General features: G+C 58.9%; 815 protein-coding genes, 1 tRNA gene and 17 pseudogenes (2 of these 833 only partly in view). 391 read left to right on the top strand and 442 right to left on the bottom strand.

The genetic code is table 11. The features are described from left to right. The 3 genes from ACWGZX_RS29905 to ACWGZX_RS29895 form a co-directional block, all read right to left on the bottom strand. Positions 1-1,045, bottom strand: the 5' portion of a protein-coding gene (locus ACWGZX_RS29905) for an NAD(P)/FAD-dependent oxidoreductase (RefSeq protein ID WP_452626630.1). The gene continues 257 nt to the left of window position 1, outside the view; only the first 1,045 of its 1,302 coding nucleotides appear in the window; its start codon is at positions 1,043-1,045; the stop codon falls past the left edge of the window. After that, entirely contained in the window at positions 1,042-2,130 is a 1,089-nt protein-coding gene (locus tag ACWGZX_RS29900; RefSeq protein WP_452626629.1) for a polyamine ABC transporter substrate-binding protein, read from the bottom strand. Before ACWGZX_RS29900 ends, ACWGZX_RS29905 begins: the two co-directional genes overlap by 4 nt. A gap of 141 nt (positions 2,131-2,271) precedes the next feature. Next, complete coding sequence (locus tag ACWGZX_RS29895; protein ID WP_452626628.1) at positions 2,272-3,630, bottom strand: glutamine synthetase family protein; 1,359 nt, start codon at positions 3,628-3,630, stop codon at positions 2,272-2,274. A gap of 161 nt (positions 3,631-3,791) precedes the next feature. Between ACWGZX_RS29895 and ACWGZX_RS29890 the strand changes: the two genes are divergently transcribed. The 3 genes from ACWGZX_RS29890 (at position 3,792) to ACWGZX_RS29880 (ending at position 7,230) form a co-directional block, all read left to right on the top strand. Further along, the gene (locus tag ACWGZX_RS29890) at positions 3,792-4,700 is read left to right on the top strand and encodes a helix-turn-helix domain-containing protein (RefSeq protein ID WP_452626627.1); all 909 of its coding nucleotides are present in this window, start codon (positions 3,792-3,794) and stop codon (positions 4,698-4,700) included. Between the two features lie 258 nt (positions 4,701-4,958). Continuing rightward, positions 4,959-6,158 (top strand): alpha-xenorhabdolysin family binary toxin subunit A, encoded by a 1,200-nt coding sequence (locus ACWGZX_RS29885; protein WP_452626626.1) that lies wholly within the window; start codon positions 4,959-4,961, stop codon positions 6,156-6,158. Further along, positions 6,121-7,230, top strand: a complete 1,110-nt coding sequence (locus ACWGZX_RS29880) for an alpha-xenorhabdolysin family binary toxin subunit B (protein ID WP_452626625.1) — start codon at positions 6,121-6,123, stop codon at positions 7,228-7,230. Before ACWGZX_RS29885 ends, ACWGZX_RS29880 begins: the two co-directional genes overlap by 38 nt. Before the next feature lie 168 nt (positions 7,231-7,398). Here the strand turns inward: ACWGZX_RS29880 and ACWGZX_RS29875 are convergent, their stop codons facing one another. Continuing rightward, on the bottom strand, positions 7,399-9,783 hold the full coding sequence (locus ACWGZX_RS29875; RefSeq protein WP_452626624.1) for a DUF3772 domain-containing protein: 2,385 nt from the start codon (positions 9,781-9,783) through the stop codon (positions 7,399-7,401). 201 nt (positions 9,784-9,984) lie between these two features. Here ACWGZX_RS29875 and ACWGZX_RS29870 point away from each other — a divergent pair, with 201 nt between their 5' ends. Continuing rightward, on the top strand, positions 9,985-10,440 hold the full coding sequence (locus tag ACWGZX_RS29870) for a hypothetical protein (RefSeq protein WP_452626623.1): 456 nt from the start codon (positions 9,985-9,987) through the stop codon (positions 10,438-10,440). Here the strand turns inward: ACWGZX_RS29870 and ACWGZX_RS29865 are convergent. From ACWGZX_RS29865 to ACWGZX_RS29845, 5 genes are all read right to left on the bottom strand, one after another. Next, the gene (locus ACWGZX_RS29865; protein WP_452626622.1) at positions 10,425-11,453 is read right to left on the bottom strand and encodes a DUF2955 domain-containing protein; all 1,029 of its coding nucleotides are present in this window, start codon (positions 11,451-11,453) and stop codon (positions 10,425-10,427) included. The two genes, ACWGZX_RS29870 and ACWGZX_RS29865, sit on opposite strands and share 16 nt — an antisense overlap. Then, positions 11,443-12,570 carry an HlyD family secretion protein gene (locus tag ACWGZX_RS29860; protein ID WP_452626621.1) on the bottom strand — a complete coding sequence of 376 codons (1,128 nt, stop codon included), beginning with the start codon at positions 12,568-12,570 and terminating at the stop codon, positions 11,443-11,445. Before ACWGZX_RS29860 ends, ACWGZX_RS29865 begins: the two co-directional genes overlap by 11 nt. A gap of 2 nt (positions 12,571-12,572) precedes the next feature. Continuing rightward, positions 12,573-14,120 carry an efflux transporter outer membrane subunit gene (locus tag ACWGZX_RS29855; RefSeq protein ID WP_452626620.1) on the bottom strand — a complete coding sequence of 516 codons (1,548 nt, stop codon included), beginning with the start codon at positions 14,118-14,120 and terminating at the stop codon, positions 12,573-12,575. 76 nt (positions 14,121-14,196) lie between these two features. Next, the gene (locus tag ACWGZX_RS29850; protein WP_452626619.1) at positions 14,197-14,829 is read right to left on the bottom strand and encodes a response regulator; all 633 of its coding nucleotides are present in this window, start codon (positions 14,827-14,829) and stop codon (positions 14,197-14,199) included. 33 nt (positions 14,830-14,862) lie between these two features. Next, the gene (locus ACWGZX_RS29845) at positions 14,863-16,230 is read right to left on the bottom strand and encodes a cache domain-containing protein (protein ID WP_223513775.1); all 1,368 of its coding nucleotides are present in this window, start codon (positions 16,228-16,230) and stop codon (positions 14,863-14,865) included. A gap of 307 nt (positions 16,231-16,537) precedes the next feature. Between ACWGZX_RS29845 and ACWGZX_RS29840 the strand changes: the two genes are divergently transcribed. Both ACWGZX_RS29840 and ACWGZX_RS29835 read left to right on the top strand, forming a co-directional pair. Continuing rightward, on the top strand, positions 16,538-18,598 hold the full coding sequence (locus ACWGZX_RS29840; protein ID WP_452626618.1) for a carbon starvation CstA family protein: 2,061 nt from the start codon (positions 16,538-16,540) through the stop codon (positions 18,596-18,598). Beyond that, complete coding sequence (locus ACWGZX_RS29835) at positions 18,588-18,785, top strand: YbdD/YjiX family protein (protein ID WP_007949127.1); 198 nt, start codon at positions 18,588-18,590, stop codon at positions 18,783-18,785. The genes ACWGZX_RS29840 and ACWGZX_RS29835 overlap by 11 nt, the downstream gene beginning before the upstream one ends. 115 nt (positions 18,786-18,900) lie before the next feature. On the opposite strand, the gene ACWGZX_RS29830 is transcribed toward ACWGZX_RS29835, so the two are convergent. Continuing rightward, positions 18,901-19,806 (bottom strand): amino acid ABC transporter substrate-binding protein, encoded by a 906-nt coding sequence (locus ACWGZX_RS29830; protein WP_452626617.1) that lies wholly within the window; start codon positions 19,804-19,806, stop codon positions 18,901-18,903. A 48-nt stretch (positions 19,807-19,854) separates the two neighbouring features. Then, a complete protein-coding gene (gene potE, locus ACWGZX_RS29825) occupies positions 19,855-21,195 on the bottom strand; it encodes a putrescine-ornithine antiporter (RefSeq protein ID WP_452626616.1) in 1,341 nt (446 codons plus the stop codon). A 94-nt stretch (positions 21,196-21,289) separates the two neighbouring features. On the opposite strand from potE, the gene ACWGZX_RS29820 reads away from it, so the two are divergent. Next, positions 21,290-21,631, top strand: a complete 342-nt coding sequence (locus ACWGZX_RS29820) for a potassium channel family protein (protein WP_452626615.1) — start codon at positions 21,290-21,292, stop codon at positions 21,629-21,631. A gap of 22 nt (positions 21,632-21,653) precedes the next feature. Here the strand turns inward: ACWGZX_RS29820 and ppk2 are convergent, their stop codons facing one another. The 8 genes and pseudogenes from ppk2 to ACWGZX_RS29780 form a co-directional block, all read right to left on the bottom strand. After that, positions 21,654-22,472, bottom strand: coding sequence for a polyphosphate kinase 2 (gene ppk2 / locus ACWGZX_RS29815; RefSeq protein ID WP_452626614.1), 819 nt, complete (start codon positions 22,470-22,472; stop codon positions 21,654-21,656). Between the two features lie 142 nt (positions 22,473-22,614). Then, positions 22,615-24,342 carry a SulP family inorganic anion transporter gene (locus tag ACWGZX_RS29810; protein ID WP_452626613.1) on the bottom strand — a complete coding sequence of 576 codons (1,728 nt, stop codon included), beginning with the start codon at positions 24,340-24,342 and terminating at the stop codon, positions 22,615-22,617. 149 nt (positions 24,343-24,491) lie between these two features. Then, a complete protein-coding gene (locus tag ACWGZX_RS29805; RefSeq protein WP_452626612.1) occupies positions 24,492-25,451 on the bottom strand; it encodes an HlyD family secretion protein in 960 nt (319 codons plus the stop codon). A 3-nt stretch (positions 25,452-25,454) separates the two neighbouring features. Then, entirely contained in the window at positions 25,455-25,826 is a 372-nt protein-coding gene (locus ACWGZX_RS29800) for a DUF3302 domain-containing protein (protein WP_223513820.1), read from the bottom strand. A gap of 337 nt (positions 25,827-26,163) precedes the next feature. Further along, the gene (locus ACWGZX_RS29795) at positions 26,164-26,460 is read right to left on the bottom strand and encodes a hypothetical protein (RefSeq protein ID WP_223513824.1); all 297 of its coding nucleotides are present in this window, start codon (positions 26,458-26,460) and stop codon (positions 26,164-26,166) included. A 93-nt stretch (positions 26,461-26,553) separates the two neighbouring features. Further along, positions 26,554-27,162, bottom strand: coding sequence for a trimeric intracellular cation channel family protein (locus ACWGZX_RS29790; protein WP_223513827.1), 609 nt, complete (start codon positions 27,160-27,162; stop codon positions 26,554-26,556). A gap of 34 nt (positions 27,163-27,196) precedes the next feature. Further along, a complete protein-coding gene (gene ahr, locus ACWGZX_RS29785; RefSeq protein WP_452626611.1) occupies positions 27,197-28,228 on the bottom strand; it encodes an NADPH-dependent aldehyde reductase Ahr in 1,032 nt (343 codons plus the stop codon). A gap of 107 nt (positions 28,229-28,335) precedes the next feature. Then, positions 28,336-28,464: pseudogene (locus ACWGZX_RS29780) on the bottom strand (RidA family protein); the annotation flags it as partial. A 214-nt stretch (positions 28,465-28,678) separates the two neighbouring features. Here ACWGZX_RS29780 and ACWGZX_RS29775 point away from each other — a divergent pair. The 6 genes from ACWGZX_RS29775 (at position 28,679) to otnI (ending at position 36,056) form a co-directional block, all read left to right on the top strand. After that, on the top strand, positions 28,679-30,250 hold the full coding sequence (locus ACWGZX_RS29775; protein WP_452626610.1) for a diguanylate cyclase domain-containing protein: 1,572 nt from the start codon (positions 28,679-28,681) through the stop codon (positions 30,248-30,250). Positions 30,251-30,759: 509 nt separating this feature from the next. Continuing rightward, positions 30,760-31,665 carry an L-threonate dehydrogenase gene (gene ltnD, locus ACWGZX_RS29770; protein ID WP_452626609.1) on the top strand — a complete coding sequence of 302 codons (906 nt, stop codon included), beginning with the start codon at positions 30,760-30,762 and terminating at the stop codon, positions 31,663-31,665. A gap of 10 nt (positions 31,666-31,675) precedes the next feature. Next, positions 31,676-32,968, top strand: coding sequence for a 3-oxo-tetronate kinase (gene otnK, locus ACWGZX_RS29765; protein ID WP_452626608.1), 1,293 nt, complete (start codon positions 31,676-31,678; stop codon positions 32,966-32,968). Next, positions 32,965-33,603, top strand: a complete 639-nt coding sequence (gene otnC, locus ACWGZX_RS29760; RefSeq protein WP_452626607.1) for a 3-oxo-tetronate 4-phosphate decarboxylase — start codon at positions 32,965-32,967, stop codon at positions 33,601-33,603. Before otnK ends, otnC begins: the two co-directional genes overlap by 4 nt. Before the next feature lie 188 nt (positions 33,604-33,791). Then, the gene (locus ACWGZX_RS29755; RefSeq protein WP_452626606.1) at positions 33,792-35,252 is read left to right on the top strand and encodes a GntT/GntP/DsdX family permease; all 1,461 of its coding nucleotides are present in this window, start codon (positions 33,792-33,794) and stop codon (positions 35,250-35,252) included. 21 nt (positions 35,253-35,273) lie between these two features. Further along, entirely contained in the window at positions 35,274-36,056 is a 783-nt protein-coding gene (gene otnI, locus ACWGZX_RS29750) for a 2-oxo-tetronate isomerase (RefSeq protein ID WP_452626605.1), read from the top strand. Between the two features lie 93 nt (positions 36,057-36,149). On the opposite strand, the gene ACWGZX_RS29745 is transcribed toward otnI, so the two are convergent. Further along, the gene (locus tag ACWGZX_RS29745) at positions 36,150-36,971 is read right to left on the bottom strand and encodes a DeoR/GlpR family DNA-binding transcription regulator (protein ID WP_223513851.1); all 822 of its coding nucleotides are present in this window, start codon (positions 36,969-36,971) and stop codon (positions 36,150-36,152) included. A 398-nt stretch (positions 36,972-37,369) separates the two neighbouring features. On the opposite strand from ACWGZX_RS29745, the gene ACWGZX_RS29740 reads away from it, so the two are divergent. Further along, positions 37,370-37,879, top strand: a complete 510-nt coding sequence (locus ACWGZX_RS29740) for a cupin domain-containing protein (RefSeq protein WP_452626604.1) — start codon at positions 37,370-37,372, stop codon at positions 37,877-37,879. 816 nt (positions 37,880-38,695) lie between these two features. Further along, the gene (locus ACWGZX_RS29735; RefSeq protein WP_174553770.1) at positions 38,696-39,988 is read left to right on the top strand and encodes a tyrosine-type recombinase/integrase; all 1,293 of its coding nucleotides are present in this window, start codon (positions 38,696-38,698) and stop codon (positions 39,986-39,988) included. Between the two features lie 524 nt (positions 39,989-40,512). Here the strand turns inward: ACWGZX_RS29735 and ACWGZX_RS29730 are convergent. Beyond that, positions 40,513-40,794, bottom strand: a complete 282-nt coding sequence (locus ACWGZX_RS29730) for a helix-turn-helix domain-containing protein (RefSeq protein ID WP_074876666.1) — start codon at positions 40,792-40,794, stop codon at positions 40,513-40,515. A 90-nt stretch (positions 40,795-40,884) separates the two neighbouring features. Between ACWGZX_RS29730 and ACWGZX_RS29725 the strand changes: the two genes are divergently transcribed. From ACWGZX_RS29725 to ACWGZX_RS29710, 4 genes are all read left to right on the top strand, one after another. After that, positions 40,885-41,319 (top strand): hypothetical protein, encoded by a 435-nt coding sequence (locus ACWGZX_RS29725; protein WP_218473541.1) that lies wholly within the window; start codon positions 40,885-40,887, stop codon positions 41,317-41,319. Between the two features lie 68 nt (positions 41,320-41,387). After that, positions 41,388-42,029 carry a DUF6088 family protein gene (locus ACWGZX_RS29720; protein WP_222586637.1) on the top strand — a complete coding sequence of 214 codons (642 nt, stop codon included), beginning with the start codon at positions 41,388-41,390 and terminating at the stop codon, positions 42,027-42,029. Then, positions 42,029-42,259, top strand: a complete 231-nt coding sequence (locus ACWGZX_RS29715; RefSeq protein WP_074876662.1) for a BPSL0761 family protein — start codon at positions 42,029-42,031, stop codon at positions 42,257-42,259. Before ACWGZX_RS29720 ends, ACWGZX_RS29715 begins: the two co-directional genes overlap by 1 nt. 55 nt (positions 42,260-42,314) lie before the next feature. Continuing rightward, a complete protein-coding gene (locus tag ACWGZX_RS29710; protein WP_315903115.1) occupies positions 42,315-42,812 on the top strand; it encodes an antitoxin Xre/MbcA/ParS toxin-binding domain-containing protein in 498 nt (165 codons plus the stop codon). A gap of 165 nt (positions 42,813-42,977) precedes the next feature. Here ACWGZX_RS29710 and ACWGZX_RS29705 read toward each other — a convergent pair whose 3' ends face one another. From ACWGZX_RS29705 to ACWGZX_RS29695, 3 genes are all read right to left on the bottom strand, one after another. Then, entirely contained in the window at positions 42,978-43,790 is an 813-nt protein-coding gene (locus tag ACWGZX_RS29705; protein WP_074876658.1) for an inositol monophosphatase family protein, read from the bottom strand. Between the two features lie 488 nt (positions 43,791-44,278). After that, positions 44,279-47,209, bottom strand: coding sequence for a DEAD/DEAH box helicase (locus ACWGZX_RS29700; protein ID WP_074876656.1), 2,931 nt, complete (start codon positions 47,207-47,209; stop codon positions 44,279-44,281). A gap of 211 nt (positions 47,210-47,420) precedes the next feature. Next, the gene (locus ACWGZX_RS29695) at positions 47,421-50,036 is read right to left on the bottom strand and encodes an AAA family ATPase (protein WP_452626603.1); all 2,616 of its coding nucleotides are present in this window, start codon (positions 50,034-50,036) and stop codon (positions 47,421-47,423) included. A 482-nt stretch (positions 50,037-50,518) separates the two neighbouring features. Here ACWGZX_RS29695 and ACWGZX_RS29690 point away from each other — a divergent pair, with 482 nt between their 5' ends. Further along, a complete protein-coding gene (locus ACWGZX_RS29690) occupies positions 50,519-50,851 on the top strand; it encodes a hypothetical protein (RefSeq protein ID WP_074876652.1) in 333 nt (110 codons plus the stop codon). A 483-nt stretch (positions 50,852-51,334) separates the two neighbouring features. Here the strand turns inward: ACWGZX_RS29690 and ACWGZX_RS29685 are convergent, their stop codons facing one another. After that, positions 51,335-52,342 carry a DNA-binding protein gene (locus ACWGZX_RS29685; RefSeq protein ID WP_452626602.1) on the bottom strand — a complete coding sequence of 336 codons (1,008 nt, stop codon included), beginning with the start codon at positions 52,340-52,342 and terminating at the stop codon, positions 51,335-51,337. A 180-nt stretch (positions 52,343-52,522) separates the two neighbouring features. On the opposite strand from ACWGZX_RS29685, the gene ACWGZX_RS29680 reads away from it, so the two are divergent. Beyond that, positions 52,523-53,503, top strand: a complete 981-nt coding sequence (locus ACWGZX_RS29680) for a tyrosine-type recombinase/integrase (RefSeq protein WP_046027265.1) — start codon at positions 52,523-52,525, stop codon at positions 53,501-53,503. A gap of 101 nt (positions 53,504-53,604) precedes the next feature. Here ACWGZX_RS29680 and norW read toward each other — a convergent pair whose 3' ends face one another. Both norW and norV read right to left on the bottom strand, forming a co-directional pair. Beyond that, positions 53,605-54,738, bottom strand: coding sequence for an NADH:flavorubredoxin reductase NorW (gene norW / locus ACWGZX_RS29675; RefSeq protein WP_046027264.1), 1,134 nt, complete (start codon positions 54,736-54,738; stop codon positions 53,605-53,607). Continuing rightward, the gene (gene norV / locus ACWGZX_RS29670) at positions 54,735-56,177 is read right to left on the bottom strand and encodes an anaerobic nitric oxide reductase flavorubredoxin (RefSeq protein ID WP_046027263.1); all 1,443 of its coding nucleotides are present in this window, start codon (positions 56,175-56,177) and stop codon (positions 54,735-54,737) included. The genes norW and norV overlap by 4 nt, the downstream gene beginning before the upstream one ends. A 158-nt stretch (positions 56,178-56,335) precedes the next feature. Here norV and norR (ACWGZX_RS29665) point away from each other — a divergent pair, with 158 nt between their 5' ends. Continuing rightward, on the top strand, positions 56,336-57,859 hold the full coding sequence (gene norR, locus ACWGZX_RS29665) for a nitric oxide reductase transcriptional regulator NorR (RefSeq protein WP_046027262.1): 1,524 nt from the start codon (positions 56,336-56,338) through the stop codon (positions 57,857-57,859). A 203-nt stretch (positions 57,860-58,062) separates the two neighbouring features. Here the strand turns inward: norR (ACWGZX_RS29665) and ACWGZX_RS29660 are convergent, their stop codons facing one another. Further along, positions 58,063-59,265 carry a cytochrome P450 gene (locus ACWGZX_RS29660; protein WP_046027261.1) on the bottom strand — a complete coding sequence of 401 codons (1,203 nt, stop codon included), beginning with the start codon at positions 59,263-59,265 and terminating at the stop codon, positions 58,063-58,065. A gap of 200 nt (positions 59,266-59,465) precedes the next feature. Between ACWGZX_RS29660 and ACWGZX_RS29655 the strand changes: the two genes are divergently transcribed. Further along, a complete protein-coding gene (locus ACWGZX_RS29655) occupies positions 59,466-59,813 on the top strand; it encodes a hypothetical protein (RefSeq protein WP_046027260.1) in 348 nt (115 codons plus the stop codon). Positions 59,814-59,884: 71 nt separating this feature from the next. On the opposite strand, the gene ACWGZX_RS29650 is transcribed toward ACWGZX_RS29655, so the two are convergent. Further along, complete coding sequence (locus tag ACWGZX_RS29650) at positions 59,885-60,007, bottom strand: hypothetical protein (RefSeq protein WP_259674355.1); 123 nt, start codon at positions 60,005-60,007, stop codon at positions 59,885-59,887. Between the two features lie 1,333 nt (positions 60,008-61,340). On the opposite strand from ACWGZX_RS29650, the gene ACWGZX_RS29645 reads away from it, so the two are divergent. Further along, positions 61,341-61,655 carry a c-type cytochrome gene (locus ACWGZX_RS29645; RefSeq protein ID WP_046027259.1) on the top strand — a complete coding sequence of 105 codons (315 nt, stop codon included), beginning with the start codon at positions 61,341-61,343 and terminating at the stop codon, positions 61,653-61,655. Positions 61,656-61,721: 66 nt separating this feature from the next. Here ACWGZX_RS29645 and ACWGZX_RS29640 read toward each other — a convergent pair whose 3' ends face one another. The 6 genes from ACWGZX_RS29640 to nosR (ACWGZX_RS29615) form a co-directional block, all read right to left on the bottom strand. Beyond that, the gene (locus tag ACWGZX_RS29640) at positions 61,722-62,234 is read right to left on the bottom strand and encodes a nitrous oxide reductase accessory protein NosL (RefSeq protein WP_046027258.1); all 513 of its coding nucleotides are present in this window, start codon (positions 62,232-62,234) and stop codon (positions 61,722-61,724) included. A gap of 24 nt (positions 62,235-62,258) precedes the next feature. Continuing rightward, entirely contained in the window at positions 62,259-63,089 is an 831-nt protein-coding gene (locus ACWGZX_RS29635; RefSeq protein WP_046027257.1) for an ABC transporter permease, read from the bottom strand. Continuing rightward, positions 63,086-64,009: an ABC transporter ATP-binding protein gene (locus ACWGZX_RS29630; RefSeq protein ID WP_046027256.1), complete on the bottom strand. Its 924-nt coding sequence runs from the start codon at positions 64,007-64,009 to the stop codon at positions 63,086-63,088. The genes ACWGZX_RS29635 and ACWGZX_RS29630 overlap by 4 nt, the downstream gene beginning before the upstream one ends. Next, on the bottom strand, positions 64,006-65,268 hold the full coding sequence (locus ACWGZX_RS29625) for a nitrous oxide reductase family maturation protein NosD (RefSeq protein ID WP_046027255.1): 1,263 nt from the start codon (positions 65,266-65,268) through the stop codon (positions 64,006-64,008). Before ACWGZX_RS29625 ends, ACWGZX_RS29630 begins: the two co-directional genes overlap by 4 nt. Before the next feature lie 74 nt (positions 65,269-65,342). Further along, the gene (gene nosZ, locus ACWGZX_RS29620; protein ID WP_452626601.1) at positions 65,343-67,262 is read right to left on the bottom strand and encodes a TAT-dependent nitrous-oxide reductase; all 1,920 of its coding nucleotides are present in this window, start codon (positions 67,260-67,262) and stop codon (positions 65,343-65,345) included. Positions 67,263-67,340: 78 nt separating this feature from the next. Beyond that, a complete protein-coding gene (gene nosR / locus ACWGZX_RS29615) occupies positions 67,341-69,530 on the bottom strand; it encodes a transcriptional regulator NosR (protein ID WP_046027253.1) in 2,190 nt (729 codons plus the stop codon). Between the two features lie 518 nt (positions 69,531-70,048). Here nosR (ACWGZX_RS29615) and ACWGZX_RS29610 point away from each other — a divergent pair. Further along, positions 70,049-70,594: a DUF488 domain-containing protein gene (locus ACWGZX_RS29610; RefSeq protein ID WP_046027854.1), complete on the top strand. Its 546-nt coding sequence runs from the start codon at positions 70,049-70,051 to the stop codon at positions 70,592-70,594. 31 nt (positions 70,595-70,625) lie between these two features. Here the strand turns inward: ACWGZX_RS29610 and ACWGZX_RS29605 are convergent. Beyond that, positions 70,626-70,874: pseudogene (locus ACWGZX_RS29605) on the bottom strand (hypothetical protein); the annotation flags it as partial. 259 nt (positions 70,875-71,133) lie between these two features. On the opposite strand from ACWGZX_RS29605, the gene ACWGZX_RS29600 reads away from it, so the two are divergent. The 7 genes from ACWGZX_RS29600 (at position 71,134) to ACWGZX_RS29570 (ending at position 79,358) form a co-directional block, all read left to right on the top strand. Beyond that, on the top strand, positions 71,134-71,841 hold the full coding sequence (locus tag ACWGZX_RS29600; RefSeq protein WP_046027252.1) for a succinate dehydrogenase iron-sulfur subunit: 708 nt from the start codon (positions 71,134-71,136) through the stop codon (positions 71,839-71,841). Between the two features lie 924 nt (positions 71,842-72,765). Further along, positions 72,766-73,116: a hypothetical protein gene (locus ACWGZX_RS29595; RefSeq protein ID WP_046027251.1), complete on the top strand. Its 351-nt coding sequence runs from the start codon at positions 72,766-72,768 to the stop codon at positions 73,114-73,116. A gap of 405 nt (positions 73,117-73,521) precedes the next feature. Beyond that, positions 73,522-73,737, top strand: coding sequence for a hypothetical protein (locus ACWGZX_RS29590; RefSeq protein WP_052961856.1), 216 nt, complete (start codon positions 73,522-73,524; stop codon positions 73,735-73,737). A 537-nt stretch (positions 73,738-74,274) separates the two neighbouring features. Further along, entirely contained in the window at positions 74,275-75,135 is an 861-nt protein-coding gene (locus tag ACWGZX_RS29585) for a c-type cytochrome (RefSeq protein WP_046027250.1), read from the top strand. 15 nt (positions 75,136-75,150) lie between these two features. Beyond that, positions 75,151-76,521, top strand: coding sequence for a cbb3-type cytochrome c oxidase subunit I (locus ACWGZX_RS29580; RefSeq protein ID WP_046027852.1), 1,371 nt, complete (start codon positions 75,151-75,153; stop codon positions 76,519-76,521). Beyond that, a complete protein-coding gene (locus tag ACWGZX_RS29575) occupies positions 76,521-77,336 on the top strand; it encodes a CbbQ/NirQ/NorQ/GpvN family protein (RefSeq protein ID WP_080942983.1) in 816 nt (271 codons plus the stop codon). Before ACWGZX_RS29580 ends, ACWGZX_RS29575 begins: the two co-directional genes overlap by 1 nt. Beyond that, entirely contained in the window at positions 77,337-79,358 is a 2,022-nt protein-coding gene (locus ACWGZX_RS29570; RefSeq protein ID WP_046027249.1) for a nitric oxide reductase activation protein NorD, read from the top strand. On the opposite strand, the gene ACWGZX_RS29565 is transcribed toward ACWGZX_RS29570, so the two are convergent. Beyond that, positions 79,290-79,733: a CHAD domain-containing protein gene (locus ACWGZX_RS29565; protein WP_452626600.1), complete on the bottom strand. Its 444-nt coding sequence runs from the start codon at positions 79,731-79,733 to the stop codon at positions 79,290-79,292. The genes ACWGZX_RS29570 and ACWGZX_RS29565 overlap by 69 nt on opposite strands. A 41-nt stretch (positions 79,734-79,774) precedes the next feature. Here ACWGZX_RS29565 and ACWGZX_RS29560 point away from each other — a divergent pair, with 41 nt between their 5' ends. Next, positions 79,775-79,933 carry a hypothetical protein gene (locus ACWGZX_RS29560; protein ID WP_185752248.1) on the top strand — a complete coding sequence of 53 codons (159 nt, stop codon included), beginning with the start codon at positions 79,775-79,777 and terminating at the stop codon, positions 79,931-79,933. On the opposite strand, the gene ACWGZX_RS29555 is transcribed toward ACWGZX_RS29560, so the two are convergent. Next, positions 79,921-80,160 carry a DUF3079 domain-containing protein gene (locus ACWGZX_RS29555; protein ID WP_046027248.1) on the bottom strand — a complete coding sequence of 80 codons (240 nt, stop codon included), beginning with the start codon at positions 80,158-80,160 and terminating at the stop codon, positions 79,921-79,923. The genes ACWGZX_RS29560 and ACWGZX_RS29555 overlap by 13 nt on opposite strands. Before the next feature lie 151 nt (positions 80,161-80,311). Here ACWGZX_RS29555 and ACWGZX_RS29550 point away from each other — a divergent pair, with 151 nt between their 5' ends. The 5 genes from ACWGZX_RS29550 (at position 80,312) to ACWGZX_RS29530 (ending at position 83,854) form a co-directional block, all read left to right on the top strand. Further along, on the top strand, positions 80,312-80,659 hold the full coding sequence (locus ACWGZX_RS29550) for a hypothetical protein (RefSeq protein ID WP_046027247.1): 348 nt from the start codon (positions 80,312-80,314) through the stop codon (positions 80,657-80,659). An 87-nt stretch (positions 80,660-80,746) separates the two neighbouring features. Then, positions 80,747-81,277, top strand: a complete 531-nt coding sequence (locus ACWGZX_RS29545) for an iron transporter (protein ID WP_046027246.1) — start codon at positions 80,747-80,749, stop codon at positions 81,275-81,277. Then, a complete protein-coding gene (locus ACWGZX_RS29540) occupies positions 81,278-81,610 on the top strand; it encodes a cupredoxin domain-containing protein (RefSeq protein WP_046027245.1) in 333 nt (110 codons plus the stop codon). It abuts the gene before it with no gap. A gap of 22 nt (positions 81,611-81,632) precedes the next feature. After that, on the top strand, positions 81,633-82,487 hold the full coding sequence (locus ACWGZX_RS29535) for an FTR1 family iron permease (RefSeq protein ID WP_046027244.1): 855 nt from the start codon (positions 81,633-81,635) through the stop codon (positions 82,485-82,487). After that, complete coding sequence (locus tag ACWGZX_RS29530; RefSeq protein WP_046027243.1) at positions 82,475-83,854, top strand: 4Fe-4S binding protein; 1,380 nt, start codon at positions 82,475-82,477, stop codon at positions 83,852-83,854. Before ACWGZX_RS29535 ends, ACWGZX_RS29530 begins: the two co-directional genes overlap by 13 nt. Positions 83,855-83,887: 33 nt before the next feature. Here the strand turns inward: ACWGZX_RS29530 and ACWGZX_RS29525 are convergent, their stop codons facing one another. From ACWGZX_RS29525 to ACWGZX_RS29470, 12 genes are all read right to left on the bottom strand, one after another. Beyond that, complete coding sequence (locus tag ACWGZX_RS29525) at positions 83,888-85,507, bottom strand: methyl-accepting chemotaxis protein (protein WP_046027242.1); 1,620 nt, start codon at positions 85,505-85,507, stop codon at positions 83,888-83,890. A gap of 93 nt (positions 85,508-85,600) precedes the next feature. Continuing rightward, on the bottom strand, positions 85,601-86,296 hold the full coding sequence (locus tag ACWGZX_RS29520; RefSeq protein WP_222586720.1) for an anaerobic ribonucleoside-triphosphate reductase activating protein: 696 nt from the start codon (positions 86,294-86,296) through the stop codon (positions 85,601-85,603). Further along, positions 86,293-86,460 carry an anaerobic ribonucleoside-triphosphate reductase gene (nrdD, locus tag ACWGZX_RS29515; RefSeq protein ID WP_017338867.1) on the bottom strand — a complete coding sequence of 56 codons (168 nt, stop codon included), beginning with the start codon at positions 86,458-86,460 and terminating at the stop codon, positions 86,293-86,295. The genes ACWGZX_RS29520 and nrdD overlap by 4 nt, the downstream gene beginning before the upstream one ends. Positions 86,461-86,492: 32 nt before the next feature. After that, positions 86,493-88,508 carry a ribonucleoside triphosphate reductase gene (locus tag ACWGZX_RS29510; protein WP_348126044.1) on the bottom strand — a complete coding sequence of 672 codons (2,016 nt, stop codon included), beginning with the start codon at positions 88,506-88,508 and terminating at the stop codon, positions 86,493-86,495. A 281-nt stretch (positions 88,509-88,789) separates the two neighbouring features. Beyond that, on the bottom strand, positions 88,790-89,782 hold the full coding sequence (moaA, locus tag ACWGZX_RS29505) for a GTP 3',8-cyclase MoaA (protein ID WP_222586722.1): 993 nt from the start codon (positions 89,780-89,782) through the stop codon (positions 88,790-88,792). A gap of 25 nt (positions 89,783-89,807) precedes the next feature. Beyond that, on the bottom strand, positions 89,808-90,767 hold the full coding sequence (locus ACWGZX_RS29500) for a peptidylprolyl isomerase (RefSeq protein ID WP_452626599.1): 960 nt from the start codon (positions 90,765-90,767) through the stop codon (positions 89,808-89,810). Positions 90,768-90,777: 10 nt separating this feature from the next. Beyond that, positions 90,778-91,458 carry a respiratory nitrate reductase subunit gamma gene (gene narI, locus ACWGZX_RS29495; protein WP_222586724.1) on the bottom strand — a complete coding sequence of 227 codons (681 nt, stop codon included), beginning with the start codon at positions 91,456-91,458 and terminating at the stop codon, positions 90,778-90,780. After that, the gene (gene narJ, locus ACWGZX_RS29490; protein WP_282482947.1) at positions 91,451-92,206 is read right to left on the bottom strand and encodes a nitrate reductase molybdenum cofactor assembly chaperone; all 756 of its coding nucleotides are present in this window, start codon (positions 92,204-92,206) and stop codon (positions 91,451-91,453) included. Before narJ ends, narI begins: the two co-directional genes overlap by 8 nt. Positions 92,207-92,208: 2 nt before the next feature. After that, on the bottom strand, positions 92,209-93,747 hold the full coding sequence (narH, locus tag ACWGZX_RS29485; protein ID WP_452626598.1) for a nitrate reductase subunit beta: 1,539 nt from the start codon (positions 93,745-93,747) through the stop codon (positions 92,209-92,211). 1 nt (position 93,748) lies between these two features. Then, positions 93,749-97,522: a nitrate reductase subunit alpha gene (locus ACWGZX_RS29480; protein WP_222586726.1), complete on the bottom strand. Its 3,774-nt coding sequence runs from the start codon at positions 97,520-97,522 to the stop codon at positions 93,749-93,751. 69 nt (positions 97,523-97,591) lie between these two features. Next, complete coding sequence (locus tag ACWGZX_RS29475; RefSeq protein ID WP_452626597.1) at positions 97,592-98,989, bottom strand: NarK family nitrate/nitrite MFS transporter; 1,398 nt, start codon at positions 98,987-98,989, stop codon at positions 97,592-97,594. Then, the gene (locus tag ACWGZX_RS29470; RefSeq protein ID WP_452626596.1) at positions 98,967-100,271 is read right to left on the bottom strand and encodes an MFS transporter; all 1,305 of its coding nucleotides are present in this window, start codon (positions 100,269-100,271) and stop codon (positions 98,967-98,969) included. The genes ACWGZX_RS29475 and ACWGZX_RS29470 overlap by 23 nt, the downstream gene beginning before the upstream one ends. A 305-nt stretch (positions 100,272-100,576) precedes the next feature. On the opposite strand from ACWGZX_RS29470, the gene ACWGZX_RS29465 reads away from it, so the two are divergent. From ACWGZX_RS29465 to ACWGZX_RS29450, 4 genes are all read left to right on the top strand, one after another. Beyond that, a complete protein-coding gene (locus ACWGZX_RS29465) occupies positions 100,577-102,379 on the top strand; it encodes a HAMP domain-containing protein (RefSeq protein WP_452626595.1) in 1,803 nt (600 codons plus the stop codon). After that, on the top strand, positions 102,376-103,023 hold the full coding sequence (gene narL / locus ACWGZX_RS29460) for a two-component system response regulator NarL (protein ID WP_046047384.1): 648 nt from the start codon (positions 102,376-102,378) through the stop codon (positions 103,021-103,023). The genes ACWGZX_RS29465 and narL overlap by 4 nt, the downstream gene beginning before the upstream one ends. 86 nt (positions 103,024-103,109) lie before the next feature. After that, entirely contained in the window at positions 103,110-103,784 is a 675-nt protein-coding gene (locus ACWGZX_RS29455; protein WP_282482941.1) for a Crp/Fnr family transcriptional regulator, read from the top strand. 74 nt (positions 103,785-103,858) lie between these two features. Beyond that, a complete protein-coding gene (locus tag ACWGZX_RS29450; RefSeq protein ID WP_222586731.1) occupies positions 103,859-104,257 on the top strand; it encodes a putative zinc-binding protein in 399 nt (132 codons plus the stop codon). A gap of 181 nt (positions 104,258-104,438) precedes the next feature. Here the strand turns inward: ACWGZX_RS29450 and ubiT are convergent, their stop codons facing one another. The 7 genes from ubiT to norR (ACWGZX_RS29415) all read right to left on the bottom strand — a co-directional run bounded on the left by ubiT (position 104,439) and on the right by norR (ACWGZX_RS29415) (position 111,085). Beyond that, a complete protein-coding gene (ubiT, locus tag ACWGZX_RS29445; RefSeq protein ID WP_222586732.1) occupies positions 104,439-104,909 on the bottom strand; it encodes a ubiquinone anaerobic biosynthesis accessory factor UbiT in 471 nt (156 codons plus the stop codon). Beyond that, positions 104,903-105,793 carry a U32 family peptidase gene (locus ACWGZX_RS29440; RefSeq protein WP_452626594.1) on the bottom strand — a complete coding sequence of 297 codons (891 nt, stop codon included), beginning with the start codon at positions 105,791-105,793 and terminating at the stop codon, positions 104,903-104,905. Before ACWGZX_RS29440 ends, ubiT begins: the two co-directional genes overlap by 7 nt. Before the next feature lie 10 nt (positions 105,794-105,803). Continuing rightward, a complete protein-coding gene (ubiU, locus tag ACWGZX_RS29435; RefSeq protein ID WP_149629724.1) occupies positions 105,804-106,799 on the bottom strand; it encodes a ubiquinone anaerobic biosynthesis protein UbiU in 996 nt (331 codons plus the stop codon). 76 nt (positions 106,800-106,875) lie between these two features. Beyond that, positions 106,876-108,111, bottom strand: a complete 1,236-nt coding sequence (locus tag ACWGZX_RS29430; protein ID WP_452626593.1) for a molybdopterin molybdotransferase MoeA — start codon at positions 108,109-108,111, stop codon at positions 106,876-106,878. Continuing rightward, a complete protein-coding gene (moaB, locus tag ACWGZX_RS29425; RefSeq protein ID WP_452626592.1) occupies positions 108,108-108,662 on the bottom strand; it encodes a molybdenum cofactor biosynthesis protein B in 555 nt (184 codons plus the stop codon). Before moaB ends, ACWGZX_RS29430 begins: the two co-directional genes overlap by 4 nt. Before the next feature lie 173 nt (positions 108,663-108,835). Then, positions 108,836-109,483: a pyridoxamine 5'-phosphate oxidase gene (pdxH, locus tag ACWGZX_RS29420; RefSeq protein ID WP_222586735.1), complete on the bottom strand. Its 648-nt coding sequence runs from the start codon at positions 109,481-109,483 to the stop codon at positions 108,836-108,838. Between the two features lie 72 nt (positions 109,484-109,555). Further along, the gene (gene norR / locus ACWGZX_RS29415; RefSeq protein WP_452626591.1) at positions 109,556-111,085 is read right to left on the bottom strand and encodes a nitric oxide reductase transcriptional regulator NorR; all 1,530 of its coding nucleotides are present in this window, start codon (positions 111,083-111,085) and stop codon (positions 109,556-109,558) included. 155 nt (positions 111,086-111,240) lie between these two features. Here norR (ACWGZX_RS29415) and ytfE point away from each other — a divergent pair, with 155 nt between their 5' ends. After that, on the top strand, positions 111,241-111,915 hold the full coding sequence (gene ytfE / locus ACWGZX_RS29410) for an iron-sulfur cluster repair protein YtfE (RefSeq protein ID WP_222586737.1): 675 nt from the start codon (positions 111,241-111,243) through the stop codon (positions 111,913-111,915). A gap of 75 nt (positions 111,916-111,990) precedes the next feature. On the opposite strand, the gene ACWGZX_RS29405 is transcribed toward ytfE, so the two are convergent. Together ACWGZX_RS29405 and ACWGZX_RS29400 are read right to left on the bottom strand one after the other, a co-directional pair. Further along, positions 111,991-112,431 (bottom strand): hypothetical protein, encoded by a 441-nt coding sequence (locus tag ACWGZX_RS29405; RefSeq protein ID WP_348128353.1) that lies wholly within the window; start codon positions 112,429-112,431, stop codon positions 111,991-111,993. 25 nt (positions 112,432-112,456) lie between these two features. Then, complete coding sequence (locus tag ACWGZX_RS29400) at positions 112,457-113,647, bottom strand: NnrS family protein (protein WP_452626590.1); 1,191 nt, start codon at positions 113,645-113,647, stop codon at positions 112,457-112,459. Between the two features lie 131 nt (positions 113,648-113,778). Here ACWGZX_RS29400 and ACWGZX_RS29395 point away from each other — a divergent pair, with 131 nt between their 5' ends. From ACWGZX_RS29395 to ACWGZX_RS29385, 3 genes are all read left to right on the top strand, one after another. After that, positions 113,779-114,003, top strand: coding sequence for a hypothetical protein (locus ACWGZX_RS29395; protein ID WP_452626589.1), 225 nt, complete (start codon positions 113,779-113,781; stop codon positions 114,001-114,003). Positions 114,004-114,130: 127 nt separating this feature from the next. Continuing rightward, positions 114,131-114,814 (top strand): Crp/Fnr family transcriptional regulator, encoded by a 684-nt coding sequence (locus tag ACWGZX_RS29390; RefSeq protein ID WP_222586740.1) that lies wholly within the window; start codon positions 114,131-114,133, stop codon positions 114,812-114,814. Continuing rightward, entirely contained in the window at positions 114,811-115,011 is a 201-nt protein-coding gene (locus ACWGZX_RS29385) for a protein DnrP (protein WP_452626588.1), read from the top strand. Before ACWGZX_RS29390 ends, ACWGZX_RS29385 begins: the two co-directional genes overlap by 4 nt. Positions 115,012-115,177: 166 nt before the next feature. Here the strand turns inward: ACWGZX_RS29385 and ACWGZX_RS29380 are convergent, their stop codons facing one another. The 6 genes from ACWGZX_RS29380 to ACWGZX_RS29355 all read right to left on the bottom strand — a co-directional run bounded on the left by ACWGZX_RS29380 (position 115,178) and on the right by ACWGZX_RS29355 (position 120,838). Beyond that, positions 115,178-117,019, bottom strand: a complete 1,842-nt coding sequence (locus tag ACWGZX_RS29380; protein WP_452626587.1) for a VWA domain-containing protein — start codon at positions 117,017-117,019, stop codon at positions 115,178-115,180. A gap of 79 nt (positions 117,020-117,098) precedes the next feature. After that, positions 117,099-118,526 carry a cbb3-type cytochrome c oxidase subunit I gene (locus ACWGZX_RS29375; protein ID WP_222586743.1) on the bottom strand — a complete coding sequence of 476 codons (1,428 nt, stop codon included), beginning with the start codon at positions 118,524-118,526 and terminating at the stop codon, positions 117,099-117,101. 3 nt (positions 118,527-118,529) lie between these two features. Continuing rightward, positions 118,530-118,970: a c-type cytochrome gene (locus ACWGZX_RS29370; RefSeq protein WP_033062194.1), complete on the bottom strand. Its 441-nt coding sequence runs from the start codon at positions 118,968-118,970 to the stop codon at positions 118,530-118,532. Between the two features lie 225 nt (positions 118,971-119,195). Further along, positions 119,196-119,453, bottom strand: a complete 258-nt coding sequence (locus tag ACWGZX_RS29365; protein ID WP_222586744.1) for a cytochrome C oxidase subunit IV family protein — start codon at positions 119,451-119,453, stop codon at positions 119,196-119,198. Positions 119,454-119,463: 10 nt separating this feature from the next. Next, positions 119,464-120,051: a cytochrome c oxidase subunit 3 family protein gene (locus ACWGZX_RS29360; protein ID WP_348125910.1), complete on the bottom strand. Its 588-nt coding sequence runs from the start codon at positions 120,049-120,051 to the stop codon at positions 119,464-119,466. Continuing rightward, on the bottom strand, positions 120,035-120,838 hold the full coding sequence (locus ACWGZX_RS29355) for a CbbQ/NirQ/NorQ/GpvN family protein (protein WP_261398073.1): 804 nt from the start codon (positions 120,836-120,838) through the stop codon (positions 120,035-120,037). Before ACWGZX_RS29355 ends, ACWGZX_RS29360 begins: the two co-directional genes overlap by 17 nt. A 199-nt stretch (positions 120,839-121,037) precedes the next feature. Here ACWGZX_RS29355 and ACWGZX_RS29350 point away from each other — a divergent pair, with 199 nt between their 5' ends. The 11 genes from ACWGZX_RS29350 (at position 121,038) to ACWGZX_RS29300 (ending at position 130,071) form a co-directional block, all read left to right on the top strand. Beyond that, the gene (locus ACWGZX_RS29350; protein WP_452626586.1) at positions 121,038-122,726 is read left to right on the top strand and encodes a cytochrome D1 domain-containing protein; all 1,689 of its coding nucleotides are present in this window, start codon (positions 121,038-121,040) and stop codon (positions 122,724-122,726) included. 24 nt (positions 122,727-122,750) lie between these two features. Further along, positions 122,751-123,065, top strand: a complete 315-nt coding sequence (locus tag ACWGZX_RS29345) for a c-type cytochrome (RefSeq protein ID WP_222586747.1) — start codon at positions 122,751-122,753, stop codon at positions 123,063-123,065. A gap of 16 nt (positions 123,066-123,081) precedes the next feature. Next, positions 123,082-123,405, top strand: a complete 324-nt coding sequence (locus ACWGZX_RS29340) for a c-type cytochrome (RefSeq protein ID WP_222586748.1) — start codon at positions 123,082-123,084, stop codon at positions 123,403-123,405. After that, positions 123,402-124,580 (top strand): cytochrome D1 domain-containing protein, encoded by a 1,179-nt coding sequence (locus tag ACWGZX_RS29335; RefSeq protein WP_222586749.1) that lies wholly within the window; start codon positions 123,402-123,404, stop codon positions 124,578-124,580. Before ACWGZX_RS29340 ends, ACWGZX_RS29335 begins: the two co-directional genes overlap by 4 nt. Position 124,581: 1 nt before the next feature. After that, positions 124,582-125,040 carry an Lrp/AsnC family transcriptional regulator gene (locus tag ACWGZX_RS29330; protein WP_222586750.1) on the top strand — a complete coding sequence of 153 codons (459 nt, stop codon included), beginning with the start codon at positions 124,582-124,584 and terminating at the stop codon, positions 125,038-125,040. Then, entirely contained in the window at positions 125,037-125,552 is a 516-nt protein-coding gene (ahbB, locus tag ACWGZX_RS29325; protein WP_222586751.1) for a siroheme decarboxylase subunit beta, read from the top strand. Before ACWGZX_RS29330 ends, ahbB (ACWGZX_RS29325) begins: the two co-directional genes overlap by 4 nt. After that, a complete protein-coding gene (locus tag ACWGZX_RS29320) occupies positions 125,545-125,988 on the top strand; it encodes an Lrp/AsnC family transcriptional regulator (RefSeq protein ID WP_222586752.1) in 444 nt (147 codons plus the stop codon). The genes ahbB (ACWGZX_RS29325) and ACWGZX_RS29320 overlap by 8 nt, the downstream gene beginning before the upstream one ends. Beyond that, complete coding sequence (gene ahbB, locus ACWGZX_RS29315; protein ID WP_348125905.1) at positions 125,963-126,466, top strand: siroheme decarboxylase subunit beta; 504 nt, start codon at positions 125,963-125,965, stop codon at positions 126,464-126,466. Before ACWGZX_RS29320 ends, ahbB (ACWGZX_RS29315) begins: the two co-directional genes overlap by 26 nt. Positions 126,467-126,492: 26 nt before the next feature. After that, positions 126,493-127,671: a heme d1 biosynthesis radical SAM protein NirJ gene (nirJ, locus tag ACWGZX_RS29310; RefSeq protein ID WP_452626585.1), complete on the top strand. Its 1,179-nt coding sequence runs from the start codon at positions 126,493-126,495 to the stop codon at positions 127,669-127,671. Between the two features lie 70 nt (positions 127,672-127,741). Next, positions 127,742-128,581, top strand: a complete 840-nt coding sequence (gene cobA / locus ACWGZX_RS29305) for a uroporphyrinogen-III C-methyltransferase (RefSeq protein WP_452626584.1) — start codon at positions 127,742-127,744, stop codon at positions 128,579-128,581. Continuing rightward, on the top strand, positions 128,578-130,071 hold the full coding sequence (locus ACWGZX_RS29300; protein ID WP_452626583.1) for a cytochrome D1 domain-containing protein: 1,494 nt from the start codon (positions 128,578-128,580) through the stop codon (positions 130,069-130,071). Before cobA ends, ACWGZX_RS29300 begins: the two co-directional genes overlap by 4 nt. A 184-nt stretch (positions 130,072-130,255) precedes the next feature. On the opposite strand, the gene ACWGZX_RS29295 is transcribed toward ACWGZX_RS29300, so the two are convergent. The 10 genes from ACWGZX_RS29295 to ACWGZX_RS29250 all read right to left on the bottom strand — a co-directional run bounded on the left by ACWGZX_RS29295 (position 130,256) and on the right by ACWGZX_RS29250 (position 142,278). Beyond that, on the bottom strand, positions 130,256-130,999 hold the full coding sequence (locus tag ACWGZX_RS29295; protein WP_452626582.1) for an SDR family NAD(P)-dependent oxidoreductase: 744 nt from the start codon (positions 130,997-130,999) through the stop codon (positions 130,256-130,258). 110 nt (positions 131,000-131,109) lie between these two features. Further along, positions 131,110-131,613: a nitrous oxide reductase accessory protein NosL gene (locus tag ACWGZX_RS29290; protein ID WP_222586758.1), complete on the bottom strand. Its 504-nt coding sequence runs from the start codon at positions 131,611-131,613 to the stop codon at positions 131,110-131,112. A 32-nt stretch (positions 131,614-131,645) separates the two neighbouring features. Beyond that, positions 131,646-132,476: an ABC transporter permease gene (locus tag ACWGZX_RS29285; RefSeq protein WP_222586759.1), complete on the bottom strand. Its 831-nt coding sequence runs from the start codon at positions 132,474-132,476 to the stop codon at positions 131,646-131,648. Beyond that, positions 132,473-133,396, bottom strand: a complete 924-nt coding sequence (locus ACWGZX_RS29280) for an ABC transporter ATP-binding protein (RefSeq protein ID WP_046027240.1) — start codon at positions 133,394-133,396, stop codon at positions 132,473-132,475. The genes ACWGZX_RS29285 and ACWGZX_RS29280 overlap by 4 nt, the downstream gene beginning before the upstream one ends. Next, positions 133,393-134,682 carry a nitrous oxide reductase family maturation protein NosD gene (locus tag ACWGZX_RS29275; protein ID WP_046027239.1) on the bottom strand — a complete coding sequence of 430 codons (1,290 nt, stop codon included), beginning with the start codon at positions 134,680-134,682 and terminating at the stop codon, positions 133,393-133,395. Before ACWGZX_RS29275 ends, ACWGZX_RS29280 begins: the two co-directional genes overlap by 4 nt. A 26-nt stretch (positions 134,683-134,708) precedes the next feature. Next, on the bottom strand, positions 134,709-136,631 hold the full coding sequence (gene nosZ / locus ACWGZX_RS29270) for a TAT-dependent nitrous-oxide reductase (RefSeq protein WP_409201523.1): 1,923 nt from the start codon (positions 136,629-136,631) through the stop codon (positions 134,709-134,711). A 53-nt stretch (positions 136,632-136,684) separates the two neighbouring features. Then, positions 136,685-138,865 carry a transcriptional regulator NosR gene (gene nosR / locus ACWGZX_RS29265; protein ID WP_046027237.1) on the bottom strand — a complete coding sequence of 727 codons (2,181 nt, stop codon included), beginning with the start codon at positions 138,863-138,865 and terminating at the stop codon, positions 136,685-136,687. Between the two features lie 98 nt (positions 138,866-138,963). Further along, positions 138,964-140,352: an oxygen-independent coproporphyrinogen III oxidase gene (gene hemN / locus ACWGZX_RS29260; RefSeq protein ID WP_046027236.1), complete on the bottom strand. Its 1,389-nt coding sequence runs from the start codon at positions 140,350-140,352 to the stop codon at positions 138,964-138,966. 22 nt (positions 140,353-140,374) lie between these two features. Further along, complete coding sequence (locus ACWGZX_RS29255) at positions 140,375-141,718, bottom strand: oxygen-independent coproporphyrinogen III oxidase (RefSeq protein WP_046027235.1); 1,344 nt, start codon at positions 141,716-141,718, stop codon at positions 140,375-140,377. Between the two features lie 116 nt (positions 141,719-141,834). Beyond that, the gene (locus tag ACWGZX_RS29250) at positions 141,835-142,278 is read right to left on the bottom strand and encodes a CopD family copper resistance protein (RefSeq protein WP_046027234.1); all 444 of its coding nucleotides are present in this window, start codon (positions 142,276-142,278) and stop codon (positions 141,835-141,837) included. A gap of 319 nt (positions 142,279-142,597) precedes the next feature. Between ACWGZX_RS29250 and napE the strand changes: the two genes are divergently transcribed. Genes napE through ACWGZX_RS29225 form a run of 5 tightly spaced genes read left to right on the top strand, consistent with a single transcriptional unit; the run spans position 142,598 to position 146,668 of the window. Next, on the top strand, positions 142,598-142,765 hold the full coding sequence (napE, locus tag ACWGZX_RS29245) for a periplasmic nitrate reductase, NapE protein (protein ID WP_046027232.1): 168 nt from the start codon (positions 142,598-142,600) through the stop codon (positions 142,763-142,765). 38 nt (positions 142,766-142,803) lie between these two features. Continuing rightward, positions 142,804-143,064, top strand: a complete 261-nt coding sequence (locus ACWGZX_RS29240) for a chaperone NapD (protein WP_046027231.1) — start codon at positions 142,804-142,806, stop codon at positions 143,062-143,064. Then, a complete protein-coding gene (gene napA, locus ACWGZX_RS29235; RefSeq protein ID WP_046027230.1) occupies positions 143,061-145,565 on the top strand; it encodes a nitrate reductase catalytic subunit NapA in 2,505 nt (834 codons plus the stop codon). The genes ACWGZX_RS29240 and napA overlap by 4 nt, the downstream gene beginning before the upstream one ends. Before the next feature lie 11 nt (positions 145,566-145,576). After that, positions 145,577-146,062: a nitrate reductase cytochrome c-type subunit gene (locus ACWGZX_RS29230; protein ID WP_046027229.1), complete on the top strand. Its 486-nt coding sequence runs from the start codon at positions 145,577-145,579 to the stop codon at positions 146,060-146,062. 9 nt (positions 146,063-146,071) lie between these two features. After that, entirely contained in the window at positions 146,072-146,668 is a 597-nt protein-coding gene (locus ACWGZX_RS29225; RefSeq protein WP_046027228.1) for a cytochrome c3 family protein, read from the top strand. Positions 146,669-146,841: 173 nt separating this feature from the next. Here the strand turns inward: ACWGZX_RS29225 and ACWGZX_RS29220 are convergent. Beyond that, positions 146,842-147,329, bottom strand: a pseudogene (locus ACWGZX_RS29220) (iron-containing alcohol dehydrogenase); the annotation flags it as partial. 221 nt (positions 147,330-147,550) lie between these two features. Then, positions 147,551-148,419, bottom strand: a pseudogene (locus tag ACWGZX_RS29215) (DNA-binding protein). A gap of 113 nt (positions 148,420-148,532) precedes the next feature. On the opposite strand from ACWGZX_RS29215, the pseudogene ACWGZX_RS29210 reads away from it, so the two are divergent. Then, a pseudogene (locus tag ACWGZX_RS29210) lies at positions 148,533-148,900 on the top strand (integrase); the annotation flags it as partial. A 500-nt stretch (positions 148,901-149,400) separates the two neighbouring features. After that, a complete protein-coding gene (locus tag ACWGZX_RS29205; RefSeq protein ID WP_218473720.1) occupies positions 149,401-149,847 on the top strand; it encodes a DNA-binding protein in 447 nt (148 codons plus the stop codon). Here the strand turns inward: ACWGZX_RS29205 and ACWGZX_RS29200 are convergent. Then, the gene (locus ACWGZX_RS29200; RefSeq protein ID WP_452626581.1) at positions 149,844-150,722 is read right to left on the bottom strand and encodes a hypothetical protein; all 879 of its coding nucleotides are present in this window, start codon (positions 150,720-150,722) and stop codon (positions 149,844-149,846) included. The two genes, ACWGZX_RS29205 and ACWGZX_RS29200, sit on opposite strands and share 4 nt — an antisense overlap. Before the next feature lie 293 nt (positions 150,723-151,015). Here ACWGZX_RS29200 and ACWGZX_RS29195 point away from each other — a divergent pair, with 293 nt between their 5' ends. The 4 genes from ACWGZX_RS29195 (at position 151,016) to ACWGZX_RS29180 (ending at position 156,112) form a co-directional block, all read left to right on the top strand. Next, positions 151,016-152,863 (top strand): Mu transposase C-terminal domain-containing protein, encoded by a 1,848-nt coding sequence (locus ACWGZX_RS29195; RefSeq protein ID WP_452626580.1) that lies wholly within the window; start codon positions 151,016-151,018, stop codon positions 152,861-152,863. Between the two features lie 73 nt (positions 152,864-152,936). Then, a complete protein-coding gene (locus ACWGZX_RS29190; RefSeq protein ID WP_218473725.1) occupies positions 152,937-153,746 on the top strand; it encodes a TniB family NTP-binding protein in 810 nt (269 codons plus the stop codon). A 6-nt stretch (positions 153,747-153,752) separates the two neighbouring features. Further along, positions 153,753-154,589: a hypothetical protein gene (locus ACWGZX_RS29185; RefSeq protein WP_452626579.1), complete on the top strand. Its 837-nt coding sequence runs from the start codon at positions 153,753-153,755 to the stop codon at positions 154,587-154,589. A gap of 944 nt (positions 154,590-155,533) precedes the next feature. Further along, complete coding sequence (locus ACWGZX_RS29180) at positions 155,534-156,112, top strand: hypothetical protein (RefSeq protein ID WP_452626578.1); 579 nt, start codon at positions 155,534-155,536, stop codon at positions 156,110-156,112. Positions 156,113-157,100: 988 nt separating this feature from the next. On the opposite strand, the gene ACWGZX_RS29175 is transcribed toward ACWGZX_RS29180, so the two are convergent. Beyond that, positions 157,101-158,015: a LysR family transcriptional regulator gene (locus tag ACWGZX_RS29175; protein WP_452626577.1), complete on the bottom strand. Its 915-nt coding sequence runs from the start codon at positions 158,013-158,015 to the stop codon at positions 157,101-157,103. A 235-nt stretch (positions 158,016-158,250) separates the two neighbouring features. Between ACWGZX_RS29175 and ACWGZX_RS29170 the strand changes: the two genes are divergently transcribed. From ACWGZX_RS29170 to ACWGZX_RS29155, 4 genes and pseudogenes are all read left to right on the top strand, one after another. Beyond that, positions 158,251-159,426: a M20 aminoacylase family protein gene (locus ACWGZX_RS29170; RefSeq protein ID WP_452626576.1), complete on the top strand. Its 1,176-nt coding sequence runs from the start codon at positions 158,251-158,253 to the stop codon at positions 159,424-159,426. Positions 159,427-159,472: 46 nt separating this feature from the next. Next, positions 159,473-160,252, top strand: coding sequence for an ABC transporter substrate-binding protein (locus ACWGZX_RS29165; RefSeq protein WP_452626575.1), 780 nt, complete (start codon positions 159,473-159,475; stop codon positions 160,250-160,252). Positions 160,253-160,262: 10 nt separating this feature from the next. After that, a complete protein-coding gene (locus ACWGZX_RS29160) occupies positions 160,263-161,123 on the top strand; it encodes a phytanoyl-CoA dioxygenase family protein (RefSeq protein ID WP_452626574.1) in 861 nt (286 codons plus the stop codon). A gap of 466 nt (positions 161,124-161,589) precedes the next feature. Then, positions 161,590-161,736: pseudogene (locus ACWGZX_RS29155) on the top strand (isochorismatase family protein); the annotation flags it as partial. Between the two features lie 197 nt (positions 161,737-161,933). Here the strand turns inward: ACWGZX_RS29155 and ACWGZX_RS29150 are convergent. After that, positions 161,934-164,444 (bottom strand): putative bifunctional diguanylate cyclase/phosphodiesterase, encoded by a 2,511-nt coding sequence (locus ACWGZX_RS29150; protein WP_452626573.1) that lies wholly within the window; start codon positions 164,442-164,444, stop codon positions 161,934-161,936. 1,059 nt (positions 164,445-165,503) lie between these two features. On the opposite strand from ACWGZX_RS29150, the gene ACWGZX_RS29145 reads away from it, so the two are divergent. Then, complete coding sequence (locus ACWGZX_RS29145) at positions 165,504-166,520, top strand: GlxA family transcriptional regulator (RefSeq protein ID WP_452629084.1); 1,017 nt, start codon at positions 165,504-165,506, stop codon at positions 166,518-166,520. A gap of 122 nt (positions 166,521-166,642) precedes the next feature. On the opposite strand, the gene ACWGZX_RS29140 is transcribed toward ACWGZX_RS29145, so the two are convergent. The 10 genes and pseudogenes from ACWGZX_RS29140 to ACWGZX_RS29095 all read right to left on the bottom strand — a co-directional run bounded on the left by ACWGZX_RS29140 (position 166,643) and on the right by ACWGZX_RS29095 (position 176,907). Then, positions 166,643-167,983 (bottom strand): MFS transporter, encoded by a 1,341-nt coding sequence (locus ACWGZX_RS29140; RefSeq protein WP_452626572.1) that lies wholly within the window; start codon positions 167,981-167,983, stop codon positions 166,643-166,645. A 226-nt stretch (positions 167,984-168,209) separates the two neighbouring features. After that, entirely contained in the window at positions 168,210-169,421 is a 1,212-nt protein-coding gene (locus ACWGZX_RS29135; RefSeq protein ID WP_452626571.1) for a M24 family metallopeptidase, read from the bottom strand. A 229-nt stretch (positions 169,422-169,650) separates the two neighbouring features. Then, positions 169,651-170,673, bottom strand: coding sequence for a GlxA family transcriptional regulator (locus tag ACWGZX_RS29130; RefSeq protein ID WP_452626570.1), 1,023 nt, complete (start codon positions 170,671-170,673; stop codon positions 169,651-169,653). Positions 170,674-170,729: 56 nt separating this feature from the next. After that, a pseudogene (locus tag ACWGZX_RS29125) lies at positions 170,730-170,861 on the bottom strand (serine dehydratase beta chain); the annotation flags it as partial. 289 nt (positions 170,862-171,150) lie between these two features. Next, entirely contained in the window at positions 171,151-172,473 is a 1,323-nt protein-coding gene (locus tag ACWGZX_RS29120) for a purine-cytosine permease family protein (RefSeq protein WP_452626569.1), read from the bottom strand. Between the two features lie 111 nt (positions 172,474-172,584). Next, a complete protein-coding gene (locus ACWGZX_RS29115) occupies positions 172,585-173,559 on the bottom strand; it encodes a 5-oxoprolinase subunit C family protein (protein ID WP_103315990.1) in 975 nt (324 codons plus the stop codon). After that, positions 173,556-174,428 carry a 5-oxoprolinase subunit B family protein gene (locus ACWGZX_RS29110; protein WP_452626568.1) on the bottom strand — a complete coding sequence of 291 codons (873 nt, stop codon included), beginning with the start codon at positions 174,426-174,428 and terminating at the stop codon, positions 173,556-173,558. The genes ACWGZX_RS29115 and ACWGZX_RS29110 overlap by 4 nt, the downstream gene beginning before the upstream one ends. Further along, positions 174,425-175,798: an acetyl-CoA carboxylase biotin carboxylase subunit gene (locus ACWGZX_RS29105; protein WP_452626567.1), complete on the bottom strand. Its 1,374-nt coding sequence runs from the start codon at positions 175,796-175,798 to the stop codon at positions 174,425-174,427. The genes ACWGZX_RS29110 and ACWGZX_RS29105 overlap by 4 nt, the downstream gene beginning before the upstream one ends. A 10-nt stretch (positions 175,799-175,808) precedes the next feature. Further along, the gene (locus ACWGZX_RS29100) at positions 175,809-176,054 is read right to left on the bottom strand and encodes an acetyl-CoA carboxylase (protein WP_095079351.1); all 246 of its coding nucleotides are present in this window, start codon (positions 176,052-176,054) and stop codon (positions 175,809-175,811) included. Between the two features lie 94 nt (positions 176,055-176,148). Next, entirely contained in the window at positions 176,149-176,907 is a 759-nt protein-coding gene (locus ACWGZX_RS29095; protein ID WP_452626566.1) for a 5-oxoprolinase subunit PxpA, read from the bottom strand. Between the two features lie 125 nt (positions 176,908-177,032). Here ACWGZX_RS29095 and ACWGZX_RS29090 point away from each other — a divergent pair, with 125 nt between their 5' ends. Continuing rightward, positions 177,033-177,950, top strand: coding sequence for a LysR family transcriptional regulator (locus tag ACWGZX_RS29090; RefSeq protein ID WP_047882404.1), 918 nt, complete (start codon positions 177,033-177,035; stop codon positions 177,948-177,950). Positions 177,951-178,153: 203 nt separating this feature from the next. Here ACWGZX_RS29090 and ACWGZX_RS29085 read toward each other — a convergent pair whose 3' ends face one another. Beyond that, positions 178,154-178,345, bottom strand: a complete 192-nt coding sequence (locus tag ACWGZX_RS29085; RefSeq protein ID WP_452626565.1) for a hypothetical protein — start codon at positions 178,343-178,345, stop codon at positions 178,154-178,156. A 243-nt stretch (positions 178,346-178,588) separates the two neighbouring features. Between ACWGZX_RS29085 and ACWGZX_RS29080 the strand changes: the two genes are divergently transcribed. Both ACWGZX_RS29080 and ACWGZX_RS29075 read left to right on the top strand, forming a co-directional pair. After that, positions 178,589-178,879 (top strand): hypothetical protein, encoded by a 291-nt coding sequence (locus ACWGZX_RS29080; RefSeq protein ID WP_452626564.1) that lies wholly within the window; start codon positions 178,589-178,591, stop codon positions 178,877-178,879. Positions 178,880-179,302: 423 nt separating this feature from the next. After that, the gene (locus ACWGZX_RS29075; protein ID WP_452626563.1) at positions 179,303-180,169 is read left to right on the top strand and encodes a patatin-like phospholipase family protein; all 867 of its coding nucleotides are present in this window, start codon (positions 179,303-179,305) and stop codon (positions 180,167-180,169) included. 178 nt (positions 180,170-180,347) lie between these two features. Here the strand turns inward: ACWGZX_RS29075 and wrbA are convergent, their stop codons facing one another. Both wrbA and ACWGZX_RS29065 read right to left on the bottom strand, forming a co-directional pair. Next, the gene (gene wrbA, locus ACWGZX_RS29070) at positions 180,348-180,950 is read right to left on the bottom strand and encodes an NAD(P)H:quinone oxidoreductase (protein ID WP_452626562.1); all 603 of its coding nucleotides are present in this window, start codon (positions 180,948-180,950) and stop codon (positions 180,348-180,350) included. Positions 180,951-181,188: 238 nt separating this feature from the next. Further along, complete coding sequence (locus ACWGZX_RS29065) at positions 181,189-182,094, bottom strand: pirin family protein (protein WP_452626561.1); 906 nt, start codon at positions 182,092-182,094, stop codon at positions 181,189-181,191. Between the two features lie 128 nt (positions 182,095-182,222). Between ACWGZX_RS29065 and ACWGZX_RS29060 the strand changes: the two genes are divergently transcribed. Continuing rightward, positions 182,223-183,122, top strand: coding sequence for a LysR substrate-binding domain-containing protein (locus tag ACWGZX_RS29060; RefSeq protein WP_452626560.1), 900 nt, complete (start codon positions 182,223-182,225; stop codon positions 183,120-183,122). 30 nt (positions 183,123-183,152) lie between these two features. On the opposite strand, the gene ACWGZX_RS29055 is transcribed toward ACWGZX_RS29060, so the two are convergent. The 19 genes from ACWGZX_RS29055 to ACWGZX_RS28965 form a co-directional block, all read right to left on the bottom strand. After that, entirely contained in the window at positions 183,153-183,425 is a 273-nt protein-coding gene (locus tag ACWGZX_RS29055; protein ID WP_452626559.1) for a hypothetical protein, read from the bottom strand. Further along, entirely contained in the window at positions 183,403-184,116 is a 714-nt protein-coding gene (locus ACWGZX_RS29050; RefSeq protein WP_452626558.1) for a thymidylate kinase, read from the bottom strand. Before ACWGZX_RS29050 ends, ACWGZX_RS29055 begins: the two co-directional genes overlap by 23 nt. 219 nt (positions 184,117-184,335) lie before the next feature. Further along, positions 184,336-184,587: a hypothetical protein gene (locus tag ACWGZX_RS29045; protein ID WP_452626557.1), complete on the bottom strand. Its 252-nt coding sequence runs from the start codon at positions 184,585-184,587 to the stop codon at positions 184,336-184,338. 33 nt (positions 184,588-184,620) lie between these two features. Beyond that, entirely contained in the window at positions 184,621-185,661 is a 1,041-nt protein-coding gene (locus tag ACWGZX_RS29040) for a Rieske 2Fe-2S domain-containing protein (protein ID WP_452626556.1), read from the bottom strand. Between the two features lie 179 nt (positions 185,662-185,840). Beyond that, positions 185,841-187,217, bottom strand: a complete 1,377-nt coding sequence (locus ACWGZX_RS29035) for a DUF1329 domain-containing protein (protein WP_452626555.1) — start codon at positions 187,215-187,217, stop codon at positions 185,841-185,843. Positions 187,218-187,318: 101 nt separating this feature from the next. Beyond that, positions 187,319-188,521 carry a LuxR C-terminal-related transcriptional regulator gene (locus ACWGZX_RS29030; protein ID WP_452626554.1) on the bottom strand — a complete coding sequence of 401 codons (1,203 nt, stop codon included), beginning with the start codon at positions 188,519-188,521 and terminating at the stop codon, positions 187,319-187,321. Between the two features lie 76 nt (positions 188,522-188,597). Next, a complete protein-coding gene (locus ACWGZX_RS29025) occupies positions 188,598-189,806 on the bottom strand; it encodes an acetyl-CoA C-acyltransferase (RefSeq protein ID WP_223521699.1) in 1,209 nt (402 codons plus the stop codon). Between the two features lie 6 nt (positions 189,807-189,812). Beyond that, positions 189,813-190,283, bottom strand: coding sequence for a MaoC family dehydratase (locus ACWGZX_RS29020; RefSeq protein WP_452626553.1), 471 nt, complete (start codon positions 190,281-190,283; stop codon positions 189,813-189,815). Positions 190,284-190,293: 10 nt separating this feature from the next. Continuing rightward, positions 190,294-191,079 (bottom strand): SDR family oxidoreductase, encoded by a 786-nt coding sequence (locus tag ACWGZX_RS29015; protein ID WP_452626552.1) that lies wholly within the window; start codon positions 191,077-191,079, stop codon positions 190,294-190,296. A 233-nt stretch (positions 191,080-191,312) separates the two neighbouring features. Beyond that, on the bottom strand, positions 191,313-192,191 hold the full coding sequence (locus ACWGZX_RS29010) for an SDR family oxidoreductase (RefSeq protein WP_452626551.1): 879 nt from the start codon (positions 192,189-192,191) through the stop codon (positions 191,313-191,315). Positions 192,192-192,250: 59 nt separating this feature from the next. Beyond that, entirely contained in the window at positions 192,251-193,402 is a 1,152-nt protein-coding gene (locus tag ACWGZX_RS29005) for an acetyl-CoA C-acetyltransferase (RefSeq protein ID WP_452626550.1), read from the bottom strand. A 3-nt stretch (positions 193,403-193,405) separates the two neighbouring features. Next, positions 193,406-194,464, bottom strand: coding sequence for an acyl-CoA dehydrogenase family protein (locus ACWGZX_RS29000; RefSeq protein ID WP_452626549.1), 1,059 nt, complete (start codon positions 194,462-194,464; stop codon positions 193,406-193,408). A 9-nt stretch (positions 194,465-194,473) separates the two neighbouring features. After that, a complete protein-coding gene (locus ACWGZX_RS28995; RefSeq protein WP_452626548.1) occupies positions 194,474-195,637 on the bottom strand; it encodes an acyl-CoA dehydrogenase family protein in 1,164 nt (387 codons plus the stop codon). 9 nt (positions 195,638-195,646) lie between these two features. Beyond that, a complete protein-coding gene (locus ACWGZX_RS28990) occupies positions 195,647-196,399 on the bottom strand; it encodes an enoyl-CoA hydratase family protein (protein WP_452626547.1) in 753 nt (250 codons plus the stop codon). Next, the gene (locus tag ACWGZX_RS28985; protein WP_452626546.1) at positions 196,396-197,508 is read right to left on the bottom strand and encodes an NAD(P)H-dependent flavin oxidoreductase; all 1,113 of its coding nucleotides are present in this window, start codon (positions 197,506-197,508) and stop codon (positions 196,396-196,398) included. Before ACWGZX_RS28985 ends, ACWGZX_RS28990 begins: the two co-directional genes overlap by 4 nt. Further along, positions 197,505-198,413, bottom strand: a complete 909-nt coding sequence (locus tag ACWGZX_RS28980) for an enoyl-CoA hydratase (RefSeq protein WP_452626545.1) — start codon at positions 198,411-198,413, stop codon at positions 197,505-197,507. The genes ACWGZX_RS28985 and ACWGZX_RS28980 overlap by 4 nt, the downstream gene beginning before the upstream one ends. A 16-nt stretch (positions 198,414-198,429) precedes the next feature. Next, positions 198,430-199,227, bottom strand: a complete 798-nt coding sequence (locus tag ACWGZX_RS28975; protein WP_452626544.1) for a CoA-transferase subunit beta — start codon at positions 199,225-199,227, stop codon at positions 198,430-198,432. 12 nt (positions 199,228-199,239) lie between these two features. Next, entirely contained in the window at positions 199,240-200,115 is an 876-nt protein-coding gene (locus ACWGZX_RS28970; RefSeq protein ID WP_452626543.1) for a CoA-transferase, read from the bottom strand. Positions 200,116-200,127: 12 nt separating this feature from the next. Then, positions 200,128-201,018, bottom strand: a complete 891-nt coding sequence (locus ACWGZX_RS28965; RefSeq protein WP_452626542.1) for a VOC family protein — start codon at positions 201,016-201,018, stop codon at positions 200,128-200,130. 265 nt (positions 201,019-201,283) lie between these two features. Here ACWGZX_RS28965 and ACWGZX_RS28960 point away from each other — a divergent pair, with 265 nt between their 5' ends. Next, the gene (locus ACWGZX_RS28960) at positions 201,284-202,456 is read left to right on the top strand and encodes an acyl-CoA dehydrogenase family protein (RefSeq protein ID WP_452626541.1); all 1,173 of its coding nucleotides are present in this window, start codon (positions 201,284-201,286) and stop codon (positions 202,454-202,456) included. Continuing rightward, entirely contained in the window at positions 202,453-203,646 is a 1,194-nt protein-coding gene (locus tag ACWGZX_RS28955) for an acyl-CoA dehydrogenase family protein (protein WP_452626540.1), read from the top strand. The genes ACWGZX_RS28960 and ACWGZX_RS28955 overlap by 4 nt, the downstream gene beginning before the upstream one ends. A 154-nt stretch (positions 203,647-203,800) precedes the next feature. Here the strand turns inward: ACWGZX_RS28955 and ACWGZX_RS28950 are convergent, their stop codons facing one another. Genes ACWGZX_RS28950 through ACWGZX_RS28940 form a run of 3 tightly spaced genes read right to left on the bottom strand, consistent with a single transcriptional unit; the run spans position 203,801 to position 205,958 of the window. Continuing rightward, positions 203,801-204,436, bottom strand: a complete 636-nt coding sequence (locus tag ACWGZX_RS28950) for a nuclear transport factor 2 family protein (protein WP_452626539.1) — start codon at positions 204,434-204,436, stop codon at positions 203,801-203,803. Beyond that, a complete protein-coding gene (locus tag ACWGZX_RS28945) occupies positions 204,436-205,209 on the bottom strand; it encodes an SDR family NAD(P)-dependent oxidoreductase (RefSeq protein WP_452626538.1) in 774 nt (257 codons plus the stop codon). The genes ACWGZX_RS28950 and ACWGZX_RS28945 overlap by 1 nt, the downstream gene beginning before the upstream one ends. 14 nt (positions 205,210-205,223) lie before the next feature. Beyond that, positions 205,224-205,958: an SDR family NAD(P)-dependent oxidoreductase gene (locus ACWGZX_RS28940; RefSeq protein ID WP_452626537.1), complete on the bottom strand. Its 735-nt coding sequence runs from the start codon at positions 205,956-205,958 to the stop codon at positions 205,224-205,226. 274 nt (positions 205,959-206,232) lie between these two features. Between ACWGZX_RS28940 and ACWGZX_RS28935 the strand changes: the two genes are divergently transcribed. Continuing rightward, positions 206,233-207,066 (top strand): alpha/beta fold hydrolase, encoded by an 834-nt coding sequence (locus tag ACWGZX_RS28935; RefSeq protein ID WP_452626536.1) that lies wholly within the window; start codon positions 206,233-206,235, stop codon positions 207,064-207,066. Positions 207,067-207,159: 93 nt separating this feature from the next. Here ACWGZX_RS28935 and ACWGZX_RS28930 read toward each other — a convergent pair whose 3' ends face one another. The 5 genes from ACWGZX_RS28930 to ACWGZX_RS28910 form a co-directional block, all read right to left on the bottom strand. Further along, positions 207,160-208,389: an NADH:flavin oxidoreductase gene (locus tag ACWGZX_RS28930; RefSeq protein WP_452626535.1), complete on the bottom strand. Its 1,230-nt coding sequence runs from the start codon at positions 208,387-208,389 to the stop codon at positions 207,160-207,162. A 74-nt stretch (positions 208,390-208,463) separates the two neighbouring features. Then, positions 208,464-210,110: a DUF1302 domain-containing protein gene (locus ACWGZX_RS28925; RefSeq protein ID WP_452626534.1), complete on the bottom strand. Its 1,647-nt coding sequence runs from the start codon at positions 210,108-210,110 to the stop codon at positions 208,464-208,466. Between the two features lie 94 nt (positions 210,111-210,204). Next, entirely contained in the window at positions 210,205-211,821 is a 1,617-nt protein-coding gene (locus ACWGZX_RS28920) for a FadD3 family acyl-CoA ligase (protein ID WP_452626533.1), read from the bottom strand. 31 nt (positions 211,822-211,852) lie between these two features. Continuing rightward, a complete protein-coding gene (locus tag ACWGZX_RS28915; RefSeq protein ID WP_452626532.1) occupies positions 211,853-212,875 on the bottom strand; it encodes a 2Fe-2S iron-sulfur cluster-binding protein in 1,023 nt (340 codons plus the stop codon). Between the two features lie 80 nt (positions 212,876-212,955). Beyond that, the gene (locus tag ACWGZX_RS28910) at positions 212,956-214,143 is read right to left on the bottom strand and encodes an acyl-CoA dehydrogenase family protein (protein ID WP_452626531.1); all 1,188 of its coding nucleotides are present in this window, start codon (positions 214,141-214,143) and stop codon (positions 212,956-212,958) included. A 234-nt stretch (positions 214,144-214,377) separates the two neighbouring features. Between ACWGZX_RS28910 and ACWGZX_RS28905 the strand changes: the two genes are divergently transcribed. The 4 genes from ACWGZX_RS28905 to dmpG all read left to right on the top strand — a co-directional run bounded on the left by ACWGZX_RS28905 (position 214,378) and on the right by dmpG (position 218,014). After that, on the top strand, positions 214,378-215,151 hold the full coding sequence (locus ACWGZX_RS28905) for a glucose 1-dehydrogenase (RefSeq protein ID WP_452626530.1): 774 nt from the start codon (positions 214,378-214,380) through the stop codon (positions 215,149-215,151). Positions 215,152-215,225: 74 nt separating this feature from the next. Continuing rightward, complete coding sequence (locus ACWGZX_RS28900) at positions 215,226-216,017, top strand: fumarylacetoacetate hydrolase family protein (protein ID WP_452626529.1); 792 nt, start codon at positions 215,226-215,228, stop codon at positions 216,015-216,017. A gap of 31 nt (positions 216,018-216,048) precedes the next feature. After that, positions 216,049-216,975, top strand: a complete 927-nt coding sequence (locus tag ACWGZX_RS28895; protein WP_452626528.1) for an acetaldehyde dehydrogenase (acetylating) — start codon at positions 216,049-216,051, stop codon at positions 216,973-216,975. A 10-nt stretch (positions 216,976-216,985) separates the two neighbouring features. Further along, entirely contained in the window at positions 216,986-218,014 is a 1,029-nt protein-coding gene (gene dmpG / locus ACWGZX_RS28890) for a 4-hydroxy-2-oxovalerate aldolase (protein WP_452626527.1), read from the top strand. Positions 218,015-218,137: 123 nt separating this feature from the next. Here dmpG and ACWGZX_RS28885 read toward each other — a convergent pair whose 3' ends face one another. The 11 genes from ACWGZX_RS28885 to ACWGZX_RS28835 form a co-directional block, all read right to left on the bottom strand. Continuing rightward, complete coding sequence (locus ACWGZX_RS28885; protein WP_452626526.1) at positions 218,138-218,971, bottom strand: SDR family NAD(P)-dependent oxidoreductase; 834 nt, start codon at positions 218,969-218,971, stop codon at positions 218,138-218,140. A gap of 11 nt (positions 218,972-218,982) precedes the next feature. Beyond that, complete coding sequence (locus ACWGZX_RS28880) at positions 218,983-219,750, bottom strand: SDR family oxidoreductase (protein WP_452626525.1); 768 nt, start codon at positions 219,748-219,750, stop codon at positions 218,983-218,985. A 135-nt stretch (positions 219,751-219,885) separates the two neighbouring features. Next, positions 219,886-221,121 carry a helix-turn-helix transcriptional regulator gene (locus ACWGZX_RS28875; protein ID WP_452626524.1) on the bottom strand — a complete coding sequence of 412 codons (1,236 nt, stop codon included), beginning with the start codon at positions 221,119-221,121 and terminating at the stop codon, positions 219,886-219,888. A 147-nt stretch (positions 221,122-221,268) separates the two neighbouring features. Then, entirely contained in the window at positions 221,269-223,701 is a 2,433-nt protein-coding gene (locus ACWGZX_RS28870; RefSeq protein ID WP_452626523.1) for an efflux RND transporter permease subunit, read from the bottom strand. 14 nt (positions 223,702-223,715) lie between these two features. Continuing rightward, a complete protein-coding gene (locus ACWGZX_RS28865; RefSeq protein ID WP_452626522.1) occupies positions 223,716-224,702 on the bottom strand; it encodes a WD40/YVTN/BNR-like repeat-containing protein in 987 nt (328 codons plus the stop codon). A gap of 334 nt (positions 224,703-225,036) precedes the next feature. Continuing rightward, a complete protein-coding gene (locus tag ACWGZX_RS28860) occupies positions 225,037-225,987 on the bottom strand; it encodes a bifunctional OB-fold nucleic acid binding domain-containing protein/MaoC family dehydratase (protein ID WP_452626521.1) in 951 nt (316 codons plus the stop codon). Positions 225,988-225,991: 4 nt separating this feature from the next. Further along, positions 225,992-227,203 carry a thiolase family protein gene (locus ACWGZX_RS28855; protein ID WP_452626520.1) on the bottom strand — a complete coding sequence of 404 codons (1,212 nt, stop codon included), beginning with the start codon at positions 227,201-227,203 and terminating at the stop codon, positions 225,992-225,994. Between the two features lie 93 nt (positions 227,204-227,296). Beyond that, positions 227,297-228,964, bottom strand: coding sequence for a DUF1302 domain-containing protein (locus ACWGZX_RS28850; protein WP_452626519.1), 1,668 nt, complete (start codon positions 228,962-228,964; stop codon positions 227,297-227,299). Positions 228,965-229,031: 67 nt separating this feature from the next. After that, positions 229,032-230,117, bottom strand: coding sequence for an MBL fold metallo-hydrolase (locus ACWGZX_RS28845; RefSeq protein ID WP_452626518.1), 1,086 nt, complete (start codon positions 230,115-230,117; stop codon positions 229,032-229,034). Next, a complete protein-coding gene (locus tag ACWGZX_RS28840) occupies positions 230,110-231,963 on the bottom strand; it encodes a long-chain-acyl-CoA synthetase (RefSeq protein ID WP_452626517.1) in 1,854 nt (617 codons plus the stop codon). Before ACWGZX_RS28840 ends, ACWGZX_RS28845 begins: the two co-directional genes overlap by 8 nt. Further along, positions 231,960-233,045 carry an alkene reductase gene (locus ACWGZX_RS28835; protein ID WP_452626516.1) on the bottom strand — a complete coding sequence of 362 codons (1,086 nt, stop codon included), beginning with the start codon at positions 233,043-233,045 and terminating at the stop codon, positions 231,960-231,962. Before ACWGZX_RS28835 ends, ACWGZX_RS28840 begins: the two co-directional genes overlap by 4 nt. A 254-nt stretch (positions 233,046-233,299) precedes the next feature. On the opposite strand from ACWGZX_RS28835, the gene ACWGZX_RS28830 reads away from it, so the two are divergent. Together ACWGZX_RS28830 and ACWGZX_RS28825 are read left to right on the top strand one after the other, a co-directional pair. Next, positions 233,300-234,628 carry a spinster family MFS transporter gene (locus ACWGZX_RS28830; RefSeq protein ID WP_452626515.1) on the top strand — a complete coding sequence of 443 codons (1,329 nt, stop codon included), beginning with the start codon at positions 233,300-233,302 and terminating at the stop codon, positions 234,626-234,628. Between the two features lie 569 nt (positions 234,629-235,197). Then, positions 235,198-235,632 carry a nuclear transport factor 2 family protein gene (locus ACWGZX_RS28825; protein ID WP_452626514.1) on the top strand — a complete coding sequence of 145 codons (435 nt, stop codon included), beginning with the start codon at positions 235,198-235,200 and terminating at the stop codon, positions 235,630-235,632. Positions 235,633-235,696: 64 nt separating this feature from the next. On the opposite strand, the gene cysQ is transcribed toward ACWGZX_RS28825, so the two are convergent. Next, entirely contained in the window at positions 235,697-236,461 is a 765-nt protein-coding gene (cysQ, locus tag ACWGZX_RS28820; RefSeq protein WP_452626513.1) for a 3'(2'),5'-bisphosphate nucleotidase CysQ, read from the bottom strand. Positions 236,462-237,603: 1,142 nt separating this feature from the next. Here cysQ and cysD point away from each other — a divergent pair. From cysD to ACWGZX_RS28775, 9 genes are all read left to right on the top strand, one after another. Then, positions 237,604-238,503 (top strand): sulfate adenylyltransferase subunit CysD, encoded by a 900-nt coding sequence (cysD, locus tag ACWGZX_RS28815; RefSeq protein ID WP_452629083.1) that lies wholly within the window; start codon positions 237,604-237,606, stop codon positions 238,501-238,503. Continuing rightward, positions 238,503-240,416 carry a sulfate adenylyltransferase subunit CysN gene (gene cysN / locus ACWGZX_RS28810; protein WP_452626512.1) on the top strand — a complete coding sequence of 638 codons (1,914 nt, stop codon included), beginning with the start codon at positions 238,503-238,505 and terminating at the stop codon, positions 240,414-240,416. The genes cysD and cysN overlap by 1 nt, the downstream gene beginning before the upstream one ends. Before the next feature lie 121 nt (positions 240,417-240,537). Further along, the gene (locus ACWGZX_RS28805) at positions 240,538-241,650 is read left to right on the top strand and encodes a DUF1214 domain-containing protein (protein WP_452626511.1); all 1,113 of its coding nucleotides are present in this window, start codon (positions 240,538-240,540) and stop codon (positions 241,648-241,650) included. Continuing rightward, a complete protein-coding gene (locus ACWGZX_RS28800) occupies positions 241,647-242,834 on the top strand; it encodes a sulfotransferase family protein (protein ID WP_452626510.1) in 1,188 nt (395 codons plus the stop codon). Before ACWGZX_RS28805 ends, ACWGZX_RS28800 begins: the two co-directional genes overlap by 4 nt. A 32-nt stretch (positions 242,835-242,866) precedes the next feature. After that, positions 242,867-243,583, top strand: a complete 717-nt coding sequence (locus ACWGZX_RS28795; RefSeq protein ID WP_452626509.1) for a hypothetical protein — start codon at positions 242,867-242,869, stop codon at positions 243,581-243,583. 21 nt (positions 243,584-243,604) lie between these two features. Then, complete coding sequence (locus tag ACWGZX_RS28790; protein ID WP_452626508.1) at positions 243,605-244,060, top strand: nuclear transport factor 2 family protein; 456 nt, start codon at positions 243,605-243,607, stop codon at positions 244,058-244,060. Between the two features lie 20 nt (positions 244,061-244,080). After that, the gene (locus ACWGZX_RS28785; protein ID WP_452626507.1) at positions 244,081-244,548 is read left to right on the top strand and encodes an SRPBCC domain-containing protein; all 468 of its coding nucleotides are present in this window, start codon (positions 244,081-244,083) and stop codon (positions 244,546-244,548) included. A 40-nt stretch (positions 244,549-244,588) separates the two neighbouring features. Beyond that, positions 244,589-245,380: an SDR family oxidoreductase gene (locus ACWGZX_RS28780; protein WP_452626506.1), complete on the top strand. Its 792-nt coding sequence runs from the start codon at positions 244,589-244,591 to the stop codon at positions 245,378-245,380. An 87-nt stretch (positions 245,381-245,467) separates the two neighbouring features. Then, positions 245,468-245,923: a nuclear transport factor 2 family protein gene (locus ACWGZX_RS28775; RefSeq protein ID WP_452626505.1), complete on the top strand. Its 456-nt coding sequence runs from the start codon at positions 245,468-245,470 to the stop codon at positions 245,921-245,923. A gap of 64 nt (positions 245,924-245,987) precedes the next feature. Here the strand turns inward: ACWGZX_RS28775 and ACWGZX_RS28770 are convergent, their stop codons facing one another. The 10 genes from ACWGZX_RS28770 to ACWGZX_RS28725 form a co-directional block, all read right to left on the bottom strand. Then, complete coding sequence (locus tag ACWGZX_RS28770; protein WP_452626504.1) at positions 245,988-247,370, bottom strand: DUF1329 domain-containing protein; 1,383 nt, start codon at positions 247,368-247,370, stop codon at positions 245,988-245,990. 92 nt (positions 247,371-247,462) lie between these two features. Next, positions 247,463-249,145 carry a class I adenylate-forming enzyme family protein gene (locus tag ACWGZX_RS28765; protein ID WP_452626503.1) on the bottom strand — a complete coding sequence of 561 codons (1,683 nt, stop codon included), beginning with the start codon at positions 249,143-249,145 and terminating at the stop codon, positions 247,463-247,465. Between the two features lie 243 nt (positions 249,146-249,388). Next, positions 249,389-250,531, bottom strand: a complete 1,143-nt coding sequence (locus ACWGZX_RS28760) for an acyl-CoA dehydrogenase family protein (protein WP_452626502.1) — start codon at positions 250,529-250,531, stop codon at positions 249,389-249,391. Then, entirely contained in the window at positions 250,528-251,733 is a 1,206-nt protein-coding gene (locus tag ACWGZX_RS28755) for an acyl-CoA dehydrogenase family protein (RefSeq protein WP_452626501.1), read from the bottom strand. Before ACWGZX_RS28755 ends, ACWGZX_RS28760 begins: the two co-directional genes overlap by 4 nt. A gap of 65 nt (positions 251,734-251,798) precedes the next feature. Next, a complete protein-coding gene (locus tag ACWGZX_RS28750; RefSeq protein ID WP_452626500.1) occupies positions 251,799-252,968 on the bottom strand; it encodes an acyl-CoA dehydrogenase family protein in 1,170 nt (389 codons plus the stop codon). Positions 252,969-252,978: 10 nt separating this feature from the next. Continuing rightward, complete coding sequence (locus tag ACWGZX_RS28745) at positions 252,979-254,157, bottom strand: lipid-transfer protein (RefSeq protein ID WP_452626499.1); 1,179 nt, start codon at positions 254,155-254,157, stop codon at positions 252,979-252,981. 17 nt (positions 254,158-254,174) lie between these two features. Beyond that, positions 254,175-254,594 (bottom strand): MaoC family dehydratase, encoded by a 420-nt coding sequence (locus ACWGZX_RS28740; protein WP_452626498.1) that lies wholly within the window; start codon positions 254,592-254,594, stop codon positions 254,175-254,177. Continuing rightward, positions 254,566-255,699, bottom strand: a complete 1,134-nt coding sequence (locus tag ACWGZX_RS28735) for an acyl-CoA dehydrogenase family protein (protein WP_452626497.1) — start codon at positions 255,697-255,699, stop codon at positions 254,566-254,568. The genes ACWGZX_RS28740 and ACWGZX_RS28735 overlap by 29 nt, the downstream gene beginning before the upstream one ends. Positions 255,700-255,707: 8 nt before the next feature. Further along, positions 255,708-256,676 carry a bifunctional MaoC family dehydratase N-terminal/OB-fold nucleic acid binding domain-containing protein gene (locus ACWGZX_RS28730; protein ID WP_452626496.1) on the bottom strand — a complete coding sequence of 323 codons (969 nt, stop codon included), beginning with the start codon at positions 256,674-256,676 and terminating at the stop codon, positions 255,708-255,710. A gap of 56 nt (positions 256,677-256,732) precedes the next feature. Then, complete coding sequence (locus ACWGZX_RS28725; RefSeq protein WP_452626495.1) at positions 256,733-257,518, bottom strand: SDR family oxidoreductase; 786 nt, start codon at positions 257,516-257,518, stop codon at positions 256,733-256,735. A 142-nt stretch (positions 257,519-257,660) separates the two neighbouring features. On the opposite strand from ACWGZX_RS28725, the gene ACWGZX_RS28720 reads away from it, so the two are divergent. Further along, positions 257,661-258,446, top strand: a complete 786-nt coding sequence (locus ACWGZX_RS28720; protein ID WP_452626494.1) for an enoyl-CoA hydratase — start codon at positions 257,661-257,663, stop codon at positions 258,444-258,446. Between the two features lie 144 nt (positions 258,447-258,590). On the opposite strand, the gene ACWGZX_RS28715 is transcribed toward ACWGZX_RS28720, so the two are convergent. The 7 genes from ACWGZX_RS28715 to ACWGZX_RS28685 all read right to left on the bottom strand — a co-directional run bounded on the left by ACWGZX_RS28715 (position 258,591) and on the right by ACWGZX_RS28685 (position 266,920). Next, the gene (locus ACWGZX_RS28715; RefSeq protein ID WP_452626493.1) at positions 258,591-259,373 is read right to left on the bottom strand and encodes an SDR family oxidoreductase; all 783 of its coding nucleotides are present in this window, start codon (positions 259,371-259,373) and stop codon (positions 258,591-258,593) included. Continuing rightward, the gene (locus ACWGZX_RS28710) at positions 259,370-261,067 is read right to left on the bottom strand and encodes an FAD-binding protein (protein WP_452626492.1); all 1,698 of its coding nucleotides are present in this window, start codon (positions 261,065-261,067) and stop codon (positions 259,370-259,372) included. The genes ACWGZX_RS28715 and ACWGZX_RS28710 overlap by 4 nt, the downstream gene beginning before the upstream one ends. Before the next feature lie 8 nt (positions 261,068-261,075). Beyond that, positions 261,076-262,785: an FAD-binding protein gene (locus ACWGZX_RS28705; protein WP_452626491.1), complete on the bottom strand. Its 1,710-nt coding sequence runs from the start codon at positions 262,783-262,785 to the stop codon at positions 261,076-261,078. 271 nt (positions 262,786-263,056) lie between these two features. Then, on the bottom strand, positions 263,057-264,625 hold the full coding sequence (locus ACWGZX_RS28700) for an amidase (RefSeq protein WP_452626490.1): 1,569 nt from the start codon (positions 264,623-264,625) through the stop codon (positions 263,057-263,059). Between the two features lie 153 nt (positions 264,626-264,778). Further along, positions 264,779-265,036, bottom strand: coding sequence for a hypothetical protein (locus ACWGZX_RS28695; RefSeq protein ID WP_452626489.1), 258 nt, complete (start codon positions 265,034-265,036; stop codon positions 264,779-264,781). A gap of 10 nt (positions 265,037-265,046) precedes the next feature. Next, positions 265,047-265,430 carry a Tar ligand binding domain-containing protein gene (locus ACWGZX_RS28690; RefSeq protein WP_452626488.1) on the bottom strand — a complete coding sequence of 128 codons (384 nt, stop codon included), beginning with the start codon at positions 265,428-265,430 and terminating at the stop codon, positions 265,047-265,049. A 53-nt stretch (positions 265,431-265,483) separates the two neighbouring features. Beyond that, positions 265,484-266,920: a coniferyl aldehyde dehydrogenase gene (locus ACWGZX_RS28685; RefSeq protein WP_452626487.1), complete on the bottom strand. Its 1,437-nt coding sequence runs from the start codon at positions 266,918-266,920 to the stop codon at positions 265,484-265,486. A 196-nt stretch (positions 266,921-267,116) separates the two neighbouring features. Between ACWGZX_RS28685 and ACWGZX_RS28680 the strand changes: the two genes are divergently transcribed. The 6 genes from ACWGZX_RS28680 (at position 267,117) to ACWGZX_RS28655 (ending at position 277,648) form a co-directional block, all read left to right on the top strand. Continuing rightward, a complete protein-coding gene (locus ACWGZX_RS28680) occupies positions 267,117-268,100 on the top strand; it encodes a flavin reductase (RefSeq protein WP_452626486.1) in 984 nt (327 codons plus the stop codon). A gap of 17 nt (positions 268,101-268,117) precedes the next feature. Next, a complete protein-coding gene (locus tag ACWGZX_RS28675) occupies positions 268,118-269,425 on the top strand; it encodes a spinster family MFS transporter (protein ID WP_452629082.1) in 1,308 nt (435 codons plus the stop codon). 143 nt (positions 269,426-269,568) lie between these two features. After that, positions 269,569-270,171, top strand: coding sequence for a TetR/AcrR family transcriptional regulator (locus tag ACWGZX_RS28670; RefSeq protein WP_452626485.1), 603 nt, complete (start codon positions 269,569-269,571; stop codon positions 270,169-270,171). 183 nt (positions 270,172-270,354) lie between these two features. Further along, positions 270,355-270,798 (top strand): hypothetical protein, encoded by a 444-nt coding sequence (locus ACWGZX_RS28665; RefSeq protein WP_223521577.1) that lies wholly within the window; start codon positions 270,355-270,357, stop codon positions 270,796-270,798. Positions 270,799-271,171: 373 nt separating this feature from the next. Next, a complete protein-coding gene (gene gfa, locus ACWGZX_RS28660; protein WP_452626484.1) occupies positions 271,172-271,750 on the top strand; it encodes an S-(hydroxymethyl)glutathione synthase in 579 nt (192 codons plus the stop codon). A gap of 282 nt (positions 271,751-272,032) precedes the next feature. Continuing rightward, positions 272,033-277,648, top strand: a complete 5,616-nt coding sequence (locus ACWGZX_RS28655) for a putative Ig domain-containing protein (RefSeq protein ID WP_452626483.1) — start codon at positions 272,033-272,035, stop codon at positions 277,646-277,648. Positions 277,649-277,786: 138 nt separating this feature from the next. Here the strand turns inward: ACWGZX_RS28655 and ACWGZX_RS28650 are convergent, their stop codons facing one another. Continuing rightward, the gene (locus ACWGZX_RS28650) at positions 277,787-279,157 is read right to left on the bottom strand and encodes an HlyD family type I secretion periplasmic adaptor subunit (RefSeq protein WP_452626482.1); all 1,371 of its coding nucleotides are present in this window, start codon (positions 279,155-279,157) and stop codon (positions 277,787-277,789) included. Beyond that, positions 279,150-280,871: a type I secretion system permease/ATPase gene (locus tag ACWGZX_RS28645; RefSeq protein ID WP_452626481.1), complete on the bottom strand. Its 1,722-nt coding sequence runs from the start codon at positions 280,869-280,871 to the stop codon at positions 279,150-279,152. Before ACWGZX_RS28645 ends, ACWGZX_RS28650 begins: the two co-directional genes overlap by 8 nt. Before the next feature lie 601 nt (positions 280,872-281,472). Between ACWGZX_RS28645 and ACWGZX_RS28640 the strand changes: the two genes are divergently transcribed. Continuing rightward, positions 281,473-281,913: a hypothetical protein gene (locus tag ACWGZX_RS28640; protein ID WP_452626480.1), complete on the top strand. Its 441-nt coding sequence runs from the start codon at positions 281,473-281,475 to the stop codon at positions 281,911-281,913. Between the two features lie 78 nt (positions 281,914-281,991). On the opposite strand, the gene ACWGZX_RS28635 is transcribed toward ACWGZX_RS28640, so the two are convergent. Next, entirely contained in the window at positions 281,992-282,894 is a 903-nt protein-coding gene (locus tag ACWGZX_RS28635; RefSeq protein WP_452626479.1) for a LysR substrate-binding domain-containing protein, read from the bottom strand. Between the two features lie 106 nt (positions 282,895-283,000). On the opposite strand from ACWGZX_RS28635, the gene ACWGZX_RS28630 reads away from it, so the two are divergent. Then, positions 283,001-284,398: an MFS transporter gene (locus ACWGZX_RS28630; RefSeq protein ID WP_452626478.1), complete on the top strand. Its 1,398-nt coding sequence runs from the start codon at positions 283,001-283,003 to the stop codon at positions 284,396-284,398. Further along, a complete protein-coding gene (locus ACWGZX_RS28625; protein WP_452626477.1) occupies positions 284,395-285,669 on the top strand; it encodes a glucarate dehydratase family protein in 1,275 nt (424 codons plus the stop codon). The genes ACWGZX_RS28630 and ACWGZX_RS28625 overlap by 4 nt, the downstream gene beginning before the upstream one ends. A gap of 120 nt (positions 285,670-285,789) precedes the next feature. Here ACWGZX_RS28625 and ACWGZX_RS28620 read toward each other — a convergent pair whose 3' ends face one another. Together ACWGZX_RS28620 and ACWGZX_RS28615 are read right to left on the bottom strand one after the other, a co-directional pair. After that, positions 285,790-286,563 (bottom strand): ParA family protein, encoded by a 774-nt coding sequence (locus ACWGZX_RS28620; protein WP_452626476.1) that lies wholly within the window; start codon positions 286,561-286,563, stop codon positions 285,790-285,792. 200 nt (positions 286,564-286,763) lie between these two features. Beyond that, complete coding sequence (locus ACWGZX_RS28615; RefSeq protein ID WP_452626475.1) at positions 286,764-287,264, bottom strand: Lrp/AsnC family transcriptional regulator; 501 nt, start codon at positions 287,262-287,264, stop codon at positions 286,764-286,766. 119 nt (positions 287,265-287,383) lie between these two features. On the opposite strand from ACWGZX_RS28615, the gene ACWGZX_RS28610 reads away from it, so the two are divergent. The 12 genes from ACWGZX_RS28610 to ACWGZX_RS28555 all read left to right on the top strand — a co-directional run bounded on the left by ACWGZX_RS28610 (position 287,384) and on the right by ACWGZX_RS28555 (position 300,040). Then, a complete protein-coding gene (locus tag ACWGZX_RS28610; protein WP_452626474.1) occupies positions 287,384-288,418 on the top strand; it encodes a histone deacetylase family protein in 1,035 nt (344 codons plus the stop codon). Between the two features lie 51 nt (positions 288,419-288,469). Beyond that, positions 288,470-289,522, top strand: a complete 1,053-nt coding sequence (locus ACWGZX_RS28605; protein WP_452626473.1) for an ornithine cyclodeaminase — start codon at positions 288,470-288,472, stop codon at positions 289,520-289,522. A gap of 175 nt (positions 289,523-289,697) precedes the next feature. Then, positions 289,698-291,113 carry an amino acid permease gene (locus ACWGZX_RS28600; protein ID WP_452626472.1) on the top strand — a complete coding sequence of 472 codons (1,416 nt, stop codon included), beginning with the start codon at positions 289,698-289,700 and terminating at the stop codon, positions 291,111-291,113. 411 nt (positions 291,114-291,524) lie between these two features. Continuing rightward, a complete protein-coding gene (locus tag ACWGZX_RS28595; protein ID WP_452629081.1) occupies positions 291,525-292,862 on the top strand; it encodes an MFS transporter in 1,338 nt (445 codons plus the stop codon). A gap of 248 nt (positions 292,863-293,110) precedes the next feature. Next, complete coding sequence (locus ACWGZX_RS28590) at positions 293,111-293,701, top strand: amino acid synthesis family protein (protein ID WP_201112043.1); 591 nt, start codon at positions 293,111-293,113, stop codon at positions 293,699-293,701. 43 nt (positions 293,702-293,744) lie between these two features. Next, on the top strand, positions 293,745-294,578 hold the full coding sequence (locus tag ACWGZX_RS28585) for an alpha/beta fold hydrolase (RefSeq protein ID WP_452626471.1): 834 nt from the start codon (positions 293,745-293,747) through the stop codon (positions 294,576-294,578). Continuing rightward, positions 294,575-296,056 carry an aldehyde dehydrogenase gene (locus ACWGZX_RS28580; protein WP_223521542.1) on the top strand — a complete coding sequence of 494 codons (1,482 nt, stop codon included), beginning with the start codon at positions 294,575-294,577 and terminating at the stop codon, positions 296,054-296,056. Before ACWGZX_RS28585 ends, ACWGZX_RS28580 begins: the two co-directional genes overlap by 4 nt. Positions 296,057-296,068: 12 nt before the next feature. Next, positions 296,069-296,554: a flavin reductase family protein gene (locus ACWGZX_RS28575; protein WP_223521540.1), complete on the top strand. Its 486-nt coding sequence runs from the start codon at positions 296,069-296,071 to the stop codon at positions 296,552-296,554. A gap of 115 nt (positions 296,555-296,669) precedes the next feature. After that, positions 296,670-298,121, top strand: coding sequence for an NAD-dependent succinate-semialdehyde dehydrogenase (locus tag ACWGZX_RS28570; protein ID WP_452626470.1), 1,452 nt, complete (start codon positions 296,670-296,672; stop codon positions 298,119-298,121). A gap of 123 nt (positions 298,122-298,244) precedes the next feature. Beyond that, positions 298,245-298,634: a carboxymuconolactone decarboxylase family protein gene (locus ACWGZX_RS28565; protein ID WP_452626469.1), complete on the top strand. Its 390-nt coding sequence runs from the start codon at positions 298,245-298,247 to the stop codon at positions 298,632-298,634. Between the two features lie 87 nt (positions 298,635-298,721). Next, positions 298,722-299,474 (top strand): GntR family transcriptional regulator, encoded by a 753-nt coding sequence (locus ACWGZX_RS28560; RefSeq protein ID WP_452626468.1) that lies wholly within the window; start codon positions 298,722-298,724, stop codon positions 299,472-299,474. Between the two features lie 2 nt (positions 299,475-299,476). Further along, positions 299,477-300,040, top strand: a complete 564-nt coding sequence (locus ACWGZX_RS28555; RefSeq protein ID WP_223521535.1) for an NUDIX hydrolase — start codon at positions 299,477-299,479, stop codon at positions 300,038-300,040. A gap of 118 nt (positions 300,041-300,158) precedes the next feature. Here the strand turns inward: ACWGZX_RS28555 and ACWGZX_RS28550 are convergent, their stop codons facing one another. Then, on the bottom strand, positions 300,159-300,455 hold the full coding sequence (locus tag ACWGZX_RS28550) for a DUF1330 domain-containing protein (RefSeq protein WP_452626467.1): 297 nt from the start codon (positions 300,453-300,455) through the stop codon (positions 300,159-300,161). A gap of 71 nt (positions 300,456-300,526) precedes the next feature. On the opposite strand from ACWGZX_RS28550, the gene ribBA reads away from it, so the two are divergent. From ribBA to ACWGZX_RS28525, 5 genes are all read left to right on the top strand, one after another. Further along, positions 300,527-301,636 (top strand): bifunctional 3,4-dihydroxy-2-butanone-4-phosphate synthase/GTP cyclohydrolase II, encoded by a 1,110-nt coding sequence (gene ribBA, locus ACWGZX_RS28545; RefSeq protein WP_452626466.1) that lies wholly within the window; start codon positions 300,527-300,529, stop codon positions 301,634-301,636. Positions 301,637-301,976: 340 nt separating this feature from the next. After that, positions 301,977-303,002, top strand: a complete 1,026-nt coding sequence (locus ACWGZX_RS28540; protein ID WP_452626465.1) for an ABC transporter substrate-binding protein — start codon at positions 301,977-301,979, stop codon at positions 303,000-303,002. Further along, positions 302,999-303,943, top strand: coding sequence for an ABC transporter permease (locus ACWGZX_RS28535; RefSeq protein WP_452626464.1), 945 nt, complete (start codon positions 302,999-303,001; stop codon positions 303,941-303,943). The genes ACWGZX_RS28540 and ACWGZX_RS28535 overlap by 4 nt, the downstream gene beginning before the upstream one ends. A 6-nt stretch (positions 303,944-303,949) precedes the next feature. After that, a complete protein-coding gene (locus tag ACWGZX_RS28530) occupies positions 303,950-304,759 on the top strand; it encodes an ABC transporter permease (protein ID WP_223521529.1) in 810 nt (269 codons plus the stop codon). A 17-nt stretch (positions 304,760-304,776) separates the two neighbouring features. Continuing rightward, positions 304,777-305,931 (top strand): ABC transporter ATP-binding protein, encoded by a 1,155-nt coding sequence (locus ACWGZX_RS28525; RefSeq protein WP_452626463.1) that lies wholly within the window; start codon positions 304,777-304,779, stop codon positions 305,929-305,931. A 986-nt stretch (positions 305,932-306,917) separates the two neighbouring features. Here ACWGZX_RS28525 and ACWGZX_RS28520 read toward each other — a convergent pair. After that, positions 306,918-308,324: a purine-cytosine permease family protein gene (locus tag ACWGZX_RS28520; RefSeq protein ID WP_452626462.1), complete on the bottom strand. Its 1,407-nt coding sequence runs from the start codon at positions 308,322-308,324 to the stop codon at positions 306,918-306,920. Positions 308,325-308,646: 322 nt separating this feature from the next. Here ACWGZX_RS28520 and ACWGZX_RS28515 point away from each other — a divergent pair, with 322 nt between their 5' ends. From ACWGZX_RS28515 to ACWGZX_RS28475, 9 genes are all read left to right on the top strand, one after another. Next, entirely contained in the window at positions 308,647-309,132 is a 486-nt protein-coding gene (locus ACWGZX_RS28515; protein ID WP_223521526.1) for a flavin reductase family protein, read from the top strand. 105 nt (positions 309,133-309,237) lie between these two features. Continuing rightward, positions 309,238-310,281: an LLM class flavin-dependent oxidoreductase gene (locus tag ACWGZX_RS28510; protein ID WP_452626461.1), complete on the top strand. Its 1,044-nt coding sequence runs from the start codon at positions 309,238-309,240 to the stop codon at positions 310,279-310,281. A gap of 33 nt (positions 310,282-310,314) precedes the next feature. Beyond that, the gene (locus tag ACWGZX_RS28505; protein ID WP_452629099.1) at positions 310,315-310,557 is read left to right on the top strand and encodes a hypothetical protein; all 243 of its coding nucleotides are present in this window, start codon (positions 310,315-310,317) and stop codon (positions 310,555-310,557) included. Positions 310,558-310,648: 91 nt separating this feature from the next. Further along, positions 310,649-311,326 carry an isochorismatase family cysteine hydrolase gene (locus ACWGZX_RS28500; protein WP_452626460.1) on the top strand — a complete coding sequence of 226 codons (678 nt, stop codon included), beginning with the start codon at positions 310,649-310,651 and terminating at the stop codon, positions 311,324-311,326. A 5-nt stretch (positions 311,327-311,331) separates the two neighbouring features. Then, positions 311,332-312,696, top strand: coding sequence for a purine-cytosine permease family protein (locus ACWGZX_RS28495; RefSeq protein WP_452626459.1), 1,365 nt, complete (start codon positions 311,332-311,334; stop codon positions 312,694-312,696). A gap of 256 nt (positions 312,697-312,952) precedes the next feature. Next, positions 312,953-313,312, top strand: coding sequence for a hypothetical protein (locus tag ACWGZX_RS28490; protein WP_452626458.1), 360 nt, complete (start codon positions 312,953-312,955; stop codon positions 313,310-313,312). Between the two features lie 270 nt (positions 313,313-313,582). Then, a complete protein-coding gene (locus ACWGZX_RS28485) occupies positions 313,583-314,275 on the top strand; it encodes an MliC family protein (RefSeq protein WP_452626457.1) in 693 nt (230 codons plus the stop codon). A gap of 410 nt (positions 314,276-314,685) precedes the next feature. After that, the gene (gene acnB, locus ACWGZX_RS28480; RefSeq protein WP_452626456.1) at positions 314,686-317,286 is read left to right on the top strand and encodes a bifunctional aconitate hydratase 2/2-methylisocitrate dehydratase; all 2,601 of its coding nucleotides are present in this window, start codon (positions 314,686-314,688) and stop codon (positions 317,284-317,286) included. A gap of 273 nt (positions 317,287-317,559) precedes the next feature. After that, a complete protein-coding gene (locus ACWGZX_RS28475) occupies positions 317,560-317,793 on the top strand; it encodes a hypothetical protein (protein ID WP_452626455.1) in 234 nt (77 codons plus the stop codon). 576 nt (positions 317,794-318,369) lie between these two features. Here ACWGZX_RS28475 and ACWGZX_RS28470 read toward each other — a convergent pair. The 13 genes from ACWGZX_RS28470 to fdnG form a co-directional block, all read right to left on the bottom strand. Continuing rightward, on the bottom strand, positions 318,370-319,716 hold the full coding sequence (locus ACWGZX_RS28470; protein ID WP_452629080.1) for a glutamine synthetase family protein: 1,347 nt from the start codon (positions 319,714-319,716) through the stop codon (positions 318,370-318,372). Between the two features lie 23 nt (positions 319,717-319,739). Then, positions 319,740-320,297: a helix-turn-helix domain-containing protein gene (locus ACWGZX_RS28465; protein WP_223512377.1), complete on the bottom strand. Its 558-nt coding sequence runs from the start codon at positions 320,295-320,297 to the stop codon at positions 319,740-319,742. 25 nt (positions 320,298-320,322) lie between these two features. Further along, positions 320,323-321,612: an NAD(P)/FAD-dependent oxidoreductase gene (locus ACWGZX_RS28460; RefSeq protein WP_452626454.1), complete on the bottom strand. Its 1,290-nt coding sequence runs from the start codon at positions 321,610-321,612 to the stop codon at positions 320,323-320,325. 267 nt (positions 321,613-321,879) lie between these two features. Continuing rightward, the gene (locus ACWGZX_RS28455; protein WP_452626453.1) at positions 321,880-323,064 is read right to left on the bottom strand and encodes a patatin-like phospholipase family protein; all 1,185 of its coding nucleotides are present in this window, start codon (positions 323,062-323,064) and stop codon (positions 321,880-321,882) included. A 54-nt stretch (positions 323,065-323,118) separates the two neighbouring features. Continuing rightward, positions 323,119-323,850 (bottom strand): hypothetical protein, encoded by a 732-nt coding sequence (locus tag ACWGZX_RS28450; protein ID WP_452626452.1) that lies wholly within the window; start codon positions 323,848-323,850, stop codon positions 323,119-323,121. Between the two features lie 11 nt (positions 323,851-323,861). Then, positions 323,862-324,941: an AI-2E family transporter gene (locus ACWGZX_RS28445; RefSeq protein WP_452626451.1), complete on the bottom strand. Its 1,080-nt coding sequence runs from the start codon at positions 324,939-324,941 to the stop codon at positions 323,862-323,864. A gap of 203 nt (positions 324,942-325,144) precedes the next feature. After that, positions 325,145-325,240: transfer RNA gene (locus ACWGZX_RS28440), tRNA-Sec, on the bottom strand. Between the two features lie 6 nt (positions 325,241-325,246). Continuing rightward, positions 325,247-327,154: a selenocysteine-specific translation elongation factor gene (gene selB, locus ACWGZX_RS28435; protein WP_452626450.1), complete on the bottom strand. Its 1,908-nt coding sequence runs from the start codon at positions 327,152-327,154 to the stop codon at positions 325,247-325,249. After that, entirely contained in the window at positions 327,151-328,581 is a 1,431-nt protein-coding gene (gene selA, locus ACWGZX_RS28430; protein ID WP_452626449.1) for an L-seryl-tRNA(Sec) selenium transferase, read from the bottom strand. Before selA ends, selB begins: the two co-directional genes overlap by 4 nt. Positions 328,582-328,634: 53 nt before the next feature. Beyond that, a complete protein-coding gene (fdhE, locus tag ACWGZX_RS28425; RefSeq protein WP_452626448.1) occupies positions 328,635-329,561 on the bottom strand; it encodes a formate dehydrogenase accessory protein FdhE in 927 nt (308 codons plus the stop codon). Positions 329,562-329,565: 4 nt separating this feature from the next. Continuing rightward, positions 329,566-330,219 carry a formate dehydrogenase subunit gamma gene (locus ACWGZX_RS28420; protein WP_452626447.1) on the bottom strand — a complete coding sequence of 218 codons (654 nt, stop codon included), beginning with the start codon at positions 330,217-330,219 and terminating at the stop codon, positions 329,566-329,568. Continuing rightward, entirely contained in the window at positions 330,216-331,151 is a 936-nt protein-coding gene (fdxH, locus tag ACWGZX_RS28415; RefSeq protein ID WP_452626446.1) for a formate dehydrogenase subunit beta, read from the bottom strand. Before fdxH ends, ACWGZX_RS28420 begins: the two co-directional genes overlap by 4 nt. After that, on the bottom strand, positions 331,152-334,217 hold the full coding sequence (fdnG, locus tag ACWGZX_RS28410; RefSeq protein WP_452626445.1) for a formate dehydrogenase-N subunit alpha: 3,066 nt from the start codon (positions 334,215-334,217) through the stop codon (positions 331,152-331,154). It lies immediately after the preceding gene. A gap of 371 nt (positions 334,218-334,588) precedes the next feature. Here fdnG and ACWGZX_RS28405 point away from each other — a divergent pair, with 371 nt between their 5' ends. After that, positions 334,589-335,743: a MalY/PatB family protein gene (locus tag ACWGZX_RS28405; RefSeq protein ID WP_452626444.1), complete on the top strand. Its 1,155-nt coding sequence runs from the start codon at positions 334,589-334,591 to the stop codon at positions 335,741-335,743. 133 nt (positions 335,744-335,876) lie between these two features. Here ACWGZX_RS28405 and ACWGZX_RS28400 read toward each other — a convergent pair whose 3' ends face one another. Continuing rightward, positions 335,877-337,799: a PAS domain S-box protein gene (locus ACWGZX_RS28400; RefSeq protein WP_452626443.1), complete on the bottom strand. Its 1,923-nt coding sequence runs from the start codon at positions 337,797-337,799 to the stop codon at positions 335,877-335,879. Between the two features lie 147 nt (positions 337,800-337,946). Between ACWGZX_RS28400 and ACWGZX_RS28395 the strand changes: the two genes are divergently transcribed. Next, positions 337,947-338,699 carry a DJ-1/PfpI family protein gene (locus tag ACWGZX_RS28395; protein ID WP_452626442.1) on the top strand — a complete coding sequence of 251 codons (753 nt, stop codon included), beginning with the start codon at positions 337,947-337,949 and terminating at the stop codon, positions 338,697-338,699. Here the strand turns inward: ACWGZX_RS28395 and ACWGZX_RS28390 are convergent. From ACWGZX_RS28390 to ACWGZX_RS28380, 3 genes are all read right to left on the bottom strand, one after another. Then, positions 338,680-339,579 (bottom strand): zeta toxin family protein, encoded by a 900-nt coding sequence (locus tag ACWGZX_RS28390; protein WP_452626441.1) that lies wholly within the window; start codon positions 339,577-339,579, stop codon positions 338,680-338,682. The two genes, ACWGZX_RS28395 and ACWGZX_RS28390, sit on opposite strands and share 20 nt — an antisense overlap. A 128-nt stretch (positions 339,580-339,707) precedes the next feature. Then, complete coding sequence (locus tag ACWGZX_RS28385) at positions 339,708-341,996, bottom strand: ATP-dependent DNA helicase (protein ID WP_452626440.1); 2,289 nt, start codon at positions 341,994-341,996, stop codon at positions 339,708-339,710. Next, complete coding sequence (locus tag ACWGZX_RS28380) at positions 341,993-343,660, bottom strand: VRR-NUC domain-containing protein (protein WP_452626439.1); 1,668 nt, start codon at positions 343,658-343,660, stop codon at positions 341,993-341,995. Before ACWGZX_RS28380 ends, ACWGZX_RS28385 begins: the two co-directional genes overlap by 4 nt. A gap of 171 nt (positions 343,661-343,831) precedes the next feature. Between ACWGZX_RS28380 and ACWGZX_RS28375 the strand changes: the two genes are divergently transcribed. Beyond that, positions 343,832-344,056, top strand: a complete 225-nt coding sequence (locus tag ACWGZX_RS28375) for a YgdI/YgdR family lipoprotein (protein WP_452626438.1) — start codon at positions 343,832-343,834, stop codon at positions 344,054-344,056. 133 nt (positions 344,057-344,189) lie between these two features. On the opposite strand, the gene ACWGZX_RS28370 is transcribed toward ACWGZX_RS28375, so the two are convergent. The 14 genes from ACWGZX_RS28370 to ACWGZX_RS28305 form a co-directional block, all read right to left on the bottom strand. Beyond that, positions 344,190-346,043 carry a polyurethane esterase gene (locus ACWGZX_RS28370; protein ID WP_452626437.1) on the bottom strand — a complete coding sequence of 618 codons (1,854 nt, stop codon included), beginning with the start codon at positions 346,041-346,043 and terminating at the stop codon, positions 344,190-344,192. Positions 346,044-346,139: 96 nt separating this feature from the next. Beyond that, positions 346,140-347,828 carry a polyurethane esterase gene (locus ACWGZX_RS28365; RefSeq protein ID WP_452626436.1) on the bottom strand — a complete coding sequence of 563 codons (1,689 nt, stop codon included), beginning with the start codon at positions 347,826-347,828 and terminating at the stop codon, positions 346,140-346,142. A 21-nt stretch (positions 347,829-347,849) separates the two neighbouring features. Next, entirely contained in the window at positions 347,850-350,897 is a 3,048-nt protein-coding gene (locus ACWGZX_RS28360) for an autotransporter domain-containing protein (RefSeq protein WP_452626435.1), read from the bottom strand. 231 nt (positions 350,898-351,128) lie between these two features. Then, on the bottom strand, positions 351,129-354,092 hold the full coding sequence (eprS, locus tag ACWGZX_RS28355; protein WP_452626434.1) for an autotransporter serine peptidase EprS: 2,964 nt from the start codon (positions 354,090-354,092) through the stop codon (positions 351,129-351,131). Positions 354,093-354,192: 100 nt separating this feature from the next. After that, complete coding sequence (locus ACWGZX_RS28350) at positions 354,193-355,554, bottom strand: TolC family outer membrane protein (RefSeq protein WP_452626433.1); 1,362 nt, start codon at positions 355,552-355,554, stop codon at positions 354,193-354,195. 2 nt (positions 355,555-355,556) lie between these two features. After that, positions 355,557-356,891 (bottom strand): HlyD family type I secretion periplasmic adaptor subunit, encoded by a 1,335-nt coding sequence (locus ACWGZX_RS28345; protein ID WP_452626432.1) that lies wholly within the window; start codon positions 356,889-356,891, stop codon positions 355,557-355,559. Further along, a complete protein-coding gene (locus ACWGZX_RS28340; protein ID WP_452626431.1) occupies positions 356,888-358,663 on the bottom strand; it encodes a type I secretion system permease/ATPase in 1,776 nt (591 codons plus the stop codon). The genes ACWGZX_RS28345 and ACWGZX_RS28340 overlap by 4 nt, the downstream gene beginning before the upstream one ends. A gap of 148 nt (positions 358,664-358,811) precedes the next feature. Beyond that, entirely contained in the window at positions 358,812-359,228 is a 417-nt protein-coding gene (locus ACWGZX_RS28335; RefSeq protein WP_452626430.1) for an AprI/Inh family metalloprotease inhibitor, read from the bottom strand. A 61-nt stretch (positions 359,229-359,289) separates the two neighbouring features. Then, positions 359,290-360,747 carry a serralysin family metalloprotease gene (locus ACWGZX_RS28330; RefSeq protein ID WP_452626429.1) on the bottom strand — a complete coding sequence of 486 codons (1,458 nt, stop codon included), beginning with the start codon at positions 360,745-360,747 and terminating at the stop codon, positions 359,290-359,292. A gap of 476 nt (positions 360,748-361,223) precedes the next feature. Continuing rightward, the gene (locus ACWGZX_RS28325) at positions 361,224-361,682 is read right to left on the bottom strand and encodes an REP-associated tyrosine transposase (protein WP_452626428.1); all 459 of its coding nucleotides are present in this window, start codon (positions 361,680-361,682) and stop codon (positions 361,224-361,226) included. Positions 361,683-361,773: 91 nt separating this feature from the next. Next, positions 361,774-362,859 (bottom strand): polyamine ABC transporter substrate-binding protein, encoded by a 1,086-nt coding sequence (locus ACWGZX_RS28320; protein WP_223512474.1) that lies wholly within the window; start codon positions 362,857-362,859, stop codon positions 361,774-361,776. A gap of 46 nt (positions 362,860-362,905) precedes the next feature. Next, positions 362,906-363,247: a cupin domain-containing protein gene (locus ACWGZX_RS28315; protein ID WP_452626427.1), complete on the bottom strand. Its 342-nt coding sequence runs from the start codon at positions 363,245-363,247 to the stop codon at positions 362,906-362,908. Positions 363,248-363,277: 30 nt separating this feature from the next. Continuing rightward, positions 363,278-364,684, bottom strand: a complete 1,407-nt coding sequence (locus tag ACWGZX_RS28310; protein ID WP_452626426.1) for an NAD(P)/FAD-dependent oxidoreductase — start codon at positions 364,682-364,684, stop codon at positions 363,278-363,280. A gap of 50 nt (positions 364,685-364,734) precedes the next feature. Beyond that, positions 364,735-365,550 carry a helix-turn-helix domain-containing protein gene (locus tag ACWGZX_RS28305; RefSeq protein WP_452626425.1) on the bottom strand — a complete coding sequence of 272 codons (816 nt, stop codon included), beginning with the start codon at positions 365,548-365,550 and terminating at the stop codon, positions 364,735-364,737. A gap of 241 nt (positions 365,551-365,791) precedes the next feature. Here ACWGZX_RS28305 and ACWGZX_RS28300 point away from each other — a divergent pair, with 241 nt between their 5' ends. Next, positions 365,792-366,067, top strand: a complete 276-nt coding sequence (locus ACWGZX_RS28300) for a DUF1652 domain-containing protein (RefSeq protein ID WP_452626424.1) — start codon at positions 365,792-365,794, stop codon at positions 366,065-366,067. A 63-nt stretch (positions 366,068-366,130) separates the two neighbouring features. On the opposite strand, the gene ACWGZX_RS28295 is transcribed toward ACWGZX_RS28300, so the two are convergent. Then, on the bottom strand, positions 366,131-368,602 hold the full coding sequence (locus ACWGZX_RS28295; RefSeq protein ID WP_452626423.1) for a UvrD-helicase domain-containing protein: 2,472 nt from the start codon (positions 368,600-368,602) through the stop codon (positions 366,131-366,133). A 236-nt stretch (positions 368,603-368,838) separates the two neighbouring features. Here ACWGZX_RS28295 and ACWGZX_RS28290 point away from each other — a divergent pair, with 236 nt between their 5' ends. After that, entirely contained in the window at positions 368,839-369,534 is a 696-nt protein-coding gene (locus ACWGZX_RS28290; protein WP_223512488.1) for a pirin family protein, read from the top strand. A gap of 195 nt (positions 369,535-369,729) precedes the next feature. On the opposite strand, the gene pgm is transcribed toward ACWGZX_RS28290, so the two are convergent. The 4 genes from pgm to ACWGZX_RS28270 all read right to left on the bottom strand — a co-directional run bounded on the left by pgm (position 369,730) and on the right by ACWGZX_RS28270 (position 375,999). Next, positions 369,730-371,376 carry a phosphoglucomutase (alpha-D-glucose-1,6-bisphosphate-dependent) gene (gene pgm / locus ACWGZX_RS28285; protein WP_223512490.1) on the bottom strand — a complete coding sequence of 549 codons (1,647 nt, stop codon included), beginning with the start codon at positions 371,374-371,376 and terminating at the stop codon, positions 369,730-369,732. A 111-nt stretch (positions 371,377-371,487) separates the two neighbouring features. Beyond that, the gene (locus ACWGZX_RS28280; protein ID WP_452626422.1) at positions 371,488-372,888 is read right to left on the bottom strand and encodes an aminotransferase-like domain-containing protein; all 1,401 of its coding nucleotides are present in this window, start codon (positions 372,886-372,888) and stop codon (positions 371,488-371,490) included. Between the two features lie 67 nt (positions 372,889-372,955). After that, positions 372,956-374,416 carry a hypothetical protein gene (locus tag ACWGZX_RS28275; RefSeq protein ID WP_452626421.1) on the bottom strand — a complete coding sequence of 487 codons (1,461 nt, stop codon included), beginning with the start codon at positions 374,414-374,416 and terminating at the stop codon, positions 372,956-372,958. Between the two features lie 560 nt (positions 374,417-374,976). Then, on the bottom strand, positions 374,977-375,999 hold the full coding sequence (locus ACWGZX_RS28270) for a zinc-dependent alcohol dehydrogenase family protein (RefSeq protein WP_223512499.1): 1,023 nt from the start codon (positions 375,997-375,999) through the stop codon (positions 374,977-374,979). A 268-nt stretch (positions 376,000-376,267) separates the two neighbouring features. On the opposite strand from ACWGZX_RS28270, the gene ACWGZX_RS28265 reads away from it, so the two are divergent. From ACWGZX_RS28265 to ACWGZX_RS28250, 4 genes are all read left to right on the top strand, one after another. Continuing rightward, positions 376,268-377,185, top strand: coding sequence for a LysR family transcriptional regulator (locus ACWGZX_RS28265; RefSeq protein WP_452626420.1), 918 nt, complete (start codon positions 376,268-376,270; stop codon positions 377,183-377,185). A gap of 307 nt (positions 377,186-377,492) precedes the next feature. Then, positions 377,493-378,746: a multidrug efflux RND transporter periplasmic adaptor subunit MexE gene (gene mexE, locus ACWGZX_RS28260; protein ID WP_452626419.1), complete on the top strand. Its 1,254-nt coding sequence runs from the start codon at positions 377,493-377,495 to the stop codon at positions 378,744-378,746. Positions 378,747-378,761: 15 nt separating this feature from the next. Next, positions 378,762-381,944, top strand: coding sequence for an efflux RND transporter permease subunit (locus ACWGZX_RS28255; protein WP_452626418.1), 3,183 nt, complete (start codon positions 378,762-378,764; stop codon positions 381,942-381,944). Beyond that, positions 381,941-383,362 (top strand): efflux transporter outer membrane subunit, encoded by a 1,422-nt coding sequence (locus ACWGZX_RS28250; protein WP_452626417.1) that lies wholly within the window; start codon positions 381,941-381,943, stop codon positions 383,360-383,362. Before ACWGZX_RS28255 ends, ACWGZX_RS28250 begins: the two co-directional genes overlap by 4 nt. A gap of 211 nt (positions 383,363-383,573) precedes the next feature. Here ACWGZX_RS28250 and ACWGZX_RS28245 read toward each other — a convergent pair whose 3' ends face one another. The 3 genes from ACWGZX_RS28245 to ACWGZX_RS28235 are packed head-to-tail and all read right to left on the bottom strand — an operon-like array spanning position 383,574 to position 386,869. Further along, on the bottom strand, positions 383,574-384,539 hold the full coding sequence (locus ACWGZX_RS28245; protein WP_452626416.1) for an HlyD family efflux transporter periplasmic adaptor subunit: 966 nt from the start codon (positions 384,537-384,539) through the stop codon (positions 383,574-383,576). 4 nt (positions 384,540-384,543) lie between these two features. Continuing rightward, the gene (locus tag ACWGZX_RS28240; protein WP_007949274.1) at positions 384,544-384,744 is read right to left on the bottom strand and encodes a DUF1656 domain-containing protein; all 201 of its coding nucleotides are present in this window, start codon (positions 384,742-384,744) and stop codon (positions 384,544-384,546) included. After that, entirely contained in the window at positions 384,734-386,869 is a 2,136-nt protein-coding gene (locus ACWGZX_RS28235; RefSeq protein ID WP_452626415.1) for an FUSC family protein, read from the bottom strand. Before ACWGZX_RS28235 ends, ACWGZX_RS28240 begins: the two co-directional genes overlap by 11 nt. Before the next feature lie 184 nt (positions 386,870-387,053). Here ACWGZX_RS28235 and ACWGZX_RS28230 point away from each other — a divergent pair, with 184 nt between their 5' ends. Then, a complete protein-coding gene (locus ACWGZX_RS28230) occupies positions 387,054-388,109 on the top strand; it encodes a tetratricopeptide repeat protein (RefSeq protein ID WP_452626414.1) in 1,056 nt (351 codons plus the stop codon). A 389-nt stretch (positions 388,110-388,498) separates the two neighbouring features. Here ACWGZX_RS28230 and ACWGZX_RS28225 read toward each other — a convergent pair whose 3' ends face one another. From ACWGZX_RS28225 to ACWGZX_RS28205, 5 genes are all read right to left on the bottom strand, one after another. Continuing rightward, complete coding sequence (locus ACWGZX_RS28225; protein WP_007949268.1) at positions 388,499-388,876, bottom strand: response regulator; 378 nt, start codon at positions 388,874-388,876, stop codon at positions 388,499-388,501. Positions 388,877-388,953: 77 nt separating this feature from the next. Beyond that, complete coding sequence (locus ACWGZX_RS28220) at positions 388,954-390,135, bottom strand: hybrid sensor histidine kinase/response regulator (protein ID WP_452626413.1); 1,182 nt, start codon at positions 390,133-390,135, stop codon at positions 388,954-388,956. Continuing rightward, the gene (locus ACWGZX_RS28215) at positions 390,129-390,722 is read right to left on the bottom strand and encodes a chemotaxis protein CheB (RefSeq protein ID WP_452626412.1); all 594 of its coding nucleotides are present in this window, start codon (positions 390,720-390,722) and stop codon (positions 390,129-390,131) included. Before ACWGZX_RS28215 ends, ACWGZX_RS28220 begins: the two co-directional genes overlap by 7 nt. Continuing rightward, entirely contained in the window at positions 390,719-391,552 is an 834-nt protein-coding gene (locus ACWGZX_RS28210; protein WP_452626411.1) for a CheR family methyltransferase, read from the bottom strand. The genes ACWGZX_RS28215 and ACWGZX_RS28210 overlap by 4 nt, the downstream gene beginning before the upstream one ends. Beyond that, positions 391,552-395,043 (bottom strand): response regulator, encoded by a 3,492-nt coding sequence (locus ACWGZX_RS28205; RefSeq protein ID WP_452626410.1) that lies wholly within the window; start codon positions 395,041-395,043, stop codon positions 391,552-391,554. Before ACWGZX_RS28205 ends, ACWGZX_RS28210 begins: the two co-directional genes overlap by 1 nt. 260 nt (positions 395,044-395,303) lie before the next feature. Here ACWGZX_RS28205 and ACWGZX_RS28200 point away from each other — a divergent pair, with 260 nt between their 5' ends. The 15 genes from ACWGZX_RS28200 to ACWGZX_RS28130 all read left to right on the top strand — a co-directional run bounded on the left by ACWGZX_RS28200 (position 395,304) and on the right by ACWGZX_RS28130 (position 413,447). Further along, complete coding sequence (locus ACWGZX_RS28200; protein WP_452626409.1) at positions 395,304-395,669, top strand: response regulator; 366 nt, start codon at positions 395,304-395,306, stop codon at positions 395,667-395,669. A gap of 49 nt (positions 395,670-395,718) precedes the next feature. Further along, the gene (locus ACWGZX_RS28195; RefSeq protein ID WP_452626408.1) at positions 395,719-397,020 is read left to right on the top strand and encodes a glycosyltransferase; all 1,302 of its coding nucleotides are present in this window, start codon (positions 395,719-395,721) and stop codon (positions 397,018-397,020) included. Positions 397,021-397,171: 151 nt separating this feature from the next. Continuing rightward, the gene (locus ACWGZX_RS28190; RefSeq protein ID WP_452626407.1) at positions 397,172-398,068 is read left to right on the top strand and encodes a phospholipase; all 897 of its coding nucleotides are present in this window, start codon (positions 397,172-397,174) and stop codon (positions 398,066-398,068) included. 154 nt (positions 398,069-398,222) lie between these two features. After that, positions 398,223-399,113 (top strand): phospholipase, encoded by an 891-nt coding sequence (locus ACWGZX_RS28185; RefSeq protein WP_452626406.1) that lies wholly within the window; start codon positions 398,223-398,225, stop codon positions 399,111-399,113. Between the two features lie 69 nt (positions 399,114-399,182). Beyond that, entirely contained in the window at positions 399,183-400,088 is a 906-nt protein-coding gene (locus ACWGZX_RS28180) for an AraC family transcriptional regulator (RefSeq protein ID WP_452626405.1), read from the top strand. A 359-nt stretch (positions 400,089-400,447) separates the two neighbouring features. Continuing rightward, a complete protein-coding gene (locus ACWGZX_RS28175) occupies positions 400,448-401,758 on the top strand; it encodes an ABC transporter substrate-binding protein (protein ID WP_452626404.1) in 1,311 nt (436 codons plus the stop codon). Between the two features lie 177 nt (positions 401,759-401,935). Continuing rightward, entirely contained in the window at positions 401,936-402,862 is a 927-nt protein-coding gene (locus tag ACWGZX_RS28170; RefSeq protein ID WP_452626403.1) for a carbohydrate ABC transporter permease, read from the top strand. Between the two features lie 10 nt (positions 402,863-402,872). Next, a complete protein-coding gene (locus tag ACWGZX_RS28165; RefSeq protein ID WP_007936731.1) occupies positions 402,873-403,703 on the top strand; it encodes a carbohydrate ABC transporter permease in 831 nt (276 codons plus the stop codon). Positions 403,704-403,863: 160 nt separating this feature from the next. Then, positions 403,864-404,967, top strand: a complete 1,104-nt coding sequence (locus tag ACWGZX_RS28160) for an ABC transporter ATP-binding protein (protein ID WP_452626402.1) — start codon at positions 403,864-403,866, stop codon at positions 404,965-404,967. A gap of 15 nt (positions 404,968-404,982) precedes the next feature. Further along, positions 404,983-406,455 carry a mannitol dehydrogenase family protein gene (locus tag ACWGZX_RS28155; RefSeq protein ID WP_452626401.1) on the top strand — a complete coding sequence of 491 codons (1,473 nt, stop codon included), beginning with the start codon at positions 404,983-404,985 and terminating at the stop codon, positions 406,453-406,455. A gap of 140 nt (positions 406,456-406,595) precedes the next feature. Further along, entirely contained in the window at positions 406,596-408,092 is a 1,497-nt protein-coding gene (xylB, locus tag ACWGZX_RS28150) for a xylulokinase (protein ID WP_452626400.1), read from the top strand. 13 nt (positions 408,093-408,105) lie between these two features. Then, entirely contained in the window at positions 408,106-409,050 is a 945-nt protein-coding gene (locus ACWGZX_RS28145) for a carbohydrate kinase family protein (RefSeq protein ID WP_452626399.1), read from the top strand. Between the two features lie 316 nt (positions 409,051-409,366). After that, positions 409,367-411,577, top strand: coding sequence for a type VI secretion system Vgr family protein (locus tag ACWGZX_RS28140; protein ID WP_452626398.1), 2,211 nt, complete (start codon positions 409,367-409,369; stop codon positions 411,575-411,577). Continuing rightward, on the top strand, positions 411,574-412,572 hold the full coding sequence (locus ACWGZX_RS28135) for a DUF2515 family protein (protein ID WP_452626397.1): 999 nt from the start codon (positions 411,574-411,576) through the stop codon (positions 412,570-412,572). The genes ACWGZX_RS28140 and ACWGZX_RS28135 overlap by 4 nt, the downstream gene beginning before the upstream one ends. 8 nt (positions 412,573-412,580) lie before the next feature. Next, complete coding sequence (locus tag ACWGZX_RS28130) at positions 412,581-413,447, top strand: hypothetical protein (RefSeq protein ID WP_452626396.1); 867 nt, start codon at positions 412,581-412,583, stop codon at positions 413,445-413,447. A 95-nt stretch (positions 413,448-413,542) separates the two neighbouring features. On the opposite strand, the gene ACWGZX_RS28125 is transcribed toward ACWGZX_RS28130, so the two are convergent. Further along, positions 413,543-413,839: a hypothetical protein gene (locus ACWGZX_RS28125; RefSeq protein WP_452626395.1), complete on the bottom strand. Its 297-nt coding sequence runs from the start codon at positions 413,837-413,839 to the stop codon at positions 413,543-413,545. Between the two features lie 508 nt (positions 413,840-414,347). On the opposite strand from ACWGZX_RS28125, the gene ACWGZX_RS28120 reads away from it, so the two are divergent. Together ACWGZX_RS28120 and ACWGZX_RS28115 are read left to right on the top strand one after the other, a co-directional pair. Further along, complete coding sequence (locus tag ACWGZX_RS28120; RefSeq protein ID WP_452626394.1) at positions 414,348-414,626, top strand: DUF2790 domain-containing protein; 279 nt, start codon at positions 414,348-414,350, stop codon at positions 414,624-414,626. Positions 414,627-414,716: 90 nt separating this feature from the next. Beyond that, a complete protein-coding gene (locus ACWGZX_RS28115) occupies positions 414,717-415,112 on the top strand; it encodes a hypothetical protein (protein WP_223512567.1) in 396 nt (131 codons plus the stop codon). Here the strand turns inward: ACWGZX_RS28115 and ACWGZX_RS28110 are convergent. Continuing rightward, complete coding sequence (locus ACWGZX_RS28110) at positions 415,109-415,372, bottom strand: DUF1652 domain-containing protein (protein WP_452626393.1); 264 nt, start codon at positions 415,370-415,372, stop codon at positions 415,109-415,111. The genes ACWGZX_RS28115 and ACWGZX_RS28110 overlap by 4 nt on opposite strands. Positions 415,373-415,656: 284 nt before the next feature. On the opposite strand from ACWGZX_RS28110, the gene eco reads away from it, so the two are divergent. Continuing rightward, complete coding sequence (gene eco / locus ACWGZX_RS28105) at positions 415,657-416,139, top strand: serine protease inhibitor ecotin (protein ID WP_452626392.1); 483 nt, start codon at positions 415,657-415,659, stop codon at positions 416,137-416,139. A gap of 31 nt (positions 416,140-416,170) precedes the next feature. On the opposite strand, the pseudogene ilvA reads toward eco, so the two are convergent. Further along, positions 416,171-417,166: pseudogene (ilvA, locus tag ACWGZX_RS28100) on the bottom strand (threonine ammonia-lyase, biosynthetic); the annotation flags it as partial. Between the two features lie 248 nt (positions 417,167-417,414). Between ilvA and ACWGZX_RS28095 the strand changes: the two are divergent. Then, on the top strand, positions 417,415-417,723 hold the full coding sequence (locus ACWGZX_RS28095) for a DUF2834 domain-containing protein (protein WP_452629079.1): 309 nt from the start codon (positions 417,415-417,417) through the stop codon (positions 417,721-417,723). 96 nt (positions 417,724-417,819) lie between these two features. Here the strand turns inward: ACWGZX_RS28095 and ACWGZX_RS28090 are convergent, their stop codons facing one another. Further along, entirely contained in the window at positions 417,820-418,971 is a 1,152-nt protein-coding gene (locus ACWGZX_RS28090; RefSeq protein WP_452626391.1) for a PQQ-dependent sugar dehydrogenase, read from the bottom strand. Positions 418,972-418,996: 25 nt separating this feature from the next. Beyond that, positions 418,997-419,344, bottom strand: coding sequence for a hypothetical protein (locus ACWGZX_RS28085; protein ID WP_452626390.1), 348 nt, complete (start codon positions 419,342-419,344; stop codon positions 418,997-418,999). Positions 419,345-419,532: 188 nt separating this feature from the next. On the opposite strand from ACWGZX_RS28085, the gene ku reads away from it, so the two are divergent. Beyond that, positions 419,533-420,381, top strand: a complete 849-nt coding sequence (gene ku, locus ACWGZX_RS28080) for a non-homologous end joining protein Ku (protein ID WP_452626389.1) — start codon at positions 419,533-419,535, stop codon at positions 420,379-420,381. A gap of 147 nt (positions 420,382-420,528) precedes the next feature. Here ku and lpxO read toward each other — a convergent pair whose 3' ends face one another. Then, on the bottom strand, positions 420,529-421,428 hold the full coding sequence (gene lpxO, locus ACWGZX_RS28075) for a lipid A hydroxylase LpxO (protein ID WP_452626388.1): 900 nt from the start codon (positions 421,426-421,428) through the stop codon (positions 420,529-420,531). 748 nt (positions 421,429-422,176) lie between these two features. On the opposite strand from lpxO, the gene ACWGZX_RS28070 reads away from it, so the two are divergent. From ACWGZX_RS28070 to ACWGZX_RS28055, 4 genes are all read left to right on the top strand, one after another. Beyond that, positions 422,177-422,521 (top strand): hypothetical protein, encoded by a 345-nt coding sequence (locus ACWGZX_RS28070; RefSeq protein ID WP_452626387.1) that lies wholly within the window; start codon positions 422,177-422,179, stop codon positions 422,519-422,521. A 44-nt stretch (positions 422,522-422,565) separates the two neighbouring features. After that, a complete protein-coding gene (locus ACWGZX_RS28065; RefSeq protein ID WP_452626386.1) occupies positions 422,566-422,820 on the top strand; it encodes a hypothetical protein in 255 nt (84 codons plus the stop codon). 54 nt (positions 422,821-422,874) lie between these two features. Continuing rightward, a complete protein-coding gene (locus ACWGZX_RS28060; RefSeq protein WP_452626385.1) occupies positions 422,875-424,491 on the top strand; it encodes a DUF1254 domain-containing protein in 1,617 nt (538 codons plus the stop codon). A 333-nt stretch (positions 424,492-424,824) separates the two neighbouring features. Continuing rightward, entirely contained in the window at positions 424,825-425,352 is a 528-nt protein-coding gene (locus ACWGZX_RS28055) for a hypothetical protein (protein WP_452626384.1), read from the top strand. Positions 425,353-425,655: 303 nt separating this feature from the next. Here the strand turns inward: ACWGZX_RS28055 and ACWGZX_RS28050 are convergent, their stop codons facing one another. From ACWGZX_RS28050 to ACWGZX_RS27865, 38 genes are all read right to left on the bottom strand, one after another. Next, a complete protein-coding gene (locus tag ACWGZX_RS28050) occupies positions 425,656-426,321 on the bottom strand; it encodes a hypothetical protein (protein WP_452626383.1) in 666 nt (221 codons plus the stop codon). Continuing rightward, positions 426,321-427,382, bottom strand: coding sequence for a ParA family protein (locus tag ACWGZX_RS28045; RefSeq protein WP_452626382.1), 1,062 nt, complete (start codon positions 427,380-427,382; stop codon positions 426,321-426,323). Before ACWGZX_RS28045 ends, ACWGZX_RS28050 begins: the two co-directional genes overlap by 1 nt. A gap of 365 nt (positions 427,383-427,747) precedes the next feature. Further along, positions 427,748-428,542: a DNA adenine methylase gene (locus ACWGZX_RS28040; protein ID WP_452626381.1), complete on the bottom strand. Its 795-nt coding sequence runs from the start codon at positions 428,540-428,542 to the stop codon at positions 427,748-427,750. Positions 428,543-428,743: 201 nt separating this feature from the next. Then, a complete protein-coding gene (locus ACWGZX_RS28035; RefSeq protein WP_452626380.1) occupies positions 428,744-429,778 on the bottom strand; it encodes a phage late control D family protein in 1,035 nt (344 codons plus the stop codon). 52 nt (positions 429,779-429,830) lie between these two features. Continuing rightward, positions 429,831-430,037 carry a tail protein X gene (locus ACWGZX_RS28030; protein WP_027923855.1) on the bottom strand — a complete coding sequence of 69 codons (207 nt, stop codon included), beginning with the start codon at positions 430,035-430,037 and terminating at the stop codon, positions 429,831-429,833. Further along, on the bottom strand, positions 430,012-430,869 hold the full coding sequence (locus ACWGZX_RS28025) for a phage tail protein (protein WP_452626379.1): 858 nt from the start codon (positions 430,867-430,869) through the stop codon (positions 430,012-430,014). The genes ACWGZX_RS28030 and ACWGZX_RS28025 overlap by 26 nt, the downstream gene beginning before the upstream one ends. Positions 430,870-430,878: 9 nt before the next feature. After that, a complete protein-coding gene (locus ACWGZX_RS28020) occupies positions 430,879-433,233 on the bottom strand; it encodes a phage tail tape measure protein (protein ID WP_452626378.1) in 2,355 nt (784 codons plus the stop codon). A gap of 141 nt (positions 433,234-433,374) precedes the next feature. Beyond that, entirely contained in the window at positions 433,375-433,683 is a 309-nt protein-coding gene (locus ACWGZX_RS28015) for a phage tail assembly protein (protein WP_452626377.1), read from the bottom strand. An 11-nt stretch (positions 433,684-433,694) separates the two neighbouring features. Beyond that, a complete protein-coding gene (locus ACWGZX_RS28010; RefSeq protein ID WP_452626376.1) occupies positions 433,695-434,198 on the bottom strand; it encodes a phage major tail tube protein in 504 nt (167 codons plus the stop codon). A gap of 12 nt (positions 434,199-434,210) precedes the next feature. Continuing rightward, positions 434,211-435,374 (bottom strand): phage tail sheath subtilisin-like domain-containing protein, encoded by a 1,164-nt coding sequence (locus tag ACWGZX_RS28005; protein ID WP_452626375.1) that lies wholly within the window; start codon positions 435,372-435,374, stop codon positions 434,211-434,213. A gap of 102 nt (positions 435,375-435,476) precedes the next feature. Further along, the gene (locus tag ACWGZX_RS28000; RefSeq protein WP_452626374.1) at positions 435,477-435,908 is read right to left on the bottom strand and encodes a tail fiber assembly protein; all 432 of its coding nucleotides are present in this window, start codon (positions 435,906-435,908) and stop codon (positions 435,477-435,479) included. Beyond that, positions 435,908-438,478: a phage tail-collar fiber domain-containing protein gene (locus tag ACWGZX_RS27995; RefSeq protein ID WP_452626373.1), complete on the bottom strand. Its 2,571-nt coding sequence runs from the start codon at positions 438,476-438,478 to the stop codon at positions 435,908-435,910. Before ACWGZX_RS27995 ends, ACWGZX_RS28000 begins: the two co-directional genes overlap by 1 nt. Continuing rightward, complete coding sequence (locus ACWGZX_RS27990; protein ID WP_452626372.1) at positions 438,471-439,082, bottom strand: phage tail protein I; 612 nt, start codon at positions 439,080-439,082, stop codon at positions 438,471-438,473. The genes ACWGZX_RS27995 and ACWGZX_RS27990 overlap by 8 nt, the downstream gene beginning before the upstream one ends. 1 nt (position 439,083) lies before the next feature. Next, on the bottom strand, positions 439,084-439,962 hold the full coding sequence (locus ACWGZX_RS27985; protein ID WP_452626371.1) for a baseplate assembly protein: 879 nt from the start codon (positions 439,960-439,962) through the stop codon (positions 439,084-439,086). Next, positions 439,959-440,285 (bottom strand): GPW/gp25 family protein, encoded by a 327-nt coding sequence (locus ACWGZX_RS27980; RefSeq protein ID WP_043302559.1) that lies wholly within the window; start codon positions 440,283-440,285, stop codon positions 439,959-439,961. The genes ACWGZX_RS27985 and ACWGZX_RS27980 overlap by 4 nt, the downstream gene beginning before the upstream one ends. A 13-nt stretch (positions 440,286-440,298) precedes the next feature. Continuing rightward, the gene (locus ACWGZX_RS27975) at positions 440,299-440,520 is read right to left on the bottom strand and encodes a hypothetical protein (RefSeq protein ID WP_452626370.1); all 222 of its coding nucleotides are present in this window, start codon (positions 440,518-440,520) and stop codon (positions 440,299-440,301) included. A gap of 57 nt (positions 440,521-440,577) precedes the next feature. Beyond that, positions 440,578-441,138: a phage baseplate assembly protein V gene (locus ACWGZX_RS27970; RefSeq protein ID WP_452626369.1), complete on the bottom strand. Its 561-nt coding sequence runs from the start codon at positions 441,136-441,138 to the stop codon at positions 440,578-440,580. Beyond that, positions 441,105-441,656, bottom strand: a complete 552-nt coding sequence (locus tag ACWGZX_RS27965; protein ID WP_452626368.1) for a hypothetical protein — start codon at positions 441,654-441,656, stop codon at positions 441,105-441,107. The genes ACWGZX_RS27970 and ACWGZX_RS27965 overlap by 34 nt, the downstream gene beginning before the upstream one ends. Further along, entirely contained in the window at positions 441,649-441,966 is a 318-nt protein-coding gene (locus tag ACWGZX_RS27960) for a head-tail joining protein (protein ID WP_452629078.1), read from the bottom strand. The genes ACWGZX_RS27965 and ACWGZX_RS27960 overlap by 8 nt, the downstream gene beginning before the upstream one ends. 44 nt (positions 441,967-442,010) lie before the next feature. Further along, positions 442,011-442,331: a capsid cement protein gene (locus ACWGZX_RS27955; RefSeq protein WP_452626367.1), complete on the bottom strand. Its 321-nt coding sequence runs from the start codon at positions 442,329-442,331 to the stop codon at positions 442,011-442,013. 67 nt (positions 442,332-442,398) lie between these two features. Continuing rightward, positions 442,399-444,471: a ClpP-like prohead protease/major capsid protein fusion protein gene (locus ACWGZX_RS27950; RefSeq protein ID WP_452626366.1), complete on the bottom strand. Its 2,073-nt coding sequence runs from the start codon at positions 444,469-444,471 to the stop codon at positions 442,399-442,401. Continuing rightward, the gene (locus ACWGZX_RS27945) at positions 444,434-445,984 is read right to left on the bottom strand and encodes a phage portal protein (protein WP_452626365.1); all 1,551 of its coding nucleotides are present in this window, start codon (positions 445,982-445,984) and stop codon (positions 444,434-444,436) included. The genes ACWGZX_RS27950 and ACWGZX_RS27945 overlap by 38 nt, the downstream gene beginning before the upstream one ends. Then, entirely contained in the window at positions 445,981-446,193 is a 213-nt protein-coding gene (locus ACWGZX_RS27940) for a primosomal replication protein PriB/PriC domain protein (protein ID WP_223512680.1), read from the bottom strand. The genes ACWGZX_RS27945 and ACWGZX_RS27940 overlap by 4 nt, the downstream gene beginning before the upstream one ends. Beyond that, the gene (locus tag ACWGZX_RS27935) at positions 446,184-448,265 is read right to left on the bottom strand and encodes a phage terminase large subunit family protein (protein ID WP_452626364.1); all 2,082 of its coding nucleotides are present in this window, start codon (positions 448,263-448,265) and stop codon (positions 446,184-446,186) included. The genes ACWGZX_RS27940 and ACWGZX_RS27935 overlap by 10 nt, the downstream gene beginning before the upstream one ends. Continuing rightward, positions 448,228-448,782, bottom strand: coding sequence for a terminase small subunit (locus tag ACWGZX_RS27930; protein WP_151213746.1), 555 nt, complete (start codon positions 448,780-448,782; stop codon positions 448,228-448,230). Before ACWGZX_RS27930 ends, ACWGZX_RS27935 begins: the two co-directional genes overlap by 38 nt. A 161-nt stretch (positions 448,783-448,943) precedes the next feature. Next, positions 448,944-449,684: a hypothetical protein gene (locus ACWGZX_RS27925; protein ID WP_452626363.1), complete on the bottom strand. Its 741-nt coding sequence runs from the start codon at positions 449,682-449,684 to the stop codon at positions 448,944-448,946. Positions 449,685-449,695: 11 nt separating this feature from the next. After that, a complete protein-coding gene (locus tag ACWGZX_RS27920) occupies positions 449,696-450,010 on the bottom strand; it encodes a hypothetical protein (RefSeq protein WP_452626362.1) in 315 nt (104 codons plus the stop codon). A gap of 89 nt (positions 450,011-450,099) precedes the next feature. After that, positions 450,100-450,426 carry a phage holin, lambda family gene (locus tag ACWGZX_RS27915; protein ID WP_223512996.1) on the bottom strand — a complete coding sequence of 109 codons (327 nt, stop codon included), beginning with the start codon at positions 450,424-450,426 and terminating at the stop codon, positions 450,100-450,102. A gap of 240 nt (positions 450,427-450,666) precedes the next feature. Further along, positions 450,667-451,248, bottom strand: coding sequence for a hypothetical protein (locus tag ACWGZX_RS27910; RefSeq protein WP_452626361.1), 582 nt, complete (start codon positions 451,246-451,248; stop codon positions 450,667-450,669). A gap of 47 nt (positions 451,249-451,295) precedes the next feature. Beyond that, entirely contained in the window at positions 451,296-451,616 is a 321-nt protein-coding gene (locus ACWGZX_RS27905; protein WP_452626360.1) for a hypothetical protein, read from the bottom strand. Continuing rightward, a complete protein-coding gene (locus tag ACWGZX_RS27900) occupies positions 451,588-452,916 on the bottom strand; it encodes a tyrosine-type recombinase/integrase (protein WP_452626359.1) in 1,329 nt (442 codons plus the stop codon). The genes ACWGZX_RS27905 and ACWGZX_RS27900 overlap by 29 nt, the downstream gene beginning before the upstream one ends. Next, positions 452,913-453,122: a hypothetical protein gene (locus tag ACWGZX_RS27895; protein WP_452629077.1), complete on the bottom strand. Its 210-nt coding sequence runs from the start codon at positions 453,120-453,122 to the stop codon at positions 452,913-452,915. The genes ACWGZX_RS27900 and ACWGZX_RS27895 overlap by 4 nt, the downstream gene beginning before the upstream one ends. Before the next feature lie 29 nt (positions 453,123-453,151). Continuing rightward, on the bottom strand, positions 453,152-453,652 hold the full coding sequence (locus ACWGZX_RS27890) for a hypothetical protein (protein WP_452626358.1): 501 nt from the start codon (positions 453,650-453,652) through the stop codon (positions 453,152-453,154). Then, complete coding sequence (locus ACWGZX_RS27885) at positions 453,652-454,473, bottom strand: replication protein P (protein WP_452626357.1); 822 nt, start codon at positions 454,471-454,473, stop codon at positions 453,652-453,654. The genes ACWGZX_RS27890 and ACWGZX_RS27885 overlap by 1 nt, the downstream gene beginning before the upstream one ends. Continuing rightward, a complete protein-coding gene (locus ACWGZX_RS27880; RefSeq protein WP_452626356.1) occupies positions 454,473-455,219 on the bottom strand; it encodes a DnaT-like ssDNA-binding domain-containing protein in 747 nt (248 codons plus the stop codon). The genes ACWGZX_RS27885 and ACWGZX_RS27880 overlap by 1 nt, the downstream gene beginning before the upstream one ends. Next, entirely contained in the window at positions 455,219-455,926 is a 708-nt protein-coding gene (locus ACWGZX_RS27875) for a phage antirepressor KilAC domain-containing protein (protein ID WP_452626355.1), read from the bottom strand. Before ACWGZX_RS27875 ends, ACWGZX_RS27880 begins: the two co-directional genes overlap by 1 nt. Positions 455,927-455,998: 72 nt before the next feature. Beyond that, positions 455,999-456,421, bottom strand: a complete 423-nt coding sequence (locus ACWGZX_RS27870) for a phage regulatory CII family protein (protein ID WP_452626354.1) — start codon at positions 456,419-456,421, stop codon at positions 455,999-456,001. Positions 456,422-456,480: 59 nt separating this feature from the next. Next, positions 456,481-456,654, bottom strand: coding sequence for a Cro/CI family transcriptional regulator (locus ACWGZX_RS27865; RefSeq protein ID WP_150755804.1), 174 nt, complete (start codon positions 456,652-456,654; stop codon positions 456,481-456,483). A 110-nt stretch (positions 456,655-456,764) separates the two neighbouring features. Between ACWGZX_RS27865 and ACWGZX_RS27860 the strand changes: the two genes are divergently transcribed. The 7 genes from ACWGZX_RS27860 to ACWGZX_RS27830 all read left to right on the top strand — a co-directional run bounded on the left by ACWGZX_RS27860 (position 456,765) and on the right by ACWGZX_RS27830 (position 460,948). Beyond that, positions 456,765-457,418, top strand: a complete 654-nt coding sequence (locus ACWGZX_RS27860) for a LexA family protein (RefSeq protein WP_452626353.1) — start codon at positions 456,765-456,767, stop codon at positions 457,416-457,418. Positions 457,419-457,628: 210 nt separating this feature from the next. Further along, positions 457,629-457,880 carry a DUF1654 domain-containing protein gene (locus ACWGZX_RS27855; protein ID WP_320395208.1) on the top strand — a complete coding sequence of 84 codons (252 nt, stop codon included), beginning with the start codon at positions 457,629-457,631 and terminating at the stop codon, positions 457,878-457,880. A gap of 736 nt (positions 457,881-458,616) precedes the next feature. Further along, positions 458,617-458,976: a hypothetical protein gene (locus ACWGZX_RS27850; RefSeq protein ID WP_452626352.1), complete on the top strand. Its 360-nt coding sequence runs from the start codon at positions 458,617-458,619 to the stop codon at positions 458,974-458,976. Next, positions 458,973-459,209, top strand: coding sequence for a hypothetical protein (locus ACWGZX_RS27845; protein ID WP_452626351.1), 237 nt, complete (start codon positions 458,973-458,975; stop codon positions 459,207-459,209). The genes ACWGZX_RS27850 and ACWGZX_RS27845 overlap by 4 nt, the downstream gene beginning before the upstream one ends. Next, positions 459,206-459,667, top strand: coding sequence for a hypothetical protein (locus ACWGZX_RS27840; protein ID WP_452626350.1), 462 nt, complete (start codon positions 459,206-459,208; stop codon positions 459,665-459,667). Before ACWGZX_RS27845 ends, ACWGZX_RS27840 begins: the two co-directional genes overlap by 4 nt. 91 nt (positions 459,668-459,758) lie before the next feature. After that, on the top strand, positions 459,759-460,106 hold the full coding sequence (locus ACWGZX_RS27835) for a hypothetical protein (RefSeq protein WP_452626349.1): 348 nt from the start codon (positions 459,759-459,761) through the stop codon (positions 460,104-460,106). Positions 460,107-460,132: 26 nt separating this feature from the next. Then, entirely contained in the window at positions 460,133-460,948 is an 816-nt protein-coding gene (locus tag ACWGZX_RS27830) for a YfdQ family protein (protein ID WP_452626348.1), read from the top strand. 137 nt (positions 460,949-461,085) lie between these two features. On the opposite strand, the gene ACWGZX_RS27825 is transcribed toward ACWGZX_RS27830, so the two are convergent. After that, entirely contained in the window at positions 461,086-461,778 is a 693-nt protein-coding gene (locus ACWGZX_RS27825; RefSeq protein WP_452626347.1) for a hypothetical protein, read from the bottom strand. Positions 461,779-462,003: 225 nt separating this feature from the next. Continuing rightward, positions 462,004-463,074: a hypothetical protein gene (locus ACWGZX_RS27820; RefSeq protein WP_452626346.1), complete on the bottom strand. Its 1,071-nt coding sequence runs from the start codon at positions 463,072-463,074 to the stop codon at positions 462,004-462,006. 47 nt (positions 463,075-463,121) lie between these two features. Here ACWGZX_RS27820 and ACWGZX_RS27815 point away from each other — a divergent pair, with 47 nt between their 5' ends. The 5 genes from ACWGZX_RS27815 (at position 463,122) to ACWGZX_RS27795 (ending at position 468,080) form a co-directional block, all read left to right on the top strand. Next, a complete protein-coding gene (locus ACWGZX_RS27815; protein ID WP_452626345.1) occupies positions 463,122-463,301 on the top strand; it encodes a hypothetical protein in 180 nt (59 codons plus the stop codon). Between the two features lie 120 nt (positions 463,302-463,421). Beyond that, positions 463,422-463,610 (top strand): hypothetical protein, encoded by a 189-nt coding sequence (locus ACWGZX_RS27810; protein WP_452626344.1) that lies wholly within the window; start codon positions 463,422-463,424, stop codon positions 463,608-463,610. A 187-nt stretch (positions 463,611-463,797) separates the two neighbouring features. Continuing rightward, positions 463,798-465,000 carry a tyrosine-type recombinase/integrase gene (locus ACWGZX_RS27805; RefSeq protein ID WP_452626343.1) on the top strand — a complete coding sequence of 401 codons (1,203 nt, stop codon included), beginning with the start codon at positions 463,798-463,800 and terminating at the stop codon, positions 464,998-465,000. A 12-nt stretch (positions 465,001-465,012) separates the two neighbouring features. Beyond that, positions 465,013-466,602, top strand: coding sequence for an ABC-F family ATPase (locus tag ACWGZX_RS27800; protein WP_452626342.1), 1,590 nt, complete (start codon positions 465,013-465,015; stop codon positions 466,600-466,602). 290 nt (positions 466,603-466,892) lie between these two features. Continuing rightward, the gene (locus ACWGZX_RS27795; protein WP_452626341.1) at positions 466,893-468,080 is read left to right on the top strand and encodes an MFS transporter; all 1,188 of its coding nucleotides are present in this window, start codon (positions 466,893-466,895) and stop codon (positions 468,078-468,080) included. 127 nt (positions 468,081-468,207) lie between these two features. Here the strand turns inward: ACWGZX_RS27795 and ACWGZX_RS27790 are convergent, their stop codons facing one another. Together ACWGZX_RS27790 and ACWGZX_RS27785 are read right to left on the bottom strand one after the other, a co-directional pair. Then, complete coding sequence (locus ACWGZX_RS27790; protein WP_452626340.1) at positions 468,208-469,245, bottom strand: alpha/beta hydrolase family protein; 1,038 nt, start codon at positions 469,243-469,245, stop codon at positions 468,208-468,210. Positions 469,246-469,495: 250 nt separating this feature from the next. After that, positions 469,496-470,107: an FMN-dependent NADH-azoreductase gene (locus ACWGZX_RS27785; protein ID WP_452626339.1), complete on the bottom strand. Its 612-nt coding sequence runs from the start codon at positions 470,105-470,107 to the stop codon at positions 469,496-469,498. Positions 470,108-470,236: 129 nt separating this feature from the next. On the opposite strand from ACWGZX_RS27785, the gene ACWGZX_RS27780 reads away from it, so the two are divergent. Together ACWGZX_RS27780 and ACWGZX_RS27775 are read left to right on the top strand one after the other, a co-directional pair. Further along, a complete protein-coding gene (locus tag ACWGZX_RS27780) occupies positions 470,237-471,145 on the top strand; it encodes a LysR substrate-binding domain-containing protein (RefSeq protein WP_452626338.1) in 909 nt (302 codons plus the stop codon). Further along, complete coding sequence (locus ACWGZX_RS27775) at positions 471,142-471,501, top strand: MmcQ/YjbR family DNA-binding protein (RefSeq protein ID WP_150778473.1); 360 nt, start codon at positions 471,142-471,144, stop codon at positions 471,499-471,501. Before ACWGZX_RS27780 ends, ACWGZX_RS27775 begins: the two co-directional genes overlap by 4 nt. Here the strand turns inward: ACWGZX_RS27775 and ACWGZX_RS27770 are convergent. Then, complete coding sequence (locus ACWGZX_RS27770; RefSeq protein ID WP_452626337.1) at positions 471,498-471,929, bottom strand: DUF1294 domain-containing protein; 432 nt, start codon at positions 471,927-471,929, stop codon at positions 471,498-471,500. The genes ACWGZX_RS27775 and ACWGZX_RS27770 overlap by 4 nt on opposite strands. Continuing rightward, positions 471,926-472,756 carry an undecaprenyl-diphosphate phosphatase gene (locus ACWGZX_RS27765; RefSeq protein WP_223519685.1) on the bottom strand — a complete coding sequence of 277 codons (831 nt, stop codon included), beginning with the start codon at positions 472,754-472,756 and terminating at the stop codon, positions 471,926-471,928. Before ACWGZX_RS27765 ends, ACWGZX_RS27770 begins: the two co-directional genes overlap by 4 nt. A 258-nt stretch (positions 472,757-473,014) precedes the next feature. On the opposite strand from ACWGZX_RS27765, the gene ACWGZX_RS27760 reads away from it, so the two are divergent. The 3 genes from ACWGZX_RS27760 (at position 473,015) to ACWGZX_RS27750 (ending at position 474,475) form a co-directional block, all read left to right on the top strand. Next, complete coding sequence (locus tag ACWGZX_RS27760; RefSeq protein WP_452629098.1) at positions 473,015-473,143, top strand: hypothetical protein; 129 nt, start codon at positions 473,015-473,017, stop codon at positions 473,141-473,143. A 247-nt stretch (positions 473,144-473,390) separates the two neighbouring features. Beyond that, a complete protein-coding gene (gene pnuC / locus ACWGZX_RS27755; protein WP_452626336.1) occupies positions 473,391-473,954 on the top strand; it encodes a nicotinamide riboside transporter PnuC in 564 nt (187 codons plus the stop codon). Next, positions 473,951-474,475, top strand: coding sequence for an AAA family ATPase (locus ACWGZX_RS27750; protein ID WP_452626335.1), 525 nt, complete (start codon positions 473,951-473,953; stop codon positions 474,473-474,475). The genes pnuC and ACWGZX_RS27750 overlap by 4 nt, the downstream gene beginning before the upstream one ends. A gap of 153 nt (positions 474,476-474,628) precedes the next feature. Here the strand turns inward: ACWGZX_RS27750 and ACWGZX_RS27745 are convergent, their stop codons facing one another. Next, the gene (locus tag ACWGZX_RS27745; RefSeq protein ID WP_452626334.1) at positions 474,629-475,954 is read right to left on the bottom strand and encodes a sigma 54-interacting transcriptional regulator; all 1,326 of its coding nucleotides are present in this window, start codon (positions 475,952-475,954) and stop codon (positions 474,629-474,631) included. 344 nt (positions 475,955-476,298) lie between these two features. On the opposite strand from ACWGZX_RS27745, the gene ACWGZX_RS27740 reads away from it, so the two are divergent. The 3 genes from ACWGZX_RS27740 to nhaB all read left to right on the top strand — a co-directional run bounded on the left by ACWGZX_RS27740 (position 476,299) and on the right by nhaB (position 479,698). Continuing rightward, on the top strand, positions 476,299-476,565 hold the full coding sequence (locus ACWGZX_RS27740; RefSeq protein ID WP_452626333.1) for a hypothetical protein: 267 nt from the start codon (positions 476,299-476,301) through the stop codon (positions 476,563-476,565). 263 nt (positions 476,566-476,828) lie between these two features. Then, positions 476,829-478,118: a delta-60 repeat domain-containing protein gene (locus ACWGZX_RS27735; protein WP_452626332.1), complete on the top strand. Its 1,290-nt coding sequence runs from the start codon at positions 476,829-476,831 to the stop codon at positions 478,116-478,118. A gap of 77 nt (positions 478,119-478,195) precedes the next feature. Then, the gene (gene nhaB / locus ACWGZX_RS27730; RefSeq protein ID WP_452626331.1) at positions 478,196-479,698 is read left to right on the top strand and encodes a sodium/proton antiporter NhaB; all 1,503 of its coding nucleotides are present in this window, start codon (positions 478,196-478,198) and stop codon (positions 479,696-479,698) included. 125 nt (positions 479,699-479,823) lie between these two features. Here nhaB and ACWGZX_RS27725 read toward each other — a convergent pair whose 3' ends face one another. The 3 genes from ACWGZX_RS27725 to gnd are packed head-to-tail and all read right to left on the bottom strand — an operon-like array spanning position 479,824 to position 483,151. Next, positions 479,824-480,654, bottom strand: coding sequence for an HAD family hydrolase (locus ACWGZX_RS27725; protein WP_452626330.1), 831 nt, complete (start codon positions 480,652-480,654; stop codon positions 479,824-479,826). Then, the gene (gene zwf, locus ACWGZX_RS27720; RefSeq protein WP_223520571.1) at positions 480,651-482,174 is read right to left on the bottom strand and encodes a glucose-6-phosphate dehydrogenase; all 1,524 of its coding nucleotides are present in this window, start codon (positions 482,172-482,174) and stop codon (positions 480,651-480,653) included. Before zwf ends, ACWGZX_RS27725 begins: the two co-directional genes overlap by 4 nt. Next, on the bottom strand, positions 482,171-483,151 hold the full coding sequence (gene gnd / locus ACWGZX_RS27715; RefSeq protein ID WP_452626329.1) for a phosphogluconate dehydrogenase (NAD(+)-dependent, decarboxylating): 981 nt from the start codon (positions 483,149-483,151) through the stop codon (positions 482,171-482,173). The genes zwf and gnd overlap by 4 nt, the downstream gene beginning before the upstream one ends. Before the next feature lie 270 nt (positions 483,152-483,421). Between gnd and ACWGZX_RS27710 the strand changes: the two genes are divergently transcribed. The 3 genes and pseudogenes from ACWGZX_RS27710 to ACWGZX_RS27700 all read left to right on the top strand — a co-directional run bounded on the left by ACWGZX_RS27710 (position 483,422) and on the right by ACWGZX_RS27700 (position 484,167). Next, a complete protein-coding gene (locus tag ACWGZX_RS27710; protein WP_452626328.1) occupies positions 483,422-483,604 on the top strand; it encodes a DUF6026 family protein in 183 nt (60 codons plus the stop codon). A 46-nt stretch (positions 483,605-483,650) separates the two neighbouring features. Further along, positions 483,651-483,814, top strand: a pseudogene (locus ACWGZX_RS27705) (phosphoethanolamine transferase CptA); the annotation flags it as partial. 143 nt (positions 483,815-483,957) lie between these two features. Continuing rightward, complete coding sequence (locus ACWGZX_RS27700) at positions 483,958-484,167, top strand: hypothetical protein (RefSeq protein WP_452626327.1); 210 nt, start codon at positions 483,958-483,960, stop codon at positions 484,165-484,167. A gap of 65 nt (positions 484,168-484,232) precedes the next feature. On the opposite strand, the gene ACWGZX_RS27695 is transcribed toward ACWGZX_RS27700, so the two are convergent. The 5 genes from ACWGZX_RS27695 to ACWGZX_RS27675 all read right to left on the bottom strand — a co-directional run bounded on the left by ACWGZX_RS27695 (position 484,233) and on the right by ACWGZX_RS27675 (position 487,908). Continuing rightward, the gene (locus tag ACWGZX_RS27695; RefSeq protein WP_452626326.1) at positions 484,233-484,730 is read right to left on the bottom strand and encodes a GNAT family N-acetyltransferase; all 498 of its coding nucleotides are present in this window, start codon (positions 484,728-484,730) and stop codon (positions 484,233-484,235) included. A gap of 94 nt (positions 484,731-484,824) precedes the next feature. Next, positions 484,825-485,406 (bottom strand): DinB family protein, encoded by a 582-nt coding sequence (locus ACWGZX_RS27690; RefSeq protein ID WP_452626325.1) that lies wholly within the window; start codon positions 485,404-485,406, stop codon positions 484,825-484,827. Positions 485,407-485,424: 18 nt separating this feature from the next. After that, positions 485,425-486,543, bottom strand: a complete 1,119-nt coding sequence (zapE, locus tag ACWGZX_RS27685; protein WP_223520583.1) for a cell division protein ZapE — start codon at positions 486,541-486,543, stop codon at positions 485,425-485,427. A 254-nt stretch (positions 486,544-486,797) separates the two neighbouring features. Beyond that, a complete protein-coding gene (locus tag ACWGZX_RS27680; RefSeq protein ID WP_223520585.1) occupies positions 486,798-487,139 on the bottom strand; it encodes a nuclear transport factor 2 family protein in 342 nt (113 codons plus the stop codon). Between the two features lie 52 nt (positions 487,140-487,191). Continuing rightward, positions 487,192-487,908 (bottom strand): helix-turn-helix transcriptional regulator, encoded by a 717-nt coding sequence (locus ACWGZX_RS27675; RefSeq protein WP_452626324.1) that lies wholly within the window; start codon positions 487,906-487,908, stop codon positions 487,192-487,194. A 202-nt stretch (positions 487,909-488,110) separates the two neighbouring features. Between ACWGZX_RS27675 and ACWGZX_RS27670 the strand changes: the two genes are divergently transcribed. After that, positions 488,111-489,163 (top strand): aldo/keto reductase, encoded by a 1,053-nt coding sequence (locus ACWGZX_RS27670; RefSeq protein ID WP_452626323.1) that lies wholly within the window; start codon positions 488,111-488,113, stop codon positions 489,161-489,163. A 117-nt stretch (positions 489,164-489,280) separates the two neighbouring features. Here the strand turns inward: ACWGZX_RS27670 and speB are convergent, their stop codons facing one another. Then, complete coding sequence (speB, locus tag ACWGZX_RS27665) at positions 489,281-490,240, bottom strand: agmatinase (protein WP_452626322.1); 960 nt, start codon at positions 490,238-490,240, stop codon at positions 489,281-489,283. A gap of 17 nt (positions 490,241-490,257) precedes the next feature. Next, positions 490,258-491,349 (bottom strand): polyamine ABC transporter substrate-binding protein, encoded by a 1,092-nt coding sequence (locus ACWGZX_RS27660; protein ID WP_452626321.1) that lies wholly within the window; start codon positions 491,347-491,349, stop codon positions 490,258-490,260. A 101-nt stretch (positions 491,350-491,450) separates the two neighbouring features. On the opposite strand from ACWGZX_RS27660, the gene ACWGZX_RS27655 reads away from it, so the two are divergent. Both ACWGZX_RS27655 and ACWGZX_RS27650 read left to right on the top strand, forming a co-directional pair. Beyond that, complete coding sequence (locus ACWGZX_RS27655; protein WP_452626320.1) at positions 491,451-492,350, top strand: LysR family transcriptional regulator; 900 nt, start codon at positions 491,451-491,453, stop codon at positions 492,348-492,350. Positions 492,351-492,448: 98 nt separating this feature from the next. After that, a complete protein-coding gene (locus tag ACWGZX_RS27650) occupies positions 492,449-493,924 on the top strand; it encodes a nucleobase:cation symporter-2 family protein (protein ID WP_452626319.1) in 1,476 nt (491 codons plus the stop codon). 129 nt (positions 493,925-494,053) lie between these two features. Here ACWGZX_RS27650 and ACWGZX_RS27645 read toward each other — a convergent pair. Next, positions 494,054-494,236 (bottom strand): annotated as a pseudogene (locus ACWGZX_RS27645) (carbon-nitrogen hydrolase family protein); the annotation flags it as partial. Positions 494,237-494,286: 50 nt separating this feature from the next. On the opposite strand from ACWGZX_RS27645, the gene ACWGZX_RS27640 reads away from it, so the two are divergent. Further along, complete coding sequence (locus tag ACWGZX_RS27640) at positions 494,287-495,195, top strand: LysR substrate-binding domain-containing protein (protein WP_452626318.1); 909 nt, start codon at positions 494,287-494,289, stop codon at positions 495,193-495,195. A 9-nt stretch (positions 495,196-495,204) separates the two neighbouring features. Here ACWGZX_RS27640 and ACWGZX_RS27635 read toward each other — a convergent pair whose 3' ends face one another. Continuing rightward, positions 495,205-495,459 carry a hypothetical protein gene (locus ACWGZX_RS27635; RefSeq protein ID WP_223520609.1) on the bottom strand — a complete coding sequence of 85 codons (255 nt, stop codon included), beginning with the start codon at positions 495,457-495,459 and terminating at the stop codon, positions 495,205-495,207. A gap of 165 nt (positions 495,460-495,624) precedes the next feature. Here ACWGZX_RS27635 and ACWGZX_RS27630 point away from each other — a divergent pair, with 165 nt between their 5' ends. After that, positions 495,625-495,942, top strand: a complete 318-nt coding sequence (locus ACWGZX_RS27630) for a DUF883 family protein (protein ID WP_452626317.1) — start codon at positions 495,625-495,627, stop codon at positions 495,940-495,942. A 186-nt stretch (positions 495,943-496,128) separates the two neighbouring features. On the opposite strand, the gene ACWGZX_RS27625 is transcribed toward ACWGZX_RS27630, so the two are convergent. Next, positions 496,129-497,166 carry an Ldh family oxidoreductase gene (locus ACWGZX_RS27625; RefSeq protein WP_452626316.1) on the bottom strand — a complete coding sequence of 346 codons (1,038 nt, stop codon included), beginning with the start codon at positions 497,164-497,166 and terminating at the stop codon, positions 496,129-496,131. A 230-nt stretch (positions 497,167-497,396) separates the two neighbouring features. Here ACWGZX_RS27625 and ACWGZX_RS27620 point away from each other — a divergent pair, with 230 nt between their 5' ends. Then, positions 497,397-502,247: a dermonecrotic toxin domain-containing protein gene (locus ACWGZX_RS27620; protein ID WP_452626315.1), complete on the top strand. Its 4,851-nt coding sequence runs from the start codon at positions 497,397-497,399 to the stop codon at positions 502,245-502,247. A gap of 96 nt (positions 502,248-502,343) precedes the next feature. Then, on the top strand, positions 502,344-503,345 hold the full coding sequence (locus ACWGZX_RS27615) for a FecR family protein (protein ID WP_452626314.1): 1,002 nt from the start codon (positions 502,344-502,346) through the stop codon (positions 503,343-503,345). 55 nt (positions 503,346-503,400) lie between these two features. Here the strand turns inward: ACWGZX_RS27615 and pvdQ are convergent, their stop codons facing one another. Then, a complete protein-coding gene (gene pvdQ / locus ACWGZX_RS27610; protein WP_452626313.1) occupies positions 503,401-505,746 on the bottom strand; it encodes a bifunctional acylase PvdQ in 2,346 nt (781 codons plus the stop codon). 226 nt (positions 505,747-505,972) lie between these two features. On the opposite strand from pvdQ, the gene ACWGZX_RS27605 reads away from it, so the two are divergent. After that, the gene (locus ACWGZX_RS27605) at positions 505,973-506,374 is read left to right on the top strand and encodes a fe2+ zn2+ uptake regulation protein (RefSeq protein WP_223520619.1); all 402 of its coding nucleotides are present in this window, start codon (positions 505,973-505,975) and stop codon (positions 506,372-506,374) included. Here ACWGZX_RS27605 and ACWGZX_RS27600 read toward each other — a convergent pair. Then, on the bottom strand, positions 506,364-506,552 hold the full coding sequence (locus ACWGZX_RS27600; RefSeq protein WP_223520621.1) for a hypothetical protein: 189 nt from the start codon (positions 506,550-506,552) through the stop codon (positions 506,364-506,366). The genes ACWGZX_RS27605 and ACWGZX_RS27600 overlap by 11 nt on opposite strands. A 432-nt stretch (positions 506,553-506,984) precedes the next feature. On the opposite strand from ACWGZX_RS27600, the gene ACWGZX_RS27595 reads away from it, so the two are divergent. From ACWGZX_RS27595 to ACWGZX_RS27575, 5 genes are all read left to right on the top strand, one after another. After that, positions 506,985-508,226, top strand: coding sequence for an MFS transporter (locus tag ACWGZX_RS27595; RefSeq protein ID WP_452629076.1), 1,242 nt, complete (start codon positions 506,985-506,987; stop codon positions 508,224-508,226). 21 nt (positions 508,227-508,247) lie between these two features. After that, positions 508,248-509,378 (top strand): LuxE/PaaK family acyltransferase, encoded by a 1,131-nt coding sequence (locus ACWGZX_RS27590; RefSeq protein ID WP_452626312.1) that lies wholly within the window; start codon positions 508,248-508,250, stop codon positions 509,376-509,378. Between the two features lies 1 nt (position 509,379). Then, entirely contained in the window at positions 509,380-511,782 is a 2,403-nt protein-coding gene (locus ACWGZX_RS27585) for an aldehyde dehydrogenase family protein (protein WP_452626311.1), read from the top strand. Between the two features lie 65 nt (positions 511,783-511,847). Then, positions 511,848-513,137 carry a phenylacetate--CoA ligase family protein gene (locus ACWGZX_RS27580; protein WP_452626310.1) on the top strand — a complete coding sequence of 430 codons (1,290 nt, stop codon included), beginning with the start codon at positions 511,848-511,850 and terminating at the stop codon, positions 513,135-513,137. Continuing rightward, positions 513,137-514,072: a GNAT family N-acetyltransferase gene (locus ACWGZX_RS27575; protein ID WP_452626309.1), complete on the top strand. Its 936-nt coding sequence runs from the start codon at positions 513,137-513,139 to the stop codon at positions 514,070-514,072. The genes ACWGZX_RS27580 and ACWGZX_RS27575 overlap by 1 nt, the downstream gene beginning before the upstream one ends. Here ACWGZX_RS27575 and ACWGZX_RS27570 read toward each other — a convergent pair. Continuing rightward, positions 514,061-514,987, bottom strand: coding sequence for a LysR family transcriptional regulator (locus ACWGZX_RS27570; RefSeq protein ID WP_452626308.1), 927 nt, complete (start codon positions 514,985-514,987; stop codon positions 514,061-514,063). The two genes, ACWGZX_RS27575 and ACWGZX_RS27570, sit on opposite strands and share 12 nt — an antisense overlap. Before the next feature lie 118 nt (positions 514,988-515,105). Between ACWGZX_RS27570 and ACWGZX_RS27565 the strand changes: the two genes are divergently transcribed. The 5 genes from ACWGZX_RS27565 to ACWGZX_RS27545 all read left to right on the top strand — a co-directional run bounded on the left by ACWGZX_RS27565 (position 515,106) and on the right by ACWGZX_RS27545 (position 519,298). Continuing rightward, the gene (locus ACWGZX_RS27565) at positions 515,106-516,101 is read left to right on the top strand and encodes an aldo/keto reductase (RefSeq protein WP_452626307.1); all 996 of its coding nucleotides are present in this window, start codon (positions 515,106-515,108) and stop codon (positions 516,099-516,101) included. 240 nt (positions 516,102-516,341) lie between these two features. Continuing rightward, a complete protein-coding gene (locus ACWGZX_RS27560; RefSeq protein ID WP_452626306.1) occupies positions 516,342-516,788 on the top strand; it encodes a DUF411 domain-containing protein in 447 nt (148 codons plus the stop codon). Beyond that, positions 516,788-517,222: a YqaA family protein gene (locus ACWGZX_RS27555; protein ID WP_452629075.1), complete on the top strand. Its 435-nt coding sequence runs from the start codon at positions 516,788-516,790 to the stop codon at positions 517,220-517,222. Before ACWGZX_RS27560 ends, ACWGZX_RS27555 begins: the two co-directional genes overlap by 1 nt. An 83-nt stretch (positions 517,223-517,305) precedes the next feature. Then, positions 517,306-518,331, top strand: coding sequence for an alpha/beta fold hydrolase (locus tag ACWGZX_RS27550; protein ID WP_452626305.1), 1,026 nt, complete (start codon positions 517,306-517,308; stop codon positions 518,329-518,331). 13 nt (positions 518,332-518,344) lie between these two features. Beyond that, entirely contained in the window at positions 518,345-519,298 is a 954-nt protein-coding gene (locus ACWGZX_RS27545) for a D-2-hydroxyacid dehydrogenase family protein (RefSeq protein ID WP_452626304.1), read from the top strand. 176 nt (positions 519,299-519,474) lie between these two features. Here the strand turns inward: ACWGZX_RS27545 and ACWGZX_RS27540 are convergent, their stop codons facing one another. Together ACWGZX_RS27540 and ACWGZX_RS27535 are read right to left on the bottom strand one after the other, a co-directional pair. Beyond that, positions 519,475-519,834: a DUF6124 family protein gene (locus tag ACWGZX_RS27540; protein WP_452626303.1), complete on the bottom strand. Its 360-nt coding sequence runs from the start codon at positions 519,832-519,834 to the stop codon at positions 519,475-519,477. 452 nt (positions 519,835-520,286) lie between these two features. After that, complete coding sequence (locus tag ACWGZX_RS27535; RefSeq protein WP_452626302.1) at positions 520,287-523,328, bottom strand: YncE family protein; 3,042 nt, start codon at positions 523,326-523,328, stop codon at positions 520,287-520,289. A 141-nt stretch (positions 523,329-523,469) separates the two neighbouring features. Here ACWGZX_RS27535 and ACWGZX_RS27530 point away from each other — a divergent pair. The 10 genes and pseudogenes from ACWGZX_RS27530 to ACWGZX_RS27485 form a co-directional block, all read left to right on the top strand. Next, a pseudogene (locus tag ACWGZX_RS27530) lies at positions 523,470-523,598 on the top strand (D-2-hydroxyacid dehydrogenase family protein); the annotation flags it as partial. Positions 523,599-524,179: 581 nt separating this feature from the next. Then, entirely contained in the window at positions 524,180-525,766 is a 1,587-nt protein-coding gene (glgA, locus tag ACWGZX_RS27525; RefSeq protein WP_452626301.1) for a glycogen synthase GlgA, read from the top strand. A gap of 13 nt (positions 525,767-525,779) precedes the next feature. Beyond that, positions 525,780-527,576 (top strand): malto-oligosyltrehalose trehalohydrolase, encoded by a 1,797-nt coding sequence (gene treZ / locus ACWGZX_RS27520; protein WP_452626300.1) that lies wholly within the window; start codon positions 525,780-525,782, stop codon positions 527,574-527,576. After that, positions 527,573-529,651, top strand: coding sequence for a 4-alpha-glucanotransferase (gene malQ, locus ACWGZX_RS27515; protein WP_452626299.1), 2,079 nt, complete (start codon positions 527,573-527,575; stop codon positions 529,649-529,651). The genes treZ and malQ overlap by 4 nt, the downstream gene beginning before the upstream one ends. Next, complete coding sequence (locus ACWGZX_RS27510) at positions 529,648-532,440, top strand: malto-oligosyltrehalose synthase (RefSeq protein WP_452626298.1); 2,793 nt, start codon at positions 529,648-529,650, stop codon at positions 532,438-532,440. Before malQ ends, ACWGZX_RS27510 begins: the two co-directional genes overlap by 4 nt. A 21-nt stretch (positions 532,441-532,461) precedes the next feature. Then, entirely contained in the window at positions 532,462-532,797 is a 336-nt protein-coding gene (locus tag ACWGZX_RS27505) for a DUF2934 domain-containing protein (protein WP_452626297.1), read from the top strand. 103 nt (positions 532,798-532,900) lie between these two features. Then, positions 532,901-535,060, top strand: coding sequence for a glycogen debranching protein GlgX (gene glgX, locus ACWGZX_RS27500; protein ID WP_452626296.1), 2,160 nt, complete (start codon positions 532,901-532,903; stop codon positions 535,058-535,060). A 184-nt stretch (positions 535,061-535,244) separates the two neighbouring features. Further along, positions 535,245-536,003, top strand: coding sequence for a PIG-L deacetylase family protein (locus tag ACWGZX_RS27495; protein WP_452626295.1), 759 nt, complete (start codon positions 535,245-535,247; stop codon positions 536,001-536,003). Between the two features lie 237 nt (positions 536,004-536,240). Next, a complete protein-coding gene (locus ACWGZX_RS27490) occupies positions 536,241-537,029 on the top strand; it encodes an endonuclease/exonuclease/phosphatase family protein (RefSeq protein ID WP_452626294.1) in 789 nt (262 codons plus the stop codon). Between the two features lie 314 nt (positions 537,030-537,343). Continuing rightward, positions 537,344-538,417, top strand: a complete 1,074-nt coding sequence (locus tag ACWGZX_RS27485) for an autotransporter domain-containing protein (RefSeq protein ID WP_452626293.1) — start codon at positions 537,344-537,346, stop codon at positions 538,415-538,417. 126 nt (positions 538,418-538,543) lie between these two features. On the opposite strand, the gene glgB is transcribed toward ACWGZX_RS27485, so the two are convergent. The 3 genes from glgB to ACWGZX_RS27470 all read right to left on the bottom strand — a co-directional run bounded on the left by glgB (position 538,544) and on the right by ACWGZX_RS27470 (position 546,256). After that, positions 538,544-540,775 carry a 1,4-alpha-glucan branching protein GlgB gene (gene glgB / locus ACWGZX_RS27480; RefSeq protein WP_452626292.1) on the bottom strand — a complete coding sequence of 744 codons (2,232 nt, stop codon included), beginning with the start codon at positions 540,773-540,775 and terminating at the stop codon, positions 538,544-538,546. 2 nt (positions 540,776-540,777) lie between these two features. Further along, complete coding sequence (gene treS, locus ACWGZX_RS27475; RefSeq protein ID WP_452626291.1) at positions 540,778-544,119, bottom strand: maltose alpha-D-glucosyltransferase; 3,342 nt, start codon at positions 544,117-544,119, stop codon at positions 540,778-540,780. 142 nt (positions 544,120-544,261) lie between these two features. Then, complete coding sequence (locus tag ACWGZX_RS27470; protein ID WP_452626290.1) at positions 544,262-546,256, bottom strand: alpha-1,4-glucan--maltose-1-phosphate maltosyltransferase; 1,995 nt, start codon at positions 546,254-546,256, stop codon at positions 544,262-544,264. A 196-nt stretch (positions 546,257-546,452) separates the two neighbouring features. On the opposite strand from ACWGZX_RS27470, the gene ACWGZX_RS27465 reads away from it, so the two are divergent. Next, on the top strand, positions 546,453-546,617 hold the full coding sequence (locus ACWGZX_RS27465; protein ID WP_452626289.1) for a hypothetical protein: 165 nt from the start codon (positions 546,453-546,455) through the stop codon (positions 546,615-546,617). 9 nt (positions 546,618-546,626) lie between these two features. On the opposite strand, the gene ACWGZX_RS27460 is transcribed toward ACWGZX_RS27465, so the two are convergent. After that, on the bottom strand, positions 546,627-547,127 hold the full coding sequence (locus ACWGZX_RS27460) for an MgtC/SapB family protein (RefSeq protein WP_452626288.1): 501 nt from the start codon (positions 547,125-547,127) through the stop codon (positions 546,627-546,629). Positions 547,128-547,248: 121 nt separating this feature from the next. On the opposite strand from ACWGZX_RS27460, the gene ACWGZX_RS27455 reads away from it, so the two are divergent. From ACWGZX_RS27455 to mapR, 3 genes are all read left to right on the top strand, one after another. Next, positions 547,249-547,482, top strand: coding sequence for a DUF3203 family protein (locus tag ACWGZX_RS27455; protein ID WP_452626287.1), 234 nt, complete (start codon positions 547,249-547,251; stop codon positions 547,480-547,482). A 195-nt stretch (positions 547,483-547,677) separates the two neighbouring features. Next, a complete protein-coding gene (ccoG, locus tag ACWGZX_RS27450; RefSeq protein ID WP_452626286.1) occupies positions 547,678-549,108 on the top strand; it encodes a cytochrome c oxidase accessory protein CcoG in 1,431 nt (476 codons plus the stop codon). A gap of 132 nt (positions 549,109-549,240) precedes the next feature. Then, the gene (gene mapR, locus ACWGZX_RS27445; protein ID WP_452626285.1) at positions 549,241-550,650 is read left to right on the top strand and encodes a GntR family transcriptional regulator MpaR; all 1,410 of its coding nucleotides are present in this window, start codon (positions 549,241-549,243) and stop codon (positions 550,648-550,650) included. A 127-nt stretch (positions 550,651-550,777) separates the two neighbouring features. On the opposite strand, the gene ACWGZX_RS27440 is transcribed toward mapR, so the two are convergent. From ACWGZX_RS27440 to tpx, 7 genes are all read right to left on the bottom strand, one after another. Next, the gene (locus ACWGZX_RS27440; RefSeq protein WP_452626284.1) at positions 550,778-551,524 is read right to left on the bottom strand and encodes an SDR family oxidoreductase; all 747 of its coding nucleotides are present in this window, start codon (positions 551,522-551,524) and stop codon (positions 550,778-550,780) included. Between the two features lie 276 nt (positions 551,525-551,800). After that, positions 551,801-553,882 (bottom strand): putative bifunctional diguanylate cyclase/phosphodiesterase, encoded by a 2,082-nt coding sequence (locus ACWGZX_RS27435; protein ID WP_452626283.1) that lies wholly within the window; start codon positions 553,880-553,882, stop codon positions 551,801-551,803. Positions 553,883-554,253: 371 nt separating this feature from the next. After that, complete coding sequence (locus ACWGZX_RS27430) at positions 554,254-555,735, bottom strand: efflux transporter outer membrane subunit (RefSeq protein WP_452626282.1); 1,482 nt, start codon at positions 555,733-555,735, stop codon at positions 554,254-554,256. Next, positions 555,732-558,839: an efflux RND transporter permease subunit gene (locus tag ACWGZX_RS27425; protein ID WP_452626281.1), complete on the bottom strand. Its 3,108-nt coding sequence runs from the start codon at positions 558,837-558,839 to the stop codon at positions 555,732-555,734. Before ACWGZX_RS27425 ends, ACWGZX_RS27430 begins: the two co-directional genes overlap by 4 nt. Then, complete coding sequence (locus ACWGZX_RS27420) at positions 558,836-561,940, bottom strand: MdtB/MuxB family multidrug efflux RND transporter permease subunit (RefSeq protein ID WP_452626280.1); 3,105 nt, start codon at positions 561,938-561,940, stop codon at positions 558,836-558,838. The genes ACWGZX_RS27425 and ACWGZX_RS27420 overlap by 4 nt, the downstream gene beginning before the upstream one ends. Next, positions 561,937-563,253 carry an MdtA/MuxA family multidrug efflux RND transporter periplasmic adaptor subunit gene (locus tag ACWGZX_RS27415; RefSeq protein WP_452626279.1) on the bottom strand — a complete coding sequence of 439 codons (1,317 nt, stop codon included), beginning with the start codon at positions 563,251-563,253 and terminating at the stop codon, positions 561,937-561,939. Before ACWGZX_RS27415 ends, ACWGZX_RS27420 begins: the two co-directional genes overlap by 4 nt. 445 nt (positions 563,254-563,698) lie before the next feature. Beyond that, complete coding sequence (gene tpx / locus ACWGZX_RS27410) at positions 563,699-564,199, bottom strand: thiol peroxidase (RefSeq protein ID WP_223520692.1); 501 nt, start codon at positions 564,197-564,199, stop codon at positions 563,699-563,701. 231 nt (positions 564,200-564,430) lie between these two features. Between tpx and ACWGZX_RS27405 the strand changes: the two genes are divergently transcribed. The 15 genes from ACWGZX_RS27405 to ACWGZX_RS27335 all read left to right on the top strand — a co-directional run bounded on the left by ACWGZX_RS27405 (position 564,431) and on the right by ACWGZX_RS27335 (position 584,077). Next, the gene (locus tag ACWGZX_RS27405) at positions 564,431-564,856 is read left to right on the top strand and encodes a YciI family protein (protein WP_452626278.1); all 426 of its coding nucleotides are present in this window, start codon (positions 564,431-564,433) and stop codon (positions 564,854-564,856) included. 290 nt (positions 564,857-565,146) lie between these two features. After that, the gene (locus tag ACWGZX_RS27400) at positions 565,147-565,713 is read left to right on the top strand and encodes a hypothetical protein (protein WP_452626277.1); all 567 of its coding nucleotides are present in this window, start codon (positions 565,147-565,149) and stop codon (positions 565,711-565,713) included. Positions 565,714-565,722: 9 nt separating this feature from the next. Further along, on the top strand, positions 565,723-567,174 hold the full coding sequence (locus ACWGZX_RS27395) for a DUF1254 domain-containing protein (protein WP_452626276.1): 1,452 nt from the start codon (positions 565,723-565,725) through the stop codon (positions 567,172-567,174). A gap of 28 nt (positions 567,175-567,202) precedes the next feature. After that, entirely contained in the window at positions 567,203-568,606 is a 1,404-nt protein-coding gene (locus ACWGZX_RS27390; protein ID WP_452626275.1) for a DUF1254 domain-containing protein, read from the top strand. A 12-nt stretch (positions 568,607-568,618) separates the two neighbouring features. Beyond that, complete coding sequence (locus ACWGZX_RS27385) at positions 568,619-569,566, top strand: SphA family protein (protein ID WP_452626274.1); 948 nt, start codon at positions 568,619-568,621, stop codon at positions 569,564-569,566. A 71-nt stretch (positions 569,567-569,637) separates the two neighbouring features. Next, entirely contained in the window at positions 569,638-570,618 is a 981-nt protein-coding gene (locus tag ACWGZX_RS27380) for an AAA family ATPase (protein WP_452626273.1), read from the top strand. An 8-nt stretch (positions 570,619-570,626) separates the two neighbouring features. Continuing rightward, entirely contained in the window at positions 570,627-571,556 is a 930-nt protein-coding gene (locus ACWGZX_RS27375) for a DUF58 domain-containing protein (protein ID WP_452626272.1), read from the top strand. Further along, positions 571,553-572,161: a DUF4381 domain-containing protein gene (locus tag ACWGZX_RS27370; RefSeq protein WP_452626271.1), complete on the top strand. Its 609-nt coding sequence runs from the start codon at positions 571,553-571,555 to the stop codon at positions 572,159-572,161. Before ACWGZX_RS27375 ends, ACWGZX_RS27370 begins: the two co-directional genes overlap by 4 nt. After that, the gene (locus ACWGZX_RS27365) at positions 572,148-573,140 is read left to right on the top strand and encodes a vWA domain-containing protein (RefSeq protein WP_452626270.1); all 993 of its coding nucleotides are present in this window, start codon (positions 572,148-572,150) and stop codon (positions 573,138-573,140) included. The genes ACWGZX_RS27370 and ACWGZX_RS27365 overlap by 14 nt, the downstream gene beginning before the upstream one ends. A gap of 1 nt (position 573,141) precedes the next feature. After that, positions 573,142-574,722, top strand: a complete 1,581-nt coding sequence (locus ACWGZX_RS27360; protein ID WP_452626269.1) for a VWA domain-containing protein — start codon at positions 573,142-573,144, stop codon at positions 574,720-574,722. Beyond that, positions 574,719-576,155, top strand: a complete 1,437-nt coding sequence (locus ACWGZX_RS27355) for a hypothetical protein (RefSeq protein ID WP_452626268.1) — start codon at positions 574,719-574,721, stop codon at positions 576,153-576,155. The genes ACWGZX_RS27360 and ACWGZX_RS27355 overlap by 4 nt, the downstream gene beginning before the upstream one ends. After that, entirely contained in the window at positions 576,152-577,174 is a 1,023-nt protein-coding gene (locus ACWGZX_RS27350; protein WP_452626267.1) for an HAD family hydrolase, read from the top strand. The genes ACWGZX_RS27355 and ACWGZX_RS27350 overlap by 4 nt, the downstream gene beginning before the upstream one ends. A 74-nt stretch (positions 577,175-577,248) precedes the next feature. Continuing rightward, positions 577,249-578,838: an arylsulfatase gene (locus ACWGZX_RS27345; protein ID WP_223520719.1), complete on the top strand. Its 1,590-nt coding sequence runs from the start codon at positions 577,249-577,251 to the stop codon at positions 578,836-578,838. Positions 578,839-579,092: 254 nt separating this feature from the next. Further along, positions 579,093-581,615 (top strand): fused MFS/spermidine synthase, encoded by a 2,523-nt coding sequence (locus ACWGZX_RS27340; protein WP_452626266.1) that lies wholly within the window; start codon positions 579,093-579,095, stop codon positions 581,613-581,615. A gap of 113 nt (positions 581,616-581,728) precedes the next feature. Further along, entirely contained in the window at positions 581,729-584,077 is a 2,349-nt protein-coding gene (locus ACWGZX_RS27335) for a tetratricopeptide repeat protein (protein ID WP_452626265.1), read from the top strand. 154 nt (positions 584,078-584,231) lie between these two features. Here the strand turns inward: ACWGZX_RS27335 and ACWGZX_RS27330 are convergent, their stop codons facing one another. Next, entirely contained in the window at positions 584,232-584,711 is a 480-nt protein-coding gene (locus tag ACWGZX_RS27330; protein WP_452626264.1) for a DUF934 domain-containing protein, read from the bottom strand. Next, positions 584,708-586,381: a nitrite/sulfite reductase gene (locus ACWGZX_RS27325; protein WP_452626263.1), complete on the bottom strand. Its 1,674-nt coding sequence runs from the start codon at positions 586,379-586,381 to the stop codon at positions 584,708-584,710. Before ACWGZX_RS27325 ends, ACWGZX_RS27330 begins: the two co-directional genes overlap by 4 nt. A 337-nt stretch (positions 586,382-586,718) precedes the next feature. Here ACWGZX_RS27325 and ccoN point away from each other — a divergent pair, with 337 nt between their 5' ends. Together ccoN and ACWGZX_RS27315 are read left to right on the top strand one after the other, a co-directional pair. After that, entirely contained in the window at positions 586,719-588,146 is a 1,428-nt protein-coding gene (gene ccoN / locus ACWGZX_RS27320) for a cytochrome-c oxidase, cbb3-type subunit I (protein WP_452626262.1), read from the top strand. A 15-nt stretch (positions 588,147-588,161) separates the two neighbouring features. Beyond that, entirely contained in the window at positions 588,162-588,383 is a 222-nt protein-coding gene (locus ACWGZX_RS27315) for a cbb3-type cytochrome c oxidase subunit 3 (protein WP_452626261.1), read from the top strand. Between the two features lie 116 nt (positions 588,384-588,499). On the opposite strand, the gene ACWGZX_RS27310 is transcribed toward ACWGZX_RS27315, so the two are convergent. Together ACWGZX_RS27310 and ACWGZX_RS27305 are read right to left on the bottom strand one after the other, a co-directional pair. Continuing rightward, entirely contained in the window at positions 588,500-589,009 is a 510-nt protein-coding gene (locus tag ACWGZX_RS27310) for a hypothetical protein (protein WP_452626260.1), read from the bottom strand. Between the two features lie 70 nt (positions 589,010-589,079). Next, on the bottom strand, positions 589,080-589,850 hold the full coding sequence (locus tag ACWGZX_RS27305; RefSeq protein ID WP_452626259.1) for a helix-turn-helix domain-containing protein: 771 nt from the start codon (positions 589,848-589,850) through the stop codon (positions 589,080-589,082). Between the two features lie 75 nt (positions 589,851-589,925). Between ACWGZX_RS27305 and ACWGZX_RS27300 the strand changes: the two genes are divergently transcribed. Continuing rightward, complete coding sequence (locus tag ACWGZX_RS27300; protein WP_452626258.1) at positions 589,926-590,618, top strand: aspartate/glutamate racemase family protein; 693 nt, start codon at positions 589,926-589,928, stop codon at positions 590,616-590,618. Between the two features lies 1 nt (position 590,619). Here ACWGZX_RS27300 and ACWGZX_RS27295 read toward each other — a convergent pair whose 3' ends face one another. The 3 genes and pseudogenes from ACWGZX_RS27295 to ACWGZX_RS27285 all read right to left on the bottom strand — a co-directional run bounded on the left by ACWGZX_RS27295 (position 590,620) and on the right by ACWGZX_RS27285 (position 592,362). Next, complete coding sequence (locus tag ACWGZX_RS27295) at positions 590,620-591,141, bottom strand: GNAT family N-acetyltransferase (protein WP_452626257.1); 522 nt, start codon at positions 591,139-591,141, stop codon at positions 590,620-590,622. Between the two features lie 186 nt (positions 591,142-591,327). Then, positions 591,328-591,807, bottom strand: a pseudogene (locus ACWGZX_RS27290) (LysR substrate-binding domain-containing protein); the annotation flags it as partial. Between the two features lie 114 nt (positions 591,808-591,921). Then, positions 591,922-592,362: a carboxymuconolactone decarboxylase family protein gene (locus ACWGZX_RS27285; RefSeq protein WP_027923433.1), complete on the bottom strand. Its 441-nt coding sequence runs from the start codon at positions 592,360-592,362 to the stop codon at positions 591,922-591,924. Between the two features lie 204 nt (positions 592,363-592,566). Here ACWGZX_RS27285 and pdxR point away from each other — a divergent pair, with 204 nt between their 5' ends. From pdxR to ACWGZX_RS27265, 4 genes are all read left to right on the top strand, one after another. Beyond that, entirely contained in the window at positions 592,567-594,000 is a 1,434-nt protein-coding gene (pdxR, locus tag ACWGZX_RS27280) for a MocR-like pyridoxine biosynthesis transcription factor PdxR (RefSeq protein WP_452626256.1), read from the top strand. Between the two features lie 123 nt (positions 594,001-594,123). Next, positions 594,124-594,417, top strand: a complete 294-nt coding sequence (locus ACWGZX_RS27275) for an antibiotic biosynthesis monooxygenase family protein (protein ID WP_452626255.1) — start codon at positions 594,124-594,126, stop codon at positions 594,415-594,417. A 291-nt stretch (positions 594,418-594,708) separates the two neighbouring features. Continuing rightward, a complete protein-coding gene (locus ACWGZX_RS27270; protein WP_452626254.1) occupies positions 594,709-595,122 on the top strand; it encodes a cupin domain-containing protein in 414 nt (137 codons plus the stop codon). A gap of 228 nt (positions 595,123-595,350) precedes the next feature. After that, positions 595,351-596,061 carry an ATPase gene (locus tag ACWGZX_RS27265; protein WP_452626253.1) on the top strand — a complete coding sequence of 237 codons (711 nt, stop codon included), beginning with the start codon at positions 595,351-595,353 and terminating at the stop codon, positions 596,059-596,061. Between the two features lie 175 nt (positions 596,062-596,236). Here ACWGZX_RS27265 and ACWGZX_RS27260 read toward each other — a convergent pair whose 3' ends face one another. Then, complete coding sequence (locus tag ACWGZX_RS27260; RefSeq protein ID WP_452626252.1) at positions 596,237-601,138, bottom strand: NAD-glutamate dehydrogenase; 4,902 nt, start codon at positions 601,136-601,138, stop codon at positions 596,237-596,239. A gap of 504 nt (positions 601,139-601,642) precedes the next feature. On the opposite strand from ACWGZX_RS27260, the gene ACWGZX_RS27255 reads away from it, so the two are divergent. The 7 genes from ACWGZX_RS27255 (at position 601,643) to ACWGZX_RS27225 (ending at position 609,133) form a co-directional block, all read left to right on the top strand. Further along, positions 601,643-601,996 (top strand): hypothetical protein, encoded by a 354-nt coding sequence (locus ACWGZX_RS27255; protein ID WP_452626251.1) that lies wholly within the window; start codon positions 601,643-601,645, stop codon positions 601,994-601,996. 291 nt (positions 601,997-602,287) lie between these two features. After that, positions 602,288-603,247 (top strand): AAA family ATPase, encoded by a 960-nt coding sequence (locus ACWGZX_RS27250; RefSeq protein ID WP_008150800.1) that lies wholly within the window; start codon positions 602,288-602,290, stop codon positions 603,245-603,247. 5 nt (positions 603,248-603,252) lie between these two features. Next, positions 603,253-604,197, top strand: a complete 945-nt coding sequence (locus ACWGZX_RS27245) for a DUF58 domain-containing protein (protein WP_223520758.1) — start codon at positions 603,253-603,255, stop codon at positions 604,195-604,197. Next, positions 604,194-604,688, top strand: a complete 495-nt coding sequence (locus ACWGZX_RS27240; protein ID WP_452626250.1) for a DUF4381 domain-containing protein — start codon at positions 604,194-604,196, stop codon at positions 604,686-604,688. Before ACWGZX_RS27245 ends, ACWGZX_RS27240 begins: the two co-directional genes overlap by 4 nt. Beyond that, positions 604,681-605,760 (top strand): vWA domain-containing protein, encoded by a 1,080-nt coding sequence (locus ACWGZX_RS27235; RefSeq protein WP_452626249.1) that lies wholly within the window; start codon positions 604,681-604,683, stop codon positions 605,758-605,760. Before ACWGZX_RS27240 ends, ACWGZX_RS27235 begins: the two co-directional genes overlap by 8 nt. After that, positions 605,757-607,496 (top strand): VWA domain-containing protein, encoded by a 1,740-nt coding sequence (locus ACWGZX_RS27230; protein ID WP_452626248.1) that lies wholly within the window; start codon positions 605,757-605,759, stop codon positions 607,494-607,496. The genes ACWGZX_RS27235 and ACWGZX_RS27230 overlap by 4 nt, the downstream gene beginning before the upstream one ends. Beyond that, a complete protein-coding gene (locus ACWGZX_RS27225; RefSeq protein WP_452626247.1) occupies positions 607,493-609,133 on the top strand; it encodes a BatD family protein in 1,641 nt (546 codons plus the stop codon). Before ACWGZX_RS27230 ends, ACWGZX_RS27225 begins: the two co-directional genes overlap by 4 nt. Positions 609,134-609,407: 274 nt before the next feature. On the opposite strand, the gene ACWGZX_RS27220 is transcribed toward ACWGZX_RS27225, so the two are convergent. Then, positions 609,408-610,991: an ABC-F family ATP-binding cassette domain-containing protein gene (locus tag ACWGZX_RS27220; RefSeq protein WP_452626246.1), complete on the bottom strand. Its 1,584-nt coding sequence runs from the start codon at positions 610,989-610,991 to the stop codon at positions 609,408-609,410. A 384-nt stretch (positions 610,992-611,375) separates the two neighbouring features. On the opposite strand from ACWGZX_RS27220, the gene ACWGZX_RS27215 reads away from it, so the two are divergent. From ACWGZX_RS27215 to ACWGZX_RS27180, 8 genes are all read left to right on the top strand, one after another. After that, positions 611,376-613,376 carry a type VI secretion system Vgr family protein gene (locus ACWGZX_RS27215; protein WP_452626245.1) on the top strand — a complete coding sequence of 667 codons (2,001 nt, stop codon included), beginning with the start codon at positions 611,376-611,378 and terminating at the stop codon, positions 613,374-613,376. Beyond that, the gene (locus ACWGZX_RS27210; protein ID WP_452626244.1) at positions 613,373-614,239 is read left to right on the top strand and encodes a DUF4123 domain-containing protein; all 867 of its coding nucleotides are present in this window, start codon (positions 613,373-613,375) and stop codon (positions 614,237-614,239) included. Before ACWGZX_RS27215 ends, ACWGZX_RS27210 begins: the two co-directional genes overlap by 4 nt. Next, positions 614,236-617,874 carry a toxin VasX gene (locus tag ACWGZX_RS27205; protein WP_452626243.1) on the top strand — a complete coding sequence of 1,213 codons (3,639 nt, stop codon included), beginning with the start codon at positions 614,236-614,238 and terminating at the stop codon, positions 617,872-617,874. The genes ACWGZX_RS27210 and ACWGZX_RS27205 overlap by 4 nt, the downstream gene beginning before the upstream one ends. After that, positions 617,858-618,988: a hypothetical protein gene (locus ACWGZX_RS27200; protein WP_452626242.1), complete on the top strand. Its 1,131-nt coding sequence runs from the start codon at positions 617,858-617,860 to the stop codon at positions 618,986-618,988. The genes ACWGZX_RS27205 and ACWGZX_RS27200 overlap by 17 nt, the downstream gene beginning before the upstream one ends. 1,058 nt (positions 618,989-620,046) lie before the next feature. Next, a complete protein-coding gene (locus tag ACWGZX_RS27195; RefSeq protein ID WP_452626241.1) occupies positions 620,047-620,235 on the top strand; it encodes a hypothetical protein in 189 nt (62 codons plus the stop codon). A 203-nt stretch (positions 620,236-620,438) separates the two neighbouring features. Continuing rightward, positions 620,439-621,683 carry an exonuclease SbcCD subunit D C-terminal domain-containing protein gene (locus tag ACWGZX_RS27190; protein ID WP_452626240.1) on the top strand — a complete coding sequence of 415 codons (1,245 nt, stop codon included), beginning with the start codon at positions 620,439-620,441 and terminating at the stop codon, positions 621,681-621,683. After that, the gene (locus ACWGZX_RS27185; protein ID WP_452626239.1) at positions 621,680-625,321 is read left to right on the top strand and encodes an SbcC/MukB-like Walker B domain-containing protein; all 3,642 of its coding nucleotides are present in this window, start codon (positions 621,680-621,682) and stop codon (positions 625,319-625,321) included. Before ACWGZX_RS27190 ends, ACWGZX_RS27185 begins: the two co-directional genes overlap by 4 nt. Beyond that, positions 625,318-625,914 (top strand): glutathione S-transferase, encoded by a 597-nt coding sequence (locus ACWGZX_RS27180; protein ID WP_452626238.1) that lies wholly within the window; start codon positions 625,318-625,320, stop codon positions 625,912-625,914. Before ACWGZX_RS27185 ends, ACWGZX_RS27180 begins: the two co-directional genes overlap by 4 nt. Positions 625,915-626,073: 159 nt before the next feature. Here ACWGZX_RS27180 and ACWGZX_RS27175 read toward each other — a convergent pair whose 3' ends face one another. The 9 genes from ACWGZX_RS27175 to ACWGZX_RS27135 form a co-directional block, all read right to left on the bottom strand. Then, positions 626,074-626,331, bottom strand: coding sequence for a hypothetical protein (locus ACWGZX_RS27175; RefSeq protein WP_452626237.1), 258 nt, complete (start codon positions 626,329-626,331; stop codon positions 626,074-626,076). After that, a complete protein-coding gene (locus tag ACWGZX_RS27170) occupies positions 626,328-626,540 on the bottom strand; it encodes a hypothetical protein (RefSeq protein ID WP_452626236.1) in 213 nt (70 codons plus the stop codon). The genes ACWGZX_RS27175 and ACWGZX_RS27170 overlap by 4 nt, the downstream gene beginning before the upstream one ends. A 115-nt stretch (positions 626,541-626,655) precedes the next feature. After that, the gene (locus tag ACWGZX_RS27165; protein ID WP_263288417.1) at positions 626,656-626,781 is read right to left on the bottom strand and encodes a hypothetical protein; all 126 of its coding nucleotides are present in this window, start codon (positions 626,779-626,781) and stop codon (positions 626,656-626,658) included. Between the two features lie 210 nt (positions 626,782-626,991). Further along, positions 626,992-627,171, bottom strand: a complete 180-nt coding sequence (locus ACWGZX_RS27160) for a hypothetical protein (RefSeq protein WP_223520781.1) — start codon at positions 627,169-627,171, stop codon at positions 626,992-626,994. Between the two features lie 155 nt (positions 627,172-627,326). After that, positions 627,327-628,496: a lactonase family protein gene (locus ACWGZX_RS27155; protein ID WP_452626235.1), complete on the bottom strand. Its 1,170-nt coding sequence runs from the start codon at positions 628,494-628,496 to the stop codon at positions 627,327-627,329. Then, positions 628,489-628,785 (bottom strand): DUF5629 family protein, encoded by a 297-nt coding sequence (locus ACWGZX_RS27150; RefSeq protein ID WP_452626234.1) that lies wholly within the window; start codon positions 628,783-628,785, stop codon positions 628,489-628,491. Before ACWGZX_RS27150 ends, ACWGZX_RS27155 begins: the two co-directional genes overlap by 8 nt. A gap of 217 nt (positions 628,786-629,002) precedes the next feature. Then, entirely contained in the window at positions 629,003-630,583 is a 1,581-nt protein-coding gene (locus ACWGZX_RS27145) for an aldehyde dehydrogenase (NADP(+)) (protein WP_452626233.1), read from the bottom strand. 10 nt (positions 630,584-630,593) lie between these two features. Next, positions 630,594-631,586: an AraD1 family protein gene (gene araD1 / locus ACWGZX_RS27140; protein WP_452626232.1), complete on the bottom strand. Its 993-nt coding sequence runs from the start codon at positions 631,584-631,586 to the stop codon at positions 630,594-630,596. A 151-nt stretch (positions 631,587-631,737) separates the two neighbouring features. Continuing rightward, a complete protein-coding gene (locus ACWGZX_RS27135) occupies positions 631,738-633,060 on the bottom strand; it encodes an MFS transporter (RefSeq protein ID WP_452626231.1) in 1,323 nt (440 codons plus the stop codon). A gap of 193 nt (positions 633,061-633,253) precedes the next feature. On the opposite strand from ACWGZX_RS27135, the gene ACWGZX_RS27130 reads away from it, so the two are divergent. After that, positions 633,254-634,990: an IlvD/Edd family dehydratase gene (locus ACWGZX_RS27130; RefSeq protein WP_007944608.1), complete on the top strand. Its 1,737-nt coding sequence runs from the start codon at positions 633,254-633,256 to the stop codon at positions 634,988-634,990. Positions 634,991-635,192: 202 nt separating this feature from the next. Beyond that, positions 635,193-635,912 (top strand): FadR/GntR family transcriptional regulator, encoded by a 720-nt coding sequence (locus ACWGZX_RS27125; protein WP_452626230.1) that lies wholly within the window; start codon positions 635,193-635,195, stop codon positions 635,910-635,912. 177 nt (positions 635,913-636,089) lie between these two features. Here ACWGZX_RS27125 and ACWGZX_RS27120 read toward each other — a convergent pair whose 3' ends face one another. Both ACWGZX_RS27120 and ACWGZX_RS27115 read right to left on the bottom strand, forming a co-directional pair. After that, positions 636,090-638,465: an efflux RND transporter permease subunit gene (locus ACWGZX_RS27120; protein WP_452626229.1), complete on the bottom strand. Its 2,376-nt coding sequence runs from the start codon at positions 638,463-638,465 to the stop codon at positions 636,090-636,092. A 25-nt stretch (positions 638,466-638,490) separates the two neighbouring features. Further along, positions 638,491-639,543: a WD40/YVTN/BNR-like repeat-containing protein gene (locus tag ACWGZX_RS27115; protein WP_452626228.1), complete on the bottom strand. Its 1,053-nt coding sequence runs from the start codon at positions 639,541-639,543 to the stop codon at positions 638,491-638,493. 477 nt (positions 639,544-640,020) lie between these two features. Between ACWGZX_RS27115 and ACWGZX_RS27110 the strand changes: the two genes are divergently transcribed. After that, complete coding sequence (locus ACWGZX_RS27110) at positions 640,021-640,227, top strand: hypothetical protein (protein WP_452626227.1); 207 nt, start codon at positions 640,021-640,023, stop codon at positions 640,225-640,227. A gap of 462 nt (positions 640,228-640,689) precedes the next feature. Here the strand turns inward: ACWGZX_RS27110 and pepN are convergent, their stop codons facing one another. The 6 genes from pepN to ACWGZX_RS27080 are packed head-to-tail and all read right to left on the bottom strand — an operon-like array spanning position 640,690 to position 647,222. Beyond that, positions 640,690-643,362, bottom strand: coding sequence for an aminopeptidase N (gene pepN, locus ACWGZX_RS27105; RefSeq protein WP_452626226.1), 2,673 nt, complete (start codon positions 643,360-643,362; stop codon positions 640,690-640,692). Between the two features lie 10 nt (positions 643,363-643,372). After that, the gene (locus ACWGZX_RS27100) at positions 643,373-644,203 is read right to left on the bottom strand and encodes a DUF2797 domain-containing protein (RefSeq protein ID WP_452629074.1); all 831 of its coding nucleotides are present in this window, start codon (positions 644,201-644,203) and stop codon (positions 643,373-643,375) included. Next, entirely contained in the window at positions 644,200-644,460 is a 261-nt protein-coding gene (locus tag ACWGZX_RS27095; protein ID WP_452626225.1) for a YeaC family protein, read from the bottom strand. The genes ACWGZX_RS27100 and ACWGZX_RS27095 overlap by 4 nt, the downstream gene beginning before the upstream one ends. A gap of 34 nt (positions 644,461-644,494) precedes the next feature. Beyond that, the gene (locus ACWGZX_RS27090) at positions 644,495-645,364 is read right to left on the bottom strand and encodes a rhomboid family intramembrane serine protease (protein ID WP_452626224.1); all 870 of its coding nucleotides are present in this window, start codon (positions 645,362-645,364) and stop codon (positions 644,495-644,497) included. Beyond that, positions 645,361-646,332, bottom strand: coding sequence for a metallophosphoesterase (locus ACWGZX_RS27085; RefSeq protein WP_452626223.1), 972 nt, complete (start codon positions 646,330-646,332; stop codon positions 645,361-645,363). The genes ACWGZX_RS27090 and ACWGZX_RS27085 overlap by 4 nt, the downstream gene beginning before the upstream one ends. Beyond that, positions 646,332-647,222, bottom strand: coding sequence for an NAD(+) kinase (locus ACWGZX_RS27080; protein ID WP_027923400.1), 891 nt, complete (start codon positions 647,220-647,222; stop codon positions 646,332-646,334). Before ACWGZX_RS27080 ends, ACWGZX_RS27085 begins: the two co-directional genes overlap by 1 nt. Positions 647,223-647,330: 108 nt before the next feature. On the opposite strand from ACWGZX_RS27080, the gene ACWGZX_RS27075 reads away from it, so the two are divergent. Further along, entirely contained in the window at positions 647,331-648,281 is a 951-nt protein-coding gene (locus tag ACWGZX_RS27075) for a DUF1853 family protein (protein ID WP_452626222.1), read from the top strand. Positions 648,282-648,395: 114 nt separating this feature from the next. On the opposite strand, the gene ACWGZX_RS27070 is transcribed toward ACWGZX_RS27075, so the two are convergent. Then, the gene (locus ACWGZX_RS27070) at positions 648,396-649,679 is read right to left on the bottom strand and encodes an arsenic transporter (RefSeq protein ID WP_452626221.1); all 1,284 of its coding nucleotides are present in this window, start codon (positions 649,677-649,679) and stop codon (positions 648,396-648,398) included. 132 nt (positions 649,680-649,811) lie between these two features. After that, positions 649,812-650,372 carry an NADPH-dependent FMN reductase gene (locus tag ACWGZX_RS27065; RefSeq protein ID WP_452626220.1) on the bottom strand — a complete coding sequence of 187 codons (561 nt, stop codon included), beginning with the start codon at positions 650,370-650,372 and terminating at the stop codon, positions 649,812-649,814. Between the two features lie 176 nt (positions 650,373-650,548). On the opposite strand from ACWGZX_RS27065, the gene ACWGZX_RS27060 reads away from it, so the two are divergent. Beyond that, entirely contained in the window at positions 650,549-650,809 is a 261-nt protein-coding gene (locus ACWGZX_RS27060) for a hypothetical protein (protein ID WP_452626219.1), read from the top strand. An 88-nt stretch (positions 650,810-650,897) separates the two neighbouring features. Beyond that, positions 650,898-651,791, top strand: coding sequence for a LysR family transcriptional regulator (locus ACWGZX_RS27055; RefSeq protein WP_452626218.1), 894 nt, complete (start codon positions 650,898-650,900; stop codon positions 651,789-651,791). Here the strand turns inward: ACWGZX_RS27055 and ACWGZX_RS27050 are convergent. The 5 genes from ACWGZX_RS27050 to ACWGZX_RS27030 form a co-directional block, all read right to left on the bottom strand. After that, entirely contained in the window at positions 651,757-652,371 is a 615-nt protein-coding gene (locus ACWGZX_RS27050) for a GNAT family N-acetyltransferase (RefSeq protein ID WP_452626217.1), read from the bottom strand. The two genes, ACWGZX_RS27055 and ACWGZX_RS27050, sit on opposite strands and share 35 nt — an antisense overlap. 14 nt (positions 652,372-652,385) lie before the next feature. Beyond that, on the bottom strand, positions 652,386-654,641 hold the full coding sequence (locus tag ACWGZX_RS27045; protein WP_452626216.1) for an Orn/Lys/Arg family decarboxylase: 2,256 nt from the start codon (positions 654,639-654,641) through the stop codon (positions 652,386-652,388). Positions 654,642-654,938: 297 nt separating this feature from the next. Continuing rightward, the gene (gene dnaQ, locus ACWGZX_RS27040; protein ID WP_007944584.1) at positions 654,939-655,697 is read right to left on the bottom strand and encodes a DNA polymerase III subunit epsilon; all 759 of its coding nucleotides are present in this window, start codon (positions 655,695-655,697) and stop codon (positions 654,939-654,941) included. Positions 655,698-655,980: 283 nt separating this feature from the next. Then, complete coding sequence (gene rnhA, locus ACWGZX_RS27035) at positions 655,981-656,433, bottom strand: ribonuclease HI (RefSeq protein WP_008028618.1); 453 nt, start codon at positions 656,431-656,433, stop codon at positions 655,981-655,983. A 92-nt stretch (positions 656,434-656,525) separates the two neighbouring features. Then, positions 656,526-657,284 carry a methyltransferase domain-containing protein gene (locus ACWGZX_RS27030; protein ID WP_452626215.1) on the bottom strand — a complete coding sequence of 253 codons (759 nt, stop codon included), beginning with the start codon at positions 657,282-657,284 and terminating at the stop codon, positions 656,526-656,528. Positions 657,285-657,349: 65 nt separating this feature from the next. Here ACWGZX_RS27030 and gloB point away from each other — a divergent pair, with 65 nt between their 5' ends. The 8 genes from gloB (at position 657,350) to fabI (ending at position 668,183) form a co-directional block, all read left to right on the top strand. Further along, complete coding sequence (gene gloB, locus ACWGZX_RS27025; RefSeq protein ID WP_452626214.1) at positions 657,350-658,117, top strand: hydroxyacylglutathione hydrolase; 768 nt, start codon at positions 657,350-657,352, stop codon at positions 658,115-658,117. A gap of 99 nt (positions 658,118-658,216) precedes the next feature. Next, positions 658,217-659,659, top strand: a complete 1,443-nt coding sequence (locus ACWGZX_RS27020; protein ID WP_452626213.1) for a transglycosylase SLT domain-containing protein — start codon at positions 658,217-658,219, stop codon at positions 659,657-659,659. Between the two features lie 326 nt (positions 659,660-659,985). Further along, entirely contained in the window at positions 659,986-661,818 is a 1,833-nt protein-coding gene (locus ACWGZX_RS27015; protein WP_452626212.1) for an extracellular solute-binding protein, read from the top strand. Then, positions 661,815-663,656, top strand: a complete 1,842-nt coding sequence (locus ACWGZX_RS27010) for an extracellular solute-binding protein (protein WP_452626211.1) — start codon at positions 661,815-661,817, stop codon at positions 663,654-663,656. Before ACWGZX_RS27015 ends, ACWGZX_RS27010 begins: the two co-directional genes overlap by 4 nt. A 4-nt stretch (positions 663,657-663,660) precedes the next feature. Next, the gene (locus tag ACWGZX_RS27005; protein ID WP_452626210.1) at positions 663,661-664,734 is read left to right on the top strand and encodes a microcin C ABC transporter permease YejB; all 1,074 of its coding nucleotides are present in this window, start codon (positions 663,661-663,663) and stop codon (positions 664,732-664,734) included. A 1-nt stretch (position 664,735) separates the two neighbouring features. Then, positions 664,736-665,755: an ABC transporter permease gene (locus tag ACWGZX_RS27000; RefSeq protein ID WP_223520840.1), complete on the top strand. Its 1,020-nt coding sequence runs from the start codon at positions 664,736-664,738 to the stop codon at positions 665,753-665,755. A 1-nt stretch (position 665,756) separates the two neighbouring features. Continuing rightward, a complete protein-coding gene (locus tag ACWGZX_RS26995) occupies positions 665,757-667,364 on the top strand; it encodes an ABC transporter ATP-binding protein (protein WP_452626209.1) in 1,608 nt (535 codons plus the stop codon). Between the two features lie 24 nt (positions 667,365-667,388). Further along, a complete protein-coding gene (fabI, locus tag ACWGZX_RS26990; protein ID WP_452626208.1) occupies positions 667,389-668,183 on the top strand; it encodes an enoyl-ACP reductase FabI in 795 nt (264 codons plus the stop codon). 194 nt (positions 668,184-668,377) lie between these two features. Here fabI and ACWGZX_RS26985 read toward each other — a convergent pair whose 3' ends face one another. Continuing rightward, a complete protein-coding gene (locus tag ACWGZX_RS26985) occupies positions 668,378-669,244 on the bottom strand; it encodes a LysR family transcriptional regulator (protein ID WP_452626207.1) in 867 nt (288 codons plus the stop codon). A 114-nt stretch (positions 669,245-669,358) separates the two neighbouring features. On the opposite strand from ACWGZX_RS26985, the gene ACWGZX_RS26980 reads away from it, so the two are divergent. Continuing rightward, on the top strand, positions 669,359-669,784 hold the full coding sequence (locus tag ACWGZX_RS26980) for a VOC family protein (RefSeq protein ID WP_452626206.1): 426 nt from the start codon (positions 669,359-669,361) through the stop codon (positions 669,782-669,784). On the opposite strand, the gene ACWGZX_RS26975 is transcribed toward ACWGZX_RS26980, so the two are convergent. The 6 genes from ACWGZX_RS26975 to ACWGZX_RS26950 all read right to left on the bottom strand — a co-directional run bounded on the left by ACWGZX_RS26975 (position 669,762) and on the right by ACWGZX_RS26950 (position 675,436). Next, the gene (locus ACWGZX_RS26975) at positions 669,762-670,352 is read right to left on the bottom strand and encodes a GGDEF domain-containing protein (protein WP_452626205.1); all 591 of its coding nucleotides are present in this window, start codon (positions 670,350-670,352) and stop codon (positions 669,762-669,764) included. The two genes, ACWGZX_RS26980 and ACWGZX_RS26975, sit on opposite strands and share 23 nt — an antisense overlap. Before the next feature lie 74 nt (positions 670,353-670,426). Then, complete coding sequence (locus tag ACWGZX_RS26970) at positions 670,427-671,005, bottom strand: hypothetical protein (protein WP_452626204.1); 579 nt, start codon at positions 671,003-671,005, stop codon at positions 670,427-670,429. 1 nt (position 671,006) lies between these two features. Further along, entirely contained in the window at positions 671,007-673,175 is a 2,169-nt protein-coding gene (locus ACWGZX_RS26965; protein ID WP_452626203.1) for a molybdopterin cofactor-binding domain-containing protein, read from the bottom strand. Positions 673,176-673,195: 20 nt separating this feature from the next. Continuing rightward, entirely contained in the window at positions 673,196-673,651 is a 456-nt protein-coding gene (locus ACWGZX_RS26960) for a (2Fe-2S)-binding protein (RefSeq protein ID WP_223520855.1), read from the bottom strand. A gap of 380 nt (positions 673,652-674,031) precedes the next feature. Further along, a complete protein-coding gene (locus ACWGZX_RS26955) occupies positions 674,032-675,186 on the bottom strand; it encodes an NnrS family protein (protein ID WP_452626202.1) in 1,155 nt (384 codons plus the stop codon). Between the two features lies 1 nt (position 675,187). Beyond that, positions 675,188-675,436: a transmembrane sensor/regulator PpyR gene (locus ACWGZX_RS26950; protein ID WP_452626201.1), complete on the bottom strand. Its 249-nt coding sequence runs from the start codon at positions 675,434-675,436 to the stop codon at positions 675,188-675,190. A gap of 254 nt (positions 675,437-675,690) precedes the next feature. Here ACWGZX_RS26950 and ACWGZX_RS26945 point away from each other — a divergent pair, with 254 nt between their 5' ends. The 3 genes from ACWGZX_RS26945 (at position 675,691) to ACWGZX_RS26935 (ending at position 680,910) form a co-directional block, all read left to right on the top strand. Continuing rightward, positions 675,691-676,194, top strand: a complete 504-nt coding sequence (locus ACWGZX_RS26945) for a VOC family protein (RefSeq protein WP_452626200.1) — start codon at positions 675,691-675,693, stop codon at positions 676,192-676,194. Positions 676,195-676,229: 35 nt separating this feature from the next. Then, a complete protein-coding gene (locus ACWGZX_RS26940; RefSeq protein ID WP_452626199.1) occupies positions 676,230-677,063 on the top strand; it encodes a helix-turn-helix domain-containing protein in 834 nt (277 codons plus the stop codon). A 178-nt stretch (positions 677,064-677,241) separates the two neighbouring features. Then, positions 677,242-680,910 carry a hypothetical protein gene (locus ACWGZX_RS26935; protein ID WP_452626198.1) on the top strand — a complete coding sequence of 1,223 codons (3,669 nt, stop codon included), beginning with the start codon at positions 677,242-677,244 and terminating at the stop codon, positions 680,908-680,910. Positions 680,911-680,936: 26 nt separating this feature from the next. On the opposite strand, the gene ACWGZX_RS26930 is transcribed toward ACWGZX_RS26935, so the two are convergent. The 6 genes from ACWGZX_RS26930 to ACWGZX_RS26905 form a co-directional block, all read right to left on the bottom strand. After that, complete coding sequence (locus ACWGZX_RS26930; RefSeq protein WP_452626197.1) at positions 680,937-681,524, bottom strand: LysE family translocator; 588 nt, start codon at positions 681,522-681,524, stop codon at positions 680,937-680,939. Between the two features lie 257 nt (positions 681,525-681,781). Further along, positions 681,782-683,290, bottom strand: a complete 1,509-nt coding sequence (locus tag ACWGZX_RS26925; protein WP_223520874.1) for a tripartite tricarboxylate transporter permease — start codon at positions 683,288-683,290, stop codon at positions 681,782-681,784. Positions 683,291-683,314: 24 nt separating this feature from the next. Beyond that, positions 683,315-683,809 carry a tripartite tricarboxylate transporter TctB family protein gene (locus ACWGZX_RS26920; RefSeq protein WP_452626196.1) on the bottom strand — a complete coding sequence of 165 codons (495 nt, stop codon included), beginning with the start codon at positions 683,807-683,809 and terminating at the stop codon, positions 683,315-683,317. A gap of 1 nt (position 683,810) precedes the next feature. Further along, positions 683,811-684,776 (bottom strand): tripartite tricarboxylate transporter substrate binding protein, encoded by a 966-nt coding sequence (locus ACWGZX_RS26915; RefSeq protein WP_452626195.1) that lies wholly within the window; start codon positions 684,774-684,776, stop codon positions 683,811-683,813. Positions 684,777-684,897: 121 nt separating this feature from the next. Next, on the bottom strand, positions 684,898-685,950 hold the full coding sequence (locus ACWGZX_RS26910; protein WP_452626194.1) for a sterol desaturase family protein: 1,053 nt from the start codon (positions 685,948-685,950) through the stop codon (positions 684,898-684,900). Between the two features lie 78 nt (positions 685,951-686,028). After that, positions 686,029-687,360, bottom strand: a complete 1,332-nt coding sequence (locus ACWGZX_RS26905) for an aminotransferase-like domain-containing protein (RefSeq protein WP_452626193.1) — start codon at positions 687,358-687,360, stop codon at positions 686,029-686,031. Positions 687,361-687,447: 87 nt separating this feature from the next. Between ACWGZX_RS26905 and ACWGZX_RS26900 the strand changes: the two genes are divergently transcribed. Both ACWGZX_RS26900 and ACWGZX_RS26895 read left to right on the top strand, forming a co-directional pair. After that, positions 687,448-688,344 (top strand): DMT family transporter, encoded by an 897-nt coding sequence (locus ACWGZX_RS26900; protein WP_452626192.1) that lies wholly within the window; start codon positions 687,448-687,450, stop codon positions 688,342-688,344. A 90-nt stretch (positions 688,345-688,434) separates the two neighbouring features. Beyond that, a complete protein-coding gene (locus ACWGZX_RS26895; RefSeq protein WP_452626191.1) occupies positions 688,435-689,055 on the top strand; it encodes a LysE family translocator in 621 nt (206 codons plus the stop codon). 22 nt (positions 689,056-689,077) lie between these two features. Here ACWGZX_RS26895 and ACWGZX_RS26890 read toward each other — a convergent pair whose 3' ends face one another. After that, positions 689,078-689,419: a YajG family lipoprotein gene (locus ACWGZX_RS26890; RefSeq protein ID WP_223520892.1), complete on the bottom strand. Its 342-nt coding sequence runs from the start codon at positions 689,417-689,419 to the stop codon at positions 689,078-689,080. 177 nt (positions 689,420-689,596) lie between these two features. Here ACWGZX_RS26890 and ACWGZX_RS26885 point away from each other — a divergent pair, with 177 nt between their 5' ends. After that, positions 689,597-689,833, top strand: a complete 237-nt coding sequence (locus tag ACWGZX_RS26885; RefSeq protein WP_452626190.1) for a hypothetical protein — start codon at positions 689,597-689,599, stop codon at positions 689,831-689,833. A gap of 70 nt (positions 689,834-689,903) precedes the next feature. On the opposite strand, the gene ACWGZX_RS26880 is transcribed toward ACWGZX_RS26885, so the two are convergent. From ACWGZX_RS26880 to ACWGZX_RS26850, 7 genes are all read right to left on the bottom strand, one after another. Next, entirely contained in the window at positions 689,904-690,266 is a 363-nt protein-coding gene (locus ACWGZX_RS26880) for a DUF6124 family protein (RefSeq protein WP_452626189.1), read from the bottom strand. A gap of 444 nt (positions 690,267-690,710) precedes the next feature. Next, positions 690,711-691,607, bottom strand: a complete 897-nt coding sequence (locus ACWGZX_RS26875) for a polysaccharide deacetylase family protein (protein ID WP_452626188.1) — start codon at positions 691,605-691,607, stop codon at positions 690,711-690,713. Positions 691,608-691,669: 62 nt separating this feature from the next. Next, complete coding sequence (locus tag ACWGZX_RS26870) at positions 691,670-692,578, bottom strand: NAD-dependent epimerase/dehydratase family protein (protein WP_452626187.1); 909 nt, start codon at positions 692,576-692,578, stop codon at positions 691,670-691,672. Between the two features lie 90 nt (positions 692,579-692,668). Then, entirely contained in the window at positions 692,669-693,403 is a 735-nt protein-coding gene (locus ACWGZX_RS26865) for an SDR family NAD(P)-dependent oxidoreductase (protein ID WP_452626186.1), read from the bottom strand. A 41-nt stretch (positions 693,404-693,444) separates the two neighbouring features. Then, positions 693,445-694,872, bottom strand: coding sequence for an APC family permease (locus ACWGZX_RS26860; RefSeq protein ID WP_452626185.1), 1,428 nt, complete (start codon positions 694,870-694,872; stop codon positions 693,445-693,447). 467 nt (positions 694,873-695,339) lie between these two features. Next, complete coding sequence (locus ACWGZX_RS26855; RefSeq protein WP_452626184.1) at positions 695,340-696,263, bottom strand: NADP-dependent oxidoreductase; 924 nt, start codon at positions 696,261-696,263, stop codon at positions 695,340-695,342. Between the two features lie 74 nt (positions 696,264-696,337). Next, on the bottom strand, positions 696,338-696,778 hold the full coding sequence (locus ACWGZX_RS26850) for a DoxX family protein (protein ID WP_452626183.1): 441 nt from the start codon (positions 696,776-696,778) through the stop codon (positions 696,338-696,340). A gap of 245 nt (positions 696,779-697,023) precedes the next feature. Between ACWGZX_RS26850 and ACWGZX_RS26845 the strand changes: the two genes are divergently transcribed. The 6 genes from ACWGZX_RS26845 (at position 697,024) to ACWGZX_RS26820 (ending at position 703,657) form a co-directional block, all read left to right on the top strand. After that, positions 697,024-697,941, top strand: coding sequence for a LysR family transcriptional regulator (locus tag ACWGZX_RS26845; protein WP_452626182.1), 918 nt, complete (start codon positions 697,024-697,026; stop codon positions 697,939-697,941). Between the two features lie 491 nt (positions 697,942-698,432). Then, a complete protein-coding gene (locus ACWGZX_RS26840; RefSeq protein WP_452626181.1) occupies positions 698,433-699,284 on the top strand; it encodes a sugar phosphate isomerase/epimerase family protein in 852 nt (283 codons plus the stop codon). A gap of 14 nt (positions 699,285-699,298) precedes the next feature. Next, complete coding sequence (locus ACWGZX_RS26835; protein ID WP_452626180.1) at positions 699,299-700,369, top strand: isopenicillin N synthase family dioxygenase; 1,071 nt, start codon at positions 699,299-699,301, stop codon at positions 700,367-700,369. A gap of 46 nt (positions 700,370-700,415) precedes the next feature. Then, on the top strand, positions 700,416-701,210 hold the full coding sequence (locus ACWGZX_RS26830; protein ID WP_452626179.1) for an ABC transporter substrate-binding protein: 795 nt from the start codon (positions 700,416-700,418) through the stop codon (positions 701,208-701,210). Between the two features lie 64 nt (positions 701,211-701,274). Continuing rightward, positions 701,275-702,822, top strand: coding sequence for an amino acid ABC transporter permease/ATP-binding protein (locus tag ACWGZX_RS26825; protein WP_452626178.1), 1,548 nt, complete (start codon positions 701,275-701,277; stop codon positions 702,820-702,822). 46 nt (positions 702,823-702,868) lie between these two features. Continuing rightward, positions 702,869-703,657: an SDR family oxidoreductase gene (locus ACWGZX_RS26820; protein WP_452626177.1), complete on the top strand. Its 789-nt coding sequence runs from the start codon at positions 702,869-702,871 to the stop codon at positions 703,655-703,657. A 147-nt stretch (positions 703,658-703,804) separates the two neighbouring features. On the opposite strand, the gene ACWGZX_RS26815 is transcribed toward ACWGZX_RS26820, so the two are convergent. After that, entirely contained in the window at positions 703,805-704,215 is a 411-nt protein-coding gene (locus ACWGZX_RS26815; RefSeq protein ID WP_223520928.1) for a VOC family protein, read from the bottom strand. Between the two features lie 118 nt (positions 704,216-704,333). Here ACWGZX_RS26815 and ACWGZX_RS26810 point away from each other — a divergent pair, with 118 nt between their 5' ends. The 3 genes from ACWGZX_RS26810 to ACWGZX_RS26800 are packed head-to-tail and all read left to right on the top strand — an operon-like array spanning position 704,334 to position 706,874. Next, positions 704,334-705,416: a bifunctional transcriptional activator/DNA repair enzyme AdaA gene (locus ACWGZX_RS26810; protein ID WP_452626176.1), complete on the top strand. Its 1,083-nt coding sequence runs from the start codon at positions 704,334-704,336 to the stop codon at positions 705,414-705,416. Between the two features lie 31 nt (positions 705,417-705,447). Further along, entirely contained in the window at positions 705,448-706,251 is an 804-nt protein-coding gene (locus ACWGZX_RS26805) for an isocitrate lyase/PEP mutase family protein (protein WP_452626175.1), read from the top strand. A 5-nt stretch (positions 706,252-706,256) separates the two neighbouring features. Further along, positions 706,257-706,874, top strand: a complete 618-nt coding sequence (locus ACWGZX_RS26800) for a DNA-3-methyladenine glycosylase family protein (protein ID WP_452626174.1) — start codon at positions 706,257-706,259, stop codon at positions 706,872-706,874. A gap of 127 nt (positions 706,875-707,001) precedes the next feature. Here the strand turns inward: ACWGZX_RS26800 and ACWGZX_RS26795 are convergent, their stop codons facing one another. From ACWGZX_RS26795 to ACWGZX_RS26785, 3 genes are all read right to left on the bottom strand, one after another. Next, on the bottom strand, positions 707,002-708,099 hold the full coding sequence (locus ACWGZX_RS26795; protein WP_452626173.1) for an extracellular solute-binding protein: 1,098 nt from the start codon (positions 708,097-708,099) through the stop codon (positions 707,002-707,004). Positions 708,100-708,101: 2 nt separating this feature from the next. After that, on the bottom strand, positions 708,102-709,226 hold the full coding sequence (gene aguA / locus ACWGZX_RS26790; protein WP_452626172.1) for an agmatine deiminase: 1,125 nt from the start codon (positions 709,224-709,226) through the stop codon (positions 708,102-708,104). A gap of 100 nt (positions 709,227-709,326) precedes the next feature. After that, the gene (locus ACWGZX_RS26785; RefSeq protein WP_452626171.1) at positions 709,327-710,211 is read right to left on the bottom strand and encodes a LysR substrate-binding domain-containing protein; all 885 of its coding nucleotides are present in this window, start codon (positions 710,209-710,211) and stop codon (positions 709,327-709,329) included. A 233-nt stretch (positions 710,212-710,444) separates the two neighbouring features. On the opposite strand from ACWGZX_RS26785, the gene ACWGZX_RS26780 reads away from it, so the two are divergent. Further along, positions 710,445-710,933 (top strand): GFA family protein, encoded by a 489-nt coding sequence (locus ACWGZX_RS26780; RefSeq protein WP_452626170.1) that lies wholly within the window; start codon positions 710,445-710,447, stop codon positions 710,931-710,933. 135 nt (positions 710,934-711,068) lie between these two features. Here the strand turns inward: ACWGZX_RS26780 and miaE are convergent, their stop codons facing one another. Beyond that, positions 711,069-711,677 (bottom strand): tRNA isopentenyl-2-thiomethyl-A-37 hydroxylase MiaE, encoded by a 609-nt coding sequence (miaE, locus tag ACWGZX_RS26775; RefSeq protein WP_452626169.1) that lies wholly within the window; start codon positions 711,675-711,677, stop codon positions 711,069-711,071. A 353-nt stretch (positions 711,678-712,030) separates the two neighbouring features. Between miaE and ACWGZX_RS26770 the strand changes: the two genes are divergently transcribed. From ACWGZX_RS26770 to ACWGZX_RS26750, 5 genes are all read left to right on the top strand, one after another. After that, on the top strand, positions 712,031-712,318 hold the full coding sequence (locus tag ACWGZX_RS26770) for a helix-turn-helix transcriptional regulator (protein ID WP_452626168.1): 288 nt from the start codon (positions 712,031-712,033) through the stop codon (positions 712,316-712,318). A gap of 79 nt (positions 712,319-712,397) precedes the next feature. Continuing rightward, positions 712,398-714,194: a primase-helicase family protein gene (locus ACWGZX_RS26765; RefSeq protein WP_452626167.1), complete on the top strand. Its 1,797-nt coding sequence runs from the start codon at positions 712,398-712,400 to the stop codon at positions 714,192-714,194. Continuing rightward, positions 714,187-714,687 (top strand): hypothetical protein, encoded by a 501-nt coding sequence (locus tag ACWGZX_RS26760; protein WP_452626166.1) that lies wholly within the window; start codon positions 714,187-714,189, stop codon positions 714,685-714,687. Before ACWGZX_RS26765 ends, ACWGZX_RS26760 begins: the two co-directional genes overlap by 8 nt. Before the next feature lie 91 nt (positions 714,688-714,778). Further along, complete coding sequence (locus ACWGZX_RS26755; protein ID WP_452626165.1) at positions 714,779-715,099, top strand: hypothetical protein; 321 nt, start codon at positions 714,779-714,781, stop codon at positions 715,097-715,099. Between the two features lie 49 nt (positions 715,100-715,148). After that, a complete protein-coding gene (locus ACWGZX_RS26750) occupies positions 715,149-715,610 on the top strand; it encodes a hypothetical protein (protein WP_452626164.1) in 462 nt (153 codons plus the stop codon). Positions 715,611-715,665: 55 nt separating this feature from the next. On the opposite strand, the gene ACWGZX_RS26745 is transcribed toward ACWGZX_RS26750, so the two are convergent. Genes ACWGZX_RS26745 through ACWGZX_RS26705 form a run of 9 tightly spaced genes read right to left on the bottom strand, consistent with a single transcriptional unit; the run spans position 715,666 to position 722,920 of the window. Then, complete coding sequence (locus tag ACWGZX_RS26745) at positions 715,666-715,788, bottom strand: hypothetical protein (protein WP_452626163.1); 123 nt, start codon at positions 715,786-715,788, stop codon at positions 715,666-715,668. Further along, positions 715,785-716,093, bottom strand: a complete 309-nt coding sequence (locus ACWGZX_RS26740; RefSeq protein WP_452626162.1) for a hypothetical protein — start codon at positions 716,091-716,093, stop codon at positions 715,785-715,787. Before ACWGZX_RS26740 ends, ACWGZX_RS26745 begins: the two co-directional genes overlap by 4 nt. A gap of 11 nt (positions 716,094-716,104) precedes the next feature. Then, on the bottom strand, positions 716,105-717,082 hold the full coding sequence (locus tag ACWGZX_RS26735; RefSeq protein ID WP_452626161.1) for a hypothetical protein: 978 nt from the start codon (positions 717,080-717,082) through the stop codon (positions 716,105-716,107). After that, positions 717,079-717,624, bottom strand: a complete 546-nt coding sequence (locus ACWGZX_RS26730; protein ID WP_452626160.1) for a hypothetical protein — start codon at positions 717,622-717,624, stop codon at positions 717,079-717,081. The genes ACWGZX_RS26735 and ACWGZX_RS26730 overlap by 4 nt, the downstream gene beginning before the upstream one ends. Beyond that, positions 717,617-717,862: a hypothetical protein gene (locus ACWGZX_RS26725; RefSeq protein WP_452626159.1), complete on the bottom strand. Its 246-nt coding sequence runs from the start codon at positions 717,860-717,862 to the stop codon at positions 717,617-717,619. Before ACWGZX_RS26725 ends, ACWGZX_RS26730 begins: the two co-directional genes overlap by 8 nt. Then, complete coding sequence (locus ACWGZX_RS26720) at positions 717,859-721,248, bottom strand: hypothetical protein (RefSeq protein WP_452626158.1); 3,390 nt, start codon at positions 721,246-721,248, stop codon at positions 717,859-717,861. Before ACWGZX_RS26720 ends, ACWGZX_RS26725 begins: the two co-directional genes overlap by 4 nt. A 2-nt stretch (positions 721,249-721,250) precedes the next feature. Next, the gene (locus ACWGZX_RS26715; RefSeq protein WP_452626157.1) at positions 721,251-722,126 is read right to left on the bottom strand and encodes a hypothetical protein; all 876 of its coding nucleotides are present in this window, start codon (positions 722,124-722,126) and stop codon (positions 721,251-721,253) included. A gap of 45 nt (positions 722,127-722,171) precedes the next feature. Next, complete coding sequence (locus tag ACWGZX_RS26710; RefSeq protein ID WP_452626156.1) at positions 722,172-722,417, bottom strand: hypothetical protein; 246 nt, start codon at positions 722,415-722,417, stop codon at positions 722,172-722,174. After that, positions 722,414-722,920 carry a hypothetical protein gene (locus ACWGZX_RS26705; RefSeq protein ID WP_452626155.1) on the bottom strand — a complete coding sequence of 169 codons (507 nt, stop codon included), beginning with the start codon at positions 722,918-722,920 and terminating at the stop codon, positions 722,414-722,416. The genes ACWGZX_RS26710 and ACWGZX_RS26705 overlap by 4 nt, the downstream gene beginning before the upstream one ends. 739 nt (positions 722,921-723,659) lie before the next feature. On the opposite strand from ACWGZX_RS26705, the gene ACWGZX_RS26700 reads away from it, so the two are divergent. After that, entirely contained in the window at positions 723,660-724,226 is a 567-nt protein-coding gene (locus tag ACWGZX_RS26700; protein ID WP_452626154.1) for a recombinase family protein, read from the top strand. A gap of 462 nt (positions 724,227-724,688) precedes the next feature. Here ACWGZX_RS26700 and ACWGZX_RS26695 read toward each other — a convergent pair whose 3' ends face one another. Beyond that, complete coding sequence (locus tag ACWGZX_RS26695) at positions 724,689-725,924, bottom strand: tyrosine-type recombinase/integrase (RefSeq protein WP_452626153.1); 1,236 nt, start codon at positions 725,922-725,924, stop codon at positions 724,689-724,691. A gap of 226 nt (positions 725,925-726,150) precedes the next feature. On the opposite strand from ACWGZX_RS26695, the gene ACWGZX_RS26690 reads away from it, so the two are divergent. Then, positions 726,151-727,011, top strand: a complete 861-nt coding sequence (locus ACWGZX_RS26690; protein WP_452626152.1) for a universal stress protein — start codon at positions 726,151-726,153, stop codon at positions 727,009-727,011. 111 nt (positions 727,012-727,122) lie between these two features. On the opposite strand, the gene ACWGZX_RS26685 is transcribed toward ACWGZX_RS26690, so the two are convergent. After that, on the bottom strand, positions 727,123-727,593 hold the full coding sequence (locus tag ACWGZX_RS26685) for a DUF1289 domain-containing protein (protein WP_027923350.1): 471 nt from the start codon (positions 727,591-727,593) through the stop codon (positions 727,123-727,125). 406 nt (positions 727,594-727,999) lie between these two features. Between ACWGZX_RS26685 and acnB (ACWGZX_RS26680) the strand changes: the two genes are divergently transcribed. Continuing rightward, positions 728,000-730,600 (top strand): bifunctional aconitate hydratase 2/2-methylisocitrate dehydratase, encoded by a 2,601-nt coding sequence (gene acnB, locus ACWGZX_RS26680; protein WP_452629073.1) that lies wholly within the window; start codon positions 728,000-728,002, stop codon positions 730,598-730,600. Between the two features lie 110 nt (positions 730,601-730,710). On the opposite strand, the gene ACWGZX_RS26675 is transcribed toward acnB (ACWGZX_RS26680), so the two are convergent. The 3 genes from ACWGZX_RS26675 to ACWGZX_RS26665 all read right to left on the bottom strand — a co-directional run bounded on the left by ACWGZX_RS26675 (position 730,711) and on the right by ACWGZX_RS26665 (position 734,299). Beyond that, positions 730,711-732,363, bottom strand: coding sequence for a SulP family inorganic anion transporter (locus ACWGZX_RS26675; RefSeq protein ID WP_452626151.1), 1,653 nt, complete (start codon positions 732,361-732,363; stop codon positions 730,711-730,713). 94 nt (positions 732,364-732,457) lie between these two features. Further along, a complete protein-coding gene (locus ACWGZX_RS26670; RefSeq protein ID WP_223518556.1) occupies positions 732,458-733,738 on the bottom strand; it encodes a serine/threonine transporter in 1,281 nt (426 codons plus the stop codon). A 225-nt stretch (positions 733,739-733,963) separates the two neighbouring features. Beyond that, positions 733,964-734,299, bottom strand: coding sequence for a hypothetical protein (locus ACWGZX_RS26665; RefSeq protein WP_452626150.1), 336 nt, complete (start codon positions 734,297-734,299; stop codon positions 733,964-733,966). 558 nt (positions 734,300-734,857) lie between these two features. Here ACWGZX_RS26665 and ACWGZX_RS26660 point away from each other — a divergent pair. The 3 genes from ACWGZX_RS26660 to ACWGZX_RS26650 all read left to right on the top strand — a co-directional run bounded on the left by ACWGZX_RS26660 (position 734,858) and on the right by ACWGZX_RS26650 (position 736,945). After that, on the top strand, positions 734,858-735,241 hold the full coding sequence (locus ACWGZX_RS26660) for a tautomerase family protein (protein ID WP_223518558.1): 384 nt from the start codon (positions 734,858-734,860) through the stop codon (positions 735,239-735,241). Between the two features lie 30 nt (positions 735,242-735,271). After that, positions 735,272-735,871, top strand: a complete 600-nt coding sequence (locus ACWGZX_RS26655) for a TetR/AcrR family transcriptional regulator (RefSeq protein WP_452626149.1) — start codon at positions 735,272-735,274, stop codon at positions 735,869-735,871. A gap of 102 nt (positions 735,872-735,973) precedes the next feature. Next, positions 735,974-736,945 (top strand): 2-hydroxyacid dehydrogenase, encoded by a 972-nt coding sequence (locus tag ACWGZX_RS26650; protein WP_452626148.1) that lies wholly within the window; start codon positions 735,974-735,976, stop codon positions 736,943-736,945. On the opposite strand, the gene tssA is transcribed toward ACWGZX_RS26650, so the two are convergent. From tssA to ACWGZX_RS26625, 5 genes are read right to left on the bottom strand one after another with little or no spacing between them, the layout of a single operon-like run. Continuing rightward, positions 736,942-738,030, bottom strand: coding sequence for a type VI secretion system protein TssA (gene tssA, locus ACWGZX_RS26645; protein ID WP_452626147.1), 1,089 nt, complete (start codon positions 738,028-738,030; stop codon positions 736,942-736,944). The genes ACWGZX_RS26650 and tssA overlap by 4 nt on opposite strands. Continuing rightward, entirely contained in the window at positions 738,027-741,848 is a 3,822-nt protein-coding gene (locus ACWGZX_RS26640; RefSeq protein WP_452626146.1) for a type VI secretion system protein, read from the bottom strand. Before ACWGZX_RS26640 ends, tssA begins: the two co-directional genes overlap by 4 nt. Then, positions 741,845-742,612 (bottom strand): DotU family type IV/VI secretion system protein, encoded by a 768-nt coding sequence (locus ACWGZX_RS26635; protein ID WP_452626145.1) that lies wholly within the window; start codon positions 742,610-742,612, stop codon positions 741,845-741,847. Before ACWGZX_RS26635 ends, ACWGZX_RS26640 begins: the two co-directional genes overlap by 4 nt. Before the next feature lie 17 nt (positions 742,613-742,629). After that, the gene (tssK, locus tag ACWGZX_RS26630; RefSeq protein WP_452626144.1) at positions 742,630-743,961 is read right to left on the bottom strand and encodes a type VI secretion system baseplate subunit TssK; all 1,332 of its coding nucleotides are present in this window, start codon (positions 743,959-743,961) and stop codon (positions 742,630-742,632) included. A 54-nt stretch (positions 743,962-744,015) separates the two neighbouring features. Then, a complete protein-coding gene (locus tag ACWGZX_RS26625) occupies positions 744,016-744,465 on the bottom strand; it encodes a type VI secretion protein (protein ID WP_452629072.1) in 450 nt (149 codons plus the stop codon). Between the two features lie 227 nt (positions 744,466-744,692). Between ACWGZX_RS26625 and tssB the strand changes: the two genes are divergently transcribed. From tssB to ACWGZX_RS26570, 11 genes are all read left to right on the top strand, one after another. After that, positions 744,693-745,238 carry a type VI secretion system contractile sheath small subunit gene (gene tssB, locus ACWGZX_RS26620; RefSeq protein ID WP_452626143.1) on the top strand — a complete coding sequence of 182 codons (546 nt, stop codon included), beginning with the start codon at positions 744,693-744,695 and terminating at the stop codon, positions 745,236-745,238. 28 nt (positions 745,239-745,266) lie between these two features. Beyond that, the gene (gene tssC / locus ACWGZX_RS26615; protein ID WP_452626142.1) at positions 745,267-746,748 is read left to right on the top strand and encodes a type VI secretion system contractile sheath large subunit; all 1,482 of its coding nucleotides are present in this window, start codon (positions 745,267-745,269) and stop codon (positions 746,746-746,748) included. A 75-nt stretch (positions 746,749-746,823) separates the two neighbouring features. Then, positions 746,824-747,321 (top strand): Hcp family type VI secretion system effector, encoded by a 498-nt coding sequence (locus ACWGZX_RS26610; protein ID WP_452626141.1) that lies wholly within the window; start codon positions 746,824-746,826, stop codon positions 747,319-747,321. Between the two features lie 15 nt (positions 747,322-747,336). After that, positions 747,337-747,780, top strand: a complete 444-nt coding sequence (gene tssE / locus ACWGZX_RS26605; protein WP_452626140.1) for a type VI secretion system baseplate subunit TssE — start codon at positions 747,337-747,339, stop codon at positions 747,778-747,780. Beyond that, positions 747,764-749,557: a type VI secretion system baseplate subunit TssF gene (gene tssF, locus ACWGZX_RS26600; RefSeq protein ID WP_452626139.1), complete on the top strand. Its 1,794-nt coding sequence runs from the start codon at positions 747,764-747,766 to the stop codon at positions 749,555-749,557. The genes tssE and tssF overlap by 17 nt, the downstream gene beginning before the upstream one ends. Then, positions 749,521-750,546 (top strand): type VI secretion system baseplate subunit TssG, encoded by a 1,026-nt coding sequence (gene tssG, locus ACWGZX_RS26595; RefSeq protein ID WP_452626138.1) that lies wholly within the window; start codon positions 749,521-749,523, stop codon positions 750,544-750,546. The genes tssF and tssG overlap by 37 nt, the downstream gene beginning before the upstream one ends. A 2-nt stretch (positions 750,547-750,548) precedes the next feature. Beyond that, complete coding sequence (gene tssH, locus ACWGZX_RS26590) at positions 750,549-753,092, top strand: type VI secretion system ATPase TssH (protein WP_452626137.1); 2,544 nt, start codon at positions 750,549-750,551, stop codon at positions 753,090-753,092. An 86-nt stretch (positions 753,093-753,178) separates the two neighbouring features. Then, positions 753,179-753,655 carry a hypothetical protein gene (locus tag ACWGZX_RS26585; protein WP_452626136.1) on the top strand — a complete coding sequence of 159 codons (477 nt, stop codon included), beginning with the start codon at positions 753,179-753,181 and terminating at the stop codon, positions 753,653-753,655. 81 nt (positions 753,656-753,736) lie between these two features. Further along, on the top strand, positions 753,737-754,405 hold the full coding sequence (locus ACWGZX_RS26580; protein ID WP_452626135.1) for a hypothetical protein: 669 nt from the start codon (positions 753,737-753,739) through the stop codon (positions 754,403-754,405). Positions 754,406-754,489: 84 nt separating this feature from the next. Continuing rightward, entirely contained in the window at positions 754,490-756,499 is a 2,010-nt protein-coding gene (gene tssI, locus ACWGZX_RS26575; protein WP_452626134.1) for a type VI secretion system tip protein TssI/VgrG, read from the top strand. Between the two features lie 12 nt (positions 756,500-756,511). After that, a complete protein-coding gene (locus ACWGZX_RS26570) occupies positions 756,512-757,054 on the top strand; it encodes a toxin-antitoxin system YwqK family antitoxin (RefSeq protein WP_452626133.1) in 543 nt (180 codons plus the stop codon). 132 nt (positions 757,055-757,186) lie between these two features. Here ACWGZX_RS26570 and ACWGZX_RS26565 read toward each other — a convergent pair whose 3' ends face one another. Next, positions 757,187-757,582 (bottom strand): DUF4280 domain-containing protein, encoded by a 396-nt coding sequence (locus ACWGZX_RS26565; protein WP_452626132.1) that lies wholly within the window; start codon positions 757,580-757,582, stop codon positions 757,187-757,189. Between the two features lie 191 nt (positions 757,583-757,773). Between ACWGZX_RS26565 and ACWGZX_RS26560 the strand changes: the two genes are divergently transcribed. Both ACWGZX_RS26560 and ACWGZX_RS26555 read left to right on the top strand, forming a co-directional pair. Then, positions 757,774-758,841: a phosphotransferase family protein gene (locus ACWGZX_RS26560; RefSeq protein ID WP_452626130.1), complete on the top strand. Its 1,068-nt coding sequence runs from the start codon at positions 757,774-757,776 to the stop codon at positions 758,839-758,841. Positions 758,842-758,993: 152 nt separating this feature from the next. Then, the gene (locus ACWGZX_RS26555; protein WP_007948679.1) at positions 758,994-759,761 is read left to right on the top strand and encodes an SDR family oxidoreductase; all 768 of its coding nucleotides are present in this window, start codon (positions 758,994-758,996) and stop codon (positions 759,759-759,761) included. Between the two features lie 589 nt (positions 759,762-760,350). Here ACWGZX_RS26555 and ACWGZX_RS26550 read toward each other — a convergent pair. The 4 genes from ACWGZX_RS26550 to ACWGZX_RS26535 form a co-directional block, all read right to left on the bottom strand. Then, on the bottom strand, positions 760,351-760,602 hold the full coding sequence (locus ACWGZX_RS26550; RefSeq protein ID WP_452626129.1) for a DUF1652 domain-containing protein: 252 nt from the start codon (positions 760,600-760,602) through the stop codon (positions 760,351-760,353). A 201-nt stretch (positions 760,603-760,803) separates the two neighbouring features. Beyond that, positions 760,804-762,279 (bottom strand): PAS domain S-box protein, encoded by a 1,476-nt coding sequence (locus ACWGZX_RS26545; RefSeq protein WP_452626128.1) that lies wholly within the window; start codon positions 762,277-762,279, stop codon positions 760,804-760,806. Between the two features lie 143 nt (positions 762,280-762,422). Beyond that, complete coding sequence (locus ACWGZX_RS26540) at positions 762,423-763,706, bottom strand: Zn-dependent hydrolase (protein ID WP_452626127.1); 1,284 nt, start codon at positions 763,704-763,706, stop codon at positions 762,423-762,425. Between the two features lie 140 nt (positions 763,707-763,846). Continuing rightward, positions 763,847-765,331, bottom strand: a complete 1,485-nt coding sequence (locus ACWGZX_RS26535; RefSeq protein ID WP_452626126.1) for an NCS1 family nucleobase:cation symporter-1 — start codon at positions 765,329-765,331, stop codon at positions 763,847-763,849. A 541-nt stretch (positions 765,332-765,872) separates the two neighbouring features. Between ACWGZX_RS26535 and hydA the strand changes: the two genes are divergently transcribed. The 3 genes from hydA (at position 765,873) to preA (ending at position 770,121) form a co-directional block, all read left to right on the top strand. Continuing rightward, positions 765,873-767,312: a dihydropyrimidinase gene (hydA, locus tag ACWGZX_RS26530; RefSeq protein WP_452626125.1), complete on the top strand. Its 1,440-nt coding sequence runs from the start codon at positions 765,873-765,875 to the stop codon at positions 767,310-767,312. Positions 767,313-767,478: 166 nt separating this feature from the next. Then, positions 767,479-768,846, top strand: coding sequence for an NAD(P)-dependent oxidoreductase (locus ACWGZX_RS26525; protein WP_452626124.1), 1,368 nt, complete (start codon positions 767,479-767,481; stop codon positions 768,844-768,846). Beyond that, a complete protein-coding gene (preA, locus tag ACWGZX_RS26520; RefSeq protein WP_452626123.1) occupies positions 768,847-770,121 on the top strand; it encodes an NAD-dependent dihydropyrimidine dehydrogenase subunit PreA in 1,275 nt (424 codons plus the stop codon). It abuts the gene before it with no gap. A gap of 107 nt (positions 770,122-770,228) precedes the next feature. Here preA and ACWGZX_RS26515 read toward each other — a convergent pair whose 3' ends face one another. Next, positions 770,229-770,849 (bottom strand): TetR/AcrR family transcriptional regulator, encoded by a 621-nt coding sequence (locus ACWGZX_RS26515; protein WP_452626122.1) that lies wholly within the window; start codon positions 770,847-770,849, stop codon positions 770,229-770,231. Between the two features lie 138 nt (positions 770,850-770,987). Here ACWGZX_RS26515 and copC point away from each other — a divergent pair, with 138 nt between their 5' ends. From copC to ACWGZX_RS26485, 6 genes are all read left to right on the top strand, one after another. After that, positions 770,988-771,350 carry a copper homeostasis periplasmic binding protein CopC gene (copC, locus tag ACWGZX_RS26510; protein WP_452626121.1) on the top strand — a complete coding sequence of 121 codons (363 nt, stop codon included), beginning with the start codon at positions 770,988-770,990 and terminating at the stop codon, positions 771,348-771,350. Between the two features lie 3 nt (positions 771,351-771,353). Then, positions 771,354-772,214 (top strand): copper homeostasis membrane protein CopD, encoded by an 861-nt coding sequence (gene copD, locus ACWGZX_RS26505; protein ID WP_452626120.1) that lies wholly within the window; start codon positions 771,354-771,356, stop codon positions 772,212-772,214. A 249-nt stretch (positions 772,215-772,463) separates the two neighbouring features. After that, the gene (locus ACWGZX_RS26500; RefSeq protein ID WP_452626119.1) at positions 772,464-773,762 is read left to right on the top strand and encodes an OprD family porin; all 1,299 of its coding nucleotides are present in this window, start codon (positions 772,464-772,466) and stop codon (positions 773,760-773,762) included. A gap of 330 nt (positions 773,763-774,092) precedes the next feature. Next, the gene (locus ACWGZX_RS26495) at positions 774,093-774,917 is read left to right on the top strand and encodes an NAD-dependent epimerase/dehydratase family protein (RefSeq protein WP_452626118.1); all 825 of its coding nucleotides are present in this window, start codon (positions 774,093-774,095) and stop codon (positions 774,915-774,917) included. Positions 774,918-774,970: 53 nt separating this feature from the next. Beyond that, entirely contained in the window at positions 774,971-775,879 is a 909-nt protein-coding gene (locus tag ACWGZX_RS26490) for an SMP-30/gluconolactonase/LRE family protein (RefSeq protein WP_452626117.1), read from the top strand. Between the two features lie 159 nt (positions 775,880-776,038). Then, positions 776,039-776,908 (top strand): aldose 1-epimerase, encoded by an 870-nt coding sequence (locus tag ACWGZX_RS26485; RefSeq protein WP_452626116.1) that lies wholly within the window; start codon positions 776,039-776,041, stop codon positions 776,906-776,908. Positions 776,909-776,916: 8 nt separating this feature from the next. Here ACWGZX_RS26485 and ACWGZX_RS26480 read toward each other — a convergent pair whose 3' ends face one another. From ACWGZX_RS26480 to pedF, 13 genes are all read right to left on the bottom strand, one after another. After that, on the bottom strand, positions 776,917-778,644 hold the full coding sequence (locus ACWGZX_RS26480; RefSeq protein WP_452626115.1) for a PAS domain-containing hybrid sensor histidine kinase/response regulator: 1,728 nt from the start codon (positions 778,642-778,644) through the stop codon (positions 776,917-776,919). After that, entirely contained in the window at positions 778,628-779,791 is a 1,164-nt protein-coding gene (ercA, locus tag ACWGZX_RS26475) for an alcohol dehydrogenase-like regulatory protein ErcA (RefSeq protein WP_452626114.1), read from the bottom strand. The genes ACWGZX_RS26480 and ercA overlap by 17 nt, the downstream gene beginning before the upstream one ends. 238 nt (positions 779,792-780,029) lie before the next feature. Then, entirely contained in the window at positions 780,030-781,172 is a 1,143-nt protein-coding gene (gene pqqE / locus ACWGZX_RS26470) for a pyrroloquinoline quinone biosynthesis protein PqqE (protein WP_452626113.1), read from the bottom strand. Then, the gene (gene pqqD, locus ACWGZX_RS26465; RefSeq protein WP_452626112.1) at positions 781,150-781,422 is read right to left on the bottom strand and encodes a pyrroloquinoline quinone biosynthesis peptide chaperone PqqD; all 273 of its coding nucleotides are present in this window, start codon (positions 781,420-781,422) and stop codon (positions 781,150-781,152) included. Before pqqD ends, pqqE begins: the two co-directional genes overlap by 23 nt. Beyond that, positions 781,419-782,171 (bottom strand): pyrroloquinoline-quinone synthase PqqC, encoded by a 753-nt coding sequence (pqqC, locus tag ACWGZX_RS26460; protein WP_452626111.1) that lies wholly within the window; start codon positions 782,169-782,171, stop codon positions 781,419-781,421. Before pqqC ends, pqqD begins: the two co-directional genes overlap by 4 nt. A 146-nt stretch (positions 782,172-782,317) precedes the next feature. Next, positions 782,318-783,232 carry a pyrroloquinoline quinone biosynthesis protein PqqB gene (gene pqqB / locus ACWGZX_RS26455; RefSeq protein WP_452626110.1) on the bottom strand — a complete coding sequence of 305 codons (915 nt, stop codon included), beginning with the start codon at positions 783,230-783,232 and terminating at the stop codon, positions 782,318-782,320. A 54-nt stretch (positions 783,233-783,286) separates the two neighbouring features. Continuing rightward, positions 783,287-783,358, bottom strand: coding sequence for a pyrroloquinoline quinone precursor peptide PqqA (gene pqqA, locus ACWGZX_RS26450; RefSeq protein WP_003253598.1), 72 nt, complete (start codon positions 783,356-783,358; stop codon positions 783,287-783,289). A 223-nt stretch (positions 783,359-783,581) separates the two neighbouring features. Beyond that, entirely contained in the window at positions 783,582-785,102 is a 1,521-nt protein-coding gene (gene exaC / locus ACWGZX_RS26445) for an acetaldehyde dehydrogenase ExaC (RefSeq protein ID WP_007949298.1), read from the bottom strand. A gap of 319 nt (positions 785,103-785,421) precedes the next feature. Then, positions 785,422-787,197 (bottom strand): PQQ-dependent methanol/ethanol family dehydrogenase, encoded by a 1,776-nt coding sequence (locus ACWGZX_RS26440; RefSeq protein WP_452626109.1) that lies wholly within the window; start codon positions 787,195-787,197, stop codon positions 785,422-785,424. 143 nt (positions 787,198-787,340) lie between these two features. Then, the gene (locus ACWGZX_RS26435) at positions 787,341-788,279 is read right to left on the bottom strand and encodes a quinoprotein relay system zinc metallohydrolase 1 (RefSeq protein WP_452626108.1); all 939 of its coding nucleotides are present in this window, start codon (positions 788,277-788,279) and stop codon (positions 787,341-787,343) included. A 16-nt stretch (positions 788,280-788,295) separates the two neighbouring features. Continuing rightward, positions 788,296-789,057, bottom strand: coding sequence for a quinoprotein dehydrogenase-associated SoxYZ-like carrier (locus tag ACWGZX_RS26430; protein ID WP_452626107.1), 762 nt, complete (start codon positions 789,055-789,057; stop codon positions 788,296-788,298). A 9-nt stretch (positions 789,058-789,066) separates the two neighbouring features. Then, entirely contained in the window at positions 789,067-789,942 is an 876-nt protein-coding gene (locus tag ACWGZX_RS26425) for a substrate-binding periplasmic protein (RefSeq protein WP_452626106.1), read from the bottom strand. A 4-nt stretch (positions 789,943-789,946) separates the two neighbouring features. Beyond that, positions 789,947-790,408, bottom strand: a complete 462-nt coding sequence (pedF, locus tag ACWGZX_RS26420; RefSeq protein ID WP_223516938.1) for a cytochrome c-550 PedF — start codon at positions 790,406-790,408, stop codon at positions 789,947-789,949. A gap of 476 nt (positions 790,409-790,884) precedes the next feature. Between pedF and ACWGZX_RS26415 the strand changes: the two genes are divergently transcribed. From ACWGZX_RS26415 to ACWGZX_RS26390, 6 genes are all read left to right on the top strand, one after another. Then, positions 790,885-792,069 carry an ABC transporter substrate-binding protein gene (locus tag ACWGZX_RS26415; protein WP_452626105.1) on the top strand — a complete coding sequence of 395 codons (1,185 nt, stop codon included), beginning with the start codon at positions 790,885-790,887 and terminating at the stop codon, positions 792,067-792,069. A gap of 40 nt (positions 792,070-792,109) precedes the next feature. Beyond that, a complete protein-coding gene (locus ACWGZX_RS26410) occupies positions 792,110-793,069 on the top strand; it encodes a YVTN family beta-propeller repeat protein (protein WP_452626104.1) in 960 nt (319 codons plus the stop codon). Then, on the top strand, positions 793,066-793,806 hold the full coding sequence (locus tag ACWGZX_RS26405; RefSeq protein WP_452626103.1) for an ATP-binding cassette domain-containing protein: 741 nt from the start codon (positions 793,066-793,068) through the stop codon (positions 793,804-793,806). The genes ACWGZX_RS26410 and ACWGZX_RS26405 overlap by 4 nt, the downstream gene beginning before the upstream one ends. Continuing rightward, positions 793,803-794,594 carry an ABC transporter permease gene (locus ACWGZX_RS26400; RefSeq protein ID WP_452626102.1) on the top strand — a complete coding sequence of 264 codons (792 nt, stop codon included), beginning with the start codon at positions 793,803-793,805 and terminating at the stop codon, positions 794,592-794,594. The genes ACWGZX_RS26405 and ACWGZX_RS26400 overlap by 4 nt, the downstream gene beginning before the upstream one ends. Before the next feature lie 239 nt (positions 794,595-794,833). Next, positions 794,834-795,391: a PQQ-dependent catabolism-associated CXXCW motif protein gene (locus ACWGZX_RS26395; RefSeq protein ID WP_452626101.1), complete on the top strand. Its 558-nt coding sequence runs from the start codon at positions 794,834-794,836 to the stop codon at positions 795,389-795,391. 56 nt (positions 795,392-795,447) lie between these two features. Next, on the top strand, positions 795,448-796,113 hold the full coding sequence (locus ACWGZX_RS26390; RefSeq protein ID WP_452626100.1) for a response regulator: 666 nt from the start codon (positions 795,448-795,450) through the stop codon (positions 796,111-796,113). A gap of 71 nt (positions 796,114-796,184) precedes the next feature. Here ACWGZX_RS26390 and nahK read toward each other — a convergent pair whose 3' ends face one another. The 3 genes from nahK to ACWGZX_RS26375 form a co-directional block, all read right to left on the bottom strand. Then, positions 796,185-798,818: a hybrid sensor histidine kinase/response regulator NahK/ErcS' gene (gene nahK / locus ACWGZX_RS26385; protein ID WP_452626098.1), complete on the bottom strand. Its 2,634-nt coding sequence runs from the start codon at positions 798,816-798,818 to the stop codon at positions 796,185-796,187. Beyond that, positions 798,748-799,911, bottom strand: a complete 1,164-nt coding sequence (gene nosP, locus ACWGZX_RS26380; RefSeq protein ID WP_452626097.1) for a nitric oxide-sensing protein NosP — start codon at positions 799,909-799,911, stop codon at positions 798,748-798,750. The genes nahK and nosP overlap by 71 nt, the downstream gene beginning before the upstream one ends. Before the next feature lie 158 nt (positions 799,912-800,069). Further along, positions 800,070-800,876, bottom strand: coding sequence for a sulfite exporter TauE/SafE family protein (locus tag ACWGZX_RS26375; RefSeq protein WP_452626096.1), 807 nt, complete (start codon positions 800,874-800,876; stop codon positions 800,070-800,072). Between the two features lie 162 nt (positions 800,877-801,038). Between ACWGZX_RS26375 and ACWGZX_RS26370 the strand changes: the two genes are divergently transcribed. Then, positions 801,039-801,902 carry an MBL fold metallo-hydrolase gene (locus tag ACWGZX_RS26370; RefSeq protein ID WP_452626095.1) on the top strand — a complete coding sequence of 288 codons (864 nt, stop codon included), beginning with the start codon at positions 801,039-801,041 and terminating at the stop codon, positions 801,900-801,902. Between the two features lie 455 nt (positions 801,903-802,357). Here the strand turns inward: ACWGZX_RS26370 and bkdR are convergent, their stop codons facing one another. Then, positions 802,358-802,846, bottom strand: coding sequence for a Bkd operon transcriptional regulator BkdR (gene bkdR / locus ACWGZX_RS26365; protein WP_223516958.1), 489 nt, complete (start codon positions 802,844-802,846; stop codon positions 802,358-802,360). Between the two features lie 185 nt (positions 802,847-803,031). Here bkdR and ACWGZX_RS26360 point away from each other — a divergent pair, with 185 nt between their 5' ends. The 5 genes from ACWGZX_RS26360 to ACWGZX_RS26340 all read left to right on the top strand — a co-directional run bounded on the left by ACWGZX_RS26360 (position 803,032) and on the right by ACWGZX_RS26340 (position 809,304). Continuing rightward, positions 803,032-804,267 (top strand): thiamine pyrophosphate-dependent enzyme, encoded by a 1,236-nt coding sequence (locus ACWGZX_RS26360; protein ID WP_452626094.1) that lies wholly within the window; start codon positions 803,032-803,034, stop codon positions 804,265-804,267. Between the two features lies 1 nt (position 804,268). Next, positions 804,269-805,327, top strand: a complete 1,059-nt coding sequence (locus ACWGZX_RS26355; RefSeq protein WP_007948485.1) for an alpha-ketoacid dehydrogenase subunit beta — start codon at positions 804,269-804,271, stop codon at positions 805,325-805,327. Then, positions 805,328-806,599, top strand: coding sequence for a dihydrolipoamide acetyltransferase family protein (locus ACWGZX_RS26350; protein ID WP_452626093.1), 1,272 nt, complete (start codon positions 805,328-805,330; stop codon positions 806,597-806,599). It abuts the gene before it with no gap. A 3-nt stretch (positions 806,600-806,602) separates the two neighbouring features. Continuing rightward, complete coding sequence (lpdA, locus tag ACWGZX_RS26345) at positions 806,603-807,985, top strand: dihydrolipoyl dehydrogenase (RefSeq protein WP_452626092.1); 1,383 nt, start codon at positions 806,603-806,605, stop codon at positions 807,983-807,985. 299 nt (positions 807,986-808,284) lie between these two features. Then, complete coding sequence (locus tag ACWGZX_RS26340; protein WP_223516966.1) at positions 808,285-809,304, top strand: branched-chain amino acid aminotransferase; 1,020 nt, start codon at positions 808,285-808,287, stop codon at positions 809,302-809,304. A 102-nt stretch (positions 809,305-809,406) separates the two neighbouring features. Here the strand turns inward: ACWGZX_RS26340 and ACWGZX_RS26335 are convergent, their stop codons facing one another. Next, the gene (locus ACWGZX_RS26335) at positions 809,407-810,162 is read right to left on the bottom strand and encodes an ArsR/SmtB family transcription factor (RefSeq protein ID WP_452626091.1); all 756 of its coding nucleotides are present in this window, start codon (positions 810,160-810,162) and stop codon (positions 809,407-809,409) included. Between the two features lie 79 nt (positions 810,163-810,241). Here ACWGZX_RS26335 and ACWGZX_RS26330 point away from each other — a divergent pair, with 79 nt between their 5' ends. Next, complete coding sequence (locus ACWGZX_RS26330; protein WP_452626090.1) at positions 810,242-811,348, top strand: cytochrome P450; 1,107 nt, start codon at positions 810,242-810,244, stop codon at positions 811,346-811,348. A gap of 44 nt (positions 811,349-811,392) precedes the next feature. On the opposite strand, the gene ACWGZX_RS26325 is transcribed toward ACWGZX_RS26330, so the two are convergent. Then, positions 811,393-811,878: an MEKHLA domain-containing protein gene (locus ACWGZX_RS26325; protein WP_452626089.1), complete on the bottom strand. Its 486-nt coding sequence runs from the start codon at positions 811,876-811,878 to the stop codon at positions 811,393-811,395. Positions 811,879-812,108: 230 nt separating this feature from the next. Between ACWGZX_RS26325 and ACWGZX_RS26320 the strand changes: the two genes are divergently transcribed. From ACWGZX_RS26320 to ACWGZX_RS26305, 4 genes are all read left to right on the top strand, one after another. Continuing rightward, positions 812,109-813,140: a D-cysteine desulfhydrase family protein gene (locus ACWGZX_RS26320; RefSeq protein WP_452626088.1), complete on the top strand. Its 1,032-nt coding sequence runs from the start codon at positions 812,109-812,111 to the stop codon at positions 813,138-813,140. Between the two features lie 114 nt (positions 813,141-813,254). Beyond that, positions 813,255-813,371 carry a colicin E3/pyocin S6 family cytotoxin gene (locus tag ACWGZX_RS26315; protein ID WP_452626087.1) on the top strand — a complete coding sequence of 39 codons (117 nt, stop codon included), beginning with the start codon at positions 813,255-813,257 and terminating at the stop codon, positions 813,369-813,371. A 29-nt stretch (positions 813,372-813,400) separates the two neighbouring features. Further along, positions 813,401-813,640, top strand: a complete 240-nt coding sequence (locus ACWGZX_RS26310) for a pyocin S6 family toxin immunity protein (protein ID WP_452626086.1) — start codon at positions 813,401-813,403, stop codon at positions 813,638-813,640. A 2-nt stretch (positions 813,641-813,642) separates the two neighbouring features. After that, positions 813,643-813,978, top strand: coding sequence for a hypothetical protein (locus ACWGZX_RS26305; protein WP_452626085.1), 336 nt, complete (start codon positions 813,643-813,645; stop codon positions 813,976-813,978). 72 nt (positions 813,979-814,050) lie between these two features. Here the strand turns inward: ACWGZX_RS26305 and ACWGZX_RS26300 are convergent, their stop codons facing one another. Next, positions 814,051-814,389 (bottom strand): FKBP-type peptidyl-prolyl cis-trans isomerase, encoded by a 339-nt coding sequence (locus ACWGZX_RS26300; RefSeq protein ID WP_452626084.1) that lies wholly within the window; start codon positions 814,387-814,389, stop codon positions 814,051-814,053. Between the two features lie 214 nt (positions 814,390-814,603). On the opposite strand from ACWGZX_RS26300, the pseudogene ACWGZX_RS26295 reads away from it, so the two are divergent. The 3 genes and pseudogenes from ACWGZX_RS26295 to ACWGZX_RS26285 all read left to right on the top strand — a co-directional run bounded on the left by ACWGZX_RS26295 (position 814,604) and on the right by ACWGZX_RS26285 (position 818,676). Beyond that, a pseudogene (locus tag ACWGZX_RS26295) lies at positions 814,604-815,677 on the top strand (diguanylate cyclase domain-containing protein). Between the two features lie 136 nt (positions 815,678-815,813). Further along, on the top strand, positions 815,814-816,419 hold the full coding sequence (locus tag ACWGZX_RS26290; protein ID WP_452626083.1) for a DJ-1/PfpI family protein: 606 nt from the start codon (positions 815,814-815,816) through the stop codon (positions 816,417-816,419). Between the two features lie 445 nt (positions 816,420-816,864). Beyond that, positions 816,865-818,676, top strand: coding sequence for a monovalent cation:proton antiporter-2 (CPA2) family protein (locus tag ACWGZX_RS26285; RefSeq protein ID WP_452626082.1), 1,812 nt, complete (start codon positions 816,865-816,867; stop codon positions 818,674-818,676). A gap of 74 nt (positions 818,677-818,750) precedes the next feature. Here ACWGZX_RS26285 and ACWGZX_RS26280 read toward each other — a convergent pair whose 3' ends face one another. Then, complete coding sequence (locus tag ACWGZX_RS26280) at positions 818,751-819,056, bottom strand: YdcA family protein (protein WP_452629071.1); 306 nt, start codon at positions 819,054-819,056, stop codon at positions 818,751-818,753. Between the two features lie 174 nt (positions 819,057-819,230). On the opposite strand from ACWGZX_RS26280, the gene ACWGZX_RS26275 reads away from it, so the two are divergent. Then, on the top strand, positions 819,231-819,914 hold the full coding sequence (locus ACWGZX_RS26275) for a response regulator transcription factor (protein ID WP_223516981.1): 684 nt from the start codon (positions 819,231-819,233) through the stop codon (positions 819,912-819,914). Then, positions 819,892-821,286 carry a sensor histidine kinase gene (locus ACWGZX_RS26270; protein ID WP_452626081.1) on the top strand — a complete coding sequence of 465 codons (1,395 nt, stop codon included), beginning with the start codon at positions 819,892-819,894 and terminating at the stop codon, positions 821,284-821,286. The genes ACWGZX_RS26275 and ACWGZX_RS26270 overlap by 23 nt, the downstream gene beginning before the upstream one ends. Positions 821,287-821,435: 149 nt before the next feature. Here the strand turns inward: ACWGZX_RS26270 and ACWGZX_RS26265 are convergent, their stop codons facing one another. The 3 genes from ACWGZX_RS26265 to ACWGZX_RS26255 are packed head-to-tail and all read right to left on the bottom strand — an operon-like array spanning position 821,436 to position 823,690. Then, complete coding sequence (locus tag ACWGZX_RS26265; RefSeq protein ID WP_452626079.1) at positions 821,436-821,846, bottom strand: SRPBCC family protein; 411 nt, start codon at positions 821,844-821,846, stop codon at positions 821,436-821,438. 27 nt (positions 821,847-821,873) lie between these two features. Further along, on the bottom strand, positions 821,874-822,671 hold the full coding sequence (locus ACWGZX_RS26260; RefSeq protein WP_452626078.1) for an SDR family NAD(P)-dependent oxidoreductase: 798 nt from the start codon (positions 822,669-822,671) through the stop codon (positions 821,874-821,876). A gap of 2 nt (positions 822,672-822,673) precedes the next feature. Then, the gene (locus ACWGZX_RS26255) at positions 822,674-823,690 is read right to left on the bottom strand and encodes an aldo/keto reductase (protein ID WP_452626077.1); all 1,017 of its coding nucleotides are present in this window, start codon (positions 823,688-823,690) and stop codon (positions 822,674-822,676) included. Positions 823,691-823,907: 217 nt separating this feature from the next. On the opposite strand from ACWGZX_RS26255, the gene ACWGZX_RS26250 reads away from it, so the two are divergent. Then, on the top strand, positions 823,908-824,801 hold the full coding sequence (locus ACWGZX_RS26250) for a LysR substrate-binding domain-containing protein (RefSeq protein ID WP_452626076.1): 894 nt from the start codon (positions 823,908-823,910) through the stop codon (positions 824,799-824,801). Positions 824,802-825,037: 236 nt separating this feature from the next. On the opposite strand, the gene ACWGZX_RS26245 is transcribed toward ACWGZX_RS26250, so the two are convergent. Beyond that, entirely contained in the window at positions 825,038-825,397 is a 360-nt protein-coding gene (locus tag ACWGZX_RS26245; RefSeq protein WP_452626075.1) for a DUF6124 family protein, read from the bottom strand. A gap of 402 nt (positions 825,398-825,799) precedes the next feature. Between ACWGZX_RS26245 and ACWGZX_RS26240 the strand changes: the two genes are divergently transcribed. Further along, the gene (locus ACWGZX_RS26240; protein ID WP_452626074.1) at positions 825,800-826,729 is read left to right on the top strand and encodes a LysR substrate-binding domain-containing protein; all 930 of its coding nucleotides are present in this window, start codon (positions 825,800-825,802) and stop codon (positions 826,727-826,729) included. Here ACWGZX_RS26240 and ACWGZX_RS26235 read toward each other — a convergent pair. Further along, the gene (locus ACWGZX_RS26235; protein ID WP_452626073.1) at positions 826,641-827,237 is read right to left on the bottom strand and encodes a DinB family protein; all 597 of its coding nucleotides are present in this window, start codon (positions 827,235-827,237) and stop codon (positions 826,641-826,643) included. The genes ACWGZX_RS26240 and ACWGZX_RS26235 overlap by 89 nt on opposite strands. Before the next feature lie 270 nt (positions 827,238-827,507). Further along, a complete protein-coding gene (locus tag ACWGZX_RS26230) occupies positions 827,508-828,638 on the bottom strand; it encodes an NAD(P)/FAD-dependent oxidoreductase (protein ID WP_452626072.1) in 1,131 nt (376 codons plus the stop codon). Positions 828,639-829,068: 430 nt separating this feature from the next. Between ACWGZX_RS26230 and ACWGZX_RS26225 the strand changes: the two genes are divergently transcribed. The 6 genes from ACWGZX_RS26225 to ACWGZX_RS26200 all read left to right on the top strand — a co-directional run bounded on the left by ACWGZX_RS26225 (position 829,069) and on the right by ACWGZX_RS26200 (position 835,451). After that, on the top strand, positions 829,069-829,344 hold the full coding sequence (locus ACWGZX_RS26225) for a hypothetical protein (RefSeq protein ID WP_452626071.1): 276 nt from the start codon (positions 829,069-829,071) through the stop codon (positions 829,342-829,344). Positions 829,345-829,628: 284 nt separating this feature from the next. Continuing rightward, complete coding sequence (mgtA, locus tag ACWGZX_RS26220; RefSeq protein WP_452626070.1) at positions 829,629-832,349, top strand: magnesium-translocating P-type ATPase; 2,721 nt, start codon at positions 829,629-829,631, stop codon at positions 832,347-832,349. 160 nt (positions 832,350-832,509) lie between these two features. Further along, entirely contained in the window at positions 832,510-834,165 is a 1,656-nt protein-coding gene (locus tag ACWGZX_RS26215; RefSeq protein WP_452626069.1) for a Na/Pi cotransporter family protein, read from the top strand. Then, positions 834,153-834,521, top strand: coding sequence for an SLOG family protein (locus ACWGZX_RS26210; protein ID WP_452626068.1), 369 nt, complete (start codon positions 834,153-834,155; stop codon positions 834,519-834,521). The genes ACWGZX_RS26215 and ACWGZX_RS26210 overlap by 13 nt, the downstream gene beginning before the upstream one ends. 192 nt (positions 834,522-834,713) lie before the next feature. Next, positions 834,714-834,911, top strand: a complete 198-nt coding sequence (locus ACWGZX_RS26205; RefSeq protein ID WP_452626067.1) for a hypothetical protein — start codon at positions 834,714-834,716, stop codon at positions 834,909-834,911. 222 nt (positions 834,912-835,133) lie between these two features. After that, positions 835,134-835,451 (top strand): DUF2388 domain-containing protein, encoded by a 318-nt coding sequence (locus ACWGZX_RS26200; RefSeq protein ID WP_223516998.1) that lies wholly within the window; start codon positions 835,134-835,136, stop codon positions 835,449-835,451. Between the two features lie 51 nt (positions 835,452-835,502). Here the strand turns inward: ACWGZX_RS26200 and ACWGZX_RS26195 are convergent, their stop codons facing one another. Further along, the gene (locus ACWGZX_RS26195) at positions 835,503-836,432 is read right to left on the bottom strand and encodes a pyridoxal-phosphate dependent enzyme (RefSeq protein ID WP_452626066.1); all 930 of its coding nucleotides are present in this window, start codon (positions 836,430-836,432) and stop codon (positions 835,503-835,505) included. 66 nt (positions 836,433-836,498) lie between these two features. Next, a complete protein-coding gene (locus ACWGZX_RS26190; protein WP_452626065.1) occupies positions 836,499-837,290 on the bottom strand; it encodes an SDR family NAD(P)-dependent oxidoreductase in 792 nt (263 codons plus the stop codon). 124 nt (positions 837,291-837,414) lie between these two features. Between ACWGZX_RS26190 and ACWGZX_RS26185 the strand changes: the two genes are divergently transcribed. Next, the gene (locus ACWGZX_RS26185; RefSeq protein WP_452626064.1) at positions 837,415-838,362 is read left to right on the top strand and encodes a GlxA family transcriptional regulator; all 948 of its coding nucleotides are present in this window, start codon (positions 837,415-837,417) and stop codon (positions 838,360-838,362) included. Between the two features lie 52 nt (positions 838,363-838,414). Continuing rightward, a complete protein-coding gene (locus tag ACWGZX_RS26180; RefSeq protein ID WP_452626063.1) occupies positions 838,415-839,074 on the top strand; it encodes a methyltransferase family protein in 660 nt (219 codons plus the stop codon). Between the two features lie 124 nt (positions 839,075-839,198). Here the strand turns inward: ACWGZX_RS26180 and ACWGZX_RS26175 are convergent, their stop codons facing one another. The 7 genes from ACWGZX_RS26175 to ACWGZX_RS26145 form a co-directional block, all read right to left on the bottom strand. Further along, positions 839,199-839,867, bottom strand: coding sequence for an HAD-IA family hydrolase (locus ACWGZX_RS26175; RefSeq protein WP_452626062.1), 669 nt, complete (start codon positions 839,865-839,867; stop codon positions 839,199-839,201). 88 nt (positions 839,868-839,955) lie between these two features. Continuing rightward, positions 839,956-840,363, bottom strand: coding sequence for a response regulator (locus ACWGZX_RS26170; RefSeq protein ID WP_223517005.1), 408 nt, complete (start codon positions 840,361-840,363; stop codon positions 839,956-839,958). A 114-nt stretch (positions 840,364-840,477) separates the two neighbouring features. After that, the gene (locus ACWGZX_RS26165) at positions 840,478-842,085 is read right to left on the bottom strand and encodes a GMC family oxidoreductase (RefSeq protein ID WP_452626061.1); all 1,608 of its coding nucleotides are present in this window, start codon (positions 842,083-842,085) and stop codon (positions 840,478-840,480) included. A 184-nt stretch (positions 842,086-842,269) separates the two neighbouring features. After that, positions 842,270-843,487, bottom strand: coding sequence for a mandelate racemase/muconate lactonizing enzyme family protein (locus ACWGZX_RS26160; RefSeq protein WP_452626060.1), 1,218 nt, complete (start codon positions 843,485-843,487; stop codon positions 842,270-842,272). Between the two features lie 13 nt (positions 843,488-843,500). After that, entirely contained in the window at positions 843,501-844,823 is a 1,323-nt protein-coding gene (locus ACWGZX_RS26155) for an MFS transporter (RefSeq protein WP_452626059.1), read from the bottom strand. Positions 844,824-844,907: 84 nt separating this feature from the next. Continuing rightward, entirely contained in the window at positions 844,908-846,332 is a 1,425-nt protein-coding gene (aldA, locus tag ACWGZX_RS26150; protein WP_452629070.1) for an aldehyde dehydrogenase, read from the bottom strand. 234 nt (positions 846,333-846,566) lie between these two features. Then, entirely contained in the window at positions 846,567-847,499 is a 933-nt protein-coding gene (locus tag ACWGZX_RS26145) for a LysR substrate-binding domain-containing protein (protein WP_223517013.1), read from the bottom strand. A 184-nt stretch (positions 847,500-847,683) separates the two neighbouring features. Between ACWGZX_RS26145 and ACWGZX_RS26140 the strand changes: the two genes are divergently transcribed. Together ACWGZX_RS26140 and ACWGZX_RS26135 are read left to right on the top strand one after the other, a co-directional pair. After that, positions 847,684-848,862 (top strand): hypothetical protein, encoded by a 1,179-nt coding sequence (locus ACWGZX_RS26140; protein WP_452626058.1) that lies wholly within the window; start codon positions 847,684-847,686, stop codon positions 848,860-848,862. Between the two features lie 226 nt (positions 848,863-849,088). Beyond that, positions 849,089-849,964: a LysR substrate-binding domain-containing protein gene (locus ACWGZX_RS26135; RefSeq protein WP_452626057.1), complete on the top strand. Its 876-nt coding sequence runs from the start codon at positions 849,089-849,091 to the stop codon at positions 849,962-849,964. 178 nt (positions 849,965-850,142) lie between these two features. On the opposite strand, the gene ACWGZX_RS26130 is transcribed toward ACWGZX_RS26135, so the two are convergent. From ACWGZX_RS26130 to ACWGZX_RS26100, 7 genes are all read right to left on the bottom strand, one after another. After that, complete coding sequence (locus tag ACWGZX_RS26130) at positions 850,143-851,507, bottom strand: MFS transporter (protein WP_452626056.1); 1,365 nt, start codon at positions 851,505-851,507, stop codon at positions 850,143-850,145. 156 nt (positions 851,508-851,663) lie between these two features. Next, complete coding sequence (locus ACWGZX_RS26125) at positions 851,664-853,097, bottom strand: NAD-dependent succinate-semialdehyde dehydrogenase (RefSeq protein WP_452626055.1); 1,434 nt, start codon at positions 853,095-853,097, stop codon at positions 851,664-851,666. Continuing rightward, positions 853,094-854,128: an aldo/keto reductase gene (locus tag ACWGZX_RS26120; RefSeq protein ID WP_452626054.1), complete on the bottom strand. Its 1,035-nt coding sequence runs from the start codon at positions 854,126-854,128 to the stop codon at positions 853,094-853,096. The genes ACWGZX_RS26125 and ACWGZX_RS26120 overlap by 4 nt, the downstream gene beginning before the upstream one ends. A gap of 10 nt (positions 854,129-854,138) precedes the next feature. After that, the gene (fae, locus tag ACWGZX_RS26115; protein ID WP_160107486.1) at positions 854,139-854,651 is read right to left on the bottom strand and encodes a formaldehyde-activating enzyme; all 513 of its coding nucleotides are present in this window, start codon (positions 854,649-854,651) and stop codon (positions 854,139-854,141) included. 331 nt (positions 854,652-854,982) lie between these two features. Then, entirely contained in the window at positions 854,983-855,267 is a 285-nt protein-coding gene (locus tag ACWGZX_RS26110; protein WP_452626053.1) for a pentapeptide MXKDX repeat protein, read from the bottom strand. A gap of 46 nt (positions 855,268-855,313) precedes the next feature. After that, positions 855,314-856,099: a molybdopterin-dependent oxidoreductase gene (locus ACWGZX_RS26105; protein ID WP_452626052.1), complete on the bottom strand. Its 786-nt coding sequence runs from the start codon at positions 856,097-856,099 to the stop codon at positions 855,314-855,316. Continuing rightward, entirely contained in the window at positions 856,096-856,716 is a 621-nt protein-coding gene (locus tag ACWGZX_RS26100; RefSeq protein ID WP_452626051.1) for a cytochrome b/b6 domain-containing protein, read from the bottom strand. The genes ACWGZX_RS26105 and ACWGZX_RS26100 overlap by 4 nt, the downstream gene beginning before the upstream one ends. A 167-nt stretch (positions 856,717-856,883) precedes the next feature. Here ACWGZX_RS26100 and ACWGZX_RS26095 point away from each other — a divergent pair, with 167 nt between their 5' ends. Then, positions 856,884-857,825, top strand: coding sequence for a class I SAM-dependent methyltransferase (locus ACWGZX_RS26095; protein ID WP_452626050.1), 942 nt, complete (start codon positions 856,884-856,886; stop codon positions 857,823-857,825). Between the two features lie 136 nt (positions 857,826-857,961). Here ACWGZX_RS26095 and ACWGZX_RS26090 read toward each other — a convergent pair whose 3' ends face one another. Then, the gene (locus tag ACWGZX_RS26090) at positions 857,962-858,411 is read right to left on the bottom strand and encodes a cupin domain-containing protein (RefSeq protein ID WP_452626049.1); all 450 of its coding nucleotides are present in this window, start codon (positions 858,409-858,411) and stop codon (positions 857,962-857,964) included. Positions 858,412-858,653: 242 nt separating this feature from the next. Between ACWGZX_RS26090 and ACWGZX_RS26085 the strand changes: the two genes are divergently transcribed. Further along, positions 858,654-859,100 (top strand): hypothetical protein, encoded by a 447-nt coding sequence (locus ACWGZX_RS26085; protein WP_452626048.1) that lies wholly within the window; start codon positions 858,654-858,656, stop codon positions 859,098-859,100. A gap of 71 nt (positions 859,101-859,171) precedes the next feature. On the opposite strand, the pseudogene ACWGZX_RS26080 reads toward ACWGZX_RS26085, so the two are convergent. Beyond that, a pseudogene (locus ACWGZX_RS26080) lies at positions 859,172-859,408 on the bottom strand (winged helix-turn-helix transcriptional regulator); the annotation flags it as partial. On the opposite strand from ACWGZX_RS26080, the pseudogene ACWGZX_RS26075 reads away from it, so the two are divergent. After that, a pseudogene (locus ACWGZX_RS26075) lies at positions 859,406-859,642 on the top strand (aldehyde dehydrogenase (NADP(+))); the annotation flags it as partial. The pseudogenes ACWGZX_RS26080 and ACWGZX_RS26075 sit on opposite strands and share 3 nt — an antisense overlap. Before the next feature lie 16 nt (positions 859,643-859,658). On the opposite strand, the gene ACWGZX_RS26070 reads toward ACWGZX_RS26075, so the two are convergent. From ACWGZX_RS26070 to ACWGZX_RS26060, 3 genes are all read right to left on the bottom strand, one after another. Continuing rightward, the gene (locus ACWGZX_RS26070) at positions 859,659-860,594 is read right to left on the bottom strand and encodes a Ppx/GppA phosphatase family protein (protein WP_452626047.1); all 936 of its coding nucleotides are present in this window, start codon (positions 860,592-860,594) and stop codon (positions 859,659-859,661) included. Positions 860,595-860,788: 194 nt separating this feature from the next. Then, positions 860,789-861,139 carry a BON domain-containing protein gene (locus ACWGZX_RS26065; RefSeq protein WP_223515932.1) on the bottom strand — a complete coding sequence of 117 codons (351 nt, stop codon included), beginning with the start codon at positions 861,137-861,139 and terminating at the stop codon, positions 860,789-860,791. A gap of 129 nt (positions 861,140-861,268) precedes the next feature. Continuing rightward, positions 861,269-862,771 carry an aldehyde dehydrogenase family protein gene (locus tag ACWGZX_RS26060; protein WP_452626046.1) on the bottom strand — a complete coding sequence of 501 codons (1,503 nt, stop codon included), beginning with the start codon at positions 862,769-862,771 and terminating at the stop codon, positions 861,269-861,271. A gap of 407 nt (positions 862,772-863,178) precedes the next feature. Here ACWGZX_RS26060 and ACWGZX_RS26055 point away from each other — a divergent pair, with 407 nt between their 5' ends. Genes ACWGZX_RS26055 through ACWGZX_RS26045 form a run of 3 tightly spaced genes read left to right on the top strand, consistent with a single transcriptional unit; the run spans position 863,179 to position 864,709 of the window. Beyond that, positions 863,179-863,382: an HvfA family oxazolone/thioamide-modified RiPP metallophore gene (locus tag ACWGZX_RS26055; protein WP_223515938.1), complete on the top strand. Its 204-nt coding sequence runs from the start codon at positions 863,179-863,181 to the stop codon at positions 863,380-863,382. Between the two features lie 57 nt (positions 863,383-863,439). Next, positions 863,440-863,955: an HvfX family Cu-binding RiPP maturation protein gene (locus tag ACWGZX_RS26050; protein ID WP_452626045.1), complete on the top strand. Its 516-nt coding sequence runs from the start codon at positions 863,440-863,442 to the stop codon at positions 863,953-863,955. A 55-nt stretch (positions 863,956-864,010) separates the two neighbouring features. Further along, positions 864,011-864,709 carry a dienelactone hydrolase family protein gene (locus ACWGZX_RS26045; protein ID WP_452626044.1) on the top strand — a complete coding sequence of 233 codons (699 nt, stop codon included), beginning with the start codon at positions 864,011-864,013 and terminating at the stop codon, positions 864,707-864,709. A 53-nt stretch (positions 864,710-864,762) separates the two neighbouring features. Here ACWGZX_RS26045 and ACWGZX_RS26040 read toward each other — a convergent pair whose 3' ends face one another. The 7 genes from ACWGZX_RS26040 to ACWGZX_RS26010 form a co-directional block, all read right to left on the bottom strand. After that, complete coding sequence (locus tag ACWGZX_RS26040; RefSeq protein WP_452626043.1) at positions 864,763-865,125, bottom strand: copper-binding protein; 363 nt, start codon at positions 865,123-865,125, stop codon at positions 864,763-864,765. Beyond that, positions 865,122-868,280 (bottom strand): efflux RND transporter permease subunit, encoded by a 3,159-nt coding sequence (locus ACWGZX_RS26035; protein WP_452626042.1) that lies wholly within the window; start codon positions 868,278-868,280, stop codon positions 865,122-865,124. Before ACWGZX_RS26035 ends, ACWGZX_RS26040 begins: the two co-directional genes overlap by 4 nt. Continuing rightward, complete coding sequence (locus tag ACWGZX_RS26030) at positions 868,277-869,497, bottom strand: efflux RND transporter periplasmic adaptor subunit (protein WP_452626041.1); 1,221 nt, start codon at positions 869,495-869,497, stop codon at positions 868,277-868,279. Before ACWGZX_RS26030 ends, ACWGZX_RS26035 begins: the two co-directional genes overlap by 4 nt. Then, a complete protein-coding gene (locus ACWGZX_RS26025; protein ID WP_452626040.1) occupies positions 869,494-870,750 on the bottom strand; it encodes a TolC family protein in 1,257 nt (418 codons plus the stop codon). Before ACWGZX_RS26025 ends, ACWGZX_RS26030 begins: the two co-directional genes overlap by 4 nt. Positions 870,751-870,845: 95 nt before the next feature. Further along, entirely contained in the window at positions 870,846-871,187 is a 342-nt protein-coding gene (locus tag ACWGZX_RS26020; protein ID WP_223515958.1) for a hypothetical protein, read from the bottom strand. A gap of 311 nt (positions 871,188-871,498) precedes the next feature. Beyond that, positions 871,499-872,467, bottom strand: coding sequence for a nitrilase-related carbon-nitrogen hydrolase (locus ACWGZX_RS26015; RefSeq protein ID WP_452626039.1), 969 nt, complete (start codon positions 872,465-872,467; stop codon positions 871,499-871,501). A 104-nt stretch (positions 872,468-872,571) separates the two neighbouring features. Next, entirely contained in the window at positions 872,572-873,528 is a 957-nt protein-coding gene (locus ACWGZX_RS26010) for a GlxA family transcriptional regulator (protein WP_452626038.1), read from the bottom strand. A 292-nt stretch (positions 873,529-873,820) separates the two neighbouring features. Here ACWGZX_RS26010 and ACWGZX_RS26005 point away from each other — a divergent pair, with 292 nt between their 5' ends. Continuing rightward, positions 873,821-874,315: a PaaI family thioesterase gene (locus ACWGZX_RS26005; protein WP_452626037.1), complete on the top strand. Its 495-nt coding sequence runs from the start codon at positions 873,821-873,823 to the stop codon at positions 874,313-874,315. 27 nt (positions 874,316-874,342) lie between these two features. On the opposite strand, the gene ACWGZX_RS26000 is transcribed toward ACWGZX_RS26005, so the two are convergent. Beyond that, positions 874,343-874,963 (bottom strand): cell wall hydrolase, encoded by a 621-nt coding sequence (locus ACWGZX_RS26000; RefSeq protein ID WP_452626036.1) that lies wholly within the window; start codon positions 874,961-874,963, stop codon positions 874,343-874,345. Positions 874,964-875,102: 139 nt separating this feature from the next. Between ACWGZX_RS26000 and ACWGZX_RS25995 the strand changes: the two genes are divergently transcribed. Continuing rightward, positions 875,103-875,954 carry a CAP domain-containing protein gene (locus ACWGZX_RS25995; protein ID WP_452626035.1) on the top strand — a complete coding sequence of 284 codons (852 nt, stop codon included), beginning with the start codon at positions 875,103-875,105 and terminating at the stop codon, positions 875,952-875,954. Positions 875,955-875,985: 31 nt separating this feature from the next. Here ACWGZX_RS25995 and ACWGZX_RS25990 read toward each other — a convergent pair whose 3' ends face one another. Beyond that, positions 875,986-876,222: a hypothetical protein gene (locus tag ACWGZX_RS25990; RefSeq protein ID WP_452626034.1), complete on the bottom strand. Its 237-nt coding sequence runs from the start codon at positions 876,220-876,222 to the stop codon at positions 875,986-875,988. A gap of 202 nt (positions 876,223-876,424) precedes the next feature. Between ACWGZX_RS25990 and ACWGZX_RS25985 the strand changes: the two genes are divergently transcribed. Together ACWGZX_RS25985 and yghX are read left to right on the top strand one after the other, a co-directional pair. Next, positions 876,425-878,188, top strand: coding sequence for an L-lactate permease (locus tag ACWGZX_RS25985; protein ID WP_452626033.1), 1,764 nt, complete (start codon positions 876,425-876,427; stop codon positions 878,186-878,188). 101 nt (positions 878,189-878,289) lie between these two features. Continuing rightward, entirely contained in the window at positions 878,290-879,177 is an 888-nt protein-coding gene (gene yghX / locus ACWGZX_RS25980; protein ID WP_452626032.1) for a YghX family hydrolase, read from the top strand. 47 nt (positions 879,178-879,224) lie between these two features. Here the strand turns inward: yghX and ACWGZX_RS25975 are convergent, their stop codons facing one another. Further along, positions 879,225-879,368, bottom strand: a complete 144-nt coding sequence (locus ACWGZX_RS25975) for a hypothetical protein (protein WP_452626031.1) — start codon at positions 879,366-879,368, stop codon at positions 879,225-879,227. Positions 879,369-879,376: 8 nt separating this feature from the next. Then, positions 879,377-880,165 (bottom strand): DeoR/GlpR family DNA-binding transcription regulator, encoded by a 789-nt coding sequence (locus tag ACWGZX_RS25970; protein ID WP_452626030.1) that lies wholly within the window; start codon positions 880,163-880,165, stop codon positions 879,377-879,379. A gap of 112 nt (positions 880,166-880,277) precedes the next feature. On the opposite strand from ACWGZX_RS25970, the gene ACWGZX_RS25965 reads away from it, so the two are divergent. From ACWGZX_RS25965 to ACWGZX_RS25955, 3 genes are all read left to right on the top strand, one after another. After that, positions 880,278-881,156 (top strand): serine hydrolase domain-containing protein, encoded by an 879-nt coding sequence (locus ACWGZX_RS25965; RefSeq protein ID WP_452626029.1) that lies wholly within the window; start codon positions 880,278-880,280, stop codon positions 881,154-881,156. Between the two features lie 118 nt (positions 881,157-881,274). After that, positions 881,275-882,081 carry a DUF2092 domain-containing protein gene (locus ACWGZX_RS25960; protein ID WP_452626028.1) on the top strand — a complete coding sequence of 269 codons (807 nt, stop codon included), beginning with the start codon at positions 881,275-881,277 and terminating at the stop codon, positions 882,079-882,081. Beyond that, the gene (locus tag ACWGZX_RS25955; RefSeq protein ID WP_452626027.1) at positions 882,078-882,263 is read left to right on the top strand and encodes a hypothetical protein; all 186 of its coding nucleotides are present in this window, start codon (positions 882,078-882,080) and stop codon (positions 882,261-882,263) included. Before ACWGZX_RS25960 ends, ACWGZX_RS25955 begins: the two co-directional genes overlap by 4 nt. A 31-nt stretch (positions 882,264-882,294) precedes the next feature. Here ACWGZX_RS25955 and ACWGZX_RS25950 read toward each other — a convergent pair whose 3' ends face one another. Further along, positions 882,295-882,963 (bottom strand): ATPase, encoded by a 669-nt coding sequence (locus ACWGZX_RS25950; protein WP_452626026.1) that lies wholly within the window; start codon positions 882,961-882,963, stop codon positions 882,295-882,297. Between the two features lie 173 nt (positions 882,964-883,136). Between ACWGZX_RS25950 and ACWGZX_RS25945 the strand changes: the two genes are divergently transcribed. From ACWGZX_RS25945 to ACWGZX_RS25935, 3 genes are all read left to right on the top strand, one after another. Next, positions 883,137-883,631, top strand: coding sequence for a hypothetical protein (locus tag ACWGZX_RS25945; RefSeq protein ID WP_452626025.1), 495 nt, complete (start codon positions 883,137-883,139; stop codon positions 883,629-883,631). A 385-nt stretch (positions 883,632-884,016) separates the two neighbouring features. Continuing rightward, positions 884,017-884,265: a hypothetical protein gene (locus ACWGZX_RS25940; RefSeq protein ID WP_452626024.1), complete on the top strand. Its 249-nt coding sequence runs from the start codon at positions 884,017-884,019 to the stop codon at positions 884,263-884,265. A gap of 221 nt (positions 884,266-884,486) precedes the next feature. Continuing rightward, on the top strand, positions 884,487-885,227 hold the full coding sequence (locus ACWGZX_RS25935; protein ID WP_452626023.1) for a hypothetical protein: 741 nt from the start codon (positions 884,487-884,489) through the stop codon (positions 885,225-885,227). A gap of 39 nt (positions 885,228-885,266) precedes the next feature. On the opposite strand, the gene ACWGZX_RS25930 is transcribed toward ACWGZX_RS25935, so the two are convergent. Together ACWGZX_RS25930 and ACWGZX_RS25925 are read right to left on the bottom strand one after the other, a co-directional pair. After that, positions 885,267-886,070 (bottom strand): hypothetical protein, encoded by an 804-nt coding sequence (locus ACWGZX_RS25930; protein WP_452626022.1) that lies wholly within the window; start codon positions 886,068-886,070, stop codon positions 885,267-885,269. 190 nt (positions 886,071-886,260) lie between these two features. Continuing rightward, positions 886,261-886,461, bottom strand: coding sequence for a YbdD/YjiX family protein (locus ACWGZX_RS25925; RefSeq protein ID WP_452626021.1), 201 nt, complete (start codon positions 886,459-886,461; stop codon positions 886,261-886,263). A gap of 426 nt (positions 886,462-886,887) precedes the next feature. Between ACWGZX_RS25925 and ACWGZX_RS25920 the strand changes: the two genes are divergently transcribed. From ACWGZX_RS25920 to ACWGZX_RS25905, 4 genes are all read left to right on the top strand, one after another. Then, positions 886,888-887,493 carry an SCO family protein gene (locus ACWGZX_RS25920; protein ID WP_452626020.1) on the top strand — a complete coding sequence of 202 codons (606 nt, stop codon included), beginning with the start codon at positions 886,888-886,890 and terminating at the stop codon, positions 887,491-887,493. Then, entirely contained in the window at positions 887,493-887,966 is a 474-nt protein-coding gene (locus tag ACWGZX_RS25915) for a copper chaperone PCu(A)C (protein ID WP_452626019.1), read from the top strand. The genes ACWGZX_RS25920 and ACWGZX_RS25915 overlap by 1 nt, the downstream gene beginning before the upstream one ends. 323 nt (positions 887,967-888,289) lie before the next feature. Continuing rightward, positions 888,290-888,508, top strand: coding sequence for a PLD nuclease N-terminal domain-containing protein (locus ACWGZX_RS25910; RefSeq protein ID WP_452626018.1), 219 nt, complete (start codon positions 888,290-888,292; stop codon positions 888,506-888,508). A 612-nt stretch (positions 888,509-889,120) separates the two neighbouring features. Continuing rightward, positions 889,121-889,414: a fructose-bisphosphate aldolase gene (locus tag ACWGZX_RS25905; RefSeq protein WP_452626017.1), complete on the top strand. Its 294-nt coding sequence runs from the start codon at positions 889,121-889,123 to the stop codon at positions 889,412-889,414. Positions 889,415-889,557: 143 nt separating this feature from the next. On the opposite strand, the gene ACWGZX_RS25900 is transcribed toward ACWGZX_RS25905, so the two are convergent. From ACWGZX_RS25900 to ACWGZX_RS25880, 5 genes are all read right to left on the bottom strand, one after another. Next, positions 889,558-894,321 (bottom strand): DUF3320 domain-containing protein, encoded by a 4,764-nt coding sequence (locus ACWGZX_RS25900; protein ID WP_452626016.1) that lies wholly within the window; start codon positions 894,319-894,321, stop codon positions 889,558-889,560. A 522-nt stretch (positions 894,322-894,843) separates the two neighbouring features. Beyond that, positions 894,844-895,392 (bottom strand): cupin domain-containing protein, encoded by a 549-nt coding sequence (locus tag ACWGZX_RS25895; protein WP_007895886.1) that lies wholly within the window; start codon positions 895,390-895,392, stop codon positions 894,844-894,846. 503 nt (positions 895,393-895,895) lie between these two features. Next, positions 895,896-897,179, bottom strand: coding sequence for an NAD(P)/FAD-dependent oxidoreductase (locus tag ACWGZX_RS25890; protein ID WP_452629069.1), 1,284 nt, complete (start codon positions 897,177-897,179; stop codon positions 895,896-895,898). A gap of 72 nt (positions 897,180-897,251) precedes the next feature. Further along, positions 897,252-898,742, bottom strand: coding sequence for an aldehyde dehydrogenase (locus ACWGZX_RS25885; RefSeq protein ID WP_452626015.1), 1,491 nt, complete (start codon positions 898,740-898,742; stop codon positions 897,252-897,254). Between the two features lie 188 nt (positions 898,743-898,930). Then, positions 898,931-900,307 carry a glutamine synthetase family protein gene (locus ACWGZX_RS25880; RefSeq protein ID WP_452626014.1) on the bottom strand — a complete coding sequence of 459 codons (1,377 nt, stop codon included), beginning with the start codon at positions 900,305-900,307 and terminating at the stop codon, positions 898,931-898,933. Positions 900,308-900,591: 284 nt separating this feature from the next. Between ACWGZX_RS25880 and ACWGZX_RS25875 the strand changes: the two genes are divergently transcribed. From ACWGZX_RS25875 to ACWGZX_RS25855, 5 genes are all read left to right on the top strand, one after another. Continuing rightward, positions 900,592-901,353, top strand: coding sequence for a gamma-glutamyl-gamma-aminobutyrate hydrolase family protein (locus tag ACWGZX_RS25875; RefSeq protein WP_452626013.1), 762 nt, complete (start codon positions 900,592-900,594; stop codon positions 901,351-901,353). Positions 901,354-901,721: 368 nt separating this feature from the next. Next, entirely contained in the window at positions 901,722-902,864 is a 1,143-nt protein-coding gene (gene potA, locus ACWGZX_RS25870) for a polyamine ABC transporter ATP-binding protein (RefSeq protein ID WP_452626012.1), read from the top strand. A gap of 29 nt (positions 902,865-902,893) precedes the next feature. Further along, positions 902,894-903,775 (top strand): ABC transporter permease subunit, encoded by an 882-nt coding sequence (locus ACWGZX_RS25865; RefSeq protein WP_162131646.1) that lies wholly within the window; start codon positions 902,894-902,896, stop codon positions 903,773-903,775. Beyond that, complete coding sequence (locus ACWGZX_RS25860; protein ID WP_150779936.1) at positions 903,772-904,656, top strand: ABC transporter permease subunit; 885 nt, start codon at positions 903,772-903,774, stop codon at positions 904,654-904,656. The genes ACWGZX_RS25865 and ACWGZX_RS25860 overlap by 4 nt, the downstream gene beginning before the upstream one ends. A gap of 81 nt (positions 904,657-904,737) precedes the next feature. Beyond that, the gene (locus ACWGZX_RS25855) at positions 904,738-905,835 is read left to right on the top strand and encodes a polyamine ABC transporter substrate-binding protein (protein WP_452626011.1); all 1,098 of its coding nucleotides are present in this window, start codon (positions 904,738-904,740) and stop codon (positions 905,833-905,835) included. Positions 905,836-905,994: 159 nt separating this feature from the next. Here the strand turns inward: ACWGZX_RS25855 and thpR are convergent, their stop codons facing one another. Next, complete coding sequence (gene thpR, locus ACWGZX_RS25850; protein ID WP_452626010.1) at positions 905,995-906,534, bottom strand: RNA 2',3'-cyclic phosphodiesterase; 540 nt, start codon at positions 906,532-906,534, stop codon at positions 905,995-905,997. 61 nt (positions 906,535-906,595) lie between these two features. Between thpR and ACWGZX_RS25845 the strand changes: the two genes are divergently transcribed. Next, positions 906,596-906,790: a hypothetical protein gene (locus ACWGZX_RS25845; RefSeq protein WP_223516048.1), complete on the top strand. Its 195-nt coding sequence runs from the start codon at positions 906,596-906,598 to the stop codon at positions 906,788-906,790. Positions 906,791-906,804: 14 nt separating this feature from the next. Here the strand turns inward: ACWGZX_RS25845 and ACWGZX_RS25840 are convergent, their stop codons facing one another. Then, entirely contained in the window at positions 906,805-907,158 is a 354-nt protein-coding gene (locus ACWGZX_RS25840) for a DUF1428 domain-containing protein (protein ID WP_223516051.1), read from the bottom strand. A gap of 2 nt (positions 907,159-907,160) precedes the next feature. Continuing rightward, positions 907,161-908,249 (bottom strand): hypothetical protein, encoded by a 1,089-nt coding sequence (locus ACWGZX_RS25835; RefSeq protein ID WP_452626009.1) that lies wholly within the window; start codon positions 908,247-908,249, stop codon positions 907,161-907,163. A gap of 425 nt (positions 908,250-908,674) precedes the next feature. On the opposite strand from ACWGZX_RS25835, the gene ACWGZX_RS25830 reads away from it, so the two are divergent. Continuing rightward, entirely contained in the window at positions 908,675-908,944 is a 270-nt protein-coding gene (locus ACWGZX_RS25830; RefSeq protein ID WP_452626008.1) for a hypothetical protein, read from the top strand. Here the strand turns inward: ACWGZX_RS25830 and ACWGZX_RS25825 are convergent. The 3 genes from ACWGZX_RS25825 to ACWGZX_RS25815 form a co-directional block, all read right to left on the bottom strand. Continuing rightward, positions 908,941-909,579: a Vgb family protein gene (locus ACWGZX_RS25825; RefSeq protein WP_452626007.1), complete on the bottom strand. Its 639-nt coding sequence runs from the start codon at positions 909,577-909,579 to the stop codon at positions 908,941-908,943. The two genes, ACWGZX_RS25830 and ACWGZX_RS25825, sit on opposite strands and share 4 nt — an antisense overlap. A 36-nt stretch (positions 909,580-909,615) precedes the next feature. Continuing rightward, positions 909,616-910,827 (bottom strand): helix-turn-helix domain-containing protein, encoded by a 1,212-nt coding sequence (locus tag ACWGZX_RS25820; RefSeq protein ID WP_452626006.1) that lies wholly within the window; start codon positions 910,825-910,827, stop codon positions 909,616-909,618. Positions 910,828-911,197: 370 nt separating this feature from the next. Further along, the gene (locus ACWGZX_RS25815; RefSeq protein WP_452626005.1) at positions 911,198-912,400 is read right to left on the bottom strand and encodes an NAD(P)/FAD-dependent oxidoreductase; all 1,203 of its coding nucleotides are present in this window, start codon (positions 912,398-912,400) and stop codon (positions 911,198-911,200) included. Positions 912,401-912,646: 246 nt separating this feature from the next. On the opposite strand from ACWGZX_RS25815, the gene ACWGZX_RS25810 reads away from it, so the two are divergent. The 3 genes from ACWGZX_RS25810 (at position 912,647) to ACWGZX_RS25800 (ending at position 914,186) form a co-directional block, all read left to right on the top strand. Next, complete coding sequence (locus ACWGZX_RS25810; RefSeq protein WP_452626004.1) at positions 912,647-913,216, top strand: RrF2 family transcriptional regulator; 570 nt, start codon at positions 912,647-912,649, stop codon at positions 913,214-913,216. 49 nt (positions 913,217-913,265) lie between these two features. Beyond that, positions 913,266-913,667, top strand: a complete 402-nt coding sequence (locus ACWGZX_RS25805) for a hypothetical protein (protein WP_452626003.1) — start codon at positions 913,266-913,268, stop codon at positions 913,665-913,667. 237 nt (positions 913,668-913,904) lie between these two features. Continuing rightward, positions 913,905-914,186, top strand: coding sequence for a DUF3303 domain-containing protein (locus tag ACWGZX_RS25800; protein WP_452626002.1), 282 nt, complete (start codon positions 913,905-913,907; stop codon positions 914,184-914,186). Between the two features lie 44 nt (positions 914,187-914,230). Here ACWGZX_RS25800 and ACWGZX_RS25795 read toward each other — a convergent pair. Together ACWGZX_RS25795 and ACWGZX_RS25790 are read right to left on the bottom strand one after the other, a co-directional pair. Continuing rightward, positions 914,231-914,467: pseudogene (locus ACWGZX_RS25795) on the bottom strand (hypothetical protein); the annotation flags it as partial. A gap of 120 nt (positions 914,468-914,587) precedes the next feature. Then, positions 914,588-914,947, bottom strand: a complete 360-nt coding sequence (locus ACWGZX_RS25790; protein ID WP_452626000.1) for a DUF6124 family protein — start codon at positions 914,945-914,947, stop codon at positions 914,588-914,590. Positions 914,948-915,583: 636 nt separating this feature from the next. On the opposite strand from ACWGZX_RS25790, the gene cspE reads away from it, so the two are divergent. After that, positions 915,584-915,814: a transcription antiterminator/RNA stability regulator CspE gene (gene cspE / locus ACWGZX_RS25785; RefSeq protein ID WP_452625999.1), complete on the top strand. Its 231-nt coding sequence runs from the start codon at positions 915,584-915,586 to the stop codon at positions 915,812-915,814. 81 nt (positions 915,815-915,895) lie between these two features. Here cspE and ACWGZX_RS25780 read toward each other — a convergent pair whose 3' ends face one another. After that, positions 915,896-916,681 (bottom strand): hypothetical protein, encoded by a 786-nt coding sequence (locus ACWGZX_RS25780; RefSeq protein WP_452625998.1) that lies wholly within the window; start codon positions 916,679-916,681, stop codon positions 915,896-915,898. Between the two features lie 16 nt (positions 916,682-916,697). Next, positions 916,698-917,516 (bottom strand): DUF2092 domain-containing protein, encoded by an 819-nt coding sequence (locus ACWGZX_RS25775; RefSeq protein ID WP_452625997.1) that lies wholly within the window; start codon positions 917,514-917,516, stop codon positions 916,698-916,700. A gap of 353 nt (positions 917,517-917,869) precedes the next feature. On the opposite strand from ACWGZX_RS25775, the gene ACWGZX_RS25770 reads away from it, so the two are divergent. From ACWGZX_RS25770 to ACWGZX_RS25760, 3 genes are all read left to right on the top strand, one after another. After that, positions 917,870-918,547: a DUF3313 domain-containing protein gene (locus tag ACWGZX_RS25770; RefSeq protein ID WP_452625996.1), complete on the top strand. Its 678-nt coding sequence runs from the start codon at positions 917,870-917,872 to the stop codon at positions 918,545-918,547. A gap of 63 nt (positions 918,548-918,610) precedes the next feature. Next, complete coding sequence (locus ACWGZX_RS25765; RefSeq protein WP_452625995.1) at positions 918,611-919,039, top strand: hypothetical protein; 429 nt, start codon at positions 918,611-918,613, stop codon at positions 919,037-919,039. Between the two features lie 27 nt (positions 919,040-919,066). After that, a complete protein-coding gene (locus ACWGZX_RS25760) occupies positions 919,067-919,534 on the top strand; it encodes a glycine zipper 2TM domain-containing protein (protein WP_452625994.1) in 468 nt (155 codons plus the stop codon). A gap of 32 nt (positions 919,535-919,566) precedes the next feature. Here the strand turns inward: ACWGZX_RS25760 and ACWGZX_RS25755 are convergent. Further along, positions 919,567-919,713: pseudogene (locus ACWGZX_RS25755) on the bottom strand (transporter); the annotation flags it as partial. Positions 919,714-919,923: 210 nt separating this feature from the next. Between ACWGZX_RS25755 and ACWGZX_RS25750 the strand changes: the two are divergent. Continuing rightward, on the top strand, positions 919,924-921,537 hold the full coding sequence (locus ACWGZX_RS25750) for an arylsulfatase (RefSeq protein WP_452625993.1): 1,614 nt from the start codon (positions 919,924-919,926) through the stop codon (positions 921,535-921,537). 66 nt (positions 921,538-921,603) lie between these two features. After that, positions 921,604-922,746, top strand: the 5' portion of a protein-coding gene (locus ACWGZX_RS25745) for an OmpP1/FadL family transporter (protein WP_452625992.1). Its footprint extends 126 nt past the window's final position; 1,143 of the gene's 1,269 nt are visible here — the first part of the coding sequence; it begins with the start codon at positions 921,604-921,606; its stop codon lies off the right edge, out of view.

Genomic DNA, 922,746 nt, shown 5'->3' with positions numbered 1-922,746 from the left:
CGGAGATGCCGATCATGCCGCCCCATTGATAGTCGATCCGCACATTGGCCAATTGCGGGAATACCTTGAGCATCTGCGGACGCATATAGGCGGCGATGTCAGCCGGATCGCGCCCGGAATAATGGCAGGCACCGCCGAACAGCAAGCGGCGGTCCGCCGAGAGCCGGTAGTAATCCAGGCCGACTTTCTGATCGCACAGCGCGACATTATGCGGGATCAGTTGCGAGGCAGCGTCCTCCGACAAGGGCTCGGTGGCGATGATGTAGCTGCCCGCCGGGAGCACCTTGCCGCTGAGCTTGGGTTCGAGTTCCTCCAGATGCGCGTTGCAGGCCAGCACCAGACTGCCGGCGTGCACCGTGCCGCCAGCACAGCGTACCTGCACGGTGCTGCCATGGATCAACTCCAGCACCGGGCTCTGCTCAAAGATCTGCACCCCCAGGGATTGCGCGACGTTCGCTTCGCCGAGGACCAGGTTCAGCGGATGCAAATGCCCCGAGCCCATGTCCACCAAGCCACCGGCATACACACCGGAGTTCACCACGTGCTCACGGATCTGCCCGGGTTCGAACAGGCGCGTTTCGTGGGCGTAACCCGACTCGATCAGTTCGGCGTGCTCGGCCTTGAGTCCGGCGAACTGCGCGGGGGTGTTGGCCAGTTCGCAGAAGCCCCAGCGCAGGTCGCAATCGATGCCGTGTTCGCGGATCCGGTTGCCCACCACTTGCACCGATTCGATTCCGGCACGTTCCAGATAGCGCACACCTTCGGCACCGATATGCTTGGCAAACCCGCTGACGTCGTGGCCGATGCCGCGAATCAATTGGCCCCCGTTGCGTCCGCTGGCGCCCCAGCCAATCCGCCGGGCCTCCAGCACAATCACCGAGAGCCCGCGCTGCGCCAGTTCGATGGCGGTGTTGATCCCGGTGAAGCCGCCGCCGATCACGCAGACATCGGCCACCAGGTCCGAGGTCAGCGCGGGGCGCGGCTTCAGTCCTTTAGCCGACGCGGCATAGTAGGAATGCGTGTGTTCGTTGGTGTATTGATTCATTTGTTGGACTTCACTTTGCTCCAGGAACGGGTCATCAAACGCATGATCGCCTGGGGCGGGGTGGTCGAAATGTAGAGTTTGTCGAGGACGGCCTGCGATGGGTAAACCTCAGGATTGTTCACCAGTTCCGCGTCCATGAATTCCTTGGCGGGCGGGTTCGGGTTGGCGTAACCAACCGAAGCGCTGACCTTGGCAATCACTTGTGGGTCCAGCAGGTAGTTGATGAACGCGTAGGCTTCTTTGGGATTGCTCGCGTCTGCGGGAACGGCCAGCAAGTCGAACCACAGGTTGCTGCCTTCCTTGGGAATGGCGTAGGCGATGTTCACGCCGTTCTTGGCTTCCTTGGCCCGGTTGGCGGCCTGGAACACGTCACCCGAGTAGCCGAAGGCCACGCAAATATCGCCATTGGCCAGGTCCGAAACGTATTTGGAGGAGTGGAAGTAGGTGATGTAAGGGCGGATGGCCAGCAGCTTGGCTTCGGCCTTTTTGAAGTCTTCGGGGTTTTCGCTGCGCGGGTCCATGCCCATGTAATTGAGCATCGCCGGAAATACTTCATCCGCCGAGTCCATCATCGACACGCCGCACTGGCTGAGCTTCTTGATGTTTTCCGGTTCGAACAGCACGGCCCAGGAATCGATGTGATCGACGCCCAGCACTTGCTTGACTTTATCGACGTTATAGCCGATGCCGTTGGTGCCCCACAGGTACGGGACCGAGTGCGCGTTTTGCGGGTCGTTCTTTTCCAGCAGCGCCAACAGTTTCGGGTCAAGATTTTTGAAGTTTGGCAGTTGCTCGCGGTCCAGTTTCAGGAATGCGCCGGCTTTCACCTGACGTGCGAGGAAGTGGTTGGATGGCACCACCACGTCGTAACCCGTGCGGCCCGCGAGCAGTTTGCCCTCCAGGGTTTCGTTGGAATCGAAGACGTCGTAGATCACCTTGATCCCGCTTTGGGCCTGGAAGTCGGCGAGGGTGGTTTCGCCGATGTAATCGGTCCAGTTATAGACGCTGACCTGTGGCTGAGCCTGCGCACCGGCGCTGCACATGATCGCCAGCGCGAGCGGGACTGCGGATTTCAATAGACGCATATCGACACCTCTTCTAATTATTGGATTCTTCCGGTGTTTCTTTGGTGTTCTGGAGGCCGCTTTCGCGAGCAGGCTCACTCCTACAGATGAAATGCATTCCCCCTGTAGGAGTGAGCCTGCTCGCGATGGGGCCGTTACGGGCTAGACGCTCATCATCAGAAATTCCCGTTCCCAGGAGCTGATCACCCGCTTGAAGTTCTCGTGCTCGGCACGCTTGACCGCGACATAACCGCGGACAAACTTGCTGCCCAGATAACGCTCGACGGTGGCGCATTCTTCCATCTGCGTCAGCGCGTCTTCGATGGTGATCGGCAAGCGCAGGTTGCGACGTTCATAGGCGCGCCCTTGCACCGCTGCGCTCGGTTCGATGCGCTCGACCATGCCCAGGTAACCGCACAGCAAGCTGGCCGCAATCGCCAGGTACGGGTTGGCGTCGGCACCCGGCAAGCGGTTTTCCACACGCATGGCTTCAGGCGACGAAGTCGGTACCCGCAGGCCGACGGTACGATTTTCTTCGCCCCATTCGACGTTGACCGGCGCCGAGGTGTCCGGCAGGAAGCGGCGGAACGAGTTCACGTTGGGCGCGAACATCGGCAGCACTTTGGGAATGTACTTTTGCAGGCCACCGATGTGGTGCAGGAACAGTTCGCTCATGCTGCCATCGGCGTTGGCGAAGATCGGCTGGCCGGTGGCGATGTCGACCACGCTCTGGTGGATGTGCATGGCGCTGCCGGGCTCATCGCCAATCGGCTTGGCCATGAACGTCGCCGCGACGTTGTGCTTGAGTGCGGCCTCACGCAGGGTGCGCTTGAACACGGTGATCTGGTCAGCCAGGTCCAACGCATCGCCGTGACGGAAGTTGATTTCCATCTGCGCCGGGCCGTCTTCATGGATCAAAGTGTCGAGGTCCAGACCTTGAAGTTCGCACCAATCGTAGACGTCTTCGAACAGGGGGTCGAATTCGTTGGCGGCGTCGATGGAAAACGACTGACGACCGCTTTCCGCACGGCCCGAACGACCCATCGGCGCTTTCAGTGGCAAGTCCGGGTCTTCGCAACGCTGAGTCAGGTAGAACTCCATTTCCGGCGCGACAATCGGCCGCCAGCCTTTGTCCGTGTACAACTGCAGCACTTTTTTAAGCACGTTGCGCGGCGACAATTCAATCGGGTTGCCGAACTTGTCGAAGGTGTCATGGATGACGATAGCGGTCGGCTCTATGGCCCATGGAATCACGTAGACCGCGTCAGGGTCTGGCTTGCAGACCATGTCGATGTCGGCGGGGTCGAGCAGGTCGTAGTAGATGTCGTCGTCGACAAAGTCCCCGGTTACCGTTTGCAAAAGCACACTTTCCGGCAGGCGCATGCCTCGCTCATGCAGGAACTTGTTAGTAGGTGCAATCTTGCCGCGTGCAATGCCGGTCAAGTCGCTGACCACACACTCTACTTCGGTAATCTTGTGATCTTTCAGCCAAGTGAACAGCTGATCGAAAGGGACATTCATAAAGACCTCGTTATTGGTTTTATTAACGTCGGGGAGGGCGGTTTCATCCACCGCACTCTTCCCCTGAGACACGTTGACGACTATCTTGGGCGAGCCTTGCGGTTCCATCTATCCACTTTAAGCAGCACCAAAACGCACCAAACGAGTGCGTAGGGTCACCCATGTCAGCGTCCAGTCCGATACAGGTTCAAGCGTTCAACACCGAAGATGTCGCCGAGCAAATCCGTGCCACACCGGGTTGGGTCCAGCACTATCAACAGATGTCGCCAGGGCATTTCGCCGGGCGTGTGCGCTATCTGGACTTGCAGGGCGTGGAGATCTACGAAGAGCAGATGAACACCCGGGTCGAGCAGAATTTCAGCGCACCGCAAGGGTCGCTGGCGTTCTGTTTTGATCGCAGCGACAACGCGCTGTACCTGCTCAATGGTGAAAGCCGCAACATCTGGATCACCCCCGAGAACTACCAGGAAATCGCCGTGGTGTTCGGACCGGAGTTCGTTCAGCGCCAGGGTTTGAACGTGGCGCAGTTGGAAGGGTTGTTCATGTCGCCGCTGAACTCGGGGCAGAACGCGTTGTTCAGTCGCTGGTTGAGCGGCACGCTGACCCGGCTGGGAGAAACGCTCGACCCACCGAGCAAAGAAGCCTTGACGTTGCAGTTGCTGGAGGACTGTTTGTATATCCTCGACAACGCGTCTGTTTGCCTCGACCGAGGCGGCTTACAGCGTCGTACCGAAGCGCGCACGATCATGAAACGCATCGGTGAGTGGGCTGCCGACTCCCCGGAAGAAACCCTCAACTTGCTGGAGCTTTCCCAGGTTGCCGGGGTGTCTCTGCGCCAGCTGCAGCAGGCCTTCAAGGCCTTCACCGGGATGACACCGACCCATTGGCTGCGCCTGCGAAGGCTCAACAGTGCCCGCCGTGAATTGCTCAGCTGCACGCCCAACGAGACCACCGTTGCGCAAGTCGCGATGAATGCGTCGTTCTGGCATTTGGGGCGGTTTTCCAGCAGCTATCAGGCGTTGTTCAAAGAGTTGCCGAGTGAAACACTCAAGCGCGCCAGTCAGCGCTGATTCAACTGATAAATTGGCGAACTTGTTATTGATGTAATGGGTTGTCAGGTTTTTGTAGTTCTTGCCTGTAGTCCACTTCCTGCAACTGTAGCTCGATGTTTCAGGGAGAACAGGATTCTGCGATATTTGCTTTTTAATCAACAGCTTGCAAATGTTTGTCTGTTGCGTTTAGTTATTTGAGCTCAATGCAATCGTCATCTAGGTTTCTGCTCGTCGATACAAGTCGTGTATCGACTTGAATGAACTGAGGCGAACCCAATGACTGTGCGGTTGATTGAATCAGGAAGTAGTAATGACCTTCCAAAAGCGGTACTTCAGCTTATTTCAGGGGAGTTTCCCGGCGTCGCTCGCAACGCCGGCGTATTTACCAAAGAAGACGTAATTAAAATAAAGCAGTACGTAAAGCAAGGCCTCGCGCTGCCTGGCGAGTTACCGGAAGTGGAGTCCTATCTTAAGTACAGCCAGGTAGACATCGCTGGGCTGGAACCCAACGACATTCAGGTGTTGTTCAAGAAAATCAGGATTCACGCCGCCAGTTGGGATGCGGTGGAAAACAGGATCGTCCAGCAAAGTATCGATTTGAATTGCGCGGCCAACAACATCGTCAGCAGTGGCAGCGAAATCATTTCCGTCATCAAGGAAATGCCGATCATGGACCGCGTCAGAACCACGCTGGGTCACATGAGCAACAATGAACTGGAAGGTATCCGCTATACCTCAGATGACGGTGAGGTGGCGTCAGCCGTGACGGAGATCATCGAGTTGATGAAGGTCGATATCAAACGCCAGCAAGGGGCAACGAAAGAGCTGAAAGATCGCCTGTCCAACTTCAAGATTGAGCTGTCGGGCGGAGAACTGGCGAGCGGCAAACGCGTCTTCGGGTTGCAGCCCGAAGTGAAGAGCAAATACGACTTGATGGAGCGAAACAGTTTGCTCCAGTCCATCACCAGCAGCAAAGAAGCCCTTCGTGAAAAGAAGGCCAGAGTTGTCCAGCTCGACAAGGACTACGACTATTACGTCGGTATGTCGTTCTCGGGTGGCCTGCCGATTTTCTGGCCGATTTCAGGTTCGATATTTGGCCCCAACGCGGAAACCGCGCGCAAAGAGCGCAATGCATTGAAGACCGAGATTGATGCGCTGGAGTTTGCCGTCAGCGGCAAAGAAAATTTGCAAAGTGCCGTAGAAAGTTTCCTTTCGAACTTTGGTGATATCGGCATTCGCATGGCCGGCGCTGAAGCGGCCCTGAACATCCTGAACACGATGTGGCAAACCATTCTGAGCAAGATCGACGCGTCGGCCGAACAGTTTGGCCGCATCAACAACGCCTTGCGCCTGACCTCGTTTGTGGCCGAATTTGCGCAGGTGATCGATCCGTGGCGTGACGTCAAAAATAGCGCCAGTGAGCTGGTGGCGATTTTTAATGAAGCCCTTGAAGAATACAAAAAAACCTACAACTGATTGCCCACCGGACAAAAGGACTATGGCCATGAGCAATGTGACGCCAATCGACGCCCCGGTTATTCCGGTCATTGATGTAATCAACATCATTCAAACCCTTCGCGACGTGTCCAGACTGGCGAACTTTCGCAGCGACCGACCGGATGTGCTGCAAGAACGGGCGCAGCAGGTGGTTGCGTATTTGAATAACCTCGATACCACCCTGCGCGAATCCTTTGCGGTGTTGCTGACCGCATTGAACAACGCGTCGGGCCAGCAATGGTTTGAAGTTCTTGATGAATTGAACGACGCCTTGGAACGCCATGATCTGACGTCGCAGGATCGCGCGTTGGTGACCGACGAACTGTTGAACGTCAACGGCAATATCGCGGCGATGCTGGACAGAATCGAGGCGAAATTTGTCGCTCGGTCCAGGCTCCTGAAGAGCGCCGTGCATAGCCTTTACAAAATCGAAATCGGTGAGCGCGCGGATGGACCACTCGAAGTGGCACGCGCGCGAAAGGCCAGGGTTCTGGCCCAGCTCAATGATCACAACCTCAACAAAGCGACGTGTACGGAACAGCGTGACGCGCTGGTCAAAGCGCAGGACGTGATTCGCGAATTCAATTTGACGGACATGTACAAGAACTACATTCCGGATGGCGAAGCCTTAAACAGCCTGGACATGGAAAACCCGAAAAAAGAGGCAGTCAAACAGGGCATTGAACGGGTGCGTAAGGTGCTGGGAGTTGTTTGCGACGGCATCAAGTACAGCCAGCTCGCGACTTCGCGAAGCAATCTTGAACTGGAGATTCAAACGATTGCCCGGCGCATAGAGGGGCTCAACCATGAACTTCGGGGTGCGGAAAATGTGCTGTCCGATATCACTGCCGTTGTGGAAATCAGTCGCCGGCGCCGAATAGCCGGTGAAGAAATCCTCAGGGTGTCAGGGGTGTGGCGAAGCTTTTCAATACACCTCGAAACTTTGAAGAATCTTGAGTACAACCAGACCGCACTGTCGCGATTGCTGAGTCGATACAAAAGTCATCTGGAGGGATTGGAGGGAGACTACAACAGCACGCTGATCCACTAGACCTGCCCAAAAGAAGCCCGGTGAATACCGGGCGAACCTTGTAGCAGCCTGCGTCCGACTGCGTCCGACTGCGACGCAGTCGGACGCAGGCTGCGCCAGCTGCTACAGAATTGTGTCGCTCCTTAAATGAACAGTATTACGGTGAATACCGGGCTTCGTCCTTCAGGACTAGGTTCCCGGTTTGGCCAGTGCAATGCCTGCCGCACCCAGGCGCTTCAATATCTCGAACAGCAGGTCGCTTTTCGTGACGCCGACAATTCTCGGGCTGCTGACGTAACCGGTGATGGTCAAGATGATTCCGTCCGGGCTGAGTTTGCTGAATCGCACAAACGCCGCCGGTTTATCGAGGATGTTTTCGTTTGCCTGGTAGCAGTCGTACAGCAAGTCTTTTACCTGCTCAGGGTCGATGTCCAGCGGGAACACCAGTTCAAGTGTCGCGACCCCTTGCGCACTGCCGCCCAGGGTCACGTTACGCAGGTTCTGCGAGATCAGCTGGGAGTTGGGGACGATGACAATCGAGCGGTCGCTGAGTTGTATTTCCGTGGCCCTGACGTTGATGCGGCGGATATCACCTTCGACGCCGCTTATGCTGATCAGGTCGCCCACCTTGACCGGACGCTCGGTCAACAGGATCAGGCCGGAGACGAAGTTCTTGACGATTTCCTGCAAACCAAAACCGATACCGACCGACAGGGCACTGACAATCCACGCCAGGTTCGTCCATTCGATACCCAACGATGACAGCGTCAGCAGAATCACCAAGATGTAGCCGACGTTGGCGAACAGTGTGCTCAGCGAGGCACACATGCCAGGGTCCATGTTGGTTTTCGGCAGGAACTCGTCATCGAGCCAGCGGCAAAGCGCCCGAATCAGGTAGATACCAATAAACAGGGCCAGGATTGCATTGAGTAAGTGACCCGGGATGATGTTCAGTTTGCGCAAGCCGTCGCCGCCGAGAATGGACAACGCCTGGGTGACCAGTTGCCCGAGCGTCGTGCCAACGCCACCGACAAACAGTGAAATGACGGCCAACAGTAACAACGCTGCACGACCGGCCCCGGACAAGATGATTTCGGCTTGCTCAAGCCGCACATCGCCAATCCCCAACAGTTGTTTCATCGCCTTGCCGCTGGGGCTCTTGGGTGAAAACAAGTACTCGCAACAGTCTTTGAGCAACTGAATCAGGATGTAGAAGCCGGACAGGACGATGAATGTCCAGACCATTTCGTAGGTGATGAACCTTGCCAGGGAGACGTAGCCGATCAACAGGGCGAAGATGGAGGTAATCAGCGCGATAATCGTGCCGGAGTAAATCAGACCGGCCAGGGTGCTACTCTCTTCAGAGGCATCGCCGGCGGCCACCACCTCTCTTTGAGCGTGACTGGCACGGCGGAACAACAGGATGAGCAGCGCCGTGACCACCAATGCGATCAAGCCTCGTCCCAACAGCACGGCGGGGCCGCTCATGCCCGTGACATTGGTGATTTGCGCCACCGTTACTAATGCCAGCAGGGTACCGGCCAATATTTTGGGGAAGGGGTTCATCGCCTCGGCGACGGAATCGGCGATATCCGGTAGCCGCCAGGAAGGGTGCTGGTTCGCCAGCATTGCCCGGCTCAACCCGGTGATCATCACGCAGGTATAAACGACTTTTTCGAATTCCTCGGCGAAGGTCTGCATCATGGGCGACAACGGCTGTTGTCGCGTGAGCGCATAAAACACCAAATGCAACGCAAAGGCAGTGGTCAACACGGTGGCAAATACCGACGCCAGCGCCAGCGCGCTTCGACGCAAGCGCCCTACAGGCAGGCGATGTATGCAAATCCAGGTCAGCCCCTGATCAGCCACTCTACGGCCCCAGATCCAGATGGCCACGGCCAGCACTATCAGCAGGCCCGTAGACAGACGTTTGCCGGGTTGCCAGGCGGCCGCGACGACTCTGCTGGTCTGTTCAATGAAATCCTTGAGGCGCAGGCGATCTTCCATCAGCGGATTGATCAACGGCTCCCAAAAATCCCGCGCCAGGATGCTGCCGCTACGTAGCGTGACTTCGCTTTCCAGCAGGCTGCGCCGAATGGCGGCAATTTGAGTCAGCAATTCGACGGCGCTGGCTCTTAAGGCCGCCAGGTTCTTCAAGGTGGCGTCGATCGTTTTCTTTTGCTCGGAAATATCGGTCCTCTGCGTGGTGATGTCCGATTTCTCTACCGCGACATCGCCGAGAGAGACGGGGCCGCTCAATACATCAAGTTGAGCTTGTAATTGTTTTTGTTCGGGCAGCAGCGATGACTGCAGGGTGTCCACGTCCTTGATAAACACCTGAACGGAATCTTGCAGGCCGACCATCAGGGTGACGTTATTGGCCACTGAAACCTGTTGTTTAATCAAGTCCAGCCGCATTTGCAGGTCTTGCAGTTCACTACGGGACACCACAACTGGCGGAGCTTCTGAGGCAATGATTGAAGACGGCGTCGGTTCAGCAGCGGACAGCGCTGCGCCACTTTGTACCAGCAGCGCGAGCGCGACGAAAAACACTGACATCAATGTATGACGCATAGGCGTGCTCGCTCCGTTTTTGGTCACTCAGCCTATGAGGTTAGGTCATCAGGACAAAACGATCGAAAAGTTTCATGTTGACTTGGCGCAGCCGACATTAGTGGCCCTGAGGCCGGTGATGGTTGATCTACACTTCTAAATGCTTAATTAACCGCGGGATCGGTGGGCAACGGCTCACGGGGTGTCGCGCAGGAGGTCATCATGCATAAGTTGTCTTCCATCAGCCTGTGCGTTGCGTTATCGGTGTCATCTGCCCAAGTCTGGGCTGAAACCGTGGTGCCGACCAAAGGCCAGAGTTCGCAACAAACCCAGTTGGACATCAATGAATGCCATAGCGTGGCAGCCAGTCAGGCGGCTTCGACTGACACTTCTCCTTCCGGGGGAAGAATGCGTGGGGCGGCGGTCGGCGCTGCGGCAGGGGCGGTCGCAGCCGACGCACGCGGGCGTCAGCATGACGAGTTTTACGAGGGCGCTAACGACGAAGTGAAGCAGGAGTATCGGCAGAATCAAGCTAAAGGGGCGGCAGCGGCAGGTGTCGTGGTCGGTGGCTCGCGTCAGCGCCAGGAACGCCGGGCTGATGAAAAAACCAGCGCTGCCACTACCTCGACGGCCTACACCAGTTGCCTGCAAGGGAAGGGGTATCAGGTTACGCCCTGAGTCTGTACCTGGGGTTGCCGGTCCAGCAGTCGGACCATCACGCAGGCATACAGCGTGACCGCCATAAACAGCCCCATGCGCACGGCGAAGGCTGTGTAGACATCTTTGCCCAAAGCGCTGTCCTGCACTGACTGGCCCAGCAGGATGATCAACGTGATAAAGGTGTTGAGCCATAACCCCGGGCCAAACCGGCTCGGGCTCAGCGCATACAGCTTGCGCGCCAGTATCAGGCCAAACAGCAGCGTCCACAGGAAGAACATCCACAGGTGCACAAACAGGCTCAGTGCGCACCAGAACACAATGGCCAACAAGCCGCCGAGCAAGGTGGCGCCGACCAGCTCGCGACCGGCATTGCGGGCGCTGGTCGTGTTGCATTGCTGACCCAGGCCGACCGCCTTCAGGATAATCGGCAGATAGCTCGCCGGGTCGATCATTGCCAGCAGGAACGTCGGCAAGACAATCAAGGTTGCACGCAACGCAATCCGGCTGGCTTCTTCGCCCACCGGCGGTGGGGCAGCGGGCGGCGCCGGCGCATTGGCAGGCTCGGGGAAAAGCCAATGACTGATCGCAATCACCATCACCGCCATTAACAAACCCTTGACCAGCGCCCCAATGACCATTGCCGCCGCGTCGAACTCGGCAACGCCTGCCGACGAGATCATGGTCAGGCCCATCACCAGCAAGGTCACGATCAGGTTATTGCCGCCACTGAGCCCCCACCGGAAGACCATGAACAGGCTGACAGTGACCAGCAGCACGCCGGTCAACGGGTAGTAACGCAGGATCGGGATCAAGAGCAGGCCGATACCAGTGGTCAGCATCGCGACCAGCGCGAGAACGATCGCCGCCTTGAAGGGCAACGGGCGATTGACCGAGGCCAGGAGTATCAGGCACAGCACGGGCGCGAGAAACGGTATTGGCAAAGCCAGGCCGAAACTGATGGCCAGGCACAGTGCCGTGCCACTGGCCAGCCGTAAGGCACGTTGCTCCCGAGGGGAACGTTTAGTAGGCATAAGACAGCCAGCTCATCAGGCCTAAATAGGCCCGGCCAAGCGGGTTGAGCAGATTGCCTTCTGAGGGGAAGGCCATGACTTCAGCTTGCCCACCGGCACGAATACCACCACTGCCAAGCAGTGCGCTCAAAGACTCTTGGGAAAACTCAATGATCACCGGGAACCGTTGCGCTGGTCGCAGCCAGTCCCGGCTGTTTTGTATGCCAGGCAGGGTGCCGGGTGGGGCCGGCTGCCCGACGCTGATGCCATAACCGACACTGCGTACGTGGCCGTCGAAGACTTCGCCCGGCATCGAATCGAGCACAATGGACACCGGTGTTTCTGGCTTGATATGACCGAGGTTGTTCTCGGTCATGTCAGCAGTGATCCAGATGTCCTGAATAGTGATCAGGGTCATGACCGGGCCGCCAGCCGAGGCGAATTGCCCGACATCGGTGCGCAGGTCGGTGATCAGGCCTGCCGAACGCGCTCGTGTTTGCGTGTTGGCCAGGTCCAGTTCGGCTTTTGACAGGGCAGTGGCGGCGCTACGCAACTTTGCGTTGACCTCTTCGCCGCCGCCTTCCGTTTCCTTGGCACGTTCTACTTCGGCGCGGGCAGCTGCGGTTTGACTGACTGCCGCATCGCGGGTGGTGCGTGACATTTCGAGCACGCGCACGGAGATGGTCCCCGGGTCTTCACGATACAACCCTTCGAGGCGCTGATTCTCCTGACGTGCCTTGGTTTCATTGGCCTGGGCGACGCGCAATGCCGCTTGCGCCGAGGCAATCCCCGCGGTGCTGGCCCCTAATTGCCGGCGTGCTGTCTCAAGGTCGGCGCGGGCGCGATCGACGGCAATCTGATAGGGCGCCGGGTCCACCTCGAAGAGCACGTCACCGGCCTTGACGATCTGATTATTGTGTACGTTCACCCGGATCACCTTGCCCGCGACTTCCGACGCCACCGGAATGACGAATGCGCCCACACGCGCTTGTTGCGTATACGGCGTGAACCGGTCGGCCAACAAGTACCAGACCAGGCTCAGGATGATCAGTATCAACACCCACTTGATGCCTTTTTTCACCGGATCGGCCGCTTCCGGTTCGGAGGCGTCGGGGGAGGGCTGCGAGGCTTCACTCATGGCTATTTTCCTTGGTCTGGCAGCGGGTAAGCGGGCAGTGCGGCGGCGGGATCGTCAAGCATGTTGCCCCAGTCTGTGCGTTCTTCCATCACATGGCGGGTAGCCGAGTCCACATACGGCTGGGCGGTGTACCAACCACCGCCCAAGGCCTTGTACAGGGCGATGACATTGCTGACCGCGTTACCGCGTGCGAGCAGGTAATTGTCCTGTTGATCGAGCAACGCGCGTTGAGCGTCCAGCACCCGTTGGAAGTCGGCGTAACCTTCCCGGAATTGCACGCTGGCCAGCACCAGCGAACGTTCGGCAGCCCCTCCGGCTTCGCGCAGGATGCGTTCGCTCTCCAGTGACTGGATCAGGCCGTTGGCCGCATCATCGGCTTCGCGAGCGGCCTGGCGAACTTTATCGCGGTAGGCTTCGATCAACTGCTGCAACCGCGCGTCCTGGACGCGCACGTTGTTGGCAATCTGCCCGTGATCGAACACATTCCAGCGCAGACTGGGACCACCGATCAGGTCCAGGCTGCTGGAGGTGCCATTGAGAGAGTCCGCCGACCAGACAATGCTACCGAGCAGCGTCAGCGACGGATAGAAATCGGTTTCGGCCACGCCGACCAGCGCACCTTGGGCGGCGACGTTGAGTTCGGCGGCGCGTACGTCAGGCCGGCGCAGCAGCAGGTTGGACGGTACATCTTGCAGCACGGCGCGATCGACCAGCGGGACCAGGGTGTCGTTATCGATCACCTGTGGCAGGCTGCCAGGCGGTTGCCCGATCAGCACGGCCAAGGCGTTACGCGTGCGTTGCAACTGGTCCAGGAGGGCGGGAATAGTGGCCAACGTGCCCAAGTATTGGGTTTTGGCCTGTTGCAGATCGAGTTCGGCATCCTGCCCGCTGTTGAACAGTTTTTCGGTGATCTCGAAATTGCGCTTTTGCTGAGCGGCGTTTTCACGCGCGACACGCAAACGGGCGTCTGTGGTGCGCAACAAATAATAGGTGTCCGCCACCTGGGAACGCACCAATACCAGGACGTCTTCATAGTTGGCCTGGGCGGAAAAATAAGCTGCATCGGCCGACTCGATGGCGCGACTGAAACGCCCCCAGAAGTCGAGCTCCCAGGCGATATCAAACGCGGCACTGTGTTGCCACAAATTGGTGTCCTGCGGATTGTTGCCACCATATTGGTGACGGTCAATGTACAAATTGTCAGTGCTGACTTGCTGAAATTGCGGGTACAGCCCGGCTTGCGTTATGCCCAGTTGGGCGCGGGACTCCATGACGCGCAAACCGGCAATTTTAAGGCTGGAGTTGTAAGCATCCGCTTGTGCAATCAGTTTGTTGAGAACCGGGTCGTGGAAGATTTGCCACCACTGCCGCAGATCCGGATTAGGCCCGCGTTGGCTGGATTGTTCGAGGGCAGGGGTGTCCCATGTCTTGATCCACTCCTCAGCCGGCGGCTGGAAGTTCGGTCCCAGCTGAATACAACCGCTCAGGGCCAGCGATCCCAGCAGAAAGAGACGGCCTGGCTGCAACTTAAGGTATAGACCTGAAGGCATTGCGCTGTGTCCAGCCAAGAAAGATTACTGGAGCATAGACGGCCGAGAGAATTGTCGAGCGGTCGGCGTTTTTTTCTTACCGCGAAATAATCCCGTGATCGATCGCGTATTTGACCAGTGCCGCCGGTTTGTCGATATTGAGTTTGCGGCGGATGCTCAGGCGATGGGTCTCGACCGTCCGCACGCTGATGTCCAGTTCTCGGGCCATTTCCTTGTTGTTGAGGCCCTGCGCCATTTTGTACAACACTTGGCTCTCGCGCGGTGTCAGCTCGTTGTCCGTGCTTTTATCGGCGATTAGCCGCTGGGCGATTTCGGCGCTGTAGAACGTGCCGCCGCTGGCAATGGCTTCGATGGCCGCAATGATTTCCCGCGACGGAGAATTTTTCAGCACATAGCCGCTGGCACCGGCACGAACGGATTCGCTCACGTATTCGTTATTGTCGTACATGCTCAGCACCAGCACCTTCAGCGACGGGTACTGGCTGCGTAACACACGCGTCAGTTCCAGGCCATTCATGTCTCGCAAGCTGATGTCGACCAGCAACAAATCCGGCTGGCAGCGCCCGACCATCTCGATCGCCTGCGCACCGCTTTCGGCTTCGCCCACCACTTCCAGGGGTGCCATGACCGCCAACAGCGCTTTGATCCCGTCACGGACCAGGGAGTGATCGTCGACCAGGGCGACGCGGATCGGGTAGGGCAGGTTCATCGCGGGTGTTCACTCTTGTTGTAAAGGGGTTAGTCAGCGTTTCGCTGCGGGCGCTTTCATTGGCAGTTGCACGTCCAGTTCACTTCTGCCCGGCATCGATATCAGCTCGAAACGTCCGCCAAAATGCTCGACACGTTCACGGATGTTACGCAGGCCTATGCCCGCATGGCGACGTTCGACCTGGGCGACGTTGAAACCGATACCGTCATCCACCACGCTCAGTCGTACTGATTCTTCAGCGCCGTGCAGGGTAATGGAAACGTTTTTGGCTTGAGCGTGGCGTTCGATATTGGTCAGGCCTTCTTGCACAATCCGGAACAGCGCGACCGCCGCGCCATCGACCAGGTGACAGTCGAATTCATTGTCGTCATACGTCACTTTGAGACCGCTGCGTTGCTCGAATTCGGCGGCGAGTTGGCCGATGGCCGCTGGCAGACCCAAGGTGTCGAGCAACGAGGAACGCAGGTCGTGCGAGAGGCTGCGGACCTCGCCAATGGCTTCGCCCAGGCGTTCGGTGGCGTCCTTTAACGTGCTCAACCCTTTGTCATGTCCTTGTTCATTTTCCAGCAGATGGCTGGCCAGTTCGAAGCGAAACTTGATCGACACCAGCAACTGGCTAATGCCATCGTGCAACTCACGGGACACCCGTGACCGCTCTTCTTCTTGCAAGCTGACGATACGCTGCGTCAGGCGCTGCAGCTTTTTATCCGCCAGGCGATGCTCACTGACGTTCAGCGTCATGCCGCTGGCAAACACAAACAGCACGGCCACAAGCGCCACGACGGCAATCGCCAACATGGTTTTGCGGATGCCCTGAGCCACTTCGTCACGCGCCTGTTGGGTGGCGCGTTCAACGTCCTCAAGGTATATGCCGGTGCCGAGCATCCAGCCCCAATGGTCCAACATCACCACGTAGGCGAGCTTGTCGGTTACCTGGCCGGAGGAGGGTTTGTTCCAGGCATAGCGTTGAAAGCCTTCGCCTGATTGCGCACTTTTGAGCAGTGCCTGAATCACCGGCAAGCCGTGTGGGTCTTTCATGTCCCACAGGTACTTGCCCACCAGTTCGGTCTGGCGCGCGTGCATCAGGCTGCGGCCTTCGCGGTCATAGACGAAGAAGTAGCCATTGATGCCGAAGCTGAGCTTGCGCAGTTCTTCCAGGACTTGCTGCTGGGCGTGCGCGTCACCGTGGCCGTCGTCGTACAGCGGCGCGATCAGGCTTTGCGCCATTTCGACGTAGTTCTTAAGTTCGGCACGCTTGCTGGCCAGAATACTGTCTTCGATCAACTGCGCCTGTTGATCGCCCAGTTGTCGGTTGAGCGAAATCACCAGCGCGCAGATCACCGCGATGGCCAACACCAGCGGCAGAATCCCGAGCGCGACGATTTTGTGTTTGAGCTGCATCCTGGCTCCTGACCGAGGGAAAGCAAAGGCCCGGCATCATAGGCCAAAACCTGTGGGAGCGAGCCTGCTCGCGAATGCCATCTGTCATTCAACATCCATGTCGTCTGATTCACCGCCTTCGCCGGCAAGCCGGTCTCGCTCCCACAGGGGATCAACTCTGTCTACGTAGAACTACGTAGACAGCTCGTACGTAGTAACGCGGATTTATTTGTAGACGGCTTGCGGGGATATTGGGCCAGCTCCGCACCGCGGACACAATTATAAAAATTACCGCCGCAGTCCACTGGCTGTCGGCAGGAGACACGCTATGCCCCGTCTGGCTAAACACCTCGCCTGGTTTGCCGTGGCTGTTCTGGGAGCGTTTGCGCTAAGTGTCGTGGCCCTGCGCCGCGGCGAAGCGATAAACGCCCTCTGGATCGTAGTCGCAGCCGTCGCCATCTACCTCGTTGCCTACCGCTATTACAGCCTGTTCATCGCCACCAAGGTGATGCAACTGGACCCCAATCGTGCCACGCCCGCGGTCATCAATAACGATGGCCTGGACTTCGTGCCGACCAATAAACACGTACTGTTCGGTCACCACTTCGCAGCCATTGCCGGCGCAGGGCCTCTGGTCGGGCCGGTGTTGGCAGCGCAGATGGGCTACCTGCCCGGTACGCTGTGGCTGATCGCCGGCGTGGTGCTGGCCGGTGCCGTTCAGGACTTCATGGTCCTGTTCCTGTCCACTCGCCGTAACGGTCGTTCCCTCGGTGACATGGTCCGTGAAGAGATGGGCCGCATCCCCGGCACCATCGCGCTGTTTGGCTGCTTCCTGATCATGATCATCATCCTCGCGGTGCTGGCCCTGATCGTGGTCAAGGCCTTGGCCGAGAGCCCATGGGGCATTTTCACGGTCATGGCGACCATCCCGATTGCGATGTTCATGGGCATTTACATGCGCTACATCCGCCCGGGCCGTATCGGTGAAATCTCAGTGGTCGGCGTGCTGTTGCTGCTGGGTTCGATCTGGCTCGGCGGGCAGATTGCTGCTGATCCGGTCTGGGCCAAGGCCTTCACCTTCACCGGGATTCAGATCACCTGGATGTTGATTGGCTACGGTTTTGTCGCGGCGGTGTTGCCGGTATGGCTGATTCTGGCCCCGCGTGACTATCTGTCGACCTTCCTGAAAATCGGCACCATTGTCGCCTTGGCCATCGGCATTCTGGTGACCATGCCCGATCTGAAAATGCCGGCACTGACCCAGTTCATCGATGGTACAGGTCCGGTGTGGAAGGGCGGTCTGTTCCCGTTCCTGTTCATCACCATCGCCTGTGGCGCGGTCTCGGGTTTCCATGCGCTGATCGCTTCCGGCACCACGCCGAAGCTGTTGGCCAGTGAAGGTCATGCCCGTTACATCGGTTACGGCGGCATGCTGATGGAATCGTTCGTGGCCATCATGGCGATGGTTGCTGCCTCGGTGATCGAGCCGGGCGTGTACTTTGCGATGAACAGTCCGGCGGCGCTTGTCGGCTCTGATGCTGTTTCGGTCGCTCAAACCGTCAGCAGCTGGGGCTTTGCCATTACACCGGAAGCCCTGCAAGCGGTGGCCAAGGACATCGGCGAAACCACTATCCTGGCCCGTGCCGGCGGCGCGCCGACCCTGGCGGTCGGTATCGCGCAGATCCTGCACCACGTCCTGCCGGGTGAAAACACTATGGCGTTCTGGTACCACTTCGCGATCTTGTTTGAAGCGCTGTTCATCCTGACCGCTGTCGACGCTGGTACCCGTGCCGGTCGTTTCATGCTCCAGGATTTGCTCGGCTCCTTCGTGCCGGCGCTGAAGCGCACCGATTCCTGGACCGCCAACCTGATCGCCACCGCCGGTTGTGTGGCGATGTGGGGTTACTTGCTTTACCAAGGCGTAATCGACCCATTGGGCGGCATCAACACCTTGTGGCCACTGTTCGGCATCTCCAACCAGATGCTGGCCGGTATCGCGCTGATGTTGGCGACCGTTGTGCTGATCAAGATGAAGCGCCAGCGTTATGTGTGGGTCACCATGCTGCCGGCAGTCTGGCTGCTGATCTGCACGGTGACCGCGGGCTTCATCAAACTGTTCGACGCCAACCCGGCCATTGGTTTCCTGGCCCTGGCCAAGAAGTACAGCGATGCACTGGCCAACGGTCAGGTGCTGGCGCCAGCGAAGAGCATTGATCAGATGCAGCATGTGATCTACAACGCCTACACCAACGCAACGCTGACGGCGCTGTTTCTGTTCGTGGTCTTCAGCATTCTGTTCTTTGCCCTCAAGGTCGGTATCGCCGCCTGGGGTACCAAGGAGCGCACGGATAAAGAAGCGCCATTCCAGGCCATTCCGCATGTTCAATGACCTGAGTCGCCTCGGTAAATACCTCGGTCAGGCCGCACGCCTGATGGTGGGAATGCCCGATTACGACACCTACGTCGAGCACATGCAGAATAAGCATCCGGACAAACCGGTGATGAGTTACGAGGTGTTCTTCCGGGAACGCCAGGAAGCTCGATACGGCAGCAAGGCCGGGCCCAAGTGCTGCTGACGCACCAGGCCCAGGCACAAAAAAACAGGAGCCCGGCTTGCCGCGCTCCTGTTTTTTTTTGCAGGTCTTTTCGCCAGATTTATTCGCTGGCCTTCACCGTATGAGTTTGCCGGCGCTAGGGCAGGGCATAGACCTTGAACAACTTTTTGGTCGTGTCGCTGGCGCCTCCCAGGTACTTGTCGTACGCCTGTTCAATCTCGCCGGATCGGTACATTTCACTCAGCGTGGTGTCGACCAGCAGACGGAAATCTTCATCTTCACGCGGCACCGCCATGGCCGTCGGGGCGTACTCGAAAATTCGTTGCAACAGGAGCAGATTGCCGGTGGGGTAATGGCTGTCGAGGAGGTTCCTGAGCAACATCCGTTCGCTGAACATGGCATCCGCTTTACCTTCGGCGACCAATTCCAGGCCAGCGGCGGTGGTGTCGACCGTGATCAATGTGGCGACCACGCCGAGCAAGCGCATCTGCTGGCGTATCCACGCCTCGGTCACGCCGCCCTTCGTGGTGACATAGGTCTGGTTGGTCAGCCCATGGTTCACGGTTGCACGCCAGGTCGGTCCGGTATGGGCGACTTTGCCGTTGAGCACATCCAGCAGCGGTGCCGGGGCATCCTGGTGCACCACCACCGAGAGGCCGGCCGTGTAAATCGGCACCGAGTAGCTCACTGACTTGCGTCGCTCAAGTGTCCGCGGTGTCGGCGTGCAGAGGATGTCGACCTTGCCCGAACTGACGGCACTGATCTCATCAGCGGCGGTGACGGCCTGGTAACGCACCTGCAAGTCGGGCAGCCCCAGCTCGGCCTTGACCTTGTCGGCAATTTTCTCGCAAAGACCGATCGCATACCCCTGGACCTTGTCACCTTCTTTGAAGCTGAAAGGGGCGAAATCCGGCAGGTAGCCGAGGGTCAAGGTATTGCTCGAACGCACGCGTTCAAGGGTGTTGGCACCGGCCAAAAGCGGCACCATCAGCAGCAGGCAGGCAAACAGGCGTGCGGTGGTTTTGGTTCGTTGTACGTTCATGTCCCGATTCCCCGTGTGCAGATATCAGTGCTGTCCAGAAAACCACGCCTATGGATTGTCGGCCTTGGCTTGAGCGGTTGCCGACACAACGGCAAAGCGCTTGGCGAGCACGCCGTAGAGCGGGTAGCCGAACACCAGGACAAGGGCGCCGCCAAACACGGCGTCCTTGCCACAGGCATGCAGGGCGTACAACGAATAGGCGACCGCGATCAGCAACGCAGGGGTATTACGCAGGTAGACCTTCGACGGCACCGAGGCCTTGTACATCATGACCAGCAGCCCGGTCAGCGCCGTCACATAGGGGATCAGGTTGGTCACGGCGGCAAGATTGACCAGTTTGCCAAACTGGGCGCTTGCATTGGGTGAAATGGTCGACAAGGCCATCAGTGTCTGCAACACACCACAGGCGAGCATGCCCATGAGGGGGGCATTGCGAGAGTTGACCTTGCTGAACAGTTTCGGAAACATCCCTTGGTCGGCCGTCATCTTCGCCGTTTGCGCCAGCGTGAACTGCCACCCCAACAGCGACCCGACACACGCCATCACTGCCAGCGCCATGATGATATTGCCGACCATGGGATTGAACATTTGCGCGTAGACAAGTGCGAAGGGCGCCGAAGCGTTGGCCAGTTCGGCATTGGGGATGATGCCCTGGATGACGGTCGTCGACAGCACATAGACCACGGCCGCGCCCAGTGTGCCGAACAGGCAGGCGAGCGGTACGGTGCGCTTGGGATTCTCCACTGCATCGGAGGCTTGGGCCGCGGACTCCATGCCCAGAAAAGCCCAGAGGGTCAGCGGAATTGCCTTGCTGATCGCTTCGGAGTTGGTGAGGTTGTTCGGGTTCCAGGCGGAAACCAGGACATCAGACTTGAACCAGAACCAGCCAATAATGCTCAGGCCCGCCACCGGGATGATCACTCCCCAGACGGTAATTGCCCCGATCTTGCCGGTGATGCCGGGGCCGCCGAAGTTGGCCACGGTGGTAAACCACAGCAGGCCCACCGTACCGATGAACAGGGGAATTGCGCCGCTGCCCAGCCAAGGCAGGAACGAGGTCATGTAACCCACGGCGGAGATGGCGACGGCGACGTTGGCAATGGCCAGCGACAGGAAGTACAGATAGGAGCAGAGGAAGAATCCTGATTTGCCATGCGCCTCTTCGGTGTAGGCGGACAACCCGCCGGAGCGCTGACAGTAAATGCCGCACTGCGAAAAGCAGTAAGCAATCGCCATGGAGCCCACGGCCGTGACGATCCATGACAGCAATGAAATGGCCCCAAGTTGAGCCATGCTCGTCGGCAGCATGATGATGCCCGACCCCATCATGTTGACCATCACCAGCGTGGTGAGCCCCATGAGGTTCATTTTTTTGCTTGAGTCGGCCATCGAAATCTCCTTTTTTCACACTTGTGCCAAGCTGTCAGGTGTCGGTACCCACGCAATCAACTGTCGCCAACGTAAACCTCAGGAAACTCATGACATGAAACGTTCTTTTGCAAAGCACGTCCGCAGAGAGTTTTACAAAACAGTGTGGTTTTACTTCCTTGTAGTCTGGCCGATATTCTCCATCCTGTTGTTTACGATTGTGCTGTTCGGAATCATCATCGGCCAACTGGAAGGGTGGGGGCCGTTTGACGGTATCTACTTCGGGTTCGTGACCGGCTTGACCATCGGTTATGGCGACCTGGTACCGAAAACGGCCCTCTCGCGTATCCTTTCAGTCGCGCTCGGTTTCAACGGCGTGCTGATGACGGCGATCTTTGCGGCAATCAGTATTCGGGCCATTGAAGAAACCGCAAAAGCGGCCCAATCCGAGGAATAGGCCGTCGCATCGAGCTGAACCCTCAGTAGGGTTCAGCGATGTATTTGAACGGGTAGTTGGCGGCCTTGTAACCGCCGATTTTACGTTTGGGCAGAACGACTTTTTCTTGCTTGATTTTTTTGTAGGGAATGTTCTCCAGCAAGTGAGTCAGCACGTTCAGCCGTACAGACTTCTTGTCTTCGGAGCGGGCGACATACCAGGGTGCCCATTCGCTGTCGGTGGCTTCGAACATATCGTCTCGGGCGCGCGTGTAGTCGTCCCAGCGGTTGTAGGATTTGATGTCCATTGGCGACAGTTTCCAGATCTTGCGCCCGTCGGTGATGCGTTCCTTGAGCCGCCGGGACTGCTCTTGCGGGCTGACTTCCAGCCAGTACTTGAACAGCAGCACGCCGGAGTGGACCATAAGACGTTCGAACAACGGCGTTATCGCCAAAAAGCTGGTCACCTGCTCCTCGTCGCAAAACCCCATGACTCGCTCGACGCCCGCGCGGTTGTACCAGCTGCGGTCGAAGATCACGACCTCGCCGGCCGCCGGAAAATGCGGCATGTAGCGCTGCAGGTACATCTGGCTTTTTTCTCGCTCGGACGGTGCCGGCAAGGCCACCACACGAAACACCCGCGGGCTGACGCGCTCGGTCAGTGCCTTGATGGTGCCGCCCTTGCCAGCGCCATCGCGGCCTTCGAAAACCACCACCACCTTGGCCCCGGTGGCTACAACCCACTGCTGCAATTTGACTAGCTCGACGTGCAGGGTCTTCAGTTGGGCTTCGTAGTCTTTGCGGCTAAGCCCGTCGGTTTTTTTGTCCGCGGAGTCGGCTATTTCACGATCATGTTTTTTCATCGTAATACTTCAACCTCAGGGTGGCTTTGAATACGGTGCGTACCGGCTGCCAATTACCGCTACGACTTGCGAGTAAAGGGTAGTTCAATTTCCCAAGCGCAAGATGACGCAAGTCACCCGACTGCCGGGCCGCGTGTGAAAATCACTGTTGATATCGGTGCTGCCTTTGATAATGCGCAACGGCCTGCTCCAGATTGAGGAACATTCGTCTGTTGCCCAGTGCGCGGCCCAACGGCGCATGGATAACCATCGTGGAAACGCTTGGGCTCATGCCCACCAGCCACAACGAGATGCCCTTTTCTCGCAAGCGCTGTTCCGCCGCCGTGAGCATTTTCAACGCTGTGTATTCCAGATCGAAAACACTGCGCAAATCGAGAATCACAACACTGGGCTCTGCCTCTACAATCATCGTCCGAATTTTCGACCCCAGACGTTCGGCATTGGCAAAGAAGACGCGACCTTCAGGCCGCAGTAGCAACAGCCCCTCAAAGTGCTCATCGTCGTCAGTCTCGACGGATGGCGGGCGATAGATGTTGGTGCCGGGTTTGCGCCCCAGTATGTGTACGGGCGGGTCCGAGACCTGGTAGGCCAGCGCCAGCAACGACACAATGATCGCCACGACGATACCCTGCAACGTGCCGAGCAACATGACCCCGACCATTGCCACAATCGCCCAGATAAACTCGGTGCGGCGCACCGATAGAATGTCGCGAAATTCCGAAGGCTGGATCAGGCTTATCGAATACACAATCACCACGGCGGCGAGCGTGGCATTGGGCATCAAACCAATGAACGGTGCGATCAGCAGGCACGTCCCCAGTGCCAGCCCGGCAGTGATCAACCCCGCCAGTTGTGATTGCGCACCGGCCAGGCGATTGACGGCCGTTTGGGTGGTCCCACCCCCGGCGGCCATGGCCCCAAGAAACGCACCACCCAGGTTGGCAAGGCCTGTCGCCACCAACTCACGGTTGGGTTGCAGTGCCGGTTCATCACTGCGGGCAAATGCTCGTCCCGCCGCGATGGTTTCGGTAAAACTCATGAGCGCAATGCCCATGGCCAACGGCCAGAGTTCGGACACTATCGACCAATCGGGTAGCGTCAACGCGGGCAATCCGATGGGAACAATCCCCACGGCCGACACACCCAATTGCTCCAGATTGAGCACACTCATGCCGACGATGCCGAGCGCTACCGCAATCAGCGGCGCCGGCAATCGCGGGGTAAAGTGCTTCATGCCGATCAGAATCAGCACCATGAACACACCGACTGCCACGGTCGGCAATGAGGTGTGCCCCAGCCCCTGAAAGGTGGCGAGCACGTTGTGCAAAAAACCGCCTTTTTCGAAGTGGATGCCCAGCAATTTGGGTAGCTGGTCGAGCACGATGACAATCCCGATGCCGGCTTTGAAGCCCACCAGTACCGGTTCTGAAATGAAATTGGCAACAAAACCGAGGCGCATCATTCCTGCCACGACCAGTATGGCGCCAACCATAAAGGCCAATGTGGCCGAGGCAACTAACAGAGTCGCCGTATCGCCGGACGGGCTGATCTGCCCCAGTGCGGAGGCGACCAGGATGGCAAGCGTTGTGGTGGTACTGACGCTGAGCGGGCGTGAACTGCCGAGCACGGCGTAGATCGCCATCGGTACCAATACGGTGTAGAGACCAACCTGCACCGGCAGGCCTGCAATGGTGGCGTACGCCAGTGCCTTGGGAATGACCACGGCTGCGGCGGTCAGCCCCGCGATGACATCGCCTTTGAACCAGGTTCGTCGATAGTGACCCATCCACTCCGGTAGCAGGCGGCTCACGACCCGTCGGGGGGGTAGTCCTGAAAGCTGATCTTCCTGATTGCTACGTTGTTGACTCATGAGGTGCTTCAACTCCTTTTACGCACAATTCAACTGACCACGCGTCACCTGAACGGTGGCGTGTAGTCACTGAAACTAAAAATATAGTCAGTCCGGGGGCAGACAGAGGAGGGGTGACGCCCCCTATTGCAGAGGGCGTCAGCCGTTTCTTAATGGAATGGAAAGATGTAGTTCATCCATGCAGCCATGCGCAGCAGAATTTTTCGCATCATGGCGATATGGTGGAAGTGCTGGCTGTAGATCGCCGCCTGCCCATAAGCGCCGCCGGGCATCTGGCTGCTGTATTGGGCATAGTCAGGGTCGGTGATTTCAATAGTGACCGGTACCCGGCCTGCCGGCGGTGAGCCGGTGAAGCTGATCAGCGTTCCGGAAGGCTGTATTTGTCCTTCTCCGATGACGGAAATGACGCTCTTGACCCGTCCCTCGAACACCTTGCCGGGAATGCCGTCGAAGGCCACTTCCGCTTCATCGCCGACCGACAAGCGCAACAGGCTGTTTTGACGCATCCACGCGGCAAAGTAATGCCCCTCTTCCGGAATGAACACCATGGTCGGACGCAAGGGGAACTTGGTAGCCATTATTCCCGGACGCAAGGAAACATGGGTCACGAAGCCCTTGCTAGGCGCGCGAACGGTGGTGTTGTCCAGTTCATACTGAGCATTTTCCAGCTGGGCCTGCAAGTCGTCGGATCGAGCAACGACGACATCCAGTTCACGTTGGGTACCGAAGTTGCGCTTGATCAGTTCAGTGATTCGAGCACGATCAGCTTTTGCCGAGACCAACTGTGCCTTGATGGACCTGACCCGGTACTCGAACGGGGCAGGGTCGATACGAAACAGCACATCGCCTTTTTCGAGAGGCTCGTTACCCTTGACCGGCACGTCGATCACCATGCCAGTGACCACTGGAACCACCGGCACGGAGACGAAGTAAGTGCGCGCAACCTCGGAGTACGGATGGTTGTAGTTCATCGTGAAAATCAATGCACCCACAATCAGAATCCCACCGAGCACGGCGGTAGGGACCGTCCATTTGTTGAGCGGTATGCGAAAAATCTTGAAGATGGCGACGCAGATGGCCGCATAGGTCAAAACGAGCAGAAGATCCATGGCTTAGATTCCCTCACCGCGATTGTCTGACGCGGGTTTGTCCCGTGCGGTGCCGGCAGCCCCTTCCAGCCGTTCTATACGACTTTGCAGGTCGGCAACCTGCTGCTCCAGATGAGCGACATGAACTTGCGGTGACTTGCCATCACCAAATCCCCAGCCCCGGTCTTCCCGGTACGCCATCGCCCAGATCCATAGAAATGGCCAAAGCGCATGCAGGGTGAACAAACTGACCCAACCGGTTGCATGGATAGCGTCCTGATGCGGGTGATTGCGGTGTACGGAAATTTCATAAGGAATGTCGTGTAGCGCGATGATTCCGTAGAACAGGACCAGACCGACAAAGAACAATAGGCCTAACGCGAAGTAATCAAGCATGACCGCCCCCTCCTGGCACAAGCGATGTACTCGGCTCAGTGTAGTCACGGTTTTTATGAAAAATCAGTTCAAAACAACGCATAACAACTCCGGCAATTCAATTTTCAGCCAACGCAGGCTTACCCTGACTCCCAGCCTGTGACAGAACCTGCGGGCGAGCGAGAGGATCCCCCTAATTGCCGCTGTGATCTAGGTCGTTTTCTGCCACCGTCAGTGCTTTGCCGTGAAGGCCGTGGAGCACTTTGGAACAGCGCCAACCTGGGGTTTGTGGTGAGGCTGCAGGGCAAGGGCGAACAGATTCGTTCGCCGGGAGAACCGCACTCACGGCATTCGTCATTCAATCTCTGCGCTTATCAAGGCATTGACGGCGCAGGGTGAGGTTATTGATGTCCATGCAATTGACCGCGTGATCATCATCATAGTCTTTGGCCTTGTCCTTGGCTTTGTCGCCGCAATTGCCATTCCCATTGCAATTACCTTTGCCGGCATTGCCATTTTGATTGTTGTTATATTTCACACAGTTTTTGGCGGCATTTGCACTGCCCGCGTTTTCGCAATTTGCAGCGGCAAAGGACAGCGATGGCAAAGCCAGGGAGAACAGAAATGTGCACACAAGGGGCGCAATGATTCGCATAACCAAACTCCAGAATAGATTGTTTTTTACCAGCAACGATTGCCTTTCCACTCTGCCTGACTATAGCAGGCGTCCAGATAAGGGCCGTGCACCTTAACCCTGCCTGGTGGAGAGAATCGCCGGCATTTGCAACTCTTTGTAAATTGCGAGAAATCTCAAGCCCGAGGTGAATATCAAGGCAATCCAGCCGGCGATCTGGATTGTCGGGAATACATCGCGCAACAAGACATAGAGGGTGCACCCGAGCAGGATCGGCGTGGCGTAGATCTCACGTGACATCAACAACGAGACTCTCCCTGCCAGCACGTCACGCGCGATACCGCCACCAATACTGGTCAGCACGCCCATCATCACGGCGAAAGGTGCAGCAAGATGAAACCCCAGCACTTTCTCGGTAGCGACTATTGCGAACAGTGCGGCCGCAAAACCATCGAGGTACAGCAACAACCGATAGCGTTGCTGGAATCGCTTGGTGAGAAAGAAAGCCAGCAGTCCGGCAATCAACGCGACCCAAATGTAGTTGAAGTCGGCAATCCAGAAAATCGGTTGATCGAGCAACAGGTCGCGGATGGTGCCCCCACCGATAGCGGTGATGATGCCAAGTACCACGGCTCCGAACACATCGACCCCCGCCTTCTGGATAGCCAGCACCCCGGTAATGGCAAACACGGCGGTGCCCAACATTTGCTGAAAATAAAGCATCCGTTACTCCGTCACGTATTTCGGTGCCAGTCGGTCATTTACTGGCGTCCAGCACGACGCGGTAACGCGCCTTGCCGCTGCGCAGATGATCGATCGCGTCGTTCACCCGGCTCATGGGAAACAGTTCGACCTGCGGCAGGATCTGATGACGTGCGCAGAACTCCAGCATGGTTGCCGTGTTACTGGGTGAGCCCACCGGTGAGCCGGACAGGCTCTTTTGTCTGGGAATCAGATCGAACACGTGCACCGGAATGGCACTGGGCACGACGCCGACAAAATGCAGGCGCCCCTTGCCGCGCAAAGTGGCGAGCATGGCTGGCCAATCGAGGTCGGCGCTGGCGCAGACCAGAAGAAAATCCAGGGTGCCGGCAATGGATTTCACGGCGTTACTGTCGGTCGAGGCGATGACGTTGTGCGCACCAAGGCGCTTGGATTCATCCTGCTTGTTCAGTGACGAGGTAAAGGCCGTGACTTCGCAGCCCCAGGCATTAAGGAAGCGCAGGGCCAGGTGACCCAGGCCACCGATGCCCACCACGCCGACCCGGTCAGTCGGCTTGACGCCGAATTCCACCAGCGGGTTGAACACCGTCGAGCCGGCGCAGAACAAAGGTCCGGCCATGGAGGGGTCGAGTCCGTCCGGAATCGGTAGTGCCCAGGCCCAGTGCGAACGCAACCTGTCGGCAAAGCCTCCGTTACTTCCAATGATGGTGGGTTTGGCCGTGTTGCAGAACTGGTGGGAGCCCTCGATGCAGGAAGAACAATGCATGCAGCTGCCCTTCAACCAGCCAATGCCTACCCTTTGTCCCACTTCGAGACCACGGACCTGCGGGCCCACGCGGACGATACGGCCAACCACTTCGTGACCGGGGATAAACGGGTACTGGCTGATACCCCATTCGTTATCGATCATCGACTGGTCGGAATGGCAAACGCCGCAATATTCCACGGCGACTTCCACTTCTTCACTGCCCAATGGACCGGGATCATAGCTGTGACGCTCCAGTGGCGCGCCGGCCGTCGTTGCGGCCCAACCGGTGAATGTCGTGAGTTCGGTGCTGTCGCTCATGGAGTCCCTCCAGATCAGGAAGCCGCTTGGGAGGCGCGGCGCAGATAAGGAAGTGTAGCGGGGCACTTGCCGTTGTCTCGGATGCTGATGAATGGGGCAAGCCGCTATCAGGATTGGCCCGTCGTAGAGTCGGTAAGCTTGGGGATCACCTTGATCTCGAACTGGAAACCATCGAGCCATGTCACGCCGACGGCGGTTAACGTCGGGTGAAACGCGTTACCCCAAAACTCTGGCACAGAATTCCTCTTATTGATTGATGGCAATATGCCTTAGAATCGCTTTGATCCAGTTGCGTACAAGAAAGAACCGTTGAAAGCGCCGTGGGCGTCCGTAAGACAAGCACCAGACAGGGACGAGACGTAATGGGAAATAAGGATCCTAAGGGGTGTTACGCCAATTTTGAGATAGGTGGCCAAAGCACTCTGCACGCTCCGCGCATTGGAAGTCAGGATGATGAATAAGCGGCGCAGATCCTTAGTGGGTTTCATTATTTTAGCGGTCGGCCTGGTGGGGTTTTCGGCCGTGCTGTTGCTCAAGTCCGAGACTCAACGCAGAGAGACGCGATTCTCGGAATACGTGCAGAACATTTCCGGCATTGTGCGCAATCAACTTGATACCAATGAAGCGGTGTTGGCCGGGTTCTCGGCATTTCTTCAGGCCGTTGACCAGAGCGATACGCAAGCAGCCGCTCGTTATGCGGCAGCCGTTTTATCTGCCTATCCCCACATTTATATGCTTGAGGCGGCGAGGGCGGTCCCCATCGCTGAGCAGGCTGCTTTTGAAGACCTGTTACGCCGCACCTGGCGGCCAGACTTTGAACTCAAGGATTTCCCGAGCCTCGCTCAGCAACCGGCCCAACATCAGGCCTATCTCAATGAGACCTGGCCTGTATTGTTTATGTATCCGGCACTTGCGGAGTCCAGTTCGATCTATGGCGTCAGGCTGGAAACCGTCGCCTATCTCTCCTATGCATTGGCTCGAACCCAAAATAATCTGAAGCCCGTCGTATCCCCGGTTTTCTCGATGTATGAGGGGGGCAACGCTTACATTCTGATGCAGTCAGTCAGCCGCCCTGAACAAGCGCGAGAAAACGCACGGCCGAATTTTTTCGGTAGCACGATGGTGTCTTTGCTATTACTCAAGACAGGCTCGTTAATGGATGCGGTGAGTCTGGCGAACGTTGATCCCCTGGTTCACATCAGCGCAGTCCTGAAAACCACCGCAGGATCTGAAAGCGATGTGTTTTCAACGCAGACCGAAGAAGCCGGCTTCCTGGATCGCCTATTCTTTCCGCGTCTGGCTGAGCGGGTCGAGATCAGCAGTGCTTCACAACCCATGACATTGTCGTTTGAGCGTCAGTTGCGTTTAGGAGATGCCCTGACTGCGCAAACAGTGATAATCCTCGCGGTTCTGGCAGGAGCTCTCGTGCTAATGCCGTTGGTATTGATTCGGCATTTCAAGGCCCTGGAAAGGGCAGAGCTCGAACACAAACGCTCGGCTTATCTTGCCACCCATGACGTGCTCACCCAATTGCCTAATCGCTATCTCTTCGCCGATCGTTTTGAACAGGCCTTCTCCGATTGGAACGTATACGGCGTTCCGTTTGCTGTGCTGTTGATCGATCTGGATCACTTCAAGGAAATCAATGACCAGTACGGCCACGAGGTCGGCGACCAGGTGCTTCGGGCGGTCGCCAAACGCATGCTTCAGAGCACCCGTTCGTGTGACACCGTCGCTCGCTACGGCGGCGATGAATTTGTGGTTCTGATTGCGAATTTCACCGATACGGAATGTGCTGAAAACAGAGCTGAGAGAATGCTGGAAGCCATTGCGCAACCGGTGGCAACAAGCGCAGGAGAGCTGACCCTCTCGTGCAGTATCGGCGTTTCGCTGTGCCCCCTGCATGGCCAGAGTCTGGATACCTTGCTCAAGGCGGCGGATCAGGCCATGTATGGCGTCAAGCAACTGGGACGCAAGGGCGTTGCGTTGACTGAATGTCGTGCGGTCTCTGTAGAGGTTTGAGGGCAAAAAGTTTTTAGCCCAAGGCCATGTGCAACCTATGTAAATCCCGATCGGTTTCAATCATGTGTTGGGCGAATTGTTGAACCGCAGCCAGGGGGATGCCTGGCGTGAAGAAAAAGCAAAACCCCGGAGGTCCGCCTGCCGGGGTTTTTTTATGTTCTCCCTGTCTCCCTGCCGGGAAGAGAGCATTGTCAAAGTAGCAAGGATTTCTGTGGGTTGAGCGTACGACCACGCACTCCTACCGATGTTAAAAAATGTTATTTTTAAAAAAACACTTCACACAATCAGTTCATTGGTGGATTATCTACTCGACCCGAATGACAACCTGAAAACAATACAAAACAGGATTGTGACGATGTTCGACAAGGTGCCCACAGATTTACTCCCGCCCATTCAAGGGGCAGACATGTCAGTCACAATCGATCCCGGCATCAACCTCTCAAAAACGCGGACAGTCACCTGCGCCTTTCTGGCGCGGATACAGCCGCTGCTTTTCTCAGGAGCACCCCATGAACAATAAAAATGTCGGCGTTATCGGTCTTGGCGCTATGGGACTGGGCATTGCCCGCTCGTTATTGCGTAGCGGCTTCAATGTGCACGCCTGTGATGTGCGTGAAGCAGTCACGCAACAGTTCGCCAGCGAGGGAGGTGTTGCATGCACCTCACCCGCGCAGATGGCGGGTGAGTGCGATGTGATCATTACGGTGGTGGTCAATGCCGAACAGACTGAAACGGTGTTGTTTGGTGAAGGCGGCGCGGTTGCGGCGTTACGTCCTGAGAGCCTGGTGATTGGATGTGCCACTGTGGCTCCGACCTATGCCGTGGATCTTGGGCAACGCCTGGCCGACAAAGGTCTGCTGTATCTGGATGCGCCAATCTCCGGTGGAGCCGCCAAAGCGGCGGCCGGCGAGATGACCATGATGACCTCCGGCCCGGCTCCAGCCTATGCCAAAGCGGACGCAATCCTGGCGGGCATGGCCGGCAAGGTCTATCGCCTGGGAGACGTTCATGGCTTGGGTTCCAAGGTCAAAATCATCAATCAGTTGCTCGCGGGTGTGCACATTGCCGCCTCTGCTGAAGCCATGGCATTGGGGTTGCGCGAAGGGGTCGATGCCGATGCGTTGTATGAAGTGATCACCCACAGCGCGGGTAATTCATGGATGTTTGAGAACCGTGTGCCGCACATTCTCAAGGCTGATTACACGCCATTGTCCGCTGTCGATATTTTCGTCAAGGATCTGGGTCTGGTGCTCGATACCGCCCGGGCCAGCAAATTCCCGTTGCCCTTATCAGCCACTGCGCACCAGATGTTCATGCAGGCGTCCAGTGCCGGCTTCGGACGCGAAGATGACTCGGCAGTGATCAAGATTTTCCCAGGCATAGAACTACCGACTGCCAAGCCTGAATCTGTTTGAGGACCGCTCCATGACTCTTTCCACTGCGCGCCCTTTGTTGGGCTGCATCGCCGACGACTTCACCGGCGCCACGGATCTCGCCAATATGCTGGTGCGCGGCGGCATGCGCACGGTGCAGAGTATTGGTATTCCCAGCACCGAAGTGGCAGCAGGGCTCGATGCAGATGCGATCGTTATCGCGCTGAAGTCTCGCACCACGCCCAGCACGGATGCCGTCGCAGAATCTCTGGCTGCGCTGAACTGGTTGCGGGCGCAAGGCTGCGAACAGATTTTCTTCAAATATTGCTCAACCTTCGACTCGACGGCGGCTGGCAACATCGGCCCAGTCAGCGAGGCGTTGCTCAAAGCATTGGCCAGTGATTTCACCCTGGCCTGTCCGGCATTCCCGGAAAATGGTCGAACGATCTTTCGCGGGCACTTGTTTGTGCAGGATCAATTGCTCAACGAGTCAGGTATGCAGCATCACCCCCTGACGCCCATGACCGATGCCAATCTGGTACGGGTTCTGAAATCTCAAACCACTCTGAAAGTGGGATTGCTACGCTACGACAGCATCGCGCAAGGCCCAGAGAAAGTGCGGGAAAAGATCGACGAACTGCGAGCGCAAGGTATTGGCATGGCCATCGCCGATGCGCTGTGTGATCAGGATCTCTACACCCTCGGTACTGCTTGTGCCGATCTGCCCTTGCTAACCGGTGGTTCAGGTTTGGCTTTGGGTCTGCCGGAAAATTTCCGCCGTGCCGGCAAACTACGGGATTTTGATGCCTCTTCATTGCCTGCTGTGTCAGGTGGCGAAGTGGTTCTGGCCGGCAGCGCTTCTGTCGCTACCAATGGGCAGGTTGCGGCGTGGCTTGAGTCCGGTCGGCCTGCCTTGCGGATTGACCCATTGGCGTTGGCTGCCGGCGAACCGGTCGTTGCGCAAGCCTTGGCTTTCGCCAAGGACAATGAACAGACCGTGCTGATCTACGCCACCAGTTCGCCGGATGAGGTCAAGGCGGTGCAACAGAAATTGGGTGTCGAACAAGCAGGCAGTCTGGTGGAACGCGCCTTTGGCGACATTGCAAATGGGCTGCGGCAAAGTGGAGTGCGTCGCTTCGTGATTGCAGGTGGGGAAACATCGGGCGCCGTGGTTCAGGCGTTGGGGGTGCAACTGCTGCAGATCGGCGCACAGATCGATCCGGGTGTACCAGCGACCGTCAGCAGTACGGATGAGCCTTTGGCGCTGGCACTCAAATCGGGCAACTTCGGTTGCCGGGACTTCTTCGACAAGGCACTCAAACAACTGGCCGGAGATGCGAAATGAGCGATGAAAAGGCCCTGCGCGAAGAAATTTGCGACGTCGGTCGCAGCCTCTATCAGCGCGGCTATACCGTGGGCAGCGCTGGCAACATCAGTGCCCGTCTCGACGATGGCTGGCTGATCACGCCCACCGATGTCTGCCTCGGCCGCCTCGACCCGACCGCCATCGCCAAGGTCAACCTGGCGGGGGAGTGGGTCTCTGGCGACAAGCCGTCCAAGACCTTGGCCCTGCATCGTCAGGTCTACGATCGCAATCCGGGAGTCGGTGGCGTGGTGCATACCCATTCCACTCATTTGGTGGCGTTGACCCTGGCCGGTGTCTGGCAGCCGAATGACATTCTGCCACCGTTGACGCCTTACCAAGTGATGAAGGTCGGGCACATTCCATTGATTGGTTATCAGCGGCCTGGCTCCCCCAAGGTGGCCGAGCAAGTCGCGCAACTCGCCAACAGTGTGCGTGGCGTGATGCTCGAACGTCTCGGGCCGGTGGTCTGGGAAAGCACCGTGTCCAAGGCCAGTTACGCCCTGGAAGAACTCGAAGAAACCGCACGACTGTGGTTGATGAGCAACCCGCGCCCCGAGCCTTTGGATCAGTCCGTTCTGGACGAGTTACGAGATGCTTTCGGCGTCCATTGGTAGGTCGCCGGACTCACTCGATACACCGCTAACGCAGGCTATGCCCGGGAGATGCAGTACGACTCCTGTGGAAATCGGCTTGCCTGAAAAACAATAACAATAGGACTTACCTGCATGACACACCCTGACCGCACTTCTTATATTTTCAGTGGCAACAGAGTCTCCGTTGTACGGCGTGGAGGGCATCTGGTATGAGCCCGCTCATTCTGATGGCCACCGCCGGGGTAGGGATCGCGCTCCTGCTGTTCCTGGTGCTCAAGTACAAGTTTCAGCCGTTCGTGGCCTTGATGCTGGTGAGTATTCTGGTGGCGTTGGTCGCCGGGGTGAAGCCGGCTGATCTGGTTGCGACCATTGAAGGCGGGATGGGCAAGACCCTCGGTCACATCGCGATCATCATCGCTCTAGGCGCAATGATAGGACGGATCATCGAGCTGTCCGGTGGTGCCGAGGCCTTGGCAAAGACCTTGATCGAGCGCTTTGGTAATCGCCGTACGCCATTGGCGCTGACGGTTGCCGGTTTTATCATCGGTGTGCCGGTGTTCTTTGAGGTTGGCGTGATCATCCTGATGCCGCTGGCCTATGGTGTCGCTCGTAGAGCGCATAAGCCGTTGCTGATGTTTGCCTTGCCGATGTGTGCGGCTCTGCTCACCGTGCATGCCTTCTTGCCACCCCATCCGGGTGCCGTGGCTGCTGCGAGTCAATTGGGTGCCGACCTCGGTCGAGTGCTGATGTTCGGCCTGCCGATGACAGCATTCCTGTGCTACGTCGGTTACCGAGTGGCGGGGCGCATGACTCGTCGTTTTTATCCGATGACCGATGATATCCGTGCTGAAGTCTATGGCCCTCATGTGACCAATGAAGACCTGTTGGCGTGGACGAACGGTAATGGAACCAACACCGAAAAAGCCGCTGCTGCAGTGGCTCATATGGGGCTTGAGGAATCCACCAGCAGTATTGTTGCCAAACTTCCGCCCGCACCGCCACCCGGTTTCGCTCTGCTCTCAAGTCTGATCCTGTTGCCGATCATCCTGATTCTCTTGGGCACGCTATCCAACTCGCTACTGCCGCCTGAATCGACACTTCGCGCGGTGATGACCGTGCTCGGTGCACCGCTGGTGGCGCTGTTGCTGGACACTTTGCTGTGTGCCTGGTTACTCGGTACTCGTCGTGGCTGGAGCCGCACTCAAGTGTCCGATGTCATCGGTTCGGCGTTGCCCGGCGTAGCGATGGTGATCCTGATTGCCGGTGCCGGCGGTGTGTTCGGCAAGGTGCTGGTGGACACCGGCATAGGTGCGGTGGTTTCTGATCTGTTACGTACCACCGGGTTGCCAGTGCTGGCTCTGGGTTTTCTACTGACCATGTTGCTGCGCGCTGTGCAGGGCTCTACCACCGTCGCCCTGGTGACCACAGCGGGTATCATCAGTCCACTGATCGCCACACTTAACCTGACCCCCAATCACATGGCACTGCTCTGCCTTGCCATGGGCGGTGGCGGGCTGGCCATGTCGCACATCAACGATGCCGGTTACTGGATTTTCACCAAACTGGCCGGATTGAACGTCGCTGACGGTTTGCGCACCTGGACGGTGATCACTACCTTGCTCGGAACGCTCGGCTTTTGCATCACGCTGTTGATCTGGCCTTTTGTCTGACCCATTTTTCAAGGAGTTAACATGCCTCGTTTTGCTGCCAACCTCAGTATGCTTTACCCGGAACATCAGTTTCTGGATCGCTTCGCGGCGGCGGCGGCCGACGGTTTCGAAGCGGTGGAATATCTGTTTCCTTACGACTACAGCGCGCAGGAGCTCAAGCAGCGACTGAGCGACAACGGACTGGTACAGGCGCTGTTCAACGCGCCGCCCGGTGACTGGGCGGCGGGGGAGAGAGGCGTTGCAACGTTACCCGGCCGCGAAGTTGAGTTTCGCGAGGGCTTCAACCGCGCGCTGAAATATGCCGAAGTACTCGGCAACACGCGTATCCATGTGATGGCCGGCTTGCTGCCCTCGGAAAACGACCGCCCGCGCCACCATGCCGTGTATCTGGAAAACCTCGCCTACGCTGCGGCCAAGGCGAGTCAGGCGGGCATCACGGTGTTGCTGGAGCCGATCAACACACGAGACATGCCGAAGTTTTTCCTCAACCGTCAGGATCAAGCACAGGCTATCTGCAAGGAAGTCGGCGCTAGTAATCTGAAAGTGCAGTTCGACTGCTATCACTGTCAGATCGTGGAAGGGGATTTAGCCACCAAACTTCGTCGTGACTTTGATGGAATCGGCCATATTCAGATCGCCGGTGTGCCTGATCGTCATGAGCCAAACCTGGGGGAACTCAACTATCCCTACTTGTTTGGACTGATGGATCAGTTGGGCTACGAAGGCTGGGTCGGCTGCGAGTACCGTCCCAAGGGTGATACTTCGGCGGGGCTGCAGTGGTTGCGGGACTGGAAGGCGCTCTGACCTTCGATGTTCAATTGCCGCTGCGTTTCCTGGAGGTAATGTCAGCGGGGGAGGCTCCGGTCGATACCGGAGCCCTCCTTTTTTAGGTCACTTTCAGGTCTGTTTCTGATCTGCGGGCAACACTAATTCGACACCTTGTTTGCGAATCCCATCTGCCGCAGCCGAAGCCAGGGCATCGTCACTGATGATGATGTCGAACTGCTCAAGCCCCGCGATCTTGTACATGCTGAATGTGCCGTACTTGGAGCTACTGGCAACCAGTACCACCTGCGACGCCGACTGCATCGCCACTTGCTTGACCTCGACCTTCAACGCAGAAGGGGTCGTGATACCGCGACGCAGATCCCAGGAACTGGTGGAGATGAAAGCGATGTCCGTCACGACCTGACGCAAGGTAGCAACGGCGAGTCCGCCGACACAGGAATGATTGGAGTGATCAAGCTGTCCACCCGTGTGGATCACCGTCACCTGCGGCGCGTCCAGCAAGGACTGCACCACGCCAAAATCGTTGGTCACTACGGTCATGCCAGACAGTGCTTTTATGTACGGTACGATCTCCAGCGTGCTAGTACCGGCATCCAGATATATCGTCATATCCGGACGCAGTAATCGGGCAGCGAGCTTCGCCATGGCTTGCTTTTGCGGCAACTCGACCACCGCCTTGAGTTGATGGCTGGGTTCGCTGTGCAGCTGGCTGGCAATACGTACCCCACCGGTGACCGAATAGGCGCGCCCTTCCTGCTCAAGCAGGGCGATATCGCGCCGTACAGTCATGTGCGAGCAGTCGAACATCTCCATCAACTGGTGAACGCTCAGCACCTGGTGCTTGCGTAGCTGCCGCAAAATCAGCTCACGGCGCTGGTCAGGAATCACCGGTGCGGCGCTGACGGCTGCGATGTCCTTTTGACTAGGCATTGGGTGCTCCAAAGGGGTAAAGCTTCCGGTTTCGTATAACCCACATGGTAGCGAATCTACTGCTTAATCAGTAGTGTCGACGTGCAGCGAGTTCGATAAAGGCTTGTAGGGAGGAGGGCGACTGTAGGGGTGGCACGGCGTCTAATCGCTCTACAAGGAAGTTGTTCAGAAGTTTTCAGCGCGGCGCATTTCAGAGTCCGCAGCATCACGGATGAGGGCCAGGCAGGGACGAACCAAGATTAGAAGGAGAGTGGCCGTTTCCTCAAACACATCGGTCGAATATGATCGAGGTCGATCTGAACTTAGCTCGACTAAACATCTATTTAGTTGAGCTAAGTAGCTAAATGCTGCAAATATGATGATAAATGCTTCGATATGACTGGATAGAGGTTATCGGAATGGCGTTGAAAACACCCAGCATTAAAGAACTGGTCGCAACGCTCGATCTGGAGCCCCATTTGGAAGGCGGCTACTACCGCAGAACGTATCAGTCGGATAATCAAAGCATGGTCACGACGACCGGTGGGCAGCGTTACCGGATGACGTCGATTTACTATCTGTTAACGAAAGATTCTCCCGTTGGCCATTTCCATCTAAACCAGTCCGACATCGTTCATTACTATCATTTGGGCGATGCCATTTTGTACTCGCTGATTTTCCCGGACGGCACATTGGAGACCGTCATGATGGGCAGCAATGTTATCGCGGGAGAATGTTTACAGCTGCATGTACCTGGCGGTGTTTGGAAAGCTTCGCGGCTTATGGAGGGATCGGCAGGATTCGGTCTGATCAGCGAAGCAGTGTCGCCAGGGTTTGATTACGCGGATATGCAATTGGGTGATCGACAAAAGCTCAGTGAGCGTTTTCCTGAGCATTCGGTGTTGGTTGAAAAGCTCACGCGCGGATAAGGGCTTAGAAGGTAATGAGCGCTGTGAAGTCTGCGTGCAACCGGGCCATTCCTGAAATACGTTGTTACGTGTAATGTATATTATGTTAAATGACATCTATGGATGGAACTTCTCGTGCTGTCCCTTTTCTGTCAGCGACTATGGTTAGCCGGAATTTCCTCCTACGTCCTATCTATCTGTTTTAAAAAGAAAAAATTTTTCTGCATAGGTCGTGATTCCCTAACCAGGGCTTGTTCTCCGGAAACGGCCCCATAAATTTCTCGGGTTTAGACACAACTGATGCAACTCTGGTTGACCAAATACGTTTTTCCGGCTGATTTCCGTCGTTTTTCCGGCGATTTAGACTTATGCATTTCAGTGCCTATTCCCCTGGAACCCTTTAGGTGCGCTCCTTTCAATAATTTCCCCCAGTATGAACACGCCTTCTAAAAAATATCGATGGTTTGCATCTTTCCGGTCGATGACTACATCAAATCAGACAATAGCTGAGGTTCATTCCGTTGTCTGACTGCTCATAATCTTACATCCCAGCGTCACGATTGATGTCCGAGGAATCGTTGAACCTGTTTTACCGACGGTTTCCGCACTCGAAGTGAGGATGCCTCCGGATAGGTGTTAAAATCTCTGATGTGCGCAGAACATTGAATTTGTCGTCAGCTTCTACTTACCTTCATCGTGGACATGGTGTGCGTCATACCCGAGGCGGAGAGAAGGATTAGGTGTGGTGTAATATCCGATAACTGTCAGACCCGGATATTGCATAACTCCGCTTAGCCGTCCAAGCTAATGCCATTCCAGTACCGTATTGGTCCATTCATGTCACGCATCCCTCAACCGCTGTTTGATACCTTCGAGTGCTTCCACGAGCTCAACTTTCTCCAACTTAATAATGAGCGTGCAGCCGTCCAGCAATATCTCAAGAGTTTCGAGGATAATTGTCACGCCGTTGACAGCTACTTGGTCGTGCGGAGTTTTTTGAAATCGTACGCCGGCAACCAGTCCACCTTCAATTCTTTCAGGACACATGTCGAGCGCCTGTTGCTCTGGTCGCTGATTGTGGCGCGGAAACCGCTGTTGGAGCTTCGCCGCACTGATGCGGAGCAATTTATGGAGTTTTGTCTTAACCCGCCGGCGGACTGGGTTGGTCCTGTAGTCAAGTCCAGGTTCAAGCGCGTCGGCGGCCGGAAGCGTTTTGAGTCAGATGAGTACGTCGTGAATTCTGATTGGAGGCCTTTCTGTTACACCGTTTCAAAGCGGGAACGCAAGCTTGGGAATGAGGCGATCAGTGAACTCTCCTCACGTCCTTACCATATGGCCCAAGGCTCGGTGGCTCAGGTCTTCGCTGTCTGCGGTAGTTTCTTTCAACACGCGATGGATGAAGGCCTTACAGAGGCTAATCCGTTCCGGGCCATCAAACAGAAGTCGATTTACAAACAGCGGAACATACAGGACGTCGCGTCCCGATCGCTCACTGAGCTTCAGTGGAGTTTTGTAATCGACACGGCAGAACAGATGGCTGACGAAGACGCTCGCCACGAGCGCACGCTGTTTGTGCTGGCCACGCTGTTCGCAATGTACCTCCGAGTGTCTGATCTGGTCGGCCGTGATAACTGGCGGCCGACTATGGGAGACATTCGACGAGACACGACGGGTAACTGGTGGTTTCACGTCGTCGGCAAAGGCAACAAAGGGGCCAAGATCAGTGTCCGGGACGAGTATATCCAGGAGTATCTAGTGCGTTATCGCCGATCATTGGAACTGTCTCCTCTTCCCTCACCACAAGAAAAAACACCGTTGATTGCGACGCTCAAAGGACGCGGCGGACTGTCGGATCGACACATACGATCGCTTCTTCAAACGGTGTTTGATCGGGCACTGCAACGTATGCAGTGTGAAGGTTGGAGTGAGGATGAAATCGACCAGCTTCGCTCAGCGTCTCTGCACTGGCTTCGCCATACCGCGGCTACGTTTGACGCGCCACTTCGTGACATGAAAGACCTACAAGCGGATTTGCGTCATAACAGCCTTAGCACCACACAAAATACTTACTACAACAGCCTTGATGAGCAAAGAGCTCGCTCAGTCAAAGAGCTCAAAATGCGCAGATAGCCTAAAGGCTTTTTTGTTCATGAGCTCATCCCTGCCCTGCTCCTTCGATTTGGATTCGGCACCGGCGCATTACAGGTTCAGCGTTGCCTCTGAAATTCCGGTTTATCGGGCTTGTGACTTCATGAATTTGAAACTTTTCCATCAGAAATGCCGGTAACGCTCCCCTTATGAAAGGTAAATTTGAAACTGTCGTGCAAAGAAATCTGCAAATCTGAAACTTTTCGCAATTTGTACGAGCTCCAGCTCTCGGGTCAGAGCGTGCGAAACTTGATCCCGCAGCACCCTTACGAACGTTGTATGAGTTGATGCGCCTCGGCTGATTGCGTGCAACGCGACTGGCTGTTGGTCCGGCGCATTTCAGCTTTACGCCTGCATCCGCAAAATCCAGATTATCGAGGCAATGCGTCTTTCGTTGCGATGAGTCGCTTAACACCTTCTAGCTTCCCATCACGAACAAATTGACCTTTTCTTTTTCTTGCTTCACCAAAATTAGGTGAGCCACTGAGCCTTTGATCAATGGCTTTTCAAGAGTCGATGGCTTCCAGATCCTTTCGCACTTGAGCTAGAAACGCTTTGAGATCCGTGATGTTTTCCTTTCGCATATAGCACGCCGTTACCAGGCTGACGGGATGAACTCCCAAAACGCTGCACAACTCCTCGAGCTTTACAAGCGTCGGGCTGGTCCCTCCACGCTCAAGCAAACTGACATTTGTGCGGCTGCTTACCAACGAAAAATGCTCCTGAGTCAGGCCTTTCCGAAGGCGAGCCTGTCGGAGCGTCGCCCCAAATGCTTCTTTCAGTTCCATTTTGCTTCTCACAAAAGGAACGATAAGGCGACATTGCGCAATATATGACTACAACATATATTGTTCATTCGAGATGCTGAGGTACCAGCGATGAACACGGATCATGAAGGGCCGACTATTATTTCCAGCCTTTTCAATGCTGATTTTCTGGGGCGTCCGTTCATGCGGCAGACGGTAATGATCCCTTGGTTTTACCTTGAAGCACACGTTCGATATGGTAAGGAATTCGTTGGGGAAATGCTCATGGTGTCCTCATTTGAGGCACTGAAAGACATTCTCAAGGTCCAACATGAGTCATTTCGGGTGCGATCCATTCAGTACGTCACCCCTGGTTTCGTAAATGAAACCGGTCATTGGAAAATGGAGCCGCTCCTTGAGGCAAGTGAGGCGATTAATCCACAGGGGGAACGGGTTCCGCTGTTCAAGGTTTCTGATCGCACCTACACGCACTTGGGGGTGAACACCGAGGTGAACCTAAAAAGCGTTAGGGTTCTATTCCCAGCAGTCAAAAAAAAGCGCGACTGACATCGACCATAAGGCTGCTATGCCTAAATCGTCGCAGCACCGCCTCAAACGCTCAAGACTGGTGTGTCATGTCTGTTACCGCCAATATCGTCAAACGCCTCAAGTACACCCCGAAAGCGCAGCCTTTCAGTATCAATCGCTTTGCTAATTTAGGTTCGCCAGGGGCTGTGGCCAAAGCCTTATCTCGCCTTGCTGCATCAGGTGAGCTGGAGCGACTGAGTCGTGGTATTTACATGCGACCAAAGCTGAGCCACTTCACTGGTTATGTGCGACCAAGTACTAAGTCAGTCCTAGGAGCAATCGCTAGTCATAATCGTGAAATTATTCAGGTACATGGTGCAGAGGCTGTCAGGTATTTCGGATTGAGCACTCAGATGCAGATCAGACCGGTTTATTATACGAGTGGCGCTAGCCGCGAGGTGAAAGTTGGGGCGAAGCGCATACGTTTGCTCCACGTTGCCTCTCAAAAACTACAGCATGCTGGCACGATCGTCGGATTAGCGCTTTGCGCCCTCTTCTACTTAGGCAAAAATGGCGTGAGCGATACGGTCATAGCTAGTATCAAAGCTAAAATGGCTCCGTCTGAATTCAAGAAAATCGCGGACTGTGAGATTCCTACCTGGATGCAGGCCGCACTTCGTCATGCTATTTCATGGCCAACTCAGCAGGCTGTAGCGGAGCGTCGCATCCGTCCTCATGGAGATGAATAATGACGATGCCAGACGAGCGTTCCCGCGCGGTGGTGCAGACTCGCGAATTTTTAGTTGAGCTATGCCGAGATAATTCGCTTCCAGATCGGGTAAGACGTGATGCCAAGTTTTTGTTACGGCACTTTCCAACTCGAGATGACGTGGCTTTGGCGGGACGAATAGAGGAACATAGCGACACTTTGCCTTTCGGAGCTTCGGGGCCCGTATTCAGCTCTACAATTGCGCGATGATTTTTTGGTGACGGTTCGCCGCCCCCTTCCCGGAAGGCTCCATCCAGGTTTCCCGTTGCTCATCCATACTGAAACAATGAATACCCCAACGACCGCTCGGCGTCAGCTAAACAAGAAAGGCGAATTGCGTGATGCCGCTATCGCCGCATTCTCGGATTTCAGCGCCAATCGCGTTTTACTGAAGGACTCAGAGCGATTGCTCCAGATCAAAGCAGGGTTTTCCGCTGAGCTTTTCCAGGTGGTTTGCATAGCTTTTGACCTCCAGGGGCATAGCTTAGAGATACTCCTCAACACGTCAATCTCCACGTTCAAGCGACGTAGCCGTGAGCAAAAGCCCCTCAACTCCGTCGCTTCAGAACGGCTAGATCGTGTTGCCGTGGTCTGCCATTTGGCTGAACAGGTGTTCCAAAATAGAAATATGGCCGCGTGCTGGATGTCGAAGCCAAACAAAGCCCTCGGCGGAGATACGCCAGTACTGCTCTGTGGCACTGAGATTGGAGGCAAGCAGGTTCGTCGGGTACTTCAAGCGCTGGAATGGGGAGGTCCTGCCTAGATTCAAAATTCGGAGCGTAAGCGTTCTGCTAATCGACGCCTGGGTTTTAGGAGATTTCATTGGAGAGGTTTTCGGTTGGGCTCTTGCGGGCTGTGTACAGTTGAATCGGTCAAATACAAACGATACCAGTTGCTCGAATAAGTTGGGCAGCGGGTTGGTTGGGTATTAAGTGAAAATAAGATCCCATTCACGAGCCAGCAAGACCCGGCACGCGGCCACTGAACCACCGAAGCACCGTTGTGAAACCGTTTGCATATTGGCTTCGGTAACGTAGGTAATCACTTCGCCTCGCTCATCAAATAAAACGCCGCCCGCTCCTATCAAGAGTGCGTGGCCCGCGACAACGTCATGTGCTGAAACCGGATAAAGAGAGACGCCACAGACCCCCTCCCCGGCGGCGACTTTGGCGAGCCTGTAGGCAATGGATGGCATTGCTACAAAAGTGCTGGGGCTGCAGAGCTCGCTATTAAGTTCAGGCTTATTGATTGCGGCGGCACTGACCATCACGAACTCGTCGCTCGACAGCGTTTTGGTCGTAAGCCGTGACGTGACCGACTGTCCATTGCGGTTCACCTCGGCCATCCCTTCTGCCCAAGCAATGCAATCAGGCGTTCCCTCAACGGTGACGGGGGCATACACAACACCTAATACCGGCGACTGTTTGTGCAATAGACCGATGGAAAGGGATGAGCCTTTGAGCCCCTTGAGAAAATCTGCGGTCCCGTCGTTCGGGTCAACTACCCAGCACCACGGATGGCCGGTCAGAAGATGTCCGGTCTCTTCTCCCCAGAAGTCGCAAGGAAGCAGCTTCAGTAGATGCTGATGTAAGAACTGTTCGATTTCTTCGTCTACGGCGGCCTTGTCACCTTGACCCCGAGGTCCGTCAACTCTCGCCCACTCGGCAATTAGTAGTTGCCCGGCACGAATAACGACCTCAAGGGTCTGACTGAGCAGTTTTTCAAGGTTTGGGGTTCGCACGAAATGGGACGCCCTATGGTTGGGTGAGGTAATGCAGTGGTCTCGACTATATGGCGACGCGAATTGCCCCTTAGTCGTCTAATAAACTGTCAGCCAAACTGGAAACATCGCTTTTCAAAATCTGTGTTTACCCTTCTGCCTCTTCCCGCAGGATTCGATGGACTTCGCACTCAATCTACGCCCGCAATGACTGTTGATGGTTGATAAACCTACGCGCTGTGAAGGGATTTCGCTGCCATTAAGACGCTGTCCGTTTTGGGTTAAGGATTGGCGAGTCAGGTTTTCCAATCTGCTGATATCTGGGCAACTGCTCTGACTCGACCACTCATTTGCAATCGACCTGACCAGCCATTTGGATCTGACTTGACCCACACGCTTAGCCAACATGAACGGCAGTGAACGGCCAGAAGCTGACGGTCGCTTATCGGAACCGCAGATCACAGCATGACATCAGCGGAATCATCTGCAATTCCGCTGGTGCAATTTAATTAAGGGCTGACAATGACCTTGATGTCCGAGCCCGAGATACTCTTGATGTATGAGTAGCTCGTTCCCAAGACGGCCAACTGTTCCTTCGACACCTTCTTCGCTGATATTGCGGGTTGGACGATCACAAATTTGAAGATCAGCTCATGGTCGTGGCATTTGTTGCGCAGTATCTCCAACTGCTGAGGCGTGCCCTTCAGGATTCTGTCGAAGTCCTTCAGCAGTGATTGCTGATAACGATCCATCAGTCGGTTGAAGAACTTATCGTCCGTGTACAGCCATTTCACCGATCTCGACGCCTGACCGCATACTTCATATACGTCGGCGACGCGGGCCCCGGGGGCGTCCGTCACGGGGCAGAATTTGCAATGGTAAAGGTCGACGTAAATGGCGTCCTTGTTTTCCCGAATTGCCACGAGATCAGCAATTTCGCCTTTGCCGTCATCGTTGAAGACTATGGAGTAGTCATCAGCGATCTTGTCAAAGGTGAAGCCTTGTACTGAGTCCTTACGTCGGTCTGCACGCATGGACTCTTGATGGATTTTCGTCGTTCCCCAATCCCAAGGCTCGAGCAAACCGGCAGGCAATTTTACATCCATGCTGTTGAGCGAGTACTGACGGTAGTTGCCTTGCACCATGGAACCGTCGACCTTGAGCAAAACAAGCGGCTCTGCATCCAGGTAGGAGTCCAGTGGCATTTCGTGGGGGTAAAGGATCTTCACACCTGGGCAGGAGGTCTTGTATCCGTCCTCCAACAACTTGATGGCGATGGTAGTGAGGCGACGTTCTTCGCCTTCGTTACCCACGACAAGGACGGGGATCTCCAGCGTCCGCACTCCACTGTACTCAGGCTTACCAAGCTCGACGTCGAGAAGGTTGAAAGTCTCTCCCTGAAAATATAGCGAGATCCTTTGCTCGTTTTCGATCGCGATCGACACAGGCCAGTCGGCGTAGAACAGGCCTTCTGGCCATCTGTCCTTGATTTGGTCAACGCGCATGACATTTTTGAGTACGTCAGCAGGGTCGATGGTGTTGTCGTTGAGTTTGACTGACATGCGCTTGCACCACTCGACCCAGTAGTTGATTGGAGAGGAGTTCATCTCCCAAATCTTGCCCTTGTGCGAGCAGCCCACAGTGGTTCGTTCTCCATCCTCAAAACCGGTGGCGAAGATGTTGGACTTTGTCGCATTACCTTTCTCGATGTCGCTAATCACCTGGTTGATATCGCGCCCCACGTGCATCGTGAATCGCAGGTCTTTCCGGGCGCGGGACAGGCCAACGTTCTGCAGCTTCATCAGCTTGATGTCGTGGAGCGCACGGAAGGTCGGCTCACCATTGATGCGACGAGGGTCTTTGGCTACCAAGTTGAGAAAGCGAGTTGCCTGGGTATCGTCACCTGAGGTGTGAATGAACAGGGTTTTCTGCGCCTTGTTATAGAAAGCAATGTACAGATTCCAATTGGTATCGACGATTTCTTCGGTCTGAGCCCACCCAACCATAGTCTCTCGCCGAGTCACGGCAATGACGGTATCGGCCTGATCATTGATCGAGATGTACTGCAGTGTTTCCCTGCGTCCATCCAGACCCTGCGCACGCTGTGGTGTCCAGTCTTTAGAGGAGACGTGATACGCCACGGCGCTGATCTTGGGGTTCGGGTTCAGCCCAAAAATCACTTGGGCATCGTCACCGTCAGCAAACTGCTCGTTGAAGTCCGCCCTCTCAATTTCCCGACCTACCTTTTGCTCGCTCACGTTGCGAATGACTGCACCCCAGTCAGCACTCTCCTTGTAGAGTTCTGCCATCTGGTGGTCGGTTTTCTGATTAGCGATGTTCGCCACGAACTTGGCATCACCAAGGGCGGCATCAACCCTCGTCAACCGACCAATGAACTGGAGCGTCACCGCGGGGCTTTGATGTTGATCATGAATTGCGGCGATTTTGAGCTCAGGCAGATCGAAGCCTTCCCCAAGCATGTCGACGCAGACGATGATCCGGTGCTTCTTCTCGACGATCTCCGCCATCACTCTGGCTTGGTTCGGCACCTTGCTGTGAATCAGGACTGGCGTTAGGTCGACGTGCTGCTTATAAATCTCAAACAGGTCTGTCGCCCGCTTGTGCGACTTGGCTCGCACCATCATCAAATGGTTGTACCCATCCTTGAGGTCAGCCCGGAGCAGCTCAACAGCCTTGTCTGCGATGGCCTGGTCAGACAGCTTGAGGTTGTATTCTCGTACCGGATGGAACTCGATGCCTTTGAAATAGCCATCAAGCTGCGCATCCCTGAGCGGGTAGTTGTAGATGATCTTGCCGGCCAGAGCCAGACCATCCTCCCGGAATGGCGTCGCTGTGAACTGAATACAAGGTTTGCCGCTGAAGGCGGTTTTGATTCGGTTCCAGCTCGCTGCCACCACATGGTGAGCCTCATCGATCATCAGGTGGCTGCACGTGTTCACCAGCGCCCCCAAGGCAGCGTCTTCAAATAGCAGTAGGGCCTGGGGGGTGGCCACAATGATGTTGGCAGTAGCTAATTCTGCAACCTGTGCCTGAGACAGCTTCGAATCGATGGCTGCAACAATGGGGTTGCGCGCTATGTCCGATACCGCCCCCACGGTGCGGAGTGTCTTCATCTCCGTGCACTTGCCCACCAACTGTGTTCTGAGGGCATCCGAGGGAACCAGGATCAAGGTTCTGGCCATCCTCGCAGCGATGATTAGTGCGAGCATGGTGTCAGTCTTCCCTGTACCGGTCGGCATTACCACCGTGGCGGTCGAAGAAGGATCAATCACCAGGTGCCCCAAGGTGGCGTAAAGCGCAGCCAGTTGCGGCTTGCGCAGCCCGGGTGCGTTCGTCTTGGGATCGTCGATACTGAAATTGAAGAGATGGTTTTGCCAGCTCTGGTACACATCCAAATGCGTTATGACTACATCGTCCATGGCGAATACCTAGAGGCAGAAAAACTTCTTGGGAAAAGATGGCTATATGGTAGCACGCCCCTATTTTTTCCATGACCTTAACCATTAGAGATATGGACAAAACGAGTCGAGCCCCACGCGGGATGGCCGAACTGTCGTGCCCGCTTTTGCCGTAAGCAGCCTCGCGCCGGAGGTTGTCAGGCACTGCAAAGATGCTAACGTAACGGCCGACTCAGCCCCTTCGGCTTCGGATACGCGTAAACAACGTGTTCACGGCCTCAATATCCCCAAGCAACTCATCAGGATGTGTTACGGGACGCTGCTGGCCGGCCGCATGTGAATGCGCGCTCACATTGCGGCAGCATCGGTCGTGCAGGCGTTGCACTTCACGGAATTCCTGCTCCAGCACAGCCATCACGCCGTTAAGCCGACCTACTGAAATTCCATCGCGGAACCGGACAACAGTTTCGTTGAGTATCGTGTCCTCGATACCGATTTCGATCGTCACGCGAAGATCACTGTATGCATTACGGATCGCATACCGCTCAGTGTCTCCGGGAGGGCTGTTGAAGGTTGCTGCAATTTGCTGCTGGTCACGACGGTGTTGCGCGATGCGCTCGCGGTGCCGGCGCATGTCATACGGCAAACCGGCATCGACGTAGCCAGGGCCTTCCGCCCGGTAGCTGATCGACCTCACTTCAGGTGCCAGACCCGCATCTTGGCAGAGCGTTAACAGTTCACCAAAGAATACAGCGTCGTGGGTGAATACAATGACTTGCCGGTTGGCGGACTCTTCGACAATTCGTTGCGCGACGGCGGTTCGATGGCTGTGGTCGAGGCTTGAGACCGGGTCGTCGAAAACGATTCCGGAAGTCGATCCCGACTGGTGAAGCTCAGCGAAGAAGTAGGCAAGCGCACACATACGCTGCTCTGCCTCGCTCAACACTTGGTGCGGGGCAAGCTGGCAGTCCAACAGCTGAATTCCCAGGCGAACTGCCCCGGCCTCACCGGCTGAGCTGACTCCAGCTTCAACGTGCCTAAGCTCCAGCCTAGTGAGCTCCTCGTTCATGCGTCCAGCCAGAGCCTCACTGATGTAAGTCCGAGTCAGTTGGCCAGCCAGCACGCTCATCGGCCGTGTGGCTGCAATGTCATTTAGGCAATTCTGGAGCCGAGCCCTGTGGGCCAGGTTTTCAATCACCCGTGCTATGCCTTCGATATGCTCGGAAAGTAGCTGCCGCGCTTCCAGCTCTTTCAACCGTAGCTTCTTGGCCGCTAAGGCCTCTGCGTCCATGTTTGCGCGCAGGCGGCCCGCCTCTACGCGAAGTACTTCCGCAACCTGAGTGATCGACGCCACCGGATTCGCACCACGATACCCAGGACAGTCCTGCCATACCCCAGTAGCCACCGCACTTTTGAGCCACTGAAGTCGGGCGACCAAGTCATTCTGAAAGGTCTGGATGTCGTCCGGAAGCGCTGGCACACGCGCCCTCAGGCTCTCCAGCATGTTAGGGGCAACTGTGAAGTCGACACTTGCGGGACCGACTTCTCGAACGATCTGCTGCCAAGCGTTGCGTGCAGCCTGAGCAGTCTCCGCCGCCCGGTCTCGAATGTAGTGATCGAATCGCTGCAAGCGGTCCTGCGCTTCAGGACTGAGCTTTTGTTGGCAAAGTACACAGACTGCATCGTCATAGGTGACCGGGAAGGCCTGTCCTGAATATGCAGTGCTGGACGAGTACTCACGAGCAGCGTTGAATAGCAACGCCCAAGGACCTTGCCCCGTTCCAGGAAGTAGCTGTGTAGCATCTCCTGCCTGCAACATGGCGGACGCTGCACGTTCAGCTGTCTCAGCCTCAACGACGGCTCGATGTACCTGGTGCTTGGCATCGATAGCCTCATTAGACACTACGCTGGCCACCACAGCGATGAGGCTGGCCAATTCATCGACCCGCGTTGCAGCATGGTCAAGTAGCGAGGCCTGGGCAGTTGGGTCCGCTTCGCTGATTTCCTGCGGAAGTCGTAGACGCTCTGCCTGCTCATCATCGGCGAGCGTAGCCAATTCAAGCGCTCGCGTCAGATCAGTGGTTGGGCCAATCGGATGCACCGCCCGTCCGGCATCGGTGTCGGACGGAATGACAGTGAACGGTGTCGTGTCTGTTGCAAGGCCCGTGATCTCAGCCTGTAGCGCGGGGCGCAGAGCCTGATTGAGTCCATTCGCCAACTGCTGGAGATAAGTCAGAGCAGATGGCTGAAAGTTGGCAGCTTCTCGTGACTGGAGGTAATGCCGAGCGCAGTCGCCATCGAAAACGGAAATGCCCCGGAGTTCTGGCTGCGGTATGTTATCGCGATGACTGCTCCAGGTTGTCTGTTCGGCAGCGCCGTCCAGCGCGAAGTCAATAGCAGCGCTTGGTATGAGTTGCTGGTAATCCGCAGCGTAAGCATTGGCGTAGACAGCACCTGGGCTCCGAGCACGGCACGCCTGCTTCAGCACCCGTGCGTAACCGGACTTCCCCGTGCCGTTTCCGCCGTACACGATGGTGAGACCATGCGGCTGGAAGTTCAGAGCCTGACTGTTCGGGATCTTCCCCACGTTAGTAAGTGAATGCAGGGACTGCAATACGACGGTGTGGTCCCGATTCGCCTCGGCGGGAAAATGGTCTGCGGCGAATAGGACAGGCTGAAGAACCGGCAGAAATGCGCTTCGCACACCATGGTGTTGCTTAGCGAGATCGAGAATTTCGACAAGATCCTGATCAATCCAGTCACCCTGGACACACAAACGGCGCAAGGCGTCGCTGCGCCACGGCGGCAGCCTTTCCGACCAAACCAGCACTTCCTCGTATATAGCCATGCTTTAACCTCTAAGTCCGTGAGGTTGTAAGGATAGTGCACCAGTCGCTACCTGGTGGCCGGCGAGCTCTGAGTCTGGATGACGACGCCCGCGACTCCGTCGCCTTTTGACAACCTGACTGTATGGCATAGTGGTCCTGCTTCCGCACACAAAGAATCAGCTGCTCTCAATGCGTAGGTAGAGCAAGTGCGAGATACCAAGATCCCATTTGGCGAGCACGTCGGTCGTTCTCTCAACCGGCAGTTTCCGACCCGAAACCGGACTCCGCGAAGGACAGTTATTGGCCGTTCTCTGCCGGTCATGTCCAAGAATTGTGCTGGTCAAATCCGATGCAAATGACGGGTCAAATCGAATGCAAATGGGTGGGCAAGTCCGTGTCATTACCCAATTGGATCTGAGTAGGTGGGACTATCGACTGGACAAACTCGCCATGCTGATAGAATGCACTCGCTGCTCATAACCTCCCCCTCTTGAGAATTGGCATGAATCCAGATTTAACTGAAGAAGAAATGCGCCGCGCGCTGTTCGGTGGTAGCGAGCAAGCTCCGCAATCCAGTGAATCCCCAGCGCAGAAGCCCGTCTCGGATATCGTGATAAGACAACCAGCAAAAGTGGCCGAGAAAAAGAAAGTCGCGAAAACATTTACACCCAGGCTGAGAGTCACACTTCGAGTGGGCAATGAATTTGAAGGCGAGACGCACGAGATGGTTCATGAGGCCGATACGTTAAGTACCATTTTAGCCGAGCAAGAAGCTACGAGGGCAGCCAAGAAAAAATTCCGATTTGTGGAAGTGGTTTCGATCAAGTCAATGTAAGAGAACTTTCCCAAGGCTTGCGGGCAAGGTGTGGAACGCTTTTCACTTGGCGAATGACTCGAACGATCTCTTTAGGATGGGGGATCCAGGCCTGATGTCATTGATGGGAATCGACCTAGTACGGTCTGTCGATGCCGGCAGTTTATCCCCGATTGCCGCCGCTGATATCCGAAGATCGTTTACAGCTACAGCGTTGTGCAAGCGAACGCGGAAGTGTTTTTGGTATGCAACATAAAACAATCTCTAGAAGCTCACAGCGGCGTTACTTCACCCCTGATACACATGAGGCTCCCCCGTGTCCATTTTGGGCGCCACCTTCTTCGCTGGAGACTTCAGTCGCCCAGCACGCTTCACTGGCCCCGAATAATGGCCCGAGGTAACCATCTGGTTCAGGCGCTCATGCGCATGTTTGAGGTCAGAAGGGCTTGCCACAAAAATGCTATACACCATGTCAAACTTGATCAAGTTAGCTCTCCTCTTCCCTTATCGTGGGGAGCTTTCATTGTCAGTGTTTGGATGAGCCGTGGCTTGCCGCAACTGAGTGAGCTCCGCAGAATATTGTTCCGACAGTCTTTGGGCTTCGGCCAATTGCGCGCTTGCCTGTGCCAGGTCCTCCTCTAGTCGCTTAGATTCGGCGCGCGACGTACCGAGCTGCTCTTGAAACGCTTCCTTCGCTCCGACTGCCTTGGCAACAGCTGTCTTCATTGCAGTAATCTCACCGGTCAATCGAAGCGCCGCGTCTTCCTGCGTCGCGACCACTTTACTCTGCTGGCGAGCCTCACTCAGTAGGCGCTCATTATCTCTGTTCAGTCGAGTCAGCTCATCCTGCTTGAGCATCAACGTTTGCTGCAGCTGTCGCAGCTCAACCTGAACTTGCTGCACCTGCCCTTCGTGACGACGTTGCTCTTGGTCGCGCTGATCCTTTACGGCCGATCGGTAGTGCTCAAGTGCGTCACGAGCATGCGAGTGCTTTTCTTCCAGCGAGCGAATCTGCTCGTCTTTCTCATGCACCCGTACCCCTAGGTCAGCACAGCTTTGGCTCAAGCGAGCATTGCGGGTGAGCTCGGCTTGCAGGCTTGTCTGACAAATCTGCAGCTCATCCGCTTGAAGCGCTATCGCTCCTTTTTGACTATCCACTTCACGCTGCAATGAGTTGAGTTCGGCACTCAAGCCGTCGAGCTTTTGCTGCAGTTCGCTGCGCTGCTCGTCGAAGCGCACCTGGGCGTACGCAAGAGCTTCGCCTCCCTCCTCCGTCATTCGCTCTAAGATACCGGCTACAAGCTCGGTGAGCTCATCACTTAATCGCTCTCGGGATGCTCGAGGTCGAGGGTCAAAATCTTCTATTTCCTTCAAATAACGGTGAATGGTCGTCTTCGAGCCAGTATTTCCCAGCTCGATGCGCACGGCGTCGATGCTCGGATTCTCTCCCCGAGCAAGCAGCGATTCCCGGGCTTTTTGGACAATCGCCTTGTTAATTCCGCCGCGTGCCATTTTCCTCTCCTACGATTACGTACTGTTTTACATACCACGTATATACATAGCAGTTTACTGTTAAAAAAGAACAATATGACAACCTTTCTTTGATAAAATAATCGAGCGTTATCGCATCATAGAGCTGTTTTTTGCTTTTTCCAGCGTCGGAAAAGGTACGTTTGGTGTAGAAGGGTCGAGATGAACAAGGCGGATCGTTACCTGCAGGCCGGCACCCGGGACAACACCCGGCGCAGCTACCGTGCCGCGGTGGAGCACTTCGAAGTCACCTGGGGTGGTTTTCTGCCGGCAACGGGGGACGGCATTGTGCGTTACCTGGCGGAGTACGCCGATCAGCACGCCATCAGCACCCTCAAGCAGCGTTTGGCCGCCCTGGCCCAGTGGCACATCACCCAAGGCTTCCCCGATCCGACCAAGACGCCGGCGGTGCGGCAGATGATCAAGGGAATTCGCACCTTGCACCCGGCCCAGGAAAAGCAGGCGGCTCCCCTGCTCCTGCAGCACCTGGAGCAAGCTGTTCAGTGGTTGGAGCGAGAGGCGGAGCAGGCGGCCGCGCGGCACGACCTGACAGGCATGTTGCGCAGTCGGCGTGACATCGCGCTGGTGCTGATTGGATTCTGGCGCGGGTTTCGTGGTGATGAGCTGTCACGTTTGCAAGTGGAGCACACCCAGGCGCAAACGGGCGTGGGCATCACGTTCTACCTGCCGCACAGCAAAGGCGATCGCCAGCACCGCGGCACGACGTTTCGTACCCCGGCGCTAAAGAAGCTCTGTCCGGTCCAGGCTTACATTAACTGGATCACGGTAGCCGGCATTGTGCAGGGCCCAGTCTTCAGAAAGCTCGATCGTTGGGGGCATCTGGCTGAAGACGGCTTTAACGCCAACAGCCTGATTCCACTGCTGCGGCGAATTTTCAATCGCGCGGGTGTGTCTGGCGATCTGTACACCAGCCACTCGCTGCGTCGCGGCTTCGCCACATGGGCGGCGGCCAATGGCTGGGACATCAAAGCGCTGATGACCTACGTCGGTTGGAAGGACATGAAATCCGCCATACGCTACATCGACACGGCAGATTCCTTTGGAGCATTGGCGACAGGTCAGCCGCTCACCTCATCAGCTGTTCCCCACCCGCAAGCGTTGACGGTTGCTGGAAAACCCTAGGGCCAGATGAGGTTCACATGGGTAGCCATACTCCAGCTCGCAAAAGTCTTCTGCATAGTGCGATTCGATTGGTCGATCCGGGTGAGCTCTGCCAATGTGATTTACAACGAGAGTTGCCGTAGTAATGTAAAGGCCTGCTTCATTTGGTCTTCGCTGACGACGAACGCCCGTAGCTGCCCTGCCATGTCCAGCCCTTTGGCTACCAGCCCCTGTGACTCAAGGCTGATCTGCCATTGCAAGTCCTTCCGGTTGGTTTCTCCGGCCAGGTGCAGTGGCATTTCCGGGGTCTTGATCTTCACCAGCATCGCCGGGAACTTCACTTGCTCATCGCCACCCAGCACATTACGAGCCAGGGTCATGGCGCTTAACTGAATGGGTTGCAGAAACGGCAGCAGCTTGCCCTCGATTTGCGCGCAATCGCCGACGGCAAATATGTGTGGGTCAGAGGTGCACATGCGTTCATCAACTTCAATGCCACGATCCACCCGTAAACCAGCCTGCGCCGCCAACGTCGTATCAGGTTTCAACCCAATTGAGGCAAGGATCACATCGGTGGAGATTTGCCGGCCATTGGACAAAGTCGCCAACAGGCTATCGTCTCTCCTTTCAATGGATTCCAAAGCCTGGTTGAACACCATTTCCACACCCATCTGGCATAGCCGATGCTGCAAGCGGCTACTCACCTCAACAGGCAGCAACGAGGCCAGCAGGCTGCAGGACTTATCCATCAGTACCACTTGCTTTCCGGCACGATTGACATCCATGGCCAGTTCACTGCCAATCAAGCCGGCCCCCAGAATCAGTACGCGCTCTGCCGCTCTCAGAGCATGTTGTGCATGACGGTATTCTTGCTGACTGTTCAGAGTCACCATCCACTCCCGTCCGGGAATCGGCGGAACGATGGCTTGCGCACCCGTGGCAAGAATCAGTTTGTCGTAGCTGAATGCCTCACTGCCGGCGCTTATACGCTTGTTTTCGCGATCAATTGCAGTCAGCTGGCAATCCGCATTCAGGGTTAACCGATACATCTCGGCAAACTCCGCCGCAGACTGACGAGTCATGTCGTCCGCTGTCTGATTGAGACTGATGACGTGACTCAGGTCGGGCTTGTTGTACTCATCGCAACTGTCTGCAGCGATCAACCGAATGGGCACCGCTGCATCGAGCCTGCGCAAGTTCTTGACCACCTGACGAGCCGCGAAGCCGGAGCCCACAATGACGATTTCCTTGTTCATTTCGCCTCCGAAGCAAGCTCATCGAATACCGATTTACCCAGTGAACATTCAGGGCACAGGAAGTAATCAGGCACATCGCACCAAGCCGTATCGGCCTGCACATCCTGCATCGGCTCCCCGATCGCCGGGTCGTAAACCCATTGGCAGACACTGCACTGCATGCGCGGGCCGTTGTCCGCGATGGGTTCCGCCTGGGCAGATGCGGTGGCTGCAGGTCGTGCGACTTGTGCGTCCGTCGATGGATGCAGCGCCCATTGCCGAGCGATTTCGCGGCCATGAGCTCGGCAAACCTCAAGCGAGTCACCGTCTGGCCGCCACTTGGCTTTGAGCGCCAATGTGGTTTCAAAACCAGCGTCCATCAAGCGCGTCTGGATACGGTCTACCGCCCCACCATTCCAGCCGTAACTGCCAAACGCCGAAGCCTTTTTATTACGAAAACGCAGCCCGGCTATTTCCTCCAGCAGGCCGGCGACTTTCGGCATCATGACGTTGTTCATGGTGGACGAGCCCACCAGAACACCTTTTGAGCGGAACACGTTGGTCAGAATCTCATTCTTGTCGTGGCGCGCGACGTTGAAAATCTTCACCGCCACACCCGGATCGACTTCGTGAATGCCTTGTGCGATGGCGTCGGCCATCATGCGGGTGTTGTTCGACATGGTGTCGTAGAACAGTGTGATGCGGTCCTCCTGATAGTCCGCCGCCCATTCCAGATAGCGGTGCACAATCTGCGTCGGATTATCACGCCACACCACGCCATGGGCGGTGGCAATCATATCGACCGGCAGATTGAAACCGAGGATCTCGGTAATCTTGGGAATGACCAGGCGACTGAATGGCGTAAGGATGTTGGCGTAGTAGCGTTGGCACTGATCGAACAGTTCGTTTTGATCCACTTCATCATTAAACAGGTGTTCGTCGCAGTAATGTTGGCCAAAGGCGTCGTTACTGAACAATACGGCATCGCCGGTCATGTAGGTCATCATGCTGTCTGGCCAATGCAGCATCGGGGTCTCCACGAAAACCAGCTGTTTGCCATTGCCGACATCCAGGGTGTCGCCGGTATGTACGACGTGGAAATTCCACTCTGGATGATGGTGATGACCGTTAATCGAGTCCACGCCATTGGCGGTGCAATAGATCGGCGTATTCGGGATCCGCGACATCAACTCTGTCAGCGCCCCTGCATGGTCCTCTTCCGCATGATTGATGACGATATAGTCCAGCGTGTTCAGGTCGATTTCCATCGCCAGGTTCTGTATGAACTCCCGGCTGAACCTGTGATCAACCGTATCAATCAATACGGTCTTTTCTTCACGGATCAGGTAGCTGTTGTAACTGCTACCTTTGTGGCATTTGTATTCTGTGCCATGAAAGTCCCGCACTTCCCAATCGCGCTGACCGACCCAATGAATGTTGTTCTTGACGTGAATTGACATGGCTACCTCAGTATAAAAATGATGTTCTACACCGAAGATGGCAATGTTCGTGCCAGAACATAAGTTATTGATTATAAAGATAAATAAAACAACGATTGTCAATATGACATTGTCCGACTACTGTCTTTATGACTAATTCATTGTCAAAGTGACAAAACATGAGTCTCTCCGTTGAATCCCTGGCACGCATCGCTATTCAGTTGCAAAGCGGCATTTCCCATCAGGACCGCTTTCAACGTCTGATCAATACCTTGCGCCAATTGCTGGGTTGCGACGCCTCTGCCTTGTTGCGTTATGAACAGCGACAGTTCCGTCCGCTGGCGATTGACGGCCTGGCACCGGATGTTCTAGGGCGCCGCTTCAGCCTTGATGCACATCCGCGACTGGAAGCCATCGCTCGCGCCGGTGACGTGGTTCGCTTTCCGGCAGAGAGTCATTTGCCTGATCCCTATGACGGACTGATACCGAGCCGGCAGGACCTCAAAGTGCATGCCTGTATCGGATTGCCGTTGTTCGCGGACCAGACGCTGATTGGTGCGCTGACGATCGATGGCATGGACCCGGCACAGTTTGATCACTTCAGCGACGAAGAGCTGCGATTGGTGGGAGCCCTCGCTTCTGCTGCCTTGGCCAATGCATTGCTGGTGGAGCAACTGGAAAGTCAGACCATTACTCCTCTCTCCATCAGTAATATCCCGGCGGGCAAACCCGACACCGAAATGGTCGGGCTCAGCGAAGTCATGCGACAGTTGAAAAGAGAGATCGAAATGGTGGCAGGTTCCGACCTGAACGTCTTGATCACTGGAGAAACCGGAGTCGGCAAGGAACTGGTCGCCAAGGCCATACATGAAGGTTCATCACGCGCAGGTCAGTCTGTGGTCTATCTGAACTGCGCTGCGCTGCCGGAATCAGTCGCTGAGAGTGAGTTGTTCGGCCATGTCAAAGGGGCTTTTACCGGCGCAATCCATCATCGCACCGGCAAGTTCGAAATGGCTGATAACGGCACACTGTTTCTCGACGAAATCGGTGAACTGTCACTGAATCTGCAAGCGAAACTGTTGCGGGTACTGCAATACGGCGACCTGCAACGGGTTGGTGACGATAACGTCTTGCGGGTCAACGTACGGGTGCTTGCCGCGACCAATCGTGATCTGAAGCAGGAGGTGTTCAACAATCGGTTCCGTGCAGACCTGTTCCACCGTTTAAGCGTATTCCCTGTGCATGTACCACCACTGCGTGAGCGTGCGCAGGACATCACGTTGCTAGCGGGTTTTTTCTGTGAGCAGAGCAGGGAACGCATGGGATTGAAACGGGTGGCTCTGGCTGCCAACTGTCTGTCGTTGCTCAAGCAGTACACGTGGCCAGGAAACGTTCGCGAACTGGAGCATGCTGTTTATCGAGCGACAATCATTGCTCGTGCGACCCAGCAAAGTGACGAACTACTGCTTGAAGCACAGCATTTCAATCAAGTACCCGAGCAGATGGATACGCCGCCTGTTGCTCTGGATGTTCCTTTCCTCGGCGTTGACCAGGGTCTGCGGGATGCGACGGATGACTTCCAGCGTCAGCTGATTGACAACACGCTGAATAATTGCGCAAGGAAATGGTCTGCCTGTGCTCGAATGCTGGATATGGACGTGGCCAACCTGCACCGACTGGCGAAGCGGCTTGGTTTGAAATAACACTCACGGCCGATCAGGGCTCAATTCAGCCGGAACCAAGCATTGATCGACTGGCCGATTGCAGGTCAGTCAAGGCCGCTACCGACACCGGCGTTGCGAAGCTGCATTACCCGACGCACTACCCTCTAAGCTGACGTCAATCATGCTGACCTACATGTCGGTCTCGCCGCCAAGCCGCCCAGCATTAAAGGACTGTCCCGGGATCATCGGATCTCGCGGGTCAGGCAGGCTCCCAAAGTTTGGGAAGACGGTTTTTGAATCCGCAGGGGTAGAGAAGAAAACCCGCTGGCAGGGAAAAACGCGTTCACTGGTTCCTTATCCGGCACCAGTGTGATCCGGTTTGTGCGTCCAAGCAGTTCTTCCATCACGATCCGTAGCTCCAGTCTGGCAAGCGGTGCACCGGGGCAGACATGAATGCCGGCACCATAGAGCAGGTTCAGCTCGGGATCGCGATCGAGGCGCATTTCATCGGGATCTCCAAAGACCGCTTCATCCCGATTGGCGGACGCCCAGTTGAGGGCGATACGCGACCCCTTTGCCAGCGTGCGCCCGCCCAGCATGACCTGTTTCGTAGTCATCCGACGGTTCATAATCAGCGGTGCATGAATACGCAGTATTTCATCGATGGCGGCAGGTAACAGCGCGGGGTGTTCGCGCAATTGCTGCTGCCATCCGGAGTTGATGGCCAAATAATGCGCGAGAATGCCGACTGAGGCGGAAATGGTTCCGAGTTCGCCGACCGTCCAGTTACGTAAAATACTGACGATCTCATCGTCTGTCAGAGGCCTTCCCAAGGACTGATCGCGTAACAAGATGGTCGTAATGTCGTTCGGCGCAGCAGCGCCGGCTGTACGGCGCACCTCCAGCAGATCCTTGATGTAACCGTCAAACTCGAGGGCCACGGCGGCCAGGGCAGCGTCGTCTCTGGCCAGAGTGGCCGCGTGATTCTTCAGCGTCCACAGGCGCAGCGGTTCATGAAGATCGGCCGGCCAGCCCAGCCAGGCACACTGGATCTGCAACGCAAAGATTTGAGCAAATTCCCCTATCAGTTCTGAAGGGCCTTCATCCGGTAACGCCCGCACCAGACGAACAGCTATATCACGGCACACCGGGGCAAAAGCATCCATATGCTCCGGGCTGAAATAAGGCTCGATGAGGCTCCGGTACACCGTATGCTCGGGCGGATCCATGCCATTGGGGACCGAGGGGAAACGCGAGACGGCATTACTGAAGGATTCATGATCCTTAAGTACGCGCAGCACATCCTCATGCCGGAATAAGGACATATAGCCATATTGACTGTATGTGACCGGGCAACGGTGGCGCATGTCGTCGTAGGCTGTCGTCTGATCCTTTAACACAGCTTCAGACCTCGGATCCCAATCAGGTAGTGATTTCTCGTCCATCGTTTACTCCATAAACCCGTCCCACTGAATCTGGAAACTAGGTAGTAAGGTTTGTCGACCTACCCGTACTCGGTCGGGACATGTCGTAAAAGCCCGCTAGACTGAAACCGTGCACGACGTCCACTACGTCGGCATCACCCGGGTGAAGTCTGTACGGGCTTGTAGGGAAAATCGGGCCACTAGCTGGCCAGGGAGACATGATGAGTAAGCTTCAGCAGTGGTTAAACTCGCAGGGCAGCACTGCGCTGTGGGTGGTGTTCTGGCTCTACGGCGTAGTGCTCAGCAATTTACTGTTTGGCCTGATCCTGGTCGCCTTCAACAAAGTTGCCCCCTCCCTGTTTGGTCTGATGCTGCTGGGTTTTGTGGCCTACACCGCTTCCATGCTCAATGCTGTATGGCGCAATGCGGATAATGTCCGTGACCCCGTCCACGGTCAGATCGCTCGTTTCCTCACGGTGGCCTGGTCGATCAACGCGGTATTGGTTTCGGGGTTTCTCTTCCTGAGCCATCTGAATGCCATGGCCTTCCCCCTACCGCTCCCTTTTTAACTCCAAATAACCAGGGCCCTTAATGTGGGCCTTGAACGTTAAAGCCTTGATTATTTAACTTCTCGATCTGGTCAGGCCTCAGCAGCCCCCTCAGCTATTGCGTCGAAAACAGCGGCAGGCGCGCAATGGTCAGCCTGGGCGATTTCAATCTCGACGATGGCATCCCGGGCGTGATCGGCCTTGACCCAGGTCATTGCGGAGTCACCGATTATCGCGCCAATTGATTGTCAGCATAGTTGATCAATATCAAGTCCATGATTTCTGGCGATCGCCATCACCGTTTTCAACGCTATCTCAAGCGCAACAACTCGATGTTCGCTCCTGACGCATAACCGCTCTGTAGAACGTTAAGCGCAGTTCAACCCTTCCCTTCAACGAATTACCTCAACCGACGATAGATCAAACACAACCTGTCGCAGTGGATCTCAAAGGATGAAACACGTGACACCCGTCAGCCGGCCTTCTCACCTCACCGAGGTGGCACCATTGCCATGCCAGTTGACGACAAACAGTTTTTCTCAACTAGGGTTTCTACCGTATCGAACCGCGCCTGGTTTGTTTGGCAGGCTCAAGGGGAGACAGAGGACATCGATTCGTGTTGCTAAGCAAACCTATCGTAGTTGGCGCTCAAACTTGCTTGAGCTTAAGGAGAGAGACCATCATCTGCCCCCTTCAGACCACCAGGCACTTGAAAATAACTTGGCGGAGAGAAGACTGCTGCACATCAGCAACTCTTGCGGCTAAGATCGTCGCAACGCTGATCCGACTCAAAACGACAGACATCAATAACTGCCGTCACTCACGCGGATAAATGATCGACTGCCGGCACTCTGCCGGCAGCGCCCATCCCCTAATGCTCCAGCAACTCCTACCCCGACTCCGACGATATTTGGCGCCCTGCAGAACTCGATTTAATTTAGCGGACGCGCCCAGGAGCTACCTCCTACGGGAGGAATGGGATGGCATGGGCGGTGGATATGATTGACTTTCCGAATTCCTCATAGTCAAAACAACAACTATTTCAGCAAAGCTTTACTTCAAATAAGTTTTCTTTTTTTTCGAGAAGCGATTTTTAATTTAACCACCGCGGACATATTACCGAGCGCACACAGGGCTTTCTTGACGTCCAACATATCCTTCCCGCAACGCTTTAAATTCAATATATTCTAGTGACTTACGCAACACCAACTTAAAGGAACGATTATCAAGATAAATCACCAGCACTCAACTCCGGGAGTTGCGAATGCGACACACTTAGCATGCAACAATTAATTCTCCACTGGCGACAATTAACCACACGCCTTCCAATACATCCTGATAAAATTGAACGATTGCTCAAGATGGTAAATCTAATAAAGGTGTAAAGAGCGTTTTTACACAAGTCGGCTCCCAACCGACAACATCAGCACCTGAAGAAATGAGTTTGTATTGCCGACAAATTCACCCTAATAATATTCAATGCGATGCCTGTTGAATTAACCGGAAGCGGGTCGTTTCGAATCTGCTTCTTTGTCTGAGGAGACACTGATGAAAAGTATTCTTGTTCCACTGCTGGCCTTGGGTGCCGCGCTGACGCTGCAGTCAGCTCAAGCCGTTGATGGCGAGGCGCTCTTCAAGAGCAAACCCTGCGTTGGCTGCCATATGATCGACGCCAAAATGGTGGGGCCAGGCTACAAGGAAGTTGCCGCCAAATACGCCGGCCAGCCCGATGCATCTGCCACGCTGATCAAGAGCATCAAAGAAGGCAGTACAGGCAAATGGGGGCCGATCGCAATGCCGGCCAACCAGGTAACTGATGAAGAAGCGAAGACCTTAGCCGACTGGATCCTGACGCTGAAGTAAGATTTGAGAAAAAACATCCAGATCGCAGAAGCGAGTCCGCTCTCTTCTGCGAAACGGGCCGCTCGGCTACATCGTCGGGGTTTGTTGCAAAAGACTCAGATCGATTTCCTCAAAGCGCAACACCCTGCCGCCCTGCTCGCTGGCCAGTTTGCGTGCAGTCGCCTCTTCGGAAAATGACGCTAGGACAACCCCCATGGACCCTTTAAGCTGAGTGCCGACGACATAGTAGGCTGTGGTTGCATCAATCAGATAATGGTCGTCGGGTTTCTCCCAGACACTTTTTCCCATGTCGTGCACATACAATTTCGCCTCAGTGTGGTGATTCTCTGGCTGAAGCCACCATCCGAGCATTTCTGCGGTGGAGCAGAACTTCTTGACCGTGCCTTTCTCCACGACCTCGCCTTTGGGGCCCGGAAAGTCGGCGATGACCATCCCGCAGACATGACACTCGTCACTCTGATGGAAGGCCACGGGCCCAGGGGTTTGCTTTTCCTCTGCGCGATCGTTGCACGCCGCCAATCCCAAACAGGTAATGATGACGACCATAGCGCGGGGCCAGGCCAGGTACATAGTGTTCATCTCATTGTTCCCGAGTGAAAAAAATCAAGACAGCCGACGGCGAAACATCCAGTAAGCCAACAGCAGCGAAACCCCTACCCAGATCAGCAGACAGAGCCATAGAAGCGAAGCCGGTACCGGTAAATCGCGACTCAATGCCATAAGACCGACGGCATTGCCGCTGCCTTCGAAACCGGAAAGATTGATCAGGCGATAAATGTCGGTCGGGTTGAGTAGCAGTAACCACGGCAACAGATCCGGGTTGAAGCTGCCTTTACTGAGCACCAGCAACGCCAGCAGCGCCAGATCGAACACCAATACAAAAAGGAACCACACACCCAACGCCATTCCGGCTGCACTGGATTTTTCACTGGCCTTGCTGCTCAACACGTAAGCCAGCGCCAGGAACACCCAGCCCAGTAGCGTGGACGACACCATGAAACGGCCGAACGCCCAGAGCAACAGCCCCAACTCGACATCATCGACCAACAAGGCGATGGCCACGGCGGCACAGCCGAATCCGATCAGCGTGGCCAAGGCCAGGATCAGGCCGTGACCGACAAACTTGCCCAACAGGATTTGTCCACGGCCCAGCGGATAGGTCAGCAACAACATCAGCGTGCCGCCCTCGTCCTCGCCGACGATGGCATCGTAGGCCAGCAATAGCGCGATCAGCGGCATCAGAAAAGTTGCCAGGCTGGCGAGGCTGGCGATGGTTGCCGGAATCGACGTGAAGCCCAGTTGCCCGGATGCCGCCGCACCGAGCCAGGCGATACCCACCGCCAGAATGGCGAACAACAGGCTGATTGCCAGAAGCCAGCGATTGCGCAGCCCGTCGCTGAACTCTTTGCCGGCGATACTCCAAATCTGCTTCATCGATGAGGGCCTTCTGTTTCGGTGGTCACGCGACTCATGTAATAACCGTAGAGGTCCTCGAGGGACGGCTGCAATATCTCGATGTCCTGGGGCTGATCCTCGTGGAACAACTGACGTAACAGATCGACTTTATGGCCGTTGACAGCTATCACCTCGACTCCGTTGCCGCCCATGGCCGTGGCGGTGTGCCCGGCGGCATTCCAGCACTGCAACCACTGCTCTCGTTGGGAAAGACCACTGGCACGGATGCGCGCCGGCAAGTCGGCGTCTTCGCGCAGGCTGGACAGGCTCCCGATCGCCTGTAAGCGGCCATTGGCCAGAATTGCCGCACGGTTAATATGCGCTTCGACGCCTGCCAACACATGGGAGCAAAGGATGATGCTCGCGCCCTGTTGGCGCAGACGGTCGATCAACAGGTAAAGATCCTGGGTAGCGATCGGGTCCAGCCCCACAGTGGGCTCGTCCAACAGCAACAGACGCGGCTCGCCGAGCACCGCCTGAGCCAGGCCCAGACGCTGGCGCATGCCCTTGGAATAGGTTTTCACCCGTCGGTCTGAGGCCCCCGTAAGGCCGACCTGCTCGAGCAAGTCGTCCACTTGCGTCAGGGCTGCGCCTTTTAGGCGGGCGAAATACCGCAGGGTTTCGCGGCCACTGAGTTGAGGGTAGAACGTCACGTTTTCCGGCAAGTAACCCAATTGGCGACGCACGTCGGTTTGTGCGGGTCGGCAGCCGAGTACGTGCACCTGACCGGCGCTGGCCTTGAGCAGACCAAGGATCAATTTCATCACCGTGGTCTTGCCCGCACCATTGTGGCCAAACAAGCCCAGCACCTCGCCTTCACCCAGACTCAGGGTCAAATCGTGCAACACGGTCATGCTGCCGTAACGCTGGCTTACGCCTTCGATCTCGACGGCGTTCATAAGGTCGGCCGCTGTGTTTGAGGCATCGTGGGAAGGTTCATCAGCGGGAAACTGTCTTTGACCCCCGGCGATTTCGTCACGGGGAAACTGCTCTGAACCCAACGCAGTAATTGAATGCTCGGGCTATTCATCAATAGACGGACTTGCGGGTACAGCCACAACAGACGGTCGACGTTGTCGTTGGGCTCGTAGATCACGTCGCCCACCGCATCGTTATTGCGATCCCAGCCCAGGTAATCGCTCCAGTAATTGCCCCGCCCCTCGGCCGACCATTCCTGTAAGCGGGTGGCGACGTATTTGACCTGCTGTTGATTGTCGACGAAGGCGTTGTCGGTGATCCGGTTGTCTTCGGAGCCGGCGGTGAGGTGAATCCCTACGGCGCTGCGCTCAAAGTGGTTGTGTTCGATGACATTGAACAGCGAGTTGTAGATGAACAGCGCCTTGCCCTCGGCACCGCTGACCATACCGCCATCGGCAGAACCGCTGCGCACATCGCTGACGAAGTTGTCGCGCAATTCGGAATAGGTGATGTAGTTCATCAGGATGCCATAGCTCTCGTCCTGCTCGGAACGGTTGCCAATCACCGTCAGCTTGCGGCTCTGCATCAAGGCATAGCCGGTGCGTGTACGGCGGGTGGTGTTGCCGAGCAACTGGTTGTCGTTGGCGTACATGTAATGCACGCCGTAGCGCAGGTCTTCCAGGGTATTGCCCTGCAGCAGGTTGCCGTTCGAGGTGTCGATGTAGATCCCGTCGCGGGTCAGCCGCACGTGATTACCGATCACCTTGGCGCCGTGCACGGCGTACAGATGAATCCCGTTGCCGCGATCCTGGGAGCGGATGCTCGGGTCACCTTCGATATCGTTGTCAATCAAGTTGACGTCGTGGGTGCTGTCCACCCAGATGCCGAAGCCTGGCCCTTTCATGCGGTTGTTGCGTATCACCGCCCCCTGGGCTTTGGGACCGATGAAAATCGCTGAGTTCATAGCCGTCATGTCGCGCCCCCAGTCAAGCAATGTGCAGCCCTCGATCCGCACGTCGGGGGCGCTGATGAACAGAGCATTGCCCTGCCCCTGCGCATTGATGACGGCACCTTTCTCGCAATCGATCTGCATCGGCTGATCGACACTGAATTGCCCTTGGTATTCTCCGGCCGGCAGCTTCCAGTGGAGATCGCCATCGGGTTGCAGGGGCAACTCGGTGATGGGCCGTGGCGACGCGTGGGCGAATACCGATAGAAACACCAACACCAAAAGTGCCATGCCGTGTAATGAGTCATTTGCCAGGGGTCTGAACACTGCGTTTACCTTTTCGCGGCCCTGATACGACCAGCCGCTCAAGCCTTCTCGACGAGCATCCGGCCGACCATTTCCATGTGCAGCGCATGACAGAACCAGCTGCAGTAGTACCAGTGCAACCCCGGCTTGTCGGCGACAAAGGTGATCGACGATGTCTGCTGCGGGCTGATCTCCATGCTTGCACCGTGGTTGGCCATGACGAAACCGTGGCTCACATCTTCCACCTTATCGATGTTGGTGATGGTCACCGTGACCTCATCACCCTGCTTGACGGTGAACTCGGTGACACCGTAGACCGGGGCCATCGACGTCATATAGACACGCACCTTCTTGCCGTCATGGATGACCTTGTTGTCGGTCTCCAGCTTGATTCCGTCTTTTGCGGCGATCGCCACGGTCTCGGCGAAAAACGGGTCGTTGCGGTCCCAGATCTTTTTGGTCCGGATCTGGTCGCGACGGGCCATGACGCAGTCGTGGGGTTCGGCGAAGGCCGGGCCGTCGTGCACCAGTTTCATCTCGTCGCCGGAAATATCGATCAACTGGTCGTTCTCCGGGTGCAGCGGACCGGTCGACAGGAAGCGATCTTTGGAAAACTTGCTGAGCACCACCAGCCACTGGCCGTCGGCCTCACTGGTTTCGGTCAGCGAGGCATGGTTGTGGCCCGGTTGATACTGCACGTCGAGTTTCTGCTTGATGCAGTTGACCTTCTCACCGGTATACGCGCGAACGGCTTCATCGACGTTCCACTTCACCACCTGGCTGTCGATGAACAGTGTGGTGTAGGCATTACCGCGGCCGTCGTAGGTGGTGTGAAGCGGCCCGAGCCCCAGTTCCGGCTCGCCGACCACCACGTCACGCGGGTCCTTCAATTTGTCGTCGAACAGATCGTCGAGCTTGGCGGTGGCGATGATCGTGCAGGTCGGCGAGAGTTTGCCGGCGGCAATGAAGTACTTGCCATCGGGCGTCATATTGATCCCGTGGGGGTTCTTCGGCACCGGGATATAGCGCGTGAAATCGCTGTCCTTGCCTTCGGTTTTACGACCATCGACCACCGGTGACTTGGCGTCACCCAGGGTGATGAACTTGCCGGCCTTGATCGCCGCTTCGATGCGCGGGATGTTGAACACCACCACCCAGTCGCGCTCGTTGCGCATCATGCCGCCCAGGTCGTAGGCCTTCTCCGAGTTGTAGCAGGTCGAAGCGGCATACTTGCCGGTGTAGTCGGCGTCGGTGTTGTCCAGATTGCCGTCGACGATGACCTGGAAGGCCATCTCCATTTTTTCGGCGTCAATGACGTTGAACATGGTGTAGCTGTTCTTGTCCTGCAGGTCGAAGGTGCTGCCGTCATTGGGGTGCGGAATGACGAACTCGGAATTGGCAAACACATATTGGGTGTGGGGCATTTTCTGCAGACGCAACCCGTGAATGGCCTGCACGTTAGGCACGGTGAGCATCTTGTCGCACTTCATAATGTCCAGACGGATACGCGCAACGCGGCTGTTGGCCTTGTCGTTGATGAACAGGTATTTGCCGTCGTATTTGCCGTCGGTCATGGACAAATGCGGGTGGTGGCAGTCGCCATTCTGGAAATGTGCGCTGTCGCCCATGATCCGTTTGCTTTCGTTGGTCAGGCCCCAGCCGGTGGCGGAATCGACGTTGAACACCGGGATGCGTAACAACTCACGCATCGACGGAACGCCCATGATCCGTACTTCGCCCTGGTGGCCGCCACTCCAGAAACCGTAATACTGGTCCAGCTCGCCCGGCCCCACATGAATTTTCGATTGCGCGTCCTTGGCTGCCGCCGCCCAGGTCTCGCGGGTGAACACCGCACTGCCAAGGGCGGTGCCACCTGCCAGCGCGACGCCGGTCAGGGCTGAAACGCCGAGGAAACCGCGTCGGTTAAGGCCTGTGCCCTCCACCGTTTCATGATCTTTTTTCGACTTGTTATCGCTCATGGGTTTTGCTCCATCGGAGGCAGATAAAAATAAGCTGGGTCAATCGAGTCTTGATCCCTCGCGTGCTGCGAGGGCGGGTCAGGGTTCGAACACTTGCACCACTGGAATCAAGTCGGCGTGCGCTGGTACGGGGGCTGGTTTGTCCCGTGTCTTGCGCTTGTTCTTGAGTACTAGTGGCGGGCATTTGTTTTCGTTGTGATAGGTCATCTGGCAATCGAGGCAGTAGTGACACTCGTTGGCGTTGATATGACCATCGGGGTGGATCGCCTGGATCTCGCATTCCTTGGCGCAGAGCTGGCAGGGAGTGCCGCACTCCTTGCGTCGTTTGAGCCAGTCGAACAGGCGCAGCTTGCTGGGAATGGCCAGCGCTGCGCCCAAGGGGCAGACGTAGCGGCAATAGACCTTGCGGGTAAAAATGTTGATGACCAGCAGCGCCACCGCGTAAGCCACGAACCACCACTGGCGGTCGAACTTGAGGGTGATGGCGGTCTTGAACGGTTCCACCTCGGCAAATTGCTCAGCGGTGGTCATCGACTCCAGGGAGATGCCAAATAACACCAGCAGAATGATGTACTTCACGGCCCACAAGCGTTCATGCAATGCGAAGGGCAATTCAAATTGCGGAACCTTGAGTTTGCGCGAGGCTTCGTTGATCAACTCCTGCAACGCACCGAACGGACACAACCAGCCACAGAACACGCCTCGCCCCCACAGCAGAATGCTGGCGGCGGTGAATGTCCAGAGGATGAAAACAATCGGGTCGGTGAGAAACAGTTCCCAGCGAAAGTTCTCGACCAGGGCATGGGCGAAGGTCAGCACGTTGACCACCGAAATCTGCCCCAGGGCGTACCAGCCAATGAACACCACGGTGAAGATCAAATAGACGCGACGCAGCCAGTGGAGGAAACGCGGGTACTTGGTGAAGGTGTCCTGCAGGAACAGAATCACCATCAACACCGCCAGAGCCGTGCAGAGGATCCCGATCTGGAAGGCTTTCTGGTACCAGATGTTGACCCATGTCGGTCTGTTGGCAACCTCGATGGCGGCCAGTTCTTCGGCGGTAGGCGGTGGGCGCAAGAGGTATTGTTCGGGCAGTTGGTAGGAAAGTTCGAAGCTGCTGAATGTGCCGCCGGTTGCACCGGTCTGACGACGCACCAGCAACTCCAGGGACCAGGGCGATCCCGGATCAAACTTGGCCGGTTCGCGCACAATGAAAATCGACATCTCAGTGAACTCGGGCATGCCTTTGGCAAACACATCCGAGAGCCGCTGGTGGTCCATGTCGCGAAAGCTGATGATGTTGCCGAACTGGCGCAATTGCACCCGGTCGAAAATGCCGCCGCGTACATAACCCGAGCCTTTATAGGAATAGAGCCCGCGACCCAGTACCGCGATGGCCTGTTCGCCGGGCTTGAGATCTTGCATAAGAAATCGGTATTGATTGTCGCCCAGCAGGTTGCGACCGATGGCCGGCGGGTTCAAATCGGCGGTGAACAGTTCGATGAAGGTATCGTCAACCTGATCCGCGGCGGCATTGTCGAGCCCCTCGGCCTCAGTGCCTTTGAAGGCAGCGTCGACTTGCCCACGGGTCAGATTCAGTCGGCGAATGGCGCCGTTGCCGGTCAGTTGCTCCCAGGTGGCGGGCTCGAAAAAGTCTTCGCGCACAGTGGCGGGTTTCTGTGTAACGCCGCCATTGTCTGCAACCAGTTTGAGCGATACGGCCACCTTGTGCGCAGCGCGCATGATGATCTCATTGACCACCATGACGGTCACCGTCGCCCCGGCGATCCCATCGACTGTCACTGCCTCTGGATCACTGGAGTGACCGACAACCACCCTTCGGTCGGCCTTGATGCCCTTATATTTGGCATCGAAGGCATGGAGCTTATCCACGGGAATGCCGATCAATAGGATCGGCTCATGGTGCTCCAGCACGTAGGCATCCTGGATCACCCCGGCAGAATCGAGAATCACCTGCATGTTGACCGGCTTGCCTGAATAGGCCGGGATATCCACCACGTCCTGACTCTGGAACACATAACCAAGCAGGTTTTTTCCGCTGCTGATGGTGCGAACCTTGAACTCGCCTGTCGGCTCGGAAAGCTTATCACTGCCAGGAAATATGGCGTCTACACGCTGCTGCTCGAGCCCGCCATAGTCCTTCGCCTGTAATCCGGAAAACCCACCGAACACCAGACACAACAAAATGATCAGCCCATATTTAAATGGACGCCGGACACCGGACAGTGAGAGCTTGGAAGCACGCATGGGTTCGCTGAGCGATCGACCTCTGACGAATGACCCGCCGAGTAACGATTATGCTCCATCGCCTCTTTTAATTAGAATTATGCGATCAACACTCCTCCTTACTCACGGACATAGCAATCATAATCTATCAGCGGGTCAAAACAATTTTCAGCACCAATGGTTCAATATTAATTTAAGGAAGGCTATCCAGTAGACAAATAATCATCTTCAAATAGATCGGTATATTTTTAGTCATTCCACAAAAAAACCTCGGAACAATGGGTGACCGTCCTCCCCTGACGAGCGTTCATGTCTGATTTTCATCGCGTTTTCGTCTAAAATACAGGCCTGAATAAATTACTTTCTTGACTATAAACCGGAATTTCCGAATTACCCACTTGCGAATATAATTGCAGTCGAAGGACCATCAATCGATGGTGAAGCGCTTGACCCTACGCCTAAGCGTTCTAGGAGACAGTAAACGAAGTCGATTATTCATTGTCATAGTTAGCACTATTGGTATTTTTGGACCCTGGCTAATGTTCGAGCTCCCAGTAATTCATACAATAGGCCACTCTACCAGAACCCTATCTGAGTTCATTGAGCTACTTCGGGCCGAACATATTGAGTTGCTCGCGGACATTCGCACCGTGCCACTATCGCGAACTAACCCTCAATTCAATTTTAATACATTACCGCAAGCGCTTGCTGCGAAAAACATCGATTACATACAACTAGCCAAACTTGGCGGATTACGAAAAAAATCAAAAACTGTGGCGCCAGACATTAATGGATTCTGGATCAATCAAAGTTTTCATAACTATGCCGACTATGCGTTGTCCGAAGAATTTGAACAGGGCTTGCTGCGTTTGCAAGAACTCTGTCAGGACCAGCGATGCGCGATCATGTGTTCGGAGGCCGTCTGGTGGCGTTGTCATCGCAGAATCGTAGCGGACTACCTTCTCTATCGCGGCAGAATGGTTGTGCATCTTATAGGCCGAGGCAGAGCCGAACCCGCAACTTTGACCGCGGCCGCGACCCCTTTGGGGAATTCGCTTCTCTACCCAGCGCCAGTTGTCGGCTGAAAGGTGTCCGGCATAAGGGTCGCGGGCACCCTCATGACTCGGACAGCTTGCGAAATCGCATTGCACGGGCGACGCTATCGATCATCTGCGAAGCCGCATGAATGGTTAGGGGGTGGTGGGTGAACCCCGGTCAAGGCGTGATATATGAGGCAATTTCACGGGGGACGGCCAGCTGCTTATCCGAATCTTGAGCGAGCAGCACGATCACTAGGTTTTCCAAGGGAATAGCTCGGTTACGAAAATGGACCAATTCGGCATTCGACAACTCTGGAGTCTCGGTAGCCGCTGATTTGCAGATCTACTGCTGCTCCCTCGTTGCCCGCGCCGATGCGTCGCACAGTCTCAGGAAGCGGATTGTCTGTCAGCGACGCTTCACCGTCCGCCTCGTAAACTCGCGCCGGATGCAAATTCGCTCTGACATCATCAACGTCTATGCTCCACGTGAGGAATTCTTCTGATCGACCGGATGTGGGTACCGTGCGCTCACCAGATCAAGGTGCTGTCCACTCTCGTCGTAATCGGTGGAGGAAAAACGAGCCATGATTGAAGTACAGGTATATCGATACCACCCGGAACAAGAACGGTCGCCTTGGATGCAGTCGTTGTCGTTGCCCGAGGAGTTCCGAGTGCTAATGGTGCTGGATGCATTGGAGTTCCTGCACGAGGCAGATCAGACACTGGTCTATCGGCGCTCCTGTCGGGAGGGTGTTTGCGGCTCGGATGGAATGAATATCAACGGCAAGAACAGACTGGCTTGCATCACGCCAGTTTCGGAGGCGCTGGGCACGGCCAGCATACTGATCATCAGACCTTTGCCCGGCATGCCGGTCATCCGCGATTTGGTAGTCGACCAGAGTCTCTTCTTTCAGCAGTACGAGAGCATCAAGCCATGGCTGATCAATCACGAGCCAGCACCGGCCATCGAGCGTCTCCAGTCCCCCAAGGAGCGCGCTAAGCTCGATGGACTGTATGAATGCATTCTCTGTGGCTGCTGTTCCTCGCAATGTCCATCCTGGTGGTGGAACCCGGAAAAGTACGTAGGTCCAGCCGGGCTGTTGCAGGCTTGGCGTTTCATCACCGACAGCCGCGATCAGGCCACGGTAGAACGGCTAGAGCGGCTGGAGGACCCGTTCAGCTTGTTCCGTTGCCGCAGCATCGGCAACTGTTCATGGGTCTGCCCCAAGGGCCTCAATCCCATGGGGGCCATCGGAAAAATTCGCCAAGAGCTGTTCCGAAAATCTACCTAGGACGTTGGATCAACTCGATGAATCGGCTCGGCTCCTCAAGACTCTTTAGAGTGCCTCTTTTTGGCCGTTGCGTTGAGTTGAAATAGTCGGCTTCAGTTTCCACGCCAGAAATGTACGCGTCTGAGATTTTTAACACTGATGGATCGCCTACCACCTCCTCGCTTTGACTGACTTGGGTGCCCTTCGGCAAGCGCTCAGGCTCATCATTTTTCAGGCACACAATGCGGTGCGGTAGAGATCGCCATGCTTGTTTGGTTGAGGTGTTACGTCATCTATCGCTGGTCACCTCGAATGCAAACAAGTGGTCAGTGGGAAAGCAAACGACGGGGCAAGTCGAGTGCAAATGGGTGGGCAAGTCTGTGCAATTACCCAGCACGCCCCCCTAAGCTTGTCGTTGATACGCTATCTCATGTGTTTAGAGTAATGACTCCGCTCCCGCAGAGAAGGTCGGAGACGGCGAAGTAAGCGCTAAAACACGCTATGACCCATCGAGCCCAAGCTATTCGGTGAGGGTCACTTACGGGAGAAACCTCGGTGCAGAGGAATTCGCACACCCTTTTCCTTGATTTTGACGGCGCTTACACCCCGACGCCGTCGACTTGTCTCGCCTAGGGCCGACACGGAAGACCGAAGGTACGCTTTTTATGTGTTAGTTGAGCACTGGAGGCGTCGGAATTTTCCCTGCATTGGTACTGCGCCCCCATGTCAAAGTCACTCATCGAGTACCAATCGTCCAGTTACGCACGCACGCACAAGCTATCAGTCGAGAAGTCATATTGACTATTTATTTGTCATTATGACCTTTTCCGCATTAGGTCATAATGACTATTCGTATACTTATGTTATTGATATTAATCAATAAAATTATTGGCCCGTTTTGTGTATTGAATAGCGAACTTAACGCAAAACCAAAGGGACAATGTCATGACTCGTTCAATCGTGCTCAGTTTTACCCTGTGTACACTGCTGTCTCCGCTATGCCAGGCAGACCAGATAATCCGTGAAGTCCCCGACACAACCGCTGGCAGGGGTTTCGGCGCCTTGACCGGAATGATGGTTGGCGCGGCAGGCGGCCCGATTGGTGCACTAATCGGCGCAACTGGCGGTTTTTTCGCCGGCAGTGCGGTGCAAGCAGGCATTGGCAAGTCTGAAGCCGCTTATGAAGTGAAAAACGCGCAAGGCGAGATTAGTACGGTGCGCTCACCCAATGCGATTTTTGAAGTCGGGCAGCAGGTCACGCGTAAAGGTGCGCGACTGGTGGCATCTGAGGAGTAAGAAGCTGAAACAGTTTCATGTGACTAAATAGAACTGCTTTTTAGGCCCGCTTGCGGGTCTTTTTTTAAGTCGTTTTTTGAAATGTATTATTAACGAATTCGATGATCGATCAGCTTTCTAATAGTGAGCGATTTTTGGTGCATGGTACTTCATGAGCTCTCGGAACTCAAAACGGAGCAGACAACAAGTAACTTGAATACCGCCAACAATGGCTCAACACCAAAGACAAGATCAATCGGTAAACGCATTCAGTATGCAAAGGTGGAATCGAGAAGCCCTGCTTCGTGGCACAACTTTGAAGTAGCTTTGCGTGTACTTCGACGTTTCTCGCCCAGCCAGCCTCCAAATCAGAGAGCAGGATTGGGCGCAAAAAAATAAGAACAGGTCAAGCAAGAAGGCACAGCAATGAACGACACGAGGATTTCCGGTCAAGCCGAAGTATGTCTAAAGCTGATGCTTGAACGTAACAACCAGCTGTTCAGCGAAGCACATCGCTTGAGCTGCGCCGCCCTTGATCTTCTCGATCGGCTCTATCTGGATTGGAAATTTTCAGCCAGTATCATGAGAAGAGACGAAATACCGATCTCAAATATCCTGACGCCATCAAGCACTTACGGTTGATCATGACTGAATACCATGCGCCTCCGTCCTCAATAGAGATAATTTGATTATTTACTTAGCCTCGATTATTTCAATTTCTTCTGTGTGACCGCCACTCCGACTGGTTAAAATTTTATTCAATTTCTTGACAGCTATGCGAAGTCTACTACCCTCAAGATCATTCAACTTCCCAACTTGAACCACGGCACTCAAATATGCAGCGCTTGGTATCGTTAATAATTAGTGCCTGTTCTCGGCTATTTGAATCCTGACCTCAGGCAATCGTCAGTGCAGCAGAAGTCGAGGTCGCCTGCCTTGTTCCGAGCACCGCAAAGCCGCTGTGCATGCGCCTAACACTCTTCCTGTTGATTAATACCCACCCGGCAGAGCGTTATCCCAGGAACTTTCCACCTGCATTTTCACATTGGGAGGCAGTCGTGCAAAAAGTCTTGAAGCTTGTCAGCTATGCAGTGCTCGTGCTGATGGCCAGCGCGGTCGTCTATGCCGGAGTGATCGGCATCACCTATTGGACCGGCATCGGCGTATAGGGAGTTCGCAATGAACAAACGCCAGACACGCTCATTCGCGCTGATATCGACGGCTATCGCCACTGTGGTGTTTCTGGGCATGACTGTTGATAGTCACCGGCAGTTTCCCACACTGACCAACGCTCAACAGATCACGCCCCAGGTCACTCGCGGCAAGGATGTCTGGCATCAATACAATTGCATCAATTGCCACACCTTGTTCGGCGAGGGTGCTTATTACGCCCCGGACCTGACGAAAATCACCCAGCAGCGCGGCGCCCCTTACCTCACTGCGTTCCTCAAAGACCCCTCAAAGTTCTATGACGAGAAACGCCATCGCCGACTGATGCCGAACCTGAAACTCGGCGATGAGGAAATCGCCGATTTGATCGCCTTCCTCGACTGGGTGAGCAAGGTCGACAATCAAGGCTGGCCGCCGCGCCCGATTCTGGTGACCGGTGCGTCGATCCCCGGCATGGACCTCACCGTGGCACAGCAGAATGCGACCGGTGGCGACCAACCCCCTCCCGCCGCCCGCCCAATGTCCGGCAAGGAAGACCCGATCGCCCTGGGCGAGGCGTTGTTTCGAACAACCGCCACCCCGGTGTGCAGCGCTTGTCACTCGATTGCGCCGGGCGTCAACCTCGCAGGGCCAACGCTGGCCGGGTTGGCCAATCGGGCCAAGCAGGTCATCGCCTCGCCTGACTATAAGGGCAAGGCCAAGGATGCCGAAGGTTTCATCCGCGAATCCATCGTTACGCCGAGTGCCTACCTGCATCCGGGCGACATGTTTTCCGCCAACGGTATGTCCTTCATGCCGGACACCTTCGCCAAATCGCTAACGCCCGAACAGATCGATCAACTGGTCGCCTATCTGGCGTCGTTCCAGTAACCGCAGGGGATGACCATGCGCTACAGATCTCAATCCGTCGCCTACTGGTATTTCGCCGTTGCCATGGTGTTGTTTGGCCTGCAATTGGTTTTCGGCCTGCTCTCGGCGGCGAAATACCTCGGGCCGGATCCGCTGCTGAACCTCTTGCCATTCGATGTCACCAAGTCCATTCACACCAATCTGTTGATCGTCTGGGTGCTGACCGGGTTCATGGGGGCGACCTACTGGATGGTGCCGGACGAGTCCCGTGGCGAGTTGCACAGCACCAAACTGGCCTACATCCAGCTCGGGTTGTGGACGGCCATGGGCGTCACCGCCGTTCTGGGTTACCTGTTCGGTTATGGCACCGGGAACAAGTTGCTCGAACAGCCGCTGCCCCACAAAATCGTGATCGTGATTTGCATGCTGATGTTTCTCTACAACATCGGCATGACGATCAAGAAAGCCGGGCGTTTCACCGCCACCGAGGGCGTTCTGCTGCTAGGCCTGGCCAGCGCCGCCGTGCTCTTTCTGCCAGCGCTGCTGCATTATGAAAATTACGTGGTGTCGATCTATTACCGGTGGTGGACCATCCACCTGTGGGTCGAAGGTGTCTGGGAGATGATCCAGGGCGGCTTTCTTGCCTATCTGCTGATCCGGCTGTCCGGCGCTGACCGCGAGGTGATGGAGAAGTGGCTGTACGTCATCGTCGGCCTGGTGTTTATTGCCGGCATTCTGGGCACCGCACACCATTATTACTGGATCGGCGTTCCCCATTACTGGCTGCCACTGGGCGGCTTCTTCAGTGCGCTAGAGCCATTGGCGCTGATCGGCATGGCGATCTATGCCTACAACGCGATGCGCCGCTCGGGCCTGTCTCACCCGAACAAACTGGCCTTGCACTGGACCTTGGGCAGTGCCGTGTTCACCATGTTCGGTGCCGGCCTGCTGGGGTTGGCTCACACCTTCCCCGACGTCAACAAGTGGACCCACGGCACCCTGATTACCGCCATGCATGGCCATGCAGCCTTCTATGGTGCTTACGCCATGATTGTCCTGGCGATGATCACCTATGCGCTGCCGGGCCTGACCCGTCGTCCCGTGGAGGAAAGCAGTATCGGCTATTGGGCGTTCTGGCTGCAGTTGGGAGGCATGTTCGGCATGACCCTGTCATTTGCCACCGCGGGCATTGGTCAGGTGTACCTGGAGCGCATTCTCGGCCTGGGCTACCTGGACGTGCAGCTGAAAATTCAGGTGCACTTCCTGATGCTGGTGGCGACAGCATCGATGTTCAGCCTGGGTGCGGGGCTGTTCATCTTCGAGTTTTTCCGCCATGCGCCGGACTTCAATGTCGATGAAGCCGATCCGGTCCAGGCCACACCTCATGCCTCAGGCGCGGCGCTGTGATGGAACGTTCGCTGATGCACGCCGAACCCGCACCGCTGCAAGCTGAACCCTATTACCAGCCCAGCGGCGACGAGGTCGCGATTTTCGAGCAATGCCATGCGCAGCAACTGGCCGTCATGCTCAAAGGACCCACCGGGTGTGGCAAGACCCGTTTTGTCGAACACATGGCCTGGCGCCTCAAACGCCCGTTGATCACCATTTCCTGCCATGACGATCTGAGTGCCAGCGACCTGGTCGGGCGTTTCTTGATCGGTCACCAGGGCACCCATTGGACGGAAGGCCCACTGACTCGAGCGGTGCGCGAAGGCGCTATCTGTTACCTGGACGAGGTGGTCGAAGCGCGGCAAGACACGATTGTCGTCCTGCACCCGCTGACCGACCACCGACGCATTCTGCCGCTGGACAAAATCGGCGAGATCCTCGAAGCCTCACCACATTTTCAACTGGTGGTCTCCTACAACCCCGGCTACCAACGCATTCTCAAGGATTTGAAACCGAGTACCCGACAGCGCTTTGTGGCGCTGGATTTTGACTTCCCGCCGCCCGAGCGCGAAATCTCTATCATCATCCATGAGGGTGGAACCGACTACGCCACCGCCCACGCCTTAGTCACCCTCGCCCAGCGGCTACGTGCCTTGCAGGACCGAGGCCTGGCGGAAGTCCCTAGTACCCGTCTGCTGATCGCCACTGCGCGGCTGATCACCCACGGCATTGCTGCGCCCGTCGCGTGCCGGGTCGCGTTGATCTCGCCGCTGTCCGATGACGCGATACTGGTCGCGGCCATGCGCGACCTCGTCGACCTGACGTTTATCTAGATGGCCGAAGCCGAGGACCTCATCACCGATGTCGCACGCCACGCAACGGTGTATGCACATGCGTTGTGGCGTCGTCACCAGGCACCCTCGCCCCCTGCAAAAATCGTCACCCTAGGGGATGTCGCACAACACCTCGACTTACTGATCAAGGCGGTGTTCAACACCCACTATTCGCTGCGTGTCGCGCAACCACCCTCGCCACCCACATTGTTAAAAAGGCTTTTACAGCGTAGCGAAATACCTTGTCGGCAAAGCGCGATCCCGGCTACCGATGGTGTGTCTATCTGGCTGCCGGAGCACCTGGGCAGCGATGATGTCCCACTCATGCGGGAACGTTATCGAACCCTCGCCTTGCAACAAGCGATGCGCGCGCAAAGAGGCAGCGCCGCCGCCCTGCCGACCCTTGCCAACCCGATGCAGCGCAGCGTCTATCTGCTCCTCGAAGCCTGGGCTGCCGATACCGATTTGGTGCGAGTGCTGCCGGGACTGGCCGCATCGATCCAAGGGTTGCGTCAACATGCATTTGCCATGCGCCCCCCTCTTCACGCATTTCCCCGCCAACGACAGCCCCTGGAAAACTTCCTTCGGTTACTGCTAAGCAGTGAATGCGGCAAGCCTCTGGAGGGACTGGTGATACCTGCCAAAACGGCCGACTCGCTGCGCCATTCAGCAACCCTCGCGGCACGCCTCATGTCCGCCGAAGAACCTCGCAAGCTCGGTGCCAATTGGCTGTTGCTCGATGCCTGGACCGGCGATCTGCGCGAGCCGTCGGCGCGACGGGCGGTCCCGACGCTGCCCGGCGAAATCGACACCGCCGACACCCAGCCACGCAGCGCACGCCTTGAACGCCAGCCAAATGTGCGTGCAGCCTGTGCCGACGAGGGCGACGATCAGGAACAAGGCCTGTGGATGGTGCAGCCCGCCGAACCGCTGGAAAAGGCCGAAGACCCCATGGGAATGCAGCGCCCTGCCGACCGGGATACCGACACCCCGGCGGCTGATTTTGCCGAGTCATTGGCCGAACTCGAGGAAGCCCGACTGGTGGTCACGGCCGGTCCCACGAAAGAAGTGCTGCTGTCTGACGATCTGCCACAGACCCGTGCTCAGCACGGTGCACAGGATCTTGCCAGCAACGCAATCAGCTACCCCGAGTGGGATTACCGCCGGCAGGTCTACCGTGATCCGGGTGCAACCCTGCAACTGTGTCCTGCCCTGGCAGGCCCACAGCAGTGGGTCGAGCGTACCCTCGAGACTCACCGTCCGGTGCTCGATGCCATCCGCCGGCAATTCGAAAGCCTGCGGGCCCAACGGGTCAGGCTGCGCAAACAATGGGAGGGCGACGATATCGATCTGGAGGCGTATATCGACGGTTGCGCCGAGGCCCGCGCCGGCCTGAGCATGCCGCAGGCGCTGTATCAGACCCAGCGCCGGGGCCGGCGCGACATGGCGATCATGTTGCTGATCGACGTCAGCGGCTCCACTGACAGCTGGCTGTCCTGCCATCGCCGGGTCATTGATGTCGAGCGCGAGGCGTTGCTGCTGGTCTGTCTGGCGCTGGAGAGCCTGGGCGAGCCTTACAGCGTGCTGGCGTTTTCCGGCGAGGGGCCACAAAGTGTCACGATACGCACCCTGAAAGCATTCGATGAGTGCTACAGCAGTGAAGTCGGCCGGCGCATTGCCGCACTCGAACCGGAACGTTATACCCGGGCTGGCGCTGCCATTCGTCACGCGAGCACATTGCTGATGCGCGAAGCGGCCACACACCGGCTCCTGTTGCTACTTTCCGACGGCAAGCCGAACGATATTGACCAGTACGAAGGTCGCTATGGCGTGGAAGACATGCGTCAAGCCGTGACCGAAGCCAAGCTACAAGGCATGCACCCTTTTTGTTTGACCATCGACCGCCAGGCAGCGAACTATCTACCAGCAGTGTTCGGATTGCGGCAGTACGTCTTACTGCCCAGGCCGGAGCTGTTGCCCAGCGCGCTGCTGGAATGGATCAAGAGGCTGGTGATGGCTTGATCCCCCTTCAGACGGCTTTTTTTTGCCTGTTGATGTTGGCAACAGGAAACCAGTGGCTGCGCAGCTCTGCCAATTTTTTTCCAACGAACGCAGATCAGATTCGATCAGCACCTTTTGGCACCATTTATAATGGTCATGCCAGGAACCTAAAGCCGATTGAAGTGCTTTCAGAGAACTCGCCGCTTTGCGCGAAAGCGGTGAAATTTCGGGAAAAGCCTCCGTGAGGTAGCGAGTCCGCTTGACCAGGATTCTCAACTCGTGTCGATCAAATCCAGTGTCATCCACGGCAGTATTCAAGCTGTCGATCTGCAGAGAATGCGGCGGCGTGTTCTGCTTTCCTGCGAAACCTGTTGCGATGATCCGCATCGATTCCATCTTCACTCAATGAAATCGCAGCGAACCACGCGAGTATGGCTATGGCAAAGGCAGAAGAGTCGGCCGAACTGAGGGAGCGACACCTGCAAATTGTGGGCAGTCTGGAAGTCCCGTCCATTGATACGCAACAGATGCCACTGCACCTCATCGCCGGCGTGCAGGACAACCACCCCGGACAAGCAACCAGCTACTCGCTCTGACTGCCAGTCGAGGGGTCCGCTACGTCCTCCGTCGGCTTGTCTGTAGTGATGAGCGTCTCGAGGCCCCAGTCACCAGGCAGATGCCAATCCTCGCCGAACAGCTCGGCCGGATGCATCGTACGGTCGGAGCCATTGCCGCAGGCCAGGGACTTCGCCGGACAATACCGGTCGCACCCCCAACAGATCCGTTCGGGGTGCTTGGGGTTGACGGGGAAGTTCTTGGCCATGCCGATCTCCGATCATTGAGAGGCGTTCTTCCAACCTACAGCCCTTGCGCAAAGCTAGCCTTGATACACATCAAGAATCGACATCGGGCGACCACCTCCTTCGTAATCCCGGGGCTAAGCTAACGGCTGAATAAACTTGGAGACGTTTCTCATGCTCAATAAAAATCCTTTCCCAAGCGGCCATCCAACCCTGTCGACCTGGGACAACCAAAACGCCGCAACATCTCTCGATGACGAAGTTTTTGCCGCTCCGCCAGCCTTGACGAACGCCGAACTGGTTCATCTGCGTGTCCGAGTGATTGCCCTGGAGAACCTGGTCATCGCCCTGCTGGCCGAAGGCTCGGAACACCAGCTCGCCGTTGCCCGGGAGATGGCCACCTACATTTCCCCCAGACCCGGCTTTACTCAGCATCCGTTGACCATTCACGCAGCCGAACAGATGATCTACAGCGTCGAGCGCGCCCAGCGATTTCGCCAACGTGACGAGCCATCGGTTTAATTGCTCGAAACTTGATACTAATCATTATTGTTCGCAGCAAAGCTTCCTAGACTCGGGCTCCTACTCGTCAATGCCCAGGAAGAAATTATGCGTACCCCCTTGTCGCTTTCGCTTGCCCTGCTCTTGCTCACACCGTTGGCTCAGGCCAAGGAATACCCGATCGGGGAACCCCAGTTGTGTCCGGGGCTGGAAGTCGGGGCGGTGTATTTGCAGCCGATCGAGATGGCGCCTGCCGGCATGATGCGCGCCACCGCGGATTCCGATGTGCATCTGGAAGCCGACATTCGCGCCACGGCGGACAATCGACAGGGCTTTCAGGAAGGCAGTTTCGTGCCTTACCTCAATGTCTCGTTCAACCTGAAAAAACAGGGCAACGAGAACGAACTCAAAGGCGATTTCCACGCCATGGTCGCCAATGACGGTCCGCACTATGGCGACAATGTAAAACTGCTCGGCCCAGGCAAATATCAGCTGACCTTCACCGTCCTGCCACCCGGCGGTCATGGGTCCCTTGGCCGCCATACCGATAAGGAAACCGGCGTAGCCCCATGGTTTGAACGCTGCGAATTGCACTATGAGTTCATCTACGCCGGCATTGGTAAAAAAGGCGGTTATTGAATGAAGCGCCTGCACATAGCCTGGCTGATGCTGGCCGGAGCAGTGGTGCCATTGACGGTTCATGCCGAGTTACCCAGCTACGAGCTGAGCCTGAGCGATGGCCACTTCTCCCCCGCCCTGTTGGAGGTTCCAGCCGGACAGCGCTTCAAAATCGTCCTCAAAAATATCGGCCAAGGGCCAGCCGAGTTCGAGAGCACGCCACTGCGGGTTGAAAAAGTACTGTCGCCGGGTGTGACGACCTTCGTGGTCATTCACCCCCTCAGGCCCGGTCACTACCCCTTCTTCGACGAGTTCAATTCGCAACTGCCCGAGGGCGGCATCCTCGCGAAATAACCCGTTCAAACACGGAGTTTTCATGAATCAATCAATGTTCATTGTCTGGCGCGAAAGCGTCGAGGCGCTGCTGGTGATCGGCATTCTCCAGGCCTGGCTCAGTCAGCAGAGTCAGGGCGTTCGTCTGGCCAAGTATTTGTGGGCGGGTGTGGTGCTGGGTTTGATGCTTTCGGGCCTGCTGGCGGTGTTGATTCTGTTTGCCGGTGAGGCCATGAGCGGCTCAGCCAGTGAATGGTTCCAGGCCGCGCTCGCGCTGGTGGCCAGCCTGCTCATTGTGCAAATGGTCGGCTGGATGCACCGCCACGGACGCACGCTCAAGCACGACTTACAACGACACGCCGATAGCCACCTGGCCCGGCAAGGTGGCGCAGGTCTGTTACTGCTGGCCATGCTCGCCGTCAGCCGTGAAGGCAGTGAAACAGTGGTGTTTCTCTATGGCGCCGGTGCTCAGTTGCGAGGTCCGCAGCTCGGTTTGTTTGCCATCGGTGGCGCAATGGGACTGGTACTGTCGGCGCTGACCATTGCCCTGCTGCACAGCAGTCGCCGGTTCATTTCGTGGCAACGATTCTTTGCCATCAGCGAAGCTGTTTTGCTGGTACTCGGCGCGGCATTGCTGGTCAGCGGCACCGAGCGAATCGGCGGCCAATTACTCGCCATGGATTTACCGGAGGTGATGTACAGCCTCGTAGGTGATGCGCTTTGGGACAGCAGTGCCTTGCTCAGTGACAGCCATGGGTTGGGTGGTTTTCTAGCCGGTTTCGCCGGTTATCGAGCAACACCTAGCGGCATGACGTTACTGGTGCTGGCAGGTTATTGGCTGGCCGTCGGCGGTTGGCTGCGTCAACGTACTGCGGAAAAAGCCCCATGCCTGAGCTGAGTCGCCACAATCGATGGTTGCAACGCCTGGGCGACGGCATGCGTCGTCACGCGCCCGTCATTCGTGCCGTGCAGTGGGCCGTTGTACTGTTCTACGCGTTGCTGTTGGTGATCCCGGCGGTGTTGCCGCTGCCGGACAGCCAGGCACGGCTACTCGACAACCTGACCCTGTTCGCGCAGTTTTTGTTCTGGGGCATTTGGTGGCCGTTCGTGCTGCTGTCGATTGTGCTATTCGGCCGACTCTGGTGTGGCGTTTTGTGCCCGGAAGGCTCACTCAGCGAATGGGCCAGCCATTACGGCAAAGGTTTGGGTGTACCGCGCTGGTTGCGCTGGGGCGGCTGGCCAACCCTGGCGTTCTGCCTGACGACCCTCTACGGCCAATTGATCAGCGTCTATGACTACGCTCAAGCGGCGCTGTTGATTCTGGGCGGGTCGACGGTCGCGGCAGTCGTCGTCGGGTTGCTGTTCGCCCGGGGCAAGCGGGTCTGGTGCCGTTACCTGTGCCCGGTCAGCGGCGTCTTCGCCCTGCTCGCCCGTCTGGCGCCCGTGCATTTTCAGGTAGACGAACAACGCTGGATGGAAAACTCCGCACCACGCCTGCCGCCGCCCAACTGCGCCCCCTTGCTCGATATTCGTCGCATGCAAGGCGCAAGTGACTGTCATGCCTGCGGACGCTGCAGCGGCCAACGCGGTGCCGTTCAACTGATCGCCCGCTCCGGCAATCAGGAGATTCTTCACGCAACGGCGCAAACGCTTTCACCGTGGGACGCGCGTCTATTGCTGTTCGGTGTGATCGGCTTGGCGATGGGCGCCTTTCAGTGGACAGTCAGCCCATGGTTCGTCGTCCTCAAACAAACCCTCGCCGAATGGCTGGTCGAGCACGACCAACTCTGGGCGCTGCAAGACAACGCGCCCTGGTGGCTGCTCACCCATTACCCACAGCTCAACGACAGCTTCAGCTGGCTCGACGGTTTCAGCATCGTCGCTTACTTGAGTTTGAGTTCGATGGTGTTGGGCACGGCGTTGATGATCCTTCTGCGCCTGACGGCGCGACTGGCGCAAGATCCTGCACTGTATTGGCCCCTGGCGCTGACACTGACGCCCTTGGGTGGTGCGGGATTGTTTCTCGGGCTGTCGGCCACGACGGTGAAATTGCTGCGCTACGAAGGTATGCTGCTGGAATGGGTACAACCGGCCAGGGCCTGCCTGTTACTGGCCGCGATGGGCTGGAGCTTGTTGCTGGGATGGAAACGGCTTAACCGCGAAGGCCTGTCCCAGGCTCGTCGCTGCGCTGGCAGCACTTGCCTGTTACTCGCCATCGGCTTGGTAGGGTTCGGCTGGTGGTTGCAGTTCTGGGGCTGGTCCTGAGCGCCCTCATCCACAACCACCAGCCCGAATTACCTAGACCTTAAAACGCGCCACCGTCTGGTGCAGCGCCCCGGCCATCTGCGCCAAATCGTGACCCGCCGTGTGAGTATGCTGGGCCCCCAGCAAGACCTGCTCGGACAAGTTGCGAATCCCCATCAGATTACGATCCACCTCCCGCGCCACCAATGCCTGCTCTTCCGTAGCACTGGCAATCATCATGTTGCGCTCGTTGATCTGTGAGATTGACCGGGTGATTTCATCCAGTGCATCCCCCGACCGTTTCGCCACTTCAAGGGTGGCCCGAACCAGGTTGCTGCTGCTTTGCATGGCAGTCACCGCATGGCCGGTATCGAGGCGAATGTTGCCGATCATCTGCTCGATCTCCTGGGTGGACTCTTGAGTGCGATGCGCCAGGGCGCGCACTTCATCGGCGACCACGGCAAAACCGCGTCCGGCATCACCGGCACGGGCCGCTTCAATGGCGGCGTTGAGGGCCAGCAAATTGGTCTGCTCGGCGATGCTGCGAATCACGTCCAGCACCTTGCTGATGTCCTGCACCCGGCCCGCCAGTTGCTCGATGCGCTGTGAGGTGTCGGTGACGCCATCGGCCAGTGCGCCGATTGAAACCACGGTTTCCTGAACCTGCTCACGCCCGCGTTGCGCGGTTTGTTCGGACTGCCGCGAGGCCTCGGAGGTGCTTACCGCATTGCGCGCCACTTCATCGACCGCCGCGGTCATCTGGTTCACTGCGGTGGCCGCCTGCTCGATCTCCAGCCCCTGCAATTGCAGGTTACTGCTGGTTTGGCTGCTGACCGCACTCAGTTCTTCGGAGGAGCTGGCCACCTGGTCCACCGATGTCGCGATGTGCCTGACCATGGCATTCAGACTTTGCTGCATCTGATGCATGTTCATCATCACGCTGCCGCCAACACTTGAGTTCACGGGCACCTGAATCGTCAAATCACCTTGAGCGATTTGACTCAAAAACCGTGCGGCATCATCCGGCTCGCCGCCCAATGGACGGGTCACACTGCGCGTGACGATCACCGCAGCAGCAATAACCAGCGCCACACAGAACAAAAACAACCCGAGCATATTGCGTCGGGCATCGCTGTACAGTTCCTGCGCAGACTGTTCCCGGTCGGCGAATATTTTGCCTTGCAGCGCCATCAACTGATCCAGGCTGCCATAAACCTCGCGCTCGGCCGGCACGACCTTTTGTTTCAGTTGTGCCATGGCGTCATCGAAGGCACCTTGCCGGATCAACACCTGCACTTGAGTGAACGCCGCCACGTAGGCTTCGCGATTCTTCTTCAGCGCGGCATAAGCGGTTTTGCCCTCGGGCAAATAGAACAACGGCTCGAGCGTTTCGAGTGCCTGAGTGATCCGTTTCTTGGTGGTGTCGATCGATTGCTGCACTTGCTGATTGTCTTTATCGATCAGCAAATCCCGGGTGTTCCTGGCGTTATCACGCACGCCGGTGGAGATGACCATGATCGGATCGATCTTCGGCCAGTCCTGCTTGACGATGACCACTGCCTGATCCTTGAGCGTTGCCAGATCGTGCAACGCGTAAAACGCCATGCCCATCAATGCCAGCGGCGCGATGGCAAAGCCGATGACGATACGTTGTGCTGTCGTTAATTTGGCCATATCAAATGCTCCCCGTTTGATACCTGCCGATTGGCAGCGCATTTGAAAACCTAATGGTGGATCTCACCGCTAAACGTTAAACCTCAGCCTCTGTTACCCCCGTAACACGAAGGCTGGAAACAACTCGCGCATGGCCTCCCACAGCTCTGGTAGCAAGGCTTGTGCCGAAACACTCGGCAGCAGCGGATCGAACATCCGCTCGGTGCGAACCAACTGCACGGCGAAGCGTTTGACGCCGAGTTCGCTCAAGCGCTTGGCGAGGATCAGCAGACGCGCCGGCTCGAACAGATGCCAATGCACCGTGGTGCGACATTCGTAGTCGACACCGCTGGCCAGCAGATGCTCAAGGCTGCGCCAGTTGGCCGTTCCGCTGCCCTCGACCCGGGTGATCGCCTGGCAATCCTCGGGCAACGCCTTGACATCGAAACCAACCCAATCGGCCCCGGCCAGTGCCTTGGCGAACGCTGCGGGCTTGATGCCGGCGCTGTGCAAACCGATGCGAAATCCCATCGCCCGCACTTCATCCATGGCGCCGAGCAAACCGTCCTGCAAGGTCGGCTCGCCGCCACTGAACACCACCGCATCGAGCAGGTCCTGACGCCGTTGCAGAAACGCCAACACCCGCCGCCAATCCACTTCGTCTGTGCCACGAGGCGGGATCAACTGCGGGTTATGGCAGTAACGACAACGCCAGGCGCAACCCTGGCAAAACAACACGCAGGCGAGCTGTCCCGGATAGTCGATAGTGGTCAGGGGCACCATGCCCCCGACCCGAAGCGTTCGACTCATTGGCGCCCGGCCAGCGCCGCGCTTTCAGTGAAGTGCACCCGCTCGCGGTGCTCCGACTGTTTACCCGGGTTGAACGCCGACACAGGGCGGTGATAGCCCATCACCCGGGTCCAGACTTCGCAGCGTTGACGTTGAGCCTGGGGCAATGTTTGCGATGCAGTCATGGTGAAGCTCCTTGCAGTTGAGTGGATCGAAATCAATGAACGGTGCCGAGCTTCTGTTCTTGCAGTAGCAGGACCTCGTCGCATTTCGGGCAGAACTCATGTTCGCCATCGAGGTAGCCGTGCACCGGGCAGATGGAGAATGTCGGGGTCACGGTCAGGTACGGCAGGCGGAAGCGGCCAAGGGCTTTGCGCACCAGTTGCTTGCAGGCCTCGGTCGAAGAAATCCGCTCGGCCATGTACAGGTGCAAGACCGTGCCGCCGGTGTATTTGCATTGCAGCTCGTCTTGAAGTTCCAGGGCCTCGAAGGGGTCTTCGGTGTAGCCCACGGGCAGTTGCGAGGAGTTGGTGTAATACGGCGCTTGCACGCTGCCAGCCTGGAGAATGTCGGGGTAGCGCTTGAGGTCTTCCTTGGCGAAGCGGTAGGTCGTGCCCTCGGCCGGCGTCGCTTCCAGGTTGTACATGTGACCGGTTTCTTCCTGGAAACGCAGTAACGTGGCACGCACATGATCGAGCATCTTCAGGGCAAACTGCCGGCCGTGCTCGGTGTGCATGCCCTCCTCGTCGCCGGTGAAATTGCGCAGCATTTCATGCATGCCGTTGAGGCCTATGGTGGAAAAATGGTTGCGCAAGGTGCCCAGGTAACGCTTGGTGTACGGGTACAAACCGGCATCCATGTGGTGCTGAATCACCTTGCGCTTGACCTCCAGGCTTTCCATCGCCAGTTCCATCAGCGTGTCCAGACGCTGCAGTAAACCGCTGGTATCACCCTTGAACACATAGCCGAGCCGCGCGCAGTTGATGGTCACGACGCCGAGCGATCCAGTCTGCTCCGCCGAGCCGAACAAGCCGCCGCCCCGCTTGAGCAACTCGCGGACATCCAGCTGCAAACGGCAGCACATCGAGCGCACCTGATTGGGTTGCAGGTCCGAATTGAGGAAGTTCTGGAAATACGGCAGGCCGTAACGCGCAGTCATCTCGAACAGGCGGTCGGCGTTTTCACTGTCCCATGGAAAGTCGTGGGTGATGTTGTAGGTCGGGATCGGAAAGGTGAACACCCGCCCTTTCGCATCGCCGGCCTGCATCACCTCGATGTAGGCGCGGTTGAGCAGCTCCATTTCGACTTGCAGGTCACCATAGGCAAACGGCATTTCCTCACCGCCGATGACGGGTATCTGCTCACGCAAATCCTGCGGGCACACCCAGTCGAAGGTCAGGTTGGTGAAAGGCGTCTGGGTGCCCCAGCGTGAAGGCACGTTGAGGTTATAAATGAACTCCTGAATCGCCTGGCGTACCTCCTGAAAACTCAGCTGATCCTTGCGCACATAGGGCGCCAGGTAGGTGTCGAACGAGCTGAACGCCTGGGCGCCGGCCCATTCGTTTTGCAGGGTACCGAGGAAATTCACCATTTGCCCCAGGGCACTACTCAAGTGCTTCGGCGGACCGGCTTCGACACGCCCCGGCACACCGTTGAGCCCTTCGTGCAACAGGGTGCGCAGCGACCAGCCGGCGCAGTAACCGGCGAGCATGTCCAGGTCGTGTACATGCAAATCCGCCTCGCGGTGAGCCTGGCCGATGGCCTCGCTGTACACCTCGTCCAGCCAGTAGTTGGCGGTGACCTTGCCCGACACGTTCAACACCAGTCCGCCCAATGAGTAACCCTGATTGGCGTTGGCCTGGACCCGCCAGTCTTCACGGTCCAGGTATTCGTTCATCGAGGTCGCCACTTCGACCATGGTCCGGCGGTCGCGGCGCAAGCGCCCGTGCTGCTCGCGGTAGACGATGTAGGCGCGCATGGCGAGGAAAAAACCGGCGTCCATCAACACCCGTTCAACACGGTCCTGGATTTGCTCGACATGGAGTCTTGGCAACCCTTCGAGCCTGGCCAATACCGCCTGAAGCAAGCCTTCAACCTCAACCTCGCCGTACTCCCCTGTCGCCTTGCCGGCGGCGATCAATGCCTGACGGATCTTGTCGGCATCGAAGGCGACCTGACTGCCATCGCGTTTGTGCAAGCGGTTACATCCTACTGCGATCAGCGTGCTCTGCATTTGGCCTCCAGACACTACATATAGACTTGATCAAACTTAAAACCACAACATGCAGTGAAGGCTACGGACAAAGTGCTGATCTGCAATTGATCGATATCAAGATTTACCGGCGAAAGAAACGCCCGAATGCAGGGTGGATAAAAAACACTTGGGCCAGCGAGAATCAAATGTGGGAGCGAGCTTGCTCGCGATGACTGCAGCACATTCAACAGTGATGTCGACTGGTCTACCGCTATCGCGAGCAAGCTCGCTCCCACATTTGATTTGCTGTGTTTTAGGGATCAACCGCCACTCATGTTCATGAATCTGACAATCTGTACCTCCCCGTCGGGACTGAAATCGTGGCGCAGTGGCTTGCCACGCAGGGCCCGCTGGACTGCATTGATCACCGGTTGGTCATCCAGTGGATAACGCCGCAGCAATCCCCGCAAATCCAGAGCATCGTCCTGCCCCAGGCACAGCAACAACTTCCCTTCAACAGTCATCCGCACCCGATTACAGCTGCCACAAAAGTTGTGGCTGTTGGGCGAAATGAAACCGATCCGGGTATCAGAATGGCGTTCCAGACGCACATAACGCGCCGGTCCGCCGCTGTTTTCGGTGCTGTCGAGCAACCGATGCTGGCTGGTGATCAGCGTGCGCACTTCGTCGCTGGAACAGAACGATTCGCCCCGGGAACGACCGACGTCGCCCAAAGGCATTTCTTCGATAAAACTGATGTCGATGCGCTGGTCGATAGCGTACTGCACCAACGCCGGGACTTCATCGAAGTTGCGCCCCTTCATCACCACGCAGTTGAGTTTGACCCGCTCGAACCCAGCGTCCCGCGCCGCTTCAATGCCGTTGAGCACCTGGTCGAGATCGCCGTTACGGGTGATCGCCCGAAACTTCTGTCCGTCCAGGCTATCGAGGCTGATGTTCATCCGCTTGACCCCGGCGTCGACCAATGGCCGGGCCAGACGGCCCAGTTGCGAGCCGTTGCTGGTCATCACCAGTTCGCGCAAACCGGGTAAAGCGGCGATGTTGCGGCACAGTCCGACAATGCCGGGACGGATCAGCGGCTCGCCGCCGGTCAGACGGATTTTGCGTACACCCAGGCCAACGAACAGCGTCGCCAAGCGCTGCAATTCCTCCAGTGTGAGCACCTGCTGCCGCGGCAGGAACGTCATGTTTTTCGCCATGCAATACACACAGCGAAAATCACAGCGGTCCGTCACCGACATCCGCAGATAATCGATCTGCCGTCCAAAACCATCCTGCATCACAGCGTTCATCACTTCTCCCGGTTTGCCTCGATGCTCACTGCACCAGCGGTGAGTCGGCGCCCTGCAAGTGAATGCCGCGAATATCCGCAGCACCGATCAGGGTTTGCAGGTACTGCACCAGCGCTTTCTGCCAGACGCCTTGCTGCAACTGTGTGCGGATCGCCGTCGACACCACTTCAAAGGGCAACGGCATGCCTTCGATTCGCTGATCGACACTGATCACATGCCAGCCGTAACGACTTTCCAGCGGTTTGCTGGCCAGGCCCGGTGCCAAGGTGAACAGCTGACGTTCCAGTTCAGGCACGGTCTGGCCCTTGCTGATCTGCCCCAGAGAACCGCCCTGAGCCTTCGACGGGCAGGCCGAATATTTCACGGCCAGCTCGGCGAAACTGCCGGGAAACTCATCCAGTTGCTGCAGCAGGACTTCGGCCTGACCCTGCGCAAGCTCGCGGGCCTCGACATCGTCTGGTGCACATTCGAGCAGGATGTGCCGCACCGCCAGCAACGGCGCGCTGTGGAAGCGCCCGCGATTGTTTTCGTAGTAACGCAGACTCGACTCCTCGTCACACTGAGGCACTTTCACCTCACGTTCGAGCAGCAAGCGAGTGGCCGCTTCTTCTTCGTTTTCACCGGCGCCGATTTCCAGCGACACGCCGAGTTCGGTGATGCGCTGCTGCAACAACTCGCGGATCACCAGCGCCCTGGCGGCCAGGAAGACCGCCTCCTCGCGGCTTTCGGCCGGGTGATATTGCAGCTCCTGGGCCATCGCTTCCGGGGTGATCGACACCTCGTTGACGCTGATGATCGGCCACTCCTGTTCACTGCTGGCGATCAACTGCGCCGGGGCGTCATCGGCCCCTGCGGGCTCAACCGGCAGGGCTTCAAACTGCGCCTGTGCGACCGGCGCGATGTCGAGAGCAGCCTCCGCTTTTTTTGAAGAAGCGCAGCCACCGCTGCCCCCGTTACCACCACCACATCCACATCCACCTGACATGATTGTCTCCTCAGTACTTCTGACGAACGATTTGATAACGACGCCCCAGGTACCAGATCGGTGCGCTGATCATGTGTACGAGACGGGTGAAGGGGAACAGGACAAACAGGGTCAAACCGAGAAACACATGCAACTTGTAGATCAGCCCGACCGGCTCGATGGACGCCGCTGCTTCCACCGGACGCAACAGCACGGTGTTCTGCGCCCAATCGGCGAGCATCACCATCACCGAACCATCCATGTGCCCGGTAGACGCGACGATGGTCAGCAGACCGAGCAGCAATTGCGCGAGCAACACCAGAAGCACCAGGATGTCCGAAGGACTGGAGGTGGCGCGTACCCGAGGATCACTGAGCCGCCGGTTAACCAGCATCAGCAAGCCAATCAGGCATAACAAACCGAAGAGCCCGCCCGAGACCATTGCCAGCAACTGCTTGTTCTCAGTGCTGATCACGTGGTGATAAATCGACGCCGGGGTCAGCAGGCCGACGAAATGCCCCGCCAGCACGAACAACACACCGATGTGGAAGAAGTTGCTCGCCACGCGCATGCCGCGCTGATTGAGCATCTGGCTGGAGCCCGCCTTCCAGGTGTACTGCGACAGATCGAAGCGCGCCCAGCTGCCAATCAGGCAAATCGCCAGGGCGACGTAGGGATAGACCCCGAACAACAACAGGTTCCATTTAGACATTGCCTACCTCCTTGGCTGGCACGGCGGCCAACCCTTCATGCTGAAAATCCACCCAATGCAACGGCACCGCGCTTTCCTCACGGGCCTTGCCCGGTGCGCTTGGCAGCGAACTGCAACGGTCCTGCTGTTCAGCCTGGAGGAAGTCCACGGCCTCCTCTTCCCAGATCTTGTCGAGGGCTTCGAGGGAGTCGTCGCGAGGTTCCGCCGCGACCTGCGCCCGCAGGTCGGCGACCACTTGATGCGGCTCGGCCCCGGCAATTTGCAGCAGCGCCCGGAAGCAGCTGGCATAGGCGCTTTCGCGCTCTTCCAGACGTGCAGCGAGCAAGGCCAGCAAATGCGAAACATCCGCCAGGCCCTCGCGGGCCTCGATGTCTTCGCGGGTGGAGAGGAACTCCAGGTACAGCGGGATGTAATCGGGCAGCTCTTTGACGCCGATGGCAAAACCGGCTTCTTCGTATTGCGCCATCATGTCGACCATCGCCTGACCACGGTCGCGGGATTCACCGTGCACATGCTCAAACAGCAGCAGCGACAGCGAGCGCCCCCGACCGAACAGCGCACCGTAGTGCTCCTGCCCGTCCATCAGGTCATTGGCGCAGATCAGCTCGAGCAATTCGAACAACGCACCGCGCTGCGTCGGGCTGATTTCCCGTGACTGGATGATCGCTTGCTCCAGTTCGTCGCGACCACCAATCAGTGTTTCGGTCGGGTAATCGAGCAGCAGCGAAATCACTTTGAGAATTTGCATGCTCATTCCTCCCACAACTGGACGGTTTTCAGGATGTCGCGGCGGTTGGCTTTCTTGGCGCCGAACATGTTGGTGTCGGAGCTGCCGCTACAGCCGCTGCCGAAACTGAAACCACACCCGGAACGCTCAGCGAAGGCGTCGCTCATGGCGTCTTCACGGTGGGCGCTCGGTACAACAAAGCGGTCCTCGTAGTTGGCGATTGCCAGGTAGCGATACATCTCCTCGACCTGGGCCACGCTCAAGCCGACATCCGCCAGCACTTGCAGGTCCTGAACGCCGTCGACTTGCTCGGAACGTTTGTAGGCGCGCATCGCCAGCAAGCGTTTAAGCGCACGCTTGACCGGCTTTTCATCGCCCGCGGTCAACAGGTTCGCCAGGTACTTCAGTGGAATACGCAGGCTGTCGACGTCAGGGATCACCCCGTTCATACCGACGGTGCCAGCAGTGGCGGCGTTCTGGATCGGCGACAGCGGCGGTACGTACCAAACCATCGGCAAGGTGCGATATTCCGGGTGCAGCGGCAGTGCGAGTTTCCAATCCACAGCCATTTTGTAGACCGGGGAACGTTGGGCTGAATCGATCACCGACTGCGGGACGCCATCGGCCAGAGCCTGACGAATCACCGCCGGGTCATTTGGATCGAGGAAGATCTCCAGTTGTTTCTCGTACAGGTCCTGCTCATTGGCGGTGCTTGCCACTTCGCTGATGCGATCGGCGTCATACAGCAGCACACCGAGGTAGCGGATGCGCCCAACGCAGGTTTCCGCGCAAACGGTCGGCATCCCGGCTTCGATACGCGGGTAGCAGAAGATGCATTTCTCGGACTTGCCGCTTTTCCAGTTGAAATAGATCTTCTTGTACGGGCAGCCGCTGATGCACATCCTCCAGCCACGGCATTTCTCCTGGTCAATCAGGACGATGCCGTCTTCTTCACGTTTGTAGATCGCCCCGCTCGGGCAAGCCGCTGCGCACGTCGGGTTGAGGCAGTGCTCGCACAGGCGCGGCAAATACATCATGAAGGTGTTTTCGTACTCGCCGTAAATGTCCGCCTGGATCTTTTCGAAGTTCTTGTCCTTGCGACGCTTGGCGAATTCGGTGCCGAGGATTTCTTCCCAGTTCGGGCCCCACTCGATTTTCTCCATGCGCTTGCCGGAGATCAGCGAACGCGGGCGCGCGGTGGGTTGATGCTCGCCCAGCGGCGCGGTGTGCAGGTGCTGGTAATCGAAGTCGAACGGTTCGTAGTAGTCGTCGAGGCTCGGCAGATCCGGGTTAGCGAAAATGTTCGCCAACACGCGGAATTTACCGCCGATGCGCGGGTTGATCGTGCCGTTGGCATTGCGGATCCAGCCACCCTTCCACTTGTCCTGGTTTTCCCATTCTTTCGGGTAGCCGATCCCGGGTTTCGATTCGACGTTGTTGAACCAGGCGTATTCCATGCCTTCGCGGCTGGTCCAGACGTTTTTGCAGGTGATCGAACAAGTGTGGCAACCGATGCATTTGTCCAGGTTCAGAACCATGCCGATTTGTGAGCGAATCTTCATCTCAGTTCTCCTCAATATCGGTCGGCAATGGACGCGGCAAGTCATCGCCACTTGAACCATCGAGCCAGTCGACTTTGGACATTTTGCGCACCACGACGAATTCATCGCGGTTGCAACCGACCGTGCCGTAATAGTTGAAACCGTAGGCTTGCTGGGCATAGCCGCCGATCATGTGGGTCGGTTTGAGCACCACTCGGGTGACCGAGTTGTGGTGGCCGCCACGGGTCTTGGTGGTTTCCGAACCGGGCACGTTCACGATCCGTTCCTGGGCGTGGTACATCATCACCATGCCGTCCTTGACCCGTTGGCTGACCACCGCACGGGCAGTCAGTGCACCGTTGATGTTGAAGCACTCGATCCAGTCGTTGTCCTCGATGCCTGCGCTTTTCGCGTCGTTCTCCGAGAGCCAGACAATCGGCCCGCCACGGCTGAGGGTCAGCATCAGCAGGTTGTCGCTGTAGGTGCTGTGGATGCCCCACTTCTGGTGCGGGGTGATCCAGTTCAGGACGATTTCCTTGTGGCCGTTACTGCGCTTGCCTTTCACCCCTTCAATGGTGCGGGTGTTAACCGGCGGCCGATAACTCATCAGTTGTTCGCCGAACGCCTGCATCCACGGGTGATCCTGGTAGAACTGCTGGCGACCGGTGATGGTGCGCCATGGGATCCCTTCGTGAACGTTGGTGTAGCCGGCGTTGTAGCTGACGTGATCGTCTTCGAGACCCGACCAGGTGGGGCTGGAAATGATTTTGCGCGGCTGTGCCTGAATGTCGCGGAACCGGATGGCCTCGTGGGCCTTGGACAGCGCCAGGTGGCTGTGATCGATGCCGGTGAATTCCGACAGTGCAGCCCAGGCCTTGACCGCCACCTGGCCGTTGGTTTCCGGCGCCAGGGACAGAATCACTTCAGCTGCGTCGATGGCCGTGTCGATTTTCGGCCGACCCTGGCTGATACCGGCATCGCCTTCTTTGTGATTGAGTTCACCGAGGAATTTCACTTCGTCTTCGGTGTTCCAGTTGATGCCCTTGCCGCCGTTGCCGTGTTTCTCCAGCAATGGCCCGAGGGACGAGAACTGTTTGTAGATGTTCGGGTAGTCACGCTCGACCACATGCAGATTCGGCGCGTTTTTGCCTGGCTCCGGTGCCACGCCGGCGCTTTTCCAGTCGGTGCCGCCAAACGGTTGGGCCAATTCGCCGACGCTGTCGTGCATCAGCGGGATGGTCACCAGGTCCTTCTCAACGCCCAGGTGCCCTTCGGACATACTGGAAAACGCCTTGGCGATGCCTTTGTAGATTTCCCAGTCGGAACGCGATTCCCACGCCGGGTCGATGGCAGCCGACAACGGGTGAATGAACGGGTGCATGTCCGAGGTGTTCATGTCGTCTTTTTCGTACCAGGTTGCGGTCGGCAACACGATGTCGGAATAGACGCAGGTCGAGGACATGCGGAAGTCCAGCGTAGTGACCAGATCGAGCTTGCCGATGGCGCCCTCGTCCACCCATTCGGCTTCTTCGGGTTTGCAGTCGCCGACCTGGCCGATGTCTTCGTTCATCACACCGTTTTTGGTGCCCAGCAGGTACTTGAGCATGTACTCGTGGCCCTTGCCCGAGGAGCCCAGCAGGTTGGAACGCCAGATGAACATGTTGCGCGGGAAGTTGACCGGGCTGTCCGGCTGTTCGCAGGAAAAACGCAGCGAACCGTCCTGCAACGACTTGACCACGTAGTCTTTCGGGTCCATGCCGGCCGCAGCCGCGTCGCGACAAATGTGCAAAGGGTTAGTGTTGAGTTGCGGTGCGCTGGGCAACCAGCCGGCGCGTTCGGCGCGGATGTTGTAGTCCAGCGCATGCTCGGGGAATTGTGATTTATCGGCCAATGGCGAGAGCACGTCGTGCATGCTCATTTTCTCGTGACGCCACTGCGAACTGTGGGCGTAGAAGAAGCTGGTGCCGTTCATTTGGCGAGGCGGACGGTTCCAGTCCAGGCCGAACGCCAATGGCAGCCAGCCGCATTGCGGACGGAGTTTTTCCTGGCCAACGTAGTGCGCCCAACCGCCACCGGTCTGGCCGACACACCCGCAGAGCATGAGCATGTTGATCAGCCCGCGGTAGTTCATGTCCATGTGGTACCAGTGGTTCATCGCCGCGCCGACGATGATCATCGAGCGACCCTTGGTCTTGTCGGCGTTGTCGGCGAACTCACGGGCAATCTGAATGGCTTTCTCACGGCTGACGCCGGTGATCTGCTCCTGCCACGCCGGGGTGCCAGGCACCGAGGCGTCGTCGTAATCCTTGGCGACGTTTTCGCCACCGAGGCCGCGATCGATCGCCAGGTTGGCGGCCGACAGGTCGAACACGGTGGCCACTTTGGCCACGCTTCCGTCCGCCAGCACCACGTTATGCACCGGCACGCGACGGTATTGCACAGCATCGCCGGCCACGTGCTGGAAGTGCTCGTGGGACTCGCCGGCAAAATACGGGAACGCCACTTCGGCGACGTCATCGCCAATCAGACTCAGTTTCAGATCGATCTCACGGCCTTCGCCGCCTTCACGAGGCAGGATGTTCCACTTGCCCTTCTCGCCCCAGCGATAACCGATGGAGCCCTGAGGGGACACCAGTTCGCCGCTGACATCCAGGGCGATGGTTTTCCATTCCGGGTTGTTTTCCTGGCCAAGGTTGTCGGTCAGGTCGCTGGCGCGCAGGAAGCGGTCCGGCTGGTAACCGGCGCCCGGTGCCTTGTCGACCATTTGCTTGAGCAGCACCAGCACCGGCAAATCGGTAAAGCGCTTGGCGTAGTCGGTGAAATAGGCGCTCGGTTTGTCCAGGTGAAATTCTTTGAAGATCACATGGTTGAACGCCTGGGCCAGCGCCGCATCGGTGCCTTGTTTAGGGTTCAGCCACAGGTCGGTGAGCTTGGCGACTTCCGAGTAATCCGGGGTGATCGCCACAGTCTTGGTGCCCTTGTAACGGACTTCGGTAAAGAAGTGCGCGTCGGGGGTACGGGTCTGCGGGACGTTGGAGCCCCAGGCAATGATGTAGTTGGAGTTGTACCAGTCGGCCGATTCCGGCACGTCGGTCTGCTCGCCCCAGACCATCGGCGAGGCCGGTGGCAAGTCGCAGTACCAGTCATAAAAGCTCAGGCAGGCGCCGCCGATCAGCGACAGGTAACGCGACCCTGCGGCGTAGCTGACCATCGACATGGCCGGGATCGGCGAGAAGCCGACGATCCGGTCAGGGCCGTATTGCTTGATCGTATAGACGTTGGACGCAGCGATGATCTCGTTGACTTCCTCCCAGTTGGAGCGAATGAAGCCACCCATGCCGCGTTTGCTTTTATAGGAGTCGGCCTTGACCTTGTCCTCGACAATACTGGCCCAGGCTTCCACCGGCGCCATGGTTTGCCGCGCATCGCGCCAGAGCTTGAGCAACGGCTTGCGAATTTTCGGGTACTTGAGCCGGTTGGCGCTGTAGATGTACCAGCTGTAACTGGCACCACGCGGGCAGCCACGGGGCTCATGGTTCGGCAGATCGTTGCGGGTACGCGGGTAATCGGTCTGCTGGGTTTCCCAGGTGATCAGGCCGTTCTTGACGTAGATCTTCCACGAGCAGGAGCCGGTGCAGTTCACCCCGTGGGTGGAGCGCACGATCTTGTCGTACTGCCAGCGTGAACGGTAAACGTTCTCCCAGTCGCGAGACTCTTTGCGGGTCTCGCCATGACCGTCGGAAAACTCGTTTTGCTTGCGATTGAAAAACCGCAATTGATCCAGTAAATGACTCACGGTGTAGTCCTCTCAGGCTTTGTCGCGGAGTCTGTGCCCCGCCCACGCAATGGTTAGATTCGGTTCGACTCAGCAGGGTGTCGCGGCGCCTTTGCGCGCGTACCACCACCAGGTCACGACGATGCAGCTCAGGTAAAAGCCGACGAACATGTAGAAGGCCATCTCCGGGCCGCCGGTCTGGGCCATCGAAGTGCCGAAGGATTTGGGAATGAAGAACGCACCGAAGGCGCCCATGGCCGAACTGAAGCCCAGGACCGCGGCTGACTCTTTACCGGCATTTTTCAGCGCTTGTTCGCGCACGGCGGGTGGTTTTCCGGCCGAGGCTTTTTCATGCTGGGTGCGGAAGATCACCGGGATCATGCGGAAGGTGGAGCCGTTGCCGATGCCAGTGGTAATGAACAGCAGCATGAACATGCCGAGGAAGCCGTAGAAGTTGCCGCCTGTGCCGTTTTGCGGCAGGAAGTGCAACACGCCAAAGACCATCACGATCATCAGCACGAAGTTCCACAAGGTCACTTTCGCGCCGCCAAGCTTGTCCGCCAGCCAGCCGCCCAATGGGCGTACCAGCGCACCGACCAACGGGCCGAGGAAGGCGAATTTCAAAGCGATGACATCAGGGAACGAGGTTTTGATCAGCAGCGGAAACGCGGCGGAGAAACCGATGAACGAACCGAAGGTCGCCAGGTACAACCAGCACATCAGCCAGTTGTGTTTGCGTTTGAAGATCACCGCCTGCTCGCTGAAAGAAGCGCGGGCACTGGACAAATCATTCATGCCGAACCAGGCCAGCACCGTCACCAGGACAATAAACGGCACCCAGATGAAACCGGCGTTCTGCAACCACAACTGACCGCCGTCCGGCAGGGCTTGAGGCTTACCGCCCATGAAACCGAACACGCCAAAGGTAATCACCAGCGGCACACAGAACTGCATCACCGAGACGCCCAGGTTACCCAGCCCGGCGTTGAGGCCAAGGGCCGTGCCCTGCTGCGACTTGGGATAGAAGAAACTGATGTTGGACATGCTCGACGCGAAGTTGCCGCCGCCAAAACCGCAGAGCAAGGCAATCAACACGAACACGCTGTAGGAGGTACTCGGGTCCTGCACGGCGAAGCCCATCCAGATAGAGGGCAACAACAGTGACGCGGTGCTCAGGGCGGTCCAGCGACGGCCACCGAAGATCGGCACCATAAAGGAATAGAAGACGCGCAAAGTCGCCCCGGACAGCCCCGGCAACGCCGCCAGCCAGAACAGCTGGTCGGTGGTGAAGGTGAAACCGATGGCGTTCAAGCGCACGATCACCGTGCTCCAGACCATCCACACCGCAAAGGCCAGCAGCAGCGCAGGAATGGAAATCCACAAGTTGCGCGTGGCGGTCTGTTTGCCGCTACGTCCCCAGAACGCTGGGTCCTCGGGGCGCCAGTCATGAATGACCGGGCCTTTGTCAGGCTTTTGCAGAACGGACATGTTCTTCTCCTAGGGCAATGCTGGAAATCGGGGACGGGGTCAGCAGCGGCGTTTTACCCAGCACCGCGCTTTTGCGTATTTCGCTGAAGTACATCCAGGTGAGGGAGACCCAGACCACGCCGTACATCAACATGAAGCAGGAAGAGCGCACGCCGGTGAGGTCCACCAGGGCGCCGAACAGGATTGGCAGCACGAACCCGCCCAGGCCACCGGCGAGGCCGACGATGCCGGACACCGCGCCCATGTTTTTCGGGTAGTCGTTGGCGATGTACTTGAAGACCGAGGCCTTGCCGAACGCGAAGGCGATGCCCATGACGAACAGCAGCACGGTGAACAGCGCGGGATTGAGGCCGATGTGGAAATCCACCGGGCCGTTGATCGTTTGCACTTGCAGTTGGGTTTGCGGATACGAGAGCAGGAACAGGCAGATCCAGCTGACCCACAACACCCACCAGGTCACGCTTTGCGCACCCCAGCGATCCGACATCCAGCCGCCGACCGCGCGCAGCACGCCGCCAGGCAGGGAGAAACAGGCCGCCAGCAACGCCGCGCTTTGCAGGCTGAAACCGTATTCCTGCACGTAGTACTTGGTCATCCACAGCGCGAGGGCGACATAACCACCGAAGACGATCGAGTAGTACTGGCAATAGCGCCACACCGCTGGGTCCTTCAGCGAGCTCAGTTGCCCACGCAAGGTGGCGCCGGTAGCACTGCGGTGGTCCTTGTTTTCGGCGCTGAGGAACCAGAACAACAACGCAGTAATAAAGAGGATCGCGCTGAAGACTTTCGGCACCAGCTGCCAGCTGCCAGCAGCGATCAGCGCCGGGGCGAGAAACTTGGTCACCGCAGCTCCGGCGTTACCGGCGCCGAAGATGCCCATCGCGAAGCCCTGGTTCTCTTTGTCGAACCATTTGGCGACGTAGGCGATCCCGACCGAGAACGAGCCGCCGGCCAGGCCGACGAACAAGCCCAGCACCAGGAACTGCCAGTAGGCGGTGGCGTGACTGATCAGGTACAGCGGCGTCACGCCGGCCAGCATCAGCAGGAAGAACACACTGCGCCCGCCAAAGCGGTCGGTCAGCAGGCCCAGTGGCAACCGCACCAGCGAGCCGGTCAGGACCGGGGTCGCGGCCAGCAGGCCGAACTGAGTTTCGTTGAGCTGGAGAAGGTCCTTGATCGGTACACCGAGCACGGCAAACATCATCCAGACCATGAAACACATAGTGAAGGCCAGCGTGCTCATGCCCAGCACCAAGCCTTGTCGTACACGCGGTTGGTTCACAAATGCTCTCCAATCAATTAGCCATGGCGGCAGACTAGAGAGGCGAACCCCGCAAAAACTTGATCCATGTCAACGAAGCCCTAGGGGGCATAGGCCTATGCTTGTGCGGTCTACCTCTAAGGAGGTAGTACAGGAAAACCCTAAAACCGTTTGTTTATCAGCGTCTTAAGGTTTTCTGCCAAGGTTTTTGCTGACAAGGATCAGTCGACAACTCTTTAGAGGTAGCGCGCCCGGGATCGGCGACAAAACCCCTTCCTGGAGCTCCACGTGCTCTGTTTTCCTGATTTTTTCCGGGACCTGCGCTGATGATTCGCTGGTTGCGCAGCTCCCTGCCCGCTCGCGCCGGGCTAGCCGTGATCCTGATCGCCGTGCTCGCTCTCGCCAGTTCGTTGAGCGCCGGACTGATCGCCTGGTTCAGCCAGGGCGATGCGGCCGCCATCAACACCGCAGGCTCGGTGCGCATGGAGACTTACCACCTGAGCTGGGAACTGGCCGCGGGGGCAACCGACGAAGAAATCGCCGCCATCACCGACAGCCTGCAAACCCGACTCACCAGCCAGTCACTCAAGGCGGTGCTGGAGGATGGCCCAAGCGCCGCCCTGCAAATCAGCTACGGGCAAATCCAGCAGCAATGGGACGAGGATTTGCACCCGGCACTGGAGCGCGGCGATGCCGCCTACTTTCAGGTCCAGGCCCTGCCCTTCGTTGAACAACTGAACCAGTTCGTCAACCTGTTGCAGCGCCAAAGCGAACAGAAGCAAGGCTGGCAACAGTTGATCCAGGGCCTGGCCTTGTTCACCACCCTGTTCGTCCTGCTGATTGGCCTCTACGAATTGCAGTACGGGGTCGTCATGCCCTTGAAAGAGTTGGTGGACGCGACCCAGCGCTTTCGTCGCGGCGATTTCAAGGTGCGGGTCAATCATCAGTCCCAGGACGAACTGGGCCAGTTGGCCACGAGCTTCAACGCCATGGCCGAGACGATCGAAGACTCGCATCGCACCCTTGAGAGTCAGGTCCAGCAAAAAACCCTGAACCTGCAACAAGCTAATGCCGCCCTCGAGTTGCTGTACCAAAGCAGTCGAAGCCTGGCCACACGCCTGGCCAATGCCGAAGGGCTGGATGAGTTGATCCGACGCTTCCAGCAACGCTTGCCCGGCTTGCGTCTGTCGCTGTGCCTGCAAGGACAAATGCAGGCACCGGCCCAGCAGTTGCTCGCCCTCCACGGCGCGAACATCCGGGAAGTCTGCGCCAGCAGTGATTGCGCCACGTGTCAGAAGCACCATAAAGCCAGCCCGCAAACGTTCAGCATCAGCAATCAGGGCAGTGAACTGGGTGAACTCAAGGCGCACTTTGTCGACGGGCACCCGACGCAAGCCTGGGAAACCCAATTGATCCAGGCCCTGGCCAATCTGATCGGCACCTCGCTGTCGCTCAAACGCCAACGGGAACAGGATCATCGCCTGCTGCTGCTCGACGAGCGCACGATCATTGCCCGCGAACTGCACGACTCACTGGCCCAGGCCCTGTCCTACATGAAGCTGCAAGTCAGCCGCCTGCAAACCCTGATGCGCCGTGGCGAACCGATCGAAACCCTGGAAAACGTCACCGCCGAACTGCGCGAAGGGCTGAACAATGCCTACCGTCAGTTACGCGAGTTGCTGACCACTTTTCGCCTGCAGATTCACGATGCGGGACTGGTGCAGGAGCTCAAGGACACCGCCGAGGAGTTTTCCAGGCGCGGGGAATTCCAGGTACACCTGCACGTCGACGCGCTGGCCTTTCAGTTATCGGCCAGCGAGCAAATCCACATCTTGCAGATCACCCGCGAAGCGCTCTCCAACTGCCTACGCCACGCCCACGCGCAAAACGCCTGGCTGCAACTGCGTCAGGACGGTGAAACCGTGAGGCTCGTCGTCGAAGACGACGGGCGTGGCTTCAGCGGCGACGTCGACCAGCGCGAACACCACGGCCTGAAAATCATGGATGAGCGGGCCCGCAGCTTGCGCGGTCAACTCAAAATAATGTCCAGGGAGCCGCAAGGCACCCTCGTCCAACTGGAATTCCAACCGGAGTTTCTCGGGCAGCAAACAGAAGGTAGCGCCACATGAACCCGTCCCTGCAACACACCATCCTGCTGGTCGACGACCACCCGATGATGCGTCACGGCATCCGCCAGATGCTCGAACTCGAAGATGATTTCCTGATCGTCGGTGAAGCCAACAACGGCGAAGAAGCACTCAGTCTGATCGAGCCGCTGCAACCGGATCTGGTGTTGCTCGATAACAACATGCCGCTGATGAATGGCATTGAAACCCTGCGCCAATTACGGGCGATGCACTACACCGGCAAGGTGCTGCTGTTTACGGTCTCGGATGCCGAAGACGATATTCGCGACGCATTGCGTCTGGATGCCGACGGCTACCTGCTCAAGGACATGGAACCCGAACTGTTGATTCAGTACATCCGCAATGCCTTGAACGGCGAATTGGTGATCAGTCCGGGTCTGACCCAAGTCATGGCCCAGGCACTGCGTTCACCACAGCGCCAGACCGTGGTGGAACTGACCGAGCGTGAACGTCAGGTGCTGAAAACCATCGCCAGCGGCTTCAGCAACAAAGTTATCGGGCACAAGCTGGGCATCACCGAAGGCACGGTCAAGGTTCACGTGAAAAACCTGCTGCACAAACTCGGTTTGCGCTCTCGGGTTGAGGCGGCGGTGTGGGCCATGGAGCACTTGCGCAATGCGGGCTGAGGAGCATGCCTCTTTAGAGGTAGGCCGGCAGAGGCATAGGTCATCCGGCTCGCGCTCTCTACTATGAGCGTCAGCGGAGGTACGCCATGCTGACCCACCCTTCCATCGTTTTAACGTTGCGTCGTCACCATCTGTTCAGCCAACTGCCGGAGAAAATCTTCGAGGAAGTCTGCGGCCTGGCGATGCTCAAGCGCCTGAGCTGTCACAGCACGCTCATGCACCAAGGGGATCCGGCCAAGCGCTTTTTCCTGCTGGTCAGCGGCCAGATCAAGTTGTACCGGCTTACCGGCGAAGGTCAGGAAAACCTGGTGGAGATCATTCAGCCCGGCCAGACCTTTGCCGAAGCGTTGCTGTTCAGCCAGGCCCGTCTCTACCCGGTGAGCGCCACGGCGCTGAAGGACAGCGTGCTGGTGAGTATCGAAGGCAGCCATTACCGCAACGCCCTGGAAGACCAGCCGAAAGTCTGCCTGGCGATCCTGGCGAGCATGAGTGTGCACTTGCACCTGCGTCTGCGGGACATCGACACCTTGACCATGGCCAGCGCGAGCCGGCGGGTGATCAATTTTCTGTTCCAGGAGCGCAACCCGGTCAGCGGTTTGATTGTCTTGCAGGTGTCCAAACGCCTGGTCGCCTCGAAGCTGGGTATTCAGCCGGAAACCTTTTCGCGGATCTTGCACCGCCTGGTGGACAGCGGTCTGATCGCGATGGAACGACGCAACATCAGCATCCTCGCCGAAGAGGATCTCGCGGCCTTCCAATAGACGGAATTGACCGCAGTCAATGCGCAATGCCACCGGCCTTGCACACTGAAGAAGTCCACCCATGGAGAGCGCTCATGTCCCGTTCAACCTTGCCCCTGATTTACTCCTGCTCAGGCTGCTCCAACGTCGCCCAACTGGCCAATACCCTGGCCGTGCGGCTTGATCGCAGCGGCCTGGCGGAAATGTCCTGCATCGTCGGGGTCGGCGGGCATGTGGCGGCGTTGGTCAACAAGGCACGCTCGGGACGGCGGATTTTTGCGCTGGACGGTTGCCCGCTGCAATGCGTTGAAAACTGCTTGAAGCAGCATGGTCTGCACGCGGATGTGCATTTGATTCTTAGCCATTACGGGTTGCGTAAGCGCTATGGCGAGGACTGCACGCAGGCAGAGAGTGATGAGTTGTTTGAAGAGATCAGGCAACGAATTGCGAGTGATGCTCGGCAGCATGAAAACCGCCAGGAAACGATGGCCTGAAGAACAACAAAAACCCTGTGGGAGCGGGCCCGCGATAGCAGTGGAATAGCCGACATCAATGTTGAATGTACAACCGCCATCGCGGGCAAGCCCGCTCCCACAGGGTTATGCGTTGGGCACAAATATTGCGGACACACTCATCAAAATGTGGGAGCGAGGCGGCTCGCTCCCACATCTATGGTCATCCCGCCGCCAACCCCTTCCCCGCCCGCTCCAGATTGCGCCACAACCACACCGGCAATACATCAGGATCAAGACTGTCGATCAGGTTCTTCAACGCCAACCCCAACTCCGTATCACCCTCGATCACCAAACGCCGGCGAAAGAACAACGTGTCCGGATCTTCCTGACGACTCGCCAGCAATAAAAACTCTCGCCAGTTACCGCTGATAGTCACATGCGCCGTGGCGTGTTCAGCAATTCGCAACCCTTGACGTGTCAGCGTCAAGAACCAGGTCAACCCCAGGTCCGGGATCCGCAGGCACAACCAACGCCCGCGCAACACTTCAAATTCACCATCGCGCAAAGGCTCGGCGAGGCAGCGATTGAGCGCCTGCTGCAACGCCAGGCGCTGCACCGCAAAGGGCACTCGACGCACCAGCGGCAGTAACCGGTCGGCGCCTTTCAGCAGCCACTTTTTTCGGTTCAACACAGGCCGACCTCCTCGACGCGCAACATGCCGGCCTGGCCATGCCAGTAGCCATTACAACCGTCGACGAACAGCGGCGGTGTCTCGCCCAGACGAACCCGTTGATAGGCGCCAATGACCTCGGCCATGCCCTGAGCGCGAGGGCTCAGACGCAACACATCGGCCCCACAGGCCACCAACCCGGCGTAGTCCGCCAGCAGATTGGTCACCTCGGCCGACATCGTTTGTATTCCGTTAATGGTAAACATCGCCTGCCCCTCCTGACTGGTAAGAGGCAGGCCGTCGGGGTAGTTGAGGCAGCAAAACCGGCAATCGTCCTTGGGCAGGTTTTCCGCTCGGGCCGTGAAGCAGCGTGCGGAATAAGCCAAGGGCAAATGCCCATAGGCAAAGATCTCGACTTCCGGCACCTCACGGCCAAGTTCGCGCACCTGATCAAGCACATCGCCAATCAACGCCGCCGAGCATTCCACCGGCGGCACCCAACGGGTCATCCCGCAGTCCAGCAGTTGCGCCAGCGTATGACCGTTGTACACATTCAGCGCCGGGCCGCCCACGAACGGCAACTTGCGCTCGGCCAAAAACTGCACCGCGCCCATGTCGTTGGCCTCCACCAGCAATTGGCCGTTGTCGCAGAGCCGCCGCAGGCTGGAGAGCTCGGACGCCGCTTCGATCAGCGTCAGGCTGGAGATCACCAACTGTGCCTGGCTGCATTCCTGCAACTCGCGCCCCAGCCCCAGCCATTGATCCAGTGAAAAGGCCCGGCGTTTCGAGCACACGGTTTCCCCCAGATAAATCACATCCAGGGGTAAAGCCGACATCTCGGCGTAAAAATTGCTGAGTTGCTCTTTGTCCCAATAAAACAGGACCGGTCCCAGGCTGAGCTTCATGTCGCCTCCCTCATTGCCATGATCGATGGTAAGCACCCAGGGTGGTCTGGCTGCCTTCGGACAAACCGGCCAGCACCCGGCGCCATTCCTCCTTGACCCGAAAACTGCCCGGCGAGCCACGATGGGCATCCAGTGCGGCGCGCCAGACGCGGGTGACTTGTTCGACATAGGCCGGGCTGCGTTGCCGGCCCTCGATTTTGACCGCCTCAACGCCAATGGCCGTCAATTCCGGCAGCAAATCCAGGGTGTCGAGGCTGGTGGGTTCTTCCAGCGCATGAAAGCGTTTGCCGCCGACCAGGAAACGGCCTTTGCACAGGGTTGGGTAACCGGCGGGCTCATCAGGGGTGTAACGGTCGATCAGCACTTCACTGAGCCGTGCACTCAAGCCGTCGGCGTCGTCGCTCCAGCGCACTGCTTTGGCTGGAGAACAGACGCCGCACAGGTTCGGCGACTCGCCGGTGATGTAGGACGACAGATGGCAACGCCCTTCGGCCATGATGCACAAGCTGCCGAAGCCAAAGACTTCGATGGGCACCGGACTGCTCGCGGCGACCTGACGCACTTGCGCCAACGACAACACCCGCGGCAGCACCGCGCGACGAATCCCGTAGCGCTGCGCATAAAACTCCAGGGCCGCAGCGTGGGTTGCCGAACCCTGGACCGACAGATGCAACGCCAATTGCGGATGGCGCTGGCTGGCGTAGTTGAGCACCCCGGGGTCGGCGGCAATCAACGCATCCACGCCGTAATCGGCGGCACGATCGACCGCCCGCTGCCAGCGTTCCCAGCCCTTGGGTTGCGGGTACGTGTTGACCGCGACGTAGAGTTTGCGTTGATGCTGGCGGATGTGAGCGACCGCCGCGTCGAACTGTTTGTCGTCCATGTTCAGCCCCGCGAAATGCCGGGCATTGGTGTCATCGCGAAAACCGACATAGACGGCATCGGCGCCTTCGCGCACCGCCGCTTTCAGCGCAGGCAGGTTCCCTGCCGGGCAGACCAGTTGCATGGGTAATCCTCATGGAAAAACGCGCTGCCAGTCTAGCGAGACCGGCAGGCAGAGCCTTGACGGCAATCAATTGCCATCAATGCATCAGGTCGGCGAAGGACAGGAACATCACGTTGTCGTGCTTGAGCACTTGCTGCTCGCACTCGATCACCGCCAGCCCGTCGGCCCAACACGCGGCCGTCAACATCGCCGAGCTTTGCTGAGGGTGCAGCTCCACACTGAGCTGGCCGTCAGCACCCGGCGTCAACCGTGCCCGCAGGTACTGCCTACGTTTGTTGCGCTGCAACCAGTCAAACCCGGCGGGCACGGCCAATGGCACCGGCAACACGTCTTGCACGCCCTGGGCCCTGAGCAGGAACGGACGCACCACCACCAACGCGGTAATCAGCGCTGCCGAAGGATTGCCCGGCATGCCGATCCAGGGTTTGCCGGCCACTTCGCCAAAGGCCAGCGGTTTACCCGGCTGAATCGCCAGCCGCCAGAAGTCCAGGCTGCCGAGTTCCTCGATGGCCTGTTTGAGGTGATCTTCCTCGCCCACCGAGACGCCACCAGAACTCAACAACAGGTCGCATTCCGAGGACGCCAGGCTCAAGGCATGCCGGCTGGCCGCCAACTCATCGGCCATGACGCCATAGTCATGCACTTCGACGCCCCAACCGCTCAACAACGCCGCGAGGCAGTAACGATTGCTGTTGTAAATCTGCCCGGGCGCCAATGGATCGCCCGGCTCACGCAGTTCATTGCCGCTGCTGAGCAAGCACACCTGCAACGGTCGATAGACCTCGACCCGCGCAATGCCAGCGCCGGCCAGCAACCCCACTTCTTGCGCACGCAGGCGTTTGCCGGTCTGGAGCAACAGGTCTCCCCGGCGAACCTCCTCGCCTTCCTTGCGTACGTGATCGCCCGCGGTTACGGGCGGGAACCAGACGCGCTCGCCATCGATCCGGCAGCGCTCCTGCGGCACCACCGTGTCGGCACCCGGCGGCAATGGCGCGCCGGTAAAGATCTGCACCGCCTGCTGCGCGAGCAAGGGCGAGCACGCCTGATCCCCCGCTGCAATTCGTCCGCCAATCGACAAATAGCCACCGTCCGGTGGCAGGTCTGCGGCCCTGAGGGCATAACCGTCCATGGCACTGTTGTCCCAGGCCGGCAGGTTGACAGGGGAATGAATGTCCGCTGCCAGCACCCGCCCCAAGGCTTGCTCCAGTCCGATCTTTTGCGCCAGGGGCGGCGGCGGTGCCTGATTCAGTAAGCGGCTGATGGCCTCGTCTACCGGCATCAAGCTGCCAAGGTCACACACCCGGCCAGTCATGAGCGTGTCTCGCAGGCGTCGATGACCCGTTGCACTTGCGGTTTCAAATGCGGGGCGAAATTGCACGGGCCTGTGCGGCTGTCCAATTGTTCGAGCAGGATCTGGTTCCAGGCGGTTCGACACGCGCCCGGCGAACCCGGCACGCAGCACACCAGCACGCCGTTGCTCATCCCGGCCAATGCCCGTGACTGCAAACTGGACATGCCGATTTCCGCCAGGGACACCTGACGGAACAGTTCACCGAAGCCTTCCACGTGTTTGTCCAGCAACGGCAAAACCGCTTGCGGTGTGTTGTCGCGCGCGGTGAAGCCGGTGCCGCCGGTCATCAGTATCACTTGAACCTGAGGGTCGGCGATCCAGTGAGAGACCTTGGCGCGGATCTGATAAATGTCGTCTTTGACCAGACCACGATCGATCAACACATGCCCGGCCGTTTGCAGTAAATCCGTCAGGGTCTGCCCCGAGGTATCGGTGTCAAAGGTGCGCGTATCGCTGATGGTCAGCACGGCAATGTTCAGGGGTTCAAACGTGCGTTGCGCCAGATGGGCCATATCCAAGCCTTCCCGTAAATGAGGGTATGGGACAAAGCCTGAACCGGAATCCGCAGTGAGCCTATTCCTCCAAGGAGGTACCTCGTCAGGGACATAAGAAGATTGTGTAGCGCACACAAAACCTGTGGGAGCGAGCTTGCTCCCACATTGTTCTCCATTGCTACTCGATCTATTCAAGGCGCCAAGCGGTTGCGTTGCCATGCGCCATCGCGCAAACGGTAATCGAGACGGTCATGCAAGCGGTCGGCACGGCCCTGCCAGAATTCCAGACGTTCAGGGTGCAGGCAGTAACCGCCCCAATGCTCGGGCCGCGGAACGGTCTTGCCGGCAAAACGCTGGGTGGTTTGTATCAACAGCGATTCAAGCTCGGCCCGATTGGCCAGCGGCCGGCTTTGCGGTGAAGCCCAGGCGCCCAGGCGACTGTCCTGTGAGCGGGAATCGTAGTACGCATCCGATAGCGTCGGGTCGAGCCTGGAGACCTGGCCTTCGATGCGCACCTGACGCTCCAGCCCCGGCCAGAAAAAGGTCATGGCCGCATGCGGGTTAACGGCCAGTTGCTCGCCTTTGTCACTCTGGTAATTGCCGAAAAAGGTGAAGCCTTCATCGCTAAACCCCTTGAGCAATAGGACGCGACAGTGCGGGCGCCCTTCACTGTCGACCGTCGCCAACACCATGCTGTTGGCTTCGACAGGCGCGCGCTCGGTGTCGCGGGCCAGTTGCAGCCATTGCCGGAACATCGCCATCGGGTCGTCCAGCGCCGACTCGTCTTGCAGGCCAAAAAGGGTGTAGTTGCGGCGCATCTGTGCCAGGGAAAGGGGCATGACGGTGATCTCCAAAAATGTTCTGCCCAGTGTGCGATGTACTGCGCAAGACCACCTTGACCACCATCAACCTTATTTGAGACGCAGACGCCGAGCCAGTTTGTGCAGGTTGCTGGGATCGACTTCCAGAATCCGCGCGGCGCTGGCCCAGTTCTCCCCGGACAGGCTCAAGGCCTGGAGAATCTTTTTGCGCTGGTAATCGTCGACCGCTTCACCCAAGGGCTGGAACGGCTCATCCGCCGTCACGTCCAGGGGACTTTCGACGACCGCGCCCTGCCCGGCCATGGCACTGTCGAGGTCCAGAATCTCGGGCTCCAGCGTCATAATCAGCGTGCGACTGCTGCCGCGACTGAGCTGCTTCAACGCGGCTCGACTGATTACATGCTCCAGCTCGCGCACGTTGCCCGGCCAGCTGTAAGTCAGCAGCACTCGCTCGGCCGCCGGCGACAGACGCAAACCGCGCAGGCCGAGCCGCGTCCGATTGAGTTCAAGGAAATGCCCGGCCAGCATCAACACGTCGTTACCGCGCTCGCGCAGCGGCGGAATCGGCACCGGGTACACCGAGAGCCGGTGATACAGATCGGCCCGAAACAAGCCGTCGCGGATGCTGTCCGGCAGGTGCCGGTTGGTCGCAGCGATGATTCGCACATCGACATGCAACGGTTTGTCGGCGCCGAGGCGCTGGATCTCGCCGTTCTGCAGGGTGCGCAGCAGCTTCGCTTGCACGGCCAATGGCAACTCACCGACTTCGTCGAGAAACAGCGTGCCACCGTTGGCCGCATCGAAACGTCCGGCACGGTCGCTGGTGGCGCCGGAAAATGCGCCTTTGACATGGCCGAACAATTCACTCTCTGCCAGAGACTCCGGCAACGCGGCGCAGTTGACCTGCACCAGCGGCTTATGACTGCGGCGCGACAAACGATGCAAGCGCCTTGCGAACAATTCTTTGCCGACGCCGGTCTCGCCCAGCAGCAATACCGGCAGCTCGGAATCGGCCAGTACGTCCAGTTCATTGAGCAACTGATGCAGCACCTCACTCTGCCCGAGGATTTCGCCCTCATCCGCTGACCGCCGCACGTCTTGAATATCGCTGCGGGACAAGCGCAGGCTGCGGTTTTCCTGCTCAAGCCGGGTGACTCGCACGGCGGCTTCGATCTGCAAGGTGCAGCGCTTGAGTTCTTCCCGCGCACGGCTGTCGAAGGTCCCGGCGTGCAGCGCATCAAGGGTGATAGCGCCCCAGATCCGCCCCTCCACATACAGGCTTACGCCCATGCAGTCATGCACTGGCATCGGTTCGCCGGCGTGATTGTCGAGCAAGCCGTCATAGGGGTCCGGCAGGCGACTGTCGGGTTCGAACCAGGTGGGTTCGCGCGACGCCATGATCGCCGCCAGCCGCGGATGCTGGGCGATGACAAACCGGCGGCCCAACGCTTCATGCACCAGCCCCACCGTCGCGACCGGCCTGAGGCTGTCGTCATCCAGACGCAGCAATCCCACGGCGCCACTGTTGAAGTACTCGCGCAGGGTCTGGACCAGTCGTTGCAACCGCACAGCATTGGGCAACTCGACAATCAGGTCGGCCGCCAGGCTTTCACGCAGCATGGTAGTTATTACCCTCTATGGTTGGATTCACCCTAATGCGTCCGGGTGCCTATCACCACAACTAAAAAATAAGTGATATTTTTCAACACGTTAAATATGGCATGCCGGGTGCAATGAACTTGGGGAACCGTTGAAATCCAAACAAGGAACCCCTGATGAGCCTGACCCTACTGGAACAAAGCCTCGGCCAACTGGCTTGCGACATTCCCGGCGCCACGCGGATTTTCCACACCTTCAAACTGGACTTCTGTTGTGGCGGGCATAAAAGCCTGCGCGAAGCAGCCGCTGGCAAAGACCTCGATCCGGCCCTGATCGCCGATGCGCTGCACCGACTGCAAGACACCGGCGAAACCCAACACGACTGGCGCAACGAACCGTCGGAACTGTTGATCGCCCATCTTCTGGCCCGCTACCACGCCCGCCATCGCGAGCAACTGCCGGAACTGATTCGCCTGGCCCGTCGCGTCGAGCAGGTCCACGGTGCGCGCAGCAGCTGCCCCAACGGCCTGGCCGATCTGCTGACCGACATGCAACAAGAACTCGAAGGCCACATGCTCAAGGAAGAACAAGTGCTCTTCCCGATGCTGCAACAGGGCATCGGCCCTCAAGCTGCCCCGCCGATCCAGGTGCTGCGCTTTGAACATGATCAACATGGCGAAGCATTGGAGAGGTTGCTCGCGCTGACCAACAACATCACCCCGCCGGCCGATGCCTGTAACACTTGGCGCGCCCTTTATCGTGGGCTGCTGGAGTTTCGTGATGACCTGATGCAACACATCCATCTGGAAAACAACGTGTTGTTTGTCAACGCCCTTAAACCTCGCCATTGATCGATTGCCGCTCACACCCAACCCGCGCCAGCCCATCGGTTGACGCGGGTTTTGTCTGTCTGGGATGTCGGGCGATCAACCGTGCCAATAGAACATGGCCTTGGCCAGGATCACGATCAACACCATGTGCCCGAGGATGCTGCGGCGAATCCAGCTGGCGCGGGTCGTGGTCAGTCGTGCGCTTTTCAGCCAATACGCCAGCAGGAAGTAATGGCCGATGATGCTCAGGGCCAGCAAGATCTTCAGGCTCAGCAACGTGCCAAAACTGCTCGCCAGCGGCTGACTCAATACACCACGGTGTTGCCACGCCAAGCTGATGCCGGCGCCATACAACAGCAACACCACGCCATGCAGCACCTTGCGTGAACGCACTGCTATCGCTTGATCGGCGCTCGTTTGCGCGGTAACCGCCACCTGCTGGCGGGCGTTGTGCCAGATCACCACCTCGAAAAACAGCGTGCCGATGAAGGCAATCGCCGCCAGCAAGTGGGTGACCAGTAAAAAGGGATATAACACCGGCAGCCTCCATCAATTCACTTGCTTAGCCTGGATGACCATCCACCCGGGCCCGCAGCAGCATCGGCCCATAGCGCCAGGCATACAGCGCAAACGCCAGCGCCCAACACAGACCGGCCAGCCACAACGCAGGCAAGGGAAAGAACAAGATCAACACGACCCGGCTCAAGCACGCCAGGTTGAGCAAAATGAACGCCAGAGTCATGCCCGACGGCGGCTCCAGCGAGCGGCCCGTATGCCCCAGGCTGACCCGCGCGATCATCGCCAGCACCAAGCCACCCATGGCGCCGATGGTCAGGCAATGCACCGCCAGACTCGGGTTAATCGGCACACCGAAATGCCACAGCGCCATTGCGAGACAGGCCACCGCCAACCAGGCATAAGCCAGGTACAACGACCACAGCAGCGGCACACGCCAGAGGGCGCGATCATGCCAGCGAACCAGGCGTACCAGATGCCCGGCGGCCAACACGGCGAACAACAGGCCCACCCCTAGATTGGGGTCAAGCGCAGGTCCGGCGGCGTACAACAACGCCACCATCGGTGAGCCAATCAGCAGCAGCCAATCCAGCCAGGGCCAAGGAGTAACGCCTTCGACCTTGCCGAGGCCGCGCTGGATGAAGAACGGAATGACGCGCCCGCCGATCAAGCCCATCATCGCCGCCACCAGCCAGAGGCCGGTCAGTACGCCTTGACGCTGTAAGCCTTCATGACCTTCGACCAGGCCGTACAGGGACAACCCGTCGGCCGCCGTTAACAACAGCAGCACCACCGCAATCGGGTAGTTACGTTTCTGCCGCACCTTCCACAAGGTGAAACCCATGAGCGCGGCCACCGCCAGCGGGAACGCCAATTCCAGCACCGCGAGCACGGGCAACGGTGCATTGACCAGCCAGGCCACGCGCACCAACAACCACAGCAACGCCAGCGCGGCGAGTGGTCGCCCGCTGATGCCGGGACGACCGGTCCAGGTCTGCACCGCCGTCAGCAGAAAGCCCGCGATGATCGCCAAGCCGAACCCGAACAGCAATTCGTGTCGATGCCAGCCCAACCAGCCACCCGCCGGCTGCCAGACGGAAAGCCCACCACTGAAGGCGGCCAGCCAGAGCGGAATGACCAGCACCGCCAGCAGGCAGCCAGCCAGGAAAAATGGCCGAAAGGCCAAACGTAACAGCGGCGCGATAGCCATCGCTTTACGGCGGTCAAGCACTTGCATAAAGCCACTCCTTTACCTTGCTGCTGACCTGACGCCAACCCGCACGCGTCAAGGTAAGTCCGGGGGCAATCATCGGGTATTGACGATCAATTGCCTTTGTCGCAGATCAAGTGTGCAAGGGGCGTGCCCCGATGCTGATCCGCGCCAGTAGCAAGCCTCGCGTGCCGCCGATGAAATCCATTCAGGGTATAAATGACCCCTTAATGGTCTTTAAAACCCTAAACTTCGTGGTCTTTTTTACCCTCCTATCTGACAAGCCTAATAAACAAAGGCCTCCGGGCATGGCCCGCGTCTTGCTCAAGCTTTCAGCAATCAAAGAAGCCTTGATCCCTCTCGATCCCCAGGAGTCGTCATGAAAAAAGTCATCCAGCCACTGGCCTGGTTTGTGGTGTTGACCTCGGTTCTGGCGTTGGCCAGCGGCGTCTCGCTGGGCCTCGTTTGACTTGACCGCCATCCCCTCCTCAATCTTCAGGATGAATTCTTATGGTGCTTCATCGCGTCCATCACCAGATTCTGCGCAGTCATCACTTGTTCGAGCCGTTGAACGAAGAACAGCTGGATGAATTGATGAGTACCAGCCACTTGTTGAGCATCGACAAAGGCGAACCGTTGTTCCGCCAGGGCGAGCCGGCAGACTCGTTTTATTTCGTGATTGCCGGGGCGGTGAAAATCTACCGCCTGACACCGGATGGGCAGGAGAAAGTGTTTGAGGTCATTGGTGATCGGCAAACCTTTGCCGAGGCGATGATGCTGATGGACACCCCGAACTATGTGGCCTCGGCCGAAGCGATCTGCCCGACTCAGCTCTATCGGTTATCCAACAACACCTACATGCGCCTGCTGCAGAGCAATAGCCGGCTGACCTTTGCACTGCTCGGCAAGCTTTGCGTTCGCCTGCACCAACGGGTCAACGAAATCGAAACCCTGTCCCTGAAAAACGCCACCCACCGGGTCGTGCGCTATCTGCTGACGCAACTGGTGCGCCAGCAAACCGTTGACAGCCAATTCGAACTGCCGATGGCCAAGCAATTGATTGCCGGACATCTGTCGATCCAGCCGGAAACCTTTTCGCGGATCATCCGTCGCCTGATCGATGAAAAAATCATCACCCAGGACGGCCGCCTGATCGCCATTCTCGATCGTCTGCGTCTGGAACAGTTCGAGTGAGTGCCATGCCCGTCTGTTTATATTGCCAACTCGCCAACCCCGCACAAGAAACCGAGTGCCGCCAATGCGGCATGCCCCTGCCGGCATTCGCCGCACAGGCGGGAGAACGCCGGCTGCGCCAATTCATGTGGTTCTGCATCGGCCTGACGATTTTCTGCGTGACGATGTTTTTCTGGCTGCCACGCAGCATCTCCTGAAGACACACAGTCCCCTGTAGCAGCTGGCGAAGCCTGCGTTCGGCTGCGCAGCAGTCGTAAATCCTGAGTCCCCTTTTTACCTAACACACCGCGGGGACTGGGTTTACGACTGCTTCGCAGCCGGACGCAGCCTCGCACGCTCGGCAGCTGCTACAGACCGTGTCGGTCAAGGCTGGGTCAACTGCCGATACAACTGCGGCAAGCGCAGGGGTAATTGCTCGGGCTGGCGGATCAAGGTGTAGCCATTGGCACCGAACATGTAAGGCAGGTAATCCCCGGCCTCGCGATCAATCGTGATACAGAACGGCGTCAACCCCTGACGCCGCGCCTCCAGCACCGCCTCGCGGGTGTCTTCAACGCCGTAGCGCCCCTCATACAAATCCAGATCATTCGGTTTGCCATCCGTGAGCAGCAGCAACAGTTTGCTGCGTCGTTTGCTCTTGCCCAGCAGTTGGGTGGCGTGGCGGATGGCGGCGCCCATGCGGGTGTAATAACCCGGTTTGAGCCCTTGAATGCGACCGCGGGTGTTGTCGTCATAACGCTGGGTGAAGGACTTGAGTTCCTGCATGCGCACTTGATGACGACGCAGCGAGGAAAATCCGTACAGGGCGAAATCATCACCCAGCATCGACAGGGTTTCGCCGAACAGCAGCAAACTGTCGCGGATCACATCAATCACCCGATGCTCATCGTTCAAGTGCGCGTCGGTGGACATCGACACATCGGCCAGTAACAGGCACGCCAGGTCGCGACGCGTCTGCCGTTGCTCCATGAACAGACCTCGTTCCGCACATTGGCCATGCTCGCGTTCAACGTGAAAATCCAGCCAGGCCTGCATGTCCAGTTCAGACCCTTGGGGTTGCTGGCGTAACCATTGGCGATCATTGCGCAGGTGCTCGAACTGGCGGCGCAGACGGTGCGCCGAGGCTTTCAGCCGTGGCGGCAGTGGCTGCGCCTCACAGTCGCGGGGCACCATCATTTGCAGATTGACGAAGCTGTCCTGCATCTGCTGTTTGCGGTAATCCCACTCCGGCAGCTTGATGCCCTCGCCCAAGGGGATATCGTCGACATCGGCCGGCGGCAAATCCAGGTGCAGCTTGAGGCCGCCGCCCTTGCGCAGACGGGTGCGCGACAAGCTCAACTCGTCGAGGTCCTCGGCGACTCTGGCCGCGTCCGGGTCTTCGCTGTCGTCTGACCAGCGATCCAGGTCCACGTGTTCGGTCCAACTGAACAGGTTCTCCAGACGCACGATCAACAACCCACCGTCGCGGCTGCCTTCATCGATCCGCTTGGCGCGTTTGCTTGCGCCTTTCTGCTCACCGGGCGGGGTCGTCAGCGTCTCTTCCGACTCGTCCCCCAGGTCTGCAGCCTGCGGACTCGCGAGGTTTTGCGGCGGGTACAACCACAGCGGAAGCGGCCAGGCGGCCCGGTCGCTGCGGGGGAAATGTTCGACACTGCCTGGGTCGCGCAACGCCTGACATAACGCCCGTTCCAGGGCCGCTTCGCCGGAGTTCAATGTGGCCGGATCCGGGCGAAGTTGCAGATGAGCATCGACCAAACGTTTGTACCGGGCACGCAACGCGGGATAGCGCCGCAACAGCTGTTGCGTCCAGCGTTGATTGTCCCGACCCCAATGCCGCATCTGCCCGGCCTGCGCCGCGAGCAATGCGAGCCAACGATAGAGTTCCTCGTTCAGTGCGACTTCAGGAAACACCGCGAGGCTCGACGGCAGACGAAGGTTGGTCTCGTCGCACCACGCCAGGGGCACTTGCTTGCAGGTGCCGGCGATCTGCTGCAGTACGTTGCGCCGCAGCAGCAGATCGCGGTCGCTGGCGGCTTCGACACCGACGCCGTTGGCGCCGCCCATGGCGCGAAACAGCAGCGCCAGCGGACGTTGCTGGCTGGCCAGTTCGACACGCGCCTCGGGGAAATTTGGGCTGGCGCGCCGGGTGATGAAACGGTGCCAGACACTGCCCACCCATTCTTCCAGTTCGACGGTAAAGGCCATGACATTTGCCCTTTTCTGTAAACCAAAAAAACGGCCCGCTGTATCAGCCGGGCCGACCTTTTCTAGCCGTTACACCGGCTCATGAAGGAACCACGGCAGCCGGAGCGCGCAAGGCTGCGCGGCCACGTTGCTTGAAGCTGAACAGGTAACAGAGCAGTCCTGCGAGGAAACCGAGACCGGCACCAAAACGGGCCCAGAACAGCACCTGCAGGTGTTCGACCGTGGACATGAACGGCAAAGCAACCCCATCGACCTGCCAGCGTTGCAGGTAGACCTGCACGACACCGGCAGCGGTGAGGAACAGCGTGATCATCACCATCGACAGCGTCATCAACCAGAAGCCCCAGATTTCGAGGGTCTGCGAACGCTCGTCACCGGCTTCACCCAAACCCCGCAAGCGTGGCATGGCGTAGCTGATCAAGGTCATCACGATCATCGCGTAAGCACCGTAGAAGGCCAGGTGACCGTGAGCCGCGGTCAGCTGCGAACCGTGGGTGTAGAAGTTGACCGGAGCCAGGGTATGCAGAAAACCCCAGACGCCAGCGCCGAAGAATGCTGTGACGACGGTTCCCTTGGCCCACAGGGTCGCGGCGCGGTTCGGGTGTTGCCGCCGACGTTTCTTCACCATGCTGAAGGCGAAGATCACCATGGCCAGGAACGGTAGCGGTTCGAGGGCCGAGAAGATTGAACCGACCCACAACCAGACCTCAGGCGCACCGATCCAGAAGAAGTGGTGACCGGTGCCGATGATCCCGGTAATCAGCGCCATGGCGATGATCACGTAGAGCCATTTCTCCACGACTTCCCGGTCTACCCCGGTGATCTTGATCAGGACGAAAGCGAGCATCGAACCCATGATCAGTTCCCACACGCCTTCCACCCAAAGATGCACCACCCACCACCAGTAAAACTTGTCGCGGGCCAGGTTGCCGGGGTTATAGAAGGAGAACAGGAAGAACACCGCGAGCCCGATCAACCCGGTCATCATGACCATGCTGACGGTGGTCTTACGACCTTTGAGCAGGGTCATGCCGATGTTGTAGAGGAAGCCCAGGCACACCACCACAATGCCCATCTTGGTGATGGTCGGCTGCTCCAGGAACTCCCGGCCCATGGTCGGCAACAGTTCGTTGTGGGTCAGCCTGGCCAGGCCGGCATACGGCACCAGCAGATAGCCGAGGATCGTCAACACACCCGCGGCGGCGAATACCCAGAACAGGATGATCGCCAGTTTCGGACTGTGCAGTTCGCGGTCGGCTTCTTCCGGAATCAGGTAATAGGCGGCGCCCATGAACCCGAACAGCAGCCAGACGATCAGCAGGTTGGTGTGCACCATCCGCGCCACGTTGAAAGGAATGACCGGGAACAGAAAGTCCCCTATCACGTATTGCAGGCCCATGATCAAACCGAACAGCACCTGGCCGAGAAACAGGATCAGGGCAAATACGAAGTACGGTTTGGCTACGGCTTGCGAGGCGAATTTCAGATGCGGATTAGCAATGCTCATCGCTTAGCCCTCCTTGTTTGGCGGCCAGCCATTGGTGTTGATTTTTGAGCTCCATTTGAGGAACTCGGCGATGTCATCCACCTCCTGGTCACTCAACTTGAACTGAGGCATCGCGCGCCGGCCTGGTACGCCCAGTGGCTGCATTTTCATCCAGGCATGCAGAAAGGGTTTGAAGCCCGCCTCCCCGCCGCGCCGCTGGAACACGTTACCCAGCTCAGGCGCAAAGTAGGCGCCCTCGCCCAGCAGCGTGTGGCAGCCGATGCAATTGTTTTGCTCCCAGACCAACTTGCCGCGCACCACTGACTCGGTGAGCTGCGCTTCATTGCTGCGCTCTGGAAAGGTCTGTTCCGTGTGATAGGTCAAAGCCAGGAATATCAGGAAGAAGAAAATGCTTCCTCCGAAGTAGATGTTCCTGGCCATGCCTTTGGTGAAGGTGTCTGACATGGTCGCTTCCTCTTTGCTAGGCCCGTCCATCATAGGAAGCGAAGGGTTGAAACCTGCTTGATGGCGATCAAGAAAGTCAGATGGTTTTGGTCGGGTATTACACTTGAGCCCTACTCGGTCCATGTAATTGGATGGACTCGCCCTCGCTGTCGTTGGCTGTTTAGACTGCCACCGTGGCGCATTGACGCCTCGGCTTGGGCGAGTCCATCCAATTACAGGGATTGGTTAACGGAACGACACCAGCGTCAGGCCTACCACCGTCGCCAACACCAGCGCCCAGCTCAACATCAACCGGCGCCACAGCCGCGGCGCGTGGCGCATCTCCATGAAACCGTCGGTGATCAGCCAGGCCTTGCCCACCGCCACCAGCAAAATGGCAATCGACAGCAGCGATGTCGCGCCAACGTGCGCCAGCACCACGGTGCACACGCTTAACGTGGCGAGCGCTGCCCAACAGACGAGCAATACCCTGGAAACAGTCATGAGAACCTCGTCAACTCAGCACATAGACCAGCGGAAACAACATGACCCAGATCAGATCGACCATGTGCCAATAGAGCACGCCGGATTCAAACCCGCTGCGCGTGTTGGCGTCGTACAGGCCACGGCGACAGCGCTCGGCCAGCCATCCGAGAATGAACATGCCGAGCAAGACGTGGAGAAAATGAAAACCGGTAAGGATCCAGTACAGGGTGAAAAAGGTGTTGTGCTCCATGCCCAGCCCCGAGGCCAGCAAGTGTCGGTATTCCGTGAGTTTCAGCACCACGTAGACACTGGCGGCGAGCAACGCCATCAGCAGGAAGACGGCGCCGTGACGGGATCGTGAGCGCCTGACTTGCTCCTGCGCCAGCGCGGCGAACAGGCCCGCGGTGAGCAGGCTCAGGGTCATCGCCAGCCCGGTGGAGGTGTTCAGCAACAGACGGCTTTCACTGAACATCTGCGGCTTGAGCGCCTGGGTCACGGCGAACGCCAGGATCAGGATGGCGAACACCGACAGCTCGGCCAGAATGAAAAACCACATCGCCAGATCGCCCGGCAAGTGGCGTTGCGTAACGCCCGTGGACTCAGCCGAAGTGGACATCAACCACGTCCATCAGCGCCGCGACGGTCAGCGGATCATCGCTGAGCGGCTCGGCCAGGCAGGCCATGCACGCTTCACGGGGGCTCATGCCGGAGCGGATCATGCGCGCGGTAAAAATCAGCAGTCGCGTTGAGGCGACCTCCTCCAGATCATGTTGGTCGAGCCGGCGCAGTGCCTGGCCCAGCCGCACCACTTGCACCGCCAGTGCGCTGTCCACCTGAGCCTCGCGGGCAACGATGCGTTCCTCATCGGCCACCGGCGGATAGCCGAAACGCATCGCCACGAAGCGTTGGCGGGTGCTGGGTTTCATGCCTTTGAGCAGGTTCTGGTAACCGGGGTTGTAAGACACCACGAGCATGAAGGACGGCGGCGCCTTCAACACTTCGCCGGTGCGTTCCAGAAACAGCTCGCGACGATCATCGGCCAGTGGATGCAACACCACCACGGTGTCCTGGCGCGCCTCGACCACTTCGTCGAGGTAACAGATGCCGCCTTCACGCACCGCGCGGGTCAGCGGTCCGTCCTGCCACCAGGTGCCCTGGGCACCGATCAGGTGACGGCCGATCAGGTCGGCCGCGCTCAGATCGTCATGGCAAGCCACGGTGTACAGCGGCAGTTTCAGCCGATGGGCCATGTGCTGGACGAAACGGGTTTTGCCGCAGCCCGTCGGGCCTTTGATCAGCACCGGCATGCCATGTCTCCAGGCTTGTTCGAACAGCGCCTCCTCATTATTCAGCGGTTGGTAGAAGGGTTCGATCGGGTGTTCGCAAGACTGGGTACGGTCCATGGGCTGCCTGTTCCAAAAGCGGATTCAAGGAACACGCTACGGGCCCCTGCGACAACCTGGCAAGTGAGATGGCCGGCAAACTTGATCGTCGTCAAGCGAACATTGGCCTGCTCGGGCATAGCCTTGCACGGCACTAAGAACCTGCGTTCTGCGCTGCCGTTTCAGCACATCGCAAAGGTCTTGCCTGAGGAGAAATGGAATGCTGATCAGCAATAGAAAAACGTTTGCCCTGACCCTGACCACGCTTTGTTCGGCACTGGCCCTGTCGGTGAGTCATGCCGCCAGCGCTGAAGAGCCCGCCGCCGCGGCTACCCCGCCCATGGTCAAAACCGCGGGTGCTCCCGACATGAGCCAGGCCGAGTTCGACTCATCCAAGGAAATCTACTTCCAGCGCTGCGCAGGCTGCCACGGTGTGCTGCGCAAAGGGGCCACGGGCAAACCGTTGACACAGGACATCACCCAGAGCCGCGGACAGCCGTATCTGGAGGCCTTGATTACCTACGGTTCTCCGGCGGGCATGCCGAACTGGGGGACCTCCAATGCGCTGACCAAGGATCAGATCACCTCAATGGCCAAGTTCATTCAGCACACGCCACCGACTCCGCCGGAATGGGGCATGGCCGAGACGCTGAAAACCTGGAAGGTGCTGGTCAAACCCGAGGACCGTCCGAAGAAGCAGCTGAGCAAACTCAACCTGCCCAACCTGTTTTCGGTGACGTTGCGCGATGACGGCAAGATCGCCCTGATCGACGGTGACAGCAAGAAAATCGTCAAACTCATCGAGACCGGTTATGCGGTGCACATCTCGCGGATCTCTGCCTCAGGTCGCTACCTGCTGGTGATTGGTCGAGACGCGCGGATCGACATGATCGACCTGTGGCCGGTCGAGCCAACCAAGGTCGCCGAAGTCAAAGTGGGCATCGAGGCGCGCTCGGTCGAGACCTCGAAGTTCAAGGGCTACGAGGACAAGTACACCATCGCCGGTTCTTACTGGCCTCCGCAATTCACCATCATGGATGGCGAAACCCTGGAGCCGAAACAGATCGTCTCGACCCGCGGCATGACCGTCGACAAGCAGGAATACCACCCGGAACCCCGGGTCGCGGCGATCATCGCCTCCCACGAATGGCCGGAGTTCATCGTCAACGTCAAGGAAACCGGCAAGGTGATGCTGGTCAACTACCAGGACATCAAAAACCTCACCGTCACCTACATCGACGCCGCGCCCTTCCTGCATGACGGCGGTTGGGACAGCACGCACCGCTACTTCATGACCGCCGCCAACAACTCCAACAAGGTCGCCGTGATCGACTCCAAGGAGCGCAAGTTGACCGCGCTGGTGGACGTCGGCAAAACCCCTCACCCGGGTCGCGGCGCCAACTTCAATCACCCGACCTACGGACCGGTCTGGGCCACCAGCCATCTGGGTGATGACGGCATCTCGCTGATCGGCACCGACCCGACCAAACACCCGCAATACGCCTGGAAGCAAGTCGGCTCACTCAAGGGCCAGGGCGGCGGATCGCTGTTTATCAAAACCCATCCCAAGTCTCGTCACCTGTACGTCGACACCACCCTCAACCCGGACGCCAAGCTCAGCCAGTCGGTGGCGGTGTTCAACATCGACAAACTCGACGCCGGCTACACCGTGCTGCCCATCGCTGAATACGCGGGCATCAAGCAAGGCGCCATGCGCGTAGTGCAACCGGAATTCAACAAGGCCGGCGATGAAGTCTGGTTCTCCGTCTGGAGTGGTCAGGCAGACGAATCTGCGCTGGTGGTGATCGACGACAAAACACTGAAGCTCAAGTCAGTCATCAAGGACAAACGACTGATCACACCCACCGGGAAGTTCAACGTCTACAACACCCAACACGACATCTATTGAGCTCCATCAATGCAAGGAAACACCATGAAAAATACTCTGTTCTCACTGTTCGCCCTGACCGCTGCGCTGAGCGCGCAGCCGGCCATGGCCCAAGACGCGCTGGAGCTGTTCAAGAGCAAACCCTGCGCAGCCTGTCACTCCATCGACACCAAGATTGTCGGCCCGGCGCTCAAGGATGTAGCGGCCAAGAACGGTGGCGTACCCGGGGCCGTGGACACCCTGGCCGGCCACATCAAGAACGGCACACAAGGCAATTGGGGCCCGATGCCAATGCCGGCAAACCCGGTGACTGAAGAAGAAGCGAAAATTCTCGCGACCTGGGTACTGACACTCAAATAACCGCCTGGAGGGCGCCATGATGGTTTATCGACACGCTGTGATTCTGGCGGCCCTCCTCCTCATTTGCGCAACCGCGGTTGCGGCGCCTGACGCCCAGCGTCAGGCGCAACTCGAACACCTGCTGACCCAGGACTGCGGCGCCTGCCATGGGCTGCACCTGACCGGCGGACTGGGCCCCGAACTGACGCGCGCAGCGCTGGCCGGCAAGTCACGGGACAGCCTGATTGCCACCGTCACCCAAGGCCGGCCCGGCACCGCGATGCCCGGTTGGGCTCCGTTGCTCAGCCCCGACGACATCCGTTGGCTGGTCGATCTTCTCCAGGGATATCCCGCACCATGATCCGTTCAATCCTGCTGTCAGCAGCGACCGGACTGTTGTTGTCCGCTTGCGTTCAACCACCGTTGCGCGGCACCGGCGACTTGGGCGTGGTCGTGGAGCGCGCCACCGGTAGCGTGCAAATCATCGAAAGCGACACCCACACAGCGCTGGCCCGACTCAAGGGTTTAGGCGACCTTTCCCATGCCTCGGTGGTGTTCTCCCGTGACCAGCGTTTCGCCTATGTGTTCGGGCGCGACGGCGGGTTGAGCAAAATAGATTTGCTGACCCGGCGTATCGATCATCGAGTCATCCAGGGTGGCAACAGCATTGGCGGCGCCATCAGTCAGGACGGCAAGTTGATCGCGGTGTCCAACTACGTGCCTGGCGGAGTCAAGGTGTTCGACGCCGACACCCTGCAACAGGTGGCCGATATTCCGGCGACGCCCCTGGCCGATGGCACCAAGCGCTCCCGGGTGGTCGGCCTGGTCGACGCGCCGGGACAACGTTTTGTGTTCAGCCTGTTCGATACCGGCGAGATCTGGACCGCCGATTTCAGTCACGGCAACACACCGCAGATCAGCCGTTTCACCGGCATCGGCGAGCAACCCTACGACGCCCTGATTACCCCCGATGGGCGCTATTACATGGCCGGCCTGTTTGGTGAAGACGGCATGGCGCAACTCGACCTCTGGCATCCAGAGCGCGGTGTGCAGCGAGTACTCGGCGACTACGGACGCGGCCAGGCGAAACTCCCGGTCTACAAGATGCCGCACCTGGAGGGCTGGGCCGTCGCCGACAACCAGGCCTTCGTGCCCGCCGTCGGCCGTCATCAGGTATTGGTGATGGATTCACGTACCTGGCAGCAGACCGCTGTGATTCCGGTGGCCGGTCAACCGGTGTTCGTCACGTCGCGCCCGGACGGTCGGCAGCTATGGGTCAACTTCGCCTACCCGGACAACGACCGGGTTCAGGTCATCGACACCGAAACCCATGCCGTGGTCGCGGATCTGAAGCCGGGGCCGGCGGTGCTGCACATGGAGTTCACCGCGCGCGGTGACCAACTGTGGCTGTCGTTACGCGACGGCGATCAGGTTCAGGTTTGGGATCCGTACAGCCTGAAGCTGCTAAGTACCCTGCCCGCCAGTGCGCCGAGCGGCATCTTCTTCAGCAGTCGCGCGCAGAAAATGGGGTACTGAAATGAACCTTGAACTGCTCAGCCGCCAACTCATCGAACGCTTCCAGCACGGCATGCCGCTGTGCGCGGCTCCCTATAAGGAAATGGCGCGGATCCTCGGTTGCCGCGAATCGCAAGTGATGGACTGCCTGCAAGAGATGGATCAGGCCGGCACCCTTTCCCGGATCGGCCCGGTGTTCGAACACAGCCGCGCCGGTGCCAGCACCCTCGCCGCCCTCGCCGTCCCGACCGAACGTCTGCAACAGGTGGCCGATCGTGTCAGTCAGTACCCCGAGGTCAATCACAATTACGCACGGGAGCATTTCTACAACCTGTGGTTTGTGCTGACCGGCCCTGATCGCCAACACATCGACCGTGTGCTCAAGGAACTTGAGAACGACACCGGTCTCATGCCGCTGGACCTGCCGATGCTGACCGCTTACCGCATCGACCTGGGCTTTGACCTTGGAGACAACCCATGAAACCCGGATTGAGCCCCCAACAAGCGCTGGCGTTGCGTCGGCACCTGGAAGCCGGTTTGCCGCTGGTACCGCGCCCTTATCAGGCCCTTGCCGAGCGGATAAAGACTGACGAAACCCAGGTGCTCGAGCAAATGCGCCAGTGGACCGATCAAGGGCTGTTTCGCCGTATCGGCCTGGTGCTGCACCATCGCGCGCTGGGTTTTACCGCCAACGCCATGCTGGTGCTGGATATTCCCGATGCGCTGATCGACGAAGTCGGCCAGCGCCTGGGGCAAGCCCCCGGTATTAACCTCTGCTATCAACGGCCCCGGCGCTTGCCGCAGTGGCGATACAACCTGTTTTGCATGGTGCACGGGCGTCAACGTGACCAGGTGGAGGCGCAGATTCAGGCATTGCTTGAAGAGCATCTGCTGAGCGACCTGCCCCATCAATTGCTGTTCAGCACCCAGGTCTTCAAGCAGTGCGGCGGCCGCTTTGCGCCGTCGCGAACAGGAGCACCGACCCATGGATGACCTCGACCGTCGCCTGATCAACCGCTTGCAACTGGGCCTGCCGCTGGTGCGCCACCCCTGGCGGGTATTGGCGGCCGAACTGGAAACCAGCAGCACTGAACTACTCGGCCGGCTGCATAGCCTGCTCGATGACGGAATGCTCACGCGCTTCGGCCCGATGTTCGACATCGAACGCCTGGGTGGCGCCTTCACCCTCGCCGCGCTGGCGGTCCCGGAAGAACGTTTTGAAGACGTCGCCGAGCAACTGCAGGGCCTGCCGGAAGTGGCGCACAACTATCGACGCGAGCACGCCTGGAACATGTGGTTCGTGCTCGCCTGCGCAACTGAACATGACCTGACCGAGACCCTTCTTCGCATAGAAACCCTGACCGGCCTGCCGCTGCTCAACCTGCCCAAAGAGGAGACCTACCATGTCGGTCTGTATTTCCCGGCCTGAAGATACCCTCGTCCAGCGTCTGATCGTGTTGACCCAGGCCGGTCTGCCGCTGCTGGACGACCCGTGGGCGTGGCTCGCCGAACAGCTAGGGCTGAACATCGAAGCCACCCTGGATCTGCTCAAACGCTTGCAGGCCGAGGGCGCGATTCGGCGTATCGCTGCCGTGCCCAATCACTACCGGCTGGGCTATCGCCATAACGGCATGACGGTCTGGGATGTGCGCGACACCGACATGCCGCGCCTGGGCGCGCTGATCGGCGCGCAACCCTTTGTCAGCCACTGCTATCGCCGTCCGCGCCGAACCGAATGGCGCTACAACCTGTTCGCCATGGTTCATGGCCGCAGCAGCGATGAAATCAACGGCTACCGCGAGCACCTGCGCTACTTGCTGGGCGACGCCTGTGGGGCCGACGAAATGCTGGTGAGCAGCCGCATCCTGAAAAAAACCGGCTTGCGCCTGCCGCCCGCTTCGCGCTGAACACACCCTGACTCAAGGAGAGTGGCATGTTGAGGATCAGCCAATACCTGCGTGCACTGGCCGGCCAGTCGCCTGCGCCGAGAACCAGTCCACCGGGCAGTAATCGGGCGCCGGTGGTGATCTGGAACTTGCTCAGACGCTGCAACCTGACCTGCAAACATTGCTACGCCACCTCGGCCGACAGCGTCTTTCGCGACGAACTGGATACGGCCGCCGCGCTGACCGTGATCGACGACCTGCACGATGCTGGGGTCAAGGTGTTGATTCTTTCCGGTGGCGAACCGCTGCTGCGCGAGGATCTGTTTGTGCTCAGCGCCTACGCCCGGACCAAGGGTTTCTTTGTGGCGTTGTCCACCAACGGCACGCTGATCAATGAGCAGAACATCGCACAGATCAGCGCGGCGAATTTCGACTACGTCGGAATCAGCATTGATGGCCTGGAAGCCACCCATGACGCCTTCCGACAACTCAAGGGCAGCTTCGCCCGCTCCATGCACGCGATCCGGCTCTGTCGCGAACAGGGCATTCGCGTCGGGCTGCGCACCACCCTCACCCAGGAGAACCACCCGCAACTGCCCCAACTGCTGGCGCTGATGCGCGAGTACGACGTGCAAAAGTTTTACCTGTCGCACCTCAACTACAGCGGACGCGGTAAACGCAGCCGCAAACTCGACGCGCACCAGCAGATGAGCCGCGAGGCGATGACGTTGATCTTCGAGCGCGCCTGGGAAGACATTCAACAGGGCCGCGACAGCGATTTTGTCAGCGGCAACAACGATGCCGACGCCATTCTGCTGCTGCAATGGGCAGGACTTCGTCTTCCGGAGCATTACCCACGACTGGAAAAAATGCTCCGCGCATGGGGTGGCAACGCGTCGGGCAGCGGCATTGCCAACATCGACAACACCGGTGAAGTGCACCCGGACACCTACTGGTGGCAGCACTCGGTGGGCAATGTCCGGCGCACGCCGTTCCGCGCGTTGTGGCTGGATCGGCCGGATGCCTTGCTATTGCGCCTGCGTGAACATCCCCGCGCCGTCGGCGGTCGTTGCGCGCAATGTCGCTGGTTGCCCATCTGCAATGGCAACACCCGCACACGCGCCTGGGCCGAGGGTGATCTATGGGGCCAGGACCCCGGGTGCCATCTCAGCGATGACGAAATCGGTCTGCCGCCATTACCCACCATCCCTTGCATCACCCACTGAATAGCCCGTCCGGCCAACCACCTGACAAAGGTTGGAGCCGGGCAACCTGATGAAGCACCAAGGACGTCCCATGCCTCCATCGATTGCTATACCGGCCTCACTTGAGTCACCGTTCCGGCCGGGCGAAGTTGCCCTGGTCGGCGCCGGCCCCGGCGACCCACGCCTGCTGACCTTGCGCGCCTGGAGCCTGTTGATGCAGGCCGACGCCGTGGTCTACGACCGGCTGATCAGCCCCGAACTGCTGACCTTGATTCCCCTGACCTGCGCCCGCCATTACGTCGGCAAGGCCAGCGGCTGCCACAGCCTGCCCCAGGAACAGATTAACGAACTGCTGGCCGACCTCGCCGATCAAGGGCAGCGCGTGGTCCGGCTCAAGGGCGGCGACCCGTTCATTTTTGGTCGCGGTGCCGAGGAGCTGGAGTACCTGCTGCAACGCGGCATCGACTGTCAGGTGGTGCCGGGCATTACCGCCGCGTCGGGCTGCAGCGCTTACGCAGGCATACCGTTGACCCACCGCGACCTGGTCAATTCCTGCCGGTTCATTACCGGCCATTTGCAGCGTGATGGCGAGTTGTCGCTGCCCTGGAGCAGCCTCGCCGACAGTAGCCAGACCTTGGTGTTTTACATGGGCTTGTCGAACCTGGGGATCATCGCTCAACGCTTGATCGAAGCAGGGATGTCGGCTGATACACCCGCGGCGCTGATCAGCAACGGCACGCGCCCCGACCAGCGCGTCGCCCGTGGCAAGCTGCACCAATTGCCGACCCTGGCGCTGGATTGTCCGCCGGGGATTCCGACGCTGACGGTGATCGGCACAGTGGTCGATCTGTTTGCCGCAGAACAGCTGGAATACCCGGCGCGGCTTTACCCGGCCCAAGCACTGCAACGCCGCGCCAAGGTGGCGATATGAGGCGCATGCTCCTTGCCCACCTGTTATGGATCAGCGCGGCTCAGGCCGGCGCAGTGGTTCCGGCGCTTGAACAAGCGGCGGAAAACTATGAGCAACATTGTCAGAGCTGTCACGGCATTAACCGTCTCGGCGGTGCGGGGCCGGCGTTGTTGCCGGAGAGCCTCAGCCGGATCAAACCTGATGAAATCCGCAGCGTGATCCAGAACGGCCGCCCCGCGAGCCAAATGGCCGGGTATGCCACTGTGTTCAGCCCCGCACAGATCGACGCACTGGTGGACTACCTTCAGCAACCGCCCGCCACCCCGCCCACCTGGAGCAATGACGACATTCGCGGCAGTCACTCGATACTCGCGGACCTCAGCAAGCTGCCCACCACGCCCCAGCATGGCGCCGACCCGCTGAACCTGTTCGTGGTGGTGGAAGCCGGCGACCATCACATCGACATCCTCGACGGCGACCGCTTTGAAGTGCTGGCGCGGTTTGCTTCGCACTTCGCCGTGCATGGCGGGCCGAAGTTCTCGCCGGACGGACGCTTCGTCTACTTCGCCTCCCGTGACGGCTGGATCAGCCTGTATGACTTGCACAACCTGAAGTTGATCGCCGAAGTCCGCGCCGGCCTCAATACCCGCAACCTGGCGGTGAGCAAGGATGGACGCTGGGTGCTGGTGGGCAACTATTTGCCCGGCAATCTTGTAGTGCTCGATGCCCGCGATCTGTCGCTGGTCAAAACCATTCCCGCCATCGGTGAGGACGGTACCGAGTCACGGGTCAGCGCGGTCTACTCCGCCCCGCCGCGCGACAGTTTTATCGTGGCGCTCAAGGACGTGAAGGAAGTCTGGGAACTGTCCTGGGCCGGCACACCGGATATCCAACCACGGCGGATCCCGGCCGGGGATTTTCTCGACGACTTCTCTTTTTCACCGGACTACAAACAGCTGCTGGCCACGTCGCGCAAGGCCCAGGGCGGCCAGGTCATCGACCTCGACAGCGGCAAGGTGGTCACCGACATCCCGCTGCCGGGCATGCCGCATCTGGGCTCGGGGACTTATTGGAAACGCAACGGCGAGTGGGTGTTCGCCACGCCGAATATCAGCAAGGGGCTGATCTCGGTCATCGACTTCAAGACCTGGAAACTGATCAAGGAAATCCCGACCCTGGGGCCGGGTTTCTTCATGCGTAGTCACGTCAATTCACGGTATGCCTGGACCGACGTGTTCTTCGGGCCCGACAACGATGCGATCCACCTGATCGACAAACAGACCCTGGAAATTGCCCACACCTTGCGCCCGATGCCCGGCAAGACCGCCGCACACGTTGAGTTCACCCGTGATGGTCGTTACCTGCTGCTGAGCATCTGGGCCACCGATGGCGCGCTGATTGTGTACGACAGCGACACCCTCAAGGAGATCAAACGCATTCCGATGAACAAGCCTTCGGGCAAGTACAACGTGGGGAACAAGATTGAGTTTGCCGAGGGGACTTCGCATTAGGCCTTGTGCCCCAATACCGAAATATACATCGCACTTGTGGCGAGGGAGCTTGCTCCCGCTGGGGCGCGCAGCGCCCCTACAATCCGTCACTGGGTACATTCAGATTAAACGCAGGCGCTGGTTTTACGACTGCTACGCAGCCGATCGGGAGCAAGCTCCCTCGCCACAGGTTTGTCTTCGCCCTTTAACCCAAGGTGTATCCGTTATCGACTTTCCAGTCCTGCCCGTAAACACCCCGAGCACCCTGCGACAGCTGAAAAACAATCACATTGGCCACTGCCGCCGCATCGAGAAAATGCCCCGGCAACAGACGTTTACCAAGCGTGTCTGCAACATCGCCAAGCTCCCCCTCGCTCAACCCCAAGTGATCCCACATCGAGGTAGCCGTCGGCCCCGGCGAGACCAGATTAATGCGCACATCAAAACTCGCAAATTCCACCGCCAGCGTCCGCGCCTGAGCCGCCAGCGCAGCCTTGCTGGCAATGCACGCAGCCAACCCCGGAAAGCTCGAACCGGTCAGAAAACTCCCGACAAACACCACCGAAGCCGGGCTCGCCAATTCACCCCGCAACGCCGCCAGCGTATTCAACGCCCCGGCACCGTTGACCGCCCACTGGCGCTGAAAGGCCTGCATATCCAGGCTGTCAGCCATTTCGGCAATCCCCGCGTTAGGCACCAGATAGTCCACGGGGCCAATCGCCGCAGCGCGCTCGGCCAGCTCGCGCAGGTCTTGCTGATTCGTGACGTCCCCGGCAAACCATTGCAACCGTTCGCCGTAGATCTGCTGCAACGCCGGCAGTTCACCCAGGGTCCGTGACATCGCCAGCACCTTGACGCCGCGCGGTAACAGCGCGGCGCACAGTGCCAGGCCAATCCCGGAGCTGGCACCCGTGACCACCGCCAAACGATCCTGAAACTCGGTTTTCATCATTTACTCCTGGGCATCACGGATGCCAAGCACTGGGGACATAGCGAGCCCCTATCTTTGAGCAGATGAAGAAATACCGACTTGACGGCGATCAGATTTTCTCGACGGCGTTAGTGTTGCTGCAACAGCGCCGGAGTGATCTCGCTGAAGCGCAGCAAGCGACCGCCCTGTTCAGCGGCAAGCTTTTCAGCGGCCTCACGACTGGAGAACGACGCCAGCACCACGCCCATGGCGCCTTTGAGTTGGGTGCCGACCACGTAAAACGCGTCTTTGGCATCGATCAGGTGCGCGTCATCCGGCGCGTTCCACGGGCTGCGGCCCATGTCGTGGACATACAGTTTGGCATTGCCATGATGATTTTCCGGCTGCAACCACCAACCGATCATTTCTGCCGTGGAGCAGAACTTCTTGACCCCGTTCGGCTCGACGACTTCGCCCTTGGGTCCGGGGAATCCGTTGATGATCATCCCGCAGACGTGGCATTCATCACTGGGATGAAAGGCTGCGGCCGCATTGCTGTAGGTGGCTTGCGCCGGGTTGTCACAGGCCGTCAGAAACAGGCACATCATCAGGCCCGCCACCGCGCGCATCGTCGTCAGATAAAACGTATTCATCGTCAACTGCTCCTAAAAACCAAAGTGAAAATTCATGTCGCCCGGCGACGAAACAACAGCCAGGCCGAGCCCAATGGCGCCGCCACCCACAGCGACAGGCACAGCCAGAGCATCGAGCCCGGCATCGGCAAATCGCTGCCCAGGGTCAGCACACCCGTGGTGCCCGCGCCGGGCTCAAAACCGGAGAGGTTGATCAAGCGGTAGATGTCAGCGGGATTGAGCAGCAGCAACCAGGGCAGCACTTTGGGGTTGAACTGCCCTTCGCTGAGCACCAACAGCGCCAGCAGTGCCAGGTCGAACACCAGCACAAAGAAGAACCAGACACCCAACGCCAGCCCGGCCGCCGTGGATTTTTCGGCCGACACACTGCTCAGCACATAGGCCAGTCCCAGAAAGCCCCAACCCAGCAACGTCGACGACGCCATGAACCGGCCAAAAGCCCAGAGCAGCAGGCTCAGTTCGACATCGTCCACCAGCACCGCGATGGCCAGCATGGCGCAGCCGAAACCGATCAGTGTCGCCAGCGCCAGGATCAACCCGTGGCCGACAAACTTGCCCAGCAAAATCTGCCCGCGACCCAACGGGTACGTCAGCAACAGCAGCAACGTGCCGCTTTCGTCCTCGCCGACGATGGCGTCATAGGCCAACAGCAACGCAATCAACGGCATCAAAAACGTTGCCAGACTGGCGAGGCTGGCGATAGTGGCCGGCACCGAGGTGAAACCCAATTGCCCGGAAGCCGCGGCGCCCAGCCACGCGATGCCGATGGCCAGCACCGCGAACAACACACTGATCGCCAACAACCAGCGATTGCGCAAACCATCACTGAATTCCTTGCGAGCCATGTTCCAGACAGCGTTCATACGGCCTCCCCGATCGGCGCCGCACCGGCCCGGCTCATGTAGTAGCGGTAAATATCTTCCAGCGATGGCTGATGGATTTCCACGTCGGCCGGTTCGTCTTCATTGAACAGTTGGCGCAACAGCCCCACCTTGCTGCTATTGAGCGCGGCCACTTCAAGCCCTTCGACGCCCCAGCGCTCGGTGACGTGCCCGGCGTTGTTCCAGCGTTGCTGCAAGGGCCCGGCGTGCTTGAGGCCGTTGGCGCGAATCAGCGTCGGCAATCCGGCTTCCTCACGCAAACTGCGCAGACTGCCGAGGGCCAGCAGGCGGCCCTGGGTCAGAATCGCGGCGCGGTTGATGTGCGCCTCGACGCCCGGCAACACGTGGGAGCAAAGAATGATGCTGGTGCCCTGGCTGCGCAGGCGATCGAGCAGCCGATACAGGTCCTGGGTCGCGATGGGATCGAGGCCGACCGTCGGTTCGTCGAGCAACAACAAACGCGGCTCGCCGAGCAGCGCTTGCGCCAGCCCCAGGCGTTGACGCATGCCTTTGGAGTAGGTCTTGACCCGTCGATGCGCCGCACCGGCCAGGCCGACTTCCTCCAGCAGTTCGTCCACTTGAGAGAACGCGGCGCCTTTGAGTCGCGCGAAATGGCGCAAGGTCTCAACACCGCTCAGTTGCGGGTAAAACGTGACGTTTTCCGGTAGATAACCGAGCAAGCGCCGCACGTGGGGATCACTGGGTAAACGGCCGAACACCCTGACCTGCCCTTCGCTGGGCTGGAGCAGGCCAAGCACCAGTTTCATGCTGGTGGTCTTGCCCGCGCCGTTGTGCCCGAACAAGCCCAGCACTTCACCTTCCGCCAGGCTGAGGTTGAGCTTATGCAACACCGTGGCGTGCCCATAACGCTGGCTGACGCCTTCGATATCGATGACGTTCATGAGGTGGGCTCCTGGATCAGGGTTTGAGTGGATGACTTCATCAGCGGATGGCTGTCCAGCACCCCCGGCGATTTCATCACCGGAAAGGCCCGTTGCACCCAGCGCAGCAACTCGATGCCGGGGCTGTTCATCAACAGCCGCACTTGCGGGTACAGCCACAGCAGACGGTCAACGTTGTCATTGGGTTCGTAGGCGATATCGCCGAGGCCGTCGTTGTTGCGGTCCCAGCCCAGGTAATCGCTCCAGTAATTGCCCCGGCCATCCGCTGACCATTCCTGCAAGCGGGTGGCGACGTATTTGACCTGCCGCTGGTTGCCGACAAAAGCGTTGTCGGCGATACGGTTATCTTCCGAGCCGGCGGTGAGGTGGATGCCCACGGCGCTGTGCTCGAAGTGGTTGTGTTCGATGCTGTTGAACAGCGAGTTGTAGATGAACAGCGCCTTGCCCTCGGCACCGCTGATCATGCTGTCGCCGGTCGAGCCGTCGCGCACGTCAGTGACGAAGTTGTCACGCAAGGTTGAATAAGTGATGTAGTTCATCAGGATCCCGTAGTTCTGATCCTGTTCGGAGCGATTGCCGATCACCGTGAGCTTGCGGCTTTGCATCAAGGCATAGCCAGTGCGGGTGCGGCGGGTGATATTGCCGATCAGTTGGTTATCGTTGGCGAACATGTAATGCACGCCGTAGCGCAGGTCTTCCAGGGTATTGCCCTGCAGCAGGTTGCCGTTAGAGGTGTCGATGTAGATGCCATCGCGGGTGTCGCGCACCTGGTTGCCAATGACCTTGGCGCCATGCACCGCATACAGATGAATGCCGTTGCCACGATCCTGCGAGCGCATTGTCGGATCACCCTGAATGCGATTGTCGATCAGGCTTACATCCTGAGTGCCGTCGACCCAGATACCGAAACCCTGGCCTTGCAGGCGGTTGCCTTTAATCACCGCGCCATGGGCCTTGGGCTGGATGAACAACGCCGCATTCATGGCGGTGAGGTCGTGCCCCCAGTCCAGAAACGTGCAACCCTCGATACCGACATCCGGCGCACTGATGATCAAGCCGTTGCCCTGCCCCTCGCCCTGAAATACCGCGCCCGGCTCGCAGACAATCTGCATCGGTTGATCGACACTGAACGAGCCACGGTATTCCCCCGCCGGCAGGTGCCAGCGTTGCTCGGCGTCCACCGTCAACGGCAACGTGGTGATGGGTTGCACCGCCAGCGCGCTGCCGGACATCAGCAGGAGCGCAAGCGCAATGACCTTCACCGGGTTTCCCTTGCTATCAGTCATTGCTTGGCTCCTGTCGATGGGCAATGTCAGGCCTTCTCGACCTTCATGCGGCCGACCATTTCCATGTGCAGCGCATGGCAGAACCAGCTGCAGTAGTACCAGTGCAGGCCAGCCTTGTCGGCGGTGAAGGTGATCGAGGACGTCTGCTGCGGGCTGATTTCCATGCTCGCGCCATGGTTGGTCATGACAAAGCCGTGGGTCACGTCTTCAATCTGGTCGATGTTGGTGATGGTCACCGTGACTTCGTTGCCCTGCTTGACGGTGAATTCCGGCAGGCCGTAGGCCGGGGCCATCGAGGTCATGTAGACGCGGACTTTGTTACCGTCGCGGATGACCTTGTTATCGGTTTCCAGTTTGATCCCGTCTTTGGCGGCGATGACCACGGTTTCGGCAAAAAACGGGTCGTTACGGTCCCAGATTTTTTTGGTCTTGATCTGGTCACGACGGGCCATGACGCAATCGTGGGGTTCGGCGAACGCCGGACCGTCGTGCACCAGTTTCATTTCTTCGCCAGAGATGTCGATCAACTGATCGTTTTCCGGATGCAGCGGGCCGGTCGGCAGGAAGCGGTCTTTGGAAAACTTGCTGAGCACCATCAGCCATTGGCCGTCGGCCTCACGGGTTTCGGTCAGCGACGCATGGTTGTGGCCCGGCTGGTACTGCACGTCGAGTTTCTGCTTGATGTAGTTGACCTTCTCGCCGGTGTAAGCGCGAATCGCCTCCTCGACGTTCCACTTCACCACCTGGCTGTCAATAAACAGCGTGGTGTAGGCATTACCGCGGCCGTCGTAGGTGGTGTGCAGCGGGCCCAGACCCAGTTCCGGCTCGCCGACCACCGCGTCACGCGGGTCCTTGAGTTTGTCGTCGAACAGATCATCCAGCTTCGCAGTGGCGATGATCGTGCAAGTGGGCGAGAGTTTGCCGGCGGCAATGAAGTACTTGCCATCGGGCGTCATGTTGATCCCGTGGGGGTTCTTCGGCACCGGGATGTAACGCGTGAACGCGCTGTCCTTGCCCTCGTTTTTGCGGCCGTCAACCACCGGGACTTTGGAGCCGTCCAAGGTGATGAACTTGCCAGCCTTGATCGCCGCTTCGATGCGCTCGATGTTGAACACCACCACCCAGTCGCGCTCATTGCGCATCATGCCGCCCAGGTCGTAGGCCTTCTCCGAGTTGTAGCAGGTCGACGCCGCGTACTTGCCGGTGTAGTCGGCGTCGGTGTTATCCAGGTTGCCGTCGACAATGACCTGGAACGCCATCTCCATTTTCTCGGCATCGATGGCGTTGAACATGGTGTAGCTGTTCTTGTCCTGCAGGTCGAAGGTGCTGCCGTCATTGGGGTGCGGTATGACGAATTCGGCATTGGCGAACACGTACTTCGTGTGCGGCACCTTTTGCAGGCGCAGGCCATGAACCGCCTGCACATTGGGCACGGTGAGCATCTTGTCGCACTTCATGATGTCCAGACGGATACGCGCGACGCGGCTGTTGGCCTTGTCGTTGATGAACAGGTACTTGCCGTCGTACTTGCCGTCGACCATGGACAAATGCGGGTGGTGGCAGTCGCCATTCTGGAAATGGGCGCTGTCGCCCATGATCCGTTTGCTTTCGTTGGTCAGGCCCCAGCCGGTGGCTGAATCGACGTTGAACACCGGGATGCGCAACAACTCACGCATCGACGGAATGCCCATGATCCGCACTTCACCCTGATGGCCGCCGCTCCAGAAACCGTAGTACTGATCCAGTTCGCCCGGCCCGACGTGGGTTTTCAGTTGCGCGTCCTTGGCCGCCGCCGCCCAGGTCTCACGGGTGAAGACCGCGCCACCGATGGCCGTGGCACCGGCCAGTACCGCGCCGGTTAACGCACTGGTGCCCAGGAAGCCGCGACGACTGAAGCCGGTCGTTTCCGGCACTTCAGTGGTTTTTTTGGATTCTGTGTCGTTCATCAGGTGTTTTCCTTGAAGGGATAAAAACGGTCACTGCGGACAGGCGCTCGCGGGGTTCATTCCAGAGCGGTCACTTCCACGACAGGTATCAGTTGCACAACGGCGGGGGCCGCTTTGCCGCGCTTCTTGCGCTTGTTGATCAGCGGCGGGCATTTGTTGTCGTTCTGGTAAGTCATCTGGCAATCGAGGCAGTAGTGGCACTCGTTGGCATTGATCCGGCCGTCGGGATGAATCGCCTGGATCTCGCATTCCTTGGCGCACAGTTGGCAAGGCGTACCGCAGTCCTTGCGGCGTTTGAGCCAGTCGAACAGGCGAAAGTTGCTCGGAATCGCCAGCGCTGCACCCAACGGGCAGATGTAGCGGCAATAGACTTTGCGCGTGAAGAGGTTGATGACCAGCAGCGCCACGGCGTAGAGCACGAACCACCACTGGCGGTCGAACCTGAGGGTGATGGCGGTCTTGAACGGCTCCACCTCGGCGAACAGCTCGGCGGTGGACATCGACTCCAGAGAGATGCCGAACAGCAGCAGCAAAATGATGTATTTAATCGCCCACAAGCGCTCATGCACCGCGAACGGCAATTCGTATTGAGGGATTTTCAGCTTGCGTGCGGCCTCGTTGATCAACTCTTGCAAGGCGCCGAACGGGCACAGCCAGCCGCAGAACACACCGCGGCCCCACAGCAGGATGCTCGCTGCAGTGAAGACCCAGAGCATGAAGATCAGCGGATCAGTGAGAAACAGCTCCCAGCGAAAGTGCTCGAATAGCGCATGCACAAAGGTCAGGACATTGACCACCGACAACTGCCCCAGCGCATACCAGCCAAGAAACACCACGGTAAAGACCAGGTAACCGCGACGCAGCCAGTGCAGAAAATGCGGCCGGCGGGTGAACTTATCCTGCAAAAACAGGATCGCCGTCAGCAGCAGCAACGCGGTGCCGAGTACGGCGATCTGGAAGTGTTTCTGGTACCAGATGTTCAACCACATTGGCCGACTGGCTTCCTCGAGGGCGGCCAGTTCTTCGGCGCTGGGCAGTGGCCGTTCAAGGTAGGGCTCGGGCAATTGATAGGCCAGTTCGAAGCTGCTGAACGTGCCGCTGACCGGGCCGGTCTGGCGACGTACCAATAGCTCAAGAGACCAGGGCGATCCCGGATCGAACTTCGCCGGTTCGCGCACAATGAAAATCGACATCTCAGTGAATTCCGGCATGCCCTTGGCAAACACGTCGGAAAGCCGCTGATGGTCCATGTCGCGAAAGCTGATGACGTTGCCGAACTGACGCAATTGCACCCGATCGAAAATCCCGCCGCGCACATACCCCGAGCCCTTATAGGAAAACAGCCCACGACCCAGCACCGCGATGGCCTGCTCGCCGGGCTTGAGGTCTTGCATGAGGAAGCGATATTGATTGTCGCCCAGCAGCGCGCGGCCGATGGTCGGCGGATTCAGGTCGGCGGTGTACAGCTCGATAAAGGTCTCATCCACCTGATCGGCGGGCGCATTGTCGAGACCTTCAGCTTCGGTACCCTTGAAGGCGGCATCGACCTGGCCACGGGTCAGGTTCAAGCGGCGGATGGCTCCGTTGCCGGTCAGTTGTTCCCAGGTGGCAGGCTCGAAATAGTCCTGGCGCACGATGGCGGGCTTGCGCGCCACACCGGCCGAGTCCTCGACCAGCTTGAGCGATACGGCCACTTCATGGGCGGCGCGCATGATGACCTCGTTCACTACCATGGCGGTGACCGTTGCACCGGCGATGGCATCGACTGTGACGGCGTTCGGGTCGCTGGAATGGCCGACGACGACCCGCTGACTGACCTTGATGCCTTTGTACTTGGCGCTGAAGCCGTGAAGTTTTGCCTCAGGAATGCCAATCAACAGAATCGGCTCGTGGTGCTCCAGCACATAGGCATCCTGAATCGTGCCGGTCGTGTCGAGAATCACTTGGGTGTTGATCGGTTTGCCCGAGTAGGCCGGAATATCCACCACGTCCAGGCTCTGGAACACATAACCGATGACCTTGCCGGCGGCGGACAGTGTGCGCACCTTGAACCGGCCTTCGGGGGCGGAAACGGAATCGGTCTGAGGGAAGGTTTTCTCGATGCGCTGCTGCTCGATGTCGCCGTACTGCTTGGCTTGCACCGCCTCGAAGGTGGCGAGCATCAGTGTCAGCATGACCACCAGCCCGACGCCCCAGGCGCGCAGGTTGCCGTGTATCGAAGGCTGATGGATTGTCATGGGCTCGCTGATACGAAAGGGCTTTCGGTCATGTTAGGGAGCGTTGCGCCCCCTGCCCTTGATTGAGATCAACTTGAGTCCATTGAGCACACGCTGCCTCAAACCGTGCGTGAAAACTGACCTTTTTGCTCACCACCCAGATAGGCGTCAAACGCCATCGCGGCACTGCGCATCATCAAATGCCCTCGTGGCAACAGCACCAATTCGTCGCGGTGAATCTGCAGCAACCCATCGCGCACATGCTCGCCCAGCTGCGCCAGCGCCTCGGCAAAATACTCGGTGAAGCGAATGCCATGCCGCGCCTCATACTTGTCGAACGCGATACGTCCATGGCACATCAGGTCGCTGATCACCTCGCGGCGCAGCAGGTCGTCGGCGTTCAAGCGGTAACCGCGATGCACCGGCAACAACCCTTGATCGATACGCGCGTAGTACTGCGAAAGCTCTTTGACGCTTTGGCTGTAGCTGTCGCCGACCTTGCCGATCGACGACACCCCTAGGCCGATCAAATCGCAGTCGGCATGGGTGGAATAGCCCTGAAAGTTACGCTGCAGGGTGCCATTGGCCCGAGCCAGCGCCAGCTCGTCCTCCGGCAAGGCGAAATGATCCATGCCTATATAGACGTAACCGGCCTCGGTCAGACGGCGGATGGTCAGCTCGAGCAATTCCAGCTTGCGCTCGGGTGGCGGCATGTCGGCGGGGCGAATCAGCCGTTGCGCGCGGACCATCTCCGGCAAATGCGCGTAGCTGTAGGCGGCAATCCGGTCCGGGCGCAGCGCGATGATCTTGGTGAGGGTGACGTCGAAACTCTGTACGGTTTGCAGAGGCAGACCGTAGATAAGGTCGACGCTGATCGACTTGAATTGCGCTTCACGCGCCGCCGCGACCAGCGCATAAATCTGCTCCTCACTTTGGAGGCGATTGACCGCCGCCTGCACGTCGGGGTCGAAATCCTGCACGCCGAAGCTCAGGCGGTTGAAGCCCAACTGGCGCAACGATTGAATCTGCTCGGTGCTGATGGTGCGCGGGTCGACCTCGATGGAAAACTCATGGTCATCGCTGTCATCCATGTTGAACGCCTGGTGCAGGCAGTCCATCAGGTCTGCCAGCTGCTCGCTGGTCAAATAGGTCGGCGTACCGCCCCCCAGGTGCAACTGAGTGAGTTTGCGCGCGCCCTCGAACAAGGCCGCCTGCATCGCGATTTCACGCTTGAGGTACTTCAGGTACTCAACGGCGCGATGGGCTTTCTGGGTAATGATTTTGTTGCAGGCGCAGTAGTAACAAAGGCTTTTGCAGAACGGAATGTGGATGTACACAGACAACGGTTTCGGCGCGGCCACCTGATTGCTGTCACGGGCAGCACGCTGATAGTCGTCAACGGCAAACGCCTGATGAAACTGGGGGGCCGTGGGGTAAGAGGTATAGCGCGGCCCCGGGCGGTCGTATTTTTCGACTAGGGCGCGATTGAAATCAAATGTCGTGTTCATGATCGATCAACTCGCAATGGGGTTAATGCTTCGCACCGCCCAAATCCTTTTCAAACAGGTTGCAGATGGCATCCACTTCCGGCCGACCGGCGGGAAGGATGCTGATGAAACGGTCTGATAATTCGATCAACCCGTCCCGACTCAATTGCTCCAGCAATGGCCAGACGGTGGAGAAGTACTTTGAAAAAACCAGACCATAGCGCCGCTCGATGGCGCGGATATCCAGCTCCTGATCACAGGCCAGACGCTCCATGACCATTTGCTTGATCTGATCCCCCGCCTCGAAGCGCCAGCCTCGACACGTCGGCAATTGCCGCATGTCCAGTTGCTGCTGATAGCGTTCAATCTCGTCGGTGTTTTGCGTGTACAAATCGTCGATCTGGCTGATGGCGCCCAAGCCAAATCCAACATGATCGCAATAGCCATGACGGGAGAAGCCCTCACAGGTACGGCGTAACCGGCCTCGCTCCTGAGCGACAGCCAGATCATCATCAGGCCGGACAAACTGCCCCAGACCGATGTAGTGATAACCCGCGCAAAGCAATTGTTCGAAACAGATCTGGCGCATCGCGCCTTTATCGTCCTTGCTGCACAGCTCTCTGACTTTGTCACCGAGCACCGGACGATAGCGCCGTGGTGGCCGGGCATAATCGAACACCATCAGCCGGTCCGGCTCCAGCTCGATAATGCTCGCCAGCTTCAGCGCAAAACTGTCAGGCGTCTGCCAGGCATGGCCGAAGCCCAGATCGACGTTGATGGATCGAAAACCAAAGGTGCGCGCGGCATCCATGAGCGACTGGATCGGCGCTGGGTTCTGGTAGCAGGCCACCGATCTGTCACAGTCGGCGTCGATATCCGGCACGCCGATGCTCACATGATTGAATCCCTGGTCACGCAGCAATCCCATGGTCGACCAGTCGGTGTGGTAAAGGTCTACCTCGACGCTATAGTCGCCGCCTTCGTGTTCGAGAAAATTGAACCGGCCACGCAGATGACTCATCAACCGTTGCAGATGGGCAGGCGTGGGTGTTCCACCCCCTAGATGAAACTGCTCGACCCGTTGCTCCGCGCCGAGGTGACAACCGACGAGGTCGATTTCACGTTCCAGATGCTGAAGATATTGCTCAATACCGTTGTGCTCACCAGCGATATCACGCGGGGAACATGAAGACGGCTTGAGACTGGAAGGCAGTTGCACGTTCAGGGACAGCGGACGGCACTTCTGGCGGCTGACGCGCAGTGCACGAAGCAGGTCCAGAGAGCCAATACCGTCATGAAATTTTTGCGTGTCGGCATGACAGTTAGGGTCAAGCACTCCTTGATCGCACCGAGCGATCTCGCCTGGGCTGTGAAATAAATCGAGCATGACGGTCTCCGAGACTGGCTGCGGACTTTCAGTCTCCGGGTTTAACCATCAATGCTCCTTGATTTGCGTCAAGCGCAAGCAAAGTGTCTGCACAACGGACCACCGGTCAGCCCCGATTACCACGTCAGGTAAAACATTCCCTTGGCCAGCAGCACGATAACGACCATGTGGCAGAACAGGCTGCCATGGATGAAGTGCAGGTATCGTGGGCTCATCCGCCCGCTTTTAAACAAAAACATGGCGCCGAGGAAATGCAGCAGCACGCTCACGGCCACCGCGATTTTCAACGCCAGCAGTGTGCCGAACGATGAGGTCAGTGGTGAGGCCAGGGCTGGCAAGTAGCGTAACCAGACCATGCCCAGCCCCGCACCGAACAACACCAGCAGCACCCACGGCATCAGCGAGCGAGCCCGGCGACCGATGCCCTGCTCCACCAGCAGCATCACCCTGGCGGGTAACTGTTTGCGGATGCTTTCCAGGAACAGGACTTCGAAGAACACCGTGCCGATGAAGATCAGCGCGGCAAACAGGTGCAAGGTCAGAATCAGCGGATAGATCATGGTGGTTTCGCCTTGAGTCAAGGCAACCCGTTATGGCACAAGCGCACGGGATGTCGGTCTCTGGAGACTACAGAGCCGTCCGATCCATACGGTTGACATCGATCAAGAAAGCCACAAAACCCATACTCACCGGGCGGCATCATCCAGTTCAGAAGAACATGGGAGGCAAGCCAGGGGGGACGATCACTCAGCATGACAGGACTATTATCGAGCGCGCAGGAGCGATCGTTTTTACCGTTGGTCGAGAGAAATACCTGATAGGCGGCCTGCCTAAACATCGTGACCTAGTATGAACGAAGGTTCGGCTGGAGATTCCCCAATGTCATGGGCTGAAGAACGCAAACCTGAACGCAGCAAGGAAACCCGGCTGTTTCTCTTTCTTGTCGTCTGCCTCTTTCCGTTGCTATCGGTCGCTATCGTCGGCGGCTACGGCTTCATCGTCTGGTTTTTCCAAATGTTGTACGGCCCACCGGGACCACCCAACTGACTAATAGCCTTTTCTTAAAAGCCTGTTGGAGCTTGCACATGGACGACGCCCTGCATATTGCCAGCCTTGTGGTACTTGCCCGACCTGAATTATTCGACGCGGTTAAAGCAAACTTGCGTCTTTTGGACGGTGTGGAACTGCATCAGGAAAGTGCTGCGGGAAAACTGGTGGTGGTACTTGAAGCCTTACACGAAAGCCAAATCCTTCAACGCATTGAACAGATCAACAACTTGCCGGGCGTACTCAACGCCGCGTTGATTTATCACGAACTCCTCGAGCCCGAAGGAGATATCGAATGAGCATGTCCCGCCGAGCATTCGTCAAGGCCCAGGCGGCCGCCATCGCTGCCGCTGCTGCCGGTCTGCCGATTGTGACCTCCTCCAGTAACCTGATTACCGAAGCAGACATGGTCACCTTGGACTGGAACAAGGCGCCCTGCCGTTTCTGTGGCACCGGTTGCAGCGTGATGGTCGCGACCCGGGATAACCGGGTGGTCGCCACCCATGGCGACGTCAAGGCCGAGGTCAACCGTGGCCTGAACTGCGTGAAGGGTTATTTTCTGTCAAAGATCATGTACGGCGTCGACCGCCTGACCCAACCGCTGCTGCGCATGAAGAACGGTCAATACGACAAGCAGGGCGAATTCCAGCCGATCAGTTGGGAGAAAGCCTTCGACATCATGGAATCAAAATTCAAGGAAGCCCTGAAGGCCAAAGGCCCCGAGTCGGTCGGCATGTTCGGTTCCGGGCAATGGACCGTGTGGGAAGGTTATGCCGCCAACAAGCTGATGAAGGGCGGCTTTCGCTGCAATAACATCGACCCCAACGCGCGGCATTGCATGGCCTCGGCGGTGATGGGTTTTATGCGCACCTTTGGCATGGATGAGCCGATGGGTTGCTACGACGACATCGAAGCCACCGACGCCTTCGTGCTTTGGGGCTCGAACATGGCCGAGATGCACCCGGTGCTCTGGAGCCGGGTCACCGATCGGCGCTTGAGCCAGCCTCACGTAAAAGTCGCCGTGCTGTCGACCTTCGAACACCGCAGTTTCGAACTGGCCGACATTCCCATGGTGTTCAAGCCGCAAACCGATCTGATGATCCTTAACTACATCGCCAACCACATCATTGAAAGCGGCGCGGTGAACCAGGACTTCATCAGTAAGCACACCCGGTTTGCCCTGGGCGCCGACGACATCGGCTACGGCCTGCGCCCGGATGACCCGCGGGAAATGAAGGCGAAAAATGCCGCAAAAGCCAACACCTGGACGGACATCTCGTTCGAACAATACGCAGCATTCGTCAAACCCTACACCTTGGAAAAAACCGCCAAAGAGACCGGTGTTCCGGCTCAGCGACTCAAGAACCTGGCCGAGTTGTATGCCGACCCCAAACGTAAAATCGTGTCGTTCTGGACCATGGGTTTCAACCAGCACACCCGTGGCGTCTGGGCCAACAACCTGATCTACAACATCCATCTGCTCACCGGCAAAATCAGCGAGCCGGGCAACAGCCCGTTCTCGTTGACCGGCCAGCCATCGGCCTGCGGAACGGCACGTGAGGTCGGGACGTTTTCCCACCGCTTGCCCGCCGACTTGGTCGTGACCAACCCCAAACACCGCGCCATCGCCGAAAAAATCTGGAATCTGCCCGCCGGCACCATTCAGGAGAAGCCTGGTTTTCACGCGGTTGAACAGAGCCGCATGCTCAAGGATGGCGTACTCAACGTCTACTGGACCCAGGCCAGCAATAATATGCACGCGGGGCCGAACATCATGCAGGAGGTTCTGCCGGGTTGGCGCAACCCGGAAAATTTCGTGATCGTTTCGGATGTCTACCCTACGGTTTCCGCTCAAGCCGCCGACCTGATCCTGCCCAGCGCCATGTGGGTGGAAAAGGAAGGTGCCTTCGGAAACGCCGAGCGGCGTACGCAATTCTGGCACCAGTTAGTGAGCGCGCCAGGGGATGCCAAGTCAGACCTGTGGCAGTTGCTGGAGTTTTCCAAGCGCTTCACCACCGATGAAACCTGGCCCGCGGAATTACTGGCCAAGTCTCCTGAGTACAGGGGCAAAACCCTGTTCGACGTGCTGTTCAAGAACGGCCAGGTTGATCAGTTCCCGATCGAGCAACTGGAAGCCGGATACAAAAACGATGAAGCCAAAGCCTTTGGTTTCTATCTGCAAAAAGGTTTGTTTGAGGAATACGCCCAGTTCGGTCGCGGCCACGGTCACGATCTTGCCACGTTCGACCGCTACCACAGCGAACGGGGCCTACGCTGGCCGGTGGTCGACGGCAAGGAAACCCGCTGGCGTTACCGCGAGGGGCTGGACCCGTACGTAGAGAAAGGCAGCGAAGTGCAGTTTTACGGCTACCCGGACAAGAAGGCGATCATCTTCGCCCTCCCCTACGAGCCGTCGGCCGAAGCACCGGACGCCGATTTCCCGTTCTGGCTGAGCACCGGACGCGTACTCGAACATTGGCACACCGGCACCATGACCCAGCGCGTCGAGGAACTGTACAAAGCGGTGCCGGACGCGCTGGTCTACATGCACCCCGAAGATGCCAAGGCTTTGAAGGCGCGGCGCGGCAGCGAGGTGAAGCTGATCAGTCGGCGCGGGGAAATCCGCGCGCGCATCGAAACCCGCGGGCGTAATAAACCGCCTCAAGGCTTGGTGTTCGTACCATTTTTCGATGCCAACAAGCTGATCAACAAAGTCACGCTGGATGCCACCGATCCGATCTCCAAGCAGACCGATTACAAAAAATGCGCGATACGAATCGAGTTGGTCAGCGTGGCCTGAGGAGAACTGTCATGCCTTTTCGAATCCTGCCGTTGCTCCTGCTCGCTGCGATGGGCGTGGTGATCGCTGCCGAAGTCGGTTACCCGCTCGATGCGCCAGGGCCGGACGGGCGCCGACCCGGCGGTACCTTGACCCAGAGCATGCCGGCCCCGCCCATCGCCGACGAAGAAAACAAGGACCTCAAGCGCGAACGCAACTACCCGGATCAGCCGCCGACCATCCCCCACACTATCCGCGGCTATCAGATCGACAAGAACGGCAACAAGTGCCTGTCCTGTCACAGCAGGGCCAATAGCGCGCGGACCCAGGCGACGATGATCAGCATCACCCACTACATGGACCGCGACGGCCAGGCACTGGCAGCGGTATCACCGCGTCGGTACTTCTGTAACCAATGCCATGTGCCGCAAGCAGACGTGCTGCCGTTGGTGGGAAACAGCTTCGAGACGATCGACAAAATACTGCAAGACGACGCCAACGCCGAACAGAAACCCTGAGGAGGCAACATGAAAGCACTGTTCGCCCTGCTCAAGGATTACTGGGGCATCCTGCGTCGTCCGAGCCTCTACTACAGCCTCGGTTTCCTGACGTTGGGGGGCTTTATTGCCGGGATCATTTTCTGGGGTGGCTTCAACACTGTGCTCGAGCTGAGCAATACCGAGAAGTTCTGCATTTCCTGCCATGAAATGCGTGACAACGTATTCGTCGAGTTGAAGGATACGATTCACTACACCAACCGCTCCGGTGTGCGCGCCAGTTGCCCGGACTGCCACGTCCCTCACGAATGGACACACAAGATCGCGCGCAAGATGCAAGCGTCGAAGGAAGTCTGGGGCAAGATCTTCGGCACCATCGATACCCGCGACAAGTTCCTCACCTTGCGCCGCGAACTGGCCGAACATGAGTGGGCCAGGCTCAAGGCCAACGACTCTCGCGAATGCCGCAACTGCCATAACTTTGAATTCATGGACTTCACTCGCCAAGGAAAGCGGGCCGCGACCATGCACTCGACGTCATTGGCCAGTGGTGAGGCCACCTGCATCGACTGCCATAAGGGCATCGCTCACAGGCTGCCGGATATGAGTGGAGTAAAAGGCTGGTAAATATTTTCTGGTGAGCAGCGTGGAACTTCCCTAAAGTCCTGCTCGCAACTGGATGGATAACGTTCGTATGCGAATCACCTCAATCGGTTGTGGACTCAACCAGTCGATGCAATAGATTGACTAAATCGTTCAGCCACACAAATCTCAGCTTACCGAGATGCAAAAAATCCCTACAGTTGGTGCGCCATGGCGTGGACATAGCCCAGCGAAGCAGTGTTGAAAGCCATGCCGGCAAGAAATTGCGCGCAGGCCATATTTTCCCGGGCTGGCATGTCGTCACCCAGGGCAACGGCAATGCGCGGGTTGGCCGAGATCAATTCCACGACCTTGAGTGCACAGGCATCGGTGCTCGGCGTTGCCGCAGTCGACACATAGGCTTCGATAGCGAGGGTCAGCGCCTCCATGCCGGTGGCAGCGGTGAGTCCTTTGGACATGCCTGCCATCAGCGAAGGATCGTTGGCCGACAACAATGGGTGACGTTACGGTCGACGATGGCCATTTTCGCGTGCCGGACTTCGTCGGTAATGATGCAGAAACGGGTCATTTCACTCGCTGTGCCAGCGGTGGTATTGATCGCGATCAACGGCATCTGTGGCTTGGCGGATTGATCCACGCCTTCGTAATCACTGATGTGCCCGCCGTTGGCGGCGCACAGGGCAATAATCGGTCACACCCTTCACAAGAGCAACAAGGTCCGCTTTGGGTTGTCGATTAGAGTTCTTCGCAACTGGCAGTAATCAAAGCTGCCTATGACCAGGAGCGCTCTGCAAATTTGCGTCCGTGGACGTCTTGGAGCCTGGACGGGAGAAGCGCTGGACTGCCTTTGCTCTGTATAAGGTAGTTCTCATCACGCGATATTGATCGCAGTGGCACCATCATCTGTCAGGGATCGCTCTTCGGCTTGGTTTTTCTGGTGCTCGGCTTACGTTTGGCACCGGGAGCCTGACGCACCTGCGTCAGTTGCTGCTGCAGCGTTTGGGCACGGGCGTGCTGTGCTGCTGCCGATTGCCGAGATTAACTGAGTTCGGTCTGTATCGACTCCAGCCGCCGTTGTAACTGCTCCACGTGTCGCCCGACCTCCTTAAGGTGAGTCACCGAAGCCTTGCCCTCCTCCCGGGCGCGGTCTACCCCGCGGTGCGCGCGATCCTCACTCCACGCACGTAGCTCTCCTGCGCGATGCGCTCCTGCTCGGTCTTGAGCCGCAGCGCCTGCAGATCCTGCTGTAATGTCTGGTTGTGCTGCTGAACTTCACGGCGCTCTCGCAACAAGCTCTCGCGCTGCTGTTGCAGATCCTCGATCTGCAACTGGCGCGGGGACGGCAGCAGTTCCAAATCGTCCAGGCGCATCTCCACTGACTGGCGCCCAGCCAAGGCATCCGCCGCCTGCTGGAGAAATTGCGCCGAGTCCTGACGCGCCTAGTCCTCAACCGCCGCCACCCGTTCGTGTTCTGCGATCAGCACCTGACGTTGCTCCACTAGCGCCTGTTCGGCGACGCCCTGCGCCAGTTGAATCGCCTGTTGCCACACGGCGACAAGGGCCTGCGACACCTCGCTAGGAATTGCTGGCAGACGACTCTGCTAGCTCAGCCGTTCTGCGAGGCGCGCCCACCATTGATCGAGCAGCCCGCCGACCCGCGCCGGGCTGCCGCGGCCCAACTCCAGGCGTACGCGCTCCACCGTCGGCCGTTCGCCACGCGCCAACACCGCGTCCGCCGCGGCAAATACGTCGTGTTCCGGCACCCCTACTGCCATGGCTGATCTCCGGCTATATTAGGTCTGATAATGGAATGTTATCCGACGTTATTTCCGAAGACGGAAATTTCAGTCCGATGACCGTACTCAATATTACCGACCAGTTGGCCTAGATCGACGAAACCCCGCTCGACCCCACATTTCCTCGCACTCAATGCCCAGGAAGCGGCGGCGGCCTTTATCACCGCCGGCACCGCGGCCAACACCGTGCGCAGTTACCGCAGCGCCCTCACCTATTTGCTCGGCCTGGCTGCAACTGCGTTATGGCCAGGCATTGGGCAACGCGCCGCTGCCGCCGGCGGTGGCGATTCAGTTTGTCGTTGACCATCTGGCGCGGCCGCTGGCCGACGGCGGCTGGGCGCTCCTGATACCCCCGTCAATCGACGCGGCACTCGTCACCGCCCGGGTCAAGGCCAGGTTGGGGTCGCTGGCGTTCAACACGGTCAGCCATCGTCTTTCAGTGCTCGGTAAATCGCATCGACACCGATAACATCTCTGACAGATTTCTAAATGCCTAGGGCGTTCGCAAGCGCGGAAAGGTTGCCAGCTAGAGTCTTCTGTTGGGCACGAGGCTGCTAGCATTTAGCTCTGAAAGGTGACTATTAAGATCCTCACGGGTGAAACCCAAACGCGAGATGACTATTACGCGCCTCAAATCAAAGAGCGTACATTTGTTAACAGCTGCCTCGAAACGAGATCAGGGCTTCATCTGCTTAGAGGTGATTCCAGTCATGCGTGGGGTACGCCTGTTAACGGAGGAACCTAAAAAGAGAGGAGATACTGTAATCTGAAACATGCGCGTTACACTACTCCATCAGCAACAGCTAAAAATGCATTACATTAGCCATCACCCAGAACTGGACCAGATGCAAATTTAGTTATCACGACGCTAGGGATCAACGCAGCCCGGATATCGATTCCCACTCGCGCAGAAATGCGCATATGATAAGCTGCTTTTATAATTTTGTAGTGGATTAGGTCATGAAGCCCATTATTAGCGAAGCCTTAGTTAAACGGGCATTAATAAGTTTGGAAAAAAAAGGTGTAAAAGCGACGCTGGAAGCGGTTCGTACAGAAATGGGTAATCACGGTTCAAAAACCACGATAGTTAAACACCTACGAGCTTTAAAATCTAAAGAACTAAATCAATCCGCGGAACGCTCTAAATCTAACGAGGAGATAAACAATGGCCAATTCCAATCTCAGGATTCATCGAGTCTATGGAGTCAGCACAACGATTTCGCTCGCCTGCTAAAAATATTGCACAAATATGGCACTACCAAGGAATACCCAGAACTAATAGACGAGCTCTGCAAAATAATTGCAGACCTGAAACAAGAAAATATTAAGGTAAAAAATGAACTTAGCTCATTAAAATATTTTCAACGACAGGTCATAGATGCATTGAATGTCACGGCAAAAATTTAAACATAGCGATCTAAAACGCAGATTGTTAGCTTCGGACTTTTTTGTAGGAGTTTGTATCGTAGGTCGCGCACTCGTTTATAAATTTTCTTTTCAGGAGATGTTTTGTCGCCGGAACGGAATGCGGCGCGATTATTTATATATTTCATAAATAATTCTCGCTCGGACCAATTGAGGCGCCAGATGGCGCTGCACCACGCCGCCCATGCTGTGGGAGCCTGGCCGGATTGGTACGTCCCATAATCCTCAGAGACAATGCTCCACGATTGAAGTTTTTCCGCACTGATAGATGAACATAATCGTGTAGGGGAAAACGCTTGATTGCTTTCACACCGCACCATCACTACTTCCAATAAAAAATCAGCGAAGGGCTTCCATAACGACTCTAAAATAAGCTGAGCATAGCTCTCAGCTAGCCAATCGGTGATGTATGCAGTCCATATTTCGTATGGTTTTGGAGAAATTATCATGGCCACTAGGAACGTGATGCGATCCAGTACAGGCATCAAGCTCAAGTCATCCCAAAGAACTTTAAAATATAATTTATTTTCTGGATATACCTCCTTCTGGAGCACTTGGTGAATATCAAGGTGAGCACTTGATTCGTCCATAATCATCCAGAATGGATGGTTCAATAAGTCGCGCAATTTCGGCTCTAAATCGATAATTATCGCCAGTTTGTCATGCTGAGGCATTTGGCCTTTTAAAAACATGTCCCATGAGCGCTTCTCTTGCGAACCATGGGCAAGTCCTAGTCTCCGTTCATACCAACGTGACAATTGATAACCATTGGGTTGGATGCCCGCAAGTTCTGTAAGTCTTTCAGCTAAGACCGCTGCTTTCAGCGTCTGCAACAGTGTTTTGTTCTTACGCCCCATTTGAATGCCACTTCCTCATAAAATGCGTGAGTATCATTCTGCAATCCACCGTACCGAATCAAGGCTTTCTTCACGTCGCCAATGCACAAACTTTTTCGTGCTTCAAACCCCTGTATTTATTGAGTTCGGACATGAGAGTCATTTTTTTGTTAGACCCTAGGAATCATGCACGGTCGATCGATAGTATTTCGCCGACGGGACCGGTATCAATGGTGCGGTGAATACAGACCGTACCGTACACATTTAGTGCCGAGCATCAACTTGAAAGGTAAAGGCCCTAAAGGGAGATATTTTTGAGGATCGCAATTGAGTGCGGTCACCTTGTGGTGGCCAATGGTAAGTTATCCGTAGTAATGGAGGTAGGATCGCAGGGAACCGTTACGGTCACTGAATATGGTATTGGGACCGTATCAGTAGTCGATCTCGCGAATATCCAACCTATCCCACAATCTCGCCACAGCGCTGAATACAATAAACGTAACGTAACTCACATAACGGAACGCAGCGCCTCGCAAATGATACTAGCGGGCGAAAGGTCATCCGTTATTGAATTATTTATTAATAAATTACGTACAGCAAAAGACGCCGCGGCATTGTTAGGCGTAAAAAAAAGCGCATTCTATGAACTCGTTAAAAGGTACAGCCCAGACTTAGGCCCCGTCACACTAATAAAAAATAATCCCGGCCCTCAACCAGGCAGTATGCGAACTGATACTGAAACTATACACGTCATTAAAGAATGCTATGACAAACACTATCACGGAAAATCAGCTTCGTACGCAAATGTATGGCGGCAAGTACAAAGTGCATGCCATGCACTTGGGTTGATGTGCCCAAGTCTTGCAACTGTAAAAAAAATAATCAAGAGCATAGATGAAAAAGAAACATTTCTAAAAAAGCACGGCAGTGATGCGACGAATCAGATCTATCAATCTCGCCCTGGAATCGTCTTTACAGACCGCCCTCTTCAAGTAGCACAAATGGACCACACACGAGTAGATTTAATACTTCGCGCAGAACATGATCGCACGCAAGTTATAGGAAGACCTTGGCTCACAGTAATTATAGACGTGCACACGCGCGTCATCCTAGGTTATTACCTGACAATGTTTGCTCCTTCACTTATCTCTGTTCAGCAAGCAATGGGAATGGCAATCCTCCCTAAAAGCAATGGTTATTTTCAGTTAGCTAGTGAATCAAATCATTATCCATACTTTGGTTTTCCCGAAAGATTGTTGATGGATAACGCATCTGAATTTCGATCTCCGATACTTGAAGCTACATTACGCAAATATAAAATAAATCCCGAGTGGCGAATCATTGGCAAAAAGCATATGGGCGGTCATATTGAACGTTTGATCGGGACTTTCATGACCTCTGCAGTGCATTTTCTACCAGGAACTACCTTCTCCAACACACAGCAGCGCGGTGACTATGACAGTGAAAAACATTCTGCTTTAACTTTTAAGGAGTTTTGCACCTGGTTCGCAGGACAAGTGCTTATCTATCACGGCACTGTTCATTCTCAGTTAAAAAAATCCCCAAAAGATGCATGGGAACAGGCATTTCGCGAAAAGCAAATAACTACGCCCGAATTGGTCGTAAATCCGCAAACGCTCTATTTGGATTTCTTACCAGAAAAAATAAAACCCGTGAGAAACAATGGAATAACACTCAATACTAGGCGATATTACACGCCAAAATTAAATCGAGTCCAAGGAAGAGGCAAGGTAATTGTAAAGTTCGATCCGTTTGATTTGACCGTAGTATGGGTCAATATCGAAGGGGTGTATGTGCGAGTTCCGCAAGTGTCTTTAGCTAGTGAGTTTTCAAGTTACGAAGACTACCGCTGCGACCGTGAGTTCAATAAGCAGATACCAGTCGGCACAGTAACTGATGACGACGCACTCAGGCAGATTCGGACCAATAATGCATTGGTAAAAAATAGCCAGCGCGACACACGCAGTGCCAAATTAGCAAAAGCACACCAAGAGGGAGTTATGCATCACAGAGACAGAAATAAGCATGGAATTCCTAACGCCGTGTGGAATGTCCATATTAGCAATTGCGAAGATTCAGTCGCTTCGGAACCGGAAGTAAACTTCTCATTAATCCCCCAACTATTCGACCAAAATGACTAATCAACCAACAGACACAAGCCACGTACGTCAATCCAGACGCCACTTATTAGACCTTTCCACAGAAGAACGACTCATGATATGCCTGCAAGATGTATTCATTGAATACCCCAACGCCCAAGCAATAATGAATGCCATGCACTTTATGCTTCGGACTGAAAACAAGGTTCAAGCACCATGTATGTTGGTATGGGGCAGCGGAGGTTATGGAAAAACAAGCATCATAAATCGCGTAAAAGAATCAAATAAAAATCAAACCGAAAAATTGGTATTTATGAGCTTCAGGCAAAATCCGAATAACTATAATCTCAGGGAGCTTCTATTGGAGGCATTCGGGATGGAGGTAACCAAAAAGTACAGCGGATATAATGCTTCCAAAGAATTTGCGCGTACCGTCGAGCGAAATAATGTCAAGGGGATTGTCATTGATGAAATTCATGACGCTGTAACCTTATCGACAATGCAACAGAAAATTAATCTTTCATTACTAAAAAATTTGTCCGGCGATCAATACAATCTTTGTGTCTTTGCTTTTGGCGTAGACAAGGCCAGCGAAGCTCTCCGTCTAGACCCTCAATTAGAAAGGCGCTACTTGCAATGGCCGTTAGAAAAGTGGAAATTGGATGAAGATTTTAGGGCATTTATTGCCGCGTATGAACGCACTCTTCCATTAAAACTTCCGTCATTCTTGCACAGTCAAGATTTGGCTACTGCAATACTCAAGCACGCGAATGGCGTCATGGATAACGTGGTAAAAATCATTCAGGTATGCGCTGCCGAAGCTATATCGTTAGGGTTAGAAAAGATCACTCTCCCCATTATAGATAATGCTCCATTTTTAGCTGCGAAATATGGAGTTTCTCTATTGCGCCATAAAAAGCGATGAAATTCAATGCCTCAATCTCATCTAATAAATGAAATTAATCGAATTTACGAGGAGTTCAATTTACCAACTCCTCAAGTAAAAAATGTTGTGGCTGCGATAGATTCAATGCTTTCGGTAAACACTGGAAGAGGCTCATTACATATTATCCTCGGAGAATCTGGCTGTGGCGTCTCAACTGCGACAAAAATGTGCCAAGACATCCTTCTCCGTAGGTCGATCAATACAATAGTGCTTAGTCCCCGCGCCTTCAGCGATGGAAATAATCCATGGGAAGCATTACTAGAGTATTACGGATTCACTTACCAAGGAGCAAAACTACAATCTACGAAAAATCAAATAATCCCATATTTCATATTAAACTTAATTCGTCACGCTAAAATTGACTGCATCATCCTAAATGACTTTTTAGAGGGTGTAATTACGCGAATAAAAAAGCAGCAATTGATAAACGCCTGCCTAAGTTTAGCGCGCACACCGATGTCTATAAATATAATTATTGGCACGACGAAGCGTGCTTATGGAGCAACATGCACTGACGATATACTGACGTCTATTCATTGCATACAAGAATGGGAAAATGGCGTAGGTTTTTCATCTTTTATGGGGATCCTTGAAAATACTCTCTCTGAAAAGCATACAATAAATATTGATCTCAGATCCCATGCTGAAACCATTTTCAAACTATGCTCAGGTAACACTGGAAATCTGTTTTACCTTCTAAAGGAACATGCCATACACGCACTGCTTACTGGCCCCGCCCAGGCTCCACTATCGAATGAATTTCCACCCTTAAAGGTTACACTTCAGAACAATGCATATTTATTCAGTATTGAATCCAGTTAATGATGAGTCTTTCACATCATGGATTAACAGATGCGAAATAAAGCTTTCGCACCGCTGCATCTCTGTCGAAAGTATACAGGCCCTTACTAGATCCAAGCTTAAGTGCTACCCGAGTCAGGACCCTGACTTTTCCAAAGAAATTTTAACCTCCACAGCTGTACACAATGTAATTAATGCAAACCCCAAAGAAATTTGGAATCACTTCCGTTCACATTCTGAATGGATAATTCCATATTCTGCCACTCAGTTTGCATGCAAGGCGTGCTTGGTCGATTCTTTGGCCGATCAACAATGTCTTGTTTACAAAAAAAGATGGAGATATCTCGCCAACCCTATTTGTGACATCCATAAGTGCTTGTTAAACGAGCTACCATATGGAGACCGCTATCACATCCATGTTTTGTCCAGCGATTTTACTCAAACTCACAAGTGCAGGCTAAATGAGCCAAATCTTCAAATTGTTGTTTTGCTTGCGCTTAAGTTTCAGAAATTTATAAATAGCTTGGAAATATCAACAACGTTTGCTGATCATAAGACTCAAAAGGCACTCAAATTTTTGATCGAGTTATTTCTTTGCGCTGGCGAACCGAGAGGGCTCGCTTGTAGAACTCTTTCGCGATCATCACCCCAGCGCGGCGCGTTTAAATACTTTGGAGGTCGCGCATTAATGATGATAGGTCCAATTTCATGCTCGGCGTTCGAACGGATGTGCGCGCTAATATTAACAGGGTGCATCATCGGGTTTTATTCAGATCGTGATTTGCAAACATTAGCATTTATTTCGAATGAGTTTGGATTGTTATATGGATGGTCCGCATACGACATAGGTAAGCACAGTAATGTTTTTGTCGACTTAGAGCACTCTGGTATTTTACGTCGACTGATAGATCTAATACCATTTATCACCGCTAGTCAGTATCTAAATTTTATCGACGGGTTCAAAAATGGCTGAGAATTTTTATAAGATAAATCTTCAGTATTTAAACCTTGGCCTTGTCATTACAGACAACTTCGGCATTCCATGTGTAGAAGTGTATATTCTCTACGCAACCATAAACAAAATCGTAATTGCTTATAGCCTGCTTAACAGCAGGCCCAGCAGGCAATCAGCCAGCTTACTAAATATTCATATTCGTGAAAACCTAAAAGTCCTTGATACATGGATGGAAAACCCTAAGGGTTACAGCCATTTTTTCAGGTGTTCTCCTTGGGATCCTTACCAACCAAAACAAATGGTGATAGATCATAAAAAATACAGCGCATTGAAAATAAATTTATCAATTGGTTCGGATTACTTCCTTGATGCATTATTAGATATTCCGCCCGAATACCTTAGTCCGTTGCTAAGCCCTTGGAAATTTTCATCCAATCAAGCGATGAGATTGGTTCAAAACCAAATCAAACAATATAACCTCTCAATCTCAACAAACGCTGAGGAAACCCTATTCAGTATTTGTAGGAGCAACGATGCCCCTACAGCCATGTCAAATCAGCCATTGATAAATTCCAATATTAAAGTCTAGCAATAAAGATCTTCTATCACTTTGGCTTCTTGAGGCAGTTCTATCCGTACAATACGAATGTTAGATTTTAATCTCTTCATTGGTCTATTTCTAACGCTATTTAGTCAATTGAACCTTCCAGCGACGCGATAGATGTTGGTCGAATAACCTTGCGACACAATCTCTATTGAGCTCAGCATCTCTCGCACATATATCGCCCAATCCGCGTCCCACACGTCGACAGAATCAAACCAACAGCGTGTCTTCATTGATCACCTGTACATTTAACTGGCTGCGTCTGTACTCGACGTAGCCGGTTGTTTTCTGCCCACGCGTAAAAACTGCACCAGGTGGTTTTTCTCTGTTGCTTTTTGAAGTTCTCGGTGAGTAACAAGATCCGGACGTCGGGCATTTTTTGGAGGTCGCTGACGGTGCTTTTGTGTGTGTCTGATCCACCTCTTCACACGGGGGAGAATATGCTGTGTCGCTTTTTCTATTCAATAGTGGCTTTAATGGTTGGCGCGGTACGCATACTTAATACTCGGAAAAACGGCTGAATATTCTGTTGATTTTCCGGTAAACCGCTAAAAAATAAGCGGAAACGCTAATTAATCAATGAGTTAAGGGACTCCGGTTATTGGCGGACGGTCACATTTTCACGATCCTGCGAGCGTTTTTCCAAGAACCTGTGTCGCGTTGAAATTCAAGGCCTTAAGCTACATTTCTTTCAACCAGCGTAGATTGATCGTCCACTGACCAGTGTCGCGTACCGTGTACCATTCAACGGCTACAATCACTGCTAACAGACCCAATTTTACGATGCTGGTGTCCATATGGCGTCACCGTTTGTCCCTTGAGCCTAGTCTTGAAAAAAAGGTCGAGTCATTTCATGTCAGCGCCTGCTCTTGGTCGCTCTCTCCCGGTTACGACAGGCAGCGCTCGGCCAGGAGCGGACAGTGAGGAATGACTATGAAACCAGTGACGTCCCACTTAGTTTCGATAACAGCGCTCAGACCAGTAAATCGACGGTCTGCAACATGCGCCGATAAGGAGAATGCGCATGCCCTATCTCCAGGTGAATGGTTTCGATTAGACACTCCAGAAACCGCTCGGCCGCCGGCCGCAGGGGCTGCCCGCTTCGGCTGATGGCGCCCACCGAGGCACTGCCGACCGGCTCGCGCAGAGGCAAGGCGCACAGGCCTTCGCGCTGAGCGCATATCTCCACCAGCGGCCAGGGAAAGATGCTCAACATGTCGGTTTCACGCAGCAAGCTCAAGATGATCGAGAGCGAATGGGCGAAATGCACATGCCCCTGCGTCGAAATCGTTCCGTCTTGTTGCGAGGCCAGTATCCAGTCAGCCGACGCCAGATCCTCCATGGTCCTGCTGTTCGACAACGGGTGTTGCTGACGGGCCACCACCGCACAATCGGCCGTAAATAGCGGCAGATAGGTCAGGTCGGCACTGGAAAACCGGGTATCAAGCCGTCCGATAAACAGATCGACGCTCGCATCCCGCAGCAGCGGACACGCGACCGATGAAAGCCCCTCATACAACTCAAGTTGCACCTTTGGAAATTGCTGGCGAAAACGCACGACGGATTTAGGCATGAGTGTCATCGCCAACCAGGGTGTCACGGCTACCGACAAGCACCCCTCCAGTTCCCCCTTGCAATCAGGCAACACCTGACGGGCACTGACCATCTGTGCCACCAGCAGACGTGCCTGAATCAACAGCTTCTTGCCGAGTTCGGTAAATACAATCCCTGAGGTATTACGGATCAGCAATTGTGTCGCGGTGTCTGCCTCCAGCTTCTGGATGGCCTTGGTGACCGCTGCCGGCGAAGTGTCGAGCCTTTTTGCAGCGCCGCGGATACTGCCCGCATCGGCCACCGCCACCAGTGCATTGAGTTGATAGAACTTCATAGTGTCCGCCGGTGTTAACCCTGGGTTGCCTTGTTCACTTTCGATTGCCTGTCAGCTGATGCCTTGGCCCTCTACTCTCGGACCAACACCACCTGGGCTTCGAACCTCACCAAAAGACCGTACCAGAAAAAGCCCAGGCACTTTGATGAAACGCATGATGCCGTAAGCCATCGTAGGATGTGGCCCTTGCGACAGATTGGTTTCTCCTCTTGGTCACCAAGGAAAAACGCTGCCAATGACACAGTCCATCACGCTTTTAAAAGAGATTGAGCAGGAAATGCGCGAACTGCGCCACCAGATCCATGCCAACCCTGAACTCGGTTATCAGGAGGTCGAGACTAGTGAGTTGGTAGCCGAACGATTGATCAAATGGGGTTATGACGTGACGCGCGGCTTCGCCGAAACCGCGGTCATCGCCACGCTGAAGAAAGGCACCAGTTCGCGTGTGATCGGCATACGGGCTGACATGGACGCACTGCCAATTCTGGAAAAAACCGGGCTCCCCTACGCAAGCCGGATACCGGGCAAGATGCACGCGTGTGGCCATGACGGGCATACGGTCATGCTCCTCGCCGCCGCCTACGCCCTCGCCCATGGCCATCCGTTCGATGGCACGGTCCGCCTGATTTTCCAGCCGGCCGAAGAAGGTCTGGCCGGCGCCCGACGAATGATTCAGGAAGGCGTGCTGCAACAGTTCCCCTGCGATGCAGTGTTCGCTGCACACAACATGCCTGGTTACCCTGTCGGAAAACTCGGGTTCCGAGCCGGGCCCTTCATGGCCTCCGCCGACCAGGTCAATGTCACGATTCACGGAAAAGGCGGTCACGGCGCGATGCCGCATCTGAGCGTCGACCCTGTGGTGGTCTGCGCAAGCATCATCATGGCCTTGCAGACAGTCGTCTCGCGCAACATTTCACCTCAGGAAATGAGCGTTATCACCGTCGGGGCCATTAACGCAGGTAAGGCGTCCAACGTGATCCCGGACAGCGCGCACATGCTGATTTCCGTCCGCTCACTGAACAACGCCGTCCGGGACCGTCTGGAGAGTCAGATAAAACACCTCATTCACGCCCAGGCGCAGGCATTCGGCGCGACCGCCGAGATCGACTACAGTGCCGACTACCCCTTGCTGGTAAATGACGAAGAAATGACCCGGTTTGCCAGCCAGGTGGCCATCGACTGGCTCGGTGAGGACGAGGTGATGAACGACATCGTGCCCTTCAATGGCAGCGAGGATTTCGCCTACTTCCTGCAGAAATGCCCTGGCAGCTATCTGATCATCGGCAATGGCGACGGTGAAAAGAGCTGCATGGCTCACGACCCTCGCTACGACTTCAATGACGACATCCTGATTCGGGGCGCTGGCTATTGGGTCAAATTGACTGAGGCCTTCTTGCCACTCAACACTTGAGCAAAGACCTGCCAAACCGTGAAAACCAATAAAAAATGAGGTCATCATGCAACTACGCAAACTTCAATACATCACCCTGCTGTTCGGGCTGATCATCGCCCCGCTATCGCAGGCAGAACCGGTGATCAAATTCGGTGTCGATCCTAGCTACCCACCTTTCGAGCAAAAGCAGCCAGATGGTTCATTGAGTGGTTTTGATATCGATCTGGGCAACGCCCTATGTGCCGAGTTGCGGGTCAAATGTATTTGGGTCGAGCAGACCTTCGACAGCATGATCCCGGCGTTAAAGGCGAAGAAATTCGACGCCATCCTGTCTGCATTCAGCGCCACCGAGGCACGTCGCCAGCAGGTCGATTTCAGCCACAAAATCTACACCGCGCCGTCTTCTCTCGTTGCCAGAAAAGACACCGGATTGCTGCCGACGGCAGAATCATTGAAAGGCAAGTCGGTTGGGGTGGTTCAAGGCTCGCTACATGAAAGTTATGCCAAGTCGCAATGGGCCCGCCAAGGCGTCAATATCCTTTCCTACCAAACCCAGGACCAGGTGTTTTCAGACCTCATCACCGGACGCCTGGATGCCTCGTTCCAGGCCTCGGTACAAGCCGACATAGGATTACTGCAAAAGCCTCAAGGCCAGGGCTTTGCCTTCGCCGGTGAGCCCATCACCGACAAAAGCATCATTGGCGATGGCGTTGCTATCGGTGTCCGAAAAAACGAGCCTGAACTCAGAGAGCAGCTGAACACGGCCATTGCCAGTATTCGCCAATCAGGCCAGTACGACCAGATCGCGAAGCAGTACTTCAACTTCGATATTTACGGCGAATGAGGTAATCCCCATGAACGAAATGATACAACGCGGTGAATCTCGTTTTGCCTTCCCCGTCAGCGACGAGACTGTGCGTGCCTTTCAAACTGATGGTGCAGTGTGTATCCGTAATGCGTTTACTGCGCAGCAAATCAGCGAACTGACGCAAGGCATCGAGCGCAACCTTGCCCATCCCAGCCCTCGCGCAAAAGTGGCGAGCAGCCCTACGGATCCGGGATGGTTCTTCGAGGACTTTTGTAACTGGCAAGAGAATGCACACTATCGCGACTTCATTTTCAACTCCGCCATCGCCCCAATCGCGGCCGCCCTGCTGAACAGCCAACAGGTGCGCCTGCACCATGATCACTTGCTGGTGAAAGAGCCCAATACGCGCCAACGCACGCCTTGGCATCAGGACCAGCCTTACTACAACATCACTGGTTCGGACACCGTGAGTTTCTGGATTCCAGTTGACCCCGTGCCCAGGGAATCGACCCTCGAATTCATCGCCGGCTCACACAAGGGCCCCTGGTTGATGCCTCGGTCCTTCATGGACAGCCAGGCCAAATGGTTCTCCGAGGGAACACTAGGCGAGCTACCGGATATTGAAAGCCATCGCGAGGACTTTCCCATTCTCGGATGGACGTTGTCGCCGGGGGACATGGTGTGTTTCAACATGTTGACCTTGCATGCCTCTGCTGGCGTGGGCGGGCATAACCGTCGCCGCGCGTTTTCAGTGAGGGTCATAGGCGATGACGTGCGGCATGCGCCGAGACCTTGGGCCACCTCCCCCGACTTTCCAGGGCTGAAAGATGCTCTGGCATCAGATGTACCTATGGAGCACGAGCTTTTTCCGACGCTCTGGCATCGAGAAACCAGAATGTCTGAGTGATAAGTTTAGAATGCAGGATGGCTCAAAAACAGGTGATGGGTGTGGGTCGGTTGTTTCACGGAACAGGAAAGCCGGGACATGTGCCCGGTTAACCAAGGTATGTGGTTTCCTCTTACAACCTCGACACCTTGCGATATGTTTCGGATGCCTGAATCACCACCGTTTCTATTGATACTTCTGAACCGCCTGCAATGGGTCGGTTTCAGCCGATCGGGGAAGGTAGAAATCGGCCAAAAGCAGCCCGTCGCATGAGGCAGAAAACGGCCACTAACGGACATTGACCAAGGGCCGCTTTCGGCCAGAACAATCATTTGAATGCGCCGAGAAAAAACGACAAGGAGGCACAAGGATCAAAAATGATCTGGCACCTAACAAGCGTTAGATTCCCATTGTATTAGAAGACAGCCCCTTACGAGCTCATAGCCTGAGATGTTGTTTATCGTCAACGCCATGGACGATGAGAACTTCGGATGATATCGCCCTGCGCCGGATGGAAAAGGGCGGTGTGACGCTGACCACTACCAATCAGTTGATCGCGGAGCTCGCAGGAAGCTGGGCTACGCCCGAAGGTGGTCAGTTGGTACAAGTCCTGATGACGGCACTTCAAGGCTAAATACACCTGTGAGCGATTTGCAGAACCATGATGTGTGGTTCTGCAAATCCTCAGGTGGGCAAGAAGGCTCGCTCCTACTAGCTGTTCGAGGCTACCTCCGGCAGTTGCGGGTGCGAGCCACATTTGAGTCGACCTCTCATCGTCCGCATTGGGTTGAATCCACAGCCGAAAGCGGACGTTCCCAGGCACCTACGAAGTTATGGCGATTTAGTCTTGGTCCGTGGGAAATCAGTGCTCGCCATTAATCTTTCGTGAACATACTCCTCAAATTGTTCGGCTGGCAGTGGCGGGGAAAACAGGAAGCCCTGGTAGGTCTGGCAGCCATGCTTGACCAGAAAGGTGCGCTGAGCTTCTGTCTCCACACCTTCTGCAATCACCGAAAGCCCCAATATCTGGCTCAGGCTCACAATCGCGCAGGCGATGGCGGCGTCGTTGGGATCAACCAGCACATCTCTGATGAAGGACCGGTCGATCTTGAGTTGATCCAGCGGAAGGCTCTTCAGGTATGACAGTGACGAGTAGCCGGTTCCGAAATCATCCAGCGAAAGGCCTATGCCGATCTCTTTCAACTCGATCATTTTGGCGACAGTACCTTCCATATCCTCTATCAGCAGGCCTTCGGTCAGTTCCAGTTTCAATTTCTTCGGATCGGCCCCCGTGTATCTCAGTACTTGCAGTACCTCCTCGACGAAGTCCGGATGGTGAAACTGGCGGGCGCTGACATTCACAGCCATACCCAGTCGGGCGGTTTCCGAATGCTTTGCCCAGGCAACCAGCTGAGTGCAGGCTGCCTGCAGCGCCCAACGGCCTAACGGCAGAATCAACCCCGTTTCCTCTGCCAATGGAATGAACTCGCCTGGAAACACGACTCCGCGCTCAGGATTCTGCCATCTCATCAGTGCCTCTGCGCCAATGATACGGCCCTCACTATTCACCTGCGGCTGGTAATGAAGAAGAAATTCGTTGTCCTGCAAGCCTTGGCGCAAGTCTACTTCCAGTCTGGCGCGTGCCGTGGCAACCGCCTGCATTTCCGGATCGAAGAAGCGCATGGTATTGCGGCCCGCCGCCTTGGCGCGATACATCGCCAGGTCAGCGCGCTTCATAATATCGTCCACTGTGCTCAGCTGCCCCTGGAACAGCGCAATGCCGAGGCTGGGGGTGCTGTGGTGCTCATATCCATCCAACTGGTAGGAAATGTTCAGAGCGTTGAGAATCTTTTCGCCAATAGCCTTGGCCTGGATAGCTGCTTCTGGAGGATTCTCATTAAGGCCATCCAGCAGGACGACGAATTCGTCTCCGCCCAGGCGAGCCACGGTGTCGCTCTCGCGCATGCAGCCGGAAAGGCGCAGAGCAACTTGCTGCAGCAACATGTCGCCTCTGTCATGTCCCAGCGTGTCGTTCAGTGCCTTGAAGTTATCCAGGTCAATGAGAATTATCGCGCTCGTATGCAGGCTACGGGAGCTGCCCGCCAGCAGATGCTGTAACCGGTCCAACATGAGCCGCCTGTTGGCCAGCCCGGTCAACTGATCGTAGAAGGCCAAACGCTGGACCTCTTGCTCAGCGGTCTTACGGTGGGTGATGTCAGTATTGATCGACAGAACGGATTGCGGCTGGCCATCATCGTCTCGCACCAGGGTTCGATGACTTTCGAGCGTGATGGTGCAGCCATCCCGGCGTCGAAGTGTAACTTCGTCCGCCCAGTCACCCGTTTCTATCAGGCTGTTAGTGGCCGCATTGAAAGCGGCGCTACCCTGGTAGATCAACTCCTGTGCCGATTTGCCGAGTGCCTCTTCCTTTGACAGACCGTAGAGACGCTCGGCACTTTTGTTCCAGTACAGGATGCGGTTATCCATCCCGTGAACGACAATGGCGTCCTGGGCCTTGTCCAGCAGCGATGCTTGCTGGCGGGCCTGCTTCTCGCTTTCGCGCAGCACTGCCAGATAACCTTCCCTTTCGGCTGCTTGCGACTCCATTTCGCGCCTGATCTTGCCCCCGTAGATAACGGCCGCACTGACCATCAGTAGCACGAACACCATGATCGCGTATTCGACCCGGCGCAGTTCTTCGACCGACTCAAGCTCCTCCTCCAGGAGCTTGCTTTGAATCAGGCCAACGCGATCCCGTACGGTACTGAGTGAGGCGAGCAACAGGGCAAACTTCCTGTCCATCGTTGCCATGCGTTTGCCGGCATTATCCGACTGCCCCTCCCTGAAGTAGGAAAAAATCAGCAAGGCCTCGTTCACCATTTCGACCATCGCGGCATCAATTGCACCCACCTCATCCTTCAATGCAAGGGTAAAGGCTTGTATATCTGCACTGTGTTCAGCCTCATTGGCGATCCGTACTTCCAACTGTTTTTTGGCCATTGCCAAATGCTCGTTGAAGGCGCGCAAGGCTTCATTCATGTTCCGCGATTCGGCTTCAACATTATGTGTATCGAACACATTATTGCCCGGCGCATTGACTGTGGAAGCCAGGCTGCCCAGCGTTGAATAGCTCGACAGCTGTTGGACCCACGACTGGTTTGCCTTGATGGAGCGGTGATAGGTATCGACGATCAGGTGATTCAATAGCACGCTCAGCACAACAACCAGCACGTCGAATCCCGCAAGAAAAAAGTACATGCGGTGCCATTTGGTCGAGCGCGGCTTATTTGAACTGGTGGGTATGGCTTGCTTTGCGGCGCTTTTATTCCTGAAAGAATCCATTTCACAATCTCCAAACATAATCCTTCTAAATTGACCAATAGAAGCGGTATTCGGAAACCAATTAACCTTTTGTGCCGACACCTGAACCTGAGAACACACCGCACGTAGCATTAGCCAAATTTGTTCTCTGTTCTGGATTCACGCTGGTTTTCGTGAGCGAAGCTCCCGAGACAAGCAATAGCTACCGAAGCTATACGTCTTAAGTGTCACGCCAACCAACTATTCGACACTAAGCAATGCATTTGGCGATGCTAATTTCATGGTGAAATTTTTTACTCTCGGAAGCAGTCTCTTAACATTTCGACGATAAAACGAAATCATTTTCACTTGTTGTATTTGACATCATCGTTTCAGGTAACGATTCTCCTCGCTCTCCATTGTAGAACTGAACGTCGACAATCACTTTTGCCAGATGTTCTGTTCCTTTCAATTTCCTCAGCCTCGTTCTGCGCCTCTGGCGAGCGTGCAGACCTTGGCCAGCATGTCTGGGGTGAGCATATCCCCCGTTTTCGCAGTGCCCAGCCGCACCGTAGCGAAAGTCGATTCGATCCTGAGTGATCCCAACAGATCTAGTCCAAACCCTGCGCCTGCAGGTGCAGGGTTTGCTCCATGTCTTCCCGAGTGTCGTTGCGGATTTGCGCCCCTGAACTGGGTGCTTCACGCAGAATAGTCGGGTGACATAGGGCACGTTGCGGGTCATTTCCGCGCAGCCTGCCGGACTGCCTGATCAGTTTCGACAGCAGACCAAGCATAGCCACTAATTTGCCATTATTCTGTTCTCCGACTGCTCCAGGTCGGTAGCAGCCCTTGATGGTCGGCAGCTTTCGGCCATTTCCGGTCAGTCGTGACAGGTACAAACTCGCCCGCGTGCCTCGCTGTGGTTCCAGATCGTTGCTCTGAGGGGGGATTATCCATCTTGTCATGGTCTATTAACCGGGCACTCGGTGTAAGATCCAGTAACTCCATAAGCAGTGTTAACAATCACAAAAACGAGATGACGTTGCCCCGTCGGCAGCTTGTCAAAGAGCGCGTCACTGATGCAGTTGAGGAGCGGTAATGATGGCGAAACTCCAGACGGCGAAGCCCGTCACAGGACGTTCGGCGAATGAACAACGGCCGGTGAAAACCGTAGGTTTTCTGGTCATCCCCAACTTCACCACCATCGGCTTCGCATCCGCCGTGGAAACACTGCGCATGGCCAATATGGCTGCGCACAAATCGATGTTCCGCACGGTTATCATCGCTGCCAGCCTGGAGCCGGTTACCGCCAGCAACGGTATGCGCATCCTGCCCGACTACAGCATTACCGATGCACCCAAGCTAGACATGCTATTTGTTGTCGGATCAAACCCGATCGTCTCCAATCACAGCAGCCGACCATTGCTCAATTGGCTACGCAAGTTGGCACATGAGCAGGTGCCACTGGGCGGGATTTGCACTGGAAGCCACTTGTTGGCTCGCGCCGATTTGCTCAAGGGTTATCGCTGCACGATTCACTGGGAAGACATCGAAGCGCTGAAGGAGCGTTTCCCGGGGATCATTATTTCCAACCAGCTGTTCGAGCTCGACCGTGATCGCTACACCTGCTCCGGTGGCGTGGCCTCCATGGACATGACTCTGCAGTTAATCAGCCGCGAACCCGGAGGTCGGGACATCGCAGCCCATGCGGCCGAGTTGCTGTTGTGTGATCGGGTACGTGGCGCCCAGGAGCAACAGCGCGTTCCATTGCGGCAAAAGCTGGGTACTTCGCAACCCAAGCTCAGCCAGATGGTGGCGATCATGGAAGCCAATCTTGAGGAGCCGGTAGGGCTTGAGGAACTCGCGCGATTGAACGAGGTATCGGTGCGGCAACTGGAGCGCCTGTTTCACAAGCACCTGCAACGCACGCCGAGTCAGTATTACCTGGAGCTGCGCCTTTCACGGGCGCGACAGTTACTGCTGCGCAGCGAATCCCAGGTTCGTGATATCGCCCTCGCCTGCGGCTTCGTTTCCCCGGCACACTTCTCCAAATGCTACAGCCGTTTCTTCGGTGTATCGCCCATTGGTGAGCGTAAGCAAGTGGCTGCCCTGCATTGATTTTCAGGTTGGGTTCAACATTGATTTCAGCTGGAATGGCCTCTTCGCGAGCAGGCTCGCTCCCACATATTGTAGGAGCGAGCCTGCTCGCGAAGGCGTCCCTTAAGGTCGCCGAAGAAAGGTCAGTCCTGTAACGCTTTATGCGCAGTTTCCCGGCTCGCCAGCATGGCTACCAATGCCACCGCCGCTGCCGCCAGTAGATACCAGGCTGGGGCCATTTTGTTGCCGGTCAGTTGAATCAGCCAAGTCGCGATAAACGGCGCGGTGCCACCGAACACCGCATTGGCGATGTTGAAACTGAAGGCAAAACCACTAAAGCGTACGCGGGTGGGAAATATCTCGGCGAGGAAGCACGGCAAGGTGCCATCGTTCATCGCCAGGATCGCGCCGAACGCAATCTGAATCATCAGAATCACGATCAGCGGTTGATTCTCCAGCATCCCGAACAACGGAAATGTCAGCGCCAGGAACAATACCGACGCCGTCAGCAACATGGTCTTGCGCCCGAACCGATCCGACAGCTTGCCCATCAGAAAGATCAGCCCGATATAGGTCGCCAGTGACACTGTCGACGCCAGGAACGAATCACTCTCGCTCATGCCCATTTCAGTGGACAGGTAGGTCGGCATGTAACTGAGCAACAGGTAAAACGCCACGGCATTCAGGCAGGTCACGCCGATCCCGATCATCACGCTGCGTCGGTGCACGGTCAGCAATTCACGAACCGGAGCGTGGGTCGCGCACTCCTTCGCTTCAAGGCGTTTTTCCATCTCCAGGAATTTCGGCGTGTCCTGCAAACTCATCCGGATATAGCGCCCCACCAAGCCAAATGGCGCGGCTAACAAAAAGGGCAAGCGCCAACCCCAACTGTGCAGATCCTCGACACTCATCCACGCATGCAGTCCGGCGACAAACACCGCACCGAATAGCAAGCCAGCCGCCGTGCTCGCCGGGACGATGCTGGTGTACAAACCGCGTTTACCCTCGGGGGCATATTCGGCAAGAAAGGCCGATGCCCCGGCGTATTCACCCGAAGCGGAAAAGCCTTGGAACAAGCGAATCAGCAACAACAACGCCGGTGCCCACAGGCCGATATGGTTGTAGGTCGGCAGAATGCCGATGCAGAAGGTCGAGATGGACATGATCAAAATCGACCAGGACAACGCACTGCGCCGTCCGTACTTGTCACCGAAGTGCCCCCAAACCAATCCTCCCAACGGTCGGACAATAAACGACAGCGCGAACACCGCAAAGGTCGCCAGCAGTGCAGTGGCCTTGTCGGTTTGCGGAAAGAACGTTAGCGCGATGACGGTGGCCAGATAGCCGTAGGCCGCATAGTCGAACCACTCGACGAAGTTACCCATGAAACTGGCACTGGCTGCGCGCCGCAAGGCCTTGCGCTCGGACGTCTGTTCAAGTTTCTGGGCCAGGGTCGGTGTCAGGCTTGCACTTTGGGTGCTCATTTGGCACCTCCGGTAGTAGAGGTGCGGTGATCGAGATTGGAGATCGGGACGAAGAACATGACATATACCCTCTATTGTTTTACTTGGCAGGGTTAAGGGTCAGTAGATGCTGCGCGCTCGTGGCGTGCATGCGTTGTTTTTTTCCGGTTTATCTCAGCCGCCGGGAAGATTTTTTGCCACTCATCAAATCAAAACGCCGCACAGGTTCACTGTGCGGCGCCGGGTTTTACTTTTTGATGATGTTGTGTTCAGGGCCGTATGGGAATTTGGTGATGTTTTCTCCACCCTGTTCGTTGACGATCAGGATGTCGTGTTCACGATAACCACCGGCACCCGGAAGACCTTCGGGCAGCATGATCATGGGTTCGATTGAAACCACCATCCCCGGTTCCAGTACGGTGTCGATGTCTTCGCGCAGTTCCAGTCCGGCTTCACGTCCGTAGTAGTGGCTCAGCGTTCCGAAGGAGTGGCCGTAACCGAAGGTGCGGTATTGCAACAGATCGTGTTCAAGGAAGATCTCGTTCAATTGCAACGCGATGTCGCAGCAACGCATACCCGGTTTGATCAGTTTCAGACCGGCCTCGTGCACCTTGACGTTAACTTCCCACAACCGCAGATGCTCGTCGGAGCAGTGGTCCAGGAATAATGTGCGCTCAAGTGCAGTGTAGTAACCGGCGATCATCGGGAAACAATTGAGGCTGAGGATGTCACCTTTGTTGACCTTTCGCGACGTTACCGGGTTATGGGCGCCATCGGTATTGATGCCGGACTGGAACCAGGTCCACGTGTCCATCAGCTCGGAATCCGGGAAGGTTCGGGCTATTTCGCGCACCATTGCCTGGGTGGCATGCAGGGCTACCTCATACTCTGGAACTTGGTCACGCAAGGCTTCGATGATGGCGGCACCACCAATGTCCGCCACCCGCGCACCATGACGGATGATCGCGTGTTCTTCGGCGGACTTGATCATTCGCATCCGCATGCACGGTGAGGCGATATCGACCAGTTCAGCCTGCGGATAGCGGCTGGCAAGTTTGTCGCGGTTAAGCAAATTCAGATGGTCGAACTCAATGCCGATGCGCCCGGCTTTGGGCAAGGCTTGCTGGATCGCGACGAAGTAGTTATCGCGCTGCCAGTCGGTATAGACGATGTTTTCAGTACCTACAGTACGGCGCCATGGCTGACCGCCATCGATGTTGGCGCTGATGGTTACGGCCGTGTCCTGGGTCACGACCAGTGCGTACTGACGGCCGAAAGAGCAATACAGGAAATCGCTGTAGTAATTGATGTTGTGATAGGACGTGAAGACTGCCGCGTCGATATTGTTCTGAGCGAGATAAGCCCGCAATTTGGCCTGGCGGTTAGCGTATTCCTGAGCAGAGAACGTCGGGCTCACTTTTTCGCCGTTCTTGATCTGGATGGTTTTCGGCATTTGCATGTCATTTATCCTTGTCATTGATTGAGCTACAGAAGGCGCCAATCTGGCGGGCCACTGAATGTCATTCGAACAGATGCAAACTGAGTTTTTTTGCGCAAATCCGACCTGTAGTTGGTCATATCCGCTATTTCCGGCAGCGCCCGTTCAACGCCCTAATGCAGAAACCAAAATGCCCCCGGCAAGCGCGAGAAAAGCCGCTTGAAGGGGGCATTGGAAAAGGCTGACGCGATCAGTGTGGGAACGCGCTTGCTCGAGATGAGAGCGGTGCATTCGTAGAGGGCGACTGACTCTGCACCTTCGTGAGCATGTTCGCGGCCAAATGCTCACGAGGGTGGGCACCGAAGTATTGGCGATAACAGCGATAGAAATGTTTCAGCGAAACGAATCCGCACTCCCGAGCGACAACCAACAGGGACCTATCACCGGAGCGCAACAGCTGACGCGCCTGTTGCAGTCGCAAGTCCAGGTAGTGTCGAGAAGGTGAGCAACCCAAACTGCGTTTGAACAGCCGTTCGAGATGTCGCCGGGAGATCCCCATAGTCTCGGCCAGTTCGTCGATACCCAGCGTTGGGCTCAAGTGCTCGCTCATTAATGCCAGTGTTGCCTGCAGCTTCGCCGGCGCGTCATGCAGGGGCAGTAACGGCCGGGCCTGGCGTGCTGCATGTTTTTCCATGCGCAGTATCAAACCACGACCGTGGGTCCGGGCGAGGAGTTCGTGCATCAATCCTTGAGCGGCCTGCGGGCCGACGCAGGTCAGGCGCTGGCGGTCGACACAGAACGGTGCGGCTACCGGCGTCAACCCGCTGTATGTAGCAAGCGCCAAAGATGAGGCAGGCTCCGGCAAGCTGCAGCGGAATCCATCCAGGGCGCCAATCTGCGCCAGCAGCCAACCCGCGTTGCCCAATGCTCCCAGGCCAATCGGTTGCGCAGCCCAGTGGGTCAGCTGCGCGTGAAGCTCTGGATGATCCGTCCGAAGATGCGGTGAGTCGTCGCCACAGAGGATTAGCACATCAAGCGTTTGTGACTGTTCCAGCGATGCAGTGGCGGTGGAAATTCCGTTGCTGGCCTTCAGTTGGCGTCCACCCAGGCTAAGAATTTGCCACTGGCAAACACAGCGGCCCGTTAACTGATTGGCCAGTCGTAATGGCTCCAGCGCACTGGCCAGGGCATAAAAATCGAAGGCTTCCACCAACCAGAAACCAATATGCAGCACCGGCGGTTGTGGTCGGCCAGATTCGGTCAGTTGTAGCATTTCCCGCCCTCCCCTTTGGTCAAGGTCATTCAGCACTCGATGGAGCTGAACGCCAACCGTGCGCGCAAGGCCTCGACAAACAGAGCCCCTGTACGCAGAGGGGCGAAGGTATGGGAACTGGAGTGGCCGATTCCAATCTTGAATAAGTCAAAACACTGATAGCCATGTCGATCTCCGCGCCGCGTCAAAGGTGTCAGCAATGCACCCGATTGTCGGCGTCAGGGATCATCAAGGTGTGTCAGATATCGACCCCTAAGTGCTCGCCACTGCCAGTGGCGTGATGGTGGAATTGCAGTGAGTCGGCCTTAGAGACGAACCTCCGTGCTGTCGTCTGCGCGCCTAAACTGATGACTTACGATTGGCAGAAACCGGCCAGAAGCAGTCATTGGAAACCCATCAGCGAATTCATAATGAGATTCCCATTGCCCGCTCTACCTTGTTAGAGCAGGCGGGTACGGGATGAGTGACTGCAAAACTCTACTCTGCCAACCGTAACCGCAACCGGCTTCGATGGGATAAGCCTGCTTGCAAGGCAAATGCAACTATCACGGTAGATGGCGCGGAAAAGCTGCTCAGGCCGCCGCCGGAAAACATCAACGCAAGACCCAATGCTGTGGCGCCAAACCAGGCCGTCAAGCCCACCGGGTTAAACGCGACCGCCCGTTCGAGCGCTGCCACGTCACTGCGTCCGTAGACAATCTGCGCCAACGCCACACCCACCCAGGCCACCACGAAAATCCCCTGATAGGCCAACGCCTTGAGGATGTAGGCAAACACGTCTGCGAGCATCAAGCCGTAGACGATCCCCCCCACCGCCACTGCCCACATCAGGTACGAACCGCGAAGGCCAAATCGACCAAAGAACGCCTGCATGTTCAGGGTCGCCAAGTAATAGTTGGCGGTGTTGATCCGGGTTTGCGTGGCCCAGACAAACAGCAATCCCCACAGGCCCATCAACTGCAAAATCGCCATCACCACCGAGACTTCGTTCAGCGCGCCTTCGTGGGGAATGCTGCTGACCAGGTAAATGCCCGCCGCGCCGTTGAGCAGAAACGTCACCGCGTAGAACGGCATGCCGAAGTTCCAGCGACCGTGGTACTCGGCGTCTTCAGGCTTGCCGAAACGCGCATAGTCGAAGGTGAACAGCATCAACACCCAGACGCCCATGTAGGCGACAAAACAATCCCACCAGCCGAATGCACTAGGCGTTGCCGGGCCGAAATCCAGCCATTGCGACTGGTAGCCATAACGGCTGATCGATAGCCCCACCGCCACCAGCAAACCACCGAGGTACACCGGCAGCAACACGCCGTTGAGCTTGTCCAGCCAGTGCTGCACGCTGCCCAGGATCATCGGCACGCTGTAGAGCACCACCGCCAATGCCGCCAGCGGATAGACCAGTTCCGGGTACAGGTGATTGAGCGCGACGGCGATCACCGAACCTTCGAACACCGCGTAATAGATCGCGGTCGAGAAGAAAATCAACGTCGCCAGGCACGCCCCGGTGCTGCCGAACAACAGCCGTGAAAACAACGCCACCGACAAACCGCTGCGAATCGCAAAGCGGCTGAGCACGCTGTTGACCAGTCCATAACTGATCACCGACAGGACCATGCCGATCAGAGCATTGCGCGCACCGAACGACAACGCCAATGAAGCACCCACCACGATGTAAAACATCGCACTGCACACCGCCCACCAGGCCATGGTCAGGGACAGTCGACCCATGCGCGCTTCGGTGGGAACAGGATGATGCGCCGGGTCTTGCCCGGTTTGACTCGATTGCGATAAAGCAGCCATATGCGTGAACTCCAAAACCAGTCAAAGGTTGAAGCGCGGGCAGCCGTCACCGCACCGAAGTGCGGCGTTGGCGTACCGTTTGGCATGGCCCGCGCTAGACGGCGGGCAGAATCAGGAAGGGAACAGCTTGCTCAGGCAGCTGAGTTTTTTCTTATAGGAACGTCGCGCTTCCAGCGCCTCTTCGAGGGTTACCGCGACAAAGCGGGCCTTCTGGTTGGGTTGCATCTGGCCGATCAAATCGAGGTCGGCGCTGATCACCGTGCCAATCATCGCGTAGCCGCCACCGGACACCGCATCACGGTGCAGCACGATGGGTTCGAGCCCGGCGGGCACCTGGATCGAGCCGATCGGGTAGCAACTGTCGACGATGTTCGACGGATCGGAACCGGCGCCGAACGGCTGCTCCCGGGGCTGAAAGCTCAGCGCGCTGCCGCCCTTGAAGCGATAGCCGATGCGGTCGGCTTCCGAACCGACCGTCCACGGCTCGGCGAAAAAGCTCTTCGCCGCCGATTCGGTCAAGCGGTGGTAGTACAAACCGGGCACCACCCGCAGGGTGATTTCGCCACCCAATGATTGCCGTAACGCCATGGGCAAACTGGCCCCGGCGCGGCTCTTGCCACTGGCGATGCCCACCGGCAATTCGTCGCCTGCAATCAGGCGTCGCCCCTGAAAACCGCCGAGCGCGCCTAGCGCATAGGTGGAGCGACTGCCGAGCACCACCGGCACATCAATGCCGCCGGCCACCGCCACATAAGCGCGGGCACCAGCCTTGGGAAAGTCAAAGCGCAGCACTTGCCCGGCCTTCACGGTGAACGCGGTGTCGTGGTGCATTTCCACGCCATCGACCCGTGGCGTCATGTGCGCGCCGCTGACCGCCACCAATGCATCCTGCTGAAACTCCAACTCAGGTCCGAGCAGCGTGCATTCCAGCGCCGCCAAACCTGCCGGGTTGCCGACCAATTGATTGGCCGCGCTCAAGGCGTATTGATCAAGCGCGCCGGACGGCGGAATGCCCAAGTGGTAATACCCTTCACGGCCCAGGTCTTGTACCGATGTGGCGAGGCCGGGTTTGAGGACCTTGATCATGCCAACACCTCCTGCAACGACTTGGGATAGCCAACGGGATCGGCGAGGAACGCGTCCAGCGAAAACTCCACCGGCCGAATCCGCAGATCAAAGCACCCGGCTTCCACTTCGGCCACCGCGTGGTCGTAGGCTTCACGGTCCATCGGTTTGAACTGCACGATGTCGCCTGGACGGAAAAACACCATGTGTTCTTTCAGGTACGCGAGATTCTGTTGCGGGTCGTAGATCGGCGCGGGGGTGACGCCAAACATCTGATAACCGCCGGCGCCGCGCACCGAGTAAATGCAACCAAAGCAACCGCCGTGACCAAGGGTCAATTTCGGTGTGTCGGTGCGCGGGCGCAGGTACTTGGGCACCTGCAACTGACGCTCGCGCTCGACCATCTGGAACATGAACGGCAGCCCCGCAACGAAGCCGACCATCGAGACAAACCACGGCGCGCCACTGTGGGCCGCGATGAATGCATCGACGTCGGCCAGACCGTTGATTCGTGCGGCGTATTCAAGGTCCGTGGCGCTCGGGTCTTGATGGCGGTCGCGAAAACGCATCAGGGTTTCGTGGGTCCAGGGATCGTTGTAGAGCACCGGAATCTCGATAATCCGCGTCTGCAACGTGCGCTCGGCAACGGCTCCTGCCTCGGCGATTTTTACCGCTTCGAGCAAGGTGTGAGGGGCGATGTGATCCGGGTCGAAACGAATCTGGAATGACGCGTTGGCCAGGCAGATATCGAGCACGCCATCCAGCGCCAGCCGTTCCACGGCGCGGGTGACGGCCAGGCCTTTGAAGAACGCGTCCAGGGACATGCTGTCGCTGACTTCGGCAAACAAATGCTCATCGGCGCCAAAGCTGTAGCGGATGGGAGTACTCATGCTTCACCTCCGCTGCGGCGCTCGGTCAGCCAGGTTTCCAGGGTGCCGGTGTGAAAGTCGGCGCTGTGCAACCACGGTTGTTCCAGCAATTCACCGTGCAACGCCAAGGTGTTGGCCATGCCGGTGAGCGTGGTGTGCGCCACCGCCATTCGCGCTCGGGCCAGGGCTTCGGCGCGATCCGCACCGTGAATAATCAGTTTGGCCAGCAGCGAGTCATAGTACGGCGGCACACGGTAGCCTTGATACAGATGCGTATCGACGCGAATGCCCTCGCCGTTCGGCCAGATCAGTTCCTCGACCAGGCCTGGACTCGGGAAGAAATCCCGCGCCGGGTCTTCAGCGTTCAGGCGCATTTGCAGGGCGGCGCCGTTGAGTCGGATGTCACTTTGCTTGAAGCCCAGCGGCTCGCCGCCAGCGATGCGCAACATGGCCTGGACCAGGTCGATGCCGGTGATCAGTTCGCTGACCGGGTGCTCCACCTGAATCCGCGTGTTCATCTCGATAAAGAAGAACTCGCCAGTGGCGTCGTCATACAGGTATTCCAGGGTGCCGGCGCCCTTGTAGCCCAAAGATTCGGTCAGGCGCACGGCACTTTCGCAGAGGGTTTCCCGTTGCTGTTGGCTGAGAACTGGCGACGGCGCTTCTTCGAAGATTTTCTGCCGGCGCCGTTGCAGCGAACACTCGCGCTCAAACAAATGCACCGCGTGCTGACCGTCGCCCAACACCTGCACTTCAATATGCCGGGCCCGGCTGATAAACCGCTCCAGATACACCGCGCCATTGCCAAACGCCGCTTGGGCTTCGCGCTGGGAACGGGGAAATTCTTCGCTCAGTTGCTCGGCGTTTTCCGCCAGCCGAATACCGCGCCCGCCGCCACCGGCCGAAGCTTTGATCAACAACGGGAAGCCAACGGATTCAGCAGCCTTGAGCGCCGACTCGACGTCGAACAGTTCACCCGGCGAACCCGGTACCACCGGCACGCCAGCGGCTTGTGCGGTACGCCGTGCCTCGGCTTTATCGCCCATGCGCCGGATCGTCTCCGCGCTCGGGCCGACGAAAATGGCGCCGGCAGCCACCACCGCTTCGGCGAAATCGGCGTTCTCCGACAGAAAGCCGTAACCGGGATGCACCGCGTTGGCGCCCGTGGCTTTCAAGGCGCCGAGCAAGGCCTCGACGTTCAGGTAACTTTTGTCGGCACGGGCCGGGCCAAGAATGTGCACCTCATCGGCCATGCGCGCGGCCTGGGAATCGACGTCCGCCTCACTGCACGCAGCAACGGTGGGAATGCCCAGTTCTTTGGCGGCGCGGATAATCCGCACGGCGATCTCGCCACGGTTGGCGACCAGCAGTTTATGAATGGCTTGGGTCATGATCGCACCCTCACTCGTCGTCGAGTGTTGCGACGACTTGACCCGGCTCCACCGGATCACCGTCTTCTACCAAAAAGGCACTGAGGCGACCGGCCGTCCCGGCGGTCAGTTCGGAGAACTGTTTCATGACCTCGATCAGGCCAATTACCGTGTCGGCGCTGACCTGCGCGCCGACCTCGACGAAGTTCGCCGATTCCGGGGTGGCTTTGCGGTAGAAGGTCCCCGGCAACGGGGTGATTACAGTGTGTTCAGCCATGTCTGTTCCTCTTGGAATAGTTGTAGAAAGGCAGGCAAAAAGTGAATCGGTGGGCAAACCCTGGCGCTTGTGTGCCAGGTGTTTTCGTTCGGTCTCAGCGCGGTGCTCGGACCTCTATGCCCGCGCCATCAAGTGCATGACGCGTGGCTTCGACCAACGCCAGGGCACCCGGCGTGTCGCTGTGCAAACAGATGGAATCGAATTCAATCGCCAGGTCTTCGCCCTCGACGGTGCGCACCACGCCTTTTTGGCAAGCACGCAGCACTCGCTCGGCGACATGGGCCGGGTCGTAAGCCCGCACGTTGCGGGTGAAGACGATGGAGCCGCTGAGGTCGTATTCGCGGTCGGCGTAGAACTCGCGGATCACCGGTTGGCCGAGTTCCGTGGCAACCCGCCAGATCACCGAATCGGGCATGCAATACAACAGCAACTCCGGCTCCAGGCGCTGGAGGTTTTCCACCAGCAAACGGGCGGCCTCTTCGTCTCGGGCCAAGTGCATGTAGAGCGCGCCGTGGGGTTTGATGTGTTGCAGGGCCACGCCTTGAACCCGGGCGAGTTCACGCAGGGCGCCCAACTGATAGAGCATGTCGTCGACCAGTTCCTGGGCCGGCGCATTGATGTGCCGACGGCCAAAACCAACCAGGTCGCGAAACCCCGGATGCGCGCCGATGGCCACGCCCAGGCGCTTGGCCTGCTCGACGGTGCGGCGCATGGTGCTAGGGTCGCCGGCATGAAAACCGGTGGCGATGTTGGCCGAACTGATAAAGCCCATCAGCTCATTGTCGACGCCATCGCCGATGGTCCAGGGGCCAAAGCCTTCGCCCATGTCCGAGTTGAAATCTACTGCCTGCATGACGCTTGCTCCCGACGCTTGTGACTTGATGCAGGCCAAGTTAGATTCCTCCCAACCCCTTGGGAAGATCTATTATCAGATAGGCCATCTTCTGAAAAACAGATACCTCGTCGCCCGGAGTGCTCATGTCCCTGACCCTGCGCCAAGTCCGCTATTTCGTCGCCACCGCCGAGATCGGGCAAATCTCTCAAGCCGCGATTCATCTGAATATTTCCCAGTCGGCGGTGACCACGGCGATCAAGGAACTGGAAGGCATCCTCGGTACGCTGTTGTTCCAGCGCTCGGCCCAGGGCATGAGCCTGACCGACGCCGGGCGGCACTTTTTGAATCGGGCCTACGTGATTTTGCGCAGCGTCGATGACGCATTGAACAGCCCGTTGCCGGACATTCGCGCCAGTGGCGTGTTGCGCTTGGCGGCGAGCTACACGGTGATCGGTTATTTCCTGCCGCACCATTTGCAGCGCCTGGAACACTGGCATCCGGACGTGGCCATTGAAGTCCATGAACAGGAACGGCAAGCGATTGAACAAGGCTTGTTGGAAGGTCGTTTTGATATGGCCGTGGTGCTTACCGCCAACCTCACGCACCCGGACATCGTTTCAGAGATTCTCTTCAACTCCGAACGGCGGTTATGGCTGCCCAGCCACCATCCGTTGTGCGAACGCTCGGCGGTCAGCCTCGCCGACGTCGCGAAAGAACCCTACATCCTGCTGACCGTCGACGAAGCCGAACAAAGCGCCATGCGCTACTGGGAACATGCGCATCAGCAGCCAAACGTGCGGGTGCGTACCAGTTCAGTCGAAGCGGTGCGCAGCATGGTCGCCAATGGCAGCGGCGTGGCAATCCTCTCGGACTTGGTGCACCGCCCCTGGTCACTGGAAGGAAAACGCATCGAAACCCTGACAGTCACCGACAAGGTGACGCCGATGAGTGTCGGACTGGCGTGGCATCGCGAGCGCGAATTCAGCCCGGCGATGCAGGCGTTTCGTAACTATTTCCACGATGCATTTTTGGCGCCGCAACAGCTGTCTGCGCGACGCTGAAAACAGCGAAAACCATGCCCTCCTTTTGTGGATTTACGATGAGAGCTTTGGGCCATTTCCGGTCTGTTGTTACGGGAAGATTTTGGCCGTTTTCTGCCCGTCACGAATGACCGGTTTGGGTCGACTTCAGCCAGTCGCGAAAGGCAAAAAGCGGCCAATAGCGACCGTTGCGCGACTGGCTTTAAAACAGAAGCAAAGCAAGCTTAACCGCTCCAAAGCCTATCATTACGCCGATGCATATCAGGACTAGGGCCACCGAGGGGATACCAAAAAACCTCGCGCCAAGGCCCGTAGGGGTACTTCCGTTGCTCGTTGAGCTTGGCTTCTTGATCGCGTTGTTGCTCGTGGAGCAGTTTTTGCTGCTCTTTAAACTGTTCCAGCTGGGATGTCGTCATCGTCCTACACCTTGAGGGGAGGGATGTAACTAGAGATTAAACCCCTCTGGCGTGCTTGGCAGACGAAATTACGCGATAGATCGGCTGACAGCTCTCAGCCAAAATTGGCCGGTGATCGTTGCATTCCGCTTGTCGCCGGCGTTTGGCTAAGCTTAATAAATCGGGGCGAACTGAAACCTGAGTGATCGCGGCCATCAGCGGATCCGAATTGGCATCAAGACGGTACTCCCAAAGGAGACAACTATGTATGCGGTTATAAGAACCTACTTGGGTGCTGGAGCAAAGCAGCTTTTCGAGCGTTTAGAAGAGCGCAATGCCGACGTCGAAGCTACCCTGCGGACAGTGCCTGGCCTCGTAAGCTACACACTGTTGAATACTGGTGATGGTGGAACGTCGGTGACTGTGTGCACGGACAAGGCCGGCAGCGATGCGAGCTTGGAAGTCGCGCGTCACTGGATTCAGAAAAATGCCTCGGATATCCACGCGAACCCGCCGATCGTAACGGAAGGTCCGGTCATTGTGCAGATCAAATAGCGCGCCCTTGCGATTGATCTCACGACACTATCGCTGTCGGAAGTTTTGTATGTTTGCTTCGCAGAGATGTGATCGTCCGCAAACCATCAGATTGGGTTTGCTTGCGGTGGAAGCGAACGACGGCTCTGGGTCGCTTTCTGTCTCTCGCGACGGGCAGAAAACGGCCAAAAGCAGACGATCATATGAAGCTTGACCTGCTCGCAATGCTCAAAGGAGCCCCACCTCGGGGGCTTCCCGGAACGTGGTCTCAAGAGACTGATCTCCTATCACCGGAAATGTTACGCATTCATCCCGTTTCCGTTGGGATTCGGCATGGTCCGTAACTCCTAACTTGCGAAATATCGATCATGTGGCGGGCTGCCGGAAGTAATGCCGACCCGCCAGCTACAATAATTCGATACATTCCGCACAGAGACTTCCGCCATGGCGACCAAAACCGCAATCGTATTCGCTGGCGGTGGCAGTTTGGGGGCGGTGCAGGTGGGCATGTTGCGGGCCCTGGTTGAGGCCAATGTTCGATGCGATATGGTGGTTGGCGCTTCGGTAGGCGCTATCAACGGTGCCTACTTTGCCGCAAGGCCCGATTCCGACGGCGTCGAGGCGCTCGCCGGATTCTGGCGCGGACTGAGTAAAACTGACATTTTCCCCCTCTCTTGGTTCGATACCTGTAGAGGATTGATCAAACGGCGTGGCTATCTGTTGCAGCCGTCGGCCTTGAACCGGCTGCTGGGTCAGGCACTGCCCATTCACCGCATTGAGGATGCGGTGCTGCCCTTATACATCGTCACCACCAACCTGCTCAGTGGTGCCGAGACGGTTCTGTCCAGTGGCGAACTCGAGCAGGCGTTACTGGCCAGCGCTGCCATTTCGCTGGTGTTCCCCTGCGTACAAATCGCCGATCAGTTCCTGGTTGACGGCGGCGTGGCAAGCAATACACCTATTTCGACTGCCGTAGCCTTGGGAGCCACCAACGTCGTGGTAATCCCCACCGGAATGAGTTGCGACCTAACGCAACCTCCCCGAGGACTGGTCGCCTTAGCCCTGCACACCGTCAATCTGATGAGCATGCGCCAACTGGTGAGCGACATCGAACACTTCCGCACTTTCACCAGTTTGCACATCGTCCCGCCCTTGTGCCCGGTGGATGTCTCGGTTTTCAACTTTGACCAGACCGAGTCTTTGCTGCAGCGTGCCTATGAGCAGACCCTCCGGTGGCTGGAACGTGGGGGGCTCGAACGCACCAAGGTACCTGGTGCCCTCACCATCCATTCGCATGCCCATGAGCATTGAGTGATGTGAATTACCAAAAAAGGCCCGCACCAGCGAACCTTCAGGCCGGAGCACCCGGAACGATGCCTGCTTTGATAGCGCAGGTGGTCACGGCGTCTGGTGCAGCGCAGCCGCACTGTGTGCTTTTTTGTTTGCCAACCGTCGTACCAATCATTTGAAAGTGCTGGTCCATCGCGGATTAACCGGCGAGCTTTTTTGCAAGCTCAGCGACGTGCTTACCCTGGAAGCGCGCAATATCCAGTTCATTCTGTGACGGTTGTCGTTTTCCGTCGGCACCTGCCAGGGTGGTCGCGCCATAGGGCGTACCGCCGGTGATCTCGCTCATGTTAGTCAGCCCTGCACAGGAATAAGGCACACCCACGATGACCATTCCCTGATGCAGGAGTGTGCTGTGGAACGACGTAATAGTGGTTTCCTGGCCACCGTGCTGGGTGCCGGTCGACGCAAAGACACTGCCGATTTTCCCGACCAGCGCGCCGCTCATCCACAGTCCGCCGGTTTGGTCGAGAAACGTACGCATCTGTCCTGCCATATTGCCAAAGCGCGTCGGTGTACCAAAGATGATGGCATCGTAATTGCCAAGCTCGTCAGGTGTCGCCACCGGTGCCTTCTGGTCGAGTTTGACGCCGATGGCAGCTGCCTGTTCGGCCGGGATGGTTTCGGCGACACGCTTGAGAGTCACATCGGTGCCGGGTACGGATCGTGCGCCTTCGGCCACTGCGCCAGCCATCGTTTCGAGGTGACCGTACATTGAGTAATAGAGAACAAGTACCTTCGCCATGATTTTTTCCTCGGTTCAGAACCATTCGATCGGTTTGAAACACCTTGGATTACCCCGCCGCCGATGGACAACAGCGTAGGCATAGCGCCGGATGCCCCATGAGACTGCTGAGACTTTGACGGCGTGCTGACTAACACTAGCAGCTCAGTAGTTTGCCTGCCGTCAGACATGGGTCGTTTATAGCCCTTCGCGACAGGCTGAAATCGACCAACAGCAAAAGCATCAGAGTTTCAGTGGGTCACTTGAAAACCGGTACGCTGGCTGACCCGTTTGACTTTTTCAGGTATTCACGCAGCCGGGCGCCAATCTCGGCAATTTTCGCCTCCCCCGACCGCAAGGCGTGCGGGTTGGTGTGCACCGAGTAGTTCCCCAGAGCCAGATCGTAGGGATGAGGTTCTGCCGAGCCGATCACGAAGACCGTATCCTTGTGCATGGCCTTGAGCGTAACGGCACCGTTACCTGGCTCGAAGATGACCATTTCTCCCGCCATGACCACACCGGGAACGGAAAGGGTTCCGCGGCTGACACTCAACCACAATGACTCGTGTCCATTGGGTGGATCATAGGTCCAGGATTCCCCGGCGGGTAGCGTGACCAGCAGGTAGTTCATCCCGGCGGGAGCGCGGACCGGGCTTTGAACCCCTTGATACAATCCGAGAATCACGCGCGCAGGCCCCACTTCAGGCATTACCCTTGACTCGATGTATTGGCTGTCGACACTGGCGTTTTCCAACGCCGGCGGGAGTGCCACCCACAGTTGAAACCCCTGAATTCGCTTCGATGTACCGACCGACATTTCCTTGCCGTGCCAGACGCCACCTCCGGCCCGCATCCATTCGACACCGCCATAGTCAATCATCCCCTTACCCGAATCAGCATCTTCGAAGCGCAAATCACCTTCGGTAATAACGGTGACGGTGGCGATGCCCGAGTGCGGGTGCATTGGCATGCCGTTGATGAATGAGCTCTCACCTTCAAACAGGTCGAGGAACACAAAAGGCTTGATCAGGTGGCCCAGATCGGAAGGACTCATCAACCGGACAACAGCGCCATGCCCGCTACCGGTGGTGCGGTAGCTAATTGCGCGGTCGGTGATGGTTTCGCGGGTAGAGCGAGTACCGATTTGAGTTTGTAGTAGGGTCATGGGTAAACCTGCTGTGCGAAGTTGGGAGGCTGTAGGCCCGATGCCTCAAACCATAAGGCCGGGGCGATTGCTTGATTAGTCGATACAATTGGATTGCACTCGTCCACCAGCGGCAGGAATGCCCCGTCATGATCGACCTCAATGACATCGCCATGTTTGTGCAGGTTGTACGCTACGGCAGCTTTGCCGAAGCGGCACGACGGCTGGGCATGCCAGCCAATACCGTGAGTCGCCGCATCCAGCAGCTCGAAGCGCAGCTCGGCACGCGGCTGCTGCAACGCTCCACTCGCAAGCTCACGCTCACCAGTGCCGGCCAAGGCTTTCACGAGCGATGCGTGGGTGCCGTCGATGGCCTGCTCGAAGCGGGACAGGCGTTAATGACGGGCAGCAACGAGCCCAGTGGGCTGGTGCGCGTGGGGGCTCCGGCCGACTTTTTCGACTTTTTCCAGATGGAATGGGTCACCGAGTTTCTGGCCGCGCATCCGCGTGTGCGACTCGATTTCGTGCTCAGCGATGCGAAAGCCGATCTGATCGCAGAGCAGATCGACGTCGCCTTTCGCGGCGGGCCATTGCGCGACTCGGGCTATGTAGGCCGTCAGATCCTTGCCCCGCTTAGCGTCGGGATGGTGGCCAGCCCCGCCTATATCGCGGAGCGTGGTTCACCCCGCACGTTGCAGGAACTGGCGAGCCACGACTGCGTGATCTCCGCGCAACCCGGCGGCCACGCCACATGGCGTTTGGTCGGTCCCGATGGCGAGGAAGAAGTGCAAGTTGCCGGGCGCTTCAGCGGCAATACCGCCCAGGCCCTGCGCAAGGCTGCCGCGGCCGGGCTGGGTATCGCGCTGCTGCCGCCCGTGATGGCCAGGCTTGAAGTAGAGGCCGGCGTGCTCGTCCCGGTGCTGCCGCAATACCAGCCCAAAGGCTATGGACTGAACGTGCTGTACCCGAGCCGCCGGCAGCTGCCACTCGCCGTGTCGGCGTTCATCGGGCTGGTGATCCAGAAGATGAATGCGCCAGACACACCGTAAGGGTATCGATAGCGAGTGGCGATTGTTGCGTCAGGCGGACGCCGGAATTTCGAAATTCTCCCGGGCCCACGCGGCAAATTTCGTCGGCTGTCGGCCGGCGACTCGGTTGGCCAGCGCGATGGCATCGGGGGAATCCGCACCGAGGTAGGTATGGGCCTCGAAGTAGGCGAGCATTTGCGCGACTTCCCCGGCCCCCGGGAACCAGCCAGCAAAAACTTCTTGCGGGACGTGCTTGAACGAGAAATGGTGCCCCAGCCGATTCAACTCGGTAGTCAGCCGGCTACCGCTGCGGCGACAAATCACCCCTTCGATCCTGCTGAGGATCTATATCTACGGCTATCTCAACCGCATCAAGGCCGGCGCAGCGAACTTCGCCTGCGGGGCATCGAAGGACGCTATAGATCTCAGAAATCACCTGCATCGTTGCGTCTTCGATCGTTCCTTCATTACGGCATAAAACCCAGCCGTGATCTGCAATCGCTCGCTCGAATGCCTCGGTACAAGCGACATGTTCTTCCAGCTTATGGATCACCGTACTGCTCAGCCCACGCCGTCGTGCCGCTGCCCTTGCCCATGAAATTTCAGGGTTGGTGACAACCCCGACATGCAGGTCTGGCACTCGCACGTTTCGATCAATGTTCAACTGTAGAATTTCTGCAAACGGGACTATCCGGCGAAACGCGGCATCAGACGGGTACCAGCGATCGATCAAGATGATGCTGCCTGGTGGCTGTTTAGCCAGCACATGCTGGGAAATCCAGGTACGGCTATCAGCAAAGCGCTCACAAACCCTCAACTCCAAATCCCGGGTGGGATTTCTGACGAGTTTGTTAACGAGGGCCATTGTTTCACCCCTATAGGGATCGCTTTTTTTCTCGCAAAGTCGGATCACCTTTTTGTTGTCTGCCCTCAGTACTTTCGTAACGGCCTCCAACAGTGTGGTTTTGCCGGCTCCCTTGGGCCCATCTAGAGAAACAAACAGCGGACGATTCATTCTTCACATAACGATTGATATACGGTTTTTTTTGCCCGGTCGTTCGCTGGAGCCGCTTGGCGCGACTACTCGAATCGAGTGGAGGGCCCTTATGAACAGACATTGATGAACACTCTAACCTGCTTTCTGGCTAACAGGTCTCAAAATCCAGGGTGTAGCCGCTTAAGAACAACGGTCACTACAAAACGAAGAGGCTCGCCAGAACACCTCTAGCGGAAATCAAGCCAGTTCGAAACTCTCGAACTCATGGTGAGACAGCTCGCGTAACGCTTGCACGCCTTGACGCTGGCCGATTCCGGCGGCACCGAAACCTGTACAACCGAAACCAAGAGAAACACTACAAACAAAGGAAAGGTATAGGCAGTTTTTATTTTCATTATGCATTCCCTCATTGCCTTCAAATCGGACCTGAGTCATGACCATGACCTCAAGGGCGGCAGTGCCCTTGGGAGCGGCGCCTTCGAGAGACAATCGCTTGCCTCTCGAAGGCGCCCTGCTCCTCTATCAGCGCTCGTCGACCGTAATGAACTCGCGACGCTTCGCCATTGACGCGGGCACGTCATCCTCATCGGTGAAGAATTGCTCATACCACTCGCGCAACTGATAGACCGGGCCGTCGGTTTCTGCCAGCACCGGCTTGTCGATACGGATTTTGTGCTTCCAGATCACCACGTCCTGATAGAACGATTCACGGTTGCCTTGGACATAGGCCCTGGCTACTTCCTGGTTCTGCTCTTCAGTCCAGCCCGGCACCCGCTTGACCATGCAACCAAAGCGCAGGTCGAAACTGTTTGGCGTCACCGGCACGTGGCTGTTGAGCAGAATGGCGTGGATCCGCGCATCGCCGAACATCGAACTGATATGCGTGAAGTGAGTGGCCGGCCCGTAGTAGGCCGATGGCGCGATCAGGTCGCCGCCCAAGCGCTCGGAGTCGCCATGGAAAATCTGATGGCCGATATGCCCTTCGAATATGTTGGCGAAATACTTGGTCGGCGTACCGTGCACCGGCCCGAAGTGCTGGGCGTCCACCAGGTTATCGACTAACTCCCGTGGGTTGGTCTCGATCAGCATGGTGTCGATGTTCCAGTCATGAATCCAGTCTGGATCATCCATCTCGGGCAGGTGCGGAATGACCACGCCCTCTTTTGGCGGACGGCCTTCGGGGTTGTTCCAGACGAACAGCAGATTGTTTTCCTCGCAAGTCAACCAGCTGCGCGTCTTGGCCTTGGGTGGAATGCGCTTGCAGTAAGGGATCTCCACGCATTTGCCGGCGGTGTCGTATTTCCAGTGGTGGAACGGGCACACCAGTTTGTCGTCCTCGATGGTGCCCTGGGACAGGTCGGCGCCCATGTGCGGGCAGTAGGCATCCAGAATGCTGATGGTGCCCTGGCGATCGGCAAAAGCCACCAGGCGGGTGCCAAAGATTTCCAGGGTATGGGGCTTGCCATCACGGTAATCGTTGGCATTGCCCAGGCAGTGCCAGCCGCGCGCGTAACGGTGGGTGCGCTGGGCGTTCTCTATGTTGATTTCAGCGAGTTTCGTCATTGTTATTGTTCCTCGAATGCAGACTTCGGGGCAGGAAATACCCCCGAGAAATACAGGGTGATCCCATGGCGGACATCATTGAGTAGGACGCACAAGGAGATCATCGTTCAGTTGGACTAGAACAAATGGGAACGACTCTCAAAGGGTGCCCCAGGCACAGCGGGCGTCATGTTTCATGCTTACTGACCGAAGCGGCGAGCGGCTTCCGGACCGAAGTCCCGGGGACTGAAACCGGGTTTATTCAACAGGTAGCCGTTGCGCTGCTCGTTGATCAGATTGAACGCCAGGTAGCTACCGGCGTTGAGGTCGTAGTACAGGCCGACGCCCGCCTGCTGGGCCTGGCTTTCGTAGGCATAGAAGTAGTTGACCATCGAGGTGCGCCACAGCTCGCCACGGTTGTCATAGTTGTCGGCGAGCATCGGAAACCAGGTGTCTTCGTCGACATACAACTTGCGTTTGCCATACAGGTGGCGATAGCCAGGCTTGAGGGTGCCTTCCAGCTCCCAGACCCTATGGCGCTCATAACGCATGGCATCGGGATTGATATGACCGGGAGTCAACAGGTCGGCATATTTGAGTTTGGCGGCGTGCAGACGATAGGTGTTGTAAGGAATGTACATCTCACGCTTGCCGACGATCTTCCAGTCGTAGCGCTGACCGGAACCGTTGAACAGGCGAACTTCGTCCACGGTGATCGACCCTCCGCTGCCCGGGAACGACATGTCGAAACCATAGCCTGGCGACTGGCGCACACGCCGGGTGCCCGGATCGTAACGCCAGGCCTGGCGCGGTTCGGTCTTGTCGTTCCAGAACTCGGTGCCGGTATTGATCTCACCCTTGTCCCGTTGCGGCAGCAGCGTTTCATTGAGATAGAACGATGAGTTGCCGGTGGTATCGCCGATCTTGCCTGGTTCCAACGCTGGCGCCAGGTTGCGCGAATGCACCCGTCCCCAGTTGATGTTGCCGTCCTTGAGCACATAGGCGTTGTCGGAGGTGTACTCCTCGGTCCAGGCGCGCAAGGTAAAGGTTGAGGCGTTCTTCAACAGCTCCAGGCCGTTGCGCGGCACCGGGAATGGTGTGCCGCCGGTCTTGCCGACCACCCCTTCGCCGTCATCCACCAGACGCGCCACGCTGGCGTTCTCCTGAGTGGCCCGGCATACCGCGTCATTGACGCGGAAATCCCTATGCGAGGGATAGACCGGTATTTTGTAGGTGGCCGGGTACAGCTTGAACAGGGCTTTTTGGCCGTCAGACAGAGAGTCGCTGTATTGCGCTATGTTCTGCGCGGTAATCACGAACAGCGGTTTTTCGTCCGGGTACGGATCCACCGGGTGGTTGCCCGTGCCCTTGAAATCAACGTGGGGAGGCACGCCCAACCACTTGCCGCTGAACGCTGGAATGCTGCCGTCGGCATTGCCGGCCTTTTCCGCGCCCAGGCACGTCAAGTCTTTGCCGAGGCGCGGGATGTCCTCCGGTGCGGCATTCACCGTGCCGATGGCACAGCATCCCAATAACAACGTCAAGGCCCAGCCAGGGGACTGATTACTGCCGGTCATTTTTATTCTCCATGGGTTCGACAACGGTTGCCCAGTATCGACAGGCCAGGAACCCGACAGCATCGTCCGCACGGACTAACGCATTTTTGCCCGGGCCCGCGTCACAGCCGCGACCCGGCCGGCTGCGGCGCGCCCAGAGCTACCACGCTATTGAGCATGATCCGAACCAGCTCGGTCTGGCGCCGCACGCCCGTCTTGGAAAATATCGAACGCAGATGCGCGCGCGCGGTATTGCGTCGGATATTCAGGATTTCCGAGGCTTCCTCCAACGACAAGCCGTTGGCCAGTTCCAGGGCTAGCGCAGTTTCCGCCGGGGTCAGGTTGTACAGTTGCGAAGTCAGCACCGTGCTCACGAGCGACTTGCTTACAGCGTCGCGCACATACACCACCACCGTGGGTTTACCGTTGCCTTCGAGCAGTTCCCGGGATGGAATCAACTCCACCACAACGCCCAGGCTGACCTGCCCTGAAGGACGGGAAATCGACGTCGCCTCGGCCACCTGCACGCCCTTGCCGGCGCCTTGCTTGGTACGCTGAAAGGCATTGCGCACCAGGCGCGCCAATTCCCGATTGTCACTGGGGTAGGTCGCCTCCAGGCGACCACCAACCACTTTGAGACCGTCTTGACTGTTAAGGATTTCCCGGGCCACGGGGTTGAGTTGCACCACGCAGCCGTTTTCATCGAGCACGAAGGTCGCCACCGCGAGGCGGCTGATCGTCTGCGAATACAGGCTGCCGAGCGACTCGCTGCGGTCGAGCTGCGAATACATGTGCAAGGACCGGCGCAAATGTGGCAACAACATGCCGCACATGGCCCGCTCGGTATCACTGAAACGTGGGTGACCCTGTGGTCGATTGATCCGAAAACGCACCGTGCCGCCATCCGGCATGCGGATATCGGCACCGAGCATGTGGTAACAATCGTAGGGTTGGCAGTACAGCAGGTAAAACGCCGAACCGGCCCATTCGGCATCGCTCATCAGCTCATCGATGGTGAACACGGTGTCGGTGGGCAAACCGTCGAACAGGGTGGATTTGGCGTAGTAGGCGTAATGGTTGATGCCGCCCTGCCCCAGCTCGATATCACCGGCGACCACCATCGGTGACAACAGCGGCTCATCCTGAACCCGCAGGATCAAGGTCACGAAATTAGCCTTGAACAGCGCACGGATCTCGCGCAACGAGTCGTTCAAGGAGGCGGTGTTCATCGCTGAGTCGTAGATGTTGCCAATGATCCGTTCGTACTCGGCCAACTCCAGGCCCATTTGCGCCAAGACCTGTGCATTGGGCATACAACTTTGCATATCCATTCCCCAGCAGCGGGCCCGACCTGCGGGCCCCCATGGATTTAATCGAGAGTACGGCGGCGCCCCGCTCGCTTCACGGCAGCTCGAACAGGCCGGCGGCGCCCATGCCGCCACCGATGCACATGGCAATCACCACATAGCGCGCACCGCGCCGCCGCCCTTCGAGCAAGGCGTGGCCCACCATCCGCGCGCCGGACATACCGAAAGGGTGACCGATGGCAATCGCACCGCCATTGACGTTCAGGCGCTCTGCAGGGATCTGCAGCGCATCACGGCAATGCAACACCTGGCTGGCAAAAGCCTCGTTGATCTCCCACAGACCGATATCCGCCACCCCCAGGCCGAAGCGCTTGAGCAGCTTGGGAATGGCGATCACCGGACCGATGCCCATTTCCTCCGGTGCGCACCCACCCACGGCAATGCCCCGGTAGATGCCCAGTGGCGTCAACCCGCGGCGCCTGGCCTCGGCACGACTCATCAAAAGGCTGGCCGAGGCACCGTCAGAGAACTGCGAGGCGTTGCCGGCGGTGACGAACTCGCCCTGCTCGATCCATTTTCCGTCCTTCCACACCGGTTTCAGATTTGCCAGGTCCTCAAGGCGCGTGCTGGGCCGATTGCATTCATCACGCAAGACCTTCACGCGTTCATGACCATTGGGCTGTCCATCGGCGGCGAACAGCAGCTTGTCCACGCTCAGGCCGACGATTTCCTCGTCGAAAAGGCCATCCCGTTGAGCGGCAGCAGTGCGCAGCTGGCTTTGCAACGAATACTCATCCTGAGCGGCACGACTGATGCCATAGCGACGGGACACAATCTCGGCGGTTTCAATCATCGGGATATAGGCGCTGGGCATCACCTGCAGTACGGCTTCGGACTGGGCGCGGAAGCTGTTTTTGTGTTTGGTCTGGGTCAGCGACAGGGACTCCACACCACCACCGATGGCAATGCTCATCTCGCCACTCATGATGCCCTTGGCAGCCACGCCGATACTCATCAGACCCGAGGCGCACATGCGGTCCAGGGCCATGCCCGGCACACTGTCCGGCAAGCCACCGGTGTAGGCACAGAGCCGACCGATGTTGTAGGCCTGGGTGCCCTGCTGAACCGCCGCGCCCATGATCACATCCTCTACGTCAGCAGGCTCAATGCCGGCTCGTTCGACCACCGCGCGCACCACATGGCCACCCAGCACCGGGGCCTCGGTATCGTTGAACGATCCACGAAACGATTTGGCCAGCGCGGTACGGGCGGTGGCAACGATGACGACTTCATTCAGGTCCATGGAAACTCACTCGGAAATTGGGTTGAAGGTGTAGCGGCTGATGGTGTCGATCACGCAGCCTGGACGCGCCTGGCCCTCGACTTCCACTGTGATACGCACTACCAGTTGCACGGCGTCGCCCATTGGCTCGGCACGGATGATCAGGCCGCTGCCGCGTACCCGCGAATCGACCTTGACCGGCGCCGGGAAGCGCACCCGATCGCTGCCGTAGTTGACCCCCATGGCCATGTTTGAAAGGGTCAACAACTGCGGCATGAACAGATTGGCCAGGGATTGGGTCAGGTAGCCGTGGACAATGCAGGCGCCGAAAGGACCGCTGGCGGCGCGTATCGGGTCGACATGAATCCACTGGTGATCACCTGTGGCTTCGGCGAACAGATCGATGCGTTGCTGGCTGATGGTCAGCCATTCGGTATGGCCCAGGTCCAGACCTTCGGCCGCAAGCAACGTCTGGGCATTGCTGAAAACGTGACTCATGAGCGCACCCTCAAGCTTGTTGTGAACTGACGGACAACACTTCACCGACCATGTAGGAGGCATAGTCGCTGGCCAGGAACATCATCACGTTGGCCACTTCCCAGACTTCGGCGGCGCGACCGAACGCTTCGCGCCCTGCCAGGCTGGCGAGCAATTCTTCACTGGAGGCTTTCTTGAGAAAATCGTGCAGGGCAATCGATGGCGATACCGCATTGATGCGCACGCCGAACTCCGCGGCTTCCAGGGCGCTGCAGCGGGTCAGCGCCATCACCCCGGCCTTGGCGGCGGCGTAATGGGCCTGCTCCTTTTGTGCCCGCCAACCGAGCACCGAGGCATTATTGACGATGGCCCCTGCGCCGCGGCGCTGCATGTGCGGCAACATCGCCCGAGTCATACGGAAGGTGCCCGTCAAGGTCACATCCAGCACCCGCAACCACTCTTCGTCACTCATCTCCACCACACGCTTCTGGCCACCCAGGCCCGCGTTGTTAATCAGCACATCGACACCGCCCAATGCCTCTTCGGCCGCCGCCACCAGGGCCTGGACTTCGCCTTCGATCGTGACATTGCACAGCTGGCCATATATCGCCTGTAAACCGGTCTCGGCCTTGAGGCGTTCCACCGCCTCTTCCAGGCGCCGCGCATGCACGTCGGAAATCATCAGCGCCCGGCAACCCTCCTCGGCACTGCGTCGGGCCGCTGAGTAACCGATACCGGCACCGGCTGCGGCGGTTATCAACACCGACTTGCCGGCCAGCAATTGATGACCGGGAACATAAGGGGGGGCTTGTTTCACAGCGTCTACCTCCGAAGAAATCAATACGCTGTAGTTGTACGGAGGGGGCGACGCGGGCACATCGTCAAAATGGGGTATGAAGGCGAAGAACGCTGATGCGGTACATCAGATGCACCGCGTTGTCTGGTTCGCCTGTAGGAGCAAGGCTTGCCCGCGATGAACGAAAACGCGGTATGACAGATACACCGCGGCGTCCCGTTCGCGGGCAAGCACCGCTCCTACAAGGGCCCCTCTCAACTCCCCCAAACCCTCTGCGCCTTCGGCGCTTCGGCAAGGATCGCATTCACTGCCGCACCGATTTCTTCAACTTGCCACAACGCACCCTTGTCGCGGGTGACGCCCGTGCGCCAGCCGTCAGCCAGGGAGATTCGCCCGCCCTGGCTTTCGAAGATCTGACCGCTGACGTGGGCCGACGCCGGGCTACCGAGCCACACCACCAGCGGCGCGACGTTTTCTGCAGCCCAGGCGTCGAAGCTGCCGTCCTCGGGTTTTTTCACCACGTCGGGCATCGCACTCTCGGTCATCGAGGTCCGTGCGGCCGGTGCCAGCGCGTTGGCGGTGACGCCGTAGCGCGCCAGTTCCGCCGCTTGTACCAGGGTCAGCGAAGCGATGCCGCCCTTGGCCGCCGAATAATTGGACTGCCCCACCGAGCCTTGCAGGCCGGCGCCGGAACTGGTGTTGATGATCCGGGCGTCAACCGGCGTGCCGGCCTTGGACTGGTCGCGCCAGTGGCGGCCGAGGATGTTGGCCAGGCAGTAATGGCCCTTGAGGTGGACGCGCATAACCATGTCCCAGTCTTCTTCACTGAGGCTGATGAACATGCGGTCGCGTAATACGCCGGCGTTATTGATCAGCACATGTACTTCACCGAACGCCGCCAACGCCGCATCGACGATGCGCTGCGCAGTGGCCAGTGTGGTGATGTCATCGCTGTTGGCAATGGCCTGGCCACCGCTGGCGCGAATCTCACCCGCCACATCTTCTGCGGCATCGACGCGAATATCGTTGACCACGACATTGGCCCCTTGCGCGGCGAACGCCAGGGCGTAGGCGCGACCGAGCCCGCCACCGGCCCCGGTGATGATCACGGTGCGGTCTGCACAAATAGCCATGTTTGACTCCTCAGGATTTGGGTGGCCGCGCACCCGAAGCGGCGGCCCACATGAAAGAACTACAGCCGTTCGATGATGGTCACGTTGGCCTGGCCGCCGCCTTCACACATGGTTTGCAGGCCGTAGCGACCGCCGCTGCATTCCAGTTCGTTCAGTAGCGTGGTCATCAGTCTTGCGCCAGTTGCACCCAACGGGTGGCCGAGGGCAATCGCACCGCCGTTGACGTTGGTGCGCGCCAGGTCGTAATCCAGCTCTTTGGCCCAGGCCATAACCACTGAGGCAAAGGCCTCGTTGATCTCGACCCGGTCGATGTCGGCCATGCTCAGCCCGCTTTTGGCCAAGGCCCGGCGAGTAGCGGCAATCGGTGCGGTGAGGTGCCAGATCGGATCGTCACCGAGCACCGTCAGGTGATGAATCCGCGCCCGTGGCGTCAGGTCGTAGCGCTTGAGCGCCGCTTCGGAAACCACCAACAGCGCCGCCGAGGCATCGCAAGTCTGGCTGGACACGGCAGCGGTGATCGATGGGAACTGAGGGTCCACTGGCTGCAATTCGGCCATCTTCGCCAGACTGCTCTGGCGCGGGGTTTCATCCACCTCAAGCCCCTGGCAGGCGACGATTTCCCGAGCAAATCGCCCACTGGCGATGGCCGCCAGTGCGCGTTGGTGGCTTTGCAGGGCAAAGGCTTCCATTTGCTCGCGACTGATCTGCCAGTGATCAGCAATCCGTTGCGCGGCATAGAACTGGTTCACGGGTTGCTGGCCAAAGCGCGCGCGCCAGCCAACGCTACCCGAGAATGGATCGGCAAAGCCCAGGGGCTGGCCGGCCAGCATCGCCGAGGAAATGGGGATTTGGGTCATGGTCTGCACCCCGCCCACCGCGACCACATCCTGAGTGCCGCTCATCACCGCCTGCGCGGCGAAATGCAGCGCCTGTTGCGATGAACCGCACTGGCGATCCACTGTGGTGCCGGGGACCGTCAGCGGCAAGCCGGCGGCCAGCCAACTGGTGCGGGCGATATCGCCGGCCTGGGAGCCGATGGTGTCAACGCAACCGAATATCACGTCGTCGTAGTCTTCAGCGGGGATCACATTGCGCTCCACCAGTGCCTTGAGCACATGGGCGCCCAGGTCAATCGCGTGGATCTCGCTCAATGAGCCCTTGCGCTTGCCCGTGGGGCTGCGCAGTGCATCAACAATGTAAGCCTGTGCCATGACTCATTCCTCGAAAGTGTGTCCCGGCCCAAGGCCGGTATCGTCGGCGAACAGGTAGTCGCTGACACGGGATTTGTGAAAACTGCGGTCGCCCCAGGACGCATCGAGGGCCCAGGCACGCTTCATGAACATCTGCAAATCGACTTCCCAGGTGTACCCCATCGCACCGTGCACCTGGATGCCCTTGCGGGCGGCGATCCAGCTCGCCTCATTCGCCGCCAGGCGGGCCTGCGAAACCCATACGCCAGCGTTGACGTCGCCCCGGGCCAAGGCATGAGCGGCGCGGTACAGCACTGGTTTGGCCTGTTCGATGTAACGGGCGACATCGGCCAGGTGATGCTTGACCGCCTGGAAGCTGCCGATCGGTTTGCCGAACTGTTTACGCTGGGCCACGTAGTCCACCGACAGGTCCAGCATGCGCTGCGCCAATCCCAGAAGTTGCCCGGCCACCGACAGCGCGCCACGGTCCAGCATGCGGTCCTGCAAGGCACGCCCCTGCTCGCCACTGGCCACGCAGGTCGCCGACGACGAGGTCCACGTCACCAGACCCAGGCGGCGCGAGGCGTCGATGCTCAGATGGTTTTCCACGTCCATCTGGGAGCGCGGCACCACATGGATGTCATTGCCGTCGGTGAGAATCAACACTTCGGCCAATTGCGCGTCGCTGACCAAAGCATTGACCGGATGACTGATCGCCATGCGCAAACTGCCATCGGCGATCCGGGGCAACAGGTCGGCGCGGGCCGGATGCCCTGCGGGCAGACCGGCAAGTAAGCCACTGGCGACATAAGCGGTGTCGGCCAATGAATCGGGAATGGCGTAGTAACCCAGCTCCTGGGTCATCAGTGCCCAGGTCACGTCGTCCATGCCCATGCCGCCTTCGGCCTCGGGCACCGACAAGGCGGTCAGGCCCTGCTCGGCGATCTTGTTGCGCAGGTCCCGGGAGCGCCCGACATCGGTCTCCCAGATTTCCCGGAGCATTTCCGGGGCGGCTTCGGTCATCAGGAAACGACTGATGGCTTCGCGGAACGCCAACTGGTCATCGTTAAAAGTGAAGTCCATGGCGGTTCCTTATTTCGGCAAGCCGAGCATGCGCTCGGCAATGATGTTGCGCTGGATTTCGTTGGTGCCGGCATAGATCGGCCCGGACTGCGCGAACAGAAAGCCCTCCAGCCAGCCAGCCGCGTCGCCGGCCTGAGCGCCCTTGCCCACCAGCTCGCCTCGGCCGCCGAGAATGCGCATGGCGGTCTCGTGCATCTTCAGATCCAGTTCCGACCAGATGACCTTGTTGATGCTCGACTCGGCGCCGATCTGCTCGCCTCGACTCAAGCGGCCCACAGTGTGGTAGGCCGACAACGCATAGGCTTCAGCGCCCATCCAGGTCTCCAGCACGGCATCGCGCAGGCTCGGGTCGCGGTCGGCGCTGGCGCGGTTCGCCTTGTACAGCTCAACCAGCTTGCGTGCCGTGGCCTGAAACCGCGCCGGTGAACGCAGCAGCAGGCCACGCTCGAAACCGGCTGTGGCCATCGCCACGTGCCAGCCCTGCCCTTGCTCACCGATGCGGTTGGCCACCGGCACCCGCACGTCGTCGAAAAACACCTCGGCAAAGGCGTCCTTGCCGTTGAGCGCCTTGATCGGGCGAATGCTCACTCCCGGCGTGTCCAGCGGCACCATGACGAAGGACAAGCCGTGGTGACGAGTAGATCCTGGCTCGCTGCGAAAGAGGCCGAACAGCCAATCCGCGTAGATCGCCCGGGTCGACCAGGTCTTCTGCCCGTTGATCACGTAATGGTCGCCGTCGAGCAGCGCCTTGCTGGTGATTGCCGCCATGTCGGAACCGGCGTTGGGCTCCGACCAGCCTTGCGCCCACATGTCCAGGCTGGCGGCCATGCGCGGCAGGAAGTGCTGCTTCTGCTCCGGGGTGCCGAATTCCATCAGGGTCGGCCCCAGCAACAGCTGGCCGTTCTGATTGACGCGCATCGGTGCTCCGGCGCCGTAATACTCTTCCTCGAAGATCAGCCACTCGATCAAGTCGCTACCGCGACCGCCCAGTTCCGCGGGCCACATCACCATCGACCAGCGGCTCTCGAACAGCTTGGCCTCCCAGGCGCGATGCTGTTCAAAGCCTTCGCGGGTGTCGTAGCTGGCCAGGGGCTCGCGTGGCAGGTTGGCCGCCAGCCAGGCGCGCACTTCAGCGCGGAAGGCGTTTTGCTTGGGGGTATATGTCAGGTCCATGGCGTTATCTCAGAACTTGGCGTCGCGTTTTTCGACGAAGGCCCGGCGCGTTTCCGCGGAGTCCGGGCTGCTGTAGGCCTGCATGGTGAAGCCCTGTTCCCAGCGGTATTTATCTTCCAGGTTGCCGTCTTCGATGCCGTTCAAGGCTTCCTTGGCGATGCGGATCATCCCCGGGCTTTTTTCGGCAATTTTTGCCGCGATGCCGAGGGCGGTTTCGCGCAACTGGTCCTTGCTGACGATCCGCTCGATAAAGCCGTATTGCAGAGCTTCGGGGGCACCGATGCTGTCGCCGGTAAAGAACAGGTAACGGACTTTTTGCACCGGAAACAGGCGCTGCAGATGCGCACCGCCGCCCATGGCACCCCGGTCGACTTCCGGCAGGGCAAAGGTCGCGCATTCGGAGGCGACGACGATGTCCGCCGCCCCGGTGATGCCGATGCCGCCGCCCAGGACAAAACCATGGACCGCGACAATCACCGGCACCGGATTGCGGTGCACGGCCTTGAAAGTGGCGTAGTTACCGGCATTGACCTCAACAATCCGTTCCGGGTACTTGTCCAGTTCCTTGATATCGACACCGGCGCAAAAGCCCCGGCCCTCGGCACGAATAACGATCACCCGCACTTCGGGATTTGCCCCAAGGGCTTCGATCTGTCGCGCCAGGGCATGCCATTCCTGGCTGTCGAGGGCATTGACCGGTGGCTTGGCGATCACCAGCTCGGCGATCCCCTGATTGAGTTGCGTCGTAAATGCCGGGTTCATAGGGGTTCTCCAATGCTGGCTGGATGGTTCGAGGGGCGGGTCTGGCTGCGCGCCAGGAGCGCATCCAGGCATTGCTGGGCCTCGCTGGCGATGCCTTCGATGACTTCACGGCAGCTGAGCAACTCGCCGATGGCGGCCGCGACTTGGCCACTGGGCAGGATGCCCTCGTCCGGGGCGCCATCGACCATCGAGCGCTGCAACAGCACCGGCTGGTTGGCGGCCATCACCACTTGCGACAACGCCGAAGGGTCTTCGCGCAACGCCCGGATAAAGACTGAAGCCATGTGCCCCAGGCTCATGCCGGTGTGTTGCTTCCACTGCCAGGCGCTGCCCAGAGCAATGCGCAGGCGCCCGAAGGAGCCCGCCCGTTCCAGGTGGTTGATGAAGCGGTTTTCGATCATGCGGTGGCGCATGCCATCGACCGCCGTGGTCACGCGCACCTGCTGCGGATCGTTGACCTTGAGGTAGCGTTCGAGGGTCGCGGCCGGGGTCGGCGATTCGCGGGTCATGAGAAACCGCGTGCCCATGGCGATACCGGCGCCACCGGCGGCCAGCACCGAGGCCAGGCCACGGCCGGTGGCGAACCCACCGGCCGCGATCACCGGCACCCTGACCGCCGCCAGCACTTGGGGCAGCAGGATCGAACTGGGCACGCCGCCGGTATGGCCGCCGCCCTCGCCACCCTGAATAGTGATCAGATCGGCACCCAGTTCCACCGCCTTCAGGGCATGTTTCAAGGCGCCGACGGTGGGGATGCACAGCACGTTCGCCGCCTTGAAGCGTGCGATGGTCTGTTTGTCCGGGCCGCGTCCGTAGCTCACGGCGCGCAAGCGGTACTCGATCGCCAGGTCGACGCACTGCGCGGCGTTGTCCTGGAACATATGGAAATTGAGCCCGAAGTTGCTGCCGCCGGTGGCGTCGATCACCTTGCGGATTTCGCCTTCCAGTTCATCGGCCGGGATGGTCGCCCCGGCCAGGAAACCGAAGCCCCCGGCCTGGGTCGTGGCGATTACCAGGTTGGCGTCGGCGACCCAGCCCATGGCGGTTTGCACAATCGGGTAACGGCAACCCAGGGCCTCAGTCAATGGCGTATCCAGCCAGCGGTTCATTGGCTTTTGTCCTCGGCCTGCTTGTTGGCCCGGGCCATGCCCTTGGCGTCGAAGCCGCCCAGTTTGTCGCCGGACAACAGCTCGTTATGGGCATGGGCAAAGTGGTGCCAGGCGAACACCGCATCCATCGCCGTGCGCTTGCCTTGCAGGTCTTCGACGTGGTTGATCGCCTGCTTGGTCAGGGCCAGGCCCATGCGTGGCTGGCGGGCGATGCCGGCGGCCAGGGTATAGGTCGCCGACTCCAGTTCTTCACGTGTCACCAGGCGGTTGACCATGCCCACTTGCCAGGCCCGGTTGGCGCTCATTCGGTCGCCGGTGAAGAGGAATTCCTTGGCGATGCGCGGGTTCATTTCATAGGGATGGGCAAAATACTCCACCCCCGGAATGCCCATGCGTACCACCGGATCCTGGAAGAATGCGTCGTCGCTGGCGACGATCAAATCGCAGACCCAGGCCAGCATCAGCCCGCCCGCTACACACGCGCCATGGACCATGGCGATGGTCGGCTTGGGCAGTTCCCGCCAGCGCCGGCACATGCCCAGGTACACCTCCTGCTCGCGGGCATACAGCTGCTCGCCACCGGGTTTGTTGGTGTGGTCCCACCACAGGTGCGCGCGCTCGAACGGTTTGTCGATATCGCGCCCGGGGGTGCCGATATCGTGGCCCGCCGAGAAGTGTTTGCCGTTGCCCCGCAGGACGATGACCTTGACGCTGTCATCGTTGACCGCCTGGCGAAAGAACGCATCCAGGGCGTAGGTCATCTGCGAGTTTTGCGCGTTGTTGAAGGTCGGCCGGTTCAGCGTCAGCGTGGCAATACCCTCGGCCACGCTGTACAGCACCGGGGTGTCCGTCTCGTAGACGGCGTTGTCCTGGCGGACGATGAATTCACTGTCGCTGCTGTGCATGGTCGCTGTCCTTGCCTCAGGCCGTACGGATGCCGGGCGGATTGCCCTTGATCGCCGTGGCGCGGTAATCGTGGGGGTCGAGTCGACGGATCAGCGCCAACTGTTCTTGAGTGGGGTGCGCGGTCTCATGCAACTGCTCCGACTTGAGCAACGGGAAGCCGGTGTTGTCCTGGACCTGCTCGAAACTCACGCCGGGGTGCAACGAGCGCACCTGCACCGCACGTTCCGGGCCATTGAAATCGAGGACACAGAGGTCGCTGACCACGCAATGGATGTCCATCAAGTCGCGGCGCGCCCCTTCGGGCCAGCGCTCTGCCTTGAAGCCCACACCGGAGACCATGTCCACTTCGCCGCTGACGAACACCCGGGTGTTATGGCTGGGCACGAAGAACGAGTTGAGGTGGTTGATGCTGTTGCCTGGCAGGCCGCGCACACCGAGGATCGCCGTCCTGGGCTTTTGATAGTCGCCGACGCAGGACAAGTTGGTCTGGCCCCAGCGGTCGATCTGGGTCGGCCCGATCATCGCGTGGCGGCGTCCGCCCCACACGCATTCGAAGACCCGCTCGAACGACATATAACCCGAGTAACGCGGCACGTAGTCACCACGCGGGCCCAGCGGGATCGGTTCTTCTACCAGGAACGCCTCGCTGTCGGTCATCAGCAGTTCCGGGCTGTGGGTCAGTTTGGCCAGGCTGGCGCCCAGGCGCGGGATCACGCCCAGGCCCGAGGCAATCACCTCGCCATTGCCGCGCCAAGCCTCGGAGGCAGCGACGATCATCAGTTCAGCAAGGGTGAAATCACAGGTTGCAGACATAGTCGCTAATCCTCAGAACACGGGAAGGGGCAAGACGCCCATGGAATCGGCACCGCCGTTCTGTGCCTGATAGGCCTGCTCGCCACCGGCGACGTAGGTCTGCACATAGTCCTGCCAGCCGTTTTCCACCTGGCTGCTGGCGACATAGTTTTTCAGGTGCTTGAGGTCCCAGCCGTAGTCGGGGGCGCAGAGTGTCGGGTGCGCACCGAGGGGTGCCTGCACCACGCCAGTCACCAGGTAGCGTTCGAAGGTATTGAAGCGGGCCTGATCGGCGCTCAGTTCCAGGCGCTCTTCAAGGCGTTCGCACGAGACAAAGCACTGCTTGGCGGCGCGGGCGAACAGGTGATCAAAATACGGGTCCGGCCCGGTCACCAGGCAGTTGCCCAGGCGGTCGGCGACGTTGACATGCAGGAACGCCACGTCGAGGTTGAGCGCAGGCATTGCCAGCAGCACCTCGCCATCGACATAGGGCGACTGGATGGTCTTGAGTTCCGGGTTCAGGCGCGTCACATCGGTGGCCAAGCCACAACGGGTCGGCAGGAACGGCAAGCGCATGCCGGCGGCGCGCAGGCCCCACTGGAACATACCTTCGTCCAGTTCCATCAGCTCCAGCTCGCCGGCTTCCCGGGCCTTGCGGTAGTAAGGCTCCAGCGGAATGGCATCGAGGGTGGCGAAGCCGAACACCAGCTTCTTGACCTTGCCGGCGGCGCACAGCATGCCCACTTCCGGGCCACCATAGGCAACCACAGTCAGGTCTTTGACTGGCGAGCGCAGGATCTCACGCACGATGGCCATCGGCTTGCGCCGAGGGCCCCAGCCGCCGAAACCGATGGTCATGCCATCGCGCAATTGAGCGACCGCATCGGCCGCTGTCAGTTGTTTGTTCATTTTGATCATTCCTTACTGTTGGCCGACCGAAAAGTCGTGCCCCCAAATGCTCACGCGGGTGAACTCGAACGCCGAATGTTCGGCCCAGTCGACTTGCAAACCGCCAAAGCCGTACTCCAGATCGAAACCGGACGGCGTCTTCATGTAGAAACTGGTCATGCGGTCGTTCAGGTGCTGACCGAGGGTGGCCGACAGGCTCACGTCATGGGCGTGCAGACGGTCGTGGGCACGACCGACTTCGGTCATCGAATCGACCTCGACCATCACGTGTACGCAACCTGACGGCACCGGGTACTCGGCCAGTGCCAGGCTGTGGTGGCGGGCGTTTTGACAATGCAGGAAGTGAATGCGGATCGGCGGCACCGATGGGTCGGGACGAAAGTTGAAAATGTCCGACAGCTCGAAGCCCAGCACATCCTTGGCGAACGCCAGGGTGGCGTCGAAATTCGGCGCCGGCAGCACCGCATGACCCAGGCCCATCTCACCGGTGATGAAACGCGGTACACCCTGAGGTGAGACAAACGGCAGGCAATCGGAACGATGGCCCCAGCTCAGTTCATGACAGTTGCCCGACGGGTCGGTGACCTTGATCAGCGCCTGTACACCGCGCTGCTCGATCTCGGCGGCGGAGCCCGGCTGCCATTCAATGCCGGCAGCGCTCAGGTGCTCGAGGGCGGCATTGAATGCCGGCTCGTTGGCCAACTCCCAGCCAGAGGCCAGGTAACGCGCCTCGCTGCCTTCGACGATCAGCATGCGAAACGGACGCTCGTCCATTTTCACGTACAAGCCTCCGCCCGGCGCCGGGTTCACTTGCATGCCCAGCACGTCTTCGGCGTAACGCTGCCAATGGCTGAGGTTTTCGATCTGCGAGACGAAATAGCTCAAACCGCGAATGTCGATCATGCCTTGGTCCTCGTTGGCTGAATGGCTTACGTGGCTGGCATTGTGCTAAGCGCCACCGGGCGCTTCATCGTCCGTTGAGACTAAGCACCCTGTAGGAGCCCGGCTTGCCGGCAAAGGCGATTTCACGGACGCCTTCGCCGGCAAGCCGGGCTCCTACAGGGCGAAGAACGATGACGCGCTGTCCCTAGTCCGTTTTAGTGATTCGAACACCGCTCCCACTCCCTCAGACTTTGCGCATCCATCCGCATTGCAGAGACCGCCCCCCATGGAGTTCGCTTTTACCGAAGAACACCTGATGATTCGCGACAGCGCCGAGCGTTTTCTTGCCCAGGTCAGCGACTCGCATGCCGTGCGCGCCGCCATGAACCGGCCGGACGCTCATGATCCCGAGGTCTGGCAACGGATCGGCCAGGAACTGTACTGGCCGGCGCTGATGGTGCCGGAGCGCTTTGGCGGTATGGGCCTGGGGTTTGTCGAACTGGCGATTCTGCTGGAACAAAGCGGTCGCTATCTGCTGGGTTCGCCGCTGTTCGCCACTGCGTGCCTGGCCACCCCGGCCCTGCTGCTGGGGCACAACGAGCCCATACAGGAGCACTGGCTGGGGGCGATTGCCGCAGGTGAAACCCGTGCCACCCTGGCCTTCGCCAGCGTTCCAGGGCTGGAGGCTTGCAGTGTGCAAGCCGTGGCTGCGCCGCGCTCAGGAGGCTGGACCCTTGACGGCCAATACGCACAGGTCATCGATGGCGCCTCGGCCGACCTGTTGATCGTCGCCGCTCGTGCCCCCGACACTCAGGGCGAACGGGGCATCTGCCTGTTCGTCTTGCCTGGCAATACGCCGGGCGTGGTGCGTACCTCCCTGGCAACCCTGGACCAGACCCGTCGCTTGGCACGCATTGAATTGCATCACGTGCAGGTCAGCGAGGCACAACAACTTTGCGGCCCCGAGCAAGGCTGGGCTGTGCTGCGTGACACCCTGCTGATCGCCGCCATCGGGCTTGCCGCCGAGCAGGCTGGCGGCGCGCAACAGGCCCTGGACCTGACCCTGGCCTACATTGCCGAACGCCGGCAATTCAAACGCACCATCGCCAGCTTCCAGGCGATCAAGCACCGCTGTGCCGACATGATGCTGCAAGTCGAATGCGCCCGGTCGGCGGCCTACTACGCCGCCTGTGTAGCCCAGGAACGTCTGGACTCGAAAGGCGATGCCGCCGTGGCCCAGGAGCTTGAGCAGGCCGCCGCCACGGCAAAGATTCATGCCAGCGAAGCTTTTTTTCACTGCGCCGCCGAGTCGATCCAACTGCATGGCGGCGTCGGGTTTACCTGGGAATACGATCCGCACCTGTACTTCAAACGTGCCCGCGCCGGCGAGCATCTACTGGGCAGCCCGGCGTTGCACCGCGAGCGCCTGGCTAAGCATCTATTGGGAGAACAACCATGAAAATCGGTTTCAGTCGTGCAGATGAAGTATTCCGCGAAGAAGTCGCCCAGTGGCTGGCCGAGCACCTGAGCGGCGAATTTGCACCACTGCGTTTTCGCGGCGGCCCGGGGGATGAACACAGTTTTCCTGAGGAACGCAAAGCCTGGGAGCGTCGGCTTGCCGCAGGTGCCTGGATCGGCGTCGGCTGGGCCAGGGAACACGGCGGACGAGGACTCTCCATCAGTCAGCAGGTGATCTTCCATGAGGAATATGCCCGCGCCGGTGGACCCGGGCGCATGGGTCATATCGGCGAAGGCCTGATCGGCCCGACACTCGCCGCCTTCGGTACCCCGGCCCAGCAAAAGCGTCTGTTGCCCGGCATCCTCGACGGCAGCCAATTCTGGTGCCAGGGCTATTCGGAGCCGGGGGCAGGTTCGGACCTTGCCAACGTACAGACCAGGGCGAAACTGGATGCCACGGGCGAACACTGGCTGATCAGCGGGCAGAAGGTCTGGACTTCCCTGGCTCACGAGGCCGACTGGTGTTTCGTGCTGGCGCGCACCGAGCCCGGCAGCCAGGGACATCACGGTTTGTCGTTCCTGCTGGTGCCGATGGCCCAGGACAGCATCCGCGTGCAACCGATCCAGCAACTGACCGGTACCAGTGAATTCAACGAGGTGTTCTTCGACCAGACCGTCACGAGTGCCGACAACCTGATCGGCCAACCGGGCGATGGCTGGAAGATCGCCATGGCGCTGCTGGGGTTTGAACGCGGCGTATCCACACTGGGTCAGCAGATGCAGTTTCACAACGAACTCGACGAAGTCATCCGCATCGCCCGCGCCAACGGCGCCGCTCGCGACCCACTGCTGCGCCAGCGCATCGCCCAGGCCTGGAGCGGGCTCAAGGTGTTGCGCTACAACTCTCTGCGCATGCTCTCGGGCCCGCAAGACGGCAGCCTCGGTCGCGAAGCGATGATCTACAAACTGGCCTGGTCCACTTGGCACAGCGACCTGGGCAAACTGGCCATGGACGTGCTGGGCGATGCCGGGGAAATCCTCGACGCCGCGCCCTACCAGCTCAGCCGCCTGCAGTCGCTGTTCCTGTTCACCCGCTCCGACACCATCTATGGCGGCAGCAATGAAATTCAGCGCAACGTGATTGCCGAGCGGGCACTGGGCATGCCGCGTGAACCACGGGTCACCCAATAAACGGGCGCGCTGCAGCAGATACACCGGGATGCCTGGGCTTCCTGCAGGAGCCAGGCTTGCCGGCGAAGAATGATGACGCGGTGTGACAACCGCGCCGCAGCGTCTGGTTCAGATTGATCGCTCCCACGATTCCGCCGTGGGAACGATCAGCACTTCAGCGCACGCGAATCTTCGGGTCATCCGCCCCACGGCGCAGCGTTTTGAGAAAGCCTTCCAGCGGTGCCGGCTCGGCGATCTGCGGCAAGGCGTCCTTGTCCAGGCGTTGCGCCCAGAATGCATCCCAGGACGGAAACAGCTCGTGGAAGGAGCCGGCGTACGGTTCGCGCCCTGGCCAGCGTATTTTCAAACCGCCGATCGGTGGTTTGTTCAGGTCGGTCGCGTACCAATAGCACGGCAAGCGGCGACGGAAGCACCAGCGCCCGTCGATTCGCTCATAGTCGTCCCAGTACAGCATCTGCATGATTACCCACTCGGGACCGGTCTCATGTTCGTTCTTCGAATAGACCACGCCGGTGGCGTGATCGGCATCGCTGAACTCGATGATGTGTTGCCCCAGGTGATGGGAGGTGCCGTGAAACTGCTTGCGCATGGTTTCGTCCAGCCACACTTTGAGGTGTGCGCGACCGGTCTTGTCGCGGCCCACGCGCACGTCCGGGGCAAAGCAGTTGGCCATGGCATCCATGTCACGCATATCCAGCGCCAGGGCGTACTTGCCGGCCAGTTGGCGGATCGCGTCCAGCGACTCCAGTCGGTCAATGCGCGCAAGCAATGCGCTCGGGTCCTGGCTCATCAGTCGAGCACCGTGTACAGGTCCGAACCCCGTCCGCCGTCCACCGCCAGGCTGGCGCCGGTGACATACGAAGCCTCGTCGCTGGCCAGAAACAAAATGGCGTTGGCCAGTTCAACCGGCAGGCCGACCCGTTTCATCGGGATGACTTTTTCAGTGTTGGTACGGGTCTTGGCGTCGCCCAGCATACCGGCTGTAGCCGGAGTGTCGACCACGCCGGGGATGATCACGTTGCAGCGGATGTTGTGCGGTGCTCCTTCGCTGGCCGCCGCCCGGCTGAAGTTGATCACCGCCGCCTTGGCCGCCGAGTAACCGGCCATCCAGGCTGTGCCGAACAGGCCGCAGATCGAAGCGATATTGACGATCGATCCACCGCCCTGCTCTTTCATCAACTGCATCGCGGTACGGGTGCCCCAAAAGGTACCGTCCACCGTAGTAGCGAAATTGGCGTGCCAGTCTGCGGTGGTCATCGTGTCGATACCGCCCCAGGTGTAGGCCATCGCGTTGTTGACCAGAATGTCCAGACGTCCGTGGCGTTGTGCAGTCGCTTGAAGCGCGCCGACGTAGGCCTGTTCATCGCTGACATCGGCCACGGCGATCTCGGCCTGCCCACCTTGGGTCCGGATTTTTTCCTGCACGCCTTGCAGCGGCTCAATGCGTCGGCCACACAGCACCACCGTGGCGCCCTCTTCGGCGAATCGCAGCGCGGTGGCTTCGCCGATGCCGGAACCGGCGCCGGTGACGAAGGCGATTTTTCCTTGTAAACGCTTGCTCATAGGTGTCTCCCTGATCAGATAAAGGCCATGCCACCGTTGACGGCGATGTTCTGCCCAGTCATGAAACTGGCGTCTTCGCTGGCCAGAAACACCGCGACCCTGGCGATCTCGTCGGTCTCGCACATACGGCCCAGGGGCACGTTTTTCAGCAGCGTTTGCATGTAGTCATCAGGGATGCCGGCCATCATCGGGGTGTTGGTCGGCCCCGGCACCAGGGTGTTGACACGTATGCCGCTGGCCGCCAGTTCACGGGCAATCGAACGGGTCAGGCCCATCACCCCGGCTTTCGAGGCGCAGTAGTGGCTTGGGCCGTCGCCGGTCAGCGCGGCGGTGCTGGAGAGGTTGATGATCGCGCCCTTGCGGCCACCCTTGACCATTAGCCTGGCGCCTTCACGGCAGCACAGGAAGGTGCCACCCAAGTTCACCCCGATGACCCGCGCCCAGCTCTCGTCCGGGGTGTCGAGGAAACTGTCCAGCGCGCCCACACCGGCGTTGTTGACCAGGATGTCGAGGCCGCCGAAGTGCTGCTCGGCCTGCCCCATGGCATCGGCCACGGAGGCACCATCACCGACGTTACAGGCGAGGGCCAGTACCTTGTCACCCAAATCTGCCAGGCTCTCGGCCAGGGCCGCCTGATTCAGGTCGACAGCCACCACCTTGGCGCCTTCGGCGACAAAACCACGCACGATGGCCTGGCCCATGCCCTGCGCGGCGCCGGTCACAAAGGCCACTTTATTGAGTAACTTCATAGCAATCTCCGAATGTGCAAATACGCTGCGGCCCGCTGCCCTTGCAGTGGAGCCGTCCCGTGCATGATTAGCGGTAAGCGTCTGGGCACACATCGTCCGATGGGACTATCGCCGCGTGGTCTGAACGGACGATGTGGATAACCCGGTCAGAGCCCAGCATTCGCAAGGCGCGCACCACGCCAGTCGCTGCGTTTCCCTTCAAGTCGCTGCATTCAATCTACTGCAGCGCCTGGCGCGGCTGTGCTTCATGAATCCGCAGACAATGGAGAACCCCATGAATCAACCCGTAGACTTGCCCCTGCCCGTCGGCCATTACGCGACCCTGCCAAACGGCCTGCGTCTGCACTATCTGGATGAGGGCGCAGGCCCCGTGGTGCTGTGGCTGCACGGCAGCGGGCCGGGCGCCAGTGGCTTCAGCAACTTCAAGGGCAACTACCCGCAATTCGTCGCCGCGGGCTATCGCAACATCGTGCTTGACCTCCCGGGTTTCGGCCGCTCGGACAAACCCGAGGACGTCCAGTACAACCTCGATTTCTTCGTCGACTGCGTGGCGGCGTTCCTGGAGTGCATCGGTGTGCGGCGTTGCACGCTGCTGGGTAATTCGTTGGGCGGCGCGATCGCCCTGGGCCTGGCCCTGCGTCTGCCGCAACTGCCACAGAGCCTGATCCTGCTGGCTCCGGGCGGTGTCGAGGAACGGGAAACCTACTTCAAAATGGAAGGCATCGTGCGCATGGTCAGCCTGTTCAGCACTGGCTCCATCGGTATGGAGGAGATGCGTAGCATGATGAGCCTGCAGTTGTTCGATGCTTCGATCCTGCCGGAAAGCCTGCTGCAGGAACGCGTGGCGGTGGCGGTGACCCAGCCCAGGAATTTGTTCAGCACGATGATGGTGCAGAACATGGAAGCGCGTCTGGGTGAGATCCAGTGCCCGATCCTGGGCTTCTGGGGTACCAACGATCACTTCAACCCGATCAGTGGCGCCCAGCGCATCATCGACGGCGCGCCCAATGCCCGGTTCATCGTGCTCAACCGTTGCGGGCATTGGGTCCAGGTGGAACACCGCGAACTGTTCAACCGCAACTGCATCGACTTCCTGCAACACGGTTGATCCGGGCGACGCGGTGTACCTGCTGCACCGCGTTATCGTTCTTCGCCGGCAAGCCTGGCTCCTACACAGGAACCAGGCGCTGCGGTGTATCTGTCACCCCGCCGCCGGCTGGCGGTTCAATTCGGCGTCGCCGGGCTGGCCCAGTACGCAAGAGGTGCCACCGGGGGTGTACATCATTGCCACGCAACGGTTACAGGCAGTGCAGATCGAGTCGCGACTGGCGCCACTGGCGAGTTTGTTGACGTAGTCATTTTCAGCCAGCAACACCCGCCCCATCGCGACCAGGTCAAAGCCCTCGGCCATGATCTGTTCGATACTCGCCAGGCTCTTGGCGCCGCCCAGATAAGCCAGCGGCATCTTTACCGCCGCCCGCACCTTGCGCGCATGTTCCAGCAGATACAGCTCACGGAATTCCACGGTCGGCTCTTTGCGACGCTGGATAGCCATCGCCAGGGCGATGATCTTGTTCTTCTGCTGCACGCGGTTTTCCTTGGGGAAGGAAGAGCCGAACATGGTGGTGATCGATTCGGCGTTCATCCCGGCGCTGAGCACCAGCAGATGCGCGCCCTCTTCTTCCAGCATGCGGGCAATCTGTGCCCCGTCTTCGGCGCTGTTACCGGCGCGCACGCCTTCGGTGATGCTGTACTTGCAGATCACCGCCATTTCCGTGCCGACCGCATCGAGCACCGCGCGCAGTACCCGGCGCGGAAAACGCAGGCGGTTTTCCAGGCTGCCGCCATACTGGTCGCGACGCTTGTTGTACATCGGCGAAATGAACTGGCTTAGCAAGTAGCCGTGGCCCATATGGATTTCCACGGCATCGAAACCCGCCTGGCGCGCCAGGCGCGCGCCTTGGGCGAAATCGCGCACTACTTGCTGCATGTCGGCTTCGTTCATCGCCTGCTTGAGGAACATGCCGCTCATCAGGCCGATCTTGTTGAAGCCGCCGCTGGCCGACAGCGGACGCTTGGTCGAGCGCTCGCGAATAAAGGTAAAGCAGCCGCCGTGGGTGATCTGCGCGCTGGCCAGGCCACCGGACTGGTGCACGGCATCGGTCAGGGCTTTGAAATGCGGCACGCTGGATTGGGTGAGGGTCAATTGGTTGGGCAACGTGCGGCCATCGCTGCTCACAGCGCAATAGGCCACGGTGGTCAGGGCAGTGCCGCCCGCGACCAGAGCCGAGTGCAGCTTGACCAGCTGTTTGGAAGGCACACCCCCAGCACTCATGCCCTCGTTGGTGGCGGCCTTGATAAAGCGGTTTTTCAGGGTCAGTGGGCCAATCGCAATAGCGCTGAACGCTGACGGGGTTGGACGAGGATTCATGACAGGCCTCTCTTTATTGTTATCAGGCTACAAACAAAGGACTGCGTCGCCACATCGCGACACAGCGATGATCATCAGAAGGTGTATTTGGCGTTGAATGACAGGTAATCGCGGTCAGCCAGCAAGCGACCCTGGGCGACATCCGGCGAGCTCAAGTAGGCGATATAAGTCATGCCGACCTGGAGGTTCCCCAGGTACTTGAAGTCGCCACCCACGGTCAGGCGCTTCTCGTCGCGGCCCAAGCCCTGATAGGCGCTGCCGTCGACATTCTGCGTCCACACCACCTTGGTGCTCAGGTCCAGGCCGTTGGCGATGGACGGGTAATCCATGTAGGCGCCAATGCCCAGCAGGGTTGAGCCACGGGTCTGGGTCTTCGACTCGAACTTGTCGAAGGTGCCATCCACGCCGGCCCCGCCGCCGGTAATCGTCAGGCTGTCCACCCCGTCGATGTGTTGATGCACCACTTCGCCCATGAAGGTGGTCTGCTGGGCGAGCAGGCTTGGGCCCAGGATGTACATGGCGTTGAGGTTGCCTTGCCAGATCTGCCCGGTGGTCGGTGCGCCGTTGTTCAGGTAGACCGAGGAGCCATCGCGGTAGCTCAGGTCACCGGCGTACTGCACCGAGTCGCCGACCTTGGAGCTGAAGCTGATCCCAGTCAGCTTGACGTCTTCGAAATAACCCAGGCGATAGGTCGGCGCAGTTCCGTCATGACCAATGCCCTTGAGCGACGAGTATTGGGTGGTGCCAGTAAAGTCGAAGAACAATGAGCCGATGCGCTCGTTATAGCGGTAATGGAACAGCCCCACTTCGGTGTTCTCGGTGATTCGGTAGCGCACGCCCAGACCCCATTGGCCGCTGTCGCTGGCGTCTTTTTCACCGGCATAACCAACCGCCAGGCCATTGGGCAGGCTGTCGACTACCCCGCTGCCCAGACGAAAGAACTCGGCACCGGGACCGAAGGTATCGCTGCCGAAGTAATCGCCCACAGGGTTGAGCTGTGTCTTTTCCCACTCGTACTGGTAATAGCCCACCAGCGCCAGGTTTTCATTCAGCGACCACGACCCGGACACCTGCCCTACTGGCAGGTACGAGTCCTTGGCCTCGGTACCCGGAACGTTGAACTTGGTCGCGTCCACCGGAGCCTGGCCCTGGCTGATGTTAGGCCAGAACAGACTCTCGCCCCAGGCCACTAGATGCCGGCCGGCCTTGAGCGACAGGTACTGGGTCTCGCCGACATCGAAGTTGCCATACACATAGGCATCGAGCAGTCGCGCCATGCTGCCACTGAGCCTGCGGGTTTCGTCGCTGAAGCCATCGCTGTGTCCGGTCTTGTTCACCGTCTGCGGCGAGTCGTTGGCGTTTTTCTGGTTGTAGACATCGTCGTAGAACTGACTGCCGCGCAGCACCGCACCGAGGTTGTCGTGCCTGAGCTGCAACTCGCCGAACAGGCTCAGGCGGTTGTTGATCAACGAGCCGCGCTTGAAGTTGCGCGTGCCGTCGTCGTTGTTCGGGTCGTTGAGGTATTGACTGGCCTGCTTGGCCGTACGCATGGATGCGGTGTAGTTGACCGTCAGTGACGAATCCAGGGTGGTGTCTTCCCCCAGTTCGAGGGTCGGCGCAGCGCTGGCCGTCGCACTGACGAAGGTAATGGCCGTTGCCAACAGGCAGCGACCATCGATCGGGCTCCCCGGACGGCGCGTAACCAGGTTTCGAGTGAACATGCTCCTCTCCTTTTTGTTGTTGTTTGCTGGTGTCGCCGCAGCATGAAAAAAAACGTTCCCCTGCACATCGTCCGTTTGGTGAGATGGCTGCGCGTCATGCCTGAACGCTGTTGGCCACCACCGCGCGCAATTCGTTCTTCGCCACCTTGCTCGACGGATTCAATGGCAAGGCGTTGAAGAAGCGCACCTGGCGCGGCACTTTGTAATTGGCCATTTGCTCTCGGCTCCAGGCGATCAGTTGCGCCTCGTCGAGTTCTCTACCTTCGCGCAGGACCACGCAGGCACACCCGACCTCGCCCATGCGCTCATCGGCGATGCCGACCACCGCCACCTGGGCAATGGCCGGGTGCCTGATCAGCGCTGCTTCGATTTCCGCCGGGTAACAGTTGAAACCGCCGACGATGAACATGTCTTTCAGGCGGTCGGTGATGATCAGGTTGCCTGCCTCGTCCAGGCGCCCGACATCGCCGGTGTGCAGCCAGCCTTCGGCGTCGATGGCTTCGCGGGTCGCTTCGGGGTTCTGGAAATAGCCCTGCATGATGTGAAAGCCACGCAGGCAGATCTCACCGGTTTGCTCTGGGTCCAGTGCCTGGTTTTGCGGATCGCGGATGCTCACTTCGGTGCCGGCAATCGGCCGCCCGCTGGTGCCGGCGATCACCTGCGCCGAATCTTGTGGGTCACAGATCGTCGCCAGTCCGCCGCATTCGGTCAGGCCGTAGGCGGTGGTCACCACGGCAAACCCCAACTCGTTGCGCATGCGCTCGATCAGGCTCGGCGGGATACTCGCCGAACCGGTCACCGCGATGCGCAGGCTCGACAGGTCGGTCTGCTTAAGCCGAGGATGTGCAAGCAGCGACAGGTACAGCGTCGGCGCACCGGGCAAGACGCTGATGCGCTCACGGGCTATGCGCTGGAACACTTGTTCTGCGTCGAACACCGCATGGGGCAGGATGGTCGCGCCGCCGATCAGGCAAGTCAGCCAGCCAGCCTTGTAGCCAAAGGCATGAAAGAACGGGTTTACGATCAGGTAACGGTCGCCCGGCACCAGGCCGATGACCTTGACGTATTCGGTGAAGGCTCGCAGGTTCTGCCCATGGCCGCTCATCACGCCCTTGGGTTTGCCGGTGGTGCCAGAGGTGAACAGCAGGTCGCACATCGACTCGGGGTCGACCGCCAATGCACGGCGCCTGGCGCTGTCGGCATCGATGGTCGCCGCGCCACTCAGGAACTGTGCAAGCGTCTGGTCCGCAGCCGACCGGGGCGTGTCGCCATCGAGTATCACCAGATGCCGGAGGCTGGCCGGTCGATGGGGAGCGAGCAGTGCCGGGTAATCGACATCGAGAAATCGCTGCTGGACAAACAACAGCCGGCAGCCGCTGCGTTCTAGCACATCAGCGGCCTCAAGGCCCTTCATACGAGTGTTGATCGGTACCAGCACCGCACCGGCACACTGTATGCCCAGCGCTGCGAGGATCCAGTCACCACTGTTCGGCGCCCAGATACCGACCCGGTCACCGGCCTGGATCCCCAGGGCCATCAAGCCCCGGGCAAAAGCCATGACGCGCTCGGGCAGATCGGTGTAGTCGATGCACTGGCCGTCTTCCTCGATGGCCGTGCGCCCGGCAAAACGTTCGGCACTGCTAAAGACCAACTGGGCAAGGGTCACAGGGGCTGCGCTCAGGGGCGCAACAAAGTTCAGGCTCTGATTCATCGTGGGCTCGGGCTTGGCATCATTGAGGGTTTCATTCTGGAAAGCGGATACGCAGTTGCGCGCTGGTGGGCACCGCCTGACAGGCAAGAATCCAGCCTTCGGCAAGGTCGCCCGCATCCAGTGCATCGTTGTGCAGCAGCTCGACGTCGCCACTTTCCAGCGTGCACATGCACGAGGCGCAGCCACCGACACGGCAGGCGCTGGGTGGGTTGAGGCCGGCACGTTCCATGGCGGCCAGCACGGTCTCGCCGCTGTCGCAGGCCAGGTGGTGGTCCTCGCCATCCAGGCGCACTGCCAACTGCGCGGCCACTGCCGCTTCGCTGCTGGTCACCAACGGCAGTTCGCCTTCGCCGGGCAACGAGACGAAACGCTCGACATGCACTCGGCGATCCGGCATGCCCAGACTCTTGAGCGCGCTGACACTCGCGTCCATGAATGGGCCCGGACCACAAATGAATGCCTGGGCATCGATAAACGGCCGCGCCAGTTCGGCCAGCTGTCCGACGCTCGGGATGCCCTGCACCGAATCGAGCCAATGGACGATTTGCAGGCGTTGCGGATGAGCGCTTGCCAGGTGTCTGAGTTCATCCTTGAAAATAACCGAGGACTCATCGCGGTTGGCATAGATCAACAGGACCCGGCCTGTTCCGGCGAGCAACGCCGAACGCAGGATCGACAGCACCGGGGTCACGCCACTGCCGCCGCCGAACAGCAGCAAGTCGCCGTCAAGGCTGCGCGGCACAAACACCCCGGCCGGTGGCAGCACCTCCAGGGTCTGGCCGGCTTGCAATTCGCCGCACAGCCAGTTCGAGGCGCGTCCCTCATGCACGCGTTTGATCGTTACCCGCAACGGCTCATCCAGCAACGGTGTGCTGGACAATGAATAACAACGGGGCAGCCAGCCGTCCTCGAAAGGCACTCGCAAGGTCAGGAACTGGCCGGGTTGATAGCGAAAACGTTCGCCCAGATGCTCCGGCACGTCGAACACCAGGGAGCGCGCATCGGCGGTTTCCTCGATCACTCGCGCCACGCGCAGGGCAAAATAATTGTTCATAGGTCAGATACTCATGACCACCTGCCCGTGAATCACCGGCAGGTGTAAACCCAAGGAGTCGATAAACGGACGCCATGGCCTCAGACGTAAGGGTCCGGGTTGGGCAGGCCCAGCATCACTGCGCCGTAGCTGCGGCCGTAGGCCATGTAGTTGTTGGCGATGTGCCCGCGTGCCTGGTGCAGATCGCGGAACAGCCGCGCCACCGGGTTGGTGTTGTACAAGCCCGAGGCGGCCATGCTGCGCAGCAGGTCGTTGACCCTTTCGGCGCAGATGTTGGTCACGTACGCCGACTGGTAGCGATACAACAGGCGGGTCTCGGTGTCCGGGTATTCGCCGGCACGGGCCAGGCTCATCAGATGCTCGTAGTTGCGCTCCAGCACCAGACGCAGGCTGTCGACTGTGATCATCGCTTCGGCAATCGCGGTTTGCGCCACCGGATCGTCAGCGGTACGGGCGCCGTGCTTGCCGATGTGTTTGGCGGCGTTATCGCGGAACTCGTTGATCGCACCTTGCAGGGCGCCGATGGCCGAGGTCGAGACCGCGCGCGAGAACACTTGGGCGAAGGGGATCGCGTAGATCGGGTTGGTGTTGACCAGGCGCCCTGGCGTCGCTTCGAGGGTCCAGTTATTGGTGCGTTGCACGCGATGGGCCGGGACAAATACATCCTCGACCACGATGTCATGGCTACCGGTGCCGCGCAGACCCATCACGTCCCAGTTACGTTCGATCTGATAGTCGCGGCGCGGCAGCAGGAAGGTGCCGTGCTCGGTGGCCAGTTCGCCATCGGCTGGCAGGATGCCGCCCAGGAACACCCATTGGCAGTGCTCGCTGCCGCTGGAGAAACCCCAGCGCCCGCTGATGCGGTAACCGCCCTCGACCACCGTGACCTTGGCCGCCGGCATATAGGTCGAGCAGATCAGCGAGTCATGATCATCGGCCCAGACTTCGCGCTGCGCTTCGATCGGGTAACGCGCCAGTTGCCAAGGGTGAACCCCCATCACGCCGTAGATCCAGGCCGTGGACATGCAACCCTCGGCGAGGATGGTCTGGATTTCGAAGAAGGTCCGCGGGTCGACTTCGTAGCCACCGAACGCCCTTGGCTGCAAAGCTCGCAGCAAACCGGCGGACTGCAACTCGGCAACGCTTTCCTGCGGCACCTTCAAGTCCTTGTCGGCCTGTGCCGTGCGTGCCTTGAGTGCGGGCACCAGGCGCCGTGCACGTTCAAGCAGATCACGTTCGTCCTGGGTCTTTTCACGCATGCTTTGCATCACTCAATTCTCCCGATCTCACTGCGCCAATGCGCAAGTTGAGATGGATCATCGGATCGAGCGAGCAATCATTCATCGTCAAAGCGGACTAGGGGTTCTGTAGGAGCCGGCTTGCCGGCGAAGAACGATGATGCGGTATCACAGCTACATCGCTAGTCCATTGAGACGATGCTGACGACGGCCGTTGCAGCGATATTAAATCCATCGACAATCGACCCCACGGAGCAAGGGCCCATGAGTATTTTGCAGCGTTTCCAGATGCACGGCAGCGTCGCCATCGTCACCGGCAGCGGCCGGGGAATCGGTCGGGCGATCGCCTTGGCGTATGCCGAAGCCGGCGCCGATGTGGTGTGCTCGGCACGTTCGCTGGACGAGGTTCAGGCAGTGGCCGAAGAAGTTCGCGGCCTGGGCCGGCGCGCCCTGGCGTTCGCTTGTGACGTCAACGACGCCGAGCAACGTCACGCGCTGGTGCGCCAGAGCATCGAGCAAATGGGCCGGATCACTCATCTGGTCAACAACGTCGGCGGCGGCGGTCCCAACGACCCGCTGGCGATGACGCCCGAGCAGTTCGCCCAGGTGCTGACCTTCAACGTCGCCACCAGCTACGCCTTCTGCCAGTTGTGTGTGCCGCTGATGCGCGAGGCCGGTGGCGGCAACATCATCAATATCAGCTCGGTGGCGGCGCGCTATGCCCAGCGCCATTTCAGCGCCTATGGCTCCGCCAAGGCCGCCCTCAGCCATCTGACCCGCTTGCTGGCCCAGGACTTCGCGCCGCAGATCCGGGTCAACGCCGTTGCCCCCGGCCCGACCCTGACCGAAGCGCTGAACGGCGTGATGCCCACCGCCATGCGCGAGGTCATGGAAGCCAACACCCCGCTCAAACGTCTGGGCACCCCGCAAGACATCGCCGCCGCCGCGCTGTACCTGGCCAGCCCCGCTTCGGCCTGGGTGACCGGCAAGATCATCGATGTCGATGGCGGCGCCGACTCGTCGGTCTGGCCCGGCTGACCGACTCCTTTGGGCCCGCCCTCGATGACTTGGGGGTGGGCCTTTTTTTCTCCCACCCATCTGGAGCCCTCGCCATGGACGCCCATTTGATCAACGCCCTCGGTGACGAACTGTTCAACGCCTTGCGCAGCCGCCAGACCCTGGCGCCCCTGACCCGCCGTTATCCGCAGATCACCCTGGAACAGGCCTACCGGATTTCCCTGCACTTCCTGCAACGCCGCGAAGCCCTCGGCGAGCAGGTGATTGGCAAGAAAATCGGGGTCACCAGCCACGCCGTGCAGGAAATGCTCGATGTCCATCAACCGGACTTCGGTTTCCTCACCGATGCCATGCAGGTCGAGGATGGCAGCGATGTCAGCTTGGCCCGCTATCACCTGATCCAGCCACGGGCCGAAGGCGAAATCGCCTTTATCCTCGGCGAAGACTTGCAAGGCCCGGGCATCAGCGCCGAGGACGTGCTGGCCGCCAGCCAATGGGTGGTGCCGTGCTTCGAGATCGTCGATTCGCGGATCGACGACTGGCAGATCCGTATCCAGGACACCGTGGCCGACAACGCTTCCTGTGGTGTGTTCGCCCTCGGCACCCAGCGTATCGACCCGCGCTCACTGGACCTGGCCGCCGTGCACATGCAACTGCTGAAAAACGGCCAGCCGGCAGGCTCTGGCCTGGGTTCGGCGGTGCAAGGTCATCCTTGCGCGGCAGTGGCCTGGCTGGCCAATACCCTGGGCGAGCTGGGCATCCCGTTCCGCCGTGGCGAAATCATTCTTTCCGGTGCCCTGGCGCCGCTGGTTCCAGTGGTCGCCGGCGACCGCATCAGCCTGTCCATGAGCGGGTTAGGCGAAACCAGCCTGCGCTTTGTCCCTTGATCGTCCTTCCTTCTTCAGGAGCCAAAAAAACATGAGCAAAAAGATCAAATGCGCGCTGATCGGGCCGGGCAACATCGGCACCGACCTGCTGTACAAACTGATGCGCAGCGAGGTGCTGGAACCGGTATGGATGGTCGGTATCGACGCCACCTCCGAAGGCCTGTCGCGGGCTCGCGAGCTCGGCCTGAAGACCACCGCCGATGGCGTCGACGGCCTGCTGCCCCATGTCCTCGAAGACCAGATCCAGATCGCCTTCGACGCTACCTCGGCTTATGTACACGCGCAGAACTCACGCAAGCTCAACGCCCTGGGTGTGTTGATGATCGACCTGACCCCGGCGGCCATCGGCCCGTATTGCGTGCCACCGGTCAACCTCAAGGCGCAACTGGGCCTCGGCGTGATGAACGTCAACATGGTCACCTGCGGCGGCCAGGCCACCATTCCGCTGGTGGCGGCGGTGTCCAGCGTGCAGCCGGTGGAATACGCCGAAATCATCGCCACCGCGGCGTCGAAATCGGTCGGCCCCGGCACCCGGAAAAATATCGACGAGTTCACCCGCACCACCTCCAGCGCGGTGGAAAAAGTCGGCGGCGCGAAGAAAGGCAAGGCGATCATCATCATCAACCCCGCCGAGCCACCGCTGATCATGCGCGACACCGTGCATTGCCTGACCGCCAGCGAACCCGACCAGCCGGCAATCACCGCAGCCATCGAGGCGATGATCAAGCAAGTGCAGCGCTACGTGCCCGGCTACAAGTTGGTCAACGGCCCGGTGTTCGACGGCAATCGGGTGTCGATATTCATGGAAGTCGAAGGCCTGGGCGACTACCTGCCCAAGTACGCCGGCAACCTCGACATCATGACCGCCGCCGCCGCGCGCACCGCCGAGATGTTCGCCGAGGAAATCCTCAAGGGCGAACTGGTGCTGCAAGCCACCGCCCAAACCGCCCACGCATAAGGAGCCGACCATGGATCTTCGCGGAAAGAGCATCACCGTTCACGACATGTGCCTGCGCGACGGCATGCACCCCAAGCGTCACCAGATCAGTCTGCAACAGATGAAAGACATCGCCTGCGGACTCGACGCGGCCGGCGTGCCGCTGATCGAAGTCACCCACGGCGACGGCCTCGGCGGTAGCTCGGTGAACTATGGCTTCCCGGCCCACACCGACGAGGAGTACCTGTCGGCGGTGATCCCGCTGATGAAAAAGGCCAAGGTTTCTGCCCTGTTGCTGCCGGGCATCGGCACCGTCGATCACCTGAAAATGGCCCACGAACTGGGGGTCAACACCATTCGCGTCGCCACCCATTGCACCGAGGCCGACGTCAGCGAACAGCACATTTCCCACGCCCGCGGCCTGGGCATGGACACCGTCGGTTTCCTGATGATGGCCCACATGAATAGCCCCGAAGGTCTGGTCAAGCAAGGTTTGCTGATGGAAAGCTACGGCGCCAACTGCATCTACCTGACCGACTCGGCGGGCTACCTGCTGCCCCACGACGTCAGTTCCCGTGTGGCGGCGATGCGCGCGGCCCTCAAGCCAGAGACCGAGATCGGTTTTCATGGCCACCACAATCTGTCGATGGGCGTGTCCAACTCCATCGCCGCGATTGCCGCCGGAGCTAACCGTATCGACGCCGCCTGCGCGGGCCTTGGTGCTGGAGCTGGCAACACACCGATGGAAGTGCTGGTGGCGGTGTGTGACCGCATGGGTATCGACACAGGTGTCAGCGTGTTCGGCATCCAGGATGTGGCCGAAGACCTTGTCGTGCCGATCATGGACTTCCCGATCCGCAGCGACCGCGATGCCCTGACCATGGGCTATGCCGGGGTCTATGGCTCGTTCCTGTTGTTCGCCAAGCGCGCCGAGAAGAAATACGGCGTGTCGGCCCGGGAGATCCTCGTTGAAATGGGCCGTCGCGGCATGGTCGGCGGCCAGGAAGACATGATCGAAGACACCGCGATGACCCTCGCCCGTCAGCGGCGGCAGGCGTAAAGACCGCACTATCCCTGTGGGAGCGAGCCTGCTCGCGATGGCGATAGACCAGTCAACATTGTTGGCGACTGGTCTACCGCTATCGCGAGCAGGCTCGCTCCCACAGGGGTCAATGGATAGGTTTTAACGCCAATCGGCGACGATGCCGTGCTCCAACGCAAACGGCTGTGCGGCGATGGTCCGGCGTTGAAACCCCGGCGCCTGTTCGGCGGTGGCCAGCCACAGCATCACGGCCGCCGGTACATGGGGTGGAGCGCTGCCGGCGCGCAGGGCGATCAGGCCTTTGTCGCCGATGGTGGCCTTGAGCGCTTCGGTGGTGACTACGCCCGGATTGAGGGTATAGGCGCGCACACCGGCCTCACCCAATTCCGTGCTCAGCACCCCGGACAGTCGCGACACCGCCGCCTTGCCCGCGCCATAGGCATAACCCCAGCCACCCTTGCCCGCAGCTACCGGTGGGTCGCTTTCGCCGGCGCCGGAGGTGACGTTGATCACCACCCCGCCGCCGCGCGTCACCATGTGTTCGGTCACCGCCCGGGTCAGCAGGAACGGGGTAAGGATGTAGCCCTGGAACATCCGCTCCAGAGTCTGCACCTGCAGGTCCATGAACCCGGCGTTGAGGTCGCTGCCCTGGTAGATCGCGTTGTTGATCAGCACGTCGATGCGCCCGTATTCGGCCAGTACCGCCTGACAGGCGTTCAGGGCCGAAGCGCTGTCGAGCAGGTCCATCGGCACCACGAGCACCCGGCAACCGAGCTCGCGCAACGCCTGAGCAGTGCCGTTGAGACTGCCGGCCAGCGGCGCCCCGGCGGCGTCGCGCAGAGCATGTTCATGTTGTTCGCCCTCATTGAGGGTGCGGGCGCTGATCGCCAGGTCGAAACCGGCGCGGGCAAACGCCAGCGCCGCCTCGCGGCCGATACCCCGGCTGGCGCCGGTGATGAATGCCACTTTGTTCATGGAAGTTCCTTTTAGAAGCGCGAGGCGCGGACCATTGCGTCCATGCCGCCATCGACGAACAGCACGCTGCCATGGATAAACGATGCCTGCGGCGATTGCAGGAATGCGACCACTGCGGCGATTTCCGCAGGTTGCCCGGAGCGGCCCAGTGGCGCAACGAATTCGCGGGTCGACTTGCCGAAGCGTGCATCGTCCAGTGAGGCCTGGTGCAACGGGGTTTCTACCGCGCCCGGCGCCACCACGTTCACCCGCATGCCCTGCTTGCCCCACCCCACAGCCAGGCTGCGGACGTGGTGGCTGATGGCGTATTTGGAAGCGGCATAGGCGACGTGCGGCTGGCCAAGGCTGTTGGACAGTTCCAGCGCCCGGGCCTCATCACCGGCGATCATCGCTTCGATCATCGGCTGACCCTCGGGCCCCGAATGAGTCGCCGCCACCGAGCCGATCACCAGCGCCGCCGGTTGTTGGCCCTTGGTCAACGCTCCTTGCAGGCCGTCGAGCAACTGACTGACGCCGAAGTAATTGACCGCCAGAATCAGGCCGCAGTCTGGCGCGGTGACACCGACCCCGGCGCAACAGATCAGCCCATCGAGGACCCCGCCGCTGAGTTCAAGCACTTGTCCGATGGCGGCGTCACGTCCCTGGGCAGTGGACAGGTCGGCGATGACTTCAGCGTTGCTGCGATCGATACCGATGACCTGGTGCCCGGCGGCGCGCATGACGGCGGATACGGCGGCACCGATTCCCGAGGCACTCCCGGTGATGGCTGTAATAGGCATTGTGGTTCTCCGTGATAGGTTCGCCCAGTATCGACAGGGCGATCACGGGACGGCATCGTCCGTGCGGACTAAAAATGTGCTGCGTCAATGATTGCGACGCCGGGCAGCGGATGGCCCGGCGGTGGGTCTGCAGGATCAGGCCTGACGATAGATCGGCACGGCCAGTTGCAGTGGCGGTACCTTGATTTTCTCTGCCGATTTCAACGCCAGTTGCGGCTTGCCCAAGGCCACCACGCTGTTGAGCATGATGCGCACCAGTTCGGTCTGGCGTCGCACACCGGTCTTGGAGAAGATCGAGCGCAAGTGCGCCCGCGCGGTGTTACGCCGGATATTCAGAACCTCGGCAGCTTCCTCCAGCGACAGGCCGTTGGCCAGTTCCATGGCCAGGGCGGTTTCGGCCTTGGTCAGGTTGAACAGCTGCTTGGTCACCACTTCGCTGGCCAGGGACTTGCTCGACGCATCGCGGATGTACACCAGCGCCGCCGGCTGGCCCTTCTCCTCGGCCCAGTCCAGGGACGGAATCGATTCGACCACCACGCCAAGGTTGACCAGCCCCGAGGGCCGCGTCACCGACATGGCCTCGGCGCTTTTCGGTGCATCCGGGCAGAACGCGCCGCGAATCAGGCGTTGCAGCTCACGGTTATCACTGGGATACGTCGCCTCGAGGCGCCCGCCCACCAGTTTCAGGCCATCGGAACGGGCGAGGATTTCCTGGGCCACCGGATTGATCTGCAACACGCTGCCGCTCTCGTCAAGCACCAGAGTCGCCACCGATAACCGGCTGATGGCCTGGGAGTACAGCTCGCTCAGCGATTCGCTGCGGTCCAGCAGGTTATGCAACTGCGAGGCACGCCGCAGGTGTGGCAGGAAACTGGCGCACACCGCCCGGTCGTGGGCAGAAAAGTTGGGGGCCCGTTTGGGGCGGGTGATGCGAAAGCGCAGTTTGCCACCGTCCGGGGTGGAAATGTCGGCGCACATCACGTGATAGACATCATTGGGACCGCAGAACGCCTTGAAGTAGGCGCAGTGTTCCCATTCAGTGGAGCTCATGATGTCATCGACGGTGAACACACTGTCCAGCGGCTGGTTGGAGAAAGGCGAATTGGTTTGCGGGTAAGTCATGTAGCAGACATCACCGGCACCTTCGATGTCGCCGACAATGATCATCACGCCCGTATCGGGTTGATCTGGCACCCTCAGGATCAAGGTGACGTAGTTGGCATCGTAGAGCTTGAGAAAGCTTCTGAGGGCGTGGGCCATCAGTTTCGGATCGAGGGCGCCTTCGTAGATTTCGCCCACCAACTGGTTGTAGCGCGTGAGGTCGAGGCCAAGGCTGGCCAGGGCTTCATGGGTCAAAACACCATTTTGCATAGACTTATCTCGCTCGGGTAAGGACTGCGCCCTTCCCTTGTTATTTTTATAGTTTCGGCTGGGGGAACCCATCGCTCCCCCCTCTCGACTGCTACTTTCCTGCCAGTTTCCCTAGCGCCTGCGGACTCCACAATAGGCCCGACAGGTTTATTTTTCGCTACCGGGATCACGCGCCGCCGGGCTGTTTTTCAGGCGGAACTGCCCTTGTGCTGGCGCCGGCTGGCGCACCCGATCGGCGACCAACGGTCGACCGCGATTGAACCAGGCTGCCAACGCCGGGAGGAGGAAAATCGCCCCCAGCACGTTGACCAGGAACATGAACGACAGCAATACACCCATGTCAGCCTGAAACTTCAGCGGTGCGAACGCCCAGGTGCAGACGCCAATGGACATGGTTACGGCCGTGAACACCGCGGCCGTACCGCGTTGGCACATGGCCTGGTAGAACGCCTCGCGCAGATTGGATCCGCGCAGCATTTCGTGCTGAATACGTTCATACAGGTAAATGCCGTAGTCGACGCCCACCCCTACCCCCAGCGCCATCACCGGCAAGGTGGCGACCTTCAGGCCGATCCCGAGCATGGTCATCAGTGCGTTGCACAGAATTGCGACAATCGCCAGCGGCACCAGAATGCACAGCACCGCGCGGATCGACAAGAAGGTCAGCCAGCAAAACAATGCCACCGATCCGAATAGCGCCCCGAGCATGATCACTTCGGCGCGCTTGACCGCCTCGTTGGAGGCCGCCATCACCCCCACGTTGCCACCGGCCAGGAGGAATTCGACTTGCGGTGAGCTGACTTCCGCAATGATCCGCCGGGCTTCAGCAATTGCATGGCTGACGGTGCTGCCTTCGTGGTCGGCAAGGAACACCAGGATCTGCATTTGCTGGCAGCCGTCGGTGACCAGGCCGTCATCCGGCATATAGGCCCGCGCGCCCTGGCTCAGGCCACGAGGTGATCCAGGAATCGCCGCCCATCGGGGATTGCCTTCGTTGTTGCCAGCGATCACCCGCTTGCCCATGTCCGCCACGCTCTGAATCGACTGCACACCCGAGACCGTGCGCATGCGGAAATCGAAGGCTTCCACCGCGCGCATCACCGCAGGCGACAGACAACCTTCTTCGACACCCTTGACCTGGACGAACACCGACATCACATCCAGCCCGATGGAGTAGCTGCTGATGATCTTGGCGTTGTCCTGGTTGTAGCGCGAATCGGCCCGCAGCTCCGGCGCACCCGCGCCAATATCACCCACGGCCAGGTCGCGAGCCTTGTAGGCCCCGGCCAATAGCAGCAACAGGCTGATGGCAAACACCCCCAGGGCCGGCCCCGGTTCGGCAAGCGCCGACAAGCGCCACCACAGGCGGTGCTTGCCCGCGGGTCTGGATTGAGCCTGACGCAATAACCCAGGTTCCAGCTGCAGGTAGGAAATGATGACCGGCAACATCAATTTGTTGGTGATGATCATCAACATCACGCCGATGCACGCGGTCACCCCCAGTTCGTGGACGATGGGAATGTCGATCAGCATGATCACCGCGAACCCCAGGGCGTTCATCAGCAAGGCAAGGGAACCGGGGATGAAGATCTTGCAGAACGCCGAGCGCGCCGCCTCCTTCGAAGTGCTTCCGGCCAGGACGTCTTGCTTCCAGGCGTTGGTCATCTGCACCGCATGGGATACGCCAATGGAGAAGATCAGGAACGGCACCAGGATCGACATCGGATCGATGCCCAGGCCCAGCAGCGGCAACAGCCCCAGCAACCAGACCACCGGCAACAACGCGACCACCAGCGCCACCACTGTCAGGCGCAGGGATCGGGAATAAAGCCACAGCAGCAGCCCGGTGATGACGAAGGCCACAACAAAGAAGCCGATCACCGTGTTCAACCCTTCGACCACATCACCTACCAGTTTGGCGAAGCCAACGATATTGATGTCGATATCGGGACTGTTGTACTTGCCGCGAATCTCTTCCAGCCGATTGGCGATGTCGACATAGGACACCGGCTGGCCGGTTTTCGGGTCGGTGTCCTGGAGGTCGGCGCGGACCATGGCCGACTTCAGGTCGTTGGCCACCAGGCGACCGACCTGCCCGGAGGCTGCCGTGTTGCTGCGCACCTGCGCCAGGTCCTCGGGGGCGCCGCTAAAGCGCGGTGGCACCACCACATCGCCAAAGAAACCTTCCTCGGTAATTTCGATGTAGCGCACGTTGGCGGTAAACAGCGACGTCACGCTGGGACGGCTGACTCCAGAGATGAAAAATACGTCGTCGGTGACTTTACGCAGGGTTTCGAGGTACTCGGCGTTATAGATATCACCCTCGCCTTTCCAGCGTACGCTGACCAGGAAGCGGTTGGCGCCGGTGAAGTAGCGGCTGAACTTGAGAAAATTGATCATGTAGTCATGACGCACGGGGATCTGTTTGTTGAACCCCGGATCCAGTTGCGTGTGGGTGGCGCTGTAACCCAGGCCCAGCGTCACCAGAACAAACAGCAACAGCAGTCCCTTGCGCCAGGCCATCAAGTGGTCCGCACACGTTTCGACGCAGCGCGTCACCCAGTGTTTACCTTGATTCATTGCCTGCCTCTCATTTACTGGGTGGCCTGTGTGGCCATTAAGGCAGCGACGCTGCCACCTAAACCCTGCAATACCCCGCGCTCGCCACCCACCAGCAGACGCGGGCCAACCATCGTCGCCGAGGTCAATGTACCGAGCCCTGCCAGGCGTCCGACGCCGACCAACGCGCCCTGTGCATCCAGACGCACCACCGAGCTGCCGGCACCGACGATCACCAGCCCCGAGTGATCGGGCAGCAATACATGACCATACAAAGGCAGTTGGTTACCCACGTTGATCCGTGTCCAGCTGTCACCGAAGTCATGACTGACGAAAACATTCCCGCGCATGCCGTAGGTCACCCAGTTATCCGCGCTCAGGCGCACGATGCCGAACAGCGAGCCGCTGTAGAACGCCGGCAAGGTTTCCCAGTGCTGGCCGGCATCGACCGTACGCAATACCAGGCCCTGCTCGCCCACGAGCATGCGGCGGCCATCGTTGCCGCCGGCCATGCTGTTCAGGTGTGCGTTGTCGATGTCCAGGGTCTGCGGAGTCCAGGTCTGACCGGCATCCAGGGATTGATAGAACTTACCGAAGCTGCCGAAAGCCAAGACGCTGTCGCCACCACCGGCCCAGATCCCCAGCAGCGGTTCGCCCAGATCGCTGTCGTGGCGCATTTCCTGCCAACTGCTGCCTGAGTCCTCGGAACGCAGGATCCAGCCGTCATGCCCGACCGCCAGCAAACGCCTGTCGTCCAGCGCCACCACGGCAGTCAGGGTGGCGTTACGTTGCGTGCCGACTGCGGCTGGCTGCCAGCTGACGCCCTGATCATCACTGAGCAGGATGCTGCCCCGCTCGCCCACGGCTATCACCCGTGAGCCAAGATTGAGCAGGCCGTTGATCTGCACTCGATCCGGACGGGTGGCCAACAGTTCCACTTGCGGTGGGGACTTTGGGGAAAAGGTGTAGCCAATGGTCAGGGCGACCACCAGGCAAACCGCGTAGCCGATCAGCGAGCGCATGAGTAGCGCTCCTGTTCGGGGTACACGTGCATAGGGCAAGTCATAGGGCCGATCCTCTTGTTTTTGTCACGCACCAAGGCATGCGAGGCAAACGAGATGGGCGCTGCCTCTGAGGGAATAGTCGGCGCAAGGCTTGGGGGGCACATCGTCCAAATGGCTTATGTAATGGCGTGAATGGCACGGGGCGGGTTGTTGTGTACGGCGCAGGCGATTGTGGGAGCGAGCCTGCTCGCGATGAGGCCATGCCAGTCGCCATCCAGGCCGACTGGTCTACCGCTTTCGCGAGCAGGCTCGCTCCCACAGGACCTCACCCGTTCAGTGGTTTGGGTGGCGATCAGGCGATGTACAGGATCACCAGGTCGTTGATCACCGACGGCCGGTCCTGGCCCACCACGTGGGTGGTGAGTTCCAGGGTCAACTGGGTGCCACGGGCCGACAGGTCGACTTTTTTCACCCGCGCCCGCGAATGGATGCGCGAGCCGGCCGGGACCGGCGCCGGGAAGCGCAGGCGATCGGAGCCGTAGTTGATCTGAGTGGTGAAACCGCTGATTTCGAAGCCCAATGCCAGTTTCATCCGCGACTGCAGCACCTGCACCAGCGCACCATGGGCAATGGTGCCGCCGAACGGACTTTGCAGGCGCGCCTTCTCCGGATCGGTATGAATCCAGTAATCGTCACCCGACAACCGGGCAAAGTCGTCGATCAGTGCCTGGTCGACCACCACCACGTTGCTCCAGTCGCTGTACTGCTCGCTGACCAGAGCCTGCAAGGCAGGCCCATCGTTGAGGTCGATCTGCCGCGCGGGCGGTTGCTCCGATGCCGCTGGCGCCGGTTCGCTGTCCTGCGCGGGCAGCGGCTCAAGGCCCGCCGCATCCTTGTCCACCCCGGTGAAGCGCAGCAGGCGGGTGCCCTTGGCGTCGACTTCGGCGAACACCGGCTGCAAGGACATGCCGATCTCGATTTCGTTTTCCTCAAGGCCGACCAGGTTGGTGTTGATGCGCACCCCTTCGGCCAGTTCGACCACCGCCAGTTTCTGCGGCATCTCATCCATGAAGTCGGGCAAGGTCGCGATGCGCGTCACGGTGTAGCTGTACAGCGTCGCGGCGCCGTCGACTTCGCGCCAGGCCAGGTCGTGTTCCAGGCACACCGGGCAATGCCGGCGCGGGTAGAAGTTCCAGTGCGCACAGGCGTTGCATTGCTGGATCAACAGGCGGCGAGCCTTCAGGCCCTCCCAGAAGGGCGCGGAGATCTGCGTCGCGACCGGCATCGGTTTGTTGTTGGACATGTGCTTATGCTCCCTGAAGTATCAATGCGCCCTGCTCACTCATCACGCCGCCGGTGCCGGAGACGTAGACGCTGTCGCAGCGGCCCAGTTGGCGTTCACCGGCGGTGCCGGCGATTTGCGTCACCGCTTCGATCACCTGGCTCATGCCACCGGCCGAGGCCGACTGGCCGAAGCTCAGTTGCCCGCCATGGGTGTTCATCGGGAAATCGCCACGCCAGGTCAGGTCGTGTTCACGCACGAACGCCATGCCCTCGCCCTTGCCGCAGAAACCGGCATCTTCCAGGGTCAACAAGGTGGTGATGGTGTAACAGTCGTAGATCTGCGCGGCATCGACGTCTTTGGGCTTGAGTCCGGCCATGGCAAAGGCCCGCTTGGAGGCCGGACCGATAGGCGTGTGCAGCATGTCCTCGGCATAGGACGGCGACTTGAATGCCAGGTGTTCGCCAAACCCGGTAATGAACGCCGGACGCTTGCGGGACCGCGCCGCCACTTCCTTGTTGGTGATGATCAACGCGGCGCCACCGGCCACCGGCATGACGATTTCCAGGACATGCAACGGGTCGGCGACCATTTTGCTCGCCAGCACTTGTTCGATGGTCAATGGTTGGCCATAGAACATCGCTTGCGGGTTGGCCAGGGCGTTGGTGCGCTGGTCGACGGCGATTTTGGCCATCGCTCGCTGATCATAGTCGTACTGTGCGGCATAACGCTGCGCGATCATGGCGTAGCCGGTGTTCTGGCCCATGTGCCCGTAAGGCAGGTCGAACTCGGCTTCGGGCGCGCCGAATGCCGTGCTGTGCCCGCCAAAGCGCATGGACCGGGCCATCCAGCCAGGATCCTCGTCGGGGCCCAACGGCGCCATGCGTGCGGGGATGACGCAAAGCACTGCCTGGCACAACCCCAGTTCGATGGCGGCGGCGGCGCGCCACACCATGCCCACCGACGTACAGCCGCCCAGGTCCACCACTTCGGCAAAGTTCAGCCGCAAGCCCAGGTACTCGGCGGCCATCGCCGGTACGAACACCGAAGCTTCATGAAAATGCGGGCCGTTGATCACCAACCCGTCGAGGTCCGAGGCTTTGAGCCCGGCATCGCGCAGCGCCTGGGCCGCCAGGTCGGCGACTTGCTCCAGGTGAAACATCTTGGGTGCGGTCGAATACTTCTCCGGTTTGTATTGTGCGCTGCCAACAATGGCTGCATGCCCTTTGAGTCCCATAGTGCCTCCATGCCGAAGCGTTACGCTGCGGCCATTTCCAGGTTTTGATGAAGGTTCGGGCGCAGCAAGGCGACCCGGATCTTGAGTGATCGATCAGAAGGTGTACTTCATCGAGAACGTGGCGTAGTCACGGTCGGCGAACGGACGCTTGATCGGGTCGGCTTCACCCAGATAGGCGATGTATCTCAAACCGAGTTCCAGGTTGCCCAGGTACTTGAAGGTCGTGCCCGCGCTCAGGCGTCGGTCACCGGCGACGCCGGAAATGCTTCCGGCCATGGGCGTGGAGCCGCTGAAGACGTTGGAGAAGTTGAAGGGGACGTCCAGATCCCAGCCTTGGAAAACTCCCGGATAACTGAACGATGCGCCCACGGTGTAGGCGCTGGAAGACTTTGTGCGAAAGCTCGTGGCTGTGCTGAAGGTAAAGTCATCGGAAGGCGCCACTAGAGGTCTAAGGGAGGGCAACAGGTTCACGCCTTGCAGGTTGGGCGCCGCCGAAGTGGATTCGACGCTGTCGACCTGCACGCGGATGATTTCGGCAGTCAGACTGGTCTGGCTGGCCCAGGGACGGTCCCCCAGGATACGGATCGCCGACAACTGCATTTGCTGGCCCTTGCCCCTGGCCGGCACCGCGCCAAGGCCGGTATTGACCATCACCGGCGCACCGTCGCGGTACGACCATTCGGCGCCGACCTGGGTGTCGCCGATCTTGGTCGAGGCGCTGATGCCGGTCAGTTTGATGTCTTCGAAGTACTTGATCCGGTAACCATTGATGGCGAAGGCGTTGAGACCACCGCCCACTGGCAGCGGGTCGTAGCCGACCAGGGCGGTGGCCGGGTTCTTGTCGTGGTAGTTGACGTGAAACAGCGACAGCTCGAGGGCCGGTACCGGGCGGTAACGCACCTGCACGCCCCACTGGCCGCCATCACTCGGTTCGTCGGTACCGAGGTAGGGAACCTTGCGGCCGTTGGCGTAGAGAAACTCGCGCCCCGGCCCCACCACGTCGGTGCCCGACAGGTAGCTGCCCACCGGCGGCAGCTCAGTGCCCTTCCATTCGTACTGCACGTATGCACCGAAGGTCAGCTGGGGGTTCAGTCGGAACGAGCCGGAGAACTGGCCCACCGGCAAGAGTATTTCCTTGACCTCGACACCCGGCTGGTTCGCTTTTACCGCATCAGACGGGTTTTGTACGCCGTTCACACCCGGGTAGAACAAACTCTCGCCCCAGGATTCGATGTGCCGCCCGGCCTTGACGTCCAGCATGGTGTCGTTGTCAAAGCGCCAGCCGCTGAACGCATAGACATCCAGCAGTTTGCTGCGACCGCCGCTGTAATAGCGGGTGTCACTGGTGAACTCGTCGTTGCTGCCGTTTTTGTTCACGGTGGCGGGCGAATCGTTATCGTTGTTGCGGTGGTAGACGTCGTCATAAAAGGTACTGCCGCGCACCACGGCGCCGTAGTTGTCCTTGCGCAGGATCATTTCCGCCAGCGCGCCCACGCGGTTGGTGGTCAGGCTGCCACTGTCGAAGTTACGGTTGGCATCGTCGGCGTTGATCGTCAGCAAGCGATCGCTCTGACTGCCAGTGCGCACACCGATGCCGTAGCTGGTGGTCACCGACCAATCCATGGTCGCGCCGTTGTCGAACTCGATTGTGTCACCGGCCCAAACGGGTGTGGACACCAGCGCAATGGCTGCCGCCAGGCTGCTGACCTGAAATGCGCGCGAACCGATGACCGTACAGTTATTGTTGTTTTTGTTGATCACACTGATTCTCCTCAATGACAACCGGCTGGCTGCCTGGAATGTTCAACACTGCTGCCGTGCCGTCCGCTCAAAACACCTTGAGTGGTGTAACAGCGCACGCTCCCCTTACAGCACGCCGGTAGCGATATCGCCCCCGGTCCTCTTCCCGCTCCAGCGACCCTTCGGCCACCAGGTAGTTGGCATGGGCCAACGTTTCGCCAAGCGCCATCAGCTCGTCGAAACGACCCGACAGCTTGGGAAACAACAGGGCCATCAGTTCGAGCACGGTGCGCGGCTCGTCACAGTTGGCCAGCAACAACGCCAGATGCCCGCGGTGATGGGCCTCCAGCTGATCCAGGCGCTGATGCAAATTGAAGAACGGCCGCTCGTGCGCCGGCAGTACCAGCACGCTGTCGGGCAAGCTGCGCAAATGCTCGATGGAATCGAGCCAGTCTCGCAGTGGGTTGGCTAACGGCTCCGTGGCATGCACACCGACGGTGGAGGTGATGCGCGGAAGCACCTGGTCGCCGGAAATCAGCAAGCCGTCATCGGCGGCATACAGACAGGCATGTTCCGGCGAGTGACCGCGCCCGATGACCACCTGCCAGGTGCGGCCACCAATGTGCAGCTGGCTGCCCTCATGCAAGCGTCGGTAATGGTTCAATGGCGCAGGCAGGAAATGCGCGTTGCTCATCACCGCAAACATCTCGGCACTCTGCTCGTCGCTGACGCCGGCCTTGCGGTAGAAATCAAGAAAGTCCCAGCCCGGCGGCTGATCGCCGGGAAACCTGACGTGCAGCGACTGGAACTCGCTGGCGGTCATGTACACCGGGCAGTGAAAACGCTCCGAAAGCCACGCGGCCACACCGGCATGATCAGAGTGAAAATGGGTGCAGACCACCGCCAGCAGCGGCAGCCCGGCACACACTTCACTCAGCACCCGGTCCCAGACCTTGCGGGTCTGTTCGGTATTCATGCCAGTGTCCACCACCACCCAGCCATCGGTGTGGCGCAGCAGATAGAGGTTGATGTGGTCCAGGCGAAACGGCAGCGGCATACGCAGCCACCACACGCCCGGTGCCACTTCGCGCACCTGACCGGAATCGGGTGCCTGCGGCCAGGGATAACGCAGGCCGCTGCGAAGTTCGTGACCGTTGTCGTCGAGATCAGCCATGGTCGGCCACCGCGAAAGGCGCCAGCCCGGCCTGCGTCAGCGCCTCCAGCGAATAAGGCACATAGGTGCGGGCCTGATCGTCGCGAATGAACAGTGGATCCCTACACAGACTCGGGCAATAACCCTGGCGTTGCAGGTCGACCTTGCGCAGTTTGAAGCTGGCCGTCAGGTCCGCCGACTGAGTGACCCGCACAAACACCGGCGCTGCATAACGCGGAAGGCGTGCTTCGGCCAAGGCGTACAGGGCGTCCGGATCGAATGCCTGGCCTGCCTGCATGAGCACGGCGGCCATGCCGGCGCGTCCTTCCTGGCCCGGCACATGAACGCCGTAGATGTTGATCAGTTCAAGACCCGACAGATCGCTCAGGGCGTCGGCCACTTCTTGGGTCGAGACGTTCTCGCTCTTCCAGCGATAGGTATCGCCGATGCGGTCGACGAAGTAGCAGTAGCCGTCGGCGTCCTCGCGCAGCAAGTCGCCGGAACTCCAATAGGCATCGCCCTCGCGCATTACATTGCGGCGAATCTTGCTCTCGGTGGCCTCTGCTGAGGTGTAGCCCTCGAAACGCCCGCCGCCAATCTCCGGGTGATCGACAATGAAGCCCATGGCCTCGCCAATCTCGCCCACTTTGCAGACTTGATAAAAACCGTTTTCGTCCCGTGGGTGGCAGTCGTTTTCAACGTCGTAACGCACCAGCCGCAGGTTGGTCTTGTTCCAGTCGGGCACGCGTCCGCAGGAGCCGAAATAGTTGTCGACGTTGATCACCGCGGCATTGGCCTCGGTGGCGCCCCAGCCCTCGAACACCTGGATCGGACCGAAGCGCTCCAGCCAGCGTTGCCAGGAATCGGGCGACAAACCGGCGCCGAGCATGCAGCGCAGGCTATGCTCACGTTCGCCTGCTTGCACCGGCTGGTTGAGCAGGTAGCGGCAGATCTCGCCGATGTACTGGAAGATGCTGATCTGATGCCGTGCCACGTCCTTCCAGAACTCGCGCACGCTGAATTTGCGGCGCACCACGATGGCAGCACCGGCGCGCAGCGCGGTTGAGGTCACCGAGGTGGCGGCCGCGCCGTGGTACAGCGGCAGACAGCAATAGAACACATCTTCGCAAGTGGCCTGCAGGGTGGTTTCCATCACATCGCCCGACGACATCCAGCGCATGTGGCTGTAGCGCGCGGCCTTGGGCAAGCCGGTAGTGCCCGAAGTAAAGATCAGCAGGGTCGGCGTCTGCGCATCGATGTGCGCGCGGATGTCGCGGGGAAACGGCGTGCGCGGGGCTTTCTCCAGGCGCGCAGCGAAATGACCGTCGATGCCCTTGGGCAACGGGCCGCTCCAGGGATTTTCCGTGTCGCGTATCAGCCAGCACGGCACGTCCGGAAAACCTTCGGTGGCCTGCACATTGGCCAGGCATTCTTCGCCGACCACCAACGCCTTGGCGTCGGTGGTTTGCAACGCATGCAGCAGCGGGCGGCCGTTGACCTGAGTGTTGATGAAGGCCACCACCACCCCGAGCTTGACCAGGCCGAACCAGGTGCAGAAGAACGCCGGGCGGTTTTCCATGGCCAGGGCGCAGACATCGCCGGCGCGCAGGCCATTGGCATAAAAGGTGTGGGCCATCTGATTGGCCCGCGCATCGACCTCGAAGTAGCTCAGGGTCTGCTCGCCATAGATCAGAAACATGCGCTCGCCCTGCTCGCTCGCTTGTTGTTCCAGGCGGTCGGCCAGGGTGTAGAGGTCGCCCGGTTTGATCAGCCCGGCGGCGGCTGAGCGCTGGTCGAGCAGCGCCTGGGTCTGCTCCCGTGGTACTGGGCCGGCCGGCAGGACGTGGTTCAAGTCATTCAGATTCATTGCGCCACCTCTTGGGTATTTGCTTGATAGGCGCGGTAATCCGAGTAGCCAGCCGAGCCCGGCGTATAAAGCGTCTTGCGATCAAAGCGATTGAGCGGCAAGCCACGCTTCAAGCGCTCCACCAGATCGGGGTTGGCAATAAAGTGACGGGCGAACGACACAGCAGCCCCCTCGCCCGACGCGAGAGCGGCACCGGCCGAAGGACCGTCGAAACCATCGTTGAGAATCAATGCATGGGGGCTGTGCCGACGCGCCAGGGCGAAGGCATCGAGCTCTGCCAGCGGCGAGCGCATGATGTGCAAGTAGGCCAGGTCCAGCGATGCCACGGTTTCACACAAGGCCGCCGCCGTGGCCGCCGGATCGCGGTCGTCGATGTCGTTGTAAGGGTTGCCGGGGCACAGGCGAAAACCGACGCGTCCGGCGCCAATCGCACCGGCCATGGCCTCGATCACTTCCTTGGCAAAACGCACTCGCCCGCTCACATCGCCACCATAGGCGTCGCTGCGCTGATTACTGCCAGATGCCATGAATTGCATCGGCAGATAGCCGCTGGTGCAGTGCAGTTCGACACCGTCGAAGCCGGCCAGGCGCGCATTCAATGCAGCTTGGCGATAGTCTTCGATGACATCGCCGATACCTTGCAAGGTCAGCGCCTGCGGCTCGTCGGTGTCCACTAGGCCGGCTGCGTCGCTGAATACCTGGGTGCGTGCGCGCAATGCCGAAGGTGCCACCGTGGCCGCCCCCGCCGGTTTGTTGTGCCGGCTGGCGGCGCGGCCGACATGCATCAGCTGCAGGACGATGCGCCCGCCCTCGGCATGCACCGCCTCAGTGACCCGCTGCCAGCCGACCATCTGCTCGTCGCTGTAGATCGCCGGGGTGCGACAATAGCCCAGGCCGCTGGCGGACGGCGCGGTGCCCTCGGCCACGATCAACCCGGCACTGGCACGCTGACGGTAGTACTCGACCATCACGCTACCGGGTACTGCATCGGCAAGGGCGCGGCTGCGAGTCATGGGGGCCATGACAATGCGGTTGGCCAATTGAAGCTCGCCCAGGGCGACCGGCTCGAACAAGACGCTCATTGCAATTCCTCAGCTTCTTATTGTTTTCAGGCTGTCGCAGGGCTCGCCACAGCGTGGGCAAGCGCTGACAAGGCAGCGGATATGGGCTGAATGATTGACCTTGAGCGCGAGCGAAACATCGTCCGACAAGACTAGGTTCGCAATCGTGTACGTCGGCTTGTACGGGGATGAAAAGATGGTCTGAACGGACGATGAAAAAAAACCGAGACAAGCCGAACATCGCGTCAACTAGAACAAAACCGGGAGCACCCGCAGTGAACCAATCCACCCCCGTGACATGGCGAACGCACTACGCGCTTTTCGTGCTCGCCAGCATCTATGTGTTCAACTACATCGACCGCCAGTTGATGGCGATCCTGATCGAGCCGGTCAAACTCGAATTCGGCATTTCCGATACCGGTATCGGCCTGCTGTCGGGGGTGACGTTCGCGGTGTTCTACACCGTGTTCGGCTTCCCGCTGGGGCGCCTGTCGGACCGCATCGGGCGCAAGCCGGTGATCGCTTTCAGCTGCATCGCCTGGAGCCTGATGACCGTGCTTTGTGGCATGGCCGGCAACTTCCTGACCCTGGTGCTGGCGCGGATCGGCGTGGCAGTGGGTGAGGCCGGCGGCACGGCGCCGTCGGTGGCGATGGTCTCGGATTTGTACCCGGCGAACCGCCGCTCCACTGCTCTGTCAGTGCTGATGCTCGGCTCCAGCCTGGGGGCGATCGTTGGCCTGGGCCTGGGTGGCTGGATTGCCCAGCACCACGGTTGGCGCTACGCCTTCTTGTTGATCGGCACGCCCGGCATCTTCCTGGGACTGCTTCTGCTGCTGACCGTGCGTGCGCCCAAGCGCGTAGCGCCGCTGGGCCACGTCGCGGCGCAACAGGATGGCTGGCTCAAGACTCTCGTCGAGCTGTTTCGCATGCCCTCTTTCCTGTGCCTGGTACTCACCGGCGGCGCGGCGGCGATTGCCGGCTACGCCATTGGCACCTGGAGCCCGAGCTTCCTGATCCGTTCCCACGGCCTCAATCTGCAAGAAGCCGGATTCCTGGTGGGCGTGGTGGGCGGTACCGGTGCGACCGTCGGCACCCTGCTGTGCGGCATGCTCACCGACCGCATGGCGCGACGCGATGTCGGTTGGCAAATCGGTGTGCCGTTGTTGGGTACGCTGATCAGCATTCCCTTCGCCCTGGCGTACTTCCTCTGGCCCCAAGGCACGGCGTTCCATATCGGCAGCATCGCCGTGCCGCAGGCGTTTCTGTTCTACAGCGCGTTCGCCTTCTTTGGTGTGTGGTGGGCAACACCGTGCCTGAGCGCCATTACCCACCTTTTCCCGGCTACACGACTGGCCCAGGCCACGGCGATTTTCGTCATGTCCATGACCCTCTTGGGCGTGGGTATCGGGCCGCTTTTTGTTGGCATGCTCAGCGACTTCTTCGTGCCAACCCTGGGCAGTGAGTCGCTGCGCTACGCCCTGGCTTCATCTGTTTCGATGCTGGTGCTGGCCAGCGTGTTCCTGAGCCTGGCGCTGCCGCGCTACCGGCAACAGATGAAGCACCCCGCTGCGCACCTCACAGCGATCCGGCCCGTGACTGCCTGACCGCCTTCGCGCACCACTACGCCGTTGCAACCCTGCCAGGTTCCAGCGGCTTTTTTATGGTTCTTCACGCATTCCTGGGAAATATGGATGACGCAATACCTGTAGGAGCCGGCTTGCTGGCGATGGATTCAAGTGCGCCGCGTTTAACCAGTTCTCCCGCGTTATCGTTGACGATCATCGTCGGAACGCCGCCCGCAGCAAGCCGGCTCCTACAGGGGAAATGCGTACGGCTCCCGATCAGGCCGGCCGGTCAGCCGCCTCGCTTTGGCTTTGGCTTTGGCTTTTGCTCTGGCTTTTGATCTTCTTGCCACATCGAGAGGCCGAACGCCAGGGGCAAGAGCCCTTGGTTACTTGGGGCTTTTCCAAGTGACTCGCTGTAAAAGCGAAACCATAGGTGGCCGTTACCGCAGGAATGGATATGTACTCCGACAACAAATAATAGGTCGGCTGTCAGGCCGCCTTCGCTGGCAAGCCAGCTCCTACAGTTGGTCGGGAACGGCCGCGCGAAATGGGTTGGCTTTCAGGCCGCCATCGCCAGCAAGCCGGCTCCTACAAGTATGAGGATCACCATGAGTACCAGCGCCATACAGATCTGCAACCTGCTTTACCGTTACGCTGAATGCCTGGACAGCGGACAACTGGTCGAGGCCGCCGAGCTGTTTCGTCATGCCCGCATCAAGGCAAAAAACCAGGGCGACTTCCTTGATTGCACCGCCCTGCTGGGGATCTGGCAGCAACGAATCAAGCTCTACCCCTGCGGCACACCCCGCACCCGACACGTCATCAGCAACCCCATCATCGACATCGACGAAGCCTCGGGAACCGCAATGGTTCGCTCCTGCTACACCGTCCTGCAGGCCACCGACATCCTCGCGCTGCAACCGATCGCCGCCGGGCGTTATTTTGATGAGTTCGAACGTGTGGACGGGGTCTGGCGATTCAGCTTTCGTGATTATTCGCACCTGGACATGATGGGGGACTTGAGCGCGCATCTGTCGATGTAAGTGCCAAACCAAAAAGGGCCTGTTTCCATCCCCGGAAGCAGGCCCTTGCACAAGCGTGTGGGGTCTATAGACCGTGAGCGTAGAAGTGCGGGTTATCCAGGCCGGGCTTGCCATAACGCAGCACATCACCGGCAAGGGTGCGGATCTGTCCACCGGCCGCAACCAGCACTGCATGCCCTGCGGCGATATCCCATTCCATGGTGCGCCCCAAGCGCGGATAAAGGTCCGCCTCGCCGGCAGCCACCAGGCAAATCTTTAACGACGAGCCTGCGCTTTTCAGTGAGCGCACCTGGCGCCCGTCGAGGAATTCATCCAGCGCCTTGGCATCGCCATGGGAGCGGCTGGCGACCACGTCCAGGCCCTCTTGCGTCACTGCACGGCAGTGGATGGGTTGGCGCTGCCCGGCCTGTTCGATAAAGGCTCCACAACCATGGGCACCGGCGAACAGACGCTCCAGCGCGGGCGCAAGAACCACCCCAAGCACCGGCTCACCGTTATCGATCAGGGCGATATTGACGGTGAACTCGCCATTGCGATTGATGAACTCCTTGGTTCCGTCCAGCGGGTCGACCAGCCAGAAACGCTGGCCCACCTCGGGCACCTGGCCGGCAGCGGCGGCCTCTTCCGAAATCACCGGAATCTGCGGCGTACGCGCCGCCAAGGCCTGCAGAATCAAAGTCTCGGCACGCTCGTCGGCTTCGGTCACCGGGGAGGCATCGACTTTCCCGCGCACCTCGAAATCCGAGCGGTACACCTCCAACACCAGTTCGCCTGCTTCGCGAGCAATACCGATGACGTCTTCAAGCAGAACAGTCATTGACTCGTTCATGGGAATTCTCCTGTTTTTGTTCTTCGTATGGTCCATTCGGCCTATGCGCCGTTTTCCGGATCCGGGAACAGTACAGACATCCACACCAATGCCACTCAGCAACTGGATGTTTAACAGGAGTTCCTGTGTCCCACGGCAATCAGCTATCCGTTCCACAGATCAACAGGCTTCGCCTGCGCGCCGTGCAGTTGCGCATCGCCGGCAGCACGCTCAAAGCCATCAACCAGGACACAGGACTCTCATCGCCGACAATCATCTCTGCCTACAAGGCGTGGCAAGCCGGTGGCTGGAATGCGGTACCCGTGCGCGAGCGCGGGCGCAAGCAAGGTGAAGGCCGCAGTCTGTCTGCCGAGCAGGAACAGAACATCTATCAACTGTTGGTCAGCACGCCGCCGGAACGGCACCAGTTACCGTTCCTGCTCTGGCAGCTGGAAGCAATGCAGGCACTGGTCAAGCGCCTGCACGATATCGACTTGCCAGAACGCACCGCCGCCCATTATTTGCAACGCTGGCAGCTCAATGCCGAGCGTCCGGCCAAACGTGTCGCGAATGCTTCGCTGGCAGTACAGCGCTGGTACCGCAGCACCTACCGGGACATCCTCGATCAGGCTCGGACGCAGAACGGCGAGATCCACTGGATCGATGACTACGGTGCCCGTAACGATCAGGGCAAGCTCAGTTACGGGGTACTGCGCGCGGTCAGCAATCGCGGCAAGGTGCTCTGGCTGCCATACGAAGACAGCTTGCGCGCCCCCCACCTGGAAGAGTTCTTCGACCGTTTGTATCGCTCGGCCGAACGCAAAGTGTTTGCCCTCCTCTCGGGCATGCACTGGCAACGCGCCGCGACCTTCATCACCTGGGCGGGTGAACGCGCTGAGCGGTTGCATCTGTTTCATCTGCCCGAAGCCAGCGCAATGCTCAGCGGCGCCCGCGAACTGGCGACCCAGATCAGTCAGCAAGCCGCGCGCGTCAGCCCTGACGATGTGCCAGGCAACGCGCCAGCCGCGGTTGCCACCACCCCGCCCCGCGACCCCATGCTGCAGATGTTGCGCCTGATGTTAAAACATCAAGTCGCGCATAAGTCCGAATCGCAGCAGTTGTACGTTGATAAACGACAACAACAAAAAGCGAGAGGAAAATCTATGACGCTTACCCACCTGCAACGACTGGAAGCCGAAAGCATCCAGGCAATGCGCGAGGTTGTCGCCGAATCCGACAACCCGGTCATGCTCTACTCCATCGGCAAGGACAGTGCGGTCATGCTGCACCTGGCCATGAAGGCCTTCTACCCGGCCAAGCCGCCCTTCCCTTTGCTGCATGTCGACACCACCTGGAAGTTCCAGGAGATGTATCGCTTCCGCGATCAGATGGTGGCCAAGCTGAACGTCGAACTGCTGACCCACACCAACCCCGAAGGCATTGAAATGGGCATCAGCCCGTTCAAGCACGGGTCGCAGATCCACACCGACATCATGAAAACCGAGGGCCTGAAACAGGCACTCGATCACTACGGTTTCGATGCGGCCTTCGGCGGCGCACGTCGCGACGAAGAAAAATCACGTGCCAAGGAACGCATTTTCTCCTTCCGCTCCGATCAGCACCGCTGGGATCCGAAGAATCAGCGTCCAGAACTCTGGCACCTGTACAACACGCGTAAACACAAGGGCGAGTCGATCCGCGTATTCCCTCTGTCCAACTGGACCGAGCTGGACATCTGGCAATACATCTACCTGGAAAACATCCCGATCGTACCGCTGTATTTCGCCGCGCCGCGCCCGGTAGTCGAGCGTGACGGGATGCTGATCATGGTCGATGACGCACGCATGCCGCTGAACCCGGGTGAAGTGCCGATGATGCGCAACGTGCGGTTCCGCACGCTGGGTTGCTACCCGCTCACCGGTGCCGTCGAGTCCGATGCCGACACCCTGCCCAAGATCATTCAGGAAATGTTGCTGACCCGCACGTCCGAACGTCAGGGGCGAATGATCGACCATGACTCGTCCGCATCGATGGAGAAGAAAAAACAAGAGGGGTATTTCTAATGGCACACGTATCTGACCTGATTGCCGAGGATATCGGGCAATACCTCAAGGCCCACGAGCACAAGAGCCTGTTGCGCTTCATTACCTGTGGCAGCGTGGACGATGGCAAGAGCACGCTGATCGGACGCCTGCTCTACGATTCGAAAATGCTCTTCGAAGATCAGTTGGAAGCGCTGGAGGCCGACTCGAAAAAAGACGGCACCCAAGGTGGCGAACTGGACTTCGCGCTGTTGGTGGACGGCCTGGCCGCCGAGCGCGAACAAGGCATTACCATCGACGTGGCCTACCGTTTTTTCTCCACGGAACTGCGCAAGTTCATCGTTGCCGATACCCCAGGCCATGAGCAGTACACCCGCAACATGGTGACCGGTGCCTCCACGGCCGACGTGGCCGTGGTGATGATCGACGCCCGACGCGGCGTGCTGACCCAGTCCAGGCGTCACAGCTATCTGGCTTCGCTGATCGGCATTCGCAAGGTGGTCCTGGCCGTCAACAAGATGGACTTGATGGACTACTCGGAGAAAGTCTTCAACGCCATCGTCGATGACTACCGCACCTTCGCCAAGCAGATCAATCTTCATGATGTCACCGCCATCCCGATGTCCGCACTGCGGGGTGAGAACATCACCGAGCAGAGCGAGCACATGCCTTGGTACCGCGGCACCACGCTGATGGGCTACCTGGAAACCGTCGAGATCGACGAGGCGCACCAGCAGAAACTGTCGTTCCGCATGCCGGTGCAGTGGGTCAACCGCCCCAACCTCGATTTCCGTGGTTTCACCGGCACCATCGCCAGCGGCGTGGTTCGTCCCGGCGACCGCGTACGTGTGTTGCCGGTCGGGCAAGAGAGCCGAATCTCGCGCATCGTTACCCTCGATGGTGACCTGCAACAAGCCGTGGCCGGCCAGTCCATCACCCTGACCCTGACCGACGAAGTCGATTGCAGCCGCGGCGATGTTCTCTCCACCGCAGAAGATCCGGCCAGCGTGGCCGACCAGTTCCAGGTCAGCCTGATCTGGATGCACGAACAGCCCATGCTCGCCGGTCGCCCCTACCTGATGAAGATCGGCGGCAAGACGCTGTCGGTCACCTTGGCGGTGCCCAAGTACAAGATCAACGTCAACACCATGGAGCACCTGGCGGCCAAGGAACTGGCGTTGAACGAGATCGGCGTGTGCAACCTCTTCTCCAGCCAGCCGATCGCTTTCGATCCCTACAAGGACAATCGCGAAACCGGCAGCTTCATCCTCATCGACCGCCTGACCAACGCCACCGTCGGCGCAGGTCTGATCGAGTTCTCGCTGCGCCGTTCGCAGAACATCCATATGCAGCACGTGGATGTGAACAAGAAGGCACGCGCCGAACAGATGGGCCAGCAGCCGGTGCTGCTGTGGTTCACCGGTTTGTCGGGCGCTGGCAAATCGGCCATCGCCAACCTGCTGGAAACCCGACTGTACGCCCGCGGCCGCCATACCTACTTGCTCGACGGCGACAACGTGCGTCACGGCTTGAACCGCGACCTGGGCTTCACCGATGCCGACCGGGTAGAGAACATCCGCCGGGTCGCCGAGGTGTCCAAGTTATTCGTGGATGCCGGGATGATCGTGTTGACAGCCTTCATCTCGCCGTTCCGCTCCGAGCGCGAGATGGCGCGTGGGCTGCTGCAAGAAGGTGAGTTCATCGAGATCTTCGTCGACACACCGCTGGCCGTGGCCGAAGAGCGCGACCCCAAGGGCCTGTACAAGAAAGTCCGCCGCGGCGAGTTGAAAAACTTCACAGGCATCGACTCGCCTTATGAGGTGCCGAGCAAGCCGGACATCCATATCCAGACCATCAAGCTGACGCCGGAGGGTGCAGTGGATCGGATCATCGAGGTGCTGACCGAGCGCGGCTTCATCGGTAAGGAACTCTAGCCCCGGCGCCCGGTTCGCCGGGCATTTAACCGTGCCCCTTGTCAGGGGCCGATGAATCTGGCTCGAGCGCCTCTGCGCAGGCGCTCACGAGCCGGGTTCGCCTAATCAAGAGAGTCTAACAATGACAATCAGCTCTATTGACGAACAACAGCTGTTGAGTGGCCAGACCTGGGCCACGTTCTGCGATCACCTCAAGCGCTGCGGCGAGCAGATTCTGCGTCCCGAAGCACCCGCCGATGCAGCCACCCGCGCCGAAGGCTTCCGCTACCTCACGCGCCTGCTGCGCATCGGCCTGGAAATGCACATCGAGTTTGCCGACCCGGCCTTTCCCAGCTTCTTCAAAACCTCCCACGAGACCGCAAAGATCGGTGCCGACAACCCGGACAACCTCTACGAGTACTCACGCCTGGACGGCACGCTGCAATACCGCATCAAGGGCCAGCGCGGCAGTGTCGCCTACCTGAGTTTCGGGACCCAGAAAGGCGGTTATGAAACTGACGGCACCTTGACCCAGACCGGTTTTATCGATGCCAGCCAGTTACAGGTCGATGCCCAGGGCAACTTCGAAATCATCCTCAGCCGCGAGTCACAACCGGGCAACTGGTTGAAAATGGAAGACGCCACCAACGCCTTGATCGTACGCCAGACGTTTCTTGACCGTCGCAGCGAAATGCCGGCCAAGTTGAGCATCGAGCGCATCGGCACCGATTCCAAGCCACAGGCCCTTGACCCGGCGACGTTCCAACAAGGCCTGGCGCGGGTATCGAGCTTCGTGGAGAACACCGCCCGGCTGTTCGCCGACTGGAGCGAAAGCTACCTGCCGCACAGCAATCAGCTGCCCCCAGCCAACCAGGCGCTCTGCCAATCAGTGGGCGGCGATCCGAACATTTTCTACTACCACTCGCACTGGGCGCTGGCCGAGGACGAGGCGTTGGTCATCCACATTGATAAAGTGCCGGACTGCGACTTCTGGAACTTACAAATCAACAATTACTGGATGGAGTCGCTGGACTACCGCTATCACCAGATCTGCTTCAACAAGCACCAGGCCCGGTACGACGACAACGGCGGCGTGACGCTTGTACTCAGTGAGTTGGACCCCGGGGTGAGCAACTGGCTACAAACCGCCGGCGTACGCCAGGGCACGCTCTGCCTGCGCTGGGTCGGTGCCCAGGAGCAATGCCACCCCACCACTCGCGTTGTAAACGTCGCTGCCGTCGCGGAGGTCGTATGAACGCGCACACCCGAATTGAAGATCTGACCGTCGACAAACTGTTGGCCAGCGCTGTCGCGCGCACCAACGGCCTTAGCCATTTTGGCGATGACAACTACCGTGCGGCCCTGCAGGCGCTACTCGATGCACTGGCTACCGAAGCCGGGCTGTCGCAGACCGGCCTGTATTTGCTGGAAGAAAGGTTGGTCGGGCAACTGGTCAACCGTCTGGTGATGGAAGACTACCTGAGCCGTCACCCGGAAATAACCCGGATACAAATCGACGATCCGCTGGTCATCGTCGGCCTGCCGCGCACCGGCACCACCATGCTTCAGCGCACGCTGGCGGTCGACCCACGCTTCTACTCCGCCGCCTGGTGGGAAACTCGCTTTCCGGCACCGCTGACTGACGAAACCCTGGCCGCGCCGGTCAAGCGCATCGCCCAGGCCAAGGCCGAGGTCGACCTGATGGCCGAGGTGATCCCGCAGATCCTCGCGATCCACCCGCTCGATGCCATGCTCTGCGACGAAGAGTTCATGCTCATGGAACACTCGTTCATGTGCGCCATGGACGCCTACGTCAATGTACCCAGCTACACCCGCTGGCTGGATCAGCAAGACCAGCGGCCGGTCTACACCCAACTGAAGAAAATGCTGCAGTTCTTGCAGTGGCAGAAGCAACAACGGGGTGAGCCGGAGGGTCAACGCTGGCTGCTCAAAGCGCCACAACACCTGCACACCCTGGATCTGCTGCTGGATGTCTTCCCCAAGGCGCAGGTGATTCTGACCCACCGTGAACCGGCCCAGACCATCCCGTCGATGGCCAGCATGGCCCACACCCTGTGGCAGATGTATAGCGAAAACCCGGACCCGAAAGCCGCTGGTGAGCAGTGGAACACTCGCATGGCGCGTGGCATCCGTCACACCATGCAGGTTCGCGAACAGCATGCGGCCGAGCGCTTTCTCGACATCCACTTCGCCGACACCGTGAAGCAGCCGCTGCAAGTGCTGGAAAAGGTCTACGCCTTCGCCAATCTGCCGTTTACCGACAAGGCCCGCACCGACGCGCAAGGCTGGCTGTCGCAAAACAGCCGGGAAAAACGTGCCAGCCACGACTACAGCCTGGAACGCTTCGGTCTGAACGAGGCGCAGATGACCGAGGACTACAGCGAATATCGCGCCCGTCACCTGAGCGTCAATCACTGAGCGTCAATCACTAAACAAGGGCTGGAGAAATCATGGAAAAAATCATGTTGACCTTGTGGAAGCCGGCACAACCCGGCGCCGGGCAATGGCGTGCGGATTTGCTCGGCCTGCGCGACGCATTGGCTGCAGCCGGTGCAAAAAAAATCCGCGTCATGCTGGTCGATGAGGCGGTGGCCGCCGCCTCGACGCAGCGCATCACCAATAGTGCCGTGCCCTTGGATGGGCTGCTCTCCTTGTGGCTGGACAGTGCCTCGCAATGGCCCGCCATCAAAGCACTCGTGGCGCCATTGACCAGCCGCCTGGAGGCTTATCTGGTGGTGGAATCCGAGCCGTATCCCGAGGAGCGTCAGGCCCGCGCTGCCCAGTACCGGGTGCCGGTCGGCGAGCGCACGCCCGGCATGAATCAGGTGGCGCTGCTGCACAAGCCCCACCGGTTGAGCTACGAGCAATGGTACGACACCTGGCGCAACGGGCACGGGCCTAATGCCTATCCGCTGCAATCGATCTTCGGCTACCGGCAGAACACCGTGGCACGGGCGCTTACCTTCGGTGCACCGGTGCTGCACGCCATCGTCGAAGAAAACTTCCCGCCCGAGGCCATCGGCAATCCGCAAGGTTTTTTCGCCGCCCTGGGCGACCCGGAAAAATGCGCGCAGCGCCAGCAGGCCATGTACGAATCGACCAGCAAATTCATCGACTTCGAGAAGATCGACTGCATCCTCACCAGCGAATACCAGCTCAGTGCCTGAGTGGCCCCAAGGAGGCTTCACATGTTGGATCTAGTAGCAATCGAGCTGATCAAACAGCTCAAGGCGCGCTATTTCCGCGCCATCGACACCTGCAACATCGAGATGCTCCAGGGCATGCTCACCGAGGACGTCACCCTGTCGTTCAAAAGCCCTGCCTACGAGTTCCACGTCAATGGTCTGGGCGATGCGCTGGACTTCTATCGCACCTCGTTCACCAAGACCCGCCTGGCCACCCACAACGGCCACACCCCGGAAATCGAAGTCGATGGCGACCAGGCCACAGCCCTCTGGTACCTGAGCTACGTGTTCATCAACCTCGAGGACAACACCCACATGCACGGCAGCGCGATCTACCAGGATCGCTACATCAAGCGCGGCGAGCGCTGGATGATCGCCGAGACCGGCTACGAAACCTTGCTCGAGACCATCCAGCCCTTGAGCGAACAGCTGCAGATCACCTCAAGACCCATCAACTGAATGCACAACAGGAGACAGTCATGGCAAGAGCAGAAAACATAGTCACCTCCCACACAGTGGAAATTAATGCCCCCGCCGGGGTGGTCTGGGAAGTGCTCATCGATCTGGACAATTACCACCAGTGGAACAGCTTCTGTCCGAGCATTCAGTGCGGCCTGCAGATCGGCGACGAGGTGCATATGCAGGTACTGACACCCGATACCGGCGAAACCGTTCCGGTCTTCGAATACCTCGTGGCCTGCGACCCCGAGCAGCTGTTGTCCTGGGAGCAGCGCCCCGTCCCGGAAAACATGGACGCCGCCCGCCGTGATCAGTACATCAAGGTCATCGATGCCAACCGCTGCAGCTATTTCACCACTGATATTTTCTTGGGCCTGAACCAGGACACGATCATGCGTGAACACGGTGCCTGGGTAAAAATCGGCTTCGACCAGATGGCCCTGGATCTGAAACGACGTGCTGAAGAACTGCACGCCAGTCGCACCTGAACGACCCATTCCCTACCAGAACAATAAGAAGGTAATTGCCATGTTGCTCAAAGATAAAGTCGTCATTATTTCCGGTATCGGCCCTGGCCTAGGCATCAAGCTGGCCGTGCGTGCCGCCGAATACCAGGCCAAGGCCGTGGTGTTGGCCGCACGAACGCCGGCCAAGCTGGACCAGGCTGAACAGGCCATCCGCGACGCCGGCTACAGCACACCGGTCTTGAAAGTCCCTACAGACATCGCCCAGGCCGAACAGTGCCAGACGCTCGCAGACCTGACGATCGAGCACTTCGGCCAGATCGACGTATTGATCAACTCTGCCTACGCCCATGGCGCCTGGGGGAGTTCCTCCGAGTCGTCAATGGACGACTGGCGCAAGGCGATGGACGTCAACTTGTTCGGCACCATGCACATGACCCAGGCCGTTGTGCCGCAGATGAAGAAGCAGAAGTCGGGCAGCATCGTCATGATCAACACCATGGCCACCCGCACCCCCAACCAACTGGAATCCGGTTATGCCGTCTCCAAGGGTGCGTTGAAAACCGCCGTGCAGTACCTGGCCCAGGATCTCGGCCCGTTCGGCATCCGCGTCAACTCCACCTTCATGGGCTGGATGTGGGGGGCGCCGGTGATCGGCTACTTCAAGAGCGAAGCCAAGCGCCTGGGCGTACCGATGGAGTCGCTGGTCGATCAGGTCGCCCAACAGATTGCGCTGCGCAAGATCCCCGAAGACAACGACTGCGCCATGGCCGCCCTGTACCTGGCGAGCGACTACGCCAAGGTCATTACCGGCGCGCAACTGGACGTCAACGGCGGCCACTTTCTGCCCTGCTAAGCACTTCAAGGCGACAAGAACGTCGCCGCTTTCCGGTGGCCACACGATACCCGTGTGGCCATCGCCATCCCCTTGGAGATTACTGACATGCTGGATCTCGTTGCCATCGAGCAGATCAAACAGCTCAAAGCCCGCTATTTTCGAGGTATCGATACCTGCAACCTCGAACTACTGCGCAGCATCCTCGCACCCGAGGTGAAGATCAGCTTCCAAAGCCCGACCTACCAGCTCGAACTCAACGGACTGGAGCAGGCCATCGAGTTCTACCGCAGCAACTTCACCAACCGCCGTTTCGGCATGCACAACGGCCACACCCCGGAAATTGTGGTCGACGGTGATGAGGCCACTGGCCTCTGGTACCTCAACGACTTGTTCATCAACCTCGATAAGCAGACCCTGCTTAACGGCAGCGCGATCTACGAGGACAGCTACGTCAAGACACAAGGCGAGTGGCGCATTCTCCGTACCGGCTACAAACGGCTGCTGGAGATCATCGGCCCACTGGATCCCCAATGGTTGATCACCTCTCAGCCGATCAACTGACAAGAACAAAAAAAAAGCCCCATCGGGAACCGATAGGGCTTTTGTCATTGCAACGACCCAGAGCTTACCGCCCGATCGCCCGTGCCGCATCCGCGGTGTACTGGTCCGGGGTGAATTTGCCTTCGTTGAGGATCGGCCCTTTCTTCGATTCGTTGGTCATGCCGTAGCCGGTGTACTGGCCAGAGTTCAGGTCCATGAAGAACTGCGAACCAGCCTGCCAGCCGCTCATGTCTGGGTGGTAGTAGTAGTTGATCATGGCGTGCTTCCAAAGCTGCCCACGGGCATCGTAGTTGTCGGCCATGACCGCGTTCCAGGTGTCTTCATCGATGAACAGCACGCGCTTGCCGTAGACATGGCGATAGCCTTCCTTCAAGTCGGCCTCCAGCACCCACACGCGACGCAACTCATAACGCATGAAGTCAGGGTTGGGATGGTTTGGCGTCAGTATGTCGGCGTACTTGACGGTGCCGGTGTTGGGTTTGAAGGCGTTGGCCGGGCTATAGATCTCGCGCTTGCCGATCAGTTTCCAGGTGAAGCGCTCCGGTGAACCGTTGTACAAGCGGTCTTCGTCGACGGTCATGGTGCCGTTGGTGCCGATCATCGGCTGATCGTAACCGTAACCCGGCAGTTGCCGTACACGCCGGGTGGACGGGCTGTAGGACCATGCCTGGCGCGCATCGGTGCCGAAGTTGTAGGGTTCATGGGAAATGCTCAAGTTGCCGTTGTCGCGGGCCGGCTTGAGGGTCATGTTGTTGCTCATGGCCGCAATCTTGTCTTCGGTCCTGGAGTCGACGGTTGGCGAGTTGGCCAGCGACAGGTTGCGTGCATAGGCACGGCCCCAGCCGATGCTGCCATTGGGCAGGACCGAAGCCAGGTCGCTGGTCTTTTCCTCGGTGTAGGCACGTGCCGGCAATTGATGATTCCACAGCAGTTCCATGCCGTTCTTGGGAATCGGGAATGGCACCTGGCCCAATCCTTCGAAACCTGCACCATCGTTGACCAGCTTGGCATGCAGCGCATTGTCCATCACGCGGCGGCAAACGTAATCGGGATAACGGAAATCCCGGTGGCCGGGGTAGATGTTCATTTTGTAGGTAGTTGGGTACTTCTTCAGCAGGGTCTTCTGCCCTTCGGTCAGGTGCGACTCGTACTGGCTCATGTTCTGTGCAGTGATCACCAGGATCGGTTTCTCCGCCGCATAGGGATCGACCGGTTGATCACCGGAATACTTCACATGATTCCAGCCCGGCACTTCGCCCACGTACTTGCCGGTGTACGGCGGAATGGTGCCCTCGGCGTTACCGGCTTGCTCGGCGCCGACACAGGTCAGCTCCTTGCCCAGTTTGGCGGCTTCCTGAGGTGACACCGCAGCGTGCGCATAACCCATCAGCCCGCTATTGGCTGTGACTGCGACCGCGAGCATGAGACCTGTTTTTGTTATTTTCATGTAATGCCTCCTTCGCTGATAAGGCTTTGTGATTTAGACCCATTGTTCGTGTTCTGCCGGCCCCGACATCGTCCGGAAAGACTAAGGAAGCGTTATGCGCCCAACTTTTCTTGCAGTTGTGCCTTTAGCACCTTGCCAGTGGCATTGCGTGGCAAGGGTTCGAGTACCCGATAGACCTGCGCCGGCACTTTGTAGGCGGCCAGGCGTTCGGCGATGAATGCGCAGATTTGAGCCTCCTGGGGCAGCGTCGATGCCATGCCATGCACGGCCAGCCCCACCGTCTCACCCAGCAGAGGGTCGGCGATGGCAAATGCTGCCGCTTCCAGGACTCCGGGCATATCGAGGACGCACGTCTCGATTTCAGCGGCGGAAATCTTTTCGCCACCACGGTTGATCAACTCCTTGACCCGGCCAGTGATATTCAGGAAACCCTCATCGTCGAGGTAGCCGATATCGCCGGTGTCGAGCCAACCGTCGCGCAGACTTTGCGCAGTGGCTTCTGGCAGATTCCAGTAAGCGCTCATCAGCGTCGGCGAACGAAGCCAGATCACCCCGCGATTACCCGCCGGCTGCGGCTGGTGCGGATCGTCGCCAATGCGGATGTCGACAATCGGCAACGCCCAACCCGCCGTCGCCGGCTTGTATATGAACGGATCGCCACCGATGGCAGCGCCGATACCATTGCTTTCGGTCAGGCCGTAGCCGGCGCCGCCGATGGCGTCGGGCTTGAGCTTGAGCATGTTGTCCAGCACCCCGGCAGATGCGGCTCCACCCCCCAGGCCGAGGCCGAACAGGCTCGCGGTGTGTTCGCTGGCAAAGCGCGGTGAGGCCAGCAGTTGCTGCATCATCACCGGCGCCCCGTTGAACTGGGTGCAGCGCTCGTCGCGGATCAAGTCCAGCGCCTGCTCCACATCCCACTTGTACATCAGCAGCAAGCGCCGCCCCCCGCGCAAGGCGCAGAGAAACTGCGCATGCAGGCCACTGACGTGAAACATCGGCACCGCTGCAAGAGTAGTCGGCGGGTAGCCGCTATTGATCACCACGCCGATGCGTTCGGGCGAGCTCATGGCGCAAAAAGCGCCTTGGAAATCCAGGGCAAAGAGCGCCTGGCAAATTGCCCGGTGACTGGACACTGCGCCCTTGGCGCGACTGGTGGTGCCCGAGGTGTAGAGAATCAGTGCCGGCGTGTCGGGATCGATTTTCAGCGCTGGCGTGGGCAATGCCGGGACGCTGATCAGGTCCTCGAAACGCAGGCAGTGCTCGGGTAAAGACTCGCCCTGGGCCCCGACGACAATGGTCGCCCGATGCTCGCGGGCCAGATCTTCTCGCAGGGTTTCGAGACGCGCTTCGTCGCACAGCAGTAAGCGCGAACCGCTGTCCTGCAACGCGTATTGCAACTCATCGCGCAGGCCCCAACTGTTAAGCGGCACACACACTGCACCGCAGCGCTGGATAGCGGCAAAGGCCACCAGCCAAGCTGGCTGGTTGCGCATGGCAATCGCCACCCGCTCGCCCGGTTGCAAGCCGAAACGGGCAACCATCTGCCCGGCCAGGCGGTCGACCTGATCGAAGAATTGGTTGAAAGTCAGGCGTTGCGACTGCCAGATCAGGAACTCGCGGTCGCCGTGGACGCGACCTGAGTCGATCACTTGCAGCAGGTTTTCCGCGGCGTGACGGAAGTAACGTGGAGCGCCATCATCGGGCGTCACCACCTCAAACGGCGCACCGGGGGCGATCAGTTCGCGCCACGCGGTTTGCCAGCGTTCAATGCTCATTTTTATTTTCTCCAAAACGGGCGAAAGGCCTGTGGGAGTAGCCAGCACATTCAATATCTTCATGGCCTGACACTCCGCCTTCGCGAGCAGGCTCGCTCCCACAGGGGGGTGGTGTTGTACTCAAGTAGCGGGTACCCGACTGATTCCATGTGGGAGCGAGCCTGATCGCGAAGAGGCCGGCACATTTAGCATCCTCGTTGCCTGACACTCCGCCTTCGCGAGCAGGCTCGCTCCCACAGGGTTTTACGCGTGGGCCGAATATCGTTGGCAATGGAAATCCCGGTCACCCAGGCAGCTCTGGGCGACGCGGACGCGCTTGAGGTACAGGCCGACATCCAGCTCGTCGGTGACGCCAATGCCGCCGTGCATCTGCACGGCTTCGTTGGCCACCTTGATCGCCGTGTCGCCGGTCTTCCATTTCGCCAGGCTGGCCAGTCGAGCGCGTGCCGGAGCATCGAGACTGGCGTCATCCAGGGTCGCCAGCGCGGCCATCAGAGCGCTGCGGCTCAGCGCCAGGTCGACGTACATTTGCGCTGCGCGATGTTGCAGGACTTGGAAGGTGCCAATGGGTGTGTCGAACTGCACGCGGGTCTTGAGGTATTCCAGGGTGGTTTCGAACAGTTGCTCGGCCATCCCCAGCAGCTCCGCCGCGAGGCAGATGCGGCCCCGGTCCATCGCGGTTTCCAGTGCGGTCCAACCCTCGCCGAGGTTGCCAAGCAGCGCTTCGCTGCCCAACTGCACCTGGTCCAGTTGCAGGCGTGCGCTGTTGCGCGAATCGATCAGCGGCAAGGCACTGACGGTCAAACCCTGCGTATCGGCCGGTACCAGAAACAGACTGATGCCCTGCGTCTCGCCCGGCTGCCCGGACGTGCGCGCCGCCACCACATAGGCGTCGGCACCCAGCCCGTCGACCACCCAGAACTTGTCGCCGTGCAAGCGATAGCCCTGCCCCTCGACTTTCGCTGCCAGGGCAATCCGGCTCGGGTCGTGGCGCGACTGTTCGTCCACGGCCAGGGCCAGGCGCTGTTCACCACTGATCACGGCTTGCAACCAGCGCGTCTGTTGCGCGGAGTTGCCTGCCAGAAGCACCAGCGAACCGCCAAGTACAACGCTGGACAACAGCGGCGTGGCGGACAGGTTGCGGCCCATGGATTCGAAGATCGGCCCAAGGCCCTTGCAACCGAAATCCAGGCCACCGAAGTCTTCCGGAAACGGAATCGCACTCCAGCCCAGATCGACCGCTCCCTGCCACAACTGCGCATCGAAACCCGCCTCAACCGCGTCATCGCGCAGTCGACGCTGGGCACTGGCCGGACTGCGGGCCGCGAGAAAGTCCCGGGCGCTGTCGGCCAGCAAACGCTGTTCATCGCTATAACGCAGGCTCATGGGGTGACTCCTTTTTTAGCGTCGGGCAAGCCCAGCACGCGCTTGGCGATGACGTTCAACTGGACCTCCGAGGACCCGCCGGAAATGGTCAGCGCATAGCTGTTCAACCAGGAACGGGTCACCGCCTGTTGCTGCTCGCTGAACGCCGGACTATCCCAACCGAAGGCATGCCCGGACATGGCATCGAGCAGCACCTCAAACTTGTCGCGTTCCTGTTCGGTGTGCACCAGCTTCATGATCGACATCAGGCCGCCGATGTCATCGCCGGCCCGCGCCTCTTCACCCATGCGCTGCACAGTCAGGTTGTAGGCATGCTCGTTCATCGCGCAGGCCGTGGCCCGCGCCTGTAGAGCGTGCTCGCTCTGAGTCTGTGGCGCCGGCAGGTACTCGCGCATCAGGGCCAGCAGGTCGAAGTGCGACGGCAGGCTGAACTCACCGAATTTCGACATCGCCTTGCGTTCGTGCTGCAACAGGTACTTGGCCAGGTTCCAGCCACCGTTCAACGGTCCAATCAACTGGCTCTTGGGGACTTTCACGGCGTCGAAGAACACTTGGCAAAACGCCGATTTGCCGCTGATCAAATCGATTGGCTGCGGCTTGACTCCAGGGCTGCGCATGTCCAACACGATCAGGCTGATGCCCTCGTGTTTCGGCGCACTGAAGTCGGTGCGCACCAGGGCATACATCCAGTCGGATTTGTCGCCGTAGGAGGTCCAGATCTTGCTGCCGTCCACCACGAAGTGGTCACCGGCATCGCGGGCGGCCATTTTCAGGCTGGCCAGGTCGGAGCCGGCGTTCGGCTCGGAGAAGCCCTGGCACCAGCGCACTTCACCGCGGGCAATGGGCGGCAACAGGTCGCGTTTCTGTTGCTCACTGCCGAAGGCCAGCAGCACCGGCCCGAGCATCCAGATGCCGAGGTTAATCTGCGGCGGCCGGCACTTGATGCGGCGCATCTCGCTTTCCAGAACCGCCAGTTGTTCGTCGCTCAGACCCGCTCCGCCGTATTCCTCGGGCCACTCGGGGCAGAACCAGCGTTTGTCGCGCATGCGTTCGAACCACAGGCGCGCGTCTTCACAGGGAAACTGCGGGTTCTGACTGCCCCACACCACATCGCCTTCAGCCATGCCGCTGCGCATCGACAGCGGGCAGTTAGCCTCCAGCCAGGCACGGGTGTCCTGCCGAAATTGCTCGATAGTGCTCATGAAAGCCCCCTTCGACCCGCCCCGGATCCGGGGCGAGTACGGTTTTTGTTTTTGATGGACGAGCGTCAGCGTTGGGTGCGCGGCATGCCGAGGCCAAACTGGGCGATCAGCTCGCGCTGGATTTCATTGGTGCCACCACCAAAGGTCAGGGTCGGGGCAGAGCGCAATTCAAATTCCAGTTCACCCTGCAACAGCGTCGCCGCCGAGCCGCTGCGCATCGAACCATTGGCGCCGACGATCGCCGCCAGCTTGCGCAGGATCTCGATGGCCGACTCCGAGCCGAACACCTTGGTGGTCGAACTCAGCGCGACGTTCATGCGTTCGAGCTCAAGGTCGGCGGCGATGCGCATGTTGATCAGGCGCATCGCTTCCAGTCGGGCATAACACTCGGCCAGCGAGCTGCGCACCCAGGCTTTGTCCATAGCCCGACGGCCCTGCTCGTCGCGGGCCCGCGCCCACAGGTAGACCCGGCGAAACAGCGCCACCACCTTGTCCGACCAGGTGCCCAGGCCGAGGCGCTCGTGGTTCAGTTGCGAGGTAATCATCTTCCAGCCACCGTGCAACTCGCCCACCAGCATCTCGTTAGGCACCCGCACGTTGTCGTAGTAGGTCGCCGTGGTCGGAATGCTGGTGGTGGGAATCAGGGTGTGGGAGAAGCCCGGCGTCGTGGTATCGACGATCAGCAGCGAAATGCCTTTGTGCCGCGCCTGGGTCGGATCGGTACGGGCCGCCAGCCAGACGAAATCGGCCGATTCGGCACCCGAGGTCCACAGCTTGTTGCCATTGACCAGGAAGCCTTCATCGTCTTGCCGGGCGCTGGTTTTCAGCACGGCCAGATCGCTGCCGGCGTCGGGCTCGGAATAACCGATGGCGAACATGATTTCGCCCGCGGCGATCCCAGGCAGAAAACGCTCTTTCTGCAACTCGCTGCCATGGGCCATCAAGGCCGGGCCGACGGTGCTGATGGTCACGAACGGCAGTGGCGCACCGGCGATGTTGGCTTCTTCAAAGAAGATCAACTGTTCGGTGGCGGCGTAACCCTGTCCGCCATGAGCCTTCGGCCAACCGACCGCGAGCCAGCCGTCGCGGCCCATCTGGCGGATGGTCTGGCGAAACAGCTCGCCGCCTTCCTTGCCGCGCAACTGCTCGCGCATGTCCGGGGTCATCAGGGCCTGGAAGTAGTCCCGCACCTTGTGGCGCAGGGCATGTTGTTCGGGAGTGAGGTCGACGAACATCTGCTGCTCCTTAGGCTGCGCCGAGAATCAGGCCGCTGGTGGGTACGCCGGTGCCGGCGGTGACCAGCACGTTCTGCACATCCGCCACCTGGTTGACCGCCGTACCACGCACTTGGCGCACCGCTTCGGCGATCCCGTTCATGCCGTGGATATAGGCTTCGCCCAGTTGCCCGCCGTGGGTGTTGATCGGCAGTTTTCCGCCACGGGCGTGGTGCCCGGCGCGGATGAATTCCTTGGCTTCACCACGCTTGACGAAGCCGAACTCTTCCAGCTGCGGCAGCACGAACGGGGTGAAGTGGTCATAGATCACGGCGGTCTGGAAAGACTCGGGACCGAGGCCGGACTGGCGATACAGCTCGCGGGCGACCACACCCATTTCCGGTAGCCCGGTGATGTCGTCGCGGTAGAACGAGGTCATGCTCTGCTGGCCGTGGCTGATGCCTTGGGAGCCGGCCTTGATGGTCACCGGTTTCTGCCGAAGATCACGGGCGCGCTCGGCCGAGGTAATGACCATCGCCACGGCGCCATCGGATTCCTGGCAGCAATCGAGCAAGTGCAGGGGTTCGCAGATCCAGCGCGAGGCCTGGTGTTCTTCCAGAGTGATCGGCTTGCCGTGGAAAAACGCTTGGGGGTTGGTCGCGGCAAAATCCCGCGCCGCCACCGCGATTCGACCGAAGTCTTCGCTGGTGGCGCCATAGGTGTGCATGTAGCGCTGGGCGAACATCCCGACCCAGGCCGCCGGTGTATGGAAGCCGTGGGGCATGTACCAGCCGTAGTTGACGTTGTCGAAGGTCGGTGCCGAAGCGAAGCCGTAGCTGCCGGTACCGAAGCGATACCAGGAACGCTCGTTCATGGCCCGATAGACCACCACCACTTTCGCCATCCCGGTGGCCACCGCCATCGCCGCGTGCATCACCGGTCCGCAGGCCGCGCCGCCGCCATGGGGCACTTGCGAGAAAAACTTGACGTCCTTGCACCCCAACAGTCGGGCGATTTCATACTCCGGGACCTTGTCCACGGAATAGGAGCTGAAGCCCTCGACCTCGGACGGATCGATGCCGGCGTCCTTGAGCGCGCTCAAGGTGGCCTCCAGGGCCAGGCGCAATTCGGTGCGTCCGGAGTTCTTGGAAAATTCGGTTGCGCCGAGGCCAACGATCGCGGCGCGACCGGAAATCGATGAATCAGTCATCTGTGTCTCTCCGGCTGTCAGGGCAGGACCAGCGTGACCGTGCCGGTCACGTGGTTGCCCATGGAATTTTTGCCGCTCAAGGTGATTTCCACCGAACGGGTGTCCGCATCAACACCGGTGACGCTGCCATTGAAGGTCATGCAGTCGCCGGGGTAGTTCGGCGCGCCGAGCTTGATTTTCAGCGCGGTGAATTGCGCCAACGGCCCGACCCACTGTTCGATGAACCGTTGCACCAGCCCGTTGGTGGTGAGGATGTTCATGAACACGTGGGGCGAACCCAGAGCACGGGCCGCCTCCACGTCGTGGTGACCGGGGAAGTAATCACGGGTGGCAATCGCGCCGCCGTTGATCAGGGTCACGGTGATCGGCACGGCGAGCTCCGGCAGTACTTCGCCGGGGCGCACGTCTTCAAAGCGCTTGGTGTTCTTCGAGGTCATATTTCCATCCCAGCTTGTCGTTATCGTTGAGCCAGTCGCCCAGGCGTTCCAGGCTTGCCGCCGAGCCACCCAGGGCAAGGCACAGGCCGCGGCTCCAGTAGAGAAAACGGTGGATCGGGTACGTCAGGTCGACGCCGATGCCGCCATGCACGTGCTGTGCGATATGGCCGATGCGATGCCCCGCTTCACAGGCCATCCACGCGGTGGCCAGGGCTTCGCTGGGCGCAGGCAGACCGGCATCGATGCGGTAGGCCAGTTGCCACAGCACGGTGCGCAAGGCTTCGACGGCGATATGGGTGTCGGCCATGCTCATCTGCACCGCCTGGAAGCTGCCGATGCTGCGCTCGAACTGCCGACGTTCGCTGACATAGGCCACCGTGCGGCGGATCTGCTCTTCGCTGACGCCCAGTTGCAAGGCCGCCAATGCCGCTGTACAGCGAAGCTCCAGCCAGGCGACGGCCTCTGCCGGTAACAACGCTGTGGCGCTCACGGTCAAACCCTGGATGTGCAGGTCGGCCACCGCTTCGCCGTGGGTCAACACCGCCGATACCCGTTGTATTTCGGGCGCCGAAAGGTCCAGCAGCAGCAAGCGCGGCTGGTTTTCGGCTTCTACCATCACCAACGCGGCCTGGGATTGATCGCCCAACGCCAGGGCCGCGACCCGGCCGTTAATCGACCAGCCCTCGGCACAACGACGGGCTTGCAACTCGATTCCGAGCGCACTGTTCAAGCCATCGACAGACAGACTCAGCAGCGCCTCGCCTGACGCCGCTTTGGCAACCCACCCCGCACTGTCGGCGGCGTCAAAACCGGCCAGGGTCGCAGCTGCCAATTGATGACGCCACAACGGCACTTGAGCCAGGGCCTTGCCCTGGGCTTGCAGCACCAACATCAGTTCGGTCATGCCCAGACCGCTGCCGCCATGCTCTTCGGGAATGGCCAGGGCATGCAGTCCGGTTTCGATACACAACGCCCACAACGGCGCCATCATTGGCTCGCCGCTGGTGTCCCACTGGCGCATGTAGTCATCATGGCAATGGTCGACAAACAGGCCGTCGGCCATCTGCGCAATGGCGCGCTGGTCTTCGCTCAATTCGAAATCCATAGTGGCTCCTATGCCTCTACCGGCCGAAACAAAGGCAGGGTCAACTGGTCATCGAAGGTCTGGAACTCGACCTGCAAACGCTGGCCGATCTGCAATTGCTCACGCTCGATACCGACCAATCCGGCGATCAGGCGCACGCCCTCCTCCAGTTCGATCAGGCCGATCGGGTTTGGATAATCGAATGGCGGCACTTCGGGGTAATGCATCACCACGAACGAATACAATTTGGCGTGGCCGCTGGCCTGCAGGGTGTCCCAGTCAAAGCTGTGGCACTGGATGCACACCGGGGCCGGTGGATGGCGCAGGGTTTGGCAGGCGGTGCAGCGCTGGATCAGCAACTGGCCCTTCTCGCAGCCTTCCCAGAAGAACCGGGTGTCGTCGCTGATGCCCGGAAGCGGACGCTTGGCCTTGGCCGGTGCCGGGTCAACCCTGGCCGGCGCCTGGGCATTGGCCGCGCGGAACTTGAATACGCGAAACAGCAACTCCCCCACTGGCTCGTCGCCGCCGGCCTTTTCAACGAAATGACTCATCACCAGGGTGACGAAGAAGCCGGTACCCAGGGCGGTGGTTTTCTCATCGCCAACCGAATCCAGACGCGTGGTGTAGTAGAGCTTTTCCCCCAGACGCACCGGACGGGTAAAGCTCAGCTCGGAGTTCACCGCCACGGTGGAGGCATAGCCATAAGCTTCCATTTCCTTGAGCACCTCGTAAGGGTTCTCGTCGGTGGAGCCAGGCGGATAGTTGTTGGCGTGCAGGCCTTCCATGGTCCACACCTGCAACATCGCAGGCGGAGCAATCAGACCTTCATGTTGGGTACCCAGGGCAAAAGCAGGATCGGTGTACAGCGGGTTGTCTACGCCCATGACTTCGCACCATTGGCGAATCATCGGGGCATTGACCTCGTCCCAGGCATACACGCGGCCGTACTGGCGCCCCACCAGGGCGCGCACATTGGATAGCAATTGTGGATCAGCCAAAGTCGTCTCCTTCACATTGAAGGCGGCCACCGAACCCGGTCGCCGCAATAGGTCGATCAGGTGGGCAGAACCTGCGCAGCACCGAGAAACGCCGGGCGTTCACCACCGCCATGCAGCAACAGGTTGCAACCGCTGACGTAACTGGCCAGCGGTGATGCGATGTAGAGGCATGCGTTGGCAATGTCTTCGGCTACCGCCATGCGTGCAGCCGGAATGCCGGCAGATACGGCGGCAATACCAGCCTCCGTGCCGTAGTGCAGATGCGCCTGCTCTGTCAGCACCAGCCCCGGGCTGACCGTGACCACCCGCACCTTGGGGCCCCACTCCACCGCCAGCGATTGCACCAACGCCAGCACCCCGGCCTTGGCCGCGCCGTAAGCGGCGGTGCCTGGCGAGGAACGCAGGGCACTGATGCTGCCGATAAAGACGATGCAACCGCCCTGGGCCTGTGCCTGCATCAGCCGGTTGGCGTGCTGGGCGACGTTGAGCGGCGCGATCAGATTCAGCCCGATGATGCTTTCATGAAATCTCGGCGAGGCCGTGGCCGCGTCGGCGGAAGGGCTGCCACCGGCGTTGTTGATCACCACATCGAGGCGACCGAAGTCGCGCTCGATGGTGGTGAACAGGCGTTGCAGGGAATCGTGGTCACGCACATCGGCGGCAATGAAGCTCGCACTCTTGCCACCCTGTGTCGGCACCTGTTCAGGTTCGCGCCGGGCACAGACGATCACCCGTGCGTTGGCGGCCAGGAACCCCCGTGCGATACCGGCGCCGATGCCCTTGGTGCCACCGGTGACCAGCACCACTTTGCCGCTGTAATCAAGACCCGAATGCAGCTCCATCATGTGCTCCTTTTTCTACTGACAAGGGTCACTCTAGGGATGAACTGCGGGCCAAACTACGTCTGAACGGACGATGAAAATTTCACCTCGTGAACAGGACACTGGCGGCCATTCACACCTTGTCAGGTCTTTGAGGATTCCCATGTCCGACTCATCCGCTGCACCGGTTCTGCTCGAACGCCCACTGCCGGGTGTCGCCCTTCTGCGGCTCAATCGTCCCCAGGCGACCAATGCCTTGAGCCTGGAATTGCAGGCGCTGTTGTCGCGTCATTTCAGTGAGCTGGCGATTGATCCGCAGGTCCGTTGCATCGTGCTGACGGGCGGTGACAAAGTGTTCGCGGCTGGTGGCGACATCAACAGCATGGCCGGGGTCGGCGCCATCGATATTTACAAGCGCCACACCGAGCGGGTCTGGGGGCCGATCCAGCACTGCCCGAAACCGGTAATCGCGGCGGTCTGCGGTTACGCTTATGGCGGTGGCTGCGAGCTGGCGATGCACGCCGACCTGATTGTCGCCGGGCGCAGCGCGCGTTTCTGCCAACCGGAAATCCGCATCGGCATCATGCCCGGCATCGGCGGCACACAACGGCTGGTGCGAGCCGTGGGCAAGGTCAAGGCGATGCGCATGGCGCTCACCGGGCAACCGATCAGCGCCGAGGAAGCCTGGGTCGCCGGGCTGGTAAGCGATCTGGTGGACGATGATAAGGTGCAGAACCACGCCCTGGAGCTGGCGCGTGTCATCGCGGCGATGCCATCCCTGGCAGCCGAACAGATCAAGGAAGTCATTCTGGCCGGCATGGACGCCCCGCTGGAAGCCGGACTGGCCCTGGAGCGCAAGGCCAATGCCCTGCTGTTTGCCTCACGGGACCAGAAGGAAGGCATGCAGGCGTTTATTGACAAACGCCCGGCGCAGTTTGAAGGGTATTGAGAGCATCATTTCCAAAAGCTATGGAGACCCTGTGGGAGCGGGCTTGCCCGCGAAGGGGCCATCAAATCCAACATCTCCATTGACTGACCCGCTGCCATCGCGGGCAAGCCCGCTCCCACAGTGATTTTGTGTGGGAGCAATTCTTCAGATACTCATCACCATCTGACCACTATCAATGCGCAACTCGACACCGTTGATCGCCCGAGCCTCGTCGCTAGCCAGGAACAGCACGCTGGCCGCCACGTCCTCGGGTCGGCACATGCGGTTCATCGGATCGCTGTCGATGGTCAGGCGGTTCGGGTCGACGCCCTCGGGGAAGCCGTCGCGGGTCATGTCGGTAAGCACGCCATCCGGGTGCAGGGTATTGCAACGGATGCGGTATTTGCGCCGCCGACAAAGCACCGCCACCGAACGCGACAACGCCGCCACCGCCCCCTTGGAGGCACTGTAAACCAGGTAATCGTCCCTCCCGGCCAGAGCCGCGATGGACGACAGGTTGATGATCGAACCACCGCTGTCCTTCATCAACGCGATGCCTTCGCGACAGCCCAAAAATACGCTGTCGGCATTCACCTGCATCACCTTGTGCCACTGCGCCAGAGTGGTTTCTTCAATCGAGCCGCAGATCAGGATGCCGGCGTTGTTGACCAGGATATCCAGACGACCGTGGCGCTCGCGCACATGGTCGATGACCTGGCGCCACTCATCTTCGCTGCCGACATCGTGGCGGATAAATTCTGCAGTCGGCCCGATTTCAGCCGCCAGGGCCTGACCTGCCTCGACGTCCAGGTCGCTGATCAGCACCAGGGCACCTTCGGCCGCCAGCAGCCGCACGCTGGCAGCGCCAATACCCTTGGCGCCGCCGGTGACCAGCGCGACTTTGCCGTGAACCCGGCCGTGCTTGTTGTGGTGATTGAGGGTCATCATGTCATCTCGTGTGCGTGGGTCGCATGGGGTTGCTGGCCGTGCGGGCGGGCGACGGCGGCGCCGGCACGACGACCGGAAAACACGCAATCGGCCAGAGACAGGCCGCTGATGTACAAGTGCGAAGGAATCCCCAGGGCACTGCGCCCGGCCGCGTACAGGCCACCGATGGCTTGCCCCTGCTGATCCAGCACCGCGCCGCTGCGTTCATCCACGCGCAAGCCGCCCAGGGTCAGGGCTCCCAGGGGGAACACCGGATTGGTCACGGAGATATCGCAGGCATAGAAAGGTCCCTGTTCAAGCACTTGGCGTCCGCCCTCGGACTTGCCGAACGGCTCCGGCGCCTCGCCACGGGCGGCGGCGTTGGCAGCCAGCACCGAGGCACGCAACACGGTGGGGTCCATGGACGTCGCACTGGCCAACTCGCTGAGACTTTTGCCCTTGCGCACCTTGAACATCATCAGCGCCAGGGCCGGAAAGCTCTGGAACCACCAATAGCCGCCAAACAGCGCTTCACGAATGGCCTTCTTGCGTAGCGGCGCATCCAGCACCAGCCACGCCTTGCCGCCCTGCTCTTCCATTAACGGTTGGCCCAGGGTGGCGCCGTAGACTTCTTCATTGCAGAAGCGCCGCCCCTCGCGATTGACCACGATGCCTTTGTGCCAACTGTACGGCGGGTTGATGAAGCGCCACGCCGACACCCGTTCAAGCCCGCAACCCTGGCCACCGACACTAGTGCCCAGGCGCAAGCCGCTGCCATCACAGCCAGTGGCACCGACCTTGAAGTTGCGGCGGAACTTCGGCGCGTGCTGTTCGATCAACTGGCGATTGAAGATGAAGCCGCCGGTACTCAGAATCACCCCGTTGCGCGCCTGCACCCGCCGTGGCCGGGCGAAATCACGTTCGAGTTGGCAAACCTTCTGGCGCAGTTTCTTGCAATAGCCGGCGGCGAAGTTCTGCAAGCGTTCGGCGCGGGCGGCCAGTCGCGCATGCAGTTGAGCCTCTTTACTGCCTTCGGGCAGGCACCACAACTCGACACCCAGCACCCGCCCCTGAGGATCAATCACCAGTCTGCGCGCCGTCGCCTGCAACAGCGGTCGGGCCCCGGCTTTCAAGCACGCAGCCTTGAGGTGGGCATAGAGCACTGCACCGCACTGGCCCTTGCCCACGGTGCGATGTCCCCGTGGCGCGGGGGACAAGGGACCGCCGTGGGTGGGCACCAACTCGTTACCTGAGTAATAGAGGAAGTAGCCGTCGGGCGGGTACGAGGTCTTACCCCCCGGTGGCATCTGGTGGGCGTAGGGCGCGCCGTGGCTTTCCAGCCACTGCAGGTTGCTCACGCTGTCAGCACAGAAGCGCCACAGGGTTTCGTCGCTGACTACACCCCGGGTTTCGTGCTTGAGGTAATCGAACATGGCTTCGGGGCTGTCGTTGAAGCCTGCCGCCTGCTGATGGCGAGTGCCGCCACCGGCGTATACCACCCCGCCGCTCTTGGCGCTGGCACCGCCGCCGGTGAAGCGATCGGCAATCAGCACATCGGCCCCGTGAGCGCGAGCTTCAAGAGCGGCGCAGGCACCGGCCGCGCCCCAGCCGACGACCAGCACATCGCACTGTTCGTCCCAGGACACGCTGTCGCTATCGGCCACTTGCAAGGGCGCCAGCACTTCGGTGCTGGGGATGTTATCGGACATTGACATTGCGCCTCCTAACGCTGGCTGGCCAAGTGGTTGGCGGCGACATAGCCGAAGGTCATCGCCGGCCCCAGAGTGCCACCCGCTCCCGGATAGCTGGTGCCCATCACCGACGCCGAGCAGTTGCCGATGGCGTACAAGCCCGCGATGGTTGTGCCGTCATCGCGCACCACCTGTGCGTGCTCGTTGGTCAACAGGCCGCCCTTGGTGCCGATGTCCCCGGCATCCAGGCGCATGGCGTAATACGGGCCTTTGCGCAGCGGCGCCAGGCAGGGGTTGGGCTTGATGTTGGAGTCGCCGTAATAGCGGTCGAAGACGTTGCCACCACGGGCAAAATCGAGGTCCACACCGCTTTGGGCATAGTCGTTGACCTTGCTGACGGTGGCTTCCAGGCCGGCACTGTCGACGCCGATCTGCCGGGCCAGCCCGGCCAGGGTGTCGGCCTTCCAGTACAGGTTGTTGAGCCACTCCTTGCGCAGGCGGCTGTCGGGCATGATCTGGCCGGGCATCAACGGGCCCATGGCGTAGTTGAAGCGGAAATGCGCGTCGAAGATCACCCAGGCTGGCACCGATTTCCCGCCGGTTTTCTGGTTGTCCTGATGCATGGCATCGACGAACTCCAGGTATGGTGCAGCCTCGTTGACAAACCGTTGCCCCTCACCGTTGACCACGATGGCACCAGGGAACGCACGCTCGGCAAAGATCCCCCGGGGCTTGTCTTCTCCCGGCACGGCAATGGTCGGCGCCCACCAGGCCCAATCCATCAACGCGGTGGCCGCGCCCTGAGCCATGCCGGCTTCCAACGCCGCGCCGGTGTTGTTGCCAGGCGGTGTCGCGCTCCAAGACTTGCGGGTTGGCTTGGGCAGGTACTGGTCGCGCAGGAGTTGGTTTTGTTCGAAGCCACCAGAGGCCAGGATCACCCCCAGGCGCGCATGCAGTTGCAACTCGGCACCGTCACGCAGCACGGTTACACCGCTGATCCGTCCGTTGTCGGTGATCAGGCCGGAAAAATCGGTGTTGAGCCAAAGCGGCACGTTGCGGTCCATCAGCGAGCGTCGCAGGGAGGCCACCAACGAACTGCCCAGGGATGCGCGGCGATCCATCTTGCTTTTGCGTCGCCATTTGAAGTCCAGCTTATAGCGCAGCATCAGTTTCATGATCAGCAAGCGCCAGCCGAAACTGCGAGCCATGGCCTTGTGCGCATCGCGCGCAGTCCAGGCGATGCGCCCCATCAGCAGGGTTGAAGGCGACGGTTTGCGCAGGTTCGCCAGTTCCTCACCCAACAGGCTGGTGTCGAAGAGCTCCGGATCCAGGGTCCGTCCACCGGCCAGAGCCCCCGGCAGATGCGGATAATAATCAGGGTATTTGGCCGCTACCGCGTAGCGCACCCGGCTGATACGGGTGAGCTGTTCGATCATCTTCGGCGCATTGTCCAGGTAGGCACGCAGGCGCGTTTCATCGACATGCTCGCCCGCCGCCGCTTGCAGGTAGGTCAGGGCCGTAGCGTAGCTGTCGTTGCCGTTCATGCGAGCGAAGTAGTGGTTATTCGGGATCCAGATACCGCCGCCGGAGATCGCCGACGTGCCGCCGTACTGGTCGCTTTTCTCCACCACCAGCACGCGCAAACCCTGGTCGGCGAGGAACACCGCCGAAGTCATCGCACCTGCGCCCGAACCGACGACGATTACGTCATAGTGGGTCTGAGACTGAACTTGAGCCGTCATTGTTGTTATGCCATTAGCTGAGGTCAGAAAGAAACCGCCGACCACGCAGGGTGCGCTGGCGGAGTGCAGCCCATGATCAGGGCTGCGGGGGGATGGGCTCATCGTCAAAGTGGACTAGGGGCCGGTAACCACCCTCGCTCCTGTAGGAGGCTTGCCCGCGAACGGGACGACACGGTGTATCTGCCGGACCGCGTCATCGTTCTTCGCCGGCAAGCCTAGCTCCTACAGGGACATGATCATCCCCAAGTGCATGGGAACGATCATCGGGCGGTTACAGCGTGGCGCGTCGGGTGGCCCACGGATGGGCTTGTTCCAGCTGGCTGGACAGGCGCAGCAGCACGTCTTCTCCTCCCAGGCGAGCGGTAAACATCATGCCCACCGGCAGGCCGTCGTCGCTCTGGCCCAGCGGCAGAGAGATAGCCGGTTGGCCGCTGACGTTGGCCAGTACCGTGAAGCCGGCGCTGCCCATGGCATTGTGGGCGTAGCTGTCCCAGGGCTGGTCCAGGGACAACAGGCCGAGTTTTGGGGTCAGGCTGCCGGTGACCGGCGACAGGATCACGTCGTAGCGGTCGAAGTGCTGCTCCATGGTCGCGCCGATACTCTCGAACGATTGGCGGGCGCGGTATAGGTCCTCGCCACTGATGCCCTTCGAACGCTCCAGGTTGACCATGGTGATCTTCTCCAGGTCCTGCGCCGTGGCAACCCGTCCGAGTACCTGCTCACGGTCGTGGATCAGGGTTCGCACCGCGGTACCTATCACCATGCCATGGGCACCGAACAACTGGCGCGGATCGACGTTGAGCGTCAACTCGTCGATCTCGTGTCCCAGAGCCAGCAGTTGCTTGATGGTCTGCTCCAGGGTGGCGGCAATCGCCGGCTCAAGCGGCGCACCGGTCAGCGACTGACGCACCACGGCCACACGTAGCTTGCCCGGCTCGCGCTGTAATTCCTCTACATACGGTCGCACCAGTGGTGGGCACCAATATGCACTGCCCGTTTCATGGCCCTGCCCGACATCAAGGAACAGCGCGGTATCGCGTACCGTGCGCGAGACTACGTTGGCCACACTGGCGCCAAACCATCCTTCGAAATGTAGCGGTCCGCTGGGGGTGCGATAGCGGCTGGGCTTGAGTCCGACCAAGCCGCAGTACGAAGCCGGAATGCGGATCGAACCGCCGCCATCGGTGGCGTGGGCCACGGGTACGATCCCCGCCGCTACCGCCGCCGCCGCGCCTCCGGAGGAACCGCCCGCACTCATGGCCAGGTTCCATGGGTTATGGGTCTGGCCCCAGGCCAGGGATTCGGTGGTGGTGGTCAAGCCGAACTCGGGACACGTGGTCTTGCCGAATGGCACTGCACCGGCCTGCTCATAGCGGGAGATCAGGGTACTGGTGCGAGTTGCGGGTGGTGAGTCCTTTAACATCCGGCAACCGTTACTGGTGACGGTGCCCTGCAGGGGAGTGTTGAGGTCCTTGAGCAGCAGCGGCACGCCGGCCAGGGCGCCCTGGTTCTGAGTGCCCGCCGCGCGGCGCTGGGCCAGCAAGGTGCGAGCGTAGGTTTCATGCAGCATGTTCACCGCATTGACCCTGGGGTTGACTTCGTTGTAGCGGGCCAGCGTCGCCGCGATCAGGTCCTCGGCACTCAGTTCGCCGCTGCGGATCGCCTGGCTCATCGCCCAGGCGTCCATGGCCTGGTAGTCGCTGGCCGAAAGTCCCGCCGCGCGGGCGTCGGCAAAGCGCCCCAGGAGCCCGACGCCGAAAGCCACGGCACCGGCTTTGAGCACGCTGCGGCGCGGCCAGCCAGTGGTGGAGTTGAGTGGTGCGTTTTCGTGGTTATCCATGGTGATGATCGCGCCCTGATTGATGATTATTCTGAAAATTTGCACAGCCCTGCAGGAGCCAGGCTTGCCGGCGAAGAACGATAACGCGGTGCGACAGATACAACGCGGCGTTCCATTCGCCGGCAAGCCTGGCTCCTACGGGGATCGCGGTGTTCACGCGACATGAAAGCGCGCCGACAATTGATCCAGCGCCCGCGCCAGTTGTTCCAGATCCGCGGCGGCCACCGCACTGCGACCGGCATTGGCCGACAGCGCACCGGTACCGGTGGAGATACTCTCGACCCGGGTGACCATTTCCCGTGTCACTCGTACCTGTTCGGTGATGACTGCGGCTATGGTGTCCACGCTGCGGATCACATCATCGGTGCCACTGCGAATCTGCGCCACCGAATCGCCGGCCTCATGGGCCAAATTGACACCGTCACGTACCCGGTCGACCACACGCCCCCTGTTCTTCACCGCTCAAGTTGCGTTGGCGATAGCTCGACCAGGCCTGGTCAAGCGCCCGGTCGTTGCTCTCGATGGCGTTCAAGGTGACTTCCACCGGACGGTCGAACGCTGCCACCAGCGGGCCTTCCGGGTCGTGCTGAATCGCCAGCAAGACCTGGCGCCGACTTTCATCGAGCCGGTGTCCTATGTCGCCGAAGATCAACAATGTCGCCAGGTTGTCCTCATTGATGGCCCGTAGACTGTTGCGCGCCTGTTGCAAGCCATAGGCGCCGAACAGCACCGCCAGGACGAACAATAACGTCGCCAGCAGCGCCCAGAGCCACAGGCGCTGGGCGATAGTAATTGCCTTGAACATAAACATCGCCTACCTCATGCAACGGATGGGGAACGCAAGGCCCCACACCGATATCAGTCGCAAGTGACACCGGCCAGCATGGCCGCCAGGTAGTGCTCGCCATAGGGCGGCAACAGGCCCCATTCGCGGCGCGGGTCGAGGTCCGATGCCTTGAACACCGTGCGCAAGTGACTGAATTCGAGAAACCCTTCGCGACCATGGTAATGGCCCATGCCCGAGGCGCCGACACCGCCGAATGGTGCATCGTGCATGGCTGCGTGCATCATCACGTCGTTGATGGTGACCCCGCCGGACAGGGTGTGCTCCAGCACGTGACGTTGCTCCCGAGCATCCTCGCCGAAGTAATACAGCGCCAGTGGACGTGGCCTGCCGTTGATTTCAGCGATGACCTGATCGAGGTCGTCATAGCTCAGCACGACAATCGCCGGGCCAAAGATTTCCTCGTGCATGATCAGGCTGTCCGGGGCCGGATCAATCACCACCCGCAGTGGACGACGACGGTCCCGGACATTTACGGCCAGTGGTTCGGGCAGGCACTCGATGCGCGCACCGCGCAGCTGCGCATCCTCGATCAGGCCTTCGACTCGGTCCAGGTGACGCTGGTTGACCACCGCCACCACATCCGGGTTGCCGGCCACTGTCGGATTGAGGTCGCAATAAGCACTGCGCAGCGCCTGGAGGAACGGTTCGAGCGAGGTCTTGGGCACGTACACCAGATCCGGGTTGATACAAATCTGTCCGCCATTGCAGGCCTTGCCCGCCGCAATACTGAACGCGGCCTTGTTCAGCTCGGCGCTGCGCGAGACGATCACCGGCGACTTGCCACCCAGTTCCAGGGTGACCGGTACCAGGTTTTTCGCAGCGTTGCCCATTACCCGCCGGCCAATCGCCGTGCTGCCGGTGAACACCAGGTGGTCGAAGGGCTCGCTACTAAAGGCCTCGCCCAGCTCCGGCCCACCGTTGACCACCGCAACAACCAACGAGTCGAGGTGTTTGGCGCACAGATCTGCCACCAGTTGCGCGGTGCGTGGCACCACCTCCGAAGGCTTCAGGATAGCCCGATTGCCGGCTGCCAGAGCCGATGCCAACGGGCTGAACAAGGTGTACAACGGCGCGTTCCAGGTGCCGAGGATGCCCACCGTACCCTTGGGCTGGTACATGACCCAGGCCGTGGCGCCGAGTTGGTCATAAGGGCTGAACATCTGGCGCGGCTCGTCCTGCATCCATGCCTGCAGATGATCGCGGGCATATTTAAGCGAGGCCAGTGCGCCCAGCACGTCATTCATCAATGAGAAACCGGCAGGTCGCCCGCCGAAGTCCTGGTCGATCGCCGCGGTCAATGCTGCATGGTTGTGGACTAACAGATCGATCACTTGCTGGAGTCGCTGGCGGCGGGTATCGGCGCTGACACTCCCGGCACTGGCAAAGGCGCTCTTCTGTCGCGCCAGCAGGCTGGAAAGGTCTTCGACGCAAGACGTGGCTGAACTCATTGTTATCCCCTTGCAGGTTGGCTCAATGGCCGTTAAGCGCCCCATGCGCCAGGCGCCACCCTAGCCTTGCCAACACCTGCGCCGCCTCGTCCAATCGGACGAGGCCCTGCATTAGTGTTAGTCCGTTGAGACGATGTTCAGCACCTGCAAACGCCTAATACTGGCCATACGAAAACTCCACTCCATGAGGCCAGTCATGGCAATGCAAAACATCAGCTTCGATCCCCAGGCATTTCGTGCCGCGCTCGGCACGTTCACCACTGGGGTCACGATCATCACCACCCAGACCGAAGACGGCTCGCCGGTGGGCATCACCGCCAACAGTTTCAACTCGGTGTCGCTCAACCCGCCGCTGGTGCTCTGGAGTCTGTCCAAGCAAGCACGCAGTCTGCCGATCTTCAGCAGCGGCAAGCATTGGAACGTGCATGTGCTGTCCACGGAGCAAGAGACTCTGTCGGGACGTTTCGCCACTCAGGGCGAGGACAAGTTCGCCGAGATCGAACTGGACAATGGCATCAGCGAGGCACCGCTACTGCAAGATTGCACGGCACGTTTCCAGTGCCGCACGGCATTCCAGTACGAAGGCGGCGACCATGTGATCTTTGTCGGTGAGGTACTCGCCTTCGATCACAGCGACCGCGCGCCACTGGCGTTCCAGAGTGGCCAATACGCTCTGGCCACGCGCAAGCCACGTAGCGAACTGCGACTGGCTACCACCCCGCCACCACCGGAGTGCAGCTACACCGAGGACTTGCTCGGTTACCTGCTCGGGCGTGGGCACTATCAAGTCCTGAACGTCCTGCGGCAGCTACTGAGCAGTCAGCAGCTGGACGAACAGACGTTTTTTGTTCTTTCGATTTTGTGTATTCGCGACAACCTGACCCTTGAGGAAATCAACACCTTTGTTAACTACACTGGCCGCGAAGTCTCGCTGGCCAGCATGCGTTTCCTCGAACGTCAGCGCTTGGTCGCGTTCGAGAGCTCGGCAGACTCATTACGGTTTGTCCTCACGGCCCAGGGCCGCGAGGTTTCACTGCATCAATTGGCGCTGGCCAAGGCCGTGGAAGAAGATCTCTCGGTCAAACTCGGCGCGGCCGACGCGCAGGCTTTGAAGGTCTTGCTCAAGCGCCTGATCGTCGTGAGTGACCCCGGCCTGCCTGATCTGTGGGCGCCGCGGTGACTGCCCGCGCAGGTTTGTTGTCACCGGCCAGGGTCGGCTGGGGCAGCCACGGCTTGCTATTGCTGCTGGCCATGGTGTTTGCCGACAACTTCGTCGGGCGACAAATACTGGCGGTCATGGTCGAACCGATCAAATCCGAATTCGCGGTCAGCGACACCGCCATCGGGTTGATCTCGGGATTGGCGTTCGCGGCGGTCTACGCACTCATGGGGCTGCCAGCGGGTCGGCTGGTGGACCGCATGCCGCGTATACGCCTGCTGGCAATGTCTTGTCTTCTCTGGGCTGTGGCGACAATGGCTTGCGGATTGGCCGGCAGTTTCCTTGCGCTGGCCATTGCGCGCATGCTGGTTGCAGTCAGCGAGTCGCCGACGACTTCGGCCTCGCTGTCGTTGATCGCTGACCTGTATCCACCACAACGACGCTCATTCGCTATCAGTTGTTTTACCGCAGCACCGACGTTTTCCTCGATCATTGGGTTAAGCATCGGCGCCTGGGTGGTGGAGCACTATGGCTGGCGCAGTGCGTTCGTTGCCCTTGGAGTGCCGGCGCTGGTGTTCAGCGCCATCCTGGCCTTTGTCGTGCGCGACCCTCAGCGTGGCCGTTGGGACCTTACGCCACACCCCCAAACGCAGCCTGCGCTGCTGGGCATGGGCGCTGAAGCACGCAAGCTCTGGGCGTTGCCGGCCTATCGTTGCCTGATCCTCGCAGGAGGACTGACCACGCTCAGCTCCTATGCCATTGGCATGTGGAACACGAGCTTCCTGGTGCGCTCCCACGGCCTGTCATTGCAACACGCCGGATTGCTGGCGGGGGTGATCTGCGGTACTTCGGCCGGGATCGGTGGTTTGTTCAGTGGCTGGTTGAGTGACCGCCTGTGCCGTCGCAATCCACACTGGCAAGTTTCGATACCGATATTCGGCCACTTGACGGCCATCTGCGCGCTGATCCCCTATCTGCTCTGGTCCGACTCCCTGTTGGTGCGCTTGGGCGATGTGCCGATTCCAACCGCCATGCTCTGGTGCGCGCTTTATTCCTTCTTTGCCGTCTGGTGGGTCGCCCCGTCCTACAACCTCGTCACCCAACTGGTGCCACCCGGTCGACGCGGTACCGCCATGGCTCTGCAAACCATCGTCAGCACGTTGCTCGGGGTGGGCATCGGGCCACTGATAACCGGCTTGTTCAGCGATATGTTGCTTCCTCAGTTTGGCCACGAGTCACTGCGGTATGCGCTGCTGCTGGTGAACCTGCCGGTAATTTGCGCAGTGCTATTGCTGATGCGCACCGCGAGCCATGCGTCCAGAACGGGCTATCGCCACCGGGGATAAGCTAAGCCCAGTTCTATGGTGAAAATAATTTCAATTCTGAGATTTGCGGCACGCGCGCGTCCTGTTTCGTGCAGATGAATAAGCCTGCATCAATCTACGACGCGTATTCGCCACGCTTTCATTTTTCTAGTAGACGGATCGACATGCAAACTACCATCGCATCAGCCAATCCAATACACAGCGCTCGCGATCGAATTCTTGACGCTGCGTTGGAACTCTTTGCCACTCGTGGCTTTCAGGCAGTCGGCTTGCGAGATCTGGCGAGCTACCTGGGATTGCATGCCGGATCGCTATACCATCACATCGATAACAAACAAGCCTTGTTGTTCGAACTCATAGAGTCCGGCTTATTGGATTTATTGCAGGAAACGAAGCGTCGAATGAAAAATGCACGAAGCCCTTGCGAGCGACTAAATTTATTTATTCAAGTCTTCGTCAAATTCAATTTTAATGAAAAACATAAACTGGCTCTGATCACCAGTGAATTTACGAATCTTAATGAAGAACAACAGACTCGGATTATTCAGCTGAAAGACAGATACTCAGCACTTTTAAGCACTGTTATCGTTTATGAGCGCGACGAGAAAGAAACGTTTAATGGCGACATCTGCCCACTCACAAATACAGCCGTCATAATTCTATTTGGGCAGTCTCAGTGGTACAGCTCTGAAACAACCGAATTACAACTCACAGCAACACTCACAAATATTTTTGCGCGCATGATTGGCAACTACAGTAGCAACTAAAGATGGATTTATCTTAGCAGCGCATATCGCGAAATCACTCATCAAACGGCCGTCGGCGCTTTGCACGACGTAGCACGAATGCGCTTTTACACACCATCCATCAGTTCGATCCCGCACACGGAACAAGCCACTAAACTCCACAAGGGGGATGAAATCAACGCACCTCAAATCAGGAGATCTGTAATGAACAGAACATCTTGGCTGGCGTTGGTAGTAGTGGCAGGGGCGATTTCAGGTTGTGCGAGCAGAACTGAAATTGTTGATGTCCCCTTACAGGCTACCCCGCAAAACGCTGAGCATATCGCTCGAGCCAACCTTAGTCCGGTGGGCAATCAAACCAGCATCTGGCTCACCATCGGTGGTGTCCCCCCCGACTTGGCCGTACCTAGCCGCCTTGACACCGCTATCTATGCTGGCTCGTGCCAGCATTTGGGCGCACAACCGGCGTACAAGACCCATCAGGCCAACAGTGTCGATTATCCATCGCTAGCGTCGCGAACCCAATACTGGGCTCAGGCACCGGTGGCGCTGAACGAACTGACCAAGGGTGAATATGCCTTGCTCGTTCGCACCAGCCCGGCAGACGGCAGCCGTCCAATTTTCTGTGGCAACATCAGCGCTGGCTAGGGGCGCATCGAGCAAGCTGTTCGGTACCGTGGCCTGTGCAACTTCCGACAGGCTGCGGTGACGCGTCCATCAGTGCGGCCTCCAACTCTCCCGTACAGTAAAAATTGAAGCTTCAGTACCCGCCGAGGTCGCAGGGCAATACTTCTGGCAGCGTTCGGCCGAGGCTGTGTAAAAACGTTTTAGAGGGGGCTTGACGGTCCGAATCGGAACGAAAATCGAGTTCCTGCGCAAACTCCAGGTCGCCAGCAGAACCGCCCCCTCAGGGAGGGGGATTTGTGCATTCGAAAAACAAGGCAAGGTCATCCGCCGAGAGAAACGCTTCGAACGACGAGCTATCCTTTATCTGGGGACAAACTGCAAAGGAGACGCCAGCATGACCACCTTGAAACTTCACCCTGCACTGGACAATGGTATCCAACCCGCCGCCACGAATTTCACAGGTGGCACCCTGCAATGCCTGTGTGCGACCGACAAGGTCGAGGTCAGGATTGACGCACAAACGCTGCATAACCACGCGTGCGGCTGCAGTAAATGCTGGAAACCGCAAGGCGCGACATTCGCCGTCATCGCCGTGGTACCTCGGGACAAGGTCAGCGTCACTGCCCACGGCGAAAAACTGGCGATAGTCGACGAAACCGCCACCATTCAGCGCCACGCCTGCAAGCAGTGCCACACCCATCTCTTCGGGCGCATCGAGAACAAGGGCCATGCGTTTTATGGCCTGGACTTCGTCCACACCGAGCTCTCTCCCCAAAGCGGATGGGCTGCGCCGGGTTTCGCGGCGTTCGTGTCCTCCATCATCGAAACCGGCACACCGCCAGCGCAAATGAAGGCGATCCGTGAGCGCCTGCGCTCGATTGGCCTGGAGCCCTATGACTGCCTGTCCCCGGATTTGATGGACGCATTGGCGACTCATGTCGCCAAACAGAAAGGCCTGCTCCCCGCCGCCTGATTGATCGGCCATCGCGGCGACCCTGTCGGTGGCATGAGCTTTTTCGTTTTCCAGTAAGGCAATGCGGGCCTGCTCGGCCAGGGCACGATCCTGGCCGATGCTGCGATAGTGGCACTTTAAGCAAGCGTCAACAGAACGTTACTTATTTGAAACACCTCACAACCGCTGATCAGTTAGTTCGGTTTTCTGTCAAAACTTTTGCGCTCCGCTGGGTCATAACACGGTGGCCGCCGATGGAATATTGGCGCTTACCGAGGTTTTAACCTGATACGGAGTAAGTTTATGATTTTCAACGTACAGAATTTTGGCGCCATAGGAGATGGCATCACAGACGACACGGCAGCGATACAAAGTGCTATTGATGCAGCGGCTGCCGCAGGCGGCGGGCAGGTGTATATGCCGACCGGAACTTATATCGTTTCGGGAGGCGAGGAACCCTCCGACGGCTGCCTGATGCTCAAGAGCAACGTCTACCTGTACGGCGACGGCATGGGCGAAACCACCGTCAAGGTGGCTGACGGCTCCGACACCAAAATCACGGGTGTCATCCGCTCGGCCTATGGCGAGGAAACCCACGACTTTGGCGTCAGCAACCTCACCATCGACGGTAACCGCGACAACACCACCGGCAAGATCGACGGTTGGTTCAACGGCTACATTCCCGGCGTAGAAGGCTACGACTCCAACGTCACCCTCGACAGCGTCGAGATCAAGGATTGCTCCGGGTACGGTTTCGACCCCCACGAGCAGACCGTCAATATGGTCATCAAGAACAGCGTGTCCCACGGCAATGGCCTGGACGGATTCGTTGCCGACTTCCTCAGCGACAGCACCTTCGAAAACAACGTCGCCTACGACAATGACCGCCACGGTTTCAACGTCGTCACCAGTACCCACGACTTCACCCTCACCAACAACGTTGCCTACAACAATGGCGGCACTGGCATCGTGGTGCAGCGCGGCAGCGAGAACATCCCCTCCCCCAGCAATATCACCATCACCGGTGGCGAGGTGTACGGCAACGGCGCCGAAGGGGTGCTGATCAAACTGTCCAGCGAGGTGACCGTCAGCGGCGTCGATATCCACGACAACACCAGCGCCGGGATCCGCATTTACGGCAGCAATCATGTCGAGATCATCGACAACACGCTCAACAACAATTCCCTGGGCAGCCCCGTACCGGAAATCATCATCCAGTCCTACGACGACACCCTGGGCGTGTCCGCCAAGTACTTCAACGGCAGCGACAACACGATCCAGGGCAACATCATCAGCGGCAGCGACCTGTCGACCTACGGTGTTGCAGAGCGCAATGAAGACGGCACCGATCGCAACGCCATCATCGGCAACACCATCAGCCACACCAGCAATGGCGCCACGCTGGTCTATGGCGACGGCAGCTACGTCAGCGCCACGGTGCCGATGACCACGGTGCAAGGCACGGCTGGCAACGACACCCTGCTGGGCAGCGCCGCCAGCGAGATTTTCTATGGCGCAGCGGGCAACGACATTATCAATGGCGGAGCCGGTGGCGACATTCTGGTGGGCGGTGCAGGCATCGACAAACTCACCGGCGGTACCGGCGCGGATACGTTCCGTTTCGTCGCTCAGTCCGACAGTTACCGCAACGCAACCGCAAGCTTCGATGACACTATTACCGACTTCGATGTCACCCAGGACAAGATCGACCTCGCCGGCCTCGGCTTCAACGGTCTGGGCAATGGCCGTGGCGGCACCTTGCAGGTCAGCTACAACGCCAGCAACAACCGCACCTACATCAAGGACTACGATGCCGACGCCAGCGGCAATCGCTTCGAGTTGATTCTCTCGGGCAACCTGGCCAGCACCCTGACCGCCAGCCACTTCATTTTCAATCGGGTGGTCACCGGCACCAGCGGCAGCGACTCGCTGTCGGGTAGTGATTCGGCCGACACCTTGCTCGGCCTGGCGGGCAACGACAGCCTCAGTGGTGGCGCGGGCGACGACAAGCTCGACGGCGGCGCCGGCATGGATACTCTCACTGGTGGCGCCGGGGCGGATACTTTCGTGTTCTCCAACCGCCTGGACAGTTATCGCAACTACAACACCGGCGGCGCCAACCTTGGCGACTTGATCACCGACTTCGATATCACCGCCGACAAGATTGACCTCTCAGCCATGGGTTTCACCGGTCTGGGGGACGGCAAAAACAACACCGTGTACCTGGTGCTCAATGCTGCTGGCACCAAGACTTACATCAAGACCCTGACCGCCGACGCTAATGGCAACCGGTTCGAGGTGGCACTGGACGGCAACTACGTCGACAAGCTGACCAGCGCCAACTTCGTCTTCGCCACGTCATCACCGACCAACCAGGCACCGGTGGTGGCAACCGCGTTGCTGGATCAGAACGCCACCGAAAACACCCCGTTCAGTTATGTGGTGCCGGCCACCAGTTTTACCGATCCGGATAACGATAGCCTCAGCTACACCGCAAAACTGGCTGATGGCAGCGCCCTGCCCGTTTGGCTGACCTTCGACGCCGCCACCCGCACCTTCAGCGGCACGCCAACCGACACGGCGTCGGGCACTTACTCCATACAGGTCACTGCGTCCGATGGCAGCAATGCAACCGTCAGCGACAGCTTTACCTTGGCCGTACAGGATGTACCCGGCGCCCCCACTGTGATCAATGGCACGCCGAACAACGACACGCTGACTGGCACCGCTGCCAACGAACAACTGTTCGGTGGCAGCGGTAACGACACCCTTAATGGTGGCGCCGGCAACGACATTCTGGTCGGCGGCACTGGCGTGGACAAACTCACCGGCGGCGCGGGTGCCGACGTATTCCGCTACACCTCAAAGCTCGACAGCTACCGCACCGGTTCCACCAGTGCCAGTGACCAGATCCTCGATTTCGACGTGGCCGCCGACAAAATCGATGTCTCGGCGCTCGGCTACACGGCCCTGGGCAATGGCCTGAACGGCACGTTGCAAGTGACCTACAGCGCTTCGACCAACCGCACCTACCTCAAGGACCTCACCGTCGACGCCAACGGTAACCGCTTCGAAGTGTCGCTGGCGGGCAACCTGCTGAACAGCCTGACAGCCAGTCATTTTGTCTTCGCCGACCAGAACACCCCCAGCAATATAGCGCCAGTGGTGACCATCCCCCTCCTCGACCAGAACGCCACCGAAAGCACGCCGTTCAACTACACCGTGGCCCACGACAGCTTCACCGACGCCAACCAGGATGTGCTGACCTACACCGCGACCCTCGCCAACAGCAGCGCCCTGCCCGCCTGGCTGAGTTTCAACGCCACCAGCCTGACATTCACGGGCACGCCGATCAGCACGGCGTCTGGCAATTACAACGTACTGGTCAAGGCCACCGATCCTTCAGGTGCGTCGGTCAGCGACAGCTTCGCCCTGGCGGTGGCCGATGCGCCCGACAACACCATCACTGGCACCAACAATGCTGAAAGTCTCAACGGCACGGCGGGCGCCGACCTGATCCTCGGCCTCGGTGGCAACGACACCATCAAGGCCGGCACCGGCGCGGACATCGTCGACGGCGGCGCCGGACGCGATTCGCTGTACGGCGGCGACGGTGCCGACACCTTCCGCTACACCAACGCACTCGACAGCTACCGCGACTACGACACCGGCGGCGTCACGGCCACCGACACGATTTATGACTTCACCGTGGGCGTGGACAAGATCAATGTTTCCGGTCTTGGCGTTCTCGGCCTTGGCGATGGCAGCAATGGCACGTTGTACACGACCCTTAATGCGGCCGGCGACAAGACCTATATCAAATCCGCCGAGGCCGACGCCGATGGCAATCGCTTCGAAATCGCCCTAAACGGCAACTACCTCAACACCCTGACTGCCAGTGATTTCGTGTTCGGCGAGCGCGCCCAGCAAGACATCCTCTACCTGCCCACACTCGGCCAATCCAATGCGCGCCTGCTGCGCATGACGGAGGACGACGATCAGTCCGGCACCTCGATGCTGGTCAACGACCTGGACCGCTACACCCCCTATGACGTGCGCAGCCAGTTCACCGACGCCGATGGCAACGGCATTGACATCGCAGTGGGTGGAAGCACAGTCAACGGCCTGTCGACCCTGAGCGCCGAGGAACTCAAGTTGTGCTGGTGGCTGACCGACACCAACCAACCCGGGCCTGCGCTGTTGCGTGCCGTGGCGTTGCTGCAGGACCAGCTCACCGAACTCCAAACCATCGATAACGTCACCATGGGCATCATTTGGGGCCAGGGCGAGGAAGCCGCCCAGGAGATCGGCCGCGCCACGGACAAACCGGCGGCCGCAGCGGCGTACAAGGCCGCGACCCTGAAGGTGTTTGATTACCTGCATGCCCAGTTCGGCAACTTCAGTGTGTACATGATGGAAACCGGTCACTACGAGCAGGACGCGGCGCGTGCCCGTGGTTATTCAGAAGAGAAGATTGCCTCCATCGTCGAGGGGGTCGGCTATGTCCGCGCCGCCCAGGAAGCCATCGCCACCGAGCGCGCCGACGTTAAGCTGGCAGTGGACTACACTGACCTGCCCTTGCGCTATGAAGTCGATCCGCTGGTGTATCCCGATGACGTCTGGCACCTGCACGAGGAATCGGCAGAAATCGTCGGCCAGCGCCTGGCCGACTATATCGCCGGTGACCTTGGCTTCCAGGGTGACCCCAACGACAACAACAGCGTGCAGGACATTTTCGACAATGCTCAGAACCAGGGCGGGATGATTTCCGGTACCGATCAAGCGGATACTTTGGTGGGCAGCTCGGGCAACGACACACTGGATGGCGACTTGGGCGCCGACACCATGACCGGGGGTGATGGCAACGACATTTACGTGGTCGATAACGCGTTCGACAGCGTGGTAGAAACCAACACCTCGACCTCGCAGATCGATACGGTGCAGGCCTCGGTCAGTTGGACGTTGGGCGCCAATCTCGAAAACCTGGTGCTCACCGGCGTGTCGGAGATCGACGGCACCGGCAATGAGCGGCGCAACTTCATCACCGGCAATGCCGCCGACAACGTGCTCGATGGTGCCGCAGGGGACGACAGCATGAGCGGTGGCGATGGCAACGACACTTACTATGTCGACAACGCCGACGACAGCGTGATCGAGACCAACAGCAATGGGGTGCCGGGAGGGATCGACAGCGTGCACAGCAGCCTGGCGGCCTATACCCTCGGCAGCAACGTCGAGAATCTGTATATCGATAGTGCTGGCGCTGCCAATGGCACGGGGAATGCGCTGGACAACACGCTGTTCGCCAGTGCCGGCAACAACGTGCTGGACGGGCGCGATGGCAATGACACAGTGTCCTATGAGCGTGCCTCGGCGGGGGTTACCGTAAACCTATCGACGTCCGCACAACAAAACACCGTGAGTTCCGGGCTCGACACCCTGAAATTTGTCGAAAACGTGACGGGAAGCGCTTACGCCGACAATCTGTCGGGCAACAGCTTAGGGAACATTCTGAACGGTGGTGCGGGCAACGATACGCTGGTGGGTGGTTCGGGCGATGATCGGCTGATCGGCGGTGCAGGCACTGACAGCCTTACCGGTGGCACTGGCGCGGACACTTACGCGTTTGCTGCCCTGTCGGACATGGGCATCGGGGCATTGCGTGATGTGATCAGCGGCTTCAAGACCACCGAGGGTGATCATCTGGACCTTACCGGCCTGGATGCCAACCCCCTGACGGCCACCGTCGACGCCTTCACGTTCATCGGCAGCAACGCCTTCGACCCCACCAACGCCACCGGCCAACTGCGCTTTGCCGATGGCATCCTCGCAGGCAGTGTCAACGCCGACGCCACCCCTGAGTTCGAGTTCGAACTGGTGGGCGTCCAGGAACTGCACGCCAGCGACTTTGCAGCCTGAGTTGCACATTGCTCGCGAAGGCGGCGGTACATTCAGCAAGCAGGCTGACTGATCTACCGCTTTCGCGAGCAAGCTCGCTCCTACAGGGGATGGGCAAACTGGCGCGACCGCAGCGATAGCGGCTGCGATCGGTCATGCTCATTCCTCTTTGAAGGCCGCTAGCAGGCGTTCACGCAAAGGTTTCATCAGGTAATTCATCAAGGTGCGTTCCCCCGTCACCACCGTGACATCGGCGAGCATGCCGGGGCGCACCAGCAGGCCGGAGGCCTGCAGCGAGGCGACGGTGTCGGCGGGAATTTCGACCTTGGCGGAAAAGTACGGCTGGTGCGTCTGTTCATCAATCAACTGGTCCGCCGACACCGTAGTCACCGTGCCGGTGACGGTCGGCGTATCCACCCGTTGCAGCGCGGTGAAATGCACATGTACCGGCAGCCCCGGGCGCAACTTATTGGCCATCAGCGGCTCGAAACGCGCGGTGATCGCCATCGGCGCATCCAGCGGCACCACCTGCATCAGGGTTTGGCCGGCCTGCGCAACGCCCCCGACCGTATGAATACTCACGTCCATGACCTGCCCGGACACCGGCGCACGGATCGCACCGTTGTCGACTTCAAACTGCAAGGCATTAATCTGATCGGCATAACCTGCCGCCTCGGCAGAGACCTCGCTGAGCTGGGTTTCGGCATCGCGGCGAAATTCCTGCTGCGCCTGCAAGGCCTTGAGCCCGTTTTCGTTGATCGCCTGGCGGGTCCTGCCGACATCGCCCACCCCGGAAGCAATCTGCCCGGCCAATTGGGCTGCGTTGCGTTCGGCCTCTAAAAGCTTGTTCCGCGGAATGTAGCCTTCACTGGCCAAACCACGCAGGCCTTCCAGCTCCTGCTGCTGGAAACGCATCTGCGCGTCGTAGTTACGCTTGACACCTTCGTAACCTTGCAATTGCTGCTGCAATGCCGCGACTTCGTGTTCGATGATTTGCAAGCGGCTGCCCAATTCTGCGCGGCGGGTCAGAAACAATTGGCTCTGCAAGGCCATGGCGGCCTTGACCCGAGGCTCGTCGGCGCGTTCCAGCAGTTCAGCGGGCCATTGGATCTCGGCTGAGCCCAGGCGCTCGGCAATCAATCGCGCCTCGACGCTACGATCATTGAGCAACTTGCCCAGGGTCACGTCCCGTTGCGACTGCGCCTGCACCGTATTGAGCTGCACCAGCAACTGTCCCTGCGTGACGCGGTCGCCATCGCTGACCAGCAGCTTTTCCACCACCCCACCGACCAACGACTGCACAGCCTTGCGTTCGCCCGCCACCACCACAGTGCCGCTGCCCACGACCCCCTGGTCGAGCGGCGCCAGGCAAGCCCAGAGCAGGAAGCCCCCCAGCGTCAAGACCAGGAAACCCACACCAAAGCGTGCAGCCCCCCTGGCATCGGTATTGGCGCAGGGCTGCGGCGTGGTGGCGCGCACGCTCAGCCCCTGCTCGCTGTACATTTGTGCCCCAGGGGTCAGATCACGCATTTCTGCCAGCCTCCCTGACTGCGGCCGGTCTTGGCCCCGGCATCAATGCCTTGAGTACCCGATCCCGTGGACCGAATGCTTGTTGAGCGCCGTCCTTGAGCACCAGGATGTGATCGACCACCGCCAGCACATTAGGCCGGTGGGTAATCAGCACCACGGTGCTGCCAGCAGTCTTGAGCGCATTGATGGCCTGCACCAGCGCCAACTCTCCGGCATCATCGAGGTTGGAATTGGGCTCGTCGAGCACGATCAGCGACGGGCACCCATAGAGCGCGCGAGCCAGGCCGAGGCGTTGCTTTTGTCCACCTGATAAACCAAGCCCGCCGGGGCCCAGTGGCGTGTCGTAACCCTTGGGGAACCTCAGGATCATCTCGTGAATGCCGGCGTGACGCCCGGCGGCGATGATCTTGTCGGCGTCCTGCTCGCCGAAGCGGGCAATGTTGTCGGCCACACTGCCGTCGAACAACTCGATGTCCTGAGGCAGGTATCCAAGGTGCGGGCCCAGGGCGTCGTGGGACCATTGACTGATCTCGGCATTGTCCAGGCGCACCGACCCGCCCATGGCCGGCCATACCCCGACCAGCGCTCTGGCCAGCGTTGATTTACCACTGGCGCTGGGGCCGACGACGGCGAGTACATCCCCTTTGACAAGGCTGAAATTGATGCCCCGCAGGACCGGTTGCGAGGCGCCAGGCGGGCCGACATACAACTGCTCCAGGCGCACCGCGCCGGTGGGCGGTGGCAAAGGCATACGCAGGCGCTCGCGCGGATGCTGGGCAAGCAGTTGGCTCAGGCGCTGGTAGCTCTGGCGGCCGGAATTGAATTGCTTCCACGAGCCAATAGCGATTTCCACGGGCGCCAGCGCCCGCCCCAGCAGCAGCGACATAGCAATCATCATGCCCGCCGACAATTGGCCTTCAAGCACCAGCAACGCCCCCAGCCCCAGGGCCAGCGACTGTCCGGAGATGCGTACGAAACGAGTCGTCGAGGTGATACGCGCGCTACGATCGCTGGCATGGGCCTGGGCGGTAATGATGCGTTGCTGCAGCAGGCTCCAGCGCTGGCGCAAAGGCCCAAGCATGCCCAGGGCCTGGATGACTTCGGCATTGTGTAACGTGCTGTTTACATAGATCGATGACTGCACACCCAGGCGATTGGCTTCGCCCAAGCGCGTGCGAGTCGCCAACTCGCCCCACAGCGCGAGGCCAATCAGCACCAGGGCCAGAACCAGCGTCAGCACGCCGAACCAGGGATGAAAGATGAACGCCACCAGCAGGAAGATTGGCAACCACGGCGCATCGAGCAAGGCTATCAGACCTTGGCCGGTGATCAACTGCCGCAGCGTCGCCAGATCGGTGAGCACCTGCGCCGGATTGGCGTTGTGCTCGCGCAGGCTGCGGGCGAAGGCAGCGTCGAAAATCCGCTCGCCCAAGGCATCGTCCAGCCCCGCACTCATGCGAATCATCACCACACCACGTGCCCACTCGATCAGGGCGCTGAACATGAACAGTCCCAGGGCGATCAATGTGAGCATTAACAAGGTGGTTTCGTTGCGGCTGGTGAGGACCCGGTCGTACACCTGCATCATGTAGAGCGACGGCACCAGCACAAGCAGGTTGATCACGCCACTGAACAGCGCCAGCGACCAGAACACCCGGCGATAGCTTAATAAAGCGGCATCAATGTCATGACGCGGATCGAGAAGTAAACCCATAGAATGTCGCCCGCAAAAGGAATAGTCGGTCCAAGAGCAATCCGTCGCGAGTTTTTTTGCCGTGAGGCATTGGAGAAAACACTACACGTAGCTTGATGTGCCGCTATCAGAGACGATCCTCGTCGCTACAGGTGCCAATTACTGACAACGCCACCACGGGTTAGTGCCGGTTCGACGGGCTGGGGTTTCATGTGGGTGACGGGCGGGAATGTTGCGTTCCCCCAAGAAGACCTGAGGACATCAAGGTGGGGATTGACGGCTCAGGGACGACGTACCGCCCTGCAAAGGTGCTTTTCCTTGAACCTTCGCGGGTTTAAAAAGTTTTTTAAAGGGCGGTAGAACGAGAGATTCTAAGACGCTCGGGTACCGCTGTGAGATTCTTTTTGAAACCTCGGGCGTTCATGCCCAGGAGTAAATCAGGACAAAATTCTGAACCCGGTTCATCTGCTCCTAGCTATAGTCAGTAAGTCAGTTCCAGGTAGCACCGTCGGTGGCAGGAGATCGACAGCCCTTAAACTGACGTAAATGCAACGCTTTGATCTCATCGACATGAGATGAAGCGACGCCCATCGATAACTCACTTCAGAAACCAAGAGTGGCCATGAAGCGGATCCTGAGCGGTGCTATCACCTTGGCAATTATCGGCACGATGACCGTTGGTCTACTCCAATGGAGAGCCGTCGCAAAGCAGAATCAAGAAGTTTCTTGCAGTGAAGCCAGGCACGCCTTAAAAGGAGTAGAAATTCGAGCGCGAGCCTTGGCTGCCGGGATGACCGTAGAGGCGTACGCTAACGCTGAAGAAGAGGAAGTGGCGAAACTGATCCGCGCTCTCGAAGGTGCGAATAGCGCGGCGGATGTTGATTCGGTCATGGAGAGTCACGCTGCCGCCATAGAAGCGGTGGACGCCCCTGTTGAGGCAGAGGTGGACGCTCGAGGCAATCAAGCATTCCTCGAACAACGATTAATGAAGCAGCGGATCCCCGTCGATGTTAAACAACAGCTCGAACGCGCCGCAAAGGCAGTCAGTGTCACTTGTAGCTAGCGCTCTGCGCTAACCAGACCTCCCTCAAAAACTGCCCGACCCAGACTCTCATTTGAGCCAACAAAAAAATGGCCAAATTCACACCCCCCATCCCTCCCTCACAGCCTTTCGAATCCCCTCCAGCAACATCGCAAACGCCGGGTTGTCATTATTCTCGCGCCAGATTAAATGCAGCTCGCTCTGTACGCCTTCCCCCAGATCGATATCCCGAAACACCACGTTCTTGAACACCACGCTGGTGGCGCAGCGAGGGACCAGGGCGAGGCCCATTCCGGCGTTGACCAGCGCCAGAATAGTCAGTGACGAACCGAGCCATTGCACGTATTCCGGAGCGACGCGGGCTGAACGCAGCATGCCGGTCAGCAGTTCGTTGAACGGCGGATAGGCGGCGTGGGAGTACATCAGGAACGGTTGCGCATCGAGGTCTTTGACGGACACGGTTTCGGCACTGGCCAGCGGGTGGCGACTGGGGACAGCCAAGACAAATGGCTCGCGCACCAGGCACTCGGTGGCGTAGCCCGGTTCCAGCAAGGGCGCGCGGACGATGCCCAGATCGATACGCCGGGCGCGAAGGGCTTCGTGCTGTTGGTAGGTGTTCATCTCCGACAGATCGATTTTGACATGGGGCTGTTTGAGCCGTGCTTCAGCAATGACCTTGGGCAGGAATTCATACACCGCGCTGCCAACGAAGCTGATATTGACCGAGCCGATGTCGCCTTCGGCAAAACGCCGGGCAGTGACGGCGGCTTGCTGGGCACGCTCCAGCAGGTTCTGCGCTTCGATGAAAAAGGCGCGACCGGCGGCGGTGAGGGCAACGCTACGGGTGGTGCGGGTGAACAGCTCGACCCCCAAGTGGTGCTCCAACAGTTGGATCTGTCGACTGAGGGGCGGTTGCGTCATGTTCAGGCGTTCGGCGGCGCGACGAAAGTTGAGTTCGGTGGCCACCGTGGTGAAGCAGCGCAGTTGAGTCAGTTCGAACATTGATCTAATCCAGGTATCAATCGAATGCCAAGTTAGATTAGACGGGATTAATTGCCGCGTCCATGATCGGCTCGTCCCTAAAAAAACAATGATCGGGAGTTGCCTCTTGAATACCCTCCAGAATCCGCCGGACCCGAATGTGCTTGCCCGCGCCGCGGCCAAGGTGAAGCGCCATGTGCTGCCGCTGTTTGTGGTGATGTTCATCGTCAACTACATCGACCGGGTCAACATCGGCTTCGTACGCAGCCACATGGAAACCGACCTGGGCATCGGCGCCGCGGCCTATGGCCTGGGTGCCGGGCTGTTCTTCATCGGTTACGCGATATTCGAAGTGCCCTCCAACATGCTGCTGCAACGCTACGGTGCTCGCGCCTGGTTGACGCGCATCATGTTCACCTGGGGCGTAGCGGCCATGGCCATGGCCTTCGTGCGTGGCGAAACCAGCTTCTATGTGCTGCGCTTCATTCTCGGCGCGGCCGAAGCGGGGTTTTTTCCGGGCATCATTTACTACTTCACCCAGTGGCTGCCGTCGACTGAACGGGGCAAAGCCATGGCGATCTTTCTCAGCGGTTCCGCCATTGCTTCGGTCATTTCCGGCCCGGTGTCCGGTGCGCTGCTGAACGTCAGCGGTTTCAGCCTGCATGGCTGGCAGTGGATGTTCCTGATTGAAGGCTTCGCCTCCATCGTCCTGTGCGGTTTTGTCTGGTTCTGGCTGCAATCTCATCCGCGTGAAGCGAAATGGCTGAGCGCCGAAGAAAAGGACTCCCTGGTTGGCGCCATCGCGCTGGAGCAGCAGGCTCGCGAAGCCGCCCAGACGATCAAACCGTCGATGTTCAAACTGCTGGCCGACAAGCAAATTGCCCTGTTCTGTTTTATCTACTTTTCCATTGCCTTGACCATCTATGGCGCCACGTTCTGGCTACCGAGCATGATCAAAAAAATGGGCAACCTCGGCGACTTCCAGGTCGGCCTGTTCAACTCGATTCCGTGGCTCATTTCCATTGTCGCGATGTATGGCTTCGCCGCCATGGCCAGTAAATGGAAACACCAGCAAGCCTGGGTGTCGTTGACGCTGGTGATTGCGGCCTTCGGCATGTTCATGTCGACCACGGGCGGACCGGTCTTCGCCTTCGTCGCCATCTGTTTTGCGGCCATAGGTTTCAAGGCTGCCTCGGCGTTGTTCTGGCCGATTCCGCAAGGCTATCTGGATGCGCGCATCGCCGCCGCGGTGATCGCCCTGATCAACTCCATCGGCAACCTTGGCGGTTTCGTGGCCCCGACGGCGTTCGGTTTTCTGGAACAAAAAACCGGCTCTATCGAGGGTGGACTTTACGGCCTGGCCGCCACATCACTGGTTGCGGCCGTGGTGATCTTTTTCGCCCGCACGGCACCCCGTGGCGACGCCTTTCGCTCGCGGACCGGCAAACCCGCCGAGGACGCAGCCTGCAAACAATCCATCAGTCAACAAGCCTTGAGTTCAGGTTCAAAGGGAGCAGCCTCTTGAAAATCAAACGAGTCACCGTCACCCCCATCGCTTTCCGTGATCCGCCACTGCTCAATGCCAGTGGTATCCACGAACCGTTTGCGCTGCGTTCGATCATCGAGATCGAGAGCGACAATGGCTACATTGGCCTGGGTGAGAGCTACGGCGACGCTCCGGCGCTGGCGATCCAGCAGCAATTGCAAGCCAAGTTGATCGGCCTCGACCCGTTCAATCTCAATCAGCTGCGCGCCATCGTGCAGGCGACCGTGGCGGCGAACAAACCGGCGAGCATCGCCGGCGCAGAACTGGCACCCGGTTCGCACGCCAGCAAAGCGGTGAGCAATGCGTATTCGGCGTTCGAAGTGGCGTTCCTGGATTTACAGGCGCACTCGCTGAACGTGCCGTTGGTGGACTTACTGGGCGGTGCGATCCGTGACGAGATTCCGTTCAGCGCCTATCTGTTCTTCAAATACGCCCAGCATATCGATTCGCCTTACAAACCAGACAGCTGGGGTGAAGCGCTGAACGAAGAGCAGATCGTCGCCCAGGCTCGGCGCATGATCGAGACCTATGGTTTCAAGAGCATCAAGCTCAAGGCTGGCGCGCTGGAGCCAGAGCATGAAGTTGCGTGCATCAAGGCGCTGAAAAAGGCCTTCCCGGGTTACCCGCTGCGGATCGATCCGAACGCTAACTGGTCCATGGAAACGTCGATTCGCATGGCCGAACTGCTGGGCGACGACCTGCAATATTACGAAGACCCGACGCCGGGCCTGGAGGGTATGTCCGAACTGCACAAACGCACCGGCCTGCCGCTGGCGACCAATATGGTGGTCACTGATTTCGATGAGTTTCGCCGCAGTGTGGCATTGAACAGCGTGCAGATCGTCCTCGCCGACCACCACTATTGGGGCGGGCTACGCGACACTCAGGCGCTGGCGAAAATGTGCCAGACCTTTGGCGTGGGCGTGTCCATGCATTCCAACTCGCACCTAGGGATCAGCCTGATGGCCATGGCCCATGTCGCCGCCTCGGTGCCCAATCTCGATTACGCCTGTGACACGCATTACCCTTGGCAGGAGCCGGACGAAGAGGTGATCAAGGGCGGCAAGCTGCCCATCGTCGATGGTTGCGTGAAAATTACCCGAGCGCCCGGGTTGGGCCTGGAGCTGGATCACGATCAATTGGGCAAGCTGCATGACCAATACCTGACTTGTGGCATTCGCCAGCGCGATGATGTGAAACAGATGCAGCGTTACAAGCCTGAGTGGAAAACCATCAAACCGCGTTTTTGAGGGGGTCCGGTGCCTGGCTGTCAGGGCAAGGCACCGGTTTTTCAGCACTGATAAAAAATTACGCGGACACCCTCGTCCTTAATGCTGGAACTTGGAAGGTGTATTGACTGGACGCTTACGCTAGGCGGCCCGTTCCAGGGCATCCAGCAAGCCAACAAATTCCAGCGAAAGCTTATGGCGAGGGGCCAAATGGATGAGGGGGACTGAAACTTCGTGAGATTCGCGCATCTTGACGGAGCTGCTCAGGTAAACCGGCAGCACAGGTAAACCTTCTGCCAGCAACTCATTAACGAGACTTTGGTGCAAGCCAGTGTGCCCAGTGAACTGGTTAACCACCACCCCTTCCACTTTTAGTGATTCATTGTGATCACAACGTAGATCTTCTACCTGCTCGATGACGCGATACAGCGCCTGACGAGAAAAACTGTCGCAATCAAACGGAATCAGCAACCTGTCTGCAGCCACCAGCGCGCTGAAGGTGTAAAAATTCAGTGACGGAGGTGTATCGATATAGATGCGCTCATAATCCTCGGAAAGCTCTACCAGTAACTTGCGCAGCTTATTGATCTTGAACTTGCTCTCCAGTTTTGATTGGAGGTCTGACAGTTCGGGGCTGGCAGCCACCAGGTGGAGGTTGTCGTATCGGGTCTCGATTATGTTCACGCGACTCTTTCTGCCTTCGAAGCCGCCGGACAATGTTTGTTTGAAAAAATCGGCGATGCCCGTCGGAATCCTCTCGTTGATCAGGCCAGTGAGATAGTGGGTCGAATTTGCCTGGGGGTCGAGATCAACCAGCAGCGTTCGGTAACCTTCGGCAGCACTTACAGCGGCAAGGTTGCAGGCAATGCTGGATTTTCCAACACCACCTTTCTGATTGAATACGACACGACGCATGGGGCTTGCTCATCCGTGAAAAAGGCCAGAGGCCAGCTTAGGTCAAATGTAAGAAGTCGTGTCAATTCTATGACCGTAACATTACAGTTTTACGACAGCGATTAGCCGAAGCCGCGGATTAGAGCGTTTGACTGCCAAGTGCCGTCGAAACAAGACAGTCTCTAACACGACTCTGAAAAGGTGATCTAACCCCTGCCCGCTCAGTCCTTGCTCGATTTGGGTATCGCAATACGGCTACTGGTCTTGACCTCGCGTAAAGCCAGGCTGGACTGGATGGAGGCAATACCCACCTGACACCTGAGCACCTGCTCGATAAAGTCACTGTAGCTATCAAGATCCTCTGCCAACACTTGCAGCACGTAATCGGCATCCCCGGTGATCTTGTGACAGGACAACACTTCAGGCAATTGCGCAATCACCGCCTCGAAAGCGTCGGGAGCGTGATCAGCGTGGGTGGAAAAACGGATGTGCACGAACGCCAGGATATCCAGCCCCAGCATTCGTCGATCAAGGTTCGCCTGATAGCCCTTAATCACGCCCGCCTCCTCCATTCTCTTACGACGCCGCCAGCAAGGCGTAAGGCTTAACGACAGGCGCTCACTGAGCTCGGCGTTGGAGATACTCGCATCCTCCTGCAACAACGCGAGTATCGCCAGGTCGGTGTCGTCGAGACTGATGCGTTTGGATATTTTTTTCTGCATGGCGCCATTCCTGAGTAAAACCACCCGCAATATCTACCAAACCATGAAAACAAAGCAAAGATTTCGCATCTGTACCAGAACAAAATATTTGCACTGGCTCACATCAACGGATGCGCACAATGTTTACAGTTTTCAGTGATTCCCACCGTTTGCACCACGGCACCGAATTGAAAGACGGCGTGCTCAAACCGTCCTTTGAACAGCCCAGTCGGGCTGATACCGTCCATCATCGGGTTAAACAGGTAGGGCTAGGCCAGATCATCGAACCACGAGCATTTGACCGGTCGTGCTATGTCAACGCGCACAGCGAGCGCTACGTAACTTTTCTGGAATCCGCCTGGTCTGAATGGAGCGCAACCGGACGCACCCACGATGCCTTGCCGCTGGTATGGCCGGTGCGCGATCTGGCGAACGAGCAAGTCCCGACGTTCATCGACGGCAAGCTGGGTTTCTACGCCATGGATGCCGGCTCCCCCATTACCGCCACCACATGGCAAGCGGTAAAAACCAGCGCCGATATCGCGCTGACCGGACTGGCGCTGATCGATGAAGGCCACGACAGTGCCTTTGCCCTCTGCCGCCCGCCCGGCCATCACGCCGCGCGTGAATACATGGGCGGCTACTGCTATCTCAACAACGCCGCCATCGCCGCACAGCAGGCCATTACCCGAGGCGCCAAGCATGTCGCGGTACTGGACGTCGACTTTCATCATGGCAACGGTACCCAGAACATTTTCTACGGGCGCAGCGACGTCATGTTTGTCTCGCTGCACGGCGAGCCGGCGGTGTCCTATCCGTACTACTCAGGCTTCAGCCATGAAGTCGGCGCAGGCCACGGCGAAGGTTACAACCTGAATTATCCGATGCCGAAGAACACCACCTGGGAAAGTTACCGCAACGCCCTGCTCCACGCCTGCAAGAAACTCCAGCAATTTGCCCCTGAAGTGCTGGTTATTTCACTGGGTGTCGACACGTTCAAGGACGATCCCATCAGCCACTTCCTGCTGGAAAGCGAAGACTTCATCGGCATCGGCGAGCTGATAGCGGGTGTGGGCTGCCCCACCCTGTTCGTGATGGAAGGCGGCTACATGGTCGATGAAATCGGGATCAATGCGGTCAACGTGCTGCATGGTTACGAGAGCAAACGCGCCTGAGTTATCCCCCTGAATCGCAGCGTTTCAACTATTGAACCGGAGAATAAAAACATGACTCTTTTTATCGATGTCGATCATGCCGCACGCCTGTTCGCCAAGGTGGGAATCCGCCGGGTAATCCGCGAAATGGCGGCTTACATCGAAGCTGACTACTCACGCTGGGCGCAGTTTGATAAGTCGCCTCGCACCGCCAATCATTCGGCCGACGGTGTGATCGAGTTGATGCCGACTGACGATGGCCAACAGTACTCGTTCAAATACGTGAATGGTCACCCGGACAACGGTCAAAAGAACTTGCTGACAGTCATGGCCTTCGGTGTCCTGGCCGATGTCCACAGTGGCTATCCAACTTTGCTCAGCGAACTGACGCTGACCACAGCCGTGCGCACTGCAGCGACCTCCGCGCTGGTCGCGCAGTCCCTGGCGCGCCCTGGTTCAAGCATCATGGCAATCATCGGTAATGGCGCCCAGAGCGAGTTTCAGGCCCTCGCTTTCCACGAAATGCTGTCTATAAAAGAAATCCGCATTTTCGATATCGATCGCGACGCTTCACTAAAGTTGAAGCACAACTTGGCCGCATTTCCGGATATTGAGGTGATTCTGGCCAACTCGGTACAGGAAGCGGTCAAGGGCGCGCACATCGTCACCACGGTCACGGCAGACAAGGCCTATGCAACGATTTTGACGCCCGAGATGATCGAGCCCGGCATGCATATCAATGCCGTCGGCGGTGACTGCCCGGGGAAAACCGAACTGCACGCCGACATCCTGCGCAAAGCCCGCGTCATCGTTGAGTTTGAACCTCAAACCCGGATTGAAGGCGATATTCAACAACTGGAGCCCGACTTTCCCGTCATCGAGTTCTTCCGGATTGTTCAAGGCGAAGTCCGGGGCCGCGAGAACGACTCCCAGCTCACCGTGTTCGATTCGGTGGGTTTTGCCCTGGAAGACTTTTCGTCACTGCGCTACGTGCACGACCTGGCGCGGGAGCATGCAATCGGTGAGCGCATCCACTTGGTGCCGAAGCCTACCAACATAAAAAATCTCTACCAACTGCTTGAACAGCAGCCGGCAGCTCCCTCGCGTCTACGCACAGTCAGCTGATAGCCATCGGTCAGGCCCCCTGAGCAAGTGCCGAGGGGCGGCGCACCTTGTTCGCGGACGAGAAACCTTGCCACCCGCAAACAACCACCGTCAGTAGCCATTGCAGCTCTAACAAGAACTTTAGACATCCACTTTTCTGCCAAAACTCAAAAACATAAAATCAAGAGGTTTTGTAATGAAATCGACCCCGTCCGGGCTAGTTGAACAGCCCGCGCTGCAGCGCACGCTCAGCAATCGTCACATTCAGTTAATGGCCATGGGAGGTGCCATCGGGACAGGTCTGTTCATGGGCTCCGGGAAGATCATCGCCCTCTCCGGCACGTCGATCATCCTCATCTATATGATCATCGGTCTGTTCGTCTACTTCGTCATGCGCGCCATGGGCGAACTGTTGCTCTCGAACTTGAACTTCAAAACCTTCGCGGATTTTGCCGGTGCCTACCTCGGCCCGCGAGCGGCTTTCTTCCTTGGTTGGTCGTACTGGCTGAGCTGGAGCGTCGCGGTGGTAGGCGATGCAGTCGTGGTCGGCGGATTCTTTCAGTATTGGTTCCCCGATGTACCCGCCTGGATACCGGCCATCGGTATGTTAATGACGCTGTTTGCCTTGAATGTGCTGACGGTCAGGCTTTTCGGCGAAGTGGAGTTCTGGTTCGCGATCATCAAGATCATTGCCGTCGTCACCTTGATTGGCGTCAGTATTGTGCTGATTGCCAGCTCCTTCGTCTCACCCAATGGCGTCACTGCATCCCTGAACCACCTGTTGGATAAACAGGCAGCCTTCCCCAACGGCCTGTTTGGTTTCTTCGCCGGTTTCCAGATGGCAATCTTCTCCTTTGCCGGCACTGAGCTGATCGGCACTGCAGCAGCCGAAACGCGCTCCCCCGAGAAGACCCTGCCTAAAGCCATCAACTCGATTCCGTTGAGAATCATCCTGTTTTATGTGCTGGCACTGGCCTGCATTATTGCAGTGACTTCCTGGCAACAGGTTTCGCCCAACAAGAGCCCTTTCGTCGAACTGTTTCTAGTGGCAGGGTTTCCCGCCGCAGCAGGTATCGTCAACTTTGTGGTTCTGACGTCTGCCGCCTCATCGGCCAACAGTGGCGTATTTTCATCCAGCCGCATGCTGTTTGGGCTGGCCAGTCACGACAATGCTCCGGGGATTTTTCGGCGTTTGTCGGGCAATAGCGTGCCTCTGCTGAGCCTGGCGTTCACCACACTGTTGATGCTGGTGGGTGTACTGCTGCTGTTCATCGTTCCGGAAGTCATGACAGCGTTCACCATTGTCTCTACCGTATCGGCGATCCTGGTGATTTTCACTTGGTCGACCATCCTCGCGTCGTACATTGCCTATCGCAGAAGCCGGCCCGACCTGCATGCGCAATCGGCCTACAAGATGCCTGGCGGTGTACCGATGGCCTGGTTCTCTTTGGCGTTCCTGGGCTTTGTTCTCTGTTTGCTGGCATTAAGACCTGACACCCGTATTGCCTTAATGGTGATGCCGGGGTGGTTCATATGGCTGGCAATTGCCTATCAGCTGACCCACAACTGGAGGCCCAAACCCGCTTCTGGATCGACAAGTCAGTACAGCTGATATTTACCTGGAGCCTTTGGGTACCGATGCAGTGAAACGCCCTTGAGCGACGTTGCATTTGTGGGGCACCTGCGGATCGAAAAGCTGCAAGCGAAGGCCGTCAAGTATCACTGACGGCCAACTCTTTGGATGAACGTTCCCGCTCCTGTTTTGACAACGAGAAGGAGCGAGAGCGGAAATGGCCCCGACGGTAAACACCTACCATCTCAAGCGAACGCTTAGCGTGTTCGGATCCCCTCAGTTGTTCGCGATGGCTCTGCTATCGATGACCCACCCATCTGGCGCGAGTAATGCTTAATTCAAGTGCATGAAGTCGGTACTGACTATGTGGATGACACTTTTGAAGTGAACCACCTTAGTGCCTGCACTGATAATCGAAAGCTTACTAACGAACTCTTGAGGTGTTCCAGCATGACGAGCGCAACGACAGAACAAGTCAGCCCAAGAACCCTGAGAAGAGTGATTGTGGCCGCCGGCATCGGCAATTTCGTCGAGTGGTTCGACTTCGCCGTCTACGGCTTTTTGGCCACGACCATCGCCCAGCAATTTTTCCCAAGTGGCGATGCCAGTGTCGCGCTGCTGAAAACCTTTGCGGTATTCGCCGTGGCTTTTGCGTTTCGGCCCCTCGGAGGGATTTTCTTCGGCATGCTGGGCGACAGGATCGGTCGCAAGCGAACCCTTGCGATGACGATTCTACTGATGGCCAGTGCGACGACCTTGATCGGTCTGCTACCCACTTATGCCGCGATCGGGGTCATGGCGCCGATTCTGCTTTCCCTGATCCGTTGCGCCCAAGGCTTTTCCGCCGGGGGAGAATACGCAGGTGCCTGTGCCTATCTGATGGAGCATGCTCCGCATAATAAACGCGCCTGGTACGGCAGCTTCATTCCGGTGTCGACATTTTCCGCCTTCGCCGCGGCAGCCGTGGTGGCCTACGCACTCGAGGCGTCATTATCGGCCGAAGCGATGGGTAGCTGGGGCTGGCGCCTGCCATTCCTGATTGCCGCGCCGCTGGGCCTGGTGGGCCTGTACTTACGCTGGAAGCTCGATGAGACACCGGCATTCCAGGCGGTGACTCAAGAGCATGCAGTAGCCCATTCCCCTCTTAAGGAAACCTTGCGCAACCATGGTGCGGCAATCTGTTGCCTGGGCGCTTTTGTGTCACTCACGGCGCTATCGTTTTATATGTTCACCACCTACTTCGCTACCTACCTGCAAGTCGCGGGTGGCCTCAGCCGAGCAACAGCGTTGCTGGTGTCATTGATTGCATTGTTATTCGCTGCGGCAATCTGCCCACTGGCCGGGCTGTATTCGGACCGGGTCGGGCGTCGTAAAACGGTGATGACGGCTTGCGCTCTATTAATTGTGGCCGTGTATCCATCATTCCTGATGGCCAGCTCCGGCTCGTTCGCAGCATCCGTCGCCGGCGTTATGCTCTTGGCGATTGGAGCAGTGTTGTGCGGTGTGGTAACGGCGGCCTTGCTCTCGGAAACCTTCCCTACCCGTACTCGATACACCGCATCGGCGATTACCTACAACATGGCATATACCATTTTCGGCGGCACCGCACCGCTGGTGGCTACGTGGCTAATCAGCACCACCGGCAGCAACTTGTCGCCGGCGTTCTATCTAATCGCGGTGGCTTTGCTTGCGCTGGCAGGTGGACTGGCATTGCCGGAGACTTCAAGGATTTCCCTCCATGACATTCCGACGGAGGGCAAAGGCGCAGGAGTGAGCGCCGCGGCCTGAAACACGAAACGAGCCGAGACGGTGGATCGACCATATTGCCAACGATCCACCGCACGGAGCACCGGGTATTGCTGCAGGCCCATATCTGAGTAGCGGTGCTTTGGTGGAGACGCTTAAAAGCTACTGCGCCCTTCCCCCCCTTCTTTTCATCACCTTCCGACCAGAAACTCATTTCAGGGTCTTGCGCATCCGGTATTATGGTATACCATCATACGCACAGACACTTTCAACCTGAAACGGAGCAGCTCATGAGTTTCGAAATCCGCAAGATCGTCAGCTATGTCGAAGAAACCTTTATCGAAGGCGGCAAGGCCACCGATACGCCAGTGACCATGGTCGGCCTGGCTGTGGTGATGAAGAACCCTTGGCTGGGCCGCGGCTTTGTCGAAGACCTTAAACCGGAAATCCGCGCCAACTGCTCGGACCTCGGTGCACTTATGGTTGAGCGCCTGGTAGGCATCATCGGCGGTGCCGAGAAGATCGAGGCTTACGGCAAGGCAGCCGTCGTCGGTGCCGATGGTGAAATCGAACACGCTTCCGCCGTCATCCACACCCTGCGTTTCGGTAACCATTACCGCGAAGCGGTTAAAGCCAAGAGTTATCTGAGCTTCACCAACAAGCGCGGTGGCCCGGGCACCTCGATCCAGATTCCGATGATGCACAAGGATGACGAAGGCCTGCGTTCGCACTACATCACCCTGGAAATGCAGATCGAAGACGCGCCACGTGCCGACGAAATTGTCGTGGTCCTGGGTTGCGCCGACGGCGGCCGTCTGCACCCACGCATCGGCAACCGCTACATCGACCTGGAAGAACTGGCGGCCGAAAAAGCCCAGTAATAAAGGTCGATCACTACAACAAAAAGGTATGCAGGAGCGCTCCATGATTCGGCTCACCGCTGAACGCACCCCGGCTGGAACCAGTTACCTGGCGACCGGCCAAGGCCAGCCCGTGGTCTTGATCCACGGCGTGGGCCTGAATAAAGAAATGTGGGGCGGCCAGATCGTTGGCCTGGCCACGAAGTACCGTGTCATTGCCTACGACATGCTGGGCCATGGCGCCAGTCCTCGTCCGGAAAATGGAACCCCCCTGCTTGGCTATGCCGACCAGTTGCTGGAGTTGCTCGATCACCTGCAATTGCCCAAGGCCGCGGTGATCGGCTTTTCCATGGGCGGGCTGGTGGCGCGGGCTTTTGCCCTGCATTACCCGCAGCGCTTGCAAAGTCTGGTGGTGCTCAACAGCGTGTTCAATCGCAGCCCTGAACAACGTGCCGGTGTTATCGCCCGCACCAGCCAGGCCGCCGAACACGGGCCGGACGCCAACGCTGAGGCGGCGCTGTCACGCTGGTTCAGTCGTGAATACCAGGCAGCCAATCCTGCGCAGATCGCTGCGATCCGCCAGACACTGGCGGGCAATGATCCTCAGGGTTACTTGACCACCTATGAATTGTTTGCAACCCAAGACATGTACCGTGCCGAGGACTTGGCCAGCATCCAGGTGCCGACATTGATTGCAACCGGCGAGTTGGATCCGGGATCGACTCCCGAAATGGCTGAGCAATTGGCCCAGCGCATTCCCGGCGCGACCGTTGCCGTGCTCGCCGAACAGCGGCATATGATGCCCGTAGAATCGCCGCGCCTGGTCAACCAGCTGTTGCTGGAGTTTCTCGACACCGCGCACTCCCGACAAAACCATATAAAGGGGATCGTTGCATGACACTCGCACGCTTCCAGATGTGCATCGGCGGTGAATGGGTCGATGCCCTGTCCGGCAAGACCTTTGAAAGCCTGAACCCGGCCTTGGCACAAGCCTGGGCTGAATTGCCTGATGCCGACGAAGCTGACGTCGAGCGCGCCGTACAGGCTGCGCAGACTGCCTTCGAGAGTGCGGCCTGGCGAGGTCTCACCGCCACCGCTCGCGGCAAACTGCTTCGCCGCCTGGGCGATCTGATCGCCGAAAACAAGGAACAACTGGCGCAGCTGGAAAGCCGCGACAACGGCAAGCTGATTCGCGAGACTCGCGGCCAGGTCGGTTATCTGCCGGAGTTCTTTCACTACACCGCAGGCCTGGCTGACAAATTGGAAGGCGGAACACTGCCACTGGACAAGCCTGACCTGTTTGCCTACACCGTGCACGAAGCCATGGGCGTGGTCGCCGCGATCATCCCGTGGAACAGCCCGCTATACCTCACCGCGATCAAACTGGCCCCGGCCCTCGCGGCAGGCAACACCATCGTGATCAAGCCGTCCGAACACGCCTCGGCAACCATTCTCGAACTGGCGCGCCTGGCGCTGGAAGCCGGCATTCCTCCGGGCGTGGTCAACGTCGTCACCGGTTACGGCCCAAGCACCGGCGCCGCCCTCACCCGCCATCCGCTGGTTCGCAAAATCGCTTTCACCGGCGGTGCGGCTACAGCGCGGCATGTCGTGCGCAGCAGCGCCGAAAACTTCGCCAAGCTGTCGCTGGAACTGGGCGGCAAATCGCCGAACATAATTTTCGCCGACGCTGATCTCGACAGCGCGATCAACGGTGCGATCGCTGGGATCTATGCCGCTTCCGGGCAAAGTTGTGTATCCGGTTCGCGTCTGTTGGTGCAAGACGAAATCTACGATGAATTCGTTGGCCGCTTGGTGGAACGCGCCCAGCGCATCCGTATCGGCAACCCGCAGGAAGACAGTAGCGAAATGGGCCCGATGGCCACCGCGCAGCAACTGGCAGTGGTTGAAGGTCTGGTGGCTGATGCCATTGCCGAAGGCGCGAAACTGCGCCTGGGCGGCAAGCGTCCGGCCAATCTCGGTGACGGTTGGTTCTATGAGCCGACGCTGTTCGAGTGCGATAGCAACTCGATGAAGATCATGCAGGAAGAAGTGTTCGGTCCGGTGGCTTCAGTCATTCGTTTCAAGGACGAAGCCGAAGCCCTGGCGATCGCCAACGACTCGCAGTTCGGCCTCGCCGCCGGTATCTGGACCCGCGACCTGGGCCGTGCCCATCGCCTGGCCCGGGACGTGCGTTCGGGGATCATTTGGGTCAACACCTACCGCGCAGTGTCGGCCATGGCGCCAATCGGTGGTTTCAAAAACAGCGGCTATGGACGCGAAAGCGGCATCGATTCGGTGCTGGCCTACACCGAGCTGAAAACGGTGTGGATCAACCTCTCCCAGGCACCGATGCCTGATCCGTTTGTGATGCGTTAGGAGTCCTGAGAAATGATCGAACCCGGCATTTACAAAGACGTCATGAGCTCGTTTCCGTCAGGCGTCACGATAGTGACCACCCTGGACCCGGACGGCGGCATCGTCGGCATTACCGCCAGCGCTTTCAGTGCACTGTCGATTGACCCGGCACTGGTGCTGTTCTGCCCCAATTACGCTTCCGACACCTACCCGGTGTTGCGCGACAGCAAGCAGTTCGCGATTCATCTACTGTCCGCCGACCAGACCGCCGAAGCCTATGCCTTCGCCGGCAAAGGCAAGGACAAGGCCAGCGGCATCGACTGGCACCTGAGCGAGTTGGGCAACCCGCTACTGCGCAAAGCCACCGCGATCATCGAGTGCGAACTGTGGCGCGAATACGATGGTGGTGATCACGCCATCATCGTCGGCGCCGTGAAGAACCTGATTCTTCCCGAGCAACCCGTGACACCGATGATCTATCACAAGGGCAAGCTGGGTCCCCTGCCCGCCCTGGCGTGATGGCTTCACACAAAACCCTGTAGGAGCCCGGCTTGCCGGCGAAGGCGTACCTGAGGACGCCTTCGCCGGCAAGCCGGGCTCCTACAGGTAATCACTCTCTTCTCCAGGAGCCGGCATGAGCCCAGCAGCCTCGCAACTGTTCCGCCAGCAGGCGTACATCAATGGCCAATGGCTGGATGCGCCCGATGGTGCGCGACAGGACATCTTCAACCCGGCTACCGGTGAACTCATCGGTAGCGTACCGAACCTTGGAGCCGAGTACGCTCGGCAGGCCATCGTCGCCGCCAACAAGGCCTGGCCGGCCTGGCGTGCCCTGACCGCCAAGGAACGCAGCAACACACTCAAGCGCTGGCACGCCCTGATGCTGGAAAACGCCGACGCCCTTGCCGAAATCCTCACCCTGGAACAGGGCAAGCCCCTGGCCGAAGCCAAGGGGGAAATTCTGTATGCAGCCAGTTTCATCGAGTGGTTTGCCGAAGAAGCCAAACGCATTTACGGCGACACCATTCCAAGCCACAAGGGCGATGCGCGCATCGTCGTCAGCAAAGAGCCGATTGGTGTCGTCGCGGCGATCACACCATGGAATTTCCCTGCGGCAATGATCACTCGCAAGGCCGGTCCGGCACTGGCTGCGGGTTGTCCTTGCATCGTTAAACCGGCGCCGGAAACCCCGTTTTCGGCATTGGCCATGGCCGCATTGGCCGAACAGGCCGGCATTCCAGCGGGCATCTTCAACGTAATCACCGGGGACGCTGTCGCCATCGGCGGCGAGCTGACTGCAAGTCCCTTGGTGCGCAAGCTGTCGTTCACCGGCTCCACCGGCATTGGTAAATTGCTGATGGCGCAGTGCGCACCGACACTGAAAAAAGTCTCGCTGGAACTGGGCGGCAACGCTCCCTTCATTGTCTTCAACGATGCAGACCTGGAACGCGCCGTGGAAGGCGCGCTGATCGCCAAATTTCGCAATGCCGGCCAGACCTGTGTCTGCGTCAATCGCTTCCTGGTGCAGGACGGTATTCATGACGCCTTCGTCGAGCGGTTGGCCGAACGGGTTTCGCAACTCAATGTCGGCAGCGGTTTCGATGTCGGGGTCAATCAAGGCCCACTGATCAACGACCGCGCCGTGGCCAAGGTTGAAGACCATGTGCAGGACGCGCTGGCACAAGGTGCGCAATTGCTTTGTGGTGGTGAGCGTCATGCGTTGGGCCACGGCTTCTTCCAGCCAACAGTGCTGGCCGGCGTGACCTGCGCGATGAAAGTCGCTCAGGAAGAAACCTTTGGCCCGTTGGCAGCCGTGTTTCGCTTCGACAGCGAAGCCCAAGCGATCCAAATGGCCAACGACACTGAGTTCGGTCTGGCCGCCTACTGCTACACCCGTGATCTGGGCCGGGCCTGGCGCATGAGTGAAGCCTTGGAATATGGCATGGTCGGAATCAACGAAGGGCTGATTTCCACTGAGGTCGCGCCTTTTGGCGGGATCAAATCCTCGGGTCTGGGCCGCGAAGGCTCCAAGTACGGCATCGAAGACTACCTTGAACTTAAATACACCCTGATGGGCGGGCTCTAGGTCATGTTGGTCATATTGTAGGAGTCCGGCTTGCCGGAGATGGCGTTCTTGAGGACGCCTTCGCAGGCCAGCCGGGCTCCTACAGAACAGCACTGATATCCGTGCCCCACGGAGATAAGCGAAATGAGTAACGAGAAGTACGAAAAAGGCTTGAAGATCCGCACCCAGGTGCTGGGTGAAGCCTATGTGAAACGCTCCATCGAGAATGCCGACGACTTCTCCCGTCCGTTGCAGGAAATGGTCACCGAGTACTGCTGGGGCCACGTCTGGGGTCGTGAGGGGTTGTCGCTGAAAGAGCGCAGCATGATCAACCTGGCCATGATCTCGGCCCTCAACCGACCTCACGAACTCAAACTGCATGTGCGCGGCGCCTTGCGTAACGGCCTGAGTCGTGAGCAAATACGCGAAATTCTGCTTCAGGTCGGCATATATTGCGGTGTACCCGCTGCCGTCGACAGTTTCCGGCTCGCCCGTGAAGCGTTCGCCGAAGCCGATGCCGAGGCCTCCAGTTAACCTTGGCTGTTTGATTGAATGAGTACGGATGATCCAAAGGATCGAAGTGCTCTTTTTGCATGGACAGCCACATTCAGAGCGGACCCCATGAAACGCCTGCCACTCGACGACAGCTTCAAGGTCAATCGCAACCCCGTTACCCTGCGCGAAATCGTGCTGGATAAACTGCGAAGCGCCATCATGAACTTCCAGCTTCTGCCGGGAGACCGTCTGGTCGAACGCGATCTGTGCGATCGCCTGGGCGTCAGCCGTACCTCCGTGCGCGAAGCGTTGCGCCACCTGGAATCCGAAGGTCTGGTGGAATTCGCCGACGCCAAGGGCCCACGGGTGGCGATCATTACCCTGGCCGATGCCGTCGATATTTATGAGCTGCGTTGCGTGCTCGAAGGGCTGATCGTTCAGCTGTTCACCCTGCGCGCCAAGGCCAAGGACATCAAGGCCCTGGAAAAAGCCCTGGAGGAAAACCGCCAGTCGCTCAAGGAAGGCGAACTGCAACAAGTCATCGACTCCGTGCAAGGTTTCTACGACGTACTGCTCGAAGGCTCCGGCAACCACGTTGCGGCCACTCAGCTGCGTCAGCTTCAGGCGCGCATCAGCTACCTGCGCGCGACGTCGGTGTCCCAGGAAAACCGTCGTGGCGCCAGCAACCAGGAAATGGAACGCATGGTCGAGGCGATCAAGAGCGGTGATCCTCTGGCCGCTCACCAGGCTTGCGTCGACCACGTCCGCGCCGCCGCCACCGTCGCCCTCGATTACCTCAAACGCAAGCAGGATGAGACCGGGGCGATCCCCGAGATCACCCAGCCCATTGCGCTCAAAGAACCGCGCATAGGTCGCTAATCATGTTCAGCCCGAGCTTTTGTCCAAAGTGCGGCGGCAATGACCTCGGTCAGCAGCAACCGCCGGGCGATACGCACGAGCGCCTGATGTGCCGCAGCTGCGGCTACATCCACTACATCAATCCGAAGATCATTGCCGGCTGCATCATCGAACAGGACGGCAAGTACTTGCTGTGCCAACGCGCGATCCCGCCGCGCCCCGGCACCTGGACGCTACCAGCGGGCTTCATGGAAGCTGGCGAAACCACCGAGCAGGCAGCGTTGCGCGAAGTCTGGGAAGAGAGTGGCGTGCGCGGCGAAATCCTCTCACCCTACTCGATCTTCAGCGTGCCGAAGATCAGCGAGGTGTACATCATCTTTCGCGCCATCGCCCTGGAAATCACCGGCCAGTTCGGGCCGGAAACCCTCGACTACAAATTCTTTGCACCCGAGGACATCCCTTGGGACAGCATCTATTACCCGGCGATCCGGCAGATCCTCGAGCGCTACATCGAGGAACGGCAGGCCGGCGTCTATGGCATCTACATCGGCAACGACGACAGCGGGAAGATTCATTTCATCCGCTAGCGAAAACCGGTATCCCCTGTAGGAGCTGGCTTGCCAGCGAAGGCGCCCGTAAGATAAACGCAATGCTCAAGGACGCCTTCGCCGGCAAGCCGGCTCCTACAGGGTCATCTGGCGTTTTTCATGCTGGCGCTACACCCTCGACAATAATCACCTCGGCCCGAGCCACACCCTCGCGATGCCCTTTCGCCTCCTGATACAGATCTGACCGATAGCAGGCCAGCGCCTGTTCATAAGAGTCAAATTCGATCACCACGCTGCGTTGTGGCGTCGGCCGACCTTCCATCGCCTCACTGCGCCCGCCGCGCGCCAGCAATCGTCCGCCATATTCGGCAAATGCCTGCGGTGCCCGCTGGGTGTATTGGCTGTATTGATCGGGGTCGGTGACATCCACGTGAGCAATCCAGTACGCCTTCATAGTGACCTCTCGGCTGATTTTGTATTATGGTATACCACAATACATTTCCATCAAACACTGAGATTCCCGACATGGCCTTCAACACTATCGAAGAAATTATCGACGACTATCGCCAAGGCAAAATGGTGCTGCTGGTCGATGACGAGGACCGGGAAAACGAAGGCGACCTGCTGCTGGCAGCCGACTGTTGCACAGCTCAAGCGATCAGCTTCATGGCCCGTGAGGCGCGTGGCCTGATCTGCCTGACGTTGACCGACGACCACTGCCAGCACCTGGGTCTGGAGCAAATGGTTCCGAGCAATGGCAGTGTGTTCAGCACCGCGTTCACCGTGTCCATCGAGGCCGCCACCGGGGTGACTACCGGCATCTCCGCGGCGGACCGGGCGCGTACCGTTGCGGCGGCCGTTGCCTCGAATGCCGGGCCCGCCGATCTGGTGCAGCCGGGGCACATCTTTCCGTTGCGCGCCAAGGAAGGCGGCGTGCTGACACGCGCCGGTCATACCGAGGCTGGCTGCGACCTGGCGCGCCTGGCAGGCTTCACGCCGGCCTCGGTGATCGTCGAAGTCATGAACGATGACGGCACTATGGCTCGTCGTCCGGACCTGGAAGTGTTCGCGCGCAAGCACGACATCAAGATTGGCACCATCGCCGACCTGATTCACTACCGTCTGAGCACCGAACACACCGTGGTGCGCATCGGTGAACGCGAGCTGCCGACCGTGCATGGCACCTTTCGTCTGATCACCTTTGAAGATCGCATCGAAGGCGGTGTCCACATGGCAATGGTGATGGGCGACTTGCGCCGCGATGAAGCGACGCTGGTACGTGTGCATGTGATCGACCCATTACGCGATCTCGTCGGCGCCGAGTACAGCGGCCCGTCCAACTGGACGCTATGGGCCGCGCTGCAACGGATTGCCGAAGAAGGTCGTGGCGTGGTGGTGGTGTTGGCCAACCATGAGTCGTCACAGGCACTGCTCGAGCGCGTGCCGCAACTCACGCAGCCGCCTCGCCAGTTCAGCCGTTCGCAGTCACGCATCTATTCTGAAGTGGGGACTGGGGCGCAGATCCTGCAAGACCTTGGCGTGGGCAAACTGCGTCATCTCGGCCCACCGCTCAAATACGCCGGCTTGACCGGGTACGACCTGGAAGTCGTAGAAAGCATCCCGTTCGTCCAGTGAATGGTGACCCACTGTAGGAGCTGGCTTGCCAGCGATGGTCATCAACGATAACGCGTGTTTGCCGGATAAACGCGGTGTTTGTGAATCCATCGCTGGCAAGCCAGCTCCTACAAAGGGCAAGTCGTCCTCTGGATTCGAGTTAGGTTGGGCAATGCCCCCGCCGAACAAAAAAGCATGTTTTGGCAGATAGCCGGTACGGCAAAGTGCTTGCACAAAGTTTGGAATACCATAATATGATATTCCATAGACCGGACAGTCAGAACTGACTCGATGGACCTACTGCTCCCGATAGGCGGGCGCTCGAAGCCCCGCTCATAAACACAACAATGAGGGCGTGAAAATGGTGTTGAACAAACGTGCAACCGCGGTTCTTTTTGCGGGACTGCTGAGCGTGACCAGCCAAGCGTTGATGGCAGCTGAAAGCGTCAACTTTGTCAGCTGGGGCGGCAGCACTCAGGATGCGCAAAAGCAAGCCTGGGCCGATCCGTTCAGCAAGGCCAGCAGCATCACCGTGGTCCAGGATGGCCCCACCGACTATGGCAAACTCAAAGCCATGGTCGAAAGCGGCAACGTGCAGTGGGACGTGGTTGATGTCGAAGCTGACTTCGCCTTGCGCGCCGCCTCCGAAGGCTTGCTGGAACCCCTCGATTTCAAAGTCATTGAACGGGATAAAATCGACCCGCGGTTCGTCTCCGATCACGGCGTCGGCTCGTTCTTCTTCTCCTTCGTACTCGGCTACAACGAAAGCAAGCTCGGCGCCAACAAACCCCAGGACTGGTCCGCTTTGTTCGACACCAAGACCTACCCCGGTAAACGCGCACTCTATAAATGGCCAAGCCCAGGCGTGCTGGAACTGGCGCTGCTGGCTGATGGCGTCGCCGCGGACAAACTCTATCCGCTAGACCTGGATCGGGCCTTCAAGAAACTCGACACCATCAAGAAAGACATCGTCTGGTGGGGCGGCGGCGCTCAGTCGCAACAGTTACTGGCCTCCGGCGAAGCGAGCATGGGTCAATTCTGGAACGGCCGCATTCACGCCCTGCAAGAAGACGGCGCCCCCGTCGGCGTGAGCTGGAAACAGAACCTGGTCATGGCCGACATCCTGGTCATTCCCAAAGGTTCGAAAAACAAGGACGCAGCAATGAAGTTCCTGGCTAACGCCAGCAGTGCCAAGGGCCAGGCCGACTTCTCCAACCTGACCGCCTACGCTCCGGTCAACGTCGACAGCGTCGCGCTCCTGGATTCGGCTTTGGCACCTAACCTGCCGACTGCCTACGCTAAGGATCAGATCACTCTTGATTTCGCGTATTGGGCCAAAAACGGTCCTGCCATCGCGACACGGTGGAACGAATGGCTGGTCAAATGAAAATGACGGTAACCGCGCCCCGTCAACCCACTGCAACCGGTAGCGCCAATGGTGCTGCCGGCCTGGCCCTCGGCGAGGCGGTTGCGATGAGGCAATCCCCGACTCTGGCACAACGCTGGCGTGGTTCGAGCAACCTGATCCCCGCCCTTCTGTTCCTCGGTCTGTTCTTTCTGGCACCGTTGATAGGCCTGCTACTGCGCGGCGTGCTTGAGCCGGTTCCAGGGCTGGGCAACTACGAGCAATTGTTCGCCAACTCGGCGTATGCCCGGGTGCTGCTCAACACCTTCTCGGTGGCCGGCCTGGTGACACTGTTCAGCCTGCTGCTGGGTTTTCCGCTGGCCTGGGCGATTACGCTGGTGCCGCATGGCTGGGGTCGCTGGATTCTCAACATCGTGTTGTTGTCGATGTGGACCAGCCTCCTTGCCCGTACCTACTCCTGGCTTGTGCTGTTGCAAGCTTCGGGGGTCATCAACAAGGCGTTGATGGCGATGGGCATCATCGATCAACCGCTGGAGATGGTGCATAACCTCACCGGCGTGGTGATCGGCATGAGCTACATCATGATCCCGTTCATCGTACTGCCGCTGCAGGCGACCATGCAGGCTATCGACCCGATGATTCTGCAAGCCGGCTCGATCTGCGGTGCCAGTCCCTGGACCAACTTTTTCCGGGTGTTCCTGCCGCTGTGTCGGCCAGGCCTGTTCTCCGGTGGCCTGATGGTGTTTGTGATGTCTCTGGGTTATTACGTCACCCCGGCGCTGCTGGGCGGTGCGCAGAACATGATGCTGCCCGAGTTCATCATTCAACAGGTGCAGTCTTTCCTCAACTGGGGTCTGGCGAGCGCCGGTGCCGCGTTGTTGATCGTCATTACGCTGGTGTTGTTCTACTTCTACCTGAAGCTTCAACCGGAATCCCCGGTTGGCGCCAGCAACGCGAGGTAAGCCGTCATGCTCCTGACCCCTAATGCCATGAGCCGTCGGATGCGCTTCGGCCTGTACTTCACCACCGGGCTGATCGGTCTGTTCCTTTTGCTGCCGATCGTGTTCATCGTGCTGCTGTCGTTCGGATCGTCGCAATGGCTGGTGTTCCCGCCACCCGGCTGGACGCTGAAATGGTACGGCCAGTTTTTCTCCAACGCCGACTGGATGAACGCTGCAATGGCCAGCCTCAAGGTTGCGGTGTTGACAACGTTCTTCGCCGTCGCCCTGGGCCTGCCCACTGCATTTGCCCTGGTACGCGGCCGCTTCCCTGGCCGGGAAATGCTCTACGGCCTGTTCACCCTGCCGATGATCGTGCCCTTGGTGATCATCGCCGTGGCGGTGTACGCGCTGTTCCTTAAACTGGGCTACACCGGGACGATGTTCGCTTTCGTGGTCAGCCACGTCATTGTTGCATTGCCGTTCACCATCATCTCGATCATCAATTCGCTGAAGCTGTTCGACCAGTCGATCGAGGATGCCGCTGTGATCTGCGGTGCATCACGTCTGCAAGCGGTGTTCAAGGTGACCTTTCCGGCGATCCGTCCGGGCATGGTCGCCGGTGCCCTGTTTGCGTTCCTGGTGTCGTGGGACGAAGTGGTGTTGAGCGTGATGATGGCCAGCCCGACCCTGCAAACCCTTCCCGTGAAAATGTGGACCACCCTGCGCCAGGACCTGACGCCCGTGATCGCCGTCGCCTCGACGCTGCTGATCGGCCTCTCGGTATTGGTCATGGTGATCGCCGCCGCACTGCGCCGGCGCAATGAAATCAGCGCCTGAGCGCGCAGGAGTACGACATGAGTGCAGTGATTAAAGATTCCGCTCAACAGAACGACCAGCCGCTGGTAAGCCTGCGCAACCTGAACAAGCACTACGGCGACTTTGCCGCCGTGGACAACATCACGCTGGACATCAAGGACGGTGAATTCCTCACCTTTCTCGGCTCCAGCGGCTCCGGCAAAAGTACCACCCTGTCGATGCTGGCCGGTTTCGAAACACCGAGCAGCGGCGAGATCCTGGTCAATGGCCAATCGCTGGTCAACGTGCCGCCACACAAGCGTGACATCGGCATGGTGTTTCAGCGCTACTCTTTGTTCCCGCACCTTTCGGTGCGCGACAACATCGCCTTCCCATTGGCGATTCGCAAATTGGCCACAGCGGAACGTGAACGTCGGGTCGATGCAATGCTCAAGCTTGTGCAGCTTGAACAATTCGCCCATCGCCGCCCTTCGCAACTCTCCGGGGGCCAGCAACAACGCGTCGCCATCGCCCGGGCGCTGGTCTATGAGCCTCGCATTCTGTTGATGGATGAACCCCTTGGTGCGCTGGATAAAAAGCTGCGCGAAGACTTGCAGGATGAATTGCGCCAACTGCATCGACGTTTGGGCATCACCATTGTCTATGTGACCCACGACCAGGAAGAAGCCATGCGTTTGTCTCAACGCATCGCGATTTTCAGTCACGGCAAGATCGTCGGCCTGGGCAGCGGCTATGACTTGTACCAGAACCCGCCGAATGCATTCGTCGCCTCGTTCCTCGGTAACTCGAACTTCCTGAAACTTAAGGCTCAGGGCAACGCGGTGGCTTCGTTCGAAGGGCAATCGCTGTCGATCCGCCTGACAGCCGGCCTGCAAACCAATCAGGATGTGTTGCTGATGGTGCGCCCGGAAAAGGCGTTGGCACTGAGTATCGAACAAGCCACTCAGGAGCCGCTGGCTGCGGGCTGGAATGAAGTATCAGCCAAGGTTGTGGAGGTGTTGTTCCTGGGCGAAAGCCAGACTTGCAGCGTGGTGACTTCGGGCGGTACGTCGATGACCGTGAAGGCACTTTCAGCTGCTGGCATGCCAATGAAGGCAGGTGATCCGGTGCGTGTGCGCTGGGCGACTGCAGATGCCTGCGTTTATACAGAATGGGCGGAGAGCGATTTGAACAAGGCTGCTGGAGCGCATTGATTTTTTGATGTCCACGGTAGTGGGCTGCTAGTTAAGTGCCACTCTTGGGTCGCCACAACGTCGGGTTGTGGTGACCTTTTTTTTTGCTTTTTGAATGGGGGGCATATCCGTTTCTTCGGGAGTTGCGGCTGGCGGTTTCGCTCTTACAGCGAGTCACTTTCGAAAAGCGCGAAAGTAACCAAAGCGCTTCTGCCCCTCCATTCGGTGCCTCGCCTAGGCTCGGCATGCCCTCACTCCGGCATTGCTCCGGGGGCCCGCCCCCATCGGCCATCCATGGCCGGGGGCGGCTACCGCGGCATCCTTGCCGCGGTGCCCACTGCGCAACGCCTGCGTTCGGCCTCTGGGAAAGGGGCAAAAGATCAAAATCAAGATCAAAAGCCGAAGCAACGGCAACGGCAACAGCAAGATCAACAGCTTCCCGAGCAAGCCCGCTCCCACAGTTGGACAGGGTACATCCCTGAGAAATTGGTCGGCGGTCAGGTCGCCATCGCTGGCAAGCCAGCTCCCACAGGACGATGTACATCAGGAAGAGATTGGTCGGCTGTCAGGCCGCCTTCGCTGGCAAGCCAGCTCCTACAGTAGATCGGCGTACAGCCCTTGCTTCTCACCACTCAACAGGCCGAGCGTTAGCTCGCCTGCAGCTTTTGATGTTGACGCACCGCCCCCTCGAGAGGCCGAGTGGAGGTTCTGCGCAGTGGGCAACCCGGCATGGATGCCGGGTTAGCCGCCCCCGGCCATGGATGGCCGATGGCGGCGGGCCCACGGAGCAGGACCGGAGCGAGGGCATGCCGAGCCCTAGCGAGGCACCGAACGAAAGGGGCAAGAGCGCTTTGGTTACTTTGGCGCTCTTCCAAAGTGACTCGCTGTAAGAGCGAAACCATAAGTGGCCGTTACCGCATGAATGGATATGTACGCGCCGCTTGCCGCAAAAACAAAAATGCCCGGCAAAAAGCCGGGCATCCCAGACAAACACCAGCGCTCAAAAGTCAGTCAGTAAAGCCAAACCGAGCAATCCTGCTCTGCCGAACCTGACCACGCGTAGCCAGGCAATAGTAGAGCGGACAAGTCACCACCAACCCCACCAACCACGACAGATCCGTACCCTCAACCAGATTGGCATACGGCCCCACATACAGCGACGTATTGGCAAACGGCAGCTGCACGATGATCCCGATGAAATAGGCCACGATTGCATGCCAATTGAACCGCCCATAAATCCCGCCATCCGCACGGAAGATCGAGGCGATGTCATAACACCCACGCTTGATCACATAGAAGTCGATCAAGTTGATCGAAGCCCATGGAACCAGCACCAACAACAGCGCCAGGATCAGCCCGATGAACTGCGAAATGAAATCTGCAGACGCCCCCAGCGCCACCACACAGCAACCTGCCAACACCACACTCGACAACACCACACGCACCTTGATGCTGGGCGTCCACTGACTGGCGAAGGTCTGGATCGAGGTAATGATCGACAGTACCGCGCCATACAGATTCAAGGCGTTGTGACTGATGATATTGAGCAGGAACAGCACCATCAGAATCGGCCCCAGCCACCCGGTGGATTGCTTCACCGCCGCCATGGCTTCGGTACCTTCAGGGGTCGCCAGTACCGCGACCGCGCCGAAGGTAAACGACAAGATCGTGCCCAGGGTTGCGCCCAGATAAGTGGCGAAGAACGGACGGGCGATGCCAATATCGGCCGGCAGGTAGCGCGAGTAGTCCGACACATAAGGCGAGAAACTGATCTGCCAGATGATCCCCAGAGACACCGTGGCCAACCAGCCCGACAGGTTGAACCCACCGCGGGTAAAGAAATCCGCCGGCAGGTCATGGGCGAAGATGTAGAGGAAACCCGCAAGCAAGGCACTGCCCATGACCCAGGTGCCGATGCGGTTCAGGCTGTGAATGAAACGATAACCGATCACCCCGATCGCCGTAGCGCTGAGGGCGCCAATGAGGATGCTGGCGGGGACCGGGACTGAGGGAACGATTCCGACAATCGACTTGCCGGCCAGCACGATATTGGAGATGAAGAAACCGATGTAGATCAGGGCGGCAAAGAACACGATCAGCAGCGCGCCATAGCGCCCGAACTGGCCGCGGCTCTGCACCATTTGCGGAATTCCCATGCGCGGTCCCTGAGCCGATGCGAGGGCAATCACCAGCCCGCCGACCATGTGCCCCAGCGCTATCGCCAGCAGCCCCCAGAACAGATCGAGATGGAAAACCTGAACCACCATGGCACCCGTAACGATAGGCAACGGTGCAATGTTGGTGCTGAACCATAAGGTGAAAAGATCGCGGGCCTTCCCGTGGCGCTCTGCGAGTGGAACGTAATCGACCGTGTGATTCTCGATCAACGGGTCTTGCCGGGACATCTGGGACATATGCATGAACTCGAGTTTGTCTGTTCTTATCTTTGTATGAAGCCAAACCGGGGGCGCATCTTGGCACCCCTCAGATGCGGACCATATTATGGTATTCCAACATTTTCACAAGACTGATTCGGTCTTTGCGCACCCATCTGATCCGCAATCCTGCCGTACAACTGCACACGTTTCCTGGCTTAACCCCCCGTAAATGCTGACGTTTAGACCAAAGGTGTACGTTTATCGGTCCACAGAAAAAGCTCTTGCAAACGATGTATTACGGTATACCATCAGACCTACAAACCGATAAAAACACGTTTCACCACCCGAGGACCGTCCAATGATTGATGCCGCCATCTACAAACAAGTCATGGGCTCGTTCCCGTCCGGCGTAACGGTGATCACCACGCTGGATGACGACGGTCAAATCGTCGGCCTGACCGCAAGCGCCTTCAGCTCGCTGTCCATGGACCCCGCCCTGGTGCTGTTCTGCCCGAACTACAGTTCCGACTCCTATCCCGTTCTGATCAAGAACAAACGCTTTGCCATTCACGTGCTTTCCGGCGGCCAGCAGAGCGAAGCCTATGCTTTCGCGCGAAAAGGCAAAGACAAGGCGCAAGGTATCGAATGGACGTTGAGCGAGCTGGGCAATCCCATTTTGGCCAACGCTACGGCGGTCATCGAGTGCGAGTTGTGGCGCGAATATGAAGGCGGCGATCACGCGATCATGGTGGGTGCCGTGAAGAACCTGATCGTTCCACAGCAAAACACCGGACCATTGGTGTATTGCCACGGCAAGATGGGCGCCCTGCCCGTCCTTGCATGAGTCAGCTGATCCGGAAATAATTTGCGCCAATTACGTATTATGGTATACCAATAACCATCAGGCCCGCAGTCGACAGGCCGACAACAATAGATCCGAGGTAGCGTCATGAAGTTTTCCTTGTTCGTACACATGGAACGTTGGGACGAAAGCGTCAGCCACCGCCAGTTGTTCGAAGACTTGACCGAACTGACCCTGATGGCCGAGGCCGGCGGTTTCAGCACCGTCTGGATCGGCGAACACCACGCCATGGAATACACCATCTCGCCAAGCCCCATGCCTTTGTTGGCCTACCTGGCTGCCAAGACCACCACCATTCATCTGGGCGCCGGCACCATCATCGCGCCGTTCTGGCACCCGTTGCGGGTCGCCGGTGAATGCGCATTGCTGGACGTGATCAGTAACGGTCGCATGGAAGTCGGCCTGGCCCGTGGCGCGTACCAGGTTGAGTTCGACCGGATGGCCGGCGGCATGCCTGCTTCTTCCGGTGGTCAGGCGCTGCGGGAAATGGTTCCGGTGGTTCGGGCATTGTGGCAAGGCGACTACGCCCACAATGGCGACATCTGGAAATTTCCGACGTCCACCAGCGTGCCGAAGCCGATCCAGAAGCCTAATCCGCCGATGTGGATCGCCGCTCGCGATCCGGATTCGCACAATTTCGCCGTGGCCAACGGCTGCAACGTCATGGTCACCCCGCTGATGAAGGGCGACGAAGAAGTCCTCGACCTGAAGAACAAATTCCAGACCGCGCTGGACAACAACCCGGACGTGCCGCGCCCACAACTGATGGTGCTGCGTCACACCCATGTCCACTCGGTTGATGATGTTGAAGGATGGAAAGTCGGGGCCAAGGCGATCGCCAAGTTCTACCGCACCTTCGATGCCTGGTTCGGTAACAAGGAAACGCCGGTCAACGGCTTCCTGGCGCCGAGCCCTGAGGAGAAATTCGCCGGCCGTCCAGAGTTCGAACTGGAGAGCCTGCACAAGACCGCTATGATCGGCACCCCGGAAGAAATCATTCCGCGCATCAAGTACTACCAGGAACTGGGCGTCGACGAATTCAGCTTCTGGTGCGACAACAGCCTGCCGCACGCCGAGAAGAAAAAGTCCCTGGAGCTGTTTATCAAACACGTGGTCCCGGCGTTCCGCTGAGTACTCTGCGCTGTGGGAGCGAGCCTGCTCGCGATGGACGTCAACGATAACGTGCTCCGCCTGAATAACCGCGTTGTCCGGGCGTTTTCGCGAGCAGGCTCGCTCCCACAAGGGTCGATTCCCATGTTCAATGGTCGTCTCCAATCAATCGCCCTTCCCTCCGGCGCCGCGCGGGCTTATCTGCGCGGTGAATGGACCGCTTCGCACCTGCATTTCAAGCGCCTGCGCGCCAGTGTTTCAGCCAAGCAGAATGGCTTCTGGCAGTTAGTTCACTGAGCCCACCCGAACTGGAATTCACGCACCGACACCTCGCCCTCTCACGGCGAATTACGGTGCATCGTGTTTCGCCTTTGATCAGGTTTGCTTAATGAACAACAAAAACGCGCTGTTGATCATCGACATGCAGCAGGAGGACGGTTTCGTCCTGGAAAACCTCGACCCGGTGATTGCCCATACCGCAGCCCTGCTCGAAACCGCCCGCAGTCAGCGGACGCCTGTCATCTATACCCGCCATATCAACCGAGCCGACGGCATTGACCTGCCGCGCGGTGAACCCCGGGCCAGCGACAGCGGCCCCAGTAGCTATCGTGCCGGCACCCGGCAAGTGGAAATCATCGAGCAGCTGGCGCCTCAGCCGGGTGAACTCATCATGGACAAGGGCCGTTACAGTGCCTTTCACCGCACCAACCTCGATACCCTGCTCAAGACGCTGGAAGTCGACACGTTGGTCATCTGCGGTGTGTTGACGGATGTCTGCGTACTCAGCAGCGTGTTCGATGCCTTTGCGCTGGGTTATCACGTTCGGCTGGTCAGCGACGCCTGCACCACGACCACCCTGGCGGGGCATTATTCGGCATTGCTGATCATGGCCAACTGGGTCTATTCCCTGGAAATTCTCACCAGCACCGAATGTCAGCGCGCCCTGCAACAGCTCGATTACGTCAGCCTGAATCCCGAGCACCCGGACATGTTTGCCCATCAGCCCCATGAGCTGCCAGGCACCATCGCCCGTCTGCAAGCCCATCTCGTTCGGACTCAGGAGTAATCGCCATGAAAGTCGAAAAAAGAAGCATCGATTTCATCCCCGAAACCGAACGCCACGGTCGTCCCGCTTCGCTGTTCTATATCTGGTTCGGCGCCAACATGAACATCACCACCATCGCGTCCGGCGTGCTGCCGGTGGTGATGGGGCTCAACCTGTTCTGGAGCGCGCTGGCAATCATCATCGGCTCGCTGGTGGGGGCGATTTTCATGGCGTCCCACTCAGCCCAGGGCCCGAAGCTGGGCATCCCGCAGATGATCCAGAGCCGCGCCCAGTTCGGCGTGTTGGGCGCCGTATTGCCGCTGTTGTTCGTGATGCTGATCTACCTGGGTTTCTTCGTCAGCAACACCTTGCTCGCCGCTCAGGCGCTGGAGTCCGTCAGCCCGTTGCCGGCCAGCGGCAACATCTACCTGATCGGTGCCTTGTGCTTCGTCGTTGCGCTGTATGGCTATCGGTTGATCCACCGTTTGCAAAAGCTGCTTTCGATCCTTTCGCTATTGGTGTTTGCAGCCGCCACGCTGTTTGCCTTGCAGCTGTCGATACCCGCCGAACAATGGCTGCCAACAGGTTTTTCGCTGTCGAAGTTTCTGGTGGCGGTGAGCATTGCCGTGACCTGGCAGCTGTCCTATGCGCCTTATGTCGCGGACTATTCGCGCTACCTGCCAAGCAGCACGCCAACCGCTCAGGTGTTCTGGTACAGCTACGCCGGCACGGTCAGTGGCGGTGCGTGGATGATGATTCTCGGGGCAATCCTGAGCGTCGGCATCGGCGACTTTTCCAGCAACGTCGGCGGCCATGTCGCCGGGCTGTTCGGCAGCGGCGCGATCCTGCTGTTCGCCTTCATTGTCTATGGCCAGGTGTCGATCAACGTGTTCAACCTGTACGGGGCGTTCATGTCGACCATCACCGTGATTGAACCTTTCGCCCGGCTCAAGGTGACACCGCGTGTGCGTGGCCTGTTCATGCTGGTGATCAGCCTGGTGGCGACCGCGCTGTGCACTATCAGTCAGGACGACTTCATCAGCTTCTTTCTCAACTTCATTTTCTTCATGAGCTACTTCCTGATCCCATGGACGGCAATCAATCTGGTGGACTACTACTGCCTGCGAAAAGGCCAGTACCAGATCGACGACATCTTCGACCTCAACGGAATTTATGGAAGGGTCAACTGGATCGCCTGCGGCAGTTTCCTGCTGGCGATTGCCCTTGAGGTTCCCTTCATGAACACCACGTTGTACGTTGGCCCGGTGGCCACGGCACTGGATGGTGTCGACCTGGCCTGGCTGGTCGGCTTGCTGGTGCCGGCCTTGAGTTACTACTGGCTAATGAAACTCGGCAAGCGGGCGCCGGCGTTGAATCAAGCGTCGCAGTAACCGTGAAACAACAACGCCGGCCCTGGGCCGGCGTTGCACTGTTTCAGGACACCTTAATGGTTGTAGGCACGTTCATTGTGCTCGGCCAGATCCAGCCCCGAGGCGTTTTTCCACCCTACAGCCTTTGCGCAAAGCCATCCTTGATTGATATCAAGATATCAAGATATCAAGATATCGACATCGAGCAACTGCCCTCACCCCATCGCGATCCAGGGGCTAAGCTTCTCAGGGCTGAACAGACTTGGAGATGTCGCTCATGCTCAATAAAAATCCGTTCCCAAACGCTGAGACACCAGTCCATCCACCTTTGTCGACATGGGACGATCAGGACGCAGCAACATCAATCGATGGCGACGCATATACCGCCCCGCCCGCGCTGACCAACGCCGAACTGGTTCACTTGCGAGTCCGAGTCATTGCCCTGGAAAACCTGGTCATCGCGTTGCTGGCCGAAGGCTCGGAACGTCAGCTCGCCGTTGCCCGGGAAATGGCCGATTACATTTCTCCCAGACCTGGTTTTACCCTGCATCCCTTGACCATTCACGCGTCTGCCCAGATGACCCACAGTGTCGAGCGCGCCCAACGATTTCGACAGCGCGACGAACCACCGGTTTAATTGTTCAAAATTTGATGGTCATGGCTATAACCGAGCATCGCTGCGTCGGCACCGTAATGAGCGACTGTCAGACCGTCGTGCTACTTTACAGTCACGCCTTTGACTTGAAATGATCAGGTACAGGTGTGGGCAAGAAAGAGGTTGATTGAACACGATAGAAAACCAAATTCCCGAGGGATTTTTATCAGCCACAAAATCTCATAACAATTTGTTTTTATTATATTTTTATTTTATTTTTTAGAAACTTGTCACAATCCGGGTGACGTCAATATGAAAACGGTCACGACCCTTTTCACCTGTCTTCTCGTCAGCCTATGCGCGGCGACGATCCCCTTTGCCGATGCTGCCAAGCATGAAAAGCATGAAAAGCATGCAAAGCCTGCCAAGCCTGCGCCAACATACAAAACCAGCTTCGACTGCGGCGACGCCAGAGCACGCGTAGAAAAACTCATCTGCCACGATCCACAACTGGCGCAGATGGATATTGAACTGATGCGTCTCTATCGCCTGGCGCTTACGGATGAACATTCCGTACCGCCTCCCAACAAAGTCATGCTCGACCAGCAATTCTGGATCGATGGCCGCAACCAGTGTGGCACCGCGGCGGAGCCCAAGGCCTGCACGGTCCGAAGTTATGCCGAGCGTGCGCACCAGCTACGCCAAGGCTCGGCCATTGTGAGGACCAAAGACCCCGACAGACTGACCGATGGCCCCCTGACGTTTCGTTGTACCGGACTCAACGGGCCGATTGCCGCCACTTTCTTTACCACGCAACCTGGTGTCGTGTACCTGAAATGGGCGAACGCCTCGATTACCTTAAACCAGATGCCAAGTGATTCAGGAACCCGATACATCGGCAAGGATTACAAAGGGAACTACAGCTTCCGGCAAAACGAAAACGGGGTGTTTTTCCAGAAACCAGGCTCTGGGGAAATGAGCTGTACGGTCGAGCCGGTCGGCTGAGAGCTCTGGCACGCCTGCAACAGAGCCATCTCATTGTCGACACCCGTTGCGATCAATCAAATTTTCAGCCGTCCCAACCGCCATTTGCGGCATGACATTTCGACCACCATCCAAAATGTGTCGACAATCCTGTTGATTACCCTCCAATAAATCATTATATTTCGGCTCGATCACGAAATAGTGTCGACAATGAGTGTCATTGGCGGAAACTTCGATTGGGGCAGACACCGGTCTGTACCTTCCGGCTTCGGGACAGAACACCTTTTGTAGGAACAGTTGATCTGGTGGTTTTGGGTGGTCACCCTCGATTGCTGAAAAACTGTTCCTACCTTTATTTAGTGGACCAATACCCGGCTGCTTTGCGCCCTCTTCGTTCACTCAACAACACGCGGTATGACAGGAGAAGCCCAGTGCTTGAGACCTACGTACAACAATTACAAGCACGTGCCGAGCAAGGGCTTCCACCCTTGGCGCTGAATGCCGAACAAACGGCAGGCCTGGTCGAGCTGCTGCAAAATCCTCCGGTTGGCGAAGAAGCGTTCCTCATTGACCTGATCACCCATCGCGTTCCACCTGGCGTGGACGAAGCGGCCTATGTAAAGGCCGGCTTCCTGTCCGCCCTCGCCCTAGGCGAAGCCACGTCCCCTCTGATCGACAAGAAGCGCGCGGTTGAACTGCTCGGCACCATGCAGGGCGGCTACAACATCGTCACGCTGGTCAACCTGCTGGACGACGTCGAACTGGCCCCGGTGGCTGCCGAAGAGCTCAAGCACACCCTGCTGATGTTCGACGCCTTCCACGACGTCGCTGAACGCGCCTGGAACGCTAACGTTCACGCCAAAGGCGTGCTGCAATCCTGGGCTGACGGCGAGTGGTTCAAAAACCGCCCTGTGCTGGCCGACAAGATCAGCCTGCGCGTGTTCAAGGTGACTGGCGAAACCAACACCGACGACCTGTCCCCTGCTCCGGACGCCTGGTCCCGCCCGGACATCCCGCTGCACGCCCTCGCCATGCTGAAAATGGCTCGCGACGGTATCGTGCCGGATGAACAAGGCGTCACCGGTCCGATGAAGCAGATCGAAGAAATGCGCGATCAAGGCTTCCCGATCGCTTACGTCGGTGACGTGGTTGGTACCGGTTCTTCGCGTAAATCGGCCACCAACTCGGTGCTGTGGTTCTTCGGCGATGACGTGCCTTACGTGCCGAACAAGCGCGCTGGCGGTTTCTGCTTCGGCAGCAAGATCGCTCCGATCTTCTACAACACCATGGAAGACGCCGGCGCCCTGCCAATCGAATTCGATGTGTCCAACATGCACATGGGCGACGTGATCGACCTGTACCCGCACGCTGGCAAAGTCTGCAAGCACGGCACTGACGAAGTCCTGACCACCTTCGAAATGAAGACGCCGGTGCTGTTGGATGAAGTCCGTGCTGGCGGTCGTATTCCGCTGATCATCGGCCGAGGCCTGACCGAGAAGGCGCGTGCCGAGCTGGGTCTGCCACCTTCGAACCTGTTCAAGAAGCCTGAAGCGCCGGCTGAAAGCACCAAGGGTTACACCCTGGCGCAGAAAATGGTCGGCAAAGCGTGCGGCGTGACGGGCGTTCGTCCGGGCACTTACTGCGAACCGAAAATGACCACCGTGGGTTCCCAGGACACCACCGGTCCAATGACCCGTGACGAACTGAAAGACCTGGCGTGCCTGGGCTTCTCGACCGATCTGGTGATGCAGTCCTTCTGCCACACCGCGGCTTACCCCAAGCCTGTGGATGTGACGACCCACCACACCCTGCCGGACTTCATGCGCAACCGAGGCGGCGTTTCGCTCAAGCCGGGTGACGGCATCATCCACAGCTGGCTGAACCGCATGCTGCTGCCGGACACCGTGGGTACCGGTGGTGACTCGCACACCCGTTTCCCGATCGGTATTTCGTTCCCGGCGGGCTCCGGATTGATTGCGTTCGCCGCTGCCACCGGCGTCATGCCGCTGGACATGCCCGAGTCCGTCCTGGTGCGTTTCAAAGGCAAAATGCAACCGGGCATCACCCTGCGTGACCTGGTCCATTCGATCCCTTACTACGCCATCAAGGCCGGTCTGCTGACTGTGGAGAAGAAAGGCAAGATCAACGCCTTCTCCGGACGCATCCTGGAAATCGAAGGCCTGGACAACCTGACCGTCGAGCAAGCGTTTGAACTTTCCGACGCCTCGGCCGAGCGTTCGGCGGCCGGCTGCACCATCAAACTCCCGGAAAAGGCCATTGCCGAGTACCTGACCTCCAACATCACCCTGCTGCGCTGGATGATCGGCGAAGGCTACGGCGATGCGCGCACCCTGGAACGTCGTGCTCAAGCGATGGAAGCCTGGCTGGCCAACCCTGAGCTGCTGGTTGCCGATGCTGACGCCGAATACGCCGAAATCATCGAGATTGACCTGGCAGAAATCACCCAACCTATTCTCTGCGCACCGAACGACCCGGACGACGCCCGTCTGCTGTCGACCGCTGAAGGTCAGAAAATCGACGAGGTGTTCATCGGTTCGTGCATGACCAACATCGGTCACTTCCGCGCGGCCGGCAAGTTGCTGGAACAGGTCGACGGTCAGCTGCCAACCCGTCTGTGGCTGTCGCCGCCGACCAAGATGGACGCTCACCAACTGACCGAGGAAGGCTACTACGGCATCTACAACAAGGCCGGCGCGCGCATGGAAATGCCGGGCTGCTCGCTGTGCATGGGTAACCAGGCTCGCGTAGAACCAAACTCCACCGTGGTGTCGACGTCGACCCGTAACTTCCCGAACCGTCTGGGTGACGGCGCGAACGTCTACCTGGCCTCGGCCGAGCTGGCGTCCGTGGCTTCCATCCTGGGTCGCCTGCCGACCGTCGAGGAGTACATGGAATACGCTGGCAAGATCGACAGCATGGCGGCCGATGTCTACCGCTACCTGTCCTTCGACCAGATCGCCGAGTTCCGTGAAGTTGCTGCGAACGCCAACATTCCGGTTGTTCAAGCCTAACGCTACAACGCCATAGAAAACGCCGCCCATCGTGAGATGCGCGGCGTTTTTTTATGCCCTAAAGAAGACCTCGTTATCGTTCATCGCGGGCAAGCCACGCTCCCACAGGGATTGTGCTGTTCCTGTGGGAGTGGGCTCGCTCCCACAAGTGCTGCCGCTCGTCAGCGAAACAGCACCTTTACCTCATCCTGAATTTCTAATGTTTTGTAACCTTCGCAGGAAGGCTCAGAAGAAGAAAAAGCCAAGTGAATGCAGTCAACAGAGGTAAACGACATGTACGACGATGACGATGACGATGTCAAAGACACCCAAGCAACATCAAACGGCCCAACCACTGATGTAACAGGTAAACCCGTTAACGTGGTCGATCGCGATCTTCAGGACAGTGATGCAGAGGCCGTTGATGAAACCCTCACGCCTTCTTCCACCCACGCCAAGGAAGAGGCCATAGAGAAGTTCAAAGAAAAAATAGCGGAGATAGAACGCCACGTGGCGGATGGCAACTAGATTCCCTGCTCTGCGGTGCCTAACCCTTGGCGCCTGTGGCCGGACCGACCGTATCCTTGGCGCCACAGCACAGCAAAATGTCAGACACGCGCATCATTGGCAGTGGGTCGGAGGGTCTGCGCTCTTGAAGCCATTTTCGGCAGCGCCTGACATCAAGTTGCAGGTTCAATAACATCATCAGGCTCAGAAGCTCCTGGGAAATACGGCCATTGCCGCATTCAGGGCAATGGAATTCCTGCCACGCGCCCGCGCAGATTGTTCGTGCAGAAACGTTTTCACAGATTACACACGACATGGCCAGACTCCACCCAATGAAAAATTCAGAGCTAAATTAGTGGCTGAAGTAGATTCGGGGCGATCCATGCAGCCGCCAGCACTTGAGCCCTTCGTACTCGTCGGCAATTGGCACGACAAGTGCCGAAAGAATGCCGATTTGACCTTCGGCGCTGCTGGTGGTCGGTGTTGCGCTGTTTGTTAGCGGTTCGCTTCTCGTGCTCAATCGTCTTGGACACCGTCGATCTTCTCGCTAGTGTCGCGGGCAATCACTCGGATTGAACGATTGCCCGTCTCCACCGATTACAGATACCAGCGGTATTCCCGCGCACTGATTTCCTGCATAAACGCCAGATGATCCTGACGTTTGTTCTCGCAATAGACATCCACGAACTCTGCCCCCAAACCTTCACGCAATTGCGGCTGATGCTGCATCGAGCGCACGGCTTCGAGCATTTCCAGTGGGAAGTCGACGCCACTGTTGCGGTCTTCGTTCAGCGGCGGGATGGGTTCTTTGCGGGCGTCCAGCCCATGTTCCAGTCCCACCAGAATCGCCGCCAACACCAGATAGGGATTGGCATCGGCGCCCGCCAGTCGATGTTCGATGCGCAAATTCTTCGAATCCGATTCCGGAATGCGCAGGCACGCATCACGATCCTCAAACCCCCAGCTCGCTTGCGTAGCCACGTTTGTCGTGCCGCCCAAGCGGCGATAAGCGTTCTGGTTCGGGGCGAAAACCGGCATGCAATGCGGCAGTAATTCCAGGCAGCCGGCCACGGCGTGACGCAATGACTGCTGTTGGTTGGCCGCCAGGATGTTGTTGCCGGCCGCGTCGTAAAGGCTGACATGCACATGCATGCCGCTGCCCGGGTGCTGCAAGTAAGGTTTGGCCATGAAGCTCGCACGATAACCATGCTTGAGCGCTACGCCACGGCTGCTGCGACAAAACAGCGCCGCCCAGTCTGCCGCACGTAAACCATCGTCAAGATGACCGAAATTGATTTCGAACTGACCCGGCCCGAGTTCGGCGGTAATCACCGTGCTGTCGATACCCTGAGCCCGCGAGGTCTCGACCATGTCGTCGAGTACTGGCGCGAAGCGTGACAGTCGCTCGATGTGCATGTTGGGTTGGTCATCGGCATCGTCCGTCAGCCCGTCGCGGGGAAACTGCGGCAGCCCCTCGCGCAGCTTTTTATCGAACAGGTAGAACTCCAGCTCGAACGCCACCACGGGATGAATGCCTTTACCTGCAAGCCTGTCCAGGACCTGCGCCAGTACCTGGCGCGGTTCGAACACGATTGGGTTTTCAGTGCCGTCCGAGGTGATCAGCATTTGCCCCAGCGGTTGCCCTTCCCAACTCACCGGTTTGAGTGTTCCCGGCACCAGACGACGCAATGCATCCGGATCGCCGTCGTTGAAACAGTAATCACCAATCTTGAACAAACCGCCCTGCACGCCCAGCAGCACACAGTTCTGCGGCAGTTTCAGCGCACTGCCGGCCGCAACCTTTTCCAGCATGTCCACCGGGTAACGCTTGCCGTAAAAATGGCCCGGAATATCGAGGGAAATCAGGTCGACATAGCGCACCTCAGGATAGCGTTGGCGAAAGGCCCGCACCTCAGCCAGCAGATCAGAGCAGGTAGCATCCATCATTGTTGGTCCTTATCTTGTTATCAGGTGTAAACCCAAAGCACTCGCGTGAGGTGCCCGGTGAGGTTGCCGTAGCGGCAACGGGTATGGCTGTCGAACTGAAAACTGTCGCCAGCCACCAAGGTAACGGGGTCTTCGTCGTCGCCCAGCCACAGGGTCAGCTCGCCTTCGAGCACGTAACCGCCCTGCTCCGAGCTGTCGGTCAGGTGCCGGTCGCCGCTGCTGGCGCCGGCCTCGAGATGACTTTCGAGCATGGAAAATGACGCGCGTATTTTTGGCGAAACCAGAATGTCGGTAATGCCGTTGGCGAAGTACAACGTGCGGCGTTCGTCCGGCCGTGTGACCCACGGCAATTCCTTGGGTTTGGGCAGGCTGTAGAAATACGTCGTCGGTACGTCCAGGGTTTCACTGATCGCCGTCAGGTCTGCCACGGTAGGCCGAGACAGACCGCGTTCGACCTGCGAGAGAAAGCCGACAGAACGGCCGATTTTGTCGGCCAGTTCCTTCAAGGTGTATTTCTTGTGCTTGCGCAAATCGTGAATCAGGATCGCCAGCGCAGCGATTTCTTCTTGCTTGTTCATGCCTGCAATTCCGGTAGATGACTCATCAGATACTGTCGCGCAGTCGATACCAGGCTTTGCCGATGGCTTCCAGCGGTGCGGCGAGGTATTTGCCACCGGGAAAACTGCCGTTGTTCAAGCCCTGATACAAGGATAATTCATCGTCCTGGCCAAGAATGGCGTCGGACACTGCACGGGCGGCGGCCAGTGTGGGCAGGACGCCATGCCCGGAATAACCTTGCAGCCAGTAGCGATCCCCCGACCTGCCAATGTCAGGCGTTCGTTTAAGTGTCAGGTCGATGTGCCCGCCCCAGGCGAACTCCAGCTCTACGCCTTTGAGCTGTGGAAACACTCGTTCCAGGAACGGTCGTGTTGCCCCGGCAATGTCCTTGGGCATGCCGCCCAGATACGTGCAGCCGCCGCCGAACAGCAGGCGGTTGTCCGGTGTGCGACGGAAATAGTCGAGGACAAACTGGTTGTCGGTGACGCAGACATTGCTGGGCAGCAGCTCAGTGGCCTGCTCTGGCGTCAGGGGCGCGGTCGCCACTTGATACGTACCAACGGGTAATACGCAACTGGCCAGTTTGGGGTCGAGCCGGTCCAGATAGGCATTGCAGGCCAGCACCAGAACATCCGACCGAATGGACCCGCGATCAGTGTTCACCACGAAGCGACCGCTGTCCTCTCGATAACTCAGTGCTTTGCTTTGTTCATGGATACGACCGCCCACGCGTTCGATGGCGGTAGCCAGACCGAGTGCCAGTTTCAGCGGGTTCAAATGACCGCCCTCAGGATCAAAGAGACCGGCCTGATAGCGTTCGCTGGCGATCCACTGCGGCAACTGCTCACGGCGGATGAACTGTAAGCCATGGTGCCCCCACTTGTGACTGGCCTCGCGCTGCCACTCGGTCAGCAGACCAACACGTCGGGGCATGACCGAAGTCCACAGATGGCCGGCGCGATAATCACAGTCAAAACCATGGCGAGCGGGTAATTCACGCAGTTCTTGCGCCGCCCAGCGCATTGCATCCCACAACCGGCGAGCGCGCTCATAACCCAGCGCCGCTTCCAGAGGTGGCATGTCACATGACCAGCCGAGAATGGCCTGACCACCGTTGCGTCCCGAGGCTGCCCATGCCACGCGACTGGCTTCCAGCAATGTCACGCGCTTGCCGGCCAGGGCCAGGCGCAACGCGGTGTGCAGGCCACTGAACCCTGCGCCGATGATCAGGATCTCGGTGTCGTGTTCACCTGCGAGCGCAGGTCGAGTGGTCAGGCGATCAGCGCAACTGTGGGCGTAGTAGCTGGCGACATGTTGCGTGGACTGCTGGAACATACCGGCTCTCATGAAATTATGTTTTTATAATTTCATGAAAAACTACATGATTAATTTCATAAGAGCAACTGTGTAATTCCCGCCGGCACCGGATAGGCGCAAGTACACCTGACAGTAATGGGTGTCTTGACTGGCCCCATCGCGAGCAGGCTAGCTCCCACAGTTGATCTTTGTCATCCACAAAATCTGTGGCTGATGGAGATCCAATGTGGGAGCGAGCTTGCTCGCGATGGGGCCGGTCCAGACCAACAGAAGTCACGATTCGTTTCAGGTATCGGGGGATTTATGCCACGGGTAACCTTTCGCACTGAGCTCAAAGGCGTACTCGAACAAACGCTTCATGTACTCGCCATCGAACCGATGAGTGCGAAGGTGATGAAAATCGGAGCCGATGTACGCAAGATTGAAGTCGGACCCGTCCTGCTGGGCCATTCGATAAATCCGGTCGAGGTCGCTGATGCCCTGCGTCTGGATCAACGCGCTGATGGCGCGACCGCCGATACTCAACGTGCGGCGCTTGGTCCCGGACCACTGCGGCTCCATTTTCCCGTTGCGAATCACATAGAAATGCCGATCACGGCGCAAGCGCGCGCCCGTCACGTTATTCAGCGCCATGACGGTGCCTGGGGGGTAAAGAAATACCTGCGTGATGACGCCGCCGTCCACGTGCATTTCCTGGAACCGCTGACCGTTGACCTCCACGTCGATCATGACGGGTGAGACGGCACCGGGAATACTCATCGATGCGATCAGGATCTGACGAAACAGGTCGAGCGCTCCCGGCGCACCGCTTGCGGCAATGGCGCCCATGTTCCAGGTAACGGGCCGCCCTGCATCGAGGTCGGTGGTGCCGATCATCAGGAGTCGTCCATTGGCGTACTGCGCCGCAATCGCCGCCAGAAGGTCAGGGGTGACGTATTGCGCGACGAGCCGCGACAGTGGCTTGCTGTCCGCAATACCGTCGCTGGCAAGCCGGGTCAGCATATTGCGCGAACGGAAAATGTCTTTGGGGCCGATGGCGCTGCAGATGCGCAGAATGATGTCGTCGTACTGAGGCCCCAGGTAAGCGAACGGGGCGACCAGGGCGCCAGCGCTGATGCCCGTTACCACTTTGAAAGCTGGCCGCGTCCCATGCAACGTCCATCCTGCGATGATGCCCGCCGCGAAGGTGCCAGCGTCACTACCACCGGAGACCGCCAGCATGTTGGCCAGCGGTAGCATGTCATGCGGCTCCCCGGCTCTGGCAAGCGCTTGGGCCTCTCGATGGTTGGCCTGATGCACGTCCCGAATCAGCGGAGCGATTTCCCGGTCCAGCCAGTAACGCGCCTCTGGAATGCCAGGGACGACCGCCAGCTCCGTCAAGGTTGGCGGCACGGCATCGCGGCGTTGCAGGCACGCCTGGCGCAACATGTTCCACGCTGATGTACCCGGTCCGGGCAGGAACGGTTTCAAAACGCCTCCTCCGACCCCGGCCGTTGACAGAGCCCGCGGGCACTGCAACGTGCATTACGAGTAGACGATGTCGCTGAGGTCGATTGCTACCAGTAACGCCTTCGTGTCTGGCTGACCTGATGCGCCGCGGCGATAAGCCCGTCGCTTGCCGGGCATGCGCAGCCCCTGTGCGTCAACGTAGTCAGACACATATTGAGCGGCGGGCAGGCCACCACTCACATCCACGTTGTAGTCATGTCGACGAAGCAGGAAGTCGTCGCCAAAGTAGAAATCCTGAACCGCGCAGTGGGTGGCGATGTGTTCGGGAAAGGTCACCCGTAAACGTCGCCAGTGCTCTGATCCCTCAAGCCAGGGTGCGAGTTCTTCCGTCACGACGCCCGTCAAGGTGAACTGGAAGGGCATGGTCAGGTAGGACCACAACGCATAGCCGTTGAAGTATGCGCGGTGCAGTGGGTCCCAAGGGGTATTTTCTTCGTGACCTTGAAAGGATGCCCGGGGGGCTGATCGTTCGGCAACCACCTGCCCGTCGGTCTTCTCGATGGCGATTCGTCCGGGTGTGTAGGCCGTCAACTGATCAGGCCCGCCAAAGGGCATCACCGAGGCTCGCTGTTCATGCAGCCAAACGGTCATCTTGCGGGGGGCGCTGTCCTGCGTCAGCCCTTTCATTGCCCACAACGCGCCACCCGTCACGAGGGTGGTGTCTACTTTGCCGAAGCTGTTCCAGCGTTCGACACCACCATGGGCGGTCAATACCCGGTCCAGCAACTCGTGACTTGGCGCGTTCATGGTTACGGATTTTACCCTTCCTCCGGCCGATCCTGAACCCACTGCCAGAACAATTGGTAGCCCACCGCAAGCACCACCGGTCCTATGAACAGACCCAGGATGCCGCTCGTGACCATGCCGCCCAGCGCGCCAATCAGCACGACCGGCATCGGCACATCCACACCCCGTCCCAGCAACAGCGGTTTGAGGACGTTATCCACCAGGCCGGCAACGAACACAAAGACCGAGAAGATTATGGTCCTGGTGTTGGGCCCCTCGGTTGCCAGCACATAGATGATCACCGGTAGCGTAATCAGCGTGGCCGGTAACTGCATGATGCCGAGCAGCAACACGAAGATGGCAAGAATACCTGCGCCCGGGATGCCTTTGAGCACGAAGCCGATACCCACCAGCAGCATCTGAATGAACGCGATGCCGACCACGCCGAGCGCAACCGCGCGGATGGTTGCAGTGCACAGTTCGGCGATTTTTGCCCCCTTGTCAGGACCGCTGATGCGAGACGCGATCTCTACCGCGGCACGGGTGCCAGCCTCACCGTGCGCCATGAAAATACCGGCGATGATCAAGGCAACAATGAACATCAGCAAACCCGCACCGACGCCTGCAATTTTGGTCAACAAGCCCACACTGACGCCTTTTATTTGCGGCAGATACTTCGCGATCAGGTCCGGAAGATCGGTTGAGGCCTGCAGCCATACTGACGAGATAGTTTTACCCACCACTGGCCACGTGGCGACCGTCTCGGGCGGCGGCGGGATGTTGAAGGTACCTTCCTTCACCAGGTCGATGACCTGCCCGACCGACGAAGCAATCGAGGTGCCCAACAGATAGACCGGCACCACCAGAATCGCGATGGCAATCAGCACAATCGCCGTGGCAGCACGCCCTTCGCTACGTCCGAGCGACCCCATCAATCGCAGTTGCAATGGGTAGAGCGTGATCGCCAGGATGACCGACCACAGCATCAGGTCGCGAAATGGCTGGAATATATCGAAGCAAAACAGCACTAGAACAACAATCAACCCGGCACGAATCAGGACATCGAGCATGCTGCGGGTCAACGATTTCTCGGACAGAGGTGTGGGCACCATGGATGTCTCCTTGCTTATGCAAAGCAGGTAGGGAAGCGGTAAGGCCAGCATAGACAATGATTTAACAGTGCGACGTGATCTGTGCTCTGCATCGCAGCACTTCGAAAAAAAAAGTGACAATGCAGACATCGAATCAACATCCGCGCCTGAATCTACGCAATCACGCCCTCCCGCTGTCCGGAGGAGACAGGTCGTGCGGAAAATGGCGGAAGGCAGCCGGAGTCGAACCGGCCCGGGAACGGATGCCGTCCCCAACCGGGTTTGAAGCCCGGCCGCGCCACCGGGCGCGATTGCCTTCCTTGAAGTCAATCGTCTCTCTGTTGCGCCAAGGCACTGTCGAGACGGATTTGGCGCTTGTCGCCCAGGCGTCGGGTCAGGCCGATGCGGTCGAAGTACTCCAGAATCTGAATGCTGCGCTTGCGACCCAGACCGACCGCATCGCGAAACGCCGCGACTTGAATCACCGGGTTGTGCTCGGCCAGTTGCAAGAGCATAGCCGCCAATCGACGGATCATCGCGTCGGTGTAGAACAGGTCCCGGACCACCTGATGCAGCAGCCCCAGCCGCGCCATTTTGCGCAACAACAGGCGCACAGTCGCTTCATCATGCCCCAGTTTGCGCACCCATGGAGGATCGAATCCGGCCTGTTCGAACAGCGGTTGTATGCGCTGCCACAGCGCTTCGTCCTCTTCACTCAAGCGCACTTGATGACCGGGTAAATGCAACCACGGCCCGCTGGTGGCGAGGGCGCCGCTGGCGAGTAATTCGTCGAGCAGGCAGATGAAGGTCGGGCGTTCCATCGCCGTTGCAGCGAAGCGACGCAGGCGATCCCGGTCCGGGCCCATCTGATCCGGCTCCAGTTGATGAAAGCGTGCGAGCTGTTCCAGCAAGGGCGCTTTCAGCGACTCCCAACGCGCAGCACTGAACAGTAACGGACCTTGGCGGGTCTCGATCAAGCGCACGTCAGCGGGCAATACCCAGGTCGAGCGTGGCTGGTTGAACTGACGCTCCAGTTGCCGTGGATCGAGGCCGGCGTCGCTGTTGGCCAACAACGCTGGCAAGAGTTCTTCCAGCGTATTACGGCTGGCGAGGGCCTGTAGCTGTGCCAAGCGTTCGGGGCTGCGTCGGTGTCGGGACGGGGCAAACGGGTCGAGCACCCGGCCCCCGCCGAGGGTGCGTTGCGCACTCTGATCCCGCAGGATCAACGGGTCACCTTTCACCGCCTGCACCGGAGCATTGAGCAGGATTTGCGCGTACATCCGCCCACCCGGCGTCAAGCTCGCGCCTTCGAGCAACGCGATTCGCCCTGTCACGTCCTGAGTGCCGAGGTGAACATGCACCGGCTGAAAGTGTTCGAAGGCTTTGGCTTCGCTGGCCAGCAAGTGCAGGTCGATGTCCAGTCGTTGAGTCGGGGCATACAGCCACTCGGCCAGCAGCCATTGGCCACGGTGAATGTGCTCCAGCGCCAGGCGCTCGGCACTCAGGTTCAACGCAACGCGTTGCCCGGCATACGCGCTGTTTGCCGCTTGATTTTGCGCATGCAAACCGCGCACACGCACAGGTTTACCTAGCGGGCTGAGCACCAGTGTGTCGCCCACCGCCACTTGCCCGGACAATGCCATGCCGGTCACCACGATGCCCGCGCCAGCCACACTAAAAGCCCGATCAATTGCCAGACGAAAACCGCCGCTGGTGCTGCGTTGAAGGACGTCACGCTGTGCATCGAACAGCGCCTGGCGCAGCGCCTCGACGCCCTCCCCGGTCACACTCGACAGCGCGATCTGCGGCGCATCGGCATAGGGCCCGCGCGCCAGTAGCGTTGTCATCTGTTCATGGACGGCTTGCACCCGGGCCGGATCGACCCGGTCGCACTTGGTGATCGCCACCAGCGCCCGGGGAATGCCCAGCAGTTCAACGATCGCCAAGTGTTCGCGGGTTTGCGGCATGACGCCGTCATCCGCTGCGACCACCAGCAACACCAGATCGATGCCCTGCTCCCCGGCCAGCATGTTATGGGTGAACCGCTCGTGACCGGGCACGTCAATGAACCCGGTCAACTCGGCGCCCGATTCCAGCGCCGCATAATGATAACCGAGGTCGATGGTCATGCCGCGTTCGCGTTCTTCGCGGCGACGGTCGCCGGCCTGCCCGGTCAATGCTTGCAGCAGCGAAGTCTTGCCGTGGTCGATGTGCCCTGCTGTGCCGACGATCACCCTCCCTGCCCCTCGACCGACAACTGATCGAGTTGCGCCAGCCAGGCGGCTTCATCGTCCAGTTGGCGCAGGTCCAGCCACAGTGCGTCGTCGTCGATGCGGCCCAGCACCGGAATGGCCAACTGGCGGAACGCGGCCTCCAGCCCCAGCAGCTGCCGCCCGCGCAGACGTTTGGACACCTTTGGCCGCAGGCATAACGCGGCGCTGGGCAGGCGCGCCACCGGTTGGCTGCCGCTGCCGATCATGCCCAACGCCGGCAGCGCACTGACACTCCAGCTGTCACCTAATGCGTGCGCCAGCGAAGGTTGCAAGCGTTCGGCCTGGGCGAGGATATCGGCCTGCGGGCGGATCAGCAGGCGCAGGCTTGGCAGACGTTCGGCCAGGCGCTCGGGATTGCGGTACAAACCCAACACCGCTTCGAGCGCGGCCAGGGTCAGTTTGTCGACCCGTAGTGCGCGTTTGAGCGGGTTTTTCTTGATCTTCGCAATCAGCTCCTTGCGCCCGACAATCAACCCGGCCTGCGGACCACCCAACAATTTGTCGCCACTGAAGGTGACGATATCCGCACCATCGAGCAGCGCCTGGCGCACCGTCGGTTCGGCGGGCAGGCCCCAGCGGGTCAGGTCCAGCAGGCTGCCGCTGCCGAGGTCTTCGAGCAGCGGCAATCCATGGCTGTGCGCCAACTGCGCCAGTTCGGCGGTCGGCACCCGCGCGGTGAATCCTTCAATGCTGTAATTGCTCGCATGCACGCGCATCACCAGACCACTGCGCGGGCCGATGGCTGCTTCGTAATCACGGGCGTGCGTGCGGTTGGTGGTGCCGACTTCATGCAGCCGGACCCCGGCTCGCGCCATGATGTCGGGAATGCGGAAGGCGCCACCGATTTCAATCAGCTCGCCCCGGGAAATAATCCCTTCCTTGCGCGCGCCCAGACTGTTGAGCGTCAACAGCACCGCCGCCGCGTTGTTGTTGACCACCGTCACCGCTTCGGCGCCGGTCAGTTCGCGGATCAGGCCTTCGATCAGGTCATCACGGTCGCCGCGCTTGCCGCTGTGCAGATCAAATTCGAGATTGAGCGGATAGCGCGCAGCCATTTGCACCGCTTCGATGGCGACTTCGGGGAGCAGCGCCCGGCCGAGGTTAGTGTGCAGCACGGTCCCGGTCAGATTGAACACCCGGCGCACATGGCTTTGGTGCTGTTGAGCCAGACGCTCACCCGCCCGCCCCGCCAATACCTGCGGGCTGATTTCCACGGCGTCGAGTTGCCCGGCCAGCACCGGTTCGCGCAAGTCATCGAGCAATTGCCGCAGGCTTGCCAGCAGCGACTCCCGGCCATAGCGCTCGGCCAGTGGTTGGCAGGCGGGATGGCGCAGCAGACTGTCGATGGAAGGCAGCCGCAGGGTTTGGCTGGCGGAAGTTGAAGGCATCCGGCGCTCCTGAAAACGATTGACCGTCGCGCCTGAGTGTAGCCGCTGAGCGTTCAGTCGCTCCCGGGTGCCAGCAGCAGATTGGGCGCCGGACGCAGGTAGCCTTCCTGTTCCAGGCGCATGTCGAGCATCAGGCTGGCCAAGTCAGCCGACAACGCTTCAGCCTCGGCGTCGTTTTCCAGGTACAGCAGTTTCAGGTAACTGCGACAACCGGGGCAGGTTTCGGCGCGTAACGGCGCCTGATTGGCGGCGTGGCGGTCGTCGTCGAGGCTGATGTATTCCAGGCCTTTGCTTTGTTCGCAGTACACGCATTTGACCCGCACCACATGCCATTCGCAGGCACACAACGAGCACACCAGATAGCGCAAACCGTTGTGTTTGCCACGGTGGCGAATCACCCCGGCCATCACCGGCGAACCGCAGGCCGGGCATTGGCTGAGGCTGTCGCCGGGTTTTAGCGCCAGGTCCGGCGTGCTCAGCAACCAGTGACTCCAGGCCGCTTGCAACGCGGCGCCGAGAAACGGCACCAGCGCGGCTGGCAGCAGCGTGAACTGGCCGCTGACCAACGCCACCGCCCAGGCTTTGCGTTGTCCGGAGTCGGTATTGCGCAATGTCGCCAGGGCTTGTTCTACCGCCGGTTGCGGCGCTGGCCGGTAGTGTTGCAACAAGGCGTCGAGGTACGGCAACCAATGCCCCTCGCGCACCAGACTGTCGGCGGCAAGCGGTGGCAGGCCGTGCTCCTGGCACACCTTGATTCGCTCGGGATCTGGCAAGGTGGCGACGGACGGATCGTCCATCATTTGCTGCTGCACATGACACAGGCCGGCCACCAGGCGCAGGTAATCGGCCAGCGGATGCCCCTCGGCCAACCGTTCCAGCCGTAACGCGCGCAAAGTGAACAGGTTGTGCGGCGGCAGGTACAGAAACGGCGGTGAACTCGCCGCCGCTTCAATCTCTCCAGGCTCAAGAATCGTCGCCAAGTGCTTATCCTTTTTTGCTGATCGGCCGGTCGGGATGCTCGTCGCGGGTCACTTCGCGGTACCACAGTTCATGGTGTTTTTTCGCCCAGGCGCGGCTGACCCAGCCATGCACCATGGCGCTGACCGAGCCCTTGATCCAGATCCCGGCGTAGATGTGCACGATGATGCTCAGCACCAGCACAAACCCGGCCAACGCATGCAGCAGCATCGCCCAACGAATCGTGGTGATACCAAAAAAATCGCTGAAATACGCGCGCCAGATCACCAGCCCGCTGAATAACAGCACCAGCATGCAGGCCAGCAAGGTCCAGAACAGCAGCTTCTGCCCGGGGTTGTATTTGCCGATCGGTGGCACGCCCTCTTCCTCGTTCTTGATCACCCGCCCGACGCTCTTCAGCCACAACCGATCATTGGTAATGAAGAAATTCGCTCGCCAGAAGCGCAGCACCAATCCAAGGAACAGCACGAACATCACCACGCCCATGAACGGGTGCAGGATGCGCGTCCATGGGCCACCGCCAAACAGGTTGCTGAGCCAGAACAACGCCGGATGAAACAACGCCAACCCGGAGAGTGCCGCCATGAAAAACAGGATCGCCACCAGCCAGTGATTGGTGCGCTGGCCAGTGGTGTAGCGCAGGATCGTTTTGTTGCTCATGGCCTGTCCTCCCGCCGCGGATCATAGGTATGAACCGATGGGTCAACCTCATGCACGGCCGGGTCCTTGCCTGGGGGATGTTCGTCCTCTTCGACCACCTGCGGCCCGATGCGTACGTAATGGAAGAACCCGGCCAGCACCGCCAGGCCCATGGCCAACAGCCCTAACGGTTTGCTCACGCCTTTCCACAACCCCATCAGCGGACTGATTGCCGGATCCTTCGCCAGCCCGGCGTACAGCTGCGGCGTATCAGCATGGTGCAGCACGTACATCACGTGGGTGCCACCAACGCCGGCCGGGTCGTACAGTCCGGCGTTTTCGAAGCCACGGCTTTTCAGATCGACGATACGTTCGGCGGCGTGTTCTTTCATGTCTTCCTTGGTGCCGAACACAATCGCCCCGGTCGGGCAGGTTTTCACGCAGGCCGGTTCCAGCCCGTATTCGACCCGATCCGAACACAACGTGCATTTGTAGGCTTTATGATCCTTTTGCGAGATCCGCGGAATGTTGAACGGGCAGCCGGTGATGCAATAGCCGCAGCCAATGCAGTGGTCCTGGTTGAAATCGACAATGCCATTGGCGAGCTTGATGATCGCCCCCGGGCTCGGGCACGCCGCCAGGCAACCGGGTTCGGCGCAATGCATGCAGCCGTCCTTGCGAATCAGCCATTCGAGGTTGCCGGCATCGGTTTCATGCTCGGTGAAGCGCATCAGGGTCCAGGTTTCTGCGCTCAGGTCTTGTGGGTTGGTGTAGGTGCCGCGGTTGTAGCCGATTTCGTCGCGCAGCTCGTTCCATTCCGAGCAGGCGACCTGGCAGGCCTTGCAGCCGATGCACTTGGTGGTGTCGATCAGCTTGGCCACTTCCTCCTGAATGCGCACCGAAGGTGACGGAGTCGTGGTGGCCGAACGGGCAATGATGTCTTGGCTGGCCATTTAGACTTTCTCCACGTTGACCAAAAATGACTTGGATTCCGGGGTCTGTGTGTTGCCATCGCCGAGGAACGGCACCAGGGTGTTGGTCAGGTAACCGTGACGCGTGAGTCCGGTAAACCCCCAGTGCAACGGGATACCGATCTGGTGCACCACCTGGTTGTTGACCTGCAACGGACGAATCCGCTTGGTCACCACCGCCACCGCTTCAATGTGCCCACGCTTGCAGCTGACGCGCACACGGTCGCCGGCGACGATGCCTTTCTCCTTCGCCAGCACCTCGCCGATTTCGACGAATTGCTCCGGCTGGGTAATCGCGTTGAGCCTGCAGTGCTTGGTCCAGAAGTGGAAATGCTCGGTCAAGCGGTAGCTGGTGGCCGCGTACGGGTAATCCTTGGCCACGCCAAGGGAATCCCACACCGAATCGAAGATCCGCGCCGCCGGGTTGCTGGTGGCTTTTTTGTTGTCCGGGTGCAGCGGGTTGATGCCGATGGGCGTCTCGAACGGCTCGTAATGCTCAGGAAACGGGCCTTCGTTCATCTTGTCGACGGCGAAGAACCGCGCCACGCCTTCGGGGTTCATGATGAACGGATTCATCCCCGCTTCTGGCGGCACGTCGGCCTTGTAGTCGGGCACATCGGTGCCGCCCCAGACTTTGCCGTTCCACCACACCAGGCGTTTTTTCGGGTCCCACGGGTTACCTTGCAGGTCGGCTGACGCGCGGTTGTAGAGAATCCGGCGGTTCGCCGGCCAGGCCCAGGCCCATCCCTGTTGTTGGTGCATGCCCCACGGGTCGCTGTTGTCGCGACGGGCCATCTGGTTGCCGGACTCGGTCCAGCTGCCGCAGAAAATCCAGCAGCCAGATGCGGTGCTGCCGTCATCCTTGAGCTGACTGAACGCGGCCAATTGTGCATTGCCCTTGATCGCCGCACCCGTGGCGTCGGTGAAATCTGTGGTGGCGTAGCCGTTGATTTCCTTGGCCAATTCTTCTGGCGAGGGTTCGTCGGCGATCTTGTACTTCCACGACAGTTTGAGGATCGGGTCGGGATAAGCGCCGCCCTGCGCCTGATACCGTTGACGCAAACGCAGAAACAGCTCAGCCATGATCCGAATGTCGGTTTGCGCTTCACCCGGGCCGTCGGCGCCTTTCCAGTGCCATTGCAGCCAGCGGCTACTGTTGACCAGCGAGCCGTCTTCCTCGGCAAAACAGGTAGTGGGCAGGCGAATCACTTCGGTCTGGATGTCGGCGCTTTTCACATCGTTGTACGGCCCGACATTGCGCCAGAACTCTGAAGTTTCGGTGGCCAGCGGGTCCATCACCACCAGCCATTTGAGTTTGGCCAGCGCCGCCATCACCCGGTTCTTGTCGGGCAACGCGGCAATCGGATTGAAGCCCTGGCACAGGTAGCCGTTGACCTTGCCCTGGCCCATCAGGTCGAACACTTTGAGGATGTCGTAGCTGGGAATGTCCAGTTTCGGCAAATACTCGTAAGCCCAATTGTTCTCGGCCGTGGCATTGCCGCCGTACCAGGCTTTCATCAGGCTGACGTGGAACTTGCTGTAGTTCTGCCAGTAGGACAACTGCCCCGGGCGCAACGGTTTTTGCGTGCGCTTGGTGATGTACGCGGCGTAGTCCTGCTCGGCGTCGCCCGGCAATGTGAGGTAACCCGGCAGCGAGTTGGAGAGCAACCCGAGGTCAGTCAGGCCCTGGATGTTGGAGTGCCCGCGCAAAGCATTCACGCCCCCGCCCGGCATGCCGACATTACCCAGCAGCAATTGCACCATCGCCGCGCTACGGATCATCTGCGAGCCGATCGAGTGCTGGGTCCAGCCCAGCGCATAAAGGATGGTCATGGTCTTGCCCGGTACCGAGCAAGTGGCGATTTCCTCCCAGATTTTTTGCATGGCATCGACCGGCATCCCGCAAATCTGGCTCACCAGGTCAATGTTGTAGCGGCTGTAATGGTGCTTCATCAATTGATAGACGCAGCGTGGGTCTTGCAGGGTCGGATCGACCTTGGCAAAGCCGTCTTCACCGAGCTCATAGCCCCAGCCGGACCTGTCGGTGTAGGCGCGTTTGGCCACGTCATAACCGCTGAAAATCCCGTCCTCGAAGCCATACCCGGCTTTGACGATGAACGACACGTCGGTGTAGTTGCGCACGTATTCGTGCTGGATTTTGTCCTCGGTCAGCAAGTAGTTGATCAGCCCACCCATGAAGGCGATGTCGGTGCCGGTGCGAATCGGCGCGTAATAGTCGGCCACCGAGGCCGTGCGGGTAAATCGCGGGTCGATCACGATGAGACGCGCGTTGTTGTGCGCCTTGGCTTCCGTCACCCATTTGAAACCGCACGGGTGCGCTTCTGCTGCGTTGCCGCCCATCACCAGAACCAGATTCGCGTTGGCGATATCGGTCCAGGTATTGGTCATGGCACCACGGCCGTACGTCGGGGCAAGACTTGCCACCGTCGGGCCGTGTCAGACACGCGCCTGGTTATCAAACCCCAGCATGCCGAAACTGCGAATGACCTTGTGGGTGATGTAGCCCGCTTCGTTGGATGACGCCGATGCCGCGAGGAAACCGGTGGTGAGCCAGCGGTTCACCGTTTGGCCTTGGGCATTCTTCTCGATGAAGTTGGCGTCGCGGTCGGCCTTCATCAGGTCGGCGACGCGATCAAGCGCTTCATCCCAGGAGATACGCGTCCACTCGCTGCTGCCGGGCTTGCGGACCTGCGGGTATTGCAGGCGACCGGGGCTGTGAATGAAATCCAGCAGGCCCGCGCCTTTGGGGCAAAGGGTGCCGCGGTTGACCGGGTGGTCGGCGTCACCTTCGATATGGATGATGTTTTGCGCGACATTCTTGGCAGTATCGCCCTGGCTGTACATGATCACGCCGCAACCGACCGAGCAATACGGGCAGGTGTTGCGGGTTTCATGGGTGGCGGCAAGCTTGAAGTGGCGCACCTGCTCGGCGAAGGCAAGCGTGGGGGCCATGCCCAACGCGCCCAGGCTCGAGCCTGCAAGGCCGATACCAGCGACCTTGAAGAACTGACGACGGCTGAGGTCCATCGTGCACTCCTGATCAGGTGGAAATCCGGGGCTTTGCCGGACTTTCTAAGCAATCACGGTGGCGGCAGACGGGCTGCCGACACTTGAAACTTTAGTCAACGCAGGACTGCCCTGTGTGAAAACCGACCGTCGGACGTTTGCCCGCATCTGCGTCAATCGGCACGGTCCATGTAGGAGCTGGCTTGCCAGCGAAGACGGAATGTCAGGCAACATAGATGTTGAATGTCAAACCGCTTTCGCTGGCAAGCCAGCTCCTACAGGGGTATGTGATTCAAACCATTTACCGCTTTCGCCGGCAAGCCGGTCTCGCTCCCACAGGGATTGGCGATTATCATGGCCGGCATCACCCACCCGCTGTTACGAGACTGCGCATGACTTTCGATTTTGATCAGGTGTTCGACCGCCATAACACCGGTAGCACCAAATGGAGCCGCTACCCGGCCGACGTGCTCCCGATGTGGGTGGCCGACATGGATTTTGCCGCGCCGCCGATGATCATCCAGGCCCTGCAAAAACGCCTGGAACACCCGATGGTCGGCTACAGCGTGGCCCCGGATGACTTGCGCGACGCCATCGTCACCGACCTCTGGAACAAATACGCCTGGCGCGTCGAACCGCAAGAGCTGATCTTTTTGCCGGGAGTCGAGTCGGGCTTCAACATGGCGCTCAAGGCGCTGGTCCAGCCGCAACAGAACGTGGTGGTGCAGGTGCCCAACTATCCGCCGCTGCGCCACGCGCCGGGTCATTGGGGGCTGAACAAGGTCGAGCTGAATTTCGATGAGCAGGCTGACGGTACCTACACTACCCCGCTCGCCAGCCTCAGCCAGTCGCTGCAAGGTGGTGGCGCGCTGCTGCTGAGCAATCCGCACAACCCGCTGGGCAAAGCCTTCCCGAGAGACGAACTGCGAGCGATTGCCGACATCTGCCTGGAACAGGGCGCCTGGATCATCTCGGACGAAATCCACGCCGAGTTGTGCTTCGACGGGCGCAAGCATATACCGATGGCAACGCTCAGCCCGGAAATCGCCCGGCACACGATCACGCTGATGTCGGCGAGCAAGGCCTACAACATCGCCGGCTTGAAAACTTCGTTCATGATTATTCAGGACCGCGCCTTGCGCGAGAAGGTCAACCACGCCCGTTGCGGCATGGTCGACAGCGTCAACCCGCTGGGCCTGTTAGCCACCCGCGTCGCCTACAGCGAAGCCGGGCCATGGCTGGCGGAACTGAGCGCCTACCTGCAAAGCAACCGCGATTACCTGGTCGACGCCGTCCGCACCCGCCTGCCGGGCGTCACCATGAACGTCCCGCAGAGCACCTACCTGGCGTGGCTCGATTGCTCGGCGCTGGGGCTGGACAACCCACAGCAGTTCTTCCTGGAAGAAGCCAAAGTCGGTTTGAGCCCTGGCCTGGATTTCAGCGATGACACCCGGCAATTCGTGCGCCTGAATTTCGGCTGCCCGCGCGCGTTGCTTGAGGAAGGCATTGCGCGGATGGAGCGCAGCTTGCGTAATCGCAAGGTCTGACAAACACAACCAATCGCCCCTGTAGGAGCGACGGTAATCTCGCTGCTTGACTCGATCCGTAGCAGCTGGCGGAGCCTGCTGCTACAAATGCGTATTCGTGTAACTGACCGGCATTGTGGCAATTCAAAGGCAATCACTTCATAGCCTGGGCAATGACATCTACCAGATTGAGTTGGGTATATGGTTTGGACAAGCGCGGGAGCATGGTCGCGAAACCTTCCAGGCGTTCGGCGTAACCGGTGGCCAGGATGATCGGCAGGTCGGGTTTCTTCAGCCGGATGGCCTGTGCCAATTGCGCGCCATTCATGTGCGGCATGGCCATGTCGGTGATCACCAGGTCGATGTGCTGCTCGCTCTCGAACAGTTCAAGCGCTTTCGCACCGGATATCGCAGCGATTACCCGGTGACCCAGATCCTCCAGCAACAGCCCGGTACTGGTTAACACCAGGCTGTCGTCGTCCACCACCAGCACACACAGCTGCGCCACCGGCGCTGATTGTTCTTCTTCGATAACGGGCCTGTTGTCTGACGCAGGGGTCGCGACAGGGATCCACAGTTCAGCGGTGGTGCCTATGTCCTTACGGCTCTTGAGAATTAACCGCCCACCCAGTTGTTCGATAAAACCATGCACCATCGACAGCCCCAGGCCCGTGCCTTTACCCACCCCTTTGGTGGTGAAAAACGGGTCCATCGCCGACGCAAGCGTTTCCTCATTCATCCCTTCGCCCGTATCGGTAACGCTCAGGCAAACATAAGAGCCTTCCTTCAGGGATAACGCTGTTTGATCGCCCGGCTCCGCTTTCTTGGCTGTGATGACGATTTCACCACCGTCGGGCATGGCATCCCGGGCATTGGTGACGAGGTTCAAAACGGCCAGTTCGAGCTGGTTGACGTCAGCCATGACCGGCTCAAGTTCTGCGCAAAAGTGCGTTTCGAGGACTACTGAAGGCCCGAGGGAACTGCGTAACAACCCACTGATACCTTCTATCAGTGCGGGTATTTCCACGGATTCGAATTTGAGTTCCTGACGTCTGGCAAAGGCCAGCATGCGCTGAGTCAGGGATACACCGCGCAAGGCGCCTTGGCGGGCATTGTCGACCAGACGGGTCAGTTTCGGATCATCCCCTATCCGTTTGCGCACGATTTCCAGATTGCCGAGGATGACCGTCAACAGGTTGTTGAAGTCGTGGGCGATCCCGCCGCTGAGTTGGCCGATGGCCTGCATTTTTTGCGCCTGGAACAACGCCTCGCGAGTTCGCTCAAGGTCTTGCTGGGCCAGGGTCGCCTCGGTGATGTCACGGGTAATCTTGGCAAAACCCAGCAACGTGCCGGTGTCGCCCCAGATCGGGTCCACCACGACGTGAGCAAAAAACCGTGTACCGTCCTTGCGCACGCGCCACGCCTTGTTTTCGAATCGCCCCTCCCGTATGGCCGTCTCCAATGCCCGTTGCGGTTCGCCGGCTTCTCGGTCTTCAGGGGTGTAAAACATTGAAAAATGCTGGCCGATGACTTCTTCGGGCCGATAACCCTTGATGCGCTGGGCGCCCTGATTCCAGTTGGTCAGGCGCCCATCCGGGGAAAGCATATAGATGGCATAGTCCGTGACGCTTTGAACCAGCAACCGGAACTGCTGTTCGCTTTGCTTGAGGGTTTCCTCGCCCATTTTGCGGTCGGTGAGGTCGCGGGTGATTTTGGCAAATCCCAGCAGCTTGCCGGTCGGGTCCAGAATCGGGTCAATCACCACGTGCGACCAAAATCGCGTGCCGTCCTTGCGCACCCGCCAGCCTTCGCCTTCAAAACGACCTTCATTAATCGCCGTGTCCAGCGCGCGCTGGGGTAAACCGGCACGTCGATCCTCTTCGGTATAGAACCGCGAGAAGTGCTGGCCGAGAATTTCCGCTTCCTCGTAGCCTTTGAATCGCCGGGCGCCAGAGTTCCAGCTGGTGATGATGCCGTCGGGATCGATCATGTAGATCGCATAATCCACCACAGCATCAATCAGCAGGCGAAAGCGCATCTCCTCGATGGAATTGGTTTTGGACGGCACATCACTCATCGATTACACCCGCAACTATCGTTTTGATGGAGTATGCGGCAAACCGTGGGTTTGGAAAGCCGCAGCACGCGTGTTCAGTGGAGTGCAGGCAGCAGAACACCTATGCTCGACGCCAAACGCCATCTTGGGCGGATATAAGGCGCCACCATGATCCTGATTCTGTTACCAACCTGCGACTACGACCCGACCGAGAGCAGCGTGCCCTGGCAAGCGATGCGCAGGGCCGGGTTCGAGGTGTGTTTTGCCACACCACAAGGTTTGCCTGCCTACGCCGACTCGCGCCTGGTGGATATCGGTTTTGGTCCGCTCAACCCTTTGCTGATGACACGCAAACCCGACCTCGCCAGTTATAGGCAGATGATCGAAGACGCGTCATTTCGTAAACCACTGTCCTATGACGATGTCGACCCGAGCAAATTCGACGGCCTATTGATTCCTGGTGGCCATGCCAAGGGCATGCGCACACTGCTGGAATCCACTCAGGCACAACGGATTGCCTTGCACTTTTTCGCCGCAGACAAACCAGTGGCCGCGGTGTGTCACGGCGTTCTGTTACTGGCCCGTACCGTGAATCCCGATACCGGGTTTTCTATATTGCGGGGTCGCAAGGTCACCGCGCTGGTGGCCAACACCATGGAATTACCTGCCTGGGCAATGACCGCGCCCTGGCTTGGGCGCTACTACCGAACCTACCCGCAGACCGTCGAGGCGGAAGTCACCTGCGCCCTTTCCAGCCCCGCAGATTTCCTGCGGGGCCGATTTCTCGCCGTACGTGATTCAGCGGACCAGCCACAACGAGGCTTTGTCGTGCGTGATGGCCAGTTATTGACTGCTCGCTGGCCGGGAGACTGTCATCGCTTCGCCGCCGAATGGGTACGACTTATCGGTTCACGTATTTGACGATGTAGGCATGCAGGTCGTTGTAGACGTAGTCAGGCACCAGCGCAGCGTGTGCCTGGGTTTTGAGTAACGCCAAGTGGCATGTCTTTACCATCTCGTCGCGTTCCCTCAGGGTGTAGACGTGGTTATTGATAATGCTGGCATAGGTGCTGCAAACGGTCGGTGCCGTTGGAGGGGTTATCTCGGTCGCGTCTTTTGTATAAGTCTTCTGGAAACGCGAAACCCGCTCTTTCAACCCGCCGAGCCCACGTTCATAGACCGTGATCTGTGAGCCGCTGACCGCTTTCGAGGCGGTTTCAAAGGCCAGGATGATCGCCTGCGCGTTACTCATGCTGGTATCCAGCGCCGACAAGGTGACGAACCTTTCGAGTTGCTGTTTTTTCAGGCTGCTGAGGGCTCTTTTGATGCTCGAGACGTGAGCGAACGCTTGATTGCAGCCAACGATATGGGTCTCGAACTGATAACCGGCTGCAGTTGCCAGGGGTGGAAAGGCGGCAAAATCGAGGCTGTCGAACGCACACTCCATGATGATGTTGTATTTGAGGGTGAAGGCTTCGGTGAAGATCTTGGCGCTGACCTCGCGGACAAAGGCTTCTGTCTGCTCATAGGCATGCAGTACGCCGAGCTTGATCATCTCGGCGTACTGGGGGTGTTTTTGTCGGTACTCGGGCAAGTAAAGACGGACAAAACACTGATAGCGCGTGGAAGGTAGAAGGCTGTTTTCCAATAGATAGGTTTTGCCTGAGCCTTGCAGCCCGGCAACGATCAGTATTTTGGGGGTTGCCTGGGCGGTGATGCCGCGGAATAACGTCGCTTTGATTTCATTGAATGCGGCAGTGACCTGCTCCGGGGTGTAGGCGTAGTTTGGTGCAACTGACATACCCTGATTTCCTTATCAAAGAATCGCTTGAAAGTGATTGCCTGCCCTTTGAATAAAGCGGTGATTCGCTGTTTGTTCAAATGGGCGTGTCTTTCAAGATATGTCACTGTTTTTCAAAGTAAAAAATCCTACTCGATAGCGCGAAAATGCGCCGGTTCAACCGACCACCAACGTGGCAATAACTGTTTAACCTTACTGTCGCCAAACCGGTCATCAATGAGCATCACCACCCCCTGATCCTGCTGGGTACGGATCACGCGCCCGGCGGCCTGCACCACTTTTTGCACCCCTGGAAACAGATAGGTGTAGTCATAACCGGCACCGAAAATGGCAGCCATGCGGTGTTTCAACTGTTCGTTGACCGGATTGAGTTGCGCAAGACCCAGCGTGGCGATGAACGCGCCGATCAACCGTGCGCCAGGCAAATCGATGCCTTCACCAAACGCGCCGCCCAACACCGCAAAGCCGACGCCTTGGCTGTGCGCGGTGAACTGGTCGAGAAACTCCTGACGCTGCGCTTCCCCCATACCCCGGGACTGCGACCACAGAGTGATGTGTGGGTGACGCTCGGCCAGCAACTGCGCCACTTGCTGCAAATAATCGAAGCTGCTGAAAAATGCCAGATAGTTACCGGGGCGTTCGCCAAATTGCCGGGCGATCAGCTCGACAATCGGCTCAAGCGACGCCTGCCGGTGGACGAAGCGTGTCGATATCTGGCTGACGATGTGTACTTGTAGCTGATCAGCATGAAACGGCGACTCGACATCAATCCACACCGTATTCGCGGGGGTGCCCAGCAGGTCGACGTAGTAATGCCGCGGGCTCAGAGTCGCGGAAAAAAGTACAGTGCTGCGCGCAGCGGTCAGGCGCGGGCGGATGAAACCGGCCGGCACCACATTGCGCAGGCACAACTGTGACAGTTGGCGCGGGCGGTCGAGGTCGCGTTTGCTGATGTCGAACAGGAACTGTTCATCGAAGAGTTCGGCCACCCGACAAAATTGCAGCATCTCGAAGTAGAAACTTTGCAGCGAGCTGTCCAGACCCTGCGGGTGATCGTTGAGGTAGTCACCGATGCTCGCACTACACGACAACAAGGCTTGAAGCAGTTTTTCCGGCGGTCTGTCGTACGCCTGATACGCGCCGGATTGCAGGTTATGCAGGTTATGCAGGGCATTCCATTCCCGATTGACCCGCTGCAAGGATTTTTTCAGCGGCTCTGGCGCGGTTTTACGTACTCCATTGAGGGTCGACTGATCAAGGCTGGCGCTGTACATCTGCCGGCCGCGTTCCACCAGGTTGTGGGCCTCATCGACGAGTACCGCGACCGCCCAGTTATTGGCTTGGGCCAGCCCGAACAACAGCGCACTGAAATCGAAGTAATAGTTGTAGTCCGCGACCACCACGTCGGCCCAACGGGCCATTTCCTGGCTCAGGTAATAGGGGCAAACCTCGTGCGCCAGTGCCACCTCGCGTAAAGCGCTCTGATTCAACAGGCTCAGCTCACTGGCGGCCTGACGAGCGGCTGGCAGGCGATCATAGAAACCCCGAGCCAAGGGGCAGGATTCGCCGTGGCAGGCTTTGTCCGGGTGCTCGCAGGCCTTGTCCCGGGCGATCATCTCCAACACCCGAAGTGGCGGCGCATCGGCGCTTTGCAGGATCACCTGTGCAGCGTCCAGCGCGAGTTTTCGCCCCGGCGTTTTGGCGGTGAGGAAAAACACCTTGTCCAGTTGCTGCGGCGCCAAGGCCTTGAGCATCGGGAACAGCGTACCCACGGTTTTGCCGATGCCGGTCGGCGCTTGCGCCATCAGGCAGCGCCCGGTGCTGACGGCTTTGAACACGGATTCGGCCAGATGCCGTTGCCCCGGACGAAACCCGGCATGGGGAAAGGCCAATTGCTGCGCCGATTGATTGCGCGCCTCACGATGGGCCATTTCCTGTTCAGCCCAGTGCAGAAACAGCGCGCAATGATGTTCGAAGAACGGTTGCAGTTGCTCAGCGCTGAATGCCTCGACCAGACAGGTTTCTTTTTCGCTGACGATGTCGAAATACACCAGCGCCAGGTTGATCTGCGCCAGCTCCAGTTTCCTGCACATCAACCAGCCGTAGATCTTCGCCTGCGCCCAGTGCAAATGCCGGTGGTTGGGCGGTTGTTTGCTCAAGTCACCGCGATAGGTTTTGACTTCTTCCAGGCAGTTTTGCCCGGGGTCATAGCCATCCGCCCTGCCCTTCACGCTCAAGGTTTTATACGTGCCTTCCAGGGCGACTTCACTTTGATAACCGTCGCTGCGCCGGGACGCCACCGTGCGGTGCCCGACGATGCCTTCCAGCGCCGTCGGTGACGGGGTAAAACGCAGGTCCAGGTCGCCGATCTTGGCGGTGAATTCACACAGTGCCCGTACCGCAATGCTGTAGCTCAAGCGGTCTGCTCTGCCCATTGCACGTAACAGACGGCAATGGGCATCTGATGCTCATGACAGAACTCAAGCCAGCGCAATTGGTTGTCTTGTAGCCGGTCGCCGGGGCCTTTGACTTCGATCATGCGGTAGGTCTTGTGCTGCAGCCAGAACTGGATCAGGTCCGGCATCCCGGCCCGGTTGGCCTTGATGTCCAGCAACAGGCGGTTGAACCAGTGCTTGAGGTGTTCCGCCGGCAGGCAATCGAGTGCCTGATCCAGCAACGTTTCGTTCAGTACGCCCCAAAACACGAAGGGCGACTGCACGCCCCACTTGGCGGCATATCGCTCGCGAATCGTCTGCCGGTAACGACCGTCATCGAGCTCCGCAAGGCACGCCTCGAACAGTTCGGCACGACGCGCGCAGAAGTCTTCATGCAACAGATCGACGGGCCCGCGCTGGAACGGGTGAAAAAACGCCCCCGGCAGCGGCGCGAAAATGGCCGGCCAGCACAACAACCCGAACAGTGAGTTGATCAGGCTGTTCTCGACGTAATGCACCGGTGCCTGCTCTTCCGCCAAGTGTGCCTGTACGTAATTTTCCACCGACAACGCCAGATCGGTTCTGGGCAGATGAAGGTCCAGGCGCTGCATAGGCCGCGGGGCTGCCCGCTTGAGCGCCGGACCGCCGAGTTTGCGCCGCAGTCTGGGCAGCACGCGTAGCAAATGTTGATGCTCGGCGGCGCTTTCCGGCAATTGCTGGGCCTGCGTCGCCAAATCCAGGGCGAGCTGATAGTCACCACAGCGTTCCAGTACGCGAATCAGTCGCACGCGTGCGCCGGGATAGGCGCAGTCGCGGTATATCGTCAGTGCGCTGGCGAAATCGGCGATGCGCTCGCAGTGCTGACCGATCTGAAACAGCAACTTGTCGCGACGACGTTGCAGCCATGGATTGCCGAGTGTCAGCCCATTGATTTGCTCGACGATGGATGCCAGCGGCTCGCCCGCCTCGAAATGCAGCTGGCATTGGTTCAGGAACAGGCAGGCGTCGACGTCCTCACGGCTGCGCAAGCCACGGGATTCGACGCTGAATTCGACTTTTTCATAGGTAAAAATGCCGAGGTCGGCCAGTACAAACTCCGACCAGTCCTGATACAGGTTGCCGAAGAACATCAGCCGAAACCGGTCACACAGGTCCATGACGGTCAGGGTGAACAGCCGGTCATTCAGTGCCGGGCACCATTGGGCAAAACTGTGTGCCTCGGGAAACTGTTCACTCAGCAGGGGAAGCCAATCACTTTTTTTACCCTTTGGCTGATCAATGACAGCGCCGAAGCACTGAACAATCTCGGGTTTGAGCAGCACATCGAACAGCTCCTCGATGTGCAAGGGCGATACTTCATCGATCCAGCCTGCCGCCAGCAACGGCTCGGCAGCGCTGGCGATGTCACCGATCTCGACGTAATTCAGTTTGCCGGCCCTGAAATGCACGCCCTTGCGCATCACCATTCTGACCAGCAGCGCCCGCGACTCCCTTGGTAGCCGAGAGAAATCACAGATGAAGGCTTGTTCTTCTACACTTAATAGATCGGCATATCGATGTTCAAGCCAGTCAAGCACTTGCATGAAGTTGTTAAGGTAATAGAACGGATCGTCGAGGGGATTTGCAGTCACAGGGAAAAGCGCCATGGCAAGCGAGTACTGGTTATGCGTACAGATAACAGTTACCCGCGGTGCGATGCAAACGGAAAAGGATAAGCGGCGGCGATATTCGGTCATTTTCAGGTGGGCATCGAACTCTATGTCGATCGATGACATCAACCGCAATAGAGGTATTTTTCAGCATTGTGAGAGGTGGATATGAACATCAAAACCCTGGGTTTACCGCTGGCCACGGCAACCTTGTTAGCCTTGACCGGCTGCTCGACGCCGACGATCGTGACCTTGCAAAACGGCACCCAGTATTTGACCAAGGACATGCCGGATACCAAGAATAAGGACGGTTTCTACGAGTTCGAGGATATTTCAGGCAAGACGGTGAGGGTCAATGCCAAGGACGTGGCCACGATTCGCCCGGAAGAGTGAAGACCGCGTTATCGTTCATCGTCGGAACGCCGCCCGGAGCCGGCTCGCCCCCACAGTGAATCTCTGGTGTTCACAAGATCCATGTGGGAGCGGGCTTGCCCGCGAAGGGGCCCTTACCGGCACCCCATAACCATCAGGCAATCACAATCCCTGAGCCCGACAAACTGTCCAGCCCCACCCCCACCAACGTCACCGAATCCCCGCCAAACGTCAGCACCGTGTCTTGACCCACCGCCGCGGCATGCGCCCGAACATCATCATTGGGCACCACCCCCTGAACCCCAAGAAACACCAGTTTGTCGTTCGCCTGATAACCCACGACCCGGTCCTGACCAAACGCACCACTGAACAGGAACGTATTAACCCCGCCTCCCGATTCCATCAGGTCATTCCCTGTCCCGCCAACAAAAACATCGTTACCCCCGCCGCCGATCAGATGGTCATTACCGTCCAGACCAAACAGCCAGTCGCCAGTCGCCTGCGCCTTAAGCGTATCGGCCCCGATGCCGCCCTTTACCGATGAGGCATACGCGGTCAGGTTGTTGCCGGCCACAAGACCATTGGCCGTCACACTGTGCGTCACGTCATCTTTGAACAACCCCCACAGGAACCCCGGCTCCTTGCTGACGAGGCTGCCAATGTCACGGGTGATGCTGATACCGCCACCTGCATCGCGCAGATACAACGTGCCAGCACCATCATTGGCGAATTCAACGGATTTCACCGACTGCTGCAACTCCAGCACATTGTTGCCCTTGCCGCCGAGCAGGATGTTGTAGCCGCCACCGTCGCGGAAGGTGTCGTTACCGTCGCGCCCCTCCAGGTAGTCGTTGCCTTTGCCGCCCTGGATCAGGTCGTTGGCGTCGCTGCCGATGATGAACGTACTGCCCTTGTGGGTTTCAGCATTGCGATTGAGGTCCTGAACCCAAGTGTTGGCACGCGCCGGGTCGGACAGATTGGCAACGATGATCGTCGAGTCCTTGCTGGTGAGGTCGTAGAACTTCGATTCGATGACCCGGTTCATGCCATCGCCGTAAGCAGTGGGCAAATGCGAGATCCAGGTCGGGATGTTGAGGATGGAATACGGCAACACATTCCACGCCGTCGACGCGTAGTGATCGTTGAAGCTGACGATGTTATCGGTCGCCGACGCTTTGGCAGCATCGTGCACGCCCACCGACGACAGGTTGAACGATGAACCGTCGAGCGCGCGAAATACCGGGTCGTTCTCATAGCCGACGTTGAGCACTTTGTCGGTGCCGCTTTGGGTTGGCGACGCGTAGGCGATGTAGTTGGAATCCTGGAAGAACCCGCCCCACTTGCCCGTGCTCAAGTCAGCCATGCTGTTGACCGCCAGCCCGCCGAGGCTATGGCCGCTGACCAGGACGTTTTGACCCGACAGGCCATTGGCCTGGGCAAACGCCACAACGTCGCCGAGCAGGTTGCCGAACGCTTCGCCGACGTAGTTTTTCGCATAGTCCTTGGGGCCCAACGCCGCCAGCAGGTCGTTGATCACGTCACCAATGGAGTCGCCGATCAGGGTTTCCCGTGGGCCGCTGGTGCCGCGAAAGGCGATGCCGATTTCGGTCAGATGTCCTTGGGTATCGTACTTGCCGAGGATCTCGACTTGCGCCGTGGTGTAACCGGCCTTCTCACCGAAGAAGGTTCCGCGCGCGTCGACTTTGCCGTCATAGCCCAATTGCGAGGCGGTGATCGGTGTCCAACCGGCTTTTTGCACCGCATCCAGTGCCGCTTTTTCCGAATCCGGGTTCCAGGGTATGCCGGGGATGACGCCCTGGGAGTCGGTACCGCCCAGCAGCGCGGTGACCAATGTCGCGGGCAAGCCCAGGCCAAAACCGTTGTGCTGATAGCCGGTGGCAAAGCCGTTATCGAGGTTGTGATAGGAATACAGCGTGATCGCCATGGCGTCGCTAAACAACGCCTTGGAGTCTGCTGCACCGAAGTTTTTGTAGTCGTACACACCCATTGGTATTGCCTCTCTTTTATTGGAATTGTCAGAGATGGCTCACAACCGGGACGCCTCACTCACGAAGCGCCCCGGAGCCTTTAGTGCAAGCAGCCGTTACGCAAACGTGATGCCTGAAGCCGACAGGCTATCCAGCCCGACGCCGACCAGCGTTACCGCAAAGTCACCCACCTTGAGCACGGTGTCATGACCCGACTGCGAAGCATGCTGCTTGTAGTCATAACCCTGCCCCGCGCCTTGAACGCCCATGAACACCAGTTTGTCGCTGCCCTGGTAGCCATTGATCGCATCGAAACCGAAGGCGCCGCTGAACAGGAACGTGTTCTGGCCACCGACGGTGTGCATCGTGTCATTGCCTGTGCCACCGACGAAGGTCACGTGGCTTTTGTCGCTGCGCAGCAAGTCGTCGCCGGCATTGCCGAACAACCAGTCCCCGTCGACGCTGGCCGCCAGTGAGTTGCCGTAGGCGTCACCGTTGAGCGAATGGTTGTAGTGAGTCAGCTCGGTGCCGTTGAGCAAACCATTGGCGGTGACGTTGTACGTCACGTCCTGGGTGCTCCACCACGAACCGGACTCCTTGCCGACCAGTGCGCCGATGTCGCGGGTCATGCTGATGCCTCCGTAGGCATCACGCACATACAGGGTGCCGTCGCCATCGTTGGCTACGCTGAAGTTCTGTAGCGGCTTTTGCAATTCGAGGGTATTGCTGCCCTTGCCGCCCAGCAGGATGTTGTAGCCGCCGTCATCGCGGAACCGGTCGTTGCCGTCACGGCCTTCGATGAAGTCATTGCCGGCGCCACCCTTGAGCAAATCGTTGCTGTCGGTACCGATGATGAACGTGCTGCCGGTATGCGGCTCACCGCTGCGACCAAGGTCCTCGACCCAGGTCTTGCCCCGGGCCGATTCCGTCAGGTTGGAAACGATCAGCGTCGAGTCCTTGCTGGTCAGGTCGTAGAAGCTCGAGTCGATCACCCGGTTCAAACCGTCGGCGTACCCCAGCGAACCGTGCGCCGACCAGTTCAGGGGATTGAGGATGCTGAACGGCACCAGATTCTGCGCGGTGGACGCGTACTGGTCATTGAAGTTGACGATGTTGTTGGTCGCCGACTCTTGATGACCGTCGTGCTTGCCCAGCGAACCGCTGCTGAACGTGGTGCCGTCGAGCACGCGAAAGACCGGATCGTTCTCGTAACCGATGTTCAGCACGTTGTTGCCGGTGGCGCTTTGGGTCGGAGAGGCGAAGGCCACGTAGTTGGCATCCTTGAAGAATCCGCCCCAATTGTTACCGCTCAGCTCGGCGAGGCTGTTGACCCCCAGCCCGCCAAGACTGTGGCCGCTGACCAGCACATCCTTGGCCGTGATGCCATGGGCGATGGCAAACGCGGCAACGTCCTTGAGCAAAGTGTCGAACGCATTTTTCGTGTAGTTCTTCGCATAATCCACCGGTCCGATGGCGGCCAGCAGGTTGTTTTTCATGTCACCAAAGGTGTCGCCATACCCAAGGCCGCCGGTGCCGCGAAAGGCTATGCCGATCCCGATCAGCTTGCCTGCCGCGTCGTATTTGCCAAGCACTTCGGCCTCGGCACTGGTGAAACCGTCCTTCTCGCCATAAAAGGTGCCCTGTGTGCCGACCTTGCCTTGATAACCCAATGCCGTCGCTTGAATCGGTGCCCACGCGGTCGCCGGTAGCGGCTGGCCCGTCGGCGTGTACGCATACAGCGTCAATGCGATTGCATCGCTGTACAGCGCCTTGCCATCGGCCTGTTTGTAATCAAAAAGTCCCATGTTGTCGCTCCCTTTGCGTGATCAGAACTGCCAGTCCAGCGTCAGGCCCACACCGTGGTCTTTCTCGTTGGAACCGATCAGGCCGTTGTAATCCAGGCTCACACGAACATCCTGTGCCACCGCCAAACCGGCGCGGGCGCCGATCACGGCGGCGTTGCGGTCCAGCGACACGCTTTGCACGCTGAACGCGGTATTGCCGTTGGCAAACGCCAGGTGATCTTCGGACTGGGTGCTGCTCAGGTTGTGCTGCCAGCCCAGCGTGCCGGAAAGTTCCAACTGCTGTTTGTCCGACAGGGCAATCGCTTTGCTCGCCCGCAGGCCCAGGGTGGAAAGCAGGGCGTCACGGTTGTCTTCACCGCCCTTGAGTGCGGCCGCGTCACCTTTTTCGGTGAAGCTGTCGCTGTTCAGGTGCACATAAGCCAGATTGGCGAACGGTTCCAGCGCCAACGGTTGAACGTCCAGGCGATACGCCGCTTCAGTAAACAGTTGCGCAGTTGTGGCGTCGATTTTGGACTTTTGTTTGCCGCTCACGTCACCCAATTGCAGATCGCGTTTCACGTCGATGCGATGCCAGCTGTAAGCGCCGCCGACACTCAATCGCAGTGCGTCGAGTTCATGACCCAGGTAAGCACCCAAGTGATAGCTGTCGACCGAGGCTGACGAATGCGTGCCATCGCCCATGCTCAACGAGCTGTCGCTATAACCGGTAACGAAACCCAGTCGTGTGTCTTCGCTGATCAGGCCGTCAACCCCGGCCAGCAAGCCGCCGATGGAGCTGTTGGAACTGGCGTTGTCATGCCCGCCATCGCTCTTGCCCCAGGCACCGAGCACTTTGAGCCAGGCATTGCTGCGGTCATCCGTCGGCGCTGCGGTGTCAAACAGATCGTGTTCACGCAAACGCTCACCGACGGCATCACGCAGGTAACGGCTGTCGTTGATCAGCAGCGTACCGATGGCCGGATAAATCTCGCCGGACAGTTGCTGGAAGGCTTGCTGAGCGACGGCGGCAGTCGGCGACAGCAGCAAGGTTTCGTACAGCGCGTTGCCTGCGCCCAGTTGTTCGGCTGCAGCGGCCACGGCGCGTTGGTTCGGTGTCTGGCCAACGCTGGCGAAGGAAGCAGCGTTGCGCTCGATGGCCAGTTGAATGCCGGTGGCCGAGTAGTCGAGCGATCCGCCAATGAACAAGTAATTAGGCACCACTGCACCGAAGCGCCCTTCGATCCCGCCGGCCGCTTGCAGGATGTTGTACTGATTGCCGAGCAGGGATTCCACTTCGCGGGGGGTCAGCAACGTCGGGCTGTTTTCCAGGGACAGGCTGACGGTGGCGCCGTCGATCACGGCTTTGCCGCCGGCGACGATCTGGTCACTGCTGGTGGGCGACAATTCCACGGCGTACGTCGAGCCTGGCTCGAAGGTTACATCGCCCGCCACTTGCAAGGTGCCGATGGAGTTGCCCGGCGCCACGGTGCCGCCGCGTTTGGCGGTCAATCCGCCGATGCGACCGTTGCCGCCGAGGATCCCGCTGTCATTGACGGTGACCGTTGAAGCCAGCGAACCGTTGATCGCCAATCGTCCCTGATTGACCAGCGTCGGTCCAGCGTAGGTGTTGGCGCCAGACAAGACCAGCGTACCAATACCCTGCTTGGTCAGGCCGCCATGACCGGAGATGTCGTTGCGCCAGACATCGAGTCCGCAGTGCACATCGTCGCACACACGCTCGGTGGGTTTGCCGGCGTCGATGATCGCGCCGATGCCTGGTAAATCGGCAACAAACTGGCTGGAGCCGTAGGCGCCCTGAATGCGGAATTCTTCGGGAATGTCCTGCTCGGTGACCAACATCCCCGGGCCATCGATACCTTTGCGTAAGTTGATCATGCCCCAGCCGTACAACGCGTCGACGCCCGGTGCGCCCAGGTCAGTGGCTGTGGTGCGCAGCACGCTGGCGACCTGAGCACCGGTCAGGTAAGGGAAGCGTTCCATCAGCACCGCCATAGAGCCTGCGACATGCGGCGCGGCCATCGAAGTGCCGTTGTAATTGGCGTAATCGGTGGTGAGGTTCTCGGCGTTGGTGCCACCGATAACCGAGCTGTAAATTTTGCTGCCGGGCGCCGACACGCAAAAGCTGGCGGTGTAGCCGCAGCGCGATGAGAACGTACTGATGGTGTAGGGGTTCGGGCTGGTGAGGTCCGGGTTCTTTTGCAAGGCCGCAACGGTCACCCAGTTCGGCGCAATTTCCGGAACGAAATAACCCAGGCCGGCAATGGCATCCGGGTTGTTGAGGTTGTAGTCGTTGCCAGCGGCGAAGATCGTCACGATGCCGCTACGTGCGGCAGCCATTGCACCGTCATAGGCACCGCCCGGTTTGGTCCCGAGCAGTGGCTGGATCTCGTTGAACTGCAACTGAGCATCCTGCACGGTGAAATGCGGGTACGCCGGGTCGCGTCCGCCGAGGTCGAAGCGATCCGTAATGCCAATGCCCCAGCTGTTGTTGATGATCCGCGCGCCGCTGGCGATCAGGGCATCCCAACCGGCCTTGTACACCGCGCCGTCGTTGCCGCGAATAATGCCGTCCTCCGGGCCCGGATCACCGTTGTCAGCGCTGATGATTTGCGCGCCGAACGCTACACCGTGCATCGGGCCACCATCACGGCTGCCGGCAGCGATCCCGCCAACGTGGGTGCCGTGGGCGCCGAGCTTGCCGTTGGAGCCGACGGTAGGCGTGCCGTCATACCGAAACGCCTCCCCGGCTTTGACCGGAATGTACGGGTCGGTGTATTCGCGGATGCCGCTGGTGACCAGCGTGATCACTTTATTGGCCCCGGAAAACTCCGGGTGCTGGGCGTAAACCGGCTGGTCGAAAATCCCCAGTTTCACGTCTTTACCGCTGTAGCCGGCGGCGTAGGCCTCTTGAGCGTTGATCGCGCCCAGGCCCCAGTCAGCGTTGAATTCGGCACTGCGCCAGCTGTTAGGGTCTCCCGCTCTACCGTTTTCCACGTAGGGTTCGGCGTGCGCTGTGCCGAGTGTCGCCAGTGCGCAGAGCACGGTCAGTGTGTTGTGCTTGTTATTCATCCAGCTACCGTCCTTAGTTGTGTTGCAAAAATCCCTGTGCCTTGAAAAGCACCTTCAAATTCACCCAAATCCCTGTAGCAGCTGCCGAGCACCGCGAGGCTGCGTTCGGCGGCGAAGCCGTCGTAAACCCTGCATGCAAGGTTTTCCTGACACACCGCACTCTCTGATTTCACGACGGCTGCGCCGCCGAACGCAGCCTCGCGGTGCTCCGCAGCTGCTACAGGGGTTGCGTTAAAACTGCCAATTGAGGCTGAGCCCTACTCCGTGGATGTTCTCGCGGTTGGCCAGTTGCCCGGTGTAATCGAGGTTCAAGCGCATGTCCCGGGTCAGGGCCAGGCTGGCATGGGCGCCGACCAGTGCTGCATCACGCACCATGGGTGAACTTTCCACCAAAAACGGCGTGCTGCCGCTGGCGAACGCCAGGTGTTCCTCGGAATCGGTATTGCTCAGGTTGTGTTGCCAACCCAGGCTCGCGCTCAGGTCCAGCTGCTGCTGTGCGGACAGGTTCACAGTTTTCAGCGCGCGCGCACCCAACGTGCTGAGCACCGCGTCACGCGTGTCACCGCTGCTTTTCAGCGCGGCCGCATCACCTTTCTCGGTAAAACCTTCTGTGTCGAGGTGCACGTAGGCCAGATTGGCAAAAGGCTCCAGAGCCAAGGGTTGCAGGTCCAGCCGATACGCCGCTTCGCCGAACACCTGGGTGGTTCCGGCATCGATTTTGGTTTTCTGCCTGGCGCTGACTTCGCCGTATTGCAGGTCACGTTTGACGTCGGCGCGATGCCAGCTGTAGGCACCGCCAGCGCTCAGACGCCAGGCACCCGACTCGCGGCCGGCGTAAGCGCCGAGGTGATAGCTATCGACCTGGGCCGATGAATGCGTGCCCGAACCCATGTTCACCGAGCTGTCGCTGTAACCGGTGACCAGTCCGATGCGGGTTTGCTCATCCAGTGTCCCATCGACTCCGGCGAGCAAGCCGCCAATCGACGTCGTATATCCGGCGGTGTCATTGCGGTCATCAGTCTTGCCCCAGGCACCCAGCGCCTTGATCCAGCCATTGCTTTGAGTGCCTTTGGCCTCCACCAGGCGTTCACCCACGGCATCACGCACATAACGACTGTCATTGAGCAGCACCGAAGCCAGCGCCGGGTAGATTTCACCGGACAACTGCTGGAACGCCTGTTGTGCCGAAGTGGCGGACGGCGACAGCAACAGGCTTTCGTAGACGGGATTCCCCGCCCCCAGCCCTTCAACGGCAGTGGCAACGGCGCGTTGATTGGGCGTTTGCCCGACGCTGGCGAAAGACGTGTCGTTGCGTTCGACACTCAGTTGAACACCGCTCGCGGCGTAATCGAGGCTGCCGCCAATAAACAGATAGTTGGGCAACACCGCGCCGAACTGGCCTTGAATACCGCCAGCGGCTTGCAGGATGGCGTATTGATGCCCCAGCAGGCTTTGCACTTCGGTGGCGCTGAGCAGGGTCGGGCTGTTTTCCAGTGACAGCGTCACCGTCGCGCCGCCGAGCGTGGCAGTTCCACCGGCGACAATGCGATCACTGCTGGTGGGCGAGAGTTCGACCGCGTAAGTCGAACCCGGCGCGAACGTCACGTCACCCGTGACCTGCAAGGTGCCGATTGAATTGCCGGGCGCCACCGTTGCGCCGCGATTGGCGCTCAATGCACCGATGCGCCCCGAACCACCGAGCGTACCGCCGTCATTGACGGTCACACGGGAGGTCAGTGAGCCGTTGACCGCGAGTAAGCCTTCGTTGACCGTGGTCGGTCCGCGATAGGTATTGTCGCCGGTCAACATCAGCTGCCCGGCGCCGGACTTGATCAGGCTGCCTTCGTAAACGCGGCTGGCGGCAGCGGCATCACGCGTCATGCCGACCGCGTAATCCGTCTGATCCTGCTGACTGGCGCCCACCGGTACGCCGCTCTCCCAGCCTTTGTTTTTCAGCGTCTGCTGCCAGGCACTCCGTTCGGCGAGGTCTTCAGATTGACGTTGAATCAAGGCCTTGTCGGTGATGCCATTGCTCCAGACATCGCTCTGCCCTGCCCCCAGATTGGCATCGAAACGCCCAAGCAATTGTCCCGGCCCGCGCATCGCCCGCTCAAGGTTGGCCACGCCCCAGCCAACCCGAGCGTTTGGTGCATCGGTGATCGAACCGTCCAGCTGAGTGGCCGTGGTCAACAGCGTTTCAAGGGCCTGTTGGTTGCTCATGTACGGGTAACGTTCCATCACCAGCGCCAGTGCGCCGGTCGCATGCGGCGCTGCCATCGAGGTACCGGACTTGATCGCGTAGCCACCATCGGGAATGGTGCTGTCGATCTTCGCGCCGGGCGTGGTGATGCACCAATACTTGGCGAGCCCGCACTGGTTGTATTTCTGCTGATTGCCTTGATCCAGCCCCGATACCGCTAACCAATGGCCCTCCAGATCCGGCTGAAAATACGGCAACGCCGAGCGCACGCTGGCGTTCGGATAGCCGCTATTGCCGGCGCTGAACACGTTGATTACGCCACGCCGCGAAACGTCAGCCGCGGCATCCATCCAGGTGTCTTTGTTCCAGTGTTGGGCGTAGGCCGCGTGCAAGTCGTCGAGGGTGCGGTAACTGACGTCCGGCGGCTGGCTGCCCCAACTGTTGTTGATCGCTCGCACACCGGCATCGGCCAGGGCGTTGTAGACCGCTTTGAAATAGTGCGGATCGGGATTGGGGCCGAACAGGAAACTGTCGTTCTTGTTGGTGTTGCCGACATAGAGCTGCGCGTTATACGCCACGCCGTGCATGCCGAATCCATCGCGAGAGGCGCCGATGGTGCCAGCGACGTGGGTGCCGTGAGAATCGTTGTTGGGGTTGAGCGTGCCGTTGACATTGAACACAGTACCGTCGACATAGCTGCCGCTGGCGGTCACCGCGTGGTAACGGTCGGTGGCGAATTCGGGATGGGTGGCATCGAAACCGGAATCAAGTTCGCCGACTTTCACGCCTTTGCCGGTGATACCGGCGGCGTAAGCCTGATCCGCCTGCATGCGGGCCAGGCCCCAGTCACGCTGGAATTCTGCGCTGCGCCAACTGGCGGCGTCACCGGGTTGTCCGGTTTCCAGGTAGGCAGCCTGCGCAGCGCCAGACATTGCTGACACCAGCAACAAGAGTGTGCCTACCGAGATCGGGTTATTGGAGACTTCCTTGTTCATGACTACTCGCTTTTTTGGCGTTTTTAGAATTCTGGTTTCCCGTTGGGAGCAGCACCGCATCTCCCTGTAGCAGCTGCCGAAGGCTGCTACAGGTCCATCATTAGGTCCTCGGGCCTTGGCCGAACGCTTCGTCGACCCTGGCCAGATCCTGTTCATTCAACGTTCCGGCGTAGTAGTGCAACCGGGTCCAGGCCATCAAGTAGTCGTAGCGTGCCTGCGCCAGATCGCGGCGGGTGGTAAATAGTTGTTGTACGGCGTTCAGCGCATCCAGATTGACGCGCTCGCCACCCAGGATGCTTTGCCTGGTCGACACCACCAGCGCTTCGGCAGCCGTCAGGGCCTTTTGGTAGGCGCGCAGCTTGCTTACACCGGACAGGCAGGCGCTGAACTGTCGGCGCAGCTCGATCAGGGTTTCGCGGGTTTTGCCATCCAGTTCGTACTCGGCCTGTTCCATGGTGCGGCTGGCCTGGCGTGTGGACGCCGACACCCCGCCGCCGGCATACAGCGGCACGTTGACTTCGATGCCAATGGTGTTGGTGTCGTAGCGCTGGTTATAGGTGTTGCCGCTTTCCGATTCGTTCTGACGCACCGAAGCATAGGCACTGACTTTCGGCAGATGCCCGGCGCGGTTGCGTTCGACTTCGTAACGCGCCACTTCCACTGCCTGGCGCTGGGAGGCCAGGTTCGGGTTGTTGGCCACGGCCATTTCGTGCCAGGTGTCGTAGTTGGCCGGTTGCAGGCTGAAGGTCTGGAAGTGCGGGGCCAGCGGCGCCAGGTCTGTGATGTCGATCACCGGCACGCCAATCAGCGCGCCGAGTTCGCGCAAGGACGCGTCCTGCTCGTTGCGCGCCTCGATCTCTTCAGCGGTGGCCAGTTCGTAACGGGACTCGGCCTCAAGAATATCGGTGCGAGTGCCTTCGCCCTGGTGAAACATCTGCTCGTTCTGCTGGAACTGCTGTTCGTAGGCTTGCTTCCTGGCCAACGCAATGTCGATCTGATCCTGAGCAAACAACGCCTTGGTGTAGTTCTCCAACACACGCACCAGCAATTGCTGGCTTTTGCCGCGAAAGGCTTCATCGGCAAACAACGACTGGGCCACGCCTTTGCGATACGCCGCGTAGGCTTCGTAATCGATCAAAGGCTGTTGCAGGGTCAAGGTCGAACCGTAACTGCTGTAATTGCGGTCATCCGTCTGATTCTTCCGGTACTCATTGAGGTAAGTGGCCTTGGACGAGTTGCGCCCCTTGTTGTAGTTGTACGCCACCCTTGGCAGCAAGCCAGCACGGCCGATGATGCGGTTTTCAAGACCGGCATCACGCTCCTTGAGCGCACCCAGGAACACCGGGTCATTGCGCAACGCTTGCTCGTAAATATCGAACGGCCCCATGGCCATCACGCTGTTGCACGTCAGCAACGTCAGGGTCGCTACGAGCCTGGAAAGCTTATTCATACAACCGGACATCCTTATTCCTCGGTCAACGCGGAGCCGGCCCGGTCGAGCAGCGGTTTGAACAGATAATTGAGGAGTGAACGTTCACCCGTACGCACGAACATTTCCGCCGGCATACCCGGTTTGATCACCAGGCCATTGAGCTTTTCCATGGCCTGGTCGCTGACGCTGCTGCGCAGCACGTAATACGGCGCGCCGGTTTTTTCGTCGACCATCTGGTCGGCAGAGATCAGGCTGACTTCGCCGGGCACTCGCGGCGTGCGGCTCTGGTTAAACGCGGTGAACAGGATGTCCACGGGCAAATGGGTGCCGACCTTGTCGACCAGATTGATCGGCAAGTGCCCTTCCACTTCCAGGCGGGTGCCCTGCGGCACAATTTCCAGCAAGGTGTCGCCCTGGCGCACCACCGCGCCTTCGGTGTGCACCCCGAGGTTGACCGCGATGCCGTCGGCGGTGGCGATGATCTCGCTGTGTTGCAAATTGAACCCGGCGGAGGTCAGTTGCTCCTTGAGGGTCACGCTCTTGAGTTGCGCGTCGGCCAGTTGGGTGCGGACCTCTTTCTGATACTCCTCGATGTGCTGTTGCAGCTTGAGTTTCGCTTCGAGGATGCCCTGCTCCACCCGGCCGCTTTCGCCGGTGTTCTCGGCCAGTTGCTGCTGCACTTGCGACAGCTGGCGCTGGTATTCCATCAGCCGGTTGCGCGGGATGTAGCCGTTATCCGCCAAGGGCTGAAGATTGCTCAGTTGCTGTTGCAGCGAGTTGGCCTGGGCCGTCAGGTCGGTACGCGCGCGACGCATGCCAGCCAATTGCGCGGCGGCGCCTTCCATGTTGGCGCGCAACCCGCCCTGCTCGCGGAAATAGGCTTCGCGACGGCTGCTGAACAATTGCCGCTGGCCTTCGAGCACCAACGCCAGTCGCGGGTCAGCGTCCTTGCTCAGTTCGGCCGGGAAATGCACTTGCTTGAGGTTGTCCCGTTCGCTTTCCCAGCGCGCAACGCTGGCCCAGGCCATGCGGTACTGCGCCTGTAGCGAATCGACGTCAGCCGCGACCTGAGTCTGGTCGAGTTGGAACAGCGGCTGGCCCAGCTTCACCACTTGCCCCTCGCTCACCAGAATCCGGCTGACCACGCCGGGGCTTATCGATTGCACGGCTTTGCGCTTGCCCGATACCACGACCGTGCCCTGCACCGGAATGCCTTGATCGAGCGGCGCGAGACTGGCCCAGGTGAAGAAACTGCCCGCGCCGACAATCGCCAGAATCCAGCCCATGCGGGCGAAGAAGCGCGCATCGTGCTCGGGGCGTTCGGCGATGCAGTCGTGTTCCATCGTGGCTTCGTTGCGGTGATTCATACGCCCGAACTCCTTGTCGAGGGCTGATACTGTCGGCTCATGCTCAGTCCACCGGGTGCCTGCGGCGCTTTTTCCCGCTGTTGTTCCTGGGCGCCGGACAGTGCTTTTAATACCTCCTGGCTCGGGCCGAACGCCTGCAAGCGCCCGTCGTTAAGCACCAGCAGTTTGTCGGCCTGAGCCAGCGCCGAAGAACGGTGGGTAACCAGAATCACACTGGTGCCTTGCGCTTTCATGTGCGCGATGGCACTGGCCAACGCGGCTTCGCCCACGGTGTCGAGATTGGAGTTCGGTTCGTCCAGCACCACCAGACGCGGGTGGCCATACAGGGCGCGAGCCAGTGCCAGCCGTTGCTTCTGGCCGCCGGACAAACCGCTGCCGTCCTCACCCAGCACCGTGTCGTAGCCTTGCGGCATGCGCAGGATCAGTTCGTGGACGCCGGCCTGTTGCGCGGCTTCAACGACTTTTTGCGGATCGGTTTCGCGAAAGCGGGCGATGTTTTCGGCAATGCTGCCGCTGAACAATTCGATGTCTTGCGGCAGATAGCCGATGTAGGGGCCGAGGTCGTCGCGGTTCCAGCGATGAATGTCCGCGCCGTCGAGTCGAACCGTGCCGCCGAGAGTGGGCCACACGCCGACCAGCACCCGGGCCAGTGTCGATTTTCCTGAGCCGGAAGCACCCAGCACGCCCATCACTTCCCCTGCGCCAAGGTTGAAGTTGACCAGGTGCAGCGTCGCCATTCGCTGACCCGGCGGCGCGGCGCTGACCTGTTCGAAGGTGATCTGCCCTTTCGGCGCCGGCAGCGCCATGGCCTCTTCACTCGGTGGAAAGGCTTGCAGCAACGCGTCCAGACGACGGTAGGCCAGCTTGGCGCCGCTCCACTGTTTCCATACGGCAATTAACTGATCGATGGGGCTCAGGACGCGGCCCATCAAAATCGAACCGGCGATCATCATCCCGGCGGTCATGTCGCCCTTGATCACCAGCAGCGCGCCCAGCCCCAGGACCAGGGATTGCAGGCACAAACGCAAGGTTTTACTCAAGGAACTGATGACCGCGCCGGTGTCGCTGGCCTGGTTCTGCAGACCGAGAAAACGTGAATGCACGTCAAACCAGCGCTTGCGCAGCGCGCCGAGCATGCCCATCGCTTGAATGGTTTCGGCGTTATGCAAGTGACTGGTAGCCAATTGGCTGGACTGCTGGGAAAAACCGGCGGCTTCGCCCAAGGGTTTTTTGGTCATTGCTTCGTTCAGGCACGCGAGGCCAATCAATACCAGCGCGCCCACGGTGGCAAACACCCCGAGCCAGACGTTGAACAGGTAGATCACGAACAGATAGACCGGAAACCACGGTGCATCGAAGAAGGCAAACAGCGCTGGGCCGGTGACGAACTGGCGGATGTGCGTCAGATCCCCCAGCGACTGGCCGGCGTTTCCCTCACCTTTGAACAGATTGCGCTCGAACGCGGCTTGATAAACCCGCAGGTTGAAGCGTCGTTCCAGTTGGCTGCCGATGCGGATGACGATGAAACTACGGATGATCTCAAGCAAACCGATGAAGGCAAAGAAACCGACCACCATCAACGACAGCATGGCGAGCGTCGTTTCATTTTGCGAAGACAACACACGGTCGTAGACCTGGAGCATGTAAATCGACGGGACCAGCATCAGCACGTTAATTAACGCGGTAAAACAGCCAACGCTGATCAGGATGCTCTTGTAGTCGCCCAATGCTTTGAATAACGGTGCACTTAGCGGGCTCTTTGACATCTTCATGGGTTCTTCCTGAGGTGTTATTCCTCGTCATACTGACGAAGTTTCCATTCACTGTCCGCGCAAGCACGGATGTGCGTTTGGCGCACTAGCGCTTACAAACTAACTACAACTTAATTGTGTGAGGTCTTTATAAAGAATCACGGATTTTTTATTGATGCGCCTGACGCACAAGTGTTATGACCCTCGTGGATTTCAACGCAGCCTTATAGGAACCATCACCTTGGTGACTGAGAAACAGAATTTTCGAACCTTCTTTACCGGTGATCGCAATACCATCCGGCTCGGGAAACCAACCGATGGCTTTTTCGCCTGCAAGCCATGCGCTTAAACAATCGGCCCCCTCACCCAGCGTTTGCTTGAGCTGCAACTCGATGACACAGACGTTCGACGGCTTGTCCTGCAATGCCAGGGTCTCTGGCGAGTCGTCCCGGGTGCTCAGGGTGGCCTGCCATTTGCCGGCCAGTTCCGAGGGGTCTGCCAATTTCAGGCTGCTTGCCATGGTTGCTTCTCCAAAAAAGATCATCAACGTCGCCAGGAGCCATGCGGCACAGGTTTTAGAGGCCATCTTTGTTTTACTCCAGTCACAGAGGGCAGCGCATCGGCGCCACCCTCCTTATCGCCTTACATCAGGCTGCGATGTCCGAGAACGCCGCCTGGCCGACGGTGCTGACCAGGAAATCAGCCACGCCGTGCCCGGAGAAGTCCACCGACAACAGGCTGTTACCGCCCGAGTTGGTCAAGACGGCATCACCTGCCGCACCGGTGAACGAGCTCACGAAATGCAGGCCTGCGCCTTGGGTAATCCCGGTCAGGTCGATCTTGTCCAGACCGCTGACAAAGTCGAGGATCTGGTCAGCGACACCTGGCTTGGAGTCGCTACTGGCGGCGAACACAAACGTGTCCGAACCGGTACCGCCCAACAGCTTGTCCGCACCGCCGGCGCCGTAGAGGATGTCGTTGCCGGCACCGCCCTTCAGTTCGTTGGAGATGCCATTGCCGATCAGCAGGTCGTTGCCCGAACCGCCGATTGCGTTCTCGATGATTGCACCCTTGGCAATGGAAACGTTGCCCACCAGGCCGCCAACGTCGGAGAACGAGGCTTCATTGAGGTTGATTTTCTGGTTTTGGGTGAAGCCGGAGAAGTCCAGGGTATCTTTGCCGCCTGCGTCCCACACCGAAAACACGACCTTGTCCGACGACGAAGACGCGCTCAGGAAGTCGCGACCGACGTTGGAGTTAAAGCCGTACGTGGTGTCACCGGTACGGGTGGTGGTGTTGGCACCGTAGAGTTTTTGGATGGCGGCAATGTCGTCCATCAGCGGGCCGGACGAATACGCTTCGACACCGCCCTTGCTGAAGTTCTGGCTGGTATTGCTTTCACTCCAGTAGCTCATGACGCTGTAACCGCGGGTATCCTGCCCGTAGGTGGCGTCATTGTAAGTCGGGGCACCCTCGCCAGCGTTGTAGTCGCCAGGGTGAGCCAGGCCCAACGAGTGACCGATTTCGTGGGTTAGTGTTTGACGGCCGTAATTGTTCAGGTCCGGCGTCTTATTAGGCGTGTAGCTGCTGTTGGTCAGGTACCAGGAAGTACCGTCATAACCCGCACCGGTGCCCGGCAAATAGGCAAATGCCGCCGCGCCATCCTGGCCACCGCTGTAGTTGCCGAAGGTCATGTGACCGTCACCGCCCGTAGACTTATTGGTGAAGGTAACGTTGGCTACATCGGCCCAGGATTGCATGGCGAGCACCGCTTGGGCTTTCTGCTGCGTACTGAACTGGCTGAAGCCTGTAATCCCGTGCTTGTTCATGGTGCTCGACGAGGCCGAGGTCAGGAACGTGTAGGTCAGTTCGATTTTGCCGCTGCCGTCCTTGTCCTGGTAGGCAGCACCGTCGCGCAGCAATTGGGTGGCTGCCTGATCGACGGAATAGGACGGTTTGCCATTGACCGTGAGATTGCCACCGCGGTCATACTGATGGCTGAAACTGTCGATCTGGCTATACGCAGAACTCGGTGCAGCCAATGCTTGCAAGGGGGTTATGGCCTGTTCGGCTAGATCAATAGCATTGTTTTTTACTTTCGACATAAACACACTTCCTTGTTTAGCTATGGAACAGTTTTTATCAGATAGCGACGATCTCTGGCGAGATCGTCCTATCACTCGCCCAATGAAGGCGAAAGAAAACTGACACAATTTGAAATCAAACGTCTAGTGTTTTTTTTGACGTCAAATTGTGCAAATCCAGCAAATGCCCGGAAATAATGCCTGCGCTATCGAAAGTTTGTTTTGTGCAGGTGCGTTTGCGCAAATTGTCTGACGATTAGCTATTTAAATATTAAATATAGGTAAGTTGTTTTTTGTCTAGGGTGTCACAGTTTTCGGTAGTGGTTAATATGAGTGCCAGTGGATTGATATCAGTTGATTCTTTATTGGATTTTATATTTGACGACTGCTGCGCAGCCGAACGCAGCCTTCGGCAGCTGCTACAGGGTTCATGTACGCCACAGCCCTTGTAGCAGCTCGCGCAGCCTGCGTTCGGCTGCGAAGCAGTCGTCAAACACTTACAACCAACACGCATCCCAAAGTGGGTAATCATGAACACGCGTCACCAGCCCCGCTCGTATCGGGTTGGCCACGACATATCGCGCAAGATCCTTCACATCCTCCTCCCACCGAACCGCGCGATCGTGATAACCCTTCTGCCACAGCCGGCCTTTGCGTCCTAATGCTTGATTGACCGCCACACTGCTTCGGGACTTTATCCTGCACATCAGCTCCGACAGCGTCTTGTCCCGCAGCTGCACCAGGCAATGCATATGGTCCGGCATCACAACCCACGTCAAAAAATCTCCCCAGCCTTCCTCCTGTGCCAAACGCAATTGCTGAACAACCAACCTCCCCAAACCCCAATCAACAAAAAACGGCTGCCGTTGGTGAACGACAGCCGTTAGTAGATAGATCCGTCCGGGCTCCGAAAAACGACCGGTACGCAGGTGACCCGCTTTTGAATTGAGTGGCATTCCATTGCCTCCTTATCCATCGAAAGAAGGCCTGGAATCTACCGTGTCGCCACCCAAGTCACTGGGGGCTATGACTACAAAATATTAACCATCAGCTACCAGTGCGAATCTTGTTCCACACCCGCGTACGGACCCGGTCAATGTTCAGCGGCATCGCCTCCAGCGCGAACAGCTTGCCCATCATCTCAGGGCTTGGATAAACCTTGGTGTCGTTTTTGATCGTCGGGTCGATCAGGCTGTCAGCCTGTTCGTTACCGTTTGCGTAGTGCACGTAGTTGCTGACGCTGGCCATGACGTCCGGCCGCAGCAGGTAGTTCATGAAGGCGTAACCGGCCTTCTCGTCCGGTGCGTCGGCGGGCATGGCGACCATGTCGAACCAGATGGCGGCACCTTCCTTGGGAATGGCGTAGCCGATGTCGACGCCGTTGTTGGCTTCCTTGGCGCGGTTTTCGGCTTGCAGGATGTCGCCGGAGAAGCCGACCGCTACGCAGATGTCGCCATTGGCCAAGTCACTGGTGTACTTGGACGAATGGAAGTAGCTCACGTACGGACGGACTTTCAGCAGCAGCGCTTCGGCCTTTTTATAATCTTCCGGGTTTTTACTGTGAGGCGGCAGGCCCAGGTAGTTCAGGGCGGCGGGCAAGAGTTCCGGGCCGTTGTCGAGGATGGCAACGCCGCACTTTTGCAGCTTTGCCATGTTCTCGGGTTTGAAGATCAGGTCCCAGGAATCCACGGGCGCGTTGTCACCCAGTACGGCCTTGACCTTGGCGATGTTGTAGCCGATACCCGTGCTGCCCCACAGGTACGGAAAGCCATGTTCGTTACCCGGGTCGTTGGTCTGCAACGCCGTGAGCAACACCGGGTTGAGGTTCTTCCAGTTCGGCAGCTGATTCTTGTCGAGTTTCTTCAGTGCGCCACCTTCAATCTGTCGCGCCATGAAATGGTTGGACGGGAACACCACGTCATACCCTGATTTACCGGTCATCAACTTGCCGTCCAGGGTTTCGTTGCTGTCGTAGACGTCGTAGGTAAAGGCGATACCGGTTTCTTTCTGGAAGTTTTTCGTGGTATCCGGGGCGATGTAGTCGGACCAGTTGTAGATTTTGACCGTCTCGGCCGCCTGGCTAAGGGTCGCGACGAGTGCAAGTGGCGCCAGTGTCAGTGTCTTTCGGATCATGGGTCGATTCCTGTAGGGCTTTTGTTATTGGCAGGCAATCAGAAGATCAAAAAATCAAAACGTAGGTCTTGCGCACGGTTTCCTGGATATCCCAGATGCCGAGACTGTTGGCCGGCAACATCAATGCATCGCCAGCTTCTATGTAGAGGGGTTCACCGTCGTCTGGGGTGAAGGTGCAACGGCCCTGGATGAAGTGACAAAACTCCTGGGCCACGATCTGCCGGCGCCAGCGTCCGGGCGTGCATTCCCAGACACCGGTTTCGACACCATCGTCGCGTTCGACGCTGGTGGTCGAGGCCACTGCCACGGTTGTTCCCAGTGGCACCGCGACCGGATTGGATTCATCAAGCTTCAGGGTGGCGGTGTTCTTGAATTGCGTGATGCTCATGGGCGTACCTGTCAATGGAAAAAGCGTTGTTTACTGCATGAAACCTTCCATGAACCCCGCGACCCCGCTGGCCAGCTTGCGGCGCCAGGGTGCGGTAGCCGGGTTGGCCAGGGTCTGGTCTTCGTGGACGAAGCTGCGGATGATCGCGTTGTAACCGAGCCAGCGGCAGGGTTCCGGCTCCCAGGCCTTGAGCGTGTCGAGTCCGCCCTGCGGCATGACCCAAGGCTGGCGCACCAACTCGGTATCGCGCTCAAGAATCAGGTCGGCGAGGGTTCTGCCGCCCAGGTTGCTGGCACCGACGCCCTCCCCGCCATAACCGCCGGACAAGGCGATGCCGCTGGCATGATCACAGAGCATGTGCGGCTTGAAACGCCGCGACATGCCAAGATTTCCGCCCCAGGCGTGGGTAATCCGCACATTCTTCAATTGCGGGAAGAGCTCGCCGAACAGATAGCGTCGTAACTCCACTTCGCTGGTCGTCAGGTCGAAGTCATGGCGTAACTTGCCGGCAAACTGGTAGCCTCCCCGCGCCCCGAACACCAGGCGGTTGTCGGCGGTGCGTTGGCCGTAGGTCACCTGACGGCTGCTCTCGCTGAAGGCCTGGCCGCGACTCAGGCCGATTTCGTCCCACGTCGCAGCGGACAGTGGCTCGGTGGCAACGATCAGGCTTTGCACCGGCATTTGATAGCGCCCCAACGGCGGCAACGTCGTTGCGTAACCTTCTACCGCCGGGACAATCCAGCGACTGCGAACCGCCGCCTTGGCAGTGCGCAAGCTCCCCGATTGCCACTGCGTGACGGCGCTGTTTTCATAGATGCTGACCCCCATTTTCTCCACCGCCCGTGCTAAGCCTCGCACCAACTTTGCCGGGTGGATGGTCGCAACGTGCGGTGCATAGATACCGCCATAAGGCTTGGCAACTCTGATTTGTTGCGCCAGTTGCTCGGGGCTGAGCCAGCGGTAGTCACTTTCGGTCAGGCCCTGGCGGTAGAGGTCATCCAGATAGCGGCGCAGGCTGGCTTCCTGCTCGGGGTAGCGTGCGGCACAGTAAAGCACCCCGCCTTTGCGGTAATCGCAGGCGATGCCTTCACGCTCCAGAACGACTTCTACTTCATCAGGAATGCTGTGCAGCAAGTCGAATGAGGTGCGGCGTTGCTCCGTGGACAACCCGGCGAGCAAGCGGTCTTCACCCAACAGGTTGCCCATCAACCAGCCGCCATTACGGCCCGAGGCGCCAAAACCGGCGGTTTGCGCTTCGACAATGGCGATGTCCAGGCCCGGGGCCAGACGCTTGAGGTAATACGCGGTCCAGAGTCCGGTATATCCCGCGCCAATGATTGCCACGTCGACGTCCAGATCGTGTTCCAGCGCCGGACGGGCCAATAACGGCTCGTCGAGTTGATCCATCCATAAACTGATAGTGCGCCACGCCGACATGCAAGACTCCGCCACTCAAACTTCGATGGCGTCGATCCTAGTGCGTGAGTTCAGGGGCTGTCTTGCGCGCGTGCACGCAAGGAAATTTGTTTGGTGTACGCCTTGGGCGTCAGACCGGTGTGCTGGCGAAAACAGGTGTAAAACGCCGACAGCGAATTGAAGCCCGCGGCAAATGCCAGCTCGTCGACGCGTATCGGCGGTGTGGCGGTGTCCAGCGTGCCGAGCAAATGCTGCAGGCGCGCCTGGTTAACATAGCGATAGAAACTCTGGCCCAGCACTTGATTCAACAGGTAGGAAATCTGGTTGCGACTGTAGCCGCACTCCTTCGCCACCCGTTGCAGGTCGAGCTCGGGGTCCAGATAAGGTTGCTGGCGCTGGAAATACTGTTGCAAGTCATCGGCCATTAAACTCAACTGGCGCGGGGACAGGCCGAGTCGACTGACGGCCGGACGCAGCGTTTTGGTTGCCTTGCGAAGCGGCTGCTCGTGGACCAGCGTGGCGTATTCGTTGACCCGCCAGATCAACCCGTCACGGACTGTGATCGCCTCGCTGGTATGAAAGGACACCAGCCCCTCACCGCCACGCAACGTCATCCGGTACTGAATAAATGCGGTGTTGCCATCCAGGCGAATTCGGTCCGAGTGTTCCAGCGCTTCGTCCAGGTTGCGAGGCATGCTCACGCGCACGTACTCGCGCAGATCGTCGAGCCCCATCACGCGGTTCTGGAAAAAATCGTGGTACTGGATGTCTGGGTGATAAAGCGCCATGACGCCGTCCAGGTCACGGTGTTTCCAGCACAAGTGGTAGCGCATGACCGTCTCGCCCGTGGCCCGGGTTTGCTGCGGCCCATCATCATCGGGGTGCATAAAGGTCTCGATGGGAAAACGCCGAGCTTGCCGAAGTTCTGCACCGGGTTCAATGGCTGAAAAAATGGTCAGGTGACCTTCATCAAATAAACTCTACGAACCGCCCAACGGCCGAAAAAAAATCACATGGATTTCACATTCGAGTGCTACTTTTAAAGGCAGTCACCGGTTGAGCCATTGAAGGCTCTTCCCCTCCTAACATGAGCTAAAGGAAGCGCTCGATGAAGAAGGCGGGCTACATATGAATAAAGGGTATTTCAGCAAAGTTACGTTTCCAAACGCCTGCCAGCTGATGCGCTGGCATTTTCATCCCATGGGATTTGAGGCGAGCATGGACGCGTCGGGCAGCATGATCGCCCGGTTGTTTGATCGTGCCAGTGGCGAGACCATGATCGCCATTGCCGGTATACCTTGCGCAACGGTCATGAATGCGGCGGATGTCGAACGAATCATTGAAGCCGTCGAGGATGAACTTGAGGCATTTGTTCCACCTATGGCCCTCAAAAGCTATGCCTGAAGGCCGAACAGCCCAATAAAAAGCCCACTTTGTGTGGGCTTTTTATTGGGCGACGACTCAGGGTTACGCCAGTTTCTGAGTAACCCGATGATCAGCAAAAAACGCTTTCCCTTTGCCGATCCGGTCCGACGCCTTGGGCATGTTCGCAGCCGTGTCCTGCCCCTCGACATACCAGTAGCAATGGCTCACTGCCCGGGTGATGCCGACGTAAGCCAGTCGCAGGATTTCGTCTTTTTGCGCGTTGTCATACGGCTCGTTGTCACCGGCCTTGCCAAGTCCTGCCATGCGGTAAACCTGGTTTTTGTAGGGGGAGCTGGTCAGATGCTGGCAATCACCCAGCAAGAACACCACGTCGGCCTGCAAGCCTTTGGCGCTGTGATAGGTCAGTTGTTTGAGACGCCGCGCCTCATATGGCAAGCTCGAATCAACATTAATAACAGGTTGAATATGTTGCTCAATCAATAACTTATCGCTGCTTTTTCGATAAAGCATCAAGATTGAATCACCCTTCCGGTAATGCTCCATCAGGCGTTGGGCCAAACCTTGATCGTCCCGATCCAGAACGTTTACCGGCAACAGCGCCTTAGGCGCGCCGCTGGCTTTGGCTTTTTTGCCTGCAATGGCTGGCGCTGCGCGGACGATATGCTCGGCGGCGTCGATGATGTGTTGATGACTGCGATAGTTGTCGCTGAGCATGACTTTGGTAGTACTCGGCGACGGGAACTCTTTGTTGAACTCCATGAAATACGTCGGCGAACTGCCGCGCCAGCCATAAATGGACTGCCAGTCATCACCCACACACAGCAGCGATGAGCGTTGCGCGCCCCGCCCAACGTGCATCGCCGGGCCTCGACTGCGGATCTCGGTCAAGCTGGCGCGAATCCAAGAGACGATTTGTGGTGAAACGTCCTGAAATTCGTCGATCATCAGGTGCGACAGTGGTCGCAGCAGTTCATCGCTGAGCAGTTTCAGGTTTTCCGGGGAATGCTCGCTGAACAAGGCGAACATGCGGTTGTAGGTCATCACCGGCGGTTTTTGATCAAGCAGATGATCTTCCAGCGCTCGCCAGAACAGGCTCAAGGCCTCGAAGAAGAACCTGTCGGGGTCGTCCTTGGCGAAACTCATCTGGCCAACGGCGTTCGGAACATCTAGCCCCAGGTTTTCTATAAACCCGGCTGCCGCCACAAAACAGTCCAGCAATGGTGCAGAAGCCAGTTCGCCTTTGACCTTGTAATCAAAGCCCGGTCCCGCGCTGGCATCACCTGCCAAAGAGGCCAAAACGCGCTTTGACGATTCGTAACTATCTAGCCATATCAATGGCTTACGACAGAAAGCTTGAAACAGGGTGCGCTTCACTGCCCACTCCGCCCGGACGGTCAGCTTGGCATTCGGGCGGCAAACCTGCGGATTCTCCCGAGGATCGAAACCCAATACGACCCAGGCATCCAGGCTCGGTATGTAGCCGTGGCAACGGAACTTCGAGCCATTGATATCGAACGAGTGCCGATTGGGTTCAATCCCCTTGATTGGCCAGGCGCCGGCACGAAACCACAGGTCTTCAATGGCGTCACAGAGTTCTTCATCGCGCTTGGCCGCCAGTTCAGTCACAGCCACGCGTTTTTGCACATCGGGGTGATCGCGCTCCAACTCCTTGAGCTGCAAGGCGTGGCGGGACAAAGGCTTGATCAATTCGCGAAAGCGCTCGTCGCGTGTGTGCAACTGGTGGTAGCAGGCATTGAGCTGCTGTCGCTGAGCGTCATTGATACGCAGGTCGAAGGGGTTGCTGTCGACCTCTTCCTCACCGTTTTGCACGCGATTGCTGAGGTTTTCGAATGCTTGCAGACGCTCGAACCCCGGCAGGCTGCGAACCATCGGCAGAATGCGCGAGTGGAAGGTACGCACCAGATCACGCGCTTCTTTCAGGCTCAGTGGACGGCCCCACACCGCGAACAGCTCGATCAGCTTGTTAATGAAGTCTTTGCGCGATTCGCGGGTAAAGGTCACAACGGTCATCGAATCCAGTTCGAAGCCCAGATAGTGGGTCAGCAACAGGATACGCAACACCAGCGTGGTCGACTTGCCTGCGCCCGCCCCGGCAATCACCGACGTCGACGGCGTGTCGCTGAAGATCATCTTCCACTGCGCAACGCTTGGCTGGGCATTGGGTGGCAGCAGTCGGGCAACATCGGCCTTCATGCGCTTCTTCAGTTCAGCGCTCAATGGCAGGCGCCAATCGTCAAACAGATTGTCATCGACGTTGGGCGGTCGATGCTCGGTTGAGCGCGAATCACGGATCAGCAGCACTTGCCGGCCCTCTTCCAGCCCCTCGAGTTTTCCCTCTTTAAAGCCGTAATCAAACCCCGCACTGTGACCGCTGCGAAAGCCGTCAGCCTGCCCGTGCAACCAGGACGCGCGGTGCTGCGCGCGCAGACGGGTCAAGCCATGACCGAAGAATCGGGCGGCCAGGCGCTTGAGCAGCGGCATCTCGGCCAAGGGGCGAAGTTCGGGAGGAAGATCGGGGGTGTGTTGCGGCACGCGGACTGACTCCAGGGTGTGAGGCTGTTGAGGGCTATGGTGTCTGCATTTGCGCTTGAGTTCTAGTGAAATGCTTTGAGGTCATTGGCTTATGCGATGAAGTGAAGGCTGGATGAGAACATTTCGAGAGCATTTCACATCAATTAATTCGATTGTAATGAGGCATTTTTTACGCTTTTTATCGATGTGTGCCTGATAGATGATGCTCGCCATTAACCCCCTTTCAGGAGACGGCCATGCTCGAACTCAGACCCTTCAGCTCCCTGGGCGGCGCCCATCACGGCTGGTTGGATGCCCATCATCACTTTTCGTTCGCCGAGTACCATGACCCCAAGCGCATGAACTGGGGCAACTTGCGAGTGTGGAACGATGACGTGATTGCCTCCGGCACCGGGTTCCCAAAACACCCGCACCGGGACATGGAGATCATTACCTACGTCCGTGAAGGTGCGATTACTCACGAAGACAACCTGGGTAACAAGGGCCGCACCGAGGCAGGCGACGTTCAAGTCATGAGCGCTGGCACCGGCATCGCTCACAGCGAATACAACCTGGAAGCGACCGCGACCAAGATCTTCCAGATCTGGATTATTCCGAACGAATCCGGTCTTGCACCGTCCTGGGGCGCCAAGCCGTTCCCGAAAGGTGAGCGTGAAGGCTTCGTGACCCTGGCCAGCGGTAAATCCGGCGATGATCAGAGCCTTCGAATCCGCGCCGATGCGCGCCTGGTGGCGGCGAACCTCAAGGCCGGTGAATCCGCAGAGTATCGCTTGGATAGCGGTCGTCGCGCCTACCTGGTCCCGGCCACTGGCGTGATTGAAGTCAATGGCTTACGTGCGCAAGCTCGAGACGGTGTTGCTGTAGCCGATGAGCAGGTGTTGCGAGTGACGGCGATCGAGGACAGCGAAATCGTCCTGGTTGACTTGGCTTGATCCGGTAAACGGGAGACAAAAAAGGGGCGACCGTTATGGTCGCCCCTTTTTTAGCTGTGTCTTTTGTGGTGAGGGGGCTTGTCGGAACGCCGCATCGCCCCGTTCGGCTGCGCAGCAGTCGCCAAAAAAGAGATCAATAAACGGGGTCGCTTCGCAACCCAACGGGGGCAAGCCCCCTCGCCACAGGGTCGTCAATCACTTCGCAGAAATGGCGCCATCCACCAGGGTCTGGGCTTCGGCCACCAACTGTTTGAGGTGGTCATCACTGACAAAGCTTTCGGCGTAGATCTTGTAGATGTCTTCAGTGCCCGACGGACGTGCCGCGAACCAGCCATTTTCGGTCATGACCTTCAGGCCGCCAATGGCCTGGTCATTGCCCGGCGCATGGCTGAGGATACTCTGGATCGCTTCGCCTGCCAGTTGGGTCGAGGTGACCTGATCCGGCGACAGCTTGCTCAGCAAGGCTTTCTGTTCAGGGTTGGCCTTCGCATCCACGCGTACCGAGAACGGCTCGCCGAGTTCGTCGGTCAACGCGCGATAGGCCTGACTTGGATCGCGGCCAGTGCGAGCGGTCATTTCTGCAGCCAGCAACGCCGGGATCAAACCATCCTTGTCGGTGCACCAGACGCCGCCGTCCTTACGCAGGAACGAGGCGCCAGCACTTTCTTCACCGCCAAAGCCCAGTGAGCCGTCAAACAGCCCGTCAGCAAACCATTTGAAGCCGACCGGCACTTCATACAAACGACGACCCAGACGCTTGGCCACGCGATCAATCAAGCCGCTGCTGACCACGGTTTTGCCCACGGCAGCATCGGCGCGCCACAGCGGGCGGTTCTGGAACAGGTAGTCGATCGATACCGCGAGGTAATTGTTAGGCGCCAGCAAACCACCGGACGGCGTGACGATGCCATGGCGGTCATGATCCGGGTCGCAGGCAAAGGCCACGTCAAAACGTTCTTTCAGACCGATCAGGCCTTGCATCGCGTGGGTGGACGATGGGTCCATACGGATCTGACCGTCCCAGTCGACGGTCATGAAGCGGAACGTCGGATCGACCTGTTTGTTGACCACGTCGAGGTCCAGACGGTAGTGCTCGGCAATCGCCGACCAGTAGCGCACCCCTGCTCCGCCCAACGGATCAACGCCCAGACGCAGCTTGGCATCACGGATGGCGTCGAAGTCGATTACGTTGATCAGATCGGCCACGTAGGTGTTCAGGTAATCGTGACGATGGGTCGTGCTGGCTTTCAGCGCCTGCTCGTAACTGATGCGTTTGACGCCGGCGAGTTTGGCCGCCAGCAGTTCGTTGGCCTTGGCCTCGATCCACTTGGTGATATGGGTATCGGCCGGGCCACCGTTGGTGGGGTTGTATTTGTAACCACCGCTTTGCGGCGGGTTGTGCGACGGCGTGATAACGATACCGTCCGCCAGCCCCGAAGTACGGCCACGGTTGTAGCAAAGAATCGCGTGGGAAATGGCCGGGGTCGGTGTGTATTCATCACCTTCGGCAATCATCACGGTGACGCCGTTGGCGGCCAATACTTCCAGCGCACTGGCACCCGCTGGCGTGGACAGTGCGTGGGTGTCGATCCCGACGAACAGCGGGCCGTCGATGCCCTGGGCTTCGCGATACAGGCAAATCGCCTGGCTGATGGCCAGAACGTGCCATTCGTTGAAACTCAGGTCGAACGAACTGCCTCGGTGTCCGGACGTGCCAAAGGCTACACGCTGGGTAGAGATGGCGGCATCAGGCTGGCCGGTGTAATAGGCCGTTACCAGTCGCGGGATGTCGACCAACAATTCTGCCGGTGCCGGTTTGCCCGCAAAAGCACTGAGTGTCATGCAAAACCTCTGGAATAGACTGGTTCAGGAATTGGAACGCAGTTTACTGGCAGTTTGACCGCAACGCGATGGGATCGATTCAAGATGATTCACGATGTTTGACCGCCTCGTTCAATCGGTGGCCTCCAGACGCAAGGCATCCCCCAGCAGACCCAGTGCAACGGCAAGGTCATGCTCACCGCCAAAGGTATGGCTCAGCCGCAAGTGTTGCCCATGCAGGCCGCGCAAACTGAACAATTCACCCGGCGCCACCACGACCTGCTGCTTGAGCAGGCGGTGGAACACGCCGCGCACATCGACCCGCCGCAACGAGCGCACCCAGACTGTTGCGCCGCCCTGGGGATCGACGAAATGCAAGGCGTCTGCCAGTCGCTCCTCCAGCAGTTGAGTCATCTGCACTTTGCGCTCCTTGAGCAGCCGACGCAGCACCAGTAAGTGCTGATCGATTCGCCCATTGTTGTACAGACGCGCGATGGCCTTCTGGCGGATCGGCGATAACCGGAACGATCGCAGCAGAAAGTGCCGCTGCAGCTCACCTCGCAGTTGCCGCGAAAGCAGATAGCCATAGGGCGCTTCAGGCCCGATGACCTTCTCGAACGTGGAGAACACGATCAATCGCTCCGGGTCCAGCCAATCACGAAACCGTGGCCGGCCGGGTTCAAATTCGAGTTCGCCGTGACAATCATTTTCCAACACCCAACTGCCGTGCCGCTCCAGCAACTGCGCCGTGGATTGTCGGTTGCTGTCGCAGGCCACACTGCCGCGCGGCATGTTCAGGCCGGATGACAGCATCACCAGCTTCACCGGTTCGGTTTCCAGCAGCATCTGCAGATGATCCAGGTCCAGCCCGCCATCAGCTTGCAATGCCAACTCGATGACCTGCACGTCGGCGTCCTGGAACAATCGCAGGATCGCCCAGTCGCACGGCGACTCCACCACGACCGTGGCGTCTTTGAGGCACAGCACCGCGATCAATATTTCCAGTACGCCACGCAGATCAGCACCGATGTAGACATCGTCGGCGTGCCAACAGCGCGCTGGAGAGGACGTGTAACGAGCCGCCAGGGCAGCGCGCAGTTCCCGCTCGCCACAGGGTTGAGAGGTGGGTTGCGGCTGGCGTGGATACTGGCGCAACAGTTCTCTCTCAAGCAGCAACAGCGGGCTGTCCAACGGCTGCAGCAGTGCAGGCTCATCAGCGCTCAATACCAGCATTCCAGGGCGTCTGGCATTCACATAGACCGTCTCCAGCAGGTCATTGCTGCTGCAAGGTAGCCGGATGAACGACACCGGCAGTGCGTAATAACCGGACTTGGCCACCGAATAGACGCGCCCTTCCTTTTCCAGCAGCGAATACGCGTACTGAATGGTCGAAATCGAGACGCTCAGACGGTCCGCCAACTGCCGTAACGAAGGGAGCCGCACACGCGTGTCGCTGACCGGTTCGCTGATCAGGTGGGTCAGGTAGCGGTACACCGCCTGATAAGCGAAGTCGGTTTCTCGGGGTCCTTTCATGCGCAATGGCCGAACATACTGAGCTCGCCCCACTGCAGCTGAGTGCGCGTTATCAAGCCAGGCACTTTCAACGTCCCGTTGACCGTTCGCCCGTCATGGCGTCAATCGCCATCAGCTCTACTTGCTTTCCCGTGTCCGCTGTTTCGGCGCTGGCCACCGGTCCCATGCGATATAGCGCACCGATCAGGCTAACGGGCAACCCGCTGACGTCGATCATCCATTGCAATACCTGCTCGGGCGCAGGTTTGCCCTGCATTGCCCGATGCAATTCGGGCAGGGCCACGAGCATGCCGGGATGACACTGGCGTAGAAAACGTTCAAGCGACGCACCGTTCTCTACAAAGGGTGCAAACAGCAAACACACCAGTTGAGCTTCGTTGAGGCCGAGGTTTCTTTGCGCCTCGGCCTGCGCCAGTTCGCGCTGTTCCGACAGGGTTGCCGGGTTGCCGTACGTCTGCAATGCCTGGTCGCACACATGCTCTGAAAGTTGCTTGCGTTGCAACATGACTAATAGTCGCTGCAAATAATCGCTAATGCCGGCCTCGTACGTCCGCCCCTGCACGAACCCGGCTTGCAGCCCCCGCAGGTGTGCGCAAATCGAAAGGCTGGCGTAGTCGTTATCGCCAACCTGAGTCATCAGCCCGTCAGGTTGAAACTTGAGGAACTCGGTAAGCAGTGGCCAGCGCTCCTCCAGGTTGCTGACCAGCAGGTCGTGAATGTCGATGAATGTCGTGCGGCGACACGCCTCAAAACTTTCTGCGGGTCGCCACGCGGGCTGCTCATGACCGTGATAAAACTCGCGATAGCAATCGCTGCCCAGTTCATCAAGCCGCGCGAAGAGCTGCTCATAGCCGGTTTCAGGCTGCTCTGGCATCGGGAAACCGGCTTTTGCCGCAGCACGGTTCAATCCCTCCATAAACAGCCTTTGCTGGCGCGGTGAATCGCTACTTACCAAGGCATCGACGCCCCGTTCCCAGCGGGCGATTTGTCCGTAGAACTCGCCCGTTGCCAGGTAGCCGTCATCCCACAGATCCAGAGGGTCGTTCCAGGTTCGGCGGTGACCGACCATCAAGAGATTGAGTCGATTTGACTCGCGGCCGGCTTCAGAGACCCCGACCCCGTGATTGAACGGCAGGACCTCGCGGTTATCGACCATCAACACTTCAACCCGAGGATCATCGTAAAGAAACAACGCACTGCAACTGCGATGGATGTTTTCAAGGGCCATCGAGGCTGCGTCGTTCAAGCGCAAGGTCGCCACCCGCAGCTGGAATGTCGCGGGTGCCCGGCCGGCAATGCTCAATTGCGCGGCACGCAGCAGCGCAAGGGTGTAGCAGCTGTCGCGGGTCCCGGACTGGATCGTCAGCACCTTGTACTCGCCAATACGTTCCATGCCACCTGCAGCGACCACCACGCGCTGAATCAACAGCTGCAATGCAGTGCGTTCGGCCCGCGAAAAGAAACTCAGCAATCGTTGCAATACTTGCTGATAAACATAGTTCATTGCCTGATCATGGGTATTGGTCATCATTGTTTACCTGTTACTCATAGGTTCGATGTCACGCAAACAACGCTTTGCATTGCGCAATCGGTTGCCCGTCATGATTAGAGTGCCGTGCTTGATATCAAATGCTAACACTTAGTCTTTAGTCATTATTTGAAACGATTAGAACGTGGCGACAAACCGCCTGGCGTCGACAGGCCTCCAGTCCCGGCAGAACGGGCGTCTGGCGACGGCGCGAGTGATCCTAGGAAATATCCGACAGCGTCCCACAGACAAGTAGCACGACAAATAAAGAAAGAAGTCACCCTAAGTTTTTCGGCAACTGTTCGATAACACGCCAATTGTTGAGTTTGTATTGCCGGGGCGCATTGAAAAGTATCTGCCCGATACCTGGCCATAGCTCATTCCTTGAGATGAAAGTAATCATTCAATTATCGGGGCTTATATGATGATTAGAAGATACAGATTGAGGGCAAAAACCAGTTCAGTTGCTGAACGGCCCCGTCATGGATTGACGGTGCGCCTCATTTTTCGGAGGGAGAATGAAAAAGTCCGTGCAAGCACGGACTTTTTTCTGGAGCGTGTTACGCAGGCTCAACCTGTAGGGCCACCCGCTCGCGGCATGGGCATTCGTCCATGTAGCGGTGTGCTTCGACAAACTCGGAAAACGGGAAGACCCGAGTCTTGAGCGGCAGTAGCACGCGGTCAGCGGTCAACTGGTTGATGTCACGCAAGGCACGCTGCAGTGCGACCTGGTCCTGGATGATGCCCAATTCAGGCTTACCGGTGAAATTGCCGATACAGTGCACAAAGAACTGAATGTTCTTCTGAAACGCTGCACAAGCCGGAAACGGCGTCTGGTTACCGCCCTGCAAGCCGTACAACACCAGGCTGCCACGAGGCGCTAGCACGTCGCCGAGCAGCGACATCTGCGGACCACCCAACCCATCGAACACCACATCCACGCCGCGGTTGTCCGTGATTTTGTTGATCCGCATGAGCAGATCTTCTTCTTCAGTGACGATCACTTTCTCGGCACCCAGCGATAGCAGGTACTCACGTTCATCCGCCGTTTTGGTGGCGGCAATCACTCGTACGCCCAAGGCTTTGCCGAGCTGTACGAACGAAGGTCCGGCACAATGGCTGGCGTCGGTCACCAGGACAAATTGCCCGGGTTTGACCCGTGCCAGATCGTTGAGAGCGAAGTAAGCAACCAGCAGCGGTGTGTAATGCACGGCCGCTTCGATCGGACTCAGCACCTGCGGATAAAGGGTCAGTGACGAGCGCGGCAAAACAATCTGCTCGCCATACACAGGATAGTCGTTCGGGCTTTGGGCCGGGAAGCTGGCGACCTTGTCACCGACTGCCAAGTCATCGACGCCCTCGCCGAGCGCCGTAACGACACCGGACATTTCCTGGCCCAGACCTGAAGGCAGACGAGCGTGAGACGAAGCCAGGTTCTGACGCCAAAGCGTGTCGTACCAGCTGATGCCAATCGCCTCGACACGCACCTGCACTTCGCCCGGAGCAGGAAGCGCTGCCGCATGCTCTTCGCATTTGAGCACCTCGGCTGGACCAAACTTGTGAAAACGGATCGTGCGGGACATCGCAAACCTCGTCAAAGTAACCTCTAATGCCTTGAACTCTATCTGGGCTTTATACCCAAGACTATCAGTGGCTATTAATAGTCGACATGCCTGTCATTGATTCCGCAGCACCGCCGACATCATCAAATGTCGTGAACATCGGAGCGGCCTTTCAGGAAAAACTGAATTACACGGTGCAGAGTAGCAGCCTTTCCCCGTAAGATTCATGCCGGCCATTGTTCTTATATGGCCGCTCTCGTCAAGCTTGATGACTCTGCCAGGACTCCAGATGAATCGTAATGACCTGCGTCGTGTCGACCTGAACCTGTTGATCGTTTTCGAAACATTGATGCACGAACGCAGCGTGACCCGCGCTGCGGAGAAACTGTTTCTCGGCCAGCCGGCCATCAGTGCGGCACTTTCACGCCTGCGTGGGCTGTTCGATGATCCACTGTTCGTGCGCACCGGTCGCAGCATGGAACCGTCCGCACGGGCGATAGAAATCTTCGCCCTGCTCTCCCCCGCGCTGGACTCGATTTCCACGGCCGTCAGCCGTGCGGCGGAATTCGATCCGGCCACCAGCACCGCGGTGTTTCGCATTGGCCTGTCGGACGATGTCGAGTTTGCCCTGCTGCCGATGCTGCTCAAGCGCCTGCGCGCCGAATCGCCCGGGATCGTGCTGGTGGTGCGTCGCGCCAACTACATTCTGATGCCGAGCCTATTGGCCTCGGGCGAGATTTCCATCGGCGTCAGCTACACCGCCGACCTGCCGGCCAACGCCAAACGCAAAGTGCTGCGTCGCAGTATGCCGAAGCTTTTGCGGGCCGACACCGTGCCCGGGCCATTGAGCCTGGATGACTTCTGTGCCCGGCCGCATGCGTTGGTGTCGTTCGCGGGTGACCTGAGCGGTTTTATCGATGAAGAACTGGAAAAACTCGGGCGCAAACGCCATGTCGTGCTCGCGGTACCGCAGTTCAACGGGCTGAGCTCGCTGCTGAGCGGCACCGATATTGTGGCGACGGTGCCTGACTATACGGCCGACGCGCTGACAGCTGCCGGTGGTGTCCGGGCTGAAGATCCGCCGCTGCCGGTGCGCACTTTTGAATTGCACATGGCCTGGCGCGGGTCGCAGGACAACGATCCGGGTGAGCGCTGGTTGCGCTCGCGGATCCAGATGTTTTTTGGGGATCCTGATAGCCTGGCCTGACATACGCATGAATGTCGCCGACGCTATCGCGGGCAAGCCTTGCTCCTACAGGGCCATTGCACGATCTGTAGGAGCAAGGCTTGCCCGCGATGGTCTCGACGCAGTTTCAAGACTGATTGATGCTTTTTGCGCAACACAGAATTGCCATCGACCTGATTGATAAACCCCTAGTGCAAGGTGCACGCTAGAGAGCTTGCCCGGCCCTCCTATCATTCCGAATGATAGTTACCTTCGCTTCATTCGATTCGTGACATACACCCTCGCCGCTCATCATCCGTCCATTCTCAATACATTGGCGGATGCATCCATGGAACAATCTCTCAAACATTTGCGCTTCCCGTTGGCCCTATTGGCAGTGTTGGTGATGAGCGCGTGCGGCAAGGCTCCGGAGTCAGCCGCGACCATGCCTGCGGCCAAAGTCAGCGTCGCCAAGGTGCTGGAACAACCGATCAACGAGTGGGACGAATTCACCGGGCGCCTGGAAGCTCCGGAAACGGTAGAAATTCGTCCGCGGGTCTCCGGGCAGATTGATGAAGTGGCATTCACTGAAGGCGCACTGGTCAAGAAAGGCGATTTGCTGTTCCAGATCGACCCGCGTCCATTCCAGGCAGAGGTCCGCCGCCTCGAAGCCCTGGTTGCCCAGTCCCGCGCCAACGCAACCCGTAGTGAAAACGAAGCTCAGCGCGGTGAACGCCTGCGCACCAGCAACGCGATCTCCGCCGAACTGGCCGACTCGCGTACCAGTGCGGCTCAAGAAGCCCGCGCTGCCGTCGGAGCACTGCAGGCGCAACTGGATCTGGCCAAACTGAACCTGAGCTTCACCCGCGTCACCGCGCCAATCAGCGGTCGCGTCAGCCGAGCGGAAATCACCGCCGGCAACCTGGTGACCGCCGACACCACACCGCTGACCAGCGTCGTGTCGACCGATAAGGTCTACGCCTACTTCGACGCTGACGAGCGCGTATTCCTCAAGTACACCCAACTCGCCCGCCAGGGCAAACGCGGCGCCACCACCCCGGTTTACATGGGCCTGTCCGACGAAGACGGCAACCCGCACCAGGGCGTGATGAACTTCATCGACAACCAGGTCAACCCGAAGACCGGCACCATCCGTGGTCGTGCGGTCTTCGACAACGCGGACGGCAGCTACACCCCGGGCCTTTATGCACGTCTGAAACTGGTGGGCAGCGGCACGTATTCCGCTGTGCTGATCAATGACGAAGCGGTCGGCACCGATCTGGGTAAAAAATTCGTACTGGTCATGGATGCGGACAACAAAACGGCGTACCGCGCCGTCGAGCTAGGGCCGAAGATCGAAGGTTTGCGCATCGTGCGCAACGGCCTGAACAAGGATGACACCGTTATCGTCAAGGGTCTGCAACGGGTTCGCCCTGGTTCGCCGGTCACCCCTGAAGTGATCCCGATGGCCAGCGAACAAACCCTCGCGGCTCTGGCCCAACAACGACAAGCGCTGGAAGCCAGCAACCTTCCCCAAGTTGCACCTGCCAAGGTTGCGCCGGGAACGGTTGTGAAACTGGCTGACGCGACTCCACGCGGTTAAGGGATAACGACTCCGATGAATTTTTCCCAATTCTTCATTTCACGGCCGATCTTTGCCGCGGTGCTGTCGCTGCTGATTCTGATCGCCGGCGCCATCTCGCTGTTCCAGTTGCCGATCAGCGAATACCCGGAAGTTGTGCCGCCGACCGTTGTGGTCCGCGCCAACTTCCCGGGTGCCAACCCTAAAGTCATTGGTGAAACCGTGGCCGCTCCTTTGGAGCAAGCCATCACCGGCGTCGAGAACATGCTGTATATGTCCTCGCAGTCCACCGCTGACGGCAAGATCACCCTGACCATCACCTTCGCGCTGGGTACCGACCTGGACAACGCACAGGTGCAGGTGCAGAACCGCGTGACTCGCACCGAGCCCAAACTTCCTGAAGAAGTGACGCGCATCGGTATCACCGTCGACAAGGCTTCGCCCGACCTGACCATGGTTGTGCACTTGACCTCGCCGGACAAACGCTACGACATGCTCTACCTGTCCAACTACGCCTTGCTCAACATCAAGGATGAGCTGGCGCGCCTGGGCGGTGTCGGTGACGTGCAATTGTTTGGCATGGGCGATTACTCGCTGCGGGTCTGGCTCGATCCGAACAAGACCGCTTCACGCAACCTGACCGCCACCGATGTAGTGAGCGCGATTCGTGAACAAAACCGTCAGGTGGCTGCCGGTGCACTGGGCGCGCCGCCTGCGCCGAATGCCACTGCGTTCCAGCTGTCGGTCAACACCCAAGGTCGTCTGGTTTCCGAAGAAGAGTTCGAGAACATCATCATTCGCTCCGGCGATAACGGTGAAATCACACGCCTGAAAGACATTGCCCGCGTCGAACTGGGTTCCAGCCAATACGCCCTGCGCTCCTTGCTCAACAATCAACCGGCGGTGGCGATCCCGATCTTCCAGCGTCCGGGCTCCAACGCCATCGAAATCTCCAACGAAGTTCGGGCGAAGATGGCCGAGCTGAAAAAGAGCTTCCCGGAAGGCATGGATTTCAGCATCGTTTATGACCCGACGATTTTCGTGCGTGGTTCCATCGAGGCGGTGGTCCACACCCTCTTTGAAGCGCTGATTCTCGTAGTTCTGGTGGTGATCCTGTTCCTGCAAACCTGGCGTGCCTCGATCATTCCGTTGGTGGCGGTACCGGTTTCGCTGATCGGTACTTTTGCCGTGATGCACCTGTTCGGCTTCTCATTGAATGCCTTGTCACTGTTTGGTCTGGTACTCGCCATCGGTATCGTGGTGGATGACGCCATCGTGGTGGTGGAGAACGTCGAGCGAAACATTGGACTGGGGCTTACGCCGGTCGAAGCGACCAAGCGTGCCATGCGTGAAGTGACCGGCCCGATCATCGCTACAGCGCTGGTGCTGTGTGCAGTGTTTATCCCGGCGGCGTTCATTTCGGGTCTCACTGGGCAGTTCTACAAACAGTTCGCTTTGACCATTGCGATCTCAACCGTGATCTCGGCCTTCAACTCGCTGACCCTGTCGCCGGCACTGGCTGCCGTATTGCTGAAAAGCCATGACGCGCCGAAAGACCGTTTCTCCAAGGTCCTCGACAAGATTTTCGGTGGCTGGTTGTTCCGTCCGTTCAACCGCTTCTTTGACAAAGCCAGCCATGGTTATGTCGGCACCGTGGGCCGGGTTATCCGCAGCAGCGGGATCGCCTTGCTCCTGTACGCAGGCTTGATGGTGCTGACCTTCTTCGGTTTCGCCAACACCCCGACCGGTTTCGTCCCCGGCCAGGACAAGCAATACCTGGTGGCCTTCGCTCAACTGCCGGATGCGGCGAGCCTGGACCGTACCGAAAACGTGATCAAACGCATGTCAGACCTGGCCCTGAAACAGCCAGGCGTGGAAAGTGCGGTGGCCTTCCCTGGCCTGTCGATCAACGGTTTCACCAACAGCCCTAACGCCGGCATCGTGTTCGTGACCCTGAAACCGTTCGACGAACGCAAAGACTCGAGCATGTCCGCCGGTGCGATTGCCGGCGCCTTGAACGGTCAGTTCGCCGGGATTCAAGAAGCCTACATGGCGATCTTCCCGCCGCCGCCGGTACAGGGCTTGGGCACCATAGGTGGTTTCCGTCTGCAAATCGAAGACCGGGGCAACCTGGGCTACGACGAGCTGTTCAAAGAAACCATGAACATCATCAACAAAAGCCACAGCGTGCCGGAACTGGCCGGCCTGTTCACCAGCTACACAGTGAACGTGCCACAGGTTGATGCCGCCATCGACCGGGAAAAAGCCAAGACCCACGGCGTGGCCGTCAGCGACATCTTCGACACCCTGCAGATCTACCTGGGTTCGCTGTATGCCAACGACTTCAACCGCTTCGGTCGTACCTATCAGGTCAACGTTCAGGCTGAACAACAGTTCCGTCTTGAGCCGGACCAGATCGGTCAGCTGAAAGTGCGTAACAACAAAGGCGAAATGATCCCGCTGGCGACCTTCATAAAGGTCAGCGACACCTCGGGGCCGGACCGCGTGATGCACTACAACGGCTTCATTACTGCTGAAATCAACGGTGCGGCAGCGCCAGGCTACAGCTCTGGCCAGGCCGAAAAAGCCATCGAGAAACTGCTCAAGGCTGAACTTCCGAACGGCATGACCTACGAATGGACTGACCTGACCTACCAGCAAATTCTGTCCGGTAACACCGCGCTGTTCGTGTTCCCGCTCTGCGTACTGCTGGCGTTCCTGGTACTCGCGGCTCAGTACGAAAGCTGGAGCCTGCCATTGGCGGTGATCCTGATCGTACCGATGACGTTGCTGTCGGCCATTACCGGGGTGATCGCTTCGGGGGGTGACAACAACATCTTCACCCAGATCGGTTTGATCGTACTGGTGGGACTGGCCTGTAAGAACGCGATTCTGATCGTCGAGTTTGCCAAGGACAAACAGCAGGACGAAGGCATGAGCCCGTTGGCTGCTGTGCTTGAAGCTTGCCGCCTGCGTCTGCGTCCGATCCTGATGACCTCCTTCGCGTTCATCATGGGTGTTGTGCCACTGGTGTTCTCCAGCGGTGCCGGTGCAGAGATGCGTCACGCCATGGGTGTGGCGGTGTTCTCCGGGATGCTCGGGGTGACCTTCTTCGGTCTGTTGCTGACACCGGTGTTCTACGTATTGATTCGCAACTTTGTCGAGCGCGGCGAAGCGCGCAGAGCAGCCAAGGCCCTGAAACTGGAGTCGCAACAATGAGTTTGAAAGCGTTCCTGCCGAGCCTGCTGGTCCTGGCCCTGAGTGCCTGTACCGTCGGCCCGGACTACAAGACCCCAGCGACTGCACCGGCCAACATCACCGCCGCTACTGACGGTGCTGCCGGTCAGAAGAACTTTGACCGCTCGCACTTCGAGGGCATCTGGTGGCAGCAATTCGAGGACCCGACCCTTAACCAGTTGGTGACTCGATCGCTGCAAGGCAACCGTGATTTGCGCGTGGCCTTCGCGCGCTGGAAAGCTGCTCGGGCGATTCGTGATGACATCAGCAATGACGCCATGCCGACCATCACCAGCCGGGTCAGCAGCGACCTGGGCAATGGGCAAGTCCCGGGGCAGACCACCGACCAGGTCAACAGCGAACGCTACGACCTTGGCCTGGACATGGCGTGGGAGATCGACCTGTTTGGCCGCATCCAGCGCAACCTGGAATCAGCCAACGCTGAACAACAGGCTTTAGAGGCTGATCTGTACCAACTGCAAGTCACCATGATTGCCGAACTGGTGGATTCCTATGGCCAACTGCGCGGCGCGCAACTGCGAGAGAAAATCGCGCTGGCGAACCTGCAGAACCAACAGGAATCGCGCAAGATCACCATCAGCCTGCGTGATGCCGGCGTCGGCGATCAGCTGGATGTGGAGCGTGCCGATGCGCGTCTGGCGTCCGTCGAAGCCAGCGTGCCGCAATTGCAGGCCGAACAGGTACGGCAGAAAAATCGCATCGCCACCCTGTTGGGCGAGCGCCCGGAGAAACTAACCGTCGACCTGAGTCCCAAGAACTTGCCGGCAATCGCTAAAGCGCTGCCGATTGGCGATCCGGGTGAACTGCTGCAACGTCGGCCGGACATCCTCAGCGCCGAACGCAAACTGGCTTCTGCCACCGCCCGTATCGGCGTGGCCACGGCTGATTTGTTCCCTCAGGTCAGCCTCAGCGGCTTCCTCGGTTTCACCGCCGGTCGCGGCTCGCAAATCGGTTCCTCGGCGGCCAACGCTTGGGTACTGAGCCCTGCCATCACTTGGGCGGCGTTTGACCTGGGCAGTGTCAAGGCCCGTATACGCGCAGCCGATGCGGATGCCGAAGGCGCGCTGGCAAGTTACGAGCAGCAAGTGCTGTTGGCGCTGGAAGAGTCGGAAAACGCGTTCAGCGATTACGGCAAACGGCAGCAACGGTTGATCTCACTGATTCGTCAGAGTGAATCGAGCCGCGCCGCCGCCGACCTGGCCGAAGTTCGCTACCGCGAAGGCACGGCGGACTTCCTCGTCCTGCTGGACGCTCAACGCGAGCGACTGGCCGCAGAAGATACCCAAGCCCAGGCCGAAACCGATCTCTATAGCGGCATTGTCGCGATTTACAAAGCCCTGGGCGGTGGCTGGCAACCCGAGACCGTCGCCAGCAAGTAAGCTTTTTAAAACGCTCCTTTGGTTGGCCGCAACCAACCAAATTTTTTTAGCCCTGCGCCTCATTCGGTCGCGGGGCTTTTTTTGGTCTGCTGATTCTCCAAACCCACTGCAATCCCCTGTAGGAGCTGGCTTGCCAGCGAAGAGGCCCTTACATTCAACATCCATGTTGACTGTTACACCGCTTTCGCTGGCAAGCCAGCTCCTACAAGGGTTAGTGGGTTGCCTTGTCGTTGTGGTTTTCCAGAACCGTTACGGTGGCCGTTGTCCCGGCGCGCAGGAGGTTTTTGTTGGCATAGTCGGCGTCAATCTGAATCCGTACCGGCACCCGTTGTGCGAGTTTGACCCAGGTGTAGCTGGGGTTGATGTTGGCCAACAAGCGCCCACCGGGAAGGTTCTCGCGGTCGGCGATAGCAAAGGCGATGCTTTGCACAGTGCCGCCGAAGGCTTCGCCGCTCATCAATTCGATGTTGACCCGGTCGCCCTCTGCGATTCGCGGCAACTTGGTCTCTTCAAAGTATCCGCTGACATAAAACGACTGGCTGTCCACCAGTGCCAACAGTGGGCCTCCGACAGTGGCATAGTCCCCCTGACGGGTCAGCAGGTTGGTGACAAAACCGGTGACGGGCGATTCGACCCGAGTACGTTGCAAGTTCAGTTCGGACTGGCTTAATGCAGCGATGGCCAGTTGCACATTGGCCTGGGCCAAAATCAAATTAGCCTGGTTTCGCAGTAGATCGGCCTCAGCCACGGTCACCTCCGTGTTGGCTTTTTCCCACTCTTCACCAGAGATGGCCGAGCGCTCCTTCAGCGTACGCCGCCGATGCTCCTCGCTCTGTCGCTGCCTGAGCAGCGATTCGCTGGCGGTAATCGCCGCCTGCGACTGCCCCAGCGAACCTTTCGCCACTTCCACTGAGCGTTTGGAGTGTTCCACTGCCAGGGTGTAACGAGCCGGGTCGATTTCCAACAGTAACTGGCCTTTCTCAACATGCTGGTTGTCTTGAACAGCCAGCCTGACGATGCGCCCCGAGACATCCGCAGACAACGTCACCACATCGGCGCGCACCCGTGCATCCCGGGTCCAGGGGGCTCGGGTGTAATGCTCCCAGGCAAACCAGCCAAGAATGAAGGCCAGCACTACAACGCCCAGTGTTGCGAGTCGGGGAAGGATGTTCTTCAAGGCATCAGGCTCCCATTACCAGAATCAGCGTTGCGCACACGCAGGCATACAGCGCGCCCTCGAATAAAGCTTCATGCCAGACAAAACGCAGCACACCGAGGCGGCGCAGGCCCCAGTCCAGCGCCAGAAAGATCGGCAACGCCAATAACAACGCTTGAGCGATTGGCGGCAAGTACACGCCACCCAGTTCAAAATCAATGGGCAAGGGCCGGCACTCCCGCTTCGTCTACAGATTGAAAGTACTCGCGGTATCGCTGTATGAACGACTCCACGATCAGCAGCGCCACGCGCATCCGGAACACCGACCACAGGTGCTCGTGAACCTCCAGGTGCAGATCGTCCAGCTCGTCGCCCAGGGTGTGCAAATCCCCCAGCAGCCGGTTGATGTCTACCCCGGGGCGCCCGGCAACCCATCTTCCGCAGTCCCGGACAGCCGCCAACAGCCGGCGCTGTTGCTCTGAACTCAACAGGGTGTTGCCCTGCCCCTGCTGCCTGAGCTGGTTCAACGCAACGCCCAGGGCCATGCACCCGAGGCTGACCTGAAACAACTCGCTGGAAGATTTGTCGCTGGTCGCCGGCAACAGTCCCAACATCATGGTCAGTCGATCGACCATGCGGCTCTCAAAGGCAAATTGCTGTTCATCGGTGGCCGGCATCTTCATCAAAGCGTAGACCTGCTCAGCGTTTTCCTTGAATAGCCGGCGAATCCGCAAAGCGGGTCTGAACGGGAAGATCAAGGCGAAGACACTCAATGCCAGGACCGTTGCGCTGATATACGCGCCGGCGAACTCAAACCACTGAATCGCACTGTTCTGGCCGATACCGACGTTTTGCGGCCCCAACAACAAAAAGGTCGACAACCCAAGACCGATGCCTGTGCCGGTGGTAGCCGGTGTGGCTAGCCCTACCGCGACCGCGTACAGCAACGGCGCCAACAGCAATGCCAAAAGTTCGAAATCACTGATCATTGGCACCAGCATGAATTGGTAAAGCGCCGACACCACTAACGCCAGGCCCAGGCCCCTTGCATAGCTTTGCGCAGCCAGTAGCGGTCTGGGGAACGTTGCCATCAACGAACAAAGAATCCCTACCAGAACCATCCCGCCGCGCGCACCATCCCAGCCCGTCTCGATCCAGATCAGTCCGGCGACCACAAACGCGGTAAAGGCCCGAATGGCGTTCATCGCGGCCAGGGTGAAATCCAGATGCAGCGGATTCTCCTGTCCACGAAACACGCTGCTGGCCTGGCGTCCTTCCTGAATGGCGTCGCTCAACTCCAGAATCTGCTCCAGTTGCTGTAATAACCGCGCTTGCTCCCAGCGCAGGGCCCAGGCCAGCGAACGCAGGGTGGCCGGCATGGTTTCGGTCAGTTGTTCAGCCTTGTAAGCCTGATCATCGAAACGCTGCTGCAATGCCGAAAAATGCTGGCGTGCATCGGCCGATAGCGAGCGGCCCTTTTGCGCCAGCTCATCGAGAAATGCCAGTTCTTCAGCGCGCAAACGCTGTATCTCCAGGGGTAAATCACCTTTCCAGCGCTCGGTCAGCAGTTCACGCTGATGGCGCAGCGCCATCAGCCTTGATGTCAGCAACACCAATTGATTTCCCAGCAGCTGCACCAGGCTATCGGCGCTGCGTAACCGTGGCGCATCGAAGTAAAGATGCCGGCGCAATCCTTCCAGGGCGCTGATTTCGCCCAACAGCTGCATTTGCCTGCGTTGAAAATCGGCGTCGCTTTCTTCGGTTCGAATGACGGCAGCGGCGTGTGTCGCCAGTAACTTGATTATGTGATCAATCTTGGTGAAGTAGCTTCGGGCTACAGCTTCCGGACGCGCGGTCAGCAGGCTGACAACGCAGACGCAAGCCACCGCCAGAAGCGTCTCGGTCACGCGCGTAACGGCCAGCAGGAAAGTGCCGTCCTGATCAGGTATGGCCAATAGCGCCACTACTACAGCCGTGTAGCCGCTGAGCACAAAGGCCTGGGAACTGGTGTAGCGCAACAAGGTGCCACCGGCGGTGCACAGCGCCAGCCACAGTGCCAGGGTGATGATGAAAGGCAGCGGCGCCTGGGGGAAGATCGCCATGATCAACACCGCCGCGGCAGCACCCAGGGTGGTGCCGATGACCTGGCCGAAACTGCGGGCCAGTGCCATTCCGGCCAGTGGCTGGCTGACGATGACTACCGCCATGATCGACCATTTGGGTTGATCGAGGTCGAACAGGAACGCCAGGTACAGCGTCAGCAGCCCGGCCACGATGGTTCTCAAGGCAAACAGCAGCACCCCTTGCCCGGGATTGAGTATGGCCTTGAAGTATTGAAGCAGCGGTTGCATGGGAGCACTCTTCGAGTCATCTCTAGCAAGCGTAGTCACTGCTCCACGGCCTCGACAGGTTTCAATGTCGACGGAACCTGTAGGCAAAATCGTCGATATAGAGGCACGTCAGGGTTTGACTCACAGCCCGGCCTGACCGAAGCTGACGACCTTTGCAAAAGCTTGCCAGCTCCTGGATTCCTGCATGCCCCAGTCCCGCCGCTACTTGCTCATCAGTCTCTGTGTGCTGTTTGCCATCGCTATTGCCTGGTTATTCCTGCGCAGCACGACGCCTGAGGTGCCCGAAGCAATCAAACGTGGTTACAGCGAAGCGTTGACTCAGGCCCGCGCCGGTCAACCGGGGGCTGCACGGGTGCTTTACCAGCAATTGGGCCGCCCTGATCTGTCGGCCAAACGTCGCCTCTGGCTGCATGCCGAACTGCCCAACTACCCAAGCCCGCAGGCCCTGAAACTGGCGGACGCGGATCTGCAACATCCCAGTGAGGACGTGCGGATCGCCGCGATCAAAAGCATTAGTGGTCTGGTCTCCTCCGGGCAACGCAGCCTATTGATTGGCCCGATGCTCGATGACGACGTGGAAAACGTGCGATTTGCAGCCGTCAACGCTCTGCTGGGGCTGTCGCCGGATGATCTGGGGTTGTATTTCGGGCCGTTGGAGCAAGCCATCGATGCTTGGGAACTGGCCCTCAACAGTCAACCGCCCAGCGCCCAAAACCAATACCAGTTGGCGCGCCTGCACCTGCACAACGCCGAGTTGAAAGAGGCGCAGGAGGCACTGGAACGCACATTACAGCTGGACCCAGGCAATCTGCCGGCCTTGGTGATGCAGATTGATGTGCTCGACCGGCAAGGCCAGAGCGATGCCGCACGCCAGTTGCTGGCGAAGCAGTTGAAAGCGCAACCCGACTCGGCCTACCTGCAACATGCCCTGGGGCTTTGGTTGCTGCACCACGGGCAAAGTGAGTTTGCCTTGCTCGGCCTTTCCAAAGCCGTGGAACTGGAGCCCGACAACAAGGACTATCGCTATGACCTGGCAACCACCTTGCACCTTGAGCAAGAGCTGGAAGCTGCGCAAAAGCAATTACAGGAGATCGTCCAGCGCCACCCTTCCGACCGCAAGGCGCGAGTGCTGCTGATCAACTACTGGAAGGAAAGCGGACAGTTGCAGAACGTACAGATTCTGCTGGCGCAACTGGAACAGCTCAATCCGGACGACCCCGCGTTGCAGCAAGGGTTGTAACACCACCCTCTGTAGCAGCTGCCGAAGGCTGCGACCGGGGGCGTAGCACCCGCCCACCATCCGACAACGAGCGCTACGCACTCGAACGCAGCCTTCGGCAGCTGCTACACGTCAGGCCAGCAAAAAGGTTGAACCGTCATCACGGCCGAGGGTCAAGTGAACAGGCAGTCCCTACAGGCAACTCAAGCCTGCTGCCTCGCTTCCCCTAGTCATGAGAGGGAGTTTTTTGTCTACGGCTAAGCCGAACATGCCGCCGTGCGTGGCGGGCTTCTAGACCCCGGCATGCAGATGATCACCAAACCCTTCACCTTTGACCTGCTGACGGCCAAGGTGCGGGAGATGATCAGCATTTGAAGCGCCCCTCCCCTCGACCACCGATCGCAATGAGCTCAGGAAAGCATTTGCTGCATGAGTTCTTGCAGTTCATCCAGATCGAACGGCTTGGCCAGGATCGGTGCAGTTTTGGTGATCGGGCTATCGGTCTCGCGGATTTCCTGCGGGTAACCGCTGATAAAAATCACTTTGAGTTCCGGTCGCAGCTTCACCGCAGGCTCGGCGATCTGCACGCCGGAAATCCCGCCGGGCAAGCGGAAGTCGGTGATCATCATGTCCAGGTGTGGTTTGCTCGCCAGAATTTCAAAGGCCTGCTCGCCGTTTTCGGCCTGCAGCACCCGGTAACCTTCACCCGACAAGTAGGCGGACAATACCATCAGAATCGAGGGGTCATCCTCGACAATGAGTACTACATCTTGCGCATCTTCACTCATGGGAAGCCTTTGTTCGGTCAATAGCTGCTGATACGACCGTGGGGTCGATCAGAGGTTGCGTTTATTTGGCTGTTTCCCTACAGCGGCAGACAAACGCGAAACAATGCGCCTTCGCCAATCCGGCTCTCGACGGTGATAGTGCCACCATGGGCAGCGACAATCTGTTCCGAAATAAACAGTCCCAGCCCCAACCCCGCCACCACGGTTTTGGCCGAAACCCGTTCAAACTGCTGAAAAATACGTTTCTGGTTCTCTTCGCCAATACCGATACCGCGATCCTGAACCTCGACGCGCGCCTGGCCGTCCTGATTGTACACGCGAACGTCGATCGGGCTGTGGGCGCCATAGCGCAACGCATTGGTCAGCAGATTGGAAATCACTTGCTCGATACGAAATTCGTCCCAGCTGCCGACCACCGGCTGCTCGGCCGTCAGCGTCACCGAAGACTCGGCGGCTTTGACCTGCGGGGTAAAGTTTTGCAGCAGGTTGCTGACCAATTGCACCAGATCAAATCGGGTGGGCCGAATCGACAGCTTGCCGGTGCGGATGCGTGACACGTCCAGCATGTCTTCGATCAGGCGGATCAGGCTTTTGATCTGCCGCTCGTCGCGGTCGACCATGGCGTGCATCTTGTCCAGCGTGAACGCCGACGCGTTATCCCGGGCGAGGTGCATCTTGCGCAACTGGGTTTCAAGGATCAGGCCATTGAGCGGCGTGCGCACTTCGTGGGCAACGATCGACATGAAGTCATCGCGCATGCGCACCGCTTGCTCCAGTTCCAGCTGAGTGCGCTGCAACTGCTTGAGCAACTCTTCTTGCTCGTGACGGCTCTGCTCCAGCGCTTCAACCTGCTGCTTCATCGCCTTGCTCTGGCGATACAGATCCACGAACACGTTGACCTTGCTCTTGACCGCATGGATGTCCAGCGGCTTATGCAGGAAGTCCACCGCGCCGCTTTCGTAGCCTTTGAACGCGTAGTTCAACTCGCGACCGGCCGCACTGACAAACACGATCGGGATGTTTTTGGTTTTTTCTGTACCGCGCATCAATTCGGCCAGCTCGAAGCCATTCATACCCGGCATCTGTACATCGAGAATGGCCAGGGCGAATTCGTGCTGCAACAAAAGCGACAAGGCTTCATCAGCGGACAAGGCTTTGTAGACCATACGGTCTTCACGCTTGATCAGCGCTTCGAGCGCCAACAGGTTCTCCGGCAGATCGTCGACGATCAGCAATTTGGCTTGGATGTTACTTAACATGCTATTCGTTCCAGCTCGACAAGCAGACGGCCGATGCCGCGGACAGTGAGAATATGGTCAGGCGGCTGAATATCCAGTGCTGCCTGAGGCATCGTCGCGACCTGCGCCTCAGTCGGGTCTTGCACGATGGTCAGGCCACCGCGACGTTTAACGTGGGAAAGGCCACGGGCACCGTCGCGATTGGCCCCCGTCAGCAACACGGCGGCCAAGGCTGAACCGTAGGCATCGGCAGCGGACTCGAACAGGTAATCGATGGCGGGTCGCGAATGATGCACGCGATCTTCCAGGCTCAACGAGAAGCTGTGGTCCTGTTCCACCGACAAGTGATAACCGGGTGTGGCGAAATACAGCGTCCCGGCTTCAACCCGGGTTTTATCGGTCGCTTCCCGAACAGGCATAGAAACCCGGCGCGCAAACACCTCGGCCAACAAGCTGCGGCGCTCGTCGGGCAGGTGCAGCACCACAATGATCGGCAATGTGAAGCCTTCACGCAGCGGGCCAAGAATAGTGAGCAACGCCTCCACTCCGCCGGCCGAAGCGCCGATCACGATAGCCTCGATTGAAGGAACATCTACAGCGTCGCTCATGATTTTCGGTAGATCCGTTCTTGTTTGACCAGCGGTTCGAACTGGTTGCCGTAGGCCGAAAATTCAGGTGTTTCCTTACTGCCCAGCACCAGGAACCCGCGATGACAAAGGGACTCATGGAACAACCCGAACGCGCGATCCTGAAGATTTTTATTGAAATAAATCAATACATTACGGCACGAAATTAATTGAGTCTCTGAAAAGACACTGTCCGTCGCGAGGCTGTGATCGGCGAACGTCACGTTCTCACACAGGCTTTTGTCGAAAATCGCGTAACCATAAGCCGCCGTGTAGTAGTCGGCGAATGAACACTGGCCACCCGCCTGCTGATAGTTAGAAGTGTAGGCCCGGACATTTTCCATGGAGAAAATCCCCTTCTTGGCCTTTTCCAGCGAGCGTGGGTTGATGTCGGTGGCATAAATGATGGTTCGGTCGAGCAAGCCTTCTTCGCGCAGCAGAATCGCCATCGAATAGACCTCTTCACCGGTACTGCATCCGGCAATCCAGATCTTGATCGATGGATAGGTCTTGAGCAGTGGCACCACTTCCTTGCGGATCGCAAGGAAGTGCGAAGGGTCGCGAAACATTTCACTGACCGGGATCGTCAGCAATTGCAGCAATTGCATGAACGCAGCCGGATCGTGCAGCACCTTTTCTTGCAGGGCCGAGATGGTGTTGCACTCGAATTGTGCCAGCGCATGATTCACCCGGCGCTTGATCGACGCGCCGGAGTAATCGCGAAAGTCGTAGCTGTACTTGAGGTAAATCGCCTCGATCAACAAGCGCAATTCGATTTCGCTATTTCGCTCCACTGAATGAATGCGTTCCACTAAATACGTTCCATCTTCGGTAACCACACGCGAATCAGCGAGAACAGGCGATCCAGGTCAATGGGCTTGGCCAGGTAATCGTTGGCGCCGGCTTGCAAGCAGCGCTCCTGATCGTCCTTCATGGCCTTGGCCGTCACTGCAATGATGGGCAGCTTGCGCCAGCGCGGGTCCTTGCGGATCTCGATAGTGGCTTCGAAGCCATCCATCTCCGGCATCATCACGTCCATCAACACCAGATCGATGTCCTCGACTTCATTCAGTCTTTCAATCGCTTCACGACCGTTTCGGCCAATGACCACGACTGCGCCCTTTTGCTCCAGCGCACTGGTGAGGGCGAAGATGTTGCGAACATCGTCATCCACCAGCAGCACCTTGCGACCCTCGAAGACCTTGTCGCGGCTGCGCGCGGTCTTGAGCATCCTCTGCCGTTCATGGGACAACTTCGATTCGACTTTGTGCAGAAAGAGTGTGACCTCATCCAGCAAACGCTCGGGCGAGCGTGCGCCCTTGATGATGATCGAGCGCGAATACTTGCGAAGCTCCGCCTCTTCATCGCGGGTCAGGTTGCGCCCGGTGTAGACAATCACCGGCGGGAACGAGCAGATGTCTTCCGTGGACATGCGCTTGAGCAAGTCGTTGCCGAGCATGTCCGGCAGTTTCAGGTCGATGATCATGCAATCGAAAATCGTCGTGCGCAGCAGGTCCAGGGCGTCCTGAGCCAAGCCAACGGCAGTAATCTCGATGTCTTCGTCGCCGATGAGGCGAGCAATGCTGTCGCGCTGTACGTCGTCATCTTCCACCAGCAGCACCCGTTTGACCTTCTGAGTCAGCTTCGCTTCGAGGCGGGCGAACACATCCTTCAGTTCTTCACGAGTAGTCGGCTTGACTGCGTAACCGATGGCGCCCATGTGCATCGCGGCTTCGACCCGATCTTCCACCGAAATGACATGAACCGGAATGTGCCGGGTTTCGGCGTGTTCTTTCAGCCGCTGCAACACGGTTAGCCCGGAATGATCCGGCAGGCGCATGTCCAGCAAAATGGCGTCGGGAATAAACTCCTTGGCCAGGTCATAACCTTCGTCGGCACCGTGGGCGACCAGGCACTGATAGCCCAGCTCGTGTGCAAGGTCGTAGAGGATGTGCGCAAAGTTGGGCTCATCTTCCACCACCAGAATGCAGCGTGTGGTGAATGGCGCCTGGGTGCGGTCGTCGTTGAAGCGAGGAATATCCACCTCGGCAATCAGCGGCACCAGCGCTGCCGGTGCCACGCGGTGGGTGATTGCCACGGGAGAAGCCTTCATGGGTTCGACAGGCTCGTCTCCCGGCTCGACGTATTGCTGGGGCAAGACCAGGGTGAACACACTGCCCTGCCCCGGCTCACTGGTTACGCTGATCGAACCACCGAGCAACGCGGCCAGGTCCCGAGAAATCGACAAGCCCAGACCGGTGCCGCCGTAACGGCGATTGGTGGTGCCGTCAGCCTGGCGGAACGCTTCGAAAATGCTGTCTTGCTGCTCCTCGGCGATACCGATCCCGGAGTCGCGGATGATAAAGGCGACACCATCATTGGGCTGCGACGCCACGGTCAGGCTGACCGAGCCTTTCTCGGTGAATTTCACCGCGTTCGACAGCAGGTTTTTGATCACTTGTTCCAGACGCTGGCGGTCGGTGAAGAGCATCTTTGGCGAACCGGGTTGCGACTCGACGTGAAACGCGAGGTTCTTGTCGGTTGCCATCGGCTCGAACATCCCGCGCAAGCCGTCTACCAGACGCTCGACGCTGACGTTCTCGGGACGCATCTCCAGCTTGCCGGCCTCGACCTTGGAAATATCGAGAATGTCGTTGATCAAATTAAGCAAGTCATTCCCGGCGGAATAGATCGACTCGGCAAACTTCACCTGTTCGGCAGTGAGGTTTTCCTGAGGATTTTCAGCAAGCAATTTGGCCAGGATCAACGAACTGTTCAGCGGCGTGCGCAGTTCATGGGACATGTTGGCGAGAAACTCGGACTTGTACTTGCTGGAGCGCTGCAACTCCAGGGCGCGATCCTCGAGCTGCACCTGAGCCTGGTTCAGCTCGGTGTTTTTCAGGTCCATGGCATCGCGTTGATCCGCCAGGATCTGCGCCTGCTCGGCGAGTTGCTCGTTGGTCTGCTCCAGCTCTACCTGCTGGGTTTCCAGGTGCGCCTGGGACTCCTTGAGAATTCGCGACTGCTCTTCAAGTTCTTCGTTGGCGGTCTTGAGTTCTTCTTGCTGCACTTGCAGCTCTTCGTTGAGCTGCTGGGTTTCACCCAACACTTCCTGCAAACGTTGCCGATAACGAGCGGCTTCGATCGAGGTGCCGATGTTGCCGGCAATCAACTCAAGCAACTCGATGTCACGATCAATCAACGGGCGCAAGAAACCCAGTTCGATCACGCCATTGACCCGCTCGTCATCACTGGTCGGCACCACGAGCACGCTATGCGGCAGGCCTTCGCCGAGGCCGGAACTGACCTTGAAGTAATCGCTCGGAACATCATCAAGACGAATCAGGTGAGCCTGGTTCGCGACCTGACCGACAATCCCTTCATCGCTGTAAATCTGCTGGTCGCGTTCTTCCTGCTCACGCGAGAAACCGTAGGACGCAATGCGCTTGAGGCCACCGTGGTCTTCGCGAACATAAATGGCGGCGACGGCGGTTCCCAGGTACTGCGCGCAGAACTGCAAAATGTTGCGGCCCAATAGATTGAGGCTCAGTTGCCCCAACACTTGCTCGGCCAGCTCAGTCTGGCCATTGCGCAGCCAGGCTTGTTGTTCCAGGCGCCGGGCGCTGGCTTGCTGCGCGGCCAGGTTGGCGCTGTAGTCTTGCGAAAGATTAAGCAGGTCGCGACGGCCAATATAGGCCAGCAAGGCGCTGATACCGGCGACGAATAACAGGTACAGGCCGATGCTCCAGATCGTGGTACGGCGCACATCGTCGTTACGCGTGGCACGCAACTGCTGCTCCATGTCGATCACTTCTTCGAACTGCTTGCGAATTTCATCGGTCAGCCGTTTGCCGCGCCCGGTCTTGACCGCAGCGCGGTAATCACCGCTGGTACGCTGCAAATCGATCATCGATTGCGCGTAGGTTGTCCAGTCGGTTTGCAACGCTTGCAGACGACGCACACGATCGGTCTGCGCCGGATTGTCAGCGGTGAGTTCGAGCAAGGTGTTGAGGGCGACCGTTATTCTTGGCTTGGCCGTCTCGTAGGGATCAAGAAAGTGTTCGTCACCGGTCAGCAGGAAACCGCGCATGCCGGTTTCCAGATCGACGGTCAATTTCGATGCCTCATTGGCGTTATTGATCACCCGGTCGGTGTGTTCGACCCACTGGATCACTGACAACAAATAAGTGATCAGCGAGACAAAAAACACCGCACTGATGATGCCGACACCCAATGGCAGGCTGACGTTGCGGCTCAGGAGTTTGCGGAATCGTTGCTCATCAACCGAAGACGCAGTGGTCATGGGAAGGCCTTGTCGAACTGTTCGAAATGATGGAGTCTGCCCCAAAAAAGGCGTATTGATCCAATTTTCTGCCGTGTATCAAGGTAAATCCCCGCATTTAGCTGCGCGAGCGCAAAGGGAGCGGTTATCCTTGCCACCCGTGTACCGTTGTTCTTTTTTGCGCAGCATTGGGAACTTGTCGGGACCCACCACTTACTCACGCAAGAGCCCCGCAATTTTATTGACCGGCACCCTGAATTCATTCTTTGAGAGCTCCCACTATGTCCGCCGACGCATCCATCATATTAGTAGTCGAAGACGATGCCATTGTGCGCATGCTGATCGTTGACGTGCTGGAGGAGCTGGAGTTCAAAGTACTTGAGGCGGATGGCAGCGAAAAGGCGCTGGAATTTCTCAACGACGAAGACCAGTACATCGATTTGATGATGACCGATGTCGGTTTACCGGTGATGGACGGACGAGAACTGGCCGTTCAGGCAAGGATGCTGCGCCCTGAACTGCCGATCCTGTTCGCCAGCGGTTATGCCGAAAGCATTGAAGTGCCTGTTGGCATGCACGTGATCGGCAAACCGTTCTCGATCGATCAGCTACGCGACAAGGTCAAGTCCATGCTCGGCCAGGCCTGAGTCCCTCGTTTCACCCTTCTCTACTACCTGCACCAAGGAATACCCGTTAATGAGTCAGCCCCGCGCAACCAAAGTCCTGGTCATTGGTTACGTCTGGCCCGAGCCGCGCTCTTCAGCGGCCAGCGGGCATGTGATGCAAATCCTCGATACGTTGTTGCAGCAAGGCTGGGACATTACCTTCAGCAGCCCGGCCGGCACCGGCGAACACCGGGCGGACCTGACGGCGCTGGGTATTCGTGAAGTGGCAATCGAGTTGAACAACAGCAGCTTCGACGCGTTTATCAGTGAGCTGGCACCGGATATCGTGCTGTTCGATCAGTTCATGATGGAAGAACAATTCGGCTGGCGCGTTGAAAAACACTGTCCAGATGCCTTGCGTGTGCTTGAGACGTCGGATTTACAAAGCCTGCGCCATGCCCGGCATCAACGGCTTAAAGAGCGTTTGAAAGACCGCGACGACGCCAATGACTTCAGCGAGTTGTTTGCTCCGGCATTGCGTGAAGAGTTCGAGTTAATGGCTGATACAGACCTGGCCAAACGTGAGATCGCCGCGTTGTATCGTTGCGATTTGAACCTGATGATCTCCGAAGTGGAAATCGAATTGCTGGTCGAGCAGTTCAAACTGCCGCGCAACTTGTTGCACTGGTGTCCGCTGATGGTCGATCTGCCGAGTGCGCCGCCAACGGCGTTTGCAGACCGCGCGCATTTTTTGAGTATCGGCAACTTTCGCCATGCGCCGAACTGGGATGCAGTGCTCTGGATGAAAACGGCCATCTGGCCGCTGATCCGCGAGCAGTTGCCCACGGCGCAGTTGCATATCTACGGCGCTTACACACCGCCCAAGGCCACCGCGCTTCATAACCCGGCGCAGGGCTTTCATGTGATGAACTGGGCTGAAGACGCCTTGCAAGTGATGTCGGCAGCACGGGTGTGTCTGGCACCGCTGCGGTTCGGGGCGGGCATCAAAGGCAAGATCGTCGACGCCATGCTGTGTGGCACGCCGAATGTCACGACGCCGATTGGCGCAGAAGCCATGCACGGGGTAGAAGCATGGCCGGGCGCGGTGGCCATTACGGCCAAGGCATTCGCCGATAATGCGGTACACCTCTATAAAGACGAAACCCGGTGGTTGCAGGCGCAGGCATCAGGGTTTGAATTATTGAGCACTCGTTACCAGTCGGCTACACACGGCCTTGCATTGATCGCCAGACTCAATGATTGCCGGCAACATCTTTGCGCTATCCGAAGAGACAACTTCACCGGCAGCATGCTGCGTCATCACCAGCACAAAAGCACTCAATATATGTCGCAGTGGATCGAAGCCAAGAACAGACATAAAGAAGATGCCTGACTATTAAATAACCCCTCTATGCCCATACACTTTTAGCATCAAGCCTTATTTGTCTATCGCCTCGCATGAGGTTATAAGTAATTTGCCATCGCTCAGAACGTTACGACCAACAACTTGAGCAAATTACTTATTACCCATGCAAGGAAGCTATATGAGCAACACCCATCTAAACATCCAGTCAAATTTCACCTATGACCCTGTTGATTTCACGCCAAGCCGCTGGATGAGCGACACTCCGACTATTGATAACTTGTCGTTTGCCGATTTGGTATTACCCGGTGCCCACAATGCCGGTGTAGATAAAAAAGCATCTTATGCAGCACCGGGCATAAGTCACTGGGCGTCCTGTCAAAGCAATAGCTTTTACTATCAATTGACCCAAGGTGCGCGTGCACTCGACCTGAGGCTGGAGTACGAGGTTTCCCAAAAAGGCGTCGCTACGTTCTGGTTCCATCACAACGGCTTTCGCTCGTCCCGTTCGCTGGAAAACCTGGTAACGGGTGTGATCCGCTTTCTTCAGGAGAACCCCGACGAATTCATCTTGCTGGACTTTCACGAGTTGACGTCCGACGAACTGCCTTTCAATTTCAAGGAATTGAACAGGTTTCTGCTGACACATTTGGGAAACCGGATGATCCCCTACAGCAATGCTTTCCTGACGCTTGGACAACTTAAGCAAGCCAGCTACGCACAACGAGTGCTAGTGGCAACCGAGCGTCATCCGGACATGGACTCGTCCTGGTTTTGTCAAAAAATCGAGCACAAGTGGAGTGGTATTGCGACCACCAGCATTAGTGAACTGACCACACATATCACGCAGGTCATGAAGTACCCGCCTCGCGGGTTGCCATGGTCGCTTTCCGCCACCAGTTACAGTGCCTTGGGCGGCCCGGTGAACATCTGGCAGCAGCTGGACGACTGGTTTGATCCCGCTGGCCGTGACTGGGTCCTGAAAAGCAGTATTATTAATGCAGATTTTTTTGAAACATCGAAACTGGTGCAACATTGTCGGATGGCAAATGTGATCAAAGCGAACAACGACGCTTGACGTGTGCCAATCAGGCATGGATTGAACGTGCCATACATTCGCTATGTTTATAAAATTGTTTCAAGCGCTGGCAACCGTGCGATTGTCTTCTATTGTTGTTTTACCGATAGTACTTCCCCCCACGGACGGGGCGAAATCATAAACAGGATTGAAAATGACAAGGCATACAAAAGGGAATTTGGATAAACATAAATGGATGAGCAATACCCTCGATATCAATCGCCTGAAACTGACCGACATCGTCTGGCCCGGCGCCCATAATGCTGGCATGGATAAACAGGCACCCAACTATGACGTGGTGATCGGAAACTGGACCACCTGTCAGAACGATTCGTTCGCCTGGCAACTTGCGAATGGTGCAAGAGCGTTTGATATCCGTCTCGGTTATACCCAGGGTCACGATCAATCGATTTTCTATTTCCATCATAACGGCTACCAATCGCACCGCGTCCTTGAGGAATTGATCAGTGCCGTAACAACGTTTCTCGATCAAAATCCGGATGAGTTCATCGTCTTCGACTTCCACCAGCTGGGAGACGGGACCAAACCCTTTGACTATCAGAAACTGAATAACCTTCTGGTCAGTCGACTTGGCCAGCGGATCATTGCGCCTACCCATGCCACAAGCACGTTGGGTGAACTCAAGCGTCTCAGTGCGAGCCACAGGATAGTGCTGGCGGCACCCAAGGTTCCAGAGCTGAACGCTGACTACTTCTGGCCGCGCATCCCGCACAAGTGGAACGCTACCCGTTTTAATGACGCCGACGATCTGAAACGCCTTATCGCCAGCACACTCGAAAATGCGCCTTACGAAACGTTCCTGTGGTCGTTGTCAGCTACTAGCTATGCGTTTCTGGGCGGCCCCCAGGACATCAAGAACCACATCAACGACTGGTTCAACCCATCCCGGGACTGGGTGACACGTTGCAGCATTATCAATATCGATTTCTTCGACGAGTCAGAGATCGTTCGTTTCTGCTGGATGGCCACGAGTATGAAAGCCGTTTACGGCGGTGCCTTGCATGATCAGGCGGCAACGCGCTGATACATACTGGCATTCCCCACCCGGAAGGAGGCATGATCAGGACGCTATGCCAATAAAAAGCGCCCTGACATGACCCGAACAGCCAGAGTCACCGATCCTTCCTACGAACTGATGGACGACCACAACGGGTTGTCGATTATCTATCGCCAGCACGGGTTCCCCTGCCCCTTGGTCCGCTGGCATTTCCACAAGGAATACGAACTGCACCTGATCGTCGCCAGCTCCGGCAAGGTGTTCATCGGTGATTACATCGGCAACTTCTACCCGCAAACCCTGTTCCTCACCGGCCCCAATCTGCCGCATAACTGGATCAGCCAGGTTGCGGAAGACGAAGTGGTGCCCAAGCGCGACATGCTGGTCAATTTCACGGACGAGTTGTTCGAAAGTGGACATCAGGTTTTCGCCGAGCTCAAGACCCTCGCACCGCTATTGGAACGCGCTCAGTACGGTATCGAGTTTCGTTGCAAGAACACCATTCGCCAAGCCATGACGCTGATGCAGCATATCGCCGACACCAAAGGCATGACTCGCCTCGGGCATTTTTTCATTCTGCTGGAGCTGCTGGCGGCCTCCAATGACTTTCAATTGCTGTCGGGCGCAACGGCGTCGCATTTGGGCGATGAACACAACGTTGATCGCACCAACCGCGCCGTAGATTACATCTTTGCCCATTACGCCCGGGAGCTGCCGCTTGAGGAGGTCGCCGAGCATTTAGGCATGAAGCCGACGTATTTCAGTCGCGTCTTCAAGCAGGCCACCGGGCGCTGCTTCATCGAATTCGTCAATCGCCTGCGCATCAGCAAATCCTGCGAGCTGCTGGCCGATGGCGATAAACCGGTGACAGACGTGTGCTTCGAGTCGGGCTTCAACAATATTTCCAACTTCAACCGGCGATTTCAGCAACTCAAAGGCATGACACCGTCGCACTACCGGCGGCTGGCGGTACAGCGGTTGACTGAGCAAAATCAGCACTGAAACCTCGTTCTGTAGCAGCTGCCGAAGGTTCGGGCCGCGTTCGGACGTTCGACTGCGCAGCAGGCGCAAAACCTACCACTGCGATCCTCCAGGATCACCGCGTACTCTGTTCCAGCGAGTGCTGCGCACTCGGACGTCCGAACGCGGCCCGAACCTTCGGCAGCTGCTACAGGGTGCCTGGCGCTAAATCCTGCCTTTCCCGATCCCGAGTGCAAAATAGTATCGATTCAAGTGCGATGGATGATTTGTCACGCCATCAATTGAAGGCTGTAATCAGCGCACATTCTTACTGCCACGCAAGAACACAAAAACAATAACTGTCCTTCTGTAGCCCTTGGGGTGCAGAAAAGGAGTGCATGATGCAACCTTCTGTAAAAGCTCTGCTTGCCCTCACCTGCATGACCCTCAGCAGCGTCAGCCTCGGCGCTCAGACCCTGACCATTGCCACCGTCAACAACAGCGACATGATCCGCATGCAAAAGCTCTCGAAAACCTTCGAGGCCGAGCACCCGGACATCAAGCTCAATTGGGTGGTGCTGGAAGAAAACGTGCTGCGCCAACGCCTGACAACCGACATTGCGACCCAGGGCGGACAGTTCGATGTGCTGACCATCGGCATGTACGAAGCTGCACTGTGGGGGGCCAAGGGCTGGCTGGAGCCGATGAAGGATTTGCCGGCGTCTTATGTCCTCGACGATGTGTTCCCGTCAGTGCGTGAAGGTCTGTCGGTCAAAGGCTCGCTGTATGCCCTGCCGTTCTATGCCGAAAGCTCGATCACCTATTACCGTACCGACCTGTTCAAGGAAGCCGGGCTGACCATGCCCGAGCGCCCGACCTGGACCCAGATCGGCGAATTCGCCAACAAACTCACCCATAAGGACAAAGAACAGTACGGCATCTGCCTGCGCGGCAAGGCCGGCTGGGGCGAGAACATGGCGTTGATCACCACCGTCGCCAATGCCTATGGCGCACGCTGGTTCGATGAAAAGTGGCAACCGGAATTCACCGGCCCGGAGTGGAAGAACGCGCTGAATTTCTACGTCGACACCATGAAGCAATCGGGCCCGCCAGGGGCCTCCAGTAATGGGTTCAACGAAAACCTGGCGTTGTTCAACAGCGGCAAGTGCGCGATCTGGGTCGACGCCAGCGTCGCCGGCTCTTTTGTCACCGACAAGACGCAAAGCAAGGTGGCTGACGACGTTGGCTTCACCTATGCCCCGCACGAAACCACCGACAAAGGCTCGGCCTGGCTTTACTCCTGGGCACTGGCGATTCCGACCAGTTCCAAGGCCAAAGACGCCGCGAAAGCCTTCAGTGCCTGGGCCACGTCCAAGGAGTATGGCGCGCTGGTCGCGGAAAAAGACGGCATTGCCAACGTGCCGCCCGGCACACGTGCATCCACCTACAGCGAGGCTTACTTGAACGCCGCGCCGTTCGCCAAGGTCACGCTGGAATCGCTCAAAGCCGCAGACCCAAGTAAACCGACACTCAAACCGGTGCCTTACATCGGCATTCAGTTGGTGACTATTCCTGAGTTCCAAGGCATTGGCACCCAGGTTGGCAAGGCATTCTCGGCGGCGCTGATCGGTCAAACCACCGTCGATCAAGCCCTGACAGCCGCCCAGCAAACCACCGAACGCGAGATGAAGCGCGCTGGTTATCCCAAGTAAACGCCATCCCCTTTCCTGTGGGAGCGGGCTTGCCCGCGATAGCAATGGATCAGCCACGAAAATGTATCGGATGTACCGGCCTCTTCGCGGACAAGTCCGCTCCTACAGGTTCCGCGTCATCTTTCGGATTGCATGCTGTCCTCACAATGTATCTGCACTCAACCGGTTCTGATCGCCATGAATATTTCAACTGCCAAAGCTCACATGGACATTCCCCAACCGGTGCGTAAAAGCCGGTTGACCAACCCCGGCTGGTTTCTGGTCAGCCCTTCGGTGGCCCTGTTGCTGTTGTGGATGATCGTGCCGCTGGGTATGACCGTCTACTTCTCGATGATTCGCTACAACCTGCTCAATCCGGGTGAAAACGAGTTCGTCGGGCTAGAGAACTTCACCTACTTCCTGACTGATTCAGGCTTCTTGCCCGGTGCCACCAACACCCTGTTGCTGGTGGGCAGCGTATTGCTGATCAGCGTAGTGCTGGGTGTGCTGATCAGCGCGCTGCTTGAGGCCAGTGAGTTCATGGGACGCGGCATCGTGCGGGTCATGCTCATCTCACCCTTCTTCATCATGCCCACCGTCGGTGCGCTGATCTGGAAGAACCTGATTTTCCATCCGGTGTCGGGGATTCTCGCCTACGTCTGGAAACTGTTCGGCGCGCAGCCGGTGGACTGGCTGGCGCACTACCCGCTGCTGTCAATCATCATCATTGTGTCGTGGCAATGGCTGCCCTTCGCGATCCTGATCCTGATGACGGCGATGCAGTCTCTCGACCAGGAACAGAAAGAAGCCGCGCGCCTGGACGGTGCCGGGCCTGTCGCCATCTTCTGGCACCTGACCCTGCCGCACCTGGCGCGGCCGATTGCGGTGGTGGTGATGATCGAAACCATCTTCCTGCTCTCGGTGTTCGCCGAAATTTTCACCACCACCAACGGTGGCCCCGGCTACGCCTCGACCAACCTCGCCTACCTGATCTACAACCAGGCGCTGGTGCAGTTCGACGTCGGCATGGCGTCCGCCGGCGGGTTGATTGCGGTGGTGATCGCCAACATCGCGGCCATCGTGCTCGTGCGCATGATCGGCAAAAACCTGACAGACAAAGCCTGAGGCCTGCGCCATGACCCTTCAACAATCCCGTCGTCTGCAAAGCCTGCTGCTTGGCACGCTGGCCTGGGCCATTGCCATCCTGATTTTCTTCCCGATCTTCTGGATGGTGCTGACCAGTTTCAAAACCGAAATCGACGCGTTCGCCACGCCGCCGCAATTCATCTTCACGCCGACGCTGGAGAACTACCTGCACATCAACGAGCGCAGCGACTACTTCAGCTTCGCCTGGAACTCGGTGGTGATTTCCTTTAGCGCCACGGCGTTGTGCCTGCTGATCGCTGTGCCGGCGGCTTACTCCATGGCGTTCTACGAAACCCAACGCACCAAAGGCACGCTGCTGTGGATGCTCTCCACCAAAATGCTACCGCCGGTGGGCGTGCTGATGCCGATTTACCTGCTGGCCAAGAGCTTTGGCCTGCTGGATACGCGCATCGCGCTGATCGTGATCTACACGCTGATCAACCTGCCCATCGTGGTCTGGATGATTTACACCTACTTCAAAGACATCCCCAAAGACATCCTCGAAGCTGCGCGCCTGGATGGCGCCACGCTGTGGCAGGAAATGGTCCGGGTGCTGCTACCGATTGCCAAGGGCGGCCTGGCGTCCACGGTGTTGCTATCGCTGATCCTGTGCTGGAACGAGGCGTTCTGGTCCTTGAACCTGACCTCATCGAAAGCTGCACCACTGACCGCGTTGATCGCCTCCTACTCAAGTCCCGAAGGTTTGTTCTGGGCCAAGTTGTCGGCAGTGTCGACGCTGGCCTGCGCGCCGATCCTGATCTTCGGCTGGATCAGCCAAAAACAATTGGTCCGCGGCCTGTCGTTCGGCGCCGTGAAATAAATCAGACCCGATCCCTGTAGGAGCACGGCTTGCCGGCGAAGGCGATTTGACCGACGCCTTCGCCGGCAAGTCGGATCGCCGCACCGCTGGCTCCTACAGAAAAGCCTGCTTGGCGTTTGCCACGGCTCAACTGAAAAAAAACAAACGGAGGCCCATCATCATGGCCAACCTGAAAATCAAGAATCTGCACAAAGGCTTCGAAGGCTTTTCCATCATCAAAGGCATCGACCTTGAAGTGAACGACAAAGAGTTCGTAGTGTTTGTCGGCCCGTCGGGTTGTGGCAAATCCACGCTGCTGCGCCTTATTGCCGGCCTGGAAGAAGTCAGCGGCGGCACCATCGAACTGGATGGCCGCGACATCACCGAAGTCAGCCCGGCCAAGCGCGATCTGGCGATGGTGTTCCAGACCTACGCCCTGTACCCGCACATGAGCGTGCGCAAGAACATGTCGTTTGCCCTCGATCTGGCCGGCGTGCCGAAAGCGGAAGTAGAGAAGAAAGTCGGCGAAGCGGCGCGCATCCTCGAACTGGGTCCGATGCTGGAGCGCAAACCGAAACAACTGTCTGGCGGCCAGCGTCAGCGCGTGGCCATCGGCCGGGCGATTGTGCGCAACCCGAAAATCTTCCTGTTCGACGAACCGCTGTCCAACCTCGACGCCGCCCTGCGGGTGCAGATGCGCCTGGAACTGCTGCGACTGCACAAAGAACTGCAAGCGACGATGATTTACGTGACTCACGACCAGGTCGAAGCCATGACCATGGCCGACAAGGTGGTCGTGCTCAATGGCGGCAAAATCGAACAGGTCGGCTCGCCGCTGGACCTGTATCACCAGCCGGCCAACCTGTTTGTCGCCGGGTTCCTGGGTACGCCGAAAATGGGCTTCCTCAAGGGCAAAGTCACCCGCGTCGACGGCCAAAGCTGTGAAGTGCTGCTCGATGCCGGCACCCGCATCACCCTGCCGTTGACCGGCGCCAATTTGAGCGTCGGTGGCGCAGTGACTTTAGGCATTCGTCCGGAACACCTGGAACTGGCACAGACCGGCGATTGCACCCTGCAAGTCACCGCCGACGTCAGCGAGCGCCTGGGCAGCGACACCTTCTGCCACGTGGTGACCTCCTCCGGCGAGGCCCTGACCATGCGTGTTCGCGGCGACCTGGCCAGCCGTTACGGCGAGTCGCTGAGCCTGCACCTGGACGCGGAACACTGCCATTTATTCGATGCCGACGGCGTGGCGTTGACCCGTCCGTTGCGCGTTGCGGCCTGATATCGAGACTATGTGATGAAACTCAATAAACAGAATCTCCACCACCTCAAGCCCGAGGTGGTCCTGCCCGCCTACGCCCTGAACGATACGCGCCAAGGCATCGCGCACATTGGCGTGGGTGGTTTCCACCGCGCCCATCAGGCGTTTTACACCGACGCGCTGATGAACACCGGCGAAGGCCTGGACTGGGCGATTTGCGGGGTCGGCCTGCGCGCCGAAGACCGCCGCGCCCGGGACAATCTCAAGGAGCAGGACTTCCTGTTCACGTTGTTTGAACTCGGCGATACCGATGACACCGAAGTCCGGGTCATCGGTGCAATTCGCGACATGATGCTGGCTGAAGACGGCGCGGCGGCGCTGATCGACAAACTCGCTAGCCCCGAGATCCGCATCGTTTCGCTGACCATTACCGAGGGTGGTTATTGCATCGATGACAGCAACGGCGAATTCATGGCGCACCTGCCGCAAATCCAGCACGATCTGGCGCACCCGAATGAGCCGAAAACCGTGTTCGGTTTCCTCTGCGCCGCGCTGGCCAAACGTCGCGCCGCCGGCACCCCGGCGTTCACCTTGATGTCCTGCGATAACCTGCCGCACAACGGCGCGGTCACCCGCAAAGCTTTATTAGCCTTCGCCGCGTTGCGCGATGCGGATCTGTGCGAATGGATCGACCGCAACGTCAGCTTCCCCAACGCCATGGTCGACCGCATCACGCCGATGACCAGCACCGAACATCGTCTGCAACTGGCCGACAAACACGAGGTCGACGATGCGTGGCCGGTGGTCTGCGAACCGTTTGTGCAATGGGTGCTGGAAGACAAGTTCGTCAACGGTCGCCCGGCCTGGGAAAAGGTCGGCGTGCAGTTCACTGACGACGTCACACCTTATGAAGAAATGAAGATCAAACTGCTTAACGGCAGCCATCTGGCGCTGACATATCTCGGTTTCTTGAAGGGTTATCGCTTCGTTCACGAGACCATGAATGACCCGCTGTTCGTGCGCTACATGCGTGCTTACATGGATCTGGACGTGACACCACAGCTGTCGCCAGTGCCGGGGATCGACCTCACCGACTACAAAGACACACTGGTTGAACGCTTCTCCAATCAGGCGATTGCCGATCAACTGGAACGGGTGTGTTCGGACGGTTCATCGAAGTTTCCCAAGTTCACTATTCCGACAATCAACCGGTTGATTGCAGATGGTCGCGAGACGAAACGTGCGGCGTTGGTGGTGGCGGCGTGGGCGCTGTATTTAAAGGGTGTGGATGAGAACGGTGATACCTATTCGATTCCGGATCCACGGGCGGCGTTTTGTCAGGGGCTGGTGGCGGATGATGTGTTGATTACCCAGCGGTTGCTGGCGGTCGAGGAGATTTTTGGCACGGCGATCCCGCATTCGGCCGAGTTTGTGGCGGCGTTTGAGTGGTGTTGTAACAGCTTGCGGGAGGTTGGGGTGACGCGGACGTTGGAGCGGGTGCTGGCTTAAGTACTGCGGTGAAGGGACTTCCGTCATCGCGAGCAGGCTCGCTCCCACAAGGGATCTGTACACCCTGTTGATCACCTGTGGGAGCGAGCCTGCTCGCGAATGGCTTCACCGAGATCGACCTGACACACCAAGGATCTACCATGGCAAACCAACACCTATTCCTGGGCATCGACTGCGGCACCCAAGGCACCAAAGCCATCGTCCTCGACGCAGTCAGCGGCCAAGTGCTGGGCCAGGGCGCTGCCGCCCACACCCTGATCAGCGGCGCCAACGGCCGCCGCGAACAAGACACCAACCAGTGGCTGGAAGCTTTCACCCTCGCCACCCGAAGCGCCCTGCTCGCAGCCAACGTCGACGGCCAAAATATCCTCGGCATCGGCGTGTCCGGCCAGCAACACGGCCTGGTCCTGCTCGACGATGAGGGCCAGGTCCTGCGTCCCGCCAAACTCTGGTGCGATACCGAATCCACACCAGAAAACGACCTCCTGCTGACGCACCTCGGTGGTGAAAAAGGTTCACTCGAGCGCCTCGGCGTGGTCATCGCCCCCGGCTACACCGTGTCAAAACTGCTCTGGGCCAAAGAACAGCACCCCGAGATCTTTTCCCGAATCACCCGCATCCTGCTGCCCCACGACTACCTGAATTATTGGCTCACCGGGCGCAGTTGCAGCGAGTACGGCGACGCCTCCGGCACCGGTTATTTCAACGTGCGCACCCGTCAGTGGGACTTGCAACTGCTGCGCGACATCGACCCCAGCGGGCGCCTGCAAGCTGCGTTGCCGGAATTGATCGACGCCCATCAAGCCGTCGGCACGATCCTGCCGAGCATCGCCGAACGCTTGGGAATCAACCCGCAAGCGCGGGTCTCAAGCGGTGGCGGCGACAACATGATGGGCGCAATTGGCACCGGCAATATCAAGCCCGGCGCGATCACCATGAGCCTCGGTTCGTCGGGCACGGTGTATGCCTATGCCGATCAACCCAAAGTCAGCGCGGATGCTTCGGTCGCGACCTTCTGTTCTTCCAGCGGTGGCTGGCTGCCGTTGATCTGCACCATGAACCTGACCAACGCTACCGGGGTGATTCGCGAGTTGTTCGACCTGGGTATCGAACAATTCAACGACCTTGTCGCGCAGGCACCGATTGGTGCCGAAGGCGTGTGCATGCTGCCGTTCCTCAACGGCGAACGCGTCCCCGCCCTGCCCCACGCCACCGGCATCCTGCTGGGCTTGACGATGACCAACCTGACCCGGACCAACCTGTGCCGCGCGGTGGTGGAAGGTACGACCTTCGGTTTGCGTTACGGACTGGACCTCTTGCGCCAGAATGGCTTACAAAGCCGCAGCATCTGCCTGATCGGCGGCGGCTCGAAGAGTCCGGTGTGGCGGCAGATAGTCGCCGACATCATGAATACGCCGGTGATCTGCACCGAACAAAGCGAAGCCGCCGCCCTCGGCGCGGCGATTCAGGCGGCGTGGTGCACGTCCTGGGCGAACGGGCAGGAAGAAACTCTGGCGGACGTGTGCGAGCGTTGCGTCAAACTCGACCTGAGCAGCGAAACCCTGCCGATTGCAGAAAATGTAGCGGCCTGTCAGCAGGCCTATGAACGCTATCAACAGCATGTCGCAACCCTTTAAAGAGCGAGCAATTATGTATCTGGTGTGTGGCGAAGCGCTGTTCGATTTCTTCAGTGAAGAGGATGCCAGCGGTCTGGCTTCAAAAGTGAATTTCAAGGCGATTGCCGGCGGTTCTCCGTTCAACGTCGCGGTTGGTTTACGCCGCTTGGGCGTGGACGCGGCGTTGTTTGCCGGATTGTCCACCGACTACCTCGGCCGGCGTTTACAACAAGTGCTGAAGGATGAAGGCGTGCGTTCGGACTTCCTGGTGGACTTCGCCGCCCCCACCACATTGGCGATGGTTGCAGTGGGCGCCAATGGCTCGCCGCATTACAGCTTTCGCGGTGAAGGCTGCGCGGATCGTCAGTTGAAACCGGAACACCTCCCAGCGCTGGGGCCCGACGTGTGCGGTTTGCACATCGGTTCTTTCTCGTTGGTGGTGCAACCGATTGCCGATACGTTACTCGCGCTGGTGCAGCGCGAAAGCGGCAAACGCCTGATCAGCCTCGACCCGAATGTGCGGCTCAATCCTGAACCGAATATCGACCTGTGGCGCTCGCGGATCGCGACGCTCGTGGAATACGCCGACCTGATCAAAGTCAGCGATGAGGATTTGAGCCTGTTGTATCCCGAGCAAGATCCGCAACGCGTTATTGAAAGCTGGTTGCAGCATCGCTGTCAGTTGGTGTTCCTGACCCGTGGTGGCGAGGGTGCGACAGTGTTTAGCCGAGTACATGGTTCGTGGTCGGTGCCGGCAAATGCGGTGAAGATTGCCGACACAGTAGGGGCTGGCGATACGTTCCAGGCGGCGTTGATTACCTGGTTGACAGAGCAGCAGCTGGATTCGGTGGAAGGTGTGCAATCGCTGAGCCGCGAGCACATCGACAGCATGTTGAAGTTTGCGGTGCGGGCAGCGGCGCTGACGTGCGGCAAGACCGGGCCGGATTTGCCGTATCGTCATCAGTTGGATCTTCGCTGAAGCTGATGACCCCTTCGCGAGCAGGCTCGCTCCCACAGGGGATCGTTGCCGAACACAAAACCTGCGTTCACCGCAGATCCCCTGTAGGAGTGAGCCTGCTCGCGATGGCGGTGTATCTCACGCCGCCCATCTCCAGTCAGTCACCCCTTCGAGAGCCACACAGGGCGATATCCCCCGCATTCACTGACCGAAACCGTGCCACCAAGGGTTTTCCCAATGACCGGAGACCCGCCCGCCTACGCCATATGCGCCTTGAACGAGGCGGTTTAATCCTGCACCATCCGCCCCAGCTTATCCAAAGGACGGAATTCAAAGCATGCTGGACGCTAACGCACCCCATATTTCCCTCACGCTCGAAGGCGTGTCCGCTGACCTGCAAGTGCTCAGTTTCGTGGGCCGTGAAGCCCTCAACCAGCCGTTCTGTTTCGACATCGAACTGGTCAGCACCCGCCCCGACCTGAAACTCGAAGAGATCCTGCACAAACCCGGTTGCCTGACCTTCGGTGCAACCGGCAAAGGCCTCATCCACGGCCTGGTCTATCGCATCGAGCAAGGCGACTCGGGTAAAAAACTGACCCGCTACAGCATCAGCCTGTGCCCGCAACTGGCCTACCTGCGCCACAACCACGACCAGCAAATCTTCCAGCAGTTAAGTATCCCGAAGATCATCGCCCAGGTCCTGGAAGCGCGCGGCATTCTCGCTGACGCGTACAGTTTCCAGCTCGGCGCGAACTACCCGGATCGCGATTACTGCGTGCAGTACGACGAATCCGACCTGCATTTCATCCAGCGCCTGTGTGAAGAAGAAGGCATCCACTTCCACTTCCAGCACAGCGCCAGCGGGCACAAAATTGTCTTCGGCGATGACCAGACCGTGTTCCGAAAACTGGCTCCCGTGGCCTACCAGCAAGACTCCGGCATGGCCGCCGAGAAACCGGTGATCAAACGCTTCAACCTGCGCCTGGAAACCCGCACCAGCCGCGTCAGCCGCCGCGATTACGACTTCGAAAAACCGCGCATCCTGTCCGAAGGCGCGGCCAAGAGCGGAGTCGCGCCGGACCTCGAAGACTACGATTACCCCGGCCACTTCCTCACCCGCGAACGCGGCAAACAACTGGCGACCCGCGCACTGGAACGCCATCGCAGCGACTACAAACTCGCCGAAGGCAAAGGTGACGAGCCCACGTTGGTCAGCGGCCACTTCATGTCCCTCAGCGAACACCCGCGCGCCGAGTGGAACAACCTCTGGTTGCTGCTGGAAGTCGTCCACGAAGGCAAACAGCCGCAAGTGCTCGGCGAGAACATCACCAGCGACGTCACCCACAACAAAGACGATTTCCATCAGGGTTATCGCAACCGCTTCCTCGCCACGCCGTGGGACGCGCACTACCGCCCTGCCCTCGAACACCCGAAACCCAAAGTCCTCGGCAGCCAGACCGCCATCGTCACCGGCCCACCGGGCGAAGAAATCCATTGCGACGAATACGGTCGCGTCAAAGTGCAATTCTTTTGGGACCGCGACGGTCAGTCCAACGACAAAACCAGCTGCTGGCTGCGCGTCGCCACCGGCTGGGCCGGCAGTGCCTACGGCGGCATCGCCATCCCACGCGTCGGCATGGAAGTACTCGTCACCTTCCTCGAAGGCGACCCCGACCAGCCGCTGGTCACCGGCTGCCTGTACCACAAGGAAAACCTCGTCCCCTACGACCTGCCGGCGAACAAAACCCGCAGCACCTTCAAGACCCTCAGTTCACCGGGCGGCAAGGGCTACAACGAATTTCGCATCGAAGACAAAAAAGGCGCGGAACAGATCTACCTCCACGCCCAGCGCGACTGGGATGAAAACATCGAACACGACCAGAAAATCCGCATTGGCAACGAGCGGCACGACACGGTTGAGGCCAATGCCTTCAGCGAGTTCAAAGTTGAAGAACATCGCATTACCCATCTGGATCGCAAGACCGAAGCGCGGGCGGATGATCACCTGACTGTGGCGGCGACCCAGCATGTGAAGGTCGGCACGGCGCAGTTTGTCGAGGCGGGTGAAGAGATTCATTACAACGCTGGCGACAAGGTGGTGGTTGAAGGCGGAATGGAACTGACGGCCAAGGCTGGCGGGAGTTTCGTCAAGGTGGATGCCGGGGGCGTGACGATTAGTGGGGCGGAGGTCAGGACCAATTCGGGTGGTGCGCCGGGTTCGGGGAGCGGGATTGGCATCCTCGCCCCGCATATCCCCGTCATTGCAGATCAGGCACGGGCAGGAAGTTTGCTAAATGCAAAGAAAATCAGTGAGCGCTACGACGAACAGCTCAAGTTCGTTACGCGTCGTGGGCAACCTGTCAAAGCAGTAAAAACGGCGCTGATTGTGCCATCCGAGATAGCCCCTCAAATATCGAGAAGCGACGCAAATGGCCTCCATCCGCGAGTCCAGACAGAGGCGGAAGAACCGGTGAAAGCTCACCTTGTCTGGGATGAACTGGTTGTGCCTGCTGGCGCAGATGACTATGAAGCGAGTAGAACGAAATGAGTGCGCAACCGATCACGACGTTCAAAACCAATGACAAAGAATGCTCTGTCCACGAAGTCGTGCTGGGTTGCGATAAGTTGTGGGCGATGGGGCAGGAAGAAGCCATACGCCGCTTGAGCAAAAAACGCTCCTCCGCCTCCAGCAAATACGAACTGATCTCAGACTTCAGCGCTCGTGCCGCAAGAATTGCCGCCGCTTACGCGAGTTTCTATCTGGAACAAGGCGAAGACGGAAAGCCTGAACTCAAGGGCCGGTTCTACTGGATGGGGTTGGCGGCGTTTGCCAGCAAGCAGGTCAAATGCGGGTTGGACTTTATTCCGAATGATCCTTATCTGCTGCTGACGCCTCCCCTCGTTCAGCCACCTATGCGTATTGGCAAAAACTCATTGGGAAAAGGTAACTTCTGGCTGTTTCAGGATATTTTTGTCTGGCATTGGTTTTACAGCAAATATCCAAAACAGTTCGATGAGTGTGCGCCTGAACGTAATGCACGTAGTTGTGAGGGGCAGATCAAGACCAATATTGATAGTTTGCCTTGGGCAGAAGAGGCGCTTGCCACCCTAAGTAATTTGCATTTCACAAATGAACTGGCAGATGGATTTAATAAAATTGGCGAAACAGAGAAATTACCCCTTGGAAGGTTAAGAAGTGCAACGCAACTCTCGTCATTAATGGCGATAGCCAATCACGAACAGAGGAAAATCCTTCAACCTTTGATTTACGAGAGCGCGCCCTTTCAAGCGACATTAAAAATGCAGGCAGGTTTCGAATGGGCACCTTTTACTCCCGTCAGAGTAGCAGCGTTCAGCACTGCTTGTGACGTAAAGGAACCAGAACTCAGGGTTCAAATGGAAGACGGTGACTTATTTAATGTAAAGGACCGAATGAAATTCATTGACACCATTGCAAATCAATACCACAAGTTAATGGGGGCGCAAAAAGATTACATGGAGCGAGAAATTGGCACAATTTCGACCTGGGTAAATACTCAATGAGACTTTATTTGCTGCTTATTTCCCTCTCTCTTCTGGCCGCATGTGATCACAGCGACTCAAACATGACAAACAAAATACCAGCCTTTGAAATATCCCTCGATTCTCCAATGCAGGAAATCATAGATAATAACGAGAATAAATTCTCCAAAGAGTGCATGAAAGACCTAGACCTATGCTGGTACAAATTTGACAAATCGGCTAATAGCAAAAAACTTCCCGATGTAGTGATAAAATACGCTGAGACAACGCTCAAAATTGAAGAAGTGACTAATATCACAATAGTTACAAATGAGAGAATTGGAAACAATGCAGAGAACATAAACCTAACCCCTAGGGGGCTTCCAGACAACAGCACTCACGAGCAGAATAGAGCTCTAATATCAGCACTAATCAAAAAAATCAAAAACGCCGGTTGGTCTCGCTTCATCTTTCCTGAAGACCCGAGAATATCTGGGTCGCAGATCGACAAAATCAGTAGCCCTGAACACGTGCTAGGACAATATATCGGCAGCCATCCTTGGCTCGATTCAGACTATCAACTCGATCTAAAACGTTGGCTTCAAATCGGTTCTTTTTATAATTGGTACTTCTACAACAATGGCGCCTATCTTCACCTGAAAGCATGGAGACAAAATGATGAAAAAGACCCAACCGAAAAAGCGACCTACCTAATCACCCTGGAGTTTCAGTCGGAGAGAGACTTTTGGCTCGATGGCATCAGCGACGAGAACGACAGACTTCATTGGAAAGAACTCTTGCCAAAAAGACTAGAAAGCTATCACGCCGCACGATTAGCGCTTGAAGAAAAAGCTCGCGCCGCTGGTATCGAGATAGATGAGTCTTATCAAGACCCACCCATTCATGCTCTTGAATAATGGCTGACTTCCCATTCTCAACAAGGTACTCATCCGGCGACATGATAAAAATCCAGCGCCATACGAGCGCTGGATTTTTCTATAAAGATCAGACGTCAGACCGGCGCCTTCCACCCCATCATCCGTTGCTGAGCAACCGCCAACAGGTCATACCCATCCTGTGCCAGCAAATAAAGCGCGTGAGTAATGTGCGGGATATCCTGAACATCACCGTGCTTGAAGCATTGGCAATGAAGCGTTTCAAGTAGCTGGCTGGAGGCTCGTACGCGCTGTAACGCGGCTTCGAGAATATCTTGGGGATTGGCTTCGGTGTCGATCACCAAAGGACTTGAATCGGTAACGCCGCTGTTGAGTGAGCGATAGCGCTCTGGGAACGGTTTAAACGTTGGCATAGTAGTTACTCGATGGTTAATAAGTAACGCCAGCACCGTGACCAAACGATGGGAGGCGGCTGTGTACAGGCTTGGTCAACCGATACCATCAAATCGGTTCGCCCGAAGGCGTCCAGCACACAGCCACCATTGCAACGCACTACGAGGACTTGGATGTCCGCAGGGCGAATGATGGCACACATATGTGAGATGGCATCAGGTGACCAAACCCGATCGCTGATTTTGCAGCGAGCACCAACAGTAATCCCCACCACCCAACAGGCGAAAGTCGACAAGTCACCTGACCTTGTAGGACCAAGCCGAAGATGCCGTAGAAGCTTTCCTAACGAAACATCCGACAGACGTTTCTCCTGTCGCGACAGGCGGCGTTCAGCCGGGTTAACCCTCTCTTAACGTTAAGGTCCAAAATTCTATTGGACCGCACGCCCTCAGACGCTTCTGACGCCCAGTGCGGCAGGTTCGACGTTTATCGTCGAGCTGATTTTCCGCCTGCACTGGAGATCGTCACATGAACACCCGCATGTTGCTCCTTGCCTCTGCCCTCGCCTGCACCGCGTTTACCGGACTTGCCCAGGCCTATGACACGTCCACGCCCACATCTACTTCCAATGCCACTCCTTACCACTACGGCATGACGCTGAACGTTGGCAAAGTCGTGTCCCTGACAGAACCGATAACCGATGAATGCAAGGTGGTTATCGCCGACATGAAGTACATCGATAAATCCGGCAAGCCTGAAGAAATCACCTACAGGAAGCTTTCTGACGCGTGCAGTTACTACAACTGACGGAAACGTCTGATTCGGAACCGGGCGGTTTTACTGTGAGGGTTCTGGCGTTATGCTTGAGCGCCTCCCTCACTGCCGCAAGGATTCGCTATGCAGTTGTCGTTCCGTTCGTTGTCGATGTTCACTGCCGCCCTGTGTTTGGTACTGGCGCTGGTCTGGGGCTTGATGCCTGACAGGTTGCTGGCGATTTGGGGGATTGAGTTTTCCTCGACGGCAGGCTTTGTTGCGCGGCGCATCGCTGTGCTGTTCGCGGCGCTGGGATTGATTTGCTATTGGGTTCGAAACGAGCCGCCGTCCGTGACTCGCAACGCACTGAGCAGCGGATTTATGGTCGGGTGTTTTGGTCTGGCAGCATTGGGTTTCGGCGAATGGCTCAATGGCCATGTCGGGCCGGGCATTTTGCTTGCGGTGCTGGCGGAGCTGGCGCTGGGCCTGGGGTTTCTTCAGACCCGGCGCGTGTCGGTAGAATTCGAAACCGCAGGTTAAAACGCTTTACGCACCCTCGGATGAGATATGACCATAGGATGCTGTTTGGCGCGTAGACCAGCGATCAATTCGTTGATTTCCCGACAGCCATTCAGTGTCGAGGCATCAATGCCGGCCACGTTCAATTCCAGCAGATCGGTTTGACCGTCTGCATACACTTTTACTGTCATCGATAAGTCCGGAGACAGTGTGCATTGGCAGCGCTTGGGCAAAAAACTGCTTTCGATGATGTTGCGAAGTTCCAAGGCAGAAAGAAACATGGCGACCCTCTCCTTTTTGAGATTGCCAATCAATGATCGATGCTGGCTCATATGCAGTCCGACCAGCTTAGGAACAGACAAAGCATAAGATATGCCTGGAATTTCGCTGTGCAGCTCATCGGAAGATCAATGGCTTAGCGCCAGGACTGAGAAAAACTGCCGTGCAATCTGCACGAAGGGTCCAGGACAGAGTTGCAAATTACCGGTGCAAAGCGCCGGGTTTGCATTAGCGTCTGAGCGCAGTAAGAATGGCGCCACGAATTGATTACAAGCAAGGAGGCATCATGGGTTCTTTGACCTTTATTACGACTGTCGGACTAACGGTTGCCGGCCTGTCGAGCATCGCTCATGCCGCAACACTTGAAACCATCGCTCCGTTTCCAAAACCCGAAAGTGGTTTTACCCGCCAAGTCATCCACCTCGCCCCGCAAACCAAAGAAGATGACTTTCAGGTCGAAATCCTCGCGGGCAAGACCTTGACCGTGGACTGCAATCGCCCACGCCTAGGGGGGATGCTTGAAGAGAAAAACCTGGAAGGCTGGGGCTACCCGTTCTACCGACTGGAAAAAGTCATCGGCCCGATGAGCACGCTGATGGCCTGCCCGGACGGCACAAGCAAAAAAGACTTCGTACCCGTGGTCGGCGACGGCTTCTTGCTACGTTACAACAGCAAATTGCCGATAGTGCTTTACGTGCCAAAAGACATCGAAGTCCGCTATCGGATCTGGTCGGCGTCGAGCAAGGTTGAGAAAGCCGTTCAGGAATAACTTCACTCCCGCCTCACGCCGGCGCGCAGCTTAACGCTGCGCGTTCGGCCACGTGGCGCAAACTGTCGAAGTTGATGTTGGCCCCTGAGTCGATGGCCACCAGCGTCTGACCACGGATACCGGTTTGCGCGACGTATTTTTTGATCCCGGCGACAGCCAGCGCGCCTGACGGTTCAGTGATCGAGCGGGTATCGTCGTAGATGTTCTTGATGGCGGTGCAAAGTTCGTCGTTACTGACCGTCAACACCTCATCAACGCAAAACCGGCAGACTTCGAAGCCATAAGCGCCGATCTGCGCCACCGCCACGCCATCGGCGAAAGTGCCGACGCTCGGCAGGACAACCCGTTCGTGCGCTTGTAGCGCTGCCGCCAAACACGCCGAATGTTCTGACTCGACGCCGATGATGCGCACTTCAGGTCGCAGGTATTTGACGTACGCGGCGATGCCGGCGATCAAACCTCCACCGCCCACCGGCACAAAGATCGCGTCGATCGGGCCTTGATGCTGGCGCAGGATCTCCATCGCCACAGTGCCCTGCCCGGCGATCACGTCCGGGTCGTCGAAGGGCGAAACAAAGGTGCGACCGGTTTGTTCGGCCAGGCTCAGCGCATAGTCGAGGGCGAACGGAAAACTCTCGCCGTGCAGCACAGCCTCCGCCCCGCGACTTCGAACCCCGAGCACTTTCAGTTCCGGCGTGGTACGCGGCATGACGATGGTCGCGACAATCCCCAACGTTTTCGCTGCCAGCGCTACGCCTTGGGCATGATTGCCCGCCGACGCGGTGATCACGCCGCGCGCCTTTTGCTCATCACTGAGTTGCACCAGCTTGTTGTAGGCGCCGCGAATCTTGAATGAAAACGTCGGTTGCAAGTCCTCGCGTTTGAGCAGGATCTGATTGCCCAATGCCTCGCAGAGCGCCGGCGCCGATTGCAATGGCGTACGTACCGCCAGTTCATACACTGGCGCGGCGAGGATCTTTTTTACGTAATGCTCAAGCAAGTTTTGCTGGGCTAGAGTGCTGCTCATGGTCGTCTCCTGGCTGTGTTCGGAGCCCTGGAGACAGAAAGTAAAAACCCGCCTCTAGGGCGGGTTGGGTGCTGCAGTCGTGAGCTAGCCCGCCAAATAAGGAATGGCGGTAATAATGCTTGGCTGGCAGCGCAATACGGTGGAAGTCATGGCTGGAAATTAGCCTTGGGCTGGTGGCAAGTCAATGGCCAATTTTCATCGGCTTCTGTAGGGTGCTGATTCTGCTCATTGTCCCACGGAAGGAAACCATGAAGTCTGTCGCCCTGCCCCTCGTTGCTTTGATTGCCTTTTCCGGATACACCGTTTCGGTGATGCTCCAGGCTGAACAGTCGTTGGTTGATTTCGGTATCCGCCTGATGTCGCGGCCGGATACTGCGCAGGTGGTGATTGATCTTTACCTGTTGGCGACGCTGGCGGCAATCTGGATCTATAAGGATGCGCGCAAGCGGGGGCGGTCGGTGGCGTCGGTGATGCCCTATCTGTTGATCACGGCGATTTTTGTGTCTGTCGGGCCATTGTTGTATCTCGTCGTTCGGGGGCTGCAAACCCGAAAATAGTGTTGTTGAGATTGCCTTCGCGAGCAGGCTCGCTCCTACGTTGGATATGTGGCGTTTACATACCTGTGGGAGCGAGCCAGAGCCCCAGTACCCTGGTTATTTCAGGCCAACCTTGTACAACGCGCCGTCGTCTTCGTCGGTCAACACATACAAATACCCATCCGGGCCTTGCCGCACATCCCGGATCCGGGCCTTGAGCTCACCGAGCAAGCGTTCCTCGTGAACGACTTTATCGCCATCAAACTGCAAGCGGATCAACTCCTGGCTAACCAGCGCGCCGATGAACACGTTGTGCTGCCAGGCCTTGAATCGATCACCGTCGTAGAACGCCATCCCGCTCAGCCCCGGGGACTTTTCCCAGACATGATGAGGCCCCACGGTGCCTTCGACGGTCTTGCCCTTGGCTTCCGGGATCGGCTGACCGGAATAGTTGATACCGTGGGTTGCGAGCGGCCAGCCGTAGTTTCTACCTCGCTCGATGATGTTCAGCTCGTCGCCGCCTTGAGGCCCATGCTCGTTCTCCCAGAGCACGCCGGTCCACGGATTGAGCGCAGCGCCCTGCGGGTTACGCTGGCCATAGGACCAGATTTCCGGGCGCACGCCGGCTTGACCGACAAAGGGGTTATCGTCCGGCACTTGGCCGTCCGGGTAGATCCGTACGACTTTGCCTTGTAGCTTGTCGAGGTCCTGGGCCGTTGGCCGGTCATTGTTTTCGCCGAGCGTGATGAACAGATAGCCGTCGCGATCAAACACCAGTCGCGAGCCAAAGTGGTTGCCGACAGAGAGCTTCGGCTCCTGGTGAAAGATCACTTGGAAGTCCTGGAGCGTTTTCAGGTCTTCGGACAATTGCCCTCGACCGACCGCCGTACCCGCCTTGTTGCCCGCGCCGTCACCTTCGGCATACGACAGATACACCGTACGGTCCTGCCTGAAGTCGGGGGACAGCACCACATCCAGCAAGCCGCCCTGCCCCTTGGCCCAGACCTTCGGCACGCCATCAATCGGGGCGGACAGTTCGCCGTCAACGCTGACGACACGCAGGTTGCCCGGCAGCTCGGTAACCAACATGCCCTCGCGATCCGGCAGGAACGCGAGCGACCACGGATGTTCCAGCCCCTTGGTGATCGTGGCGACTTCAAGGGTGCCCTGTTCGCTTTCCAGTTCCTGGACCGGCGCGGCAAAAACGGGCGTTGCAGCGGTGATCTGTGCGCAAGCACACAGGGTAGCCAAGAGGGTTTTACGCAACATGCACGATTCCTTTTGTCGTTCCTATTCAACGGTTGCTGGTGCCTGCATCTCGCGGAGGTGGATTGGGAATGAATATCGGTGGGCTGGCGGGAGCCGATTGACTTTGGGGGTAACGGTTGCCAATGCCGCCGTTTTCCAGGGTCGGAGGGCGCGGCACCGGCACGGTATTTGGCCCTCGTATGGCCGGGGCGCTGGATTGCGAGCCTTGCATGCTGTTCGGGTTGGCGCGGCGAATCGGGCTGTTGTAAGGATTGCTCGAAGCCCCTGTCGGGCTTTGGGCCAGCAGCAATAATGGCGATGGCGTCGCGTGCGCCAGACTGCTCAGCAAACCACTCAGCGCCAATACGGCGCAGCCGAGCATATATCTGTTCATGGGGGAGCCTCTCTTGGTGGATAGAGTCTTCGATAGCACGCTACGCCCGGGGTTCGGATTTGTTAACTAAAACCTCTTTCATAAGATGTAACACGAGACGACCACCCCACCCGGCCGGGGTCCACAACCGGCTGAAACTTTTGCTTCAGGCCAAAGGTCACCTGATCATCACATGCGAGAAGACGACCATGGCACGGGCAATCTGGAAAGGCGCTATCAGTTTTGGGCTGGTGCATATCCCTGTAGCGCTGGTGTCGGCGACGTCTTCCCAGGGGGTGGATTTCGACTGGCTCGACAGCCGCAGCATGGAGCCGGTCGGGTACAAACGCGTGAACAAGGTCACCGGCAAGGAAGTCACCAAGGAGCACATCGTCAAAGGTGTGCAGTACGAAAAGGGTCGGTACGTGGTCCTCAGCGAAGAAGAGATCAAGTCGGCGCACCCGTTATCCACGCAAACCATCGACATCTTTGCCTTTGTCGACAGTGAGCAGATCCCTCTGCAAAACATTGATACGCCCTACTACCTCGCCCCGGATAAACGCGGCGGCAAGGTGTACGCGCTGTTGCGCGAAACGTTGAGCAAAACCAATAAAGTCGCCCTCGCCCATGTCGTGTTGCACACTCGCCAGCACCTGGCAGCGTTGATGCCGCTGGAATCGGCGATGGTGTTGGTGATGCTGCGCTGGCCAGCGCAAGTGCGCAGCCTCGATACGCTTGAGTTGGGCAGCGACGTGACCAAGCCCGAACTGGCCAAGGGCGAACTCGATATGGCCAAGCGTCTGGTGCAAGACATGAGCGCCGACTGGAAACCCGAGGACTATCGCGACAGTTTTGAAGACAAGATTATGGCGCTGGTCGAGAAGAAGGCCAATGAAGGCAAGATAGAGGACGTCGAGACGGCGACGGGTGAAGAAGAGCGCAAAACGGCGGATGTAATCGACTTGACCGAGTTGCTGAAACGCAGCCTGGGTAACAAGGGCGCAGGGAAAGCCAAACCAGCTGCGCAGAAAAAAGCCACGAAGGCTTCTCGAGGCTAGTTCCGGATTTTGCGGTGTTTGTTATGGCCTCATCGTCGGAACGCCGCCCGGAGCAAGCTCGGCTCCTACAATGGATTTGTGTACGCCGCAAATCCATTGTAGGAGCCGAGCTTGCTCGCGATAGCTTAATCCGCCACAACACATAATTCAGATCAGGACAAACACCGCCAGCAACCCACCAAAAATCCCCCATTTCCCAAAATAGTAAAGCTTGCGATTGGTTTTCTTCAGCGCTTTAGCCCTCAGGCGGACTTTGTAGACTCTGGTAAACAAAAGGTTAATGCCGCCCGTCCTGTCGCCCTCTTCGTTCGGCGCGCCCGCCGCCGACATTACGTGACGGCTGAACCAGCCATTGAACGCCGCCGCCCAGCGGTATTTCATCGGACGCTCGACATCACAGAACAGAATGATTCGGTTCTGTTGCGTGGTGTTTTCCGCGTAATGAATGAACGTTTCGTCGAACATCACCGCTTCGCCATCGCGCCAGTGGTAGTTCTCGCCGTCGACATTGATATAGCAACCGGCATCGTTCGGCGTTTCCAGGCCCAAGTGATAACGGTAGGACCCGGCATAAGGATCGCGGTGCCGGACCAGTCTGGAACCCGGTGGCAATTGGGCGAACATCGCCGCCTTGATCGAGCCGATGCCTTGCACCAGCTCAGTGGTGCGCGGGCAGAGCTTCATCGCCGAAGGATGGCTGTCGCCGTACCACTTCAGGTAAAACCGTTTCCAGCCCGTCTTGAAGAACGAGTTGAAGCCAACATCGTCGTATTGATCCGAGCGTTTGATCTCCCCCGCCTTCAGCAGGTGCTGGCCTTCGGCGCGAATTTCTTGCCAATGCGTCTGCAACGGGCTTAGGTCTGGGAAGTCCGCTGGATTGAGATAGGGCTTGTTGGGAATTTTCGAAAACAGATAAAGGAAGCAATTGAGCGGCGCCAGGAACGTAGAGTGATCACTCAGTTGGCGGCCCAGCTTGTGGCGCACGCGACCGCGCAGGTGGACGTACGCAATAGAGGCAACGTAAATAAAGGCAATGATCAGTTTCACAGAAATCGTCACACGTCAGAAGTGAACAAACTGCCTTCCCTGCCAGCCTGTCGGCCAATGGACTTGTGCAGCGTCTGAAAACGAAACAGCGGGCCCGATAGCGCCGTCGTCGAACCGGTAGCGGCTATCGGCCACCGTGTTGAAAAATCGCATTTTAGCCACTGTTTGTCACAAATAGTTAGCATTCAGGTGTGAAAATCTGTTCGCGGATACCGTCAATGCACCCGCGCGGTCTTAACGCCCTATCGTTTAAAGAGCCAGACCAGTACAATCGCCGCCAAACATTACGCGCCCCCCTTGGTTGATGACGGGAATGAACCCTGTCTCAGCGCACTTCGACTCGGGCCAAGCGCTCCATATGCTGCTGTCCACTTATTGCCAGATGGACCTTCCGCTTCTGACCGGGATGCATTTCCCGTGGTTTGAATACCGGAAACGGGTACTGAATCGGTACTGCCGCAACCCTAGCTACTCTGAATGCTTCGCAGGAAAAACCTTTGATCTCTACAGCTAACATCACGATGCAGTTTTAATCGGGTGTTTCTGCGGGCTCCAGCCAGTAAATACGGGGGTCTCAAGCCGCATCAACCCCCGGCATTTCTCTCCATTGGCCCAAAAATTGGCCCAAACCTCCGGCGTTCTGCCAACCGCTAACAACTCCAAATTTTCTACTGCTTGTCGATTCGCTCTCGCCCAAATCTCACGCCTCGATTACTGTATATATGAACAGTGCTTATAAGGCATGATTATGGACCCGTACGACATCGAAGACACCAGCGACTGGCTGGGATGCCCGACCGAACTTGAGACCTGTACTCACTACCTGCGCATGCTGGAAAACGAGGTGCAGGAACTGAGCCTGCAATTGAGGAAGGCACGGGAGGACATTTACGGGCTGGTGCAAATGTACGACGAAGTCGTTGCGCAACGCGATGAAGCAATGAGCAATCTCCGGCACAGATCCGGACAGCTCGCAATCGTCCGCAAGCAACTGTACGACCTCGACATTATGGCCAGAGGGAACAAGCGCGAAGCAGACCGCCTTCGTGGGATGCTAGACGGCCTTACCCCCGAACCAAAAACGATCGTTTAAGCTCAAGATTCATCTTTATGCCTCAGCTAACACCAGGATGCGGTATGAAATGCATTTTCATGATTGCTGGCGATCCGCGTTTGCGGGGCCAGGTCGGCTTGCTGATGGCACGCGAGAGACTGCGATCGGCCAAAAGCCGCCTGTGGTTGGAGCAATGGCAAATGTGCACCTATGCTCTGCCTGCTGGAAGAACTGATCACGCAGAACGTGCTGCTCCGACAATGGTGCGCAATAACTGTAGTAGGTCAGCCGTTCCGACGGTGCTCACCGTGACGCTGGCCTCAGCTGAAAAGGAGTGAACCCCCGGATTAAGAGCTATGCGAGGCATCGCAAACACACAAGGAGTGGTATCCATGAAAACGTTCCCCCGCACCACCATCGGACAGGGCGGCGCTGTGATTGCCAGCCTGTTGCTCGCTACCTGCGCATGGGCCGAGACGATCCCTGAGTCGCTCACGACGCCCGCCAAGAGCGAAACCCGCCTCGGCACGCTGGAATTCCTGGACGGCCAGCCGAACGAGGCGACGGTCGACAAAGTCTATGAGCAACTGGACTTCTCGCACGCGACTCGCGCGTTTTCGGACACTCTGCAAGGCGTCAGCATCCACGCTATCCGCAAGGGTCTGCAGGACATCGGCGTGAAAGACAACGAGGTGATCGTCTTCTCGGAGCTGATGGATTCCAAATCGCTGTTCCTGACGCCCAACGCCGACACGATCTATATCATCTCCGGTTTCGACCTCTCGAAGGGGCCGATGGTGGTGGAAGTCCCGCCAGGAGTCCTCGGCACCGCCCAGGATGCTTGGTTCCGCTGGATTATCGACATGGGCGTGCCAGGCCCTGATCGCGGCCAAGGAGGGAAATATCTAATCGTGCCGCCGGGCTACGAAGGCCCATTGCCAGAAGGGGAGTTCAACGTCGCCCACTCCAAGACCACACACGGCGTTTGGTTCGCGCGCGCGTTCATCGAGAACGGCAACGATCCCAAGCCGGTGGTCGAACAGATCAAGAAACTCACCAAGGTCTATCCCTACAAGGCTGGCGGTGTCGGCACACCAATTGCCGAGTTCTTAGCGGGCAAGGCCAAGCTTAGCGCGGTCACTCCGCCACCGCCGACCGCGTTCCATGAAGGCAGCGGCAAGGTGATGAACACCATTCCGCCGAACGACTTTTCATATTTCGAAATGTTGAACGAGGTCGTGCAGCAGGAACCGGCCACCAGCCTCGACCCCGAGTTGATGGGGCCAATCGCCGCCATCGGGATCGTTAAGGGCAAGCCCTTTGCACCTGATGCGCGAATGAAGAAGATTCTCATGGAAGCGCTGGTGGTAGCCAACGCGACGTCACGCAGCCTGTTCATGAGTCCGCGCGATAAGTCATGGTATTACTACGACAATGCGAATTGGCAGAACATGCTGTTCGCCACTGGCCACGAGTTCGAAACGCCGATTCCGCAGATCACGCCGGAGGGAGTGAAGCCTTTCCCTGCGACCGGCTACCGCCAACTAAATGCGCGTTCAGCCTTCTTCTACGGCGTCACCGGCATCACACCCGCGATGGCCATGCGACTACCCGGCGCTGGTTCGACGTATTTGTGGACTATGGTCGACGCTCAGAATAACTACTTCGATGGCGCCAAGACCTACAAGGTCAGCCTGCCGAAGGACATCCCCGCAGAAAAATTCTGGTCGTTCACGCTTTACGACAACATGACTCGGTCGATGCTCGACACACCACAGCGGTATCCGCGCTCCGGCAGCCAAAGCTTCCCATCACCGGCTGCGGAGCCAAACGCTGACGGGACGACGACGGTCTACTTTGGGCCGCAGCAACCTAAAGGAGTGGCACGCGGCAACTGGATCCAAACCATGCCCGGCAAAGGCTTCTTCCCATGTCTGCGCCTCTATAGCCCGCTGGAGCCGTTCTTCGCCAAAACCTGGCGTCCGAGCGAAGTCGAGCTGGTGAAGTGAGCTGCCCCGTCACGCAACAGTGACACAACGGCGGAGCCTTCTCTAAAAAGCAGGCTCACCGTCTACTATTCGCCCAATAGACACTTGTCTGAATGTCAGCATTGGGTCGGTTTGAGCCGGTCGTGGAAGGCAGAAATCGGCCAAAAGCGCTCACGAGATTCTCGCGTGCTCCTCGCCCACTGGAACGGACATATTAAAGTTCTGAGGCTGTGATCAATACCACCGGAACCAATCTGACTGGAGATAAGGGAATTAATCCAGTCGGGTATACGTCTGGCGGTGTGCCGGGATATCGTGGTCTGGCCCTTATTCCCCCAATAACGGAAAAACGCAATGGCTTTGACTTCCGTAGCACCTTACACCTTCAACTCCAACGAGTTATTAACTCTCGGAATTGCTGCCTATGCAGCGGTGGTTTCAACTTTCGTTCTAGGCTGGGACGCATACAAATGGTTGGCTTCTGGAGCAAAGATCGATTTATCCGCGTCCGCTGGGATGAAGATCTTTGGTGGTCCAATTACAGATCCGAAAACATACATCTCCATAACAGCATGGAATGTCGGTGACCAACCTACCACCATCACAAACTTGGGAGGTATGTACTTTGATTCTTGGTGGCGGGCATACGTCATTCGGCGGAAGGCTTCCGAGGCTTTCATCGTCACTCAACCATCGCAATCCCAACGTCTCCCGTATCGCTTTGAAGTCGGAGATCAATGGATCGGCTTAGCTGATCAGACTGATGACATCGTGGAGAAGGCAAGGGGCGGGTATTTGTTTTTTATCCTCTACACGGCTAAAGGTGGGCGTGGTCGTAGAGTTCGCGTGAAAGTTCGAAAGAACAAGACTGCTGAATCATGATATTTGTCGGTTGGCTACAAACTAACAATGTGGTCAAAGCGCTCACTTCGTTCGCTGGGGCCGGCAAAGTCTGGTGGCACGAAAGTGGCGTGGATTAAATCTTAGGGCGCTGGAGGCCACGGTTATTCAGATGTCCTTTCGATGTTATTCCAATCCAACACCGAAAATTCTGATGATTCGGATCGTGGCTGGCAGCAATCGACCCAAAGTGACGCTGGCGACAGGCAGAAACCTGCCGAAAGCTTCCAGTAAGATGTGGATACGACTCACCTCAAGGCAAGTCATATCGCTCAACTAAGATAATTAGCAGAATTGCGGCGGTGCGTTTGAACTTTTGAACTTATGATCCGTATATCTCAATAGCCAATTAATTTTTTCTTGGACAGCACTGGGTTCATATTTAGTTTTCTCTCTAATCACCGAAACGGCAGCTACGATAGCATCTGCCGATGCTGCTTCGTCAATTGTTAAAAAATCAACAAAAGCAGCACCGTCGTCCTGATGAGTCAATGGAAGTTCGTCCAATGAAACTGAAGTTTTTGCAAGCTGCAAAAGATCTTCCGATATTATGATGCGGGGATATCGCGCTTTCGCGCTTTCGAGATGGTACGCATCAATCATTGCCTTGCTAAACAAGAATTTTTCTTTAGAGAAATGCTTGCCAAATGTAATTCCACCACGACATAGCAAGCCATCTAACAGAAGCATCTGTTGCCATTTAGCAATGGTTTCTAAAAAACCCTTAAGCTCCGACATATCAAAGGGCCGGCTCAGGACTATAGAGTCTGAAAACTGAATAAGTGTTGCATCTAGATCTTTTGCAAATAAGGCGTTTGCTCTTACATGGGCACTATAAAGTAGTTCCAAGTATTTAGGCGCTTCGAAGGATTCGCAATCTGATTGAACCATGGCGGAAAAGCCTAGAATGTCAATAAATGCGACGAAATGAGTATCTAATGTTAACGCCACTACTTAACCTCCGCCAAGCGGTCGGCAAGCAGCTTAAACGAAGCTCTAAAGCTCTCCATTCGTCGCTCAGCATCAGTCCAAGTCTTGCCACCCCACTGCCCCCCTGCTTCTGTGACAAGGGCGGTGTCAGCTTGACTAATGGAAAACACCGCCTTGCCGACCTCCTGCATGAGCGGGGCTAATGTTCCAAAGTCTGGAATTTGAGCTGCAATGTACTCCTCCGGCTTCCAAGGGCACATCACGTGTTCAGCATTTGAATGCCGCGCCAGAGCGGGAACAAGGCAGGTCGTAATTTGTTCCGGAATTCGTTTCATCCACACTTCAAACCCAGGTTTCGGTCGACCTTTGTACAGTTTGAAAAACTGAGAAATAGCACCCAAGAAAATTGGAGTACCGTGTCGAACGGGCAAACCGAAGCTTTCGTAAGTTTTTTTAATTTGGGAGTGTTCGTCTAGCCATCGACCAACGATTGCAGACAACGTCGCTATCGCTTGCACATTAAAACGATCAGGAGCCACAGGGACAAAAAAAGCATCACAGGCCAGAAAAAAAGAGCGAGTAAGCGCGCCTGCACTGGGGCCCAGATCAATAAATACGTAATCGTACTTTCGGGAGCTAGATAGCCTTTCCAGCATATCGCCAATGGCTACATAGGTGCGCATCAAATTTGTGCGCGCCGCAAAGCGCTGAGAATGAGCTTCAGAAATATCATCTTCAATCGAATTTAAATCAACACTTCCCCGAATTAGTTCCAATCCAGGCTTGAGTTCCACCGTACGAATATTATCAATATCTACAATAGGTACTTCGCCGTCAATACGCGGCTTTAGGGCGTCTAATATACTTGAGCCCGGTAGCTCTTGAATAATTCCGGTTTTCTCGGCTACTGCATCTAATTCCGCTATGACTGTGCCCATGCATAACTCTGTTAGGTTGCACTGGGAGTCTGCATCAACAAGTAAGACTCTTTTGCCGTCATCAACAAGATAGTGAGCCAAATTGAAAGTGGTAGTGGTTTTAGACACGCCACCCTTATGATTGTACAGCGTAACGATGGGCATCTTTCCATCCTTGGTTTAAGTTGATGGTGCCTAGATTATGCACCTTGGATGAACGCCACGTTACCCTTTCACTACCTTGGCGTCTAGAAAGGCGAGTCAAGCTAGAACGCTAGACACGCAACCGTCCGCTTTTGGCCGATTCTGTTGAAAAAGTCGGCCATGGTTTGCGCATCAGAAAAGTACGTGTCCGAGGTTGAATTCTTTACTTTTGGCAGAGGCTTCCGGACTCGGATTTCACGTAGCAGCGTGCAAAAAAGGCGTTTTCACCAGTCAGTGATCAGGCAGTTTGGGCAGAGCGACTTTTTCAACAGAATCAGCCGATTTCTGCCCGTCACGACGGGCAGCAGACGACCTAGGCAGTCACGTCAAAATAGTCCTCCCAACGCCGCTGGCTCCCAGTTCATGATCACCAGTTCGCCACTGACCTCAGCCTTGCCCTGCCGCTGGTTGCTCGTGGTGTAACGAATATCCAGTGTCTCAAAGTGAAAGCCTTCGAACACCCGGCGGATGTCGGGGTGGTCGTTGATGCTGACCATCACCCTGCCCTTGCAGCGGCGCATGAAGTCGGCCATACGCTCGTAATTCTCAAACGGAAAATCCACGCCATAGCCGGCGGTTTGCCAGTACGGCGGATCCATGTAGTGGAAGGTATGCGGCCGGTCGTAGCGCTCGGCGCACTCCAGCCAAGGCAGGTTCTCGACGTAGGTGCCGGACAGGCGTTGCCAGGCAGCTGAAAGGTTTTCTTCGATGCGCAGCAGGTTGATCGACGGGGTGGTGGTCGCAGTGCCGAAGGTCTGCCCGGAGACCTTGCCGGCGAAGGCATGGTGTTGCAGATAGAAAAATCGGGCAGCGCGCTGGATGTCGGTGAGCGTTTCGACGCGGGTCATCTTCTGCCACTCGAACACCTGCCGTGAACTGAGCGCCCATTTGAACTGGCGCACAAATTCTTCGAGGTGGTTCTGCACCACGCGGTACAAGGTCACCAAGTCACCGTTGATGTCGTTCAGGACTTCCACCGGTGCTGCCTGGGGCCGCATGAAGTACAGCGCGGCACCGCCGGCAAACACCTCTACATAGCATTCGTGTGGGGGAAAAAGCGGAATGAGGCGATCGGCCAGGCGGCGTTTGCCGCCCATCCAAGGAATGATTGGGGTAGACATGGATAGCAAGACCTTTACTGTATAAATAAACAGGTGCTAGGCTCGCTCTGCTTTGTGCACAGAGCAGGAGCCTTGGCGGGACTTGCAGGGACAATCTGCGGGGACGGTGGCCAGGCTGGGTGTTGACGCATCCAGCCTGGCCGCTCCTTTTACTTTGATTTTTGAAACTTCTGACTCGGGACGACTCTTACGCCCGGGCGATCAATCCGGCACTTCAAGCACGACTTGCTGCGGCTTGCCGGAGGCCTTGGCCTTGCCCTCCTTGCCGCCATTGCACTCCACCGACACCGTCCACCCGGACGGGGTGAAGGTGTGATCGACCGACTCCACCAGGTAATCGCCATCGAGCCCGCGCTTGAAGCCTTGCGCCTCGATCATGATTTCGGCAAACAGGTCGGTCCGGCCCGGCAGGTCGAGGCGCACCGAGGCCGTCGAACGATTGAACGCCGCCAATCGTGCCTTCGCCGCTTCGTCGGCCGCCGTGCGGTCCGGGTAGATATGCCGATCGGTGTGCACCGGCGGCAGGCCCTCGGGCACGTTGGGATTGTCCAGGTGCGAAATCTGTAATTCCCCGCTGTCCGAGTCCTGGTACTGGGTGCTGACCCCTTGATGCGCACTGCGGTCGCTCAAGCGAAACTGCCAACGGGTCACGTCATTGCGTTGCAAGGTGATTACACCCAAGGCCTTGCCACTGGCGCTTTGCCCGCCCTGTCGCGGCAGGACCAGCAGCTTGCCGTCGGCTACCTTGGCAGTGCAGTCGTGTTTCTTGGCCAGGCGGGTGATGAAGTTGAAGTCGGACTCATTCAGCTGATCCATGCGCGGCACGCGGGTGTCGACTGGACACGAAGGCTGCCAGCCATTGCGCGCTGCCACGTCACCGACAATCTGCGCCAGACTGACGTCTTCCCAGCTACCGCTGCGCGTGGTTTTGCCGCTGCCGCGCATGTCGCTGGCCTTGCCGCTGATCACCAGCGTGTCCGGCGGGCCGGAAACGGCCACCTCGTCCACGGTGTAGCGGCCCATGCGCGTCAGGTCGGCGCCGGCATAACCCAGGTAGACCTCGATACTCGCGCCACGCACGGGCAGCGACACCGCGCCGTCGCGGTCATCAATGCGCAGCTCAAACGAATCTGAAGCCATGCCGGGCCGATCGGACAGCTGCAGCGAGACCAGTCGATCATTGATCAAGGTGGTGATGTCGGCACCGTCGGCGACGATGCGGAAAAGTGGTTGCATGTCGGCACTCCAGACAAGAAAAAGCCCGCAGACGGCGGGCTGGGTAACGGGATCAGTCCCAAAGTGAAATCACGCTGTCGGGCTCGATTACCAGATCCGGCAGCGTGATCAGCACGCCGGCCCGGAACGGTTGCGGCTCATCGGCCAAGCCCTGATTGGCCGCCAGCACCGCCTCGACACTGCGGTTCAGGTGGCCGTAATAGTGGTGGCACAGGGTGTCGAGCAGATCCCCGTCAGCTGTTCTGCAAGTCATCGCCATAACGGACAAACTCCAATGAAAAGCCTTGCTTGCGCGGGATCGCCCCAGGCAGCAAGGCGCTTTGCTCTTCGTCAATAGTGGTCAAACACCAGTTGCCCAATACCTCGCCATAACCCGTGGTCAGGTTCAGCGGCAGCAACTTCGCACCGATGCTGCGCAGCCTATCCAGCTGCTTCAAGCCGCCTTTGTAGCTCGGGTAGATCGCGCCTTTGATGGTGATTTTCTCATCCCCCAGACCCACGGCCTGTTGCGCCGGACGCCGGGTCAGGCGCTCCTGCGCGGCCCAGCGAAACGAGGTCTGCCGGCGCAGTTCGTCAAATGCCGCGGTGTCCAGGTTGAAGTAATACGGCCGCTCATTGGCTTTCAGCGGATAGAGGATCAGCAGGTGCGGAAACGGCTTCACCGCGTCGGATATTGGCGTCATGTCGCCGGCAAACCATTCGGTGGGGAAGATGTTGCCCAGCGCGGCATTGGCCTTGCCGGCCACCTTGTTGAACGCCGCGCCAAAGCGGCCAATCTGCTCAGTCAACGCGGAAAAGTGCTCATCAAACTGGGCCAGCGCGCGCTGGGTCTGGTTGTAAAAGCTGGCCACCTTGCCGATCTTGGCCTGCGCCGAGTTGATTGCACTTTGCAGACGCCGGGTCTTGTCGCTCAGGTCCTCGCTGATAAAGGGCAAGCCTTCCAGCGCATCCGCCGCCCCGCTGATTTCATTGAGCGCGCCATTCATGGGCCCGGTCATCGACTCGAGGTCAGTGCGACCAGCTTCACCGGCGTCGACCATGTACTTCAGCCCGCCCTGCAAGTGTTGCAGGTAGGTCTTTTCATCCGTCATAACACTTCCTTAGCCCACGTGGGGCGCATCAAACAACTGGCGGTCACGCGCCTCCCGGGCAAAGTCCTCGAACTGACGGCTCAGGTACGGCATCAACTCCTGCGCCAACCGCGCTGGGTCTGTCACATCGCCCTGCACGGTAATGACCGGTGCCGGGGCGAAGGTGAACTGCTGATCGACCTTCGGCCATTCGGGTGCTTTTACCGCCGTGGTCGCCATCAATGCCGCCGCCGTGACCGGCGTAGCGGGAGCGTTTTCCATCGAGCGTACGACCGCGCCAACGCCCTGGCCGGCGGCCAGGGGCAAGATGCCGATCGGCGCTTTGGCAGGCGTGTCCGGCCCGCCAAACAACGCCTTGCCCATGGTCGCCCCTATCTTGCCCCCGCCCCACGCACCGAGCATGCCGCCGATAATCCCGCCAATGGCGGTACCGACCACGGGGACGATCGAACCTAAAGCTGCGCCGGCGGCGGCACCGCCGAGCACACCACCCACGAGCCCGCCCACCGCGTTACCGTAGCCCTCGGCTTTTTCATCCTTGGTTTTCGCATGCTGATAGGTGTCCGCTATTTTCAAACCGCTATCGACCAGGGCCAAAGGCCCGAGGCGTTTCGCCACGGTGACGCCCTTTGCCACCGCGCCACCGATGGGCAACTTGCCCTTGCGGCCCTTGCCGACGCCATCCTCCAACCCGCCACCGACGTCGTCGGGGTTGGTGACAAACACCCGCTGCACGATGTCGGATTTGCTACCCACCGAACCGCGCGCAATGTTCGCCAGGCCCCGGCCGATCTTCAGCGCGGCCCAGGCCTTGCCCGCCAGCAAGGCACCGGCGCTCACCGCCGCCAGGCCCAGCACCACTTGGGGTGTTTCCTCGGACAGCGCGGTCAAACCCCGCGCCGCCGCCCCGATACCGCTGGCCAGCGCATCCGTCGCCGGGCGCAGGGCATCACCGATGGCCCGCAGCGAATCATTGAACGCCTGACCGGTTTCGGCCCAGCGTTGCGCTGACGTTTCACGACGTTCATTCAGGTTTTTGTCGAGTATGTCCTTGCGCGGGCCGTTGGGGTCCGAGGCGCCTTTTTTCAGCTCCGCGTAGAATTTTTTGTTCTGGGTGTACGCCATCAGGGCCGTCTTGACCTGCATGTCGGCAAACAGATCGCCGGTACGCAGGGTGGCGGCCAAGGCATCGGCCATCGCTTGCGCCTTGGCCGGATCGGTCTCCTGGCTGATCTGGGTCAGCCCCTGATCCAGCTGCCTGGCCTTTTTCGGATCGGTCTTTTCCACATACCGGCGTGCCAGTTCGAAGCTGGCCTCGAAGGTCGACATGCCCTTGCCAATGGCGGCATTCATCGAGCCCTGATAGTCAATCCCGGCATCGGCATAGCCTTTGACCGTTTCCTCCGAACCGATTTTCGCGACCCAGTTTTTCAGGTTGTTCGCCGCCTCATCGGCACTGCCGGCGCTCTTGATCTGCACCTGCAGCATCGCTCCCAGTTGCGTGACCGCCTCCTGACCGGTGATGCCGGTGCTGGCCATCTGCGCCAACAGCTCCGGAAACCACTTGGCCATGTCCGCCGCCTCGAAGCTGCCTTGCTGGCCCAGCAGGGCCACCGAGGCCAAGGCCTGTTCCATTTTCTGCGGGTCGGTGATCTTGGCGTTGTTCTGCATCGCCAGAATCATCTTCGCCGTATCCGCGCCCGACGCCCCCTGCCCGACCGCAAACTTGGCGGCCACCGGTGCATATTTCAGCGCTTCGGTCAGGTCCATGCCGCCACCGACCAGTTGGTTCACCAGCTCGGCCACTTGGGTGTTGGCCATGCCGGTGTCCTTTGAGGTCTGGACGATATCCCGGGCGGTGTTCACTTCCTGCTGGGTATTGGCGGTGCCGGACTTGATCGCAATGTCGCGAATGATCGCCTGAAAATCCGCGCTGACCTTGGTCGGCACCGCCGCCAGGGTGGTGCCGGCCACCGCGGTGCCGATCCCGCTGCGCAGGCTTTCCTGCCCGTCCTGCACCTGGCCCATGCCTTTGGCCTTGAACTCGGCACTGCGCACCACCTTGCCCAGCGCCATGTATTCTTTTGTCAGGCGCCCGACTTCAATGCCCTGTTTGCGCAGGCTGCTGTTGTTAGCCTCCAGCTTTTTGAGCAAGGCACCGGCATTGGCCGCGCCGCTGTCGTGGGCTTTTTTCCATTCCTCGCGCAGACGCATGGTCTCGCCGATGACTTTCTGCAAGCCCTTGGCGCGCGTGGTTTGCGCCTCGAGCTTTTTCATTTCGCCGCTGACGTTCTTGAAGGCGGCGCCCAGGGATGAATCGACGGCGCCGCCAATCACCAGCCCGAGCGAGAGTTTGTTCGACATGGTTATCACCTACGTGCGACGGGATGGGCTCAGTCCGTGAGCCACCAGACCATCTCGGAAAACGACAGCCCCTGAATCTCGGCCGCCGAAAAGTTCAGCTCGACGGCCAAGCGTTTAGCCAGGGCTTTTTGCAGCCTGGGGTTAAACCCCGTCGTCTGCTCCCACACGAAAATAGGCGGTCTGCAGACGTCGGTAATCACGCATCAGCAGCCCCTCCAGATCCGCTCGGCCGATGCTCGCCAGGCTGCAGAACAGGACCATTTCCTGCTCTTCTTCGTTGCTCCCGCCTTGCAAGGTGGCGGCGCGCATCTCGCGCACCGTCGGCTCACGCAGGGTCAGCTTGTCGACCTTGATGCCGTTGGCCTCGCTCGCTTTGGATAACATGACGGTGGCAATGCCATCGCCCAGTTGCAGCCACTTGGGCAGGACGTTGTTTTTTGCGTTGCTCATGGTGTGGCTCCTTACATGCCCAGGGCAGACCGCACGGCGGCCAGTTGGTCGACGCCGTCGATGACGCGGATCGAGTTGAGGGGATCGATTTCAAACATCACGCTGCCGTCGATTTCCAGCTTGTAATAGGTCACCGCGACGGCGTACTTGAACTCGCCTTTTTCGCCCGGTTTCCAGTCCCCCGGATCGACTTCCTTGAGGCTGCCACGCAGGGTGGCGACCACCGATTTGATTGCACCTTTTTGGCCCTTGAAGGCACCGCGGAACGAGGCGTTGAACCCGGTCAGGTCGGCCTGGCCGAAGAACTTCAGCACCTCGCGGCGCACGCCGTTGGTGAGAAAGCTGGCTTCCAGCTTTTCCATCCCCATGTCGAGTTCCACCGCCGCGTCCATGCCGCCCGCGCGGTACTCGTCGGTCTTGAGGGTCAGCTTGGGCAAGGTCAGGCTCGGTACATCGCCTTGCAGGCTGATACCGTCAACGAACAGGTTGGTGTTGTAGAGCACTTCAGGAATCATAAAGCGGCCTCCTTAGGCGGCGGTATCCAGCACTTCAGTGATCCACTGATCGGTCACCTCCACGCGGAAGTTCGGGTTTTCGGCCGGCGGTACGTCGGTGAAACGGATATTCCAGTACACCTTGCCGTCGCTCAGTTCGCTGGAAGTGTTCAACTCTTCGTCGGCATAGACTTCAAAGTTGATGATGGCGCCCTGGTTCTTCAGGTCGCGCATGAACGCCTGAAGGCCTTCGGTTACGTCCTTGACGTAGGTCGCGGTGATCGAGCGGTCGACGGCCCACTTGTGCGCGTAGAGGATCGCGTCCATGACGATATCCAGCGTGCGCACGCGGGTGACAAACTTCCATTTCGGATCACTGGACAGCGTGCGGTTGCCCCACAGGCGGTAGCCGTCATCACGAATGATCGTGGTGATGTTGGCGTTGTTCAGCACGTTGGCCCGGCAGGACGCATCGCCGTCGAGAAACTCGATCGGCCGCGTGGTGCCAGTGATGCCAACAAACTCCTTGTTCGACGGCGAGGCCCAGAAACCGTAGGTGGCATCGGTCCAGGCAAACAGGCCGGCAGTCCAGGCCGAGGCCGGCGCGTTGACCGTGGCACTGGTCCCGGTGTCCCAGAACTGCACACCCGGATCGACCATGTAGGCGTGTTTGCTGCCGAAGTTGGCGGCATAGGCGATCGCGGCTTCGTCGGTGGTGTTCGGCCCGTCGATGATGGCCATGGCCCGCATCTTGTCGCCCAGTGCCACCAGCTCGGTGGCCACCGCCAGCGTCGACGAGTACCCCGGAGTCACCAACAACCGTGGCTGCGCGTTGAACTTGCTTTTGCCGTTGAGCAACGCCTGCATACCGGTCCGGGTGCCGTCGGCCCAAACGCCGCCGATGATCGCTGACAGCTGCTCGGCCGGGTCTTCCAGTATCGGCACACCAACGGCGACAATCACCGCCTTCGACCGCTTAAAAATGGCCTTGCAGTCCTGGGTGATCGCCGCATCCGGCCCCCAGGCCGCGACCGCTTCGCTTTCGCGGGTGATCAGCAGCAGTTCGTTGGCTGCAGCCGTGGCCGGCTGGCCCACGGTAAAGGTGTTGCACAGGCCGATGATCGACGCGGACGGGGTGGCGATATGCCGTGCCCCGGTATCCACCAGGGACACGGTGACACCGTGAAAAAAACTCATAGAGTGATACTCCAGAAACGAAAAAGCCCCGCATAAGCGAGGCGTTCGGGATGGTTCGTGTAACGCGTAACGGAAAACAAAACGCCCCGTCAGTGCGGGGCGTTAGGGGGTCTGCTGATCCGGTTTGACCGGCCACTCCATCGTCCGTGGCCAACCTGCTTGCTGCGGCACTTCACTCAGCTCGATGCGGTAGAACTTCCAGGCACTCAATTGCTCGACCTGCTCGGCAATGGCCAGGCCCAGATCGACTGCATCCTGCAACGGCGCCACCGCCAGGCCGGCTTCGTGCATCAGCCGTTGCTGCTGAGCCCGCGCCGCAGGCAACAAAGCCGCGTCCGATGGCGGCTCATACGCAGCGATCTCGCCATACTCACCGGCGACCAAACGCGCGTAGATCTCCGGACCGTAACTGGTCGAGTCATCGGGTGTGGCCGTGAAGGGAATGGTGTCCAGCTCTTCGGTGACCAGTATCAGGTTGATGGCGGTGTGGGCTACATCAGCCCATTGCGGGGTCAATACATGGGTGTAGTTCATCACGCCACCCTCAAATAAATGGATACAGAGTCATCGGTTGAGTTGTCGGTGTTATTCAGGGAGCCCATCAACATCCAAGTACCTGCCGGTGGGCCTTGAGACGATAAACCGTAAGCATCGCTGTAGAACAAATTGCCCCCGGCAGTAAGGGAGCCGGGAGCAATAGCACCACCAGCAGCAGCACGAAACATGCCGTAAGTGCCGACAGCACCAACAACAAAACTGGCTATGGCGCTGCGCACTTTTTCTGTACCAATGGCATCGGTCCACATTGCGCCCATATCAGCGGCATCAACCTGTACTTTTACTATGCCCAAGGCATTGCTATAACCAATATGGACTTTGTTGGCATCCTGACCTGCTCCACCACCTTGTTGCACGGGAGTAAAGTTCAACAATAGCTGATATAACGCCGGGTTAAAGTTACTCTCGGTCCAGATTTTTCCGAAATCGGTCGTATCGACCTGTATACCGACATCGCCAGTATCATCCCGATAGCCAATAAAAACTTTGTTGATTGATTGACCCACTCCCCCGCCTTGCTGCACGGGGGTAAAACCCAACGAAGGCTGATATAACGCCGGGTCGAAGTTGGAAGTATCCCAACTGGTAGACCATGCGCCCCATGCATTGCCGTAAATAAGGGCACGCGTATAGAGAGTGCCGCTGCTATTGGCAATCATTAGTTGAGTGGTGACATCCACCCCTTTCATCACCAACAACGTTGAATTCGGGGCGCCAGCAGGAATATTCGGCCCCGTGGTTACCCGGTAAACCCCCGCATCCGTCAGGGTATCAATGTCGGTTCCATCCGGAACAAGGATGCCGCCCTGACCCCAGCCATATGCCCCCGCGAGCAGTACGTGGCCTGGGGTGTCATCTTGGGGAGAGGTTTGTTTAACCAGATTGCTGGAGTCCCACAGGCTCTGCCAGTCACCCCAGGTTCCGGTGGCAAAGTCCCCGGTTCGGTAACGGTAGGCGCTCGCGCTGTTCGTCACCCGCGCCTCTTGATAGGCCAGGTTGCCAAACGATCGTTCGATGTGGACCACCAGCCCATGATCACTGCCGGAGATGTTCGGACGGTTCAGGGTGTCGGCCGTATAGGTATAGGTGCCACCAACCTGCGCGGCGTTGAAGTCATCGCCCGGTAAATTGGGGGCTACTCCTCCGACGCCAAATGCACCGTTGAGCAATACGCGCCCCGCCGTGGAGTCCCAGGCGTTCGACTGTTTAACCAGTGAGCCACTGTCCCACTGGGTTTTCCAGGCGGACCAGGTCGCGCCGGAAGCACTGCCACCGCGCGTGAACAAAACCCCGGTGCTGTATTCAATGATCAACTGCAACGTCACGTCGCGGCCCACCCCGACAATCATGACGGAGTTGGTTAGGCCTGTGGGACCATGTGTTGGCGAGCCTTCAATGCGATAAAAGCCGGCGGTGCGAATGGTGTTGAGGTCGGTACCGGCCACCAGGCTGATACCCGCCCCACCCAGCCCAAAAGCCCCGACCTTCATCAGCGCATCCACCGTGGCATCGTCCAGATCGGATTGCACGTCCGCCGTCGCGGCGGTTCCCAGCCCAAGGTTATCGCGAGCCTCAGCCACATCCTCGACATCGGCGAGATTTTCACTCACTGCCAGGGCATCGGTGATGCCGTAGCCGTCCAGGGTGGTCGGGTTGGTGCCCGCGATCACACGCCCAAGGGCATCGATGGTGACACTGCGAAACGTGCCCACACCGACCCCACTGCCGCCCGCGATCATTTCAAACTGCAAACCGGTGGTGCCGAGGGTGATCGGCGCGTCGGTGACCAACTGCCAGAGGCTGTCGCCGTTGGTCGTGCCCTGCTCGACGTGGATAAACAACCCCGGTGTCACTTCCAGGCTGTTGTCCGCATCGGCGGCCCGGGCCCAGCCTTCGGCGCTGACGACATAGACACCGTTGTCCTCGGCCTCTGCCTGGGCGGTCACCAGCACGCGGTCACCGGCGGCCACGGCCACGTCATCGATGGTCTGCACATTGCTCAAGGTGATGGGGACCGTGGCCGCCACCCGCGCTGACTGTTTGTGATCCAGCTTGGCCAGCGCCTCACTGATCGCGAGGTCGACGTATTCACGCGTGGCCAGCACCACCGCCGGGTCGATCTTCAGCACGATGTTCGCCGAGCTGCTGACGATGAAGTTCATCCGCACCACTTGGGTCTTGCCCGTGCCTTGCGCCAACAACGGTTTATAGCTCGGCGCACAGTTGGCCACCGCCACCAGATCACCGTCGACGTCGTACAGGCCGATCTCGCGAATCCACTCACCGCCCACCTCGGGCGGAATGATCTGCTCGGTGATCACGGTGTTGGGATTGGCCGGATCGACGCGGATCTGGTTGATCGGTGCGCGACGCCATTCATTGATCAATTGGGTTTGCAGACGATCGGGAATCGGGTCGGTGCCGTTGGCATCGCCCAGGCCCATCTCGGTAAACATCCAGTCCAGGCCCATGGCAATGGCGTTGGCATGTTTGGCTTCGCCGACCGCTGTGAGAATGGCAAAAAACTGACTGGTCTTATCAATCATAGGGATAAACATCCAAAGTATCGGTTTCATCGACGCAGAGCGCCGGGCCAAAAGTGCCGGTCACGTCGATGTCTTGCGGGGTCGGTGGGTACACGTCGATCTCTTCGCCCTCTTCAACGCACACGGCAATGCCCAGCACCCCCTCGGTCTGCAGACTGAGCGCCAGGTTGGTCATGTGCCGGCTGACCGGACGGGCATCGTCGATCAACCACCCCAGTTCCTCGTACAGTTCCTCGGTGATGCCGGCGTCATTCAGGCCGACCTCCAGGGCGAAGGTGCCGGGCACGCCTTCCGGCACGGTGTCGAACCATTCGACGACATCGATCAAATAGCCCAAGGGCTCGACCACCCGCCGCAGCGCACCGATGGTGCCTTTGCGTGCATGCACGTCGTACGCCGAACGGATCGCCGTGCGCTTGGCTTCCTGTGTCCAGTTGTTGTTCCAGCGGTCCACCGACCAGGCCGAAGCCAGATACGGCAACAAGTGCTCGGGGCAGGTGTCGGCGTTGTACAAACTGCGCAGCGGGATCAGCGTGTTTTCGTAATTGGCCGCTTCCACGGCCAGCTCCAGCGGCGTGCTGTTGAGCGGTAACTGAGTACTCATGTCAGGCCCCCAGCGTCACGCTGTAGCCGGTGCAATACGCCGCCTCGGCCTTGGTCGGCTTGATATCGGTCCAGCCCAGCAGCTCGACCCGGGCGATGCCGGGAATGTGCAATTGCGCATCGATCCCCGAGCGCGCCACTTCCAGACCCAAGCGGCGGCGTGGGTTGATCCACTCACTCAGGCGTTTCTCGCTTTCGGCCAGGTAGGCTTCGTTTTCTGGACCGGGTGCCTGCGGGTACAGCACTGCTTCAATGCGGTAGTCGATGACCACGGCGCTCTGCACCGTGAGGCGGTCGGCCACCGGCCGCACGTCCTCGTCATTCAGGTGCAGCCGGACCTCTTCCAGCAATTCTGGCGAGGCGGCGCCGCTGCCTTCCAGGCTGAGCACGGTGACCACCACCACGGCCGGTGACGGACTTTCCGCCGTGGCATCGGCCACCAGGCCCGAGGCGTTGCGCGCATGCAGGATGTAGCTATTACGCGGTCCCGCCGTGGTCAGACCCTCATACGACAGCTGCACCCGCTCGCGCAGGGCATCGTCCTCTTCAAGCACCTGAGGCGTCGGTGGCACCGTGCTCGAATCTCCCGCCTGAATCACCAGGCGTTGCAGGTTGACGTTGGCCGCCAGGTGATCGAGGTCGGCCCGCTCAGCATGGGCCAACAGCAAGGCCTTGCCCGCATCGTTGACCCGCGCCCGGTTCTGCAAGGCGCCATACGCGGCCTGCTCGATCAGTTTGAGCACCGGATCGCTTTCCAGCTCCGCGCTCCAGTTGTCGCCCATGCTCAGGCGGAAGGCTTCGAGTTTCTCCTGGTAGACCTCTTCAAAGTCGAGGTCTTCCAGCACTTGCGGCGGCGGCAGGGCCGCCAGTTCCATGGTCATGCGGACACCTCCAAAGTCACGTCGCTACCCAGGTACTGCCCGGTCAGCTCAAAGGTGATACGACCGTCGAGAATGGCCACGGCGCGCACCCGGCCCAGTTTCAGGCGAGGCTCCCAACGCCCTAGCGTGCTGGCCACTTCCGCCTGCACGGCACTTTTCCAGCCGTCATTCACCGGCAGGTCGACAAAACGCCGCAGCTTGCTGCCGTACTCCGGGCGCATGCGTCGGCTGCCCAAGGGCGTGGACAAGATGTCCTCGATGGACTGGCGCAGGTGATCGAGGCCGGAAATCAGTTGGCCGGTGCGGCGGTCCAGTCCGATCATCCCGATCATGGGATCAGCCCTCGACCGCGACAAAATCCTTGCGACCCTGCAAATACTCGATCGCAACCGTGTCATCCGAGGCCACCGCGACCTGGCCCTTTTCCACTTTCAAGGTGCGCTCGGCGTCCAGCAGAATCAGCACCCGCGAGGTGTACAGGGTGTCGCGAAAGAGGCTCAGCGTGGCCGGCGCGGGTGCATCCGTGGCGACCGGAATTGACTTGGTTTTACTCGTCATGCTTTTTCTCCAGACATGAAAAAGCCCGCGCGCGGCGGGCTGAAGGTGAATGTGAACTCAATGCGAGTGGTTGCTGCTATTGCCCCCGGTGTCCATGATCGTGCCGGCGCCGGTGATGTCGCCGGATACACTCAGCGTTCCGTCGATGCTCACCTCACCTACCAACGTAATCTGGCTGGCCGTCACCCGGACGTGAGCCGGCGTTACCTCAAATTGCGATCCGCCGACCGTGATCGTCGCACTGCTGCCATTGGGCAGATCGATGCTGTAACTGCCGGCCTGCCAGTCGTAGACCAGCGAGCCGCCATCGTCGAAGGACCAGGCCTCGACGTGATCACGGTTGTCCGGCGGTGCCCCGGCGTTGCCATACAGCCCCGGGATAAACGTGCCCATGGCCGGATCACCGCTGGGGCTGAACAGCACGCCCTGCTCCCCCGGACTTGGCGCCCGCCAGTGACGGGCCTTGCCCGCCGCCAGACTGTGCCAGCGCACCCAGGCACTGACCCAGGTACCGGCCTTAACGCGCACCCGGCCGGCCATCAGATCGATGCCGACCACCACACAGGGCAGCAGCATCGCCGCGATCATCCGGTCATGTTCGGCGCTGGCGTATCCCATGCCAGATCCTCCGGCTGAAAGTAGTGATCTTCATTGCCGGTACCGGTACAGCCATCGACGTTCAGGTACAGGGAACCCGGCGGTTCGACTGGCCATAACCATTCGGTTTCGCCAATCTGGAATACCTGTTTCCACTCCACGATCCACACCACAAATTGCGCCAGCTCCGGCATCGAGTCGTCCGGAAATGCACGCACATCCTGCACCTCTTCGACAAAGTCCAGACCCCAATACTGCCCGCGCAAAATCTTGCTGATCTCGGCGGCCAGAATGGCGGCCTGCAAGGACGCTTTGCTGATGGTCGAATCGACCATAATGCACACCTGAAAGCGGCCGCTCAGGGAGGTTTTGCCGCTGCCGTTGTCGGCGGATTCGCCGATTTCCGTCAGGGCAAACAACACCGCCGGCAGACCGACTTCAGCATTCAGCTCGGGAAACGCCTCGACGCTGACCACCGACGGCAAGCCGGCGCGGAACGTCGCCTCGATCGCATTGTGTAAGGTCGTCAGCTCATCCATTGTTCAAACTCAGTATGAAAGTGACCATGCCGGCACCGTCTGGCTCGCGCTTGCTGACTTTGTAACGACCACCACCCTGCTCCACCGGTAGATCGATGGTGAGAAAGGTGTCTTTCTCGATGCCCGTTGCCTCCACGACGCGCGCCGTAAAGGTTGGCGCCAGAACGTTATCTGTCACGATGGCATTGCCCAGGCGCACGCTCTTCGATTTGCCGCCGACATCCGCACCAACAAAAGGCGAGAAGAACGCACCGGACAGCGACAGGCCGTCCGGCTTGATGGCGCGATCGCCGAGGCGATCGACCAACACTGCATCCATCCGGGCCGTGACGTCACGAAAGCGGCCCAGCGTGGTCACTGGATCAACAACGCTTCGGCAATACCGCCGACCGGAGCGCTCATCAATTTGCCGAACGGCACCAGGTCACCGGTGGCCGTGAGCGGATCGACCAGCACACCGGCTTGCAGGGCCACCTTCTGCCCCTGCATCAGCGCCGCATCGGCGGGCAAGCGCCAGACGCCACCGATATGGCCAACCAATACGTCCCCCTCGACGCCACTGGCCATCGGGATTACCACCAGATCGACCAATACCAACGGCACACCAGATGCTGCGCCACCGGCCGGGGCAGTGAAGGTCACGGTTTGGCCGGGACCCGAATAGTTTTTGGACATACGCATTTCTCCTGCATAGAAACAACAAACCCCGCACGCGGCGGGGTATTGAGAGGAATCACAACCGTCAGCGGGCTTTAGTTGCTGCCACACCGACTGACTTGTTCAGACCACGATAATCCAGCGCCGCGACACCGGCATCGATCCGCACCTTGCTCGTCACACCATCAATGGTGAAACCCTGCTGCTGCTCCATGTAGGGCTGTTCAACGCCGTCCAGGTAAGCGACTTCGATGGTGTCAGTACCTTGGCGGGCGGCTTCATACCAGGTGACCGGCGAATCATCGTCCAGGCGTGGCTCGGCGATCACCGTGGCGAAATTGCGGATCGGGTTGTCGATGCCAGCATTGGTGTCGACGCCAGGCACCGACGCCGAGCGGATCAGTTGGTTGGTCTTGTCTTCCAGCGCCACCGGCACCAGGACAAACGCCGGGCGAATGTTCAAGGTGCGGGCCTTGCCGCCCTCGACCTCGGTTTTCTGCAATGCCATGGCGGTCTTGGCCCTGCTCAGCGCTTCGATCGACATGTTCGCGCCGGTACCGGAGAACAGGTTGTTGCGCTCTGCATCGAACAGAGCTTTGCCGTCGCTCATCACCGGCGAATGGATCAGCGTGTCATAGACGAGATCGCCGATGGTGCCGCGCGCGGCCAGGCCCATGTTGTAAGGCACTGTGCTCAACTGGTCGAGGTCATCGTTGATGATCGCCTGACGGGTGATGCTGAACATCTCACCGTAGGTGGCCAAGCGGATTTTTTCGCCACGGTCATTGGTGGTGATGTACTTGTATTCAGCCCCTGGGCGAACTTCACGCAGGCTCGGGAACGCACCCATGCCGACCCGGGACGCCACCTTGAAGTCACTCAAGCGGCCTTTTTTGGTCCACAGGTGATAGGTTTCCGGCGCCTCGTCCCAGCCGAGCAGGACCGACTTGGCGGCGCTGTCCACCAGGATGTTGCCGAAGTCGCTGGAGTCATGGGTGAACGCAAGGCCGACCATGGCCATCGGATCAAGGGTAGCCACCAGGATGCCGCGGTCATGCAGCGAAGCGCGGGCCAGTTCGCGCAGGCTCATGTGGTTATAGGCGTTGTCTTTCTGGTTTTCCGCCTGGCCCAAACGACCCGCCAGCGAGGCGCGCACCGAATCGCCGACCAGGTTGCCGTTGCCGATGTGGCCATGGTGGCTAGGTCCACCCGTGGGGGTGGTGGTCGAACCCAGCGCCACCAGCAGTTTTTCCCGCGCCATCTCGGCCGTACAGCTCAGGTCGTTGAGGCAGGTGTTGAGCAGTTCGGTGTGGCTGGTGACCAGCGAACCACAGAATGCGGCATTGATCGCCGTGCGGCGAGTCCCGTCCGCTGCCATGACTTGAGCGCGCATCTGATCCAGGGTCAAAGCGACCGGCGCCGGATCGACAATCGGCGCTGGGGTCGGGGTTGGGGTTGGAGCTGGAGTTGGGGCCGGTGCGGGGGTTGGAGCGGAAGCGCGTGGATTGAACAGATTTTGTGCCAAAGGAGGCATATTGGTGAACTCCTGCATACGTTTCGAAGTGAGTTGAGCGGCCGCCTTGAACGGATCAAGCACCTTGTCAGCGAAACCGGCCGCCACCGCTTCGTTGCCATCCATCCAGGTTTCAGCCTTGAGCAACACCTGGATGTCCTCGATCGATTTGCCCGACTTGCGCATGTACGCCTGAATCAACGTGCTCTCGACCTTGTCGAGTAAATCGGCGTACTCGCGCATGGCATCGGCATCACCGACCTGACCACCCCACGGCTTGTGAATCATCATCATGGCGTTGGCCGGCATGTTGATTTCATCCCCGGCCATGGCGACCACGCTGGCCATCGAAGCGGCCAGGCCGTCGATGTACACCACCACCCGTGCCGAATGGCCGCGCAGCAGGTTGTACATGGTCGTCCCTTCAAACACGTCGCCACCTGGCGAATGGATGTGCAGGTTGATCTGTGACACATCGCCGATGGCGGCCAGATCGCGAGCGAACTGCTTGGCGGTAATGCCCCAGGCGCCGATTTCGTCGTACAGCATCACCTCGACCATCCCGCGCTGCTGCGCAGCACGGAGCGAGTACCAGCTTTCGCCGGGCTTATTCGTCGGGGTTATCGAGGCCCTCGGCCTCATCATCGGCAGGCTTCGCTTTGTTTTGCTGTTCATTGCTTTGCGTTTTTCCATAGGTCTCGTGATAGAAGTCCGAACTGAAGACCAGTCCCTGTTCCCGGTTGGTTTTGATTTCCGAAGCCCGGGAACGCTTGAGTTCCTGCGGGTTGCGCTGCCGCGCCCGCGCTACTTCCGACTCATCGGCAAAGCCCGCTTCAACCAGGATCTTCCAGGCATTGGCCTCATGGATCGGGTTGATCCAGGGCATCACCGGCCCTTGGTAAATCGCGCCGAAAACCGTGTCCGGATCGACGTCGGCCGGCACTTGGATCACCCCACTGGCGATCGCCATGTGCAGCCATTCGCGATAAACCGGGCGACTCCAGTAGTCGATAAATTCGTGCTGCAGCAGGTCATAACCCGCCTGCCCCTCGACCAGCTCCTGCCGCTGTGCCGAATAGGTGCCGTCGTAACTGCGCGCCACACTGGAGTAGGTGCCCCGAGTGCCGGCGGCCACGGCCTTGAGCTGACCGTTGCGAAAGCCTTCCAGAAAGGGGTTGGGCCGATTACTTTCGATCATGCCGACGTCTTCGCCGGGCAGCAGGCCGTCGAACACCATGCCCGGACCGATGGGAATGCTCCGGGCGCTGACGCTCTGACCATTCACGGCAGACGGTGCGGTGTAGTCATCCGGCGTACCTTTCTTGATGTACATGGCCAGCGCCGCGCTAATACGGGCGGCGACCCGTTCGCTTTCCTCGTAATCCTTGATGTCCGCCAAGCGAACCAGCACGGCATGCAGCAGCGGCTGGCCACGGTTTTGACCGATGCGCTTGCGGTGCGCGATGTGAATCATCTGCTCGGCTGGCACACGCTTGGTGGCCAACGCCAGCTGGTAACCGGCGGTGTGCCCGGGATGATGTTTGACCAGGTGAAAGGCACGGACCCGGCGCCACTGATTGCGCTCAATCCCCTGCACGATGCCCTTGGCTTCATCGTTGTATTCCCACGGCAGGTAATCCGGCTCCAGCAACTCTAGGGCGAAGGGCACCACGTTCAAATGCTCATAGCTGGGCACTCGCCCCTTGAGCTTCTGCGCCAAGGCTTCGCCGTCGCGCAGCCAGGTGCGGCACACCTGTCGCTCCATCTGCGGGCGGGACAGCTCGCCGGACGTTTCCGGGCGCAACGACCACTCGGCCCAGCGGGCCTTGATCTGCGCCGCAAACTCCAGGTGCACTTCTCCGGCATAGCTCAAGGGAAACGGCTCGACCGCGATGCCCATGCCGCCCACTACGCGCTCTTCCAGGCGATCAAACAAACCGGTAACGATGTCGTGGTCTTCGTCCAGCTTGCGGCATTGTTCGCGCAGGGAACGCGCCGAACGCTGCAGTGAGCGATCCGCACTGGCGGATTGTTTCTTGGCCTGATGCGTGCGAGTCATCTGCGCGGCTTCAAAGGCCATGATCTTGTGACGAGCATGCAGACGTTCAGCCACCAGTCCCGGAAACACCGGGGCCAGTACGCGATCCAGCAGGTTCATCGGAATGTCGCCAGGGCGTACGGCGGCTGCCCCGCCGCCGCTGCCTGTTGCCCTCGCACCCTGCGCTCCCATTCCAGTCGGCCGGCGCGAATTTCTTCCAGATCATCCATGATCAGTTTGCGACCGTTAAAGAGGATTTCTTTGCCCTGCAGGATGGCCAGTTCGGCCTCCAGATAGCGGTCCACCATGTCTTGAGCGGTTATAGCCATGCGCCTTGTCCTGTATTAAGCCAGCCACCCGACTCGGTGGGCTGGTCGGATGATTGTTCAGGCTCTACCTCAGGCACCGACACCGTGGCCGGTGTCAGAGCAGCAACGGTGGCCCGTTTGCTTTCCTGCTCGTAACTCATCGGCACAGCCCAGGTGCCTGACGGCAACTGCTGTGCGAGCAGGTCGAGATTCATGCCAAAGCGCTGCTGCGTTATGCGTAACGCCGCCAAGGCGTACACCAGACAATCAAGCGCTTCGTTTCGGCGCCCGCCGGCATCCCAACGTTGAACACGCTGATGCTTGACGATCACCCACTTGCGGCGCTCGGCAGTCAGTTGCCGCAATTCGTCTTCGCCGCAAATCATCTCGTTGGCAGGCAGGTGGATACAGCCAGGCACTGGCGCGCCCGAGCTATCCGGCTGCATCTTGAGACGGCCGTAAATCAGCTCTTTGGCATTGTCGGTACCCACTTCGACCAGATACGCACGCCCACCCTTGACCTTGGTTTTCTTACGCGGCCAGGTCGCAATCGGCTTCCCGTAGGTCGAGGCACCAAATACAGGGATCACCCACTGGGTGCCGTGCTTGATGCACTCTTCACGTACTTCATCGCAGTAGTGACCACCCTGGTCCCAACACCAACGCTCGACGCCCATCACCGTGCCATCCGCCCGGGTGAAGGTCTTGTGGATCTCGATGCCGACCTTGGCCCGCAGCTCGATGCCGCCCGGGTCACCTTGAAGCACGAACTTATGGACCAGCCACGCTTCTTCACCTGCGCCAAACGCCCAGACGCGGCCTTCATAGCGGTCATCCTGGGTATCAATGCCGCCGAACAGAGCAACGGCTTTGGCCGGCACTTGCGGGTAGATCTCCCGGCGCGCGTGCAGCTGCTGCCATTCCAATTGCTCACCTTGGTCCTCTTCCCACGCTTCGCCCAAGGTGGTGTTGACGAAGGTTTTGAGCTTGCCCCGATCCTTCTTGATCTTGAGCCATTCCGTGACAACTTCGGCCCAAGTCACAAACTCCGAGTACACCGTCCAGATATGGAAAGTCACCGAACGCGGTGACGGTATTGAAGTGTCCACATCGGTGAACCAGTCCATGCCGTCCCGCGTCCAGATACCGGTGCGCTCGCAGATGTAGCGACCGTTGACGGATGCCGCGACCATTTCGTGGTATTCGAAGGTACAGCCATGGCCGGACTCACACAGGTACCAGGCCTTGGTCACCTGCCCCAGCTCATCCACGGCCCACTTGATACCGAACGGCGTAGCCGGGTCGCCCCACTTCAGGTATTGCTCGGTACCGCAGCACGGGCACTTGATGTTGAAGCGTAGAAAGTGCGGGGAATCATTGGCCGCCCGCGTGATCTGGCAACCCTCCCCCGAGGTTTCCTCATTGTCGTCAGCGACCACCACTGTCGTCGGGGTCGATCCGCGTATGGACTTTTTGAATGTGGCACCTTCCAGGCGTTTGTCGCCAAGAATGGTCGGGGCTCCCTCGCCCTCGATGTCCGCGTTGAACTTCGAAAGCTCGTCATAAATCACTTCATCCGGGCTTTTCTCCCGGTAATTTTTCGCTGCCGTGCCACCCAGGCACCACAGCATTTTGGCGTTATCGAAGCGCTTTTCATCCAGCGTGTTATCGCGATGCTTCACCCCGTACCAAGGCGCCAAGGCGCGCACCACAGGACTGTCACGAATCATCGTTTCGATGTGCCGCTTCATCATGCCGTCAGCGTCGCCATCGGTTGGGCACCAGACAATGACGTTGCGTTTCTTGTGCTGGACCTTGTAGCCCATGTTGGCCACCAGCATTTTGGTGTAACCAACCCGCGCCGACTTCAGCACGTTGACTTCACGGATCAGGTCGTTGCCCATTGCGTTGAGAATCGCAACCTGAAAAGGCGCCGTCGTCCAATCGCCTTCCTGGTAGGACGACTCGGACGACAGATAGAAATGTTCATCGGCCCATTCAACGGCTGTGCGCGGCGGCTCTTTGTAGAGCCCGGCGAGCCCCTTGCGGACACCCTCAACCAGCGCCCTCATCCAAGGTGTCGACAAACTCATCAAGCAACTCCGGCAAAAGATCAGCCAAGCCGACCGCATCATTACGCGTCACGGCGACTTCGCGCTGGATCGCCTCAAGGTGACGCACCTCGATGTCGGGGCACTTGCGTTTAACCTTCAAGTGCACGGTGTCGAGGGTTGACCCGAGCTTTGCGCTCAGACGAGACAATGCGAACAAGCAAAAATCAACCGGTACCAGCTTCTTGGCCTTAACCTTGTTTCGCATTTCCTGAGCGTCCGCCTGCTCAGTTGTCAGTCGCAATTTTTGCTGCGCCTGTTTGTATTCAATGAGCGGATCGAGGGGATCACCGTTGTCGTCGACAGGTTGGTCTTTTGTCACCTGATGCTTGAGTCGGTTATCCAGCACAGATCGGACGTCGTAGAACACGTCGCGGCCGATCTTCGCAACGGGCTGAACGCCCCATTTATCAAAGGCCTGAGTCGTGATACCGAGGCTGGTAGCCATGCGCGACTTGTTGAGCCAATGAGGCTCGCGGGAGATGGTCGGATTGGCCATGGACTAAACAACAACCTCGATTCAAAAATGGGTCATATATAGCGAAGCAGCGGGGCCCGAATTACCCCCTAGCCCCCACCCCCTCGGGAGGACCCGTTAAATTCGCGCCGGGCAAACAAGTCAAGCAATACAGGCACAGAAACAGCCTTTCTTGCTCGTTGTCAGGGCTTGGCAGTGGCCATTGCATCGGCAAATGCACCGCGGAACTCAGCGCTGTAGTTGGCCTTGACGATGTTGTTCGCGATCTTGAAGAACGGGAAGATCGTGCGGTACATCGGCGCGCTGCGGCTGAACACAAACACCGGCCGGACTGCATCGCCGAACGCGGTTTCTTTGCGCTCCCACACCCCGGCCGTGCCATCGACAACGCCGGAAAAATAGCTGCGGGCATTGCCCTTGCGCTGGCTGCGCTTGCTGCCGGTGGCATTGGCTTTGTAGCCGCGTCGGCTTTCTGCCGCACCGAGGCCTGATAGGATTTTGTTCATCAAGCCGCGCGATACGTTGCCGTGCTTATCGAGGACATTCGGACTGGGAATAGCGTATTGCCCGGACCTCATCAGGCCGTTCGATATCAGCGATTTTTCAAAGCGCTTATGCGGACGTGGCCCGCCCCGGACGGTCTGCTGAAGATAGGTATCAGCGGGAATACCCGAGGTCCAAGAGTCCTTGAAATAGACTTCGGCTGGCTTGCTCTTGGTGGCGATTTTGACGAACAGGCTGTTCATCGTAGTCCGGGTTGGCCGGTCCAGGCGCTGAGCCATGACGGTCAGTTCACCCTTCTTGACCCGCCGGGCCAATCGGGTCGCCGTCAGGGCAAGCACATGAGGAATATGCTTTTTCTCCAACTCCATCAGCGCCTGTGACACAGGCAGCATGTCGGGCGTGATGTTGATTTTGACCATTTAGCGAACCATTACGGCAGGGATAAAGCTGTCTGGTGGCCTTCCAGACATGGAGCAGGCATCTCGCCGACCTGATGAAGCTGGGCGACCAGCAACTCATCCAGATGCTGCAAGAGACGGCCGAACACACTCAACGGTGCACCGGTCTCGTTTGCCCGGACGATTGCTGGGTCATATTGAAAAGTGGACAGCAGGCAGGTTGTCGACTCGATTGCCGCAATCAGCGGAAATTGAGAATAAGGTGAAAAACCCGCGAGCATTTCGATCGTTCCCGGCTTCGGTGGCTCACCAGGCACCAGTTCATCATTCAGCGTGGACTTGCTCATAGACTGACCTCTTAGAAACGAAAAGGCCCGCCGAAATGGCGAGCCTAGAAAAAATTGGCAAGTGTTCATGCTTCGTGAGGCATAGGCCATCACGGCGCCGAATCCGATTTAGGAATTTTGCTTTCAGCAATCCGATCAGCCCAGTGGGCGACCTTCTTCACGCCAAGGAAGCCCACCCAAATGCCGACTGGCTGGGCTAGCGACGGCGACAACCCCATCAGCTCGAACCCCCAAATAATGCTCAATGAAAGCAGGACACACATGGGGCCTTCGATCAGCGCGTCTTTCCAAGTGCCGCCTGTATAGAACACACGCAGCACGGTCATGCACAACGACAAAAATGCCGCCCAAATAGTTTGCGAATGCTGACTCAGCCACATGAATGCAATGGCCCAGGTATCGGGTTTGTCCGGCATGTTCAGGGGTCTCTTTTGCCTCCCGAGGCTCGGAAGAAGGATCACAAAAAAGCCCCGCACGATGGCGAGGCCCAGGTCGAAAGCGCTTTGGCTGCCCTGGGCAAACGCCTGACGGTTTCAGTCGAGACGGCCTAAACGCAAAAACCCCGCTCGAAGGCGGGGTTTTCTTTTATTTATGAGTAAGTTGCCGAAGGCAAAACTCTAACAGTGGCGAAATAGTGCCGCCAGCCGTGCGGGAAGTCAAGCCGCCTGTTTCATTTTGTAAATAACTCCCCCGATCGGGTTCAAAGCCTTCGCGTCGATGTCGTAGCAGGCATCAAAGCAGAGCTGCACAAACGGCTCCCAATCTCGGCCCCAGGCCGTGGATGGAAGCTTGATCCCGTACTCGGCATTCATCCAGGACCTGAATAGTTCAGGCTTGATCAACGGGTCATCATTGGCCGACTGGCCGCCCTGATGCATGTAGCGATAACGACGGAATACCCCTTTGGCCACGTACTCGGCGCGCTCCCTCTTGTCGGCTGTCATGCGTGGCGCCCGAGAGCATGCCAGATTAAACACGGCCTCTTCTGCCGCGTCCCGATCATCATCGGTAGGCTCAGATGCGTACATGGCGTTGCCGAATGCGCGCAACGTGTTGTGAAGACGGGCAATAGCCGACTGAACCTGGCCAGCTAACGTCGCATGGATAGCATGATCAGCTGTAGGTCCGCGTTCAGTTTTTTGCACCACAACACCCAGCACGGCAGCATCAGAGGACTGACCTGGGGCTGGGTTGTAGTTACAGTCATGCCATGCCTGGCGTGCGGAATTGATCTTCATGCATCCGCCCTTTTCAGTTCGTTGAACAGCGTCCGGTCAACCATCGTTCAATCCCCTGTGAAATTCGTTCCGCCGGCACCGCGACGGTTGTTCTGTTGGTAGTACTCGGCGGGGCCAGAAATCGACGATCCCTGCCGGAGCACTTCAATTTCGCGCTGAGCCTGCTGCAATTTAAAGCTCAATTGAGTCACCAACTCGTCCGAAGAAAGCACCAACCTGCTGCCCCGAATAACCCAACCTGAGCCGTTGCAAGCAGTACAAATCAACTCATAAAACAGCCCTTTCACTACCGCTTTGCCCTTACAGGTCGGGCAAGGCTCTAGCTCGATCCGAGGCCTCTTAAAGCCAAGCACCTGCCCTTTCTGCATGTTTTGAATCCTCTCCTGTGGTTGTTTCTTGAACGGCATCACAGGCCTTGTTCTTAAAGGCCTCCAGAGGTTTACCGGAATCTCCGGATCTAACACCGGTCAACCCGTGAATCAGGGAAAAACCCTTCTGATCTAGATGGATGTGCCATTGCTCCAGTGCATCGAGCTTGCGACTCATGACGTCCGACTGGATGTACACCTTCACGTTGTGGCCCATGGCGTGGTTGATCAGTAGCTCGCCGATCAGGTGGTCAATGCCGATATCTGCCCAACTGGTGCGGGCCAATTTGCGTAGATCGTGGCTGGTCCATTCGCCTTGCCCCAATCGGGTAAATGCAGCACTGGCCTGCCCTTCACTGAGAGCCTTGCCATGGCGCGCCGGGAACAGGAATTGGCCGTCATACCCCTTGGTCTGCTGAATGTCGCGATAACGAATCAGCAGCTCGCGCACCTGGTCCGTCAGTGGCAGGTGATGCTCGACACCAGTTTTGGTGTGCTCCGCCGGGATGAACCACTCGCGCTCCGCCAGACTGATATGCGACCAGCGTGCCTGCCGGGTTTCGCCGATACGCGTGCCATGACATAGCATCATCAGCGCCAACATGGCGTCGGCCGGCGCCGTCAGCACGACCTGGGACAACTGCTCCAGTAACTGCGGCAACTGAACACCGCGCAACCGGCCAGGCTTGGCTCCGACTTTCGTCTTGCTGAAGTCGCTGAATTTGATTCCCGCCATCGGGTTAACGCGGATAAAACCGAGCTTGAACGCTTGGCGCATCGCCTGGACCAGAAGCTTGAACACCAGCTGCACGTAACCCGCTGAGTAGTTTTCCTGCAATGGCCAGATCAGCTCGCTGTCGAGCATGGCTTTGTTGATATCGCTGAGAGGCAGATCACCCAGACGCGGCATCAAGTGACGTTTGATGGCCGAAGCGGCAGTGCTCTTGCGCTTGCTGGAAAGGCTGCGATCACGGGACATGCGTTCGGCGTACCATCCCAACAGCTCGCTGGTCGTGCCCCACTTGGACAGCGCCGAACCTTCGTTGGCAGCCACCCGCAAACGCACTGTTGGCAGTGCCGTGACCACTTGCTTGGTGCTGAGATCAGGGAAACCGCCGATACGGTGCCAGGTGCGTTTGCTGAGCAGGTACCATGAGCCACGGGAACGGTTCTTCGCAAAGCGAAAGTGCAACGCCGGGTGACTGGCATCGCGCAGATCTCGAACATGCAGCTTCTTGGCGTTGCGTTCGATCTCGGCATCCGACAGCTTCACCGTCAGGGTTTTCGCCAAGGCCGTCATTTTTGGGCTCCGTGAGGATCATCAAGGTCAACGACTTGAAACGTGGTCGGCCACATCCAGGCGCCGTAGCGCTCGGCCATTGCCTGGTCAACGAACAGCGCCAAAGCGTGGTCGGGGGTGCTGCCCATATCCATCTTGAACGAGCAGCAGAACACGGCGAACCGATAGTTCGCCGGGTTTGGCACAGCCAGGCGGCGATCAGGCATATCCAAACCGATCGCCAAGCGCTTGCGCATTAGCCCCCCTTCAGCAGAGATTGCAGGAGCTTGAATTTTTCGAGTGATTCAGCGGTGGACTCACGCTCGGCCTCGACGGAAAGCGCCACTTCCTCGATACGCGCCGCCAGCTTTTTCATGCGCTGTCCGACCTCCTCGGCAAAGTGGATAACTTCGCCAGACAGCATTGCCAACGTATCCAGAGCGCTGGTCTCGGCTTTTTGAATGGTCATGGTGGCCGACTGGGTTGGTTTTGACATGCTCTGCTCTCTCGGGGATTTGATGGTGATGGCGGTACGTTGGAAATGACCGTTAACGGGTTCGCGAATCAGACCTGACTCCTTCAGCTCGCCCAAGCCACGACGTATAGCCGGGAACTGGGCACCGGTGGCTTCGGCAGCCATCAGCGAATTGAAAATATCGTGGGCACTCCAGCTTTCCTGAATTGGCACGACCTGAAACACTTTGCGGGCGAGCGACGATTGCCCGGCGAGCATGTTTTGTTGCTTGGCTGCATTCATCAGAAGCCACCTGTGGGATTGAATGGATCAGGGAGGGAGTTCAAGCGGGTACGTGGAAGCGAGGCTTGTTGCTGCTCGCGTTTGCCCGGGCCACTGGCAAAACGAGCCAGCAGCTGGGCGCGGGCGACCTTGCCGTCAAGCGGGATCGACTGTTGCGACATGGTCATCAACAACCGCGCCTCGCCGTACTCTTCCGCCAGCTGCGTTTCGAGCTTTTGCGAGTCGTGGCCGATGCCAATGGCGATGTCTTCGAGCGGTTGTCCGCTGACCAACATCCGGATGGTGATGTCATAGGCGCGATCAAAGACCTTGCTGGCCTTCTCGGACACCAGGCTGTTCAGGTTATGCATCTCACATTGCAGCGCGGCATGGCGTATCGCCGGGTGCGACCACTCGCGGGACAACGCTCGGCTCGGGTCCAAATTGATCAGCGCTTCACGGAAGGCCTTATCGTGCGAAGGAATGCCCAGCATTTCAGGCGTTGGCTGACACCACTTCACAAACTTACCGACGCTCGGCGCGAAATCGCCGCCGTGCTGTCGGCAGTTCTGCAAGCCGTACCGAATCTGCTCGAGGGTATTGATCCCGGCGACGATGAATGCCTTGACCCAGCTGCGTTTCGCAGCCCGTAGGGCTTCATCATCGGGCCACGCCTGTTTCCAAGCCGGGAAGATCGCTTGCAGTTCCTTGAACAGCGCGTTGACGACGTCAGCGGTACCAGGCGGCAATTGTTTCGGCAGTTCCAGCGTCACGGGCGGTAGGTTGCCCATTTTGCTCAGCAGCTGGTTAGCGCTCTGGGGGACGCGCTTGGCTTGGTTCATCACAAGTCACCCAGGTCATCGGACCAGCTGGTGTCGTCGAAATCCGGGCCGTTCACCTGCTTCATGGGGAATTGGCGAACATTGGAACTGGCCGATTGGGCAACATCGCGCTTGATCCACTTCACGAGCAGGCTGACCCAGGCTGCTTGCGTCTCGACACGACCACTGGCTGTGTAATGGCAAACGAAAGCAGCAGTGGCCTCCGGGGTGAACATCGCCGCCGGTAGGGCCATCCTTAGCGCGTAGGCCTGCAAGAGTTGTTGATCAGGCACCCATTCAAGCGACATCTCGACAGGCTCCAAACGATCGCTCGCGCCTAGTGTGTTGTGTTGATCTTTATTCTTCTCTACATCTTCTTTAGGTAACGCACCGCTAACGTTCGCAGCGTTACCTTTTGCGTTACCTGCCTTGTGGTTTGCCACTCGTTTTGCAGTGAGAAGCCTGTTTTTAGCGGTCTTGCCATTGTGACGGTCGAAGTGAGGAAGGCTGATCACACCGTCGGCCTCGATCATCCAAGTGACAGATTTCATGTGTTCGCAGAAACCGATAACGCCAACAAGACGATCGAGTAACTTTTTGCTAACGCTCGGAGCGTTACCATTTTCGGTTTGTTGGTCGAACCAGCCCCACACGCGCATCAGTTTGCCGACAACCGCATCAGGATCGATGTCGGCCAAGTCAGCGATCTGGCAGACCTCGGGCTTGTCCAAGGTGGTGAGTTCGAATTTGATCCAGTCGCCGGCCATTACGCGACCCTCTGCATGTTGTAGGAAGCCCACTTGCCAGCGATCCACTCAACCCCTTTTGGGGTGAAGCGGGCTTGTGCGAAAGCGTGGCTGCTGCGTTCGGAGGTGCCGGTTTTCACTTCAAACCGGCCGGCGTCGAGGTGGGGCTGTTTCGGCGTGAGTTCGCCGTTCAGGTAATACATGACACCTTTGTCGATGAGCATCTGCCGGAACGATCGCTCGTTGGCCTTCAGAACTTTGGCGACCTGACGGAAGCCGAGAAGGCCGGTCGATTCGACGTAGCGATCAACAAACTCCGCTTTTGGCGCAGCCAACGCCAAAGCCTGGCTCGCTACTTGACTCCGCTCGTATTGCTCTGCCCAGGCTCTTGCCGCAGCAGCCGGACTGGAAAAATCAGGAAGGTCTGTCGTGACGTTGTGTCGTGACACGTTTTCAAGTTCGTTCAAACGTGTCACGACACGATGGCGCAACGGCACGCTATAGCCGGTGAGAAGAGTTTCCGTGAGGATTCGATCTAAGAAGAATTCGGTTTGGCGTCGATTGGAGTCATCCAGATAGATGCGCTCAAAACTGAGCGCATCTAATCCAAGCTCAAAAAGCATCTTCTGAGCATCACGCTTGACGTTTTTGTGTTCTTTTCCGCAGAGCTGGGCGATCTCCCGGCTCGACATGGTGACCGTATTGCTTGGAGCGACGATCGTGTTCATAATGGCCCCCTCTAGTGTTTTACTGCTGTTGAAAAAGCCGACCTTCTCCGTCGGCTTTTTTGTGTCTGCGATTCAGGCAGCCTTTAACGACACACGGAGAACCTGCAGCGCGTCGATTGCCTCAAGGATTGCTTTATCGCCTTGAGCCTTTTCGTGCTGACTGATGTGGTTGTCCTCGGCAGCATCGAAGATCAGTCGGCCAACATCTCCGCATTCAGCAGAAAGATGACCCAGCGCTACCATCAGCGGTTTGGCCGACGGCTTCTCGCGGGACACCAGGTCAAAACAGAACTCGTCGGCCAGCGCAGCAAGTGGGCGCATGTCGCCTGAGTGCAGCAACAGCGCATAGAGATGTTTAACGTTCATCCAGTGACCATCGTCGTCTGGATTCGCGCGCTGGAGCAGGCTCACGGGCGGCATATTCATCAGCGTCGCAAGCTTCTTGGTATCCGCGTCCTTGACCACGTCGTGACAGGCCCTAAAGAAACTTTCCATTCGTAAAACCTCAGATTTGTTTCCGTAGCGATTTGCCAGCAGATTGGTAAAAATTCGTCTCACCGAACGGTTCGAGCGGCTTTGAACTTTCCTTTAGAAAGAACCTGAATTTGGTACTGACGGGACTCCGGAATTGTTTCCCCCCACATCGTCACGGCGCTGGGATGAATACCTAACGCCACTGCTAGTTTTTTCTTGCTGCCGAAATGTTCGGCAACCTCACGCGTATTCATTGCGCATTCCTCGTTCAAGCGTGCCGCAATTTCAGCATGCTTAAGTTATTGCGTCAACGAGGATTTAAAAGCTCTGCATACTTAAATTCAGCTAACTTAATATTGGCGTCATGGATAGACACGAACGTATTGCCCGAGCCATCGCGCTCAGCGGGAAAAAGAAAGGCGAAATCGCGTCCCTATGTGGGGTTGCGAACTCTGCTGTGACGCAGTGGATTTCAGGGGAAAGTAAAAGCCTGCGCCCTGAAAATCTTTATGCGTTAGCTAAGGCGACTGGCTTCCGCGCTGAATGGCTCGCTATAGGTGAAGGCGCAGAAACGGAGCTTTCCGATTCGAACGTGAAGGACACACGTCAACCAGTCGAGTCGTTTCGATACCCGGTAATCAGCTGGGTTGCCGCTGGTGCATGGGCGGAAGCAATCGAGCCCTTCCCTCCTGGGTTTTCAGATCGATACGAGCTATCGGACTACAACTCAAAGGGCCCGGCTTTCTGGCTTGAGGTGAAGGGCGACTCGATGACATCTCCGGTCGGGACAAGCGTTACTGAGGGAACGCTGATCCTGGTTGATACCGAGGCTGACGTTCAGTCCGGAAAACTAGTGGTGGCCAAATTGGCTGACAGTGACCAGGCTACCTTCAAGAAGCTCGTGGATGACGGTGGTCGACGTTACTTAAAGCCTTTGAACCCTGCCTACCCTACAGAGATGTGCGCAGAGAACTGCCGAATTGTTGGAGTCGTGGTTAGGGCGCTACAAAAGTTATAGGGCGTCCATCCTGCCTGCCTTTATAGAGCCCGCCATGCGCGGGCTTTTCTTCTTCGGTCCACTCAAGTCTTTCACTCCTCTTACGTCCGCGGTGTGCGTTTCTCTGTTTTGCACAAAGCTTTTTCAACTGGCTGAAATGGGATATCCCAGCACGTCAAACATTTGACATTTTATGGGGGGCTTCCAAACGATAAAACTAAGGATCACTGCATGCATCGCCCCCCTCCTCCTGCAAGCTCAGTTGGGACCTCCTGTGAGCTTATACGCCGACGTATCCAACACCTGATCTCTGCACCGGATGCGCAGAAAACCCAATCCATCGTAATCACCAGGTCAGAGGACGAATCTGCTGAAGCGTGGCTACATATCCTTCATGAAATTGAAGAAACCGACGGGATCAGAATGGATCGCCTAGAAAGTGGCGTAGTAAGGATCGGGTGGCGACAGTACTGCGAATCGTGAATTGAGCCCGCCAATGAGCGGGCTTTTTTACGCCCATAAATTTCAGGTTGCTGAATTATTAATTCAGCATACTTGACTCTTCTATTTCAGCTTGCTTAAATTACCCCAAGCCAAGCGAAACCGGCCAGCAGCGAAAGCCGCGCCACTCTTTAACAGTCAGCGCAACAAACAACAGACCGCATTGCCTCTAACGGCGACCGGCGAGCAGACAGGCCCGAAAGCCTGCCCACGACAGGAACAACCTGGACGGCTGCTCGATGGTGAAAAGCCAGTACCGTGTGAATGACCCGGCAAGCAATGCGCCCCGCCACTCCGGCGGAAATAGGACGAACTGCATCACTGCACGTCAGCCTGACGATAACTGCCCGAGCACTTGGTACTCCCCAGCACCAGGCCGCATCGGTGAGCTCTGAAGCACAACGATTGTTGGATGGTCTCTGTGCCATCGCTTCAGAGTTCACCGATGCGGACGAAATCCCGGCTTATACCGGCCACCTGCATGCAACAAACCAGAGTACGGCGAGCGCCCGCCAAGATGCCAACGGCGCGCATTCGAGGATGACCGTCATGAAATAGACCATAGCCCAAAGATCACTGCATCTGCGAAAGGCCCGAACGTCCAACGGGCCTTTCTTTTTCACGCCTTTATCCGTCAGCACTCTCCCCTGCGCCCAACGGCAACCAGCGGACGGCCCGAGTGCTGACGAATAACCGCAACTCACATGAAGGAATCGTGATGAACCAAACCATTCGCCAAAAACAAGCGGTCCTGCAGGTGTTGCGGGATCGACTCTCAATGTCCACCTCGGAGATGTACCAAATGATTGGTCAGGAAGAGCCTATTCGGCCGCTTCGCTTCACCCTAGTCCCACTGGGCGCGAACAAGTTCGATGTGATAGAGCGCTCGACCGGCCTTTCTCGCGGTGCCCAAGCAGGTCATGACTGCGCCTGCCGTTACGCGCAACAGCTTGAAAAAAACGCCGATGTCCTCGATTCAGTTGGCGTGTCTGTCCGCCGCTTCGGTCGCCTCATGCTGCGCTGGGTTGGCGGCTTTGCCGTGTTACTCGGAGCGTTCGCTTTCTTCGGAGCGCAATGATGATTGGCGGCTCTGTTCCTGATCCGCACCTGCAGGCGCAGGCCGACATCAATCGCAAGATTGCCGAGTTCTTCCGTGTCGGCGGCAAGGTCACCGAAGCGCCAGGCTACGAACCTCAGCATCCGCCGCCACGGTCAGCTGCGATTGATCCTGAAGCCGTGTTGAAACGGCGACGTCCCTCCCCGACACAAGCCGAACACAAAGGGCCGCAAAAGCTTGCGGAGACAAAATGAGCAAGCGGAAGCCACACAATATGCGCGCTCGAATCGAGCGAATGAGCCGGGCACGGCTTAACACCCATCATGTCGCAGTAATCCACATTGATCCTAGCGGATGCCAAGGGATGATCAACTGGAAGACGTGTAGGAGCATCCCGCCAGGGCAACGCATGGCCGAGGCAGTCTGCGACGTTGCCCACCGCTGGACGATCTATGTCAGCGCCCAGTGCCGCGATCAGAATGGCCATCGCTACACCAAATCGGTCGAGGTTGCGCCCCAAGGCAATTATCTGGCCGCCCACCTCGAGGACGTGATCGAGGACACCTACAAAGCCCTGGTCGCCGAGAGCAATCCGAATCATCGGGTCGCGTCGGGTTGGATCGCCATTCCCGCCGACATCTCGCTGACTGAAGAACAGGCCGCCCGGATGTTCGATGCCGTGGGCGTATGGAGCCAGCAGATAGCAGCATGAGACGTGTCAGCAACCAGCGACGCCAGCGCCTTCGTCAGCCTCAATTTCACCTTCCCCCTAGCGGCCTAATGGCCATCCCGGAGAAACAGCCATGCCTACCCCAACCGACACCGCAGAGTTCCTCGAAGAGCTGAACGGCGGCGCATTCGCTAACCAAATAGGCCACGCCCTTTCCGAAGTAGCCGCCGGGGTGGTTGATCACGGCAAGACCGGCAAGCTGGTCATTACCCTGGACTTCAGCCAGATCGGCGAATCGAGCCAGGTAAAGATCAAGCACAAGCTCGACTACAAGGTGCCGACCAAGCGTGGCACCCGCAGCGAGAACACCAGCCTGGATACGCCAATGCACGTCGGCTCCGGTGGAAAGATCACCCTCTTCGCCGAGAAGCACGACCAGCTCTTCAGCCGTGAACAAGCCCCTATCACTCCCCGCTCCTAACCGCCTGACCATCAAGGAACTGACCAATGTCTCTGACCAAAGAAGCGATCCAGCTCATTACCGACACCGCACTCGAAGCGAGTGGTAAAGCGCTGGCCACCCAAACGCCGACCATCGTGCTGCCCGAAGGCTGCCAAGTGGTCACTCTGGAAAAATGGCAGGCCGGTCGCAGCCGTTTCCGTGGCATCTACTCCACCCACTCGCTGGCTGACTTCAGCGCTTACGTGGCTGGTCGGGCGGTACCGAATGCAAAAGGCTTCATCGATCAGGACGAAATGACCTGCACGCTACTGTTCAACCTGGGCACTGACGAGTTACCAGGTCACGCTGATGACCGCGCGATTCTGCGACTGAAACCTACGGCCGGCTACAAGTCTGCGCAGGCCATCGGCGGACGCGCAATGTCGCAAAGGGACCTCAGCGACTGGATCGAAGATTGGAATCAGTTCCTATCAGCGACTGACGAGAGCGGTGGCAGCATGACCATCGCCAAGGCAATCGCAGCGGTACGGACCATTACCATCAAGGCCGCTTCCGAGTCGGACCACACCGTCAGCGAGACCAGCGCCAGCCGCAGCACGCTCGACCAAATCGAGGCACGGAGCAAAGAAACGCTACCTGCGACACTGCTGTTCAACGTAATCCCATACGAAGGCTTGACCGAAAAGCAGATCATGCTGCGCGTGTCGGTGATCACCAGCGGCGCTCAACCGGTTCTGAAACTGCGCTGGGTTGGGGAAGAGGTTCAGCGCGAGGACATTGCACAGGAGTTCAAGACCGTACTCCAGCAAAAAATTGGCGATGCTGCCGCGCTGTCTTTAGGTGCTTTCGATCCGAAGTAAGTGCAACTCGTCACCGCATGCAACTTTGGGCGCCTGGCCAATGGTCACCGAGGCCTGCGCCCGCATCAACTTCGCCATGAACAAACCTCACGACGCCGAAGGAAAAATCTATACCGCCTGAGATTTAGACCGAGGCATCAATCTATGTAACGATGCCTCTTTACTCCATCCTTAAGTTCGATGATTCCTCTCTTCAATGTAAGAGTCTGCGATGCAAATTGCTCAACAGGCACGATGGTCGTGATATCACTCAAATCTCCTAGATTTAACTCCAACGCACCTTCAGAATTCAAGATTTCAGAGTTAGCCCCCAAGCAGAACCTGTATTCTCTCTGCCACGCATACTCAATATCTTTTCTGAAAAGTCCGACGACACCGTTATGAGCGTTCATATCTACATAGTCAACTTGCCCATGGCCGCCTTCAAAAAATGGAGAACTGTACAGATGAGGGTTTGAAATAATTGCGGCGCTCAATCTCTTTGAAAACTCTACATTACTCTTGATGACCAGTACGTAGTCACCAAATTTTTTGAAATCAGCGCTCAAACTGACAGCCCCTTTCTGTTCCCCAGCTACCAAGCCATCGGGACCATCAGCTATAGCAGCCATACAAAAGACAAAAATATTAGCTGGGTTAGGTAGATCGACATGCAATACGGCGTCAGGCCCTAATGAAACTTCTTCGCCATTAATCTCTATAAAAAGCTCACCAACCTGTTTTCCGCCTAGCTGACTATGAAATTTTAAATAATTCTTCTCTAAAACATCCTTTCTTAACGCAGTAGATTCTTCGCCTTTTAGCCCTGAAAAATAACTCAAACTATTCATATACATTTTCCCTTTCTGAAAATCTTCCAGATGGAAAAGTGAACCAGCTCGAAACAGCAGCCAACACTGACGGTTCGGACTTCGATCTGGGAACGTGTCCGTACTAAGTAAACCAGAAAACCCCATAACTTCTCCTATTAATAAATTATAATCCGGCTCCATGCCGGGCCGAACACAAATACCGCACTTCAACGAATCACACCAGCCGGCAAGCTAAACGCCCTATCACTTGCGGATTTTACCCACTAATTCGGCAAGCTTATCTAAACCGTCGAATGTAGAAGGTATAGCGCTTTCATCATTAACTATGCCGCTGAACACAACCTGTTCAAAACGTTCAAGAAGCCCCTTGCTTCCTTCAGGTGCACCTTTTGAGTATTCCGCATAGCTCTGCACAAACTGGCAAAGTGTCATCCGCAAATCAATTTGGAGCAGCTGAGCTTTAACAGAGCGAAAGTTTTGGAGGGCGACTCTGAAAAAATAAAGAAGCAGCAATTCCAAACCAGCTAGAGCAGCAAGACCAATGAGGTCTGGCTCAGATTTTGGCGTGGCATTTAGCAAGCTTGAGAATTTAACAACCACGGGGACGAGCAACAAGAAACCAAGCACGAGGAGAAAAAAGAAGTTCCACCTTCTTTCCGCCACTTTTGTAACCTTCAGACTTTTGAAACCTGAGTAAAGCCCAACAAAATTGAACGCTGTTTCATACGTCTCAAGCTTTTCAGCCAATGCGTTCACCCTAGTTTCTCTATCTAGAATTGCTTTTTCAGCGTTTTCCCGTTCAGTTTCTGAACGTTGAATAACCTCCGGCAAATTTTTCAAAGATGCCAAACTTGGGTGATATAAGTAATGCTGGACAATGTTAATTAACATCTGGTGGCCAGCATATCTAACTTGAGTGGCCGCAGTACTATATTCAAAATCAGACACACGAGACAGAATCGACAGAAGCTCGGATGAAATCTGATGAGGACTACTGAGCTGATATTCAATTACAAACCGGTAGCAATAAGAAAAAAGATGCTCGGCGTCTTCCTCGATCAAGTTAAAGCTTCCCACATTATCCATGAACCGATCGCCTAACGCAGCAATATTCATAATACATCTTTCATCAAAGCTTTCTGGATCACTATGAATGTGGAAAAGCGTGACCCCAATAAACTCAAGCAGGAATTTATGCTTAAAATTATCGCCATCTCTTATTGCATCCAACCCACCACGAACCTTGTTCATAATATTAGATAAGATTTGCTTGTTACGATCAGTGGCAAAATAGCTAGTGATTGGACTACTCATATTTTTTCCCATTCCCAAAAGGCCAAATATACCGTCGAGGTATCCCCATGCCCACAGAAAACAAAATCGCTGAGCCGGAGCGCAGCCTGGCCACCGCCAGCGCTCTCGACGCCGATACCTGGTCCGACGTCGTGAAGCGCCTACGTCATGACTGCGTCGGTGCTGGCGTTCGAGATCACTGCACCGCCAACGCAATCTTCATCGTTCAGGTCAGGCTCATCACCTAGCCGCCCAGCTGAACTCCAGCCTCTACAAGGTCAAGGAGCTGAACGTTCTGTAGTCAGCCCCGCAGTAATTCCCTCCCCTTCAAAGTCAGCCGCCATAGCGGCAAGGACAGGTATTGCCACATGAAACCAACAGTCGTACTCACCGGCAAAGCGGTCGTGAATTTTCGAAAGGTCATTGTGAATATGGATGACAACGAGGTCGCGGAGTTGTTGGCGAGCAGCGATCTGCGGGAGTCGCAAATCGACGACGATGACCTGCTTGATATCGAATGGATTCATGACGATGTCGACATCAAGGTGAAGTCATGAGCGCCCTCGCAAATCAGCAGGTCTACCAGGTACCCGACCTCGACAAAGTAACTGAAAAACAAATGGCTGAGCGTTTGGGTACCACAACCAAAGCCCTGCAAACGCGACGAAGCCGAAACCAAATTCCTGAGGGGGTTTGGAACAAATTCGGCCACAACATTACGTATAGCATTAGGAGATACGACGAATGGCTCGAAAGCCTTTGGGTTTGCCCGCCGGGTTGGAAATCAGGGGCGATACCATCCGCATCCGTTTTAGTTGGGACGGTAAGCGTCGATCAGAAACACTCACGCTGCCCACAACGAAGACGGGCATCAAGGCTGCCACCAGTCTTAGAGATCAAGTAATCAGCCTGATCAAGCATGGATTACTGGACGAAGCAAAATACGCTGAATTGTTCCCCGGTTCGGTTCTGTCTGGGGGCAACGAAGTGTTATTCGGGGAGTATGCCCAGGCATGGCTGAGCGCAAGAGAGATAGAGGAAGGCACGCACCTGAATTACAAAAGCGCGCTGAACTTGTACTGGATGCCTTACCTCGCGCTAACACGCATGAGCGCTATCAGCACAATGACCCTTCGCAAGATCATTGGGGAAATCGAGTGGTCATCACCTGGCGTGAAGCGCAATGCGATGGTTCGGCTTAGCACTATTCTGGATGACGCGGTACGGGAGGAACTCATCGGGAAGAATCCCGCAGAGCTATTGGACGCGCCGAAACGCAAGAGAAATGAGCCCGACCCATTCAGTCTGGATGAGGCCAACAAGATAATCGCAGAGCTCTACAGCATGGAGCACTGGCCGAGCACGATCTATGCGGCATTCTTCGAGTTCGCCTTCTTTACCGGAATGCGCCCGCAGGAAATTATTGCGCTTCGCTGGGATGAGGTCGACAAGGAAAAACGCCAAGTGCATGTCTGCCGGGCGATAGCCCAGGGGATCATCAAGGAGCGCACCAAGACGAAGAAAAACCGACATGTGCTGCTCAATGATCGCGCACTACACGCCCTGAAGTTCGCGGAGCAATATGCGAAACGCCGGAAAGCTGGAAGCGGTTCGGTCAAGGACTTCCCCTACGTTTTCCCACCTTCAAAGATGAGCGAGCACATCCGGCAGACCTCAGATCTGCACAAGCAGTGGGGCCCCGTGTTGAAGAAGCTGACGATCCGTTATCGACCGCCGTACAACTGCCGTCATACTTATGCGACAATATGCATAATGTCTGGCATGAATCCCGCCTTTATTGCCCAACAGCTCGGACACAGCGTCCAGATGCTGCTCTCGACTTATGCGCGCTGGTTGAACTCTAGCGGAGACTGGGGCGAGATGGAAAAGCTCAAAAATGCCCCAGGATTGGCCCAAACGCCAAATGCGCGGCTCGCAACCCATTGATAGGTAAAGTAATTGATCTCCACAGCTAACATCACGATGCAGTTCGGCGCCAAGCCGCTATTCGAAAACGTTTCGGTCAAATTCGGCGCGGGCAACCGCTACGGCCTGATCGGCGCCAACGGTTGCGGCAAGTCGACTTTCATGAAAATCCTCGGTGGCGACCTTGAGCCTTCCGGTGGCCAGGTCATGCTCGAGCCGAACGTGCGTCTGGGTAAATTACGCCAGGACCAGTTCGCTTACGAAGAATTCACCGTGATCGACACCGTGATCATGGGTCACGAAGAGCTGTGGAAGGTCAAGGCCGAGCGCGACCGTATCTACTCGTTGCCGGAAATGACTGAAGAAGACGGCATGGCCGTGGCCGAGCTGGAAACCGAATTCGCCGAAATGGACGGCTACACCGCCGAATCCCGTGCCGGTGAATTGCTGCTGGGTCTGGGTATCGGCATCGAGCAACACTTTGGCCCGATGAGCGAAGTGTCTCCAGGCTGGAAACTGCGCGTATTGCTGGCGCAGGCGCTGTTCTCCGATCCAGAAGTGCTGTTGCTCGACGAACCGACCAACCACCTGGACATCAACACCATCCGCTGGCTGGAAAACATTCTGACCCAGCGCTCCAGCCTGATGATCATCATCTCTCACGACCGTCACTTCCTGAACAGCGTGTGCACCCACATGGCTGACCTGGATTACGGTGAGCTGCGTCTGTTCCCGGGCAACTACGACGAGTACATGACCGTGGCGACCCAGTCCCGCGAGCAACTGCTGTCGGACAACGCCAAGAAGAAAGCGCAAATTTCGGAACTGCAATCGTTCGTCAGCCGCTTCTCGGCCAACGCCTCGAAAGCCAAGCAGGCCACCTCCCGTGCCAAGGCGATCGACAAGATCCAGCTGGCCGAGGTCAAGCCTTCGAGCCGTGTGAGCCCGTTCATCCGTTTCGAACAAACCAAGAAGCTGCACCGTCAGGCGGTCATCGTCGAACGCATGGCCAAAGGCTTCGACGGCAAGACGCTGTTCAAGGACTTCAGCTTCCAGGTTGAAGCTGGCGAGCGCGTAGCGATCATCGGCCCGAACGGTATCGGTAAAACCACCCTGCTGCGCACCCTGGTCAACGAACTGACCCCGGATGCCGGTACTGTGAAGTGGACCGACGCCGCGGAACTGGGTTACTACGCCCAGGACCACGCGCACGACTTCGAAGACGACTGCAACCTGTTCGACTGGATGGGTCAGTGGACTCAGGGTGGCGAGCAAATCGTTCGCGGCACCCTCGGGCGCATGCTGTTCTCCAACGACGAGATCCTCAAGTCGGTCAAGGTCATCTCCGGTGGTGAGCAAGGTCGCATGCTGTTCGGCAAGCTGATCCTGCAAAAGCCGAACGTGTTGATCATGGACGAACCGACCAACCACTTGGACATGGAATCCATCGAGTCGCTGAACCTGGCGTTGGAGAACTACCCGGGCACGCTGATCTTCGTCAGCCACGACCGTGAGTTCGTATCGTCGCTGGCCACCCGCATTATCGAACTCAGCCCTAGCGGCGTGATCGACTTCAGCGGCACCTATGATGATTACCTGCGTAGCCAGGGTGTAGTGTTCTAAGCGTTCGCAATAAATGAAAAGCCCTGTCCTGGTGACGGGGCTTTTTGCATTTCAGCGCTGAATATTTTTCGGTGCAGAGGACCTCTTCGCGGGCAAGTCGGATCGCCGCATCGCTCGCTCCTACAGGATTTGCGTCGTGCGCAATTGTTGTGGACGACTTTGATCCCGTAGGAGCGAGGCTTACCCGCAAAGGGGCCCTCAGACACAACGAATATAGTTAGCCTGCTTTCTTTTATTTCACTCCCAAGCCATGATGCAGTTCTCCCTCCGCCGCCCGCGAACGAGCCCACATGTCTGCGCCGCAACAGCCCCCGCAAAGCTCCCTGGCGATCACCCTGCAGATCGTCTCCATCGTTTTTTATACTTTTATTGCCTTCCTCTGCATCGGCCTGCCGATTGCGGTGTTGCCGGGGTATGTCCATGAGCAACTGGGTTTCAGCGCGATCATCGCGGGGCTGACCATTGGCTCGCAATACTTGGCCACCCTGCTCAGCCGGCCCATGGCCGGGCGCATGTCGGACAGCATCGGCACTAAGCGGGCGATTATTTACGGGTTGACGGGGATTGTGTTGAGCGGCGTGTTGACGTTGCTTTCGACGTTGTTGCAAAGCTTGCCGCTGCTCAGTCTGTTGGTCCTGATCGCCGGTCGCTTGTTACTTGGGATCGCCCAAGGACTGATCGGTGTCGGCACCATCAGTTGGTGCATGGGCCAGGTCGGGGCTCAACACACGGCCCGTTCAATCTCCTGGAACGGCATTGCGTCTTACGGCGCCATCGCTATTGGCGCACCGCTGGGCGTGGTAATGGTCTCCGAGTATGGTTTCGCCAGTTTAGGGATCGCTCTGTCGCTATTAGCGCTTGTCGCGCTGCTGCTGATCCGCAACAAACCTTCAGTGCCGGTGGTTCGCGGCGAGCGGCTGCCGTTTTGGGCAGTGTTCGGGCGCATTGCACCGTTTGGGGCGGGCCTGAGCCTGGCCTCCATCGGTTACGGCACGCTGACCACCTTTATTACCCTGTATTACGTCAGCCGTGGCTGGGCCGGCGCCGCGTATTGCCTGACGGTATTTGGCGTCTGCTTTATTTTGGCGCGACTGCTGTTCATCTCCAGTATCAGCCGTTTCGGCGGATTCACTTCAGCCATTGTCTGCATGAGCATCGAAACCGTGGGCCTGGGGCTGCTGTGGCTGGCCCCTTCGACCGGCTATGCGTTGATCGGCGCTGGCCTGACCGGTTTTGGCTTGTCGCTCGTCTATCCGGCGCTGGGTGTTGAAGCGATCAAACAGGTGCCCAATTCCAGTCGCGGCGCAGGTTTGAGTGCCTATGCGGTATTTTTTGATCTGGCACTGGCAATCGCCGGGCCGTTGATGGGCGCAGTGGCGTTGAACCTGGGGTATACGTGGATTTTCTTTAGTGCGGCGTTGTTGTCGGTGGCCGGATTAGCGCTGACCCTGTTACTGAAACGCCGCGCAATGGCCTGATACCCACAATCCTGTAGGAGCCGAGCTTGCTCCGGGCGGCGTTCCGACGATGGCGGCGTCACATTCAACACATGCGTCGCCAGACAGACCGCCATCGTCGGAACGCCGCCCGGAGCAAGCTCGGCTCCTACTGATCAGCGGTTTGCAGGCCCGCCCGGGTTGCGATGCCCAGCGAGCGAGTGAAAAAACGCCCGGCCTCGGAAATCATGTCGCGATGAATGCCTTCACGGTCGACACCATCGGCGTCGGTACACAGTGCCGGCATGGCAATGATCTGTTCTTCGTTGCACGGCGCCATGAACACGAAATGCCCCGCGCCAGCCAGCAATTTGAAATCCGGTGCGATCGGCAGTTTGCGCGCAAGCGCCGCAGCGTTTTTATCGAACGCCACCAGTTTGTCGCCATCGCCACTGTAAAGCAGTACCGGCACATGCACGTCTGCCAGCGTTTGACGGCCGAACTTCAAACTCAACGGCGCCATCAACAGCAAGGCATGCACGCGCGGGTCGGCCACGGGTTGCAGGTCATCGCGGTCGACGATCAGTTCGCCTTGGGTGTTGCAAGCATCGTGGTCGTCCGGACGCTCGTGGCAATAGCGGCGCAGGCGATCCAGGTCCGGTGTGGCACCTGAAAGAATCAACGCCGTCTCACCGCCCGCCGAATAGCCAATCACCCCGACCTGATTGGCATTGACGAACGGCGCGAGCATGCGATCGCCCAAGGTGGCGGTAATGGCTTCGGAAATCTGGATGGGTCGGCCGTAAAGATTACTCAACGTACCGAGGCGACTGTGGTCTTTGGAGTTGTCGCCGGGATGGAACACCGCGACCACCACAAAGCCTTTGCGCGCCAGCGAAGTGGCGAGGTAATGCAGGGCCAGCGGGGTTCCGGTGTTGCCATGGGACAGCATCAGCATCGGGAAGCGCCCGATTGCCACAGGAATGTCTTCCCCGGCTTCGACCGTGTAGCCCTCGATATTACTGGTGTGTTCTCTGGCACTGGAGGGATAGAACGCGATGGCGTGCATCGGTTGCAAATCGAGGGGGTCGAGAAAACTCATCTCATGGAAGCCGACGCTCCAGTGAGGATGCGGCGCAGGCGCGGCGTGAACTGAATTCAGGCTGCTGAGCAGGCAAAACAGTAACGCTGCACAAAGACGCACCATAAGGATGCCCCACCATTTGTTACTTGACCGGAAAGCCCGTTCTCCTCGGTTTATCGAGGCAGCGGCCTTGTACCAGCAATTTGCGGCCACCAAGGTCGTTGCAGAACGGGAACGTTAACCCCGTGCTGCATAATCTGGGCCACAACCCGTAACAGTCAGACACAAAAAACTCCGCATCTGCCACTTGCGTGATCAGAATACAGAGTTTTTTGGGTATTACCTGAGCAGTTTGACGTCTTTTACGCAAGCCTTACGCAGCGGCAAACAATTGCTCGCTGATTTGCGCTTGAGCGTCGCTCATGGCTTTAGTACGCACTTCGTCACCGTAGGCCAGGCCTTGGGCACGGACGAACTCGATGTCGGTGATGCCGATGAAGCCGAACAGCACTTTCAAGTACTCTTCGTGAGCCACGCCCGTGGCTTGGCCGGCATGCAGGCCACCGGAAGTCGAAACAATCACGACTTTTTTGCCACCGCACAGGCCTTCAGGGCCGGCTTCGGTGTAACGGAAGGTCTGTCCGGCAACGGCGATGCGATCGATCCAGGCCTTGAGTTGGGTCGGGATGGTGAAGTTGTACATCGGTGCGGCAATCACGACAGCATCGGCTGCGAGGAATTCGGCCAGGGTGGTGGCGCTCAGTTCGGCTTCGTGCTGTTGCGCGGCGTTGCGCAGTTCGGCGGTAGTACCGGCGGCGACCAGCGTTGTGGCAGAGAAATGGCTGATGGCATCGGCGGCCAGATCGCGGTAAGTGACCACAGCGTTCGGCTCTGCGGTTTGCCAGGCTTTAACGACTTCGCTGCTCAGCAGACGGGAAGCCGAGTTGTCACCAAGAATGCTCGAATCGATATGCAACAGTTTCATGTGGGATCTCCAGGTGAGGACCGCCACGGGGCGATCTGATGGAAAGAATCCTACAGACGAAACCAATAACTGATTAGACCGCAACAATGCGATAGTTCGTCCCACTGATAGAACAATTGGACTGCCGTCATGCAAGACCTCAACGATCTCTACTATTTTGCCAAGGTGGTTGAAGCCGGCGGCTTCGCGGCCGCCGGGCGTTTGCTCGGGATACCCAAATCACGCCTTTCACGGCGCATTGCCGAACTGGAAGAACGCCTTGGCGCGCGTCTGCTGCAACGCACCACCCGCCAACTCAAGCTGACGGCCGTGGGCGAGCGCTACCTGCGGCACTGTCAGGCAATGCTGCTGGAAGCCGAAATGGCCGATGAAGCGGTGGCCAGCATGTCCAGCGAACCGCGCGGGCGACTGCGGGTGTCCTGCCCCGTCGGCCTGGCACATGAGAGATTGCCGACGGTCATCGCACGGTTTCTTGAGAAATACCCCCAGGTACAGCTGGAAGTCATGTTGGTCAATCGCCGGGTCGACCTGGTGACTGAAGGTGTCGACGTCGCCTTGCGCGTGCGTGAGTTGGGCGACGAAGATCCGTTATTGGTCACTCGACGCTTACGCCAGGCGCAAATGGTCATGGTCGCCACCCCCGAATTTTTGCACGGACGGGAAGTCAACCAACCCGACGACCTGAAGAACCTGCCAATACTCGGCGCCCTCGAAGCCGACCGCATGGTGCATATCCGCCTGCTGGATCAAAAGGGCAAAAGTCTTGAGCTGAGCCTGGAAGCGCGGCTGGGCATCGACGACTTCATCGTGCGCAAGGCCTGCACCCTCGCCGGTCAGGGCTTTACCTTGCTGCCTATGATGTATTGCGAGCAGGAGCTGGAATCGGGCTCGCTGGTACAACTGCTACCCCAATGGTCATTGCCGGGCGGCTGGCTGCAAGCGGTATACCCTCACCGGCGCGGGGTGATGCCCGCGGTTCGTGCCTGGCTCGACCACTTGATCGAATCATTCAACGCCTGTGGGGACCGACTGATATGAAGGCAGCACGTATGAGCGAAGAGGACGTCGCACAGTTCTGTCTCGCGCTGCCGGGTGCGCGGGAGGACTATAAGTGGGGCGGTGTGCGGGTGTTTTCGATTGCCGGGAACAAGATGTTCGCGTTGCAGAACCTGCGCGGCGACTCCCTGGCCTTCAAAGTCGACAAGGACCTGTTTCTGGGGCATTGCGACCGGCCGGGCATCCACCCAGCCCCCTATTTGGCGAGAGCCCAGTGGATCATCATGCAAACGCCCTACCCGCTGGGTGCCGAAGAGCTGCAAGGCTTGTTGCAACGTTCCCACCAACTGGTGGTGAGCAAGTTGCCCAAGCGCACCCAAGTGGGATTGCTGCTTTAAAGCAATGCCAGCAGGTTCGCACCGAGGAACAACTGGTCGATCCAGAACACCTCGTGCAGCAACACAATCAGCCAGAACAGCAGCTGATAGGAGACTTTGCGAGTCTTGTGTCGAAACACCTGCTGGGCCAGCAAGGCACCGGGCCAGCCACCCGCCAGTTCAACCGCGTGCAAGACGTTTTCCGGCGTACGCCAGCTGTCGGCGCGGGCCTTGCGCTTGTCGCTCCAGTACAGGAAAAACGCCAGTACACTGACGATTCCGTACGCCGCCAGCGGAATCAACGACACCCCGCGCAGCCAGAGCGACACCGAACCAAACATCGGCAGCGCGCAAAGCACTGCAAAAACCAGCAGTTTCAGCCGTAGATTCTGAATGTTCTCTCCCCCGGACCTGCGTCCGGGGTTGCGGCGCGTGCCGGCGTCACTCATGGCTTGACCGCAGACCAGTCGACCCAGCCAAACTGCCAGGTCGCCAAAATCACCAGGCCGAACACGATTCGATACCAGGCAAACGCCGCGTAGCTGTGGCTGGCGATGAACTTGAGCAGGCCTCTAACGGCAATCATCGCGAAGATGAAGGCCGTCACGAAACCTATCGCGAACACCGGAAAATCCGCGGGCACGAACAAATGACGGTATTTGAAACCCGAATACACCGCCGCAGCGACCATGGTCGGCATCGCCAGGAAGAACGAGAATTCGGTAGCAGTCTTACGCGACAGGCCGAACAGCAACCCGCCAATGATGGTCGATCCGGAACGCGAAGTACCCGGAATCATGGCCAGGCACTGGGCGAAACCGACTTTCAGCGCATCTTGCCACGTAATCTCGTCGACGGTTTCCGCATGCACCTCATGTTGGCGTTTCTCGGCCCACAACATAATGATCCCGCCCACCACCAGCGCCGTGGCGACGGTAATCGGGTTGAACAGATAATGGTGAATCAAGTCGGAGAAAATCACCCCCAATACCACGGCCGGCATGAAAGCAATCAACAGGTTGGCAGTGAAACGTCGAGCGCTCGGTTGCGTCGGCAAACCGGTGACCACATCGAGAATCTTGCGGCGGAACTCCCACACCACCGCCAGGATCGCACCCAACTGGATAATGATGTTGAACGCGATAGCGCGTTCACCACCAAAATCGAGCAAGTCGGCCACGATGATTTGGTGCCCGGTACTGGAAATGGGCAGAAACTCCGTCAGCCCTTCCACTACGCCAAGTATCAATGCCTGAAAGGCAGTCCACAGATCCATCAATCCCCCAAAAAGCAATGCCCCCAGGCATGCCCCGTTAGTTTTTTTAAACGTTCATCGCGCTGAGCGTAGCTGAAGTTCCGCGCGCACAGGATCCAGACGGAACCGTAAAAATTCCGTGAAAATCCAACCTGGATTCAGGTTTTTCCGCGCGGGGCCGAAATCCTATCAGACAAGCCTTTATAACGCTGCCGCGGAATAGGACTTGGGTTGCATATGCCCGCCCGGCAAAGCGTGGTTGGATGCTGGCAATCGTTTATGACAAGAAAAAAATATTGGAGTGACGGCGTTCTGAACAGCTTGCGCAGTGTGTTGATCAGCCGACGCTTGTGGCTCATCTTGATCGTGTCGGTGGTGATGTTGATGCTCAAGCAATTGCGCGCGTAACACGCCCTCTGTAGCAGCTACCGAACAGCGCGAGGCTGCGTCCGGCTGCGCAGCAGTCGAAAACCTGAGTACGCGAAGCTCCTGAACCACCGTACAACCTGATTTCACGACGACTTCGTCGCCGGACGCAGCCTCGCGCTGCTCGTCAGCTGCTACAAGCGGGATGCAGCTTCGTTGCTACAGGTTCTACTTGGTGGCAGCTGCCGGTACAATCCGCCCCCCTATTTCGCTTTCCCAAGGATCTACCATGTCCGGGCTTGAACTGTTTGCCGCCGCCCTCGGTGTGATCGCCGTCTGGTTGACGGTCAAACAGAACCCCTGGTGCTGGCCGATCGGTCTGGTCATGGTGCTGCTTTATAGCTGGATCTTTTTTGAGGTGAAGCTGTATTCGGACATGCTCCTGCAAGTGGTCTACGCTGCGCTGCAACTCTACGGCTGGCGGCAATGGACACGTGCAGGCGAGGCAAACACCGGTCGGCAGGTCAGCCGGCTCGACGCAAAGTCAGTCGCCCTGAGCCTTGCGGTCGGCGCGCTGGGCAGTGTGCTGTTGGGCGCCGCCATGGCGCACTGGACCGATGCCGCCCAGCCATGGCTCGACGCCGCACTGACCGGGTTCAGCCTGGTTGCGCAGATGTGGATGGCGCAAAAGCGCGTGCAATGCTGGCCACTGTGGATCGCCGTTGATGTGATTTTCGTCGGGCTGTTCATCTATAAAGGCATGTACCTCACGTCTGCCCTCTATGCACTGTTCCTGTTGCTGGCGGTGCAAGGCTGGCGAGAATGGCGTGCCGACCCGGCATTACACGCATGAAGGTACTGGTGCTCACGGGGCCGGAATCCAGTGGCAAGAGCTGGCTTTCGGGCGAGATTCACGCCAATTTTGGCGGCATATTGGTCAATGAGTACGTTCGGTATTTCATCGACAGCAAAGCTCGCAATACCTGCTACGACGATATTACGTCGATAGCACATGGCCAGTTAGCTTGGGAAGATGAAGCACGAGCCAAACAGCCGTCACTGCTCATCCTCGATACGCATCTCTTAAGCAATATACTTTGGAGTCGCACGTTGTTTGGCGATTGCCCGACATGGATCGAGCAAGCATTGCTGGTACGGCACTACGACCTGCATTTGCTGCTGAGCCCTGAAACCGTGGCTTGGCATGATGACGGGCAGCGTTGCCAACCGCAACTGGCAGAACGCCAGGCGTTTTTCCAGGCAAGCCGCCAATGGCTTGACCTGCACCGCCAGCCTTGTCAGGTACTGCAAGGTGATTGGCAACAGCGCAAGGACGCGGCATTCGAGGCCGTGACACGCTTGCTCGAAGTGTAATAGGGGGGTGCCCTACCGAAAATGTCCATTCCTGAAACATCCAACCCCGTGCAAACCCTCGAGCTAAAGCGGTTCGAGCACTTCGGCAAGAAAATGTTAAATCACTGATACAACCTGCCTGCAGCGACCTTAGCGAGCAATGCCGCCAGCACCTCACCGTATCTGATGCTTGTGCAACAAACGGTAGAAGGTAGGCCTGGATATCCCCAGCACCTTGGCGGCGACGCTCAAATTATCGCTGTGGCGGTTAAGTACATCACACAAGGCCTGGCGCTCCGCCCGGTCCTTGTAGTTCTCCAACGTGCCCATCGGCGCGGCAGTGGTGTGCTGACTGATCAACCCCAAGTCTCGCGCCTGGATCTGCCGGCCTTCGGCCAACACCAGCCCGCGCCGTACCCGGTTGGCCAACTCGCGCACATTGCCCGGCCAGTCATGCTTGCCCATGGCAATCAGCGCGTCTTCGCTGAAACTGCGAGGACGGCGGCCGGTTTCATGGCTGTAGAAGTGGGAAAAGTGGTTGGCCAGCATCAACAGGTCGGCATGGCGCTCACGCAGTGGAGCGGTGTCGACTTGCAGTACGTTCAGGCGGTAATACAAATCTTCGCGAAAGCGTTTCTTTTCGATCATGGCCTCAAGGTCTACGTGAGTCGCCGCCAACACCCGCACATCCACCGGGATCGGCTCACCGCCACCGACACGCTCGATGTGTTTTTCCTCTAGGAAGCGCAGTAGATGGGCTTGCAGCTCCAAGGGTAAGTCACCGATCTCGTCGAGAAACAGTGTGCCGCCATTGGCCGCTTCGATCCGTCCGACCTTGCGTTGATGGGCGCCAGTAAAGGCCCCCTTCTCATGGCCAAACAGCTCGGACTGGATCAGGTGTTCGGGAATCGCACCGCAATTGATCGCCACAAAAGGTTTGCTGTGGCGCAGGGACTGGCGGTGCAGGGTGCGGGCCACCAATTCCTTACCGGTACCGCTTTCACCACGAATCAATACCGGAGACTCGGTGGGCGCCAGCTTGCTCAGCAATTTGCGCAGTTCACAAATCGGCTTGCTGTCGCCAAGTAGCTCGTGATCATTCTGATTGATGTGAATCGCACCCTGCCCGCCCAGGCGCGCCATGCCGAACGCCCGCCCCAGCGTGACTTGAACCCGGGCGACGTCAAACGGCAAGGTATGGAAGTCGAAAAACCATTCGCAAACGAAATCCCCGACATTCTGCAAGCGCAGCACTTCCTGATTGAGTACAGCGATCCACTCGGTGCCACTGCGACTGATCAGCTCTTTGACAGGGTCGGGGTGTTCCAGATGAAAGGGTTGTAAACGCAACAGGCCAACGTCGCAGATTCGATCGACGGCGCTCTCCAGGGAACAGCTATCAACATCCCATCCCACAGAGCGCAAACCCGGGAATAGACGATGGCAGTCGTCACAGGGGTCTACTACTAATAGACGTCGTTGCGCGGGCGCTTCGATCATGGACTGTTCCTTGACGCCAAATTATAGGAAATATTTGCAAAAACAGTCATTTGCCGGACCTGGCTGTAACATTAGCAAGAATTTGACAGGCCCTTGTATCGATTGACTATAGGGGCGCTACTTGATTAGTTATAAGAATTTTTCTTTGTGAGTTACCTGACGAGTCGTATCTTTCGTTCAGCTTTCAAAAGATGCCCTGCATTGAGTATTTGAAGGAAAGTTGAAATTTCTTTTGATTGTGTGTGACCTGACCCACTGTTGGGGGCATCAGTACAAGTAACCAGCCGAACGGTAAGCCCAACCGACGGCACATCACTTGATTGGGCATACAGAGAGAAGACCCCATGACCGCCCCGCTCCGTATCAACGAAGCTCTTTTGATTGCCGACCGCGCGTTTCAACCCTTCCAATGCGTCGCCTGGGCTCAACAAGACGGCAATGGCGAGCTCTGCATCACCGTCATCGACCGCACCAATACCCATATCGGTCACGCCCAAATCCCCAGCAGCGCCTATTCCGACCCAGTACAACTCGAACTCCTGCTGCAGCAGGCCCGTGCCGAGTTGAGCCAGGAAGGTTATAAACTGCAATCGTGGTCCATGCCGCATTAAGGGGTTTGCGGATTACTTCAACGTAGTCCGCCCTATCCAGCTGGCTGTTTTCAACAGTAACAGCGCACCCAAACTCCAACTTCGCCGTATCGAATTACTTGGCAGGCTTGTCAGTGGTTCGAAAAGACACTGTTCTGGCACACAGTGACCCTCCGCTTGTTAGTTATGACAGTTGTGTGATCGTTAATTCAGGGATTGAATGTTTAGCAGGCAGTTGCCCGCCCGTCCCTTGGGTTTCGGTCAGCTCGCAAGGAGATGCGCGCATGCCACACCAGACGGCTTTTGCCCTACCTGCATCGCGGTACACAGCTGGCGACCTGGATCACAGTTTCGCCTGCAGTGGCAAAACCCAGGTGTATTTCGCCGGTAGCACTACAAGCCTCGCCAACAGCGTGGAGATTGACCCCAATGGTCGCGTGCTGGTGGCGGCGACCGTCGGCATGCCGAATGGCAGCTGCTTTGGCCTCGCTCGATTACTGGAAGACGGCTCGGCGGACCTCGCATTTGGCACTGACGGCAGCGTTATAGGGCAGTTCCAGCGCGGTAACGAGGCAATGGCAGGCAAAGTCCACGTTCTCGCCAACGGGCACATTCTGGTGGCCGGTCTGCACTATGAAAGCGCTCACCGAACGCTGCCAGCATTGGCGCTGTTTGATTCGCAAGGTCACCCCGTCGAAGAATTCGCTGACAACGGGCTCTGTGTCGTACGCCTGCCGGGGAACCTGTCCCTGGGCATGCGCAATCTCTGGCTCCCCCCTGGCGTTCCAGGGGCCGAAGCCTGCGACGTACAGGTCCAGACTGACGGCCGAATCCTGCTGCTGGCCAACCACCATTTCGAACTGGCCGATCATGTCGGCCTGCTGATCCGCCTCACCTGCCAGGGCGAGCTGGACACGTCCTTCAACGGCCGCGGTTTTGTGATTGTCAGGCATTTACTGATGAACTCCTGGCTCAGCAGCCTGATGGTGCAACGCGATGGTCGCATCATGGTTGGGGGATCGGTCAATTTCCCCGAAGAAGGCCTGCTGGCCCGCTACCTCCCCGACGGCCGTCTGGATGAGTCCTTCGCCGTGGATGGTTTTATGACGTTCAGGGCTGCGGAGCACGGCGCTCAGGTCAGCCAGATCATCGAGCAGGACAATGGCGACTTGCAATGTCTTGGCAGCAGTCGCGACCCGATGCAATGCCTTGCCTTGAAAATACACAGCAATGGTCGCCCAGACGTTCATTGCAACGGCGGCCAGCCTCAGCTACTGAAAATTGGCCGCAGCGGCTGCCAGTGGACTGCCGCCCGGCGCCAGTCAGATGGTCGTGTGTTGGCGGTTGGCGCCACCCTCGGCGGGATCGAAGCCGATTTCCTGTTAGCCCGCTATTTACCCGGCGGGCAGCTCGACCCCGGCTTTGCCGAAGGCACCTGCTGGGTTCGCACACGTCTTGGCCGCCACCTGGACACCGCGACGTCGGTGGCCATTCAGGCTGACGGAAGAATTGTCGTGGGCGGTTATTCACTGGATGACAACTACAAGGCCGTTGTAGTGCGCTATCTCGGCTAGGCTGAACCGCTTTTCCGCGCTTGATATTCCGATCTTGTTACGGCAAGTTGCGCGCTTCTTAAAACAAGGAGCAGCCGATGTCCGGTTCAATGGCCCAGGCGTTCGCGCACAACTTTCTCGGCCACTCACCTCGCTGGTACAAGGCGAGCATTCTCGGTTTCCTCATTCTCAACGCACTGGTGCTGTGGACGGTCGGTCCGGTCGCAGCCGGTTGGTTGCTGGTGCTGGAATTCATTTTCACCCTGGCCATGGCGCTCAAGTGCTATCCGCTGATGCCTGGCGGGCTGCTGCTGATCGAAGCACTGCTGCTGCAAATGACCACGCCGCAGGCGCTGTATGACGAACTGCTGCACAACTTTCCGGTCATCCTGCTGCTGATGTTCATGGTGGCCGGCATCTACTTCATGAAAGATCTGTTGCTGTTCCTGTTTTCGCGCTTGCTGCTGGGTGTTCGTTCCAAGGCGCTGCTGGCGCTGATGTTCTGCTTCCTCTCGGCATTCCTGTCGGCCTTCCTGGATGCCTTGACCGTAACTGCGGTGATTATCAGTGCGGCCGTAGGTTTTTATTCGGTCTATCACCGCGTCGCGTCGGGTAATGATCCGCGCCAGGACAGCGAGTACAGCGATGACCGCAATTTGCCCACCCTTCACCATGAAGACCTCGAACAGTTCCGCGCGTTCTTGCGTAGCCTGTTGATGCACGGTGCCGTAGGCACGGCATTAGGCGGGGTGTGCACGCTGGTGGGTGAGCCGCAGAACCTGCTGATCGGCCATGAGATGGGCTGGCATTTCGCCGAATTCTTTTTGAAGGTTGCCCCGGTTTCGCTGCCGGTGCTGGTCGCCGGCCTGGTGACCTGCGTGCTGCTGGAGAAACTGCGATGGTTCGGTTATGGCACCCTGCTGCCGGACAATGTCCGCGCGGTGCTGGCCAACTATGCCGCCGAGGATAACGCCGAGCGCACCGCACGCCAGCGCGCTGCCTTGTTGGTGCAAGGCGCCGCGGCGTTGATCCTGATTGCAGGGTTGGCGTTTCACATCGCGGAAGTCGGCCTGATCGGGTTGATGGTGATCGTGTTGATCACCGCGTTCACCGGCATCACCGACGAGCACCGTATCGGCAACGCGTTCAAGGACGCCATGCCATTCACCGCGTTGCTGGTGGTGTTTTTCGCGGTGGTGGCAGTGATTCATGACCAGCAATTGTTCACTCCGCTGATCCAGTGGGTATTGAGGCTGCCGGCCAATCAGCAACCGGGCATGCTGTTCATTGCCAACGGCTTGCTGTCCGCCATCAGCGACAATGTGTTTGTGGCGACTATTTACATCACTGAAGTGAAACAGGCGTTTATCACCGGCCATATGAGCCGCGAACACTTCGAGACGCTGGCCATTGCGATCAACACCGGGACAAACCTGCCAAGCGTGGCGACGCCTAATGGCCAGGCCGCGTTTCTGTTTCTGCTGACCTCGGCGATTGCGCCGCTGATTCGCCTGTCATACGGGAAGATGGTGTGGATGGCGTTTCCATACACCGTGGTGATGGGTGTTCTTGGGTGGTATGCCGTAAGTTTCTGGCTGTAACACAGACTAACAACTGTAGGAGTGAGCCTGCTCCGGGCGGCGTTCCGACGATAGCGGTCTGACAGTCAACTGTGATGTTGACTGACATGGCCTCATCGCGAGCAGGCTCACTCCTACAGGGGGATTTATGTGAACTGGCGAGGGAGTATGTACCGTTCAATTGCCTGGGCAGCGCCGTCTTCGGTATTGGCACCAGTCACCACGTCGGCCTGGTGCTTGACGGCCTCTTCAGCCTGCCCCATGGCAATTGACAGCCCGGCGCGATGAAACATCGCCGGGTCGTTGCCACCATCGCCCAGCACGGCGGTTTGTTTCAGCGGCACCCCAAGATACTCGGCCAGTGTCACCAACGCCGCGCCCTTGTTCGCCTGCATTGCGGTCACGTCCAGATACACCGGCTGTGAACGCGAGACTTGGGCCTGACCTTCGACCTTGGACAGCAATTGCGCTTCCAGTTCGATCAGCAGCCCGGTGCTGTTGCTGGCCGCGACAATCTTGTCGATGCGCTCCAGATACGGTTCGAAGCTTTCCACCACCACGGGCGGATACCCCAAGCCATGCTGCTCTCGGGGAACCATGGGGCCGCTGGCATCCTTCAACAGCCAGTCACCACCGCTGAACACCCAGACTTCAATGTCCGGGAGGTCGGCGAACTGCGTCAGGGTGGTGAGCGCCGCCGTCGCCGGCAAGTAATGGGCAACCAGCAAGCTGCCATCCGGATTGACGATCGTGCCGCCATTAAACGCCGCCGTCGGCAAATCGACGCCTAAAGCTTCAATTTGCTGCAGCATCGCTTTGGGGGGGCGACCGGTGGCCAGGCTGAACAGCACGCCCGCCTCGCGCAACGATCGGACCGCGGCAATGGTGCACTGACTGAGCGTGTGATCGGGCAGCAGCAATGTGCCGTCCATGTCACTGAGCAGAAAACGGATGGGCTGCGGCGTCAGGTCCGTCATCCGACGCTGTGCCAGACGCGACCGTCACGGGCCAGCAGTTCATCGCCCTCGGCCGGGCCGTCCTCTCCTGCCGCGTAATGCTGAACCGTCGCGTCCTGCTGCCAGGCATCGAGGAACGGCTGCACGGCGCGCCAGCCGTTCTCGATGTTGTCGGCGCGCTGGAACAGCGTCTGATCGCCGGTCAGGCAATCGTAGATGAGCGTTTCGTAGCCGGTGGACGGCTGCATTTCGAAGAAATCCTTGTAGGCGAAACCCAGTTCGATATTGGCCATCTTCAACGCCGGGCCAGGCCGTTTGGCCAGCAGGTCGAACCACATGCCTTCGTTGGGCTGGATCTGGATCCGCAGATAAGTCGGTTGCAGCTCATTGACCTCGGTGTCACGGAACTGCGCATACGGTGCCGGTTTGAAGCAGATTACGATCTCGGTATCGCGTGCGCTCATGCGTTTGCCGGTACGCAAGTAGAAAGGCACACCGACCCAGCGCCAGTTGTCGATCATGACTTTAAGCGCCACGTAGGTTTCGGTCGTGCTGTCGGGCGCCACATTATTTTCCTGGCGATACCCCGGCAACGGCTTACCGTCGACTTCACCGGCGGCATATTGACCGCGGACCGAGTTGGCCCGTGCCTCTTCGGTAGACCAGGGGCGAATGGCCCCTACGACTTTGGCTTTTTCGCCGCGAACCGCATCGGCGCCAAAAGCAGCCGGCGGTTCCATTGCCACCATCGCCAGTAACTGGAAAAGGTGATTGGGCACCATGTCCCGCAGGGCGCCGGTGTGTTCATAAAAACTGCCACGGGTTTCCACGCCGACAGTTTCGGCGGCGGTAATCTGCACGTGGTCGATGTAATGGTTGTTCCAGAACGCTTCGAACAGGCTGTTGGAAAACCGGCTGATCAGAATGTTCTGCACGGTTTCCTTGCCCAGGTAGTGATCGATCCGGTAGATCTGGTTTTCCGTCATCACCTTGAGCAAACATGCATTCAAGGCTTCAGCAGTTTGCAGATCGGAGCCGAACGGTTTTTCGATGACCACCCTTCTGAACGCTTCCGGCGTCTCTTGCAGCAAACCCGCCGCGCCGAGCCGACGCACCACTTCGCTGAAAAAACGTGGCGCGGTCGCCAGATAGAAGACCGCGTTGCCGGTGCCGCTGGCGGCGATTTTCGCCGCCAGCGCTTGATAAGTGCTGTCGTCCAGGAAGTCGCCCTGGACGTAGCTGATGCCTTGGGCCAGTTTGGCCCACACCTGCGGATCAAGGGCTTGATCGCCCTTGCCGACCTTGGCGGCCACTTCGCTTCGAATAAAGTCTTCGAGCTTGCGGGCAAAGGCATCGTCTGTGATGGCGTTGTGGTCAACGCCGATGATCCGCAATCCATCCCCCAACAGACCGTCACGACTCAGGTTGTACAGCGCCGGCATCAGCAGACGCTTCACCAGGTCACCGTGGGCACCGAACAGGAACAGCGTGGTCGGCGGTGCGGGTTCAGCCTTGGATTTATTGCGGATCAGACGGGTCATTTTTTCGGAGTCTCCACGTGGCCGCCGAAGCCGAAACGCTGGGCCGAGAGAATCTTGTCGCCAAAGGTGCCTTGCCCGCGCGAGCGGTAGCGGGAGAACAGCGAGTTCGACAGCACCGGTACGGGCACCGATTGTTCCATAGCGGCTTCGATGGTCCAGCGACCTTCACCGCTGTCAGCCACCGAGCCGGAGAAGCCCTCGAGCTTCGGATCGCTGGCCAGCGCGTCGGCGGTCAGGTCGAGCAACCAGGACGACACCACGCTGCCACGACGCCAGACTTCGGCGATGTCAGCGACGTTCAGGTCGAAACGCTGGTCTTCTGGCAGGTTGGTGCTGGCTTTGGTTTTGAGGATGTCGAAACCTTCGGCGAAGGCCTGCATCATTCCGTATTCGATGCCGTTGTGGATCATCTTCACGAAATGCCCCGAACCTGCGGGGCCGGCGTGGATGTAGCCACGCTCAGCGCGATCGTCATCGGACTTGCGGTCCTTGGTGCGCGGGATATCACCCATGCCCGGTGCCAGGCTATCGAACAGCGGATCAAGGCGCTTCACCACCTCTGCGTCGCCGCCGATCATCATGCAATAGCCGCGCTCCAGGCCCCAAACGCCGCCGGAGGTGCCGACGTCGATGTAGTGCAGGCCTTTTTCCGACAAGGTTTTGGCCCGGCGGATGTCGTCCTTATAGAAGGTGTTGCCGCCGTCGATGATGGTATCGCCGGCTTCGAGCAAAGTGCTCAGGGTGTCGATGGTGTCTTCGGTCGGTGCGCCAGCAGGCAGCATGATCCAGACCGCTCGTGGTTTGGCCAGGCCGGCGACCAGGGCCGGCAAGTCGGCGACGCCGGTGGCGCCCTCGGCCGTCAAGGTCTCGATGAAGGCGGTATTGCGGTCGTAAACGACTGTGGTATGCCCATTGAGCATCAGGCGCCGCGCAATATTGCCGCCCATGCGGCCCAGTCCAATGATCCCGAGTTGCATGTGCTGATGCTCCCTACTACAAATAAAGTGTGTCAAAGGTATAGCCCAACGTGGCTCATGGGGTTAGTCCAGAGCGTTGGCACATAGTTTCCGGGCATTGTGCCCGATCCTGATTGATAACGCCGGTAATCGTGCCGAAGACACAACGACAATAAAAAATAAAAAAGTTCCCTTGAGGGGCAAAAGAAATCAAAATCGGCGCCGATAGTAGATCACCGCCCGATTGCAGGGGCGGTTCTACAGTTGAGTCAACCATTTGCGAGGTGAGCAATGGGCACAGTACACGCAGCACGGCCAGCACAAACCCTTTACGTCACGATCCGTCGCGACGAATTGCGCCAGTTGAAAGAAGAGCGCGACCTCTTGAAGCAGGAACTCGCGCAGTTACGCCAGCTGACTCAAGGCAATCAATCACCCCCCTTGCCCGTCACCCAACGCGCACCCCACGCCTGATTTTTACAGGTGATTCGGAGACAGCCTTCCGCTGTTTCCGACCTACGTCATCACCCCGCGCCCTTACACCATCGAGGCGTTGCAGCAGGTGTTGACCTTCGCTGACGAAGAAAACCCGTGTCCACGCCGTCGCTGGTCAACATGATGAAACAGGCGGGTTACAAGACGTTCTGGATCACCAACCAGCAGACCATGACCAAGCGCAACACTTCCCCGCTACGCACCGTCACGTTGAGCCCGGACGGGAGGCTCTAACGAGTTCATTCCCATTTAATCAAATCGGCGGATAATGTCATTTCGACATTGGTTCACGGACGAAAAGGCCCCCGCTACACGTAATGGGAGACTCACCCATGAAACGTACACCCCTGATCCTCGCCAGCCTGTTGATACTCAGTTCTGCCACAGCCTTTGCAGAACACGGTGGCGAACGCATGCGGTACTACTACGAAAAATTGCATCTCGCCCAACAGAAGGCTAATGGCTTCGAGGTCAAAAACATCGAACTGCCAGTACCCACCGATCCAACCGCACAAATGACCGAGTCCTATAAACCGAAGTAATTCAAGCCAGCCGGGCGTCCTGACGGGCGCCCTTCTTTGTGCCTGATCGAAACATTCAGGCGCGCTTAAAGACTCTTGGTCCAGAACAGCATGCGGCCATGGGCCGGATCGAACATGCCAGCAGCAAAACCGAACTTGCCGTAGGAGGCTTGCGCGACCGCGTTGCCTTCGAGGACTTCCAGTGTGATCTTGCAGCAGCCACGCTGGCGGGCAATGTCTTCAACCTTTTGCAGCATCTTTTGGCTCAGCCCCAGGCCGCGAAACTGCGGCACCACCGACACGTCATGCACGTTGACCAGCGGCCGGCAGGCAAAAGTCGAAAAACCTTCGAAGCAATTGACCAGCCCGGCCGGCGCGCCGTCGACAAAGGCCAACACACTGAAGGCGTGAGGACGCTTGGCCAGCTCCCCCGGCAATTGCAGTAGCATATCCTCGGGCAACGCATGCCCGCCGCCCATAGGGTCTTGGGCATAGGCATTGAGCACCACGCCAATCGCCTCGGCATGCACCGGGTTGGTGTAGCTGGCCTGAAGTACAAAAATGTCTGCGGATTCCCTTCCCATCGTTGCTATCCCATCGTGGTTCCGGCGCGTCGCTCGCGCCGCAAAGTCGAAGGACATTATCGTGAGTCGCCATCGCCGACAACCTGAACCTGCCTCAAACACCCCAGATCAGCGTCTCGGTCCATCCCAACTCGGCAAAATCCGCCGCCCTTAGACCCGACTCGCCGACGCAGAAAAACTCGTCCAGTTGCGGCGGTGCGACCGAGGTGCCACTGAGCATGGCGTGGACCTGACCGCGATGATGAAGCTGGTGTTCGAACAGATGGGACAGCAGGCGCAATCGGCTGTCATGTTGCGGCGTGTCCCGGGCGATGGTCACGATTCGCCCGAGGTCGGCGTCGCGCAATTGCTCGCAGTAAGCGATCAATCGATTGTCCACCTGTGATTGCTCGCGCTTGAGATCGCTGCCTGCGGTGAACGGCTGGTCTTTTTTGAAAAAAACGAAGCAATCGGGATGCGGATCGTCACCGCGCAACTCGCGCTCCAGGGCATCCACGTAAAACCAGTCACAAGTCAGGATGTGGTTAAGGGTGGCGATGAGGCTGGGGAAGAAGCTGACCCGTGGAGCGGCCAGTTCGGCCGGACTCAACTGGTTCCAGGCCTTGGCGAGTCGGTAATTGGCCCAGGCGTTCTGATAAGCCATGGTCAGCAAATGATGAGACAGGGGCTGATTCATGTTCGCGGCTCCCGAAAATTAGGCTTCAGCGAAACGTTGCAGCTGCATTTCCTGTAAACGGCTTAATGTGCGGCGGAATGGGAATTCCAGGTAACCCTCGGTGTACAAGGCCTCCATTGGCACCTGCGCTTCGAGGTACAGCGGCACTTTGCGGTCGTAGCACTCGTCCACCAGCGCAATGAAACGTCGTACGCCATCGTCGTGCACCGACAGTTGCGGCAGTTCGCGGTCACCCGCAACGACGTGTTCGGCAGCGTCTTCGGTGCCTCGGGCAATGCGCCCTTCACGTTTTTGCGCGCTGAGGTTCGGCACCTCACTCAATAGAATAGCGCTGTAAGTGTCGCACAGGGCCATGAAGTCCATGGCCGAAAAAGGTTGTTCGCACAGGTCGGCATAGCGACACCACAGCACGCTGTTACTGGCCTGCACGGTATTGACTTGACGGTAGCCGACCATAACCGGCTCGCTGGACACGGACTGGCCGACGGTCAGCGCCTTGAACACGTCGCCGAGCGCGTCGGGATGCGCGGCATCGCTCACCCAGTAACGCTGCAATGCAGCACCGGGGTGCAGACGATGGTCTTCGCTGCCCTCCACGGCGATCACCTGCATGTGCTGCTTGATCGCCTTGATGGCGGGCACAAAGCGGTCGCGGTTGAAACCATCGGCGTAGAGCTGATCCGGCGGCTGGTTGGAGGTGCACACCATCACCACCCCTTGCTCGAACATCACCTGAAACAAGCGCCCGAGAATGATCGCATCACCGATGTCGTTGACGAACAGCTCGTCAAAACACAGCACCCGCACTTCCTCGCTCAACTCGCGCGCCAACGCCTTCAACGGGTCGGCGGTGCCGGTCAGTTGAAACGAGCGTTGGTGTACCCAGCCCATGAAATGGTGGAAATGTTGACGTCGGGCCGGCACGCGCAGGTTTTGGTAGAACTGATCCATCAACCAGGTCTTCCCTCGCCCGACCGGCCCCCACAGGTAAACGCCGGTGACCGGCGTTCGGCCTTCATGCAAGGCTTCGTGGCACTTTTGCAGCGCCCACACGGCGTGCTCCTGGGCTTCGTCCTGGACGAAACCCTTGTGTTCGATGGCGTGTTGCCAGGCGCTTAACGGCGAGTCGACATTCATGCGCGGGAGTATACGTCCGATCTGTAGCAACTGCCGCAGAGTGCGTTTGGACCGTAGCAGCTGCCGAGCCTGCGAGGCTGCGTTCGGATGTAGCAGCTGTCGAGCCTGCGAGGCTGCGTTCGGCGACGAAGTCGTCGTAAACCCTGCAAATGCGGTTCTCCTGTCACACCGCGGTGTCTGATTTCACGACGACTTCGTCGCCGAACGCAGCCTCGCAGGCTCGGCAGCTGCTACACAATCGGGTTTCGATTGAGCTACAGCGAGATGTCCAGCCGGGCGATCTTGCCCTGTTCGTTGAGGCGGAACATGTAGCGTAGTTCCAGCGGGCTGCCGGGAAAGGTGCCGGAGATCAGGTTGTGCACCAGCACCTTGCCCGTACGCTGCTGAACATCCAGCACCTCGACCCGGGGCTGATAACGCTGTGCGGTGTCTTCCATCCATTGGGCGATTGCGCGGGTGCCGATCTGGTGCTGGCCTTCATCGAACACGTTGGCATCCTCGGCGAAAAAACTGGCGACCCTGGAGGTATCGCGGGCATTGGCAGCGGCAATGTAGGCGGCGATGGCAGGGGCCAGTGAAGAGGCGGGATTGGACATGGTTGCGGCTCCTTGTTTATTGATTCTGCAACCATGCTAAGACAAGCCTGTGTCAATTCTTGTCAGGAGTGAAACGCCCCGCTTCATCCAGTTGCATCTGTTTGCGCCAGATCCGTAACAGGTCGCTGCGTCGCCCCGGGTAACGCTCGCCCTGCTCATTGGCGGCGGAAATCCGATCGGTACGAAAGGTGCGATAGGCACTGCGCAATTCGCACCAGGCGACGATGATCCGCACTTCATTGAGAAAGCCCAACGCCAGTGGCCAGATCAGCCGTTGGCTGGGCACCTTGTTGGCGTCTGCGTAGTCGATGTTCAGCTTGGACTGGTCGCGGATGGCTTGGCGAATCACGCTCAAAGGCACCACATTTTCCGGATAGCCATAACCGGGCGGCCCCGGCAGCACCGTCGGGTTGCGCAACGCGTCCTGGGCTTCAGGGGCCAAAACGGCGGCAATCTTGGCCAATGCGTTGGCCGCCGCGTTGCTCAACACCTCGTCGCCGCGCTGATCGACGTAGCGCAAACCCAGGACGATGGCTTCGGTCTCGTCGGCATTGAGCATCAAGGGCGGTAGAAACAGACCGCTGCGCAGCACATAACCGACCCCCGCTTCACCGAAGATCGGTGCGCCGAGCGCGGTCAGCTCGGCGATGTCGCGATACAGCGTGCGCTCGGAAATTTCCAGTTCACTGGCAAGCGTTGCAGCCGTCACCGGACGACTCTTGCCCCGCAGCACTTGCAACAACGTGAGTAAACGAGTGGTTCGCGACACGATGGGCAGGCTCTGTCTGAAAAAGTTGTCGGAGCTTAGCAGAGGCCCCTGTCAGAAAGTGACAGCAGCGAAGGGTCCGGTGGTCACCTGATTGGCCTGAGAGGGAAAAGCGTATTGACGGCAAAAATTATAACCATCATATTTAATACATGTCGCTAGACATTTAAATTCAATTCCGGCGTCTTTCCTCAGGAGTCACCCCATGCATTACAAAGTCTTTGGCCGCAAAACCGGCTTGCGGGTTTCGGAACTGGCGCTGGGCGCCGGCAATTTCGGCACCGGTTGGGGTCATGGCGCCGAGCGTGACGAAGCCAAGCGAATTTTCGATGGCTATCTGGAGGCCGGCGGCAACTTCATCGACACCGCCAACGGTTATCAGGCGGGTCAGTCAGAAGTCATGCTCAGCGAATTTATCGCGGCAGAGCGCGATCGCCTGGTCATCGCCAGCAAGTACACCTTGGGGACAACGCCGTCCGCGAGCATTTCCCACACCGGTAACAACCGCAAAAACATGGTTCGCTCCGTGGAAGAAAGCCTGACCCGGCTCAAAACCGATCACCTGGACCTGTTCTGGGCGCACATGAGCGATGGCGTGACGCCAATGGAAGAAATCTTGCGCGGCTTCGATGATCTGGTGCGCGCCGGCAAGATCCATTACGCGGGGCTGTCGAACTTCCCCGCGTGGCGTATCGCCCGCGCCGACTTGTTGGCCGAGGTGCGTGGTTTTTCGCCGATTGCAGCGATTCAGGTGGAATACAGCCTGGCTGAACGCACTGCCGAACGTGAACAACTGCCGATGGCCGAAGCCTTGGGCCTGGCCGCGACATTATGGTCGCCATTGGGTGGCGGCTTTCTCACCGGCAAGTACCGCTCCAACGATGGCGACAATCGCGCGACCAAACTCGGCATGTTGATTCATGCGGAAAAAGGTGCCCGGGAAACCGCCCTCCTTGACACGTTGCTCGCCGTTGCAGCCGAACTGGAGGCGAGCGCGACGCACGTGGCCATTGCCTGGTTGCGGGCAAAAGCCCAGCGCTCGACCACCGCGCTGATTCCGATTCTGGGCTCGCGCACCCGTGAGCAATTGGATGCGACGCTGGGGGCACTGAACGTGCAACTGAGCGCAGATCAGTTGTCGCGACTCGATGGCGTCAGCGATGTGGCCAAAGGTGTGCCGCACGAAACGCTTGCCGGCTCTTTTTCACGGTTTAGCGGTGACCATACCCTGGACCTGCCAATCATTCCGGTGGCCTGACACCGATCAGAACTGTGGGAGCGAGCCTGCTCGCGATAGCGGACTGACATTCAACATTAATATTGAATGAGACAGCCTCATCGCGAGCAGGCTCACTCCCACATTTTTAACTGCGTGTTACCGGTCTACCTTGTGGCGGGCGGTATAGAGACACAGCATTTCCATCGCCAGTGTCGCCGCCGCCAGTGAGGTAATGTCCGCGTGGTCATAGGCCGGTGCGACTTCGACCATGTCCATGCCCACCAGGTTGATCCCGCGTAATCCGCCCAAAATCTCCAGCGCCTGCACGGTGCTCAAGCCACCGCACACCGGCGTTCCGGTGCCTGGGGCGAAAGCCGGGTCTAGGCAATCTATATCGAACGTCAGGTACACCGGGTTATCCCCTACCCTCGCCCGGATCGCTTCGACAATCGCTTCACAACCCTGGCGATGCACCAGACGCGCATCCAGCACCTGGAAACCCTGGTGATCGTCATTGGTGGTGCGCAAGCCGATTTGTACCGAACGCGACGGATCCACCAGCCCTTCCCTGGCCGCGTGCCAGAACATGGTGCCGTGGTCGACCCGCTTGCCGTCCTCGTCCGGCCAGGTGTCGCTGTGGGCGTCGAAATGGATCAGCGACAACGCACCATGTTTGCGCGCATGGGCCTTGAGCAGCGGGTAGGTAATGAAGTGATCGCCGCCGAACGTCAGCATCGCGCTACCGCTGTTCAGAATGTGCTCGGCGTGGGCTTCGATGCTTTCTGGAATGGTGTGCGGCGAGCCGTAATCAAAGTCGCAATCACCGTAGTCGATGACGGCCAAGTGATCGAACGGATCAAACGTCCACGGCCAGTGGCGTTCCCAGGCAATCCCGGTGGACGCGGCGCGAATCCCCCGCGGTCCGAAACGTGCGCCCGGGCGGTTGCTGGTGGCGGTGTCGAACGGGACACCACTGACCGCGACGTCGACACCACGCAAGTCGCGGCTATAGCGACGGCGCATGAAACTGGTGATGCCGGCGTAGGTGCTTTCGGCGGCAGTGCCATAGAGGCTGTCGCGGGTCATGGCTTGATCGTTTTGCATCGGGACGTCCATGGTGATCTCCTTTTTAGTTATTGGCGGCTACGGAAGGTGGTCCACAGGCGAGTGCGCTGGCGCAGATCCTTGAGGCTCATGCTTTGGTCGGCGTACAGGCGACCGCGCACATCGGGCAGTGGAAAGATGTCCGGGTCGGTGCGCACGGCTTCATCCACCAGCGGGGTTGCCGCCTGGTTGGCCGTGGCGAAAAACAGTGTGTTGGTCAGCGCCGCGACGGATTCGGGGCGCAACATGAACTCGATAAAGGCCCGGGCTTCTTCGGGGTGCGGCGCATCCTTGGGGATCGCCAGGTTGTCCTGCCAGACCAGCGTGCCCTCCTTGGGAATCCGGTACGCCACCTCAAACGGCTTGTTGGCCTTGCGCGCCTGATCGGCGGCCATGCTGGCGTCACCGTTGTAGGTGAGCGCCAGGCACACGCTGCCATTGGCCAGATCGCTGATCTGCCGCCCGGTGGCGACGTACAGCACATTGGGCTGCAACTGATGCAACAACGCCTCGGCGGCGGTCAGATCAGCCTTGTCGGTGCTGTAGGGATCTTTACCCAGATAGTGCAGCGCCAGACCGATGACTTCTTGCGGCGAATCGAGAATCGCGATGCCGCAGTCTTTCAGCTTACTGGCGTATTCCGGCTTGAACAGCAGATCGAGGCTGTTAAGTGGCACGTTCGGCAGGCGTTTCTGCACCGCTTCGACGTTCATCCCCAAACCCAGCGTGCCCCAGGTATACGGCACGCCATAGCGATTGCCGGGATCGACGGCGGCCAGTTTTTCCAACAGATCCGGATCAAGGTTGGCGTAACCCTTGAGCCCTTCGTGGGGGATTTCCTTCAGCGCGCCGGCTGCCAGACCACGGGCCAAGACACTGGACGAAGGCACCACCACGTCATATCCGCTGCCGCCGGTGAGCAGTTTGGTTTCCAGCACTTCCGAAGAATCGAACGTGTCGTAGCGCACGTGAATCCCGGTTTCCTTTTCGAACTGCTGCAAGGTTTCGGGCGCCACATAATCGGCCCAACTGTAAAGGTTGACGGTCTTTTCCTGCGCCTGAGCCGACACAGCCATGGCGAAGAACAGCGCGGGGAAACACAGCTTGAACATGGGAGCCATGACGAACACCTGACCAGAGGAAGTGGTTGCAGGTTGCTCGCTCGGTTACATTGGCGAAATATCAAGTTTGTTAACCTGACTTTATGGCGGAGTAATGTTTGATGCTCGGGCAACTTCACGACCTCGACCTGCAACTGCTGCGCCTGTTTGTCCGCGTGGTCGAGTGCGGTGGTTTCAGTGCGGCCCAAGGCGAGCTGGGCTTGAGCCAATCGAGCATCAGCCAGCAAATGGCCAAGCTCGAAACCCGCCTCGGCTATCGCTTGTGCAGTCGCGGCAAAGGCGGGTTCAAGATCACGCCCAAAGGCGAACAGCTGTTGACCGCGACGCGCGGGCTGTTTGAGTCCATCGAAGCGTTTCGTCATCAATCCAACGGCGTGGCGGGCAGATTGATAGGCGAAGTGCGACTGGGGCTCTCCGAAGCCCTTGATCAATCGGTGCTGCAACGGGTGGCGGACGCAATACGGCGCTTTCGTGAGCGGGACGAATCGGTGCGCATCGAATTGATCAGTGCCATGCCCGGCGAAATGGAACGCTTGCTGCTGCAGCAACGGCTGGACCTGGCCATCGGCTATTTCTCCCAGGTACAGAGCGCGTTTGACTACCGCGAGCTGTTCACCGAAACCCAACACTTGTATTGCGCCGCTGGCCATCCGTTGTTCACCGATGACGCGCCGAATGACGAAGCACTGCAGGCCTGCGACCGGGTCGATCATCCCTACCGGTTTCTGCGCACTGACGAACCGTTCCAGGGAAAACTGTGTTCAGCGCGCTCTGAACAAGTCGAAGGCACCCTCGCCTTCATTCTGTCCGGTAAACACGTGGGGTACTTGCCCAATCACTTTGCCCGCAGCTGGGAAGACAAAGGTTTGCTGCGCGCCGTGCGCCAGGGCGAAATGAGTTTTGAGGTCGCGTTCCATCTGGCGCGGCATCGCGCTCAAGTGCCGGGGGATGCGCAGAAGGCGTTTGAGCAGGATTTGCTTGCTGCCTTCAGCAAAACCTGACCTTTCAGGCAGTTATTGTTCGTTGCCCTTGATGCCCGCTGCTGGCATCCTGCGCCTCCATTTTCTGACCCGCCCGCCCTTTTGGCACGCAACCAACCATGACCGCCTCTGAAAAAGCCCCCGCTGCGCGCAATAACGAACTGATTTACGGCCTCAACGACCGCCCGCACCTGACAGCCACCGTCTTCGCCGCCCTGCAACATGTGTTGGCGAGTTTTGTCGGCATCATCACGCCGACCCTGATCATGGGCGGGGCTCTCGGTCTGCAAAGCGAAGTGCCGTACCTGATCAGCATGGCGCTGTTCGTGTCGGGCCTGGGCACCTTTGTTCAAGCCCGACGGTTCGGCCCGGTCGGCTCTGGCCTGCTGTGCCTGCAAGGCACCAGTTTTTCGTTCATCAGTGTGATTCTCAGTGCCGGGTTCATGGTCAAGGCTCGTGGCGGTGGCACCGATGAAATCCTCTCGACCATCTTTGGCGTGTGCTTTTTTGCGGCGTTCATTGAAGTGGCGCTGAGCCAGTTCATCGGCAAACTGCGGATGCTGATCACCCCGGTGGTCACCGGCACCATCATCACCTTGATGGGCTTGTCGCTGATCAAAGTGGCCATGACGGACATCGCCGGCGGCTTCGGCGCGCCGGACCTCGGTGCGGCCAGTCATTTGGCGCTGGCGGCCTTGGTGCTCGGCACCATTGTGCTGTTGAATCGGGTCGATGTGCCGTTTCTGCGCCTCGGCGCCATCGTCATTGGCCTGACCCTGGGCTATGTCGTGGCATGGCTGATGGGCGATGTCAATTTCGCCAGCCTGCCCGACGTACCGCTGATGAGTGTGCCGGTGCCGTTCAAGTACGGCTTCAACTTCGACTGGGTCGCGTTTGTGCCGATCGCAGTGATTTTCCTCGTGTCGCCGCTGGAAGCCGCCGGTGACCTGACCGCCAACTCGATGATTTCGCGGCAACCGGTCAAAGGTCCGATCTACATTCGCCGGATCAAATCCGGCCTGCTCGCCGACGGCCTTAACTCGGCGATGGCCGCCGTGTTCAACAGCATGCCGATGGTCACGTTTGCCCAGAACAATGGCGTGATCCAGCTCACCGGTGTGGCCAGTCGCTACGTGGCGTTCTTCATCGCCGGTTTGCTGGTGCTGTTGGGGTTGTTCCCGATGATCGGCGCAGTGCTGCAACTGATGCCGAAACCGGTACTTGGTGGCGCCGAACTGGTGATGTTCGGGACCGTGGCGGTGGCCGGGATCAAGATCCTCGCCGAAGCCGGCCTGCATCGACGCAACATGTTGATCGTGGCGATTTCCCTCGGCATGGGCCTGGGCGTGGCGGCAGTGCCGCAGGTGTTGCGCGAGTTGCCAATGGCGCTGCACATCATTTTTGAATCGCCGATTACCGTCGGGGCGTTGTGCGCTATCGTGCTCAATATCTTCTTGCCCGAGGAGTTCATCGAACTGGAGGAAGACGATTTCGATCCGGAAGCCTCGATCCTTCAAGTCATGGAAAACCCCGATGTGCCGGCCAAGGTCGAGCCCGCAACGCCTGGGGCGGTCGCACAGTTGAACCGCTTGTAAAGAAACACATTAAGTGTGATCACCATAGAACCAATGTGGGAGCGAGCCTGCTCGCGATAGCGGTTAGTCATTCAACATTTTTGTCGACTGATCCACCGCTTTCGCGAGCAGGCTCGCTCCCACAAGGGGTTATGCGGTGAATCGGACGCCGGGTTTGGCTCGCTCATCCACCGTCAACTCAAACACATCCGGCCGCGCATAGTGCCCGACCACGTCGTAGTCATAGCGGGCGCGAACCAGATCGTTCGTGTCGATTTCAGCCGTCAGTAACCCAGGTCCATCGCGCAGCGGCCCCGCCAGTACATCGCCCATTCTCCGGCGTCACGGGATCATGAATAAAGCCCGACTCACTGCTGAATGATATGAACCAAATGAATATCGCCACCGTTGATCTCAACCTGCTCAAAGTCTTTGAAGCGCTGCATGAAGAGTCCAGCGCCAGCCGTGCGGCCTTACGCCTGGGCGTGACGCAATCGGCGGTCAGCGCCGCGTTGCGCAGGCTGCGCGAGGTGTATGGCGATCAGCTGTTCGTGCGCACCGGCCGTGGACTGGCGCCGACGCTCAAAGCCAACCAATTGAAACCGGTGGTCAGCGACGCCCTGAACAAATGCCGCCAGAGCCTGGCGATGGTCGATCCGGCGGCCCATCAGTACGACGGCCGCTCAGTGTCCGTGGGGATGTCGGATGATTTCGAGATCGCCTATGGCCGTCGACTGATCGAGGAAATCGCCCGAACAGCACCGAAACTGCGGCTGATCTTCCGGCAAACCCACAGCCAGATCGTCGCCCACGCCTTGATGGAGCGCAGTATCGATCTGGCGATCACCGCAGGCGGATTTGCCGAGCGCTTGCTCAGTCGTCAGGTGTTGGGAGAAGGCGGGTATTTATGCCTGGCGGATCGCGCCAGCCTGACCGAAGGGCAACACGTCATCAGCCTTGAAGAGTTCGTTGCTCGCGAACACATTTTGGTGTCGTCAGGCGGTTTTATCGGCATCACCGATGAAGGGCTGGCGGCGCTGGGGCTGAGTCGTCGGGTGTGTGCGTCGACCACGCATTTTGCCGCGTTACCGCACTTGCTCAAGGGCAGTCAGGCGGTGGCGACCATTCCGGCGCATGCCGCGCAGAGCATTGCGGCGCTCAGTGGACTGGCGCTGCTGCCCTGCCCTTTGGCCTTGCCGCGCTATCCGATCGAACTGGGCTGGCGCACCAGCACCCAACTCGATCCGGTGGTACTGAAAGTGCGCGAAGCGATTGTCGCGTGTTTTGCCTGAAGGCCGTACTTACTTGCTGGCAGCCATGAGGCGGTTGACCTCACTGCGCACCATGTTGGCGAATTCCGGCGGCGACATCGCGTCGAGTTCGGCACGAACCCATTCAGCCCACTTGCCTTTGCGCTTGGCGCGCTCACCGAACAAGCGCGCGGCCTCACCCTTGGATTTGCCCAGGTTGCTTTGCCAGAGGTCGAACAGACGGGATTTTTCATCTTCAAGCGCAGCGCGCTCGGCGAGGGGTTTGTCGGCCAGATTGAAGCTCATGGGAATTTCCTGCTGCGTAAAATAGGCGACATCTTACACTGTAGGACGAAACGTCTGACTCAGGAATTTTCCACCCCACGGGGTCAACGCAAAAACTCGCTGCAACTTTTTCGCCGACGCTAGACTCCATTGTTCACCGCCTGATTACCTGCAAGGAGTACCTCAATGGCTCGGAAAACTGCAGCACAAGTCGCCGAAGACCAATTCAAGGATTTGGCGTTCAGTGAGCTGGCAACGCTGATCGCAGAGTCGGAAAAACTGCTGACCCGCAGCGCCGCGCTGGTCGGCGAGGAAGCAGAGACCCTGCGCGAGCAAATTGCCCTGAAACTCCAGCAGGCTCGGGATTCGGTCAGCCGTGTGCGTGACCGCACCCAACCTGTCGTCGATGCCACCGAAACCTACATTGGTGGGCATCCATGGCAAACCGTGGCCGTTTCCGCCGGTTTCGGGCTGGTGGTCGGGTTGTTGCTGGGTCGGCGTTAAACAGACATAGCAGCTGGCGAAGCCTGCGTCAGGCTCGGGCCGCGATCGGACGCAGCAGTCGTAAACCAGAATCCACGGTCCTTCAAGATGACCGGGTCGCCTGGAATGCGACTGCTTCGCAGCCGGACGCAGCCTCGCAGGCTCGACAGCTGCTACATTGAGCCGTTTCCTGACAGATCGGCATTACTACTGCGCAAGTGCTCGCAGGTTCGCCAGCGTCTCGGCGTCGAGCGTAATGCCTTGCGAACCGGACTTGGCCCGTTCTTTATGGCGCCGATCACCCGGTAGACGCTTGAGGCCCACGCCGTGCATCTGCCGCACAAGTTCCTGACTGCGCTCGGCAAAATTTTGCCCGGCCGCCTTGCTCGGGTCGATCACGATCAACAGTTGGCCAGTCCATGGGGTTTTGGCCCCCGGATGGTTCGACCAGTCAAACTCAAAAGAAAAATTGCCGCCGGTCAGCGCTGCCGCCAACAGTTCCACCATCATCGACAAGGCAGAACCTTTGTGTCCGCCAAACGGTAGCAAGGCGCCGCCTTCGAGAATCGCTTTCGGATCCTGTGTCGGCTGACCAAGGCTGTCCACGCCCATGCCTGCCGGCAAGCGCTCGCCCTTGCGTGCCGCGATCTGCACATCGCCGTGGGCAATGGCGCTGGTGGCCAGATCGAAGACAATCGGCTCGCCGCCAGCCCGAGGGGCCGCGAATGCGATCGGGTTGGTGCCGAACAACGGACGATCGGCGCCGTGCGGCACCACGCAGGTCATGCTGTTGACCACGCTCAATGCCACCAACCCTTCGTAGGCAAAGGGCTCGACGTCCGGCCACAAGGCGGCGAAATGGTGTGAATTGCGAATCGCCAGTACCGCAATGCCGGCGCTGCGAGCCTTTTCCACCAACAGGGCGCGTGCTGCCGCCAGGGCCGGCTGGGCGAAACCATTGCCGGCATCGACCCGGACAAACCCCGAGGCAACGTCTTCAACCACCGGCACGGCCTGGCCATTGACCCAGCCGCTGTTCAGCGTCGATACATAACCGGGAATACGGAACACACCGTGGCTGTGAGCACCGTCGCGCTCAGCACCAGCGCAATTGAGGGCCAGCGTCCGGGCGACCTCGGTAGAGGTGCCATGACGCAGAAAAATCTGTTCGAGCAATTGAACGAGCGCATCGAAATCGAGCGTTTGGGTGTTCGAACTGACGGCCATTTCGGGCGATACGGTCATCTGAAGCTCCAGTTTTATTATTAAGTACGGGCAACAGCGTGAAGCGAGGCTGCAGGGCAACCTGAAAAAGTCACCGATTAAGCGCTGTTGTACCGACGTCCTGTCAAGCCTCAACCGCCAGATCGGCTCAAGCAATATGTACCGCACATGAGCCTTCGACTGACCGTACCGTTTTCCTCCAACCAATAGCCAGTGATTGCCAACCGATCGCGGCTTATCGAGGAAAAACCATGATCGATCCTACAGCACCCTATTTTTTCGACGAGGCAGAACGCGCCTCCAATGCCCGGCAGCCCGGCGAGCGCGAAAAAGCACTGGGCTTCAGCCTTGCTGACCTGAAATGGTTGAAGAACGTGTATTTGGCGACTGAGGTCGCCCGTACCGCGCAAAAAGACCCCATGTACGTTTACCTGCTGCTACTGAACAGGGCAGGCACGCCGGATATTCCCTTGGCCGGCACTTTTGCCATGAGCCGGCCGGATGATGGAGAGGTCACCCTCTATACGCCGTGGAGAGGGTTGATCAAGTTCGCGGACATGGACGACCTCAAAAGCAAGCTCAAGGAGTGGCTGGCGTCGGACACGAGCAAACATGGGCTGTTGCGCTTTCTCTCTATCGAACAACGCTGCGCGCTTTGCGCCACCGGGACGCCTGATATTTCCACAACCGAACTCGAAGGCGCCGTGTTCCAGGACCAACAGTCCAGGCTTGAGCGCAATCAGGCACAGAACATCCAAACGATGATGAGCGAACTGCTCAAAATGCCAACGCTGCATTCAATGCTCGATGACACACTGAAAAACGCGCTGCACAAACCGTTTCCTCAACTGGACCAGCGTCTGACTCGACTGAAAAGTTTTATCAGTACGGTTTCAGCCTTCGACGAAGGTGAATACCAGCACACGATTTCCTCGCTCTCACTCAATGACGCCCTCCTTCACTTTTACCTCACCAATCAGTGGCCCGCCGGCGACTCTAGAGTCTTTGCCCATCCCGGGCACGGGGTAAGCAGCGACGCCGATAACCTGGCCTGGGAAAGCGTGGTGAAAGAGATCGCCCAAAGTTTCACGCCCCACTTGCACAGCCAGCTCGATTTATTCTGGAACACGGCCATGAGTAATGGTCTGTCACGCCGGGGTTTTTTCAGTGAGGGCTTGCGCGATACGTTCCACCTCAAGCTTCTGCTCCAGCGCCAGGAGGGCACTTTGACGACGCAGGAATACCTGCAACTGATGAAAGTCAGCCTCGCGCCCACGGACACTACGCTGCGCATCGAAAGAGTGCGGATCACCGCCCCCTTCAAGCATTACGCAGAACTGGCCTCAGCCTTGATGATTGGCGGCGTCGACACGTTGGGTTTTTTGTACACCCCGTCTCGCGGCATCGAAGCCACGGACACACTGTCCGCGATCAAAAAAATCGTGCTGCAAATGCTCAAAAGCGAAGGGCATGAAGACACGCTGCTCAATTTCATGTCGCTGGATGAACGCAGCTCCTTTCTGGCCCTGCAGCCCGATGAGTGCTTGATTGAAGGCCGACCCGTCATAGGGCCGGTATTTGAAGAAGTTATGGCCAACATCCTCGACAAGCAAAAGGACAACCTCAGTCATGCCTTGAGCCGTTACCGCGAAAGCGAAGGCACGCTGTCCCCTCATGCCTTGTTTGATAATGCGCTGGATGTCCGTGGTCTGCTCGACGACCGTCTGCAGACCTGCGATGCCGCCGGCCGCTGGAGTACACGGGTCGACCAGCGCTGGAGTGCACAACCGGTGACCGTGCGAGCCGAGTCAGCCAAGGACGGTCTGCTGCGGCTTGATTCGGTGGAGCAAGCGCTTGACCAACTCCTGGACAAGCACCCGGCTATTCCCCCAGGCCTGCGCACCCTCGCCCAGGCACAGAGCCTCATCAGTTCATCCGTGGCGAACTTGCAATCGACTTTTACCCATACCCTGTCAACGGCTTTGCGTACTGAACTGAAGCTGCGCACAGTCGCACGGACCTTGGGATCGACGGAGCAGGCCATCATCAAAACCGTGCTCGACAGCCCGGTTCACTTGCAACGAGCCGCCTTGAACGGTTTCTTGCCGGACGTATTTTCCCTGGCGTTGCAGGCAAGCGAACTTACAGACCCGTTGAAACTGGCCAGTTGTTTTGTGCTGACTGAGCGAGGAGGACTGGACCCGAAGCATTCAGGCAAGGTCATCTTGTGGACGCCTGCATCGGGATTTGAACCCTTCGAGACTCTGCCACGATTCCACACCGCGCTCGATCATCGCCTGAAAGACGACGCGTTGCGTCTGACACTGCTGGAGAACCTCGGCCGTAGCGAGCGATTGCCCGGCAGAAGTTACACGCTGGCGCCACTGCAACGGATTCACGGGCATTTTCTCGATCACCTTCAAAAGCCTTATGTCGATCTCGATCAGAGTTGCGTCACTCGCGCACTGGCCACGCCGCTCCCCCCCGCGCCGCTGACCGACCTTCTGAACCTGGTGGCGCTACGACAGCCGTTGACCGGATTACGCCGTGCTACGGACATTGCCCTGTCCCTGACGACGCAACAAAAACTTCCGGCATGGCTGGCCAAAGCCTCCATCAAAGATCTGGTACTGCACGTGGAACTGCTTCAGCAATACCTCGACAACGTCAAAGACGACCAGGATTACCTGACGGGCCTGAGGTCACTGCAGCGCACGGCGCACGCTGAACTTGAAAAACAACTCAAGACAGACACCTTCGACATCGACCCGGACAAGGTTCTAATCCAGATCAGCGCGCGCCCCACATCGCCGCCACGTGCGCAAACCCTCACCGACTTTGCGTTGACGCCTTTCAAGGATCTGGATCAGGCGCAATTCAAACTGCAATCGCTTGATGCCACCGTGATTCCCGAGGGGATGGACGAACGCTACATCAAAGACCTGATACGAAACCTGAATCCGGGCGAGCAACAGCAGAAAATACTCAGCGCAGCCCTTGCAGACACCCCGTCCAATGCCGATCGCAGAAAACGGTTTTACCGACAACTGCCCTGGCAACTGATGCATTACGCGCACACGGAAAAATTGCAGGAGCGCCTGAGCGAAACGGGGTTTGATCTGGTCCGGCAAATCATGGACATGCCCGACGCCATCGCCCGCGCGGCAGTCGACGGTGCCCACGCAATCATTCGCCCGCTTGAGTTCCTGGGGATCAAGCCGGCACAGACGATCAAGGTTGCGGGCGTTTACCTGATCGGTTCGGCCACCGACAGCACGGCGCCACAAGTCCTTGTCGCGCCACACAGTCCTCGTCACGGGATCAAGGAATATGCAAACGAAACGCAACTGCTGACAGAGTTGAAAACGCGGGGACCGCTGTTCGACTGGATACTCGCAAACCTGCCGCAGCCCGACCGGACACTGTTGGAATACCGGATGGCGATCACTCACAACCGCGGCACCCGAGCAGCAGCGTCTTCCAGCAATCACGCCAGCGAGGTCACACTGGCGTCCAATCCGATCAGGGGGCATCTGTTCAGTCAGTTGTTCAATGACAACGCCGCACTGTTGGGCCGATTGCTCGGTTGTCAGTCCGACGACAGAAAACACGGTGAATGGGCGCTCATCAAACATGTGCTGGGCGAAGACCTCCACGAAGCCTACTCATTTTTCATGGGTAAACTTGCCTACCCTATTACGGTCTGGCGCAGTTACCGGGACATCAAGCAATCCGCTGAAGACCTTCAAGCGCACAAGTGGGGAGCGGCGATAAGAGAATTCATCTACGGCATTGCTCAACTGGCTACGCTACGGCAATCCCAGGGGGTTCAAACACAGGTGTCTTCGACGCCGGATGCCGCTGTACCGCAGGCGCCCGCCACCCCATTCAAATGGCATGACGTCGACATCACCGCCCCTGAACGCACGCACTTGAAGCGCCATGAAAGCATTGATGTCGACCTGGGATCACTGACATTAGATTCAACGCTTGGGCTCTACACCCATCCAAAAACCAGAAAACGCTACGCAGCGGTTGAAGGAAAGGTGTATCCGGTCGACAAGCACGGCACTCGCTGGCGCATTGCAGGCACAAAATACCGCGGCCCTGTGCTGCGCCAAAACCTGGCGAAACAATGGAGCCTGGACCGGGAAACGCCACTGCCTCACTTCAGCCTCCTCAACCGATTGAATACCGCAATGACGAGGTGGAGGGGCATGAATATCGACGCCAATGGAATGCCGCAAATCCGACGACTGTTTCCGCACAGGGCGCGCAAGATTGACGAGGCACTGGACCAGGCAACCACCTACGCCTGGAACTGCTTTCGCAACCTGCAATTGCTGAAGACTTCCGACGACACCGTGACCCCGGTTCATCAACTAGTCGCCGACTTTATCGGCGTACCGCAGGTGCTGCCGGCGCATGTGGCACAACTTGAAAAAACCATTACTGATGTATTTGCAGCCTTGCTGGACCCCACGCTCAGAAAGCCCGATTCCAATCGTTTTGTGGTGGGCCGTTTGAGCGAAGACGCGAAATATACAATCGCCTTCATCATTCCGAAGGACGCGAAACGAAAGATACACTTGGTCGATAAATTCTTCGTTCCGGGCTTCGAACACTACCGCCAGCACCTGCTCGACGCGCAATTTCCTATAGGCGCCCATAGCCGTGCGATGACGATTATTCATGAGTTGTCACACATCGCGTGCAAAGCCGAAGACATTGCCTACCTCGACGTCAGCCGCCCGTTCGCTGATCTGCTTGGAACGTCCAACCCGATTGCCAACCAGCTCAAAACCGCGTTGACCGAACTTCAAAGCACCGGATTTTCGCTCAAGACGCCCTATACCCAGCTATTCATGATTCAGGATCCTGATACCAGCCAGTGGGAGGAACTGGGTGATACTTCTCATGAAAATACTGATCGGGTCAAAAAACATGTATTGACGTTGACCGGCGCAGAAAACCTCAGCGGAGCCCGTCATGCGTTCAAGAAAGATTCCCTGATCAGGCTAAAGGTACTGCTGGGTAATGCCGACAGCGTCGCCTGGTTGATCGGTCATCTGGGACGCCAACTGCACGTCAATACCCCCTGACCGAAAAAATAACGTGCAATTGATGGTTAATTGCCATGACGACAGTTCTCGCAGACTTCCCCGCAAGGTTAGAATGCCGGAAATCAGGATGAGTCAATGACCGACAACTCTCTATCGCCAGCCGAGTATGACGCGATCACCGATGCCGCTGCGCATTGGTGCATGCGTCTGCATGCTGTCGATTGCACCACCGAAGAACGGGTAGCCTTCGAACAATGGCGTGACGCTCATCCGCTGCATGCATTCGAATATGAAGCCATGCTGGAAATTTGGGAGGTTGCAGGGGACCTGCCGCGTCCGGAAGCGGTCGAACCCGTTGCGCGTTTTAAACCGGCCAAATCCTGGCGTAGTCTCGGCATTGCCGCCGCCGTTTGCGCAGTGGCATTGCCGCTCGCGGCTTTGAGCGGCTGGAACATGGGCTGGCTGCCGAATTCGTACCAGCACGTTGAAGCGAGTGACACTGTCCGTCAGGTCACCCTGAGCGACGGCAGCCAGGTAGAACTGAACCTTGGCAGTGAGCTGACATTCAGCAACTACAAGGATCAGCGCCGGGTGACGCTAAAAAAAGGCGAAGCGTTCTTCAGCGTCAGCCATGACACAACTCACCCTTTTATCGTCAGGGCCACAGACGGCAGGATTCGCGTCACCGGGACCCAATTCAATGTCTGGATGTACGAAGATCAGGTCCGTGTGAACCTGATCGAAGGCTCTGTGCTGGTCACCAGCAATGACGACCTTCCCGGCGATGGCTTACGTCTCGGCCCCGCCATGCAAGCGCGCTTCAAGCACGGCGACTTCACACCACAAATCAGTCAGACCTATGCCAACGACAATTCGCTGGCCTGGCGCAGTGGCAAACTGGTGCTCGATAACCTGTCATTGACCGATGCCTTGCCGTTGATCAATCGTTACCTGAGCAAACCGGTGATGGTGGCCGATCACAGCACCGGCCAGATCCGCCTCGGCGGTATCTACAACATCAAGGAGCTCAACAGCCTGGTGGCTTCCCTGCCCAAGGTGCTGCCGGTTTACCTGACCCGAAACAAAGACGGTAATCCGGTCCTCAATTCAATTCCGACCCAAACGCCTAAAAGCTGAAGGCCGCCACCCTGGCGGGGTGCGGCCTTCATGTCGGGTCCAGGTGTCTTCGCTGTCAATGCGCAACTACCTTCCCGGCTTTTTCATCCTGCTCGTGAATCGTCTGCACTTGGTACTGCGGATCTGACGTGATCTGCTGTTCAGTAAAGGGCAGCACGCTCAGTTGCTTGTTCGAAAAAGCCTGTGTCTGGTCCCGCGAATACTTCGAACCCGGATCGCTGGATAACGAAAACGCGAGTAAACCCTGAGCTTGCGGCCCCTTGTCATCAAAGGTCACTACCTGCAAATAGCTGGTGCCACTGACCACTTCACGTTTGCCATCTGTTCTGGGTACGCTTTGAATGGCGTTGTACACGCCCAGCGTGCCCGGCCCGCCATGAATCGGTGTTTGCTGGCCACCGCTGCTGACCACCTGAATATCACCCCAGCGCGCGTCAGGTTTCAATCCTTGGGCGTTCACTTGCTCTAGCGAAGCGAGCATGGCATCGCGAAGGGTCTTGGCGACATCCGCTCGTTCAATGGCCAGACCACGCGGGGTGTTTTGCGGATCGTTGGGATCAAACGCCACACGCCAGATATCGGGAATTTGTTGCAACGGTTCCATGACATTCTGAAAGTGCACAAACCCCAGTCCGCTGTCCAGATTCGCCCGGCGGTCCCACACATTGAAGCTGGTACACAAAGGTTTCAGCGCCACGGCATCGCCCCCCAGGTCACCGGCACAGAACTGCAGCAAATCGGGCATGACCTGAGTGGCCAGATACACCTGATCGTCCATCACCATCCGCTGCAAATCCGCCGCCGTCAAAGGCCCGGCCTTGCTCAGCGTGCTCAATCGATCCAGTGCAAAACGCGAGCGCAAACCCAGCGGCTGGCCCTCCTGGCTGATCAGCGGCGAAAACCCGGTGAGCGGTTGCGCCGGGTTAGCCATCCAGGCCGAATCATTGGAGTGCTGCACAAAATCCTTGCGCGACAACTGCGGCAGCTTGTCGGCGGCAAAAATACCTTTTTGCGCCGCTTGCGGGTCGATGTCCCAGGCACACGCACTGTTGGAACCGTCGAGCAGGATCATCTGTAACCCGGCCTGCGGATCACTGCACTTGGCCAGTTTTTCGGCGCTGACGTTGGGCACCACCGACAGATTCATGTACAGCGTTTGCCCCTGATCATCCACGGCCAGGGTGTTGACCCACGGGATACCTTGAAGAGTGTGCACCGAGGCCTGTAAATCCTTGAGGCTGGTCGCTTGGTTCATCGCATACCACTGCTGCAAGACCCGGTCGTTACCCAGGTTCGCATCGCGCAGGCTGTAGGCGAACTGTTGGTCCCAATCCAGTTTTCCCGGCCATTGCACAATCGGGCCAAATTGCGAGCTGTACACCACATGCTCAACCTGAGTGGTCCGACCATCGGCTTGCTTCACCTTCACCGTCAGGTTTTGTTTGTGCATTGGCAAGGACTGGCCGTCGAGCAGGTAGCGGGTCGAATCCTTGGGATCAAGCTGCAATCGATACAGCGTGAAGTGTTTGGACGAATCCACGGTGTGGGTCCAGGCCAGGTGCTGGTTGAACCCGATGTTGATCATCGGCAAACCCGGCAGCGCCGCGCCCATCACATCCAGCTTGCCGGGAATCGTCAGGTGCATCTGATAGAAGCGCATCCCGCCAACCCAAGGGAAATGCGGATTGGCCAGCAACATCCCGCGCCCATTGAACGAGCGTTCGCTGCCGATGGCCACGGCGTTACTGCCGCGATCCAGCGCAAACCGTTGCAGGCGCGACGCGGCCACCTGGAAGGACGATGGTTCACCGATCACCTGCGAGACAGCGTTGGGTGGCGTGGCACCGGCTAGCGCTTCGGCAAACTGCCCTACTCCGCCTTCGACCAGCAGACGCCGGGTCAACTTGACCAGGTCCTGGGCGCTAATCTCGCGCACCCACGACCCCTGACACTGCAACGGCAAACCCTGTTCGCGACGTTCCGCCAGCGAACGGTTGTAGCCGGCTGCATAACCTTCCATGAGTTGCTGTATTTCAGGCGTTTGCGCCTGCCAGAAACCGGCGACGGCTTCAGGGGTATTCAACCAGGTGAAAAACAGGTCGCTGACCAGATTTTCGCGCTCCTCGACCGTCAGCTGCTCCGGGCCGAAATACCGTGAACGCTCACCATTGACGGTGACAATTTCATTGGCCAGCAAACACAGGTTGTCCTGAGCGTAAACGTACCCGATGCCATAACCGAGCCCTCGCTCGTTGTCGGCACGAATGTGTGGCACGCCAAAACTGGTGCGTCGAACATCAGCGCTCGCCTGTACTGGCAGGCTGCGCGCGTTGGCCGCAAGGCTCAGCCCCACTAATAACCCTGCAAGGCTTAACCTGGTTAAATGTCTGGAAATAATCACGCTCGCTCCTGATCGAAAAGACAAACACCCTGCCGTCTCTCTGAAACGAAACAAAAGTCAAAAATTTAGGCCTGCAAAGACACTCCAGATGGCCTTCATGACATGCTGCTCACATGGCGTCGACAAATTTTCTACATTCAGGCCTTCACTATTTGTCGCGCTCGTCCGTCTAATGATGGAGAGCACCCATCACATTTTCTGGCTGGCTCGGAAAAGGAGTTTTTGCATGTACAACTCGCAACTGCCAACGGACGGTAGCAACGCGCCAACGGGCCCTGCCATGGGCTCCGCCATTTTCGATCAGCGCGTCGAGCGCAATGGCAATGAGCGCATCCGATTGCTGCTCAAAAGTTTTGGCCTGCGAACCAGTCTGGTTCGCCTGAAAGTCATCGACGCCTTGCTGGCCGCCGCCGAAAGCGAACGCAGCCTTGGCGTGCGCGGTGTGCACAGCCAGTTGCTGGACCTGGATATACCCCTGTCCTTTCTCAGTGTGCGGGAAGTGTTGAAACGATTGTGCAGCGAAGGCGTGATCATGCTCAATCCAGACAAAAGCTACAGCCTGCATCCGCACGCTGTAGCCATGCTCCATCGCGAGCCGTCAGCTCAAGGGGCGTCGCTCAAGGCTTGACCTTGCGACGCATCATGCCGTTGATCACCACTACGATCACCGCCACACCGATGGCGATGTACTGAAACAGTTTCTCGCTGATGACACCTTCGTTTTGCAGATACGAAAGGCCGAACATGATCCCCAGCACGACCAGGGAGATCAGAATCGAGTATTTCAAACGTTGCGATTGAGTCATTGCGAGTTCCTGAACCTGAAAAAGTATCCGCTTTGTATCCGAATGCATGCCAACCCCTACCTTTCTACGGGGATGGCACGCTGCAAACGGGGTCTCATGTTACAGCCGATGAAGAGATTTGGCTTCATAGCGGCGCTAACCATGAGAATTTTGAAAGGTTTCGTCGAATCACACCGCTGATTCCCCTGCTGGCGCTCTTAACGTTCACGCGTTAGAAGATCCATACTCCCTGAACAAATGCCCGCCCTGTTGCGGGCATTTTTCGTATAGGTTCAATTACTTGTTCCATTCCTGCCGCCGCACTTCGAAACATAGCGAAAATTATTGAAGCTTTGAGTCTCAATCGTTCAATGGAGCTATGGCTCTTTGATGAATACTCTTACCGCGCCACAACAATATCGTTACTTAACCTCGCGCAAAAACAGGGATGTCATGGACAAGCCTTTAATCAACATAAGCCCGCATCATTTGCTTGGCTTTTGCCTCGCAATAACATTATTCGAACTACTGACTTATATGGCCAGTGACATGATCATGCCGGCGATGTTGACCGTCACTCATGAACTGAATGCCAGTGCGCAGCATGTTCCTTTTGCCTTCAATCTGTATTTGGCAGGGGGCGTACTTTTACAATGGCTTATCGGCCCGCTCTCCGATCACTTGGGCCGCCGCAAGATGTTACTCATTGGTTGTGCGGTATTCACGGTGGCCTGTAGCGCGGCGTTCAGTGTGCAAAATATTTATACGTTCAACGGATTACGTCTGATTCAGGGAATGGGTCTGGGGTTTGTGATTGCCGTCAGCTACCCGGCCTTGCAAGAAGTGTTTTGTGAAGCGGACGCGGTAAAAATCATGGCGCTGCTGGGGAACGTTGCACTGCTTTCTCCCCTTCTCGGGCCATTGCTTGGCAGCCTGCTGCTGGAATGGCTGAGCTGGCGGGAGCTGTTTTTACTGCTGGGTATCGGCGGCATGGGAGTCTGGTCAGCACTTTACGTATTCATGCCGGAAACCGTGGGGACGTTGCGCCATGACGGTCAGCGCCTGATTGCTGTCCCGTTTGAATGGCGCGGCACCGTGCGCCGTTACACCGCGCTGCTCACCAACCCGCGATTCCTGAGCGCCACTGTCGCGCTGGGTGTGATGAGCCTGCCATTGATTGCCTGGATCGGGCTCGCGCCGCTGTTGTTGATGCAAAACCTGGGGGTCTCCGCGCTTGAGTACGGCCTGTGGCAAATCCCGGTATTTGCCTCCGTGATTGTTGGCAATCTGATACTCAACCGATTGATCGCCAACACTGAACTGCCACAACTGATTCGATACGCGCTCTGGCCGTTATGCGGTGGGCTTATTGCGTTGGTCACCCTCAGTGTCTGCGGCGTTTCGACACCTTTGCTGATCGGTTGCCTTGGGCTTTACGCCGTCGGCCTTGGCATGAGCAATGCCGCTCTGTATCGCCTTGCGTTGTTTTCAAGCGATGACAGCAAGGGGCTGGTCTCGGCCATGATCGGCATGATCTCGATCGTTGTCATGGGGGGCGGCGGCTCGATTCTCGCGGCAGCCGGCGCCGGCAACAGCCATGAATCCTTCTCCCTGATGGCGGGTATCGCAGGGCTCATGTGCCTGCTTCCTTTGCGATTTTTTCTGCGACGCCAACCTGTCGCGCTTGCCGTCTGATCCCTGACCAGAGGTCCTTTGATGATCCACTTACCCCACACTGATGCGCTATGCGCGTTAGCGAAACCCTATTGCCTGGATTCGGTGCCCGACGGCCTGTTCGATCAGGCGATGCGCGAAATCTGCCTGTTCCATTTTCAGCACACGCCGGGCTATGAACGCTGGCTGCACGCCAATGGGCTTGATGCCAAGGCGCTGGAATCGATGGATGACTGGTCAAGACTGCCGCCGATTTTCGCCCACTATTTCAAACGCCGTTTATTGACGGGTCCTTCGGGCGAAGGCGCGCTGGAGCTGACATCGTCCGGCACCAGCGGTCAGAAAAGTCGCATGCGCTATGACGCACGCAGCATGGCCGCCGCCCAAGGCATGGTCAGCCACATTTTCCGGCACTACGGCTGGGACACCCCCGACCGCCCTTGCAACTACTTGCTGCTGAGCTATGAACCCGAAGCGGCCATTAGCCTGGGGACCGCCTACACCGATCAGTTTCTGTGTAGCTATGCGCCGGTCAACCGAGTCGCCTACGGATTGCGCCTGACCGGCAAAGGACACGCGTTCGACCTGTTTGGGGTTGTCCGCGCCTTGCAGGAATTCGCCGAAGAAGGTTTGCCCGTGCGCATTCTCGGCTTTCCAGCATTCCTGTCCCAGGCGTTGCAGCACATGGACGACACGGACCTCGCGGACCTCAAGCTGCCGGCCGAGTCATTGGTGTTTCTCGGAGGCGGCTGGAAGACCCAGGCGGCACAGGAGATTCCTCTGTCGCAGTTGTATCAACGCATCAACCGTCAATTGGGTATCGCGCTGTCCCGCTGCCGGGATGGCTATGGTGCCGTGGAGCATGCCGTGCCTTACATCCAGTGTGCTCACCAGCACTTCCACGTGCCGATTTATTCGAAGGTTTTCGTGCGCAATCCCGCCGATTTCAGCGTCCAGCCCTACGGCCAGCGTGGCTTGCTGGAGTTCGTCTCTCCTTACATTTCTTCAAGCCCGGCGCATGCCGTGGTGATGGGGGACCTGGCGACGTTGCACCCCGGCGCAACCTGCGGGTGCGGCCTGGCAACCGACTGGTTTGAACTGCATGGACGCGCCGGAACCACTGCCAGCCGAAGCTGCGCGATGGCCGCGTCCGAACTGATTGGAGGGGCATGACATGTACTTGATCAATGGCCAACTGCACACCGAAGTGAACCTTGAGACAACCCTTGAAGGGCTGCACCAACAACTTCCCAGGCTGCTGAATGCGCCAATCGACAGCGATACCGTGATCGAAACCGCCACGCGATTTGCTGAGCAATTGCAGGCAAACCGACTCGATTTACCCCTCGACAATGAACAACGCCAAGGGCTTATCGACTTTTGCCAGCGCAGCACCCTCAGCACCAAGCTTGAGCGAGAACTGGGCGTGCAACCCCGCTCGCTACGGCGCATCGATTACCAGCAAGCGCGCTTTGAAAGCTGGCATCCGCTGGGACTGGTGGTGCATGTGACGCCAGGCAATGCACCGCTGCTGGCGTTCTGCGCGGTCGTTGAAAGCCTGTTGGCCGGCAACGTCAACTGGCTTCGCCCCAGCTCCAGCGATGAAGGATTGACCGCGCGATTACTCGCGGCCCTCGTGCAGTGCGACACCAGCGAGACGCTGGCCGATTTCATTGCGGTACTGCCTGTCAGCACCGCAAAGATCCCTCAACTCTGCGCTCACGCCGATGGCGTATCGGCCTGGGGCGGCGAACAGGCGCTTAAAGCCATTCGTCAGCACATCCCGGCCGGATGTCGCTGGATCGATTGGGGCCACAGAATCAGTTTCGCTTACCTGTCGCCGGATGCGGCCACTGCGTCCACGCTCGATGCATTGGTGGATGAGGTCTGCAGTCTGAATCAACAAGCCTGCTCCAGCCCGCAATGGTTGCTGATCGACAGTGACGATCCGGCGGTTTTACAGGCCTTGGGGGAGCGACTGGCTGAGTCGTTCAAACGCCGCGCCAACCAGTGGCCGGCGCTGGTTCCGAACGATCAGGAAGCGTCGGAAATCGCCACCCGCAGCGCCATGGCGCGACTGGAAAATTGCTTTGCGAACCAGGTCGGCCAGGTCTGGACCGGCACCGGATGGCGAATTATCTGGGAGCACCATCAAGCGCTGGCACCGTCTCCGCTGTTTCGTACCCTGTTGCTCAAACCCGTACCGCAGCACTTGATCGCCCGGACACTACTGCCGTGGCGTAACGTGCTGCAAAGCTGCGCATTGATCTGTTCGGCGACACAAACGCCGCTGTTGGTGCGCACGCTGGTCAACGCGGGGGTCACGCGCATTGCGCCCTGCGGGTCTATTCATGACGGCTACGCCGGTGAGCCGCATGACGGTGTCTACGCGTTGGCGCGCCTGAGTCGCCGCCTCTCGGTGAGTTTGCCACCGAATGCGGTGACTGGCCGGGCAACACTCGACGCGCTACCCGCCGCACCTGATACACACCAAGCGCCGATCATGGATAAAAACGCGTTCATGACCCTGCCCATCAGGGCCGCGGCACAGCTGTATTTTCGTTCGGGTGGAAGCAGCGGCACGCCGGCGCTGGCGGGGTTCAGTTATCGCGACTTCCAGCGGCAGATGCGCGCGGCGGCCGACGGCCTGTTCGCCGCCGGCCTCGACCCTGCGACAGACCGGGTGATGAACCTGTTTTACGGCGGCAGCTTGTACGGCGGGTTTTCCAGTTTTACCAAGGTACTTGAGCAGATGGGAATGACCCATTTCCCAATGGGGGCACCGCCGAATGACGACTTCAGCGAAATAGCGCAAATGATCGCCGACCACCGCGTCACTGTGTTGATCGGCATGCCGAGTACCTTGCACCGCCTGTTCTTCAACGAGCAAGAGCGTCTTCGCACTTATGGCGGCATCCACAAGGTGTTCCTCGGTGGCGAACATTCGGCACAGGCCAGCCTGAGCCTGATGGAAAGCTGTGGCGTATCGCAGATTCGCTCGGCGATCTATGGCTCGGTAGACGCCGGCCCTCTTGGGCATGCCTGCTCGGCGACGGCCAATGGGCTGTTTCATTTGATGTGCGATACCCAGCATCTGGAAATCGTGCACATGGAACAGGATGTGCCGGTTCAGGCCGATGAGGTCGGTCGTTTGCTGTTCACGTCCCGGGCACGGCAAGGCCAGGACGTGCGCCGGTATGACGTTGGCGACACCGGTCGATGGGTGCCTGGCCCCTGTCCTTGTGGACTCGACTCGCCGCGATTCGAGTTGCTGCAACGCCACGGCAAGCTGCTACGGGTCGGCACACAATTCATTTCACCACAGGCTCTGCAAGACAGTGTCGGCAGGCCGATTCAAATGGTCCTGGACCATGCGCCGGATGGCATGGAGCGGCTGCGCGTCTTAGTCAATTCAAACGCTGGCGACGTCCACCAATCCCTATTGACTGATGAAGCACTGGCGCACGCGGTGAACGATGGCTTTTTAACGGTGGAAATCCACGTGTGCTCTGAAACAGCGTTCACAAGAAATCCACACAGCGGTAAAACCCCATTGGTCATTGATAACCGAATATAAATAGATCCTTTGTTTGCAATAGCTTGTTTTTAACCGTCCAAACGCCTGATAAAAAAGAGAACCCAGTGAATTCAATTTATTCGCTTGAACAACTCGTGCCTTATATAAGGCAACACTCAAATTTCTACCGTAAACAACTGCAACACTTACCGGCAAAAGGCATTACTTTAAAAGATCTACCGCTGACCAACGCGGTTGATTATTGGACAGACAGTAACGACTTGAATTATTGGCCGGTGCTGACCGGGCAAGTCGATAACGGGCTGGTATTTAAAACCGGCGGATCGACCAGCCACGGCAAACTGAGTGTTTACACGTCCAATGAATGGCTCACACTGGTGAGCACCTTCAGCGACAGTGTTACTGCTCAATTAGAGGACGGTGACCGGGTCGCCAATCTGTTTTTTTCCGGCGATCTTTACGCCAGCTTTGTGTTCATCCATGACTCACTGGCGCACGTCAAAAAGTCCATCTGTGAATTCCCGTTCACGGGCAGTGTCGACATGGATGTGTTGGCCGATGCGGTGGATCAGCATCGGATCAACGTGCTGGTCGGCGTACCGGCGCAGTTGTTGCGATTCGCCGCCTACCTGCACCAGCATCTGCGCGTGCTGTTGGAGGTTGAAACATTGCTGTACGGCGGCGAAAGCCTGTTCCCCGCACAAATAGCCATTCTCAAGTCGGTATTGCCCAATGTGCGCATTGCCTCCATCGGCTACGCCAGTGTCGATGCCGGCCTGATCGGCGCCAGCAGTCGTGATTGCGCCATGGGTGAGCACCGGGTGTTTGAACCACACACCTTGCTGGAAATTGTCGATGAACTCACCGGGGAAGTCATAGAAGACTGTGATCGCACCGGTTTGCTGGTGGTCACCAACCTGACTCGCCGGCTCATGCCGCTGCTGCGTTATCCGGTAGGCGACCGCGCTTGCTGGCGTGAACCGAGTACTACACCGAAGCGAAAATTCGCACTCAGGGGCCGTAGCGCCCACAGCCAGCGGGTCCGAGTGGGTTCGCTGTCGTTGCTGGTCGATGAAATCCTGCTAATCGTGCAGCGCATCGCTCATAGCGATCAATGGCAGTTGTTGATCGAGCAAGCGGGATACAAAGACATCGTGAGTGTGAAGTGGGTGCCTGACACGCCATCAACCGCCACCGTCCCCGTCTGCAGCGCGCTGTATGAAGCGCTGGTCATGCACTATCCCGGCATTGGGCAACTGAATCGAGAGGGGCTGCTGGAGTTGCGCGTGTTGTCCTGCGCGGTCACCGATTTGCAACTTCACCCGCGATCCGGCAAGCAGATGCGCGTCCTGGACTTGCGTGTGTATGACACACCTTCAACGGAGCGTGCGTGATGTCGAACCTTGTTTATCGCCGCTACCGGCCGGGAGATGCACACGACGTGAGCCAGTTGTTTCGCATGGTCTATGGGGATCATTACGTTCAACCGGATGTTTATCTGCCGAACATGATCAGCCAACACAATGCCGATGGTCGCTGGACCTCGATGCTGGCAGTAGACGGCCAACGGGTTCTGGGGCATGCCGCGTTATGCAACGACACACTGACGGATACCACGGAACTGGCCCTCAGCGTGGTCCATCCCGCCGCACAAAGGCAAAGTATCGCGACGAACCTGAGTCGAGAATTGCTGAGACAGGCGGGTTCGCTGGGGCTCAACAGTGTCTTGATCAAACAGGTTACCCACCATCCTTACACGCAACGCATGGCGCAAAGCATTGGCTTCCATAGCACCGGATTACTCCCCGATTACGTACCGTCGCCCTTCGCCACGCCGCATCCGGAATCCATCGTGATCGGTTGTTATGTGGCCCAAGGGAACTCGCGCGCGCTACCTGACATTCAGTGGCCCGAGAGTTGCCGCCGGTTGATGCAACGCTTGAGCGCTGTGTTCGGGACTTCTCGGGTCGCGATATCGCCGCCTTCATTTGCGGTGCACATCACACAACACCATCAGCGCTACGCCATCGCCATTCACCGCTTGAGCGACCGACTGCTGGACCAGCTCTCAGCGTTGCCCCCTCATTGGTTTATCTCAGTCAAACTCGCGCTGTCACGGCACTTTGCCGAAGACCTTCACCGTTTGACGATGCGCGGTTTCACCTTCACCGGATTGATGCCCGCGCCCGGCAACCAGGGATGGTTCGCCCTGTTTCATCGTGGGGCGCAGCCGCGCAACCTCAACCTGCATTGCCCTGACATGCAACAGTTGCACGATGACTTGCAACGCAATGTCAGGGCACTGGACAGCGCGTGTTCAGCCGCTTGAATCCTTTCTGTAAACGTTAAGTCCCGGCTGCGCGCAAAGCTCCACCAGCCAATCGACAAACACCCTCACCCGCCGGGACAACTGGCGGTGAGGTGGATAAAGCGCCGTCAGCGGCATTACCGGTGGCGGCACCTTAGCGAGCACTTCACACAGACGGCCTTCTTCGAGCTGGCGGGCAACGTGGTAGTAAGGGGTCTGAATCAGTCCATACCCCGCCTCACAGGCCGCCAGGTAACCGTCGGCGCTGTTGACCGCGACCTGTTTGGGCAAATCCATGAGTTGAACCTCGTCATTGACCTTGAATTCGAGCCCGTAACGCTTACCGGTACTGCCGGAGAAATATTCCACCATCCGGTGCCCCGCAAGGTCAGCCAGGCATTGAGGTGTTCCGTGGCGTTGCAAGTAGTCAGGGCTGGCACATGTGACCTGATCCAGCCTGACCAATGGCCGTGCCACCAATGAATCATCCAGCACCAGGCCACCGCGCAGCACGCAATCGACGCCTTCGCGGATCAGGTCGACGGGGCGGTCATTCAAGCCGATCTCCAAATCAATCAAAGGATAACGGCGGGTGAATTCCGGCAGCGCTGGAATCACGATCAAACGCCCGATTCCTGCCGGCATGTCCACGCGCAGCAGCCCTTTGGGGTTGTGTCGCGCGGCGGAAAACACCGCTTCGGTCTCCTCCAGATCTGCCAATAACCGCACACAACGGGGGTAATAGGCAGCGCCGTCGAGGGTCAGACTGAGCTGTCGCGTGGTGCGTTGCAGCAGTTGCACCCCGAGGTGCGCTTCAAGCTGCTTGATCAGCGTAGTGACCGACGCTCGAGGCAATTGCAGGCTGTCTGCGGCTTTGGCAAACCCGCCGAGTTCGACGATTCGGGTAAACACGCGCATGGCGTTGAAACGGTCCATTGCGAAGGCGTCTCTGCTGATTATTTGGAAATTACGAATAGTGATAGCAGTTTTAGCCGGTTTATCTTGTTTTTACCAAGGTCAACACTGTGCATTCACACCACAGGGAGTTGATTTCATGCAAACACGTCAATTGGGCAAAAACGGCCCGCGGGTTTCCGCCATCGGCCTGGGCTGCATGGGCATGACCGATTTCTATACCACGGGCGTGGACACCCGCGAGGCCACCGCGACCTTGCATCGCGCGCTCGAACTCGGGATCAACCTGCTCGACACCGCGGACATGTACGGCCCTCACACCAACGAAGCATTGATCGGCAAAGCCATTGCCGGTAAACGCGACCAGGTGTTTCTGGCGAGCAAGTTCGGTATTGTCCGTGACTCGTCCAACCCTACCGCACGGGGTGTGAATGGCCGACCGGAATACATTCGCGAATCCATCGACGGCACGCTCAAACGCCTCAACATTGAAACCCTCGACTTGTATTACCAGCACCGCATCGATCCACAGGTGGCCATCGAAGAAACCGTCGGCGCCATGGCCGAGTTGGTCAAGGCCGGCAAGGTGCGTTACCTGGGCTTGAGCGAAGCGTCGGCCGCAACGCTGGAGCGGGCGCACAAGGTGCATCCCATCAGTGCGCTGCAAAGCGAGTATTCGTTGTGGAGCCGCGATCAGGAGGAGAACGGTTGCCTCGCCGCGTGCCAGCGACTGGGCGTGGCGTTTGTGCCTTATAGCCCGCTGGGGCGGGGCTTTCTGACGGGCGCACTGAAAAGCCCGGATGACTTTGCGGCAGATGATTACCGTCGTTTCAGCCCGCGTTTCCAAGGGGAAAACTTTGCGAAGAATCTGCTGCTGGTGCAGCAGATTCAGGCATTAGCGGCGGATAAAGGTGTGACAGCGGGCCAATTGGCGTTGGCCTGGGTGCTGGCGCAAGGTGACTACCTGATCCCGATTCCAGGGACCAAACAGCGTAAATACCTTGAAGAGAACATCGCCGCACTGGAGGTAAAACTCAGCAGCGACGAGTTGCAAGCTCTGGAAGCGATATTCCCGGCGAATGCCACCGCTGGCTTGCGTTACCCCGAGGAAGTCATGAAGTTGCTCGACCGCTAGCAACAGCGCGCTCATGGGGCAGTTCAAGGTTCAGTGAATACCTACCCCTGTAGGAGCCGAGCTTGCTCGCGATAGCGGCGTGTCAGTCAACAGTGATGCTGACTGACACGCCGCAATCGCGAGCAAGCTCGGCTCCTACAGGGTTCTTCTGCATCACTTGGAAACAATCTCCTCCCTCATCCGTGGCTAAACTGGTCAAAATGCCTCTTTTTTTGACCGCCACCCGAGTCGAGATCCCCCATGCGAACCCACCTGCGTCTGGCCGCCCTGAGCGCCCTTCTCATTTCCTCCCTGGCCCAGGCCGCCGACCTGATCCCCATCGAAGTCCACCGCGACGCCAACTGCGGCTGCTGCAAAAAATGGATCAGCCACCTTGAAGCCAACGGCTTCAAGGTTGAAGACCATGTCGAAACCAACATGAGCGAATTCAAGCAACAGCACGGCGTGCCGCCGCGTCTGGCGTCGTGTCATACCGGGTTGATCAACGGCAAGTTCGTCGAAGGTCATGTCCCGGCGGATCAAGTGCTGGCCTTGAGCAAGCGTGACGATCTGCTGGGCGTTGCAGCCCCCGGCATGCCCATGGGTTCGCCCGGCATGGAGATGGACGGCATGAGCGATGCCTACCAAGTGATCGGCCTGAAAAAGGACGGCACGGATGTCGTGGTGGCGGACTACCCCGCCCATTGATTTCCGGGGCTTACCTTGGGCTGTTCTTCGCCGCGTTCGGTGCTGCGACGCTGCTGCCGTTGCAGTCCGAAGCGGTGCTGGTGGGGTTGTTGCTCAGCGACAAGTATTGGCTCTGGTCGCTATTGGCCGTCGCCACGCTGGGCAACGTGCTCGGTTCGTTGGTGAACTGGTGGCTGGGACGCGGTATCGAACGGTTTCGGGAGCGGCGCTGGTTCCCGGTCAACCCAAGTCATCTGGAACGAGCGCGAATCCACTATCAGCGTTATGGCCATTGGTCTTTACTACTGAGTTGGGTGCCAGTCATCGGTGACCCGCTGACGCTGGTGGCCGGCGTCATGCGCGAACCCTTGGGGCGATTTCTATTGATCGTGACCCTGGCGAAAGCCGCCCGTTATGGCGTGCTGGCCATGGTCACGCTGGGCTGGATGGGTTGAACGATCTGGCGCGGCGATTGCCTGTTTAATGTCGCCCTAATCATGCCGATCCAGCATCGGCAGGTTTCCCATGGAGTTCGCCCATGCCCCTAGCCCTCTCCCGCTGGCTGCCCAGCCTGCTGTTGACCGCCGCACTGCCCGTCGTCGCCCACGCCGAAGGACCGGAATATGGCCCTCAATTGCAGGGCTTCGAATACCCCTACACCGTCAAGCATTTTGCCTTTGAGTCCCAGGGCAAATCCTTGCAAATGGGTTACATGGACGTCGCCGCCCATGGCAAGGCCAACGGACGCAGCGTGGTGCTGATGCATGGCAAGAATTTCTGCGGCGCGACGTGGGACAGTTCGATCAAAACCCTCAGCGAGGCCGGCTACCGGGTCATCGCCCCGGACCAGATCGGTTTTTGCACCTCCAGCAAACCCGACCACTATCAGTACAGCTTCCAGCAACTGGCGACCAACACCCAACAACTGCTCAAGGCCCTGGGCATTCAAAAAGCCAGCCTCCTCGGTCACTCCACCGGCGGCATGCTCGCCACCCGGTACGCGTTGCAATACCCCGAGCAAGTCGAACAACTGGCGCTGGTCAATCCCATTGGCCTGGAAGACTGGAAAGCCCTCGGCGTGCCCTACCGCACCGTCGATCAATGGTACGAGCGCGAACTGAAACTCAACGCCGACGGCATCCGCACCTATGAGCGCAACACCTATTACGGTGGTCGCTGGAAGCCGGAATTCGAGCGTTGGGTCGACATGTTGGCCGGCCTGAACAAAGGCCCAGGGCATACGCAAGTCGCGTGGAACTCGGCGCTGATTTACGACATGATTTTCAGCCAACCGGTGTACTACGAATTCAAAGACCTGAAGATGCCGACGCTGTTGCTGATCGGAACGTCTGATACCACGGCGATCGGCAGTGACATTGCCTCGCCCGAGGTCAAGGCGAAGCTCGGTCATTACGACGTGCTCGGCAAGCAAGTGGCAAAACTGATTCCGCAGTCGACCCTGGTTGAATTCCCCGGCATGGGCCACGCGCCACAGATGGAAGAACCGGCGCAATTCCACAAGGCACTGCTCGACTGGCTGAACAAAACCAACCCGGTTCATTGATGAGGTAAGGCGGATGACTGTGCAGATTGCGGTGATCGATGATTGGCAGAATGTCGCGCGTGACGTGGTGGACTGGTCGGTGCTGGAGAGCATTGGCGAGGTGCGTTTTATCCATGACTACCCGGCCGACAACGAAACCCTGGCCGAGCGTCTGGGTGCCTATGAGGTGATCTGCGTAATGCGCGAACGCACCCGGTTCGATGAAGACCTGTTGCGCCGGCTACCCAAACTCAAACTGCTGGTGACCGGCGGCATGCGCAACGCGGCGCTGGACTTCAAAGCAGCCGCTGCGTTGGGCATTCAAGTCTGCGGCACCGACAGCTACAAGCACGCCGCGCCGGAACTGACCTGGGCGCTGATCATGGCCGCCACCCGCAACCTCGTGGTCGAAGCCAACGCATTGCGCGCCGGTCAATGGCAGCAAGGTCTGGGCGGTGATCTGCACGGCAAGACCCTGGCCATCCTCGGGCTCGGCAGCATCGGCAAGCGCGTCGCGCAGTTCGGGCAAGTGTTCGGCATGCGGGTGATTGCCTGGAGCGAGAACCTGACACCCGAAGCCGCTGCCGAAGTCGGCGTGACCTATGTCAGCAAGCAGGAACTGTTCGAACAGGCCGACGTGTTGTCGGTGCATCTGGTGCTCAGTGAGCGCAGCCGTGGTCTGGTCAACGCACAGGCATTGGACTGGATGAAACCCACGGCGCTGCTGGTCAACACCGCCCGTGGCCCGATTGTCGATGAGGCGGCGCTGATCAAGGCGTTGCAGAAGAATCGGTTGGCGGGGGCGGCGCTGGATGTGTTTGAAGTGGAGCCGTTGCCTGAACATCATCCGTTCAGGACGCTGGAGAATGTGCTGGCTACGCCGCATGTCGGGTACGTGAGCCAGCAGAACTACCAGATGTTCTTTTCGCAGATGGTCGAGGATATTCAGGCGTGGTCAGCGGGTAAGCCGATCCGGTTGTTCACCTGATACCGAGTTATCGTTCTTCGCTGGCAAGCCAGCTCCTACAGGATATACGCGAACCCGGTAGGAGCTGGCTTGCCAGCGAAGAGGCCCGACCAAACACCACAAACTCAGCGGTCAAACGCAACTGCAACTAAACCAGCAGCTACAACCACAGGTAAGTGCCTCACCACAGATCCGCGCTATCCCTGCGGATCGACGTTATCCAGCATCCGGTTCACCGCCAGCTCACCCAACATGACGGAGTGTTGAATCCCCAGCAGGGTATGGCGCTGTGTACCGTTCAGTTGCCCCGCGAAATCACTCAACATGACACTCGCTGACGCCAACGTCTCACAGGCGTTGACCAGCAGGGTTTCGTTATCGGTGTCGGGCCCAACGAAGTAGATCGTGCTGGGCTTGCGCGGGGTGTCTTTGGGAATGACCGGTTTGAGGTAGTAATCGAGGGCGCGGTCGGCGGCGGTGTTGAGTTTTTTGGAATCGGTGGATTCGTACGGGGAAACGTCGTCGGTTTCGGGTGGGTTGGGTGTGATTTTGAACATAGTGAAACTCCTACAAAAAATGGAGCCACCAAAACTTGTCGCTAAACAAATGAGGGTGGCGGCTGCACGCAGGTTAGCGAACCGGGTGTAGGCGCCCGGCAGATCCGAAGATCTCCCGCGCACAGCCGCCATGACAACAATCGCAAACATGAACAGTCTGCAAGAGAGTTTGGAGCGCTGTTGCGCCTACAAAGGTTCGGGTCGCTAAACCCGATCGCTGATTGGTCAGCGACCGGGAAACAATAGAGCCCGCCCCTTAGGCGCACAAGCCGGCGGATTCTGGCGCAGTCGTAGGCAACGGCGCAAGGATGTGTAGCCTGAGAGAGTGTCTGGAGATGTTTTTTAAACATCTCCGTTTAATAACTCGTTCAACTACCGGGGACGAAAAACCGGGTCGGTAAATAAAAGCGTTCCCTTTTCCTTCCTCCCGTCTTCTGAGCATCACCGTTCGCTTATCCGATGGCCACAACCATAACCGTGTTTCGACTCTTATTGCTGACATAGGCCCGAGTACCGTCAGGGCTGAGGGCGATAGCCCCTGTATCACCGTCGACCTGTATCGTTTTCTCCACTCTCAGGCTTGCGATATTAACGATGACGATCGTTTGACCTGTAGTTACATAAACGCGAGAGCCATCGGGACTGATAGCAAGATCTTTAAAAAATCCCCCGATGGATACGGTTCCGCTTACTGTCCAGTTCACCGCGTCAATGACTGCAATCCCAAATTGGTCCTCACAGACAACTGCGCGAGAGCCATCCGCACTGACGGCAATTCTGCCCCAATGACTCCTGACAGGAAGGGTTTTGATGACTGTCTCGCTAACGGTATTGAAGATCGCTAGACCACCATTGACAGGAGCGACAAGTGCTCGCGTACCGTCCGGGGTGAGAGCAATGCTCAATGCCTGATTGCTTGTCCCGACGGGCACGGTCTTGAGCACCGCCTGACGCTCGACATCGACAATCAGGACATGGGGTTGTGTGCCCACGCCTACGGGGAAAAAAGCGCGTTTTCCGTCAGGAGACAGGGCAATATCGCCTGGACTATTGGTAGGAACTATTGTTCGGATAAATGTTTGATTCACGGGGTCATAGAACGAGATCCCGGAGCGAGTGTATTCGGCAGTAACAAGACGCGTCCCGTCACGGCTGATTGCGATACCGATTGAGTTGTCCGCCGTCGGAATAACTTTTATGACCTTCTGATTAAGCGTGTCAATGATCGTAACCTGGTTATGACGATCGTTATGGCATGCATAGGCGCGCGAACCGTCTTGATTCAGGACCAGTCCGGACAGCCATGGGTCCACTGAAATCTGTTGAACCACCCCAAGAACAGTCACTGGCACCTCAACGGACCGCTCGCCGCTGACCACCACCAAGTCGTAGATCCCGGGAGTACTGTGACCTTTGACGCCACTGACCGTCACCGTGCCATCCGAAGCCGTAGTGAACTCACGCGCACCGCTACCACCATCAGCAAAGGTAAATCCGCTCGGAAGGGTCAACGTAAGTTCACCACCCACCACCGGCTGACCTTTGTCATCGGCGAGGCGCATTACGATGTCCTTGACCTGACCTGCCGGGTCAATGACGTAAGGCGGATTGGTGAAGGCAGGAATGCCAACCTGCACTGACCGAACGGTATAAACCTGCATCGGAAACCTGACCATCGTCGCGGTGTCAGTCTGCATGGCGAAGTTCACGCCAAAGGTGAGGGTCAACCTCGAACCATCCTTAAGCGTTTTCAGCCACGCAATGGCCGCTGTCGTGGTCAGCCCCGAAGTGGATTGATGCGGCGCGCCTGCCCATACCACCAGTTCTGTCGCAAGGCCCGCACTGTCGAAGCCGTCATAACGCAACCAGATACAGTGCCGCGATACTTGCAGCAGCCACGCAGCCACCCTCAATTGAGCCGTGTCCTGCATCTGCGCCACATCCAGCACGCCATCCCCAGTTGCGCCATCAATCGTCGGCGTAGGCAACCGCGAATCCCCATCCGCAATCCGGTTCACGGTCACCACCAATGGCGTCGATTCGGCTACCGGCTGCTCGCCCTTGATCAACTTCCAGACCAGCTGCGGCACCTTGCCGTGCCACAGCCCGAGGAAGATTGCATCGAGGATGAAGACCGCAAATTTCTGATCCAGCGGTAAATCGATAAACGCGGGCGAATCCGGCAAAGGATTCACCAGATACAGTCGCGCCTTGTCACCGGGTACGGCGCCGGCATAGTCGACACGCACGCTCACGCCTTGGGGGTAGTTCAGTGGGTCAAAGGGGTTGGGGGCGGAGACCAAGGTCGGTGGATTCAATTCAATCGTACTTTCACCCACCACCCGCGCATGGGCCACCCGCGACTGGCCAATCGGTGTTTCGCCTCGGAACACCTCATACATCACCGTGACGCTGTAGCCGGACAGGACCTTGTCATTCGGCACTTCCAGCACACAAGGCATTTTCTGGCCAAGCTTACCCTCAACCGCGCCGCTCACCGTCACCACGATGTCGGATTGCCCGGATAACTTCGCGGTATACACCGCCACGATTCGGTCGCCGATACTGATGCGGCTGTCCTCGGTCTTGACGAACACCGACAACGGCTTGCTGCCCAGTTTCTCCCGTTCGATGAGGCTCGAATCGTCACCGGGAAAGTCGGCGAGATTTTCCAGCAGAATCGGCGCTGGCAAGCGCTGGCCGGCCAGGTCCACATCGACGATGTGTGCGGCGGACCATGGCGCGTCTGTATCAGGGCCATTCCCGATTTGGTCGGTAACGGTGAACGAAAACACAAATTGAGGATGGTCTTTGGCAGCCTCCAGGTCTGAGCGTGTCACGGTGAAGCACACCGTCACCGGGGTGTCCGAACCTTGCGCCGGTGCTTGACTTGGGGTCACGGTATGCAAGACGTCATAACCGTTGCAGTTCAGTCGAATGAGGTCGTGAGCCCGGCAATACGGGTAGCGCACGCATACCTGAACGCCGGCGACGGGGAAGTCTGGGCCGACGCCGTTTTTGATCGCATCGGGCAGGAGCAATTCCAGTCGGGAATGATCATGCGGTGGCCCCGGTGTCGTGTCCTGATTGCCCGGCCGGATGTCGTTATACAGGATTTCCAGCGGTGGTTCGGAGGAGCCTTGGTTTTGACTGTTACGAATCACGGTGTACGTCATACGGTTGACGATGTCCGGCTTCAGGTGGAGTTTCGGAAGATTTATCCGTGTGTCGGAAGACTCGGTTTCAGTCTGTGCGCTGGCAATGTTGGGTTGTCCATTCAAGTTGAGCTGGACGGTATCGTTCGGCGCCTGATTCAGGTACGCAGTCACCAATACCTGGGCACCCATGGGAGGCAGGTCTACCACATGGATGGGGGCACCACAGTGCGCGCCTACCACTGGTTTTGTGCTGCCGAGCACCTCCGGCGGAAACAGTGCCAGCACGGTGTTATCGGACGAAATATCAACGGGTGGCTGGCTGAATTCAACGGTCATGAAAACGCTCCTGCGTCGGACGTGGCTGGCCTGGTTTTCGGCGCAACGGTTGGAGCGATCACACACGGATTGGCAGTGGGCTCGCTACTGTCAGATCTGACAGTAGCGACGAGTGGTCAAGCCCTTGAACGGCGGGAGGATCTGGAAAACGTGCTGGCGTCGCTCCGTGTCGGGCATGTGTGTTGGCAGAACTACCACCTGTTCTTTTCGCAGATGGTCGAAGACATTCAAGCGTGGTCGGCGGGGAAACCGATTCGGGTTTTCACTTAGGACCGAGTCAAATTCTTCGCTGGCAAGCCAGCTCCTACAGGGTATGCGCGAACCCTGTAGGAGCTGCGGTGCGACGATTCGACTTGCCAGCGAAGGGGCCATCAAGCACACCCACCCTGCCGAACCAAACGCACCACAACAGTGCGGCCCCATCTCCCAACCCGCCCACTTTTGTGACTTACCAGTCCTGTTTTGACCAGCCTCCAAAAATAAACCTGCACTTCGTCGGTGCGGTCACCCCTTCCACACGCGGTTCTTTTACCCTCTGAAAACCGATTGTCGAACAATTTCACCAGATACCCGCCCCGCTCTAGGATCTGGCCTAGACTCATTTTCGCGAGGTAAAACCGGTCGGTCATCTGGCTGTAAAGAACTCGAAACTTTCAGTCCCGGCCATGGGTCAGGGTAAAGGTAGGGCCAACGCGACTGGTGCATTCCTTGCAACGGCCCCTCCACCCATCTGCTTCACCGCATTGGGCAGCATTTGCTACCGATGCGTGCGCTTTTGCGCCCGGCCGCAGGATTTGGCCACACCGTTTGTGCCAGACCTAAGAATTAGATCAACACCACGGGAGATTCATATGACAAGTGCGGCTTTAGATATTCAGGGAGAACGTGCTCAGCAGCAGGTCGGCGAATCGAGCGCCGTGAATGCACCGAGCGCGCAATCCATCAGCGTCCCGGGAACCAAGACGCTGGCACCGGCTGCCAGTCAGAATCCGAATAGAAAGAAAGTGTTGTTTGTCACATCCGAGATTGCCGATCTGGTCAAGACCGGCGGTCTGGGCGACGTTTCCGCCGCACTGCCACGCGCCATGTCGCACCTGCACGATGTGCGGGTCCTCATCCCCGGCTACCCGCAAGTGCTGCACAGCGAAAACCCTATCCATATCATTGGTGAACTGGGTGGGCACGCCGCACTGCCAGCCTGCAAGATCGGGCGCATGGACATGCCGGACGGTCTGGTCATCTATGTGTTGATCTGCCCTGAGCTCTACGAGCGCGAAGGTTCGCCTTACGGCGCCAACAATGGTCGCGACTGGCCAGACAACCACATCCGTTTCGCCCGACTGGGCCTCGCCGCCGCGGATATCGCCGCCAATCTCGCCCAAATTCACTGGTGCCCGGATCTGGTGCACGCCCATGACTGGCCGGCGGGCCTGGCACCTGCCTACATGCACTGGCGTGGGCAGCGCACCCCGACCCTGTTCACCATCCATAACCTGGCCTACCAGGGCGTGACCAGCCTCGGCTCGTGCCCCGAACTGGGCATTCCCGCGCACGCCCTGCAACAGGAAGGCATGGAGTTCTACGGCAAGATGTCGTTCCTCAAGGCCGGCATGGCCTATTCGAGCCACATCACCACCGTCAGCGCCACCTATGCCCAGGAAATCACCACGCCGGCCTTCGGCTGCGGTCTCGACGGTTTTCTCGCCGCCAAGACCCAGCAGGGCCTGCTGAGCGGCATTCCCAACGGCATCGATGAAAGCTGGGACGCGGCCACGGATCCACACCTGTTCTGCCCGTTTGCCATTGGCGACTGGGACGGCAAAGCGATCAACGCCGCGCACGTGCGCGAACTGTTTGGCCTGGACGACTCCGAGGGCCCACTGTTTGCCGTGGTCTCGCGCCTGGTCTATCAGAAAGGCCTGGACCTGACCGAAGCGGTCTCCGAATACATCGTCAAATCCGGCGGCCAGATTGCAATCATCGGCCGTGGCGAACCGGAAGAAGAACAAGCCATGCGTGAACTGGCCCTGCGTTTTCCAGGACAGATCGGCGTGCGCATCGGCTTCAACGAAACCGACGCCCGACGCATGTTCGCCGGCAGCGATTTCCTGCTGATGCCCTCGCGTTATGAACCCTGCGGCCTGAGCCAGATGTACGCCCAGCGCTTCGGTTCGCTGCCGGTGGCACGCAATACCGGAGGCTTGGCCGACACCATTGAAAACGGCGTGACCGGTTTCCTCTTCGATGAGTCCACCGTCGAAAGTTACCAGGAAGCCCTGAGCCGTGCGTTCAAGGTGTTCGCCTTCCCCGACCTGCTCCATGCCATGCGGTGCCGGGCCATGGCCGCGCCTTTCAACTGGTGCAAGGCGGTGGAACCCTACGCCGAACTCTACGAACAGCTTGTGGCTAAGGCTTTGGGTAAATCGGGCCGACAGTAAGAGGTTTTCAACGATGCCGTTTCGGACCCTTGAGACCTGGCCCCACGGCGCAATCATGCTGGACGCAGAGCACACGCGTTTTGCCTTGTGGGCGCCTGATGCGTTTTACGTCAGTGTCGAACTGGAAAATGGACAATCCTTGCCACTGCTGCCTCAGGTGGATGGTTGGTTCGTGATCAAGACCCGCTGCCCGGCGGGGACGCGTTACCGCTACAACATCGATGGCGAGCTGGAGGTGCCGGACCCGGCCTCCCGCGCGCAAGCCGGCGACATCGGCGGCCACAGTGTGGTGGTCGATCCGCTGGCCTATCAATGGCAACACAACACTTGGCACGGTCGGCCATGGAACGAGGCGATCATCTACGAGCTGCACGTCGGTGTGCTCGGCGGTTTCAGTGCCGTCGAGCAACATCTTTCGCGCCTCGTCGAACTCGGCATCACGGCGATTGAACTGATGCCGTTGGCGCAATTCCCCGGTGAGCGCAATTGGGGTTACGACGGCGTCCTGCCTTACGCACCCCAGGCGTCCTATGGCTCGCCCGAACAACTCAAACACCTGATCGACACCGCCCACGGCCTCGGCCTGGCGGTGATTCTCGACGTGGTTTACAACCACTTCGGCCCGGATGGCAATTACCTGCACCACTACGCCAAAGGCTTTTTCCGCGAAGACAAGCACACGCCGTGGGGGGCGGCCATCGACTTCCGGCAGCGTGAGGTGCGGGACTTTTTCATCGACAATGCGTTGATGTGGCTACTGGAATATCGCTTTGACGGTTTGCGCCTGGACGCGGTGCACGCCATTGAAAGCCCGGACTTCCTTGAAGAACTGGCCCAACGTGTTCGCCAACAAACCGAGCCCACACGCCATGTGTGGCTGATGGTGGAAAACGAACACAATCAGGCCAGCCTGCTGGAACAGGGCTTCGATGCGCAGTGGAACGATGACGGTCACAACGCCCTGCATGTGTTGTTGACCGGTGAAACCGACGCCTACTACGCCGATTACGCTGAACAACCCACCGAACAACTCGCTCGCTGCCTGAGCCAGGGTTTTGTGTTTCAGGGCCAACTCAACCGACACGGCACGCCGCGAGGTGAGCCCAGTGGTCATTTGCCGCCGACTGCCTTTGTGCTGTTTCTGCAAAACCATGACCAGATCGGCAACCGCGCGTTAGGCGAACGGCTGCATCAACTGACCCACCCTGATGCGCTTTACGCCGCCACCGCATTACTGCTGTTGTCGCCGATGATCCCGCTGATGTTCATGGGAGACGAATTCGCAGCGCAGGCACCGTTCCTCTTTTTCACCAGCCACCACGGTGAACTGGCAGAACAGGTGCGCGAAGGTCGACGCAACGAGTTCGCGGCGTTCAGCGCCTTTGCCGATCCGCACAAGCGTGAACAGATTCCCGACCCGAATGCGCCCCAAACCTTTGAAGCGTCGCAACCGAAGCTGAACGCCAGCGCTCTGCCGGCCATTCACGATCTGTATCGCCGCCTGTTGCAGTTGCGCCACCAGCACCTCATCCCGCGCCTGCCTGGTACCCAGGCACTGGGCGCCCATGTGTTAGGGCACGGTGCGGTGAGTGCACACTGGCGGCTGGGTGATGGCAGTGAGCTGCGCATTGACCTGAACCTCAGTGACACGCCGGTGGTCCACACCCCAGAGGTCGACACCCTCTTGCTGTTCGAACACCCACCCCATTCAGCCGGCCTGTTACGCCAGGGCAAACTTGCCCCGTATTGTGCGTTAGTCAGCCTCACCGCCGCAGCCCCTTTGCTACCCCCGGATGGAGAGCGCCCATGAGCGATGCGCAACTTGAAATACTGGCCAGCCGCGCAGGCCTGGCCGTCGATTGGATCGACGCCAATGGCCGCCCGCAGAAAGTCGGCCCGTCAGTCTTACGCGCCGTGCTCACGGGCCTCGGTCATCCGGCTGGCAGTGCCCAGGAAATCGATGCAAGCCTGCTGGAGCTGCAAGCCGCTCAGCAGACCCACCGCCTGCCGCCGCTGATGACGGTCGACGTGGGTGCCGGTCTCGATCTGGTGCGCTACTTTGAACCCGAAACGCCCTGCGACGTTCATCTCGAAGACGGCTCGCGGATCTACCTGAAACTCGATGCACAGGCGGTGCTGCCGGGGTTGATTCCGGTCGGGTACCAGCATGTCAGCATCGATGGGCAATCCTTCACCCTCGCCGTGGCACCTGAACGCTGCTACAGCGTCGGCGATGCCGTGGACAATCCGATCCCGCGCACCTGGGGCCTGAGTGTGCAGCTGTACTCACTGCGGCGTGCCGGCGATGGCGGTTTCGGCGATACCCAGGCACTGGAAGACCTCGCCCGGGTGGCCGGTGAACGCGGCGCCGAAGCGTTGGCGATCAGTCCGTTGCACGCGATGTTCGGCAGCGACACCCAGCGCTACAGCCCTTACTCGCCCTCTAGTCGCTTATTTCTCAACAGTCTGTACGCCGCGCCCGGCGCCATCCTCGGGGAGCGGGCGATGCGCACGGCAATTGACGCCACCGGGCTCGCCGCCGAACTGCAGCAGCTTGAGGAACGCCCACTGATTGACTGGCCCGTGGCCGCGCACGCCAAACACCGAATTTTGCAGGCGTTGTACGACGGCTTTATTCACGGCGAACACCCCTTGCATGAAGACTTCAGCAGCTTCCGTCATGCCTCGGGCGAAGCACTGGAAAATCATTGCCGCTTCGAAGCTCTCCAAGAAGCCCGCGCCACCCTGGGAGAAAGCCTCGACTGGCGCGAATGGCCCGAACAATGGCGCGACCCGCGCAACGTCGCCCTTGCCGAGTTCGCTGAAGAGAACGCCACACGCATCGGCTTCTTCGCCTTCTGCCAGTGGCTGATCACCCGTTGTCTTGAGCGCGCGCAAGCCGCCGCCCGCAGTGCCGGCATGAGCATCGGGCTGATTGCCGACCTCGCCGTCGGTGCCGATGGCGGCGGTAGTCAGGCCTGGAGTCGCCAGGACGAACTGCTCGCCTCGCTGACGGTAGGTGCGCCACCGGACATTCTCAACCGCACTGGCCAGGGCTGGGGCATTTCCGCGTTTTCGCCCGAAGGTCTGGTGCGCAACGGGTTTCGCGCGTTTATCGAAATGCTGCGCGCCAATTTCGCCCACGCCGGCGGCCTGCGGATCGACCACATCATGGGCCTGCAACGGCTGTGGGTGATCCCCAACGGCGCGCCTCCCCGCGATGGTGCCTACCTTTACTACCCCGTCGACGATTTGCTGCGTCTGCTGACGCTCGAATCCCATCGTCATCAAGCCATTGTGCTGGGCGAAGACCTCGGCACCGTGGCTGACGGCCTGCGGGAAAAACTCATCGCACGCTCGATCCTCGGTATGCGTGTGTTGTTGTTTGAACAGGATAATGCCCACTTCAAACCCATCCTCGACTGGCCGGATAACGCGCTGGCGACCACCAGCACCCATGACTTACCGACGCTCAATGGCTGGTGGCATGGCCGCGACATCGACTGGCACGCACGCCTCGGCCTGACAGACGCCAGCGGCGAAATCGAATGGCGCCAACACCGCGAGCGCGAACGTGAAGGCCTGCATCGGGTGTTGATCGAAGACCCGCAGAACTTTCGTGAGGAGTCCCACGAAACCGATCAGGTGCTCGACGCCAGCGTCCGGTTCCTTGGGCATACCCGCGCGCCCTTGGTGCTACTGCCACTGGAAGATGCCCTGGGCATCGAACAGCAGGCCAACCTGCCCGGTACCATCGACACCCACCCCAACTGGTCACGGCGCCTGCCCGGCGACAGCGAAGCCCTGCTCGATGACCCTGACGCTGCCCGGCGCCTCGAACTGCTCGCCTGCGCGCGGCTTCAGGCGGGCGAGCGTGACCAATGACGGCGCCGTTTATCCAATCACCGCGGGCGACCCTGCGGCTGCAATTTCATAAAGGCTTTACCCTGGATCAAGCGGTGCCACTGGTGCCGTATTTCGCCAGCCTGGGCATCAGCCACATCTATGCCTCGCCGCTGTTGGCCGCTCGCGCCGGCTCCATGCATGGCTACGACGTGGTGGACCCGACCACCGTCAACCCTGAGCTGGGTGGCGAAGCCGCACTGCGGCGTCTGGTCAATGCCCTGCGCGAACAGCGGATGGGGTTGATCCTCGACATCGTGTCCAACCACATGGCCGTCGGCGGCGCTGATAACCCCTGGTGGCTGGACTTGCTGGAATGGGGGCGTTTGAGCCCGTTCGGCGAGTTCTTCGACATTCAATGGCACTCGCCGGACCCGTTGATGGAAGGTCAGTTATTGCTGCCATTCCTGGGGAGCGACTACGGCATCGCCTTGCAGGACGGCACCCTGCCCTTGCGCTTCGATGCGCAGGACGGCAGCTTTTATGTGCAGCATTACGATCACCGCTTCCCGATCTGCCCGATGCATTTTGGCGAATTGCTGCCCACGGATGTCGAACCGCTTAAATCGCTGGCGGAGCGCTTCACCACCTTGAGTTATCAGACCGACGCTCACAGTCTGGCGGTGCCGCTGAAAGCCGGGTTGCGCGAACTGGCCTGTGATCCGGCGATGCGCCAAACCATCGAGCAACACCTGCGCACTTACGACTCACTCACCCCCGATGGTTTCCAGCGTTTGCACACCCTGCTTGAACGGCAGAGTTACCGGCTGGCGAGTTGGCGCACGGCAGCGGATGACATCAATTGGCGGCGTTTTTTCGATGTCAACGAACTGGGCGGCTTGCGCGTCGAGCGGCCGGCGGTGTTCGAAGCCACCCACGCGAAAATCTTCGAGCTGGTGGCGCAAGGGCTGGTGGACGGTTTGCGCATCGACCACATCGACGGCCTCGCCGATCCCCGTGGCTACTGCCGCAAACTTCGACGCCGGGTCGATAGCCTGTCACCGGGTCGACACCTGCCGATCTACGTCGAGAAGATCCTCGGCGAGGGCGAAACCCTGCACCGCGACTGGTCGGTGGACGGCACCACCGGTTACGAATTCATGAACCAGCTGTCGCTGTTGCAACACGACCCGCAAGGCGCCCAGACCTTGGGCGAACTCTGGCAGCGCTTCAGCGAACGACCTGCCGACTTCCGCCAGGAAGCCCAATTGGCACGCCAGCAAATCCTCAACGGCTCGTTGGCCGGTGATTTCGAAAGCGTTGCCCAGGCCTTGCTGCAAGTGGCCCGGGACGACTTGATGACGCGCGACCTGACCCTCGGTGCGATCCGCCGGGCGTTGCAGGAATTGATCGTGCACTTCCCGGTGTACCGCACGTACATCAGCCCCCGTGGCCGCTCAACCCAAGACGATGTATTTTTCCAGCAAGCCATGGACGGTGCACGGCAAACCCTCAGCGAAGCCGACTGGCCGGTGCTCGATTGCCTGGCCGGCTGGCTCGGTGGTGCCCCCTGGCGCAAACGCCCGGTCGGTCGTCAGCGCAAGATCCTCAAGCATGCCTGCGTACGCTTTCAGCAACTGACGTCACCGGCCGCCGCCAAAGCGGTCGAAGACACCGCGTTCTATCGCTCGGCGGTGCTGCTGTCACGCAATGATGTCGGGTTCAGCACCGAACAGTTCAGCGCCCCGCTGTCCGACTTTCATGCCGCTTGCGTCAATCGCTTGGCCGAATTCCCGGACAATCTGCTGGCCACCGCCACCCACGACCACAAACGCGGCGAAGACACCCGTGCCCGTTTAGCCGTGCTGAGTGAACGCAGCGCCTGGTACGCCGAGCAAGTCCCGCTCTGGAGAACGCTCGCCCGCCCGCTGCGCAATGACGACCAGATGCCGACGGCGGGCAATGAATTGATCCTGTACCAGGCGATCCTCGGCAGCTGGTCGTTGACCCTGCGGATTGACGATCAGCCTGCACTTGAGGACTACGCCAAACGCCTCTGGCAGTGGCAACAAAAAGCCCTGCGCGAAGCCAAGCTGCAAAGCAGTTGGAGCGCGCCGAACGAACCCTATGAACACGCGGTGCAGGTGTTTATCGAGCGTCTGTTTCTGGCCCCAGAAGGTGAGCAGTTGCGCGCCGCCCTCGGCCAAGCGGTTCAGGCCATCGCCGCACCCGGCGCCCTCAATGGATTGGCGCAAACCTTGCTGCGAATGACCGTGCCGGGGGTGCCGGACCTCTATCAGGGCGACGACTTCTGGGACTTCAGCCTGGTGGATCCGGACAACCGCCGGCCGGTGGATTACGCCAGCCGTCAACGGGCCCTTCAAGCAACACCGGACGTGCCCGAACTGCTGGCGAACTGGCGTGACGGGCGCATCAAGCAGACGCTGATCGCCGAGGTGCTGAACCTGCGGGCCGAGCATGCCGAGCTGTTTTCGCGAGGGACATATCAAGCCCTTGAAGTGGTCGGCAGCCAGGCACATCGAGTGCTGGCTTTGGCTCGCTCGCTGGAAGGCAAACGCGCCATCGTGATCGTACCGATACGCTGCGCCGAACTACTGAAAACCGATCTGCTAAAAAACAGTGCTGAACCAAGGATAGATGCGCTGCAGTGGGGCGATACACGGGTCAAATTACCGTTCACCGCCTCTAATGAAAATCTGGAGGGACTTTTTTCCAGCGTTGCAGTCACAAAACACAGGGAGCTGAACATCAGCGCTGCGCTGGGGATTGTCCCGGTCAATCTCTTTATCCAACACTTTACCCAAGCTTGAGTTCAGTTCAGGAGCATTGCGATGAGTACCGACGATAAACGCGTTCGCGAATTTGCCTATCAGATCTGGGAATCAGAGGGGAAACCGGAGGGCCAGGACGCCCGACACTGGGAGATGGCTCGCAAGCTGGCCGAAGCGGAAGCCCTGGCACCGAAAAAAATCCCGAAAGCCAGCGCCACTAAAGCCGCCGCCACTAAACCTGCAGCCAGCAAGGCCAATGGCGCACTGGACGGTAAAGCCAGCGCAGCAAAACCCAAAGCCAAGGCCAAACCTGCTGCGGCGTCGAAAGTGATCCTGCCGGGGGAAAAAGCCGTCGAGAAGAAACCTCGTGCGGCGAAAAAGCCACCTATCACCTGACGTCCAGGACGATTTGTTTTGATCAAGGACGTGGCGAGTCCGCTCGCCACTGGGGCCGCGTTCGTCCTCGAAAACCCCTTGATCCCCATTTGCAGGAGCACTTATGACCACGCCAAAAAAAACCGCGCCAGAACCTCACGCCGAGGCGTCGCGAATCCGTGAAGGCTTGCCCTTCCCGCTGGGCGCAACCTGGGATGGCCTGGGGGTCAATTTCGCCTTGTTTTCCGCCAACGCCACAAGGGTCGAACTGTGCATCTTCGATGACTCGGGCGAGGTGGAACTTGAACGCATCGAGCTGCCCGAATACACCGACGAGATCTACCACGGCTACTTGCCCGACGCCCATCCGGGCCTGATTTATGGCTATCGCGTCTATGGCCCCTACGACCCGGCCAAGGGACATCGTTTCAACCACAACAAACTGCTGATCGACCCCTATGCCAAGCAACTGGTCGGTCAGTTGAAATGGTCCGAAGCGCTGTTTGGCTACACCATCGGCCACCCCGACGCGGATCTCAGTTTCGATGAACGCGACAGCGCGCCCTTCGTGCCCAAATGTAAAGTTATCGACCCGGCGCACACCTGGGGCCACGACCATCGCGTCAGCGTGCCGTGGGACAAAACGATCATCTACGAAACCCACGTGCGCGGCATCAGCATGCGTCACCCTTCCGTTCCCGAGAATGTGCGCGGTACGTTCGCCGGGCTGATGGTCGATGACATGCTGGACCACATCCGCAAACTCGGCGTGTCGTCGGTTGAATTGTTGCCGATCCACGCGTTCGTCAACGATCAACACTTGCTGCACAAAGGCATGACCAACTATTGGGGCTACAACAGCATCGCCTTCTTCGCCCCGGACCCGCGCTATCTGGCCAGCGGCAAGATCGCCGAGTTCAAGGAAATGGTCGCGCATCTGCACGAAGCCAATCTGGAAGTGATCCTCGACGTGGTCTACAACCACACCGCCGAGGGCAATGAACAAGGGCCAACCCTGTCCATGCGCGGCATCGACAACGTCTCGTACTATCGCTTGAAGCCCGAAGACAAACGCTTCTATATCAACGATTCCGGGACCGGCAACACCCTGGACTTGAGCCATCCTTGCGTGTTGCAAATGGTCACCGACTCCTTGCGCTACTGGGCGTCGGAAATGCACGTCGACGGTTTTCGCTTCGACCTGGCGACCATTCTCGGTCGCTACCACGACGGTTTCGATGAGCGTCACAGCTTCCTCGTGGCCTGCCGCCAGGACCCGGTGCTGCGTCAGGTGAAGATGATTGCCGAACCGTGGGACTGCGGTCCCGGCGGTTATCAGGTCGGCAACTTTCCGCCGGGCTGGGTGGAGTGGAACGACAAATTCCGAGACACCGTGCGCGCGTTCTGGAAAGGTGACGACGGCCAACTCGCCGATTTCGCCAGCCGCATGACCGCCTCCGGCGAGATGTTCAACCAACGTGGCCGCCGGCCTTATGCCTCGCTGAATTTCATCACCGCCCACGACGGTTTCACCCTCAACGACCTGGTGTCGTACAACGACAAGCACAACGAAGCCAACGACGAGAACAATCAGGACGGCAGCAATAACAACCTGTCGTGGAACCACGGCGTTGAAGGTCCGACCGACGATCCCGAGATCAACGAATTGCGCCAGCGGCAAATGCGCAACTTTTTCGCCACGCTACTGCTGTCCCAAGGCACGCCGATGCTGGTCGCAGGCGACGAATTCGCCCGGACTCAGGAGGGCAATAACAACGCCTATTGCCAGGACAGCGAGATCGGCTGGGTCAACTGGGACTTCAGCGAGGACGGCAAGGCCCTGCTCAAGTTCGTCAAACGCCTGATCAAGTTGCGCCTGGCGTACCCGATCCTGCGACGCGGCCGTTTCCTGGTGGGCAATTACAACGAGGACATCGGTGTCAAAGACGTGACCTGGCTGGCGCCGGACGGCACGCAAATGTCCCAGGAACAATGGGGCGAGGCCCACGGTCGTTGCCTCGGGATCTTGCTCGACGGTCGCGCCCAGGAAACCGGGATCCGCCGCAAGGGCGCTGACGCGACGCTGTTGCTGGTGGTCAACGCGCACCACGACATCGTCAACTTCACGCTGCCGCAAGTGCCCGATGGCGGACACTGGACCTGCATGATCGACACCAATCAACCGTCCATTCGAGGACAGGAACGCTTTGAACTCGATCACGAATATTCGGTAACCGGCCGTTCGTTGCTGCTGTTTGAATTGCAGCATGAGGAAGACGAGTGAAATGGAGCTGCGCGCGGTGGTTTCGGGGACTATTGACGCGATTTGGTACGAGTTGGTTAAAAAAAACCGCCTCAGATGAAACCGCGACGCGACGAATAGCGATACTTGAGCAATACTCCGTTCGCAACAATCCAAGGTACGGAACGTTGCACATTGCTATCAAACAAAACAAGGACGTAGGCCGATGAAACCCCTCACCCTCATCGACAGCAGCCAGCCAGCACAAATCTGGAACAGTGCGCTGCAACTGGACAACATCCCCGTCATCAACACCCAGACCCTGGTCCCCGCCGGCGCACGCGCCGTGGTGATCGCGCCGCATCCCGGTGATGAAGTGGTCAGCTGTGGCGGCCTGCTGCAACTGCTCGCAAGCCTCGGTCATCCACTGCAAATGATCTCGGTCACCGATGGCAGTGCCAGCCAACCGGGCTCCCAACAATGGTCGGAGAAGCGCCTGAGCGTGTTTCGCGGCCAGGAAAGCGTCGAGGCCTTGCGTAGGCTCGGCTTGCCGATGCACAGCCTGAAATGGATTCGTGGTGGCTTCACTGACTTCGCCCTGGCCGAGCAAGAGACACAACTGACCCAATTCATCTCCCGCTACTTGCGGCCTGGCGATGTGGTGTTCAGCACCTGGCGCGAAGACGGCACGCCCGATCACGACGCCGTCGGCCGTGCCAGCGCCGTTGCTGCGAGCAAGGTCGGTGCGGCGTTCCATGAAGTGCCTATCTGGGCCTGGCACTGGCCGGCTCGCGACCAGCGACTCCTGCCCTGGCACCGTGCACGCAAATTGCGCCTGGACACTTGGACCGTCGCGCGTAAAAGCCACGCCGTCCACGCCTACGCCAGCCAGCTCGACGGCGAACCCACCATCGGCATCGCACCGCTGCTGCCCCGGGTGCTCCTGGACCGCATGCGTTTACCCTATGAAATTGTCTTCGTCTGACAAACCGCATAGCTCTGTAGCAGCTGCCGAGCCCGCGAGGCTGCGTCCGGCCGCGCAGCGGTCGTAAACCCCGTGCACTCGGTTTACCTGAAACACCGTGTCGCCTGATTTCACGACCGCTGCGCGGCCGGACGCAGCCTCGCAGGCTCGGCAGCTGCTACAAAGTTGCGGTGGCTTTGAACTGCCTGCCGCCACATCAGTCGCATGCATACGCAGGCCAGATTCCGAGGAGCACACGTGACCAGCGATTCCGAGCAACGGGCCGCGCTGCCCCCGTCCGCGGCGATTCATCGCCTGAGGGTACTGACGGTCAACACTCACAAGGGCTTCACCGCCTTCAATCGGCGTTTCATCCTCCCGGAGCTGCGCGAGGCGGTGCGCAGTACGGCAGCGGATCTGGTGTTCCTACAGGAAGTGGTGGGATTACACGATCGGCATTCTTCCCGTTACAACCATTGGCCGCCGACCTCTCAATATGAATTTCTCGCCGACAGCATGTGGAACGATTTCGCTTATGGGCGCAATGCGGTCTACCCCGATGGCCACCACGGCAATGCACTGCTGTCGAAATACCCGATTCGCGAATTTCGAAACCTTGATGTGTCGATCACTGGCCCCGAACGCCGCGGGTTGCTGCACTGTGTGCTGGAGGTGCCGGGGCACGCTGAAGTTCATGCGATTTGCGTGCACCTGAGCCTGCTCGAAAGTCATCGCCAGTTGCAATTGCAGCTGCTCTGCCAACTGCTCGAATCCCTGCCCGACGACGCCCCGGTGATCATCGCTGGCGACTTCAACGACTGGCAGTTGCAAGGCAACGCCGCCCTCGCCCAACGAAACTACCTGCATGAGGCGTTCGAACGCCATAACGGACGCCCGGCCAAAACCTACCCGGCACGCTTTCCATTGTTGCGCCTGGACCGGGTATACCTGCGTAACGCCAGCAGCCATGAACCGCGAATTCTAAGTCATAAACCCTGGACGCACTTGTCGGATCATTTGCCGTTGGCCGTCGAAGTGCACTTCTAGCAAACGAGTCAGAAGGCTCTGGATCGCGGTTTTTTTGACGCGTCCACGAACAAACAAGCACTTAGATCAGCGCCGTAAATCAGTCATTTGAAACACCAAAAATACCGGTACCACTGATCAATAACCTTCTTGACGCACTGTCAGCAGTCTTCTTAGCTTCACTTTACTACCCCCCGAAATTCCATCAGGGGGCACCCCCAGACACCCGCCAATACGGGCGCCCATAGGCTTGCCCCATTCATTCGGCCGCCCCTCATTCGGGGTAGGAGAGACGCCATAGCGAGAGACCCCATGCGAATGCAAGGTAGACCCCCATGAAAACGTCATTCACCCAACAAGAGATCAAAGTCACTTTTTGCACTGTCACCAGCTCTATCTTGCTGTGCTCGACCCTCGAGGCCCAGGCGGGACCGACGGAAGAAGAAACCGCTCCGTGGTATCGCCAGGATGTTCCGGCCTTAACCTTGCCGACCACGAGCATCACTGCCCCCTACCCCGGCCACTTCAGCGCCGCGTCCGATACAACAAGCTCACACCTGACCATCGAAGACGAAGCGCCTTCAGCCTGGGACCAGGTGTACGGAAAACCGTCACGACAAGCGCAGACCGACTACCTGTCACTGGGATCTTCGATCCCCGGCACCACAGAATTCAAAGGCCCGGCGATCCTCACCTTGCAAAGCGGTAGTGGTCATACCCAAAAGGTCGGGCTGATCGGCGGCACCACCCACTTACAAGGCAACAGCAACGGCTTGCTGACCCATCCAGCCTTGGCCAACCCCGACCACAACACCCTCAACCTCCAAGGCCAGAGCCTCGGCGCTTACTGGAGCCTGACCGGCCCTCAAGGCTGGCATGTGGATTTGACCGCCAGCGGTGGCCGGGTCAACGGCTTTAGCCGTAACCACCAGGGCGCGCGGCAGGCCACTGAAGGCACGGCGATGACATTGTCGGTGGAAGGCGGTTTCCCGATTGGCCTGAGCGAGAACTGGGTGATCGAACCCCAGGCGCAGTTGATTAATCAGCGCATTTCTCTGGATACGCCGTATGCCGGCTCGGGGAATGCGTCATCGAGCGACCTGACGTCGTGGAGCGGACGGGTCGGCGCCCGTTTGAAAGGTAGTTACGACTTCAATGGCCTGGGTGTCGAACCCTACGTGCGGACTAACCTGTGGCGCACCGTGAACACCGGCAACACCGTGACCCTCGACCAGGTCGACAAGATCAGCAGCAGTCGCAATTCATCGACGGTTGAAGTGGGGTTGGGGCTGGTGGCCAGGGTCACGCCTACGGTGAGTGTGTATATCAGTGCGGATTACAGCAGTGACGTGGATGACAATGATTTGAATGGGTTGATTGGGAGTTTGGGGGTGCGGATGCGGTGGTGAGGTTTTGTCTTGAAGATATCTGTTGATTGGGCCGGCCCCTTCGCTGGCAAGCCATGCTCCTACAGAGGAATGCATTCCAAATGTGGGAGCGTGGCTTGCCCGCGATGGCAGCGACTCGGTTTTGGATCAGCCCTCCGGCCGCAAGATCAACACCCCCAGCGGTGGCAGATTCAGAACCAGCGAAAGCCCCTGCCCATGGCTCGGCGCCTCCTCGGTCAACGCCCCGCCACTGTTGCCATAGTTGGAACCGGCATACATCGCCGCATCGCTGTTGATCACCTCGGTCCAGCGCCCGGCAAACGGTACGCCGACGCGATAACCCTCGCGCGGCACCGGGGTGAAGTTGGCCACGACCAATACCGGCCGGCCCTCCTTGCTCCAGCGCAACCACGCGTAAACGCTGTTGATCGCATCGTCGCCGATCAGCCACTGGAAGCCTTGCGGGGCATCATCCTGCTCATGCAGCGCCGGTTCTTCGCGGTACAGCCGATTGAGGTCACCGACCAGTTTCTGCACCCCTTTGTGTTCGGGGTATTGCAACAAATACCAGTCCAGTTGCTGATCGTGATTCCACTCGCGCCACTGGCCGAATTCGCAGCCCATGAACAACAGCTTCTTGCCAGGGTGCGTCCACATGAAGCTCAAGTAGGCGCGCAAATTGGCAAACTTCTGCCAGCGGTCGCCGGGCATTTTGTCGATCAGCGAATGCTTGCCGTGAACCACTTCATCATGGGAAATCGGCAGGATGAAACGCTCGGACCAGGCGTACACCAGACCAAAACTCAGTTCGTTGTGGTGATGGGCGCGGTACACCGGATCCTGCTGAATGTAATGCAGCGAATCGTGCATCCAGCCCATGTTCCATTTGTAGGCAAAACCCAAACCGCCCTGTTGCGTGCTCTGACTGACACCCGGCCACGCCGTGGACTCTTCAGCAATAACCAGCGCACCGGGCGCCTCCAGCGCCACCACGTCGTTGAGGTGACGCAAAAAGTCGATGGCTTCGAGGTTTTCCCGACCGCCATGGCGGTTCGGCACCCATTCGCCGGCCTTGCGCGAGTAATCGCGGTAGAGCATCGACGCCACGGCATCGACGCGCAGGCCATCGACGTGAAAATGCTTGAGCCAGTGCAACCCCGACGCCAGCATGTAACCGTGCACCTCGGTGCGGCCCAGGTTGTAGATCAGCGTGTCCCAGTCCTGATGAAAACCTTCCAGCGGGTTGCCATATTCGTATAGCGCCGTGCCGTCGAATTGTGCCAGACCGTGGATATCGGTCGGGAAATGCGCTGGCACCCAATCGAGAATCACGCCGATTTCCGCCTGGTGGCAGGCGTTGACGAATGCGGCAAAGTCATCCGGTGAACCATAACGGGCGCTCGGGGCGAATTGCGACAACAGTTGATAACCCCACGAGCCGCCGAACGGGTGCTCCATGATCGGCATCAGTTCGATGTGGGTGAAACCCAAATCCTTCACATACGGAATCAGGCGCTCACCCAACTCGGGCCAAGTGTACTGGCGGGCGACTTCGCCCAGATCGTCCAGCTCGCATTGCCAGGAGCCGGCGTGCAATTCGTAGATCGACAGCGGTGCGGTCGGTCGCTGACGTTCGCCGCGCGATTGCATCCACGCCTGATCCTGCCAGTCGATGGTCAGCGGTGAGGTGACTTTGGAGGCGGTGTCCGGCGGCAAGGTGGTGGCCAGCGCCATCGGATCAGCTTTAAGCGGCAAAATGCCGTGAGTACCGAGGATTTCGTATTTGTAGGCTTCCCCCGCTCGCAGGCGCGGGATGAACAGCTCCCAGACCCCGGTCGGGTGACGCAAACGCATCGGATGGCGGCGACCGTCCCAGTTATTGAAATCACCCACCACCGACACGCGTTTCGCGTTGGGTGCCCACACGGCAAAACGGACGCCGTCGACACCCTCGACCGTCTTCAGCTGAGCGCCGAGGCAACTGCTCAGGTCGCGGTGATTGCCTTCGGCGAACAGGTACAAGTCCATCTCACCGAGCAGCGGGCCAAAGCTGTAGGGGTCTTCGCTGATTTGTTCGCCGCCGGCCCAACGGGTGCGCAGCAGATACGGCCGGGCCCGTTCGAAGTGCCCGACAAACAGCCCAGGTGTCTGTGTGGCCTCCAGTTTGCCGAATTCTTCCCCGGAGTCTCTGGCCAACACCTGCACGCTCAACGCGTCAGGCAAATAGGCTCGAATGAACTGCCCGTCGGCGCCATCGCCATGGGGCCCCAGAATTGCAAAAGGGTCGTGATGTTCGGCGCGCACCAACGCGTCGATGTCCCGCGCTCTGGGTAGCAACGCCTCTTTAGCGTGACCCTGTTCCTTGTTCGAGAAACTCATGACTACTCTCCACCAAGTTCGGAAAAGGGTTTAAGCCCACTCAATAATCCATACAAGCCGTGCAAAGGCACCGGCAGCCAAGTGGGTCGATTTTCGGCCTCATACGCCACTTCATAGGCCGCCTTCTCCAGTCCGAACAACGCCAGCGCGGCGTCCTCGCCCTCCGGATCTTGCCACGCATGAGCAAGACTAGCTGCCGCCAGCCGATAAGCGTCAACAAATGCCTGTTTTGCTTCAAAAAGGTAGCGCTCGGCGACCCGCTGACGGGCAGCCTGGGCCTCGGCCGTGTTGTCGACGTTATGCACATTGATCGTCATCGCGGCGGCGTAATCGAAAGAACGCAACACCCCGCTGACGTCCTTGTACGGGCTGTGCTTGCCCCGCCGTTCACGCAGCGGCCGCGCCGGCTCGCCCTCGAAATCGATCAGGTAGGCATCGCCCTTGATCACCAGCACCTGTCCCAGGTGCAAGTCGCCATGAACGCGGATGCGCAAGCCACCGGCGGCTTTCTTACCGAGTTCCTGCACATGGCTGAGGATGGCTTTTTTGTGGTCCTGTAAACGACTGACCAAGGTCTGATCCGCCGGGCTCAGTTCGTTTAAATGCTGCTTGAGCAACTTCAGTGCGTGCTCCAACTGCGCCGCCACGTCCTTGGCCGAGGCCTGCGCCTCTTTCTGGGTGGTGACTTGCGGGGCGAAGTCCGGGTCTTTGGTCGGAGCGGCCAGTACCTGGTGCATTTCCCCCAGACGCTGGCCGAGCATGCCGGCAAAATCCTTCAACTCACCGAGTGCGTTGTAGTGCTGTTCCTGTTCGGACATGGCATCGGCCAACTCGTCTCGCAGCGCGCGTTCGAGGTTGTTCTGGGTCCATTCCCAGGCATCGCCCTGATTGCTCAAATAGCCCTGAGCGATCATCAACAAGGTGTCCTCGCCTTGCTCGTCGCGGCGAACCACCGAGCCCAGCAGCGGCGAAATATTGCGGAACCCGGCGCGGGTCAGGTAGGCGCTCATTTCCAGTTCCGGGTGCACGCCCGAGGCGAGTTTGCGGATCAGTTTGAGCACCAGGCTGTTGCCGATCACCACCGAACTGTTGGATTGCTCGGCGGACAGATAACGCACCGGTGACTCCTGCGTCAGCCCCAGTTTCGCCAGCTCTGCCGTGGGCTCGAAACGGATGTCGCCCGCGCTCGATGGCAACACGGTGTCGTTCTGCATGCCTTGCAACACGGCATGGATAAAAGGTTCGAGGCTGAAGGCATCGGTGATCAAACCCACCTGACGTCCACGGCGCACCCGCGACAGGGCCAATTGCTGAGGCAGCGCGGAACCGACCTGATCTTCGGGAATAAAGCCGAATGGCAGCTGATAGCGGTGAGTCTGGCCTGCGCTGGTGACTTCAATTTCGCTCAACAGCACCGGGTGCAGCGGATCGCCGAAGCGCACGCCGTAGGCCAGGTTGACCTGCTCGATGGCCGCGTCCTTGCCGGCAAACCAGCGGCGATTCTGCAGCCAGGTCGGCAGAATGCCCTGCTCCAGCGTGCCACGGGACGGCGTTTCGAGCAGTTCTTCCATGCGGTGCTTCAACACCAGCGTGGTGAAGTCCGGCAGGCTTTGCGCCGGCTCCACATGCCAGCTCGGCATCTGGTTTTCCGCCGCGAGCCCGAACCAATAGAAGCCATAAGGCGCCAGGGTCAGGAGGAAATTCAACTGGCCAATCGGCGGGAAGGCGTTACCGCCGAGCATCTCCACCGGCACCATGCCGACGTACGCCGACAGGTCGAGTTCCGCTGCTTGTGCGCTGCGCGAGACGTTGGCCACACACAGAATGATTTCGTGTTTGCCATCGGCCCCGGTGAATTCACGGGTATAGGCCAGAATCCGCCGGTTGCTCGGCGAGAGCATTTTCAGCGTTCCTCGACCGAACGCCTTGGACTGTTTGCGCACGGCAAGCATGCGCCGGGTCCAGTTGAGCAGCGAATGCGGATCGCCGGCCTGGGTTTCGACGTTGACCGACAGGTAGCCATATTGCGGGTCCATGATCGGTGGCAGCACCAGGCTGGCCGGGTCAGCGCGGGAAAAGCCACCGTTGCGGTCAATCGACCACTGCATCGGCGTGCGCACACCATCGCGGTCACCGAGGTAGATATTGTCGCCCATACCGATTTCATCGCCGTAATACAGGGTAGGCGTGCCGGGCATCGACAGCAGCAAGCTGTTGAGCAGCTCCACGCGCCGCCGATCACGCTCCACCAGTGGCGCCAGTCGGCGACGAATCCCCAGGTTGATCCGCGCCCGACGGTCGGCCGCGTAGTAATTCCACAGGTAGTCGCGCTCTTTGTCGGTGACCATTTCCAGGGTCAGCTCATCGTGATTGCGCAGGAAAATCGCCCACTGACAATTGGCCGGGATCTCCGGGGTCTGACGCAAGATATCGGTGATCGGGAAGCGATCCTCCTGGGCCAGCGCCATGTACATGCGCGGCATCAACGGAAAGTGAAAGGCCATGTGGCACTCGTCGCCGTTCAAGCCCTTTTTGTCGGTGTCACCAAAGTACAGTTGCGTGTCTTCCGGCCATTGATTGGCCTCGGCCAGCAGCATGCGGTCCGGGTAATTGGCGTCGATCTCGGCGCGGATCTGCTTGAGGACGTCATGGGTCTCGGGGAGGTTTTCGTTGTTGGTGCCGTCACGTTCGATCAGGTACGGGATGGCGTCCAGCCGCAAACCGTCGATGCCCATGTCGAGCCAGTAGCGCATGACCGAGAGCACGGCTTTCATGACCTGCGGGTTATCGAAGTTCAGGTCGGGCTGGTGGGAGTAGAAACGGTGCCAGAAGTATTGGCCGGCCACCGGGTCCCAGGTCCAGTTGGATTTTTCGGTGTCGAGAAAGATGATGCGCGTGCCGTCGTACTTCTGATCGTCATCGGACCAGACGTAGAAGTCCCTCGCCGCTGAGCCGGGTTTGGCCTTGCGCGCTCGCTGGAACCAGGCGTGCTGGTCCGAGGTGTGATTGATGACCAGTTCGGTAATCACCCGCAGGCCACGCTTGTGCGCCTCGGCAATGAAGCGCTTGGCGTCGGCCATCGTGCCGTAATCGGCGTGCACGCCACGGTACTCGGCGATGTCGTATCCGTCATCACGGCGTGGCGAGGGGTAGAACGGCAACAGCCAGATGGTATTCACGCCGAGGTCGGCGATGTAATCGAGCTTGGCGATCAGGCCGGGAAAGTCGCCGATTCCGTCGTTGTTGGAGTCGAAAAACGACTTGACGTGAACCTGGTAGATCACTGCGTCCTTGTACCAGAGCGGGTCTTTGATGAAGGTGGCTGCTTTGGGTTTCTTCGCCATTTGAAACTCCTGTTGAATTCAAAAAAGCCGCTGAGCCGATCACCCACCCTGTGGGAGCGAGCCTGCTCGCGATAGCTTTCTGTCAGTCAACAAGTAGGTTGAATTTGAAGACGCCATCGCGAGCAGGCTCGCTCCCACAGGGTTAAACAGTAATCCGCCAAATGCCGAACGGTTGATACGCCGGGTCAATCCGCATGAACTGGTACTTGCCATGCCAGGTCCAGCGGTGGCCGTTCATCAAGTCTTCGCCCTGGGTGCTGGCGTCGTCGGGCAAGCCCATTTCCCATAACGGCAACTCGAAATTGGCTTCCTGGACGTTATGCGGATCCAGACTGACGGCCACCAGAATAAAGTTGCTGCCGTCGGCGCTGCGTTTGCCGAAATACAGAATGTTGTCGTTCCACGCGTTGTAAACCTTAAGCCCCAAGTGCGTGTGCAGGGCCGGGTTTTGCCGGCGGATCCGATTGAGCTGCGCGATCTCGGCGATGATGTTGCCCGGCGCGTTGAAATCCCGTGGGCGAATCTCGTACTTCTCGGAGTCGAGGTATTCCTCTTTGCCCGGTATCGGCGCCGACTCACAGAGTTCAAAACCCGAGTACATGCCCCACAGGCCAGAGCCCATGGTCGCCAGCGCGGCGCGGATCAAAAATCCCGCGCGCCCGGACTCATGCAGAAAGAACGGGTTGATGTCCGGCGTATTGACGAAGAAGTTCGGCCGGTAGCATTCACGCCACGGCGACTCATTGAGCTCGGTGAAATACGTCGCCAGCTCATGTTTGGTGTTGCGCCAGGTGAAATAGGTGTAGCTCTGCGAATAACCGACCTTGCCCAGACGCGCCATCATCGCCGGCGTGGTAAAGGCTTCGGCGAGGAAGATCACCTCCGGATACAGGGCGCGCACATCGGCAATCAGCCACTGCCAGAACGGCAGCGGTTTGGTGTGCGGGTTGTCGACGCGAAAGATCTTCACGCCCTCTTCGACCCAACCGACCACGATGTCGCGCAGTTCGACCCACAGGCTCGGAATAGCTTCGGTGGCGTAAAAGTCGACGTTGACGATGTCCTGGTATTTTTTCGGCGGGTTCTCGGCGTATTTGATCGTGCCGTCCGGGCGCCAGTTGAACCAGCCCGGGTGCTGCTGCAGCCAAGGGTGGTCCTGGGAACACTGAATCGCAAAGTCGAGAGCGATTTCAATCCCGTAGTCCGCTGCCGTGGCGACCAGGCGGCGAAAGTCTTCGCGGGTGCCGAGCTGCGAGTGAATCGCCTCATGCCCGCCCTCTTCGCTGCCAATCGCATAGGGGCTACCGTGATCTTCGGGACCGGCGGTCAGGGAATTGTTCGGACCTTTGCGGAAACTTCGGCCGATCGGATGGATCGGCGGAAAATACAGGACGTCGAACCCCATGTCCTGAATCATCGGCAACCGCTCATGCACATCATTGAACGTGCCATGACGGGCCGGATCATCAGTGATCGAGCGCGGAAACAGTTCATACCAACTGGCGAACTGCGCCAGCTCCCGCTCAACATCCAGCGGATACTCCGGGCTCAGGCTCACAAAGGCGTGATGATCGACCTGCGCCATCAGCTCGGCGCTACGTTGGTGCACAAACAGCGCCACCTGCTCGTTTTCGAGCAGACCGGACAACTCACGGTGCAGCGCCGACAGTTGTTCACTCAACGCCCCTTCGCTGCGCTCGGCCGCCTGCTGGACCTGAGTGCGTCCTTCCTGCAATTCCAGACTGACGGGGACGCGCGCGGCGTGCTTCTTCTCCAGTTCATAACAGAAGCTGGCGAACTGATCGACCCAGGCTTCGATACAGAACAGATAGCGACCCTGATGCTCGACACGGAACTGGCCTTGCCAGCCGTTATTGCCCACATCCGCCATGACTTCGCTTTGCCAGATGTCATCGCCCTCGGCCCGCCAGCGCACCCGCACCGCCAGTTTGTCGTGACCGTCGGCAAACACTTTGCTGGTCACCACCACGTCCTGGCCCACGACGGATTTGACGGCGAACTGTCCGCCATCAAGGGTCGGCTGGGTGTTTTCAATCGCGATTCGCGGCAGTAATAAAGCCTGCGACAGCGGCATGTGAGGGTTGTAATTGAGCTCTGTCGGTTTTTCAGCTGTCATCGAGCATCTCTCCTTTACGCCCCATGGACGCTCTTGTACCAGGTGTTCCCTGAATAGATTCACTTAGGTTGGGAGCCACCGGATTGGCTAAAAGTTCAGAGGGAATTGCCCAAGCGGTTGCGGGGAATCAATTCCCGCGTGGGGAGGTCAATTCACTTAAGCACGACTTACGCCATGTGCCACTGGAGGCTTGATAATGAGTATTCCAATTCCTGCCGAAACCCCTGATCCGAACATCGACAGCCCGGTCATTCCACCGACCGAGCCGGAACCTGTGCCCGAAGAAGACCCGCCTGGCACCCAACCACCGCCTCGGGAAGAACCGCCGAGCACGATGCCGCCGGTGATTGGGAAGCCGTGACATGACAATTTACGGGGCGTGATCTTTCTCAAGCAGTCGCACGATCCTCGGCATCACACTGAAAATCGCCAACGCCAGCAGCGTACTGAACACCGCCGTCGCCTCCCGCCCCAACCCGGCCGACACGCCAATGGCGGCGGTCATCCACAACCCGGCGGCGGTGGTCAGGCCTTTGACGTGGCCCTCATCGCCGTCGGTGTTTTTAAGAATAGTCCCGGCGCCGAGAAAACCGATCCCGGCGATAACACCCTGCACCACCCGGCTCATCGCGTCGGCTTGAGCGCCGGACATCTGCGGCACCAGCACAAACAACGCAGCCCCCAGCGCCACCAGCATGTGGGTGCGGACCCCGGCGGCCTTGCCCTTTTGCTCGCGCTCGAAACCGAGGATGCCGCCCAGCACCGCCGCCATCAGCAGGCGCACGGTAATGCGCGTCAATTGGGAAGCGTCACCGATGTCGGCGAACTCCGCTTGCAGCGTCACCCAAACCTCATGCCACCAGGCGTTCATGCTGTTGTCCTTGTGCGCGTTGTTAAAGGATGGACCGCGCCGACCATTAATCGGTTGCACCGAACGATGGCCATTGAGTGCGTCCTAACGCTTACGTACTCGCAGAAAACAGGACCTCGCCATGACCGTGCGCATTGCAAATGAGACCTGCTTCTTCACCACCGAAAACGGCGAAGAAATTCGCCTGTGCCCTGACGTCACTATCATCACTGACTCGGAAAAAGCCATGTCAGCGGTGGACCTCGACGGCCAACGTATCTACATCACCGAAGCAGAAGCCGACGCATTGACCGTAGCAGGCGCAGTCGACGGTCGCCGGCATTTGAAGGCCACGGACAGTGATTCGGTGATTTGACTGACGCTGATCAACAAGTCCTGCACAGGCGTGATATAGGCGTTTGCGTCCTGCCAGGGCAGGTGCTTCAAGTTGTCGCAGGCAGCGGATCAGCGCTCATCTGATCCGCTTTTTATTGCAATACCTGAGTCTGTTATGCAAACAGATCGACGCTCATAGTGCGCTGGCCTGATGGAGGCTGATGAGCGACAGACCATGAGCGATAGAATCCCCGTCCGATTAGTTGAAAGCACCCCTGCGGTACAGACGTTTGAGCCTTCGCGACCGAAGATGAAGGCCAAGTCCAGCGACAACCTGATCCACACCCGCAGCTTCACCGGCCTGTTCCGCACCTTGCGGCTGAGCGGCGCGGGATTTCTGTTTTTGCTGTTTTTCGGCACGGTGTGGCTGAACTGGGGCGACCGCCAGGCGGTCCTCTGGGACCTTAGCGAGAGCAAATTCCACATCTTCGGCGCGACCTTCTGGCCGCAGGATTTCATCCTGCTTTCGGCGCTGTTGATCATCGCTGCGTTCGGCCTGTTTGCGATCACTGTGTTCGCCGGCCGGGTCTGGTGCGGTTACACCTGCCCGCAGAGTTCCTGGACCTGGATCTTCATGTGGTGCGAGAAAATCACCGAAGGCGAGCGTAACCAGCGCATCAAGCTGCAAGCCGCGCCGTGGGGCTTGAACAAACTGCTGCGGCGTTCGGCCAAGCACACGCTGTGGCTGGCGATCAGCCTGCTCACCGGCCTGACCTTCGTCGGCTACTTCACCCCGATCCGGCCGTTGGCTGAAGAGCTGCTGACCTGGCAAATGGGCGGCGTCAGTCTGTTTTGGGTGCTGTTCTTTACCGGCGCCACGTACATCAACGCCGGCTGGCTGCGCGAAGCGGTGTGCATGCACATGTGCCCGTATGCACGGTTCCAGAGCGTGATGTTCGACAAAGACACCCTGACCATTTCCTATGACGCAGCCCGTGGCGAGAACCGTGGCGCGCGCAAACGCGAAGTGAAACCGGCCGAAGTCGGCCTGGGTGATTGCATCGACTGTCAGCTGTGCGTGCAGGTCTGCCCGACCGGCATCGACATCCGCGACGGTTTGCAGATGGAATGCATTGGCTGCGCCGCGTGCATCGACGCCTGTGACTCGATCATGGACAAAATGGGCTATGCCCGTGGGCTGATCAGCTACACCTCGGAACATCAATTACAGGGTGGCAAGACTCACCTGCTGCGGCCACGGCTTATGGGTTATACGGCGGTGTTGTTGGTAATGATCGGTGCCCTCGCCCTCGCACTGGTGGAACGGCCAATGGTGTCGCTGGACGTCAGCAAGGACCGTGGCCTCTTCCGCGAAAACAGCCAGGGCCAGATCGAAAACATCTACAGCCTCAAGGTCATCAACAAAACCCAGCTGCGCCAGGACTATCGTTTGAGTCTGGTGGAGGGCGACGGCTTCCAGTTGCAAGGCAAGACGCAGCTGAGCCTGGCCCCCGGCGAGATTGTCGATGTGCCGGTGTCGGTGGCGATGACCACGGAACGGCCGAGCAGCGGCTCGCAGACGATCACGTTCAAGATTGTCGACAGCGATGAGCCGGACATCTACAGCGAGGCCAAGAGCCGGTTTGTTGCGCCGATGAACCGTTGATCCCTTAGACTGCAGTGGCGCCATTCGCGAGCAGGCTCGCTCCCACAAGGACACCGCAATACCTGTGGGAGCGAGCCTGCTCGCGAAGAAGTCACCTCGATTTTTCTGACTGAAACCAAATCCAGGCACTCGATGAAACGCTACGAAAAATTCGCCGACGACATCGCTGAACTGATCCGCTCCGGCGTCCTCGGCCCCGGCCAGCGTGTGCCATCAGTGCGCTACGCCAGCCAGACCTATGGCGTGAGCCCGTCCACGGTGTTCCAGGCCTACTACCTGCTCGAACGCCGCGGCCTGATCCGCGCCCGGCCGCGCTCCGGCTACTTCGTCAACGTCCACGCACCGAGCCCGTTCTCGGAGCCGGTGATCAGCAGCCAGGTCAACGAGTCCACCGAAGTCGACGTCAGCGAGCTGGTGTTCTCAGTACTCGACTCGATCAAGGATCCGAACACCGTCCCGTTCGGCTCGGCCTTCCCCAGCCCGACCCTGTTCCCGTTGCAGCGCCTGTCGCGCTCGCTGGCCAGCGCAGCCCGGGACATGGACCCGCGCATGGTCGTCACCGACATGTCGCCGGGCAACCCGCAATTGCGTCGGCAAATCGCCCTGCGCTACATGGTCGGCGGGCTGATGCTGCCGATGGAAGAACTGCTGATCACCAACGGCGCTCTGGAAGCCTTGAACCTGTGCCTGCAAGCGGTCACGGAACCTGGCAACCTGGTGGCCATTGAAGCGCCAGCGTTTTACGCCTGCCTGCAAATTCTGGAACGGCTGAAACTCAAGGCCGTCGAGATCCCGGTGCACCCGCGCGACGGCATCGACCTGGGGGTACTGGCCCAGACGCTGGAGCGTCATCCGATCAAAGTCTGCTGGTGCATGACCAGTTTCCAGAACCCGATGGGCGCGTCCATGCCCGAGGCGAAAAAGCAGGAACTGGTGGAATTGCTGCGCCGTCATCAAGTGCCGCTGATCGAAGACGACGTCTACGCCGAGTTGTATTACGGTCAACAGGCGCCGAAACCGGCCAAGGCGTTTGATACAGAAGGGTTGGTGATGCACTGCGGTTCGTTCGCCAAGAGCCTGGCCCCCGGTTATCGCATCGGCTGGGTGGCCGCCGGGCGTTACGCACAGAAGATCGAACGCCTGAAACTCATGACCTCACTCTGCGCCTCAATGCCGGCGCAAGCGGCCATTGCCGACTACCTGCAACACGGCGGTTACGACCGGCACCTGCGCAAACTGCGTTACGCCCTCGAAGAACAGCAAAGCGCCATGCTCGCCGCCATCGCCCGCTACTTCCCGGCACAGACGCGCGTCAGTCAACCGGCCGGCGGCTACTTTTTGTGGCTGGAACTGCCGCCGCAGATGGATTCGCTGAAGTTGTTCCAGATGGCCTTGGCGCAGGGCATCAGCATTGCGCCGGGGCCGATCTTTTCGCCGACGCAGCGGTTTCGCAACTGTATTCGGTTGAATTACGGCAGTCCGTGGACCGAGGACTCGGAGAAGGCGATGGAGACATTGGGGCGGATTGTGCGGTCGTTCTGAGGGTGTGATGTCGTCTGGTCTATTCGCGAGCAGGCTCGCTCCCACAGGTTTTGTGACCACTGAAGATTCACTGTAGGAGCGGGCTTGCCCGCGAAGAGGCCAGTCCAAACAATACAAATCTCAGCGATTAACGCCCACCACCCAGATCGACAAAAGTCCCGGTCGCATAAGAAGCCTTGTCCGACAGCAACCACACGATCGCCTCCGCCACTTCATCCGGGCGCCCGCCCCGCGCCATCGGTATCGCCGACTCAAGCTTGCTGACCCGATCCGGATCCCCGCTCAGCGCATGGAAGTCGGTGAAAATAAACCCCGGCCGCACGGCGTTGACACGAATACCCTCGCCCGCCACTTCCTTGGACAGGCCAATGGTGAAGCTGTCCAGCGCACCCTTTGACGCGGCGTAATCCACATATTCGTTGGGCGAGCCCAAACGCGAGGCCACCGACGACACGTTGACGATGCTGCCACCCTGCCCGCCATGTTTGGGCGACATGCGCAGGATCGCGTGCTTGGCACAGAGGATCGGCGCCAGGACGTTGGTCTTGAGGATTTTGAGAATACGGAATTCGGACATTTCGTCGACCCGGGACTTGTGCCCGACGGTGCCGGCGTTGTTCACCAGCGCCGTGACCCGACCCAGTTCGGTGTCCACGCGGTGGAACAGAGCGATCACTTCATCTTCGATGCTGACATCGGCGCGCACCGCGATGGCTTGAGCGCCCAGTGCACGAACTTGCTCCAGCACGCGTTCCGCGGCGGATTCGTCAGCCTGGTAGTTGATACAGATCCGATAACCCTGTTCGGCGGCCAACAGGGCGGTGGCGGCACCAATACCGCGGCCTCCACCGGTGATGACGATGACTTTGTCCATGCGAGCGTTCCCCCATTCCAAGCGTAAGCAGTCTGGGTCAAGAATAACTGCCATTGCCGGCTTTTGCATGGGCTCACATCAACAGATACGACCAACACCTCCAAACGGCCACCCGTAGCAGCTGTCGAGCAGCGCGAGGCTGCGTTCGGCAGCGAAGCTGTCGTAAACCCTGCGCACGCGGTCCGTCTGAAACACTGCGCCGCCTGAATTCACGACAGCTTTGCTGCCGAACGCAGCCTCGCGCTGCTCGTCAGCTGCTACGTCCAGCGGGGATTTTCAGGCTATTGCCAATTGTTCTGCGCGATGTATGTCCAGCATGAAGCGTTCGGCCGGCAGTGGGTGCCCCAGCAGATAACCCTGCAACGAATCACACCCCAGTTTGGTCAGAAAGTCCTGCTGCACACCGGTTTCGACACCTTCGGCGACGATCCGCAAGCCCAGCGCCTGACCGAGTGCGACGATCGCCGAGACAATGGCGGCGTCGTCGCTGTCGTGTTCCAGGTCGCGGACGAAACCCCGGTCGATCTTCAACTCATTGGCCGGCAGGCGCTTGAGGTACATCAAGCTCGAATAGCCAGTCCCGAAATCATCGATGGACAGGTCGACGCCCATGGCCGAGAGCTCCTGCAGCACCGTCATGCTCGCATCGGCGTCGCTCATGGCGGTGGTTTCGGTGATTTCCAGGGTCAGGCTATTGGCCGGCAGCCGATGGGTGCTCAGGGCCTTGGCCACGCTTTGAACCAGGCCGGCATGGCAGAACTGCAACGCCGACAGATTTACCGCGATCCGCCAGTCGGTGTAGCCCAACACATACCATTCGCGCATCTGCCGGCACGCTTCGTTGAGCACCCACTCGCCGATAGGAATGATCAGCCCGGTCTTTTCCGCGATGTCGATAAACGTGTCTGGCAGCATCATGCCCCGCGTCGGGTGCTCCCAACGCAGCAGCGCTTCGGCGCCCACCGGCTGGCCATTGTTCGCGTCAAATTTGGGCTGGTAATAGAGGCTGAACTGTTCCTGATCGAGCGCATTTCGCAGGTCTTGCAGCAATTGCAGCTGCTTGCGCGCGTTGCTGTTCATCGAGGCATCGAAGAAGCTGTAGCCGTTTTTCCCGGAACCCTTGGCGTGGTACATCGCCGCGTCAGCGTTCATCAGCAAGTCCTGGGCGGTCTGGCCATTACCCGGATACAGCGCGATGCCGACGCTGGCAGAAATCTGCAGGTCATGTTCAGCCACCCGGAACGAGCGTGCGATCAACCCCACCTGACGCGCAGCCAGGCTCAACGCATCATCCGGCTCGGCGAGCCGCACCAGCAGGACAAACTCATCGCCACCGATGCGCGCCAACGTGTCTTGGCAGCGTAAATCCTCACGCAGGCGCACCGCGACTTCACGCAACAACTGATCGCCCATTTGGTGGCCAAATGCATCATTGACCGGTTTGAAACCGTCCAGATCGATGAACATCAGCGCAAAACAGCCGCCCTGCTCCTGCACCTTGGACATTGCCTGTTCGATGCGATCGGCCAGCAATACGCGATTGGGCAATCCGGTCAGGGGGTCGTGCAAGGCCAGTTGCGTCAGTTCGCGGTTGGCCTCGGTGAGTGAACGCGCGAGGTCAGCGGTGCGCGCTTCCAGACGCGCATCCAGCACCGACGTCAGCAAGGCGATGCTCAGTACCGCCAGCGTGGTGATCAGCACCAGATTGTCCAGGCCTTTACCGCTCAAGCCGCTGACAGCCGCACCACAGAAACTGCCGTCCGGAAAACGCGCAGCCGCCATGCCTGTGTAGTGCATGCCGACGATGGCGATGCCCATGATCACTGCCGCACCGCACCGGAACAGGGTGACATGCGGCGAGCGCTGTCGCAGGCGGAAGGCAATCCAGAGTGCCGCTCCCGAAGCGCCCACGGCGATCAGCAGCGAGGTACCGAACAACGTCGGGTCGTAATCGATGCCCGGCTGCATGCGCAGGGCGGCCATGCCGGTGTAGTGCATCGCACTGATCCCGGCGCCCATCACCAGCGCGCCAAACGCCAGTTGCCAGGCCGGCAACCGTGGCTGGCTGACCAGCCACAGGGCAAAGCCGCAAGAGAGGATCGCAGTCAGCAGCGACAGCAACGTGATGGTGAGGTCGTAACCCAGATCAATCGGCAATTTGAACGCAAGCATGCCGATGAAGTGCATCGACCACACCCCAATGCCCATGGCAAAAGCACCGCCCGCCGTCCACAAATGCACCGTGCAGCCTTTGGCCGTGGCAATGCGCCCGGTGAGGTCAAGCGCGGTATAGGAAGCGAGAATCGCGACACAGAGTGAAATGATAACCAGGGTGGGTGAATAGCTACCGATCAGCATGAGACTTCTCGTGAGCGCCCGCCGTAGAGCGTTCTTACTCGGGGGGCAAATGCGCGCGATTGTACTGATTGCGCAAAAGAACGCACTGACAAAATAAGCAAATGGCCATCAAGCCGATGAAACGCTTGTTTGATCCCCTGCGACCCCTACATTCCCTGGTAGCAGCTGACGAGCAGCGCGAGGCTGCGTTCACTTGTAGCAGCTGTCGAGCAGCGCGAGGCTGCGTCCGGCAGCGAAGCTGTCGTAAATCCTCAGCACGCATTATTCCTGAAACACCGCGCTGCCTGATTTCGCGCCTGCTGCGCCCGAGCGCGGACCGAGCCGAACGCAGCCTCGCGCTGCTCGTCAGCTGCTACAGGGGCCGCTGCTGGTTATTGGTTTTCGCTGACCTGCAACGCACCGTCCCATCCGCCGCCCAACGCGGCAATCAGCTGAACGCTGGCAATCAACCGGCTCTGCTGAAGATCCAGCACGCTACGCTCGTTACTCAATGCCGTGGCTTGAACCACCACCACGTCCAGATACGCAATCAAACCGGCCTTGTACTGGTTTTGAGTCAGGCGCAACGAGATACGTGCCGCCTCCAGTGCTTCTTGGCGCACGCCGGCTTCATCTTCCAGCACCTTGAGCTGCACCAGGAAGTTTTCCACTTCGCGGAAACCGTCGAGCACGGTCTGGCGGTACTTGGCCACCGTCTCGTCGTAAGCCGCTTCGCTGCGATCGACTTCTGCCGAACGCTGGCCGCCATCAAACAAGGTCATGGCCATTTGTGGCCCGACCGACCAGAAGCGGTTGGGCACGCTGATCCAGTTGGAATAGGTGCTGCTGCTATATCCGCCGTTCATGCTCAAGGTGAAATCCGGGTAGTAGGCGGCCTTGGCCACACCAATGTTGGCGTTGGCCGCGATCACCGAACGCTCGGCAGAAGCGATGTCAGGACGACGTTCCAACAACTGCGAAGGCAGACCCACCGGCACTTCGGGCAAGGTTGGAATGGTGCTGGTTTCCGCCAGGCTGAACTCGGCCGGGGGCAGCCCGATCAGCACGGCGATGGCGTTCTCGAACTGCGCGCGCTGCCAGATCAGGTCAACCATGTCGGCTTGCGTGCTTTTGAGTTGGGTCTGCGCCTGCGCCACCGCGTCCCGCCCGGAAACACCGGCGCGGTATTGGTTTTCGGTCATGGTCAGCGAGCGCTGATAAGCCTCGACCGTCGCTTCCAGCAAGCGTTTCTGTCCGTCGATCACCCGCAACTGCAGGTAGTTCTGCACCAGTTCGGACTGCTGACTCAGGCGCATCGCGGCCAGGTCGGCAAAGCTTGCCTGGGCGTTGGCGGTGTCGGCTTCAAGGCCACGGCGCAGCTTGCCCCACACGTCTGCTTCCCAACTGACCCCGGCCTGGGCGGTGTAGGTGTCACGAATACCGCTGGAGGAGCTGGTCAGGCTCGAATTGCTGCTACCGGTGCCCTGGCTGGAGCGGTTTTTGCCAACGGTCAAATCCACCGTCGGAAAAAAAGCCCCACGCGCACTGCGCACCAACGCCTGGGCCTGACGGTATTGCGCCTCGGACTGGGCGACTGTCTGGTTGGACCGGTTGAGTTGTTCGATCAGACCATTGAGCTGCTGATCGCTATACAACTCCCACCAGGCACCGCGCGCCAGGGAATCACTCGGGCTGGCCTGACGCCAGCCTGCCGCTTCCTTGTATTGCACCGGCGCGGCAGCTTGCGGGCGCTGATAGTCCGGGCCGACAGCGCAAGCGCTGAGCATCGCCACGCACAGCGCCAGGCTCAGCAGGCGCGAGCCTCGGGCGGCGGCCAGCGGGAAGGCCAGATGGATAAGCGAACGGTCAGTCATAGCGGAGTTTCCAAAGCAGCATCGGAACGCACACCACGCCATTTATTGAAGCGATGGCGCAGTTTGTCGAGATAGAGGTAAACCACCGGCGTGGTGTAAAGGGTCAACACCTGGCTGAAGATCAGCCCGCCGATGATGGTCAGGCCCAGTGGCTGGCGCATTTCCGCACCTTCGGCACGACTCAGCAGCAACGGCAAGGCACCGAGGATCGCCGCCAGGGTGGTCATCAGAATGGGGCGCAAACGTTGCAAACAGGCACTGCGAATCGACTCCAACGGCGCCAGGCCTTGATGGCGTTCGAGTTGCAGCGCGAGGTCGATCATCAGAATGGCGTTTTTCTTCACCACGCCGATCAGCAAAAACAACCCGAGCAACGAGATCAGGCTGAACTCGCCGCCCAGCACATAGATCGACAACAACGCACCGACTCCGGCCGATGGCAACGTCGACAGAATGGTCAACGGATGGATGTAGCTTTCATACAGCACACCCAACACCAGATAGACCGCCAGCAGCGCGCCGAGAATCATCCACGGCTGGCTTTTTTGCATCGCGGCGAACGCATCGGCGGTGCCGGCCATTTTCGCGATCACCTCTTCGGGCAAACCGAGTTTGGCAATCGCCCGTTCGATGGCCGCTGTGCCCTGCTCCACCGTCACCCCTTCGGCCATGTCAAACGACAGGCTTTCGGAGGCAAACTGGCCTTCGTGGCTCACCCGATCGTTTTCCAGGCTGGCTTCGTAGTGGGCGATGGTCGACAACGGAATCCGCGCACCGTCGGCAGTGATCACTTGCACTTGCTTGAGCGTAACCGGGTCCTGGGCGTATTTCGGGTCGACTTCCATCACCACCTGATATTGGTTGAGGCTGTCGTAAATCGTCGAAATCTGCCGCTGGCTGTAGGCGTTGTTCAGCACCGAGGTGACCATGTCCATGTCCACACCCAGGCGTTTGGCCTGATCGCGATCGACAATCAGCGTCACCTGCTGGGCACCCCGACCTTCCCTGGCGTCAACCGCCGTCAACTCCGGCAACGCCTTGAGCGCGGCGACCACTTTCGGGTACCACTCACGCAACGCCCCCAGATCACCGCTTTGCAGGATGTAGGAATACTGCGACGAGGTCTGTTCGCGGCCGCCGCCAAATTGCAGGTCCTGATCCGCCATCAGCATCAGTTGTGCACCGGCAACCTTTGGCATTTCCTTACGCAGGCGTTCGATGACTTTCTGCGCGGAAATGTTGCGTTGCTTGATAGGCTTCAGGCGCACCAGCATGAAGGCATTGTTGGTGCCGTTGGTGCCGCCAATGAACCCCGCGACGCTTTCCACCGCGTCGTCCTTGAGCACGGCACGGCGGAAGGTTTCCATTTTCGGCTGCATCACATTGAACGACAGACCGTCGTCGCCGCGCACGAAACCAATCAGCTGACCGGTATCTTGCTGCGGTAGAAATGTTTTAGGAACAACTACATACAGCGCAATGTTCACGCCAATCGTCACGAATAGGCTGAGCAAGGTCAGTCGACGGTGACGCAATACCCAGTCGAGGCTGGTCGCGTACTTGCCGACCATCCAGTCGTTGGCGCGCTGACTCCAGCGTTGCAGACGGTTTTCTTGACCCGGCGTATGCGGCTTCAGCCAACGGGCGCAGAGCATCGGCGTCAGGGTCAGCGAGACCACCAGCGACACCACAATGGACGCGGCCAGGGTGATGGAAAACTCGCGGAACAGGCTTTCAATGATGCCGCCCATGAACAGGATCGACAGGAACACCGCCACCAGCGAGACGTTCATCGAGAGCAAGGTAAAGCCGACTTCCTGAGCGCCGAGGTACGCGGCTTTCATTGGCGGCACGCCTTCGTCGATGTGCCGGGAAATGTTCTCCAGTACCACAATGGCGTCGTCCACCACCAGCCCGGTGGCGAGAATCAGCGCCATCAGCGACAGGTTATTCAGCGAGAATCCGTAGAGGTACATCACCGCAAAGGTGCCCACCAGCGACACCGGTACCGCCAGCGTTGGAATCAGCGAGGCGCGGAAATTACCGAGGAACAGGAACACCACCAGAATCACCAGCGTCACGGCGATCAGCAGGGTCATTTCCGCTTCGTGCAAGGTCGCCTTGATCACCGGCGAACGGTCCATCGCCAGGTTCAGCTTGACGCTGGCCGGCAGCACCGCCTGCAACGCCGGCAGCTGCGCCTTGATCTCATTGACCGTCTCGATGATGTTGGCGCCCGCCGCCCTGTTGATCACCAGCAACACCGCCGCATCGTCGTTGAAGAAACCGCTGTTATAGCGGTCTTCGACGCCGTCGCTGACCTTGGCTACATCCTTGAGGCGCAGGGCTGCGCCGCCGTTGTAGTGGATGATCAGCGACTCGTAATCCTTGGCCTTTTCCAGTTGATCGTTGGCCTGCACCTGCCACAACCGCTCGCCGTCTTCGACCGAGCCCTTGGGTCGGCGCACGTTGGCATTGGCGATGGTGTTGCGCACATCGTCCAGGGCCACGCCGTACTGATTCAGTGCTTGCGGCTCAAGCTCAATACGCACCGCCGGCAACGAACTGCCGCCGATCTGCACTTCGCCCACGCCCTGCACTTGCGACAGGCTCTGGGACAGGATCGTCGAGGCCAGATCGTAGAGCTGGCCTTTTTCCAGCACGTCCGAGGTCAGCGATAACACCATGATCGGCGCCTGGGACGGGTTGACCTTTTTGTAGGTCGGCATGCTCCGCATCCCGCTCGGCAGCAGGTTGCGCGAGGCATTGATAGCGGCTTGCACTTCCCGGGCGGCGCCGTTGATATCGCGATCGAGGTCAAATTGCAGGATCACCCGGGTCGAACCCTGGCTGGAGCGGCTGCTCATGGTGTTGACCCCGGCGATGGTGCCGAAGGATCGTTCCAGCGGCGTGGCCACGGTCGAGGCCATGACTTCCGGGCTCGCGCCGGGCAGGCTGGCCTGGACCACGATCACCGGGAAATCCATCTGCGGCAATGGCGACACCGGCAACAGGCCGAAGCTCACGCCGCCCAGCAGCATGATCGCCAGGCTCAGCAACATCGTCGCGACCGGGCGCTTGATGAAAGGTCCGGACAGGTTCATGGCTGCTCTACCGCGTCCACGGCTTCAGACTTGTGGCCCCAGCGCCGACCGAGGCGGTCGAAGTACAAGTAGATGACGGGCGTGGTGAACAAGGTCAGCACCTGACTCACCAGCAAACCACCGACCATCACCAGCCCCAGCGGTTGACGCAATTCCGCACCAGAGCCGGTGGCCAGCATCAGCGGCACGGCCCCGAACAACGCGGCCAGGGTGGTCATCAGAATCGGCCGGAAACGCAGCAACGCCGCCTGATAGATTGCCGTTTCCGGGTCCACGCCCTGATTGCGCTCAGCGTCGAGGGCGAAGTCGATCATCATGATCGCGTTCTTTTTCACGATACCGATCAGCAAAATAATGCCGATAATCGCGATCATGCCCAGGTCATTGCCGCTCAGGATCAACGCCAGCAGCGCGCCGACCGCCGCCGAAGGCAAGGTCGAGAGAATGGTGATCGGGTGGATGTAGCTCTCGTACAGCACGCCGAGCACGATATACATGGTGACCACCGCCGCCAGAATCAGCAGCAAGGTGCTCGACAGCGACGCCTGGAAAGCTTCGGCCGCGCCCTGGAACTGTGTCTGCACACCAATCGGCATGCCGATGTCTTTCTGCACCTGATCGATGATCTCGACCGCATGCCCCAGCGCCACACCCGGCGCCAGGTTGAAGGACATCATCACCGCCGGGAACTGGCCGATGTGGGTGATTGCCAGTTGCGCCTGACGCTCCTCCATGTGCGCCAGGCTCGACAGGCGCACTTGCCCGCCGTCAGTGGTTTTCACGTGAATCTGATTCAACGCATCCGGGCCGATCTTCTCCCCGGACTGCGATTGCAGGACCACTCGGTACTGGCTGGCCTGGGTGTAGATGGTCGAAATCTGCCGCTGACCGAACGCGTCGTACAGCGCATCGGTGATGTTTGACACCGACACCCCGACCCGTGAAGCGGCATCGCGGTCGATCACCAGATAGACCTGCAAACCCTTGTCCTGCAGATCACTGGCAACATCGGTCAGTTCTGGCCGTTGGGCCAGCGCATCTACCAGACGATTGCTCCACAGGCTGAGCAGTTCGGCGTCTGGCGACGACATACTGAACTGGTATTGCGTACGGCTGACGCGGTCTTCGATGGTCAGGTCCTGCACCGGCTGCATGAACAGGCGGATCCCGACCAGCTTGTCCAGCTCCGGTTGCAAGCGGGCAATGACTTCGGTTGCGCTCAGGTCACGGTTGCTGTGGGACTTGAGGTTGATCAACAGACGACCGCTGTTCAGCGTCGCGTTGTCACCGTCCACACCAATGTAGGACGACAGGCTTTCCACCGCCGGGTCGGCGAGGATCACCTTGGCCAGCTCTTGCTGACGCTCGCTCATCGCCGCGAAGGAAATCGACTGCGGCGCCTCGGAAATGCCCTGGATCACCCCGGTGTCCTGCACCGGAAAGAAACCCTTGGGCACCGCCAGGTAAAGAACCACGGTCAACGCCAGCGTGCCGACGGCCACCAGCAACGTCAGCGGCTGGTGCTTGAGTACCCACTGCAATTTGCGCCCGTAGGCCGCGATCATCCAGTCAATCCACGCGCCGCTGGCCCGGTAGAAACGGCCCTGCTCTGCTGCCTTGGGTTCACGCTTGAGCAAACGCGCGCACATCATCGGCGTCAGCGTCAGGGACACCACCAGCGAAATCAGAATCGCCACCGCCAGCGTGATCGCGAACTCGCGGAACAAACGCCCGACCACGTCCGCCATGAACAGCAGCGGAATCAATACCGCGATCAGCGACAGGGTCAGGGAAATCAGGGTGAAACCGATCTGCTTGGCGCCCTTGAGCGCGGCATTCAACGGGCTATCGCCCTCTTCGATAAACCGGGAAATGTTCTCCAGCATCACGATCGCATCGTCCACCACAAAACCGGTGGCGATAGTCAGGGCCATCAGGGTCAGGTTATTGACCGAGAAGCCGGCGAGGTACATCACGCCAAAGGTGCCGATCAACGACAGCGGCACGGCAACCGATGGAATGATCGTGGCGCTGGCGCGGCGCAGAAACAGGAACGTGACCATCACCACCAATGCGATGGCGATCAGCAATTCATGCTGCACGTCTTTGACCGAGGCGCGAATGGTTTGGGTGCGGTCGGTGAGTACCGTGACGTCGAGGCCGGCCGGCAGGTTGTCGGTGATGCTCGGCAGCAACGCCTTGATCCGGTCGACCACTTCAATGACGTTGGCACCCGGCTGACGCTGAATGTTCAGCAGCACCGCCTGGTTTTCATTGGCCCATGCCGCCAGACGTTCGTTTTCAGCGCCGTCGACGATTTGCGCGACATCCTTGAGGCGCAAAGGCGCGCCGTTGGCGTATGCCAGGATCAGGTTGGCGTAGTCCTTGGGCGAAGTCAGTTGATCGTTTGCGTCGAGCATCGACACCCGGGTCGGGCCATCGAAGTTGCCTTTGGGCTGGTTGACGTTGGAGGCGCCGATCAGTGTGCGCACATCCGACAGGTTCAGGCCATTGGCCGCCAGGGCCTCGGGATTGACCTTGATCCGCACCGCCTGACGCTGGCCACCGGCAATGCTGACCATGCCGACGCCGCTGATCTGGGCGATTTTCTGCGCCATGCGCGTGTCGACCAGGTCATTGAGCTTGGGCAGCAACATGGTTTTCGAGGTAATCGCCAGGGTCAGCACCGGGGTGTCCGCCGGGTTGACCTTGTTGTACACCGGCGGCGCCGGCAAGTCCTTGGGCAGCAAGTTGGTCGCGGCGTTGATCGCGGCTTGCACCTGCTGCTCGGCGACGTCCATGTTGATGTCGAGGCTGAAGCGCAGGGTCAGCACCGACGCGCCGCCCGAACTGGTCGACGCCATCTGGGTCAGGCCGGGCATTTGCCCGAACTGACGCTCCAGTGGTGCGGTGACCGCGCTGGTCATGACATCCGGACTGGCGCCGGGATAGAGCGTCATGACGCGAATCGTCGGGTAATCGACCTGAGGCAACGCCGACACCGGCAGCAACCGATAGGCGATCAAACCGGCCAGCACAATGGCCAGCATGCTCAGGGTCGTGGCGACCGGGCGAAGGATGAACAGCCGCGAGATGTTCATGCGCCGCCCTTTTTCGCCTTGTCGGCGGCCGCCGGCTCCGATGCATCCGCTGCCGGTTTACCTTGCAGGTGCCCGGTCGGGGTAGTCGGCACGTCCTGGGGGGCATTGACCACTTCGACTTCGCTGCCCTCCTTCAAGCGGTCAGTGCCTTCCAGCACCACACGGTCCCCGGGGGCCAGGCCTTCGGTGACCACGGTGTTGAGCCCGTCGCTGGCGCCGACTTTCAACTGACGGATCGTGACCTTCTTGTCGCCGTCCAGCGCATAGACGAAGGTGCCGTTGGTGCCGAACTGAATGGCCGCCGACGGCGCGAGCACCACGCCCTTGAGGGTGTCAGCCAGTAAGTGAACGTTGACGAACTGATTGGGGAACAGCGTTTGATCGCGGTTCTCGTAGCGCGCCTTGAATTTCAGGGTGCCGGTGGTGACGTCGATCTGGTTGTCCAGGCTCTGCAACACGCCGGTGGCCTGCAATTTGGTGTCGCTACGGTCCCAGGCTTCGGCGGGCAGTCTGGCGCCGGTCCGATAGCGGGCCAGCACCACGTCGAGGCTGTTTTCCGGCAAGGTGAAGGCCACGCTGATCGGCTGGGTCTGGGTGATGATTGCCAGCGCTGTGGTGTCGTTGGCGGCGACCAGGTTGCCGACGTCGAGCTGGCGCAGGCCGACACGCCCGGAAATCGGTGCGCGGATTTTGGTGAATTCGAGATTGAGCTTGGCGTCGTTGACCGCCGCCTGATTGGTCTTGACGGTGCCCAGGTACTGACCAACCAAGGCTTCGGCGGTGTCCAGGGTTTGCTTGGCGATACTGTCTTCCTTGTACAGCCCGCGATAACGCTCGACATCGACCTGGGCGTTTTTCAGTTGCGCCTGATTCTGCAGCAAGGTGCCCTCGGCCTGGAGCAAGGCGTTCTGGTACGGACGCGGGTCGATTTCCGCCAGCAGGTCGCCGGCATTGACCATTTGCCCTTCTTCAAAGGAAATCTTGATCAGTTCACCGCCCACCCGGCTGCGCACATTAATGGTGTTCAGTGCGGTGACGGTCCCGAGCGCCTTGTAGTACAGCGGGAAGTCCCCCTTGACCGCAGGCGCCACGCGCACGGGCACCGGGCCGGTCGCCCCGCCGAAACCCGGGCGCATCCCCCCCGTCTTGCCGCTACGCCCGGCCACGGCTTTCTGCCCTGCACCCTCCGTGTGAGCAGCACCGGTGGGCCAGTATTTCCAGCACACGCCAGCGATGACCAACAGGACAAGCAGGCCGAGAAGCCAGCGACGAGGACTACGAGAAGCGGAGGATTGCATTGAATGATCAACCATTGGGCGCGTGGGCTTGTTTTACATGAGGCTGAACGATAAGCACTGGCGGGCATTAAGCAAAGCGGCTTTACCGGCAATTTACCTTCGGCTTACGTATCAGGAATTTTGTCTAAGAGACTGAAGCACAAATGAAAACGGCCTGGACAGAGGGGGGCGTTCTCAATTAATTACCCCGCCGCGCCGGGTCTGCTGTTGTGCAGGGCAAGGCGCGAGAAGCGTGGTTTGGCCATTCCAAATAAGCTTCGAGCAACGCAGCCCTGCACAACAGCAGGCCCGGCCCTTCGGGTTGTGCCTTAAAGCGGGCCAGCCTGCGTTGCAGGCCTTGGGAAGGGAACAACCATTACCAGCGGCCTGCGCCTTGCCTGGCCCGCTTTAAGGCGACAACGCGGCGGGGAAATTAACTGAGAACGCCCCCCTAGGCCGTTAACAATTGTATAGGCTGCGCTTATTTCAGAACGGCGAGCGCTGCTTCGTAGTTCGGCTCTTCAGCGATTTCCTTGACCAGTTCGCTGTGCAGCACGTTGTCGTTTTCGTCCAGCACCACAACAGCACGGGCGGTCAGGCCTTTGAGCGGGCCGTCTGCGATGGCAACGCCGTAGTTCTCGATAAACTCGGCGCCGCGCAGGGTCGACAGGTTCTGCACGTTTTCCAGGCCTTCGGCACCGCAGAAGCGTGCTTGGGCGAACGGCAGATCAGCGGAGATGCACAGCACAACCGTGTTGGCGACATCGTTGGCCTGGGCGTTGAACGTGCGAACCGAGGTCGCGCAGGTCGGGGTGTCAATGCTTGGGAAGATGTTCAGCACTTTGCGCTTGCCGGCGAAGTTCGCCAGGGTCACGTCGGACAGATTGCCGGCAACCAAGGAAAAGGCTGGCGCCTTGGAACCGGCTTGAGGCAATTGGCCATTGACTTGAACCGGGTTGCCTTTAAGAGTGACTTGAGCCATGAACGGAGTCCTTCTGAACGTTGATGTAAAGAATCTCGAAGAGGTCAAAGTTAACCACGAAATGGCCCGGCGACCTATGACCAGATACAAATCGTGAAGTGTTGCCGTCAACAGCAATAAGCACAGAACCCTCAGGTTTGAATTGCTCAGAAATTCTCGACGCGCTGTCGATTTGGCTTGTCGCCATTCGACCATGTAGTGAATCCCCCCACCTCCAGCGGAGATAACACCATGCGATTCATGATTATCGTCAAAGCCAGCCAGGATTCCGAAGCCGGTGTGATGCCCAGCGAAGAACTGCTGAGCGCCATGGGCAACTACAACGAAGAACTGGCCAAGGCCGGCATCCTGGTCGAGGGTGAAGGCCTGCACCCCACCAGCAAAGGCGCGCGCGTGCGTTTTTCAGGGGACAAACGCACCGTCATCGACGGCCCGTTTGCCGAAACCAAGGAGCTGATTGCCGGTTACTGGATATGGCAGGTGAAGTCGAAACAGGAAGCGATCGACTGGGTCAAGCGATGCCCCAACCCGATGCCGGGCACCGAGGCCGAGATCGAGATTCGTCAGGTGTTTGAGGCAGAGGATTTCGGTGCCGAGTTCACACCGGAATTGCGCGAGCAGGAAGATCGGATTCGCGCACAGGCGAAAAAGCACTAAACATTACCTTAATGTGGGAGCCAGCCTGCTCGCTCCCACAGGGCTCAGCCGACGACTTGTTCCGATTGAACAACAGCTTTAACGGGCAACCCCATGATCCGTATTAACTTTTTAGTACACAAAGATAACGAGAATTTGCACACATAACGAAATAACTTATTCCCTCGATTGGTTAAGTCATGGTTAGCTGTTAGCTTCACTCTTTCCTACAACATGATCGGAAAGAGATTACGCATTAACGGCCGGGAAGTGCCGAGTCGTCTAGCGAGCCACCAGGGAATCGGGGAATCATGTCAGTCAGTATGGGAAAAAACGCTTTGTTGCTGATGGCGGCATGGATTGCGCCTGTCGTTTGCGCGTTCGCCGATAACGCCGACGTAGCCAACAAAAGTAACAACCCGCTGAGCCTGGCCCCTGGCGCCAACCTTCAGGATTACTACACCCCCAAGCTTTACGATACCAACGTCCACACCAACGACGCGTTGCTGCGCGGCACCTTGCCGATGGCACCGAATGACTTCATAGGCACTCCACAACTGCTGCGCGCGACCCTGCCGATCAGCACCCGCCCCGATCCCCACAGCGGCTACAGCACCGGCATTGGCGATTTGAACCTGTTCGACATCTTCATACTCAAGACCGAAGGCGTGCAGTTGGGCATTGGCCCGCAAATTACATTCGATCTGAAAAACAACACCCATTACATCCCGAACGGTTTCGGTGGCGGTAAGGTGTGGAAGTCCGGGACCAATATTCTTAACGCATTCATCGAGCCACAGTGGACGGTTGAACGCAAAGGCGATGGCGTGCCTCAGTTCACACTGTTCGCCGGGATCAACGTCACTTTCGGTACATAAGGAGTTTGTATGCGCAGTGCAATTCGCGCGGCCGGATTCAGCTTGATGACCATGTTTGTCAGCTGCGGCGTTGGCGCCCAGGATCTTGATACGCGGATTGGCAAGATCGCGATGGAAGGCGAACTGCCAGCCCATGAGTCGATCGCCAAACTCTATGCCGAGCTGGATTTCCAGCAAGCCACCCAGAGTTATCTCTGGGCGCTGCCGCTGGTGTCCTACGCGCAGTGGCAGGAAGAGTTTCGCGACAAGCTCGGTGCACGCAACGGCGACTTGATGGTGCTCAACAGTTACGAAGACAAACTGGGCGTTATCACCGCCAACGCCACCACTCCGTACATCCTCGGCTTTGTCGACCTGAATGAAACCGGCCCGCTGGTAATCGAATTGCCACCTGGACCGACCGCGGGCGGGATCGGTGATTTCTGGCAACGCGCGATCATCGACATGGGCCAGACCGGCCCGGACAAGGGCAAGGGCGGCAAATACCTGGTCCTGCCCCCGGGCGCCGAGCCACCGGCCGACGCGGGCAAGTACTACCTGGCCAAATCGGAGACCATGAATGTGCTGGTCGGCTTCCGTGTCCTCGATCCGGACCCGGCCAAAGGCAAGGCACTGGTCGAGCACTTCAAGATGTACCCGTACGCCCAGCGCAATGAGCCGAGCAAAACCAGATTGCTTACCCCTGGTGGCAAACCCTGGTCCGGTACTCAGCCGCGCGGGCTGGCGTATTGGGAGCGCCTGCACCAGATCATCCAGAAAGAACCGGTCAATGAACGTGACCGTTTCTACATGGCCATGCTTGCCAGCCTCGGCATCGAGAAAGACAAACCGTTCAACCCCAACGACAACCAGCGCAAGGCACTGGAACAAGGTGCGCAGGTCGGTGAACTGATCGCCAAGACCAACACCTTCGCCAAGCGTTTCCCCGGCGCGCAATTCTGGCCGGACCGCCAGTGGGACACCGTGCTGAACATCGCCGAACCGTCACAGCGCGTGGCGTATTACGACCAGTTGTGGGAACGCAGCGCCTGGTTCTACGAAGCGGTCACCAACACCAAAGGCATGGTCTCGAAAACCCCGGGGCTGGGCCAGACGTACCTTGGCGCCTATACCGACAGCAAAGGCAACTGGCTCGATGGCAGCATGAACTATCGCCTGCACGTCGGCGCCAATCCCCCGGCCAAACAGTTCTGGTCAATGACGGTCTACGACACCGACAGCCGTTGCCTGATCGATAACCCGCAGCGCAAGGCCGACCTGTCGTCCCGTCAGGACCTGAAAAAGAATGAAGACGGTTCCGTGGACTTGTACTTCGGTCCGACCGCGCCAGCAGGCTTCGAGAACAACTGGGTGCAAACCGTACCGGGCAAACACTGGTTCAGTTATTTCCGCCTGTACGCACCGACCGAAGCTTACTTCGACAAAAGCTGGAAGCTCGACGACATCGCGGCTGTGGAATGACGCCCAAAGGGCTCAATAAGGAAGCTTTATGAAAAACCGCATGTTGCTCACCGCACTCGCATTCTCGCTGAGCACCAGCGCCTGGGCCGACTTCACCGCCACACCCGAAGAAGCTCGCGGCATCGCCAAAGAGGCTTACTTGTACGGCTTCCCGGTGGTGGAGATGTACAAGACGCTCTACACCCAGGCCATCGATAAAAAGAGCCCGAACTTCAAGGCGCCGCTGAACCAGATCGGCAACACCACCAAAGCGTTCACCGCCAAGGACACCGCCTTCATCACGCCGAACGCCGACACGCCCTACTCGTTTGTCTGGATGGATTTACGCGCCGAACCGTTGGTGCTGACCCTGCCGCCCATTGAAGAACACCGTTATTACTCGGTGCAGTTGATTGATGCGTACACGCAGAATTTTGCGTACCTAGGCACCCGCAGTACAGGCAACAACGGCGGTCACTTCATGATTGCCGGGCCGAACTGGCAAGGTCAGCAACCGCTGGAAATAGACCGCCTGGTGCGCAGCGAAAGCAACATTGCCTACGCGCTGTATCGCACGCAATTGTTCGATGAAAAGGACCTGACCAAGGTCAAGCAGATCCAGAAAGGCTACAAGGTTGAAACCCTGAGCCACTACGATAAACAGAAAGCCCCGCCAGCGGCGCCGAAGATTGCCTGGCCAAAACCGACGCCGACCATGAGCGACACCCCGGACCTGTTCCGCTACCTGAACTTCATGCTGGCGTTCGCCCCGGCGCAGGACTCGGAAAAAGACCTGCTCGCCCGCTTCGCCAAGATCGGCATCGAAGCCGGCAAGCCGTTCCAATTGCAAGAGCTCACACCTGACCAGCGCCAGGCGCTGGAAGACGGGATCAGCGACGCCAAAGCTGAGTTCGCGCAGTTCAAGAAGGACAAGGTTGACACTCATCAGGTCACCAGCGGCGACTTCTTCGGTACCCGCGATCACCTAAAAGGCAATTACCTGTACCGCTACGCCGGCGCCGACATGGGAATCTTTGGCAACTCCGCTGAAGAAGCGAACTACATCGGCTACTTCGTCGACAAGGACGGCCAACCGGCCAACGCTTCGAAGCACGATTACACCCTGCATTTCGACAAGGGCGCCCTGCCCCCGGCCGACGCGTTCTGGTCGCTGACGATGTACGACGGCAAGAGCAAGTTTCTGGTGGCCAACCCGCTGAATCGCTACCTGATCAACTCGCGGATGCTGTCCGACCTCAAGCTCGACGCCGACGGCGGCCTGACCCTGTATGTGCAGAACAAGGCCCCGGCCAAAGAGCTGCAAAACAACTGGTTGCCAGCGCCGAATGGTCCGTTTTACGGGGTCTTGCGCTTGTACCTGCCAAAACCGGAAGTCACCAGCGGCCAGTGGAAAATGCCACTGCTGACGCCGGTCAATTCACAACAACAGTAAGCGGAGTCAGTCATGGTCAGGCCTTTTGTAGTACGTCCTTTACTGGCGTTGTGTGTCGTCGGCGCAAGCCCGTTGGCCCTCGCGGCCGAGGGCGGTGTCGGGCGGCCGATCACCGGGCAACAGGTATTTTCCAACGCCGGGATCGTGCCGCCGGAAGCCGGCTGGGTCATGTCCCTGACCAGCATCTGGTACGACGGCCAACTCAAGGGCAAAGCCCAAGTGCCAATCGCCGGTGCCATCAGTACCGGGCTGGACGTTAAAGTGTCCTACACCATGGCCAACTTCACCCATATCTGGGACACCGGCAAGGGCAGCTGGAACTACGCCTCGGCCATCGGCGTGCCAGTGCAGTACACCGACATCACCGCCAGTGTCACCGGCCCCCGTGGCAGGACCCTGGGAAGCAATGACACCGCGACCCAGTTCGCCGACATGCTGGTGACGCCGATTGCGGCGGGTTACCACGTCGACGAGGTCAACCATTTCTCGTTCTCGCTGCCCATTTATGTGCCAACCGGTGCCTACAACGAGAATCGCCTGGCGAACGCCGGCCAGAATACGTACACCTTCATGCCTACCGTGGCCTTCACCCATCTGGACGGCAAGGGTGGCGAGTTCACCCTGTCCAGCGGGCTGGAAATCTACACCGAGAATGAAGCCACGGATTATCAGGACGGCAACATTTTTACCCTCGATGCGCTGTGGACCCACGGCTTCGGCAACGGCTGGAATGCCGGCATGGTGGCGGGCTACATCCAGCAGGTCACCGATGACTCGGGCAGTGGTGCCACCAGCGGCTTCCGCGGCCGCTCAGTGGGGGCCGGCCCGACGATCGGCTGGGCCGGCAAGTTCAACGATGCCCAGGCCAGCATCAACGCGCGGTGGGTGCCGGAGTTCGACACCAAAAACCGCCCTGAAGGCAACGGTGTCAGCGTCAACCTGACGTTAGCGTTTTTCTGAGGAGTGCCCAGGGATGGCCACCGGTTCATTCCCTTCACTCCGACCTTCATGTTTTGACTCAGGGATCAGCCATGACTGCACTCAATGACCTTAACGCCCTGCAAGCCAGTATCGCCGAAAGCGTGCTGGGGCAGGATCAAGTGATCCGGCAGATTCTGCTCGGGCTGCTGGCCAACGGGCATTTGCTGCTGGAAAGCTTGCCGGGGCTGGCCAAGACCCGCACGGTGAAGGCGCTGGCCAGGCACCTGGACGCGAAGATGAGCCGCATCCAGTTCACCCCGGACCTGCTGCCGTCGGACATCACCGGCGCCGAGGTTTTGCACCAGATCGACGGCAAGAACCAGATCCAGTTCCAGCCCGGCCCGTTGTTCGGCAACCTGATCCTGGCGGATGAAATCAACCGCGCCCCGGCCAAGGTCCAGGCTGCGTTGCTGGAAGCCATGGAAGAACGGCAAATCACCGTGGCCGGCAACAGCCATGTGTTGCCGGAGCTGTTCATCGTGGTCGCAACGCAGAACCCGATTGAACAGGAAGGCACCTATCCCCTGCCGGAAGCGCAGATGGACCGGTTTTTGATGAAGGTCCTGCTCGATTACCCGAGTGCGGAAAACGAAAGTCAGGTGCTGCGCCTGCTGCGAGACGAAGAACAGGCCTTGGGCGCCAAGACCGCTCCGATCCAGGGCTTCGCGTTGTCGCAGGACGTGATTTTCGCCGCGCGTCGCGAAGTCAGCGCGATTCACGTGTCCCCGGCCATCGACCGTTACCTGATCGACCTGATCAATGCCACGCGTCACCCGGCCGATTACGACGCCGACCTGGGCCGCTGGATCGCCATCGGCGCCAGCCCTCGCGGCGGCATCGGCCTGGACCGTTGCGCCCGCGCCGATGCCTGGTTGCAGGGGCAGGATTTTGTTTCGCCAGACAACGTGCGCGCCGTGGTCCATCCGGTGCTGCGTCATCGCTTGCAACTGAGTTACGACGCAGTGGCTGACGGTGTGACGGCGGATCAGGTGCTTGATCGCCTGCTCGACAAGGTTGCGATCCCGGCCTGAGGTTGAACATGAAGAGCACCGACGGCCTGGTCTATGTCTCTCTCGCGCACTTGATGGCGCTGGAGTTCAAGGCCCGTGACTTGAGTTTTCTGGCGCGGCAGCCGCAAGGCAGCATCCTCGCTGGCAACCATGCTTCGCGTCTGCGCGGCCGTGGGCTGAATTTCGACGAGTTGCGCCGCTACCAGCCGGGGGACGACCTGCGTCACCTCGACTGGCGCGCCTCGCTACGCACCGGCAAACCGGTGGTGCGCACCTTCACTGAAGAACGTGATCGCCCGGCGTTGATTCTGGTGGATCAGCGCATGTCGATGTTCTTCGGCTCGCAACGCAGTTTCAAATCGGCCATCGCCGCCGAGCTTGGCGCGCTGGCGGCGTGGATGGTGTTCAACGCCGGTGATCGCGTCGGCGGTCTGGTGTTTAACGATCAGCGCATCGACAGCATCGCCCCGCTGCGCAGCCGCAAACGCATCGAAGCGCTGTGCAGCCGCATTGCCGAGCAGAACCAGCAACTGAACGCCGCCAACCCCGACGCCGAAGGCGAAGACCAGCTCGACAAGGTGTTGCAGCATTGCCTGGCGCTGGCCGGGCACGATCATTTGATCTGCATCGTCAGCGACTTTGCCGGTGCCGGTGAGCGCACGCTGCAATTGATGCGGCAATTGGCGGCGCACAACGATGTGATTGCCATGCAGGTGTATGACCCGTTAGCACTGAATCTGCCGAAAAATGGTCGCTTGCTGATTACTCAAGGCCAGTTGCAAGTGGAACTGGCCGTCGAACAGCGCAGCGTGCATCAACCGCTGGGTGATTTCCTCAGTGGCCGGCTCAAGGATGTCGCGACGTTACTGCGTCGTAGTCAGGTGCCGTTGATGATGTTCAGCACTGCGACGGATGCGCAGGAACAGTTGCGAGCTGAACTCGGCAGGGGGCGCCGATGAACCCGAACATTCCGAGCATCGATCAACTCAAGGAAATAGCGCTGCCGGCGCCGGTCAGCTATGCGCCGCAGACGTGTGGTTGGTGGGTGTTGCCTGGTTTGCTGGTAATCGCTGTTTTACTGATCAGCGCACGACGGTACTGGCAGTGGCGACGGGATCGGTATCGGCGGGAGGCGCTGGTGCGGTTGGCTGAGTTGCAGGCCAGTGACAATCAACTCGACGCATTGCGCGAGCTCCCGGAACTGCTCAAACGAGTAGCCCTCTCTATGCCCGAGCCTTGGAATGCAATCCCTGTAGGAGCGGCGGTGCGGCGATCCGACTTGCCCGCGAAGGGGCCTTCACATTCAACATTGATATCGGCTGATCGGACGCCTTCGCTGGCAAGCCAGCTCCTACAGGGGAATGTGGGTGCGCTCGGGGGTGAGGAGTGGCAGGCATTTTTGGTGCGGCACAGTGCCCAGCCATTGCCGACCGACTTCAGTCAGCAACTGGCCCAGTTAGCCTATGCGCCAGATAGCACCCTGCTGGCAATTAAGGACGAACAGCGCGAACAACTATTCAACACCTGCAAACTCTGGGTGGAGCGTCATCATGTGGCAGCTTGATTACCCGTGGCTGTTGATCCTGTTGCCGTTGCCATGGTTCGGCTACCGCTTCCTGCCCGATTACCGCGAAGCCCGCAGCGCCGTGCGTGTGCCGTTTTTCAGTGCCATGAGCCGCGCGGTCGGTCAAGCACCGAGCCAGGCTGGGACCCGTAACAATCGCTGGCAGCTCGCCTTGAACCTGTTGGTCTGGGCGCTGGTGCTGCTGGCCGCCGCGCGCCCGGTGTTCGTCGAAAAACCCATCGAACGCCAACAACCGGTGCGCGACCTGATGCTCGCCATCGACATTTCCCAGTCCATGGAAACCACCGACTTCACCGACGCCAACGGCCAGAAGATCAATCGCCTGGCAGCCGTCAAGGAAGTGGTACATGGCTTCATCGACAAGCGTAAGGATGATCGCCTGGGCTTGATCGTGTTCGGCAGCGGCGCCTATCCGCAAGCGCCATTGACCCTGGATCACGCCAGCCTGTCGCTGCTGCTGGACGACACCGGCATCGGCATGGCCGGCCCCAACACTGCCATCGGCGATGCCATCGGCTTGAGCCTGAAGCTTCTCGACCAAGCCCACGAACCAGAGAAAGTGCTGATCCTGCTGACCGACGGCAACGACACCAGCAGCGCCATCACCCCGGACCACGCGGCACAAATGGCCGCCGCCAAAGGTGTGGTGATTCACACCATCGGCATTGGCGACCCGACCGCCGAAGGTGAAGCCAAGGTCAACCTGCAAGGCTTACAACAGATCGCCGAAACCACCGGCGGCAAGTTCTTCCGCGCCGAAGACCGCAGCGCGCTGGATCAGGTCTACAGCACCCTCGACACGCTGACCCCGCATCAGGTGAAAACCCTCAGCCATCAACCGAAGAAAGACCTGTTCTGGTGGCCGCTCGGCACCGCCATCGCCCTGCTGGCGCTGTATCACCTGGGCGCCCTGCTCCGCCCGCACCTGACACTCGCGCGTCAGCGGCAGGAGGCTTGAGATGGAGATCAATTTCAGCGACTTCCACTTCCTGCGCCCGTTCTGGCTTTTACTCGTGCCGTTCGCCGCGTTGCTGCCGATACTCTGGCGCCGCAGCCGCGACTTGCAACGGCGCTTGCGCAGCAACATTGCCGAGCACTTGCTGCCGCACCTGCTGATCACCCCGCAGGATCAACAACGCTTGCGACCGGTGCATCTGGTCTGTGCCGTGTTGATTCTGGGTGCAGTCGCCGCCGCGGGCCCGACCTGGGAACAGGACCGTCCGGACTTCCTGGAAAACCGTGCGCCCCTGATCATCGCCATTGACCTGTCGCCGTCGATGGACGCCAACGACGTGCCGCCGAGTCGTCTGGAAGCCACCAAGCACAAACTACACGACCTGATCCAGCGCCGCGCCGGTGCGCGCAATGCGCTGATCGCCTACGCCGGCAGCTCGCACCTGGTGTTGCCGCCCACCGATGATCCGGCCTTGCTGGATACGTTCATTCAAGCCCTGAGCACCGACCTGATCGCCAAACAAGGGAAAAACGTCGGCGCAGTGATCGAGCAAGCCAAACACTTGCTGGCCGCCGAGAAAACCCCGGGCACGCTGTTGCTGATCACCGACGGTGCCGACACTTCGCAACTCACCGGGCTGGACAAGCAACTGGAGGACAGCGCACTGCAAGTGCTGATCCTCGCAGTCGGCAGTGAGGATGGCGGCATCCTCCACGACGCCAGCGACCAGCCACGCACCGACAGCAACGGTCGCCCGGTGCTCGGCAGTTTTGATCAGGCAGCGCTCAAGCAGTTGGCTTCAGCCGTGGACGCGCCGCTGGGTAGCCTGACACTGAATAACGACGATCTGGACTGGGTTGAACTGCACGCCCAGCAGCATTTCCAGAGTGCCAGCGATGAACAGCGCGAATTGCATTGGAAAGACGCCGGTTACTGGCTGTGCTGGCCGTTGCTGCTGCTCGCGTTTTTCAGCGTGCGCAAGGGCTGGAGCCTGAACTGGATGGCGGGTTTGCTGCTGGCGCTGAGTATCGGTTTTCAACCGACCAGCGCCGAAGCCAACGCCTTGACCGATGCGTTCTTCACCCCCGATCAGCAAGGCCGCTGGGCCTTCGAACACCAGCACTTCCCGCAGGCCGCCGCACATTTTGTCGATCCGTACTGGAAAGGCATCGCCGCCTATAACGCCGCCGATTTCGACCTGGCACTTGCTAGTTTCGCCCGACTGGAAACACCCCAGGCGTATTTCTACCTGGGCAATATTTACGTGCGCCACTTCAAGTTTGATCAAGCGATTGCGGCGTATACACAAGCCTTGAAGTTACAGCCGCAATTCCCCGAGGCCACGGCCAATCTGGCGTTGGCGATTGCGTTGCAGAAAGACACCGACAGCGCCGAGCAAAATGCGCCCGAGGTGAAACCGGACGAAATCAAAATGGACAAGGCGCCAGGCAAGGGCCAGAGCAAACCGGTGCAGACCGAGCAAGCCGCCTCCGATGCACAGTGGTTGGAGAACCTGAGCACATCACCGGCGAAGTTCTTGAAGCAGAAGTTCAGTTTGCAGGATCAGACGGGGGCCAGACCATGACCATTCTGGACAGTCTGGTAGACCGAGTCGTGGCCTTCGCGAGCAGGCTCGCTCCCACATTAGATCTATGCACACCACAAGTCCCCTGTGGGAGCGAGCCTGCTCGCGAAAGCGCCAGATCATTCACCGCCAATATTAGCACCCTACTCCTCAGCCTATTCACCACCGCCACCTTCGCCGCCGAACCCGACCTCCGAGTCCAGACCCACCTGCAACCCGCCACCTCAGTCATGGTTGGCGGCCTTGTGGAACTGCAACTCGACGTCCTCACCGACAGCTGGTTCACCGATGCCCCGACACTGCCCGACCTGAAGCTGCCCGGCGCCCTGGTGCTGCCACCGGACGGCCACGCCGAACACATCAATCAGAGCCTCGACGGTAAATCCTTCAACGGCATGCGCTACACCTACCGGATCACCCCGAATCTGGCGCAGGGTTTCGACATCCCGCCGCTGACTGTGCAGGCCACACCGGGCCAGGCCAGCGCCCCACTGAGCGCGCAAAGCCAGCCGTTGCACTTCACCGCTGCGCAACCACCGGGGTTCAAACCCGGCGAACCGGTGCTGGTGGCGCAAGGTCTGCGTTTCACCCAAAAAGTCTTCAATTCCACGACGCCGCTGAAGGTCGGCGACAGCATCACCCGTCAGCTGACCTTGCAGGCTGACAACGCCATGGCCATGTCCCTGCCGACACCAGCGATGGGCGATATCAACGGATTGAGCCGTTACCCGAAGCGCCCGCAAATCAGCAATCTGGATGATGGCCGAGGCAACTTCAACGGCGGCCAGCGCATCGACACGGTGACGTACCGCATTGACGCCGAAGGCCGTTACAGCCTGCCGGCCATCGAGCTGAAATGGTGGGACGCCAGCAGCCAGCAAACCCGCACCGCGCAAGTCCCGGCGGTAACCTTTGAGGCTGCGGCTAACAGCGCTTACACGCCGGTTTTCTCGATTGCTGACGACCTGAAAAAACTTGGCCAGCAAAGTCGTATGCACCTTTCCGGGCACTGGCTGGGGTTTTCGGCGCTGCTGATGGTGGTGGCGCTGTTTGTCTGGTTCGCCCGTCCGTTCGTGCATCGCGCCTACCTCGCCGCACAGGCCCGCCGCCACGCCCGGCACGCGGCGTGGCTGGAGTCCGCCGACTACGCCTGGCGGCAGATTACGCGGGAAATCGACGGCAAGCCCGCCCAACTGAGCGCCTTGTACCTGTGGCTCAGACGCAGCCACTTGGGCCTGAAATTGAGCTCTCTCAGCCCTCGGCTGCAAGATTTTCTGCGCGCCTGCTATGGCCGTGCGCCAACCGAAGAGCAAGCGTTGCGCGAACTCAAGCGTTCCTTGGCTACGCTGCATAGTCAGGCTGAACAGCGCCATACCAAGGCCGCTTCAGCATTACGTCCATTAAACCCTGCTCACGAGAAGGACCTCACATGACGAACCCCCTATCGATCCGTCACCGCTTCGGGCTGACACTGCTGTTCGCGCTGGCCCTGCCATTGCTTGCGCAAGCTGCCGAACCGCTGCCCTCGTGGAACGATGGCCCGTCGAAGAAACACATCATCGAGTTCGTCCAGGCCGTCACCGATCAATCCAGCAAGGACTTCGTCAAACCCGAGGACCGCATCGCGGTGTTCGATAACGACGGCACCTTGTGGAGCGAGCAGCCGATGTACTTCGAATTGCTGTTTGCCCTCGAAGAAGTCAAACGCACGGCACCGCAACACCCGGAATGGAAAACCACCCAGCCGTTCCAGGCCGTACTGGAAAACGATCACAAGGCGCTGGCGGCTTCCGGCCTGGAAGGCCTGATGAAAATTTTTGGTGCGACCCACACCGGCATGACCACCGAAGCGTTCGATGACTACGCCAAAACCTGGCTGAGTCAGGCCAGACACCCGAAGACCGGCAAGCTGTTCACTGAAATGGTGTTCCAGCCGATGCTGGAATTGCTCGACTACCTGCGCAGCCAGGACTTCAAGACCTACATCGTCTCGGGTGGTGACACCGGGTTCATGCGCGCGTTCGCCGAGAAGGTCTACGGTGTTCCACCGGAACAAGTAATCGGTACTACGTTTGTCACAGCCTTCCAGTACACGGACGGCCAAACCTCGATCCTGCGCACCCCGAAACTGGCCCACAACGACGACGGCCCGGGCAAGCCGGAAAGCATCGATGCGGTCATCGGCAAGCGGCCGATCTTCGCCTTCGGCAACTCCGACGGCGACTTGCAGATGCTGCAATGGACCGCCGCAGGACCGGGTAAACGATTCATGGGGCTGGTGCATCACACCGACGCCAAACGCGAATGGGCCTATGACCGCAAGTCAGACATCGGCCGCCTGGACAAGGCGCTGGACGAAGCAAATTCCCGTGGCTGGACTGTCGTCGACATGGCCGCCGAATGGCGGCGGATCTACCCTTACGATTCCGCCACCCCCGAGCAAGTGCAGTAAAAAAAGCGTAACGCAGGACCGCAATAAACGTTTGTCGCATCAGGCGACGCAAGTAAGCAAAAGGAGCAAGTCGGATGACTCGCATACACAAGTGGCTACCGAAACTCGCCCTCGTGGCAGCCTCGGTCATGGCGATTTCGGCAACTGCCGGGGCTGCTGAAAAACCAAACATTCTGGTGATCTTCGGCGATGACATCGGCCAGACCAACATCAGCGCCTATTCCATGGGGGTGGTCGGGTACAAGACGCCGAACATCGACCGGATTGCCAAAGAAGGCATGATGTTCACCGATTACTATGCGGAGAACAGCTGCACCGCCGGACGCTCATCGTTCATCACGGGGCAGACGCCGCTGCGTACCGGCCTGTCGAAAGTTGGCGCGCCCGGTGCACCAGTGGGTCTGCAAAAACGCGATATCACCATCGCCCAGGCACTCAAGTCCATGGGTTATGCGACCGGCCAGTTTGGCAAGAACCACTTGGGCGACAAGGACGAATACCTGCCGACCAACCACGGTTTCGACGAATTCTTTGGCAACCTCTATCACCTCAACGCTGAAGAAGAACCGGAACGTCCGTATTGGCCCAAGGACGACCCTGCGTTCCTCAAGTCCTACGCCCCCCGTGGCGTGATCCACAGCTTTGCCGACGGCAAGATCGAAGACACCGGCGCGTTGACCACCAAGCGCATGGAAACCATCGACGACGAAACCACGGCAGCGGCGATAGGTTTCATCGAGAAACAGGTCAAGGCGGACAAACCGTTCTTCGTCTGGATGAACACCACCCGCATGCACTTGTTCACCCATGTGCGCGAGTCGATGAAGGGCCAGAGCGGCATGCCCGGCAACGACTATGCAGACGGCATGCTTGAGCACGACGGCGACGTCGGCAAACTGCTGAAAACCATTGATGACCTGAAAGTCGCCGACAACACCATCGTCGTCTACACCACCGACAATGGCCCGAACCAGTTCTCCTGGCCGGACGCGGCAACCACGCCGTTCCGCAACGAGAAGAACTCCAACTGGGAAGGCGCCTACCGGGTGCCGGCGATTGTGCGTTGGCCAGGCAAGATCAAGGCCGGTGAAGTCTCCAACGAGATGTTCTCGGGCCTGGACTGGTTCCCGACGCTGCTGGCCGCGGCGGGCGATGCCGATGTGAAGGACAAGCTGCTCAAAGGCTGGGCGCCGGTATCGGGTGGCACCAACTTCAAGGTGCACCTGGACGGCTACAACCAACTGCCTTATCTGACCGGCCAACAGCCTAAGGGCGAGCGCAAGGAGTTCTACTACTTCAATGACGACGGCATGCTGGTGTCGATGCGTTTCGACAACTGGAAAGCGGTGTTCTGCGAACAGCGTGCACCAGGCGGTTTCAAGGTGTGGAGTGAGCCGTTTGTGTGCCTGCGGGTGCCAAAAATCTTCAACCTGAGAATGGACCCGTATGAACGCGCCGATGTCGTTTCCGACCAGTATTACGATTGGTTAACCAAAAACGTTTATCTGGCGGCCGTAGCCACTGGTAAAGCAGCGGTGTTCCTCCAGACCTTTATCGAATATCCGCCAAGCCAGAAACCGGCCAGCTTCAGTGTTGACCAGATTCGCGCTGCGGTAGATGCCAAAATCGCTGAAAAAATGAAAGCTGCACCGGCTGCACAGTAATATCGCGTGACCGCCGCTCGCCCTCACCGGCGAGCGGCCCTTTTTTGTGTGAACACAACACCCTGTAGTAGCTGCCGAAGGCTGCGTCCGGCTGCGAAGCAGTCGTAATCCAGTCAACTCGGTGTACCAGATATACCGAGGTGCATGATTGGCGAGGACTTCGTCCTCGAACGCAGCCTTCGGCAGCTGCTACAGGGTTCTGTGTTTATCGTTGGAAAATGTTCATTTTCAGAAATTGCACAAGGCAACCCGCAATGTCCTCACGTGTCGCCAGCAAGTCGTCGGCCATACCCGCCCCTCACAGCGCCGCGTCCCCGGCCCTGCTGATTCCTGCCCTGCTGCTGTTCGTCTCCGGCGCTGCTGCGCTGGTGTACCAGGTGCTGTGGATCAAGCAGTTGTCGCTGGTGGTCGGCGTCGAGGTGTATGCGATCACCACCGGCATCAGTGCATTTTTTGCCGGATTGGCTTTGGGTGGTTTGCTGTTCGGGCGTTGGGCTGATCGCTTGAAGCAGCCGGTCCTGCTGTATGCGGGGCTGGAAGTGCTGGTGGCGGTGCTGGGTGTCGGCGCGACGTTTGCGATGAGCATGGCCGCCAGTCCATTCGCCTGGCTGGAGCAGCACGTCGGGTTGCTGGCATGGGTGTTGCCGTTTGCACTGGTGGGCATTCCTGCGCTGTTGATGGGTGGCACGCTGCCGGTGCTGGTTCGTTCACTGGCCAGCGACCCGCAACACTTGGGCAAGGCTGGCGGCCAACTCTATGCCGCGAACACGGCTGGTGCGATTGCCGGCACCCTGCTCGCAGCCTTCGTGCTGATCGCCACCCTCGGCGTGCGTGGCAGTGCCCTCGCCGCCGCGATGCTGAACTTGCTGGCCGCCGTTGGTGCCTTGTGGTTTCAACGCCACCGCCCGGTGCCAGTCGAAGCTGCGGTCAAACACCACGCGGCAACCACGCCGGATCGTCTGGCGCTGTGGCTCTATTCCATCGCTGGCGGTGTGGCACTGGGCTACGAAGTGGTCTGGTCGCAATCCATCGTGCAATTCATGAGCACGCGCACCTATGCGTTTGCCGTGGTGTTGGCGACGTACCTCACGGGTTTGTTCATCGGCAGCGTCCTGCTGGCCCGTCGGGTTGATCGCCTTCGTGATCCTTGGGGCGTGTTTGGCTTGCTGATTGCCGGCGCCGGTCTGATCGCGCTGCTGGAGGTGGCCTTTCTCGGACGCTGGCTGGTGTTTTTACAATCCCAGGCCGAAATGGTGGCGCTGGCCTTGGGCGGTAGCGAGCTGCTGGGCATGAGCGCACGGTTTGCCGTGGCGGCGTTGAGCATCGTGTTTGTCCCGACCTTGCTACTGGGGGCGGCGTTCCCGTTGGCCCTGCGGTTGAGCGTCGGTCCTGAACGGGTCGGTCGGGACGTCGGCGCGGTGGTGGCGTTCAACACCTTGGGCGGGATTATCGGCGTGATGCTCTGTGGGTTTTTATTGATCCCGTTGCTGGGGCTGGTGCGTACCTTGGGGCTGCTGGCTATTGTTGCTGCCGGGATCGGCTATTTTTCGGTGCGCAAGGGGCATCACGTCAAGAAAGGCCGGCGTCAGGGCGTGGTTGCCATTGGCCTGCTGTCGGTGATCGTGGCGGTTTTCACCCCGGTCGACAAACTCGCCAGCCTGCTGCCCGGCGCCCGCAACGGCACGTTGGCATTCTATGAAGAAGGACGCGGCGGCACGGTGGCCGTGGTCACGCAGGGCAAGGGTCAGAAGACCTTCCAGCGCCTGTATATCCAGGGCGTATCGAACACCGGTGACGCCATGCCATCGCTGCGCTACATGCGGATTCAGGCGCTATTGCCGCTGCTGATCCATAACGGCGAACCGCGCTCGGCGCTGGTGATCGGTTTCGGCACTGGCATCACCGCAGGCGCCCTGACCCGCTATCCGGGGCTGGAACATCGCGTCGTCGCCGAATTGCTGCCGTCAGTGGTCAATGCCGCGCCGTTGTTCAAAGGCAACTTCAACGCCGCCGCCGACCCGACGGTGGATGTTCGCCTGCGCGACGGTCGCCAGGAACTGCTGCGCAGCCCGCAGCACTACGACCTGATCACCCTCGAACCGCCACCGCCCTCCGCTGCCGGCGTGGTGAATCTGTATTCCCGCGATTTCTACCAATTGGCCGCCAGTCGTCTGGAGAAAAAAGGCCTGGTCGCGCAATGGTTGCCGCTGCCGACCCAGAACATCGATGATTCGCGCTCGCTGGTGCGCAGTTTCCTCGACGTATTCCCCTATGCGACGTTGTGGACCAGCGAGTTCCACGAAATGTTGCTGGTGGGCTCGATGGAGCCGATCGAACTGGATGCTGCGAAAATCAGCCAGCGCTTTCAGCAGGAAACCGTGCGCAGCACCTTGCAGGATGTAGGCATCGGCTCAGCCGCTGCGTTGCTCGCCACGTGGGTGACCGACCGCGCCGGCCTGGAACGTTTCGCCGCCGATGCGCTGCCAGTCACCGATGATCAGCCACGTATCGAATACGCCCCTTGGGTGCGAGCCAAGGAAATCAGCCGCGTGCTACCGGCCCTGCTGGACTTGCGCCAGCCAGCGCCGTTGCTGAATGCCGATGCCGGGTTCACCGACCGCATGAATGCTCATCAACAACGCCTGATGCAGTTCTATCGGGCGAGTTTGCACGCGTATGACGGTGACCGGGACGCATGGGCCAGGGATATTCGTGAAGTGATGATGGGCGATGGCGGCAACCCGTATTACCGCTGGTTTGTGGGTGGCGGGGAGTAAGACTCGAGGACCTTTTCACAACCGTCATTTGACAGATGCCCGGCATCCGTCAAAGCTGCACTCAGATTGATCGCGCGCCTTAAGGCAAACGCACCTGGACTACGGAAGTCGCAATGCCGAAGCATAAAAACAACTCAGCAAACCCTGATTCGCAACCGAACCTGATCAATCGTTACCTTTTTCCTGTGACCATCAGTGCATTACTGTTGGCGGTCATCGCTATCGGCTGGTTTCTGTTCAGCAGTACACCGGCACCGCTGAAACCCGTGCCCGTTAGCGCCCCTGCCGCGCAACCGGCCAAACCTCAACCGGTAGCAATGGCGCCGGCGAAGATGGTCGATGAGCAACAATGCCAGGGCTGCCACAACGAGCAGGTCAAGGACTGGCAAGGTTCCCATCACCAATTGGCGATGCAAGAAGCCAATGCCGAGACGATGCTGGGCGACTTCAACAACGTCACGTTCAAAGCCGAAAACGAAACCACCGTTTTCTCGCGCAAGGGCGACGCTTTCTGGGTCAACACACCGGGCATCGACGGCAAGAACGCCGACTTCAAGGTCGCTTATACCTTCGGTATCGCGCCGCTGCAGCAATACCTGATCGAGGTCGGCGAAGGTCGCTTGCAACCTTTGGGCGTCGCCTGGGATACCGAAAAACACCGCTGGTTCCACCTCTATGCGGGCCAGGGCGTGAACTTCAAGAACCCGTTGCACTGGAGCAAGCCAAGCCAGAACGCCAACTTCATGTGCGTCGAGTGCCATACCACGGGCTACAAACGCAATTACGATGCTGCCAAAAACACCTTTGACAGCCAATGGAACAGCCTCGGTGTCGGCTGCCAAGCATGCCACGGCCCGGCTTCCAATCACCTGGAATGGACGGCGAAAAAAGGTGATTTGATTCATGCCGGTTTTGCCTTCGACCTCAAGGACAAGAACGCGACGGTCGAACTCGAGACCTGTGCCCGCTGCCATTCGCGCCGCGCACCGCTGAGCGATGGCTACACCCCTGGCAAACGCCTGATGGATGACTACCTGCCAAGCGCCCTGACCCGCGAGTTGTATGCACTGGACGGCAAGATCAAGGACGAAGTGTTTGAACACGGCTCCTTCGCCCAAAGCAAAATGTTCGACAAAGGTGTGCGCTGCAGCAACTGCCATAACCCGCACAGCAATGAGCTCAAGGCGCCGGGCAACGGCGTTTGCCTGCAATGCCACAACACGGCGGGCAAAACTTCGGTGGAAGGCGTCAATGGCAAAGGCCTGCAAGCGAAAAACTACGACGCTATCGAACACACTCGCCACACCATGGGCCAACCGGGTTCGCAGTGCGTGGATTGCCATATGCCCGGCAAGTTCTACATGGGCAACGACTTCCGGCATGACCACAGCTTCAGTATTCCCAACCCGGAGCGGGCGAAAACACTCGGCACGCCGGATGCCTGCCTCACCTGCCACCAGGGCAAGGACGGCGACAAGGTCACCGAGCAGTTCAAACTGTGGAACAGCGAGCCCACCGCACAGGCCGCGCGTTATGACGAGAGCCTGTGGCTAGTTCGCAACGGCCAGCCCGGTGCGGCACAAGCCTTGTATGAGCAGCTGCAACGCAGCAATTTGCCGGCGATTCAGCGGGCAACCTTGCTGGCCGAGTTGGCGCTGTACCCGAGTGAGCAGGCGTTGAAACTGGCCACCAAGGACTTGGGCAACCCGGCGCCACAGGTGCGTGAAAGTGCCGTGAGGGCCATCAGCGCGCTCCTGCCGCCACCCGAGCGTGCGCCGCTGTTGACGCCGTTGCTGGCCGACCCGGTGCTGGCTGTGCGGATCGCCGCGGCCCGGGACCTGCTGAGTGTCGCCGGCACGGGCTTGGGCAGCGCCCAGGCGAGCTGGAATGCGGCCATCGCCGAGTACGAAGCGGCACAGATGAGCCTGCTGGAACGGGCTGAAGCCAACCTCAACCTGGCCATGTTCTATCAGGCCAGTGGCCGTAATGACGAGGTCGAAAAGTACCTGCGCACGGCCCTCAAGCGCGATCCGGATTTCTACCCCGCGCTGGTCTCGCTGGTGCAATGGCTGGAAGCCAATGGCCAACGCCAGGAGGCACAGGCGCTGCTGGCACAAGGTTTGAAAGACCACCCGGACGCCGCGCTGTTGCAGTACACCCAGGGCTTGTCGCTGGTACGTGCGGGCAAATCGGACCAGGCCATGTCGGCATTACGCAAAGCTGCACAACTGGAACCGCAAAACGGCCAGTACAGCTACGTGCTGGCGGTGGCGTTGCACGACAGCGGCAAAGTTGAAGAGGCCTGCGAAGTGCTGGAGCAGTTGCTCAAAGTGCAGCCGGTCAACCGCAATGCGCGGCTGACGTTGATCCAGTACTACCTGGGCAATGGGCAGGAACCGAAAGCGCAGGTGCTGCTGCAGGGCTGGAAGAAAATGAACATGGGTGATCCGGCGCTCAAGTAACCCTGAACAACAGAAGAAACCTGTAGGAGCCGAGCTTGCTCGCGAAAGCGGTGTGTCAGTCACCATGGATGTTGAAGACACTCCGCTTTCGTCGGAACGCCGCCCGGAGCAAGCTCGGCTCCTACAGGGGCTTCGGCGGCTGCTAAACGGTATTTCAGCGTCGTCTGAACAACGGTCGCGGCTCGATCACCGAACGCCCGTATAAGACGCTCATCCCTGCCAACCCCTTCAACGCATCTTCAGCAGATTTGTCCTCGCGCACCGCAAAGCTGTCGAAACCGCATTGGCGCATGTGGCTGAGTTGATCGCGTAGCACATCACCGACCGCGCGCAGTTCACCCGTCCAGCCCAGTCGAGTGCGCAGCAAGTACGCCTGGCTGTAAGCGCGACCATCACGAAAACTCGGGAAATCCAGGGCAATCAACGACAGTGTTGGCAACCACGGCTTGAGGCTTTCCACCTCATCGTCCGGGCCTAGCCACACCGCATGCCGTGCAGGATTTTGCAGCCAGCGGGCCAGCGGCAAAATCAGCGAACCGGCGGGCAACTCATCTTCCTCGTTCCTGACCAACCGCCACGGATCTTCGGTAACAATCCGCGCCCCCCCCTGCTCCAGCGCCAACACATTGTTCATGCCGACACCTCCAGCACCTGCGGATACACCTGTTCCTTGAACGGTTCCAGACCAATGCGTTGCAAGGTGTCGACGAACAGTTCTTCGCTCTCGCGGTAGCTGACGAAGGTCTGAACGATTTGCTCGATAACCCCGGGCACTTCGGCGGCGCTGAAAGACGGACCGATAACCTTGCCCAGTGCACTGTTCTTGCCCTGGCTGCCGCCGAGGGTGATCTGGTACCACTCGCTGCCGTTTTTATCGACGCCCAGAATGCCGATGTTGCCAATGTGGTGATGACCACAGGCATTCATGCAGCCCGATATGTTCAGGCTGATGTCGCCCAGGTCGTGGAGGTAATCCAGATCTTCGAAACGTGCTTGAATGGCGTGGGCTATCGGGATCGATTTGGCGTTGGCCAACGCACAAAAATCGCCACCGGGGCACGCGATGATGTCGGTGAGTAAACCAACGTTGGCGCAGCCCAGACCTTGCTCGCACGCCAGGCACCACAACGCGTAGAGATCGGCCTTGGGCACGTCCGGCAGCACGATGTTCTGTTCATGGGCGATGCGAATCTCACCAAAACCAAACTGCTCGGACCACTCGGCCACGGCCATCATTTGTTCGGCCGTTACATCGCCCGGTGGCGAGGCAATGCCCGGTTTGGTCGACAACACCACACTGGTATAACCCGCCACCTTATGCGGCTGAACGTTGCGCGCAACCCAACGGGCGAAGGCCGGGTTGTCTGCCAGGCGTGTGCCAAACGCCAGGTCGGTGTCGGACAGTGAACGGTAATCGGGCGGCACAAAGGCACTGGCGACGCGCTCGTATTCGACTTCGGTCAACTGCGCCGGGCCGTCCTTGAGGTGTTGCCATTCTTCCTCCACTTCCTTTGCGAAGGCTTCGATACCCAAGGCTTTGACCAGAATCTTGATTCGCGCCTTGTACTTGTTGTCCCGTCGACCGTGGCGGTTGTAGACCCGCAGCACCGCCTCGACGTAAGACAGCAAATGCTGCCATGGCAAGCCCTCGCGAATCTGCAAACCCAGGATCGGCGTGCGCCCCAGGCCGCCACCGACAATCACCCGCAACAGCATATGCCCAAGGTCATCGCGATAAAGGTACAAACCGATGTCATGCATCATGATCGCTGCACGGTCCTGTTTCGCCGAGCAGATGGCGATTTTGAACTTGCGTGGCAGGAACAGGAACTCCGGGTTGATGGTCGACCACTGTCGCAGGATTTCGGCGAGCGGGCGCGGGTCCAGCAATTCGTCCGCCGCGACACCGGCGAACGCTTCCGTGGTGATGTTGCGCACGCAGTTACCAGAGGTCTGGATCGCGTGCATCTCGACCTCGGCCAGGCGTTCGAGGATGTCCGGCACCTGAGCCAGTTCGATCCAGTTGAACTGCATGTTCTGCCGCGTGGTGAAGTGACCATAGCCGCGGTCATAGTCCCGCGCGATGCTCGCCAGCGTGCGCATTTGCGTGGCGCTCAACGTGCCATAGGGAATCGCCACGCGCAGCATGTAGGCGTGTTTTTGCAGGTACAGGCCGTTCTGCAAACGCAACGGCAGAAACTCTTCGTCGCTCAACTCGCCTGCCAGGAAACGTTCGACCTGATCGCGAAACTGCGCAACCCGCTCGAAGACCAGGGCCCGGTCATAGTCATCGTACTGATACATGTGGCTACCTCATCAGGATGGATCGCACGCTCTACCCCCTGTAGCAGCTGTCGAGCACCGCGAGCCGAACGCAGCCTCGCGGTGCTCGACAGCTGCTACAGGGGTTTGGCGGTGCTTGTTATGGCGACTATGGACCTGCGGCGCAGCGCGTTACAGATTCACCTGAAGGCTAAAAAACCATATCAGGCTCTGGCAGATGGCCCCAGGATTGCCTCAAATCTGATCCGCATAAATGAAGTTTTCCTGAGTCTGTTTTGTTTCCGACGGTGTTTCTACAGTGCACGACATGCCAGTCCGGGTGGCCTGGCACGACATTGCAACCGTGGAAGCATTGATCATGAGCACAGCAGCAATCGGACAGGCCTATAACTACAAGGTCGTCCGCCAATTCGTCGTGGCAACCATTGTCTGGGGTGTCGTGGGGATGGCGATGGGGGTGTGGATCGCCTCGCAACTGGTATGGCCCGAAATGAACCTCGACTTGCCGTGGACCACGTTCGGCCGCTTGCGCCCGTTGCACACCAGCCTGGTGATCTTCGGCTTTGCCGGCAGCGCGCAGTTCGCCGCCAGTTACTACGCGGTGCAGCGTACCTGCCAGGTGCGGCTGTACTCCAACACCCTGGCCGCGTTTACCTTTTGGGGTTGGCAATCGGTGATTGTGATCATGCTGATCACCCTGCCGCTGGGCTACACCACCACCAAGGAATACGCCGAAATCGAATTCACCGGCGCGGTGTGGATGACGGTGGTCTGGGTCGCGTATGCCATTGTGTTCTTCACCACCGTGGTGCAACGCAAGACCAAACACATCTACGTCGGTAACTGGTTCTTCGGCGCGTTCATCGTCGTGATCGCAATGCTGCACGTGGTCAATCACCTGTCGATCCCGGTGGGCTGGTTCAAGTCCTATCCGGTGTATTCCGGGGCAACCGACGCCATGGTCCAGTGGTGGTACGGGCACAACGCGGTCGGTTTCTTCCTGACCACCGGATTCCTCGGAATGATGTATTACTTTGTGCCGAAACAGGTCGGACGACCGGTGTATTCCTATCGCCTGTCCATCGTGCATTTTTGGGCGTTGATTACCCTGTACATCTGGGCCGGTCCGCACCACCTGCATTACACCGCGTTGCCGGACTGGGCACAGTCACTGGGCATGGCGATGTCGCTGATCCTGCTCGCGCCGAGCTGGGGCGGAATGATCAACGGGATGATGACGCTCTCGGGGGCCTGGCATAAGTTGCGCACCGACCCGATCCTGCGGTTTTTGGTGTTGTCGCTGGCCTTCTATGGGATGTCGACGTTCGAAGGGCCGATGATGGCGATCAAGACGGTCAACGCCCTCTCCCACTACACCGACTGGACTATCGGCCATGTGCACGCCGGCGCGTTGGGCTGGGTGGCGATGATCACGTTCGGAGCGGTCTACCACATGGTGCCAAAAGTCTTTGGCCGCGAGCAGATGCACAGCATCGGCCTGATCAACGCACACTTCTGGCTCGCGACCATTGGCACGGTGTTGTACATCGCCTCGATGTGGGTCAACGGCATCACTCAGGGCCTGATGTGGCGCGCAATCAACGATGACGGCACGCTCACGTATTCGTTCGTTGAAGCCTTGCAGGCCAGCCATCCGGGGTATGTGGTGCGCTTTGCCGGCGGGGTGTTCTTCCTCAGCGGCATGTTGTTGATGGCCTACAACACCTGGCGCACGGTGCGGGTTGCGGACGTGGCGATGGCTGAACGTGAAGTGCAGATTGCCTGAGGCAAGGAGCCTGGAATGTTTGAAATGCTATTGAATGTGATGGCTGTGTCGGGATTTTGGCTGGGGGTTGAATATTGCCTGAAGCGGCAGACGACGGTGAGTCTGGAGGATGCCAGTTTGATTCCGTTTGCCGACGACCCGGAAGTGGCGCGGCGAGTTGAATTGGCCACCGGGAAAACTGTAAAAGCAGTGGCGCCGGAAGAGGCCAAGCCCGGCTGGGGCAACCTGGACATCTGACCCACCACCCATCCAATGTAGAAGCCGAGCTTGCTCGCGAAGCGTTGTGTCATTCAACATCAATGGTGACTGACACAACGCTTCGCGAGCAAGCTCGGCTCCTACAGGGTGTTGGGTCAATCCGGGAGAACCTGGCCGCGATCGCGGGGGATCAGGCTTTGCAACTGCTGCGCCAGAAAGTTCGCATCGAACGCGAAGGTGTCCGGGTCTTTCAAGCCATTGGTCTTGCGCCACTGCCAGCTACTCGACGGCGGCAGGCAAACCAGCGAAACGCTACCATAGCGCGCGGCCGTCAGCCCCATCACCGCCAAGGAAATCTGACCGCCAGCGCCCATCACGTCCGGCACGAACTCCACCGGCTTGCCGGCAATCACAATGGACAGTTTCTCGGTCTTGAACGTCGACGTCTCGACCGGCACGCTCGGCCCTGAAGCGACATACGCCTCGCGGGTCACTTCTAGCAGATTCGGTGCCTGGACCGGTTCCAGCCAGTGCTGGATCTGATCGAACAGCTCACTGATACGCGTCGCCCACACGGCCGATTGCGACTCGAACGTTTGCTTTTTGTGCGCTTCGCTTTCTGCGTAGTGGCGAAGCATCTCGCCCAGTTGTTGTACGTCGTCCATTGCAGTGTTCCTTTGGTTGGAGCGGTGCTGCGGACATTGAGCATGGCAGATGCAGGCCGCCCACGTACGACTAAAAGCGTGAGCGGTATTGACTGGGGGTCATGGCCAGGTGTTTGCGAAAAATGCTACCCATGTGCGACTGATGGGCGAAACCGGTGTCCAGGGCGATGCTGGCCAACGGCAGGTCCGTGTGTTCGATCATCCGTCGGGCGGCTTGCAGGCGCACCTCAACGAGATACGCGTGCGGTGTCAGGCCCATGACCCGGGTGAAGTCGCGCAAAAACCGTAGCTCGTTATGCCTGTAGGTGGCGGCCAACTGTTCCAGCGTCAGCGGCTCATGGAACTGCGCGGCGATCTGATCCAGCACCGGGGCGAACGCTTTGGCGTCAGGTCCGTATTGCGTCCTCACAGGCACCTGGTCTATCAGGCCCAAGGCTGCTTGTTCAAACGCCATCAGATCAGGTTGAGGGGTAAGCAACAGGCGTCGGATCTCGCGCGCCAACGTCAGCGCCTGTCGATCACCGGCTGACTGAACACGCTGACTGACGGCTGGCAGCATCTCACCTGCAAACTGCTCATCCAGGCGCATCAACAGGTATTCGCCACCGCTCGCCGATTCGGAAAACACCTCGACACCCACCGACGTGAACGCCAGCACACCGGGCAAGGTATCGAAATCCACCCGCTGGTCTGAATCAATGGCGTGTACGCCTTGCTGGCGTTCAAGCGTAACGCCCAGGGTCAACGACTGCGCCGGATCGCGAACACTGTAGGCCGCACGCGGCAACAGTTGCAGGCAAACCCTGCCGCCCAGCAGGTGCTGGCTCAGCACACCGGGCATGTGAAATTTCCTGATAGATGACCGTCAAGAACCACGGGATACTCTCAAGGTTAGCCATTTCACAGGGAGCACCGCATGCGCACCATCGGCCTTATCGGCGGCATGAGCTGGGAGTCCAGCGCCGAGTACTATCGCCTCATCAACCAGCAGGTTCGTGAACGGCTAGGGCCGTTGCGTTCGGCGCAGTTGCTCATGTTCAGCGTCGACTTCGGGCCTGTCGAACAGGCCCAGCATGCCGGCCGCTGGGACGATGCGGCGGCGATTCTGGTGGATGCGGCGCGGCGACTGGAAGCTGGCGGCGCCGAGTGCGTGGTGCTGTGTACCAACACCATGCACAAGGTGGCCGGGCAGATTCAGGCTGCGATCACTATTCCGTTCCTGCACATCGCCGACCCGACCGGTCAGGCTGCCGTGGATGCCGGTGCACTGAAGGTGGGTTTGCTCGGCACCGCGTTCACCATGGAACAGGATTTTCTCAAGGATCGCCTGAGCACGATGGGGTTGACCGTGCTCGTGCCTGAAGCCGAGGAACGCCAGGCGGTGCACCGAATCATCTACGACGAGTTGTGCGTCGGGGTAATCAACGAGGTGTCGCGCAAGGTGTATCAGCAGGTGATCGAGTCGCTGGCCCAGCGAGGTGCCCAGGCGATCATCCTTGGCTGCACGGAAATCGGCATGCTGATCAAACCCGAGCACAGCGCCCTGCCCTTGCTCGACACCACCGAACTGCATGCGCAGGCGGCGGTGGCGTTCGCACTGAGCGACTGAGTCAATCGGCGTTAAGCGTGTGACGCAGACGCGCCATACTCAAGGCATCGACCAGTCGGCCGTCACGCACGGCGTAATCACGAAACAGGCCTTCGGTCTCGAAACCGAATTTTCGGTAGAGACCGATGGCCGCTTCGTTGTCGGCGTACACCGAGAGCTCCACGCGTTGCAGGTTCATCCAGTTGTCGGCGATGTCCAGCGCCGCCGCCAGCAATGTCGAACCCACACCTTTGCCCTGCCACGCCACCGCGACGCCCATGCCGAGGTTGCCGGCATGGCTGCGGCGGATCCGCGAAAACTGCTCCAGGCCTATGTTGCCGATGACCGTGCCCTGATGCAGGGCGATCAGTTGCACTACGCGTTCGTTATCCGGGGACAGACGTTTGCGCCAGACTTCGGTGGACTGAAACGGCATTTGCAGCACCTGACGGGTAATCGCCGGGTCGTTGTAGAGCGCCGTGATGCCATCGATGTGGGATTCGTTGAAACGTTCGAGGGTGATGACAGGGTCAGTGGCGGGCATGGGTGATTCATCCTTGATGCACATATGGCCGCTCACTCTACAACGCATTCTTACGGCATGGCGAGAACCCATGTGGGAGCGAGCCGGCTCCGGGCGGCGTTCCGACGAAGGCGGCGACACATACAATATTGATGTGACTGACCCACCGCTTTCGCGAGCAGGCTCGCTCCTACAGTTTGACCGCGTTCAGCTCTCGAACCACTCCCGGCGTTCATTGAAGGTGTTATGGATCAGCTCAACGATCATCTGCACACCGGCCTGCCCTTGTGAGTCGGCATTCACTGCCATCCACACCTGACGTTGCATCGGCTGGTCGAACAGTCCGGGCAACGCAATCAGCCCGCGGTCGAATTGGCTCATGGAACGCGGTAACAGCCCGATGCAGGCGCTGCAACGGATCATCTCCAGCATCAGCGCATAGGAGTGCTATTGCACCACGCCGGCCAAACGCTGATCCACCACGCTGTTCCACGGCCGAAAACTCTCGACTTGGCGGTCATGTTGCCATTGCACCAACATGAAGTCGGCCAAATCGCCCAGGCTGTCTGGCCGGGCCGCGACTCGCGAATAGCGCTTGGCGATGTGCGGCAGATACTCCAGACGTGCCAGGCGTTGCGGTTCGCTCACTGCAAAACTCGGCCCTGGCAGTGGCGAATCAGTGCCGGCAGCGCAAGTGGATTCCATGAGTGACATCAATGACTCCTTGTCGATCTATCCTTGAAACCCTCATCCTGCGCAGCGTTTATGAACCTGACGTGACACTGGGCGCGGATAATCGATTCAGCCGCCAGGGGTTTGCCGAAAACTCACCGCCAGGCGATTCCAGCTGTTGATGGTGGTCACGGCAATCGTCAAATCGACCAGCTCCGCTTCGCTGAATTGCTCCCGGGCCAGTGCGAACACGTCATCCGGCACGTGGCTTTCGGAGAGCAGCGTCACGGCTTCGGTCCAGGCCAGCGCAGCGCGCTCGCGCGGGTTGAAAAAGCCACTGTCGCGCCACACGACGATCGAATACAGGCGCCGGTCGGTCTCGCCGAGACGCCGTGCGTCCACCGAATGCATGTCGGTGCAGAAAGCGCAGCCATTGAGCTGCGAGGCGCGGATCTTGATCAGGTGCAGCAGCGCGGGCTCGATACTGAGGTTGCTGGTCAAGGCCTCCATGGCAATCATCGCTTTCATCGCTTTTGGCGAAGCGCTGTAGTAATCCAGGCGGGAACTCATGAGGCGACCTCGAGGATCGAATAGTGACTCCACGTTAGGCGGTGATGCACGCACGTTACAGTGCCAATTCAACGAAAAAGCCCGGGACCATTGCGCAACAGTCCAATCTGAGGTTTTTGGCCCACGCAACTTCTGCACAGCCACTCATGCGGGTAATCTGGCGCGACGCACACGCGCCTCAACCGCTGCAGGAGCCTCGCCGGTATGGAACTTCATGTTGTCATCAACGGCCGCAAGGACCTGGCAGGCCAGTTGTACAACCAACTGCGCAGCGCCATCGAATCCGGGCGCCTGGCCGCCGGGACACAGCTGCCGCCCAGCCGCTTGCTGGCCGAACAGCTGGGGATTTCGCGCAAGACCATTTCCGACACGTACTCGCAACTGACCTACGAAAACTTCCTCATTGGTGTGATCGGCAAAGGCACCTACGTGAATGCCCGGTCGTCCAAAATCACCCGTAAACAAAGTCATTCCGAGTTGGCGAGTTTTGAGGTCATCGAATCCTGGCGCAATCTGCCGGTGTTCCTGCGTCATCCGACACTGGAAGGGTCGTTGCGCTATGACTTCATTGGCGGCGCCGTCAGCAAGGGCCAATTCCCGCAGGATGACTGGCGTCGCTGCACGTCCCACGCCTTGCGCCAGATGGCGGGTTCAAAAGGCCTCTACAGCCTGCCCGAAGGCCTGCCGGCGCTGCGCAATGCCATCGCCCGGCATATCGCGTTTTCCCGCGGGGTCATTTGCCAGGACGAGGACGTGGTGGTGTGCAATGGCGCGCAACAGGCACTGGACCTGATTTCCCGGGTGATGACCCGCCCCGGCAGCATTGTCGCCATGGAAGACCCCGGCTATCCGCCGGCACGCCTGTTGTTTGGCTCGCACGGCGCCACGGTGATCGGTGTACCGGTGGATGCCGAAGGCATTCAGGTGGACCAAATCCCCCTCGGCACGCGGCTGATTTACGTCACACCGTCCCATCAGTTCCCGCTCGGTCTGCCGATGAGTCAGGAACGCCGGGCGGCGCTGCTGGAACGGGCTTATGAATTGGGTGCGATCATCATCGAGGACGATTACGACAGCGAGTTTCGCTACGAAGGCCGCCCTGCCGATTCGCTGCAAAGTATGGATGAGCGCGGGATCGTCGCGTACGTCGGCACTTTCTCGAAAACCTTGCTTCCGGAGTTGCGCCTCGGCTATGCGATTTTGCCACCGGCGATTCTCGAAGCGGTGATCCGGGCCAAGCAACTCACCGATCTGCACACCTCCACACTGCCACAGTGGGCGCTGGCCAAATTCATTGCCGAAGGCTGCCTGCTCAAGCACATCCGCCGCTGCCACACGATCTATGCCGGGCGTCGCGAACGGATTCTGGCGCGCATGGCGGGCGACCTTTCGCCATGGTTCGAGCCGGTGCCCACCACGGCCGGGTTCCACCTGGTAGTGATGTGCAAAGTGCCTATCGATCTCCCATTGGTGATCGAGTTGGCCAAAAAGGTGGAAGTCGGGCTCAATTCCATCGAAGCCTTTTACTTCCAGCAAACGCCGCAGGCCGGGCTGTTGCTGGGTTTTGGCGCCATTGAAACCCTGGACATCGACACCGCTCTGGACCGTTTGCGCGACATTCTTCAGCAGGTGGCCTGACGGATTGGTCTGCGGCTTTACCGGGCGTTTGGCTATTGGCGGTCCGGGGAAGCAGGCCTATCCTGCCTAAGCGTTATCCCTCAATGAGCAGGATTCGTCCGGCCTGATTCAGGAGTGTGAGCAATGTCCAACGAAGTGATTAATACCGTACAGGTGCAAGCTGCCCCCGGCCGCTCGGATGAACTGGGTAAGCAACTGCAAAAGATTGTCGAAACCCTGCGCGAACTACCGGGCTGCGACTCCTATATGGTCGACCGCTGCCCCGAGGACACCAACCGCTGGACCGTCAGCGCCCACTGGCAATCGGAAGCGGCCATGCAGCAGCATTTCAATTGCCCTGAGGTCCAGGGCTTTATCGGCCTGATCGACAATCAATTGGCGAATGCTGTGGATTTCAACAGCTTCCCGATCCGCTAAACACCCTGTAGCGACTTTGTAGCAGCTGTCGAGCAGCGCGAGGCTGCGTCCGGTGCGGGCCGCGTTCGGACGAAGCCGTCGTAAAGCCTGAGTACGCGATGTTCCTGAAACACCGCACAACCTGATTTCACGACGGCTTCGCCGCCGGACGCAGCCTCGCGCTGCTCGACAGCTGCTACATCGGACATGGGGCTGGATTGGTCCCCCAGGCTTCCCGAATATTGGCTGTTTGATTGCCCCACCCTGCGGACTATCGTTGCTCCTGACGATAACCACCGCAGGTAATGACCCATGAAAACGTTGCGTTTCCTTGCTGCCCCGCTCGCTGCCCTGGCCCTGACCGTTTCGGCTGCTGCGATGGCTCACGAAGGCCCTTCTGAAAAGGTCACGGTGCTGCAGGATCAGATGCTGAAAAATGTGCCCGGCAAAAAGGCGTTGATGATCGAAGTCGATTACGAGCCCGGGCAATCGTCCATTGCCCACAAACACGAAGGCACCGCCATGGCCTACGTGATATCCGGGGAGATTACTTCCCAGGTCAAAGGTGAACAGCCGGTCACTTACAAGGCCGGCCAATACTGGTATGAACCGGCGGGATCGGAACACTTGGTGTCAAAAAACGCCAGTGCCACCCAGCCTGCCAAACTGTTGGTGTTTATGGTGTTGTCTCCGGATGAAAAAGTGTTGATCCCATTGGAAAACTGATGCCTGTACGTACAGGTATAAATAAAACGGCTCGAACTTCGATTTCGGGCCTTTTTATTTCTCTACGCAATCAACCGCCCCTGTTTAAACCCAATAAAACTATTCACTTCCCGAGAAGCGCGCATTTTTGCCATTTAATTCAGCAAAGACAGGTTTAGTCTGGATTTACCGCTGGAGAACACCGGCACACTAACTTTCCGACACAGGATGTTTCACGGGAGTAACACCATGAAACTTGCGCTTGCCAGTACCCTGACGATGACCGTTGTTTTAACAGGCTGCTCGATCCCCACCGCGCCGAGCGCTGTATCTTCTCTGGAGGGCATCTTTACCGAGCCCGTTGGCCGCAGCAATGCCACGCTCATTCCGAATGGCAGTAACGTCTCGCTGGGCATTGTCTACAGTCAAAACACCCAAACCAATCGCGCCTACCTCCAGGACTACCGAGCCAACGCTGGCACCGGTTTCGGCCAGAGCCTGTTGGTTCAGTCGATTCATGACGCCTTCGTGACAACCTCCAACCCCGACCTCGCCGTGGATTGGGTCAAAGCGTCGTTGCAGCGCCAGTTCGGCTCGGTCACGGTGTACCCGGACATGCAAAGCCTCAAGGCTGCGAAACCGGATGTGACCGCCATTGTCGACAGCCGCAGCCAATTGATGACCTCGCGCAGTTCGGATTTAGAGGCTCACGTCAGTGCAGATTTCTATGACGCCAACTTGAATTACATTGGCACCGCACAAGGGTATGACGCCAAAACACTGAGCCCTCTTTGGGCGGACTTTGAACCGAGCCCAAAGATAGTGGCGGATATTAACGAACAACAGAATGTGCAAATTAGAGCACTGCAAAAGTTTGACCAGTCGCTCAGTAATTTATTGACCAATCCGACAGACAAAGTAGCGATGATTGATAATAAAACCAGCGGGAAGTTGTATTAAGGCTAATGGCCCCATCGCGGGCAAGTCGGATCGCCGCACCGCCGTTCCTATAGTGAAATGCGTTCCACCGTAGGAGCCGGGCTTGCCCGCGAAGGGGCCCGGGCAGACACCCAAAATCCCTCAGGCAAAAAAAACCCGCATGTCGCCATGCGGGTTTTTTTCATTCAGCGCCTGATCAGGCAGCCGGTTCCAGCTCTTCGCTGACAGCAGCAATGGCAGTCACCACCGCTTGCCCGCTCAACGCCAGGTCCAGCAGCTCACGGTTGGCCACCGCGTACATGGCGTAGTCCGTACCGCTGGCGGCACGGAGTTCCACCAGCATGGCGCGCCAGCGTTCGATCATGCCTTCGTGCTCTTCCATCCACAGCGCCAGGCGTGTTTCCACGTCTTGACTGCCGTCGCCCTGTTGCAGGACGGAGATGGTGATCGCACGTTGTTGCCAGTCGACGTCATCACGGAACGCTTCACGGGCCAGGGCCTGCCAGTTGTTTTCAACCGGTAGAGCGCTGATCTGTTGCAGGTACCAGGTGATGTCCAGCGCGCTGCCGACGGCGAAGTAAGCCTTCGCGACGTCTGCTGCGTTCTGACCGGTAACGTCGGACGCTTCGATGATTGGCAGCAAGGTGTACAGGTGAGTGGTGCCTGCAACCATGCGCGCCAGCAACTCAGGTACGCCAGCCGCGACGTAAGCCTGATAGCGGGTCTGCCAGCCTTCGCGGGTCGGGCCTTCGAGCAGTTCGTCGAGCTTGAGGCCCAGCGCTGCCAGATGCGGACCGAAGTGCGCGACGTCACGAGCTGCGTTCTGCTCGTTGCGACGGCTGCGCAGGAACCAGCGCGTGGCGCGGCGGCCCAAACGCATCAGCTCGTCCATCAGCTCCAGTTGCACGTCAGCGGAAACCTGGTAGTCCAGGGCCTCTATCTGCCGGAACCAGTGCGGGAGGTGGAAGATATCCCGAACTATTACATACGCACCCGCAACATTCGCCGGGCTCATGCCGGTCGACTCTTTGAGTCGTTGAACGAAGGTGATGCCCATGTGGTTGACCAGGTCGTTGGCGATCTGGGTGCTGACGATTTCGCGCTTCAGACGGTGACGGCGCATGGCTTCGGAGAACTTGCTCACCAGGGTCGGCGGGAAAGCGGTTTCCATGTCACGGGTCAGGTAGTCGTCATCCGGCACCAGGGAGTTAAGCAACTGCTCCTTGAGGTCGATCTTGCTGTAGGAGATCAACACCGAGAGCTCGGCACGGGTCAGGCCATGGCCTGTCGCAATGCGCTCGTTGATCGCTTCTTCCGCCGGCAGGAACTCGATGGCGCGATCCAGCTTGCCACGGCCTTCCAGATCGTTCATCAGGCGCTTGTATTCAGCGATACGCGGCAAGGCACGACGCGCCGCCAGGGACAGGGCCTGAGTCTGCTTGTAGTTGTTGCCCAGCACCAGATTGCCGACTTCGTCGGTCATGCTCGCCAGCAACTGGTTACGTTGCTTGTCGGTCATGTCACCGGCGTGAACCACTTCGTTCAGCAGGATCTTGATGTTTACTTCGTGGTCGGAGCAGTCCACGCCACCGGCGTTGTCGATGAAGTCGGTGTTGGAACCGCCGCCATTGAGACCGAATTCGACACGACCCAGTTGGGTCATACCGAGGTTACCGCCCTCGCCCACGACTTTGCAGCGCAGTTCGTTGCCGTTCACGCGCAGTGCATCGTTGGCCTTGTCGCCGACATCGGCGTGGCTTTCGCTGCTGGCTTTGACGTACGTACCGATACCGCCGTTCCACAACAGGTCTACCGGTGCCTTGAGCAAAGCATTGAGCAGTTCGGTCGGGGTCAGCTTGTCGGCCTGAATGTCGAAGCGCTCTTTCATCTGCTCGGAGATGGCAATGCTCTTCGCGCTACGGGAGAAGATCCCGCCGCCTTCGGACATGATGCTGGTGTCGTAATCCGACCAGGCCGAACGCGGCAGGTCGAACAGGCGCTGACGCTCGGCGAAGCTGTTCGCCGGCTCCGGATTCGGGTCGATGAAGATGTGCAGGTGGTTGAACGCAGCCACCAGTTGCAGCGTCTCGGACATCAACAGACCGTTACCGAATACGTCACCGGCCATGTCGCCGACACCGACCACGGTGATGCTGTCTTTCTGGACATTGATGCCGCGTTCGCGGAAGTGACGTTGAACGCCAACCCACGCGCCCTTGGCGGTGATGCCCATTTTCTTGTGGTCGTAACCAGCGGAACCGCCGGAAGCGAACGCGTCACCCAGCCAGAAGCCGTAGTCGATGGCGATACCGTTGGCGATGTCGGAGAAGGTCGCAGTGCCCTTGTCCGCAGCAACGACCAGGTACGGGTCATCGTCGTCATGACGCACGACATTGGCAGGCGGAACCAGCGCGCCGTCTTTCAGGTTGTCGGTGATGTCCAACAGGCCCGAAATGAAGATGCGGTAGCAGGCGATGCCCTCGGCCGCGATCTCGTCACGGCTGCCGCCCAGTGGCAGGCGACGCGGCAGGAAGCCGCCCTTCGCGCCGACTGGCACGATGACCGAGTTCTTCACTTGCTGGGCTTTTACCAGGCCCAGGACTTCGGTGCGGTAGTCTTCTTCACGATCGGACCAGCGCAGACCGCCACGCGCCACGTTGCCGAAGCGCAGGTGCACGCCTTCGACGCGAGGCGAGTAAACGAAGATTTCGAACTTCGGTACTGGCTTCGGCAGCTCTGGAATCTGGTGCGGGTTGAACTTGAAGCTGAAGTACGACTTGTTATGGCCGTTGGCGTCAGTCTGATAGAAGTTGGTGCGCAGGGTGGCCTTGATCAGGTCCAGGTAGCGACGCAGGATGCGGTCTTCGTTCAGTACCTGAACGTCGTCCAGTGCGCTCAGAATCGCGTGTTCCAGACGTTGCTGTTTGTCTTCCAGATCGTCGCCGGTCAGCTTGCGCGCCAGGTAGAAACGGGTTTTGAACAACCGGGTCAACTCGCGAGCGATGTCGGTGTGGTTGTTCAGGGTGCTGGCGATGTAGCCCAGGTCGAAGCCCAGACGAATCTGCTTCATGTAGCGCGCATAAGCACGCAGCAGCGCCACATCGCGCCACGGCAGGCCGGCGGTCAGCACCAAGCGGTTGAACGCATCGTTCTCGGCATCGCCACGCACGATGTGGACGAACGCGTCCTGCAAGGTGTCGTTGAGTTGCTGAATGTCGAGTTCCAGGCCTTCAGCGGCAGTGAACGCGAAGTCGTGAATCCAGAACTCGCGGCCATTGGTGTGGCGCAGGCGATACGGGAATTCACCCAGCACGCGCAGGCCGAGGTTTTCCAGGATCGGCAACACGTCGGACAGCGCCAGCGGCGTATCGGCGTGATACAGCTTGCAGTGCAGCATGCGCTGGCCGGACACCTGACCCAGTGGCTGATAGAAGCTCATCACCAATGGATTTTTTTCGTTCAGGCTCAGCAGGTGTTGCATGTCGACCACAGCCGAGTGGGCGGCGAAACGCTCACGGTAACCGGCCGGGAAGCCTTTCGGGAAGTCGGCCAGCACGTTGGTGCCGTGGGCTTCGCCGAAGCTTTCAACCACCAGGCTGGCGTAGTCGTCCTGCCAGCTGCGGCAGGCCTGAACCACTTCTTTTTCCAGTAGAACCGGGTCGATGTCGAGGCGGTTTTTCGGGTCGACGCGCAGGATCAGTTGCACGCGGGCCAGTACGGACTCGGAGAAGAACGTCCAGAACTCGCAATCCGAGGCTTTCAGGCGATCCATCAGCACTTGCTGGATTTTCTGGCGCACTTCGGTGGAGTAGATGTCGCGTGGCACGTAAGCCAGGCAGTAGCAGAATCGACCGTACGGGTCTTTGCGCAGGAACACGCGGATCTTGTTGCGTTCCTGGATCTGCACGATCGACATCACGGTGCTGAACAGTTCGTCGACCGGGGTCTGGAACAGGTCATCACGCGGCAGCACTTCGACCACCTGCGCCAGTTCCTTGCCCAAGTGAGCCTTGGCCTGGAAGCCGGAACGGCGTTCGATTTCTTCGACCTTGCGGCGGATGTACGGAATAACCCGCACGCTCTCGCCATACACCGAGGAGGTGTACAGGCCCATGAAACGGCATTCCTTGATGACGTTGCCGTGAGCATCGATTTCACGGATCGACACGTAGTCCGGGTAAGCCGGACGGTGTACACGGCTTGGGTGCGCGGCCTTGGCGAACGACAACAGGGTCGGTTCGCGCAGGTAATTCACGGCGTAGTCTTCGATGCGCAGGTCATCGTAGGTCAGGCCGGTGCGCAGCAGTTTGGTCAGGCCGAGGAAGGAATCCTGGTCGTAGACGATGTGGCCGCCGTCGGCTTCATCGCGAACCACGAATTCTTCGTAGCCCAGGAACGTGAAGTGGTTGCCCACCAGCCATTCCAGGAAGCTTTTGATTTCGGCTTTTTCTTCAGGGTCGACCGCAAACTGGCTGTTATCCAGGCCAGTGAGGATTTCCTGGACCTTGGTTTTCATCGGCTCGAAATCGGCGACCGCGACGCGGACTTCACCGAGGACCTGTTCCAGCTCTTTGCTCAGGACATTGAGCTCGGCCGTGTTGGCGCAACGGTCGATTTCCAGGTACATCAGCGATTCTTGAAGAATGCCTTCGCCCTGGGTGCCTTTGGGCAGGATTTCCAGCAACTCGCCTTTGCTGCCGCGACGAACGCTCAGCACAGTGGTTTGCAGGGTATGAATGCTGTAGCCGCGACGGTTCAGCTCGGTACGCACCGAGTCCACCAGGAATGGCAGGTCGTGGTGCAGCACTTCGACCGCGGTGTGGGTCGACTGCCAGCCGTGGCGTTCGTAATCAGGGTTGTAGACGCGCACTTGCGGTTGCGCGTGATCGAAGCGCTCAAGCAGGCGCCACGCAGAAAGGGTGCAGCCGGCGAGGTCGGACAACCGACGCTGGGTCAGCTCGTCCAGGGAAATGATGCCGAAGAATTGTTCAGCGAACAACGCCACTTGTGGCAGTGCCTGTTCACTGATGTGCTGTGCCAGTGCCGCTTGCAGTTGGTGCTGGAAGTCGGCTTTGCTGGCTGCGGTGAAGAACGCCATCTGTGGTACTCCGCTTGGGCTTGTTATTGATGGAAGCGTCGCGTGCAAAACCCCTTTCGGGGCGATCCGTCACCCTGCTCCTGATTCTCGGGCAGAGGAAACAGGGGGACAGGTGGGTGAAGCTGGACGAGACACTCGGGTCACATTCACCTTCCATGAATGGGCATCTGCAAAAGCGACTGGACTGCGTGCAGCGCAATGCCTTTACAGGTGCTCATCCGTTGCGCAGCTTAACGAGTGCGGCAAGGCCCGTGCTTGCGGTGCTGCGACATATTCGGTCATCGGTACGCAACTGGCGGCACGCGCCTCGAACAACACTAGCAGCCGTGGGCAAAAACGGGCGTTTTATCCCCGGTTTTCCGGCACCCGCGTACCAGAAATGACCAGTAACACTCTAAGTGTCCGCGCCCCTCCTCTGACACTCAACCGAGCAGAAATTCCCTTGTGCTGGCAGAATTGCGTTTTGTTCGTCTTCACCATGCTCGTCGAGCCAGGAATTCCCCCATGCAAATGACCACCGCCCTCTTGATCGTCAACCCATGCGATGACGAGGAAGACAACATGGCCATGCTCTGCTGCCACAGCGATCAGGGCGATATGTTCCTGATGACCCGCTACCCGGACGAGGACGAACTGGAAATCACCCTCGACGACGAACCTTCGACGCTGGACGGCGTGAAGGTGACCCTCAGCCCTACCCGCCTGCTGATCGAAATCGCCGCGGCGGATGTGGATGCGCTGAATGGCGATGATTCGCTGGAAATCATTCACAGCACCGATGCCAGTGATCTCGCTGAAGTGGAAGAAACACTGCGTAACATTCTTGACGGGACTGGTACTTATATAAGCGAGCTTTGATAGCGCCTGATCCGGCCTCATCGCGGGCAAGCCCGGCTCCCACAAACATCGGCGGTGCGCTTGCGATGCTTGCAACACCTCCGAACCTGTGGGAGCCGGGCTTGCCCGCGATAGCGTCCGAAAGAACGCCACCAGCCTGCGAGCCTGAAAACTTCCAACCCTTCGCCAATCATTTCCCGCACTTTGCACAAAATGCCGTTAGTCGCCGCCCCCCGCGATGGATTAAAGTAACGCCCCCAGCCCAAGCGTTATTCGAACGCCTTCGGCCACCTTCTCCAGGAACAGTCATCGATGGAACATCGTGAAGCGCTGCTCGCGCTGCGAACCTTTCTTTCAACGCAGATTCTCGGCCAGGAAAAACTCATCGAGCGCTTGCTCATCGCGTTGCTTGCCGACGGCCACATGCTGGTCGAGGGCGCCCCGGGCCTGGCCAAGACCAAGGCCATCAAAGAACTCGCCGAAGGCATCGAAGCTCAGTTCCACCGCATTCAGTTCACCCCTGACCTGCTGCCCGCAGACATTACCGGCACCGAAATCTATCGGCCGGAAACCGGCAGTTTCGTGTTCCAGCAAGGCCCGATTTTCCACAACCTGGTGCTGGCGGACGAAATCAACCGTGCCCCGGCCAAGGTTCAGTCCGCATTGCTGGAAGCCATGGGCGAGCGCCAGGTCAGCGTCGGGCGCAGCACTTACGAGCTGTCGCCGCTGTTTTTGGTAATGGCCACGCAAAACCCCATCGAGCAGGAAGGCACCTATCCGCTGCCTGAAGCCCAACTCGACCGCTTTCTGATGCATGTAAAAATCGGCTTCCCTGATGCCGCCGTTGAACGGCGAATCCTGCAACAGGCCCGTGGTGAAGCGTTGAACGGCGAAACCAAACCCGAGCGCAGGGTCAGCCAGCAGGCGATTTTCGCCGCGCGCAAGGAAATCCTCGGCTTGTACATGGCCGACGCCGTGGAGGAATACCTGGTGCAACTGGTCATGGCCACACGCACACCGGCCAAGTTCGACCCGGAGATGGCCGAGTGGATCGCCTATGGCGCCAGCCCGCGCGGTTCGATTGCCCTCGACCGCTGCGCGCGGGCCCACGCCTGGCTGGCCGGTCGCGACTTCGTCAGCCCGGAAGACATTCAAGCGGTGTTGTTCGACGTGTTGCGCCACCGCATCATTCTGTCCTTTGAAGCCGAAGCCGCTGGCATCGATCAGGACCGGGTGGTCCAGCGAATTCTCGACGTCGTAGCCGTCGCTTGACCCCGATGAACGCCATCCTGCCAGCCGAACCGGGCATCCGTGTCAGCCTCGCCGAACTGATCGAGATGCGCCATCGCGTGCGTGAAGTGCAATTATTCTCCACGCCGAGCCAGCGCAGCCCGCTGATCGGCCTGCACCACTCCAAACTGCGCGGGCGCGGAGTGGACTTCGATCAGGTACGGGTCTATCAGGCCGGTGATGACGTGCGAAGCATCGATTGGCGCGTCACCGCCCGCACCCAGGAACCCCACACCAAACTGTTCCATGAAGAGCGTGAGCGGCCGATTTTCATCATGGTCGAGCAAAGCCGTCGTCTGTTCTTCGGCTCGGGGCTGATGTTCAAGTCGGTGCTCGCCGCCCAGGCCGCGAGCCTGATTGGCTGGGCGGCGCTCGGCCATAACGATCGGGTCGGCGGACTGGTGTTCGGCGACAATGAGCACTACGAGATCAAACCCCGCCGTAGTAAACAAAGCCTGCTGCAATTGCTCAACCGTCTGGTGCGGGTCAATCAGTCGCTGCACACCGAAAGCGAAACGGACCGCGACGCCTTCGGCATTGCCCTGCGGCGCGCCCGGGAAGTGCTGCGCCCCGGCAGCCTGGCGATCGTGATCTGCGACGAGCGCGCCTTGAGCGAGGGCGCCGAGCAACAGTTGAGCCTGCTGTCGCGCCATTGCGACCTGTTGCTACTGCCCGTGTCCGATCCACTGGATCACGCCCTGCCCGCCGCCGGCTTGCTGCGATTTGCCGAACGTGGCGCGCAACTGGAACTCGACACCCTGAATTTCGACTTGCGCCAGACCTATCGCGCGCAAGCCGAAGCGCGCATCGCCCGCTGGGAATTGCTCGCCCAAAAACTACGCGTATTACTGATGCCATTGAGCACCCAGAGCGAGATGGTCGAGCAACTGCGCGAGTACCTGAACCCACAAAAACCGGGGAAAGGTCGATGAGCAGCCTCGATCAACTGCAGCCGCTAATTACACCGCCACCCATCGAGTTCTGGCCTCCCGCGCCGGGCTGGTGGTTGTTGCTGTTATTGCTGCCGCTGATCGGCTTTGGCCTGTGGCGGATGCGACACTTGATGGCACCCAAACGCCCTATCGTTCGCGCCGAACAGCCGCTGGACCCGGTGCGTGTCGCCGCGCTGGCCGAACTGGCGCGGATGCCCAAACCCTACGACGGCGCACCAGCCGGCGCCTGGTTGCAGCAGCTCAATGGGTTGCTCAAGCGCCTGTGTCGCAACCATTACCCCTACAGCCAGAGCCACACACTCAACGGGCGCAAATGGCTGGCGTTTCTCGACAACCGCTGCCCCGCGGCCGGCCTGACACGCTGGATGGTCCTGGTTGAAGGCGCCTACAAACCTGAATGCAAACTCGACGACAAGGCCATCGCGGGCCTGACCCAAGCCGTCGACACCTGGATTCGCAAACATGTTTGAGTTTGCCTGGCCGTGGATGTTTGCCTTGCTGCCCTTGCCGTGGTTGATGCGCGTACTGTTGCCGATGGCCGACAGTGGCGAGCCGGCGCTCAAAGTCACGTTCCTGAATGACCTCGAAGGCCTGACCCGCCGCCGCGCCCGGGCAAACCTGCCGGCCTGGCGCCAGCAGGCACCGTTCATACTGCTTTGGCTATTGCTGTTGATCGCCGCCGCGCGCCCGCAATGGCTGGGTGAACCGCTGCCGATTGCGGCCAGTGGCCGCGATTTGCTGGTAGCGGTAGACGTGTCCGGCTCGATGGATTTTCCCGACATGAAGTGGCAGGACGAGGACGTCAGCCGTTTGAGCCTCGTGCAACATTTGCTCGGTGACTTCCTGGAAAGCCGCGATGGCGATCGGGTCGGCCTGATCCTGTTCGGCAGTCAGGCGTACCTGCAAGCGCCGCTGACCTTCGACCGGCACACCGTAAGGGTCTGGCTCGACGAAGCGCGGATCGGCATCGCCGGCAAGAACACCGCCATCGGCGATGCCATCGGCCTGGCCCTTAAACGCCTGCGCCTGCGTCCGGCACAGAGCCGTGTGCTGATTCTGGTCACGGACGGCGCCAACAACGGCGGCGAAATCGACCCGTTGACCGCTGCGCGCCTGGCGGCTAACGAAGGGGTGAAAATCTACCCTATCGGCGTTGGGGCCAACCCGGAGGAAAGTGGCACGCTGGGCTTTCTCGGCGTCAACCCGAGCCTGGACCTCGACGAACCGGCGCTCAAAGCCATCGCTGAAGCCACCGGCGGTCAGTATTTCCGCGCCCATGATGGCAACGAACTGCAAACCATCAAGGACACCCTCGACACACTAGAGCCGGTCACGCAACAACCCACCCAGGCCCGTCCGGCCCACGCGTTGTATCAATGGCCGCTGGCGTTGGCGCTGCTGTTGAGCATGTTGTTGGTGGTGCGCGAGCGCTGGCCGGATAATCCGCTGCATCGCCTGCTCACCAAGGATCTGTACTTGCAATCGCCCCTGCCTGACTGGCGCCAGCGACTCAAACGTCTGCGCCTGCGGAGACGCCGATGAGCGTGCTCTGGCCTTTCTGGTTCCGCCCCTGGTGGCTGTTGCTGTTGCCTGTGCTGGGCTGGTTGCTGTGGCAACTCTGGCACCGGCAAAAGCGGGCCGGGCGCTGGCAGATGATTCTGCCGCCCGCCTTTCACGCCGCCTTGCTCAGTGGCGGTAACGGACGCGACAGCAAGCTGCCGTGGGTCGTACTCGGGTTGGCCTGGGTGCTGACCGTTCTGGCGCTGCTGGGGCCGAGCTGGCAACGGGTCGAACAGGCCAGTCAGAAGCCTGCCGATCCACTGGTCGTAGTGCTTGAACTGACCCCGGAAATGCTCGCCACCGACGTGGTACCGAATCGGCTGGAACAGGCGCGACGCAAGCTGTTTGACCTGCTGCAAGTACGCAGCGACTCGCAGACGGCCATCGTCGTTTACTCCGGCAGCGCACACACGTTGGTGCCGCTGTCGGATGACCTCTCGACCAGTGGCAACCTGCTGGATGCGCTGAAACCTTCGCTGATGCCTGAGTCCGGGCATCGGGCTGATCTCGCGGTGAACAAGGCACTTGCCTTGCTCAATCAGGCCGCTTTGGGCGATGGCCGGATTCTGCTGATCGGCTCCACCCTGACCGAGCAAGAGCGCCAAGGCATCCGTCAGGCACTGGACGGGCATTCGACGCAATTTTTGATGCTTGGCATCGGCACTGACGAAGGTGCGCCGGTTGCTCAGGAAGACGGCAGCTTCCTCAAGGACAATGAAGGCGCGATTCTAGTGCCGCGTCTGGACAACTCAAGCCTTAAAGCCTTTGCCCACGATCTCGGCGGACGCTATCGCCAGGCGCAACTGGACGATGCCGACCTGCGCGCGCTCGGCCTGCTCGATGGCCCGCGCACGTTGCGTAACAACGGGCAAACCTTGCGCCTCGACACGTGGGCCGACCAGGGCTATTGGCTGTTGCTGCCGCTGTTGCTGCTGGCGGCGTGTGCCGGGCGCCGCGGCTGGTTGTTCTGCCTGCCGCTGCTGTGGGTGCTGCCGCAACCGAGTTACGCCTTTGACTTCGAAGACTTGTGGCTTCGCCCTGATCAAAGGGGCCTGAACTTGCTCAAGCGAGACCACCCGGCCAGGGCTGCGCAGTATTTCCAGGACCCTCAATGGCAAGGTGTGGCGCTGTATCAAGCCGGCGACTACAGTGGCGCCGCCCAGCGGTTCGCCCAAGGCAGTGACGCCCACGCCCACTACAATCGTGGCAATGCCCTGGCCAAAAGCGGGGAGCTGGAAGCCGCGCTGGATGCCTACGAACAAGCGTTGGAACTTCAACCGGATTTGCGCCCGGCCCTGACCAACAAAGCGCTGGTGGAAAGTCTGCTCAAGCAGAAACACACCCCGCCGCCGGTTGAGCCGGACTCGGCAGACGACAGCGAGGCGCAGAACGCCGAGCAGGAACAGTCGCCCGGAGCGGCCACGCAACCGACGAGCGACGGCGAACCGAAAACCGATGCCCAGCAAGCCACACAGGACGCCCAGCAACAGGCCAAAGCGCCGCCAAAACCGGGTACCAATGAAGTCCCGGGCAGCGAGTTGGCAGACGAGCAAAGCACCAGGCCACCGCGGCGCCCGGCCAGCGGCACGATCGAAGGCGAACAGCGTCAGGCGCTGGAGCAATGGCTGCGCAAGATCCCGGATGATCCAGGTGAACTGCTCAGGCGCAAATTCTGGTACGAACAGCAACAACATCAGGATCAGGGAAAAACTCGATGACCCGCTTCACCCTCTTCATGCTTGCCCTGCTGTTCTGCGCCGTTCAGGCCCAGGCGTCGGCGCTGGTGGCCAGTGTCGATCGCAGCCGCCTGAACTCCGGCGAGACGGTCGAACTGACCCTGGAATCCAGCGACGTGACGCAGTTTGGCAAGCCGGACCTGACGCCACTGGAGCCGCTGTTCGAAGTGCGCGGTACCCGCCAGGTCAACCAGTTGAACACCCTCAGTGGCGAAAACCGCGCGACCACGCGCTGGATCATTACCTTGCTGCCCAGGGCAAACGGCAGCGTGACGATTCCGTCATTGCAACTGGGCGAGGTGCAGAGCCAGCCCATCACGGTGCAAGTGGTCGAGAGCGAAAGCCAGGACACCGCCACCAGACTGGCCCCGGTGTTTATCGACGCCAGCCTCGATCAGACCAGTGTGTACGTGCAAGCCCAGGCGGTCCTGACCTTGCGCATCTACCATTCCGTGTCGCTGTACGACGACAGCAGCCTGACCCCGTTGCAGGTGCCTGACGCGCGTATCGAACCACTGGGCGAGTCGCGCACCTACGAAAAAGTCATCAACGGTCTGCGCCATGGCGTGATCGAAATGCGCTACGCGATCTATCCGCAACACAGTGGCGAACTGGCCATTCCGGCGCAGATCTTCAGTGCCACTCTGGTCGATACCCAGCCCGCGCAGGACGTAGCGGCCCAGGCGCCGAAATCAGGGAAACTGATGCGCGTCAGCTCCACGCCCATTTTGCTGACGGTCAAAGCCAAACCCATCACCTACCCTGCCGACCTGCCCTGGCTGCCGGCCCGCAGCGTGACGCTGAGCGAAAGCTGGAACCCGGAGCCGGACCACGCACAAGTGGGCGACTCGCTGACCCGCAGCCTGATCCTCAAGGTGGAAGGCCTGTCCAGTTCGCAACTGCCACCGCTGCCGGCCACCGACGTCAATGGCTTGCGGCGCTATCCGGATCAACCGGCAATGAACAACCAGAGCAGCGAACGAGGGCTGATCGGCAGTCGCGAAGACCGCGAAGCCCTCGTTCCCACCCGCAGCGGTGCAATCGAGTTGCCGGCGGTCGAAGTGGTTTGGTGGAACACGTTCGAAGATCACCTGGAACACAGCAGCCTGCCGGCCCGTACCCTGCAAGTCGCCAACAACCCAAGCATGACGGTCGACACACCAGCCGGCACCCCTCAAGTCAATTCCGCTGCCGACAGCGAAACCCTGCGGCGCTGGAAACTCAGCACGCTGATCCTGGCCTGCACCACCCTGCTCGGCTTCGGCCTCTGGTGGCGTGCCCGCTGGCAACCGGCAATCCTGCGTACTGCGCAGACCGGCCCGAGCCCGCGCACCGTCCTCGACGACCTCAAGCGCGCCTGCCTGGCGAACGACTCCCACGCCACCCGCCAGGCGCTCGACGCCTGGGCGCGGCAACAACCGGAAACCCTGGCCGACATGGCCGCCCGTTTCGTGCCACTGTCCGATGCCCTGGACGGCTTGAACGGCGCGCTCTACAGCGAAACCGGCCAGTACTGGCAAGGCGAAGAACTGTGGCGCGCGATCAAGGCGATCCCGATTGCCGAACGGGTTCAGGACCCGGTGGGAGATAGCGGGTTGCCGCCGCTTTATCCGAAATGAAGCCCTCTAGGGGGCGTTCTCAATTAGTTTCCCCGCCGCGTTGTCGCCTTAAAGCGGGCCGGGCAAGGCGCAGGCCGCTGGGAATGGTTGTTCCCTTTCCAAGGCCTGCAACGCAGCCTGGCCCGCTTTAAGGCACAACCCGAAGGGCCGGGCCTGTTGTTGTGCAGGGCTGCGTTGCTCGAAGCTTATTTGGAATGACCAAACCACGCTTCTCGCGCCTTGCCCTGCACAACAGCAGACCCGGCGCGGCGGGAAAACTAATTGAGAACGCCCCCTAGATGTTGAGATGAAACTCAGCGTCCAGATGAATCGCCTGTAAAAAAGCGCTGTCATGAGAGACGACTATCAATGCCCCTTGGTACTGATTGAGCATCTGTTCCAGCGCAATTTCACTGGGCAAGTCCAAATGGTTGTCCGGCTCGTCCAGCAACAGTAACTGCGGGGGTCGCTGTGCATACAGCTGCGCAGCCAGGGCAATTTTCAGGCGTTCGCCACCGCTTAATTGGCAGGTCTTGAGCATCGCACGATCCGCATCAATCCCCATCTGAGCCAGGCGGGTCCGCGCCTCGGCCTCGGGCAACTCCGGATTACTCTCGTAGAGCCATTGCACCGCCGTGCGTTCCGGGTACTGCAAACCGGCGTGCTGATCCAGCCAGCCGACATGGCAACTGCGGATGAGTTCGCCTTCACGCGTCGGCATTTGGCCGGCGATCACTCGCAACAGGGTCGACTTACCACTGCCGTTGGCGCCCAGGATGGCCATGCGCGTGGGTCCCGTCAGCGTCAGATTGACCGGCGCCGCGTATCCGAACGGGAGAACGACGTCGTTGAGCTGCACAATCAGCTTGCCATTGGGCACTACGCTTTCCGGAGACAACATCATGCGTTGGATGTCCGGCGCACACCGCGCACGAGCCTCGGAGATCCGTAGTTGCTGCTGCTCCCGGGCCACTTGTTGATTGAGGCGCAATTTTCCCTGACTGTTTTCACTGCGCTCTTTCTGGGCATTGGTGATCAGCTTGGTCTGATTGCCGTCACGGGCCTGACGGTCGCCGCGCGCATTACGCCGTTGCTGACGCTCCATCTGCACGACCATCTCTCGATGCTCGCGTTTGGCCTGTGCCCGCTCCCCCTGCAATGCCGACTGGAACGACTGCTGTTCCTGCTCGCGTAGCGCTGCATACTGGCTGTAATTGCCGCCATAAACCGCCAGCCCCAAGGGCGAAAGCTCGACAATTTCGTTCACGTGCTCCAGAAGGCCCCGGTCGTGGCTGATCAACACCACGCCGTTGGGCCAGCGATTGATCTGCTGCACGAGCTTGTGTTGCTGATCAATATCCAGATGGTTGCTGGGCTCATCCAGAATGAGCCAGTCGGCCCGAGATAACCACGCCCCCATCAGCGCCACCCGTTGCCGCTCGCCACCACTGAGTGCGTCGGTGCGCGCGTCGGCATTCAAATGACCCAGGCCGATCTGCTGCAGTTCCGCCTCAAGGCGTGTGGCGCAATCCCATTGGTCAACCGCCAGCGAATGGTCGTCATCGTCGACGCTGCCTTGGGCTATGCGCTCCAGCGCCGCCAGAATATGGTCGACCCCGGCCAGCGCGGCAACGCTGGGGTAGCGCTCGGGTTCCAGTAACTGCGCCACGGAGTAAACCCGTCCTTCGCGACGGACGATGCCGCTGGTGGGCAGGTGCTCTCCCATCAGGAGCCGACCAAGCAAGGACTTGCCACAGCCATTGGCGCCCACAATGCCGGTGGCCCTGGTACTGAAGGTGTGGTTCAAGTGATCGAACAGCACGCGCCCGTCGGGCAGGCTGAACGACACTTGATCAAGTTGGAGTAATCGTTGGGTCATGACGCATCCTTAAACAATCGGCCCGATAGGCACTGAACAACTCCCTGATGGTGCGCAACAGCACCAGACGTTTCGCTGGCAAAGGTACATCGATCACGCGCACCGCGTCGAAATCGAACCTGACCGGATGAGCCATCCAAAATTCGGAGACCCAACGCCAGTTGCCCCCGGTCTTTTGCCAACAACCCTCTCCCCTTTCGCCTTTGTAAGTTCTCTCGCAGCCATAACTTTATTTCCTGCGGAGTATGCCTCGTCAGGTCAGAGCCCTCGACAGCCACCCTGCATAACGGACTCGTCCTACGCCAAACAACGATCTGTCTGACTGCGCCAGCTCGCAGATCCACGCAAAGTCCCGTGCCTTCCGATAGACACAGGGATATGTGGATGTTCAATGCTGCCAAACCCGTGGTATTCAGACTCGACATTGATGGTTTCCCCCACGACCTTCAGGTACTGGAGTTCCGTGCCAAGGAGCGACTCAACCAGCCTTACAAAGTCAATCTCGAACTGGTCAGCGAACGTCCCGACCTGGACCTTGAGTCGCTGCTGCATCGCTCGGCTTTTCTGAGCTTCGGTCCTGACAGCAGCGGCATCCACGGGCAGGTCTATCAAGTCGCACAAGGTGATTCCGGCAAACGCCTGACCCGCTATCAAATGACCTTGGTGCCTCATGTCGCCTATCTGGCCCATTGTCATAACCAACGAATTTTTCAGAACCTGAGCGTGCCGCAAATCATTGCCAAGGTGCTGAAAGATCAAGGTCTTCAGGCCAACACCTGGCGCTTCCAGCTGAGCGCCGAGTACCCACAGCGGCTCTATTGTGTCCAGTACGAGTCGGACCTGCACTTCCTGCAACGGTTGTGTGAGGAAGAAGGTCTGCACTTTCATTTTGAACATAGCCCCGATGGTCACGTGCTGGTGTTCGGCGACGATCAGACCGGTTTTTCGAAACCACACCAGTCAACCGCTTACAGGCAAGACAGCGGTATGGTCGCCGAAGACCCCGTGATTGATCGTTTCAACGTGAGTCTGCAAACCCGCCCGACCCACGTCAGCCGTGGTGACTACGACTTCGAGAAGCCGCGCCTGAAACTGGAAAGCGAGGCTAAAACCCTGCAACTGCCGCACCTTGAGGACTACGGTTTTCCAGGTCAGTTCACCCATCGTGAGCGTGGTAAACAGCTGGCCAATCGGGCCTTGGAACGCCACCAGGCCGATTACCGGCAAGCCAATGGCCGCAGTGATCAACGCTACCTGCGCTGCGGCCATTTCGTTGACATGATCGAACACCCCCGCGCTGCCTGGAATGGTCTGTGGCTACTGACTGAAGTCGAACATGTTGGGCTGCAACCCCAGGTGCTGGAAGAGTCGATCACCGATGTCAGTCCACAGGACGGTTTCAGTCAGGGCTACCGTAACCACTTCGTCGCGACACCTTGGGACGTCATATTCCGACCGGCTCTTGAACATCCCAAGCCGCGGATAACAGGCAGCCAGCATGCCATCGTCACAGGCCCGCCCGGTGAAGAAATCTACTGCGATGAATACGGTCGGGTAAAGGTTCAACTGCCCTGGGACCGGGAGGGCCAGAACAACGAACAATCGAGCTGTTGGCTGCGCGTCGCTACTGGGTGGGCCCACGACCGATATGGCAGCGTACTGATCCCCCGGGTCGGCATGGAAGTGCTGGTCGGCTTCACTGAAGGTGACCCGGACAAACCTTTTATCCTCAACTGTCTGCCCAACGCCTCGACGCCGGTGCCACTGGATCTGCCCGCCGAGCACACCCGCAGCATTTTTCGCAGCCAGAGCAGCCCCGGTGGCGGCGGTTACAACGAGCTACGCATTGAGGACAAAAAGGGTGCCGAAGAGATTGCCCTGCGCGCCCAGCGTGATTTCGTCCAGTTGGTCCTCAATGACGAACGTATTCAAGTCGATAACCAGCGCACCGTGGTGGTCGGTGGCATCACCAGTCACGACCTGCGTGGCGAAGAACAGCACCTCACCCACGGCAATCGCCTGACCGAACTGAAACGGGACGACCACCTGTTGATCCATGGCGATCAGCATATCCGCGTCACTAGTCAGCGACTCAGCGCCACGCAACAGATTCACCTGAGTGCCGGGCAACAAGTCGTCATCGATGCCGGAGCGCACCTGACCATCAAGGCTGGCGGCCAATGGTTGACGCTTGGGCCCGAAGGCATTTTCAGCAGCGTGCCGATTCTAGAGGGAGGTGCCCCGGCCGTAGGAATGGCAGCCGAGCCGCTGATGCCTGGAGCCTTGCCCTTGCTGAAAGTGACGTTCGATACGGCACAGCAGCGCCAGGCGTTGATTTCAACCCGCGCCTCGCGCTGCCTGATTTGCGAGGCCGCCCAAGCATGAACCTTTCGACCTCTCTGCCTGAAGACCTGCCCTGGAGCGAGCAACAGGCTTTCCTGCTGCTGGACGGCGCGACCTTGAGTGATTTGCCGAAGCGCTTGAAACAACTGAATCCCGGCGCCAGCACCGTCGCGCTGTATGACTGCCCGTCGTTTACTGCGCTGCGGGATATCTCACCGCTGTTGGTGGCCGTTCAACAACCTGACGAGCCACTTGTTCAGTTTTATCTGGAGCACGCACACGAGGAATCGAGCGTGCTGTTGTTCAGCCGGGACTCGGCGCACGCCGTCGCTGAGCACTTGCGCAAACTGCTGACGGTTGAGTTGCCAGAGGGGTTGCCGGTCTTGCTGCGACTGGCTGACGCTGCCGTGGCGCGAATCCTGTTCGGTAGCGGCGATCAGCGATTGTTTGGGCCACTGTCCTGCGTGGTGACCGCCGACGGTGTCGAGGTTAATTGGCAACAGCACCAACCCCGCCTGGCCGAGTGCCCCGAATTGCTAACGCCCTATCGCCTGAGCGCTGATCAGAATTTGGCGTTGGACCACGCTGATCGGCGCCGAGTATTGCTCGAACTCGACGCTCATCTGCTCACGCACTTCCCCGAACACCATGGCGGCGAAACCGTGGCCGAACGCTGGCCAATGCTCGAGCAACTGGAGGCTGAGGCCAGCACGCTGGGTTTGAGCAGCCAGTCCGAATTGTTTTATTACGCCAACGTCATGGCCTCGCTGGATGGCTCATCGCTCGATCAGCACCCGCACATCAACCGATTGCTGCATACACCGTCGCTGCAATCCCCCGGCGAGCGCGTGGCGCTGGCCGCTGACCTCGCCCACCAGTGGGCCAGCCAACGAGGCCACCCATGACTTCACCCGCCAACCTCGCCGCCGCTGCGGCCTCCAAATCCCCCATCGGCTCTCTGGGTGCCTGCCCCTTGCGTCAAACGCATGTGCAGTTGTTGCCCTTGCGTTACGGGCTGGTGGAAAAGCCCCTTGACCCGAGCGCCGAACTGAAGCTGCCGTATGCCCTGACGACCCGTCCAATGGGCATTCGCATGCTGCGCGATGGCTGGTTGTACGTGATCGACAGCGCCACCGGCCACTTGCACGAATATCAGGTCCTCAACGGACTGGTCAGCGCCTTGCTGCACAAGGGCGCCAAGGTCGACAACGATCAACGCACGCCCATCGAAGAGCGTCCTGCACTGGTGTTTTCGAGGCGCAGCACCTTGCACGTGACCTTCGCCGAAGTGCAGTGGACGGCGGCCAAATGCGCGCAAGTGCTCGACAGCCGTGACGAACGCGAGCACTTCATGCAGGCCGTCGATCTCGGCCCGGTGCATTGCCAAACCGGTGGCGAGCATCTGCTGACGGTCGAGCAAGGCAAACAGTGGCTGGCAGAGATTGCGACCGATCCGGCACGGCAGGTGCAAGCGGCACAAGACCGCGTGGAACAGGAAACCGAGTCACCACCAGACGCCGTTTTATTGCCGACGGTGCACGTCAGCGATGCCCCCGAGCACGAACGTGAACCCTATTTGTGGGAGCAGCCGCAGCGCTTTCGCGAGGCGCACATCGGTGAGTTTCTCGGGCGGGTGCGCCCGGCTTATCAGGACGACACGCTGTTCCTCGTGGTCCACGACGACCTCGGCGTATTGCGTGATCTGGCCGAATATCAGGACACTGTAGTCGGCTGGGTCGACGACTGGAGCAATGCCGACCACAACGAACGCGATTACCTGTTGGCCTGTTATATCGAGTCCCTGAGCCAGCTCAGCCCGGCGGATATCGGTAATCTGGCCGAGGCCAGCGACGATCCGCGAGTGCAGGCGCTTTTTGGCGATCTGGAACAGTTGCCGGAACCGGATCGGGAGCACACCCGCAAAGCCTTGCTGGATTACCTGAACAAGGGCGGCAAGGTCGAGTCGCTGGATGCTCCCGTGCCCCCGGCACTGGAGCAAGCGCGTAAAGAAGCGCATGCCGAAGCGTTCAAACTCGCCAAGTACCAGGGCGCCACACCCGACTTCACCGCCCATAGCCGCGCCAGTGACGAGGCAGACCGCCGTTACTACGCTCGCCAACATTTCAAAGTCGCGCCCGACGATTTCGTCGAACGTCACCTCGATACCTTGATAAAACTCAGCCAAGAGCAAAACAAACGCATCATCGATGTGCTCGAAGGCTCCAGTTTCAGTGGCAAACGCGGGGTCAATGATTTCATCGACCGGCCGTCCATGGACGCGGCGCTGTTTCAGCACCGCGACGACCTCGGGCGCTGGAACCGTTTGCTCGAGCGCATCACCGCTGACCGCACCCTGCTGGTGGGTGCCGGTCGCTTCCATCGCTCCGCCTGGTATTACGACGCGCAGGATCGACAGCAACTCCACCAGGCGTTCACCGCCGAATACGCCTGTCTCAAGGACATCTGCCGCAGCGACCATGCGAGCGAAAAAATGCTGGGCTTTCTGGAACAACACCCGGAATTGACCCGGCCACTGTTCTACACCTTGCCCCTGCGTCTTCAGCCAGAACGGGCCGCGCAATACTCCACGTTGTTCAACGCCGGCATGGGGGTGTTCAACAACCTGCCGCACTGGTTGGGCGAGTTACAGAAAATCGAACAAGCGCACCTGCCGGCGCTCGACGACCTGCCCGAACACACCCGCGCCATTGCTGACGCGGCCCAGCACAGCCTCAGCCCCGCGCTGAACCTGGGTCTGAGCCGGGCGCTGGAAGGGTTCGATCTGGCGGGAGAGAAAATCCCTGACCTGGACGAACTGTTTCGGCGCCTGCCCAAGGCATTGCATGCGCGGATACTCGATGCAGCGAAAACCACCGGCGTGACGTTCACCGTCGCCACGCCGGCGGAACACGGCGCGCTGCAATCGGTTATCAAGGAAATAGTGGAGGAGCGCGACTACCTGAAAACCCTGACCCGTGAACGCAACCAGTTCACCCACAACAAAAACCGCCAAGGGCATAGAACGCAGAGGGCGGTGGAGTTGCAGGAGGAAATTGTCCGGGTGCGCGCGCAGTTGACTCAGCTTGAAGGGAGACTGGCCGGGGCGCTGAGCCCGATTGCGGAACTGCCGGATCAGTCGGTGCGATTGTACGGCGCGACTCAGGCTCGGGCGGGGGTGACGGCGGTTTTTCCACCGGCGCAGCAGCTGGAGGTGCGGAGTTTGCTGAAGGACATTCGGTTGGGGGTTCAGAGTGTGCCGAATGTGAAGTTGATTAGAAGCGAGGGGATGGGGTTGTTGGTGTTTTTGGTGCAGGGGTTGAATTTGGTTTCGGTTATGAGAGAGACGTTCCGTCAATCTCGGGATAAGCGAAAGTTGGGGCCGTTGATTGGTGCGAGTTTTGCTACAGGGGCGGCGGGATTCACAGCAGCGCAAAGTTTGGCTGATACGGCGTTGAAGGCACGTAGCGCCGTACTCGTCGCGGGTCTTCAACACCACGCTTTGCAGAATGTGCATGTGCATGTGCAGATGGGCAAGCTGCATGTTGGACTGGGCGTTTTCACCTACAGTTTCGGCTTTATCACTTCAGTGGTTAGTCTCAATACCCAGCAGCAGAATTGGCAACAGGCGATACGTAGTGGGAATGCTGCAGCGCAGAATAGTGCAGCGCTTGCCACAGCGGGTGCGACCGGCATGACGACCGTCAATGCCTATGGTTTGAGTCACACCGGTCGTGCCGCGTTTAACGTGCTGGTCGCAAAAAACAGCGCTGCAAGAACCGCCGCTTGGGCTGCCGCGGGTACCCGTCTCTCCACCGTGTTCTTCCGCTTCAACCTGGCCGGCGCCCTGTTCACCGTGCTGGAACTGGGTGGCACCTGGCTGTACAACCGCTACAACCTCAGCGCCCACGATAAGTGGTTGAAAACTACGCCCTGGAGCCTGGACACCGACGAGCGTGGCGACCATACCCTGGATGAATATCAAAGGTATCTGGGCTATTTGCTTCACGCCCCGTATGCGCAACTGGGTCCGAACAAGCATGATTCCTGGCTGAAAGACCTGCTGTTAAAGGCCAAGCCCAAAGACATCCATCTGGTGCTGCCTGGGCTCAAGCTCAATGATTTTCAGCCGCCCCTGAGTGGTCAACCGGCTCATCGCCTGGGGATTGGCGCCCACCGTCATTCCGTTCCCCTCCACAGTCGTGGTGTACCGCGCGAGCGCAAGGACGTCATCAGTGAGGAAGTGGCGAACAGCCTGTGCATCGTGCAAACAGGACCCGACGCGCTAGTGCTCTGTCTGCAATATCCATCGGACCCTGACGCCGAATTCACCCCAGCGTCCGAAACACTGGAACTGGCGGTCTGTATCCAGACCTTGAGCGTCAACGGAGCGTGGGATTCGCGCATTCGCATCATTTGCCTCAATCCCCGTGCTGAGGGGCGTTTCCCTGCGTCGTCCTCTCAATCCGTTACCGAGCATCCGCCCATGTTGCTGGTTGAAACCCATTTGCTGGAGCTGGCCGACCATGCCCAACAACCTTGATAGCCCGATGCCCGCGCCGCAGCTTGAGCAATCCCGAAGTGCCGGAGACGTTGAGCCGTTTCCCAGTGGAAAAATCACTTATCTCGCGCCGTTGCCACTGCCGACCGCGATGCCGCCGCACGGTCCACATATCGGGGATCTGAATGAGGTGTATATGGACTTTGGCTTGGGTTCACCGCAGGTGTTTTCATGGCAGGTCGTATTAGGTGGACCATTCAGCGTTGCCTTCATGATCACGTTCCTAATCCCGCCAGCAATCGGCTGCATGGGCCTTATCTTCGGATATGACTTCGCATACACATGGGTATTTGTCATTGATTTATTCTTCGCCATCTATGGATATGCCTTAGTTACCGGCTTCTCCGCCTTAGCCATCCTGCTCTGTACTTGGAGCCACACCCACAACAAACGTGCCACCATCATCCCCACCCGCTTCAACCGCCAACGCCGCGAAGTCTGCTTCATGCCCGAAGACGCCACTGACCCCGTCTTCGTCCCCTGGGAGTCCCTCTCGGCCTGGGTCATCGAAGCCCAAGGCGCGACCCAATATGGCATCCACCGCCAATACGGCATGGGCATCGGCTTCCAGCACGGCGAAACCCTGACCAGCGTCGAATTCCCCTGCTTCGGCCTGTCCCTGGCCATCAGCCATTGGGAAGCCATCCGCGGTTACATGGAATACGAAGTCAACGACCTCAAAGCCATCCAGGACCCGCAAGACCTGCAAGGCCCGAACGACCCACCCCACGAAGGCCTGCACACCTTCCACAACGCCCGCGCGCGGATGCACCAACAAATTCGCGAAGGCCAACGTGGTCGAGTGTCCGGCTTCTTCTGGTACCTGTACCACGTGATGACGCTGTGGACCTTGCCCAACCACCTGACCGAATGGGAAATCCGTCGCCTCAAGGAAAAGGGTCAACAAGCGTTGCCCGAGGCAATGCGTGAATGGTCGGAACCGCTGCCGAAGGAACAGTGGGCCAAGCCGAGCGAAGCTCTGCTGCGCATGAGCGCACAAGTCCGCGCCCTGCATAAACGTCAGCCACGTCGACCGATTACCGAGATTTTTGCCGAGGTGCAGCGCGCAAATCCGACCGACAAGCGCCGGGCATGAGGTGTTTGGGCTGGGTGTATATGTGCAGACCTTGAGCACCAACGATGTAGGGGCTTCCCGATCTGCGTCATTCGCCTAAACCCCTGCTGTGAGGGTCGTTTTATTAAGTAAGCAACGCGGCTCGACAGCCGGCTTATTCAAATGCTGATCGAAGTCGGCAATGAGTACAACCGGCACATTATGGAGTTCGATTACTTGGCATTCAGTGGTCAGAGGGGGGAGCAACGACTTCTTTGACCACTCGTTCATGGAGCACCTGCGGCTCCAGTCCAGGGAGATACTTACGCGCCGGAACCGCATGTTCAAGCTCATTCCCCTTCACCTCACGATGCCGGCGTGTGTCGGGCGGCACAGTCGTTGGCGGGGGAGATACTGCGCGCAGGATCCGCACCAACTCAGCCATAGTTTCGCCACCGAATACGTCTGGCCCGCCCCTTACATACTGATTCATTCCGGCTCGAGTAGCTTTAAAACAGCTGTGGTCCAACTCACCATCCCCTTTCCCTGCACTTATTTTGCATTCCTTGAGTTTCGCCTGTCGCGCCTGACGATTACCCTCATACCAATGAATTGTTTTAAGGTTCTCAGGAGTATCTCTTGCAGCAGCCAAGTTTTTTTCATCTTCAAGATCCCTCCGCCTAATACTCATAGTGTGAGATGCAGATCGTGCGTTATCACACCATGTGTAGTGCGGCATAGGATTGTACTTTGTTGAGTAGCTGCAGCTTCTAAGGGTTTGAGCTATTTCGGATGGGTTATCGATAAACCATTGAACAGAAGGTGCTTTGTCGTCTCCACATCCGACCAATATAAAAGAGAACATTAGTACAACAGTACGTTTTGCACTCACCCCTATAAGTTCTGACACGTGTAATGGCTGCGGCGCCCTATTTCTGCTCATGTCGGTCTTCGTTCCTAAAAGCGGTGACTTTGGCAAGCTGGCTTATTTAAAAATGCAGGGGGATTCAACTTCTTATGTAGGTTTAATCCGAAATTTGCTGCGGCTATGAACTGAGAGGTTCACTCACCTACCCATCCACTGGTTGAAGCAAATTTGATTGGGAAAGCGTTTTTCGGAGGAATGGTCGGAACCGCTGCCGAAGGAACAGTGGGCCAAGCCGAGCGAAGCTCTGCTGCGCATGAGCGCACAAGTCCGCGCCCTGCACAAACGTCAGCCACGGCGACCGATCACCGAGATTTTTGCCGAGGTGCAGCGGTTGAACCCGACCGACAAGCGCCGGGCATGACGTGTTTTCACAGCAGATTGCTGGGGTCGCTTCGCGACCCAACGGGGCGGTGTTGCATTCCGACAAGCCCCCTCGCCACAGATAAGCCCCAAGCCACGAAAATAGTGCTTCGCCACAACGAGACTGTTTGCCAGTAAACTCCCTCCCCTTTAGCCGCCATCATTTCCCCCGCGGCCATCACCTTATTTCCAACGGAGTACGCCTTGCGTCTGTTCCACACCTCCGACTGGCACCTTGGGCAGAATCTGCACGGCCAGGAACGCGATTTCGAGCACGCCTGTTTTCTCGATTGGCTGTTGCGCCAGCTGAAGCTGGACCAGCCCGATGTGCTGTTGATCGCCGGCGATATCTTCGACACGGTCAACCCGCCGGTCAAAGCCCAGGAACGCCTCTACGATTTCATCGTCAGCGCCCACGAGCAGCAGCCCTTGCTGACCATCGTGATGATCGCCGGCAACCACGACTCCGGCTCACGGATCGAACTGCCAGCGCCATTGATGCGCCGCTTGCGCACCCATGCGCTCGGTCGGGTGCTGTGGCTGGATGATGGTCAACTGGATGCCGAGCGCCTGTTGCTGCCGTTGCCCGATGCCAGCGGCGAGATTGTCGGCTGGTGCCTGGCGCTGCCGTTCCTGCGCCCCGCCGAAGTCACCGGCGCGCAGTTGGGCGACAACTATTTGCGCGGGATTGGCCAGGTTCACGAATGGCTGATCGAAGCGGCCAACGCCAAACGCAAACCCGGCCAGGCGTTGATTGCGATCAGCCACGCGCACATGGCCGGCGGTTCGGTGTCGGAAGACTCCGAGCGCAGCCTGATCATCGGCAACGCCGAAGCCCTGCCCGCCAGCCTGTTCGGGCCGAGCATCAGTTACGTTGCCCTCGGCCATTTGCACAAGCCGCAGAAGGTCAACGGCGAAGAGCGCATCCGCTACAGCGGCTCGCCGATTCCGCTGTCGTTTTCCGAGATCGGCTATCAGCATCAGATTCTCGACATCACCCTCGACGGCGAAACCCTGGTCAGCGTCGAGCCGAAGCTGATTCCACGGGCAGTCAACCTACAACGCATCGGCCCGGCGCCGCTGGCTGAGATCCTGCTGCAACTGGCTGACCTGCCCAACATCGATTTGCTCGCCGACACCCAGCGCCAGCCGTGGCTGGAAGTCCGGGTGCGCCTGGACGAGCCGCAACCCGACCTGCGCCATCAGATAGAAACCGCCCTGCAAGGTAAAGCCGTGCGTCTGGTGCGCATCGCCGCCGAATACGCTGGCAATGGCAGCCGCGAGGGCGTCAATGACGGTACAAATCTCGTCGAACTGGACCAGCTCACGCCTCAGGAATTGTTCAGCCGCGCGTGGCAGGACAGCTATGGCAGCGAGGTCGATGAGCAAACGCTGAAGGACTTTGCCGAGTTGCTCCAAGACGTGCAGATGGAGAGCGAACTGCCATGAAAATCCTCGCGATCCGCCTGAAAAACCTCGCCTCATTGGCCGGGCCTTTTGAAATCGACTTCACGGCCGAACCCTTGGCCAGCGCCGGTTTGTTTGCCATCACCGGGCCGACCGGTGCCGGTAAAAGCACCTTGCTGGATGCCTTGTGCCTGGCACTTTTTGGCGCCGTGCCCCGCCTGAGCAATGCTCAAGTGTCCGCGAAAGCGCCGGACGCCGATGGCGAAATCAGCACCGGCGACCCCCGCACGTTGCTGCGTCGCGGCACGGGTGAAGGCTATGCCGAAGTGGATTTCGTTGGCATCGACGGCCGTCGTTACCGCGCTCGCTGGGAAGCCAATCGCGCCCGGGAGAAAGCCGGCGGCAAGCTGCAAGCCAGTCGCCAGAGCTTGCGCGACATCGATCAAGATCAACTGCTGGCCAGTCAGAAAGTCGAGTTCAAAACCCAGCTCGAATCTGTACTGGGCCTGAACTTCGAGCAGTTCACCCGCGCCGTTCTGCTCGCCCAGAGCGAGTTCAGTGCCTTCCTCAAGGCCAACGACAACGAACGCAGCGAACTGCTGGAAAAGCTCACCGACACCGCGCTCTACACCCAGCTCGGTCGCCGCGCGTTCGACAAGACCAAAGAGGCGCGTGAAGCCCACAAGCTGTTGCAGGATCAAGCCACCGGCGTGACACCACTGGCGCCCGAAGCCCGCGCCGAACTGAATGAGCGCTTCAATGATGCGCAACAGCAACTCAAGACGCAGCAGGCGCAACTCAAACAGCTCGAACTGCAACACACTTGGCTCAAAGAGCTGCGCCAGTTGCAGGACGAGCAACTGAGCGCCACTGAACAATTGACCAGCGCGCAGCAGCATTGGGACAGTCTGGTCGGTGAACGCCTGAAACTGACGCGCCTGGAGCAGTTGGCCCCGCAACGGCATCAATTTGCGCGCAAGACTGAACTCATCGCTCAGCTCACCCCGCTGGCTGCGCAGATTCAGCATCACACGCAACAGCAACAGGAACTGACCGAGCGCCAGACTCAACTCGAACAGAGCCTGAGCAGCGCCCATACCGCGCTGACCGAAGCGCAACATCAGCACACCCTCAGTGCGCCGCTGCTGCGCCAGGCCTTTGAAGCGCAAAGCACCCTCGCCCGTCTGGTCAAGGACACCAGCCTCAGCGCCGATCTCAAGCAGCAAGCAGAACTGGCCTGCACTCAGGGTCAGAGCACGATTGAAGGTTTGCTTGACCAGCAAAAACGGGTTGCCGAACGTCTGCAACGTATCGCCGGGGAGCTGGAACACAGTACGCCTCTGGCGCCACTGAGCGATGCGTGGAATGCCTATCGCGATCGCCTGCAACAGCTGATGTTGATCGGCAATCGCTTGAACAAAGGCCAGGCCGAACTGGCGGCCCTGGAGCAAAGTGCAACAGGCGCAGCCGAAGCGCTGGCCGCGCAAAAACAGCAGCTGGAAGTGCTCTACAAAGAGGCCGGCGCCGAACCTGAAGCCGTGGCTGAACAAATCCAGCTGCTCGGCAATCTGTTGCAGGACAACCGCAAGCAACTGCGGGCCTTCGAAGCGCTGACACGACTGTGGGCGACCCAGCAGGAACTGGACAGCCGCGGCACCGAGCTTCAACAACGCCAGCTGAGCGCTCAGCAAGAACGTGATCGCCTGACCCAGGACGGGGTAAAAACCAAGAACGAACTGACCATCGCCGAACAGACCCTGACCGTTACCCGCGAACTGCTGGAACGTCAGCGTCTGGCCCGCAGCGCCAGCGTCGAAGAATTGCGTGAGCAATTACAGGACGATCAACCGTGTCCGGTTTGTGGCAGCCCCGACCACCCTTATCATCAGCCCGAAGCACTGCTGCAAAGCCTCGGTCGCCATGATGAAAGCGAGCAGGCCAACGCGCAGAAAGCCGTCGACCAGTTGAAGGAAAAACTCACTGATCTGCGTGCAGAAGTCGGCGGCTTGATCGCTCAGCAAAAAGAGCTGTTACAGCAGCAAGAGCAACTCGCCTTCCAGCAACAAGCCCTGACGCCAAGCCTCGAAGCGCATCCATTGTCGACGCAATTAATGGCTCAGGACGCGAACAAACGCGATGCCTGGCTGACGCAGCAAAACAATCAGTTGAACCAGAGCATCAGCCAGGACGAGCAGCGGCAAACCGCCCTGCTGACCTTGCAACAGGACGCCGCGCGCCTTCAGCAACAACTGCGCAGTGCCGAAACCGCAAGCCAGCAAGCGGCGCAGCACCTGAACAATCAGCAACGCGAGTTGAGCAGCGACCGTCAGCGTCTGGATGAAGAACTGACCGCGTTCAGCACCCTGCTCCCAAGCCACACGCTGGATGCTTTGCGCAACGAGCCCGCCGCGACGTTCATGCAACTCGACCAGCAGATTACCCAGCGCCTTGAGCAACTCGACCAGCAACGCGATGAACTCAGCGAACAGCTGCAACGTCAGCAGGCGCTCGAGAAAGAACAGGACCGTCAACAGACACGCGTTCAACAACTGGACGCCGCCCGACAGCAGTTCGATGCCCTCGCCGAGCAACAGCAGGCCTGTCAGCAAACACTGGCTCAATTGTTGGGCGAACACACCAGTGCCGAGCAATGGCAGCAGCAACTCGATCACGCCGTCGAACAGGCACGCACTGCCGAATCGACGGCCAATCAGGAACTGCAAACCGTACGCACGCGCCTGGTGCAACTGGCGGCCGAACTCAAGGCCCGGCAGGAACGCGCCCAGGCAATGGAAACCGAAGACCGCGAGTTGAGCAGCAAGATTGCCGACTGGCGCGCGCAGCACCCGGAGCTGGATGACGGCGGTCTGGACGCGTTGCTCAGCGTCGACGATCAACAGCTCAGCGAACTGCGCCAGCAATTACAACGCAGCGAAAAAGCCATTGAACAGGCCAAGGTCTTGTTGCAGGAGCGGGACAAGCGCCTGCTCAGCCACGAGGCGCAGCACAACGGCCATCTGGATGCCGAACAACTGGCCACCGCTCTTACCGAGCTGCAAAACCTGTCTTCCGCCAGCGAACACCGCTGCGCCGAACTGCGCGCCGAACAGGCCGAGGATCAGCGCCGGCAAAACGCCAATCAAGCCCTGGCCCAACAGATCGCCGACGCCTACACCGAGTACCAACGCTGGGCGCGTTTGAATGCATTGATCGGTTCGGCCACCGGCGATACGTTCCGCAAAATCGCCCAGGCCTACAACCTCGATCTGTTGGTGCACCACGCCAACGTACAGTTGCGGCAACTGGTGCGCCGTTATCGGTTGAAACGCGGCGGCAGCATGCTGGGGTTACTGGTGATGGACACCGAGATGGGCGATGAGCTGCGTTCGGTGCATTCGTTGTCTGGTGGCGAGACGTTCCTGGTGTCTCTGGCGCTGGCCTTGGGCCTGGCTTCGATGGCGTCGAGCACGCTGAAAATCGAATCGCTGTTCATCGACGAGGGCTTCGGCAGCCTCGATCCGGAATCCCTGCAACTGGCCATGGACGCGCTGGACGGCTTGCAGGCTCAAGGCCGCAAAGTGGCGGTGATTTCCCATGTGCAGGAAATGCATGAACGGATTCCGGTGCAGATTCAGGTTCGACGCCAAGGCAATGGCCTGAGTACCCTGGAGGTGAAATGAATACGTTGTATTCCTTCCGCCGCTGCCCGTACGCCATGCGCGCGCGGATGGCGCTAAGTTACTCCGGCGTGCCGGTGAACATCGTCGAAGTCAGCCTCAAGGCTAAACCGGCAGAGATGCTGGCGTTGTCGAGCAAAGGCACGGTACCGGTGCTGAGCGCTGATGGCCGGGTAATTGATGAAAGCCTGGCAATCATGCAATGGGCTTTGGCACAAAATGATCCGCAGAACTGGTTGCTCAAGGATGATCCCGCCGGACAAGCGCGCATCGCGGACCTGATCGAGTCGAACGATCAGACCTTCAAAGTGCACCTGAATCGCTACAAATACGCCGAACGTTATCCCGAACAACCGATGGAGGTTTATCGGGCCGAAGGTGAGGTGTTTTTGCGTCAGCTTGATGAGTTACTGGAGGGGCGCGACTACTTGCTGGCGGCGTATCCAAGTCTGGCAGACATAGCGCTGATGCCGTTCGTGCGGCAGTTTGCGCATGTCGATCGCGAGTGGTTCGCGCAGACGCCTTACGTGCGGTTGCAGGGCTGGTTGCAGCGGTTTCTGGAGTCGGACTTGTTTACTGGCGTAATGCACAAGTAAGAACACCCAAAACCCGTGGCGAGGGGGCTTGCCCCCGTTGGGTTGCGAAGCAGCCCCCTGCAATCACGCTGAAGCACCGAGCTGTATGGTTTTACGACTGCTGCGCAGCCGAACGGGGCGATGCGGCGTTCCGACAAGCCCCCTCGCCACAATGTTGGCTCAGGCAAACACTTCACACATCTTCAACACCGAACAATCCACATGGAACGGCCCGAAGAAATCGACCTGACGTTTGATCGGTGGATTGCCCGCCAGCAGCGCCAGCGCCTTCTGCGTTTCAATATTGCGTGCGAGGTTGTGATTGGCTTCTATGGATCGGGCCACGGAACCCGCCGAACCTTGCCCGATGCCCAGCAACGAAGAGCCGTTGGTGATGAACGCCAGGAACGCAATCACCCAGAGTTTGCGCCCTTTCATGCCCCGACCACTCCCGCTAGTTCTACGTGCTCGCCCCCCGCGTTTTGGGCGCGGTGTTCGAACTGGATGCCGGGATAAGCGACCTCAATCGGTGCTTCTACGGTGCGGTGCGTTTGAGCCGAAAGGCTGATGACCAACACCAGGATCACGTAAAGACCGATGGCCAGGTAGGCGCCGTGTTTGGCAGAAGTGAGGATTGAGCTGGCCATGGTGTTCTCCGTGGGCATGTTTCGATGCCCACAGAATCAATCAAAAAAGCAGGGGTAACCACTCAGGGTTATCCATAGTGACCATCAGCTTCGTTGATCATTAAGCCAGTCTATTTCAGTCTTCGATAAAACTCATCATGCGCTCGCGGGCCGCGTCCGGCTCGTCTGGAACGGGCTGGGCATCCGAAAGTAGGGGGGTGGAATACAGAAAAAGAAGAACCACTGCCACGCGCATCGCCATGTTGTCGATCCTTGTTATTAGAATTGGAATCAAAAACCGAGCGCCAAATCTAAACTCGCGGCCATGTGTTATCAAGTCGGGAGTTGATAGCAATGTGATGCTGTCGTAAACGCGTTATGCAGGAGCGACATCACTCAGGTTTCTCGAAGCTGTTCAGCTTGATCGACGCAAGTGACTTCGCTCCTGCATAAAAGGTGCAGGGCTTGAATTTCAGGCTTGGGTTTTGTGATCCAGAGCGGCGTAGAAGTTGGCACTCTGTTGCAGGTATTTCTGCGTGTAGCTCTGGGCGTGGGATTTTTTATCGCTGATTTCGACGTTGGCACTGGCTGGCAGAGCAACGGAGGCAGAGATGGCAGAAGCAGCGATGACAGAGAAGAGATTGAAGTTCATGGCGGTATTCCTCGCATTCAGTTGGCTTGCTTGCCCGGTGGGGCCGTGAAGCAAACTTAACCGTCGAGTGTTCTCGCCTGAAATCCTTTGTAGCATTAACAGATATCAGCGTCATTAATACAAGGATGCAGGCCCCATCAACCGGGGCCTGCGGCCTATTGACGCAGCAGAAACTTGAGGTCGCTCGGCGCGTCCATCGGCAGTTTTTGCACGGTTTTACCCAGCAGACCGGTCTTGGCGTCACGTTCGACGACGACAACCTGGTTGCTCTTCTGGTTGGCGATCAGCACGAACTTGCCACTGGGATCGAGGCTGAACTCGCGCGGATGGTCCCCTTCCACCGAGCGTCGCTGCAGTTCCTTGAGGTGGCCGGTCGCGGGATCAATGGCAAACACCAGCAATTGATTGGCGGTGCCACGGTTGCTGACGTAGAGGAACTTGCCATCCGCCGAAGCATGCAGTGCTGCCGCCGCTTTATCGGACGTGGGCTGGCCTGCCGCCAGGTCGACCATTTGCGTTTGCTCAAGCTTGCCATTCTGGTAATCGAACACCGCCACCTGCGCACTCATTTCCATGGTCAGCCAGGCATGCTTGCCGTCGGCACTGAACAGTAAATGACGCGGCCCGCTCCCTGGCGACAACTGCACGGACGCCGGTGTGGCGGGCGTCAACGGCAGGTCCGGATTGGCCTTGGGGTCGAAGCGGTAGACAAAGACCTTGTCTGCCCCCAAATCATTGGAGAACACGTAGCGGCCGTCTGGTGAAGAGACAGTCGAGTGCACGTGCGCCGACATCTGCCGCTCGGGGTTGACCCGACTCGCTGGATGACTGCTCAACTGCACCACGTTTTCAAGCTTGCCGTCAGCGCCCACCGGCAACACCGCGAGGGTGCCGCCCGGATCTTCAGCCACCGAATAGTTGCTGACGAACAGATGACGGCCATCGCCGCTGAGGCTCGAATGCGTTGGCTCGTTGCCCAGGCTCTGGACCTGATTGATCAGGCTCAGCTCATGGGTCTTGGAATCAATCGCATAACTGCTGACACGCCCGACCGGGTCTTTCTGACCCGGGCCGTTTTCATTGACCACGAACAAGTGACGCTGATCCTTGGACACAGTCAGCCAGGACGGGTTTTCGCTTTGCACCACTTGCAGTGGCCTTGCGTTAATCTGCCCGGTCGAACTGTCGAAGTTCAGACGATAAATCCCCTGACTTTGACCCGCCGTGTAGGAACCCACCAGCAACTGATACTCGTCGGCCAAGGCAGCCTGAACGCCCATCGCGCCGACACTACCGGCGATCAACAGCGGCCAGAGATTACGCACCCTCAAGCTCATCGTCCTCGTCGTCATGACCACCGATAGCGGTCAGGCACACCAAGCGGTGCTCGCCGGAATCGCCGGTGATCAACCAGCTTTGCAGGGTTGGGTCGAAGGAGGATGCCTGAATCTGCGCCGGGGTGAACTCCCAGTGCTTGGCCGCTCGCCCATCCATGCACTCGATGTGCAGGTTGTCGAATTCATCGAGGGCGAATTCGAACGCGTGCAACCCGTCGATTTCCACCATGTCGCAGTGTTCGAGGGTGTTGAGCAAGGTATCGGCTATGTCAGTCATGGCGATCAATCTTTTAATGGGAAAAATGCAATGATAACTCAATGTGTGGGCGGCCCAATGCCGACCTCAAACCCCACACACAACACTGACCCCCTGTAGGAGCGGCGGTGCGGCGATCCGACTTGCCCGCGATGGCGGTCTTTCATTCAACGATGATGTTGGATATTAGATCGCAATCGCGGGCAAGCCCGGCTCCTACAGGGTCCGTATTTAACCGTTAGAGGGCTTCGCGCGAGGGCTGCCCATCCACCAAGCGCTGGATGCGCAGCGGATTGCCATTCTTCAACGCGTCCGGCAGCAGATTGTCCGGGTAGTTCTGGAAGCACACCGGGCGCAGGAAGCGGTCAATCGCCAAGGTGCCCACCGACGTACCGCGCGCATCGGACGTCGCCGGGTACGGCCCACCGTGGACCATCGAATCGCAGACTTCCACGCCGGTCGGATAACCATTGAGCAGAATCCGCCCGACCTTTTGCTCCAGCAAAGCCGTCAATTCGCCGAACTGTTCAAAGTCCGCCGGATCGCCAATGATCGTCGCCGTCAGCTGCCCATGAAGCCCGTTCAGCGCCGCAGTGAGTTGCGCCTGATCAGCCACTTCCGCCACCACCGTGGTCGGGCCGAACACCTCTTCCTGCAAGACTTCATCGCCGTTGAGCAACAGGCTGACGTCAGCCTTGAACAGCTGCGGCTGAGCCTGTTTACCCTGTTGCGCGTTGCCTGCCAGGTGCGTGATGCCGGAATGCGCGAGGAGTTTTTCCAGGCCTTTGCCATAGCTGCTCAAGGTCCCGGCATTGAGCATGGTTTGCGCCGGCTGATCATTGATCAGCCCGGCGACCTGCTGCACGAACGCGCTGAACTGCGGTGAACGAATCCCGATCACCAGCCCCGGATTGGTACAAAACTGACCACAGCCTTGAACCACAGAGGCGGTCAGGTCACGAGCGACCGATTCAAGCCGGCTCTGCAACGCCTGTGGCAACACGATCACCGGGTTGATGCTCGACATTTCGGCGAACACCGGGATCGGCTGCGCACGTGCAGCGGCCATGTCGCACAAGGCGCGACCACCCTTCAGCGAGCCGGTAAAGCCCACGGCCTGAATCGCCGGGAACTTGACCAGCGCTTCGCCGACCCCGCCACCGTAGATCATGTTGAACACACCGGCCGGCATGCCGGTTTTTTCCGCGGCACGGAGGATCGCGTCAGCCACCCATTCGGCCGTTGCCATGTGACCGCCGTGAGCCTTGAACACCACTGGGCAACCAGCCGCCAAGGCCGAGGCGGTATCGCCACCGGCCGTCGAAAACGCCAAGGGAAAGTTGCTGGCACCAAACACCGCGACCGGGCCGAGGCCGATGCGGTATTGGCGCAAGTCCGGACGTGGCAGTGGCGTGCGGTCCGGTAGCGCCCGATCAATGCGGGCACCATAGAAGTCGCCGCGACGCAGCACTTTGGCGAACAGACGCATCTGGCCGCTGGTGCGACCGCGTTCGCCTTGAATGCGCCCGGTGGGCAGCGCGGTTTCGCGGCAGACCACGGCGACGAACTCGTCACCCAACGCGTCCAGCTCATCGGCTATCGCATCGAGAAATTGTGCGCGACGCTCAGCGCTCAGGCTGCGATAGGCCGGGTAAGCCGTTGCGGCGGCCTTGGCGGCGGCGTCGACTTCTTCCGGGGTTGCCTGGAAGAAATCGTGCGGCAACGCTTCGCCGGTGCTGGCGTCGACGCTCTGAAGTTTGAGCGAACCGGCGGCGCTGCGCTGGCCGCCGATGTAGTTGTGTCCAAGAATCCGGGTCATGCCTGTCTCCTTAAAGGGTGCCGACGGTGCCAGGCAGGAACGCCGCTTCAGCCGGCGCAATGCCGTTGATCAACGGTGCGCCGAACTCGGCCTGGCTGATCTCGAAAACGTCTCCCGGTCGGGTGCGGATGCCATCGGCGAACGACAAGGTCGCGGTGCCGAAGAAATGAATGTGCACGTCCCCCGGACGCAGGAACTGGCTGTATTTGAAATGGTGGTACTCAAGGTTTTCCAGGCTGTGGCACATGTTGGCTTCGCCGCTGAGAAACTCGCTCTGCCACAGCACTTCTCCGTCCCGCAGGATGCGGCTGGTGCCGGCCAGGTATTGCGGCAATTCGCCGACCCGAAGTTCCGGGCCGTAGCTGCAACTGCGCAGTTTGGAGTGAGCCAGGTACAAGTAGTTTTTACGCTCCATGACGTGATCGGAGAACTCATTGCCGACCGCATAACCGAGGCGATAAGGCTTGCCATCGTGGCCAATGACGTAGAGGCCGCTGAGTTCGGGCTCTTCGCCGGCGTCTTCGGCGAATGGTGGCAGCGGGAACGTCTTGCCCGGCCGAACGACGATGCTGCCGTCACCCTTGTAGAACCATTCCGGTTGTACGCCGGCCTGCCCTGCTGCCGGTTTGCCGCCCTCCACTCCCCATTTGAAGATGCGCATGGTGTCGGTCATTGCCTCTTCGTCACCGGCGTGTTGATGCATCTTGTCCCGTGCCGAGGCGCTGCCCAAGTGGGTCAGGCCGGTGCCGCTGACCAGCATGTGCGCCGGATCCGGGTGATCCAGCGGCGGCAGGATGCGTAACGTGGCCAACAGTTCGGCATAGTCGTGGCTGATGCCCAGGCCCAGGACTTTCACCTGCTGCTCCAGACTCGTGCCCGCCTCGATCGCCGCCAATGCCAGGTCACGAACGGTATGCGCGTCCCGCACTTCATGCACCAGACCGTCCTCGACGACGCCGACGCGGCGCTCGCCGTTACTCAATTCGAATTGAACCAAACGCATGAATTTTCTCCATTAAACAAAACTTGAAAACACCGCAAATCCTGTAGGAGCTGGCTTGCCAGCGAAGGCGACCTGACGGTCAATACCGATGTCTGCTGTCAGGGCCTCTTCGCTGGCAAGCCAGCTCCTACAGGTCCGTATCAAGCCCGAGTCAGGTACGGGTGGCGCCACGCGCACTGGCCGCAAACTGATCAGCCGGCAGCACGTGTTTGCGCTCCAGCAACCGATAAACCACGCCCGTCAGCAGCAGCCCGAACACCATCACACCGGACAAGAAATACAGCCCCGACGCCAGGTTGCCGGTGTATTCCTTCAGCGCACCAATCACGAACGGACCGATGTAACCGCCGAGGTTGCCCACCGAATTGATCAACGCGATCCCGGCCGCCGCACTGGCCCCGGCGAAGAACCGACCCGGCAACGTCCAGAACACTGCGGTGCAGGAAAACAGGGCAAACGCCACCAGGCACAGGGCTGCCAGTTGCAGCACCGGCACCGTCAACCAGGCGCTGAGGAACAGGCCAATCGCACCCAGCACATACAGCACGGCGAGGTGACCGTAGCGGTCATTCAAACGGTCGGAACTGCGCGGAATGATCAGCAAACCGACGATTCCGAAAATGTACGGCACCGCTGAAACGAAACCGGTCACCAGATCGGTGCCGCCGAACTGTTTGATCAGCGTCGGCAGCCACAGACCCAAGCCATAAATGCTCAAGGTCACCGGCAGGTAAAACAGTGCCAGCAGCAACACACGCTTGTCTTTGAGCGCGTGCAACGGATTGCCGTGACGGGTCTGGCCGTATTCCTCAAGGTCCTTTTTCAACTCGCCGGACAGCCAGTCTTTTTCGGCCTGGTCCATCCATTTCACTTGTTGCGGGCCGTCAGGCAGGTAACGCAGCACCGGCCAGGTCAGCAGGATCGCTGGCGTACCGATGACGATGAACAGCCACTGCCAGCCGTGCAATCCGAGGGTGCCGTCCATGCCGAGCAAGCCGCCGGACACCGGGCCGGTGATCATCATTGCGATGGGTTGGGAGAGGATGAACAGCCCGAGGATCTTGCCGCGATGGCGAATCGGGAACCACTGGGTGATGTAGTACAAAACACCCGGGAAGAATCCGGCTTCCGCCGCACCGAGCAAAAAGCGCATCACGTAGAAGCTTTGCGGCCCCTGAACGAAGGCCATGCCGATGGTGATGGCGCCCCAGGTGACCATGATCCGCGCAAACCAGCGTCGCGCGCCGAAACGGTCGAGCATCAGGTTGCTGGGGATTTCAAACAGGAAATAGCCAATAAAGAACAGCCCGGCACCCAGGCCGTAAGCGGCGTCTCCGAGGCCGATATCGGCACCCATGTGCAGCTTGGCGAAGCCTACGGCGGAGCGATCCACATAGGCGATCAGGTACAGCAGGATCAGGAAGGGAATCAGTTTCAGTGTGATGCGACGAATAAGCCGCAGTTCCTGGCTCATGAGATCGGTCTCCGATTGTTGTTGTTATAGAACCTCGGGAGACGCCTCTCGCAGAAAATCGCCAGGGCCATCCCTCCGTTGAAAACGACTATATAGTAATACTAATTACCCAACAACACTTCCAAACAGAGGAATTTACGCCTATGTTAGGCCTCTGGTTTAACTTAATAGTCATACAATAAGAGAATCGATCATGTCTGATAAGAAACCCACCCTGCGCTCCGCCCAATGGTTTGGCACCGCCGACAAGAACGGCTTCATGTACCGCAGCTGGATGAAGAATCAGGGCATCGCCGACCACCAGTTCCAGGGCAAGCCAATCATCGGCATCTGCAACACCTGGTCGGAACTGACCCCGTGCAACGCGCACTTCCGCCAGATCGCGGAGCACGTCAAACGCGGAGTGATCGAGGCCGGTGGGTTCCCTGTTGAATTCCCGGTGTTCTCCAACGGCGAATCGAACCTGCGCCCGACCGCCATGTTCACCCGCAACCTGACGAGCATGGACGTCGAAGAAGCGATTCGCGGCAACCCGATTGATGGCGTGGTGCTGCTGACTGGTTGCGACAAAACCACCCCGGCGCTGCTGATGGGCGCGGCCAGTTGCGACGTCCCGGCAATCGTCGTCACCGGCGGACCGATGCTCAACGGTAAACACAAAGGCCAGGACATCGGTTCCGGCACCGTGGTGTGGCAGCTCAGCGAACAAGTGAAAGCCGGCACCATCACCATTGACGATTTCCTCGCGGCCGAGGGCGGCATGTCCCGCTCGGCCGGCACCTGCAACACCATGGGCACCGCGTCGACCATGGCCTGCATGGCTGAAGCGCTTGGCACTTCCCTGCCCCACAACGCGGCAATTCCAGCGGTGGATGCACGGCGTTATGTGTTGGCGCACATGTCCGGCATGCGTGCGGTGGAGATGGTTCGCGAAGATCTGAAACTGTCGAAGATTCTCACCAAGGAAGCTTTCGAAAACGCCATCCGTGTCAACGCGGCCATCGGCGGTTCGACCAACGCTGTGATCCACTTGAAAGCCATCGCCGGCCGTATCGGTGTGGACCTGGAGCTGGATGACTGGACCCGCATCGGTCGCGGCATGCCGACCATCGTCGACCTGCAACCGTCCGGGCGTTTCCTGATGGAAGAGTTCTACTACGCCGGTGGTTTGCCAGCGGTATTGCGTCGTCTCGGTGAAGCCAACCTGATCCCGAACCCGAATGCCTTGACCGTTAACGGCAAGACCCTCGGCGAGAACACCAAAGACGCGCCGATTTACGGTCAGGACGAGGTGATCCGAACCCTCGACAACCCGATCCGCGCCGATGGCGGCATCTGCGTGTTGCGCGGCAACCTGGCGCCACTCGGCGCGGTGCTCAAACCGTCCGCCGCCACGGCTGAATTGATGCAGCATCGCGGCCGGGCCGTGGTGTTCGAGAACTTCGACATGTACAAGGCACGGATCAACGATCCAGAGCTGGACGTCGACGCCAACTCGATCCTGGTGATGAAGAACTGCGGCCCCAAGGGTTATCCGGGCATGGCCGAAGTCGGCAACATGGGTTTGCCGGCCAAGTTGCTCGCCCAGGGCGTGACCGACATGGTGCGCATCTCTGACGCACGCATGAGCGGCACCGCTTATGGCACCGTGGTTTTGCACGTCGCGCCGGAAGCGGCAGCGGGCGGACCGTTGGCCGCGGTGAAAGAAGGCGACTGGATTGAACTGGACTGTGCCAACGGGCGTTTGCACCTGGATATCCCGGATGCTGAACTGGCGGCGCGCATGGCTGATTTACAGCCACCACAGCAAATGATCCTGGGCGGATATCGTCAGCTGTACATTGACCATGTGCTGCAGGCGGATCAGGGCTGCGATTTCGACTTCCTGGTCGGCTGCCGCGGTGCCGAGGTCCCGCGCCACTCTCACTGATCAACACAAAACCCCTGTGGGAGCGGCGGTGCGACGATTCGACTTGCCCGCGATAGCGGTCTAACAGTCAACATCCATGTTGACTGACCCGCCGCTTTCGCGAGCAAGCTCGCTCCTACATTGGTTCTTCATCTGATTCAGGACCGTGTCCGCGCCTGTTATCATGCGCAACACACCCTCGCACAGGACCGCGCCGCTCCCCATGGATTACCGCAAACCGTCCGACCGTAAAAGCATGCACTCGCGCATAGTCCAGGAACTGGGCATGCAGATTGTTTCCGGGCGTTTCAAGCCATGTGACAAGCTGCCCGCCGAGGCCCTGCTGTGTGAGGAGTACGCAGTCAGCCGCCCGGTGCTGCGCGAAGCCACCCGAGTATTGGTCGCCAAGGGCCTGGTGTATTGCCGTCCGCGCGTCGGCACGGTGGTCAAGCAGCGCAAAGAGTGGCACATGCTTGATCCGGACGTTTTGCACTGGTTGATGCAAAGCAGCCCGCAGAATGAGTTTTTCGACCTGTTGACCAGTGTGCGCAGCATCATCGAGCCCGCCGTCGCCGCATTGGCCGCACAGTTCGCCACGGAGGCGGACATCGCGTCCATTGGCGAAGCCTACCAACGCATGGAGGCCGCGCCGACGCCGGAGGCCTTACTGCAACCTGATCTGGATTTCCACAGCCGAATCGCCGATGCAACCCACAACGACTTGCTGGCCAACCTGTGCAACATGCTGTCGGTGGCGATAGCCGAAGCATTGAAGCATTCCAACCAGCGGCCGAACCTGCATGAACTGGCGCTGCCTCGGCACAAGGCAATCCTCACGGCCATCGAGAACCGCGATCCGCTCGGCGCACGGCACGCGACGCTGGTGCAACTGGATGATGCGCGTAGTGCGTTGAATGTGGTGCTGGGTACCGATCCCTCATAACCACCACAGAACCAATGTAGGAGCGAGCTTGCTCGCGAAGGCGGAGTATCAGGTAACGATGATGTCGACTGACACACCGCATTCGCGGGCAAGCCCGCTCCTACAGGGGTTTAGTGTTGAATTCGGGATATAAAAAAGCCGCAACCTGGGTTGCGGCTTTTTTGTTTCAGCGACAGATCAGTGAGCGAACAGCGAGTTGCCCTTCTGTCCTGCCAGTTTCTCCGGTTTGATCAGGAACCGCGCCAGCGCAGGCAGCAGCCACAGCGCGCCGAACATGTTCCAGAGCAGCATGAAGGTCAGCATCAGGCCCATGTCGGCCTGGAACTTGATGGCCGAGAAGATCCAGGTGCACACACCGATGGCCAGGCACAAACCGGTGAACAGCACCGCTTTACCGGTGGATTTCAACGTCTGGTAATAGGCTTCCTGCAACGGAAGACCAGCACGCAGGAAACTTTCCAGACGGCTGTAGATGTAGATGCCGTAGTCCACGCCAATCCCCACACCCAGCGCCACCACCGGCAGCGTCGCGACTTTCACGCCGATGCCCATGAACGCCATCAAGGCGTTGCCCAGTACCGAGGTCAGCACCAGCGGCAACACGATGCACAAGGTCGCCGCCCACGAACGGAAGGTGATCATGCACATGGTTGCGACGCAGATGTAGACGAGGATCAGGATGGTCAGCTCGGATTCCTTGATCACCTCGTTGGTGGCCGCTTCGATCCCGGCGTTACCGGCCGCGAGGATGAATTCCAGGCCGTCCTTGTTGTTTTCCTTGGCGAATTCCTGCACCGCATGCACCGCACGATCGAGCGTCGCCGCCTTGTGATCGTTGAGGAACACCAGCACCGGCGCCAGGGAGCAACTGTTGTTGTACAGGCCATCGGCACGGGAGATGGAGTTGTTCAGCACATCCGGGTTACGCGACAGGGTTTCCCATTTCAGGTTGCCCTCGTTCATGCCCTTGATCATCTGCTTGGACACGGTCACCAGGGAAATCGCCGACTGCACGCCCTCGGTGTTCTGCATCTTCCACATCAGCTCGTCGATCGGCGCCATGGCTTCATAGCGTGAGCAGCCTTCAGCCTTGGTCTTGACCATCACCACCAACACGTCGGAACTGGTGGAGTAGTTGCTGATGATGAAGTTGTTGTCCTTGTTGTAGCGCGAGTCCGGACGCAACTCTGGAGCACCTTGATCGAGGTCGCCGATTTTCAGGTTCTGGCTGTACCAGAGACCGCCACCGAAGGCCAGCAAGGCCAGCGCGATCGACACCGGCGCGACTTTCGCGCTGGCAAAGTTCGACAGCAGTCGCCAGAACGGGTGTTCGCGGGTTGCATCCTTTTTGCTGCGTTCCACTGCGCGTTTGCTGATACCGACGTAGGAAATCGCCACCGGCAGCAGGATCAGGTTGGTGAACACGATTACCGCCACGCCGATGGACGCGCCGATGGCCAGTTCATGGATCACGCCAATGTCGATGATCAGCAGCGTGATGAAACCCACCGCATCCGCAAGGATCGCAATCATCCCCGGCAGGAACAGCTGACGGAACGTGCGTCGCGCAGCGGTCAGCGCGTTGTCGGCCTCACTGGACTGCAAGGCGATACCGTTGATCTTCTGTACGCCGTGGGAAATACCGATGGCGAAGATCAGGAACGGCACCAGCATCGAGTACGGATCCAGCCCGAAACCAAAGAAGTGCATCAACCCAAGCTGCCAGATCACCGCCACCAGCGTGGTACTGAGTACCGCCACGGTGCTGCGCATGCAGTTGGTGAACCAGTACAACAGAATCAGCGTAATCACGAAGGCGACACCGAAGAACATCACCACCATGACCAGACCATCGATCAGGTCGCCGACTTTCTTGGCGAAACCGACGATATGGATCTGCACGTTAGGGTTCTGTTTTTCAAACTTGTCGCGGATTTTTTCTTCCAGCTCGTGGGAGAACTTGCGGTAGTCCAGCGCCAGCAACTTGCCCTGGTCCTGCGGGTCCGGGTAGGACTCCAGCAGCGGGATATCGACAATGCTCGACTTGAAATCGTTGGCCACCAGACGTCCGACTTGCCCGGACTTGAGGACGTTGTTGCGCAGCAGATCGAGGCTTTGCTGGGAACCGTTGTAGCTCTGCGGGATCACTTCACCACCGGCGAAGCCCTCCTCCGTCACCTCGGTCCAACGCACGCTCGGGCTCCACAGCGACTTGAGGCCGGAACGGTCGACGCCGGAAATGTAGAACACCTCGTCGTTGATCTGACGCAGGGTCTCCATGTATTCCTTGGAGAAGATGTCGCCGTCAGTGGCTTCCACCGAGATCCGCACCGTGTTGCCCAGGTTTGCCAGATCGTTGCGGTGCTCCATCATCTTTTGAATGAACGGATGATCGAGCGGGATCATTTTTTCGAAGCTGGTGGACGGCCGGATCAGCGTCGCCTGCCAGAACAGGAAAATACTGACCAGCAGGCAGATGAAGATCACTGCCGGGCGGTTGTTGAAAATCAGGCGTTCAAGAAACGTCGCCTTGTCTTGGTGATGGCTTGTCATCGATGTCATAGCTCCGCCCTTCTTATTATTTGCCCAGCTCTGAGCCGGTTGGCGAAGTAGCGCGAACGCCGCCCTGTCCTGCCAGAATCAGATTGCCGTTGCCCGCCGCCGTCACTGCCGATACGGAAATGCGATCCGGACGGTTGAACACGCTGAAGGTTTCGCCATTGTCGTTGCTGCGTATCACTGAGCCGCCGTTGCCGACGATCACGATGGAACCATCGTCGAGCAGCGTTGCGCCGGACAGCCCGAACTCCAGTGCGCCGCGAGCGGCTTTCAGCTCGACCTGTTCCCAGGTGCTGCCAAAATCCGTGGAGCGATAGAGATTGCCGCGCAGGCCGTAAGCCAGCAGCGTATTGGCTTGCGCCGTGCCGATGACACCGAAGAGCGAGCCTTCGTACGGGCCTTCGAGTTTCTCCCAGGTCTGCCCCCAATCGGCCGAGCGGAACATGCTGCCCTGCTCGCCGACGATGAACAGCCCGGCATCCTTGACCGATGCGATGCCATTGAGGTGGAACTGGTCCTCGTTGTCCAGGCGGTCACTGGCGTCTTCCCAGTGCTTGCCGCCGTCGATGGTTTCCAGCAGCGCGCCATAAGCACCCACGGCATAGCCGTTGTTGGCGTCCTTGAACCAGACGTCGAGCAGCGGCGCTTCGCGTTTCAAATCGTCGAATTGCTTGGTCCAGGTGGCGCCACCGTCCTCACTCGCGAGGATCTGTGCGTCATGGCCGACGGCCCAGCCGTGTTTGTCATCGACAAAAAACACCGACGTCAGCAATGCCCGGGATGGCACCTTGGCTTGAACCCAGGTCGTGCCCTGGTCATCGGAATACAGAATGTGCCCGCGATCCCCGACCGCCACCAGGCGTTTGCCGGCGTGGACGACATCCAGCAGCAGGCTTTTGGAGGCCTTGGCGGATTCAATGGAATAAACAACATCGGATGCTGGCGCGGCAGCGGCCAGCACAGGTGCCGACAACACGGCACAGCCCAACAGCGAGAGCGCTGTAGCCAGCAACGCGATTTTGCGTAATGCCGGCGGGCGGCAGATACCCACACCCATGACAGGCTCACTCATAGACCTTCCCCCATTATTATTGTTAGGTCGTTCAACCTTTCTGGGCGCCGTAAGGGTGCTCGTTGTGATTGGCTGTTTGGAGCTTGGTCCTGAAACGCGCAATCTAGAGCCCCTTCGGAAGCTGGCTTATCCTATCGGGGTTTGGAAAGGTCTGACAATCGACGCCACGTTATGTTTTGTTAACCTGAGGGGGATGGGTAGCTGCTGAATAGCACAGCATTCGGACGCGTGATTTCGATGCGTGTACATATCCGTTGCTGCGGTAACGGCTGCTTATGGTTTCGCTCTTACAGCGACTCACTTTTCCAAACGCCGAAAAGGAACCAAAAGGCTTCGCCCCGGCGTACGGCACTTCGCTAAGGCTCAGTGTTCCCTCGCTATGGTGTCCATCAGGGGGCATCGCCTACGGTCTGCTTCGCTACGACCTCCTCTCGATGTGTGCGGCTTCGCCGCACGGCGCTACGCGCCTACCCCCTGATGAACACCTACGCTCGGCCTGCCGAAGGGGCGAAAGATAAAAAGCAGATCAAGATCAAGCTCAAGATCAAGATCAAAAGCCAAAGCCAAAGCCAAAGCCAAAGCCAAAAGCTTCGCGAGCAGGCTCGCTCCCACAATGGTTCGGCGTGCTGCTCTCGCTTCTCACCGCTCAACAGGCCGAGCGTTAGCTCGCCTGAAAGCTTTTGATCTTTGGCTTTTGATTTGCCCGCCCCTTCGGGAGGCTGAGTGGAGGTGTTCATCCGGGGGAGTGGCGCGTAGCGCCGTTCGACGCAGTCGAACACGCTGCATGTAGGTCGTAGCGAAGCAGACCGGAGGGCAGTGTCCCCGGATGGATACCGGAGCGAAGGAACGCCGAGCTTTAGCGAGGGGCCGGACGCTCGGGGCGAGCCTTTTTTTGCTTACTTTTTTTTGGCGTTTGAAAAAAAAGTGAGTCGCCGTAAGGGCGAAACCCTAAGTGGCCGTTACCGCAGGAATGGATATGTACACCAAGAAGAGAATGGTCGGCTGTCAGGCCGCCTTCGCTGGCAAGCCAGCTCCTACAGGTGGACGGTGTACATCTGGGGGAGACTGGTCGGCTGTCAGGCCGCCAAGGCACAAAAGCCAACCCCCCACAGGGTCCGAGTGAACCCTGTGGGAGCAAAGCATGACTCAGGCCAGGCTTTTGCTGACCACTTCAAACACATCGCTGGACAGCTGACCCGAAGCGCGAATGCGCTCCAGCTCGCCTTTCATCAACGCCTGACGCGCGTCGTCGTATTTGCGCCAGCGCGTCAGCGGCGCCAACTGCCGGGAAGCGATCTGCGGATTGAACCCGTTCAACTCAATCACCAGATCCGCGAGGAAGCGATACCCCGAGCCATCAGCTGCATGGAAATTGATCAGGTTCTGCCCGGCAAACGCACCGACCAAAGCCCGCACCTTGTTCGGGTTCTTCATGTTGAACGCCGAATGCTGCATCAACTGACGCACCCGCTCCAGACCACCCGGCAACGTGCTGCCCGCTTGAACACTGAACCACTGATCCATGACCAGCGGATTGTCCTTGAAGTGCTCGGCAAAACTCGCCAGCGCCTTGGCTTTCTCTGCTTCAAACGGTGAATTGACCAACACCGCCAACGCGGTCAGCCGCTCGGTCATGTTGTCGCTGGTTTCGAATTGCTCAAGCGTCGCCGCCAACACTTGCGGTTTCCCGCTGAGCATCAGGTACGACAGCGCAATGTTCTGCAACGCGCGACGAGCGAAGTGCTCGGCCTCGGCCACGTAAGGGGTTTTCTTCGACAGTTCGCGATTGGCCTGATAACGCAGCCACAACGCTTCAAACAACCCTTGCGCCAGTTGCTTGCGAGCAAACTCGCGTGCAATGTGAATCGCATCGACGTCAGCCACTTCGCTGATTTCGGTCAGATAGGCCTCGCCTGGTAGCGAAAGCATTTCCGCGACCATAGCCTGATCCAGCGTCTCGTCCGACAGCACGGTGCGCAGGGCAGAAATCAGGCGCTGATCCAGCACCAGCGTTTCGCCGGCCTGATGCTGGGCAATCAGCTCTTGCAACACTTGCACCGACAGTTGCTGACCGGCATCCCAACGGTTGAAACCGTCGCTGTCATGCTGCATCAGGAACATCAGTTGATCGCGGTTGTACGGGAAGCTCAGTTTGACTGGCGCCGAGAAACCACGCAGCAGTGAAGGCAGCGGTTGTTCAGCGATGTCGACGAAGGTGAAGGTCTGCTCAGCTTCGGTCACCGAAATTACCCGCGACGTGCCCTGAGCGCTGGCTTCGCCGGACAGACGCAAGGCAATCGCCGCGCCTTTGGAGTCCAGCAGGCCCAACTCAACAGGAATCACAAACGGCAGTTTTTCAACCTTGTCCGGGGTTGCCGGGCAGCTTTGACGGAACGTCAGGCTGTAGGTTTTCGCCGCAGCATCGTAAAACTCGCTCACCGCCAACCGCGGCGTACCCGCCTGGCTGTACCAGCGCTTGAACTGGGTCAGGTCGACACCGTTGGCATCTTCCATCGCTTTGATGAAGTCGTCGCAGGTTACAGCCTGGCCGTCGTGGCGGTCGAAATACAGATCACTGCCTTTGCGGAAGCCTTCGGCCCCGAGCAAGGTGTGGATCATGCCGACCACTTCCGAGCCCTTTTCGTACACCGTCAGGGTGTAGAAGTTGGAAATCTCGATAAAACTGTCCGGCCGCACGGCGTGGGCCATGGGACCGGCGTCTTCGGCGAACTGGTGCGTGCGCAGGTAGGCCACGTCCTGGATGCGTTTGACCGTGGCCGAGTTCATGTCCGAGGAGAACCCGGCATCGCGGAACACCGTGAAGCCTTCCTTGAGCGACAGCTGGAACCAGTCGCGGCAGGTCACGCGGTTGCCCGACCAGTTGTGGAAGTATTCGTGGGCGACGATGGCTTCGACACGCTGGTGCGCGGCGTCGGTGGCGGTTTCGGCGCGGGCCAGCACGGCGCTGGAGTTGAAGATGTTGAGGCCCTTGTTCTCCATGGCGCCCATGTTGAAGTCATTGACCGCGACGATCATGAAGATGTCCAGGTCGTACTCGCGGCCGTAGACCTCTTCATCCCAGCGCATCGACTTCTTCAGGCTGTTCATGGCGTGCTGGCACTTGTCGATGTTTTCCGGCTCGACGTAAATGCGCAATGCCACGGAACGCTCGGTCATGGTGGTGAAGGTGTCTTCAACGCACCACAAATCACCGGCCACCAGCGCGAACAGGTACGCCGGTTTCATGAACGGGTCTTCCCAGGTCGCCCAGTGCCGGCCGTCTTCGCCGGGCCCGCTGGCAATCGGGTTGCCGTTGGACAGCAGCACCGGGTAGCTGTGCTGCTCGGCGACGACCGTGGTGGTGAACTTGCTCATCACATCCGGGCGGTCGAGGTAGTAGGTGATCTTGCGGAAACCTTCAGCCTCGCACTGGGTGCAGAACATGCCGCTGGACTTGTACAAACCTTCCAGCGCGGTGTTGGTTTCCGGGTGGATCCTGACGCTGGTGTCGACCGTGAAGGTGGTGCTGGTCGGGTGCAGGGTCAGGTGCTGCTCTGTTAACTGATAGCCGGTCAGTTGATCGTCGCTTTCGCTCAGCTCGCGGTCGGCCAGGGTGACCGACAGCAGCTCCAGTTGCTGACCGTCCAGCACCAGCGGCGGCAGGCCCGGGCCGCGCTCGGGATTGCGGCGCATCACCAGCTGCGCATGGACCAGGCTGTGGTCCTCGAACAACTCGAAGGTCAGGTGCGTCTCGTCGATCAGGTACTCAGGCGCCTGATAGTCTTTCAGGTAAATCATCTTCGGTTGTTCGGTGCGCATGCTGGAGTCCTTACTGATGCACGGCGAGCTGATAAGCCGTGTACTTACGAATATTGATCACGCCGGTGTCGAAGATCAGGTATTGGCCCTTGACCCCCAGCAGCGTGCCTTCGGCAATCGGATTCTTGTCCAGGTTGAAGCTGACGATTTTGGCCGGGTATTGCTCGACCGGATAGCGGATCTCAAGGGTTTCTACGTCGGCAATCGTCTGAATTGCTTGTAGTCCAAATCGTTCCTGCAAGGTTTGCAGGCCCTCGGCGCAGCGGTCGAACAATTGATCGCGGACCTCGGCCAGGTTCACCGACACCGCTTCGCCCTTGAGCAAGACACGCCAGTTGGTCTTGTCCGCCACCTGGCTGCGAAACAGGTCCTCGACGAAACCCGACTGCTGACGGGTCGACACCCGCACGATCGGCAACGCCTGGCGGGCGCCTTGATCGATCCAGCGGGTCGGCAGCTGGGTGGCGCGGGTAATCCCGACTTTCACCCCCGACGAGTTGGACAGATAGACGATGTGATCGGTCATGCAAAACGTCTGGCCCCACTCCGGCTCACGGCAAGTGCCGGCGTCGAAGTGGCAACGTTCCGGGCTCATGATGCAGATGTCGCACTGCGCCAGTTTGGTCATGCACGGGTAGCAATAGCCCTGGCTGAAACTGGTTTTGGTCTTGCGTCCACAATGGGTGCAATGAATCGCCCCCAGGTATTCCAGGCGCACGGTGGTGCCGATCATTGGATTGACCGGCACCTCGAGGTCGCCCAGACGAAACGCGTACTGCACGTCGGACCCGTCAAGGCGGGCCGACATTTTGCTGATTGCACCGCGGCCAATCTCGATCAATGGATGGCTTCCGACTTGAACAGGATGTTCGGCACGCTGATCGACTTCGAACTGCATTCCTGCGGCCCCATGTAACCGGTGCGCTCTTCTTCGGGCAGGTTCTGGATTTCCCAGGCGATCATCGCTTGCAGCGACAGTTCACGTTGCTCGGCGGTGAGCTTGTTACCGTCCGCCCATTTACCGATTTCCACCGCCAGTTTCAGGCCCTGGTAGATATCGGGGGTGATGTTTTTGATCATTTCGTTAAAAGAGGACATCAAGGTCTCCGCGCTCTTTAATACATAAACTGTTTTAGGCGGCCAGTTTACGGCGGTTGTACAAACCACCCAACAAACCGGTGAAGCATCCGATGAGTAACCCGCTGACATGGGCTGCGTTGGCAATTTCACCGAAGCCGATCATCGAGATCAGCCCGGACAGGCACAGCACCAGCCACACCAGCATCATCACCAGCACACCGCGCGGCAGGCGATAAGCCGGGTTCGGCGCCAACAGCTGGAAAATCCAGCAATGCCCGAGCAGGCCGTACAGCACACCGGACAACCCGCCGAACAAGGTCGGGCCGCTGAAATAATACTGGGCGCAGTTGGAAACGAGGCTGAACAGCAACGTCAGGCCAATCAGGTTGATGCTGCCCTGGCGCGATTCGATGCGCCGGCCCAGCTCCCAATACCACATGCCGTTCATGGCCAGGTGCAGGATACCGAAGTGGATCAGCATCGGCGTCATCAGTCGCCACCACTGCCCCGCCGCCAGGCTGTCAGCCAATGGCACGAAATGGATGTACTCGCCGACCACGCGAAAATCGAGGAAGGTCAGCCAGCGCATCGTGTCGAGATTTTCGCCCAGCAGCGTCACCGCGCCGACGAGGATGCTCAGCAGCAAAACCAGCGCTGTCGCCTTCGCGTAGCGCAGCTGCTCGACAAAACCAGGGCGCTGGAAGGTTTGCGCCGCTGGAATGTCCAGCTGCTGATCGGGGTCACCAGCAGGAAAGCGTTCGTACAGCGAAAGCACGTCCTCGCTGATGTTGGCCGGCACCCAGAGCACCTGTTCGCCCGACTCTTCGCTGACGCGATGCGGCACCTGCATGCGTTGCAGCAGTTTGACGAACCCGCTCAAGTCCACCGCCAGTGGCAGACGCAAAACAGCAACAGCACTCATTGCAGCACCTCCGGCCGTTCGACATCGACCCAGACAAATTTATTCGGATCGAGCCGGGTTTCCTGATCCAGCCGATAGGCGACCAGTTTGCCGTAGAGCACTGCGCTGTAATCCAGGCAGGCCAGGTTCGGGCGAATCGGCACCGGTTTGCCGCTGCGCCAGTAGTGACCGACGAACAACAGTGGCTCGTCGACGCCGTAACGCAGCAAGGTGTTTTTTTCCGTGGACGTCAGGGGCGTCTGCGCCACGGGTTCGGGCAATGCGTCAGGCTGGAACACGATGTCTCCGTAGGTTTGCGGGTCGTCTTCCCAGAATTTGGTGCGGAAGAATGAGCGCACCAGGCCGTCGCCGCTGGTCATGGTCAAGCCATGGGGCAAGCGCATGTCGGTGCCGCGCAGCAGCCGGTCGAACACGGTGCAGGCGAAACTGCCCGGCACGGCCGACGCCTGGAGGAAATGCTCATCGACGCAGCCATTGGAGAACAGCGAGCGCAACGGCTCTATCAGGCCCGAATCCCAGCATGCATGCACCACCCGGAAGCGGCCGGCGTCGATGAACAGTGGCAACTCGTAGAACCATTGCAGGAAGTCATGCCAGTCACCGGGATGGTCTTGGAACTGGGTCAGGGTTTCGCCCAGCAATCGGGCATGACGCGGCGTGTGTTCCCGGACGAACTGCTTGCCGCTGCCCGGTGGCGCTGGCGTGCTCCAGCCCAGTGCGTTGAATTCATGGTTGCCCATGATGCACAGCGCCTGGCCGGCCTCGACCATGTCATGGACGATGTGCAGCGCCTCGCGAATGCGCGGGCCGCGATCAATGATGTCGCCCACAAACACGGCCATCCGTGATGGATGTCGCCAGACGCCGCGTTGTTTCTGGTAACCGAGCCGGTCGAGCAAGTGCTCAAGGGTCAGAGCGCAACCGTGCACGTCACCGATCAGGTCGTAGCTACGCGCGGGATCGAGCATCAGTCGCCTCCACCACCCAATCGACTGCCCCAACCGAGTTTGGTCCGGCAGACTTCATAGTAGTTGTGGTCAAGCGGATGAATCAGCCGCAGCTTCTGCGCTTTCTTGCTGATGGTGATGGTGTCGCCGGGGGCGCAGGTGAAGTGGTTCTGCCCGTCACAGGAGACTTGCGGGTAAATCTGCATATCTTTGGACACGACGATTTTCAGCTCACTGTTGCCATCGACCACAATCGGCCTGCCCGACAAGGTATGGGGGTACATCGGCACAATCACAATAGCGTCGAGCTTGGGATGCATGATCGGTCCGCCCGCCGACAGCGCGTAGGCGGTCGAACCGGTGGGCGTCGCGACGATCAGGCCGTCGGCCTTCTGGCTGCAAACGAACTGGCCGTCGATGTACAGTTCGAACTCGATCATTCGCGTCGATTTGCCGGGATGCAGCACCACGTCATTGAGTGCATCGCCCTGACCGATGGCCTCGGCATGACGGCGGACTTCGGCTTGCAGCAGAAAGCGGTTTTCCACCAGGTAATGGCCGTCGAGCACTTCGGCAACCTTGACTTCCAGCTCGTCTGGACGAATATCGGTCAGGAAACCGAGGCTGCCGCGGTTGATGCCGAGCACCGGAATATTGTGCTTGGCCAGCGCCCGGGCGGCGCCGAGCAGGCTGCCGTCACCGCCGACCACAATCACCATGTCACACACTTCGCCGAGCATCTTGCGTGACGAGGTTTGCAGGCCGTGACCGGGAAGGACTTCGGCGATGGTGTCTTCGAGGATCACGTGCAAGTGACGATCGAGCAGAAACCGTTTCAGTCGGCGGACGGTATCCAGCACCTGAGAACTGCCCAGGCGACCGATGATGCCGATATTACGAAATTGCTCCATGGGGTTCCTGCGAGGACGGCGAAAAAGACGATTATGGGCGAAAGCGCTGGATAGACAAAATCCTTTCAGCCGCAAGGGTGTACTCATGTTTAGGGCTATGCTCGCAAGATGATCCTATTTCCCGATTTGCTCTCGTTGCCCCATCAGTTGCGCCACCCCGAAGTGCGCGACCTGGCCTGGGTCATCCTCGCGCCGCCGATGCTCGTCGATACACCGTGGCCGCAACGCCATCCCCTGGCCGGCAGCGAATGGGTGCAAGAGCCGGAGCGCCTGGAGCGCTGGCTGCGGCAACTGGACCGTGACAGCTATGACTTGCTGCACTGGCTGTCCCAGGCCCGCACCCGGCGTCTGGGCCTGTATTACGAGCGCCTGTGGCAGTACGCGGTGCGTCACGCGCCGGGGATCGAGCTGATTGCCGCCAACCTGCCGATCCGCCGTGAAGGCCACACACTGGGTGAGTTGGACATGCTGCTGCGTGACCGCGACGGCGTGCACCACCTGGAACTGGCTATCAAGCTCTATCTCGGGCCGCAAAATGGCGACGGGCATGACACCGCTCAGTGGCTCGGCCCCGGTTGTCATGATCGGCTGGACCGCAAACTGGCACACCTGGCTCTGCATCAACTGCCCATTTCTGCCCGCGGCGAAAGTCGCGAAGTGCTGGCGGCCCTGGATATTCAGCAGTTCAGTGCACACTTGTGGCTCGGCGGTTACCTGCTGTATCCGTGGCCGGGACGCGCCGCGCCACCCGGCGGTGCGCATCCGCAGCATTTGCGCGGTAGCTGGCTGCATCAGAAAGACTGGGCGGACTTTGTCGTGCAGCGCCCCTTCGGTCGCTGGCAACCCCTGCCCCGCCATGCCTGGCTGGCACCGGCGCATTATCCCGCGGAGCACACCTGGAATGTCGAGCAATTGAGTGCCTGGCTCAGTGAACTGGAGCCCTTGGCGCCCGCGCAATTGATGGTACGCCTGGTCGAAAATGCCGAGGGGGAATGGGAGGAAGCGGAACGGTTGTTTCTGGTGGCGGATCTTTGGCCGAATGTGCCGGGTAGTGGTTGAGATGCGTGGTGTCTGGACCGGCCCCTTCGCGGGCAAGCCCGCTCCCACATGTGATCTCCTTATGACGTAGATCCAATGTGGGAGCGGGCTTGCCCGCGATGAAGCCAACTCGGACTAGAGGGACAACCGCACAGCCAAAGCCGCCAACGTCACCAACAATACCGGCACCGTCAACACCACCCCGACCTTGAAGTAATACCCCCAGCCAATCCGGATGCTCTTGCGTTCCAGCACATGCAGCCACAACAACGTCGCCAGACTGCCAATCGGCGTGATTTTCGGCCCAAGATCGCTACCGATGACGTTGGCATAAATCATCGCCTCCTTCACCACACCATTGGCCTGACTGGCATCGATCGACAGCAAACCGATGAGCACCGTCGGCAAATTGTTCATCATCGAAGACAGAATCGCCGTCAGCACGCCCGTGCCCATGGCCGCGCCCCACACGCCGTAATGTGCAAACCCGTCCAGCCAACCCGCCAGATACCCGGTCAACCCGGCATTGCGCAGGTCATACACCACCAGGTACATACCCAGCGAAAAAATCACGATCTGCCACGGCGCTTCTTTCATCACCTTGCGCGTTGAAATCTTGTGGCCCCGGGCGGCGATCCCCAACAGCAACGCGGCGCACACCGCAGAAATGGCGCTGATCGGAATGCCCAGCGGCTCCAGGGCAAAACAACCCACGAGCAGGATCACCAACACTACCCAACCAGCAAAAAACGTCGCCTTGTCATGTATCGCAGTCGCCGGCAGCTCCAATTGCTCGGGGTCGTAAGCCTTGGGAATGTCGCGACGGAAGAACCACATCAACACCGCCAGCGTCGCCGCGACGCTCACCAGGTTGACCGGGACCATGACCGCCGCGTAGCGGTTGAACGTGATATGAAAGAAGTCGGCGGAAACAATGTTCACCAGGTTCGACACCACCAGCGGCAGGCTTGCAGTGTCGGCGATAAAACCGGCGCCCATCACGAACGCCAGCGTGGCTGCCGGGGAGAATCGCAGCGCCAGCAGCATGGAAATCACGATGGGCGTCAGAATCAGCGCCGCGCCATCATTGGCGAACAATGCCGAGACCAACGCCCCTAGCAGCACCATATAAGCAAACAGCTTACGCCCGCTGCCCCGCCCCCAACGCGCCACATGCAAGGCGGCCCAGGCAAAGAAGCCCGCCTCGTCCAGTAACAGACTGATGATGATCAATGCCACGAACGTGCCGGTGGCGTTCCAGATGATCTGCCATACGATCGGGATGTCGCTCAACTGCACCACACCGAAAATCAGCGCCAGCATAGCGCCGAATACCGCACTCCAACCGACACCCAGGCCTTTGGGTTGCCAGATCACCAGCGTGATGGTCAGCAGGAAAATGAGTGAAGCGATGAGCATGCAAAACAACTTTAAGCGGAAAACAAACCGCGATTCAGCCGCAATGCACGAGCGGAGTAAAGCCAAAACTTGCTGCCAGCCACGATACCTGTAGCAGCTGCCGAGCCCGCGAGGCTGCTGCTACAAAGGCAATCACACTTTTTTGTGTTGTTCGACCCATTGGCCGTAGGCGTTGATGAATTTCTGCAAGAACGGTTTGACCGACTCTGAGGGTTTTCCTGCCTCGTCGAACGCTGAACCGGCACCACTGAGGTAGGCTTCCGGCTGCTGCATGCACGGCACATCCAGAAACACCATGGACTGACGCAAGTGATGGTTGGCGCCAAACCCGCCGACAGCACCCGGCGAAGCACTGATGATTGCGCCCGGTTTGCCGCTCCATGCACTCTGGCCATACGGCCGCGATCCCACGTCGATGGCATTCTTCATAGGCGCCGGCACCGAACGGTTGTATTCCGGGGTGACGAACAGCACTGCGTCGGATGAACGTACTTGTTGTCGGAAAGTGCTGTAGGCTGCCGGCGGTGAAGCGCCATCGATGTCTTCGTTGTAGAGTGGCAAGTCACCAATTTCGACGATTTGAAGTTTGAGATTCGCGGGAGCAAGGTTGGCCAGCGCCAGTGCCACCTTGCGATTGATCGATGCCTTTCTCAAGCTGCCGACTATTACGGCGATCGTATAGACGTTGCTCATGGAAGATGTCTCGACTGTCCGATGGAAGAGCTTGTAGTTATAGATGACGAATCACCCAGCGGGCTGTTGAATTTCACTGCCCCTGACTATTTTTTTCTTGCAAGAAAACTTACTTCGCCCAAGCACGGTCTACAGAACCGAAATTTGAGTGATTTATCTCCAGAGGTTCTAAACAGATGGCAGCAGTACTTGTCGGTCAGTTCCACGCAAGAGATGCGGAAGGCCGCGTTTATTCCGTGCATGAGTTCCAGGAATCCACCCCGTCGGCAGACGGTTTGGGCAGCACGGAGCCTGTCACCACCTACAAACTGGCCATTGGCGACCGTATCAAGAAGCTGGATGACAACCAGTTTCTGCTGGTTCAATCGGAAGTGACCATCGTGCGCGAACCCGACACGTTTGTTGGCAGCGTGCCAGTTGCCAACGTCGCGTCATAACCCCGCGTTATGAGCAGAAGTCATAGGCGCGCACTTGAGTTAGGATTCAGTCACTGATTCCCTCACCTGCCGAACATGGACTTCACGCATGCGTTTACGCCACATCGAAGTGATCCACGCGCTTGTGCAGACCGGTCACCTGGGCACCGCTGCCGAATGGCTGCAGTTGCCGGTGGCCGAGGTTGAAGGCATTTTGCGCGAGGCCGAGGGTCAGTTGGGTTTCATGCTGTTTTCCAGCGTGCGCGGACGCTTACAGGCGACCCGCGAAGCGCGGGAGCTACAGGTCGAAATCGCCCACGTCTACGAAGCGCTTGAACCCGTTCAGCGCCTGGCCGCCAGCCTCAAGCAATACCAGGCACCGCCCCTGCGCATCATCTGCACCCCGCCGCTGGCCCAACAACTGTTGCCTCAGAGCATCGCCGTCCTGCGCCGACGCCTGCCCGATGCACCTTGCAGCTTGCTGAGCCACCCGACCCGCGAGATCATCAAAACCCTGTTGTTGCGCGAGAGCGATCTGGGGTTGAGCCTGCAGGATCCCGACCACGCGGACATCCATTGCCAGGTGATTGCCCAAGGCAAGCTCCAGCTCTTGGCGCCCCATGGCTGGCTGCAGCCCAAGCAGAAATACATTTCGTTGCAGGATCTGGCGGGCCAGTCGATGGTCGGACTGGAAGGCCACGACCCGCTAAGCCCGGCACTCGAGAACAAATTGCAGGCCTTGCGCCCTGCCCCGCTCGTGCATATCCGGGTGCAGACGCATCAAATGATGCGCAGCATGGTCGAGGCCGGTGAAGGCCTGGCGATTGTCGACCCGTTTACCGCCCTTGGCGCCAAATCCAGCGGACTGGATGTTTGCCCGCTGGCGCCGGCAGTGCCAGTCAGCCTCTACGCCCTGACCCTGAAAAACGGCGAGCCATCCGCCGCCGTTCAGACACTGCTGGACATCATTACGGAACAAGCCGCGGCGATGCTCGCGAACTGAGCGGGTTTTCCAGCGAATTATCGAACAAGCGATACCAAAACAGCGCCACTTCGGCGGTGTTCGGATCGATCCCGCGATAGCGCAGATGATCGATCCCGCCAATCACATAACCACACCGCTCATAGAGCCGACAGGCGCCCAGGTTGTTGTTCTGGGTTTCAAGCATGATGCCCGGCAGTTTTTTCTTGCGACTCCAGAACTGAGCCACGTCCAGCAACGCTTTGGCCACGCCATGGTGCCGCGCCGGGGCATGCACCGCCAGCTCGTCGATATGGGCAAAGCCGTTCCAGTTGGTGCTGACCACCAGATGGCCGACGGGCTCATCATCGAGATAGGCCATGAAAATCGCACTGTCGGCGGCGTCGCGAAAACTGCTGAACTCTTCAGGGTCGATGCCGTAACACTTTCGATAAGGGGTGATCTGCGTGATCGGCCACTGCTCGACCGGTTTGCCCATTTCGGCGGTGCCATAGGCGGCGACTTCAAAGCTGAAATCACTGCCCCAGATATAGGCTGCGAAGCCGTCATCGGCGACACGCACAGAAAGGCCGGGGTACTTGGGATTAATGACAGGTTGCATACTGGGAAAGGTCCTCATTCCTTGATGCAATCGACGGTGTAGTGCCGTCCATTGCCCTCGTCTTCGTGTTGCAAGCCATGCACATCGACGACGAATCCGGGGAAACTGCTATCAAACGTTCGTGCAAATGAAAGGTAGTCGATGATTGACCGGGTCGCCTCTGTGAACCGCTCGCCCGGCATGATCAATGGAATGCCCGGCGGATACGGAACCAGCATCACCGCAGCAATCCGCCCGTCCAGAGCATCGATCGACACGGCTTCCACCTCGCTCCGCACCAAATGATCATAGGCGTCGGCCGGCTTCATGACGATTTCCGGCAGCACGGTGTACATGCGCTTGAGGTGTTTGGCCGTGGCATTGCTGCGATAGCAGGCGTGCAATTGATCGCACAAATCGCGCAAGCCCATGCCTTGATAACGCCCGACGCTCTGTTGCGCCACACAGGGCAGGCAGGTTGCCAGGCTGACGTTGGCATCGTAGCTGCGCTTGAACTCCAACAACTCGGTCAACAGCGTGCTCCATTTGCCTTTGGTGATGCCCATCGAGAACAGCACCAGGAACGAATACAGCCCGGTCTTTTCGACCACCAACCCGCGCTCCCAGAGGAATTTACTGACGACGGCCGCCGGAATCCCGCGTTCGCTCAGCGCGCCGCCGGCGGTCAGGCCAGGCATCACCAGGGTGACTTTGATCGGATCGAGCAACACGTAATCGTCGGTCACGCCGCCAAAGCCGTGCCAGTCGGCATCGGGTTGCAGCAGCCAGTCTTCGGTGACCACGCGATCGATGCCTTCCACCGACGGCGGCTGCCAGATGGAAAACCACCAGTCATCCGCCGCAATGTGCTGCCGCAAATTGGCCAGGGCGCGACGAAAACTCAGGGCCTCGTCAAACATCTCCTGCAATAGCGAACGCCCGGACGGACCCTCCATCATCGCCGAGGCCACGTCCAGCGACGCAATGATGCTGTATTGGGGCGACGTGGAGATGTGCATCATGAACGCTTCGTTGAAGCGGTCGCGGTCCAGTTGCCGAGCGCCGCCGTCCTGAACATGAATCATCGAGGCCTGACTGAACGCTGCCAGCAACTTGTGCGTGGAATGCGTGGTGAACACCAGCGGACTGTCTTCGCTACGCGAAGTGCCCATGCCGTAACGCCCGGCGAAAAACTCATGGAACGCCGCATAGGCGTACCAGGCCTCGTCGAAATGCAGCACCTCGACGCTGCTGCCCAGGCTCTGCTTGATCAACTCCGCGTTGTAGCAAAGGCCGTCATAGGTCGAGTTGGTGATGACCGCTAATTTGACCTTGGGCGCGAGACCTTTGGTCAGCGGGCTGGCGTCGATCTTGGCCTGGATCGACTCGCGGCTGAATTCGCTCAACGGAATCGGGCCGATGATCCCCAGTTCGTTGCGCTCCGGGCACAGGTACAACGGGATCGCGCCGGTCATGATGATCGAATGCAACACCGACTTGTGACAGTTGCGGTCCACCAGCACCAGGTCATCGCGGGCGACCATCGAATGCCAGACGATTTTGTTGGCGGTCGAGGTGCCATTGATCACGAAAAAGGTGTGATCGGCGCCGAAATTGCGCGCGGCGCGCGCTTCCGCTTCCGCCAGCGGACCGGTGTGATCGAGCAAGGAACCCAATTCGGGAACCGACACGGACAAATCCGAACGCAGGGTGTTTTCCCCAAAAAACTGGTGAAACGCCTGCCCGACCGGGCTCTTGTGGTACGCCACGCCACCGCCGTGGCCAGGTGTGTGCCAGGAATAATTGGAATCGGCGGTGTGTTGCACCAGCGCCTTGAAAAACGGTGGCAGTAGACAGTCCAGGTACTTGCGTGCGGCCCGGGCCACTTGCCGGGCCAGGAACGGCACCGTGTCTTCGAACAGATAAAGAATGCCGCGCAACTGATTGAGTTCGGCCATCGCATCGGCGGGCGCGTTTTCCAGCGTCACTTGTTCGCCGAGGGCGAAGATCGGCAGGTCCGGCGCACGCACTCGCGCCAGGCCGATCAACTCGGCCATGTTTTGCAATAAATGCGAGTCGGTACTGGCGTCTTCAGCGGCAATCAACATGCAAGAGAGGCCGTGATGGGTCGACGCGACCAGCCGCCCTTCGGTGTAATCCACCGCCGAAACAATGCTGAAGCCTTCCTGCTCCAACTCCCGGGCGATGCCCCGCACGCGATCGCCGGCGACGGTGTCGGCCTTGATGTCACGGTGGACGATCAGGACCGGGAACTTCAAATCTTTATACATGGGGCTCAGTGTCCTGAGGCGGCAGACTGCAGCCTGCCAATATCCTCAGGGTAGAGGGTTGATGCGGATGTGGCGAGTGCCGATGCCCTGAAGTGGGTCACCGGGCGCACGCTAATGTCGCAAACGAACACGACCTGTAGCAGCTGTCGAGCACCGCGAGGCTGCGTTCGGCTGCGTTCGGCTGCGTAGCCGTCGTAAACCCAGAGAACGCGGTATACCTGAAACACCGTAGTGTCTGGTTTCACGCCTGCTTCGCAGCCGGACGCAGCCTCGCGGTGCTCGACAGCTGCTACGGATTCAGGCCTGCGCCTTGGCATCCGCCAGTTGCTGCCACAGCGACGGGGCGCCGGCGGCTTTCGCGATGGCTTCAAGACGCGCCACATGCTGGGCCAGGTCATCTTCGCTGGCGCGGATGATGCGGGCGCGTGTGCGGTCGGCCGGCAAGCGGCGGATTTCGGTGGCCGAGTTATCTGCACCTTCGCCGGAGCCATTACCGTCGGACGCATTACCGGCCAGCGACAGGCTGGTCTGGCCGCCGGTCATGGTCAGGTAAACGTCAGCCAGAATTTCGGAGTCGAGCAAGGCGCCGTGCAGCTCTCGACCCGAGTTATCGACGCCATACCGTTTGCACAAGGCGTCGAGGCTGTTGCGCTGCCCCGGGTGACGTTCCCGGGCCATCATCAAGGTATCGAGGATCGAGCAGTGTTGCGTGATGTCCGCACGATCGTGCTGGCCCATCAGGGCGAATTCGTTGTTGATGAAGCCAACGTCGAACGCCGCGTTATGGATGATCAGTTGCGCGCCTTTGATGAATTCGAAGAACTCATCGGCCACTTCAGTGAAACGCGGTTTGCCCACCAGAAATTCGTTGGTGATGCCGTGGACGCCGATAGCGCCTTCGTCACTCTCGCGATCCGGTTGCAGGTAAACGTGAAAATGCCGGCCGGTCAGGCGCCGACCGATCAACTCGACACAGCCGATTTCGATAATCCGGTGGCCGTCGGTCACCGGCATGCCGGTGGTTTCGGTATCGAGTACAACGGATCTGGTGGCCATCAGTGCTCAGCTCTCAACGGGTCATTCGTGCAAAAGCGGCGATGTTAACACGCTCGCGGGATCCGGCGCGCACAGCCACGTGACCGGCGCTCATGCAGTTTGAGGATTCGTGGGGCGGTCAGCGATCAGTTTTCTGACCAGCAACTGGCCACCACCAGCTTGATGCTGCGATGTCCTGTGGGAGCCGGGCTTGCCCGCGATGCAGACGCTGCGGACTTTCAGTAAAGCCGCGTCATCGTTCATCGCGGGCAAGCCCGGCTCCCACAGGAGAACGGTGGAATCATCAAGCCTGCTTGTAACCGCGCACTTCATCCACACCCCGGTTGGCCAACTGGTCTGCCCGTTCGTTACCGTGGTGACCGATGTGCCCCCGCACCCATTTCCAGGTGACGTTGTGGCGATTGACCTGTTCATCCAACAACTTCCACAAGTCGGCATTTTTAACCGGCTCTTTCGCCGCGGTTTTCCAGCCGCGCTTCTTCCAGTTGTCCATCCATTCGTTGATGCCTTTCATCACGTACTGGGAGTCGGTCACCAGCAGCACGTCGCACGAGCGCTTGAGCTCTTCGAGGCCACGAATAGCGCCCATCAGCTCCATGCGGTTGTTGGTGGTGTTGGCTTCGCCGCCCCACAATTCCTTTTCAACGCCTTTGCACACCAGCAGTGCGCCCCAGCCGCCAGGGCCAGGGTTGCCTTTGCAGGCGCCGTCGGTGAAGAGTTCTACGCTATCGCTCATGCCAATCTATCCAGAAAATGCGGTGGCTCGACGATCAGAGATCGACGATGCCCGAGGCCGGGACTGACCCGACCGGGAATATTAAAAAGGTATTACGGGTCGATGCGGCGACGATTGACCTTGGCCATTGGCAAGGGAATCAGCTTGCCCATCGGTTCGCGCCGTTCCTGACGAAGTGGACGCAGGCCCACCACGATCTTGCGTGCCACCAATAAATAGAAACCGCCGCCCGACAGTTGCCAGTCGCCGGCCTTGCGCTCCCAACCGGCCAGACGGGCCTGCCAGGCGGGTGAAGCAAGCGGCGGACGATAGCACCCGAAGCGGCGTTTCTCCAGCGCGAAACCCAGCAGGTTCAGCCAGTCGGCGACGCGCGACGGCGAGATGCAACGCGCCTTGCGCATGGCGTCATGGGTGAACACATGACGCAAGCCCCAAGTGCTCCACGGATTGATGCCGATGATCAGCAAATGCCCGCCCGGCCGCACGCTGCTCGCCGCTTCACGCAGCAAACCATGGGGCGACAGACAGAAATCCAGCCCATGCTGCAACACCACTACGTCAGCGGCGTGCTCGCTCAACGGCCAGGCCTGTTCTTCACAAACGATTTCGACACCGGGCAACGGCGCACCGAGCCGCACATTGCGCTGCACTTGGGGCGCCGACGGCGGCGTCTGGGCCGACGGACCGTAATGCACCAGATAACCGCCGAAGAAGCGCCCCAACTCGTCTTCGAGCATGCGTCGTTCTTCATCCAGCAAAAATTTCCCGATAGGGCCGGACAGCCATTCACGGGCCGCGCTGATCAATGTCAGCCACTCGGGATCAGCCTGAGCGAACGCTTTATCGGTCATTGCATTCTCCAACGCGCCAGGAAGTTCTAAGATGCACCATTGTTTTCCGCTTGGCGAATCCGACGATGATACAGATCAGTGCCCTGCCCGCCTTCACCGACAACTACATCTGGTTGTTACAAGACCACCGCACCCAGCGCTGCGCCGTGGTCGATCCGGGTGATGCCGCCCCCGTGCAGGCCTGGCTTGCAGCGCATCCGGGTTGGGCATTGAGCGATATTCTGATCACTCACCACCATCATGACCACGTCGGCGGCGTCGAGCGGCTGAAAAAAGCGACTAACGCGAAGGTCTATGGCCCCGCCAGCGAAACCATCCCGGGCCTGGACGTGGCGCTCAAGGACAACGACCGTGTCAGCGTGCTGGGCTGGGACTTCGATGTTTTCGCCGTCCCCGGTCATACACTGGGGCACATTGCCTATTACCATCATGGTCTGTTGTTCTGCGGTGACACCCTGTTTGCCGCCGGTTGCGGACGGTTGTTCGAAGGCACGCCTGAACAAATGCACACCTCGCTGACACGCCTGGCCGCATTGCCGGAAGACACGCTGGTGTATTGCACCCACGAATACACTCTGAGCAACCTGAAATTTGCTGCCGCAGTGGAGCCTGACAATCCGGACATTGCCGCTCGCCTGGCCAAGGTGACGCAACAACGCGAAGCCGGGATCATGACCTTGCCGTCGACGCTGGCCCTGGAAAAGCTCACCAACCCGTTTTTACGCGCCTCTGAAACATCTGTTAAAGAAAAATTGGACGAACGGATTGGCCCCGATAACCGGGCACCAAGTAAGGTTTTTTCTGCTTTAAGGGCTTGGAAAGATACGTTCTAAGCCGTCTTCGTTTTGTAATGAAAATACTGAATGGTTGACCGCAGGGGGGACGCTTTCTAGAATCGACCGACATTTTTGCCCGGAACTTACTTCCAGCCAATGTCGTCATCTATTAGTAAAGTCATCAATTCAGACGCATTGACCCGCTTGGCTCAAGCCATAGCGGTGGCTGTGTCCGCCACTCTGGCGGGTTGTTCCAGTCATGTGCCGCAGACCGACGCGACACATACCCCGAATATCGCCGCCCGCGCCAAACAGAAACCCATTTGGCTCAGTGAAAAGCCAAGCCCTCTAGCTGCACAGGACGTCTGGGAGCGCATGCGCCTGGGCTTCCAGTTGCAGGACGGCCTGGGCGTCAACCCGCGCATCGAGCAACAGCGACTGTGGTTCGCCAGTAACCCGTCCTTCCTCGAAAACGCCGGCGAGCGCGGTAGCCTGTACATTCACTACATCATCGAACGCCTTGAAGAACGCAACATGCCGCTGGAACTGGCGTTGCTGCCGGTGATTGAAAGCTCCTACAACCCGATGGCTTATTCCCGGGCCAACGCGGTGGGTCTTTGGCAATTCATCCCTTCCACCGGCCGTTACTACAACCTGCGCCAGACCAGTGCCTATGATGGCCGACGCGACATTACTGCATCGACCACCGCAGCCCTGGATTACCTGACCCGCCTGCACGACATGTTCAACGGTGACTGGATGCTCGCCCTTGCCGCCTACAACGCCGGCGAAGGCACGGTCAGCCGCGCTATCGAGCGTAACGAAAGGCTCGGCCTGCCGACCGACTACTGGAACCTGCCACTGCCGTCGGAAACCCAGGCCTACGTGCCCAAGCTGCTGGCCTTGTCGCAAGTGGTAATGGCACCCGAAGCCTACGGCGTGAACCTCAACCCGATCGCCAACGAGCCGTACTTCAAGGTCGTCGAAATCAACCAGCGCATGGACCTGTCCACAGTTGCCGCGGTGGCCAACATCGACGAAGACGAACTGTTCCAGCTCAACCCGGCGTTCAAACAGCGCACCACCCTTGACGGCCCCCAGCATCTGCTGGTGCCCACGTCCAAGGCGCAGTTGTTGACCACTAGCCTGTCGACCATGCGTCCGGAAGAGTTGATCAGCAAGAAGCCACTCAAACCAGTCTTCGACGGCGCAGACGGCTCTCAAATCGCCAGCGTCAAGCGCACTTACCGGGTCAAACGCGGCGACAGCCTCGGCACCATCGCCAAGGCTAATGACGTCGACGTCAAAGACCTGCAGCGCTGGAACAAGCTGACCGGCAAGAACCTCAAGTCGGGTCAGAAGCTGGTGATCCATGACACCACCAAGCGCGGTAGTGGTCGTGTCAACACGGTCGTGGCCGCCAACAGCAAAGCCGACCAAAAGAAGCCACAGACCCAATACAAGGTTCAGCAAGGCGATTCGTTGTACATCGTCGCCAAGCGCTTCAATGTCGAGATGCAGCATCTCAAACGCTGGAACCCGCGTGTCGGCAAGGCGCTGAAGCCTGGGCAGGTGCTGACGGTATCTTCGCCACACTAAAAAGAACCCCTGATGTCAGGGTTTTTTTTTCGCCTGCGATTTGAAGGCTGTTGTGTTGTGGCTGTTGTGGCGAGGGGGCTTGTCGGAACACCGCACCGCCCCGTTGGGTCGCGAAGCGGCCCCCGCGCTCCTTCAGATGCCCTTAATCTTCAGGATTGGCGTCTGCTTCGCAGCCGAACGGGGGCAAGCCCCCTCGCCACAGGTTTTGTGTTCGATCACCGCCACTGCGCAATTAACAGTGCATTAACCCCCCGTCTTTTTCCTGTCGATACAAGCTGTTACTGTACGGACCACAAAGCCCAAGCCGCCTGGATCGGATCTCTGACTTGAAGCGTCCCCTCCTTCTGCTCCTGATCAGCCTGGCCTTGAGCTCTCCCGCAAGCGCGACGATCAGCGAAAGCCACGGTTATGCGCAGTTCGGCACGCTCAAGTACCCGGCCCGATTTACCCACTTCGACTGGGTCAACCCGCAAGCGCCCAAGGGCGGTACCTTGCGGGTGATGGCGTTTGGCACCTTCGATACGCTCAATCCTTATACCTTCAAGGGCTCAAGCCCGGTCTCGACGCCGAATTTCCTGCAATACGGGATCAATGAGCTGAACGAGCCGCTGATGGTCGGCACCGGCCAGTACGCGCCGTCCGGCGACGAGCCGACCTCCAGTTATGGCCTGATCGCCCAGTCGGTGGAATACAGCGAGGACCGCAGTTGGGTGGTGTTCAACCTGCGCCCCGAAGCGCGGTTCCACGATGGTTCGCCGATTACTGCGAAGGACGTCGCGTTCTCCTACCGACTGTTGCTCAAGGAAGGTCATCCACAGTACCGGACCAATCTTCAGGAAGTAGCGCGGGTCGATATTCTCAACCCGCACCGAGTTCGATTCGTCTTCAAGCGCACCGGTAACCCGTTGTTGATCCTGCGCCTGGGCGAATTGCCGGTCATGTCTGCGCAGTACTGGAAAGGTCGCGACTTCAAGGCGACCACCTTCGAGCCACCCTTGGGCAGCGGGCCGTATCGCATCACTTCAGTGACGCCCGGGCGGCAGATTGTTTTTGAGCGGGTCAAGGACTACTGGGGCAAGGATCTGCCGGTCAATCGCGGCAAGTACAACGTTGATCGCATGGAGGTCGAGTTTTACCGTGACAGTGATGTCGCCTTCGAGGCGTTCAAGGCCGACGAGTTCGACGTTTACATCGAGCATCAAGCCAAGAACTGGGACAACGGCTACAACTTCCCGGCGGTACGACGCGGTGACGTGATCAAAGCGCAGATCCCGCATCAGATTCCGACCCAGAGCCAGGGCCTGTTCATGAACACCCGGCGCCCGACCTTCGCCGAAACGAAAGTCCGCGAAGCCCTGGGGCTGATGTTTGATTTCGAATGGACCAACCGCACGCTGTTCAGCGGCGCCTACAAGCGCTCCCTGAGTTACTACCCCAACAGCGAATTCTCGGCCAGCGGCCTGCCGGTCGGTCATGAATGGCTGATGCTCAAGCCGTATCGCGAACAGTTGCCCGCCAAACTCTTCACCGAGCCGTTCAGCCTGCCGCAAACCGACGGCCGCGGCATTCCCCGGGAAACCCTGCGCAAGGCCCTTGGACTGCTTGCCGAGGCCGGCTGGAAGCTCAATGGCCAGCGTGTGCAGAACGCCGCCGGTCAACCGCTGCAACTCGAGATCCTGCTGGTCAACCCGAACCTGGAACGCATCCTCCAGCCCTACGTCGAGAACCTCGCCAGCATTGGTATCGACGCGCGACTGCGCACCGTCGACCGCGCCCAGTACAAACAGCGCCTGGATCAGTTCGACTTCGACATGATTTTGATGACCCTCAACCAGACCCTCAGCCCGGGCCTGGAGCAGTGGCAGTATTTTCATTCCAGTCAGGTCGGAATCAAGGGCAGTAAAAACTACGCCGGTATCGCCAACCCGGTGGTCGACCATTTACTCGAACAACTGCTCGCCGCCCAGAGCCGCGACGAACAAGTCGCCGCCGGCAAAGCCCTCGACCGCGTGTTGCTGTGGCAGCACTACAGCATTCCCAACTGGTACCTCAATTATCACCGCCTGGCTTACCGTAACCGGTTCGCCTTTGTCACCACACCGCCCTACACCCTGGGCCTGAGCGCGTGGTGGCTGAAGTCTTCGGAGAAAGATCAATGAAACCCGTACGCGCCCTGCTGTTGCAGGCCAGCGGTCTGCTGTTCGCCGGGCTGGCCTGTGCCGCCCCGCAACACGCTGTGACCCTCTACAACGAGCCACCGAAGTACCCGGCAGACTTTAAACATTTCGACTATGTGAACCCGGATGCGCCCAAGGGCGGGATCTTTCGTCAGGCCGGTTTCGGCGGCTTCGACAGTCTCAATCCGTTTATCAGCAAGGGCGTTCCGGCCGACGACATCGGCATAATCTACGACACCCTCGCCAGACAAGGGCTGGACGAGCCGTTCACCGAATATGGCCTGGTGGCCGGCCAGATCGAGAAAGCCCCGGACAACAGCTGGGTGCGTTTCTACCTGCGCCCTGAAGCGCGATTCCACGATGGCCATCCGATCCGCGCCGAAGACGTGGTGTTCAGCTTCCAGATGCTGACCAAGGACGGCGCGCCGCTCTATCGGGGTTACTACAACGACGTCGAGGAAGCGGTCGCCGAAGACCCACTGACCGTGCTATTCAAGTTCAAGCACACCAACAACCGTGAGTTGCCGCTGATCCTCGGCCAGTTGCCGGTGTTGCCCAAGCATTGGTGGGCCGACCGCGATTTCAACAAGGGCAACCTTGAGATACCGCTGGGCAGTGGCCCGTACAAAGTCAGTCAAGTGAAGGCCGGGCGTTCGATTCGCTATGAGCGGGTCAAGGATTACTGGGGCAAGGACTTGCCGGTCAATCGTGGGTTCTACAACTTCGACGTGATGACCACCGATTACTACCGCGACAACACCGTGGCGCTCGAAGCGTTCAAGGCCGGGCAGTTCGATTACTGGCTGGAGATGACCGCGAAGAACTGGGCAAACGCCTACAACGTCCCAGCCGTCACCGAAGGCCGCTTGATCAAGGAACAGATCCCCAACGGCAACACCACCGGCATGCAGGGTTTTGTGTTCAACCTGCGTCGCCCGTTGTTCCAGGACGTGCGCGTGCGTGAGGCCCTGACGTTGCTGCTGGACTTTGAATGGACCAACAAGCAATTGTTCAACAGCGCCTACGCGCGCACCCGCAGCTATTTCGAGAATTCGGAAATGGCCGCCACCGGCCTGCCGGATGCCGATCAACTGGCGATCCTCGATCCGTTCCGCGGCAAAATCCCTGAGCAGGTGTTCAGCGAGGCGTTCCAGAACCCGGTGACCGACGCCAGCGGCATGATTCGCGACCATCAGCGCAAAGCCTATCAATTGCTGCAAGAGGCCGGCTGGCGGATCGTCGATGACAAAATGGTCGATGCCACCGGCAAACCGGTGACCATCGAGTTTCTGTTGGCCCAGACCGAATTCGAGCGGGTACTCCTGCCGTTCAAGCGCAACCTCAGCGACCTGGGGATCGACCTGGTGATCCGCCGGGTCGACGTCTCGCAGTACATCAACCGCGTGCGCTCACGAGACTTCGACATGATCGTCGGCAGCTTTCCGCAGTCCAGTTCTCCTGGCAACGAACAGCGCGAATTCTGGATGTCTGCCGCCGCCGACAAACCCGGCAGCCGCAATTCCATGGGCCTGAAAGACCCGGTGGTGGACCAACTGGTCGAGCAACTGATCAACGCCGATTCGCGCAAAAGCCTGGTGGCGCATGCCCGGGCACTGGACCGCGTGCTGCAATGGGGTTATTACGTGATCCCCAACTGGCACATCAAGACCTGGCGCGTGGCGTACTGGAACCACATCGGCCATCCTAAAACCTCACCCCTGTACGACATCGGCACAAACACGTGGTGGATCAAGCCAGACGCGAAACCTGCGATAGAAGTCGAAACCATACTGCAAGCCTCCCCTGCGGCCACGGAGTAATCAGATGCTGGCGTATATTTTTCGGCGACTGCTGCTGATCATTCCGACCTTGTTCGGCATTTTGCTGATCAACTTCGTGATCATCCAGGCCGCTCCCGGCGGCCCGGTAGAGCAGATGATCGCCAAGCTCGAAGGCTTCGAAGGCGCCACCAGCCGCATCGCCGGTGGTGGCGCCGAAGTGTCGGTGGCCGGCTCCGCCTATCGCGGCGCCCAAGGCCTGGACCCGGCGCTGGTCAAGGAAATCGAGCGCATGTACGGCTTCGACAAGTCGGCACCGGAACGCTTGTGGATCATGGTGAAGAACTATGCGTCTCTGGATTTCGGTGACAGCTTCTTTCGCGATGCCAAGGTCATCGACCTGATCAAGGAAAAGTTGCCGGTGTCGATCTCCCTCGGGTTGTGGAGCACGCTGATCATGTACCTGGTGTCGATTCCGCTGGGGATCGCCAAGGCTACGCGACACGGCAGCCACTTCGATGTCTGGACCAGTTCGGCGATCATCGTCGGCTACGCGATCCCGGCGTTCCTGTTTGCGATCCTGCTGATCGTGGTGTTCGCCGGCGGAAGCTATTTTGACTGGTTCCCGTTGCGCGGGCTGACGTCGAATAATTTCGATGAGTTGAGCATGGGCGGCAAAATCCTCGATTACTTCTGGCACCTGGCCTTGCCGGTGACGGCGCTGGTGATCGGCAACTTCGCGACCATGACCCTGCTGACCAAAAACAGCTTCCTCGATGAAATCAACAAACAGTACGTGGTCACCGCCAAGGCCAAGGGCCTGACCCGTCATCGTGTGCTTTACGGCCACGTGTTCCGCAACGCCATGTTGCTGGTGATCGCCGGGTTTCCGTCAGCGTTCATCGGGATCTTCTTTACCGGATCGTTGCTGGTGGAAGTGATTTTCTCCCTCGACGGCCTCGGCTTGATGAGCTTTGAAGCCGCGATCAACCGCGATTACCCGGTGGTGTTTGGCACGCTGTTTATCTTCACCTTGATGGGCCTGGTGGTGAAACTGATCGGCGACCTGACCTACACCTTTGTCGATCCGCGCATCGACTTCGAAAGCCGGGAGCATTGAGATGAACCTGTCCCCGCTCAATCGACGCCGTTTCGAACTGTTCAAGGCCAACAGGCGTGGCTGGTGGTCGCTGTGGCTGTTTCTGCTGTTGTTCGGCCTGAGCCTTGGCGCCGAGCTGATCGCCAACGACAAACCGCTGGTGGTGCATTACGACAACAGTTGGTACTTCCCTGCGCTCAAGCGCTACCCGGAAACTACTTTCGGCGGCGAATTCCCGCTGGAAGCCAATTACAAGAGCCCGTACATCCGCGAACTGCTCAAGGCCAAGGACGCCTGGGTGCTGTGGGCGCCGATTCCCTACAGCTATCAAAGCATCAACTACGACCTGAAAGTCCCGGCCCCGGCGCCACCGTCGATGGAAAACCTGCTCGGCACCGATGATCAGGGGCGCGACGTGCTGGCGCGGGTGATTTACGGCTTCCGGATTTCGGTGTTGTTCGCCCTCACCCTGACCATTCTCAGTTCGATCATCGGTGTGATTGCCGGGGCCTTGCAGGGTTTCTATGGCGGCTGGGTGGACCTGGCCGGGCAACGTTTTCTGGAAATCTGGTCCGGCTTGCCGATGCTGTACCTGCTGATCATCCTGGCCAGCTTCGTACAGCCGAATTTCTGGTGGTTGCTGGGGATCATGCTGCTGTTTTCGTGGATGAGCCTGGTGGACGTGGTGCGCGCCGAGTTCCTGCGCGGGCGCAACCTTGAATACGTGCGTGCGGCGCGGGCGCTGGGGATGCAGAACGGTGCGATCATGTTCCGCCACATCCTGCCCAACGCCATGGTCTCGACCATGACGTTCATGCCGTTCATCCTGACCGGCGCTATAGGCACCTTGACCGCACTGGATTTCCTCGGTTTCGGCTTGCCACCTGGCGCGCCGTCGCTGGGTGAGTTGGTGGCCCAGGGCAAGTCCAACCTGCAAGCCCCATGGCTCGGCATCAGCGCGTTTGCGGTGCTGGCGATAATGTTGAGTTTGCTGGTGTTTATCGGCGAGTCCGCTCGCGATGCCTTCGACCCGAGGAAGTGAAATGAATCAGGACAATCTGATCGAAGTGCGCGACCTGTCCGTCGAGTTTGGCGTTGGCGAGCGCGTGCAACGGGTGGTCGAGGGCGTGAGCTTTGATATCCGGCGCGGCGAAACCCTGGCGTTGGTCGGTGAAAGCGGCTCGGGCAAGTCGGTCACCGCCCACTCGATCCTGCGACTGCTGCCCTACCCGATCGCCCGGCATCCGTCCGGCACCATCAAGTACGCCGGGCACAACCTGTTGGACCTGAAAGAAAAGACGATCCGCCACATCCGCGGCAACCGGATCGCGATGATCTTCCAGGAGCCGATGACCTCGCTAAACCCGCTTCACTCCATTGAAAAGCAGATCAACGAGGTGCTGGGCATCCACAAAGGCCTGACCGGCAAAGTGGCGACCAAACGCACGCTGGAACTACTGGAAATGGTCGGGATTCCCGAGCCGGAAAAACGCCTGAAAGCCCTGCCCCACGAATTGTCCGGTGGCCAGCGTCAGCGGGTCATGATCGCCATGGCCCTGGCCAATGAGCCTGAACTGCTGATCGCCGATGAACCGACCACGGCGCTGGACGTGACCGTTCAGCTGAAAATTCTCGAATTACTCAAGGAATTACAGACCCGCCTGGGCATGGCACTGCTGCTGATCAGCCACGATTTGAACCTTGTGCGAAGAATTGCGCATCGCGTATGTGTCATGCAGCGCGGTTGCATCGTCGAACAGGCATCGTGCGAGGAACTGTTCCGCGCGCCGCAGCATCCGTACACTCGAGAATTGCTGGCAGCGGAGCCCAGCGGCAAGCCGGCGACCAATCTTATCGGGCCGCCATTGCTGCAAGTCGAGGACCTGAAAGTCTGGTTCCCGATCAAGAAAGGCTTGCTGAAAAAGACCGTTGACCACATCAAAGCGGTGGACGGAATCAATTTCAGCCTGCCGCAGGGGCAGACCCTGGGGATTGTGGGTGAAAGCGGTTCCGGCAAATCGACGCTCGGCCTGGCGATTTTGCGGCTGATCGGCAGCAAGGGCGCGATCCGTTTTGAAGGCAAGCAGCTAGACTGCCTGACGCAGAACGAAGTTCGACCGTTGCGCCGCGAGATGCAGGTGGTGTTTCAGGACCCGTTTGGTAGCCTGAGCCCGCGGATGTGCGTGAGCCAGATCGTCGGCGAAGGCCTGCGGATCCACAAGATGGGCACCGAGGCGGAACAGGAACAAGCGATTATTGCAGCACTCAAGGAGGTAGGTCTGGACCCGGAAACCCGGCACCGCTACCCCCACGAATTTTCCGGCGGGCAACGGCAGAGAATCGCCATTGCCCGGGCATTAGTGCTAAAACCGGCGTTGATTTTGCTGGACGAGCCAACTTCGGCCCTCGACCGCACGGTACAACGCCAAGTGGTGGAGCTGCTGCGGTCACTGCAAACCAAGTACAACCTGACGTATTTGTTTATCAGCCATGACCTGGCTGTCGTCAAAGCGCTGAGCCACCAGCTGATGGTGGTCAAGCAAGGCCAAGTGGTCGAACAGGGAGACGCGCAAAGTATCTTTGCCGCCCCCAAACATCCGTATACACAGCAGTTGCTGGAAGCCGCTTTCCTGGTACCAGCCACTGCGTAATAACCTGAAAGAGAGGAGCAACACATGGGTTTTCTCGCCGGTAAGCGCGTACTGATCGTCGGTGTCGCCAGCAAGCTGTCCATCGCATCCGGCATCGCTGCCGCCATGCATCGCGAGGGCGCTGAGCTTGCCTTCACTTATCAGAACGACAAACTCAAGGGTCGTGTCGAAGAGTTTGCACAGAGCTGGGGTTCGAGCCCTGAACTGTGCTTCCCGTGCGACGTGGCCAGCGATGAAGAAATCGCCAAGGTCTTCGTTGAGCTGGGCAAGAAGTGGGACGGCCTGGATTGCATCGTGCACTCCGTCGGCTTCGCCCCGGGCGACCAACTGGACGGCGACTTCACCGAAGCCACTACCCGTGAAGGTTTCCGTATCGCTCATGACATCAGCGCCTACAGCTTCGTGGCCCTGGCCAAAGCCGGTCGCGAAATGATGAAAGGCCGCAACGGTAGCCTGCTGACCCTGTCATACCTGGGCGCCGAGCGCACCATGCCGAACTACAACGTGATGGGCATGGCCAAGGCTTCGCTGGAAGCTGGCGTGCGTTACCTGGCCGGCTCCCTGGGCCCGGACGGCACCCGCGTCAACTGCGTATCGGCTGGTCCGATCCGCACCCTCGCCGCTTCCGGCATCAAGAACTTCCGCAAGATGCTGGCCGCCAACGAAGCGCAAACCCCGCTGCGTCGCAACGTCACCATCGACGAAGTCGGCAACGCCGGCGCCTTCCTGTGCTCGGACCTGGCGTCCGGCATCAGCGGCGAAATCATGTACGTAGACGGTGGTTTCAACACCACTGCAATGGGTAGCCTGGAAGAGTAATCTTCAGCTAGCCCAAAAAAACCCGCTGATTCTGGCGGGTTTTTTATGCCTGCAATTTCAGGACAGACGCAACCCCCTGTAGGAGCGGGCTTGCCCGCGAAAGCGGTGGATTATTCAACACTTGTATCGACTGACACACCGCCTTCGCGAGCAAGTCGGATCGCCGCACCGCCGCTCCTACAGGGGATTGGTGTTTAGCCGTCGGGCTGTGTGAGGCATTGGGCGAACAGCTGCTGAATCGGCTGTGTGCGCTGGCTATAGCGCTGCAACAGTACGATCTCCCGATAAAACGTCAGCTCGCCCAACGGGATGAACCTGACCTTAGCCCCATACTCCAGCCACAGCCCTGCCTCGGGCAGCAGCGAAACGCCCAACCCGCACTCGACCATTTTCACAATGGCTTCCAGCTCATCCAATTCCAGCGCCACCTGCACGTCAATCTGCTGTTCACGTAAAAACCGTGTCACCAGACGTCCGCCGAACGAGTTTCGGTCGTAGCGCACCTGCGGATGGTCGGCGAGTATCGGTAACGGCTCATCGCCCTCAAGGTCCATCGGCACGATCAAAACAAACGGCTCCCGGCGAATGACCTGCGCCGACAATTCCTTGGGCAGTTCAAACGGCGGCTTGATCAGAATCGCCAAATCCACCTCACCGGTGTCCACCTGGCTCAATAGATTCAGCGACACACCCGGCACCAATTTCGGCTCCAGCAACGGTGCCTGCTGCCTCAACCGCAACAACGCCTGGGGCAGCAACCCGGTCTGAGCCGTGGCCACTGCACCAATCTTCAACTCCCCTCTGTATTCACTGACGTCATCACTGATCGCCATGCGGCTGAAGGTGTCCAGCATCTCTTTGGCCATCGGCAACGCCCGCTGGCCTGCGGCGTTAAGAATCGCCTGACGCCCGGTGCGGTCGAACAGACGGATGCCCAGCGCCTGTTCCAGATTGCGCATCTGCGCGCTGACCGCCGACTGCGTCAGGCCGATGTGCATGCCGGCGGCAGCGAAGGTGCCGTAACGCGTGACGGCGATGAAGGTTTTCAGTTCCCGCAGCATGGCACTCTCGATTGATCGAAATAATTTGAGCTCGATGCAAAAACTATCGTCTTTCAATCAAAAAGCACAGCGCTAAACTCAGCCTCACACCTACCACCATCCAAGGCCCGCCCTATGCAACTGTCCCCTTTTCACTTGGCGATTCCAGTGTATGACCTGACCGCCGCACGGAATTTTTATGGCGAGGTATTTGGCCTGGAAGAAGGTCGCTCCAGCGACCACTGGGTCGATTTCAATTTTTTCGGCCATCAACTGGTGATTCACCTGGCACCGAAAAATGCCTCCCAGGAAGCCGCGCACACCAATGCCGTAGACGGCCATAACGTGCCTGTCCCGCATTTCGGCGTGGTCTTGAGCATGAGTGAGTGGGAGGCGCTGGCGCAGCGCCTGACCGCGCTGGGCACCTCGTTCGTGATCGAACCGGGTATTCGCTTCCAGGGCCTGGTGGGCGAGCAAGCGACGATGTTCCTCTTCGACCCTTGCGGCAATGCGCTGGAGTTCAAGGCGTTCAAGGACATCAGTCAGTTGTTTGCCAAGTGAACGCGTCCGCCTCGGCCAACAGCCCTTCGATTGAGCCGTGAAGCAGAGGGTCGTATTCGATCTGGCCGAGGCTGAAACGCAGGTCGTTGGCGCGATGGGCCGCGGCATTGCGCTCGGCGAGTATTTCTTCGATCCGGGCCTTGATCGCGGCGAGTTCGACCGTGCCTGACCCCGTGAGCAACGCGACAAACTTATCGCTTCCCAGTCGGCCGATGACATCGTTTTCGCGAAAGGCGATGCGCAGCACGTCAGCGAAGACTTTCAGCGCTTTGTCGCTCGCGGCCCGACCATACAGGTAGTGCGTGCGCTTGAAGTCATCAAGGTTGAACAGCAACAACGTAGCCGGTTTCTCCAGCCGCTGACAGGCGTCCACGCCTTGTTCGGCCAGCGTGGTGAACCCGTGGCGGTTGGGGAGCAGGGTCAACTCGTCCATGCTCGCCATCTGTACGCCCGACAGTTCTTGCTCGGCCTTGCGCGCCAGGTCACGCAGCCATTCGCGCTCTTCTTGCGGGGAACGCAAAGGAACGGCACCAGCACCTGGTTTGACCGGTTTGCCTGGGATTAGCATGGCTCACTCCATTGGCGGGTATGGTCTTTAGAGTCGGTCATACCCGCATTGACTCAGTGTTAACGGACCGCCGGTCAACTGCCCACCAGCGGACACGGCCCTCCCGCCTGCGCCCACAGCTTGAACTGCGTGACGAAGACGTCGTGAGGCACCGGCACCGGCGCCCTGCCCTCGCCGGGGTTCCAGCCCCACAGCACCAACTTGTCGTCGCTCACATGCTTGATCAGTGCGGCGAAATCACGGTCGCCATTGCTGGAGCGGTCTTTGATCATCGCGCATAACTTGTCGGCTGGCAGACCGATCCAGGCCATTTTGTGCGACGCGGGCGGCAGGCTCCAGTGCGGTGCCCCCGGTGGCGTGTGCGGCCCGTAGCTGGCCGGCGGGTTGGACTCGGCGTGACACGTTGCGCACGGCAAGCCGGCCGCGCCCTTGCCGTCCATCCCGCGTACCACGTTCATGGCGTGGGGAATCCCGGCGTCGAACTGCAACGGCGAATCATCCGGAATATGGCAGTTCTGACAACGCGGACTTTGAAAGACTTTCTGCACCGTATCGAATGCCTTGATGGCTTCCTTGTCGTCCGCATACAGGTCTTCTGCGTAGCCCGCCAGGCCGATCAACAGCACCGCGCCCAGCATCAAATGTCGTTTCATGTCACACCCCCGACAATTGCAGCGGTAGCTCGCGCAAGCGCTGCCCGGTCAGGGCGAACACGGCGTTGGCGACCGCCGGCGCTGTAGGCGGAACACCGGTCTCGCCGATGCCTCCGGGCTTGTCGCTGCTCGGCAGGATATACACCTCGACCACGGGCATTTCGTTCAGCCGCAGCACCTTATAATCGTGGAAATTGGACTGCACCACCTGCCCGCCCCTTAAGGTCAGTTTGCTGTGCAAAGCGAAGCTCAGACCGAAGGTGATGCACGATTCCATCTGCGCGGCGATGCTCTGCGGGTTGACCGCAATTCCACAATCCACGGCGCACACCACCCGGTGCACGCGGATTTTCAGATTGTCCTGGGACACTTCAGCGACCTGCGCCACATAGCTGCCGAACGACTCGTGTACCGCCACGCCCAACGCGTGACCGTCGGGCAATGGTGCGCCCCAGTTGGCTTTCTCGACCGCCAGATTGAGCACGCCCAAGTGGCGCGGGTGGTTTTTGAGCAAGGTTCGTCGGTATTCCACCGGATCCTTGCCGGCCGCCTCGGCCATTTCATCGATCAACGACTCCATGACGAACGCCGTGTGAGTGTGCCCGACCGAGCGCAGCCACAACACGGCGATGCCGGTTTTCGGTGAGTGCAGTTCCACCTGCTGATTGGCCAGGTCTTCGATGTATGGGCTATCGGCGACGCCTTCGACCGAGGTCTTGTCGACGCCACCCTTGACCATGCTCGCCTCCAGCATCGTGTCGGCCATAATCGACTGCCCGACCAGCACATGCTTCCAGGCCACCGGTAAACCGTCGGCATCCAGCCCGATGTTCGCCTGGTGCAGGAACATCGAACGGTAGTAACCGCCGCGAATGTCGTCCTCACGGGACCACACGGTTTTCACCGGTGCGCCCGCCGCCTTGGCGACCTGCACCGCTTCAGCGACAAAATCGGAAGTCGGATTGGCCCGGCGACCAAAACCGCCGCCGAGAAACTCGGTATGAATCTCCACCTGTTCGGGTTTTAGCCCGGTAATTTTTCCGGCGATCATTTGATCCAGCGTCTGAAACTGGGTGCCAGTCCAGATCTCGCATTTGTCCTTACTGATTTTCACCGTGCAATTGAGCGGCTCCATCGGCGCATGGGCCAGGTACGGCACGCTGTATTCGACGTCGAGCTTCTTCGCCGCTTTGCCCAGTGCGGCAGTTGCATCACCCGCCTTACTGGCGGAAATACCTGGTGTGGCGGCGAGTTTGCGGAAACTCTCCAGCAGTTTCTGGCTGTCCAGGCCGGTGTTCGGCCCCAGGTCCCAGTCGACTTTCAGCGCATCGCGCCCCAGTTTCGCCGCCCAGTAATGATCGGCAATCACCGCAACGCCCGTCGGCACTTGCACCACTTTATGCACGCCCGGCACCGCCAGTGCCTCGGCGCCTTCGAAGGATTTGACGCTGCCACCGAACACTGGCGGCCGGGCAACCATGGCGGTCATCAAACCGTCGAACTGCACGTCCATACCGAACTTGGCCTGGCCCGTAATTTTCTCCGGCGTGTCCAGGCGTTTGGTGGGTTTGCCGATGATCTTCCAGTCCTTGGCCTCCTTGAACTTGATCGAGGCCGGATCCGGCACCGGCAACTGGCCCGCGTCATCCGCCAGCTCGCCATAAGTGGCGCGCTGGTCGCCCGCGATGATCACGCCAGATTCGGTGCGGATCTGCGAAGGTGCAACATCAAACCGCTTGGCTGCCGCTTCGATCAACATCAGGCGTGCTGCCGCCCCGGCCTGGCGGTAGCGGTCGAACTCCATCCAGGTCGAGGTCGAGCCCCCGGTGATCTGCATGCCGCCAAAACCGGCCATTCCATACTCAGCGGCGGAGGCCGGTGCGTGTTCGACGCGGATTTTCGACCAGTCAGCGTCCAGTTCTTCGGCGATCAACATGGTCAGGCCGGTCCAGATGCCCTGGCCCATTTCCGAATGGCCGAGCAGCACGGTGACGCTGTTGTCGTTGCCAATCCGCAGGAAGGCATTGGGCACAAAAATGTTGCCTTGATTCTCCGCGCCCAAGGCAAAACGATGGGCACCGGGGATGACAAACGCCACCACCAGACCACTGCCCAACAGGGCGCTGCCCTTGAGAAAACCACGGCGCGACAACGGGTTGATGCTGTTCATGGTTTCAGGCTCCCTCAACGTCAACCCATCCCGGCGGCACGTTTGACCGCCGCGCGAATCCTTGGGTAGGTGCCACAGCGGCAGATGTTGCCGGAGAGCGCCTGATCGATGTCGCTGTCGGTGGGTTGGGGAATCTTCGCCAGCAACGCGGCGGCGGACATGATTTGCCCGGACTGGCAGTAACCACACTGCACCACATCGAGTTCGGCCCAGGCTTGCTGCACCGGGTGCGAGCCGTCGGTGGACAGGCCTTCGATGGTGAGGATTTTCTGTCCGTGGGACACGGCTGTAGCGGGCGTAATGCAGGAACGTAACGGCGCACCGTCGACGTGCACGGTGCAGGCGCCGCACTGGGCCATGCCGCAGCCGAATTTGGTCCCGGTGAGGTGCACAACATCGCGTAGCACCCAGAGCAGCGGCATGTCCGCCGGGACATCGAGCTCCTGATCCTTGCCATTGATGTTGAGGGTCAGCATTGTGATTGTCCTCAGACTCACGGTGTTCTGAAGGGCGTCGCTGTGTCAATCAACTGCCTACGCGCGCCTTGGGGTTCTCCCTTCAGCTAAGCGCAAAATGCCGGGCGAGACCGGTTCATCGACCACCGGTCACACAAAGGCCACCTCGATGGGCGGCCTTTGCGGGCGAAGGAGTTTGCTGTGGCAAAAGGGCTGTTGTGGCGAGGGGGCTTGCCCCCGTTGGGCTGCGCAGCAGCCCCCGATCACTTTCTGCTATACCGAGTTTGCAGATTTTACGACGGTTTCGCCGCCGAACGGGGGCAAGCCCCCTCGCCACAAAGGTCATCATCAACATTCGCGCAGCGGTGACTTTTTCGCGTACACCAGGGTGGCTTGGGGCACTAGACCCTTGGCGTGAACAAGATTGCCGTGTAGCGCGTCAGGAACAGGCCAAACGCCGCACACCACAGCAGCGCCGAGAGTCCCAGCCCTACCCCGGAAAACGGAACCAGCAACACCCGGCAGACGCCAGCGACGATCAGCAAGGCAAAGCCCAGCACCACGGTTTTCGACGGCTGCAACAGTCGCCCGGTGTGGCCAAGGCTGACGCGGGCAATCATCGCCAGGATCAACCCGCCGATGCCGCCCACGGCCAGCGCATGGGTGGCCAGACTTTGTTGTGGCATCAGCCCCGCATGCCACAGCGCCATCGCCAGCGCGGCCATCAGCAGCCAGGCATACGCCAGGTACAGCGACCACAGCAACGGCACCCGCCAAATGCCTCGATCATGCCAGCGCCACAAACGCAGCAGATGCAAAGTGCCCATCAGCAGAAACAACGCTGCCAACCACACCCTCGGGATATCGTTGAAACCACTGGCGAAGGACACCGCCGCCAGCAATGAACTCAGCAGCAGGATTTTAGTCGGCAGCGGATGCGCCGCAGGCGTGGCGGGACGGTTCAAGCCGCGCTGAATGAAAAACGGAATGACCCGCCCGCCAATCACTGTCATCAACGCCGCCACCAACCACAAGGCCGCCAGCACACCACGTCGCTGCAGCACGACGTCATCGGTAGCGATCCCCCACAGCGTCAGCGCCTGGCAGCCGGCTATCAGGGCCACCACCAACAAAATCGGATAGTTCTCACGCTTGCCGGCCGCCACCAAATCCCGACCCAACATCCACGCCAGCAACGGCAGAAAAGGTGTCTGCAGAGCAATCAACAGGGGTGCAGGGATCGGCAGCAACCACGCGAATCGCGCCAGCAACCACACCAGCACCAACCCGATCAAAGGCCAGCCGCTCAAGCCGGGACGCCCGGTCCAGTTCGGCACCGCCGTCAACAGAAACCCGGCGATGATCGCCGTGGCAAAGCCGAACGGCATCTCGTGCCGATGCCAGCTCAACATGCCGCCCATCGGTTGCGCACCGGGTAAGCGGCCATACAGCCAAAGTGCCCAGATCGCCACAGCGACGGCCGCAAACACAGCGCCGGCGAAAAAGAACGGTCGAAATCCGAGGCTGAATACCGGTGCAGCGGCGAGTTTTCTCATCTCAAGCCACCGCATGGGTCAGGCTTTTACCCAACCGATACTGAGCCAACAGGCGCATGACGTAGCCAATCTTGATTAAGGTCGGCCCGATGATGGTCATGGCATGCATCGACACCAACACCACGATCGGCAAATGACCGCCGTACAGGTAGGCGCCATAGATACCGGCCAACAGCATGGCCAGGCCAGCGCCGAGCACTTTGCTCGACAGGTTCAGAACGGTCAGAGGGTTATCGAAAAAATCGAACATTTTGCCGTACTCCTGAAGCGGGTCAGTTGTACGTTTTGAGTATCAAGTCTCGTGCCAGGTATTTAACCCTTTTCAATCAATATCTTGAGAAGCATGAAGTCATATCGACCACACCGAAAAATAGTCTATATGACTTTACATCTAGTCATTTTGACTTCTATTTTCATCAAGTTATCGATCTACGGTCCAACTGATCGTCGACAGGCTGACTACGCTGATAGTCCAGCATGAGTAACCCGTAGAGGAGCACCACCATGCAACGCGTGCAAAAACTGACTCCCTGCCTCTGGTTCAACACTCAGGCCGAAGAGGCGGCGAAGTATTACTGTTCGATCTTCGATCATTCAAAAATCACCGGCACCACTCATTACGGCAAGGCTGGCCAAGAGGTTCACGGCATGCCTGAAGGCTTGGTGCTGACAGTCAGCTTTGAGCTGGACGGGCAACCTTTTACCGGCCTCAATGGCGGCCCCCATTTCAAGTTCAATGAAGCGGTTTCGTTTCAGGTCAACTGCCAGACACAGGAAGAAATCGACCATTACTGGGGCACGCTTTCCGCCGGTGGCGAGCCGCAGGCCCAGCAGTGTGGCTGGCTCAAGGACAAATACGGGCTGTCTTGGCAAATCGTCCCGATCCCGTTCATGGAGATGTTGAAAGACCCGAACACGACCAAGTCCCAGCGCGCCATGCAAGCCATGATGCAGATGAAAAAGCTCGACATCGCAACCTTGCAACGAGCCTTTGACGGCGAGAGCTAATACACTCCAGGGCTGACCTGCCGAGGACGCCGACAATGAAGCACGCCGCTGCCAAAAACGCTGACAAGGCCCCGCGCTTCTGGCGTGATGACGCCCTGCCCTTCATCGAGGCCCGCTCCATCGCCGACGGTCGCGACGTCTGCTACACCCGGCATGCCCACGAGCACTTTTCCATCGGTGCGATCACGGCCGGGTGCAGCACCTACCTGCATGAGCAAGCCGCGTTTCAGGTCAGTACCGGCACCGTGGTGCTGATGAATCCGGACGACGTGCACGCCTGCAATCCGATCGACGACCAGCCATGGTCGTACCTGATGCTGTACGTCGAGACACCCTGGCTGACCGACTTGCAGCATCAGCTTGGCTTCAGCCAGGACTCGGCGTTTCGACGCTTTTCCACCACCCATACCCGCGATATCCAGCTGTTTACCGGCCTCAAAGGTCTGTACGAAATACTGGTCGATCCCCTGCAGGACGTGCTGTGCAAACACAGCGCGGCGGTGGAGTTTTTTACCGATGTACAGCAACGACTCAATCCGGTCGATCAACCGCTGCGCGAACCCAATTTCAAGCTGGAACGCGCTGCTGACTACATCCGCGACAACTGCACGCAGCTGCTCAAGCTTGAGGACATTTGCGAAGCGGCTCAACTGTCGCCGTCGTACCTGATTCGCGCCTTCAAACAGCATTACGGCATGACGCCCCATGCGTTTCTGGTCAACCGGCGTATCCAGTTCGCCCGAGATCAATTGCGCAGTGGCAAGTTGATTGCCGATGTAGCGCTGGAAGCAGGGTTTGCTGATCAGGCGCATTTTCAACGGGCGTTTAAACAGCATCTGGCGGCGACACCGGGGCAGTATCGCGGTTAACGCTTTAAGTTACGCACGGCCTTACACAATTAAAATACGTTAGTTTGGCGCTTACCAACTAACCGCTTCAACTGTTCCCGGAGAATGAAATACACAGACATATAAGCGCGATAACAATCCCCCGCACACTCAATTAGGCTCCCGCCCCACACCACAACCAGAAGACGGAGCTTCCAACTTGAGCAATTTAAACAACCCTCTCTTTCAATCGAACAACCAACATCAAAAAAAATTGATCATCGAAGCTATCTCCAACTTTAGTAGTGATCAATATGTAAAAGAAACTATAGGATGGGATTGGGGCCGTTTAGCAGCCACCCGCGTAACAGGCTCCGATCTGGATGACCTTCATCGTCCGGGGGCTTTTAGTTTGACGAGGCTTATCCGGCACCCTGACTTTGTACGGATCCGGTCCGAACAATCTCTCCCACAACCAGTGGCCTTTTACGTCGATGAAAATGCTCGTATTTATTACGTCTACGAAAATCTCAGCAGCCACCAAAGTGAGGACACTCACGTCACCGTCCCTTACTTTTCCGCGGGTGTAGACATCACCCAGCATTTCTCCGGTGTCGCGGATTTCGATGAAAGCCTTAGCTTGTTGGCCAGCATCGCCAAGATGACCGGCGGGATGGTTACGTCAAGCAAGCAGATTACAGTCAGTCAGTGGTTACGCTTCCACGGATTGCCACTTCCCACCACTGAAGAAGGTGCCGATGAACTCATTGATTTACTCAATTTCGCCACCCTTCCCGAAAACTCACCGTATGAGAACTACTGGCAGTTGCTGGATTGCCCCGAGGACTCACCGTTCAAGCTGACGGCAGAAAACCGCGCAATCATTCGTCGAGTCACAGAAGAAGAAACTGAAGGCTTGATCTCGTTGGCTGCGCTGTACGGTCGATCGGTGGTGCTCGAAAGCGGTTCTCCAGACCGGGTACCTGCCCGACTGAGCCGTCTGATCGACAGCGCGGTAGTGTCTTCGGCCAATGGACAAGCGTATTTCGACGCTCTCGGCTGGTTCGCCGAAGACAAAGATCCCAAGCCGACAGAGCAGTTCATAGAGCAACTAATGATTGCAGTGATGCTGCTCGACCTTGACCCTGACGCCGACATTGCCAACACCACGTTTGCAGGCTTTGACTTGTACTCCAAGCGTTACTTGTTGAGCCGGCCAGCGCAGGTGCGCCGGCAACTGGAACTGCATCTGGTCGATACGCTCAGGCTCGACACCCTGATCGCACCGCTGGTGGTCGAGTTGATTCTGGGGGGGATGGCGCCGGAGTATCTGGCCCTGGATCTGCCGGAGAAATTGCAGATCGGCACCCCTGGCTGGGTCGTCTTCACCCAATCCGTGCACTTTGCAGAAGCTGTCGCCCCTGGTATTTCTCGAAGCATGAGCTACCAGCACTTGCTCGGTTTCAGTCGGCTGTCGAAGCTCTCCCCTCAACTGGAGGCAATGTTTGCTGCGACCTCGGCTGACCCGGTGATGACCTGGGCAGTGATGAACAACCTGATCACCCAGGACGTCGGGGGCAAACTGAGCCAGGAGGCCGTTACCCTCGCGTTGGGTAAATACAACCAGTACGTCGATCTGATCACGAATGCCGTGAGCAAACTTGGCACACCATTACCCCATCGCAAGCCGCTGGCTCTAAAAGCATTGAAAGCAGAGATACCTGACTGTGACCCTGAGGAACTCCTGGTTAAACATCGTGGCACGGGGGGTGGCGCTGGAAGGAAGGTATCGGTTATCGATCTGTACTTGGGGGATGAACTTCACACCGAGGATTGGGACCGCCCCAGGGGAAACAGCATTTACCACTCATTCCCACAACTGACCAGTCTGTTTCCGATTTCCGATATATACGAAGAGGCTATAGACAAATATTACAGAGCAATAACCGAGGCACTGACCAGCAACATAGTCATTGCACTGTCGCACTTAAAACCCGAAGACTCCGACTACCTAGAGTACGGCGCTCTTGATATTTATTGCATTCGACAATATACAAAAACCACCTTTTCAGCTGCACGACCAGGCATTGTGACTGATCCTATTGTTGCCCCGGAAACGACGGGGCGTTTTGGCGTCATCCTGTGCGCTAAATGGCGCGATAACGTTCGGTGCTATGAAGTTTTTCCATTAAGACTGGAATGCAACCCCAATCAAAAACTTGAACCCCTGTTCCGTCCGCTGTCGGGTCGAGATCTGAATGACTTTGAGCCAGACCATGTTGATCACAAAATTATCGAGAACATTCCGGTCGATGTAGACGCCTATCTTCAAAACCTTGAACCACGGGTCAATGTCCATTCCAAAGTGTTTATCCGAAAAATCGGTGAACTCAAGGCGCCACTGGATGATGCAGAGCCGGCATCTCCCCCCGCTTATTTGCGGTCGCCGCGCAAAAAGGCCATCGGCCAGCTTATTGCTCAAGAAAACTCATATTTCACCGAAGATGAGCTGAAGCAATTGGGTTTCGATCAGACCGTACGGGAACGGGCCCTAGAAAAGACCGATGCAATCTTCAACAGCATTCTCAACCTGATCATTCCCTTCAAGGAGTGCATCGAAGAACTGTCCTCTGGGGTTGCGTCAAAGCAGAAGAGCGCAATCGCAGGGTGCGTCATGGACGCGGCACTGGTCGCTATGTCGTTTGCAGCCGTGCCGGGGAAAATTGCCGCCACCACTGCCAAAACTGCCACCGTGGCAACCCGGCTATTGTCTGCTTCCAAAGTGCTCAGCCGGACAATCCTCAGCCTGTTCAACCCACTGGATGGCGTGCCGCAATTGCTCAAGGGTGGCGGTAAATTGTTGGGGCGAGGCGCAACAACACTCAATGCTCAGATCCTTTCCATCTCACATGTTGCCAAGAAGCAACTGCGTCACCTGACCTTCGGGAACAGCTACGACCTGATTAAGGCAGTCGACCATACGGGATCGGCTCCACGGATCAGAATGTCGCTGGACACCATGGCCCATGGTCGCGCACTGCTAAAGGATGACAGTATTGAAACAGTCGAACAGATTGTCACTGCGTTGGGTAACAAGAACAGTCGCCTGCCGGATGGCGCTAGCCCAATCGAACTGGAACATCTGTTTAACAATGCGGTTATCGAATCCACCGTCAAACTCAAGCAGGCGCAAGGTCTGGAGACATTGATCGGCAGAACCGCACTGGATGAGCTGTTCTTAGCCGTTCTGGAAGCGTCAACACTTGGCTACTCCACTGCACGCGCCGGAAATGGCGCACATGGCTATGCCGATTTACTGGCCGCCTTTGCCGAGCTGGAAACGAAGAAAGTCATTTACATGAAGAGCTACCAACAGAATCTTTTGAAACAGGATCTGGGCAAGGTGCCCTATAACGACGTCATGCCGGAATCAACCTTCAACCCACAGGGTTTTACCGATAATGCCCAGAGAGCCGGGGCCTGGATCGTGAACGGTTCAACCTCCCGAGGTAACGACCTCGATAGCATGGTTGCAGTACTGCGCGAGTATGCAGGCAACAACAGAGCTCTGACTGATCCGGCCCTCATCAAAGAGGTGCACGCCCGAATTGCACCTGCTTCCGCCGAAGTTGTGCGCGTCGGATACAGCGACAAAAAATATGGAACGAATATCAGTGGGTTCGCCGCAATGGAACAGCATCTCAAAACACTCGATACCGGGCACGCCCACTTTGACAAACAGTTGCTGGCGACCGTTGTCGGTTTCCACGGCCTGGGCGACGGTAATGGCCGCACAGGTCGTGCGCTGTATGCCATCAGCCAACTACGAGCCAGTCGATTCACGCCGCTGACTAAACACGAGTTCAGTTTGCTGCACGGACTGGATTAAGACGAATGCTTGGGGCTGCGGTGCGTTCAGGATAACAGCAGATAAACCGCACTGCCCCCCAGCAACGACGCCATGAGCCGATTGAACAAACGCATACCGGCGGGGTTGTGCAAATAGCCCTGCAAAAATGTGCCCGCGTACGCCCAGCAAGCCACCGACAGATAACAGATCACCAGATACACCGCCGCAAACTGCCAGACCAACCGCGCCTCGCCGTCTGCGACGAAAGCGCCCATCCCCGCCACGCAGGCCAGCCAGGCTTTCGGGTTGAGCCATTGCATGACCGCGCCATACACCATCGATGGCGCCTTTCCCGACGCCTTGGCATCGAGACGACCATCGTCCGCCGCCAGTTTCCAAGCCATGAACAACAAAAACGCCACGCCCGCCCATTGCACCACCCGCGTCAACGCTGGCCACAACCGTAATATTTCATGCAGCCCCAGGCCCATCAGCACCAGCAACAACACGAACCCCAGCGTTGCCCCCGCAACGTGACGTTGACTGGCGCGAAAACCAAACTGCGCGCCCGAACTCAACGCCACAATATTCACCGGCCCCGGCGTTATGGACGCCACCAGCGCAAACGTCGCCATGGAGATAATCAGACTCATCGCATACCTTCTTCAATTCGGGGAAATCAGCGCTCACGGTACTGAGCGCTCAGCTCCACGTATTGAAGAAAACTGCCTAAAGAGTAACGACACGTTTTGTAGCAGCTGGCGAAGCCTGCGTCGGCCGGTCCGCGCTCGGGCGTAGCAGTCGTCGAACCGGACAGTAAGTTCTTTCAGGAGGACTGCTGTGCCTGGTTTACGAGGACTTCGTCCTCGAACGCAGCCTTCGGCAGCTGCTACACAGGTCGCGCGTTGATTCAATCATCCTCATGCAATTTGATGCCCCGAGCGTGGAGCAAATGCGGAACGATCAACACCAAAAGCGTCAGCGCGAGGAACGACGCGGCGATGGGTTGCGTGACAAAGATCAGCCAATCGCCTTCGCTAATGGACAAGGCGTTGCGCAATTGTTTTTCAGCCATCGGCCCCAGCAACATACCGACGATCACCGGCGCCACGGGGAAATCGAAACGCCGCATCAGCACCCCGCCCCAGCCGATGCCGAGCATCAGCAGCAGATCAAACGAAGAGTGGCGCATGCCGTACACGCCGATGGTGGCAAACACCAGAATGCCGGCATTCAAGTACGGCCGGGGAATCTGCAGCAGCTTGACCCACAACCCCACCAACGGCAGGTTCAGCACCAACAGGATGACGTTGCCGATGTACAGCGAGGCGACGAGGGTCCAGACCAGGTCACCCGAGGTCTGGAACAACATCGGCCCCGGTTGCAGGTTGTAGTTCTGGAACGCGGCCAACAAGATGGCCGCCGTCGCGGAGGTCGGAATGCCCAGCGTCAGCAGCGGCACCAACGAGCCCGTCGCGCTGGCGTTGTTGGCCGCCTCGGGGCCAGCAACCCCTTCAATCGCGCCCTCGCCCTTGCTGCCCGCAAACTCTTTCGGGTACTTGCTCAGCTTGCGTTCGGCCGAATAGGACAGAAACGTCGGAATCTCGGCGCCACCCGCCGGAATAGAGCCGAACGGGAAACCGATCAGCGTGCCGCGCAGCCAGGCCGGAACCGAGCGTTTCCAGTCGGCGCGGGTCATCCACAACGAGGTCAAGCGGTGCCGGCCGCTGCTTTCTTCTTTTTGATACAGCAGGCTGTACAGCGCCTCCCCCACGGCAAACAAGCCGACCGCCACCAACACCACTTCGATGCCATCCACCAACTCCGGCACCCCCAGCGTGTAACGGGCGATGCCCGAGGTCGAGTCCAGCCCGATCAAGCCGATAGCCAGGCCAACCCCAAGCGAGGCGAAACCGCGCAGCATCGACGCGCCAAGCACCGCCGACACGGTGGTGAACGACAGCACCAGAATCGCGAAATATTCCGCCGGGCCAAATTTCAGCGCCAGCGTGGCGACGACGGGGGCAAACAGGGTCAGCAGAATCGTGGCGATGGTCCCGGCCACGAATGAACCGATTGCCGCCGTGGCAAGTGCCGGCCCGGCCCGGCCGTTGCGGGCCATCAAGTTACCTTCCAGGGCCGTGACCATGGAGGATGACTCCCCCGGCGTGTTGAGCAAAATGGAGGTGGTCGAGCCGCCAAACTGCGCGCCGTAGTAGATGCCGGCGAACATGATCAGCGCGCCAGTGGGATCGACCTTGGCGGTGATTGGCAGCAACAGCGCGACGGTCAGCGCCGGTCCGATACCGGGCAACACACCAATCGCCGTGCCAAGCAAACAACCGATAAATCCCCACATCAGATTGATCGGCGACAGCGCGGCGGAAAATCCCATCGCCAGGCTTGCGAGAATATCCACCGGTTTGATCTCCTTCAGCCCGGCTCAGATCCAGGCGTTGACAAGGGGCGGCAGGGAAACCCCGAGCCCGACGTTGAACAGCCAGTAAATCGGCAACGTCAAGGCAATGCCGATGGCCAGATCCCGCAGAGGATGGCGACTGCCAAACCCACGTGCCGAACAGGCAAACAGCAGCCCGGCAGCGAGGACGAAGCCGATGAGGTTAATCAGCAACGCCACCCCCAGCAGCCCCGCCGTGACCCACGCCGCACCGAGTTTGCCACCGGGCAGTGCTTTGGCCGATTCCTCATCGTGGTCCGCCAATTCGCGAAAACCACCGGTGCAGGCTTGATAACTCAGCAGCAACCCGACGACACCCAGGAACACTGCCAGCCCAGAGGGATAGACATACGCGGGCAAAATGACGAAGCCCATCTCGGGCGGAAACCACCAGGCACCGACCGCCAGTACCGCACTGATGGCGATCAGGCCAAGGCCTATCGCCAACTGTGGCGGCACAATCTTGCGCATCCCGGTCATGTCAAAGTAGCCCGACGTTAACCAGCATCGCCCGCAGCCGCACGTGTTCTTCGTCGACAAACTTGCCGAATGCGTCGCCGGTCAACACGCTCGACGACCACGCGTTGGTTTTAATGTTGTCTTGCCAGGATTGGGTGTTGGTGGCAGCGACGACAGCGTCGGTCAGTTCTTTGCGCTGCTCGGGGCTCAGACCCGCTGCACCGTACACACCGCGCCAATTGCCAATGATCACGTCGTACCCTTTTTCTTTGAGGGTCGGAGCATCGATACCGGCAACACGCTCCGGCGCGCCGATGGCGAGGACGCGGAACTGGCCGTTCTTGATGTATTGACCCAATTCGGCATAACCGCCAGTGATCACTTTGAGCTGGCCGCCGAGTGCCTGAGCAACCACTTCGCCGCCACCGCCGAAGGCGACGTAATTGACCTTATTGACCGGGATATCCATTTTGCCGGCCAGCTCGGCGATACCGATGTGATCGACCGACCCCTTGGAGCCGCCGCCCCATGTGATGCTGGTCGGCTTGGCTTTGAAGGCAGTCAACAAGTCGTCCAGGGTTTTGAACTCGGACTCCTTGCGCACGGCAATCACGTTGTATTCGGTAAACAGCCGGGCAATCGGTGTCACGTCCTTCAGGGTAATTTGCGGTTTGTTCTGTTCAATGCCCGAGACCATGATCGCGCCCACCACCAGCAACGCATCCCCATCTCCTTTGGTGCTGTTGGCAAACTGCGCCAGGCCCAGCGTACCGCCTGCGCCACCCTTGTTTTCGAAGGTGACGGCCTTGGCAACTTTGGCCTCGATCATGGCTTTGCCCAGATCTCGTGCGGTCTGGTCATAGCCGCCACCGACAGAACCGGGGGCCATGAACTTGACGGTATCCAGCGCCAGGGCGGGTGTTGCGAGTGCGGCAGCGGTGATAGCCACGGCAGCGGCGAAATTGAAACGACGGAACAAAGCGAACATGAGTGGACTCCTGATCTTGTTTTTGTTGGTGCCGGTTGAATCTCGCTCAGGAGCAACCCCTGCTCACTGAACATGCGTCTGTGAACAAGCGTAGGTCATGGATTCGTTTGGGGGAGTCCTGTTACCGAAGAGGCACTTCCTTCGACCCGTCAACCACCTCGGGGGCAAGAGTTTGCGCGGGTTTCGTCAGGCGGATTTTGCGGGCGATGTCCACAAAAGGCGTCACGATCAGGCTGTACACCGTCAGGTAACGCTGATGATCCGCGTCGCCGGTGCCAAAGCGGATCGCCTCGGGTTTGGAAGTGGTGACGTAGAGCGTGCCGAACATCCAGTCCCAGAGCGACAGGTTGATACCGAAGTTCTTGTTGATGTGTTTCGGCGCGTCGCTGTGATGAATCTGGTGCTGGGCCGGGCTGTTCAGCACATGTTCGACCACGGGGCCAAACGACAGCCAGACATGGGTATGGCGCAGGTTGGCGGCAAAACCGTTGAGGATCAACACCATCCAGGTCACGCCAAACAGGGTGTAGCGGCTGATTTCGCCGCCACAGGCGTACCAGAAGATCCCGGCAAAGGCACCGATGCACAGCGTATTGGTCACCTTCTCGACAATTTTTTCCACAAAGTGAATCCGGCTGGCAGTCGCCGGGACCAGCACCGGCGCCGAATGGTGGACCTTGTGGAAATCCCACAGCCAGCGGGTATGAAAGGCCCGGTGGCCCCAATAGTTGGCGAAATCCTTGACCATGAACACGCCCAGGCCATAGATCAGCGACAACGCTGGGTGTTCCTCGACTTGCAGGCGCGCGCCCCACAGCTCAGTGAAAAAACGCACGTAGTCGCCGGAGCGCAGGATATAGGCGTCCACTAGGCCGAAGATGGGCAGCACCAACATGACTTTCAGAATGGCGCGGACGAAGTAGTAGCGGTAATCCAGCAACGCCGAGCGATGCAGGTGAACCCGGCGGCCACCGATGAATTGCCAGAACGTAGAGGCGTGGGTCAATCCGCGGGATTTGCGGTAGCGGAACAGCGCATAGGCGACGCTGTAGGACGTCATGAGAAACAGCAAGCCGAAGCGGCCGTTCAAATCGAAAATGCCGAAAAACTGGTCGGCGACCGGCTCGATCACCCACCTGGACAAATAGTCATAAAAAAAAGTCAGTACTTCCACGAGCGACGGGCCTCCGGCAACGGAAGCGAAGTGTAGATCATTCTCAATTGCAAAAGAAACGTCGTTGCGCCAGTCCCGTTACGTATAAGCCTCGACCACTCGCTTCACCGCCATCAGCGCCTCTCGAAGCGTGTCCATACCCACCGAGCCGAGCGCCAGGCGGATCGCATGCGGCACATGGACAGAGGTGGCAAACGGCTCGGCGGTCGAGACCGAAACGTGCTCGCGCATCAAGGCCATGGCGATCTGGTCCGCCCGTGCATCCTCCACCAGAGGCAGCCAAAGAAAATAGGACGAGGGATGGCGAACCACGCTCAGTCCCGCCAGCACCTCACTGGCCAAAGCCTGCCGGGCCTGGGCATCAGCGCGCTTTTGCGCTTCCAGCGTGCTGACCGTTCCATCGTCGAGCCATGCGCAGGCGATGGCCGTCATGACGCCCGGAGTGTTCCAGGTGGTCGCCCTGATCGTGCGCTCCAGTGCGGCCACCCTTTGCGCCGGTGCCGCGATAAAACCCACGCGCAGACCGGTGGCGACGTTCTTGGAAAAACCGGACACGTAGACGGTCCGTTCCGGGGCCAGCTCAGCAATGGGCGGAGGCGCTTCTTCGGCGAGAAACGCATAGGCCCCGTCCTCAATAATGTGCAGGTCATGCTTGCGCGCAATCGCCACCAGGTGTTCGCGTTGATCGGCGGCCATCACCCAGCCCATCGGGTTATGCAGGGTCGGCATGGTGTAGACGGCACGCACTGTCCGGCTGCGGCACAGTTTTTCCAGCGCCTCAAGATCCGGCCCCTGCGCTGTGACGGGGATGGCCACGATTTCAAGGTGCAACGCTTCGGCCAGCACCTTGAAGCCCGAATAGGTCAGCGCATCGGCCGCGATCACGTCACCCGGTCGCAGCAGCGCCATCAGCGTCACTGCCAGGCCATGCTGCGCGCCACTGACAATCAATACCTGCTCAGCTTGAACCGTCAGACCACGGCTACTCAAATGGCGCGCGATGGAGGCGCGCTCATGCGCACGCCCGGCATGGGGCTGATAGCGCAAGTGTGATTCCAGGTCGCCGGACAACGCCAGTTGACGCAAGGCATTGCGCAACAGATCGCCTTGCCCCGGCAGCGAGGGATAGTTGAAGTTGAGGTCGATAACCCCTGCCGCGACGTCTGGCTGATCAATGCCATGACTGGGTGGCAACGAGGTCTCGCGGACAAACGTCCCGCGCCCGGTTTCGCCACTGACCAGCCCCATGGCTTCCAGCTCGGCATAGACCCGGCTGGCCGTGACCAGCGCCAGGCCTTCGCTTACGGCCAACTGGCGGTGCGTCGGCAAGCGTGTGCCGGGCAGCAAGCGCCCCGAGTGAATATCGGCAGCAAAAGTGTCAACCAGCGACTTGTAGCGAGAGCGTGGCATCGTGGGATGTATCCATGACAATTTTTTGATTGTTCTTAATCCTGGATCATAAGATGCCATTCACGCAACCCGACACGGAGACGCAAAATGGAAAGGACCTCAACGCTCAAAAGCCCGACGCTGGACAAGCACGCAAGCGGACTGATCAATGGCTTCATCGGCGTGCTGATCTTCAGCGGCTCGCTGCCCGCCACCCGCGTGGCCGTGCTCGAATTCGACCCCGTGTTTCTGACGGTCGCCCGCGCCACCATCGCCGGCGTGCTGGCGCTGTGCATGCTGTGGCTGTTCAAGCAACAGCGGCCGGCGCGCAGCCAGTTGCTGTCGTTGGTCATCGTCGCAATGGGTGTGGTGATCGGCTTCCCGCTGCTGACGGCGCTGGCGTTGCAGTACGTGACGTCGGCGCATTCCATCGTCTTCGTCGGCCTGCTGCCGCTCGCCACCGCCGCCTTCGGGGTATTGCGAGGTGGCGAGCGCCCACGGCCGGCGTTCTGGTTTTTTTCGGTGCTGGGGAGTTTGCTGGTGATTGGCTTCGCCGTTTCGCAGGGGCTGAGCGCTTCTCCCGTCGGTGACGTCCTGATGCTGCTGGCGATTCTGGCGTGTGGCCTGGGGTATGCCGAAGGCGCCAAGCTCTCCAGAACACTGGGCGGCTGGCAGGTGATTTGTTGGGCCTTGGTGTTGTCGCTACCGCTGATGGCCGCATTGACTTGGTGGCGGATGCCCGTTTCGTTTTCCGGGATCAGTGTGCCGGCCTGGTTGAGCCTGGCGTATGTATCGCTGTTCAGCATGTTGATCGGTTTTGTGTTTTGGTATCGCGGATTGGCGCAGGGCGGGATTGCGGCGGTGGGACAGCTTCAGTTGTTACAGCCGTTTTTTGGCTTGGCGCTGGCGGCGACGTTGCTGCACGAACAGGTCAGCATCGGCATGCTCGTGGTCACCGTGGCCGTGATTTTCTGCGTCGCGGGCGCGAGAAAATTCGCCAAATGAAAGTGTACTGCGGCTTGCGTTCATGGCTGTACCGGGCGAGCCGCACACAGTCCATGATAAAAATGGCGCTCTCGTTTGCGGAGACTCGCCATGGACCTCGCCACCCTCACCCTTTTCCTCCCGGCATGCTTTGCCCTGAACATGGCGCCCGGCCCGAATAACCTGCTGTCGGTCAGCAACTCGACGCGTTACGGCTATCGCACCTCCTGTGTGGCCGGGATCGGTCGGTTACTGGCGTTTGCCGGCATGATCGCCCTCGCCTCCGCCGGATTGGCGGTGGTGCTGCAAACCTCCGAAATGCTGTTCTACGGGATCAAGATTCTCGGCGCGGCCTATCTGTTTTACCTCGCCTGGCAATTGTGGCGCGCTGATCCTGGCGCCGAGCGCATTGACACCCGCGCCCCTGTCGGCGTGCTGGCCTTGGCGCGGCAGGAGTTTCTGGTGGCGGCCGGCAACCCTAAAGCCATCCTGATTTTCACCGCATTCCTGCCCCAATTCGTCGACCCGACCCGTGCGGTGACACCGCAATTCGCGTTGCTCGGCGCGCTGTTCCTGATGCTGGAATGGATCGCGATCAGTGCGTACGCCTACATGGGGCTGCACATGCGTCGCTGGTTCGCCGAGCCTTCCGGCAAGCGGATTTTCAATCGGTGCTGCGCGGGGTTGTTGTCGGCGGCGGCTTCAGTGTTGTTGATGGCGAAGCGGGTTTGATCAAGCGGGTGTGACGGTCCTTTCAGATGCAATCCTGTGCGGCGCGTTCAAAACTCGAAGGCAGGAAGTTCGAGGCCAGCAAATGGCGCTCGTAGATGAATACCTTGCCACCCTTCCCGGCCTTGTAGGCTTCCAGCACGTTGTCCGTCGATACCTTACTAGGCACCACGATTCGGTAGCTGCGCGAGGTTTGCGAGACAGTCGGGTTCAACGCACTGCCCTGCAATTTCGGCACGACGCAGTCGGCGTATTGAGCAGGGGTCTTGCTGGTCTGCAAGGTCAGGGTCGGCGCGTTCGGTGCGGAGGCACAACCGGCGAGCAACAAAGGGGCAAACACCATGGCAGGCACGAATAAAGGGCGCATCAGTCTCATCCTGAAAATAAACGGTTCGGTTCATCAATGGAGGCGATTTTCCGACTATCGTCGACAAAGCAGAACTTGCGTTTCGTAATGGTCACTATTACTCCCGGCAATAGTTGCGCGCCGTGCAGACGGATACGCACCCGATTACAACTGGAAAAGATTGATGAGGATCTCTCCTTGAGAACTTTTGACTTGATCCGCGACGCCGTTTTACCCGATTTCCGTGACCGGGTGGCCGAGTACCTGGTCGAATACGAAACCGTACTGTTGTGCGAAAACACGCCTGATTCGGAGCTTGTGCGGGCCACCGCCAATCAGTTGCGCGGCTATTTGCGCGGGTTGAACACCATGCGAGTGCTGGGCATGGCGGATTGGGAGGAGCTGGATCGGCGGGTGGTGAATACGTGGCTTTAGCACACACATGCGGACTTACTACCTATCCCTCTGTGGCGACGAGCTAGCCCTGCGCCACAGAGGGTCGTGCTTACTCCTTAAGCTCGACGTGATCCAACGCCTGATTCACCGCCAACTCCCCCAACATGACCACTTGCGTAATACCCAACAGGGTCTTGCGGTGTGAGTTATCCAGTAGCGCCGCAAAATTGCTGAGCATGGTGGTGGCCGATCCCAGTGATTCGCTGGCGTTGGCCAGCAGGGATTCGGTGTCGTACTTAGGATTGGCAAGGAACATGGGCTCAGGTTCGTGGGTGCTGGCCATGATTTGGGCCGCCGGGTTGAGGTAATGGTCGAGGGCGCGTTCCGCCGCCTCATGGAATTTTTTGGAATCGAGGGATTCGTAGGGCGATGCCGGATCGGTATCCGGTGGGTTGGGTGTTGGTTTGAACATAGATGAATCCTGTTTCGAATAACATTGAGGAGCCATCACCCTCGCTACCAAACGATGGGTGGCGGCCATGCGTGGGTTGGTAGACCGGTCGAAACAGGAAACCCGGCGCTCACAATGGAGCCCCACGCATGACCACCATAAAGCTGAGTCCCAAAAAAGAGACTGCAAAAGGTGTCGTCATGCGACTGTTTCGAAGCGGGCTACCAAACCCGATCACTGTTTTTCAGTGACCGGGAAACGATATAGTCGGCCCAACAGTCGCACAAGCCGGCGGATTCTGTCTTACCCGTAGGCGATGACGCAAGGCGTTGTAGCCTTCGGGTGGTAACAGGAGGCTTCGTTTAAACAGGCAGGATTTTTGTTGTTTAAGCGCCAGCGAGAATGAGGCCGTCAGTCAAACGAAACCCCTGTAGGAGCGGGCTTGCTCCTACAGGGTTTTGTGTTTTATCTGATGGCCGCTTTAACCGGTCCCTGATAATAAGGCAGCTTATCAATCCGTGGTTTATAGGCGCCCGTGGCTACACTGCGCTGGACATGCGCGGCGATCTCATCCATTCGTGCAAACCAGACATCACCTTTGGCCATCATGTATTCGATCAACTTCGAAACTTCATGCCATCGTGACAAACGACCGGAAAGGAAAGGATGCCAGACAGGTACGAAGAGAGCGCCATACTCCCAGGCAGCATCGAACTCGGCCTTGAACACCTCGACGGCGCGTTGCGGCGATTGAATCGGCATCTGAAAATCAAGGTCGATGCTGTGCATGTACTGAGGCCAGTCATCCAGCGCCCAACTGGATGGAAGCTCCACCAGCTCGCCCACACCCGTGCGCAACAGGTAAGGCACGTCATCCCCCATCAAAGAGGCGTCATAACTGAAGCCTCGCTCGATCAGCAAGTCAGCCGAGTGCTCTGACATATTGTAGAGGGGAGCCCGCCAGCCTCGCGGTGCCTGGCCAGTGAAGCGCTTGATGGTGTCGCAACCCCGATCGAGCCAATAAGCTTCTTCTTCCCGGGTCAGCTCGTTTGGATGTTCATGTATGTAGCCATGGTGAGCAATTTCGTGCCCACCTTCGACGATCGCCTCAATGGCCTCCGGGTATTGTTCGATGCACCAGGCCGGGATGAAAAACGTTTGTTTAATTTCGAAGCGCCGATAGGTTTCCAAAATCCTTGGAATGGCCACTTTCGGTCCATAGTGCAGCATGGAAATACTGGCAACCCGTGTCGCGGAATCTTTGGGGTGCGCCACATGCAGAATGCTGTCCGCATCCATATCAAAGGTAAAGGCTACAGCGCAGCGCGCACCGTTTGGCCAGACAATAGGATTCTCAATCATGCTTAATCACTCGTTGATATTAAAAGTTAATGAATCACCAACAGCAGCGACCCAGCCTCCTATCAATACTCGTGATCGAGCAGCCAATTGGAATAATGCGTGAGTCCTTTTTCAAGCGACCATTGCGCTCGATAGCCCAGCTCCCGCTCGGCGGCACTTAGATCCCATTCCCCATGGCGATCGAGATGCCAATAACCATCGCCAACTTCGATGCGCGCATCAGGAATAATTTTCCTGATGATTTCAACGGCTTGATGCAGCGTCCAAGAGCGATCACCGGCAATGTTGAATACACCGCCTTTCAGATCTCTGGTTTCGGCCGCCATCAGTACCGCACGCACTACGTCTTCCACATGAATATAGTGGAACCGATGATCTCCGCCGGAAGGCAAGGTAAATGCTTCACCACGATGGACGGTTTTAAGGATATCCCTGAGAACTTGCGGCATCTTGTTTTCAGGACCATACACTTCGGCAATTCGCAGTGAAATGACTTCCATGCCATAAAGGTCATTGTAGACTCGGCCAAAGTGCTCGGTGGCAATCTTGGTTACACCATAGGGTGTCGTTGGGTAAGTCGGTGTTTGTTCATTAATCACACCCTCGAAATGCCCATACACCGTTTCCGAAGAGAAGTTTACTAACTTTTTGATTCCCGCCAATCGCATTGCCTCAAGCAAATGGATTGTGCCATCGATATTCGCCGTCACCGTCGTAATGGGCAGATCTATGGACAAGTCGGGATGTGACATGGCCGCCGTGTGAATGACACGATCAACTCCATATTCCTGGATAGTTCTGACAATCCTGGGTATATCGAATAACTCCCCCTGTACAGGGGGCATGAATTCAGACTTGGCTTCGGAGTAGTCACGATTGTAACTAATCACCTTGATGCCTTGCTCGCTGAGTCTTTTCGTCAGGTACCTGCCCACATAGCCTAAACCACCGGTAATCATTACAGCGCTCATTTTGTATCCTTCTTGTTATTAGCAGAATAAGAGCCACTTACTTGACTGGGAAATTCATGACTCAGTGAAGTTAAACTTCGAGATACCCGACTAGATCGCAGCGCCGCCATTGGGGCTAATGATCTGTCCAACCATATAGTCACCGGCGGGTCCGGCCAGGGCTTCGACCATGGCCGCGATTTCATCCGGTTTGCCAAAGCGCTTCAATGGAAGGGCCGCGCGGGTCTCATCGTTGTATTCGATGGTGTCGTTGATCAGCATGTCTGTTTCAATCGGCCCCGGCGCCACCGAGTTGACTAATACACCTCGGGGGGCAACTTCCTTGGCAACCGCTTTGGTCAGCGCGATCACCCCGCCCTTGGAGGCGCAATACGCGGCGTAGGTCGGAAATCCAATCAACCCCAGCTCGGAGCTGATGTTGATAATCCGCCCCTGACCGCGTGCCAGCATGCCCGGCAACACGGCCTGCATGCAGGCCCAGGTCCCGCCGAGATTGGTACTGATCATCTGCTCCCACTGCGCCCAGGTCGTTTGCTCTACTGTCGCCGAAACCAGTCTCCCGGCATTGTTGACCAGAATATCGACCCTTCCGTAGCGACTCTCCGCTTCGCGGATGATTGCGGCAGCGGCTTCGGGATTACTGATATCCGCTTGAACGGTGATCCCATCGCCACCGTTGTCTTCGGCAATACGTAGCACGGGGTCCAGTTGGTCCTTGGTGTCGAAGTAATTGAGTACCAAATGGTCGCCACTTGCAGCAAAACGCTTGGCGATTGCCAGCCCTATACCCTTTCCAGCCCCAGTAATAACGACAACACGTCTCATAAGTTCACCCATGCTTTTTAAATGAACGCCGCGCGTGGAAATCAGGACTCTTGCGCTTTGGAAAGCACGGGTTTCCTGGAGACACGCGATTGCCATACCAGAATCAGCGCGCCAGACAGGATCGTCAGCGCGCCAAGGTACCAGGCCATGTATTGATCCTCTGGTGAAACCGGATTAGCGCCGGCGGTATAACCGATGTATCCGAGAACGAGAATGGCGAGAGCCGCAGGGATCGACAGTGCCAACGCGATGCCGAAACGCTGACGTCGGAAAGTCATGACAATAAAGGCTGCGATAGCGGCCATGTAGGACATCACCAGCGTGATGGTCACGACATCGTAGTACCAGACAATCTTATCCAGCGGTTTCCACCAGAGCAGTGAAATAGCGAAAGCCGAGACGATAACGCTGGCGAGCCACGGCGACTTTGTTTTGTTAACGGCGCAAAGCGCTGCTGGCAGATGCCCTTCTTCACTCATTCGATAGAGCGTACGCGCCGCCGCACTCGAAGAGATTTGCAAACCGGCACATGCCGAAGTAATCACGACGAACAATGCAATCCAGGCCATCGCCGGTGGCAAGTAGACGTTCGCGACCGCTGCGATCGGCCCACCGTTGCCGTCCTCAATAATTGCCGCCAATTTCTCCACCGGCACTGCATACTGCCAGCCGATAGCCGCGAGGGTGTAAATAACAAAGGCGGAAGTCAGAACGAGCAACATGGAGCGTTGCACGGTTCGAACGGGAATACGCGACTCCTCGATGTAGTTGATCGCAGAATCGAAGTTGGCGAGCATCCATACTCCGAACAGCACCCCTGGCCCGATTGCTGACCAGCCACCCGAGCCTTCCAGCGTATACATGGACATAACCGACAAATCGGGAACCTGAGGGTTGATGATGCCCATCAACCCGAGCCCGGCAACAACACTGATCTCGAAAATCAGAAAGATGCTGGCGATTTTGGCGGTGGCATTGACGCCCTTGCAGGAAATGGCCAGGAAGATCAGAACCATACCCGTCCCGATCAATTTGGCGTTAAGCGGACCCGCCAGTGCCGGGATCAGCGCCTGGATATATTCGGTTCCGATGATTGCGCACATGGCCATCACTGCCGTGCAGGCAACAGCGTACGCCCAGCCGAGAATGGTCCCGACGCTGGTATGGAGAAACCGCGACGTGAAGGTAAACACTCCGCCTGCCGACGGTGCTTGTCGAGTGAGGGAGATCATGCAGAAAGCCATGACCAACATTGGAAAGAAGTACGCAATTAAAATGGCCAGCGGAGCATGGTGGCCCGATATTGAGTAAAGAATCGACATCGAAGAGGCTGCAATCCAGCCTGGGGCATTAAAACCAAGCGCTGAAAACGTCACATCCCTGGTGGTTAGAGTCCCCTTGTTTAGCGCCGTATCAAGTTCACGAACAGTTCCGTCACGGTCATAACCGATGAGTTCATAGAAGTTCATTTTTCAGGCTCTGATTAATAGCTATAGAAGATTTGTAGCGTCAAACCGTCTGAGTCGATTTGAACGCCGCTTTTATTATTCAACTAAGCAAAATGCAGATACTCAAAACCCGAACAAGCCAGACACCAATAGCTTATTCAGATTTGATTTACAGCTTTCTTGTTTTTATCGCCCTCCAGGAAAACCCTCCAGCCGAGAATGATTTTTTCAGCCGCCAGCAGTCACTTCAACTGCATAGCTACGTGCGTAACCCGTTGTGATGCTTAAACCTCTGAGTGGGGGGGGGGCAGTATAGAAACAGCAAAAAAATAACTACCATCAGAGATTTCCGATGTTTAAATCTGAATGAGCGAAGTAAGTCCTTGTCAGAATTGGCCTGCTCACATGAGAGTCGGAGAAAAGAACGCCACCACAGCCAAGATGAACACGCACATCCCGGATGAGGTGGCAGATAACGGGCCAACCGCTTACTTCGTTGTATCGAGAACAAGCCTGCCCCGTAAATGACGACTCATGCTTTTCTCGATCGCCCCTTTCGCATCAGCCAAGGGGTATACCTCGACATCGACCGTGAGGTGTCCCTTGTCGAACAGTTCAGCAATGATAGCGAGCTGCCGGCCATCCGAGCGGGTAGCAAAATTTGCGGGGATCACACCATAGTCATTTGCCAGCGACATGTTCGGCAGGCTCACAGGCGATACCAAAACGCCGTTTCTTTTCAGTACCGCAAACGAACGGATTTGTGTGTCGCCGCCAACCAGATCCAGTACGACATCGACGTCAGACACCCACTCATCAAATGCCTGAGTCGTATAGTCGAGGGTGTAATCAGCACCGAGGTCTTTCAGATAGGCATGATTCTGTGCGGAGGCCGTTGCGTAGACTTCAGCGCCAAAGTATTTGGCAATCTGCACAGCCATGCTGCCTACGCCACCGGCCGCGGCGTGGATCAATACTTTCTGGCGCCGTTGCACACTTGCATGTTCAGTGAGCGCTTGCCACGCCGTCAAAGCGGTTGCGGGCACAGCACTGGCCTGGAGTGCACTGAGCGTACGAGGCTTCAAGGCCAGTTTTGAAACCTGGGCAACCGCTTTGGTCGCATAACCACCGACGATATTGATGAAGCCGAACACTTCATCGCCGATGCTGAACTCAGTGACGCCCTTCCCCAGCGCGACAACGGTACCGGCCACTTCAACCCCGGGTGTAAAAGGCAGCGGCAGTGGGATGAATGCTTTCATCGCCCCGGAAAGGATCTTCCAGTCAATCGGGTTGACCCCTGCTCCGGCGACATCGATCAGAACCTCACCTTCACCGGGCACCGGGTCCGCCATTTCATCCAGGCGTAACACTTCAGGGTTGCCGTATTCGTACACACGTATGGCTTTCATGGAGACCTCGACTATTGAAAGGACGGGAGACAAACACTGCGCTGCGAGGGAACCGGCCTTCGCAGCGCGAGGTATCAACGACGACGAGCGTCGAGGCTGAAACGACCGGCACCGAAGGCCACGACTTGTAACAGGCCACCGGCCATCGCTATGTTCTTGAAGAAGTGGATGAACTGGTTTTGATCGGCCAGTGCGCTATGGAAAGCCAAGGCGGTAAACACACTGAACAGCGCCAGGACGGCGGCCACGGTGCGGGTGCGGTAACCAGCGATCAGAGCCAGGCCACCACCGATTTCAACAATGATCGCCAGCGCCAGCGCCAACTGGGGAAATGGAAGCCCGACGGAGCTGATGTAACCGACCATCATGGCGGGAGCGGCGAGCTTCGAAAATCCGGAGAGGATGAAGATGGCGCTGAGCAGAATGCGACCGATCAACGAGGCCGAGGCCTGTGTCACGTTGGAATGGCTATGTTCAGAGGTGGATAATTGAGCGATGTTTGCAGAAGTAGTCATGGGGACATTTCCTTCAATTGGGTGCGATTCGACATGAACCGCCCTAGTGAAGAAATCCTGCGCCTCGTCAGCTAATCTGAATAGCTGGCTAATTTAGATCATTAGATTCGATAAAATAGGCAAGATATCCACAGACCTTCCATCTGCCAGCTCCATTCCATCTCGACCAGCGGCTTGTAGATGAACCGCTCTGCGACCCGCCACTCTGCGGGCTAATCTTGGCCATTACGTTCGAGGAAACAGGCATGATCTCTGACCCCGGAACACCAACACTGGACCAACTGCGTGTGTTTCTGACGGTCGTGGAGGTCGGCAGTTTTGCAGCGGCCGCCAGAAAACTGCATCGGGCCACCTCGGTCGTCAGCTACTCAATCGCCAACCTGGAAATGCAGCTCGGTGTATTGCTGTTTGATCGCCAGACAACACGCAAACCCCAACTTACCGATGCGGGGCGCACCGTGCTGGTCGAAGCCAGAACAATCGCCAACGGTATCCATGGACTGCGCGCCAAGGTCAAAGGCCTGCTGCAAGGGCTCGAAGCCGAAGTTCACGTCGTGCTCGATGTGATGCTTCCCGCCGAACGTGTGGTGGACGCCCTCAAATCCTTTCGAGAAGAATTCCCCACGGTCGCACTCCACCTGCACATGGAAGCGCTTGGCGCTGTCACTGATCTGGTGATCAACCGCGGCGCGATAGTCGGCGTGAGTGGGCCAATGAATGAGGGAATCAGCGGTATCGAAAGAATTGGCGTCGGCAGTGTCGAATTGATTCCGGTGGCAGCCCCGAATCATCCACTGGCTTCAAGCGACTCTAATGTTCCGGGTGCCGGGCGAGAGTCCACTCAACTGGTGCTGTCTGACCGCTCACTTCTGACCAAGGACAAGGACTTCGCCGTTCTCAGTAACCGCACCTGGCGGCTAGCGGACCTTGGGGCCAAGCACATGCTGCTGCGTGAAGGCATTGGCTGGGGGAACATGCCAGCCCCTATGATCCAGGAAGATCTGGACAGCGGCCGACTCGTGAAGCTGAACCTGCCGGAATACAAAAGCGGAAAATATCCCTTCGACGTCATCTATCGCACGGATTTACCACCGGGCCCCGCCGCGAGGTGGTTGATTGACCGTTTCGTTCAACAAAACTCGGCGCAGGCGGCATCCGCTTGATCGTACTGCTTATCGAATTTCTAGAACCTGCGTTGCGGCGTACCGCAGTTTCTGGTTGATATCTGACGCAACGATGACGCCGTACACGTTGTTCTCGCCCGCAAGATGCTCTTTCACCCAGCCCATATAACGAAGGATTTGGCCCAGTGTCGCGTCTGGCCCACGGCCGACTTCAGACCAAGCTGACCATCAGCTTGCGCTGGATGGAAAATCCACGTCATAGCGCCGGGTGTTGTTTGGATGGATCTAAATGATTCCATAATGCTGGCGACTCTCGATATTGGTCAGCGTAGACGCCTACCCACCGAAAAAACCCCACCTCTAACGCTGTGTACGTAGGTAGCTATTTGTTGACGAAAGTCTGAAGTATTCATTTGAACTTTCAGATTCTTTCACGCCGCAGCCTATGCCTAACATCGGCACCACAGCGAACCCGCCACGGCATCGCTGGGTGGGATCAGGTTGCGCCCAGAGATTTTTGAGGATCACCGATGAAGCTGGAAATTTTTCGCACGCTGTGGGGTTACACCGCCAGCAAGGCCCAGGCGCTCGAGGAGCTGCTGCAGGCGGGCTTTGATGGCATGGAAGCACGCCTGCCTCTGGACGCCCGTGAACGGGCTGAGTTCGGCGCTTTCCTCCAGGCCAATCGCCTGGGCTATATCAGCACAGTCTTCACCGCGTACGACGTGCTGCCAGACCAGTCGGCAACACCTGCCGTTCACCTCAATGACCTGGAGCAGAAACTCGCCTGGGCCGCCGAACTTGGCCCGCGCTTCGTCAACGTGCTGGCGGGTAATGATCGCTGGTCCCTGCCACAACAAGTGGAGTTCTTTGGTCACGCGCTGGAACTGGCGCGCAAACACGGCCAGGTCTGCAGTTTCGAAACCCACCGCTCGCGGTCGCTGTTCAACCCGTGGGTGACGCTGGAGTTGATCCGGCAGCTGCCCGATCTGTTGTTCACCAGTGACATCAGCCATTGGGTCGTGACCTGCGAGCGTCTATTGAACGACCCGGCCGATGACCTGAGCGCCTTCATCGAGCGAGTTCACCATATCCAGGCCCGGGTCGGTTACGACCAAGGCCCGCAGGTTCCGCACCCGGCGGCTCCCGAATATGCAAAAGAACTGGCCTTCCATCAGCAGCACTGGGAAAGCATTTGGCGCTCGCAGCAAGCCCGCGGTTACCAGGTCAGCACCCTGACCCCGGAATTCGGCGCTGACGGCTACCTGCATCATTTGCCCTTCACCAATGTACCCGTTGCCGACCTGTGGTCATTGAACGTGTGGATGGGTCAGACCGAGCGCAAACACTTCGACCGTTTTAGCCACTCAAGCAATCCTTAGGGAGCCGATGCGTCATGCCTGACAATAAAAATAACAGCGCCAGCACTGACACACACAAAGCCAATTTCAACAGCATCCCGGTAGTTAACATCGCCGGTCTGTTCAGCTTTGAGCTGGAACACCGCCTGGCCGTGGCCGAACAGTTGGGGCGCGCTGCCAGCGAGGTCGGGTTCCTCTATATCACCGATCACGGTATCGACCCGCAGCTGATCGCCAATCTGCGCAAAGCTGCCAAGGACTATTTCGACCAACCCCTCGACACCAAGATGCGGCACTACATCGGCACTTCGCAAACCCACAAAGGCTTTGTACCCGAAGGCGAAGAGGTCTATTCCAAAGGCAAGCCGGACCACAAGGAGGCCTTCGACGTCGGCTTCGAAGTACCGGCCGATGACCCGCTGGTGCTGGCCAACACCCCATTGCTGGGGCCCAACGACTGGCCGCAGTTGCCAGGTTTCAAGGCGTCGGTTCAGGCCTACTATGAAGCGATCTTCGCCTTGGGCCAGCGCCTGTTCGGCGGCTTTGCCCTGACCCTGGGCCTGGAAGAAAACTATTTCGACAGCCTGGTCACCCGTCCGCCGTCCAAGCTGCGCCTGATCCACTACCCCTTCGACGGTGCCGCCCATGACGCACCAGGTCTTGGCGCCCATACTGATTACGAGTGCTTCACCATCCTCTTGGCCGACAAACCAGGCCTTGAGGTCATGAACAATCTTGGCCAATGGATCGATGCACCACCGATTGCCGATGCCTTTGTGGTGAACATCGGTGACATGCTGGAAGTGATGACAGCAGGCGCATTCGTTGCCACTGCACACCGGGTTCGCAGCGTGAGCGAGGAGCGTTATTCCTTTCCACTGTTTTATGCCTGCGACTACCACACCCAGATCAAACCGCTTCCCGGGTTCGCCCAGGCAAGTAAGGACTACGAAGAAATCACGATCGGCGAACACATGTATGGCCAGGCACTGCAGACCTATCAGTATCTGCGCCAGAGGGTAGCCAAAGGGGAAGTTCAACTGCCAGGCAAGGCACGCAAGCCCGCCAGTTTCGGACATTTGAAAAATCAGGCTCAACCGTCCTGATTGAAGTTTTCAGCTACACCCTTACCTACGCCGGAGTCAGTAAAAAATGAAAAACAATAAAAAGAACCTGTTGAGCTTGGCTGTATTGGCAGCCGGTATGCTCGGTGCCTCGGTGAGCATGGCCGCGGCAGACACGTTCAAGGTCGGCATGGAAATCACTTACCCTCCTTTCGAGTCCTATGACAAGGACAAAAACGTGGTGGGCTCGGACCCCGAGATGGCAGCGGCACTGGCCAAGCACATGAACACCAAGGTGGAATTCGTCGACACCAAGTTCCCGAGCCTGATCCTGGGCCTTAACTCCGGCAAGTACGACGCGGTCATTTCCGGCATGTACATCACACCGGAACGCCAGACTCAAGCTCAGACCATCGCCTATGCCAACACCGGTGCCGCAGTCATGGTGCCCAAGGGCAGCGAGATCAATGCGAAAACACCTGAAGACCTGTGTGGTTTGAAACTGGGTCTGGAACAGGGCACTACCTGGGTCAAGGAATTCAGGAAATTATCCGACGAATATTGCGTGCCGAACAACAAAGGCGCCATCACCGTCAGCGAGTACCCCTCGGCGCCTGAAGTAACCCAGGCTCTGCTGTCCAAGAACATTCAGGCCCAGGTTGAAATCGCCGGCGCCGCAAAATTGATCGCGGAAAAGACCAACGGCCGGGTAGTCATCACCACCGATCACCCGATCTATCAGCAAACCTTGGGCATCTTCGTCAAGAAAGGTAACGAAGAAACCTTCCAGGCGGTGCAAAAGGCCTTCGAGGAGACCAAGAAGAGTGGTGAGTACGCCGCTATTCTTAAGAAATACGCCTTGGAAGAACCGACTGCCAACTAAGAACGTGTCCTTGTAGTTTGGTCATCTGCCTCCCCTGCATCGGGGCGGCAGATTGAGGTGCCCTATGCAATTCGATTGGTCGTATTTTTTCTCCCTGTTCTCCCTGCCAGACTTCTGGAACGCCTGCGTCACGGTGGTCCAGCTCAGTGCCCTGGCCTGGTTCATCGGCATGCTGCTGGGTTTTGTTCTGGCCACGGCCAAGCTGTCCCAGTCGCCTTTGCTGCGTATTCCCGCAGCGGTCTACATTTGGTTCTTCCGCAGCATCCCGTTGCTGGTGCTGGTGGTCTTCGTCTACAACTTGCCGCAATTGTTTCCCGGCAGTGGACCGATACTGTCCAACCCCTTCTACTCTGGCTTGCTGGCCCTGGTGGTCACCGAAGCGGCGTACATGGCGGAAATCCACCGTGGTGGTCTGATCTCCGTGGCCAAGGGCCAAAAAGAAGCCGGGCGCGCGCTGGGTGTTGGCCTGTTCGGCATGCAACGCTTGATCGTGATTCCCCAAGCTTTCCGTATCTCGCTGCCCACGTTGATCAATGAATACATCACCGTGGTCAAACTGACCTCGCTGGTGTCGGTGATCTCCCTGACGGAAATTCTCACCGTCGGCCAGCGCCTCTATGCCACCAACTTCCTGGTCATGGAAACCCTGGCGGCGGTAGGCGTCTACTACGTGTTGATCGTCACCGTGTTTGGCTACTTCCTGCAGCGTCTGGAGCGCTACCTGGACCTGAACTTCCGCAAGCCGCACACACTCGATGACGCCGCCGTGGCCAAGTTCAAGGCCTGCGCCGAAGCCTTGCCAGACAGTGCGCGTAAAGCAGCGGGCAACAACGCGACGCCGATCCTGCAACTGAAGAACATCCAGAAGAGCTATGGCACGCACAAAGTGCTGCTGGGTATCGACCTGAATGTCGAATACGGCCAGGTGGTCTCGATCATTGGCCCATCCGGTTCCGGCAAGACGTCGCTGATCCGCACGGTCAACGGCCTGGAAACCATCGATACCGGCGACATTCTGTTGTTCGGCGAAAAATTCATCGAAGCGTCGGACAAACCCGATAGCTCCCGGTTGCGCAAGGGCGTGCGGCACATTGGCATGGTGTTCCAGAACTTCAACCTGTTCCCGCACCGCACCATTCTCGACAACGTCACCCTGGCACCGCGTTACCACGGCCAGCCGGGCGAGCTGAGTGAACATCGTGCTTATGCGCTGCTGGACAAAGTCGGCCTGCTGGCCCACGCCCACAAGTACCCGCATCAACTCTCCGGCGGGCAGCAACAGCGCGTGGCGATCGCGCGGGCTCTGGCGATGGAGCCGCAGATCATGCTGTTCGACGAGCCGACCTCCGCCCTCGACCCGGAACTGGTCAACGACGTGCTGAATGTAATCCGCGACCTGGCCAAGGAAGGCATGACCATGCTGATCGTGACCCACGAAATGGACTTCGCCATGTCGATCTCCGACCGGGTGATTTTCATGGAGAACGGTAATATTCAACTCGATGCCGCACCTGAAACCATACGATGCGATGCCGAAGGCGAGAGAGTGCGGCGCTTTATGGGAATCGAAGCGCCATCGCCAAACCGGTCTACAACGGTGGATCTTGTATGAATAGGCAACGACTTTTTTTGAGCTTCCTTCTTTCAGGGAAACACGCATGAATCTTGGAATCGCAGGACGCTGGGCGCTGGTATGCGCCGCCAGCAAAGGTCTGGGCAAAGCCTGCGCACAGGCACTGGTCCACGAAGGCGTGAACGTGGTGATCACTGCACGGGGCGAACAGACGCTGAATGAAACAGCCCGTCAACTCAGAGCGATAAATCCTGAAGTGACTGTCATCGCCGTAGCCGGAGACATTTCGACGCCTGAGGGTCGGGCGGCAGCGCTCATGGCCCATGAGCATTTCGATATTTTGATCAACAACGCTGGAGGCCCGCCCCCCGGGGATTTCCGCGAATGGAATCGCGACGCCTGGCTCAAGGCGCTGGATGCCAACATGCTTACCCCTATCGAGCTGATCAAGGCAACCGTAGACGGCATGGCGACACGTGGATTTGGCCGAATAATCAACATCACGTCGAGTGCCGTGAAGTCCCCTATCGAAAGCCTGGGTCTGTCCAATGGTGCGCGCAGTGGTCTGACGGGGTTCATCGCCGGGCTTGCCCGGCAAGAAAACATTGCCAGTCGTAATGTGACAATCAACAACCTGCAACCGGGCTCCTTCGATACCGATCGACTGCGTGACAACCTGGTCGCAGCTGCCCAAGAGTCGGGGCAAGACAGTGAGGTATTCCTCGACGAATGCCGTCACGAAATTCCTGCCAAACGCTTCGGCTCACCCGAGGAGTTCGGTGCGCTGTGTGCCTTCGTTTGCAGCAGCCATGCGGGCTACCTGACCGGGCAGAACTTGTTGATTGACGGAGGGGCCATTCGCTCCAGCCAATAATGACGGCTGGAGCGAATGGAGCGGATGGCATGGATGTTTTCGCCATTCGCTCCGCACCTCTCAAGAACAGGCCCTCCAACAAACCCGACGATTTATCGAATTTTTACGCGAGCAACTTCAGGCTACCTAAGGCTGATCAGTAGTGTTTTACGTGGACGGCCCTTTGAGCTCGACCTGATTGCCATCCGGATCAAAGCAATAAAGCGACAAGCCATAGCCTTCGGCGCCGAAGCGTGTGGCCGCTTTCTCAGGCGCCAGACCGAACGACTGCAAGTGGCTGATGAGTGCCGCTTCGTCGAAGGGCTCGATGCGCAGGCAGACATGATCGAGATTACGCCCCTCTTGCCCGGCGGCGGCACCGCCCTTGCGCCCGAGTTCACCGTCCAGGCTGACGAGGTCGATCATGGAGGTCCCGGCACGCAGATGCACCAGCCCCAGATTGTCTTGGCGCTTGACCAGTTCAGCGCCGAACACCTGCGCGTAGAACGTGATGCTTCGCTCCAGATCCTGGACGCGCAGCACGATGTGATCGATGTGTTGAATCGTAAACGGTTGCATGAAATCACTTCCTGTTTGGCTGCCTGATCAGTAACCCGATCACTGTAGTCCAGGGCCACAAAAATTCATTGTCGATTTTCCGGTGGAGACACCGCCCACAGGGTTTTATGCTCAGCCCATGAACATACAGACCGCTTTACTGCCGCCCCACGCCGAAATGGTTCGCGCCATGCTCGAACGCGACACCGCCTACGAGGGGGTTTTCTTCACGGCCGTGAAAACCACCGGGATTTTTTGCCGCCCCGGCTGTACGGCGCGCTCGCCAAAACCAGAGAACGTCGAGTTCTTTGCGCACGCCGATGAATGCCTGGCAGCGGGTTATCGCGCGTGTCTGCGCTGCAAGCCGCTGGACGCTGCGGCCATCGCGCCCGACTGGGTGCAGGCGCTGCTGAAGTCGGTGAACGCCGATCCCGAGCAGCGCTGGACCGACACCCAGTTGCTGGCCGAGGGCATCGAGCCGTTGAAACTGCGGCGCTGGTTCAAGCAGCATTTGGGCATGACCTTTCACGCCTGGCTGCGCACCCGCCGCCTCGGCATGGCTCTCGGTGGGATCAAACAGGGCGATTCCATCGACAGCGCGGCATTCGACTCGGGATATGAATCCCTCAGCGGTTTCCGTGACGCCTTTCAAAAGTCGTTCCACATCACCCCGGGCCGAGCCGCGCAGAGTGAGCCGTTGCTCTTCACCCGGCTGACCACGCCACTGGGGCCGATGATCGCCATGGCCGAGCGCCGTGGACTGGTGCTGCTGGAATTCCTCGACCGCCCGGCGTTGACCCGCGAAGTCGAAGAACTGCAAAACCGATATGGCTACGCGGTCGCGCCAGGGCACAACGCGCATCTACAACAGATCGAGGTGGAACTGGCGCAGTATTTCGCCGGCAAACTCACCGAGTTCACCGTCGCGCTGCACCTGCCTGGCAGTGAATTCGCCCGACAGGTCTGGGGTGAATTGGCGAAGATCCCGTACGGCAAGACCAGCACCTACGGGAGCATCGCCAGGCTTTTGGGCAAACCCGGTGCCAGCCGGGCGGTGGGCCTGGCCAACGGGCACAACCGGCTTTCCATCGTGGTGCCCTGCCATCGGGTGATCGGAGCGGATGGCTCGCTGACCGGCTATGGTGGAGGACAACCGCGCAAGGCGTATCTGCTCCGGCTGGAAAACGCAGCGATGCAGGTCAACCAACCACTCGCGTTCTGATTGCCTCAACTGTCATCAGGAAGGACATTCGATGGACACACTATTCCACCAACTGCACCAAGAAGGCTTGTTGATCCTCACCAACGTCGCGGATGCCACCGGGGCCCGTATCGTCCAGCAACTGGGCTGCAAAGCCGTCGCCACCAGCAGTGCGGCGGTGGCCTGGGCTCATGGTTATGCAGACGGCAATGCCCTGCCCCTCGAACGTCTGGTATCCACCGTCGAGTCCATCACCCGCGTGATTTCAGTGCCGTTGACGGTGGACGTCGAGGCCGGTTATTCCGATGACTTGATGCGGGTTGCCGAAGTGATTGGCGCGGTGATCGCCGCCGGGGCAGTCGGGATCAATATCGAGGACGGCGCGTCCCCGCCCGAATTGCTGGCGCGCAAGATCGAAGTGGCCCGCAAGGTTGCTGATCAGCGCAATGTGAAACTGTTCATCAATGCTCGCACCGATGTGTACCTCAAGGGGTTGGTGCCGGCCGAAGACCGCGTCGCCGAAACACTCAAGCGCGCCGCTCTGTATCAAGCGGCGGGTGCCGACGGGCTGTTTGCCGCGGGCGTCTCGGCGGAGTATGAAATCGCCGCGCTGTGCCAAGGCACGACGTTGCCGGTGAATGTGCTGGGGCTGCCGGGGTTGCCATCGCTTGAAGCATTGAAAGCACTGGGCGTTCGGCGTTTGAGTGCCGGTTCGGGCATCGCCGAGTTTTTGTATGGCGCCATGGCCGGGCTGACCAAGAGCTTTCTGGAGACCGGCAAACTCGATAGCAGCCACCTCAAGGCTTTTACTTACGGTGAAGTGAATGCCCTGCTGAAACCGAGCGGAAACGCTTGATCGCCATGCCCGATCCCTATCTGCCGGCGACCCGGTTTTTAGCGTCCCTCGACGCAGACTGGGCGCGCCACATCGCGGCCATCGGCCCATGCCTGCACCAACCCCATGCGGCTCGCGATCCGTATGAGTCGCTGGTGCGGGCGATTGCCTATCAGCAACTGCACGCCAAGGCCGGGGATGCGATTGTCGGCCGGTTGCTGGCCCTGTTTCCATCGGTGGCATTCCCCCGGCCGGAACAGATACTGGCGACTGAGTTTGATCAACTGCGCAGTTGCGGGTTTTCGGCGGGCAAGATCGCGACCATTCAGGCGATTGCCCAAGCAACGCTGGACGGCGTGGTACCGGAATATGCGACGGCGTTGGCGATGGAGGATGAGGCGTTGATCGAGCGCTTGATCACCTTGCGCGGGGTTGGGCGCTGGACGGTTGAGATGTTGCTGATTTACAGCCTCGAACGGCCGGATATTCTGCCGGCCGATGATTTTGGCGTGCGTGAAGGGTATCGGCGGCTGAAGGGGCTGGAGGTGCAGCCGACGCGTAAGCAGATGGTAGAGATCGGGTTGACGTGGAGCCCGTATCGGACGGTGGCGGCGTGGTATTTGTGGCGGGTGCCCACCCGGTAGACCGCGTTATCGTTCATCGCGGGCAAGCCCAGCTCCTACAGAGAATTTGCGGACACTGGAGATCAACTGTAGGAGCCGGGCTTGCCCGCGAAGGGGCCAGCAAAATCACCATATTACTCAAGGCCATTCACAACCCCGATTTCAACCGGCTAAATGCCCGAATCAACGCCCGGTTAAACACCTTCCCATTGTCATTCTTGCTATACAGCGATTCCCTCACCTGCGCCGACGGATACGTCCCCGGGTCATTGCGAATCGCCGGATCAATCAAGCCATCCGCCGCTGTAATGGCGTTGGCGTAGTGAATGGTGTCAGTGATCGGCGCGATCACTTCAGGCGTCATCAGATAATCCATCAACGCCAGCCCCGCCTCGGGGTGCGGCGCATCTTTGGGAATGACCATGGCGTCAAACCAGATCAAGGTGCCTTCCTTGGGTATCCGGTAGTTCAACGTGAACGGTTTCTTCGCCGCCTCGGCCTGCCCCGCAGCGATCGCCACGTTGCCGTTCCACGACATCGCCACGCAGGTGTTGCCGTTGGCCAGGTCGCTTATGTTCAAGTCATTGTCGAAGTAGCGGATGTACGGGCGGATCTTCGCCAATTGCTGCTCGGCCAGCTTCAGGTCATCGAGGTTCTGGCGGTTGATGTCCAGGCCCATGTACTTCATAACCGCCGCAAACACCTCGTTGGGATCGTTGAGCAGGCTGACCCCGCAACCGGCAAATTTCGACACCACGGCGGGGTCGAACAGCATCGCCCAACTGTCCCGGGGCGCGTCGGGTAAGCGCTGCTTCACCGCCTCTTCCTGATAGCCGACGCCGGTGGTGCCCCAAGCATAGATGCCGGCGTAGCGATTGCCCGGATCGAACACCGCCATGTGCTGACGAAACTCCTCCCCGACGCCAGCAAAGTGCGGCAGCTGTTTGGCGTCCAGAGTCTGGATCGCGCCACTCTGGATCGCTCGTGACAGGTGTTGCCCGGCCGTCAATACCAGGTCATAGCCACTACGACCGGTCAACAATTTGGTCTCGACGGTTTCCAGTGAATCAAAGTGATCGGCGACCACATGAATGCCGGTCTTCTTCTCGAAATCAGTCAGCGTATCCGGCGCCAGGTACTCGCCCCAGATGTACAGGTTGACCACCGGTTTGGCGGTGTCGGCGGCCTGCACATACAGGGGTGCAAGCACCAGCAATAACGCTTGAGTCAGTTTGTGCAGGCCCATATTCAAACTCCCTTTTTGTTGCTGGCAGGCGCCGCGTATTGCGGCATGGTGATGCAAGCAACGTTGCCACCACCAAGGAGGATCTCCCGGGAGTTTTCAATGCCGACGATTTTGTGCTGCGGGAACAGCTCGGCGAGGGTCGCCATGGCGGCCTGATCGTTGCGGTCACCGAACAACGGCACCACGATCGATGTGTTGCCGGCGTAGTAGTTGATGTACGACGCGCAGATTTGCGTCCCGGCCTGACGCGTATGCGTGCTGTCTTGCTGATCCAGGCCTTCGGCTTCTTCGGCGGTCCACTCCAGCACGTCCGGTTGCGGCAGTTTGTGCACGATCAGCTCGCGCCCACGGCTGTCGCGGGTGCTGCGCAGGATGTCGTAGGCCTCCTGATAGATTTCCCACTGCGGGTCATCGCGGTTGTCGGTCCATTGCAGCACCACTTCGCCGGGACGCACGAAACAGGCGAGGTCATCGACGTGACCGTCGGTTTCGTCGAATTTGCAGCCCCGAGGTAGCCAGATGATTTGCTCGGCGCCGAGGTAATCGGTCAGCCGTCGCGTGACTTCATCCTTGCCCAAATGCTGGTTGCGATTGCGGTTGAGCAGGCATTGCTCAGTGGTGAGGATGCTGCCTTCACCGTCACTCTGGATCCCGCCCAGCTCGGCGATCAGCGGCGCACGGTAACGGTCGAAGCGTTCGATTTCGAGGACCTTGCTGGCGATCTGATCGTCCTTGTCCCACGGGTAGTACAAACCACCGTCGAGACCGCCGTAAGCGTTGAATTCGAAGTCGACACCGCGCACTTCACCGCTGTTGTCATTCACCACGAAGCACGGGCCGCTGTCGCGGAACCAGGTGTCGTTGCAGGTCATTTCCACCACACGCACTTGCGGCGGCAACTGGCGGCGGGCCGTGGCAAACTGCGCGGCAGAGGCGCAAACGGTGACCGGTTCGCTGTGCGAGATCGCAGTGACAATTTGCACCCAGACTTTCTGCGCCGGCTTGGCGCCATTGCGCCAGACGTCGGTACGCTCCGGCCAGCCGAGCCAGCAACCGGACTTGGTTTCAAATTCGCCGGGCAAACGGAAACCGTCTTGCTTGGGGGTGGAGTCGAGCAAACGTGCCATGGTCAAACCTCATCAGCAGGGATTGGAATGACCACAGGCTAAGGTCGCTGGCGCGTTGCTCGCCAACGATGATTATTTCGGAACAGTTGAATTCAACTCATCAATCAATCAACTGATCGTTGAACCATTCCAGCATCTGCGCCACCGCCGGACGCTCTAGCCGCACTCGTTCGCACACCAGCGCGTATTGCCCGAGGGCGGTCATGCTGGAGGTGAACGGCCGGACCAGACGACCGCTGAGCAAATCTTCCTGTGCTGTCAGGTTATCGCCCATCGCCACGCCCTGCCCTTGGGCTGCCGCTTCCAGCGCGAGGCCGGCGTGAGCGAAATACAGTTGTCGCTCGGGGCGTTGGTCACCGGCATGACTGGTCAGCCAGGCAGTCCAGGTCTTGCCGTCCTGGTCATCGTGCAGCAGGCAATGGCGTGCCAGATCCCTGGGCGCTTTGAGTGTGCCCTGATTGAACAGGCCGGGGCTGCACACCGGAAAGAACTGCAATGCCGGTAATGGCCTGACGAAGTACGCGCTACTGTCCACCGGACCGGTGCCGTAGGTGATCGCCAAGTCGATGTCTTCCCCCGGCGCCGTTGCATCGATCGGTTGTTCGTACAGGTGCAAGGTGATGTGCGGATAGCGCGCGTAGAAATCCGTAAGACGGCTCATCAACCACTTTTGAGCCAGTTCGGCGGTAACAGCCAGACGCAACACCGCGAGCGATGACGGATCGCGCAGCTCATCGCAGGCATCGCCGATCAGTTCAAAAGCCTGCTGCAAACTTTGTATCAGCCGCCCGGCAGCCATGGTCGGGCGAATCTGCCGGCCTTCGCGGATGAACAGCGAAACGCCCAAGTGTTCTTCGAGTTGGCGGATTTGGTGGCTGACAGCGCTGTCGGTGACACACAACTCAGCGGCAGCCCGGCCGAAGTGCGCGTGGCGGGCGGCGCATTCGAAGGTTCGCAGTGCTGCCAGTGAAGGTAGTCGTCGCATGAGTCAGCCCCGGTGGTGAAGGCGCCCATGCTGCCTTGGCCACTAGCGGGCGTCCAGCAGGACCGCGTCATCGTTCATCGTCGGAACGCCGCCCGGACCAAGCCCGGCTCCCACATTGGTTTTGTGAATGCCACAAATCTCCTGTAGGAGCCGGGCTTGCCCGCGAAGGGGCCCATTCGGCTGCTGAAAGTCTATGCTTGGCGGATAAAACTCAATACTCGCAAGAGGCGACCATGCATCTAGAAGGTTCCTGCCACTGCGGCGCCGTGTCATTCAGCCTGAACAGTGCCCACCCCTACCCTTATCAACGTTGCTACTGCTCGATCTGTCGCAAGACACAGGGCGGTGGCGGTTATGCGATCAATCTCGGCGGCGATGCCGGGAGCCTCAAGGTACGCGGTCGCAAGCACATCGCGATTTACCATGCACGGCTCAAGGATGAAGGCGATAAACGGGCGCACAGCAGCAGCGCCGAACGGCATTTCTGCTCCCTTTGTGGTACGGGACTGTGGCTGTTCAGCCCTGAATGGCCGGAACTGATCCACCCGTTTGCGTCCACCATCGACACCCCGTTACCGGTGCCGCCAGAGCACACGCACTTGATGCTCGGCTCAAAAGCGCCTTGGGTGGAGGTCGAGGCGCATTCCGGCGATCAGCAGTTCGAGGTCTATCCCGAAGAGTCCATCGCCGATTGGCACGAACGCCTCGGCTTGAGCCGCTAAACCATTTCAAATTGGTGGTGTTGCTGATGGCCCCTTCGCGAGCAGGCTCGCTCCCACAGGGGAACGCATTCCTAATGTGGGAGCGAGCCTGCTCGCGAAGGTTTCACGTTTTGAACACTTGTCGCAGAAAAAGCATCAGGCCGCAGCGGGCACGCCACTGTGGAAACGGAATTCCACGTCCGGCGACTCGATCAGCTCCTGCTCTGCCGTGCGGACCTTATCGATAACTTGGGCGATGTCCTTGGCGTCCCCGTACTGGTAAGCCAGTTTCAAGTAACCCTGGAAATGCCGGGCCTCGCTTTTCAGCAATCCGAAGTAGAACTTGCCCAGTTCTTCATCCAGATGCGGCACCAGCGCCTCGAAACGCTCGCAGCTGCGGGCCTCGATAAAAGCGCCCACCACCAGCGTATCCACCAGTTTCACCGGTTCATGGCTGCGTACCACTTTGCGCAGGCCCGAGGCGTAGCGACCGGCGGACAATTGGCGCAGCTCGATCTTGCGCTTTTTCATCAGGCGCATGACTTGTTCATGGTGCACCAGTTCTTCCCGGGCCAGGCGCGACATCAGGTTGATCAGGTCGACATGGGAGTGATACTTGGCAATCAGGCTCAGCGCCGTGCTGGCCGCTTTGAATTCGCAGTTCTTGTGGTCGATCAGCAACGTTTCCTGATCGGCCAGTGCGGCCTGCACCCAGCCGTCAGGGGTACGGCAGCCGAGGAACTCGTGAATTTCGGGAAGGATCATGGGGCTCACGGATAAAGGGTTCAAAAACGAAGGGCGCCGATTATACCGGCCTGTCGGCAGACCACCAGTCGCCAACCGTTGATATGCATCAAGTACCTGGTTGGCGAGCAGCAACTATAGTTGTGCTTCCTTCAGTACACCGCTCTGGTACGCAGCCTTAAGAATCGATCATGGCGAAAATACCCCCAATAGTTCTGCGCCACACCCTCAGTGCAGAGGCAGACGGGCGGCCGGTAGTTGGTGTGCCACAACTAATTACGTATCTCTTCTTTACCTCCCGAATTAGCAACTATCCTAGCGCCAACGGCCACCAACCAAGGCCATCAGTACAGACCCGCGCTGAGGAAGTCGTCATGAGCAAAGCTAGAAACGAATCGAACATCGCCAAAACTGTCGACGTTTTCCTGCACCCCGATGACTTGATGCGTGCGCTCGGCGTCAGTCGCAACACGCTGGACAATTGGGTGGCCGCTGGACACTTTCCGGCACCAGTTCAGCTGGGTATTACGCGCTCTACCGGGCGTCACGGCCGCGTTGCGTGGCTCAAGTCTGAGGTGGACGCGTGGATTCTTGCGCGGGCCGCAGCGCCACGCCCATCGCAGCCGTTGGCTGCTTTTGGCGGTGCCAGTCAGCCCGCGTAATCAGACTTAAGTCACTGGCGGGGGCAAGAAAAAGCCCCGATGAGTTTACGGCTCGCCAGGGCTTAAAGGAGTACTTAGTGTGAAACAGTATAACACTCCCCCGCCTGAAAATCAGCCGGCCAAACCCGATGTGCTCGCTGATGTGCAAGCGGCTGCTGAACGCCGCAAGCAGGAAGAGCATGAGCGGCGCCTACGCATAAAAGCGGAGCTGCGCCGTGCCCACGAGAGCGCCAGCTTACTCGGCGACAGCGCACTACCGTCTGGCAAATCGAAGACACCCACTGCCACGGTGTCGCTGTCAGTGCCGACCAGTGTGCTGACCACCGCTGCCGCCAACGGAGTGGTGCCGCCCGTGATCCATGACTTCGGCAAGGGTGCAGCTTCGATACTTCAAACGGAGCAGACCGGCACGTTTATCCCTTTCACCCCCGAGGGAGCGCTGAACTTCGAGCCGCAAACCCCATTCGACAGGCTGAGGGACAAGCCAACGCCCTGCCCCGCGTCCATCGAGCTCCTGAAGGGGGTATCGGCGGCGTTTGTAATGCTCACCGCTGGCGGGCAGACCTGCGCCTACCATATCGCCAGCGGTGACGTGCTATCCCGCGAAGGCTTCAAGCAACACTGCGCCGCACACTACGGCGTAGTGGCCCTGGAGTGGAAAACCGCTGACAGTAAGGACGCACCGGCTGCCCGGATGGAAAAGCCGGCACCTTTGGGCGATTACTGGTGGGACCACGCGTCGCAGGGTCGCCGCGTGGTTCGTCGCATCGTCATGGAGCCGACCAGCAAGAGCGCCGCCCAAGACGCGATGGACAACCCCGAGGTGTTCAACCTGTGGCACGTCCGCAAGCTCTCGATGGCTGTACCTGACGGACACTCCACCGCCAATGACATCGCGATCATCGTCAACCACGTGATGTACCTGAGCGGCGGCGACGTGGTGGGCGTGACCTACTTCCTGTGCTGGCTGGCACATCTATACCTGCACCCGGAAGACAAGATCCCAACGGCGATCTGCCTATATTCGAAGAATGGGCGCGTCGGGAAAAACATGCTCGGCAAGCTGATCGCCAAGGTGTTCGGCAAATCGCTGGTAGCCGGATGCACTGGCAAGCGTTTCCAGAGCAATTTCATGGACGCCATTGAGCACAAACGCATTCTGTTCATCAACGAGTTGGCCCGGTCTGAAAAGGCCGATGGGTACGAAGACTTCAAAAGTCAGATATCAGAAGAAGATACCCAGTTCGAGGGTAAGGGTCGTGCCTCCAAGGAAATAAAGAACATCACGCACTACGTCATCACCACGAACAATGCGGATGCGTTGCCGCTGATGGAGGGCGACGGCCGCGTTCTGGTGCTGCGCTGCTTGGCCGACCGCCAACCGGATGCCTACTACAAGGAGTTGGGGGACTGGATTGATGGACCCGGAGCGCCTGCGCTGGCAAACGTGTTGGCTAACTGGGAATTTCCTCGAGGCTGGGATTACCACGCCCCTGTACCGCAAACCGCCGCCGTCAAGGCGATGCAGAGAGCGGCACGCGGCGATCTGGTATGCACGCTCGAAGCACTGATGCAGGAAGGCGTGCAACCCTTCGACAAGGACTGCGGTCGCGTGGTGAACATGACGCTCCAACTGGACACGGCCTGCGGCGCAGCCCTACGCGGGATCAAGGTGAACCACCGCACGCTCCCCGCTGCACTCGAACGGCTGGGTGCGGTACAGCTCGGCTCAGGCACTGCGTCAAAGGACAACGCGTGGTTCTGGCGGAACCAAGACTACTGGAGGGGTAAAACGGCCAAGGAACTCATCGCCTACATTCACGACGGCACCAAGCCCGACGACTACCCGAAAACTGAAGGTGAAAATCATGAGTAGTGTTTCCGGAACCGCTGCGCCACTGCCCGTTCCATTTTCGCTGACCATCCACCCGGTGAGTCAACGCGTGGCTGATAGAGAAAACACCACCCAGCGCAGCGACGAGCTCGCCAGACAGCGCACCGCAAAGCGCAAGGCGCAGCACGAAGTCGAAATGCTGGCCCTCGAGTGGAGCAAGATCATGCTCGAAAAGCACATCAATGCGGCACTGGACCCGGCGACCGATCCCGCCCTGGCGGCGAAGCTGCGCAATGATGTAATCAACCGTGGCATTGGTCGCGTGAAGGATCAGGAAGGCGATGAGGACGCCAAGAAGAAAGGTACCGGTGCTGTTGAGCTGCTGGAAATCCTGGCAGCGATATCGGCCACTGCGGCAGCGATTCCGCCCACACATCGCATCGAGCGTGACGTTGGCAGCAGTCGTTCAGATGACGACTTGCAACAGCTGCTCGACGATATCGAGAACGATGACGCGGAGATAGATGACGACTGACTGAGGGGCGCGATGGACAGCGTGATGGCGAATCGGTAGTTTCTTGCCACCAGCGATCACGGCTCGCGCCACTACACCAAGGATTCCAAGGATGCAGGACTTCAACTCAGACCAACACGTCGAAGAATGGATGGAAAAGAACGGCGGGGTCGACGGCCTTCGTAGAGCTATCGCACGTGGTACGTTTGGTGGGCAGAACAAGTCCCTCTCTGAGGCTTGGCTGCATATGCACGACCAAAAGCAATCAGAGCAACGAACTGCCGACGATCGCTCACTGCTGGAGCGGTCCGTCAGTGCCGCAGAGCGGTCGGCACGGTCGGCGCAACTCTCCGCACGCTGGGCACTGCTGGCGTTTCTCGTCGCACTGGTCGTCGCAGCAGTCACTGTTTTCGAGTCTGCGTCGGGCCAATAGGGTGACGCATGAAGTAAGCAGCCTCTACAACACACTACCGGGGACACACATGCTCAAAGGCAAAGTCGCAGTGCTTATGGCACTCCTGTTCAGCGTTACCGCGTGCTCTACCAGTGGCACATCGGTACTGATCGGCGAACACGGGGCATTCCCTCCCACGGACCCGACCGCAATACCGCTTCTACTCGAGCCGCCACAGAAACAGCACACGATCATCGCTCTTGTTGAAGGCGTCGCAGCGACAGACGATTACTTCACAAAAGCGAAGACAGAAGCGGCGGCGGTCACTGCGATGAAAGAGGAAGCGGCAAGAATCGGCGCCAACGCGATTGTCCTCACCAGTAAGGGCAGTCAGCCCTATGGCCAGTTCTCTGTTGGAAACAGCACGGCGTCGGCGTACGGCTCACCCTACAACGTCAGCGCATATGCCACTACGGTGAGCTCTTCCATAGGCTGGGAGAAAATAACATTCAGTGGCACGGCGATCAGGTACACGGAACAGGCTAAGTAAACAGGCAATAGAAAGGGCGCTCTCCATGGGCGCCCTTGTCGTCTGTGCTGCACAGTCATTTGCCTTTCTTCCCGCTCTTTCCGGGCTCGCCCTTGGGCAGTCGGTCCGGGTTGCTCTGTGGGAAATATTCAGCCGGCTTCAACGGTTTCTTGGTTTCGCCATCGCGTTTGTCGATCATTTCATCACCTCATCGTCGGCGCCGGAGTGGCACCGTACATCGTCTTCGTCTTCGTCAGTCACAGCTGGCAACGAGTGCCCAAACAACTCAGCGCGAAGCGCCTGGGCTACGTCGCGCACCGCAGGCTTGTCGACCGCCGCCCACAGCCCCACCCGCACACCGCGAAGCAACAACCGCCGCCGCTGCTTCGCGGCCTCGTCACCGACCATCTCGGCGTCAAGCTGAAATCCGCGTAGCAGGTCTTCCACGGCTTGCGCCATGGTCATTGGCCGCTTGCGGGTTTTGTAATTGCTCGTTGCGCCCATGGCACACCCCCTCAGTACTTCGGCCCAACGGTCGACGACTGCTTCATTTCCTTCCAGAACTTGTCGAATTCGGCGTCGCTCATTTCACTGATCTGCGAAGCGTTGACGGCACCGCGTTCATCAGGCGCACGCGACGAGCCGTGGGCGTTACTCAGGCTGGTCGGTGGATCTCGGCGCGGTGCTCGGCTGGCAGCCTTGAAGCCCATTGCCTGCGCACGCTGGTAGATGTGCGCTGCTGGGTTGATGCCGTTCGCCAGGCATTGTTTGTTAAAGCCGACTAACGCGACGGTTCGCAGCACGCCGAACTGTTGCTCGGTCGCTTGCGGGTATTGGGCGCGCAACTGCGACTCCACCGAGTTCTGTACAAAGTCGAACGCTGCGGGGTAGTCCGGCGTTGCGGCGACGAACTCGGATTCCATCTGGATAGCGATAGGCAGCACCGTTGCCCGGTCGTGCTCGAATTGTGCCTGGAAGTGCGCTTCGTCTTGCTGCTGTTGCGGCTGCTGTTGCGGCTGCTGGCCTTGGTTCTGTACTTGTGCGAGCGCCTGTTCAAGCTGCTGCGCTTTCATCTTGACCCAAGTTTCTGGATCTTCGGAAAACTCCGGCAGCGCCGCTTCCTGCTGCGCTTGCAGTTGTGCCTGCTGCGCGGCTTGCCACTGCGCCTGAAGCTGCTGCATCTGTTGGGCTTGCGCCTGGAGTTGCAGTTCGAGCGCTTGCCGCTTCTGACGCTCTTCATGCAGCGCAGCCAGCGGTACTTTCCGACCACGCTGCTGGGCTTGTTCCTGCTCGGCTTCGCGGTCCAGTTCACCCTGACGAGTGTCGTCGACGTCATTGCTGAGCGGGATGTCTTTCTCGGCGAGGTAACGCTCTTGCTCCTCGACAGCATCGGCAACGTCGTTCGGCATGTCCTGACCAGAGTCAGTCATGCCGGTGCTGCCGGTCAGTTCCGCCGCGAGGCTCTCGCTCAGATCTTCGTTTTCGGTGCTCATGCTTTTTCTCCACGGGATGGGGCGCGTTTAGGGTGGGCACTGGGCTTCGGCACAGAAGCCTCAGCCTTCGCTGCGGGCTTGTGCGGCTTCAGGTCGTAACGCGATTCGAGTTCGGACTTGTCAGCAGCAGCTTTGGCAGCGATGGCGTTCTGCTCTACGACGGCAGCCAGTTCACGGGTCAGCCGTCGAACCTCCGCCGCGTGTGCAACGTCAGCCTTGTACTCAGCCAATTCGGCGATGGTCACAACTCGGCGATTCACGTCACTACCTGACCAGCCAAAGACACGCCCGCTGCGGATCTTGTTACGTTCGGCGAGCTGGATACGGCGGCAACCTACGAGAAGTTCGTACTCAGCCTGCACAGCGTTCTTGCACCGGACTTCCTCGGGCGGGTCTGGCAATACAATCCCGAGCTCAATTAACGGTTTCGAGAAGGTCACGACGTAAGAGCCGTCGGCAGCGGTGCTGATGCGGGCGCGGGTGGTGTCAATGGACAGCGTCCGGCAGTCTTCGCGGATGTATATCAAGTCGGGATTAAGCATTTTGGGTACCCCCACGGGCTTCGTTGAGTTTGCTGTGCAGCAGTTGCAGTTCCGCCTCGCGGATCGCTGCCTTGCTGGGTCGGGTCGCTGCGCGCAATTTCTTTTCCGCTGCCTGTAGCGCACTGCGGGCGGCGGGCAGTTCGGTTTCGAGCAGCTTCTCGATCCTGGATAGTTCGAGCAGCTTGGCGCGTGCAGCGGTGACTTCGGCGGTGGCGTCCGCCACCAGTTGTTCGTTCATTTTTTGCCCCCATCTGGTCGTTTCCAGCTGCTGGTTTGTTTGCGGTAGAGGTCGATCAGCCCACGTTTGCCGGCTGCCAGATACGGCACAAATGCCACCCGTGCGGCGGCTCGCGCTTCCTTCATGATTTTGTCCAGCTGATCGGCGCGCTCGTCGTCGTTGAGGGTCGCCCAATACTTGGTGCGCATCAGGTTCCCGGCAGCCGCGTGCATCCTGGCACCGGCCAGTTCGCTCAATTCGCGCAGTTGGTCGTCGGTAAGGTCGAAGCGCTTGCTGCGCTGGCCCTGCACTTTGGTCGGGACACTGAAGTGGTTTTGCATGGTGCCCGGTGTCCAGCCGATGCGAGCCGCCTCTAGCCGCACAGGGTCATCACTAGGCGTGGTAATTGGGACCGGGCCGGCTCGACCAATCTGGCGTTGCGCTTCCATAAGCGGCTGGCCGAAGTGGTCTGTCTTGACCGGCAGGGACTCGCGACCGAACGTCTCGCCTGGCAGGCGATATTTGAGCTGGTCGAGGAAACTGCCACGGTCTGTATCGCGCTGGTACGGGTCCGCGTATCGGCCGATGTGCGAAAGCAATGTGACCGGCTGGGCCAGTGTCGCGCCAGTGCGAGCAAGGAAGCTTTCGCCGTATCGATCAGGATCAGACATCGCCTGCATGACACCGGAGAGTCCTTGCAGCCAGGTCTTCGAAGTGAAGTTCCGGCCAATCGCTTTGAAGATGCTCGCCATACCCAGCGCTTGATCCTCTGAACCGTGTGCGATGTCAGCGGCGATACCGACCAGCGAGGCCAGTGGCTCAATGCGGTTGTAGGCGTACCACTTACCATTGACCTTCATGGAGTACGGCTGATTCCCGGCAGCCAGCCACGCTCTGCGCTTGTCGGGATCTTCAGGACCACCACCAGTCAGCGAACCATTCATGGCGCCAACGGCACCGAGGGAGATCAGCAGCGAGCCGATACCCATGCGCGCCAGCGCTTCTTCCTGCTTGGCCCCACCTGCGCGAATGTCTGCGCGGACCTCCTTGAAAATCGGTGCGGCGGGGCTGTGTTTGACTGCGTAGGTAATGAGGTTGGCAGGGGTCTTAAGAAACGGGATCACCAAGTTTCCAGTGCCGTATGGCAGCGAGTGGCGCAAGTTGTTCACTGCCTGGGTGAGCTTGCCGGCGTTGTTGTTGAAGGTGTGGAACAGCGCCGCGTCATGACCGGCCTCGACCAGCTCTTGAGGTGGATTGGCGATCAGCTCTTGCACACGCTTGTGTACTGCTGCTGGACCTTGGCCTTTCAGCTCCTGAGAGGCCATGCGATAAGCGACCGCGTGCATTTCCATGCTGTTGTTGATGTGCTTGAAAAACGCGTCTTCGGACTGAAGCAGGCGCAACGGCATGCCCCACACCTTCTGGCCGGGGTAGTCGTTGCGGTAGATCTCGGCCTTGTTACCGCCGAATGCGTCTTCTCCGGTTTTCCACGACTCGACTGCACCCTTGGCGCCGTTGATCGTGCCCTCGAGCATGCCCGCCAGTTGGTAGGCAGATTCACCCATACGGGTTTCACCGTACTTACCCCCGGTAGCAAGTCGCTTCACTTCACCGATTCCACCGGCCAAGGTGCGAGTGCCTAAATTCATGCCACTGGTGAACAGGTTGCTGACCATGTTCACGACGTGAGTATCTGGCGAAGAAAGCAGTGCGGATTTGTAGAACGTCCAGAAGGCATCAGAGCCAGAGGCGCGAGCCATCTTGTTGGCAGCCTCGACACCACCCACTCGAGCAGCTGTAGTCAGCGCATCCGCAATAGCCTTGGCGCCTTGAGCACCGCCGACAGATTCCAGCATGCGGCCAGCATCTTTCATGGTCGTGACATCGGCGCGCATGGCGGACATCGCCCTACCAATTTCAGCACGGGAAGACATCACGGCTTTCTGCGTAGTGCGCAGATCGGCGAGCGCTTGCAGGAAGTTGGCTTGGTCGATTTCGCCCGCCGTACCAGTGCTGATCTTGTTGCCCAGCTCGAGGGTTTTGAGCGTCTGGTCTTTCAGCAGGCGAGTGGCTGCGACTTGCTCTTCAGCATTGAAGGCGACACCGACGCGATGCTTGCGCAATTTCTCGACCGTGGTGCCGGTGAGCGCAGCGAGCTGGCCGGTTTCTTCCCAGCTGATGGTGCCACGGCGAGCCGCTTCGATATCTGGTTCAACGTCGCGCAGCAGGTCAAGACTCTTGTCCATTTGCGCCTGGTCCATGCCCATCGATTCAAACAAGGGACGGACGTTGGCACTGCCGGCGAATGGAGTAGCTGACGCTGTGGGCGCCCGTGGTGCGATTGGGGCGGTGCTGGGCACAGCGACTGGCGTTGGCATGGCTGGCGGCGTGAAGGCTGGCGCGGCCTGCCCTTGCTGCTGTTGCGCTGGCATTGGCACCGGGGCTGGTTGCGGCGTAGTCATGTTCGGGCGACGGAGGCCGCCGGCTGCGCCCATGACACCGCCGAGCACGCCTCCCATGGCCGCTTGTTTATCGACGCCTTCCATTGCCGGCCTGTCGGTGGCCAAGTTGGTCAGCACTTGTTGCTGTGCGCTTTGCGAAAGCTCTTCCAAAGACTCAATGCCGCTACCGGTCAATGCGCGATTGACCAACCCCTTGGCGACGTCCACGCCATTGACGCCGGCCAGTTGTGCATCGATATCCAGTGCGCCCAACTTTCGCCCAATACGCGCACCGGCAGCACCGAGCAGGCCGGTCAAGCCACCCGACAACAGTGCAAGACCGGTCTGGCCCGGTGTGAGATCACCGGTCTGCTGCACCGTTTGGGCGGCCTGTTGGCCTGCCGTGGCAAGCCCTTCACCCGCACCTGCGCCAAGAATTCCAGCAGCGGGTGCAGCCATACCCAGCGCCTTGGCACCGAGTGCAGCACCCTTGCCGGCTGCGCCCCCGGCAACCATCGTCGGTACGGATTCGATCACCTGGCCTGCGGCATAGGCCGGGTTGCGCAGCATTGCGCCCATGGTGGGGAGAAAGCCCTGCGCGTTCGCGACGTCCTGTTGTTGGGCCTTGGCTTGTGGCGACATTTCAGCGTCGAGTTTGGCCCGCGCCGCCTTGGAATCCATGCCATGCGCAGCAAGCCACGGAGTAGCGGCCCCACCGGTGGCGATGTCACCCAGACCGGCGATGCTGTCGAACAGGTTGTAAGCGCCACGACCGACGTTGCCGCCGACGTCCGTCACCCACTGACCGGCTGTGCGGTCGGGTAGCTCGGCGGGCGTTTCGTCTTCCAGCGGATCGCCAAAGGCCGAAACCCTCGGGGCAGCCGTGGCCTGTACTGGTGGCACAGGTTGACTGGTCGTGGCTGGCTCGGCGTCCAGCGGGTCGCCGAAGGCGCTCAAGGTGGCCATGGTTATTTCCGTTTAGTCGCGGTCAGCCCAGTAGCCGGGTCCACATAGCGTGTCCCGACAGGGAGCCGGTCGAAGTCCGCCCGAGTCTTCGGCGTGGCGGGTGGGCGAGCCGCTGGGTTGGCACCAGCACCGGTCATCAATAGTTCGGCGCCCTGGCGCGGTGGCGCCATGGATGCATTGGCGCCGGGTAAGCCTGGCACGGCAGCACCAGGGGCGCTGTTGTCGTCCGGCGTCAGCCCGCCCAACAGGTCCGCCATCGGGTCGGCCTTGGTCTTGCCTTGGCTGTAGGGGTAATACGCAGCCCCATAAGGTTTATAACTGCCGCTCGCGGCGTCATACAGGTGCTTTTGCACACGCCCATCTGGAAGAGGTTCTTCCAGGATTTGTCTAGGGCTAGGGGTCTTCGGCCCCGGTGGTTGTCCGCCGCCAGCACCGATGCGGGCTTCGGTTTGGGCGAAGTGCGCTTGTTGCTGGGCGAGTTGGGCGTCGCGATATTTCTGCAAAAGATCGCTGCTGTTGGCCTTGAGGATGGTGTCCGGGTCAATCCCAGCTTGGGCCAGGTACTTCGCCATTGGGCCAAGCTGTGCCTGCAACGCGGGATCTTGGAATGCGGTCTGTTGGCGTTGCTGCTGCTCAGCCTTGGCCCGCGCTTGCTGCACCTGAAAGTTCTGCGCCGCCTGTTGCTGCGCGATCATCTGTTCGCGGTACTGCTGCAAGGCTTGGGCCTTCTGCAGTTCGCTCATGTTGGCAAAAGCTTGGCCGAGGCGAGCGCCGCCGCTGGGATTACCTTGCTGCGGGCCCGACTGGCCAAGCAAGCTGGTGCCAAGCTGCCCTAGCGGCGTATTAAGCCCACCGAGCCCTTGGTTAAGCATTTCCATGATGGTCGCCATGTAACTATCCCCCAACCGGGCAATGCCCGGTCACTAATGCACAGTGTGTTTGCTGCCGGCCTGCTTGGCTGCAAGTTCAGCCATGACCTCGTCATAGAGCGACATGCGCGAGGCAATGGCGCGTTCACTGGCACTGAGTACGGGCCGGATGGTTACGGCGCGTTCACTGGCAGCGATCAACGCGGTAAGGGTTGCGTCGCTCAGGGCCGACAGGCCCGCGTTGTCTGCCAAAGGCAGTACGCCGTCCGGGTACTGGGCGAACATTTCAGTCAGGGTCATGGCTGCATTCCTTCTGGAGTAGTGGTGTGGGTTCGGGCTTGGCGGCGAGCTTTGGCACAACGACGGGCGCGAAGTTCGGCATGGTCAGCAGCGAGGCGTGCGATGACGGTCTGACACAGTTCGGGTGACAACTTGCTGGTGTCACGCGGGAGCACGAGGGTTTCGCCATCAACGTCGAAAAGGTAGTGGTCATCGTAGAAGCGGGACATCTTCGATCCTCTCTTACGGGCGGTAGTGCTCAGCGCCACGCGCAAGCGGCACTCGGCGTCGGTCAGGAAGTCGGTGCGGTCGAGGATCAGTTCTGCGAGCTTTTCGAGGGGGTACATCTGCATCGGCTTGCCCCCAAGGGGGCTGCCAGTCGGCACCGTGAAGGGTTCCGGCAATACGTCTTTGAGGGAGCTGATCAGGGCTGGGCTGTAGCCAGTCAAGGCGCACAGTTGGGCCACGCTGATTGCGCTGGCCGGATCGGCTTTTTCGGTAGCTTCGAGCAGTAGTTTGTTCATTCCCCGACCCCCAGTCAGGTTCGTCCATTTGCTGAACATAGCCCTTTTTTCGATACACAAAGAAGGGGAAAGACTACCGCTCGTCTAATTATCTTAATATGTGGCACGAATTTAGCATTGCGCATATATCCGTGCGCTTATGGGTTGAATGCTAAGTGTTTAAATAGACAGCTTTTTAACTAGATAAGTTAAATTTAGCGGGTTAAGACTTAGTGGTTTATGGCTATGGAATTAAGCGTTAAGGCGTCTAGCACAGTGGTTATGGCTATTAAGTTAAGCGGCGGCAGGGAAAGTTAATTTTTTATAATTTTGGGAAAATAGTCAGGGAATTTTTCGGCAGGGAAAGTTAAACGCTAAGCGCTATCGGTATTTTAAAACTAAGGGCTCGATTCTCTGGTGTGGATTTACGTGTGTGAGCGAGCGCGACCAACGACACCACCCCCCACCCGGCGCCTCTTCTCGGCCACCCTGGTTCTTCCCCGGCAGCCCCCAGCCAGCAGCCCTGATACAGTCATCGCCCCACCTCGTCGACTCGAACGATCAACGAATGACTTCTTTGTGCCGAGCACAGAATGATTTGGAGGCAGGCCCCTTTTGCTGGGGGCTCAACAAACGACCGTTAAATGATACCGGCTGTCGGCTGGGTATCAGGTGCCAACAATCAAGGCTTGCAGGGTTGTTGATACCTGATTATGTTGATACTACGTTTGTTGACACCAGCAGGAAGAGGATCTACATCATGGCCCGTACATTTCTGTATGCCCGCGTTTCGACCGAAGACCAGACCACTGACAACCAAGTGCAGGAAGTCCAGGCAGCAGGCTTTGCCGTGGAGCCCCAGCGTGTGATTGTAGAGACGATCTCAGGTAGCACAGTAGCTATGGAGCGTCCGCAGTTTGCGAAGCTGGTGGAGCGCTTGGAGAAGTCAGACGTGCTGATCGTCACCAAGCTCGACCGTCTCGGCCGTAACGCCATGGATGTTCGCGCCACCGTGGATATGCTGGCCGCTTCCGGCGTGCGCGTTCATTGCTTGGCCTTGGGAGGTGCTGACCTCACCAGCTCGGCGGGCAAGATGACCATGGGTGTCCTGGCTGCTGTCGCCGAGTTTGAGCGTGACCTGCTGATCGAGCGGACCAACGCCGGACTGGCAAGGGCGAAGACCGCAGGCAAGAAGCTGGGCAGGCCGGTGGCGTCCAGCACAACGAAGAAGATCCAGAAGCTGAAGAGTGAAGGTAGGTCGCAGGCGGAAGTGGTCGAGAAGTCGGGGCTCTCGCTGGCTACGATCAAGCGGCACTGGAACAAGTAGGGCGTCGGCGATGCGGCAATGATGGCCCAATAGTGTCTTAATAGTGGCACATAGGTCGGTCGGGAGCTCGAACCCATTGAGAACCCATTGAGCCCACGAAACGCCCGGAATAGAGCGCTCCAGCACATAGCCTTCAATGGGTTAATGGGTTCAATGGGTTTCTCCATAGCGGCCGACAGACGGCAGGCAGCACAGGCCTATAGGACACTCCAATAGTATGACTATTTACTACCCTACCTTCTCTGTCTCAAATTATTAATTAACCCATTGAACCCATTGAAGACCTGTGCCAGAAGCTCTAAGCCGCCGCTTACAGCCTCAATGGGTTGTGCTGACCGATCCCATTAAATAATGGGTTTATCCCATTGAAACCAAGCAGAAAGGCTTAATAACTAAGTTTTTACATCTTTTTAGCATATGTCGCGAAAACGGAGTTTAAAGTACCCCCAGCCGGATGTGCCATCATTGCCCGCCACCGCCCTGCCCCCTCAGTTCGTCCAGATAGTCGGCATATCTCTGTGCTGCCGCGTGTCGCTGATCCAAGAGCTGCACCCTTGCGTATACCGCCCCCAACACCCCCGGCATGCGGTGGCTTAAGCTCAACTCGAGCACGATCGGATCTATATCCAGTACTTCATGGCCGATAGTCCTCCAGCTAGACCGGAAGCCGTGGACGGTTATTGCGCCGCGCTCATAACCAAGGTCGTTCAGTAGCCGGGTCAGGATGCTGCTGCCCGAGATCGGTTTGGCCGGGTACTTGGGGGAATTAAACACCCAACCGGAAACGCCTTTGCCGGACTTGTTCGGCACACAGCGCGCCTGGATCGAACGCAGTATGGCGATAGCCTGCGTCGGCAAGGGCACAATGTGCGGCAGGCCGGTTTTACTGACTGTGTAGCGCCACTCGGCGGCGCCGAAATCTATCTCTTCCCAACGAGCGTTGGCCAGTTCGACCGAACGCGCCGGCAACAACACCAAGAGCCTCAGCGCCTGCATGACGCTGTCGGTGTGCTCGGCACAGGCGTCGAGCCGGCGCAGAAACTCTTTCATCTCGGCGGGCGTGGTCAGGGCCGCGTAGCTCTTGGTCTTGTGCCGTCTCAACAGACTGTTGCGGCCGACGGCAACATTCCTGTCCACCAACTCCCGCTGCTCGGCATAGTCCAGCACCATTTTCAGCACGAGCAACGAGTAGCGCGCCATCGACGGCGAGTGAGCCAGCTGATGCACAACTCTCTTTACATGACCGAAGTCAACGTCGGTTACAGGCACATCCCCTACTGTTGGGTACAGGTGGACCTTAAGCGCACTACGGTAGCCGGCTAGAGTTGCAGAGGCCAAGTCTGACTTGAACTCGAGGAAGTCCTCGGCGACCTTTTTGAAAGTGTTGACCTCTTGGGCACGGCGCTCACGCTCCCTGCCTTTCTTTGCGGCCAGCGGATGAACACCAGCAGCCACCTGCTCCCGCGCCCACCGCGCATCATCACGGGCCTTTGCCAGTGGGATGTCGGGGAACTTGCCGATGGCGTACAGGCCTTCTTTGCCATCGAGCCTATACTTGAGTCGCCACAGCTTTGAGGTGGTGGAAACCTGAAGGTACAGCCCGTCTATTGTGCCTTCCCTGTACCGACCAGGCTCCTTCAGCTTCTTGATGGCCAGGTCACTGGAAGCCCTGGGTTTGGGTGCATTGGGAGCGCTCATCGTTGGGGGTATCCGCTACGGGTTATCTGCTGTTGATCCCTAAAAATACCCCCGACTGTCTTGGTGGGCAATGATTAAAATGAGTAACAGTGATGGTTTTGAGTTGCGTAAAACCCAGCGTTTAGTGACTATTTTGCCGGATAACCCTGCTGCGCCGTTAATACGATAACTCGCAACTATAGTTGTGCAACGCCGTGCTTTTTACCCGTTAATGGAGATTCCGATCATGCAAGCCATTCGCAGCATTCTGGTGGTCATAGAACCCGAACACTCGGAGAGCCTGGCGCTCAAACGGGCCAAATTGATTGCCGGTGTGACCCAGGCTCATTTGCATCTGCTGGTGGGCGATCCCAAGCATGATCACAGCGGCATGTTGGGGGTACTCAAAGCCGCGTTGCTGGACGACGGTTACAGCGTTACTACCGAGCAAGCCTGGAATCAGAACCTGCACCAAACCATCATCGACGTTCAGCAAGCCGAGAGCTGTGGGCTGGTGGTCAAACAGCATTACCCGGACAACCCGCTGAAAAAGGCCCTGCTGACCCCGGATGACTGGAAACTGCTGCGTGAATGCCCGACTCCGGTGCTGCTGGTGAAAACGGCCGGTTCCTGGAAAGACAAAGTCATCCTGGCCGCCATCGACGTGGGCAATAGCGATGGCGAACACCGTCACCTGCACAACACCATCATCGATTACGGTTATGACATCGCCAGCCTGGCCAAGGCTCATTTACACGTGCTCAGTGCGCATCCATCGCCGATGCTGTCGTCGGCCGACCCGACCTTCCAGCTCAAGGAAACCATCGAAGCGCGCTATCGCGAGCAGTGCAAGGCGTTCCAGGCAGAATTCGACATCGACGATGACCATTTGCATATCGAGGAAGGCCCGGCGGATGTGTTGATTCCGTTCATGGTGCACAAGCTACAGGCGGCAGTGACCGTGATCGGCACCGTGGCGCGGTCCGGATTGTCGGGGGCTTTGATCGGCAATACGGCGGAAGTGGTGCTGGATAAGGTGGAGAGCGATGTGCTGGTGCTCAAGCCGCAGGAGATTGAGGATAAGCTTGGGGAATTGGCTCAGCATTGAGATGGGCGGTGTCGGAGCGGACGCCATCGCCGGCAAGCCGGTCTCGCTCCCACATTGGTCTTGTGAACGACGCTAATCCCCCTGTGGGAGCGAGCCTGCTCGCGAAGCTTTTCAGGCGCCGAAGGCGTCTTTTAAAAAGCCCGGCGCAATGTACCGTTGGTAATGCGCCTCAGACAGCAAGAAAAATTCCCGATCAATGGCATCGCGCAATTCCGGCAGGTTCCAGTCGCGAAATTCCGGCATCAGCACCATCCCATAGGCTTCCAGGTTATTGATCACCCGCGCCCCACGGGCAATCAGCTGGTACGCCCAGCAATACTCCGACTGATGCGGCACAAAACGAATCTTGCGTTGTTCCAGTTGCAAACGTAGACGTTGAGGGTCGAAAACCTCCAGTTTGCTGGCCATCACCTGGGACAGCAATTGCTCAAGACGCAGCCATACCGCGCGCTTTTCCTCCTCGTTGTAACCATTCCAGTTGATCACTTCATGGTGGAAACGCTTGCAGCCACGGCACACCAAATCACCGTAAACAGTGGAGCAAAGGCCGACGCAGGGGGTCTTGATGGTCTGATTGGGCATAGATAGGCAAAACACGGGGGAAACTGACAGGTCGGCATGTTAGCCCTTTGTCTAACATTCATCACCCCTCAAAATTCGGGGTCTAACTTACCTTTAATTTTTTTTTGCCGTAGAATCAGCCAGCCTTTTAAGGCGCCAATGTCCGTTAGAAGCTGTTTTCAAAGCGTCACGAGCACAGTCGTTCCTTCAGAGCGGTGTTGGCGAAGGGTTTTTCCAGCGGGGAAAAGCTCAGCGCCAACCCTCATCAGCTCCCGTTCTGCAGGCGTAAAACTTTGAAAGCAGCTTCTGTAAGGAATTGCCGGTAATTCTGGCTAAGTGGCTCACAACGCCATGCAGCGCATGAGTACGGCAATTCGGGATGAGCGTCCCGGACACCCATTTGGGACCACTGATGAGGGTAATAACTGTGCTTGAAGCCTACCGCAAACATATCGAAGAGCGTGCAGCACTGGGTATCGTTCCCCAGCCGCTTAACGCCGAACAAACTGCAGGCCTGATCGAGCTGCTGAAGAATCCCCCGGCTGGCGAAGAAGCTTTCCTCGTTGACCTGATCACCAATCGCGTTCCACCTGGAGTGGACGAAGCGGCCTATGTAAAGGCCGGTTTCCTCTCCGCCCTCGCCAAAGGCGAAGCCAAATCCCCTCTGATCGACAAGAAGCGCGCGGTTGAACTGCTCGGCACCATGCAGGGCGGCTACAACATTGTCACGTTGGTCAACCTGCTGGACGACGCCGAACTGGCCCCAGTGGCTGCCGAAGAACTCAAGCACACCCTGCTGATGTTCGACGCCTTCCACGACGTCGCTGAACGCGCCAAGAACGGTAACGTTCACGCTCAAGGCGTGCTGCAATCCTGGGCTGACGGCGAGTGGTTCAAAAACCGCCCTGTGCTGGCCGACAAGATCAGCCTGCGCGTGTTCAAGGTCACCGGCGAAACCAACACCGACGACCTGTCCCCTGCTCCGGACGCCTGGTCCCGCCCGGACATCCCGCTGCACGCCCTGGCCATGCTGAAAATGGCCCGCGACGGCATCGTGCCGGACGAACAAGGCGTCACCGGTCCGATGAAGCAGATCGAAGAAATGCGTGGCCAAGGCTTCCCGATCGCTTACGTCGGTGACGTGGTCGGTACCGGTTCGTCGCGTAAATCCGCCACCAACTCGGTGCTGTGGTTCTTCGGCGACGACGTGCCTTACGTGCCGAACAAGCGTGCTGGCGGTTTCTGCTTCGGCAACAAGATTGCTCCGATCTTCTACAACACCATGGAAGATGCTGGCGCACTGCCAATCGAATTCGACGTTACCAACATGAACATGGGCGACGTGATCGACCTGTACCCGCACGCAGGCAAAGTCTGCAAGCACGGTACCGACGAAGTCATCACTACCTTCGAAATGAAGACCCCTGTGCTGTTGGACGAAGTCCGTGCCGGCGGTCGTATTCCGCTGATCATCGGCCGTGGCCTGACCGATAAGGCTCGCGCCGAACTGGGTCTGCCAGCGTTCGACCTGTTCAAGAAACCGGATGCCCCGATCGAAAGCACCAAGGGTTTCACCCTGGCGCAGAAAATGGTCGGCAAGGCATGCGGCGTAGCAGGCGTTCGTCCTGGTACTTACTGCGAACCGAAGATGACCACCGTGGGTTCCCAGGACACCACCGGTCCGATGACCCGTGACGAACTGAAAGACCTGGCGTGCCTGGGCTTCTCCGCTGATCTGGTGATGCAGTCCTTCTGCCACACCGCGGCTTACCCTAAGCCGATCGACGTGACCACCCACCACACCCTGCCAGACTTCATCATGACCCGCGGCGGCGTCTCCCTGCGTCCGGGCGACGGCATCATCCACAGCTGGCTGAACCGCATGCTGCTGCCGGACACCGTCGGTACCGGTGGTGACTCGCACACCCGTTTCCCGATGGGCATTTCGTTCCCGGCCGGTTCCGGTCTGGTTGCGTTTGCCGCTGCCACCGGCGTTATGCCGCTGGACATGCCGGAATCGATCCTGGTGCGCTTCAAAGGCAAAATGCAACCGGGCGTAACCCTGCGTGACCTGGTTCACGCCATTCCTTACTTCGCGATTCAGGCTGGCCTGTTGACCGTTGAGAAGAAAGGCAAGAAGAACGCCTTCTCCGGCCGCATCCTGGAAATCGAAGGCCTGGACAACTTGAGCATCGAACAGGCTTTCGAGCTGTCCGACGCCTCGGCTGAACGTTCGGCTGCCGGTTGCACCATCAAGCTGTCGAAAGAGTCGATCACCGAGTACCTGAGCTCCAACATCACCCTGCTGCGCTGGATGATCGGCGAAGGCTACGGCGATGCGCGTACCCTGGAACGTCGTGCTCAAGCGATGGAAGCCTGGATCGCCAACCCTGAGTTGATGGTTGCCGATGCTGACGCCGAATACGCTGAAATCATCGAAATCGACCTGAACGACATCAAAGAGCCAGTGCTCTGCGCGCCAAACGATCCGGACGACGCCCGTCTGCTGTCCAGCGTTGCTGGCGAGAAGATCGACGAAGTGTTCATCGGTTCGTGCATGACCAACATCGGTCACTTCCGCGCAGCCGGTAAGTTGCTGGATCAGGTCAAAGGCCAGCTGCCAACCCGTCTGTGGCTGTCGCCGCCGACTAAAATGGACGCTCACCAGCTGACCGAAGAAGGCTACTACGGCATCTACGGCAAGGCCGGCGCGCGCATGGAAATGCCGGGCTGCTCGCTGTGCATGGGTAACCAGGCACGTGTAGAGCCGAACGCCACTGTGGTGTCGACGTCGACCCGTAACTTCCCGAACCGTCTGGGTGACGGCGCGAACGTCTACCTGGCCTCGGCCGAGCTGGCGTCTGTTGCTTCCATCCTGGGTCGCCTGCCGACCGTCGAGGAGTACATGGAATACGCTGGCAAGATCGACAGCATGGCGGCCGATGTCTATCGCTACCTGTCCTTCGACCAGATCGCCGAGTTCCGTGAAGCTGCTGCGAACGCCAACATTCCGGTCGTTCAAGCCTAACGCTACAACGCCATAGAAAACGCCGCCCATCGTGAGATGTGCGGCGTTTTTTTATGCCCTAAAGAAGACCGCGTTTTCGTTCATCGCGGGCAAGCCATGCTCCTACAGGGTTATGCGTCAGCCTTGAGGGTTTGTTGTACCGCGCCATCCACGCTCAGGTCACTTAGGATTACCTGCGTACCCGCCACTTCGGGCAACACCGCCAACGCGCTTTGCGCCGAATCCTTAAGCCGCGCCAAAACCAACTGCTTCCCCTCCACCCGCACCCGCCCAAAAAACTCCTGCAACGCCTCGATGCTGGTGCCATCCAGATCGGGCGATTCCTCCAGGCTGAGAATCACTGAGTGAATCGGTGTGGGCGAATGGCGGATCAAACGCATCGTGCTACCCAGGATCCGCTCGACGTTGGCAAAGAACAACGCTTCCCCCGGCCGCACGATCAACACCCCTGGCACTGTTTGCGCCGTCGGATGGCGTTGCAGGTCGACAAAGTCATGGCCGCCATCAATGCGCCCGAGGATCTGAATATCCGCCGCTGACATTTGTTTGAGCATCAGCACCACACTGATCGCCACCGCCAGCAGCAGACCGTCCAGCACCCCCAGCACCAGCACTGCCGCCACCGCGCAGATGACCAGCAACCGGTCGCGCCGCCAGATGAAATACCGTCCCAGCGGTTGTAGGCTCAAGCCTCGGGCCAGGGCATGGATGACGATGGCGGCGAGAATCGGCTCCGGGGTCAGGGCGATGTAAGGCAATACCGTCAAAACGATGAGCAACACCACCAGCGCCGCCACGCCACCGGCCAGCCGTGAAGTGGCACCCGCCGCTTCATTGGCCGACGTTGCCGAGAACCCTGCCCCTGCCGGCATGCCATGAAACAATCCGGACAACAGATTAGACGCACCCAGCACTAGCAGATCGCCGCTCGACGAGATCCGGTCGCCGTGCTTGAGCGCGTACGAACTGATCGAACCGTATGACTCCGCGTACAGGATCATCACCATGGCAAAGGCCAATTCGCCCAAGCGTAACCAGTCAGTGAAGGGCAACACCGGCAACCGGGGCACTTCCAGGCTCAAATCGATCACACCAATCAACTTCACCCCATACGCCGGCAGGTTCAGCCACTGACTGGCAATGATGCCAATCACGATCACCAGCAAACCGCCCGGCAAGCGTCGAAATCTTGCAAAGAGCACTAACAAGGCCAATGCCACGGCGGCGACACTCGCCGCCACCCCATTCCATTGCGGCAGTTGTTCCAGCAGTTGCGGCAGAAACCGCACCAGATTGCCGTCGCTCAGATGCACGCCGACCACACTGGCGACTTGCTTGAGGATGATGGTAAGTGCCAGGCCAAAGGCAAAGCCGCGCAGCACCGGTTTGGCAATGAATGACGTCACACTTCCTAGCTTGAACAGCCCGGCCAACAAAAAGAACGCGCCGGTCATCAGTACCAGGCCGATGGCCAGGGTCGAACGCAACTGGGGGTCGCCGTTGGCCAGCGTTGCGGTGGCGGCGGCCAGCACCGCTGCGGACGAAGAGGTAGCCGACACAATGGCAAAACGACTGGTACCGAACAGCCCATAACACAGCAAACCGGCAAACAAGGCGATCACCCCGGCCTGCGGCGCCACGGCGGCAATGCTCGAATAGGCGACTGCTTCGGGCAACAACAGCCCGGCAATCGACAACCCGGCCAGCAAATCTCGCCAGCGATTGGGTTGTTCGGTGAGATTGGGGGGTGAGGCGCTCGGCAATCCGGTGACTCCAGGCGAAAAAAAACCGCTGCACGTATCACGTGCAGCGGCCACTGTAGCTGTCAATTCGGCGTTGCGCGAGCAGGCCGAACGATCACGCGGTCAGCGAGTAAATCAACGCAGTAATCGCCACCAGGCCCACTGCTGTCACGAAGACATTGGACGCCTGCCCGCGATAACGCGCCATCGCCGGCACCTTGCGGATCGCGTACATCGGCATCAGGAACAGAATCGCCGCGATGATCGGGCCACCGAGGGTTTCGATCATCCCGAGAATGCTCGGGTTCAGTGTGGCAACGATCCAGCACACCACCAGCATGAACGCAGCGGTCATACGGTTCAGGGTCTTCGGCGCCGGGCGTTTGCCGCTTTTGACGATCAGGCCTTTCAGGCCTTCGCTGGCACCGATGTAATGGCCCAGGAACGACTTGGAAATTGCCACAAAGGCAATCAAGGGCGCCGCGAAGGCGATGGTCGGGTTGCTGAAATGGTTGGCCAGGTACGACAGAATCGACAGGTTCTGCGCCTTGGCCTCGGCCAGTTGTGCTGGCGACAGGGTCAGCACGCAGCTGAAGACGAAGAACAGCACCATCACCACCATCAACAGGTGAGCGCGGGACAGGATCTGCGAGCTGCGCTCTTCGGCGTGGTCGCCGTAACGGCGTTTCTGATCGACCGCAAACGCCGAGATGATCGGCGAGTGGTTGAACGAGAACACCATCACCGGAATCGCCAGCCACAAGGTGTTCAGCAGCGCCGACGGCTCAGGCAGTGTGCTGGCGGTGGTCAGAATACCGCCGTTCCAGTGCGGAATCAGGAACACCGCCAAGAACAGCAACGCCACGATGAACGGATACACCATCAGGCTCATGGCCTTGACGATCACCTGCTCGCCGCAACGCACCACCGCCAGCAGACCGAGGATCAGCACCAACGACAGCACCGCGCGCGGTGGCGGCGTGATGTGCAATTGATGCTCAAGGAAACTGCCCACGGTGTTGGTCAGCGCGACGCTGTAAATCAGCAGGATCGGGAAGATCGCGAAAAAGTACAGCAATGTGATCAACGCACCGGCCTTGATGCCAAAGTGTTCTTCCACCACTTCGGTGATGTCGGCACCTTCGCGTCCGGACAGCACGAAGCGGGTCAGGCCACGGTGTGCGTAGAAGGTCATAGGGAACGCCAACACCGCCAGGACCAGCAACGGCCAGAAACCGCCCAGCCCTGCGTTGATCGGCAAAAACAGCGTGCCGGCCCCGATGGCCGTGCCAAACAGGCCCAGCATCCAGGTGGTGTCATGACGATTCCAGCTCGAAAGAGTCGCTGGTGCCGCCGCTACATAGCGTTTGTCGACGCTATTGGCCTGATCATTCATCCGGTGGGATCTCCACATTCCGGTCAGTTGCTACCCGGTCAGGACGAGTCGGAAAAACCCGACAGGCAGCGCCCTGGCCGAAACAGGGGCGCGATTCTCCGGGTTTAATGAATAAAAGCAAATACTTAGCTGAGGAATGGTGGTGCGGATCAGTGGCTATAGGAAGATTCACCAACCGTGTGGGAGTGAGCCGGATTTGGCACCGCGTAGCGAAACATGGACATTTCAGGGTGCATCGGGTTGCGCAGGAGACTGACGCTTGCCCGATCGAACAGGGTGCATCACAGACTGATGGGCCGTTGTCACCGAAACCCAGATCATCGCCAAAGTGCCGATTAAAATACTCGGCTTATGATCCCGAAACACACCAATCTGCTCAAGGCTTGAGGACATCGTGAGCGATCCAAGGGCACAGGCTGCGACCAAGCCCGTCATTGAAATAGCGATGATCACCCCATGAGTCAGGTCTGCTTTCTGTTTGTAGTACCAGCACAGTCCCAGATAGAGAGCGATGCAAAGAACGCTGCTGATAATCGAGCAGCTGAATTGGTCCGGTGCCATAGGGCCCTATCCTTGATATCAGGCCGATTTTGTAGCTCGAAAACCAAAAACTGCGCCTAGAACAGCACCCACTATGGTGCTGCCAAGGCCAGGGAAAATCATATTCGCGAAAGCGGCACTGCCCACTGTTGTCGAAATCATTGTGACGTCCATGACTCGAGTGATAGACGACCGGGTTTCCTTACGACAAATTTTCTTGGCTGACATGTGTTCGCCTCCTCCTGGATGGGCCGCTCTGGGCGCCTGCGTACGAAAAAACATGCCGTGGATTATGTGTGAGGCAGCGTACCGCCGGCAAACACCAATAGGTAACTGAAAGCATCCGAATCCGGGGACGTGCGAGGCCATCTCACCGCAAAAATTGTCAGGAACTTCCTCGATTACTTGAAAGCGCTGACGACAGCGGTGTGCCAGTCAACAGCGTTGTTAAATGACCCATCGCCATCGCGCGCAGGTTCGCTCCCACAGGTTGTTTCATCGCCCAATAGTAGCTTTCGCTTGATAAAGGACCCCCGTCATGTATTTTTAATTGACCGGCCTTCTATCTGGAGACATCCCATGCCACTGGTTCGTGTCGACATCAAAAAGCATCAGGATCCCACCTTCGCCAAACGCGTCGGCCAGCTCATTTACGCCGCCATGCACAGCGCCATCGCCGTGCCGGAAAACGATAATTTCCAGATACTGACGGAGCACGATGAACACCATTTCATCTTCGACCCCGAATACCTGGGCATCAAACGTACCGACAACCTGGTGATCATCCAGATCACGCTGAGCGAAGGCCGTACGGACGAGAAGAAAAAACTGCTCTACAAAACCATCGCCGAGAGCCTGAATCGCGAACTGGCGGTGCGTCTGGAGGATGTTTTCATTAATCTGGTGGAAGTGAAAAAAGAGAACTGGTCGTTCGGCAACGGGATTGCCCAGTACGCTCTTTGATCCCCCACCTTTTATACCTGTGAGCCACTGATGCCCCGAGTTTCCCGCAAGCAAGCCGACCTCAACCGCGAAATCATCGTCGAGGCTGCCACGCGGCTATTTCGCGAGCGGGGCCTGCACGGCATCAGTGTCGTCGACGTCATGGCGGCGGCAGGTCTCACCCATGGCGGCTTCTACGGGCATTTCGAGTCCAAGGAAGCGTTGGCGCAGGAGGCCAGTGGCCGGGCATTCGACCAATCGGCAGAGCGCTGGCAGAAATGGATCGCTGCCCATGTCGACGACACTGACGCTGCCCGCCGTGCGCTGATCGAGCCTTACCTGTCCCAGGCCAGCCGCGACACTCCGGGGGACAGTTGTCCGGTAGCCGCCTTCGCCGGGGACATGTGCCACGAAGCGGCAGACAGTGGTTTGCGCCAGACCTTCATGGAAGGGCTCGACAGGTTGCTGAAATCCTACGGTTCGCTACTGGATTCAGGCGATGTCAATGCTGATCGGCAACAGGCGCTGGTGGAGTTTTCGCTGATGGTCGGCGCCCTGACCCTCGCCCGCGCCAGCCGCGGCGATGCGGTGTCGGATGAAATTCTCGACGCGGCACGCACGTTCCTGACCTCGAAGGACTCATCCAACTGAACAGCCGCGTGTACGACCTTTGGCCATTGCTAAACTGATCGGGAATCAGCAATCTGAAGCGACGTTCGAGCCCCGACATTCCTATGCCCACAGGAGCGCAGCATGCCTGCAACCGTTCTGGTACTGGTTGAAACCATCAATGATTATTTGCCAATTCTTGAACATCAGGGTTTTCACCTGATTCTTGCCCCCACCCCTGCCGAGCGCACGGCGGCCATCGCCCGTAATGGCGTTCAGATCGATGCAGTGCTGACCCGTGGCCCATTGGGTCTGTACGCCGATGAAATCGCTGCCCTGCCCAACCTCAAGATCATCTGCGTCATCGGCGCCGGTTACGAACACGTTGACCTGCAAGCCGCCGCCGACCGTGGCATCACCGTCACCAACGGCGCCGGGGTGAATGCGTCATCGGTCGCCGACCACGCCATGGCAATGCTGCTCGCGCTGGTGCGTGACATTCCCCGCTGCGATGCGGCGGTGCGTCGGGGTGAATGGCCAAAGATCATGCGCCCGTCCCTGGCCGGCAAGCGCCTGGGCATTCTCGGCCTGGGTGCCGTCGGCATGGCCATCGCCAAACGCGCGGCCAATGGTTTTGACATGACGGTGAGTTACCACAACCGCCAGCATCGCAGCGACGCGCCCTACACCTTTTGCTCCACGCCCACCGAACTGGCCCGCGTCTCGGATTTCCTGATCATCGCGACCCCTGGCGGCATTGGCACCAAACACTTGATCAACAAACATGTCCTTGAGGCCTTGGGGCACGACGGGTTCCTCATCAACATCGCCCGCGCCAGCGTGATCGTCACCGCCGACCTGGTCAGAGCGCTTGAACAACGACGCATTGCCGGCGCCGCGCTGGACGTATTCGATGCCGAGCCGCATGTGCCGCAGGTGCTCAAATCGTTGAGCAACGTGATCCTGACACCGCATGTGGCCGGGCTTTCACCCGAGGCCACTCAGGGCACCGTTGAACTGGTCGGGAAAAACCTGATGGCATTCTTCAGCAACCAGCCAGTGTTAACGCCGATTGCTTTACCCCTCCCAACCATGCCCTGCGGAGTCGCTGATTAAAGGACACCCAGCAGTGTCCAGAGACGACGGGATTCGGCATCGGCCGAGATCAATTCGCCCAGCAACTCGCTCAGTGGCTTGTTGCCCCACTCCACTCCCCGCCGGATCAAGTAAGGAACGGGGCTGTGGGGTTCGGTACGTGCCAGGTATTCGGCAATCAACAGCAATTGCCGATAGGCCTCATCGCGGCTCGCCGGCTCACGAAATACCTGTGGCACCGACGACGTTTGCGGCAACTCGACAGTGGCTGATGGCGTCATTGGCGGTGGCTCCACCGGCGTTTCGGTTAACGGTCGTGGCTGCATGGCGATGAACTCCTGAACCAGCGTCAATATCGCCTCGATCACGTCCTGCAAAGCTTTGAAACCCGGCGCCTGATTACCCAGGTAAGCGTCGCTCCATGCGTCCAGCCGTTGCAGATGTTGCAGGCTTGTCAGCAAATGCTCCTGACGGCGCAACCAGAGGGACTGAGGAGTGGCTCGAATCATTTCAGTGAGTTTTTTCTGTTCGCCTCGCGCCGTTTCCGCCGACGTTTTGGCCGCCTTGCTGTCATTGACCAAGACCTGCTGCAGTTGCAGTCGCCGCCAGGTGTCCAAGCAGTAACCCTCGAATTCACCGTTACACGGATCGAACAATGGCACCCGCGTCAACAGCACTTCGCTGTAGCGCCGCGCCAGCCATTCAAGCGGAATGACTCGCCATGACTGATCACCGTCTTCGGCCCGAGGATGAAGGTGCTCGGGATAGCGCTCACACAAACCGACGACCAACGCCAGACTGCCCGGCAATCCGTCGAGGCCGTCCTGATGCAACCAGGCTTCACCAAGCCAGGCGCACAGCATCAGGTCCTTGCTGCGTTCCAGCAGCAAAGTGCTCGTCAGATGCTCCAGCTCAGACCATTGGGCCCGTTTGATCGTCGACTGCCAGACGCCCGTCGGCAGGCTAGTGTCGTCCTCGCGACGCAGTTCACGCGCCAGGTCGAACTCACGTTCATAGCGTAGATCCTGACCGCAAGGCGCCTCTTCGCTGATCGGTTCGAGCAGTCGGGCAATTACGTCCGGCAACGGTGGTGAAGTCAGGTTCACAAGCCTTCCTCCTGAGTCATGGCAGTCGCGGACGCGGTCGCCCGGGTCTGCATGAAGGGTGAACGCGGGGCTCGGGTGGGCAACGGTTGAATGGACAGCGGCAGCTTCGAGCCCTGGCTCATTAGCGACAGGCGAACAAACATCAGAGTCTGCTCAGCCGTGCTGGTCTGTGCAGTCACCGGTAGGCGCAATGTCAGCGGAAAATCGGTGTAGTCCAGGTTCGGTTGGCGCTGTACCGACTGGTGCGAACGGATCAGACGCAGCAACGACCAAGGGCCGCCATACTCCCAACCAGCCTCGAAATCCCTCACTACCAGGTTCGGCTGCAAGGGGTCGTTAGCTGGGCGCTGCGAGCCATTTCTGGCCCAACGCAAGGTCAGCCGAACAGGTTGACCGACCATCCAGCGCAGGTTCGACTGGGCCTCACCGGGGTAATTGATCTGTTGATTGCCGGCATTCAAAACCCAGGCAATCACTTGATCGGCGCCACGCTCTTCCTCGCGATCGGTACGCCAGCGCACGTCCATTTCAACGCCAAGCATGCCGCTCTTGTCCCGCACAAACAGCGGGCCGAGCCACGTGTTGGCCTGCTTCAAACGATTGAGAAAATCCTCGGCGGCCAAACGCTCCGGCGTCTGGCTGAGTTGCAACCCGGCTTGCGCCACCGGCAGACGCTTGTCGATCAAGTCGAGGAAATGCTGGACCCGGGCCGGGTCGGCGTCGGTGGCCAGCACACCATTGGCAAACGGGAAGCGCTCGGCCAGGTACTGGTTGAAATAGTTGGCCAAGTCGTTCCACGCCGCCGCTGCTTGCTGCTGCTGCAGGAACTGACAACGTTGCATTGCGCTTTGTTGCAGACTCAGTGCGCGCAGTGCCAACGTCCCGCGCCCGCCGGACAGGCTGGCGGTTTGCAAAATCTGACCGCACGACGTTGCGTCCATTTCGATAAAATCGCGACTCAACAGCTGCTCGATCTGGGCCGGTGAACTTGCGGGGTTCTGGTCCTTGTACTTGAGCAGTTCTTCATTGAGAGCGCTGAATTGCGTCACACGCTCATAATCCAGCGCCGAGAGGTTCTGCTGCTGGGTTTTCAGCCATTCCAGCGCCGAGGTGCGCCGTTCGGTGATCCCGAGCATGGTGTTGAATTGCTGTTTGAGGCTCAGCTTCAAATCCTGCACATCACTGGCGCCATACAACTGCAGACCGAGGTTTTTCGAGCCGTTCCACTGGCCGATTTCAGTACGTTCGCTGAAGAGCGGCTGGGCGACGATTCCATCGAGGCCGCTGGCGACTTCAGCAAGGGCCCGGCGGTTCAAGGCGCTTTGCAAACTCGTAGCCAGATCGCTGCGACGTACCTCGATGAAAGCCTTTTGCAAGTCAATAGCCTGTGCGGCCTGCACATTGAATACACCCTTGTTAGCCTGCTCATTGCGTTCCCGAAAGCTCGTCAACATGGCCTTGACCACTGCGCCTTCAGCCGCTTGCAGCAAGGCGCCACGATACGCTGGGGGAATGCGTGGCAGTTCTTCGGCGGCATACCTCTTGTAACTGGCAAAATAGTTCAGCGCATTGGCGAAGTCGTCGCCATCAACGCCTTGCCCCTGCCCGCTCGGAGCAACGGACTGATCAGCCTGTAGGGCGATGGCCACAAAATCGCGCTTGAACAGCGCCTGCACCGCATTATTCAACTGGCTGACATGCTCCTGTAACGCCAGCTGTCCGCTACCTTGTTGAACCAGCAAGTTACCTCTGGCCCCTGCCTGGGCGATCCACTGGTCGCGAAAACTATGCTGCAACTTCGTCGCTTGCTGATCCAGCTGCTGTTCTACTTGTTGGCCGAGCAAGCTGCTCTGGCGAACCTTATCCATCATCTCGCGGTAGCCGGGCACAAGATCCTGGCCCTTACCACGACTCCACGCCGAATTGGTCAGACCGATCAGCGCTTGCAGGTCATTGATCAACGCGCGCAAATCTTCAAGCTCGGTGAGGGAGTTGCCACTGCCAGCCTCCAGCCGTTCCAGGTGCAACTTGAGATAACCGGCCTGGCGGACGAAATTGTCTGCGAGAAAATACTGGTCAAGCCAGCGTTCCATGAGCCCGGAAAAATTATCCTCAATGGCTTGGCGCTCCACGGCCAGGTCCAGTGGTTTCAAGTCACTGCCATTGGCATCGAGCAACACCCGGTTGTAAAAACCGGCTCGGTGCAAGGTGCCAACATTGAGGTTTAAGGACAGGGCATTGTTGCTCAGCAACACCAGATCTTCGAGTGGTGCTTTAGGGTTATTCAGCGCCTGATTGAACCACTGATTCTGTTGTTCAAGACGTACAGCGCGCTCCACCAGGTCCTTGGCCTTGACGTAGTTTTGCCATTGGGCGGGATCTTCGCTTTCGACGTTGCCCCGGCGCTCGGTGTTGCGGATAGCCTTGAGTTTTGCCAACTCCGCGTTCAGCAGGTCGTGCAGGGGCTCCAATAAGTGGCTCTGAGCGGTCAGGCGCAGTTGATTCTCCAACTGCACATCCAGCGACGAGAACCAGGAAGTGGGAAACACCAAGGAGGTGAAGTCCCAGCGCGGGGCCTTTTCCAATACTCGCCAGAACCCCTGGACGTTGCGCCGGGTCGACTCCAGCCGATGCGATTCATCGGTGACCACCACGTAATTTTTCTGCGCACCCTGCAATAGACGCGACAATTCATGCGCGTCCTTGACCGAGTCCTGCCAGACCCAAAGCATGCTCGCGGCCCAGACCACACCGACCACCAGCGCCACCCCAGCGGTCAATCGCTGCCACCGCTGGCGCAGGCGCAACAAGCGTGGAACCACCAAGGCCAATCCGCGTTCGGCGACCACCCGGTGCAGCCACAATTGCCGGGTGAACACACTCTGCTGCAACTTGGTGTCGTACGCCGAGAAACCGTCGAGCGCGTCTTGCGAAGGTTGATTAGCGCTGAAATACACACCACGAAAACGCGGCGCCTCGCCTTGGGCATTGCCCTGGAAAACCGGCTCAAGCAAAGTTTGCAGGTTGCGCCTCAACACCTCGATTTGTTCCGGCAACCCAAACAACTCGCCCTTTAAATGGCCGGCCAAGGCACCAATTTCGATAATCGATTCCGACAAGGCGCGGTTAACCTGGTCAAGCGCCTGATCACTCCACTGCGTTTGCCACACCACCTCGGGGCCAAACGGAGAGGACCAACCCAGCGTGCGCTCGCGAGCTTCTTCGGGCAACGCCGTGATCAAATCCTGAAAACCTGGCAGCTCTTCCATGCCGGTAATCACCACGTACACCGGCAGGCTCAGGCCGAACCGTTGCAGCAAATCGATGAAGCGCCGACGGGCCGCCAGACCAAGGCTCGCCGCCTGCTCAGCACTGACCAGGCGACTGACCGGCACCGTCCAGATCACCCCGTCCAGTGGCCGTTTGCTGCGCAAGCGCAGGATCAACCCCAACAAGCGCCACCAGCTGCCTCGTTGCAGGTTCATACCTTCTTCAGGCAGGAACAGCCCCTGCGGCACCACCAGCACGGCGCCTTCGGGATCCGACCACCAACGCCCGAACCAGGCAGGTTTGTCGGTTGGTTGCAGACGCCATTGGCGGCACAATTGCGTGCCCTGGGTTTCGTCGCCGAGCATCAGCAGCCATGGAATCTGGTAACGGTCCTGAGCGCCCTGCTCCTGCTCCATATGGCGGACCGAGGTATAAAAACTGCGGATCGCCGCCCCGCTCTGGGTGCGCAACCACCAGACCACTCCCCCGATAATGATCAGCACCAACAGCACGACAATGATCAGACCGACCCACCCAAGCGTGCTCATAAGTTTTGCTCCGACGCGGCAACCGAATCGGTCATCTGCAACACCGGATCAAGCTCCTGGCGAATGTCACGCCAGAAAAACTGCCCCAGCCCTGTCAGTATCATCACCATGGCGAAAATACCCAGACCGAGACGAAAACCATCCGGCAAGGATTGACGCACCGGCAACTGCACCGGCGGTACCGCCGAAGGTTGCTGGAGCCTTGCGCTGACATCGGCATAGTCCGCGTCGTGCTGCCAGGCAAAAGAGAACAGTGCCAGGCGCAGTTTTTCATGCTGGGTCTGACTCTGTTCTCCGCGCAACTGCCCTTCAAACCCCAACACCAGGCATTGCAAATAAACATTGGCCAGGTCGCGGGTAGTGGGAATCTGTTCGTCCAGCAGGGTCTTGATCGCCAGCGGCAATTTCTCGCCGGCCTGCCGACTTGCGTACATCCGCGATTCCAGCGGTTTTTCCTGCCAGGCAGACTGGCCCGGCCATGGCGCAAACAACAGCGTTTCATCGATCAACGCGACAAAGGCGTAGACCAACGCCTTCACCTGGTCAGTCGCCGCATCACCGACCCGGGCGAACGCGGTTCGCCACAGCCGCTGGGAGATTTGCGTCGACAGGTCGAAAACTGCCTCGACCAGCGCCTCATCGTCGCGGTCCTTGGGCAACTGACTCCATTCCTGAGACCATTGCAGCCACGCCTCGCGAAAGGCACTGCTCAGCGGTGCTTCGCGAAGCCCCCGTGTACCCGCCCCGGCATTCCCTTCAGACATTCGATGCCTCTCCTCGATCAGACACTTTCACTCGCCTGAGCCACAAACAACACCACTTGCCATGGACTGCTCGCCGGTTTTGAGGCCGGTGCGGCAATCTGCAACGGCAATTGCCCGTCGAACCACTGGCCCTCGGCCATCACCACAAATAAGCGCGTGTCGTCGCCGACGCTATAGGACACTTGCTCGTTGCGGCCCATTGCCTGATGCGACAAGCCGCTCATGCGCTGGCGGCTGAGCAACGGAATGTGCGGCGCTGAGGCAATGATCGCTGCGCTCAGCCATTCGCTGGCGGCCTGTTCGCCGCTGCCGCTGGGCATGCGCAAACCGATGACCAGACGCTGACTCGGCTGATCGTCGGGCAGTTGAATCGAAAAACTCTGTTCACTGCGTTCAAACGGCAGGCTGCGATAGCCGGCACGAATCAGTTGGAGGGTTCGTTCGAGCCAGTCAAGGACCGACTCATAGCCGCGCTGCAGCTCCAGAAAATCCAGTGGAGCAAAGGGTGGAACGCCCGCCAACGGGTCGAGAGCGGACCATGCACCTGCCAGCCCGAGTAACCCACCGTACAAGGATTGTGGCGTTGCCAGTCGACTGTTCAATACGCCCTCTACTTCCGGCAGACGGGCCCACAGCGCCGTCAACTGGCGACGGACTTCCAACGCATCATCCTGATTGCCGGCCTGCTGCGCCTGGCGCAGACGGCCGGCCAGGAACATGCATTTTTCCCGCGTCCGGGCACACAGGCCCGCAACCCTTCGACCCAACATTGACTCGGGCAACAGGCACGGCGTGGGCGGCGTGTAGGGCAACGACAGAAAGCCGCCGCCCTCCTTGCGAATTTTCAACAGCGGCAGACAGATAGAATCGGCTTTGTTCAATTGTGTGCACAAACGCGGATTAGGACGCCACACCGTGATCGACTCGGGGTGCTCACCGCTGGTCAAATCCGGCAACGCATCGCCGACCACCGACTGCAGCCGCCCCTTGAGCGGTAGTAGCTGGCCTGCTCGCCACAACGGGCTGACGGCGAGGTACACGGTCACCGTCGCGTTTTCCGAAGCGTTGACCGCTTCGCTGACATCAAGCTCCAAAGTCGGTCCGACCCCCACCTGCAAGTCGACCGGCAAACCGTCAGGTAATGTCGCTTGCAGATTGAGTAAGCGCACCAGCCCGGCGCTCAGTGCACCAGGGTCGACTTCAATCCGGCTCACACCCCAGAACCATGGATTACAGGCTTGCGCAAAATGCGCCACCAATGCTTCGGCTCGAAGGCCTTGCAACTGAAAATGCTGGGGCAGTAATTGCATGCCCTCGTGCCAGCAAACCGCATCAGGTAACAGGCTCATACGAGTCCCTTCGACGTTTACGTCGCCGCGCAAACCGGCGGCTTGGCGGTGTGTTCACTGCGAGGTGCTGCTGACCAGCGTCATCTCCCGGCTGTCGAACTTAAGCCAGGCATCGTGCTGATCATCCAGCCGCAACCGGTGTGCTCCGGGTGTGTTATAGCTGGCGAAAACCAAAAGTCCAGAGGCCCGCTTGCCCCCCAGCGGGAAAGGTTGTTTGTCGATGAATTGGCCGGGGACCAGTTCCAGCCCCCACACTGTTATCAGCTGCCGATAGTCGCGTTGATACTGTTCGCGATCGGCAAACCACTGCCGTGCCGTGATGCCGGACAACTGTTTGAGCAAGTCCGGGTCGTTCACGGCGATGAAATCCACGGCAATCGGGGTGTCGTCGTTGGCCTTCGGCGCGACGTCCAGTGTCAGGTTATCGAGATCCACCCGTGGCCCGAAAAACGAGCAACCGGAGACGGTCAGGAACAGGACAAAAGCAAAAAAACGCGCAGACAAATTGAATTTTCCTTTTATCGAGCCGGTCCAAAAATGTTTTTTGCTTGCCTTTTTATAGACCTGTTCTAGTGTCTTGGGTAGTTCGGCCCCCATGCCGAATTGTGGAAGGTTCGTCAAAGGACCGACAGCTCCGTCTGCCACCCTTTCTAACCTTCGGCCCAGCAAGGGAAAGCGATGAGCGGGCCTCCCGATGCATTGCGCCCATTCATGCATCGGAGTCAGCCAACATGGCAGAAAGCACTCAACACAAGCTCGACAGGGTCCGCCCGCCCCGGGTGCAAATCACCTACGACGTCGAAATCGGCAACGCCATCGAGAAAAAAGAATTGCCATTGGTCGTCGGCATTCTGGCCGACCTTTCCGGCAAACCTCTCGAGCCACTTCCCAAGTTGAACGAGCGACGCTTCACCGAGATCGACCGCGACAACTTCAACGAAGTGCTTGCCTCGATCGCCCCCCGCGCCACCTTGCAGGTCACCAACACGCTCAGCGGTGACGACAGCAAGCTCAACATCGAGCTCAACTTCAAACACATCGACGACTTCGACCCGGTAAAAGTGGTCGAGCAAGTGACCCCCTTGCGACGCCTGTTCGAAGCCCGTCAGCGCTTGCGCGACCTGCTGACCAAACTCGACGGCAACGATGATCTGGACAAGCTGTTGCGCGACGTCATCGCCAATACCGAAGGCCTGCAAGAGATCAAGTCTGCCCGTCCGGAAACCGCCGCCCCCGTCGCAGGCGACAGCGAAGCACCTGATCAACCGCAGGCCTGATCACTCATTCACTCAGGGAGACGTCGCCATGCCCGCTTCAGCCAGCGCCACAACCAGTGAAAGCACCACAGAAAGCTTGTCCTTGCTCGATCGCATCATCGCCGAAGGCCGCATGGCCCATGACGACAGCCAGCAGGACTATGCCCGCGACATGCTCGCGGAGTTCGCCACCCAGGTCCTCGACGAAGGCATGGCCATCGACAAGGACACCGTGGCGATGATCAACGACCGCATCAGCCAGATCGATGAGCTGATCAGCGCGCAACTCAATGAAGTCTTGCACCATCCCGAATTACAAAAACTCGAGGCCTCCTGGCGTGGCTTGCACCTGCTGGTGCAAAACACCGAAACCAGTTCCCGGCTGAAATTGCGCCTGCTCAACGTGACGCAGCAGGAGCTGCAAAACGACCTGGAAAAAGCCGTCGAGTTTGACCAGAGCGCGCTATTCAAGAAGATCTACGAAGAGGAATACGGCACTTTTGGTGGGCACCCGTTCAGCTTGCTGGTGGGTGACTACACCTTTGGCAGGCACCCACAGGACATCGGGCTGCTGGAGAAACTGTCGAACGTCGCCGCCGCCGCTCACGCGCCGTTTATTGCCGCCGCCAGCCCGCGGTTGTTCGACATGAACAGCTTCACCGAACTAGCCGTGCCGCGTGACCTGTCCAAGGTCTTCGAGAGCCAGGAACTGATCAAGTGGCGCTCCTTCCGCGAAAGCGAAGATTCGCGCTACGTGTCGCTGGTGCTGCCGCATTTCCTGCTGCGCCTGCCTTATGGCCCGGACACCTCGCCGGTTGAAGGCATCAATTACGTTGAGGACGTCAACGGCAGCGACCACGGTAAATACCTGTGGGGCAACGCCGCATGGGCCTTGTCACAGCGCATCACCGAAGCGTTTGCCAAATACGGTTGGTGCGCAGCGATTCGGGGGGCGGAAGGCGGTGGCGCGGTCGAAGGATTGCCGGCTCACACCTTCCGCACGACTTCCGGCGACCTGTCGCTCAAGTGCCCGACCGAAGTGGCGATCACCGACCGCCGGGAAAAAGAGCTCAACGACCTCGGTTTCATCGCGCTGTGCCACAAGAAAAACAGCGACGTGGCGGTGTTCTTTGGCGGCCAGACCACCAACAAGTCCAAGCTTTACAACACCAACGAGGCCAATGCCAATGCGCGGATTTCGGCGATGTTGCCGTACGTGCTTGCCGCCTCGCGTTTCGCGCACTACCTGAAGGTGATCATGCGCGACAAGGTCGGCAGCTTCATGACTCGCGATAATGTGCAGACCTACCTCAACAACTGGATCGCCGACTACGTGCTGATCAACGACAACGCGCCGCAAGAGATCAAGGCGCAGTACCCGTTGCGTGAAGCCCGAGTGGATGTGACCGAGGTGGCCGGCAAGCCGGGTGCCTATAAGGCCACGGTGTTCCTGCGACCGCACTTCCAGCTCGAAGAGCTGACTGCGTCGATCCGACTGGTCGCCACCCTGCCGCCACCGGCAGCCGCCTGACCGACCCTTCTCTCGCCGGCCACCCGGCGGGAGTTCCCTGTTTATCAAGCTTGAAAACCTTCAGGAGTTCATGCGATGGATGCAATTATTCTCGACCTCGGCGGCGACATCAAAGGCGACAGTCTGCTCGAAGGCTACGCGGACAAGATCGAAGTCATGTCCTACAGCCACAACGTCGCCATGCAGGTCACAAACGACGTCAGCAACTCGGAGCGGACCTCCGGCAAGCCACACATCGGCGAGTTCACGTTGACTAAATTTGTCGACAGTTCCACACCTAGCCTCAACGAATATTGCTGCGCGGGCAAACCGATCCCGGAAGCCAAGGTCATCGTCGGGCGCAACGCTGCTGAAGGCAGTGGCAAACTGATGCCGTTCATCATCTACACCCTGACCAACGTGGTGCTGTCCAACGTCAGTGTCAGCGGCGGCACGGGGGGCAAACCGGTGGAGACTCTGTCTCTGAATTTCACCAAAATCAAATGGGAACTCACCGCCCAGAAAGACGACGGCACCAAGGAAGGTACGGCCGCCTCGACCTGGGACATGGCTGCCAACAAGCTCGTCAAGTAAGCGGACGCGTCGGCCATGGCAGGCACCGGCATGCACCCACCGTTGTTCGAGCGACTCGCCTCAAGCGAGGTCGACACGGTGCTGGAGTTCGACCTTCAGAGCCTGCTCGACTCGGTCCGCACGGAACTGCTGCGCCTGTTCAACACCCGACGCAGGCCACTGGCGCTCACCTCCCCGCCGAGCATTCTCGACTACGGCATCGCTGACTGGACCGCCCTGCAACAGCAGCGCAGCGATGACCGTCGTCAATTGACGCGGGACGTGCGCGAGGCGATCAACCATTTCGAACCGCGCCTGAAACTGGGTGAGGTTCGGATCGACCCAGTGCCCGGCCATCCGCAGCAACTGAGCATCAGGCTGATCGGGAAGCTACGTAGCGGCCGGCAGCACTGGCCGGTGGCATTTGTCATCGAGAAGGTCAGCGATGGCCTTGAGGTGCGTCATGAGCGACTCGATTGACCCGCAACTGCTCGACTACTACCAACGGGAACTGACCTGGTTGCGCCACGCTGGGAGTATTTTCGCCGAGCGCTACCCCAAGGTCGCCAGGCGCCTGGAACTGTCACCCGATGAATGCCCGGACCCGCACGTCGAGCGGCTGCTGGAAGGTTTTGCGCTGCTGGCGGCGCGCCTGCAACGCCGTCTCGATGATGACTACGCTGAATTCAGCGATGCGTTGCTCGAACAGCTTTACCCGTTAGCCATGCGCCCTCTACCATCGTGCGCCATCGTGCAGTTCGAACCGGACCCGAGCAAAGGCAACCTGGCCGGCGGCTACCCGCTGCCCCGGGACACACCGTTGTTCGTCACCACGAGCAAAGGCGAAAGCATTCACTTTCGCACCAGCGCCGCGGTTCGGCTGTGGCCCGTGGAAATCAACGAAGCGCTGCTGCTGGGAAGCGACGAAGCCCAGGCCCTGACCGGCGTTGTTCAAGCGCGTTCGGCGCTGCGCCTGAGTTTGCGGTGCCTCGGTGAAAACCAATGGTCGGCGCTGGGCATCGAACAATTGCGCGTGCATTTGACCGCCTCGCCGATGATAAACGCCTGCCTGTATGACCTGCTCGGTGCCCATGCCGTGAAGGTACTGGCCGGCCCGGTCGGCAGTGTGCCCAACGTGCTGACGGGGCTGCCCCGGATCGTCGGTTTTGCCAGCGATGAAGTGCTGCTGCCGGACGAAGACGGTGTGCACCCGGGCATGCGTTTGCTCGCCGAGTACTTTGCCTTCCCGGACAAATTCAACTTCTTCGACCTTCCACTGGCAGGCGCCACCAGCGACAGCCAGACGCTTTATCTGTACATCGTCTTCGATCGCGCGCCCAGCAGCCGTTTACACCTTCAGGCCAGCGATATTGCGCTGGGCTGCGCGCCGGTGATCAACCTGTTTCCACGCACCTCGGAGCCTCTGCGCCCGGACGGCACCCGCAGCGAATACCGCCTGGTCGCCGACAGCCACCGGGAAAACAGCGTCGAGATCCATAGCATCCGGGCGATGCGCGCCAGTTCCAGCCAAGGTGTGCAACGAGTGCCAGCCTATTACGGCAGTCAGCACAGTGGCGCCGATAAGCAATGCTACTGGCATGCGCGACGAGTCAGCAGCATGACCCCCAATCGCCTCGGCACCGACCTGCTGGTGAGTCTGGTGGACACGCGACTCGATCCGCTGTCGGAGGCCATTGAATACAGCCTCACCGCCGAACTGCTCTGCACCAATCGGCACTTGGCCCAGAGCCTTCCAGCCGGTACACCGCTGGGTTTCGAACGTCCGGGTCCGGTGGCCTGGGCGCGCCTGCGCAATCCGCCCAGCCCGCAGAACTTGCCGCGCCTGGACGGCGAATCGCGCTGGCGGCTGGTGTCGCAACTGACCCTCAATCATCTTTCATTGGTCGAAGGGCCGCAGGCACTGGATGCGCTCAAGGAAATCCTGCAGTTGCACAACCTGCGTGACGAGGCCAGCGCCTGGCGGCAAATCGAGGGCTTATTGAGTTTGGGTTGCGAACGGGTGATTGGCCATGTCGGCGAAGACGCCTGGCGCGGCTGGCGCAATGGGCTGGAGGTTCAACTGCAACTCGATCCACAACATTTTGTGGGCAGCAGCGCAGTGTTGTTTTCAGCGGTGCTGGCGCAATTCTTTTCACTCTATGCCACGGCCAACCGCTTCGTGCGCACGGTGCTGGTTCAATCAAACAAGGAGGTCAAGACATGGCAACCCCTAGCCGGCATGCCGCTGTCCCTCTGAACCTGAGCCAACGGCTGCGACGTGACCCCCAAGCGTTCGAATTATTGCAGGCGTTATTGCTGCTGGAACGCGAACACCCCCAGGCCGAATCCCTCGGCAGCGGCACCGCCCCTCAAGCGGAAGCACTGCGCCTGCGCGGGCCGTTGACGCCGCTGTTCTCCGCCAGCGAAATCGAAAGCCTGACCCAGGAACCCGACCAGCAACCGATCCTCAGCACGCCGGTGTTCGGCCTCGGCGGCCCTGACGGCCCCCTGCCTTACGCCTATCAGGAATGGTTGCAGCAGCGGGCTCGGGCCAAGGACTTCGCACCGGCCGAATTCCTCGACCTGTTCCAGCATCGGTTGCTGAGCCTGCTGTACAAGGTGATGCGCAAACACCGGATCGCCGTGGGTTTCACCGTGCCCGCGGCGTCGCCAGTGCAGGCGCAATTGAGGGCGCTGACCGGCCTGCTGCCCAAATCTTTGCAGGAACGTCAGGCCATTCCCGATTCCGCCGTGCTGGCGTGCAGCGCGCTGTTTGCTGACGGCCGTCGCTCCCTCGCCGGTTTCGCCGCAATTGTGCGCGAACAGTTCGAACTGCCCGTGCAACTGAGTGCTTATGAAGGTGCGTGGCGCGAGATTCCGCCCGCCAGTCGCAGCCGCATGATCCCCGGCGGCCGCAACCTGCAACTGGGCCGGACAGCGGTGGCCGGCACCCGGGTCTGGGATGAACACGCAGGCATCCGGCTGACACTGGGTCCGCTGTCCTCGTCCCAGGCGGCGAGGTTCTTGCCTGACGGCGAATCGCACCCGGCGCTGGCCAGCCTCAGCGCCCTGTATTTCGGCCCGGACCTTGATTGCACGTTGGTGTTGCTGGTGCGCGGTGCCGGCCCGATAAAACTCGGTCGCGATGCACCGCCGGTGCTCAGCTGGAATGGCGGTTTGCAACGTCAAACCAGCCTCGCCTTGCAACGCATCGAAACCCGTCTTCGTCAGCTGGAGATCACCTGAACATGGAACTGGCCAGCCTGATCGGACGCCTCAACCCGGACAACCGCCGCGCCTTGGAACGCGCGGCTCAACGCTGTCTGCAACGAGGTCATCACTACGTTGAAATCGAACATTTGCTGCTGGAACTGCTGGACATTGAGGGCGGTGACTTCGCTTATTTGCTGCCGCGCTTCGGCCTGGAGCGCGATGCCCTGACGGCGGAAATCAACAAGGCCCTGGAGTTGTTCAAATCCGGCAGCACCCGCACCCCGGCGCTCTCCGCGCAAACCATCGGCCTGCTCGAAGACGCGGTGGTGCACGCCAGCGTTTTGGGGCTGGACAGCATCCGTTCCGGTCTGTTGCTACTGGCCTTGATCGACCGCGACGAGCGCCGCAGTTTGCTCCTCAACAGTGCCTCTTCGCTGTTGAAAATCCCCCGGGAAGCGCTGCGTAGCAACCTGCTGGAATGGACCGAAAGCTCTCGCGAACACGTCGGTGGAGCGCGTCCTTCAGCGGCGGGCCATTCAGCGCCAAAACAGGATTCAGTGCTGGACCAATACACCCAGGACCTGACCGCCGACGCCCATGCCGGACGTATCGATCCCATCGTCGGCCGCGACGGCGAGATCCGCCAGTGCATTGACATCCTGCTACGCCGTCGGCAGAACAACCCGATCCTGGTCGGTGCGCCGGGCGTGGGCAAGACCGCTGTAGTCGAAGGGCTGGCCTTGCGCATCGCCGCCGGGGATGTGCCACCGTCTTTGCAGGAAGTCAGCCTGCGCGTACTCGACCTCGGCTTGTTGCAAGCAGGCGCTGGGGTCAAAGGCGAGTTCGAACAGCGCCTCAAAGGCGTGATTGACGCGGTGCGTAGCGCCGACAAGCCAATCATTCTGTTTATCGACGAAGCCCACACCCTGATTGGCGCTGGCGGCGCGGAAGGCGGCAGCGACGCAGCCAACCTGCTCAAGCCGGCATTGGCCCGTGGCGAACTGCGCACCCTGGCCGCAACGACCTGGCTTGAGTACAAAAAATACTTCGAGAAAGACCCGGCCCTCGCCCGGCGTTTTCAGTTGGTACAAGTCGAGGAACCAGACGAAACCACTGCTGTGGAAATGCTCCGTGGCGTCGCCGCCAAACTCGAACAGCACCACGGCGTGCAAGTGCTGGACGCCGCCATCCACGAAGCGGTGAAACTGTCCCATCGCTACATCTCCGGGCGCCAGTTGCCGGACAAGGCCATCAGCGTGCTCGACACCGCCTGCGCTCGGGTCGCCCTCGGCCAGCACGACGTGCCACCACCGCTGGAAAGCCTGCGCCATCGGCAAAACAGCCTCAAGGATGAGGTCGAGCGCTTGCGTCGGGAGCAAGCTACCGGACTCGATCACCGTGAACGCATCACCCTGCTGGAAAGCGAATCCGTCGCCAACGTGCAGGCCATTCGCGAATTGGAAACCCGCTGGAACGAAGAGCGGGTCGCCGTGCGCGAACTGCTGGAAACCCGCCGCCAGTTACTCGCCTTGAGCGAACGCGCCGACAGCGACAAACCGGACGAAGCCACTGACAGCCGCATCGATCACCTGGCCGCCGAACTGGTGCGCCTGGAAGCCGGACTCGACGCCATACGCCAGGATGACCCTCTGGTGCCAGAGCAGGTTGACACCAAAACCGTCGCCGCCGTCATTGCCGGATGGACCGGTATCCCGGTCGGAAAAATGCTGGCCGACGAAGCCCACGCCGTGCGCACCCTCGGCCAACGCATGGGTTTGCGCGTTATGGGACAAAGCGTTGCGTTGGGCACCATCGCCCAGCGTTTACAGGCCTACCGCGCCGGCCTCACCGACCCGCAAAAACCGGTCGGCGTATTCCTGCTGGTCGGCCCCACCGGCGTCGGTAAAACCGAAACCGCTTACGCCCTGGCCGACGCGCTATATGGCGGCGAACGCAACCTGATCAGCATCAACCTTTCCGAATACCAGGAAGCCCACACCGTCAGCCAGCTCAAAGGCGCCCCGCCCGGCTACGTCGGTTATGGCAGCGGTGGCGTGCTCACCGAAGCGGTGCGGCGTAAACCTTATTCGGTGGTGCTGCTCGACGAAATTGAAAAGGCTCACCCGGATGTGCTTGAAGCCTTCTACAACGTCTTCGACAAAGGCGTCATGGAGGACGGCACCGGGTTGGTGGTGGACTTCAAAAACACTGTGATGCTCGCCACCAGTAACGTCGGTGCTGAATTGTTGCTCGACACACCGGTCGCGCAACTGGGCACCGACGCCTTCAACGAAGCGTTGCACAAAGTGCTGCTGCAAGCGTTTCGCCCGGCGTTTCTGGCGCGTATGACGGTGGTGGCGTATCGGCCGCTGGATGAAGCGACGCTGGAAGGGATTGTGTTGGCGAAGCTGGAGAAATTGCGCGGGCGTTACAAGGCCGCGACCGGGAAACAGTTTGAATTTGATGCCGGGATTGTGCAGGCGGTGTTGGCCAAGTGCAGTGCTGCGGGTGCCCGGGATGTCGAGAATGTGTTGATGACGCAGGTGACGGGGAAGTTGGCGGAGTGGGTGTTGGAGTGAAGTCGAATTGACTGATCATTCAGATAATTTTCCATCAGCTGAACAATATGTCCAATGGCAATTTTATTAAATCACGGAGGATACAAATGCCCCACATCAGTACCGCCGGAATTCATCGCGAAATTGCCAGAGAACTGGCAATGGCGTGCATCTATCAGTTTGCCGACATCAGAGGTCCTGGAAATGGCGTAGGTAATGGGTCTTGTTGTGCCAGCATCAAAACACTTGCCCACACTCCAATGGGCACACCCGATTATCGATTTGGACAAAGCCAGGCTCATCTACTCGATTCAGATGCGGTACAAGCTGGAGGCCTTTTCAATCCAGGTCACCACGCAGAGCGGCAGGCACATAATGCCGGCAACCTGGCAGGCGGTTATCACCCCCATATGTTCGTGGAGCTGGCGCCCTGCGCCGGAGCAAATGGTTGCGCGGCATGGTGCGCTGCAACCATCCCGGCAGTCACCGTGTGGTGGCTCTATCCGAACACAGCGACCATGGTGATTGCACATGCAGCGGGTATTCATGCGCAGTTCGCTGCACTCAATGTCGCACTTCCTTAAAAAGAAAGAAGAGTAACAAAAATAGAGATACCCCCTTTCAACTTGGCAAAACGGCCCTACGAAGAAAGACGGAGGTGGACAATGTCATTCGACGATCTGGATGTATCCCATCGCTTCAATACTGCAGTCAACACAACTGCCGCACGCTTCACAGCTAACCCTAATGTTGATGCCTATGACCACGCGGCCTATACCGTCGGGTTGAAAGCTGCCGCGGCGGGCTACGCCGCGGCAGTGACCGGCGCGATTGGTGTCGACGCAAGAATTATTACTGCGCAAAATCAAAACACCCTTGCTCAGGCCCCCAACTGGGGAACCGTAGCGGCATGGCTTGCGCCGGGAAGCACTGCCTATTGGGTACATTTTTTCAGCAATAACATGCCAGCCGCAGCGGCCTACCGTTGCTATGTCTGCTGCAATCTCGCCGATACCGGCAACATGCTTACTGCCCTGCTCGGGGTCTATGCAGGGGGACGCACCCTCTATTTCAAAGTGGCCACCCATGATGAGGCAACGATGCGTAACGACACCATCGTGTCCTGGCATGACACCTTGCAGGATGCGGTACTTTGGGCCAATACCGCTAGCGCAAACCCCGGGTGGCTCAATGGCCGTGCCCCGAGCGGAACCTTTGGCGGTGTTCTGACCGACTCAGTCGGGATTGACGCGGAAGTCGCGGGGCAGACTTCAACTAACAAAATTGCGGAAAAAGCCAAGGAAAAGGTTTTGCGAAACAATCCCTATCTCTAAGTCACGGGAGAAAAGTAAAAGGGGACGAGGGAGGATGTATTTCATGTCGCCCCACTATCATTGATCACTGCTTGAGGTTGCTCAATGCCCCGCACCACGGACAGCAACACCAGTCTCTCACTCACCTCTGCCGTGCTATCGGCGCTTTACCCTGAGTCGCTGTCCGGTGAGGAAGCGCTCAACTCATTGGGCTCGCAAACCCTCAACGGCCTCAACGACGGCACATCACTCACGCTGACCAGCGCCGTCGCGACCCACGTCACGACGACACTGCACAACGACGCACAAACTCGCCCCATCGATGCGCTGGTCGCTGAAATCAGCCAGCTCCCCGCCGATGCCACCGCCGAGCGCTATCAACTGATGCTGCGCCCATGGTTATGGTGGCTAACGCTGGCCAGCAACAACCGCGTATTCCAGAACCTCGCCACCTCAGACATTGTCACCACGATTTTCAAGGCCCATGGTTTCACCGACTTCCTGCTGAAACTCACCGGCAGTTACACACCGCGCGAGTACTGCGTGCAGTACGGCGAAACCGATTTCGCGTTCGTTTCGCGCCTTCTGGAAGAAGACGGGATTTTCTGGTTCTACACCCACGAGGATGGCAAGCACACGCTGGTGCTGGGGGACAGTAACGATGCATTTCCTCCGATCCCCAACGGGCCGAAAGTGAATTATCTCGGTCAGCAAATGGGTGAGCGCGAACTGCACGGCATTCGCTCAGGCCAGGTGTGCATGCAAGCGGTTGCCGGGGTGTATCGGGCGACGGATTACGAATTCACCACGCCGACCACGTCGCTGTACAGCCAGGCTGAAGCAGTCGCCGGGCCCCGCTCGATGTACGAGCATCCCGGCAGCTACAACGCCAAGGCTCGGGGCGATACGTTGACCAAGCAGCGAGTCGACGGGCTGCGCAGTCAGGAGAAGCGTTTAGTTGGTGAGAGCGACTGTCGCTGGTTGGTGCCGGGGCATTGGTTCACCCTGGCCGGCCATGATGACGCGACGCTGAATATTGATTGGGTGGTGACCGCGGTCACTCATGAAGCCAGCCACGACGGCTACCAGAATCGCTTCGAAGCGATCCCCAAAGCCACACCGTTCCGGCCGCAGCGAACCACGCCAAAACCGCGAATGCACACTCAGACCGCCATCGTCGTCGGCAAGTCGGGCGAAGAAATCTGGACCGACGAATATGGCCGGATCAAGTTGCAGTTCCCGTGGGATCGCGATGGCAAGAACGACGAAGCCAGTTCCTGCTGGGTGCGAGTGGTATTGCCCTGGAGCGGTAAGGGTTTCGGCATGCAGTTCGTACCGCGCATCGGCCAGGAAGTGATCGTGACGTTTATCGATGGCGATCCCGATCGACCGCTGGTGACGGGTTGCGTCTACAACGGTGACAACGCCCTGCCCTATGCGCTGCCAGCGAATCAGACCCAGTCCGGGATCAAGACCCAATCGTCCAAAGGCGGCGGCGGTTTCAACGAGCTGCGATTCGAGGACAAGAAGGACGCCGAAGAGGTGTTTCTCCAGGCGCAGAAAGATCTGAAGATCAACGTGCTCAACGACACCACCGCCACTGTCGGCCACGACGAAACCCTGACAGTGCAGAACGCCCGCACCCGCACGGTGAAAGAAGGCGACGAGACCGTGACCCTGGAGAAAGGCAAACGCAGCGTGACCATCCAGACGGGGAGCGACAATCTCGATGTGAAGGACAGTCGCACAGTGACTGTGGGCACTGACCAGACCCACAGCACCGGTGGCAACTACACGCATAAGGTCACCGGTGATTACAGCCTGACGGTGGATGGCAACCTGACGATCAAGGTGACCGGCACCCTGACCCTGGAAAGTGGTGGCAGTTTCACCATCAAGAGCGGCGCGGATCTGGCGGCCCAGGCCAGTACCTCGATCAGCCAAAAGGCTGGTACGTCTCTGAGCAATCAGGCCGGTACCTCGTTGGAAAACAAGGCCGGCACGACAATGACCAACGATGCCGGGATCAGCCTGACCAACAAAGCCGCCGCTTCGCAGACTGTGGATGGCGGCGGCATGCTGACCATCAAGGGTGGTCTTGTGCAGGTCAACTGACAAGGAGCACCCATGACCATCACGCCTCTGGACCTGCAGCAGAACGATAAACACCTCAAAGGTCGCTTGTTGGATGGCCAGCTCGACGGTGCGTTGCACATCAAGGATGACGGTCGCGCGCAGGCTGATTTGCACTACAGCCAGGGCGAGCTGCAAGGTACTACCTTGCTCTATCACCCTAACGGCAAGGTCTCGGCGCAGCTGCCGTTTGTTCATGACAAGCTGCAGGGGGTCGCCAGTTTCCATGCGCCGCAAGGCTGGCTACAGCGCAAGGCGACTTACCGCCGAGGGCTGCTGCATGGCGAGGCGTTCAATTACTTTCCCGATGGGCAACTGTCCGAGGCAGAGTTCTACCGCGACGGCGTGCGCGAGGGCCGGTATCAGCGCTTTCATCCCAACGGTAAACCCGCCGTCGAGGCCCGTTATCTCAACGGTCAATTGCTGGAACCGGAACAGGGCTTTGCCGCCGACGGGCGACCGCTGGACGCCGAGGGCAAGCCGATCTCGAGGGTGCGCTGGTGGTTCAGGCGCTGGAGTGATCCTGCGCAAGTCTGAACCTGTTGTGTTGAATGTCATGGCCTCATCACGAGCAGGCTTGCTCGCGAAGAGGCCGGCACATTCAACATCAATGCCACCCGACATACCGCCTTCGCGAGCAAGCCCGCTCCCACAGTTTGATCGTGTGAGTCAGGGAATCAGCATCTGCATTTGTCCAGGCATCACAATCTTTATCACCCCGGCCCAATTACACATCAGGGTGCTGTTGGCATCGATGGCTGGCATACCGCCCAGCAGCAGGGTCGGCGCACCACCGGGGATCCACGGGGCGGCGGTGGCCGGGATGCAGGGCATTGGCGTCAACACCCCGAGCGCCGCCGCAGTCGCAGCAGCGACCACCGGGTTGGCCATGCTCATGCACATGCCAAAGGGCATGATGTTCACCAGCGGGATGTGGTCCATGATGTTCGCCGCCGGTAGCCCCCCGGTCAGGGTTCGGTTCACCGGCAACACATTGAGTACGGCGGGCGCCGCGCCGAAACTGCATTGCAGGGTTGCGGTGGCACAGACTTGCGGACAACCCATTTTCAACGCTCCTTCCTGGAAGCACCGTATCCCCTGAACCATAGCCCGTCGGCACTGTTCTCGCCTATCAAGAACGCTGATTATCCAGCAACACGCTAACCTATAAGACCGTGCCGCGCTTGTGGCATCCCGGCCTCACCATTAGATTAGTCAATGATGTCTTGCCTCCAAAATAAGCAGAAGGGATAAGCATGGCGCTTACTGACCAGTCCACTCGTATCCGCTCCGGCGAAGAACTCGATGCCAGCCTGATCGATCCGTACCTCAAGGCGCGCATTGCGGGCCTGAGTGGTTTGCCAAAGATCAGCCAGTTTCCGGGCGGAGCGTCGAATCTGACTTACCTGCTCGAATACCCCGAGCAGGAATTCGTTCTGCGTCGGCCGCCGTTCGGCCACAAGGCCAAATCCGCCCATGACATGGGCCGTGAATTCCGCATTCTCAATCAACTCAAGGACGGTTTTCCGTACTGCCCCAAAGCCTACGTGCACTGCACTGACGAATCGGTGATCGGCGCCGAGTTCTATGTGATGGAGCGGGTCAACGGGATCATCCTGCGTTCCGAACTGCCGCCGGAACTGGGTCTGGATTCGGCGAAAACCGAAGCCTTGTGCAAAAGCTTCATCGACAAGTTCGTTGAACTGCACCGTGTCGACTACAACGCCTATGGCCTGGGTGACCTCGGCAAGCCCGAAGGTTATGTCGCGCGGCAAATCAAAGGCTGGAGCGACCGCTACGAGAAAGCCCTGACCCCGGATGCGCCGCAGTGGGAAGCGGTAAAAGCCTGGCTCAACGACAAAATGCCGGCCGACCACCCGACTTCCAGCATCGTCCACAACGACTATCGTTTCGACAACGTGATCCTCGACCCGCAAAACCCGATGCAAATCATCGGTGTATTGGACTGGGAACTGACCACCCTCGGCGACCCGCTGATGGATTTGGGCAACACCCTCGCTTACTGGATCGAAGCCGGCGACCCGCCACCGGTGCAACTGATGCGGCGCCAGCCCAGCCACGCACCAGGCATGCTGACCCGCCGCGAATTCGTCGATTACTACGCCGAACGCGCGGGCATCCGGATCGACAATTTCGACTTCTACTACACCTATGGCCTGTTCCGTCTGGCCGGCATCGTGCAGCAGATCTACTACCGCTTCTTCCATGGTCAGACTCAGGACAAACGCTTCGCGCAGTTCATTCACATGAACAAGCTGCTGGAGCAAATGAGCTTGCAAGTCATCCAGAAATCCAACCTCTGAAACCAACACATGACTCGTAGGAGCCAGGCTTGCCGGCGAAGACAAACTCAAATACGCCTTCGCCGGCAAGCCTGGCTCCTACGGACAGCGATAATGCGCTTACCTGATAGCACATCAGCCCCCCATAACAAGGCTCATTACAAGGGAATCCCATGTCCAAGACTCAGTTGTTCGACCTCGACGGCAAAATCGCTTTCGTCTCCGGCGCCAGCCGCGGCATCGGTGAAGCCATCGCCAAATTACTGGCCCAGCAAGGCGCCCACGTCATCGTCTCGAGCCGCAAGCTCGACGGTTGCCAGCATGTGGCCGACGCGATCATCGCCGCCGGCGGCAAAGCCACTGCCGTCGCTTGCCACATTGGTGAAATGGAACAGATCAGCCAGGTCTTCGCCGGCATCAAGGAACAGTTCGGCCGCCTCGACATTCTGGTCAACAACGCAGCGACCAACCCACAGTTCTGCAACGTACTGGACACCGACCTCAGCGCCTTCCAGAAAACCGTCGACGTCAACATCCGCGGCTACTTCTTCATGTCGGTGGAAGCCGGCAAGATCATGCGCGAAAACGGTGGTGGCAGCATCATCAACGTCGCCTCGATCAACGGCGTCTCGCCGGGCATCTTCCAGGGCATCTACTCGGTGACCAAAGCCGCCGTGATCAACATGACCAAAGTGTTCGCCAAGGAATGCGCGCAGTTCGGCATCCGCTGCAATGCCCTGCTGCCGGGCCTGACCGACACCAAGTTTGCTTCGGCGCTGGTGAAAAACGATGCAATCCTGAAGACTGCGTTGCAGCAGATTCCGCTCAAGCGCGTTGCTGATCCGAGTGAAATGGCCGGCGCCGTGTTGTATCTGGCGAGTGATGCGTCGAGCTACACCACTGGGGTTTCGTTGAATGTGGACGGTGGGTTCCTGTCCTGATTCGATGCGCCAGGTGAGCTAAAGGCAGCCATTGGGCTAATGCCGATCAGTTAAGCCATAACGCAATCCGTAGCAGCTGGCGGAGCCTGCGTCAGGCTCCGCCAGCTGCTACAAATCACCCTCCCCCAAACAGGTCGGGGTTGCTACGCAGGGCACTGATCGCGCCCTCGATGGCGAACACCGCTGTGCCGACTACGCCCAGGGTTATTGAGTCACGCAGCGAGTGGTCGTGGTGATCCGAGTCACTTCACCCTCTCCTTGCGCGTCACCTGTCACAGAGGTGTTGTCCAGGGTTTCGCAGGTTTTTTCTACGGGTGGCAGAGGGGGCGGCGGAGGCGGTGGACTGGAGCAACCACTGAGGATCGCAACGCAGAAGGCGAGCGACAGCGGCGAAAAAGCACGTTTTCCAAGACTGTTCATAGTCTGACCCGCGGTAAGTAATCGATGCTTTCCGCGACACGACGACAACACCGCGAAGCCGCGGATCGGTCACAGAAAATTTTACCTTCTCGTTTCTTATAGCCCAGTCACCGGTCAATGCCAGCATTTAAGGTATCAGGCCGTTTTTTACCCCGAAAAACGACAGTTCCTACTCGTCCCCGCCCGGGTGATGCAACCTATTGCTCTGCAGTTCGTAACGAAGCTCTTCGATTAACGACGCCACCGCTTGCGGCGAATTGAGGCTCGTCACTTTCAATCCACTGACCACCAGGTCGACCTCGCCCGACGCCGGGTGATACAGCTTCACCGTCACCGAATTGTCTCCCGACACACTGCATTCACAGGCGCAGGGAGAAAAGTGTTGCTCCAGCAACGCCCGCAATTGCGCCAGGTGAATCATTGCGATTCACCCACCGGCTGACGGGCAACCTCGTCGATTGAAACGGTGATGAGTGGGCGACACATGTGGCGGTTCCTTGAGCGGTTTCGTCGTCGTGGACGCGAAGCGGTCAAAAGACTCGTTTCGCACACTGACAGCCTAGTCGCTGAAGTCTGGCACCAATACATCCAATTGCACTGCCTGAACTAGTGCATTTTCACTCTAGTGCCGGGAGAACAATCCACGCTCGCGCGCCCAGACAATCGCCTCGCTGCGGCTGTGAACGCCAAGTTTGGAATACACCATCGAAACGTGATTGCGTACCGTGTTAGCCGCCAGTTTCAGACGCACGGCGATTTCCTTGTCGGCCAACCCTTCGCAGATCAGGCCGAGTACATCACGCTCACGGGCGGTCAGGTCGGTGAAGGACGCGCTGGGCAACGTCGGTGCGTTTACGCTTTTCACATTGGCCAGTTTTTCGATCAGCGTGCGGCTGAACCACGAGGCATCTTTCATCACCTCTTCGATGGCCGCGACCAGCTCAAGCTCGGTGCGTTTGCGTTCGGTGATGTTCATCAACACCAACAGGTAGCAAGGACTGTCCTGAATGTTCACGGTGTCGCCCGAGACCGTGCAATCGATCATTTCACCATTCTTTTTACGGATTCTGACATCGACTCGGTCCAGCCTTGCGGCCTCCTCTAGTGCCGAAAAAAAGCGTGCGCGCGCGCCCGAGTCGTCGAAGATATCGATCTGCGCCACTGTTTTGCCGAGCACTTCTTCACTGGGATACGCGAGGGTGTCGAGAAAGGCGTCGTTGGCATCGAGCACCATTTGATCCTCGACACTGCACACCAGCGTCGGCACCGGTGACAGGCGAAAGGCCTTGGCAAAGCGCTCCTCGCTCTGGCGCAGCGCGATTTCGGCTTTGTGCCGAGGCTCCATGTCGACGAACGAAAACAGCATGCAGTCTTCTTCGTTTAACTCCAGCGGTTGCCCGGCGACGATCACCTGCTTGCTGCCCCCTTCAGGCAATCGCAACTCAGCCTGCATCTGCGGAATAGTGGCGTGGTCACGCAGTCGCTCAATTGCCAGATCTTTTTTTTCCGCGCCATGCAGCACATCCAGTTCATACGTCGACACGCCGATCACCTGATCACGGGTATAACCGGTCATTTCCAGAAAACCGCTGTTGACCTTGATGTAACGCAAATCGCTGAGGCGACAGATCACCGCCGGGGCCGGGTTGGCGTTGAACGTCTTTTCGAAACGCTGCTCGGCGCTGGCCCACTCGGTGACGTCGTCCATGATCAGCACCAGCGACTCCAGCTCACCGGCGCTGTCCGCCAGTACCATGCTGCGCACCCGGTGCACCCAGGTGAGTTCTTCATCGTCGGCAGGCGTCACTTCAACCAGCATATCGCCGAACGTTTCGCCCCGGGCGACTCGGTTGATCGGGTAATTGGCCTTCGGTACCGGGTGATGGTTGCGATAGCGCAAGGCGAAGCGTTTGGCGTACTCCCTGGCATTGGCGCCCAGTTCTCGGAGCTGCTCGACACCGTGCATGGCCAGCGCCGCTTCATTGGCCCAAAGAATCGTCTGATCGAGCTCCAGCAGAATCACGCCGTCGGACAAACCCGCAATAATCTGCTGCATCTGGCGACGATTGGTTTCGGTGCTCAGGACGTCCTGGTTCATGGGTACTCCACATGGACAACGGGGCTTTTAGCCCCCGTGAAGAGTACGACCGCGCAGGGTTGAGATCGTGCAAAGAACCTGTGGGAGCGAGCCTGCTCGCCCACAGGTCTTACCGGTGTCTACCGAAGCGCACGTCCGTTGTTTCAGACCGCGGGCTGCCCACTGGCAATCGCTGCCGACGCCGCCAGCATCGCCCGCAACAACACCGCACACCCGGCCGCCAGATCGTCCGGCGCGGCGTTTTCGATCTCGTTGTGGCTGATGCCGCCTTCGCACGGCACGAAAATCATTCCGGCCGGGCCGAGTTCGGCGAGGAAGATCGCGTCGTGCCCTGCTCCGCTGACGATGTCCATGTGCGACAAGCCCAAGCCTTTGGCCGCGTTGCGCACCGCTTCGACACAGCCCTGGTCGAAGTACAGCGGCGGGAAGTCGGCCGTCGGTGTGAGCTCGAAGGTCAGGCCGTGTTCATCGCAGGTGGTTTCGATGACTTTACGGACTTCGGCGATCATCGAGTCCAGGCGTGCCGGTTCCAGATGCCGGAAGTCGAGGGTCATGCGCACTTCACCGGGGATGACGTTGCGTGAGCCGGGATAGGCTTGCAGGCAGCCGACGGTGCCGCAGGCGTGGGGTTGATGGCCCAGCGCGGCGCGGTTGACCGCACCGACGATCACGGCGGCGCCGACCAGGGCGTCCTTGCGCAGGTGCATCGGGGTCGGGCCGGCGTGGGCTTCGACACCACGCAGTTTGAGGTCGAACCATTTCTGGCCGAGCGCACCCATCACCACCCCGATGGTTTTGTGTTCGTCTTCAAGGATCGGACCTTGCTCGATGTGTGCTTCAAAATAAGCGCCCACCGCATGCCCACTGACCTGACGCGGGCCGGCGTAGCCGATGGCGTTCAGCGCCTGGCCCACGGTGATGCCTTCGGCATCGACTTTGGCGAGGGTTTCTTCGAGGGTGAATTTTTCCGCGAAGACACCGGAGCCCATCATGCACGGGGCGAAGCGCGAGCCTTCTTCGTTGGTCCAGACCACTACTTCGAGTGGCGCTTCGGTTTCAATTTTCAGATCATTGAGAGTGCGCAGCACTTCGACGCCGGCCAGTACGCCAAAGCAACCGTCGAACTTGCCGCCGGTGGGTTGGGTGTCGATGTGGCTGCCGGTCATGACCGGTGGCAGGTTCGGGTTGCGACCCGGACGGCGGGCAAAGATGTTGCCGACGGCGTCGACGCTGACGGTGCAACCGGCGTCTTCGCACCAGTTGACGAAGATGTCGCGGGCCTGGCGGTCGAGGTCCGTCAGGGCCAGGCGGCAGACGCCACCCTTGACCGTGGCACCGAGCTTGGCCAGCTCCATGAGTGATTGCCACAAGCGGTCGCGGTTGATGTGCTGATGGGTGGATTGCAGAACGTCTACGGCAGCGTTCATGGTGATCTCCTCAGGCAGTTGTTATAGGTTATTCAGGTATTTCCTGGGTGCTCTTTAGGCCGCCATCGCTGGCAAGCCCGGCTCCTACAGGGGGTTTGTGAATCTGTAGGAGGCGGGCTTGCCAGCGATGAGGCCATCCGCTACACCGCAGATTTCTCGACGGATGGGCTAGGCCGCAACGAGCACAACCCGTAATAAATCACCCCACCCAACGCCGAGCCGGTAAACCAGCCGTAGCTGTAAAACCAGCTGAACGCATCGCTACCCAGCGACAGCAGCGTCAGCACTACCGGCACACCAAACGCGATAAACCCGAACCAGTTCCAGGCCGGATAAACGTCATCGCGATAGAGCCCGGCCAGATCCAGTTGCTGCTTCTTGATCAGGAAATAGTCCACCACCATGATCCCGGCGATAGGCCCGAGCAGGCTGGAATACCCCAGCAGCCAGTTGGAGTAGACCGTTTCCAGGCTCAGGTCAGAGACGATCAGCCCGAGCTTTTTCAGCAGTTCATGCCCCATCAGCAACAACCCCACCACCCCGGTGAGCAACACCGCTTTGGTGCGGTTGATCAACTTGGGTGCGACGTTCTGGAAATCGTTGGTCGGTGAAACGATATTGGCCGCCGTGTTGGTCGACAGCGTGGCGATGATGATCAGCGCCATGGCCAGCGCGACCCAGACCGGGCTCTGGATATGCCCGATCAACGTCACCGGATCGGAGACGGTCACACCCACCAGTTTTACTGAGGCGGCGGTCATCACTACGCCCAGCGATGCAAACAGGAACATGGTCAACGGCAGGCCGATAATCTGCCCGATGATCTGGTCTTTCTGGCTTTTGGCGTAGCGGCTGAAATCGGGAATGTTCAACGACAAGGTGGCCCAGAAACCGACCATCGCGGTCAGGCCGGCGGCGAAATAACCCGCCACGCTCGCGCCTTCCGGACGCTTGGCCGGGATCGCCAGCAACTCGGTCATCGATACATTCGGCAGCGCCCAGAACAGCAAGCCCACACCGACCAATATCAACAACGGCGCGGACAGGGTTTCCAGCCATTTGATCGACTCGGCGCCGCGAATCACCACCCACAGGTTCAGCGCCCAGAACACCATGAAGCCGATGACTTCACCGGTGCCGCCCAACGACTTCCAGCCCTCGAACACCGAGCCAAGAAACAGGTGAATGGCCAACCCGCCGAACATCGTCTGAATCCCGAACCAGCCACACGCCACCAGGGCGCGGATCAGGCAAGGAATGTTGGAACCGAGAACGCCGAAGCTCGAACGCAGCAACACCGGAAACGGAATGCCGTACTTGGTACCGGCGAAGGCGTTCAGTGTCAGGGGGATCAGCACGATGATGTTGGCAAACAGGATCGCCAACAGCGCCTCGCCCACCGTCAACCCGAAGTACGCGGTGAGCACGCCGCCCAGTGTGTAGGTCGGCACACAGATCGCCATGCCGATCCACAGCGCGGTGATGTGCCATTTGTTCCACGTGCGTTCGTGCAACTTGGTCGGTGCCATATCGTGGTTGTAACGGGGACTGTCGAGGACGTCGCTGCCGGCTTCCAGCTCAAACAAGCCTTCGCGCTCGGTCACTTGCGATCTGATCTGTTGCATGGCCGCTCCACTGTTCTTTGAATTATTTTTTGCTCATCAGGTGCCGGAGGTTTCAATAAACGTGCCGGGCATTCCGATTGAGCATCGGGCAGTTCCATAAAACGTTGCAACTAACTGTTTTTATTAATATATCCAGCGAGTCCTCGGCGACGTGTCTGTTCACTCAGGCCGAATGCCAGGCAAGTTGTCCGAACCGTCAGGACTCAATCTGGTGCATCAAACTTTTTCTCACAGTTGCGCATCAACCATAGACCATCCTCAAGCGGCTGATTTCACATAGGAAATCTTGTCTATTTTTCGAACCTGTCAAGTGCGTCAAAATGGTGAACAGCCTCACCATTTTGGTGATCTACGCTTTAATTCGTTATTAATCAATTAGTTAAATCAGTCATAAGCTTATAAAAAATATTCTTGCTGATTTCATAAACTCAGACTAGCTTCAATTCCTGACAGTGTTGGCAGGAATACACCTGTTGACGGCGATTTTATATAAAACACTTAGAACCGGCATAAGCCGGTCATTGCCTGCGAGGAACTCGGAATGTCTCTGTTGATCCGTGGCGCCACCGTTATTACCCATGATGAAAGTTATCGCGCCGACGTCTATTGCGCCGACGGCGTGATTAAAGCCATTGGCGATAATCTTGATGTTCCGGCGGGTGCCGAAGTGCTCGACGGCAGCGGCCAGTACCTGATGCCCGGCGGCATCGACCCGCACACGCACATGCAACTGCCCTTCATGGGCACCGTGGCCAGTGAAGACTTTTTCAGTGGCACCGCAGCAGGACTGGCCGGTGGCACCACGTCGATCATCGACTTCGTGATCCCCAATCCGCAGCAATCGCTGATGGAGGCGTTTCACCAGTGGCGCGGCTGGGCCGAGAAGTCATCGTCGGATTACGGCTTTCATGTCGCGATCACCTGGTGGAGCGAACAGGTGCGCGAGGAAATGGCTGAGCTGGTCAGCCATCACGGGGTTAACAGCTTCAAGCACTTCATGGCCTACAAGAATGCGATCATGGCGGCCGACGACACGCTGGTGGCGAGTTTCGAGCGTTGTCTGGAGCTGGGTGCGGTGCCGACCGTGCATGCCGAAAATGGCGAGTTGGTCTATCACCTGCAACGCAAATTGATGGCCCAAGGCATCACCGGCCCGGAAGCGCATCCACTGTCGCGGCCTTCGCAGGTTGAAGGCGAAGCGGCCAGTCGGGCGATTCGTATCGCCGAGACACTGGGCACGCCGCTGTACCTGGTGCATGTCTCGACCAAGGAAGCCCTCGACGAAATCACCTATGCCCGCAGCAAAGGCCAGCAAGTCTACGGCGAAGTGCTGGCCGGGCATTTGCTGCTGGATGACAGCGTCTATCAACACCCGGATTGGCAAACCGCCGCCGGTTACGTGATGAGTCCCCCCTTCCGTCCTCGCGGCCATCAAGAGGCCCTGTGGCACGGCCTGCAATCGGGCAACCTGCACACCACTGCGACTGACCACTGCTGCTTCTGCGCCGAGCAAAAAGCCGCCGGGCGCGACGACTTCAGCAAAATCCCCAATGGCACCGCCGGTATCGAAGACCGCATGGCGGTGCTCTGGGATGAAGGGGTGAACACCGGGCGTTTGTCGATGCAGCACTTCGTGGCGCTGACCTCTACCAACACCGCGAAGATCTTCAACCTCTACCCGCGCAAAGGGGCGATTCGTGTTGGTGCCGATGCGGACCTGGTGCTGTGGGACCCGGAAGGCACGCGGACCATTTCAGCGAAGACTCATCACCAGCAGGTCGACTTCAACATCTTTGAAGGCAAGACCGTGCGCGGTGTGCCGAGCCACACCGTCAGCCAGGGCCGCGTTGTATGGGCCGATGGCGACTTGCGTGCCGAGCGTGGCGCGGGGCGGTATGTCGAACGGCCGGCGTATCCGGCGGTGTTTGACTTGCTGAGTAAGCGGGCTGCACAGCACCAGCCAAAATCTGTGAACCGCTGAGATAGAGGCCCGCGGCCATCGCGGGCAAGCCCGGCTCCTACAGGGGTTTTGTGAACACTGGAGATCCCCTGTGGGAGCCGGGCTTGCCCGCGATGGCGGCAGTCCTGACAACACAAAAACCAATGCCCGACAGAGGCAGCACCTCCATCACCGTGAGGCCACTACCGTGATAAAGACCCTGAACCACCTCCCCCATCCTTACGAGGATGCCGCCGCCCTCGCCGGCCATTTCACTGACTTGGCGCCGCCGCTGAACGACCGTCAGGCCCATCTGGAAGCCTCGCGCTGTCTGTACTGCTACGACGCGCCCTGCGTAAACGCCTGCCCCAGCGAGATCGATATTCCGTCGTTCATCCGAAATATCCATCAGGACAACGTTCAGGGCGCCGCGCAGAAAATCCTCTCGGCGAACATCCTTGGCGGCAGTTGCGCGAGGGTTTGCCCGACGGAAATCCTCTGCCAGCAAGCCTGCGTGCGCAACAACGACCATGAGTGCGCACCGGTCTTGATCGGCTTGTTGCAACGGTACGCCGTAGACAACGCCCACTTCAGTGAACACCCCTTCCCCCGTGCAGCATCAACCGGCAAGCGCATCGCCGTGGTCGGTGCCGGCCCCGCAGGTTTGTCTTGCGCTCATCGCAGCGCCATGCACGGCCACGACGTGGTGATTTTCGAAGCCCGGGAAAAGGCCGGTGGCCTCAACGAATACGGAATCGCCAAATACAAACTGGTGGACGATTACGCGCAAAAGGAACTGGAGTTCCTGCTGCAAATTGGTGGCATTGAAATCCGTCACGGGCAAAAACTCGGCGACAACCTGACCCTGAGCGAACTGCATCAGCAATTCGACGCGGTGTTTCTCGGCCTCGGCCTGAGTGCCAGCAAACAACTCGGCGTGGCCCACGAAGAAGCGCCCGGCTTGCTCGCCGCGACTGATTTCATTCGCGAACTGCGCCAGGCCGATGACTTGACTCAACTGCCGCTGGCCGATCATTGCATCGTCCTCGGCGCCGGCAACACCGCCATCGACATGGCCGTGCAGATGGCCCGCCTCGGTGCTCGCGATGTGAATCTGGTGTACCGCCGTGGCGTTGAAGACATGGGCGCCACCGGTCACGAACAGGACATCGCCAAGGCCAATCAAGTGCGCTTGCTGACTTGGGCGCAACCGGAAGAAGTGCTGCTCGATGACCAAGGCCAAGTGCGCGGCATGCGTTTCGCCCGCACGCACCTGGTTGACGGTCGCCTGCAGACTACCGGGCAAACCTTCGAGCTGGCCGCCGACGCCATTTTCAAAGCCATCGGCCAGGCCTTTGACGACAGCGCCCTCGCCGACCCGCTGGCCCGCGAACTCAAGCGTCAGGGCGAACGGATTCAGGTGGACGAGCAGCTGCGCACCAGCATCCCCGGCGTGTATGCCGGCGGCGACTGCACCAGCCTCGATCAGGACCTCACCGTGCAAGCCGTGCAACACGGCAAACGCGCCGCCGAGGCCATCAACGCTCAACTGATGCTTAACGTGGAGGCTGCGTAAATGGCCGATCTCTCGATTGTCTTCGCCGGTATCAAAGCGCCCAATCCGTTCTGGCTGGCCTCCGCGCCGCCAACCGACAAAGCTTACAACGTGGTCCGCGCCTTTGAGGCTGGCTGGGGCGGCGTGGTTTGGAAAACCCTGGGTGAAGACCCGGCGGCGGTTAACGTGTCATCGCGCTACTCGGCGCATTTCGGCGCCAACCGTGAGGTGGTGGGTTTCAACAATATCGAGCTGATCACCGACCGCTCGCTGGAGATCAATCTGCGGGAAATCACCCAGGTGAAAAAGGACTGGCCAGACCGCGCGCTGATCGTGTCGCTGATGGTGCCCTGCGTCGAAGAGTCGTGGAAATTCATCCTGCCGCTGGTGGAAGCCACCGGCGCCGACGGCATCGAACTGAATTTCGGCTGTCCCCACGGCATGCCGGAACGCGGCATGGGCGCGGCGGTCGGCCAGGTGCCGGAGTACGTCGAACAGGTCACCCGCTGGTGCAAGACGTATTGCTCGCTGCCGGTGATCGTCAAGCTCACGCCGAACATCACCGACATCCGCGTCGCCGCCCGTGCGGCCCATCGCGGGGGGGCGGATGCGGTGTCGCTGATCAACACGATCAACTCGATCACCAGCGTCAACCTGGAGCGCATGGTCGCCAACCCGATTGTGGGCAGCCAAAGCACCCATGGCGGTTATTGCGGTTCGGCGGTGAAGCCGATTGCCCTGAACATGGTCGCCGAAATCGCCCGTGACCCGCAGACCCAAGGCCTGCCGATCTCCGGCATCGGCGGCATCGGCAGCTGGCGCGACGCGGCGGAGTTTATTGCGTTGGGCAGCGGTTCGGTGCAGGTATGCACCGCGGCGATGCTGCATGGTTTCAGGATCGTCGAGGAGATGAAGGACGGCTTGTCACGCTGGATGGACAGTCAGGGTTACGCCAGCGTTTCCGAGTTTTCCGGGCGCGCGGTGAGCAACACCACGGACTGGAAGTACCTCGACATCAACTATCAGGTGATCGCGAAGATTGATCAGGAGGCGTGCATTGGTTGTGGGCGCTGCCACATCGCTTGCGAGGATACCTCGCACCAGGCGATTGCCAGCCTGAAGCAGGCGGACGGGACGCATCAATACACGGTGATTGAGGATGAGTGCGTGGGCTGCAATTTGTGCCAGATCACCTGCCCGGTGCAGGACTGTATCGAGATGGTGCCGATGGACACGGGCAAGCCGTTTCTGGATTGGAATCATGATCCGAGGAATCCGTATCATGTTGCCTTCTGATCGCTGAAAATCCAGAAATCGCAGCCTCGTTTCACTCGACAGCTCCTACAGGGAATGCATTTCTCTGTAGGAGCTGTCGAGTGAAACGAGGCTGCGATTCTTTTGATTTATGGCTCCAACCCTATCCCCCGCAAAATCACACTGGTCACCGTCTGCACCGCCCGCTCGAACTGCATGTCCGACAGCGGCTGATGATCATTGAGAATATTCACCTGATGATCAAAGTCAGCATAGTGCTGGGTCGAGGCCCAGATCATGTACAGCAGGCTCGACGGCTCCACCGGCAAGATGCGTTTATCGTCCACCCACTGGCGAATTTTCGCTTCTTTCATCTTCGCCCAGTCATACAGGCTGGCGTCCAGCGCCGTGCCTAAGGTCGGTGCGCCATGGATGATTTCGTTGGCCCAGACCTTCGAGCCATAAGGCCGGCTGCGCGAGTGGTTCATCTTGGCGCGGATGTAGCTGCTGAGCACCACGCGCGGATCGTCGAACATCTCGAAGCACAGCGCGTCCTGCTTCCAGACTTCCAGCAGATCAAACAACACCGCGCTGTACAGTTCGGTCTTGGTGCTGAAGTAGTAATGCAGATTGGATCGAGGCAGTTGCACCTCGGCGGCGATGTCGGCCATGGCGGTACCGCCAAAGCCTTTTTCGGCGAAGACCTTTTCCGCCCCGAGCAAAATTTTCTCGACGTTGCTTCGACGAATCCCGATCTTGTGATTGCCCATGAGGGCTCCCTGACACCAGCGTTGACCAAGACTAGCATCCGGCTCTACGTCGCGGCGACAGACTAAAACGAAACTTCGACACTAAGCTTGCGGCGGGTAAACTTGCGCCACTTCGATCCTGCCCAAAAGGTATTCACGATGCTTAAGAAAGCCCTGACCACCGCCGCACTCCTCGGCTCGCTGCTTGCCGTTTCGTCGGTATGGGCCCACACCCATCTGAAAAGCCAGACCCCGGCGGCGGACAGCACCGTGAGCGCACCTGCGCAACTGCGGCTGGAGTTTTCCGAAGGCATTGAAGCGGCTTTCACGAAAGTTACGCTCAGCAAGGACGGGGCCCCTGTACCAGTGAAGAGCCTTGCCACCGAAGGCAGCGACAAGAAAACCCTGATCGTCACACCTGCCGAGCCTCTGACGGCGGGCACGTATAAAGTCGAATGGCACGCGGTGTCCGTCGACACCCACAAAAGCGAAGGCGCCTACGGTTTCAAGGTTGGCCAGTAATTCATGACCAGCGCGATGGTGCTGTGTCGCTTTGTGCATTTCACGGTGGTGTTGATGCTGTTCGGGGCGTGGGCGTTCAGGCCCTTGCTGCTCAACGGCAGCGCTGCACACCTCGATCGCCGTCTGGCGCTGACAGCCCGCTGGCTGGCGGCCGTGGCGCTGCTCAGCGGCGTTGCCTGGTTGCTGCTGATCACTGCGAGCATGGCCGGGGCCTGGGAAGCGGCATTTGATCCGTCGACGCTGCACCTGGTGCTGAGTAATACGTTTTTCGGTCAGGTCTGGCGCTGGCACCTGCTGCTCAATGCGTTGCTGGTGGCGTTGCTGATGAGCCCGTGGCGTGCGCACAAACCCCTGCGAATCGGCCTCGCCAGCCTGTTGCTGGTGACCCTCGCCCCGGTCGGTCACGGCGCCATGCTGGACGGACTTAATGGCCAATTGCTGATGCTCAACCAAGTCGTGCACCTGACCTGCGTTGGCGCCTGGCTCGGCGGGTTGATGCTGTTGGTGATGATCTTGCGCCAGTCGGCAGAGCAGCCCATCAAAGCGATACTGCAGCGTTTCAGTGGTGTCGGTTACGCCTTGGTGGCGGGGTTGCTGATCACCGGGCTGATCAACGTTCGGGTCCTCACCGGGGTGTTTTGGCCGACGCCATTGTTCAGCGGTTTCGCACTGATTCTGTTGATCAAGGTTGGGCTGATTGCAGCGATGCTGGGCCTGGCGCTGTTCAATCGCCTGCGCATAAACGACAGCGAACAACGTCTGTCGACACTGAAAACCAGCGTGATTCTCGAATGGATGCTGGGGATTGGCGCGGTGGCAGCGGTTTCCCTGTTGGGCACTATGCCCCCCATGATTTCGGCCTGATAACCCAATTCCCCTGTGGGAGCGAGCCTGCTCGCGATTGCAATCCCACATCTGACATTGTTGTCGACTGACAGTCCGCTATCGCGAGCAGGCTCACTCCCACAGGGTTTATCGATTTCCGACCCAATATCACAAAGTCATCGTACAACTTCTGATTGACAAGCCCTCAGACCCTCGCAAATAATCGCCGCACGTGTTGTACGACGACGTATGACGAATAAAAACAACAAGAAGCAAGGGAGCGTCACAGTGAGCAAGCTCGTCCGCAATTCGTCCGCCCACACCCCACGTCAGATTTTCAAACGCCGTCATACCCTGAGCCTCATTGGTTGCAGCGGCCTGGCCCTTGCCCTGCCGATGATCAGCCATGCCGAAGGGTTCACCGACGACGCCAAGGCCACGCTCAACCTGCGTAACTTCTACATCAACCGCAACTTCACCAACCCGGCTTACCCGCAGAGCAAGGCCGAGGAGTGGACGCAGAGCTTCATTTTCGACGCCAAGTCCGGTTTCACCCAAGGCCCGGTGGGGTTCGGCGCGGATGTGCTGGGACTGTTGTCGGTCAAGCTCGATGGCGGTAAAGGCTCGGGCGGCACCCAGCTGCTGCCGATTGGCAGCGACGGTCGCCCGGTCGATGACTTTGGTCGTCTGGCGGTGGCCGGGAAGATGAAAGTGAGTAAAACCGAAGTGAAGGTCGGCGAGTGGATGCCAATACTGCCCATCCTGCGTTCAGACGATGGCCGCTCGCTGCCACAAACCTTCCAGGGTGGCCAGCTGACGTCCACCGAGATCAGCGGCCTGACGATCTACGGCGGCCAGTTCCGCCAGAACAGTCCGCGTAACGATGCGAGCATGGAAGACATGTTCATGAACGGCAAATCCGCGGCCTTCACTTCGGACCGTTTCAACTTCGGCGGTGGTGAATACACGTTCAACGACAAACGCACCCAGGTCGGTGCCTGGTACGCAGAACTCAGCGACCTCTACCAGCAACAGTATTACAACCTGAACCATAGCCAGCCGATTGGCGACTGGGTCCTCGGCGCCAACCTTGGTTATTTCATCGGCAAAGAAAACGGCAGCGCCCTGGCCGGCGACCTCGACAACAAAACCGGGTTCGCCATGCTCTCGGCCAAGTACGGTGGCAACACCTTCTACGTCGGCCTGCAAAAACTCACCGGTGACGATCAATGGATGCGCGTCAACGGCACCAGCGGCGGTACCCTGGCCAACGACAGCTACAACTCCAGCTACGACAACGCCCAGGAAAAATCCTGGCAGGTGCGCCACGACTACAACTTCGTCGCCCTGGGCGTTCCCGGTCTGACGATGATGAACCGCTACATCAGCGGCGATAATGTGCATACCGGCACCATCACCGACGGCACGGAATGGGGCCGCGAATCGGAACTGGCCTACACCATACAAAGCGGTCCGTTGAAGAGCTTCAACGTCAAATGGCGCAACGCGAGCATCCGCAAGAGCTTCAGCACCAACGAATTCGATGAAAACCGTATCATCATCAACTACCCGATTTCGTTGCTGTAAAACCCATTTCTCACAGACTGACATGACCTGTGGCGAGGGGGCTTGCCCCCGTTCGGCGGCAAAGCCGTCGTAAAACCATTCAGCACAGTTTTATCTGAACGGCAGCAGTGACTAGTTTTAGGGCCGCTGCGCAGCCCAACGGGGGCAAGCCCCCTCGCCACAGAAGCCCCCTCGCCACAGATGAATGTGTTCATTAACGAGAAATGACCCTCCGTCCATTTCAACCAATGTCGCGTTGACAAGACCCGGATTGCCTTACGATACTTCAACAAAGTCGTACGACAACTTACAACAATTTAATAACAACAACTGCTTGTACAGGATTCCCCCATGACGACCACTGCAACCGCCCGCTCCCCTTTCAATCGCCTGCTGCTGACCGGTGCCGCCGGTGGCCTGGGTAAAGTCTTGCGCGAAAGCCTGCGCCCCTACGCCAACGTCATTCGCCTGTCGGACATCGCCACCATGGCCCCGGCTATCGATGACCGCGAAGAAGTCGTGCCGTGCGATCTGGCGGACAAGCAAGCCGTGCATCAATTGGTCGAAGGCGTGGACGCGATCCTGCACTTCGGTGGTGTGTCGGTAGAGCGCTCGTTCGAAGAGATTCTCGGCGCCAACATCTGCGGCGTGTTCCACATCTATGAAGCCGCGCGCCGCCACGGTGTGAAGCGGGTGATCTTCGCCAGCTCCAACCACGTCATCGGTTTCTACAAGCAAGACCAAGTCATCGACGCCCACTCCCCTCACCAGCCGGACAGCTATTACGGTTTGTCCAAGTCCTACGGTGAGGACATGGCCACGTTCTACTTCAATCGCTATGGCATCGAAACCGTCAGCGTGCGCATCGGTTCCTCGTTCCCGGAACCGCAAAACCGCCGGATGATGAGCACATGGTTGAGCTTCGGCGACCTTACCCAACTGCTCGAACGTGCGCTGTACAGCCCGAATGTCGGGCACACTGTGGTGTACGGCATGTCCGATAACAAAGACATCTGGTGGGACAACCGTTACGCCACTGCCTTGGGCTACGCGCCGCAGGACACCTCCGAAGTGTTCCGTGAAAAAGTCGAAGTCCAGCCGATGCCTGCCGCCGATGATCCGGCCCGCGTCTATCAGGGCGGAGCCTTTTGCGCCGCCGGCCCGTTCGGCGATTGAAGCCCTGCTTCCCGCTTGATCCCCACAACAAAAACCCAAGGGAATGAGTTGCCATGCAAGCCGAATTGATTGTCGATGCCCGTAACGCCGTCGGTGAATGCCCGGTGTGGGTCCCCGAGGAAAACGCCCTGTACTGGGTTGATATTCCTGCCGGGGGCCTGCAGCGCTGGAGTGCCGACAGCGGCCATGTCCATTCGTGGAAAGCGCCGCAAATGCTCGGGTGCATCACCCGCCACCGTGACGGTGGCTGGGTGGCCGGCATGGAAAGCGGTTTCTTCCATCTGCACCCGCACAACGACGGCAGCCTCGACAGTTATTTGCTGGCGCACGTCGACCACGCTCGGACCGACATGCGCCTGAACGATGGCCGTTGTGACCGTCAGGGCCGCTTCTGGGCGAGCAGCATGGTGTTGAACATGGGCGCCAACGTCGCCGACGGTGCCCTTTACCGTTACAGCGCCGGTCTACGCGGGCCACTTGAGGCACAACTGGGCGGGTTTATCGTCCCGAACGGCCTGGGCTTCAGCCCGGATGGCCGCACGATGTACCTGTCCGACTCGCATCCATTGGTCCAGCAGATCTGGGCCTTTGACTACGACGTCGACAGCGGCACGCCGTCCAATCGCCGGCTGTTCGTCGACATGAATCAGTTCCCCGGTCGCCCCGACGGTGCGGCTGTCGATGCCGAAGGTTGCTACTGGATCTGCGGCAATGATGCCGGGCTGATTCACCGTTTTACCCCCGATGGCCGACTGGATCGCTCCCTCGCCGTTCCGGTGAAAAAACCCACCATGTGCGCCTTCGGTGGCAGTCGACTGGACACGCTGTTCGTGACCTCGATCCGCCCCGGTGACGACCATGACGAACAGTCCCTGGCCGGCGGAGTGTTCGCCCTCAATCCTGGCGTCACCGGATTGCCGGAACCGCTGTTCAATGATTCCCTCACTGAATTAAACAGATAAGCCCCGGCCCCTGTGGCGAGGGGGCTTGCCCCCGTTCGGCTGCGAAGCAGTCGTCATTGGCGTCTGTGCGGTCTGACTGAACAATGCCGAGGTCCGCTTCGCAGCCCAACGGGGGCAAGCCCCCTCGCCACAACAGCTCATCAGTATGCGGAAATGTCCATGACGCCAAAAATTCTCGAACTCGAAGACGAACTGACCCACCTCACCCTCGCCCCCGAGCTCGGCGGCAGTATCGTCAACTGGACCGTTCTCAGCACCGGTCAACCGCTGCTACGCCACAATGACTCCCATGCACTGAACACCGGTCTGCCGGGCAAACTCGGTTGCTATCCCCTGGCCCCCTGGTCCAACCGCATCGCCGAAGGTGGCTTCGATTGCCCTGATGGCTGGCTGGCCCTGACGCCCAACAGCCTCACCGATCCGCTGCCCATCCACGGCAGCGCCTGGCAACAACCGTGGCAAGTGGTGTCGCAATCAGCCAACGAAGTCGTCCTGCAACTCGACAGCACCACACCGTTCGCTTATCGCGCCCGGCAACGCTTCCATCTAAACAAGGGGCAATTGAGCATCGAACTGCAAGTCACTCACTTGGCCGACCGCGCCGCGTGGCATGGGCTGGGTTTGCACCCCTACTTTCCGCGCACCGCGAACACGCAGCTACAGGCCAGGGCAGAGCAAGTCTGGCTGTGCGATGGCTCGAAATTGCCAACAGAATTGATTGCGCTGCCTGCCGACCGGGACTTTCGTCAACCGGGCGCCTTACCCGCTTCGCTGGTCGACAACGGCTTCTGCCACTGGGACGGCCATTGCCTGATCCAGCAACCCGACCTCGGTTATGCGCTGGAAGGCCAAGCCACCGGCAGCGATTACTACCTGCTCTACTGCCCGGTCGGTCTGGAGTTTTTCTGCATCGAACCGGTCAGCCACCCGGTCAACGCGCATCACTTGCCTGGTCGGCCGGGGTTACGATTGCTGGAGCAAGGTCAGTCGGCTGAACTCGGGTTCAGCCTGCAATATCGTGCACTCTGATAACGCCACTACCCGAGCATCTGACTCAGCACTGCGCGCAACTTGCCGGGCTTGACCGGCTTGTTCAGCAGCGGTGCGCCGAGTCTCTGCAATGAGCGTCGACATTGATCAGTGCGGTCCGCCGTGATGATCACCGCCGGGATGACCTGGCTGAAATGCTCACGCAAATGCCTGACCACATCGCAGCCCACCACGCCGTGATCAAGGTGATAGTCCGCCAGAATCAATTCTGGCGCTTGCCCGCGCAGGGCTGCCAGCGCGCAGGATTCATCCGTGGCCGTGACCACCTCGCACCCCCACTGCTCGAGCAGCGCGCTCATGCTCTCGAGAATGCTCACTTCGTTGTCCAGTACCAGCAAACGTCGGCCCGGCAAGGGATTACCGGTGCCCAACTGAGGTGCGGCCTGACTGATAGGCAGCGGCACCTCATGGGAAAGCGGTACGTCGATGCTGAACATCGAGCCACGTCCTGGCAAGGATTGCACCCGAACCTGATAACCCAGAATCTTCGCGATGCGTTCGACGATGGCCAGCCCCAGCCCCACGCCTTTGCGATCGGCGGCACGTCCGACGTCGAGTTGGTTGAACTCCAGGAAAATCGAATCCAGTCGGTCCGCAGCGATGCCGCGCCCGGTGTCCCAGACCTCCAGGCGCAGCATCTCGCCGCGCCGTCTTGCCGCAAGCAGGATGCTGCCCTCGTCCGTGTAGCGGCAGGCGTTACTGAGGAAGTTACGCAGAATGCGCGTCATCAGGCGCAAGTCGGTGCTGATGGCGTAATCGCCCACATGCACGCGCAGGTTCAACCCTGCTGCTTCGGCGACTGACTGAAACTCCGACACCAGCGGCGCGAGCAATTCGTCGAGACGATAAAGGGCAACGTCGGGTTTGACCGCTGCCTGATCGAGCCGGGAAATATCCAGCAAATCAGTGAGCAAATCTTCCGCCCCCTCCAACGCCTGATGAGTGCGTTCGACCAGGACCTGTTCAACGTCAGGCAGTTTTCGTTCACGCAACGTCGAGATCAGCAAACGCGCAGCATTAAGTGGTTGCAACAGGTCGTGGCTGGCGGCAGCAAGGTACTTGTCCTTGCTGCGATTGGCGGCCTCGGCGGCGTCGCGGGCATCGCGCAAGGCTTCGGCGATCTGTTTACGCTGGGTGATCTGCTGTTGCAGGTTGCGGTTGGCTTCCAGCAGTTCATCGGTGCGCGCGGTGACCCGCTGCTCCAGTTCATCGTTGAGTTGTTGCAGACGTTGCTGGGCCAGCTTGCGTTCGGTGATGTCAGCAACAAACCCCTCCACCAGGCCTTCCTGATCGGGTTTGAGCAACAGGTTCATCAACACATCGAGGCTGCTGCCGTCCTTGCGCCGCAACTGGGTTTCATAACCGTGCAGGCTGCGTTGATGCTTTAGGATTTCGCCAATGTTTTCCAGCTCGGCGGCGCCGCCGACAAACAGGTTGCTCGCCAGATCGGCCAGCGAAAACAGCACCTCCTGCGGGTCCTGATAACCGAGCATGTGCGCCAACGCCGGGTTGGCGGCCCGCATGCCTTCTTGCAGGCTGGCCTGGAAAATCCCCTGAACCGCGTTTTCGAACAGCCATTTGTATCGATTGCGCTCGGCTTCCAAGTCGTCGAGTCGCGCGGCGAGTTCCGGGTAGTGACTCTTGCGCGCCGAATGGCTGCCTAACCCGAGCAGCCCCGCCAGTGCCCGTTGCTGATCGTCAGAGGGCTTCGCCATAGACGACCTCGACATCACGCTGACTGGATTCGCGCGGATTGGTCAGGATGCACGGGTCGTGCATGGCGTGTTGCGACAGGAACGGAATATCCGCCGTACTGACCCCATGCAAACCGAGGGTCTCATGGAAGCCGATAGCGTGTTTGAGGGCGATCAAATGCTCGACCAGCCGCCCGCAAATCTGCCGATGGTTCAGGCCACGGCAATCGATACCGAAGGTCTCGGCAATCACTTTGAAGCGATCCGGTGCCGAGCTGTAATTGAACGCCACCACGTGTTCCACCAGCACAGCGTTGCATAAGCCATGGGGCAGATCGAGAAACCCGCCCAGACTGTGGGACATGGCGTGCACCGCGCCGAGGATCGCGTTGGAGAAGGCGAGACCGGCCTGCATGCTGCCGAGCATGATCTTCTCGCGCAGGGCGATGTCCGTCGGGTTGGCGATCATTTGTACCAAATTGCCGTTGATCAACCGCATCGCCTCCAGAGCATGCGGATCGGTCAGGGGCCCGTGGCCCGTGGAGACGAAAGCCTCGATGGCATGCACCAACGCGTCGATGCCGGTACAGGCCGACAGGAACGGGTCCATGCTCAGGGTCGTTTCCGGGTCGATCAATGACACGTCCGGCACCACCGCTTTGCTGACGATGGAGAACTTCATGCGCTCTTGCTGGTTGGAAATGATCACGAACTGCGAAACATCGGCCGAGGTGCCGGCCGTGGTCGGAATCAGGATCAGCGGCGGACTGGGCACGCGGATGGTGTCCACGCCTTCGAATTCGAGAATGCTGCGTCCGTGAGCAACGACAATCCCGATGCCTTTGCCGCAATCCATCGGGCTGCCACCGCCGACGGCGACGATCACATCGCAATGGTTTTCCCGGTACAGCTCAGCACCGAGCATGACTTCTTCGACCCGCGGGTTAGGCGAGACATCGCTGTACAGGAAGTAGTCGATACCCAAGGCTTGCAGGCTGGCCTCGACATCGGCGACCCAACCGGCCGCAATCACCCCAGGGTCACTGACCAGCAGGACTTTGCGGGCGCCGAAGGTCTTGGCGCAATTGCCGACGTTGTGCCGGCAGCCGGCACCGAAGATGATTTCAGGTGAAACGAATTTACGCAGCTGGCTGATACTCTGGCTCATTGGAAAGCCTGTTTTTATTGTTTTGGAAGATAGGAACCACACTAAACCATCCGACAGTGAATGCAATCAGACCAAAGAACAGCGCTGCCCCGGGTTGTACCCGGATTTTGTATTCACCGCCGATCCCTGTAGGAGCGGGCTTGCCCGCGAAGACGGTCTCACATTCACCATTGATGTTGACTGACCCACCGCTTTCGCGGGCAAGCCCGCTCCTACAAGGGGATTTGTGTCGTTAGACTCATCCGCGATAGATCAGCCGCGACGCTTTCTCGTTGCGCAACGTCAGGTGTTCCATGCCCTGCCCCGGCGCCTCGGCTTCTTCGCGGGCCTTGAGGATTACGCCGTGGTGCGGTGACTTGCTGCACACCGGGTCGGCATTGGCGGCGTCGCCAGTGAGCATGAACGCCTGGCAGCGGCAACCGCCCAGATCCTTGTGCTTTTCATCGCACGAGCGGCACGGTTCCTTCATCCAGTCATTACCGCGAAAACGGTTGAAGCCAAACGAGTCCGTCCAGATGTGCTCGACACTGTGCTCGCGCACGTTGGGAAACTGCACCGGCAACTGTCGGGCGCTGTGGCAAGGCAGTGCGGTGCCGTCCGGGGTGATGTCGAGAAACAGATTGGCCCAGCCGTTCATGCAGGTTTTGGGGCGTTCTTCGTAGTAGTCCGGGGTGACAAAGATCAGCTTGCACGGATGGCCCTGGGCCTCAAGCCGCTGGCGATATTCGTTGGTGATGCGCTCGGCGCGTTGCAGTTGCTCGCGGGTCGGCAGCAGGCCGACGCGATTGAGTTCGGCCCAACCGTAGAATTGACATGTGGCCAATTCGACAAAATCCGCTTCCAGTTCCAGGCACAAGTCGATGATCTGCGCGATCTGGTCGATGTTGTGCCGATGGGTCACGAAGTTCAGCACCATGGGGTAACCCTGGGCTTTCACCGCACGGGCCATGGCCAGCTTCTGGGAAAAGGCCTTGCGGGAGCCGGCGAGCATGTTGTTGACCGCTTCGTCGGCGGCTTGAAAGCTGATCTGGATATGGTCCAGCCCGGCCACCTTGAAGTCGCGGACTTTCTGCTCGGTCAGGCCGATGCCCGAGGTGATCAGGTTGGTGTAGTAACCCATGTCTCGCGCGGCCTTGATCAGTTCGGCCAGGTCCTGTCGCACCAGTGGCTCGCCACCGGAAAAACCCAACTGCGCTGCGCCCATCTCGCGGGCCTCGCGAAACACCCGAATCCACTCCTCAGTGCTCAGTTCTTCGCCGTGCCGTGCAAAATCCAGTGGGTTTGAACAATACGGGCATTGTAGCGGGCAACGGTAGGTCAGCTCCGCCAGCAGCCACAGTGGTGGGCCTACAGGTGCATCATTCAATCCAGAATTGAGCATGGGCCACCTCCAGAAACGCCAGTACATCCTCGTCGATCCCCGGCACGCCGGGAAAATTCGCGGCCAGTTGCTCAATGATCGCCGCGACGCTGCGCTGACCGTTCACCAGACCGAGGATCTGCCCGGCACTGCCGTTGAGTTTGATCATGCCTTCGGGGTACAGCAGCACGTGACAGTCCTGGCGGGGCTCCCATTGCAAACGAAAGCCCTGGCGCAACGACGGTAATAGTTCGCGATTGATCAGGCTCACAGGGCAATCCCCCGGTGCCAGACTTTGTCGGTGGTGACGGTGTGATACGGCGGGCGTTCCAGTTCGTAGGCCATGCTCATGGCGTCAAGCATGCTCCACAGCACGTCGAGTTTGAATTGCAGGATGTCCAGCATGCGCTGCTGCGCCTGAAGCGTGACGTAGTGAGCCAACGTGATGCGCAAGCCGTGCTCGACGTCTCGCCGGGCCTGACTCAAACGACTGCGGAAATAGTCGTAGCCGGCCACGTCGATCCACGGGTAATGAGTTGGCCAGGCGTCGAGTCGGGACTGGTGGATCTGGGGGGCGAACAGCTCGGTCAGCGAACTGCTCGCCGCTTCCTGCCAGCAGGCGCGACGGGCGAAATTGACGTAGGCATCAACAGCGAAGCGCACGCCGGGCAGCACCAACTCCTGGGACAGAATCTGCTCGCGATCCAGCCCCACCGCTTCGCCCAGACGCAGCCAGGCTTCGATGCCGCCCTCACTGCCGGGCACACCGTCGTGGTCGAGAATCCGTTGCAGCCACTCACGGCGTACGTCGCGGTCCGGGCAGTTGGCGAGGATGGCGGCATCCTTGAGCGGAATGTTCACTTGGTAATAGAAGCGATTGGCGACCCAGCCTTGAATCTGCTCGCGGCTGGAGCGCCCGGCGTACATGGCTTGGTGGAACGGATGATGAATATGGTAGTAGGCGCCTTTGGCGCGTAGGGCGGCTTCGAATTCGGTGGGGGACATTGGGGTGTCAGTCATTGCGGTTCTCCGATGGATTTGCGGTGTCGGATCTGGCCTCATCGCGGGCAAGTCGGATCGCCGCACCGCACGCTCCCACAGTTGATCGCGTGAACCTGTGGGAGCGGCGGTGCGACGATTCGACTTGCCCGCGATGAGGCAATCCGCTACAGCTCAATACTCATGCCGTCAAACGCCACTTCGATCCCGCGCCGCTCCAGCAGCGCCCGCTCGGCCGAGTCTTCGTCGAGGATCGGGTTGGTGTTGTTGATGTGGATCAGCACCTTGCGCTGGCGGGTAAAACCTTCCAGCACCTCAAGCATGCCGCCGGGGCCGCTTTGCGACAGATGCCCCATCTCACTGCCCAGGTTCTGGCCGACTTCGCAGACGCGCATTTCGTCGTCACGCCACAAGGTGCCGTCCAGCAGCAGGCAATCGGCACGCTGCATCCAGCCCAGCACTTCGTCATCGACTTGCCCCAGCCCCGGCGCGTAAAACAGTGATGCGCCGCTGCGCCGGTCTTCAATGAACAAGCCAATGGTGTCGCCCGGTTGCGGATTGCCGCGATTAGGCGAGTACGGTGGTGCGTTGCTCACCAGGGGAATCGCACGCCATCGCAAGTGCTGGCAGGCAGGAATGCTGAACGGCTGCCGATCCAGCCCGAGCGGTTGCCACTGCAAGCCGCCGTTCCAGTGGCGCAACATATTGAACAGCGGGAACCCGCTGCTCAGGTCCTGGTGAACCCGCTCAGTGCACCAGACGTCATGCGGGCAACCTTCGCGCAGGCTCAAAAGGCCCGTGCAGTGATCGATCTGGCTGTCGAGCAGCACGACGCCAGCGATGGCGCTGTCACGCAGCTGGCGGGCCGGTTGCAACAGCGGAAAACTTTCGAGTTGCGCGCGAATGTCCGGTGATGCATTGCACAGCACCCAATCCACTCCATTGTCGCTCAGGGCAATCGAGGACTGCGTGCGCGGTTGTGCTCGCAGGCTGGCATTGCGCATCCCGGCGCACTGGTAGCAGTTGCAATTCCACTGAGGGAAGCCGCCACCAGCGGCGGAACCGAGAACGCGAATGTGCATGAATGAGGCTCCAAAGGCAGGCCCGGCCAACACATCGGCTGGCCGGGTGAACCATCAACGGTTGGCGAAATACATCGTCACTTCGAAGCCAATGCGCAGATCGGTAAACGCGGGTTTAGTCCACATGGGTCAATCCTCTTCTTGTGCCGGGCGATTCCGGTAAAGCCATTAATGCACGGGGTGCCGTGCGCCCGAATGCTACTTTCGAAGGAGCATTGGGGGTGATTTGGTAGGGGGTATGCGCGGTGCCAGATACAGCCATTCGCTGGCAAGCCAGCTCCTACAGGTATTACGCAAACCTGTAGGAGCTGGCTTGCCAGCGAAGGCCGTTACCCGATTTCGAGTCGGGTTAGAAGAACCCCAGCGGATTGATGTCGTAGCTGACCAGCAGGTTCTTGGTCTGCTGGTAGTGATCGAGCATCATCTTGTGGTTCTCCCGACCGACGCCGGACTTCTTGTAACCACCGAACGCCGCGTGCGCCGGATACAGGTGGTAGCAGTTGGTCCAGACGCGTCCGGCCTTGATCGCCCGGCCCATGCGGTAGGCGCGGTTGATGTCGCGGGTCCAGAGACCGGCACCGAGGCCAAACTCGCTGTCGTTGGCAATCGCCAGCGCTTCGGCTTCGTCCTTGAAGGTGGTGACACCCACCACCGGACCGAAGATTTCTTCCTGGAATACGCGCATCTTGTTGTGGCCCTTGAGCAGCGTCGGCTGGATGTAATAGCCGCTGGACAAGTCCCCTTCAAGACGCTCGGCGGCGCCACCGGTGAGCAGTTCAGCCCCCTCCTCCTGAGCAATTTTGAGGTACGAGAGGATCTTGTCGTATTGCTGCTCGGACGCCTGGGCGCCGACCATGGTTTCAGTGTCCAGCGGGTTGCCGCGCTTGATCTTGACGATCTTTTTCATCACCTCGGCCATGAACGGCTCGTAGATCGATTCTTGCACCAGCGCCCGCGATGGGCAGGTGCATACTTCGCCCTGGTTGAAGAACGCCAGCACCAGACCTTCGGCGGCTTTCTCGATGAACTGAGGCTCGGCGTTCATGATGTCTTCGAAGAAGATGTTCGGCGACTTGCCGCCCAGTTCGACCGTGCTTGGAATGATGTTCTCGGCGGCACAATGCATGATGTGCGCGCCCACCGGGGTTGAACCGGTGAAGGCGATCTTGGCGATGCGCTTGCTGGTGGCCAGCGCTTCGCCGGCTTCACGACCGAAGCCTTGAACGATGTTCAACACGCCCGCTGGCAGAAGATCAGCGATCAGCTCGGCGAACACCATGATCGACAGCGGTGTCTGCTCGGCAGGTTTGAGCACGATGCAGTTGCCGGCGGCCAGGGCCGGGGCGAGTTTCCAGGCCGCCATCAGCAGCGGGAAATTCCACGGAATGATTTGCCCGACCACGCCCAGAGGCTCGTGAAAGTGATAGGCGGTGGTCAGCTCGTTGATCTCGGCAGCGCCGCCTTCCTGAGCGCGAATGCAACCGGCGAAGTAACGGAAATGGTCAGCGGCCAACGGCACGTCGGCGTTCAGGGTTTCGCGCACGGCCTTACCGTTGTCCCAGGTTTCGGTGACCGCGAGGATTTCCAGGTTTTGCTCGATGCGATCGGCGATTTTCAACAGCACCAACGAGCGGTCCTGGGCCGAGGTCTTGCCCCAGGCATCCGCAGCGGCATGCGCCGCGTCGAGGGCTTTTTCGATGTCGGCGGCGCTGGAGCGTGGGAATTCGGCAATCACCTCACCGGTCACCGGCGAGGTGTTGGTGAAGTATTCGCCATTGACTGGCGCGACAAACTCGCCGCCGATGAAGTTGCCATAGCGCGGCTTGAAGGAAACAACGGCGCCTGGGGTTCCGGGTTGTGCGTAGATCATGGTGGGCCTCTGTCTGGGTCGATGCCTGTCGTACCGACAAGCGATGAATCGATACTAGAGAGCCCTGCGTGCCAGACGAATGCGCCGATGGCAGGAAGGCTCTCGTTATTTGGTCGTAGATTTACCGATAAGGGTTGGGTGAACCTTTGTGGCGAGGGGGCTTGCCCCCGTTGGGTCGCGAAGCGGCCCCTTACATTCTTGGCACCCACCGCGGCGTCGGCAATTACGACTGCTTCGCAGCCGAACGGGGCGATGCGGCGCTCCGACAAGCCCCCTCGCCACAGGTAATTCATCTCCACGGGGTTATGCGGTGGAAGGGTCAGTGCTTGGCCACCAGGTCTTTCGGCAGCTTGAAGGTCCAGAGCATGCCGCCCTGGTTGAAGTCCTTGATCCGCTTGGCCACTTCCCCGCCCCACAACGGTACGGCGCCGCCCCAGCCGGAGAGGACCGACACGTATTGTTCGCCGTCCATTTCCCAGGTTATGGGTGAGCCGAGTACGCCTGAACCAGTCTGGAATTCCCAGACTTTCTCTCCCGTCTTGGCATTGAACGCCTGGAGGAAACCTTCCGGCGTGCCGGTGAACACCAGATTGCCCTTGGTGGTCAGCACCCCTCCCCACAGCGGCGCGTAGTTCTTGTGGCGCCAGACTTCCTTGCCGGTTTTCGGGTCAATGGCGCGCAGCACGCCGATGTAGTCTTCATTCAACGGTTTGATGGTGAAACCGGCGCCGAGGAATGCCGCGCCTTTTTTGTAGGCGATGCCTTCGTTCCAGATGTCCATGCCCCACTCGTTGGACGGCACGTAAAACAGCCCGGTGTCGCGGTTGTAGGCCATCGGCATCCAGTTTTTCGCGCCAAGGAATGCAGGCGCTACGAATACCGAACTGCCCTTGGGCTCAGCGCCCGGGGCGCCGGGGCGGCTGGCTTCGTTGTAGATTGGCCGGCCGTCTTTATCCAGGCCGGTGGCCCAGGTGATCTTGTCCACGAACGGGAAGCCGCGGATGAACTTGCCGTTGGTACGGTCCAGCACATAGAAGAAACCGTTGCGGTCCGCCGTGGCCGCCGCTTTGATTTCCTTGCCGCCCTCGGTGTAGTTGAACGAGACCAGTTCGTTGACGCCGTCATAGTCCCAACCGTCGTGGGGCGTGCTCTGGAAGTGCCATTTGATGGTGCCGTCGTCCGGGTTGAGCGCCAGACGCGACGACGAGTAGAGGTTATCGCCAGGACGCAAATGCGAGTTCCACGGCGCCGGGTTACCTGTGCCGAACAGCAGCAGATTGGTTTCCGGGTCGTAGTAACCGCCGAGCCAGGGCGCGGCGCCGCCGGTCTTCCACAAATCACCCGGCCAGGTCTTGCCGGCTTCACCACCGGAGATACCGTTCTCGATGGCCTTGCCGTCCTTGTAGACGTAGCCCATGTGGCCTTCGACGGTCGGCCGGACCCACAACAGCTCGCCATTTTTCGGGTCGTAGGCCGAGATCTTGCCCACCACACCGAACTCGCCACCGGCCACGCCGGTAATCAGTTTGCCGTTGATCACCAATGGCGCGGCGCTGATGGAATAGCCTTCCTTGTGGTCGGCCACCTTCTTGCTCCACACCACTTTGCCGGTGTCTTTGTTCAGGGCCACCAGCTTGGCGTCGAGGGTGCCAAAGATCACCAGGTCGCCATACAGCGCCACGCCACGGTTGATCACGTCGCAGCACGGACGGATGTCATCCGGCAGGCGCGCATCGTATTGCCAGAGTTTCTTGCCGGTGCGCGCATCCACTGCGAACACCCGTGAGTAGGAACCGGTCATGTACATCACGCCGTCCTTGACCATCGGCTGTGCTTGCTGGCCTCGCTGTTTTTCGCCGCCGAAAGAGAATGCCCAGGCTGGCCGCAGCTCCTTCACGTTGTCGACGTTGAGAATATCCAGCGGGCTGTAGCGCTGCCCCTGGACGCCGAGGCCGTTGGTGACGACTTGCTCCGGGTTTTTCGGGTCCTGGAGAATGTCCTGGTCGGAGACGGCGGCCAATGCCTGGCCGGACAACAGCATGGCACTGAGCAGCAGGCTCAAGACGAAGGGCTGGCGACGTGCGGGTTGAGTCATGACGGCTACCTCTGCGGTTTTTTGTTATTCGCGGGAATGTTTCCCGGCGTAGTGCAGATTCTTGGGCGCCGCCGCCCCGACAACAATTACCCGCAATATGGAGATTCCTAATCCCTTAGTAGTGGGTTGGATGAGTTCAAGCGTCACTTGGCCGCGCTGGAATCCAGCCGGGTCATCTGCAAACGCTCGTAACGCGGGTACAAATGACTGACGCTACGGATCAATTCATAACGGCTCAGATTGATCCCGGCAAAGCCTTCGGGGATGGGGCTACGGATCATCTCGGCCATGTCGCTGCCACTGGCCGCACCCTCTTGCAGCAGCTGGTCGAGCCAGGTCAGGTAGTCGCGCATTTGTTCGAAGGGTTGTGGGTCGCTGGCCACCGGCCCGTGGCCAGGCACGATCAGCGTCCAGGACAAACCCTGCAGGGTGGCGATGTCCGCCAGCCACACCGCCAGTCCGGGACTGTTCGGAGTGGTCAGGGCCCGTTGATAAAACACCAGGTCCCCGGCAAACAGCACGCCGGTTTGCTGGTCGAGAATAGCCAGATCCGCTCCCGAATGCCCACCCAGGCCCAGCAAGCGTAAATCGTGATTCCCAAAACTGAGTACGCCTGGCGTCAGGACCTGATTGGGCAACACCACTTCGGTGCCACGCATCCAGTCACCCACCATTCGATACATATTCTCGGCCATCGCATCACCTTGTTGATGCAACAGCTCGGTGGTACCCGCCAGTGCGCCGATGGGCACATCAGCAAACGCCTGATTGCCCAGCACATGGTCCGGGTGGTGATGCGTCAGGAACACCTGAATCACCGGTTTGTCAGTGATCGCCGCAATAGCCTTACGCAGGGCTTCGCCGTAACGCTTCGACGGCCCGGTGTCGATGACCACCACGCCGCGCTCGGTGACGATGAACGCGGTGTTGACGATATTGCCGCCGTTAGCCTTGGCGAAATTATCCGTGCTGCCTTCCAGCAGCCAGGTGTCTTCGGCGATCTGCCGGGGCTTGAGCGAATACTCAAGGTCGGCCATGGCCGGCAGGCTGACGCTCAACATAATCAGCAGCATCCAGCGCATGACACGCTCCTTTGGGTCAGGGGATTGACGCATCAAATTCATTGCCGCTGTTGTCCCGAATAAACAGACGCGTCTGCCCTGCCCCTTCGATGTCGAAGGCCAGGTTGGGGTTTTCGCTGACGGCGGGAAACAGCTCCAGCCGCGCCAACAGCTGATCGTTCAGATCCCTCAGTTCCGCATGGTTGATGAAGAACTCCGGGATGCCGCCGACCATGCCGTTGTCCATCGGGTGCGCCACCTGCACGCGCAATCGGCTGAACTCACTGCGTGGATAGCGACCGCCCAATACTTCGCCGATGTGCTCCTCCCAACCGGGCTGGGTGCGCACGAGGCTCGGCGCGGTGCAGCCGCCACCTGCGGCATCAATCAAGGTCGAACCGACATGCCACACCCCGTCGCGGGTCAAGACTGCCGCACGCAAGGGTGTGGCCTGTTCGATACGGATGCGAATCGACAGCCACGGCAATACCCGGTCCAGCGGCTGGAAGTCGACGATCCTCGGCAACGGATTGAGCTCGGCCCAGGCGAGGATTTTCACCACCTCGCCCTTGAACGCCCGCGCATCGATTTCCAATGGCACCTGCCGGGCATCTTCGGCAAAAGGCGGCGCCAGCAGCTTGACCCGATCATCGAAGACAAAGGGTGCGTCGCCGAGCATTTGCTTGTGATAGAACGCCCACATCACCGAGGGCACCGGGTCTTTACCCGGATCGATGTCCGCAGCGTGCGCGGCCAAGGGTAACCAACAGGCCAACAGACACGTCATTCGCCAGCTCATCACCCGCTCCTATTGATACATCTCCGGCACGTCATACCGCAGGCCGTAATGGCCGTAGATCGTCTTCACCGAACCCTCACGGATCAGGCCTTCCAGTGCCTCTTCCACGGCATAGGCCAGTTGCCGATTGCTTTCGTGCACGGCCATGCCGATTTCCCAGAGCTGCTTACCCATGTTCGGGTAGGCGTTTTGCGCCAGTGCCACTTGCGGGTCGGCCGCTTCATGCACCTGCCAGTCAATTTCGCCACGCATGGCCATCACCGCGTCGACCTCACCGGCCTTCATCGCGGCAAATGCCTGGGGCACGCCCGGATAGTGGTGGGTCTTGCCGGCTAGCATGCCGTTGAACACCGAAGTCAGGTAGAACGACGGCACGCTGTCGACCTCGACGCCAATCGGATGATGCTCGAACACGGCCACGCTGCCGACCTTGTCCAGCCGACGCTGATCGTATGCCACCTGCCATTGTTCGGTCTGGTAGGGGCCGAACATCACCACATGACCGTTTTCCATTTCGCCGAATTCGTTGCGCTTCTGGGCGTAGTCACGGTCATAGGGCACACGCATCATCAGGTCGGCCAGTTGCTGGTTATGCAACGCACTGGCGCGCCAGATGTAATCGCGCAGATCGTCATCGAGTTTTTCTCCGGCGGGCGCCCAGATCAGCGTCAGGCGTACACCGAGGGCCTTGGCCAAGGCCTCGGCGAGTTCGACATCCACGCCTCGGGGCTGGCCGGCCTGTTCAAAACTGTAGGGGGCGAAATCCTTGTAGACCGCCACTTTCAGCTCCCCGGCGGCGATCATTTCGTCATAGTTGCGAACCTGCGCCTGCACCGTCTGGCAGCACAGCCACACAGCACCGATCAACACCGCGAGCAGACGCATGGGATCACTCCTCGACGTGAACGCTGTCCAGGTAAGTGCGCACTGCCCATAACGCTTCCTGGCTCAGATAGTCGGCCATCTTTGGCATGTAGACCCGACCGTCACGCACCGCGCCATGACGCACGCGTTCGACGAACCACTCGTCTCCTGTCTCACCGACATCGAGCATGCGCAGGTCAGGGGCGATCCCACCGGACTTGGCTTCCAGGCCATGACAGGCCGCACAGTTCTGGTTGTAGGCCGACGAGCCGATTTCCAGAGCCTTATCGTGCTCCGGGGACGTGCGGTAGGGGTTGGCCGCCGCCCAGCCATCAGCGTCGACCGGCACACCGGCGTCCTTGATCGGGGTCAGGCCATTGGTTTCCACGGCTTGAGGTACCACGTTGCCGTGAGCCCACACGGAACCTGCACTGATAAAGCCGGCCAGCAGCCCGGTCATGAGCAAAGCGTTGCGTATTGTTGTCATTGTTATGCCCTCAGGATTGCACGCAAAACCTCTTGGCAGAGGCTATGGCACCCATCTTAGAAACGGCATCGCAATCACCCCATGCTGCTTTGGTGGTCGCCTTCTAGTCCCTTGGTAGTAAGGCGATAGAGGGACACCGCAAGTTCACCGCCAACAGGCGTAACGCGATCCGTAGCAGCTGGCGAAGCCTGCGTCCGGCTGCAAAGCAGTCGTGAAATCAGGCGATGCGGTGTTTCAGGAAGACCGCAATCTCAGGTTTTACGACTGCTGCGCAGCCGGACGCAGGCTTCGCCAGCTGCTACGGATAGCGTTAAGGCTTAACTGATCGGCATCAGGGCGAGAGCCATTCAAACCCAGGCTAAAACCGCGCCGGTTCACACGAGTTACTACCTTGGTACTGGCTCACCGGTACTTTCTGCATATTTCTTCTGCTCCACAGGCTTCCTATGCTGGCGCTACCCGTAATGGAGCGTCCCATGCGCCTGCTAGCCTCTTACGCCTTGCTGTACCTGCTGGCGATTGCCTGCGCCGCCGGCCTGGCCACCCAGAGCCAGGCTGCAGATGCGCCGCTTCAGGTGCGAATCGGCTACCTGGGTTATCGCCCCGATCCGGGACCGATACTGTCCAATGTCATTCCCGAACCGACCGATGCCGGGATGCGTGGCGCCGAATTGGCGATCACCGACAGCAACAGCACCGGGCGTTTTCTCAACCACAGTTACACCCTGGTCAGCGCCAGCGTCGACAGTCCTGACGCGTTGCTCGAAGCGGCCAAAACCCAGCACGCACAGGGGCTCCGGCTGTTTGTGGTGAACGCACCGGCCGACAGCTTGCGCCAACTCAGTGCCGCCCTGCCCGACAGCCTGCTGTTCAACGCCGGCAGCCCCGATGATCGCTTGCGCACCACCGACTGCCTGCCGAACGTGCTGCACAGCCTGCCGAGTCGGGCGATGCTCGCCGATGCACTGGCGCAATTTCTGGTGGTCCGCAAATGGCAACGCGCGCTGCTGATCGTCGGCCCGACCGCAGACGATCAAGCCTACGCCGCCGCCCTGCGCCGATCGGCAAAGCGCTTCGGGCTGCAACTGGTGGCGGAGAAAGCCTGGAGTTTTGATAACGATCAACGTCGCAGTGCCCAGGCGGACATGCCGCTGTTCACCCAGACCGCCGAATATGACGTGGTGCTGGTGGCCGATGAACGCGGCGACTTCGGTGAATACGTGCCCTACCAGACCTGGTACCCGCGCCCCGTCGCCGGCACGCAAGGGCTGACCCCGGTGGGTTGGCATAAAACCGTGGAAACCTACGGCGCCGCGCAGTTGCAAAAGCGTTTTGAAGCCCTGACCGGCCGCTGGATGAACGACCGCGACTTCGCTGCATGGATGGCCGTACGCAGCATCGCCAGCGCCGTGAGCAAACTGCGCCAGACCGAGCCGATGGCGATCCGTCAGCTGGAAATCAGTGATCAATTGCCACTGGACGGTTTCAAGGGCCGCAAGCTCAGTTATCGCCCGTGGAACGGCCAGTTGCGCCAACCCATTCCCATCGTCCAGCCCCGCGCACTGGTCAGCACCTCGCCGCAAGAGGGCTTCCTGCACCCCTTCAACGAAATGGACAGCCTGGGTTACGACAAACCCGAGGTCAGCTGCCGCTTTCCCTGATCCAACTTTCCACAAGAACTACAACAAAAAGGAATCTGCCATGCGCCGCACCCTGCTTTCATGCGCCCTGCTGCTCGCCGCCGGGCATGCCGCGGCCGGTACCGCGTGGGTCTCCAACGAAAAGGACAACAGCCTGAGCCTGATCGACATGCAGACCCTGCAAGTCACCGATACCCTGCCTGTCGGCCAGCGCCCACGCGGCCTGCTGCTGTCCCACGACAACAAGTTGCTGTACATCTGCGCCAGCGATTCGGACCGGGTCCAGGTGATGGACGTGGCCACGCGCAAGATCATCAAGGAGCTGCCCTCGGGCAAAGACCCCGAGCAATTCGCCCTGCACCCTAATAACCGCTGGTTGTACGTCTCCAACGAAGACGATGCACTGGTCACGGTGATCGACACCGAAACCTCCAAAGTGCTCAGCCAGATCAACGTCGGCGTCGAGCCCGAAGGCATGGCCGTCAGCCCCGACGGCAAGTGGGCGGTGAACACCAGCGAAACCACCAACATGCTGCACTGGATCGACACCAGCACCCAGACCCTGGCCGACAGCACGCTGGTGGATCAGCGACCGCGCTTTGTCGAATTCAATCAGGACGGTTCACAGCTCTGGGCGTCGGCGGAAATCGGCGGCACCGTGACGATTCTCGACGTCGCCAACCGCAAGATCCTCAAGACCCTGAACTTCCAGATCAGAGGCGTGCACCCGGACAAGGTGCAGCCCGTGGGCATCAAGCTCAGCGCCGATGGCAAGTACGCTTTCGTCGCGCTGGGCCCGGCCAATCATGTGGCGGTGATCGATGCCAAGACGTTCGAGATTCTCGACTATCTGCTGGTCGGGCGGCGTGTCTGGCAGTTGGCGTTCACGCCGGATCAAAAGCAACTGCTCGCCACCAATGGCGTCAGCGGTGACGTGTCGGTGATTGATGTCGACAGCCTCAAGGTCAGCAAATCGGTGAAAGTCGGACGCTACCCTTGGGGCGTGGTGGTGACGCCATGAACGCCCTGGAAGTCAACGAGCTGAGTTTTGCCTACGGTGCTCGGGAAGCATTGCGCCACGTGAATTTCAATCTGGCCCCAGGACGTTTCGCCGCGCTGCTGGGGCCCAATGGCGCTGGCAAATCAACCCTGATCGCCCTGCTGACCCGGCTCTATGAACTGCAGCACGGAGACATCCGGGTCGGCGGCTATTCACTACGCGATGCCCCGCGCCCGGCGCTCAAGCAGTTGGGCGTGGTGTTCCAGCAAAGCACCCTGGACCTGGACCTCAGCGTCGAGCAGAACCTGCGGTATCACGCGGCGTTGCATGGTTTGTCCCGGCGCCAGACCGGTATCCGGGTTGACGCCGAGCTGGCCCGTCAGGCCCTGACCGAACGCCGTCGCGAACGGGTGCGCGAACTCAATGGCGGCCACCGTCGCCGGGTGGAAATCGCCCGCGCGCTGCTGCATGAACCGCGCCTGTTACTACTCGACGAAGCCAGTGCCGGACTCGATCCCGCCAGTCGCCTGGCGCTCAATCAACACATGCGCAACCTGTGCCGCGAACACACCATCAGCGTGCTCTGGACCACCCATTTACTGGACGAGGTGCAGGCCAGCGACGATTTACTGATCCTCCATCAAGGCCGACTGGTGGCCAGCGGACAGGCCGATGCGCTGAGCCTGGAACATGGCGGCGACCTCGGCTCGGCCTTCACCCGCCTGACCACAACGGCTATTTCAGGAGCGGTGCGATGAATGCTTACTGGCAATGTTTCAGCGGTATTGTGCTGCGCGAATGGCTGCGATTTGTGTTGCAGCGCACGCGGTTTCTCAGTGCGCTAGTGCGGCCGCTGCTATGGCTGCTGGTCTTCGCGGCCGGTTTCCGGGCGGCCTTGGGGATCGCGATTATCGAACCCTACGACACGTACATTCCGTATGAGGTCTACATCATTCCCGGCCTTGCCTGCATGATCCTGCTGTTCAACGGCATGCAAGGTTCGCTGTCGATGGTTTACGACCGCGAAATGGGCAGCATGCGCGTGCTGCTGACCAGCCCCCTGCCCCGGACCTTTCTGCTGTGCAGCAAGTTGCTGGCCACGTCGCTGATTTCCCTGTTGCAGGTGTATGCCTTTTTGGCGATCGCCTGGTTCTATGGCGTGCAACCGCCGGCCATGGGGTTATTGATCGCCTTGCCGACGTTACTGGTGGTGGCGTTGATGCTCAGTGCCTTGGGTCTCTTGCTGTCCAACGCCATACGTCAGCTGGAGAACTTTGCCGGGGTCATGAATTTTGTGATCTTTCCGTTGTTTTTCCTGTCCTCGGCGCTGTATCCGTTGTGGAAAATGCGTGAGGCCAGTGAGTGGTTGTACTGGCTGTGCGCGGTGAACCCGTTCACCCATGCGGTGGAGCTGGTGCGGTTTGCCCTCTATGAACGCTTCAATCCGCTTGCACTGATGGTGTGTGTGGGGCTGACGTTCGTATTCGCGCTACTCGCCGTGCTCACCTTCAACCCACAGCACGCAGCCCTGCGAAAATCCAACTAACAACCCAAATCCAACTGTAGGAGCGAGCTTGCTCCGGGCGGCGCTCCGACGAAAGCGATCTGTCATTCAACATCGATGTCGTCTGATACACCGCCTTCGCGAGCAAGCCCGCTCCTACATTTGATCTTCATCAGTAGGGGGGAAATTACTACTTTAGTACTGGTTTCCCTGTCTATCGTCGCATTCCCAAAGCCACCCGCCTGGCATGTAATAGGTCCATAACTATAAGGATCAAACCCATGCCGCGTGCCCGACGTTGCCTGTTGCGCCCTACTCTCGCTGCGCTGTCGCTGAGCCTGTTGCTGGGGAGCGCGCACGCCGAATCACCGCTGTTTTCCGCCGACGGCTATCGCATCGGCCTGTACCGCAGCCCGACGCCGAACAGCCTGCAAGGCGCGACCATTGTTGACACCCCGGCCCTGCAAACCCTGCTCAGTCAAACCCCGACACCGGTACTGATCGACGTTTATCGCCGCCAATGGCTACAAGGGCAATTCATCGAAGACCAGCCCCATGAAAACCTGCCCGGCAGCCACTGGCTGGCCAATACCGGCGACGGCGACCTGACGCCCGACTGGCAGGGTTACTTTGCGCGTAACCTCAAGGCATTGACCGCTGGGGATCCGGCACGACCGCTGGTCTTTTATTGCCGCGCCGACTGCTGGTTGAGCTGGAACGCGGTAAAAAGGGCGTCCGCCATGGGCTATAAGACGTTGTATTGGTACCGCGATGGACTCGACGCCTGGCAAGCGGCCAACCTGCCCGTGACGCCCGCCCGGCCGGAACCTTTCCCCTGATCTTTACGCTGGCGTGTTGTTGCCACACCCTAATCAAAATAATGAGGTGAAAGGCCGTGTACAAAATTCTGATTGCCGACGATCACCCGCTGTTTCGCGAAGCCATTCATAACGTCATCAGCGATGGTTTCCCCGGTAGCGAAGTCATGGAAACCGCCGACCTCGACAGTGCCCTGGCACTCACCCAGGAACACGACGACCTGGACCTGATCCTGCTCGACCTGAACATGCCCGGCATGCACGGGCTCAACGGCCTGATCAATCTGCGCAACGAGGCCCCGACCATTCCGGTGGTGATTGTATCTGCCGAGCAGGACAAACAAATCGTCCTGCAAGCCATTACCTACGGTGCGGTGGGTTTCATCACCAAGTCGTCACCGCGCACGCAAATGACCGAGGCCATCCAGCAAATTCTCAACGGCAACGTGTACTTGCCCCCGGACATCATCCGCACCACCCGAACCAACACCCCCCGCCGGATGAATGACACCCCGAGCTTTCCCCCCGAGTTGCTCCAGGCCCTGACCCGCAAGCAATTGCAGGTGCTTGAACGCATGACCAAAGGCGAGTCGAACAAACAGATCGCCTATACCCTGGAAATTGCCGAAACCACCGTCAAGGCCCACGTCTCGGCGATCCTGCGCAAACTCAACGTGCACAACCGGGTGCAGGCGATTTTGAGTGCCGGGGATATTGATTTCGGGTCTTACTTGCGGCGCTGAGGTTTTACCCGACAGACCGGGTCGCCCCCTTCGACTTGCCAGCGAAAGGGCCCTCAAAAGCACTACTACGCTCAAGGCCTGCCGAGCAAATGACTCATCGCCGTCTTGAGTTTCATCGGCCGCACCGGTTTGTGCATCAGGGTGTGGCCCAGCTCGCGGATCTGCTGTTTGAGTTCGTTGCTGTAGTTGGCGGTGATCATCATGGCCGGGATGGGTGACGCACGACGCGCATTGATCCGGGCCACGGCGTCGACACCGTTCTGATCGTTGTCCAGATGGTAATCAGCGATCAGCAGGTCCGCCTCGGCGTGGTAGTTGTCCACTTGTCGCGCCAAATCCTCTTCCGACAGCGCCGTCACCACCCGACAGCCCCACCCTTCGAGCAAGGTCCGCATGCCGACGCAAATGGTCGCGTCGTTGTCCAGCACCCACACCCGTGCCCCACGCAGGCGCTCAAGCATCGGCTCGCTCATCTGCAACGTCGGTAGCGGTTTCGGTGCCGTTGCGCTCAACGGTACTTCGACCGAGAACATCGAGCCCTTGCCCGGCCACGAGCGCACATGAATGCGATGCCCGAGGATCCCGGCGATTTTCTCTACAATGGCCAGGCCCAGCCCCAGGCCGCGATCTTGATCGGGACGCTGCACGTCACCGCGTTTGAACTCCTGGAAAATCTCTTCCAGGCGATTGTCGGCGATGCCCATGCCAGTGTCCCAGACCTGGATCAACAACCGCTGATGAATGCGTCTGCACCCGAGTACAACGCGGCCGCTGTAGGTGTAGCGAATCGCATTGCTCAGCAGGTTGCGCAGGATCCGCGCCAATAACTGGATGTCACTGCGCACCAGCGCCGAACAGGCAATGAAATGCAGTTCAAGGCCCTCACTACGCGCCACTTCGGTGTATTCAGCCGCAAGGTTTTCCAGCAGTTCGCTGAGGGCGAACGGCGCAATATCGGCTTTGATGACTCCGGCATCGAGTTTGGAAATGTCCACCAGAGTCCCCAGCAGGTTCTCCACATCTTCCAGGGAGTTACTGACATTGCGCACCAGAATCTCGTTGGAGATCGGTTCGCGTCGCTCCAGCAACGCACTGGTAAACAAGCGTGCGGCGTTGAGCGGTTGCAGCAAGTCGTGGCTGACGGCCGCCAGAAACTTGGTCTTGGACAAGTTGGCTTGCTCGGCTTCGAGCTTGGCCTCGCGCAAACGTGATTCCACCTGGCGACGCTCTTCGATTTCACGCAACAACTGGCCATTGAGGGTGGTCAGCTCCGCCGTGCGTTCGCGCACCCGCAACTCCAGATTCTGATACGCCTGATGCAGCGCCTCGGCGGTGCGACGGCGTTCGGTGATGTCGCGGATCAACACGAAAATCCCCACCACCTCGCCGGTGGCCAGGCGATTGGGCACGTAGGAACGCAGCATGTAGCGCTCCTGATTATTGACGTTGGTCTCGGCGAACTCGAACGTAACACTCTCGCCGGCCAGCGCCCTCGCCACGTAAGACTCCAGGCGTTGGTAATGCTGTTCGCTGTGCACTTGCCGCAGGCTTTGGCCGAGCATTACGCCCCGTGGCCAGCAATACCACTCTTCGTAGACCTTGTTGGTGAACTCGTACACCAGATCGGCATTGAGGTAGGCGATCAGAGCCGGCACGTGGTCGGTGATCAGGCGAATCCAGCGCTCGCTTTCACTCAGCGTCTCGGCGTGCTGGTAACGCTCGGTGATGTCGGTGAAGGTGTTGACGAAACCGCCGGTAGGCAACGGATGCGTACGGATTTCCAGGACCCGGCCGTCATAGAGGCGTTGTTCGCATTCTTGTACCGGCCTGCCATTGCCATCGCGACTGGCCGGGGTCAGCAAATTCAGCTCGGTGTCGGCGATTACTTCAGCAAACGGTCGATGGGCAGCGACCGGCGCCAGCCCGCTCAATTCGAGGAAACGCCGGTTCCACAACTCCAGAATGCCCTCGGCGTTGACCATGGCCACGCCTTGGGACAGGTTATCGACCGCCCGCTGCAACAGATGCGATTTCTGCGCCACGGCCTGTTCGCGGCGTACGGTTTCACTGAGTTTGACGTCGGTTATGTCGGTGAACAGGATGACCCGTCCGCCTTCTTGGGTGGGCCGTTCGCTGACTTGCAACCAACGCCCGTTCTGCAAGCGGTACAGCAGACTCTCGTCGGCATGCCCGCGCGGTTCTTCGGTGAATAGCCCATTGCTCATCATCAGGCGCTTGACCTCGGTCAGGCGCATGCCCGCGTTGATCCGCACCCGGCTATTGCGCCAGAACGCCTTGAATCGGCTGTTGAACAAGACGATTCGCTGCTCGGCGTCGAACAAGACAAAGGCATCGGAAATGCTCTCGATGGCATCAATAAGATGTCGATGCGCCGTCTCGGCACGCAGGCGTGCCTCGCTGAGCAAATGGTTGCCGGCCTTGAGTTCGGCCATGGCCTGGTTCAAGGCATCGGTGCGCTCGCGGACCTGCTCGGCCAGCACCACCGAATGCTGGAACGCCGCGTACGGATCATTGCCCCGGGTGATGCCGGACTCGATACGCTCGATCAGCGCAGCGTTGATGCGCTGCAGTTTATGGTTGTCGAGACGCAGGCTGACCAGTTCGGCCTGCAGCTCAGCGATGTCCTGGGGCACGGCCGCGGGCAATGGCAACGCCGGTGAAGGTCTGGTTGATGTGCATGCCATTGAACTGTTCTCCGTAGGTGTTGAAACCCATCACCCGTTGCTCGCGCAAAAACGCCCCGATATCGTCGAGACGGCCGTCGTCTTCCAGCTCCAGACGCCTGAGAAAACAGTCACAACCGATGGTCAGCAACAGGTCACCCAAGCGCTCCTCCAGCCCCTCGAACAAGCTTTTCAGGTTCGGCAACATGGGGCCTGGGGTCATGGCGGTGAGCACGATGCCATTCTCCACGGCGCAGTAAAAACTCAGGCTCAAGTCCGCATGCACCTGCTGAATCGCGCGCACGTAATACTGCTCGTTGATCCTCACGGCCAACGGGTGCGCGGCGAAGATTCGGTGATCCAGCTCACTCACTGGCACGCCGATATGCCGGGCGTATTCGGCGGCAGCGGGTTCCGCGTTGAGTTCATAGACACGGCGCGAGGCGCTGTCGGCCCCGGTGACCACCAGTTTTTCGGCTCGGGGCAGCATGTGGTGGGTGGTGAACAATTCGAAATCCAGCCAGGTATTGACCAGCACGACCACCGCCGCGCCGCTGTGAAATGCACCGTCGAAGTACACATGGGTGTGGGTCAGGTAGTTGTCGTCACCGGCCGAACCGCCGAAATGGGGAATGTCGCCCAATGCGGCACTCAAGGCGGCGAGGACCATTTCTTCACGGCTGGACAAACCATCGAGCAGGGTCAGGGCAAAGCTGTTGCCCTTGATCGGTGCCAGGGTGTTGCTGCGACAGCCGCTGACCAGGCGCTCGACCATCTGCTGGGCGTCGATCAGGCTGAAGTGTTCCATTTCGTCGATCAACTCGAGCGCAATGGAGAAGTGTCGGTGATCGAAACCCACCGCCGTCACGCAGTTGCGTCCGTAGCCCAACGGGGTGATTTCCCCGGCACTGGTGCAACCCGCCAGACGAATACCCCCGAAACTGTGTTTCAAGGCCTCGCCCAGCGCCTGCAAGTCATACTCGGCAGAACAGAAAAACAGCACGAAGCCCAGATGCGGGTGCAACAATTGACGCGCCAGTTCCTGCGCCACTTGCCGGGCATCGGTGGCCTGGGACATTGCGCTGACAACACCTTCACCCTGGACCTGCTGCATCGTCGCCTCCCGCAGGTGCGTATGGTTGAGCCAGGAGTTTACGAAACCCGCGCAGCGCAACGAATGCTACTTGGGTAGCAGTCAGACGCTTCGATGGGATGAGAGTGGTGGTGAACGTCGCTGTGGACCCGACCGGACCCACATGCAGGGTATTGTTTTTAGACGCCGGCCCTGAACAGCATATAAGCGGCAATCACAATACAGACGCTGGCAAAACCAACTTGCAACCCCCGCGCTGGCACCTTCGCGCACAGCTTGCGGCCAATGATCATGCCGACAATGCTGGCGACGATGAAGCTTGCGCCGAGGCTATCGATGCGCACGCCGGCGTGAAACGCGCCGATCACGCCGATGGCGGAAATCAGGCTGATCACCATCAAGGACGTGGCGACGATTCCGCGCATCTGCACGTCGGTCAGTTGCTTGAACGCCGGGACGATCAGAAACCCGCCGCCCACGCCGAGCAGCCCGGACACCACGCCCGTCACCGCGCCAAGCGAAGCCAAGGTCGCGGTGCACTTGGCGGTCCAGGAAAAACGCCCGGTCTGCTGATCCAGCATGCAGTTTTTCTGCCCCCAGTTGGCGTGACCGTGATCGCTCGGCCCCGCTTCCTGACGCTCACGGCGCAGCATCCGCCAGGCGACCATGACCATCAGCAGGCTGAACAGAATCATCAGGATTTTTTCCGGCAACTGATGGGCGAAGTAGATGCCGACCGGGGAAAACACCGCGCCGAGCAGCGCGATCAGCAACGCCGCGCGGTACCGCACCAGGCCATGCCGCAACCCGTCAATCGCCCCGACCGCTGCTGCGCTGCCCACCGCAAACAAAGCGACGGGCGCAGCTTGGGTCATGGTCAAACCCAACCCCAGCACCAGGGCCGGCACCGCAAGAATGCCGCCACCGGCCCCGGTCAACCCGAGGACCAGGCCCATGACCACCCCAAAAAAACTTGCCAGCAACATAAACCACTCGTGATCTGCGGAAAAAGGCCGGGAACGCCCGGTATCGATGACAGACAGGATAGAGCCCGCGCAGATTTTTTCATCAATTGAATTGATTCGGGGCTGGTCAATACCGGGAAAATGAATCTACCCTCGGTACTTGTTCACATAGAATTGTTCACCATGCCTGCCTTGATTGAAGCTTTCCTCGACCCCGCCTCGTCGACCTACAGTTACGTGATCTACGAAGCCGATGGCGGCCAATGCGCCATCGTCGACCCGGTGCTCGACTACGATCCGGCAGCCGGAAGAACATGCACCGTCCAGGCAGACAAAATCATCGCGTTCATCCGCGAACATCAATTGCAGGTGCAATGGTTGCTGGAAACCCACGCCCATGCCGATCACCTGTCTGCCGCGCCTTATCTGCGCCGGGAGCTGGGCGGCAAAATAGCGATCGGTGAGTCGATCAGCAAGGTTCAATGCGTGTTCAAAAGCCTGTTCAACCTGGAGCCGGAATTTCGCATTGATGGTTCGCAGTTCGATCATCTGTTCGCGCCGGACGAGTCGTTCATGATAGGTAATCTCAAGGCCACCGCCCTGCACATGCCCGGCCACACCCCGGCGGACATGGCCTATTTGATCGACGATGAGCAGATCCTGGTGGGCGACACTCTGTTCATGCCCGATGTCGGCACCGCACGCTGCGACTTTCCCGGCGGCAACGCCAACCAGTTGTACGCCTCGATTCGCAAACTGCTGGCCTTCCCGGCCAGCGTCAGTCTGTACGTCTGCCACGATTACCCGCCCGAAGGCCGCAAATCCCTGTGCATGACCACGGTCGGCGAACAGCGCAAAAGCAACATTCACGTGCATGACGGCATTGATGAGGCGGCGTTTGTCGACATGCGCACTCGACGCGATGCCGGGCTGGGCATGCCAAACCTGTTGCTACCAGCAATTCAGGTGAATGTGCGGGCCGGAAATTTGCCCCCAGCCGAGAATAACGGTGTGACCTACCTGAAAATCCCCATCAACAAACTCTGATTTCCTCCGCATCGATCGTTCCTACGCTCCGCGACTCATGATGCGACGCAGAGCATGGGAACGATCAACATTCTCCGTAGCCGCTGTCGAGCAACGCGAGGCTGTGTCTGCGGTTTACCTGACAAATCTCGATTGCCGGGTTTGCGACGGCTGCGCCGCCGGACGCTGCCTCGCGGGGCTCGACAGCTGCTACAAATCCCATCAACAAACTCTGACGCCCCACCCTCTGCGTAGCAGCTGTCGAGCAACGCGAGGCTGCGTATGCGGTTTACCTGACAAATCTCGATTGCCGGGTTTGCGACGGCTGCGCCGCCGGACGCTGCCTCGCGGGGCTCGACAGCTGCTACAAATCCCATCAACAAACTCTGACGCCCCACCCTCTGCGTAGCAGCTGTCGAGCAACGCGAGGCTGCGTCTGCGATTTGCCAGACAAAACCCAATGGCCGGGATTGGGGTCAGTTGGACAGGGTCAGGCCATTCGCCGGCAACGGTAGCGCGGTTTTGTAGCGCACTTGCTTGAGGGCGAAGCTCGAACGAATGTTCGCCACGCCGGGGACTTTGGTGAGGAAATCCATCATGAAGCGCTCCAGCGACTGGATGGTCGGCACCAATACCCGAATCAAATAGTCCGGGTCGCCGGCCATCAAATAGCACTCCATCACTTCCGGGCGATCCGAGATCGCTTCCTCGAAATGCTGCAACGCCTCTTCCACCTGTTTCTCCAGACTGACGTGAATGAATACATTCACGTGCAGCCCCAACAGGTCCGCATCCAACAGCGTCACTTGCTCGCGAATCAGGCCCAATTCTTCCATCGCCTTGACCCGGTTGAAGCACGGTGTCGGCGACAGATTGACCGAGCGTGCGAGGTCGGCGTTGGTGATGCGCGCATTCTCTTGAAGGCTGTTCAAAATGCCGATATCGGTACGGTCCAGTTTGCGCATGAGACAAAACCACCTGTTTTTTATGTTTATGCAGATTTTTTATCCTTAAATGATCTTCAGTGCAACGAAACAGAGATAAATATTCTTCTTCGCCGGGCCTATGATTGTTGTAGGACAAGAATTCCTCCACAGAGGAATGACGGTCAGCTCACTACAAGAAATTCACAAGATCGAGCGTAGAAGCCATGAAACAAGCGTACGAACCGCTGCAACTGCACGTTCCCGAACCCTCGGGCCGTCCCGGCTGCAAAACCGACTTCTCCTACCTGCGTCTGACCGACGCCGGCACGGTGCGCAAACCTTCCATCGACGTTGAACCCGCCGACACCGCCGACCTGGCCAAGGGCCTGATTCGCGTGCTCGACGACCAGGGCAATGCCCACGGTCCGTGGGCTGAAGACGTACCGGTCGAGATCCTGCGTAAAGGCATGCGCGCCATGCTCAAGACGCGGATCTACGACAACCGCATGGTGGTCGCCCAGCGTCAGAAAAAAATGTCGTTCTACATGCAGAGCCTTGGCGAAGAAGCCATTGGCACCGGCCAGGCCCTGGCCTTGAACATCGACGACATGTGCTTCCCGACCTACCGCCAACAAAGCATCCTGATGGCCCGCGATGTGCCGCTGGTGGGCCTGATCTGCCAACTGCTGTCCAACGAGCGCGATCCGCTCAAGGGCCGTCAGTTGCCAATCATGTACTCGGTAAAAGACGCCGGCTTCTTCACCATTTCCGGCAACCTCGCCACCCAATTCGTACAGGGCGTGGGCTGGGGCATGGCCTCGGCGATCAAGGGCGACACCAAAATCGCCTCGGCCTGGATCGGCGACGGCGCCACCGCTGAAGCGGACTTCCACACCGCCCTCACCTTCGCCCACGTCTACCGGGCGCCGGTGATCCTCAACGTAGTCAATAACCAGTGGGCGATCTCCACCTTCCAGGCGATTGCTGGCGGTGAAGCCACCACGTTTGCCGGTCGGGGCGTCGGCTGCGGCATTGCCTCCCTGCGGGTTGATGGCAACGATTTCGTCGCAGTCTACGCAGCCTCTGCCTGGGCCGCCGAACGTGCACGCCGCAACCTCGGCCCGACCATGATCGAGTGGGTCACCTACCGCGCAGGCCCACACTCCACCTCCGATGATCCATCCAAGTACCGTCCTGCCGACGACTGGAGCTACTTCCCGTTGGGCGACCCGATTGCGCGCCTCAAGCAGCACCTGATCAAGATTGGTCACTGGTCCGAAGAGGAACACACCGCCGTCAGCGCCGAACTGGAAGCCGAAGTCATCGCCGCACAGAAAGAAGCCGAACAGTACGGCACCCTCGCCGGTGGCCAGATTCCAAGCGCCGCGACCATGTTCGAAGACGTCTACAAAGAGATGCCGGAGCACTTGAAGCGCCAGCGTCAAGAGTTGGGGATCTGACATGAACGACCACAACAACAAAATTGAGCTGGAAACCGCCATGACTACGACCACCATGACCATGATCCAGGCCCTGCGCTCGGCCATGGATGTGATGCTTGAGCGTGACGACAACGTCGTAGTCTTCGGCCAGGACGTTGGCTACTTCGGCGGCGTGTTCCGTTGCACCGAAGGCCTGCAGACCAAGTACGGCACCTCCCGTGTGTTCGACGCGCCGATCTCCGAAAGCGGCATCGTCGGTGTCGCCGTGGGCATGGGCGCTTACGGTCTGCGCCCGGTGGCCGAGATCCAGTTCGCCGACTACGTCTACCCGGCGTCGGACCAGATCATTTCCGAAGCCGCCCGCCTGCGTTATCGCTCGGCCGGCGAGTTCACCGCCCCGATGACCCTGCGCATGCCTTGCGGCGGCGGCATCTACGGCGGCCAGACCCACAGCCAGAGCATCGAAGCGATGTTCACTCAGGTTTGCGGTCTGCGCACGGTCATGCCGTCCAACCCGTACGACGCCAAAGGCTTGCTGATTGCCTCCATCGAAAACGATGACCCGGTGATCTTCCTTGAGCCAAAACGCCTGTACAACGGCCCGTTCGACGGCCACCACGACCGCCCGGTAACCCCGTGGTCGAAACACCCGGCCGCACAAGTCCCGGACGGTTACTACACCGTGCCGCTGGACGTCGCTGCCATCGCCCGCCCCGGCAAAGATGTGACCATCCTGACCTACGGCACCACCGTTTATGTGTCGCAAGTGGCGGCTGAAGAAACCGGCATCGACGCAGAAGTCATCGACCTGCGCAGCCTGTGGCCACTGGACCTGGACACCATCGTCAAGTCAGTGAAGAAAACCGGCCGTTGCGTGATCGTTCACGAAGCGACCCGTACCTGTGGCTTCGGCGCCGAACTGGTCGCGCTGGTGCAAGAGCACTGCTTCCACTACCTGGAAGCGCCTATCGAACGCGTCACCGGTTGGGACACCCCCTACCCACACGCGCAAGAGTGGGCGTATTTCCCTGGTCCGTCCCGTGTGGGCGCGGCTTTGCATCGGGTTATGGAGGTCTGAATGGGCACGCACGTTATTAAAATGCCGGACATTGGTGAAGGCATTGCAGAAGTTGAATTGTCGGTATGGCACGTCAAGGTCGGCGACATGGTCGTCGAAGATCAGGTGCTGGCCGATGTGATGACCGACAAGGCGATGGTCGACATCCCTTCGCCGGTCCACGGCAAGGTGATCGCGCTGGGCGGTGTGCCTGGCGAAGTCATGGCGGTTGGCAGCATCCTGATCAGCATTGAAGTGGAAGGCGCGGGCAACTATAAGGAATCGTCCCAGCCGGCCCCTGTTAAAGAAGCACCGGTTGCACCCCCTAAAGTTGAAGCCGTGGTTGCCAGCAAACCCGTTGCTGCCGCAGCGCCGCGAGCGCCTGTTTGCCAGGGCCCAATGGTGGCTCGCGAGGCCGACGAACGTCCGCTGGCCTCCCCGGCCGTACGCAAACATGCGCTGGACCTCGGTATTCAATTGCGGCTGGTGCGTGGCAGCGGTCCTGCCGGTCGCGTATTGCACGAAGACCTCGACGCCTACCTGGCGCAGGGTCAGTCGAACGCATCAACCGTATCCTCTGCGTACGCCCAGCGTAACGACGAAGAGCAAATCCCGGTCATCGGTATGCGCCGCAAGATTGCCCAGCGCATGCAGGACGCTACCCAGCGTGCGGCACACTTCAGCTATGTCGAAGAAATCGACGTCACCGCCGTCGAAGAATTGCGCGCCCACCTGAACGAAAAACACGGTGCTACTCGCGGCAAGCTGACATTGCTGCCATTCCTGGTTCGCGCCTTGGTCGTTGCCCTGCGTGATTTCCCGCAAATCAACGCCCGCTACGACGACGAAGCCCAAGTCATCACCCGCCTCGGCGCGGTGCATGTGGGCATCGCCACCCAGGCCGACATCGGTTTGATGGTACCGGTCGTCCGTCATGCCGAAGCCCGCAGCCTGTGGGACAACGCGGCCGAAATCTCCCGTTTGGCCACCGCCGCACGCAATGGCAAGGCCAGCCGCGATGAATTGTCCGGTTCGAGCATTACCCTGACCAGCCTCGGCGCCTTGGGCGGCATCGTCAGCACCCCGGTGCTGAACCTGCCGGAAGTGGCGATTGTCGGCGTCAACAAAATCGTCGAACGCCCGATGGTGGTCAAAGGCCAGATCGTGATTCGCAAGATGATGAACCTCTCCAGCTCTTTCGATCACCGCGTGGTCGATGGCATGGACGCGGCGCAATTCATCCAGGCCGTTCGCGGCTTGCTCGAACAACCCGCTACCCTGTTTGTGGAGTAAGGCATGCAATCTCTGAACACCACACTGCTGATCATCGGCGGCGGCCCTGGCGGATATGTGACGGCGATTCGTGCCGGTCAACTGGGCATTTCCACCATTTTGGTAGAAGGCGAATCCCTGGGCGGCACCTGCCTGAACATCGGCTGCATCCCGTCCAAGGCGTTGATTCACGTGGCCGAGCAGTTTCACCAGACGCAACACCACAGCCAGCATTCGGCTTTGGGCATCAGCGTTTCGGCGCCGACCCTCGACATCACCATGAGTGTCGAGTGGAAGGATGGCATCGTTGATCGCCTGACCACTGGCGTCGCGGCGCTGCTGAAAAAGAACAAAGTCCAGGTCATTCAAGGCTGGGCCACGGTCGTCGACGGCAAAACCGTCGACGTCGGCGACACGCGTATTCAGTGCGAGCACCTGGTGCTGGCCACCGGGTCGAAAAGCGTGAACCTGCCGATGCTGCCGATTGGCGGCCCGATCATCTCCTCCACCGAAGCCCTGGCGCCGAAGTCCGTGCCAAAACGGCTGACCGTGGTCGGTGGCGGCTATATCGGTCTGGAGCTGGGGATTGCCTATAGCAAGCTCGGTGCCGAGGTCAGTGTGGTCGAGGCGCAGGAACGCATCCTGCCCGCCTATGATGCCGAACTGACTCAGCCGGTACACGACGAACTGAAAAAGCTCGGCGTGAAGCTTTACTTGAAGCACAGCGTTCAAGGCTTTGATTCAGAAAGCAACTTACTGAAAGTATTGGGTCCGGATGGCGACACTCTGAATCTGGAAACCGATCAGGTGTTGGTAGCCGTCGGTCGCAAACCCAACACTCAGGGCTGGAACCTCGAAGCGCTGAACCTGGACATGAACGGCTCGGCGATCAAGATCGACCACCGCTGCCAGACCAGCATGCGCAACGTGTACGCCATCGGCGACCTGAGCGGCGAACCGATGCTCGCGCACCGGGCCATGGCTCAGGGCGAGATGGTGGCCGAACTGATCAGCGGTAAAACCCGTGAATTCAACCCCACTGCCATCGCGGCCGTGTGCTTTACCGACCCGGAACTGGTGGTGGTCGGCAAGACCCCGGATGAGGCCGAGACCGCCGGTCTGGACTGCATCGTTTCCAGCTTCCCGTTCGCGGCCAATGGCCGGGCGATGACGCTAGAATCGAAAAGCGGCTTTGTGCGGGTTGTCGCTCGTCGGGACAATCATGTGATTGTCGGCTGGCAAGCGGTGGGCGTGGGGGTTTCCGAACTGTCTACGGCGTTCGCGCAAAGCCTGGAAATGGGCGCGCGGCTGGAAGACATCGGCGGCACCATCCATGCGCATCCGACCTTGGGCGAGGCTGTGCAGGAAGCGGCTTTGCGTGGCCTCGGCCACGCGTTGCACCTGTAAAACCGGACGCAAAACCCCGTAGCAGCTGACGAGCACCGCGAGGCAGCGTCCGGCGACGAAGTCGTCGCAAAACCTGCCACCCAGTGCTTTCAGGCATACCGAGCCAGCTGGATTACGACGACTTCGTCGCCGGACGCTGCCTCGCGGGGCTCGACAGCTGCTACACGGGACGTATCGATGGTCGCAGAGATCGAATTGCAGGCTGCGAAACCACCTCGGAATGAAGTATTGTTGTCCCCATCCAAAAAACGTCAGAAGCCTTGAACCGTTTCGGCGGTTGTTCAGTGATAGAGGGTGTCATGGGTAACGAAAGCATCAATTGGGACAAGCTGGGTTTTGACTACATCAAGACAGACAAGCGCTTCTTGTCGTACTGGCGCAATGGCGAGTGGGACAAAGGCACCCTGACCGAAGACAACGTGCTGCACATCAGCGAAGGCTCCACTGCCCTTCACTATGGCCAGCAATGTTTCGAAGGCATGAAGGCCTATCGTTGCAAGGACGGTTCGATCAACCTGTTCCGCCCGGACCAGAACGCCCTGCGCATGCAGCGCAGTTGTGCACGCCTGCTGATGCCGTTCGTCGAAACCGAACAGTTCATCGAAGCCTGCAAAGCAGTGGTCCGCGCCAACGAGCGTTTCATCCCGCCTTACGGCACCGGCGGCGCGCTGTACCTGCGTCCGTTCGTGATCGGCGTGGGTGACAACATCGGCGTACGTACCGCCCCCGAGTTTATTTTCTCGATCTTCGCCATTCCGGTCGGCGCCTACTTCAAGGGCGGCCTGACCCCGCACAACTTCCTGATCTCCAGCTTCGACCGTGCCGCCCCACAAGGCACTGGCGCGGCCAAGGTCGGTGGCAACTACGCCGCCAGCCTGATGCCAGGTTCCCAGGCCAAGAAAGCGCACTACGCTGACTGCATCTACCTGGACCCAATGACCCACACCAAGATCGAAGAAGTCGGTTCTGCCAACTTCTTCGGGATCACCCACGACAACAAGTTCGTCACCCCGAACTCGCCGTCGGTCCTTCCAGGCATCACCCGCCTGTCGTTGATCGAGCTGGCAAAATCGCGTCTGGGCATGGAAGTGATTGAAGGTGACGTGTTCATCGACAAGCTCTCGGACTTCAAGGAAGCCGGCGCTTGCGGTACCGCAGCCGTGATCACCCCGATCGGCGGCATCAGCTACAACGACCACCTGCACGTGTTCCACAGCGAAACCGAAGTCGGCCCGGTCACCCAGAAGCTCTACAAAGAGCTGACCGGTGTACAGACTGGCGACATCGAAGCGCCGGCGGGCTGGATCGTCAAGGTTTGATCTGACGCTGCTGTTCGCTTGAGCTTGAGCAAAAAAGCCCGGCTATCGATTGGATAGCCGGGCTTTTTTTCGCCTTCGATTTGTCAGAGTTATTCTTACAATTCAATGAGTAGCGGAAATCTCTTGATGTCTTTTATCAATAGGCATTGATGATCCGTTTGAAGACGGCAGTACCAGGTCGAACTGCGCGCCAAGCGCCTTGCGCCCCATCGCCGTCAACGTCAACGCCCGGCTGTCCAGGTCCTGCGTCACCCACTTACGTTTGATCGCCGTTTGCAGCAACGCCGCCCCCAACGAGCCACCCAGATGCGGCCGACGCATGCTCCAGTCCAGACACGGACACGCGAAACGGCGGCGCAGCGTACTCAGGTCCTTGACCTCAATGCCCAATCCTTCAAACAGCGCCTCGCCGCTGTCACTCAGCCGATAAGCCTGCTCATCGGTTTCCAGCAACCAGCCTTTTTCCAGCATCCGGTCATGCAGCAGCACCGCCAACGTACCGGCCATGTGGTCGTAGCAGGTGCGGGCGAACTGCAGGCGATCCGGCGTGCGCGAGTTGAACCTCGGTGCAGTGTTCTGGCCGATCACCATCAGCGCTTCCAGTGCCTGGGCTACGCGCTTGTCCGCCAGGCTGTAATAACGATGGCGGCCCTGCACGTGCAGCCGCACCAGCGCCAGTTCCTTGAGTTTGGACAAGTGCGCGCTGACGGTGGAGGCGCTGACTTCTGCAATCGCCGCCAGTTCGGTGCTGGTGCGGGCGTGACCGTCCATCAGCGAACAGAGGATTTTCGTCCGGGCCGGCTCCGCGATGGCTGCTGCTACCTGAGAGACGCCGATGTCGTGTTGTTCTGCGTTCATATTTCGCTCCCGGACGAATCAAGGGCCTTTCGGACTGGAGATAGTAGCAACACTTTCCCCACGAACAAGGCTGCGACCCATGAACCCGATCATCGCTGCGACTCATGCCGACCCTTATCCCTATTACGCGCAATTGCGTGCCCAAGGAGGACTGATTTTTCACGAAGGACTGAAAATGTGGGTGGCCAGCAGCGCCCGAGCGGTCGCCGCCGTACTGGCACACCCTGATTGCCATGTCCGGCCGGCCTCTGAACCGGTGCCCAAGGCGATTGCCGGCGGCATGGCGGGCAAGGTGTTCGGGCAGTTGATGCGGATGAATGAAGGCGAACGGCAGCGCTGCCCGAGGTCAGCGATTGAGCCAGGGCTGGGGTTGATTGATGGGGATGAAGTCAATGCGTTGGTGGCGGTGCGATTGATCACGCCGCACGCCGACGGCTTGTACAACGCCATGTTTCGCGGGCCGGTGTGCCTGGTGGCGGCGTTGCTGGGCTTCACACCGGCTCAGGGCCGGGCGATCAGCAAGCTGACAGCGGATTTCGTGGCGTGCCTGTCGCCACTCAGCGATCAGGCGCAACTCGACGCAGCACAGGCTGCCGCTGAACATTTACGGGGTTACTTCATTGAGTTGCTCGACGATCCGGACAATAAAAGCCCACTGCTCACCGGGATTCGCGAGCGCTTCGCCGGCGACCAGGAAACGCTGATCGCCAATCTGCTTGGCCTGTTTTCCCAGACCTTTGAAGCCACTGCGGGGCTGATCGGCAACGCGCTATTGGCGGTGATTCGACATCCATCGCTTCAGCGGGCCTGCGTAGATGATTTGATTGCCGAAACCCAGCGTTTTGACCCGTCGGTGCAGAACACTCGCCGGTTTGTCGCCGTACCCTGTGAGATCGAGGGCGTGCGCCTGCATGCGGGCGATGTGGTTCTGGTGCTGTTGGCGTCGGCCAATCGCGATCCGCAGCTGAATGACAGCCCCGACGCCTTTCGTCTGGATCGCCCGCAGCGCCGCAGTTTTACCTTTGGCGCGGGGCGGCATCAGTGTCCGGGGCAAGAACTGGCGCTGGGGATTGCCAGTGCGACGTTGAGGGAGATTCTGGCGCACCAGCCTGCGCTGGAGCGATTGGCCTGGGAGTACCGGCCTTCGTTGAATGGGCGGATTCCGGTGTTTCGTGATGTGCCGTGAGACCGCGAAGGCGCCATGACAAACGACGCATCATTCAAAACCTGTCAATCAATTACACCAACGCGCGCGCTATCCGGCCAGAACAATGCTGCCTGCCCCCGATGCTCGCCGTGCTGATCGATCAGGGTCCAGACTTTGCCTTCGTAAATCATGAAGGCATTGCCGTCCCTGTCCACCCGCCAGCCGCTATAGTCATGAGCAATTCCGTTGACCGTGACCTGTTCCAGCAGTGTCTGGCGCATGGCTCGGTCCAACGGCGAAGCGCTGAACCGTGACGGCATACCAAGGAACTGCGAGCGATCGTATTTGAAACAGGCCAGCGTCTGTTCATTGGCATAGAAGAAGCGAGGATCGTCTTCGGTGCCATGGGCTAACAGGCTGTACGGCGCGTGCTCGTGCAACCAGTGCAAGCGTTCCGGTCCGGTCAGTGATTCAGGGGCCGGCAGACCCTGGCCGGTCCAGTGCCGAAAAGCTTCGTCCAGCAGTTGAACAGCTGCATATTCGTTGATTGGCGACACGCGCCCTCCCATAACATGGCGTTGGCGGTACGACGCGCCATAGCCTATCTAAACCTTGGCCGCGTCGGGGAAGTTCCCCGCCTCGACCACCGCGACGAAGACTTCCAATGGCCTGAGTTTGGCCATGATCATGTCCGCATTAAATACATCAGGTTAAAAGAGTTGTAACCGGCGATGTGTTTATCCGCCGGAACTTTCTCCCTAGAGTCACGGTAATAACACTGAACAACGAGGCGCCATCGATGCAAACCCTTCTGGACAAGTCACTGAGTGCTTTTCCCCGGGCCGACCTTTTGCAAGGCCCGACGCCGATCCAGCGCGCTGAACGCCTTGAGCAGCAGTTGGGTTTGAAGGCGCAAGGCATCGGCCTGTTCCTCAAGCGCGATGATCACATGCTGATTGGCGGTGGTGGCAACAAACTGCGCAAACTCGAATTTCATCTCGGCGCAGCATTGGCGGCCGGGGTCGACACGGTCATCACCATCGGCGGACTTCAATCCAACCATGCGCGGCTGACCGCTGCGGTGTGTGCCCGCCTCGGTATCGCCTGCGAACTGATCCTCACCCGATCAGTCCCAAAAACGGAAGTGGACTACGAACTCAACGGCAACGTCCTGCTCGACCAGTTGTTCGGCGCCTCCATCAGCGTGCTGGCCGGTGGCAGCGAGTCACTTGCCGAAGCCGAGAAACGCGCCGAGCACCTTCGAGCTTCCGGGCACAAGGTACTGGTGATTCCTACGGGCGGCTCGACACCGCTGGGTGCTCTTGGCTATGCGCGCTGCGCGGCGGAGATTGCGCAACAAGAAACCGAACTCGGCCTCACCTTCAATCAGGTCGTGGTACCCAACGGCAGCGCCGGCACCCACGCCGGGCTCGCGGCCGGGTTTAAGTTGCTGGATAGAGGTACTTCGCTGGTGAAGTCGTACTCGGTTTTATCAGACAGGGATACCTCGGCGGCCAGAACCCTGCTACTGACCCAGGCTGCACTGTCTTTACTGGGCAGCAGCGCCAGTGTTCAGGCTTCGGAGATCGTCATCGACGGCAGCCAGTTGGGCGACGGATACGGTCTGCCGACGCCAGCCATGCTGGACGCGGTGCGTTTGATGGCTCGCGCTGAAGGGCTGTTGATCGACCCGGTATATTCCGGGAAAGCCTTTGCCGGGTTATTGGCCGATCTCACGCAAGGACGCTTCCGGTCCGGTGACAACGTGCTGTTTGTGATGACCGGCGGCACACCGGGGTTGTATGCGTATCGGGAGGCGTTTCAGGGCTGAGGGTTAGTCATCGTTTGTAACTAGGCCGCCCATTTGTAACAACGGCCAGAGTTTCAGAACAGTCCTACATCTATCAAGTACCCATTGATATAGCGTCCGCATCGCTTTTAAAGGATGAGACAAGGACGCTCATGTCCAGGCGCGATAGAAGTTTACGACAAGCAAGGCAAGCATATAGGCGAGGTCAACCACGAAACGGGTGAGCAGATAGACCCCGCCGTACTCGGCTGAACCACCGCGAAATAAATCAAGAGCCGTTTATGTTTTTATGGATTGGTGGATTTTTAAAAGGTGATGATGAAGACGACTCTCTCAAATTCGAACTGACGGTTCGACCTGAGTTTGAAACCGCGATAATGGCTGTGCTTGGCTGGAAAAGTCTTGATGAAAGCGCGGATGGGGAATGGTTATTAACCCGCGAACAAATCCAGCAAATCGCTACGGAGCTCGATCAGCAGTTACCTACGGAATTGGATCTTTTCATCGGGGTACGGGAGTAAGAGTGGGGCTTTACTATCTAGACCCATCAACAAGCCACGATGAAGCGACGAGACTTCTTGCCAGCGACGTGGATGCCAATGTTATCGCGGCATTGGTTTCCATCGGTCTGAACGAAGAAAACAGAATGTGGGCTCAGAACACTTGCCTTAAGTACCTCGCAAGTGAGACCGAATCGATTGCAGCATCTGCCATCACCGCTCTCGGCCACATTGCTCGCCGTCATTGCGAAATTGATAGAGAAACGGTGCTGCCAGCACTCGAACAGGTGAAGCACAAATACCCTTCACTGGTAGGCGTTGTTGAGGATGCACTTGACGACATTGACCTATTCGCCTGACCCGCCGAGAGATCGAAAGCCATTGTGGTGAATGGGGTTGCCCCATCGCCACAGGCTCCGATCAGGCCTCAGTCAATCATCCCGCGTCAGCACTTCCAGCAGTTCAATCTCGAAAATCAGGTTCGAGTTCGGCGTAATCTTGCCCATCGTCCGTTCGCCATAGGCCAGATGCGCCGGCACCAGCAGCTTGCGCTTGCCGCCCACCTGCATCCCCAAAATCCCCTGATCCCACCCTTTGATAACCCGCCCGGTGCCAATCACACACTGGAAAGGTTTGCCACGGCTGTAGGACGAGTCGAATTCGGTTCCGTCTTCCAGCCAGCCACGATATTGGGTGGTGATCAGCGCGCCTTTGACGGCGGCTTTGCCGTCGCCTGGCTGGAGGTCGATGATTTGCAGTTGTTCATTCATGACGATGTTGGTCTGTTTGCGGTATTCGAGGGCCGTGGTTTTCCCAGAAAATCATCCTGCTTGCAACTCTTCAGGTGCCTTTATCGGGATGGGACAATCGCTGCACATCAAGTCTAGCGTTCGCTAGATAGAAAGCGACTGCAACCAAGCGGTCCGGTGAACTAACATAAGCACCAACGTTTCCCTCGGTTTAATACCCAATGACTCTCCCTGAATGAATCTGCTCTGGATCAGCGCAGCCATTGGCTCAGTCATGCTTGCCCTGCTCATCGCGATGATCTATCGAGAGCGCTCGCTGAAAAAACAACTGGGCGAGTGTCGTGCACTGATTGCCAGCCTGTCCGAGGGACCGTCCGTGCGTCAGGATGGCGACGCCGAACGCTTCAAACGCAGTCAATACTTCGCCCGTATCGGCACCTGGGACTGGGACGTCGACACCGACAAGCTCTACTAGTCGGACGCGATCTACGGCATGTTCGGCTTCAAGATCGGCGAAGTGACACCCTCCTACGCCCTGTTTTGCTCCTGCGTACACCCAGAGGACCGCGCCAGCGTGCGCGCCGGGGAATTGCGCTGCCTGGAAACCGGCGAAAACCATGACGAGGAATACCGCGTCGTCTGGCCCGACGGCAGCATTCACTGGTTGCGAGAGACAGGCAACGTGGTCAAGAACGACCACGATGCCACCATCAAAATGATGGGCGTAGTGCGCGACATCACAGAGGAAAAAGCTTCCGCCAGTTACCTGCAATACCTGGCTCATTACGATCCACTGACCGGGCTGCCCAATCGACTGGTGCTGGAAGTACGCCTGTCCGAGGCTCTGGAGCAAGCCCGTATCGGCGCCACCCGAGTTGCGCTGGTGTTTGTCGACCTCAACGGTTTCAAAGCCATCAACGATCACTACGGCCATGCGGCCGGCGACCGCGTCCTGATCGCCACGGCCGCCCGCTTGAAGAAAATATTGCGTTCCACCGACACCGTCGCCCGGATCGGCGGCGACGAATTTGTGGTCATTCTCCAAGGATTGCCTCAGGACATCTGCCTGCAGGATGAAGCGCGCAACATCTGCCAGAAAATCTTCGTCGAACTGTCACCGCCGATCACCATTGGCAATGACCAGCGACACATCGGCACCAGCCTCGGGGTCTCGGTGTACCCGGACCATGCGCTAAGCATGGACCGGCTGATTCATATTGCGGACCTGGCGATGTATGAGGCCAAGCGCAGTGGGAATAATCAGTATCGGTTGGGCATCGAGAGCCCGGTGCGAGCTCCCGGCCAATAGGGCTTAAACGCTCCACCGGGGTACTGTGCTTGCGAAAAATCATTCCTTACTGTTGCGATGATTCTGCGCCTGACTGTACCGGGGATTGCGCCTCGGCTCGGCGTAGGCTGCGTGAACACACTCAGGACTAACCGCCATGCACATTGCCATTCTGACCTTCGACGGTTTCAACGAACTGGATTCCCTGATCGCTTACGGCATGCTCAGCCGGGTGTCGCTGCTGGGGGACAAGGACTGGCGCGTGAGCATCGCTTCGCCGACGCCGCGTGTCACGTCCATGAATGGTTTGACCATCGATGCGCAGATTGATCTGGCAGAGGCTTGCCAGGCGGATGCTGTGCTGGTTGGGAGCGGACGCAAGACTCGTGAAGTAGCTGAGAATCCGGCGATCATGGATCAACTGCGTTTCGATCCAGGCCGGCAGTTACTGGCTGCGCAATGTTCTGGCACCTTTTTACTGGCAAAGCTCGGCTTGCTCGGCGACGCCCCCGCTTGCACCGATGCCATCAGCAAGCCGTGGGTGCAGGCGGCTGGTGTAAATGTCGTCAATCAGGCGTTTTATGCCAACGGGAATGTCGCGACGGCGGGTGGTTGTTTGTCGGCGCAGTATTTGGCGGTGTGGTTTCTAGCTCGACTGAAAGGCACTGAAGCGGCTCGGGAGGTGTTGCACAACTTCGCGCCGGTGGGTGAGAAGGATGAGTATGTGGCTCGGGGGATGGCACATATCGAGGCGTTTGTCTGATTGCACGGTAGTCTGTTCGGGCGTCTTCGCTGGCAAGCCAGCTCCTACAGGTGGCTGGGTTTATCTGATTGCACGGGTGTCTGTTCGGGCGTCTTCGCTGGCAAGCCAGCTCCTACAGGTGGCTGCGTTTGTCTGATTGCTCGGTGTCTGTTCGGGCGTCTTCGCTGGCAAGCCAGCTCCTACAGGTGGCTGCGTTTGTCTGATTGCTCGGTGTCTGTTCGGGCGTCTTCGCTGGCAAGCCAGCTCCTACAGGTGGCTGGGTTTATCTGATTGCTTGGTTGTCTGTTTGGGCTTCTTCGCTGGCAAGCCAGCTCCTACGGGTGAGCGCGTTCTCCTGTAGGAGCTGGCTTGTCAGCGATAGCCGTTTGTCGGCCAGCAAAGGCTGACGCGTCTCGCCGAAGCCTCTATCCTTGGCGCTCCGCCGTACCGAGTTCTGGAGTAAGCCATGCCCCATGAAGGCAACCTGTTGCAAGCCGCTGTCGTGTTTCTGTTCGCAGCGGTGCTCACCGTGCCCTTGGCCAAGCGCCTGCAATTGGGAGCCGTGCTGGGTTATCTGTTTGCCGGCGTCCTCATCGGGCCGTCCGTGCTGGGGTTGATTGGCAATCCGCAAAGTGTCAGCCACATCTCTGAACTCGGCGTGGTGTTGCTGTTGTTCGTCATCGGCCTGGAACTGTCGCCGCGACGCTTGTGGGTAATGCGCAAATCGGTGTTCGGCGTGGGCCTGGCGCAGGTGCTGCTAACAGGTTCGGTGATTGGCGTACTGGCGCTGTTCGTCTTCGGTCAGCCGCTGAACAGCGCCATCGTGCTGGGTCTTGGCCTTGCCTTGTCGTCCACCGCGTTTGGCTTGCAAAGCCTGGCCGAACGCAAGGAGCTGACCAGCCCTCACGGCCGCTTGGCGTTTGCGATTCTGCTGTTTCAGGACATCGCCGCGATCCCGCTGATCGCCATGGTGCCGCTGCTGGCGGGTGGCGATCACGCCAGTACGGCGGCCGACAATGTGAATCATGGATTGCGAGTGTTGGCCAGCATTGCGGTAGTGGTGATTGGCGGACGCTATCTGCTGCGCCCGGTGTTTCGCGTGGTGGCCAAGACCCGTTTGCCGGAGGTGTCCACCGCCACGGCGCTGCTGGTGGTGATCGGTACGGCGTGGCTGATGGACCTGGTCGGCGTGTCCATGGCGCTGGGCGCGTTCCTCGCCGGGTTGCTGCTGGCGGACTCCGAATACCGGCATGAACTGGAAGCGCAGATCGAACCGTTCAAAGGCCTGCTGCTGGGGTTGTTCTTCATCAGCGTCGGTATGGGGGCTAACCTGAGCTTGCTGCTGAGCGCGCCGATTGCAGTGCTCGGGCTGACGCTACTGCTGATCGCTATCAAACTGCCGCTGCTGTTTATCGTGGGTCTATTGGCCGGTGGCTTGGGCAAAGTCAATGCGCTGCGTCTGGGCATCGTGTTGGCGGCTGGTGGTGAATTCGCATTTGTGGTGTTCAAGATCGGCCGCGATCAGGGCTTGTTCGAGCCGCACTTGTACGACTTGCTGGTGCTGACGATCACCCTGTCCATGGCAGTGACGCCGCTGTTGTTGCTACTGTGCGCACGTCTGTATTCGCCCAAGGTGCAACCTGTCGTGGTGCCGGAAAAATTTCGTAAAATCGACACCGATGCGCCGCGTGTGGTGATTGCCGGCATGGGCCGAATGGGGCAGATCGTAGCGCGGATTCTGCGGGCGCAAAACATCAAATTCGTGGCTCTCGACACCTCGGTGGAAACCATCGAACTGTCCCGCAGTTTCGGCGGTGTGCCGGTGTTCTATGGCGACCCCATGCGCCCGGAAATCCTCAGCGCAGCCAAGGTCGAACAGGCCGAATATTTTGTCATTGCCACCGATGATCCGGACACCAATATCAAGACCGCCGAAGTGGTGCACCGGCTGTATCCGCACATCAAAATCATCGCTCGGGCGCGTAACCGCCAGCATGTGCATCGCCTGGTGGACCTTGGCGCCGAGGCGATTCGAGAAACCTATTACTCGAGCCTGGAAATGAGCCGGCGCACGTTGGTGGGCCTGGGGCTGACCCAGGCCCAGGCCGATGCGCGGATCAAGCGCTTCAAGCATCACGATGAGCAGGTGCTGGAAGCGCAGCATGCCGTTTATGACGATGCCGCGAAGGTGTTGCAAACCGCGCAGGAAGCACGGGCGGAGTTGGCGAAGCTGTTTGAGTCGGATCAGTTAGAGGAGCAGGAGGCCAGCAGGGTTTAAGCCTTGCTGTGCTCTTTCCCTTCGCCATTGCAAAAAACCCGTCAAATCAGCGGGTTTTATGCATTACGTTCGAACTACTTGCGCCGGTAACTCTTGTTACCGCTGGGCGTCAGGCAATACACCCCGCCTCTGGGCCCGGTGCAGAATGAACCGGTTCCGCAGGCGCAGCCATCAGTGCTCTGCAGAAGCGTTTGCGGCCGGGCCTGACTCTGACCGCCAAACATCGCCGAGCAGCTTTTCTTCGAACCGCTGATGGAGCCGTCATTGCACAAAAACAGATCGCCTTCGCAGCGATCAATGCCACCTTTCTTTCCCGAACACGGTGTATTGCCCGCCCAGGCAGACTGGCTGGCGAGGCACAGCAGTACCACAATCAGCATCCCACTACGACGAATCAACGAGTGCACAAAGCGGCTTCCTGATTAAGTTGTGGCCGTATGATATCAATGCTCCGTATCGGCCCTTGGCGCAACATGAAAGTTAATTTATTAAGCCACGCGTAATTCTTGGCAAAATGCTGCTCATCATTGTGAACCGCTAATCAGGCCAGCCCTATGACCCGCATCTTGACCATCGAAGACGACGCCGTGACCGCCCGGGAAATCGTCGCCGAATTGAGCAGCCACGGCCTCGATGTCGATTGGGTCGACAATGGCCGTGAAGGTCTGGAGCGTGCGGTCAGTGGCGACTACGACTTGATCACCCTCGACCGCATGCTGCCAGAGCTCGATGGCCTGGCGATTGTCACCACGTTGCGGACCATGGGCGTGGCCACGCCGATCCTGATGATCAGCGCCCTCTCTGACGTCGATGAGCGAGTGCGGGGCTTGCGCGCGGGCGGTGACGATTACCTGACCAAGCCATTCGCCACCGATGAAATGGCCGCCCGCGTTGAAGTGCTGCTGCGCCGTCAGAACACCGTGACCGCCCAGGCCACCACACTGCGAGTGGCTGACCTGGAACTCAACCTGATCAGCCACGAAGCCAGCCGCGCCGGCCTGCTGCTGACGCTGCTGCCGACCGAGTACAAATTGCTCGAATTCCTGATGCGCAACACCGGGCAGATTCTGTCGCGCATGATGATTTTTGAAGAAGTCTGGGGCTACCACTTCGACCCCGGCACCAACCTGATCGACGTGCACATCGGCCGTTTGCGCAAGAAAATTGACCCACAAGGCCAGGCCCCACTGATTCGGACCGTGCGAGGCTCGGGTTATGTCATTGCCGAACCCGTCTAACGGCTGGCGTTCCTCCAGCAGCCGCTTGCTGGCGCTCTACAGCTCGCTGTTTGTGGTCTGGAGCGCGATCCTCATGGGCGTCATGTACTACGAGGTGTCCGCTTACCTGGACAACCTGGCCAAACATTCGCTGATGCAACGTCAGCATTTGTTTTCGCACTTTCAGGGCGAACAATTGGCGGACGCCCTCGCCGTCAGCATGACCTTCGACATTCGCGGCATCGACGCCTATGGCCTGTTCGATGCTCAGCACCGCTACCTCAGCGGTGCACTTCGCCAAATGCCCGAAGGCCTGCCGCTGGACGGCAAGATCCACATGCTCAGCGATTGCGCCGACTCCGACGACCCGACCCTGCCCGCCGACAGCTGCGACGCGGTCGCGACCCAGACCCGGGACGGTCGCTGGCTGGTGCTGGTGCGCGACAACGGTTCGTTGTTCGCCGTCACCCGGATCATCCTTCATGCGTTGCTCTGGGGCGTCACGCTGACGATCATTCCCGGCATTGTCGGTTGGCACTTGTTGCGCCGCCGCCCCCTGCGACGTATCCGCGCGATCCAGGCCAGCGCCGAAGCCATCGTCGCCGGTGATTTGACCCGACGCCTGCCCTTGTCCAACCGCCGCGATGAACTGGACATGCTCGCCGCCATCGTCAACGCCATGCTGGAACGCATCGAGCGGTTGATGCACGAGGTCAAGGGTGTCTGCGACAACATCGCCCACGACCTGCGCACCCCGCTGACACGCCTGCGGGCGCAGCTGTACCGGATTCAGCAACAGGCTGAAGACGGCTCGACGCTGGCCGTGCAACTGGATTCCGTGCTCGGTGAAGCGGACACCCTGATGGCGCGCTTTCGCGGATTGCTGCGGATTTCCGAGTTGGAAGATCGCCAGCGTCGGTCAGGTTTTGTGCAACTGGACCCGGTGCCGTTGCTGCAAGAGCTGCACGACTTTTACCTGCCGCTGGCGGAAGAAGGCGAACTGATTTTCACCCTGCAAATACCGGCATCGTTGCCAGCCCTTAACGGGGATCGGGCGCTGTTGTTCGAAGCCGTGGCGAATTTGCTGAGCAACTCGATCAAGTTCACACCGCCGGGGGGCGAGGTGATATTGCGCGGGGTCCGTGAAGGCGGATTTACGCGAATTGAAGTGCTCGACTCCGGGCCCGGGATTCCAGAGGCCGAACGCGAGGCGGTGTTTCAGCGCTTCTATCGTGCTGAAGGTGGTCATCAGAAAAGCGGGTTTGGTTTGGGATTGTCGATTGTTGCGGCGATTGCCAGCCTGCATGGGTTTGCGCTGGAAGTGGGCAGCAGCGAACTCGGTGGCGCGCGGTTGGTGCTTGATTGCCGGCAGAGCCTGATCCCTCAGACCTGACCCCTCCTTCAGAGTTGACACATAACCTGTAGGAGCGGCGGTGCGGCGATCCGACTTGCCCGCGAAGAGGCCGTGTCAGTCGACATCATCGTTGACTGACACACCGCCTTCGCGGGCAAGCCCGCTCCTACAGGGGGATTGTGGTGTTGTCAGGCTGGGTAGTTAGCCCGCAGGGCTTCAAGCCCGCCTTGATAAATCCCGGTAAATAACGCCACCACTTCTTCCTCACTCACACCCACAGGCTCAAACCGCCCCGACCACGTCACCCGAGCCCCCTGCCCCTGCGCTTCAACGCGGATCGTCGCCAAATACGCAGTGGCCGGAAACGGCGCCTGCAGAATCGAGTAGCTGTAGGATTTGCCAGCGTTATCAAACGCCTCAAGCCGTTCAACCACTACCGCGCCGTCCGCCGTTTGCAAGCTGCGCACCCGCCCGCCTTCACTCAATTCGCTTTGCGGAATAAACGGCAGCCAGTCCGGCAGCGAGTTGAATCCACCCATCAATTGCCACACTTCATCGGCCGAAGCCGGGATATCGGTAAACGCTGATGCAGTTGCCATGTAATGCTCTCTCTTAATCGAAAAAAATCAAATCGCCATGCTGTCGACGACACCGCCGTCGACGCGTAATGCCGCGCCCGTAGTGGCCGAGGACAGCGGTGAAGCGATGTACGCCACAAGATTCGCAACCTCCTCGACATCCGCCACGCGCTGGATGATCGACGTCGGCCGCGCTTTCAGTACAAACGCATCGGCCTCTTCGCGAACGCTGCGACCGGATGCGGCGGTGGCGCCCTTGAGCATCTGCTCCAGACCATCGGTCAACGTCGGGCCGGGCAGGATCGCATTGACCGTCACGCCAGTGCCCGCAAGCCGTTTGGCCAAGCCATGGGACACCGCCAGGTTGGCGCTTTTGGTCACGCCATAGTTGAGCATGTCGGCCGGGATCGAGATGCCGGACTCCGAGGAAACGAAGATCACCCGCCCCCATCCCTGCTTGACCATGTCCGGCACGTAATGCCGGGACAGGCGTACGCCGGAGATCACGTTGACCTCATAAAACCGCGTCCACTCGCTGTCTGGCGTGTCGAAGAAATCCACCTCGTTAAAGATCCCGAGGTTGTTTACCAGAATATCTGCACGGGGTTCGGCGGCGAACAGCACCTCGGCGCCTTCGGCGGTACCCAGGTCGGCGGTGAGACCACGCAACTGCGCACCGGGCACACTCTGACGAATGCTCGCCAGCGCCTGGTCGACCTTGGCCGTTTCGCGTCCGATCACCACCACCGTGGCACCGGATTCGGCCAGCGCCTTGCTGATGCCCAAGCCAATGCCGGCCGTGCTGCCGCTGACAATGGCGAGTTTTCCACTCAGATCAATCTTCATGTTCAAACTCCTGTGATCGGCAACGGTGCGCGGTCGGACACCAGTTTTGCGTCACGCATCGCTTGCCAGAAAGCCGCGGGAATTACCGCCGACAGTGCGGCAACGTCTTCAGCTATCCGCTCTGGACGGCTGGACCCTGGAATCACCGCCGCCACCGCCGGATTAGCCAACGAGAACTGCAATGCCGCTGCTTTAATGTCGACACCGTGCGCGGCGGCGATACGTTTGATGTGCTCGACTTTGTTGATAATCGCCGGACTGGCCTTCTGGTATTCGAAGTGCGCACCGCCAGCCAGAATGCCCGAGCTGTAAGGACCACCGACCACGATCTCGACCTTCTGCGCCAGGGCGGCGTCCATCAAACGTTGCAACGCTCGATCGTGGTCGAGAAGAGTGTAGCGACCCGCCAGCAGAAAACCGTCCGGCTGTGCTTCGGTCAGATCAAGGGTCAACTCGCACGGCTCGACCTTGTTCACGCCCAGGCCCCAGCCCTTGATCACCCCTTCTTCACGCAAGCGAGTCAGCACTTTGAACGCGCCGGTGCGGGCCTGATTGAAGTATTCCAACCACTGATCACCGTAGAAATCCTGAGCGATGTCGTGCACCCAAACGATGTCCAGACGGTCGGTTTGCAGACGCTTGAGGCTGTCTTCGATGGAGCGCATTGTGGCGTCGGCGCTGTAGTCGTTGACGATCTTGTTCGGACGACCGTGTTCGAACACCCCGCTCTTCTCGCCCAGATCGCGGGAAGCGGCGTCTTCGACTTCATCAAGAATGACCCGGCCGACTTTGCTGCTCAGCACATAGTCGTCGCGGTTGTACTGCGCCAGCGCGGTGCCCAAGCGGATTTCCGACAGGCCCGAACCGTAGAACGGCGCGGTGTCGAAGTAACGTACGCCGGCATCCCAAGCGGCGTGCACAGTGGCCAGCGCCTCTTCTTCAGGAATGGCGCGAAACATATTGCCCAATGGCGCCGTGCCGAAACCCAGCGCGCCGGGCAGTTTGTCTTTCAAGCTCATGGGTAATTCCTCTTGAATGTCTCGTGAACCTGTAGGAGCCGGCTTGCTGGCGAGGCGTTGAAACAGTCAACACAGTTATCGCTTGATTAACCGCTATCGCCAGCAAGCCGGCTCCTACAAAGAGCGGTTTTTGCTTTACCGTTGAGCAAATCCTAGATTGCCGGGGTCTGACCGTCCAAGACATAATGTGCAGCACTTGAGTCCCTAGAGGTCTGACATGATCGACATTCGCCAATTGCGCTACTTCGTCGCCGTCGCCGAAGAAGAACACGTCGGTCGCGCCGCCGAACGCCTGCACATTTCCCAATCACCCCTGAGCCGGCAGATCGCCCAGCTCGAAGAACGCCTGGGCCTGACCCTGTTCGAACGCAGCCAGCAACGCATCCGCCTGACCCGCGACGGCCAGACCTTCCTCGCCGAAACCCGCGCCCTGCTGACCCACGCCAACCGCCTCGAATCCCTGGGCAAACGCCTCGGTCGCGGCGAAGAAGGCGGCTTGTGCATCGGCTACATCGAAAACGCCATGCACGCCGGCGTGCTGCCGAATGCCTTGCGCGTGTTGCGCGTCGACCGACCGAACGTGTATGTCGCGCTGTACAACCTGAGCTCCGCCGAACAACTCGAAGGCCTGCGCCAGCGTAGTCTGGATATCGCCTTGGTCAGCGAACCACCCGTCGCCGAGGACCCGGATTTGCTGGGCTTTCAAGTACTGGACGACCCGATGTTGCTGGCGCTGCCGGAGCACCATCCCCTCGCCCACCAGTCGAAACTGACCCCGGCGGACCTGGCCGATCAGGAATGGATTGGTGTGCAACACCGGCAAAACGTCACCAGCCGCGACGACTTCGTCAGCGCCTGCATCCGCGCCGGATTCACCCCGGACATCCGCATGGAAGCCACCGAACCGTTCACCGCATTGGGGCTGGTGGCGTCGGGGTTGGGGATTGCGATGATTCAGAAGGGGCTGAGCAGGAATGCGCCACCGGGTGTGGTGCTGCGGGAAGTGCCATGGATTTCGTTTACCACGCCATTGTGGGCAGCGTGGCACCGGATTAATTTGCGGCCGTTGGTGGAGACGTTCCGCAAAGTACTGACTGAGCCGGCGGCTTAAGACCGAGATCAGTGTGGGAGTGAGCCGGCTCCGGGCGGCGTTCCGACGATGGCGGTGTGCTAGGCAACATCATCTGTGTCTGATACACCGCAATCGCGAGCAGGCTCACTCCTACAGTTGTTCTGTGTTGCTCACAAATAGTGAGTCCACAAAAATCCCCTGTGGGAGTGAGCCTGCTCGCGATGAGGCCCGGACAAGCACCGCAAAACTCAGCTATCAGCCATGCAGTTGTGGCATTAGCTTTGCGGATCGACGTTATCCAGCATCCGGTTCACCGCCAGTTCGCCCAACATCACGGAGTTTTGAATGCCCAGCAGGGTATGGCGCTGCGGGCCGTTCAGTTGCCCCGCGAAATCACTCAACATGACACTCGCTGACGCCAAAGTCTCACAGGCGTTGACCAGCAAGGTTTCGTTATCAGTGTCGGGCCCAACGAAGTAGATCGTGCTGGGCTTGCGCGGCGTGTCTTTGGGAATGACCGGTTTGAGGTAGTAATCGAGGGCACGGTCGGCGGCGGTATTGAGTTTTTTGGAGTCGGTGGTTTCGTAGGGGGAAACGTCGTCGGTTTCTGGTGGGTTGGGTGTGATCTTGAACACAGTGAAACTCCTTGATTAGTGGAGCCGCCACCGTCCGCGGTCAAACGAATCAAGGTGGCAGCTGTACGCGGGTTGACCGACCGGAAATCAAGGTATCCGGCACACCCGAAGGTGTCCCGCGCACAGCCACCGCAAAAAGCCTGAAACTTTTCTTGGGCACTGGTACGCCTTGATTGAATCGGACGGTCAAATCCGATCGCTGATTTGTCAGCGACCCGGAAACGATAAAGTCCCGACCCAAGGCGCACAAGCCGGCGGATTCTGGCGCAGTCGTAGGCAACAGCGCAAGGTTGTGTAGCCTCGGAGAGTGTCTGGAGATGTGTGTTAAACATCGCCGTTTAATGACCCATTCAGGTTTGATGCTTTACTGAACAGACCCAAAAAAACCTGCGAGCAATCCCCATGAACCGCAACGACCTGCGCCGCGTGGACATGAACCTGCTGGTGATTTTCGAAACCCTGATGTTCGAGAAAAACCTGACCCGCGCCGGGGAGAAGCTGTTCCTCGGTCAACCCGCCGTCAGTGCCTCACTGGCGAAATTGCGCGACCTGTTCGACGACCCGTTGCTGGTGCGCAACGGTCGCTCACTGGAGCCAACCCCGCGTGCGCTGGTGATTCTCAAGGAATTGCAACCGGCGATGGACACCATTTCCGGTGCGGTCAGTCGGGCCAAGGATTTCGACCCGGCCACCAGCCGTGATGTGTTTCGTATCGGCCTGTCCGACGACGCCGAGTTCGGCCTGTTTCCGCCGCTGCTCAAGCAGATTCGTGAGGAGGCGCAGAACGTTGTGGTGGTGGTGCGTCGGGTGAATTATCTGCTGATGTCATCGATGCTCGCCAGCGGCGAGATTTCTGTCGGGATCAGTTACACCACGGAGTTGCCGGCCAACGCCAAGCGCAAGAAGTTGCGCGACTTGAGTGTGAAGATTTTGCGCGGCGATGACCGGCCCGGCCCGCTGACGCTGGACGAGTTCTGCGACCGGCCGCATGCGCTGGTGTCGTTTTCCGGGGATTTGACCGGGGCCATCGACAGTGACCTGGCCCGTATCGGACGTTCACGGCGGGTGGTGTTGGCGGTGCCGCAGTTCGCCGGGCTGCGCGCCTTGCTGGCCGGCACCGACATGCTGGCTACGGTGCCGGATTACGCCGCGAGTGCGTTGATCGAAGGCAGCAGCCAGTTGCGTGTCGACGACCCGCCGTTTGACATTGTGCTGTCCGAGCTGTCCATGGTCTGGAACGGCGTCAACGATAACGATCCGGCAGAACGCTGGTTGCGTTCGAAAATTGCACACTACATGTCGGCTCCACTACAGGGGCATACAGCGACGTGAACGCTGTCGGTTGGGTCTCGCGCAGGTACACCGGCAAGTCCGTGACCGGTGGCATGGCCGGTATTTCGAAGTACATCTGGATCACCCAGCCACGGTGATAGCTGGCATGGTTGACCACGTGCATCAGTATCGCGCCGGCGCTCATGGTGCCACTTTCGCCCGACACAAACGAAAACTCGATGGGTTTATCCAGCGACGCCTCAGTCTGCCGTTCGCTCCAGTCGCAGTACCAGTGATCGATCTCCCGTTGTGCCATGCACAGTTCGCCAAGGTCGGCATGCAACAGATCATGGGAGGTTTTGAAGCCGTGCCCTCGGCCTTCGAGGTGAGCTTGCCAGATGCAGTCCACCACGTAGATGTGGTTCAGGGTGCCGATCATGTTTTTGAACACCGACACGCGTTCTTTACTGACCTCCCCTGCCGGCAGTGCGGCCAGGCTGTCAAAGAGGCGCTGGTCGGCCCAGTTTTTGTAATCGGCAAGCATGCGGGCAGTGCGTACGTTGATCATGAGAGATCTCCCATGGTGATGGGCGCACTGCAAAGCATAGCCCGCTCGGCGGGCGGCATCGCAAAGGCTGATAACCGGCATGCTCACAATGTGACCTGTGTAGCCGCCGCCGTGTAGCAGCTGTCGAGCACCGCGAGGCTGCGTTCGGCTCGGTCCGCGCTCGGGCGAAGCAGTCGTGAAATCAGGCGACGCGGTGTTTCAGAAAGGCCGCGTGTGCAGGGTTTTCGACTGCTTCGCAGCCGGACGCAGCCTCGCGGTGCTCGACAGCTGCTACAGGATTGTGTCGTCGACTGACTTGGGGGAAAGGCGCTCCACTACCCGATCGGCCAGCGCCAGGCAACTGGTCAGGCCCGGTGATTCGATGCCAAACAGGTTCACCAGCCCCGGCACGCCATGCTCGGCCGGGCCGCTGATGATGAAGTCAGCGGCCGGTTCAGTCGGCCCGGTGATCTTCGGGCGGATGCCGCTGTAGGCAGGTTGCAGGCTGCCATCGGGCAGTGCCGGCCAGTAACGACGGATCACCTCATAGAAGCCATCGGCGCGGCGCGGGTCCACGCGGTAATCGACATGGTCGACCCATTCGACGTCCGGCCCGAAACGCGCCTGACCACCCAGATCAAGGGTCATGTGCACGCCCAGCCCGGCGCTTTGCGGCGCTGGATACACCAGATGCCGAAACGGCGCCCGGCCACTCAAGCTGAAATAACTGCCCTTGCACAGCCGAGCGGTTGGAACGTGCTGCGGCGCCAGGCCTTTGATGCGACTCGCCAACGGCGGCGCGGACAATCCAGCGCAATTGATCAACTCACGGCAGCTCAGGGTCATCGGCTGTACACCGCCCAACTGCAACTCGAAACCTTGCCCGGTGCAACGGACTGACTCCAGTGGTGTGCGCAAGACAACCGACGCGCCGCCGGCCTCAGCATCGGCCTGAAGTGCGAGCATCAGCGCATGAGAGTCGATAATCCCGGTGGAAGGCGACCACAGCGCAGCCACGCAGGACAGCGCCGGTTCAAGCGTCCGGGCTTGCGCCGCATCCAGCCATTGCAAGTCATCGACGCCATTGCGCCGGCCCTGCTCCAACAACACGCGCACGGCCGCACACTCGCGGTCATCGGTGGCCACGATCAGTTTGCCCAAACGCTGATAATCAACCCCGTGTTCATCGCAGAAGGCATACAAACGCTGCTTGCCCTCCACGCACAACTGCGCCTTGAGGCTGCCAGTCGGGTAGTAGATTCCGGCGTGAATCACTTCCGAGTTACGTGAGCTGATCCCTCCCCCAATGCCCTCGCCCGCTTCGACCACGATCACTTCCCGACCACTACGGGCCAACGCCCTGGCCACCGCCAACCCGACCACACCGGCGCCGACCACCACGCACTCGATATCCACGCTCAATTGCTCCTGACTTTGCGAAGGCCCTAACGTTAGCACTGCATTGAAGGGAGCCGACGGAAACTTGTTATCGGCCGCCAGCAAGTTCTTCCGCTTCCGTCACATGAACGACAACTCTCTGTCATTTAGCTGAATCAATCATAGAGCCCGCCGCTTTTTCCATTTAATACACTACTAATCGGGCATTTAAGGTTGACGTATCCAACCACCCTGAGTAAATTGCCCGGGCCTTCGACGAAGGCCTTTTTTCAACTCACAAAAGAATCCAATGGACACAGTATCTAGTCGCTGTCGGGTTACTGCGAAACAGCAGAATCTGGCACATAACCCAGAAAATGACGGGACTCGACTTTTCGGTCGGGCGAGCTGCGCTAGAGCTTGATGCTCCACCGTAACTTGCCTCACCGGCGTCCGTCCGGTCCAGAGGCATGTTATGAACTTCACCACCACTGTAATGCCCGGCGTACGCGCCTTTGCTTCGACCATGCGGGTCAAGCCCAGCCGTGAGCCTACGCTCGCGAACCGCGCCATTGCGCCGTTTTCCAGCCCTTCTTCCCCTGCCAGGGCACACCCGCGTGCGAACTGGCGCGTCTGCCCGATGACGGGTCGACTTCAGCAACGCTGGAGCCTGGACGACAGCCAGGAACCACCGAGTCGACGTATCGTGCGTCGCTTACGGCTGGCGAATCCGAACCGCACATTCAGTTGATTTGAAGGCACTTTAAAGTCCTTCCTTCAACGGTTTCCTGATAGTGGAAACCGACAACTTTTTATTGCCTTTTAAAACACCAGTTAATTGGAGTTAGTTATGGACGAAGCCAGTAGACGGTTCGCTGCCTATCACTTTTCCATTGATAGCCAGCGAACGTTAAAACAACAAAACATTACTTCTGACATCGATCGCTTGTTTGCGGCTCGACATACATTCGCTCGCCTGTAGTTGGGTGAGCCGGCTGTGTGTCGTGCCGCAAGTCAGCGGCAGGAGCACACGCGATGACCACAGTAAAATCCCCGAATACCCGCGCCAAAGGTGCCAGCAGCGACAACGCCAAACTGTCGATGCGCGCCGCACGAGAAGCACAAAACGGCCTCGCCGTAACCCTCGCCAACCTCAACGCAACCCCCGACGGTCTGACCGAACTGGAAGCCGAGGGCCGTCTGGCGCGTGGTGGCTACAACGAAGTCGCCCACGACAAGCCGCCTCACGCCATCGTCCAACTGCTCAAAGCCCTGAACAACCCCTTCATCTATGTGTTACTGACCCTGGCCGGCATCAGTTTCTTCACCGACTACTGGCTGCCAATCAGTCAGGGTGAAAGCGACGACGCCGACCTGACCAAGGTCATTATCATCATGACCATGGTCACCTTGAGCAGCCTGCTGCGGTTCTGGCAGGAATACCGTTCCGCCAAGTCTGCCGAAACGTTGAAGGCCATGGTGCGCACCACCGCGACCGTGCTGCGGCGCGGGCAAAGCGGCAGCCGTGCGGTGCAGCGTGAAGTACCGATGCGCGAGCTGGTAGCCGGCGATATCGTGCAACTCAGCGCCGGTGACATGATCCCGGCGGACATTCGCCTGATCGAATCCCGCGACCTGTTCATCAGTCAGGCGGTACTCACCGGCGAAGCCTTGCCGGTGGAGAAATACGACACGCTGGGCAACGTCGCACAGAAATCCGCGACCGGTAACGCAGCCGATCAGTCGAACCTGCTCGACCTGCCGAACATCTGCTTCATGGGAACCAACGTGGTCAGCGGCACCGCCAAAGCCGTGGTGGTCGCGACCGGCTCGCGTACCTATTTCGGCTCGCTGGCTAAAGCCATTGTCGGCTCGCGGGTACAAACGGCGTTCGACCGTGGCGTGAACAGCGTCAGTTGGCTGCTGATCCGCTTCATGCTGGTGATGGTGCCGATCGTGTTCCTGCTCAACGGTTTTTCCAAGGGCGACTGGAGCGACGCATTTCTGTTTGCGCTGGCGGTTGCGGTCGGCCTGACCCCGGAAATGCTGCCGATGATTGTCAGCGCCAACCTGGCGAAAGGCGCCATGGCCATGGCCAAGCGCAAAGTGGTGGTCAAGCGACTCAATGCGATCCAGAACTTCGGTTCGATGGACGTGCTGTGCACGGACAAGACCGGCACCCTGACCCAGGACAAGATCATTCTGGAGCACCACGTCGACAGCCACGGCCGGCGCGACGACGCGATCCTCGAACTGGCGTGGCTCAACAGTCATCACCAAAGCGGCCTGAAAAACCTGATGGACCAGGCGGTGGTTCAATTCGCCAACAGCAACCCAAAGTTTCGGGTGCCGTTTGCCTACAGCAAGGTCGATGAGTTGCCGTTCGACTTCGTCCGTCGGCGCCTGTCGATCATCGTCAAGGACCGCCGCGACGATCATTTAATGGTGTGCAAAGGCGCGGTCGAGGAGATGCTGAGCATCGCCAGCCACATTCATGAGAACGGCGCGGTGGTTACGCTCGACGAACAACGTCGCAAAGACCTGCTGAGCCTGGCCAACGAATACAACGAGGACGGCTTTCGCGTATTGCTGGTCGCCACCCGCGAGATCCCCAAGGCACAGAGCAAAAACCAGTACACCACCCAGGACGAGCATGACCTGGTGATTCGCGGTTTCCTGACCTTCCTCGATCCGCCGAAGGAAACCGCAGGCCCGGCGATTGCGGCGCTGCGTGACATGGGCGTGACGGTCAAGGTACTGACCGGCGACAACGCTGTCGTCACCTGCAAGATCTGCCGCGACGTCGGCCTGGAACCGGGCACCCCGCTGCTCGGCCAGGACATCGAAAACATGGACGACACCACCCTCAAGCTGCGTGTCGAAGAACGTACGGTGTTTGCCAAGCTGACGCCGCTGCAAAAGTCCCGGGTGCTGAAGGCGTTGCAAGCCAACGGTCACACCGTGGGTTTCCTCGGTGACGGCATCAACGATGCCCCTGCCCTGCGCGATGCCGACGTCGGTATTTCGGTGGACAGTGGCACTGACATTGCCAAGGAGTCGGCCGACATCATCCTGTTGGAAAAGAGCCTGATGGTGCTCGAAGAAGGCGTGCTCAAGGGCCGTGAAACCTTCGGCAATATCATGAAGTACCTGAACATGACCGCCAGCTCCAATTTCGGCAACGTGTTCTCGGTGCTGGTGGCCAGTGCGTTCATTCCGTTTTTGCCGATGCTGTCGATTCATCTGCTGCTACAAAACCTCATGTACGACATCTCTCAGCTGGCGCTGCCCTGGGACAAGATGGACAAGGAGTTCCTGAGCAAACCGCGCAAGTGGGACGCGAAGAACATCGGCCGTTTCATGCTGTGGATCGGGCCGACCTCGTCGGTGTTCGACATCACCACGTTTGCGCTGATGTGGTACGTGTTCGCCGCCAACAGCGTGGAAATGCAGGGCCTGTTCCAGTCCGGCTGGTTCATCGAAGGGCTGCTGTCCCAGACGCTGGTGGTGCACATGTTGCGCACGCAAAAGATTCCGTTCTTCCAGAGCACGGCGGCGTTACCGGTGATCCTGATGACCGGGCTGGTGATGGTGCTGGGCATCTACATTCCGTTTTCGCCACTGGGCACGCTGGTCGGTTTGCAGCCGTTGCCATGGGCGTACTTCCCTTGGCTGGTGGGCACCTTGCTCAGCTACTGCGTCTTCGCGCAGGTTATGAAAACGATCTACATCCGCCGCTTCAAGCAGTGGTTCTGATGACTTGAACACCCCCCTGTAGGAGTGAGCCTGCTCGCGATGGCGTCAGCACATTCAGCATCAATGTTGACTGACCTACCGCTATCGCGAGCAGGCTCACTCCTACAGGGTTTTTGAGTTCGGCCTTCGATCAATGCAACACGGAATAAGGAGAGTTCTCATGTCGGGAACGACTCTACTGATCAACCTCGCAGGCGCCAGCGCATTGCTGCTGTGGGGCACTCACATGATTTCTTCGGCGTTACTGCGCGGCTTTGGTTCGCCATTGCGCCAGTGGCTGGGCCACAACCTGAACAATCGCTGGATGGCATTGCTGTCGGGGATCGGCATCACCGGCCTCCTGCAAAGCAGCACCGCTGTCAGCCTGATGGCGACCTCGTTCACCGCCGCCGGCACCCTCGCGCTGGCCCCGGCGCTGGCCATGATGCTGGGCGCCAATATCGGTTCGACCCTGGTGGTGCAACTGCTGAGCCTCGACATGTCGACGCTCATGCCACTGATGTTGCTGACGGGGTTGATCGTCTTTCGCCTGCGCGATGACTCACGCTTTGAAAGTGTCGGCTGTGCGCTGATCGGCCTGGGGCTGATGCTGCTGGCCCTGCACATGCTCGGTTCCACCCTGGCGCACGTCGAAACCACGCCGGTGTTTCAGCTGATCATGCAAAGCCTGGACGGCGACCTGCTGATTGCACTGTTGGTGGCGCTGCTGCTCACCTGGCTCTGCCATTCCAGCGTGGCCGTGGTGTTGCTGATCGTCTCGCTGGCCGCGACCGGCATGCTCTCGGCGACCACCCTGGTTGCGTTGGTCTTGGGTGTAAACATTGGCGGTACCTTGCCGTCAGTGATCAACGCTGGATCCAGCGTCGGTCGACGTTTGCCGCTGGGTAATCTGCTGGTGCGGGTGGTCGGTGCGCTGGCGGTGTTGCCGTTTGCCGGACTGTTGGCCGAGACGAGCCTGAATCCGTCGACGCTGGTCGTGGTCCTGCACAGCGGTTTCAATCTGTTGTTGGCGCTGGTGTTCATCGGCTTGACTGACGTACTCGCCAACGCCCTCACCCGGCTGCTGCCGGATCCGGTGCGGGAAGTCGATCCCGGAATGCCGCACTACCTGGACGAGGCAGGACTGGAGGTGGCCAACATCGGTTTGTCCAACGCCGCCCGGGAAGCCCTGCGCATGGCCGATATGTTCTCGGCGATGCTCGGGCGCCTGTTGCAGGTGTTCCACACCTCGGCGCCGACCTGCGTCGACGACGTCAGACGCATCGATCAATCCCTGGACCTGCTCAGCGCAGCGATTCGTGCCTATCTGGCCGACATCGGCAAGGAAGGCATCAGCGACGACGATGCCGATCGCGCCCAGGAAATCCTTTTGTTCGTGATCAACCTCGAACACGCGGCGGACATTCTCTCCAGCAGCCTCGCGCAATTGGCGATGCGTCGGGTGCGCCGTGGCGAACAGTTCTCGGCGTTCGAGCTGGGCAACATCGCCCCGCTGCACGACGCCTTGCTGGAAAGCCTGAGCCTGGCGATCAGCGTGTTCCTGCGCGAAGACATTGCCACCGCCCATCAACTGATCAGTCGCAAGGAAACCGTCAGAGAACTCGAAGCGCACGCCAGCCGTGAGCATTTTCGCAAATTGCAGGAAGACAAAAACACCTGGGCCGAATCCGGTGACATCTTCCAGCGCGTGCTGCGCGATTACCGCCGCGTGCACCACCACATCGCCGCCCTCGCCTATCCACTGCTCGAACGCGCGGGTGAGCGGGTGATCGAGAACAACGATCCGGCGAAGGAAACCCCGTCATGCGCCTGCTGATCTGTGCGGGTCGCCATTACGCCGACAGTGGCCAGTGCCGACGGGTGCTCGACGCCCTCCAACGCGCGCACCCGGTGCGTGTGCTGATCCATGGCGGTAACCGGCACCTGGGCGGCGAAATCGAAGAATGGGCGCGAGAACGGGGCATCGACCTTGTGCGTTACCCGCCTAACTGGCAACGCCACGGCAAGTCGGCAGAGCGCTTGCGCAACCACTTCATGTTGCGCGACAGCCGACCGGACGTGGTGATTGCCCTGCCCGGCGGCGAAGACACCGAAGCACTGCTCGCCCAAGCCCGGGCGGCCGGTCTGCAAACCCTATCGCTAGCCACCCCAAACACAACGCAGCCCTTGTAGCAGCTGTCGAGCCCGCGAGGCTGCGTCCGGCTGCGAAGCAGTCGTGAATCCGATTCGCGCGGTCTGCCTGACGCACCGTGAGTTCTGACTGGACGACTGCTGCACAGCCGGGCGCAGCCTCGCGGGCTCGACAGCTACAGGGTTTTGCAGTTAGAGGGGGCCGCTTTCCAATGAAACTTCGAGGTAAACCTCATGCAGAAACCGACTCGTGAATTGATGTCTTTTGTACGCAGTCTGCCGCCCGTGCAAGGCCGAAAGGTGCGGCGCAATGTGTTGTTCGTCAGTATCACCCTGAGCTTGATCGCACTCCTGACGGTGATGTCCAACGCCAAAGCGGCCGGCGGTGCGTACGTGGTGGAAGATGCCGCGATCAGGCCAACGGGGTGTTGATCAGGCGTGGCAGGCCGGACCACGGTTTCACCTTGGCGAGCGTATCGACGTTGATGTGGTGGCGGAACGTAACCTGACAGGGGAACGTGATCAGTGGCTGATAACCGGAGCAACACTGCGGTTTTGAACGATATTGCGGCGATAAGGAACTCCTGGCGATCGCCGCGCATCCTAACCTTAGAGGTACTTCCTATTTGCTTCACGCTTTCAGAGGACACCGTCATGCGCCGTCTGATTATTATTTCCTCACTGATGCTGTGTTTACCCTTCGGTTCGGCTATGGCTGATGTGGATGCGGGAGATGTTGCCACTTCAGCCGGGGTCTCAGCCTCGCTGTACTCGACGTTCAAAGATAAGAAGCTGCTGATTCCCGCTCAGGATGACGCCTCGAGCTTCGTTGCCAGTGGCGGTGCGATTCGCGGGGTTTATCTGGAGTCGGTGTTGAAGAAAATTCGTCAGGACAATCCCGGCCTCAATGCCAGCGATGAAGACCTGGCCCGGGCCATCCTGGTGCAGGAAGGTGATTCCGCCGGTAAATGAAAGCCGTAAAACAGCGGTAGGGCTTGTGACACATCAATAGCGTTTCCAGCCCTACTTCGCTCGCCTACCGGATAGGCGTGCCCAGCCGGCGACTAATTGCGCACTGACACTCACCCCGCCACAGACCACGACCACCACGTCGTGCGCATCGGCGATGGCTCGATGGTCCAGGTACGCTACCGCCAATGAAACACCGCATGCCGGTTCCACCAACTGACGCATGTCACTGGCGAAACGAACCACGCCCATGATTGCATCTTCATCGCTAAGCACAACGCACTGGTGCGCAAAGTCCTGGATGTGCTGCACTGGCCAGGCCGCGACTTGCGCCGCGCCCAGCGAGGTCGCCACGGTGTCGATGCGTGGCAACCTGACGGGATGCCCTGCTTCCACGGCGGCCGCAAAAGACGCGGCGCCCTCGGTTTCGCAGGCGATGATCCGGCAGTCTGTTCGGCCATGGCGAATCAACCCCGTGAGGATGCCCGCCAGCAATCCGCCGCCCCCTACCGATGTCACCATCACATCCACTTGAGGACACACTTCCAGGACTTCATCCACCAGCGTGCTGTGCCCTTCCCACAACACCGGGTGATCGAAGGCCGGCACGTATTCGGTGTCCGCGTCCTGCGAGAGCTCTCTTGCCCTTTGATTGGCTTCGTCCCAGACCTTGCCATGGACAATGACTTCAGCGCCGGTTTTTCTGATCCTGGCGCGGGTCGTCTCAGGGGTCGTGTGCGGCACCACAATGCAGGCACTCAGCCCCAGGCTGGCGGCGGCAATGGCGGTGGCAAAACCGGCATTGCCGCCCGAAGGACAAACAACTCGGCGTTTGCCCTGCGCCTTGGCCTGACTGCACAGAAGCCCCATGCCCCGCAGCTTGAACGAACCACTGGGTTGCAGGTTTTCCATCTTGAGCCAGATCCGTCGGGTCGGGGTCGACAGCCCCCAATGCAGGATCAACGGCGTTCTGATGTGCAGCATCGCTGGGTGTCCCAAAGGTGAACCCTTCTTATCCAAGCTTAGTTCACCCTGCCCACCGCCCCTGTTTTAGCGATAGCGCGGTGCAGCACTGGAGTTGCCGAACAACCCGGAAAGGGTCTGACGCTGGGCTTCGTAACGGTCCCACTGTTCGCCGTCGTGCAGGCTCGGAATGGTCACCACTTCGCCTTTCGCCAGGCCTGCCAGCGCGGCGTCGACCATGTCTTGCGCCGACATCACGATCTCTTGCGGCAGGTTTTCCACCGGGTTGCCGGCCTCGTTCCAGAAATCGGTCGCTGTCGCACCGGGCAGTACCGCCTGGACACGAATGCCTTTATCCGCCAGTTCGCGGTGCATCGACTGGCTCAGGCCCAACACAAAAGCCTTGGTCCCACCGTACACTCCGTTGAGGATTTCCGGTGCGACGGCAACGATCGACGAGATGTTGATGACGGTTCCCGTGCCACGCGCGACAAAGCCTGGCACCACCGCGTACGCCAGACGCATCAGCGCGGTAACGTTGAGGGTGATCATGTCTTCCATCTCATCGACCGGGCTGCCCAGCAGTGGCATGACAGCGCCCACACCGGCGTTGTTGACCAGCAAGGTGATGCTGGCGTCGTTACGCAGAATTTCCTCGACCCGCAGCACATCGGTTTTGACTTTCAAATCGGCGGCGACCACTTCCACCGTGCGCCCGGTTTCGTTACTCAGGTGGTTGGCCAGCGCGTTCAGTTTGGCCTGGCTGCGCGCGACCAGGATCAGGTCGTAACCCTGCCGGGCTAGATGGTCCGCATACACCGCGCCGATGCCCGAAGAAGCGCCAGTAATCAGTGCGGTGCCTTTGGATGAGAGAGCCATGTTGAGTTTCCTTCACAGTGAGGCGAACAGTTCGCCGGGTGTGAACCTTTATAAGAGGTCTTACGCTTGTCTTAAATGACGTTTAAAGTACGTTTTCAGGACATGTCCTTTTGAGGGTCTAGCGATGACTGCCGTGGCATTTGTGGTGTTCGAGGGTTTCCAGTCCATGGCGCTGGCCGCCATGCCGGTGTTCGAGTACGCCAACTTCAGCGCCGGTGAGACGCTGTATGACGTCAGTGTGATCTCACAAGACGGCAGCACGCTACGCGCCTCCGGTGGTTTGAGTGTCGGGACCCAGGCCTTCGATGAACGGGTGTTCGATACCGTCATCGTGGTCGGCGGCGATGCCATCATCGAACAGGCGCCCGAAGGCGTACTGAAATACCTGCACCGCCGCGTGAATACCACACGGCGGATGGCGTCGATTTGTTCGGGGGCATTTGTACTGGCCCAGGCCGGTCTGCTCGATGGACGGCGGGCCACCACGCATTGGGCCTATGCCCGGGAGCTGCAAGCGCGATTCCCATTGATCAAAGTGGAAGAAGACCGCATTTACGTGGTCGACGGCTCGATCTGGACCTCGGCCGGCATGACCGCCGGCATCGACCTGGCGCTAGCCATGGTCGAGAAGGATCACGGCGCGGAACTGGCGCGTTCCGTGGCGCAGAAATTGGTGATGTATCAGCGTCGTGCGGGCGGCCAGTCCCAGCATTCGGCGTTGCTGGAGCTGGCGCCAAAATCCGACCGCATTCAGACCGTTCTCGGCTATGCCCGGGAACACCTGGCCTCGCCCCTGTCGGTGGAGCAACTGGCAGACGTGGCGCGCCTGAGCCCTCGGCAATTCAGCCGCAGCTTTCGCGCCGAGACCGGACAGACGCCGGCCAAAGCCATCGAAAATCTGCGATTGGAGGCGGCACGGCAGATGCTCGAACGCGGGCGCCTGACCCTCGATCAGATCGCCACCGAGGCCGGCTTTACTGACCGGCGCCGCATGCGCGAAGCCTTCCTCCGGGCGTTCGGCCAACCGCCGCAGGTGATTCGGCGCAATGCCAGGTCCGAGTTGAACGCGTGAGCAACATCGGGCCTCTAAGCTGAAAAGGGTCATTGCACATCACGAGGTGCTCATGAAAATCTCGCCCAAACTGGCGTTTTTCGCCATCGTCGGCACCCTCGCCTACCTCGGTCTTGCGGTGTGGGGATTAGGCGGGTTTGCGGCATTTTTTGCGCATGCGCCGTTAGTGGTGGTTGCCTTGGCGACCGTGGTGATGACCGTGGCTTCGCTGTTCACCGAGGTCAACTTGAGTTCCGGCGAACGTGAGGATCGGGCCAATCGCTGGGTGCTTCCGGCGTTCGGGGTGATTGGATTGCTCAGCGGGTTCTTGCCTGCCTACACCGACCGGATCGACGTCTGGACCTTCGGCGGTGAAGGCCTGCGCTGGATCGGCGCGTTGCTGTTCATCGTCGGCGGCGCACTACGCTTGTGGCCCGTGTTTGTGCTGGGCAAGCGCTTCAGCGGGTTGGTGGCGATTCAGCCAGGGCACAGGCTTGAGACAGACGGGATTTATCGACGCCTGCGCAACCCCAGTTACCTGGGAATGTTGGTGATTGCCGTGGGCTGGGCGCTGACGTTTCGTTCGGGTGTCGGGCTGTTGCTGGCGGCTTTGACAGTGATGCCATTGATTGCGCGGATTCACGCGGAAGAAGCGTTGTTGAGGGCGCAGTTTGGTGGTGAGTACGACAGTTATTGCGCCAACACCTGGCGGCTGATTCCCGGAATCTATTAGCCACTCCACAAATCTACTGTAGGAGCGACGGTGCGACGATTCGACTTGCCCGCGAAGGCGGTGTGTCAGTCGACATTGATGTTGAATGTTACGCCGCCTTCGCGAGCAAGCTCGACTCCTACAGTTAGATTTGCATAAGCCGGATATGGTGGTCGGGATCCATGGATGCGGTTACCGATTGATAGTTGGCCAATGTCGCATGCGCCGTCTGAATCGGATGCTCATGCGTCTCGGTGATGATCACCAAATCCGCCCCTGCCGCTTCCGCCGCCAGAATCCCTACAGTGGCGTCTTCAAAGATCAAACACTCCGTCACCTCAACACCCAACCGTTTCGCCGCCAGCCGATACCCCGCAGGATCCGGTTTACCGGCGCTGACATCTTCGGCCGTCACCATGACATCAGGTTCGGGAATCCCCGCCGCCGCCATCCGGCGCAAGGCCAGTGCTCTTGGTGCAGAGGTCACGATTGCCCATTGACCCGCCGGCAAGGCCTGAAGGAAAGCCGCCGCACCACGAACCTCGACTACGCCTTCCACGTCCTCGATTTCCGCCTGGGTAATCCACGCCGCTTCAGATTCGGCATCAACCCCCGGCAACCCCTGGCGATTGACCGTATCAATGGCGCGCACGCCGTGAATGGTCGGCAGGAAGGACGCGACATCCACCCCGTGGCGCAAGGCCCAGATCGTCCAGATCCGCTCGGCGGCGGCGATGGAGTTGAGGACAGTGCCGTCCATATCGAACAGGAAGGCGCGGTAAGGAGTGTTGAAAACGGATGGATGAGCAGACAAGGATCAGCTTCCTTTCGCAAGGGCCAGGCAGGTAAGCCAGCAATGTAGCATTTACTTGCGAGACGGGCTCAGGAGGCGCAATAGCGCTTCAGCTGACGGGCTTGGACTTCAAGGCGCCTTCGACACAGTCCAGCAATTGGCCGAGCGCCCAGGGCTTTTTGATGAACGAGACTGAATGCCTCACGCCGGAGCTTTGTGGTGTTTCGAAACCGGACATGATCATGATCGGCTTGTCTGGCCAGCGGTCGCCAAACTGATTGGCGAGGTCAGCGCCATTGAGCGTGCCCGGCATGCTGATGTCGGTGAGCAACAGACGGACATTGTCGGAGTGCTGCTCCAGGTACGCTGAAGCGGCATCCGCGCTGGTCTGTGACTTAACCACGAACCCTTCTTCCTGGAGGATTTCGCAGAGAAATTCCAGGATCAACGGATCGTCTTCGACCACAAGAATCAACCCGCCAGAAACGTTCGTGCCTGCCGTCGATACTGGCCCCATGATTTTACGACTCCCTGAATACACCCATGATTTTCGCGCGCTAAATCCGCTCTCTATCAATTATGAGCAGCAGTCTTGGCGGAAATTCATTTTTGATACACAGAGGCGACGAAATCAGGCGTCCTGCAAAATCAGATCGGCCCCCTTCTCTGCCACCATCAACACCGCCGCGTGGGTATTGCCGGATGTCACGTTAGGGAAAATCGATGCATCGACAATACGCAATCCCTTAAGGCCATGGACTTTCAAACGGCTGTCGACCACGGACTTCTGCTCGTCCGCCCCCATGGCGCAGGAACCGCACAGGTGGTAGATCGAACCGCTGTTTTCACGGAAATACTGCAACATCTGTTCGTCGGTTTCGACGACTGGCCCCGGCAACACCTCTTCAACGGTGATGCCCTTGAGTGCCGGTGCCTGCATGATTTTGCGCATCAAGCGGCTGCCCTGGATGACCTCGTCGATGTCTTTTTGCGTGCTCAGGTAGTTAGGGTCGATCTTTGCTGCGTCCCGCGGGTTTTTCGAAGCGATCTCGATGTACCCGCGACTGGTCGGCCGGCACGGGTTGAAGCACAACAGGAAGCCTGAGTACGGCTCCGGCTTGAGGCTGGCCTTGTTGTTTTTCGGGATCTGGTACGACAGCGGGTTGAAGTACAGCTGCAAATTCGGATTGGTCTGCTGCTCATTGCCACGGAAAAACCCGCCGGCCTGATTGACACTCATCGCCAGCGCGCCCTTGCGGGTGAACAGGTATTTCAGACCGAGTTTGAACTGGCCGAACAGCGAGCTCAATTCATCGTTGAGCGTAGGGATATTGGCCTTGTAGTAGTAACTGGCGCACAGGTGATCCTGCAGGTTTTGCCCTACCGCCGGCAGATGCTTGACCATCGGGATCTTGTGTTTGGCCAGCAGCGCCTGATCCGCGACACCGGACAGTTGCAAAATTTTTGGCGTGTCCACGGCACCGGCGCAAAGAATGACTTCCTTGTTGGCGGTGAAGGTTCGCACCACACCGTGCTGGGTGATGGAAATCCCGGTTGCGCGGTCGTTATCGAACAACACGCGATCCACCAGGGCGTAATGCTCAACGGTCAGGTTCGGCCGAGTGAGCGCCGGGTGCAGATGCGCAAAGCTGCTGGAACAACGTTGGCCATTTTTGGTATTGACGTCATAGATGCCCGAGCCTTCGAATTTTGGCCCGTTGAAATCGTCGCTGTGCGGATAGCCGAGCTCGTCGCAGCCCTTGAGGAACACATCGCAAATCGGATGGGTCTGGCCCTTCATCGGCGTGATGCTGATCGGGCCGCTGCCGCCGTGGTATTCGCTGTCGCCCAGCGGATGGTTTTCCAGTTTGCGGAAATACGGCAGGACGTCCTTGAAGCCCCAGCCTTCGTTGCCGTTGGCCGCCCAATCGTCAAAGTCGTGGGCTTGGCCGCGGACGTAGATCATCGCGTTGATCGATCCCGAACCGCCCTGCACTTTACCGCGTGGTGCGTAGATTTCGCGGCTGTTCAGCTGCTTTTGTGGCTGGCTGTAATACATCCAGTTGAAGGTCGGGTTGTAATACATTTTGGCGAAGCCGACCGGGATCTTGAACCACAGGGAACTGTCCTTGCCGCCCGCCTCCAGCAGCAACACCGAATGTTTGCCGCTGGCCGAGAGCCGGTTGGCAAGGATGCAGCCTGCGGCGCCAGCGCCAGCGATGATGTAGTCGTATGTCATGCAGGGTTACCGCGTAAGTCGTTGTACAAAAAAACCACCCGAGGTGCAAAACCTGTAGGAGCCGAGCTTGCTCGCGAAAGCGGCGGGTCAGCCAATATTAATGTCGACTGACACGACGCCTTCGCGAGCAAGCTCGGCTCCTACAAGGGAACTGCGCCAGTTCCCTTGTGGGCGGCAGATCCGCTCAGCCTCGGGCTGGCGATGTGTCTTTGACGTCCGCCGGGGTCGGCGCCATTTGCAGGTGCAGGCGCTCGCCGGTGTACGGCGAATGCTTGCGCACCACGTCCATGTTCAACTCCACACCCAGGCCCGGCTCGGTGGACGGGATGATGTAGCCGTCCTCCCATTGCAGCGGCTTGGTCAGGACTTCGGCATGGAACCCGCCCCAGGTCATGATGCTTTCCTGGATCAGGAAGTTCGGCGTGCAGGTCGCCAACTGGAAACTCGCGGCCGCACCAATCGGCCCGTTGTAGAGGTGCGGGGCGATCTGCGCGTAATAGGCTTCGGCCATGCCGGCGATCTTTTTCGCTTCCAGCAGACCACCGCAGCGGGCGACGTTCATCTGCAAAATCGACGCGCCACCGGCCTGCAACAGCTTGAAGAATTCGTACTTGGTGGTCAGTCGCTCGCCCGTGGCAATCGGAATCGAGGTCTTGGCCGCGACCTGCGCCATGGCGTCTTCCTGCCCCGGCGGCACCGGTTCTTCGAACCACAGCGGGTCGTACTTCTCCAGGCGCTTGGCCAGGCGAATCGCCGAGGACGGGACCATTTGCCCGTGGGTGCCGAACAGCAGGTCACATTTGTCGCCCACCGCTTCGCGGATCTTGCGGCAGAAGGTTTCGCAGCGCTCAAGCACTTCCAGGGAGATCTGGTGCCCGGAGTACGCGGTATACGGCCCGGCCGGGTCGAACTTCACGGCGGTGAAGCCTTTGTTCATGTTCTCGATGGCGCACTCGGCCGCCAGGTCCGGGTCGTCGTAGTCGTACTCGCCCTTGCTGTTCACCGGATAGAGATAGGTGTAGGAACGCAGGCGTTCGTGGACCTTGCCGCCCAGCAGTTCATACACCGGCTTGTTCGCCGCTTTGCCGATGATGTCCCAGCAGGCCATTTCCAGGCCGCTGACCACACCCATCATGGTCAGGTCCGGACGCTGGGTGAAACCGCTCGAATAGGCCTGGCGGAAGAAGCGTTCGATGTGGTGCGGGTCCTGGTTGAGCAGGTAGCGTTCGAACACGTCTTCGATGATCGGCAACATGGCTTTGGGGCCGAAGGTCGCGGCGTAGATTTCGCCCACGCCTTCGATGCCGCAATCGGTTTTGATTTTGACGAACAACCAATACATGCCACCGATGTGCGGTGGCGGAACGGCGACGATATGGGTTTCTAAGGCGACGATTTTCATCACAGACACCTGCTTATTTCAAAGAAGTCTTGTTCAAAGATTTACGATTGATACGAGCGCGCAAGGTCAGGGCCGCGAAGGTCCCGAGCAGGCCGACGAATGCGATGTAGCTGAAATACAACTTGTAACCAAAGGCACCCGGGTAATGCTCAGTGAGGTAGCCGTTGATCAAGGGAATGAACGCGTCCGGCAGGTAACCGACCACCGAGACAATGCCAATGGCCAGGCCGGTGATGCGCAGCGGAATGTTGCAGGTGTCGAGGATCGCCCAGTACAAACCGCGAATGGCGTAAGTCATCAGGCCGATGAAAATCACCGTGCCGATCAGCAGGCCCATGCTGTTGAGCGCCGGGAACACGACCAGGCCGACCATCGCCAACGTCGCGCAGAACAGCGCCACGATCAGCACCGAGATGTTCGAAAACTTGTCACCGAGCCAACCACCGCCGATCCCGCCAATCGGGCGCATCCACAATTTGAGGGTAGTGATGGTGCCCGCCATGACCGCGGTCATGCCGCCACCTTGCAGGTAATCGGAGAAGCTGTAGGTGGCCCAGAAGATGTGATAACCGCAGAACACGATGGCCGTCACCAGCCACAACTCAGGGATTTTCACCAGGGTGGCCAGGTCGCTGAGCAGGTTGTACTTGCCCTTCTCCACCGGCGCGGTGTCGTCCATCGACTTGGGGTCTTTAATCAACACCAGTACGCAACCGATGGCGATGCAAGTAAAGGCATAGAGATAGACGACGTGTTTGAAGCCCTCTGCCGCCGACTCGCCACGAGTTTCGGTGGCGAAGGCAAACAGCGCCAGTGCGACGGTTGCCAGTAATGCTTCGACCAGGCCGCGACCGCCATCGAGGATGCCGAAGAAGCGACCCTGTTCAGAGTGATGCGCAATCATCTTCACGCGTTTGAGCACCGAAGCCCAGAACGTCAGGCCGGTGGTCAAGCCCCAGCAACCGAAGATGATCATCAACCCGGTCATCGACGGTGCAGTGGAGTACCACAAGCCCAAGGCACCGGTAGCGACCAGCGAGAAGAAAATCAAAAACCGTGGGGCTATGCGGTCAGCTAGCCAGCCGCTGGGCAGGTAGCTGAGGAGGAAAATCGTACCGAGCATCGAGTACAGATAGCCCAGTTCGGTGGGGCTGATCTGGAACACTTCGAGCATGGTGGTCTGGTAGACCTGACGCAGGTACAGGATCGGGTAGATCGCACCGGCGGCCAGCACCAATAGCATCAATTGGAAATAGCGACTTCCCTTGTCACTGTAGCTTTTTATACCCGCGTTCGAACCCTGAACAGCGGCAGCAGTGGATGCATGCTTGGACATCTAGGTGACCTCTGGCTGCCCGGTGTTCCGGGCGGCCCAGTTAATTGTTTTTATGGGTGCTGCGTGAGGCGTGTGGCCGGTGGATCAGTACTTCATGACAACAAGTCGGGTCTGGGTGAATTCGAGCATGCCGTGCTTGCCGTCATCGCCGCCCAGGCCCGAGCGTTTCCAGCCGGCGTGGAAGCCCTGATACGGATCGGCCGGGGTGCGATTGACGTACAGCTCGCCTGCTTCAATGGCGTTGGCGACTTTCATCGTGGTGCGGTAGTTCTCGGTGTACAGCACCGAGGACAGGCCGAACTGATGGTCGTTGGCCATCGCCAGGGCTTCGTCGATATCGCGGTACTTGAGCACTGGCAACACCGGGCCGAAGATCTCTTCCTGGATGATTTCCATGTCCTGGCGGCAGCCGCTGAGCAGGGTCGGCGGGTAGAAATGACCTTTGCCTTGCGGGATAAAACCACCCGTTTCCAGGACCGCGCCGTCCGCGATGGCGCGTTCGACCATGGCGTGAATGTTCTGCTGCGAACTGGCGTTGACCAACGGCCCCATCTGGCTGGCGTCGGTAGCACGGTCGCCGAACTTCACCGCGCTGATTTTGCTTTTGAGCAGTGCGAGGAATTGCTCGTAGACACTTTCCTGCACGTAGACCCGCTCCACCGCCGTGCACAACTGACCACAGTGGGTGGTCTTCGAGGCGACGATGGCGGTCGCGGCCGCTTCAAGGTCGGCGTCGGCTTCGATGATCGCCGGGGTCTTGCCGCCCAGCTCCAGCGATGGCTTGGCGATGTTGGCCTTGCAGTAATCGAGCACGATGCGCCCGGCGTTGACGCTGCCGGTCAGAGTGATCAGGCCGACAGCCTTATGGGTGCAAACGACGGCAGCGGTGGCGTGATCCATGGTCAAAATGTTCACCACCCCGGCCGGCAATCCGGATTGCTGCACGGCCTTGGCGATTTCAAACGCCGAGGTCGGTGTGTTGTTGCTCGGGCGCACCACCACGGTGTTGCCAGCAATCAGCGCCGGGGCGATTTTGCGCAGCAGCGTATAGACCGGGTAGTTGAACGGAATCAGGCAGGCAACCACACCAATTGCCTCGCGGTGTAGAAACAGGTTTTCGTTCGGGGAGTCGCTGGGAATGATCTCGCCTTCGATGCGGCGTGCCCACTCGGCGTGATAACGGGTGATCTGCGCGGCGTAACGGGCTTCGTTGCTGGCATCGGCAACGCTTTTGCCGGATTCGGCGGCCAGGGCAGCACCGATGTTTTCAGCGCAGGCATCCAGGGCATCGGCGAAGGAGCGCAGGTGTTCGGCGCGCTCGATGCTGGTGAGTTTGCCCCAGACCTTTTGCGCGGCGGCAGCCACTTCAACCGCATTGACCGCCTCCACAGCAGTGGCCGCCGAGACGTGACCAACCAGTGCTTCGGTCGCCGGGTTATAGACTGCGATCAGCGCGTCGCTGGCAGGTTCGATGAAGTGGCCGTTAACAAAATTTCGCTCGAGTCGCATGTGCATCGCCCATCGTTGTTTTTATCCAGTTCGACCAGTCTTGGCATCCCGAGTGAGTTGAACAAACGATTTATTGAGCGGGTAAACATTCGAAAAATGCAGGTTACCTCCAAAGCGATGAGTTCCCCTGTAGGAGTGAGCCTGCTCGCGATGGCGTAGTGTCAGGCGATAAAGTTGTCGACTGATACACCGCCATCGCGAGCAGGCTCACTCCTACAAGGGTTTGTGTGTGGGTTAGAGGGCGGCCGTGGAGGGCTCTAGCTGCCGCTGTGCCAACCAGATTTCTTCCTGCAACCACTGACTGAACACCTGCAATTGCGGCATCAGGGTCTGCTCCGGTCGAGTCACCAGCCAGTAGGACTGGTGCCCATCCACGTGCACATTGAGCACCTGGGTCAACTGCCCGCTGGCCAGTTCCGGGGCGACCATGTGCCAGTCGGCGATGGTAATGCCCAGGCCGTCGATGGCCGCGCGAATCGCTAGGTCCAGCAAATCGAATTCATAGCCGCCCTGGGTGTCGACCCCGGTAATGCGCGCGGCGTCCAGCCAATGTTTCCAGGTCAGGTAGCGCTGGTCTTCGCGGGCCAGTACATGCAGCAACGTCAGGCGATTGAGGTCAATGCCCTGCTCGCTCCACTCCCGCGCATACAAGGTCGGGGAGCACACGGCGATGTGCCGCTCCTGGATCAGCATCGAGCTGTTCAGGCCATCCCATTCGCCATCGCCGAAACGGATCGCACAATCGAGGGTGCTGGTTTCCGCCAGGCTATCCTGCAAACGCGTGGTAATGCTCAACTCCAACTCAGGATGCTTTTCCCGCAAGCGCCCCAGGCGCGGCATCAGCCAGCGATTGGTAAAGGTCGGCGGTGCGTTGATGTGCAGGCGATTGGAATGGGTTTTCTGTTGGATGCTGCGCACCGTCAGCTCGATCTTGTCAAAGGATTGATGCAGCGCCCGCAACAACACTTTCCCGGCGCTGGTCAGTTCCAGGTGATGGTGGCGGCGCTCCAGCAGGCTCTCGCCGAGCTGTTCTTCCAGCTGACGCACCTGGCGACTGACCGCGCTCTGGGTCACGTTCAACAACTCGGCGGCGCGGGTAAAACTACCGGTGCTGCCGGCCACTTCAAACGCCTTGAGGGCATTAAGACCGGGCATTTTGCGTTTCATGTGAAGCACTCGAAGACGTTATCTGATCGGCCAAGCATCCCACGGTCGCCAGAGATTGTCCTACAGGATTTTCTCAGTAACATGCATCCGAGGAAGGTTCCTGCGCATTTTTTATCGTTTGTTCAACACACCATTGATCGCAAGACTGGCCGGCATCTCATATAAAAATAACCGAGAGCTGCCCATGCCCTTCCCTGCTTCTTTGCGCCTTAGTCCGTTGCACATCGCTCTGCTCTGCACCTTTGCGGCCCCTGCCATGGCCGTGCAAGTGACCGACAACCTCGACCTCGGCGGCGCGGTTCGTGTGCGCTGGGACTACGACCCCGACCGTGACATTCAGAAACTAAATTTCGACACGGCTTTCCTCTCGGCCAAGTACAACTCCGACAGCTGGATCGGCGCCGCCAAGTACCGTTTTTACGGTCGGGCCTACCCGTATCAGTACACCGACAAAGTCGGTGACGTCCAATTCGCCGAGACGGCGTGGATCGGCTACAAGTTCAACCCGGACCAACAGGTCCAGGTCGGCCTGAACCAGGTGCCTTTCGGATTGCAGCCGTATTTTGGCAGCACCTTCTTCGAAACCCTGGGCAACGTCATCGGTGTGGAAGACCTGTCAGAAGTCGGCACCAAGTACATCCAGCAAATCGGCGACTGGAACATCCAGACCGGTTACTACCTGCGCCCGGCGTGGCAAGGCAAAGGCACCAGCAACGGCGCCACCTACTCCAGCGTTGTGTCCGAAGCCGACAGCTACGTCACCGACGGCAGCAACAACCAGGAACGCCACGCCGTAGCGCTGCGGGTGGCCAAAGCCCTGGATCTGGGACCCTGGAAATCCGAAATAGGCCTCTCCGGCCTGACATCATCCCTTCAAAACCAGGACACCAATGACAACGGCCGGCGCAATGCCGCAGCCGTGCACTACATGGGTAAAAACGGCCCATGGGGCGTGCAGTTGCAGGCCGCGCGACAAGAGATGTCGCCGCGCAACCCCGGCACAGATGAACTGGTCACTTTCGGCGGTTATGACGGCACGTACAACGTCGCCAGTCGCGGCAACCTGTACGTGGCAGATCTCAGTTACGACGTGGCCGGCAAATACCTGTTCGATCAGGTCAGCGGGGTCAAGGTGTACGCCAACTACAGCGCCTTCGACAAATCCGAAAGCGGGTTCAAGACTTCTGAACGGATGATCGTGGGCAGCTCGTTTTCAGTGAGCAAATTGTGGGTCGCCACGGAGTGGTTGTTTGGCAAGAACGATCCATACATTGGGGGTAGCAGCTATACCCAGAGTCTGGGAGCTGGCGGGAGTGATCAGTGGGAGAACCAGGTGTATATGAACGTCGGGTATTACTTCTGATCCGGCATTTTTAGCGTCCTTCAGAAAGCCATCGCGAGCAGGCTCGCTCCCACAGGTTTTGTGTGCGCTGCAAATCACTGTAGGAGCGGGCTTGCCCGCGAAGGCGTCAGTGCAGACAATACTTGCATCAGCCCGTTGCCAATAGTCAGATAGGTACTCATCACCACACCGATAAAAACAATAAACCGGCTCACCACAACAGAAGCCGGTACGGAGCCCTCCTTCCATGCGTCAACTGCCCTCGCTCAATATGCTGCGCGTCTTCGAAGAGGTCGCGCGCCATCGCAGTTTCAGCCAGGCGGCGCTGGCCCTGAACGTCACTCAAGGGGCGGTCAGTCGACAGATCAAGCAACTGGAAGACTACCTTGGTGTCGCGCTGTTCGTGCGCACGCCCCAGGGCTTGTCGCTGACCGAATCCGGCATCGCCCTCTCCCCGCACCTGGCGCAAGCCTTTGACCACATTGAACGTGCCCTGCAAGCCGTGCGCGTGCCCAACCTGCGCCAGCGCCTGAGAATCCTCGCGCCGCCGACCTGGGCGACACGCTGGTTGTCCGCGCATTTGCGCGTGTTCTGCCAGCGCTATCCTGACATCAGCCTGAGCGTGACCAACCAGGCCGGCCACGACAGCCTCGCCGAGATCGACTGCCACATCCGCTTCGGCCTGGAAGCCGCCAGTCATTGCCACAGTCAGTTACTGGTGATGGAACGGCACATCGCCGTGGCCAGCCCGGAGTTGTTCAGCGACGGTCAGCCACCGGATCTACGGCGCTTTCCGCTGCTGCATATCCTGCATGATGGCAAACGCTTGAAGGTCTGGGAAAACTGGCTGGCAGCGACGGGACGGGACGATGTCGATGCGGGGCAAGGACTGGAATTCAGCACGCTGGATCAGGTGATTCACACCGCGCTCGCCGGTGGTGGGCTGGCGGTGATTGATCGGCAGATGATCGAGAAAGAGTTGGCCAATGGCAGCCTGCTGCCGATTACCCCGGTGGAAGTAATCGGGCCGTATGGGTATTGGCTGGATGTGGCGAATGACAAACAGGGGTTGTCGAAGGTGCGGTTGTTTACGGATTGGTTGGGATTAGTCAGCAACCCCTGACACACCCCATACCCGTAGCAGCTGTCGAGCCTGCGAGGCTGCGTCCGGCTGCGAAGCAGTCGTAAACCAGAATCCGCGATCCTTCAAGATGACCAGGTCGCCTGGAATGCGACTGCTCCGCAGCCGGACGCAGCCTCGCAGACTCGACAGCTGCTACATCTATGGTTGTGAGTCTTGATTAGATTGGGGCAGTCACTTTCACCGCCACCGCTGCACCACCTTCCACAGGGCTCTGCGCCTTGCACGCCTGGCTCAATGTCAGCGATTTGGTTTCCGGCGCCCAGGCCCAGGACAACAACGCCCCCAGTGCCAAAATCGCCGCCAGAATCCCCATGGTCGGGCTCAAGCCAATCCCCGCCACACTCACCGGCAACAGGAACGTACTGATCGCCGAACCCAACCGGCTCACGGCCGTGGCCAGGCCAATCCCGCTGGCCCGTACTTCAGTCGGGAAGCTCTCGGCCGGGAACACGCCCACCAGGTTGCTCACCGCCGACAACACCAGGGTGAACAGCCCGAACACCAGCACCATCAAGAACGCTGCACTGCTTGGCAACACCGCCAACATGAACAACGCGACGGCCAGAATGATGAAGGAGTTGATCAAGAACCCGCGGCGCGAGAATTTGATCGTGCACCAGATCCCGATCAGTGCGCCGAGGATCAGTAGCATGTTCAACATCAGCTCAGTGCCGAAGCCTTCCGCCAGGCCCATCTTCTGCAGAATCGACGGCAGGAAGGTGTAGATGGCGAAGTACGGCATGACGATGCAGACGAAGAACAGGCAATTGAACGCTGTGCGCTTGCGGTATTCACGGCTGAACAGCACCGCGTAGCCGGAACGGGTTTCGGTGGATGGGGTTTCGTCGAGTTCGACGTTGTCGCCCAAGTGTTTCTTGACGATGGCTCGCGCTTCAGCAATTCGCCCCTGGTTCACCAGCCAACGTGGTGACTCTGGCGTGCCGATCCGCGCAATCAGAATCAGCGCCGCTGGGATCGCGGACGAGGCCAGCATCCAGCGCCACGCGTCATCACCGAGGCTGAGCATGGCCGTGCCGACGAACGTGGCGGCGACGTAGCCAAAGGTCCAGATCACGCTGAACGAACCGAGCAGTACGCCGCGATGCTTCTTCGGCGCAAATTCGGCCAGCATGGCGTGACCGACACTGAAATCACCGCCCAGCCCGATGCCGATCAACACCCGGCACAGAAACAGCCCCATAGCGGTTTCGGCATAGAACTGCATTACCGAGGCCAGGGTGATGAGCACAAAGCTGACCAGGAAGATTTTCTGGCGGCCGACCTTGTCGGAGATCCAGCCGAAAAACAGGCTGCCGACGAACAGGCCGATCAGGGCCGAAGCGCCGATCAGCCCCTGCCAGAACGCATCCAGTTGCATCTGTGGGCTCAGCAGGGTGAACGCGATACCGATCAGGCCGAGAATGTAGCCGTCGGTGAAATGCGCGCCGAAGGTCAGCCCGGCGATTTTGAGGTGAAAGCGCCCGATGGGCAGGTCGTCGATTTTTACCGGTTGTACGGACATATTCGTCTCCAATTGTTGTTATTGACGGAGAAATGAGACCGATCGTTTTTCTGTAGGAGCGAGCTTGCTCGCGAAGGCGTCTTCAGCTTCAACATCAATGTTGTCTGACGCAGCGCCTTCGCGGGCAAGCCTGCTCCTACAAGGGTTGTGGGGGTTTTAGAGGCCGCCCATTAACAGGTATTTGATTTCCAGATAGTCATCCAGACCGTACTTCGAACCCTCGCGACCGAGTCCCGATTCCTTGATGCCGCCGAACGGCGCCACTTCCGTGGAAATGATCCCTTCGTTGATGCCGACCATGCCCGCTTCCAGGCCTTCGGCCATGCGCCATACGCGACCGATGTCGCGGCTGTAGAAGTAAGCCGATAAACCAAACGGCGTGTCGTTGGCCTTTTGCAGCACTTCGGCTTCGTCTTTGAAACGGAAGCATGCTGCCACCGGGCCGAAGGTTTCTTCCCGCGCGATCAGCATTTCACTGCTGGCTTCGGCGAGGATGGTCGGCTGGTAAAACGTACCGCCGAGCGCATGACGACGACCACCGCACAACAGCTTGGCGCCCTTCTCCAGCGCATCGTCGACGTGCAGTTCGACCTTGGCCAGCGCCGCTGCGTTGATCAATGGGCCTTGCTCGGTTTCGCCGTCCAGCGCACTGCCCACGCGCATCGCCGCAACGGCTTCCGCGAGTTTGCCGGTGAAGGCTTCATAGACGCCGTCCTGAATGAAGAAGCGGTTAACACAGACGCAGGTCTGCCCGGTGTTGCGGAACTTCGAGGCCATCGCGCCTTTGACCGCAGCGTCCAGATCAGCGTCGTCGAAGACAATGAACGGCGCGTTGCCGCCCAGTTCCAGCGAGACCTTTTTCAGAGTGTCCGCCGCCTGACGCATCAGCAATTTGCCAGTGCGCGTGGAGCCGGTGAACGACAGTTTGCGCACAATGCTGGACGCTTGCAGCGCGCCACCAATCGCGACCGCATCGCCAGACACGATGTTGAACACACCGGCTGGAATACCGGCCTGCTCAGCCAACACCGCCAGTGCGAAGGCCGACAGCGGCGTTTCTTCCGAAGGCTTGAGGATCATTGTGCAACCGGCGGCCAATGCCGGGCCGACCTTGCGAGTGACCATGGCCAAAGGGAAATTCCACGGGGTGATCGCGGCGACCACGCCAATGGCTTCCTTGACCACGATGATCCGTGCATCAGCCTTGTGGCTCGGAATCACATCGCCGTAAGCGCGCTTGGCTTCTTCGGCAAACCACTCCAGAAAACTCGCGGCGTACACCACTTCACCCATGGCTTCGGCCAACGGCTTGCCTTGTTCGCGGCTGAGCAAGGTCGCCAGATCCTTCTGGTTGCTCAGCATCAACTCGCTCCAGCGCTTGAGCTTCTGGCTGCGTTCCTTGGCGGTGAGCTTGCGCCACGCCGGTAACGCTCGGTTGGCGGCGTCAATGGCCAGGCGGGTCTCTTGGGCGCCGGCGTTTTGTACTTCGGTGATCAACTCACCGTTGGCCGGATTGAACACCGGGTAGGTCGGACCACCGGACGACCATTGACCGTCGATGAAATTGCCAGTGCGGATCAGCGCGCTCATGCCACAGCCTCGGTCAGGGTGAAGCGTTCCAGACCCGGACGTGCCGAACGCAAAATTCGTTTGCCGGCGGTGTAATCGTTGATCACGTCGCACGGGGTGTAATTGCGTTCCAGCTCGTGCAGTTCTTCAGTGTCGAGTTGGGTGTCCAGCGCGGCCAGCGCACTGTCGAATTGCTCGGTGGTGTCTGCGCCCACCAACATGCAATCCACACCCGGATGGTTGGCCACCCAAGCCTGGGCGATTTGCGCATTCGAAACACCACGGGCGCGGGCCACGCGTTGCACCGAATGAGCGATTTCGAACGAGGCTTCGTCGCTGTACATCTGCTGAGTAAAGAAATCGGTCTGGTTGCGCGTCGACTGCACATCGCCGGTCAACAAACCGCGGGCCAGCGGGCTGAACACCGAGACACCCAGGCCTTGATCGCGGCAGAACGGAATCATCTCGCGCTCTTCTTCGCGGTAGGCGCAGTTCAATTGCAGCTGCATGTTGATCGGCTTGACCCAACCGTTGCGCTCGCAGGCCATGAGAATCTTCGCCAATTGCCCGGTGAGCATGGTCGAGACGCCGATGTAGCGTGCTTTGCCGGAGCGCACGATGTCGTTCATCGCGCTCATGGTTTCTTCGACCGGGGTGTTCACATCGAAGTAATGCAGCATGAACACATCGACGTAGTCCATGTTCAGGCGCTTCAGCGAGGCGTCGATGCTGTCCATGATGTGCTTGCGCGAATGGCCGCTGGCGTTGATCCCGTTGCGGGTGCCGTAACCGACTTTGGTAGTGATGACCAGGTCTTCGCGACGGGCCAGGCGCTTGACGATACGCCCCACCACTTCTTCGCCGACACCGGCGGAGTAAAAGTCTGCCAGGTCGATGAAGTTGACGCCGTTGTCCAGCGCGTGCGCGACGATTGGCTCGCTTTTCTTCTCATCGAAGATCCATGGCTTCCAGTCCGGGGTGCCCATGTTCATGGTGCCCAGGCACAGGCGGGAGACTTGCAGGCCGGAGTTGCCCAAACGAATGTATTGCATGGCGCGGACCTCAGGCTTTGGGTGTGTAGAAAGGGTTGCTGATGTGATTGACCACATCCGCCAGTTGCGCGGTTTCCGGCTTGCCGGTCAGCGCGGCACGAATCGCCGTGCGGCAGGCGTTGTAGTTGTTCAGGTAGACCGCATCGAGGTCATCGCAGGCCGGGTTGACCCAGTTGGCGGTGACGATAGCCCATTCGTCTTCGGCTTCCGGCGGCAAGGTGCCGTCCAGCAACGCTTCAAGCACAGCCTTGGCGATACCGGCCTGGGACGCACCCCAGGTGGCGTTGCCGTGCAGGTCGCTGCCGATTGCGGCTTTGTTGACGTAAAGGGTCATCGGCTTGACCGGAATGTTTGGCTGGGCGATCACCATGAACGGGCAGTGCCCCTGGCTTGGCGATGCCAGGCTGTTGGCAAACGCCTGGCCGGCCGGACCGTTGCGCGGACCGATCAGAATATTGATGTGCGCGGCGTTCACGCCCGGGCCTTCGAAACCTTCACCGATGTACAGGTCGAGTTCTTTCATGAGTCGTTTCTCTTCAGGGAGTTTGGGTTGATCAGAAGCGCACGCAGGCAGCGGGCCTGGCGTGGCAATTGTCGGGGTTCGAAGAGCGCAGCAGGTCGCTGGCGAAGACGCGGCAGTGATGATGAGTCATGGTTGCAAACGCTCTTTTTTGTTGTTGATGAGCTGGTTTGCGATTTTTTAACACTGGGGGTTTACGGGGCTGTAACCATTAAAAGTCATGAGGGCATGACTTCAAGTCATACCCTGCACACAGCTATGGGAATGTGGGAACTGTGAAGCTGCAAGAACTGTGGGAGCAGGTTCGCTCCCACAGGGATTGAGTCGTATTGGATTACTGCGACGCGGCGTCCTTCTTCATGGCGTCTTTGCTCATGCTGCCCTTGGACATGGCATCTTTTTTCATGGCGTCCTTGGACATTGCATCCTTGGACATGCTGTCTTTCTTCATCGTGTCTTGGGCCATGGAGTCCTTCTTCATCGTCGCGTCTTTGGACATGGCATCCTTGGACATCGAGTCCTTGCTCATGCTGTCGCTGCTGGTGGTATCGGCGGCAAACACGCTTGCGGCGCCCAGTGCGATGCACATGGACAGTACGGTGGTGGCTAACTTTTTCATGATGAAACTCCTTGAAGCTCAGGTTGCGGACAAGTGAAGTTGCGTGTCAGCTGCCACCGAACCAGTTGTAGCCCTGGTCTTCCCAGAAGCCACCGCTGTAGGTGTTGCTGACGAAAATCGCCTGAATGTGTTTGGGATTCTTGTAGCCGAGCTTGGTGGGCATGCGCAGTTTCATGGGGAAGCCGTACTGGCGCGGCAGCACCGCGCCGTCGTAGGTCAGCGTCAGCAAGGTTTGCGCATGCAGCGCGGTGGCCATGTCGATGCTGGTGTAGTAGTCGTCCGCGCATTTGAAACCGACATATTTGGCATCGGTGTCGGCGCCAACGCGCTTGAGGAAATCGCTGAACCGCACGCCACCCCAGCGCCCGATCGCGCTCCAACCTTCGACGCAAATGTGCCGGGTAATCTGTTCGGTCTGCGCCATGGCGCGCAGTTCTTCGAGCCGCCAACTGCGCTTGTCCGCGACCAGGCCGGTGACTTCCAGTCGATAGCTCTCCTCTTCCACTGTCGGCGCCTCGTCAATGCCGTAGAAGGCGTTGAAAGGGAATGGCCGGGTGATCATCGACTCGGGATAGGTCGGTGCCATGGCGTTGGGGTTGAACAGCCAGCCCTGCACCCGGTCGTTGAAGCGGGACATGGCGGACAGCGCGGTGTCGACGCTTTCGTTATCGGTGATGTTGCAGCCGGACAACATCGCCACACCGCCGAGGGTCAGGCCACGCAGCAGGAACGAGCGTCGCGAGCGGTCGGCGATCTGCGGGGCAAGGATTTTCCGGGCGTCTGTCAGGATCGATGACTCGTCCAGCCCTGGGCTTTCGATGCGCTTTTTCATACCTGCTCCTTGCGACCGACGATCATGGCCCACAACGTTTTGGGAACCAGCGCGACCATCACCAGATGCACCGCAACGAAGGCCACCAACAAAGACATCGCGAAGAAATGCACCCGTCGCGCGCCTTCGTAACCCGCCATTAACTCGCGCAGCAGCGGGAACTGGACGGACTTCCACAGCACCAGCCCGGAAACCACCAGCAGCGCGATGTCGACCATCACGAACAGGTACGCCAGCCGTTGCACCTGGTTGTAATGACTCAGGTCGGCATGCCCCAACCGTCCTCGCAACGCTGCCCACAGGTCATGCAAGACACCTTTGGGCGAAACGGGAAAGAAACGGCGTTTCAGACGACCGCTGAACAGGTTGATGGCCAGATAAACAACGCCGTTGATGGCAAGAAACCACATCGCCGCAAAGTGCCATTGCAGTGCGCCGCCCAGCCAGCCGCCGAGCGTGATCGATTTGGGAAAGCTGAAATCGTAAATGGGCGATGCGTTGTAGATACGCCAACCGCTGGTGACCATGACCAGCACCGCCAAGGCGTTCAGCCAATGAGTCAGCCGTAGCCAGCGCGGATGGCTGTTGACTCGGGGTGAAGCAGATAGCCGCGTCATGTCTGGCTCCCGGCAGTTGTTCGATGGGGCCGAGTATGTGAGCGGACAGATCGCCAAATCCTCACGTAAAGTTAAATTAAACGTGATAACTCTCGACACGTTGCAACGCGCCTTTGCCCCGCAATTGTGGTTAAAATGCCGCCCCCTCAAATTGCCGACCCTGCCCGATGAACCCAGACGCGCTCGCCACCCTCCACACCCATTTGCTGACGGCACTGGCAACGGCCCCCGCAGAAACCCGCCGCTTGTTCCACGGCCGTGGCCGCTGCTGGCCGGGGCTGGAGCAGTTGACCGTCGACTGGCTGCAGGGTGTGGTGCTGGTCGCGCTGTTCAAAGAGCCGGAAGCGTCGCAGCTGGAAGATTTGAAACGACTGTTGATGCAGATCACCCAGTCACCCGAGTGGACCCAATCCGGCGCACATACCTTGCTGCTGCAACATCGTTATCTGCTGCAAAGCACCACCGAATGGCTGCTGGGTGAGGTGATCGATGAGATGACCATCACCGAGGGCGGCTTGCGTTATCGCGTGGACCTGGGCCGCAAGCAGAACACCGGCCTGTTTCTCGACATGCGTTACGGCCGCGACTGGGTGCGTGCCAATGCCCAGGGCAAGCGTGTGTTGAACCTGTTTGCCTACACCTGCGGCTTCTCGGTCGCCGCCATCGAGGGGGGCGCCGAGCACGTGGTCAATCTGGACATGTCCAGCCCGGCCCTGAGTCGTGGGCGCGACAATCACCGACTCAACGGGCACGACTTGAGCCAGGTCAGTTTTCTCGGCCATGATCTGTTCAAGTCCTGGGGCAAGGTGATTGGCAAGGGGCCTTATGACCTGGTGATCATCGATCCGCCGTCCTTTCAGAAAGGCAGTTTTTTGCTGACCAAGGACTACCAGCGCGTGTTACGCCGGTTGCCGGAACTGCTCAGCCCGGAGGGTACGGTGCTGGCCTGCATGAACGACCCGGCGTTCGGGTCTGACTTCCTCATCGAGGGTGTCATGCGTGAAGCACCGAGCCTGCGCTTTGACCAGCGGCTGGAGAATCCGCCGGAGTTTCCGGATGCCGATGTTGAATGTGGCTTGAAGGCGTTGGTCTTCAAACTGGGGGATTGAATCCGCTTTACCTGTAGGAGCGAGCTTGCTCCGGGCGGCGTTCCGACGAAAGCGGTGCTCCAGTCGACTTCGATGTTGCATGTCAATCCGCATTCGCGAGCAGGCTCGCTCCCACAGGGGAACGAGCGAATACTGATTACTCTTCCAGCACCAGTAGCGGCGTGCCTTTCTTCACAATGTACGTCGCCAGCTCTGACGCCTTACCGCCACCAACGTTCTTCGCCAAATGCGCCGTACCTGCGGGGATGTACAGCGAATCGCCAGCCTTGAGCGTGACTGGTGGCCGGCCTTCCAGCTGATACTCAAATGTGCCGTCGATGACGTAGGCGACTTCGACCCCTGGATGCGAATGTTTGGGCGAGACCACGCCCGCGTCGAAATCAACACGCACCTGAATCACCTCACGCTCGGCAACGTCCAGGTCCTGGCGCACCAGGTCCGTGCGGTGGATGCCTGACTGCCAGCTTTTGCCAGGCTGCGCTTCATGGCTTGCCTCGGCAGCCTGCGAAAAGCTCGCGAAGGTAACCAGTGTTACAGCGGCTAGCGCGATGCCGAGCCGGGTGTGACGGGAAGTGATACGGGACATCGCAATTCTCCAATGATGACCGCCGATGCGGTGTGTTCATTTAGAGGGGGCGGTGTATCCCGCTCGTGTCGCATAACCCATGGTTTTGTATGCCAAGTTGGCTGTCGGCACAGGAGATACGTTGCGATACAAGCACCCGCGTGCGCCAGGACCGACTATCCGAAGAAATGTCCTCTGTCACCGGACAGCTAAAATTGACAGGGGGATCACTTCAACGCGTCCTTACAAGCGGGAGTTTCACGATGAAAATCGTATCTTCGCTGGCGTCGGTGGTGGTGGCGGTCGGGTGGCTCTGCGGGTGTTCGACGGTGCCTGACAGTCAGATCACCAACGTTCCCCTGCACGCTACGCCCGTCAATGCCGGGAATATCGCCCGGCCCATCATGATGCCCAACGGCAATACGACCGAGTTCTGGTTTGCCGTCAGCGGCGAAACCATGGGCAGCGCATTGCCCGGTCGTTTGTCGGCTTATATCTATCCCGGAAGCTGCGCCAATTTAGGTTCGAAACCGGCCTATGACCTGAACGACGGACCGAATGCGCGGTTCTATTCAATGGCATCGATGCAGTACTTCTGGAAAAGTGCGCCGGTGTCTGTCGAAACACTTCGAGCCGGCGGCTATGCCTTGGTGGTGCGTGAAAACCCGGCCGATGGTCATCAAAACATTTTCTGCGGCAATCTGAGCTGAAGCCATTGGACTTCGATGCGTTCCCGCCTGTTGTGCGGGAACGTTTTTTTCAGCAATTGCCACAGGTGCTGTCACTGGTCCTGAGCCGCGACCGGGTCCGCCCCGCGACCACCCTTGAAGGCGTCACGCCGGGCTTTTCGTTCAGCGGCGTAGGCTTCACTGGGTGTGCTGATCAACTCCCCGCGACGCAGCGGTTCGCCGCAATGCGCGCATAACGGCCCCAGCCCGGCGGGCTGGCGACAGGTGGTGTGGGTGTAAACGACCGCCAACCCCTCCTCCTCTGACTTGCACCAGGTTTTCCCCCAGGCACCGGGCGCATCGTCATCAACGCCTTCGCGCATCCGCAGGAAGTGACTTTTGCCACCGTTCACGGCGGGCCGTTTCCGGCCACGTCGGACAGCCGCTTCACATCGGTCGGCATGACCTCGATTGAATGTTTCTTGCGCCCGGTGGCTTATCAGGGTTTTCCGCAAGCGCTGTTGCCTGAAGTGCTGCAAGACTCAAACCCGCTGGAGTTGCCTCGCCTCATTGACGGAGTTTAGAAAAGGGGGTGGGGAGTCAATGCCTGGACATCAAGCCATGCAGGACCCCGAACCTCAAACCCGCCTCCGAAGGCGTCATCTGCAAGATCCCGAAGACCTTGAACGCCGCCAGCATCACCACCAGCCCACCCGGCAAGGTGCTCAAGCGATGGTTTTGCAGACCGGCCAGTTTGAGCTGTTTCACATGCCCCACTTCCAGCAATCGCAACGACAGGCGCAGCAGACCGCTGTAAGTGATACCGCTTTCGCCGTCGTCGTTCATCCCGTTGGCCTTGAGCACTTTGGCGAGCATCCGTGCCGTCCCCGAAGAACCGATGGCCTGCTGCCAACCCAAGGCCCGGTAACGCCGCGCCACTGTTTCAAATTGCAGCGTGGCCACACGCTCCGCCTCCAGCAACGCCGGGGCGGTGATGCAGCCACCGGAAAAGTACCGTGCGCCAAAAGTACCGCTGCCAATGGCAATGCTTTCGGTCAACAGCGGTTGAGCGCCCTGCCCCAGAATCAACTCGGTGGACCCGCCACCGATGTCCACGACCAGTCGCATGCTTTGCGGGCTGGGGATCGAATGGGTCACACCGGCGTACACCAGCTGAGCCTCTTCGTGCCCGGAAATGACGTCAATCCGAAACCCGAGGTGGCGCTCGGCGCTGGCCAGGAACAGCTGCGCATTGTCGGCCTCGCGCACAGCACTGGTCGCCACCGCCCGCACCCGGCCGGCTTCAAAGCCGCGTATTTTTTTGCCAAATCGCGAAAGTGCCTGCCATCCACGATCCAGCGCCATTTCGTCCAGCGCACCGCCCTGAAAACCTTCCGACAAACGGACAGGTTCACGCAGGGTTTTCACCTCGTGGATCATCCATTTCTGGTTCCGTTTGACCGATTGGCCAATCATCATGCGAAACGCATTGGAGCCCAGGTCAATGGCTGCAAACAGGGAGGCGTCTCCTTTCATGGCGGGGATTCCTGGCAATTTCATCGGCCCGCGGAGGGAGTTCCGCTGAGCGTTCAAGATGGTTTGCGAGGATCCTGCCATGGGTTAGGTGACACCAAGATGACACCGCCGTTTTTTTCTACTTCCTGGAGGCCAGCAGCCGCCCCGGGCAGCGCTTCCGGTTTACAGAAGCGCTGCTTACAGGGTCGCCTTGGTCATTTGTCGTCCGGTTTGGTTGACGATTGAGGCCGCTGTTCAGCGCTTTCTTCGGCGTTGGGCGGTTCGGGATAACTGCCTGGCATGAACACGTGAGTCAGCAATTCCCTGGCATCGACGTCGACAACGCCCTGAACTGAACGGGTCACTGCAACAACCTGCTCACATTGCCGATGGGTGTTGACCCGGCCACTCAACGCCACCGTGCCCGCATGGGTCTTGACGTGAATGTGCATGGCAAGGGTGGGCTCAGCCATGGCCAGGGCCGACTTCACCCGGGCCGTCAGCCATGTATCGTGAGCGACTGCTTCCAGTTGATGAGAATACTGCTCGAAGGAACGAAGTTTCATGGTGGATCCCTCTTTCAGAACGAAGGAGCAAACACCCTAATTATAGTGTGCCCCTTGCTCTGCGGCCGGGATACCTATGGGGCGTTCTCAATTAGTTTCCCCGGCGCGGCGGGGAATTGAGAACGCCCCCTAGCGTTTGACCGACAAATCGGTCTGCGTCATGCGGCTACGGACGGTGAACACGCCGTCTCCGGAGAGAATCGCGCTGCGAGCAAACAGCCGACCGCTCTCCCAGTTCGAAAGACCCAGCTCCGGTTTGTTCAGTGCGTACTGGCCATCGACCCAGCGAGTGATCCCATTGCCGACAAACGGGGCGTTGACCGCGTTGTAGAAACGCTCATGCGCAGCGTCATCCGCACTGATCAACGACACTGTGAACTGCGGGCTGTAGCGATTGAACAAGGCAATGGCACAGCCCAGGTCGTCGACGATCATCAGGCTGACTTCCGGGGTTTCTTCCCATTCCCACTCGCGGCCCAATTGATCCTCTGGCAATGGCTCGACCATTGCCTCGGTCCGGTAGCCTTCAGCGCGGTATACCTCGACGTTTGCACTCAACCATTGAGCCGGCAAGTCCCCCTCGCTGCCTTCGACAATATGCAACTTGCAGCCCTGGCCCCGTGCGTTGCCGGCCTGTTGCAACGCATCGAGAAACAGCGGCACCAGTTCGGCGGCACAGTCGCGCTGGATCAGGCAGACGTTCAAGGTGTTGCAGACCTTGCGGTCCAGAGAGTTGCGTACGACGGCGGCGAAGCGAGTCGCGTCGGCATCCTTGTCGGCGATCAGCCAGGCGCCACCGGTGCCGTGCAGGCTGACGGCGGTACCCGCCTGTTGCGCGATGCTGCCCAATTGGCTGACCGCACGCCCCGAACCCCGGGCCACGGCCAGGGACAGCCGTCGGTCGGCGAACATCGCCCAACCGGCCGCGTGGTTGACGCTTTCGACCAGCGACACCGCGCCGACCGGCAACCCAGCGTCGCTCAGTGCCGGATTCAGGGCATGGGTGACGATGGCTTGGGCGGTGCCCAATGCATCGCTGCCAATACGCAGCACGGCGGTGTTACCCGTGCGTAAGACACCGGCAGCGTCGGCGAACACATTCGGTCGGCCTTCAAAGACAAACGCGACGATGCCCAGCGGCGACACCACTTGTTCGACTTTCCAGCCGTCATGCTCAACGCAACTGATCACCTTGCCTCGTGAGGCCGGCGCATCGCGCCAGGCGCGCAGGCCGGCGATCATGTCACTGCGCATGCGTTCATCCGCCAGCAAGCGCGTGGTGGAACGCCCACGGGCCTTGGCGCGTTCGATGTCGGCGAGGTTGGCGGCCGCGATCAAATCCCAGCACTGCGGGGTTTCCAAGCGCTGGGCAAACAGGTCGAAGAAGGCGCTGATTGCTTGATCCGACACCGCCGACATCACGCTGAACGCCACTGCTGCACGTTCAATCGCAACGCTGGCCGCTTGCTGGTCAGCCACCGGAATCAGCAACAATTCGCCGCTGACCTGCTCCACCAGCAGGTGGTCTCCGGGCTGAAAGCGCGCGGCCAGTTCGGGGCTGACCACCGTGACACGATTACCGGCAAAAGGAATCGGCGTGCCAGCGACTAGACGTTCGAGCGCAAGAGACATGAAGCGTTTCACCATGCAGGGGGGCGGCCGGAAAATGTATAGGAAATTTTCCGGAGCGTCATTCACCACTAATCCCCTGTGGGAGCGAGCCTTGTGGCGAGGGGGCTTGCCCCCGTTTGAGTGCGTAGCGCTCACAAGATCTTGGTGCATCAAAGATTTTGGGGTCGCTTCGCAGCCCAACGGGGCGGTGCGGCGGTCCGACAAGCCCCCTCACCACAGGGCTCGCTCCCACAGAGGTTGTGCGCCGGGCTTGTATCAGTGTGTATACAGCCCGCCTCCTGACACACCCCGCCCATAAAACCCCGCCGCAAAGACACATCGCAGATACACCGTCTTGATGAACTACGCCTGTCGATTGGCCAAGCCGATCAAAGCGTTCAACTCACTCAATGCTACGGAGTATCACCATGTTCAAACTCTCAACGTCCTCCCTGACCCTCGGCCTGCTCATCGCCGGTGGCCTGGCCTTGTCAAACGTCGCATCGGCCTCCGAATCCGAAGCCTTCAGCATGAAACAACTGGCCCACGGCTACAGCCAGGTCCAGGCCGACACCGCGGAAAAACCCGCCGAAGGCAAATGTGGCGAAGGCAAGTGCGGCGCCGGCGAGTAACCCATCACGCGGGGCACGCCGTGGCCCCGCATTCCTGACCCAGTGGAGACCAAACCCATGAACACCTCGCTCTCGTCGGCCGTCAAAAGCCTGCACCTGAACCTCGACCGTGCCGGTAGCTGGATTGCGCCCCTGACCTTGCGGTTGTTCATCGCCTGGGAGTTTTTTGAGTCAGGCCGGGAAAAATGGAACGGTGAAAACTGGTTTGCCGATATCCAGGACCGTTTTCCGTTTCCATTCGATCACATCCCAGCCACGCTGAACTGGGAGCTGTCGATGGGGGCCGAGCTGATTGGCGCATTTGCCATTCTGCTGGGTCTCGGCACGCGAGTATCGGCAATCATGCTGATGGTGGTCACGGTGGTCGCCACCGCTGCCGTTCACTGGCCGGCCGATTGGTCTACATTAAGTGAGCTTGCCCAGGGTTACGCCATCAGCAACAAGGGTCACGGTAACTTCAAACTGCCGCTGATCTACCTCGCCGCCCTGCTGCCGTTGTTGCTCTCGGGTGCCGGCAAGCTGAGCCTCGATACGCTGCTGGCGCGATTTTTCTGGCGCCGTCACAATCGTTGAGATGCTACCGTGACAAGCTTCACTCTTCACCTCACTTGCGTAGACAGGAGCCACCATGAGCGTGACCACCCAATGGATCGAGATCGACGGCGACGAAGGTACATTCGGCGCTTACCTGGCCATTCCGCATACCCAACGAGGCCCGGGGATCGTCTTGATCCAGGAGATCTTCGGTGTCAACGAGCACATCCGCTCGGTCGCCGAGCAATACGCCGCTGACGGGTATCTGGTGATCGTGCCAGACCTGTTCTGGCGTAGCGGCCACCGCATCGAACTGACCTACGACGAAGCCGGCTGGAAACGCGCCGTCGAGTTGATGAACGCCACCGACATCACCAAGGCGCAGGCCGACATCAAACTGGCCATCGACGTGCTCGATGCTCAGCCGGGGCTGGATGGCGGCATCGCTTCCATCGGTTATTGCTTTGGCGGCTTGCTGTCTTACCTCACCGCCACCAACGGGCTGGTGGATGTGGCGGTCGCCTACTACGGCGGCGGCATCCAGAATCACCTCGACCGCGCCGATGACATCCAAGTGCCGCTGCTGATGCACTTCGGTGAGCAGGACAGCCACATTTCCCTGGAAGCCGTGGAGAAAATCGCCGAACGTTTCGACACCAACGACAACGTGGAAATTGTCGTGTACCCAGAGGCCGAACATGGCTTCAACTGCTCGCACCGCGACAGCTACAACCAGCGCGCAGCGGCTGAGGCACATGGTAATACGTTGATTTTCCTGGGCCAGGAGCTCTAATTCTAACGATCCGGCGGTGCGAGTGACCTTCGCACCGCCGGGTTCGCCAGGCGTTACTTCGCTACATCAATCGATACGAGGGTCGCCGCCGCCCCTTCCAACTGAAACTCGAAGTTCACCTGATCTCCCACCTTCACCGCAGCCAGTTGCGCCTCTGTAGCCTTGAACCCCATGGTCATCGGCGGCCATTTCACTGCTGGCACGGCACCGTGGGCGATGGTTACCGTGTGTTTCGCACTGTCGATGCCCTTCACGGTACCTGCCGCCTTGGCAACCGGCGCTTGCGCTGTTTGCTCCTTCATTGGCTTACCGTCCATGGCCATGTTGTCCATCTTCATGCCCGGCATATCCTCTGCCTGAGCCGAAAAAGAAAGGGCAATCACGGTGCTGGTCGCTGCGATCAGGGTCAGTTTCATTGGGCGTTTCCTTGAGAGTGAGTGGTTTGTGAAAGGAGCTGACGGCGACGCATCAAGCGATACGCCGCCGGAATGACAAACAGCGACAGCAACGGCGCGGTGATCATGCCGCCGACCATGGGCGCTGCGATGCGGCTCATGACCTCGCTGCCAGTGCCGCCGCCCAAAAGAATCGGCAACAGGCCCGCAATGATCACGGCCACGGTCATGGCCTTGGGTCGAACACGCTGCACTGCGCCTTCACGAATGGCGGCGACCAACCCCTGTTCCGTGCGGTCGCCCGCGTCTTCGTGCTCGGCCCAGGCATTTTTCAGGTACAGCAGCATGATCACCCCAAACTCGGCGGACACCCCGGCCAGCGCAATGAAGCCGACGCCTGTGGCCACCGACAGATTGAACCCCAGCCAATAGAGGAACCACGCCCCACCCGCAAGGGCAAACGGCAGCGTGGTCATAATCAGCAAGGCCTCGTCGAAACGCGCGAACGTCAGATAAAGCAGCACAAAGATGATCAGCAACGTGGCCGGCACCACCAATTTGAGCCTCGCGTTGGCCCGCTCCAGAAACTCGAACTGCCCGGAGTAACTCAGGCTCATGCCGGGTTGCAACGTGACCTGCTCGCTGACGATCCGACGCAGATCGGCGACCACCGAAGCGATGTCCCGCCCACGCACGTCGATGTACACCCAGCCCGACGGACGCGCGTTTTCGCTCTTGAGCATCGGTGGCCCGTCCGTGACCTTGACCTTGGCCACCGTGCCGAGGGTGATCTGACTGCCCAGTGGCGTGTAGATCGGAAGTTGCTCCAGCGCACCAAGGGAATCACGCCACTCGCGCGGATAACGCACATTGATCGGGAAACGCGCGCGACCTTCGATGGTTTCCCCGACGTTTTCACCGCCGATGGCACCAGCCACGATCGACTGCACATCGGCGATATTGAGCCCATAGCGAGCAGCCGCCTTGCGGTCGATATCCACGTCGATGTAACGCCCACCGGTCAAGCGTTCGGCCAGCGCGGAACTAACGCCCGCAACATTTTTGGCAGCCCTTTCGACGCTTTGTGTCACTGCATCGATCTGCGCCAGATCGCTGCCGGCTACCTTCACCCCGATCGGGCTTTTGATGCCGGTGGCCAGCATGTCGATGCGGTTGCGAATCGGTGGAATCCAGAGGTTGGTCAAGCCCGGCACACGGACCACTCGATCCAGTTCTTCCACGAGTTTTTCCTGGGTCATGCCCGGTCGCCACTGGTCATAGGGCTTGAACTGGATCGTGGTTTCGAACATCTCCAGCGGTGCCGGATCGGTGGCGGTTTCTGCACGCCCGGCCTTGCCGAAAACGTGCTCGACTTCTGGGACGGTTTTGATCAGGCGATCCGTCTGTTGCAGCAATTGCGCAGCTTTCTGCGCCGACAGGCCGGGCAGCGCCGATGGCATATAGAGCAAATCGCCTTCGTCCAATGGTGGAAGGAACTCGCCCCCCAGACGCGACATCGGCCACAACGCGCTGGCAAAGACCAGGAACGCGACCAGCAGGGTGATTTTCGGACGACGCAGAACGGCATCCAGTGCCGGTTGGTAGAGCCTGATCAGCCAACGGTTCAGCGGGTTTTGTTGTTCATTGGGGATCCGCCCGCGAATCCAGTAGCCCATCAATACCGGCACCAAGGTTACCGACAGCCCCGCCGCAGCCGCCATGGCGTAGGTTTTGGTGAACGCCAACGGGCCGAATAATCGCCCCTCCTGCGCTTCAAGAGTGAACACCGGAATGAACGACAGGGTGATGATCAGCAGGCAAAAGAACAACGCCGGCCCCACTTCCACCGCTGCATCGATCATGACCTGCCAGTGCCGCTCGCCCTTGAGTGCTTCCCCTGGATGAGCCGTGTGCCAGGCCTCGATCTTTTTGTGGGCGTTTTCGATCATCACCACGGCAGCATCGACCATGGCGCCAATGGCGATGGCGATCCCGCCCAGGGACATAATGTTGGCGTTGATCCCTTGATGGCGCATCACGATGAAAGCGATCAACACCCCCACCGGCAACGAGATGATCGCCACCAATGCTGAACGCAGGTGCCAGAGAAAAATCCCGCACACCAACGCCACCACGATGAACTCTTCGATCAACTTGTGGCTGAGGTTTTCCACGGCGCGATCGATCAACTTGCTGCGGTCGTACGTGGTGACGATCTCCACACCGGCCGGCAAGCTGCTTTTGAGCTCTTCAAGCCTGGCCTTGACCGCTGCGATGGTTTCCTTGGCGTTCTTGCCGCTGCGCAGGATCACCACGCCGCCGACGGTCTCGCCTTCGCCGTCGAGTTCAGCCAAGCCTCGACGCATTTCCGGCCCCTGCTGAATCGTTGCCACATCGCCAAGGGTGACCGGCACGCTTCCCACGCCGAGCTTGAGAGGAATCGCCCGAAAGTCATCCAGGCTGTTCAGATAGCCTGAAGCCCGCACGACAAACTCGGTTTCAGCCAACTCCAGCACCCCGCCACCGGTTTCCTGATTGGCCTTGCCGATGGCCTCGGTAACTTGCGCCTGGGTAATCCCAAGATTGGCCATTTTCAAGGGATCGAGCTGGACCTGATACTGCTTGACCATGCCACCAACGGTGGCCACTTCGGCGACATTGGGCAAGGTCTTGAGTTCGAACTTGAGGAACCAGTCTTGCAGAGCGCGCAGTTGCGCCAGATCGTGGCCGCCGCTGCGATCAACCAATGCATATTGGAAGATCCAGCCCACCCCGGTGGCGTCCGGTCCCAACGCCGGTTTGGCGCTGGCAGGCAGACGGCTCTGGACCTGACTCAGGTACTCCAACACCCGTGAACGTGCCCAGTACTGATCAATGCCATCCTCAAACAACACGTACACAAAGCTGTCACCGAAAAACGAATAGCCGCGAACGGTCTTCGCCCCGGGCACCGACAACAGGGTGGTTGCCAGTGGATAGGTCACTTGGTTCTCGACAATCTGCGGTGCCTGGCCTGCATAAGGTGTGCGAATGATCACCTGGACATCGGACAAGTCCGGCAGCGCATCGATGGGTGTGCTTTGTACCGACCACAGCCCCCAAGCCGTGACAAACAGCGTTGCCAGCAGCACCAGAAAGCGGTTGGCCACGGACCAGCGGATCAGTGCGGCAATCATGGCTGGCCTCCGGTTTTTTCCAGCGGCTGCGCCACAATGCCTTTGAGGCTGGCTTCGGAGTCGAGCAGGAACTGCCCCGACGTGACCACCTGCTGCCCCTCCTTCAGGCCATTGAGGACCACCGTTTGACCGTCGCTTTCCGGCCCGGCCTGCACCTCGACCGGACGGTAGTGCCCGCCCTCTTCTGCCACCATCACCAACACGCGCCGCCCCGTGCGAATCAAGGCTTCGCTCGGCACCTGCAACACCGTTTCGGTGGCGCTGTGCAAACGCACTTGCACCGTCAACCCAGGGCGCAAGCGTCCGTCAGGGTTGGGCAGTTCCACCCGCACGCTGACGGTGCGGCTGTCCGCATTGGTTTGCGGCAGGATCGCGCTGACCGTCCCGCGAAGAACCGTCTGCGCAGATCCCACAAGGCTGGCGTCCACGGTTTGACCTGTCTGGATTGCCCCCGCAGCCGCCTCCGGCACCGCTACTGTCAACCAGACGCTGTTCAGGCCATTGACCCGGGCCAGCGTTTCTCCAGCGGCCAGGGTCATGCCGACGCGTACGTTCAGTTCCTGCAACGCACCGGCAATCGGCGTGGTGATCGTCTGACTCAACTGCACTTTGGCACTGCGTTCGACCTGGGCGATCAAAGCGGCCGGCATCCCGGTCAGGCGCAATCGCTGTCGGGCGGCGGCCAACAGGCCGGGGTCGCCCAGGCGCTTGAGCGCCAGAAACTCCTCCTGAGCGCCAGCCCATTCCGGCACCAGAATGTCCGCCAATGGCGCGCCCGCCTTAAGCACATCGCCCGGTGCACGGGCGTATACCCGCTCGACGAAACCCGCTGTGCGCGCCTGAATCACCGCCACGTCCCGTTCGTTATAAGCCAGCACACCTGCTGCCTCGAGGCTCGAGGCCTGAGCGCCACGGCGGACCTTGGCCAACCGCATACCGAGATTTTGCGTCACGCTCGGATCAATCTGGATAGAGGCCGTGTTGGCTTCGGCTTCGGCGTAACGCGGCACCAGTTCCATTTCCATAAAGGGCGACTTGCCGGGTTTGTCGAACTTCTGCTGCGGGTACATCGGGTCGTACCAGTACAAGGCTTTGGGTTCTCCTCCTGCCATCGCGCCTTGATTGATCGCTGCCGGTTGATGGGCAAGCCAATAGCCGCCGACGCCGCCCAGAGCCATGGCGCACGCAACCCCTGCCACGCTTTTTAAACGGCTCATTGGCCAGTCTCCCCGTAGGCGAAATACAGCCGCGCGCTGGTCAGTGCTTTCTGTTCGTTGATGTCGATCTGCTTCAGACGGGCCTCGATCAGCTCACGCCGGGTGGCGACAACCGCCGACACATCGCTTTTGCCCGCCCGATAACTGGCGAGGGTCAACTCGGCCTTTTCTGTGGCCAGCGGCAATAGACTTTCCTGCGTGCGCTGCACTGCGCGTTCCAGGCGCTGGTAGTCGGCCAATTGGTCTTCGAGTTGCTGCGTGTGCTCACGAACCAACGCCTCGCGCTCGGCTTCGAGTTGATTGAGCTCAGCGCGTTTGGCGGCGATCTTCGGGTTTTGCCGCGTCTCGGGAAACAACGGCAGGTCGAAGGTGAATTGCACGCTGACCATGTCGCCGAACTCACGCCCACGCTTCTGGTAATCGAGCTCCCAGCTCCAGTCGGATTGCTTGTCGGCTTCGGCTTCGCGGACTTTGGCCTGCGCTTGCCGGGTCATGGGCGCGAAGGCCACCAGTTCCGGGTGATGCTCAAGTTTGTGGGCGTAACGGGTGGTATCGATGGGCCATTGCGGCCAGTTGCCGATGGGTTGCTCATTGGCGGCGGGACCGATCCAGCGTTTGAGGGCGGCGCGTGCCTGGGCTCGCTGGAGCGTCAATTGGTCTTGCTGCTCTTCCAGTTGCGCCGCTTCCTGCTTGGGCGTCACCGCATCGGCGGGTTGCGCGCGACCGCTGGCGATCTGCGCGCGAACGGTGTCGGCCAGCAAACGATTCTCGCGATAAAACTCCTGGAACAACGTGTGTTTCAGCTCGACGGCATAGCTGTCGATCCAGGCCAGCGCAGTGGCCTGACGCACCGCCAGGCGTTCGACTTGAGCTTGCGCAGCGGCCACGTCTACGGCCGCTTCGGCGACGTCAGTACGCGCCCGGCGTTTGTCGCCGCTGGGCATTTCCTGCATCACGCCGACCATCTGCATGGTCATGAAGTCATGATCCAGCGTGCCCCGATCAGGGCCACCCACCGGAAAGTTTTGTACCCCCAGTAACAGCTTGGGGTCGGGCAATTCACCGGCAGGAATCGCAGCGCTTCGGGCCGCTTGGAGTTTTTCTGCTTGAGCGGTGAGCGACGGCGCGTTGTTGTCGGCCAATCGCAAGGCTTCATCGAGGGTCAGTGGGGCAGCAACGCACGGCAACGCCAATACGCTTGCCGCCAGGGCAGCCGCGAGCGGCCACCCCGTGCAAAAGCACGAGAGTTTCATGTCTGGAATTCCTGTCATGATCCGCTGCGCGCGTTTTGCTGCGCGCAGTAACGCCATCCCGCATGGGCGGAATGGTGCTCAACGTGGAACAGGAGTCAGGCGCGAGGGGGTCGCCATACCCCGGACGGGGTCTGGACAGGCATTACGTCCGCAAAGAACGTGGCTACCACAGGGCTGAACAGGTTGACGGGAGGTTTGATGATCGAGACTTGCAGCATGCCACCGGTTTTGCATTCCTGACCGGGCTTGCAAGGTTTGCCATGGTCGGGCGCGGTGCTCATGTCCTGGCAGCAGTCCTGATCCATGTCACCCATCATCGCCATGCCCATGGTTTTCATCGGGCAAGGTTCTGCGGGTGCTGAAACGCCCGCCATTCCACTCAAGGGAAGCGCGAGGCTGATCAGGAAAATCAGGCAAAACCGCAGATAGCGTTTCATGGGGCTGGAGTCTAGCGGAGGTAACGGCGCTTTCAAATACCGGACAGCAAAATGACGTGACCTAATGCCGATCAGCTAAGCCATAACGCGTTCTAATGTAGCAGCTGGCGAAGCCTGCGTTCGACTGCGCAGCAGTCGTGAAATCAGACAATGCGGTATTGCAGGAAGACCGCAAACTCAGGTTTCACGACTGCTGCGCAGTCGAACGCAGGCTTCGCCAGTTGCTACAAGAATTGCGTTAGGGCAGAAATGTCTTAACTGACCGGAGCTTCGTGCTTTCGAAGCCCCGGCACGCCAAAACGTTTACTTGATCAGACCTCTTCCGCTTGCGCAGTGACGGCCAACTTCGGCTGAGCATTGCGCTCATGAACATGGCGATGGGGCGTGCGGTCGATGTTCAAACTCAGAATCTCCGGACGGCTGTAGTGGCCACGGCCGTCCATTTGGCGTTTGCGGATCTCGATCTCGAACAAGTCGATGTCAGCAATCACTTCGCCTTCGCCTTCGGTCAGCGCACCGACCACTTCACCTTGTGGGTCGATGATCGCGGTGTAGCAACCGCCGGAAATCGGACCGATCTCGCAACCGGTGTCGGCCATGATTTGCGCTTGCTGTTCCGGGTACAACCAGGCGGTCGAGTTGACCACGAAACAAGCCGATTCCAGCGCATGCATACAAATGCTGATTTCCATCTGACGGGTGAACCGTTCGCCGGCAAACGAGCCGGGGTACATCGAGGCGTGAATCTGTTCGCCGTCTTCGATCAAGGCATAACGCGCCAGCGGGTTGTAATGTTCCCAGCAAGCCAGTTGACCGATGCGGCCGACGGCACTGTCGGTGGCGCGCAGGCCCGAGCCATCACCCATGCCCCAGATCATGCGTTCGTGATAAGTCGGCGAGATCTTGCGACGCGCCTGAATCAGCGTGCCGTCGGCATCAAACAGCAGTTGCGTGTTGTACAGCGTGCTGCCATCGCGCTCGTTGACGCCGATGGACACCACCATGTTGGCTTCCTTGGCGGCTTTGCCGATTTCATCGGTGGTCGCCGAAGGCACCACCACGGCCTGATCCAGCAACTTGTAGTGCTCGGAACCCATTTTGAAAGGCGCCTGCACAAAGGAGAAATACGGGTAATACGGTACGACGGTTTCCGGGAAAACGGCGAACTGCACACCCTTCTCCCCGAGTTCGCGAATCTTGTTAACGACCTTTTCTACCGTGCCCTCACGGCTGTAGAGCACGGGTGCAATTTGGACGGCAGCGGCTTTGACGATGGTCATGGCGGTGATCTCACTGAGGGATTGGGCTTCAACGAGATCAAGATTACGACAATCATATTTTGTCTTAAATGTCGAATACACCACCTTTCAGGACATACCGGACATCACACTCGATTAGCCCGCTGAATCACCTGCGGCGGTTGCCCGAACGCACGGATAAAGGCCCGACGCATGCGCTCCCGGTCGCCAAAACCGGTTTCGGTCGCCACCACATCGATAGCATGTCGACCGGTTTCCATCATCAGTCGCGCGGCTTCCACCCTCAGGTTTTCGATGGCTTTGGCCGGCGATTGACCGGTTTCGGCGTGGAACACCCGACTGAATTGCCGGGGACTCAGATGGGCGGCGCGGGCCAACTCCTCCACCGACAACGCGGATTTCAGATGTTGTTTGGCGTAGGTCAACGCCGCCTGGATGCGGTCGGTCTTCGGTTCGAGTTCCAGCATCACTGAAAACTGCGACTGACCACCCGCGCGGCGGTGGTACACCACTAATTGCCGGGCCACCTTGCGCGCCACGTCGGCACCGAGGTCCTTTTCCACCAGCGCCAGGGCCAGGTCGACACACGCGCTCATGCCGGCGGCGGTCCAGAGATTGCCGTCGTTGATGAAGATGCGGTCCTCTTCGACCAGCACCTTTGGAAACGCTCGCTGCAAGGCCGGCGCATGACACCAATGAGTGGTCACCCGCCGACCATCCAGCAAACCCGCTTCGGCCAGTGCAATCGCCCCGGTACAGATCGAACCCAGACGCCGCGTGGACGCGCTGACACGGCGTAAAAACGCAACCATGCCCGGCGACGTTGGCCGGACCAGGTTGTCGCCCATCACCAGCAGCGTATCGAACGCACGCTGATCGAATGCACGGGTTTCCACACCGAAACCCGCGGAAGTCTGCACCATGCCACCCTGCTCGGACAGCAGCGAAAGGCTGTACACCGGCTCGTCGGCGCTGTTGTTGGCCAACTCGAAGGTAGCGCACATGGCGAGGCCGAGAACCTGGAAGCCGGGGTAAACGATGAGTCCGATGTTGAGCACGGCAGTTGTCCGTAAACGTGGCATGACAAGTTTCAAGCCATTTGAGCAGGACTCTACTCTGCTGTGGACTGCACCGGTAATGAAAAAAAGTACCTGGCTGGACTAATGGCGATCTTTAAGGCAAGGCGCAAAACCTGTGGGAGCGAGCCTGCTCGCGATGGCGGACTGTCAGGCAACGCAATGTTGACTGTGCCACCGCCATCGCGAGCAGGCTCACTCCCACAGGGATTGCGGCATTACCCGGATGACGCAATGGACTTCCCCTCGTTCCGGCGTTTTAATCTCAGCGGACTTCAAAGCACCACAAGGGACAACCATGCTCGACATTTCCATGCAGGACAGCGCCGCCCCAGAGGGCGTTTGTTACGGCTGCGGCAGCCGCAACCCTCACGGGCTACACGTCAAAAGCCACTGGCATGCCGATGGCATCCACGTCGTCGCCGAGCATCTGCCCGAAGCCAAGTATTGCGGCTGGCCGGATCTGGTGTACGGCGGATTGATTGCGATGTTGGTGGATTGCCACTCGAACTGGACCGCCATGGCTTACCACTACCGGGTAGAAAACCGCGAGCCGGGATCACTGCCGCGCATCGACTGCGTCACCGGCAACCTGGGCATCAAGTTCATCAAGCCGACGCCGATGGGCGTTGCGCTGACCTTGCGCGCCAAGGTCGAGGGCGATGTCGGGCGCAAAAGCCGGGTCATCTGCGAGGTGTACGCCGACGGCGTGCTCACGGCAGTGGGAGACTCGGTGTTTGTTCGGGTCGATACCGGGCAACTGGCCGCTGCGGCGCATGGTCGTGAGGTGTAAGGGTTTTACAGCTGAGAGTTGGGCGACCTACTTCGCCGACCCATCGTACGGCTTGTAGAACACAAACAAGCCGATACTCGCCGTTTTGATGTACTTCTTGGCCCAGACAGGCTTCACCGTCTTGTCATGGAAGTACATCGCGCCACCGGTGCGATCCGGCAACTGCTTGTTCAGTGCCTTGCGCGCGATTTCCTTGGCCAACTCATATTGAGTTTCTTCCTGGACCCTGTCCGGGCGCCCGTCGCACCACCAGGAAAACTGGCAGCTTTTGGTTTCGGAGCCCTGCTTGACCACCCCGCACACGGTGTCAGGAAAACCTTCGTGGCCGAGACGGTTCATCACCACGTTGGCCACCGCTTCCATATCAGCCAAGTTCTCGCCTTTGGCTTCCCAGTAAATGGAGCGGGCCATGCAAGTAATCGCATCGTCCAATGGAGACTTGCCGGCCGGGTCGACAGCCTGGACTTCGGACGGGGTGATGGCCTGGGACTTAGGTACTGAGACGTTGCTGCCCTTCTCGGCCGCCTTCTGTTCAAGCACCTGTGCCTTGTCTTCCGCCACGTCCTTTTTTTGTTGTTGATCGTCCGCAATAGCCTGACCGGTGAGCAGTGAAACGGCGAGAGCCGCGGCGATCCATTTGACGAGCATGGCGCAAACACTCTGGGAGGCGTCGGCTTAGTGTAGTAGCCAAATCATGTCAGCTACTGAGTCACAAACTGCAAAAAGCCATTGCCTTGTACGGGGGGAGTTCGCGCATCATGGGCGCAGTCCGTTCAAGGGGGTTTTCATGCACGTCTTATCAACCGCAATGCGCTTTTCAGGGTTATCGCTGGGTCTGGTGCTTGCCACTACGGCCATGGCGTCCGAGGAAACGCAGCTGACCGACTCGATCAACGCCTTTCGCAGCCTGGCGCAGCGTTGCGCCGGTCAGGTCTCGCCGGAGTTGCCACCGCTGAATAGCGATTCGCGCCTGGTATTGCCCGCCAGCGGGCCGGTCGACTTGCAGCAGGCCATGGTGCGTGCGTCGTATCCGATGTTCAATGTGCAAGCGATTACCCTGACCGGCCCGCGTGATGCGCAAGCGGCGATGATGGCGGTGCAGGAAAGCTTCTGTCAGGTCGTGCTGGACCCGAAATTCATCGACATCGGTGTCAGCCGCCAAGGCAGCGATTGGCGTATTGTGCTCGCCCGTCCCCTGTTGCCCGCGCGTCAGGGCGATGCTGCCGCTGAAGGCCAGAAGCTGTTGGTCGAGCTCAACGCCGCGCGCACCCAACCGCGTCAGTGCGGCGGCCAGGCGTTTGCCGCGACCACACCGCTGGCGTGGAACGCCCTATTGGCGTCAGCCGCCGAAACCCACTCCCGGGCCATGGCCAACGGCAATTACTTTGATCACAAGGACCGCGACGGCCACATGCCCGGTGATCGCGCAGAACTGGCGGGTTACAACTTTCAGCAGATCGGCGAGAACATTGCCGCCGGGCAAGACACCGTGCGCAAGGTGGTTGACGGCTGGCTGGCCAGCCCCGGTCATTGCGCCAACCTGATGAATCCACAGTTCCGTGAGCTCGGCGCGGCTTACGCAGTGGATCCGAAGAGCGATGCGGGGATCTACTGGACGGCCATGTTCGGTACGCAATAAGGACGATGATCAGAGCGGTGATAAGCCGCTCTTACAACGTTTGCTGACTGTTGCCGACGGTTTTGGCTTTTTCGATGGCCCAGTCCACCGCTTCCTCGAAGTCCAGCAGATGCGGGGACGGATTGTGGTCCTCTTCAATCACCGAGCCGTCCGGCCGGTACACACCGATCAGCATTTTCAAGGAGCCGTCTTTCAGTATCTCGGCTGTGACCGTGATCGAGCATCCGTTGGATAGCGTCTCCTTGTGTTCCTTATGGCGTTCAGTCATCGCTGTCTCCCACTCGTGGTGAATGGATCGGGTCAGTCATCCTTTCTGAGCGTAGTAGAAGTTCGCCCGGGATCATTGCCCGGCACGGCACCTTTCAGCGGTAACGAACCTCCCCGAGTCAGCGGCGTAATGCCACCTATACTCCTTTCCACCAACCCCGCCCGGGGCCTGCACTACCGACAATAAAAAGCAGAGGTGGAACATGGTTTGGCAACAAGTCTACGATCCCTTCGGTAATCCGGTCATTTCAACCCTCATGGCAGCCGTGCCGGTGGTGGTGATGCTGGCCTCCCTGGCGTTTTTCCACATCAAGGCGCACATGGCGGCGTTGCTCGCACTGGCGTCTGCCTTGCTGATCGCGATCCTGGCTTTCGGCATGCCGGCGAACATGGCCGGCTCGGCGGCGTTATTCGGCGCTGCCAACGGCTTGCTGCCAATTGGCTGGATCGTACTCAACATTATCTTCCTGCACCGACTGACCACTGAGAACGGCTCGTTCAAAGTGTTGCAGGATTCCCTGGCGCGCATCACCGACGACCGACGCCTGCAATTGCTGCTGATCGCCTTCTGCTTCGGTGCGTTTTTTGAAGGCGCGGCCGGTTTCGGTACGCCGGTGGCGGTGACCGGTGCGATCCTGATCGGGCTCGGCTTCTCGCCTTTGGCCGCCTCCGGCCTGGCCTTGATCGCCAATACCGCACCTGTTGCGTTCGGCGCACTGGGCACGCCGATCATTACCTTGGCCAAAGTGACCGGGCTGGATGAAATGGAGCTGTCGATGATGGTCGGTCGCCAGCTGCCCTTCTTCTCGGTACTCGTGCCGTTCTGGTTGATCTGGGCCTTCGCCGGCTGGCGCAAAATGCTGGAAATCTGGCCTGCGATCCTCGTGGCCGGGGTCAGCTTCGCGGTACCGCAATTCCTGGTGTCCAACTACCACGGCCCGATGCTCGTGGACGTGATCGCCGCGCTGATTTCCATGGCCTGCCTGACGGGTTTCCTCAGGGTCTGGAAGCCCGCTACGGTGCACACCTCGGCCGCCTTGTCCGGGCGCGTCGACAACTCCAAAATCGACGAGGAGCATCAGCACACAACCGAGGCCAGCGCGACCTTTTCCAACGAGGCCAAACCGGCGGTAATGCGCGCGTGGATGCCGTGGATCATCCTCACGGTTTTCGTCTTCGCCTGGGGCACTCAGAGCTTCAAAAACTTGTTCGATACCCGCCCGGCGATCGATCCGGCAACCAGCTCGGCCAAGCTCGACCCGCAAGGCAAACCGATGCGCGAAGCGAACCCGATCTTTGCCCCGATCGTGACCTTTACCACCCTGCACCAGCAGGTTGAAAAAGTACCGCCGGTGGTGCCGGCGCCTAAAACCGAGGACGCGATCTACAAGTTCACCTGGTTCACCGCCACCGGCAGCGGCATCTTGCTGTCAGCCATCCTCGGCGGGCTGCTGATGGGCTACTCGATCCCGCAACTGGTACGCCATTACCTGCGAACGCTGTGGGTGGTGCGCTACTCGCTCATCACCATTGTGGCGATGCTGGCCTTGGGTTACCTCACGCGCTACTCGGGACTGGACGCCACCATGGGCCTGGCCTTCGCCGCGACCGGTATTTTCTACCCTATGTTCGGCACCCTCCTCGGCTGGCTCGGCGTGGCCTTGACCGGCTCCGACACGGCCTCCAACGTGCTGTTCGGCGGCTTGCAACGGGTGACCGCCGAACAACTGGGGATCAGCCCGGTGCTGATGGCGGCGGCGAACAGCTCTGGCGGGGTCATGGGCAAAATGGTCGACGCGCAGTCGATTGTGGTGGCGTCCACGGCGACGCGCTGGTACGGGCATGAAGGGGAAATTCTGCGGTATGTGTTCTTCCACTCCATTGTGCTGGCGATTCTGGTCGGTGGGTTGGTGACGTTGCAGGCGTATGTGGCGCCGTTCAGTCACATGGTGGTGGGTGGGCATTAGCCCGTACGTCCACTGTTTGCCACAACCCGGACGAATTGTCCGGGTTGTGCGACAAACGCTGCTTTACTGATTCAAATCCTGATCAAACGGGAAGCGCCCCGATGGAACGTCTCACCGCCAAAGATTTCGCCCCCGAACTGCTCGAACTCTACGATTACTACGTCCATGGCAAGATCAACCGCCGAGAGTTTCTTGATCGCGCAGCGTTGTTCGCCCTGGGCGGTTTGACTGCCAGCGCACTGCTCGCGTCCCTGAACCCCAACTATGCGCTCGCCGAACAGGTCGAGTTTACCGACCCGGATATCATCGCCGAGTACATCACCTACCCCTCACCCAAGGGCCACGGCAATGTGCGCGGCTATCTGGTGCGCCCGGCCAAAGCTACCGGCAAAGTGCCAGCGGTGGTGGTGGTGCATGAAAACCGCGGGCTTAATCCGTACATCGAAGACGTCGCCCGACGCGTCGCCAAAGCCGGGTTCATCGCCCTCGCCCCTGACGGTCTGAGTTCGGTCGGCGGCTACCCCGGCAACGATGATAAGGGCCGCGAGCTACAGGCGAAGGTCGATCCGGAAAAGCTCATGAATGATTTTTTCGCCGCTATCGAGTGGCTATCGAAAAACGACGCGACCACAGGAAAAGTCGGCATCACCGGCTTCTGCTACGGAGGGGGTGTGTCCAACGCGGCGGCCGTGGCGTATCCGGAATTGGCGGCAGCCGTGCCTTTTTATGGCCGCCAGCCGAAGGCTGAGGATGTGCCCAGAATCCAGGCGCCATTGCTGCTGCATTACGGCGAGCTGGACAAGGGCATCAATGACGGATGGCCGGCGTACGAATCAGCGTTGAAAGCCGCCGGTAAAACCTATGAGGCCTATATTTATCCGGGCACCAACCATGGTTTTCATAACGACTCGACACCTCGCTACGATGAGGCCGCCGCTAAACTGGCGTGGGACCGTACGATCGCGTGGTTTCGCAAGTATCTGGTTTAGGAGGCGTGCTGTAAGCGCAGGCAGCAGGTATCAATTCCTTCGATCATTCACATCACGAAGCCGAATTTTTTATTTTCCTCCGACGTATTCAAGATGGCGACATCTCGAATACGTCGGACGACAACTTCATGAACCTGAATTTTGCCTTTGCCTGCTTCATCGTTGTGTCGTTTGCGATTGCTCTGGGACATGGTTGAGCTCAGGCGTCTACCTGAATCACCTCAATGCCCAACCTCTGGTAATCCTCAATGTTGCCCGAAGCCACCTGTTGCTCGGTGATCAGCGCATGGATGCGATTGCACGGCGCAACAACGAACGGCTCCACCGCGCCCAGTTTGTCCGTCGTGGTCACGGCCACCACGTGCGACGCGTTGTCGATCATCGCCTGCTTCACCGGCACCTCATCGAAATGCAGTGAGCTGATGCCGACTTCCGGGTGAATCGCACAGATGCCGATGAACAGCAGATCAGCCTTGATGCCCTCGATCAGCCGAAGGGTTTCATGCCCGCTGGCCGACATCGTCGCGCGATTGAGTTGCCCACCGGCAAGGATCACTTTGATGCCTGTGTATTCGGCCAAGGCGACAGCGATCATTGGCGACGCAGTAATGGCCGTGATGGCAATGTCCGAGGGCAGCGACCGCGCGATCTGCAGCGTTGTGCTGCCTGAATCGAACATCACAATCTGGCCATCCTGCACCCGGCGCGCGGCGAGTTGTGCCAGCTGCGTTTTCACCTCATCGGTTTCACCGACCCGGGTGAAGAAATCCTTGCCCGTGTCTTTCGGTCGCGGCAACGCACCGCCATGCACCCGTTGCACCAACCCTGCGGTCGCGAGTTCGGACAGGTCGCGGCGAATGGTGTCTTCGGAAACGGCAAAATGCTGACTCAGCTCGGAGGCCATGACCTTGCCGTCGCGCTCAAGGAGCAGGAGGATTTTTTGCCGGCGCACCGACGGTAGCTCGGCTGCGGCGTGCTGATCGTGCATGTTTTTGCCTGATATTGCGGGTTTATGCGAGATTATCCAAGCCGCCGATAAAACACAATTGGGCGTTTCTGGCACACTCCCACGGCACCTTCGTCCAGAGCAGCCATCACCCATGCCATTTGCCCTTGTCTCAAACGGTTCACCGCTCACGCCTGCACAGTCTGATGTGACGGTTCCCTGGTGGAGTTTTACCAAGACCGTGCTCTGCGCCGCCGCCCTGTCGCTGGTGCGTGATGGCCTGGCTGATCTGGACGATACGCTGCCGGAAGGACCGTTCACCCTGCGCCAAGTGCTGCGTCATGAAGCGGGGTTGGCCGATTATGGGGAGTTGGCGGAGTACCACACCGCCGTGGCGCGCAACGAAACACCGTGGCCCGCCGATGACATGTTGCGACGCCTGGAGGCGACCCGATTGCGCTACCCACCCGGCGACGGCTGGCGGTATTCGAACGTGGGTTACCTGTACGTGGCCAGGTTCATCGAGCGCCTGACGGGGCTTGCGCTGGAAGAGGCGCTGACCCGACTGGTTTTTTCACCCCTCGGTTTGTCACGTGTGCGCTTGGCCACGACGCGAACCGATCTGAAGGGCGTGACCATGGGCGCTGCGCAAGCGTACGACCCGGGCTGGGTGTATCACGGCCTGTTGGTCGGCCCGCTGGATGAAGCCGCGCTTTGTCTGGATCGTCTACTGGCCGGCCAGACCCTGCCGTTGTCGTTACTGCGGGAGATGCAAACGGCCCGCGTGCTCGGCGGGCCAATGAGCGGGCGCCCCTGGGTTGCGCCTGGCTATGCCCTGGGCCTGATGCAAGGCGCGGTCGAGGGCGGGCTGGTCTTGAGCGGACACACCGGCGGCGGGCCGGGCAGCGTGATCGCGGTCTACCGCTACACGAAAGGCGACGACTCCGCGAGTTGCGCGGTTTTTGCCGAAGGTGGCGCCGACGGGGCTGTTGAAGCAGAGGCTGTCAGTCACTTGATGAATTGCCTTAAATGACTCGGGCCTATGCGCTAAAAAATCAGCTCGGATGAGTGGTCATTCATTGCGTGTGTGATGGGACTAACGTTGTAAGTCCACACCGGGCAATCCGGTATTCTCACAGCGGTGAACTTCCATGGACAAGATCGCCCGACAGTTAATCGACTCTTCGACAATCCGCTTCGCTGGCGCCGGATTGGCATTAATAGTGGGATTGAGCATTCCGAACGCCGCCCATGCCGATGAGGCGTACGCAAAAAATTTACTCAAGAGCATGTCCGACTACCTGACCGCGCAAAAAAACCTATCGTTCAACTACGACACAAACTTTGAAGTCATCACCAAAGAAAAACAGAACCTTGCGCTGGCCGCTTCCGGCACGACTGTCATCAGCCGCCCCGACAAGATGCGCAACACGCGATCAGGTGGTTTTGTAGATATGGAAATGCTGTTTGACGGCACCACCCTGACCTTGTTCGGCAAAAACACCAACACGTATACGCAAGTGGCTGTGCCCGGCACACTAGATCATTTGATTGATGAGTTAAGGGAAAAGTACGACCGACCTTTGGCCGGCGCCGACCTGTTCGTGTCCAACCCTCAAGATTCGTTGATGAAGGGCGTGACCAACATAAAGGACTTGGGCAGTGGCGTCATCGGAGGCGTCGAGTGCGATCACCTGGCGTTCAGAAGCAAAGCAGTGGATTGGCAGATCTGGATCGCCCAAGGCGAGCGTCCTTACCCTTGCCGCTATGTCATCACCTCAAAACAGGTCGCGGGCGGGCCGCAGTACAGCATTCAGTTCAGTAACTGGAAGACTGGCGACGAGGTTGCCGCTGACGATTTCACCTTTAACAACTCAACGAATGCGCAGAAAATCGACTTGAAAGACCTCCCCGGCGATGCTTTGCCGAAGAACTTTGTGCGAGGACCTGGCAAATGAACCTTTTGATAAAAACAAGCGGTTTGCTACTGGGCGGCTTCGTGCTGATCGCAGCGCTTGAACTTGGTGAAACCCTGTCGATCCCGGGCGTACACAGCGTTATTTCCCAGGCTGAAGCGGTTGTCGGACGCCCTCTCACCCCGGTCAGCGTGGCCGGGGTGGCGCGGCGTAGCAATCGGTGATGACAACCCAGGCTTGAACGCGGGAGCTGCGTCAGTTACTGGCAACGTGCGCCACACTGCCCGACTTCACCAACGCCTTCAGCGAAGCATCAAATTGCTTCAGCGCGCTCACTTGCGACTCGGTTTGCTGGTCGATTTGCGCAGCAATCTCCGGCGCCGCTTTGCCATGCACCCAGACCGAAGGCATTTGCTGTGCGCGTGAGCCTTCGGCCTGGCCGATGTACTGCAGGTTTGCATCGTAGAACTTGGCCATGAAGCGCGCTTCGACCTGATTATTGCGCTTGGACACCAGACGGCTGTAGGTGTCCAGCATCACCACTACGTCGGGACGGGCTTGCACCAGTGCGTCGAGATTGTCGTAGACCGTCACCGAGCCGAACTGTTTTTGCAGCGAGCCCATGAGCCAATTGATCGCAAGCTTCGGATCGGAACTGTTAACGAAGGCGTTGCTGATGCGCGAATCCAGCTGCGGATTCTTCGCGCCGTTCACCGCAACCGCATGGTACTGCTCAAGGTATTGGAGGGTGTTGAGGGTATTTTCGCTGTAGAGCACGCCTACCGATTGGGCATGCTGCAGGCTGGTTGCGCTGTCGGCGATCGGTAGGAAATGGCAAGACGGGTCAGCCGCGTAAGCCGGCACAGTCGCGGCGACACTGCCGGTGAATACGGCGATAAAAGCCAGCAAGGTTGACATTCTCATCGCGCAGGTTCCTTCAAGGGCGAATTCGGTATGTGGCTATCCTCCTCCCTTGGCGAAAAAACAGAACTTGCGTTCCTTGATGGTAACTATTGATTAAACCAATGGTGGCGCGATGAGCCTGGGCTACGCTGTTCTGATGCCCTTGTTTCTGCCCTCACCCATGGAGCCCAAACGTGCATCGAATTTCCTCTGCCGCTATCGCCTTGACCCTGTTATTCGCCTTGACCCTGTTATTCACCTTTTCAGATTCAGCCTCTGTGGATACCCCCGCACTGAATGAAGCCCGCACCCTCGTCGCCAAAGCCCACATGGGCAGCAATCTCCCGGCCCTTGCACTGTCGACGGCGCAGGGAACAGTCTCCTACTCGGTGATCGCCAAGAAACTGGGGGCTGACGATGCCAGGCGCATCGTGCCCGAGGAAATCACCGCATTGCTGCCCAAGTATCAGCCGGAATGGGACGAGAACCTGGCGCGGGCCTATGAAAAGTCGTTCTCTGAAGAAGAACTGTCATCGCTCGTCGCTGATGGGCCGGCCTCACCCTACGTGGAAAAAGTAAAAGCACAGCTAGCCACCGTCGGTGCAGAGATGCGCTCGACTTCAGAACCGATTGTGACGGCACTGGTGACTGAGGCGCTGAAGGCGACCATGGAAAAGCACGTGCCTTAAGGCCGATGCCCTCGTAAAGCGGTCTACGCTGCTTCAGGTACGCCACTTTCCACGTGTACCCTGGAGACACCGTCATGCTGCGCACCCTGCTGACCGCTTCCTTGTTGCTTGCACTCAGCCTCCCGGCCCTGGCCGGGGTGACGCCCATTCAGGTGATTCGCGATTTCATTGCGCAGTGACGCGAGTGCTGGGGAATGCGCGCCAACATTGGTTGATACGCCACTGTTACGTGGCTGATTCCGACGATATCCCCGCTGTTACCTTACCGACCGTGTTGTCACTTCTGCGGGCTTCGGCAGGCCAATAGAGTAGTGCCTTCGGTGTGCAGGCACGGACTTTCGGTCTTGCTGCCCGCCGATCCCCCCATCACGGAAGAGGTGACACCATGAGTTTCGTCATTGTTGAGAAGAATCAGAGCAGCGTCCCGTCGGAAGCCGATCTGAAAAAGGCCATGGTCGAGTCCGGCGGTAAACCGGTTGAAGTGACCGGAACCAATGCTAGCCGAAAAATGACCTACACCGGCCTGGTCAATCACACCGTGTTCGAGAACAAGCTGATCGAGGTCGCCAAAGGCAAACGTAACAGCTGGAACTTTACCTTTGCTGACGCAACGGTGAGTGCGCCGGCGCACTGAGGCCACGGCAGGGCGGTCAAACGGCCGCCCCGCTGTTTCATCAGTTGATACACCGCCGTTACGCACGCTGTTACCTGCAGGGCAGGAACAGTGTTCATAAGCCCTCTGACTGTAACGCCAAGACACTTCGCCGCCCTGCACCGCCCGCCTACAGTGAAGCCGTCAATGAGCTCAAAGGGCCATTGACTGCCCGACACACCACACCAAGGAATAGGAAAACCATGAGCAAATTAGCCGCAGTGAGCAGTAAAAGCCTGCAACTTCAAAATGATGTGCAAGAAGCTGTCAAATCGATCCTGGGCGCTTCGACGGCTTTGAAAACCACCGACTACAGCAAGGTCCTGACGTCGACCCTGGCCGCGACCCAAAAGTCAGTCACGATCGAAATCGCCGCCGAAGACCTGACCCTGCTGAAGAAGTCTGGCTACAAGCTGTGCTTTGCGAAAAAGGTCGGTACCGAGGACTACAATGTGGTCTGGCAGTCCTATGTTCAATACCTGAGCAGCAACGACTTCAGCTGGACGCCGCAATATCAATTGTTCGGCTCCAACAACTTTCAGGCGAACGTCGCGGTTAAAGTCTCGACCAATATCGTTAATATCGGCCTGGGGCAAAAGTCAGTACTCGCCGACTCCGGGCTGTTGGGTCAGGCGGTCACCGGTGGCCCCACAGTCTCGATCACCCTGGACAACGAATACGGTCCGATCCACCCCGGTATCAATCAGTTGTCCACCGGCATCGATGGCAATCAGGTCAGCACCCCCATCTACGTGGCAACAGCACAAGTGGTGACCGGCAACACCGTGTTGACCCCGGTCGAAACGGTGCTCGTCTGGTTCGAACAGAACGTGCAGACCAGTACCATGTTCAGCACCTCGCGTTCCAAAGCCGTCGAGATCGACTTGACCTTCGTTAACGATGCAACCCGACTCTATGAAGCTGGTGCATGGAAAACGATATAACTGTCCTGTCCGGGGCAACGTTGCGGTTGCCCCGTCTACTCAAGCGTCACCGCCGCCCCGGGCGAAATACCCCGTCAACGACTGGCAGATGGATTCCGCCAGATCTTCCTGAGTGGCGATGCCGTAAGGTCGATTGCGATCAAACTGTTCTGACCAGCGAATCCGCCCCTGAGCGACATCAATCAGGCGCACCGAGGCCCGGACCCGGGTCGATTCAACCCGTACGCTGCCCTCCAGTGAGTAATTGCCGCGCCCGACCCGCACAAGGTCCGAGGCTTTGACGCTGTTGCGCGACACCTTCATCAACACGTGGTTGCCATGGCTTTGCGTCTGCTCGAACGACTCGAACAGCCGGCAGCTCAGCTCTTCACACAAGCCCCGGGCAAAGTCATCGCCGTCGCGAGTGATGCAGGTAAACGGCTGAATCTGCAACACCGGATGGCGCGTCGCGATCGCTTTGGGCCGGAGTCGTTGATAAGCAAGTCGATAGCACCCGGCCGGAATGCTCAGGCGTACCGGGTCTTGCTGACCGGTGGTGGTGTAATGGGTCGCGAGTTTGCGTCGCAGCCGCCCCACCTGCACGCGCACCACCGGATCGTCGCCGGTGCAGTAAATCGCCGGATCACGGCGAAACACCGCCAAGCCGATAGCGTGCTCGGTGAGCGCAATGCCCGGAGATTGAAGGTCATGCTCGAGCAGATAGCGCAGCAGATCGCCCATCCGCCGGGACTTGGCAAACACCGGGCTGGACAACAGCTGCGCGAGCACCCGCTCCATTTCTTCACGATCAAGTGGCTCGGGGACACCCTCGGCACTCGAATTGCTTACGTGCTTGATCACCATTGCCTGCCTCCGTGCAGGATACCGACAATCGCTCGCCACCTCTTTTGAAGTGGAATTGATACTGAAGTCGTACTCCTTGCCCTTGTGCAACGCCCACGCCCGGGAAGGCTCGGACGCTGCAACGTCGAAGCTTAGCAGTCGAAACGCGATAGCGAGGACATTGTGCTGATCGCGGCGTTCACAGAGGCGTTCAGCAGCAACGCGTCGTGCATTGCTTGCCGCCGTAGCGGGCCTCCTGACGCTCACGAATAAACATCGAATGGCTCATGACCGGCTGGTCCGGGTGTTTGAGCGCCATTTGCGCGACGTAGTTGTCGTAGTCAGGGACGCCGACCATCAAACGCCCGCTCTGACTGAGGAATCGGGCGGCTTGCTGCAATTTGCGGTACATGGCAATGCTCTCATTGTGGTGTTGGACCCATGAAAGCGCACTCATGTATCTGGAATGTGTCCGCACCCTGCCAGCCACAACGCCGGCCTTGTAGCAGCTGCCGAGCCTGCGAGGCTGCGTTCGGTGCGGGCCGCGTTCGGACGAAGCCGTCGTGAAATCAGTCAATGCGGTGTGTCAGGCCCACCGTGCACTCAGGGTTTACGACTGCTGCGCCGCCGAACGCAGCCTCGCAGGCTCGGCAGCTGTTACAAGGATCGCGTGATGGCTACTGATCCGTAGTTTTCTTCCGGTTCTGTCTCTGTACCGCAACCCGCGCCGGTCCGACAATGCGCAGCACGGCGCAACAGTTTGTTAATATCCACGCGCTTTTTTCGTCTGATTCATCAGCCGTCACAGATTTCACGTCGCTACACAGGATTTCCCTCCATGAGTACGTTGTATACCCGTCGCACTGTCCTGCGCGGCATGAGCCTGTTGAGCCTCGGCCTGCTGGCCGGTTGCGATGACAGCAGCAAACTGTCGTTCAAACACGGCAAGGACCTCAGCGACAAGATCATGGGCCGTACTTTCAAGCTCAAGGACGCCGATGGCGAAACCCGGATGCTGACCAGCTATCGCGGGATGATGCCGATGGTTTTCTTCGGCTTCACCCAATGCCCGGCCGTGTGCCCAACCACATTGGCACGCGCCGCCCAAGCGAAAAAACTGATGGGCCGCGATGGCGAAAAGCTGCAAGTGATCTTCATCACCCTGGACCCGGAACGCGACACGCCGCAGATGCTCGACAAATACGTCAAATCATTCGACCCGACGTTCGAGGCGCTGCACGGCACGCTGGAAGAGACCGCCGCCACCGCCAAGGAATTCGGCGTGTTCTTCGAAAAGGTCCCCAGCGGTTCGAGCTACACCGTCTCCCACACCGCGACCAGCTACGTCTTCGACTCCCGGGGCACTTTGCGCCTGGGACTGTCCACGTCCCTTACCGCCCAAGAGTGCGCAGAAGACCTGCTCACCGTCATGGAGGTCTGCTAATGACTTCAACATCCTTCAAACGCATCAAACAACTGGCCCTCGGCCTGTCGATGATTGGCCTGGCCTTCCAGGTGTCCGCGCAAACTCAAGTCCACGACGCCTGGGTCCGCGCGACCGTTGCCGACCAACCGTCCACCGGCGCCTTCATGACCCTGCAAGCCGACAGCGACAGCACCCTGCTGAGCGTTCAGTCTCCGGTGGCTAAAACGGTACAGATTCACCAAATGAGCATGAAAGACGATGTGATGAAAATGGGAATGGTCGAGTCCGTCGCGCTGCCGGCAGGCAAGCCTGTGAACTTCGATCCCCATGGCTACCACGTGATGCTGATTGATCTGACCGCTCAGGTTAAGGAAGGCGATAAAGTCCCGCTGACCCTGACCGTGAAAAACGCCAAAGGCGAACAGGAAATTATCGAAGTGCAGGCCGAAGCTCGGGCACTCGGTATGTCGGATCACAGCAAGATGCATTGATGCCCCGCCAGACCCGCCGCCCAGGCGGGTCTAATCTCTCTGCCGGTCAGGCTGGCGTGGCCATGAGTGAACACCTGAGCAAACTCGGCGTGCCTCACCTGTAAAGGATGTCTGCGGTTTAAAACGTAAAGGAAGTCCCCTCCTCCCTTCAAGTCCTACCATACAAGCGAGCCTGCTCGCGAAGAGGCCCTGACCTTCAACATCAATTGAACTGCCAGCCCTAAATCGCGAGCACCCCGCTCACGCCTCCCAAAAAACCTGAAATTTAATCAACCCAGCCCACAGCGATTCACCTAACTGAATGACTATCAGGAGGGTGGCGAATGCAAACCGAAACAATCTGGATCGTACTCACAGCAGTACTTTTGCTGGTCGAGCTATGGGCAATCAACCGAGTGCGAAAAGCCGAAGGCAAATCGAGCAACAAACTCCTGTGGATCGTAGTGATCGTGTTCGTGCCGCTGATTGGCGTCCTGACATGGGCAGCGTTCGGCTCGAAAGACACTGAACACAACCCGCATTCGCCGCAGGCCAGACAGTGACGTCGAACGATCCGCGATATCGATTTTGGTAACTGCACAAAGCCCCGATGATTCGGGGCTTTGTCGTTTCTGGTCATCTGAAAATCGTGTAGGAAACCGCCCCCTGTGGCGAGGGAGCTTGCTCCCGCTGGGCAGCGAAGCCGCCCCAAACGCTGCCGCATTTTTAAACGCACCCACATCCTGTAGCAGCTGGCGAAGCCTGCGTCCGGCTGCGCAGCAGCCGCAAACCCAGCAAGCAACGTCCACCTGACACTAAACAACCTCTGATATCACGATTGCCGATCAACAAAACGTCGTCTTAACCATCCCCCCAAACCGGCATTTACGTCCTACAACCCCGTTTGCAGCCACCAAAACCGACGCCTATATTCGACCCGTCGCTGACCGAAGTTAGCGATGGGTTTCGCAGCCCTCAAGATTGACACCAAGACAACGTCAGGCATGATGCAGCCGGCTCCGCCTGCTTAATGTTTTATGGCGGTTGTGCGCGGGAGACCCTCGGGTCTGCCGGGTCTTGGTGTAAATCCTCCGGTCTGCGAACCCGCGCACAGCTGCCACCCATTTGTTTCGCAGCAGAAAGGTGGCAATTCTTCTTTCATAAGGATTTACACCATGACAACTCAACTTCCGCCCCGCCGCTTCACCCCAATGTCCCAACTAGCCACTGAATACCCCGTTCTGCACATCGACAGCGACGCCCCACTGCGCGAACTCCACAACTGCGTCAGCGAACGCCTCAACGCCGTCCTCAAATACCTCAACCTCATGGCCTGCACCAGCCTCCCCGACTACGCCGAAAACGACATCAACACCGTCACCAACATCGCCCGGATCCTGATCCAAGATGTGAACGATGTGTTTCGGGTCATTGAGCAGCGTGGGTTTGATTTACCCAAGGGGCAATGAACCAATTTTCAGCCGTAAAAAACCCGCATTGATGCGGGTTTCTTATTACTTGTATTCGCTCAACCTGACTCACGATTCAGAGAAGTTGTTCAAGTAGCTCTGTCCGTTTTACAATTCTGGGCTCGTTGCAACGGCATACCTAATCAAGCACACACCACCAACCGCCCCTCTTTCAACTCCAACCGCCTATCACCAATCAATTGCTTAATTCTTGCTTCGAACAATGCTGTCACTTTGGCGTTGGCGCGGCCAAAACCGAGCAGCTTCAAGGCTCCAGAGATTGCATCGTCATGACTCATGGAAAATCCAGAAATGATGATTTCTATTAGCGCCTGATCGAGCTCTTCAGGCGCGACCCACTCTAACTTGCGCTCAGTGGTCTCCCAATGAGATCGGTTGCGGATGACAACTGGCCGATTATCGGTCAAGTAAAGAAACTCGCCACGGCGTAAAAACAGCCTCTGCTTAATACCCATATCAATGGAATCTTCAACAGCGGCAGAAATTCTTGATCCTTGCCGTGTCACTCCGAAAGCATCCATGAGTCTTCGGGTAACCTCGACCGAATGCACCGGTGATTCAATATCAACAACTGTTCGGATCAGCTGCAGCAACTGTTGAGGCTTATGCTGATGCAATTCCACTTGGCTAGTTACTGCAGAGAGCCGCGCCTTTTCATAAGGTGGACTGGCGACCGGCTCGACTTCGTCGAGAGCTTCATCACGAAGAATTTCGTGTAGTGGCTCGATTAAAGTATCTGCAATCGAGACGTTACGGCGATTGGCTATGCGTTCGCGCGCCGACTCTATCGCCTCCACTGTGCGAGCAATTTCTTGCGTGGGATTGCGGAACCAATCGGTGCTCCAGATACGATGAAAGTTCCAACCCAAGCCCTCTAGCACGCCTTGTCGCAACCGATCGCGATCACGCGCAGAGCGCGAACTATGGTAGGCCGCGCCATCACATTCAACTGCCAATACGTAGCGGCCTGGGAACTCTGGGTCCTTGACAGCTAAGTCAATGAAGTAACCGGCGGTGCCGACTTGCGGCTCGACCTGGTAGTCAAGGTCGCGCAAGGCCCGGATAACCTCGTCCTCAAAAGGCGAATCCGTAGCTTTGCCGGTTTCTTTGGCGACTTCCAATTCACCCGTTTCCGCGTACTTGAGGAAATTTTTTAATGCCCTTACGCCGTGTTTCGCCGTGACATCAATATCCAGTTCATCACCGCGGAAGTTACAAAACACGCGCATTGCCAATTTGGCCCGAGTGATCAAAACGTTAAGTCGGCGATGCCCGCCGTCTTTATTGAGCGGACCAAATTCACGGGCAATACGACCGGACTCATTTCGGCCATAACCAATGCTGATGAAAATTACGTCGCGCTCATCACCTTGAATGTTTTCAAGATTTTTTACGAAAAAAGGTTCGCCGCCCTGCGCAGTGAAAAATACTTCAGCCTGAGGTGTCTTACGCCGCAATAACTCAACTTCAACGTTGATCAAATCTCGCTGTGGGACGCTGAACGCGGCAACACCCAAGGAAAGTTCCGGCGTCTCCAATGCATGCTTCATCACCGCATGAGCGACTGCTTTGGCTTCATCCTTATTAGTTCGAGTGCGACCACGGTCATACAGTGCGTGTGGCAAATAATCGAAGCTCACACCTTTGGCGTGGAGATGCTGGCCTGCAGAGGGGAATACCACCAGCTTGCTTTCGTAGAATTCGACGTTGGAGACGGCGATAAGTGATTCGTGCCGGCTGCGGTAGTGCCACCGCAGGTAGCGCTCCTGACTACCCGCCGCCTTGAACAGACTAAGGATACTTTCTATGTCAGCGGTGGCGTCGTTTTCGTCATCGGGTGCGATGTCGCGGCTGAATAAATCGCTGGGCGGCATTTGCCGCGTGTCACCCACAACCACCACTTGCTTCCCGCGCAATATTGCGCCAAACGCATCGACGGCCTTGACTTGAGAGGCTTCGTCGAACACTACCACATCGAATCCCAGCTTACCCGGAGGCAAAAAGTTGGCGATCGACATAGGGCTCATCATGAACACCGGCTTGATTTGCTGAATCGCCCTTCCCGCCTTGTCAATCAGCTGGCGAATCGGAATGTGCCGGCGCTTCTTATTCAGCTCTGCACGCAGCGTTGCCATTTCACCCGGTTGGTTCACATTGGGCATGTGCTCCCAAACCTGGCGCGCCAAATACGTTTGAGCATGGTTCAACGACGCAGCATCAAGTGCTTTGAACCTAGCGATCTGGTGTTCGTGCTTGATGCGGTCAAACTGTTGTAGCGCTGGTTTTTCGGCGTAAGCCTTTTGGACAAGTCCCGAATACCATGAAAAGTCGAGGATGGCGGGTATCTGATCGGGTGTTTCACTACGCAGGGCGATGCTCAACATCTCGTCCAACTGTGCCTGATGCATTTCGCTTGAAAGCACATTAAGACGAGCCACTTGGTAAAGCGCGCTCAGGCTAGCCTGCCACAGGTGTAAGCGTGTGCCCAAGGCAGATAGATCCAGCTTGCGTAGCGTTTGGACTTTGTCATCTTGCATTCCGATGACTTCCAGACCTGCCAACAATGCCTTATCAAGGCCTTCGAGATGCTCCTCAATGTCACTGACTGTTTCCCCTAGCCCACTTGCGTCCGTGTGGCCGGCGAGAAACGCAATGATCCCTCGTGGTACATGGCCATTGCCGAGGTCTTCGTAGAGCTGGACTACCCAAGCGCTAACGCGATCGAGTACCGCCCAGTCGGACTGCTGACGCTGCCATTGAGCACCGAAGAGCGCATTGCCCAACCCCTCGTGTTGGTCATAAATCCTCTGGCTTTGTTGATAGGTCAATACCGAATCGACCAAACCTAGCTGTTCGGCATTGCTGCCAGGCAGCACACCCAGTGCAAGTCCTTGCAAACGAGCTTTGGCCGCACGATAGGGCCCTGAAAATACCTTCCACCATTTATCACCGTATGCGAGCAGATTCTGTCGAACCTCCAACAGGTCCTGCTCCCAAGCGGCCTCGATCAACTGCGCACCATGGTTGGCTTTGCACATGCTCATGCGCTGACCTGCATCAAGCAATTCACGAATTGCATCGCGACGCAGCTGCCAATCGCCCGTACTTATCTCTACGCCTTGCAAACGAGGCGCGTCGGCCGCCCGCCTTGCAGCACGGCAGATGACAGCAACGTCCGCGAGAGTGGCGGGCTGAGTCAACATCAGTCGAATCGACAGAGCATTGGCGGCAATGTTCAACGCGGCTAAGTGCGCAATTGCTTGCTGTAACGCATCGTTCGCATTGTTCTGTTCAATGGGAGAGAAAAAAGTTCGTTTACTTCCCCAGAATGGATTTTTGTCCGGACGGCCCATTTCCTTTAAATGAATAGACAATTCTTCGACCAGTTCACGGCGCTTCAGCTGATCAGCCTGAGTCCATGACGCCATTGGCGCGAAAGCGATCGTAGGTAAGACACCGTAACTGTGTTTGAGCTTGAGATATCGCCCCAGCACCTCAACAAAGTCCATACCGCTGGCACCCACAGGTGCACTCACTGCGGAACAATAACGGTTCAAGTTGCCTTGCAGTTCCGCCAAATTAACCAGATCATCCTCGCCCACCTTCGTCAGTGGCCGACCTTGTTCAAGCGTACGTCCGAGCTCCTTTAGCACCGACGTTTTAGTAGACTTATGGCTGTGCAACTCAAGCACTGCATCACCCAAGTGACATTCATCGAGTCGACGTTTAACTACTTCAAGAGCGGCCATTTTTTCGGCCACGAACAACACAGTTTTTTTCTGGGCAATCAGTTCCGCGATAATGTTAGTAATGGTTTGAGATTTACCGGTCCCTGGCGGTCCCTGGATAACCAAGTTGGCACCCTCTCGCACTTCGAGAATCGCTTCAGTCTGGCTACTGTCAGCATCTTTGACGAATCTCACCTCTCCAGGTTGGAGCACCGAGTCAATGTTCACACCCTCGGCATAGGCTGGACGTTGGTCACCGAAACCACCCCCCAGGAGCCGATTAATGACTGGGTGTGCATCGGGCTGCTGGTCTTGCGGCCAGCTCTTCGGGTCCAGATCCTTAAACATCAAGAACTTGCCGAAGGAAAAGAACCCGAGGGCAGCCTCGTTGGTTGAAACCTTCCAGCGGGGTTGCTTGCTTATCAAGTCCGTTACTTCAGTATAAAAGCTGTCGAGACTACCCTCCGTAGCATCAAAGTGGTCCTCACTGAACTCACAGGCGGCAAGATCGAGACCAAAATCCGTTTTGAGCTTGGCGATCAAAGACAAGTTAGGCATTAACTCGTCTCCGGAATACTTCAGCTTGAATGCGTCCTTTGCGCCGCTACGCTCAAGGGTCACCGGCAATAACATCAAGGGAGCCTTGCGAAGGGTCTCTGAGCTGTCGGCCTCGTACCAATGAAGGAAACCCAGAGCCAGAAACAAAGTGTTGACGCCTTGCTCTTCGATAAAAGCTCGCGCTTCACTGTGAATCCTCAACAGCTGCAGGAAAAGGCGCTCCTCATCCAGTGTTGTCTGAAGACGCGTATCCGTGTGCCGACGCGCTCGACCAGAACTGTCTACCTCATCGTCGACAAAATCCGATTCGCCCAAGCCGCCAAGCTCGGTTAAAAGCAACTCATCAGTCGCTGCGTCCTGAGCACTTCCCCCCTCAATCTGAGTGGACTTCGCCAACGCAGCCAACTTCTGGCGTGCCATTGGTGAAAAACTCATCGCCTTCTCCTGCCGATAAAGCAGATGGAACACCGACTCTGAAAGTTCATCCACCACAGCCAATGTCTTGGCTGACGCGCGGAAGTTCAGCATGGTGTTGCGAAGGCCAATATCGAGTAATTCCTTGCGACTACCCTGCAGCTTTTGACTAATCCCTGAACTCATGAGGACTCTCTTGAAACGTGGCAGAGGCTGGAAACGATGGAAAACAGATGCCGTGGGCTAATGGCAGCAACTCGAATCATGAAAGACGATCATCGTCACCACAACGGACTACTGGTGACTGTAGAACGACTTTTTCGTTACGCCCGCCGATGCTTAAAAGAAAACTATCGCTTAGACCCGTTTTTTCCGACGGAATAAAGCCGAAATGAAGCTTGGAAGCTGGATTGTAAATCGAAGATTCGTCACCGACGTAACCGCATTGCCGTAAACCAGTGTGAATCCATGAAGCAATGATTGAACGCTCACCGAGTGAACCAGGGTAGAAGCCGCCAGTAAATTTCAGGCATTAAAAACCCGCATAACTGCGGGTTTTTAATGACCTGTTTTTGCAACTGCCCGTTTTTCCCAATCAAAGCAAAAAAACCATGTGGCGGCTGCCGAGGACTGCATTCACTCGGTATTGGTTTCGCCTGGGAACGCAGCCTTCGGCAGCTGCTACAGGGCAGCGTCCGCCTTTATGTATTAGAAGTTAGCCGGTGTGTTGGCACTGATAATTTCAGCCTCATCCGCCCCAATATTCCGAAACCGATGCGGCAACGTCGTCGGAAAGTAGTAGCCGTCGCCCGCGTTGAGAACACTAATCTGCCCATCAACCGTCAACTCAACCGTCCCCCGCGTAACAAGCCCACACTCCTCCCCTTCCGAATGCACAATCGGCTCTTCCCCCGAACTCGCCCCAGGCGCGTATTGCTCGCGCAACAAGCGCATCTGCCGGCTCGGCACCGAAGCCCCAATCAGCAACAACCGCAGACCATGACGGCCCAGATCCGGCTGTTCATTAGCCCGAAACACGTATTGATGTTCACGCGGTGGCTGGTCGAAGGTGAAGAAGTCCGCCAGAGACATGGGGATGCCTTCGAGCAGTTTTTTCAGGGAGCTGACGGAGGGACTGACGCGATTCTGTTCGATCAGGGAGATGGTGGCATTGGTGACGCCGCTACGCCGGGCCAGCTCGCGCTGGGACAGTTTGTAGCTTTCGCGTACTAATTTGAGTCTTGAGCCCGTGTCCATGACAGCCTTATGCGAGAAAAAACTTAAGGGTTATGGGGGTGGATGGCGGGCGACTTTTGGCCGCGAAAACACCGCTTCCCTGTCCCGGAAATTTGAAAGGCGGGTATTAAATCACGTTTGGTGGTGCTGCTCAGCAGGTTCGATAAGTGGTTGGGTAAAAAGGTTGTTTTGACCTGAAATCAGGGGGTTTGGCTGTGAAAACTGTAGGGGCGGTTGCTGTGTGTCAGCTGGCATTGATGGCGACGGGGATGGCCTCATCGCGAGCAAGCTTGGCTCCTACAGAGTAGTGGTGTGTCAGGCGATATCGATGCTGGCGGATATGGCCTCTTCGCGAGCAGGCTCGCTCTCACAGTCTGGTTCTGATTGGTCACACATTTTGTGCACGCCATAGACCTCCTGTAGGAGCCGAGCTTGCTCGCGATGGCGGTGTGTCAGCCACATCAATGGAGGCTGACACACCGCCATCGCGAGCAAGCTTGGCTCCTACAGGGATTGCAGCAGGTTTAGATGCCGAAACGATCGCGCAGCGAGTAGTACACGGCGCCGAGGGCGGTCAACGGTGCCGAGAAGGTGCGGCCGCCGATCATTGGCATGTGTGGCAGGGACGCGAACGCATCGAAGCGTTCGGCGTCGCCGCGGATCATTTCCGAGATCAGTTTGCCAGCCAGGTGCGAGCAGGTAACGCCGTGGCCGCTGTAGCCTTGCATGTAATAGGCGTTTTTCTCGATGCGGCCGAATTGCGGCATGCGGGACATGGTCAGCAGGAAGTTGCCGGTCCAGCGGTAATCAATCTTCACGTCCTTGAGTTGCGGGAAGGTCTTGAGGATTTTCGGCTTGATCAGTTGTTCAATGTCGTCCGGTTCCCGCGCGCCGTAGACCACGCCACCGCCGTACAGCAGGCGGTTGTCGGCGGTGAGGCGGTAGTAGTCGAGCAAGTAGTTGCAGTCTTCGACGCAGTAGTTGTTTTTGATCAGGCTGCGCGCAACCTTTTCGGACAACGGTTCGGTGACGACGATTTGCGAGCCGCACGGCATGCTCTTGCTGGTCACGCGATTGTCGAGGCCCTGCGGCAGGTAGGCGTTACCGGCGATCAGCAGGTATTTGGCGCGCACTACGCCTTTGGCGGTGCGTACGGTGATCGGTTCGCCGTAAGTGATTTCTACTGCCGCCGATTGTTCGTAGATTTTGCCGCCCAGACCGATGATGGCCGAGGCTTCGCCGAGGGCCAGGTTCAGCGGGTGGATGTGGCCGCCCTGCATGTCGAGCAGGCCGCCGACGTAGGCGTCGGAACCGACTTCACGCTTGATGTCAGCCGTGTCGAGCATTTTCAGGTTCTTGTTGCCGTAGCGCTCCCAGCTTTTCTTCTGCTCGGCCAGGCCTTTGAGTTGCTTTTTGTTCATCGCGGCGAAGATGCCGCCCGGACGGTAGTCGCACTGGATGTCGTAGTGTTGTATGCGCTGACGAATGATGTCGGCGCCTTCAAAAATCATGCTGCCCAGGACTTCGGCAGTCTTGTCGCCGTAGCGTTCTTCGATGACATCGACGTCGCGGCTGTAGGAGTTGACCAGTTGGCCGCCGTTGCGACCGCTGGCGCCGAACCCGACTTTGGCGGCTTCCAGCACGGTGACGCTGTAGCCGGCTTCGGCGAGGAACAGGGCCGAGGACAAACCGGTGTAGCCGGCGCCGATGATGCAGACGTCGCATTCCACCAGTTCTTCAAGCACCGGAAAATCGCCGGTGAAGTTGCGGGTGGCGGCGTAGTAGCTGTTTACGTGGGTTTGTTTCACAGAATCTTGTTTCATAGCTTTCTCCGATGGCCACCGGCAGCGTGCCGGCGACCGTCGCTTTTTTTATAGGTATTAGAGCTTGATCCAGGTCGCTTTGAGTTCGGTGTATTTGTCGAACGCGTGCAGCGATTTGTCCCGACCGTTACCCGACTGCTTGTACCCGCCGAACGGCGCGGTCATGTCACCGCCGTCGTACTGGTTGACCCAGACGCTGCCGGCACGCAAACCGCGAGCGAAGGTGTGGGCCTTGCTCAGGTTGCTGGTCCAGACGCCGGCGGCCAGGCCGAAGATGCTGTCGTTGGCGATGGCCAGAGCTTCTTCAACGGTGTCGAAGGTGATCAGCGACAGCACCGGGCCGAAGATTTCTTCACGGGCGATGGTCATGGCGTTGGTCACGCCGTCGAAAATCGCCGGTTCCACGTACAGGCCGCCGGTGCTTTCGAGGGTGCGGCTGCCGCCGGCGATCAGTTGCGCGCCCTGGTCTTTGCCGACCTGGATGTAACGCAACACGTTGTCCAGTTGACGCTGATCGACGACTGCGCCGACGGTGGTTTCCGGGTCGAGAGCGTGTCCTGGTTTCCAGGCTTGCAGCGCTTCCACCAGCAGTGGAATGAACTGCTCGCGGATCGAACGCTCCACCAGCAAGCGCGAACCGGCCGTGCAGACTTCGCCCTGGTTGAAGGCAATCGCACCGGCCGCCGCTTGTGCTGCCGCACGCAGATCCGGCGCGTCAGCGAACACCACGTTCGGGCTCTTGCCGCCGGCTTCAAGCCAGACGCGCTTCATGTTGCTTTGCCCGGCGTAGATCATCAGTTGCTTGGCAATCGCGGTCGAACCGGTGAAGGCCAGCACGTCGACGTCCATGTGCAACGCCAACGCTTTGCCGACGGTGTGACCGAAGCCCGGCAGGACGTTGAACACGCCTTTCGGGATGCCGGCATCCAGCGCCAGTTGCGCAATGCGAATGGCTGTGAGCGGCGACTTTTCCGAAGGCTTGAGGATGAACGAGTTACCGGCAGCCAGCGCCGGGGCGAACTTCCAGCTGGCCATGATCAACGGGAAGTTCCACGGCACGATGGCGGCGACCACGCCGGCAGGTTCGCGGGTAATCAGACCGAGTTGATCGTGCGGGGTGGCGGCGACTTCGTCGTAGATCTTGTCGATGGCTTCGGCGCTCCAGCGGATCGCGTTGGCGGTCGCTGGAATGTCGATGTTCATCGAGTCGTTGATCGGCTTGCCCATGTCGAGGGTTTCGAGCAGGGCCAGTTCTTCCTGGTTGGCCAGGATCAGGTCGGCGAAGCGGATCAGGATGCGCTTGCGCTCGGCCGGAGCGAGGTTGGCCCAGATGCCGGATTCGAAGGTGCGACGCGCGACGGCGACGGCCGCATTGGCGTCGGCTTCGTCGGTGCTGGCGACGTTGGCCAGGAAACGGCCGTCGACCGGGCTCATGCATTCAAAGGTGTCGCCGCTGAGTGCCGGGCAGTATTGGCCGTCGATGAATGCACGGCCTTCGAGTGTTAGGGACTGGAAGTGTTGTTCCCAGTCGCTGCGAGTGTTTGTCATGGTTGTGACTCGACGCAGAGGAATAGGTGATCGTCAGTTAAAACCTGGAATGCAATCCCTTGTGGGAGCGAGCCTGCTCGCGAAGGCTGTGTGTCAGACAACATCAATGTTGACTGTGCCGCCGCCTTCGCGAGCAGGCTCGCTCCCACAGTTGATCGGGTTTTCAACCTGAAACCGGGTTCAAGCCATCAAACGGTGTGCAGGTACCAGTTGTACTCAAGGTCGGAAATGGAGTTCTCGAACTCGGCCAGCTCGCTTTCCTTGCACGCCACGAACACGTCGATGTACAGCGGGTCGATGTAACGGGCCATGACTTCGCTGTCGTCCAGCTCGCGCAGTGCATCGCGCAGGTTGTTCGGCAGGCTCTGCTCGTTTTGCTCGTAGCTGTTGCCTTCCACCGGGGCGCCCGGCTCGATCTGGTTGGTCAAGCCGTGGTGAATACCGGCAAGCACTGAGGCCATCAGCAGGTACGGGTTGGCGTCGGCACCGGCGACACGATGCTCGATGCGCACCGAGTCCGGCGAACCGGTCGGCACACGCACGGCTACGGTACGGTTGTCGATGCCCCAGCTTGGCGAGTTCGGCACGTAGAACTGGGCGCCGAAACGGCGGTACGAGTTGACGTTCGGGCACAGGAACGCCATCTGCGCCGGCAGGGTCTCGAGCACACCGCCGATCGCGTGTCGCAGCGCGGCGTTCTGCTCGGGATCCTCGCTGGCAAAGATGTTGTTGCCTTCTTTGTCGAGAATCGAAATGTGCACATGCAAACCGTTGCCCGCCTGACCCGGATACGGCTTGGCCATAAACGTGGTGTCCATCTCGTGGTCGTAGGCGATGTTTTTCACCAGACGCTTGAGCAACACCGCGTAGTCGCAGGCCTTGATCGGGTCGTTGACGTGATGCAGGTTCACTTCGAACTGCGCCGGGGCGCTTTCCTTGACGATGGCGTCGGCAGGAATGCCCTGCTCTTTCGCGCCTTCGAGGATGTCTTGCAGGCAATCGACATATTCGTCGAGGTCGTCGATCAGGTACACCTGAGTCGACATCGGACGTTTGCCGGATACCGGCGAACGAGGCGATTGCGGACGACCGTTCACGTTGTCCTGGTCGATCAGGTAGAACTCGAGTTCGAACGCGGCGCAGATGGTCAGGCCCATGTCATCGAACTTGCTCACCACCTGACGCAACACTTCGCGCGGGTCAGCGAAGAACGGCTGGCCTTCGAGTTCGTGCATGGTCATTAACAGTTGCGCGGTCGGGCGCTTCTGCCAAGGCTCGATGCTGAGCGTATTAGGGATCGGAAAGCAGATCCGGTCAGAGTCGCCGATGTCCAGACCCAGGCCGGTGCTTTCCACCGTAGAACCGTTGATGTCCAGAGCAAACAGAGACGCCGGCAGGTTAATGCCTTTTTCGTAGACCTTATGAAGACTGGTGCGCTCGATGCGCTTGCCGCGCACCACGCCGTTCATATCCGCAATCAGAAGGTCGACGTACAAAACCTCAGGATATTTCTTAAGGAATGCGTTTGCTTCGTTGAGTTGAACGGCACGCAGAGGGACCGACATGATGCACCTATTTTTTAGCTGTTAATTATTATGTTCACTACCCTTTCACGAGCCCAGTCAACCCGAACGGCAAAGTGAAGTCAATAGCGAACACTTGACCCTTCAACCTTTATTTTCTGGCCTTTTTAGGGGACGAGAGTGCCAGATCGATCTTGCACACCGTGTAATTGCTGAAGATCGGACGTGCGGCGTTTAGAATTTTTTACATGAGAGTTGTTAATTAAAATCAACAAGGCTAAGCTCCGGAAAAGCTCGTTCAAGTGTGAAACTTCGAGGTGATAAAAATGGCATTCAAGCCATTGATCGGCGTTACTGCATGCGTCAAACAGATTGGCCTGCACCCCTACCACGTCAGCGGCGACAAGTACTTGCGTGCTGTCAGCGTCGCGGCTTTGGGGCTGCCTGTGGTCATCCCTTCCCTGGGCGAACTGACTGAAATCGAGGATGTGCTCGCGCATCTCGACGGTCTGTTGCTGACCGGCTCCCCCTCGAATGTGGAACCTTTCCACTATCAAGGCCCGGCCAGCGCTCCCGGCACGGATCACGATCCGGCGCGGGACGCCACGACCCTTCCTTTATTACGTGCGGCCATTGCGGCCGGCGTGCCGGTGCTCGGCATCTGCCGGGGCTTCCAGGAAATGAACGTGGCGTTTGGTGGCAGCCTGCACCAGAAGGTCCACGAACTGCCGGGCATGCTGGACCACCGCGAAGCGGACAGTCCGGAACTGGCGGTGCAATACGCACCGGCACATACGGTCACTGTGCAACCGGGCGGCGTGTTCGAAGCCCTGGAGTTGCCGGCGGAGTTCATGGTCAATTCGATTCACAGTCAGGGTATCGACCGATTGGCGCCCGGCCTGCGTGCCGAAGCGATTGCGCCGGACGGTTTGATCGAGGCGATTTCCGTCGACCACAGCCCAACGTTTGCCGTCGGCGTGCAATGGCACCCGGAATGGCAAGTGCTTTCGAATCCTCCTTATTTGAGTATTTTCCAGGCGTTCGGCGATGCGTGCCGGCGACGGGCCGCGCTGCGTAAAAGCCGCTGACTTAATACAAACAACCCAATTACTGCCCCCGCGAGTCAGACGGGCGCGCCTTTGCGCGCCCGCCCCTCGCGACAGCAACACACTGCGATAACAACAAGTACTACCAGGCAGCCAGGACGGCGGCGCCGAATAAGCCCGAACAGTATGGGTAATGTCAACAAAGCAAGCGCGCCCCTGTAGGAGCTGGCTTGCCAGCGATGGCGGTCTGTCAGTCAACAATGATGTCGACTGCCACGGCCTCTTCGCTGGCAAGCCAGCTCCTACAGGGGACGCGAGTGAATTGACTGGCTCTGTACCGCTCGGGTTTGCACACAACTATTAAGTCAGGCCGCGTTGGCCCGACGACTGAAACCTGTTGGGAGTTTCACATGGCAAACGCCTCCAGCATTTACAGGAAGGCTCTTGAAGGTCACCAGACATCGAAAAAGGTGTTGGTGAAAGTCGACCGCGTCACCAAGAAATTCGACGAAACCACCGCGGTGGACGATGTCTCGCTTGAGATTCATCAAGGCGAAATCTTCGCCCTGCTCGGCGGTTCCGGCTCTGGCAAATCGACCCTGCTGCGCATGCTCGCAGGCTTCGAGCGCCCGACCGATGGCCGGATTTTCCTCGACGGCGTGGACATCACCGACATGCCGCCGTACGAGCGGCCGATCAACATGATGTTCCAGTCGTACGCCTTGTTCCCGCACATGACCGTGGCGCAGAACATTGCCTTCGGCCTCAAGCAGGACCGTTTGCCCGCCAGCGAAATCGACGCCCGCGTTGAAGAAATGCTGCGCCTGGTGCACATGACCCAATACGCCAAGCGCAAGCCGCATCAACTGTCCGGCGGTCAGCGTCAGCGTGTGGCATTGGCTCGCTCCCTGGCCAAGCGTCCGAAGCTGCTGCTGCTCGACGAACCGATGGGCGCGCTGGATAAAAAGCTGCGGTCGCAGATGCAACTGGAGCTGGTGGAAATCATCGAACGCGTCGGCGTGACGTGCGTGATGGTGACCCACGACCAGGAAGAGGCCATGACCATGGCCCAGCGCATCGCGATCATGCACCTGGGCTGGATCGCGCAAATCGGCAGCCCGGTCGACATCTACGAAGCACCGGTCAGCCGCATGGTCTGCGAGTTCATCGGCAACGTGAACGCCTTCGACGGCACGGTGGTGGAAGACCTTGAAGGTCACGCGATCATCCACAGCCCGGACCTTGAGCAGAAGATTTACGTGGGTCACGGCGTCAGCACCTCGGTGCAGGACAAGTCGATCACCTACGCGATCCGCCCGGAAAAAATGCTGGTCAGCACAGTCAAGCCAGAGAACCGCTACAACTGGTCCCAAGGCAAAGTGCATGACATCGCTTACCTCGGCGGTCACTCGGTGTTCTACGTCGAACTGCCAAGCGGCAAAGTCGTGCAATCGTTCATGGCCAACGCCGAACGCCGTGGCGCGCGCCCGACCTGGGACGACACCGTCTACGTGTGGTGGGAAGACGACAGCGGCGTGGTACTGCGCTCATGAAAACACTCAATCAGCAGTTCATGCGGCTGATGCCGAGTGGTCGAAAGCTCGTCATCGGGGTTCCCTTCCTGTGGCTATGCCTGTTTTTCCTGTTGCCGTTCTTCCTGGTGATGAAGATCAGCTTCTCGGAAGCGGCGCTGGCCATTCCTCCTTATTCGGAGATTTACACCTACGCCGAACAGAAGTTTCAGCTGTTTTTGAACGTCGGCAACTACCTGTTGCTGACCGACGATGAGCTGTACATATCGGCCTACCTCGGCTCGTTGAAGGTCGCGTTGTTCAGCACGCTGATGTGCCTGGTGCTCGGTTTCCCGATGGCCTACGCCATTACCAAGGCCAACAAGGAAACGCAAAACGTCCTGATGCTGTTGATCATGATGCCGACCTGGACCGCGATCCTGATCCGCGTGTATGCGTGGATGGGTATTCTCAGCAACAACGGATTACTCAACGGGTTTTTGATGTGGACCGGACTGACTGATCACCCGATCGAGATCCTCAACACCAACACGGCCGTATACATCGGCGTGGTTTACGCCTACTTGCCGTTCATGGTGTTGCCGCTGTACGCCAACCTGGTCAAGCACGATCAAAGCCTGCTGGAAGCGGCTTCGGATTTGGGTTCGAGCAACTTCAACAACTTCTGGAAAATCACCGTGCCGCTGGCCAAGAACGGCATCATCGCAGGCTGCATGCTGGTGTTCATTCCGGTGGTGGGTGAGTTCGTGATTCCGGAACTGCTGGGCGGTCCGGAGACCCTGATGATCGGTCGCGTGCTGTGGCAAGAGTTCTTCAACAACCGCGACTGGCCGGTGGCCTCTGCACTGGCGGTGGTGATGCTGTTGATCCTGATTGTGCCGATTCTGCTGTTTAACCGCAGCCAGGCCAAAGAGATGGAGGCACGGGGATGAAACGTTTCGGATTTTCAAAGTTCATGCTGATTTTCGGTTTGTCGTTCATCTACTTGCCGATGCTGATTCTGGTGATCTACTCGTTCAACGCCTCGAAACTGGTGACCGTGTGGGGCGGCTGGTCGTTCAAGTGGTACGCCGGTTTGCTCGACAACACCCAACTGATGGGCTCGGTGGTGCGCTCGCTGGAAATCGCCTGCTACACCGCGATTGCCGCTGTGGCGCTGGGGACCCTGGCGGCGTTTGTGCTGACTCGCGTTACGCGCTTCAAGGGTCGCACGCTCTTTGGTGGCCTCGTTACCGCGCCGCTGGTGATGCCGGAAGTGATCACCGGTCTGTCGTTACTGCTGCTGTTCGTGGCCATGGCGCAGTTGATCGGTTGGCCGCAGGAACGCGGGATCATCACTATCTGGATCGCTCACACGACGTTCTGTGCGGCGTATGTGGCGGTGGTCGTTTCCGCCCGCTTGCGTGAGCTGGACCTGTCCATCGAAGAAGCGGCCATGGACCTCGGGGCCAAGCCATTCAAGGTGTTCTTCCTGATCACCATCCCGATGATTGCGCCATCGCTGGCGGCCGGCGGCATGATGTCGTTTGCCCTGTCGCTGGATGACCTGGTGTTGGCGAGTTTCGTGTCGGGGCCGGGTTCGACGACCCTGCCGATGGAGGTGTTCTCGGCGGTGCGTCTGGGGGTTAAGCCCGAAATCAATGCCGTGGCCAGTCTGATCTTGTTGGCGGTATCGATTGTGACCTTCATGGTCTGGTACTTCAGCCGCCGCGCCGAAGCCACCCGCAAACGTGCGATCCAGGAAGCGATGGACCAGACCGCCAGCGAATCGTGGCAGCAACCTGATAAGCAAATGGCTGGAGCAACGGCTTAGGTCGTTGAGTTAACTGTGGTGATGGGCCTACCCCTTCACCACAGGCTTTGTGTTCTAAATAAAAAGAATGGAGTTGTACCGATGAAAATGTTTGGCAGGACTCTGCTGACACTGTCCTTATTGGGCGCAATGGCTACCGGCGCCCAGGCCAATGACAAGGTACTGCGCGTCTACAACTGGTCGGATTACATCGCACCGGACACCGTCAAGAAGTTCGAAGACGAGACCGGCATTCGCGTGACCTACGATGTGTTCGACAGCAATGAAACCCTTGAGGCACGCCTGCTCGCGGGCAAATCCGGCTACGACATTGTCGTGCCGTCCAACAGTTTTCTGGCCAAGCAGATCAAGGCTGGCGTCTATCAGACACTGGACAAATCGAAGCTGCCGAACTGGAAAAACCTCAACTCTGTCCTGCTGAAAAACGCCTCCGCCAGCGATCCGGATAACGCTCACGCCTTCCCGTACATGTGGGGCTCGATCGGCATCGGTTTCAACCCGGCCAAGGTCAAGGAAGTGCTCGGCGCCAACGCACCGACCAACTCCTGGGATCTGCTATTCAAACCGGAAAACGCGGAAAAACTCAAAGCCTGCGGCATCAGTTTCCTCGACTCGCCCACCGAAATGCTCCCGGCCGCCCTGCACTACCTGGGCTACCCGGTGAACTCGCAAGACAAAGGCCAGATCGCCGAAGCTGAAGCGCTGTTCATGAAGATTCGCCCTTCTGTGGCGTACTTCCATTCGTCGAAGTACATCTCCGACCTGGCCAACGGCAACATCTGCGTGGCGGTCGGCTATTCCGGCGACGTCCTGCAAGCCAAGGCCCGCGCCCAGGAATCGGGTAACACGGTGCAGATCGACTACAGCATCCCGAAAGAAGGCGCCGGCAGTTTCTACGACATGGTCGCCATCCCTCGGGACGCGGCAAACGTCGAGAACGCTTACCTGTTCATGAACTTCCTGATGCGCCCGGACATCATCGCCGAGATCACCAACAACATCGGCTACAGCAACGCCAACGCCGCGGCGACGCCGTTGGTGGATGAAGCGATTCGGGATGATCCGGGCTCGTATCCGCCGCAGGAGGTGATGGCGACGTTGTATGCGATTCCGGATATGCCGATCGGGATTCAGCGTGTGATGACCCGGGGCTGGACGCGGGTCAAGCTCGGGAAATAGTCGCTGAATTTGAGATCGCCATCACTGGCAACACAAAAAACTCAACCGTTTTCCGTTCCCGCAGCGCCTTACCACCGCTGCACGCTCCCTGCAGCAGAACGGCCTCACCTGGCTTCCTCGGTTAAGGTGAATTTGGGCGCCCTCCTCGGGCGCCATTTTTTATCCGGGAACGAGTGGCCATTCGGCCAATGCCCGATAACGTCCCTTATGCGATTCAAACAACGCAAAGCGATCAGCCTGCAGGAAAAACTCGGGCGGCGTCACGGACTCAGGCACCGGCAGCCGATAGTCGCGCATCAAAGTCAAATGCGGCCGAAACTCCTTCGGCGCATCCTCAAACCCAAACGGCAACATTGCCTGTTCCAGCGCATACACCAATCGCAATAACTCCGGCGGCGCTTGCTCGGGTGCGAGCACCAGCACGCCTGCCCTGCGCCAGACATCCAGCCGATCAAGCGCCAACTTCAACGGTCCACCTGGCACACGAACCTTCGCGGCGGCGGTGCAGATATCGGCGATCTGCACCACCCCCACCGCGCCCAAAAACTTCAACGTCAGGTGAAAATTTTCCGCCGGCACCGGGCGCCCGCTGCGCAGTTCAAGCGCGCTGCGCCATTGCGCAATCGCCTTGCGCTGCTCGGGCGGGCAGTTCAGGGCAAAAAACAGCCGTTTGAGTGGTTCATGGGATTCGTCGCTCACGCCTGGCACCTCCTGTCATGCACGTTATAGTTGAACCAACCGAAAACAACGGGAGGGAGCCATGCGGGAGATCATCAGCAAAGAGCCATGGTGGGCGATGCCACCGAAACCTGGGCAGGATGAGTCCGAGCTGGAATGGGGCTGGCTGGTTCACTATAGCGAAGGTGAGCCACGTTTCGAGTTCGTCAGGGAGCGGCCGACGGACAATGAGATCCGTAATCGCAAGAGTTGCAGGATCACCCCGACAGCGGAGTGATCCTGGGGTGTGTTTCAGGCCTGAGTGATGATGTTGAAGCCGCCGAAGATCATCCGCTGACCATCGAACGGCATTGAATTGACGTCCGGTTGCATGCGCGGGTCGGCCATCATTTTCTGCATGCCGGCATTGCGGGTCGGCTTGTCTGGCCAGACGATCCAGGAAAACACCACGGTTTCGTCTTCCTTAAGTTTCACCGCCATCGGAAACGAGGTCACTTTGCCGTCTGGCACGTCGTCGCCCCAGCATTCAACAATGCTCAAGGCACCGTTCTCCTTGAAAATCGCGCTGGTGATTTCGGCGTGCTTCTTGAACTGCTCCCGGTTGGCGGTCGGTACGGCAATCACACAGCCATCGACATAAGACATGGTCATTCTCCTGCAGGGGGTTGAGGGTCGAGCTGATGGTTAGTCGATTCCGTCGGGCTCCAATCGACAGACCCGCTGGCCGAATCGACCGACGGTGGTTCGGCAGTTACCGCCAGGTTGCCCTCGATCTGCCCCGCCATGTACAGCGTCCCTGCCATCACGCCGGTCGTCGGATTTTTCACCAGCTGCATCCAGGCCTTGTCGAACGTATTGCCCAGGCTGCTGCGAATCAGCGCCTCGCTGTCCGGCCGGTCGGCAGCCTGGATGAGCGCGCGGATCCCGGCCACGCCGACGGTGATCAAGCCACCGGCCAGTTTCCCGGCGGCGGCGGCCACCGCACTGGCGGCCCCGCGCGGGGCCATTTCGGCTTCCATGCGCTGACTGGCGCGCTTGGCCACGGGCGCCATGGCGGTGTCCGTCGAACCGATCCCCTTGTCGCCCCCCGCCTTGTGGATCTTGTCGATCAACGCCGCATAAGCCGGCAGCGAGTCCAACGGCTGCGTACGGACGACCTGGTAAAGCGAGGCATTGCGCGCGGGGGGCGGCCCGAGGGCGATGGCGGGGACTTTCTGGATGCGGCCATTGAGCTGCGCCATCGGTATGCCGTGACGCTTGGAGGTTTTCTGCAGCTCTTCCTGAAGAATGTCTACGTAGAACGCGGTGGACTGGCCGAGAATCGCGTCGGGATCAATCTCGACCGCTACCGGCGCCAGCACCCGTTCCTGATATTGCTCGAGCAGATAGCCCGCCAAACGCTTGGCCGAGGCATCCTGCTCGCCCTTGGCGCTGAGGGTGTACCAGCTGACTTTCATCGATAGCCATTCCTGAGTCCAGTAACTGCTGAACCAGGGAATAAAGTTTTCTTCGGTCAATTGGTAGACCCGTGTGCGCCAGTATTCCATGGCCCCGCGCGAGTAGATTCGCGTCTGCTCAGTGGCCGATTGCGACGCCGCGACGATTTCGCGATCCACCTGTCGCCACGTGCTATCGGACACGACCACCACAACCGGCGCCACCACAGGGGCACGCTCAGGCGTGGCGCATCCCGCCAACACCACCAACACGGCGACGATCAGCGAACGCAGGTTCAAGATCGCGGTTTCCTACAGTCGCCCTTGGGCAGAATGCCCGAAACTCAAAGGCCTATTGATTTGAGTATAGGTAGCGTTGTTTGTTCGCTGGGGGTTGGATGGAAGGTTCAAGGGCCTCTTCGCGGGCAAGTCGAATCGTCGCACCGCCGGCTCCTACAGTGGTCACCATTCCCCTGTAGGAGCAGAGCTTGCTCGCGATGGAGCCCTAAAGAACACCATCATTAACATTGATATTCACCATCGCGACGAATGCCTTCCGCAATAAACCCCTCAGGCGCACGATCACCCCATTCCAACGCAAACCCCGCCTCGGAGGGCCACATCATGTTGATCCATCTCCTGACCTGCCTGGCCCTGACGGCCGTGACGCTGACGCTTTTTTCCCGTTTCATCCTGGACATCGGCCAGACCGAGGAGCACCTATCATGATCCACTCCGTCAGCCTAGCCGTGAGTTTCCCGGTGTTTGGCAGCAACTACTACGCGCAAGAATTCGTGTCGCGCAAAGAACTGTCACTGGTGTTCGACCCGAATTTCGAGGCATTGCTGATGCCGGCAGCGGCCAACCACTTCAACAATGAAGTGGTCGGTCTCAACGATCAGTTCCGCTTTCTCAATGACGTGCTGGTTGAACACCTGCTGGAGATCGAGCTGGCCCAGAGCGCACCTCGCTCGTCGCGCCAGTTTACGTTCTAGGAAGACACCGGCCGACGAACGGCCCGCACCTTGCCGCTGTTGCCACCGCCACAGAAAAACCGCTCGGCGCCGTCTGACTCAAGGCCTGACACCCCCACCCCTGGCGGCATTTCGACAGTTTCCAGGACTTTACCGGTGATCGGGTCAATTCGCCGCAACTCACTTTCATCTTCCTCCCACGTGCCATGCCACAGATCGCCGTCCACCCAAGTCACCCCGGTGACAAAGCGGTTGGATTCGATGGTGCGCAGAATGGCCCCGGTATCGGGGTTGATCTGATGGATTTTGCGCGCCCGGTACTGACCGACCCACAGCGTGCCTTCCGCCCACGTCAGCCCCGAATCAGCGCCACCGCCGGGTGCCGGGATGGTGGCGAGTACACGGCCGCTTTGCGGATCGATCTTGTGGATGTGTTCACCGGCAATCTGGAACAAGTGCTGGCCATCGAAGGCGGTTCCCGCGTCTGCGGCAACGTTGATTGAACCCGTTGGTTTTCCACTTTCCGGATCGAGGGCGTTGAGCTTTTCTCCGGAAGCAAACCAGACGCGTCGGCCGTCAAACGAGACGCCATGCACACTGTCGACGCCGGGAAACGGGCCATATTCACGAATGATTTCAGCTGTTGATCGTTTCATGGTTGCATCCTCTTCACTGGGTGTGTGGAGTGGATCCTAATCACCCGGCAACAAAGCCGTGAGTAACAAAGTCGTCGCGAATCCCGGCAGCGGTGGCGTCATCCAGCGCCGGGCCCGGCCACGGCCAAACGCCTGCACTTTGCCGGCGACCGCCAGCGCATCAAGCGCCCGTTGCACGCTACGCTGACCGGTGCCCAGCGCCAGTGCCAGGGCCGAACTCGACCACGACTCACCGTCCGCCAGAAACGCCAGCAGCGCCGCGTGCTGCTCCTCGACCGGGCGCGCCAGCACCACGACGTCCGGCGACACCAAGGCAAAGCCGCGCTTCGTCGCGGTGACTCCGGCCAACGGTCGAAGCGCCGCCCGCAGCCGTCCGACTTCGACGCGCAACCGCGCGCGATGGGTTTCATCACTGAGTTTCAAACGAAAAGCATAGGCGATGAGCGCTTCCCGAGGGACATCGGCCGGCCAGGCTTCGGCCAATGCCCGCGCGAGGGTGAACAACACCGGGCGCCTGGCCAGGGACACCGACATGCCAGCGCCGCGCACCACATAACGACACGCGTCGACCACCAGCGACGTTGAGGCGAGCAGCGTTTCTACCTCATCCAGCATCAGCGGTCGCGCCTCGCCCCGGCTGATTAAGCGGGCTGCGGGGGTGTTCATGACGCGAGCTACAGTGTCGACTTCGGCGCTGAGCGCCGGGATCCCGGCCTCGCCTGCAAAGCGTTCGGCCCGCTCCAGCGCAGACCGCACCTTTTTGATCTCCAGTCTGCGCATCGCGATGCCAGCCACCACCAGTTCATGCGCGGCACGCAGGGCCGGAGGCAAGGGCGCCGGGGCCAGCCGGGCGAGCCGTTCCTCGACCTGATCGAGATGCCCGATCAGCAACAACCGTCGAATCTGCAGATACCGCGCGTGCGCCGCATTCACCCAATCCCCATGGACTTCGAGCGTTGCCTGCGCCGTGTCGAGGGCTTTTTCCGGCCAGCTCAAATCGCGAGCCGCCAGGGCAATTTCCGCCTCGGCCACCACACAGCGCGCCCGAGCCATGGGCTCTTTCGGACCAAATGCCCGCGCCGCCCGTTTGACCAGCGCCTTCGCGCGCTCCAGATCACCGAGTTGCGCCATGGCGATACCGCGTAGCGCAAGCGCCGGCGCATCGTCGCGCAATGCCACCCGGTTCAACGCGCCGAGGGGATCACCCGCCGCCAATGCTCGGGCAGCGGCGGTTATCAGCGAATCCATTTGAGTCGTGCCACAAAGGTCACTCCCATCGTTGGATGTCCGCTGGTTAGTCTATCTCACGCCACTCAAACAACCCGGCGCGCGAGCCTGAAATGCATGGTCATCGTGCAGTGCTGCCCCCCAGGACTCTTGCTGGCTCAACAACTGTGGCGAGGGGGCTTGCCCCCGTTCGGTTGCGCAGCGACCGCAAAAACTGTGCCTGTGTTCTCACTGAATGACAGCGAAAGCCGCTTCAGGACCGCTGCGCGCTCCAACGGGGGCAAGCCCCCTCGCCACAACGTGTAGGGTTCATCTCACAAGCCTTCCGCATCTAAAAAAATCCCGTTCAAGGTCACTTGAGCGGGATTTTCGATACAGGCAGCGTCTTGACTTAGGCCACAGGAATCATCGGATCCGCGGCTGCCAACGCGCTGGCACGGTCGGCTGCCGGCGGGTAGATCCAAACGGTATTGATTTGGGTTTTAAGCTCTTTACCTTCCTGCTTGACCAGTTTGACCTGACGATCCCAACCCTCGGTGTACACCGCGCCCCAAGCGCCCAGATCCAGGCACGTCACATACTTGGGTTGGCTATAAGGCGTCGGGGCCACGCCCAGAATATGCGCCGCTACGTTGTTACCGGCGTGACGCCCCAGCGAGATAGCGTGCTGGCAGGTCATCATTGCGTAGTTGCCAATGTCATCGCAGGCCGCGTAAGCCACATCGCCCGTGGCGTAGATGTCGTCCTGGCCGATGACTTTCAGATGACTGTCCACGTGCAGACGGCCCTGGTCATCACGCTCGGCGGGGATCTGTTCAGTCAGCGAGCTGGCGCGTACACCGGTGGTCCAGACTACGGTTTTGGCATCGATGCGCTGGCCATCGGCCAAGGTCACGCCGTTCTCGTCGACGGCAACAACCGACGACTTCAGGCGCCATTTCACCCCCAGCTCCGTGCTCGCTTGAGCAATCGACTGGCTGATTTCGGCGCCCATCGAAGCCCCGACCTTCTCGCCACGGTCGACGATGATCACTTCAATGTCGGCACCCTCACCGAGGATAGCCCGCAGACGTGCCGGCATTTCGGTCGCCGTTTCAATCCCGGTGAAACCGCCGCCCGCCACCACGACGGTGTTGCGGGCTTTGCTGTCGGGCAGGTTGGCCAGGGATTTGAGGTGATTTTCCAGACGCACGGCCTGTTCGATCTGGTCGACATCAAAGGCATGTTCGGACACGCCCGGGGTGTTCGGCAGGGCCAAGCGGCTGCCGGTCGCCAGAACGAGTTTGTCGTAGCTGCATGTCTGCCGGGTGCCCGAAGCGTCGGTGTAGCCCACGCGTTTTAGCTGCACGTCGATGGTCTCTGCCGCGCCCTTGATGAACTTCACACCCACGGCATCGAACAGCTCACCGATCGGTGCCGCCAGTTGATGAGCGTTGGGTTCGTAGAAGCGCGGACGCACACGCAGCTCGGCTTGAGGCGCCAGTACCGTGACCTCTACGCCGTTGTGATCATGCAGGTCGAACAAGCGCGTAGCGCTCAACGCCGTCCACATGCCGCCGAAACCTGCGCCGATGACCAGAATGTGCTGTTTCATGGTTTTAACTCCGAGGATGACCGAAAGCTGAACTCGTTCCCGAGCGGACAACGGCGACTATAGTGATCCTAGTAGTAGCACGCAACGACCTTTCATCGATGGTTGGTATCGCTAATTTTGATACCTGAAAATCGCGACAAAGGCTTCTATCTATAAGAATCAAAGGGCAGATAGCTTAACGCATGGTTTGTTGCCCCCCTAACCATCGACTGATAACATTGGCGACTCATTCAGTCGGAGATTAAGATGTCTCTTTACAGCGCAGGCGTTGAATACGGCATTCATTGCCTGATTTTTTTGGTGGGCGATTCCGGCGATAGCCGTGAGGCGAGCGTGCGCGATCTCGCCGAGCTGCAAGGCGTGCCGCTGGATTACCTGGCCAAGATCTTCACCCGGCTGGCCAAGGCAAAACTGGTGATCGCCACCGAAGGCGTGCGCGGCGGGTTCAAACTGGCGCGGCCGGCGGACGAAATCAGCGTGCTGGACATCGTCAATGCCATTGATGGCCAGAAGCTGATCTTCGATTGCCGCGAGATTCGCGGGCGTTGCGCAGTGTTCGACGGCGCCCCACCGGCGTGGGCCCTCGACGGTCCCTGCTCGGTGCATGCCGTCATGATGACCGCGCAAAAACGCATGGAAGACGCGCTCGCCCAGCAGACCATTCTCGATTTGGCCAGACGGGTCGGACGCAAAGCCCCCGCCGAATTCGGTGCCCGGTTGAACAACTGGATGAATGATCGGCGGGAAAAGAAAACCGCCAGCAGTGCGCCGGTTGAGGATGAGCAGATCATCCCGACGACCGAAATCTCCGACTGACGATTCAGCGATGGGCAAACTGGATTAGAGCGCTCTATGATTGAACCCCATGACCACCTCCGCTCCGATCCGCTCACCCTGCCCGCCCGGCGCCTGCACCTGCGGGCGTGACCCGCTGCTGGAAACACCGGGGGCGGACGTGCGCATCCTGTTTCTGACCCGCCAGGAAGAAAAGCGTCTGCTTGACCGCCTGGAAAACCTCCAGAGCCTGGCCGACCTCGAACGCCTGCAACAGCGGATGTATGAGCAATTGGGCATCCGCGTCGAGATCGTCCCCAGCTTCAACGAAGTGCGCACCATGCGCGGCATCGGCATCACCCTCGGCGAGCAACCGGGGCTATGCCGCAAAACCCGCCAGTCGATCCCGGCCGCCATTCGCCGCAGCCTGGAAAATCGCCCGGAAATCGCCTACGACATCCTTAACGCCAATGACCTGTTGCGGGATGCGTAAGGGCAGCTTCGATGAAAACTACAAGCCGCCGCCCATGTTTCGCGGGTGAAACAGGCACCGGGCGCGACGTAGCTCAATCCTTGAAAAGACCATTAAAGAGGATCAGCGGTCATACACGCACGGCCGGTCGCTGCTATGCCTTCACTGGGGACAAAGGGGATTCAGCGTAACCGAGGTCCCGGCGCCAGCCAGGTGCGCGAAGACAAACAGGTGCCAATCCGTATCAGGAGGTGGCCGATGTTATTCATTGTCAGTTGGTCCATTAACCCGGAAAACCGTAACAAGGCGATCGCGCGTTTTCTCACCACGTCCGGGGCTGCTCCACCCAAAGACGTCAAGATGCTCGGACGCTGGCATGCCGTAGGCGGTTCGAGCGGTATGGGGGTTGTAGAGGCGAGTGATCTGGTGCCCATCCAGCAATGGGTGCTGGAGTGGAGCGACATCATGAAGATGGACGTCCATGCGGCATTGACCGATGAGCAGATGGCGCCGCTGTTGGCAGCCACTACCGGTCAGTAGCAGGCATCGGGGCGGTGGTTCACCGCCCCGTTCCTGGTGTTGGCCTATTTCACTTTGCGCAACAGAAAGTGCGACAGCGCCGGAATCAGCACCAATGCCCCGACCATGTTCCAGATGAACATGAACGTCAGCAGAATGCTCATATCCGCCTGGAACTTGATCGGCGACCAGGCCCAGGTGATCACACCGGCGGCCAAGGTAACCCCGACCAACGCCACCACGTTCCCGGTGAATGCCACGGCATTGCGATCCGCCTCAGTCAACGACAACCCGGCACATTGCTACGCCGGCAAGTCCGGGAAAAGTACTGGAAGGGATCGTTGCGCAACATCAGCTGAAGACTCAGCCAGCGTCTGTTCCGGGTCATGCAGGCTCGGAGCAGACGCTGTTGCAATCACGCTCTAAGCAGGCACATCAATTTGATCCAGCACCCGGTTCGCCGTGATCTCCGCCACCATGATGCTGTTTGAAATCCCCAGCAACGCATAGCGCGCCTCACCGTCCAGGTGATCCACCAACTGATGGACCATCACATCGACCGAGGCCAGGGTCTCGACCAAAAAAACCACCAGGGTTTCGTTACTCGCTGCTTGATCCACGGAAAACAATTTGCTGGGTGTACGCGCGGTGGCTTTGATATCGGCATTCGACGGGAAATGGAAATTGAGGGCGCGCTCGGCGGCCTCGTTGAGTTTGTTTGAATCGGGTTCGTACGGGGAGACCGGATCGGTGTCCGGTGGGTTTGGCGTTACTTTGAACATATGCTTGCTTCCTTGATAGGGCGCCGCCCTCCTGCGACTAAACGAGAGGGAGGCAGCTGTACGCAGGTTAGTCGACCGGGGAAGCTAGCAAAGCCGGCGCGCCCGAAGGCGCCCTGCGCACAACCACCATCAAGTGCAGGCGTGGGAATGCCCGACTGACAGGAGCTTATGCACCTTACTTATAACCCCGGGCGACTAAACCCGACCACTGATGGGCAGTGGCAGGGAAACGATAGAGGCCAGGCCCAGGGCGCACAAGCCGGCGGATTCTGGCGTAACGGTAGGCAACGGCGCAAGGTCTTGTAGCTTTCAGGACGTAACCTTGAGAGCGTTTAAACAAGCGCCGTCAAAACGCGTTTAATGAGCCAGATACACTGTTGTGACAAGTGAGTCCTTGTGGCGTGGGAGCTTGCTCCCACGCCACAAAAGCCCCCCTCACCACAAAAGCGCCCTCGCCAATCAAAAAACCCGCATAAAAAACGATGACTGCCTATATAGCCGGAACCATTGACCGGACGACACGCCACTTAAAATCAGACTAAAAAACTGTCAACTCTGACAGTAGCCGTAGAAAGCTGTTCGCGTGATAACTGTCTCCGTATTACTGCCAGCACAGCGCTGAGCAGGTGCCCGCCAATGGCAACTAATCGATTGGGAGTTACTAAAATGCAAGGAACAGTGAAGTGGTTCAACGCCGAGAAAGGTTTCGGTTTCATCGCCCCCGATGATGGAAGTGCCGATGTATTTGCCCATTTCTCCGCTATAGCATCGTCGAGCTATCGAGCGCTCGAAGAAGGCCAAAAGGTCGATTTTGACATTACCCAAGGCCAAAAAGGACCGCAGGCAGAGAATATCAGGCTGATTTAACCGCCTCTGACGGGGCTACGCATAATGGACACCATGGTTAAATCCCACGCCCCGAGGAATCAACTGACCGAGCGACGCTGATCATGGCGGTGTCACCACGGTGTAATACACCCCGTTGGCGCCATAGGCAGGTTGCAACCAGGAATTGCCGCATTGGTAGTACGTGCTCTGGGAAAAAGTCTGCAAATTACATCCGGGAGGCAGGCTGGCATAGGTCTGGCCCAAGGGCATCGTTGGCGGTCCCGAAGCGACCATCCCGGCGTTATAGCCAGCGCCGAACGCGTTGTCGTCGGCATCCTCGGTGGCCACCGCTCCTGCAGCCTCACCCACCGCCACGCCCGTCGCAGCGGCGGCTACCGGATTGACACCACCGCAGTAATAACAGCCGCTGCTGGCAACCACAGCGGTGGGTGGATGGTAGTAGGCGGTCCCGTAAGGAACTGACTGGTAAGCGGACCCGCCATAAGCGGGTCCCCGGTAAGCCGTCGTGCCATAACCGTCCGCGTGGTAGCCAGCAGCGGTGGCGCCATTTTCACCTTGTGCATGCCAGGCACCCTCCCCGCCGGAAGCTGTTCCACCTTCGGCACCCGTGCCTGACCAGGACCCACCGCCACCGGACGCCGAACCACCGCGATAGCCTGAACCGCTCCAGCTGCCGTCACTGCCGGAGGCCGAGCCGCCGCGATTGGTTTCGCCACTCCAACTACCATCGCCGCCCGAAGCCGAGCCGAATTCGCCGGAACGACTCCATGAACCCCCACCGCCGTATCCCCTCCCAAAACTACCGGCGTGCGACCAGGCTGCCGCCTCGTTACACATCAGCGCGGCGATCAACAGGCCCGCGAACTTCAAGGTAGATATGTTCATGATTCAACCTCCTCGTTCAGGGTTTTGTGACCGGTTCTTTAACGCCTTGCGGGGCGCGAAGGGCGGGAGGCGGGGCAAACTTGATCCGGCGCGCCGACTCGATCTGGTCAGGTTTGAAGAACGCCGCAGGCATCGCTGAACTGAGCTTCCAGTCACTGAAATCGACCTGATGCCGGGATCGGGTCGGGTCATCGAGAAACTCTGCCCGCAACCGGCGCGGGAGCTTGTCCTCAGCACCGATCCAGGCTTGGACGAACACGGTGTCGCTGGTGTAAGCAATCACATCGGTGGTGGTATCGCCGACCACCGTGGACTGGCCGATGTAGAACGCCACACGCATGTCCCTGGACAAATCTTTATACGGATCAGCGACGATAACGTCGGTAAACGGAAAATAGATTGCCGCACGCTGGTACGCAGCCTCCAGCGTCGCGTCGATGGTGGGAGGCGCATCGGCCTGTGCGAGCAGTTTGTCTTTGCGCTCAAAGGCATACGCTTGCTTGCCGTCGTAATAAAACTCGGTGGCTGGGCCATCACCTGAGGTCATGACTCGAAGCTGATCCGGGCGCTGCTCAGTGACCAGCGCCACCGAACTATAGGCCAGGGGTGGCCCAAGCCGGCTGGGCTTTTCGTAGGTGGTAACGGCTTTGAAACTCAGGCCCTTGGCGCTGGTCAGGCGAGCGCTCATGGCCTTCAGAATATCCAGCGCCTTGGGCTCCAATTGCACCGCCGGCGCATCGGCCGCCGGTGTCTGGGCCGCGTGCAACGGGGTGACCACGACAGCCATCACCATGCTGACCGTGAACAAGCGGACATACTGCTGGAGGGTAGGCATCTTTTGTTCTCCGCAGAGAGAGGTCAGGCGTTAAACGACGGGGCGACGAAAATGATTTTGTAACGGACTCGTATTCCGATGAACACGTGTTGATGATTCATGCCTTGCACCGGTTTGCAGTCATCGACCATCCGGAAATATCAGCAAAGCTCAATTTGCTGCCATTCGCCATTCAATCGAAAAAATAACCCGACAAATCCGGGCAAAAAAATCAGCGTGGAGCGCATTGGCTGGATATTTCAGCATTGCTACCTACGCTCTCTTCAGAAATGTTTGCATTTCGACGCAGGTGGGCGATGGCCGACTGCATTAACACCGAAACAATCGACTTTATCCCGGGAGCACACACCACCATGACCATGTACCGAAACCTGCTCATCGGCACCGCATTGGCCGGACTCCTGCTCGGCGGTTGCACCTCGAAAGTCACCGAGACCACGCAGTACTCCGGTTTCCTGTCGAGTTACAGCGACCTGAAGGAAGTGGAAACGCCTAGCGGTGGCACGGCGCTGCGCTGGGTGAGCCCGTCGTTTGACCGGAATGCGTATACCACCGTGGCGTTCAAGACGCTGGAGTTCTACCCCGCGCCAAAACCCAACGAGCGGGTCAATAAGCAGACGTTGCTCGACTTGCAGAGCTACATGACCAGCACGGCCAAAAGCGTGCTGGGCCAGAAATACCGGATAGTGCCTAGCGCGGCCGCAGCACCGGCCGGAGCAAGAACCTTGATCCTGCGCGCGGCAATCACCGGGGTCAGCGCCACGAACGAAGGCATGAAGTGGTATGAAGTGGTGCCGATTGCGGCCGTTGTCGGAGCGACACAGGCCGCCACCGGTCACCGGGATCAGAACACTAACCTGTTCATCGAAGCCGAGCTCATCGACGCAGGGACCAATCAGACCGTAGTCAAAGTAGTGCGCAAGATATTCGGCACCCCGCTGGAGAACGACAAGCAGGCAATCACCACCCAGGACTTCAAAGCCGCGATCGACAAATTGAACGCCGATATCTGGGCGTTCATCCGCAGTTGAACCCTGTTTCAACCGCCAAAAAAAGGTTGGCGGTTGAATTAACCAAAGCAGAGGACATTTGACATGCATCCGTATTTATCGCGCCCATTATCAAATGTGCACAGAACGTTATTCTTCGCCGCACTCATCGGCTGTGTTCTGGCGTTAAGTGCATGCGCAACGGTGGAGGCCCAGACAACCCAGTATGTCGGGGTCCCGCAGTATCCGCAGACCATTCCGGCCGAAGTCCAGGTGTTACGCACAGACCCGACTCGCCCCTTCGTGCGGCTGGGTGAAATTCTGATTGATGCCAGCATCGAACCGGCGCCCCCTATGGCGGAGATCGAACTCAAACTGCAAGACGAAGGCGCCAAGCTTGGCGCAGACGCGGTAGTCGTGGTTTACGACAAAATTGCGACCGTCGGGGCCTACGTGTCCGGCCCGGTATGGGCCCGCGACGTCAATACGATCCAGGGGCGCAAGCTCAAAGCCATTGCCATCAAATACAAATAATCGACTATCGATAAAGAGGTACACCGCATGAAAGCAATCCTGTCCTGGATGACCCTCACGTTGGCGACTGTGTTAATTAGTGCCTGCTCTGCCGTCGGATCAAGCTCTGGCGGTGCCGGTGAGATGGAGATTCGATCAGGGAAGATCGAGCAGATATCGCTGACACAGATGCAGACCAATCACGACAGTGGCATCGGTGCCGTACTCGGCGGCATTGGCGGTCTGGGTATCGGCAGCCTGATCGGTCATGGCACCGGGCGCGATGTCGCCATGGTTGCCGGTGCGCTCGCCGGTGCTGCGGGCGGTAATTATGTAGAGAAGAAAAAGTACGACCAACCGGTAACAGCGCAACAGATCATCGTACGGGTCACCAGTGGCGTGCTGGTATCGGTTACCCAGCCGATCAATCCGAACTTGAGCAAAGGCATGAAAGTGTATATCGAAGGCTCGGGCAATGATGCCCGAGTGGTACAGCAAGGCGGTTCAGGTGGTTAAGTAGACGAGATCAACTTGAGCGGGCTGGGGTCTCATCGGGGAAACAAAAACGTAATCGCCGCGCGAAATCCCCAGCCGCGCGCACCGTCCTCGGGACTGTCGGCCCAATAGCGAGGGCCGACCTGAATGGCCAGCGGCTGGCCTCCCAGCTTGAGCAGCTGAGTCACCGTGGCTTGGATGTTAAGACATTAGCAAAACGCAGTTTCCTCACACGCGCCATTCAAACGCTTAACAAATTGAAGTTTTGAGCACGTTTTGCCTCTTTTAAACGGGCTGCTTCTGGAAATTTCACAATACCTACCTAATCTCTTCGCGGGGGGGTCCCATATTCCAGGAGAAGCTTGGGGGATTCTTTTCAGCGCGCGAACAGCCGTACACAGGATCTTCATATGACCAGGAAAAAGATTTTCTCAGTACTCGCAACGCCTTTGCTGATGTCGGCAATGTTTATCCCCGGAATGACTCTTGCCGCCGATAAGCCGCCCAACATTCTGGTGATCATGGGTGACGATATTGGTTGGTCCAACATCGGTGTCTACAACCAGGGCATGATGTCCGGTCGCACCCCCCATCTCGACCAGCTCGCCAACGAAGGCATGCGCTTTACCGACTATTACGCCGAGGCCAGTTGCACAGCTGGGCGCGCCAACTTCATTACCGGTGAACTGCCGATCCGTACGGGCATGACCACCGTCGGCCAGGCCGGTTCACCCATCGGCATTCCCGCCGAAGCCGTGACCATCGCCACAACCCTGAAATCCATGGGTTACGCCACCGGCCAGTTCGGCAAAAACCACCTGGGCGACTTGAACGAATTCCTGCCCACCGTCCACGGCTTCGATGAATTCTTCGGTTACCTCTATCACCTCGACGCCATGGAAGACCCGGCACACCCCAACTATCCAAAGGAGCTGCTGGACAAGGTCGGTCCGCGCAACATGGTCCACAGCTGGGCCACCACCACCGATGACACCACCGTCATGCCGCGCTGGGGCAAGGTCGGCAAACAGAAAATCGAAGACGCCGGCACGCTTTATCCAGAGCGGATGAAAACCATCGACGAGGAGATTCGCGACAAGACCTTCACCTTCATCGACAAGGCCAAGCAAGACAACAAACCGTTTTTCGTCTGGTTGAACCCGACCCGCATGCACATCGTCACTCACCTGTCCGACAAGTACGAAGCCATGCGCAATTCGGAAAACGGCTGGTCGGAACAGGAAGCCGGTATGGCACAGCTTGATGACATCGTCGGCGATGTCATGGCCAAGCTGAAAAAAGAAGGCATGGATGACAACACCATCGTGGTTTTCACCACCGACAATGGCGCGGAAAACTTCACCTGGCCTGACGGCGGTACCACCCCGTTTGCCATGGGTAAAGGCACCGTAATGGAAGGTGGTTTCAGGGTGCCGGCGATCGTTCGCTGGCCGGGCAAAGTACCGGCTAACACGATAGGCAACGGCATCATATCGGGGATGGACTGGTTCCCGACTCTGGTCGCTGCGGCGGGCAACCCGAACATCACCACGGAACTGCTCAAGGGCAAACAGCTGGGCGATACCACCTACAAAGTGCACCTCGACGGCTACGACCAGACGCCGATGATCACCGGTAAAGGTCCGTCGAACCGGCATGAAATCTTCTACTTTGGAGAAAGTACGTTGGGTGCGGTGCGCATTGATGATTACAAGTATCGTTTCATCGACCAACCCGGTGGGTGGCTGGGAGCTAAAGTAGCTGTGGATGTTCCGTTCCTGACCAACCTTCGTCTTGACCCTTTTGAACGCATGGGCTGGCCGGAAAATCAGTCAGCACAGGGCTCCCAACAGTACTTCGACTGGTTCAAGTTCCAGTTCTGGCGTTTCGTATTCGTCCAGCAACAGGTGGCTAAACTGGCAGAAACCGCGATAGAGTTCCCGCCAATGCAAAAAGGCGCGAGTTTTAACCTCGATTCGGTCAAGGCCAAAATCGAGGCAGCCCGCGCGGCAATGGCCAAGTAAGCAACCAAATTCACGGGTGGCCGGGTGAGCCACCCGTTTTCGAATAGACATTTGGTAAGGACAAACATGCTAACAAAAACAATTGCCCTACCCACTTTCACAATTCTCGCCCTGTGCTGCCAGCAAGCCTGGGCTGGCGGCATCATGCTTTACGAAATCGGCACGGATAACGTCGGCCTGGCCAACGCCGGCGCCGCCGCCCGCGCTCAAGGCCCCTCGACCATCGCCTACAACCCGGCGGGCATGAGTTACTTGCCGGGTACGCAAATCACCGGCGGTTTGCAAGTGCTTTATGGTGACGTGTCCTTCGATCGCGATTCCGGCACCAACACCGCTGGCAGCGGCAGTGGCAACGCCCTCGATCCGATTCCCGGCGGCAGCTTCTTCATCACCCATGAGCTGGACGATCATTGGAGCGTCGGTTTTGGCACCTACGGCGACTTCGGGCTTGCCATCAATTACGACAACGATTGGTCAGGGCGTTATTTTGCGCAAAACGCCAGCATCGTCGGTTTGTCCATGGTGCCCAGTGTCTCTTACCGCTTCAACGAGCAATGGTCGGTAGGCGTGGGCATCAAGGCCATGTACGGCGAGTTGAAGGCACAAACCGCCATTGACCGTAGCCCCTTCGGTTTCACCGACCGCACCGACGGTCAATACAAATACCGGGACGGCACCTGGGGCTATGGCGCCAACGTGGGGGTGATTTACGCCCCGCAAGCGGGCACGCGCATTGGCCTGAATTACACCAGCAAGGTCAATCTGGACTTCGAAGACCGGCTGGATGTCAAAGGCGATGGCCGACTGCTGGAGCGTATCAACAACACCAATACCAAACTCGACGTGAACGTGCCGCAAACCGTCACCCTGAGCCTGTTCCAGCAACTGGACCGGCAATGGGCGTTGCTGGCCTCGGCCAACTGGCAGGACTGGTCGGAGTTCGGCGAAATCGGGGTAGAGGTCGATACGACTGCGTTTGGTGCGCAGTCGACAACGGTCGACGCCGATTTCAAGGACACTTGGCACCTCTCCCTGGGTGCGCAATACCAGGCCACCGAGCAATGGCTGTGGAACGTCGGTGTGGCGTACGACAGCAGCGCCGTGTCGGACAGCAAGCGCAGCGTGATCTTGCCGGTGAATGAAGCCTGGCGCCTTGGGACGGGAGCCACCTATGCTCTTGACAAGGACACCGACGTTAATGTCAGTTGG

This window comes from Pseudomonas sp. CLCA07 (assembly GCF_053615335.1).
The sequence above is the reverse complement of the archived record's forward strand: the minus strand, read 5'-3'. Positions and strand labels throughout refer to the sequence as shown.

What these genes read in the sequence shown, in the direction of transcription:
- ACWGZX_RS28555 (WP_223521535.1), top strand. Translation starts at nt 299,477, where the DNA reads ATGTTCAGCCCGAGCTTTTGTCCAAAGTGCGGCGGCAATGACCTCGGT.
- ACWGZX_RS27695 (WP_452626326.1), bottom strand. Translation starts at nt 484,730, where the DNA reads ATGGGAAGGGAATCCGCAGACATTTTTGTACTTCAGGCCAGCTACACC.
- ACWGZX_RS26200 (WP_223516998.1), top strand. Translation starts at nt 835,134, where the DNA reads ATGCGCCGTCTGATTATTATTTCCTCACTGATGCTGTGTTTACCCTTC.
- ercA (WP_452626114.1), bottom strand. Translation starts at nt 779,791, where the DNA reads ATGAGCCAGAGTATCAGCCAGCTGCGTAAATTCGTTTCACCTGAAATC.
- ACWGZX_RS25940 (WP_452626024.1), top strand. Translation starts at nt 884,017, where the DNA reads ATGAGTTTCGTCATTGTTGAGAAGAATCAGAGCAGCGTCCCGTCGGAA.
- ACWGZX_RS28920 (WP_452626533.1), bottom strand. Translation starts at nt 211,821, where the DNA reads ATGAATCAGAGCCTGAACTTTGTTGCGCCCCTGAGCGCAGCCCCTGTG.
- malQ (WP_452626299.1), top strand. Translation starts at nt 527,573, where the DNA reads ATGAGCGATGCGCAACTTGAAATACTGGCCAGCCGCGCAGGCCTGGCC.
- ACWGZX_RS29030 (WP_452626554.1), bottom strand. Translation starts at nt 188,521, where the DNA reads ATGCAAAGTTGTATGCCCAATGCACAGGTCTTGGCGCAAATGGGCCTG.
- ACWGZX_RS27955 (WP_452626367.1), bottom strand. Translation starts at nt 442,331, where the DNA reads ATGTCCAAAAACTATTCGGGTCCCGGCCAAACCGTGACCTTCACTGCC.
- ACWGZX_RS27185 (WP_452626239.1), top strand. Translation starts at nt 621,680, where the DNA reads ATGAAAATCCTCGCGATCCGCCTGAAAAACCTCGCCTCATTGGCCGGG.
- ACWGZX_RS28980 (WP_452626545.1), bottom strand. Translation starts at nt 198,413, where the DNA reads ATGCACAGCAGCGACAGTGAATTCATCGTCCGCCAGGACAACGCCGTC.
- ACWGZX_RS27405 (WP_452626278.1), top strand. Translation starts at nt 564,431, where the DNA reads ATGCGATTCATGATTATCGTCAAAGCCAGCCAGGATTCCGAAGCCGGT.
- ACWGZX_RS28310 (WP_452626426.1), bottom strand. Translation starts at nt 364,684, where the DNA reads ATGTCGGCGTGGCGCACTATCAGTTTATGGATGGATCAACTCGACGAG.
- ACWGZX_RS26395 (WP_452626101.1), top strand. Translation starts at nt 794,834, where the DNA reads ATGCCGCGTGCCCGACGTTGCCTGTTGCGCCCTACTCTCGCTGCGCTG.
- ACWGZX_RS27310 (WP_452626260.1), bottom strand. Translation starts at nt 589,009, where the DNA reads ATGGACGACGTACAACAACTGGGCGAGATGCTTCGCCACTACGCAGAA.
- ACWGZX_RS26225 (WP_452626071.1), top strand. Translation starts at nt 829,069, where the DNA reads ATGAACTTCACCACCACTGTAATGCCCGGCGTACGCGCCTTTGCTTCG.
- ACWGZX_RS27060 (WP_452626219.1), top strand. Translation starts at nt 650,549, where the DNA reads ATGGCAGCAGTACTTGTCGGTCAGTTCCACGCAAGAGATGCGGAAGGC.
- ACWGZX_RS29355 (WP_261398073.1), bottom strand. Translation starts at nt 120,838, where the DNA reads ATGGACCGTACCCAGTCTTGCGAACACCCGATCGAACCCTTCTACCAA.
- ACWGZX_RS26865 (WP_452626186.1), bottom strand. Translation starts at nt 693,403, where the DNA reads ATGAGACGTGTTGTCGTTATTACTGGGGCTGGAAAGGGTATAGGGCTG.
- aguA (WP_452626172.1), bottom strand. Translation starts at nt 709,226, where the DNA reads ATGGCACGTTTGCTCGACTCCACCCCCAAGCAAGACGGTTTCCGTTTG.
- ACWGZX_RS27415 (WP_452626279.1), bottom strand. Translation starts at nt 563,253, where the DNA reads ATGGTTGATCATTCAATGCAATCCTCCGCTTCTCGTAGTCCTCGTCGC.
- ACWGZX_RS27770 (WP_452626337.1), bottom strand. Translation starts at nt 471,929, where the DNA reads ATGAGTGACGCCGGCACGCGCCGCAACCCCGGACGCAGGTCCGGGGGA.
- ACWGZX_RS25990 (WP_452626034.1), bottom strand. Translation starts at nt 876,222, where the DNA reads ATGACTGAACGCCATAAGGAACACAAGGAGACGCTATCCAACGGATGC.
- ACWGZX_RS27680 (WP_223520585.1), bottom strand. Translation starts at nt 487,139, where the DNA reads ATGTCCAATCCCGCCTCTTCACTGGCCCCTGCCATCGCCGCCTACATT.
- pgm (WP_223512490.1), bottom strand. Translation starts at nt 371,376, where the DNA reads ATGACACTCAGTGCTTTTGCGGGCAAACCGGCACCGGCAGAATTGTTG.
- ACWGZX_RS27510 (WP_452626298.1), top strand. Translation starts at nt 529,648, where the DNA reads ATGACGGCGCCGTTTATCCAATCACCGCGGGCGACCCTGCGGCTGCAA.
- ACWGZX_RS27350 (WP_452626267.1), top strand. Translation starts at nt 576,152, where the DNA reads ATGACGAACCCCCTATCGATCCGTCACCGCTTCGGGCTGACACTGCTG.
- tssH (WP_452626137.1), top strand. Translation starts at nt 750,549, where the DNA reads ATGGAACTGGCCAGCCTGATCGGACGCCTCAACCCGGACAACCGCCGC.
- ACWGZX_RS26000 (WP_452626036.1), bottom strand. Translation starts at nt 874,963, where the DNA reads ATGCTCGTCAAATGGATCGCCGCGGCTCTCGCCGTTTCACTGCTCACC.
- ACWGZX_RS26875 (WP_452626188.1), bottom strand. Translation starts at nt 691,607, where the DNA reads ATGATTGAGAATCCTATTGTCTGGCCAAACGGTGCGCGCTGCGCTGTA.
- ACWGZX_RS25830 (WP_452626008.1), top strand. Translation starts at nt 908,675, where the DNA reads ATGATCCACTCCGTCAGCCTAGCCGTGAGTTTCCCGGTGTTTGGCAGC.
- ACWGZX_RS27630 (WP_452626317.1), top strand. Translation starts at nt 495,625, where the DNA reads ATGGCTCGGAAAACTGCAGCACAAGTCGCCGAAGACCAATTCAAGGAT.
- ACWGZX_RS29130 (WP_452626570.1), bottom strand. Translation starts at nt 170,673, where the DNA reads ATGCTACAACTGACCGAATCTGGCCGACCACAACCGCCGGTGCTGCAT.
- ACWGZX_RS25855 (WP_452626011.1), top strand. Translation starts at nt 904,738, where the DNA reads ATGAAAATGTTTGGCAGGACTCTGCTGACACTGTCCTTATTGGGCGCA.
- ACWGZX_RS29140 (WP_452626572.1), bottom strand. Translation starts at nt 167,983, where the DNA reads ATGAGCACCCAAAGTGCAAGCCTGACACCGACCCTGGCCCAGAAACTT.
- ACWGZX_RS28445 (WP_452626451.1), bottom strand. Translation starts at nt 324,941, where the DNA reads ATGGTGCCCACACCTCTGTCCGAGAAATCGTTGACCCGCAGCATGCTC.
- ACWGZX_RS26980 (WP_452626206.1), top strand. Translation starts at nt 669,359, where the DNA reads ATGCAACTGTCCCCTTTTCACTTGGCGATTCCAGTGTATGACCTGACC.
- ACWGZX_RS29105 (WP_452626567.1), bottom strand. Translation starts at nt 175,798, where the DNA reads ATGACCCAAGCCATTCATAAACTGCTGGTCGCCAACCGTGGCGAGATC.
- ACWGZX_RS29530 (WP_046027243.1), top strand. Translation starts at nt 82,475, where the DNA reads ATGCCTGAGCTGAGTCGCCACAATCGATGGTTGCAACGCCTGGGCGAC.
- pdxH (WP_222586735.1), bottom strand. Translation starts at nt 109,483, where the DNA reads ATGCCCCTTTCCCTGGCACAGATGCGCCGCAACTACACCCTTTTTGGC.
- ACWGZX_RS26955 (WP_452626202.1), bottom strand. Translation starts at nt 675,186, where the DNA reads ATGAGAAAACTCGCCGCTGCACCGGTATTCAGCCTCGGATTTCGACCG.
- ACWGZX_RS28580 (WP_223521542.1), top strand. Translation starts at nt 294,575, where the DNA reads ATGACACTCGCACGCTTCCAGATGTGCATCGGCGGTGAATGGGTCGAT.
- zapE (WP_223520583.1), bottom strand. Translation starts at nt 486,543, where the DNA reads ATGAATGTCGACTCGCCGTTAAGCGCCTGGCAACACGCCATCGAACAC.
- ACWGZX_RS26725 (WP_452626159.1), bottom strand. Translation starts at nt 717,862, where the DNA reads ATGAACGAACAACTGGTGGCGGACGCCACCGCCGAAGTCACCGCTGCA.
- ACWGZX_RS27760 (WP_452629098.1), top strand. Translation starts at nt 473,015, where the DNA reads ATGACAAGAAAAAAATATTGGAGTGACGGCGTTCTGAACAGCTTGCGC.
- ACWGZX_RS26195 (WP_452626066.1), bottom strand. Translation starts at nt 836,432, where the DNA reads ATGCTGCACATCAGAACGCCGTTGATCCTGCATTGGGGGCTGTCGACC.
- ACWGZX_RS29540 (WP_046027245.1), top strand. Translation starts at nt 81,278, where the DNA reads ATGAAGCGCCTGCACATAGCCTGGCTGATGCTGGCCGGAGCAGTGGTG.
- ACWGZX_RS28420 (WP_452626447.1), bottom strand. Translation starts at nt 330,219, where the DNA reads ATGAGCAACAAAACGATCCTGCGCTACACCACTGGCCAGCGCACCAAT.
- ACWGZX_RS28025 (WP_452626379.1), bottom strand. Translation starts at nt 430,869, where the DNA reads ATGACGGATGAAAAGACCTACCTGCAACACTTGCAGGGCGGGCTGAAG.
- ACWGZX_RS28725 (WP_452626495.1), bottom strand. Translation starts at nt 257,518, where the DNA reads ATGGAGCTGCATTCGGGTCTTGATTACAGCGGCAAAGTGGTGCTGGTC.
- ACWGZX_RS27400 (WP_452626277.1), top strand. Translation starts at nt 565,147, where the DNA reads ATGTCAGTCAGTATGGGAAAAAACGCTTTGTTGCTGATGGCGGCATGG.
- ACWGZX_RS25950 (WP_452626026.1), bottom strand. Translation starts at nt 882,963, where the DNA reads ATGAGAATGTCAACCTTGCTGGCTTTTATCGCCGTATTCACCGGCAGT.
- ACWGZX_RS26635 (WP_452626145.1), bottom strand. Translation starts at nt 742,612, where the DNA reads ATGTCTGAAGGGAATGCCGGGGCGGGTACACGGGGGCTTCGCGAAGCA.
- ACWGZX_RS29395 (WP_452626589.1), top strand. Translation starts at nt 113,779, where the DNA reads ATGCTGATCCGCGCCAGTAGCAAGCCTCGCGTGCCGCCGATGAAATCC.
- fdxH (WP_452626446.1), bottom strand. Translation starts at nt 331,151, where the DNA reads ATGGCCAGCCAAGACATCATTGCCCGTTCGGCCACCACGACTCCGTCA.
- ACWGZX_RS26820 (WP_452626177.1), top strand. Translation starts at nt 702,869, where the DNA reads ATGAATCTTGGAATCGCAGGACGCTGGGCGCTGGTATGCGCCGCCAGC.
- mgtA (WP_452626070.1), top strand. Translation starts at nt 829,629, where the DNA reads ATGACCACAGTAAAATCCCCGAATACCCGCGCCAAAGGTGCCAGCAGC.
- ACWGZX_RS27235 (WP_452626249.1), top strand. Translation starts at nt 604,681, where the DNA reads ATGTTTGAGTTTGCCTGGCCGTGGATGTTTGCCTTGCTGCCCTTGCCG.
- ACWGZX_RS26050 (WP_452626045.1), top strand. Translation starts at nt 863,440, where the DNA reads ATGAACACCTCGCTCTCGTCGGCCGTCAAAAGCCTGCACCTGAACCTC.
- ACWGZX_RS26920 (WP_452626196.1), bottom strand. Translation starts at nt 683,809, where the DNA reads ATGACCGGGATGCGCAAGATTGTGCCGCCACAGTTGGCGATAGGCCTT.
- ACWGZX_RS27335 (WP_452626265.1), top strand. Translation starts at nt 581,729, where the DNA reads ATGCCGAAGCATAAAAACAACTCAGCAAACCCTGATTCGCAACCGAAC.
- ACWGZX_RS29805 (WP_452626612.1), bottom strand. Translation starts at nt 25,451, where the DNA reads ATGGATCTTCTGCTCGTTTTGACCTATGCGGCCATCTGCGTCGCCATC.
- ACWGZX_RS25810 (WP_452626004.1), top strand. Translation starts at nt 912,647, where the DNA reads ATGTCTCTTTACAGCGCAGGCGTTGAATACGGCATTCATTGCCTGATT.
- ACWGZX_RS28345 (WP_452626432.1), bottom strand. Translation starts at nt 356,891, where the DNA reads ATGAATCACCGCAACGAAGCCACGATGGAACACGACTGCATCGCCGAA.
- ACWGZX_RS25895 (WP_007895886.1), bottom strand. Translation starts at nt 895,392, where the DNA reads ATGGACACGGGCTCAAGACTCAAATTAGTACGCGAAAGCTACAAACTG.
- ACWGZX_RS28140 (WP_452626398.1), top strand. Translation starts at nt 409,367, where the DNA reads ATGCTGGACGCTAACGCACCCCATATTTCCCTCACGCTCGAAGGCGTG.
- ACWGZX_RS27700 (WP_452626327.1), top strand. Translation starts at nt 483,958, where the DNA reads ATGAAACGTACACCCCTGATCCTCGCCAGCCTGTTGATACTCAGTTCT.
- ACWGZX_RS26135 (WP_452626057.1), top strand. Translation starts at nt 849,089, where the DNA reads ATGCGTCAACTGCCCTCGCTCAATATGCTGCGCGTCTTCGAAGAGGTC.
- fabI (WP_452626208.1), top strand. Translation starts at nt 667,389, where the DNA reads ATGGGTTTTCTCGCCGGTAAGCGCGTACTGATCGTCGGTGTCGCCAGC.
- ACWGZX_RS26370 (WP_452626095.1), top strand. Translation starts at nt 801,039, where the DNA reads ATGCCTGCCTTGATTGAAGCTTTCCTCGACCCCGCCTCGTCGACCTAC.
- ACWGZX_RS28485 (WP_452626457.1), top strand. Translation starts at nt 313,583, where the DNA reads ATGAAAACGGTCACGACCCTTTTCACCTGTCTTCTCGTCAGCCTATGC.
- ACWGZX_RS26800 (WP_452626174.1), top strand. Translation starts at nt 706,257, where the DNA reads ATGCCCGATCCCTATCTGCCGGCGACCCGGTTTTTAGCGTCCCTCGAC.
- ACWGZX_RS26840 (WP_452626181.1), top strand. Translation starts at nt 698,433, where the DNA reads ATGAAGCTGGAAATTTTTCGCACGCTGTGGGGTTACACCGCCAGCAAG.
- ACWGZX_RS28785 (WP_452626507.1), top strand. Translation starts at nt 244,081, where the DNA reads ATGGCAAGAGCAGAAAACATAGTCACCTCCCACACAGTGGAAATTAAT.
- ACWGZX_RS29820 (WP_452626615.1), top strand. Translation starts at nt 21,290, where the DNA reads ATGAAACGTTCTTTTGCAAAGCACGTCCGCAGAGAGTTTTACAAAACA.
- ACWGZX_RS26330 (WP_452626090.1), top strand. Translation starts at nt 810,242, where the DNA reads ATGAACCCGATCATCGCTGCGACTCATGCCGACCCTTATCCCTATTAC.
- ACWGZX_RS28070 (WP_452626387.1), top strand. Translation starts at nt 422,177, where the DNA reads ATGGACCCGTACGACATCGAAGACACCAGCGACTGGCTGGGATGCCCG.
- ACWGZX_RS29790 (WP_223513827.1), bottom strand. Translation starts at nt 27,162, where the DNA reads ATGCTTTATTTTCAGCAAATGTTGGGCACCGCCGTGTTTGCCATTACC.
- ACWGZX_RS28770 (WP_452626504.1), bottom strand. Translation starts at nt 247,370, where the DNA reads ATGAAAATAACAAAAACAGGTCTCATGCTCGCGGTCGCAGTCACAGCC.
- ACWGZX_RS28870 (WP_452626523.1), bottom strand. Translation starts at nt 223,701, where the DNA reads ATGAATCAAGGTAAACACTGGGTGACGCGCTGCGTCGAAACGTGTGCG.
- ACWGZX_RS27375 (WP_452626272.1), top strand. Translation starts at nt 570,627, where the DNA reads ATGAAGAGCACCGACGGCCTGGTCTATGTCTCTCTCGCGCACTTGATG.
- ACWGZX_RS27850 (WP_452626352.1), top strand. Translation starts at nt 458,617, where the DNA reads ATGAACCAAACCATTCGCCAAAAACAAGCGGTCCTGCAGGTGTTGCGG.
- ACWGZX_RS28225 (WP_007949268.1), bottom strand. Translation starts at nt 388,876, where the DNA reads ATGAGTGAAGATGCGCAAGATGTAGTACTCATTGTCGAGGATGACCCC.
- ACWGZX_RS28020 (WP_452626378.1), bottom strand. Translation starts at nt 433,233, where the DNA reads ATGTCGAACAAACTCTCGCTCGGGCTGGTGATTGGCGGCGCCGTCGAT.
- ACWGZX_RS26705 (WP_452626155.1), bottom strand. Translation starts at nt 722,920, where the DNA reads ATGAACAAACTACTGCTCGAAGCTACCGAAAAAGCCGATCCGGCCAGC.
- ACWGZX_RS28875 (WP_452626524.1), bottom strand. Translation starts at nt 221,121, where the DNA reads ATGCAAAATGGTGTTTTGACCCATGAAGCCCTGGCCAGCCTTGGCCTC.
- ACWGZX_RS28290 (WP_223512488.1), top strand. Translation starts at nt 368,839, where the DNA reads ATGCTCGAACTCAGACCCTTCAGCTCCCTGGGCGGCGCCCATCACGGC.
- ACWGZX_RS27295 (WP_452626257.1), bottom strand. Translation starts at nt 591,141, where the DNA reads ATGCCCGCCACTGACCCTGTCATCACCCTCGAACGTTTCAACGAATCC.
- ACWGZX_RS29455 (WP_282482941.1), top strand. Translation starts at nt 103,110, where the DNA reads ATGCTGACCCACCCTTCCATCGTTTTAACGTTGCGTCGTCACCATCTG.
- ACWGZX_RS26755 (WP_452626165.1), top strand. Translation starts at nt 714,779, where the DNA reads ATGCAGGACTTCAACTCAGACCAACACGTCGAAGAATGGATGGAAAAG.
- ACWGZX_RS26690 (WP_452626152.1), top strand. Translation starts at nt 726,151, where the DNA reads ATGCAAGCCATTCGCAGCATTCTGGTGGTCATAGAACCCGAACACTCG.
- ACWGZX_RS27135 (WP_452626231.1), bottom strand. Translation starts at nt 633,060, where the DNA reads ATGAGCCAGGAACTGCGGCTTATTCGTCGCATCACACTGAAACTGATT.
- ACWGZX_RS27115 (WP_452626228.1), bottom strand. Translation starts at nt 639,543, where the DNA reads ATGAGTGAGCCTGTCATGGGTGTGGGTATCTGCCGCCCGCCGGCATTA.
- ACWGZX_RS25775 (WP_452625997.1), bottom strand. Translation starts at nt 917,516, where the DNA reads ATGCCTACCCTCCAGCAGTATGTCCGCTTGTTCACGGTCAGCATGGTG.
- cobA (WP_452626584.1), top strand. Translation starts at nt 127,742, where the DNA reads ATGCCTCCATCGATTGCTATACCGGCCTCACTTGAGTCACCGTTCCGG.
- ACWGZX_RS29010 (WP_452626551.1), bottom strand. Translation starts at nt 192,191, where the DNA reads ATGGCTATTTGTGCAGACCGCACCGTGATCATCACCGGGGCCGGTGGC.
- glgX (WP_452626296.1), top strand. Translation starts at nt 532,901, where the DNA reads ATGACCACGCCAAAAAAAACCGCGCCAGAACCTCACGCCGAGGCGTCG.
- ACWGZX_RS29170 (WP_452626576.1), top strand. Translation starts at nt 158,251, where the DNA reads ATGACACAGTCCATCACGCTTTTAAAAGAGATTGAGCAGGAAATGCGC.
- ACWGZX_RS25765 (WP_452625995.1), top strand. Translation starts at nt 918,611, where the DNA reads ATGCATCCGTATTTATCGCGCCCATTATCAAATGTGCACAGAACGTTA.
- ACWGZX_RS28990 (WP_452626547.1), bottom strand. Translation starts at nt 196,399, where the DNA reads ATGAACCCGGCATTTACGACGCAACTCAATCAGGGGATCGCCGAGCTG.
- ACWGZX_RS29165 (WP_452626575.1), top strand. Translation starts at nt 159,473, where the DNA reads ATGCAACTACGCAAACTTCAATACATCACCCTGCTGTTCGGGCTGATC.
- ACWGZX_RS27305 (WP_452626259.1), bottom strand. Translation starts at nt 589,850, where the DNA reads ATGCCCGGTGTGCTGAGCCAGCACCTGCTGGGCGGCAGGGTTTGCCTG.
- ACWGZX_RS26355 (WP_007948485.1), top strand. Translation starts at nt 804,269, where the DNA reads ATGAACGACCACAACAACAAAATTGAGCTGGAAACCGCCATGACTACG.
- araD1 (WP_452626232.1), bottom strand. Translation starts at nt 631,586, where the DNA reads ATGCGTTTGGTTCAATTCGAATTGAGTAACGGCGAGCGCCGCGTCGGC.
- ACWGZX_RS29595 (WP_046027251.1), top strand. Translation starts at nt 72,766, where the DNA reads ATGACTCGTTCAATCGTGCTCAGTTTTACCCTGTGTACACTGCTGTCT.
- ACWGZX_RS29110 (WP_452626568.1), bottom strand. Translation starts at nt 174,428, where the DNA reads ATGAGTACTCCCATCCGCTACAGCTTTGGCGCCGATGAGCATTTGTTT.
- narJ (WP_282482947.1), bottom strand. Translation starts at nt 92,206, where the DNA reads ATGCAAATTCTCAAAGTGATTTCGCTGCTGCTCGATTACCCGACCGAA.
- ACWGZX_RS28495 (WP_452626459.1), top strand. Translation starts at nt 311,332, where the DNA reads ATGAAAGTCGAAAAAAGAAGCATCGATTTCATCCCCGAAACCGAACGC.
- ACWGZX_RS28125 (WP_452626395.1), bottom strand. Translation starts at nt 413,839, where the DNA reads ATGCCAACGTTTAAACCGTTCCCAGAGCGCTATCGCTCACTCAACAGC.
- ACWGZX_RS28720 (WP_452626494.1), top strand. Translation starts at nt 257,661, where the DNA reads ATGTCCGACTCATCCGCTGCACCGGTTCTGCTCGAACGCCCACTGCCG.
- ACWGZX_RS28510 (WP_452626461.1), top strand. Translation starts at nt 309,238, where the DNA reads ATGAAGTTTTCCTTGTTCGTACACATGGAACGTTGGGACGAAAGCGTC.
- ACWGZX_RS28370 (WP_452626437.1), bottom strand. Translation starts at nt 346,043, where the DNA reads ATGGGTGTGTACGACTACAAAAACTTCGGTGCAGCAGACTCCAAGGCG.
- nosP (WP_452626097.1), bottom strand. Translation starts at nt 799,911, where the DNA reads ATGCAGCAGGTCCAGGGTGAAGGTGTTGTCAGCGCAATGTCCCAGGCC.
- ACWGZX_RS27050 (WP_452626217.1), bottom strand. Translation starts at nt 652,371, where the DNA reads ATGCAACCTGTCATTAATCCCAAGTACCCCGGCCTTTCTGTGCGTGTC.
- ACWGZX_RS28180 (WP_452626405.1), top strand. Translation starts at nt 399,183, where the DNA reads ATGACCCGAACAGCCAGAGTCACCGATCCTTCCTACGAACTGATGGAC.
- ACWGZX_RS27660 (WP_452626321.1), bottom strand. Translation starts at nt 491,349, where the DNA reads ATGGCTCCCATGTTCAAGCTGTGTTTCCCCGCGCTGTTCTTCGCCATG.
- ACWGZX_RS27470 (WP_452626290.1), bottom strand. Translation starts at nt 546,256, where the DNA reads ATGACAGCTGAAAAACCGACAGAGCTCAATTACAACCCTCACATGCCG.
- ACWGZX_RS29610 (WP_046027854.1), top strand. Translation starts at nt 70,049, where the DNA reads ATGTTCGAGCTCCCAGTAATTCATACAATAGGCCACTCTACCAGAACC.
- ACWGZX_RS26695 (WP_452626153.1), bottom strand. Translation starts at nt 725,924, where the DNA reads ATGAGCGCTCCCAATGCACCCAAACCCAGGGCTTCCAGTGACCTGGCC.
- ahr (WP_452626611.1), bottom strand. Translation starts at nt 28,228, where the DNA reads ATGAGCGACAGCACCGAACTCACGACATTCACCGGTTGGGCCGCAACG.
- ACWGZX_RS25935 (WP_452626023.1), top strand. Translation starts at nt 884,487, where the DNA reads ATGAGCAAATTAGCCGCAGTGAGCAGTAAAAGCCTGCAACTTCAAAAT.
- ACWGZX_RS29810 (WP_452626613.1), bottom strand. Translation starts at nt 24,342, where the DNA reads ATGAGTCAACAACGTAGCAATCAGGAAGATCAGCTTTCAGGACTACCC.
- ppk2 (WP_452626614.1), bottom strand. Translation starts at nt 22,472, where the DNA reads ATGAAAAAACATGATCGTGAAATAGCCGACTCCGCGGACAAAAAAACC.
- ACWGZX_RS29900 (WP_452626629.1), bottom strand. Translation starts at nt 2,130, where the DNA reads ATGCGTCTATTGAAATCCGCAGTCCCGCTCGCGCTGGCGATCATGTGC.
- ACWGZX_RS28935 (WP_452626536.1), top strand. Translation starts at nt 206,233, where the DNA reads ATGAATCAACCCGTAGACTTGCCCCTGCCCGTCGGCCATTACGCGACC.
- ACWGZX_RS27535 (WP_452626302.1), bottom strand. Translation starts at nt 523,328, where the DNA reads ATGACCGTTGAATTCAGCCAGCCACCCGTTGATATTTCGTCCGATAAC.
- ACWGZX_RS27120 (WP_452626229.1), bottom strand. Translation starts at nt 638,465, where the DNA reads ATGACAAGCCATCACCAAGACAAGGCGACGTTTCTTGAACGCCTGATT.
- ACWGZX_RS29320 (WP_222586752.1), top strand. Translation starts at nt 125,545, where the DNA reads ATGGATGACCTCGACCGTCGCCTGATCAACCGCTTGCAACTGGGCCTG.
- ACWGZX_RS26250 (WP_452626076.1), top strand. Translation starts at nt 823,908, where the DNA reads ATGATCGACATTCGCCAATTGCGCTACTTCGTCGCCGTCGCCGAAGAA.
- pqqE (WP_452626113.1), bottom strand. Translation starts at nt 781,172, where the DNA reads ATGCTCAATTCTGGATTGAATGATGCACCTGTAGGCCCACCACTGTGG.
- potE (WP_452626616.1), bottom strand. Translation starts at nt 21,195, where the DNA reads ATGGCCGACTCAAGCAAAAAAATGAACCTCATGGGGCTCACCACGCTG.
- ACWGZX_RS28565 (WP_452626469.1), top strand. Translation starts at nt 298,245, where the DNA reads ATGAGTAACGAGAAGTACGAAAAAGGCTTGAAGATCCGCACCCAGGTG.
- ACWGZX_RS26180 (WP_452626063.1), top strand. Translation starts at nt 838,415, where the DNA reads ATGAAAATCTCGCCCAAACTGGCGTTTTTCGCCATCGTCGGCACCCTC.
- ACWGZX_RS26360 (WP_452626094.1), top strand. Translation starts at nt 803,032, where the DNA reads ATGAAACAAGCGTACGAACCGCTGCAACTGCACGTTCCCGAACCCTCG.
- ACWGZX_RS29870 (WP_452626623.1), top strand. Translation starts at nt 9,985, where the DNA reads ATGCATAAGTTGTCTTCCATCAGCCTGTGCGTTGCGTTATCGGTGTCA.
- zwf (WP_223520571.1), bottom strand. Translation starts at nt 482,174, where the DNA reads ATGACCCGTCTGATCCGCAATAAATCCAAGGCTGAACCCGCACCGCCG.
- fae (WP_160107486.1), bottom strand. Translation starts at nt 854,651, where the DNA reads ATGAAAGAACTCGACCTGTACATCGGTGAAGGTTTCGAAGGCCCGGGC.
- ACWGZX_RS26715 (WP_452626157.1), bottom strand. Translation starts at nt 722,126, where the DNA reads ATGGAAATGCTTAACCAAGGGCTCGGTGGGCTTAATACGCCGCTAGGG.
- ACWGZX_RS29370 (WP_033062194.1), bottom strand. Translation starts at nt 118,970, where the DNA reads ATGTCAGACACCTTCACCAAAGGCATGGCCAGGAACATCTACTTCGGA.
- ACWGZX_RS29650 (WP_259674355.1), bottom strand. Translation starts at nt 60,007, where the DNA reads ATGACCTGGGTCAAGGCCGATCACGCCCGGGATGCCATCGTCGAGATT.
- ACWGZX_RS28465 (WP_223512377.1), bottom strand. Translation starts at nt 320,297, where the DNA reads ATGAACAAGCAAGAAGAAATCGCTGCGCTGGCGATCCTGATTCACGAT.
- ACWGZX_RS27875 (WP_452626355.1), bottom strand. Translation starts at nt 455,926, where the DNA reads ATGAACACGATCGTCGCTCCAAGCAATACGGTCACCATGTCGAGCCGG.
- ACWGZX_RS28060 (WP_452626385.1), top strand. Translation starts at nt 422,875, where the DNA reads ATGAAAACGTTCCCCCGCACCACCATCGGACAGGGCGGCGCTGTGATT.
- gfa (WP_452626484.1), top strand. Translation starts at nt 271,172, where the DNA reads ATGACCACCTTGAAACTTCACCCTGCACTGGACAATGGTATCCAACCC.
- ACWGZX_RS27380 (WP_452626273.1), top strand. Translation starts at nt 569,638, where the DNA reads ATGACTGCACTCAATGACCTTAACGCCCTGCAAGCCAGTATCGCCGAA.
- ACWGZX_RS29475 (WP_452626597.1), bottom strand. Translation starts at nt 98,989, where the DNA reads ATGTCCGTTCTGCAAAAGCCTGACAAAGGCCCGGTCATTCATGACTGG.
- ACWGZX_RS29795 (WP_223513824.1), bottom strand. Translation starts at nt 26,460, where the DNA reads ATGCGAATCATTGCGCCCCTTGTGTGCACATTTCTGTTCTCCCTGGCT.
- ACWGZX_RS29450 (WP_222586731.1), top strand. Translation starts at nt 103,859, where the DNA reads ATGTCCCGTTCAACCTTGCCCCTGATTTACTCCTGCTCAGGCTGCTCC.
- ACWGZX_RS28005 (WP_452626375.1), bottom strand. Translation starts at nt 435,374, where the DNA reads ATGAGTTTTTTTCACGGTGTCACCGTGTCCCTGGTGGATACCGGGGCA.
- ACWGZX_RS27885 (WP_452626357.1), bottom strand. Translation starts at nt 454,473, where the DNA reads ATGAACCAAGCCAAGCGCGTCCCCCAGAGCGCTAACCAGCTGCTGAGC.
- ACWGZX_RS28330 (WP_452626429.1), bottom strand. Translation starts at nt 360,747, where the DNA reads ATGTCGAAAGTAAAAAACAATGCTATTGATCTAGCCGAACAGGCCATA.
- ACWGZX_RS29400 (WP_452626590.1), bottom strand. Translation starts at nt 113,647, where the DNA reads ATGCAAGTGCTTGACCGCCGTAAAGCGATGGCTATCGCGCCGCTGTTA.
- ACWGZX_RS27775 (WP_150778473.1), top strand. Translation starts at nt 471,142, where the DNA reads ATGAAGGCAGCACGTATGAGCGAAGAGGACGTCGCACAGTTCTGTCTC.
- ACWGZX_RS26950 (WP_452626201.1), bottom strand. Translation starts at nt 675,436, where the DNA reads ATGTTCGATTTTTTCGATAACCCTCTGACCGTTCTGAACCTGTCGAGC.
- ACWGZX_RS26185 (WP_452626064.1), top strand. Translation starts at nt 837,415, where the DNA reads ATGACTGCCGTGGCATTTGTGGTGTTCGAGGGTTTCCAGTCCATGGCG.
- ACWGZX_RS26700 (WP_452626154.1), top strand. Translation starts at nt 723,660, where the DNA reads ATGGCCCGTACATTTCTGTATGCCCGCGTTTCGACCGAAGACCAGACC.
- narL (WP_046047384.1), top strand. Translation starts at nt 102,376, where the DNA reads ATGAACCCGTCCCTGCAACACACCATCCTGCTGGTCGACGACCACCCG.
- ACWGZX_RS26290 (WP_452626083.1), top strand. Translation starts at nt 815,814, where the DNA reads ATGCACATTGCCATTCTGACCTTCGACGGTTTCAACGAACTGGATTCC.
- napE (WP_046027232.1), top strand. Translation starts at nt 142,598, where the DNA reads ATGTCATGGGCTGAAGAACGCAAACCTGAACGCAGCAAGGAAACCCGG.
- ACWGZX_RS27070 (WP_452626221.1), bottom strand. Translation starts at nt 649,679, where the DNA reads ATGCTCATCGCTTCACTCATTTTCCTGCTGACCATCACGCTGGTGATC.
- ACWGZX_RS29895 (WP_452626628.1), bottom strand. Translation starts at nt 3,630, where the DNA reads ATGAATGTCCCTTTCGATCAGCTGTTCACTTGGCTGAAAGATCACAAG.
- ACWGZX_RS29360 (WP_348125910.1), bottom strand. Translation starts at nt 120,051, where the DNA reads ATGTCCACTTCGGCTGAGTCCACGGGCGTTACGCAACGCCACTTGCCG.
- ACWGZX_RS27585 (WP_452626311.1), top strand. Translation starts at nt 509,380, where the DNA reads ATGTACTTGATCAATGGCCAACTGCACACCGAAGTGAACCTTGAGACA.
- ACWGZX_RS26785 (WP_452626171.1), bottom strand. Translation starts at nt 710,211, where the DNA reads ATGCGACGACTACCTTCACTGGCAGCACTGCGAACCTTCGAATGCGCC.
- ACWGZX_RS28350 (WP_452626433.1), bottom strand. Translation starts at nt 355,554, where the DNA reads ATGTCCGGTTGTATGAATAAGCTTTCCAGGCTCGTAGCGACCCTGACG.
- ACWGZX_RS28155 (WP_452626401.1), top strand. Translation starts at nt 404,983, where the DNA reads ATGAAACTCAATAAACAGAATCTCCACCACCTCAAGCCCGAGGTGGTC.
- ACWGZX_RS26130 (WP_452626056.1), bottom strand. Translation starts at nt 851,507, where the DNA reads ATGTCCGTACAACCGGTAAAAATCGACGACCTGCCCATCGGGCGCTTT.
- ACWGZX_RS28835 (WP_452626516.1), bottom strand. Translation starts at nt 233,045, where the DNA reads ATGAGCGTCTTGTTCGAGCCGGTCGCCCTGGGCGAGCTTCAATTGGCC.
- ACWGZX_RS26190 (WP_452626065.1), bottom strand. Translation starts at nt 837,290, where the DNA reads ATGGCTCTCTCATCCAAAGGCACCGCACTGATTACTGGCGCTTCTTCG.
- ACWGZX_RS28320 (WP_223512474.1), bottom strand. Translation starts at nt 362,859, where the DNA reads ATGATCCGAAAGACACTGACACTGGCGCCACTTGCACTCGTCGCGACC.
- ACWGZX_RS28360 (WP_452626435.1), bottom strand. Translation starts at nt 350,897, where the DNA reads ATGAATAACAAGCACAACACACTGACCGTGCTCTGCGCACTGGCGACA.
- ACWGZX_RS27865 (WP_150755804.1), bottom strand. Translation starts at nt 456,654, where the DNA reads ATGAATACGCGTGAGGTTGCCGAACATTTCGGCAGCAAGAAAAAACTA.
- ACWGZX_RS29005 (WP_452626550.1), bottom strand. Translation starts at nt 193,402, where the DNA reads ATGGCACAGGCTTACATTGTTGATGCACTGCGCAGCCCCACGGGCAAG.
- mexE (WP_452626419.1), top strand. Translation starts at nt 377,493, where the DNA reads ATGGAACAATCTCTCAAACATTTGCGCTTCCCGTTGGCCCTATTGGCA.
- ACWGZX_RS27325 (WP_452626263.1), bottom strand. Translation starts at nt 586,381, where the DNA reads ATGTATCAGTACGATGACTATGACCGGGCCCTGGTCTTCGAGCGGGTT.
- xylB (WP_452626400.1), top strand. Translation starts at nt 406,596, where the DNA reads ATGGCAAACCAACACCTATTCCTGGGCATCGACTGCGGCACCCAAGGC.
- dnaQ (WP_007944584.1), bottom strand. Translation starts at nt 655,697, where the DNA reads ATGGCCACCAGATCCGTTGTACTCGATACCGAAACCACCGGCATGCCG.
- ACWGZX_RS28305 (WP_452626425.1), bottom strand. Translation starts at nt 365,550, where the DNA reads ATGCACCCCGATGATGATGGGCCGCAGCAAACCCGGGCCACGGGCGAG.
- ACWGZX_RS27985 (WP_452626371.1), bottom strand. Translation starts at nt 439,962, where the DNA reads ATGACCATGGAACTGGCGGCCCTGCCGCCGCCGCAAGTGCTGGAAGAC.
- ACWGZX_RS28470 (WP_452629080.1), bottom strand. Translation starts at nt 319,716, where the DNA reads ATGGATGCTACCTGCTCTGATCTGCTGGCTGAGGTGCGGGCCTTTCGC.
- ACWGZX_RS27395 (WP_452626276.1), top strand. Translation starts at nt 565,723, where the DNA reads ATGCGCAGTGCAATTCGCGCGGCCGGATTCAGCTTGATGACCATGTTT.
- ACWGZX_RS28925 (WP_452626534.1), bottom strand. Translation starts at nt 210,110, where the DNA reads ATGTTCACTCGAAACCTGGTTACGCGCCGTCCGGGGAGCCCGATCGAT.
- ACWGZX_RS27250 (WP_008150800.1), top strand. Translation starts at nt 602,288, where the DNA reads ATGGAACATCGTGAAGCGCTGCTCGCGCTGCGAACCTTTCTTTCAACG.
- ACWGZX_RS27485 (WP_452626293.1), top strand. Translation starts at nt 537,344, where the DNA reads ATGAAAACGTCATTCACCCAACAAGAGATCAAAGTCACTTTTTGCACT.
- ACWGZX_RS28965 (WP_452626542.1), bottom strand. Translation starts at nt 201,018, where the DNA reads ATGATCGACATTCGCGGTTTGAGCTATTTCGTCTCGCAGATCGAAAAC.
- ACWGZX_RS28955 (WP_452626540.1), top strand. Translation starts at nt 202,453, where the DNA reads ATGAAAATCGGTTTCAGTCGTGCAGATGAAGTATTCCGCGAAGAAGTC.
- ACWGZX_RS25970 (WP_452626030.1), bottom strand. Translation starts at nt 880,165, where the DNA reads ATGCACGATCAGCACGCCGCAGCCGAGCTACCGTCGGTGCGCCGGCAA.
- ACWGZX_RS26440 (WP_452626109.1), bottom strand. Translation starts at nt 787,197, where the DNA reads ATGACTCAACCCGCACGTCGCCAGCCCTTCGTCTTGAGCCTGCTGCTC.
- ACWGZX_RS27240 (WP_452626250.1), top strand. Translation starts at nt 604,194, where the DNA reads ATGAGCAGCCTCGATCAACTGCAGCCGCTAATTACACCGCCACCCATC.
- ACWGZX_RS26860 (WP_452626185.1), bottom strand. Translation starts at nt 694,872, where the DNA reads ATGAACTTCTATGAACTCATCGGTTATGACCGTGACGGAACTGTTCGT.
- ACWGZX_RS27170 (WP_452626236.1), bottom strand. Translation starts at nt 626,540, where the DNA reads ATGGCCAGCTCAATCCTCACTTCTGCCAAACACGGCGCCTACCTGGCC.
- ACWGZX_RS27315 (WP_452626261.1), top strand. Translation starts at nt 588,162, where the DNA reads ATGTTTGAAATGCTATTGAATGTGATGGCTGTGTCGGGATTTTGGCTG.
- ACWGZX_RS27925 (WP_452626363.1), bottom strand. Translation starts at nt 449,684, where the DNA reads ATGGTCAAAATCAACATCACGCCCGACATGCTGCCTGTGTCACAGGCG.
- ACWGZX_RS27855 (WP_320395208.1), top strand. Translation starts at nt 457,629, where the DNA reads ATGCATCGCCCCCCTCCTCCTGCAAGCTCAGTTGGGACCTCCTGTGAG.
- ACWGZX_RS29600 (WP_046027252.1), top strand. Translation starts at nt 71,134, where the DNA reads ATGATTGAAGTACAGGTATATCGATACCACCCGGAACAAGAACGGTCG.
- ACWGZX_RS29565 (WP_452626600.1), bottom strand. Translation starts at nt 79,733, where the DNA reads ATGGAATCGATGCGGATCATCGCAACAGGTTTCGCAGGAAAGCAGAAC.
- ACWGZX_RS28035 (WP_452626380.1), bottom strand. Translation starts at nt 429,778, where the DNA reads ATGCAACCACTTTTCCGCATCGTCGCCGACGGTGCCGACATCACCACC.
- ACWGZX_RS27620 (WP_452626315.1), top strand. Translation starts at nt 497,397, where the DNA reads ATGATCGATCCTACAGCACCCTATTTTTTCGACGAGGCAGAACGCGCC.
- ACWGZX_RS27975 (WP_452626370.1), bottom strand. Translation starts at nt 440,520, where the DNA reads ATGACGAGTAAAACCAAGTCAATTCCGGTCGCCACGGATGCACCCGCG.
- exaC (WP_007949298.1), bottom strand. Translation starts at nt 785,102, where the DNA reads ATGATCTACGCACAACCCGGAACCCCAGGCGCCGTTGTTTCCTTCAAG.
- ACWGZX_RS27005 (WP_452626210.1), top strand. Translation starts at nt 663,661, where the DNA reads ATGCTGGCGTATATTTTTCGGCGACTGCTGCTGATCATTCCGACCTTG.
- pedF (WP_223516938.1), bottom strand. Translation starts at nt 790,408, where the DNA reads ATGACAACAATACGCAACGCTTTGCTCATGACCGGGCTGCTGGCCGGC.
- ACWGZX_RS26235 (WP_452626073.1), bottom strand. Translation starts at nt 827,237, where the DNA reads ATGATCAACGTACGCACTGCCCGCATGCTTGCCGATTACAAAAACTGG.
- ACWGZX_RS28390 (WP_452626441.1), bottom strand. Translation starts at nt 339,579, where the DNA reads ATGTCAGTTGCACCAAACTACGCCTACACCCCGGAGCAGGTCACTGCC.
- ACWGZX_RS26165 (WP_452626061.1), bottom strand. Translation starts at nt 842,085, where the DNA reads ATGACATACGACTACATCATCGCTGGCGCTGGCGCCGCAGGCTGCATC.
- ACWGZX_RS27265 (WP_452626253.1), top strand. Translation starts at nt 595,351, where the DNA reads ATGAAACTTGCGCTTGCCAGTACCCTGACGATGACCGTTGTTTTAACA.
- ACWGZX_RS27650 (WP_452626319.1), top strand. Translation starts at nt 492,449, where the DNA reads ATGACCGCCTCTGAAAAAGCCCCCGCTGCGCGCAATAACGAACTGATT.
- ACWGZX_RS26300 (WP_452626084.1), bottom strand. Translation starts at nt 814,389, where the DNA reads ATGAATGAACAACTGCAAATCATCGACCTCCAGCCAGGCGACGGCAAA.
- ACWGZX_RS27820 (WP_452626346.1), bottom strand. Translation starts at nt 463,074, where the DNA reads ATGAGTAGTCCAATCACTAGCTATTTTGCCACTGATCGTAACAAGCAA.
- ACWGZX_RS29835 (WP_007949127.1), top strand. Translation starts at nt 18,588, where the DNA reads ATGTTCAATGACCTGAGTCGCCTCGGTAAATACCTCGGTCAGGCCGCA.
- ACWGZX_RS29640 (WP_046027258.1), bottom strand. Translation starts at nt 62,234, where the DNA reads ATGAACACTATGTACCTGGCCTGGCCCCGCGCTATGGTCGTCATCATT.
- ACWGZX_RS26040 (WP_452626043.1), bottom strand. Translation starts at nt 865,125, where the DNA reads ATGAAACTGACCCTGATCGCAGCGACCAGCACCGTGATTGCCCTTTCT.
- ACWGZX_RS28620 (WP_452626476.1), bottom strand. Translation starts at nt 286,563, where the DNA reads ATGCGTCGTGTCGTATTCAATCAGAAAGGTGGTGTTGGAAAATCCAGC.
- ACWGZX_RS27000 (WP_223520840.1), top strand. Translation starts at nt 664,736, where the DNA reads ATGAACCTGTCCCCGCTCAATCGACGCCGTTTCGAACTGTTCAAGGCC.
- ACWGZX_RS28905 (WP_452626530.1), top strand. Translation starts at nt 214,378, where the DNA reads ATGAGTATTTTGCAGCGTTTCCAGATGCACGGCAGCGTCGCCATCGTC.
- ACWGZX_RS29175 (WP_452626577.1), bottom strand. Translation starts at nt 158,015, where the DNA reads ATGAAGTTCTATCAACTCAATGCACTGGTGGCGGTGGCCGATGCGGGC.
- ACWGZX_RS25770 (WP_452625996.1), top strand. Translation starts at nt 917,870, where the DNA reads ATGACCATGTACCGAAACCTGCTCATCGGCACCGCATTGGCCGGACTC.
- ACWGZX_RS29025 (WP_223521699.1), bottom strand. Translation starts at nt 189,806, where the DNA reads ATGGACCTGAATGAAGTCGTCATCGTTGCCACCGCCCGTACCGCGCTG.
- ACWGZX_RS26495 (WP_452626118.1), top strand. Translation starts at nt 774,093, where the DNA reads ATGACGACCACTGCAACCGCCCGCTCCCCTTTCAATCGCCTGCTGCTG.
- tssF (WP_452626139.1), top strand. Translation starts at nt 747,764, where the DNA reads ATGAGCGACTCGATTGACCCGCAACTGCTCGACTACTACCAACGGGAA.
- ACWGZX_RS28600 (WP_452626472.1), top strand. Translation starts at nt 289,698, where the DNA reads ATGAAATCGACCCCGTCCGGGCTAGTTGAACAGCCCGCGCTGCAGCGC.
- ACWGZX_RS28460 (WP_452626454.1), bottom strand. Translation starts at nt 321,612, where the DNA reads ATGTTCCAGCAGTCCACGCAACATGTCGCCAGCTACTACGCCCACAGT.
- nhaB (WP_452626331.1), top strand. Translation starts at nt 478,196, where the DNA reads ATGTCCGGTTCAATGGCCCAGGCGTTCGCGCACAACTTTCTCGGCCAC.
- ACWGZX_RS26055 (WP_223515938.1), top strand. Translation starts at nt 863,179, where the DNA reads ATGTTCAAACTCTCAACGTCCTCCCTGACCCTCGGCCTGCTCATCGCC.
- ACWGZX_RS27180 (WP_452626238.1), top strand. Translation starts at nt 625,318, where the DNA reads ATGAATACGTTGTATTCCTTCCGCCGCTGCCCGTACGCCATGCGCGCG.
- ACWGZX_RS28825 (WP_452626514.1), top strand. Translation starts at nt 235,198, where the DNA reads ATGAGTACCAGCGCCATACAGATCTGCAACCTGCTTTACCGTTACGCT.
- ACWGZX_RS25865 (WP_162131646.1), top strand. Translation starts at nt 902,894, where the DNA reads ATGCCGAGTGGTCGAAAGCTCGTCATCGGGGTTCCCTTCCTGTGGCTA.
- aldA (WP_452629070.1), bottom strand. Translation starts at nt 846,332, where the DNA reads ATGCGACTCGAGCGAAATTTTGTTAACGGCCACTTCATCGAACCTGCC.
- ACWGZX_RS28900 (WP_452626529.1), top strand. Translation starts at nt 215,226, where the DNA reads ATGGACGCCCATTTGATCAACGCCCTCGGTGACGAACTGTTCAACGCC.
- ACWGZX_RS28215 (WP_452626412.1), bottom strand. Translation starts at nt 390,722, where the DNA reads ATGAGCGACGCTGTAGATGTTCCTTCAATCGAGGCTATCGTGATCGGC.
- ACWGZX_RS28650 (WP_452626482.1), bottom strand. Translation starts at nt 279,157, where the DNA reads ATGCGTGATCTGACCCCTGGGGCACAAATGTACAGCGAGCAGGGGCTG.
- ACWGZX_RS26435 (WP_452626108.1), bottom strand. Translation starts at nt 788,279, where the DNA reads ATGCGCTGGATGCTGCTGATTATGTTGAGCGTCAGCCTGCCGGCCATG.
- ACWGZX_RS29085 (WP_452626565.1), bottom strand. Translation starts at nt 178,345, where the DNA reads ATGACGACATCCCAGCTGGAACAGTTTAAAGAGCAGCAAAAACTGCTC.
- ACWGZX_RS27165 (WP_263288417.1), bottom strand. Translation starts at nt 626,781, where the DNA reads ATGGCGATGCGCGTGGCAGTGGTTCTTCTTTTTCTGTATTCCACCCCC.
- ACWGZX_RS26425 (WP_452626106.1), bottom strand. Translation starts at nt 789,942, where the DNA reads ATGCGTCTGCTCGCGGTGTTGATCGGTGCTGTGTGGCTGTGCTGCCAG.
- ACWGZX_RS28680 (WP_452626486.1), top strand. Translation starts at nt 267,117, where the DNA reads ATGGCAATGCAAAACATCAGCTTCGATCCCCAGGCATTTCGTGCCGCG.
- ubiU (WP_149629724.1), bottom strand. Translation starts at nt 106,799, where the DNA reads ATGCAACTGGTCTGCCCGGCAGGGAACCTGCCTGCGCTGAAAGCGGCG.
- ACWGZX_RS28170 (WP_452626403.1), top strand. Translation starts at nt 401,936, where the DNA reads ATGAATATTTCAACTGCCAAAGCTCACATGGACATTCCCCAACCGGTG.
- ACWGZX_RS27785 (WP_452626339.1), bottom strand. Translation starts at nt 470,107, where the DNA reads ATGAAACTGTTGCATATCGATTCGAGCATTCTTGGTGACAACTCGGCT.
- ACWGZX_RS27595 (WP_452629076.1), top strand. Translation starts at nt 506,985, where the DNA reads ATGGACAAGCCTTTAATCAACATAAGCCCGCATCATTTGCTTGGCTTT.
- ACWGZX_RS26890 (WP_223520892.1), bottom strand. Translation starts at nt 689,419, where the DNA reads ATGCGCCCTTTATTCGTGCCTGCCATGGTGTTTGCCCCTTTGTTGCTC.
- ACWGZX_RS25780 (WP_452625998.1), bottom strand. Translation starts at nt 916,681, where the DNA reads ATGAACATATCTACCTTGAAGTTCGCGGGCCTGTTGATCGCCGCGCTG.
- ACWGZX_RS29745 (WP_223513851.1), bottom strand. Translation starts at nt 36,971, where the DNA reads ATGCCTAGTCAAAAGGACATCGCAGCCGTCAGCGCCGCACCGGTGATT.
- nirJ (WP_452626585.1), top strand. Translation starts at nt 126,493, where the DNA reads ATGTTGAGGATCAGCCAATACCTGCGTGCACTGGCCGGCCAGTCGCCT.
- ACWGZX_RS29730 (WP_074876666.1), bottom strand. Translation starts at nt 40,794, where the DNA reads ATGGAACTGAAAGAAGCATTTGGGGCGACGCTCCGACAGGCTCGCCTT.
- ACWGZX_RS27545 (WP_452626304.1), top strand. Translation starts at nt 518,345, where the DNA reads ATGACTGTGCAGATTGCGGTGATCGATGATTGGCAGAATGTCGCGCGT.
- ACWGZX_RS26585 (WP_452626136.1), top strand. Translation starts at nt 753,179, where the DNA reads ATGCCCCACATCAGTACCGCCGGAATTCATCGCGAAATTGCCAGAGAA.
- ACWGZX_RS25900 (WP_452626016.1), bottom strand. Translation starts at nt 894,321, where the DNA reads ATGAGTTCAGGGATTAGTCAAAAGCTGCAGGGTAGTCGCAAGGAATTA.
- ACWGZX_RS27570 (WP_452626308.1), bottom strand. Translation starts at nt 514,987, where the DNA reads ATGGACCGTTTCAACGCCATGCGCGTGTTTACCCGAATCGTCGAACTC.
- ACWGZX_RS28045 (WP_452626382.1), bottom strand. Translation starts at nt 427,382, where the DNA reads ATGCCCATCGTTACGCTGTACAATCATAAGGGTGGCGTGTCTAAAACC.
- ACWGZX_RS29520 (WP_222586720.1), bottom strand. Translation starts at nt 86,296, where the DNA reads ATGAGTCGAACGCTTCGGGTCGGGGGCATGGTGCCCCTGACCACTATC.
- ACWGZX_RS28655 (WP_452626483.1), top strand. Translation starts at nt 272,033, where the DNA reads ATGATTTTCAACGTACAGAATTTTGGCGCCATAGGAGATGGCATCACA.
- ACWGZX_RS27930 (WP_151213746.1), bottom strand. Translation starts at nt 448,782, where the DNA reads ATGGCCAATCCGACCATCTCCCGCGAGCCTCATTGGCTCAACAAGTCG.
- ACWGZX_RS27225 (WP_452626247.1), top strand. Translation starts at nt 607,493, where the DNA reads ATGACCCGCTTCACCCTCTTCATGCTTGCCCTGCTGTTCTGCGCCGTT.
- ACWGZX_RS29200 (WP_452626581.1), bottom strand. Translation starts at nt 150,722, where the DNA reads ATGGGGCGTAAGAACAAAACACTGTTGCAGACGCTGAAAGCAGCGGTC.
- ACWGZX_RS29225 (WP_046027228.1), top strand. Translation starts at nt 146,072, where the DNA reads ATGAAAGCACTGTTCGCCCTGCTCAAGGATTACTGGGGCATCCTGCGT.
- ACWGZX_RS28885 (WP_452626526.1), bottom strand. Translation starts at nt 218,971, where the DNA reads ATGAACAAAGTGGCATTCATCACCGGCGCCAGCCGGGGTATCGGCCGC.
- ACWGZX_RS26010 (WP_452626038.1), bottom strand. Translation starts at nt 873,528, where the DNA reads ATGCCACGTTTACGGACAACTGCCGTGCTCAACATCGGACTCATCGTT.
- ACWGZX_RS29440 (WP_452626594.1), bottom strand. Translation starts at nt 105,793, where the DNA reads ATGAAGCTCAGCCTGGGACCGGTCCTGTTTTATTGGGACAAAGAGCAA.
- ACWGZX_RS26720 (WP_452626158.1), bottom strand. Translation starts at nt 721,248, where the DNA reads ATGGCCACCTTGAGCGCCTTCGGCGACCCGCTGGACGCCGAGCCAGCC.
- ACWGZX_RS27640 (WP_452626318.1), top strand. Translation starts at nt 494,287, where the DNA reads ATGAACCAAATGAATATCGCCACCGTTGATCTCAACCTGCTCAAAGTC.
- ACWGZX_RS28840 (WP_452626517.1), bottom strand. Translation starts at nt 231,963, where the DNA reads ATGAATCTGAATGACTTGAACCACGTCCTGCCGGCCGGCCCAGTACCA.
- ACWGZX_RS28750 (WP_452626500.1), bottom strand. Translation starts at nt 252,968, where the DNA reads ATGTTCGTCGACCTCACTCCCGAACAACATGCCCTGCGCCACAAGGTG.
- ACWGZX_RS26405 (WP_452626103.1), top strand. Translation starts at nt 793,066, where the DNA reads ATGAACGCCCTGGAAGTCAACGAGCTGAGTTTTGCCTACGGTGCTCGG.
- ACWGZX_RS28845 (WP_452626518.1), bottom strand. Translation starts at nt 230,117, where the DNA reads ATGGCTGATCTCGACGACAACGGTCACGAACTTCGCAGCGGCCTGCGT.
- ACWGZX_RS29555 (WP_046027248.1), bottom strand. Translation starts at nt 80,160, where the DNA reads ATGGCCAAGAACTTCCCCGTCAACCCCAAGCACCCCGAACGGATCTGT.
- ACWGZX_RS28950 (WP_452626539.1), bottom strand. Translation starts at nt 204,436, where the DNA reads ATGAGCCAGGACCCGAGCGCATTGCTTGCGCGCATTGACCGACTGGAG.
- ACWGZX_RS25905 (WP_452626017.1), top strand. Translation starts at nt 889,121, where the DNA reads ATGACAACTCAACTTCCGCCCCGCCGCTTCACCCCAATGTCCCAACTA.
- ACWGZX_RS29050 (WP_452626558.1), bottom strand. Translation starts at nt 184,116, where the DNA reads ATGAATCGTCCGCTGTTTGTTTCTCTAGATGGGCCCAAGGGAGCCGGC.
- preA (WP_452626123.1), top strand. Translation starts at nt 768,847, where the DNA reads ATGGCCGATCTCTCGATTGTCTTCGCCGGTATCAAAGCGCCCAATCCG.
- ACWGZX_RS28760 (WP_452626502.1), bottom strand. Translation starts at nt 250,531, where the DNA reads ATGAGCCTGCGTTATAGCGATGAACAGCGTTTGCTGGCCGACAGCGCC.
- ACWGZX_RS25925 (WP_452626021.1), bottom strand. Translation starts at nt 886,461, where the DNA reads ATGTACCGCAAATTGCAGCAAGCCGCCCGATTCCTCAGTCAGAGCGGG.
- ACWGZX_RS28745 (WP_452626499.1), bottom strand. Translation starts at nt 254,157, where the DNA reads ATGACTGATTCATCGATTTCCGGTCGCGCCGCGATCGTTGGCCTCGGC.
- speB (WP_452626322.1), bottom strand. Translation starts at nt 490,240, where the DNA reads ATGGACGTCCCGATGCAAAACGATCAAGCCATGACCCGCGACAGCCTC.
- ACWGZX_RS27125 (WP_452626230.1), top strand. Translation starts at nt 635,193, where the DNA reads ATGGATTACCGCAAACCGTCCGACCGTAAAAGCATGCACTCGCGCATA.
- ACWGZX_RS29575 (WP_080942983.1), top strand. Translation starts at nt 76,521, where the DNA reads ATGGAACGTTCGCTGATGCACGCCGAACCCGCACCGCTGCAAGCTGAA.
- ACWGZX_RS29145 (WP_452629084.1), top strand. Translation starts at nt 165,504, where the DNA reads ATGGCGAAACTCCAGACGGCGAAGCCCGTCACAGGACGTTCGGCGAAT.
- ACWGZX_RS29660 (WP_046027261.1), bottom strand. Translation starts at nt 59,265, where the DNA reads ATGGACGAGAAATCACTACCTGATTGGGATCCGAGGTCTGAAGCTGTG.
- ACWGZX_RS28340 (WP_452626431.1), bottom strand. Translation starts at nt 358,663, where the DNA reads ATGAAGATGTCAAAGAGCCCGCTAAGTGCACCGTTATTCAAAGCATTG.
- ACWGZX_RS28880 (WP_452626525.1), bottom strand. Translation starts at nt 219,750, where the DNA reads ATGCCTATTACAGCCATCACCGGGAGTGCCTCGGGAATCGGTGCCGCC.
- ACWGZX_RS27245 (WP_223520758.1), top strand. Translation starts at nt 603,253, where the DNA reads ATGAACGCCATCCTGCCAGCCGAACCGGGCATCCGTGTCAGCCTCGCC.
- pepN (WP_452626226.1), bottom strand. Translation starts at nt 643,362, where the DNA reads ATGCGCACCGAACAACCGAAGATGATTTACCTGAAAGACTATCAGGCG.
- ACWGZX_RS26905 (WP_452626193.1), bottom strand. Translation starts at nt 687,360, where the DNA reads ATGCCACGCTCTCGCTACAAGTCGCTGGTTGACACTTTTGCTGCCGAT.
- ACWGZX_RS28665 (WP_223521577.1), top strand. Translation starts at nt 270,355, where the DNA reads ATGAACAGAACATCTTGGCTGGCGTTGGTAGTAGTGGCAGGGGCGATT.
- ACWGZX_RS28690 (WP_452626488.1), bottom strand. Translation starts at nt 265,430, where the DNA reads ATGTTCAAGGCAATTACTATCGCCCAGCGCCTGTGGCTCTGGGCGCTG.
- ACWGZX_RS26565 (WP_452626132.1), bottom strand. Translation starts at nt 757,582, where the DNA reads ATGGGTTGTCCGCAAGTCTGTGCCACCGCAACCCTGCAATGCAGTTTC.
- ACWGZX_RS26545 (WP_452626128.1), bottom strand. Translation starts at nt 762,279, where the DNA reads ATGAACCAGGACGTCCTGAGCACCGAAACCAATCGTCGCCAGATGCAG.
- ACWGZX_RS27045 (WP_452626216.1), bottom strand. Translation starts at nt 654,641, where the DNA reads ATGTATAAAGATTTGAAGTTCCCGGTCCTGATCGTCCACCGTGACATC.
- norR (WP_452626591.1), bottom strand. Translation starts at nt 111,085, where the DNA reads ATGCTGCGTGAAAGCCTGGCGGCCGACCTGATTGTCGAGTTGCCCAAT.
- ACWGZX_RS26735 (WP_452626161.1), bottom strand. Translation starts at nt 717,082, where the DNA reads ATGAGCACCGAAAACGAAGATCTGAGCGAGAGCCTCGCGGCGGAACTG.
- ACWGZX_RS27440 (WP_452626284.1), bottom strand. Translation starts at nt 551,524, where the DNA reads ATGGACAAAGTCATCGTCATCACCGGTGGAGGCCGCGGTATTGGTGCC.
- ACWGZX_RS27835 (WP_452626349.1), top strand. Translation starts at nt 459,759, where the DNA reads ATGCCTACCCCAACCGACACCGCAGAGTTCCTCGAAGAGCTGAACGGC.
- ACWGZX_RS26895 (WP_452626191.1), top strand. Translation starts at nt 688,435, where the DNA reads ATGGACCTCGCCACCCTCACCCTTTTCCTCCCGGCATGCTTTGCCCTG.
- ACWGZX_RS28610 (WP_452626474.1), top strand. Translation starts at nt 287,384, where the DNA reads ATGTTTACAGTTTTCAGTGATTCCCACCGTTTGCACCACGGCACCGAA.
- ACWGZX_RS26140 (WP_452626058.1), top strand. Translation starts at nt 847,684, where the DNA reads ATGCCCTTCCCTGCTTCTTTGCGCCTTAGTCCGTTGCACATCGCTCTG.
- ACWGZX_RS27590 (WP_452626312.1), top strand. Translation starts at nt 508,248, where the DNA reads ATGATCCACTTACCCCACACTGATGCGCTATGCGCGTTAGCGAAACCC.
- ACWGZX_RS28110 (WP_452626393.1), bottom strand. Translation starts at nt 415,372, where the DNA reads ATGTTTCTTTCTGCCTTGGAACTTCGCAACATCATCGAAAGCAGTTTT.
- ACWGZX_RS26660 (WP_223518558.1), top strand. Translation starts at nt 734,858, where the DNA reads ATGCCACTGGTTCGTGTCGACATCAAAAAGCATCAGGATCCCACCTTC.
- ACWGZX_RS27215 (WP_452626245.1), top strand. Translation starts at nt 611,376, where the DNA reads ATGTTCAATGCTGCCAAACCCGTGGTATTCAGACTCGACATTGATGGT.
- ACWGZX_RS27795 (WP_452626341.1), top strand. Translation starts at nt 466,893, where the DNA reads ATGTCTGCGCCGCAACAGCCCCCGCAAAGCTCCCTGGCGATCACCCTG.
- nosZ (WP_452626601.1), bottom strand. Translation starts at nt 67,262, where the DNA reads ATGAGCGATAACAAGTCGAAAAAAGATCATGAAACGGTGGAGGGCACA.
- ACWGZX_RS28265 (WP_452626420.1), top strand. Translation starts at nt 376,268, where the DNA reads ATGAATCGTAATGACCTGCGTCGTGTCGACCTGAACCTGTTGATCGTT.
- treS (WP_452626291.1), bottom strand. Translation starts at nt 544,119, where the DNA reads ATGGCGAAGAAACCCAAAGCAGCCACCTTCATCAAAGACCCGCTCTGG.
- ACWGZX_RS25825 (WP_452626007.1), bottom strand. Translation starts at nt 909,579, where the DNA reads ATGAAACGATCAACAGCTGAAATCATTCGTGAATATGGCCCGTTTCCC.
- ACWGZX_RS27110 (WP_452626227.1), top strand. Translation starts at nt 640,021, where the DNA reads ATGAACACCTACGCTCGGCCTGCCGAAGGGGCGAAAGATAAAAAGCAG.
- ACWGZX_RS28930 (WP_452626535.1), bottom strand. Translation starts at nt 208,389, where the DNA reads ATGAATCCTCGTCCAACCCCGTCAGCGTTCAGCGCTATTGCGATTGGC.
- ACWGZX_RS28220 (WP_452626413.1), bottom strand. Translation starts at nt 390,135, where the DNA reads ATGTTAAGTAACATCCAAGCCAAATTGCTGATCGTCGACGATCTGCCG.
- ACWGZX_RS28715 (WP_452626493.1), bottom strand. Translation starts at nt 259,373, where the DNA reads ATGATGACCCTCAATCACCACAACAAGCACGGCCGGGTTCACGGCAAA.
- ACWGZX_RS29590 (WP_052961856.1), top strand. Translation starts at nt 73,522, where the DNA reads ATGAACGACACGAGGATTTCCGGTCAAGCCGAAGTATGTCTAAAGCTG.
- ACWGZX_RS26995 (WP_452626209.1), top strand. Translation starts at nt 665,757, where the DNA reads ATGAATCAGGACAATCTGATCGAAGTGCGCGACCTGTCCGTCGAGTTT.
- ACWGZX_RS26030 (WP_452626041.1), bottom strand. Translation starts at nt 869,497, where the DNA reads ATGAGCCGTTTAAAAAGCGTGGCAGGGGTTGCGTGCGCCATGGCTCTG.
- ACWGZX_RS27210 (WP_452626244.1), top strand. Translation starts at nt 613,373, where the DNA reads ATGAACCTTTCGACCTCTCTGCCTGAAGACCTGCCCTGGAGCGAGCAA.
- ACWGZX_RS27200 (WP_452626242.1), top strand. Translation starts at nt 617,858, where the DNA reads ATGCCCAACAACCTTGATAGCCCGATGCCCGCGCCGCAGCTTGAGCAA.
- ACWGZX_RS26930 (WP_452626197.1), bottom strand. Translation starts at nt 681,524, where the DNA reads ATGAGTCTGATTATCTCCATGGCGACGTTTGCGCTGGTGGCGTCCATA.
- ACWGZX_RS27075 (WP_452626222.1), top strand. Translation starts at nt 647,331, where the DNA reads ATGATCCTATTTCCCGATTTGCTCTCGTTGCCCCATCAGTTGCGCCAC.
- ACWGZX_RS26960 (WP_223520855.1), bottom strand. Translation starts at nt 673,651, where the DNA reads ATGCTGACCCTCAACATCAATGGCAAGGATCAGGAGCTCGATGTCCCG.
- ACWGZX_RS28030 (WP_027923855.1), bottom strand. Translation starts at nt 430,037, where the DNA reads ATGGCGATGACTTGCAGAACAGCTGACGGGGATCTGCTCGACACCCTG.
- ACWGZX_RS26665 (WP_452626150.1), bottom strand. Translation starts at nt 734,299, where the DNA reads ATGGCACCGGACCAATTCAGCTGCTCGATTATCAGCAGCGTTCTTTGC.
- ACWGZX_RS27615 (WP_452626314.1), top strand. Translation starts at nt 502,344, where the DNA reads ATGACCGACAACTCTCTATCGCCAGCCGAGTATGACGCGATCACCGAT.
- ACWGZX_RS28525 (WP_452626463.1), top strand. Translation starts at nt 304,777, where the DNA reads ATGAGTGCAGTGATTAAAGATTCCGCTCAACAGAACGACCAGCCGCTG.
- ACWGZX_RS26025 (WP_452626040.1), bottom strand. Translation starts at nt 870,750, where the DNA reads ATGAAACTCTCGTGCTTTTGCACGGGGTGGCCGCTCGCGGCTGCCCTG.
- ACWGZX_RS29075 (WP_452626563.1), top strand. Translation starts at nt 179,303, where the DNA reads ATGGCGACCAAAACCGCAATCGTATTCGCTGGCGGTGGCAGTTTGGGG.
- ACWGZX_RS28575 (WP_223521540.1), top strand. Translation starts at nt 296,069, where the DNA reads ATGATCGAACCCGGCATTTACAAAGACGTCATGAGCTCGTTTCCGTCA.
- ACWGZX_RS29135 (WP_452626571.1), bottom strand. Translation starts at nt 169,421, where the DNA reads ATGCAAATGCCGAAAACCATCCAGATCAAGAACGGCGAAAAAGTGAGC.
- ACWGZX_RS28595 (WP_452629081.1), top strand. Translation starts at nt 291,525, where the DNA reads ATGACGAGCGCAACGACAGAACAAGTCAGCCCAAGAACCCTGAGAAGA.
- ACWGZX_RS27990 (WP_452626372.1), bottom strand. Translation starts at nt 439,082, where the DNA reads ATGAGTACTCAGTTACCGCTCAACAGCACGCCGCTGGAGCTGGCCGTG.
- ACWGZX_RS27540 (WP_452626303.1), bottom strand. Translation starts at nt 519,834, where the DNA reads ATGTTCAAAATCACACCCAACCCACCCGAAACCGACGACGTTTCCCCG.
- ACWGZX_RS29860 (WP_452626621.1), bottom strand. Translation starts at nt 12,570, where the DNA reads ATGAGTGAAGCCTCGCAGCCCTCCCCCGACGCCTCCGAACCGGAAGCG.
- ACWGZX_RS26825 (WP_452626178.1), top strand. Translation starts at nt 701,275, where the DNA reads ATGCAATTCGATTGGTCGTATTTTTTCTCCCTGTTCTCCCTGCCAGAC.
- nrdD (WP_017338867.1), bottom strand. Translation starts at nt 86,460, where the DNA reads ATGACTGCATCGCAAACATTGCCCCAGGCTCAACGTCAACGCTGCGAA.
- ACWGZX_RS27565 (WP_452626307.1), top strand. Translation starts at nt 515,106, where the DNA reads ATGCAAACACGTCAATTGGGCAAAAACGGCCCGCGGGTTTCCGCCATC.
- ACWGZX_RS29685 (WP_452626602.1), bottom strand. Translation starts at nt 52,342, where the DNA reads ATGGCACGCGGCGGAATTAACAAGGCGATTGTCCAAAAAGCCCGGGAA.
- ACWGZX_RS29190 (WP_218473725.1), top strand. Translation starts at nt 152,937, where the DNA reads ATGATATGCCTGCAAGATGTATTCATTGAATACCCCAACGCCCAAGCA.
- ACWGZX_RS28515 (WP_223521526.1), top strand. Translation starts at nt 308,647, where the DNA reads ATGATTGATGCCGCCATCTACAAACAAGTCATGGGCTCGTTCCCGTCC.
- ACWGZX_RS28065 (WP_452626386.1), top strand. Translation starts at nt 422,566, where the DNA reads ATGAAATGCATTTTCATGATTGCTGGCGATCCGCGTTTGCGGGGCCAG.
- ACWGZX_RS28400 (WP_452626443.1), bottom strand. Translation starts at nt 337,799, where the DNA reads ATGAGTGATGTGCCGTCCAAAACCAATTCCATCGAGGAGATGCGCTTT.
- ACWGZX_RS27020 (WP_452626213.1), top strand. Translation starts at nt 658,217, where the DNA reads ATGTCGTCATCTATTAGTAAAGTCATCAATTCAGACGCATTGACCCGC.
- ACWGZX_RS26095 (WP_452626050.1), top strand. Translation starts at nt 856,884, where the DNA reads ATGAACCCAGACGCGCTCGCCACCCTCCACACCCATTTGCTGACGGCA.
- ACWGZX_RS28895 (WP_452626528.1), top strand. Translation starts at nt 216,049, where the DNA reads ATGAGCAAAAAGATCAAATGCGCGCTGATCGGGCCGGGCAACATCGGC.
- ACWGZX_RS25920 (WP_452626020.1), top strand. Translation starts at nt 886,888, where the DNA reads ATGAGTACGTTGTATACCCGTCGCACTGTCCTGCGCGGCATGAGCCTG.
- ACWGZX_RS29535 (WP_046027244.1), top strand. Translation starts at nt 81,633, where the DNA reads ATGAATCAATCAATGTTCATTGTCTGGCGCGAAAGCGTCGAGGCGCTG.
- glgB (WP_452626292.1), bottom strand. Translation starts at nt 540,775, where the DNA reads ATGAGTTTCTCGAACAAGGAACAGGGTCACGCTAAAGAGGCGTTGCTA.
- bkdR (WP_223516958.1), bottom strand. Translation starts at nt 802,846, where the DNA reads ATGCGCAAACTGGACCGTACCGATATCGGCATTTTGAACAGCCTTCAA.
- ACWGZX_RS28550 (WP_452626467.1), bottom strand. Translation starts at nt 300,455, where the DNA reads ATGAAGGCGTACTGGATTGCTCACGTGGATGTCACCGACCCCGATCAA.
- ACWGZX_RS27815 (WP_452626345.1), top strand. Translation starts at nt 463,122, where the DNA reads ATGCCCACAGAAAACAAAATCGCTGAGCCGGAGCGCAGCCTGGCCACC.
- ACWGZX_RS26560 (WP_452626130.1), top strand. Translation starts at nt 757,774, where the DNA reads ATGGCGCTTACTGACCAGTCCACTCGTATCCGCTCCGGCGAAGAACTC.
- ACWGZX_RS29465 (WP_452626595.1), top strand. Translation starts at nt 100,577, where the DNA reads ATGATTCGCTGGTTGCGCAGCTCCCTGCCCGCTCGCGCCGGGCTAGCC.
- ACWGZX_RS29060 (WP_452626560.1), top strand. Translation starts at nt 182,223, where the DNA reads ATGATCGACCTCAATGACATCGCCATGTTTGTGCAGGTTGTACGCTAC.
- ACWGZX_RS29690 (WP_074876652.1), top strand. Translation starts at nt 50,519, where the DNA reads ATGAATCCAGATTTAACTGAAGAAGAAATGCGCCGCGCGCTGTTCGGT.
- narI (WP_222586724.1), bottom strand. Translation starts at nt 91,458, where the DNA reads ATGTCTAAATGGAACCTGTTGTTGTTCGGGGTCTATCCCTACGTCGCC.
- ACWGZX_RS29755 (WP_452626606.1), top strand. Translation starts at nt 33,792, where the DNA reads ATGAGCCCGCTCATTCTGATGGCCACCGCCGGGGTAGGGATCGCGCTC.
- ACWGZX_RS26340 (WP_223516966.1), top strand. Translation starts at nt 808,285, where the DNA reads ATGGGTAACGAAAGCATCAATTGGGACAAGCTGGGTTTTGACTACATC.
- ACWGZX_RS28640 (WP_452626480.1), top strand. Translation starts at nt 281,473, where the DNA reads ATGAAGCGGATCCTGAGCGGTGCTATCACCTTGGCAATTATCGGCACG.
- ACWGZX_RS27745 (WP_452626334.1), bottom strand. Translation starts at nt 475,954, where the DNA reads ATGATCGAAGCGCCCGCGCAACGACGTCTATTAGTAGTAGACCCCTGT.
- ACWGZX_RS27825 (WP_452626347.1), bottom strand. Translation starts at nt 461,778, where the DNA reads ATGAATAGTTTGAGTTATTTTTCAGGGCTAAAAGGCGAAGAATCTACT.
- ACWGZX_RS27430 (WP_452626282.1), bottom strand. Translation starts at nt 555,735, where the DNA reads ATGACTGACCGTTCGCTTATCCATCTGGCCTTCCCGCTGGCCGCCGCC.
- ACWGZX_RS27150 (WP_452626234.1), bottom strand. Translation starts at nt 628,785, where the DNA reads ATGACTGACATAGCCGATACCTTGCTCAACACCCTCGAACACTGCGAC.
- ACWGZX_RS28520 (WP_452626462.1), bottom strand. Translation starts at nt 308,324, where the DNA reads ATGTCCCAGATGTCCCGGCAAGACCCGTTGATCGAGAATCACACGGTC.
- tpx (WP_223520692.1), bottom strand. Translation starts at nt 564,199, where the DNA reads ATGGCTCAAGTCACTCTTAAAGGCAACCCGGTTCAAGTCAATGGCCAA.
- ACWGZX_RS29120 (WP_452626569.1), bottom strand. Translation starts at nt 172,473, where the DNA reads ATGGCTGCTTTATCGCAATCGAGTCAAACCGGGCAAGACCCGGCGCAT.
- ACWGZX_RS28235 (WP_452626415.1), bottom strand. Translation starts at nt 386,869, where the DNA reads ATGCAACCGCTGCTTCAATACTTCAAGGCCATACTCAATCCCGGGCAA.
- ACWGZX_RS28490 (WP_452626458.1), top strand. Translation starts at nt 312,953, where the DNA reads ATGCTCAATAAAAATCCGTTCCCAAACGCTGAGACACCAGTCCATCCA.
- ACWGZX_RS29645 (WP_046027259.1), top strand. Translation starts at nt 61,341, where the DNA reads ATGAAAAGTATTCTTGTTCCACTGCTGGCCTTGGGTGCCGCGCTGACG.
- ACWGZX_RS28500 (WP_452626460.1), top strand. Translation starts at nt 310,649, where the DNA reads ATGAACAACAAAAACGCGCTGTTGATCATCGACATGCAGCAGGAGGAC.
- ACWGZX_RS27160 (WP_223520781.1), bottom strand. Translation starts at nt 627,171, where the DNA reads ATGAACTTCAATCTCTTCTCTGTCATCGCTGCTTCTGCCATCTCTGCC.
- ACWGZX_RS26610 (WP_452626141.1), top strand. Translation starts at nt 746,824, where the DNA reads ATGGATGCAATTATTCTCGACCTCGGCGGCGACATCAAAGGCGACAGT.
- ACWGZX_RS26415 (WP_452626105.1), top strand. Translation starts at nt 790,885, where the DNA reads ATGCGCCTGCTAGCCTCTTACGCCTTGCTGTACCTGCTGGCGATTGCC.
- ACWGZX_RS26375 (WP_452626096.1), bottom strand. Translation starts at nt 800,876, where the DNA reads ATGTTGCTGGCAAGTTTTTTTGGGGTGGTCATGGGCCTGGTCCTCGGG.
- ACWGZX_RS27905 (WP_452626360.1), bottom strand. Translation starts at nt 451,616, where the DNA reads ATGCAGAAAGGGCAGGTGCTTGGCTTTAAGAGGCCTCGGATCGAGCTA.
- ACWGZX_RS27275 (WP_452626255.1), top strand. Translation starts at nt 594,124, where the DNA reads ATGTCCAACGAAGTGATTAATACCGTACAGGTGCAAGCTGCCCCCGGC.
- ACWGZX_RS29700 (WP_074876656.1), bottom strand. Translation starts at nt 47,209, where the DNA reads ATGGACGATGTAGTCATAACGCATTTGGATGTGTACCAGAGCTGGCAA.
- ACWGZX_RS27390 (WP_452626275.1), top strand. Translation starts at nt 567,203, where the DNA reads ATGAAAAACCGCATGTTGCTCACCGCACTCGCATTCTCGCTGAGCACC.
- ACWGZX_RS29725 (WP_218473541.1), top strand. Translation starts at nt 40,885, where the DNA reads ATGAACACGGATCATGAAGGGCCGACTATTATTTCCAGCCTTTTCAAT.
- ACWGZX_RS26270 (WP_452626081.1), top strand. Translation starts at nt 819,892, where the DNA reads ATGTCATTGCCGAACCCGTCTAACGGCTGGCGTTCCTCCAGCAGCCGC.
- pqqC (WP_452626111.1), bottom strand. Translation starts at nt 782,171, where the DNA reads ATGACTGACACCCCAATGTCCCCCACCGAATTCGAAGCCGCCCTACGC.
- ACWGZX_RS26020 (WP_223515958.1), bottom strand. Translation starts at nt 871,187, where the DNA reads ATGAAACGCTATCTGCGGTTTTGCCTGATTTTCCTGATCAGCCTCGCG.
- ACWGZX_RS26870 (WP_452626187.1), bottom strand. Translation starts at nt 692,578, where the DNA reads ATGAGCGCTGTAATGATTACCGGTGGTTTAGGCTATGTGGGCAGGTAC.
- ACWGZX_RS28590 (WP_201112043.1), top strand. Translation starts at nt 293,111, where the DNA reads ATGAGTTTCGAAATCCGCAAGATCGTCAGCTATGTCGAAGAAACCTTT.
- ACWGZX_RS28450 (WP_452626452.1), bottom strand. Translation starts at nt 323,850, where the DNA reads ATGAACGCGCCAAGTCACGAGTTGCTGGACCGGGTATTGACCGCCCAT.
- ACWGZX_RS28205 (WP_452626410.1), bottom strand. Translation starts at nt 395,043, where the DNA reads ATGACCACTGCGTCTTCGGTTGATGAGCAACGATTCCGCAAACTCCTG.
- ACWGZX_RS28315 (WP_452626427.1), bottom strand. Translation starts at nt 363,247, where the DNA reads ATGAGCATCACGCAATTCAAGAACACCGCCACCCTGAAGCTTGATGAA.
- tssI (WP_452626134.1), top strand. Translation starts at nt 754,490, where the DNA reads ATGCCCCGCACCACGGACAGCAACACCAGTCTCTCACTCACCTCTGCC.
- ACWGZX_RS26280 (WP_452629071.1), bottom strand. Translation starts at nt 819,056, where the DNA reads ATGCTGATTGTGGTACTGCTGTGCCTCGCCAGCCAGTCTGCCTGGGCG.
- ACWGZX_RS29635 (WP_046027257.1), bottom strand. Translation starts at nt 63,089, where the DNA reads ATGAAGCAGATTTGGAGTATCGCCGGCAAAGAGTTCAGCGACGGGCTG.
- ACWGZX_RS28860 (WP_452626521.1), bottom strand. Translation starts at nt 225,987, where the DNA reads ATGTCCAACAACAAACCGATGCCGGTCGCGACGCAGATCTCCGCGCCC.
- ACWGZX_RS28795 (WP_452626509.1), top strand. Translation starts at nt 242,867, where the DNA reads ATGGAAAAAATCATGTTGACCTTGTGGAAGCCGGCACAACCCGGCGCC.
- pnuC (WP_452626336.1), top strand. Translation starts at nt 473,391, where the DNA reads ATGTCCGGGCTTGAACTGTTTGCCGCCGCCCTCGGTGTGATCGCCGTC.
- ACWGZX_RS29040 (WP_452626556.1), bottom strand. Translation starts at nt 185,661, where the DNA reads ATGACGAAACTCGCTGAAATCAACATAGAGAACGCCCAGCGCACCCAC.
- norV (WP_046027263.1), bottom strand. Translation starts at nt 56,177, where the DNA reads ATGTCAATTCACGTCAAGAACAACATTCATTGGGTCGGTCAGCGCGAT.
- ACWGZX_RS28670 (WP_452626485.1), top strand. Translation starts at nt 269,569, where the DNA reads ATGCAAACTACCATCGCATCAGCCAATCCAATACACAGCGCTCGCGAT.
- cspE (WP_452625999.1), top strand. Translation starts at nt 915,584, where the DNA reads ATGGCAACTAATCGATTGGGAGTTACTAAAATGCAAGGAACAGTGAAG.
- ACWGZX_RS27340 (WP_452626266.1), top strand. Translation starts at nt 579,093, where the DNA reads ATGTCCTCACGTGTCGCCAGCAAGTCGTCGGCCATACCCGCCCCTCAC.
- ACWGZX_RS28175 (WP_452626404.1), top strand. Translation starts at nt 400,448, where the DNA reads ATGCAACCTTCTGTAAAAGCTCTGCTTGCCCTCACCTGCATGACCCTC.
- ACWGZX_RS26005 (WP_452626037.1), top strand. Translation starts at nt 873,821, where the DNA reads ATGCTCGACATTTCCATGCAGGACAGCGCCGCCCCAGAGGGCGTTTGT.
- ACWGZX_RS29845 (WP_223513775.1), bottom strand. Translation starts at nt 16,230, where the DNA reads ATGCAGCTCAAACACAAAATCGTCGCGCTCGGGATTCTGCCGCTGGTG.
- ACWGZX_RS27970 (WP_452626369.1), bottom strand. Translation starts at nt 441,138, where the DNA reads ATGGGATACGCCAGCGCCGAACATGACCGGATGATCGCGGCGATGCTG.
- ACWGZX_RS26480 (WP_452626115.1), bottom strand. Translation starts at nt 778,644, where the DNA reads ATGGCGAAGCCCTCTGACGATCAGCAACGGGCACTGGCGGGGCTGCTC.
- ACWGZX_RS29525 (WP_046027242.1), bottom strand. Translation starts at nt 85,507, where the DNA reads ATGGCCAAATTAACGACAGCACAACGTATCGTCATCGGCTTTGCCATC.
- ACWGZX_RS25750 (WP_452625993.1), top strand. Translation starts at nt 919,924, where the DNA reads ATGACCAGGAAAAAGATTTTCTCAGTACTCGCAACGCCTTTGCTGATG.
- ACWGZX_RS25960 (WP_452626028.1), top strand. Translation starts at nt 881,275, where the DNA reads ATGGACAAGATCGCCCGACAGTTAATCGACTCTTCGACAATCCGCTTC.
- ACWGZX_RS29095 (WP_452626566.1), bottom strand. Translation starts at nt 176,907, where the DNA reads ATGCAGGCAGTAGATTTCAACTCGGACATGGGCGAAGGCTTTGGCCCC.
- ACWGZX_RS27090 (WP_452626224.1), bottom strand. Translation starts at nt 645,364, where the DNA reads ATGAGTGCTGTTGCTGTTTTGCGTCTGCCACTGGCGGTGGACTTGAGC.
- ACWGZX_RS28160 (WP_452626402.1), top strand. Translation starts at nt 403,864, where the DNA reads ATGGCCAACCTGAAAATCAAGAATCTGCACAAAGGCTTCGAAGGCTTT.
- ytfE (WP_222586737.1), top strand. Translation starts at nt 111,241, where the DNA reads ATGAGCCTGACCCTACTGGAACAAAGCCTCGGCCAACTGGCTTGCGAC.
- ACWGZX_RS26975 (WP_452626205.1), bottom strand. Translation starts at nt 670,352, where the DNA reads ATGCTAATCCCAGGCAAACCGGTCAAACCAGGTGCTGGTGCCGTTCCT.
- ACWGZX_RS25975 (WP_452626031.1), bottom strand. Translation starts at nt 879,368, where the DNA reads ATGTCCCAGAGCAATCGCAAACGACACAACGATGAAGCAGGCAAAGGC.
- otnI (WP_452626605.1), top strand. Translation starts at nt 35,274, where the DNA reads ATGCCTCGTTTTGCTGCCAACCTCAGTATGCTTTACCCGGAACATCAG.
- copD (WP_452626120.1), top strand. Translation starts at nt 771,354, where the DNA reads ATGACCAGCGCGATGGTGCTGTGTCGCTTTGTGCATTTCACGGTGGTG.
- ACWGZX_RS25930 (WP_452626022.1), bottom strand. Translation starts at nt 886,070, where the DNA reads ATGGTGATCAAGCACGTAAGCAATTCGAGTGCCGAGGGTGTCCCCGAG.
- ACWGZX_RS28755 (WP_452626501.1), bottom strand. Translation starts at nt 251,733, where the DNA reads ATGAGCACTATCGAGCAATTTCGGCAGGACACCCGTGCCTGGCTGGAG.
- ACWGZX_RS27300 (WP_452626258.1), top strand. Translation starts at nt 589,926, where the DNA reads ATGCGCACCATCGGCCTTATCGGCGGCATGAGCTGGGAGTCCAGCGCC.
- ACWGZX_RS25965 (WP_452626029.1), top strand. Translation starts at nt 880,278, where the DNA reads ATGCCATTTGCCCTTGTCTCAAACGGTTCACCGCTCACGCCTGCACAG.
- ACWGZX_RS26205 (WP_452626067.1), top strand. Translation starts at nt 834,714, where the DNA reads ATGCAGAAACCGACTCGTGAATTGATGTCTTTTGTACGCAGTCTGCCG.
- ACWGZX_RS27205 (WP_452626243.1), top strand. Translation starts at nt 614,236, where the DNA reads ATGACTTCACCCGCCAACCTCGCCGCCGCTGCGGCCTCCAAATCCCCC.
- ACWGZX_RS26065 (WP_223515932.1), bottom strand. Translation starts at nt 861,139, where the DNA reads ATGAAACTTCGTTCCTTCGAGCAGTATTCTCATCAACTGGAAGCAGTC.
- ACWGZX_RS29230 (WP_046027229.1), top strand. Translation starts at nt 145,577, where the DNA reads ATGCCTTTTCGAATCCTGCCGTTGCTCCTGCTCGCTGCGATGGGCGTG.
- cysD (WP_452629083.1), top strand. Translation starts at nt 237,604, where the DNA reads ATGACGCTTACCCACCTGCAACGACTGGAAGCCGAAAGCATCCAGGCA.
- ACWGZX_RS29375 (WP_222586743.1), bottom strand. Translation starts at nt 118,526, where the DNA reads ATGAGCATTGCTAATCCGCATCTGAAATTCGCCTCGCAAGCCGTAGCC.
- gnd (WP_452626329.1), bottom strand. Translation starts at nt 483,151, where the DNA reads ATGCAACTCGGGATCATTGGACTGGGCCGCATGGGCGGCAATATTGCG.
- ACWGZX_RS27065 (WP_452626220.1), bottom strand. Translation starts at nt 650,372, where the DNA reads ATGAGCAACGTCTATACGATCGCCGTAATAGTCGGCAGCTTGAGAAAG.
- ACWGZX_RS27830 (WP_452626348.1), top strand. Translation starts at nt 460,133, where the DNA reads ATGTCTCTGACCAAAGAAGCGATCCAGCTCATTACCGACACCGCACTC.
- ACWGZX_RS27870 (WP_452626354.1), bottom strand. Translation starts at nt 456,421, where the DNA reads ATGGAAAGTTTCTTTAGGGCCTGTCACGACGTGGTCAAGGACGCGGAT.
- ACWGZX_RS27965 (WP_452626368.1), bottom strand. Translation starts at nt 441,656, where the DNA reads ATGGATGAGCTGACGACCTTACACAATGCGATCGAGGCGACGTTCCGC.
- ACWGZX_RS29390 (WP_222586740.1), top strand. Translation starts at nt 114,131, where the DNA reads ATGGTGCTTCATCGCGTCCATCACCAGATTCTGCGCAGTCATCACTTG.
- ACWGZX_RS27890 (WP_452626358.1), bottom strand. Translation starts at nt 453,652, where the DNA reads ATGAATGCAGCCAAGCAACAAAACATGCTCGCCGGGCAATCGTCGCTC.
- ACWGZX_RS29775 (WP_452626610.1), top strand. Translation starts at nt 28,679, where the DNA reads ATGATGAATAAGCGGCGCAGATCCTTAGTGGGTTTCATTATTTTAGCG.
- norR (WP_046027262.1), top strand. Translation starts at nt 56,336, where the DNA reads ATGAGTCTCTCCGTTGAATCCCTGGCACGCATCGCTATTCAGTTGCAA.
- ACWGZX_RS27980 (WP_043302559.1), bottom strand. Translation starts at nt 440,285, where the DNA reads ATGATCGGACTGGACCGCCGCACCGGCCAACTGATTTCCGGCCTCGAT.
- ACWGZX_RS27010 (WP_452626211.1), top strand. Translation starts at nt 661,815, where the DNA reads ATGAAACCCGTACGCGCCCTGCTGTTGCAGGCCAGCGGTCTGCTGTTC.
- ACWGZX_RS26215 (WP_452626069.1), top strand. Translation starts at nt 832,510, where the DNA reads ATGTCGGGAACGACTCTACTGATCAACCTCGCAGGCGCCAGCGCATTG.
- ACWGZX_RS26540 (WP_452626127.1), bottom strand. Translation starts at nt 763,706, where the DNA reads ATGAACGCTGCCGTAGACGTTCTGCAATCCACCCATCAGCACATCAAC.
- pqqB (WP_452626110.1), bottom strand. Translation starts at nt 783,232, where the DNA reads ATGCACATTCGCGTTCTCGGTTCCGCCGCTGGTGGCGGCTTCCCTCAG.
- wrbA (WP_452626562.1), bottom strand. Translation starts at nt 180,950, where the DNA reads ATGGCGAAGGTACTTGTTCTCTATTACTCAATGTACGGTCACCTCGAA.
- ACWGZX_RS26255 (WP_452626077.1), bottom strand. Translation starts at nt 823,690, where the DNA reads ATGAGCTTGAAAGACAAACTGCCCGGCGCGCTGGGTTTCGGCACGGCG.
- ACWGZX_RS28200 (WP_452626409.1), top strand. Translation starts at nt 395,304, where the DNA reads ATGTCCGCCGACGCATCCATCATATTAGTAGTCGAAGACGATGCCATT.
- ACWGZX_RS28015 (WP_452626377.1), bottom strand. Translation starts at nt 433,683, where the DNA reads ATGAGCAACGCAAAAAACAACGTCCTGCCCAAGTGGCTGCAACTGGGC.
- ACWGZX_RS29715 (WP_074876662.1), top strand. Translation starts at nt 42,029, where the DNA reads ATGACGATGCCAGACGAGCGTTCCCGCGCGGTGGTGCAGACTCGCGAA.
- ACWGZX_RS26740 (WP_452626162.1), bottom strand. Translation starts at nt 716,093, where the DNA reads ATGGGCGCAACGAGCAATTACAAAACCCGCAAGCGGCCAATGACCATG.
- ACWGZX_RS29800 (WP_223513820.1), bottom strand. Translation starts at nt 25,826, where the DNA reads ATGCTTGATTACTTCGCGTTAGGCCTATTGTTCTTTGTCGGTCTGGTC.
- hemN (WP_046027236.1), bottom strand. Translation starts at nt 140,352, where the DNA reads ATGAACACGACATTTGATTTCAATCGCGCCCTAGTCGAAAAATACGAC.
- ACWGZX_RS28540 (WP_452626465.1), top strand. Translation starts at nt 301,977, where the DNA reads ATGGTGTTGAACAAACGTGCAACCGCGGTTCTTTTTGCGGGACTGCTG.
- ACWGZX_RS26240 (WP_452626074.1), top strand. Translation starts at nt 825,800, where the DNA reads ATGAACCGCAACGACCTGCGCCGCGTGGACATGAACCTGCTGGTGATT.
- napA (WP_046027230.1), top strand. Translation starts at nt 143,061, where the DNA reads ATGAGCATGTCCCGCCGAGCATTCGTCAAGGCCCAGGCGGCCGCCATC.
- ACWGZX_RS28405 (WP_452626444.1), top strand. Translation starts at nt 334,589, where the DNA reads ATGACTTTCGATTTTGATCAGGTGTTCGACCGCCATAACACCGGTAGC.
- ACWGZX_RS28190 (WP_452626407.1), top strand. Translation starts at nt 397,172, where the DNA reads ATGAGCAACACCCATCTAAACATCCAGTCAAATTTCACCTATGACCCT.
- ACWGZX_RS29180 (WP_452626578.1), top strand. Translation starts at nt 155,534, where the DNA reads ATGGCTGAGAATTTTTATAAGATAAATCTTCAGTATTTAAACCTTGGC.
- ACWGZX_RS26655 (WP_452626149.1), top strand. Translation starts at nt 735,272, where the DNA reads ATGCCCCGAGTTTCCCGCAAGCAAGCCGACCTCAACCGCGAAATCATC.
- ACWGZX_RS28635 (WP_452626479.1), bottom strand. Translation starts at nt 282,894, where the DNA reads ATGTTCGAACTGACTCAACTGCGCTGCTTCACCACGGTGGCCACCGAA.
- ACWGZX_RS28010 (WP_452626376.1), bottom strand. Translation starts at nt 434,198, where the DNA reads ATGATTCCTGAAGTGCTCTACAACACCAACCTGTTCGTTGACGGTATC.
- ACWGZX_RS28275 (WP_452626421.1), bottom strand. Translation starts at nt 374,416, where the DNA reads ATGACCAATACCCATGATCAGGCAATGAACTATGTTTATCAGCAAGTA.
- ACWGZX_RS29380 (WP_452626587.1), bottom strand. Translation starts at nt 117,019, where the DNA reads ATGGCCTTTACCGTCGAACTGGAAGAATGGGTGGGCAGTGTCTGGCAC.
- ACWGZX_RS27355 (WP_452626268.1), top strand. Translation starts at nt 574,719, where the DNA reads ATGACCATTCTGGACAGTCTGGTAGACCGAGTCGTGGCCTTCGCGAGC.
- ACWGZX_RS26105 (WP_452626052.1), bottom strand. Translation starts at nt 856,099, where the DNA reads ATGAAAAAGCGCATCGAAAGCCCAGGGCTGGACGAGTCATCGATCCTG.
- ACWGZX_RS27055 (WP_452626218.1), top strand. Translation starts at nt 650,898, where the DNA reads ATGCGTTTACGCCACATCGAAGTGATCCACGCGCTTGTGCAGACCGGT.
- ACWGZX_RS26580 (WP_452626135.1), top strand. Translation starts at nt 753,737, where the DNA reads ATGTCATTCGACGATCTGGATGTATCCCATCGCTTCAATACTGCAGTC.
- ACWGZX_RS29585 (WP_046027250.1), top strand. Translation starts at nt 74,275, where the DNA reads ATGAACAAACGCCAGACACGCTCATTCGCGCTGATATCGACGGCTATC.
- ACWGZX_RS26555 (WP_007948679.1), top strand. Translation starts at nt 758,994, where the DNA reads ATGTCCAAGACTCAGTTGTTCGACCTCGACGGCAAAATCGCTTTCGTC.
- ACWGZX_RS26485 (WP_452626116.1), top strand. Translation starts at nt 776,039, where the DNA reads ATGACGCCAAAAATTCTCGAACTCGAAGACGAACTGACCCACCTCACC.
- ACWGZX_RS26310 (WP_452626086.1), top strand. Translation starts at nt 813,401, where the DNA reads ATGTTTTTATGGATTGGTGGATTTTTAAAAGGTGATGATGAAGACGAC.
- ACWGZX_RS27910 (WP_452626361.1), bottom strand. Translation starts at nt 451,248, where the DNA reads ATGAAGATCAATTCCGCACGCCAGGCATGGCATGACTGTAACTACAAC.
- yghX (WP_452626032.1), top strand. Translation starts at nt 878,290, where the DNA reads ATGGAACGTCTCACCGCCAAAGATTTCGCCCCCGAACTGCTCGAACTC.
- ACWGZX_RS26325 (WP_452626089.1), bottom strand. Translation starts at nt 811,878, where the DNA reads ATGGGAGGGCGCGTGTCGCCAATCAACGAATATGCAGCTGTTCAACTG.
- ACWGZX_RS29875 (WP_452626624.1), bottom strand. Translation starts at nt 9,783, where the DNA reads ATGCGTCATACATTGATGTCAGTGTTTTTCGTCGCGCTCGCGCTGCTG.
- ACWGZX_RS26120 (WP_452626054.1), bottom strand. Translation starts at nt 854,128, where the DNA reads ATGCAATACATTCGTTTGGGCAACTCCGGCCTGCAAGTCTCCCGCCTG.
- gloB (WP_452626214.1), top strand. Translation starts at nt 657,350, where the DNA reads ATGATACAGATCAGTGCCCTGCCCGCCTTCACCGACAACTACATCTGG.
- ACWGZX_RS27260 (WP_452626252.1), bottom strand. Translation starts at nt 601,138, where the DNA reads ATGGCGTTCTTCACCGCAGCCAGCAAAGCCGACTTCCAGCACCAACTG.
- ACWGZX_RS27230 (WP_452626248.1), top strand. Translation starts at nt 605,757, where the DNA reads ATGAGCGTGCTCTGGCCTTTCTGGTTCCGCCCCTGGTGGCTGTTGCTG.
- ACWGZX_RS27085 (WP_452626223.1), bottom strand. Translation starts at nt 646,332, where the DNA reads ATGCTCGATCCCGCGCGTAGCTACGACCTGATCGGTGACGTGCACGGT.
- ACWGZX_RS27435 (WP_452626283.1), bottom strand. Translation starts at nt 553,882, where the DNA reads ATGCTGATCGGTAGCTATTCACCCACCCTGGTTATCATTTCACTCTGT.
- ACWGZX_RS28765 (WP_452626503.1), bottom strand. Translation starts at nt 249,145, where the DNA reads ATGAGCATTGAACGCTGGCAAACCGCGTGGCGCGAACTGATCGCCCCC.
- ACWGZX_RS29285 (WP_222586759.1), bottom strand. Translation starts at nt 132,476, where the DNA reads ATGAACGCTGTCTGGAACATGGCTCGCAAGGAATTCAGTGATGGTTTG.
- ACWGZX_RS26515 (WP_452626122.1), bottom strand. Translation starts at nt 770,849, where the DNA reads ATGGGCAATCACAAGATCGGGATTCGTCGAAGCAACGTCGAGAAAATT.
- ACWGZX_RS26900 (WP_452626192.1), top strand. Translation starts at nt 687,448, where the DNA reads ATGGAAAGGACCTCAACGCTCAAAAGCCCGACGCTGGACAAGCACGCA.
- ACWGZX_RS29150 (WP_452626573.1), bottom strand. Translation starts at nt 164,444, where the DNA reads ATGGATTCTTTCAGGAATAAAAGCGCCGCAAAGCAAGCCATACCCACC.
- ACWGZX_RS29850 (WP_452626619.1), bottom strand. Translation starts at nt 14,829, where the DNA reads ATGAACCTGCCCTACCCGATCCGCGTCGCCCTGGTCGACGATCACTCC.
- ACWGZX_RS26985 (WP_452626207.1), bottom strand. Translation starts at nt 669,244, where the DNA reads ATGCTGCGGGAACTGAAAACCTTCATCGCCGTCACGCGTTACGGCACC.
- ACWGZX_RS27370 (WP_452626271.1), top strand. Translation starts at nt 571,553, where the DNA reads ATGAACCCGAACATTCCGAGCATCGATCAACTCAAGGAAATAGCGCTG.
- ACWGZX_RS28605 (WP_452626473.1), top strand. Translation starts at nt 288,470, where the DNA reads ATGACTCTTTTTATCGATGTCGATCATGCCGCACGCCTGTTCGCCAAG.
- ACWGZX_RS26805 (WP_452626175.1), top strand. Translation starts at nt 705,448, where the DNA reads ATGGACACACTATTCCACCAACTGCACCAAGAAGGCTTGTTGATCCTC.
- ACWGZX_RS26710 (WP_452626156.1), bottom strand. Translation starts at nt 722,417, where the DNA reads ATGACCCTGACTGAAATGTTCGCCCAGTACCCGGACGGCGTACTGCCT.
- ACWGZX_RS29890 (WP_452626627.1), top strand. Translation starts at nt 3,792, where the DNA reads ATGTCAGCGTCCAGTCCGATACAGGTTCAAGCGTTCAACACCGAAGAT.
- otnK (WP_452626608.1), top strand. Translation starts at nt 31,676, where the DNA reads ATGACTCTTTCCACTGCGCGCCCTTTGTTGGGCTGCATCGCCGACGAC.
- ACWGZX_RS27940 (WP_223512680.1), bottom strand. Translation starts at nt 446,193, where the DNA reads ATGGCTATAACCGCTCAAGACATGGTGGACCGCTATCTGGAGGCCGAA.
- ACWGZX_RS28740 (WP_452626498.1), bottom strand. Translation starts at nt 254,594, where the DNA reads ATGACCTCGAAGAACACCAAGCGCTTTGAAGACGTGCGCCCCGGCGAA.
- ACWGZX_RS28475 (WP_452626455.1), top strand. Translation starts at nt 317,560, where the DNA reads ATGTACGACGATGACGATGACGATGTCAAAGACACCCAAGCAACATCA.
- ku (WP_452626389.1), top strand. Translation starts at nt 419,533, where the DNA reads ATGGCACGGGCAATCTGGAAAGGCGCTATCAGTTTTGGGCTGGTGCAT.
- ACWGZX_RS26830 (WP_452626179.1), top strand. Translation starts at nt 700,416, where the DNA reads ATGAAAAACAATAAAAAGAACCTGTTGAGCTTGGCTGTATTGGCAGCC.
- tssG (WP_452626138.1), top strand. Translation starts at nt 749,521, where the DNA reads ATGGCAACCCCTAGCCGGCATGCCGCTGTCCCTCTGAACCTGAGCCAA.
- ACWGZX_RS27175 (WP_452626237.1), bottom strand. Translation starts at nt 626,331, where the DNA reads ATGAAAGGGCGCAAACTCTGGGTGATTGCGTTCCTGGCGTTCATCACC.
- ACWGZX_RS28775 (WP_452626505.1), top strand. Translation starts at nt 245,468, where the DNA reads ATGCTGGATCTCGTTGCCATCGAGCAGATCAAACAGCTCAAAGCCCGC.
- ccoG (WP_452626286.1), top strand. Translation starts at nt 547,678, where the DNA reads ATGAGCGATAGAATCCCCGTCCGATTAGTTGAAAGCACCCCTGCGGTA.
- ACWGZX_RS29545 (WP_046027246.1), top strand. Translation starts at nt 80,747, where the DNA reads ATGCGTACCCCCTTGTCGCTTTCGCTTGCCCTGCTCTTGCTCACACCG.
- ACWGZX_RS25820 (WP_452626006.1), bottom strand. Translation starts at nt 910,827, where the DNA reads ATGGATTCGCTGATAACCGCCGCTGCCCGAGCATTGGCGGCGGGTGAT.
- ACWGZX_RS26650 (WP_452626148.1), top strand. Translation starts at nt 735,974, where the DNA reads ATGCCTGCAACCGTTCTGGTACTGGTTGAAACCATCAATGATTATTTG.
- ACWGZX_RS28945 (WP_452626538.1), bottom strand. Translation starts at nt 205,209, where the DNA reads ATGAGCAAGCGTTTACAAGGAAAAATCGCCTTCGTCACCGGCGCCGGT.
- ACWGZX_RS26490 (WP_452626117.1), top strand. Translation starts at nt 774,971, where the DNA reads ATGCAAGCCGAATTGATTGTCGATGCCCGTAACGCCGTCGGTGAATGC.
- ACWGZX_RS27950 (WP_452626366.1), bottom strand. Translation starts at nt 444,471, where the DNA reads ATGATGAGGCCGAGGGCCTCGATAACCCCGACGAATAAGCCCGGCGAA.
- ACWGZX_RS26210 (WP_452626068.1), top strand. Translation starts at nt 834,153, where the DNA reads ATGCGCCTGCTGATCTGTGCGGGTCGCCATTACGCCGACAGTGGCCAG.
- selA (WP_452626449.1), bottom strand. Translation starts at nt 328,581, where the DNA reads ATGCCTTCAACTTCCGCCAGCCAAACCCTGCGGCTGCCTTCCATCGAC.
- ACWGZX_RS29335 (WP_222586749.1), top strand. Translation starts at nt 123,402, where the DNA reads ATGATCCGTTCAATCCTGCTGTCAGCAGCGACCGGACTGTTGTTGTCC.
- ACWGZX_RS28085 (WP_452626390.1), bottom strand. Translation starts at nt 419,344, where the DNA reads ATGAACAGATATATGCTCGGCTGCGCCGTATTGGCGCTGAGTGGTTTG.
- ACWGZX_RS27915 (WP_223512996.1), bottom strand. Translation starts at nt 450,426, where the DNA reads ATGCCGGACAAACCCGATACCTGGGCCATTGCATTCATGTGGCTGAGT.
- moaA (WP_222586722.1), bottom strand. Translation starts at nt 89,782, where the DNA reads ATGAACGCTGTGATGCAGGATGGTTTTGGACGGCAGATCGATTATCTG.
- ribBA (WP_452626466.1), top strand. Translation starts at nt 300,527, where the DNA reads ATGGCCTTCAACACTATCGAAGAAATTATCGACGACTATCGCCAAGGC.
- ACWGZX_RS27725 (WP_452626330.1), bottom strand. Translation starts at nt 480,654, where the DNA reads ATGACGGACCTGACGCCGCAGCCCATCCGTTTTCTGCTCAGTGACATG.
- ACWGZX_RS29570 (WP_046027249.1), top strand. Translation starts at nt 77,337, where the DNA reads ATGGCCGAAGCCGAGGACCTCATCACCGATGTCGCACGCCACGCAACG.
- ACWGZX_RS28185 (WP_452626406.1), top strand. Translation starts at nt 398,223, where the DNA reads ATGACAAGGCATACAAAAGGGAATTTGGATAAACATAAATGGATGAGC.
- ACWGZX_RS25815 (WP_452626005.1), bottom strand. Translation starts at nt 912,400, where the DNA reads ATGAAACAGCACATTCTGGTCATCGGCGCAGGTTTCGGCGGCATGTGG.
- ACWGZX_RS26640 (WP_452626146.1), bottom strand. Translation starts at nt 741,848, where the DNA reads ATGAGCACGCTTGGGTGGGTCGGTCTGATCATTGTCGTGCTGTTGGTG.
- ACWGZX_RS26335 (WP_452626091.1), bottom strand. Translation starts at nt 810,162, where the DNA reads ATGAACGCAGAACAACACGACATCGGCGTCTCTCAGGTAGCAGCAGCC.
- ACWGZX_RS27750 (WP_452626335.1), top strand. Translation starts at nt 473,951, where the DNA reads ATGAAGGTACTGGTGCTCACGGGGCCGGAATCCAGTGGCAAGAGCTGG.
- ACWGZX_RS29000 (WP_452626549.1), bottom strand. Translation starts at nt 194,464, where the DNA reads ATGGACTTCACTTTTAACGATGACCAGTTGGCGTTCCGCGAAGCCATC.
- ACWGZX_RS25885 (WP_452626015.1), bottom strand. Translation starts at nt 898,742, where the DNA reads ATGACAAACACTCGCAGCGACTGGGAACAACACTTCCAGTCCCTAACA.
- ACWGZX_RS26810 (WP_452626176.1), top strand. Translation starts at nt 704,334, where the DNA reads ATGAACATACAGACCGCTTTACTGCCGCCCCACGCCGAAATGGTTCGC.
- ACWGZX_RS26570 (WP_452626133.1), top strand. Translation starts at nt 756,512, where the DNA reads ATGACCATCACGCCTCTGGACCTGCAGCAGAACGATAAACACCTCAAA.
- ACWGZX_RS26400 (WP_452626102.1), top strand. Translation starts at nt 793,803, where the DNA reads ATGAATGCTTACTGGCAATGTTTCAGCGGTATTGTGCTGCGCGAATGG.
- ACWGZX_RS26550 (WP_452626129.1), bottom strand. Translation starts at nt 760,602, where the DNA reads ATGATTCACCTGGCGCAATTGCGGGCGTTGCTGGAGCAACACTTTTCT.
- ACWGZX_RS29290 (WP_222586758.1), bottom strand. Translation starts at nt 131,613, where the DNA reads ATGAATACGTTTTATCTGACGACGATGCGCGCGGTGGCGGGCCTGATG.
- ACWGZX_RS26745 (WP_452626163.1), bottom strand. Translation starts at nt 715,788, where the DNA reads ATGATCGACAAACGCGATGGCGAAACCAAGAAACCGTTGAAGCCGGCT.
- ACWGZX_RS29300 (WP_452626583.1), top strand. Translation starts at nt 128,578, where the DNA reads ATGAGGCGCATGCTCCTTGCCCACCTGTTATGGATCAGCGCGGCTCAG.
- ACWGZX_RS27945 (WP_452626365.1), bottom strand. Translation starts at nt 445,984, where the DNA reads ATGAACCTGCTGGATCGCGTACTGGCCCCGGTGTTTCCGGGACTGGTG.
- nosR (WP_046027253.1), bottom strand. Translation starts at nt 69,530, where the DNA reads ATGCGTGCTTCCAAGCTCTCACTGTCCGGTGTCCGGCGTCCATTTAAA.
- ACWGZX_RS27030 (WP_452626215.1), bottom strand. Translation starts at nt 657,284, where the DNA reads ATGACCGATAAAGCGTTCGCTCAGGCTGATCCCGAGTGGCTGACATTG.
- ACWGZX_RS26770 (WP_452626168.1), top strand. Translation starts at nt 712,031, where the DNA reads ATGAGCAAAGCTAGAAACGAATCGAACATCGCCAAAACTGTCGACGTT.
- ACWGZX_RS28705 (WP_452626491.1), bottom strand. Translation starts at nt 262,785, where the DNA reads ATGACGGCTCAAGTTCAGTCTCAGACCCACTATGACGTAATCGTCGTC.
- ACWGZX_RS29510 (WP_348126044.1), bottom strand. Translation starts at nt 88,508, where the DNA reads ATGCAGAGCACGCTGATCGCAGTAGGATGTAACCGCTTGCACAAACGC.
- ACWGZX_RS26275 (WP_223516981.1), top strand. Translation starts at nt 819,231, where the DNA reads ATGACCCGCATCTTGACCATCGAAGACGACGCCGTGACCGCCCGGGAA.
- tssB (WP_452626143.1), top strand. Translation starts at nt 744,693, where the DNA reads ATGGCAGAAAGCACTCAACACAAGCTCGACAGGGTCCGCCCGCCCCGG.
- ACWGZX_RS27780 (WP_452626338.1), top strand. Translation starts at nt 470,237, where the DNA reads ATGCAAGACCTCAACGATCTCTACTATTTTGCCAAGGTGGTTGAAGCC.
- ACWGZX_RS28805 (WP_452626511.1), top strand. Translation starts at nt 240,538, where the DNA reads ATGACAATCAGCTCTATTGACGAACAACAGCTGTTGAGTGGCCAGACC.
- ACWGZX_RS28570 (WP_452626470.1), top strand. Translation starts at nt 296,670, where the DNA reads ATGAGCCCAGCAGCCTCGCAACTGTTCCGCCAGCAGGCGTACATCAAT.
- ACWGZX_RS28505 (WP_452629099.1), top strand. Translation starts at nt 310,315, where the DNA reads ATGGACGTCAACGATAACGTGCTCCGCCTGAATAACCGCGTTGTCCGG.
- ACWGZX_RS28615 (WP_452626475.1), bottom strand. Translation starts at nt 287,264, where the DNA reads ATGCAGAAAAAAATATCCAAACGCATCAGTCTCGACGACACCGACCTG.
- ACWGZX_RS26855 (WP_452626184.1), bottom strand. Translation starts at nt 696,263, where the DNA reads ATGAAAGCCATACGTGTGTACGAATACGGCAACCCTGAAGTGTTACGC.
- ACWGZX_RS27285 (WP_027923433.1), bottom strand. Translation starts at nt 592,362, where the DNA reads ATGAGTTCCCGCCTGGATTACTACAGCGCTTCGCCAAAAGCGATGAAA.
- ACWGZX_RS29560 (WP_185752248.1), top strand. Translation starts at nt 79,775, where the DNA reads ATGGCAAAGGCAGAAGAGTCGGCCGAACTGAGGGAGCGACACCTGCAA.
- ACWGZX_RS29340 (WP_222586748.1), top strand. Translation starts at nt 123,082, where the DNA reads ATGATGGTTTATCGACACGCTGTGATTCTGGCGGCCCTCCTCCTCATT.
- ACWGZX_RS29500 (WP_452626599.1), bottom strand. Translation starts at nt 90,767, where the DNA reads ATGTCAGGTGGATGTGGATGTGGTGGTGGTAACGGGGGCAGCGGTGGC.
- ACWGZX_RS26015 (WP_452626039.1), bottom strand. Translation starts at nt 872,467, where the DNA reads ATGACCATCGTCAAAGCCGCTGCCGTCCAAATTGCACCCGTGCTCTAC.
- ACWGZX_RS28530 (WP_223521529.1), top strand. Translation starts at nt 303,950, where the DNA reads ATGCTCCTGACCCCTAATGCCATGAGCCGTCGGATGCGCTTCGGCCTG.
- ACWGZX_RS26880 (WP_452626189.1), bottom strand. Translation starts at nt 690,266, where the DNA reads ATGTTCAAACCAACACCCAACCCACCGGATACCGATCCGGCATCGCCC.
- ACWGZX_RS26940 (WP_452626199.1), top strand. Translation starts at nt 676,230, where the DNA reads ATGAAGCACGCCGCTGCCAAAAACGCTGACAAGGCCCCGCGCTTCTGG.
- ACWGZX_RS27255 (WP_452626251.1), top strand. Translation starts at nt 601,643, where the DNA reads ATGCAAATGACCACCGCCCTCTTGATCGTCAACCCATGCGATGACGAG.
- ACWGZX_RS25860 (WP_150779936.1), top strand. Translation starts at nt 903,772, where the DNA reads ATGAAACGTTTCGGATTTTCAAAGTTCATGCTGATTTTCGGTTTGTCG.
- ACWGZX_RS26160 (WP_452626060.1), bottom strand. Translation starts at nt 843,487, where the DNA reads ATGAAAATCGTCGCCTTAGAAACCCATATCGTCGCCGTTCCGCCACCG.
- ACWGZX_RS28735 (WP_452626497.1), bottom strand. Translation starts at nt 255,699, where the DNA reads ATGGATTTCGAATTGAGCGAAGACCAGCGCGCCATTGCGCAGATGGCC.
- ACWGZX_RS28910 (WP_452626531.1), bottom strand. Translation starts at nt 214,143, where the DNA reads ATGCAAAGCATGCGTGAAAAGACCCAGGACGAACGTGATCTGCTTGAA.
- ACWGZX_RS25760 (WP_452625994.1), top strand. Translation starts at nt 919,067, where the DNA reads ATGAAAGCAATCCTGTCCTGGATGACCCTCACGTTGGCGACTGTGTTA.
- ACWGZX_RS26035 (WP_452626042.1), bottom strand. Translation starts at nt 868,280, where the DNA reads ATGATTGCCGCACTGATCCGCTGGTCCGTGGCCAACCGCTTTCTGGTG.
- tssC (WP_452626142.1), top strand. Translation starts at nt 745,267, where the DNA reads ATGCCCGCTTCAGCCAGCGCCACAACCAGTGAAAGCACCACAGAAAGC.
- ACWGZX_RS27365 (WP_452626270.1), top strand. Translation starts at nt 572,148, where the DNA reads ATGTGGCAGCTTGATTACCCGTGGCTGTTGATCCTGTTGCCGTTGCCA.
- ACWGZX_RS28365 (WP_452626436.1), bottom strand. Translation starts at nt 347,828, where the DNA reads ATGGGACTTTTTGATTACAAACAGGCCGATGGCAAGGCGCTGTACAGC.
- ACWGZX_RS29720 (WP_222586637.1), top strand. Translation starts at nt 41,388, where the DNA reads ATGTCTGTTACCGCCAATATCGTCAAACGCCTCAAGTACACCCCGAAA.
- norW (WP_046027264.1), bottom strand. Translation starts at nt 54,738, where the DNA reads ATGAACAAGGAAATCGTCATTGTGGGCTCCGGCTTCGCGGCTCGTCAG.
- tssE (WP_452626140.1), top strand. Translation starts at nt 747,337, where the DNA reads ATGGCAGGCACCGGCATGCACCCACCGTTGTTCGAGCGACTCGCCTCA.
- ACWGZX_RS26125 (WP_452626055.1), bottom strand. Translation starts at nt 853,097, where the DNA reads ATGAGCGCGCTGATCCGCACTGGCAATTTCATCGACGGTCAATGGTCG.
- tssK (WP_452626144.1), bottom strand. Translation starts at nt 743,961, where the DNA reads ATGAGCCTGTTACCTGATGCGGTTTGCTGGCACGAGGGCATGCAATTA.
- ACWGZX_RS26730 (WP_452626160.1), bottom strand. Translation starts at nt 717,624, where the DNA reads ATGCTTAATCCCGACTTGATATACATCCGCGAAGACTGCCGGACGCTG.
- ACWGZX_RS28380 (WP_452626439.1), bottom strand. Translation starts at nt 343,660, where the DNA reads ATGGCGCTTTTCCCTGTGACTGCAAATCCCCTCGACGATCCGTTCTAT.
- ACWGZX_RS28960 (WP_452626541.1), top strand. Translation starts at nt 201,284, where the DNA reads ATGGAGTTCGCTTTTACCGAAGAACACCTGATGATTCGCGACAGCGCC.
- ACWGZX_RS29885 (WP_452626626.1), top strand. Translation starts at nt 4,959, where the DNA reads ATGACTGTGCGGTTGATTGAATCAGGAAGTAGTAATGACCTTCCAAAA.
- ACWGZX_RS27655 (WP_452626320.1), top strand. Translation starts at nt 491,451, where the DNA reads ATGCTCGGGCAACTTCACGACCTCGACCTGCAACTGCTGCGCCTGTTT.
- ACWGZX_RS26945 (WP_452626200.1), top strand. Translation starts at nt 675,691, where the DNA reads ATGCAACGCGTGCAAAAACTGACTCCCTGCCTCTGGTTCAACACTCAG.
- ahbB (WP_348125905.1), top strand. Translation starts at nt 125,963, where the DNA reads ATGTCGGTCTGTATTTCCCGGCCTGAAGATACCCTCGTCCAGCGTCTG.
- treZ (WP_452626300.1), top strand. Translation starts at nt 525,780, where the DNA reads ATGCCGTTTCGGACCCTTGAGACCTGGCCCCACGGCGCAATCATGCTG.
- ACWGZX_RS27420 (WP_452626280.1), bottom strand. Translation starts at nt 561,940, where the DNA reads ATGAACATCTCGCGGCTGTTCATCCTTCGCCCGGTCGCCACGACCCTG.
- ACWGZX_RS29295 (WP_452626582.1), bottom strand. Translation starts at nt 130,999, where the DNA reads ATGAAAACCGAGTTTCAGGATCGTTTGGCGGTGGTCACGGGTGCCAGC.
- ACWGZX_RS25845 (WP_223516048.1), top strand. Translation starts at nt 906,596, where the DNA reads ATGCGGGAGATCATCAGCAAAGAGCCATGGTGGGCGATGCCACCGAAA.
- ACWGZX_RS29625 (WP_046027255.1), bottom strand. Translation starts at nt 65,268, where the DNA reads ATGGCACTTTTGGTGTTGGTGTTTCTATCGGTATTCGCCCACGCGTCG.
- ACWGZX_RS27900 (WP_452626359.1), bottom strand. Translation starts at nt 452,916, where the DNA reads ATGACGGCCTTGGCGAAAACCCTGACGGTGAAGCTGTCGGATGCCGAG.
- ACWGZX_RS25840 (WP_223516051.1), bottom strand. Translation starts at nt 907,158, where the DNA reads ATGTCTTATGTCGATGGCTGTGTGATTGCCGTACCGACCGCCAACCGG.
- hydA (WP_452626125.1), top strand. Translation starts at nt 765,873, where the DNA reads ATGTCTCTGTTGATCCGTGGCGCCACCGTTATTACCCATGATGAAAGT.
- ACWGZX_RS29255 (WP_046027235.1), bottom strand. Translation starts at nt 141,718, where the DNA reads ATGCTCGATTTATTTCACAGCCCAGGCGAGATCGCTCGGTGCGATCAA.
- ahbB (WP_222586751.1), top strand. Translation starts at nt 125,037, where the DNA reads ATGAAACCCGGATTGAGCCCCCAACAAGCGCTGGCGTTGCGTCGGCAC.
- ACWGZX_RS29550 (WP_046027247.1), top strand. Translation starts at nt 80,312, where the DNA reads ATGCTCAATAAAAATCCTTTCCCAAGCGGCCATCCAACCCTGTCGACC.
- ACWGZX_RS27550 (WP_452626305.1), top strand. Translation starts at nt 517,306, where the DNA reads ATGCCCCTAGCCCTCTCCCGCTGGCTGCCCAGCCTGCTGTTGACCGCC.
- ACWGZX_RS29185 (WP_452626579.1), top strand. Translation starts at nt 153,753, where the DNA reads ATGCCTCAATCTCATCTAATAAATGAAATTAATCGAATTTACGAGGAG.
- ACWGZX_RS27895 (WP_452629077.1), bottom strand. Translation starts at nt 453,122, where the DNA reads ATGCCTGATCGCCGCCTGGCTGTGCCAAACCCGGCGAACTATCGGTTC.
- ACWGZX_RS27145 (WP_452626233.1), bottom strand. Translation starts at nt 630,583, where the DNA reads ATGACCCGGATTCTTGGACACAACTACATCGGCGGCCAGCGCAGCGCC.
- rnhA (WP_008028618.1), bottom strand. Translation starts at nt 656,433, where the DNA reads ATGAGCGATAGCGTAGAACTCTTCACCGACGGCGCCTGCAAAGGCAAC.
- ACWGZX_RS27790 (WP_452626340.1), bottom strand. Translation starts at nt 469,245, where the DNA reads ATGGTGCGTCTTTGTGCAGCGTTACTGTTTTGCCTGCTCAGCAGCCTG.
- ACWGZX_RS26265 (WP_452626079.1), bottom strand. Translation starts at nt 821,846, where the DNA reads ATGGCAACTGCATCAGCGTTTACCGATATCCCGGCTTCGGCCGATGAA.
- ACWGZX_RS27330 (WP_452626264.1), bottom strand. Translation starts at nt 584,711, where the DNA reads ATGAACAATGTGTTGGCGCTGGAGCAGGGGGGGGCGCGGATTGTTACC.
- ACWGZX_RS27080 (WP_027923400.1), bottom strand. Translation starts at nt 647,222, where the DNA reads ATGGAGCAATTTCGTAATATCGGCATCATCGGTCGCCTGGGCAGTTCT.
- ACWGZX_RS29240 (WP_046027231.1), top strand. Translation starts at nt 142,804, where the DNA reads ATGGACGACGCCCTGCATATTGCCAGCCTTGTGGTACTTGCCCGACCT.
- ACWGZX_RS27575 (WP_452626309.1), top strand. Translation starts at nt 513,137, where the DNA reads ATGTCGAACCTTGTTTATCGCCGCTACCGGCCGGGAGATGCACACGAC.
- ACWGZX_RS28800 (WP_452626510.1), top strand. Translation starts at nt 241,647, where the DNA reads ATGAACGCGCACACCCGAATTGAAGATCTGACCGTCGACAAACTGTTG.
- ACWGZX_RS26815 (WP_223520928.1), bottom strand. Translation starts at nt 704,215, where the DNA reads ATGCAACCGTTTACGATTCAACACATCGATCACATCGTGCTGCGCGTC.
- ACWGZX_RS28270 (WP_223512499.1), bottom strand. Translation starts at nt 375,999, where the DNA reads ATGTCCCGCACGATCCGTTTTCACAAGTTTGGTCCAGCCGAGGTGCTC.
- ACWGZX_RS28090 (WP_452626391.1), bottom strand. Translation starts at nt 418,971, where the DNA reads ATGTTGCGTAAAACCCTCTTGGCTACCCTGTGTGCTTGCGCACAGATC.
- ACWGZX_RS28645 (WP_452626481.1), bottom strand. Translation starts at nt 280,871, where the DNA reads ATGGGTTTACTTCTCGATCCGCGTCATGACATTGATGCCGCTTTATTA.
- ACWGZX_RS26750 (WP_452626164.1), top strand. Translation starts at nt 715,149, where the DNA reads ATGCTCAAAGGCAAAGTCGCAGTGCTTATGGCACTCCTGTTCAGCGTT.
- ACWGZX_RS26145 (WP_223517013.1), bottom strand. Translation starts at nt 847,499, where the DNA reads ATGAAACGCAAAATGCCCGGTCTTAATGCCCTCAAGGCGTTTGAAGTG.
- ACWGZX_RS26965 (WP_452626203.1), bottom strand. Translation starts at nt 673,175, where the DNA reads ATGAACAGCATCAACCCGTTGTCGCGCCGTGGTTTTCTCAAGGGCAGC.
- eco (WP_452626392.1), top strand. Translation starts at nt 415,657, where the DNA reads ATGGGTTCTTTGACCTTTATTACGACTGTCGGACTAACGGTTGCCGGC.
- ACWGZX_RS27495 (WP_452626295.1), top strand. Translation starts at nt 535,245, where the DNA reads ATGAAACCCCTCACCCTCATCGACAGCAGCCAGCCAGCACAAATCTGG.
- ACWGZX_RS27690 (WP_452626325.1), bottom strand. Translation starts at nt 485,406, where the DNA reads ATGAATCAGCCCCTGTCTCATCATTTGCTGACCATGGCTTATCAGAAC.
- ACWGZX_RS29115 (WP_103315990.1), bottom strand. Translation starts at nt 173,559, where the DNA reads ATGATCAAGGTCCTCAAACCCGGCCTCGCCACATCGGTACAAGACCTG.
- ACWGZX_RS25915 (WP_452626019.1), top strand. Translation starts at nt 887,493, where the DNA reads ATGACTTCAACATCCTTCAAACGCATCAAACAACTGGCCCTCGGCCTG.
- ACWGZX_RS28780 (WP_452626506.1), top strand. Translation starts at nt 244,589, where the DNA reads ATGTTGCTCAAAGATAAAGTCGTCATTATTTCCGGTATCGGCCCTGGC.
- ACWGZX_RS27860 (WP_452626353.1), top strand. Translation starts at nt 456,765, where the DNA reads ATGGATAGACACGAACGTATTGCCCGAGCCATCGCGCTCAGCGGGAAA.
- ACWGZX_RS29020 (WP_452626553.1), bottom strand. Translation starts at nt 190,283, where the DNA reads ATGAGTCACGTTTTCAGCAATGCCCAGACGTTGCTTGCGGCCGAAGGT.
- ACWGZX_RS25995 (WP_452626035.1), top strand. Translation starts at nt 875,103, where the DNA reads ATGCACGTCTTATCAACCGCAATGCGCTTTTCAGGGTTATCGCTGGGT.
- ACWGZX_RS28940 (WP_452626537.1), bottom strand. Translation starts at nt 205,958, where the DNA reads ATGAAGTTACTCAATAAAGTGGCCTTTGTGACCGGCGCCGCGCAGGGC.
- ACWGZX_RS28300 (WP_452626424.1), top strand. Translation starts at nt 365,792, where the DNA reads ATGAATAAAGGGTATTTCAGCAAAGTTACGTTTCCAAACGCCTGCCAG.
- ACWGZX_RS27460 (WP_452626288.1), bottom strand. Translation starts at nt 547,127, where the DNA reads ATGAACGCCTGGTGGCATGAGGTTTGGGTGACGCTGCAAGCGGAGTTC.
- ltnD (WP_452626609.1), top strand. Translation starts at nt 30,760, where the DNA reads ATGAACAATAAAAATGTCGGCGTTATCGGTCTTGGCGCTATGGGACTG.
- mapR (WP_452626285.1), top strand. Translation starts at nt 549,241, where the DNA reads ATGAAACGCTACGAAAAATTCGCCGACGACATCGCTGAACTGATCCGC.
- ACWGZX_RS29100 (WP_095079351.1), bottom strand. Translation starts at nt 176,054, where the DNA reads ATGGCTGAACACACTGTAATCACCCCGTTGCCGGGGACCTTCTACCGC.
- ACWGZX_RS28995 (WP_452626548.1), bottom strand. Translation starts at nt 195,637, where the DNA reads ATGGACCTGACATATACCCCCAAGCAAAACGCCTTCCGCGCTGAAGTG.
- ACWGZX_RS26535 (WP_452626126.1), bottom strand. Translation starts at nt 765,331, where the DNA reads ATGCAACAGATCAGATCGCAAGTGACCGAGCGCGAAGGCTTGTTTGAG.
- ACWGZX_RS29735 (WP_174553770.1), top strand. Translation starts at nt 38,696, where the DNA reads ATGTCACGCATCCCTCAACCGCTGTTTGATACCTTCGAGTGCTTCCAC.
- ACWGZX_RS28335 (WP_452626430.1), bottom strand. Translation starts at nt 359,228, where the DNA reads ATGGCCTCTAAAACCTGTGCCGCATGGCTCCTGGCGACGTTGATGATC.
- ACWGZX_RS27845 (WP_452626351.1), top strand. Translation starts at nt 458,973, where the DNA reads ATGATGATTGGCGGCTCTGTTCCTGATCCGCACCTGCAGGCGCAGGCC.
- ACWGZX_RS27840 (WP_452626350.1), top strand. Translation starts at nt 459,206, where the DNA reads ATGAGCAAGCGGAAGCCACACAATATGCGCGCTCGAATCGAGCGAATG.
- ACWGZX_RS27920 (WP_452626362.1), bottom strand. Translation starts at nt 450,010, where the DNA reads ATGAGCAAGTCCACGCTGAATGATGAACTGGTGCCTGGTGAGCCACCG.
- ACWGZX_RS29655 (WP_046027260.1), top strand. Translation starts at nt 59,466, where the DNA reads ATGAGTAAGCTTCAGCAGTGGTTAAACTCGCAGGGCAGCACTGCGCTG.
- ACWGZX_RS28040 (WP_452626381.1), bottom strand. Translation starts at nt 428,542, where the DNA reads ATGTCTACCCCAATCATTCCTTGGATGGGCGGCAAACGCCGCCTGGCC.
- ACWGZX_RS28970 (WP_452626543.1), bottom strand. Translation starts at nt 200,115, where the DNA reads ATGAACAAACAACTGACAGCGGCCGATGCGGTCGCTCAATTGCGCGAT.
- ACWGZX_RS26090 (WP_452626049.1), bottom strand. Translation starts at nt 858,411, where the DNA reads ATGTCCCGTATCACTTCCCGTCACACCCGGCTCGGCATCGCGCTAGCC.
- ACWGZX_RS28280 (WP_452626422.1), bottom strand. Translation starts at nt 372,888, where the DNA reads ATGAAAGGACCCCGAGAAACCGACTTCGCTTATCAGGCGGTGTACCGC.
- ccoN (WP_452626262.1), top strand. Translation starts at nt 586,719, where the DNA reads ATGAGCACAGCAGCAATCGGACAGGCCTATAACTACAAGGTCGTCCGC.
- ACWGZX_RS28145 (WP_452626399.1), top strand. Translation starts at nt 408,106, where the DNA reads ATGTATCTGGTGTGTGGCGAAGCGCTGTTCGATTTCTTCAGTGAAGAG.
- ACWGZX_RS28135 (WP_452626397.1), top strand. Translation starts at nt 411,574, where the DNA reads ATGAGTGCGCAACCGATCACGACGTTCAAAACCAATGACAAAGAATGC.
- ACWGZX_RS27935 (WP_452626364.1), bottom strand. Translation starts at nt 448,265, where the DNA reads ATGAGTTTGTCGACACCTTGGATGAGGGCGCTGGTTGAGGGTGTCCGC.
- ACWGZX_RS27345 (WP_223520719.1), top strand. Translation starts at nt 577,249, where the DNA reads ATGACTCGCATACACAAGTGGCTACCGAAACTCGCCCTCGTGGCAGCC.
- ACWGZX_RS27560 (WP_452626306.1), top strand. Translation starts at nt 516,342, where the DNA reads ATGCGAACCCACCTGCGTCTGGCCGCCCTGAGCGCCCTTCTCATTTCC.
- ACWGZX_RS26320 (WP_452626088.1), top strand. Translation starts at nt 812,109, where the DNA reads ATGCAAACCCTTCTGGACAAGTCACTGAGTGCTTTTCCCCGGGCCGAC.
- ACWGZX_RS28115 (WP_223512567.1), top strand. Translation starts at nt 414,717, where the DNA reads ATGCAGTTGTCGTTCCGTTCGTTGTCGATGTTCACTGCCGCCCTGTGT.
- ACWGZX_RS27360 (WP_452626269.1), top strand. Translation starts at nt 573,142, where the DNA reads ATGGAGATCAATTTCAGCGACTTCCACTTCCTGCGCCCGTTCTGGCTT.
- ACWGZX_RS27385 (WP_452626274.1), top strand. Translation starts at nt 568,619, where the DNA reads ATGGTCAGGCCTTTTGTAGTACGTCCTTTACTGGCGTTGTGTGTCGTC.
- ACWGZX_RS28120 (WP_452626394.1), top strand. Translation starts at nt 414,348, where the DNA reads ATGAACACCCGCATGTTGCTCCTTGCCTCTGCCCTCGCCTGCACCGCG.
- ACWGZX_RS29275 (WP_046027239.1), bottom strand. Translation starts at nt 134,682, where the DNA reads ATGACTGATAGCAAGGGAAACCCGGTGAAGGTCATTGCGCTTGCGCTC.
- ACWGZX_RS27765 (WP_223519685.1), bottom strand. Translation starts at nt 472,756, where the DNA reads ATGGATCTGTGGACTGCCTTTCAGGCATTGATACTTGGCGTAGTGGAA.
- otnC (WP_452626607.1), top strand. Translation starts at nt 32,965, where the DNA reads ATGAGCGATGAAAAGGCCCTGCGCGAAGAAATTTGCGACGTCGGTCGC.
- ACWGZX_RS28255 (WP_452626418.1), top strand. Translation starts at nt 378,762, where the DNA reads ATGAATTTTTCCCAATTCTTCATTTCACGGCCGATCTTTGCCGCGGTG.
- cysQ (WP_452626513.1), bottom strand. Translation starts at nt 236,461, where the DNA reads ATGAACGAGTCAATGACTGTTCTGCTTGAAGACGTCATCGGTATTGCT.
- ACWGZX_RS25955 (WP_452626027.1), top strand. Translation starts at nt 882,078, where the DNA reads ATGAACCTTTTGATAAAAACAAGCGGTTTGCTACTGGGCGGCTTCGTG.
- ACWGZX_RS28685 (WP_452626487.1), bottom strand. Translation starts at nt 266,920, where the DNA reads ATGAGTTCAGCCACGTCTTGCGTCGAAGACCTTTCCAGCCTGCTGGCG.
- ACWGZX_RS26795 (WP_452626173.1), bottom strand. Translation starts at nt 708,099, where the DNA reads ATGGGCCTGCACAAACTGACTCAAGCGTTATTGCTGGTGCTTGCACCC.
- ACWGZX_RS28865 (WP_452626522.1), bottom strand. Translation starts at nt 224,702, where the DNA reads ATGCGCTCGCTGATCGGCTACGCGGTTTGCCTGGTGGTCGCCCTGACC.
- ACWGZX_RS29855 (WP_452626620.1), bottom strand. Translation starts at nt 14,120, where the DNA reads ATGCCTTCAGGTCTATACCTTAAGTTGCAGCCAGGCCGTCTCTTTCTG.
- ACWGZX_RS27625 (WP_452626316.1), bottom strand. Translation starts at nt 497,166, where the DNA reads ATGACCGTATCGCCCGAAATGGCCGTCAGTTCGAACACCCAAACGCTC.
- ACWGZX_RS26085 (WP_452626048.1), top strand. Translation starts at nt 858,654, where the DNA reads ATGAAAATCGTATCTTCGCTGGCGTCGGTGGTGGTGGCGGTCGGGTGG.
- ACWGZX_RS25985 (WP_452626033.1), top strand. Translation starts at nt 876,425, where the DNA reads ATGGTTTGGCAACAAGTCTACGATCCCTTCGGTAATCCGGTCATTTCA.
- ACWGZX_RS29880 (WP_452626625.1), top strand. Translation starts at nt 6,121, where the DNA reads ATGAAGCCCTTGAAGAATACAAAAAAACCTACAACTGATTGCCCACCG.
- pdxR (WP_452626256.1), top strand. Translation starts at nt 592,567, where the DNA reads ATGGAACTTCATGTTGTCATCAACGGCCGCAAGGACCTGGCAGGCCAG.
- narH (WP_452626598.1), bottom strand. Translation starts at nt 93,747, where the DNA reads ATGAAGATTCGCTCACAAATCGGCATGGTTCTGAACCTGGACAAATGC.
- ACWGZX_RS27600 (WP_223520621.1), bottom strand. Translation starts at nt 506,552, where the DNA reads ATGACTCAATCGCAACGTTTGAAATACTCGATTCTGATCTCCCTGGTC.
- ACWGZX_RS26915 (WP_452626195.1), bottom strand. Translation starts at nt 684,776, where the DNA reads ATGTTCGCTTTGTTCCGTCGTTTCAATTTCGCCGCTGCCGTGGCTATC.
- eprS (WP_452626434.1), bottom strand. Translation starts at nt 354,092, where the DNA reads ATGAACAAGGAAGTCTCCAATAACCCGATCTCGGTAGGCACACTCTTG.
- ACWGZX_RS28395 (WP_452626442.1), top strand. Translation starts at nt 337,947, where the DNA reads ATGATCCTGATTCTGTTACCAACCTGCGACTACGACCCGACCGAGAGC.
- ACWGZX_RS28985 (WP_452626546.1), bottom strand. Translation starts at nt 197,508, where the DNA reads ATGAACCGCTGGCTGGATACGCCATTGACTGAGGCCCTGGGTTGCCGT.
- ACWGZX_RS27465 (WP_452626289.1), top strand. Translation starts at nt 546,453, where the DNA reads ATGAGTATTCCAATTCCTGCCGAAACCCCTGATCCGAACATCGACAGC.
- ACWGZX_RS27130 (WP_007944608.1), top strand. Translation starts at nt 633,254, where the DNA reads ATGTCTGATAAGAAACCCACCCTGCGCTCCGCCCAATGGTTTGGCACC.
- ACWGZX_RS25800 (WP_452626002.1), top strand. Translation starts at nt 913,905, where the DNA reads ATGTTATTCATTGTCAGTTGGTCCATTAACCCGGAAAACCGTAACAAG.
- ACWGZX_RS29695 (WP_452626603.1), bottom strand. Translation starts at nt 50,036, where the DNA reads ATGGCTATATACGAGGAAGTGCTGGTTTGGTCGGAAAGGCTGCCGCCG.
- ACWGZX_RS26430 (WP_452626107.1), bottom strand. Translation starts at nt 789,057, where the DNA reads ATGAGCTGGCGAATGACGTGTCTGTTGGCCTGTTGGTTACCCTTGGCC.
- ACWGZX_RS28915 (WP_452626532.1), bottom strand. Translation starts at nt 212,875, where the DNA reads ATGAACAATTATTTTGCCCTGCGCGTGGCGCGAGTGATCGAGGAAACC.
- ACWGZX_RS28250 (WP_452626417.1), top strand. Translation starts at nt 381,941, where the DNA reads ATGAGTTTGAAAGCGTTCCTGCCGAGCCTGCTGGTCCTGGCCCTGAGT.
- ACWGZX_RS27805 (WP_452626343.1), top strand. Translation starts at nt 463,798, where the DNA reads ATGGCTCGAAAGCCTTTGGGTTTGCCCGCCGGGTTGGAAATCAGGGGC.
- ACWGZX_RS27670 (WP_452626323.1), top strand. Translation starts at nt 488,111, where the DNA reads ATGCATTACAAAGTCTTTGGCCGCAAAACCGGCTTGCGGGTTTCGGAA.
- ACWGZX_RS29280 (WP_046027240.1), bottom strand. Translation starts at nt 133,396, where the DNA reads ATGAACGTCATCGATATCGAAGGCGTCAGCCAGCGTTATGGGCACGCC.
- nosR (WP_046027237.1), bottom strand. Translation starts at nt 138,865, where the DNA reads ATGACAATCCATCAGCCTTCGATACACGGCAACCTGCGCGCCTGGGGC.
- ACWGZX_RS27505 (WP_452626297.1), top strand. Translation starts at nt 532,462, where the DNA reads ATGAGTACCGACGATAAACGCGTTCGCGAATTTGCCTATCAGATCTGG.
- ACWGZX_RS29830 (WP_452626617.1), bottom strand. Translation starts at nt 19,806, where the DNA reads ATGAACGTACAACGAACCAAAACCACCGCACGCCTGTTTGCCTGCCTG.
- ACWGZX_RS26110 (WP_452626053.1), bottom strand. Translation starts at nt 855,267, where the DNA reads ATGAAAAAGTTAGCCACCACCGTACTGTCCATGTGCATCGCACTGGGC.
- ACWGZX_RS25880 (WP_452626014.1), bottom strand. Translation starts at nt 900,307, where the DNA reads ATGTCGGTCCCTCTGCGTGCCGTTCAACTCAACGAAGCAAACGCATTC.
- ACWGZX_RS29680 (WP_046027265.1), top strand. Translation starts at nt 52,523, where the DNA reads ATGAACAAGGCGGATCGTTACCTGCAGGCCGGCACCCGGGACAACACC.
- lpdA (WP_452626092.1), top strand. Translation starts at nt 806,603, where the DNA reads ATGCAATCTCTGAACACCACACTGCTGATCATCGGCGGCGGCCCTGGC.
- ACWGZX_RS25790 (WP_452626000.1), bottom strand. Translation starts at nt 914,947, where the DNA reads ATGTTCAAAGTAACGCCAAACCCACCGGACACCGATCCGGTCTCCCCG.
- miaE (WP_452626169.1), bottom strand. Translation starts at nt 711,677, where the DNA reads ATGATCCTTCCCGAAATTCACGAGTTCCTCGGCTGCCGTACCCCTGAC.
- ACWGZX_RS29365 (WP_222586744.1), bottom strand. Translation starts at nt 119,453, where the DNA reads ATGACTGTTTCCAGGGTATTGCTCGTCTGTTGGGCAGCGCTCGCCACG.
- ACWGZX_RS27425 (WP_452626281.1), bottom strand. Translation starts at nt 558,839, where the DNA reads ATGAACCTGTCCGGACCTTTCATCAAGCGCCCGGTCGCGACGATGTTG.
- moaB (WP_452626592.1), bottom strand. Translation starts at nt 108,662, where the DNA reads ATGGCCCATCTGGCGCAACGCACGTTTGAACCCCTGAACATTGCCGTG.
- ACWGZX_RS27455 (WP_452626287.1), top strand. Translation starts at nt 547,249, where the DNA reads ATGACCGTGCGCATTGCAAATGAGACCTGCTTCTTCACCACCGAAAAC.
- dmpG (WP_452626527.1), top strand. Translation starts at nt 216,986, where the DNA reads ATGGATCTTCGCGGAAAGAGCATCACCGTTCACGACATGTGCCTGCGC.
- ACWGZX_RS27995 (WP_452626373.1), bottom strand. Translation starts at nt 438,478, where the DNA reads ATGATTGATAAGACCAGTCAGTTTTTTGCCATTCTCACAGCGGTCGGC.
- ACWGZX_RS27740 (WP_452626333.1), top strand. Translation starts at nt 476,299, where the DNA reads ATGACCGCCCCGCTCCGTATCAACGAAGCTCTTTTGATTGCCGACCGC.
- ACWGZX_RS26315 (WP_452626087.1), top strand. Translation starts at nt 813,255, where the DNA reads ATGAGACAAGGACGCTCATGTCCAGGCGCGATAGAAGTTTACGACAAG.
- ACWGZX_RS28710 (WP_452626492.1), bottom strand. Translation starts at nt 261,067, where the DNA reads ATGTCAATGTCCGATAACATCCCCAGCACCGAAGTGCTGGCGCCCTTG.
- ACWGZX_RS28790 (WP_452626508.1), top strand. Translation starts at nt 243,605, where the DNA reads ATGTTGGATCTAGTAGCAATCGAGCTGATCAAACAGCTCAAGGCGCGC.
- ACWGZX_RS29160 (WP_452626574.1), top strand. Translation starts at nt 160,263, where the DNA reads ATGAACGAAATGATACAACGCGGTGAATCTCGTTTTGCCTTCCCCGTC.
- ACWGZX_RS26285 (WP_452626082.1), top strand. Translation starts at nt 816,865, where the DNA reads ATGCCCCATGAAGGCAACCTGTTGCAAGCCGCTGTCGTGTTTCTGTTC.
- ACWGZX_RS29350 (WP_452626586.1), top strand. Translation starts at nt 121,038, where the DNA reads ATGCTGATCAGCAATAGAAAAACGTTTGCCCTGACCCTGACCACGCTT.
- ACWGZX_RS27095 (WP_452626225.1), bottom strand. Translation starts at nt 644,460, where the DNA reads ATGTCCTCTTTTAACGAAATGATCAAAAACATCACCCCCGATATCTAC.
- ACWGZX_RS29840 (WP_452626618.1), top strand. Translation starts at nt 16,538, where the DNA reads ATGCCCCGTCTGGCTAAACACCTCGCCTGGTTTGCCGTGGCTGTTCTG.
- ACWGZX_RS29080 (WP_452626564.1), top strand. Translation starts at nt 178,589, where the DNA reads ATGTATGCGGTTATAAGAACCTACTTGGGTGCTGGAGCAAAGCAGCTT.
- ACWGZX_RS28375 (WP_452626438.1), top strand. Translation starts at nt 343,832, where the DNA reads ATGAACATCAAAACCCTGGGTTTACCGCTGGCCACGGCAACCTTGTTA.
- ACWGZX_RS25805 (WP_452626003.1), top strand. Translation starts at nt 913,266, where the DNA reads ATGACCACCTCCGCTCCGATCCGCTCACCCTGCCCGCCCGGCGCCTGC.
- ACWGZX_RS26260 (WP_452626078.1), bottom strand. Translation starts at nt 822,671, where the DNA reads ATGAAGATTGATCTGAGTGGAAAACTCGCCATTGTCAGCGGCAGCACG.
- ACWGZX_RS29630 (WP_046027256.1), bottom strand. Translation starts at nt 64,009, where the DNA reads ATGAACGCCGTCGAGATCGAAGGCGTAAGCCAGCGTTACGGCAGCATG.
- ACWGZX_RS29740 (WP_452626604.1), top strand. Translation starts at nt 37,370, where the DNA reads ATGGCGTTGAAAACACCCAGCATTAAAGAACTGGTCGCAACGCTCGAT.
- ACWGZX_RS26350 (WP_452626093.1), top strand. Translation starts at nt 805,328, where the DNA reads ATGGGCACGCACGTTATTAAAATGCCGGACATTGGTGAAGGCATTGCA.
- ACWGZX_RS29090 (WP_047882404.1), top strand. Translation starts at nt 177,033, where the DNA reads ATGTCCCTGACCCTGCGCCAAGTCCGCTATTTCGTCGCCACCGCCGAG.
- ACWGZX_RS28560 (WP_452626468.1), top strand. Translation starts at nt 298,722, where the DNA reads ATGAAACGCCTGCCACTCGACGACAGCTTCAAGGTCAATCGCAACCCC.
- ACWGZX_RS28095 (WP_452629079.1), top strand. Translation starts at nt 417,415, where the DNA reads ATGAAGTCTGTCGCCCTGCCCCTCGTTGCTTTGATTGCCTTTTCCGGA.
- ACWGZX_RS26970 (WP_452626204.1), bottom strand. Translation starts at nt 671,005, where the DNA reads ATGAAACGACATTTGATGCTGGGCGCGGTGCTGTTGATCGGCCTGGCG.
- ACWGZX_RS27270 (WP_452626254.1), top strand. Translation starts at nt 594,709, where the DNA reads ATGAAAACGTTGCGTTTCCTTGCTGCCCCGCTCGCTGCCCTGGCCCTG.
- potA (WP_452626012.1), top strand. Translation starts at nt 901,722, where the DNA reads ATGGCAAACGCCTCCAGCATTTACAGGAAGGCTCTTGAAGGTCACCAG.
- ACWGZX_RS29065 (WP_452626561.1), bottom strand. Translation starts at nt 182,094, where the DNA reads ATGACCCTACTACAAACTCAAATCGGTACTCGCTCTACCCGCGAAACC.
- ACWGZX_RS29430 (WP_452626593.1), bottom strand. Translation starts at nt 108,111, where the DNA reads ATGACTGGCCGGGTGTGTGACCTTGGCAGCTTGATGCCGGTAGACGAG.
- ACWGZX_RS28975 (WP_452626544.1), bottom strand. Translation starts at nt 199,227, where the DNA reads ATGTCTGCAACCTGTGATTTCACCCTTGCTGAACTGATGATCGTCGCT.
- ACWGZX_RS26835 (WP_452626180.1), top strand. Translation starts at nt 699,299, where the DNA reads ATGCCTGACAATAAAAATAACAGCGCCAGCACTGACACACACAAAGCC.
- ACWGZX_RS28325 (WP_452626428.1), bottom strand. Translation starts at nt 361,682, where the DNA reads ATGCCACTCAATTCAAAAGCGGGTCACCTGCGTACCGGTCGTTTTTCG.
- ACWGZX_RS28230 (WP_452626414.1), top strand. Translation starts at nt 387,054, where the DNA reads ATGCCCCAGTCCCGCCGCTACTTGCTCATCAGTCTCTGTGTGCTGTTT.
- ACWGZX_RS28535 (WP_452626464.1), top strand. Translation starts at nt 302,999, where the DNA reads ATGAAAATGACGGTAACCGCGCCCCGTCAACCCACTGCAACCGGTAGC.
- ACWGZX_RS26045 (WP_452626044.1), top strand. Translation starts at nt 864,011, where the DNA reads ATGAGCGTGACCACCCAATGGATCGAGATCGACGGCGACGAAGGTACA.
- ACWGZX_RS25875 (WP_452626013.1), top strand. Translation starts at nt 900,592, where the DNA reads ATGGCATTCAAGCCATTGATCGGCGTTACTGCATGCGTCAAACAGATT.
- ACWGZX_RS27710 (WP_452626328.1), top strand. Translation starts at nt 483,422, where the DNA reads ATGGGCACAGTACACGCAGCACGGCCAGCACAAACCCTTTACGTCACG.
- ACWGZX_RS29330 (WP_222586750.1), top strand. Translation starts at nt 124,582, where the DNA reads ATGAACCTTGAACTGCTCAGCCGCCAACTCATCGAACGCTTCCAGCAC.
- ACWGZX_RS29580 (WP_046027852.1), top strand. Translation starts at nt 75,151, where the DNA reads ATGCGCTACAGATCTCAATCCGTCGCCTACTGGTATTTCGCCGTTGCC.
- cysN (WP_452626512.1), top strand. Translation starts at nt 238,503, where the DNA reads ATGGCACACGTATCTGACCTGATTGCCGAGGATATCGGGCAATACCTC.
- ACWGZX_RS29865 (WP_452626622.1), bottom strand. Translation starts at nt 11,453, where the DNA reads ATGCCTACTAAACGTTCCCCTCGGGAGCAACGTGCCTTACGGCTGGCC.
- ACWGZX_RS28000 (WP_452626374.1), bottom strand. Translation starts at nt 435,908, where the DNA reads ATGAACTACACCCATGTATTGACCCCGCAATGGGCTGATGTAGCCCAC.
- ACWGZX_RS26155 (WP_452626059.1), bottom strand. Translation starts at nt 844,823, where the DNA reads ATGTCCAAGCATGCATCCACTGCTGCCGCTGTTCAGGGTTCGAACGCG.
- ACWGZX_RS26170 (WP_223517005.1), bottom strand. Translation starts at nt 840,363, where the DNA reads ATGGGGCCAGTATCGACGGCAGGCACGAACGTTTCTGGCGGGTTGATT.
- ACWGZX_RS26845 (WP_452626182.1), top strand. Translation starts at nt 697,024, where the DNA reads ATGATCTCTGACCCCGGAACACCAACACTGGACCAACTGCGTGTGTTT.
- ACWGZX_RS27810 (WP_452626344.1), top strand. Translation starts at nt 463,422, where the DNA reads ATGAAACCAACAGTCGTACTCACCGGCAAAGCGGTCGTGAATTTTCGA.
- ACWGZX_RS26070 (WP_452626047.1), bottom strand. Translation starts at nt 860,594, where the DNA reads ATGAAAGGAGACGCCTCCCTGTTTGCAGCCATTGACCTGGGCTCCAAT.
- ACWGZX_RS26670 (WP_223518556.1), bottom strand. Translation starts at nt 733,738, where the DNA reads ATGAATGATCAGGCCAATAGCGTCGACAAACGCTATGTAGCGGCGGCA.
- ACWGZX_RS26060 (WP_452626046.1), bottom strand. Translation starts at nt 862,771, where the DNA reads ATGTCTCTTGCGCTCGAACGTCTAGTCGCTGGCACGCCGATTCCTTTT.
- ACWGZX_RS27605 (WP_223520619.1), top strand. Translation starts at nt 505,973, where the DNA reads ATGTACAACTCGCAACTGCCAACGGACGGTAGCAACGCGCCAACGGGC.
- ACWGZX_RS27735 (WP_452626332.1), top strand. Translation starts at nt 476,829, where the DNA reads ATGCCACACCAGACGGCTTTTGCCCTACCTGCATCGCGGTACACAGCT.
- ACWGZX_RS28855 (WP_452626520.1), bottom strand. Translation starts at nt 227,203, where the DNA reads ATGGGACTCAAAGGGCATGCAGCCATTGTTGGCAGCGCACAATACAAA.
- ACWGZX_RS28055 (WP_452626384.1), top strand. Translation starts at nt 424,825, where the DNA reads ATGGCTTTGACTTCCGTAGCACCTTACACCTTCAACTCCAACGAGTTA.
- ACWGZX_RS26780 (WP_452626170.1), top strand. Translation starts at nt 710,445, where the DNA reads ATGCATCTAGAAGGTTCCTGCCACTGCGGCGCCGTGTCATTCAGCCTG.
- ACWGZX_RS26760 (WP_452626166.1), top strand. Translation starts at nt 714,187, where the DNA reads ATGAGTAGTGTTTCCGGAACCGCTGCGCCACTGCCCGTTCCATTTTCG.
- ACWGZX_RS27220 (WP_452626246.1), bottom strand. Translation starts at nt 610,991, where the DNA reads ATGACCCAACGATTACTCCAACTTGATCAAGTGTCGTTCAGCCTGCCC.
- ACWGZX_RS27880 (WP_452626356.1), bottom strand. Translation starts at nt 455,219, where the DNA reads ATGGCCGGCGACTGGATCAAATTCGAACTCACCACCTTGGACAAGCCC.
- ACWGZX_RS28195 (WP_452626408.1), top strand. Translation starts at nt 395,719, where the DNA reads ATGAGTCAGCCCCGCGCAACCAAAGTCCTGGTCATTGGTTACGTCTGG.
- ACWGZX_RS27635 (WP_223520609.1), bottom strand. Translation starts at nt 495,459, where the DNA reads ATGAGCTTCAATCTGGCCGACAAACCCCTCGCCGAGCGCGCTGCGCTT.
- copC (WP_452626121.1), top strand. Translation starts at nt 770,988, where the DNA reads ATGCTTAAGAAAGCCCTGACCACCGCCGCACTCCTCGGCTCGCTGCTT.
- ACWGZX_RS26685 (WP_027923350.1), bottom strand. Translation starts at nt 727,593, where the DNA reads ATGCCCAATCAGACCATCAAGACCCCCTGCGTCGGCCTTTGCTCCACT.
- glgA (WP_452626301.1), top strand. Translation starts at nt 524,180, where the DNA reads ATGACAAGTGCGGCTTTAGATATTCAGGGAGAACGTGCTCAGCAGCAG.
- ACWGZX_RS29345 (WP_222586747.1), top strand. Translation starts at nt 122,751, where the DNA reads ATGAAAAATACTCTGTTCTCACTGTTCGCCCTGACCGCTGCGCTGAGC.
- ACWGZX_RS29035 (WP_452626555.1), bottom strand. Translation starts at nt 187,217, where the DNA reads ATGACCGGCAGTAATCAGTCCCCTGGCTGGGCCTTGACGTTGTTATTG.
- ACWGZX_RS29205 (WP_218473720.1), top strand. Translation starts at nt 149,401, where the DNA reads ATGAAGCCCATTATTAGCGAAGCCTTAGTTAAACGGGCATTAATAAGT.
- ACWGZX_RS25910 (WP_452626018.1), top strand. Translation starts at nt 888,290, where the DNA reads ATGCAAACCGAAACAATCTGGATCGTACTCACAGCAGTACTTTTGCTG.
- ACWGZX_RS28700 (WP_452626490.1), bottom strand. Translation starts at nt 264,625, where the DNA reads ATGGATAACCACGAAAACGCACCACTCAACTCCACCACTGGCTGGCCG.
- ACWGZX_RS28165 (WP_007936731.1), top strand. Translation starts at nt 402,873, where the DNA reads ATGACCCTTCAACAATCCCGTCGTCTGCAAAGCCTGCTGCTTGGCACG.
- nahK (WP_452626098.1), bottom strand. Translation starts at nt 798,818, where the DNA reads ATGGCATGCACATCAACCAGACCTTCACCGGCGTTGCCATTGCCCGCG.
- ACWGZX_RS26100 (WP_452626051.1), bottom strand. Translation starts at nt 856,716, where the DNA reads ATGACGCGGCTATCTGCTTCACCCCGAGTCAACAGCCATCCGCGCTGG.
- ACWGZX_RS26410 (WP_452626104.1), top strand. Translation starts at nt 792,110, where the DNA reads ATGCGCCGCACCCTGCTTTCATGCGCCCTGCTGCTCGCCGCCGGGCAT.
- ACWGZX_RS29250 (WP_046027234.1), bottom strand. Translation starts at nt 142,278, where the DNA reads ATGATCTATCCGCTGATTCTGACCTTGCACCTGTTTGCCGCGCTGATC.
- ACWGZX_RS26850 (WP_452626183.1), bottom strand. Translation starts at nt 696,778, where the DNA reads ATGACTACTTCTGCAAACATCGCTCAATTATCCACCTCTGAACATAGC.
- ACWGZX_RS28585 (WP_452626471.1), top strand. Translation starts at nt 293,745, where the DNA reads ATGATTCGGCTCACCGCTGAACGCACCCCGGCTGGAACCAGTTACCTG.